The organism is Pseudomonas fluorescens (assembly GCF_019212185.1).
Lineage (GTDB): Bacteria > Pseudomonadota > Gammaproteobacteria > Pseudomonadales > Pseudomonadaceae > Aquipseudomonas.
On the sequence record NZ_CP078138.1, the window covers coordinates 1609390 to 2511202 of the forward strand.

The 901813-nt window shown below is 60.1% G+C and carries 865 protein-coding genes, 23 tRNA genes, 6 rRNA genes, 15 pseudogenes and 1 riboswitch (2 of these 910 running past the window's edge); of the genes and pseudogenes, 571 read left to right on the plus strand and 338 right to left on the minus strand.

The genetic code is table 11. The features are described 5' to 3' along the window. A protein-coding gene (locus tag KW062_RS07025; RefSeq protein WP_105755663.1) for a SecDF P1 head subdomain-containing protein crosses the window boundary here: on the plus strand, positions 1-158 show its 3' portion. The gene continues 190 nt to the left of window position 1, outside the view; only the last 158 of its 348 coding nucleotides appear in the window; its start codon lies off the left edge, out of view; it ends in the stop codon at positions 156-158. Between the two features lie 11 nt (positions 159-169). On the opposite strand, the gene KW062_RS07030 is transcribed toward KW062_RS07025, so the two are convergent. After that, positions 170-769: a short chain dehydrogenase gene (locus tag KW062_RS07030; protein ID WP_105755662.1), complete on the minus strand. Its 600-nt coding sequence runs from the start codon at positions 767-769 to the stop codon at positions 170-172. Positions 770-874: 105 nt separating this feature from the next. Between KW062_RS07030 and KW062_RS07035 the strand changes: the two genes are divergently transcribed. Next, positions 875-1783, plus strand: coding sequence for a LysR family transcriptional regulator (locus KW062_RS07035; protein ID WP_027621147.1), 909 nt, complete (start codon positions 875-877; stop codon positions 1781-1783). A 48-nt stretch (positions 1784-1831) separates the two neighbouring features. Here KW062_RS07035 and KW062_RS07040 read toward each other — a convergent pair whose 3' ends face one another. From KW062_RS07040 to KW062_RS07060, 5 genes are all read right to left on the minus strand, one after another. Beyond that, on the minus strand, positions 1832-2533 hold the full coding sequence (locus tag KW062_RS07040; protein ID WP_027621148.1) for an ABC transporter ATP-binding protein: 702 nt from the start codon (positions 2531-2533) through the stop codon (positions 1832-1834). Further along, positions 2534-3301, minus strand: a complete 768-nt coding sequence (gene livG / locus KW062_RS07045; protein WP_027621149.1) for a high-affinity branched-chain amino acid ABC transporter ATP-binding protein LivG — start codon at positions 3299-3301, stop codon at positions 2534-2536. Continuing rightward, positions 3298-4554, minus strand: coding sequence for a high-affinity branched-chain amino acid ABC transporter permease LivM (locus KW062_RS07050; protein WP_027621150.1), 1257 nt, complete (start codon positions 4552-4554; stop codon positions 3298-3300). The genes livG and KW062_RS07050 overlap by 4 nt, the downstream gene beginning before the upstream one ends. Further along, positions 4551-5474: a high-affinity branched-chain amino acid ABC transporter permease LivH gene (gene livH, locus KW062_RS07055; RefSeq protein ID WP_027621151.1), complete on the minus strand. Its 924-nt coding sequence runs from the start codon at positions 5472-5474 to the stop codon at positions 4551-4553. The genes KW062_RS07050 and livH overlap by 4 nt, the downstream gene beginning before the upstream one ends. Before the next feature lie 232 nt (positions 5475-5706). Further along, positions 5707-6834 carry a branched-chain amino acid ABC transporter substrate-binding protein gene (locus KW062_RS07060; RefSeq protein ID WP_027621152.1) on the minus strand — a complete coding sequence of 376 codons (1128 nt, stop codon included), beginning with the start codon at positions 6832-6834 and terminating at the stop codon, positions 5707-5709. Positions 6835-6967: 133 nt separating this feature from the next. On the opposite strand from KW062_RS07060, the gene KW062_RS07065 reads away from it, so the two are divergent. The 3 genes from KW062_RS07065 to KW062_RS07075 all read left to right on the plus strand — a co-directional run bounded on the left by KW062_RS07065 (position 6968) and on the right by KW062_RS07075 (position 8627). Next, positions 6968-7150, plus strand: a complete 183-nt coding sequence (locus KW062_RS07065) for a hypothetical protein (RefSeq protein WP_146118245.1) — start codon at positions 6968-6970, stop codon at positions 7148-7150. Between the two features lie 30 nt (positions 7151-7180). After that, complete coding sequence (locus tag KW062_RS07070; protein ID WP_027621153.1) at positions 7181-7486, plus strand: DUF2288 domain-containing protein; 306 nt, start codon at positions 7181-7183, stop codon at positions 7484-7486. A gap of 247 nt (positions 7487-7733) precedes the next feature. Further along, a complete protein-coding gene (locus KW062_RS07075) occupies positions 7734-8627 on the plus strand; it encodes an NAD(P)-dependent oxidoreductase (protein WP_027621154.1) in 894 nt (297 codons plus the stop codon). Here the strand turns inward: KW062_RS07075 and KW062_RS07080 are convergent. Then, positions 8587-10782 (minus strand): annotated as a pseudogene (locus KW062_RS07080) (putative bifunctional diguanylate cyclase/phosphodiesterase); the annotation flags it as partial. The gene KW062_RS07075 and the pseudogene KW062_RS07080 overlap by 41 nt on opposite strands. A 286-nt stretch (positions 10783-11068) precedes the next feature. Here KW062_RS07080 and KW062_RS07085 point away from each other — a divergent pair. Further along, the gene (locus tag KW062_RS07085; RefSeq protein WP_105755660.1) at positions 11069-12418 is read left to right on the plus strand and encodes a spinster family MFS transporter; all 1350 of its coding nucleotides are present in this window, start codon (positions 11069-11071) and stop codon (positions 12416-12418) included. A gap of 168 nt (positions 12419-12586) precedes the next feature. On the opposite strand, the gene rapA is transcribed toward KW062_RS07085, so the two are convergent. Beyond that, positions 12587-15433 carry an RNA polymerase-associated protein RapA gene (rapA, locus tag KW062_RS07090; RefSeq protein ID WP_105755659.1) on the minus strand — a complete coding sequence of 949 codons (2847 nt, stop codon included), beginning with the start codon at positions 15431-15433 and terminating at the stop codon, positions 12587-12589. 204 nt (positions 15434-15637) lie between these two features. Between rapA and KW062_RS07095 the strand changes: the two genes are divergently transcribed. The 3 genes from KW062_RS07095 to ccoM all read left to right on the plus strand — a co-directional run bounded on the left by KW062_RS07095 (position 15638) and on the right by ccoM (position 16543). Continuing rightward, positions 15638-15979, plus strand: coding sequence for a hypothetical protein (locus tag KW062_RS07095; protein WP_027621158.1), 342 nt, complete (start codon positions 15638-15640; stop codon positions 15977-15979). Positions 15980-16128: 149 nt separating this feature from the next. Then, positions 16129-16290: a hypothetical protein gene (locus KW062_RS07100; RefSeq protein WP_008074569.1), complete on the plus strand. Its 162-nt coding sequence runs from the start codon at positions 16129-16131 to the stop codon at positions 16288-16290. 142 nt (positions 16291-16432) lie between these two features. Continuing rightward, on the plus strand, positions 16433-16543 hold the full coding sequence (ccoM, locus tag KW062_RS29110; RefSeq protein ID WP_027621159.1) for a cytochrome c oxidase subunit CcoM: 111 nt from the start codon (positions 16433-16435) through the stop codon (positions 16541-16543). A 150-nt stretch (positions 16544-16693) separates the two neighbouring features. Here the strand turns inward: ccoM and KW062_RS07105 are convergent, their stop codons facing one another. Together KW062_RS07105 and KW062_RS07110 are read right to left on the minus strand one after the other, a co-directional pair. Further along, a complete protein-coding gene (locus KW062_RS07105) occupies positions 16694-18169 on the minus strand; it encodes an inorganic phosphate transporter (RefSeq protein ID WP_027621160.1) in 1476 nt (491 codons plus the stop codon). 362 nt (positions 18170-18531) lie between these two features. Further along, entirely contained in the window at positions 18532-18732 is a 201-nt protein-coding gene (locus KW062_RS07110) for a hypothetical protein (RefSeq protein WP_027621161.1), read from the minus strand. Positions 18733-19372: 640 nt separating this feature from the next. Here KW062_RS07110 and pcaR point away from each other — a divergent pair. The 9 genes from pcaR (at position 19373) to pcaC (ending at position 28974) form a co-directional block, all read left to right on the plus strand. Beyond that, positions 19373-20215: a pca regulon transcriptional regulator PcaR gene (gene pcaR / locus KW062_RS07115; RefSeq protein ID WP_027621162.1), complete on the plus strand. Its 843-nt coding sequence runs from the start codon at positions 19373-19375 to the stop codon at positions 20213-20215. A 275-nt stretch (positions 20216-20490) separates the two neighbouring features. Next, on the plus strand, positions 20491-21837 hold the full coding sequence (locus KW062_RS07120; RefSeq protein ID WP_027621163.1) for an MFS transporter: 1347 nt from the start codon (positions 20491-20493) through the stop codon (positions 21835-21837). A gap of 169 nt (positions 21838-22006) precedes the next feature. Then, positions 22007-22864 carry a CoA transferase subunit A gene (locus tag KW062_RS07125; protein WP_027621164.1) on the plus strand — a complete coding sequence of 286 codons (858 nt, stop codon included), beginning with the start codon at positions 22007-22009 and terminating at the stop codon, positions 22862-22864. Beyond that, positions 22861-23643, plus strand: coding sequence for a CoA-transferase subunit beta (locus KW062_RS07130; protein WP_177327298.1), 783 nt, complete (start codon positions 22861-22863; stop codon positions 23641-23643). The genes KW062_RS07125 and KW062_RS07130 overlap by 4 nt, the downstream gene beginning before the upstream one ends. Further along, the gene (pcaF, locus tag KW062_RS07135; RefSeq protein WP_177327297.1) at positions 23640-24845 is read left to right on the plus strand and encodes a 3-oxoadipyl-CoA thiolase; all 1206 of its coding nucleotides are present in this window, start codon (positions 23640-23642) and stop codon (positions 24843-24845) included. Before KW062_RS07130 ends, pcaF begins: the two co-directional genes overlap by 4 nt. A gap of 216 nt (positions 24846-25061) precedes the next feature. Further along, positions 25062-26357, plus strand: coding sequence for an MFS family transporter (locus tag KW062_RS07140; protein WP_027621167.1), 1296 nt, complete (start codon positions 25062-25064; stop codon positions 26355-26357). A gap of 48 nt (positions 26358-26405) precedes the next feature. Continuing rightward, the gene (locus KW062_RS07145; protein ID WP_105755658.1) at positions 26406-27767 is read left to right on the plus strand and encodes a 3-carboxy-cis,cis-muconate cycloisomerase; all 1362 of its coding nucleotides are present in this window, start codon (positions 26406-26408) and stop codon (positions 27765-27767) included. A 12-nt stretch (positions 27768-27779) separates the two neighbouring features. After that, complete coding sequence (pcaD, locus tag KW062_RS07150; RefSeq protein ID WP_105755657.1) at positions 27780-28571, plus strand: 3-oxoadipate enol-lactonase; 792 nt, start codon at positions 27780-27782, stop codon at positions 28569-28571. Between the two features lie 10 nt (positions 28572-28581). Next, complete coding sequence (pcaC, locus tag KW062_RS07155) at positions 28582-28974, plus strand: 4-carboxymuconolactone decarboxylase (RefSeq protein ID WP_027621170.1); 393 nt, start codon at positions 28582-28584, stop codon at positions 28972-28974. A gap of 3 nt (positions 28975-28977) precedes the next feature. Here pcaC and KW062_RS07160 read toward each other — a convergent pair whose 3' ends face one another. Further along, on the minus strand, positions 28978-29874 hold the full coding sequence (locus KW062_RS07160; RefSeq protein WP_027621171.1) for a polysaccharide deacetylase family protein: 897 nt from the start codon (positions 29872-29874) through the stop codon (positions 28978-28980). 148 nt (positions 29875-30022) lie between these two features. Next, entirely contained in the window at positions 30023-31282 is a 1260-nt protein-coding gene (locus KW062_RS07165; protein WP_027621172.1) for an OprD family porin, read from the minus strand. A 339-nt stretch (positions 31283-31621) separates the two neighbouring features. On the opposite strand from KW062_RS07165, the gene KW062_RS07170 reads away from it, so the two are divergent. After that, positions 31622-32998: a pyridoxal-phosphate dependent enzyme gene (locus tag KW062_RS07170; protein ID WP_027621173.1), complete on the plus strand. Its 1377-nt coding sequence runs from the start codon at positions 31622-31624 to the stop codon at positions 32996-32998. Beyond that, entirely contained in the window at positions 32995-34173 is a 1179-nt protein-coding gene (locus KW062_RS07175) for a trans-sulfuration enzyme family protein (protein WP_105755656.1), read from the plus strand. Before KW062_RS07170 ends, KW062_RS07175 begins: the two co-directional genes overlap by 4 nt. A 78-nt stretch (positions 34174-34251) precedes the next feature. On the opposite strand, the gene adeC is transcribed toward KW062_RS07175, so the two are convergent. The 3 genes from adeC to emhA are packed head-to-tail and all read right to left on the minus strand — an operon-like array spanning position 34252 to position 40034. Beyond that, positions 34252-35712, minus strand: coding sequence for an AdeC/AdeK/OprM family multidrug efflux complex outer membrane factor (gene adeC, locus KW062_RS07180; protein WP_027621175.1), 1461 nt, complete (start codon positions 35710-35712; stop codon positions 34252-34254). Continuing rightward, positions 35709-38873, minus strand: coding sequence for an efflux RND transporter permease subunit EmhB (gene emhB, locus KW062_RS07185; protein WP_105755655.1), 3165 nt, complete (start codon positions 38871-38873; stop codon positions 35709-35711). The genes adeC and emhB overlap by 4 nt, the downstream gene beginning before the upstream one ends. Positions 38874-38876: 3 nt before the next feature. Beyond that, on the minus strand, positions 38877-40034 hold the full coding sequence (gene emhA, locus KW062_RS07190; protein WP_027621177.1) for an efflux RND transporter periplasmic adaptor subunit EmhA: 1158 nt from the start codon (positions 40032-40034) through the stop codon (positions 38877-38879). Positions 40035-40300: 266 nt separating this feature from the next. Between emhA and emhR the strand changes: the two genes are divergently transcribed. Continuing rightward, positions 40301-40933, plus strand: a complete 633-nt coding sequence (gene emhR, locus KW062_RS07195; RefSeq protein WP_027621178.1) for an efflux system transcriptional repressor EmhR — start codon at positions 40301-40303, stop codon at positions 40931-40933. A 214-nt stretch (positions 40934-41147) separates the two neighbouring features. Here the strand turns inward: emhR and KW062_RS07200 are convergent, their stop codons facing one another. The 5 genes from KW062_RS07200 to KW062_RS07220 all read right to left on the minus strand — a co-directional run bounded on the left by KW062_RS07200 (position 41148) and on the right by KW062_RS07220 (position 44975). Continuing rightward, positions 41148-41585 (minus strand): hypothetical protein, encoded by a 438-nt coding sequence (locus KW062_RS07200; RefSeq protein ID WP_146118244.1) that lies wholly within the window; start codon positions 41583-41585, stop codon positions 41148-41150. A gap of 91 nt (positions 41586-41676) precedes the next feature. After that, entirely contained in the window at positions 41677-42198 is a 522-nt protein-coding gene (locus tag KW062_RS07205; RefSeq protein ID WP_105755653.1) for a hypothetical protein, read from the minus strand. A 211-nt stretch (positions 42199-42409) separates the two neighbouring features. Beyond that, complete coding sequence (locus KW062_RS07210; protein WP_105755652.1) at positions 42410-43459, minus strand: alkene reductase; 1050 nt, start codon at positions 43457-43459, stop codon at positions 42410-42412. Between the two features lie 21 nt (positions 43460-43480). Continuing rightward, positions 43481-44647, minus strand: a complete 1167-nt coding sequence (locus KW062_RS07215; RefSeq protein ID WP_105755651.1) for an MFS transporter — start codon at positions 44645-44647, stop codon at positions 43481-43483. A 22-nt stretch (positions 44648-44669) separates the two neighbouring features. Then, a complete protein-coding gene (locus KW062_RS07220) occupies positions 44670-44975 on the minus strand; it encodes an ArsR/SmtB family transcription factor (protein ID WP_105755650.1) in 306 nt (101 codons plus the stop codon). A gap of 154 nt (positions 44976-45129) precedes the next feature. Between KW062_RS07220 and KW062_RS07225 the strand changes: the two genes are divergently transcribed. Next, a complete protein-coding gene (locus KW062_RS07225; RefSeq protein ID WP_105755649.1) occupies positions 45130-45708 on the plus strand; it encodes an acyl carrier protein phosphodiesterase in 579 nt (192 codons plus the stop codon). On the opposite strand, the gene KW062_RS07230 is transcribed toward KW062_RS07225, so the two are convergent. Together KW062_RS07230 and olsB are read right to left on the minus strand one after the other, a co-directional pair. Continuing rightward, complete coding sequence (locus KW062_RS07230) at positions 45709-46503, minus strand: lysophospholipid acyltransferase family protein (protein ID WP_027621185.1); 795 nt, start codon at positions 46501-46503, stop codon at positions 45709-45711. It abuts the gene before it with no gap. Beyond that, complete coding sequence (gene olsB, locus KW062_RS07235; RefSeq protein ID WP_027621186.1) at positions 46503-47258, minus strand: L-ornithine N(alpha)-acyltransferase; 756 nt, start codon at positions 47256-47258, stop codon at positions 46503-46505. The genes KW062_RS07230 and olsB overlap by 1 nt, the downstream gene beginning before the upstream one ends. A gap of 140 nt (positions 47259-47398) precedes the next feature. Between olsB and KW062_RS07240 the strand changes: the two genes are divergently transcribed. The 5 genes from KW062_RS07240 (at position 47399) to KW062_RS07260 (ending at position 51570) form a co-directional block, all read left to right on the plus strand. Beyond that, the gene (locus KW062_RS07240) at positions 47399-48277 is read left to right on the plus strand and encodes an acyl-CoA dehydrogenase (protein ID WP_105755648.1); all 879 of its coding nucleotides are present in this window, start codon (positions 47399-47401) and stop codon (positions 48275-48277) included. Between the two features lie 54 nt (positions 48278-48331). Beyond that, positions 48332-49426, plus strand: a complete 1095-nt coding sequence (locus KW062_RS07245) for a serine hydrolase domain-containing protein (RefSeq protein ID WP_105755647.1) — start codon at positions 48332-48334, stop codon at positions 49424-49426. Then, positions 49423-49752 (plus strand): amidase, encoded by a 330-nt coding sequence (locus KW062_RS07250; protein WP_105755646.1) that lies wholly within the window; start codon positions 49423-49425, stop codon positions 49750-49752. The genes KW062_RS07245 and KW062_RS07250 overlap by 4 nt, the downstream gene beginning before the upstream one ends. 68 nt (positions 49753-49820) lie before the next feature. Beyond that, on the plus strand, positions 49821-50411 hold the full coding sequence (locus tag KW062_RS07255; protein ID WP_105755645.1) for a YceI family protein: 591 nt from the start codon (positions 49821-49823) through the stop codon (positions 50409-50411). A gap of 1 nt (position 50412) precedes the next feature. After that, positions 50413-51570: a phospholipase D-like domain-containing protein gene (locus KW062_RS07260; protein ID WP_027621191.1), complete on the plus strand. Its 1158-nt coding sequence runs from the start codon at positions 50413-50415 to the stop codon at positions 51568-51570. A gap of 90 nt (positions 51571-51660) precedes the next feature. Here KW062_RS07260 and bglX read toward each other — a convergent pair whose 3' ends face one another. Then, a complete protein-coding gene (gene bglX / locus KW062_RS07265) occupies positions 51661-53952 on the minus strand; it encodes a beta-glucosidase BglX (RefSeq protein WP_105755644.1) in 2292 nt (763 codons plus the stop codon). Positions 53953-54193: 241 nt separating this feature from the next. Between bglX and KW062_RS07270 the strand changes: the two genes are divergently transcribed. From KW062_RS07270 to KW062_RS07285, 4 genes are all read left to right on the plus strand, one after another. Then, entirely contained in the window at positions 54194-54802 is a 609-nt protein-coding gene (locus KW062_RS07270; RefSeq protein ID WP_105755643.1) for a LemA family protein, read from the plus strand. 62 nt (positions 54803-54864) lie between these two features. Next, the gene (locus KW062_RS29115) at positions 54865-55626 is read left to right on the plus strand and encodes a TPM domain-containing protein (protein ID WP_218424828.1); all 762 of its coding nucleotides are present in this window, start codon (positions 54865-54867) and stop codon (positions 55624-55626) included. A gap of 28 nt (positions 55627-55654) precedes the next feature. Then, positions 55655-56272: a TPM domain-containing protein gene (locus KW062_RS07280; RefSeq protein ID WP_027621195.1), complete on the plus strand. Its 618-nt coding sequence runs from the start codon at positions 55655-55657 to the stop codon at positions 56270-56272. A 123-nt stretch (positions 56273-56395) separates the two neighbouring features. Continuing rightward, entirely contained in the window at positions 56396-57613 is a 1218-nt protein-coding gene (locus tag KW062_RS07285; protein ID WP_105755776.1) for a class I SAM-dependent methyltransferase, read from the plus strand. Here KW062_RS07285 and KW062_RS07290 read toward each other — a convergent pair. Further along, positions 57610-58500, minus strand: coding sequence for a DMT family transporter (locus KW062_RS07290; RefSeq protein WP_027621197.1), 891 nt, complete (start codon positions 58498-58500; stop codon positions 57610-57612). The two genes, KW062_RS07285 and KW062_RS07290, sit on opposite strands and share 4 nt — an antisense overlap. Before the next feature lie 203 nt (positions 58501-58703). On the opposite strand from KW062_RS07290, the gene KW062_RS07295 reads away from it, so the two are divergent. The 3 genes from KW062_RS07295 (at position 58704) to KW062_RS07305 (ending at position 60160) form a co-directional block, all read left to right on the plus strand. Then, positions 58704-59285, plus strand: a complete 582-nt coding sequence (locus KW062_RS07295) for a DJ-1/PfpI family protein (RefSeq protein ID WP_027621198.1) — start codon at positions 58704-58706, stop codon at positions 59283-59285. 14 nt (positions 59286-59299) lie between these two features. After that, a complete protein-coding gene (locus KW062_RS07300; protein WP_027621199.1) occupies positions 59300-59605 on the plus strand; it encodes a ribbon-helix-helix domain-containing protein in 306 nt (101 codons plus the stop codon). A 210-nt stretch (positions 59606-59815) separates the two neighbouring features. Then, positions 59816-60160: a YegP family protein gene (locus tag KW062_RS07305; protein ID WP_027621200.1), complete on the plus strand. Its 345-nt coding sequence runs from the start codon at positions 59816-59818 to the stop codon at positions 60158-60160. A gap of 10 nt (positions 60161-60170) precedes the next feature. On the opposite strand, the gene KW062_RS07310 is transcribed toward KW062_RS07305, so the two are convergent. Both KW062_RS07310 and KW062_RS07315 read right to left on the minus strand, forming a co-directional pair. After that, entirely contained in the window at positions 60171-61058 is an 888-nt protein-coding gene (locus KW062_RS07310; protein ID WP_105755777.1) for a dihydrodipicolinate synthase family protein, read from the minus strand. 30 nt (positions 61059-61088) lie between these two features. Next, complete coding sequence (locus KW062_RS07315; RefSeq protein ID WP_105755778.1) at positions 61089-61871, minus strand: aldolase; 783 nt, start codon at positions 61869-61871, stop codon at positions 61089-61091. Positions 61872-62028: 157 nt separating this feature from the next. On the opposite strand from KW062_RS07315, the gene KW062_RS07320 reads away from it, so the two are divergent. After that, positions 62029-62571, plus strand: coding sequence for a helix-turn-helix domain-containing protein (locus tag KW062_RS07320; RefSeq protein WP_027621203.1), 543 nt, complete (start codon positions 62029-62031; stop codon positions 62569-62571). 9 nt (positions 62572-62580) lie between these two features. On the opposite strand, the gene KW062_RS07325 is transcribed toward KW062_RS07320, so the two are convergent. After that, on the minus strand, positions 62581-63600 hold the full coding sequence (locus tag KW062_RS07325) for a DUF4917 family protein (RefSeq protein ID WP_027621204.1): 1020 nt from the start codon (positions 63598-63600) through the stop codon (positions 62581-62583). A 148-nt stretch (positions 63601-63748) separates the two neighbouring features. Here KW062_RS07325 and yiaY point away from each other — a divergent pair, with 148 nt between their 5' ends. Then, positions 63749-64897 carry an L-threonine dehydrogenase gene (gene yiaY / locus KW062_RS07330; protein ID WP_105755779.1) on the plus strand — a complete coding sequence of 383 codons (1149 nt, stop codon included), beginning with the start codon at positions 63749-63751 and terminating at the stop codon, positions 64895-64897. A 9-nt stretch (positions 64898-64906) separates the two neighbouring features. Here yiaY and KW062_RS07335 read toward each other — a convergent pair whose 3' ends face one another. Then, complete coding sequence (locus KW062_RS07335; protein WP_027621206.1) at positions 64907-65395, minus strand: DMT family transporter; 489 nt, start codon at positions 65393-65395, stop codon at positions 64907-64909. A gap of 78 nt (positions 65396-65473) precedes the next feature. Here KW062_RS07335 and KW062_RS07340 point away from each other — a divergent pair, with 78 nt between their 5' ends. Together KW062_RS07340 and KW062_RS07345 are read left to right on the plus strand one after the other, a co-directional pair. Next, on the plus strand, positions 65474-66385 hold the full coding sequence (locus KW062_RS07340) for a LysR family transcriptional regulator (protein WP_256350897.1): 912 nt from the start codon (positions 65474-65476) through the stop codon (positions 66383-66385). 33 nt (positions 66386-66418) lie between these two features. After that, positions 66419-67159, plus strand: coding sequence for a hypothetical protein (locus tag KW062_RS07345; protein ID WP_027621208.1), 741 nt, complete (start codon positions 66419-66421; stop codon positions 67157-67159). A 2-nt stretch (positions 67160-67161) separates the two neighbouring features. Here KW062_RS07345 and KW062_RS28830 read toward each other — a convergent pair. After that, positions 67162-67396 (minus strand): annotated as a pseudogene (locus KW062_RS28830) (type II toxin-antitoxin system RelE/ParE family toxin). A gap of 88 nt (positions 67397-67484) precedes the next feature. Here KW062_RS28830 and KW062_RS07350 point away from each other — a divergent pair. From KW062_RS07350 to KW062_RS07360, 3 genes are all read left to right on the plus strand, one after another. Further along, on the plus strand, positions 67485-68123 hold the full coding sequence (locus KW062_RS07350; RefSeq protein ID WP_027621209.1) for a LysE family translocator: 639 nt from the start codon (positions 67485-67487) through the stop codon (positions 68121-68123). A 108-nt stretch (positions 68124-68231) separates the two neighbouring features. After that, entirely contained in the window at positions 68232-69575 is a 1344-nt protein-coding gene (locus KW062_RS07355; protein WP_105755781.1) for a sensor domain-containing protein, read from the plus strand. 116 nt (positions 69576-69691) lie between these two features. After that, complete coding sequence (locus KW062_RS07360) at positions 69692-70195, plus strand: DUF4142 domain-containing protein (protein WP_105755782.1); 504 nt, start codon at positions 69692-69694, stop codon at positions 70193-70195. 6 nt (positions 70196-70201) lie between these two features. Here the strand turns inward: KW062_RS07360 and KW062_RS07365 are convergent, their stop codons facing one another. Both KW062_RS07365 and KW062_RS07370 read right to left on the minus strand, forming a co-directional pair. Then, complete coding sequence (locus KW062_RS07365; RefSeq protein WP_027621212.1) at positions 70202-70609, minus strand: low affinity iron permease family protein; 408 nt, start codon at positions 70607-70609, stop codon at positions 70202-70204. A 192-nt stretch (positions 70610-70801) separates the two neighbouring features. After that, entirely contained in the window at positions 70802-71530 is a 729-nt protein-coding gene (locus KW062_RS07370; protein WP_105755783.1) for a class I SAM-dependent methyltransferase, read from the minus strand. A 156-nt stretch (positions 71531-71686) separates the two neighbouring features. Here KW062_RS07370 and tam point away from each other — a divergent pair, with 156 nt between their 5' ends. Beyond that, positions 71687-72457 carry a trans-aconitate 2-methyltransferase gene (gene tam / locus KW062_RS07375; protein ID WP_105755784.1) on the plus strand — a complete coding sequence of 257 codons (771 nt, stop codon included), beginning with the start codon at positions 71687-71689 and terminating at the stop codon, positions 72455-72457. A gap of 6 nt (positions 72458-72463) precedes the next feature. Here the strand turns inward: tam and KW062_RS07380 are convergent, their stop codons facing one another. The 7 genes from KW062_RS07380 to KW062_RS07410 all read right to left on the minus strand — a co-directional run bounded on the left by KW062_RS07380 (position 72464) and on the right by KW062_RS07410 (position 77210). Further along, positions 72464-72871: a type II toxin-antitoxin system HicB family antitoxin gene (locus KW062_RS07380; protein ID WP_027621215.1), complete on the minus strand. Its 408-nt coding sequence runs from the start codon at positions 72869-72871 to the stop codon at positions 72464-72466. Positions 72872-72903: 32 nt separating this feature from the next. Beyond that, a complete protein-coding gene (locus KW062_RS07385) occupies positions 72904-73086 on the minus strand; it encodes a type II toxin-antitoxin system HicA family toxin (RefSeq protein ID WP_105755785.1) in 183 nt (60 codons plus the stop codon). Positions 73087-73366: 280 nt separating this feature from the next. Beyond that, positions 73367-73440: transfer RNA gene (locus KW062_RS07390), tRNA-Gly, on the minus strand. Between the two features lie 150 nt (positions 73441-73590). Then, positions 73591-74475, minus strand: coding sequence for an alpha/beta fold hydrolase (locus tag KW062_RS07395; protein ID WP_027621216.1), 885 nt, complete (start codon positions 74473-74475; stop codon positions 73591-73593). A gap of 311 nt (positions 74476-74786) precedes the next feature. Further along, the gene (locus KW062_RS07400; RefSeq protein ID WP_027621217.1) at positions 74787-75479 is read right to left on the minus strand and encodes a pseudouridine synthase; all 693 of its coding nucleotides are present in this window, start codon (positions 75477-75479) and stop codon (positions 74787-74789) included. Positions 75480-75511: 32 nt separating this feature from the next. Beyond that, the gene (locus KW062_RS07405) at positions 75512-75730 is read right to left on the minus strand and encodes a cysteine-rich CWC family protein (protein WP_027621218.1); all 219 of its coding nucleotides are present in this window, start codon (positions 75728-75730) and stop codon (positions 75512-75514) included. Beyond that, positions 75723-77210 (minus strand): sensor domain-containing diguanylate cyclase, encoded by a 1488-nt coding sequence (locus tag KW062_RS07410; protein ID WP_105755786.1) that lies wholly within the window; start codon positions 77208-77210, stop codon positions 75723-75725. The genes KW062_RS07405 and KW062_RS07410 overlap by 8 nt, the downstream gene beginning before the upstream one ends. A gap of 246 nt (positions 77211-77456) precedes the next feature. On the opposite strand from KW062_RS07410, the gene KW062_RS07415 reads away from it, so the two are divergent. Next, on the plus strand, positions 77457-77894 hold the full coding sequence (locus tag KW062_RS07415) for a hypothetical protein (RefSeq protein ID WP_105755787.1): 438 nt from the start codon (positions 77457-77459) through the stop codon (positions 77892-77894). Positions 77895-77938: 44 nt separating this feature from the next. Here KW062_RS07415 and KW062_RS07420 read toward each other — a convergent pair whose 3' ends face one another. Next, positions 77939-79051, minus strand: coding sequence for an enoyl-CoA hydratase/isomerase family protein (locus KW062_RS07420; protein ID WP_027621221.1), 1113 nt, complete (start codon positions 79049-79051; stop codon positions 77939-77941). Between the two features lie 132 nt (positions 79052-79183). Here KW062_RS07420 and ung point away from each other — a divergent pair, with 132 nt between their 5' ends. Then, a complete protein-coding gene (gene ung / locus KW062_RS07425; RefSeq protein WP_027621222.1) occupies positions 79184-79879 on the plus strand; it encodes a uracil-DNA glycosylase in 696 nt (231 codons plus the stop codon). Between the two features lie 11 nt (positions 79880-79890). Here the strand turns inward: ung and KW062_RS07430 are convergent, their stop codons facing one another. From KW062_RS07430 to KW062_RS07450, 5 genes are read right to left on the minus strand one after another with little or no spacing between them, the layout of a single operon-like run. Continuing rightward, positions 79891-80928 (minus strand): AbrB family transcriptional regulator, encoded by a 1038-nt coding sequence (locus tag KW062_RS07430; RefSeq protein WP_027621223.1) that lies wholly within the window; start codon positions 80926-80928, stop codon positions 79891-79893. After that, positions 80921-82435: a tripartite tricarboxylate transporter permease gene (locus tag KW062_RS07435; RefSeq protein WP_027621224.1), complete on the minus strand. Its 1515-nt coding sequence runs from the start codon at positions 82433-82435 to the stop codon at positions 80921-80923. The genes KW062_RS07430 and KW062_RS07435 overlap by 8 nt, the downstream gene beginning before the upstream one ends. 1 nt (position 82436) lies before the next feature. After that, positions 82437-82895: a tripartite tricarboxylate transporter TctB family protein gene (locus KW062_RS07440; RefSeq protein ID WP_105755800.1), complete on the minus strand. Its 459-nt coding sequence runs from the start codon at positions 82893-82895 to the stop codon at positions 82437-82439. Between the two features lie 57 nt (positions 82896-82952). Then, positions 82953-83942, minus strand: coding sequence for a Bug family tripartite tricarboxylate transporter substrate binding protein (locus KW062_RS07445; RefSeq protein ID WP_027621226.1), 990 nt, complete (start codon positions 83940-83942; stop codon positions 82953-82955). 41 nt (positions 83943-83983) lie between these two features. Continuing rightward, positions 83984-85276, minus strand: a complete 1293-nt coding sequence (locus KW062_RS07450) for an OprD family porin (protein WP_105755788.1) — start codon at positions 85274-85276, stop codon at positions 83984-83986. A gap of 232 nt (positions 85277-85508) precedes the next feature. Between KW062_RS07450 and KW062_RS07455 the strand changes: the two genes are divergently transcribed. After that, positions 85509-86180 carry a response regulator gene (locus KW062_RS07455; RefSeq protein WP_105755789.1) on the plus strand — a complete coding sequence of 224 codons (672 nt, stop codon included), beginning with the start codon at positions 85509-85511 and terminating at the stop codon, positions 86178-86180. Continuing rightward, entirely contained in the window at positions 86173-87558 is a 1386-nt protein-coding gene (locus KW062_RS07460) for a sensor histidine kinase (protein ID WP_027621229.1), read from the plus strand. The genes KW062_RS07455 and KW062_RS07460 overlap by 8 nt, the downstream gene beginning before the upstream one ends. A 47-nt stretch (positions 87559-87605) precedes the next feature. Here KW062_RS07460 and KW062_RS07465 read toward each other — a convergent pair whose 3' ends face one another. Both KW062_RS07465 and KW062_RS07470 read right to left on the minus strand, forming a co-directional pair. Next, complete coding sequence (locus tag KW062_RS07465; protein WP_105755790.1) at positions 87606-87929, minus strand: hypothetical protein; 324 nt, start codon at positions 87927-87929, stop codon at positions 87606-87608. Between the two features lie 251 nt (positions 87930-88180). Beyond that, on the minus strand, positions 88181-88444 hold the full coding sequence (locus KW062_RS07470; RefSeq protein ID WP_027621231.1) for a DUF2790 domain-containing protein: 264 nt from the start codon (positions 88442-88444) through the stop codon (positions 88181-88183). A 372-nt stretch (positions 88445-88816) separates the two neighbouring features. Between KW062_RS07470 and acs the strand changes: the two genes are divergently transcribed. From acs to argR, 7 genes are all read left to right on the plus strand, one after another. Next, entirely contained in the window at positions 88817-90772 is a 1956-nt protein-coding gene (gene acs, locus KW062_RS07475; protein ID WP_027621232.1) for an acetate--CoA ligase, read from the plus strand. Between the two features lie 566 nt (positions 90773-91338). Further along, positions 91339-92112, plus strand: coding sequence for an ABC transporter substrate-binding protein (locus KW062_RS07480; protein ID WP_027621233.1), 774 nt, complete (start codon positions 91339-91341; stop codon positions 92110-92112). An 89-nt stretch (positions 92113-92201) separates the two neighbouring features. Then, the gene (locus tag KW062_RS07485) at positions 92202-92891 is read left to right on the plus strand and encodes an ABC transporter permease (RefSeq protein WP_027621234.1); all 690 of its coding nucleotides are present in this window, start codon (positions 92202-92204) and stop codon (positions 92889-92891) included. Further along, positions 92888-93586: an ABC transporter permease gene (locus tag KW062_RS07490; RefSeq protein ID WP_027621235.1), complete on the plus strand. Its 699-nt coding sequence runs from the start codon at positions 92888-92890 to the stop codon at positions 93584-93586. Before KW062_RS07485 ends, KW062_RS07490 begins: the two co-directional genes overlap by 4 nt. A gap of 1 nt (position 93587) precedes the next feature. Next, positions 93588-94700 (plus strand): M14 family metallopeptidase, encoded by a 1113-nt coding sequence (locus KW062_RS07495; RefSeq protein WP_105755791.1) that lies wholly within the window; start codon positions 93588-93590, stop codon positions 94698-94700. A 23-nt stretch (positions 94701-94723) separates the two neighbouring features. Next, positions 94724-95488 carry an ABC transporter ATP-binding protein gene (locus KW062_RS07500; RefSeq protein WP_027621237.1) on the plus strand — a complete coding sequence of 255 codons (765 nt, stop codon included), beginning with the start codon at positions 94724-94726 and terminating at the stop codon, positions 95486-95488. Positions 95489-95742: 254 nt separating this feature from the next. Beyond that, on the plus strand, positions 95743-96723 hold the full coding sequence (gene argR, locus KW062_RS07505; RefSeq protein WP_027621238.1) for a transcriptional regulator ArgR: 981 nt from the start codon (positions 95743-95745) through the stop codon (positions 96721-96723). 19 nt (positions 96724-96742) lie between these two features. Here argR and KW062_RS07510 read toward each other — a convergent pair whose 3' ends face one another. Beyond that, on the minus strand, positions 96743-97150 hold the full coding sequence (locus KW062_RS07510) for a hypothetical protein (RefSeq protein ID WP_105755792.1): 408 nt from the start codon (positions 97148-97150) through the stop codon (positions 96743-96745). A 242-nt stretch (positions 97151-97392) separates the two neighbouring features. Between KW062_RS07510 and KW062_RS07515 the strand changes: the two genes are divergently transcribed. From KW062_RS07515 to astE, 7 genes are all read left to right on the plus strand, one after another. Continuing rightward, entirely contained in the window at positions 97393-98613 is a 1221-nt protein-coding gene (locus KW062_RS07515) for an aspartate aminotransferase family protein (RefSeq protein WP_027621240.1), read from the plus strand. A 137-nt stretch (positions 98614-98750) separates the two neighbouring features. Then, positions 98751-99770 carry an arginine/ornithine succinyltransferase subunit alpha gene (aruF, locus tag KW062_RS07520; RefSeq protein WP_027621241.1) on the plus strand — a complete coding sequence of 340 codons (1020 nt, stop codon included), beginning with the start codon at positions 98751-98753 and terminating at the stop codon, positions 99768-99770. Positions 99771-99846: 76 nt separating this feature from the next. Further along, complete coding sequence (astA, locus tag KW062_RS07525; protein ID WP_105755793.1) at positions 99847-100872, plus strand: arginine N-succinyltransferase; 1026 nt, start codon at positions 99847-99849, stop codon at positions 100870-100872. Beyond that, positions 100869-102338 (plus strand): succinylglutamate-semialdehyde dehydrogenase, encoded by a 1470-nt coding sequence (astD, locus tag KW062_RS07530; protein ID WP_177433280.1) that lies wholly within the window; start codon positions 100869-100871, stop codon positions 102336-102338. Before astA (KW062_RS07525) ends, astD begins: the two co-directional genes overlap by 4 nt. A gap of 121 nt (positions 102339-102459) precedes the next feature. Next, positions 102460-103806: an N-succinylarginine dihydrolase gene (gene astB / locus KW062_RS07535; protein WP_027621244.1), complete on the plus strand. Its 1347-nt coding sequence runs from the start codon at positions 102460-102462 to the stop codon at positions 103804-103806. 62 nt (positions 103807-103868) lie between these two features. After that, positions 103869-104156 carry a topoisomerase II gene (locus KW062_RS07540; protein WP_105755795.1) on the plus strand — a complete coding sequence of 96 codons (288 nt, stop codon included), beginning with the start codon at positions 103869-103871 and terminating at the stop codon, positions 104154-104156. 12 nt (positions 104157-104168) lie between these two features. Then, positions 104169-105179 (plus strand): succinylglutamate desuccinylase, encoded by a 1011-nt coding sequence (gene astE, locus KW062_RS07545; RefSeq protein ID WP_027621246.1) that lies wholly within the window; start codon positions 104169-104171, stop codon positions 105177-105179. Between the two features lie 97 nt (positions 105180-105276). Here astE and KW062_RS07550 read toward each other — a convergent pair whose 3' ends face one another. Beyond that, on the minus strand, positions 105277-105786 hold the full coding sequence (locus KW062_RS07550; protein WP_027621247.1) for a 6,7-dimethyl-8-ribityllumazine synthase: 510 nt from the start codon (positions 105784-105786) through the stop codon (positions 105277-105279). Positions 105787-105903: 117 nt separating this feature from the next. Next, a riboswitch (FMN riboswitch) is annotated at positions 105904-106074 on the minus strand. Positions 106075-106250: 176 nt separating this feature from the next. Between KW062_RS07550 and ltaE the strand changes: the two genes are divergently transcribed. From ltaE to mgtE, 9 genes are all read left to right on the plus strand, one after another. Beyond that, positions 106251-107255, plus strand: coding sequence for a low-specificity L-threonine aldolase (gene ltaE / locus KW062_RS07555; protein WP_105755796.1), 1005 nt, complete (start codon positions 106251-106253; stop codon positions 107253-107255). A gap of 146 nt (positions 107256-107401) precedes the next feature. Further along, positions 107402-110020 carry an alanine--tRNA ligase gene (gene alaS / locus KW062_RS07560; protein WP_027621249.1) on the plus strand — a complete coding sequence of 873 codons (2619 nt, stop codon included), beginning with the start codon at positions 107402-107404 and terminating at the stop codon, positions 110018-110020. Positions 110021-110110: 90 nt separating this feature from the next. Continuing rightward, positions 110111-111352 (plus strand): aspartate kinase, encoded by a 1242-nt coding sequence (locus tag KW062_RS07565; protein ID WP_105755797.1) that lies wholly within the window; start codon positions 110111-110113, stop codon positions 111350-111352. Between the two features lie 183 nt (positions 111353-111535). Beyond that, positions 111536-111724: a carbon storage regulator CsrA gene (csrA, locus tag KW062_RS07570; RefSeq protein WP_002554426.1), complete on the plus strand. Its 189-nt coding sequence runs from the start codon at positions 111536-111538 to the stop codon at positions 111722-111724. A 62-nt stretch (positions 111725-111786) separates the two neighbouring features. After that, a tRNA-Ser gene (locus KW062_RS07575) sits at positions 111787-111877 on the plus strand. Positions 111878-111984: 107 nt separating this feature from the next. Then, a tRNA-Arg gene (locus tag KW062_RS07580) sits at positions 111985-112061 on the plus strand. 72 nt (positions 112062-112133) lie between these two features. Continuing rightward, a tRNA-Arg gene (locus KW062_RS07585) sits at positions 112134-112210 on the plus strand. A gap of 72 nt (positions 112211-112282) precedes the next feature. Beyond that, a tRNA-Arg gene (locus tag KW062_RS07590) sits at positions 112283-112359 on the plus strand. A 378-nt stretch (positions 112360-112737) separates the two neighbouring features. Beyond that, on the plus strand, positions 112738-114180 hold the full coding sequence (mgtE, locus tag KW062_RS07595; RefSeq protein ID WP_027621251.1) for a magnesium transporter: 1443 nt from the start codon (positions 112738-112740) through the stop codon (positions 114178-114180). 109 nt (positions 114181-114289) lie between these two features. Here mgtE and KW062_RS07600 read toward each other — a convergent pair whose 3' ends face one another. Next, entirely contained in the window at positions 114290-114616 is a 327-nt protein-coding gene (locus tag KW062_RS07600) for an Arc family DNA-binding protein (RefSeq protein ID WP_105755798.1), read from the minus strand. A gap of 329 nt (positions 114617-114945) precedes the next feature. Here KW062_RS07600 and phnN point away from each other — a divergent pair, with 329 nt between their 5' ends. The 10 genes and pseudogenes from phnN (at position 114946) to KW062_RS07645 (ending at position 127419) form a co-directional block, all read left to right on the plus strand. After that, a complete protein-coding gene (gene phnN / locus KW062_RS07605) occupies positions 114946-115536 on the plus strand; it encodes a phosphonate metabolism protein/1,5-bisphosphokinase (PRPP-forming) PhnN (RefSeq protein ID WP_105755799.1) in 591 nt (196 codons plus the stop codon). A 125-nt stretch (positions 115537-115661) separates the two neighbouring features. Then, positions 115662-115738 (plus strand) — tRNA-Arg (locus KW062_RS07610). Positions 115739-116038: 300 nt separating this feature from the next. Further along, positions 116039-116410, plus strand: a pseudogene (locus KW062_RS28835) (group II intron maturase-specific domain-containing protein); the annotation flags it as partial. A 604-nt stretch (positions 116411-117014) separates the two neighbouring features. Continuing rightward, positions 117015-118551, plus strand: a 16S ribosomal RNA gene (locus KW062_RS07615). 308 nt (positions 118552-118859) lie between these two features. Continuing rightward, a 23S ribosomal RNA gene (locus tag KW062_RS07620) occupies positions 118860-121752 on the plus strand. Positions 121753-121893: 141 nt separating this feature from the next. Next, positions 121894-122009: ribosomal RNA gene (gene rrf, locus KW062_RS07625) — 5S ribosomal RNA — on the plus strand. Together the 16S, 23S and 5S rRNA genes form the textbook arrangement of a ribosomal RNA operon. A 214-nt stretch (positions 122010-122223) precedes the next feature. Beyond that, entirely contained in the window at positions 122224-123828 is a 1605-nt protein-coding gene (locus tag KW062_RS07630) for a tetratricopeptide repeat-containing response regulator (protein WP_027619274.1), read from the plus strand. Continuing rightward, positions 123825-124517 (plus strand): sensor histidine kinase, encoded by a 693-nt coding sequence (locus tag KW062_RS07635; RefSeq protein WP_105755991.1) that lies wholly within the window; start codon positions 123825-123827, stop codon positions 124515-124517. The genes KW062_RS07630 and KW062_RS07635 overlap by 4 nt, the downstream gene beginning before the upstream one ends. Positions 124518-124714: 197 nt before the next feature. Beyond that, positions 124715-125956, plus strand: a complete 1242-nt coding sequence (locus KW062_RS07640; protein WP_177433290.1) for a glutamine synthetase family protein — start codon at positions 124715-124717, stop codon at positions 125954-125956. Between the two features lie 71 nt (positions 125957-126027). Beyond that, the gene (locus KW062_RS07645) at positions 126028-127419 is read left to right on the plus strand and encodes an MFS transporter (RefSeq protein WP_027619271.1); all 1392 of its coding nucleotides are present in this window, start codon (positions 126028-126030) and stop codon (positions 127417-127419) included. A gap of 61 nt (positions 127420-127480) precedes the next feature. On the opposite strand, the gene KW062_RS07650 is transcribed toward KW062_RS07645, so the two are convergent. The 4 genes from KW062_RS07650 to flgA form a co-directional block, all read right to left on the minus strand. Beyond that, positions 127481-128227 (minus strand): flagellar brake protein, encoded by a 747-nt coding sequence (locus tag KW062_RS07650; RefSeq protein ID WP_027619270.1) that lies wholly within the window; start codon positions 128225-128227, stop codon positions 127481-127483. A 95-nt stretch (positions 128228-128322) separates the two neighbouring features. After that, complete coding sequence (locus tag KW062_RS07655; RefSeq protein ID WP_027619269.1) at positions 128323-128787, minus strand: flagella synthesis protein FlgN; 465 nt, start codon at positions 128785-128787, stop codon at positions 128323-128325. 47 nt (positions 128788-128834) lie between these two features. Then, on the minus strand, positions 128835-129152 hold the full coding sequence (gene flgM, locus KW062_RS07660; RefSeq protein WP_027619268.1) for a flagellar biosynthesis anti-sigma factor FlgM: 318 nt from the start codon (positions 129150-129152) through the stop codon (positions 128835-128837). 147 nt (positions 129153-129299) lie between these two features. Then, positions 129300-130061, minus strand: a complete 762-nt coding sequence (gene flgA, locus KW062_RS07665; RefSeq protein WP_027619267.1) for a flagellar basal body P-ring formation chaperone FlgA — start codon at positions 130059-130061, stop codon at positions 129300-129302. An 81-nt stretch (positions 130062-130142) separates the two neighbouring features. Here flgA and KW062_RS07670 point away from each other — a divergent pair, with 81 nt between their 5' ends. The 6 genes from KW062_RS07670 (at position 130143) to flgE (ending at position 135142) form a co-directional block, all read left to right on the plus strand. Beyond that, a complete protein-coding gene (locus KW062_RS07670; protein WP_027619266.1) occupies positions 130143-131075 on the plus strand; it encodes a chemotaxis protein CheV in 933 nt (310 codons plus the stop codon). A gap of 46 nt (positions 131076-131121) precedes the next feature. Beyond that, positions 131122-131949 (plus strand): protein-glutamate O-methyltransferase CheR, encoded by an 828-nt coding sequence (gene cheR, locus KW062_RS07675; RefSeq protein WP_027619265.1) that lies wholly within the window; start codon positions 131122-131124, stop codon positions 131947-131949. 219 nt (positions 131950-132168) lie between these two features. Continuing rightward, positions 132169-132576 (plus strand): flagellar basal body rod protein FlgB, encoded by a 408-nt coding sequence (flgB, locus tag KW062_RS07680; protein ID WP_027619264.1) that lies wholly within the window; start codon positions 132169-132171, stop codon positions 132574-132576. Between the two features lie 3 nt (positions 132577-132579). Then, positions 132580-133023: a flagellar basal body rod protein FlgC gene (gene flgC, locus KW062_RS07685; RefSeq protein WP_027619263.1), complete on the plus strand. Its 444-nt coding sequence runs from the start codon at positions 132580-132582 to the stop codon at positions 133021-133023. Positions 133024-133038: 15 nt separating this feature from the next. Continuing rightward, complete coding sequence (gene flgD / locus KW062_RS07690; RefSeq protein WP_027619262.1) at positions 133039-133764, plus strand: flagellar hook assembly protein FlgD; 726 nt, start codon at positions 133039-133041, stop codon at positions 133762-133764. 31 nt (positions 133765-133795) lie between these two features. Then, positions 133796-135142 carry a flagellar hook protein FlgE gene (gene flgE / locus KW062_RS07695; protein WP_027619261.1) on the plus strand — a complete coding sequence of 449 codons (1347 nt, stop codon included), beginning with the start codon at positions 133796-133798 and terminating at the stop codon, positions 135140-135142. 132 nt (positions 135143-135274) lie between these two features. Here the strand turns inward: flgE and KW062_RS07700 are convergent, their stop codons facing one another. Then, complete coding sequence (locus KW062_RS07700; RefSeq protein WP_027619260.1) at positions 135275-136708, minus strand: M48 family metalloprotease; 1434 nt, start codon at positions 136706-136708, stop codon at positions 135275-135277. Between the two features lie 97 nt (positions 136709-136805). Between KW062_RS07700 and KW062_RS07705 the strand changes: the two genes are divergently transcribed. After that, complete coding sequence (locus KW062_RS07705) at positions 136806-137045, plus strand: sulfurtransferase TusA family protein (RefSeq protein WP_027619259.1); 240 nt, start codon at positions 136806-136808, stop codon at positions 137043-137045. A gap of 29 nt (positions 137046-137074) precedes the next feature. Further along, the gene (locus KW062_RS07710) at positions 137075-138145 is read left to right on the plus strand and encodes an AI-2E family transporter (protein WP_105755993.1); all 1071 of its coding nucleotides are present in this window, start codon (positions 137075-137077) and stop codon (positions 138143-138145) included. A 106-nt stretch (positions 138146-138251) separates the two neighbouring features. Here the strand turns inward: KW062_RS07710 and KW062_RS07715 are convergent, their stop codons facing one another. Together KW062_RS07715 and KW062_RS07720 are read right to left on the minus strand one after the other, a co-directional pair. Continuing rightward, positions 138252-138725, minus strand: coding sequence for a peroxiredoxin (locus KW062_RS07715; protein WP_105755994.1), 474 nt, complete (start codon positions 138723-138725; stop codon positions 138252-138254). 11 nt (positions 138726-138736) lie between these two features. After that, complete coding sequence (locus KW062_RS07720; protein WP_027619256.1) at positions 138737-139297, minus strand: glycine cleavage system protein R; 561 nt, start codon at positions 139295-139297, stop codon at positions 138737-138739. Between the two features lie 328 nt (positions 139298-139625). On the opposite strand from KW062_RS07720, the gene dapA reads away from it, so the two are divergent. The 5 genes from dapA (at position 139626) to KW062_RS07745 (ending at position 143315) form a co-directional block, all read left to right on the plus strand. Continuing rightward, a complete protein-coding gene (gene dapA / locus KW062_RS07725) occupies positions 139626-140504 on the plus strand; it encodes a 4-hydroxy-tetrahydrodipicolinate synthase (protein WP_105755995.1) in 879 nt (292 codons plus the stop codon). Between the two features lie 17 nt (positions 140505-140521). Continuing rightward, positions 140522-141637 (plus strand): outer membrane protein assembly factor BamC, encoded by a 1116-nt coding sequence (gene bamC / locus KW062_RS07730; RefSeq protein ID WP_027619254.1) that lies wholly within the window; start codon positions 140522-140524, stop codon positions 141635-141637. Positions 141638-141641: 4 nt separating this feature from the next. After that, positions 141642-142400 (plus strand): MBL fold metallo-hydrolase, encoded by a 759-nt coding sequence (locus tag KW062_RS07735; RefSeq protein WP_027619253.1) that lies wholly within the window; start codon positions 141642-141644, stop codon positions 142398-142400. A gap of 28 nt (positions 142401-142428) precedes the next feature. Further along, positions 142429-143142 carry a phosphoribosylaminoimidazolesuccinocarboxamide synthase gene (purC, locus tag KW062_RS07740; protein WP_095171833.1) on the plus strand — a complete coding sequence of 238 codons (714 nt, stop codon included), beginning with the start codon at positions 142429-142431 and terminating at the stop codon, positions 143140-143142. An 83-nt stretch (positions 143143-143225) separates the two neighbouring features. Beyond that, positions 143226-143315, plus strand: a tRNA-Ser gene (locus KW062_RS07745). Between the two features lie 219 nt (positions 143316-143534). On the opposite strand, the gene KW062_RS07750 is transcribed toward KW062_RS07745, so the two are convergent. Next, on the minus strand, positions 143535-144653 hold the full coding sequence (locus KW062_RS07750) for a succinylglutamate desuccinylase/aspartoacylase family protein (RefSeq protein ID WP_218424829.1): 1119 nt from the start codon (positions 144651-144653) through the stop codon (positions 143535-143537). A gap of 250 nt (positions 144654-144903) precedes the next feature. On the opposite strand from KW062_RS07750, the gene KW062_RS07755 reads away from it, so the two are divergent. From KW062_RS07755 to KW062_RS07785, 7 genes are read left to right on the plus strand one after another with little or no spacing between them, the layout of a single operon-like run. Then, on the plus strand, positions 144904-146505 hold the full coding sequence (locus tag KW062_RS07755) for a 5-guanidino-2-oxopentanoate decarboxylase (protein ID WP_027619250.1): 1602 nt from the start codon (positions 144904-144906) through the stop codon (positions 146503-146505). A gap of 33 nt (positions 146506-146538) precedes the next feature. After that, the gene (locus KW062_RS07760) at positions 146539-148122 is read left to right on the plus strand and encodes a peptidase M20 (protein ID WP_105754299.1); all 1584 of its coding nucleotides are present in this window, start codon (positions 146539-146541) and stop codon (positions 148120-148122) included. A 51-nt stretch (positions 148123-148173) separates the two neighbouring features. Continuing rightward, entirely contained in the window at positions 148174-148989 is an 816-nt protein-coding gene (locus KW062_RS07765; RefSeq protein WP_305729857.1) for an ABC transporter ATP-binding protein, read from the plus strand. Positions 148990-149042: 53 nt separating this feature from the next. Beyond that, positions 149043-149819: a transporter substrate-binding domain-containing protein gene (locus tag KW062_RS07770; RefSeq protein ID WP_027619247.1), complete on the plus strand. Its 777-nt coding sequence runs from the start codon at positions 149043-149045 to the stop codon at positions 149817-149819. A gap of 36 nt (positions 149820-149855) precedes the next feature. Then, complete coding sequence (locus KW062_RS07775; RefSeq protein WP_051550545.1) at positions 149856-150569, plus strand: ABC transporter permease; 714 nt, start codon at positions 149856-149858, stop codon at positions 150567-150569. A 12-nt stretch (positions 150570-150581) separates the two neighbouring features. Then, positions 150582-151271 (plus strand): ABC transporter permease, encoded by a 690-nt coding sequence (locus KW062_RS07780; protein WP_027619245.1) that lies wholly within the window; start codon positions 150582-150584, stop codon positions 151269-151271. 48 nt (positions 151272-151319) lie between these two features. Then, positions 151320-152501, plus strand: coding sequence for a pyridoxal phosphate-dependent aminotransferase (locus KW062_RS07785; protein WP_027619244.1), 1182 nt, complete (start codon positions 151320-151322; stop codon positions 152499-152501). A gap of 136 nt (positions 152502-152637) precedes the next feature. Here the strand turns inward: KW062_RS07785 and KW062_RS07790 are convergent, their stop codons facing one another. Further along, on the minus strand, positions 152638-152847 hold the full coding sequence (locus KW062_RS07790) for a hypothetical protein (RefSeq protein ID WP_105754300.1): 210 nt from the start codon (positions 152845-152847) through the stop codon (positions 152638-152640). Between the two features lie 234 nt (positions 152848-153081). Here KW062_RS07790 and KW062_RS07795 point away from each other — a divergent pair, with 234 nt between their 5' ends. After that, complete coding sequence (locus KW062_RS07795) at positions 153082-154002, plus strand: LysR substrate-binding domain-containing protein (RefSeq protein WP_027619242.1); 921 nt, start codon at positions 153082-153084, stop codon at positions 154000-154002. Between the two features lie 77 nt (positions 154003-154079). Beyond that, positions 154080-154445, plus strand: coding sequence for a 5-carboxymethyl-2-hydroxymuconate Delta-isomerase (locus KW062_RS07800; protein ID WP_027619241.1), 366 nt, complete (start codon positions 154080-154082; stop codon positions 154443-154445). A 7-nt stretch (positions 154446-154452) separates the two neighbouring features. On the opposite strand, the gene KW062_RS07805 is transcribed toward KW062_RS07800, so the two are convergent. Both KW062_RS07805 and KW062_RS07810 read right to left on the minus strand, forming a co-directional pair. After that, positions 154453-155388: a LysR family transcriptional regulator gene (locus KW062_RS07805; protein ID WP_105754301.1), complete on the minus strand. Its 936-nt coding sequence runs from the start codon at positions 155386-155388 to the stop codon at positions 154453-154455. Positions 155389-155480: 92 nt separating this feature from the next. Next, the gene (locus KW062_RS07810; protein WP_105754302.1) at positions 155481-156665 is read right to left on the minus strand and encodes a cyanate transporter; all 1185 of its coding nucleotides are present in this window, start codon (positions 156663-156665) and stop codon (positions 155481-155483) included. Between the two features lie 470 nt (positions 156666-157135). Between KW062_RS07810 and KW062_RS07815 the strand changes: the two genes are divergently transcribed. The 6 genes from KW062_RS07815 (at position 157136) to KW062_RS07840 (ending at position 163657) form a co-directional block, all read left to right on the plus strand. Continuing rightward, the gene (locus tag KW062_RS07815; protein ID WP_027619238.1) at positions 157136-158506 is read left to right on the plus strand and encodes a glutamine synthetase family protein; all 1371 of its coding nucleotides are present in this window, start codon (positions 157136-157138) and stop codon (positions 158504-158506) included. 147 nt (positions 158507-158653) lie between these two features. Next, complete coding sequence (locus tag KW062_RS07820) at positions 158654-160303, plus strand: phosphoethanolamine transferase (RefSeq protein ID WP_027619237.1); 1650 nt, start codon at positions 158654-158656, stop codon at positions 160301-160303. Between the two features lie 70 nt (positions 160304-160373). Further along, positions 160374-161057 carry a class I SAM-dependent methyltransferase gene (locus KW062_RS07825; RefSeq protein ID WP_105754303.1) on the plus strand — a complete coding sequence of 228 codons (684 nt, stop codon included), beginning with the start codon at positions 160374-160376 and terminating at the stop codon, positions 161055-161057. Between the two features lie 117 nt (positions 161058-161174). After that, a complete protein-coding gene (gene rnd, locus KW062_RS07830; protein WP_105754304.1) occupies positions 161175-162308 on the plus strand; it encodes a ribonuclease D in 1134 nt (377 codons plus the stop codon). After that, positions 162305-162598 (plus strand): YcgL domain-containing protein, encoded by a 294-nt coding sequence (locus KW062_RS07835; RefSeq protein ID WP_027619234.1) that lies wholly within the window; start codon positions 162305-162307, stop codon positions 162596-162598. The genes rnd and KW062_RS07835 overlap by 4 nt, the downstream gene beginning before the upstream one ends. 126 nt (positions 162599-162724) lie before the next feature. Then, on the plus strand, positions 162725-163657 hold the full coding sequence (locus KW062_RS07840) for a D-2-hydroxyacid dehydrogenase (RefSeq protein WP_027619233.1): 933 nt from the start codon (positions 162725-162727) through the stop codon (positions 163655-163657). Positions 163658-163695: 38 nt separating this feature from the next. Here KW062_RS07840 and KW062_RS07845 read toward each other — a convergent pair whose 3' ends face one another. Beyond that, entirely contained in the window at positions 163696-164289 is a 594-nt protein-coding gene (locus tag KW062_RS07845) for a nitroreductase family protein (RefSeq protein ID WP_027619232.1), read from the minus strand. A 278-nt stretch (positions 164290-164567) separates the two neighbouring features. Between KW062_RS07845 and KW062_RS07850 the strand changes: the two genes are divergently transcribed. Beyond that, complete coding sequence (locus tag KW062_RS07850; protein WP_027619231.1) at positions 164568-165017, plus strand: YcgN family cysteine cluster protein; 450 nt, start codon at positions 164568-164570, stop codon at positions 165015-165017. 39 nt (positions 165018-165056) lie between these two features. Beyond that, complete coding sequence (locus KW062_RS07855; protein WP_105754305.1) at positions 165057-166280, plus strand: hypothetical protein; 1224 nt, start codon at positions 165057-165059, stop codon at positions 166278-166280. Positions 166281-166314: 34 nt separating this feature from the next. Here KW062_RS07855 and KW062_RS07860 read toward each other — a convergent pair whose 3' ends face one another. Then, positions 166315-166692 (minus strand): YgaP family membrane protein, encoded by a 378-nt coding sequence (locus tag KW062_RS07860; protein WP_027619229.1) that lies wholly within the window; start codon positions 166690-166692, stop codon positions 166315-166317. A 78-nt stretch (positions 166693-166770) separates the two neighbouring features. Continuing rightward, the gene (locus tag KW062_RS07865) at positions 166771-167241 is read right to left on the minus strand and encodes an RNA methyltransferase (RefSeq protein WP_027619228.1); all 471 of its coding nucleotides are present in this window, start codon (positions 167239-167241) and stop codon (positions 166771-166773) included. Positions 167242-167551: 310 nt separating this feature from the next. Between KW062_RS07865 and KW062_RS07870 the strand changes: the two genes are divergently transcribed. Beyond that, positions 167552-168151, plus strand: coding sequence for a DUF4433 domain-containing protein (locus KW062_RS07870; protein WP_158261838.1), 600 nt, complete (start codon positions 167552-167554; stop codon positions 168149-168151). Between the two features lie 5 nt (positions 168152-168156). After that, positions 168157-169299 carry a type II toxin-antitoxin system antitoxin DNA ADP-ribosyl glycohydrolase DarG gene (gene darG / locus KW062_RS07875; protein ID WP_218277052.1) on the plus strand — a complete coding sequence of 381 codons (1143 nt, stop codon included), beginning with the start codon at positions 168157-168159 and terminating at the stop codon, positions 169297-169299. Between the two features lie 214 nt (positions 169300-169513). On the opposite strand, the gene KW062_RS07880 is transcribed toward darG, so the two are convergent. Next, positions 169514-169888 carry a YajD family HNH nuclease gene (locus tag KW062_RS07880; protein ID WP_027619223.1) on the minus strand — a complete coding sequence of 125 codons (375 nt, stop codon included), beginning with the start codon at positions 169886-169888 and terminating at the stop codon, positions 169514-169516. 51 nt (positions 169889-169939) lie between these two features. Beyond that, the gene (locus tag KW062_RS07885; RefSeq protein WP_027619222.1) at positions 169940-170626 is read right to left on the minus strand and encodes a hypothetical protein; all 687 of its coding nucleotides are present in this window, start codon (positions 170624-170626) and stop codon (positions 169940-169942) included. Between the two features lie 111 nt (positions 170627-170737). Between KW062_RS07885 and KW062_RS07890 the strand changes: the two genes are divergently transcribed. Beyond that, complete coding sequence (locus KW062_RS07890; protein WP_027619221.1) at positions 170738-171028, plus strand: hypothetical protein; 291 nt, start codon at positions 170738-170740, stop codon at positions 171026-171028. On the opposite strand, the gene KW062_RS07895 is transcribed toward KW062_RS07890, so the two are convergent. Together KW062_RS07895 and KW062_RS07900 are read right to left on the minus strand one after the other, a co-directional pair. Then, on the minus strand, positions 171025-171495 hold the full coding sequence (locus KW062_RS07895) for a cyclic nucleotide-binding domain-containing protein (RefSeq protein ID WP_105754307.1): 471 nt from the start codon (positions 171493-171495) through the stop codon (positions 171025-171027). The genes KW062_RS07890 and KW062_RS07895 overlap by 4 nt on opposite strands. A gap of 4 nt (positions 171496-171499) precedes the next feature. Next, positions 171500-173554 (minus strand): S9 family peptidase, encoded by a 2055-nt coding sequence (locus KW062_RS07900; protein ID WP_105754308.1) that lies wholly within the window; start codon positions 173552-173554, stop codon positions 171500-171502. Positions 173555-173654: 100 nt separating this feature from the next. Between KW062_RS07900 and KW062_RS07905 the strand changes: the two genes are divergently transcribed. The 3 genes from KW062_RS07905 to KW062_RS07915 are packed head-to-tail and all read left to right on the plus strand — an operon-like array spanning position 173655 to position 175512. Beyond that, positions 173655-174152: a hypothetical protein gene (locus tag KW062_RS07905; protein ID WP_027619218.1), complete on the plus strand. Its 498-nt coding sequence runs from the start codon at positions 173655-173657 to the stop codon at positions 174150-174152. A 29-nt stretch (positions 174153-174181) separates the two neighbouring features. Continuing rightward, positions 174182-174958 (plus strand): class II glutamine amidotransferase, encoded by a 777-nt coding sequence (locus tag KW062_RS07910; protein ID WP_027619217.1) that lies wholly within the window; start codon positions 174182-174184, stop codon positions 174956-174958. 11 nt (positions 174959-174969) lie between these two features. Continuing rightward, positions 174970-175512 carry a DUF2937 family protein gene (locus tag KW062_RS07915; protein WP_027619216.1) on the plus strand — a complete coding sequence of 181 codons (543 nt, stop codon included), beginning with the start codon at positions 174970-174972 and terminating at the stop codon, positions 175510-175512. A gap of 15 nt (positions 175513-175527) precedes the next feature. Here the strand turns inward: KW062_RS07915 and KW062_RS07920 are convergent, their stop codons facing one another. Continuing rightward, positions 175528-176445: a LysR family transcriptional regulator gene (locus KW062_RS07920; protein WP_027619215.1), complete on the minus strand. Its 918-nt coding sequence runs from the start codon at positions 176443-176445 to the stop codon at positions 175528-175530. 142 nt (positions 176446-176587) lie between these two features. Here KW062_RS07920 and KW062_RS07925 point away from each other — a divergent pair, with 142 nt between their 5' ends. The 4 genes from KW062_RS07925 to KW062_RS07940 are packed head-to-tail and all read left to right on the plus strand — an operon-like array spanning position 176588 to position 180310. After that, positions 176588-177880: an MFS transporter gene (locus tag KW062_RS07925; RefSeq protein WP_027619214.1), complete on the plus strand. Its 1293-nt coding sequence runs from the start codon at positions 176588-176590 to the stop codon at positions 177878-177880. Positions 177881-177936: 56 nt separating this feature from the next. Continuing rightward, positions 177937-178689, plus strand: coding sequence for a 5-oxoprolinase subunit PxpA (locus KW062_RS07930; RefSeq protein WP_105754309.1), 753 nt, complete (start codon positions 177937-177939; stop codon positions 178687-178689). Beyond that, positions 178686-179390 carry a 5-oxoprolinase subunit PxpB gene (gene pxpB, locus KW062_RS07935; protein WP_105754310.1) on the plus strand — a complete coding sequence of 235 codons (705 nt, stop codon included), beginning with the start codon at positions 178686-178688 and terminating at the stop codon, positions 179388-179390. The genes KW062_RS07930 and pxpB overlap by 4 nt, the downstream gene beginning before the upstream one ends. Next, positions 179387-180310, plus strand: coding sequence for a biotin-dependent carboxyltransferase family protein (locus tag KW062_RS07940; RefSeq protein ID WP_105754311.1), 924 nt, complete (start codon positions 179387-179389; stop codon positions 180308-180310). The genes pxpB and KW062_RS07940 overlap by 4 nt, the downstream gene beginning before the upstream one ends. Before the next feature lie 438 nt (positions 180311-180748). Here the strand turns inward: KW062_RS07940 and KW062_RS07945 are convergent, their stop codons facing one another. The 4 genes from KW062_RS07945 to KW062_RS07960 all read right to left on the minus strand — a co-directional run bounded on the left by KW062_RS07945 (position 180749) and on the right by KW062_RS07960 (position 184932). Continuing rightward, complete coding sequence (locus tag KW062_RS07945; protein WP_105754312.1) at positions 180749-181432, minus strand: peptidase E; 684 nt, start codon at positions 181430-181432, stop codon at positions 180749-180751. Positions 181433-181679: 247 nt separating this feature from the next. Next, positions 181680-182858, minus strand: a complete 1179-nt coding sequence (locus KW062_RS07950) for a vWA domain-containing protein (protein ID WP_027619210.1) — start codon at positions 182856-182858, stop codon at positions 181680-181682. A gap of 12 nt (positions 182859-182870) precedes the next feature. Beyond that, positions 182871-183716, minus strand: a complete 846-nt coding sequence (locus KW062_RS07955) for an AAA family ATPase (protein ID WP_027619209.1) — start codon at positions 183714-183716, stop codon at positions 182871-182873. A 142-nt stretch (positions 183717-183858) separates the two neighbouring features. Beyond that, positions 183859-184932: a DUF748 domain-containing protein gene (locus KW062_RS07960; protein ID WP_027619208.1), complete on the minus strand. Its 1074-nt coding sequence runs from the start codon at positions 184930-184932 to the stop codon at positions 183859-183861. 127 nt (positions 184933-185059) lie between these two features. On the opposite strand from KW062_RS07960, the gene cysK reads away from it, so the two are divergent. The 3 genes from cysK to KW062_RS07975 all read left to right on the plus strand — a co-directional run bounded on the left by cysK (position 185060) and on the right by KW062_RS07975 (position 188429). Further along, positions 185060-186034, plus strand: coding sequence for a cysteine synthase A (cysK, locus tag KW062_RS07965; protein ID WP_027619207.1), 975 nt, complete (start codon positions 185060-185062; stop codon positions 186032-186034). Positions 186035-186230: 196 nt separating this feature from the next. After that, complete coding sequence (locus KW062_RS07970; RefSeq protein ID WP_027619206.1) at positions 186231-187169, plus strand: aspartyl/asparaginyl beta-hydroxylase domain-containing protein; 939 nt, start codon at positions 186231-186233, stop codon at positions 187167-187169. A 396-nt stretch (positions 187170-187565) separates the two neighbouring features. Next, positions 187566-188429 carry a DMT family transporter gene (locus tag KW062_RS07975; protein WP_105754313.1) on the plus strand — a complete coding sequence of 288 codons (864 nt, stop codon included), beginning with the start codon at positions 187566-187568 and terminating at the stop codon, positions 188427-188429. Positions 188430-188447: 18 nt separating this feature from the next. Here KW062_RS07975 and KW062_RS07980 read toward each other — a convergent pair whose 3' ends face one another. The 4 genes from KW062_RS07980 to KW062_RS07995 all read right to left on the minus strand — a co-directional run bounded on the left by KW062_RS07980 (position 188448) and on the right by KW062_RS07995 (position 192598). Further along, positions 188448-189392 (minus strand): LysR family transcriptional regulator, encoded by a 945-nt coding sequence (locus tag KW062_RS07980; protein WP_027619204.1) that lies wholly within the window; start codon positions 189390-189392, stop codon positions 188448-188450. 69 nt (positions 189393-189461) lie between these two features. Further along, the gene (locus KW062_RS07985) at positions 189462-190994 is read right to left on the minus strand and encodes a tripartite tricarboxylate transporter permease (protein ID WP_027619203.1); all 1533 of its coding nucleotides are present in this window, start codon (positions 190992-190994) and stop codon (positions 189462-189464) included. Then, complete coding sequence (locus tag KW062_RS07990; RefSeq protein WP_027619202.1) at positions 190991-191524, minus strand: tripartite tricarboxylate transporter TctB family protein; 534 nt, start codon at positions 191522-191524, stop codon at positions 190991-190993. Before KW062_RS07990 ends, KW062_RS07985 begins: the two co-directional genes overlap by 4 nt. Before the next feature lie 60 nt (positions 191525-191584). After that, the gene (locus tag KW062_RS07995) at positions 191585-192598 is read right to left on the minus strand and encodes a Bug family tripartite tricarboxylate transporter substrate binding protein (RefSeq protein WP_027619201.1); all 1014 of its coding nucleotides are present in this window, start codon (positions 192596-192598) and stop codon (positions 191585-191587) included. A 381-nt stretch (positions 192599-192979) separates the two neighbouring features. Between KW062_RS07995 and KW062_RS08000 the strand changes: the two genes are divergently transcribed. From KW062_RS08000 to KW062_RS08030, 7 genes are all read left to right on the plus strand, one after another. Beyond that, positions 192980-194314 (plus strand): MFS transporter, encoded by a 1335-nt coding sequence (locus tag KW062_RS08000; RefSeq protein ID WP_105754314.1) that lies wholly within the window; start codon positions 192980-192982, stop codon positions 194312-194314. Next, positions 194307-195275, plus strand: coding sequence for an amidohydrolase family protein (locus KW062_RS08005; RefSeq protein ID WP_027619199.1), 969 nt, complete (start codon positions 194307-194309; stop codon positions 195273-195275). The genes KW062_RS08000 and KW062_RS08005 overlap by 8 nt, the downstream gene beginning before the upstream one ends. After that, on the plus strand, positions 195272-196276 hold the full coding sequence (locus KW062_RS08010; RefSeq protein WP_105754315.1) for a 4-hydroxythreonine-4-phosphate dehydrogenase PdxA: 1005 nt from the start codon (positions 195272-195274) through the stop codon (positions 196274-196276). Before KW062_RS08005 ends, KW062_RS08010 begins: the two co-directional genes overlap by 4 nt. A 352-nt stretch (positions 196277-196628) precedes the next feature. Further along, positions 196629-197954, plus strand: a complete 1326-nt coding sequence (locus KW062_RS08015; protein WP_027619197.1) for an MFS transporter — start codon at positions 196629-196631, stop codon at positions 197952-197954. A 33-nt stretch (positions 197955-197987) separates the two neighbouring features. After that, entirely contained in the window at positions 197988-199163 is a 1176-nt protein-coding gene (locus tag KW062_RS08020) for an L-rhamnonate dehydratase (protein WP_027619196.1), read from the plus strand. A 53-nt stretch (positions 199164-199216) separates the two neighbouring features. Then, complete coding sequence (gene araD1, locus KW062_RS08025) at positions 199217-200212, plus strand: AraD1 family protein (RefSeq protein ID WP_105754316.1); 996 nt, start codon at positions 199217-199219, stop codon at positions 200210-200212. 42 nt (positions 200213-200254) lie between these two features. Further along, positions 200255-201835: an aldehyde dehydrogenase (NADP(+)) gene (locus tag KW062_RS08030; RefSeq protein ID WP_027619194.1), complete on the plus strand. Its 1581-nt coding sequence runs from the start codon at positions 200255-200257 to the stop codon at positions 201833-201835. A 10-nt stretch (positions 201836-201845) separates the two neighbouring features. Here the strand turns inward: KW062_RS08030 and KW062_RS08035 are convergent, their stop codons facing one another. Then, entirely contained in the window at positions 201846-202742 is an 897-nt protein-coding gene (locus KW062_RS08035; protein ID WP_105754317.1) for a DMT family transporter, read from the minus strand. Positions 202743-202872: 130 nt separating this feature from the next. Here KW062_RS08035 and aceK point away from each other — a divergent pair, with 130 nt between their 5' ends. From aceK to KW062_RS08060, 5 genes are all read left to right on the plus strand, one after another. Next, a complete protein-coding gene (gene aceK / locus KW062_RS08040; RefSeq protein WP_027619192.1) occupies positions 202873-204591 on the plus strand; it encodes a bifunctional isocitrate dehydrogenase kinase/phosphatase in 1719 nt (572 codons plus the stop codon). A gap of 123 nt (positions 204592-204714) precedes the next feature. Continuing rightward, a complete protein-coding gene (hrpA, locus tag KW062_RS08045; protein ID WP_105754318.1) occupies positions 204715-208626 on the plus strand; it encodes an ATP-dependent RNA helicase HrpA in 3912 nt (1303 codons plus the stop codon). A gap of 341 nt (positions 208627-208967) precedes the next feature. Continuing rightward, positions 208968-210089: a beta-ketoacyl-ACP synthase III gene (locus KW062_RS08050; protein ID WP_105754319.1), complete on the plus strand. Its 1122-nt coding sequence runs from the start codon at positions 208968-208970 to the stop codon at positions 210087-210089. Between the two features lie 325 nt (positions 210090-210414). After that, the gene (locus KW062_RS08055; protein ID WP_027619189.1) at positions 210415-211758 is read left to right on the plus strand and encodes an OprO/OprP family phosphate-selective porin; all 1344 of its coding nucleotides are present in this window, start codon (positions 210415-210417) and stop codon (positions 211756-211758) included. A gap of 148 nt (positions 211759-211906) precedes the next feature. Then, on the plus strand, positions 211907-213031 hold the full coding sequence (locus KW062_RS08060) for a GNAT family N-acetyltransferase (RefSeq protein ID WP_105754320.1): 1125 nt from the start codon (positions 211907-211909) through the stop codon (positions 213029-213031). 15 nt (positions 213032-213046) lie between these two features. Here KW062_RS08060 and aqpZ read toward each other — a convergent pair whose 3' ends face one another. The 5 genes from aqpZ to KW062_RS08085 all read right to left on the minus strand — a co-directional run bounded on the left by aqpZ (position 213047) and on the right by KW062_RS08085 (position 218227). After that, a complete protein-coding gene (gene aqpZ, locus KW062_RS08065; RefSeq protein WP_027619187.1) occupies positions 213047-213745 on the minus strand; it encodes an aquaporin Z in 699 nt (232 codons plus the stop codon). A 251-nt stretch (positions 213746-213996) separates the two neighbouring features. Beyond that, positions 213997-215829: an ABC transporter ATP-binding protein gene (locus KW062_RS08070; protein WP_027619186.1), complete on the minus strand. Its 1833-nt coding sequence runs from the start codon at positions 215827-215829 to the stop codon at positions 213997-213999. An 89-nt stretch (positions 215830-215918) separates the two neighbouring features. After that, positions 215919-216482 (minus strand): peptidylprolyl isomerase, encoded by a 564-nt coding sequence (locus tag KW062_RS08075; RefSeq protein WP_027619185.1) that lies wholly within the window; start codon positions 216480-216482, stop codon positions 215919-215921. 3 nt (positions 216483-216485) lie between these two features. Then, the gene (locus KW062_RS08080; protein ID WP_105754321.1) at positions 216486-217289 is read right to left on the minus strand and encodes an alpha/beta fold hydrolase; all 804 of its coding nucleotides are present in this window, start codon (positions 217287-217289) and stop codon (positions 216486-216488) included. 14 nt (positions 217290-217303) lie between these two features. Continuing rightward, positions 217304-218227 carry a LysR family transcriptional regulator gene (locus KW062_RS08085; RefSeq protein WP_105754322.1) on the minus strand — a complete coding sequence of 308 codons (924 nt, stop codon included), beginning with the start codon at positions 218225-218227 and terminating at the stop codon, positions 217304-217306. Positions 218228-218276: 49 nt separating this feature from the next. Here KW062_RS08085 and KW062_RS08090 point away from each other — a divergent pair, with 49 nt between their 5' ends. From KW062_RS08090 to srmL, 4 genes are all read left to right on the plus strand, one after another. After that, positions 218277-218591 carry a hypothetical protein gene (locus tag KW062_RS08090; protein ID WP_027619182.1) on the plus strand — a complete coding sequence of 105 codons (315 nt, stop codon included), beginning with the start codon at positions 218277-218279 and terminating at the stop codon, positions 218589-218591. Positions 218592-218740: 149 nt separating this feature from the next. Then, positions 218741-219340, plus strand: a complete 600-nt coding sequence (locus KW062_RS08095; protein WP_027619181.1) for an FMN-dependent NADH-azoreductase — start codon at positions 218741-218743, stop codon at positions 219338-219340. Between the two features lie 479 nt (positions 219341-219819). Next, complete coding sequence (locus tag KW062_RS08100; protein ID WP_105754323.1) at positions 219820-220683, plus strand: carboxylate/amino acid/amine transporter; 864 nt, start codon at positions 219820-219822, stop codon at positions 220681-220683. 132 nt (positions 220684-220815) lie between these two features. After that, positions 220816-221964, plus strand: coding sequence for a PheS-related mystery ligase SrmL (gene srmL, locus KW062_RS08105; protein WP_105754324.1), 1149 nt, complete (start codon positions 220816-220818; stop codon positions 221962-221964). A 111-nt stretch (positions 221965-222075) separates the two neighbouring features. Here the strand turns inward: srmL and KW062_RS08110 are convergent, their stop codons facing one another. Beyond that, a complete protein-coding gene (locus KW062_RS08110) occupies positions 222076-223374 on the minus strand; it encodes a mechanosensitive ion channel family protein (RefSeq protein ID WP_105754325.1) in 1299 nt (432 codons plus the stop codon). Between the two features lie 194 nt (positions 223375-223568). Here KW062_RS08110 and KW062_RS08115 point away from each other — a divergent pair, with 194 nt between their 5' ends. Continuing rightward, positions 223569-224915, plus strand: a complete 1347-nt coding sequence (locus KW062_RS08115) for a DEAD/DEAH box helicase (protein WP_027619177.1) — start codon at positions 223569-223571, stop codon at positions 224913-224915. 54 nt (positions 224916-224969) lie between these two features. On the opposite strand, the gene KW062_RS08120 is transcribed toward KW062_RS08115, so the two are convergent. Further along, positions 224970-225245 (minus strand): hypothetical protein, encoded by a 276-nt coding sequence (locus KW062_RS08120; RefSeq protein ID WP_105754326.1) that lies wholly within the window; start codon positions 225243-225245, stop codon positions 224970-224972. A gap of 56 nt (positions 225246-225301) precedes the next feature. After that, positions 225302-226036, minus strand: coding sequence for a DUF899 domain-containing protein (locus tag KW062_RS08125; RefSeq protein ID WP_105754327.1), 735 nt, complete (start codon positions 226034-226036; stop codon positions 225302-225304). Positions 226037-226214: 178 nt separating this feature from the next. Here KW062_RS08125 and KW062_RS08130 point away from each other — a divergent pair, with 178 nt between their 5' ends. Further along, positions 226215-226610, plus strand: a complete 396-nt coding sequence (locus tag KW062_RS08130) for a transcriptional regulator (protein WP_105754328.1) — start codon at positions 226215-226217, stop codon at positions 226608-226610. A gap of 3 nt (positions 226611-226613) precedes the next feature. Here KW062_RS08130 and KW062_RS08135 read toward each other — a convergent pair whose 3' ends face one another. The 3 genes from KW062_RS08135 to KW062_RS08145 form a co-directional block, all read right to left on the minus strand. After that, positions 226614-227483, minus strand: coding sequence for a DUF6279 family lipoprotein (locus KW062_RS08135; RefSeq protein WP_105754329.1), 870 nt, complete (start codon positions 227481-227483; stop codon positions 226614-226616). A gap of 65 nt (positions 227484-227548) precedes the next feature. Next, complete coding sequence (locus KW062_RS08140) at positions 227549-228265, minus strand: TorF family putative porin (protein ID WP_027619172.1); 717 nt, start codon at positions 228263-228265, stop codon at positions 227549-227551. Between the two features lie 93 nt (positions 228266-228358). Then, positions 228359-228547, minus strand: a complete 189-nt coding sequence (locus tag KW062_RS08145; RefSeq protein WP_027619171.1) for a hypothetical protein — start codon at positions 228545-228547, stop codon at positions 228359-228361. A 338-nt stretch (positions 228548-228885) separates the two neighbouring features. On the opposite strand from KW062_RS08145, the gene KW062_RS08150 reads away from it, so the two are divergent. Continuing rightward, positions 228886-229722 (plus strand): CvfB family protein, encoded by an 837-nt coding sequence (locus KW062_RS08150; protein ID WP_027619170.1) that lies wholly within the window; start codon positions 228886-228888, stop codon positions 229720-229722. Positions 229723-229807: 85 nt separating this feature from the next. Beyond that, positions 229808-230740: a DMT family transporter gene (locus KW062_RS08155; RefSeq protein WP_027619169.1), complete on the plus strand. Its 933-nt coding sequence runs from the start codon at positions 229808-229810 to the stop codon at positions 230738-230740. On the opposite strand, the gene KW062_RS08160 is transcribed toward KW062_RS08155, so the two are convergent. Beyond that, entirely contained in the window at positions 230685-231866 is a 1182-nt protein-coding gene (locus tag KW062_RS08160) for an MFS transporter (protein ID WP_105754330.1), read from the minus strand. The genes KW062_RS08155 and KW062_RS08160 overlap by 56 nt on opposite strands. Before the next feature lie 103 nt (positions 231867-231969). Here KW062_RS08160 and ptrR point away from each other — a divergent pair, with 103 nt between their 5' ends. Further along, positions 231970-232905, plus strand: a complete 936-nt coding sequence (gene ptrR, locus KW062_RS08165) for a putrescine utilization regulator PtrR (RefSeq protein ID WP_256350900.1) — start codon at positions 231970-231972, stop codon at positions 232903-232905. Positions 232906-232980: 75 nt separating this feature from the next. Then, on the plus strand, positions 232981-233109 hold the full coding sequence (locus tag KW062_RS28840; protein WP_009042667.1) for a PA1414 family protein: 129 nt from the start codon (positions 232981-232983) through the stop codon (positions 233107-233109). An 84-nt stretch (positions 233110-233193) separates the two neighbouring features. Here the strand turns inward: KW062_RS28840 and KW062_RS08170 are convergent, their stop codons facing one another. The 4 genes from KW062_RS08170 to speB all read right to left on the minus strand — a co-directional run bounded on the left by KW062_RS08170 (position 233194) and on the right by speB (position 237654). Further along, positions 233194-234573: a sodium:solute symporter gene (locus KW062_RS08170; RefSeq protein WP_105754331.1), complete on the minus strand. Its 1380-nt coding sequence runs from the start codon at positions 234571-234573 to the stop codon at positions 233194-233196. Positions 234574-234730: 157 nt separating this feature from the next. After that, positions 234731-236230, minus strand: coding sequence for a purine-cytosine permease family protein (locus KW062_RS08175; protein WP_105754332.1), 1500 nt, complete (start codon positions 236228-236230; stop codon positions 234731-234733). A gap of 55 nt (positions 236231-236285) precedes the next feature. Further along, positions 236286-236693, minus strand: a complete 408-nt coding sequence (locus KW062_RS08180) for a YybH family protein (protein WP_027619165.1) — start codon at positions 236691-236693, stop codon at positions 236286-236288. A gap of 10 nt (positions 236694-236703) precedes the next feature. Continuing rightward, the gene (speB, locus tag KW062_RS08185; RefSeq protein WP_027619164.1) at positions 236704-237654 is read right to left on the minus strand and encodes an agmatinase; all 951 of its coding nucleotides are present in this window, start codon (positions 237652-237654) and stop codon (positions 236704-236706) included. Positions 237655-237910: 256 nt separating this feature from the next. Here speB and KW062_RS08190 point away from each other — a divergent pair, with 256 nt between their 5' ends. Together KW062_RS08190 and KW062_RS08195 are read left to right on the plus strand one after the other, a co-directional pair. Beyond that, positions 237911-238804 carry a LysR family transcriptional regulator gene (locus KW062_RS08190; RefSeq protein ID WP_027619163.1) on the plus strand — a complete coding sequence of 298 codons (894 nt, stop codon included), beginning with the start codon at positions 237911-237913 and terminating at the stop codon, positions 238802-238804. Positions 238805-238809: 5 nt separating this feature from the next. Next, positions 238810-239400 carry a tRNA-uridine aminocarboxypropyltransferase gene (locus KW062_RS08195; protein ID WP_105754333.1) on the plus strand — a complete coding sequence of 197 codons (591 nt, stop codon included), beginning with the start codon at positions 238810-238812 and terminating at the stop codon, positions 239398-239400. Positions 239401-239429: 29 nt separating this feature from the next. On the opposite strand, the gene KW062_RS08200 is transcribed toward KW062_RS08195, so the two are convergent. From KW062_RS08200 to KW062_RS08210, 3 genes are read right to left on the minus strand one after another with little or no spacing between them, the layout of a single operon-like run. Further along, positions 239430-240785 carry an HlyD family type I secretion periplasmic adaptor subunit gene (locus tag KW062_RS08200; protein ID WP_027619161.1) on the minus strand — a complete coding sequence of 452 codons (1356 nt, stop codon included), beginning with the start codon at positions 240783-240785 and terminating at the stop codon, positions 239430-239432. A gap of 9 nt (positions 240786-240794) precedes the next feature. Then, positions 240795-242954 carry a type I secretion system permease/ATPase gene (locus KW062_RS08205; protein ID WP_027619160.1) on the minus strand — a complete coding sequence of 720 codons (2160 nt, stop codon included), beginning with the start codon at positions 242952-242954 and terminating at the stop codon, positions 240795-240797. Positions 242955-242972: 18 nt separating this feature from the next. Continuing rightward, on the minus strand, positions 242973-244331 hold the full coding sequence (locus tag KW062_RS08210; protein WP_105754334.1) for a TolC family outer membrane protein: 1359 nt from the start codon (positions 244329-244331) through the stop codon (positions 242973-242975). A gap of 570 nt (positions 244332-244901) precedes the next feature. Between KW062_RS08210 and KW062_RS08215 the strand changes: the two genes are divergently transcribed. Further along, positions 244902-250568: a retention module-containing protein gene (locus KW062_RS08215; protein ID WP_105754335.1), complete on the plus strand. Its 5667-nt coding sequence runs from the start codon at positions 244902-244904 to the stop codon at positions 250566-250568. Positions 250569-250613: 45 nt separating this feature from the next. Here KW062_RS08215 and lapD read toward each other — a convergent pair whose 3' ends face one another. The 4 genes from lapD to KW062_RS08235 form a co-directional block, all read right to left on the minus strand. Beyond that, entirely contained in the window at positions 250614-252566 is a 1953-nt protein-coding gene (gene lapD, locus KW062_RS08220) for a cyclic di-GMP receptor LapD (protein ID WP_105754336.1), read from the minus strand. A gap of 24 nt (positions 252567-252590) precedes the next feature. Further along, a complete protein-coding gene (lapG, locus tag KW062_RS08225; RefSeq protein ID WP_105754337.1) occupies positions 252591-253298 on the minus strand; it encodes a cysteine protease LapG in 708 nt (235 codons plus the stop codon). Between the two features lie 78 nt (positions 253299-253376). After that, complete coding sequence (locus KW062_RS08230) at positions 253377-253742, minus strand: YbaN family protein (RefSeq protein ID WP_177327254.1); 366 nt, start codon at positions 253740-253742, stop codon at positions 253377-253379. A 40-nt stretch (positions 253743-253782) separates the two neighbouring features. Continuing rightward, positions 253783-254370, minus strand: a complete 588-nt coding sequence (locus tag KW062_RS08235) for a UPF0149 family protein (RefSeq protein ID WP_027619154.1) — start codon at positions 254368-254370, stop codon at positions 253783-253785. A 289-nt stretch (positions 254371-254659) separates the two neighbouring features. Here KW062_RS08235 and recQ point away from each other — a divergent pair, with 289 nt between their 5' ends. Together recQ and KW062_RS08245 are read left to right on the plus strand one after the other, a co-directional pair. Continuing rightward, positions 254660-256786, plus strand: a complete 2127-nt coding sequence (recQ, locus tag KW062_RS08240) for a DNA helicase RecQ (protein ID WP_027619153.1) — start codon at positions 254660-254662, stop codon at positions 256784-256786. A 120-nt stretch (positions 256787-256906) separates the two neighbouring features. Further along, positions 256907-257338: a MarR family transcriptional regulator gene (locus tag KW062_RS08245; RefSeq protein ID WP_105754338.1), complete on the plus strand. Its 432-nt coding sequence runs from the start codon at positions 256907-256909 to the stop codon at positions 257336-257338. A 34-nt stretch (positions 257339-257372) separates the two neighbouring features. Here the strand turns inward: KW062_RS08245 and KW062_RS08250 are convergent, their stop codons facing one another. Continuing rightward, positions 257373-259562 (minus strand): patatin-like phospholipase family protein, encoded by a 2190-nt coding sequence (locus tag KW062_RS08250; RefSeq protein ID WP_027619151.1) that lies wholly within the window; start codon positions 259560-259562, stop codon positions 257373-257375. Between the two features lie 69 nt (positions 259563-259631). Between KW062_RS08250 and KW062_RS08255 the strand changes: the two genes are divergently transcribed. Then, complete coding sequence (locus tag KW062_RS08255; protein WP_105754339.1) at positions 259632-259919, plus strand: SelT/SelW/SelH family protein; 288 nt, start codon at positions 259632-259634, stop codon at positions 259917-259919. Positions 259920-259933: 14 nt separating this feature from the next. Here the strand turns inward: KW062_RS08255 and KW062_RS08260 are convergent, their stop codons facing one another. Further along, positions 259934-260827, minus strand: a complete 894-nt coding sequence (locus KW062_RS08260) for a DMT family transporter (protein WP_027619149.1) — start codon at positions 260825-260827, stop codon at positions 259934-259936. Between the two features lie 93 nt (positions 260828-260920). Further along, positions 260921-261679: an AraC family transcriptional regulator gene (locus KW062_RS08265; RefSeq protein ID WP_027619148.1), complete on the minus strand. Its 759-nt coding sequence runs from the start codon at positions 261677-261679 to the stop codon at positions 260921-260923. A 134-nt stretch (positions 261680-261813) separates the two neighbouring features. Between KW062_RS08265 and KW062_RS08270 the strand changes: the two genes are divergently transcribed. Further along, on the plus strand, positions 261814-262620 hold the full coding sequence (locus KW062_RS08270; RefSeq protein ID WP_027619147.1) for a UDP-2,3-diacylglucosamine diphosphatase: 807 nt from the start codon (positions 261814-261816) through the stop codon (positions 262618-262620). Between the two features lie 98 nt (positions 262621-262718). Here the strand turns inward: KW062_RS08270 and KW062_RS08275 are convergent, their stop codons facing one another. Both KW062_RS08275 and KW062_RS08280 read right to left on the minus strand, forming a co-directional pair. Beyond that, positions 262719-263309, minus strand: a complete 591-nt coding sequence (locus KW062_RS08275; protein WP_027619146.1) for an HD domain-containing protein — start codon at positions 263307-263309, stop codon at positions 262719-262721. Between the two features lie 106 nt (positions 263310-263415). After that, positions 263416-263727, minus strand: a complete 312-nt coding sequence (locus tag KW062_RS08280; protein ID WP_027619145.1) for a DUF962 domain-containing protein — start codon at positions 263725-263727, stop codon at positions 263416-263418. Between the two features lie 161 nt (positions 263728-263888). Here KW062_RS08280 and KW062_RS08285 point away from each other — a divergent pair, with 161 nt between their 5' ends. Further along, positions 263889-264950 carry an AraC family transcriptional regulator gene (locus KW062_RS08285; protein ID WP_081786367.1) on the plus strand — a complete coding sequence of 354 codons (1062 nt, stop codon included), beginning with the start codon at positions 263889-263891 and terminating at the stop codon, positions 264948-264950. Here KW062_RS08285 and KW062_RS08290 read toward each other — a convergent pair. Beyond that, positions 264907-266361, minus strand: a complete 1455-nt coding sequence (locus KW062_RS08290; RefSeq protein WP_027619143.1) for a TrkH family potassium uptake protein — start codon at positions 266359-266361, stop codon at positions 264907-264909. The genes KW062_RS08285 and KW062_RS08290 overlap by 44 nt on opposite strands. Before the next feature lie 120 nt (positions 266362-266481). Between KW062_RS08290 and KW062_RS08295 the strand changes: the two genes are divergently transcribed. After that, the gene (locus tag KW062_RS08295) at positions 266482-267045 is read left to right on the plus strand and encodes an NAD(P)H nitroreductase (protein WP_027619142.1); all 564 of its coding nucleotides are present in this window, start codon (positions 266482-266484) and stop codon (positions 267043-267045) included. Positions 267046-267102: 57 nt separating this feature from the next. Here the strand turns inward: KW062_RS08295 and KW062_RS08300 are convergent, their stop codons facing one another. From KW062_RS08300 to KW062_RS08325, 6 genes are all read right to left on the minus strand, one after another. Next, a complete protein-coding gene (locus tag KW062_RS08300) occupies positions 267103-268440 on the minus strand; it encodes a sensor histidine kinase (protein ID WP_027620965.1) in 1338 nt (445 codons plus the stop codon). Positions 268441-268506: 66 nt separating this feature from the next. Next, positions 268507-268950 carry an LTXXQ domain protein gene (locus tag KW062_RS08305; protein WP_027620966.1) on the minus strand — a complete coding sequence of 148 codons (444 nt, stop codon included), beginning with the start codon at positions 268948-268950 and terminating at the stop codon, positions 268507-268509. A 121-nt stretch (positions 268951-269071) separates the two neighbouring features. Next, positions 269072-269749 (minus strand): response regulator transcription factor, encoded by a 678-nt coding sequence (locus tag KW062_RS08310; protein ID WP_027620967.1) that lies wholly within the window; start codon positions 269747-269749, stop codon positions 269072-269074. Between the two features lie 7 nt (positions 269750-269756). Next, entirely contained in the window at positions 269757-270143 is a 387-nt protein-coding gene (locus KW062_RS08315; protein ID WP_105754340.1) for a translation initiation factor 2, read from the minus strand. A 105-nt stretch (positions 270144-270248) separates the two neighbouring features. Then, a complete protein-coding gene (locus KW062_RS08320) occupies positions 270249-270548 on the minus strand; it encodes a YciI family protein (RefSeq protein WP_027620969.1) in 300 nt (99 codons plus the stop codon). A gap of 1 nt (position 270549) precedes the next feature. Further along, positions 270550-271146 (minus strand): septation protein A, encoded by a 597-nt coding sequence (locus tag KW062_RS08325; protein ID WP_105754341.1) that lies wholly within the window; start codon positions 271144-271146, stop codon positions 270550-270552. 86 nt (positions 271147-271232) lie between these two features. On the opposite strand from KW062_RS08325, the gene KW062_RS08330 reads away from it, so the two are divergent. From KW062_RS08330 to KW062_RS08355, 6 genes are all read left to right on the plus strand, one after another. After that, positions 271233-272096 (plus strand): PHP domain-containing protein, encoded by an 864-nt coding sequence (locus KW062_RS08330; RefSeq protein WP_027620971.1) that lies wholly within the window; start codon positions 271233-271235, stop codon positions 272094-272096. A gap of 13 nt (positions 272097-272109) precedes the next feature. Further along, positions 272110-272739, plus strand: coding sequence for an L-threonylcarbamoyladenylate synthase (locus KW062_RS08335; RefSeq protein ID WP_033866515.1), 630 nt, complete (start codon positions 272110-272112; stop codon positions 272737-272739). Positions 272740-272859: 120 nt separating this feature from the next. Next, on the plus strand, positions 272860-273558 hold the full coding sequence (locus KW062_RS08340) for a segregation and condensation protein A (protein ID WP_177433250.1): 699 nt from the start codon (positions 272860-272862) through the stop codon (positions 273556-273558). 12 nt (positions 273559-273570) lie between these two features. Continuing rightward, on the plus strand, positions 273571-274566 hold the full coding sequence (gene scpB / locus KW062_RS08345; protein ID WP_105754343.1) for an SMC-Scp complex subunit ScpB: 996 nt from the start codon (positions 273571-273573) through the stop codon (positions 274564-274566). Positions 274567-274737: 171 nt separating this feature from the next. Further along, a complete protein-coding gene (rluB, locus tag KW062_RS08350) occupies positions 274738-275970 on the plus strand; it encodes a 23S rRNA pseudouridine(2605) synthase RluB (protein ID WP_027620975.1) in 1233 nt (410 codons plus the stop codon). Between the two features lie 779 nt (positions 275971-276749). Further along, positions 276750-278168 (plus strand): amino acid permease, encoded by a 1419-nt coding sequence (locus KW062_RS08355; protein ID WP_105754344.1) that lies wholly within the window; start codon positions 276750-276752, stop codon positions 278166-278168. A gap of 49 nt (positions 278169-278217) precedes the next feature. On the opposite strand, the gene KW062_RS08360 is transcribed toward KW062_RS08355, so the two are convergent. Together KW062_RS08360 and KW062_RS08365 are read right to left on the minus strand one after the other, a co-directional pair. Further along, complete coding sequence (locus tag KW062_RS08360) at positions 278218-279093, minus strand: DUF2950 domain-containing protein (protein ID WP_027620977.1); 876 nt, start codon at positions 279091-279093, stop codon at positions 278218-278220. Positions 279094-279131: 38 nt separating this feature from the next. Further along, positions 279132-280679 carry a DUF3300 domain-containing protein gene (locus KW062_RS08365; RefSeq protein ID WP_105754345.1) on the minus strand — a complete coding sequence of 516 codons (1548 nt, stop codon included), beginning with the start codon at positions 280677-280679 and terminating at the stop codon, positions 279132-279134. 205 nt (positions 280680-280884) lie between these two features. Between KW062_RS08365 and arfB the strand changes: the two genes are divergently transcribed. Then, positions 280885-281298 carry an alternative ribosome rescue aminoacyl-tRNA hydrolase ArfB gene (arfB, locus tag KW062_RS08370; RefSeq protein ID WP_105754346.1) on the plus strand — a complete coding sequence of 138 codons (414 nt, stop codon included), beginning with the start codon at positions 280885-280887 and terminating at the stop codon, positions 281296-281298. Here the strand turns inward: arfB and KW062_RS08375 are convergent. The 6 genes from KW062_RS08375 to phhA form a co-directional block, all read right to left on the minus strand. Further along, positions 281295-282485 carry an MFS transporter gene (locus tag KW062_RS08375; protein ID WP_105754347.1) on the minus strand — a complete coding sequence of 397 codons (1191 nt, stop codon included), beginning with the start codon at positions 282483-282485 and terminating at the stop codon, positions 281295-281297. The two genes, arfB and KW062_RS08375, sit on opposite strands and share 4 nt — an antisense overlap. A gap of 98 nt (positions 282486-282583) precedes the next feature. Beyond that, positions 282584-282766 (minus strand): hypothetical protein, encoded by a 183-nt coding sequence (locus KW062_RS08380; RefSeq protein ID WP_027620981.1) that lies wholly within the window; start codon positions 282764-282766, stop codon positions 282584-282586. Positions 282767-282839: 73 nt separating this feature from the next. Beyond that, on the minus strand, positions 282840-282971 hold the full coding sequence (locus tag KW062_RS28845) for a hypothetical protein (protein WP_256350907.1): 132 nt from the start codon (positions 282969-282971) through the stop codon (positions 282840-282842). Positions 282972-283159: 188 nt separating this feature from the next. Further along, the gene (locus KW062_RS08385; RefSeq protein ID WP_027620982.1) at positions 283160-284353 is read right to left on the minus strand and encodes an amino acid aminotransferase; all 1194 of its coding nucleotides are present in this window, start codon (positions 284351-284353) and stop codon (positions 283160-283162) included. After that, positions 284353-284709 carry a 4a-hydroxytetrahydrobiopterin dehydratase gene (locus KW062_RS08390; protein WP_027620983.1) on the minus strand — a complete coding sequence of 119 codons (357 nt, stop codon included), beginning with the start codon at positions 284707-284709 and terminating at the stop codon, positions 284353-284355. Before KW062_RS08390 ends, KW062_RS08385 begins: the two co-directional genes overlap by 1 nt. A 70-nt stretch (positions 284710-284779) precedes the next feature. Next, positions 284780-285571: a phenylalanine 4-monooxygenase gene (gene phhA, locus KW062_RS08395; protein ID WP_027620984.1), complete on the minus strand. Its 792-nt coding sequence runs from the start codon at positions 285569-285571 to the stop codon at positions 284780-284782. Between the two features lie 279 nt (positions 285572-285850). On the opposite strand from phhA, the gene KW062_RS08400 reads away from it, so the two are divergent. The 55 genes from KW062_RS08400 (at position 285851) to KW062_RS08670 (ending at position 341210) form a co-directional block, all read left to right on the plus strand. Beyond that, on the plus strand, positions 285851-287410 hold the full coding sequence (locus tag KW062_RS08400; protein WP_027620985.1) for a sigma-54-dependent phenylalanine hydroxylase transcriptional regulator PhhR: 1560 nt from the start codon (positions 285851-285853) through the stop codon (positions 287408-287410). A gap of 135 nt (positions 287411-287545) precedes the next feature. Next, positions 287546-287713 (plus strand): periplasmic nitrate reductase, NapE protein, encoded by a 168-nt coding sequence (gene napE / locus KW062_RS08405; RefSeq protein WP_105754348.1) that lies wholly within the window; start codon positions 287546-287548, stop codon positions 287711-287713. A gap of 30 nt (positions 287714-287743) precedes the next feature. After that, a complete protein-coding gene (locus tag KW062_RS08410; protein ID WP_027620987.1) occupies positions 287744-288010 on the plus strand; it encodes a chaperone NapD in 267 nt (88 codons plus the stop codon). Then, complete coding sequence (gene napA, locus KW062_RS08415) at positions 288001-290505, plus strand: nitrate reductase catalytic subunit NapA (protein ID WP_027620988.1); 2505 nt, start codon at positions 288001-288003, stop codon at positions 290503-290505. Before KW062_RS08410 ends, napA begins: the two co-directional genes overlap by 10 nt. 23 nt (positions 290506-290528) lie before the next feature. Then, positions 290529-291008, plus strand: coding sequence for a nitrate reductase cytochrome c-type subunit (locus KW062_RS08420; RefSeq protein ID WP_371321446.1), 480 nt, complete (start codon positions 290529-290531; stop codon positions 291006-291008). Positions 291009-291017: 9 nt separating this feature from the next. Beyond that, positions 291018-291614, plus strand: a complete 597-nt coding sequence (locus KW062_RS08425; protein WP_027620990.1) for a cytochrome c3 family protein — start codon at positions 291018-291020, stop codon at positions 291612-291614. 203 nt (positions 291615-291817) lie between these two features. Then, entirely contained in the window at positions 291818-292558 is a 741-nt protein-coding gene (locus KW062_RS08430; RefSeq protein ID WP_027620991.1) for a flagellar basal body rod protein FlgF, read from the plus strand. A 45-nt stretch (positions 292559-292603) separates the two neighbouring features. Then, on the plus strand, positions 292604-293389 hold the full coding sequence (gene flgG / locus KW062_RS08435) for a flagellar basal-body rod protein FlgG (protein WP_027620992.1): 786 nt from the start codon (positions 292604-292606) through the stop codon (positions 293387-293389). 52 nt (positions 293390-293441) lie between these two features. Next, the gene (gene flgH, locus KW062_RS08440) at positions 293442-294137 is read left to right on the plus strand and encodes a flagellar basal body L-ring protein FlgH (protein ID WP_027620993.1); all 696 of its coding nucleotides are present in this window, start codon (positions 293442-293444) and stop codon (positions 294135-294137) included. A gap of 15 nt (positions 294138-294152) precedes the next feature. After that, positions 294153-295262, plus strand: coding sequence for a flagellar basal body P-ring protein FlgI (locus KW062_RS08445; protein WP_033866508.1), 1110 nt, complete (start codon positions 294153-294155; stop codon positions 295260-295262). A gap of 10 nt (positions 295263-295272) precedes the next feature. Further along, positions 295273-296559 (plus strand): flagellar assembly peptidoglycan hydrolase FlgJ, encoded by a 1287-nt coding sequence (gene flgJ / locus KW062_RS08450; RefSeq protein WP_105754349.1) that lies wholly within the window; start codon positions 295273-295275, stop codon positions 296557-296559. A 10-nt stretch (positions 296560-296569) separates the two neighbouring features. After that, positions 296570-298612 (plus strand): flagellar hook-associated protein FlgK, encoded by a 2043-nt coding sequence (flgK, locus tag KW062_RS08455; protein WP_105754350.1) that lies wholly within the window; start codon positions 296570-296572, stop codon positions 298610-298612. Positions 298613-298626: 14 nt separating this feature from the next. Then, complete coding sequence (locus KW062_RS08460; RefSeq protein ID WP_105754351.1) at positions 298627-300204, plus strand: flagellar hook-associated protein 3; 1578 nt, start codon at positions 298627-298629, stop codon at positions 300202-300204. A 366-nt stretch (positions 300205-300570) separates the two neighbouring features. Next, on the plus strand, positions 300571-301497 hold the full coding sequence (locus KW062_RS08465) for a ketoacyl-ACP synthase III (protein WP_105754352.1): 927 nt from the start codon (positions 300571-300573) through the stop codon (positions 301495-301497). Between the two features lie 252 nt (positions 301498-301749). Next, positions 301750-303459, plus strand: a complete 1710-nt coding sequence (locus KW062_RS08470) for a flagellin N-terminal helical domain-containing protein (protein WP_105754353.1) — start codon at positions 301750-301752, stop codon at positions 303457-303459. A gap of 70 nt (positions 303460-303529) precedes the next feature. Continuing rightward, a complete protein-coding gene (locus KW062_RS08475; protein ID WP_105754354.1) occupies positions 303530-303874 on the plus strand; it encodes a flagellar protein FlaG in 345 nt (114 codons plus the stop codon). 82 nt (positions 303875-303956) lie between these two features. Further along, positions 303957-305321: a flagellar filament capping protein FliD gene (gene fliD, locus KW062_RS08480; RefSeq protein ID WP_105754355.1), complete on the plus strand. Its 1365-nt coding sequence runs from the start codon at positions 303957-303959 to the stop codon at positions 305319-305321. 121 nt (positions 305322-305442) lie between these two features. After that, positions 305443-305844: a flagellar export chaperone FliS gene (fliS, locus tag KW062_RS08485; protein ID WP_105754356.1), complete on the plus strand. Its 402-nt coding sequence runs from the start codon at positions 305443-305445 to the stop codon at positions 305842-305844. Between the two features lie 24 nt (positions 305845-305868). Then, positions 305869-306165 (plus strand): flagellar protein FliT, encoded by a 297-nt coding sequence (locus tag KW062_RS08490; RefSeq protein WP_105754357.1) that lies wholly within the window; start codon positions 305869-305871, stop codon positions 306163-306165. 176 nt (positions 306166-306341) lie between these two features. After that, positions 306342-307817: a sigma-54 dependent transcriptional regulator gene (locus tag KW062_RS08495; protein WP_027621004.1), complete on the plus strand. Its 1476-nt coding sequence runs from the start codon at positions 306342-306344 to the stop codon at positions 307815-307817. 110 nt (positions 307818-307927) lie between these two features. Continuing rightward, a complete protein-coding gene (locus KW062_RS08500) occupies positions 307928-309127 on the plus strand; it encodes a sensor histidine kinase (protein ID WP_027621005.1) in 1200 nt (399 codons plus the stop codon). Positions 309128-309130: 3 nt separating this feature from the next. Beyond that, positions 309131-310516, plus strand: a complete 1386-nt coding sequence (locus KW062_RS08505) for a sigma-54-dependent transcriptional regulator (RefSeq protein ID WP_027621006.1) — start codon at positions 309131-309133, stop codon at positions 310514-310516. Between the two features lie 320 nt (positions 310517-310836). After that, the gene (fliE, locus tag KW062_RS08510) at positions 310837-311163 is read left to right on the plus strand and encodes a flagellar hook-basal body complex protein FliE (protein WP_027621007.1); all 327 of its coding nucleotides are present in this window, start codon (positions 310837-310839) and stop codon (positions 311161-311163) included. 15 nt (positions 311164-311178) lie between these two features. Continuing rightward, on the plus strand, positions 311179-312966 hold the full coding sequence (fliF, locus tag KW062_RS08515; RefSeq protein ID WP_105754358.1) for a flagellar basal-body MS-ring/collar protein FliF: 1788 nt from the start codon (positions 311179-311181) through the stop codon (positions 312964-312966). After that, positions 312959-313978, plus strand: a complete 1020-nt coding sequence (gene fliG / locus KW062_RS08520) for a flagellar motor switch protein FliG (RefSeq protein WP_027621009.1) — start codon at positions 312959-312961, stop codon at positions 313976-313978. The genes fliF and fliG overlap by 8 nt, the downstream gene beginning before the upstream one ends. Positions 313979-313982: 4 nt before the next feature. Continuing rightward, positions 313983-314759 carry a flagellar assembly protein FliH gene (fliH, locus tag KW062_RS08525; protein WP_105754359.1) on the plus strand — a complete coding sequence of 259 codons (777 nt, stop codon included), beginning with the start codon at positions 313983-313985 and terminating at the stop codon, positions 314757-314759. Continuing rightward, a complete protein-coding gene (gene fliI / locus KW062_RS08530) occupies positions 314749-316107 on the plus strand; it encodes a flagellar protein export ATPase FliI (RefSeq protein WP_027621011.1) in 1359 nt (452 codons plus the stop codon). The genes fliH and fliI overlap by 11 nt, the downstream gene beginning before the upstream one ends. Before the next feature lie 6 nt (positions 316108-316113). After that, positions 316114-316563, plus strand: coding sequence for a flagellar export protein FliJ (fliJ, locus tag KW062_RS08535; protein ID WP_027621012.1), 450 nt, complete (start codon positions 316114-316116; stop codon positions 316561-316563). 91 nt (positions 316564-316654) lie between these two features. After that, on the plus strand, positions 316655-316963 hold the full coding sequence (locus tag KW062_RS08540) for an STAS domain-containing protein (RefSeq protein WP_027621013.1): 309 nt from the start codon (positions 316655-316657) through the stop codon (positions 316961-316963). An 8-nt stretch (positions 316964-316971) separates the two neighbouring features. Beyond that, positions 316972-318675: an ATP-binding SpoIIE family protein phosphatase gene (locus KW062_RS08545; protein ID WP_105754360.1), complete on the plus strand. Its 1704-nt coding sequence runs from the start codon at positions 316972-316974 to the stop codon at positions 318673-318675. A gap of 34 nt (positions 318676-318709) precedes the next feature. Beyond that, the gene (locus KW062_RS08550) at positions 318710-319075 is read left to right on the plus strand and encodes an Hpt domain-containing protein (protein WP_371321432.1); all 366 of its coding nucleotides are present in this window, start codon (positions 318710-318712) and stop codon (positions 319073-319075) included. A gap of 81 nt (positions 319076-319156) precedes the next feature. Next, positions 319157-320428 (plus strand): flagellar hook-length control protein FliK, encoded by a 1272-nt coding sequence (locus tag KW062_RS08555; RefSeq protein WP_105754362.1) that lies wholly within the window; start codon positions 319157-319159, stop codon positions 320426-320428. Between the two features lie 264 nt (positions 320429-320692). Further along, positions 320693-321193: a flagellar basal body-associated protein FliL gene (gene fliL, locus KW062_RS08560; protein ID WP_027621017.1), complete on the plus strand. Its 501-nt coding sequence runs from the start codon at positions 320693-320695 to the stop codon at positions 321191-321193. 9 nt (positions 321194-321202) lie between these two features. Next, positions 321203-322171, plus strand: coding sequence for a flagellar motor switch protein FliM (gene fliM, locus KW062_RS08565; protein ID WP_027621018.1), 969 nt, complete (start codon positions 321203-321205; stop codon positions 322169-322171). A 55-nt stretch (positions 322172-322226) separates the two neighbouring features. After that, entirely contained in the window at positions 322227-322685 is a 459-nt protein-coding gene (fliN, locus tag KW062_RS08570) for a flagellar motor switch protein FliN (protein ID WP_027621019.1), read from the plus strand. Further along, the gene (gene fliO / locus KW062_RS08575; RefSeq protein WP_027621020.1) at positions 322686-323117 is read left to right on the plus strand and encodes a flagellar biosynthetic protein FliO; all 432 of its coding nucleotides are present in this window, start codon (positions 322686-322688) and stop codon (positions 323115-323117) included. Then, positions 323117-323866 (plus strand): flagellar type III secretion system pore protein FliP, encoded by a 750-nt coding sequence (fliP, locus tag KW062_RS08580; RefSeq protein ID WP_033866509.1) that lies wholly within the window; start codon positions 323117-323119, stop codon positions 323864-323866. The genes fliO and fliP overlap by 1 nt, the downstream gene beginning before the upstream one ends. A 15-nt stretch (positions 323867-323881) precedes the next feature. Next, the gene (gene fliQ / locus KW062_RS08585) at positions 323882-324151 is read left to right on the plus strand and encodes a flagellar biosynthesis protein FliQ (protein WP_027621022.1); all 270 of its coding nucleotides are present in this window, start codon (positions 323882-323884) and stop codon (positions 324149-324151) included. Between the two features lie 3 nt (positions 324152-324154). Continuing rightward, positions 324155-324937 (plus strand): flagellar biosynthetic protein FliR, encoded by a 783-nt coding sequence (gene fliR, locus KW062_RS08590; protein WP_027621023.1) that lies wholly within the window; start codon positions 324155-324157, stop codon positions 324935-324937. 3 nt (positions 324938-324940) lie between these two features. Beyond that, positions 324941-326080: a flagellar biosynthesis protein FlhB gene (gene flhB / locus KW062_RS08595; protein ID WP_027621024.1), complete on the plus strand. Its 1140-nt coding sequence runs from the start codon at positions 324941-324943 to the stop codon at positions 326078-326080. A 301-nt stretch (positions 326081-326381) separates the two neighbouring features. Further along, entirely contained in the window at positions 326382-328511 is a 2130-nt protein-coding gene (gene flhA / locus KW062_RS08600; RefSeq protein WP_027621025.1) for a flagellar biosynthesis protein FlhA, read from the plus strand. Between the two features lie 11 nt (positions 328512-328522). Beyond that, complete coding sequence (gene flhF / locus KW062_RS08605; RefSeq protein WP_105754363.1) at positions 328523-329848, plus strand: flagellar biosynthesis protein FlhF; 1326 nt, start codon at positions 328523-328525, stop codon at positions 329846-329848. A gap of 114 nt (positions 329849-329962) precedes the next feature. Beyond that, entirely contained in the window at positions 329963-330793 is an 831-nt protein-coding gene (fleN, locus tag KW062_RS08610; RefSeq protein WP_027621027.1) for a flagellar synthesis regulator FleN, read from the plus strand. Further along, positions 330790-331530, plus strand: a complete 741-nt coding sequence (fliA, locus tag KW062_RS08615) for an RNA polymerase sigma factor FliA (RefSeq protein WP_027621028.1) — start codon at positions 330790-330792, stop codon at positions 331528-331530. The genes fleN and fliA overlap by 4 nt, the downstream gene beginning before the upstream one ends. Before the next feature lie 166 nt (positions 331531-331696). After that, entirely contained in the window at positions 331697-332068 is a 372-nt protein-coding gene (locus KW062_RS08620; RefSeq protein WP_177327294.1) for a chemotaxis response regulator CheY, read from the plus strand. Between the two features lie 22 nt (positions 332069-332090). After that, a complete protein-coding gene (locus KW062_RS08625) occupies positions 332091-332879 on the plus strand; it encodes a protein phosphatase CheZ (protein ID WP_027621030.1) in 789 nt (262 codons plus the stop codon). A gap of 29 nt (positions 332880-332908) precedes the next feature. Beyond that, positions 332909-335131, plus strand: a complete 2223-nt coding sequence (locus KW062_RS08630; protein ID WP_105754364.1) for a chemotaxis protein CheA — start codon at positions 332909-332911, stop codon at positions 335129-335131. Positions 335132-335181: 50 nt separating this feature from the next. Then, the gene (locus KW062_RS08635; RefSeq protein ID WP_105754365.1) at positions 335182-336324 is read left to right on the plus strand and encodes a protein-glutamate methylesterase/protein-glutamine glutaminase; all 1143 of its coding nucleotides are present in this window, start codon (positions 335182-335184) and stop codon (positions 336322-336324) included. After that, a complete protein-coding gene (locus KW062_RS08640; RefSeq protein ID WP_027621033.1) occupies positions 336324-337064 on the plus strand; it encodes a flagellar motor protein in 741 nt (246 codons plus the stop codon). The genes KW062_RS08635 and KW062_RS08640 overlap by 1 nt, the downstream gene beginning before the upstream one ends. Positions 337065-337079: 15 nt before the next feature. After that, positions 337080-337973, plus strand: coding sequence for a flagellar motor protein MotD (gene motD, locus KW062_RS08645; protein ID WP_027621034.1), 894 nt, complete (start codon positions 337080-337082; stop codon positions 337971-337973). Between the two features lie 43 nt (positions 337974-338016). Further along, positions 338017-338805 carry a ParA family protein gene (locus KW062_RS08650; RefSeq protein WP_027621035.1) on the plus strand — a complete coding sequence of 263 codons (789 nt, stop codon included), beginning with the start codon at positions 338017-338019 and terminating at the stop codon, positions 338803-338805. A gap of 2 nt (positions 338806-338807) precedes the next feature. Then, on the plus strand, positions 338808-339626 hold the full coding sequence (locus KW062_RS08655; protein WP_105754366.1) for a CheW domain-containing protein: 819 nt from the start codon (positions 338808-338810) through the stop codon (positions 339624-339626). A 75-nt stretch (positions 339627-339701) separates the two neighbouring features. Further along, positions 339702-340187: a chemotaxis protein CheW gene (locus KW062_RS08660; RefSeq protein ID WP_027621037.1), complete on the plus strand. Its 486-nt coding sequence runs from the start codon at positions 339702-339704 to the stop codon at positions 340185-340187. Then, positions 340188-340580, plus strand: a complete 393-nt coding sequence (locus KW062_RS08665; RefSeq protein WP_027621038.1) for a DUF2802 domain-containing protein — start codon at positions 340188-340190, stop codon at positions 340578-340580. Positions 340581-340709: 129 nt separating this feature from the next. Beyond that, positions 340710-341210: a hypothetical protein gene (locus KW062_RS08670; protein WP_105754367.1), complete on the plus strand. Its 501-nt coding sequence runs from the start codon at positions 340710-340712 to the stop codon at positions 341208-341210. Here the strand turns inward: KW062_RS08670 and KW062_RS08675 are convergent. Both KW062_RS08675 and fliK read right to left on the minus strand, forming a co-directional pair. After that, entirely contained in the window at positions 341204-341533 is a 330-nt protein-coding gene (locus tag KW062_RS08675) for an EscU/YscU/HrcU family type III secretion system export apparatus switch protein (RefSeq protein ID WP_027621042.1), read from the minus strand. The two genes, KW062_RS08670 and KW062_RS08675, sit on opposite strands and share 7 nt — an antisense overlap. Beyond that, entirely contained in the window at positions 341530-343095 is a 1566-nt protein-coding gene (fliK, locus tag KW062_RS08680; RefSeq protein ID WP_027621043.1) for a flagellar hook-length control protein FliK, read from the minus strand. The genes KW062_RS08675 and fliK overlap by 4 nt, the downstream gene beginning before the upstream one ends. Before the next feature lie 261 nt (positions 343096-343356). On the opposite strand from fliK, the gene ccmA reads away from it, so the two are divergent. The 13 genes from ccmA to KW062_RS08745 all read left to right on the plus strand — a co-directional run bounded on the left by ccmA (position 343357) and on the right by KW062_RS08745 (position 353273). Continuing rightward, positions 343357-343938 (plus strand): cytochrome c biogenesis heme-transporting ATPase CcmA, encoded by a 582-nt coding sequence (gene ccmA, locus KW062_RS08685; protein ID WP_256350917.1) that lies wholly within the window; start codon positions 343357-343359, stop codon positions 343936-343938. After that, positions 343935-344603, plus strand: a complete 669-nt coding sequence (ccmB, locus tag KW062_RS08690) for a heme exporter protein CcmB (RefSeq protein ID WP_105754387.1) — start codon at positions 343935-343937, stop codon at positions 344601-344603. The genes ccmA and ccmB overlap by 4 nt, the downstream gene beginning before the upstream one ends. Positions 344604-344695: 92 nt before the next feature. Further along, entirely contained in the window at positions 344696-345451 is a 756-nt protein-coding gene (locus KW062_RS08695; RefSeq protein WP_027621046.1) for a heme ABC transporter permease, read from the plus strand. Further along, positions 345448-345624: a heme exporter protein CcmD gene (gene ccmD / locus KW062_RS08700; RefSeq protein ID WP_027621047.1), complete on the plus strand. Its 177-nt coding sequence runs from the start codon at positions 345448-345450 to the stop codon at positions 345622-345624. Before KW062_RS08695 ends, ccmD begins: the two co-directional genes overlap by 4 nt. Next, positions 345621-346076 (plus strand): cytochrome c maturation protein CcmE, encoded by a 456-nt coding sequence (gene ccmE, locus KW062_RS08705; RefSeq protein WP_027621048.1) that lies wholly within the window; start codon positions 345621-345623, stop codon positions 346074-346076. Before ccmD ends, ccmE begins: the two co-directional genes overlap by 4 nt. 3 nt (positions 346077-346079) lie before the next feature. Beyond that, positions 346080-348068, plus strand: coding sequence for a heme lyase CcmF/NrfE family subunit (locus KW062_RS08710; RefSeq protein WP_027621049.1), 1989 nt, complete (start codon positions 346080-346082; stop codon positions 348066-348068). Continuing rightward, complete coding sequence (locus KW062_RS08715; RefSeq protein WP_027621050.1) at positions 348065-348601, plus strand: DsbE family thiol:disulfide interchange protein; 537 nt, start codon at positions 348065-348067, stop codon at positions 348599-348601. The genes KW062_RS08710 and KW062_RS08715 overlap by 4 nt, the downstream gene beginning before the upstream one ends. Then, positions 348598-349068 carry a cytochrome c-type biogenesis protein gene (locus KW062_RS08720; RefSeq protein ID WP_105754369.1) on the plus strand — a complete coding sequence of 157 codons (471 nt, stop codon included), beginning with the start codon at positions 348598-348600 and terminating at the stop codon, positions 349066-349068. Before KW062_RS08715 ends, KW062_RS08720 begins: the two co-directional genes overlap by 4 nt. After that, the gene (gene ccmI / locus KW062_RS08725; protein ID WP_105754370.1) at positions 349065-350279 is read left to right on the plus strand and encodes a c-type cytochrome biogenesis protein CcmI; all 1215 of its coding nucleotides are present in this window, start codon (positions 349065-349067) and stop codon (positions 350277-350279) included. Before KW062_RS08720 ends, ccmI begins: the two co-directional genes overlap by 4 nt. Before the next feature lie 14 nt (positions 350280-350293). Then, positions 350294-350701: a hypothetical protein gene (locus KW062_RS08730; protein WP_027621053.1), complete on the plus strand. Its 408-nt coding sequence runs from the start codon at positions 350294-350296 to the stop codon at positions 350699-350701. A 79-nt stretch (positions 350702-350780) separates the two neighbouring features. Continuing rightward, on the plus strand, positions 350781-352163 hold the full coding sequence (locus KW062_RS08735; protein WP_256350919.1) for an AAA family ATPase: 1383 nt from the start codon (positions 350781-350783) through the stop codon (positions 352161-352163). Continuing rightward, the gene (locus KW062_RS08740) at positions 352160-352756 is read left to right on the plus strand and encodes a hypothetical protein (protein ID WP_027621055.1); all 597 of its coding nucleotides are present in this window, start codon (positions 352160-352162) and stop codon (positions 352754-352756) included. The genes KW062_RS08735 and KW062_RS08740 overlap by 4 nt, the downstream gene beginning before the upstream one ends. Positions 352757-352874: 118 nt before the next feature. Further along, entirely contained in the window at positions 352875-353273 is a 399-nt protein-coding gene (locus tag KW062_RS08745; protein ID WP_027621056.1) for a RidA family protein, read from the plus strand. 57 nt (positions 353274-353330) lie between these two features. On the opposite strand, the gene KW062_RS08750 is transcribed toward KW062_RS08745, so the two are convergent. The 8 genes from KW062_RS08750 to gcl form a co-directional block, all read right to left on the minus strand. Then, positions 353331-354329 carry a sulfate ABC transporter substrate-binding protein gene (locus KW062_RS08750; RefSeq protein WP_027621057.1) on the minus strand — a complete coding sequence of 333 codons (999 nt, stop codon included), beginning with the start codon at positions 354327-354329 and terminating at the stop codon, positions 353331-353333. 92 nt (positions 354330-354421) lie between these two features. Continuing rightward, a complete protein-coding gene (locus tag KW062_RS08755) occupies positions 354422-355246 on the minus strand; it encodes an ion transporter (protein WP_027621058.1) in 825 nt (274 codons plus the stop codon). Between the two features lie 21 nt (positions 355247-355267). After that, entirely contained in the window at positions 355268-356188 is a 921-nt protein-coding gene (locus KW062_RS08760) for an urea transporter (protein ID WP_105754371.1), read from the minus strand. 110 nt (positions 356189-356298) lie between these two features. Next, on the minus strand, positions 356299-357714 hold the full coding sequence (gene pyk / locus KW062_RS08765; RefSeq protein ID WP_027621060.1) for a pyruvate kinase: 1416 nt from the start codon (positions 357712-357714) through the stop codon (positions 356299-356301). Beyond that, on the minus strand, positions 357704-358984 hold the full coding sequence (locus KW062_RS08770) for a glycerate kinase type-2 family protein (RefSeq protein WP_027621061.1): 1281 nt from the start codon (positions 358982-358984) through the stop codon (positions 357704-357706). The genes pyk and KW062_RS08770 overlap by 11 nt, the downstream gene beginning before the upstream one ends. Before the next feature lie 220 nt (positions 358985-359204). Continuing rightward, positions 359205-360098 (minus strand): 2-hydroxy-3-oxopropionate reductase, encoded by an 894-nt coding sequence (locus KW062_RS08775; RefSeq protein WP_027621062.1) that lies wholly within the window; start codon positions 360096-360098, stop codon positions 359205-359207. 140 nt (positions 360099-360238) lie between these two features. After that, positions 360239-361018: a hydroxypyruvate isomerase gene (gene hyi / locus KW062_RS08780; protein ID WP_218424830.1), complete on the minus strand. Its 780-nt coding sequence runs from the start codon at positions 361016-361018 to the stop codon at positions 360239-360241. 143 nt (positions 361019-361161) lie between these two features. Beyond that, entirely contained in the window at positions 361162-362937 is a 1776-nt protein-coding gene (gcl, locus tag KW062_RS08785; RefSeq protein WP_027621064.1) for a glyoxylate carboligase, read from the minus strand. A gap of 269 nt (positions 362938-363206) precedes the next feature. On the opposite strand from gcl, the gene KW062_RS08790 reads away from it, so the two are divergent. After that, a complete protein-coding gene (locus KW062_RS08790; RefSeq protein WP_027621065.1) occupies positions 363207-363653 on the plus strand; it encodes a GlcG/HbpS family heme-binding protein in 447 nt (148 codons plus the stop codon). Positions 363654-363835: 182 nt separating this feature from the next. Beyond that, complete coding sequence (locus KW062_RS08795) at positions 363836-364294, plus strand: REP-associated tyrosine transposase (RefSeq protein WP_027621066.1); 459 nt, start codon at positions 363836-363838, stop codon at positions 364292-364294. Between the two features lie 82 nt (positions 364295-364376). Here KW062_RS08795 and KW062_RS08800 read toward each other — a convergent pair whose 3' ends face one another. Further along, positions 364377-364982: a TetR/AcrR family transcriptional regulator gene (locus KW062_RS08800; RefSeq protein WP_027621067.1), complete on the minus strand. Its 606-nt coding sequence runs from the start codon at positions 364980-364982 to the stop codon at positions 364377-364379. A 133-nt stretch (positions 364983-365115) separates the two neighbouring features. Between KW062_RS08800 and KW062_RS08805 the strand changes: the two genes are divergently transcribed. Continuing rightward, complete coding sequence (locus KW062_RS08805) at positions 365116-366030, plus strand: DUF808 domain-containing protein (protein ID WP_027621068.1); 915 nt, start codon at positions 365116-365118, stop codon at positions 366028-366030. Between the two features lie 64 nt (positions 366031-366094). On the opposite strand, the gene KW062_RS08810 is transcribed toward KW062_RS08805, so the two are convergent. Together KW062_RS08810 and KW062_RS08815 are read right to left on the minus strand one after the other, a co-directional pair. Beyond that, entirely contained in the window at positions 366095-366853 is a 759-nt protein-coding gene (locus KW062_RS08810; protein ID WP_306218778.1) for an MlaA family lipoprotein, read from the minus strand. A 22-nt stretch (positions 366854-366875) separates the two neighbouring features. Further along, a complete protein-coding gene (locus tag KW062_RS08815; protein WP_027621070.1) occupies positions 366876-368174 on the minus strand; it encodes a serine/threonine protein kinase in 1299 nt (432 codons plus the stop codon). Positions 368175-368397: 223 nt separating this feature from the next. Here KW062_RS08815 and KW062_RS08820 point away from each other — a divergent pair, with 223 nt between their 5' ends. Both KW062_RS08820 and KW062_RS08825 read left to right on the plus strand, forming a co-directional pair. Next, positions 368398-368769, plus strand: a complete 372-nt coding sequence (locus KW062_RS08820) for a hypothetical protein (RefSeq protein WP_027621071.1) — start codon at positions 368398-368400, stop codon at positions 368767-368769. A gap of 122 nt (positions 368770-368891) precedes the next feature. Further along, the gene (locus KW062_RS08825; RefSeq protein ID WP_033866511.1) at positions 368892-369371 is read left to right on the plus strand and encodes a hypothetical protein; all 480 of its coding nucleotides are present in this window, start codon (positions 368892-368894) and stop codon (positions 369369-369371) included. 44 nt (positions 369372-369415) lie between these two features. On the opposite strand, the gene KW062_RS08830 is transcribed toward KW062_RS08825, so the two are convergent. Further along, a complete protein-coding gene (locus KW062_RS08830; RefSeq protein ID WP_033866512.1) occupies positions 369416-371020 on the minus strand; it encodes a glycoside hydrolase family 17 protein in 1605 nt (534 codons plus the stop codon). 291 nt (positions 371021-371311) lie between these two features. Here KW062_RS08830 and KW062_RS08835 point away from each other — a divergent pair, with 291 nt between their 5' ends. From KW062_RS08835 to KW062_RS08845, 3 genes are all read left to right on the plus strand, one after another. Then, a complete protein-coding gene (locus KW062_RS08835) occupies positions 371312-372160 on the plus strand; it encodes a glycine betaine ABC transporter substrate-binding protein (RefSeq protein WP_027621074.1) in 849 nt (282 codons plus the stop codon). Positions 372161-372387: 227 nt separating this feature from the next. Next, on the plus strand, positions 372388-372699 hold the full coding sequence (locus tag KW062_RS08840; RefSeq protein ID WP_027621075.1) for a DUF485 domain-containing protein: 312 nt from the start codon (positions 372388-372390) through the stop codon (positions 372697-372699). Next, positions 372696-374354: a cation acetate symporter gene (locus KW062_RS08845; RefSeq protein ID WP_027621076.1), complete on the plus strand. Its 1659-nt coding sequence runs from the start codon at positions 372696-372698 to the stop codon at positions 374352-374354. Before KW062_RS08840 ends, KW062_RS08845 begins: the two co-directional genes overlap by 4 nt. 458 nt (positions 374355-374812) lie before the next feature. Here KW062_RS08845 and gltA read toward each other — a convergent pair whose 3' ends face one another. After that, on the minus strand, positions 374813-376102 hold the full coding sequence (gltA, locus tag KW062_RS08850) for a citrate synthase (RefSeq protein WP_027621077.1): 1290 nt from the start codon (positions 376100-376102) through the stop codon (positions 374813-374815). A 364-nt stretch (positions 376103-376466) separates the two neighbouring features. Between gltA and sdhC the strand changes: the two genes are divergently transcribed. The 12 genes from sdhC (at position 376467) to KW062_RS08910 (ending at position 390842) form a co-directional block, all read left to right on the plus strand. Then, positions 376467-376841: a succinate dehydrogenase, cytochrome b556 subunit gene (gene sdhC / locus KW062_RS08855; protein WP_027621078.1), complete on the plus strand. Its 375-nt coding sequence runs from the start codon at positions 376467-376469 to the stop codon at positions 376839-376841. Then, entirely contained in the window at positions 376835-377203 is a 369-nt protein-coding gene (gene sdhD, locus KW062_RS08860) for a succinate dehydrogenase, hydrophobic membrane anchor protein (RefSeq protein WP_027621079.1), read from the plus strand. The genes sdhC and sdhD overlap by 7 nt, the downstream gene beginning before the upstream one ends. Before the next feature lie 3 nt (positions 377204-377206). Next, positions 377207-378979 carry a succinate dehydrogenase flavoprotein subunit gene (gene sdhA, locus KW062_RS08865; RefSeq protein WP_027621080.1) on the plus strand — a complete coding sequence of 591 codons (1773 nt, stop codon included), beginning with the start codon at positions 377207-377209 and terminating at the stop codon, positions 378977-378979. A gap of 11 nt (positions 378980-378990) precedes the next feature. Then, complete coding sequence (locus tag KW062_RS08870) at positions 378991-379695, plus strand: succinate dehydrogenase iron-sulfur subunit (RefSeq protein ID WP_027621081.1); 705 nt, start codon at positions 378991-378993, stop codon at positions 379693-379695. Positions 379696-379957: 262 nt separating this feature from the next. Then, positions 379958-382789 carry a 2-oxoglutarate dehydrogenase E1 component gene (locus KW062_RS08875; RefSeq protein ID WP_027621082.1) on the plus strand — a complete coding sequence of 944 codons (2832 nt, stop codon included), beginning with the start codon at positions 379958-379960 and terminating at the stop codon, positions 382787-382789. Positions 382790-382831: 42 nt separating this feature from the next. Beyond that, the gene (gene odhB, locus KW062_RS08880; RefSeq protein WP_027621083.1) at positions 382832-384052 is read left to right on the plus strand and encodes a 2-oxoglutarate dehydrogenase complex dihydrolipoyllysine-residue succinyltransferase; all 1221 of its coding nucleotides are present in this window, start codon (positions 382832-382834) and stop codon (positions 384050-384052) included. 98 nt (positions 384053-384150) lie between these two features. Next, the gene (gene lpdA / locus KW062_RS08885) at positions 384151-385587 is read left to right on the plus strand and encodes a dihydrolipoyl dehydrogenase (RefSeq protein WP_027621084.1); all 1437 of its coding nucleotides are present in this window, start codon (positions 384151-384153) and stop codon (positions 385585-385587) included. A gap of 181 nt (positions 385588-385768) precedes the next feature. Next, complete coding sequence (gene sucC, locus KW062_RS08890) at positions 385769-386935, plus strand: ADP-forming succinate--CoA ligase subunit beta (protein WP_007919879.1); 1167 nt, start codon at positions 385769-385771, stop codon at positions 386933-386935. Next, on the plus strand, positions 386935-387816 hold the full coding sequence (gene sucD, locus KW062_RS08895) for a succinate--CoA ligase subunit alpha (RefSeq protein WP_003223019.1): 882 nt from the start codon (positions 386935-386937) through the stop codon (positions 387814-387816). The genes sucC and sucD overlap by 1 nt, the downstream gene beginning before the upstream one ends. Before the next feature lie 415 nt (positions 387817-388231). Next, on the plus strand, positions 388232-389545 hold the full coding sequence (brnQ, locus tag KW062_RS08900) for a branched-chain amino acid transport system II carrier protein (RefSeq protein WP_027621085.1): 1314 nt from the start codon (positions 388232-388234) through the stop codon (positions 389543-389545). Between the two features lie 158 nt (positions 389546-389703). Beyond that, entirely contained in the window at positions 389704-390441 is a 738-nt protein-coding gene (locus KW062_RS08905) for a DUF599 domain-containing protein (protein WP_027621086.1), read from the plus strand. After that, on the plus strand, positions 390441-390842 hold the full coding sequence (locus KW062_RS08910; RefSeq protein ID WP_105754374.1) for an MAPEG family protein: 402 nt from the start codon (positions 390441-390443) through the stop codon (positions 390840-390842). Before KW062_RS08905 ends, KW062_RS08910 begins: the two co-directional genes overlap by 1 nt. Positions 390843-390911: 69 nt before the next feature. On the opposite strand, the gene KW062_RS08915 is transcribed toward KW062_RS08910, so the two are convergent. Continuing rightward, entirely contained in the window at positions 390912-391151 is a 240-nt protein-coding gene (locus tag KW062_RS08915) for a hypothetical protein (RefSeq protein ID WP_027621088.1), read from the minus strand. 160 nt (positions 391152-391311) lie between these two features. Here KW062_RS08915 and KW062_RS08920 point away from each other — a divergent pair, with 160 nt between their 5' ends. The 4 genes from KW062_RS08920 (at position 391312) to KW062_RS08935 (ending at position 395024) form a co-directional block, all read left to right on the plus strand. Further along, positions 391312-391788, plus strand: a complete 477-nt coding sequence (locus KW062_RS08920; RefSeq protein WP_027621089.1) for a PaaI family thioesterase — start codon at positions 391312-391314, stop codon at positions 391786-391788. After that, positions 391785-392237 (plus strand): PaaI family thioesterase, encoded by a 453-nt coding sequence (locus KW062_RS08925; RefSeq protein WP_027621090.1) that lies wholly within the window; start codon positions 391785-391787, stop codon positions 392235-392237. Before KW062_RS08920 ends, KW062_RS08925 begins: the two co-directional genes overlap by 4 nt. Before the next feature lie 89 nt (positions 392238-392326). Then, on the plus strand, positions 392327-394231 hold the full coding sequence (gene htpG, locus KW062_RS08930) for a molecular chaperone HtpG (RefSeq protein ID WP_027621091.1): 1905 nt from the start codon (positions 392327-392329) through the stop codon (positions 394229-394231). A 67-nt stretch (positions 394232-394298) separates the two neighbouring features. Next, positions 394299-395024, plus strand: a complete 726-nt coding sequence (locus tag KW062_RS08935) for a dienelactone hydrolase family protein (RefSeq protein WP_027621092.1) — start codon at positions 394299-394301, stop codon at positions 395022-395024. On the opposite strand, the gene KW062_RS08940 is transcribed toward KW062_RS08935, so the two are convergent. Both KW062_RS08940 and KW062_RS08945 read right to left on the minus strand, forming a co-directional pair. Next, positions 395021-395887, minus strand: a complete 867-nt coding sequence (locus KW062_RS08940; RefSeq protein WP_105754375.1) for a pirin family protein — start codon at positions 395885-395887, stop codon at positions 395021-395023. The two genes, KW062_RS08935 and KW062_RS08940, sit on opposite strands and share 4 nt — an antisense overlap. A 62-nt stretch (positions 395888-395949) precedes the next feature. Then, positions 395950-396366, minus strand: coding sequence for an OsmC family protein (locus KW062_RS08945; protein WP_105754376.1), 417 nt, complete (start codon positions 396364-396366; stop codon positions 395950-395952). 145 nt (positions 396367-396511) lie between these two features. Between KW062_RS08945 and KW062_RS08950 the strand changes: the two genes are divergently transcribed. Then, complete coding sequence (locus KW062_RS08950; protein ID WP_105754377.1) at positions 396512-397510, plus strand: amidohydrolase family protein; 999 nt, start codon at positions 396512-396514, stop codon at positions 397508-397510. Between the two features lie 78 nt (positions 397511-397588). Beyond that, positions 397589-398053, plus strand: a complete 465-nt coding sequence (locus KW062_RS08955; protein ID WP_105754378.1) for a DUF3859 domain-containing protein — start codon at positions 397589-397591, stop codon at positions 398051-398053. Between the two features lie 81 nt (positions 398054-398134). Here KW062_RS08955 and fabB read toward each other — a convergent pair whose 3' ends face one another. The 5 genes and pseudogenes from fabB to KW062_RS08980 all read right to left on the minus strand — a co-directional run bounded on the left by fabB (position 398135) and on the right by KW062_RS08980 (position 405063). Then, positions 398135-399355, minus strand: coding sequence for a beta-ketoacyl-ACP synthase I (gene fabB, locus KW062_RS08960; protein ID WP_008016529.1), 1221 nt, complete (start codon positions 399353-399355; stop codon positions 398135-398137). 11 nt (positions 399356-399366) lie between these two features. Then, complete coding sequence (gene fabA, locus KW062_RS08965) at positions 399367-399882, minus strand: 3-hydroxyacyl-[acyl-carrier-protein] dehydratase FabA (RefSeq protein ID WP_027621097.1); 516 nt, start codon at positions 399880-399882, stop codon at positions 399367-399369. 248 nt (positions 399883-400130) lie between these two features. Continuing rightward, positions 400131-402012, minus strand: a pseudogene (locus tag KW062_RS08970) (ATP-binding protein). Further along, the gene (locus KW062_RS08975; protein ID WP_256350924.1) at positions 402009-402881 is read right to left on the minus strand and encodes an ABC transporter substrate-binding protein; all 873 of its coding nucleotides are present in this window, start codon (positions 402879-402881) and stop codon (positions 402009-402011) included. The pseudogene KW062_RS08970 and the gene KW062_RS08975 overlap by 4 nt, the downstream one beginning before the upstream one ends. 58 nt (positions 402882-402939) lie before the next feature. Continuing rightward, positions 402940-405063, minus strand: a complete 2124-nt coding sequence (locus KW062_RS08980; RefSeq protein WP_027621100.1) for a TonB-dependent receptor plug domain-containing protein — start codon at positions 405061-405063, stop codon at positions 402940-402942. Positions 405064-405259: 196 nt separating this feature from the next. On the opposite strand from KW062_RS08980, the gene KW062_RS08985 reads away from it, so the two are divergent. The 11 genes from KW062_RS08985 (at position 405260) to pyrF (ending at position 414654) form a co-directional block, all read left to right on the plus strand. Then, complete coding sequence (locus KW062_RS08985) at positions 405260-406285, plus strand: NAD(P)H-dependent glycerol-3-phosphate dehydrogenase (protein ID WP_027621101.1); 1026 nt, start codon at positions 405260-405262, stop codon at positions 406283-406285. 23 nt (positions 406286-406308) lie between these two features. Continuing rightward, complete coding sequence (locus KW062_RS08990; RefSeq protein WP_027621102.1) at positions 406309-406656, plus strand: DUF4389 domain-containing protein; 348 nt, start codon at positions 406309-406311, stop codon at positions 406654-406656. Next, the gene (gene sixA / locus KW062_RS08995; protein ID WP_105754379.1) at positions 406653-407111 is read left to right on the plus strand and encodes a phosphohistidine phosphatase SixA; all 459 of its coding nucleotides are present in this window, start codon (positions 406653-406655) and stop codon (positions 407109-407111) included. Before KW062_RS08990 ends, sixA begins: the two co-directional genes overlap by 4 nt. 142 nt (positions 407112-407253) lie before the next feature. Then, positions 407254-408921: an AMP-binding protein gene (locus KW062_RS09000; protein WP_105754380.1), complete on the plus strand. Its 1668-nt coding sequence runs from the start codon at positions 407254-407256 to the stop codon at positions 408919-408921. Between the two features lie 30 nt (positions 408922-408951). Then, a complete protein-coding gene (locus KW062_RS09005; RefSeq protein WP_027621105.1) occupies positions 408952-409395 on the plus strand; it encodes a hotdog fold thioesterase in 444 nt (147 codons plus the stop codon). A 133-nt stretch (positions 409396-409528) separates the two neighbouring features. Beyond that, entirely contained in the window at positions 409529-410335 is an 807-nt protein-coding gene (locus tag KW062_RS09010; protein WP_027621106.1) for an alpha/beta fold hydrolase, read from the plus strand. Beyond that, positions 410332-411183, plus strand: coding sequence for an alpha/beta fold hydrolase (locus tag KW062_RS09015; RefSeq protein WP_027621107.1), 852 nt, complete (start codon positions 410332-410334; stop codon positions 411181-411183). Before KW062_RS09010 ends, KW062_RS09015 begins: the two co-directional genes overlap by 4 nt. Positions 411184-411233: 50 nt before the next feature. Beyond that, on the plus strand, positions 411234-411893 hold the full coding sequence (locus KW062_RS09020) for a glutathione S-transferase family protein (protein ID WP_105754381.1): 660 nt from the start codon (positions 411234-411236) through the stop codon (positions 411891-411893). Between the two features lie 23 nt (positions 411894-411916). After that, a complete protein-coding gene (locus KW062_RS09025; RefSeq protein ID WP_177433248.1) occupies positions 411917-412723 on the plus strand; it encodes a DUF4892 domain-containing protein in 807 nt (268 codons plus the stop codon). A gap of 72 nt (positions 412724-412795) precedes the next feature. Beyond that, positions 412796-413848, plus strand: coding sequence for an AI-2E family transporter (locus KW062_RS09030; protein WP_105754383.1), 1053 nt, complete (start codon positions 412796-412798; stop codon positions 413846-413848). A 107-nt stretch (positions 413849-413955) separates the two neighbouring features. Further along, positions 413956-414654, plus strand: a complete 699-nt coding sequence (gene pyrF / locus KW062_RS09035) for an orotidine-5'-phosphate decarboxylase (protein WP_027621111.1) — start codon at positions 413956-413958, stop codon at positions 414652-414654. 42 nt (positions 414655-414696) lie between these two features. Here pyrF and KW062_RS09040 read toward each other — a convergent pair whose 3' ends face one another. After that, positions 414697-415701 carry an NADP-dependent oxidoreductase gene (locus tag KW062_RS09040; RefSeq protein ID WP_027621112.1) on the minus strand — a complete coding sequence of 335 codons (1005 nt, stop codon included), beginning with the start codon at positions 415699-415701 and terminating at the stop codon, positions 414697-414699. Between the two features lie 232 nt (positions 415702-415933). Here KW062_RS09040 and KW062_RS09045 point away from each other — a divergent pair, with 232 nt between their 5' ends. The 4 genes and pseudogenes from KW062_RS09045 to KW062_RS29235 all read left to right on the plus strand — a co-directional run bounded on the left by KW062_RS09045 (position 415934) and on the right by KW062_RS29235 (position 420358). After that, a complete protein-coding gene (locus KW062_RS09045) occupies positions 415934-416695 on the plus strand; it encodes an SDR family oxidoreductase (RefSeq protein ID WP_027621113.1) in 762 nt (253 codons plus the stop codon). Between the two features lie 209 nt (positions 416696-416904). Continuing rightward, complete coding sequence (locus KW062_RS09050) at positions 416905-418260, plus strand: aminotransferase-like domain-containing protein (RefSeq protein ID WP_105754384.1); 1356 nt, start codon at positions 416905-416907, stop codon at positions 418258-418260. A gap of 181 nt (positions 418261-418441) precedes the next feature. Beyond that, positions 418442-419497, plus strand: a pseudogene (locus KW062_RS29230) (HAMP domain-containing protein); the annotation flags it as partial. Beyond that, positions 419495-420358 carry a methyl-accepting chemotaxis protein gene (locus tag KW062_RS29235; RefSeq protein ID WP_371321447.1) on the plus strand — a complete coding sequence of 288 codons (864 nt, stop codon included), beginning with the start codon at positions 419495-419497 and terminating at the stop codon, positions 420356-420358. The pseudogene KW062_RS29230 and the gene KW062_RS29235, both read left to right, overlap by 3 nt. Before the next feature lie 65 nt (positions 420359-420423). On the opposite strand, the gene KW062_RS09060 is transcribed toward KW062_RS29235, so the two are convergent. Further along, positions 420424-421182 carry a hypothetical protein gene (locus KW062_RS09060; RefSeq protein ID WP_081786433.1) on the minus strand — a complete coding sequence of 253 codons (759 nt, stop codon included), beginning with the start codon at positions 421180-421182 and terminating at the stop codon, positions 420424-420426. A gap of 370 nt (positions 421183-421552) precedes the next feature. On the opposite strand from KW062_RS09060, the gene KW062_RS09065 reads away from it, so the two are divergent. The 10 genes from KW062_RS09065 (at position 421553) to KW062_RS09110 (ending at position 425758) form a co-directional block, all read left to right on the plus strand. Beyond that, positions 421553-421628 (plus strand) — tRNA-Glu (locus tag KW062_RS09065). A gap of 2 nt (positions 421629-421630) precedes the next feature. After that, a tRNA-Gly gene (locus KW062_RS09070) sits at positions 421631-421706 on the plus strand. A gap of 103 nt (positions 421707-421809) precedes the next feature. Continuing rightward, positions 421810-421885, plus strand: a tRNA-Glu gene (locus tag KW062_RS09075). Positions 421886-421888: 3 nt separating this feature from the next. Beyond that, positions 421889-421964, plus strand: a tRNA-Gly gene (locus KW062_RS09080). Between the two features lie 77 nt (positions 421965-422041). Further along, positions 422042-422117: transfer RNA gene (locus tag KW062_RS09085), tRNA-Glu, on the plus strand. 4 nt (positions 422118-422121) lie between these two features. After that, positions 422122-422197: transfer RNA gene (locus KW062_RS09090), tRNA-Gly, on the plus strand. A 418-nt stretch (positions 422198-422615) separates the two neighbouring features. Further along, a complete protein-coding gene (locus KW062_RS09095; protein ID WP_027621117.1) occupies positions 422616-423398 on the plus strand; it encodes a transporter substrate-binding domain-containing protein in 783 nt (260 codons plus the stop codon). Between the two features lie 57 nt (positions 423399-423455). Then, positions 423456-424184, plus strand: a complete 729-nt coding sequence (locus KW062_RS09100; protein WP_027621118.1) for an ABC transporter permease — start codon at positions 423456-423458, stop codon at positions 424182-424184. Beyond that, complete coding sequence (locus KW062_RS09105; protein ID WP_218424831.1) at positions 424181-424891, plus strand: ABC transporter permease; 711 nt, start codon at positions 424181-424183, stop codon at positions 424889-424891. Before KW062_RS09100 ends, KW062_RS09105 begins: the two co-directional genes overlap by 4 nt. 102 nt (positions 424892-424993) lie before the next feature. Next, positions 424994-425758 carry an ABC transporter ATP-binding protein gene (locus tag KW062_RS09110; protein WP_027618665.1) on the plus strand — a complete coding sequence of 255 codons (765 nt, stop codon included), beginning with the start codon at positions 424994-424996 and terminating at the stop codon, positions 425756-425758. 51 nt (positions 425759-425809) lie between these two features. On the opposite strand, the gene KW062_RS09115 is transcribed toward KW062_RS09110, so the two are convergent. After that, on the minus strand, positions 425810-426436 hold the full coding sequence (locus KW062_RS09115; RefSeq protein ID WP_105755873.1) for a hypothetical protein: 627 nt from the start codon (positions 426434-426436) through the stop codon (positions 425810-425812). 91 nt (positions 426437-426527) lie between these two features. Here KW062_RS09115 and KW062_RS09120 point away from each other — a divergent pair, with 91 nt between their 5' ends. Beyond that, a complete protein-coding gene (locus KW062_RS09120) occupies positions 426528-427526 on the plus strand; it encodes a LysR family transcriptional regulator (RefSeq protein WP_105755872.1) in 999 nt (332 codons plus the stop codon). Between the two features lie 71 nt (positions 427527-427597). Here KW062_RS09120 and KW062_RS09125 read toward each other — a convergent pair whose 3' ends face one another. Both KW062_RS09125 and KW062_RS09130 read right to left on the minus strand, forming a co-directional pair. Next, on the minus strand, positions 427598-427996 hold the full coding sequence (locus KW062_RS09125; protein ID WP_027618668.1) for a PA2817 family protein: 399 nt from the start codon (positions 427994-427996) through the stop codon (positions 427598-427600). Between the two features lie 94 nt (positions 427997-428090). Then, positions 428091-430538 (minus strand): acyl-CoA dehydrogenase, encoded by a 2448-nt coding sequence (locus tag KW062_RS09130; protein WP_105755871.1) that lies wholly within the window; start codon positions 430536-430538, stop codon positions 428091-428093. Between the two features lie 224 nt (positions 430539-430762). On the opposite strand from KW062_RS09130, the gene KW062_RS09135 reads away from it, so the two are divergent. The 4 genes from KW062_RS09135 to KW062_RS09150 all read left to right on the plus strand — a co-directional run bounded on the left by KW062_RS09135 (position 430763) and on the right by KW062_RS09150 (position 433935). Beyond that, positions 430763-431422, plus strand: coding sequence for a transglutaminase-like domain-containing protein (locus tag KW062_RS09135; RefSeq protein ID WP_027618670.1), 660 nt, complete (start codon positions 430763-430765; stop codon positions 431420-431422). 47 nt (positions 431423-431469) lie between these two features. Next, complete coding sequence (locus KW062_RS09140; RefSeq protein WP_027618671.1) at positions 431470-432093, plus strand: glutathione S-transferase family protein; 624 nt, start codon at positions 431470-431472, stop codon at positions 432091-432093. A gap of 133 nt (positions 432094-432226) precedes the next feature. Further along, the gene (locus tag KW062_RS09145) at positions 432227-433159 is read left to right on the plus strand and encodes an ABC transporter ATP-binding protein (protein ID WP_027618672.1); all 933 of its coding nucleotides are present in this window, start codon (positions 432227-432229) and stop codon (positions 433157-433159) included. After that, complete coding sequence (locus tag KW062_RS09150; RefSeq protein ID WP_027618673.1) at positions 433156-433935, plus strand: ABC transporter permease; 780 nt, start codon at positions 433156-433158, stop codon at positions 433933-433935. The genes KW062_RS09145 and KW062_RS09150 overlap by 4 nt, the downstream gene beginning before the upstream one ends. Positions 433936-433981: 46 nt before the next feature. Here KW062_RS09150 and KW062_RS09155 read toward each other — a convergent pair whose 3' ends face one another. Further along, entirely contained in the window at positions 433982-434497 is a 516-nt protein-coding gene (locus KW062_RS09155) for a DUF2062 domain-containing protein (protein WP_105755870.1), read from the minus strand. A gap of 135 nt (positions 434498-434632) precedes the next feature. Here KW062_RS09155 and KW062_RS09160 point away from each other — a divergent pair, with 135 nt between their 5' ends. The 11 genes from KW062_RS09160 to KW062_RS09210 all read left to right on the plus strand — a co-directional run bounded on the left by KW062_RS09160 (position 434633) and on the right by KW062_RS09210 (position 445124). Next, entirely contained in the window at positions 434633-436879 is a 2247-nt protein-coding gene (locus KW062_RS09160) for a DNA internalization-related competence protein ComEC/Rec2 (RefSeq protein ID WP_105755869.1), read from the plus strand. A 105-nt stretch (positions 436880-436984) separates the two neighbouring features. Continuing rightward, positions 436985-437620, plus strand: coding sequence for a MotA/TolQ/ExbB proton channel family protein (locus KW062_RS09165; RefSeq protein WP_027618676.1), 636 nt, complete (start codon positions 436985-436987; stop codon positions 437618-437620). After that, positions 437617-438045: an ExbD/TolR family protein gene (locus tag KW062_RS09170; protein WP_027618677.1), complete on the plus strand. Its 429-nt coding sequence runs from the start codon at positions 437617-437619 to the stop codon at positions 438043-438045. The genes KW062_RS09165 and KW062_RS09170 overlap by 4 nt, the downstream gene beginning before the upstream one ends. Beyond that, positions 438045-439055, plus strand: coding sequence for a tetraacyldisaccharide 4'-kinase (gene lpxK / locus KW062_RS09175; RefSeq protein ID WP_105755868.1), 1011 nt, complete (start codon positions 438045-438047; stop codon positions 439053-439055). The genes KW062_RS09170 and lpxK overlap by 1 nt, the downstream gene beginning before the upstream one ends. Positions 439056-439078: 23 nt before the next feature. After that, a complete protein-coding gene (locus tag KW062_RS09180) occupies positions 439079-439264 on the plus strand; it encodes a Trm112 family protein (RefSeq protein ID WP_027618679.1) in 186 nt (61 codons plus the stop codon). Next, positions 439261-440025, plus strand: a complete 765-nt coding sequence (gene kdsB / locus KW062_RS09185; RefSeq protein ID WP_105755867.1) for a 3-deoxy-manno-octulosonate cytidylyltransferase — start codon at positions 439261-439263, stop codon at positions 440023-440025. Before KW062_RS09180 ends, kdsB begins: the two co-directional genes overlap by 4 nt. Beyond that, entirely contained in the window at positions 440025-440489 is a 465-nt protein-coding gene (locus KW062_RS09190) for a low molecular weight protein-tyrosine-phosphatase (protein ID WP_027618681.1), read from the plus strand. The genes kdsB and KW062_RS09190 overlap by 1 nt, the downstream gene beginning before the upstream one ends. Beyond that, entirely contained in the window at positions 440486-441505 is a 1020-nt protein-coding gene (murB, locus tag KW062_RS09195; protein WP_105755866.1) for a UDP-N-acetylmuramate dehydrogenase, read from the plus strand. The genes KW062_RS09190 and murB overlap by 4 nt, the downstream gene beginning before the upstream one ends. Before the next feature lie 231 nt (positions 441506-441736). After that, complete coding sequence (locus KW062_RS09200) at positions 441737-442207, plus strand: (2Fe-2S)-binding protein (protein WP_027618683.1); 471 nt, start codon at positions 441737-441739, stop codon at positions 442205-442207. Beyond that, positions 442204-444519: a xanthine dehydrogenase family protein molybdopterin-binding subunit gene (locus tag KW062_RS09205; protein WP_105755865.1), complete on the plus strand. Its 2316-nt coding sequence runs from the start codon at positions 442204-442206 to the stop codon at positions 444517-444519. The genes KW062_RS09200 and KW062_RS09205 overlap by 4 nt, the downstream gene beginning before the upstream one ends. Beyond that, the gene (locus tag KW062_RS09210; RefSeq protein WP_105755864.1) at positions 444519-445124 is read left to right on the plus strand and encodes a nucleotidyltransferase family protein; all 606 of its coding nucleotides are present in this window, start codon (positions 444519-444521) and stop codon (positions 445122-445124) included. The genes KW062_RS09205 and KW062_RS09210 overlap by 1 nt, the downstream gene beginning before the upstream one ends. A 66-nt stretch (positions 445125-445190) precedes the next feature. On the opposite strand, the gene rne is transcribed toward KW062_RS09210, so the two are convergent. Further along, positions 445191-448394: a ribonuclease E gene (gene rne / locus KW062_RS09215; protein WP_105755863.1), complete on the minus strand. Its 3204-nt coding sequence runs from the start codon at positions 448392-448394 to the stop codon at positions 445191-445193. A gap of 741 nt (positions 448395-449135) precedes the next feature. Between rne and rluC the strand changes: the two genes are divergently transcribed. Genes rluC through sppA form a run of 3 tightly spaced genes read left to right on the plus strand, consistent with a single transcriptional unit; the run spans position 449136 to position 451755 of the window. Beyond that, positions 449136-450092 (plus strand): 23S rRNA pseudouridine(955/2504/2580) synthase RluC, encoded by a 957-nt coding sequence (rluC, locus tag KW062_RS09220; protein WP_105755862.1) that lies wholly within the window; start codon positions 449136-449138, stop codon positions 450090-450092. Then, positions 450082-450741 carry an HAD-IA family hydrolase gene (locus KW062_RS09225; RefSeq protein WP_105755861.1) on the plus strand — a complete coding sequence of 220 codons (660 nt, stop codon included), beginning with the start codon at positions 450082-450084 and terminating at the stop codon, positions 450739-450741. The genes rluC and KW062_RS09225 overlap by 11 nt, the downstream gene beginning before the upstream one ends. A gap of 24 nt (positions 450742-450765) precedes the next feature. Then, entirely contained in the window at positions 450766-451755 is a 990-nt protein-coding gene (sppA, locus tag KW062_RS09230; protein WP_027618691.1) for a signal peptide peptidase SppA, read from the plus strand. A gap of 150 nt (positions 451756-451905) precedes the next feature. On the opposite strand, the gene KW062_RS09235 is transcribed toward sppA, so the two are convergent. Further along, entirely contained in the window at positions 451906-452484 is a 579-nt protein-coding gene (locus KW062_RS09235) for a Maf family protein (RefSeq protein WP_105755860.1), read from the minus strand. Positions 452485-452589: 105 nt separating this feature from the next. On the opposite strand from KW062_RS09235, the gene KW062_RS09240 reads away from it, so the two are divergent. The 16 genes from KW062_RS09240 to KW062_RS09315 all read left to right on the plus strand — a co-directional run bounded on the left by KW062_RS09240 (position 452590) and on the right by KW062_RS09315 (position 465809). Next, entirely contained in the window at positions 452590-453117 is a 528-nt protein-coding gene (locus tag KW062_RS09240; protein ID WP_004371317.1) for a YceD family protein, read from the plus strand. Positions 453118-453130: 13 nt separating this feature from the next. Then, positions 453131-453313, plus strand: a complete 183-nt coding sequence (gene rpmF, locus KW062_RS09245; protein ID WP_003179396.1) for a 50S ribosomal protein L32 — start codon at positions 453131-453133, stop codon at positions 453311-453313. Positions 453314-453317: 4 nt separating this feature from the next. After that, positions 453318-454328 (plus strand): phosphate acyltransferase PlsX, encoded by a 1011-nt coding sequence (gene plsX / locus KW062_RS09250; RefSeq protein WP_081786356.1) that lies wholly within the window; start codon positions 453318-453320, stop codon positions 454326-454328. A gap of 126 nt (positions 454329-454454) precedes the next feature. Beyond that, positions 454455-455393, plus strand: coding sequence for an ACP S-malonyltransferase (gene fabD, locus KW062_RS09255; RefSeq protein WP_027618694.1), 939 nt, complete (start codon positions 454455-454457; stop codon positions 455391-455393). Between the two features lie 16 nt (positions 455394-455409). Further along, complete coding sequence (gene fabG, locus KW062_RS09260; protein ID WP_027618695.1) at positions 455410-456150, plus strand: 3-oxoacyl-ACP reductase FabG; 741 nt, start codon at positions 455410-455412, stop codon at positions 456148-456150. A 197-nt stretch (positions 456151-456347) separates the two neighbouring features. Further along, positions 456348-456584, plus strand: coding sequence for an acyl carrier protein (gene acpP, locus KW062_RS09265; RefSeq protein WP_003175607.1), 237 nt, complete (start codon positions 456348-456350; stop codon positions 456582-456584). A gap of 109 nt (positions 456585-456693) precedes the next feature. Beyond that, positions 456694-457938: a beta-ketoacyl-ACP synthase II gene (fabF, locus tag KW062_RS09270; protein WP_027618696.1), complete on the plus strand. Its 1245-nt coding sequence runs from the start codon at positions 456694-456696 to the stop codon at positions 457936-457938. Then, positions 457938-458753 carry an aminodeoxychorismate lyase gene (gene pabC, locus KW062_RS09275; RefSeq protein WP_027618697.1) on the plus strand — a complete coding sequence of 272 codons (816 nt, stop codon included), beginning with the start codon at positions 457938-457940 and terminating at the stop codon, positions 458751-458753. The genes fabF and pabC overlap by 1 nt, the downstream gene beginning before the upstream one ends. Before the next feature lie 3 nt (positions 458754-458756). Continuing rightward, complete coding sequence (gene mltG, locus KW062_RS09280; RefSeq protein ID WP_027618698.1) at positions 458757-459905, plus strand: endolytic transglycosylase MltG; 1149 nt, start codon at positions 458757-458759, stop codon at positions 459903-459905. 19 nt (positions 459906-459924) lie between these two features. Beyond that, a complete protein-coding gene (gene tmk, locus KW062_RS09285; RefSeq protein ID WP_105755859.1) occupies positions 459925-460557 on the plus strand; it encodes a dTMP kinase in 633 nt (210 codons plus the stop codon). Next, positions 460550-461536, plus strand: coding sequence for a DNA polymerase III subunit delta' (locus tag KW062_RS09290; protein WP_105755858.1), 987 nt, complete (start codon positions 460550-460552; stop codon positions 461534-461536). The genes tmk and KW062_RS09290 overlap by 8 nt, the downstream gene beginning before the upstream one ends. 60 nt (positions 461537-461596) lie before the next feature. Continuing rightward, positions 461597-462385: a TatD family hydrolase gene (locus KW062_RS09295; RefSeq protein ID WP_105755857.1), complete on the plus strand. Its 789-nt coding sequence runs from the start codon at positions 461597-461599 to the stop codon at positions 462383-462385. Between the two features lie 426 nt (positions 462386-462811). Then, positions 462812-463450, plus strand: coding sequence for a TetR/AcrR family transcriptional regulator (locus KW062_RS09300; protein WP_027618702.1), 639 nt, complete (start codon positions 462812-462814; stop codon positions 463448-463450). A 139-nt stretch (positions 463451-463589) separates the two neighbouring features. Further along, positions 463590-464558 (plus strand): GTP 3',8-cyclase MoaA, encoded by a 969-nt coding sequence (locus KW062_RS09305; protein WP_027618703.1) that lies wholly within the window; start codon positions 463590-463592, stop codon positions 464556-464558. 67 nt (positions 464559-464625) lie between these two features. Beyond that, a complete protein-coding gene (locus KW062_RS09310; protein ID WP_027618704.1) occupies positions 464626-465231 on the plus strand; it encodes a DUF4823 domain-containing protein in 606 nt (201 codons plus the stop codon). A gap of 17 nt (positions 465232-465248) precedes the next feature. Then, on the plus strand, positions 465249-465809 hold the full coding sequence (locus tag KW062_RS09315) for a DUF1285 domain-containing protein (RefSeq protein ID WP_027618705.1): 561 nt from the start codon (positions 465249-465251) through the stop codon (positions 465807-465809). Positions 465810-465812: 3 nt separating this feature from the next. Here KW062_RS09315 and KW062_RS09320 read toward each other — a convergent pair whose 3' ends face one another. Then, on the minus strand, positions 465813-467033 hold the full coding sequence (locus KW062_RS09320; RefSeq protein WP_105755856.1) for an MFS transporter: 1221 nt from the start codon (positions 467031-467033) through the stop codon (positions 465813-465815). A 197-nt stretch (positions 467034-467230) separates the two neighbouring features. Here KW062_RS09320 and KW062_RS09325 point away from each other — a divergent pair, with 197 nt between their 5' ends. Then, complete coding sequence (locus tag KW062_RS09325) at positions 467231-467713, plus strand: GNAT family N-acetyltransferase (protein WP_027618707.1); 483 nt, start codon at positions 467231-467233, stop codon at positions 467711-467713. An 8-nt stretch (positions 467714-467721) separates the two neighbouring features. Here the strand turns inward: KW062_RS09325 and KW062_RS09330 are convergent, their stop codons facing one another. Continuing rightward, positions 467722-468774, minus strand: a complete 1053-nt coding sequence (locus KW062_RS09330) for an NAD(P)-dependent alcohol dehydrogenase (RefSeq protein WP_105755855.1) — start codon at positions 468772-468774, stop codon at positions 467722-467724. A gap of 190 nt (positions 468775-468964) precedes the next feature. Between KW062_RS09330 and KW062_RS09335 the strand changes: the two genes are divergently transcribed. Beyond that, positions 468965-469855, plus strand: coding sequence for an AraC family transcriptional regulator (locus KW062_RS09335; RefSeq protein WP_105755874.1), 891 nt, complete (start codon positions 468965-468967; stop codon positions 469853-469855). Between the two features lie 57 nt (positions 469856-469912). Here KW062_RS09335 and KW062_RS09340 read toward each other — a convergent pair whose 3' ends face one another. Further along, positions 469913-471577, minus strand: coding sequence for an electron transfer flavoprotein-ubiquinone oxidoreductase (locus tag KW062_RS09340; RefSeq protein WP_027618710.1), 1665 nt, complete (start codon positions 471575-471577; stop codon positions 469913-469915). A gap of 543 nt (positions 471578-472120) precedes the next feature. Here KW062_RS09340 and KW062_RS09345 point away from each other — a divergent pair. The 14 genes from KW062_RS09345 (at position 472121) to KW062_RS09410 (ending at position 483605) form a co-directional block, all read left to right on the plus strand. Continuing rightward, complete coding sequence (locus KW062_RS09345) at positions 472121-472870, plus strand: electron transfer flavoprotein subunit beta/FixA family protein (protein WP_027618711.1); 750 nt, start codon at positions 472121-472123, stop codon at positions 472868-472870. A 2-nt stretch (positions 472871-472872) separates the two neighbouring features. Then, entirely contained in the window at positions 472873-473802 is a 930-nt protein-coding gene (locus KW062_RS09350; RefSeq protein ID WP_105755889.1) for an electron transfer flavoprotein subunit alpha/FixB family protein, read from the plus strand. Between the two features lie 81 nt (positions 473803-473883). After that, entirely contained in the window at positions 473884-474708 is an 825-nt protein-coding gene (locus tag KW062_RS09355; RefSeq protein WP_027618713.1) for a substrate-binding periplasmic protein, read from the plus strand. 9 nt (positions 474709-474717) lie between these two features. After that, on the plus strand, positions 474718-475074 hold the full coding sequence (locus KW062_RS09360; protein ID WP_027618714.1) for a DUF4398 domain-containing protein: 357 nt from the start codon (positions 474718-474720) through the stop codon (positions 475072-475074). Beyond that, complete coding sequence (locus KW062_RS09365; RefSeq protein WP_027618715.1) at positions 475071-475874, plus strand: OmpA family protein; 804 nt, start codon at positions 475071-475073, stop codon at positions 475872-475874. Before KW062_RS09360 ends, KW062_RS09365 begins: the two co-directional genes overlap by 4 nt. Positions 475875-476074: 200 nt before the next feature. Continuing rightward, positions 476075-477514, plus strand: a complete 1440-nt coding sequence (locus tag KW062_RS09370) for an aminotransferase-like domain-containing protein (RefSeq protein WP_027618716.1) — start codon at positions 476075-476077, stop codon at positions 477512-477514. A gap of 80 nt (positions 477515-477594) precedes the next feature. Next, positions 477595-478080, plus strand: a complete 486-nt coding sequence (locus KW062_RS09375) for a translation initiation factor 2 (protein WP_027618717.1) — start codon at positions 477595-477597, stop codon at positions 478078-478080. A 164-nt stretch (positions 478081-478244) separates the two neighbouring features. Beyond that, positions 478245-478499: a YkgJ family cysteine cluster protein gene (locus tag KW062_RS09380; RefSeq protein WP_027618718.1), complete on the plus strand. Its 255-nt coding sequence runs from the start codon at positions 478245-478247 to the stop codon at positions 478497-478499. 41 nt (positions 478500-478540) lie between these two features. After that, positions 478541-479146 (plus strand): START domain-containing protein, encoded by a 606-nt coding sequence (locus KW062_RS09385; protein WP_105755890.1) that lies wholly within the window; start codon positions 478541-478543, stop codon positions 479144-479146. A gap of 119 nt (positions 479147-479265) precedes the next feature. After that, complete coding sequence (locus KW062_RS09390; RefSeq protein ID WP_027618720.1) at positions 479266-479502, plus strand: hypothetical protein; 237 nt, start codon at positions 479266-479268, stop codon at positions 479500-479502. 194 nt (positions 479503-479696) lie between these two features. Continuing rightward, positions 479697-480038, plus strand: coding sequence for a ribonuclease E inhibitor RraB (locus KW062_RS09395; RefSeq protein ID WP_027618721.1), 342 nt, complete (start codon positions 479697-479699; stop codon positions 480036-480038). Between the two features lie 388 nt (positions 480039-480426). Beyond that, positions 480427-481836 (plus strand): circularly permuted type 2 ATP-grasp protein, encoded by a 1410-nt coding sequence (locus KW062_RS09400; protein WP_027618722.1) that lies wholly within the window; start codon positions 480427-480429, stop codon positions 481834-481836. Between the two features lie 12 nt (positions 481837-481848). Then, entirely contained in the window at positions 481849-482799 is a 951-nt protein-coding gene (locus KW062_RS09405) for an alpha-E domain-containing protein (RefSeq protein WP_027618723.1), read from the plus strand. Beyond that, positions 482796-483605, plus strand: coding sequence for a transglutaminase family protein (locus tag KW062_RS09410; RefSeq protein WP_027618724.1), 810 nt, complete (start codon positions 482796-482798; stop codon positions 483603-483605). The genes KW062_RS09405 and KW062_RS09410 overlap by 4 nt, the downstream gene beginning before the upstream one ends. A 7-nt stretch (positions 483606-483612) precedes the next feature. Here KW062_RS09410 and KW062_RS09415 read toward each other — a convergent pair whose 3' ends face one another. Then, the gene (locus tag KW062_RS09415) at positions 483613-484419 is read right to left on the minus strand and encodes a c-type cytochrome (protein ID WP_105755891.1); all 807 of its coding nucleotides are present in this window, start codon (positions 484417-484419) and stop codon (positions 483613-483615) included. A gap of 610 nt (positions 484420-485029) precedes the next feature. Between KW062_RS09415 and KW062_RS09420 the strand changes: the two genes are divergently transcribed. The 7 genes from KW062_RS09420 to KW062_RS09450 all read left to right on the plus strand — a co-directional run bounded on the left by KW062_RS09420 (position 485030) and on the right by KW062_RS09450 (position 495017). After that, the gene (locus KW062_RS09420) at positions 485030-486235 is read left to right on the plus strand and encodes an acetyl-CoA C-acetyltransferase (RefSeq protein WP_105755892.1); all 1206 of its coding nucleotides are present in this window, start codon (positions 485030-485032) and stop codon (positions 486233-486235) included. 26 nt (positions 486236-486261) lie between these two features. Then, on the plus strand, positions 486262-488406 hold the full coding sequence (locus KW062_RS09425; RefSeq protein WP_105755893.1) for a 3-hydroxyacyl-CoA dehydrogenase NAD-binding domain-containing protein: 2145 nt from the start codon (positions 486262-486264) through the stop codon (positions 488404-488406). 95 nt (positions 488407-488501) lie between these two features. Continuing rightward, positions 488502-489230, plus strand: coding sequence for an amidotransferase (locus KW062_RS09430; protein WP_027618728.1), 729 nt, complete (start codon positions 488502-488504; stop codon positions 489228-489230). Between the two features lie 395 nt (positions 489231-489625). Next, positions 489626-490342 (plus strand): MgtC/SapB family protein, encoded by a 717-nt coding sequence (locus KW062_RS09435; protein ID WP_027618729.1) that lies wholly within the window; start codon positions 489626-489628, stop codon positions 490340-490342. Between the two features lie 199 nt (positions 490343-490541). Continuing rightward, the gene (locus KW062_RS09440) at positions 490542-490976 is read left to right on the plus strand and encodes a hypothetical protein (protein WP_027618730.1); all 435 of its coding nucleotides are present in this window, start codon (positions 490542-490544) and stop codon (positions 490974-490976) included. 132 nt (positions 490977-491108) lie between these two features. Beyond that, a complete protein-coding gene (locus KW062_RS09445; protein WP_027618731.1) occupies positions 491109-491756 on the plus strand; it encodes a response regulator transcription factor in 648 nt (215 codons plus the stop codon). 12 nt (positions 491757-491768) lie between these two features. Further along, positions 491769-495017 (plus strand): transporter substrate-binding domain-containing protein, encoded by a 3249-nt coding sequence (locus KW062_RS09450; protein ID WP_105755895.1) that lies wholly within the window; start codon positions 491769-491771, stop codon positions 495015-495017. A 64-nt stretch (positions 495018-495081) separates the two neighbouring features. Here KW062_RS09450 and KW062_RS09455 read toward each other — a convergent pair whose 3' ends face one another. Then, positions 495082-495990 (minus strand): LysR substrate-binding domain-containing protein, encoded by a 909-nt coding sequence (locus tag KW062_RS09455; RefSeq protein WP_105755896.1) that lies wholly within the window; start codon positions 495988-495990, stop codon positions 495082-495084. Positions 495991-496098: 108 nt separating this feature from the next. Here KW062_RS09455 and KW062_RS09460 point away from each other — a divergent pair, with 108 nt between their 5' ends. The 4 genes from KW062_RS09460 to KW062_RS09475 all read left to right on the plus strand — a co-directional run bounded on the left by KW062_RS09460 (position 496099) and on the right by KW062_RS09475 (position 500019). Next, positions 496099-496965, plus strand: coding sequence for a pirin family protein (locus tag KW062_RS09460; RefSeq protein ID WP_027618734.1), 867 nt, complete (start codon positions 496099-496101; stop codon positions 496963-496965). A gap of 164 nt (positions 496966-497129) precedes the next feature. After that, on the plus strand, positions 497130-497756 hold the full coding sequence (gene ycaC, locus KW062_RS09465) for an isochorismate family cysteine hydrolase YcaC (protein WP_027618735.1): 627 nt from the start codon (positions 497130-497132) through the stop codon (positions 497754-497756). Positions 497757-497973: 217 nt separating this feature from the next. Next, positions 497974-499416 (plus strand): mechanosensitive ion channel domain-containing protein, encoded by a 1443-nt coding sequence (locus KW062_RS09470; RefSeq protein ID WP_027618736.1) that lies wholly within the window; start codon positions 497974-497976, stop codon positions 499414-499416. A 162-nt stretch (positions 499417-499578) separates the two neighbouring features. Beyond that, a complete protein-coding gene (locus KW062_RS09475; protein ID WP_027618737.1) occupies positions 499579-500019 on the plus strand; it encodes a carboxymuconolactone decarboxylase family protein in 441 nt (146 codons plus the stop codon). Here KW062_RS09475 and KW062_RS09480 read toward each other — a convergent pair whose 3' ends face one another. The 6 genes from KW062_RS09480 to KW062_RS09505 form a co-directional block, all read right to left on the minus strand. After that, entirely contained in the window at positions 500020-501564 is a 1545-nt protein-coding gene (locus KW062_RS09480; protein WP_371321448.1) for a DHA2 family efflux MFS transporter permease subunit, read from the minus strand. A gap of 44 nt (positions 501565-501608) precedes the next feature. After that, the gene (locus KW062_RS09485; protein ID WP_027618739.1) at positions 501609-502721 is read right to left on the minus strand and encodes an HlyD family secretion protein; all 1113 of its coding nucleotides are present in this window, start codon (positions 502719-502721) and stop codon (positions 501609-501611) included. 110 nt (positions 502722-502831) lie between these two features. Then, positions 502832-503221 (minus strand): VOC family protein, encoded by a 390-nt coding sequence (locus tag KW062_RS09490; protein ID WP_027618740.1) that lies wholly within the window; start codon positions 503219-503221, stop codon positions 502832-502834. 75 nt (positions 503222-503296) lie between these two features. Next, positions 503297-505735 carry a TonB-dependent siderophore receptor gene (locus KW062_RS09495; protein ID WP_177433285.1) on the minus strand — a complete coding sequence of 813 codons (2439 nt, stop codon included), beginning with the start codon at positions 505733-505735 and terminating at the stop codon, positions 503297-503299. An 80-nt stretch (positions 505736-505815) separates the two neighbouring features. Next, on the minus strand, positions 505816-506799 hold the full coding sequence (locus tag KW062_RS09500; protein ID WP_105755903.1) for a DUF4880 domain-containing protein: 984 nt from the start codon (positions 506797-506799) through the stop codon (positions 505816-505818). Beyond that, positions 506799-507314, minus strand: coding sequence for a sigma-70 family RNA polymerase sigma factor (locus KW062_RS09505; RefSeq protein WP_105755898.1), 516 nt, complete (start codon positions 507312-507314; stop codon positions 506799-506801). Before KW062_RS09505 ends, KW062_RS09500 begins: the two co-directional genes overlap by 1 nt. Before the next feature lie 127 nt (positions 507315-507441). Between KW062_RS09505 and KW062_RS09510 the strand changes: the two genes are divergently transcribed. From KW062_RS09510 to KW062_RS09525, 4 genes are all read left to right on the plus strand, one after another. Further along, the gene (locus KW062_RS09510) at positions 507442-507804 is read left to right on the plus strand and encodes a type 1 fimbrial protein (protein WP_105755899.1); all 363 of its coding nucleotides are present in this window, start codon (positions 507442-507444) and stop codon (positions 507802-507804) included. A 111-nt stretch (positions 507805-507915) separates the two neighbouring features. Continuing rightward, positions 507916-508416: a sigma-70 family RNA polymerase sigma factor gene (locus KW062_RS09515; protein WP_027618745.1), complete on the plus strand. Its 501-nt coding sequence runs from the start codon at positions 507916-507918 to the stop codon at positions 508414-508416. 40 nt (positions 508417-508456) lie between these two features. Beyond that, positions 508457-509440: a FecR family protein gene (locus tag KW062_RS09520; protein WP_105755900.1), complete on the plus strand. Its 984-nt coding sequence runs from the start codon at positions 508457-508459 to the stop codon at positions 509438-509440. Positions 509441-509537: 97 nt separating this feature from the next. Beyond that, the gene (locus KW062_RS09525) at positions 509538-511976 is read left to right on the plus strand and encodes a TonB-dependent siderophore receptor (RefSeq protein ID WP_105755901.1); all 2439 of its coding nucleotides are present in this window, start codon (positions 509538-509540) and stop codon (positions 511974-511976) included. A gap of 51 nt (positions 511977-512027) precedes the next feature. Here KW062_RS09525 and KW062_RS09530 read toward each other — a convergent pair whose 3' ends face one another. Beyond that, positions 512028-513179, minus strand: a complete 1152-nt coding sequence (locus tag KW062_RS09530; protein WP_027618748.1) for an MFS transporter — start codon at positions 513177-513179, stop codon at positions 512028-512030. A 149-nt stretch (positions 513180-513328) separates the two neighbouring features. Between KW062_RS09530 and KW062_RS09535 the strand changes: the two genes are divergently transcribed. Beyond that, positions 513329-514321, plus strand: a complete 993-nt coding sequence (locus KW062_RS09535) for a diaminopimelate epimerase (RefSeq protein WP_105755359.1) — start codon at positions 513329-513331, stop codon at positions 514319-514321. A 108-nt stretch (positions 514322-514429) separates the two neighbouring features. Here the strand turns inward: KW062_RS09535 and codA are convergent, their stop codons facing one another. From codA to KW062_RS09555, 4 genes are all read right to left on the minus strand, one after another. Further along, positions 514430-515674 (minus strand): cytosine deaminase, encoded by a 1245-nt coding sequence (gene codA / locus KW062_RS09540; RefSeq protein WP_027618750.1) that lies wholly within the window; start codon positions 515672-515674, stop codon positions 514430-514432. A 140-nt stretch (positions 515675-515814) separates the two neighbouring features. After that, positions 515815-516636 carry an alpha/beta fold hydrolase gene (locus KW062_RS09545; protein ID WP_105755358.1) on the minus strand — a complete coding sequence of 274 codons (822 nt, stop codon included), beginning with the start codon at positions 516634-516636 and terminating at the stop codon, positions 515815-515817. A gap of 86 nt (positions 516637-516722) precedes the next feature. Further along, positions 516723-517079, minus strand: a complete 357-nt coding sequence (queD, locus tag KW062_RS09550; RefSeq protein WP_007915588.1) for a 6-carboxytetrahydropterin synthase QueD — start codon at positions 517077-517079, stop codon at positions 516723-516725. 94 nt (positions 517080-517173) lie between these two features. After that, a complete protein-coding gene (locus tag KW062_RS09555; RefSeq protein WP_105755360.1) occupies positions 517174-518253 on the minus strand; it encodes a patatin-like phospholipase family protein in 1080 nt (359 codons plus the stop codon). A 101-nt stretch (positions 518254-518354) separates the two neighbouring features. Here KW062_RS09555 and KW062_RS09560 point away from each other — a divergent pair, with 101 nt between their 5' ends. From KW062_RS09560 to KW062_RS09575, 4 genes are read left to right on the plus strand one after another with little or no spacing between them, the layout of a single operon-like run. Continuing rightward, the gene (locus KW062_RS09560; RefSeq protein ID WP_027618753.1) at positions 518355-518663 is read left to right on the plus strand and encodes a PepSY domain-containing protein; all 309 of its coding nucleotides are present in this window, start codon (positions 518355-518357) and stop codon (positions 518661-518663) included. Continuing rightward, entirely contained in the window at positions 518663-518974 is a 312-nt protein-coding gene (locus KW062_RS09565) for a PepSY domain-containing protein (protein ID WP_027618754.1), read from the plus strand. The genes KW062_RS09560 and KW062_RS09565 overlap by 1 nt, the downstream gene beginning before the upstream one ends. A gap of 3 nt (positions 518975-518977) precedes the next feature. After that, positions 518978-519646, plus strand: coding sequence for a response regulator transcription factor (locus KW062_RS09570; RefSeq protein ID WP_027618755.1), 669 nt, complete (start codon positions 518978-518980; stop codon positions 519644-519646). Then, positions 519643-520956, plus strand: coding sequence for an ATP-binding protein (locus KW062_RS09575; RefSeq protein ID WP_105755357.1), 1314 nt, complete (start codon positions 519643-519645; stop codon positions 520954-520956). The genes KW062_RS09570 and KW062_RS09575 overlap by 4 nt, the downstream gene beginning before the upstream one ends. Before the next feature lie 35 nt (positions 520957-520991). Here the strand turns inward: KW062_RS09575 and KW062_RS29240 are convergent, their stop codons facing one another. Further along, positions 520992-521747, minus strand: a complete 756-nt coding sequence (locus KW062_RS29240) for a methyl-accepting chemotaxis protein (protein WP_371321449.1) — start codon at positions 521745-521747, stop codon at positions 520992-520994. Between the two features lie 102 nt (positions 521748-521849). After that, a pseudogene (locus KW062_RS29245) lies at positions 521850-523274 on the minus strand (HAMP domain-containing protein); the annotation flags it as partial. A 124-nt stretch (positions 523275-523398) separates the two neighbouring features. Between KW062_RS29245 and KW062_RS09585 the strand changes: the two are divergent. Next, positions 523399-524715 (plus strand): Na+/H+ antiporter family protein, encoded by a 1317-nt coding sequence (locus tag KW062_RS09585; RefSeq protein WP_177327249.1) that lies wholly within the window; start codon positions 523399-523401, stop codon positions 524713-524715. A 105-nt stretch (positions 524716-524820) separates the two neighbouring features. Here the strand turns inward: KW062_RS09585 and trhP are convergent, their stop codons facing one another. Beyond that, positions 524821-526146 (minus strand): prephenate-dependent tRNA uridine(34) hydroxylase TrhP, encoded by a 1326-nt coding sequence (gene trhP / locus KW062_RS09590; protein WP_027618759.1) that lies wholly within the window; start codon positions 526144-526146, stop codon positions 524821-524823. 158 nt (positions 526147-526304) lie between these two features. Here trhP and KW062_RS09595 point away from each other — a divergent pair, with 158 nt between their 5' ends. Then, positions 526305-527366, plus strand: a complete 1062-nt coding sequence (locus KW062_RS09595) for an AI-2E family transporter (RefSeq protein ID WP_027618760.1) — start codon at positions 526305-526307, stop codon at positions 527364-527366. Here the strand turns inward: KW062_RS09595 and KW062_RS09600 are convergent. From KW062_RS09600 to KW062_RS09610, 3 genes are all read right to left on the minus strand, one after another. Continuing rightward, positions 527363-527545: a hypothetical protein gene (locus tag KW062_RS09600; protein WP_027618761.1), complete on the minus strand. Its 183-nt coding sequence runs from the start codon at positions 527543-527545 to the stop codon at positions 527363-527365. The genes KW062_RS09595 and KW062_RS09600 overlap by 4 nt on opposite strands. A gap of 96 nt (positions 527546-527641) precedes the next feature. After that, a complete protein-coding gene (locus tag KW062_RS09605) occupies positions 527642-527836 on the minus strand; it encodes a hypothetical protein (RefSeq protein WP_027618762.1) in 195 nt (64 codons plus the stop codon). A 324-nt stretch (positions 527837-528160) separates the two neighbouring features. Further along, positions 528161-528514, minus strand: a complete 354-nt coding sequence (locus KW062_RS09610; protein WP_027618763.1) for a hypothetical protein — start codon at positions 528512-528514, stop codon at positions 528161-528163. 243 nt (positions 528515-528757) lie between these two features. On the opposite strand from KW062_RS09610, the gene KW062_RS09615 reads away from it, so the two are divergent. Further along, entirely contained in the window at positions 528758-529576 is an 819-nt protein-coding gene (locus KW062_RS09615; protein ID WP_105755355.1) for a shikimate 5-dehydrogenase, read from the plus strand. A gap of 15 nt (positions 529577-529591) precedes the next feature. Here the strand turns inward: KW062_RS09615 and KW062_RS09620 are convergent, their stop codons facing one another. Continuing rightward, complete coding sequence (locus tag KW062_RS09620) at positions 529592-530239, minus strand: YceH family protein (protein WP_027618765.1); 648 nt, start codon at positions 530237-530239, stop codon at positions 529592-529594. A 137-nt stretch (positions 530240-530376) separates the two neighbouring features. Here KW062_RS09620 and KW062_RS09625 point away from each other — a divergent pair, with 137 nt between their 5' ends. Beyond that, positions 530377-530886, plus strand: coding sequence for a DUF1993 domain-containing protein (locus tag KW062_RS09625; RefSeq protein WP_027618766.1), 510 nt, complete (start codon positions 530377-530379; stop codon positions 530884-530886). A 61-nt stretch (positions 530887-530947) separates the two neighbouring features. On the opposite strand, the gene sstT is transcribed toward KW062_RS09625, so the two are convergent. Beyond that, positions 530948-532180, minus strand: a complete 1233-nt coding sequence (gene sstT / locus KW062_RS09630) for a serine/threonine transporter SstT (protein WP_105755354.1) — start codon at positions 532178-532180, stop codon at positions 530948-530950. Positions 532181-532486: 306 nt separating this feature from the next. On the opposite strand from sstT, the gene KW062_RS09635 reads away from it, so the two are divergent. Then, positions 532487-533641 (plus strand): MFS transporter, encoded by a 1155-nt coding sequence (locus KW062_RS09635; RefSeq protein ID WP_105755353.1) that lies wholly within the window; start codon positions 532487-532489, stop codon positions 533639-533641. A gap of 4 nt (positions 533642-533645) precedes the next feature. Here the strand turns inward: KW062_RS09635 and nhaR are convergent, their stop codons facing one another. Next, positions 533646-534545, minus strand: coding sequence for a transcriptional activator NhaR (gene nhaR / locus KW062_RS09640; protein WP_027618769.1), 900 nt, complete (start codon positions 534543-534545; stop codon positions 533646-533648). Between the two features lie 231 nt (positions 534546-534776). Between nhaR and KW062_RS09645 the strand changes: the two genes are divergently transcribed. Both KW062_RS09645 and KW062_RS09650 read left to right on the plus strand, forming a co-directional pair. Then, positions 534777-535028 (plus strand): hypothetical protein, encoded by a 252-nt coding sequence (locus tag KW062_RS09645; protein ID WP_105755352.1) that lies wholly within the window; start codon positions 534777-534779, stop codon positions 535026-535028. A gap of 28 nt (positions 535029-535056) precedes the next feature. After that, a complete protein-coding gene (locus tag KW062_RS09650; protein WP_027618771.1) occupies positions 535057-535806 on the plus strand; it encodes a TerC family protein in 750 nt (249 codons plus the stop codon). 67 nt (positions 535807-535873) lie between these two features. On the opposite strand, the gene KW062_RS28850 is transcribed toward KW062_RS09650, so the two are convergent. Continuing rightward, on the minus strand, positions 535874-536077 hold the full coding sequence (locus KW062_RS28850) for a hypothetical protein (RefSeq protein ID WP_081786357.1): 204 nt from the start codon (positions 536075-536077) through the stop codon (positions 535874-535876). 177 nt (positions 536078-536254) lie between these two features. On the opposite strand from KW062_RS28850, the gene KW062_RS09655 reads away from it, so the two are divergent. Beyond that, positions 536255-536929, plus strand: a complete 675-nt coding sequence (locus KW062_RS09655) for a peptidase C39 family protein (RefSeq protein WP_027618772.1) — start codon at positions 536255-536257, stop codon at positions 536927-536929. A 39-nt stretch (positions 536930-536968) separates the two neighbouring features. On the opposite strand, the gene pbpG is transcribed toward KW062_RS09655, so the two are convergent. Both pbpG and folD read right to left on the minus strand, forming a co-directional pair. Beyond that, positions 536969-537907, minus strand: a complete 939-nt coding sequence (gene pbpG / locus KW062_RS09660; RefSeq protein WP_027618773.1) for a D-alanyl-D-alanine endopeptidase — start codon at positions 537905-537907, stop codon at positions 536969-536971. Between the two features lie 237 nt (positions 537908-538144). Continuing rightward, the gene (folD, locus tag KW062_RS09665) at positions 538145-538999 is read right to left on the minus strand and encodes a bifunctional methylenetetrahydrofolate dehydrogenase/methenyltetrahydrofolate cyclohydrolase FolD (RefSeq protein WP_027618774.1); all 855 of its coding nucleotides are present in this window, start codon (positions 538997-538999) and stop codon (positions 538145-538147) included. A gap of 276 nt (positions 539000-539275) precedes the next feature. Between folD and KW062_RS09670 the strand changes: the two genes are divergently transcribed. From KW062_RS09670 to KW062_RS09730, 13 genes are all read left to right on the plus strand, one after another. Next, a tRNA-Arg gene (locus KW062_RS09670) sits at positions 539276-539352 on the plus strand. Between the two features lie 32 nt (positions 539353-539384). Next, a tRNA-His gene (locus tag KW062_RS09675) sits at positions 539385-539460 on the plus strand. A gap of 58 nt (positions 539461-539518) precedes the next feature. After that, positions 539519-539603: transfer RNA gene (locus KW062_RS09680), tRNA-Leu, on the plus strand. A 78-nt stretch (positions 539604-539681) separates the two neighbouring features. Next, positions 539682-539757 (plus strand) — tRNA-His (locus tag KW062_RS09685). 402 nt (positions 539758-540159) lie between these two features. Further along, positions 540160-541470, plus strand: a complete 1311-nt coding sequence (gene tig, locus KW062_RS09690) for a trigger factor (protein ID WP_027618775.1) — start codon at positions 540160-540162, stop codon at positions 541468-541470. A gap of 92 nt (positions 541471-541562) precedes the next feature. Beyond that, the gene (gene clpP / locus KW062_RS09695) at positions 541563-542198 is read left to right on the plus strand and encodes an ATP-dependent Clp endopeptidase proteolytic subunit ClpP (protein WP_027618776.1); all 636 of its coding nucleotides are present in this window, start codon (positions 541563-541565) and stop codon (positions 542196-542198) included. A gap of 112 nt (positions 542199-542310) precedes the next feature. Then, on the plus strand, positions 542311-543594 hold the full coding sequence (gene clpX, locus KW062_RS09700; protein ID WP_027618777.1) for an ATP-dependent Clp protease ATP-binding subunit ClpX: 1284 nt from the start codon (positions 542311-542313) through the stop codon (positions 543592-543594). A gap of 198 nt (positions 543595-543792) precedes the next feature. Continuing rightward, a complete protein-coding gene (lon, locus tag KW062_RS09705; protein ID WP_027618778.1) occupies positions 543793-546189 on the plus strand; it encodes an endopeptidase La in 2397 nt (798 codons plus the stop codon). A gap of 147 nt (positions 546190-546336) precedes the next feature. Beyond that, a complete protein-coding gene (locus tag KW062_RS09710; protein ID WP_002552737.1) occupies positions 546337-546609 on the plus strand; it encodes an HU family DNA-binding protein in 273 nt (90 codons plus the stop codon). 53 nt (positions 546610-546662) lie between these two features. After that, positions 546663-546739 (plus strand) — tRNA-Asn (locus KW062_RS09715). A 102-nt stretch (positions 546740-546841) separates the two neighbouring features. Beyond that, positions 546842-548701 (plus strand): SurA N-terminal domain-containing protein, encoded by a 1860-nt coding sequence (locus KW062_RS09720; RefSeq protein WP_105755351.1) that lies wholly within the window; start codon positions 546842-546844, stop codon positions 548699-548701. A 191-nt stretch (positions 548702-548892) separates the two neighbouring features. After that, the gene (locus tag KW062_RS09725; RefSeq protein ID WP_105755350.1) at positions 548893-549744 is read left to right on the plus strand and encodes a DUF2242 domain-containing protein; all 852 of its coding nucleotides are present in this window, start codon (positions 548893-548895) and stop codon (positions 549742-549744) included. Between the two features lie 150 nt (positions 549745-549894). After that, positions 549895-550041, plus strand: coding sequence for a hypothetical protein (locus tag KW062_RS09730; RefSeq protein WP_177433270.1), 147 nt, complete (start codon positions 549895-549897; stop codon positions 550039-550041). A gap of 6 nt (positions 550042-550047) precedes the next feature. On the opposite strand, the gene KW062_RS09735 is transcribed toward KW062_RS09730, so the two are convergent. Then, a complete protein-coding gene (locus tag KW062_RS09735; protein WP_105755349.1) occupies positions 550048-551088 on the minus strand; it encodes an AraC family transcriptional regulator in 1041 nt (346 codons plus the stop codon). A gap of 3 nt (positions 551089-551091) precedes the next feature. Beyond that, complete coding sequence (locus KW062_RS09740) at positions 551092-552222, minus strand: nitrilase-related carbon-nitrogen hydrolase (RefSeq protein WP_027618782.1); 1131 nt, start codon at positions 552220-552222, stop codon at positions 551092-551094. 211 nt (positions 552223-552433) lie between these two features. On the opposite strand from KW062_RS09740, the gene KW062_RS09745 reads away from it, so the two are divergent. Together KW062_RS09745 and KW062_RS09750 are read left to right on the plus strand one after the other, a co-directional pair. Next, positions 552434-554473, plus strand: coding sequence for an NADPH-dependent 2,4-dienoyl-CoA reductase (locus KW062_RS09745; protein ID WP_105755348.1), 2040 nt, complete (start codon positions 552434-552436; stop codon positions 554471-554473). 73 nt (positions 554474-554546) lie between these two features. Then, positions 554547-555464 (plus strand): 1-aminocyclopropane-1-carboxylate deaminase/D-cysteine desulfhydrase, encoded by a 918-nt coding sequence (locus KW062_RS09750; protein WP_105755347.1) that lies wholly within the window; start codon positions 554547-554549, stop codon positions 555462-555464. On the opposite strand, the gene KW062_RS09755 is transcribed toward KW062_RS09750, so the two are convergent. The 3 genes from KW062_RS09755 to KW062_RS09765 form a co-directional block, all read right to left on the minus strand. Beyond that, on the minus strand, positions 555461-556009 hold the full coding sequence (locus KW062_RS09755; RefSeq protein ID WP_105755346.1) for a cytochrome b: 549 nt from the start codon (positions 556007-556009) through the stop codon (positions 555461-555463). The genes KW062_RS09750 and KW062_RS09755 overlap by 4 nt on opposite strands. A gap of 198 nt (positions 556010-556207) precedes the next feature. After that, the gene (gene phnX / locus KW062_RS09760; RefSeq protein WP_027618786.1) at positions 556208-557035 is read right to left on the minus strand and encodes a phosphonoacetaldehyde hydrolase; all 828 of its coding nucleotides are present in this window, start codon (positions 557033-557035) and stop codon (positions 556208-556210) included. Positions 557036-557087: 52 nt separating this feature from the next. Beyond that, positions 557088-558197 (minus strand): 2-aminoethylphosphonate--pyruvate transaminase, encoded by a 1110-nt coding sequence (locus KW062_RS09765; protein ID WP_027618787.1) that lies wholly within the window; start codon positions 558195-558197, stop codon positions 557088-557090. A gap of 109 nt (positions 558198-558306) precedes the next feature. On the opposite strand from KW062_RS09765, the gene KW062_RS09770 reads away from it, so the two are divergent. Then, positions 558307-559167: a LysR substrate-binding domain-containing protein gene (locus KW062_RS09770; RefSeq protein WP_027618788.1), complete on the plus strand. Its 861-nt coding sequence runs from the start codon at positions 558307-558309 to the stop codon at positions 559165-559167. Between the two features lie 12 nt (positions 559168-559179). Here the strand turns inward: KW062_RS09770 and KW062_RS09775 are convergent, their stop codons facing one another. Further along, positions 559180-560052: a LysR family transcriptional regulator gene (locus KW062_RS09775; RefSeq protein WP_027618789.1), complete on the minus strand. Its 873-nt coding sequence runs from the start codon at positions 560050-560052 to the stop codon at positions 559180-559182. Between the two features lie 289 nt (positions 560053-560341). Between KW062_RS09775 and KW062_RS09780 the strand changes: the two genes are divergently transcribed. Both KW062_RS09780 and KW062_RS09785 read left to right on the plus strand, forming a co-directional pair. Beyond that, positions 560342-561667 carry an MFS transporter gene (locus tag KW062_RS09780; RefSeq protein ID WP_027618790.1) on the plus strand — a complete coding sequence of 442 codons (1326 nt, stop codon included), beginning with the start codon at positions 560342-560344 and terminating at the stop codon, positions 561665-561667. A gap of 78 nt (positions 561668-561745) precedes the next feature. Beyond that, the gene (locus KW062_RS09785) at positions 561746-563137 is read left to right on the plus strand and encodes an FAD-dependent oxidoreductase (protein WP_027618791.1); all 1392 of its coding nucleotides are present in this window, start codon (positions 561746-561748) and stop codon (positions 563135-563137) included. A gap of 6 nt (positions 563138-563143) precedes the next feature. Here KW062_RS09785 and KW062_RS09790 read toward each other — a convergent pair whose 3' ends face one another. After that, on the minus strand, positions 563144-565009 hold the full coding sequence (locus tag KW062_RS09790; protein WP_105755345.1) for a type VI secretion system Vgr family protein: 1866 nt from the start codon (positions 565007-565009) through the stop codon (positions 563144-563146). A 218-nt stretch (positions 565010-565227) separates the two neighbouring features. On the opposite strand from KW062_RS09790, the gene KW062_RS09795 reads away from it, so the two are divergent. After that, a complete protein-coding gene (locus KW062_RS09795; protein WP_027618792.1) occupies positions 565228-565932 on the plus strand; it encodes a YebC/PmpR family DNA-binding transcriptional regulator in 705 nt (234 codons plus the stop codon). A gap of 51 nt (positions 565933-565983) precedes the next feature. Here KW062_RS09795 and KW062_RS09800 read toward each other — a convergent pair whose 3' ends face one another. Together KW062_RS09800 and zapE are read right to left on the minus strand one after the other, a co-directional pair. After that, positions 565984-567297, minus strand: a complete 1314-nt coding sequence (locus KW062_RS09800) for a leucine-rich repeat-containing protein kinase family protein (protein WP_105755344.1) — start codon at positions 567295-567297, stop codon at positions 565984-565986. Positions 567298-567368: 71 nt separating this feature from the next. Continuing rightward, positions 567369-568505 carry a cell division protein ZapE gene (gene zapE / locus KW062_RS09805; RefSeq protein ID WP_105755343.1) on the minus strand — a complete coding sequence of 379 codons (1137 nt, stop codon included), beginning with the start codon at positions 568503-568505 and terminating at the stop codon, positions 567369-567371. 323 nt (positions 568506-568828) lie between these two features. Between zapE and KW062_RS09810 the strand changes: the two are divergent. Then, positions 568829-569110 (plus strand): annotated as a pseudogene (locus tag KW062_RS09810) (spore coat protein U domain-containing protein); the annotation flags it as partial. Here the strand turns inward: KW062_RS09810 and KW062_RS09815 are convergent. Together KW062_RS09815 and KW062_RS09820 are read right to left on the minus strand one after the other, a co-directional pair. Then, complete coding sequence (locus KW062_RS09815) at positions 569107-569862, minus strand: anti-sigma factor family protein (protein WP_105755342.1); 756 nt, start codon at positions 569860-569862, stop codon at positions 569107-569109. The pseudogene KW062_RS09810 and the gene KW062_RS09815 overlap by 4 nt on opposite strands. Then, entirely contained in the window at positions 569859-570365 is a 507-nt protein-coding gene (locus KW062_RS09820) for an RNA polymerase sigma factor (RefSeq protein ID WP_027618803.1), read from the minus strand. The genes KW062_RS09815 and KW062_RS09820 overlap by 4 nt, the downstream gene beginning before the upstream one ends. A gap of 158 nt (positions 570366-570523) precedes the next feature. Between KW062_RS09820 and KW062_RS09825 the strand changes: the two genes are divergently transcribed. Further along, positions 570524-571609: a catalase family peroxidase gene (locus KW062_RS09825; RefSeq protein WP_027618804.1), complete on the plus strand. Its 1086-nt coding sequence runs from the start codon at positions 570524-570526 to the stop codon at positions 571607-571609. Continuing rightward, on the plus strand, positions 571606-572148 hold the full coding sequence (locus tag KW062_RS09830) for a cytochrome b (RefSeq protein WP_105755341.1): 543 nt from the start codon (positions 571606-571608) through the stop codon (positions 572146-572148). The genes KW062_RS09825 and KW062_RS09830 overlap by 4 nt, the downstream gene beginning before the upstream one ends. 126 nt (positions 572149-572274) lie before the next feature. Here the strand turns inward: KW062_RS09830 and KW062_RS09835 are convergent, their stop codons facing one another. Continuing rightward, positions 572275-573426: a M14 family metallopeptidase gene (locus KW062_RS09835; protein ID WP_105755340.1), complete on the minus strand. Its 1152-nt coding sequence runs from the start codon at positions 573424-573426 to the stop codon at positions 572275-572277. 510 nt (positions 573427-573936) lie between these two features. Beyond that, on the minus strand, positions 573937-574278 hold the full coding sequence (locus tag KW062_RS09840; protein WP_027618807.1) for a DUF6124 family protein: 342 nt from the start codon (positions 574276-574278) through the stop codon (positions 573937-573939). 130 nt (positions 574279-574408) lie between these two features. Here KW062_RS09840 and KW062_RS09845 point away from each other — a divergent pair, with 130 nt between their 5' ends. Continuing rightward, positions 574409-575074 (plus strand): LexA family protein, encoded by a 666-nt coding sequence (locus KW062_RS09845; protein ID WP_027618808.1) that lies wholly within the window; start codon positions 574409-574411, stop codon positions 575072-575074. 42 nt (positions 575075-575116) lie between these two features. On the opposite strand, the gene KW062_RS09850 is transcribed toward KW062_RS09845, so the two are convergent. The 4 genes from KW062_RS09850 to KW062_RS09865 are packed head-to-tail and all read right to left on the minus strand — an operon-like array spanning position 575117 to position 580671. Then, positions 575117-577060, minus strand: coding sequence for an acetyl/propionyl/methylcrotonyl-CoA carboxylase subunit alpha (locus KW062_RS09850; protein ID WP_105755339.1), 1944 nt, complete (start codon positions 577058-577060; stop codon positions 575117-575119). Beyond that, complete coding sequence (locus KW062_RS09855) at positions 577060-577875, minus strand: gamma-carboxygeranoyl-CoA hydratase (RefSeq protein WP_027618810.1); 816 nt, start codon at positions 577873-577875, stop codon at positions 577060-577062. The genes KW062_RS09850 and KW062_RS09855 overlap by 1 nt, the downstream gene beginning before the upstream one ends. Before the next feature lie 13 nt (positions 577876-577888). Next, positions 577889-579496 carry a carboxyl transferase domain-containing protein gene (locus KW062_RS09860; RefSeq protein ID WP_027618811.1) on the minus strand — a complete coding sequence of 536 codons (1608 nt, stop codon included), beginning with the start codon at positions 579494-579496 and terminating at the stop codon, positions 577889-577891. A gap of 11 nt (positions 579497-579507) precedes the next feature. Continuing rightward, positions 579508-580671: an isovaleryl-CoA dehydrogenase gene (locus tag KW062_RS09865; protein ID WP_027618812.1), complete on the minus strand. Its 1164-nt coding sequence runs from the start codon at positions 580669-580671 to the stop codon at positions 579508-579510. Between the two features lie 217 nt (positions 580672-580888). Here KW062_RS09865 and KW062_RS09870 point away from each other — a divergent pair, with 217 nt between their 5' ends. Then, positions 580889-582583 (plus strand): AMP-binding protein, encoded by a 1695-nt coding sequence (locus tag KW062_RS09870; protein ID WP_027618813.1) that lies wholly within the window; start codon positions 580889-580891, stop codon positions 582581-582583. 590 nt (positions 582584-583173) lie between these two features. Here KW062_RS09870 and KW062_RS09875 read toward each other — a convergent pair. From KW062_RS09875 to KW062_RS09885, 3 genes are all read right to left on the minus strand, one after another. Further along, positions 583174-584073 carry a hydroxymethylglutaryl-CoA lyase gene (locus KW062_RS09875; RefSeq protein WP_027618814.1) on the minus strand — a complete coding sequence of 300 codons (900 nt, stop codon included), beginning with the start codon at positions 584071-584073 and terminating at the stop codon, positions 583174-583176. A 17-nt stretch (positions 584074-584090) separates the two neighbouring features. After that, positions 584091-584501, minus strand: a complete 411-nt coding sequence (locus tag KW062_RS09880) for a MerR family transcriptional regulator (protein WP_027618815.1) — start codon at positions 584499-584501, stop codon at positions 584091-584093. Positions 584502-584619: 118 nt separating this feature from the next. Then, positions 584620-585549, minus strand: coding sequence for a LysR family transcriptional regulator (locus KW062_RS09885; RefSeq protein WP_027618816.1), 930 nt, complete (start codon positions 585547-585549; stop codon positions 584620-584622). Positions 585550-585725: 176 nt separating this feature from the next. Between KW062_RS09885 and KW062_RS09890 the strand changes: the two genes are divergently transcribed. Continuing rightward, positions 585726-586955, plus strand: coding sequence for an acyl-CoA dehydrogenase (locus KW062_RS09890; protein ID WP_105755338.1), 1230 nt, complete (start codon positions 585726-585728; stop codon positions 586953-586955). A gap of 57 nt (positions 586956-587012) precedes the next feature. Here the strand turns inward: KW062_RS09890 and ftrA are convergent, their stop codons facing one another. Continuing rightward, positions 587013-587984 carry a transcriptional regulator FtrA gene (ftrA, locus tag KW062_RS09895; RefSeq protein ID WP_105755337.1) on the minus strand — a complete coding sequence of 324 codons (972 nt, stop codon included), beginning with the start codon at positions 587982-587984 and terminating at the stop codon, positions 587013-587015. A 99-nt stretch (positions 587985-588083) separates the two neighbouring features. Between ftrA and KW062_RS09900 the strand changes: the two genes are divergently transcribed. After that, a complete protein-coding gene (locus KW062_RS09900; RefSeq protein WP_105755336.1) occupies positions 588084-588518 on the plus strand; it encodes a rhodanese-like domain-containing protein in 435 nt (144 codons plus the stop codon). Positions 588519-588525: 7 nt separating this feature from the next. Here KW062_RS09900 and KW062_RS09905 read toward each other — a convergent pair whose 3' ends face one another. Next, complete coding sequence (locus KW062_RS09905; protein ID WP_105755335.1) at positions 588526-589179, minus strand: type 1 glutamine amidotransferase; 654 nt, start codon at positions 589177-589179, stop codon at positions 588526-588528. A gap of 256 nt (positions 589180-589435) precedes the next feature. On the opposite strand from KW062_RS09905, the gene KW062_RS09910 reads away from it, so the two are divergent. The 3 genes from KW062_RS09910 (at position 589436) to KW062_RS09920 (ending at position 592169) form a co-directional block, all read left to right on the plus strand. Then, the gene (locus KW062_RS09910; RefSeq protein WP_027618821.1) at positions 589436-590215 is read left to right on the plus strand and encodes an ABC transporter substrate-binding protein; all 780 of its coding nucleotides are present in this window, start codon (positions 589436-589438) and stop codon (positions 590213-590215) included. A gap of 99 nt (positions 590216-590314) precedes the next feature. Beyond that, a complete protein-coding gene (locus tag KW062_RS09915) occupies positions 590315-591427 on the plus strand; it encodes a M14 family metallopeptidase (protein WP_027618822.1) in 1113 nt (370 codons plus the stop codon). Between the two features lie 25 nt (positions 591428-591452). Beyond that, positions 591453-592169 carry an alpha/beta hydrolase gene (locus KW062_RS09920; RefSeq protein WP_027618823.1) on the plus strand — a complete coding sequence of 239 codons (717 nt, stop codon included), beginning with the start codon at positions 591453-591455 and terminating at the stop codon, positions 592167-592169. A 9-nt stretch (positions 592170-592178) separates the two neighbouring features. Here the strand turns inward: KW062_RS09920 and KW062_RS09925 are convergent, their stop codons facing one another. Together KW062_RS09925 and KW062_RS09930 are read right to left on the minus strand one after the other, a co-directional pair. Further along, positions 592179-592775, minus strand: a complete 597-nt coding sequence (locus KW062_RS09925) for a hypothetical protein (protein ID WP_027618824.1) — start codon at positions 592773-592775, stop codon at positions 592179-592181. A gap of 95 nt (positions 592776-592870) precedes the next feature. Further along, positions 592871-593659: a hypothetical protein gene (locus KW062_RS09930; RefSeq protein ID WP_105755334.1), complete on the minus strand. Its 789-nt coding sequence runs from the start codon at positions 593657-593659 to the stop codon at positions 592871-592873. Between the two features lie 102 nt (positions 593660-593761). Here KW062_RS09930 and KW062_RS09935 point away from each other — a divergent pair, with 102 nt between their 5' ends. Then, the gene (locus KW062_RS09935) at positions 593762-595081 is read left to right on the plus strand and encodes an Nramp family divalent metal transporter (RefSeq protein WP_105755333.1); all 1320 of its coding nucleotides are present in this window, start codon (positions 593762-593764) and stop codon (positions 595079-595081) included. Positions 595082-595090: 9 nt separating this feature from the next. Here the strand turns inward: KW062_RS09935 and KW062_RS09940 are convergent, their stop codons facing one another. Continuing rightward, positions 595091-596026 carry a LysR family transcriptional regulator gene (locus tag KW062_RS09940; RefSeq protein ID WP_027618827.1) on the minus strand — a complete coding sequence of 312 codons (936 nt, stop codon included), beginning with the start codon at positions 596024-596026 and terminating at the stop codon, positions 595091-595093. 114 nt (positions 596027-596140) lie between these two features. Here KW062_RS09940 and KW062_RS09945 point away from each other — a divergent pair, with 114 nt between their 5' ends. The 3 genes from KW062_RS09945 (at position 596141) to KW062_RS09955 (ending at position 597373) form a co-directional block, all read left to right on the plus strand. Next, positions 596141-596638, plus strand: a complete 498-nt coding sequence (locus KW062_RS09945; protein WP_105755332.1) for a DMT family transporter — start codon at positions 596141-596143, stop codon at positions 596636-596638. A 2-nt stretch (positions 596639-596640) separates the two neighbouring features. Continuing rightward, positions 596641-597093 carry a DMT family transporter gene (locus tag KW062_RS09950; protein WP_027618829.1) on the plus strand — a complete coding sequence of 151 codons (453 nt, stop codon included), beginning with the start codon at positions 596641-596643 and terminating at the stop codon, positions 597091-597093. Positions 597094-597205: 112 nt separating this feature from the next. Next, positions 597206-597373: a metallothionein gene (locus KW062_RS09955; RefSeq protein WP_105755331.1), complete on the plus strand. Its 168-nt coding sequence runs from the start codon at positions 597206-597208 to the stop codon at positions 597371-597373. A gap of 60 nt (positions 597374-597433) precedes the next feature. Here KW062_RS09955 and KW062_RS09960 read toward each other — a convergent pair whose 3' ends face one another. Further along, positions 597434-597661, minus strand: a complete 228-nt coding sequence (locus KW062_RS09960) for a DUF6555 family protein (RefSeq protein WP_027618831.1) — start codon at positions 597659-597661, stop codon at positions 597434-597436. Positions 597662-597845: 184 nt separating this feature from the next. Next, on the minus strand, positions 597846-598520 hold the full coding sequence (locus KW062_RS09965) for a hypothetical protein (protein ID WP_027618832.1): 675 nt from the start codon (positions 598518-598520) through the stop codon (positions 597846-597848). A 332-nt stretch (positions 598521-598852) separates the two neighbouring features. On the opposite strand from KW062_RS09965, the gene KW062_RS09970 reads away from it, so the two are divergent. Both KW062_RS09970 and hemB read left to right on the plus strand, forming a co-directional pair. Beyond that, positions 598853-599554: a glutathione binding-like protein gene (locus KW062_RS09970; protein ID WP_105755330.1), complete on the plus strand. Its 702-nt coding sequence runs from the start codon at positions 598853-598855 to the stop codon at positions 599552-599554. Positions 599555-599724: 170 nt separating this feature from the next. Then, the gene (gene hemB, locus KW062_RS09975; protein WP_027618834.1) at positions 599725-600699 is read left to right on the plus strand and encodes a porphobilinogen synthase; all 975 of its coding nucleotides are present in this window, start codon (positions 599725-599727) and stop codon (positions 600697-600699) included. Positions 600700-600707: 8 nt separating this feature from the next. Here the strand turns inward: hemB and KW062_RS09980 are convergent, their stop codons facing one another. Further along, a complete protein-coding gene (locus KW062_RS09980) occupies positions 600708-602237 on the minus strand; it encodes an FAD-dependent oxidoreductase (protein ID WP_105755329.1) in 1530 nt (509 codons plus the stop codon). A 185-nt stretch (positions 602238-602422) separates the two neighbouring features. On the opposite strand from KW062_RS09980, the gene KW062_RS09985 reads away from it, so the two are divergent. Next, on the plus strand, positions 602423-603523 hold the full coding sequence (locus tag KW062_RS09985; protein ID WP_027618836.1) for a DUF1615 domain-containing protein: 1101 nt from the start codon (positions 602423-602425) through the stop codon (positions 603521-603523). A 66-nt stretch (positions 603524-603589) separates the two neighbouring features. On the opposite strand, the gene KW062_RS09990 is transcribed toward KW062_RS09985, so the two are convergent. Further along, entirely contained in the window at positions 603590-603922 is a 333-nt protein-coding gene (locus tag KW062_RS09990) for a hypothetical protein (RefSeq protein ID WP_105755328.1), read from the minus strand. Positions 603923-604629: 707 nt separating this feature from the next. Here KW062_RS09990 and KW062_RS09995 point away from each other — a divergent pair. From KW062_RS09995 to qhpG, 10 genes are all read left to right on the plus strand, one after another. After that, a 16S ribosomal RNA gene (locus tag KW062_RS09995) occupies positions 604630-606165 on the plus strand. Positions 606166-606248: 83 nt separating this feature from the next. Then, positions 606249-606325, plus strand: a tRNA-Ile gene (locus KW062_RS10000). Between the two features lie 29 nt (positions 606326-606354). Next, positions 606355-606430: transfer RNA gene (locus KW062_RS10005), tRNA-Ala, on the plus strand. Positions 606431-606667: 237 nt separating this feature from the next. Next, positions 606668-609564, plus strand: a 23S ribosomal RNA gene (locus KW062_RS10010). A 141-nt stretch (positions 609565-609705) separates the two neighbouring features. Further along, a 5S ribosomal RNA gene (rrf, locus tag KW062_RS10015) occupies positions 609706-609821 on the plus strand. Positions 609822-609997: 176 nt separating this feature from the next. After that, positions 609998-611890 (plus strand): penicillin-binding protein 2, encoded by a 1893-nt coding sequence (mrdA, locus tag KW062_RS10020; protein ID WP_027620718.1) that lies wholly within the window; start codon positions 609998-610000, stop codon positions 611888-611890. A 211-nt stretch (positions 611891-612101) separates the two neighbouring features. Next, on the plus strand, positions 612102-614006 hold the full coding sequence (locus KW062_RS10025) for a sigma-54-dependent Fis family transcriptional regulator (protein WP_105754762.1): 1905 nt from the start codon (positions 612102-612104) through the stop codon (positions 614004-614006). After that, positions 614006-615724, plus strand: a complete 1719-nt coding sequence (locus KW062_RS10030; RefSeq protein ID WP_105754761.1) for an ABC transporter ATP-binding protein — start codon at positions 614006-614008, stop codon at positions 615722-615724. Before KW062_RS10025 ends, KW062_RS10030 begins: the two co-directional genes overlap by 1 nt. Next, positions 615714-616391 carry a subtilisin-like serine protease QhpE gene (gene qhpE, locus KW062_RS10035; protein WP_105754760.1) on the plus strand — a complete coding sequence of 226 codons (678 nt, stop codon included), beginning with the start codon at positions 615714-615716 and terminating at the stop codon, positions 616389-616391. Before KW062_RS10030 ends, qhpE begins: the two co-directional genes overlap by 11 nt. Then, positions 616388-617683, plus strand: coding sequence for a flavin-dependent monooxygenase QhpG (qhpG, locus tag KW062_RS10040; protein WP_105754759.1), 1296 nt, complete (start codon positions 616388-616390; stop codon positions 617681-617683). Before qhpE ends, qhpG begins: the two co-directional genes overlap by 4 nt. A gap of 36 nt (positions 617684-617719) precedes the next feature. On the opposite strand, the gene KW062_RS10045 is transcribed toward qhpG, so the two are convergent. From KW062_RS10045 to KW062_RS10060, 4 genes are all read right to left on the minus strand, one after another. After that, complete coding sequence (locus KW062_RS10045) at positions 617720-619210, minus strand: aldehyde dehydrogenase family protein (protein WP_027620713.1); 1491 nt, start codon at positions 619208-619210, stop codon at positions 617720-617722. Between the two features lie 168 nt (positions 619211-619378). Then, positions 619379-621859: a TonB-dependent siderophore receptor gene (locus KW062_RS10050; RefSeq protein WP_027620712.1), complete on the minus strand. Its 2481-nt coding sequence runs from the start codon at positions 621857-621859 to the stop codon at positions 619379-619381. A 76-nt stretch (positions 621860-621935) separates the two neighbouring features. Next, positions 621936-622901 carry a FecR family protein gene (locus KW062_RS10055; protein WP_105754758.1) on the minus strand — a complete coding sequence of 322 codons (966 nt, stop codon included), beginning with the start codon at positions 622899-622901 and terminating at the stop codon, positions 621936-621938. Then, on the minus strand, positions 622898-623419 hold the full coding sequence (locus KW062_RS10060) for a sigma-70 family RNA polymerase sigma factor (protein ID WP_027620710.1): 522 nt from the start codon (positions 623417-623419) through the stop codon (positions 622898-622900). The genes KW062_RS10055 and KW062_RS10060 overlap by 4 nt, the downstream gene beginning before the upstream one ends. A gap of 120 nt (positions 623420-623539) precedes the next feature. On the opposite strand from KW062_RS10060, the gene KW062_RS10065 reads away from it, so the two are divergent. Next, entirely contained in the window at positions 623540-623740 is a 201-nt protein-coding gene (locus KW062_RS10065; protein WP_146118221.1) for a hypothetical protein, read from the plus strand. A gap of 14 nt (positions 623741-623754) precedes the next feature. On the opposite strand, the gene KW062_RS10070 is transcribed toward KW062_RS10065, so the two are convergent. Further along, positions 623755-624417 (minus strand): HAD family hydrolase, encoded by a 663-nt coding sequence (locus KW062_RS10070; protein ID WP_105754768.1) that lies wholly within the window; start codon positions 624415-624417, stop codon positions 623755-623757. A 313-nt stretch (positions 624418-624730) separates the two neighbouring features. On the opposite strand from KW062_RS10070, the gene peaA reads away from it, so the two are divergent. The 4 genes from peaA (at position 624731) to peaD (ending at position 629289) form a co-directional block, all read left to right on the plus strand. After that, positions 624731-626311, plus strand: a complete 1581-nt coding sequence (gene peaA / locus KW062_RS10075; protein ID WP_027620708.1) for a quinohemoprotein amine dehydrogenase subunit alpha — start codon at positions 624731-624733, stop codon at positions 626309-626311. Between the two features lie 79 nt (positions 626312-626390). Then, complete coding sequence (gene peaB / locus KW062_RS10080) at positions 626391-627821, plus strand: quinohemoprotein amine dehydrogenase maturation protein (RefSeq protein WP_105754757.1); 1431 nt, start codon at positions 626391-626393, stop codon at positions 627819-627821. A 1-nt stretch (position 627822) separates the two neighbouring features. Beyond that, positions 627823-628146, plus strand: a complete 324-nt coding sequence (gene qhpC, locus KW062_RS10085) for a quinohemoprotein amine dehydrogenase subunit gamma (RefSeq protein WP_008016081.1) — start codon at positions 627823-627825, stop codon at positions 628144-628146. Positions 628147-628170: 24 nt separating this feature from the next. After that, complete coding sequence (gene peaD, locus KW062_RS10090) at positions 628171-629289, plus strand: quinohemoprotein amine dehydrogenase subunit beta (protein ID WP_027620706.1); 1119 nt, start codon at positions 628171-628173, stop codon at positions 629287-629289. Positions 629290-629328: 39 nt separating this feature from the next. Here peaD and KW062_RS10095 read toward each other — a convergent pair whose 3' ends face one another. Together KW062_RS10095 and KW062_RS10100 are read right to left on the minus strand one after the other, a co-directional pair. Continuing rightward, positions 629329-629724 (minus strand): lysozyme inhibitor LprI family protein, encoded by a 396-nt coding sequence (locus KW062_RS10095; RefSeq protein WP_105754756.1) that lies wholly within the window; start codon positions 629722-629724, stop codon positions 629329-629331. A gap of 34 nt (positions 629725-629758) precedes the next feature. Next, positions 629759-630169, minus strand: a complete 411-nt coding sequence (locus tag KW062_RS10100) for a GFA family protein (protein WP_027620704.1) — start codon at positions 630167-630169, stop codon at positions 629759-629761. Positions 630170-630342: 173 nt separating this feature from the next. Here KW062_RS10100 and KW062_RS10105 point away from each other — a divergent pair, with 173 nt between their 5' ends. Together KW062_RS10105 and KW062_RS10110 are read left to right on the plus strand one after the other, a co-directional pair. Continuing rightward, positions 630343-630801, plus strand: coding sequence for an SRPBCC family protein (locus tag KW062_RS10105; protein WP_027620703.1), 459 nt, complete (start codon positions 630343-630345; stop codon positions 630799-630801). 21 nt (positions 630802-630822) lie between these two features. Then, positions 630823-631641, plus strand: coding sequence for an aminoglycoside phosphotransferase family protein (locus tag KW062_RS10110; RefSeq protein WP_105754755.1), 819 nt, complete (start codon positions 630823-630825; stop codon positions 631639-631641). A gap of 208 nt (positions 631642-631849) precedes the next feature. Here the strand turns inward: KW062_RS10110 and inhA are convergent, their stop codons facing one another. Further along, on the minus strand, positions 631850-632542 hold the full coding sequence (gene inhA, locus KW062_RS10115) for an isonitrile hydratase (RefSeq protein WP_027620701.1): 693 nt from the start codon (positions 632540-632542) through the stop codon (positions 631850-631852). Between the two features lie 109 nt (positions 632543-632651). Here inhA and KW062_RS10120 point away from each other — a divergent pair, with 109 nt between their 5' ends. After that, complete coding sequence (locus KW062_RS10120) at positions 632652-633626, plus strand: GlxA family transcriptional regulator (protein WP_027620700.1); 975 nt, start codon at positions 632652-632654, stop codon at positions 633624-633626. 534 nt (positions 633627-634160) lie between these two features. Then, entirely contained in the window at positions 634161-636725 is a 2565-nt protein-coding gene (locus KW062_RS10125; protein WP_105754754.1) for an EAL domain-containing protein, read from the plus strand. Between the two features lie 6 nt (positions 636726-636731). On the opposite strand, the gene KW062_RS10130 is transcribed toward KW062_RS10125, so the two are convergent. After that, positions 636732-637301 (minus strand): RrF2 family transcriptional regulator, encoded by a 570-nt coding sequence (locus KW062_RS10130; protein ID WP_027620699.1) that lies wholly within the window; start codon positions 637299-637301, stop codon positions 636732-636734. Positions 637302-637570: 269 nt separating this feature from the next. Between KW062_RS10130 and KW062_RS10135 the strand changes: the two genes are divergently transcribed. After that, the gene (locus tag KW062_RS10135; RefSeq protein ID WP_105754753.1) at positions 637571-638773 is read left to right on the plus strand and encodes an NAD(P)/FAD-dependent oxidoreductase; all 1203 of its coding nucleotides are present in this window, start codon (positions 637571-637573) and stop codon (positions 638771-638773) included. A gap of 26 nt (positions 638774-638799) precedes the next feature. Here the strand turns inward: KW062_RS10135 and KW062_RS10140 are convergent, their stop codons facing one another. Continuing rightward, positions 638800-639738, minus strand: coding sequence for a class I SAM-dependent methyltransferase (locus KW062_RS10140; protein ID WP_105754752.1), 939 nt, complete (start codon positions 639736-639738; stop codon positions 638800-638802). Positions 639739-639848: 110 nt separating this feature from the next. Here KW062_RS10140 and KW062_RS10145 point away from each other — a divergent pair, with 110 nt between their 5' ends. Beyond that, positions 639849-640418, plus strand: coding sequence for a YceI family protein (locus KW062_RS10145; RefSeq protein WP_105754751.1), 570 nt, complete (start codon positions 639849-639851; stop codon positions 640416-640418). Positions 640419-640465: 47 nt separating this feature from the next. Here KW062_RS10145 and ppnN read toward each other — a convergent pair whose 3' ends face one another. The 3 genes from ppnN to KW062_RS10160 all read right to left on the minus strand — a co-directional run bounded on the left by ppnN (position 640466) and on the right by KW062_RS10160 (position 643131). Further along, positions 640466-641839, minus strand: a complete 1374-nt coding sequence (gene ppnN / locus KW062_RS10150) for a nucleotide 5'-monophosphate nucleosidase PpnN (protein ID WP_105754750.1) — start codon at positions 641837-641839, stop codon at positions 640466-640468. Positions 641840-641962: 123 nt separating this feature from the next. Next, positions 641963-642364, minus strand: coding sequence for a hypothetical protein (locus KW062_RS10155; RefSeq protein WP_027620694.1), 402 nt, complete (start codon positions 642362-642364; stop codon positions 641963-641965). A 53-nt stretch (positions 642365-642417) separates the two neighbouring features. Further along, positions 642418-643131: a murein L,D-transpeptidase catalytic domain family protein gene (locus KW062_RS10160; protein WP_027620693.1), complete on the minus strand. Its 714-nt coding sequence runs from the start codon at positions 643129-643131 to the stop codon at positions 642418-642420. Positions 643132-643276: 145 nt separating this feature from the next. Here KW062_RS10160 and KW062_RS10165 point away from each other — a divergent pair, with 145 nt between their 5' ends. Beyond that, the gene (locus tag KW062_RS10165) at positions 643277-644848 is read left to right on the plus strand and encodes a L,D-transpeptidase family protein (protein WP_105754749.1); all 1572 of its coding nucleotides are present in this window, start codon (positions 643277-643279) and stop codon (positions 644846-644848) included. 6 nt (positions 644849-644854) lie between these two features. On the opposite strand, the gene pcsA is transcribed toward KW062_RS10165, so the two are convergent. Then, positions 644855-645574 (minus strand): phosphatidylcholine synthase, encoded by a 720-nt coding sequence (pcsA, locus tag KW062_RS10170; protein WP_027620691.1) that lies wholly within the window; start codon positions 645572-645574, stop codon positions 644855-644857. A 241-nt stretch (positions 645575-645815) separates the two neighbouring features. Between pcsA and KW062_RS10175 the strand changes: the two genes are divergently transcribed. The 4 genes from KW062_RS10175 to KW062_RS10190 all read left to right on the plus strand — a co-directional run bounded on the left by KW062_RS10175 (position 645816) and on the right by KW062_RS10190 (position 648510). Beyond that, entirely contained in the window at positions 645816-646514 is a 699-nt protein-coding gene (locus tag KW062_RS10175) for an AzlC family ABC transporter permease (RefSeq protein WP_027620690.1), read from the plus strand. Further along, positions 646514-646825 (plus strand): AzlD domain-containing protein, encoded by a 312-nt coding sequence (locus tag KW062_RS10180; RefSeq protein ID WP_177327289.1) that lies wholly within the window; start codon positions 646514-646516, stop codon positions 646823-646825. Before KW062_RS10175 ends, KW062_RS10180 begins: the two co-directional genes overlap by 1 nt. Positions 646826-646910: 85 nt before the next feature. After that, entirely contained in the window at positions 646911-647618 is a 708-nt protein-coding gene (locus tag KW062_RS10185; protein ID WP_105754748.1) for a tellurite resistance TerB family protein, read from the plus strand. Between the two features lie 106 nt (positions 647619-647724). After that, entirely contained in the window at positions 647725-648510 is a 786-nt protein-coding gene (locus KW062_RS10190; RefSeq protein WP_027620687.1) for a sulfite exporter TauE/SafE family protein, read from the plus strand. A 43-nt stretch (positions 648511-648553) separates the two neighbouring features. Here KW062_RS10190 and KW062_RS10195 read toward each other — a convergent pair whose 3' ends face one another. Further along, the gene (locus tag KW062_RS10195; RefSeq protein ID WP_105754747.1) at positions 648554-649600 is read right to left on the minus strand and encodes a methyltransferase domain-containing protein; all 1047 of its coding nucleotides are present in this window, start codon (positions 649598-649600) and stop codon (positions 648554-648556) included. A gap of 488 nt (positions 649601-650088) precedes the next feature. On the opposite strand from KW062_RS10195, the gene KW062_RS10200 reads away from it, so the two are divergent. Further along, positions 650089-650625 (plus strand): DUF4174 domain-containing protein, encoded by a 537-nt coding sequence (locus tag KW062_RS10200; RefSeq protein WP_105754767.1) that lies wholly within the window; start codon positions 650089-650091, stop codon positions 650623-650625. A gap of 198 nt (positions 650626-650823) precedes the next feature. Here the strand turns inward: KW062_RS10200 and KW062_RS10205 are convergent, their stop codons facing one another. Genes KW062_RS10205 through KW062_RS10215 form a run of 3 tightly spaced genes read right to left on the minus strand, consistent with a single transcriptional unit; the run spans position 650824 to position 653426 of the window. Continuing rightward, entirely contained in the window at positions 650824-652005 is a 1182-nt protein-coding gene (locus tag KW062_RS10205; protein WP_105754746.1) for an acetyl-CoA C-acetyltransferase, read from the minus strand. A gap of 26 nt (positions 652006-652031) precedes the next feature. After that, positions 652032-652691, minus strand: coding sequence for a CoA transferase subunit B (locus tag KW062_RS10210; protein WP_027620682.1), 660 nt, complete (start codon positions 652689-652691; stop codon positions 652032-652034). A 36-nt stretch (positions 652692-652727) separates the two neighbouring features. Next, on the minus strand, positions 652728-653426 hold the full coding sequence (locus tag KW062_RS10215) for a CoA transferase subunit A (RefSeq protein ID WP_027620681.1): 699 nt from the start codon (positions 653424-653426) through the stop codon (positions 652728-652730). A gap of 150 nt (positions 653427-653576) precedes the next feature. Here KW062_RS10215 and KW062_RS10220 point away from each other — a divergent pair, with 150 nt between their 5' ends. Then, positions 653577-654464 (plus strand): LysR family transcriptional regulator, encoded by an 888-nt coding sequence (locus KW062_RS10220; protein WP_027620680.1) that lies wholly within the window; start codon positions 653577-653579, stop codon positions 654462-654464. A 151-nt stretch (positions 654465-654615) separates the two neighbouring features. Here KW062_RS10220 and astA (KW062_RS10225) read toward each other — a convergent pair whose 3' ends face one another. Together astA (KW062_RS10225) and KW062_RS10230 are read right to left on the minus strand one after the other, a co-directional pair. Then, entirely contained in the window at positions 654616-655659 is a 1044-nt protein-coding gene (gene astA, locus KW062_RS10225) for an arginine N-succinyltransferase (RefSeq protein ID WP_051550596.1), read from the minus strand. Next, on the minus strand, positions 655656-656672 hold the full coding sequence (locus tag KW062_RS10230; RefSeq protein ID WP_105754745.1) for an arginine N-succinyltransferase: 1017 nt from the start codon (positions 656670-656672) through the stop codon (positions 655656-655658). Before KW062_RS10230 ends, astA (KW062_RS10225) begins: the two co-directional genes overlap by 4 nt. A 197-nt stretch (positions 656673-656869) precedes the next feature. On the opposite strand from KW062_RS10230, the gene KW062_RS10235 reads away from it, so the two are divergent. Further along, positions 656870-657451 (plus strand): histidine phosphatase family protein, encoded by a 582-nt coding sequence (locus KW062_RS10235; RefSeq protein WP_105754744.1) that lies wholly within the window; start codon positions 656870-656872, stop codon positions 657449-657451. 2 nt (positions 657452-657453) lie between these two features. Continuing rightward, the gene (cobF, locus tag KW062_RS10240; protein ID WP_027620677.1) at positions 657454-658221 is read left to right on the plus strand and encodes a precorrin-6A synthase (deacetylating); all 768 of its coding nucleotides are present in this window, start codon (positions 657454-657456) and stop codon (positions 658219-658221) included. A 12-nt stretch (positions 658222-658233) separates the two neighbouring features. Here cobF and KW062_RS10245 read toward each other — a convergent pair whose 3' ends face one another. Continuing rightward, on the minus strand, positions 658234-659571 hold the full coding sequence (locus KW062_RS10245; RefSeq protein WP_105754743.1) for a substrate-binding domain-containing protein: 1338 nt from the start codon (positions 659569-659571) through the stop codon (positions 658234-658236). A 94-nt stretch (positions 659572-659665) separates the two neighbouring features. After that, a complete protein-coding gene (gene xthA, locus KW062_RS10250; RefSeq protein ID WP_027620675.1) occupies positions 659666-660478 on the minus strand; it encodes an exodeoxyribonuclease III in 813 nt (270 codons plus the stop codon). A gap of 230 nt (positions 660479-660708) precedes the next feature. On the opposite strand from xthA, the gene KW062_RS10255 reads away from it, so the two are divergent. From KW062_RS10255 to KW062_RS10285, 7 genes are all read left to right on the plus strand, one after another. After that, complete coding sequence (locus tag KW062_RS10255) at positions 660709-661359, plus strand: GNAT family N-acetyltransferase (protein ID WP_027620673.1); 651 nt, start codon at positions 660709-660711, stop codon at positions 661357-661359. A 65-nt stretch (positions 661360-661424) separates the two neighbouring features. Further along, the gene (locus KW062_RS10260; RefSeq protein WP_027620672.1) at positions 661425-663152 is read left to right on the plus strand and encodes an autotransporter assembly complex protein TamA; all 1728 of its coding nucleotides are present in this window, start codon (positions 661425-661427) and stop codon (positions 663150-663152) included. Continuing rightward, positions 663149-666820, plus strand: coding sequence for a translocation/assembly module TamB domain-containing protein (locus KW062_RS10265; RefSeq protein WP_027620671.1), 3672 nt, complete (start codon positions 663149-663151; stop codon positions 666818-666820). Before KW062_RS10260 ends, KW062_RS10265 begins: the two co-directional genes overlap by 4 nt. Positions 666821-667068: 248 nt before the next feature. Beyond that, entirely contained in the window at positions 667069-667542 is a 474-nt protein-coding gene (locus KW062_RS10270; RefSeq protein ID WP_105754742.1) for a MarR family winged helix-turn-helix transcriptional regulator, read from the plus strand. Next, complete coding sequence (locus KW062_RS10275) at positions 667539-669008, plus strand: efflux transporter outer membrane subunit (protein WP_105754741.1); 1470 nt, start codon at positions 667539-667541, stop codon at positions 669006-669008. The genes KW062_RS10270 and KW062_RS10275 overlap by 4 nt, the downstream gene beginning before the upstream one ends. Before the next feature lie 10 nt (positions 669009-669018). Then, positions 669019-670221 carry an HlyD family efflux transporter periplasmic adaptor subunit gene (locus KW062_RS10280; RefSeq protein WP_027620668.1) on the plus strand — a complete coding sequence of 401 codons (1203 nt, stop codon included), beginning with the start codon at positions 669019-669021 and terminating at the stop codon, positions 670219-670221. Positions 670222-670287: 66 nt separating this feature from the next. Next, the gene (locus KW062_RS10285) at positions 670288-671817 is read left to right on the plus strand and encodes a DHA2 family efflux MFS transporter permease subunit (protein WP_027620667.1); all 1530 of its coding nucleotides are present in this window, start codon (positions 670288-670290) and stop codon (positions 671815-671817) included. A 3-nt stretch (positions 671818-671820) separates the two neighbouring features. Here the strand turns inward: KW062_RS10285 and KW062_RS10290 are convergent, their stop codons facing one another. Continuing rightward, positions 671821-672249 (minus strand): GNAT family N-acetyltransferase, encoded by a 429-nt coding sequence (locus tag KW062_RS10290; protein ID WP_027620666.1) that lies wholly within the window; start codon positions 672247-672249, stop codon positions 671821-671823. Between the two features lie 320 nt (positions 672250-672569). Between KW062_RS10290 and KW062_RS10295 the strand changes: the two genes are divergently transcribed. Continuing rightward, on the plus strand, positions 672570-672761 hold the full coding sequence (locus tag KW062_RS10295) for an SPOR domain-containing protein (protein ID WP_105754740.1): 192 nt from the start codon (positions 672570-672572) through the stop codon (positions 672759-672761). A gap of 36 nt (positions 672762-672797) precedes the next feature. Here KW062_RS10295 and KW062_RS10300 read toward each other — a convergent pair whose 3' ends face one another. Continuing rightward, positions 672798-672998 (minus strand): hypothetical protein, encoded by a 201-nt coding sequence (locus KW062_RS10300; protein ID WP_027620664.1) that lies wholly within the window; start codon positions 672996-672998, stop codon positions 672798-672800. A 94-nt stretch (positions 672999-673092) separates the two neighbouring features. Beyond that, entirely contained in the window at positions 673093-673806 is a 714-nt protein-coding gene (locus KW062_RS10305) for an SOS response-associated peptidase family protein (RefSeq protein ID WP_033866419.1), read from the minus strand. 145 nt (positions 673807-673951) lie between these two features. On the opposite strand from KW062_RS10305, the gene KW062_RS10310 reads away from it, so the two are divergent. Continuing rightward, on the plus strand, positions 673952-674401 hold the full coding sequence (locus KW062_RS10310; protein WP_027620663.1) for a GNAT family N-acetyltransferase: 450 nt from the start codon (positions 673952-673954) through the stop codon (positions 674399-674401). 26 nt (positions 674402-674427) lie between these two features. Here the strand turns inward: KW062_RS10310 and KW062_RS10315 are convergent, their stop codons facing one another. From KW062_RS10315 to KW062_RS10335, 5 genes are all read right to left on the minus strand, one after another. Next, positions 674428-674751 carry a hypothetical protein gene (locus KW062_RS10315; protein WP_105754739.1) on the minus strand — a complete coding sequence of 108 codons (324 nt, stop codon included), beginning with the start codon at positions 674749-674751 and terminating at the stop codon, positions 674428-674430. An 85-nt stretch (positions 674752-674836) separates the two neighbouring features. Then, entirely contained in the window at positions 674837-675202 is a 366-nt protein-coding gene (locus KW062_RS10320) for a hypothetical protein (RefSeq protein ID WP_027620661.1), read from the minus strand. After that, positions 675199-675561 (minus strand): P-II family nitrogen regulator, encoded by a 363-nt coding sequence (locus KW062_RS10325; protein ID WP_105754738.1) that lies wholly within the window; start codon positions 675559-675561, stop codon positions 675199-675201. Before KW062_RS10325 ends, KW062_RS10320 begins: the two co-directional genes overlap by 4 nt. After that, a complete protein-coding gene (locus tag KW062_RS10330) occupies positions 675558-677342 on the minus strand; it encodes a DUF1538 domain-containing protein (protein ID WP_105754737.1) in 1785 nt (594 codons plus the stop codon). Before KW062_RS10330 ends, KW062_RS10325 begins: the two co-directional genes overlap by 4 nt. Before the next feature lie 355 nt (positions 677343-677697). Continuing rightward, positions 677698-677785, minus strand: a tRNA-Ser gene (locus KW062_RS10335). Positions 677786-677909: 124 nt separating this feature from the next. Between KW062_RS10335 and KW062_RS10340 the strand changes: the two genes are divergently transcribed. Beyond that, a complete protein-coding gene (locus tag KW062_RS10340) occupies positions 677910-678581 on the plus strand; it encodes a Bax inhibitor-1/YccA family protein (RefSeq protein ID WP_027620659.1) in 672 nt (223 codons plus the stop codon). 59 nt (positions 678582-678640) lie between these two features. Here the strand turns inward: KW062_RS10340 and KW062_RS10345 are convergent, their stop codons facing one another. Then, the gene (locus KW062_RS10345) at positions 678641-679078 is read right to left on the minus strand and encodes an Lrp/AsnC family transcriptional regulator (RefSeq protein WP_027620658.1); all 438 of its coding nucleotides are present in this window, start codon (positions 679076-679078) and stop codon (positions 678641-678643) included. Between the two features lie 132 nt (positions 679079-679210). Between KW062_RS10345 and KW062_RS10350 the strand changes: the two genes are divergently transcribed. Then, the gene (locus tag KW062_RS10350) at positions 679211-680104 is read left to right on the plus strand and encodes a DMT family transporter (RefSeq protein WP_105754766.1); all 894 of its coding nucleotides are present in this window, start codon (positions 679211-679213) and stop codon (positions 680102-680104) included. Between the two features lie 7 nt (positions 680105-680111). Here KW062_RS10350 and KW062_RS10355 read toward each other — a convergent pair whose 3' ends face one another. Then, entirely contained in the window at positions 680112-681188 is a 1077-nt protein-coding gene (locus tag KW062_RS10355) for an FUSC family protein (RefSeq protein ID WP_177327285.1), read from the minus strand. A 30-nt stretch (positions 681189-681218) separates the two neighbouring features. Continuing rightward, positions 681219-682844: an NADP-dependent glyceraldehyde-3-phosphate dehydrogenase gene (locus KW062_RS10360; protein WP_027620655.1), complete on the minus strand. Its 1626-nt coding sequence runs from the start codon at positions 682842-682844 to the stop codon at positions 681219-681221. A gap of 333 nt (positions 682845-683177) precedes the next feature. Between KW062_RS10360 and KW062_RS10365 the strand changes: the two genes are divergently transcribed. From KW062_RS10365 to KW062_RS10375, 3 genes are all read left to right on the plus strand, one after another. Continuing rightward, positions 683178-683564, plus strand: coding sequence for a c-type cytochrome (locus KW062_RS10365; RefSeq protein ID WP_033866417.1), 387 nt, complete (start codon positions 683178-683180; stop codon positions 683562-683564). Positions 683565-683648: 84 nt separating this feature from the next. Next, positions 683649-684977, plus strand: coding sequence for a D-arabinono-1,4-lactone oxidase (locus tag KW062_RS10370; RefSeq protein ID WP_177433262.1), 1329 nt, complete (start codon positions 683649-683651; stop codon positions 684975-684977). Between the two features lie 74 nt (positions 684978-685051). Continuing rightward, a complete protein-coding gene (locus tag KW062_RS10375) occupies positions 685052-686260 on the plus strand; it encodes a DSD1 family PLP-dependent enzyme (RefSeq protein ID WP_177433261.1) in 1209 nt (402 codons plus the stop codon). A 39-nt stretch (positions 686261-686299) separates the two neighbouring features. On the opposite strand, the gene KW062_RS10380 is transcribed toward KW062_RS10375, so the two are convergent. Further along, on the minus strand, positions 686300-687583 hold the full coding sequence (locus tag KW062_RS10380; protein WP_105754734.1) for an NAD(P)/FAD-dependent oxidoreductase: 1284 nt from the start codon (positions 687581-687583) through the stop codon (positions 686300-686302). A 184-nt stretch (positions 687584-687767) separates the two neighbouring features. On the opposite strand from KW062_RS10380, the gene KW062_RS10385 reads away from it, so the two are divergent. Then, positions 687768-687844: transfer RNA gene (locus KW062_RS10385), tRNA-Val, on the plus strand. A gap of 198 nt (positions 687845-688042) precedes the next feature. On the opposite strand, the gene KW062_RS10390 is transcribed toward KW062_RS10385, so the two are convergent. Both KW062_RS10390 and KW062_RS10395 read right to left on the minus strand, forming a co-directional pair. Next, positions 688043-688255 (minus strand): hypothetical protein, encoded by a 213-nt coding sequence (locus KW062_RS10390; RefSeq protein ID WP_051550593.1) that lies wholly within the window; start codon positions 688253-688255, stop codon positions 688043-688045. A 43-nt stretch (positions 688256-688298) separates the two neighbouring features. Continuing rightward, positions 688299-689060 (minus strand): SDR family NAD(P)-dependent oxidoreductase, encoded by a 762-nt coding sequence (locus KW062_RS10395; protein WP_081786414.1) that lies wholly within the window; start codon positions 689058-689060, stop codon positions 688299-688301. Positions 689061-689385: 325 nt separating this feature from the next. Between KW062_RS10395 and KW062_RS10400 the strand changes: the two genes are divergently transcribed. Then, positions 689386-689637 carry a hypothetical protein gene (locus KW062_RS10400; protein ID WP_146118220.1) on the plus strand — a complete coding sequence of 84 codons (252 nt, stop codon included), beginning with the start codon at positions 689386-689388 and terminating at the stop codon, positions 689635-689637. A 33-nt stretch (positions 689638-689670) separates the two neighbouring features. Continuing rightward, positions 689671-690873 carry a GGDEF domain-containing protein gene (locus tag KW062_RS10405; protein ID WP_051550592.1) on the plus strand — a complete coding sequence of 401 codons (1203 nt, stop codon included), beginning with the start codon at positions 689671-689673 and terminating at the stop codon, positions 690871-690873. Here KW062_RS10405 and KW062_RS10410 read toward each other — a convergent pair. The 6 genes from KW062_RS10410 to KW062_RS10435 form a co-directional block, all read right to left on the minus strand. Then, positions 690867-691388 (minus strand): hypothetical protein, encoded by a 522-nt coding sequence (locus tag KW062_RS10410; RefSeq protein ID WP_027620622.1) that lies wholly within the window; start codon positions 691386-691388, stop codon positions 690867-690869. The genes KW062_RS10405 and KW062_RS10410 overlap by 7 nt on opposite strands. A gap of 89 nt (positions 691389-691477) precedes the next feature. Continuing rightward, positions 691478-691999 carry a methylamine dehydrogenase light chain gene (locus tag KW062_RS10415; RefSeq protein WP_027620621.1) on the minus strand — a complete coding sequence of 174 codons (522 nt, stop codon included), beginning with the start codon at positions 691997-691999 and terminating at the stop codon, positions 691478-691480. Between the two features lie 18 nt (positions 692000-692017). Beyond that, positions 692018-692638: a methylamine dehydrogenase accessory protein MauD gene (mauD, locus tag KW062_RS10420; protein ID WP_027620620.1), complete on the minus strand. Its 621-nt coding sequence runs from the start codon at positions 692636-692638 to the stop codon at positions 692018-692020. A gap of 5 nt (positions 692639-692643) precedes the next feature. Continuing rightward, a complete protein-coding gene (locus KW062_RS10425; RefSeq protein ID WP_027620619.1) occupies positions 692644-693183 on the minus strand; it encodes a MauE/DoxX family redox-associated membrane protein in 540 nt (179 codons plus the stop codon). An 11-nt stretch (positions 693184-693194) separates the two neighbouring features. After that, positions 693195-694343 carry an amine dehydrogenase large subunit gene (locus KW062_RS10430; RefSeq protein ID WP_027620618.1) on the minus strand — a complete coding sequence of 383 codons (1149 nt, stop codon included), beginning with the start codon at positions 694341-694343 and terminating at the stop codon, positions 693195-693197. Positions 694344-694510: 167 nt separating this feature from the next. Next, positions 694511-695992 (minus strand): sensor histidine kinase, encoded by a 1482-nt coding sequence (locus tag KW062_RS10435; RefSeq protein ID WP_027620617.1) that lies wholly within the window; start codon positions 695990-695992, stop codon positions 694511-694513. A gap of 364 nt (positions 695993-696356) precedes the next feature. Here KW062_RS10435 and KW062_RS10440 point away from each other — a divergent pair, with 364 nt between their 5' ends. From KW062_RS10440 to feaR, 9 genes are all read left to right on the plus strand, one after another. Further along, complete coding sequence (locus tag KW062_RS10440; protein ID WP_105754730.1) at positions 696357-697526, plus strand: acyl-CoA dehydrogenase family protein; 1170 nt, start codon at positions 696357-696359, stop codon at positions 697524-697526. Between the two features lie 29 nt (positions 697527-697555). Then, positions 697556-697927 (plus strand): hypothetical protein, encoded by a 372-nt coding sequence (locus KW062_RS10445; protein ID WP_027620615.1) that lies wholly within the window; start codon positions 697556-697558, stop codon positions 697925-697927. Positions 697928-697930: 3 nt separating this feature from the next. Further along, positions 697931-698401 (plus strand): nuclear transport factor 2 family protein, encoded by a 471-nt coding sequence (locus tag KW062_RS10450; RefSeq protein WP_105754729.1) that lies wholly within the window; start codon positions 697931-697933, stop codon positions 698399-698401. Then, positions 698398-699519: an amidase gene (locus KW062_RS10455; protein WP_105754728.1), complete on the plus strand. Its 1122-nt coding sequence runs from the start codon at positions 698398-698400 to the stop codon at positions 699517-699519. Before KW062_RS10450 ends, KW062_RS10455 begins: the two co-directional genes overlap by 4 nt. A 48-nt stretch (positions 699520-699567) precedes the next feature. After that, complete coding sequence (locus KW062_RS10460; protein ID WP_027620612.1) at positions 699568-700851, plus strand: aromatic ring-hydroxylating oxygenase subunit alpha; 1284 nt, start codon at positions 699568-699570, stop codon at positions 700849-700851. Then, positions 700848-701348, plus strand: a complete 501-nt coding sequence (locus tag KW062_RS10465) for an aromatic-ring-hydroxylating dioxygenase subunit beta (protein ID WP_105754727.1) — start codon at positions 700848-700850, stop codon at positions 701346-701348. The genes KW062_RS10460 and KW062_RS10465 overlap by 4 nt, the downstream gene beginning before the upstream one ends. A 10-nt stretch (positions 701349-701358) precedes the next feature. Beyond that, entirely contained in the window at positions 701359-702099 is a 741-nt protein-coding gene (locus KW062_RS10470; RefSeq protein ID WP_027620610.1) for an SDR family NAD(P)-dependent oxidoreductase, read from the plus strand. Between the two features lie 95 nt (positions 702100-702194). Continuing rightward, positions 702195-703145 (plus strand): PDR/VanB family oxidoreductase, encoded by a 951-nt coding sequence (locus tag KW062_RS10475; protein ID WP_027620609.1) that lies wholly within the window; start codon positions 702195-702197, stop codon positions 703143-703145. A 151-nt stretch (positions 703146-703296) separates the two neighbouring features. After that, entirely contained in the window at positions 703297-704217 is a 921-nt protein-coding gene (gene feaR / locus KW062_RS10480; RefSeq protein ID WP_027620608.1) for a transcriptional regulator FeaR, read from the plus strand. Positions 704218-704367: 150 nt separating this feature from the next. Here feaR and KW062_RS10485 read toward each other — a convergent pair whose 3' ends face one another. Next, complete coding sequence (locus KW062_RS10485) at positions 704368-704997, minus strand: response regulator transcription factor (RefSeq protein WP_027620607.1); 630 nt, start codon at positions 704995-704997, stop codon at positions 704368-704370. A 259-nt stretch (positions 704998-705256) separates the two neighbouring features. On the opposite strand from KW062_RS10485, the gene hpaC reads away from it, so the two are divergent. Then, positions 705257-705769, plus strand: coding sequence for a 4-hydroxyphenylacetate 3-monooxygenase, reductase component (gene hpaC, locus KW062_RS10490; RefSeq protein ID WP_027620606.1), 513 nt, complete (start codon positions 705257-705259; stop codon positions 705767-705769). Positions 705770-705962: 193 nt separating this feature from the next. Here the strand turns inward: hpaC and KW062_RS10495 are convergent, their stop codons facing one another. From KW062_RS10495 to KW062_RS10515, 6 genes and pseudogenes are all read right to left on the minus strand, one after another. Next, the gene (locus KW062_RS10495) at positions 705963-706979 is read right to left on the minus strand and encodes a phosphotransferase enzyme family protein (RefSeq protein ID WP_105754726.1); all 1017 of its coding nucleotides are present in this window, start codon (positions 706977-706979) and stop codon (positions 705963-705965) included. A gap of 9 nt (positions 706980-706988) precedes the next feature. Continuing rightward, positions 706989-708269: an aspartate aminotransferase family protein gene (locus KW062_RS10500; protein ID WP_027620604.1), complete on the minus strand. Its 1281-nt coding sequence runs from the start codon at positions 708267-708269 to the stop codon at positions 706989-706991. Beyond that, on the minus strand, positions 708262-709581 hold the full coding sequence (locus KW062_RS10505) for an amino acid permease (RefSeq protein WP_105754725.1): 1320 nt from the start codon (positions 709579-709581) through the stop codon (positions 708262-708264). The genes KW062_RS10500 and KW062_RS10505 overlap by 8 nt, the downstream gene beginning before the upstream one ends. A 227-nt stretch (positions 709582-709808) precedes the next feature. After that, positions 709809-710648, minus strand: coding sequence for a methyl-accepting chemotaxis protein (locus KW062_RS29250; protein ID WP_371321450.1), 840 nt, complete (start codon positions 710646-710648; stop codon positions 709809-709811). A gap of 15 nt (positions 710649-710663) precedes the next feature. Further along, a pseudogene (locus KW062_RS29255) lies at positions 710664-711935 on the minus strand (HAMP domain-containing protein); the annotation flags it as partial. A gap of 53 nt (positions 711936-711988) precedes the next feature. Beyond that, on the minus strand, positions 711989-713311 hold the full coding sequence (locus tag KW062_RS10515) for a hypothetical protein (RefSeq protein WP_027620601.1): 1323 nt from the start codon (positions 713309-713311) through the stop codon (positions 711989-711991). A 903-nt stretch (positions 713312-714214) separates the two neighbouring features. On the opposite strand from KW062_RS10515, the gene KW062_RS10520 reads away from it, so the two are divergent. The 7 genes from KW062_RS10520 (at position 714215) to KW062_RS10550 (ending at position 720685) form a co-directional block, all read left to right on the plus strand. Beyond that, positions 714215-715072, plus strand: coding sequence for an McbB family protein (locus KW062_RS10520; RefSeq protein WP_105754723.1), 858 nt, complete (start codon positions 714215-714217; stop codon positions 715070-715072). Next, positions 715069-715872, plus strand: a complete 804-nt coding sequence (locus KW062_RS10525) for a SagB/ThcOx family dehydrogenase (RefSeq protein WP_105754722.1) — start codon at positions 715069-715071, stop codon at positions 715870-715872. Before KW062_RS10520 ends, KW062_RS10525 begins: the two co-directional genes overlap by 4 nt. Then, a complete protein-coding gene (locus tag KW062_RS10530; RefSeq protein WP_105754721.1) occupies positions 715859-717058 on the plus strand; it encodes a YcaO-like family protein in 1200 nt (399 codons plus the stop codon). Before KW062_RS10525 ends, KW062_RS10530 begins: the two co-directional genes overlap by 14 nt. 44 nt (positions 717059-717102) lie before the next feature. Then, positions 717103-717813 (plus strand): ABC transporter permease, encoded by a 711-nt coding sequence (locus tag KW062_RS10535; RefSeq protein WP_256350967.1) that lies wholly within the window; start codon positions 717103-717105, stop codon positions 717811-717813. Beyond that, complete coding sequence (locus tag KW062_RS10540; protein WP_105754719.1) at positions 717813-718550, plus strand: AAA family ATPase; 738 nt, start codon at positions 717813-717815, stop codon at positions 718548-718550. The genes KW062_RS10535 and KW062_RS10540 overlap by 1 nt, the downstream gene beginning before the upstream one ends. Before the next feature lie 217 nt (positions 718551-718767). Further along, positions 718768-719157, plus strand: coding sequence for a c-type cytochrome (locus tag KW062_RS10545; RefSeq protein ID WP_105754718.1), 390 nt, complete (start codon positions 718768-718770; stop codon positions 719155-719157). A gap of 37 nt (positions 719158-719194) precedes the next feature. Further along, positions 719195-720685 carry an aldehyde dehydrogenase family protein gene (locus KW062_RS10550; protein ID WP_027620598.1) on the plus strand — a complete coding sequence of 497 codons (1491 nt, stop codon included), beginning with the start codon at positions 719195-719197 and terminating at the stop codon, positions 720683-720685. A gap of 21 nt (positions 720686-720706) precedes the next feature. Here KW062_RS10550 and KW062_RS10555 read toward each other — a convergent pair whose 3' ends face one another. Together KW062_RS10555 and KW062_RS10560 are read right to left on the minus strand one after the other, a co-directional pair. After that, a complete protein-coding gene (locus KW062_RS10555; RefSeq protein WP_105754717.1) occupies positions 720707-723082 on the minus strand; it encodes a DUF3772 domain-containing protein in 2376 nt (791 codons plus the stop codon). A 258-nt stretch (positions 723083-723340) separates the two neighbouring features. After that, entirely contained in the window at positions 723341-724393 is a 1053-nt protein-coding gene (locus KW062_RS10560; RefSeq protein WP_105754716.1) for a hypothetical protein, read from the minus strand. Between the two features lie 260 nt (positions 724394-724653). On the opposite strand from KW062_RS10560, the gene KW062_RS10565 reads away from it, so the two are divergent. Together KW062_RS10565 and KW062_RS10570 are read left to right on the plus strand one after the other, a co-directional pair. After that, a complete protein-coding gene (locus KW062_RS10565; RefSeq protein ID WP_105754715.1) occupies positions 724654-724944 on the plus strand; it encodes a hypothetical protein in 291 nt (96 codons plus the stop codon). Positions 724945-725110: 166 nt separating this feature from the next. Further along, positions 725111-725362: a Pathogenicity locus gene (locus KW062_RS10570; protein WP_105754714.1), complete on the plus strand. Its 252-nt coding sequence runs from the start codon at positions 725111-725113 to the stop codon at positions 725360-725362. Here the strand turns inward: KW062_RS10570 and gltS are convergent. After that, entirely contained in the window at positions 725357-726571 is a 1215-nt protein-coding gene (gene gltS, locus KW062_RS10575; protein WP_027620593.1) for a sodium/glutamate symporter, read from the minus strand. The genes KW062_RS10570 and gltS overlap by 6 nt on opposite strands. Positions 726572-726713: 142 nt before the next feature. After that, a complete protein-coding gene (locus KW062_RS10580) occupies positions 726714-727256 on the minus strand; it encodes a hypothetical protein (protein WP_105754713.1) in 543 nt (180 codons plus the stop codon). A 268-nt stretch (positions 727257-727524) separates the two neighbouring features. Here KW062_RS10580 and ppk2 (KW062_RS10585) point away from each other — a divergent pair, with 268 nt between their 5' ends. Then, positions 727525-728346 carry a polyphosphate kinase 2 gene (ppk2, locus tag KW062_RS10585; RefSeq protein WP_105754712.1) on the plus strand — a complete coding sequence of 274 codons (822 nt, stop codon included), beginning with the start codon at positions 727525-727527 and terminating at the stop codon, positions 728344-728346. A gap of 356 nt (positions 728347-728702) precedes the next feature. On the opposite strand, the gene KW062_RS10590 is transcribed toward ppk2 (KW062_RS10585), so the two are convergent. Beyond that, positions 728703-728942 carry a hypothetical protein gene (locus KW062_RS10590; protein ID WP_033866411.1) on the minus strand — a complete coding sequence of 80 codons (240 nt, stop codon included), beginning with the start codon at positions 728940-728942 and terminating at the stop codon, positions 728703-728705. A gap of 60 nt (positions 728943-729002) precedes the next feature. Then, positions 729003-729215, minus strand: a complete 213-nt coding sequence (locus tag KW062_RS10595) for a hypothetical protein (RefSeq protein ID WP_146118219.1) — start codon at positions 729213-729215, stop codon at positions 729003-729005. A 285-nt stretch (positions 729216-729500) separates the two neighbouring features. Between KW062_RS10595 and KW062_RS10600 the strand changes: the two genes are divergently transcribed. Continuing rightward, positions 729501-729956 carry a DUF2214 family protein gene (locus KW062_RS10600; protein WP_027620590.1) on the plus strand — a complete coding sequence of 152 codons (456 nt, stop codon included), beginning with the start codon at positions 729501-729503 and terminating at the stop codon, positions 729954-729956. A 194-nt stretch (positions 729957-730150) separates the two neighbouring features. Here the strand turns inward: KW062_RS10600 and csrA (KW062_RS10605) are convergent, their stop codons facing one another. Further along, entirely contained in the window at positions 730151-730342 is a 192-nt protein-coding gene (gene csrA, locus KW062_RS10605) for a carbon storage regulator CsrA (protein ID WP_008028241.1), read from the minus strand. Positions 730343-730588: 246 nt separating this feature from the next. Here csrA (KW062_RS10605) and KW062_RS10610 point away from each other — a divergent pair, with 246 nt between their 5' ends. After that, on the plus strand, positions 730589-730954 hold the full coding sequence (locus tag KW062_RS10610; RefSeq protein ID WP_105754711.1) for a penicillin-binding protein activator LpoB: 366 nt from the start codon (positions 730589-730591) through the stop codon (positions 730952-730954). Between the two features lie 95 nt (positions 730955-731049). Here the strand turns inward: KW062_RS10610 and KW062_RS10615 are convergent, their stop codons facing one another. From KW062_RS10615 to KW062_RS10625, 3 genes are all read right to left on the minus strand, one after another. Continuing rightward, a complete protein-coding gene (locus KW062_RS10615; protein WP_027620588.1) occupies positions 731050-731739 on the minus strand; it encodes an endonuclease in 690 nt (229 codons plus the stop codon). A 4-nt stretch (positions 731740-731743) separates the two neighbouring features. Continuing rightward, on the minus strand, positions 731744-732025 hold the full coding sequence (locus tag KW062_RS10620; protein WP_306218920.1) for a DUF1654 domain-containing protein: 282 nt from the start codon (positions 732023-732025) through the stop codon (positions 731744-731746). Positions 732026-732218: 193 nt separating this feature from the next. Then, on the minus strand, positions 732219-733307 hold the full coding sequence (locus tag KW062_RS10625; RefSeq protein WP_027620586.1) for an asparaginase: 1089 nt from the start codon (positions 733305-733307) through the stop codon (positions 732219-732221). Positions 733308-733654: 347 nt separating this feature from the next. On the opposite strand from KW062_RS10625, the gene KW062_RS10630 reads away from it, so the two are divergent. From KW062_RS10630 to KW062_RS10665, 8 genes are all read left to right on the plus strand, one after another. Continuing rightward, a complete protein-coding gene (locus KW062_RS10630; RefSeq protein WP_105754709.1) occupies positions 733655-734089 on the plus strand; it encodes a hypothetical protein in 435 nt (144 codons plus the stop codon). Between the two features lie 220 nt (positions 734090-734309). Then, positions 734310-735266: a sugar ABC transporter substrate-binding protein gene (locus tag KW062_RS10635; RefSeq protein WP_027620584.1), complete on the plus strand. Its 957-nt coding sequence runs from the start codon at positions 734310-734312 to the stop codon at positions 735264-735266. A gap of 57 nt (positions 735267-735323) precedes the next feature. Beyond that, complete coding sequence (locus KW062_RS10640) at positions 735324-736877, plus strand: sugar ABC transporter ATP-binding protein (protein ID WP_027620583.1); 1554 nt, start codon at positions 735324-735326, stop codon at positions 736875-736877. Then, a complete protein-coding gene (locus KW062_RS10645; protein ID WP_027620582.1) occupies positions 736874-737851 on the plus strand; it encodes an ABC transporter permease in 978 nt (325 codons plus the stop codon). Before KW062_RS10640 ends, KW062_RS10645 begins: the two co-directional genes overlap by 4 nt. A 3-nt stretch (positions 737852-737854) precedes the next feature. After that, the gene (locus KW062_RS10650) at positions 737855-738874 is read left to right on the plus strand and encodes a LacI family DNA-binding transcriptional regulator (protein WP_027620581.1); all 1020 of its coding nucleotides are present in this window, start codon (positions 737855-737857) and stop codon (positions 738872-738874) included. 23 nt (positions 738875-738897) lie between these two features. Next, on the plus strand, positions 738898-739815 hold the full coding sequence (rbsK, locus tag KW062_RS10655) for a ribokinase (protein ID WP_027620580.1): 918 nt from the start codon (positions 738898-738900) through the stop codon (positions 739813-739815). Continuing rightward, positions 739812-740216: a D-ribose pyranase gene (gene rbsD, locus KW062_RS10660; protein ID WP_027620579.1), complete on the plus strand. Its 405-nt coding sequence runs from the start codon at positions 739812-739814 to the stop codon at positions 740214-740216. The genes rbsK and rbsD overlap by 4 nt, the downstream gene beginning before the upstream one ends. Before the next feature lie 36 nt (positions 740217-740252). Beyond that, complete coding sequence (locus KW062_RS10665; RefSeq protein WP_105754708.1) at positions 740253-741281, plus strand: nucleoside hydrolase; 1029 nt, start codon at positions 740253-740255, stop codon at positions 741279-741281. An 8-nt stretch (positions 741282-741289) separates the two neighbouring features. On the opposite strand, the gene KW062_RS10670 is transcribed toward KW062_RS10665, so the two are convergent. Then, positions 741290-741502, minus strand: coding sequence for a hypothetical protein (locus KW062_RS10670; RefSeq protein WP_027620577.1), 213 nt, complete (start codon positions 741500-741502; stop codon positions 741290-741292). A gap of 132 nt (positions 741503-741634) precedes the next feature. Here KW062_RS10670 and KW062_RS10675 point away from each other — a divergent pair, with 132 nt between their 5' ends. Next, entirely contained in the window at positions 741635-741940 is a 306-nt protein-coding gene (locus KW062_RS10675; protein WP_027620576.1) for a hypothetical protein, read from the plus strand. A 170-nt stretch (positions 741941-742110) separates the two neighbouring features. Then, the gene (locus tag KW062_RS10680) at positions 742111-742425 is read left to right on the plus strand and encodes an I78 family peptidase inhibitor (RefSeq protein WP_027620575.1); all 315 of its coding nucleotides are present in this window, start codon (positions 742111-742113) and stop codon (positions 742423-742425) included. Positions 742426-742496: 71 nt separating this feature from the next. On the opposite strand, the gene KW062_RS10685 is transcribed toward KW062_RS10680, so the two are convergent. Together KW062_RS10685 and KW062_RS10690 are read right to left on the minus strand one after the other, a co-directional pair. Continuing rightward, entirely contained in the window at positions 742497-742709 is a 213-nt protein-coding gene (locus tag KW062_RS10685) for a cold-shock protein (protein ID WP_003179963.1), read from the minus strand. A 292-nt stretch (positions 742710-743001) separates the two neighbouring features. After that, positions 743002-743301 (minus strand): hypothetical protein, encoded by a 300-nt coding sequence (locus KW062_RS10690; protein ID WP_027620574.1) that lies wholly within the window; start codon positions 743299-743301, stop codon positions 743002-743004. A gap of 385 nt (positions 743302-743686) precedes the next feature. Between KW062_RS10690 and thrS the strand changes: the two genes are divergently transcribed. The 9 genes from thrS to KW062_RS10735 all read left to right on the plus strand — a co-directional run bounded on the left by thrS (position 743687) and on the right by KW062_RS10735 (position 751139). Next, on the plus strand, positions 743687-745609 hold the full coding sequence (gene thrS, locus KW062_RS10695; protein WP_027620573.1) for a threonine--tRNA ligase: 1923 nt from the start codon (positions 743687-743689) through the stop codon (positions 745607-745609). Next, positions 745609-746160, plus strand: coding sequence for a translation initiation factor IF-3 (infC, locus tag KW062_RS10700; RefSeq protein ID WP_170947229.1), 552 nt, complete (start codon positions 745609-745611; stop codon positions 746158-746160). The genes thrS and infC overlap by 1 nt, the downstream gene beginning before the upstream one ends. A gap of 60 nt (positions 746161-746220) precedes the next feature. Beyond that, positions 746221-746415 (plus strand): 50S ribosomal protein L35, encoded by a 195-nt coding sequence (gene rpmI / locus KW062_RS10705; protein WP_027620572.1) that lies wholly within the window; start codon positions 746221-746223, stop codon positions 746413-746415. A 28-nt stretch (positions 746416-746443) separates the two neighbouring features. After that, on the plus strand, positions 746444-746800 hold the full coding sequence (rplT, locus tag KW062_RS10710) for a 50S ribosomal protein L20 (protein WP_027620571.1): 357 nt from the start codon (positions 746444-746446) through the stop codon (positions 746798-746800). Between the two features lie 109 nt (positions 746801-746909). Further along, positions 746910-747926 (plus strand): phenylalanine--tRNA ligase subunit alpha, encoded by a 1017-nt coding sequence (gene pheS, locus KW062_RS10715; protein WP_027620570.1) that lies wholly within the window; start codon positions 746910-746912, stop codon positions 747924-747926. A gap of 26 nt (positions 747927-747952) precedes the next feature. Continuing rightward, positions 747953-750331 (plus strand): phenylalanine--tRNA ligase subunit beta, encoded by a 2379-nt coding sequence (gene pheT / locus KW062_RS10720; RefSeq protein WP_105754707.1) that lies wholly within the window; start codon positions 747953-747955, stop codon positions 750329-750331. Positions 750332-750334: 3 nt separating this feature from the next. Beyond that, entirely contained in the window at positions 750335-750637 is a 303-nt protein-coding gene (gene ihfA / locus KW062_RS10725) for an integration host factor subunit alpha (RefSeq protein ID WP_002553164.1), read from the plus strand. Beyond that, positions 750618-750974, plus strand: coding sequence for a MerR family transcriptional regulator (locus tag KW062_RS10730; protein WP_027620568.1), 357 nt, complete (start codon positions 750618-750620; stop codon positions 750972-750974). The genes ihfA and KW062_RS10730 overlap by 20 nt, the downstream gene beginning before the upstream one ends. An 88-nt stretch (positions 750975-751062) precedes the next feature. After that, positions 751063-751139 (plus strand) — tRNA-Pro (locus tag KW062_RS10735). Positions 751140-751218: 79 nt separating this feature from the next. Here KW062_RS10735 and KW062_RS10740 read toward each other — a convergent pair. From KW062_RS10740 to KW062_RS10760, 6 genes are read right to left on the minus strand one after another with little or no spacing between them, the layout of a single operon-like run. After that, complete coding sequence (locus tag KW062_RS10740; protein ID WP_256351115.1) at positions 751219-752382, minus strand: tyrosine-type recombinase/integrase; 1164 nt, start codon at positions 752380-752382, stop codon at positions 751219-751221. Beyond that, positions 752268-752672, minus strand: coding sequence for a hypothetical protein (locus KW062_RS28860; protein ID WP_256350970.1), 405 nt, complete (start codon positions 752670-752672; stop codon positions 752268-752270). The genes KW062_RS10740 and KW062_RS28860 overlap by 115 nt, the downstream gene beginning before the upstream one ends. Positions 752673-752711: 39 nt before the next feature. Further along, complete coding sequence (locus KW062_RS10745) at positions 752712-753206, minus strand: hypothetical protein (protein WP_105754705.1); 495 nt, start codon at positions 753204-753206, stop codon at positions 752712-752714. Between the two features lie 50 nt (positions 753207-753256). Continuing rightward, positions 753257-753568, minus strand: a complete 312-nt coding sequence (locus KW062_RS10750; protein WP_105754704.1) for a hypothetical protein — start codon at positions 753566-753568, stop codon at positions 753257-753259. Beyond that, positions 753565-753930 carry a hypothetical protein gene (locus KW062_RS10755; protein WP_105754703.1) on the minus strand — a complete coding sequence of 122 codons (366 nt, stop codon included), beginning with the start codon at positions 753928-753930 and terminating at the stop codon, positions 753565-753567. Before KW062_RS10755 ends, KW062_RS10750 begins: the two co-directional genes overlap by 4 nt. 49 nt (positions 753931-753979) lie before the next feature. Beyond that, a complete protein-coding gene (locus KW062_RS10760) occupies positions 753980-754405 on the minus strand; it encodes a hypothetical protein (protein ID WP_256350971.1) in 426 nt (141 codons plus the stop codon). Positions 754406-754521: 116 nt separating this feature from the next. On the opposite strand from KW062_RS10760, the gene KW062_RS10765 reads away from it, so the two are divergent. From KW062_RS10765 to KW062_RS10780, 4 genes are all read left to right on the plus strand, one after another. Beyond that, positions 754522-755820 carry an AAA family ATPase gene (locus KW062_RS10765; protein ID WP_105754702.1) on the plus strand — a complete coding sequence of 433 codons (1299 nt, stop codon included), beginning with the start codon at positions 754522-754524 and terminating at the stop codon, positions 755818-755820. Next, positions 755813-756325, plus strand: a complete 513-nt coding sequence (locus KW062_RS10770) for a hypothetical protein (RefSeq protein ID WP_146118218.1) — start codon at positions 755813-755815, stop codon at positions 756323-756325. The genes KW062_RS10765 and KW062_RS10770 overlap by 8 nt, the downstream gene beginning before the upstream one ends. Before the next feature lie 451 nt (positions 756326-756776). After that, positions 756777-756965: a hypothetical protein gene (locus tag KW062_RS10775; protein ID WP_105754701.1), complete on the plus strand. Its 189-nt coding sequence runs from the start codon at positions 756777-756779 to the stop codon at positions 756963-756965. A gap of 79 nt (positions 756966-757044) precedes the next feature. Further along, complete coding sequence (locus KW062_RS10780) at positions 757045-757275, plus strand: hypothetical protein (RefSeq protein ID WP_105754700.1); 231 nt, start codon at positions 757045-757047, stop codon at positions 757273-757275. 50 nt (positions 757276-757325) lie between these two features. Here the strand turns inward: KW062_RS10780 and KW062_RS10785 are convergent, their stop codons facing one another. Together KW062_RS10785 and KW062_RS10790 are read right to left on the minus strand one after the other, a co-directional pair. Beyond that, complete coding sequence (locus tag KW062_RS10785) at positions 757326-758141, minus strand: DUF2303 family protein (RefSeq protein WP_105754699.1); 816 nt, start codon at positions 758139-758141, stop codon at positions 757326-757328. A 26-nt stretch (positions 758142-758167) separates the two neighbouring features. Continuing rightward, entirely contained in the window at positions 758168-758515 is a 348-nt protein-coding gene (locus KW062_RS10790) for a hypothetical protein (RefSeq protein ID WP_105754698.1), read from the minus strand. A gap of 112 nt (positions 758516-758627) precedes the next feature. Between KW062_RS10790 and KW062_RS10795 the strand changes: the two genes are divergently transcribed. Then, positions 758628-758963, plus strand: a complete 336-nt coding sequence (locus KW062_RS10795; protein ID WP_105754697.1) for a hypothetical protein — start codon at positions 758628-758630, stop codon at positions 758961-758963. On the opposite strand, the gene KW062_RS10800 is transcribed toward KW062_RS10795, so the two are convergent. From KW062_RS10800 to KW062_RS10835, 8 genes are all read right to left on the minus strand, one after another. After that, complete coding sequence (locus KW062_RS10800) at positions 758960-759322, minus strand: hypothetical protein (RefSeq protein WP_105754696.1); 363 nt, start codon at positions 759320-759322, stop codon at positions 758960-758962. The two genes, KW062_RS10795 and KW062_RS10800, sit on opposite strands and share 4 nt — an antisense overlap. Before the next feature lie 69 nt (positions 759323-759391). Beyond that, positions 759392-760006 carry a hypothetical protein gene (locus tag KW062_RS10805; RefSeq protein WP_105754695.1) on the minus strand — a complete coding sequence of 205 codons (615 nt, stop codon included), beginning with the start codon at positions 760004-760006 and terminating at the stop codon, positions 759392-759394. Next, entirely contained in the window at positions 760003-760620 is a 618-nt protein-coding gene (locus KW062_RS10810; protein WP_105754694.1) for a lambda exonuclease family protein, read from the minus strand. The genes KW062_RS10805 and KW062_RS10810 overlap by 4 nt, the downstream gene beginning before the upstream one ends. After that, positions 760604-761380 carry an ERF family protein gene (locus KW062_RS10815; protein ID WP_105754693.1) on the minus strand — a complete coding sequence of 259 codons (777 nt, stop codon included), beginning with the start codon at positions 761378-761380 and terminating at the stop codon, positions 760604-760606. Before KW062_RS10815 ends, KW062_RS10810 begins: the two co-directional genes overlap by 17 nt. 10 nt (positions 761381-761390) lie before the next feature. Next, entirely contained in the window at positions 761391-762494 is a 1104-nt protein-coding gene (locus KW062_RS10820) for a hypothetical protein (protein WP_105754692.1), read from the minus strand. A gap of 303 nt (positions 762495-762797) precedes the next feature. Continuing rightward, positions 762798-763001, minus strand: coding sequence for a hypothetical protein (locus tag KW062_RS10825; RefSeq protein ID WP_105754691.1), 204 nt, complete (start codon positions 762999-763001; stop codon positions 762798-762800). Continuing rightward, positions 762998-763189 (minus strand): hypothetical protein, encoded by a 192-nt coding sequence (locus KW062_RS10830; protein WP_105754690.1) that lies wholly within the window; start codon positions 763187-763189, stop codon positions 762998-763000. The genes KW062_RS10825 and KW062_RS10830 overlap by 4 nt, the downstream gene beginning before the upstream one ends. Further along, a complete protein-coding gene (locus KW062_RS10835) occupies positions 763186-763623 on the minus strand; it encodes a hypothetical protein (RefSeq protein WP_105754689.1) in 438 nt (145 codons plus the stop codon). The genes KW062_RS10830 and KW062_RS10835 overlap by 4 nt, the downstream gene beginning before the upstream one ends. 146 nt (positions 763624-763769) lie before the next feature. Between KW062_RS10835 and KW062_RS10840 the strand changes: the two genes are divergently transcribed. Beyond that, positions 763770-764066: a cupin domain-containing protein gene (locus tag KW062_RS10840; protein WP_105754688.1), complete on the plus strand. Its 297-nt coding sequence runs from the start codon at positions 763770-763772 to the stop codon at positions 764064-764066. A 552-nt stretch (positions 764067-764618) separates the two neighbouring features. Here KW062_RS10840 and KW062_RS10845 read toward each other — a convergent pair. Next, positions 764619-764789: a hypothetical protein gene (locus KW062_RS10845; protein WP_177433260.1), complete on the minus strand. Its 171-nt coding sequence runs from the start codon at positions 764787-764789 to the stop codon at positions 764619-764621. Between the two features lie 216 nt (positions 764790-765005). Here KW062_RS10845 and KW062_RS10850 point away from each other — a divergent pair, with 216 nt between their 5' ends. Continuing rightward, a complete protein-coding gene (locus KW062_RS10850; RefSeq protein ID WP_105754687.1) occupies positions 765006-765296 on the plus strand; it encodes a DUF2622 domain-containing protein in 291 nt (96 codons plus the stop codon). On the opposite strand, the gene KW062_RS10855 is transcribed toward KW062_RS10850, so the two are convergent. Beyond that, a complete protein-coding gene (locus KW062_RS10855; RefSeq protein ID WP_158261844.1) occupies positions 765287-765457 on the minus strand; it encodes a hypothetical protein in 171 nt (56 codons plus the stop codon). The two genes, KW062_RS10850 and KW062_RS10855, sit on opposite strands and share 10 nt — an antisense overlap. 61 nt (positions 765458-765518) lie before the next feature. Further along, positions 765519-765956, minus strand: a complete 438-nt coding sequence (locus KW062_RS10860) for a hypothetical protein (protein WP_105754686.1) — start codon at positions 765954-765956, stop codon at positions 765519-765521. A gap of 499 nt (positions 765957-766455) precedes the next feature. Here KW062_RS10860 and KW062_RS10865 point away from each other — a divergent pair, with 499 nt between their 5' ends. Both KW062_RS10865 and KW062_RS10870 read left to right on the plus strand, forming a co-directional pair. Beyond that, the gene (locus KW062_RS10865; RefSeq protein ID WP_105754685.1) at positions 766456-766767 is read left to right on the plus strand and encodes a DUF1654 domain-containing protein; all 312 of its coding nucleotides are present in this window, start codon (positions 766456-766458) and stop codon (positions 766765-766767) included. A 118-nt stretch (positions 766768-766885) separates the two neighbouring features. Continuing rightward, positions 766886-767671, plus strand: a complete 786-nt coding sequence (locus tag KW062_RS10870) for a sce7726 family protein (protein ID WP_105754684.1) — start codon at positions 766886-766888, stop codon at positions 767669-767671. Here KW062_RS10870 and KW062_RS10875 read toward each other — a convergent pair. After that, positions 767668-768747, minus strand: coding sequence for a beta family protein (locus KW062_RS10875; RefSeq protein WP_105754683.1), 1080 nt, complete (start codon positions 768745-768747; stop codon positions 767668-767670). The two genes, KW062_RS10870 and KW062_RS10875, sit on opposite strands and share 4 nt — an antisense overlap. Before the next feature lie 491 nt (positions 768748-769238). After that, entirely contained in the window at positions 769239-770108 is an 870-nt protein-coding gene (locus KW062_RS10880) for a LexA family transcriptional regulator (RefSeq protein WP_105754682.1), read from the minus strand. A 104-nt stretch (positions 770109-770212) separates the two neighbouring features. Between KW062_RS10880 and KW062_RS10885 the strand changes: the two genes are divergently transcribed. Genes KW062_RS10885 through KW062_RS10895 form a run of 3 tightly spaced genes read left to right on the plus strand, consistent with a single transcriptional unit; the run spans position 770213 to position 770871 of the window. Beyond that, on the plus strand, positions 770213-770407 hold the full coding sequence (locus KW062_RS10885; protein ID WP_105754764.1) for a Cro/CI family transcriptional regulator: 195 nt from the start codon (positions 770213-770215) through the stop codon (positions 770405-770407). A gap of 31 nt (positions 770408-770438) precedes the next feature. Further along, complete coding sequence (locus tag KW062_RS10890) at positions 770439-770639, plus strand: hypothetical protein (RefSeq protein ID WP_095111155.1); 201 nt, start codon at positions 770439-770441, stop codon at positions 770637-770639. Positions 770640-770658: 19 nt separating this feature from the next. Further along, entirely contained in the window at positions 770659-770871 is a 213-nt protein-coding gene (locus KW062_RS10895; RefSeq protein ID WP_095111156.1) for a hypothetical protein, read from the plus strand. A gap of 226 nt (positions 770872-771097) precedes the next feature. Here the strand turns inward: KW062_RS10895 and KW062_RS10900 are convergent, their stop codons facing one another. Beyond that, positions 771098-771310, minus strand: coding sequence for a hypothetical protein (locus KW062_RS10900; protein WP_105754681.1), 213 nt, complete (start codon positions 771308-771310; stop codon positions 771098-771100). Positions 771311-771568: 258 nt separating this feature from the next. Here KW062_RS10900 and KW062_RS10905 point away from each other — a divergent pair, with 258 nt between their 5' ends. The 10 genes from KW062_RS10905 (at position 771569) to KW062_RS10950 (ending at position 776990) form a co-directional block, all read left to right on the plus strand. Then, complete coding sequence (locus KW062_RS10905) at positions 771569-772537, plus strand: phage replication protein (RefSeq protein WP_105754680.1); 969 nt, start codon at positions 771569-771571, stop codon at positions 772535-772537. Continuing rightward, on the plus strand, positions 772524-773324 hold the full coding sequence (locus KW062_RS10910) for a hypothetical protein (RefSeq protein WP_256350973.1): 801 nt from the start codon (positions 772524-772526) through the stop codon (positions 773322-773324). Before KW062_RS10905 ends, KW062_RS10910 begins: the two co-directional genes overlap by 14 nt. Beyond that, positions 773321-773785, plus strand: a complete 465-nt coding sequence (locus KW062_RS10915) for a hypothetical protein (protein ID WP_105754678.1) — start codon at positions 773321-773323, stop codon at positions 773783-773785. The genes KW062_RS10910 and KW062_RS10915 overlap by 4 nt, the downstream gene beginning before the upstream one ends. Next, positions 773782-774252: a hypothetical protein gene (locus tag KW062_RS10920; RefSeq protein ID WP_105754677.1), complete on the plus strand. Its 471-nt coding sequence runs from the start codon at positions 773782-773784 to the stop codon at positions 774250-774252. The genes KW062_RS10915 and KW062_RS10920 overlap by 4 nt, the downstream gene beginning before the upstream one ends. Continuing rightward, positions 774249-774845, plus strand: a complete 597-nt coding sequence (locus KW062_RS10925; RefSeq protein ID WP_105754676.1) for a recombination protein NinG — start codon at positions 774249-774251, stop codon at positions 774843-774845. The genes KW062_RS10920 and KW062_RS10925 overlap by 4 nt, the downstream gene beginning before the upstream one ends. After that, positions 774842-775387, plus strand: coding sequence for a hypothetical protein (locus KW062_RS10930; protein WP_105754675.1), 546 nt, complete (start codon positions 774842-774844; stop codon positions 775385-775387). Before KW062_RS10925 ends, KW062_RS10930 begins: the two co-directional genes overlap by 4 nt. 124 nt (positions 775388-775511) lie before the next feature. After that, positions 775512-775775: a hypothetical protein gene (locus KW062_RS10935; protein WP_256350974.1), complete on the plus strand. Its 264-nt coding sequence runs from the start codon at positions 775512-775514 to the stop codon at positions 775773-775775. A gap of 389 nt (positions 775776-776164) precedes the next feature. Further along, on the plus strand, positions 776165-776494 hold the full coding sequence (locus KW062_RS10940; protein WP_095169214.1) for a phage holin, lambda family: 330 nt from the start codon (positions 776165-776167) through the stop codon (positions 776492-776494). A gap of 3 nt (positions 776495-776497) precedes the next feature. Beyond that, a complete protein-coding gene (locus tag KW062_RS10945) occupies positions 776498-776692 on the plus strand; it encodes a DUF7940 domain-containing protein (RefSeq protein ID WP_105754674.1) in 195 nt (64 codons plus the stop codon). 49 nt (positions 776693-776741) lie between these two features. Continuing rightward, entirely contained in the window at positions 776742-776990 is a 249-nt protein-coding gene (locus KW062_RS10950) for a hypothetical protein (protein WP_105754673.1), read from the plus strand. Between the two features lie 58 nt (positions 776991-777048). Here the strand turns inward: KW062_RS10950 and KW062_RS10955 are convergent, their stop codons facing one another. Continuing rightward, a complete protein-coding gene (locus KW062_RS10955) occupies positions 777049-777537 on the minus strand; it encodes a DUF6530 family protein (RefSeq protein ID WP_105754672.1) in 489 nt (162 codons plus the stop codon). 117 nt (positions 777538-777654) lie between these two features. On the opposite strand from KW062_RS10955, the gene KW062_RS10960 reads away from it, so the two are divergent. From KW062_RS10960 to KW062_RS11075, 25 genes are all read left to right on the plus strand, one after another. Next, a complete protein-coding gene (locus tag KW062_RS10960; RefSeq protein WP_158261843.1) occupies positions 777655-777846 on the plus strand; it encodes a hypothetical protein in 192 nt (63 codons plus the stop codon). A 100-nt stretch (positions 777847-777946) separates the two neighbouring features. Continuing rightward, positions 777947-778555 carry a putative metallopeptidase gene (locus tag KW062_RS10965; protein ID WP_105754670.1) on the plus strand — a complete coding sequence of 203 codons (609 nt, stop codon included), beginning with the start codon at positions 777947-777949 and terminating at the stop codon, positions 778553-778555. Between the two features lie 31 nt (positions 778556-778586). Next, positions 778587-779048 (plus strand): DUF2280 domain-containing protein, encoded by a 462-nt coding sequence (locus KW062_RS10970; protein WP_105754669.1) that lies wholly within the window; start codon positions 778587-778589, stop codon positions 779046-779048. Then, a complete protein-coding gene (locus tag KW062_RS10975) occupies positions 779035-780336 on the plus strand; it encodes a terminase large subunit domain-containing protein (protein ID WP_105754668.1) in 1302 nt (433 codons plus the stop codon). The genes KW062_RS10970 and KW062_RS10975 overlap by 14 nt, the downstream gene beginning before the upstream one ends. 8 nt (positions 780337-780344) lie before the next feature. After that, positions 780345-781763: a DUF4055 domain-containing protein gene (locus KW062_RS10980; protein WP_105754667.1), complete on the plus strand. Its 1419-nt coding sequence runs from the start codon at positions 780345-780347 to the stop codon at positions 781761-781763. Then, positions 781753-782796 carry a phage head morphogenesis protein gene (locus tag KW062_RS10985; protein ID WP_105754666.1) on the plus strand — a complete coding sequence of 348 codons (1044 nt, stop codon included), beginning with the start codon at positions 781753-781755 and terminating at the stop codon, positions 782794-782796. The genes KW062_RS10980 and KW062_RS10985 overlap by 11 nt, the downstream gene beginning before the upstream one ends. Positions 782797-782884: 88 nt before the next feature. Beyond that, positions 782885-783595, plus strand: a complete 711-nt coding sequence (locus tag KW062_RS10990; protein ID WP_105754665.1) for a hypothetical protein — start codon at positions 782885-782887, stop codon at positions 783593-783595. Between the two features lie 11 nt (positions 783596-783606). Further along, on the plus strand, positions 783607-784575 hold the full coding sequence (locus KW062_RS10995) for a major capsid protein (protein WP_105754664.1): 969 nt from the start codon (positions 783607-783609) through the stop codon (positions 784573-784575). 49 nt (positions 784576-784624) lie between these two features. Beyond that, positions 784625-785200, plus strand: coding sequence for a hypothetical protein (locus KW062_RS11000; RefSeq protein WP_105754663.1), 576 nt, complete (start codon positions 784625-784627; stop codon positions 785198-785200). 40 nt (positions 785201-785240) lie between these two features. Beyond that, positions 785241-785630 (plus strand): protein singed, encoded by a 390-nt coding sequence (locus tag KW062_RS11005; RefSeq protein WP_105754662.1) that lies wholly within the window; start codon positions 785241-785243, stop codon positions 785628-785630. Positions 785631-785633: 3 nt separating this feature from the next. Then, a complete protein-coding gene (locus tag KW062_RS11010; RefSeq protein WP_105754661.1) occupies positions 785634-786014 on the plus strand; it encodes a glutamate 5-kinase in 381 nt (126 codons plus the stop codon). A 1-nt stretch (position 786015) separates the two neighbouring features. Beyond that, complete coding sequence (locus KW062_RS11015; protein WP_105754660.1) at positions 786016-786405, plus strand: hypothetical protein; 390 nt, start codon at positions 786016-786018, stop codon at positions 786403-786405. After that, on the plus strand, positions 786402-786806 hold the full coding sequence (locus tag KW062_RS11020; RefSeq protein ID WP_105754659.1) for a phage tail terminator-like protein: 405 nt from the start codon (positions 786402-786404) through the stop codon (positions 786804-786806). The genes KW062_RS11015 and KW062_RS11020 overlap by 4 nt, the downstream gene beginning before the upstream one ends. Before the next feature lie 61 nt (positions 786807-786867). Further along, positions 786868-788037: a phage tail tube protein gene (locus tag KW062_RS11025; RefSeq protein ID WP_105754658.1), complete on the plus strand. Its 1170-nt coding sequence runs from the start codon at positions 786868-786870 to the stop codon at positions 788035-788037. Between the two features lie 57 nt (positions 788038-788094). Then, positions 788095-788538 carry a hypothetical protein gene (locus KW062_RS11030; RefSeq protein ID WP_105754657.1) on the plus strand — a complete coding sequence of 148 codons (444 nt, stop codon included), beginning with the start codon at positions 788095-788097 and terminating at the stop codon, positions 788536-788538. A 376-nt stretch (positions 788539-788914) separates the two neighbouring features. After that, a complete protein-coding gene (locus KW062_RS11035; RefSeq protein ID WP_105754655.1) occupies positions 788915-791833 on the plus strand; it encodes a phage tail length tape measure family protein in 2919 nt (972 codons plus the stop codon). A gap of 12 nt (positions 791834-791845) precedes the next feature. After that, complete coding sequence (locus KW062_RS11040; RefSeq protein ID WP_105754654.1) at positions 791846-792316, plus strand: transposase; 471 nt, start codon at positions 791846-791848, stop codon at positions 792314-792316. Next, complete coding sequence (locus tag KW062_RS11045) at positions 792313-792792, plus strand: DUF1833 family protein (RefSeq protein ID WP_105754653.1); 480 nt, start codon at positions 792313-792315, stop codon at positions 792790-792792. The genes KW062_RS11040 and KW062_RS11045 overlap by 4 nt, the downstream gene beginning before the upstream one ends. A gap of 2 nt (positions 792793-792794) precedes the next feature. Next, a complete protein-coding gene (locus KW062_RS28865; RefSeq protein ID WP_105754652.1) occupies positions 792795-793190 on the plus strand; it encodes a C40 family peptidase in 396 nt (131 codons plus the stop codon). After that, complete coding sequence (locus KW062_RS11050; protein ID WP_105754651.1) at positions 793168-796221, plus strand: host specificity factor TipJ family phage tail protein; 3054 nt, start codon at positions 793168-793170, stop codon at positions 796219-796221. Before KW062_RS28865 ends, KW062_RS11050 begins: the two co-directional genes overlap by 23 nt. A gap of 40 nt (positions 796222-796261) precedes the next feature. Further along, positions 796262-798013, plus strand: a complete 1752-nt coding sequence (locus KW062_RS11055) for an SGNH/GDSL hydrolase family protein (RefSeq protein ID WP_105754650.1) — start codon at positions 796262-796264, stop codon at positions 798011-798013. Positions 798014-798022: 9 nt separating this feature from the next. After that, positions 798023-798781 (plus strand): hypothetical protein, encoded by a 759-nt coding sequence (locus KW062_RS11060; RefSeq protein ID WP_105754649.1) that lies wholly within the window; start codon positions 798023-798025, stop codon positions 798779-798781. Between the two features lie 119 nt (positions 798782-798900). Continuing rightward, the gene (locus KW062_RS11065) at positions 798901-800178 is read left to right on the plus strand and encodes an SGNH/GDSL hydrolase family protein (protein ID WP_105754648.1); all 1278 of its coding nucleotides are present in this window, start codon (positions 798901-798903) and stop codon (positions 800176-800178) included. A 93-nt stretch (positions 800179-800271) separates the two neighbouring features. Then, positions 800272-800781, plus strand: coding sequence for a glycoside hydrolase family 24 protein (locus tag KW062_RS11070; protein WP_105754647.1), 510 nt, complete (start codon positions 800272-800274; stop codon positions 800779-800781). A 214-nt stretch (positions 800782-800995) separates the two neighbouring features. Then, positions 800996-802648: a glycosyltransferase gene (locus KW062_RS11075; protein ID WP_158261842.1), complete on the plus strand. Its 1653-nt coding sequence runs from the start codon at positions 800996-800998 to the stop codon at positions 802646-802648. Positions 802649-802730: 82 nt separating this feature from the next. Here KW062_RS11075 and KW062_RS11080 read toward each other — a convergent pair whose 3' ends face one another. The 16 genes from KW062_RS11080 to KW062_RS11155 all read right to left on the minus strand — a co-directional run bounded on the left by KW062_RS11080 (position 802731) and on the right by KW062_RS11155 (position 816689). After that, a complete protein-coding gene (locus KW062_RS11080) occupies positions 802731-803099 on the minus strand; it encodes a hypothetical protein (RefSeq protein ID WP_256350976.1) in 369 nt (122 codons plus the stop codon). Between the two features lie 81 nt (positions 803100-803180). After that, complete coding sequence (locus KW062_RS11085) at positions 803181-803390, minus strand: hypothetical protein (RefSeq protein WP_105754644.1); 210 nt, start codon at positions 803388-803390, stop codon at positions 803181-803183. 415 nt (positions 803391-803805) lie between these two features. Continuing rightward, positions 803806-804720, minus strand: coding sequence for a transporter substrate-binding domain-containing protein (locus KW062_RS11090; RefSeq protein WP_003442195.1), 915 nt, complete (start codon positions 804718-804720; stop codon positions 803806-803808). A 95-nt stretch (positions 804721-804815) separates the two neighbouring features. Beyond that, on the minus strand, positions 804816-806207 hold the full coding sequence (locus KW062_RS11095) for an aldehyde dehydrogenase family protein (RefSeq protein WP_105756120.1): 1392 nt from the start codon (positions 806205-806207) through the stop codon (positions 804816-804818). A gap of 61 nt (positions 806208-806268) precedes the next feature. Beyond that, positions 806269-807084 (minus strand): HpcH/HpaI aldolase/citrate lyase family protein, encoded by an 816-nt coding sequence (locus KW062_RS11100; protein ID WP_105756121.1) that lies wholly within the window; start codon positions 807082-807084, stop codon positions 806269-806271. Further along, complete coding sequence (locus KW062_RS11105; RefSeq protein WP_105756122.1) at positions 807081-807926, minus strand: FAS1-like dehydratase domain-containing protein; 846 nt, start codon at positions 807924-807926, stop codon at positions 807081-807083. The genes KW062_RS11100 and KW062_RS11105 overlap by 4 nt, the downstream gene beginning before the upstream one ends. Before the next feature lie 25 nt (positions 807927-807951). Beyond that, complete coding sequence (locus tag KW062_RS11110; RefSeq protein WP_105756123.1) at positions 807952-808881, minus strand: electron transfer flavoprotein subunit alpha/FixB family protein; 930 nt, start codon at positions 808879-808881, stop codon at positions 807952-807954. Between the two features lie 16 nt (positions 808882-808897). Next, entirely contained in the window at positions 808898-809647 is a 750-nt protein-coding gene (locus KW062_RS11115; RefSeq protein ID WP_218424833.1) for an electron transfer flavoprotein subunit beta/FixA family protein, read from the minus strand. A 62-nt stretch (positions 809648-809709) separates the two neighbouring features. Continuing rightward, the gene (locus KW062_RS11120; protein WP_177433292.1) at positions 809710-810912 is read right to left on the minus strand and encodes a CaiB/BaiF CoA transferase family protein; all 1203 of its coding nucleotides are present in this window, start codon (positions 810910-810912) and stop codon (positions 809710-809712) included. Positions 810913-810985: 73 nt separating this feature from the next. Further along, on the minus strand, positions 810986-812149 hold the full coding sequence (locus tag KW062_RS11125; protein WP_105756053.1) for an acyl-CoA dehydrogenase family protein: 1164 nt from the start codon (positions 812147-812149) through the stop codon (positions 810986-810988). A 66-nt stretch (positions 812150-812215) separates the two neighbouring features. Further along, positions 812216-812812, minus strand: coding sequence for a thiamine pyrophosphate-dependent enzyme (locus KW062_RS11130; protein WP_105756054.1), 597 nt, complete (start codon positions 812810-812812; stop codon positions 812216-812218). Next, the gene (locus tag KW062_RS11135) at positions 812800-813339 is read right to left on the minus strand and encodes a thiamine pyrophosphate-binding protein (RefSeq protein ID WP_003442221.1); all 540 of its coding nucleotides are present in this window, start codon (positions 813337-813339) and stop codon (positions 812800-812802) included. Before KW062_RS11135 ends, KW062_RS11130 begins: the two co-directional genes overlap by 13 nt. 173 nt (positions 813340-813512) lie before the next feature. Continuing rightward, a complete protein-coding gene (locus KW062_RS11140) occupies positions 813513-814727 on the minus strand; it encodes a pyridoxal phosphate-dependent aminotransferase (protein ID WP_105756055.1) in 1215 nt (404 codons plus the stop codon). Further along, entirely contained in the window at positions 814724-815362 is a 639-nt protein-coding gene (locus KW062_RS11145; protein ID WP_105756056.1) for an RraA family protein, read from the minus strand. The genes KW062_RS11140 and KW062_RS11145 overlap by 4 nt, the downstream gene beginning before the upstream one ends. Next, positions 815362-816024: an RraA family protein gene (locus KW062_RS11150; protein ID WP_105756057.1), complete on the minus strand. Its 663-nt coding sequence runs from the start codon at positions 816022-816024 to the stop codon at positions 815362-815364. Before KW062_RS11150 ends, KW062_RS11145 begins: the two co-directional genes overlap by 1 nt. Next, positions 816024-816689, minus strand: a complete 666-nt coding sequence (locus KW062_RS11155; RefSeq protein WP_105756058.1) for an RraA family protein — start codon at positions 816687-816689, stop codon at positions 816024-816026. Before KW062_RS11155 ends, KW062_RS11150 begins: the two co-directional genes overlap by 1 nt. A 105-nt stretch (positions 816690-816794) precedes the next feature. Between KW062_RS11155 and KW062_RS11160 the strand changes: the two genes are divergently transcribed. The 3 genes from KW062_RS11160 (at position 816795) to KW062_RS11170 (ending at position 820287) form a co-directional block, all read left to right on the plus strand. Further along, on the plus strand, positions 816795-817688 hold the full coding sequence (locus KW062_RS11160; RefSeq protein WP_003442236.1) for a LysR family transcriptional regulator: 894 nt from the start codon (positions 816795-816797) through the stop codon (positions 817686-817688). 159 nt (positions 817689-817847) lie between these two features. Beyond that, positions 817848-818666 (plus strand): alpha/beta fold hydrolase, encoded by an 819-nt coding sequence (locus tag KW062_RS11165; RefSeq protein WP_037001505.1) that lies wholly within the window; start codon positions 817848-817850, stop codon positions 818664-818666. Between the two features lie 166 nt (positions 818667-818832). After that, on the plus strand, positions 818833-820287 hold the full coding sequence (locus KW062_RS11170; protein WP_003442242.1) for an alanine/glycine:cation symporter family protein: 1455 nt from the start codon (positions 818833-818835) through the stop codon (positions 820285-820287). A 62-nt stretch (positions 820288-820349) separates the two neighbouring features. Here KW062_RS11170 and KW062_RS11175 read toward each other — a convergent pair whose 3' ends face one another. Beyond that, entirely contained in the window at positions 820350-821726 is a 1377-nt protein-coding gene (locus KW062_RS11175) for an MFS family transporter (RefSeq protein WP_105756059.1), read from the minus strand. A gap of 505 nt (positions 821727-822231) precedes the next feature. Between KW062_RS11175 and KW062_RS11180 the strand changes: the two genes are divergently transcribed. Together KW062_RS11180 and KW062_RS11185 are read left to right on the plus strand one after the other, a co-directional pair. Next, positions 822232-823155 (plus strand): LysR family transcriptional regulator, encoded by a 924-nt coding sequence (locus KW062_RS11180; protein WP_105756060.1) that lies wholly within the window; start codon positions 822232-822234, stop codon positions 823153-823155. 145 nt (positions 823156-823300) lie between these two features. Further along, the gene (locus tag KW062_RS11185) at positions 823301-824410 is read left to right on the plus strand and encodes an MFS transporter (protein ID WP_105756061.1); all 1110 of its coding nucleotides are present in this window, start codon (positions 823301-823303) and stop codon (positions 824408-824410) included. A gap of 468 nt (positions 824411-824878) precedes the next feature. Here the strand turns inward: KW062_RS11185 and KW062_RS11190 are convergent. After that, positions 824879-825538: pseudogene (locus KW062_RS11190) on the minus strand (transporter substrate-binding domain-containing protein); the annotation flags it as partial. Between the two features lie 423 nt (positions 825539-825961). Here KW062_RS11190 and KW062_RS11195 point away from each other — a divergent pair. Next, positions 825962-826759, plus strand: a complete 798-nt coding sequence (locus KW062_RS11195) for a CPBP family intramembrane glutamic endopeptidase (protein ID WP_105756065.1) — start codon at positions 825962-825964, stop codon at positions 826757-826759. Between the two features lie 340 nt (positions 826760-827099). Here KW062_RS11195 and KW062_RS11200 read toward each other — a convergent pair. After that, a pseudogene (locus KW062_RS11200) lies at positions 827100-827381 on the minus strand (hypothetical protein); the annotation flags it as partial. A 407-nt stretch (positions 827382-827788) separates the two neighbouring features. On the opposite strand from KW062_RS11200, the gene purU reads away from it, so the two are divergent. Continuing rightward, on the plus strand, positions 827789-828598 hold the full coding sequence (gene purU, locus KW062_RS11205) for a formyltetrahydrofolate deformylase (protein ID WP_105756066.1): 810 nt from the start codon (positions 827789-827791) through the stop codon (positions 828596-828598). Positions 828599-828814: 216 nt separating this feature from the next. Next, positions 828815-829789 (plus strand): TerC family protein, encoded by a 975-nt coding sequence (locus KW062_RS11210; RefSeq protein ID WP_105756067.1) that lies wholly within the window; start codon positions 828815-828817, stop codon positions 829787-829789. A gap of 210 nt (positions 829790-829999) precedes the next feature. Here the strand turns inward: KW062_RS11210 and KW062_RS11215 are convergent. Further along, positions 830000-830785: pseudogene (locus KW062_RS11215) on the minus strand (TrkH family potassium uptake protein); the annotation flags it as partial. Between the two features lie 193 nt (positions 830786-830978). After that, positions 830979-831485 (minus strand): annotated as a pseudogene (locus KW062_RS11220) (IS5/IS1182 family transposase); the annotation flags it as partial. Between the two features lie 177 nt (positions 831486-831662). Between KW062_RS11220 and KW062_RS11225 the strand changes: the two are divergent. Both KW062_RS11225 and KW062_RS11230 read left to right on the plus strand, forming a co-directional pair. After that, the gene (locus tag KW062_RS11225; RefSeq protein ID WP_105756068.1) at positions 831663-832223 is read left to right on the plus strand and encodes a hypothetical protein; all 561 of its coding nucleotides are present in this window, start codon (positions 831663-831665) and stop codon (positions 832221-832223) included. A gap of 5 nt (positions 832224-832228) precedes the next feature. After that, positions 832229-832558, plus strand: a pseudogene (locus KW062_RS11230) (IS5/IS1182 family transposase); the annotation flags it as partial. Between the two features lie 218 nt (positions 832559-832776). Here KW062_RS11230 and KW062_RS11235 read toward each other — a convergent pair. The 4 genes from KW062_RS11235 to KW062_RS11250 all read right to left on the minus strand — a co-directional run bounded on the left by KW062_RS11235 (position 832777) and on the right by KW062_RS11250 (position 836804). Further along, a complete protein-coding gene (locus KW062_RS11235; RefSeq protein ID WP_105756069.1) occupies positions 832777-833793 on the minus strand; it encodes a transketolase family protein in 1017 nt (338 codons plus the stop codon). Continuing rightward, positions 833790-834638, minus strand: coding sequence for a transketolase (locus KW062_RS11240; protein WP_105756070.1), 849 nt, complete (start codon positions 834636-834638; stop codon positions 833790-833792). Before KW062_RS11240 ends, KW062_RS11235 begins: the two co-directional genes overlap by 4 nt. Before the next feature lie 17 nt (positions 834639-834655). Continuing rightward, a complete protein-coding gene (locus KW062_RS11245; RefSeq protein ID WP_033866393.1) occupies positions 834656-835954 on the minus strand; it encodes an MFS transporter in 1299 nt (432 codons plus the stop codon). A 100-nt stretch (positions 835955-836054) separates the two neighbouring features. After that, the gene (locus tag KW062_RS11250) at positions 836055-836804 is read right to left on the minus strand and encodes an SDR family NAD(P)-dependent oxidoreductase (protein WP_027620487.1); all 750 of its coding nucleotides are present in this window, start codon (positions 836802-836804) and stop codon (positions 836055-836057) included. Between the two features lie 207 nt (positions 836805-837011). On the opposite strand from KW062_RS11250, the gene KW062_RS11255 reads away from it, so the two are divergent. Beyond that, on the plus strand, positions 837012-837926 hold the full coding sequence (locus KW062_RS11255) for a LysR substrate-binding domain-containing protein (RefSeq protein WP_027620486.1): 915 nt from the start codon (positions 837012-837014) through the stop codon (positions 837924-837926). A 154-nt stretch (positions 837927-838080) separates the two neighbouring features. On the opposite strand, the gene KW062_RS11260 is transcribed toward KW062_RS11255, so the two are convergent. Next, on the minus strand, positions 838081-839097 hold the full coding sequence (locus tag KW062_RS11260) for an NADP-dependent oxidoreductase (protein WP_158261861.1): 1017 nt from the start codon (positions 839095-839097) through the stop codon (positions 838081-838083). Between the two features lie 808 nt (positions 839098-839905). Here KW062_RS11260 and KW062_RS11265 point away from each other — a divergent pair. Further along, the gene (locus tag KW062_RS11265; RefSeq protein WP_105756142.1) at positions 839906-841165 is read left to right on the plus strand and encodes an IS256 family transposase; all 1260 of its coding nucleotides are present in this window, start codon (positions 839906-839908) and stop codon (positions 841163-841165) included. A 139-nt stretch (positions 841166-841304) separates the two neighbouring features. On the opposite strand, the gene fdhA is transcribed toward KW062_RS11265, so the two are convergent. Then, positions 841305-842504, minus strand: a complete 1200-nt coding sequence (fdhA, locus tag KW062_RS11270; RefSeq protein WP_218424834.1) for a formaldehyde dehydrogenase, glutathione-independent — start codon at positions 842502-842504, stop codon at positions 841305-841307. 66 nt (positions 842505-842570) lie between these two features. Next, positions 842571-843638: an aromatic ring-hydroxylating dioxygenase subunit alpha gene (locus tag KW062_RS11275; protein WP_158261853.1), complete on the minus strand. Its 1068-nt coding sequence runs from the start codon at positions 843636-843638 to the stop codon at positions 842571-842573. Positions 843639-843752: 114 nt separating this feature from the next. Between KW062_RS11275 and KW062_RS11280 the strand changes: the two genes are divergently transcribed. After that, a complete protein-coding gene (locus tag KW062_RS11280; protein WP_105755718.1) occupies positions 843753-844700 on the plus strand; it encodes an AraC family transcriptional regulator in 948 nt (315 codons plus the stop codon). Positions 844701-844827: 127 nt separating this feature from the next. Here KW062_RS11280 and KW062_RS11285 read toward each other — a convergent pair whose 3' ends face one another. Continuing rightward, positions 844828-845649: an SDR family NAD(P)-dependent oxidoreductase gene (locus KW062_RS11285; protein WP_105755717.1), complete on the minus strand. Its 822-nt coding sequence runs from the start codon at positions 845647-845649 to the stop codon at positions 844828-844830. A gap of 451 nt (positions 845650-846100) precedes the next feature. Between KW062_RS11285 and KW062_RS11290 the strand changes: the two genes are divergently transcribed. From KW062_RS11290 to KW062_RS11305, 4 genes are all read left to right on the plus strand, one after another. Then, positions 846101-847714, plus strand: a complete 1614-nt coding sequence (locus KW062_RS11290) for a DUF1302 domain-containing protein (RefSeq protein WP_158261852.1) — start codon at positions 846101-846103, stop codon at positions 847712-847714. A gap of 20 nt (positions 847715-847734) precedes the next feature. Next, positions 847735-849084: a DUF1329 domain-containing protein gene (locus KW062_RS11295; protein ID WP_105755715.1), complete on the plus strand. Its 1350-nt coding sequence runs from the start codon at positions 847735-847737 to the stop codon at positions 849082-849084. A 71-nt stretch (positions 849085-849155) separates the two neighbouring features. Next, complete coding sequence (locus tag KW062_RS11300; RefSeq protein WP_105755714.1) at positions 849156-850226, plus strand: WD40/YVTN/BNR-like repeat-containing protein; 1071 nt, start codon at positions 849156-849158, stop codon at positions 850224-850226. 10 nt (positions 850227-850236) lie between these two features. Continuing rightward, complete coding sequence (locus tag KW062_RS11305; RefSeq protein WP_105755713.1) at positions 850237-852714, plus strand: efflux RND transporter permease subunit; 2478 nt, start codon at positions 850237-850239, stop codon at positions 852712-852714. 160 nt (positions 852715-852874) lie between these two features. Here the strand turns inward: KW062_RS11305 and KW062_RS11310 are convergent, their stop codons facing one another. Further along, positions 852875-853684 (minus strand): alpha/beta fold hydrolase, encoded by an 810-nt coding sequence (locus KW062_RS11310; protein ID WP_105755712.1) that lies wholly within the window; start codon positions 853682-853684, stop codon positions 852875-852877. An 813-nt stretch (positions 853685-854497) separates the two neighbouring features. On the opposite strand from KW062_RS11310, the pseudogene KW062_RS29380 reads away from it, so the two are divergent. After that, positions 854498-854725, plus strand: a pseudogene (locus KW062_RS29380) (HAMP domain-containing protein); the annotation flags it as partial. Positions 854726-854869: 144 nt separating this feature from the next. After that, complete coding sequence (locus tag KW062_RS11315; RefSeq protein ID WP_442757352.1) at positions 854870-855586, plus strand: methyl-accepting chemotaxis protein; 717 nt, start codon at positions 854870-854872, stop codon at positions 855584-855586. A 165-nt stretch (positions 855587-855751) separates the two neighbouring features. On the opposite strand, the gene KW062_RS11320 is transcribed toward KW062_RS11315, so the two are convergent. The 3 genes from KW062_RS11320 to KW062_RS11330 are packed head-to-tail and all read right to left on the minus strand — an operon-like array spanning position 855752 to position 858382. After that, positions 855752-856102: a c-type cytochrome gene (locus KW062_RS11320; protein WP_105755710.1), complete on the minus strand. Its 351-nt coding sequence runs from the start codon at positions 856100-856102 to the stop codon at positions 855752-855754. Next, entirely contained in the window at positions 856099-857757 is a 1659-nt protein-coding gene (locus KW062_RS11325) for an FAD-binding oxidoreductase (RefSeq protein WP_105755709.1), read from the minus strand. The genes KW062_RS11320 and KW062_RS11325 overlap by 4 nt, the downstream gene beginning before the upstream one ends. 31 nt (positions 857758-857788) lie before the next feature. After that, positions 857789-858382: a hypothetical protein gene (locus KW062_RS11330; RefSeq protein ID WP_105755708.1), complete on the minus strand. Its 594-nt coding sequence runs from the start codon at positions 858380-858382 to the stop codon at positions 857789-857791. Between the two features lie 418 nt (positions 858383-858800). Here KW062_RS11330 and KW062_RS11335 point away from each other — a divergent pair, with 418 nt between their 5' ends. Beyond that, positions 858801-860081, plus strand: coding sequence for an FAD-dependent oxidoreductase (locus KW062_RS11335; RefSeq protein ID WP_105755707.1), 1281 nt, complete (start codon positions 858801-858803; stop codon positions 860079-860081). 111 nt (positions 860082-860192) lie between these two features. Here KW062_RS11335 and KW062_RS11340 read toward each other — a convergent pair whose 3' ends face one another. The 7 genes from KW062_RS11340 to KW062_RS11370 all read right to left on the minus strand — a co-directional run bounded on the left by KW062_RS11340 (position 860193) and on the right by KW062_RS11370 (position 868271). Further along, a complete protein-coding gene (locus KW062_RS11340; protein ID WP_105755706.1) occupies positions 860193-862958 on the minus strand; it encodes a LuxR C-terminal-related transcriptional regulator in 2766 nt (921 codons plus the stop codon). A gap of 124 nt (positions 862959-863082) precedes the next feature. Next, positions 863083-863892: an N-acyl homoserine lactonase family protein gene (locus KW062_RS11345; RefSeq protein WP_105755705.1), complete on the minus strand. Its 810-nt coding sequence runs from the start codon at positions 863890-863892 to the stop codon at positions 863083-863085. 198 nt (positions 863893-864090) lie between these two features. After that, positions 864091-864477 carry a carboxymuconolactone decarboxylase family protein gene (locus KW062_RS11350; RefSeq protein ID WP_105755704.1) on the minus strand — a complete coding sequence of 129 codons (387 nt, stop codon included), beginning with the start codon at positions 864475-864477 and terminating at the stop codon, positions 864091-864093. A gap of 18 nt (positions 864478-864495) precedes the next feature. Then, positions 864496-865392, minus strand: a complete 897-nt coding sequence (locus tag KW062_RS11355; protein ID WP_105755703.1) for an NAD(P)-dependent oxidoreductase — start codon at positions 865390-865392, stop codon at positions 864496-864498. Positions 865393-865498: 106 nt separating this feature from the next. Continuing rightward, entirely contained in the window at positions 865499-866194 is a 696-nt protein-coding gene (locus tag KW062_RS11360; protein ID WP_105755702.1) for an alpha/beta hydrolase, read from the minus strand. Between the two features lie 14 nt (positions 866195-866208). Beyond that, positions 866209-867165, minus strand: a complete 957-nt coding sequence (locus KW062_RS11365) for a VOC family protein (protein WP_105755701.1) — start codon at positions 867163-867165, stop codon at positions 866209-866211. Positions 867166-867215: 50 nt separating this feature from the next. Beyond that, positions 867216-868271 carry a maleylacetate reductase gene (locus KW062_RS11370; RefSeq protein ID WP_105755700.1) on the minus strand — a complete coding sequence of 352 codons (1056 nt, stop codon included), beginning with the start codon at positions 868269-868271 and terminating at the stop codon, positions 867216-867218. A gap of 424 nt (positions 868272-868695) precedes the next feature. On the opposite strand from KW062_RS11370, the gene KW062_RS11375 reads away from it, so the two are divergent. From KW062_RS11375 to KW062_RS11405, 7 genes are all read left to right on the plus strand, one after another. Beyond that, positions 868696-869313, plus strand: coding sequence for a TetR/AcrR family transcriptional regulator (locus tag KW062_RS11375; RefSeq protein ID WP_146118247.1), 618 nt, complete (start codon positions 868696-868698; stop codon positions 869311-869313). A 157-nt stretch (positions 869314-869470) separates the two neighbouring features. Next, positions 869471-870499, plus strand: a complete 1029-nt coding sequence (locus KW062_RS11380) for an aromatic ring-hydroxylating oxygenase subunit alpha (protein ID WP_105755698.1) — start codon at positions 869471-869473, stop codon at positions 870497-870499. Positions 870500-870589: 90 nt separating this feature from the next. Next, positions 870590-871537, plus strand: a complete 948-nt coding sequence (locus KW062_RS11385) for a PDR/VanB family oxidoreductase (RefSeq protein ID WP_105755697.1) — start codon at positions 870590-870592, stop codon at positions 871535-871537. Positions 871538-871677: 140 nt separating this feature from the next. After that, the gene (locus KW062_RS11390) at positions 871678-872484 is read left to right on the plus strand and encodes an SDR family NAD(P)-dependent oxidoreductase (protein ID WP_105755696.1); all 807 of its coding nucleotides are present in this window, start codon (positions 871678-871680) and stop codon (positions 872482-872484) included. Positions 872485-872510: 26 nt separating this feature from the next. After that, complete coding sequence (locus KW062_RS11395; protein ID WP_105755695.1) at positions 872511-873677, plus strand: serine hydrolase domain-containing protein; 1167 nt, start codon at positions 872511-872513, stop codon at positions 873675-873677. A gap of 38 nt (positions 873678-873715) precedes the next feature. Then, positions 873716-874975, plus strand: coding sequence for a cytochrome P450 (locus KW062_RS11400; protein ID WP_105755694.1), 1260 nt, complete (start codon positions 873716-873718; stop codon positions 874973-874975). A 117-nt stretch (positions 874976-875092) separates the two neighbouring features. Continuing rightward, positions 875093-876052 carry a SphA family protein gene (locus KW062_RS11405; RefSeq protein WP_105755693.1) on the plus strand — a complete coding sequence of 320 codons (960 nt, stop codon included), beginning with the start codon at positions 875093-875095 and terminating at the stop codon, positions 876050-876052. A gap of 62 nt (positions 876053-876114) precedes the next feature. Here the strand turns inward: KW062_RS11405 and KW062_RS11410 are convergent, their stop codons facing one another. Further along, entirely contained in the window at positions 876115-877584 is a 1470-nt protein-coding gene (locus tag KW062_RS11410; protein ID WP_105755692.1) for an efflux transporter outer membrane subunit, read from the minus strand. A gap of 87 nt (positions 877585-877671) precedes the next feature. Here KW062_RS11410 and KW062_RS11415 point away from each other — a divergent pair, with 87 nt between their 5' ends. From KW062_RS11415 to KW062_RS29260, 4 genes are all read left to right on the plus strand, one after another. Beyond that, on the plus strand, positions 877672-878292 hold the full coding sequence (locus KW062_RS11415) for a TetR/AcrR family transcriptional regulator (RefSeq protein ID WP_105755691.1): 621 nt from the start codon (positions 877672-877674) through the stop codon (positions 878290-878292). 178 nt (positions 878293-878470) lie between these two features. Next, the gene (locus tag KW062_RS11420) at positions 878471-879592 is read left to right on the plus strand and encodes an efflux RND transporter periplasmic adaptor subunit (RefSeq protein WP_105755690.1); all 1122 of its coding nucleotides are present in this window, start codon (positions 878471-878473) and stop codon (positions 879590-879592) included. Beyond that, entirely contained in the window at positions 879589-882660 is a 3072-nt protein-coding gene (locus KW062_RS11425) for an efflux RND transporter permease subunit (RefSeq protein WP_105755689.1), read from the plus strand. Before KW062_RS11420 ends, KW062_RS11425 begins: the two co-directional genes overlap by 4 nt. Before the next feature lie 1679 nt (positions 882661-884339). Beyond that, on the plus strand, positions 884340-884993 hold the full coding sequence (locus KW062_RS29260) for a methyl-accepting chemotaxis protein (protein WP_371321452.1): 654 nt from the start codon (positions 884340-884342) through the stop codon (positions 884991-884993). Between the two features lie 120 nt (positions 884994-885113). Here the strand turns inward: KW062_RS29260 and mhpT are convergent, their stop codons facing one another. After that, positions 885114-886331, minus strand: a complete 1218-nt coding sequence (mhpT, locus tag KW062_RS11435) for a 3-(3-hydroxy-phenyl)propionate transporter MhpT (protein ID WP_027620480.1) — start codon at positions 886329-886331, stop codon at positions 885114-885116. Between the two features lie 333 nt (positions 886332-886664). On the opposite strand from mhpT, the gene KW062_RS11440 reads away from it, so the two are divergent. Beyond that, positions 886665-887987 (plus strand): OprD family porin, encoded by a 1323-nt coding sequence (locus KW062_RS11440; RefSeq protein WP_105755687.1) that lies wholly within the window; start codon positions 886665-886667, stop codon positions 887985-887987. Between the two features lie 185 nt (positions 887988-888172). On the opposite strand, the gene KW062_RS11445 is transcribed toward KW062_RS11440, so the two are convergent. Then, positions 888173-888661: a MarR family winged helix-turn-helix transcriptional regulator gene (locus tag KW062_RS11445; protein ID WP_027620478.1), complete on the minus strand. Its 489-nt coding sequence runs from the start codon at positions 888659-888661 to the stop codon at positions 888173-888175. Between the two features lie 213 nt (positions 888662-888874). Between KW062_RS11445 and KW062_RS11450 the strand changes: the two genes are divergently transcribed. The 6 genes and pseudogenes from KW062_RS11450 to KW062_RS29265 form a co-directional block, all read left to right on the plus strand. Beyond that, entirely contained in the window at positions 888875-889705 is an 831-nt protein-coding gene (locus KW062_RS11450) for a p-hydroxycinnamoyl CoA hydratase/lyase (RefSeq protein ID WP_027620477.1), read from the plus strand. A gap of 101 nt (positions 889706-889806) precedes the next feature. Beyond that, a complete protein-coding gene (locus KW062_RS11455) occupies positions 889807-891255 on the plus strand; it encodes an aldehyde dehydrogenase (RefSeq protein ID WP_027620476.1) in 1449 nt (482 codons plus the stop codon). A 156-nt stretch (positions 891256-891411) separates the two neighbouring features. Then, positions 891412-893295, plus strand: a complete 1884-nt coding sequence (locus tag KW062_RS11460; protein WP_256350979.1) for a feruloyl-CoA synthase — start codon at positions 891412-891414, stop codon at positions 893293-893295. Further along, positions 893292-894533 (plus strand): thiolase family protein, encoded by a 1242-nt coding sequence (locus KW062_RS11465; RefSeq protein WP_105755685.1) that lies wholly within the window; start codon positions 893292-893294, stop codon positions 894531-894533. Before KW062_RS11460 ends, KW062_RS11465 begins: the two co-directional genes overlap by 4 nt. Before the next feature lie 42 nt (positions 894534-894575). Then, entirely contained in the window at positions 894576-896324 is a 1749-nt protein-coding gene (locus KW062_RS11470) for an acyl-CoA dehydrogenase family protein (RefSeq protein ID WP_105755684.1), read from the plus strand. Positions 896325-896468: 144 nt separating this feature from the next. Then, positions 896469-896928, plus strand: a pseudogene (locus KW062_RS29265) (helix-turn-helix domain-containing protein); the annotation flags it as partial. A gap of 59 nt (positions 896929-896987) precedes the next feature. Here the strand turns inward: KW062_RS29265 and ppk2 (KW062_RS11480) are convergent. Further along, positions 896988-897905 carry a polyphosphate kinase 2 gene (gene ppk2 / locus KW062_RS11480; protein ID WP_105755683.1) on the minus strand — a complete coding sequence of 306 codons (918 nt, stop codon included), beginning with the start codon at positions 897903-897905 and terminating at the stop codon, positions 896988-896990. A gap of 177 nt (positions 897906-898082) precedes the next feature. Between ppk2 (KW062_RS11480) and KW062_RS11485 the strand changes: the two genes are divergently transcribed. Both KW062_RS11485 and KW062_RS11490 read left to right on the plus strand, forming a co-directional pair. After that, positions 898083-899018 carry a Ppx/GppA phosphatase family protein gene (locus KW062_RS11485; protein ID WP_105755682.1) on the plus strand — a complete coding sequence of 312 codons (936 nt, stop codon included), beginning with the start codon at positions 898083-898085 and terminating at the stop codon, positions 899016-899018. An 82-nt stretch (positions 899019-899100) separates the two neighbouring features. Continuing rightward, complete coding sequence (locus tag KW062_RS11490) at positions 899101-899514, plus strand: DoxX family protein (RefSeq protein ID WP_027620469.1); 414 nt, start codon at positions 899101-899103, stop codon at positions 899512-899514. Positions 899515-899591: 77 nt separating this feature from the next. Here the strand turns inward: KW062_RS11490 and KW062_RS11495 are convergent, their stop codons facing one another. After that, a complete protein-coding gene (locus KW062_RS11495) occupies positions 899592-899846 on the minus strand; it encodes a hypothetical protein (protein WP_105755681.1) in 255 nt (84 codons plus the stop codon). Between the two features lie 186 nt (positions 899847-900032). Between KW062_RS11495 and KW062_RS11500 the strand changes: the two genes are divergently transcribed. Both KW062_RS11500 and KW062_RS11505 read left to right on the plus strand, forming a co-directional pair. Then, a complete protein-coding gene (locus KW062_RS11500) occupies positions 900033-900476 on the plus strand; it encodes a CopD family copper resistance protein (protein ID WP_105755680.1) in 444 nt (147 codons plus the stop codon). 113 nt (positions 900477-900589) lie between these two features. Next, on the plus strand, positions 900590-901813 hold the 5' portion of the coding sequence (locus KW062_RS11505) for a coproporphyrinogen III oxidase (protein WP_105755679.1). Its footprint extends 117 nt past the window's final position; 1224 of the gene's 1341 nt are visible here — the first part of the coding sequence; the start codon lies at positions 900590-900592; the stop codon falls past the right edge of the window.

The window sequence follows — 901813 nt, forward strand, 5'->3', positions numbered from 1 at the left end:
GCAAGGTCAGTACGGAATCGATCGGAAAGCCGTTGACCCTGTTGATCAATGGCCAGCCGATCACCACGGCCACCGTACAGTCAGTACTGGGTGCGCAGTTCCGAGTCGCGATGTCGCGCGCCATTGCCCGGGAGTTGGTACCGAGCCTCCTGGACTGAACCGGTCGCGGTCAGCCGACGTGGAACGTCTGCCCGGTTTGCAAACCTTCCACACTCTTGGCGTAGGCCAGTCCGACATCGGCGCCGGAAACCGGTTTGTAGCCACGGAAGTAGGGGGCGTAGCTGCCCATCGCCTCCACCAGCACGGTGGGGCTGACGGAATTGACGCGCATGCCACGAGGCAGTTCGATGGCGGCGGCCCGCACGAAACTGTCCAGAGCACCGTTGACCAGCGCCGCCGATGCGCCGCTGCGGATCGGGTCGTGACTGAGGACACCGCTGGTGAAGGTGAACGAGGCGCCATCGTTGGCAAATTCACGGCCGATCAGCAGCAGATTGACCTGGCCCATCAGCTTGTCTTGCAGACCGAGGGTGAAGCTCTGTTCGGTCATTTCCGCCAAGGGAGCGAAGGTCACGCTGCCGGCGGCGCAGATCAGGGCATCGAACTTGCCGGTCTTTTCAAACAGCGCACGAATCGAGGCGCTGTCGCTGATGTCTACCTGGAAATCGCCGCTGGTGCGGCCGATGCGAATGATCTCGTGACGTTCGGACAACTCCTTGTCAATCGTCGAACCTACCGTGCCGCTGGCGCCAATCAAAAGAATTTTCATCGTGGGGATTCCTCGGGTGTTTGAACGAGGTTTCAGTCTAGTGTGGTTTTTTCTGGAGATAAGCGTGCTAATAGGCAACCTTTGGTTTTCAATTGGAAACAATCCATGAGCGAAATGGACGACCTGGCCGCCTTCGCGGTGCTGATCGAGGCGGGCAGCTTCACCCTGGCGGCGCAACAACTGGGCTGCAGCAAAGGTCAGTTGTCCAAGCGCATCAGCCTGCTGGAGGCGCGTTTCGATGTGCTGTTGTTGCAGCGCACGACACGCCGTTTGAGCCTGACGGCGGCGGGCGCGGCGTTGCTGCCGCAAGCTCAGGCCCTGCTGATTCAGGTCGAGCGCGCACGGCAAGCGCTGGCGCGGCTCAAGGACGACATGGCAGGCCCGGTACGGCTCACCGTGCCGGTTTCGCTAGGGGAGACGTTCTTCGATGGCTTGCTGCTGGAGTTTTCCCGGCAGTACCCGCAGGTCCTGATCGAGCTGGAGCTGAATAACAGTTACCGCGATTTGGCCCGCGACGGCTTTGACTTGGCGATCCGCTCCGAAGTGGCCAACGACCAGCGCCTGGTTGCCCGACCGCTGTTGGCCTGGCATGAAATGACCTGTGCCAGCCCCGAGTACCTGCGACAGTTTGGCGAGCCGACCACGCCGCAGCAGTTGACGGGCCATCGTTGCCTGCTCAACAGCCATTACAGCGGTCGTGAAGAATGGCTCTACCACCAGCAGCACGAATTATCGCGGGTGCGGGTGTCCGGGCCTTTTGCCAGCAATCACTACAACCTGCTGAAAAAAGCTGCGCTGGCTCATGCCGGGATTGCGCGACTGCCGTCTTACCTGCTTCAGGCCGAGCTGGCTGACGGGCGTTTGCGCTGGCTGCTGCGCGATTATCAGACCCGCAGCATGCCGATGTACCTGGTGCATCCGTATCAGGGCGGATTACCCAAGCGCACCCAAGTGCTGGCGGACTATCTGATCGACTGGTTCAAGCGCAGCGGCGAGGCGCTGGACCGATTGTGAGCGCGCACAAAAAACGGCCCGAAGGCCGTTTCATGTATCGCGTTTTGCTTAGCCGCCCAAGTACGCTTCGCGCACTTTGGGATCGGTCAGCAAGGCTTCACCGGTGCCTTGCATCACCACCCGGCCGTTCTCCAGAACGTAGGCACGGTCGGCGATTTTCAGCGCCTGGTTGGCGTTCTGTTCGACCAGGAACACCGTCACACCGTCCTTGCGCAGTTGTTCGATGATATCGAAGATCTGCTGGATGATGATCGGTGCCAGGCCCAGCGACGGCTCGTCTAGCAACAGCAGCTTGGGTTTGCTCATCAGCGCCCGGCCGATGGCGAGCATTTGCTGCTCACCGCCCGACATGGTGCCGCCGCGCTGTGCGAAGCGTTCCTTCAGTCGTGGGAAAAGCCCCAGGACCTTGTCCATCTGCTCCTGGTAATCGCCCTTGTCGGTGAAAAACCCGCCCATGGCCAGGTTTTCTTCCACGGTCAGGCGTGAGAACACCCGACGACCTTCTGGCACTACGGCAATGCTCTTGCGCATGATCTGCGCCGAGGTCTGGCCGACCAGTTCCTCACCCATGTAGCGAATGCTGCCGCTGTGTGCCTGCGGCGAACCGCAGAGGGTCATCAACAAGGTCGACTTGCCGGCGCCATTGGCGCCGATCAGGGTGACGATTTCGCCCTGGCGGATTTCCACGTTGACGCTGTGCAGGGCTTGGATCTTGCCATAGAAGGTGGAAACGTTTTCGAACTGCAGCATTTACGCTTCCCCCAGGTAGGCTTTGATCACTTCAGGATTGTCACGGATCTGTTCCGGCGTGCCATCGGCCAGCGGTGTGCCTTGGTTGATCACGACGATGTGGTCGGAAATGCTCATGACCAGTTTCATGTCGTGTTCGATCAGCAGCACGGTGACGTTGTGCTCTTCACGCAGGACGCTGATCAGCGCCTTGAGGTCTTCGGTTTCCTTGGGGTTGAGGCCGGCAGCCGGTTCGTCGAGCATGAGGATCCGCGGGCGGGTCATCATGCAGCGGGCGATTTCCAGGCGCCGTTGCTGACCATAGGCCAGGGTTCCGGCGGTACGGTTGGCGAACTCCTTGAGGTTGACTTTTTCCAGCCAGTACTCGGCAAACTCCATGGCCTCGCGTTCACTTTTGCGGAACGCCGGGGTCTTGAACAAGCCGGACAGGAAGTTGGTGTTCAGGTGACGGTGCTGGGCGATCAACAGGTTCTCGACCGCCGTCATGTCCTTGAACAGCCGCACGTTCTGGAAAGTACGTACCACGCCTTTAAGGGCGATCTTGTGGCCGGGCAGGCCTTGGATCGGCTCGCCGTCCAGCAGGATGCTACCGCCGCTCGGTTTGTAGAAACCGGTCAGGCAGTTGAACACGGTGGTCTTGCCCGCGCCGTTGGGGCCGATCAAGGCCACTACCTGTTTTTCCTTGACGGTCAGGGCAACGCCATTGACCGCCAGCAAGCCGCCGAAGCGCATGCTCAGATTTTCGACTTTCAGGATCTCACGGCTCATTTTCGCAGCTCCATGTGAGGACGTTGCATGGGCAGCAGGCCTTGAGGACGCCAGATCATCATCAGCACCATGAGGGCGCCGAACATCAACATGCGGTACTCACTGAACTCACGCATCATTTCTGGCAACAGGATCATCACCACTGCGGCGAGAATTACGCCCAGCTGCGAGCCCATGCCACCCAATACCACGATGGCGAGAATGATTGCCGACTCGATGAAGGTGAAGGACTCGGGTGTCACCAGGCCCTGACGGGCGGCGAAGAAGCTACCGGCAAAACCGGCGAAGCTGGCACCCAGGGTGAAGGCCGACAACTTGATCACGGTTGGGTTGAGACCCAGCGCACGGCAGGCGATTTCGTCTTCACGCAGCGCTTCCCAGGCACGGCCGATCGGCATGCGCAGCAGGCGGTTGATCACGAACAGCGCACCGAGGGCCAGCAACAGGGCAACCAGGTAGAGGAAGATCACCTTGTTGATCGAGTTGTACTGCAGGCCGAAATACTCATGGAAGGTCTGCATCCCTTCTGCGGCCTTGCGCTCGAAGGTCAGGCCGAAGAACGTCGGTTTCTCGATGTTGCTGATACCGTTTGGCCCACCGGTGAGGTCGGTCAGGTTACGCAGGAACAGACGGATGATTTCACCGAAGCCCAGGGTCACGATCGCCAGGTAGTCACCGCGTAGACGCAGCACCGGGAAGCCCAGCAGGAAGCCGAAAGTGGCCGCCATCAGGCCGGCGATCGGCAGGCAGATCCAGAAGCTCAGGCCGTAGTAATGCGAGAGCATCGCATAACTGTAGGCGCCGACGGCGTAGAAGCCGACGTAGCCCAGGTCGAGCAGACCAGCCAGGCCCACCACGATGTTCAGGCCGAGGCCGAGCATTACGTAGATCAGGATCAGGGTGGCGATATCCACCGCGCCGCGCGAGCCGAAGAACGGCCAGACCAGGGCGCCGACGATCAGCGCCAGGATGATCCAGCGTTGGGTGCCAGGCAGGGTCAGGAAGTTGCTGGCCTTGGCCGGGATCAATGGCATGCGTGGCGAGGATTTCCACGCGGCATCGATCTGGTGGCTGAACAGCACCCGCAGGAACATCAGGACCGAGCACAGGGCAATGGTCGCGAGGATGGCCGGGCTGGTGTTGTGGACTTCCAGGTTGATACCGACGATGGTCAGTTTCAGACCCAGCACCGGGTAGGCCACGGCCCACACCAGCAAGGCGCTGAACAGCGCCGATTTAAGATTCCTAGTCATACTTTCTCAACCTCCGGACGGCCCAGAATGCCGGTCGGACGGAACAACAGCACCAGAACCAACAAGCCGAATGCCACGACGTCCTTGTATTGGTCGCCAAAGATATCGGCACCGAATGCCTCAGCCACACCCAGCACCAGACCGCCCAGCATGGCGCCCGGAATACTGCCGATGCCGCCCAATACTGCGGCGGTGAAGGCTTTGAGCCCGACCAGGAAGCCGGCGTTCGGGTTGATCACGCCGTATTGCATGCTCAGCAGTACGGCCGCGATGGCCGCCAGCGCAGCACCGATGACGAAGGTCAGGGCGATGATGTTGTTGGTGTTGATACCCAGCAGGTTGGCCATCTTGATGTCTTCGGCGCAGGCGCGGCAGGCGCGGCCGAGGCGAGAACGGGAGATGAACATGGTCAGGCCGAACATGGCCACCAGAGTCACCACGAACACCACGATCTGCATGTAGGAAATCAGGACTTCCGATGCACCGCCTGGCCCGAAGGAGAAGTTGCCCGGGATCAGGTTGGGGATCGATTTATCCTTGGAGTCTTGTGACAGCAGAACGGTGTTCTGCAGGAAGATCGACATGCCGATAGCGGAAATCAGCGGAATCAGGCGGTTGCTGCCCCGTAGCGGGCGGTAGGCAATCCGTTCAATGCTGTATCCGTAGGCACTGGTAACGACGATGCTCGCGATGAAAGCTGCGGTCATCAACAGCGGGACACTGTCGAGTCCCATCATGGCCAGTCCGGCGATGGCGATGAACGCCACATAGGAACCGATCATGTAGACCTCGCCGTGGGCGAAGTTAATCATTCCAATGATGCCGTAAACCATCGTATAGCCGATGGCGATCAGGGCATACGTGCTGCCAACGGTCAGGCCGTTAACCAGCTGTTGGAAAAAGTGATAGATCTCAGGCATTACAGCGCTCCTAAAAACCTGATACGCATTTCACTGGTGGAGTCATTATCCCGCCCGAACCCCGTGGATCTGCATCCACCTCGAATTCGAACATTGCCAGCGAACCGCTGATGACGGTTTTGAGATTTTCAGGTGGGGAGGCTAGCGGATCACGCCAGCGCGGCCCAATACGTTCGTAAAATAAAGCCCACGGCACGCCGTGGGCTTTATTGGCAGTCAGTCAGGCAAGGCCTTACTGAGGCGAAGCTTCGGTTTTAGGTTTACCGAAGTGCCACTCGTAAACCACGAACTTGAAGTCTTTCAGGTCGCCCTTGGCATCGAAGCTGAGGTCGCCAGTCGGGGTTTTGAAAGTGCCGGCGTGGATGGCTTCAGCCACTTTGGCCGGGTCTTCGCTCTTGGCAGCAGTGATACCGCCGGCGATGACTTCAACGGCCGAGTAGGCCGGGAACACGAACGGACCGCTTGGGTCTTCTTTCTTGGCCTTGAACGCGTCCACCAGGGCAACGTTGGTCGGATCCTGGTCGAAGGATTTCGGCAGGGTTACCAGCAGGCCTTCGGAAGCGTCCTTGGCGATTTGCGAGATCGAGTCGTTACCCACGCCTTCCGGACCCATGAACTTGGCTTTCAGGCCTTTTTCCTGAGATTGACGCAGGATCAAGCCCAGTTCCGGGTGGTAGCCGCCGTAGTAAACGAAATCGACGTTGGCTTGCTTGAGCTTGGCGATCATCGAGGAGAAGTCTTTGTCGCCGGCGTTGATACCTTCGAACACGGCAACCTTGACGCCTTTGCCTTCCAGGGTTTTCTTCACCGCGGTAGCGATACCTTCACCGTATTGCTGCTTATCGTGCAGGACAGCAACGACTTTCGGCTTCACGTGATCGGCGATGTAGTTACCAGCGGCAGGGCCTTGGGCGCTGTCCAGACCGATGGTACGGAAGATCATTTTGTAACCACGGGCGGTGATGTCCGGGCTGGTGGCTGCCGGGGTGATCATGATCACGCCTTCGTCTTCGTAGATGTCCGAAGCCGGTTGGGTGGAGCTGGAGCACAGGTGGCCAACGACGAACTTCACGCCGTCGTTGACGACTTTGTTGGCAACAGCCACGGCTTGTTTAGGATCACAGGCGTCATCGTATTCAACGGCTTCAAGTTTCTTACCGTCGACGCCGCCTTTGGCGTTGATTTGTTCGATGGCCATTTTCGCGCCACTGAACTGCATGTCGCCGTACTGGGCTACAGGTCCGGTTTTAGGGCCGGCAATGCCGATCTTGATGGTGTCAGCTGCGAACGAATGGCTGGCAACCCCGGCCAGAACCATAGCGGCAAACAGTTTGGAAATCTGCTTAGTAGCCTTATTCATAGTGCTCCACTCTTACTGTTGTAATTTTTATAGTCCTGGCGGCCTGAGGCGCAGAACCGATCGATGACGTAAGTCTCTGACGGAAATGCCCCTGGCAACTGTACCGGTACAGTGTAGAGCGCCGGTTGTTCGCTTGAAAAGCTGGCTGCTGGGGACAAAACCTGATGGTGTCGCTTTATTGAAAGAAAAGTATAGAAACGCGGCATGGCTTTTGAGGGCTTATAGCTGGTTCAGCGGCTTTATGGGGCTTTCCCGCACTTTTCGTTCGATGACGCAATTACATCCGGGTTTTTCTGCTGGACCACCGACGTTATGATTGCGCCGATTTCTTTTCCGGACAGGACCCATGACTGAAGAACCTAGCACCCTCTATGCCAAGCTGCTTGGCGAAACCGCATCCATTACCTGGAAAGAACTCGAACCGTTCTTTGCCAAGGGTGCCCTATTGTGGGTCGATCCGGCTCTGGATTTGATTGCTGCCGCTGAGGCAGTTGCGCAGGACGAAGGCGAGAAAGTGGCTGCCTGGTTGGCTGCCGACAAACTCGCGAAGCTGTCTGAAACGCGGGCGTTGGATCTTTTCGAGCGCGATCCGCAGCTCTGGGCGGTGGTGGTTTCACCCTGGATTCTGATCCAGGAAAGGGCGCAGGCTTGATTGAATGCACCAAACTTGTGCGTCGCAGTCGCGCTGAAAAGTGTGTAGCCCCGTAGCGTGATGGCACGGTGCCGTAGAGAAAGGCCACAGCCAGGTCTGCTTGACGGTGACGTTCGCGTAATGGGAACAGTTGATGGAGCAGCCGAAGGGTTACTCGATTGTTTCCGATTGTAATTGGCTGACCTTTCCCAAGCCTCGGCAAATCGGCGACTATTTGTGCGATCCCGAATTTGACAGAGGCATTCATATGGCTGTGTTACCTGCACTTGCGTTCGCCGGCATCGGCCTGATGGGCTTGCCGATGTGCCGTCGCCTGTTGGCGGCGGGTTATTCATTGACGGTGTGGAATCGCAACCCGGAAAAATGTGCGCCCCTGGTCAAGGCCGGAGCTCGCCAGGTCGCGACACCGGCCGAGCTGTGTGACCACGCCGACCTGGTGCTGCTCTGCCTGGCCAACACCGAGGTCGTGCGCGAGGTGGTATTTGGTCCGGCCGGTGTGGCCAGTGGCGCAAGGAGCGGTCAGTTGCTGGTGGACTTCTCCAGCCTGGAACCAACGGCCACTCGCGAAATGGCCACGCAACTGGCCAGCCAATGCGCGATGGATTGGCTTGATGCACCGGTGTCCGGTGGCGTGGCCGGTGCTGAAGCGGGCAGCCTGGCGATCATGGTGGGCGGTCAGGCCGCCGATCTGCAGCGCGTGCGCCCGATCCTGCTGAACCTGGGTCAACGGGTCACGCATATGGGCGCGGTGGGGGCTGGGCAGGTGACCAAGGCCTGCAATCAAATGATTGTGGCGTGCAATGCCCTGGTTATCGCCGAGGTGGTAGCACTGGCAGAGCGCTCGGGTGTCGACGCCAGCTTGCTGGCAGAGGCCCTGAGCGGTGGTTTTGCTGATTCAAAACCCCTGCAGATTCTGGCGCCACAAATGGCCGAGAGTCGCTTCGAACCGGTGAAATGGCATGTGCGTACGCTGCTCAAGGACCTTGATGGCGCGGTGAAATTTTCCCGGGAGCAGGGGGCGGCGACGCCGCTCAGTGGGTTGGCTGCGCAACTGATGCGCTTGCACGGTGGTCAGGGCTTTCTGGAAAAGGATCCCGCTACATTGATTCAGCTGTACCGCGAACCAGACGCAAAGGGCTGATGCGTTGATTGACCTGATCGAGGATCGGCCGCAATTCCGCCAGGGGCACCGGGCAACTCAGTAAATAGCCCTGAATGTAGTCACAGCCCAGGCGTTCGAGGAAACGGTATTGTTCGAGCGTCTCGACGCCTTCGGTGACCACCTGTAGGTGCAGGGTGTGGGCCATGACGATGATCGCCTGCACGATCTCCATGTCCTGCGGTGAGTTGGGGATATCCTGGATAAACGACCGATCGATCTTCAGCGTATTCAACGGCAGTCGCTTGAGGTACGCGAGCGAGGAATAGCCGGTGCCGAAATCATCGATGGACAGCGATACCCCGAGCTCGCGGATCTGGTGCAATAACTCCAGCGTTTCGGCGATGTTGCCCATCAGCGCATTCTCGGTGACTTCCAGCTCCAGTCGCTGTGCGGCAACGCCAGCAGACTGCAGCGCGGCCTTGATTTGCCTGGCCAGCTCCGGTCGGCTGAGGTTGAGCGGCGAGCAGTTGACGGCGATCTTCAGCGAGTCACAGCCTGGCCCGGATAAGTGCTTGAGGTCCTCGCAGGCCTTGCGTAACACCCAGTGGTCGAGTTCGGCGATCAGGCCATTGGCTTCGGCGATAGCGAGGAAGCGTTCAGGCGTCAGTAGGCCGTGAGTCGGGTGCTGCCAGCGAATCAATGCTTCAAGCTTGGTGACCTGACCAGTCGCCAGGTCGTAAATGGGCTGGTAGTACAGCAGCAGACCCTGGTCCTGACGCAGGGCATTGCGCAGTTCCTCCTCTAACTGCAGGGCGGTCGTTGCCTTGGTCTTCAGGGCTTCATTGAAAAAGCAAAAATCGTTGCGGCCGTTGGCCTTGGCTTGATAGAGGGCCAGGTCGGCATCTTTCAGCAGTTCTTCGCACGTGAGGCCATCGTCCGGGTACAGGCTGATCCCGATGCTGGTGGTCATGACCATGCTGCGGCCGGCCAGTGCGACGGGCTCTTTCATTCTGGCCAGGATGCGCAGCGCCACATGTCGGGCTTCGTCCTGCTCCTGCAAGTTGAGCAGCACGCAGAATTCATCACCGCCAAACCGCGCGACCAGATCGGCATGACTGCGTATCGAGCTTTTGAGATGTCCGGCGAGGATCTTCAACAAGTCGTCGCCAGCATCGTGGCCGAGGCTGTCGTTGATCCGTTTGAAATGATCGATGTCCAGGAACATGATCGCCAGCTTGCCGCCGTGGGCGCTTCTTTCGACGATTTTCTCCGCGAACAACTGATTGAAACCGCGCCGGTTCAGCAGGTTGGTCAGGCTGTCGTAATGCGCGGCTTGTTGCAGTGACATCCGTGCCTGGTCGAGTTGGCCGAGCAGGGCCTGGACCCGTTGCAGGTCATGTTCCTTGAGCTGCAATTTCTTGTCGGCCAAGGCGGCGCTGATGGTGCTGCCGATCACCAGCAAGGCAATCACGGCAATGGTCATGCCCAATTGCAGTTGGTTGTCGTCCGAGGCCGGTTGGACGGGCATGCTCTCGGGTAATACCAGCGTCATTGCCCACATGCCCGTGAAGTGCATGCTGACAATGGCGGCGCCCAGTATCAGGCTGGTGAGGTATTTGAGCGTCTGATGGAAGACACCGCTGCCATCGCGCAGCAGGTGCCAGAGCAGCAAGGCGATGCCGCTGGCAACAATGGCGATCACAATCGACAGGGCTAACAGCCAAGGCTCGAAGTATTGGCTGGCGTCGGAATGCATGGCAGCCATGCCCACGTAATGCATGGTGGCGATGCCCAGGCCGACACCGATCGAGGCTAGCCCATAGCGCCATGGGCCGAGCCGTGCAGCACTCAGGGTATTCATGGCCAGAACGCCGGCAATCAGGGCGATCAGCAGCGAAAGCAGGGTGATGGGGAGGTCATAGTGGAGGTTGATCGGGGCGAGGAAGGCCAGCATGCCGATGAAGTGCATGGCCCAGATTCCACCGGCCAGGCACCCGGCCCCCGCCCAACGCCAGTGCCGCCTTGAGGCTGGATGTTCGGCGTGACTGACCCGCTCGGCCATGTCGAGCGTTGCGAAGCTGGCTGCGCAGGCAACCAGATAGGCCAGCAGTACCAGCGTTGTGCTGTAGCTGCAGTCGAGTACGACATAACCGCTGCTCTGCGGCAGCTCGCTGGTAAAGCGCAGCCAATCCATAGCATCCCTCGTCTTTACGCCGCCTGGGTGCCGGCCAATGGCTTGAGTATAGAGACCGTGCCCAGCCTGCACTGGATAGTGGCGCATTGCCTCTTAATATTTTTGAATTGATTTTATTGCGATTGGAAATAAGGCAGGCGACTTGCTCGAGGACTTGCCATAGGCCCCTATCACCCTGGCGAATAATGACAGACAGCCGTCTCGGGCCTGACTAGATTGCGGATTCCGGGCTCGGATGCGCGTGGTGGCGGAGCCCTCATAACAATAAATAGACGAGACGGACCCCATGCAGAACTCGACCCAAGCGGCGAATGCCTGGCGCATTCTGTTCCTGCTGTTCCTGGCCAATCTGTTCAACTTCTTCGATCGCACGATACCGGCCATCATTATTGAACCGATCCGTATGGAGTGGCACCTCAGCGACTTCCAGTTGGGGATCATTGGCACGGCGTTCACCCTGGTGTATGCGATCGCCGGCCTGCCGCTGGGGCGGATGGCCGACACGGGTTCGCGCAGCAAACTGATGGGCTGGGGGCTGGCGGTATGGAGTGGTCTGACGGCGGTTAACGGGCTGGTGGGCAGTTTCTGGAGTTTCCTGATCGTGCGCATGGGCGTGGGCATTGGTGAAGCGAGCTACGCACCGGCCGCCAACTCGCTGATTGGCGATCTATTTCCCGCCCATCGCCGGGCGCGGGCCATGGGCATCTTCATGCTTGGACTGCCCTTGGGGTTACTGCTCGCATTCTTCACCATTGGCGCGATGGTCAAGGCCTTTGACAGCTGGCGGGCACCGTTTTTCATTGCGGCGGTACCGGGGCTGATCCTTGCGGTGTTCATGTTTTTCATCAAGGAACCCAAGCGTGGCGCGGCGGAAACCGTAGCGGTCTCCCAAGAGCGTGTGGACCGGCCGATCCGGCGGGTACTGGCGATCCCGACTTTCCTGTGGCTGGTGATGGCGGGGCTGTGCTTCAACTTCGCCACTTATGCCTGCAACTCCTTCCTCGTGCCAATGTTGCAGCGCTATTTCGGCTTACCGCTGCAGGAGGCGGCGGTGGCCACTGGGGTCATCGTCGGGGTGACAGGCTTGTTCGGTCTGACGCTGGGCGGTTGGGTGGCCGACAAGATCCACCAACGAATTGCCAATGGCCGGCTGTTGTTTGCCGCCTTCAGTCTGATCGTTTCGACCCTGTGCACCGCTTGGGCGCTGCATGCCGGGCGGATCGAAATTGGAGTGTTCGTAGGGGTGTTCAGTCTGGGCTGGTTGTTTGCCTATAACTTCTACACCTGCGTCTACACCGCCATCCAGGATGTGGTTGAGCCGCGTTTGCGGGCCACGGCGATGGCGTTGTTCTTTGCCGGTCTGTATTTGTTGGGCGGGGGATTGGGGCCGGTGGTCGTGGGCGGGCTATCGGATCACTTTGCCAAGAGTGCAATGCTGGCGGCGGGGGCTGAGCAAATGACCGAGGCGTTCAAGGCGGTCGGCTTGCACGATGCGATGTACCTGATTCCGGTGGCGTTGCTGCTGACCACGGTGTTCCTGTTCCTGGCTGCGCGCTGTTTTGTGCGTGATGCCAAGCGGATGAAGGAGGGGTTGGTGCCGGTGGCGGAGCCAGGTGTAGCTGTGGCGACCGCATGAGCCCTGGCGGCCGGACGCTGCTGCGTGATGATGCTCATTTTTTTGGCTGGATCTTGTGGGGGCGGGCTTGCCCGCGATGAAAGCACTGCGTTATTTCAGGTAACGCGCGTTATCGTTCATCGCGGGCAAGCCCGCTCCCACAGACTGTTAGCCGACTCTCACAGACCGTTAGCCGGCGACCAGCACCCGAATCGCTTCCAGACGCAGTGCCGCTTTTTCGAGCATGGCGAGGCCTTGCTCGCGCTGGCGACGCAGGGCTACCAGTTCGCTGTCGCGTACGGTCGGGTTGACGGCCTGCAGGGCTGTCAGGCGCGCCAATTCTTCGTCAGTATCGGCGGCCAGGCGGCGTTGCGCCTCGGCGACACGTTCGGCGTGACGCGGGGTGATCTTCGCTTCGCCTGCGTTGATTCGCGGGGTCAGTTGATCGCGCTGGGCCTGGATGAACTTGTTGGCGCTGGCGCGTGGCACGCTTTCGAGTTGATCGTTCAGGGTCTCGAAGGAAACCCGGCCCGATAGGTCGTTACCGTTGGTGTCCAGCAGGCAGCGCAAGGCCGCCGGTGGGAGGTAGCGACCCAGTTGCAGCGAGCGCGGTGCAACCACTTCACTGACGTAGAGCAGCTCCAGCAATACGGTCCCAGGCTTGAGCGCCTTGTTCTTGATCAGCGCGACGGCGGTGTTGCCCATCGAGCCTGAAAGCACCAGGTCCATACCGCCCTGGACCATCGGATGCTCCCAGGTGATGAACTGCATGTCTTCGCGAGACAGTGCCTGGTTGCGGTCATAAGTGATGGTCACGCCTTCGTCATCGCCCAGGGGGAAGCTGGCGTCGAGCATTTTTTCACTCGGCTTGAGGATCAGGGCGTTTTCCGAGTGGTCTTCGCTGTCGATGCCAAAGGCGTCGAACAGGGTTTCCATGTAGATCGGCAGGGCGAATTGATCGTCCTGTTCGAGGATCGCTTCCACCAGCGCATCACCTTCGCCGGCACCGCCGGAGTTGAGCTCCAGCAGGCGATCGCGGCCGCTGTGCAGCTCGGCTTCCAGCGCTTCGCGGGTGCCACGGGCTTCGTCGATCAGCGCTTGCCACTCGCCGTCGTCGGCTTCTTCGAGCAGCGGCAGCAGGCGCGGGCCGAACTGGTGCTGCAGGGCGTTGCCGGTCGGGCAGGTGTTGAGGAAAGCATTCAGCGCTTCGTGGTACCACTGGAACAGACGCTCTTGCGGGCTGGTTTCCAGGTACGGCACGTGCAGCTCGATGGTGTGCTTCTGGCCGATCCGGTCGAGACGGCCGATTCGCTGTTCCAGCAGGTCCGGGTGCGACGGCAGGTCGAACAGCACCAGGTGATGAGCGAACTGGAAGTTGCGACCTTCACTGCCGATTTCCGAGCAGATCAGCACCTGGGCGCCGAATTCCTCGTCGGCAAAGTAGGCTGCCGCACGGTCACGCTCAAGGATGTTCATGCCTTCATGGAACACCGTGGCCGGGATCCCGGAACGTACGCGCAGGGCGTCTTCCAGGTCCATCGCAGTCTCGGCGTGGGCACAGATCACCAGGACCTTGGTGCGTTTGAGCATCTTCAGCTGATCGATCAGCCACTCGACGCGTGGGTCGAATTTCCACCAGCGTTCTTCTTCACTGGCGTCCGGCTGGGCCTGGAAGCTAACTTCCGGATACAGCTCGGCGTGTTCGCCCAGCGGCAGCTCGAGGTATTCGTCCGGGCACGGCAGCGGATACGGGTGCAGTTTGCGCTCCGGGAAACCCTGGACCGCGGCGCGGGTGTTACGGAACAGCACGCGACCGGTGCCGTGACGATCGAGCAGCTCGCGCACCAGACGGGCGCTGGCTTCGACGTCGCCATCGTTGACCGCAGCCAGCAAAGCTTCGCCTTCGTTGCCGAGGAAACCGTGGATGGTCTTGTGCGCCGCTGGCGACAGACGACCCTGGTCCATCAGCTCCTGGACGGCTTCGGCGACCGGGCGATAGTTTTCGCTTTCGGCACGGAAGGCCTGCAGGTCATGGAAGCGATTCGGGTCCAATAGGCGCAGACGCGCGAAGTGGCTGTCCTGGCCCAGTTGTTCCGGGGTGGCGGTCAGCAGCAGCACGCCGGGAATGGTCTCTGCCAGTTGCTCGACGAGCGAATATTCCGGGCTGACCTGGTCTTCGTGCCACACCAGGTGGTGCGCTTCGTCCACCACCATCAGGTCCCAGCCGGCTGCAAACAGCGCATCCTGGGCCTTCTCGTCGTCCACCAGCCACTCCAGCGCGACGAGGGCGAGCTGGGTGTCTTCAAACGGGTTGCTGGCATCGCTTTCGATGAAGCGTTCTTCGTCGAACAGCGCGACCTGCAGGTTGAAGCGCCGGCGCATCTCCACCAGCCACTGGTGCTGGAGGTTTTCCGGAACCAGGATCAGCACGCGGCTGGCGCGACCGGACAGCAATTGGCGATGGATCACCAGGCCGGCTTCGATGGTTTTACCCAGGCCCACTTCGTCCGCCAGCAGAACCCGCGGGGCGATTCGGTCAGCCACTTCACGGGCAATGTGCAACTGGTGGGCGATCGGTTGTGCACGGACGCCACCCAGACCCCACAGGGACGACTGCAACTGGCGGCTGGTATGTTCCAGGGTGTGGTAGCGCAGGGCGAACCAGGCCAGTGGGTCGATCTGGCCGGCGAACAGACGGTCGCTGGCCAAGCGGAACTGGATAAAGTTCGACAGCTGGGTTTCCGGCAGGGTGACAGGCTCGTTCTGGGCGTTAAGCCCGTGATAGACCAGCAGTCCGTCGACATCGTCGACTTCGCGCACGGTCATCTTCCAGCCTTCGAAGTGGGTGATGGTGTCACCCGGCGAGAACCGCACGCGGGTCAGGGGCGCACTTCGTAGCGCATACTGGCGGGTGTCGCCAGTGGCCGGGTAGAGCACGGTCAGCAAGCGACCGTCCTGTGCCAGAACGGTGCCTAAACCTAGCTCCGCTTCGCTGTCACTGATCCAGCGTTGCCCCGGTTGATACTGCTGCGCCATGCTGCCTGACTCCCGCCTTGAAAAAGCCGACTATCTTAACGGATCGCTGCCTTCAGAGCCAAAGGACTCTCATAAAAACTACTAGTCTTACGGTAGCGCATCACGTCGAATGGGGCGTTTGAGTGTCAACTCGGTCACAAGTTTGCGACCGATGGCTCAAGTCGCTGGTCGACCCGCCGACAGCTTGCCGACAGGAGACCCATTATGCTGCCACCGATGCTGCCCTTGAGTGCCGTGCCAATCACCTCCCAGCAGGATCCGGTTCGCCCGCGCCCGGACATGCCGCCGGTGGTGCCGGTGCAGCCGAGTTCCAGTGAAAGCACGATTGACCTGCAAAAGCGCGATCCTGAGGAAGCCGCCATGGCGTTGCGTGATGAGCAGCGTCGTCGACAGGAACAGGACAAGCGCCGGCGTGAAGCCGACGGCGACCCCGAAGCGTACCTGGCAATCCCGGGTGATGAACTGAATGCCGATCACACGGTGCCGGTGGCGCCGCTCATGGATGAGCAGCCTCGCCAGGGGTTGTGGGTGGATATAGAAGTCTGAGCCTTCCACAGGATTTGTCATGCTCACGGCTGCCTCGCAGGCTGGTTATTGCCAGCCGCAGACCGCATTATTGGCAAATCCCTGGCGGGCCGGGTGACAATAGTCGCTGTGCCGCGCCCGTATTGAATCTGGAAGAAGCCAACTGCGCCATGAGCCAAGACGACAAGCTGATCGACCTCAATGCCGAGCGCGCCAAGCGCGTGCATGACCTTAATGAAAAACGCCTGAACGAAGTGCGCCAGGCATTCGAGCAGGCCATGCCCTTGGGCAAGGCGAAGAAAAAGCCGAAAAATAAACCGAAGAAGCGTTGAACCCCCATATTTGTTGATATACGTCAGTTATTTCCCTTCCTTTACGCCCTGTCTTGGGCGCTATTGATCCCGGTCAATTTTCTCCTGCGTCCGATTGGTTAACTTAGGCCCATCGCAACGAAGCAAGCACAGGAGGCCAGTCATGTTTTTCGACAATGTGGTGATCGCCGGAGTGCTGACTGTCAGCCTCATGATTCTGTTTTTCGCTGGGTTTGGATTCTTTATCTGGAGAGACTCGCACAAGCGCAAGTAGTCGCAGGTCTTTCCGGAAACACGAGCACGCAAGGCATTTTGGGCAACTTCGGTTGCCCTTTTTTTGCCTGCGATTCGAGATTGGCAATAACCGAGCATAAAAAAAGGCGCGACCTGCGATGAGGGCGCGCCTTTTTTATTCGGCGGGGAATCAGCTGCCCAGTGCCTTCGACGCCAGCCAGAACAGGCCGGCCGACAAGGCCACGGTCGCTGGCAGGGTCAGGACCCAGGCCATCAGGATGGTTTTCACTGTGCCGCCTTGCAGGCCGCTCTTGTTGGCGACCATGGTCCCGGCAACACCCGAGGACAATACGTGAGTGGTCGATACCGGCAGGCTGAATACGTTGGCCAGGCCGATCATGCTCGCGGCGGTGATCTGTGCCGACATGCCCTGGGCGTAGGTCATGCCTTGTTTGCCGATCTTCTCGCCGATGGTCAGAACCACACGCTTCCAGCCCACCATGGTGCCCAGGCCAAGTGCCAGGGCAACCGCCAGGATTACCCAGAACGGTGCGTATTCGGTGGTGGCAGTCAGGTCTTTGCGCAGCTTGTCGAGGTCGGCCTTTTCACGGGCGTCCAGGCCAGGCAGCTTGCCGACTTTCTTCGCGGTGTCATCCAGGCAGAGCAGGTAGCGACGGACTTCGATGCGGCTTTCATGGGGCAGCGAATGGTAGTCGGCAACCCCTTTGAGGGTGCTCAGCAGCGCGGCGATGGTTGGTTCAGTCTGTTGCGGGTTGCAACGGAACTTCTCCGGCAGGTCGTCCTTCACGCCTTTACCCAGCGCCAGGAACTCACCCAAGGTGGCCTCGTTGCGCTGGTAGAACTGGTTCAAATGCAAGGTTGCATCACGAGTGCGTTCGATCTGGTAGGTGGTGCTGTTCAGGTCGAGTACGAACTGCGCCGGCACGATACCGATCAGCACCAGCATGATCAGGCCGATGCCCTTCTGGCCGTCGTTGGAACCGTGGACGAAGCTCACGGCCATTGCCGAGATCACCAGAACCAGGCGGTTCCAGAACGGTGGGTGCTTCTTGTCGTCGATCTTGCGGCGCTGGTCCGGGGTCTTGTGCATCTTGGACAGTGGGCGCCACCATTTCAGGCCAAGCAGCACCAGCGCGGCAACGGCGAAGCCGGCCATTGGCGAGACCACCAGCGAGGCGCCGATGTCCACCGCCTTCTGCCAGTTGACCCCGTCAACCAGTGGAATGTCGTTGATCAGGGCGTTCGCCAGGCCCACACCCAGGATCGAGCCGATCAGGGTATGGGAGCTGGAAGCCGGGATACCGAAGTACCAGGTCCCCAGGTTCCAGGTAATGGCCGCAGCCAGGAGCGAGAACACCATGGCCAGGCCGTGGCCGGTGTTTACGTTGATCAACAGTTCTACCGGCAGCAAGTGCACGATGGCATACGCCACGCCCACGCCGCCCAGCAACACGCCAAGGAAGTTGAATACACCGGAAAAGAACACCGCCAGGTGGGGCGGCATGGCTTTGGTGTAAATAACGGTGGCAACCGCGTTAGCGGTGTCATGAAAGCCGTTGATGAACTCGAAGGCGAGGACAAAGGCCAGGGCGAGCAAGAGGCTCACAAGCACCCAAGCATCCAGTCCGCTGAATAAATCGATCATGAAGGTTTTCTGACCCGGTCATAAGGGGGCGCGATTATGCCAGAAAAGATGGTTAATCGATGCACTCGGTTGTCGCCGATGTGGCGATTTGACCATTTAGTTTGTAACAAGACCCTAAGCCCGAGCGTTTGCGTAGGTGTTTCAACTGATTGATTTTACTGGTATTTATCTTGTGTCGAGGAAATGCAGCGGCCTCGCAGACCTGCGATCAAAGCTGTATGAAATTTCTGAAATGAGCGCTGGAAAAGCCCTATTAGCCCATTACCGTCAGCCACGGCAAAGCTCGCCCGCACCCCGGGTATTGGCATGAGGTCACGCGTTACATTGCGTGTTCCAGGCAGCAGCAAACCCAGGTCGCGACGCTAGGGGGCGTCGGCCTTGAGTTCTTTTTCCATCTTCTGCAGTTCCTGGCTGAACGCCTGATCCTGAACCGTGGCGCGTTTTCGCCATGGCTTGCGCTCAGGTTCCGGCTGTGCGGCATAAGTGGTGACTTCGCCGCCGTAGACTTCCTTGTAACGTTGTTCCTGGCGCTCAAGTTCGGCGCGCAGTTCGTCTTTCGTCACGGTATTACCTAATTGAAATTGAATTGAACTCTGGTGAAACGCATAACTCGGGCTCTGTCGTATGCATGCACGCTCATGGCTGTCTTCCGAAGAAGCCGTGGTTTCATGAGAACGTCAAGCTGACAGCATCCTGGTTACAGGCGGCCACAGCACCAGAGAAGAATCACCGATGTAGCATCAGTCTTCTTGTTTCCTGCAAGTGCTTGGGGCGGGCATTGGGGATGCGCGTCAAGCGCTTGCGGGTGAGTAACGGGTAGCGAAGTACCGCTTCACCGCAGAGTGATCACTTACCTGCAGTATAGGAAAGTGGAGGTATCACTGTAGGTATTATAGCGTCCAATCTGGTAATGACTATCACCCCCGCAAAGCAAAAATGTCCGAGGCTGTTAAAAATGGTGGTGCTTCGTAACGTTTCAAGTGCATGTACTTATCTGGCAGCAATAGAAGTTTGACGTCATTGTGCAGTCGCGTTTTTTGCACGGTTGTACTCGCTGGGGTTGGATTAAAAAACAAGTGAGATCTGACGGATTGCGATTATCGGTTAATCGTTCGATAATCGCCCAAAGTCACTGTCCACGACTTGTGCACAAGATCGCGGGCAGCTTGTAATAGCCGATGAACTTCGGGGGACCCACCTGTAATGAACGATCAAATGCGTAACTCCTTTACCTCGGCAGCCCCCCCAATCGTTGCTTCGCCGGCCAAGCGGATCCAGGCGCTGACCGGTGATCCTGACTTCATGACCTCTCTGGCCCGCGGCCTGGCAGTGGTGCAAGCGTTTCAGGAGCGTAAGCGTCACCTGACCATCGCCCAGATCAGCCATCGCACGGAGATTCCGCGCGCGGCAGTGCGCCGCTGCCTGCATACGCTGATCAAATTGGGCTATGCCACCACCGACGGGCGCACCTATTCGCTGCTGCCCAAAGTGCTGACCCTCGGTCACGCCTACTTGTCGTCCACGCCATTGGCGGTCTCGGCGCAGCCCTATCTGGATCGCATGAGCGAGCAACTGCACGAGGCCTGCAACATGGCCACCCTGGAAGGTAACGACATTCTGTACATCGCCCGGTCGGCGACTACCCAGCGCCTGATTTCGGTCGACCTTTCCGTAGGTGGACGCCTGCCGGCCTATTGCACGTCCATGGGCCGCATCCTCCTGGCGGCGCTGGACGATGCGTCGTTGCGCGAGTACCTCGACAGCGCCGATCTGCAGGCCAAGACCAGCCGCACCCTGCATACGCCAGAAGCCTTACTTGAATGCCTGCAGGAGGTTCGCCAGCAGGGCTGGTGCGTCGTTGATCAGGAGCTTGAGCAGGGCCTGCGCTCTATTGCCGTTCCGGTGTACGACGCGTCGGGCCAGGTGCTTGCTGCACTGAACATCAGCACCCACGCCGGGCGCGTCAGTCGCAATGAACTGGAGCAGCGGTTTCTGCCGGGGTTGCTGAGTGCCAGCCGTGAGCTCAGCGCCCAGTTGTTCGCTTAACGTGTTCGATAAACGCACAGACTCGCGTTTGCTCGATTGACGCTCTTTCCCTCGCCTTATTAATGTCGCGGCAGCGTTTTCCGGTGTGTACGGCCCTCGCGGCCAGCACCGGTGGAGCACCCGATAATAATGAAGAGGCATCCCATCATGCGCCCGTCCCTGGCCTGTCGTTGTATCGCGCCCCGGAGCGCCTGACTCCGCAAATACCCCTTTGTTGAATGGCCTGGCCTGTGCCGGCCGGCGTTCGCCTGCGTTTTCAGTGTGGAATAAAAATAATGAATCAGCCTCAATCCTCTGTGGGTAACTGCCTTGACGTGCAGTCCTTCATCAATGCTCAGCCGATCTCGCGCTACCAGTGGCGCGTGGTCATCCTGTGTTTTCTGATTGTCTTCCTCGATGGCCTGGACACGGCGGCGATGGGTTTTATTGCCCCCGCTCTGTCTCAGGATTGGGGGATCGACCGTGCCAGCCTGGGGCCGGTGATGAGCGCCGCACTGATTGGCATGGTCTTCGGCGCCCTGGGTTCCGGGCCGTTGGCTGACCGTTTCGGGCGCAAGGTGGTGTTGGTGGGGGCGGTCCTGTTGTTCGGCGCCTTCAGCCTGGCATCTGCCTATAGCACCAACGTCGAGCAACTGTTGGTGTTGCGCTTCCTCACCGGCCTTGGCCTGGGCGCCGGCATGCCCAACGCAACCACCTTGTTGTCGGAATACACCCCGGAGCGCAAGAAGTCGCTGCTGGTGACCAGCATGTTCTGTGGCTTCAACCTGGGCATGGCTGGCGGCGGATTTATCTCGGCCAAATTGATCCCGGCGTTCGGCTGGCACAGCCTGTTGCTGATCGGCGGCATCCTGCCGTTATTGCTGGTAGTGGTATTGGTGTTCTGGTTGCCGGAGTCGGCGCGTTACCTGGTGGTGCGCAATCGCGGCACCGACAGGGTGCGCAAGGCACTGACGCCGATTGACCCGGTGACCGTGAGCCAGGCGGCGAGCTTCAGTGTGCCCGAGCAAAAGAGCGTCAAGGCGCGCAACGTGTTCGCGGTGATTTTCTCCGGCACCTACAGCACCGGCACGCTGTTGCTGTGGCTGACGTACTTCATGGGGCTGGTGATTGTTTACCTGCTGACCAGTTGGCTGCCGACCCTGATGCGCGACAGTGGCGCGAGCATGGAGCAGGCGGCGTTCATTGGCGCGCTGTTTCAACTGGGCGGAGTGCTCAGCGCGGTCGCGGTGGGTTGGGCAATGGACCGGTACAACCCGCACAAGGTCATCGGCACCTTCTATCTATTGGCCGGGGTATTTGCCTACGCGGTAGGGCAGAGCCTGGGCAACATCACCTTGCTGGCGACCCTGGTGCTGGTCGCAGGGATGTGTGTGAACGGCGCGCAATCGGCCATGCCTTCGCTGGCGGCACGTTTTTACCCTACCCAGGGACGCGCAACGGGCGTTTCCTGGATGCTCGGAATCGGCCGCTTTGGCGCAATCCTCGGTGCCTGGATGGGGGCGACTCTGCTTGGCCTGGGCTGGAACTTCGAGCAGGTGCTGACGGCGCTGGTCATTCCTGCTGCGCTGGCCACCACGGCGGTGATTATCAAGGGGTTGGTCAGTCACGCAGACGCGACCTGAGTGCTTCGAACGGATCGTTAGGCTAACAACAATCTGTTCGATAAACGAACACTTAGTCGATTATCGGATTGTTTGACGATTTGGCGCGGCTTAATCTTCAGGCAATCCGGCGGCGCTGATCGCGCCATGTCCTCCACATCGGTTTACTAAGAATCGGGAGTCCAACCCCATGGCAGAAATCCTTTCGCTGCAAGCTGCAGTGAAGCAATTCGTGAATGACGGCGACACTATCGCCCTCGAAGGCTTCACTCATTTGATTCCGACCGCTGCGGGTCATGAAATCATCCGTCAGGGCAAAAAAGACCTGACTCTGGTGCGCATGACTCCCGACTTAGTCTACGACCAGTTGATCGGTGCCGGTTGCGCGCGCAAATTGATTTTCTCCTGGGGCGGCAACCCGGGCGTGGGCTCGCTGCATCGCCTGCGCGATGCGGTCGAGAAGCAGTGGCCGCATGCTTTGGAAATCGAAGAGCATAGCCACGCCGACCTGGCCAACGCCTACGTTGCCGGCGCCTCTGGCCTGCCGTTCGCGGTGCTGCGTGCCTACGCCGGTTCTGATCTGCCCAAGGTCAACCCGCTGATCAAGAGCGTGACCTGCCCGTTCACCGGTGAAGTGCTGGCGGCGGTGCCGTCGGTGCGTCCGGACGTGACCGTGATCCACGCGCAGAAGGCCGACCGCAAGGGCAACGTGCTGCTCTGGGGCATCCTTGGTGTGCAAAAGGAAGCGGCTTTGGCGGCCAAGCGTTGCATCGTCACGGTGGAAGAGATTGTCGACGACCTGAACGCACCGATGAACGCCTGCGTACTGCCAACCTGGGCCCTGACTGCGGTGTGCCATGTGCCTGGCGGCGCGCACCCGTCCTACGCCCACGGCTACACCGAGCGTGACAACCGTTTCTACCAGGCGTGGGACCCGATTGCCCGCGACCGTGAGACCTTCACCGCGTGGATCAACGAATACATCCACGGTACTGCCGATTTCAGTGAATTCCAGGCCAAGCTGGCTCGTGCTTCGGAGGCCAAATAATGACGTACTCCACCAATGAAATGATGACCGTTGCCGCCGCCCGCCGCCTGAAGAACGGTTCGGTGTGCTTTGTCGGCATCGGCTTGCCATCGAAAGCGGCCAACCTCGCGCGACTGACCTCTTCGCCAGACGTCGTACTGATTTACGAGTCGGGCCCGATCGGCGCCAAGCCAAGCGTCCTGCCGCTGTCCATCGGTGACGGCGAGTTGGCGGAAACCGCTGATACTGTGGTGCCGACTGGCGAGATCTTCCGCTATTGGCTGCAGGGCGGGCGCATCGACGTTGGTTTCCTCGGCGCCGCGCAGGTTGACCGTTTCGGCAACATCAACACCACAGTGGTCGGTGACTATCACCAGCCAAAAGTCCGTCTGCCAGGCGCGGGCGGGGCACCGGAGATCGCCGGTTCGGCGAAAAGCGTGCTGATCATTCTCAAGCAGTCGGCGCGCTCGTTTGTCGACAAGCTGGACTTCATTACCTCAGTCGGCCACGGCGAAGGCGGCGATTCGCGTAAACGCCTGGGGCTGCCAGGTGCCGGTCCGGTGGGGATCATCACCGACCTGTGCATCATGGAGCCGGAAGCCGGCACCCACGAGTTCGTGGTCACCGCACTGCACCCGGGCGTGACCCGCGAGCAAGTGGTTGCCGCTACGGGCTGGCCAGTGCGCTTCGCCGATCAGGTGGAGTTCACCGCCGAGCCGACCGAGGCAGAGCTGCTTGCCTTGCGCGATCTGGAAGCGCGCACCGCTGCCGCCCACGGCCAGGCACCGGGAGAAGCATGATGCGTGACGTTTATATCTGCGATGCAATTCGTACTCCGATCGGCCGCTTTGGCGGTGGCCTTTCGGCGGTGCGTGCCGACGACCTGGCGGCTGTGCCGATCAAGGCCCTGATCGAGCGCAACCCGGGCGTCGACTGGACTGCCGTGGACGAAGTGTTCCTCGGCTGCGCCAACCAGGCTGGCGAAGACAACCGTAACGTGGCACGCATGGCGCTGTTGTTGGCCGGTCTGCCGGAGAGCATTCCCGGGGTGACCCTCAACCGCCTGTGCGCTTCCGGCATGGATGCGATTGGCACGGCGTTCCGCGCCATTGCCAGCGGTGAAATGGAACTGGCGATTGCCGGCGGCGTCGAGTCGATGTCCCGTGCACCGTTCGTGATGGGTAAGGCCGACGCAGCGTTCTCGCGCAACATGAAGCTGGAAGACACCACCATTGGCTGGCGTTTCATCAACCCGTTGATGAAAGCCCAGTACGGGGTCGATGCGATGCCGCAGACCGCCGACAACGTCGCCGATGATTACGCGGTATCGCGCGCCGACCAGGACGCCTTTGCCCTGCGCAGCCAGCAACGTACTGCAGCGGCGCAAGCGGCTGGCTTCTTCGCCGAGGAAATTGTCCCGGTGCGCATCGCCCACAAAAAAGGCGAAAGCGTGGTGGAGCAGGACGAGCATCCGCGTGCCGACACCAGCCTGGAAACCCTGAGCAAACTCAAACCGGTCAACGGCCCGGACAAGACCGTCACCGCTGGCAACGCCTCGGGCGTTAACGACGGGGCTGCGGCATTGATCCTGGCCTCCGCCGAGGCGGTGAAGAAGCACGGTCTGACCGCTCGCGCGAAAGTGCTGGGCATGGCCAGCGCCGGCGTTGCTCCACGTGTCATGGGCATTGGCCCGGTGCCGGCAGTGCGCAAGCTGGTGGAACGCCTGGGTGTGTCGGTCAATGATTTCGACGTGATCGAACTCAACGAAGCCTTCGCCAGCCAGGGCCTCGCGGTGTTGCGCGAACTCGGCCTGGCGGACGACGCGCCACAGGTCAACCCGAACGGCGGCGCCATTGCCCTCGGGCACCCGCTGGGCATGAGTGGTGCACGTTTGGTGCTGACTGCCTTGCACCAACTGGAGAAAACCGGTGGCCGTAAGGGCCTGGCGACCATGTGTGTAGGTGTAGGCCAAGGCCTGGCACTGGCGATCGAAAGGGTTTAATCCACACCCTCCATCACCTGTAGGAGCGAGCTTGCTCGCGAAGAACGTCAACGATAACGCACGTTATCTGAGGCAACGCGGCGAATTCTTCGCGGGCAAGCCCGCTCCCACAGGGGGCCGCCTCCCACAGTGAGCAGCGTCGCCTACAGGTTTCTGCGGAACGGGACTGTTGCAAAGTGTGTCTAGACTCTCACTGTCCCCATCGAGTGAATAACCATGACATCAATCACCAGCCACTACACCGCTGAAGAGCGTGGCAAGAGGATCTTCGCAATTGTCGGGGCATCTTCCGGCAATCTCGTCGAATGGTTCGACTTCTATGTATACGCCTTCTGCGCGATCTACTTCGCCCCAGCCTTCTTTCCCTCCGACGATCCGACCGTGCAATTGGTCAACACCGCTGGTGTGTTTGCCGCCGGATTTTTGATGCGACCCATTGGTGGCTGGCTGTTCGGCCGGGTGGCCGACAAGCACGGGCGCAAGAATTCGATGATGATTTCGGTGCTGATGATGTGCGCCGGATCATTGCTGATTGCCTGCCTGCCGACCTACAAGGACATTGGCGTCTGGGCGCCGATCCTGCTGCTGGTGGCCCGTCTGTTCCAGGGCCTGTCGGTGGGTGGCGAGTACGGCACCACCGCGACCTACATGAGTGAGGTAGCACTCAAGGGCCAGCGCGGCTTCTTCGCCTCGTTCCAGTACGTGACGCTGATCGGCGGGCAACTGCTGGCAGTGTTGCTGGTGGTGATCCTGCAACAGTTCCTCTCCGAAGATGAACTGCGTGCCTGGGGTTGGAGGATTCCGTTTGTCGTCGGCGCGATAGCGGCGGTGATTTCGCTATTGCTGCGTCGTTCGTTGAAAGAAACCACCAGCAAGGAAATGCGTGAAGACAAAGACGCCGGCAGCATTCGTGCGCTGTTTCGTGATCACAAGGCGGCGTTCATTACCGTGCTGGGTTACACCGCCGGTGGCTCGTTGATTTTCTATACCTTCACTACTTACATGCAGAAGTACCTGGTGAACACCGCCGGGATGCACGCCAAGACGGCCAGTTACATCATGACCGGCGCGCTGTTTCTGTATATGTGCATGCAACCGTTCTTCGGCATGCTGGCCGACAAGATCGGGCGACGTAACTCGATGCTCTGGTTCGGTGCCCTCGGTACGCTGTGCACGGTGCCGATCCTGCTGAGCCTGAAATCGGTCACCAGTCCGTTCCTGGCCTTCGTGCTGATTACCCTGGCGCTGGCAATCGTGAGTTTTTACACCTCGATCAGCGGTCTGGTAAAAGCCGAGATGTTCCCGCCGCAGGTGCGCGCCCTGGGTGTCGGCCTGGCTTACGCGGTGGCCAACGCGGTATTCGGCGGTTCGGCGGAATATGTGGCGCTGAGCCTGAAATCGGTGGGGATGGAAAACTCCTTCTACTGGTACGTGACGGTGATGATGGCTGTCGCCTTCCTGTTCAGCTTGCGTTTGCCCAAGCAAGCGGCGTATCTGCATCACGACCTTTGACCCTTCGGCGCGCGCCTGCTTCGGGCGCGCGCCCTTCAAGGAAGCCTTATGCAACGTCCGAGCAACCAATTGTTCGATGCTTATTTCACCGCGCGGACCATGCGTGACGTATTCAGTGACCAGGGCCGAGTCCAGGCCATGCTCGACTTCGAGGCCGCTCTGGCGCGGGCCGAGGCGAGCATAGGGCTGGTCCCGACGACTGCGGTGGCGCCGATTGCCGCCGCCTGCCAGGCCGGACACTACGACTTTGCCGCCCTCGGCGAGGCGATTGCCACTGCCGGCAATTCCGCCATTCCGCTCGTCAAGGCGCTGGGCAAGCAGATTGCCCTGCAAGACCCGGAGGCCGAGCGCTATGTGCACCTGGGCGCTACCAGCCAGGATGCAATGGACAGTGGCCTGGTCCTGCAACTGCGCGATGCGCTCGAATTGATTGAAGCTGACCTGGCTCGCTTGGCCGACGCCTTGGCGCAGCAAGCGCAACGGCATATCGCCACACCACTGGCCGGACGCACCTGGCTGCAGCACGCGACACCGGTCACCCTGGGCATGAAAATCGCCGGCTGGCTGGGCGCGCTGACCCGCACCCGCCAGCGCTTGCAGGCACTCAAGCCGCGCTTGCTGGTCCTGCAGTTCGGCGGTGCCAGCGGCACCCTGGCGGCATTGGGCGAGCAGGCCATGCCGATCGCCGAAGCCTTGGCGCAGGAGTTGGATTTGGGGTTGCCGGATCAACCCTGGCACACCCAGCGTGATCGCCTGGTGGAGTTCGGCGCGGTGCTTGGCCTGCTGGCCGGCAGCCTGGGCAAACTGGGGCGTGATATCAGCCTGTTGATGCAGACCGAAGCGGGGGAGGTCTTCGAACCTTCTGCGCCGGGCAAGGGCGGCTCTTCGACCATGCCGCACAAGCGCAATCCGGTTGGCGCGGCAGTGCTGATCAGCGCTGCGACTCGAGTGCCAGGCCTGGTGTCGACGCTGTTCAGCGCCATGCCCCAGGAGCACGAACGCAGCCTCGGGCTGTGGCACGCCGAGTGGGAGACCCTGCCGGAAATCTGCTGCCTGGTGTCCGGTGCCTTGCAACAGGCGCTGGCGATTGCCCAAGGACTGGAAGTCGACGCCGAACGTATGGCACGCAATCTCGACCTGACCCAGGGCCTGGTGCTCGCCGAAGCCGTCAGCATCGTGCTGGCCCAGTGCATCGGTCGCGACCGCGCCCATCACCTGCTGGAAACCTGCTGCAAGCGCGCGGTGGCCGAACAGCGGCATCTGCGTGCAGTCCTCGGCGATGAGCCGCAGGTCACCGGCGAGTTGTCCGTGACTGAACTTGATCAACTGATGGACCCCGCGCACTACCTCGGCCAGGCCCAGACCTGGGTCGAACGCGCGCTGGCCGAACACCTGACCCTGACTGTCTGAAGGAGAATCTCTGTGGCATTCGTACAACTCGCCGACGGCGAACTGCACTACCAAATTGAGGGTCCGCAAGACGCTCCGGTGCTGGTGCTGTCCAACTCCCTGGGCACCGACCTGCACATGTGGGACGCCCAGATCCCGGCGTTCGCCGAGCATTTTCGGGTGCTGCGTTTCGATACCCGTGGCCACGGTCGCTCGCTGGTGACTCAGGGGCCCTACAGCATCGAGCAACTGGGCCGCGACGTGCTGGCCCTGCTGGATGCCCTGCACATCGAGCGCGCGCATTTTTGCGGGCTGTCCATGGGCGGCCTGATCGGCCAGTGGCTGGGCATCAATGCCGGTGAGCGCTTGCACTCGCTGGTGGTGTGCAACACCTCAGCGAAAATCGGCGAACCGGCCACCTGGGATCCACGCATCGAAATGGTCCTGCGTGATGGCGCGGCGGCCATGGTTGCCCTGCGCGACGCCTCGATTGCCCGCTGGTTCACGGCGGATTTTGCCGAGGCCCATCCGGCGACGGCGAAACAGATCACCGACATGCTTGCCGCTACCTCGCCACAGGGCTATGCCGCCAACTGCGCAGCGGTGCGCGATGCCGATTACCGTGAGCAGCTGGGTGCAATCAAGGTCCCGACCCTGGTCATCGCCGGCAGCGACGACGCCGTGACGCCACCTTCCGGCAGTCACTTCATCCAGGAGCGGGTCGCGGGCGCCGAGTATGCCGAGTTCTACGCCGCGCACTTGTCCAACGTGCAGGCCGGCGATGCTTTCAGCCAGCGTGTGCTGACCTTCCTGTTGGCCCACTGAGGAGCGACCCGTGGACGAGAAACAACGTTATGACGAAGGCATGCAGGTGCGTCGCGCGGTGCTCGGCGACGCTCATGTCGACCGCAGCCTGGACAGCCTGACCGAGTTCAACTCGGAGTTTCAGGAGATGATCACCCGTCACGCCTGGGGCGATATCTGGACCCGCCCTGGCTTGCCGCGGCATACCCGCAGCCTGATCACCATCGCCATGCTGATCGGCATGAACCGCAACGAAGAGTTGAAGCTGCACCTGCGGGCGGCGGCCAACAATGGCGTGACCCGGGCCGAGATCAAGGAAGTGCTGATGCAGAGCGCGATCTATTGCGGCATTCCGGCGGCCAATGCGACCTTCCACCTGGCCGCGTCGGTGTGGGATGAGTTAGGCGTCGAGTCCCGCGAGTAGGACCTAGTCTTTGTGGCCCCAGATCCAGTTCCACAGCCCCGGTAAACGCACCGGATCGCCAGCCTCATGCAGCGTGCGCGCCATGGCCGCACGCTGCAGCGCCGCCGAGTCCTGATAGAACGGCTGGGGTGCCAGCGGCACGTGGGTTTCGTGAGCGCTGTCGAGGAGGATCTGCAGGTATTCCTGCATATGCCGGGCGGTGTAGCGATTCAGATCGTGGAAGGTCACCACCACCGGAATCACCCCATCGACCGCGGGTAATTCGCCCTTGGCGATGCGCTCGCGGGTTTCCGATAACTGCCTGAGCAGATTGGCCCGCCGCCGCGGACTGGCGGTGATGCCCCAGACCTTGCCGTCATTGGCACTCAAATCCGTCAATAACACATGCAGGCCATGCCGTTGATAGGCGGCAAAGGTGCGCTTGTCGTAACTCCAGAATGGTGGTCGTACCAGGGTCGGTGCCGTGCCGGTGATCGCCTGGATATCGGCGGTGCCCCAGCTGAGGGACTGCTCCAGTTCCTGCGGGTCCAGCGAACGATGATTGGTGTGCCACGGGGTGGCGGTGTGGAACGCCAGGATATGCCCGGCCGCGTGCTCACGAACCATGGTCTTGCGCCCGCGCTCACTGCCGCCGGCCCTTGGGGCTCGGGTCTGGACAAAGAACACGGCTTTGATCCCGGGCTGGATCGGGTTGTTCGCCAGCGCCTCCATCACCGCACGACTCGGATTGGCCCAGCCGGAGGCGCTGGGGCCGTCGTCAAAAGTCAGCAGAAAACGAATCGGCGGCGAGGCTTGCAGGGCTTGTTCAGTCTGCGGGCTCAGGGCAATCGGTGGGCCGATGCAACCGCCCAGTCCGAGGGACAGGGCGAGCACAGCGATAACGGCAAGAATCGGCTTCATGGTAGTAGGGCGACCGGCGATCAATCAGCGGAAATGACACCTGTTGGCGTGCAGTGATGTTCCGCACGCCAAGGCCAGTGTTCCGGGGAGTGCCCATAGGAACGTCAAGCCGCTGAAGGGTTCAGCAGGTCACGGCGATTATATCGGCTCAGAGCAGGTTGAGCGGATAGCTGACGATCAAGCGGTTTTCGTCGAACTCGTTGCTGCTGTAGTCGCGGCGGATGCTCGAGTTGCGCCACTTCAGGTTGAGGTTTTTCAGGGCGCCGCTCTGCACGGTGTAGCCTAATTCGCTTTCGCGCCCCCATTCCTTACCATCGCTGACGGTGGCGGTGTGCACGTTGTCGCCGCTGATGTAGCGGTTCATCAGGGTCAGGCCGGGCACGCCGAGCGCGGCGAAATTGTAGTCATGGCGCAGTTGCCAGGATTTTTCCCGGGCGTTGTCATAGCTTGAGTTATAGCTGTCGTTGGCCAGGGTTCCGCCGCTGGTGCCGTTGACGCGCATCCAGGCGTTGTCGCCGGTGAGTTTCTGCAGGCCGACGTAGAAGGTGTTACCGCCGTATTTGGCCGAGAACAAGCCTGACCAGGTCTTGTTGTCCAGCTCGCCGGCCCGGGCGCTGCCGTCATCCTTGCCGTAGAAAAAGCCGAGGTTGGCGCCGAGGGTCCAGTCGCCCAGTGGCTGGCTGTGGGTCAGATTGACGAATTGCTGGCTGTAGATGTCCTTGAGCTCGGCATTCCACAGCGCAACCTGTGTGCGTTTGTCGTTGAAGCTGTACTCGGCGCCCTGAAAGTTGAAGCGGTCGGAGGTGACCGTCGCCCTGCCGGTCATCGACAGGTCGCTCATGCTGCTGTCGTCACGCGGGCTGTTGGCGCGCATTTGTCCGCCGTAGAGGGTCAGGCCACTGATTTCCCGAGAGGTGATCTGCCCGCCACGGAACGTCTGCGGCAGCGAGCGGCCGTCGTCCGAACGCAGGATCGGCAGCACCGGCATCCATTCGCCGACCTTCAACTCGGTCTGTGACAGACGAGCCTTGAACGCGACGTTAGTGCGCCCGAAGTTGTCCGCCGGACGACCGTCATGGTCCAGCGGCAACAGTTGGGTGCCGCCGGTGCCCTTGCCGCCGTCCAGCTTCACCGAGTACAACCCCAACACGTCCATGCCAAAGCCGACAGTGCCTTGGGTGAAGCCGGATTTGGCATCGAGAATGAAACTCTGCGTCCATTCCTCAGCCTTGCCCTGGGGTTTATCCGGGTTGGTGAAGTTGCGGTTGATGTAGAAGTTGCGCAGATTCAGGTTGGCGCTGGCGCCGTCGATAAACCCCGACTCCTCGGCGTAGGCGGGCAAGGCTGCGGCGAACAGGGCGGCGGCGATCAGGCTGGGGGCGAAGTACTGCGCAGTGAAAGGTGTCATGGGCTGGGGACTCTCTAATTCTTGGAGATGAAACGGGCCAACGCCGCGACGCAAAGGTTGCGGACAAAGGGTATTCAAGAGGGCAAAACGATCTGTATCAGCCGGACGGGGCAGGGCGCGGGGACATGGCTTGGAACCTGTTGTTATTGGTGTTGTTTGGCGAATGGTGGGGCGAATGTACTAAATGGTTCAATCTGCGAAAGCGGGTTTTGGGCGATGATCGAACGGTAATCCCGCTGCTACCGATGAGCCGGGCACGGTTGCAGGTCCCGCGTTCGCGGCCTATGGTCGATGCGAGGTTGCAGTCCTTCCTGTGCTGATCCCCCGTGAGGTACCGACATGCCGAACGACTCCCGTCCTGCCGTACTCGAACTAATCGGTAATACGCCACTGGTGCGTGTCAGCCGCTTCGATACCGGGCCCTGCACGCTGTTTCTCAAACTCGAATCGCAGAATCCCGGGGGCTCGATCAAGGACCGCATCGGCCTGGCCATGATCGACGCCGCCGAGCGCGACGGGCGCTTGCGCCCTGGGGGAACCATTATTGAAGCGACGGCCGGGAACACCGGCCTGGGCCTGGCGCTGGTCGGGCGGGCGAAAGGCTACCGGGTGGTGCTGGTGGTGCCGGACAAGATGTCCACCGAGAAAGTCCTGCACCTGAAGGCGATGGGCGCCGAAGTGCACATCACCCGCTCCGACGTCGGCAAGGGCCATCCCGAGTACTACCAGGATGTCGCCGCGCGCCTGGCGCAGGAGATTCCCCGGGCGTTCTTCGCCGATCAGTTCAACAACCCCGCCAACCCGCTGGCCCACGAATGCAGCACCGCGCCGGAGATCTGGGCGCAGACCCAGCATGATCTGGACGCTATTGTCGTTGGCGTCGGCTCGGCCGGCACCCTGACTGGGCTGACCCGATTCTTTCGTCGGGTGCAGCCTGACCTGGCGATGGTGCTGGCCGATCCGGTCGGCTCGGTGATGGCCGAGTACAGCCGCAGCGGCACCCTTGGCACCCCTGGGGCCTGGGCGGTGGAAGGCATAGGCGAGGACTTCATTCCCTCGATCGCCGACCTCTCCAGCGTGCGCCAGGCCTACTCGATCAGCGACGAAGAAAGTTTCGATCACGCCCGGCAGTTGCTGCGCGCCGAAGGCATTCTCGGCGGTTCATCGACGGGGACATTGCTGGCGGCGGCATTGCGCTACTGCCGCGAGCAAACCGAGCCGAAGCGGGTGGTCAGCTTCGTCTGTGATACCGGCACGCGCTATCTGTCCAAGGTCTACAACGACCAGTGGATGACCGATCAGGGCCTGCTGCAACGCAAGAGCTACGGAGACTTGAGGGATCTGATCGCTCGGCGTTTCGAGGATGGCCGGGTGATCAGCGTCGGGCCGGACGACACCTTGCTGACCGCCTTCCAGCGCATGCGTTTGGCCGATGTCTCGCAGTTGCCGGTGTTGGTGGATGGCCAGCGCCTGGTCGGGGTGATCGACGAGTCCGATATTTTGCTCGGCGTGCATCAGGACGCCGCGCACCTGCGCCTGACCGTCGCCTCGGCCATGACCGACCAACTGCATACCCTGCCGGCCAGCACCTCGTTGGCCGAATTGCAGGCAGAACTCGACCGTGGCCTGGTGGCGATCATCGCCGATGGCCCGGTGTTCCATGGCCTGATTACCCGCGTCGATCTGCTCAATCATCTACGGAGATCCCTGACATGAGTGACCACGAGAACCCCCCGGTGCCACAGGAGTTTGCCACCCGGGTGATCCACGCCGGGCAGGTTCCGGACCCGTCCACCGGAGCACTGATGCCGCCGATCTACGCCAACTCGACCTATCTGCAACAAAGCCCCGGGGTGCATCAAGGCCTGGATTACGGGCGCTCCCACAACCCGACGCGTTTTGCTCTGGAGCGTTGTGTGGCCGACCTTGAAGGCGGCACCCGGGCCTTTGCCTTTGCCTCTGGGCTGGCGACCATTTCCACCGTGCTCGAGCTGCTCGACAGCGGCGCGCACATTGTCTCCGGCAACGACCTCTACGGCGGGACCTTCCGCCTGTTCGACAAGGTCCGCCAGCGCAGCGCCGGGCATCGCTTCAGCTTCGTCGACCTGACTGACCTGTCGGCATTTGAAGCGGCATTGCAGGACGACACGCGGATGGTCATGGTGGAAACCCCAAGTAACCCGCTGTTGCGCCTGACTGACCTGAGCGCCATCGCCCGTATTTGCCGCCAGCGCGGCATCCTCTGTGTCGCCGACAACACCTTCGCCAGCCCCTGGGTGCAGCGGCCGCTGGAGCTGGGTTTTGACATCGTCCTGCATTCCACCACCAAGTACCTCAACGGCCACTCCGACGTGATTGGCGGGATCGCCGTGGTCGGACAAAACCCCGAGCTGGCGGAGCGCCTGGGGTTCCTGCAAAACGCCGTGGGCGCGATTGCCGGGCCGTTCGATGCGTTTCTGACCCTTCGCGGAGTCAAGACCCTGGCGCTACGCATGGAACGCCACTGCAGCAATGCGCTGGACCTGGCGCAGTGGCTGGAGCGTCAGCCGCAAGTGGCGCGAGTCTATTACCCAGGCTTGCCGTCCCATCCGCAGCATGCCTTGGCGCAACGGCAGATGCGCGGATTCGGCGGGATGATTTCCCTGGACCTGAACAGCGACCTGGCCGGTGCCCGGCGCTTCCTCGAAGCGGTGCAGATCTTTGCCCTGGCCGAGAGCCTGGGCGGGGTGGAAAGCCTGATCGAGCACCCGGCAATCATGACCCACGCCAGCATTCCGGTCGCCACCCGGGCGCAAATCGGCATTGGCGATGCACTGGTGCGCCTATCGGTGGGCGTGGAGGGTATCGAAGACCTGCGCGCCGATCTGGCCCAGGCGCTGGCGCAGATCTGACAGGCAGTTTCAGACCGGCATAAAAAAACCGGAATCCATGGCGGATTCCGGTTTTCATGAGGCTCAAGGGTCTGGCAATCAGAACATCTTGAGCTGCGGTGCGTCTTTGCTCACCGGCTCGTTCTGCGCGGTTTGCGCATTCCAGCCGCCACCCAGGGCCTTGTACAGGTTCACTTCGCTGACCAGTTGCGACAGGCGATCAGTGATCAGCGATTGTTGCGAGCTGAACAGCTGACGCTGGGCGTCGAGGAAGGTCAGGTTGCTGTCGACGCCAATGCGGTAGCGACGCTCGGCCAGACGGTAGTAGGTCTGGTTGGCGTCCACCAAGTCACGCTGGGCCTGCAACTGCTGGTTGAAGGTCTGGCGTGCCGCGAGGCCGTCGGAGACTTCCTGGAAGGCAGTCTGAATCGACTTCTCGTACTGCGCGACGGTGATGTCTTTCTGGATTTTCGAATAGTCCAGGCTGGCACTCAACGCACCGGCGTTGAAGATCGGCAGGTTGATCTGTGGCTGGAACAACCAGGTTCCGGAACCGCCCTTGAACAGGCCCGAAAGGTCCGGGCTCAAGGTGCCGGCATTGGCGGTCAGGCTGATGCTTGGGAAGAACGCAGCCCGGGCGGCGCCGATGTTGGCATTGGCGGCCTTGAGGTTATGTTCGGCGGCGAGGATGTCCGGGCGTCGTTGCAACAGGTCCGACGGCAGGCCGGCCGGCACTTCGCTGAGCAGGTCGTCGGCCAGCGGCCGGGCGGCGGTCAGATTGCTCGGCACACCGGTGCCGAGCAGCAGCGTCAGGCCGTTTTCGTCCTGGGCGACCTGGCGGGTGTACTTGGCCAGTTGCACCTTGGCGTTTTCCACCGAAGTGCGCGACTGACTCAGGTCCAGCGCCGAGGCCACGCCGACTTCGTTGCTACGCGCGGTGAGGCGGTAGCTTTCTTCGAAGGTGGCGAGGGTGTCCTGGGTCACCTTCAGCAGTTCCTTGTCGGCCTGCCACGTCAGGTAAGCATTGGCGACGTTGGCCACCAGGCTGATCTGCGTGCTGCGGCGGGCTTCTTCGGAGGCGAAGTAGGTCTGCAACGCCTGTTCGTTGAGGCTGCGAACGCGACCGAAGAGGTCGAGCTCGTAGGCGCTGACACCCAGGGTCGCCGAGTACGAGCTGCTGATGCTCGACTCGCCAGTCTGCGACGCGTCAGCCGGCAGGCGTTGGCGACTGCCGCTGCCGTTGGCTGACACTGCCGGGAACAGGTCGGCGCGGGAAATGCGGTATTGGGCCGCATAGGCGTCGATGTTCAGGGCGGCGACACGCAGGTCACGGTTATTTTCCAGTGCGACCTGGATCAGCTGTTGCAGCGCCGGATCATGGAAAAACTGCTTCCAGCCTTGTTCCGCCGCGGCCTGGCTGGCCGCTTCGGCCGGCGTATAGGCCGGACCTTGCGGGTACTGCCCGGCCACCGGGGTTTCGGGCTGCTGATACTCGGGGATCAGCGAGCAGCCACCGAGCACGAACGCGGCGATGGCTAGGGAGAGTAGTGACTTGCTCATTGGCCAGCCTCTTTAGGAGTTTCAGTTGCGCCATCCTGGTCAGCTTTTTTGCGCTGCCCCATAGACGACACGGTGACAAAGAACAGTGGGACCCAGAAGATCGCCAGTACGGTGGCGGTGATCATACCGCCGATCACCCCGGTACCGATGGCATGCTGGCTACCCGAACCTGCGCCGGTGGAAATGGCCAACGGAACCACACCCAGGACGAATGCCAACGAGGTCATGATGATCGGGCGCAAACGCATCCGGCAGGCTTCGATGGCCGCATCCGTGAGACTGCGTCCCTGTTCATGCAGCTCCTTGGCAAATTCGACAATCAGAATGGCGTTTTTCGCCGCCAACCCGATGGTTGTCAACAAACCTACCTGGAAGTACACGTCGTTGGACAAGCCGCGCAAGCTGGTCGCCAGCAGGGCACCGATGATCCCCAGCGGCACCACCAACATCACCGCGATCGGAATCGACCAGCTTTCGTACAGCGCCGCCAGACACAGGAACACCATCAGCAGCGACAAGGCGTACAGCGCTGGCGCCTGGGAACCGGACAGACGTTCCTCGTAGGACAAACCGGTCCAGGAGATACCGACACCGGCCGGCAGCTTCTTCGCCAGCGCCTCGACTTCGGCCATGGCTTCACCGGTGGAGTAGCCCGGGGCCGGGGCACCAAGGATTTCCATCGCTTCCACGCCGTTGTAGCGCGCCAGTTTCGGCGAGCCGTAGATCCAGGTGCCCTTGGCGAAGGCCGAGAACGGCACCATGGTTCCCTGGCTGTTGCGCACGTACCACTTCTTCAGGTCTTCCGGGGTCATCCGCGAGCCAGGCTGACCCTGGATGTAGACCTTTTTCACCCGACCACGGTCGATGAAGTCGTTGACGTAGCTACTGCCCAGGGCAATCGACAGGGTGTTGTTGATTTCGGTCAGCGTGACGCCCAGGGCGCTGGCTTTCTCGTCATCGATTTCCAGTTGGTATTGCGGTTCGTCGTTCAGGCCGTTCGGACGCACCTGCGACAGCACCTTGCTCTGCGCGGCCATGCCGAGGAACTGGTTGCGCGCTTCCATCAGCTTGTCGTGACCGATACCGGCGCGGTCCTGCAGAAACACGTCGAAACCGGTGGCGTTACCCAATTCCAGTACGGCCGGCGGGGCGAACGCAAACACCATCGCATCGCGGAAGGTGAAGAAGTGCTGTTGGGCACGGGCCGCGACCTTGAACACGCTGTTGTCGGCGTTACGCTCGTCCCATGGCTTGAGCATGATGAACGCCATACCCGAACTCTGGCCACGACCGGCAAAGTTGAAGCCGTTGACGGTAAACACCGAGGCCACCGCATCGCCTTCACCGCCATCCTTGTTCGGACGCAGCAGGAACTCGCGCATTTCGTCCACGACCACCTGGGTCCGTGCGGCGCTGGAACCGGCTGGCGTCTGCACCTGAGCGAACAGAACGCCCTGGTCTTCTTCCGGCAGGAACGCCGTTGGGATGCGGGTGAACAGCCAGATCATGCCGACCACGATGATCAGGTAGGCCAGCAGGTACGGCGCTTTATGCTTGAGGATGCTGCCGACGCCGCGCTCATAGCGGCGCACACCGTTGTCGAAGTTACGGTTGAACCAGCCGAAGAAGCCGCGCTTCGGTACGCCGTGCTCGCCATGGGGAATGGCCTTGAGCATGGTGGCGCAGAGCGCCGGGGTGAAGATCAGTGCGACCAATACCGACAGGGCCATGGCCGACACGATGGTGATCGAGAACTGCTTGTAGATCACACCGGTGGAGCCGCTGAAGAACGCCATCGGCAACAGAACGGCGGACAGCACCAGGGCAATACCGACCAACGCGCCCTGGATCTGGCCCATGGACTTCTTGGTCGCTTCCTTGGGTGACAGGCCTTCTTCGCTCATCACCCGTTCGACGTTTTCCACCACGACGATGGCGTCGTCCACCAGCAAGCCGATGGCCAGGACCATACCGAACATGGTCAGGGTGTTGATGCTGAAACCGAACGCGGCAAGGATACCGAAGGTCCCCAGCAGTACCACGGGCACGGTCATCGTGGTGATGACGGTGGCGCGGAAGTTCTGCAGGAACAGGAACATCACCAGGAACACCAGCACGATCGCTTCGACCAGGGTCTCAACCACACCCTTGATCGACTCGGTCACCACTGGGGTGGTGTCGTACGGGAACACCACTTCCATGCCTTCAGGGAAGAATGGCTTGAGGCTTTCGATGGTTGTGCGCAGGGCCTTGGCGGTGTCGAGGGCGTTGGCACCGGTGGCCAGTTTCACAGCCAGGCCGGACGCCGGCGCACCGTTGAACTGGGCGTTGATGCTGTAGTTCTCGCCACCGAGGGCAACGTCGGCGACGTCTTTCAGGCGAACCTGGGAACCGTCCTTGTTGACCTTGAGCAGGATTTCATTGAACTGCTCTGCGGTCTGCAGGCGGGTCTTGCCGATGATGGTGGCGTTGAGCTGAGTGCCAGGCAGCGCTGGCAAGCCGCCGAGCTGGCCGGACGAGACCTGGACGTTCTGCGCCGCCACGGCGGTTTTCACGTCGACCGGGGTCAGGTTGTAGTTGTTCAGCTTGGCCGGGTCGAGCCAGATACGCATGGCGTACTGCGCACCGAAGACCTGGAAGTCACCGACACCGGCGGTCCGCGAGATCGGGTCCTGCATGTTGGACACGATGTAGTTGGACAGGTCGTCCTTGGTCATGCTGCCGTCACGCGACACCACGCCGATCACCAGCAGGAAGTTCTTCACTGCCTTGGTCACGCGGATACCTTGTTGCTGCACTTCCTGCGGCAACAGCGGGGTGGCCAGGTTCAGCTTGTTCTGGACCTGGACCTGCGCGGTGTCGGAGTTAGTGCCTTGCTCGAAGGTGGCGGTGATGGTCATGGTGCCGTCGGAGTTACTTTCCGAAGACACATAACGCAGGTTGTCGATACCGTTGAGCTGCTGCTCGATCACTTGCACCACGGTGTCCTGCACGGTTTGTGCAGAGGCGCCTGGGTAGGTCACGGAGATGGCGATCGCCGGTGGGGCGATGCTCGGGTATTGGTTGATCGGCAACTTGAGGATCGATAGAGCCCCGACCAGCATGATCACCAGGGCAATTACCCAGGCGAAAATCGGACGGTCGATAAAGAATTTCGACATGGTTTACTCCCCTTTGCCGCCCGCAGCTTTGTCTGTTGCCTGTGCAGGGGCCGGGTTTTTCACGGATACGTTGGTCGCTTCGCTGACTTTCACTTCAACGCCGGGTTTAACGTACTGCAGGCCTTCGGTAATCAGGCGGTCGCCGGCCTTGAGGCCGTCTTCGATCAGCCATTGGCTGCCGACGGTGCGGCTGGCCTTGAGTTGGCGCAGTTCGACCTTATTGTCCGGGCCCACCACCAGAGCGGTCGGGCTGCCCTTGAGGTCACGGGTCACGCCTTGTTGTGGGGCGAGAATCGCGGCGCTGTTCACACCCGCTTGCAGTTGGGCGTGAACGAACATGCCCGGCAGCAGGGTGTGGTCAGGGTTGGGGAACACGGCGCGCAGGGTCACCGAGCCGGTGGTCTGGTCAACCGAGACTTCGGAGAACTCCAGCTTGCCCTGTTGCTTGTACTGGCTGCCGTCTTCGAGGGTCAGCTTGACCATCGCCGCGTTGTCGCCGGCTTTTTGCAGGCGACCGCTTTCCAGTTCGCGGCGCAGCTCAAGCAGCTCGACCGAGGACTGGGTCACGTCGACATAGATCGGGTCCAGTTGCTGGATCACTGCCATGGCTTCGGTCTGGCCATTGTTCACCAGTGCACCTTCGGTGACGGTGGAACGACCGATGCGCCCAGTCAGTGGAGCCAGGACCTTGGTGTAACGCAGGTTGATCTGTGCGGTTTGCAGGGACGCTTCGGACTGCAGGCGGTTAGCCATGGCCGTGTCGTATTCCTGACGGCTGACCGCCTGTTCGTCGACCAGTTGCTTGTAGCGATCGGAGATCGATTTGGTCGATTGCAGGTTGGCCTGGGCACTGTTCAGCGTGGCTTGGTACACCGATGGATCGATCTGGTAGAGCTGCTGGCCTTCCTTGACGTCGCCGCCTTCCTTGAACAGGCGCTTGAGAATGATGCCGTTGACCTGTGGACGAACTTCGGCGATGCGATAGGCCGTGGTGCGGCCTGGCAGTTCGGAAGTCAGGGTAAAGGCTTGTGGTTGGAGGGTAACGACGCCGACCTGAGGGGCTTGTGCGACGGGAGCCGCCTCTTCCTTTTTACATCCGCTGAGCAGCGATGCCAGGGCGACGGCAGTGACCAGAGCGGTAACAGCTGGCTTGAATTGCATGAAGATCCTCGGGTCAGGCGCGCTCGATGCGCACTAGAAAAGTGGAAAGGTAAAAAATCAGTGCTGAGTGGATAAGTAGCTTGCTAAGGAATATACTTACGTTCATGGTTGTTTGTAAATACCTTGAAGGCGGCTCAATCCTTTCAGCCGCAGTGTTTCAAGGTGTGAATTGTAGGCTGGGGAGCAGGCCCGAAAGAGGTCTCCCCACATTTGTTCAGATGCTGTTCAGGCATCGCCGAAGGATCCCTGATTGAGGTTTTACTGCCATGGTTCGTCGCACCAAAGAGGAAGCTCAAGAAACCCGTAGCCAGATTCTCGAAGCCGCAGAGCAAGCCTTTTACGAACGGGGCGTGGCGCGCACGACGCTGGCCGATATCGCGACCCTCGCCGGGGTGACGCGTGGCGCGATCTATTGGCATTTCAGCAACAAGGCCGATCTGGTCCAGGCCATGCTGGACAGCCTGCGTGAGCCACTGGATGAGATGGCGCGCGCCAGCGAGAGTGAAGAGGAAGAAGATCCCCTGGGCTGCATGCGCAAGCTGCTGATTCATTTGTTTCATCAAGTTGCCCTGGACCCGAAGACCCGTCGCATCAATGAAATTCTGTTTCACAAGTGCGAATTCACTGATGAAATGTGTGATCTGCGCGAGCAACGGCGCACGGTTAGCACGGACTGCAACCTGCGGATCGGGCTGGCGCTGCGTAATGCGGTCAATCGTGGACAACTGCCGGAAAACCTCGACACCGCCCGCGCTGCGATAACCATTCACGCATACATTGATGGCATCCTCTATCAATGGTTACTCGCTCCCGAGAGCTTTGCGCTGCATCAGGAGGCCGAGCGTTGGGTCGACAGCGGCCTGGACATGCTTCGCCTGAGTCCCAGCCTGCGTAATTGAGTCAGGTTGTGTCAATAACGAAAGGGGCTTCAGTCCCTGATCGAGGCACCTTTTCGCGATGGGGTGCTTTTATATACGGACACCCGTCGCCTTGATACATGGCGAACTACGTATTTTGTAGGGAATTTGTGTCGAGGATGTGAATGGGCGTGCCTGTACCAGAGGCACGCCGCGGCGATGGCTGTCTGCCCGGGTTGCCCCTGGCGACAGGTTGCTACTTGTTGATGCTCAGTTCAACGGCGTAGCTGAAAGGCGGTCTTGTCAGCTTTTTGGTCGTGACCCCCTGGCACCTGTATTTCCCGCTTCCTGACGATTCCACGGCGGTTTGCCAGACAGGTTTATAGTCAGGCGCCAGAACGCCGTAGCCTACCGGTGCCTCCATTCTGGTTTTCAATCGGCAACGCTGACCATGGGCTTCAAACTCCAGATCGAGGGTCACCGGTTCGACTTTGTTGCGGCGCGGTTGCCAATTCGGGGAGTCGAGCGTGAAAGGTCGGCTGTATGGAATATCGATGATTTCGTAGGTGCCAGGTCCGACATTGAACGTGATCAAGGGGCCATTGAGTGCAACTTCAAGTCCAGTGATGCTTTTCAATTTCATCGTGCCAAAAGTGTTGTTAACGACTTTAACGCTGATCACTGTGTTGCTCATGCTGTGCGCGTTGAATGAGCACAGTAATAACAGGGCGCACGTACTGATGCTGAGTGTCTTCATTTTTATTTTGCTCTCGGTGAGTTACCGCTCATTCGAAACTGAATTCGATGGCCATGCTGTAAGGGTATGACTGCTTCACTTGCAGGATTTCGGTAGAACAGTCAGCGGCCTCGCTGCCCGTTGATTTGCCATAGCCTGACCAATGGGGCACCCGCTCAATGTCACCCTCTTCGTCTTTCAGACTGACTTCGATCGTGGCGGTGAACTGGCATTGCTTGTTGCCTGAGACATAGGAGAACGTCTCGGTCAGTACCGTCGGTTTGGCGAGCCCGATAGAGCTGAAGTAGTTGGGGAAGTCTGCGGCAAACTCGGTCGTGCCTTTGACGGGCACATCGAAGTCAGTGAGCGGGTAGGGTGCATTGCTCATCTTTTTGGATGGCGTCGCAACACTCATTTTTTGTGGGGTAAGGTTTTTGATGTAGGAGTGGATCGTGGTGGTGTCCAGATCCTCTGACAATGAAATTGCCGGGTAACTGTCTGCAGCGCAATAACTGCTGATGGCCAGGCTGAGTGTCAATCCACTTGCGAATTGCTTGATAAAAGTTGGCATCGGCTTAAATCCATTTAAGTTGATGTTTGTTGGGCGGCAGATAATTCTTGATGGATCGGAAGGGTTAATCAACGCGTATGGGTAAAGGAGTTATTAGCTCCTGTTACGAGGGGGCGACGGGTTGTAAGCGGTTTGTTTATTTCTCCACGGTAAAAAGAAAAAAGGCCTCGACTCGGATGAGTGGAGGCCTTTTGTTTACGTGTTAAGTGATTTACAGGGTCGGATAGTCGATATAACCGACCGGGCCTTTGCCGTAGAACAGTTCCGGACGTGGTTCGTTAAGCGCCGCGTCGGCTTTCAAGCGTGCCGGCAGATCCGGGTTGGCGATGAAGGGCACGCCGAAGGCGACGGCGTCGGCCTTGCCGCTGGTCAGCCATGCGTTGGCGCTGTCCTTGGTGAAGCGCTCGTTGGCGATGTACGGGCCGCCAAAGGCTTCCTTGAGTTGCGGGCCCAGGCTGTCGGCGCCTTCTTTTTCGCGGGAGCAGATAAAGGCGATACCGCGTTTGCCCAGTTCACGAGCGACGTAGGTGAACGTCTCGGCGAGGTTGTCATCGCCCATGTCATGGGAGTCGGCGCGCGGTGCCAGGTGCACGCCAACGCGGCCAGCGCCCCAAACTTCGATGGCGGCATCGGTCACTTCCAGCAACAGGCGTGCACGGTTCTCCAGAGAGCCACCGTAGTTGTCGGTGCGCTGGTTGGTGCTGCTTTGCAGGAACTGGTCGAGCAGGTAACCGTTGGCGCCGTGGATTTCCACGCCGTCAAAGCCGGCCGCCTTGGCGTTTTCGGCGCCGGTGCGGTAGGCGTCGACGATGTCGGCGATTTCAGCGGTCTCCAGGGCACGTGGGGTCGGGTAGTCGGCCATTGGGCGAACCAGGCTGACATGACCTTTCGGCTGGATGGCGCTTGGCGCGACCGGGGCTTCACCGTTGAGGTACGAAGGGTGGGAGATCCGGCCTACGTGCCACAGTTGCAGAAAGATTTTGCCACCGGCGCCATGGATCGCCTTGGTGACGTTGGCCCAGCCACGTACCTGGTCGTTGGACCAGATGCCGGGGGTGTCCGGGTAGCCCACGCCCATTGGCGTCACCGAAGTCGCTTCGCTGAGGATCAGGCCGGCGGAGGCTCGCTGCACGTAGTACTCCGCCATCAACGCGTTGGGTACGCGGCCTTCGTCGGCGCGGCAGCGGGTCAGGGGAGCCATGATGATGCGGTTGGCCAACTCGACGTCGCCCAGTTTGATCGGATCGAAAATAGTCGTCATGAAATAGCGCTCGTAGTGGGATCAGTTAGTCGCAGGAGCCAGTTCGGGGTCACCGCTCTGGCGAAAGGTAATCAGGGTGACCAGCAAGGCCAGTACCGCCAGTGCCGCCGCCGCGAGGGGCACGCTGGTCAGGCCGAAGCCGTGGGCGATGACGCTGCCGCCAACCCAGGCGCCAAGGGCGTTTCCGACGTTGAAGGCGCCGATATTCAGGGTCGACACCAGGTTTGGTGCCGCCTTGCCATAGGTCACCACGTTGATTTGCAGCGCCGGTACGGCGGCGAACGATGCGGTGGCCCAGAGGAACAGGGTGATTTCGGTGGGAATCAGCGCAACGCTGGTCCAGGTCAGGACGGTGGAGACCACGGCCATGGAAATGAACACGCCGATCAAGGTCGCGCTCAGGCGTTTGTCCGCCAGCTTGCCGCCGATGATGTTGCCCAGGGTCAGACCCAGACCGATCAACAGCAGGGTCCAGGTCACGCCTTTGGGCGAGACGCCGGTGACGTCGCCAAGCAGCGGTGCGACGTAGGTAAAGAGGGTGAACATCGAGGCGGCGAACAGCGCGGTCATGCTCAGCGACAGCCAGATCCCGGCGCCCTTGAGTGCACGCAGTTCGGCGCGCATGTCGAGTTTTTCTTCGTCACGCTTGGCCGGCAGGAAGCGAATCAGGCCGATCAGCGCGATCACGCCAATTACCGTCACCGCCCAGAAGGTCGAGCGCCATCCGGCTTCCTGGCCGAGCGCGGTGCCCAGCGGAACCCCCAGTACGTTGGCCAGGGTCAGGCCGGTGAACATCAGGGCCACGGCCGAGGCACGCTTGTTGGCCGGTACCAGGCCCGCTGCCACCACTGAACCGATGCCGAAGAACGCACCGTGGCAGAGGGCGGTGACCACGCGGGCAAACATCAGCACGTTATAGTCGCTGGCCAGGGCACAGAGCAGGTTGCCGACGATGAAAATGCCCATCAACGCTACCAGTGCCGCCTTGCGTGGCAATTTGGCGGTAGCCAGTGCCATGAACGGCGCACCGATGGCCACGCCCAGGGCATAACCGGTGACCAGCCAGCCGGCGCCGGGGATCGACACGCCGAGGTCGGCCGCCACATCGGGCAGCAAGCCCATGATGACGAACTCAGTGGTGCCGATGGCGAAGGCGCTCAAGGCCAGGATGAGGAGCGAGAGGGGCATGCTGGAGGTCCTTTGTGAGCTCCTAGAGCTCTTTACCTAGGGTGTCGAGGAAGGCCTGGATGGTTTCCTCGTTACGTTTGTAGAAATGCCATTGGCCGACTTTCTGGCTGCGGATCAGGCCTGCGCGGTGCAGGGTTGCCAGGTGGGCGGAAACGGTTGACTGCGACAGGCCGCAGCGTTGGTCGATTTGCCCGCAGCACACACCGAAGTCGGTGCTGTGTTCCTGATCGGGAAACTCGGTGGCCGGGTCTTTCAACCAGTTGAGAATGTCTCGCCGTACTGGGTGTGCCAGGGCTTTTATTATTTCGTCGAGGTCGATGCTGGACATGGCGGTGCTCGGGTTGGGTAAAACGTTATATCGCGATGAAGCGAACTTTAAATCGGTATTTCGCGATATACCAATATGATTTTGATCTGATATCAGCATAAATCGGTATATCGAGTTATAACGATATGATGGGCGCGGTGCTAAGCTGTGCGCCATGAACTATCTCGCACATCTTCACCTCGGTGGCCAGCGTCCCGGTCAATTGCTCGGCAGTTTGTATGGCGACTTCGTCAAGGGGCGTCTGCAAGGGCAGTTCAGCGCCGAGATCGAAAACGCCATCGCCCTGCACCGACAAATCGATGTCTTCACCGACCGCCATGCCGTGGTCGATGTGGCGTTGTCCCGCTTCAGCCAGACTCGACGGCGCTACGCCGGTATCGTCCTCGACGTATTCTTCGACCATTGCCTGGCCCGGGATTGGGCGCAGTACGCCGACTCCTCATTGCCGCACTTCACCGCAGGCGTGTACCGGGTACTGGCCGCCGAACCGCAATTGCCGGGGCGGCTGGCGCAGATCGCGCCGTACATGGCGGCGGATGACTGGTTGGGTTCGTACCGCGAGTTTGCGGTGCTGGAGCAGGTGTTGCGGGGCATATCACGGCGGCTGTCTCAGCCACAGGAACTGGCCGCCGCGATGCTGGAGCTGGAGCGTTTGTATGAGCCTCTGAGCGAGGACTTCCGTCTGTTCTATCCGCAACTCCAGGCGTTTGCCGGACAGCGTTTAGACCCCTGATCAGGCCGCAATCAACTCCCCACCTCGACGTGGTTGCGCCGGTTGCGTGACGTCGCCAAACAACGCCTGGTGTATGGCCTGTTGCGCGGCAAAGGCCAGGGCGGCCCGTTCCTGGCCCTGACAGGCGATAGGTTTCAGCAGGTGGATGTGCACCTCACCCAGGTCGTTGGCGAACAGGCGCATCAGGTGCGACAGCAGATCGTCATCGCCAATGAACGGCGCCAGCGTATCGGGCTGACCGTTTCGCAGATAGCGAATGGCCACGGGTTGCAGGGCGACGTCCGCGTCAATCGCAGCCGACAGCAGGCGACCATGGAAGGTGCGCAGCGAACGGCCGTCGGTGGTGGTGCCCTCGGGGAACATCAACAGCGGGTGCTGTTGCTGCAAGTGCCGGCCCATCTGTTTGCGAATCAGTTGGCTGTCGCCTGCCCCCCGACGGATGAACAGGCTACCCGCCTTGGCCGCCAGCCAGCCGGCAACCGGCCAGGTACGCACTTCGGCCTTGGACAGGAACGACATGGGGGCCAACATGCCGAGCAGGGGAATGTCGGTCCAGGACACATGATTGCTGACCCACAGCATCGGCTGGCGCGGCAGTTCGCCTTGAACGGTCACGCGAAAGGGCAGGGCATTGCTCAAACGACCCATGAAAAACCGCGACCAGCGTTGCCGTCGGACCATCGAGTTGGCCAGGCCCAGGCGCTCGAACAGGCCGAACAGACAAGCCATACTCAAGCCCAGCGCCACCACCAGCAAGACCCGCGCAATCCGTCCGTACACCCGCAACCGGCTCATTACACGGCCGCCTTGAAGTGTTTGGCGTAACGCGGGCAGAGCTCATCGCGCTTCAGCAGGATGAATACGTCGGCCACCTGGAAATCTTCATCCCAGCATGGCTCGCCGCAAATCTTTGCGCCCAGGCGCATGTACGCCTTGAGCAGCGGCGGCATTTCGGCGATCACGTTGGACGGGATGTCGAGGCTGGGCAGCGGTTTTTTCGGTTCGGCCCGCAGGTGTTCGGTGCACAGGTAACGCTCGCGCAGGCGCTGCATGATGGCGTGGGCCTGGACTCCGCCGTCCTGCATCGGAATGCTCGCGCAGCCCATCAGGTAGCTGTAGCGGCCTTGATTGAGGACTTCCGCCAATTCGCCCCAGAGCACGGCGATGGTGCCACCGTTGCGATACGCCGGATCGACGCAGGTACGGCCCAGTTCAAGGATCGGGCCCTGCAAATGCTTGAGGCCGTGCAGGCTGAACTCCTCTTCACTGTAGAAACGCCCCAGGCTGCTGGCCGCGGTGTGGTCGAGCAGGCGAGTGGTGGCCACCAGGCGACCGGTGTTCAGGTCACGTACACCGATGTGGCTGCAATGAACATCGTAGTCATCCATGTCCAGACCCAGTTCTGCGCCTTTGAGCTTGGCATCGAACTCCGCGCTGAAGACGTTGAAGCGCAAAGCCTGGGCCTCTTGCAAGGCCTCGGCGCCGATCAGGCGTTCGGCTTGCAGACGGCGTTCAGTGCCGGTGTCACGGATGCGGGCGATCTGGGTCATGACGAATCTCCGTACGCGCTGCTCACCCCACGCGGGTTGCAGTCGATCGACTTTGTTGTGCAAAGTCAGGCTATGGAGCCCCGGTGTCATGACTATGACGTTTGGGTGATGCTTGTATGACAGCCATTGAGGACCCGTCTATGCCTTGGCAAGCCCTGTTGAACTGCAATACTCGATTGGCCGCGACCCCGGATCTGGCGGAGGGTTACGCGATTTTGCTGGAGCAATTGGGCGCCGTGACGCCTTTCGAATTGGCAGTGCGCGGCGGGCGCATGATGGCGACGCCGGGCTGGGCTTTCCTGGTGGGCTATCAGGCGGCATTGCGCATGTTATGGCCCAGCGCACCGCTCAGCCTGGGCGCGTTATGTGCGACCGAACAGCGCAGCCTGCGTCCGGCAGACCTGCAGACTCGCCTCAGCGATCTGCGCTTGAGTGGACGCAAGGATTTCGTCACCGCCGGCGATGCGGCGGATTGGCTGTTGATTGCCGCGCGTAGCGAGGAAGAAGGCGAGTCGCCGCGCCTGAGTCTGGCCGTGGTGTATCCCGGAGAACCTGGTGTGCGCCTGGAAAAGCTGGCGCCTCTACCGTTGATGCCGGACATCAGTCACGGGCGGGTGTTCCTCGAGGGCGCGCTGTGTGAGCTGCTCGCCGGCGACGGCTGGGATGCCTACGTCAAACCGTTCCGAACTCTGGAAGACATCTACGTACTCAGCGCCATGAGCGCCTGGCTGTATGGCGTTGGTCAGGACTATGGCTGGCCGCAAGCGTTGCAATTGCAGTTGCTGGCGCTGTTGGCCGGTTGCGCAGAAGTCAGTCGACAGCCGCCCAACAGCAGTGCCGGGCATGTGGTGCTGGCAGGCTTGTTTGCCCAGTTCGACAGCTTGAAAGTGGCGATCGATCAAGCCTTTGCCGCAGGCTCGCCGGAGTGGGCAGCGTTGTGGCAGCGCGACCAGGCGGTGTTGCAACTGGCGGCGGGCGCTCGGGCCAAGCGCCTGGCCAAGGCGTTGACGTCGCGCTAGAACTGTCATTGATATCGACTAGGCTCAGCAGGTTTATTTCCATGAGTTCGCGCCATGCTCAAAGGTTTGTCCCTGCTGGTCATGCTGCTGGTCAGCGTTACTGTTCGTGCTGAAAACTGGCCCGCCGAACACTGGGCGCAAGGGCCTGTCGTCAGCGGCCCGGCACTGCAGGCGCTGGAGGACTATGCCTTTGTCCCCCGTGACGAGGTAGGCCGCAGGGGTATCCGCACCGATGCCTTGCTGGTGATTCGCGATGGTCAGCTGATCTACGAGCGTTATGCCGGTGGCACCAGCGCCGACACCCCGCACCTGACCTGGTCGGTCAGCAAGAGTGTGATGGCAGCGGTATTGGGGGTGGCCTATGGCGAAGGCCGGTTCAGCCTGGAGGATCCGGCAGCGAAGTATTACCCAGCCCTGCAAAGCCATCCTGACATCCGCATCGCCGACCTGCTGCACTGGGCCTCGGGCCTGGATTGGCAGGAGGACTATGAATATGCGCCACTGAACTCTTCGGTGGTCGCCATGCTGTACACCCGCGGACATGCCGACATGGCGCAATTCACTGCCGAGCATCAGCGCCACGCCGATGCCGGCCAGCAGTTTCGCTACTCCAGCGGCGACAGCAACCTGCTGGCGGCCGCGCTGAAAACCCTGCTCGGGCCGCAGCAGTATGCGGATTATCCGTGGCGCGCCTTGTTCGACCCCCTGGGGATTCGCAGCGCCGTGTGGGAAACCGATGCCGCGGGCACCTTCGTCGCTTCCTCGTATGCCTACATGACGGCCCGCGACCTGGCGCGCATCGGCTTGTTGATGCAGCGCAACGGTCGCTGGCACCAGCGTCAGTTGTTGCCGGTCGATTGGGTCGCCTTCAATCTGCAGCCCTTCGAGCGTTACCAGGCCAATCAAGATGCGGCCGTGCCGGGCGGCCATTGGTGGCTCAATCGTCCGTTGGACGGTGCGCCGAGCCCCTGGTCGGACGCGCCGGCCGACACCTTTGCTGCCCTCGGCCATTGGGGGCAGGCGTTGTACGTGTTGCCCAGCGCGAACCTGGTGATCGTGCGTTATGGCGATGACCGTGACGGCAGTTACCGCCACAACGAATTGCTCAAGCGGGCGCTGGCGGCCTTCACTCCGCAGGTGCAGCCATGAAGTCGCGCAATTTTGTTCTGCGCCGGCCGTTGCTCACGCTGTTTTTAGTGTTGCTCGCGTTAGTGCTGGGTTGGGGCTGGCAGCAGCGCGTAGCCCTGGCGGCTTTTCCGGACATCCTCAGCGCCTACACGGCCAAGGAATATTGCTCGTGTCGCTACGTTGTCGGGCAGTCGCAGGCGTACTGCCAGGGTTACGTGAAGCAGTACCTGCCGCTCAGTGGATTAGTCGATGATGCCGAGCAAAAGCGTGTCACTGCCAGCGGTCTGGGGCGCAGTAATACCGCTGCCTGGATCGGTAGTCGCCAAGGTTGTCGCCTGCTTCCGTGATCTGACAGTTTGCAATCAGTACAGGGCCGGTTAAGGTTCGTTCAGGTTTATCGGCCCCATGAGTTTCCATGTTCAATCGCTCACTCTGCAAAACGCTCGCATTCCTGCTGCTGGCGGGCTCCTCCGCTTCGGCCAACGCCAACTGGTACCTCGACGGCGAGTCTTCTCGGCTGTCATTTATTTCCACAAAAAACGCCAATATCTCCGAAGTTCAGCGATTTTTGGTCCTGCACGGCAAGGTTGATCCGAAAGGCCTGGCGCAGGTCCAGGTCGAACTGGAGTCGGTCAACAGTGGCGTGCCGCTGCGGGATGAGCGCATGCGCAAGGAGCTTTTCGAGATTCAGACCTTCCCCGAAGCGCTGATCACGACGCAAATCGATCTGCGACCGATCAATGACCTCGCTCCGGGCGCGCAACTGGAACTGCGCCTGCCATTGACTGTTGACCTGCATGGCAAGCAGCACACGTACAACGCCGAGTTGCTGGCGACCCGGCTCGACGACCGACGTTTCCAGGTGGTGACCCTGGAGCCGCTGGTGATCAACGCCGAGGATTTCGACCTGGCGCCAGGCCTGGAGCGCCTGCGCAAACTCGCCGACTTGTCGGCGATCAGCCTGTCAGTGCCGGTGGGTGCGGTACTGATTTTCACGGCGCGCTGAGATGAAGGGCGCCGTGTTCCCATGGCGTGACGGCAATCACTTTGAGTTGCTGATCGACGGCCCGCAGTTTTTTCCACGAATGCTGGCGGCGATTGCCGACGCTCAAGAGCAGGTCGAACTGGAGCTGTATCTGGTGGAGGCGGGCGCCTGCGCCGAAGCCATGGTGCGCACGCTGGTGGAGGCCGCCGAGCGTGGCGTACGGGTGCGTTGCCTGTTCGATGACTATGGCAGCCTGGCGTTTACCCTGAGTTTGCGTCGCCGGTTGACCGAGGCCGGGGTCGAGTTGCGCTTCTACAATCGCCTGAGCTGGCGGCGCTGGGTGCGCAACTTTTACCGCGACCACCGCAAGCTGCTGTTGGTCGACCAGACGCTGGCGGTGGTGGGCGGCACCGGCGTCACCGATGAGTTCTGGACCCCGGGCCATGAGGTCAGCGAGTGGCATGAGGTGATGGTGCAAATCAGCGGCCCGTTGGTGCTCGACTGGCAATTGCTGTTCGATCGCCAATGGATTGCCAACCGCTATCGCCGCGCCTGGAAACCGGCTGCGCATTTTGGTTTGCCGCGTCTGCCGAGGGTTCCGCCAACGGGTGAGGGCATGGGCCGGGTGGCTTACGCCGATGCCGCGCAACACCGGGATATCCTGCAGTCGTTGTTTCGCGCCCTCAACAGTGGCCAACGGCGCATCTGGCTGGCCACGCCGTATTTTCTGCCGACCTGGAAAATCCGTCGTTCACTGCGTAAGGCCGCCGCACGGGGCATCGATGTCCGCCTGTTGTTGACCGGCCCGCGTACCGATCATCCTTCCGTGCGATATGCCGGGCATCGCTATTTCCCCAGGCTGCTCAAAGCCGGGGTGAAGATTTTCGAGTACCAGCCGTGTTTCCTGCACCTGAAAATGGTGCTGGTGGATGACTGGGTCAGCATCGGCTCGTGCAATTTCGATCACTGGAATCTGCGCTTCAACCTGGAAGCGAATCTGGAGGCCATCGACAGCGAATTGACCCACGCGGTGGCGAGCAGTTTCGAGCGCGATTTTGCCTTGAGCCAGCAGGTCAGCCTCGAAGCCTGGCGCCACCGGCCACTGTGGCGGCGGGTCCAGCAACGGGTGTGGGGATGGGTGGATCGGGTGGTGGTGAATCTGCTGGATCGGCGTGGTTAATCAGACCGCGTCGTCTGGTTTGCCGCTTTCGTCCCTGTAGGAGCTGGCAAGCCAGCTCCTACAGGTGATTGAGATGACGCGGTTCAGCCGTTAAAGCAACTCAAAGCTCTGCTGCGTCACGTCCTCTGAATCGAGGCCGATCTGCACGTTGAACTTGCCAGGTTCGGCAGCGTACTTGAGCTGGGCGTTGTAGAACTTCAGGTCGTCCTCGCTGATGCTGAAGTGAATGACCTTCTGTTCGCCGGCTTTGAGCGACACCTTCTGGAAGTTCTTCAGCTCCTTGATCGGGCGGATCATCGAGCCGGTTTCGTCCTGGATATACAGCTGAACCACGGTTTCGCCGTCACGCTTGCCGGTGTTCTTCAGGGTCACGCTGGCGTCGATCTTGCCGCTCTTGTTCAAGGTGGTCGACGACAGGGCCATGTCCGACAGGGCGAATTGGGTGTAGCTCAGGCCGTAGCCAAACGGATACAGAGGGCCGGTGGTGTCATCGAAGTACTGCGAGGTGTAGTTGCCTGGCTTGCCCGGGGTGAACGGACGGCCGATGGTCAGGTGGTTGTAGTAGGTCGGAATCTGTCCCACCGAACGCGGGAAGCTGATGGGCAGCTTGCCGGACGGGTTGTAGTCGCCGAACAGCACATCGGCGATAGCATTGCCGCCTTCGGTGCCGCTGAACCAGGTTTCAAGGATGGCGTCGGCCTGTTGGCTTTCTTCGAGGATCGTCAGCGGCCGGCCGTTCATCAGCACCAGCACCAGCGGCTTACCGGTGGCCTTGAGGGCCTTGATCAGCTCGCGCTGGTTGGCTGGCAGGTTCAGATCGGTGCGGCTCGACGATTCGTGGGACATGCCGCGCGACTCGCCAACCGCCGCCACGATCACGTCGGCCTGTTGTGCCGCTTTCACCGCTTCATCGATCAGAACCTGCGCCGGGCGTGGATCATCGACCACTTCCGGTGCATCGAAGTTGAGGAAGTTCAGGTAGTCGACGACTTTCTTGTCCGAGGTGATGTTGGCACCCCGGGCATAACTGAGCTTGGCTTGATCACCCAGGGCACGGGTCATGCCGTCGAACAGGGTGACCGATTGCGCGGGTTTGCCGGCGGCGGCCCAACTGCCCATCATGTCGATCGGCGCCTTGGCCAGCGGGCCGACCAGGACGATTTTGGCGGTTTTGCGCAGCGGCAGGGTGTCGTTGCTGTTTTTCAGCAGGACCTGGCTGCGTCGCGCCACGTCACGGGCTTCGTCACGATGCAGGCGGCTTTCGGCGTAGGTGTCGGCCGGATCGTCCTCGGCCTTGCCGATGCGCAGGTAAGGGTCCTTGAACAGGCCCATGTCGTACTTGGCCGCGAGTACTTCACGCACCGCTGCGTCGATGTCGCTCTGCTGGATTTCCCCGGACTTGAGCAAGCCTGGCAGTTCCTTGCCGTACAGGGTGTCGTTCATGCTCATGGCGATACCGGCCTTGATCGCCAGCTTCGCTGCTTCGCGTCCATCGCGGGCCACACCGTGCTTGATCAGTTCGAAGATCGCGCCGTGGTCGCTGACGGCCAGGCCCTTGAAGCCCCATTCGTCGCGCAGCAGGTCCTTCATCAGCCAGGTGTTGGCGGTCGCCGGGATGCCGTTGATCGAGTTCAGCGCCACCATGACCCCGCCAGCGCCGGCTTCGATCGCCGCGTGGTACGGCGGCAGGTAGTCCTGGTACATCTTGACCGGGCTCATGTCGACGACGTTGTAGTCGCGCCCACCCTCGACCGCACCGTAGAGGGCGAAGTGCTTGACGCTGGCCATGATGTTGTCGGCGCCGATCAGGCCCGAGCCCTGGTACGCCTTGACCATTACCCGGGCAATGCGCGACACCAGGTAGGTGTCCTCGCCGAAGCCTTCGGAGGTGCGGCCCCAGCGCGGATCGCGGGAGATGTCGACCATCGGTGCGAAAGTGATATCGAGGCTGTCGGCGGCGGCTTCTTTCGCGGCAGTGCGCCCGCTCAGGCCGATGGCGTCCATGTCCCAGCTGGATGCCAGGGCCAGGGGGATCGGGAAAATCGTGCGGTGGCCGTGGATCACGTCATAGGCGAAGAACATCGGGATCTTCAGCCGGCTGCGCATGGCCGCGTCCTGCATCGGCCGGTTTTCCGGGCGGGTGATCGAGTTGAAGGTGCCACCGATGTTGCCGGCGGCGATTTCCTTGCGGATCAGTTCCCGGGGCATTTCCGGGCCGATGCTGATCAGGCGCAGTTGGCCGATCTTTTCGTCCAGGGTCATCTGCTTCATCAGGTTGCCGATGAACGCATCCTTGTTCTCGAGGCCGGCAGGCGTGGTGCCAGCCCATACCGAGTGACTGGCCAGGCCGATGGCAAGGCCCAGCAAACACAACTTCTTCATGAATAGTTTTCTCAAAAGCCCACACAATGGTCATCGAGACGCATCGGCCAGCCAAAATTTAGGGAGCGACTATTGTTGTTCGGGTAAATGCAGCAAACTTTGCAACTCTTTATTCGCGCTGGGCATCTTTTAGCCGATTGGCTCGATGCAATCCAGTGGCGAGGGCAGATTAAGTCCCGGGTAGTCGATTGGGCGGGACACAGAGCCATTACCAAAGCACAGGGCAAGGGAGCACACGGACATGAATGTACAACAGCGCTATCGTTCGGCCTGGCAAATGACGGTTTTGCTGGTGCTGGGCTCGGTATTGGCCGGCTGCGGCATCAACACCATTCCGACCCTTGACGAGCAGGCCAAGGCGGCCTGGTCGCAGGTACAGAACCAGTATCAGCGGCGCGCCGACCTGATTCCCAATCTGGTGGAAACGGTCAAGGGCTATGCCCAGCACGAGCAGGACACCCTGACGGCGGTCATCGAGGCCCGAGCCAAGGCGACGTCGATCCAGGTTGACGCCAATACCCTCGACAACCCGGAAAAACTCAAGCAATTCCAGCAAGCCCAGGACCAGCTCAGCGGCGCACTCAGCCGTTTGATGGTGGTGTCCGAGCGTTACCCGGACCTCAAGGCCAACCAGAACTTCCTGGCCCTGCAATCGCAACTCGAAGGCACTGAAAATCGTATCGCCGTGGCGCGTCGTGATTTCATCCTCGCGGTACAGAAGTACAACACTGAAATTCGTACGTTCCCCGGCCGTCTGTGGCACACGGTGATGTACAGCAACTTGCCGTTGCGCGAAACCTTCGAGGCCACCAGCCCCGATGCCGACAAAGCGCCGCAAGTGAAGTTCTGAACCGGTCCGCGGCCCGGCAGTGACGCCGGGCTGCGCCTGGAGCGAATAGGGATGAGGTACTGATGCGCGTCTTTCGAATGAGCCTGGTGCTGGTGCTCTGGGTATTTGCCATCACCGCACAGGCCGAGCTGAAATTTCCGGCGCTGACCGGACGGGTGGTAGATAACGCCCAGATGATCGAGCCGGCGGTACGCGAGCAACTCGCTCAACAATTGCAGGCCCATGAGCAGACCACGGGCGAACAATTGGTGGTGGTCACCCTGGCCAACCTGCAAGGCACCAGCATTGAAGACTTCGGTTATCAATTGGGCCGCTATTGGGGGATCGGGCAGAAGGACAAGAACAACGGCGCGCTGTTGATCGTTGCGCGGGACGAGCGCAAGTTGCGGATCGAAGTCGGTTACGGCCTGGAAGACCGGCTGACCGATGCGCAAAGCTCGGTGATCATCAATCAGGTGATCACCCCGGCCTTCAAGGCCGGCAATTTCAGCAAGGGCATCAGCGACGGTGTGGCGGCGATGCTGGTGGTGCTGGGCGGTAATCCGCTGGATGAGCCGGCCACGGCTTATGGCGCCGGCGGCGACGATGCCAGCGATTTCGTCGGCCAGCATCCGGGGCTGTTCGTGTTTCTGGTGGTGCTGTTCATCCTGACGGTGTTTGTCTGCCAAATGCTCGGGATCTTGCCCAGTGGCGGTCGCGGAGGCGGCGGTGGCATGGGAGGGGGCGGTTTCGGCGGCGGAGGTTTTGGTGGCGGCTCTGGAGGTGGTGGATTCGGCGGAGGAGGGGGCAGTTTCGGGGGCGGCGGATCGTCGGGCGGCTGGTGAAGACAACAATGAGTGAGCAAGTACAACCATGGCATTACTGAGCGAATACGAACAGCGTCAGGTCGCCGAGGCGATCGCCCGGGTCGAGCGCGACACCGACGCTGAACTGGTCACCGTGCTGGCGGCACGGGCTGATGACTACACCTACATCCCCTTGCTCTGGGCCAGCCTGCTGGCGTTGATCGTGCCCGGCCTGGTGCACTACGTCTCGGGGTGGATGAACATGCACACGCTGCTGCTGGTGCAGTGGGTGAGTTTCATTGCCCTGTGCCTGATCTTCCGGATTCCGGCGCTTACCACGCGTCTGATCCCGCGGGCCGTGCGTCACTGGCGCGCCTCGAACCTGGCGCGTCGGCAGTTCCTCGAGCAAAACCTGCACCATACCGTTGGCAGTACCGGCCTGCTGATTTTCGTCTGCGAAGCCGAGCGCTACGTCGAGATTCTGGCGGACGAAGGCATTTCCCGGCATCTGGACAACCAACAATGGGAACCCATCGTCGCGGCCTTTACCCGGCAGGTGCGGCAGGGTCAAACGTTGCAGGGCTTCGTCAGTTGCATCGAGGCCTGTGGCGAGTTGCTCAAGGTGCATGTCCCCGTGACCCACGTGCGCAATGAGTTGCCCAATCGGCTGGTGGTGCTTGGCTGAGCAGAAAGGCCGATGGGCTGAAGGGGCAACGAGCCGGGATAAAAATAACTCCGTGCCCTCAAGCCCCATCCCCCCTAAAATAACGGCCATTCCCTGTTTTGCACCGCCCGAGGCGTTTTCTTCATGTCCGTTACCGCAACTCCCGCCAGCCTCACGCCCGATCACCACGGTCAATTCATCGAGCTCTTGAGCAGCAGCCTCGCGCAGCAGGCGTTCATCAAGCTGGTGCTGGCCAAGTACGTCGGCGACGAAGCGGACCTGCAACGCATCATCATCAAGCAACTGACGGTCAAGGAGCAGGCGTGCCTGTCTTTCGTCTATCGCTACAAGACTCGCGACATCACCAAGAACTTCCCGCTCGAAGAGGGCGTGGCGACGGTTGCCAGCTTGTTGCCGCAAGCGTTCAAGAACGCCCATCTGCTGTCGCTGACTGACGAGGCGCAGCTCGAGTACAGCAAGAAGGGCAAGAGCTCGCTGTTCAAGAGCAAGCCCCAGCAGCTGCGCGAAGTGCCCACTGGCGAACACAACCGTGAGAAAAACCGTTTCCTCGACCTGAACCGGCCGTTCCTCGTCGACTTGGGTGTGACCAATAAACAACACGAGCTGATTCCGGCGATGTCGCGCAAGTGGAAGCAGATCAACAAGTTCATCGAAGTCTTCAGCCATGCCTTGACCTCCTCGCCGCTGGCGCTGGACAAACCGGTGCAAGTGGCGGACTTCGGATCGGGCAAGGGCTATCTGACCTTTGCCATTCACGATTACCTGCGCAATACCTTGAAGGCCGAGGGCGTGGTGACGGGCGTCGAGCTGCGCGAGGACATGGTGACTTTGTGCAACGCCGCCGCCGGACGCCTCGAACATCCGGGCCTGGTATTCAAGTGCGGTGATGTACGCAGTGTGGCGCCCAGCGAGCTGGACGTGATGATTGCCCTGCATGCCTGTGACATCGCCACGGATTACGCGATCCACACTGGCATCCGTTCCGGGGCGTCGATCATCATGTGCTCGCCGTGCTGCCACAAACAGATTCGCCTGCAGATCCAGAGCCCGGCGTTGCTCAAGCCGATGCTGCAATACGGCCTGCACCTGGGGCAGCAGGCGGAGATGGTCACCGACAGCCTGCGCGCACTGTTCCTGGAAGCCTGTGGTTATGAGACCAAGGTGTTCGAGTTCATCTCCCTGGACCACACCAACAAGAACAAGATGATCCTGGCGGTCAAGCGCGCCGAGCCGGTGAATCCGGCCCAGCTGCTGGTTAAGATCGAAGAACTCAAGGCCTTCTATCAGATCAGTGAGCACTGCCTGGAAACCTTGCTGCGCGCCGACGGTCTGCTCGGCTAGGCCGTGGCGGGGCGCGCCGGCTGCACCGCCGTCTTGCGCCCCATGATCACCGTGACGATCACCCCGGCGGCAAACACCCAGGTGACCGGCTCGACGTGCTCACCGAAGAACAGGGCCGAAAACGCGATGGTGAAAAAAATCTGCAGCAATTGGATTTGACTGACCCGGGCGATGCCACCCATGGCCAGCCCGGCGTACCAGGCGAAGAAGCCGATGAACTGCGAGAACAGCGACACGTAACCGAAGGCCCACCAGGTTTTGCTCGAGATTGCGCCCTGATGCTGGGCGGCCAGGTACAGCACCGGGCCGATCAACAGCGGCGTCGACAGCACCAGCGCCCAGCAGATCACCTGCCAGCCGCCCATTTCTTTGGCCAGGCGTCCACCCTCGGCGTAGCCCAGGCCGCCGACGGCAATTGCTCCGAGCATCAGCAGATCGCCAGCCTGAATGCTGCCTGCACCACTGATCAGCGCATAACCCAGGACCAGCGCACTGCCCAGCGCGGCGCAGGCCCAGAAGGCTTTCGATGGCCGTTCATGGGACAGCCACGCCGCATAGAGCGCGACACACAGGGGTTGCAAGCCGTTGACCAGGGCGCCATGGGAGGCCGGCAAGGTTTGCATGGCCCAGGCCGACAGCACCGGAAACCCGAGAATCACGCCAGCAATTACCAGGCTCAGGCCCTTGATCTGTTGCCAGGTCGGCCATTTCTCCCGACGCCACAGCAGCAGTGCCGCCGCCGGAATGGCCGCGAACAAGGCGCGGCCCAGGCCGTTGAGCAAGGGATGGAGTTCCTGCACCACGATGCGGGTGAAGGGCAGGGTCAGGCTGAAAATGATGACGCCGAGCAGGCCCAGAGCCATGCCGGTGTTTTCGCGCGAGGACATATCGGTAACCCGAGTCGAATAGGGCGGTAAGTGTCGCCATCTAGCCACAAACCCAAGGTCAGACGCTGTTACAGCTAGGCACAGAGTTATCCGTACAGTTTGAGCGACGGGTCGGCGTAGTAGCGGGTTGTTACCCCGCCGCGTGGATTCGGACTACCTTGAATACTCTTCCTGCCCATGTATTACCCAGAGGAGTCCTGCCCATGGCTGCGAAAAAGATCTTGATGCTGGTTGGCGATTACGTCGAAGACTACGAAGTGATGGTGCCGTTCCAGGCTCTGCTGATGGTCGGTCACAGCGTGCACGCCGTGTGCCCGGATAAAACCGCCGGGCAGACCGTACGCACCGCGATCCACGACTTCGAGGGCGATCAGACCTACAGCGAAAAGCCCGGTCACCTGTTCGCCCTGAACTTCGACTTCGCCAAGGTCGATGCCGCCGATTACGACGCTTTGCTGGTGCCAGGCGGGCGTGCGCCGGAGTACCTGCGGCTGAATGAAAAAGTCCTGCAACTGGTGCAAGCCTTCGACAAGGCCGGCAAGCCGATTGCGGCGGTCTGTCACGGCGCGCAACTGCTGGCGGCGGCGGGTATTCTCGAGGGCCGTGAATGCAGCGCCTACCCGGCGTGTGCCCCGGAAGTACGCCTGGCGGGTGGCACCTTTATCGATATTCCCGTGACCGAGGGCCACGTCCAGGGCAATCTGGCCACCGCGCCGGCCTGGCCAGCGCACCCCAACTGGCTGGCCGGCTTCCTCGGCCTGCTGGGCACCAAAATCACTTTGTAAGCGGAGACCTGCGCATGTGCGAGCTGTATGTCAAAGCCGACCCGATCCTCTACGAGTCACGCTCGCGCTCGCTGCGTATCTGCGGGGTGGTGACCACGCTGCGCCTGGAGAACCAGTTCTGGGACATCCTCAGCGAAATCGCCGAGGTCGATGGCATGACCACCAACCAGCTGATTGCCAAGCTCTATGAAGAGGTCATGGATTATCGCGGCGAAGTGGTCAACTTCGCCTCGTTCCTGCGGGTCAGTTGCACCCGCTACCTGAGCCAGCGCAGGGCCGCGCCTGCCGAGTTGACGGTGGTGCATTCGGCGCGCAAATGAGTGTGAAGTGGCTAAATTGCTGGCGCGGGCTTTACTGAAGAGGCCGGGATTCCTAGAGCGCTGTCCCCTGTAGGAGCGAGCCTGCTCGCGAAAAACGTCAACGATAACGCGGACATCCTGAACGAATGCGGCGTGCTGAAGTTCTTCGCGAGCAGGCTCGCTCCTACAAGGGGGTGGCGTCGAATTCCTTTATCCATCAGGAGCAACCCCATGTCTGGATGGTATGAGTTGAGTAAAAGCAGCAACGGTCAATATCGCTTTGTACTGAAAGCCGCCAACGCCGAAACCATTCTCCACAGCGAGCTGTACACCACCCGGGCTGCGGCCGAGGGCGGTATTGCCTCGGTCCGCAGCAACAGTCCGTTGGAGGAGCGCTACGAGAGAAAGTCCACCAAAGACGGCCATCCGTACTTCAACCTCAAGGCCGCCAATCATCAAATCATCGGCAGCAGCGAGGCCTACTCTTCAGAGGCGGCCCTGGAAAAAGGTATCGCCAGCGTCAAGAGCAATGGCGCGACTTTGGTGGTCAAGGACAAGACACTGCCCGTCCTGTAACCAACCCGGATCAGCGCAAGCTGTCGAGCAAGCCCAGCAGTTGGCTGCATCCGGCTTCACCAAGGGGGAATACTGGCAGTCGCGGGTCACCGGCTTCCAGGCCGGTCATGCGCAAGCCGGCCTTGATGGTTGCCGGCAATCCACCCTTGAGAATGAAATCGAGCAACGGCAATTGGCGGTAGAACAGCGTCCGCGCCTTGTCCAGGTCATTGGCCAGCACGGCCTGGTACAGCTCGCCATTGAGCTGCGGGATCAGGTTCGGTGCCGCCGTGCACCAGCCCGCGGCACCGGCGGCGAAGGCTTCCAGCGCCAGCGGATTGCAGCCGTTGTAGAACGGCACCCGGCCTTCGCCGAGCACTTGCAGCTTGTGCATGCGCTGGATGTCACCGGTGCTCTCCTTGACCATGGTCACGTTGTCCACGGCATTGAAAATCCGCAAGATCAGCTCCACGGACATGTCGGTGCCGCTGGTGGCGGGATTGTTGTAGAGCATGATCGGCACGCCAATGCTGGCGCCGATGGTCTGGTAGTGGGCGAGGATTTCCGCTTCGCTGAGCTTCCAGTAGGACGTCGGCAACACCATCACCGAGTCGGCGCCATGGGCCTCGGCAAAGCGCGCGCGGCGCACGGCCTTGGCGGTGGTCAGGTCGGAGACGCTGACGATGGTCGGTACACGTTTGTCGACATGGCGGATGCTGAATTCGCTGACCAGATCCCATTCCGCGTCGCTCAGGTAGGCGCCTTCGCCGGTGCTGCCTAGCGGAGCGATAGCGTGGACGCCGCCGTCGATCAGGCGATCGATGGAGCGGCCAAGGGCGTCCAGGTCGATGCCTTCGCCGCTCGCAGTGAACGGGGTGATGGTGTAGCCGATGATGCCGTGGATGTTCGGGTTGGACATATTATTTCTCCAGAAAGCCAGTCAGTGGGTTCAGTTCAGGCAATCGGCGTGTCGACGCAGAATTTGCCGGGCGTAGTAGTTGAACGCAGCGCCGTGGCGCTTGGGTCTGGAGATCCAGTCATGGGCTTCGCGTCCCAGGGCCGGGAGGATCGGTTTGATGTTGCCGGCTGACATGGCCAGCAACTGCAGTTTGGCCGCGCGCTCGATCAGTTGCGCAATCACGCAAGCCTCCTCGATGGTGCGCCCGGTCGACAGCTGGCCGTGGTGGGACAGCAGAATCGCCCGCTTGTCGCCCAGCGCGGCCGCGATGATTTCACCTTCTTCATTACCCACCGGCACCCCAGGCCAGGCCTGGAGAAAACCGCAGTCCTCGTACAGCGGACAGAGGTCCATGTGGGAAATTTCCAGCGGCACTTCCAGCATTGATAAGGCGGTGACGTGGGTCGGGTGGGTGTGGATGATGCAGTTCACATCCGGGCGGGCGCGGTACACCCAAGAGTGAAAGCGGTTGGCCGGGTTGGGCATGCCGTGACCCTCCAGCACTTCCAGGTCTTCATTGACCAGTAGCAGGTTGTTCGCGGTGATTTCATCGAAACCCAGGCCCAATTGCTGGGTGTAGTAGGTACCGGGTTGCGGGCCACGGGCCGTGATCTGTCCGGCGAGGCCGGAGTCGTGACCGTTTTCGAAGAGGATGCGACAGGTCAGCGCCAGCTTTTGTCGATCGGTCCACGTATTATCCGCCAGGCTGCTTTGCATCTGCGTCAGCGCCTGCTTGATGAGTTGCTCTTTGGGTAGTGCTAATGTCTTGGCCATATCGGCTGTCCTATGCAGAAACCAGTGGACGTCGGATGTGGTTCTCCCGCTGCTCGCAAGGTCGTCGGGGTTGCACATGACACATAAGAGGCTATATGACACTTTGTGTCATTGGCAAGAGATAATCGTCGCCTCCTTGATGGATTAATCGCTGCGCATGTCTATCCGTTTGAAATTACTGCGAAAAAAATTGGGCGTGACCCTTGAGGCGCTGGCTGAAAAGTCCGGCATGACCAAGAGCTATTTGTCGAAAGTCGAGCGTGGTCTGAATACCCCGTCGATCGCTGCGGCGCTGAAGCTGGCCAAGGCGTTGAACGTTAAGGTTGAGGAGCTGTTTTCCGAGGACAACGTCCATCTGGACAGCTACAGCCTGGTCCGCGCCCATGAGCGCCAGTCGTTGGCCGCCAATGACCAGGCCCCCGGTTACGCGGTGCTGGCCCATCAGGTCAGCGAACGCAGCCTGTTGCCGTTCATCATTTATCCGCCCACCGAGTTCACCGACAAGAGCTTCAAGGAGCACGTCGGTGAGGAATTTCTATTCGTCCACGAAGGCCGGGTCGAAGTCGATTTCATGAGTGAACGGGTGATTCTCGAGCGCGGCGATGCGTTGCACTTCAACGCCCAGAAACCCCATCGCCTGCGCTCGGTCGGCGAGGTACAGGCGCAGCTGCTGGTGGTGGTCAACAGCCGGGAGGAGTGAGCAGGCGGCTCAGACCTCGACCGGAACCGACAGCTGTGGATGGCCCAGGGCATGGGTCTTGGAATCGAAGAAGCGCAGTTCGATGTCGCTCTCGGCAAACACCTTCCCATAGTGACGCTTCTGGCTCTGGATAAACGCCGCACTGCGCGGGTAGATCGAGATTGCCACGGTTTTCGGCCGGGCCTGGATCAGCGCCTGGACGATATGCGCGTCCTGCTTGCCGAGGCTGTGACCGAAGATGCACAGCGCGTCGTGCTGCTGCAGCAGTTGGTCGTAGCAGAACGATAGATAATCCGAACTGCGGATGGTCTTGAGCTTGTCTTCGCTGCTGCCTTCGTTGATGAACAGCGGCACGTCGTCCAGGGTCTTGATCGTATTGTTGATCGCAAAGTTGCCCAGCAGCGTGCCCTCGGTCGAGGTCAGCTTGCGCGCCGTGCCGTCCTGGTTGCGCACCAGGTGCAGGCCGCCGTGCAGGTACAACAGGCGAGTCTTGTTGGTGGCGGAGGCGCTCAGCTCGAAACGCGGCTCGCTGCCCTGGAACAGGTCGTCGATAGCCGCCGGGGCCTGCTGGATCGCCCAGTAGTTGAGGAGGTCGTAGTTGGTGGTGAACACGGTTGGGTAGCGGCTCAGTTCGGCGCTGATGGCCTGCAGACTCGAGGGCTGCACCAGACGCCACGGAATGTGTACCGCATGCACCGTATTGATCAGCGCTTCCTTGATCGCGTAGTAGCGATTGCGTGGCGCCGCAGAGCTGACGGCCAGGGCCTTGTTGACCCGGCTGGTGGTCTTCAGGGCGCTGAGCACCTGCTCGAAACTGCGGGTGCCGAGGGCGTCGAAAACGCTCAACTCGGATGGGCTCAAGGGCTTTTCTTCGACAGTGCGGGCGTTTTCGAACAAGGAGTCGTAGGCAAAGTCGTCCCAGACTGCGCGGCTGGCGCCGTTGCCCACCAGCAGGGCGCTGAAATCGGTGGTGGCGCGCAACGCGGTCCAGTCTTCAAGGTGGGTATCAACATCCTGGAAATCGCTCATTGCGTCACTCATCTCAAGCCGGTGGGAACTGGGCGCAGACTTTATCACGACCGGCCATTGAGCCAGATCAAGATGCACGCCTGGGGATGGGGCGAAGCTGGGGCTATTCGCTGACCCGCTGCGGTCGGCCCATCGCAGAGGAATTGCCATGACCAGCACATTTTTCATTCCCGCCGTGAACATCATGGGCAACGGGTGCCTCGATGAAGCCATGACCGCCATTCGCAACTACGGCTTTCGCAAAGCGCTGATCGTCACCGACGTCGGGCTGGTCAATGCCGGTATCCCGGCGCTGATCGCGGAAAAACTCGCGCAGCAGGACGTCGACTCGGTGATCTTTGACGGCGCCAAACCCAACCCGAGCATTGCCAACGTCGAAAGCGGCCTGGCCCTGCTGCAGCGCAGCGCCTGTGACTGTGTGATCTCCCTCGGCGGCGGTTCACCCCATGATTGCGCCAAGGGCATTGCCCTGTGCGCCACCAATGGCGGCACGATTGCCGACTACGAGGGCGTCGATCGCTCGCTCAAGCCGCAACTGCCGCTGATCGCCATCAACACCACCGCCGGCACTGCCAGCGAAATGACCCGTTTCTGCATCATCACCGACGAATCGCGCCACGTGAAAATGGCCATCGTTGACCGCAACGTCACGCCGTTGCTGTCGGTCAACGATCCGGCCCTGATGGTTGGCATGCCCAAGGGGCTGACCGCCGCCACCGGCATGGACGCCCTGACTCACGCGATCGAAGCCTATGTGTCGACTGCCGCGACGCCTATTACCGACACCTGTGCGCTCAAGGCCATCGAGTTGATCAGCCTCAATCTGCGCCAGGCCGTGCGTGATGGCAGTGATATGAACGCCAGGGAAAACATGGCCTACGCGCAGTTTCTCGCCGGCATGGCATTCAACAACGCATCGCTGGGATTCGTACATGCCATGGCGCACCAACTGGGTGGTTTCTACGATTTACCCCACGGCGTGTGCAACGCGGTGTTGCTGCCGCACGTACAAACCTTCAACGCGACGATCTGCGCCGAACGCCTGGCCGTGGTGGCGCAAGCGATGGGCAGCGATATCCAGGGCTTGAATGCGGAGCAGGGCGCCGAGGCGGCCATCGTGGCGATCCGGGCGCTGGCCAGGGATGTGCAGATCCCCGCCGGCTTGGGCGACCTTGGCGCCAAACTGGAAGACATTCCGATCCTCGCCGCCAACGCCCTGAAAGATGCCTGCGGCCTGACCAATCCGCGTGCCGCTGATCAACGCCAGATCGAAGCAATCTTCCGCAACGCGTTCTGAGCCCCTGCCTCAGCCGGGCGTCACCAGCGCCCGGCCCGGCGTGGCACTGAAATGAATCAGACCCACGCCGGCAATCAACAGCACGGCACCGAGCAACTTGCTCAGGTTCAGGGGCCGCTCTGCCAGGCCGAACCAGCCGAAATGGTCGAGCAGTAGCGAGGCCACCACTTGTCCGGTCAGCGCCAGGGCGATAAAACCCGAGGCGCCCAGTTTAGGCAGCAGCATCAGGGCCAGCGCGATAAAGCACACGCCGAACGCGCCACCGGCCCACATCCACAGCGGTGCCTTGCTGATAAAACCCAGGGACGGTAGCGGCAAGCGCAGGGCGATGATCACCGGCAGCAACACCAGGATGCTGACCATCAATGAAGCCAGGGTGGCCCATAACGGATGGCCAAGGCCGCGGCTGAGGTTGGCATTGATTGCGCTTTGGAAAGGCACTACGGCACCGGCAATCACCGCAAGTATTAGAAATCCAGCCCAGTGCAGGGTCGTCATGATTAATTCTCCATCAGGTTTTACTGGACCTTAAGCTATTCGTCGCGCAAATTTAAATTCTGATTTGCTATCCAGAACATGCATACGATGAATGATCTGCGCCGCATCGATTTGAACCTGCTGGTGATCCTCGACGCCCTGCTCAGTGAGCAGCACGTCACCCGCGCCGCCGAGCGCCTGCACCTGAGTCAGCCAGCGGTGAGCCATGCCCTGGCGCGCCTGCGCGATGTGCTCGGTGATCCACTGCTGATGCGTGCCGGTGGCGGATTGGTCGCCACACCGCGAGCGCTGGAGTTGGCGGCGCCGTTGGCCGAGGCGCTGGCACAGGTGCAAGCGCTCCTGGCGCCGAACACCTTTGATCCTGCATCGGCCAAACGCCGATTTCGCGTGGCGATGTCTGACTACGGTGCCGCCATTGTCCTGCCTGGCCTGATCCGTCGTCTGCGCCAGGACGCCCCGGGCATCGACCTGCAAATCAGTCATGCCAGCCGCGAAGGCATGCTCGATGCGGTGCTCAATGGTGATATCGACCTGGCCGCCGGCGTCTTTCCCGAACTGCCCCCGGCGTTGTGCAGCCAGCCGCTGTTCGAAGAACGCTTCGTTTGTCTGGTGGATCGCCAGGGCCTGCCGGTCAGTGCTGAACTCGACTTGCCCACCTACCTGACCCGGCCCCATGTGTTGCTGGAGATGCGCGGCAGCGGCACGCCGGAAATCGAGCGCGCGCTGACCTCCCTGAATTTGCGCCGCCATGTCGCCATCAGCCTGCCGCACTGGAGTGTCGCGCCGCAGTTGATCCGCGGCACCGATCTGATCCTCACCGTCGCTGCCCGTGGCCTGAACGGCATCGACGATCCGCAGTTGGTGATCCTGCCGCCGCCGTTTCATATCCCCTCGTTTACCTTCGTTCTGGTCTGGCATGAGCGCCGGGGCGGTGACCAGGCATTGAACTGGTTGAATCGGCAGATCGCACAGGCGATAGTGCACGGCTGACTTTCTGAATTCGATCGACACAAGGAACACGGAATGACCTTGAAATACCGCTGGCTGGGATGCGTGGCAATGAGTGGTGCTCTGGGGGCGACCCAGGCTTATGGCCGCTGCGAACAACCGTCATTGCCCGAGGGCGTACCGGGTTACTCGGTGTGCAAGGAGTGGCCGGCCTACGACGGCCAGACCATCACCGCACTGTCGCAGATAGAGCCTGATCCGACCCTGAGCGATGCCCCCGATGGCACCGGCATGTACGACCTGAAACTGGCGGTGGTCTCGAGCATCGACGGCAAGCCGCTGGCCCGCTACGCCCAGGCCTCGGTGTACAGCTCCGACGCCGTGCGCTTCGACGGCCTGAGCATCGACACTGCCCGCTACAAACTGACCTCCGACCTGCGGGCCTTTGGCGTGCGTGCCGGTTTCACCGGTTCGTCGCGGGCCAACCCGTTCGAACAGGCCGTGCTGTCGCTGTACGTGCGTGAAGGCAACGCCTTGCGTCCGGTCCTCGAACAATTGGTGATCGAGTCGAGCAATGGCGAGTGGGATACCAATTGCGCGGGTGAATTCAGTCGCACACAGCGTACCCTCGACCTGGCTAAAACCAGCAGCCACGGCTTTGCCGATCTGATCGTGCGCTCGGTGACCACGGGGACGCAGAACACGTTGGGCAAGACCGACTGCGAGTCCACCGACACCGTCGGTAAAACGGTGCTGACGACTTTGCGCTATGACGGTCGGCAGTATGTGGTGCCGAAGGATATGCGGGGAGTCTGACGTTACCAGGAGCCGGGCGGCAGGCGACGGGTGTGAAAGCCCCGTAGTACTTGCAATCGGCCTTGGCGAACTCGGTAAGGAATGAAGTAGGGGTGACCTGGGACCGTCCATTGCCGGGAAACGGGCCAAGAGTTCGACACTGGAGAAGATGCTCGCGACAAAGCCCGCTGCTGCCTGCGGATTTTCCAAGGCAATGTGCGCGGCTTCGTCATCGGTGTTTTTGAGCGCTGTTCTCAGCCACTCATCTTTATCCTGTCGGTGCTGCTCTGACCTATCTCGTGATACAACGCCTCTTCCCGCTCGACCAGACCTGGAGTTATCCCGCATGACCGCATCCCTGTTGTTGGCTGTACTCGCTTCGGGCTTTATCTACGGGATCACCCCAGGCCCCGGCGTGCTCGCGGTGTTCGGGATCGGTGCGGCTCGTGGTCGACGGGCTGGCGCGGGATTTCTTTGCGGGCATCTGTTGGGGGATGTGGTCTGGTGCAGCACCGCACTGGTTGCGATCGTCGGTGCGCGGGAGATCGGCAGCAGCGCTTTCGACGTGCTAGGGGTGCTCAGTGGCTTGTATCTGTTCTGGCTGGGCATGCGCGCCATTCGCGCGCGTCGCTCCACTGACGATGCGCCGCAAGGGGCGGCCCGGCAACCGTTCTGGCACGGCATCATGTTCGGCTTGACCAATCCCAAGGCCTACCCGGTGGCCGTGGCGACCTTTACCGCGTTGCTGTCCAGCCGTGCCGAATTGCTGCAGTGGTCGATGTTGCCCGCACTTATTTTTCTGAGTTTCCTTGGTGGCATTTTGGCATACGCTATTCTTATCGGAATTGTAGGCGCTCGTCGGGTGCGCACGCTGTATCAGCGTCATGAGCTGGCAATTACTCGGATTTGCGGGGTAATGTTCGTCGGTTTTGCCATCAACGCCTTGCTGCACGCGGTGCCGGGGTTGCTGGCCAACAAGAGTTGAGGTTGGGCGCAAGGCTGCGCCAGCTATGTACGACCACCGCCTGGGAGGGGAGTGGTCAGGTCCTGGAGAGATACTCACGGCTGCATTTTTGGACAGTATCCATCTTCGATGACCAGCAAAAACTCTGCACCATTGGCCAGCTATATCGACCTGCTGCTCGACGTCGTGTGTGCCGTCGACAGTCAGGGACGCTTTGTATTTGTCAGCGCTTCCTGCGAGCAGTTATTTGGCTACACGCCGGACGAACTGATCGGCCAGCCGATGATCGAGATGGTCCACCCGGCGGATCGCCAGCGCACCCTTGATGCCGCCCGGAAAATCATGAGCGGCCAACCCAATCCCAACTTTGAAAACCGCTACCTGCGCAAGGACGGCCAGGTGGTGCACATCCTCTGGTCGGCGCGTTGGTCGGAGGTCGATCAATTGCGTATCGCAGTCGCCCGTGACATCACCGAGCGCAAGCAAGCCGAGTCACGGCAGGCGGCGCTCTACGCAATCTCCGAGGCCGCCCATGCCGCCGAGGATCTGCTGGCGCTGTTCAAGCGCATTCATCAATTGATCGGCGAGTGGCTGCCGGCGCTGAATTTCTCGGTGGCGCTCTATGATGAGCACTGCGCGCAACTGGACTTTCCCTACCATGTCGATGAGCACGAGCGTGAACCCGAACTCAGCGTGACCGGACGGTTGTGTGCCGAAGTAATTCGCAGTGGACAGCCGGTACTGCTGACGCCCGATCAACCGTTTTCCCTGCCCGGATTTCCCGGTGCTATCAGTGATCAGGATTCGCCCTGCTGGTTGGGTGTGCCGCTGAACTCGCAAAAGGGCACCATCGGCGCGTTGATCGTCAAGAGCATGCCTGGCGGCGAACGCTATACCGAACGCGATAAGGAGCTGTTGCAGTACGTCTGTGCCCAGGTGGCGGCTGCCATCGAGCGCAAGCAACTGCATCATCGTTTGCAATTCATGGCCCAGCACGACTACCTGACTCGTCTGCCCAATCGCGAGCTGTTGCGTGAACGGCTGGCCAAGGCCCTGAGCAAGGCTCAGTTGGACAGTAGCCGTATGGCGCTGCTGTACGTCGATCTGGATCATTTCAAACAGGTCAACGACACGTACGGTCACGGCGTGGGCGACATGCTTTTGCAGGCCGTGGCGAACCGCTTGCAAGGTTGCGTGCGTGAGACGGACACCGTGGCGCGGATTGGCGGCGACGAATTCGTGGTGCTGCTTGACAGTATCCAGGCCGCCGAAGACGCCTCACGCGTGGCAAGCAAGATTCGCCAGGTGCTGGGCCAGCCGATGCGGCTCGACAGTCATAGCCTGAATATCCTGCCGAGCATAGGCATTGCCCTGTACCCCGAGCATGGCCGTGAGGAGCATCAGCTGTTCAAACATGCGGACGAAGCCATGTACGCCGCCAAGCGCCTGAGCGACCGGTTCGACCCGGCTTGAGGTTCCGCTCGTCGTGGGCTGGATGGCTTTTTTTAAACCTTTGCGCGGTTTTACCTTCCAAAGAGTGTCGGGGGCACCTCGACGTTTCTTTTTGTCTGTTCAAGGAGGGCGAAACCATGAAACCCATGGCCAGCCGATTATCGATCATTAGTGTTGCCGCTTTGCTGAGCCTGGGCGCCGGCAGCGCATGGGCCCAGTCACCGGCCGAATTCATCAACGAAGTATCAGCTCAGGGCATGGCCGACATCGAAGCCAGCCGCCTGGCGCATCAGAAATCCGAGTCCAAGGAGGTCAAGGACTTCACCATCGTGGTCATCAACGACCGCACCACGGCCAATCAGCACCTGGCGAAAATCGCCAAGAAACTCGACCTGCCCGTTGCCCCTCGCGAAGAGGTCATGGACAAGGCCAAAACCTTGATACCCGAGGTCAAGGAAGGCGAGTCATTCGATTCGGCCTACGCGGCCAGCCAGGTGCAAACCACCGAGCAGGCCATCGAGCAATTGCAGGAGGAGGCGAGGACCACCGACGTGCCGGAGCTCAAGGCGTTTGCCGAAGAAACCCTGCCCAAGCTCGAGCAACACTTGCAAATGGCCAAGACGTTACTGGCGAGTCGCTGAGTCATTTCAGCATTGGTTCAAATCCTGCTGCCCGTTGGCAGCAGGTGCTTCTTCCAGTGCAATCGACTGACCCTCACCGATTTTCCGGTAGCGTTTTCTCAGGGCCTCAAGCTCATTGAGGTCGAGGGCTTCGAGTCCGAGCATGGCGTTCTGCGCATCCTTGGTCACCCGCAGCAACTCATCGATCTTCAGGTGCAGAATGTCGGTGTCGCGGTTCTGCGTGTTCTGGATCAGGAACACCATCAGGAAGGTGATGATGGTGGTCGAGGTGTTCACGATCAATTGCCAGGTGTCGTTGTAATCAAACAGCGGCCCGGTCAGCGCCCAGCCGACGATCAGCACGATGGCCAGGAGGAACGTCCTCGGACTGCCCGCCCACAACGCCAGCTTCTGAGACACCTTTGCGAACTTCATTACCGTGCTCCTTATTGGGATATGCCTGGAATTCAGACCACGGCGGGGTGGGGGAATTTCCTTGAAATTATTCAGCAGGCAGACAGCCATTTGCTGCTAAAAAAGCCCCCACGCCAAGCAGGAGCGAAGCGGTATTCGGGGGCAAGTGAACGTTCATCGTGGGCGTGTGTTGCGCCCACGATGATTGCGCCGCTAACGCTCGACGGCCACCAATAACATCATCGGTCGCTCCCGTTCTTCGACCAGTGCCGGCAACTCGGCGACCTGCTGGGCAGTCGGCCCCCATTCGTTGACATGGACAATCCGCAAGCCGGCCGCGATCAGCAGATTCAACAATGTCCCGATTGTGCGGTGCTGTTTGATCACACCCTCCGCCAGCCAATTTGTGATCCGCTCCCCCTCCATCTGATAGCTGTCCACCGGCCATGAGCGTTGACCTTGTGCGTCGACAATCCAGCCCGGATTGCGTGGGGCCATGAAGATCGGGTGCTCGATGGAAAACACCAAGCGGGCTCCAGGCGCCAATGCGTCATGGATGCGGGTGAACAGGCCGGGTAGATCCTTTATGTAGTGCAGCGCCAGAGAGCTGTAGGCCAGGTCGAAACTTTGCGTGGGAAGGTCGAGGCACTCGAGATCAGCCTGGCGGTAGCTGATGTTGCCGGCCTGCGTCGTGGCCTCGGCTTTTTCGAGCATTTTCTGCGAGACATCAAGTCCGAGCACGCTTTGTGCACCTTGCTCGCTGGCCCAACGGCAAAACCAGCCATAGCCGCAGCCAAGGTCGACCACTCGGAGGTTCTGCAGTGTCGGCAACAGTGCACGCAGCGCTGGCCATTCCGGTGCTGATTCAAGGCCGCCAACGGATCGAGGCAACTGACTGTAGGCCCGGAAAAATCCGGGATCGTCGTAGATGTTCTGGGTCATGGGGGCGGTCTCTTTGAGTTCGAGATATGGGCGCGGATGTTACAACCTGTGACTGACGGTTGACGGCATTGGCCAGTGCGTCGCTTACTGGCGCCCCACCAGCGATATGCCGAGTCTGGCATGTCGCTGTTTCCTGATCCGTAACAGGAGTATGCGATGAGCTGGTCTGCAAAGCAGTATGTGGCCTTCGAGGACGAGCGTACGCGCCCGGCGCGGGATTTACTGGCGGCGATTCCCGCTGTCGACGCGCGCTCGGTGATCGATGTCGGATGTGGTCCGGGTAATTCGACACAGCTGCTGGTCGAGCGATTTCCCGGCGCGATGGTGCGGGGTCTGGACAGTTCTGGCGACATGATTGAGGCAGCGCGCAAACGCCTGCCGCAGGTGCGTTTCGATCAGGCCGATATCGCCAACTGGAACGAAGCCGGTCCCTTCGATGTGATCTTCGCCAACGCCGTGTTCCAGTGGCTGCCCGACCACGCCACGCTGCTGCCTGCACTGGTTGGCAAGCTGGCCCCGGGTGGAAGCCTGGCCATCCAGATGCCCGACAATTTGGAGCAACCGCCGCACCGCATGATGCGTGAAGTGGCCGCCCAGGGGCCGTGGGCCGACAAGCTGGCGCAAATTGCCGGGCAGCGCACCGCCCTCGACGACGCCACGAACTATTACCAGATACTCTGCGGCTGCAGCGCGCGTGTGGATGTGTGGCGTACTACCTACCACCACCCACTCAAGGGTGGGCCGGCGGCAGTGGTCGAATGGTTCAAGGGCAGTGGCCTGCGACCGTTTCTCGATCCTTTGAACGAAACAGAAAAAAACCAATACCTGGCGCAGTACCTGGAAGCCCTCAAGCCTTACTTTCCTGTGATGGCCGACGGCTCGGTGCTGTTGCCGTTCCCGAGGATGTTCATCGTCGCGACTCGCTGAAGATCATCAGCGCTGCTGTAACACCTTCAACGCCGCCGAGGCCAGAAAGCCGGAGCGGCTTTTTTCTTCCGGGTGATTCAGCACGTATTCGTCAATGCGCGTCAGCAAGTAACCGGGCAGGGTGATATTGAGCTTCTGCGCCTTGCCCAGGTAACGGGTGATATCGATGTCCACCAGCGCCCAGGTCACGTCGCTGTAGGCCGGATTGGCGGCGTGCACAGTGATTTTGTTGGCATGGGGAATGGCTGCGCCGTCATCGGCGAGTATCTCGAAATGCCCCTCGATGGCCTCGCGCGCCATGGCAATGGCATCGTCCAGGTCATCGCCTGCGGAGAAACAACCGGGAATGTCCGGTACTTCCACACCCCAGGCGTGCTCATCGTCGCCCTTGGAAATTGCAATCGGGTAAAGCATGTTCATCGTCCTCAAATAGCGGGTGTGTCGATTCAATTCAGCAAGGCTTGTTGCAGGATGCTCACGGCAGTCTTGGTCAACAGGTCTTTTTTCGGGTGGGGGACCGTCACCAATCCAGGCTTTGTTGGATGTTTGTAGTGGTGATGGCTGCCGCGAACCCGAACCAGATCCCAGCCGTCTGCGACAATCTGGCTAATCAAATATCGACTATTCACATCACGTCCCTGTGCTGTGTAGGTGGTTACTGTACCTACTATTTGTCTTTTATCAACACCATAACCACCATTTTGGCCCGGTAATTGATAAGTGGTAGGGAGCAGTGTAGGAAGCCTGCGCGATTGCTGAGTTCACGTGGCGTGCGGGTGTATTGCGGGGTGATACGCGAGACGCAACCAGGAAGGCGAAGGGAATCGCAGGCATAAAAAAACCGGTCGCTTGGACCGGTTTTTTGGCATCCCCTGTCAGACATTGCCTGGACAAGCGATTGAAATGATGTGGAGCGGGTGAAGGGAATCGAACCCTCGTTATCAGCTTGGGAAGCTGGAGTAATGCCATTATACGACACCCGCTCAGAGCGGCTGACTTTGTACCAGATGTAGCGAAGGATTTGAAGTTTTTCTTTGCGTGATCTGCGTTTACGCCGTTTTTGCCGGGCAGCCTCCTCGGCTTAAGGAACTGCTTTTCCCTAAGGCGAGGAGGCTGCTGGCAAAGACGATTTTTCAGATAGCCAGTGCATGGTGGTCCTGGGTGAAGTGGGAACGCGTTCGGCTTTCATACTGCGCCGGTTTCAGAAAACCCAGCAGTGCCTGGCGACTGTCCCGGCAGGCGGCTTTGTGCTCCATGTCGAGAAAGTGCCCGGTGGCCTCGATGGTGCTGAAGCTGCTGTATTGCACATGGTTGCCAAATATCCTGGCGTCGTCGGCACTGGTGTACTCGTCCCATTCGCCGTTGAGGAACAGCACCGGCACATCGATTTGCTTGGCCGCCTTGAGGTAGCACAGGCAGTCGCTGTTGAGTACCTGGTTGATGTGAAAGTGCATCTGCCCGTATTCGTGTTCGGCCAGGCTGCTGACGTGGCGGTGATTGAAGCGCTTGAACAACGACGGCAAATGTTTGCCGATGGTGTCGTTGACCAGATGACCGACACGGTCGCGGTCGAGGTTGCCGAGGTAGTCGACACCGCGCTCCAGATAATCGCGCATCGGTTCGTTGATCACCGGCGAGAACGAACTGATCACCGCTTTTTCGATCCGTCGCGGGCGGTGGGACAGGGCGATCAGGGTAGCGGCGCCGCCCCATGAGAACGACAGCACGTGCTCGGCGGCGAAGTGGTCGATCAGCTCAAGGAGGATCTGTCCTTCGACTTCCTTGGTGAGCATTTTCTGGTGTTGATTGTGGGCTTTTGACTTGCCCGCGTAGGGCTGATCGTAGAGCACCACATTGAACTGCGGGTGAAGGCTCTTCACCGTTTGGGCAAACGACGCAGTGGTGGCCATCGAGCCGTTGACCAGAATAATGGTCTTCTCTGCGGCACCTGCGCGATAGAACTCCGTGTAAACCCGATACTGACCTTGTATGTCCAGCACAGCGATTTCTGGCCTCATGTCGTAAGACTCCTGGCAAGCGTGTAGGCGCGCAACTGAGTGTGCACGGGCTTTATGACAGGTAGGCATACGCCTGGAAGGAAATGGCCCATGTCGATCCGCTGAGGTCTGGTCGACGGGTATTGTTATAGGCGGGCAGTCTGTCGGGGGAGTTGGAGCCTTGAGGCTCTCGACCGACAAAAAGTTGCTTGGATGTACGGTGTGACCTGTCGGTCACATTTCGGCCGACGGTTTGATTCAAGCAGGGCGACGTCTATCGCGCAAGTGCCGTTGGCGAATTGTTAGACAAAGTCTGCCGGGCGGTCATCCGTTCAGAACAGCGCGATCTCGGCGGCGCTGAGGGGGCGGTATTCACCTGGTTGCAGTGTGCTGTCCAGCAACAGCGGGCCCATCCGTTCGCGGTGCAGGCGCAGTACCTTGTTGTCGAAGTGGCCGAACATGCGCTTGACCTGGTGATAGCGGCCTTCGACGATGGCCAGCCGTGCACTGTGGGAGGTCAGCAGCGTCAACTCGGCTGGCTGGGTGGTGAGGTCCTCGAAGGCGAAGTACAGGCCTTGGGCAAAGGTGCGTATGTACTCGGCGGTAATCGGCTGCTCGGTTTCCACGTAATAGATCTTCGGCAGTTTGGTCTGCGGCTGGGTCAGCCGTCGTGACCAACTGCCATCGTTGGTGATCAGCATCAGCCCGGTGGTGTTGAAGTCCAGGCGGCCGGCGATGTGCAGGTCGTCCTTGTCAGGCTCATGGATCAGATCGAGCACGGTGGAGTGTTGCGGATCGCGTGTGGCGCTGACACAACCCATGGGTTTGTGCAGCATGAAAAAACGCGCCGGTTTGCCGACCTGCAACACCTGATCGTCGCATTCGACGCGACTGAATTCGCGGACCTCGAAATGCGGGTCGCTGACGATCTGCCCATCTACTCTGATCCGTCGCTCGACCAGCAGCAGGCGCACCTGTTTGCGGTTGAAGCAGGGCAGGTTGCTGAGGAAGCGGTCAACGCGCATGGGAGTCGGAAGGTGGCAAGTGGGCGCGCATCTTACTCGATGGGCGTACGACTTGCCTGAAGTTGCGATTCGACCCGGGCACAGGCGGGGCACAGGCACGCCTGGTTGCGCAGTTCAGCGGGCAGGGCGGCGAGTACTGCCGGATCAATGGTCACGGCGAAGCACCAGCAGGCGCGGTCGGCGGTTTGTGGATCGGCCAGGCTGCAATCGTTGCGGGCGCCGCAGGCAGGGCAGAGGTCGGGTTTAGGCATAGCTGGTGTGCGGCATCTCTGAGAAGGTGCGGTTACGGCCACTGAGCTTGGCCCGGTACATCGCCTGGTCGGCACGCGACAGCAGGTTATGCAGGGTGTCATCGGGCTGCAGGGTGGTCAGGCCGATGCTTACGGTAATCCGTAAGGCATTTCCTTGATAGCTGTAGCGCTGTTGTTCGATCAAATGACGAACTTTCTCGGCGATTTTCAGAGCAGCGTGGGCGTCGGTGTCCTTCAGCAGCACGATGAACTCTTCACCGCCCCAGCGGCAGACGATGTCGGACTGGCGCAGGCAGCTTTCCAGGTCGCGGGCGAACCCGGCCAGAACCAGGTCGCCAGCCAGATGGCCATGGGTGTCATTCAGGCGTTTGAAGTGATCGAGGTCGAGCAGCATGGCGGTCAGCGGTTTGGGGTCGCGCTGCGCTTCCTGCATCGCTTGCGCCGCGAGCAGATCGAAACCGCGACGGTTGGGCAGGCCGGTCAGACTATCGAGGGTGGCCTGGGCTTCTATGCGGTTCTGGAAGCGTGTGATCACGCGGATCACCAGCGCCAGGACAATCAGGGTGACGACCAGGCAGATCAACAGATTCAGGTACAGCGACTGGCGAACCTCATGCAAGGCACTGCCTTCGCGCTTGTCGACGAACAGGTACCAGTTCAGTTCCGGAATAAACCGAACATTGAGGAAGTGTCCCTGGCCCTGGGTCATGTATTCGAAGCTGCCGCTGTGGGGTTTGGGCAGCTTGGCCATCAGCTCTTTCATGCTATCGAGCTCGCTCAACGCCTGTCCCACCCGAGCGCCTTGCGGGCCGCCGTCGGCACCGGTCAACACAATGCGGCCTTCGGTATCGACGAAGTACACGCTGCGCTGATAACGCTGCTGATAGGTGTCGATCAACTTGATCACCGCATCGACGGTCAGGCCCACGCCCGCCGCGCCGATGAAATTGTTCTGGTAGTCGTAGACCTTGTAGTTGATGAAAAAGGTCAGGCTGTCCTGGTTGGCCATGTCGACATCGACATTGATTTCGTAGGGCGTGCCCATGTCACGGACGCGGAAGTACCAGATGTCGCGCGGCTCTGTGGTGCTGACTTTCTTCAATACGCCCTTGGCCTGGTAATAGGTCAGGCTGTTGTTGGAGACGAAGAACGCGGTGTAGGCGCCGTAGTGGGTCATGACCTCGTTGAGGTAACGAGTCATTTGCCCGGAGTCCTGTTCACCGGCCACCACCCAGTCACGCAGGAAAGTATCGCGCGACATCATTGAGGAAATCAGGATCGGGCGGACCAGGTCTTTCTGGATCTCCGAGTACACCGTATCGGAGGTCAGGGGCAATTCGGTGTTGACGATGCTGTCGCGGATCGAGGTGCGCGAGGCGTAGTAACTGAGCAGGGAGGTGGCAAGAAAACCGGCGCCCAGCAAGGCAATCAGGGTCAGGACCAACGAACGTTGCGAAAACAGCGCAGAGCGAAGCGGCATGACGAATCCGTTGGCGAAGGGGATGTGAGGCATTCTAGTGGCACCGCAAGAAAATAACGCGGGCATTTACGACCAAATCCACGTCGGACGGTGCTTGCTCAAGGCAAGCGACGGATGACATGTATCAAACTGTTAACGCTGCGCACCAGTTTCCGTTTTCGATGTCAGATGTTACGTCAGGCAGATGAATCGACTGACGCCCACCCGCGTCGCTGGTGTGGCTCTTTCGCGGTCCAGGAGGCCGCTATGTATCACCGACTAGTTTTGATCAGTTCGATGAGTTTGAGTCTTGCCGCCTGTGTTCCCTACTACGACGGAGGGGGTTCCAGCTATTACAGTTCAGAGGTCTATTCGTCGCCGGCACCGGCTTATTACTACGGCGGCAGTTCCTATTATTCCTATCCACGCAGCTACTATTCACAGCCGCCGCGTTACTACCCATCCCCCCGTTATTACCAATCGGGGCCGCGCTATTATCAACCGTCACCACGCTATTACCAGGCCCAACCCCATGCTTACCGTCCGGCGCCGGGCCGTGGCTGGGATGATCAGCGCAACCGGGGCTGGGGCAACAACTACGGACAGAGCAATCAGCGCTGGGAGAACCGCGGTGGGCACAACCGTGGCGACGGCCGGCATGGCGATCATGATGGTCATGGCGACCGAGGTGGGCGCAACCGTTAAGCCAGGCCAGAGCTCAAGCGGCGCATTACGCGCCGCTTTTCTTTTCAGTAGTCCGACAAATCCGCCAGCGGGTGGCGACCCTCCCAGGCCTTGTGAAAATGCGCCTCGACCACTGCCTGCGGAATCGTATTGATGTCCGGCCAGTGCCAGTGTGGCTGGTTATCCTTGTCAATTAAGCGCGCCCTGACGCCTTCGCTGAATTCGGGATGCCGGCAGCAGTTCAGGCTCAGGGTGTATTCCATCTGGAAGACTTCGGCCAGCGACAGGTGTCGGGCACGGCGGATCTGTTCCCACACCAGATGGGCCGTCAGTGGACAGCCATCGCCGAGGGTCTTGGCCGCGCGGGCGAGCAGCAGGTCGTGGTGGTCGCGCAACTGGCTGATGGCTTTCCAGGCGCAACGCACGTCGCTGACGTCCAGCAGCTCGTCAATCTGCTGGCGCCTTGGCAGCCATTGCGCCTCGGGCAGTTGGCCAACGGCCTCTTGTTGCAGGGCCTTGAGCAAGCTGTTGAGTTGCATCGCCGTCTGCTCCTGCCAATTGAGTTGCAGCAGGCCCTCGATCAAGGACTCCTGCTGCTCATCGAGGAGGAAGCGGTCCGCCAGGTCCAGGTCGATGGCATCATGCGCATTCATTTGTGCACCGCTCAGGCCGAGGAACAGCCCGAGCTTGCCCGGCAGGCGCGAAAGGAACCAGCTGGCGCCGACATCCGGGTACAGGCCGATGCTGATCTCCGGCATGGCCAGGCGGCTGCTGGGGGTGACGATACGGGTGCTCGCACCCTGCAGCAGCCCCATGCCGCCGCCCAGCACATAGCCATGCCCCCAGCAGATCAGCGGCTTGGGGTAGGTGTGCAGGTTGAAATCCAGGCGGTACTCAGCGGCAAAGAATTGCCCGGCCAGCGGCGGCACTTCGCCCGGATGAGCCCGACAGGCCTGGACCAGGCTGCGCACCTCACCGCCGGCGCAGAAGGCTTTGGCGCCGTTACCGCGCAGCAGCACGCAGACAATCTGCGGCTCTTTGGCCCAGGCGTCCAGTTGCTCGGCCAGGGCGCGGATCATTGGCAGCGACAGTGCGTTGAGGGTTTTCTCGGCATCCAGGCTGGCGATGCCCAAGCGCGCGCCGTCGGTGCCGGTGAGTTCTTCGAAGTGCAGATTCATCATGACCTCGATCGGTGAATTGAGCGTTCAGTATGATCGCTGTGCAGGAAAGTGCCGGATCGGCGTCAGGGCAATTGACAAGCGTAATGGGCTTTCCTAGGGTTCGCCCCATTGTTTTTGCCGGATGTAACCATGACTGCTGACGACCGTATCAAACTCGAACCGAGCTGGAAGGAGGCACTGCGTGCCGAATTCGACCAGCCGTACATGGCAGAGTTGCGCACATTCCTGCAACAGGAGCGCGCGGCGGGCAAGGAGATCTATCCACCGGGCCCGATGATTTTCAATGCGCTGAATTCGACCCCGCTGGACAAGGTCAAAGTGGTGATTCTGGGTCAGGACCCTTACCACGGTCCGGGCCAGGCCCACGGCTTGTGCTTCTCGGTGCAGCCTGGCGTGCCGGCGCCGCCGTCGCTGGTGAACATCTATAAAGAGCTCAAGCGAGACCTGAACATCGACATTCCCAGCCACGGCTACCTGCAGAGCTGGGCCGATCAGGGCGTGCTGATGCTCAACACCACCATGACCGTCGAGCGCGCCAACGCTAACGCCCATGCCGGCAAGGGCTGGCAGTTCTTCACTGACCGGATCATTTCGCTGGTCAGCGAGCACCAGCCGCACCTGGTGTTCCTGCTGTGGGGCGCACACGCCCAGAGCAAACAGAAGCTGATAGACGCCACCAAGCACCTGGTGCTGACCTCCGTGCATCCATCACCGCTGTCCGCCTATCGCGGCTTCCTCGGCTGTGGGCACTTCAGTCGCACCAACAAGTACCTCGAGCAAAATGGCGAGACGCCGATCGAGTGGCGCTTGCCCCCCGTCGTCTGACCGGCGTTATCTCAGAGGCTGTCCGGCTGCCGGTCCCAGTGTCGGAACAAGGGCTCGGCGAGGAACAGCACAAACAACAGGCGCATGACCTGCATTGCCGTCACCAGGGGTACCGAGAGTTGCAGGGTCTCGGCGGTCAGGCTCATTTCGGCAATGCCGCCGGGCATCATGCCCAACGTCAGCGAGCGCAGATCCAGGTGAGTAGCAGCGCTCAGGCCAAGGGCGGCGAGGCTGGCGATCAGCATGGTCAGTGCGGTGCCGACCAAGGTGCGGCCCATGAATGACGGGGCGCGGCGGAAAAACTCTCGATTGAAATGGCAACCCAGGCCGCTGCCAATCAACCACTGGCCGATCTGACTGCCGCCATCGGGCAAACCGATGTGCAGGTCCCAGCCAATGCTCACCGCAGCACTTACCAGCAACGGGCCGAACAGCCAGGGGTTGGGTTGGCGCAAGCGTTGCCACAGCCAGGCACACAAGGCGCCCGCCGGAAACAACAACGCCAGCCAGCGCCAGTCGACAGTCGCCGGATGCAGCAGCGGCACGCCTTCGCCCAACAGGTATTTGAAGGCGGCCGGTACGCACAGCACTACCACCAGCACCCGCAGGCTTTGCCCGGCCGCCACGCGACTGAGCACAGCGCCATTGCGCGCACCGAGGTTGACCATTTCGCCAGAGCCGCCGGGCATGCTGGAGAAAAACGCGGTGGCCCGATCCTCGCCGGTGCGCCGCATCAGCCAGACGCCGACGACTGCCGACACGCTGGTGACCAGCGCCCCGAAAAAGATCAGGCCAAAATGACTCATGACCTGCTCCATCACCACCGGGGTGAAGTGCAGGCCGATACCGATTCCGACGATCCACTGACCGCATTTACGCCCGCCGGGGATTTCCGCCAGTTGCCAGGGCGTCAGGCAGCGCACCAGGATGATCGCCAGCAACGAGCCAACCATCCACGGCAGCGGCCAGCCGATCTGGCTGGCGACATAGCCGCCCAGCAGACCGACCAGCGGTGTTCCCCACCAGGCTTTCAGACCGACTTCAGACATCGGCAATGGCGCGGCGCTGCAGGGAACGTTTGCGCCAGATGCGCAGCAGCGGGAACAGCAGCATCAGTGCGGTCAGCACCCAGACGCCGAAGGTGATCGGGCTCGACCACAAAATCTCCAGCGCGCCATTGGAAATCGACAGCGCCCGGCGCAGGTTCTGCTCCATCAGGCCGCCGAGGATGAAGCCCAGCAGGACCGGCGACAGCGGGAAGTCGAGCTTGCGCAGGATGTAGCCGAAGATGCCGATGCCGATCATCAGGAACAGATCGAAGGTGGTGGCGTGCACGGCGTAGACGCCAATCGCGGTGATGATTGCGATCACCGGCACCAGCGCCCAGTTCGGCACGGCGAGGATGCGGGTGAACAGGCGGATCATCGGAATGTTGAGGATCACCAGCATGATGTTGGCGATGAACAACGAGGCGATCAGGCCCCAGACGATGTCCGGCTGCTGTTGGAACAACAGCGGGCCCGGGGTGATGTTGTACAGCGACAGGGCGCCGATCATCACCGCCGTGGTGCCCGAACCTGGCACGCCGAGGGTCAGCATCGGCACCAGGGCGCCGCAGGCCGACGCGCCGATGGCGGTTTCCGGTGCAGCCAGGCCACGCATGTCGCCCTGGCCGAACTTGCCGCTGGCGCCGGCCATGCGTTTTTCCGTCATGTAGGCCACGGCCGAGGCCAGTGTCGCGCCGGCACCTGGCAGTACGCCCATGATGAAACCGAGCAGGCCGCAGCGAATATTCACTGCGAACACCGCACCGGCTTCCTTGATGTTGAACAGCATGCGCCCGGTGGCTTTCACCGCTTCCTGGCCACGGTGGGTTTTTTCCAGCAGCAATAGAATCTCGCTGATCGAGAACAAGCCCAGCACCAGCACTACAAATTGAATGCCGTCGGTGAGGTGGATGTTGTCGCCGGTGAAGCGGTAGACGCCGCTGTTGGCGTCGATGCCGACCGCCGACAGGAACAGCCCGATCAAGGCGGCGACAAAGGTTTTCAGTGGCTTGTCACCGGCCATGCCGCCGAGGCAGACGATGGCGAACACCATCAGCACGAAATATTCCGCCGGGCCGAAGGCAATCGCCCATTTCGCCAGCAACGGGGCGAACAGGACCATGCCGCAGGTGGCGATAAACGCACCGATGAACGAGCTCCAGGCCGACAACGACAGGGCTACGCCAGCCAGGCCTTTACGGGCCATCGGGTAACCGTCGAGGGTGGTCATTACGGTGGAAGCTTCACCCGGGATGTTGAGCAGGATCGAGCTGATGCGCCCGCCGTACTCGCAGCCCAGGTACACCGCGGCCAGCAAAATCAGGGCCGATTCCGGTGGCAAACCCAGGGCGAAGGCGATCGGGATCAGCAGCGCCACGCCATTGATCGGACCCAGGCCCGGGAGCAGGCCGACCACGGTGCCAATCAGGGTGCCGCACAGCGCGGTCACCAGGTTGTAAGGGCTCAGCGCGACGCCGAAGCCCTGGCCCAAATAGGCAAACGTTTCCATATCAGTTCTCCAGGACGTCGAGCAGACCGAGGGGCAGGGGAACGTCCATGGCCTTATCGAACAGCAGATACAGGCCGACGCTCATCAAGCTGACAATCACTGCCGAGGGCAGCCAGCGGCCGCCATACAGACGCGCCATCGGCACGCCGATCAGGATGCTGCTGAGGATGAAACCCAGGGGTTCAAAGGTGCCGGCGAAGACCAGCAGCAGCCCCACACAGATCGCAATCTTGACCAGGGTTTCGCGGTCCAGCGGTGGTTCTTCTTCGCTGTGTTTGGTCGGTTGCGGGCGCAGCAGCATGTAAACCAGCGCCAGGCTCATCAGCCCGAGCATCAGCAGCGGGTAGGCCCGAGGTCCGACCGGTTCGTAGGAAAATGACGCTTGATAGGGCCAGGCCATCAGCGCCAGGCCAGCGCAGGCCAGCAGCAGGACCGCGGCAAAAATACGTTGTAAGAGCATGACAAACTCCTGGGCCACGGCCTTGATGCGCAAGGGCGTGGCCACGCGACAGGGCGATTACTGGATCAGGCCGAACTCTTTGGCGAGGGTCTTGTAGTCCGCAACCTGCTTCTTCACGTAGGTGTCCAGCTCAGGCCCGGTCATGGCGAACGGGAACAGCTCACGCTGGTCGCGCAGCTTGGCGAAGTCTTCGGAAGCCAGAAGGGTGTCGAAGGCGTTTTTCCACCAGGCGTATTCCGCATCGCTGACTTTTGGCCCGAGGTAGAAACCGCGCACCACCGGCCAGACGATGTCGTAGCCTTGCTCTTTGGCAGTCGGAATGTCCTTCATTTCCGGCTCGTCCAGGCGCTCGTTGGCGAACACCGCCAGCAGGCGCATGTCACCGCTCTGGATGTGCGGCATGGAGTCGGAAATGTCGGTGCTGCCGACCTGAATGTGACCGCCGAGCAGGGCGGTGGCAATTTCACCGCCGCCTTCGAGGGCCACGTAGCGCAGGTCACGCGGGTTGATCCCGGCGGCTTTGGCAATCAGCGCGGTTTGCATCCAGTCCTGGCTACCCACGGTGCCACCGGAACCGATCACCACCTTGCTCGGATCTTTCTTCAGCGCCTGCACCAGATCGTCGAGGTTCTTGTAGGGCGAATCCTTCTTCACGGCGATGGCGCCGTAACTGGTGCCGACTGCCGCCAGCCAGCGCACTGCGTTCTCGTCGAAACGGCCGAACTTGCCCTGGGCCAGGTTCAGCAGCGAACCACTGGACCAGGCCACCAGCGTCCCGGCATCCGCGGGACGCTGGGCGACCACTGCGTTATAGGCAACGGCACCAACGCCGCCGGGCATGTAGGTCACGCGCATCGGTTTGGTCAGCAGTTTTTCGTTGACCAGCGCGCTTTGCACGAGCTTGCAGGTCAGGTCGAAACCACCGCCGGGCGAGGCCGGGGCAATGCATTCCGGGCGTTTCGGTTCTTCGTTTTCGGCGGCCAGCAGCGGCGCAGTGAACAGTAGGCAACTGGCGGCCAGTGCAACGTTACGCAGTGAAAGATTCATCGGTAGTCTCCACAGGAGTTGTTGTTATGGGGTGAATTCAATTACCAAAGGGCAACGCTGTAGCTCACCAGCACACGCACTTCATCGGCGTCGCGGGCGGAATAGTTGGAGCGGTAGGTGGCATTGCGCAGGCGCAGGGCAACGTCCTTGAGGGCGCCACTTTGCACGACGTACTTGATCTCGGTATTGCGTTCCCATTCTTTGCCGGTTTCACCGTTGTTGAGCTTGATGTTGTCGCCACTGATGTAGCGGCTCATGAAACTCAGGCCAGGCACGCCAAGCTTGGCGAAGTCGTAATCGTAACGGGCTTGCCAGGAGCGTTCTTCGGCGCCGGCGAAGTCGTTGATCTGTACGAAGTTGACCAGGTAAGGGTCGGAGCCGTCGACGTAGGGGAAGGCGCTGTCGCCGGACATGTGCTGGTAACCGGCGCTGAATTTGTGCCCGCTCAAGGCGTAGCTGAGCAGGCCATTGAGCGAGGTGTTGTCGATCTTGCCACCGCGTGCCTCACCGGAGTCATCGCTGACCGCCAGGCGCAGGTCGCTGGAAAAGGTGCCGGGACCCAGCGGTTGCGAGGCGAGCAAGCCGAGGAAGTGCTGGTTGTAAACCTCGCCGAGTTGCGCGAAGTGATAACTGGCAGTGATTTTGTCAGTGACTTTGTAGTCGACGCCGCCGAAGTCGAAATGACTGCCCGCTACAGTGCCGGCGAAGCGGCTGTTCTTGTTGTTCAGCGCGACGTCTTCGAAGTCGGTGCTGTCACGGTCCTTGGCTTTATCCAGGCGACCGCCGGTGAAGGTCAGGTTCTTGATCTCCTTGGAGGTGAGCAAGCCACCTTCAAAGGTCTGCGGCAGGATTCGCCCATCGTTGGCCTTGAGAATCGGCAGTTCGGGAATCAGGCTGCCGATCTTCAGTTCAGTGGCTGAGATCTTCACTTTGCCGGTCAGGCCCAGTTTGGAGTACTCGTCGGCCGCACGGCCATCGTCATGGGTCGGCAGCAAGCCGGTGCCGGTGCGGTCTGGGCTGGAATCGAGTTTGATACCGAGCATGCCCAGGGCGTCGACGCCAAATCCTACGGTGCCATCGGTATAACCCGACTCGACATTGAGCATGAAGCCTTGGGCCCACTCGTCACGTTTGGATTGCTGGGCGCTGGTGCCACTGCGAAAGTCACGATTGAAGTACATGTTGCGCGTTTCGACGGTGGCGCTGCTGTCTTCGAAGAAGGCGGCCTGGCTGACAGGTGCGAAGCCGGCAAGGGCGGCGGCACTGGCGAGGGCGGTGGTTGCAAGGCGGGGAAAACCGATAGGCGTGAAAGCCTGAGGCTGCATGGACAGCATCGTGAAGCACTCCGTTTATTGTTCTTATTGGTCGAAAACGCATCGGGGCGTTTTTCGTTCACTACTCTCAAAACACGGCAGTCGAGACTGTCCGTGGCGGGACTCTAACCAGCCAACCTTTCGCTAACCTTTCAGCAGACTTTCACGGTTTTCGGGCTTCACAGCGGCGAGTGCGGCTGTACACTCCGCGCCAAAGAAGGGCGTCGACCCTCCCAACATGAGGTAAAAATCCATGCGCGTTCTGCTCGTCGAAGACCATCTGCAGTTGGCCGAAAGTGTCGCCCAGGCGCTCAAGAGCACCGGTCTGACCGTGGATGTGCTGCACGATGGCGTGGCGGCCGACCTGGCCTTGGCCAGCGAAGACTATGCGGTGGCGATCCTCGATGTCGGCCTGCCGCGCATGGACGGTTTTGAAGTGCTGGCGCGCCTGCGCGGTCGTGGCAAGAACCTGCCGGTGTTGATGCTGACAGCCCGCAGCGACGTCAAGGATCGGGTACATGGGCTCAATCTCGGCGCCGATGATTACCTGGCCAAACCTTTCGAACTGAGCGAACTGGAAGCCCGGGTCAAGGCCCTGCTCCGGCGGAGCGTGCTGGGGGGCGAGCGTCAGCAGCGTTGCGGGGTGCTGGTGTATGACCTGGACACCCGGCGTTTCAGCCTCGCGGGCGAACTGCTCACCCTGACCTCCCGCGAGCAGGCGGTGCTGGAGGCGTTGATCGCCCGTCCCGGTCGGGTGATGAGCAAGGAGCAACTGGCCTCCCAGGTGTTCGGTCTGGATGAAGAGGCGAGTCCTGACGCCATCGAGATCTATGTGCATCGCCTGCGCAAGAAACTCGATGGCCATGCCGTGGCCATTGTCACCTTCAGAGGCCTGGGCTACTTGCTGGAAAGCCGCGATGCATAAGCCCAGAAGCTTGCGTTGGGGGCTGCTCGGCAACCTCGCGCTGCTGCTGGTGGTGTTGATGATCGCCAGCGGCCTGAGCGCTTATTGGAACGGTCGCGAAGCTGCCGACACCGCCTATGACCGGACCTTGTTGGCGTCGGCGCGGACCATTGCCGCCGGCCTGTCTCAGCGTGACGGCAGCCTCAGCGCAGATGTGCCTTACGTGGCGCTGGACACTTTCGCCTACGACAGCGCCGGGCGCATTTACTACCAGGTCAACGACATCCAGCAGAAGCTGATTTCCGGTTACGAGAACCTGCCCGGACCGCCGCCAGGCACGCCACGCACCGACGACTACCCGGCATTGGCGCGTTTCTACAACGCCACCTACCTGGGGCAGAACGTGCGAGTGGTCAGCCTGCTCAAGGCGGTCAGCGAGCCGAACATGAACGGCATGGCCGAGATACGTGTGGCCGAGACGGATGAAGCGCGGGTCAGCATGGCCCGCAGCTTGATGGCCGACACCCTGCTGCGTCTGGGCATGCTCGCTGGCGGCGCCTTGCTGCTGGTGTGGTTTGCCGTCAGCGCGGCGTTGCGTCCGCTGGAGCGCTTGCGCACGGCAGTGGAAGAGCGTCAGCCGGATGACCTGCGGCCGTTGCCACTGGTGGAGGTGCAGCGGGAATTGTGGCCACTGGTGCGCGCCCTCAACCATTTCACCGAGCGTTTGCGTGGACAGTTCGAGCGCCAGGCGCAATTTATCGCGGATGCTGCCCACGAGTTGCGCACCCCGCTGGCGGCACTCAAGGCCCGTCTTGAGCTGGGTCTGCGTGCTCAGGATCCAATCACTTGGCGCGAGACCCTGGAGAGCGCCGCGCAAGGCACCGATCGGCTGACCCATCTGGCCAACCAATTGCTCTCGCTGGCGCGGGTCGAGAACGGCGCGCGAGCGATTGCCGAGGGCGGTGCGCAATTGCTCGACCTGAGCCAGTTGGCCCGCGAACTGGGCATGGCCATGGCGCCTCTGGCCCATGCCCGTGGCGTCGCGTTGGCGCTGGAGGCTGACGAGCCGGTGTGGCTGCGTGGCGAACCTACATTGCTCAATGAGCTACTCAGCAATCTGGTGGACAACGCCCTGGCCCATACGCCGTCCGGCGGCAATGTGATCCTGCGGGTCAGTGCGCCGGCCGTACTTGAGGTCGAGGATGACGGGCCGGGGATTCCGGTGGCGGAGCGTGACCGAGTATTCGAGCGTTTCTATCGGCGCAACCAGCAGGTTGCGGGCTCCGGCCTGGGGTTGGCGATCGTCGGCGAAATCTGCCGCGCACACCTGGCCCAGATCACCTTGCACGATGGCGCGCAGGCGGGACTGAAGGTGCGGGTGAGTTTTATCGCCGGCTAAAAACAACTAAGCCCGGCCAAGGCCGGGCTGTGACGGAGCTTCAGCACTTAGCTGAGGTTGGCCGAACCCGTGCGGTCGAAGCCATCGGCGGCGAGGGTAGCCGAACCGGTGCGGTCGAAGCCATCGGCGGCGAGGGTAGCCGAACCCGTGCGGTCGAAGCCGTCGGCGGCGAGGGTAGCCGAACCGGTGCGGTCAAAGCCATCAGCGGCGAGGGTAGCCGAACCCGTGCGGTCGAAGCCATCAGCGGCGAGGGTAGCCGAACCAGTGCGGTCGAAACCGTCAGCCGCTACGGTGCGGTCATAACCATCGGCAGCGAAGGTGTTGGCGGCCAGTACGGAAAGGGTCAGGGCGAGGATCAGGTGGCGTTTCATGGTGGCGACTCCGGTATGAGTGATGTGCAGTGGTGTTGGAATAAATACTACTCGGATGAATTCGATTAAAAAGCGCAAATAAATGCTCAAAAAAATCGAATAATTCGATATGTATAAAAGTCCAAATTGCCGAATGGGGTAGAAAGTCTGGGGATGGGTCGCCGTCTCGTGGAGGGCGGTGGCGGGCTGTTCGCCGCAAGCGCGATTGCTTGCGGCCGATAGTCTAAACAGCCTTGAAGCGAGGTCAGGCGTTAGCCGTTAGAACAACCATTGCCCATAACGCTGTAACGCAGAATATGCCGTTGACCATTCGAGTCTTCATATTCCATGCGCGCTGGCACAACTTCGCAAACACTTGGGATTTCGCTCATGGATATAACTTTGGCGATATCCAGATGAGTCGAGTAAGTGTATTCCTCTACCGGTACCGTATTGCTGGCGACATCAGTCGGGACCTCGTTCGCCATGGCGGTCGCGCACAGACTGCTGAGGGCCAGAACCAATAAAGCTTTCATTCGAATTTACCTTCCTGAGGTCGAGTGGGGTCACGCAGCCTTTGTGGGGCTGCGTGTACAACTTGATGACAAAGTTGGGATTAACTGCCTTCGTGGGGGCTGCAACTGGGTTAATCACAATGCCTGGTTGGCGAGGCAGATTTTAAGTGGGGAAGAAAAATTCATATAGCCGCGCTTTTGATAAACACTGTTGACAGATCTTGTAACAATCATCGTTTTTCAGATTGCTTTGGAACGTTCGTACCAAGCCGTCAGGAGAAGTCAGGGCAATTTGTAGGGGCTTGTTACTACCATCGTCGAATGGTTCTATAGGTCCGCCTCGGGCTACAACGGGGTCATACAAAAACAACTATTTCACCGAGGTAAAGAAAGATGAGTGCGGCTTCTCTGTATCCCGTTCGTCCCGAGGTTGCGGCCAACACGCTGACTGACGAGGCGACCTACAAAGCCATGTACCAGCAGTCGGTCGTCAACCCTGACGGCTTCTGGCGCGAGCAAGCCAAGCGCCTCGACTGGATCAAGCCTTTCACCACGGTGAAACAGACCTCTTTCGACGATCACCATGTCGACATCAAGTGGTTTGCCGATGGCACCCTGAACGTGTCCTACAACTGCCTCGACCGTCATCTGGCCGAGCGTGGCGATCAGGTCGCAATCATCTGGGAGGGTGACGATCCTTCCGAAAGCCGCAACATCACCTACCGCGAACTGCACGAACAAGTCTGCAAGTTCGCCAACGCCCTGCGTGGGCAAGACGTGCACCGCGGTGACGTGGTGACCATCTATATGCCAATGATCCCCGAAGCCGTGGTCGCCATGCTGGCGTGCACTCGGATCGGCGCGATTCACTCGGTGGTGTTCGGCGGCTTCTCGCCGGAAGCCCTGGCGGGCCGGATCATCGACTGCAAATCGAAAGTGGTGATTACTGCGGACGAAGGCCTACGCGCCGGCAAGAAAATTCCGCTCAAGGCCAACGTCGACGACGCTCTGACCAACCCTGAAACCAGCAGCATTCAGAAAGTCATCGTGTGCAAGCGCACCGGTGGCGACATCAAGTGGAACCAGCATCGTGACATCTGGTTCGAGGATCTGATGAAAGTGGCGGGCACCGTCTGCGCACCGAAAGAAATGGGTGCTGAAGAAGCCCTGTTCATCCTCTATACCTCCGGCTCCACCGGCAAGCCCAAGGGCGTGCAGCACACCACCGGCGGCTACCTGCTTTATGCGTCGCTGACCCATGAGCGCGTGTTCGACTACCGTCCGGGCGAAATCTACTGGTGCACCGCCGACGTCGGCTGGGTCACCGGCCACACCTACATTGTCTACGGCCCTCTGGCTAATGGCGCGACCACTTTGCTGTTCGAAGGCGTGCCGAACTACCCTGATATCACTCGGGTGGCGAAGATCGTCGACAAGCACAAGGTCAATATCCTCTACACCGCACCGACCGCGATCCGCGCCATGATGGCGGCGGGCACCGCTGCCTGCGAGGGTGCCGACGGCAGCAGCCTGCGCCTGCTGGGCTCGGTGGGCGAGCCGATCAACCCGGAAGCCTGGGACTGGTACTACAAGAACGTCGGTCAATCCCGTTGCCCGATCGTCGACACCTGGTGGCAGACCGAAACCGGCGCCACCCTGATGAGCCCGCTGCCTGGGGCTCACGCCCTGAAGCCAGGCTCGGCGGCGCGACCGTTCTTCGGTGTGGTGCCGGCGCTGGTGGACAACCTGGGCAACATCATCGAGGGCGCTGCCGAAGGCAACCTGGTGATTCTCGACTCGTGGCCAGGCCAGGCGCGTACCCTGTACGGCGACCATGACCGCTTCGTCGACACCTACTTCAAGACCTTCCGCGGCATGTACTTCACGGGTGACGGCGCGCGTCGCGATGAAGACGGTTACTGGTGGATCACCGGGCGCGTGGACGACGTACTCAACGTTTCCGGGCACCGCATGGGCACCGCCGAGATCGAAAGCGCGATGGTCGCGCACCCGAAAGTGGCCGAGGCCGCGGTGGTCGGTGTGCCGCACGACATCAAGGGGCAGGGCATCTACGTCTACGTCACCCTCAACGGCGGCGAAGAGCCGAACGAAGCCTTGCGCCTGGAACTGAAAAACTGGGTGCGTAAGGAGATCGGCCCGATTGCTTCACCGGACGTCATCCAATGGGCGCCGGGGCTGCCGAAAACCCGCTCGGGGAAAATCATGCGCCGGATCCTGCGCAAGATTGCCACCGCCGAGTACGACGGACTGGGCGACATTTCCACCCTGGCCGACCCGGGCGTGGTGCAACACCTGATCGACACCCACAAGACCATGAACGTCGCGTAAACCACGTTCTTGAGCCTTCGAGCCCCGCCAGGTCTGGTACCTGGCGGGGCTTTTTTGTGGCCTTCGAAAAAGATGACACAGGCACTGTCGAGCGAATAAATATCGATGTGAGTGTAGGACGTTTCTCTGCGTTACCGTCGCGCCAAATTGTGTAACCGTGCGCGTCAATTCGGGGCAATGGGAAACGTAAGGCCCCATTTTAGAGCCTTGATTGGCCGTATGAAAAATATGACATTACGCTGCGCTTGCCGGATTAGAAGGGTTTGCCAATAATAGGCCCGCTATTTGCAGCATAGATCGGTTCTACGTCTTTTGCTCTTGCATGAATTTCAAGGGCTGTCAATGTGCTCTAACGGCTTTCTCGGCGCATCTGTAACTAGTTGTCGCATTGAAGAAATATCGGCTTGGGGCCTGTCGTTAGAATGCCGATCACTCGCTCGTCGTTGTCCGTGTTGAATTCAGCGCCGGGCAAGCAGGACGCAGCAACGCTATTTTCGTTTAACCCATTCGCATATTGGGCTGATGCTCACTCTGCCGTTTTCGCCCTTTACCGATGGAGTCCCAAGATGAAGAAACTCGTGCTGCTTGGCGCCCTGGCACTGTCCGTGCTGTCCATGCCAACTTTCGCCGATGAAAAGCCTCTGAAAATTGGTATCGAGGCGGCTTACCCTCCATTCGCATCCAAGGCGCCGGATGGCAGCATCGTTGGCTTCGACTACGACATCGGCAACGCCCTGTGCGAACAGATGAAGGTCAAGTGCGTGTGGGTGGAGCAGGAATTCGACGGTCTGATCCCTGCGCTCAAGGTGCGCAAGATCGACGCCATTCTGTCGTCCATGTCGATCACTGATGATCGCAAGAAGTCCGTGGACTTCACCAACAAGTACTACAACACCCCGGCTCGCCTGGTCATGAAAGCAGGCACCCAGGTCAGCGACGGCCTGGCCGAGCTCAAGGGCAAGAACATTGGCGTGCAACGTGGCTCGATCCACGAGCGTTTCGCCCGTGAAGTCCTGGCCCCGCTGGGCGCTGAAATCAAGCCGTACGGCTCGCAGAACGAAATCTACCTGGACGTGGCCGCCGGTCGCCTCGACGGCACCGTGGCAGACGCTACCCTGTTGAATGACGGCTTCCTGAAAACCGACGCCGGCAAGGGCTTCGCGTTTGTCGGTCCGGCGTTCACCGACGTCAAATACTTCGGTGACGGCGTGGGTATCGCAGTCCGCAAGGGTGACGCGCTGAAAGAGCAGATCAATACCGCGATCACGGCCATTCGCGAGAACGGCAAGTACAAGCAAATCCAGGACAAGTACTTCGACTTCGACATTTACGGCCAGTAAACGTCGCAGCGTAAGTCCGAAATGGCGCAAGCAACAGAATCTCTGCGGTTTGCGCCATTTTTTCATCCCAATTTTCGAGGACCTGAATCATGTTGAAAGGCTACGGGGCTGTCATCCTCGATGGCGCATGGCTGACGCTGCAACTCGCCTTGTCGTCCATGGCCTTGGCCATTGTTCTGGGTCTGATCGGGGTCGCGTTGCGCCTGTCGCCGATTCGCTGGCTGGCCTGGCTCGGCGACCTGTATTCCACGGTGATCCGCGGGATTCCCGATCTGGTACTGATCCTGCTGATTTTCTATGGCGGTCAGGACCTGCTCAACCGGGTGGCGCCTTTGCTCGGTTATGACGACTACATCGACCTGAATCCGCTGGCGGCCGGTATCGGCACCCTGGGCTTCATCTTCGGCGCCTACCTGTCGGAAACCTTCCGCGGGGCGTTCATGGCAATTCCCAAAGGCCAGGCGGAAGCCGGTATGGCGTACGGCATGAGCAGCTTCCAGGTGTTCTTCCGGGTCATGGTGCCGCAGATGATTCGCCTGGCGATTCCCGGCTTCACCAACAACTGGCTGGTGTTGACCAAGGCGACCGCACTGATTTCGGTGGTCGGCCTGCAAGACATGATGTTCAAGGCCAAGCAGGCGGCAGACGCCACTCGCGAGCCTTTCACCTTCTTCCTTGCAGTGGCGGCAATGTACCTGGTGATCACCAGTGTCTCCTTGCTGGCATTGCGTCACCTTGAGAAGCGCTACTCGGTAGGCGTAAGGGCGGCTGATCTATGATCTTCGACTACAACGTCATCTGGGAGGCACTGCCGTTGTACCTCGGCGGCCTGCTGACCACTCTGAAATTGCTCGCGTTGTCGCTGTTCTTCGGCCTGCTGTGTGCCTTGCCCCTGGGCTTGATGCGCGTATCGAAGAACTCGATCGTCAATGGGGCCGCCTGGCTCTACACCTACGTGATCCGTGGCACTCCGATGCTGGTGCAACTGTTCCTGATCTACTACGGTCTGGCCCAGTTCGAGGCGGTGCGCGAGAGCTTCCTCTGGCCATGGCTGTCCAGCGCAACCTTCTGTGCGTGCCTGGCCTTCGCCATCAACACCAGTGCCTACACCGCTGAAATCATCGCCGGCAGCCTGCGGGCCACGCCCAACGGTGAAATCGAAGCAGCCAAGGCGGTCGGCATGTCGCGCTTCAAGATGTACAAGCGCATCCTGCTGCCATCGGCCCTGCGCCGGGCCCTGCCGCAGTACAGCAACGAAGTGATCATGATGCTGCAGACCACCAGCCTGGCCTCCATCGTGACCCTGATCGATATCACCGGTGCCGCACGGACCGTGAATGCCCAGTACTACTTGCCGTTCGAGGCCTACATTACCGCTGGCGTGTTCTACCTGTGCTTGACCTTCATTCTCGTGCGCCTGTTCAAGATGGCCGAGCGCCGCTGGCTGGGTTACCTGGCCCCGCGGAAGCACTGATATGGAACGTATCGATCATCAGTTGCCGTGGAATCATCTGGGCAGCGAGCGGCAGATTTCGGTGTTCCGTTTCGGCAGTGGCGAGCGCAAGGCCTATATCCAGGCCAGCCTGCACGCCGACGAATTGCCGGGGATGCGCACCGCCTGGGAGTTGAAAAAACGTCTGGCCGAATTGGAAGCCCAGGGCGCCCTGAACGGTGTGATCGAACTGGTGCCGGTGGCCAATCCGCTGGGTCTGGGGCAGCTGCTGCAAGGCAGTCACCAGGGGCGTTTCGAGGCAGGCAGCGGGAAGAATTTCAACCGCGACTTCGTTGAATTGAGCGCGCCGGTGGCGGCGCAGTTGGAAGGGCGCCTGGGAGATGATCCTCACGCCAATATCCAGTTGATCCGCCAGGCCATGAGCGATGTGCTCGCCAATTTGCCACCGGCCCGCAGCCAGTTGCAGGGCATGCAGCGCATCCTCCTCAGCCACGCCTGCACCGCCGATGTGGTGCTGGACCTGCACTGCGACGCTGAAGCCGCGCTGCATATGTACGCCTTGCCGCAGCATTGGCCGCAGTGGCGTTCGCTGGCGGCGCACCTGGATGTGCGTGTCGGCTTGCTGGCCGAAGATTCCGGCGGCAGCTCCTTCGACGAGGCCTGCTCGCTGCCCTGGCTGCGCCTGTCGCGACAGTTTCCCGAGGCGCAGATCCCGCTGGCGTGCCTGGCGACCACCATTGAACTGGGTGGCCAGGCTGACACCGGTCGCCCGCAAGCCGAGGCGCATGCCGAGGGCATCCTGGCGTTCCTCGCTGAACAGGGATTGATCAGCGGTCAGTGGCCGGCGCCGGAGCGCGAGGCCTGCGAGGGCCTGCCATTCGAAGGCACCGAGTTGCTGTTTGCGCCCCATCCGGGGGTCGTCAGTTTCTTGCGTGAGCCTGGCGAGTGGGTGGAAGCCGGTGACGAGATTTTTGAAGTGATTGATCCATTGGCTGATCGGGTCAGCACCGTGTGTGCTGGTACGGCCGGCGTGCTGTTTGCCGTGGAACGGCTGCGGTATGCCCAACCCGGTTTCTGGCTGGCCAAGGTGGCGGGGCGCGAAGCGCTGCGTCACGGGCGCTTGCTCAACGACTGACTGTTTTTGTGAGAACCGACAGCATGTACAAACTTGAAGTCCAAGACCTGCATAAACGCTATGGCAGTCACGAAGTGCTCAAGGGTGTGTCCCTGAAGGCAGCGGCAGGCGATGTGATCAGCATCATCGGCTCCAGTGGCTCCGGCAAAAGTACTTTCCTGCGTTGCATCAACCTGCTGGAGCAGCCGCACGCCGGCAAGATCCTGCTCAACAACGAAGAGTTGAAGCTGGTGGCCAACAAGGACGGCGCGATGAAGGCCGCCGACCCGAAACAGCTGCAACGCATGCGTTCGCGCCTGTCGATGGTGTTCCAGCATTTCAATCTGTGGTCGCACATGACCGCCATGGAAAACATCATGGAAGCGCCGGTGCATGTGCTTGGCATGTCCAAGGCCGACGCCCGCGAGAAGGCCGAGATGTACCTGGCCAAGGTCGGCGTAGCCCATCGCAAGGACGCCTACCCGGGGCACATGTCCGGTGGCGAGCAACAGCGCGTGGCGATCGCCCGGGCGCTGGCGATGGAGCCTGAGGTCATGCTGTTTGACGAGCCGACTTCGGCACTCGATCCGGAGCTGGTAGGTGATGTGCTCAAGGTCATGCAGTCCCTTGCCCAGGAAGGCCGGACCATGGTTGTGGTGACCCACGAGATGGGCTTCGCCCGTGAAGTGTCGAACCAGTTGGTGTTTCTGCACAAAGGCCTGGTCGAAGAAAGCGGCAACCCGCGCGAAGTGCTGGTCAATCCGCAGTCCGAGCGCTTGCAGCAGTTCCTTTCGGGCAGCTTGAAGTAATCAGGACTGCCGTTGTGCACCGAGATAGTGCATGCTTCGCAACCTAAAGGTCGGCCCCGATTGACTGTGGGAGCTGGCCTGCCAGCGATAGCGGTGAACCAGTTTGCATCTCTGGTACAGATATACCGCCATCGCTGGCAGGCCAGCTCCCACATTGATCTCCGGGATCCGTGCCGGTTTCGGGAATTGCGTTCATTTACGGGCTAGCATTGGCCCATGCCTTCATCACCGTTCTTCGTTTCGGATTGCCCGCCATGACTGCCCATCGAATTGGTTTCCTGATTTGGCCCAGCACTAAAGCCTTGACGCTGGCGCTGGCCGAGGAGGCCTTGCGTGTTGCCCAGCGCGTGCATCCGGAAGTTGTCTACGAGCTGACATTTCTGCAGGCCGAGCCGCCGGCCGAGGGCGCCTGGCAATTGCCGGGCGAAGCCTGGAGCGGAAAACTGGAAAACTTCCAGAAGCTGTTCCTGCTGGCTGACGAGCCACCCGCCGCCATGGCGCCGCCCCTGAGCAGTGCGCTCAAGCAATTGGTGCGTGCCGGTTGTGTGATTGGCGGTCTGTCGGCCGGCGTCTATCCGCTGGCGCAACTGGGCTTGCTCGACGGTTACCGGGCTGCGGTGCATTGGCGCTGGCAGGATGACTTCGCCGAGCGCTTTCCCAAGGTCATCGCCACCAGTCACCTGTTCGATTGGGATCGCGATCGCCTGAGCGCCTGTGGCGGCATGTCCGTCCTGGATCTGCTGCTGGCGGTATTGGCCCGTGATCACGGTGCCGAGTTGGCGGGGGCGGTTTCCGAAGAATTGGTGGTGGAGCGCATCCGCGAGGGGGGCGAGCGTCAGCGCATTCCATTGCAGAACCGCCTGGGCTCGAGTCATCCCAAGCTGACTCAGGCAGTGCTGTTGATGGAAGCCAACATCGAAGAGCCGCTGACCACCGACGAAATCGCCCAGCATGTCTGCGTTTCGCGCCGACAGTTGGAGCGGATTTTCAAGCAGTACCTCAATCGCGTGCCGAGCCAGTATTACCTGGAACTGCGTTTGAACAAGGCGCGGCAGATGTTGATGCAAACCAGTAAGTCGATTATCCAGATCGGTTTGTCCTGCGGTTTCTCCTCCGGTCCGCACTTCTCCAGCGCTTATCGCAACTTCTTCGGCGCCACGCCACGGGAAGATCGCAATCAGCGGCGCAGCAGCAGCCCGTTCGAGCTGTCATCGGTGCCTTCGGAGCGCGGCTGACGCACTCCGAAAGACGGTATTACTCCTCGGTCTCCGAGTCTTCCGACGTTGATACCTCGATCTCGGTACGATTGATCACCGCATCGACGCCAAAATCTGTTCGGTTCGCGCCGAAGTAGGCGATCAGTCGTTGCACGCTGTCTTCGGACAGCGGATTGCCGCGCAGGTTGATCCTTCCCGCACACGCCATCGACAGTTCGAAAATATCGCTGGGGATATGGCTGATTGCGTTATCGCTGAGGTCGGCTAGGTCAAGGTTCTTCAGTTGCAGCAGGCCGGGCGGCAACTCAGTGATGCCGGTGCTGTCCAGCAGCACCGATAACTCGTTCATCTGGCTGATGTCGGGTGCGCGCCCCAAGGGGTTATCGCTCGAGTCCAGGGCATTGATGTGTTCAGGTTTTGCCCGGCCCCCCTCCTGACGTTGCATAATTACCGCCTCTGGCGAATCGCCATATATCAGATTCCTGCACGACTGCCGCAAAACCCCTGCAGGCAGTTTAAACTGCGCCTTTGCGACCCTATATGTCGCATTGCCGTAAACCCGGGAAAATCAGGGTTTTGCGCTATAAGAAGTTGTCGCTTGGCGACAAGGCCAAGCTCGAAACTGTCCTTACAATCCCCCCCATCGCTCGCCAGTTTCAGGCGGGTGTTCCTCATCAGGAGACTCCGATGTCCGTTGAGCACGCTGCGGTAGAACGCGCCGATTTTGACCAGGTAATGGTTCCCAACTATGCGCCTGCCGCTTTTATTCCGGTGCGTGGTGCCGGTTCCCGCGTTTGGGACCAGTCGGGTCGCGAGCTGATCGACTTCGCCGGCGGGATTGCCGTCAACGTACTGGGCCACGCCCATCCGGCGCTCGTCGGTGCCTTGACCGAGCAGGCGAGCAAACTGTGGCACGTATCCAACGTGTTCACCAATGAGCCGGCCCTGCGCCTGGCGCACAAGCTGATCGACGCGACCTTTGCCGACCGCGTGTTCTTCTGCAACTCCGGTGCCGAGGCCAACGAGGCCGCTTTCAAGCTGGCCCGTCGCGTCGCTCACGACCGTTTCGGCGCCGAGAAGTACGAAATCATCGCAGCCCTGAACAGCTTCCACGGTCGTACCCTGTTCACCGTCAACGTCGGTGGCCAGTCCAAGTACTCCGACGGTTTCGGTCCGAAAATCACCGGCATCACCCACGTTCCGTACAACGACCTGGCTGCGCTGAAAGCCGCCATTTCCGACAAGACCTGCGCCGTGGTGCTGGAACCGATCCAGGGCGAGGGCGGTGTGCTGCCGGCGGAGCTGGCGTACCTGCAAGGTGCCCGCGAGCTGTGCGATGCGCACAATGCGCTGCTGGTCTTCGACGAAGTGCAAACCGGCATGGGCCGCAGCGGTAAGCTGTTCGCCTATCAACATTACGGCGTGACGCCAGACATCCTGACCAGCGCCAAGAGCCTGGGCGGCGGATTCCCGATCGCGGCCATGCTGACCACCGAAGACCTGGCCAAACACCTGGTCGTCGGCACTCACGGCACCACCTACGGCGGCAACCCGTTGGCATGCGCAGTGGCTGAGGCGGTGATCGACGTGATCAACACCCCTGAGGTGCTGAACGGCGTCAACGCCAAGCACGACAAGTTCAAGGCGCGCCTGCAGCAGATCGGCGAACAGTACGGTGTGTTCACTCAGGTGCGTGGTCTTGGCCTGTTGTTGGGTTGTGTCCTGAGCGATGCCTGGAAAGGCAAGGCCAAGGACATCTTCAACGCCGCCGAGAAAGAAGGCCTGATGATTCTGCAAGCCGGCCCTGACGTGATTCGTTTCGCCCCGAGCCTGGTGGTGGAAGACGCCGATATCGAGGCCGGCCTGGACCGCTTCGAACGTGCCGTGGCCAAGTTGACGCAAGCCTGATAGACCTTTCGGCGCCCGAATGTCGGGCGCCGATGCAAATTTCCACGCCGGATGGCTTCTCTGTGCAGGCTCACCCCCGCACAGGCCAAAGCAGCCGGCGATTTTCCTCAAAGAGTTGATAAAAAAGGAGTGACACCATGCTGGTGATGCGCCCCGCGCAAATGGCTGATCTGGGCGAGGTACAACGCCTGGCTGCGGACAGCCCGATTGGTGTCACTTCCCTGCCGGATGACGTTGAGCGCCTGAGCGACAAGATTGCCGCGAGCGAAGCGTCCTTCGCCGCCGAAGTCAGTTTCAACGGCGAAGAGAGCTACTTCTTCGTCCTCGAAGACACTGCCACCGGCAAGCTGGTGGGCTGCTCGGCTATTGTCGCCTCGGCCGGTTACTCCGAGCCTTTCTACAGCTTTCGTAATGAAACCTTCGTGCACGCGTCCCGCGAGCTGAAGATTCATAACAAGATCCACGTACTCTCGCAGTGCCACGACCTGACGGGTAACAGTCTGCTGACCAGCTTCTACGTGCTGCCGGAACTGGTGGGCTCGGCCTGGTCGGAGCTCAACTCCCGTGGACGCCTGCTCTTCGTGGCCAGCCATCCGGAACGTTTCGCCGATTCGGTGGTGACCGAAATCGTCGGCTACAGCGATGAGCACGGCGACTCGCCATTCTGGGATGCCATTGGCCGCAACTTCTTCGACCTCAACTACGCCGAAGCCGAGCGTCTGTGCGGGCTCAAGAGCCGTACGTTCCTGGCCGAGCTGATGCCGCATTACCCGATCTACGTGCCACTGCTGCCGGACTCCGCGCAGGAGGCGATGGGTCAGGTGCACCCGCGTGCGCAGATCACCTTCGACATCCTGATGCGCGAAGGTTTCGAGACCGATCATTACATCGACATCTTCGACGGTGGCCCGACCCTGCATGCACGGGTCTCGGGCATCCGTTCGATTGCCCAGAGTCGCGTGGTGCCGGTGAAGATCGGTGAGCCGGTCAAAGGGGCGGGGCGTCAGTACCTGGTGGCCAATGCCCAGTTGCAGGATTACCGCGCCGTCATGCTTGAGCTGGACTACGCGCCAGGCAAGCCCGTCGTGCTGGATCTGGAAGCTGCCGAGGCCCTGGGTGTCGGCGAGGGTGCCAGCGTGCGCCTGGTAGCGGTTTAACGCTTGAACGCCGCAAGGCAATAGAGCAGCGAGTTTTACGGGAGGTCGTCAGCGACCGCCCGTTTGAGGAGATAGCATGATCGTTCGTCCCGTACGCAGCAGCGATTTACCCGCTCTGATCGACCTGGCCCGCAGCACCGGTACCGGCCTGACCACCTTGCCGGCCAATGAAGAACGCCTGGCGCACCGGGTAGGCTGGGCGGAAAAAACCTTCACTGGCGAGGCGGGGCGTGCCGACGCCGATTACCTGTTCGTGCTCGAAGACGACAGCGGCCGGGTGGTGGGTATCTCGGCGATTGCCGGTGCTGTTGGCCTGCGTGAGCCCTGGTACAACTTCCGGGTCGGCCTGACGGTCAGCGCTTCGCAAGAGTTGAACATCTACCGGGAAATCCCCACGCTGTTCCTGGCTAACGACCTGACTGGCAATTCCGAATTGTGCTCGCTGTTCCTGCACGCCGATTACCGCACCGGCCTCAATGGCCGCATGCTGGCCAAGGCGCGGATGCTGTTCATCGCCGAATTCCCGCAACTGTTTGGCAACAAGATCATTGCCGAGATGCGCGGTGTGTCCGACACCGCGGGCCGCTCGCCATTCTGGGAAAGCCTGGGCCGGCACTTCTTCAAAATGGAGTTCAGCCAGGCGGACTACCTGACAGGTGTAGGCAACAAGGCGTTCATTGCTGAGCTGATGCCAAAATTCCCGCTCTACACCTGCTTCCTGTCCGAAGGTGCACGTAGCGTCATCGGCCAGGTTCACCCGGACACCGAGCCGGCATTGGCCATGCTCAAGAGCGAGGGTTTCAGCTATCAGGGCTACGTCGATATTTTCGACGCCGGTCCAGCCGTGGAGTGCGAGACCGCGAAGATCCGTGCGGTCCGCGACAGCCAGGCGCTGGTGCTGGCCATTGGTACCCCGGGTGACGACGCGACACCGTTCCTGATTCACAACCGCAAGCGCGAAGACTGCCGCATCACTGCCGCGCCGGCGCGCTTTGCCGCCGGTACCCTGGTGGTCGATCCGCTGACCGCCAAGCGCCTTCAACTCAATGCCGGCGATCAGGTGCGCGCCGTTCCATTGTCTGCTGCCCGGGAGTCGAAATAATGAATTCGCTTTACATCGCAGGTGAGTGGCTGGCCGGTCAGGGCGAGGCCTTTGAATCGCTGAACCCGGTGACCCAGCAAGTGCTCTGGTCAGGTCAAGGTGCTACGGCAGCTCAGGTTGAAAGCGCCGTGCAAGCGGCCCGTCAGGCATTCCCGGCCTGGGCTCGTCGCACCCTGGAAGAGCGCATCAGCGTGCTCGAGGCGTTCGCCGCCAGCCTGAAACAGCATGCCGATGAATTGGCCCACTGCATTGGTGAGGAAACCGGCAAGCCTTTGTGGGAAGCCGCGACTGAAGTGACCAGCATGGTCAACAAGATTGCAATCTCGGTGCAAAGCTACCGTGAGCGCACCGGCGAGAAGAGCGGCCCACTGGGTGACGCGACCGCCGTGCTGCGGCACAAGCCTCACGGCGTGGTGGCGGTGTTCGGCCCCTACAACTTCCCGGGTCACCTGCCTAACGGACACATTGTTCCAGCCCTGTTGGCCGGTAACAGTGTGCTGTTCAAACCCAGCGAACTGACGCCGAAAGTCGCCGAGCTGACGGTCAAATGCTGGATCGAAGCTGGCTTGCCAGCGGGTGTGTTGAACCTGGTGCAAGGCGCGCGGGAAACCGGTATCGCCCTGGCGGCCAATCCGGGCATCGATGGCCTGTTCTTCACCGGCTCCAGCCGTACCGGCAACCATCTGCACGCGCAGTTCTCCGGTCGGCCGGACAAGATACTCGCCCTGGAAATGGGTGGTAACAACCCGCTGGTGGTTGATCAGGTCGCCGACCTCGACGCGGCGGTCTACACCATTATTCAGTCGGCGTTCATTTCCGCCGGTCAGCGCTGCACCTGCGCACGCCGTCTACTGGTGCCGCAAGGCGCTTGGGGCGATACCCTGCTGGCGCGCCTGGTAGCCGTCAGCGCAACCATCGAGGTCGGTGCATTCGACCAGCAACCGGCGCCGTTCATGGGCTCGGTAGTTTCCCTCGGTGCCGCCAAGGCGCTGATGGATGCCCAGGCGCAGCTGTTGGCCAATGGTGCGGTCAGCCTGCTGGATATGACTCAGCCACAGCCGGCGGCAGCCTTGCTGACCCCTGGCATTCTTGATGTCACGGCCGTGGCCGAGCGTCCTGACGAGGAACTGTTCGGGCCGTTGCTGCAGGTCATTCGCTACGCGGATTTCGAAGCGGCGATCGCCGAAGCCAACAACACCCAATACGGCCTGGCCGCCGGCTTGCTGTCGGACTCCGAAGCGCGCTACCAGCAGTTCTGGCTGGAAAGCCGCGCCGGTATCGTCAACTGGAACAAGCAACTGACCGGCGCCGCCAGCAGTGCACCGTTCGGTGGTGTCGGCGCCTCCGGTAACCACCGCGCCAGTGCTTACTACGCGGCGGACTATTGCGCCTACCCCGTGGCCTCGCTGGAAACACCGAGCCTGGTGATGCCGGCGGCCCTTACGCCTGGCGTGAAAATGGCTTGATGCCCATCGCCGGCAAGCTGACTCCTTGTGGGAGCTGGCTTGCAGGCGATCAGCCGCACCGCGGCCGCCAATGCCTTGTTATTGAAGCCTATAAAAACCAGATTCTCGTGGAGCCTCGCTAATGAAATCCTATGAAGTCAATTTTGACGGTCTAGTGGGGCCGACCCACAACTACGGCGGTCTGTCCTACGGCAACGTCGCATCCCAGAGCAACAGCCAGCAGGCTTCCAATCCCAAGGAAGCGGCGCTGCAGGGCCTGGCAAAAATGAAAGCGCTGATGGAAATGGGCTTCCAGCAAGGCGTGCTCGCGCCTCAGGAGCGTCCGGACGTGGGCGCCTTGCGCAGGCTCGGTTTCAGCGGCACTGATGCACAGGTCATCGAGCAGGCGGCCAAGCAAGCGATGCCGCTGCTGGTTGCCAGTTGCTCGGCGTCGAGCATGTGGGTGGCCAACGCCGCCACTGTCAGCCCGAGTGCCGACACCGCCGACGGTCGTGTGCATTTCACCGCGGCCAACCTCAACTGCAAATATCACCGCAGCATCGAGCACCCGACCACCAGTCGCGTGCTGGGGGCGATGTTCGCTGACCCAAAACACTTCGCCCACCACGCGGCGTTGCCGGCGGTAGCGCAGTTCGGTGACGAAGGCGCCGCCAACCACACCCGTTTCTGCCGTGAGTACGGTGAGGCCGGTGTCGAGTTTTTCGTGTTCGGTCGCAGCGCCTTCGATACCCGCTACCCGGCACCGCAAAAGTACCCGGCACGCCAGACCCTGGAAGCCTCCCAGGCGGTCGCACGCTTGCACGGCCTGAGTGATGACGGCGTGGTCTATGCTCAGCAGAATCCGTCGGTGATCGATCAGGGCGTGTTCCACAACGACGTGATCGCGGTCGGTAACGGTGAGGCGCTGTTCTATCACGAGGATGCGTTCCTCGACACCGAACAGATGCTCGCCGAGCTGTCGGGCAAGCTGGCCAAGCGGGGCGGTCAATTCAAGGCGATCTGCGTGCCGCGTTCGCAGGTTTCGGTGGAAGACGCCGTACGTTCCTACCTGTTCAACAGCCAACTGCTGTCGAAGGCCGACGGCTCGATGCTGCTGATCGTGCCGCAGGAGTGCCAGAACAACGAGCGTGTCTGGCAGTATCTGCAGACCCTGACCAGCTCCGGCGGGCTGATTCGCGAGGTGAAAGTCTTCGACCTCAAGCAGAGCATGCAGAACGGCGGAGGCCCGGCGTGCCTACGTTTGCGCGTGGCGTTGAATGAAACTGAGCTGGCGGCAGTCAACCCAGGGGTTATCATGACCGCGCCGTTGTATGGCACGCTGACCCAATGGGTCGAAAAGCACTACCGTGACCGTATGGCCGAAAGCGACCTGGCGGATCCGCAGTTGTTGCTTGAATGCCGGACGGCACTGGATGAACTGACGCAAATCCTTAAACTGGGCGCGGTTTATCCATTCCAGATCAATTGAAAGCCCACGTCCGCCTTTTGATGAGCGGACGTGCAGCTTTATTTCCAGATGAGAGCGAAAACATGAGCGATACCCTGCAGCTGATCCTTGAAGACACCGATGGCACTCAACTGGAAACCTCCTGCACCCGCGTTGCCGTAATCTGGCAGGGCAAAGAGTTGTGGATCCAGCACGACGGCCGTGGCCAGTTGCTGATCGGCGTGGACGTCGAAGAAGGCGATGCCGAATACGCCAACCTGCTGTTGCGCCCATTGGCGACTAATCTGGTAAGTCTGCAACTGGAGATGGAGCCGGCTGACCTCGGTGACGACGACCACGTGCATGGCCCGGACTGCAATCACGACCATTAAGGAAATCGCTCTATGCTCGCCCTCGGCAAACTGCTTGAACTGACCCTCGCCGGCCGCGAACCGGCGGAGAAGACTCAACTGACTGTCGAAGGCGTGCGGATGCGCTGGCTGAGTGAAGGTGCGCTGGAAGTTCGGCCACCGGAAGCCCGTGACAATGGCCTGGACCTGCTGCTGTCAGCCGGGATCCATGGCAACGAAACAGCGCCGATCGAACTCCTTGATCGATTGCTGCATGACATCGCCAGCGGCACCTTGAAGCCCTGTGCACGTATCCTGTTCCTGTTTGGCAACCCCGAGGCCATGCGTCGCGGCGAGCGTTTTGTCGAGCAGGACGTCAATCGGCTGTTCAACGGCCGTCATGAACTGAGCAGTGGTTCGGAAGCATTGCGCGCCTGTGAGCTGGAGCGCCTGGCTGCGAGCTTTTTCAGCCTGCCGGACCGCGCCCGCCTGCACTACGACCTGCATACCGCGATTCGCGGCTCGAAGATCGAGCAGTTCGCCCTGTATCCCTGGAAAGAAGGTCGCCTGCATTCCCGGCGCGAACTGGCGCGGCTGCGCGCGGCTGGCATGGAAGCGGTGCTGTTGCAGAACAAACCGTCGATAGTGTTCAGCTCGTACACCTACGACAAGCTGGGTGCAGAGGCCTTTACCCTGGAATTGGGCAAGGCCCGACCGTTCGGGCAAAACGAAGGCGTCAACGTGTCGCGCCTGGAAACCCGCCTGAAGCAGATTATCGAAGGGACTGAACCGCCGTTGGCGGATGAGGGCCTGGATGGCTTGCAACTGTTCAGCGTGGCGCGGGAAATCATCAAGCACAGCGACAGCTTCAAATTGAATCTGCCGGCCGATATCGAGAACTTCAGTGAGCTGGATATGGGCTATGTACTGGCTGAAGACATTGCTCAAACACGCTGGATCATCGAAGAGCAGGGCGCTCGCATTATCTTCCCCAACCCCAAGGTGAAGAATGGCCTGCGCGCCGGGATCCTGATCGTTCCCACTGGCGACCACAACCTCGCCTGACGCTATGTCGAACTGTAGGAGCGAGCCTGCTCGCGATAGCGGCTAAATGGTCGACGACAATCTCGACTTATTTAGCCACATCGCAAGCAACGATCTACTACACCGCCACCGCCCGCGGCTCACTACGATGCAACGCCCGCAGTTTATGCAGCGTGTCGGCACAGGTTTTCGCCGCTTCCTGCCCCTTGTGCACAAAATGCTCGAAGAAGAACTTCTGGTGCTCTTCGCCAGCGTGGAAGTGATGGGGGGTCAGCACGACCGAGAACACCGGTACTTCAGTCTCCAACTGCACCTGCATCAGGCCGCTGATTACCGATTGGGCAACGAACTCGTGACGGTAAATTCCGCCATCCACCACCAGGCCGGCGGCGACGATGCCAGCGTAGCGGCCCGTCTTGGCCAGCAGCTTGGCGTGCAGCGGAATTTCGAAGGCACCGCCGACTTCAAAAAAGTCGATGTCCGACGCCTGATAGCCCTGAGCGATCATCTCGCTGACAAAACCTTCACGGCTCTGATCAACGATTTCCTTGTGCCAGCACGCCTGGATAAACGCTACGCGCTCGCCTTGATGGTGTTTGCTTTTGCTATCGATTGCGGTGGGTTGCATCTGTTCTGACTCCTGTTTGTGTGAAAAACAGGGCGTTATGAATCGAAGGGGATTTAAGGGTACGTGGCGGACCCGAGCACACACTGCTCGTTGACCTGGACGGCCCTTTGGCGTTAATCCCGTTCTCTCTTCATCCGGACTATGACCGTCGGCCCCGGAATCACACCGGGTCTGCTGACCTTGTCATCACCACTGCCAAAGGCTGGCGGGATGCCAAGCGCTCGCGGGCTATGCGCATTGCGCGCAATTACCGCCGGTGGGGAGTTGCACCCCGCCCTGAGAACGTATTGCCGTCAGATTTTCTGGCGGCGCAGCGTTTTTAACACATATTTCTGACCTGCGCATCGCTGCTATCTGATGATTGTTATCGAAGTTTTCATTCGGTGAGGGTTGATAATTCCTCGGCATGACCGCAGTAATTCATTTCTGAAAGGGATTTTCCCCTGCTTACCGAGGCCAGCTTCATGACTGTTATCGATCTGCGCAGTGACACCGTTACCCAACCTACCGCAGGGATGCTCGATGTAATGACCGGGGCGGCCACTGGCGACGATGTGTACGGTGAGGATCCGACGGTCAACCGTCTGGAGGCCGAGTTGGCCAAGCGCCTGGGCTTTGCCGCGGCGCTGTTCGTGCCCACCGGCACCATGAGCAACCTGTTGGGGCTGATGGCACACTGCGAGCGCGGCGACGAATACATCGTTGGCCAGCAGGCGCATACCTATAAGTACGAAGGCGGCGGCGCTGCAGTACTCGGCTCGATCCAGCCGCAGCCGCTGGACGTCCAGGCCGATGGTTCGCTGGACCTGGACCAGGTGGCGGCGGCCATCAAGCCCGACGACTTCCACTTCGCCCGCACCCGCTTGCTGGCTCTGGAAAACACTATGCAAGGCAAGGTACTGCCACTGGAGTATCTGGGACGAGCACGCCGTTTTACGCGCGAACATGGTCTGCAACTGCACCTGGATGGCGCGCGCTTGTACAACGCCGCGGTCAAGCTGGGCGTGGATGCCCGGGAAATTACCCAGCACTTCGATTCGGTTTCGGTTTGCCTGTCCAAAGGCCTGGGTGCCCCGGTGGGCTCAGTGCTTTGCGGATCAGTGGCGTTGATCGCCAAGGCCCGGCGCCTGCGCAAGATGGTCGGCGGCGGCATGCGTCAGGCCGGGATTCTCGCGGCGGCAGGGCTGTATGCCCTGGACAACCATGTGCAACGCCTGGCTGACGACCACTCGAATGCGCAACGGCTGGCGGAAGGCCTGCGCGCGGCGGGTTTCGAGGTCGAGCCAGTGCAAACCAATATGGTTTACCTGAATATCGGCGACCAAGCCGACGCGATCAAGGCGTTTGCCGCCGAGCGCGGGATTCGTCTCAGTGCCTCATCCCGTCTGCGCATGGTCACGCACATGGATGTCAGCCAGGCGCAGATCGATCAGGTCATCGCGACATTCGTCGAGTTTTCCGGTAAATGACATTGCTGGCCGTCCAATTGGCTGTTTCTATCGTATAAACACGCTGTACCCCGCGCGCAGGGCCGATATAATGCGGCCCTTTGCCGTCGCTTCGTCTGTTGACTAAGTGCACAGGCCTTTGGCCGCAGCCTCCGTGGAAGAACCTAATGAAAAGCGCAGAAATCCGTGAAGCCTTCCTTCGCTTCTTCGAAGAGCAAGGCCACACCCGTGTAGCCTCCAGCTCTTTGATTCCGGGCAACGACCCGACCCTGCTGTTCACTAACGCGGGGATGAACCAGTTCAAGGATTGCTTCCTGGGCCAGGAAAAGCGCGCCTATACCCGCGCCACCAGCAGCCAGAAGTGCGTCCGCGCAGGTGGCAAGAACAGCGACCTGGAAAACGTCGGCTACACCGCCCGTCATCACACCTTCTTTGAAATGCTGGGTAACTTCAGCTTCGGCGATTACTTTAAGCATGACGCGATCACCTACGCCTGGACCTTCCTGACTGGCGTCTTGAAGCTGCCCAAGGACAAACTCTGGGTCACTGTCTATGCCTCGGACGACGAAGCCTACGACATCTGGACACAGCAGATCGGCGTGCCGGTCGAGCGCATGATCCGCATCGGCGACAACAAGGGTGCGCCTTACGCCTCCGACAACTTCTGGACCATGGGCGATACCGGTCCATGCGGCCCCTGCACCGAGATCTTCTACGATCACGGTGACCACATCTGGGGCGGTCCACCCGGCTCGCCGGAAGAAGATGGCGACCGTTACATCGAGATCTGGAACAACGTATTCATGCAGTTCAACCGCACCGCCGATGGCGTGTTGCATCCGCTGCCGGCGCCGTCGGTCGATACCGGCATGGGCCTGGAGCGGATCAGTGCGGTGATGCAGCACGTGAACTCGAACTACGAGATCGACCTGTTCAAGAACCTGTTGAGCGCTTCGGCAGCGGCTATCGGTTGCAGCAATGACGACCAGTCGTCGCTCAAAGTGGTGTCTGACCACATCCGTTCCTGCGGTTTCCTGATTGCTGATGGCGTACTGCCTTCCAACGAAGGTCGTGGCTACGTATTGCGCCGGATCATTCGCCGCGCTTGCCGTCACGGCAACAAGCTGGGCGCCACCGGCAGCTTCTTCTACAAGATCGTTGCCGCGTTGGTGGCCGAGATGGGCGAAGCCTTCCCGGAGCTCAAACAGCAGCAGGCGAACATCGAGCGCGTGCTCAAGGCCGAAGAGGAGCAGTTCTCCAAGACCCTGGAGCACGGCCTGAAAATCCTTGAGCAGGATCTGGCAGAACTCAAAGGCACCGTGGTGCCGGGTGATGTCGTGTTCAAGCTGTACGACACCTATGGCTTCCCGATGGATCTGACGGCCGACATCGCCCGTGAGCGTGAGCTGACCATCGACGAAGCAGGTTTCGAGCGCGAAATGGAAGCCCAGCGCGTGCGTGCCCGTTCGGCGAGCTCCTTTGGCCTGGACTACAACACCCTGGTCAAGGTCGACGTTGCCACCCAGTTCACCGGTTACACCGATACCAGCGGCTCGGCGAAGATCGTCGCTCTTTATAAAGACGGTCAATCGGTTGATGTCCTGAGCGAAGGCGACGAGGGTGTGATTGTCCTCGACAAGACGCCGTTCTACGCCGAATCCGGTGGTCAGGTCGGCGACTGCGGATACCTGCAGGCCGGCACTGCGCGTTTTGACGTGCGTGACACCACCAAGACCGGCGGTGCGTTCCTGCATCACGGCGTGCTGGCTTCCGGCAGCCTGATCGTCGGTGCGCCGGTGGAGACCCAGGTAGATGCTGACGTGCGTCATGCGACATCGCTGAACCACTCGGCGACCCATTTGCTGCACGCGGCCCTGCGCCAAGTGTTGGGCGAACACGTTCAGCAGAAAGGCTCGCTGGTTGACAGTCAGCGTCTGCGTTTTGACTTCAGCCACTTCGAAGCCATCAAGCCTGAGCAGATCAAGGCGCTGGAAGACATCGTCAACGCCGAGATTCGTAAGAACTCTGCAGTCGAGACCGAAGAAACCGACATCGAGACCGCCAAGCGCAAAGGCGCCATGGCACTGTTCGGCGAGAAGTACGGCGACGACGTGCGGGTGTTGAGCATGGGGGGCGACTTCTCCGTCGAGCTGTGTGGCGGCATCCACGCCAACCGTACCGGTGACATCGGCTTGCTGAAAATCATCAGCGAAGGCGGTGTGGCATCGGGCGTGCGTCGTATCGAAGCGTTGACCGGTGCCGCGGCACTGGCCTATCTCAATGGCGCCGAAGAGCAGCTCAAGGAAGCGGCCAACCTGGTCAAGGGCAGCCGCGACAACCTGATCGACAAGCTGTCGGCTGTGCTCGAGCGCAACCGTCTGCTGGAAAAGCAACTCGAGCAGTTGCAAGCCAAGGCCGCCAGTGCGGCGGGTGACGACCTGTCCTCTCAGGCTCAGGACGTCAAGGGCGTGAAAGTACTGGCCGTGCGTCTCGACGGTCAGGACGGCAAGGCGCTGCTGGCGCTGGTCGATCAGCTGAAAAACAAACTCGGCCGCGCAGTGATCCTGCTCGGCAGTGTCCATGAGGAAAAGGTCGTGCTGGTTGCAGGCGTGACCAAAGACCTGACTGGCCAACTCAAAGCCGGTGATTTGATGAAGCAAGCCGCTGCGGCAGTGGGCGGGAAGGGCGGTGGTCGTCCGGACATGGCGCAAGGCGGTGGTACTGACGCTGGCGCACTGGACGCGGCCCTGGCCCTGACCGTGCCGTTTGTCGAACAGGGTATTTAAGGCTGTGTGCCGGTCCCGTCGTCTAGTGTCGGGGTCGGCTGCTGTTTGAGTGACTAATGGGCGCCCTTCATGGGCAGAGGCGGCTTTGAAATGGCTTTGATCGTACAGAAATTTGGAGGCACCTCGGTCGGCACTGTCGAGAGAATCGAGCAGGTCGCCGACAAGGTTAAGAAATTCCGCGATGCCGGCGATGACCTGGTGGTTGTGCTGTCGGCAATGAGCGGTGAAACCAACCGTCTGATCGCTCTGGCCAAACAAATCAGTGGTGATGATCAACCAGTCCCGCGTGAACTGGATGTCATCGTCTCCACCGGCGAGCAGGTAACGATCGCGTTGCTGGCCATGGCGCTGATCAAGCGTGGCGTACCGGCGGTGTCGTACACCGGTAACCAGGTACGAATCCTGACGGACAGCGCGCACAATAAAGCGCGAATTCTGCAGATCGATGATCAGAAGATTCGCGGTGACCTGAAGGCTGGTCGCGTGGTCGTTGTGGCCGGTTTCCAGGGCGTGGACGAGCATGGCAGCATCACCACCCTTGGTCGTGGCGGCTCCGACACCACCGGTGTGGCGCTGGCAGCGGCCCTGAAGGCCGATGAGTGCCAGATCTACACCGATGTGGATGGTGTCTACACCACCGATCCGCGCGTGGTCTCCGTGGCTCAGCGTCTGGACAAGATCACCTTCGAAGAGATGCTGGAAATGGCCAGCCTCGGTTCCAAGGTATTGCAGATCCGCGCGGTCGAGTTCGCCGGCAAGTACAACGTCCCGCTGCGCGTACTGCACAGCTTCAAGGAGGGTCCAGGCACCCTCATTACTATTGATGAAGAGGAATCCATGGAACAGCCGATCATTTCCGGCATCGCTTTCAACCGCGATGAGGCCAAGCTGACCATCCGTGGCGTGCCAGACACCCCGGGCGTGGCGTTCAAGATTCTCGGCCCTATCAGTGCCGCGAACATCGAAGTCGACATGATCGTGCAGAACGTTTCGCACGATAACACCACCGACTTCACCTTCACCGTGCACCGCAATGACTACCAGGCGGCCCAGACCGTGCTGGAAAACACCGCACGCGAAATCGGTGCTCGTGAAGTCGTGGGTGACACCAAGATTGCCAAGGTTTCGATCGTCGGTGTTGGCATGCGCTCCCATGCCGGTGTTGCCAGTCGCATGTTCGAAGCCCTGGCCAAGGAAACCATCAACATCCAGATGATTTCGACCTCGGAGATCAAGGTTTCGGTGGTCATCGAGGAGAAGTACCTGGAACTGGCTGTGCGCGCGCTGCACACGGCGTTCGAGCTGGATGCTCCGGTTCGTCAGGGCGAGTGATGTAATGCACCTGGGGCGCGGTCTGACCGCGCCCTTTGTTTTTTTGAGTAGCGCACAAGGCTGTTCTTTTTCGTGCGCTGGTCAATACTCAGGCGTGTAGAGCGGTGATCGTCCTGGTCGCGGCTTGAGCGCTTTTTTTTTGCAGACTGTTGTCCCTGAACTGAAATGCGTGAGGAGAAAGGTATGCTGATTCTGACTCGTCGGTGTGCGGAAAGCCTGATTATCGGTGATGGCGAAATCACCGTGACCGTGCTCGGCGTCAAAGGAAATCAGGTGCGTATTGGCGTCAACGCACCCAAAGAGGTGGCTGTTCACCGTGAGGAAATCTACCTGCGTATAAAGAAAGAGAAGGACGAAGAACCAAGCCATTAATTTTTATCGCTTTTTATGTTTGCAAACGGGGAAAAGGTTGGTTAAGATACGCCCCGTGTTGCGGAGAGCTGGCCGAGTGGCCGAAGGCGCTCCCCTGCTAAGGGAGTACACCTCAAAAGGGTGTCGGGGGTTCGAATCCCCCGTTCTCCGCCATTATTTGTTTAGCACGTTGTAATCAGGCTTCTTCGGTAAGTTGTTGAAATTACTAGAAAAAGTGCTTGGAAAAAAGATTCGACGGACTATAATGCGCAGCACCAAATGCACTCGTAGCTCAGCTGGATAGAGTACTCGGCTACGAACCGAGCGGTCACAGGTTCGAATCCTGTCGAGTGCACCATTTAAAGGTTGTTTGCAGTTATGCGGTCAACCTTGTTTCAATCAGTCGTGATCTGATCAAAAAGCACACCCTGCACTCGTAGCTCAGCTGGATAGAGTACTCGGCTACGAACCGAGCGGTCACAGGTTCGAATCCTGTCGAGTGCACCATTTAAAGGTTGTTTGCAGTTATGCGGTCAACCTTGTTTCAATCAGTTGTGATCTGGTTTAAAAGCACAAACTGCACTCGTAGCTCAGCTGGATAGAGTACTCGGCTACGAACCGAGCGGTCACAGGTTCGAATCCTGTCGAGTGCACCAAACACCAAAAAGCCTGCGTTCATCGCGGGCTTTTTGCTGTCTGGGATTTGGCTTTTTCCTTTCCTCTCCTGCCGTGCTTCGTGCTCGGGCCAGGGTTCTCATTTTTGCCCCGCAGTGTGTTTTCTTTTCGCGATCAGTCGTCGCAGTTTCATAGATGTGAGCCATGCTTAGCTTTGTCTCGCAAGCGCTTGTTCTGGGCAGGATTTTTTAACGTTCAAAAGCCCCAAGCGGTGTATGATTGCGCCCGTCAGCCCCGCCGGGGCTTGTGGAATACCTCCATGGACTTACCCAGTAGTTACTCAGTAAACCGTTTCACCAATCATGAATTGACTGATTGATCCTTCCGGCGTGCCCCGCTGCTGGGAGTGGAGTTCGCCTATGACTGAAGTAGAAGTAAAGAAAACTCAAGAAAGCCTGCAGGATCGCCTTGCTCAAGTTGTCGAGCTGCTGCAGCGCCAGCGTGTGGTCGAAGACCTCACCCACCGCCAGGACGGTCCGCACCAGGATCGGGTCGAGAGCCTGGTCCACCGGCAGAACCTCGTCGAGTTGCAGCGCAAACTCGATGACCTGCACTCCGCCGACGTTGCCTACATCCTTGAAGCGCTGCCCCTCGACGATCGTCTGACGGTCTGGCAACTGGTCAAGGCCGAACGTGACGGCGATATCCTGCTGGAAGTGTCCGACTCGGTTCGAGAAACCCTGATCGCCGACATGGACGATCACGAGCTCCTGGCGGCCGCCAAGGAGATGGATGCCGACGAACTCGCTGACTTGGCCCCTGAGCTGCCGCGAGACGTCGTCCACGAACTGATGGAAACCCTCGACGGCCAGCAGCGTGAGCGCGTTCGCTCTGCGCTGTCCTATGACGAGGAGCAGGTCGGTGCGTTGATGGACTTCGAGATGGTGACGATCCGCGAGGATGTCAGTCTGGAAGTGGTGTTGCGTTACCTGCGTCGTCTCAAGGAGCTGCCGGGACACACCGACAAGTTGTTCGTGGTCGATTATGACGGCGTGCTCAAGGGCGTTTTGCCGATCAAGCGTTTGCTGGTCAACGACCCTGACAAGCAGGTGTCTGAGGTCATGGCCAGCGACCCGGTGAGTTTTCATCCGGATGAGGACGCCTACGATGCCGCGCAGGCGTTCGAGCGTTATGACTTGATCTCGGCCCCGGTGGTCGACAAGAACGACAAGCTGATTGGTCGTCTGACCATCGACGAAATGGTCGACCTGATTCGTGAGGAGAGCGAAAGCGAAGTTCTCAACATGGCGGGTCTGCGTGAAGAAGAAGACATTTTTGCTTCGGTCTGGAAATCGTTGCGCAACCGTTGGGCGTGGCTGGCGATCAACCTGATCACTGCCTTTGTTGCGTCGCGGGTGATCGGCTTGTTCGAGGGCTCCATCGAGAAGCTGGTGGCCCTGGCGGCCTTGATGCCGATTGTTGCCGGTATCGGCGGTAATTCGGGCAATCAGACGATCACCATGATCGTGCGCGCCATGGCGCTCGATCAGGTCAGCACCGGTAATACTTCGCGACTGATGCGCAAGGAGTTGGCGGTAGGCTTGATCAATGGCCTGGTCTGGGGTGGGGTGATTGGCGTCGTGGCTTATCTACTCTATGGCAGTTGGTCGCTGGGTGTGGTGATGACCGCCGCCATGACCCTTAACCTGCTGCTGGCTGCACTGATGGGCGTCCTGATCCCGATGACCCTGGCGCGCATCGGGCGCGACCCGGCGATGGGGGCGAGCGTGATGATCACGGCCATGACCGACAGTGGTGGCTTCTTTATCTTCCTGGGTCTCGCGACCATCTTCCTGCTCTGATTTCTGAGACTCGCCCTATAAGGGCGAGTCGTTTTTCTATCGGTGTCTTGCGGCAAATTCCAGGCAAAAAAAAGCCAGCGCTAGGCTGGCTTGAACTTTCGGGATGCAATCAGGTAGGGCTTGCTGCCATTTCTGCATCATGCGCGATCAGCGAGACCAAAGCATTCTGCTGACGATGAGAGAGTTGGCGGAAGCGTTGCAGCAATTCACGTTCGTGCAGCGACAGCTCAGGGCTGTCCAGGCGCATACTCAGCTCTTCGCCCAGTGCACCTTCTTGGATAAGGCTCTGCTCCAGTCGTGCAATGATCTCTGAGTTCATGCTGCGGTGATGGTTGCGTGCCACCTCGGCGATGCGTTCACGCATTCCGTCTGGCAGGCGTACGACAAACTTGTCAGCCGTACGGCTTGAATAAATTGCCTGTTTCAATGGGCGCATATAGTTAACCGGTTAGTTCAGGGGAGCGGTTCTCGGAATTGGCCGCAGGATGTGTGTTAGGACAAGGTCCGCGGCCAAATGTTCAACCTGAATTGATATGAGGCCCGCATCATGCCTCATAAATGCCGGATCCTTGGCGCCAATTCTGTGACAAATATTGATCCGGGCGCAGGCGTTTTGCCAGCACCAATTATCAGAAATGCGGACTGGTTTGAAAACCTGTCTCCGGTCCGACCGTCTGAAGTAACCGTGAAGCCTGGGTGAGGAGGTTGACCCTCGCCCTCTATAGAGTAGTGGCAAATGGCCGATTTACTAGGGGTGTATGCACCATGAGCGGAGGCGAGAAGCTTAAAGGCAGGCTTGTTTACTTGATGGGGCCATCGGGTTCGGGAAAGGACAGTTTGATCGATGCTGCTCGTGATGCTCTGGCGCAACTCAACTGTGTCGTCGCGCGACGAGTGATCACGCGTTCAGCGGAGTCAGCAGGTGAATCGGCCTTCGGGGTGTCTGTCGAGGCATTTGCTGATTTGGTGCGTGCGGGTGCTTTTGCAATGAGCTGGCGTGCCAACGGGCTTGGCTATGGCATTCCTGTAGAGATTGATCAGTGGCTGGCGGAGGGGCGGCATGTCCTGGTGAACGGATCCAGAGAGTACTTGCCGCAGGCACAGGAGCGGTATCCGACGTTGATTCCTGTCCTGCTCTCAGTCAGATCGGACGTCTTGCGCCAGCGACTCATGAGTCGAGGGCGTGAAGGTATCGAGGAAATAGAGGCGCGGTTGGCTCGCAACGCCCTGTTTGCCCCGAATGAGTCAGCGGGCGGGGCGGAGGCAGGGTTGCTTCTGGATAACTCTGATGGCCTATCGTTGACGGTGTCACACCTGATGGATCTGTTGAGGCGTGAGGGGGTGAGCATCCTGTAGTGTTCTGTATGAAGGGCTGGCGTTTGCCTACACTTAATTTACCCATCAGACGACATGACAAACACAGGCTCGACGTTTAACATGCTGGCCGTCCATCGCGCCGCGCAACATCATGGCCGATTAGTGTCTCAGTAGCTCAATTGGATAGAGCATCCCCCTCCTAAGGGGAAGGTTGCAGGTTCGAACCCCGCCTGGGACACCACTATTATTGACCGTCGTCAGTCGATAGTGCTGATGACAGATAAGCCCCGCCGAGGTTTTTCCTCGCGGGGCTTTTTGTTATGCGCCCAGCATGGGCGCAATCTTGTGGGTGAAAGTCCTGCCGTAAGCTGACCACAGCGAACGAAGTGAAGCGCAACTGCATGAGGGCGACCGAGTGTGGGGAGGAAGCGTGAATCGAAACCGCGAGCCGATGGACAAGAACCGGATATAAGGCGATGCCGATCAGGGCGAGCGGGCAACAAACCGCGAAGCTCTTGTGGTCAAAGGTCGGCAGCGCTAAGCCGACGATGCGAATTTATATGTTCGCAGCCGCAGGGCGGGGCAGCGGGTGATGGCTTTGCTGAAGCGACTGTATGAAAAGCTGCACTTGAGTGTCAATGAGAGCAAGAGTGCGGTGGCGAGTGCGTTCGGTCGCAAGTTTCTGGGATACGCTTTCTGGTCATCTCCACAAAGCGTGAAAAGAACAGTAGCGGTCAAGGCGCGCAAGCAGTTCAAGCAACGGGTGCGCGAACTCATCCGTCGCTCAGGCGGTCGCAGTCTGCGCCAGGTTGTCGAGAACCTACGCTCTTATCTTCTGGGTTGTCACAAGCGCCGAAATTCTGGCGAGGGGTGGACGAGTGGATGCCGACACCGATTGCAAGCGACCCAGCTCCTCTATGCCGATTATAGGGTGACGCCTTGATCCTGGGTTAGGAGGAAGGGTGGTCGAGTACTTATCTTATATAGGTGGGAAAAGTGGGCGTTTTGCAGTGTGCGGTACAAATGCCGAATTAAAGGTTGACGCGAGTTTTTATCTGTCTATAATTCGCCCCACTTCCGGCGTAGTCGAAACGGAAAACTCCTTGGTAAACAACGAGTTACGAAGTTTTCGGCAGTCAGTGTTTCAGGTCATCGAAGCGCGAAGGAAGTTGAAAAAGAGGTGTTGACAGCAGCGTGTAACGCTGTAGAATTCGCCTCCCGCTGACGAGAGATCGAAAGCGCAAGTGGTTGAAGTTGTTAAGGATTCCTTGAAAACTTCTGAAAATAATCACTTGACAGCAAATGAGGCTGCTGTAGAATGCGCGCCTCGGTTGAGACGAAAGATCTTAACCAACCGCTCTTTAACAACTGAATCAAGCAATTCGTGTGGGTGCTTGTGCAGTCAGACTGATAGTCAACAAGATTATCAGCATCACAAGTTACTCCGCGAGAAATCAAAGATGTAACCAACGATTGCTGAGCCAAGTTTAGGGTTTCTTAAAAACCCAAAGATGTTTGAACTGAAGAGTTTGATCATGGCTCAGATTGAACGCTGGCGGCAGGCCTAACACATGCAAGTCGAGCGGTAGAGAGAAGCTTGCTTCTCTTGAGAGCGGCGGACGGGTGAGTAATGCCTAGGAATCTGCCTGGTAGTGGGGGATAACGTTCGGAAACGGACGCTAATACCGCATACGTCCTACGGGAGAAAGCAGGGGACCTTCGGGCCTTGCGCTATCAGATGAGCCTAGGTCGGATTAGCTAGTTGGTGAGGTAATGGCTCACCAAGGCGACGATCCGTAACTGGTCTGAGAGGATGATCAGTCACACTGGAACTGAGACACGGTCCAGACTCCTACGGGAGGCAGCAGTGGGGAATATTGGACAATGGGCGAAAGCCTGATCCAGCCATGCCGCGTGTGTGAAGAAGGTCTTCGGATTGTAAAGCACTTTAAGTTGGGAGGAAGGGTTGTAGATTAATACTCTGCAATTTTGACGTTACCGACAGAATAAGCACCGGCTAACTCTGTGCCAGCAGCCGCGGTAATACAGAGGGTGCAAGCGTTAATCGGAATTACTGGGCGTAAAGCGCGCGTAGGTGGTTCGTTAAGTTGGATGTGAAAGCCCCGGGCTCAACCTGGGAACTGCATTCAAAACTGACGAGCTAGAGTATGGTAGAGGGTGGTGGAATTTCCTGTGTAGCGGTGAAATGCGTAGATATAGGAAGGAACACCAGTGGCGAAGGCGACCACCTGGACTGATACTGACACTGAGGTGCGAAAGCGTGGGGAGCAAACAGGATTAGATACCCTGGTAGTCCACGCCGTAAACGATGTCAACTAGCCGTTGGAATCCTTGAGATTTTAGTGGCGCAGCTAACGCATTAAGTTGACCGCCTGGGGAGTACGGCCGCAAGGTTAAAACTCAAATGAATTGACGGGGGCCCGCACAAGCGGTGGAGCATGTGGTTTAATTCGAAGCAACGCGAAGAACCTTACCAGGCCTTGACATCCAATGAACTTTCCAGAGATGGATTGGTGCCTTCGGGAACATTGAGACAGGTGCTGCATGGCTGTCGTCAGCTCGTGTCGTGAGATGTTGGGTTAAGTCCCGTAACGAGCGCAACCCTTGTCCTTAGTTACCAGCACGTTATGGTGGGCACTCTAAGGAGACTGCCGGTGACAAACCGGAGGAAGGTGGGGATGACGTCAAGTCATCATGGCCCTTACGGCCTGGGCTACACACGTGCTACAATGGTCGGTACAAAGGGTTGCCAAGCCGCGAGGTGGAGCTAATCCCATAAAACCGATCGTAGTCCGGATCGCAGTCTGCAACTCGACTGCGTGAAGTCGGAATCGCTAGTAATCGCGAATCAGAATGTCGCGGTGAATACGTTCCCGGGCCTTGTACACACCGCCCGTCACACCATGGGAGTGGGTTGCACCAGAAGTAGCTAGTCTAACCTTCGGGAGGACGGTTACCACGGTGTGATTCATGACTGGGGTGAAGTCGTAACAAGGTAGCCGTAGGGGAACCTGCGGCTGGATCACCTCCTTAATCGACGACATCAGCTGCTGCATAAGCTCCCACACGAATTGCTTGATTCCTTGTAGAAGACGAGAACAGCCCTGCGGTACGGGGGTTGTTGTGTGTCGTAAAGCTTAGAAATGAGCATTCCAGCGTGAATGTTGATTTCTGATCTTTAAGATTAGATCGTTCTTTAAAAATTTGGGTATGTGATAGAAAGATAGACTGAACGTTACTTTCACTGGTAACGGATCAGGCTAAGGTAAAATTTGTGTTCTAAATGCAAATTTTCGGCGAATGTCGTCTTCATAGTATAACCAGATTGCTTGGGGTTATATGGTCAAGTGAAGAAGCGCATACGGTGGATGCCTTGGCAGTCAGAGGCGATGAAAGACGTGGTAGCCTGCGAAAAGCTTCGGGGAGTCGGCAAACAGACTTTGATCCGGAGATGTCTGAATGGGGGAACCCAGCCATCATAAGATGGTTATCTTGTACTGAATACATAGGTGCAAGAGGCGAACCAGGGGAACTGAAACATCTAAGTACCCTGAGGAAAAGAAATCAACCGAGATTCCCTTAGTAGTGGCGAGCGAACGGGGACTAGCCCTTAAGTGGCTTTGAGATTAGCGGAACGCTCTGGAAAGTGCGGCCATAGTGGGTGATAGCCCTGTACGCGAAAATCTCTTAGTCATGAAATCGAGTAGGACGGAGCACGAGAAACTTTGTCTGAATATGGGGGGACCATCCTCCAAGGCTAAATACTACTGACTGACCGATAGTGAACTAGTACCGTGAGGGAAAGGCGAAAAGAACCCCGGAGAGGGGAGTGAAATAGATCCTGAAACCGTATGCGTACAAGCAGTGGGAGCCCACTTTGTTGGGTGACTGCGTACCTTTTGTATAATGGGTCAGCGACTTATTTTCAGTGGCGAGCTTAACCGAATAGGGGAGGCGTAGCGAAAGCGAGTCTTAATAGGGCGTCTAGTCGCTGGGAATAGACCCGAAACCGGGCGATCTATCCATGGGCAGGTTGAAGGTTGGGTAACACTAACTGGAGGACCGAACCGACTACCGTTGAAAAGTTAGCGGATGACCTGTGGATCGGAGTGAAAGGCTAATCAAGCTCGGAGATAGCTGGTTCTCCTCGAAAGCTATTTAGGTAGCGCCTCATGTATCACTGTAGGGGGTAGAGCACTGTTTCGGCTAGGGGGTCATCCCGACTTACCAAACCGATGCAAACTCCGAATACCTACAAGTGCCGAGCATGGGAGACACACGGCGGGTGCTAACGTCCGTCGTGAAAAGGGAAACAACCCAGACCGTCAGCTAAGGTCCCAAAGTTATGGTTAAGTGGGAAACGATGTGGGAAGGCTTAGACAGCTAGGAGGTTGGCTTAGAAGCAGCCACCCTTTAAAGAAAGCGTAATAGCTCACTAGTCGAGTCGGCCTGCGCGGAAGATGTAACGGGGCTCAAACCATACACCGAAGCTACGGGTATCATCTTAGGATGATGCGGTAGAGGAGCGTTCTGTAAGCCTGTGAAGGTGAGTTGAGAAGCTTGCTGGAGGTATCAGAAGTGCGAATGCTGACATGAGTAACGACAATGGGTGTGAAAAACACCCACGCCGAAAGACCAAGGTTTCCTGCGCAACGTTAATCGACGCAGGGTTAGTCGGTCCCTAAGGCGAGGCTGAAAAGCGTAGTCGATGGAAAACAGGTTAATATTCCTGTACTTCTGGTTATTGCGATGGAGGGACGGAGAAGGCTAGGCCAGCTTGGCGTTGGTTGTCCAAGTTTAAGGTGGTAGGCTGGAATCTTAGGTAAATCCGGGATTCTAAGGCCGAGAGCTGATGACGAGTTGTCTTTAGACGACGAAGTGGTTGATGCCATGCTTCCAAGAAAAGCTTCTAAGCTTCAGGTAACCAGGAACCGTACCCCAAACCGACACAGGTGGTTGGGTAGAGAATACCAAGGCGCTTGAGAGAACTCGGGTGAAGGAACTAGGCAAAATGGCACCGTAACTTCGGGAGAAGGTGCGCCGGTGAGGGTGAAGTACTTGCTACGTAAGCCCACGCCGGTCGAAGATACCAGGCCGCTGCGACTGTTTATTAAAAACACAGCACTCTGCAAACACGAAAGTGGACGTATAGGGTGTGACGCCTGCCCGGTGCCGGAAGGTTAATTGATGGGGTTAGCTAACGCGAAGCTCTTGATCGAAGCCCCGGTAAACGGCGGCCGTAACTATAACGGTCCTAAGGTAGCGAAATTCCTTGTCGGGTAAGTTCCGACCTGCACGAATGGCGTAACGATGGCGGCGCTGTCTCCACCCGAGACTCAGTGAAATTGAAATCGCTGTGAAGATGCAGTGTATCCGCGGCTAGACGGAAAGACCCCGTGAACCTTTACTATAGCTTTGCACTGGACTTTGAATTTGCTTGTGTAGGATAGGTGGGAGGCTTTGAAGCGTGGACGCCAGTCTGCGTGGAGCCATCCTTGAAATACCACCCTGGCAACTTTGAGGTTCTAACTCAGGTCCGTTATCCGGATCGAGGACAGTGTATGGTGGGTAGTTTGACTGGGGCGGTCTCCTCCTAAAGAGTAACGGAGGAGTACGAAGGTGCGCTCAGACCGGTCGGAAATCGGTCGTAGAGTATAAAGGCAAAAGCGCGCTTGACTGCGAGACAGACACGTCGAGCAGGTACGAAAGTAGGTCTTAGTGATCCGGTGGTTCTGTATGGAAGGGCCATCGCTCAACGGATAAAAGGTACTCCGGGGATAACAGGCTGATACCGCCCAAGAGTTCATATCGACGGCGGTGTTTGGCACCTCGATGTCGGCTCATCACATCCTGGGGCTGAAGCCGGTCCCAAGGGTATGGCTGTTCGCCATTTAAAGTGGTACGCGAGCTGGGTTTAGAACGTCGTGAGACAGTTCGGTCCCTATCTGCCGTGGACGTTTGAGATTTGAGAGGGGCTGCTCCTAGTACGAGAGGACCGGAGTGGACGAACCTCTGGTGTTCCGGTTGTCACGCCAGTGGCATTGCCGGGTAGCTATGTTCGGAATAGATAACCGCTGAAAGCATCTAAGCGGGAAACTAGCCTCAAGATGAGATCTCACTGGAACCTTGAGTTCCCTGAAGGGCCGTCGAAGACTACGACGTTGATAGGTTGGGTGTGTAAGCGCTGTGAGGCGTTGAGCTAACCAATACTAATTGCCCGTGAGGCTTGACCATATAACACCCAAGCAATTTGACTACTCGAAAGAGCATCAGATTGCGGTGTATGAAGACGAAGACACCGAAAGTTTGCAGTACACAAATTGATCACATACCCGATTTGCTGAAACGTCGAAAGACGGTTCGGTACCCGAATTTCTTGACGACCATAGAGCATTGGAACCACCTGATCCCATCCCGAACTCAGCAGTGAAACGATGCATCGCCGATGGTAGTGTGGGGTTTCCCCATGTGAGAGTAGGTCATCGTCAAGATTAAATTCCGAAACCCCTATCTGCGAATGCAGGTAGGGGTTTTGTTTTTGCGCGCGGGAATTACTCAAGCTATTTCCCAGGCCACCGCATGGAAATGTCAGCCAGATAAATCCACGAATATTCCTCCTGGCCTTCAAGAGAACGGCACCTGCGGCCGATAACCCGATAGACGGTTGTCTTTGGGTTCATCTTTCTAAATTGCCTGGAATCTTCGATGCTGGCGTACCACCAAAAAAGCTTTTTGATCGTCGATGATTTCTCGGATTTCCGCAGTTCAGTCCGTTCGATGTTGCGCGAGTTGGGGGTCAAGGACGTCGACACCGCAGACTCCGGCGAGGTCGCCTTGCGCATGTGCTCGCAGAAGCGCTACGACTTCATCCTGCAGGATTATCATCTGGGAGACGGCAAGAAGAATGGTCAGCAGGTACTCGAAGACCTGATGATCGAAAAGCTGATCAGCCATGAAAGTGTGTTTGTCATGGTGACCGCCGAAAGCAGCCAGGCGATGGTGCTCAGTGCGCTGGAACATGAGCCGGATGCCTACCTGACCAAGCCCTTCACCCGAGCTGGCCTGGCTCAACGCCTCGAACGCCTTGAGCAGCGCAAGACGCTGCTCAAGCCGATCATGCAGGCCCTGGATCGCGGCAAGCCGGTCGAGGTTTTGAACGCGTGCATTGCCTTGTGCAAGCAGGATCCACGTTATTCGCCGTTGTGCCTGCGCTATCGCGCTGATGCGCTGCGCGATATGAACCAGAACGAAGTCCTCGAACGCCTGTACAACAGTATTCTGGCGGATCGTCCATTGCCGTGGGCCTATGTCGGATTGGGACGATTGCTGTTCAAACGCGGTCAGGTCGGGCAGGCCAAGGCATTGTACGAAAAAGCCCTGAAAGTCTTCCCGATGATGCCAGGTCTGTATGACGGACTGGCCGATGTGCTGGTTTCCCAAGGTGAAACCAAATCTGCACAACGTGTGCTTGAGGAAGCAGTACGACTCTCGCCGCTGGCGGTACGTCGGCAGGCGCTGTTGGGCAAGCTGGCCATGACCAACGAGGACTTCGATGCTGCCGCCAGAGCCTATCGCCAGGCGGTCTCCCAAGGCGCGCAGTCACGCTTCAAGGACCCCGAGAGCAACCTTGGACTGGCCCACGCCCTGATCAGCAAGGGCAGCGATAGAGGATTGGATACTCGCGCCCGGTTGGAGATCAACCAGACCCTGAGTGCGGTCGCCAAAGACAACCCTGGCGATCCAGGCTTGCAGATTCGCGCGCGACTGATGAAGGCCACGAGCCTGTTGATCAATGACGCCGAGACGGCCGACAAGCTCACCGAGCAGGCACTGACGCGTCTCGATGGCATGGAAAAATTCATGAGTGCCGACGCCGCGTTGCTGGTGGCCAAACAACTGAAATTGCTCGGCCAGGCGCAGGCCAGTGATTCGATGCTGAAAAACTGTGCGGAAATCTACGGTGATGACCCAGCGGTGATGCGCGGCATCGCCAAGCAGACCGACGATCCGGCCATTCTCAATTCCGGCACAGCAGCGGCAGACCTCAATCGTCAAGGTGTCCGTAGCTACAAGGCCGGCGCCTTGACCGAAGCCCGCGAGCTGTTTCGTGGCGCTCTGTTGCTGCAACCGAAAAACATCAGCATCGCCCTCAACATGGCGCAATCGATCCTGCATGGCGCTACGGCCAACCTTGACCCGGGATTGCTTGATGAATGTCGGCGCTGCCTGAAGATGGTCGGCTTGATGCCCGAGAGTGACGCGCGTTATCCGCGATATCAGAAGTTGCAGAGCAAGGCGTTAGAACAATGAACGACGTAGATCAGGGGCTGGATTTTTCCACGGTGATCGCCTCCACCGTACACGACATGAAGAATTCCCTGACCGTACTCATGCAGGCTCACGGGCAGTGGCTCGCGCGGTTGCCGGATGCCCAGGCTCACACCGATGAGCAGGGGGTGATCGACTTCGAGTTCGCGCATCTGAACGGTATGTTGGTGCAGTTGCTGGGACTCTACAAACTGGGCGTCAACCAGTTGCCGGTGCGTCCGGATTACCATGAGCTGGATGACTTTATCGAAGCGCAATTGGCGGCCCACCAGGAAGTGTTCAAGAGTCGCGGCCTGCTGGTGACTTATGAAGTGGATCCGCTGAGTCCGCTGGGTTTTTTCGATCGCGAACTGATCGGCACGGTGTTGGCCAATGCGATCAACAATGCCATCCGTTATGCGCAGCAGTCGCTATTGATCTGCGTCGGAGAGGAGACCGGGCAACTGGTACTGACAATCAACGACGACGGCGAAGGTTACCCAGCTCAGATGATCGAGCGTCAGGCCGAGTACATACAGGGCATCAACCCGAGCAGTGGCAGCACTGGATTGGGCTTGTACTTCGCCGCCCGCATCGCTCAACTGCACCAGCGCAATGGCGTGCATGGGCGCACCGAGATCAGCAACGGTGGTCCGTTGGGTGGCGGATTGTTCAGTCTTTATCTGCCTTGATGGTTGCCGCAACGGTAGTGCTTGAAATTCCGAACGGCTGATGCCTATTTTGTACGGGACGCCGTTCGCGGCCCGCACATAACAAGGATAGAGTCATGAAGACCGACGGCCAGGGATCACTCGCGCAGCGATTGACCGGTATCAACGAGATTGAATGTGTCACCCCTGACCTCAACGGTGTACCCCGCGGCAAGGTGATGACCGCCGAGGGCTTCCTCGAAGGACGACGCCTGCAGATGGCCCGTGGTGTGTTGTTGCAATGCATCATGGGGGGGTATCCACCTGCGCGCTTCTATGGCAGTGACGATGGCGACCTGGCGTTGAATGCCGACCCGCAGCAGATCCATCGCCTGCCCTGGAGCAAGCAGCCGCGCGCACTGGCTATCTGTGATGCCGACGAGCTGACTGGTGGGAGTTCTCGGCTGTCCACTCGCGGTCAACTCAAGGCGGTGATCGCACGCTATGCGGCGCTCGACCTGGCGCCCGTGGTGGCGACTGAAATGGAGTTCTTCGTATTCGCCCCGAACACTGACCCGGCCCAGCCGTTCCAGCCCCCGCTTGGCCTGGATGGCCGACGCGAGGACGGTAGTTCGGCGTTCAGCGTCAGCTCCAACAACGGCCTACGTCCATTTTTCAATGAAGTCTATGAGTGCATGGCAGCCCTGGGACTGCCGCGCGATACCTTCATGCACGAAATGGGTGTCAGTCAGTTCGAGATCAACCTGCTGCACGGCGACCCCCTGTTGCTCGCCGACCAGACGTTCCTGTTCAAGCACCTGCTCAAAGAGGTCGCCCTCAAGCACGGAGTGACCGTGGTGTGCATGGCCAAGCCACTGGCGCACACGGCTGGCAGCTCGATGCACATTCACCAAAGCGTCGTCGAGATGGGCAGCGGCCGAAATGTGTTCAGTGACGAGGCAGGTGACCCGACCGAGACGTTTCGCCACTTCATTGGTGGCCAACAGGCGGCCATGGCGGAGTTCACCGCACTGTTCGCGCCGAACGTGAACTCCTATCAGCGCTTGTGCCATCCTTTCGCGTCACCCAATAACGCCTGCTGGTCCCATGACAACCGCGCCGCCGGGCTGCGTATTCCCGCCAGTTCGCCCGTCGCGCGACGGGTCGAGAATCGCTTGCCTGGGGCCGACGCCAATCCGTATCTGGCCATCGCTGCCAGCCTTGCTGCAGGGTTGCACGGCATTGAAAACCGGTTGGAGCCGTCAGCGCCGATCCAGGGTGAATTCAGCGTGCCGGAAAGTTTGTCGCTGCCCTGTACCTTGCATGCTGCGCTGGAGCGTCTGAAACGTAGCCAGTTGGCGAAGGAACTGTTTGGTGCTGAGTTCATCGAAGGCTACATCGCTTCGAAGACCCTGGAACTGACCAGCTTCCTTGATGAAATCACTCCTTGGGAGCGCCGAGTTTTAGCGGCCCAGGCTTAACCAAACCGTCGTCGTCGGGCTATCGTTGATGCTAGCCCGATACTCAATTCAAGGAGCCGCCCGGAACGCCGATGCGCCAGATCTGGAAGTCTTTTCGAGCGCTTTACTTCGCCTCACTGATGATGTTGATCGGCTCGGGCTTACTCAGCACCTACCTGGCGTTGCGCCTTGCCGCGGATCAGGTCGATGGCCTGTGGGTCGGTGCGTTGATGGCCGCCAACTATTTCGGCCTGGTCCTGGGCGGTAAAATCGGCCACCGGCTGATTGCCCGGGTAGGGCACATTCGTGCGTATTCGGCGTGTGCCGGCATCGTCGGGGCGGCGGTGCTGGGGCATGGATTGGTGGACTGGTTGCCGGCCTGGCTGATCCTGCGGATGGTGGTGGGCCTCGGCATGATGTGCCAGTACATGGTCATCGAGAGTTGGCTCAACGAGCAGGCCGATGCCAAGCAGCGCGGCATGGTATTCAGCGGCTATATGATCGCCTCTTACCTGGGGCTGGTCCTGGGCCAACTGATTCTGGTCATGCACCCTTCGTTGGGACTGGAGTTGCTGATGCTGGTAGCCCTGTGTTTCGCGCTGTGTCTGGTGCCCGTCACGCTGACCCGACGCATTCACCCGGCGCCCCTGCATCCGGCGCCGATGGAGCCGCGCTTTTTCATGAAGCGGGTGCCGCAGTCCCTCAGTACGGTGTTGGGCGCGGGGCTGATCGTCGGTTCGTTCTATGGTTTGGCTCCGCTGTATGCCTCGCAGCAGGGCTTGTCCACCGAGCAGGTCGGTCTGTTCATGGGTAGCTGCATTTTCGCCGGTCTGGTGGTGCAGTGGCCTTTGGGCTGGTTGTCGGATCGCTATGATCGAGCCGTGCTGATTCGCAGCTTTGCGATCTGCCTGGCGTTGGCGGCCCTGCCATTGGCGATTATGCCCAAGGTGCCGCTGGAGGTGCTGTTCGTTGCTGGCTTTGTCTGTTCCTTGGTGCAGTTCTGTCTGTATCCGCTGGCTGTAGCCTTTTCCAACGACCACGTCGAAAGCGACCGGCGGGTTTCACTGACTGCCATGCTGCTGGTGACCTACGGGGTCGGCGCAAGCATCGGGCCTTTGGTGGCGGGTGTGCTGATGAAGTTCTTCGGCAGCCAGATGCTCTATGCCTTCTTCAGTTTCTTTGCCCTCGTGCTGGTCTGGCGGATTCGACCCAAAGCCGTGACCAATCTGCATCAGGTCGACGACGCTCCTCTGCATCACGTGGCGATGCCGGACAGCATGTCCAGTTCGCCATTGGTGGCGGCGCTCGATCCGCGAGTCGACGAACAGGTGGTCCAGGATCAGATGCAAACCACTGCGAGCACCGAGCCGGAGCCGGTAGCTGAACCCGAAACGGCGAGCACAGCCGAAGCGCCTCGCGAGGACCAGCCGCCGGATGATCCGGACGCCGAACATCCCCATACCTTCACCGGGGCCAGGCCTTGAATTGAAGGCAAAAAAAACGGGCAGTGACCGCAAGGGACTGCCCGTTTTTCATGCTTGCCGATCAGAAGTCGTCTTTGTCGAAACGACGCGCCTCGCGCTGCAACTGGTAGACGAAGCGCTCGACCTGACGCTGCACCAGGCCGCTCATGTTATGAAAGCGCACACCGGCGAAGGTGGTGTCGATTTTTTCTTCGTGATGCAGGTAACGCAATTCGACCGGGGTGGTCATGCTGCCGAAGGGCAGGGCGGCAATGAAACGGTCGTACACCTGGCCCAACTGCAGGCCATTGGAAATGTCGCCATCAAAGCGCAGCTTGCAGCCGGTGGCCGAAATGTCCAACAACTTGCCGGCTAGCGGCACCTTGAGCTTTTCACCGCCCAGCTCGATGCTCACCAATTGCGCCAGTTTCAGGGCGGCACGAAAGGCGTTGCGGCGCTGGTGATAGACCACCTCGTCCGGCAACGTGCCACGATAGCAACGAGTGCCGTTGGATTCATCGATCGTCAGGGGGCCGTTGCTTTCCCAGGCAATACGCACGCCTTCGTGAAAACCTTCGATCCGGAAGGGTTCCCCCGCCAGCAGGAAGCGTTCGCCATCGCGCGGAATCATTTCATCGAGCGCGATCGAGTTGTTCTCGCGATCGACATCGACCACATAGCTTTGGAAGCGCTGGGTACGCTCGTGGAACGTGATGATCAGAGGATCATGGCTCTCTTGCAGCATTCGCAGGTTGCCGGCGATTTCCAAAGGCGTAGTGAGCACCTTCGGTGGCTGCGGAGCATCTTCCGCGTTTAAGGCATTGGACACGGTTTATCACTCTCCGGACAGAATACGGTCACACGCAGGAGCCAGCATTCTGCCAGCATGTTTCGCGCCTTGATAGAGCACGCTTGATGATGAAGTCAAACCTGGCTGAGCGAGCGCTTCACGAGCGTGGCGGTTGAGCCGCGAGCGTCGTACAGGGGCGGGGATTCGCCGCCATTGAGGATGCGCAGTTGGTTGGCGGTGCTCGCCTGTTGGACCTGGATCGAGCGGCCATTGCGCTCATTGGCGTCCCGGCAATCGCTGAGCAATTGATTGAGGACATCGCTTTGGGACAGCAGTTGCTCGCCTATGCTGGAGTGCGCGGCCAGCTGTTCCAGGCCACTGCGATCGGTCGGCAAGCCGAGGCTGGCGAGTATTTCGCTGCGTCGGCGGCCGTGTTGTTCCAGCAGAATGATCAAACCCTGCTTGCTCGCCAGGATGTGTTCGAGCAATTGCATGTCGCGACCGTGCAGTGCCAAAGACTCTTGCCCGAGTAAATCGAGCAACTGTTGAGCTGGCGCAACGTCGTCGGTGATCAGTTGCAGTAAATTGTTATCGTGCATGGCTGGCCTTGGTTTTTAAGCGTCCAAAAGCCTGCGCAGGCCGTTGGCTAGCGCTGGGCTTCGAAGTTGAGCAGTTTGCTGGCGACGCGGTTGCTGTCGACTTTATAGCTGCCATCGGCAATCGCGGCTTTCAACTCGGCCACGCGGGCCTTGTCGACAGCGGGCTGGTCGCGCAGCGTGTCGGAAATCTTCTGCAACTGCTGGGCCTCGTTGCTGAGGTGTACCGATTCCCCGCTTTGGCTGGCACTGGCCGCTTCGGCCTGGGTCGACAGCGGCGCGGTTTCAGCGGCTTCTTTCGTGGCGCTGGTACGCGTGTTGCCGGTGAGCGTGGGGGAACTGTTCAAACGGCTGAAATCGATGACCATGATGCTGAAAACCTCTGGGAATTTGGACGCTTGCCATGTTTTCGGCCCAATGCGAGAAAACTTTAGGGACATTTAAGGGGCGGCAGCGTCGCCTGTTGCCCTGCGTAAGGCTCAGTTTAGGGAATGGGTCGGTATCGCGCCAGCGATCTACATGGCAACTTCCACCTGGCCGGGAGCCGTGACCTGGGCCTTGATCACCCGTTGCGAATTCAGATTTTTCACTCGGATCTGTTCACTCATGCCGCCGTTAGCCAAGGCTTCGCCCGGCATCCGTACGCTGAGGGTGCCACTGCGGGCCGTAATCACTACCTGATCGCCCTTGCGCACCACTTCGGCCTGCTCCAGATGAACCAGAGTAATCACCTGATCGTTGACCATTGGTCGGACAAGTTTCTGCCCGATCGCCTGCTCCACGTCGGTCAGATAGCCCTGGTTGATCAGACTGATATCGCGCTCGCGCAGCATCACGTCTCCCGGCTCGATAATTCCGGCGCGCTTGAGCGGTCGAGTGCTGGTCACGACTTCGCGAAACAGCCGGACTTGAGCGGGCACGAACACTGTCCAGGGCGAGGCGCCGTCACAGCGAACCCTCACCGTGACACGCCCAATCGGCTTGGCCGGGCTTTCCAGTGTGGCTGTCAATTCCTTGTCGCACATGGGCAGGCGCAGGCGCGGGTCGAGTTGCTTGACCTCGATTTCGTAACGGCCCTGGGTTTGGCTGCTGGCCAAATAGTCTTCTACGGTGAATTCAAGAAAGCCCTGAGTGACGCCGATAAGGAGATCAGGCAAGGTAACCGGATCAGCAAAGGCAGGGCTGCCAGCAGTGAAAAAGCCGGCCATCGCCACCGCGCCGAGTAATCGGCGAGGAGCGCAGGCAAGGCGTCGAAAAAATGTCGTGTGCAGGTTCATAGCGGTTAAAAAGCAAGCGCCGTGCCGTTTAGTGATGAATGTGCGTCGCAACACACTTAGCGTTGGTGTAGGGGGCTGGGCATGGCTGGTGTAATGGATTCGGTAAACCAGCGCACGCAACTGGTAGGGCAGAATCGCCTGGAGCTGTTGTTGTTCCGTCTCGACGGTCAGCAGCTCTACGGCATCAATGTGTTTAAGGTTCGGGAAGTGCTGCAATGCCCGAAACTGACCTTGATGCCCAAATCCAATCCTGTCGTGTGCGGTGTGGCAAGTATTCGTGGGGCAACCATTCCGATTCTCGACCTGGCGATGGCCACGGGTTCGGGCGGATTGCAGGATCAAAGCAATCCCTTCGTGATCATCACGGAGTACAACACCAAGACCCAGGGTTTTCTGGTGCGCTCGGTGGAGCGGATCGTCAACATGAATTGGGAGGAGATCCATCCGCCGCCCAAGGGTACCGGGCGCGATCACTACCTGACGGCAGTGACGCGGGTCGACAATCAGTTGGTGGAAATCATCGACGTCGAGAAGGTTCTGGCGGAAGTCGCGCCAACGCCCGAGGCCATTTCGGTTGGCGTGGTCGATGTCGAGACCCAGCACAAGGCCTTGTCGCTGCGGGTATTGACGGTGGATGACTCGTCGGTGGCGCGCAAGCAGGTCTCGCGCTGTCTGCAGACGGTCGGGGTCGAGGTGGTGGCGCTGAACGACGGTCGGCAAGCACTGGACTACCTGCGCAAGCTGGTCGACGAAGGCAAGAAGCCGGAGGAAGAGTTCCTGATGATGATTTCCGACATCGAGATGCCGGAAATGGACGGCTACACCCTGACGGCGGAAATCCGCAACGACCCGCGCATGCAAAAGCTGCACATCATCCTGCATACTTCGCTGTCAGGCGTATTCAATCAGGCGATGGTCAAGAAAGTCGGTGCCGATGACTTTCTGGCCAAATTCCGCCCTGATGACCTGGCATCCCGGGTAGTCGACCGGATCAAAGCAGCAGATATCAGCTAGGTGGCTTTTGGCCCTGGCGATCAATACGATTTAAGAGGCGGTATCCTTGTCTACGGGTAATTTGGATTTTGAACAGTTCCGGGTTTTCCTGGAAAAAGCCTGTGGCATTTTGCTCGGTGAGAATAAACAGTATCTGGTCTCGAGCCGTCTCAACAAACTGATGGAACAGCAGGGCATCAAGTCGTTGGGCGAGTTGGTCCAGCGCATCCAGACCCAGCCACGCGGCGGTTTGCGTGAAATGGTGGTGGACGCGATGACGACCAACGAAACCCTCTGGTTTCGTGACACCTATCCGTTTGAAGTGCTGAAGAACAAAGTCTTGCCCGAGGCGATCAAGGCCAGTCCCGGGCAGCGTCTGCGCATCTGGTCGGCGGCCTGTTCGTCCGGGCAGGAGCCTTATTCGCTGTCGATGGCGATCGACGAATTCGAGCGAGTCAACATGGGCCAACTGCGCATGGGGGTGCAGATCGTTGCCACCGACCTGTCCGGGACGATGCTGACCAACTGCAAGTCCGGCGAATACGACAGCCTGGCGATCGGGCGCGGCCTGTCACCTGATCGCCTGCAACGCTACTTCGATCCGAAAGGGCCGGGGCGCTGGGCAGTGAAGGCGCCGATCAAGAGTCGGGTGGAGTTCCGCTCGTTCAACCTGCTGGACAGTTACGCCAGCCTCGGCAAGTTCGACATCGTGTTTTGCCGCAACGTGCTGATCTACTTCTCTGCGGAAGTGAAGAAGGACATCCTGCTGCGTATCCACAGCACGCTCAAGCCGGGCGGTTATCTGTTCCTTGGCGCTTCGGAAGCGCTGAACGGCCTGCCGGATCATTACCAGATGGTCCAGTGCAGCCCGGGGATCATCTACCAGGCGAAGTGAAAAGACGGGAGCCCTCAGCGGCTCCCTTTTTTCTGTCCGGTGATTCAGCCCTTCACAAGCGGCAGAAAAGCGGCGGGCGCCGGAAAGCGCTTGCCGCTTTTCTGGCATTGCCGCCTTGCCGCTACTTGCCGGGCCCCCTGTTTACGGGGGCTGGCGAGCTGGCACGGCGCTTGCTAAAGATCCAGATACGAAAAATCTGGTCACCTGAAGGTTTGCGCCATGAGCATCAGCTTCGACAAAGCGCTCGGTATCCACGAACAGGCCCTGAGCTTCCGCGCCCAGCGTGCCGAAGTCCTGGCCAACAACATTGCCAACGCCGACACCCCGAACTACAAGGCTCGGGACCTGGACTTTGCGTCCGTGCTGGCGGCACAGGCGGAAAAGACCAACAACGGCACCTTCGCCTTGAACATGACCAACAGCCGTCATATCGAAGCCCAGGGCATGAGCAGTGGCGACGAGTCGTTGCTGTATCGCACGCCGATGCAACCTTCGATCGACCAGAACACCGTCGACGCACAGTTGGAGCAATCCAGCTACGCGGAAAACTCGGTGAACTTCCAGGCCAGCTTCACGCTGCTCAACAGTAAATTCAAAGGGCTGATCTCGGCCCTGCGCGGAGAGTAATCCATGTCCCTGTCCAGCGTTTTCAACATTGCCGGCAGTGGCATGAGCGCGCAGACCACTCGCCTGAACACCGTGGCCAGTAACATCGCCAACGCCGAAACAGTGTCCTCGAGCATCGACCAGACCTACCGCGCGCGCCACCCGGTGTTCGCCACCATGTTCCAGGGCGGCCAGTCCGGTGGCGGCGATTCGCTGTTCCAGAATCAGGACGCGGCGGGTCAGGGCGTGCAGGTGCTCGGCGTGGTCGAGGACCAGAGCAACCTCGAAGCGCGCTACGAGCCGAACCATCCGGCTGCCGACGCCAAGGGTTATGTCTACTACCCGAACGTCAACGTGGTCGAGGAAATGGCCGACATGATTTCCGCCAGCCGTTCGTTCCAGACCAACGCGGAAATGATGAACACCGCCAAAACCATGATGCAGAAGGTCCTGACCCTCGGTCAGTGATAAGAGGCAGCTCAGATGAGTGTTACCGATACCACCAGTGGCCTGAGCCTCAAGGACATTCTTGCGAATTCCTCGAAGACGGTCACCAACACCAGCAGTGATGGCCTGGCGGCAGCGACTAAAAGCACGACCGGCAAGAACGAGCTGGGCAAGGACGCGTTCCTGCAATTGCTGGTGACCCAGCTGAAGAACCAGAACCCGCTCGATCCGCAGGACAACAGCGCGTTCGTCGCGCAGTTGGCGCAGTTCAGCAGTCTGGAGGGCATCACCACCTTGAACACCTCGGTGAATAACATCTCCGGTTCGTTCAAGTCCTCGCAAGCCTTGCAGGCCTCGTCGCTGGTCGGGCGCTCAGTGGTGGTGCAGACCGGTTCCGCCTATGTCGACACCACAAAGAGCATGACCGGTTCGGTGGTGGTCCCGACCTCCGTGGCCAGCTCCACCGTGACCGTCACTGACAAGGACGGCAAGACCGTGAAAACCATCGATCTGGGCAGCCAGGCGCAAGGCAACGCGAGCTTTGTTTGGGATGGCACCAATACTGCGGGCGAAAAAGTTGACCCGGGTACCTACACCTTCAAGGCCAGCGCGCCGATCGACGATAAGGCGACCGACCTGATCACCTACCTGCCGGCGACCGTCAACAGCGTGACCCTGAGCCAGACCGGCGGCGAGATGATGCTCAACCTCGCCAATATGGGTTCGATTGCCCTGTCCAAAGTACAAACCATTGGTCTATAGAGCCGGCTAGCGCGGCACAAAGGAGTGGAACATGTCTTTCAATATCGGCCTTAGCGGCCTCTATGCGGCCAACAAACAACTGGACGTTACTGGCAACAACATCGCCAACGTCGCCACCACTGGCTTCAAATCCTCCCGGGTGGAGTTCGAAGACGTGTACTCGGCGACCAAGCTGGGAACCGGCAACAAGACCATCGGCAGCGGCGTGAGCCTGGCCAACGTGTCCCAGCAGTTCCGCCAGGGCGACGTGACCAACACCGGCAACGTGCTGGACATGGCGATCCAGGGTTCGGGTTTCTTCGTGCTCAACGACAGCGGCTCGCTGACCTATACCCGTGCCGGTACCTTCAACGTCGACAAAGACGGTTTCATCACCAACAGCTCCGGTACTGCGCGCCTGCAAGGCTACGCGGTGGATGCCAATGGCAAGATCCTCAAGGATGTGATCGGCGACCTGAAAATCGACCAGTCGAACCTTGAGCCGAAAACCACTGGCAATATCTCTTCGAGCATCAACCTTAACTCCGGCAAGCCGAACATCGACCCGGCGGTGACCCCGTTCGACCCGAGCAAAATCGACACCTACACCGACATGTTTACCACGCCGGTCTACGACAGCCAGGGTAATCAGCACAACATGGACCAGTACGTGGTCAAGACCGGTGCCAACACCTGGCAAACCTACACCCTGGTGGATGGTCGCAACCCGGATGGCCAAGCCTTCGTACCGGCCGGCGTGAACCCGGTGACCGCGAGCAACCAGGCCGCCATGACCATGAACTTCGGTTCCGACGGCAAGCTGCTGAATATCACCGCGCCAGCCACTGGCACCCCGTACACCGTTAGCGGCAATTCGATTGTCATGGGCGCGGGCGTCTGGACTCCGGGCACGGTCAAGGATGGCGTGTGGACCGCCAACGGTGCGGTGGGCAACGCCACCGGCATCAGCAACAACCTGGCCAGCACCACCCAGTACAACTCGGCAACCATCCGCAACCTGCCGACCCAGGACGGCTACGCCACCGGCCAGATCACCAACCTGACCATCGACGGCACCGGCACCCTGTTCGCCAACTTCAGCAACAGCAAGTCCAAAGCGATCGGCCAAGTCACCCTGGCCAGCTTCAACAACGAGCAAGGCTTGCAGGCAGTGGGCGGTACCAGTTGGAAGGAGACCTACCTGTCCGGCTTCGCCGCCTACGACGCAGGCCAGACCGGCACCCTGGGGTCGGTGGTGTCGAACTCGCTGGAAGACTCCAACGTCAACCTGACCAGTGAGCTGGTGGACCTGATCAAGGGCCAGAGCAACTACCAGGCAAACGCCAAGACCATCTCGACGCAAAGCACCATCATGCAGACCATCATTCAGATGGCGTAATTGTGTGGTGCTGACGCGGTGGGGCCATCGGCAACACCGCGTCAATTTCATCGCTAGCAGGCTGGCTCCTACAGGATTGTGAATGACTCCGGACCTGTAGGCGCTGGCTTGCCAGCGATGAGACCCTCAGCCTCACCCCATCATGTCCTTGATCATCCGCTCTTGCTCCATCAGCTCGCGCTGGCGCGCATCAATCCGTGACGACAGCGGGAAGTTGCCGCTGGCGCGGCGTTTGGCGAAGTCCAGTTGCTGGATGGCCTGACGGTAGTCGCCCACTAGCGCGAAGTACTCGGCACGGGCCTGATGCAGGCCAATGATGTTGCCGGACTGGCCACGGGTCTCGGCGACCTGATACCAGACATCCGGATCGTCCGGACGGCTCTTGAGCAGGGCTTCCAGGGCTTTTTCCGCGTCGGCGGGGCGGTTCTGCTTGAGCATCAGATCGACGCGGGCCTGGTTCAGCGGGTAGTTGCCGGGGTACTGCGCAATCATCCGCTCGACCCGGCTCTGGGCATCGGCCAGGCGATTGCTGTCCATGTCCAACTCGATCTGTGCCAGGTTATAGATGACTTCATTGGGCGCCTTGGCCAACAGTGGCTTGAGCGTCTCGCGTGCATCATTGAACTGGCTGCCCTTGATCTGGGCGATCGCCAGGCCATAACGCGCTACGTCATTTTTCGGGTTGTCATCCAGCTGTGCACGAAAGCGCTTGGCCGCCAGCCCAGAGGTTTCTTCGTAGTACAACTGCACGCGCGCGCGAATCAGTTGATAAGTCTGAGTGTCTTCTTTGCCACCGGCGGGCGCCTGTTCGGCGCGGTTGCGGGTGTCGGCGATCCGCGATTCGGTGACCGGGTGAGTCAGGAGGAATTCCGGCGGCTTGGCGTCGAAGCGATACTGACGCGACAGGCGCTCGAACATGCTCGGCATCGAGCGCGGGTCGTAGCCGGCTTTCTGCAGGTTGAGGATGCCTATGCGGTCGGCCTCCTGCTCGTTCTGCCGGGAGAAGCGGCGCTGTTCCTGGATCGCCGCGGCCTGGGTGCCGGCAATCGCGGCGATACCGGCATCACCGCCACCGGCGGCGGCGACGATGATCCCGGCCAGCAGCGCGGCCATCATGGGCACCTGCATGCGTTGCTGGGCCTCCACGCCACGGGCGAAGTGGCGTTGCGACAAGTGAGCCAATTCGTGGGCCAGAACCGAGGCATATTCGCCTTCGGTCTGGGCGTTGAGAAACAGTCCGCCGTTGACCCCGACAATCCCGCCAGGCGCGGCGAAGGCGTTGAGTTGCGGGCTGTTGATCAGGATGAACTCAAGGCGTCGGTCGTTGAGCTGGCTGGTCTCCACCAGGCGATAGACACTGGTCTCGACGTAGTTTTTCAGCTGTGGGTCATTGAGTTGCGACACCTGGCTGCGCAGCATGGCCAGCCAGGCGCGGCCCAGGTCGTGCTCTTGCTGAGGGGAGACAATGGCAGAACTGGCGTCGCCGAGTGACGGCAGGTCGTCGGCGAAGCCCGGTGAGGCAAGCAGGCAAGCCAGCGTCAGCAGGGTAGGGCGCAGAAAAGTCATGCACGAAGCCTTAGTCGACAAAGAGCTTACTGTAGCCGGACACTTGGCTTGGGACCAGATATTCTAGGCGGCTCAATCACCTGACCGGAGTGACGCAATGACCGACGCTGTAGCCCATGATGCCGAGCTGGATGCCAGCGGGCTCAACTGTCCCTTGCCACTGCTCAAGGCCAAGATGGCGCTCAATGGCCTGGCCAGCGGCGCAGTGCTCAAGGTGATTGCCACCGATGCCGGCTCGCAGCGCGACTTTCGCACCTTTGCCCGTCTGGCCGGTCATACCCTGCTGCGCGAAGAAGATGATGCTGGCGTCTACCGCTACTGGCTGAAAAAAGCCTGACTGACGAACCCTCCGATTAAGGAAGATTGATGTTTAAAGTGCTACGCGACTGGATCCAGCGCTACTTCTCCGATGAAGAAGCGGTGGTGCTGGCCGTTCTGTTGGTTCTGGCGTTCACCGCCGTGCTCACCCTGGGCGGCATGCTCGCGCCGGTGTTGGCGGGGATGGTCCTGGCCTACCTGATGCAGGGTCTGGTGAGCACCCTGGAGCGCCTGCGACTGCCGGGCGCCGTGGCCGTCGGCCTGGTGTTCGCCTTGTTCATGGGCCTGTTGCTGCTGTTCATCGTGGTGGTGGTCCCGTTGCTTTGGCATCAGCTCATCGCCCTGTTCAACGAGTTGCCGGGGATGCTCGCCAAATGGCAATCGCTGCTGTTGCTGCTGCCCGAGCGCTATCCGCACCTGGTCTCGGATGAACAGGTGCTGCGGGCGATCGAAGTGGCGCGCGCGGAAATCGGCAAATTCGTGCAGTGGGCGCTGACGTTTTCGCTGTCCAGCCTGCCGCTGCTGGTCAACATCATGATCTACCTGGTGCTGGTACCGATCCTGGTGTTCTTCTTCCTCAAGGACCGGGCCATGATCGGCCAGTGGGTGCGCGGCTACCTGCCTCGCGAGCGCGCGCTGATCACCCGGGTCGGCCAGGAAATGAACCGGCAGATCGCCAATTACATTCGCGGCAAGGTCATGGAAATGGCGATTTGCGGCGGAGTGACCTACATCGGCTTCATCACCATGGGGCTCAACTACTCAGCGCTGCTGGCGTTGCTGGTGGGGGTGTCGGTGGTGGTGCCCTATGTCGGCGCGGTGGTGGTGACCGTGCCGGTGGCGCTGATAGCCCTGTTTCAGTGGGGTTGGAGCGATCAGTTCATCTACCTGATGGCGGTCTACGGGATCATCCAGACCCTGGATGGCAACGTGCTGGTGCCGTTGCTGTTCTCCGAGGCGGTGAACCTGCACCCGGTGGCAATCATCTGTGCGGTACTGCTGTTCGGCGGGTTGTGGGGGTTCTGGGGCGTGTTCTTTGCGATCCCGCTGGCGACCCTGTTCAAGGCCGTTCTGGATGCCTGGCCGCGTAAGGAGCCGGTGGTGGCGCCGTTGTTGTAGCGTTGGCCTTACCGGCCTCTTCGCGAGCAGGCTCGCTCCCACAGATACGCAATCCCCTGTGGGAGCGAGCCTGCTCGCGATGGCGTCATTCCAGACGCTACAAAGCTCAGCCCTGATTCAACGCCTGAGCCGCCGCCAACACAGCATCAACATGCCCCGGCACCTTAACCCCACGCCATTCCTGACGCAGCACACCGTCCTTGTCGATCAGGAAGGTGCTGCGATCAACGCCCATGTATTCCTTGCCATACAGTTTCTTCAGCTTGATCACATCGAACAGCTGGCAAAGGGCTTCGTCCTTGTCGCTGATCAGCTCGAAGGGGAATTCCTGCTTGCACTTGAAGTTCTCGTGGGACTTCAGGCTGTCACGCGAGACGCCGAACACTTCAGTGTTGGCAGTCGCGAACTGCGGGTACAGGTCGCGAAAACCCTGGCCCTCGGTGGTGCAGCCCGGCGTGCTGTCCTTGGGGTAGAAGTAGATGACTACCTGCTTGCCCTTGAGGGCGGCGAGGTTCACGGTCTGTCCGCTGGTGGCGGGTGCCGTGAAGTCGGCAACCGCCTGGTCGATGGCAACGGTCATGGCAAGCCTCCTTACATTGGGTTCTGTGGACGCCACGGTTCGATCAGGGCATCCAGGTTCAGCGCGTCGGCGAAATCGAGGAACTGGTCACGCAGCCAACTGATTTGCACGCCGGCCGGCAGGGTTACGGTAAACGTGGCGTTGAGCATGGTGCCGCCGGTCTGTGGCGCCTGGTAGGTGTCGCAGGTCAGGTTTTCCAACTCGACGTTGTGGTCAATGAAGAACTGGCACAGTTCATTGACGATGTCCGAGCGATAGGCGGCGCTGACGTACGCCACGTAAGGCAGGGCTTGCGGGCGGTTTTCCAGGGCCGCGCTGCGCACCACATTGACGGTGAACGCATGTTTCTTGGCCAGGCTCGGCAGGCTGGTCTCCAGGCGCGCCAAGGCGTCCCAGGAGCCGGAAATCTCGAGGACCAGTGCGCTGCACGCGCCATGGCGCGTCAGCCGGGAAGTGACCACGGCGCAGCGGTTTTCATGGCTGGCGCGGCACAGGACGTTAGTCAGCTCCATGGGGTTGGCGCCAAGGGCACTGATGACAAGGAATTGTTCGCGAACTGTGGGGGTGGACATGCAGCATTCCTAAAGCGATGAGCGGTCGGTACCTGGACAGGCTTGCACGTCGGTCAGGCGTCCGGATGCGAAATCTACAAGGTCCGGACCAAAGGGTTGCTTCGAGCTTGCGCAAGGCAGGTTCGGCGGCGTGGCAACGCAGGAACGGGGCTTGTGAGGCCGAAAATGGAGGCGTGAACCCGGCGCGCGAGGCGGTCGGTACGGATCAAAGTCTGAAGGGTAGCGAAAAGCGGCGCCAAGGGGAATGGCATGAGCGCAGTACTTCGCTTGTACAAGCATCTTGGCGCCAGTACCATTACCGCTCTCTTTTTCCGGCAGGAGCGTTTGCATGATTGCGGGCAGTATGGTGGCACTGGTCACTCCCATGGATGCACAAGGGCGTCTTGACTGGGACAGCCTCAGCAAACTCGTAGACTTCCACCTCAATAACGGCACCCACGCCATCGTCGCCGTCGGCACGACTGGCGAGTCGGCCACCCTTGACGTCGAAGAACATATTGCCGTCATCAAGGCCGTGGTCAAGCAGGTTGCCGGGCGCATCCCGGTGATCGCCGGCACCGGCGCCAACTCGACCCGCGAAGCCGTCGAATTGACCCGCAACGCCAAGGAAGCCGGCGCCGATGCCTGCCTGCTGGTAGTCCCGTACTACAACAAGCCGACCCAGGAAGGCCTGTACCAGCACTTCAAGCACATCGCCGAAGCCGTCGACATCCCGCAGATTCTCTACAACGTTCCCGGCCGCACCTCCTGCGACATGCAGGCCGAGACCGTGATCCGCCTGTCCAGCGTGCCGAACATCATCGGCATCAAGGAAGCCACTGGCGACCTGAAACGCGCCAAGGCCATCCTCGATGGCGTGAGCCCGGACTTCATCGTGCTGTCCGGCGATGATCCGACCGCTGTCGAGCTGATCCTGCTGGGCGGCAAGGGCAACATTTCCGTGACCGCCAACGTCGCACCGCGAGAAATGGCCGACCTTTGCGAAGCCGCACTCAAGGGCGACGCCGAGACCGCGCGTGCCATCAACGAAAAACTCATGCCGCTGCACAAGGACCTGTTCATCGAAGCCAACCCGATTCCGGTGAAGTGGGCTCTGGTCGAAATGGGCCTGATGCACGAAGGCATTCGCCTGCCTTTGACCTGGTTGAGCGCTCCTTGTCATGAAACGCTTCGCTCGGCCCTGCGCCAGTGCGAAGTATTGGTTTAATTGAGGAAGTAATACGCATGAAGCGACTGGCCGGACTTTCCGCACTTGCCTTGATTATCTCCAGCACCAGTGGCTGTGGATGGGTCTGGGGCCCGGAAGGTTATTTCCGTGACCGTGGTAGCGACTACCTCGAAGCGCAACAGACTGCACCGATGCAACTGCCGCCGGACATCCAGACCTCCAAACGTCTGGATCCACTGCTGCCGATCCCGCGCAACGTGGCCGACGACACCGCCAAGGGTGAGTACGTCGTGCCGCGTCCGCAACCCTTGTCCGCCGTTGCCGAAGCCAGTGACTACAGCCTGCAAAAAAGCGGCGACTCGCGCTGGCTGATGGCTCAACGTCCACCGGCTGAAGTCTGGCCGGTAGCCGTACAGTTCTTCCAGGACAACGGTTTCCGCCTGGATCAGCAGCGTCCGCAAACGGGCGAGTTCACCACCACCTGGCAGCGTTCCGACGAGCTGTCGGCGGCAATGGCCAAGCGCCTGGCCAGTGCTGGCGTCGCGGCTGATGCCGAGACCCGAGTACGGGTACGCGTCGAGCCTGGCGTGCAGCGCAACACCAGTGAAGTCTACGTCGTCAGCGCCGAGCGTCCTGCTGGCAGCACGGATGACGTCGCATTCACCAATCGCTCGGTCAATACCGGTCTCGATGCCGCGCTGGTCGACGACATGCTGGCCAGCATGAGCCGCATCTCCGAGAAGGGCGGGTCGGTCTCGATGCTCGCCTCGCGTGATTTCGACACTCCAAGCCGCGTCAGCCTGATCGAAGACGGCAGCGGCAACCCGGTGCTCAACGTCGGCAACGACCTCGACCGCGCCTGGTCGAGCGTTGGCCGTGCGCTGGAGCAGGGTGAGTGGCGCGTTGAAGACATCAACCGCAGCCTGGGCCTCTACTACATCAACCTGGCGGAAAAAGCCGAGAAGAAAAACGAGAAGCCTGGCTTCTTCGCGAGCCTGTTCGGCAGCTCTCCAGCCAAGGAAGAAGTCGAGGCGCGCGCCGAGCGTTATCAGGTACGCCTGAGCAAGGTCGGCGAGAACGTCCAGGTCACCGTGGAAAAAGACATCAACACCGTGGCGCCGGCTGAAGTGGCGCGCAAAGTGTTGGGCGTGATTCAGGACAACCTGGGCTGATCGAATGCGTTTTGCCGTTCTCGGCAGCGGTAGCCAAGGGAACGGCACGCTGATAGCCAGTGACGACACCTGTGTCCTGGTCGATTGTGGTTTCTCCCTGCGGGAAACCGAAAAACGCCTGCTGCGCCTGGGTGTATGCCCGACGCAGCTGAGCGCGATACTGGTAACCCACGAACATGCCGACCACGTGCATGGCGTGGGTTTGCTGTCTCGGCGCTACAATATTCCCGTTTACCTCAGCCGTGGCACCTTGCGCGGGATGCGCAAGCCGGTAGAACCGGCAGGGTTCGTGGCTGGAGGTGAACAGTTGCAGATCGGCGGGCTGAGCATCGGCGTGATCGCCGTGGCCCATGATGCACGGGAACCGACGCAATACGTCTTCAGTGACGGCACGCGGCGGTTTGGCCTGCTCACCGACCTGGGTTCGTATTGCGCGACCGTGCTGGACGGCTACAAGGACCTCGATGCGTTGATGATCGAGTCCAACCATTGCCGAGACCGCCTGGCGCGTGGTCACTACCCGACCTTTCTCAAGCAGCGGGTGGGTGGCGAACTGGGACATTTGAACAACCACCAGGCGGCATTCCTGGTGTCCGAGTTGGGCTGGAAAGACCTGCAACACCTGGTACTGGCCCATCTGAGCAGCAAGAACAACCTGCCGCAGCTGGCCCGGCAATGTTTTGTCGACACCCTCGGGTGCGACCCGGACTGGCTGCAACTGGCCGATCAAGATTCAGGGCTCGACTGGCGACACATCGCCTAGCCCATCTACTTAGCAAGCGGAGCCCATCATGGAAAAACGTGAAGAACTCTACCGCGGCAAAGCCAAGTCGGTTTACCAGACCGACGACGCCAACCGCTTGATCCTGCTGTTTCGCAACGACACTTCGGCGTTCGACGGCAAGCGCATCGAACAACTCGATCGCAAAGGCATGGTGAACAACAAGTTCAACGCCTTCATCATGCAGAAACTCGAAGCGGCCGGCGTACCGACCCAATTCGACAAACTGCTGGGCGACAACGAGTGCCTGGTCAAAAAGCTGGACATGATCCCGGTTGAATGCGTCGTGCGTAACTACGCCGCCGGCAGCCTGGTCAAGCGCCTGGGTGTGGAGGAGGGCATGAAGCTCAACCCTTACACCTTCGAACTGTTCCTCAAGGACGACGCCAAGGGCGACCCGTTCATCAACGAATCCCACGTTGTGGCGTTCGGTTGGGGCACTGCCGAGCAACTGGTGCGCATGAAAGAACTGTCGCTCAAGGTCAATGAAGTCCTGAGCAAACTGTTCGACGACGCCGGCCTGCTGCTGGTCGACTTCAAACTTGAATTCGGCGTATTCCACGACGGCTCCATCGTCCTCGGCGACGAATTCAGCCCGGACGGCTGCCGCCTGTGGGACAAGGCCACCGGCAAGAAGATGGACAAGGACCGCTTCCGTCAGGGCCTGGGTGACGTCATCGAAGCCTACGAAGAAGTCGCCAACCGCCTTGGCGTACCGCTGTAATCGACGCAAGCATCTGATAGCACGGAAAAAAATTCACCAGAGGGCTTGCTTTCGGTGACCGTGCTGTTATGATTCGCGCCGTTGGAGAGATGCCAGAGTGGCCGAATGGGACGGATTCGAAATCCGTTGTACCTTCACCGGTACCTAGGGTTCGAATCCCTATCTCTCCGCCATTACACAGAAAAAGCCCCCGTCGCTGAAAAGCGCGGGGGCTTTTTCGTTGTGCGCTTTTTAATCTTCGTGGCCTGCCAGCGTAGCTAAGGCCTACTCATCCTTGTAGAGCGAGCTTGCTCGCGAAGGTCTCAAACGCGCGACGTTTCTCCAGTGGGCATTCGGATCGCCGCCCGGCTCGTATCCACAGAAGACTCGTAGTGACTCAATATTTTTTGGCTTCACGCTGAAACCACCACCCCACCCGCCAACGGCACCGCCCCCGCCACCTTGCACAACTCCACTCCCGCTGCGGCAAAGCGGATGGCGCTGCGCATGTACATCACCCCACTCGTGGTGCTACACACCACCTGGGTCGTACCGCTGATGGGGTCAATGAGGTGGACCACCGGTTGATCGCGCTCGATCCAGGCGCCCGGGCTGTGCAGGAACACCACCAGCCCGGCGCACGGGGCGCGCAGGGTCAGGGAGCCGTCGAAGGGGGTGATGGGGTGGAGCAGGGCCGGTAGCGGCGGCGCAGTCCCGGCGAGGATTCCTCGGTGTTGCAGGAAGGCGTAGAGCGCGGCGGCGTCGTGGCGGGCCAGTGGATGCTCTACTTGCGCTTCGCCACGCAGTTCGACGGTGGCAGCCACGCAGCCGGACGGTATCGGGAAGCGGCCTTCAAAGTGTTGCGCCAATCGCCACCAGGGCTGGCCGCAGGCTTCGTCGAATGATCCGGCGCCGGTCCCGCTAGCCAGCAACGTGGCCTGGGCGCCGATGTAGCGGGCGAGGGGGGCGAGCTCGTCCCGGTAGGGCGTCTCGCCGTACAGATGGACTACTGCCTGGGCATCGCAATGCAGGTCGAGGACAAAATCGGCATCCACCGCCAGCAGTAGTTGTGCCTGGCGCAGGGAGTCGATTTCGCTGCCCGGCTGCAGGCATTGCAGGGCTTCGACCATCGCCTGGCGAATGATCCGGCGGTTCTCCAGCGCATCGCTGCCCAACTCGTCGTTGATGCTTTCGACGATCATCGAGGCCAGGTCCGGGTATCGCCGGTTGAAGTTCTCGCCACTGTTGAAATCGAAACGGCCCATGGCGTCGTGCATCAGGGTCTGTTCCAGGCCGATCGGATTGGCGATCGGCACCAGGACGATTTCGCCGAGGATCTCACCACGCGACTCGGCGGCGTCGAGCAGTTGCCGCAAGTGATGCAACGCCAGCATGCCTGGCAGTTCGTCGGCGTGCAGGCTGGCTTGCAGGTAGACCTTGCCGGCGCCACCGGCCTGACCGTAATGCAGGCTGATCAATTCACGCCGGGTGCAGGGCGTGCGGGTCAGCAAGGGGTGATGGTGCACGCGCATGGGGCGCTCCTTGTCAGGTCGAGCGTTGCATCTTTATGAAAGTTCACGCCCCCCACAATCGAATAATTTGCCCGTCACTGGTGAGCCAGATGATCCTTTCGCCCCTGCGTGAGGGGTAGCTTTTGTTCAATTAAATTGGACAAAGGCGCAAATTTATTTCGATTGATGTAATTGTTTTGTCACCAATACTAGAGCCCTCGAAACAGGCAGGGATACGCCTGCCTCATCATAAGAATAAAGAGGTGCTCGCATGACCAGCTGTGCCCAGGCGCTCGTCCAGTTACTCGAAGGCTACGGTGTGGAGTCGGTGTTCGGCATTCCCGGCGTGCACACCGTCGAACTGTATCGCGGACTGCACGGCAGTTCGCTGCGCCACATCAGCCCACGCCATGAGCAGGGCGCCGGTTTCATGGCCGACGGCTATGCCCGCGCCAGCGGCAAACCGGGGGTGTGCTTCATCATCACCGGCCCTGGCATGACCAACATTCTCACCGCCATGGGCCAGGCCTACGCCGACTCGATCCCGATGCTGGTGATCTCCACCACCAGCCGCCGCGAGCATCAGCGCCTGGGTCATGGCTACCTGCACGAAATGCCCGATCAACGTGCAGTAGTCGCCGGGGTCTGCGCCTTCAGCCATACCCTGCAGCGGCCGCAGGAGCTGCCGGAAGTGCTGGCCCGTGCCTTCGCGTTGTTCAACTGCGCGCGTCCACGTCCGGTGCACATCGAAATTCCTCTCGACGTACTCGAGATGCCGGCCGATGGTCTCGATTTGCGTCCACGCAACTTGCCGCAAGCCCCGGCGCCGGCCGCCGCGAACATCGACGCGGCGTTGCAATTGCTGGCAGCGGCACGCAAGCCGCTGATCCTCGCCGGTGGCGGTGCGCGGCGTGCGGGCCAGGCGTTGCAGGCACTGGCCGAGCGTCTGCAGGCCCCCGTCGCGCTGACCACCAATGCCCGTGGCTTGCTGGCGCCGGAACACCCTTTGTTGCTCGACGGTGTGCAATCGTCGGCACACGGCCGGGCACTGTTCGGCGAAGCCGATGTGGTCCTCGCGGTGGGCACCGAGCTGGGTGAAACCGACTACGACTTTTTCGGCCTCGGGCCATTGGCGTTGAACGCGCCGCTGATTCGCCTGGACATCGATCCGCTGCAAATCCTCGGCGCCACCCGTGCCGACGTTGGCCTGCTGGGCGATGCCGGACTGGGCTTGCAAGCGCTGTTGAATGGCCTGTCCGACACTCAGGTCAGCGACTGGCCGAGCCTCAGCGTAGCCCGCACCAATGCCGCCGAGCGCAGCAGTTGGAGCCACAAACAGAACGTCATGCAGCAGATGCTCGACACCCTGCGCGACAGCCTGCCGGCGCCGATTGTGGTCGGCGACTCGACGCAGCCGGTGTATCAGGGCGCACTCGGCTACCGGGCGCCGCAAGCCAATAGCTGGTTCAACGCCGGCACCGGTTTCGGCACCCTCGGCTACGGCTTGCCGGCGGCGATTGGCGCCAAATTGGCGATGCCGGAGCGTCCGGTGCTGGCGGTGGTTGGCGACGGTGGCGTGCAGTTCTCCAGTGCCGAACTGATCGCCGCCCGTGAAGCCCAGGCCGGGGTGATCGTGGTGCTGTGGAACAACCACTGCTACGCCGAGATTCGCGACTACATGACCGCGCGCGATATCCCGCCATTGGGCGTCGACATCCTGCCACCGGACTTCGCAGCGCTGGCCAAGTCCTGCCACGTGCAGCACCTGTCGATCAGCAGCCGCGAGCAGTTGCGTGAAGTGCTCGCGGGTCTCGTCGACACCCGTCAGCCGGTGCTGCTGGAACTCGACGCCGCCGCCTTCCTGTCTGCCTGAGCAGCCTCCGCCGAACCCTTGGGAAAAAGTCGCATGGAATTGCAGAAAAGATTTGCCCGCAAATGGATCGACCAGCACCGCCAGCAATTGTCCGACTGGCACCAGATTATCTGGCACTACGCGGAGCCGGCGTTTCGTGAATACAAATCCTGCGCCTGGTACGTCGAACGGCTGCGCAAGGAAGGTTTCACCGTTGAAGAAGGCAGCGGCGGCATGCCGACGGCCTTCTGCGCCACCTTCAGCAATGGCGACGGTCCGGTGCTGGCGACCTACGCCGAATACGACGCGGTGCCCGGCAACTGCCAGGCCGCGACCACCCGCAAAATGCCGCGCGATGGCCTGTCACGCTTCGCCCCGGGTCATACCGACCCGCATTCGGCGCTGGGCATCAGTGCCCTCGGCGGGGTGCTGGCGGCCAAGGCGGCGATGCTCGAATTCGGTATCCAGGGCACCATCCGCTTCTTCGGCGAGCCGGCGGAAAAACTTCGGGCGTCGAAGCCGGTCCACGCCGCCAAGGGTTACTACGACAACCTCGACGCGGCGATCAGCTTCCACCCGACCTACATGCTGCCGCTGAACAACACCACCACCTGGGACACCCATTGCGGGATCGCCTACGCCTACATCTATAGCTTCACCTGCGAAGACCCGGAGAACTGGATCGCCGCCGACCGCTACAGCCCGATCCCGCAGAATCACCTGGCCGCCCGCGCGCCGGGGGCCAACGATGCGCTGATGCACTTCTACAACCTCAACGAAAGCCTGCGCCGTTCGACCCTGCCGTTCACCGGGCTGTGGAGCTACAACGAAGCCATCCTCACCGCCGGCCAGGCCACGGCCGACAACCTGCCGCCACACTTGTCGCAGATCCAGTACCTGCTGCGCTGCGACTCGATCGAGCAGGCCGAGACCATTTCTTCGGTGATGGACAACAACGCCGCCGCTGCGGCGATGGCCACCGGTTGCCAGTGGAAAAAGACCTGGGTCTGCAAGTCCCGTGGCGGCCTGGCCAACCACGTCCTGGCCCAGTCCACCTACGACAATCTGGCCGCCATCGGCGCGCCGCAGTGGGGGCTGGAAGCCTGTGAAATCGCCCGGGAAATCCAGGTCAACCTGGGCCTGGAACCGATGGCCGAACCCTTTCTGCCAGCCATCGAACAACTGATCGATCCGCAGGAGTGCGAACGGCAGATGCGCCTGCAAATGCCGGCCTGGCAGAAATACCTGACCTCCGACGACTACCCGGAATACACCTGGCATTGCCCGACCGTGCGCTTGCTGGTGGCGCGGCCGATGCTTGCTGCGCCGGCCGGTCACGTCTACCCGGACTGGGTCTCGAATGCCCTCGGCGGCATTGCGCAGACCATCGACCCAATGATCGACGTCGCCTCGAAAACCATCGCCACCACGTTGCTCGATCTGTTCTGCAACGAGGATCTGCTGGCCGCCGCCAAGGCCGAATTCGACCAGCGCACCGGCGGTGGCATCGGCGGCGAACACTGGCAGGCACCGTTGCTGCCCAGCGACTTCCAGGCTCCGCACCGTTTCCGCTGGCCGGAGTACATCAGCACCGTGCGCGGTGAGGAATGGTGGATCCCGGCGCGCGAGGACGAGTGATCCCAGCGTCAGCCCTGCGTACCGAAACAACAAGAATTCGAGGAACCAGACGTGCAAGCACTGACCAACGTCAACATCCCGCAGCCCGAGGCGGACACCGCCGTCGTCGCCATCGACGACCTGCATAAAAGCTACGCCGATCACCACGTGCTCAAGGGCATTTCGATGCGCGCCAAAGAGGGCGAGGTGGTCTCGCTGATCGGCTCCAGCGGCTCGGGCAAAAGTACTTTGCTGCGTTGCATCAACCTGCTGGAAATCCCCTGCAGCGGCAGCCTGCGGATCAATGGTGAACAGGTAAAGCTGAAGACCGGGCGCCACGGCGAGGCGCAGGTCGCCGACCCGCGTCAGGTCGAGCGCCTGCGCACGCGGCTGAGCATGGTGTTCCAGAGTTTCAACCTGTGGCCCCATCGCACGGTGCTGGAGAACGTCATCGAAGCACCGGTGTATGTGCTCGGTGAGGACCGCAAAGAGGCCACCGCCCATGCCGAACACTTGCTGGAAAAAGTCGGCCTGATCGACAAGCGCAATGTCTATCCGGCGTTCCTTTCCGGCGGCCAGCAACAGCGCGTGGCGATTGCCCGCGCCCTGGCCATGCGTCCGCAAGTGATGCTGTTCGACGAGCCGACCTCGGCCCTCGATCCTGAGCTGGTGGGCGAAGTGTTGCGAGTGATCCAGGGCATCGCCGAAGAAGGCCGGACCATGATCCTGGTGACCCACGAAATGGCTTTCGCCCGTGACGTGTCGAGCAAGGTGATTTACCTGCACCAGGGACGGGTCGAGGAAGAGGGGACGCCGCAGCAGGTGTTGCTGGATCCGCGCAGCGAGCGCTGCCGGCAGTTTGTGATGGCCCAGGATAACCGCGGGTAATCGCGCCGGTTTTTTCAACCTCGATAACAACAACCTGAAAGAGGCACCCCTGCATGAAAAAAACTCTGTTGGTTACCCTGCAAGCCTGCGTCCTGGCCGCTATCGCGAGCAGCGCCGTGGCCGCTGACAAACTGGTGTTCGGCATCGCCCTGGAACCCTATCCGCCGTTCTCGTTCAAGAGCGGCAAGGGCGACTGGAGCGGTTTCGAGCCGGAGATGATCACCGCCGTCTGTGCACGTATGCAGGCCGATTGCACCCTCAATGAAATGTCCTGGGACGGTCTGATTCCAGCCCTTAAATCGCAGCAGGTGGACGTGGTCCTCAACTCGCTGTCGATCACCCCCGAGCGCCAGCAGGTGATCGATTTCACCCAGCCGTATTTCTTCACTCGCGCCCTGTGGATCGGCGAAAGCGCGCTGCCGCTGGAAGCCACCCCGGAAGGCCTGAAGGGCAAGATCATCGGCGTGCAGGGCTCGACCACTCACTCGGCGTTCGTCAAGAAGTACTACGGCGCGACCTCGACCATTCGTTACTACAACGATCAGGACGACATCCTCTCCGACCTGCGCAGCGGCCGTATCGACATCATGCTCGGCGACCAGTTGGTGGTCGAACCGCTGCTCGACCAGCCGGAAAACTCCATGCTCGCCAGCAAGGGTGTGGCGCCCCTCGATCCGTTGTTCGGTGAAGGCGTCGGCGCTGGCGTGCGCAAGGGCAACGACGCCCTGCGTGAGCGTTTGAACGTGGCGCTGCAAGCGCTGCGTGACGACGGCACCTACCAGAAGATTCAACAGCGCTACTTCAAGACCGATATCTCGGCCCTTGAGTGATCCGCTGTATCAAGCAAACCCAGCGAAGGTGTGCGCATGACTGTTACTGAAATTTCCCGGCTGTTTTTTGCTGACGGTTGGCTGCAGGCCCTGGCCGAGGGCATGGTGAAAACCCTGGGTATTTCCCTGGGCGCCTTCGTCCTGGGATTGTCGATCGGTTTGATCGTGGCCATGGTCAAGCTCAAGGGGCCGCGCTGGATGGTGGTCTGTGCCAATTGGTACACCACCCTGTACCGCGCGGTGCCGGAATTGCTGCTGATCCTGTTGCTGTATTACGCCGGCGCCGACCTGATCAACCTGACCATGGCCGCGCTCGGCCAACCGGCGGTCGAGATCAACGGTTTCATGGCGGCGGTGGTGGTGCTTGGCATCGTTCAGGGCGCCTATTCGGGTGAAATCATCCGTGGCGCCATCGAGTCGATTCCCCATGGCCAGATCGAGGCGGCACGCGCTTATGGCATCAACCGGTTGATGCTGGTGCGCCGGGTGATCCTGCCGAGCATGCTGCCGTTCGCTATCGCCGGGCTGTCCAACCTGTGGCTGGTGCTGGTCAAGGAAAGCGCGCTGATCAGCGTGGTCGGCTACAGCGAACTGCTGACCGCCGGCCGCCAGGCAGCGGCCTCGACCAAGCACTACTTGCTGTTTTACCTGGCGGTCGCGGCGTTCTATTACCTGATCACGCTGGTCTCCAGTTCGGTCTTCCGGCAGGTCGAAGTGCGCTTCGAACGCTGGATGCCACGGCACTCATAGGGAAGGGCGGTGATGGACTTTCAATGGATAAGCAGTTTTTACAATGAATTGGTCAGGGGCCTGGGGCTGACGCTCCAGTTGCTGTTGATCTCGGGGTTCTTCGGTTTCCTGATGGCGATTGGCGTGGCCCTGGGGCGTTTGTCGAAGAATCCGTTTCTGGCCAACGGCCTGCGGTTCTACACCAGTGTCCTGCGTGGCACGCCCTTGCTGGTGCAGATCTACGTGCTTTACTACGGCGTGGGCAGCCTGTTCGCCACCTTCCCGTTGATTCGCGGCAGTATGTTCTGGCCTTACTTGCGTGAAGGTTTCTGGTACGTTGCGTTTGCCCTGACCCTGAGTGTGTCGGCCTACGTCGGCGAAGTGCTGCGTGGCGGTTTGCGCGCGGTGCCGCGTGGCGAGCTGGAAGCGGGCCGGGCCTATGGCATGCGCCCGTGGCTGGTGCTGCGGCGGGTGTGGATGCCACGGGCGTTGCAGATGTTGCGGCCGACCCTCGCAGGCGAAAGCGTGATGTTGCTCAAGGCCACGGCGCTGGCCTCGACGGTCGCGGTGACCGACCTGCTCGGCGCGGCGAACCTGGTACGTGCGCAAACGTTGCGGGTCTATGAACCGCTGCTGGTGGTCGCGGTGATCTACATCATTCTGGCGATCGTGATCGAACAAGGCTTTGCCCGTATCGGCAAGACGCCCCAACGTCAGGCCTGACTTCAAGGTTATTGAAACCTCGGCCCGAGGGCTCACAAGGAGTTTCACATGAAATATTCGTCCATGGTCCAGCGCATCAGCGGTGAAACCGTCACCGCCTGGGACATTCACTACGCCGCCTGCGATGCGCAGGAGCGTGGTGAAGATGCGATCGTGCTGAGCATTGGCGATCCGGATTTCGCCACCGCCGACGAGATTTGCGCGGCGGCGGTGCAGGCCTTGAACGAGGGCGATACCCACTACTGCCACGTGATCGGCCGCCCGGCTCTGCGCGAGGCGATTGCCGCCAAGCAGAGCGTGTTACTCGAGCAGCCGGTGTCCGCCGAGAACGTGGCGTTGGTGGCGGGTGCGCAGAACGGCTTGTACTCGGTCGCCATGTGCCTGTTCGAGGCTGGCGATGAAGTGCTGGTGCCGGCGCCGATGTACCTGACGTACGAAGCGAGCATCCAGGCCAGCGGCGCACGTCTGGTGCCGATTGCCCAGCCGGCGGAAAACGATTTCCGCCTGACCCTGGCGGCGATCGAAGCGGTGATCACTGACAAGACCCGTGGCATCGCCCTGGCAACGCCGAACAACCCCACCGGCAACGTTTACACCCGCGAAGAGCTGGAAGCCGTGGCCTTGGTCGCCCAGCGCCATAACCTGTGGGTGATCAGTGACGAAGTCTACGGCCAGTTGACCTACGACCGTCCACACCAGAGCGTGGCGACCCTGGAAGGCATGACCGAACGCACGGTGGTGCTTAACAGCCTGTCGAAATCCCACGCCATGACCGGCTGGCGCGTGGGCTGGGTGGTCGGCCCGAAAGAGTTGATCGGCCATCTGGATAACCTGCTGCTGTGCATGCTCTACGGCTTGCCGGGGTTTATTCAGGCGGCGGCTTTGAAGGCGCTGGAACTGGACGAGCAGGTCGTGGGTCACGCCCGCGAGCTGTATCGCCGGCGTCGGGATCTGGTGGTCGAAGGTTTGCGCAACGTGCCGCTGCTCAAGTGCAAGGTGCCTGAGGCTGGCATGTTCATGCTGGTGGATGTGCGTGAGACCGGGCTGTCGAGTACTGATTTTGCCTGGCAGCTGTTCCGCGCCACCGGCGTCTCGGTGCTTGATGCCAGTGCCTTTGGCGCCAGTACCACGGGCTTTGTGCGGATCTCGTTCACCGTCTCCGATGCGGCGCTGAGTGATGCCTGTGGGCGGATTGCCGGGTTCATCGATGGGCTTAAAGCCCGCGTCTGAACCTCACACCTCCCCCCTGTAGGAGCGAGCCTGCTCGCGAAGAATTCAAGGACACCGCGGACATCCTGAATGTCCGCGTTATCGTTGACGTTCTTCGCGGGCAAGCGCGCTCCCACAATGGTGTGGCGTCGTTTTTTTAAGCCAGCTTATGCCCCAACTCCAGCTCAATCAGCGCATACACCTGTTTGTGGGTGGAGTTTTTCAGGGTGTTCTCCTTGCACGCCTTGCTCAGCAGGTCCTTGACATCCTGCTTGTGTTTTTCCGGGTACAGACCGGCCACATAGTCCGTCTCGTGCTTCTGGCTGCAGTTGAAATGCAGGTCATCTTTGGCTTTGTCTCTGGCCATGGTAGGGCTCCTTGAGTCGTGTTTGTTTCGGGCAAATGCGACGAAATCGGACTCAGGGTAACGACGATTTTTGCGCGCGCCAGACGCTGCGGAAAAAAAGGAAAAGCCTGTACGACGCGGCTGTCATCGAAGCGTTTTTTTAAACGCGCCGACCTGATCCAGCGCCATTGTCGATGGACGCCGCGCCTCGTGGCTCCCTAAACTGGCGCCAGTCATGGAGAGTGGGGGCGGTAGATGAATCGCAATGAACTGCGCAAGGCCGACATCAATCTAATGGTGGTGTTCGAAACGCTGATGCTCGAGCGCAACGTCACCCGAGCGGCGGAAAAACTCTTTCTCGGCCAGCCCACCATCAGCTCGGCGCTCAATCGCCTGCGGACCATGCTCAACGATCCGCTGTTCATTCGCGTCGGCCACCGCATGGAGCCGACGGCCCGCGCTGAAGAGTTGATCCAGCACCTGTCCCCGGCGCTCGACGCTCTGTCCTCGGCCCTGAGCCTGACTCGCGATTTCGATCCGTTGAGCAGCACCATGACCTTCCGCATCGGCCTGTCCGATGACGTTGAATTCGGTTTGCTGCCGCCGCTCCTGAGTGCCTTGCGCAAGGAGGCGCCGCAGGTGGTGTTCGTGGTCCAGCATGTCGACTATTGGCGCATCCCCGACCTGTTGGCGTCCGGCGATATTACCGTCGGCATCAGCCAGACTCGTGGCCTGCCGGCCAATGCCAAGCGCAAGTTGCTGCGGCATATCCAGCCGAGCATCCTACGCGCCGATGCTTCCGATACCCCGCTGACCCTCGATGAATATTGCGCCCGCCCGCACGTGCTGGTGTCGCACACGGCCAACGTCAGCGGCTTTGCTGATGAGTGGCTGGCGGAGATCGGCCGCACGCGCCAGGTAGTGCTCTCGGTGCCGCAATACAGCGCCTTGCCGGCCTTGCTCGCCGGCACTGACCTGATCGCCAGCCTGCCGGATTACACCGCGACTGCCATGGCCGCTTCTGGGCAACTGTTCAAGGAACCGTTCCCGTTCAAGACCCCGACCCTCGACCTGTCGATGGTCTGGCTCAGCCACGTCGACACCGACCCGGCCGAACGCTGGCTGCGCTCGCGTCTGGAAGCCTTCATGAGCGATCGCGACAAACCCGCAGCCTAAGGATTTCCCGCATGGAACGGGAGGTGGCAGCGTGGTATATCTAGCGCCCTTTGAGCGTCACCACAAGGAAGACTGCAATGCCCCACCTGCACATGGAATACACCGCCAACCTGCCAGAGCTCAACGTCGATGTAGCGTTGCTGCGTTTCAACCAGGCGCTAGTTGCCTCGGGGCATTTCGGCGATGAGTTCGACATCAAGAGCCGGGCAATCAAGCTGGATACTTACCGGGTCGGCACCGGTATCGGTGAGCGCGGATTTGTCGCGCTGTACCTGTCGATGCTCAGTGGTCGTTCGACGGAAGTCAAAAACCAGTTATCGCAAAGCCTGCTGGCGATTCTTCAGGACCTGGGCCCATGGCCGGCCGGGGTCGAGGTGCAGTTGTCCGTGGAAGTGCTCGACAACGATCGCGAGACTTACAACAAGGTCGCCATCGGCCGCTGATTTCTCCTCAGGCCTGCTCCTGCGCGGTGCAGGCCTTGATCACCTGTTCGCGTAACCAGCGGTTGGCGCTGTCCGACTCGCGGGTTGGGCTCCATAGCATGTCCAGGCTGAAACCCGGCAAACCCTGCGGCGCGGCGCAGTGGCCGAACATCGGTGCTGTGGCGATTGCTTGCTGGATGCGTCTCGGCATGGCGAGGATGTAGTCGGTGCCGGCGATCAGCTTCAACGCTGCGCCATAGCTATTGGCGCGGGCCACCACCTGACGCTTGTGGTCCCGCTGCGCGAGCCAGCCATCGACCATGTTGGTGCTGGAGGTCCAGGGCGTGGGGTACACGTGCCGGCGCTCGGCAAAGTCCTTCAGGCTCATGGGCGAAGTCGCGGGCAGGGTGCCTTTGTCGACCACACAGACCAGTTCGTCTTCGAGCAGTACCTGCGATCGGAACTCGCCATGGCTTGGGTGAAAGTTCGGGCCGAAGCCGATCACCAGGTCGATGCTGCCATCGCGCAATGCGTCGGCGGGGATGTCGGCTTCGAGCTTGTGCACATTAATGGTCACCGGCCAGTCGAGCGCGGCGAAGTACTGCAGCAGGCGCGGCAACAACAGGTGCTCGAAATACTCCGGTGCACACAGGTTGAAGGTCACCGCCTGGCGCGTCGGATCGAAGGCCTGGACCCCGGCATGGCAACGGTTGAGGCTTTCGATGATTTGCAGCACATGGGGGTACATGTCGGCGGCTCTGGGCGTCGCTTGCATGCCGGTGCGGGTGGTGATGAACAACTCGTCGGCGAAACTGTTGCGCAACTTCTTCAGGCAGTAACTCGCCGTCGACTGACTGACACTGAGTGCCTCGGCGACCTCGGTCAGGTTGCCTTGTCGGTACACCGCAACGAAGACCATCAGGTCTTGCATGTCGAGTTTGCGCAGCACGTTACTGTTGAGCATTCACACCGTCTCGTTCAGCGGTCTGCCCATGAACGGCGCAGACCTGAACCGGCGATGCTAACGCATGTGGTCAAGATTTTGGGTGGGGGCGCTCAGGTGATGTGCCGGGCGTAATACCGTGGATTGAGGCGCAAGGCCATCAGGATCATCACCAGCATCACCGCCGTCAGCGACCACCAGGCCCATTCGAAGCTGCCCGACAGGTCACGGATCATTCCGGCGAGCAGCGGCGAGATCCCGGCGATCAGGTAACCGATGCCTTGCACGAACGCGGTCAGGCCGCCGGCACGCTGCGGGTTGTCGAGGTGGTCGAGGCTGACGATCAGGCTCATTGGGAACAGACCGCCAATGCCCAGGCCCAACAGGCTTGTCCACAGCAGGCTGAGGGCGTGTGGGCTGAGTATCAGGCCAACGAAGCCGACGACGATCAGGCTCAGCAGAATCACCAGCACCAGGCGTTTGTCGCGGCTGCGGTTGGCCAGGGCCGGGGTTAGCAACCCGGAGACCACTTCCATGGCGGTGAGGAAACCCAGGAGCAGGCCGGCGTCCTGTTCGCTCCAGCCTTGCTCCGCGTAATAGGGCGCCAGCCAGGCCAGTACGCAGGTGTAGGACGCCGTGCCGAGGCCGAAGAAGATTGCCAGCAGCCAGGCGCGGGCATTGCCGGCGAAGGTGCTCTTGACCTGCGAGCTGGCTGCAGGCGTCGGCAGGGCTGAGCGCTGCGCGTACCAGAACAGCAACGCCGCCACCGCCAGCGCCGCCCAGATCGCCAGGCCAATGCGCCAGCTTCCAGTGCGCGCCATCACCAGCGGCGCAAACGAAGCGGCAATGGCCGCACCCCCCATGATCGAGGTGACGTACAGGCCCATGAACAGCGAGACGTTGTCGCGAAAGCGCGACTTGATCAGCGCCGGCATCAGCGCCTGAATCAACGCAATGCCGATGCCGGCCAGTACCGCGCTGAGAATCAGCTCCACGGCCGAATCGAGAAACAGCCTTGATGCAGTGGCCACAGCGATGATCAACAGCGACCAGACCACCGTGCGATGCTCACCCAGGCGCCGACTGACCGCCAGACCCAAAAACATCGCCAGCCCCATCGCCATCACCGGCAGCATGGTCAGCAGCGAAGCGAGGCTGAAACTCAGGGGAATGTCAGTGCGGATACCCGAGAGCAACGGACCGACGGCGGCCATCGACGGACGCAGGTTCAGCGCGACCAGAACCACGGCGAGCATGAGCCAGACGGCGGGGCGGGAGGTGGAGCGTACATTTTCCATAAACGGGCCTTGATCAACGAAGTCTGGATTAGGCCGTTTGGAGGAGGGGACAGCAAATCAGAAAGTCCGGGGCGGGATTTAGAAATTAAATCGGGGGAATCGTTAACTGGCTTGCTATGTCCGGGAGATCGCATCGCGGGCAGGCCCGCTCCCACAGGGGGATTTCAAGTCTGAGAAGAAGCGGCGCCGGGCAATGTTTAGTTCATCCACAACCAAACTCCTTCAAACCTGAATTTAACGACGCTTCCTCACATGTGACGCTGCTCAGCCTCTGTGTTCCGCGATTGAGCTTATGGACCTGTCAGCCCTGCCTTCGCAACTGGCCTTCTGGGCGCTGTGGCATTGTCGCCATGCGCGTCCACCGGATGTTCGTATTTCCCGTTGATTCACTTCAAGCGGTCCCGGTATTGCGCCGGGGCCTGACTGGCGGTGCCTGTGCGCCTGCCTGACCTGGAAATACGAGCGTTCCCATGAGTCCCTTTGCCTCCCTGCAAGAAGCCACTGATTTTCTGCAAGCCAACCCCGATATCGAGATGTTCGAGTTGTTCATCCTCGACAACAACGGCGTGCCCCGGGGCAAGTTGTTGCACCGCGATGAACTGCTGGCGGTCTATCAAAGCGGGCGGCCGTTGCCCAGCACCATTCTCGGCCTGACCATCAATGGCGACGACGTGGAAAACTCCGGGCTGGTCTGGGAGGTGGGTGACATCGATTGTCGCGCCTACCCCCTCAGCGGCAGCTTGCAGCGCATGCCGTGGCGGCAGATTCCGACGGCGGCGGTGCAGGTCAGCATGCACCCCGAAGAGGGTATGCCGGCGACCATCGCCGATCCCCGGCAGTTGCTGGTCAAGGTCATCGACGGGCTCAAGGCCGACGGCTATTACCCGGTGATGGCGGCCGAGCTGGAGTTCTACCTGCTCGATCAACAACGCGACAGCCACGGCCGACCCCAACCGGCGCGGGACGTCGACGGGGGTCGACCGCGCTCGACCCAGGTCTACGGCCTGCGTGAGCTGGAGCAGATCGAACCTTTCCTCGCCGACCTCTACAGCGCCTGCAAACTCCAGGGGATTCCAGCACGCACGGCGATTTCCGAGTACGCCCCGGGCCAGGTGGAAATCACCCTAGAGCACCGCAGCGATGCACTGCAGGCGATGGATGAGGCGGTGCGTTACAAGCGCCTGGTCAAGGGCGTGGCGCACAAGCACGGGATGAGCGCGTGCTTTATGGCCAAGCCATTTGACGACTTGGCCGGCACCGGCATGCACATGCACGTGAGCATTGCCGATGAGCACGGCAACAACCTGTTCGCCAGCGAAGCGGCGGATGGCACGCCGTTGCTGCGTCACGCGGTGGGCGGCATGCTCAGCACCTTGCTCGACTCGCTGCTGCTGTTCTGCCCCAACGCCAACTCCTATCGTCGCTTCCAGAGCAACAGCTACGCGCCGCTGGCAGCCACCTGGGGCGTCGACAACCGCACCGTGAGCCTGCGGGTGCCCGGTGGCCCGGCGTTTTCCCGGCACATCGAGCACCGCATTTGCGGCGCCGATGCCAACCCGTATCTAGCGGCAGCGGCGATTCTGGCCGGCATCCATCGCGGTATTCGCGAACAGCGCGACCCCGGCGCTCCGGTCGAAGGCAATGGCTACGCCCAGGCCAAGGAATTGCTGCCCACCGATTGGCTGACCACCCTGCGCGCGCTGGAAAACTCGTCCTGGGCGCGCGATGCCTTTGGCCCCGAATTCCTCGGCGTGTACCTGGCGGTCAAGCGTGCCGAGTACCGCCAGTTCATGGGCGAAGTTGGCGAGCAGGACTGGCGCTGGTACCTGCACCAGGCCTGAGCCACGGCAAGACCTTGAAGCCAACTATTTGTTGGCTTCTTTTTCACGAAAAATTGATACCGGTCTGCTTAAAGTTTGTGCTGTCGTCAGCAAAGAATAATTCGTTCCTGGCGGGCGTCACTTACTTCAGGAATCTGCAGACCTCTCATGTTTAAAATCAAAGCCGTGCGCCCGGAATGGGTGACGTTGATTGCCAGCGCGTTATTGTTGGCGGGATTCAATTCCGTGCTCTGGCAACACCTGTTCGAAATCACCAGCAGCGATGCCCAGGGCATTGGCATGCGGGTGGCGTTCGGCGTGATGATTCTCTGCGCATTCAACATCGTCCTGACCTTGCTGGCCGTGCGTCCGCTGTTCAAACCGCTGTTGACCCTGATGTTCCTGATCAGTGCCGGTGTGGCGTATTTCATGGGTCAGTATGGGGTCTTGATCGATGCCGGCATGTTTCGCAACTTTGCCGAAACCAATGCCACTGAAGTCCGGGACTTATTGTCGCTGAAGTTGCTGGCTTACATTTTATTCCTCGGCGTATTGCCCTCTTGGCTGTTGTGGAAAACCCCCATTATTTATCGTCGCTGGCACCGCGAGTTACTCAGTAAAGTGCTGGCCGGTGTGGCGTCCGCTGCGGTGATTGGCGCAGTCGCGTTGGTGAACTATCAAGGGCTGTCGTCATTGTTTCGCAATCACCACGAGTTGCGCTTAATGGTGGTGCCCAGTAACTACATCGGCGCGTCCGTCGGTTACCTGCGCGAACAGGTGAAGTCGGCCAGCCAACCCTTCGTCAAAGTCGGTGAAGATGCCCAGCGCAATCCCGTCTGGCAGACGCACGGACGCAAGTCCCTGACCGTGCTGGTGGTGGGCGAAAGTGCCCGCGCCGAGAACTTCGGTGTCCTCGGTTATGAGCGTGACACCACGCCGAAACTGAATAAGGAAGCCGGCCTGATCGCCTTCACCGATGTGCATTCCTGCGGTACTGAAACCGCAGTCTCGGTGCCCTGCATGTTCTCCAACATGGGGCGCAAGAACTACGACGCGAGCACCGCGAAGAATGAAGAAGGTCTGCTGGATGTGCTTAAACGCGCCGGGCTGGACGTCATCTGGCGGGATAATCAGTCCGGCTGCAAGGGCACCTGCGACCGCGTCACCGTGGAGAATGTCAGCAACCTCAAGGATCCGGCCCTGTGTGCCAACAGTGAATGCCGCGATGAAATCCTTCTGCAGGGCTTGCAGCAATTCATCGACAATCTCGACAAGGACACGGTGTTGGTCCTGCACCAGATGGGCAGCCACGGTCCTGAATACTTCAAGCGTTATCCGAAGGAGTACGAACGCTTCACGCCTGTGTGCGAAAGCAATGCACTGAACAATTGCAGCCGGGAAAGTATCGTGAACGGTTACGACAACACTCTGGTCTATACCGACCATGTGCTCTCAAGTCTGATAGACGTGCTGCGCAGCAATCAGGAGAAAGTCGACACCGCCATGCTCTATCTGTCCGATCACGGCGAGTCGCTGGGCGAGTACAACCTGTTCCTGCACGGCACGCCTTATATGTTGGCCCCCGAGCAGCAAAAGCATGTGGCGATGCTCGCCTGGTTTTCCGACAGCTACCAGAAGTCGTTCTCGGTCGACACCCATTGCCTGCAGCAGAGTCGGGAAAAACCTTTGAGCCAGGACAACCTGTTCCACTCGATGCTGGGACTGCTGGAAGTGAGCAGCAAGGTCTACAACCCTGATCTGGATATGTTTGCCCGATGCCGTGGCACGGTGGTCGATGGTGTCCTGGCCAAGGATTGAGTGCTACAGCGTTGCTCGCAGGCCAGCTACGGAGCTGGTTTTGGTAGATACCTTACAAGAGTCGCCCGTCATGTCCGCCCACCCCCCATCCTACATCGAGCGTGAATTCGCCGAGCGTCATGGCCAGCAGTACAGCTGTGCCTGCGTGGAGCCGCAGCCCCAGGGTTGGCGCCAGCGCCTGGCTCGCTGGCGCAGCGAGCAGTTGCTGCGCAATGCCCTGGATGAAGCGGGCGAGCCAGGGCTGGTGCTCGATGTCGCCTGTGGGGCGGGGCGTTTTTGGCCGGTGCTGGCGGAGCACGGTAATCGGGTGATCCTCGCCGCCGACCAATCGAACGAGCGCCTCAACCATGCCCGCACCCATCATTCAGCGAGCCTGCTGGCGCGCATCCGCACGTTCCAGAGTTCGGCGTTTGCCATTGGCCTGCCAGCCAATGCGGTGGACTGCATTGTCTGTTCGACGCTGCTGCAATACTTGCCTGGTGCCCAGCACCGGCTGGCCCTGCTTCAAGAGTTTTACCGGGTCAGTCGCGATACCCTGATTGTCAGTGTGCGCATCGAAGGACGCCTGCAATGGGTGGGCGATCAGTCGGCGGCGGCCGGGCTGACGGCGACTCAGCCGCGGGCCCGGGTGGATAAACACACCCTGGAGGCCGAGTTCAGGGCGGCAGGCTTCGAGATCCAGTCCCATCAGGACATGTTTCCAGGCATTGCCGCGCCACGGGTCTACGTCCTGCGCAAAGTCAGTCAGGACTGATGGGGCGAACTACGCTTACCCCTCAACCGTTGATTTCCTGCACGCTCGCGCTCAGTGGATGCGCGGAAATCGTCGGGGGCGATATATACTGCGCGCCATTCATCAAGGGAGAGCCGTGTGGCCATCGATATTCACTGGATTCGCGACAACGATAGCCTCGGTCAGTTTTGCGCCCAATGGCAGCAACTGCCGTTCGTCGCCCTCGATACAGAATTCATGCGGGTCGACACGTTCTACCCGATTGCAGGGCTGCTGCAGATCGGTGACGGCGTGCGCGCCTACCTGATCGACCCGTTGACCATCGACAACTGGCAGCCGCTGGCGGCCTTGCTGGAAAACCCGGCGGTGCTCAAGGTGCTGCATGCCTGCAGCGAGGACCTCGAAGTCCTGCTGCGCCTGACCGGCAGCCTGCCCGCGCCAATGTTCGACACGCAACTGGCGGCGGCTTACCTCAACCTCGGTTTTTCCATGGGCTATTCGCGCCTGGTCTCGGAAGTCCTGGGCATCGACCTGCCCAAGGGTGAGACCCGTTCCGACTGGCTGCAACGCCCGCTGTCCGAGACCCAGATCAGCTACGCCGCCGAAGATGCCCTGCACTTGGCGCAGGTGTTCGTGCAACTGCGGCCGAAACTCTCGGACGAAAAGTTCGCCTGGGTCCTGGAAGACGGCGCCGAGCTGGTGGCCAACCTGCGCCGGGAAACCGATCCCTACGAGGTCTACCGCGAGGCCAAGCTGGCCTGGAAACTGTCCCGTGCGCAACTTGCGGTGCTGCGTGAACTCTGCGCCTGGCGCGAGCGCGAGGCCCGTGCCCGCGACCTGCCGCGCAACCGCATCGTGCGTGAGAACGCCTTGTGGCCGCTGGCTCGCACCCAGCCGGACAATCTCTCGGCGCTGGGCAAAATCGAAGACATGCACCCGCGCACCGTGCGTCAGGACGGTGAGTTCCTGCTGGACTTGATCAAGCGGGCCGGCAGTGTTTCGCCCGATCAATGGCCGCCCGCGATCCCCGAGCCGCTGCCTATCGAGGCCACGGCCCTGATCAAGCGCCTGCGCGCCCTGGGTCAGGCCGAGGCGGAGCGCTTGAACGTCGCCCCGGAACTGATGCTGCGCAAGAAAACCCTCGAGGCCCTGCTCAAGAGCGGTTTCCCCGAGGGTCCTTACCAATTGCCCGAATCGCTGCGTGGCTGGCGCCGCGAATTGATGGGCCAGGCCCTGCTCGACAGCCTGGCCACTGCAGGAGAACAGCCTTGAAACGTATCTGCTCGATTTACCGCAGCCCGAAGAGAAACGAAATGTACCTTTATGTGCTCAAGAGCGATGCCCTTGAGCGCGTGCCGGAAACCCTGCTGTTAGCGTTCGGCAAACCGTCGCATGCTTTTGACCTGGTGCTGAGCCCCGAGCGCAAGCTCTCGCGTGAAGACATCGCGGTGGTCCTGGAAAACCTTGAAACCAAGGGCTACCACCTGCAAATGCCGCCCGCCGAAGACGAATACATCGAGCACCTGCCTGAAGAGTTGCTGCGACGTAACGATCCGGTTTGACGGGAACATGCACCGGCCCTGTCCAGGGCCGGATGCACCCATGGCACCGATTATCCTGGCAGAGGCCGCGAACCGGGGAGCACACTCCGGTGGCGGCCTTGTGTACTGTTTTTAAAGGTTTGAACCATGCGCGTTCTGATTGCCGAACACGACCATGCGGTCTACGCCCAACTGCTGAGCCAGCAGGCTCCCGAATTGCAGGTGCTGACCAGTGGCGACTCCGCAGAACTGGCCAACCTGGCCGCCGACTGCCCGGTGTGGCTGGGTCAGCCGGACTTGCTGGCGAACCTGCTGCGCCAGGGCCATGCCCCGCAGTGGATGCAGTCGACCTGGGCCGGCATTACGCCGCTGCTCGCCGAAGGCTTGCCACGCAACTACCGCCTGACTCGGGCGGTGGGGATTTTCGGCCAGGTCATGGCCGAATACGTGCTGACTTACATGCTGGGTCACGAGCGCGAAGTGCTGGCACGCCTGGTCAGCCAGGTCGAACGCAAATGGGACAACCGCCAGGGCGTGAGCCTGAGCGGACGCAAGGTGCTGATTGTCGGCACCGGCGATATCGGCCAGAGCGTCGCGCAATTCCTCCAGCCGTTCGGCGTCGAGTTGTACGGGGTCGCCAGCGCGCCGCGTGAGCAGGCACCGTTCATTGAAGTGGCAGGACTGGCAGACCTCGGTCGGCTGGTGGGCGAGGTCGATTACGTGGTCAACCTGCTGCCCAACACGCCGAGCACCCACGATCTGTACGACGCGGCGCTGTTCCAGCGATTCAAGCCCAGCGCCTTGTTCATCAATGCCGGACGCGGTGTCGCGGTGGTTGACGCAGATCTGGTGACAGCCTTGAAAGAGGGCCATCTGGCGGGCGCGGTCATCGACGTATGTCGTCAGGAACCTTTGCCGCAGCGTCATCCGTTCTGGACCGCCTGGGGCCTGTTGCTGACCGGCCACAGCTCGGCACCGACTTCACCGACGCTGATGGTCAAGCTGTTCCTGGAAAACCTGCGCGCCTACAAAGCGGGCGAGACGTTGCGCGGTGCCGTGGATTTCGATCGCGGCTACTAGTGTGACGGGCGCGCGAGCAGGCTCGCGCGCCTCATTCCTTACAGGCTGAAATCGCCTTCGGCGGCCAGCTCGCTCAGCGGTTTGCGCGGGCTTGGTACTTCACGGGCCTGCAGGTACTCGGCCAGCGACGCCTTGTCGCCCAGCTTGCCAATCGCCACCGCGGCGTGCAGCGCATAACCTTCTGGAATATTCAGCTCGCTGCGGGTCAGCTCCTGGTCGAAGCCGGCCATGCCGTGGGTGTGCCAGCCGCTGATGGACGCCTGCAGAGCAAGGTGGCCCCAGGCCGAACCGGTGTCGAAGGTGTGCCACAGGGCCGGGGTTTCAGCGTCGGCGCCCGGCGCGGTGAAGGTGGTCTTGGAAATCACAATCACCAGGGCCGAGGCGTGCTGGGCCCAGCTACGGTTGAATTCGTTGAGCAGACCCAGGTAGCGCTGCCAGTTTGGCGTGTCTCGACGCGCGTAGAGAAAGCGCCAGGGTTGCGAGTTGTAGGCCGATGGCGCCCAACGCGCGGCTTCGAAAAAGCTCAGCAGGGTTTCTTCGGGGATGCTTTCGCCGGTGAAGGCGCGTGGCGACCAGCGCTCGGTGAACTGCGGGTCAATGGCGTAATCGGCAACACGTGGGTTAGCGCTCATGGAGGAAATTCCTGAGGTGGATGAAGGGATAAACGAGCAAAAACCGCGGTGCACCAGTTGGCTGGGCAGTGGGGTTTGCCGACCCCTGAAACGTCACCGCAATGCGACGCCGTCGGGCGTTAATGGCAGAGGGGCATGGGGCGTGGTGACTGGCAAAGCTACTTGGCCCGATGGCAACTGACAAGTGCCGGCGTACCGGCAGTCGCCAGCGCTTGGCCCGAGCGGCCTTGGGCACTAGACTGGCGGCCTTTTCTCCACCTGATGCAGATGTTTGAACCATGGCCGCCAAAGTTGAACCCTTCTGGATACGCAAGACCCTCGAGCAACTCGACCCGCAGGAGTGGGAGTCGTTGTGCGACGGCTGTGGCCTGTGCTGCCTGCAAAAGCTCGAGGATGAAGAGGACAACAGCGTCTATTACACGCGCATCGCCTGCAAACTGCTGGATCTGAAGACCTGCCAGTGCAGCGACTATCCTAATCGTCGGGACTCGGTGCCGGACTGCATCCAACTGACGCCGGGCAAGGCCGATGAGTTCAAATGGTTGCCGCCGACCTGTGGCTACCGCCTGGTCAGTGAAGGCAAGGACTTGCCGCTCTGGCATCACCTGGTCTGCGGCGATCGCGATGCCGTGCACCACGAGCGTATCTCGCAGTCCGGGCGCATGCTCGCCGAGGGCAGCGTGCCTGAAGATGATTGGGAAGATCATCTGATTTTTCGCGCAGGCTAAGTCCCGCGCGTTGTACCAATGAGTCACGAAGGAGTGTGTATGGCTGTGCGCTTGCCGTTGGCGCTGTCGCTGCTGGTGCTGAGCCCTTGGGTGTGGGCGGCGAAGAAAGTCGATCTGGATTATCACGTGCGCCTGTTGCCGCAGAGTGATCAGGCCGAAGTGCGCCTGACCCTGGCCCAGGGTTCGGCGGTGCGCAGCCTGGATTTCGATCTGGCCGACGGCAGTCGCTACAGCGATTTCAAGGCCGATGGCCAATGGCAACTGACGCCGGGAAAGGTCACCCGTGGGCTGTGGCGCCCGGCGGCGGACAAGGCCAGCCTGACCTACAAGGTGCGCATCAGCCAGCCACGCAAGAACAACACCTTCGAAGCGCGCATGACCCCAAGCTGGGCCTTGCTGCGCGGTGACGATCTGGTGCCGGCGGCGCGCCTCGATCAGCAGGACGGCATCGAGTTGGTGTCGCGCCTGGCATTCGAGTTGCCCAGCGGCTGGAAAAGCGTCGAGACCGCCTGGCCGCGCATCGGCAAAAACCGCTTTCGCGTCGACAACGTTTCCCGCCTGTTCGACCGGCCCACCGGCTGGATGCTCGCTGGCAACCTCGGCACCCGTCGCACCCGCTTGGGCGAAACCGAAGTCACGGTCGCGTCGCCACGCGGGCAGGGCATGCGGCGCATGGACGTGCTGACCTTGCTGACCTTTGTCTGGCCGCAGGTACAGGCGGTGTATCCGCGCCATCCGGGCAAGGTGCTGATTGTCGGCGCTGGTGACCCGATGTGGCGCGGCAGCACGGCGGGTTATGAATCGATCTATCTGCACAGCCGCCTGCCGCTGGTCAGCGAAAGCGGCAGCAGTCCGCTGCTGCGCGAACTGGCGCAGATGTTCGGGCGGATCAGCGATGACGACCGCAGTGACTGGATCAGTGAAGGGTTTGCCGAGTTTTACGCGGTCGAGCTGCTGCGCCGTGCCGGTGGCATGAGCGATGAGCGGTATCAGGTGCTGCACGACAACCTGCTCAAGGTCGGTGGGAAAGTCAGCAGCCTGCGCGGCGAACAGGCCAGCGCCGCCCAGGTCGCTCGGGCGGTGGTGTTGTTGCAGGAACTGGATCGCGAGATTCGCCTGCAAACTCGCAACAAACGCTCACTGGACGACTTGCTGCACAGCGTCATGCGCCTGGACAAGGTCAGCACCAAGGAATTCGTGACGCTGGCTGAAAGCATCATCGGTGAGCCGTCGAAAGTGTTGCAGAGCGACCTGCTCAAGTGAGCCGGCCCCCTTGCCGCTGGCAAGGGGGCCGCGATCAGACGCCGGCCTTCGGCGATTTCAGGGAGTCATTGCCGGTGACGGTGGCCGTCTTGGTCGCCGCTTCGGCATTGGCCTTGAGGGCTGCCAGCTCTTCGCCTGCGCGCTCGATTTTCGCCCGCACGTTGTTCATGTCCTGACGGCTTTTCTCCAGGAAACTCTTCGCCGAGCTGTGACCGGTGATGCCCCGCGCCAGCGCGACGCCACCTAATGCCACCTGGATCAGGCCGAATACGCCACCCCGGCGCAGGCCCTTGCCGACCATCATCACGCCGCCGGCCAGCGAGCCGATGCGCTCCCAGCCGTGCACGTTCTGGCTCGGTTGGCTCTGGAATGGCGTGGAGTCGATTCGTTCTACGCGTTTGAGTTCGTGCATCATCTGTCTCCTCTAGGGGCAATGGATATAAGACTGACTGCGCGGCTGTTCGAGTCGTTCAATCGAGCGTGACGGGAATCAGCGAAATTTAGGCCCTGAGCGGGTATTCAGGCCCTTGGCCATGCGGTCGTAGAGCACCACGTTGACCGTGGCCGCGAGGTTCATGCAACCGGTGGTCGGGATGTAGACCACGTCTTCGCACCAGTCGCGGATCTCTTTGTCCAGCGAACCGTCTTCCGGGCCAAAGATATACAGCGCCCGGTCCGGATGGGTGTATTCCGGCAACGCGCGGGCGCCCTCGACCAGCTCGACCGCCACTGGCACGCAGCCCAGCGGCAGGATTTTCTTCAGGTCGTCGATGCCGATCAGCGGGATGTCGTAGTGCACGCGCTTGGTGTCGGTGACGAAATCGGCGGCGCGTTCATAACGCTTGCCGGTGTAGAACACCGACGCCACGCCGTAGCAGCCAGCGGCGCGCATCACCGAGCCGACGTTTTCCGGTGATTTGGGGTTATACAAACCAATGCAGCTGTACCGTTTATCTGCCACGAGCGGGGTGCCTTCGTGTAAAAGAGGGCGATTATACGGGGAATGGGTGGCGGGAGAGCAGATGATGGCGGCAAGCCTGCAACACAAAGTAATTTGGCGAGAATCCATTCAGAGTTGTAAGTCAAATGAGACATACAGATTGAGTGATAATTGTTACCTCAAGCACCTCCGTGGCAAGCTCCGCAGGGGATAACGCGGTTCAACAATCCCCAATCCGAGGTATGCTTGAAGCAGGGTTCTTCCCAGCGGTTAGAGGCGAAATGCCATAACTGAGGTATAGTGCACGGCTTGATATATGGAAGGGATGCCCATGAGCCATCGTGTAGTTGAGCTACATTGCATTATGCCGATCGAGAATCTTCCGTCTGTTTTTCAGCATGGAATTCTGTGTCATGACCGGGCAGAAAAATTTCCTCACAAATCGGTTGCCTTACAGGATATACAAGATCGTAGGGTCGGTAAAACTGTCCCAAACGGTCTGCGATTGCACCAATATGCCAACCTATATTTTTACGCGCGAAATCCGATGATGTACCGAAGGAAGGATGTTCGTCAGGATTTGTGTGTGATTCGTATAAGTCTGGATGTGCTGACGCGTCCGAACGCTGTCGTCAGTGATCAGAATGCGGCCTCCGACTGGGTACGCTTCCACTCATATCCAGACGGAATGGGCAAAATTAATTTCGATTTTATTTTTGCCGATTGGTGGGACGATGAGGACCAGGCTACCGGTTACCGAAAAAAAGCAGTCAAATGCGCCGAGGCCCTCATTCCTGATGCCGTGGCACCGAGTTACATAAACGGCTTTTATGCATGCGATAACGAAACGAAACGCAAGGTTGAGCGCGTATTAGCAGGATTAAACTGGCAGGTACCCGTGACGTCGAATCCTCATCTTTTCTTTAGGTGAATAGCGTGATCAAGGTTCTTATAGGTGACATGTTTCAAAGTGGCGCGCAAACGCTGGTGAATACTGTGAATTGTGTCGGCGTAATGGGTAAAGGTGTTGCGCTAGAGTTTAAAAAGCGCTGGCCTGGCCTCATGCTGGACTATGAGTCGAGATGCGCCAAGAAGCTAGTTGAGCCCGGTGTTCCGTATATGTATACCGATATTCTTGGAACATCTATTGTTAACTTTCCTACCAAGGGTCATTGGAGGTCGGCGTCAAGGTTGTCCGACATTGAGAAGGGGTTGGATATCTTTCTCGAACACTATAAAGCATGGAACATCACGTCAGTCGCATTTCCACCACTTGGCTGTGGAAATGGCGGACTTGAGTGGGGGCTAGTGGGGCCAATAATGTATAAATCGCTATCTAAAATAGACATACCGGTTGTAATTTTTGCTCCTTTCGGAACACCGATTAGTCAGCTCACTGCTGATTTTCTTAGCCCTCAACAGTCGCGACTCTTTCACGAAAGTGAACATAAAGGAACAAGGAATCAAAAACTTAATCCTAATTGGATTGTGCTTTTGGAGGTGCTTTATCAGCTTGAATCGCAACCTTATGCTGCCAAAGTCGGACGCACTATTTTTCAGAAGATATGCCATGCAGTAACAGCTCTGGGGGTTGATACTGAACTCGAATTCAAGAAAGCCAGCTATGGACCGTTTTCGGATCAGGTGCAAAGACTTCTTGGAACCTTGGCAAACGCGAACCTCATCATCGAGGCTCAGTTTGGTAGGATGAATACATTGAAAACGGGGCCTGAATACTTTAATGCGCGCGAAAAATTCAAAGAAGTCTTAGTCGCAAATGACAGTAAAATATCCAAGGCTGTAGACTTGTTTAGTCGAATCAAGAATACGGAGCAGGCCGAAGAAGTTGCGACGGTATTTTATGCTGTGAGTAAATTGAAAGAGGATCAAAATCTCACAACTGTTCCTGAGCGCGAAGTTTTTGATTTCGTACTCGCCTGGAAAAAAACTTGGGATAATGAAACAAAGCGTGAAGCGATTGCTTCCGCAATTCGCAACTTAGCCATTCTAGGCTGGATACGCGTCAGTGCGAGTGAGTGCCTGCCTTTGAGTAAAGAGTATGAAGCCACATCCTGCTAATTTGTAGTCTCGTAGGTATGAGGTCAGAGAAATCAGGATGACTGCTTAATCGCAGCATTTCACCTGCACGCCGTATGTAGTGGAGTTAGACGGGGCAGGTCCCCTCTTCCCGCCGAATGCGAAGCTAACAAAACCCGCCAACAGCGGGTTTTATAGCATCTGAACCATGCAAGGGGTTCTATAGCTTTGAGCTGGCGGGCCAGTTCCTATGCGCTTATTCGTCGTCTTTCTTCATCAATCCGGCCAGGGCGGCAAACGGGTTGTGGGTGGCCTTGGCGATTTTCGGGGTGCTCAGGGAGCCGTCGCCGAAGTACTGCTGGTCGGTGTAGCGCGAGTGTTCGTTGTCGTGGCAGTACAGGCACAGCAATTCCCAGTTCGAGCCGTCCTGGGGGTTGTTGTCGTGGTTGTGGTCACGGTGGTGCACGGTCAACTCGCTCAGGCGCTTGCCGGAGAACTCACGGGCGCAGCGGCCGCAGACGTGCGGGTACATCTTCAGGGCCTTGTCGCGGTAACCCATTTCCCGGTCGCGCTGGGCGTCGGCGAGGATGCGGTCGAGCTTGGCGGTGTTGGTGGGGGTGGACGAACTCATGGGTTCACCTTTGTAGAAAAAGACTAATGACGGTTATACAGGCAGTTTAGCTCAGCCCTTGAGCTTCTCGGCAATCCAGATGGTGTGGCGGGTGCCCCGGTTACCGTGGGCGAACACCTGCACCTCTTCGGCCTTGAAGCCGGCTTTTTTCAGTTTGTCGGAAAACTGCCTGTCGGCGCTGGCCGACCAGACAGCCAACACGCCTTTGGGGCGCAAGGCCTTGGCGCAGGCTGCCAGGCCCGCCGCCGAATACAGCCAACTGTTGGCTTTCTGGGTCAAGCCTTCGGGGCCATTGTCGACGTCGAGCATGATCGCATCGAACCCCTGGGGCTCGGCCTGCAGGACCTTGGCCACGTCTTCCTGGCGGATCACCGTGCGCGGGTCGAGCAGCGGCATGCCGGCTTTCTCCCCCAGCGGGCCACGGTTCCATTCAACGACGCCGGGCACCAGCTCGGCGACCACCACTTGCGCGCCCTTGCCCAAATGCTTGAGCGCCGAGGCGAGGGTGAAGCCCATGCCCAGGCCGCCGATCAATACCCGAGAGTCCGGGCGCCCGGCAACCTTGCGGCAGGGGATCTCGGCCAGGGCATCTTCGGAGCCATGCATGCGGGTATTCATCAGTTGCCCGCCGTCCCCGCCCTGGATCTTGATGACGAAATCCTCGCCATATTCGAACAGGCACAGGGCACCGCCGTTGTCAGGGATCGGGGTGGTGTCGAGCAGAACAAAACGTTTCATGTAACTCTCATCCGGAAAACTGCTTTTTAAACGCAAAAGCGCATTGAGAAGGGCATTCTTGCGCGGTTGGGAGTAGCCTTGAAGTATCCAGCAAGGGCAACGGAGCCATTGATGAAGCGCACCATTCTAACGGTCATTGTGTTGGCCGCGCTCTCGATAAGTGCGGCGCAGGCACAGGAGCTGCAAGCGATCCCGATCACGCCTTCGGCGGTTCCCGGTTCACCTGGCACCGCCACTCCCACGCCGTACCCGCAAATCACCCCCACCGCCGCGCCCAAGAGCGGCAGCGGTTCGGCGAGCAAGTTGCCGTTGCCGCCGATCATCAAGCCCAACCCGCCCAAGGACCAGACGTTGCCCGGCCTTGACCTGCCAGCGCCCAAGGCCAAGTCGCCGGGCGGTTAATCCTGCTGCGCGAGTAATTGCCCGTCGACCATTCGCAGACGCCGCGACAACGACACCGCCAGCGCGCGAATGATCTTCGCGGCAACCTTCGGCGCATCGTTGAGCATTTTCTCCAGCGAGTCCTTGCCCAGGTTGAGCAACTGGCAATGACTCGCCGCCACGCAACTGGCCGAACGCCGTTCGCCGTCGAGCACCGCCATTTCGCCGAACGCGCCTTTGCGCAGGGTGGCGACGGTCACGCGTTGGCCATCGCTGTTGGTTTTCTGCACCGAGACCTGACCGCTGTGGATGATGCACATGAAGCTGCCGGCATCGCCTTCCTGGAAGATTTCTTCGCCGGTGGCAATGCTGCTGATGCTGAAATAACCCGCAGCCGCAGTGAAGTCCGCCGCTTGCAGTTGCGGGAACAGGCCGCAATCCATCAGCCAGTCGCGGATTTCCCGGTTCAGTGAAGTCGGATCAGACATGGTTTCAGGCGATTCCCAGTTGCTTGAAGACAAAGGCGTATTCCAGGGCCACGTCACGCAAACCCTGATAGCGGCCACTCATGCCGCCATGACCGGCACCCAACTCGGTCTTGAGCAGCAGCAGGTGGTCGTCGGTTTTGGTCACCCGCAGCTTGGCCACCCACTTGGCGGCTTCCCAGTACTGCACGCGGCTGTCGTTATAGCCGGCGATCACCAGGGTCGCTGGATAGGCCTGAGGCGTGACGTTTTCGTAAGGCGCATAGGCCTTGATCCGCGCATAGACCTCGGGTTCCTGGGGGTTGCCCCACTCATCGTATTCGGTGACGGTCAGCGGCAGGTCCGGGTCGAGCATGGTGTTAAGCACGTCGACGAAGGGCACTTCGGCAATCGCCACGGCGAACAGCTCCGGGCGCTGATTGAGCACCGCACCGATCAGCAAACCGCCGGCGCTGCCACCGCTGATCGCCAGTTTCGACGATTCGGTGTAGCCCTCAGCGATCAAGTGTTCGGCGCAGGCAATGAAGTCGTTGAAGGTGTTCTGCTTGTGTTCCTGCTTGCCGGCGCGATACCAGGCCTCGCCCAGTTCGCCGCCGCCGCGCACGTGGGCGATGGCAAAGGCCACGCCGCGCTCGAGCAGGCTCAGGCGCGCGTGGGAGAACCACGGATCAAGGCTTTCGCCATAGGCTCCGTAGCCGTATAGATACAACGGTGTCGGCTGGCCGAGGTGTTCGCGCTTGACCACCAGGCTGATCGGCACCTGCGTGCCGTCCGGCGCGGTGGCCCACAGGCGCTGGCTGACGTAGGCATCGGCATCGAACGGGCCGAGCACCGGAGTTTCTTTCAGTACTTTCTGCTCGCCGCTGGCCAGTTCCAGCTGGCGCACTTGGGCCGGACGATTCAGCGCCTCGTAGCGCAGGCGGATCTTGTCGCTGACAAATTCCAGACTGTTTTGCACATACAGGCTGTAGGCCGCGTCCGGCAGTTGCACGCGATAGGCCGGCAAGCTCTGAGGATGCACTTCGATGATCGGCAAGCCGCCAATGCGCAGGCTCAAGGTCATGGCCGTGGCGTTCAGGGTGACGCCGTCGAGCATCACGCTGTCGCTGTGGGGAATCAGGTTCTGCCAGTCGCTTTCGGTAGGCACCACGCCGGTGTCGGCGGCCTGGTACAGGGCAAAGTTGATTCCGTCGCGGTTGCTGCGAATAAACCAGCGCCACTGGTCATCGAGCTTGCCGTGATCGACCTCGTACTCGTGGTCTTCGACCCGTGGCGCCAGGCAGGTGAAGGCCTGCTGTGGCTGTGATGCGTCGAGAGCCCAGACTTCGCTGGTGGTCTTGCTGCCAAGCGCCAGCAGCAACTGGCGCTCGGAGCTGGAACGATAGCAATGCAGGAAGAAACGTCCGTCCGGCTCATGGAACACCTCCTCGGCGGCGGTGCCGTCCAGGCGATAGCGATACAGCTTGTGCGGGCGATGGGTGTCGTCCAGTTCGGCGAAAAACAGCGTCAGGCTGTCGTTGGCCCAGGTCATGCTGCCGTCGCAGTCCTCGAAACTCAGTTCGCTGACCTTGCCGTTGGACAGTTCCTTGACGAACAGGGTGTAGATCTCATCGCCACTGGTGTCGAGGCTGTAGGCCAGGCGCTGGTGGTCGGGGCTGACGCTGAACGCGCCGAGGGAGAAAAATCCGCCGTTGGCCAGGGCGTTGGGGTCGAGCAACAGCTCTTCGGCACTTTCATCGACCTGCTGGCTGTCGTCGGCCGGGCGCGGGCAACGGTAGTGCCGGGCGTATTCGTCGCCGGCGGTGGTACGCGTGTAATACAGATACGGGCCCCAAGGGGAGGGCAGCGACAGGTCGGTCTCGAGGATCCGGCCCTTGATTTCGTTGAACAGGTTTTCCCGCAGCTCGGCCTGGTCGGCAAGCATGGCTTCCTGGTAGGCATTTTCTGCCTTGAGGTAATCGAGCACCGGCGCCGTGTCCCGTTCCTGCAGCCAGGCGTACGGGTCATCGCCGGCGGCCTGGCGGGCAATCGGGGCGCTGGGGACGTGGGCGGACTGGGGCATGGGCAGCTCTCGGCAAGGATGCAAAAAAGGCTTCACGGACGGCGGGGCAGCCTGATCGGTGAAAAGCCGTTATCATAAGCGCCTCTTTGCCTGCCATGCCATGGACACCATGACCGAGAACGACTATCTGATCGCCTGGGGCCTTTACGCCTTTGCCGCTTTGGGCTGCCTGCTGGTGTGGATGCGCATGACCCGCTGGATGTGGCGCTACCTGCGCGAGCCGCTGCGGGTGATCGTCGCCGTGCTGCTGTTCAGCCCGACCATCATCGACCCGGTGAAGGAAAAATTCGCCCCGGCCATCGCCATCACCGCCCTCGACCTGCTGTTCAAGGTCGGCAACAACGCCTGGCGGGCGATTTCCGACCTGTTCATGTACGGCATCATCGCCCTGGGCCTGTACCTGGTGTTCGTGGCGATCCGCCTGCCGATCGAGCGCGCCGCCAATGCCCGTCGACAACAGGCCGCCGCTGCCCAGGCCGCCGCCCGTGCCGCTGATATCGAGGATGACCAGCCCTTCGGTGGTGCCGGCGATGACCGTTACGGTCGTCCACCGGTGCCGAGCAACCCCCAGCGTTCGCGTGTCGAACCCCGTCTCTGACCGTCCTGCATTGATCCGAGAGTTCTGCCATGTGTGAGTTATTGGGCATGAGCGCCAATGTCCCGACCGATATCGTCTTCAGCTTCACCGGGCTGATGCAGCGTGGCGGGCGCACCGGTCCGCATCGCGATGGCTGGGGCATCGGCTTCTACGAGGGGCGCGGCTTGCGCCTGTTTCAGGACCCGGCGGCCAGCTGCGATTCGCAAGTCGCGCAACTGGTGCAACGGTATCCGATCAAAAGCGAAGTGGTGATCGGCCACATTCGCCAGGCCAACGTCGGCAAGGTCTGCCTGTCTAACACCCACCCGTTCGTCCGTGAACTTTGGGGTCGCAACTGGTGTTTCGCGCACAACGGCCAATTGGCGGATTTCCAGCCCACGGCCAGCTTCTACCGGCCGGTGGGCGACACCGACAGCGAAGCGGCGTTTTGCGATCTGCTGAACCGGGTCCGCGAGGCTTTCCCGGAGCCGGTGGAGATTGAGCAACTGTTGCCTATCCTGGTAGAGGCTTGCGCCGAATACCGCAGCAAAGGCGTGTTCAATTGCCTGTTGAGCGATGGCGACTGGCTGTTCTGCTATTGCTCGACCAAGCTGGCGCAGATCACCCGGCGCGCACCCTTCGGTCCGGCGCGCTTGAAGGATGTCGATGTGATCGTCGACTTCCAGGCCGAGACCACGCCCAACGACGTGGTGACGGTGATCGCCACCGAGCCGTTGACCGAAAACGAAACCTGGACGCGCTACGAGCCGGGCCAATGGAGCCTGTGGCGGCGCGGTGAATGCGTCAGCCACGGCCAGACCGAATAGGGAAACTCGCGATGCTGCTCAGTTATTTGCGTCTGGTGCTGTTTGCCGTCGGTCTGTTGGTGGGCGTTCAGGTGCCGGGGTTCATCAACGACTACACCAAGCGTGTCGAAGCCCATCTGATCGAGGCGCAGACCAGCCTGCGCGGCTTCCAGGGCACCGCCGAGCAATTCTTCAAGGGCGACCTGCAAGCGCTGGTGGCTCATTACCGCGCCAGCGAAGACCCGATATTTCGCAGCGATGCCGACAGCCTGAACACCCTGCTGGTGCGCCAGGTGGCCTTGGACAAACAGTTCCAGGCCATGCAGGGCCCGTGGTACATCCGCTTCCTGCAGGTGGTGCTGGCCGCCGATCCGGACATCCGCAAGGAAACCTGGAACGGCTACAGCTACCAGTTGCTGCTGACCCCCGAAGCCATGGGCTGGGGCCTGGGCGGAGCGATGTTGCTGTCGTTCGGCCTGGAGTGCCTGTTCCGCCTGATCGACTGGGTGGTGCTGGGCGGCAAGCGCCTGCGCCAGAGCCGGCCGATCGAAGAGCGCGACTTGCGCGGTCTGTAACCCGCGTCCAGCCGTTCAGGGTTTGGCGAGGACAATATAGTCTTCGCCGACCTTGCGTCCGTAGTCCTGCAGCACCTGTTGGCACAGCTCGACAATCTCCTCGACCCACTCCGCCCCCACCCGCCATGACACCACCACCTGCAGGTTGGGCGGACGCTGGGCGATGTCCAGCAGCACCAGTTCGCCCCGCGCCAGTTCCTCGCTGACCAGCGCCGGTGGCAGTGCGCCGATGCCGAAACCGTCACGCAGCAGGCGGGTGATCGCCGACACCGAGTTCACGCAGTTGAGTCGTGGCGTGAGCACGCCGTTGGCCTGCATCAGGCTGAGGACTTCCTGGTGCGGGTGGGAGTTTTTCGAGTAGGTGATGATCCGCTCCCGGGCCAGTTCGGCGAGGTCGGCGTAGTCGCGGTTGTAGATCGACTGGCTGGCGACGATCCAGCCGATCGGGTGACTGGCCAGTTCCAGGCTGCGGACGTTTTCCTGTCGCAGCAGGTCGGTCTGCAGGGCCAGGTCGAGAAACCCTTTTTGCAGCTGATCGCAGAGGTTGAGCGAGGTGTCCGCCACCAGCTCGATTTCCAGCAGCGGGTAGTGATCGGTGATCTGCGCCACCAACGGACTGAGCCAGGTGTGAATCACCGTGTCCATTACCCCGATGCGGATCCGACCGGCCTTGCTCGAACGGGTTTCCAGCGACTGCTTGAGCGCCTGCATGGTGTCGAGCATGCGCTCGGCATAGTCGAGCACCTTGAGCCCTTCGGGGGTCAGTTTCACGCCCCGCGAATCGCGCAAGAACAGCTTCACCCCGAGCTCGCCTTCGAGCACCGCGATGCGGCTGGAAATCGAAGCCTGGGTGGTGAAGAGCTTGTCGGCGGTCAGGCGGAAACTTTTCAACCGGGCGACCCAGACGAAGGTTTCGAGGAACTTGAGGTTCATGTGATCAACTTTTTCTTATGCCTTGGCGCGGGTTTTATTAGTTGGACGGGCAGGGCGGTGCCATCGAAAAATGTGCCAGGACCCACGATATGCGTCGTAGCGGTCCAGAACAATACCAATAAAAAATCTGCGGAGAATCGCCATGAGTGCGCCCGACACGACCGACGCCATCCAGCCCGCGGTTGGCAGCCGCCCCGGTCCCTTTGACTGGTATCGCAATATCAACCAGCAAGAGCGCCGGACCTTCTGGAGCTGCAAGATCGGCTACGGCCTGGATGGCATGGACACCCAGATGCTCAGCTTCGTGGTGCCAACCCTGATCGCCATGTGGGGCATCACCACCGGTGAAGCCGGCTTGATCCACACCAGCACCTTGATCGCCTCGGCCATCGGCGGCTGGGTCGCCGGCATTCTCTCGGACCGCATCGGCCGCGTGCGCACCCTGCAACTGACCGTGCTGTGGTTTGCCTTCTTCACCTTCCTCTGCGGCTTCGCCCAGAACTACGAACAACTGCTGATTGCGCGGACCCTGATGGGCTTCGGCTTCGGTGGCGAGTGGACCGCCGGCGCCGTGCTGATCGGCGAAGTGATCCGCGCCAAGGACCGTGGCAAGGCGGTGGGCATGGTGCAGTCGGGCTGGGCGCTGGGTTGGGGACTGACGGCGATTCTGTATGCCGTGCTGTTTTCCCTGCTGCCACCGGAGGACGCCTGGCGCGCGCTGTTCCTGTTGGGCATCGTGCCGGCGATTTTTGTGATCTTCGTCCGTCGCCTGGTCAAGGACCCGGAGATCTACCGCGAAGCCAAGGCCAAACAGGAACCGAGCAACCCATCGAAGTTCTACGAGATCTTCGCCCCCGGCATGCTCAGCACCACTATTCGCGCCTCGTTGCTGACCACCGGCGCCCTCGGCGGTTACTACGCGATCACCTCCTGGTTGCCGACCTTCCTGAAAAACGAACGCGGCTTGAGCGTGCTGGGCACGGGCGGCTACCTGGCGATGGTGATCGTCGGTTCTTATGTCGGCTACGTGATCAGCGCCTACTTGACCGACCTGCTGGGGCGCAAAAAGAACTTCATCTTGTTCGCGGTGGGCTCGTTCGCCATCGTCCTGCTCTACACCCAACTGCCGGTGAGCAATGGCGTGATGCTGTGGCTGGGCTTTCCTCTGGGGTTCTTTGCCTCGGGGATCTTCAGTGGCATGGGTGCGTTTCTGACCGAGCTGTTCCCGACGCGGATTCGCGGCTCGGGCCAAGGCTTCTGCTACAACGTCGGCCGGGCGTTGGCGGCACTGTTCCCGTTGCTGATCGGCCTGTTGAGCCAGAAGGTGCCATTGAGTGTAGGGATTGGCGCGTTTGCCGCGGTGTCCTACGGCGTGGTGATTCTCGCCGCCCTGAGCCTGCCGGAAACCCGTGGCAAGCAACTCGACGCGCAGTAGCTGTTAGTCTGCGAGATCTTCGGGCCACACAATAAAAATTCACAGGAGCACTCAACGTGAGCCGCCTGTTATTGAACTGCGACATTGGCGAGAGCTTTGGCAACTGGACCATGGGTCTGGATGCCGAGGTGATGCCGTTCATCGATTGCGCCAACATCGCCTGCGGGTTCCATGCCGGCGACCCGAGCACCATGCGCAAGACCGTTGCCCTGGCACTCAGCCACGGCGTGCAGATCGGCGCCCATCCGGCTTATCAGGATTTGCAGGGCTTCGGTCGGCGTTCGATGGCCTACAGCGCCGAGGAAATCCGCGACCTGCTGCATTATCAGATCGGCGCGCTGGATGGCATTTGCCGGGCGCAGGGCGCTCGGGTGAGCTACGTCAAACCCCACGGCGCGCTGTACAACGACATGATGGCCAACCCGGCGCAGCTGCGCGCAGTGATCCAGGCGGTGGCCGCCTATGACCCGCAACTGCCGCTGATGCTGATGGCCACCCGTGACAACAGCGCGGCCCAGGCACTGGGCGATGAGTACGGCGTGACGCTGTGGTTCGAAGCTTTCGCCGACCGTGCCTATGACGCCGCTGGCCGCCTGGTGTCGCGCAACCTGCCCGGCGCCGTGCATCACGACCCCGCCACTATCGTCGCCCAGGCCCTGACCATTGCTTGTGGCGGTGAGCTGGTCGCCAGCGATGGCAGCGCTTTGCAGTTGCACGCCAACACGCTTTGCGTACACGGCGATAACGCCAGTTCGGTGGCGGCCGTGCAGCGCATCCGCGAAGCCTTGAAGCAGCAGGATGCCTCATGAAGCCACGGATTGAAGTGGTGGCCCTCGATTGCCTGATGGTGCGTCTGTTCGATGAAATTGCTGAAAGCAACATGCCGTGGATGCTCGCGGCCGGCGCTCGACTGCGTGAATCATTTGCCGGGCACTTGATCGATCTGGTGCCGTCCTACACCACGTTGATGGTTCATTACGATCTGCTGGCGCTGAATCCGATGCAGGCGCGGGAGTTGATCGGCCAAGCGCTGGAAGGGCTGCACGCTGATGCCCAGGCCCGAGGGCGCCGGCATGTACTGCCGGTCTGGTATGACCCGAGTGTCGGGCCTGAACTTCACTTGCTGGCGCAACGCAGCGGCCTCAGTGTCGACGAAGTGATTGCCCGCCACAGCGGCCGCGAGTACCAGGTATTCGCCCTGGGTTTTGCGCCGGGTTTTGCCTTTATGGGGCTGGTGGAAGAAGCGCTGGCCGCGCCACGCCTTGATACTCCCCGCAAGCGCGTGGCGGCGGGCAGCGTGGGCATTGCCGAGCGGCAGACGGCGGCTTATCCGTTGGTCTCGCCCGGTGGCTGGAATCTTATAGGGCGTACCCCAGCGAAACTGTTCGACCGCACGCGGGACGGCTACAGCCTGCTGCAACCCGGCGACAGCGTGCGCTATGAGGCAGTCAGCCGCGCCGAGTTCATGCGCCTGGGCGGCGACGACACACCTTTGGAGGTATCGACATGAGCCGCTTAAGCGTTGAGGCCAGCACCGCGCTGTGCCTGTTGCAGGACGGCGGACGCTTTGGCGTGCGGCACCTGGGCGTGACCCAGGGCGGCGCGGCGGACTGGTTGTCGATGGCCTGGGCCAACAACCTGCTGGGCAATCCGTCGGGAGCGGCGGTGATTGAAGTGACCCTCGGCGGCCTGACCCTCGAAGCGCGTGACGATTGTTGCCTGGCCCTGACCGGTGCCGATCTTGGCGCGTTGCTTGACGGCCAGCCGTTGATGCCGTGGCGCAGCTTTATTGTGCGCAAGGGCCAACGCCTGCAGTTCAGCCAGCCACGCCTCGGTGTGCGCGCCTACTTGGCAGCGCCCGGCGGCTTCAATGCGCCAGCGGTGTTGGGCAGTTGCGCGACGGTGGTGCGCGAAGAACTGGGCGGCCTGGACGGCATGGGTCGACCCTTGGCCCGTGGTGCCGAGCTGAGTTATTCGGGGACTGCGCCGAGCCTGCGCGAAGTGCCAGAGGCGCTACGCCCGGACTTCAGCGACACGCAAGGGCTGGACCTGGTGTTGGGCGCGCAACATGGCGAATTCAGCGGGCAAAGCCTGTTCGACGCCTTCAACAGCACCTGGACCCTGGACAGCCGCGCCGACCGCATGGGCATCCGCCTGCTGGGTCCGGCCTTGCAGTACCAGGGCAAACCGATGATCTCCGAAGGCATCCCCTTAGGTGCCGTGCAAGTACCTCCGGACGGCCAGCCGATCGTACTGCTCAACGATCGCCAGACCATCGGCGGCTATCCGCGCTTGGGCGCGCTGACCCCACTGTCCCTGGCCCGCCTGGCGCAATGCCAATCGGGACAAAGGGTGCGTCTGGCGCCGGTGTTGCAGGATACGGCGCATCGGCAGCATGTGGAGTATTTGCAGCGGTTGGGCCGGCGCTAAAATCGCGGCGGTGCCACTGTTCCACAATGGGCCTGGGTGGATGCTGATCTTGTGGTCCACCAGAAACCCTGTAGGAGCCAGCCTGCTGGCGATGGCGGTGTATCAGTCGACATCGATGTTGACTGAACAACCCTCATCGCTGGCAGGCCAGCTCCCACAGTGGACTGAGCTCAACTGATCTTTTGGTCCACCAGAAAACCCTGTGGGAGCCAGCCTGCTGGCGATGGGGCCGGCACATTCAATCGCTGCAGCGCCTGACACTCCGCCATCACTAGTCCGCCAACGAGAGGCTGGCCCGCACCTTGGTGACCAGCTTTCTGACCTTCAGCCTTTGTATCGACCGGAGAAAGTCGTTGGCCGCGCCGAGCTGTCGATTGCTTGCTAGAGCTTGGCGTAATGACTGGGCAACTGCGGCGTACGATTACGGCAACGCTCCGATCACAACCGCGTTACGTGGGGCTGTTGCACGGTGATTGCGTAACCGCTGCAAGTGGCGTTATTGCGGAGGGTTTTGTGATAACTACCATTTTTGAAGTGCAACGCGATGCCGTCATCGACGGCGTAGGCAGGATTAATCTGATGGTTGCAGATTAGTTCGACAAAGGAAGTCTCTCGCCCCTCTTCTGAATTGAAATGCGGACACAGCGCGCCGCGGAGCAAGCCCAGTCCATGGACCAACGCGAACGCACCACCAGAATCCGAGTGGCCGAAATCGAACCAGCATATGGCGCCAGCGCTGACGCCACTTAGAATCTTGCCCTGGTCCCTGGCTTCTTTCAAAAGGGCGATAACACCGAACTCCCGCCACACCGCCAACATCGCGCGGGTATTACCACCGGCGACGTAAATGACGTCGGCCTTCTCGAACATCGAAGAAATTTTCTGCGCGTGGGGGAAGGGTGGGGTGAAGAGTGCAAGTGCAGTGACCTTACAGCCTGCCCCTGCATACTTGCTTTTGAAGTCTGAGATCTTCAGCGGGTCATCGCCGTTGGCAGTGGGGATGTAGAGGACTACGGGCGCCTTTTTTCCGGTTAACGAAATGATGTATTCATCAATCGGCGTCATGCACTTCACATCGTTATCGGACTCACCGCCTATAACAATGATATTCATATCCGGCATGCGCTCAACCCCGTTATTTTAAAGGCCAAGGCAATACTATTCGCCGATGTTGATGGTTTGTTAAGTCAGTGTGATCCCGTGTTTGAAGTAAATTTTCCAATTGTTCTGAGGGGGGATTCCTACAAGGTAGGCAAGGTTTATAAAAAGCATCGCTGGCAGGCTCCCACAAGGGATCTGCGGTGGATGCCGATCTTGTGGTCGACCAGAACCCCTGTAGGAGCCAGCCTGCTGGCGATGGCTGCGCCGCTTACTTGGACAAAAACCGCATCCCTTCCTCCAACCCGCGCAAGGTCAGGGGGAACATCTGGTCTTCGATCAGATCGCGGACGATGCCGGTCGAGGAGGTGTAGTTCCAGGTGTCTTTCGGGTAGGGGTTGATCCAGATGAGCTTCTTGTATTTCTCCATGAAGCGCTGCATCCAGACATAGCCGGGTTCTTCGTTCCAGTGCTCGACGCTGCCGCCGGCCTGGGTGATTTCGTAGGGGGCCATGGCGGCGTCGCCGACGAAGATCACTTTGTAGTCGGCGCCGTACTTGTGCAGCAGGTCCATGGTCGAGGTGCGCTCTGAGCCGCGACGCATATTGTTCTTCCACACCGATTCATAAATGAAGTTGTGGAAGTAGAAGTACTCCAGGTGCTTGAACTCGGTCTTGCAGGCCGAGAACAACTCCTCGCAGATCTTCACGTGGGCGTCCATCGAGCCGCCGATGTCGAACAGCAGCAGCAACTTGATGGTGTTGCGCCGCTCCGGGCGCATCTGGATGTTCAGCAGGCCGGCATCGCGGGCGGTGTGGTCGATGGTGCCGTCGATGTCCAGCTCTTCCGCCGCGCCCTGGCGAGCGAATTTGCGCAGGCGACGCAGGGCCACCTTGATGTTGCGCGTGCCCAGTTCGACCTGGTCATCGAGGTTCTTGTACTCGCGCTGATCCCAGACCTTGACCGCCTTGCCCTGGCGCTTGCCGGCATCGCCGACGCGAATGCCTTCCGGGTTGAAACCGCCGGAGCCGAACGGGCTGGTGCCGCCGGTGCCGATCCACTTGTTGCCGCCGGCGTGGCGTTCTTTCTGTTCTTCGAGACGCTTCTTGAACTCTTCGATCAGCTTGTCGAGGCCGCCGAGGGACTGGATCTGCGCCCGCTCTTCATCCGTCAGCGAGCGCTCGAATTCCTTGCGCAACCAGTCTTCGGGAATTAATGCCTGCAGGTGATCGTCGAGTTTTTCCAGGCCGTTGAAGTACGCGCCGAACGCCCGGTCGAACTTGTCGTAATGCCGCTCATCCTTGACCAGAATCGCCCGCGACAAGTAATAGAACTCGTCCATGTCGGCGAAGGTCACGCGCTGTTTCAACGCGTTGATCAGGTCCAGCAGCTCGCGCACCGAGACTGGCACCTTGGCGGCGCGCATTTCATTGAACAGGTTGAGCAACATGGCATCAGTCTCTTAACGGGTGCCGCGACGGCTCATGAACGCCAGGCGCTCGAGCAGTTGCACGTCCTGTTCGTTTTTCACCAGGGCACCGGCCAGCGGCGGAATGGCCTTGGTCGGGTCGCGCTCGCGCAGCACCGCTTCGCCGATGTTGTCGGCCATCAGCAGCTTCAGCCAGTCGACCAATTCCGAGGTCGAAGGTTTTTTCTTCAGGCCGGGCACCTTGCGCACGTCGAAGAACACATCCAGCGCTTCGCTGACCAGGTCTTTCTTGATGTCCGGGTAGTGCACGTCGACGATCTTTTGCAGGGTCGGGCGGTCCGGAAAGGCGATGTAGTGGAAGAAGCAGCGGCGCAGGAAGGCGTCCGGCAGCTCTTTCTCGTTGTTGGAAGTAATGATGATGATCGGGCGCTGCTTGGCCTTGATGGTCTCGTCGATTTCGTAGACGTAGAACTCCATTTTGTCGAGTTCTTGCAGCAGGTCGTTGGGGAACTCGATGTCGGCCTTGTCGATTTCGTCGATCAGCAGGATCACCCGCTCCTCGGACTCGAAGGCCTCCCACAGCTTGCCTTTTTTCAAGTAGTTGCGGATGTCATGCACCTTGTCCACGCCCAGTTGCGAGTCGCGCAGACGGCTCACCGCGTCATACTCGTACAAGCCCTGGTGGGCCTTGGTGGTGGACTTGATGTGCCAGGTGATCAGGCGGGCGCCAAAGGATTCGGCCAGTTGCTCGGCGAGCATGGTCTTGCCGGTGCCCGGCTCGCCCTTGACCAGCAACGGCCGCTCCAGGGTGATGGCGGCGTTGACAGCCAGCTTCAGGTCATCGGTGGCGACGTACGCGCGGGTGCCTTCGAACTTCATCGGTAATTCCTCGAACGGTAACGCCGACCTGCGCCGGGCAGGGCGGGACAAGTAAATGCAATAGCCGACTATAACGCGGCGCCTGGTCGAGTGGGAACGCAGACGGCTTATTCAGTCTCTGAATGGAGCGTCACATGATGACTCAGTCAGGCGTCGGCTTGGGCTGCTCGTAGCGGGCGTTAAAGGCCTGGATGAAACCGTTGCGCAGGATCTGCAGAAAAGCCTGAAAGGCGCTGACCTCCTGGTTGTGCACGCTGCCACTGAGTTCGACGCGGGTGGCAAACTGGTTTTTCGGCTGGTTCTTCAGCAGATTTTCGCTGGTGCCCACCAGCGCCTCCCAGACCGAGCGGAAGATGCTTTTCTTCTCGTTCTGCACGTCCTGTTGCCAGTTGAACACCTCGACATCGCGCAGCAATGGCTTGATGTAACCCTTGAGCTGGCCTTTGTTGGCCTGGGCCTCGATCACCACATCGCCGTGGCCGGCATTGAAGTCGAACTTGCCGTAGGCGGAGGCGAAGTCATTGAGGCGCTTGAGTTCGATGTCCTTGACCCGCAGGCGGAATTCGAACTCCTCGAAATTGCTCAGCGGGTCAAAGGTCGCGGTGCTTTCCAGCGGCGCATGCCCCAGCAGTTGCGCCTTGCCCTCGAAGCGCGCGTCGCGCCGGCCCTTGAGGTCGACCACGTTGGTCAGGTTATAGAGGCTGGCGTTGACCTGGGTGGCCTGCATATTCACCGGTGGCTTGGAGTTGAAGTTGTGGAAGCTGATTTTGCCGTCGTTGATACGCACTTCATCAAGGGTGATCGGCAGCAACTTGCTCAACTGCGCGCGCCAGTCGGTGCCCTGACCGGTCTGCGACGACGCTTTGTTACCGCCGTCGACGAAATTCAGCTCCGGGTTGACGAATTGTGCACGCGCCACCACGGCGTGGTCGTACCACAGCGAATGCCAACTGACGGCGAGCTCGATCAGCGGCGCCTTGAGGAACGGCACCGGTACTTTGCCCTGGACCTTGACGATCTGCAGCCCGTTGATCCGGTAGGCGCCACGCCACCACGCCAAGTCAACGTCGGTAATCTGGCCGCGATAGTCGCCCATGTCGGCGAGTTTGTCGTTCAGGTAGTCGCGCACCAGGTAGGGCAGGGCAATGTGCAGGGTCACCAGCAAGAGCACGATGGCAGCCAGCGTCCAGAGCGGCCAGCGGTATCGACGTTTCATGGCGTCTCCCTCGGGAATGTCTAAAACGGTGGACTACACGCCGGCGCAGACGTTCGTCCCGACTGGACGCACAGGAGTGCGAGGCATACCCTTGGACGCTTCTTCAACGCTGTACAAGGACCCAGCCATGAGCCGTATTTTTGCTGACAACGCCCACTCCATCGGCAATACGCCGCTGGTGCAGATCAACCGCATCGCGCCGCGTGGCGTGACCATCCTGGCCAAGACCGAGGGGCGCAACCCGGGTTACTCGGTGAAGTGCCGGATCGGCGCGAACATGATCTGGGACGCTGAAAGCAGCGGCAAACTCAAGCCGGGCATGACCATTGTCGAACCGACCTCGGGCAACACCGGTATCGGTCTGGCCTTCGTCGCGGCAGCGCGTGGCTACAAGCTGATGCTGACCATGCCGGCCTCGATGAGCATCGAACGGCGCAAGGTCCTCAAGGCGCTGGGCGCAGAACTGGTTCTGACTGAACCGGCCAAGGGCATGAAGGGCGCGATCGACAAGGCCGCGCAAATCCTCGCCAGCGATCCGTCGCGCTACTTTATGCCGCAACAGTTCGAGAACCCGGCCAACCCGGCCATTCACGAGAAAACCACCGGTCCGGAAATCTGGAACGATACCGACGGCGCGGTGGATGTACTGGTGGCCGGCGTGGGCACCGGCGGTACCATTTCCGGCGTCTCGCGTTATATCAAGTTGACCCAGGGCAAGCCGATTCTGTCGGTTGCAGTGGAACCTGTGGCTTCGCCAGTGATCAGTCAATTTATGGCCAATGAGGAAATCAAGCCGAGCCCGCACAAGATCCAAGGCATCGGTGCCGGGTTCGTGCCGAAGAACCTTGATGTGGCGATGGTCGATCGGGTGGAACTGGTCAGTGACGACGAATCCAAAGCCATGGCCCTGCGCCTGATGCAGGAAGAAGGCATTCTCTGCGGGATTTCTTCCGGCGCAGCGATGGCCGTGGCGGTACGTCTGGCCGAGACCCCGGAAATGCAGGGCAAGACCATTGTGGTGATCCTGCCGGACTCGGGTGAGCGCTACCTGTCGAGCATGTTGTTCAGTGACCTGTTCACCGAGCAGGAGAATCAGCAGTAATCCAAGGTTGATGGGTTTGGGGGTGGCGTCAGCAGGCGTTCAGCAGGCTTGTGTTAACAAGCTTTTTGTTGCGCAGCCCTCAATACTGAATGTACAGATGTGCGGTTTATCTTTCGGCTACTAATGTGGATTATGGCCGCCTGCCACGTCGGGTAAATGGCGATGCGCAGTGAAGTTTTTTCTCAAGGAGTGTTGCATGAGCTTTTCTTTTGCCGCCAAGGCCTCACTGTTGCTGCTGTTTATCGGCAGCACGCTTTATGTGCACTTGCGTGGCAAGGCGCGGTTGCCGGTGCTTCGGCAATTCGTCAACCACTCGGCGTTGTTCGCCCCCTATAACGCGCTGATGTACCTGTTTTCCGCAGTGCCGTCCAAGCCGTACCTGGACCGCAGCAAGTTTCCCGAACTGGACGTCCTCAAGGACAACTGGCAGGTCATTCGCGAAGAGGCCATGCACCTGTTCGACGAGGGCTATATTCGCGCCGCCGAAAAAAACAACGACGCCGGCTTCGGTTCGTTCTTCAAGAAGGGCTGGAAGCGTTTCTACCTGAAGTGGTACGACAAGGCCCTGCCATCGGCCGAGACCCTGTGCCCGCGCACGGTCGAACTGGTCAACAGCATTCCCAATGTCAAAGGCGCAATGTTCGCCCTATTGCCCGGCGGCAGCCACCTCAACCCGCACCGTGACCCCTTCGCGGGCTCCCTGCGTTATCACCTGGGATTGTCGACGCCGAACTCGGATGACTGCCGGATCTTTGTCGACGGTCAGGAATACGCCTGGCGCGATGGCGAAGACGTGATGTTCGACGAAACCTACGTGCACTGGGTCAAGAACGAAACCGAGCAGACCCGGGTGATCCTGTTCTGCGACATTGAGCGGCCCCTGAGCAATCGCCTGATGACTCGCCTCAATCGCTGGGTCAGCGGCCTGCTGGGACGCGCCACCGCGCCGCAGAACCTGGACGATGAGCGCGTCGGCGGAATCAACCGGGCCTATGCCTGGAGCAAGAACTCCAGCGACAAGTTCAGCGCCGCGTTCAAACAATGGAAACGCCGCAATCCCAAGCTCTACCGCGTCCTGCGCCCGGTGTTGGCGGTGGTGGTGTTGACGGTGTTGGGGTATTGGTTGTTTGGGTAAAAGCCCCAGCTCCTACAAGTAGGGTGGTGAGCACCAAGCCCATTTCAATAGCACCCATCGCAATCATTGCAAAACCTATCCAGCGCTGGTTATAGTCAGCGCTCTTGTATCCACCCTCATCAAAAGATCAGCCCATGCCAGCATCCCCTCTCAACGCGGTAGTCGATTCAGCGGTCAACGCTGGCGTCGTGCCGTGCGGGAATCAGCAGCCTGCGCAGATCAGTCACTACCCCCCTCCTGTCAGTCGCACTCCAGTGTGCGCGGTGGTGTCCCCACCGGGTGTTGGCGTCTCGGGCTGATCAGCGCTCCTTGCTGATTCCTGTGCCTGCCTGAACCAAAAAAACTGAATTTCAGCTACGGCTGAGTTGGCTTATTGCCTGATGACAGGTGGTTTTCATGTTGCACATTTCGAAAAAATCCGCGCTTGCGGCGGCCTCTACGAGCCTGTTCGTTTTGCTCTGGAGCAGTGGGGCGATCTTCTCCAAGTGGGGCCTGGCCCACGCTTCGCCCTTTGCCTTTCTGTTGATCCGCTTCGCCATCGCCCTGTGCGGCCTGGTGCTGTTGGTGCCGTTGCTCAAACTCAAGTTGCCTCGAGGACGCAAGCCGATGCTCTATGCGGCGGCGACCGGCCTGGTGCTGCTGGGCGCTTATCAGATCTTTTATCTGCTGGCGCTGGACCTCAAGGTCACCCCGGGGGTCATGGCGACGATCATGGGGGTCCAACCGATCCTCACCGTGGTGCTGATGGAGCGTCAGCGTTCCTGGAGTCGGATGTTCGGCCTGGCGCTGGGTCTGGCCGGGTTGATCATGGTGGTGTACCAGAGCATCGGCCTGGCCGGTATGTCCCTGGCCGGGATGTTGTTCGGGTTGCTGGCGCTGCTGAGCATGACCGCCGGTTCGATCATGCAGAAAAACATCACCCGCGATCCCCTTGGCACGCTGCCGGTGCAGTACCTGGCCGGGCTGTTGCTATGCGGGGTGTTCGTGCCGTTCCAGCCATTCCACTTCGAGCACAGCGCAGGGTTTTTCCTGCCGGTGTTGTGGATGGGCCTGGTGGTGTCGGTGGGGGCGACCCTGCTGTTGTACCGGCTGATCGCTCGCGGCAATCTGGTCAATGTCACCAGCCTGTTCTATCTGGTGCCGGCGGTGACGGCGGTGATGGACTACCTGATCTTCGGCAATCGCCTGGCGCTGTTGAGCCTGTTGGGCATGGCGCTGATTATCGTCGGTTTGGTGTTTGTGTTCCGTAGACCGAGCTGAGGCTGGCCGGGCCCGGTTTCAGGCCGGGCTCGTCCCATGCTCGGCGCGTACCGAATTCATGAAGGCCTGCATGGCCGAGGACTGGATGCGGTGGCGCCGGGTGATGAGGCCGAACGGTGGCAGGCGGGCTTCGAATTTGATGGGCAACACTGCCAGCAAATCGCGGCCGGCGTAGTCTTCGACCACCGACACCGGGGTGACGCCGAGCATGTCGGTCTGCTGGATCAGCGACAACAGGGTCATGATCGAGGTGGTTTCGACGATGCTGCTGGGGATGTCGACCCGGGCATTGTGGAATACCTGGTTGATGATCGAACGCATCGGGCTGGGTTGCTGTTGCAGGACCCAGGTCATGTTTTGCAGTTCGGCCCAACTCAGGTGCGTGGCTTGCGCCAGCGGATTCTGCGCACCGGCGATGACGCACAAGGCTTCCTCGCCGAGGCTGTCGAAGAGCAATTCTTCGGCCCGTGCCCCGGCGGGAATCCGACCCAGCACGATGTCCAGTTGGTCCTGCAGCAGGGCCTGCACCAGCACGTCGCTGGTGTCGACCTGGATGCTCATGGACAGCCGTGGATGGCTTTGCTTCAAAGTGGCGATGGTGCGGGTCAGCAGGCCCGAGGCCAGGGCCGGGATCGCCCCCACCGCGACTCGTCCGAGGTTGCCCGACTCCAGCGCCACCAATTCTTCTCGCATACCGCTGAGTTCGGCGAAGACCATGCGCGCGTAGTAGATCACCGTCTCGCCGAACGGCGTAGCACGCATGCCCCGCGGCAGGCGTTCGAACAGCTCGACGCCGAGCAGATCCTCGGCTTCGTGAAGCATCTTGGTGGCGGCCGGCTGGGTCATGCCGATATGGTCGGCAGCGCGGCGCAAAGAACCGAACTCCTGCAGGGCCAGCATCAGGCGCAGTTGACGCAGGCGCAGGCGACTGTGGATCACGTTGGCATCAGGAATTCGGGTCATGGGCCGTGCTCGCAGAAAAGACTGCGGCAAGCCTGACAACAAATGCCAGGCGTTGCCAGTCTTGCGGTGTCACAGCGCCGATTTAGTGCGCTTGGCCACGTGCGCTTTACGCAAGCCGAGGACGCTCTGCAGCGCTTTGGAAATCAGCGGCCAGAACAGCATCAGCAGGGCGGCGGTAGTCAGGCTGCCGACCAGCGGATTGGACCAGAAGATCCCCAGTTGCCCGTCGGAAAACAGCATCGACTGGCGGAACGCATCCTCGGCCTTGTCTCCCAGCACGGCGGCCAGCACCAGCGGGGCGATCGGGTAGCCAAGCTTCTTGAACAGGTAGCCGAGTGCGCCGAAGCCCAGCATCAACACCACGTCGAAGAACGAGTTGTGCACCGAGTAGGCGCCAATGGCGCAGACCATGATGATAATCGGCGCGATGATCGAGAATGGGATGCGCAGGATCGAGGCGAACAGCGGCACTGTGGCCAACACCACCAGCAGGCTGACCACGTTACCCAGGTACATGCTGGCAATCAGGCCCCAGACAAAATCGTGTTGCTCGACGAACAGCGTCGGCCCCGGGTGCAGGCCCCAGATCATCAGGCCACCGAGCATTACCGCGGCGGTCGCCGAACCGGGAATACCGAGGGTCAGCATCGGCAGCAGGGCGCTGGTCCCTGCGGCGTGGTCGGCGGTTTCCGGGGCAATCACGCCTTCGAGTTCGCCCTTGCCGAAGTTGTCGCGGTTCTTCGAGAAACGCCGCGCCAGGCTGTAACTCATGAACGAAGCGGCGGTGGGGCCACCCGGCGTAATGCCCATCCAGCAACCCACCAGGGTACTGCGCAGGATGGTCCACCAATAGCGCGGCAGGCGCGCCCAGGTGCGCAGGATTACCATCGGCGTGATGCGTGCATGTTCGCCACGGAACACCAGGCCTTCTTCCACGGTGCAGAGGATTTCGCCGATGCCGAACAGGCCGATCACCGCCACCTCGAAACTGATGCCGGTCATCAGCATTGGCTGGTCGAAGGTCAGGCGCAGGTTGCCGGAAACGGTGTCCATGCCGACGGCAGCCATGGCGAAGCCGATCATCATGGCCACCACGGTTTTCAGTGGCGGATTCTTGCTCATGCCAATAAAGGTGCAGAACGCCAAAAGGTACACCGCGAAGAACTCCGGAGAACTGAAGGACATGGCGAACTCGGCGATCCGGGTCGACAGGAAGGTCAGTAGCAACACCCCCGCCAGCGCACCGATCAACGCCGAACTGAAAGCGGCAGTGAGGGCTTCGGCGGCACGACCTTCGCGGGCCATCGGGTAGCCGTCGAAGGTGGTCGCCACCGATGAGGGCTCGCCGGGTATGTTGAACAGGATCGAGGTGATCGAACCGCCGAACAACGCCCCCCAGTACATGCACGACAACAGAATGATCGCCGACACCGGCGACATGGTGAAGGTCAGTGGCAGCAACAGTGCCACGCCATTGGGGGCGCCGAGACCGGGCAACACGCCGACCAGGATGCCCAGCAGCACGCCGACCACCATAAGGCCGATGTGGCCCGGGGTGAGGATCAGGTTCATGCCTTGCAGCAGGGAATCGAACTCGCTCATTTGAAATTTCTCCCGGCCAGGGCAATCCAGTCGCCCATGGGGCCGGCATCCAGCGGCACCTTGAACCACAATGCGAAAATCAGGTAGCTGGCCAGCACCGCGCCGAGCGACACGCTGCCAATCACCCATTTGCCGTAGGGTTTGACGCGAACCTTATCGCGCCACATGAACCAGGCGATGAAGCACGCCGAGGCCAGATAGATGCCGGTGAACGGCATGGCGAAGACAAACAGGGCAATAGGCACGAACACCGACAGCACTTGCTTGAACGCGCTGCGGCTGACGAATGCCACGCTTAGCGCCTGCCAGCGCACGCGGGTCAGTACCGCATTGGCGACGCTGGCGGCGGTCAGCAACAGGCCAATGTAGAACGGGAAGTAGCCGGGCTCAGGGCCGGCGTCGCCCCAGCCGATACCCTGTTCGACGCTGCCGAACATCACGACCACGCCAATCAGTGCGGTGAAAACGGCCAGGCCAAGCTCGACCCAGCGAGTGCCGACCAGCGACGATGAATCCGAAGAATGGGACATGCAAACACCTCCAACGGGTGACGGTCATGCGCTGCGCGGCAGGGCACGACCGTGGATCACTCAGTTACGCAGCCAGCCGGCCTCTTTGAACACCGGGGTGACGCGGGCGGTGTCTTTCTCGATATAGGCGGTCAATGGCTCACCTTCGAGGAAGGTCGGCACCAGTGCGTTTTGCGTGATGTAGGCCTTGAACTCGGGGGTTTGCGTAACTTTGCGCATCAGTTCGACATAAAACGCCTGCTGTTCGGCGGTGACTTCGCCGGGCATGAACACGGTGCGCGGGAAGCGATATTGATCGATGCCCAAGCCTTGCTCGTGGCATGTCGGGATGTCGGCCCAGGCTTTGCCACCGGCGACTTTCTCGGTGTAGCCCATGCGCTCCTTGCTGAACACACAGAGCGGTTCGACCTGGTCGCCGCGCCATTGGCTGATGCTTTCGGCGGGGTTGTTGACGTTCGCGGCGATGTGCTTGCCGGCCAGTTGAGTCGCGGCTTCGCTGCCGCTCTTGAACGGGATGTACACCAGTTTGCTGTTGTTGGTCTGGTTCAGCAGCAGGGTCAGGGTCTGGTCGACGTCCTTGGACTGGCTGCCACCCATGCGCAGTTTTGAAGGATCGCTTTTCACCGCTTCATAGAAGCCCTTGGCATCGCTCCATGGCGCGCCCTTGTAGCTCCAGAGAATGAAATCGTCCTCGGCGAGAGCGGCCACCGGGGTCAGTTCCTGCCATTGATAGCCGAGCTTGGAGACCAGCGGCAGCAAGTAGATGTTATTGGTGCCGATCACCAGTTTGTCGGGGTCGCCCTTGGCCATTTTCAGGTCGAGGAAGGCTTCGGCACCGTTGCCGCCGCCCTTGTTCAGGACAATGGTGTTGACGTCGAGGAACTTGTGGGTGGTGATGATCGACTGGATCAACCGCCCCAACTGGTCAGTGCCGCCACCGGGGCCGCCGGCGACGACGATTTCCACGTTTTTGTCCGGTTGCCAGGCGTGGGCGAGGGTGGGAAGAGCACCGGCGCACAGCAGGGTGCAACCGAGCAACAGGCGTGACGTGCGACGAACGAACGTTGTGCGCATGGAGAATGCCTCTTTCTTGTAGTTGTTATGAGTGGCTTGTCAGTGGCCAGGAGCCGCAAGCCTGGCCCGAGTGTGGGAACGAGCGCCGCCCACGTCTACTCAAAACAATACATACACCGATAGCCTGGAGTTATCGGTCGCCCGGAGGGGGAGCGCCGCAGAGCGCCAAGAGTGGTGGGGCAGACACATTTTGTTGGACAGTCGCAAGGTTCCCGGCGCGCTGAAAGGCTGACGAAAGTCCGGCATGCCATAACCTGAGGGTATCGCCGTATTTCAAGTTTTGATTAGACGGTTATCGGTAAGCCTTCGATAGTGCTCATCAGGCGTAACTGACAACGGTGGCGCCCAGCGCTCACAACAATAATAAAAGAGGTACGCACCATGGCTCGTCCCAGTGCATCCCTGCACCTGCCTGACGCAGATGCCGCAACCCCGTCAGCGTTTACGCCCAGCACGGCGCGCGCCAGCAGCGTGCGCTGGCGGATTTTCGCGATCATCTTTGCCCTGACCATGGTCAACCTGATCGACCGTGTGTCGCTGTCCATCGCCATGCCCACCATCGCCGAAGAATTCTCGCTGTCGCCGAGCATGCAGGGGCTGATCCTCAGCAGTTTCTTCTGGGCCTACGCGCTGTTGCAGATTCCCGGTGGCTGGTTGATCGACCGCTTCGGACCGCACAAGGTCATCAGTTGGTCGACCGGCTTGTGGGGCACCTTCCAGGTGTTGGCGGCCTTTGCCACCGGCGGGCTGTCATTGCTGTTCGCCCGGGTGGCCCTGGGCGCGGCCGAGGCGCCGTTGTTTCCCTCCGGCGGCAAACTGATTTCCCTGTGGCTGGCACCCAGCGAACGCAGCCGCGGCGCGGTACTGATGGACAGTGGCAGTCCATTGGGCGTGGCGCTGGGCGGGCTGATCATTGCCTACCTGATTGCTTCCCTGGATTCCTGGCGGCTGGCATTCGTGATTGCCGGGATTGCCACCCTGGTACTGGCCTGGCTGGCGCGTCGCTACCTGCGTGACGACCCGGCCAGCCACGCCCAGGTCAATGCCGCGGAGCTGGACAAGATCAATGCCGGGCGCGCTACACCGGCGGCAGAAGCAGCGCGGGCACCGGTCAAGGGCCTGGGGATTGCCGCCCGTTCCCTGAGTGGTCTGCTGATTGGCCGCGCCAGTTGGGCGATGGTCTACTTCGGCCTGCTGACCTGGGGCCCGAGTTACCTGGCACAGGCTCGCGGTTTCGATATCAAGGGCATTGGCGCGGCGACATTCGTGATTTTTGTCTGCGGCGCGCTGGGCTCGCTGACCGGTGGGTTTCTCTGCGATGGGCTGATCCGCAAGGGCGTTAGCCGCGGTGTGGCGGTCAAGAGCCTGCTGGCGTTTTCCGGGCTGGTGGCGCTGGGCGCGTTCCTTTTGCTGCCGACCCTGAGCAACCCGTTTGCCGCCGTCGCGTTACTGGCCATGACCGCGTTTTTCCTGATGTGGGGCAGCCTCTACTGGAGTTTCCCAGCGCTACTCGCGGCACCGGCGCGGGTCGGGCTGATTGGCGGGGTCATGAACATGGCCGGCAGCACCGGCGGTATCGCGGTGCCGATCCTGGTGGGGGTGATCCTGCAACTGTCCGGTGGTTTTGCGCCGGTACTGGGGTTCTTCGCGGCGTGCTCGGCGATCTTTGTCTTCGCCACTCTGTTCATCAGCCTTGACGAGGTGCGCCATGCCTGAGCAATCCACCAGCCTGTGGGACGGTCCGATCATTGACGCCCATCATCACTTCTGGGACCCCTCGATCAACCACCACCCGTGGCTCACGCCGCAGGCCAACATTGCCTTTCGCTACGGCGACTACAGCGCGATCAAGCGGCGCTATTTTCCCGAGGACTACTTCGCCGATGCAGCCCCGCACCGGGTGGTGCAGACCGTGTACGTCGAGACCGAATGGGATCCCACCGACCCGATTGGCGAGACCCGTTTCGTCGAGCAACTGGCCGCCCGCTACGGCGTGCCCAATGCCGTCGTCGCGCAAGCCTGGCTCGACCATCCAGACGCCATCGCTCTGCTCAGCGAACAGGCATCGTTCCCCTGCGTGCGCAGTGTCCGACACAAACCTGGCGGGCCGTCGACGCCGCAGCAGGTGGGCCAGTCGCGCAGCCTGATGAGTGATGAGCACTGGCGTCGCAGCTATGCCGCGCTCGAAGGGCTGGGCCTGCATTTCGACTTGCAGACACCCTGGTGGAACCTGCTGGAAGCCGAGCACCTGGCGCGGGATTTTCCCGCAACCACGCTGATCCTCAACCACGCCGGCCTGCCCAGCGATCGCAGCGAGCACGGCTTGCAGGCCTGGCACCGGGCAATGTCGAGCCTGGCGCAATGGCCGAACGTGCAGGTGAAGATTTCCGGCTTGGGGCAGGGCGGCAAACCCTGGCGCGTCGAGGACAACGCCTGGATCGTCAACGAGGTGATCGCCATGTTCGGCGCCGAACGTGCGATGTTTGCCAGCAACTTTCCGGTGGACAGCCTGTGCGGCTCATTCGACGGCATCTACAGCGGTTTCAAACACATCGTGCGTGATCGGTCAGCGAGCGATCAGCAGCACTTGTTCTACAGCAATGCGCAGCGTGTCTACCGCTGTGAATCCAACGCCATTGACCTGACACGGCCCGAACCACTGAGGAGTGAAGCATGAGTAAATCGACCATTGCCATGGTCCTGGGCGACCCCGCCGGGATCGGTCCGGAATTGATCGCCCGGCTGCTGGCCGACGCGCAAGTGCGCGGTCAGGCCAATGTGATCCTGATTGCCGACGAGGCCGAGATGCGCCGAGGTATGCGCATCGCCGGGGTCGAGTTTCCCTATCGGCGCATCGACGCGCTGGAGCAGATGTCGTTCACCGATGACACACCGCTGTTCTATGATTTTCGCGGTGCGGCGGTGGGCGAGTTTCCGCGCAGTGAGGCCAGTGTGATCGGCGGCCGCTACAGCCTCGATACCCTGGAAGTGGCGCTGCGCCTGACCCAGGCCGGGACCACCGATGCGGTGCTGTTCGGGCCGTTGAACAAGACGTCGCTGCACATGGCCGGCATGGCTCACAACGACGAGCTGCATTGGTTTGCCGAGCTGCTGGATTTCCATGGGCCGTTCTGCGAGTTCAATGTGCTGGACAATCTCTGGACCTCGCGCGTGACTTCCCACGTCGCCCTCTCCGAGGTGCCGGGCATGCTCAGTCAGGAGCGCGTGCTGGAAGCCATCCAACTGATCGACACCGCGCTCAAGCGCAACGGTCTGCAACGCCCGCGCATCGGCGTGTGCGGACTCAACCCGCACAATGGTGACAACGGCTCCTTCGGCCGTGAGGAACTGGACATCATCGGCCCGGCGGTGAAAACGGCACAGGCCCTGGGCATTGCCGCCGACGGTCCTTATCCCGGCGACACGATCTTTCTCAAGGTCCAGGGCGATGCCAGTGCCTTCGACGCGGTGGTGACCATGTACCACGATCAGGGCCAGATCGCGATCAAACTGATGGGCTTCTCCCGTGGAGTGACCGTGCAGGGCGGCTTGCCGATACCGATCACCACCCCGGCCCATGGCACCGCCTTCGACATCTCCGGCCAGGGCAAGGCCAACCCCGGTGCAATCCGCCAGGCCTTTGAAATCGCCTGTCGAATGGGTGCCCATCGGCACTGATCGCCGAACCTCGAAAAGCATAAACCCTGTGGGAGCGGGCTTGCCCGCGATTGCGCTCTGTCAGTCGATAGTGTTGTCGACTGACGCAGCCTGATCGCGGGCAAGCCTGCTCCCATTTTTTTCGCATCAAGTGATAACCCGATGTGAAAAGTAACCCCCTGTTCCTATCACTCCTGGTTATCGCCGGATACGCATAAGTGATTATTCGCTGTCGTCTGGTCTGGCTAAAGTCGCTGCATCGCCAGAGCCGGGATTGCCCTTACCACCCCCTCTCGACTCATGCGAAAAACAACGACAAAAAGCCCGCCTTGTTCTTCCGCAAGGCATATACCGGCAGTTAAGGAACACGCTTATGACCCGTCCAGATTCCGTCCAGGCACTCGCCAGCGCCATTTCCAAAAGTCGGCTGCGCTTGCTGCCCTTCCTGATCCTGATGTACATCCTGGCGTTCATCGACCGCTCCAACGTCGGCTTTGCCAAGGCTGCCTTGCAGGCCGATACCGGTCTGGGCGATGCGGCGTTTGCCTTCGGTGCGAGCATTTTCTTCATCGGCTATGCGTTCTTCGAAGTGCCGAGCAATTACATGCTGCACCGTCTCGGCGCCAAGGTCTGGCTGTGCCGCATCATGGTCACCTGGGGCCTGGTGTCGGCGGCCATGATGTTCGCCCACAACGCCGAAACCTTCTACGTCCTGCGCTTCTTGCTGGGCGTCGCGGAAGCTGGTTTCTTCCCGGGCATCATCCTTTACCTCACCTATTGGTTCCCGGCTCAGAGCCGTGGCCAGGCGCTCGGCCTGTTCTACTTCGGCCTGCCGCTGGCGCTGGTATTGGGCAGCCCGCTGTCTGGCTGGCTGCTGGAGTTCCACGGGGTGTTTGGCCTGACCAACTGGCAGTGGCTGTTCGTGGTCGAAGGCCTGATGGCTTCCGTAGTTGGCATCGCGGCCTACTTCTATCTGGTCAATCGTCCGGCGGAGGCGAGCTGGCTGAGCGCCGACGAGAAGCAGGCGTTGCAAACGGCGCTGGCCGATGAAGACGCGCAGAAAAAAGACAGCAGCCCTCATGGTTTCCTCAGTGCGCTGCGCAACCCTCGGGTGCTGCAGTTCTGTGTGGCCTACTTCACGATCCAGATGAGCGTGTACGGCGTGGTGTTCTACCTGCCGACCCGGATTGCCGGCCTGCTCGATGGTCACGTCGGTCTTAACGTTGGCCTGATCACTGCGATTCCGTGGATCTGCGCCCTGGTGGTCACCCGCATCGTCACCCGCTACGCCGATCGGAGTGGCCAGCACCGGCGCCTGGCGGTGTGCATGTTGACCATGGCGGCGTTGGGTATTGCCACTTCGGCACTGGGCAGCAGCATGGTCCCGGTCGTCCTCGCGTTCTGCTTCGCCGCCGCTGGATTCGTCGCCGTGCAACCACTGTTTTGGACCATTCCCACCAGCTACCTCAGTGGTGCTGCCGCGGCCGGCGGTATCGCCCTGATCAACTCGATTGGCAACCTCGGCGGCTTCGTCGCGCCGAACCTGAAAACCGTTATGGAAAACCAGTTCGCCGATCCGCGTGCCGGCATGTTCGCCCTGGCACTGGTAGGCATTCTCGGCGCCATCCTGCTGTCGCGTCTTCGCACCACTCATACACCCGCGTCCCCTTCGCAGCTCACACCGGCTCAGGTCGGCTGATCATTTATCCCGTATTGGCAAGGAACTGAATTCATGAAAATCAAAGCGATCCGTACCCGTGTCTTCGAATGGAAAGGCAAGGTCGTGCCACCGCAAGCGCATTTCTGCACCAACGCCAGCGACATCCTGTTCGAGCGTGGCGATGCCATGGGCTCCTTCCGTTTCCACGGCTGGCTGGTGGTGGAAGTCGAGACAGACAGCGGCATCGTTGGCATCGGTAACTGCGCCCTGGCGCCGCGTGTGGCCAAGGAAATCATCGACACCTACCTGGCCCCGATCGCCATCGGCGAAGACCCGTTCGACAACGAGTACATCTGGCAGAAGATGTACCGTCAAAGCCATGCCTGGGGTCGCAAGGGCATTGGCATGGCGGCGATCTCGGCGATCGATATCGCGATCTGGGACATCATGGGCAAGGCGGTGAATAAGCCGGTATTCAAGCTGCTCGGCGGACGCACCAAGGAAAAGATCTGGACCTACGCCTCCAAGCTCTACGCCAACGACAACCTCGACCTGTTCCTGGAAGAAGCCCAGGGCTATCTGAACCAGGGTTTCACGGCGCTGAAAATGCGCTTCGGCTACGGCCCGAAAGACGGCCCGGCAGGCATGCGCAAGAACATCGAACAGGTGCGCGCCCTGCGTAAGCTGGCCGGGCCGGACGTCGACATCATGCTCGAATGCTACATGGGCTGGACCCTGGAATACGCACGCCGGATGCTGCCGAAACTCGCCGAATTCGAACCGCGCTGGCTCGAAGAACCAGTGATCGCCGACGACATCGAGGGTTATATCGAGCTGAAGAAGATGGGCATCATGCCGATCTCCGGCGGCGAGCACGAATTCACCTCCTACGGCTTCAAGGACCTGCTGGAGCGTCGTGCTGTCGACGTGATTCAGTACGACACCAACCGGGTCGGCGGCATCACCGCGGCGCGCAAGATCAACGCCATGGCGGAAGCCTGGTCGGTGCCGGTGATCCCTCACGCCGGGCAGATGCACAACTATCACCTGACCATGTCCACCACCGCTTCGCCGATGGCCGAGTTCTTTCCGGTGTTCGACGTCGAGGTCGGCAACGAACTCTTCTATTACGTGTTCAAGGGCGAGCCGCAGCCGGTCAACGGTTACATCCAGCTCGACGACAACAAACCGGGCCTGGGCCTGGAAATCTCCGATGAATACCTGAGCGACTTCAACATCATCGAATGATCTTGCGGCGCCGCTTTCGGGCGGCGCTGACCACGACTTACTGGAGGGCCGACATGCGCCTGATTCAATTCGAAAATAGTGCCGGCGAACGCCAGGTCGGCCTCGTCGACGGCAACCGGGTTCAGGTACTCAACAACACCCGCAGCACCCGTGAACTGGCACTCGCGGCCATCCGCGCGCAACGCAGCCTGCAGGACGAGGTTGCGCGGCGGGGCACCGAGCCCGGGCCGGACTATGCGCAGTTGCTGCGTGACGGCCAGGTCTTGCCACCGCTCGACCATGAGGACCCGGCCCACTGCCTGATCAGCGGCACTGGCCTGACGCACCTGGGCAGCGCTTCGGCGCGAGACAAGATGCACCAGCAGGAAGGCGCGGTCGAAGCCGGCATGACTGACACCATGCGCATCTTCAAATGGGGCCTGGAAGGCGGTAAGCCGGCGGCCGGCCAAGTCGGTGCGCAACCGGAGTGGTTCTACAAGGGCGACGGCAGCATTGTCGTGCGTCCGGGGGCGGACTTCCCGGTGCCGCCGTTCGCCGAGGATGCCGGTGAAGAGCCGGAGCTGACCGGCCTGTACGTGATCGGCGACGACGGTCTGCCGTATCGCCTCGGCTATGCCCTGGGCAATGAGTTCTCCGATCACGTCATGGAACGCCGCAACTACCTGTATCTCGCCCATTCGAAACTGCGGTACTGCGCCTACGGTCCGGAACTGCGGGTCGGCGAGTTGCCTCGGCACCTGGCAGGCACCAGTCGCATTACCCGCAATGGCGAAGTGTTGTGGGAGAAAGAGTTTCTCAGTGGCGAGGACAACATGTGCCACAGCCTGGCCAACCTCGAATACCACCACTTCAAGTACGCGCAGTTCCTGCGGCCGGGGGATGTCCATGTGCATTACTTCGGCACCGCTACCCTGTCGTTCGCCGACGGGGTCAGAACCCAGCCCGGCGATCGCTTCCTGGTCAGCCTCGATGCCTTCGGCGCGCCGCTGGAAAACGGTATCGGTGAAAGCGCTCAGCCGCTGGCCATCGGTCAGGTGCGCGCACTCTGAGTCTTCAACTTCCGGCGCCTGGCGCCGGCCAAGGAATCTGTCATGACCTCGCAACTGGGACACAACTACATCGGCGGCCGACGCAGCGGCGAAGGCAACGTGCGCCTGCAAAGCCTCGACGCCAGCACCGGCGAGCCGTTACCGGGCGACTTCCACCAGGCCAGTGCCAATGAAGTGGATGCCGCGGCTCGGGCTGCGGCTGCCGCGTACCCGCTGTACCGCAACCTGAGCGCGGAGCGCCGCGCACAATTTCTCGATGCAATTGCCGATGAGATCGATGCCCTGGGCGATGAATTCGTTGCCACCGTGTGCCGCGAGACCGCCTTGCCGGCTGCACGCATCCAGGGGGAACGGGGCCGCACCAGTGGCCAGATGCGCCTGTTCGCCAAGGTCTTGCGCAGGGGCGACTTTTACGGCGCGCGCATCGATCGTGCGCTGCCGGAGCGTCAGCCGTTGCCGCGTCCGGACCTACGGCAGTACCGCATCGCGCTCGGCCCGGTGGCGGTGTTCGGCGCGAGTAACTTCCCGCTGGCGTTTTCGACCGCCGGCGGCGATACCGCCTCGGCCCTGGCGGCAGGTTGCCCGGTGGTGTTCAAGGCCCACAGCGGACACATGGCGACTGCCGAGTGGGTGGCAGATGCGATTATCCGCGCCGCTGAGCGCTGCGACATGCCGGCCGGCGTGTTCAATATGATCTACGGCGGGGGCGTCGGTGAGTGGCTGGTCAAGCATCCGGCGATTCAGGCCGTCGGTTTCACCGGATCGCTCAAGGGGGGCAATGCCCTGGGCCAGATGGCGGCGAGCCGGGCGCAACCGATCCCGGTGTTCGCTGAAATGTCGAGCATCAACCCGGTGTTCCTGTTGCCCGAGGCGCTCCAGGTGCGTGGCGAGCAGATTGCCGCGCAATTGGCCGGTTCAGTGACCCTGGGCTGCGGCCAGTTCTGTACCAATCCAGGGCTGATTATCGGCCTGCGTTCCCCACAGTTCAGCGCGTTCCTCCAACAGTTCAGCGCCAACATGCAGCAACAGCCGGCGCAGACCATGCTCAATGCCGGCGCACTGGACAGCTATCGCCATGGCCTTGGCGAGTTGCACGGCCATCCCGGCCTGACGCATCTGGCGGGCCAGCCGCAACAGGGCAGCCAGGCCCAGCCGCAACTGTTCAAGGCGGACGTGAGCCTGCTGCTCAATGGCGAAGCGCTGTTGCAGGAAGAGGTCTTTGGCCCTGCCACCATCGTCATCGAAGTTGAAGACGCAACGCAGTTGGCTGCTGCCTTGCAGGGTTTGCGCGGGCAATTGACCGCGACCTTGATTGGCGAAGCCGAAGAGTTGTTGGCGTACCGTTGGCTCGCTGAGTCGTTGCAGGAGAAGGTCGGCCGGATCCTGCTCAATGGCTACCCAACCGGCGTCGAAGTCTGCGAGGCGATGGTCCATGGTGGACCTTATCCGGCCACTTCGGATGCACGCGGGACATCGGTCGGGACCCTGGCCATCGAGCGCTTCCTGCGTCCGGTGTGTTTCCAGAACTACCCGGATGCCTTACTGCCTGAAGCCCTGCAAAACGCCAATCCGCTGGGGATTCGGCGCCTGGTGGATGGCGAGATGAGTGAGCAGGCCTGGTGAGCCCGGCGATTCAGGGACGAATCGCCCTCCGCGCCGGACGCAACACCAGCCACAACGCTGCGCCGATCAACACCCCGCCATACAGATGCGCCAGCGACAGTGGCTCGCCGAGAAACAGCGCGCCCCACAGCACGCCGAACGGCGGGATCATGAAGGTCACAGTCATCGATTTGACTGGGCCGATGGCGCTCAGCAGGCGGAAGTAAAGGATGTAGGCAAACGCCGTGCAGCCCAGGCCCAGTCCCAGCAACGACAGCCAGACCTGCCAGCCACCCCAGCTGGCGGGCGGCTGAATGATGGCGCTGTAGGTGAACAACGGCAGCAGCAACAAGGTGGCGCCGAGCATGCTGCCCAGGGCCGAGAGGCGGCTGTCGAGACCGCCTTGCTGGTCGAGCCAGCGCCGTGCGAGGAAGCCGGCAAAGCCATAGCAGGTGGTCGCCAGCAGGCAGGCGAGGGCACCCATCAACAGTTCTGCGTCGAAGGCCACCGTCCCGGCACGGGTGAGGATCGCCACGCCAAACAGGCCGAGAGCGAGCCCGGCGAGTTTCGACAGGCTCAGCCGCTCATGGAAAAACAGGCCACCGATCAGTACACCCATCAATGGGGTGGTCGCGTTGAAGATTGCCGAGTAACCGGCGGGCAGCACCTGGGCGGCCACTGAATACATGGTCGCGGGTATCCCCGAGTTGATCACCCCGAGCAACAGCACGGTTTTGAACTTGCCGCGAAAATCCCACGAGGTGCGCATCAGCACCAGGATCACCAGCAGGCCGCCGGCGGCAATCGACACCCGGAAGAACGCGGTGGGAATAGTGCCAATCTCCGGAGCGACGATGCGCATGAACAGAAAGCTCGCGCCCCAGATGGCGGCAAGCGACAACAAACGCAGAATATCGACGGGGTTCACAGCGCGTTCCTTCCTTAATCAGCGCGCCAGTGTCGCCGTCCGTCCCGGTCAAGGCAATGGTTGCGTTGCGTAACAATTGACCTCTAAGCTCAGCCTCCAACGACAAGAATCTTCCCGCAGAGGTCTTCCCATGCCGCAGCCCTGGCCCGCCGCCGACATCGCCCGTATGGTCCTCGACGGTTTCGACGACTACCGCGAGCATTTCCGCCAGATCACCGATGGCGCCCGCGCGCGCTTCGAACAGGCGCAGTGGCAGGAAACCCAGGTCGCCTCGGCGGCGAGGATCAACCTCTACGAAGAAAAAGTCAGTGAAACCGTGGGTCGGCTGCGCATCGCCTTCGACGAGCAGACCCTGGATGTCAGCTGCTGGCCGCTGGTCAAAAGCGCATACATCAGCCTGATCGACCTGCGCTTCGACGATGAGCTGTCCGAGACCTGGTACAACTCGATTTTCTGCGGCCTGTTCAGCCACGACCTGATCAGCGACGGCTGCATGTTCATCCACACCACCCGCCCGAGCCTGCGCCGGGCGCGGGCGGCGCAGACTCGCACCTACAAGCCGCAAGGCCAGTTGCCGGGGATGCTCGCGAGCATCTTTGCCGACTTCCGTTTCAGCGAAGACTACGCGGACCTGGCCGGTGACCTGCGCCGGCTCGAAGCGCAACTGCGCGAGAACCTGCCGGACTGGGTTTGCAAGGACCCGAACCTGGCGGTCGAACTGTTTTCCTCGGTGCTGTACCGCAACAAGGGCGCCTACCTGGTGGGGCGCATTTACACCGCCGACGAGCAATGGCCGCTGGTGATCCCGCTGCTGCACCGCGAGGGCCGGGGGATCCAGATCGATGCGTTGATCACCGACGAAGCCGAAGTGTCGATCATCTTCTCCTTCACCCGTTCGTATTTCATGGTGGATGTGCCGGTGCCCGCCGAGTTCATCGGTTTCCTGCGGCGGATCCTGCCGGGCAAGCACATCGCCGAGCTGTACACCTCGATCGGCTTTTACAAACACGGCAAGTCGGAGTTCTACCGCGCGCTGATCAACCACCTGGCCAACACCGACGACCCGTTCATCATGGCCCCCGGCGTGCGCGGCATGGTCATGAGCGTGTTTACCCTGCCGGGCTTCAATACCGTGTTCAAGATCATTAAGGACCGCTTCTCGCCGTCGAAAAACGTCGACCGCGCCACGGTGATCGAGAAGTACCGATTGGTGAAAAGCGTCGACCGGGTCGGGCGCATGGCCGATACCCAGGAATTCGCCGACTTCCGTTTTCCACTGAGCAAGTTCGACCCAGCCTGCCTTGCCGAACTGCTGGAAGTGGCGCCGTCGACCGTGGCCGTCGAAGGCGACACGGTGCTGATCCGCCACTGTTGGACCGAACGGCGGATGACGCCGCTGAACCTATACCTGGAAAACGCCAACGACGCCCAGGTGCATGAGGCGCTGGAAGACTACGGGCTGGCGATCAAGCAACTGGCAGCGGCGAACATTTTTCCCGGCGACATGCTGCTGAAAAACTTCGGCGTCACCCGCCATGGTCGTGTGGTGTTCTACGACTACGACGAGATCTGCTTCCTCACCGAAGCCAACTTCCGCCACATTCCTGAACCGCGTACCCCAGAGGACGAAATGGCCTCCGAGCCCTGGTATTCGATTGGCCCGCTGGATGTGTTTCCCGAGGAGTTCCCGCCGTTTCTGTTCGCCGATGCCGGGCAGCGCAAGTTGTTTGATCAACTGCATGGCGAGTTGTACAACGCCGATTACTGGAAGAGCCTGCAGGAGGCGATTCGGGCGGGGAAGGTGATTGATGTGTTTCCGTATCGGCGCAAGGGGCTGGACAACGAATAGTCGTCCATCCGACACGATCCCTTGTAGGAGCCGGCAAGCCGGCTCCTACAAGGGATCTCGTTCACCCTGTAAATCTGCGACAATCGCCGACCTGCGCCACTAGACGACTGAATTGCGTACCCGATGACCGACGAATCGCCCTCCATCGACAAACTGCTGAAAAACCTCGATCACGCCATGCTCGCCGACCGCCACCGGCTGCGGCGGCAGTTGCTTGAGCTGCGCAAGAAACCCGATGAGGCCAAGCTGGCCCAATGGGTGGCGCGGATGCAGGCGTCCTGTGATCAGGTGCTGGCGCGTAAAGCCAGCCTGCCGCTGATCCGTTACGACGACAGCCTGCCGATCGCGGCCAAGCGTGACGAGATCAAGAAGGCGCTGGAACAGCATCAGGTGCTGATCATCGCCGGCGAAACCGGTTCTGGTAAAACCACCCAGTTGCCGAAAATCTGCCTGGAAATCGGTCGCGGCCAACACGGCCTGATTGGCCACACCCAGCCACGCCGAATTGCCGCGCGCAGCGTTGCCAGCCGGGTTGCCGAAGAGTTGGCCACGCCGCTGGGGGCACTGGTCGGCTATCAGGTGCGGTTCGAGGACCAGAGCGACGCCAACACCCTGATCAAACTGATGACCGACGGCATCCTGCTGGCGGAAACCCAGAACGACCGCTACCTCGAGCGCTACGACACGATCATCGTCGACGAAGCCCACGAGCGCAGCCTCAACATCGACTTTCTGCTGGGCTACCTGAAAACCCTGCTGCCACGGCGTCCCGACCTGAAGGTGATCATCACCTCGGCGACCATCGACCTGGAGCGCTTCTCCAAGCACTTCGACGATGCGCCGATTGTCGAGGTCTCCGGCCGGACCTTCCCGGTGGACACCTGGTATCGCCCGCTGACCCTGGAGCAGGACGAGGAGGGCAACCGCGTCGAGGACGACTTGACGGTGGATCAGGCGATTCTCGCCGCCCTCGACGAAATCGCCGCCCATGAGCGCAGCGAGCGCCGCAGCCCCGGTGACGTGCTGGTGTTCCTGCCCGGCGAGCGCGAGATTCGCGACGCCGCCGACCTGTTGCGCAAGGCCCAGCTCAAGCACACTGAAATCCTGCCGTTGTACGCGCGCCTGTCACCGGCCGAACAGCAGCGGATTTTCCAGTCGCACCCTGGACGGCGCGTGGTGCTGGCAACCAACGTCGCGGAAACCTCGCTGACCGTGCCGGGCATTCGCTACGTGATCGACAGCGGCACCGCGCGCATCAGTCGCTACAGCTACCGGGCCAAGGTCCAGCGCTTGCCGATCGAAGCCATTTCCCAGGCCAGCGCCAACCAGCGCAAGGGCCGTTGCGGACGGGTCGAGCCGGGGATCTGCATTCGCTTGTACAGCGAAGAAGACTTTATTGGCCGCCCGGAATTTACCGATCCGGAAATCCTGCGTACCAACCTGGCGGCGGTGATCCTGCAGATGCTCCATCTGCGACTGGGTGAAATTACCGACTTCCCGTTTATCGAGCCGCCGGACGGCAAGGCCATCAGCGACGGCTTCAACCTGCTGCAAGAGCTGTCGGCGGTGGACCGCAACAGCCAGCTGACGCCGCTCGGTCGGCAGTTGGCGCGCTTGCCAGTCGACCCGCGCATGGGCCGCATGCTGCTCGAAGCGGCCAAGCTCGGCAGCCTCCAGGAAGTGCTGATCGTCGCCAGTGCGATGTCGATCCAGGACCCTCGGGAACGTCCACCGGAACGCCAGCAAGCCGCCGATCAGGCCCACGCGCAATGGAAAGACGTCGACTCTGATTTCGCCGCGCTGGTCAATCTGTGGCGGGGTTTCGAGGAGCAGCGCCAGGCGTTGACCGCCAGCCCGCTGCGCAACTGGTGCCGGAAACATTTCCTCAATTACCTGCGCCTGCGCGAGTGGCGTGACTCCCATCGCCAGTTGAGCCTGATCTGCCGCGACATGCAGCTGAGCCTGAATAAAGAGCCGGCGGATTACCCGAAACTGCACAAGGCGGTATTGGTGGGGCTGCTCAGCCAGATCGGGCAGAAGACCGAGGACGGCGACTACCTCGGTGCGCGTCAGCGACGCTTCTGGATTCACCCGTCATCGGGCCTGGGCAAGAAGCGCCCGCAGTGGCTGATGACCGCCGAACTGGTGGAAACCACCAAGCTCTACGCGCGCATGGTGGCGAAGATCGATGCCGACTGGATCGAGCCGCTGGCCGGGCACCTGATCAAGAAAAATCACTTCGAACCGCATTGGGAGAAGAAGCGCGGGCAGGTGGTGGCCTACGAGCAGATCACCTTGTTCGGGCTGATCGTGGTCGGGCGTCGGCCGGTGCATTACGGTCCGGTCGACCCGGTGGTGTCCCGTGAGCTATTTATCCGTGAAGCGCTGGTGCGCGGCGAAATCCAGTCCCGGGCCAAGTGCCTGACCGCCAATGCACAGTTGCTCGAGCAGCTCGATGAGCTGGAGGCCAAGGCCCGCCGTCGCGACATTCTTGCCGACGAAGAAACCCTGTTCGCCTTCTACGACGCGCGGCTGCCGGCGGAGATTCACCAGACCGCGACGTTCGACAGTTGGTACAAGGTCAACAGCCAGAAGAATCCGCAGTTGCTGATCATGCGCGAAGAGGATGTGCTGGCCCGTGAAGCCAGTGAAATCACTGCGCAGCATTACCCGGACACCTTGCACATCGGTGATCTGGAATTGGCCCTGAGTTACCACTTCGAACCCAATCATCCGCGGGACGGCGTAACGCTACGAGTGCCGGCGCCGTTGTTGCCGATGCTGCCACCGGAGCGCCTGGAATGGCTGGTGCCGGGAGTGATCGAGGCCAAGTGCATTGCCCTGGTGCGTAACCTGCCCAAGGCACTGCGCAAGAACTTCGTGCCGGTGCCGGACTTCGTCAAGGCCGCCCTGCAGCGCATGACCTTCGCCGAGGGCTCGCTGCCCCAGGCGCTGGGCCGTGAGTTGTTGCGCATGACCGGTGCTCGGGTCAGCGATGAAGCCTGGAGTGAGGCCGCGCAGCAGGTTGAAAACCACCTGCGGATGAACCTGGAAATCGTCGACGCTCAGGGCAAGTTCCTCGGTGAAGGCCGTGATCTGGCCGAGCTCACGGCGCGTTTTGCCGAAGCCAGCCAGGCTGCATTGGCGGTGCCGCAAACCGCGAAAAGCCAGGAGCCGGTGCAGCCGAAAGCCTTCGCCGCCGTCGCCGAGAAAACCCAACAGAAAATCGCCGGGCTGTCGATGACAGTGTATCCGGCACTGGTGGAAGAGGCGGGGACGGTCAAGGAGGGGCGCTTCTCAACGCCGGCCGAAGCCGAGTTTCAGCATCGTCGGGCCTTGCAGCGCTTGTTGCTGCAACAGCTGGCGGAGCCGGCGAAGTTTCTCCGGGGCAAGTTGCCGGGCCTGACCGAGCTGGGCTTGTTGTACCGCGATCTGGGCCGAGTCGATGCGTTGGTCGAAGACATCCTGCTGGCCAGCCTCGACAGCTGCATTCTCGACGGCGAAGACCCATTGCCCCGCGATGGTGCCGGGTTGGCTTCGCTGGCCGAGCGCAAGCGCGGTGCCTGGACCGAGCACGCCGAGCGGGTGGCGAAGCTGACCCTGGAAATCCTCAAGCTCTGGCACGGTCTGCAAAAACGCTTCAAGGGCAAGATCGATCTGGCGCAAGCCGTGGCCCTCAATGACATCAAGCAGCAACTCAGCCATCTGGTATACCCGGGCTTTGTCCGCGAGACGCCGATGCAATGGCTCAAGGAACTGCCACGGTATTTGAAGGCGGTCGAGCAACGTTTCGAGAAAATCGGTGCCCAGGTCCAGCGCGACCGGGTGTGGAGCGGCGAATTGTCTGGCCTGTGGACGCAATACCAGACCCGCGCCAACAAACATGCCCAAGAAGGCAAGCGCGATCCGCAGCTGGAGCTGTATCGCTGGTGGCTGGAGGAATACCGGGTGTCGCTGTTCGCCCAGCAGTTGGGGACCAAGGTGCCGATCTCGGACAAGCGTCTGAATAAGCAGTGGGCGCAGGTAGAGCCGTAAAGCCAAGGCTTGCGCAATACCTGTAGGAGCGAGCCTGCTCGCGATGGGGCCCTTTGATTCAGCATTAATGTTGATTGATAGATCGCCATCGCGAGCAGGCTCGCTCCTACAGGGGGCGTGGTGGCTTCCAGGCGGTGTTATCCAGCAAACCACGCCAACTCCCGCGCTTTATGGCAAACTTCGCCACCATAAATGCCGTTTTCGCGACCCAGAGCCTGCGCTCGGGTCGAAACGCGGAATAAAGCGACGCCCCGGTCTGCGTCCCTGGATGGGCTTGGACCCTTTACGTGTTGGTACGTCGGTGCCAATACTTTCTGCCTGAACAGATTAGAGAAGCGACCATGCATAACGTCGTCATCAGCGGCACCGGCCTGTACACCCCGGCCAACAGCATCTCCAACGAAGAGCTGGTGCAGTCTTTCAATACCTACGTCGCGCAGTTCAATGCCGACAACGCCGAGGCCATCGCCCGTGGTGAAGTCGAGGCGCTGACCGAATCCAGTGCGGCGTTCATCGAAAAAGCTTCCGGGATCAAGAGCCGCTTCGTCATGGACAAAGAAGGCATCCTCGACCCGACGCGCATGGCGCCGCGCCTGCCGGAGCGTTCCAACGACGAATGGTCTGTGCTCTGCCAGATGGCCGTCGGCGCTGCCGAACAGGCCCTGCAACGCGCCGGCAAGACGGCTGCGGACATCGACGGGGTGATCGTCGCCTGCTCCAACCTGCAACGCGCCTACCCGGCCATTGCCATCGAAGTCCAGGAGGCCATGGGCATCCAGGGTTTCGGTTTCGACATGAACGTCGCCTGTTCCTCGGCCACCTTCGGCATCCAGGCCGCCGCCAACAGCGTGCAACTGGGCCAGGCCCGGGCGATCCTGATGGTCAACCCGGAAGTCTGCACCGGCCACCTGAACTTTCGTGACCGTGACAGCCACTTCATCTTCGGCGACGCCGCCACGGCGGTCATCATCGAGCGCGCCGACCTGGCGACGTCCGCGTACCAGTTCGACGTGGTCAGCACCAAGCTGCTGACCAAGTTCTCCAACAACATCCGCAACAACTTCGGCTTCCTCAACCGTGCGGCGGAAGAGGGCATCGGTGCTCGCGACAAGTTGTTCGTGCAGGAAGGGCGCAAGGTGTTCCGTGACGTCTGCCCGATGGTTGCAGAACTGGTTGGCGCCCACCTGGAAGAAAACAGCCTGAATGTCAGCGACGTGAAACGCTTCTGGCTGCACCAGGCCAACCTGAGCATGAACCACCTGATCGTCAAGAAACTGCTGGGTCGCGAAGCCAGCGAAGAAGAAGCGCCGGTGATCCTCGACACCTACGCCAACACCAGCTCGGCCGGTTCGGTGATTGCCTTCCACAAATACCAGGACGACCTGCCGGCCGGTTCTCTGGCGGTGCTCAGCTCGTTTGGCGCTGGGTATTCGATTGGTAGTGTGATTTTGCGCAAGCGTTGATCGACTTGCCGGGGCTGTCTTCGCTTGCGACGTGCCAGCGAAGACAGCCTCCAATCATTTAGCGCCATTGCGGACGTCTTCGCTGGCAAACCAGCTCCTACGATTCCTCTGACACCCCGTAAAACCCCTCTATCTAGCCCCTCCCAGCCCATCCCCCGACGCGTAGCAGATTTATTTCGAATCGAAGTAAAAAAGTTCCGTTGTCATCAAATCTTTATCTAATGGCAACTTGCCTGCAATACCCCCTCGCCAAGATTCCCTCCCAACACAAGCGGGCCTGAACCGCGTGTTTCAGCTTAAGACCACCAATTAGGGGAACTCTTCGATGATCCGTAAGCACTTCGCCGGTTTTGCTGCCAGCGCACTGGCCATGGCAGTGACCGCCCAGGCTTTCGCAGGCACCGTCACATCCGATGGCGCCGATATCGTAGTCAAGACCAAGGGCGGCCTTGAGGTCGCAACCACCGATAAAGAATTCAGCTTCAAGCTCGGCGGTCGTCTGCAGGCTGACTACAGCCAGTTCGACGGCATCTACACCAAGAACGGGGACACGGCAGACGCAGCTTACTTCCGTCGTGCGTTCCTCGAGTTGTCCGGCGTGCTCTACACCGACTGGGCCTACACCATCAACTACGATTTCTCGCACAACACCGGCGACTCCGATAACGGCTACTTCGATGAAGCGTCGCTGGCCTACAACGGGTTCAAACCGGTATCGATCAAAGTCGGTCGTTTCGACCCGGATTTCGGCCTGGAAAAAGCCACCAGCTCCAAGTGGGTCACCGCGCCTGAGCGCAACATGGCCTACGACATGGTCGACTGGGCCAACGGCCACCAGAACGGCCTGGGCCTGCAAGCCTCGAGCACCTTCGCCGAGTCGTTCTACGCCTCCGCCGGCGTGTTCAGCAAGGACACCGACGACACCGACGGCAACAGCGTCAAGCAGGTCAACGGTCGCTTCGTCTTCGCCCCGATGCACGAAGCTGGCAACGTGCTGCACTTCGGTGTGAACGTCGCTTCCCGTGACGTTTCCGACACCACCTTCGACTCCCGCTACCGCACCCGTATGGGCATGCGCGGCGTGGAAACCCTGGGCGGCAACGATGCCGGCACCAACGGCAACCGTCCGGTACTGGGTGGCAACTCGGCATCGCCGGCCGGTTCCTATGACACCGACACCGCGTTCGGCCTGGAAGCCGCCTTCGCCATGGGCCCGGCGTCGATCCAGGGTGAATACATCACCCGCAAGACCAAGGCTGACGACAACGCGTTCGACGACATCAAGGGTCACGGCTTCTATGTCCAGGGCGCCTATACCCTGACCGGCGAATCCCGTGGCTACAAGGTCGGCAAATTTGACGCGATCAAGCCGCAGAACAAGTCGATCGGCGCGTGGGAAGTGTTCTATCGCTACGACAGCCTGACTGTCGAAGACGACAACATCACCGCTCCGACCCTGACCCGTGACGTCGGCGATGCCGAAGCCAAGGTGCACACCCTGGGCGTCAACTGGTACGCCAACGAAGCGGTGAAGATTTCCGCCGCCTACCTGAACGCCAAGACCGAAAAAGTCACCAACGCCACCGCAGCCAGTGGCGGCACCCCGGCCCAGCGTACCGGCGACGACAGCGGCGACGGTTTCGTGGTTCGCGCGCAATACGTGTTCTAAAACGCAGTAACCCGTTGCAAGAGCTCTTTCTTCATCCGTTAAAGCTCCTTTCGTTTCACCCCGCCTCGGCGGGGTTTTTTTTATTTCGGCAAGCGTCAGGGATGGGCGATACTCGGCGGGTCTTGAGGTTGCACCCGCGGGGAACAGCATGCCGTTACACGTTTTGGACAGTTTGTCCGCCATTGCCGCGCACGAGTGGGATGCCCTGGTGCCCGACTCGCAACCGTTCCTGCGCCATGCCTTCCTCAGCGCCCTGGAAGACAGTGGCAGCCTCGCTGCCCACAGCGGCTGGCAGCCGGAGCACCTGCTGCACATCGAAGACGGCCGCCTGTTGGCGGCATTGCCCAGCTACCGAAAATGGCATTCCTACGGCGAGTACGTGTTCGACCATGGCTGGGCTGACGCCTGCGAGCGGGCCGGCATTGTCTACTACCCAAAGTTGCTCAGCGCCGTGCCGTTCAGTCCGGTCAGTGGACCGCGTTTGCTGGCCGCAAGTATCGAGAACGGTTTTGAACTGCTCAATAGCCTGCCCGGATACCTGGAGATCGAAGAGCTTTCCAGTGCCCATATCAACTTCACCGACCCCTTCACCGATGCCGCGCTGGCTGGGCAAGCCGGTTGGCTGCAACGCATTGGCTGCCAATATCACTGGCAGAACCGTGGCTATCGGGACTTCCAGGACTTTCTCGACGCCCTCAGTTCGCGCAAGCGCAAACAGATGCGCAAGGAGCGCGAGCAGGTGGCGGGGCAGGGCATCGAGTTCGAGTGGCTGAGCGGTGAGCAACTGGATCAGGCGCAGTGGGATTTCGTCTATGCCTGCTACGCCAATACCTATGCGGTGCGTCGGCAGTCACCCTATCTGACGCGGGAGTTTTTCAGCCTGCTGGCCGAGCGCATGCCAGAGGCGATTCGTGTGGTGCTGGCTCGCCAGGGCACGCGGCCGGTGGCCATGGCGTTCAGCCTGGTGGGCGGTGACAGCTTCTATGGGCGTTATTGGGGTTGCCTGGCGGAGTTCGATCGGCTGCATTTCGAGACCTGTTTTTATCAGGGCATGGATTATGCGATCGCTCATGGTTTCCAACGCTTCGACGCTGGCGCCCAAGGCGAGCACAAACTGATTCGCGGTTTCGAACCGGTGATCACTCATTCTTGGCATTACCTGCGCCATCCCGGGCTGAAAGCGGCGGTCAGCGACTTTTTGCAGCGTGAGCGCGAGGGCGTGTTGGGTTATGCGCAGGAAGCGAGGAACGCCTTGCCTTATCGGCAAGGCTGATCCCCATACTGCAATTCAGTCGGACTCTTTGCCCAACCAGCGATACAGCACGCCACCGACCACTGCGCCGAGCAGGGGTGCGACCCAGAATAGCCACAACTGCTGGATCGCCCAGCCGCCGACAATCAGCGCCGGCCCGGTGCTGCGCGCCGGGTTGACCGAGGTGTTGGTGACGGGAATCGAGATCAGGTGAATCAGGGTCAGCGCCAGGCCAATGGCAATCGGTGCAAAGCCGGCCGGGGCGCGTTTGTCGGTGGCACCGAGGATGATCAGGATGAACATCGCGGTCATCACCAGTTCGGTGACAAAGCCCGAAGCCATCGAGTAACCGCCGGGGGAGTGATCGCCATAGCCGTTCGACGCCAGGCCGCTGGCCAATTCGAAACCGGGCTTGCCGCTGGCAATGAAGTACAGCAGGGCTGCGGCAATGACCCCGCCGAGCACCTGGGCAATGATGTAGGCCGGTAGCTCACTGGCCGGAAAGCGCCCCCCGACCACCAGTCCCAACGACACCGCCGGGTTCAGGTGACAGCCGGAAATATGGCCGATGGCAAAGGCCATGGTCAGCACCGTCAAGCCAAATGCCAGGGCGACCCCCAGTAGGCCGATTCCCACCTCCGGAAACGCGGCCGCCAGCACCGCGCTACCGCAACCACCCAACACCAGCCAGAACGTACCTACCAACTCTGTAGCCGAACGTTTTAACAGAGACATTTGAGAGTACCCTTTCGAGTTAACGCTGCCGTGTGCCTGCGTAGATGTACTACAGAACCATCTCCAGAACCTGTGCTGCTTTCAGCCAATACGATGATTGTGTAGGAGCGAGCAGGCTCGCTCCTACACAAGCCTCCACTGAAAACATTGTGCTGAGTACAGCAGGCTTTTTGCGAAATTCCACTCGCACAAAAAAACGCCAGAGCCCCTGTGTCCGGGCTCTGGCGCTTGATGGCGGGGCGCGTGCGGGGTCAGTCGATGCCGACGAACCCGCCTGTCTGATGCTGCCACAGTCGCGCATACAAGCCGCCGTGGGCCAGCAGTTCGGCATGGGTGCCGCTTTCGGCGATCCGTCCGTGCTCCAGCACCACCAGCCGGTCCATGCGCGCAATGGTCGACAGGCGGTGGGCGATGGCGATCACGGTCTTGCCTTGCATCAGGGTTTCCAGGCTTTCCTGGATCGCTGCTTCGACTTCCGAATCCAGCGCCGAGGTCGCTTCGTCCATGATCAGGATCGGCGCGTCCTTGAGCAGCACCCGGGCAATCGCGATGCGTTGCCGCTGGCCGCCGGAGAGTTTCACCCCGCGCTCACCGACATGGGCATCGAAACCGGTTCGGCCTTCGGCGTCCGACAGCTGCGGGATGAACTCATCGGCACGGGCTTTGTGTACCGCTTCCCAGAGTTCGGCGTCGCTGGCGTCGGGTTTGCCGTACAGCAGGTTGTCGCGGATCGAGCGGTGCAGCAGTGAAGTGTCCTGAGTGATCATGCCGATGCGTTCGCGCAGGCTTTCCTGGGCGACGTGGGCAATGTTCTGGCCGTCGATCAGAATCTGCCCTTCCTGCACGTCGTACAGGCGCAGTAGCAGATTCACCAGGGTCGATTTGCCGGCGCCGGACGGACCGATCAAGCCAATCTTTTCGCCGGGCTTGATGGTCAGGTTGAGGTCGCTGATGACCCCGCTGCGCTTGCCGTAATGGAAGGCCACGTGTTCGAAACGTACCTCGCCACGGCTGACTTCCAGACGCGGTGCCGCTTCGTGGTCGGTGACGCTGATGGGCTGGGCGATGGTCTGCAGGCCGTCCTGAACCATTCCGATATTTTCGAAGATGCCGTTGACCACCCACATGATCCAGCCCGACATGTTGACGATGCGGATCACCAGGCCGGTGGCCAGGGCAATCGCCCCCACCGAGATCAGCGACTGGGTCCACAGCCACAGCGCCAGGCCGGTGGTGCCGACGATCAGCAGGCCGTTCATGCTGGTGATGACCACGTCCATGCTGGTGACCACGCGCCCGGCCAGCTGGGATTTCTCGGTCTGCTCGGCAATCGCTTCGCGGGCGTACTGCTGCTCGAAGTTGGTATGGGCGAACAGCTTGAGGGTGGTGATGTTGGTGTAGCCGTCGACGATCCGCCCCATCAGTTTCGAGCGGGCATCGGAGGACACCACCGAGCGTTCCTTGACCCGGGGTACGAAGTAGCAGAGGGCGGCGATGTAGGCGGCGATCCAGCTCAGCAGCGGGATCATCAGGCGCCAGTCGGCCTCGGCGAACAGCACCAGCGAGCTGATCGCGTAGATCAGCACATGCCATAGCGCGTCCACCGCCTGCACGGCGGAGTCGCGCAGGGAGTTGCCGGTCTGCATGATGCGTTGGGCGATGCGTCCGGCGAAATCGTTCTGGAAGAAATTCAGGCTCTGCTTGAGCACGTAGCTGTGGTTCTGCCAGCGGATCAGGCTGGTCATGCCCGGGCTCAGGGTCTGGTGCACCAGCAGGTCATGCAGGCCGACGAACACCGGGCGCAAGATCAGCGCCACCACCGCCATCCACGCCAGCTCCCAGCCATGCTGCGCGAAAAAATCCGGATTGGGTGTGCCCTGGGCGAGGTCGATGATCCGGCTCAGGTAACTGAACAGCGCCACTTCGACCAGTGCGGCGAACAGGCCGACCACCAGCAACGCGACGAAACTCGGCCAGACCTGGCGCAGGTAGTAAATATAGAAAGGCAGGACCCGATTCGGCGGGGCCGCCGTCGGGGCTTCACGGAAAATATCGATGAGTCGTTCGAAGCGGCGATAAAGCATCAGTCTAACGCCCGCGTGCGGGCTCTCCTTGTCATTGATGCGAGCGGCGCGATCAACCCGTCGCTGCCGCTCAGGACGCCTGGTACAGCTTAGTTGATGCGCTTGGCGGACTTGATGATGACTGGGTCAACCGGCACGTTCTGCATGCCTTGTTTGGTGGTGGTTTGCGAGTTGACGATGACGTCGACCACGTCCATGCCCTTGACCACTTTGGCGAACACCGCATAACCGGCATCACGACCCGGGTTCAGGAAATCATTGTCGGCGACGTTGATGAAGAATTGGCTGGTGGCCGAGTTCGGATCGGAAGTACGGGCCATCGACAGCGTGCCACGGACGTTATGCAGGCCGTTGCTGGCTTCGTTCTTGATCGGGTCCCTGGTGTCTTTCTGCGACATCTGCTGGGTGAAGCCACCCCCCTGGACCATGAATCCCGGGATCACCCGGTGGAAAATGGTGTTGGTGTAGAAGCCGCTGTCGACGTACTCAAGGAAGTTCTTGGTACTGATCGGTGCCTTGACCGGATCCAGTTCGATTTCGATCTGGCCGTTGGTGGTGTCGATCAGTACGTGGGGTGCCTTGGCCGGTTCGGCGGCCATCAGGTTGGCGGCGAACAGCACGGAGCCGGCCACAAGGGCGATTTTTTTCAGCATGGGTCAGTGATCCTGGTTGGGTGTGTCAACGGTGGTTAAAAATTCGAGCAAGGTCTGGTTGAAGCGTTGCGGCTGGTCCAGTGGGGTGGCGTGACGGGAGTTCTCGATCACCACCAGCCGCGCATCGGGCAGCAGTTTGACATAGGCCTCTTTCAGCGCCACCGGCGTGTAGTCGCGGTCGGCGCTAATGATCAGGGTTGGACAGGTGACTTTCGCCAGTCGTTCCTGAACGCCCCAGCCAACAATGGCATTGAAGCTGGCGAGATAAGCACGTTTGTCGTTTTTTGCCCAGCGTTCGGCCATTTTCTGCCGCAGCTCGGCTTGATCCGGATGGGGGAACAGTTTGCCGCCGAGGGCCTTGCCGATAGCGCCGAGGCTGAGCACATGCATCAGGCTCCAGCGCTTGAACCACTGCCAATAGTCGTCAACCGTGCGCAGCTTGACCTGCGGCCCGCTGTTGACGATGGTCAGGCTCTTGAGCAGGGGCGGTTGATCCACCGCCAACTGGAAACCGATCATCCCGCCCATGGACAGCCCCACCAGATGGGCCGGACCGAGGTTCAGGTGTTCGATCAGGGCCACCAGGTCGGCGCTGAAACCGGCAATGCTGTAGCGCTCTCGGGGTTTGTCGGAGCGGCCGTGACCGCGCACGTCGGGAACGATCACACGGTAGTGCGCCGACAACTCGGCAATCTGTTTTTCCCAATCGAGGGTGCTTGACCCCAGGCCGTGGATCAGCAGCAGCGGGGTGCCGTGGCCGTATTCCTCGTAATGCAGGGTGCAACCTTCATGCTCGAAATAGGCCACGGTGCAATTCCTTGTCAGGCTTGTTCGGGGGCGGCGAACGGGGCGTCCAGCGGTGCGGTGTCGAAAGTGCGAAGCAGCTCGATGAGAATCTGCGTGGCCGGGCCCAGGGGTTTGTCCTTGTTCGAGTAAAGATAGAAGCTGGGATTGCGACTGCCACCCTGATCCAGTGGCAGCGGCTTGAGCACGCCTTCTTTCAATTCGCGCTCGATCATGTGCCGTGGCAGCCAGGCAAAGCCCAGGCCGCTGCCGACGAAGGTCGCGGCGGTGGCCAGGCTGCCGACGGTCCAGCGTTGCTCGGCGCCGAGCCAGCCGACGTCGCGTGGCTGCTGACGGCCGGAGTCGCGGATCACCACTTGCAACTGGCTTTCCAGGTCCTGGAAATTCAATTCGCGATTGAGCCGGTGCAACGCGTGTTCAGGATGGGCGACCGCGACGAACTCGACGTCGCTGAGTTCCGCGCCCAGGTAGCCGGGGATGCTGAAACTGCTGATGGCCAGGTCCGCCACCCCTTCGTGCAGTACCTCTTCGACCCCGGACAGCACTTCCTCGCGCAGGCGCACCCTGCAGCCACGGCTCTGCGGCATGAAGGCGGTGAGGGCGCGGACCAGGCGGGCGCTGGGGTAGGCGGCGTCGACCACCAGACGCACCTCAGCCTCCCAACCCTGTTCCATATGGTGCGCCAGATCTTCCAACTGGCTGGCTTGTTTGACCAGTTGACGCGAGCGCCGCAGTAGCACGCCACCGGCTTCGGTCAGCACCGCCTTGCGCCCGTCGATGCGCAACAGCGGCACGCCAAGTTGGTCCTGCATGCGCGCCACGGTGTAGCTCACCGACGATTGCGAGCGGTGCAGTGCCTCGGCGGCCTGAGCGAAACCGCCATGGTCGACCACGGCTTGCAGCGTGCGCCATTGATCAAGGGTCACGCGGGGCGCTTTCATGAGGGGCTCCTCTTGTCCTAAGCTGGCGCCTCCCATTGGAGGCTGCCGAATGAAAAAAATCTGTTGTCTGGTCCTGGCGATCTTGCCGTTGAGTGCGTTTGCCTATCCCATCGATGTCGAAAAGCAGCTTAACGGCCTGAAAATCGACTACACCACCTACGCCACCGACTACGACATGGGTTCGATCACCCTGAGCAACTATGGGGACAAGGCCGCCGACTGCAAGGTGGTCTTTCGCAACGGCCCGGAATCACCGCGCACCCGACGAGTCAGCCTGGAACCGGGGAAAAACGCCGAGCTGTCGGCCAAGTTCAGTCGCAAGATCATCAAGCTGTACCTGACGGTGAACTGCAGTCCGAAATGAGTTCAAGCGGAGCGCGTCGTTGAGCCTGCTTCGCTTATAAACGAATTTCTTGATGGGTTATAGCAGTTATTTGCGCTTTTTCATCGATATGACTCTGTTTAATCTTCACTCCATCGACTTACCGCATTCACCGATGGAGCTTACAAGCCATGTCCCGTGTTCTGATCATCGAAAGCAGCGCCCGCCAGCAAGACTCGGTCTCTCGTCAACTGACCCAGACCTTCATCGCCCAATGGCAAGCCGCGCACCCCGCCGACCAGATCACCGTGCGTGACTTGGCCACCCAGCCGGTGCCGCACCTCGATGCTAACCTGTTGGGCGGCTGGATGAAGCCTGCCGAGCAGCGCACCGAGATCGAACAGGCTTCGCTGGAACGTTCCAACCTGCTGACTGACGAACTGCTCGCCGCCGACGTGCTGGTGATGGCCGCGCCGATGTACAACTTCGCGATCCCCAGCACCCTTAAAGCCTGGCTCGACCACGTGCTGCGTGCCGGTGTGACCTTCAAGTACACCGCAACCGGCCCGCAAGGCCTGCTCAGCGGCAAGCGTGCCTACGTCCTGACCGCTCGAGGCGGCATCTACGCCGGCAGCAACAGCGACCACCAGGAACCGTACCTGCGTCAGGTCATGGGCTTCATCGGCATCCACGACGTGACCTTCATCCATGCCGAAGGCCTGAACCTGGGCGGCGACTTCCACGAAAAAGGCCTGAATCAGGCCAACGCCCAGCTGTCCCAGGTGGCTTGATATGTTAATCGCCAGATAATCCCTGGATGGTCTAGTGATCTGGCGCACCCCTTCAAGGTTCCACGCGCATCGAACCTCCCTTTGCACTTGTTGCTCCTGAGTGCTCTAGCCCGATTGCACGCTTTAGCGAGATCGGGCTTTTTTTTGCCTCGATTTTTGTCAGTGACCATGCCTCCTTTGTAGGAGCCAGCCTGCTGGCGATAGCGGTGGATCAGCCAGCAAATGTATCGACTGGGCTGGCCCCATCGCGAGCAGGCTCGCTCCCACATAGTTTTTGCGGTGCGCACAATTTCTCTGAGTGATCCGGATCCCCGTGGGAGCTAGCCCTGCTAGCGATGGTCGTCAACGATGACGTGGGCTGTCTGAATAGTCGCGGTGTCCTGGCGTTTTTCGCTGGCAAGCCAGCTCCTACAGAGGACGTGACCTCGCGATCAAGGGCAAAACCCGTTATCGTCGCCGCCATCGAAAATGAGGCGAATATGGGCTATCTACTTGTTGTCACGCTGATCCAGGCGTTTTCCTTCAGTTTGATCGGCGAATACCTTGCGGGTCATGTCGACAGTTACTTCGCGGTGCTGGTGCGGGTGCTGCTGGCCGGGTTGGTGTTCATCCCACTGACCCGCTGGCGCTCGGTGGAGCCTTCGTTCATGCGCGGCATGCTGGTGATCGGCGCCCTGCAGTTCGGCGTGACCTACGTCTGCCTGTACCTGAGCTTCCGCGTACTGACAGTGCCGGAAGTGCTGTTGTTCACCATCCTCACCCCGCTGCACGTGACCCTGATCGAAGACGCGCTGAACCGCCGCTTCAATCCCTGGGCCCTGGTCGCGGCTTTGGTAGCCGTGCTCGGCGCCGCGGTGATCCGCTACGACCGCATCAGCCCCGACTTCCTGATGGGCTTTTTGCTGCTGCAACTGGCCAACTTCACCTACGCCGCCGGGCAAGTCATGTACAAGCACCTGGTCGCCCGCCACCCCAGCGACCTGCCGCATTACCGACGCTTCGGCTACTTCTACCTCGGCGCCTTGCTGGTGGTGTTGCCGGCGTTCCTGCTGTTCGGCAAAAGCAACTTCCTCCCCGAAGCGCCGCTGCAATGGGCCGTGCTGCTGTTCCTCGGCCTGGTCTCGACGGCACTCGGCCTGTACTGGTGGAACAAAGGCGCCTGCCTGGTCAACGGCGGCACCCTGGCGGTGATGAACAACCTGCATGTGCCGGTGGGGCTGTTGTTGAACCTGCTGATCTGGAACGAGCATGAAGAGCTCGGGCGGTTATTGTTGGGAGGCTTGGTGATTATCGGTGCGGTGTGGATCAGTCGGTTGGGCGTGCGCCGAAAATCCCTGGCGTAAGAGGGCTCTGTAGTCCTGTTCTGAAAATTCAAACCGGCCGCTTTATCGGTTGTAGTGCCCAAAATGTATACGTAGGTTTGGCCTCATGAGGGTTGGCAATTTGTCAGGTCTGCACATGAGGAAAACCTACGAATGCATGCGTCGAAAACCTGCCTGGCAACTCCCGCCGTCCAACAGGCCCTATCGCAGATTGACCTGACCAAGCCTTCTTCCCCCGATCACGCCATTCGGCTGTTGCTCACGCAAATCCTCGACGGGCTCGCCAGCAAAGGCTGGCCGACTGCGCAAATCCAGACCGGCCCACGAATCGTCTCCGCCCAGGAGAACTATAGGCTACTGGGCTACGACCCGGCTGAAATCACCCTGGGCAGCGAACACACCCGTTGGGTCGATGAGTGTTCGTTGCTGCGCACCCAGACCACCAGTCAGATTCCGGCGGCACTGCAGCGGGCGGCCGAGCAGCGTCGAGCGGGTGAAACCGTTCTGCTGGCGGCGCCCGGGATTACGTTCCGGCGTGACAGTCGCGATCGGTGGCATTGCGCCGAACCCCATCAGATGGACATCTGGGTCCTGGGCGAGCCGGAACTGGCGACGCGTGAGCACTTGCTGCGGCTGGTCGGCGACATTCTCCAATTGGCGGTGCCTGACGCTGCCTGGGTCCATAGCGATAGCCCGCACCATTACACCGAGGGTGGAATCGAAATCAATGTGCTCAACGATGGGCAACCGGTGGAGGTGCTGGAGTGCGGCTGCATCGCGAAGTCGTTGTTGCAACGGTTGCAGATCGATCCCGCCCGCCATGGCGGACTGGCCCTGGGCATGGGGCTGGATCGCCTGACCATGTTACGCAAAGGCATCCCTGACATTCGTTTGCTGCGCGACACCAACGAGCGAGTGCAAGCACAGATGCATGACCTGCTGCCCTGGCGCGCGGTTTCACGGTTGCCGTCGATTACCCGGGACATATCCCTGGCGGTCACCCCGGGGCAAAGCGAGGAACTATTGACGGAAAAAATGCTACTGGCGGCTGGAGAGTGTTCAGGCTGGATCGAAGAGATGCAGATAATCGGGCGCTGGGGCGAAGCGCAACTTCCTGTGCAGGCCATCGAGCGATTGGGGTTGTTGCCGGGCCAGGAAAACCTCTTGCTGCGGGTGGTTCTGCGCGATTGTTCCCGCTCGATCACCGCCGCTGAGGCCAATGCGGTGTACCAGCGGATTCAAACCGCACTGCATGAGGGGGCGCCCGGGGCTGGCTACAAGATGGACCTTCATCAGGGTTAGCACCTTTGCGCAAAGGTGCCGGGGGAGGGAGGCGCGACGCTCGTCCTCAACCAAAGCGCCGCGTTTTTCCAAGGGGGCCATCTTGCATTGCTTCGCGGTGATGCAGCCTGATCAGCCCGTGTGCTTCTCCAACTGCGCTACAGAGCTGGCCCCCAGCACCGCCGGCAGAATCCCGGCGCGCAGATCATTACCGCTCGGCTGCTGATACAAGCTCAAGCCAAACTCCGGCAGCACCGCCAGCAGATAATCGAAAATATCGCCCTGAATACGTTCGTAATCGGCCCAGGCGGTGGTTCGGGTGAAGCAGTAGATTTCCAGCGGGATGCCCTGGGCGGTGGTCTGCATCTGGCGGACCATGCAGGTCATGTTCGGCTGGATTTCCGGGTGGCTCTTCAGGTAGGCCAGGGCATAGGCGCGGAAGGTGCCGATGTTGGTCATGCGCCGGCGGTTGGCGGACATTGCCGCGACATTGCCCTGGGCCTCGTTCCAGGCCTTGAGCTCGGCTTGTTTGCGGCCCATGTAGTCGGTGAGCAGGCGCACCTGGGTCAGGCGCTGCTCTTCGTCATCGGTGATGAAACGCACGCCGCTGGCATCGATAAACAGGCTGCGCTTGATCCGCCGACCACCGGAGGCCTGCATGCCGCGCCAGTTCTTGAAGGATTCGGACATCAGGCGCCAGGTGGGGATCGAGACGATGGTCTTGTCGAAATTCTGCACTTTGACCGTGTGCAGGGTGATGTCGACCACGTCGCCATCGGCACCGACTTGTGGCATTTCGATCCAGTCGCCGACCCGCAGCATGTCGTTGCTGGTCAGTTGTACGCTGGCGACGAAGGACAGCAGGGTGTCCTTGTAGACCAACAGAATCACCGCCGACATGGCGCCGAGACCGGACAGCAGTAATAGCGGCGAACGGTCGATCAGGGTGGCGACGATGATGATCGCGCCAAACACGAACAACACCATCTTCGCCAGCTGCACGTAGCCCTTGATCGAGCGGGTGCGCGCGTGTTCGGTGCGGGCATAGATGTCGAGCAGGGCGCTGAGCAGGGCGCTGATGGCCAGCGTCAGGAACAGGATGGTGAACGCCAGGGCGAGATTGTCGAGGAAGTTCAGGGTGATTTTGTTCAGTTCGGGAATCAGGTTCAGGCCGAACTGCACCACCAGCGATGGCGTCATCTGTGCCAGGCGATGGAAGACTTTGTTGTGCAACAGGTCATTGACCCAGTGCAGGGTCGGCTGCCGGCCAAGTAACTTGACGCCTTGCAGGATCAGGTAGCGCGCCACTCGTCCAACGATCAGTGCCACCGCCAGCAAGGCCAGCAGGGCCAGGGCGGAGTACAGACGCGGGTGCTGCTCCAGGGTTGTCCAGAGTTCCTGGGTGTTGAGCCAAAGCTGTTTGAGATCCATAAGCTAAAACGATTCTTCTATAGGGCAGGGCGGGCTCGATTAGAGCATTTACGGGCTGACAGGTCAGGTCCTGGGTCAAGTCTGCGAAGAAAATACCCAGTCTTTGTGTCCGTTTGCACAAAGAAACTCGGCCTGAGCGCTCGAAATTGTTACCCTATGCAGCTGATTTTTTGTATTTCCTCGAGGTAGCACCCGTGTTTTCCCAATTCGCCCTGCACGAACGCCTGCTCAAAGCCGTGGCCGAGCTTAAATTTGTCGAGCCAACGCCAGTGCAAGCAGCGGCTATCCCGCTGGCGCTGCAAGGGCGTGACCTGCGGGTGACGGCGCAAACCGGTAGCGGTAAGACCGCTGCATTCGTCCTGCCGATCCTCAATCGCCTGATCGGTCCGGCGAAGATCCGCGTCAGCATCAAGACCCTGATCCTGTTGCCGACCCGCGAGCTGGCCCAGCAGACTCTGAAGGAAGTCGAGCGCTTTTCGCAGTTCACTTTCATCAAGTCCGGCCTGATCACTGGCGGCGAAGACTTCAAGGTCCAGGCCGCGATGCTGCGCAAGGTGCCGGACATCCTGATCGGCACGCCGGGGCGGATGATCGAGCAACTGAACGCCGGTAATCTCGACCTGAAAGAAGTTGAAGTGCTGGTGCTGGACGAAGCCGACCGCATGCTCGACATGGGCTTTGCCGAAGACGTCCAGCGTCTGGTTGACGAATGCCCGAACCGTCAGCAAACCATGCTGTTCTCCGCCACCACCGGTGGTTCGGGCCTGCGCGAGATGATCGCCAAGGTGCTGAACAACCCCGAGCACCTGCAGCTCAACGCGGTCAGCCAACTGAACGACACTACGCGTCAGCAGATCATCACTGCCGACCATAACCAGCACAAAGAGCAGATCGTCAACTGGCTGCTGGCCAACGAGACCTACCAGAAGGCCATCGTCTTCACCAACACCCGAGCCATGGCTGACCGCATCTACGGTCGCCTGGTGGCGCAGGAATACAAGGCGTTCGTGCTGCATGGCGAGAAAGACCAGAAGGATCGCAAACTGGCGATCGATCGCCTGAAGCAGGGCGGGGTGAAAATCCTCGTTGCCACCGACGTTGCCGCCCGCGGCCTGGACGTCGACGGCCTGGACCTGGTGATCAACTTCGACATGCCACGCAGCGGCGACGAGTACGTACACCGTATCGGTCGTACCGGGCGTGCCGGCAACGATGGCCTGGCGATCTCGCTGATCTGCCACGGCGACTGGAACCTGATGTCGAGCATCGAGCGCTACCTCAAGCAGAGCTTCGAGCGCCGCACCATCAAGGAAGTCAAAGGCACCTATGGCGGACCGAAAAAGGTCAAGGCTTCGGGTAAAGCCGTTGGCGTGAAGAAGAAAAAGACCGACGCCAAGGGTGACAAGAAGAAGTCAGTGGCCAAGACCCCAACCAAGCGCAAGAGCGCCAACCGGCCGAAGGCCGAGGCTCCGTCGCTGGTCAGCAATGACGGCATGGCGCCGCTCAAGCGTCGTAAGCCGGAAGCGCCAGCGGCTGAGTAAACCTCTTCGCAATTTGTAGGAGCAGCCCGGCTGCTCCTACAATGATCTCGACGATCAACCCTCGGCCTTCTGCTCCGCCGCATCCAGCTCCTTGAGCCGCTGATCGATCAACTGGCACTTGTCCGGCAGATCTGCCGCCGCAGTACCCAGGTCCATCTTCTGCAATTCCTCATTCATTTCCTTGGCCTTCACCGGATTCTGTTCGGTGAGCTTGGCGACCCGTTGCGCCAGTTCTTCACGTTTGCCGGTGGCTTCCTCCGGCGTGCAAGCCCAGGCGGGCAGGGTGCTGCACAGGGTGGCGACGAGGGTCAGTTTCAATAGGCTGTTCATGGGCGTGGCCTCGGTTGGCGGAGTTAACCGGTTGAGGGCCACAGACGCACAATAGTTCAGCCGGAGTGACAGCAACTGCCAGCAGCCTTTTCCTCATAACGGTCGTGATGGCGCACCCATTCCATGATCTGGTCCTCGTTACGCCCCTTGGGCATCAGGTCGAGGTAGTTATAGGTGCCCACCAGCAAGTCCAGGCCACGGGCGTAAGTGGAGTAGGTGTGGAAAAACTCGCCGGCTTGATTGCGATAAAACACGCTGAGGCCGGGGAGTTCCTGCTCGGCGTCGTCGGTTTTTTCGTAGTTGTAGGTCGCGGTGCCAGCCGCAACGTCTTCGGCTCGGGCGGTGACGCCAAAGTCATAGTTGAAGTCGCAACCTTCTGACGATACCCATTCAAATTTCCAGCCCATGCGCCGCTTGAACGTCTGGAACTCGGCGAATGGCGCGTGGGAAACCGCCACCAGCGCCACGTCGTGATGGGCCAGGTGCTGGTTGGCGCCGTCGATGTGGTCCGACAGAAACGAGCAGCCTGGGCAGCCTTCGTCCCAGCCAACGGCGAACATGAAATGGTAAATGATCAGCTGGCTGCGTCCGCCGAACAGGTCGGCCAGCTTCAATTCGCCGTTGGCGCCCTGGAAATGGTAGTCCTTGTCGATTTTCACCCAGGGCAGGGCGCGGCGCTCGGCGCTGAGCTTGTCGCGCTCGCGGGTGAAGGCTTTTTCGTGGGCCAGGTGTCGGCGGCGGGCGACGAGCCATTCTTCGCGCGACACCACCGGATGATTGTCGATCTGCATGTGCTGTTCTCCTGCGTGCGTGGAGTGTGCTCTTACAGACACTAGTCGTGCGGCACGTCTGATCTTCGACATACCGCTGGTCAGTGCATGACCTCATCCCGGCTGAACGACAGCACGAAGCCAGGGGTCACACCTTGGGTAGACCCTCTCATTTGCAGGCTTTGGAGGTTGAATCAGGATGACTACTTATTACGACTGGGATTTGATCGAACGGCTGTTGCACGAAGTGCAGAACGGTGCCGGACACAGCTTTACTCCGCGTCCTTACGCCGAGCAACACGCGGCGGACAAGGCGGCGCAGGGTGAACCGACCGGCAATCTGGACGAGCTGAAAGTGACCGCTACGGAATACGAAAAACTGCTGCTGGATCGGGGCTATATCGAGTCGCGTCCGGAGGATCAGGGCGGTAACGGCGAGAACTTCATTCTGACGGCGCTCGGTTCGCGCCTGTTGTCGCTGATCGATAGCAGCATCCCGGGAAACGATCATCCGCGCCAGGTGCTGGATGAGCAGGCCGATGGGTTGGACCCGATAACCTTTGAAGAGGTCGCGGCCAAGGCGCAGATTGCCTGAGACTTACGACGCTCGGGCAGTTTTCAGGCACTTGAGACTTTCGAAGTTACTGCGCAGCTTGTCGATCTTCTGCAGTACGCGCTGGCGCTGGTCGGCGCTGCTGTCGGCCATCAGGTCGACGATCAGGTTGCGAGCCTGTGCCTCGGTGTCGCTGAACGCCTGACGGTAGGCTGGGGTCCACAGGCTTTCGCGGTCCACCAGCAGGGTTTCGATACGCTTGCCGAAGTCGGGCGCCTGGCGTTGGGCCATGGCGGCGCTGAATTGTGACTGCCAGTGCGCGCGGTTGGCGATCCACTGCTGGTTCTGCTCGCCGAGCGCCGTGGACCAGGCCGTCACTCGCTGTTCCTGCGTTTGATTCAGCGCCCCCAGCCAATCGCGCAGGCGCTTGTCCATGCGCTCGGCCCGTTGTTTGACCTGCTGCGCCAGCGGCGGTTTCAGGTATTTGTCCTGGCGTTCGCGCAAGTCCTTGGCGAAGGCCTGATTCATCTCGCTCACCTGTTGATCGCTCATGCCTTGCAGCAGCTGGACGGCGGATGGGGTGATTTGCCGCGCGCTGACGGCGATTGCCTGCCGCGCTTCAGCGGTCCGGGCTTGCAAGGCGGCATCGTCGACCTGATTGTTGGCGACCATCTGTTGCAGGCGGTCGAGCCAGTCGAGGTAGCCGGGCAACTGGGTGCTGCAATGCCAACTGAGGTGTTGCTGGAGGCGCTGGTCGAGCCAGTCCTTTTGCTCGCTGTTCATGTCCAGGTAGTCGTTGAGCGTCCACGGAATGATCACATCGAGGTTGCGATAGGCCAGGTCGACGCGGTTACAGGCCGTCAGCGCAAGGCTGAGGATCAGGGTCAGGCTCAGGTGATACAACCAGCGCGACATGGGCGAGTCCTTGCGTAGACGGTGTCTGCCATCTGAACGCGGAAACTGCCCGGCAGTTCAGCTTGTCAGTAGAACGAGCGCTCGGCGCGGAAGGTCAGCGAGCCATCACATTGGCTGTTATGCCCGGAATAGGCGCTGCACCCGTTGCCGCTGAGGTTGGAGTCACTGTAGATCAGGTTCAGGTCGATGCCCATCCACGGCCGCGAGACCTTGACCGACCAATCATTGAAACTGGACACATAGCCGCCGTCGGTGATTGCCGCCGGGGTGTTCAGGCGATAGGTGGTGTATTTGACGCTGAGGCCGACGCCGAACGGCTCGTTGCCGCTGAGATTGGCGAACAGGGTGCTGTTCTGACGGTCCGGATCGAGGCTGAAGGCGGCGCCGAAGCGACTGCCGAGCAAGGTCAGGCCGGCAAAGAACTCCTGGCTGTCGAGGGTCTCCAGCTGCGGGTAGCTGTAGTGGATCATGCCCACTTCGTAGCCGAGGGTCTGGTCGAAGGGGCGCTTGAAACCGAGGTAGGAATCGACTTCCAGATTGCTGTCAGGCGACAGGCCCATGCTCGGCGCCCACTGTCCGGCGTACCAACCGCTGTCGTGACTGAGGTCCAGGCCGCCATGGAAGGAGCCGCTGCTCGAAGGTTTGACCAGGCCCTGGGCCATGCTGCGACTGGGGCTGGTGCCCAGCTTGAGGTCGTAGTCGCCCAGTTCGCGCTGGAAGATTTGCCCTTGGGCGGCAGTGCAGGCTAGCAGGCTGATCAGCGCAATTGTCAGTTTGAGCATGCGGGGAAGTTCAGGCGCGGAGTTCGCGGGAGGTGTCCAGTCCTGGCGCTTTGATGCTCAAAGCGCTTGGGGACCAGGGTGTTGCGGGGGGTATTACTTTTTGCCCAGGGTAATCTGTTTGGACGGGGCGAACGTCTGGCCGCTGACGCCTTTGGCAATTTGCTGGATCTCGCCGCCGGACTTGAGGAACGCAGCAATCTGGTCGTTGATCGATTCGCTGGTTTCAACGGCTGGAGCTGGCTTTGCTTTGCTGGTGGATGCTTTTACGCGCATGGCGGCCATTAACCTGTAGAAAATTAATTTGGCCAGCTATCGTACATGAAATGCTTGACAATTGCTTGGTAAATATCTCTCTGTTTATCTTTAACCACGGCCTGGGTATTTTTTCCCATCTTTCGGAATTCGACCTAAGCTACTGTTTTAATTAAGAACCTCGGTATCGACCAAGGTGGTGACCGCCGTAGTGAGGGGGCCGCTGGTGCTGCAAACGGCCTGACGAGCGGGACGCCGGTCATGGTGAAACCCGCAAAATTCGCGCCTTGCAGCGGAAAATCCGCAGTCACCCAACGGCGGCAGCAAAAACGGGTAGAATGCCGCCCACGCAATGAGGGTATTTGGAAATGGCTTTAGTCGGGCGCTACAACAGTTTGCAAGTGGTTAAACACACTAACTTCGGTTTATATCTGGACGGTGGTGCGGATGGCGAAATTCTTTTGCCCAACCGCTATATCCCGAAAGATATTCCCAGTGAAGATGAAGATTGGCTGAACGTATTTGTTTATCTCGACAGCACTGACAAACTCATCGCAACTACTGAAAAACCGAAAGTTCAAGTCGGTGAATTTGCCAGTTTGAAAGTTGTTGAAGTCAACAGCATCGGTGTGTTCCTCGACTGGGGCCTGCCGAAGGACCTGCTGCTGCCGTTCTCCGAAGAAAAGCGCCAGATGGCCGCCGGTGAATACTGCGTGGTGCACGTCTACCTCGACAAGCACACCCGCCGTATCACCGCGACCACGCGCCTGGATCGCTACCTGGACAAAACCCCGCACAGCTACAAGCCAGGCCAGGAAGTCGACTTGCTGGTGGCCGAAGCGACCGACATGGGTTTCAAGGCGATCATCAACAACAAGCACTGGGGTTTGATTCACAAGAACGAAATCTTCAAGTTCATGCGCGCCGGCAAACAAGAGAAGGGCTTCATCAAGGAAGTGCGCGCCGACGGCAAGATCAGCCTGAGCCTGCAGCCGGTTGGCGAAGAAGCGGCCACCAGCCTGAACTCGAAGATTCTCGCCAAGTTGCGCGACAACAACGGCACCCTGGCGGTCAGCGACAAGAGCGATCCGGCGTTGATCAGCAGCCTGTTCGGCGTCAGCAAGGGCAACTTCAAGAAGGCCATCGGCGCGTTGTACAAGAACGGCCAGATTGTCATTCATGCCGATCGCATCGAACTGAGTTGATTGCTTTTCGCCCCGGCCGAGTGCCGGGACGTTGGTTTTTTTGCTGATTGAATGTCCTGTCGTTCTCTGTCCGCGAGGTTTCCTGATGATCGCCACTCGGCGCAGCGTCGATGGTTTTGCTTTGCAAATCATGGTGGGTCTGTGCCTGGTCTGGGGCATCCAGCAGGTGATGATCAAGTGGGCGGCGGCGGACATCGCTCCGGTGATGCAGGCCGCCGGACGCTCCGGCATCTCTGCGCTGCTGGTCGGGCTGTTGATCTGCTGGAAGGGTGGCTGGACCCAGGTTGGCACCACCTGGCGCGGCGGCTTGCTCGCGGGCGCGCTGTTCGGCCTGGAATTCCTGTTTATCTCCGAAGGCCTGCAACTGACCACCGCCGCGCACATGTCGGTGTTCCTCTATACCGCGCCGATTTTCACCGCGCTGGGGGTGCACTGGTTGCTGCCCAGCGAGCGACTGCGGGCGGTGCAATGGCTGGGCATCCTGCTGGCCTTCATCGGCATCGGCGTCGCATTTGCCGGCGGCGTGTCGTGGGACAACCTGGACCGGCGCATGCTGCTCGGCGATGCCCTCGGCGTACTGGCTGGCGCGGCATGGGGGGCTACCACGGTGGTGGTGCGTGCATCGCGGCTGTCGGAAGCGCCGGTGACCCTGACCTTGTTCTATCAGCTGATCGTCGGTTTTGTCGGCCTGCTGCTGATTGCGATCTTCAGTGGCCAGGTGTCCCATGTCAGCCTGACCCCGGTGGCAATCGGCAGCGTGCTGTTCCAGGGATTGGTGGTGTCCTTTATCAGCTATCTGGTGTGGTTCTGGTTACTGAGACGCTACCTTGCGGCGAACCTCGCGGTGTTCTCGTTCATGACGCCGCTGTTCGGCGTGACCTTCGGCGTGTTGCTGCTGGGCGAAGAACTGACCCTGAACTTCATCATCGGCGCCGTGCTGGTGTTGCTCGGCATCACCTTTGTCAGCGCTGAACAGTGGGTTCGCCGGCGTTTGCGCACACTGCTGGGGCAGCGCTGAACGGACCCAGCAATAACCCGCCGGCCAGTATCAGGCCGCTGCCCGCCACCAGCAGCGCCGGCTGCAAACCTCCACTGAAATGGCTGCTGACTGCCGCCAGCAATGGCCCGCTGAGCTGACCCAGGGCGAAGCAGGCGGTCAACAGGCCGGCGTTGCGTTGGGTCGCCGCGGGGGCCAACTCTCGCGAGCGCTGCATCACCAGTTGCATGCAGGCCAGAAACGGCGTGCCGCAGAGCAGCACACCCAGCGCCAGACCGAAACCGCTACCCAGCAGGCAGGCAAATACACCGGCGGCCTGCAACCACAAGGTGGCGATCAACCACCGGCGTGACGAGTCCGGCCCAGGCCGACGCAAGCTCACCAACACCACGCCAAGTGCTGCCGCCAGACCAAAGCACGGCCAGAACAGGTCGGCCTGCCACAGGCCATGAAACCGTGCGCTGGCCATCTGCGAGAGAAAAGTCGCCGGGATGATGTAGCCCAATCCGTACAACGCGTAGGTCCAGCCCAGGCGGGCGATGCCAGCGTTGCTTGACCCGTTCGCGGGTTGGGTGGCGCTTGCACTCGGTGAGGGTTGCGGCAGAAAAGGCAGGATCAGCATGAGCATCAACAGGCCGACCGCCGCGTAGATCAACCACAGGACAGCAGAACTCTGCTGCAGCAGGTTGGCGCCGAGTGCCAGCAGCCCGGTGAGAAAAATCCCCAGTCCGGGTCCGGCAAATACCAGCGCGCCCAAGCGTGGCCGATTAGCGGCCACGGCCAGTGGCTGACTCAGCGTGGTAATCATCACCAGCACCCAGGCACTGGCCACGCCAGTGCCAAAGCGCAGCAGCAGATGGGCCCAGAAACCGTTGGCGCAGAACGAAGCCAGGGTCAGCAACACGCACAGCCACAGCCCGCCGAGCAGGCGGCGCTTCACCTGGGCGGGACGACGGGCGAACATCGCGTCCAGGGCGCCGATGAAATACCCCAGGTAGTTGGCGGCGGCAATCAGGCCGGCGGCCGTCAGGTCGATCTGGCCTTCGCTGAGCAAATGCGGCAGTTGCGGGGTGAGGGCGAAGCGGCCAATGCCCATGGCCATCATCAAGGCGATAAAACAGGCGGACAAGCGAACGAAGGGCGTCATGGTCAGATTTCCTGCAAGGAGCAATGACCGTCAGGCTAGGACTGATTGACTTTCTTTAAAATTGAATAATAGTGAGTAACTTGTTCAGTTTTGGAGAATTGCTGTGGAGCTGAGTCAACTGCGGATTTTTCGTGCGGTCGCCGAAGAAGGTTCGATCACGCGCGCCGCCGAGCGTCTGCATCGGGTGCCTTCCAATTTGTCGACCCGGCTCAAGCAGTTGGAAGAGCAACTGGGCGTCGAGTTGTTCTTGCGCGAGCGACAACGCTTGCAGCTTTCTCCTGCCGGAAAAGTGCTGCTGGACTACAGCGCTAGGCTATTCGCCCTGCATGACGAGGCCGAGGCCGCGGTGCAGGGTGGTCAGCCGGCGGGCAATTTTGTCCTCGGCACCATGTACAGCACCGCCGCGATTCAATTGCCACCGTTGCTGGCGCGTTATCACCGCAGCTACCCGGCGGTGAACCTGCAGGTGCAGTCGGCGCCCAGTGGCGAGTTGCTTGAAGGCTTGCTCAGCGGGCGCCTCGACGCCGCACTGGTGGACGGTCCGTTGCAGTTGGCGGGGCTCGACGGTGTGCCGTTGTGCGACGAGAAACTGGTGCTGATCAGCGAGGCCGATCACCCACCGGTGCGCAGTGCGCTGGATGTGCAGGGGAGGGCGGTGTTTACGTTTCGCCAGGGCTGTTCCTATCGCATGCGCCTGGAGGCCTGGTTCGCGCATTCCCACGCGGCCATGGGCCGGGCGATGGAAATCGAGTCCTATCAGGGCATGCTGGCCTGTGTGATAGCCGGTTCCGGGGTGGCGCTGATGTCCGAGTCGATGCTGGCGAGCTTGCCGGGACGCGAGAGTGTGGCGGTCCATCCCCTGGCTGAACCGTTCGCCAGTACCGCCACCTGGCTGATGTGGCGCAAAGGCATGGTTGGCGCCAACCTGACGGCGTGGATTCAACTGCAGCGCGACGCCGACGTTACGGGCCGGACCGACGGCCTTGATTCAGATCAATCCGGTAACAGATCTTTGCGTACTGAGGCGAGCATTGCGTAGGAGATAGGACTACTATCTGTATGAAGCGTCTTCTTATGAGCCCGGTCGCTCGGCATTACCCTGAAGGGGGGCACCATGAAAGAGAAATTGCAAAACTGGCTCCATGACCTCGGTGTCGCGCTTGGTTTGATTGAACCGCCGCTGCAGCCGGTGCCGATTCGCACCGATGATGAGCAACGTCGACGCCAGCAGCGCCGCCGCTAAGCACTTTCCAGCAGGCGAAAAAAAACGGGTGCAGCAACCGACGCTGCACCCGCCGAAGAAAGTAAGACGGCGTCTGACTCTAAATCAGATCGCGCTGGCCGCAATGGCCGGGCGACGCGACGCCAGACTCACCACGACGAAGCTCACCAGGCCAACCGCCAGGCTGTAGTAGATCGGCGTATTCGCATCCAACCCATCCTTGAACATGAACACCAGCGCGGTGACAAAGCCCAGGCCCATGCTGGCGATGGCGCCGGCGGTGGTTGCGCGTTTCCAGAAGATTGCACCGATCAGCGGGATCAGCATGCCGCCCACCAACAGGTTGTAGGCCAGGGTCAGGGCGCTGATCACGTCGTTCACCACCAGGGCGATGCCCAGTACGGCGATGCCGGTCAGTGCGGTGAACAGGCGGTTGATTTTCAGGCTCGACGGTTTGCCGCCGCGCAGTTTCGGCAGCAGGTCTTCGGTCAGGGTGGTGGCAGCCGCCAACAGGCCGGCGCTGGCGGTGGACATCATGGCGGCCAGGGCTGCGGCGATCACCAGGCCACGAATACCGTCAGGCAGAGACAATTTGACGATGGCGGCGAAGGCGTTGTTGACGTTGTCCAGATCGGGAATCAGCACATGGGCGGCCATGCCGATCAGGGCGCAGGCCAGGCCGTAAAGGATGCAGTAGAAGCCAGCCAGGGTACCTGCGTACTGGGCGACCTTGGGTGTGCGCACGGTGAATACGCGCTGCCAGATGTCCTGGCCGATCAGGATGCCGAAGAAGTAGATCATGAAGTAGGTGATGATCGTGTCCCAGCCGATCGTGGTGAAGCTGAAGTTCGACGCCGGCAGTTTGCTCACCAGCTCATCCCAGCCTCCGACGCGGTACAGGCAGATTGGCAACAGGATAAACATCAGGCCAACGGTCTTGATCACGAACTGGACGATGTCGGTCAGGGTCAGTGACCACATGCCGCCAATGGCCGAATAGACCACCACCACGCCACCACCGAGCAATACCGAGATCCAGAACGGCAGGCCGAACAGCACTTGCAGCACGGTGCCGATTGCCAGGATCGAGGTCACGCCGATCATCAGCGCGTACGCCAGCATGATCACCGCGCTCGCCGAGCGGGCCATCGGGTTGTAGCGTTTTTCCAGGACCTGAGTAACGGTGTAGATCTTCAGCTTCAGCAGCGGCTTGGCGAGGAACAGGTTCAGCGCGACGATCCCGCAACCCAGCGCGGCGCACAGCCAGAAACCGGAGATGCCATGCACATAGCCCAGGCGTACGGTGCCGACGGTGGACGCGCCGCCGAGGACGGTGGCGGCCATGGTGCCCATGTACAGGCTTGGCCCGAGGTTGCGACCGGCCACCAGGAAGTCTTCGTTGGTCTTGGCTTTGCGCATGCCGTAGTAGCCGAGTAGCAGCATTGCGGCGGCGTAGATGAGTACGACGAATAAATCTAAAGCCATGATGGCGTGTCTCCGATTGTCTTTTTTATGGTGAAACCAAAGCGATTTTGTGGGTGCTGCTTTTTTGTAGGAGCGAGCCTGCTCGCGATTGCGATTGGCTTGTCACATCAAGGTTGAATGTGCCGCCGTCATCGCGAGCAGGCTCGCTCCTACAGGGTCATGCCATCTGGCGCATGACCGGTGTTGCCGTGCTCTTGCTGCGTGAATCCTTGGGCCCGTAGACACTGGCCGATTCCGGGAACAGGCTGAGCAACGCCAGGTACACCAGCGAGGCCAACCCCAGGGTCACTGGCAGGCTGATGTCGATGCCGCCCGCCAGCTCGCCGAGTACGCCGACGAATTGCCCCGGCAGGTTGACGAAACACAGGCCGACCAGTGCGCTGGGGATCCAGGCCCCGAGACCGCGCCAGTTCCAGCCGTGGCTGAACCAGTAGCGACCGCCTTGTTCGCCGCGGGTGAACACTTGCAGGTCATCCGGGCAGTAGAAGCCGCGGCGCTTGAGCAGGCCGATGATCATGATCACCATCCACGGGGTGGTGCAGGTGATGATCAGCACCGCGAAGGTCGACACGCTCTGCACCAGGTTCGCCGCAAAGCGCCCGATGAAGATGAAGGCGATCGACATCACGCCGATCAGCAGCGTTGCCTTAACCCGCGACAGCACCCGTGGGAACACGCTGGACATGTCCAATCCGGTGCCATACAGCGAGGTGGTTCCGGTGGACATGCCGCCGATCACCGCAATCAGGCACACCGGCACGAAGAACCAGCTCGGTGACACGGCCAGCAGGCCGCCGACGTAGTTGTTCGCCGCGATGTAGTCCGGCGCCTTGATCGCCACGATGGTGGCGGTGGCCAGGCCGAACAGGAACGGGATCAACGTCGCCATCTGCGCCAGGATTACCGCCAGCATGATCCGGCCCTTCGGCGTTTCACGCGGGATGTAACGCGACCAGTCGCCGAGGAACGCACCGAAGGAAATCGGGTTGCTCATGGCCACCAGTGCGGCACCGATAAAGGCTGCCCAGAACCCGGCCTGACCGAGGCCGACGCTGCCGGCGTACTGGCTGTCGAAGGCCGGGGCGAAGGCGAAGATCCCCAGCAGGAACAACAGGCTCGCGGCCCACACGGCAATGCGGTTGACCCACAGCATGAAGCGGAAGCCGTAGATGCACACGGTCAGCACCAGGATCGCGAACAGACCGTAGGCCAGGCCCAGGGTCAGGTCGGTTTCCGGCAGGTCGATCAGGCGTTTGGCGCCACCGATCAGCGCATCCCCGGAACTCCAGACCGACAGCGAGAAAAACGCGATGGCGGTCAGCAGCGACAGGAACGAACCGACGATTCGCCCGTGCACGCCGAAGTGTGCACCGGAAGACACAGCGTTGTTGGTGCCGTTGATCGGGCCGAAGAGGCCCATCGGCGCCAGAATCAGCGCACCCAGCAGCACGCCCAGGACAATCGCCCAGACGCCGGCCTGGAACGACAGACCGAACAGCACCGGGAAACTGCCGAGCACGGCGGTGGCAAAGGTGTTGGCGCCGCCGAAGATCAGGCGAAACAGGTCGCTGGGCCGGGCGGTGCGTTCGTGGTCGGGGATCTGTTCGACCCCGTTGGTTTCAATGCTAAGGCTGTGTTCTTTGTTGTTGTTATTCATGATCTGCTCCGATCATAAAGGCGCGCTCATCGTCCGTGAGCGTCACCTGTCTTGGCTAAGGGGAGGGCAGCCCTTCCGGCATCGCGGATAAATGTTCGTGGCAGGCCAGCCAGTGGCCTTCTTGTTGTTTGCGAAACACAATGGTTTCGCGTTCCTGGCTAAAGTGTTGCTCCCCTTGCATGCGCAGCCGTGTCGCCACGTCATGCACAAACACCGCGACGTCACCCTGCAGGCTGACGAACGCGTTGCTCGAGGCGCACGACAGCACCTCGAAGCCTTCTTCATTGCGCCAGTTGTCCCACAACACCTGGTAGGCGTCGCGGCTCAGCAAGGGCTTGTCGAGGGTGTAAAAGACAAAGCTGGCGTCGGCACTGAAGGCGCCGAAGTAGGCTTCGCGGTCGTTGCGGGCAAAGGCCGCCACCAAATCGGCGGCGGCTTGCAGGACCTGATCCTGTGGGTTCATGGTCCTGCCCTCAGCGGTGGGCCACGCCCGGCAGTACGCAGAGCATTTCGTACAGCAGGTTGGCGCCCAGCAGCGAGGTGTTGCCGGTGGTGTCGTACGGCGGCGAGACTTCCACCAGGTCGCAACCGACCAGATCGAGGCCCTGGCAGCCACGGACGATTTCAATCGCTTGAATGGTGGTCAGGCCGCCGATTTCCGGGGTGCCGGTACCAGGCGCCCAGGCCGGGTCGATGCCGTCGATGTCGAAGCTCAGGTACACCGGGCCGTTGCCGACTTTCTCGCGGACTTCGGCCATCAGCGGCGCCAGGGATTTATGCCAGCACTCCTCGGCCTGGACCACGCGGAAGCCCTGTTTGCGGCTCCAGTTGAAGTCTTCGGCGGTGTAGCCCTGGGCGCGCAGGCCGATTTGCACGACGCGGTCGCAATCCAGCAGGCCTTCTTCGACAGCGCGGCGGAAGGTGGTGCCGTGAGCGATTTTCTCGCCGAACATGTGGTCGTTGACATCGGCGTGGGCGTCGATGTGGACCAGGCCGACCTTGCCGTGCTTCTTATGAATGGCGCGCAGGATCGGCAGAGTGATGGTGTGGTCGCCGCCGAGGGTCAGCGGGATCACGTCGTGTTCGAGAATCTCGTCGTAGGACTCTTCGATGATGCGCACGGCGTCCAGCAGGTTGAAGGTGTTGATCGCCACGTCGCCGATGTCGGCAACCGACAGCGAGTCGAACGGAGCGGCGCCGGTGGCCATGTTGTAGGGGCGGATCATTACCGACTCGGCGCGGATTTCACGGGGCCCGAAACGGGTGCCGGCGCGCAGCGAGGTGCCAATGTCCAGCGGTACGCCGACGAAGGCAGCGTCGAGGCCGGCAGCGGTAGGCAGGTGAGGGAGTCGCATCATGGTGGCGATGCCGCCGAAGCGCGGCATTTCGTTGCCGCCCAGTGGTTGGTGAAGAATTTTGTCCACGGGTAGGGCCTCATCGTCTTTGTTTTATTTATGGGGTTGCGCAGCGCATCGGGAATGCACGGGCACCTGTTGGGCGGATTCTGCGAAATGTAGTGGCGGGGAAGAATCGCTACGGGCAAATACTTAGTTCAGAAATTTCTAAACTAATGGGGGGCGGGGGGATAGAATCTTCGCCTTTGTTGATGTGGTGTGTTGGCGGACGCTTTCGGCCCGCAATGCCTGCGAAGATTCATCTGGCACCAGCGAGTACACCCTCATGGCCAACCCGTTACCCGACCTGAAACTATTGCGCATCTTCGTCAGCGTGGTGCGCCATCAGGGGTTCGCCAATGCCCAGCACGAGCTCAACCTCTCCACCTCGGCCATCAGCACTTACATGAGCCAGCTGGAAACCGCCCTGGGCCTGGTGCTGTGCCATCGCGGGCGCGGTGGTTTCAGCCTGACCAGCAAGGGCGAGTTGTTCCATCAGGAGACTTTGCGCCTGCTCGGCGAGCTGGAAGGTTTCGAGCAATACGCCGCTGCGCTCAAGGGCGAGTTGCGCGGCACCCTCAACCTCGGGGTGATCGACTCCACGGTCAGCGACAAGGCCCTGCCGTTCGCCGAAGCCATCGGCGCCTACACCCTGGAGCACCCGGCGGTGCATTTGCATTTGTCGGTGATGAGCCCCTACGAGCTGCAACTCGGGGTACAGGACAACCGCCTGGACCTGGCCATCGGCGCCTTCTCCAACCGCATGAGCGGGCTGGTCTACATGCCGCTGTACCGTGAGCAGCACTGGCTGTATTGCAGTAACCGCCACCCGCTGTTCAGCGAACGGCGGATCCCCGAGCAATTGATCACCCAGCAGCGCATGGTCGGCCGTGGTTACTGGAGCCAGGCCGAACTGGCTCGCCACGGCTTCAAGCACAGCGCGGCGACCGTCGACAGTATGGAAGCGCAGCTGATCCTGGTGCTGTCAGGCGCCTACATCGGCTACCTGCCCGAGCACTACGCCCAGGCCTGGGCTGACAAGGGCGACTTGCGGGTATTGTTGCCCGCGACCTTCGGCTACCAGGCGCCGTTCTCGATGATCGTGCGCCGGGGACGCAGCCGCGAACCGCTGATCCAGACCTTCCGCGACTTGCTCAAAGCGCAACTCAACCAGGCTTGAAGACCATGTCGAGAATCCAATGCCCGCGCTGCCTGCGCCCACAAACCCACTGTTTGTGCCCGCTGATCCCCGATCTCGATAGCCGCACCCGAGTGCTGCTGTTGCAGCATCCCAGCGAGGTCAACCACGCGCTGAACACCGCGCGTCTGGCGGCATTGGGGCTGAGCAACAGCCAACTGGTGGTGGGGGAGGTGTTCGAGGATTTGTCCGAATTACTGAACCCGCCGGGCTATACCGCGCGCCTGCTGTTTCCGGCGGATGACGCCCAGCCGCTGCAAGCCTACTCACCCGGTGAGCAACCGATGTTGCTGGTGGTACCTGATGGCACCTGGCGCAAGGCGCGCAAACTGCTGCACCTCAACCCGCTGTTGGCGGCCTTGCCACGAGTGACCCTGGCCAATGGCGGGGTTTCACGCTATCGCCTGCGCAAGGCACCAGGGCCGGGGGCGTTGTCGACAGTGGAGGCGATTGCCCAAGCGCTGCAGGTGCTGGAAGCCCCGCAATCATTCGATGCCTTGCTGCAACCCTTCGAGGCGTTGATCGAGGGGCAGATTGCGGCGATGGGGCAGGAGACTTATCAGAGGAATCATTTGTAAATGACCACCCTCCTTCAGGGGGTATGCGATCAGCGCTCGCGCATCGCCTCGGTCCGTGCCTTGAGCACTGGCTTGAGCAAATAATCGAGCACACTTTTCTCGCCGGTGATGATGTCCACGGTGGCGACCATGCCGGGGATGATCAGCAGCGGTTTGATGTCGCCGCCCAGGTGGTTTTTGTCGGTACGGACCTGGATCAGGTAGAAGCTGTTGCCCTTGTCATCGGTGATGGTGTCGGCGCCGATCAGCTCCAGCTTGGCGCTGAGGCCGCCGTAGATGGTGTAGTCGTAGGCGCTGAATTTGACCATGGCTTTCTGCCCGGGATGCAGGAACGCCACGTCTTGCGGGCGGACCTTGGCTTCGATCAGCAGGTTGTCTTCCAGCGGCACGATCTCCAGCATATCGCTGCCGGGCTGGACCACGCCGCCGATGGTGTTGACCTTGAGCACCTTGATGATTCCGCGCACCGGCGAGACCACGGTGGTGCGGGTCACCCGGTCGTCGATGGCAATGCTGGTGGCGGTGATTTTCGACAGTTCGGTGCGCTTCTCGTTGAGCTCCTTGGCGGCGTCCGAGCGAAAGCTCTGCACCGATTCGTCGAGCTTGCTCTTGATCTCGTCGATCGCCGATTCAGCCCGTGGGATCGCCAATGTTGTCGCGTTCAACGAGCCGCGAACTTCCACGGCGCTGCGTTTCAACCGCAGGATTTCCACCGGTGACACCGCGCCGGTGCCCACCAATGGCGCCGACATGTTCATCTCCTGGTTGAGCAGCGCCAGGCTGGAACTGTATTGCCCCTGCTTGGAACGAAATTCCGCCAGTTCCTGGGTCTTTTGCCGAAGTTGTTCACTCAGCGTCCGTTGTTCGCTGGCCAATCGGCGCTGCCGTTGGTCAAACAGCGCGCGTTCGTCTTCGGCCACCTGCGGGGCCTTGGCGATGACTTCGTCGGAAAGCTTGAACGGCCGCCCCTCGGCCTCGGCGGACAGGCGCTCGACCTGCGCGGTCAGCGCGTAGCGATCAGCCTCGCTTTCGCCCTTGTTCGATAGAAAACGCGTGTCATCAAGGCGTAGCAGGGTGTCGCCCTTGTTCACCATCTGCCCTTCGCGGACGAAAATCTCGGTGACGATCCCGCCTTCAAGGTTCTGGATCACCTGAACCTTGCTCGACGGAATCGCCTTGCCTTCGCCCATGGTGACTTCCTGCAGCACCGCGAACTTGGCCCAGACCACCGCCGTGACAATCAGCGCGGCGGCCAGCCACACGGTGATCCGCGACCAGCGCGGCGAATCCTGCAGCGAAGCGCTGGCGGTTTCCGGCATGAACTCGCTTTCCGCGCTTTTGCCGAAGCTGCCAAAGTAGCCGCGCTCACCTGTTGGACCGGACATAAGCGACTCCTAATCGGCCGCAGAGCCGACCCGGCCCTTGCGCAATGCATCAATGACCGCTTCTTTCGGGCCGTCGGCGACGATTCGCCCGTTATCGAGCACCAGCAGCCGGTCAACCAGGCTGAGCATGGAGGTGCGGTGAGTGACCAGCAGCAGGGTCTTGCCCTGGACCCAGCCCTGCAGTTTCTGGCGCAGGACGTCTTCGCTGCTGTTGTCCATAGCGCTGGTGGGCTCGTCGAGCACCAGGATCGGCGGGTCGAGCAGCAAGGCTCGCGCCAGCAGCACCGCCTGGCGCTGACCGCCGGAGAGCAGTTGGCCGCGTTCACCCACCGGGCGGTCGAAGCCCTGGGGGTGCTGGCGCGCCAGTTCGGTGACGCCGGTCAGTTCGGCCACTTCGAGCATGCGTGCATCGCTGACGTAGCGCGCGCCGAGGGTCAGGTTGTCGCGCAGGCTACCGGCCAGCAGCGGCAGGTCATGGGCGACGTAGCCGATCTGCTGGCGCAGGTCGGCGACATCCAGTTGCCGCAGGTCGAGGCCGTCGAGCAGCAATTGGCCTTCGTCGGGCGCGTAGAAGCCCATCACCAATCGGGCCAGGGTGCTTTTGCCAGATCCGCTGCGACCGATGATGCCGATCCGCTCGCCGGCCTTGAGGCTGAAACTGACATTGGCCAGGGCCGGTGCGTTTTGTCCCTGGTAGTGGAAGGTCACCCCGCTGACATCCAGCGCGCCGTGTAACTGCGTGCGCTCCAGTGGCCGTTGCCCGGTTTCGCGCTCCTGGGGCAGGGACATCAGCGCGTCGGTGCTTTTCATCGTCAGTTGCGCTTGCTGGTAGCGGGTGATCAGTCCGGCGATCTGCCCCAATGGTGCGAGGACTCGGCTGCCGAGCATGTACGTCGCCACCAGCGCGCCGACGCTGAGGTTGCCGGCGATGATGCTGTAGACCCCGGCGACGATGGTCGCCATGCCGCTGAACTGCTGGATGAACAGGGTGCCGTTGCTGGCCAGCGCCGAGAGGTTGCGCGCATGGCTGTCGAGGCGGGTCAGGGCGCCGTGGGTGCTTTCCCAGCGATGCTGGCGTTCGCTTTCGGCGCTGCAGGCCTTGAGGGTTTCCAGGCCGCCGAGGGTTTCGATCAACAGCGCCTGGCGTTCGGCGCCGAGGGCCAGGCTCTTCTGCACGGTGTCGCGCAGGCGTGTCTGGATCAGCAACGCGAAGGCAATGGTGATCGGGAACGCCAGCAGCGGGATCACCACCAGCCAGCCGCCGAGCAGGCCGATCACCAGCAGCATCAGCGCGGCAAACGGCAGGTCGATCAGGCTGGTCAGGGTCACTGCGGTAAGGAATTCACGCAGGCCCTGGAAGTCATGGATGCTCTGGGCAAAGCCACCGACGGTCGCGGGCCGGGCCTTCATCGACATGCCGGTGATGCGTTCGAACAGGGTCGCGGAAAGGATCACGTCGGTTTTGCGCCCGGCGCTGTCCAGCAAGTGCGCGCGCACCAGCCGCAGCACCAGCTCGAAGGCGGTGCCGATCAACAGCCCGATAGCCAGCACCCACAGGGTCGAAGTGGCCTGGTTCGGCACCACCCGGTCGTAGGTCTGCATGACGAACAGCGGCACCATCAGGCCCAGCAGGTTGATCAGCAGACTGGCGAGGATCGCGTCGCTGTACAGCCAGCGCGACAGCTTGACGGTGTCGCGAAACCACGCCTTGACCCGAGGCACCAGCGGCGCGCGCAGTTCTTCGAGCTCGTGCCGGGGCCGGGCGAACAGCGCCTGGCCGCTGTACTCGGCGGCCAGTTCTTCGCGGCTGACCCATTGCTCGCCGCCCTCGGCTTCACTGGGCAGAATCAGTGCCTTGCCATCGTCGCCCCAGCGCCGCAATACCGCGCAGCGACCGTTGTGCAGCAGCAACAGCAGCGGCAGGTTGAGCGCCGAAATCGACTCCAGTTCGCGGCGCAGCACCCGCGCCTGCAGGTTGGCCCGGGCGGCGGCGCGTGGCAGCAGGTCGAGGCTCAGGCGTTGCTTGTCCAGCGGCAGACCGGCACTCAGGCTGGCCCGGCTGACGGCGCAGTCGTGCAGCTTGCACAGGATCAGCAGGCCATCGAGCAGCGGGTCGTCGAAGCTCAGGCGCGGATCGGCGCCAGTGTTGCCGGGTGCCATGCTGGTCAACTGCAGTTCCCTCGTGGGTTAGCGCATGTCGGGCAGGCGCGCCTGGCTTTTCACTTCGCTCTGGGCAATCGCTTCGGCCGGTACCACGACTTTCGATTTGTTGAGCAACTCGCCCATGTTCGCCAGGATCCGGTACATCGAGAATTCCTCGGTGTAGCGCACTTCGGTGTAGCGGCGATTGGCGTTGTACAGCTCGTTTTCACTGTCCAGCACGTCGAGCAGGGTGCGTTGGCCGAGGCCGAACTGATCCTGATAGGCGGCACGTACGCGCATGGTGGTGTCGGCGTATTCGCGGGCGGTTGGGGTTTGTTTCTTCGCGTTGACCATGGCGTTCCAAGCCAGGGTGATGTTCTCGTTGAGGGTGCGCAGGGCGTTGTTGCGGATGTCCATGGCCTGGTTGATCTTGTGCGCGTCGGACTGCAGGCGCGCCTTGTCGCTGCCGCCGCGGAACAGGTTGTAGTTCATCACGATGCCCACGCGCCATTGATTATCGTGGCCGATATCGCCCTGGATGTTGTCGTTGGCACCGACGGCGGCCTCGGCGTCGAAGCGCGGGTAGAACGGCGACTTGGCCACTTCGTACTGACTCTCGGCGGACATCACGTCGGCCTGGGCGGACTTCAGGTAGGGGTTGTTTTCCATCATCGACTGCCGGGCCTCGCCCAGGGTCTGCGGAACTTCCCCGCGAATCGACGGCAGGGTTTCCAGCTCATCGGGCATGCGCCCCACGGCACTGAAGAAATTCGCCTCGGCATCGGCGAGGTCGACCTGGGCGGTGTCCAGGTTGTTTTCCGCCAGGGCGCGGCGGGCCTTGGACTGGTCGAGGTCGGCATTGCTGCCAACGCCACGCTCGGTGCGCAGGCCGATCTGGTCGTTGACTCGTAAATGCGCTTGCAGGTTGTTGGTGGCCAGGGTCACCAGCTCGCGGCGCTTGAGCACTTCCAGGTACACCTCAATGGTGCGCAGGGCCAGGCTTTCGGCCGTGCCGCGGGTGAAGTACGCGCGCGAATTGACGATCCCCTGGGTGCGCCCGACCTCGTTGGCGGTGTTGAAGCCGTCGAAGAGCATCTGCCGCAAGCGCAGTTCCGACTGGGTGTACCACTGCGTCTGGGTGTTGTGGTTACCCAGGGCGCGGGTGCTGGAGTTATCGCTGTAGCCACGGCCATAGCCGCCGAACAAATCCACGGCGGGGTAGTAACCACCCTTGGCGACCTTCACGTCCTCATCCGCCGACAGACGGTTGTTCTCACTGGCCAGCAGCTCCGGGTGGTAGTCCAGCGTGCTCTGAATGGCCTCGGTCAGAGACATGGCCTGAGCCTGCTGGACACAGGCGATGGCCAGTAAAACCGCGCTGCAGAGGGGGGTAAGGACGCGCATGAAGGACATCTCCCTGTTCACCAATGGTGCCTGTCTGTCGCCAATAATTTGGCGTTATTTTTGGCTAAAACCGTTTCAGCCTTGTAACAACAGAGCTAAGAACATCTGAGGCAGAAGCTAAGAAGAATTTCTCATATGCGTTATGCCGAAAAAAACTTATGCGCTTCGCTCGATCCAGCACATTGTTCAGTGCACAAGCCTTGTATTCACGAGCTTTAGGGAGCTTTGCAAGGCCCGAACAAGTTCCAACACTTTTGCAACAGAGGGTGGAGAAACGTTGGAGGGGAAGGAGGCTGAGCGGTTTTTGGGCGACAAAATATTGTCACTCTCCGGCAGCCACCCTCGCAGGCAACCTGAACTGCGCTGAGTGAATGATTTCATTCAAGTTTGTCCCGCAATCAGGACCCCGTCTGCGTAGGGCACGCGCGACCAGATCGTCGTCAGGCAAGGGCTTGCACCTTGAAGCGCAAGTGCTGCCAGGCCGAAGGTCGGCGAGGCGACCCGGTAGTGCCCTGCCAGTTTCTGCGCGCAACCCAGGTGCCGATGGATGTCGGCGGCGGAGGACTTCACATGGCAAGGCTCATCGGAATCGTCAGCAAGGTCGTGGGTCAGGTGTTCGCGGAGGCGGGTAATGGCACCCGTCGCGTCCTGACCGAGGGGGACCGGTTGTACGCCGGTGAGCAACTGGTGACAGGCGCCGCCGGTGCCGTCGCCGTGCACCTGCAAAATGGCCAGGACCTGACGCTGGGGCGTGGCAGCAGCCTGCACATGAATGATTCATTGCTGGCCAGCCAGCCGGCCCATGTCGACAGCTCCGCAGACACGGCACCCAGCCAGGCGCAGTTGACCGATGTCGAGCAACTGCAAAAAGCCATCGCCGCCGGCGTCGATCCGACCCAGACCGCTGAAGCCACCGCGGCTGGCCCCAACGTTAGCGGCGCACCCGGCGACGCCGGTGGCGGTCATTCATTTGTGCTGCTGCAGGAGACGGCGGGGCGGGTGGATCCGGTGATCGGTTTCCCTACGGCCGGGTTTAATGGCATTCCCGAGTTCGTCTTCGGCTGGCGCGACGGCACGCCGGATAGCGATGGCGGTGACAACGCCGGTGCTCCCGGTACTCCAGGGACACCTTCGGTAAACCCGCTGTCTCCTGAAACGCCCAACCCTCCAGGCCCGCCATTCCCGCCGATCGTCCCGGAAAATCACCCGGTCACCCTGACCGGCCTGTCGGTGGCAGGTGGTGAGTTGACTCTCAACGAGGCCAACCTGGCCAACGGTTCGGCGAGCAATGCCGCTGCCCTGACCCAGAACGGCACCTTCAGGGTGTCGGCGCCGGACGGTCTGCTCAACTTGAGTATCGGCGGGATGAACATCGTCAGTGGCGGCACCGCTACCGGCTTGCCACAGTCGATCACCACCGGTCTGGGCAACACCTTGATCATCACCGGCTACGATCCGGCCACCGGCATCGTCAGCTACAGCTACACCCTGGTTGGCAATGAAAGCCATGCCGCCGGCGATGGCCTGAACAACCTGAGCGAACACTTCAGCGTGATCGCCAGTGATACCAATGGCGATTCGGCCAGCAATACCCTGGATATCAACATCACCGACGATGTGCCCCAGGCCTACGATGACAGCCATGGCGTCGCCTCGGAAACCCGCCTGACCCTGACCGGCAACGTGCTGGACAACGACACTCAAGGCGCCGACCGGGTGCCCAGCGGGCCGATCACCCCCGGTACCTTCACCGGCACCTACGGCACCCTGGTGCTGGCGGCCGACGGTTCCTACACCTACACCTTGCACAGTGGCGATCCGGCATTTCTCGGGCTCAAGGGCGGTGGCAATGGCAGCGAGACGTTTACCTACACCCTGACCGATGCCGACGGCGACAGCAGCAGCGCCAAGCTGGTGCTGAACATTCACAACAACGACGATCCGGTGAGCCTCAACGGCTTGGCAATCGAAGGCGGTGAACTGACCGTCTACGAAAAACACCTGGGCACCGGCAGCGATCCCACGTCAAGCGCACTGACGGTCAACGGTACGTTTACCGTCACCGCCCTCGACGGGTTGCACAGCCTGAGCGTTGGTACGCTCAACGTGATGACCGGCGGCATCACTGCCGGCTTCCCGCAAACCCTGCCCACCGCCTTGGGCAACACCCTGACCATCACCGGCTACGATTCTGCCAGTGGCGTGGTCAGCTACAGCTACACCCTCAACGGCAACGATGCCCACCCGAATGCCAACGGCGCCAACAGCCTGAGCGAGCATTTCACGGTGACCGCCACCGACGTCGATGGCAGCACCAACAGTGTCTCGCTGGACGTCAACGTGGTCGATGATCTGCCCAGCGCGGCCGACGACAGCAACCCAGGCGTGGCCTCGGAAAACCAACTGACCCTGGTCGGCAACGTGCTCGACAACGATCAATTGGGCGCCGACCGCGTGACCGACGGCCCAGTCACTCCGGGCACGTTGACGGGCACCTACGGTCATTTGGTGCTGGCGGCGGACGGTACTTACACCTACACGGTTGACACCAGCAATCCGGCGTTCCTTACACTGAAGGCCGATGCCCACGAAGTCTTCACCTACACCATCACCGACTCGGACGGCGACAGCAGCAGCGCCACCCTGACCCTGACGGTGCACAATAACGACGACCCGGTGCTGATTGATGGTCTGAACGTTTGTGGTGGCGAACTGACGGTCTACGAGCGCGCCTTGAGTGATGGCTCGACCCCGGGCACTCCGGCGTTGACCCAGAGCGGCACCTTCACCGTCACCGCACTCGACGGTGTGCAGAACCTGAGCGTCGGCGGGTTGAATGTGGTGACAGCCGGCGTGACTGCTGGCTTCCCGCAAACCCTGACCACCTTCCTCGGCAACACCCTGACCATCACCGGCTATGACTCGGCGACTGGCGTGGTCAGCTACAGCTACACCCTCAATGACAACGAAAATCATCCCACCGCCAACGGCGCCAACAGCCTCAGCGAACACTTCGCGGTCACGGTGACCGACAGCAACGGCAGCACCGCCAGCGACTCGCTGGACGTCAACATCATCGACGACCTGCCGACCGCTAACGCCGATTGCGCCACGGTATTCGAAGGCGCGACCGTAAACATCGCGGTGCTCGGCAATGACAGCAACGGCGCTGATGGTGCTGCCGAGGGCGGCGCGGTGGTCGGCGTGCGCGCCGGTGGTAACACCTCGACCTCGGTGATCGGCGGCCTCGGCGATCCGATCCAGGGCGCCTACGGCTACCTGACCCTGGATGCCGCCGGCAACGCGATCTATCACAGCACCGCCAACGGCGTTTGCCCGCCGGGGGCGACCGATATCTTCACCTACACCATCCGCGATGGCGACGGTGACGAGAGCACCACTACCATCACCATCAATGTCACCGACAGCGGCCTGCACGCCTGCGTCGACTCTTGTCTGACGGTGTTCGAGAAAGGCCTGGACCTCAGCAAGGACGGCCAGGATCTGGCCGCCGGCACGGTGATCGGCAGCGATCCAACCTCCACCAGCGAAACCGCCCACGGCAACCTGGCCGGTTCCGTCGGCGGCGGCAGTGGCCCGCTGACCTTTACCCTGCTCGGCAGCGCCACCGGCGCTTACGGGCAAATCCTGCTCAACCCGGACGGCACTTACACTTACACCCTGACCTCGGCGCCGAAAACTGCGCCCGGCGGCAATGACGGCGCCAACCTCATCACCGAGACCTTCAACTACAAGGTCACCGACGCCTTGGGCAACAGCACCACCAGCAGCATTGTGGTGAACATCGTCGACGACGTACCCCAAGCCCAGCACTCCGAACGCTTTGCCCCGGCGGGGGAAATTGATACCAACCTGCTGCTGGTGATCGATGTGTCCGGCAGCATGGCCGACTGCTCGGGTGTCGGCTCACTGTCGCGCCTTGAGTTGGCCCAGCAAGCGATCAGCGCCTTGCTCGACAAGTACGATGCACTGGGCGACGTCAAAGTGCAGTTGGTCACTTTCAACGGCGATGCCAGCGGGCAGAGCGCATTCTGGGTCGACGTGGCCACGGCCAAGGCGATCCTCGCCTCGCTGACCGCTGGTGGCGGCACCCACTACGACGACGCTTTGGCGGCGGCCAAGCTGGCCTTCGGTACCGAGGGCAAACTGGTCGGCGCGCAGAACGTCGGCTACTTCTTCTCCGACGGCAAGCCCAACGTGGGCGGGCAGATCGACCCGGCGGACGAGGCGGCGTGGAAAGCCTTCCTCGATGCCAACGGGATCAAGAACTACGCGATCGGCCTCGGCGGTGGCGTCGATGCCTCCCATCTCAATCCGCTGGCCTACGACGGCAGCAACCACGTCGACACCGATGCCCATCTGGTCACCGACCTCAACCAGCTCAATTCGGTGCTGACCGGTACCGTGGTCGGCGTGCCGATCACCGGCTTGCTGATGGGCGACGGCGGTGGTTTCGGCGCCGATGGCGGCTTTATCAAAACCGTCATCGTCGAAGGCACCACCTACAGCTTCGATCCCCATGGCGACAATAATCACGGCACGCTGTCGGTCATCGAGGGCTTCAATCGCGGGGTGTTCAACACCCTCGACAACAGCCTGACCATCAGCACCCTCAAGGGCGGCGTGCTGGTGATCAACCTCGACACCGGTGAGTTCACCTACACCTCGTTGAAAGCCACGGCGGTCGAACTGACCGAACAGATCGCTTTTACTGCCAGTGACTACGACGGTGACCTGGCCAGCCGCACCCTGAACATCAAGGTGGTGCCGAATACGGTGCCGCTGGCAGCGGATGACCATGTCATCACCAACATTCTCTCGAGCCATATCAGCGTGCCGGGTGCGGCGCTGCTGGCCAACGACAGCGATGCCAATGGCGATCCGTTGACAGCCACCCCGACTACCTTCAACACCGGCTGGATCGTTAAGGGCGCGGATTTCACCGGCAGCGGCGCGATTGATTTCAGTGCGCCTCAGAACATTTCCGCCAACCGCAATCTGGCGGACGTTCGTGGCGCCTTTGCCGCCGATGCGGCCGCCATGACTGCGCTGTTGGTGATCAGCGGATTCCTCGGCCAGGTCAGCCACAGCGGCGCCAACGACGAGGACATGATTACCGTCAACCTGAAAAAAGGCGAAACCCTCAACCTCGATCACAACCTGGCGGCCGGTCATATCGGCATGGAGTATTCGCTTAACGGTGGCGGCTTCCTCGACATCGGCAACGACAGCACCCTGACCGCCAACGAAGACGGCACTTACCGGATCCACATCAGCAACCTGCACAACCCCGACGGCAGCCAACCGAATGCCGCCGAGAGCTACCAGTTGAGCATGACCATCAACTACGCCGGCGCCCACGAGAGCTCGCCGGACTTTGTCGGCAGCTACAGTGCCAACGACAACCACGGCGGCAGCGACGCGGCAGCGGTGAGCATTAGCTACCAGCAAGGCCAGATCTTGACCGGCACCGCTGGTGACGACGTGCTGTTGGCCGGCAATGGTGACAACGTGCTTAACGGCGGTGACGGCAACGACGTGCTGACGGCGGGCAACGGTAACAACGAGCTGCATGGCGGCGCGGGCAACGACCTGTTGTTCAGTGGCCTGGGCAACGATCTGCTGGACGGCGGCGACGGCATTGACACCGCCAGCTATGCCCATGCGACTGCCGGCGTGACCGTTAACCTCGGCCTGCAAGGGGGGCAGAACACGGTGGGGGCGGGTGTCGATACCCTGGTCAGCATCGAGAACCTGACCGGCTCGAACTGGAACGACACGTTGATCGGCAATGACCAGGACAACCTGATCATCGGCGGCCTGGGCAACAACACCCTGACCGGCGGTGGTGGCTCCGACACCTTCAAGTGGCTGGCCGGCAACAGCGGGCATGATGTGGTCACCGACTTCACCCCCGGCACCGACAAACTCGACCTGTCGCAACTGCTGCAGGGCGAGCATGCCTCGTCAACCTCGCTGGACGACTACCTGCACTTCAGCGTCAGCGGCAGCGGCGCGTCGCTGGTCACCAGCATCGATATCAAGGCCACGGTCGGCGCGCCGTCGACCCAGACCATCGACCTGGCGGGGGTCAACCTGGCCGATCACTACGGCGTGACGCCGGGGGCGGGCGGGGTGATCGCCGGCGGTCACGACACCGCGACCATCATCAACGGCATGCTCAATGATCATTCGTTGAAGGTGGACACGGTCTGAGGATCAGTAGTCCCTGGCGCGGGAGACTTCTCCCGCGCCACACCTTCACTGCTCGCCAGGCACCGGCTGCGGCGCACCGATCAAGCGTCCCATTGCGCCAAAAATCCCCAACTCCCTGAGCGCCTCCAACTCGCCGGCGGTCTCGACCATTTCCGCAATCAGCGGCAGGTCGATGCTGTGGGTGGCGCGGTAGATCGCTTCGATAAACAGCCTCTTGTGGCTTTGCGTGTCGATGCCGCGAATGTAACTGCCGTCGATTTTCAGGTAGGCCAGGCCGAGCTGGGTAAAGTTGCCGATCTGGCTGAAGCTGCCGCCGAAGTGCTGCAGGCCGATGCGGTAACCGGTGTCGCGCAGGCTCAGGCTTAGCTGACGCAGATCCTCGGGGGGCGGTAATTGATGCTCATCGATTTCCAGGGTCAGTAGCGGTGCCAGTTCCGGCAGCGCGTTCAGCGTGTCGAGGATGATCCGCCGTTGCGTGGTGTCGCGCAGGGTGCTGCCGGACAGGCTCAGGGCCAGCGGCTGGCGATGCTCGGCGAGGTAGTCGAGGGTGTGCTCGAGCATCGCCAGGTCGAATCGCGCCGACCAGCCCAGGCGTTCGATCCAGGGCAGGAAATGCCCGGCGGCGATCGCCTCGCCCTGAGGGTCTAGCAGGCGCGCCAGGACCTTGTGGTGCAGCAGTCGCCCGGTGTCGGCGCATTGCACCACCGGTTGAAAATACAGCTGCAGCTTGCCGTGGGTCAGGGCATCGTCGATCCAGGCGCGCCAGTCGTGGGCGGTCTGCGTGGGGGCGGATCGTGACTGATCGAGGTAGACCCACGGTCGCTCCGGTTGCAGTTGCGCCTGGGCCAGGGCCTGGTCGAGGCGCATCAGTACCTGGTTTGGGGTTTCTCCGGGAACGTAGGGCACTATGCCCAGATGGGCGACCGGCATGCAGTCGCTGGCGCCGGTCAAGCGCAGGTTCTCCAGGGTGGCGCTGATCTCCGCGCCCAGACGGCTCGCTTCCTGGATATCGAGGCCCGGGGTCAGCAGGCTGAACTCGCCGCCACGGTTGCGTGCCGCCAGCCAGGCATGACGTTCGGGTAGCTGGGTCAGGCGCTTGAGCAACTGGCCGATCTGGCTGATCAGGGTGTCAGTGGCCTGTCCGCCGTGGCGCTGGTTGAGGCCGTTCAGGTCATTGATCCGGAACATCAGCAAATGCCCGGCGCTGTTCTGTTCGCCGGGTAACAGTTGGTCGGTCAATTGTTCGTCGAGCAGGCGTCGGTTGGCCAGCCCGGTCAGCTCATCCTGATAGGACGCCGCGCGCAATGTTTCGCTGCGCGCGGCCTCTTCGACGAATAATGCCTTGAGCTTTTCGACCATCTGGTTCATTGCCAGCACCACCCGTTTCAGCTCAGGCGTCCTCGGCAGTTTCTTCACGCTGCGAAATTCTCGTTGGCTGATGGCTTGGGCCTGCTTGACCAGACTGTCGAGGGGGCGCAATTGGCGACGCAGCAACCAGCCGCCGAACACCGCGCTGAGCAGACCGCAGAGCAGCAGCCAGAGCAGGCTGCCGACGCTGCTGTCCCAGAGTTTGGCGAGGGCGAATTGGGGATTGCTCTGCACCTCGACCCGGGCCGCCTGTTCCCAGCCGCGCATGATCAGCGCATCGCCACCTTGCGGGCGCAGATTCACCAGTCTGACGAACCAGGCGGGAATGCCCTCAGCGGTGGCCCGTGTGCTGCGTTCCACCAGCAGGCGCTCATCTTCGATAGCGATCACCCGGATGCTGGAGAAGTAGCCGCTGTCGAAAATCGAGCTGACCATTAACTCAACCATCGCCGGATCGTCCAGTTGCGTGGTCAATGACAAGCCCAAGGCCGTCGCAGCGTCCTGGGCATGGGAGCGCAACTGGCCGAGCATCTGTTCACGGGAGCTCTCCAGGCTGACAAAAAAACTGCCGCTGAACGCCACCAGGAGGAACAGGCAGATGGCCAGGAATAATTGTTTGAGTAGGGACATGTGACGCTCCTTTGCTCGTCAGTCTCAGCCATCGCCCACGGCAAAACCCTCTGCCTGCATCTTGCGCAGCAGGTCCTGCCAGCGTGACAGGCGCTTGGCGTCGCCCTTGCGCTGGCCGCCGTTGGCCCCCGGCGTGTACAGGCCTTCGGCATTGAAGGCGTATACCGGCAGCAGGTCCTTGCGTTGCGAGGCGGGGCGGATGTCGCTGATCAGGTTATCGAGGACCAGCGGGTCGGCTGTGGGGCTTGGGTAATACGTCAGGACCATGTGGGCCTGATTGCGGGTCAGCGCCTTGACGTAGGTGATGCGCAGTTTTTCGGCGGGCACGCCCAATTGGCGCAGGCTGAAGTATTTGCCCAGGGCGTAGTCTTCGCAGTCACCGGCGCCCTTGACCAGCGCTTCGACTGGCGTTGCCCAGTAATCGATTTGCTGCCAGACGCGGCTGTCGTCGCGAAAACTCAGTTGCTGGTTGAAGAAGCGATTGACCGCTGTCAGTTGGTCGCGCTCGGGCAGTCCGGCCTGGCTTTGCAGCATTTGGTTCCACGCCTCAATCCGTCCCTGCGCACTGCCCAATGGGCCATAGCGTTGTTCGGCAGTGGTCAGGATGTCAGCGAAATTCCAGTTCGCCCGAACAGCCTCCAACCCTGGCAGCAGGAAAAACCCGAGAAGCAGCCATCCGCCGAGCCGGCGTCGGGGCGTTGACCATCCTGGACTTCGCGGGCGACGAGGCATGCCGGGCGGCTCACATGCAGATCTGTGGAGTCTAGGCGTTGTTGGGCAAAAGGCCGGGCCAATTATCGAGTGGTCGGCTCAGGGCTTTTCGAGGGTCTTCTGGCGCAGGATGTAGACCGTCACCAGCACTGCGCTGGTCAACATGAAGCCACGAGCCCAGGGCAGGGGGACCAGGTAGCAGGAAAACAGGATGCTCGCCCACATCAGGCCAATGGCGTAGACCTTGCCCTTGAGCGGAATGCCGTTGCCGTCCAGGTAGTCGCGAATCCACGGGCCGAGGCGCGGATGCTCCACCAGCCATTGATAGAAGCGCGGCGAACTGCGGGCAAAACAGGCGGCGGCCAGCAGCAGGAAGGGGGTAGTAGGCAGGACGGGCAGGAAGATGCCGATCACTCCCAACGCTACGCTCAACCAGCCAATGGTCAGGAGTGCGTAGCGCAGCATCAGGGAGCGGTTGCCTATGGGATCAGCCACAGGCAGGAACTCAGTGGTGACGAGGCTTGAGAATCGCCGGTTTTTCGTCCGGTGCGTTGCACAGCAGGTACAGCGCAGTCAGGGCTTCCGGGATCTGTACGATCATGTCGTCCATCAGATTGGCGTCCGAGGCGATGTCGGAGAATTCCGGTTGCTCGTCGAACAGGCCGGAACCGACCATGATCGGCAGCAGCATTTCGCTGACTTCGTCTTCGGCGGTTTCGAACCAGGCTTCTTCACGCAGGAACACGCCCTCCATGAAGCCGATGCACCAGCCGCGCAGTTCGGAGTCGTCCGGGTCATCGCCGAGGTCGAGGTCGCATGGCAACTCGAATTCCTCATCGGAAGCCAGTTGGCGTGCGATGTGGGCCTTGAGGCCGATCAGCGTGGCTTCGATTTCCTCACGCTGGGCGTCGCTGGTGTAGTGCGGCTCTTCCGCGAACAGGGCGTCGATCCACTCGCGCTCCGGCACGGTTTCGGCACAGATCGACAGGGCGGTGAGGTAGCCATGGGCGGCCACGTAGTCCAGCGCCTCGTCATGCAGTTCATCGGCGTCGAGGAAGACTTGCAGGCGGGTTAATTGCTCAGCGAAGGACATTGGGAGGGCTACCTTGGGAATATACGATGAGCAAGTTTAGGCGTTCTTGAGCGCCCAGGCCAGCCGCGCAGCGGATTTGCCGGTAATTGCACAGGTTGTCCGGCAAGCAGGGACTATTCGTCAGTGAAGTCCATTGCCGGGCAGCGCTCGGGTATACTCGCGCGTTTTGTTATGCCCGGCAGGTTTGGCGCATGCCCCGGACAAATCCGCTAACGGATCTGGCCGTGAACATCGCGCGGTTTTGAGCCAGCCTGCACACCGGGATTTTCAGCACCATTGGGAGTTTTTCATGCTCGAACAGGCTCAACGCGTCCTCAAGGACATCTTCGGCTACGACAGTTTCCGTGGTCGCCAGGGTGCCATCATTGAGCGCGTGGCCAGCGGCGGCGACGCCTTGGTGTTGATGCCTACCGGCGGCGGCAAGTCCCTGTGCTTCCAGGTGCCGGCGCTGTTGCGCAACGGCCTGGCGGTGGTCGTTTCGCCGCTGATCGCGTTGATGGATGACCAGGTCGCGACTCTCGAGGAGCTGGGGGTCGCAGCCGCCTCGCTGAACTCGACCCTGAGCCCCGAGCAACAGCGCGACCTTGCCGCGCGCATCCGTCGTGGCGAAGTGAAAATGCTCTACCTGGCGCCGGAACGGCTGGTCCAGCCACGCATGCTGGCGTTCCTGCAGAGCCTGGAAATCGCCCTGTTCGCCATCGACGAAGCCCACTGTGTGTCGCAATGGGGCCATGATTTCCGCCGCGAATACCTGCAATTGGGCCAGTTGGCCGAGTTGTTCCCCAACGTCCCGCGCATCGCCCTGACCGCCACCGCCGACAAGCGCACCCGCGAAGAAATCGTCGAGCGCCTGCATTTGCAGAATGCCGAGCGTTTTCTGTCGAGCTTCGACCGGCCGAACATTTTCTACCGCATCGTGCCCAAGGAGCAGCCTCGCAAGCAATTGCTGGCGTTCCTCGCCGAGCGTCGCAGCGACGCCGGCATCGTCTATTGCCTGTCGCGCAAGAAGGTCGACGAGGTGGCGGTGTTCCTCAGCGAGCAGGGTTTTCCGGCGTTGCCGTACCACGCCGGGCTGGCCAACGAGGTGCGCGCCGAGAACCAGAAGCGCTTCCTCAACGAGGAGGGCCTGATCATGGTTGCCACCGTGGCGTTCGGCATGGGCATCGACAAGCCCAACGTGCGCTTTGTCGCGCACCTCGACCTGCCCAAGTCGCTCGAGGCGTATTACCAGGAAACCGGTCGTGGCGGGCGCGACGGCCTGCCGGCGGACGCCTGGATGGCCTACGGCCTGCAGGACGTGGTGATGCTCAAGCAAATGCTGCAGAACTCCGAAGGCGATGAACGCCACAAGCGCCTGGAGCAGCACAAGCTCGACGCCATGCTGTCGTTGTGCGAAGAAACCCGCTGCCGTCGTCAGACCTTGCTCGCCTATTTCGACGAAGACATGCCGCAACCCTGCGGGCATTGCGATAACTGCGTCGACGGCGTGCAAACCTGGGACGCCACCGAGCCGGCGCGCCAGGCCTTGTCGGCGATTTATCGCACCGGCCAGCGCTACGGCGTCGGGCATCTGGTAGAGGTGTTGCTGGGCAAGGACAACGAAAAGGTGCGGGGTGCCGGGCATCAACACCTGGCGGTGTTCGGCGTCGGCAAGGGCCGGGCCGAGGGCGAGTGGCGCTCATTGTTCCGCCAGTTGGTGGCCCGTGGCCTGGCCGATATCGACCTCGATGGCTACGGCGGTCTGCGCCTGAGCGACAGCTGCCGGCCGCTGCTCAAGGGCGAAGTGACCCTGGAATTGCGTCGCGACCTGAAACCGCAAACCACCGCCAAGACCGGCTCCAGCCAGGCCAGCCAATTGGTGCGTGGCGAAGAGCGGGAACAATGGGAAGCGTTGCGCGCCCTGCGCCGCAAGCTCGCCGAAGAACATGGCGTGCCGCCCTACGTTATCTTTCCCGACTCCACGTTGCTGGAAATGCTCCGCAGCCAGCCGGGCTCCCTGGCGGAGATGGCGCGGGTCAGCGGCGTCGGTGCGCGCAAGCTGGAGCGTTATGGCGATGCGTTCCTCGAGGTCCTTGGCGGCCGGGCCGAGGCGCCGAAAGTGGTGGCCGACCTGCGCCACGAGTTGATTACCCTGGCCCGCGCCGGCATGACCCCGCTGCAGATTGCCGGGCAGTTGCAATGCTCGGAGAAAAACGTCTACACGCTGTTGGCCGAAGCCATCGGCAAGCAACAATTGTCGCTGGAGCAGGCTCTGGATCTGCCGGAAGACCTGCTGGGCGAAGTGCAGGATGCGTTCCTCGACGGCGAGGGCGAATTGCCGGCCGTCGCCGAAATTGCCCCGCTGTTTGCCGGTCGGGTTCCGGAGGGCGTGTTGTACTGCGTGCGTGCGGCCTTGCAGTCAGAGTTCGAGATGTAACTTGACGCCTCTCAAGATGTAACGATTCAGTACAGTCTCGACCTTGCTTCGTACCGAGGGTCATGCTTAGCTGGCTAACAATTAGTATTACTTCGATATCAGTCTAAACATGAGTGTTTTATGCCGTTAACCGAACAACACCGCTTTGGCATGCAGTTGGCGCAAATGTCTCGCGGTTGGCGCGCCGAACTGGATCGCCGTCTTGCTGGCCTCGGCCTGTCTCAGGCCCGATGGCTGGTGCTGCTGCACCTGGCGCGTTTCAAGGACGCGCCTACCCAGCGCGAGCTGGCGCAAAGCGTCGGCGTTGAGGGGCCAACCCTGGCTCGCCTGCTCGACAGCCTGGAAACCCAGGGCCTGGTTCAGCGCCTGGCGGTGGCTGAAGACCGTCGGGCGAAGAAAATTCTTCTTTGCGATACGGCCCGTCCGCTGATCGAGCAAATCGAAACCATCGCCAACGCGCTGCGCCAGGAGTTGTTCGACGGCGTCGATGAGGAAGAGATCAAGCTGTGCATGCGCGTCCACAGCCGCATCCTCGCCAATCTGGAGAAGTGATTCATCCCCCCCCTCTGCGTGAAGTCGGCCAGCCTTAGAAGGTCTGGCCCAGGTTCATGTAAATCGCCTGCTGGTCATCGTCGTTGAAGCCGTAACTGAAGTTCAGTGGCCCGAGCGGCGTGTCAAATCCGAGGAACACGCTGGCGGCGTTGATGTAGCCGCTGTCGAACTCGTTGTCGTTGTTCCACGCCCGGCCGCGTTCCAGCGAGCCACCCACGTACAGCGGGAAGTCCAGCGGCAGGTAGGAGCGCGGGGTCAGGCGCCGGTAGTACACGGCGCGCAGAAGGCTGGCGTTCTGTCCGGATATCGCATCCTCGCGAAAGCCCGAGAGTTGCCGCGCGCCGCCGAGCAGGAAGCTCGACGTGACCACGTTGGCCTGGTCCAGTGTGCGTCCGTAACGCCCGCCAAGGACGTAAGTGTCGGGGCCGAAGCTCAGCGCCTTGTCCAGCTTGAACTCCCACTGTCGATAACGCTGGTCCGATCCCAGCTCCGGCTCGAATTGGCGAAATGCCAGGCCGATGTCCTCGCCGGCATGGGGAAAATAGACGTTGTCCAGTGAGTCGAACGAGTACTTGAGCTGGTAGAAGCCTTCGTTGAAGCTTTCGCTGGGCAGGCTCTGGTCGCCGATGCGCACATCAGCCTTGCCCCAGGCTTCGCCGACCCCGAGGCGGATTTCGCCGCTGTTGCCGATCTGTCGTCCGACGTTCAAACCAAAACCGTAGCGTTCCAGGCGGTACTCGGCCACGGGGTCGTTGTCGAGAATGGCCTCGACATTCTGCGACTCGATCGCCGCGTAGGGCGCGATGAAGTAGCGCGAACCGACGTCCAGCGGCTGGTAGAACTCGGTGTACAACTCCTGCTGATCGCCGATCTGCAAGCGGGTCAGCCATTCGGCGCCGAGGCGGTTGATGCCGTTCATGCGGTAACTGGCGCCAATGTTGAAGGCGCTGTCGCCTTCCATGTCATCCGAGAGGTTCAGGCCCAGGCGCAGGTAGTCGGTGCCGGTGCGCTTGCCGCGGGCGCGGATTACCAGGGTGTGCTCGTCGCCCTTGTGCACTACGCGGTACTGCACCTGCTCGAAGTAGTCCAGGCCATACAGGGTGCCCATGTCGGTCTGCAGGCGGCCCATGTCCAATGGTTCGCCGATGTTCTGCCGGATGTAGTAGCGGATCACGTCGTCACCGACCTTCGAGTCGTTTTCCACCTTGATCGCGGTGATGATCGGCGTGCGTTGCCCGGGCGCGCGGGCCGCGTTCAATTCGGCATCCACCGGTTCGGCGGGGCGCAGTCTGGCGAGGCGGGCATCGAGAATGCGCGTGGCGCGATAGCCGGCATCGATCATTTCCTCAGCCTTGCCAAAGTCGGTGACGCCAAAGCTGGCCAGCGGCGGCTCGATCAGCACATCGTTCGGGTGCAGGGCGGCCAGTTGTTCTTCGGAGTTGCGCCGGGTCATCAGGGTGATCGACTGGTTGAGCACGTCGACCACCGTTGCCAGCTGTTTGCGGCTACGTAGCGGGGTGCCGATGTCGACCACGATGGCGACGTCAACGCCCATTTCCCGTGCCACATCCAACGGAATGTTGTCGGTCATGCCGCCGTCCACCAGCAGTCGGCCGTCGAGCTCGACCGGGGCGAACACCGCCGGGATCGACATGCTGGCGCGGATCACCTGGGGCAAATGGCCTTTGCGAAATACCACTTTTTCGCCGCTGGCAATGTCGGTGGCCACGGCGCGGAAAGGGATCGGTAATTTGTCGAAATCCCGAGTATCGCTGGTATGGGCCAGCAGGCTTTCGAGCAGCAGCGACAGGTTCTGGCCCTGGATCACCCCAAGCGGCAGGCCGAGGCTGCCGTCGTCGCGAAAACTGAGCTTCTGCTTGACCAGGAAATCGCGGTCATCCTGTTTGCGCCGAAACGGTACATCGGCACGTGGCGGGGCATCCGACAGGGCCTGTTGCCAGTCGATCTTCAGGGCGAGTTTTTCCAGCTCGTCAATCTTGTATCCCGAGGCGTACAGCCCGCCGATCACTGCGCCCATGCTGGTGCCGGCGATCGCGTCGATCTTGATCCCCTGTTCCTCCAGTGCCTTGAGCACGCCAATGTGCGCCAGCCCGCGCGCGGCGCCACCGGACAGCACCAGGCCGACTTTCGGTCGCGGCGTTTCGGCGGCGAGCACACACAGGGGCAGCAAACACAGGAGCAGGCAGGACAGCAGGCGGCGCATCGGGTATCTCGGGTGATCGTTAAAGGCGGCTATTATAGCGACGCTATCGCCCTCAGGAGTTTCGCCCGCATGACCGCCAGCAAACCGGAAATTGTCATCACTTACTGCACCCAGTGCCAATGGCTGTTGCGTGCCGCCTGGCTGGCACAGGAACTGCTCAGCACCTTTGGCGACGACCTGGGAAAAGTGTCATTGGTGCCGGGCACCGGCGGCATCTTCCGGATTGATTGTGAGGGCGTGCAGATCTGGGAGCGCAAGGCCGACGGCGGTTTTCCGGAAGCCAAGGTGCTCAAGCAGCGGGTACGGGACCAGATCGATCCGCAGCGCGACCTGGGGCACAACGATCGCACCCGGTAACGCTCTGCGAACCCTCAGTGAGCGCTGGCCGCGACCGTTGGTTTGTTGCCGGGCGCGCGGTTGCCCAGGCTGCTGACGACCACAATCGCGACGATGATCAACGCGCCACCGAGCAGCATGCGCAGGGTCGGGGTTTCGCCAAACAGCAGCCAGGCCACCGTGATGCCGTAGACCGGTTCCAGGGCGAACACCACCGCCGCCGTGCGCGCCTTGATCACTGCCAGGCTGGCGACGAACAGGCTATGGGCCAGGCCGGTGCAGAAGATGCCGAGTAGGGCGATCCACAGCCAGTCCAGTGCACGCACTTCGCTCAGGCCAGGTGCCGCCACCGGCAACAGACACAAGGCAACCACCACGTTTTGGCACAGCGCCGCCTGCACTGCCGGAATTCGCCCCGAGCTGGCCCGGTTAGTCAGCGACAGCAGCGAGAACAGCAGGCCGGACCCCACCGCCCAGAACAGCCCGGTGGTGGCTTGGCTCGCGAGGTCGAAGGCCGGGGTCACCAACACCAGGCCGATGCTCACCAGCACCACCAGGAGGATTTCATTGGCGCGAATCCGCTCGCGGAAAATCAGGCCTTCGAGGATCACGGTGAACGCCGGGAAGCTGGCAAAGCCCAGGGTCGCAATGGCCACGCCGGCAACTTTCACGGCGATGAAAAAGCTCACCCAGTGCCCGGCCAGCAGCAGGCCGCCGAGCAGCAGGCGACGCAGGTCGCGGGCGTCCAGGCGTTGCCAGGTGCTGCTGCGGGAAAATCGCGCAAAGCAGGCCAGGGCCAATACGGCGAAGGCGGCGCGGCCGAAGACGATGATGGCGGGGGAGGCAGCGGCGAGCTTGCCGAACACACCAGTCAGGCCAAACATCAGTGCACCGATATGCAGGGCGCCTAGGGCGGAACGGGGAGTCATTGCAATCCTTGAGATGAAATTTCAGACACCCGCTCACTCTAAAGTGAGGGACGTTGAGTGTCTGTCGCCAGACTCGCGTCTTTTAGCGCTGGCCTATTGCACGCTCACCGCTCGGCGCAGGCTGCCGGGCGCGGCGCCGAACTCGCGCTGCACCGCGGCGCTGAATGCGCTTTGCGAGGTGTAGCCGACACGGCAGGCCACTTCGCCGATGGGCAGTGCGGTTTCGCGGAGCAATTTAACCGCGATATGCAGACGTCGGCTGCGAATGTAATCCATCGGCGTCTGCCCGCATTCGGCGACGAAGCGCGCATGCAGACGGGCTGTGGACAAACCGGCGACCTGCGCAAGGTCGGCGACTTGCAACGGGTAGGCGGCGTATTGATCAATGTGCGCATTCAGCGCAGCGAAGGGCAGGCGGCGCCCGCCAAGGTTCTGCGGTGCGACATTGTTGAGGCTGGCCAGCAACAGCACGGCGCCCTGCTGGGCAATCAGCGGATCCTGCACCGGGCTGCTGGCCAGCCAACTGACCAGCTGACTCTGCCCGGCATCCAGCGGCAGGCGACCGGGGGTATCGAGCAAGCGTCGACTGGCCTCGGCGTGCTCGCCCAACGACTGCCCCACCCACTGATCGCTCGGCACGTCGAGCACCAGGCAACGACTGCCATTGGGGCTGCCACAGGCGTGATGGGCGCCCGCCGGTACCACCACGAAACTCTGCTGCAGCACCTGGCTGCCATGCCCGTCGACCTCGAAGTCGAGCGCGCCCGACAGGCCGAACACTAACTGGGCGTGGTCATGGCTGTGGACGATCAAGTCGTGGCTGTATTGGCGCAGGGTGAGTATCGGACGCATCGGCTGTTCCTCGGCAGAACCACAGTCTACACCGCTTGCGGATGGGGCCGGGCTGTCATTGGACTGCCGCATTTATGTCATGGACTATTAATCGCCGCGGCGCAAGCTGGCGGAAAATCTGCCGGGGATTGCCCATGACCAGTGCTGAACTCGCCAAGCCCAGCCGCAAACAACGGGTGCGCACCTTGTGGATTTCCGACGTGCACCTGGGCACCCGGGATTGCCAGGCCGAGCATCTCTCGCAATTTCTCAAGGGTTATCAGGCCGACAAGGTTTACCTGGTGGGCGATATCATCGACGGCTGGAAATTGCGCAGCGGCATGTATTGGCCCCAGGCCCACACCAACGTGATCCGCCGGTTGCTGACCATGAGCAAGCGCGGTACCGAGGTGATCTACGTCACCGGCAACCATGACGAATTCCTGCGGCGCTATTCGAAGCTGATCCTCGGCAACATACAGCTGGTGGACGAGGCGGTGCACGTCACCGCCGATGGCCGGCATCTGCTGGTGATCCACGGTGACCAGTTCGACGTGATCACCCGTTACCACCGCTGGTTGGCCTTTCTCGGCGACTCGGCCTACGAATTCACCCTGACCCTCAACCGCTGGCTCAACCACTGGCGCGCCCGCTATGGCTACGGCTACTGGTCGCTGTCGGCCTACCTCAAGCACAAGGTCAAGACCGCGGTCAGTTTCATCAGTGACTTCGAAGAAGCCATCGCCCATGAGTGCGTCAAGCGCGAACTGCATGGGGTGGTCTGTGGGCACATCCACCACGCCGAAATCCGCAAGGTCGGCGGGGTGGACTACCTCAATTGCGGAGACTGGGTGGAATCCTGCACCGCGTTGATCGAGCATTGGGACGGCACGATCGAGTTGTATCGATTGGCGGATGCGCAGGCGTTGGCGGCGCAGCTGAAGGTGGCGGAGGCCGTTTGAATGTCTATTGAAGGAGCCGCCATGCCGGCGAAGGCGGTCTGCAGTTTTGCATTGACGGTACGGACGCGTTCGCTGGCAAGCCAGCGCCTACAGCGGCGTCAAACCGGTGCGTACTGCTCCATCGCCGCCGTATAAATCGAGTTCTTCGGCTGACTGAACAACCGCTCCATCATCGGCTCAAAAAAACTCAACGGCAGGGTGTCGTAGTCAGGATCGAATGCCGCAGCATCGTACCTGGCACAGAACTCAATGGTCAGGTGGTACTGCGGATGATCACTGAATTGCTCGCGCAAGTGCCGGTCCATACCCAGGTGGTGGAAAAAATAATAGCCCTGGAAGATCCCGTGCTTTTCCACCATCCACAGATTTTGTGCACTGACGAAGGGTTTGAGGATCGCGGCGGCGATGTCCGGGTGGTTATAGCTGCCGAGGGTGTCGCCGATGTCATGCAGCAGCGCGCAAACCACGTATTCCTCGTCGCGGCCATCACGCCAGGCACGGCTGGCGGTCTGCAGGGAGTGGGTCAGTCGATCCACCGGGAAGCCGCCGAAATCTCCTTCGAGCAACTTCAGGTGCGCGACGATGCGCGCTGGCAGTTGCTTGGCGTAGGCGCTGAAATCGGCAGCGATGATTTCCCAATCTTCTTGCGTGCCGTCTTTCATGTGGGTGAAACGGGCGTGCGCATTCATCGACTATCCTTTTATTGTTTTTCAGCAGGATGGGACTGAGTGTACGACCTCATCCCGCCAGCGCAGTGGCCTCGTGGGACGGCTTGATGGCCTGGCGGGCCGGGCGCTAGAACGGCACCTTGCCAAGAATCATGTCGCGGTACATGACGAAATCACCGAGTAGGCTGTAGAGCGGGTGCTGAAAGGTGGCCGGGCGGTTCCTTTCATAGAAAAAATGCCCGACCCAGGCAAAGCTGTAACCGGCGACAGGCAGGGCCAGCATCAGCAGCATGGAACCTTTGGCGATGGCCATGGCCAGGATGAAAATCACCAACGTCGTGCCGGTAAAGTGCAGGCGCCGACACGTACTGTTGCTGTGCTCGGCCAGATAGTACGGATAGAACTCGGCGAAACTGTTGAAACGTCTGACGTTTTCCACGACTGCAATCTCTGAGATTTATTGTTCTGCTGGTCGGATATTCTACGGGCAGCTTATTTGAGTCTAGAGTGATCATTGGCAACGGCCAGTGACAATAGGCGCCACTTTAGTATCCTTGGAAAATTGGCCGTCAATCGCGAGTCATCAACTAAGAAAACGCCATGAGCGAACGAACGACTTCAGCAACTTGGGCGATGGGGATTGTCAAGGCACTGGAAATGGACGGCCTGGATTGCCGGGCCCTGTTCAGCCAGTTGGGACTGGACTTTGAGGCGCTGGACGATCCGGATGCGCGCTTCCCGCAGGATTCCATGACCCGCCTGTGGCAATTGGCAGTGGAGCTTTCCGGAAATCCGGCGATTGGCTTGAACATGGGCAAGGTGGTGCGTCCCGCGTCCTTTCATGTCGCGGGTTACGCCTTGATGTCCAGTCAGACCCTGGCCGAAGGCTTCAAGCGTCTGGTGCGTTATCAGCGAATCATCGCCGAAAGCGCTGACTTGAGTTTCCGCCTGTTGCCGGAAGGTTATGCGCTGATCCTGACGGTTCACGGTGACCATCTGCCGCCGACCCGACAAAGTGCCGAAGCTTCACTGGCTTGTGCGCTGGGCCTGTGCGGCTGGCTGACCGGGCGCACCCTGCAGCCGCGCAAGGTGCTGATCCAGGGGGCACAGCCCATTGATCTGGAACCTTACAAACAAGCCTTTCACGCCCCGTTGGAGTTCAATGCGCCCTACGATGCGTTGATCTTCGAGCGGGCGGACATGGAGGCGCCGCTGCCGACAGCCAACGAGGCGATGGCGTTGCTGCATGATCGTTTTGCCGGGGAGTATCTGGCGCGTTTTTCCGAAAGTCGGGTAACCCACAAGGCTCGCCAGGTGCTGTGTCGCTTGTTGCCCCAGGGCGAGCCGAAGCGCGACACCGTGGCGCAAACCCTGCACCTGTCCCAGCGCACGCTGCAGCGCCGTCTGCAGGAAGAAGGCACGAGCTTTCAGGCCCTGCTGGACGACACCCGCCGCGAACTGGCCGAGCAGTACCTGGCCCAGCCCAGCATGACCTTGCTGGAAATTGCCTACCTGCTGGGCTTTGCCGATCCGAGTAACTTCTTCCGGGCATTTCGCCGATGGTTCGAGGTCACCCCCGGCGAATATCGCTTGCGCCTGCTGGAAACGCCGCAGGTTGTCAGTGACGCCAAAACGCCGGAATACACAGCACAAACACGGTGATGATCTCCAGTCGCCCGAGCAGCATGCCCACCGACAGAATCCATTTGGCCGCATCCGGCAGGCTGGCGAAGTTGCCGGCCGGGCCAATGGTCTCGCCCAGCCCCGGACCTACGCCGGATACCGTACTGGCGGCGCCCGTCAGCGCGGTCATCCAGTCGACGCCCAACAGCGACAGCAGCAGGGCGATTACGCAAATGGTGATGGCAAAGAAGAACGAAAAGGTCAGGATCGAACGCACGATTTCTTCGTCGAGGCGGTGACCGTTGTATTTTTGCTTGATCACCGCCCGTGGGTGAATCAGCTGGTTAAGGTTGGCCTTGAGCAGGATGTAGGCGACCTGGAAACGGAAGATCTTGATCCCGCCAGCAGTGGAGCCGGAGCAGCCGCCGACGAATCCCAGGTAGAAGAACAGCATTAGCGAGAAGTTGCCCCAAAGGCTGTAGTCCCCCAGCGCGAAGCCGGTCGTGGTGACCACCGAGGTCACGTTCAGCGCGACATGCCGCAGCGCATCCAGCCAGTGCAGGTTGGTGGTCCACCAATACCAGGTGCCGAGCACCAGCCAGGTGACCAGCAACATGCCGATCAAGCCCTGCACCTGCTGATCTTTGATCAAGGCCCGGCGATTGCCACGCAGGGTCGCCACGTACAAGGTGAAGGGCAGGCTGCCGAGTATCATCACCACCACCGCCACCCAATGCACGGCCGGCTGCGACCACTTGGCCAGGGACTGGTCGGAGGTGGAGAAACCGCCGGTGGAAATCGCCGACATGGCGTGGTTGATCGCATCGAAGGGGCTCATCCCGGCCCACCAGAACGCCAGGCTGCCAAGGATGGTGATGCCCACATAAGCGGCGACGATCAGCCGCGCCACCATGTGCGAGCGCGGCATGACCTTTTCCGAGCGGTCCGAAGACTCGGTCTGGAACAGGCGCATGCCACCGATACGCAGCAGCGGCAGGATCGCCACCGCCATGCCGATAAAGCCTATGCCGCCGAGCCAGTGCAGCAGCGAGCGCCACATCAGGATGCCCGGTGACATGTTATCCAGCCCGCTGAGTACGGTGGAACCGGTGGCGGTGATGCCGGACATGCTTTCGAAAAACGAGTCGGTGTAGCTGATGTGCTGGGTCAGCAGGAACGGCAGCGCGGCGAAAATGCACACCACTACCCAACTGGTCACGGTCAACAGATACATGTCCCGGGGGCGCAGGTGCACGTGTTCTGGGCGGCCGGGGATGACCAGCGCCAAGCCGGCGAGGAAGGTGATCATGCTCGACCAGAGGAAGGACGGCAGGTCGCTGGTGCGCTCGTAGATCACCAGCGTCGCCATCGGCACGACCATGCTGACGGACAGGGTGATCAGGAAGATGCCGATAATAAAACCAATGATCCGCAGGGTCGGCAACGCCATGAAGTCCGCTCGGGCTGATGTGAGAAGGGCGCCATTCTACCCGCGAGGCGGGCTATGTAAACCGGCATGCCGGTGGCAGTTACCGCTAGAATAGCCAAACAATTTTTCAGGAGGTGGCCGATGCAGGCTCTCGACGCTTTGCTCAACCGAGTTTCCGTTCCCCGTTTGCTTGACCCGGCACCGACCGCCGAACAGCGCGAGGTGTTGTTTGCCGCGGCCATGCGCGCGCCGGATCACGGCCATCTGCAGCCGTGGCGCTTCCTCACGGTGGAAGGGCAGGCGCGCGAGCAACTGGGAGAAATCCTCGCCCAGGCCGCATTGGCACAGGATGCCGAGGCACCGCAGGCGGTGGTCGACAAGGCGCGTAACGGGCCATTGCGCGCACCGCTGGTGGTGGTAGTGATCGCCAAGTTGCAGGAACACGTCAAGTATCCGAAATCGGAGCAACTGTTGGCAGCGGGCTGCGCTGCCCACGGTATTTTGCTGGCGGCCTATGCCCAGGGCATCGGCGCGGTGTGGCGTACCGGTGAGTTGGCGTATTCACCGCAAGTGGCTCAGGGGTTGGGCCTGGCGGAAGGGGAGGAGGTGATTGCGTTCCTGTATCTCGGCACTCCGCAGAAAGAACCGCGGGTGGCCGAGAAGGTGGATCTGGCGGAGTTTGTCAGCGCTTGGTCGGGTGAGTGATAAACCTGCAAGAGCGTGTGAACCGAGAAAGTCCCCTTCGGGCGAAGACTCCCTCGGCTACCCCACTACCCCCGGCGCCAACGGCAACTCCAGACTGGCGATAAACCCGCCCTCAGGATGATTGCCCAGCACCAGACTGCCGCCATGACGCTCCGCAGCACGCCGTGCGATGGCCAAACCCAGGCCATGCCCGGCGGCGCTCTGGCCGGGGGCGCGGAAGAACGGCTCGCCCAGTTGCGCCAGATGTTGCTCCTCAACCCCGGGACCGTGATCGCGCACGCTGATAACGATGCGTTCGCCCTGGCGCAAGGCCAGGACTTCGATAGCCTGGCCCGGCGGGTTGAAGCGCTGGGCGTTGCGCAGCAGGTTATCGAGGGCGCGCTCGAGCATGGTCGGCCAGCCTTTGAGGTGCAGTTGCTGTTCGGCCTGGAGCTCGATCTGTTGTTCCGGTGACGCCATGCCGGCATCTTTTTGCGCCGCGCTCAGCAGCGCATTCAAATCCACCTCTTCGGCACTGGCGTTATCGGCGTCGACCCGTGCCAACACCAGAATTTCACTGATCAGTGCTTCCAGGCGGTCGCACTCGCGGGTCAGGCGTGGCCAGAGTTTTTCTCGCTCTTCGGGGCCGGCGCGCTCGGCCAGGGCCAGGGCGATACGCAAGCGCGCCAGAGGTGAGCGCAGTTCATGGGAAACGTCGCGCAGCAGTTGTCGCTGGCTGCCGATCAGGCTCTGCAGGCGCGCGCCCATGCGGTTGAAGTCGTTGGCCAGCACGCCAAATTCGTCGCGGCGGTTGGCCAGGCGCGCCAGGCTGTTCTGTTGGTAGGTGGTTTGCCCAAGGTCGTGCACGGCACCGCGCAAACGGCTCAGCGGACGGGTGATGGACAGCGTCACCAGCAGGCTGAACAGGGTCAACACCACCAGCGCGATGCCCAGCGCACTCAAGGGCCAGAGCAGGCTTTCGCGGTGCCAGGCGTCAAGTTCCGGGTGCGGGATGCGGTAGATCAGCAGGTAGGTTTCGCCGGTTTTCGGGCTGGTGTACTCATCGGTCAGACGCCGCCACGGCAGGTGCCGGTCATTGCTGTCGTTCTGCCTGGCTTCAAAGGCTGCGGCACGCTTGGGGAAGGTGCCGCGCACCACCGGGTCGCCGCTTTCGTTAAGCACCTGGACGTCGATGTGATAACGCCGTTTGCGTTTTTCCAGCAACGCCTGCGCGGCGTCTTCGCCGTTTTCCTCGTAGCGCTCGGTCCATTGTTGCGCCAGGGTATTGAGGCCGGGATGGCGGCTGAGAATCCAGGCGTCCTGATTGAGCATGTGCCCCATCAGGATCGACAGCCCTGCAACCAGAGCGATGGCCAGCCAGAAACTGGCAAGGATGCGCCAGAACAATGAACGCACGGGAAGCCCTCAAACAAGGAAAGCCCAATGGCGTTGGCCATTGGGCTGGGGAGTAGCGCCTGGTGATTATTGCGCTTTTTGCGGTTGCTGGGCTTTCCAGGCCTGGAACTGCTGCCATTCGGCCTTGCGTTCGGCGCGTTGTTTCTGGATCTCGTCGAACTTCTTCTGCTGGTCAGGCTTGAGCTGGGCGCGGACGTCGGCCTCGGCTTTCTGCTTACTGGAAGCCATTTCGTCTTGCATGGCCTTCTGTTCGGCTGGCGGCAGTTTTTCCAGGTACTTGTCGACCAGTTGTTTACGGTCGTGCATCTGCTCGCCCATGATTTTGCGGATCTGCTCGCGCTGTTCGCGGCTCAGGTCGAGTTGGCTGTACGGGCCTTTACCGTGCTCGTGCATCTGACCGCCGTGACGCGGGCCGTCCATCGGACCCATCGGTCCCTGGCCTTCAGGCATGGCCATGGCGACGGTTGGCAGGGCTGCAGCGAACATCAGAGCGATAAGAGTCTTGCGCATGGTGTATCTCCTTGTCTCGTTCCCGGTGTGTTCCGGATGAGTTCAGATTACCGGGATCAAGGTCAGCCGCCGTCAGCGAAGCGTAAAGCTTGGGTAAAGACGTTCAGCATCGAAGCTGACATCAGAGGCTGTAATAATACCCACGGCTGCGCAAAGCAACGATCCGCGGACGCCCATCCGGATGCGGGCCGATCTTCTTGCGCAGGTTGCTGACGTGCATGTCGAGGCTGCGGTCGTACAGGGTCAGTTTGCGACCCAGGGCGATCTGCGCCAATTCCTGCTTATCCAGCGGTTCGCCCGGTTGCTTGAGCAAGGCCTCGAGCAGGCGGCTTTCGGAAACGGTCAGGGTGAATTCCTGCTCGTCGATGCTGACCACGCCGCGCACCGGGCTGAAACACAGGTCGCCCAGTTCCATCTGGCTCGGGGCAGCCGCCGGATGACTGCGGCGCAACACCGCTCGCAAGCGCGCGGTCAGTTCACGGGGATCGCAGGGTTTGGCCAGGTAATCGTCGGCACCCAGTTCCAGGCCGAGAATCCGGTCCAGCGGTTCGCCGCGGGCCGAGAGCATCAGCACCGGCAAGTCGGGATGGTCGTTGCGCAGCTGCTTGAGCAGTTCCAGGCCGCTGCCGTCGGGCAGCATCACGTCAAGCACCACGGCCGCCGGCGCCGAATCGGCCAGCGCACGCCGCGCGCTGTTGCCATCGTGGCAAGCCCGGACCACAAAGCCTTCCTGGCTCAACCAGCTCCCCAGCAGCTCACACAGCTCCTGGTCATCATCAATCAGTAACAGCTCGCTCATGACTCACTCAATTTAGCCATTGTCGACGTCGACGGTGTCCGCCACTGGCAAAGATACCGCAGAGCAGGGCCAATAGCGCGACTCCCGCACCGGCGACGAACCATTGTTGCTGCTCGGTCAGCCAGCGTGGCGAAGTACTGGCCTGGGCCTCGCGCAGTTGCAGCTTGAGACGCTGGTTTTCCTGGCGCAGACGGCTCAGCACGGCGCTCTCACGCGCGCTATCGGCAGTCTGCAGTTGTTGAAGCAGCGTTTCGCGTTGTTGCTCGCTGTCCTTCAAGCGCTGCTGCAATTCGGAAATCTGCCGTTCGGCGGCGGGATCAGGCACCTGATCAGCCTGGGCAAGGCTTCCCATCGATAACGTGAGCAACAGCAAGCACAGCTGACCTTGGCGCATCGCAACTCCTGATTCCAAACGAGTGTTGGGCAGGTTGTCGGCCGTTATACGAGAAGGATGAGCAATGGAGTGCGCGATGAACCGAAGGTTCACCGCGCAGGTCAATCAAGGCAGGACTTGCTTGAACGGCTTGACGATCACGTTGGCGTACACGCCGGCGGCGATGTAGGGGTCGGCATCGGCCCAGCTCTTGGCGGCTTCGAGGGAGGCGAATTCGGCGACGATCAGGCTGCCGGTGAAGCCAGCGGCGCCCGGGTCATTGCTGTCTACCGCCGGGTGTGGACCGGCCAGTACCACGCGGCCTTCGGCCTTGAGCTGTTGCAGGCGCTCGATGTGGGCAGGGCGTGCAGCCAGGCGGGCATCCAGGGAGTTGGCGACGTCTGTGGCAATGATTGCGTAAAGCATGTCAGTCCTCGGTTTTTGGCGTAGTGGTGTCGGCGTCGTGCAGGTGGCGCGACAGGTAGATGCCCTGGGCCACCAGGAACAGTACGGTCATGCCCAGGCTGCCGAAGACCTTGAAGTCGACCCAGATGCTCTGGAAGGTGAACGCGACGAACAGGTTAGCCGCGCCGCAGAACAGGAAGAAGCCGATCCAGGCGATGTTCAGGCGGGTCCAGACGGCCTCCGGCAGGGTCAGGGCATGGCCCATGATGCGCTTGATCAGCAGTTGCCCGCCGATGAAGTGGCTGCCGATGAAGGCCAGGGCGAACAGCCAGTTGACCACCGGGGCCTTCCATTTGAGGAAGGTTTCGCTGTGGAAAGCCAGGGTCAGGCTACCGAAGACCAGGCAGGCGATCAGCGTCAGCCATTGGCTTTTTTCCAGTTTTCGCTGGGAAATGAACAGGGTGCCGTAGACCACCAGCGAGCTGACGATCAGCATCGCAGTGGCGCTGTAAATACCGCCTACAGTCAATGGATAACCGGCAACGTCGATGACCCGGGGGTCGATTTTGAAAACAATGAAAAACAGCAGCAGCGGGATGAAGTCGATGAATTGTTTCACAGTGGCAGCCAGAAGCAGGATGTGGCGGCATAATACCAAACATATTGGGTCGCGATAGCGCCAGCTGATTTGAGGTTACACATCCTGTGAATGTTGATTTGCACTGCCATAGCACGGCCTCCGATGGCGCCCTGGCGCCCGCGGTACTGGTGGCGCGGGCGTTCGAGAACGGCGTGCGAGTCCTGGCCCTGACCGACCACGACACCGTTGAAGGCCTGGCCGAGGCGCGAACCGCCGCACAGGCCTTGGGCATGCAACTGATCAACGGCGTCGAATTGTCCTGCACCTGGGGCGGCGCGACTATCCACGTGCTGGGCTATGGCTTCGACGTCAACGCGCCGGCTCTGGTCGAGGCCATTGCCAAGCTGCACGAGGGCCGCTGGCTGCGCTCCGAGGAAATCAGCCGCAAGCTCGCGCTCAAAGGCATGCCCGGGGCGCTGGAAGGCGCGCGGGCGATCCAGCAGGAACTCGGCGACAGTGGCAACGCTCCGGCCCGACCGCATTTTGCCGACTACCTGGTGCGCGCCGGTTTCGTCAAGGATCGCGCTGAAGCTTTCCGCAAGTGGCTGGGCGCCGGCAAGCTGGGGGATGTCAAGCAACACTGGCCGACCCTCGAAGAAACCGTCGGCACCCTGCGTGACGCCGGTGCCTGGGTCAGTCTGGCGCACCCCTGGCATTACGATTTCACCCGCAGCAAGCGTCGAAAGCTGATTGCCGACTATATTCAAGCAGGGGGGCAGGCGCTGGAGGTGGTCAATGGCTATCAACCGGCCGAGCAGGTCGGCAGCCTGGCCATCCTGGCACGTGAGTTCGGTCTGCTGGCGAGTGCCGGCAGTGATTTCCATGGCCCGGGAGGCTGGTCCGAGATTGGCGAATATCGCCCGGTCCCGGAGGATCTGCCACCGCTTTGGTGTCGATTCAAACATGACCCAATTATTGCCGCCGTCTGAACAGGTAGAGAATGTGAGTCAATTTTTCCAGATTCATCCGGAAAACCCGCAAGCGCGCCTGATTAAACAGGCTGTTGAAATCATCCGTTCGGGCGGGGTGGTGATCTATCCCACGGACTCTTCTTACGCCATTGGCTGCCAGATCGGCGACAAGACTGCCGTCGAGCGGGTGCGACGCTTGCGTGGGCTGGATGAGAAACACAATTTTGCGCTGATCTGCAGCGATCTGTCGCAACTTGGGGTGTTTGCCAAGATCGATACCGGAACCTTCCGGATCCTCAAGGCGCACTTGCCGGGGCCCTACACCTTCATTCTTAACGCCACTCGCGAAGTCCCGCGCCTGTTGCTGCACCCGAAGAAACGCACCATCGGCCTGCGGGTGCCCAGCCATCCGATCGCCCTGGCGCTGCTCGCTCAATTGGGTGAGCCGCTGATGAGCGTGACCCTGATCATGCCCGGCGACACCGACCCGTTGAGCGATCCCTACGAAATGCGCCAATTGCTCGAGCACCAGGTCGACCTGATCATTGACGGCGGTTTCGGCGGCATCAAGGCCTCCACCGTGATCAATCTGGCGGACGGTGATCCAGAGGTGATTCGCGTCGGTTGCGGCGATCCGACTCCATTTATGGTCGAGGCCTGAGTGTCGGTGGTGGAGACCGTCGACAGCCAGGCGGGCGCACAGCAGGAACTGCCATTTGCCATGGTCTATGGCCAGGCCGTGCTGGAGATGCCGCAGGACCTCTACATCCCGCCGGATGCCCTGGAAGTCTTCCTTGAGGCCTTCGAGGGCCCGCTCGACTTGCTGCTGTATCTGATCCGCAAACAGAACATCAACATTCTCGACATCCCGGTGGCGGAAATTACCCGGCAGTACATGGGCTATGTCGAGCTGATGCAGTCGGTGCGCCTGGAACTGGCCGCCGAGTACCTGGTGATGGCGGCGATGCTGGCCGAAATCAAATCCCGCATGTTGCTTCCGCGTTCGGCGGAAATCGAAGCGGAAGAAGAGGACCCGCGCGCCGAACTGATTCGTCGCCTGCAGGAATATGAACGCTTCAAGGCCGCCGCCGAGGGCATTGATGGCCTGAGTCGGGTCGGTCGCGATGTGATTGTGCCCAAGCTCGATGCGCCCCAGGCGCAGGCGCGCAAGTTGCTGCCGGATGTGCGGCTGAGCGAATTGCTGCTGTCGATGGCTGAGGTGCTGCGCCGTGGCGACATGTTTGAAAGCCATCAGGTCAGCCGCGAAGCACTCTCGACCCGCGAGCGCATGAGCGATGTGCTGGAACGGCTCAAGGGCGGTGGTTTTGTGCCCTTTGTCGAGCTGTTCACCGCCGAGGAGGGCCGCCTCGGGGTGGTCGTGACCTTTATGGCGATCCTCGAACTGGTCAAGGAATCTCTGGTCGAGCTGGTGCAGAATGAGCCCTTTGCCGCCATCCACGTGCGGGCGCGAGCCGAATAACGAGCAAAATCCATGAATTTGAGTGAACCCCGCGAGCTGGCGCCCTTGCTTGAAGCCTTTCTGTTGGCCTCGGGAAAGCCGCAATCGATGGAACGTCTGTTCGAGCTGTTCGAGGAGGCTGAGCGCCCGGAACCGGCGGTGTTCAAGAAAGCACTGACGATCCTCGAAAAGTCCTGTGATGGCCGCGCCTTTGAACTCAAGGAGGTGGCGTCCGGCTACCGCTTGCAGATCCGCGAAAAGTTTGCACCCTGGGTCGGCCGTCTCTGGGAGGAGCGCCCGCAGCGTTACTCCCGGGCGATGCTGGAGACCATGGCGCTAATCGCCTATCGCCAACCGATCACCCGGGGCGAGATCGAGGACGTGCGCGGCGTGGCGGTCAACAGCAACATCGTCAAGACCTTGCTGGAGCGCGAGTGGATCCGGGTCGTCGGCTACCGTGAAGTGCCCGGCCGACCGGCGATGTTTGCCACCACCAAGGCGTTTCTTGACCACTTCAACCTGAAAAACCTCGACGACCTGCCATCGCTGGCTGAACTGCGTGAGCTGGAACCGGAACCGATGCTCGAGTTCGAAGATGCGCCGGTGCCACCTGGCCTGCAGGAACTGGCCGACGCCAGCGCCGAGCCGGAAGAGCCGAAGGACGAAACCAGCTTCCATAGCCTGTTGCTGGAACTGGACTCGATGGAGGAGGGGATCAAGACCGACTTCGACGACCTGTTGCGTGACGGCGAGCCTGGCGGGGTGCAGGAGGCCGGCAAGGTCACCGAGCCTGCTGAAGCTGAAGCCGAAGCCGAAGCCGAAGCCGAAGCTGAAGCCGAAGCCGAGCCGGTCGAGGTGCCGCCGCAAGAGGACACGCTCGGCGTTGCCGAGGCTCGCGAGAAACTCCTGGCGGCAGTGGCGGCTCTGGAGCCGCCCGCAGCGCAGCCGGAAATGAGCGACGAAGAGGCCGAGGCCCTGGCCCTGGCTGAAGCGATCGAGGCCGAACGCCGGCAATTCGAAGACGACTGATTCGCCACCGGTCGGCGGAAAAAGCGCTGGCCGACCGTTTATCCGCTAGTCTCTGATGCGCAAGTCGCGCCATGCGCGTATGATTCGCGACCCTTTGGCGTTCTCTTCGCCAGAGACCAGCTTTCAACTCTTCAGGCCAGGCCTGAACAGATCACACCGGGAGGTGCCCAGATGAGTATCAAAGATCAGCAAGACGACCAGGAAATCGGCCCAGCAGGCGAAAAACTGCAGAAAGTCCTCGCCCGTATCGGCGTTGGCTCGCGCCGTGACGTAGAGGCGTGGATCAGCCACGGCCGAATCAAGGTCAACGGCAAGGACGCGACCCTCGGTCTGCGTGTCGACATGCACGACGCCATCACCATCGACGGCAAGGTCATCAAGCGCGAAGAAGCGGCCGAATCGGTCCGCCGCGTGATCATGTACAACAAGCCCGACGGCGAAATCTGCACCCGTGACGACCCGGAAGGCCGTCCGACCGTGTTCGACAAGATGCCGCGCCCGAAAGAAGGCCGCTGGATCAACATCGGTCGCCTCGACATCAACACCACCGGCTTGCTGATGTTCACCACCGACGGTGAACTGGCCAACCGCTTGATGCACCCTTCCTACGAGATGGACCGTGAATACGCGGTGCGTGTGCGTGGCGAAGTCGACGACGAGATGATCGAGCGCCTGAAGGCGGGCGTTGTCCTCGAAGACGGCCCGGCCCGGTTCACCGACATCAAGCAGGCGCCGGGCGGCGAAGGTTTCAACCACTGGTACCACTGCGTGGTCATGGAAGGTCGTAACCGCGAAGTACGCCGTCTGTGGGAATCCCAGGGCCTGGTGGTCAGCCGCTTGAAGCGAGTGCGTTTCGGTCCGGTGTTCCTCAACTCCGACCTGCCAATGGGCCGCTGGCGCGAAATGAGCCAGTACGAAGTCGACGTACTGAGCGCCGAAGTCGGTCTGACGCCGGTTGCCATGCCGCAACTGAACGCCAAGAGCAAGGACAAGCTGGAGCGTATGCAGCGTAAATCCTCGCGTCCGGTGGGCAAGAGCGAGCGCGTGCGCACTTTGCGCCCGGCGACCGCCGCGCCAGCCACCGGTCCGCGTCCGGCCCGTGAACCGCAGATCGAAGGCGAGCGTCCAGCCCGCAAGCCGGCAGCCCGTCAAGATGGCGAGCGCGGCCCGCGTACGCCGCGTCCGGCCAACGGTCGCACCGAGCGTGGCGAAGGCCGTGGCGCTCCAGCCGGTCGTGGTACGCCGGTTGCTGATCGTCCAGCCGACACCAAGCGCCCGGCCAAGCCGGCGCCGAAGCGTCCTGGGATCAAGCTGGTAGAAGGCGACAAGCCTTCGGGCAAGCGCCGCGGCGCACCGGCCGGTTCCGGCCAGCGTCCGGGCTTTGGTCGTCGCAAGCCAGAGTAAGAGCCGGCTTGCCGGCGAAGCTCCTCAATGAAAACGCCAACCCTCAGGGTTGGCGTTTTTTTTGGCTTGGTTTTTTGCAGGTGTAGGTCTTGAGGCCGCTGCTCGCGATGGCGTCATCAGCCACACTGGAAACCCCACCTTACGCCCTGTAAAGAAATCCTGACAAAATCCACTGATTTATCCCCTGAATCGCCTTATCTCCAATGGCTGTAAGAAAATTCTTCCATCGTGCCACCCTCCACATCAGCCGCCACCCCTCTAGCCCGCTTGTTTCGCCCACCCAGACAAGGTCAGATGCGCCCCATGCCTGTCGTGCAGGTGGATAACAAGAAGGAGGCGCTATGTACGCCGTGAGTCATCTTCATCTCTCTTCGTGGGGCGATTTTTCCGTTTCCCCCGTCACTGACCAGCAAAGGTCTGACCTCATTTTTGCAGCCGTCCGAGTCAATCGGGACGGACACAGGCAATCCCGGCCCACGCCACGCTGATTCAGCGAGGTCTGGCGGCAGGGGGTTACAGGTGTACAATGCGCCGCGTTTTAACTGTGACCCCCCGCGTAATCGCGCAAACCTCAAGGCTACCCGCCTTGTTCACTCCGTCGCGTCACGAGCGTGTCGGGTTCGATTTCGTCACAGATAAAAACAAACAGGTGACGCATGACTGTTGTAAATACGCTGAACTCCTGGTGCCTGCGCTGGGGTTTGATCGGCGCTGCTGGAGCCTGATCCGGACAGCAACGTCGTAACGAACATCATCAAACCTTGCGTGAGACCGTTTTCATGAGTGGACAAAACTCGCATTCAGGCGAGCTGAAGCGCGGCCTGAAAAATCGTCATATTCAATTGATCGCCCTCGGTGGCGCGATCGGCACCGGCTTGTTCCTCGGCTCTGCCGGGGTCCTGAAGTCCGCCGGCCCGTCGATGATCCTCGGCTACGCCATCTGCGGCTTCATCGCCTTCATGATCATGCGCCAGTTGGGCGAAATGATCGTTGAAGAGCCAGTGGCCGGTTCGTTCAGCCACTTTGCCCACAAGTACTGGGGCGGATTTGCCGGCTTCCTGTCGGGCTGGAACTGCTGGATCCTGTACATCCTGGTGGGCATGTCGGAGCTGACGGCAGTCGGCAAGTACGTGCACTACTGGTGGCCGGAAATCCCGACCTGGGTCTCGGCAGCCGCCTTCTTCCTGCTGATCAACGCGATCAACCTGGCCAACGTCAAAGTCTTTGGCGAGGCTGAGTTCTGGTTCGCGATCATCAAGGTAGTGGCCATCGTCGGCATGATCGGCCTGGGCAGCTACCTGCTGGTCAGCGGTAACGGCGGCCCGCAAGCGGCGGTCAGCAACCTGTGGGAGCACGGTGGTTTCTTCCCGAATGGTGTCAGTGGTCTGGTAATGGCCATGGCGATCATCATGTTCTCCTTCGGCGGTCTGGAAATGCTTGGCTTCACCGCCGCAGAAGCTGATAAGCCGAAGACTGTGATCCCGAAAGCGATCAATCAGGTGATCTACCGGATCCTGATTTTCTACATCGGCGCCCTGGTGATCCTGCTGTCGCTGACCCCATGGGACAGCCTGCTGACCACCCTGAACGCCTCCGGCGATGCCTACAGCGGCAGCCCGTTCGTCCAGGTGTTCTCGATGCTGGGCAGCAACACCGCTGCGCATATCCTCAACTTCGTGGTCCTGACCGCAGCGTTGTCGGTGTACAACAGCGGCACCTACTGCAACAGCCGCATGCTGCTGGGCATGGCCGAGCAGGGCGATGCGCCTCGCAGCCTGGCGAAGATCGACAAGCGTGGCGTGCCGGTGCGTTCGATCCTGGCGTCAGCGGCCGTGACCCTGGTCGCGGTGCTGCTGAACTACCTGATCCCGCAGCACGCGCTGGAACTGCTGATGTCGCTGGTAGTGGCAACGCTGGTGATCAACTGGGCGATGATCAGCTTCTCGCACTTCAAGTTCCGCCAGCACATGAACCGCACCAAACAGACGCCGCTGTTCAAGGCACTGTGGTACCCGTACGGCAACTACGTCTGCCTGGCGTTCGTGGTGTTCATCCTCGGCATCATGCTGATGATCCCGGGGATCCAGATCTCGGTGTACGCGATTCCGGTGTGGATCCTGTTCATGTGGGTCTGCTACGGCATCAAGAACAAGCGCAGTGCACAGCAGGTACTCAACGCGGCGCCTGTCGCGGAGTAAGTTGCTGCTGTAAACATGACAAACCCGGCTAATGCCGGGTTTGTCGTTTCTATTGCTGATCCTCCGTCACCACCGTCCAACTGTCATCCGGATCGAAGCGCTTCATCGCCAGCGCCTGTTTCTCGCTGTCCGGTCCCAGGTCTTTCTCGAACACTTCACCCTCGTGGCTGATCATGAAACTCATGACGCCGGTGTCGTCGTATTTCAGCGGCCAGGCGATGAGGGCGAAGCCGCGGCTCATCTTGTCGCCGATCAGGTAGCTGTAGGCGCCGCCCGGTGCCGAGGGGCCCTGGGCGTCGAGGATGCGGAAGCGATAGCCGTGCCAGCCTTCGCCGGCGATGGTCTTGCCGAACTCGGGGCCGAGCGGGCTGATCTGGCCACTTTTGTCCTCGGCCCAATAGAGGCCGTCGTGGGTGCCAGGGGTGCTGTAGATGTTCTGCGCATATTCCAATGCGCCGTCTCCGTCGCGATCGGCTGACGCGTAGTCCATTTGGGCGTCGTGGTAGGCCAGCACTGATTGCACCGCGTCCAGTTCGTTGCGACCAATGCGCCGGGCGCGGACTTCGGCACCGCCGGCCTTGAGGTCGAAGCGCCAGCCGTTGGCGCCCTTGACCATGGGGATCGGCAGGGTCCAGTTGTTCGGGCCGACGGCCAGCACGGCCTTGTTGTCGCCGGATTTCTCGATGTGATGCTGCTCGCGATACTGCTGCAAGAACGCTTCCACGTCCTTGCGCTGGTTGCCGGCGCGGGGGATGTAGGTGCGCCAGTCTTCCCCCAGCAGTTCGATCAGGCGCTGCTGATCAGCCTGGTGGGTGCCCAGGGCATCGACGAACGCCTGGGCGGCTTTCTCGGGTGTGGGAAATGACTGCTGCGCCGCTGCCACGCACGACCAGGCCAGGCCTGCGGTGATGGTCAGGGCCTGCAGGAGCCGACTGATGGGCGCCTTGGTTCGAGGATGCTTGTTCAACGGCGGCCCCCTCCGGAACGTGATGGTGGCCGGGACGGCCGACTGACTTGATGGCCGGCCGAGCGCGCGGCAGTCGGGCGCTGGGCGGAGACCTGGCTGGCGCGACCGCGATTGGCTTGCAGGTTGGTCCGGGAAGGCGAGCGCGCGCCGGCGAACACGTTGTTGCTGGCGCTGCCTCGGCTGGCGGTTGGGCGCTGGCTGGTGGTCTGTCGGGCTTGCTCGCGCCGCTGACTGGCCTGGGCGGTCTGTTTGCGCGGTTGCTGGTTGGCGTGGGCAGCTTGATTGCGCGGTTGCGGGTTGTCCCGAGTGTTTCTCGCGGTGTTCTGGCTCCTGTCTGCCGCTCTCGGCCGTTCTGCACCCGGTTGCATGCGGTTGTTGACCGAGCCCGAGGAGCGGGCCTCGCGCATTTGTTCGCGAGCTTGCAGGTTACTGGTGGCCGGGCGTTCGATGCCGGCACGGTCCATGGAGGTGCGCGCCTTTTCGCGGGCCTGGGCGCGCTGGGCATTGTCACCGCGATAGGCGTCGCGTTGAGTGGCGCCGTTCAACTGCCGACCGTACTGCTCGCGGCTGCGGGTATCGCGATAGGGTACGCCGTTGCGGTGTACCGGGTTGTGCTGCCATTTCTGTGAATTGTTGTTGAACTGGTTGTTGCGATTGATCTGATTGTTGCGGTTGATGTTGTTGTAGCGATCGACATCGATGTCGACATCGTTATCGTCCCAGTCACACTCGCCCCACAAGGAACCGATGATCGCCACCCCGGTGCCGAACGCCAGCCCGGCCATCAGGGCCTGGCCAGGGTAGTACGCCGGGGGCGGTGGATAGTAGGCGGGCGGTGACGCGGGGTAGGCCCAGGTGCCGTAGGTGGTGGTCGGGTTGTAGGTGGGCACGTACACCACCTGCGGATCGGCGGGTTGGATGATTATGGTCGATGGGCTGGACGTCGCTGCCGGCGCTGGCGCTGAAGCCGCAGCTGGCGCAGCCGCCTTGGGCGCCGCGGCCGGTGCCGCGACGTTCTGGATGGTTACGTTCTGGTACTGGTTGCTTTGCAGATTGCCGGCAGCCTGGGCCTGATGGCGCAAGCGTTGCACGGCATTCATCACGTCATCCGGTTGGGCGAGGAAGGCATCACCCAGGCGTTGCACCCAGACCGGGTCCTGGCCCAGGGTGACCAGCACCTGGGGAAAGGCTACCAATGCCTGCACGCTCGGGTCCCAGGGCTGCTCCGCTACTTGCTTGACCGCGTCGTCGCCCTTGGCATCCGGGTGAGCCTTGGACCAGGTGACCGCCTCGGCCACTTCACCGGGGTAGGTCACCGCCATCAGCAATTGAGCCAGTAGCGGATCGGGATACAGCGCGATGGGCGCGATCATTTGATCCAGTTGTTCCTGATTGAACACCGGGTCCTTGGCGGGCGCCGTTGCAGGCGCTACAGCGACCGTACTGGCAGGCACAGCGGCTGGCGCATCTGCCGCCTGCGCTGCACCAAAGGAACCACCGAGAACAAGCACAGCCGACATCGCATAGATAAATGGAATGCGCATTGCAACTCCATGGGGTCAGTGGATCAGTGTCAGCGCAAACTGGCGTTGAACGGCGCATTTAGCCGCTGCAAAGACGTTGCCTAACTAGCGTAGCAAACATCCGGTTTTTGCCACGCGCTGCAGGATGAAACCCTGAGACAATAGTCAAACGCTTGAATCCCATTCCTGGAGGGCGAGCGCTTTTTGACATGACTGCGAGACTGCAATGCTGGTGATTTCCAACAACGTGCATCTGTCCGATGCCGAGATCGAGTTGACGGCCATTCGTGCGCAAGGTGCGGGCGGGCAGAACGTCAACAAGGTCTCCAGCGCCGTGCACCTGCGCTTCGACATTTCGGCCTCATCACTGCCCGAGTTCTACAAGGACCGCTTGCTGGCGCTGCGCGACAGTCGGATCACCAGCGATGGCGTGATCATTATCAAGGCCCAGCAATATCGCACCCAGGAGCAGAACCGCGCGGACGCCCTCGAGCGTTTGACCGAACTGATCCTCGCTGCCACTAAGGTGGAAAAGAAACGCCGCCCGACCAAGCCGACCCTCGGCTCGAAGAAGCGTCGGCTCGACACCAAGAGCAAGCGTGGAAGCATCAAGGCCGGGCGTGGCAAGGTGGACTTCTAGCGCGCCTGGCGCTGCCGTGGAGCCTGGCGGTATAGATAGATGCTCAGCGCCAGTCCGCCCAGTGCGGCCAGCGCGGCGAACAGGAAGATCGTGGCAAAGCCGAATCCGGCGGCGATCGCGCCGGCCAGCGGCCCGGTGATCCCCAGCGACAAGTCGATGAACAGCGAGTAAGCGCCCACCGCCGCCCCCCGGCTGGAGGCGGGCACCAGGTTGACCGCTTCCACCCCCAGCGCCGGGAACACCAGCGAGAAACCGAAGCCGCTCAGCGCCGCACCTGCCAGCGCCCAGTGGGCATCCGGTGCCAGCCACAACAGCAGCAACCCCAGGGTTTCCACCGACAGGCAGGCAATCGCCACGCGAAAACCGCCGAGGCGGTTGATCAGATTGCCAAACAGCAGGCGTGCGCCGATAAAGCTGACGCCGAACAGGCTAAGGCAGAGCACTGCGTTGTCCCATTGGCGGGTCGCGTAGTACAGGGTGATGAAGGTGGCAATCGTGCCAAAACCGATAGAGCCCAATGCCAGCCCGCAGCCGTGGGGCAGGACCCGTACGAGTACATGCATGAACGGCAAGCGTTCACCGGCGACAATCGGCGCCGCGGTTTTCGGCCAGGCCAGCGTCAGGCCGAGCAGCGCCAGCAGGACGATACTGACGCCCATGCTCCACAGGCCGAACTGATGCACCAGCAGCACGCCCAAGGGGGCGCCGACCGCCAGTGCGCCATAGCTGGCGATGCCGTTCCAGGAGATCACCTTGGCGGTGTTCGCTGCGCCAACCCGGCCGATGCCCCAGCCAATCGACCCCGAGCCCACCAGACTCTCGGCGCTGCCAAGCACCAGCCGGCCGATCAGCAGGCAGCTCAGACTGAGCATCGGCAGGTGTTGGCTCCAGGCCGAAAGCAGCATGAATACGCCGCTCAAACCGCAACCGGCAAGGCCATAGATCACCGCCAATTTGCTGCCCTTGTTGTCGATGATGCGTCCGGCATAGGGGCGGCTGAGCAGAGTGGCGAGGTATTGCACGCTGATCACCAGGCCGGCGATCACTGCGCCAAAGCCCAGGTCGCTGTGCACATAGCCGGGTAGAACGGCCAGCGGAATGCCGATATTCAGGTAGCCGATAAAGGTAAACAGGACGATGGAGACGACTTGCAGCGTGACCGTGATGGGGCGCTGGGAATCTGGCATGGGGAGGTCCACGGGACAGCAGGATAGATAGGCTGCTTATGATACCGATGGTTGGGGGTGATCGGCAGGAGAATTTCGAGCCATCGGGTCTGGATCGATCAGGCGGGCTTGTCTGTGACCAGTTGGGTTGCAACCAGCGCGGCCAGGGCGTTTTCCCGGGTGCCGAAGCGGGCCAGGAGCAGGGCTTGTTTTTCCGGGCTCAGGCGGCTCCAGACGTCGATCATTTGTTGCGCGGCGTCGATCAGTACGCTGGCCTGGTGTTCATCGAAAGTATCGGTCATGGCGGGAGACTCAGTTTCAGGCAGTGTGGAAAGCGCATGAAAGAGCGCTTTCCACACGGTCTGGGTAGTGCGCTTACTCTTCGCTGTCGGCCTTGCGGCTACCAGTGGCTTCTTTCGGCTCGGGCTGTTGGGCACCGGCTTGTTGCGGGGTTGTCTGCTCAGTTTCGTGCAGGCTTGGGAAGGGGAGATTCGGGATCTCGTGCATGGTGATTGCTCCTCGCAAAGTCTGTTTTTTAAATCGCTGTGTAGAACCGCGCTGCTTAAAAAGCCTGGGCAGGATACAGCAGGGGAGATGACAAACAGACTTTTATCTCAACTTTCTGCGACAGATGGCCGCAGCGGGAAGGCGGGGAGGGGGGCGCAGGCTCCCCGATCAGGGGGAGCCCGGCTTTGTTACTTGCAGACGTCGGCAATCGCCTCGGCCAGCAGATCGAGGCGCGTGGCGTCGATTCCGGCGACGTTGGCGCGACCGGAACTGACCATGTACACGCTGTGTTGCTCACGCAGCTTTTTCACCTGCTCCGGACTCAGGCCGGTGTAGGAGAACATCCCGCGTTGCACGCCGATGTGGGCAAAGCGTTCACGCAAGCCGTGGGGCTCCAGCGCTTCCACCAGACCGCTACGCAATTGCGCGATACGCTGGCGCATGGCTTCCACTTCGTCGGCCCATTGCTGCTTCAGCTCCGGGTCGCCGAGGATGGTCGCCACCACTGCCGCGCCGTGATCCGGTGGTGTCGACCACAGATTGCGGGCGATGTGCGCCAGTTGGCTGCGCACATCGGTGAGCTTCTCGGCGTCCTTGGCGCAGACAATTAGCGCCCCGGTACGGTCGCGGTACAGGCCGAAGTTCTTCGAGCAGGAACTGGTGATCAGCAGCTCCGGCAGTTCGGCGGCAAACAACCGCACTGCCCAGGCATCCTGCTCCAAGCCATCGCCAAAGCCCTGGTAGGCAAAGTCGATCAGCGGCAGCAGCTCGCGGCTGCGGACCACGTCCAGCACTCGGCGCCAGTCATCGTGGGACAGGTCGAAACCGGTCGGGTTATGGCAGCAGGCATGCAGCAGGACGACGTCACCCTTGGGAATCAGGTTCAGGGTCGCCAGCATGGCCTCGACGTCCAGACGGTTGTCACTGCCCACGTAGGGGTAGTGGCTGACCTTGAGGCCGGCGGTGGCGTAGATGGTTTCGTGGATCGGCCAGGTCGGGTTGCTCAACCAGATGCCACGGCCCGGCAGGCACTGGGCAATGAAGTCGGCACTCAGGCGCAGTGCACCCGTGCCACCCGGGGTCTGGGTGGCGCCCGCACGTTTGCCGGCGATCAGTGGCGAATCGACACCCAACACTAGCTCATTGATTACCTTGCCAAACGCCGCGTCGCCGTGACCACCGATGTAGGTCTTGGTGGTCTGGCGATCGACCAGGCGCAGTTCGGCCTGCTTCACCGATTGCGGGATTGGCGTCAGGCCCTGGGCATCTTTATAGACGCCCACGCCGAGGTCGAACTTGCGCGGGTTGCTGTCTTGCGCATAGGCCTCCATCAGGCCGAGGATCGGATCGCCGGGCACCCGGCCGATGGCGTCGAAATGCATTACTTGCGGCCCTCGGCGTCCTTGGCCACTTCGTCAGTGCGCGCAGCCATGATGAAATCGTTGCGGTGCAGGCCCTTGATCGAGTGGCTCCACCAGGTCACGGTGACTTTGCCCCACTCGGTGAGCAGGCCTGGGTGGTGACCTTCGGCCTCGGAGATCTCACCCATCGCATTGGTGAACGCCAGGGCGAACTTGAAGTTCTTGAACAGGAATACTTTTTCCAGCTGCATGACGCCGTCGCGAACTTCGATGTTCCAGTCAGGGATCTGCTTGATCAGTACCGGCAGTTCTTCGTCGCTGACTTGTGGGGCATCGGCACGGCAGGCTTCGCAATGGGCTTGGTTCAGAGCAGTCATAGTGGTTTCCTGAATTCGATTTCTTGTTAGACGTTACTATTTTTTGCCGGGCGCCGCGACTGCGGCGACCTTATGCCGCCTTGGGTTTTGGCGGGAATTTTGGCGCGTGCAAGCCCAGCTGCATGCCTTTGTGGACCATGCCCATGATGTCTTCGTGGGCCAGGTCGAACAGGCGCTTGAGGTCGGGCAGGACAAAGTACAGCGGTTGCAGGATGTCGATGCGATACGGCGTGCGCATGGCTTCCAGCGGATCGAAGGCCTGGTGTTCCGGCTCGGCGGACAGGCTGTACACGGTTTCCTTGGGCGAGGAGAGAATGCCGCCGCCGTAGATCCGTTGACCCTCTGGCGTCTCGACGAGGCCGAACTCGATGGTCATCCAGTACAGGCGCGCCAGGTACACGCGCTCTTCCTTGCTGGCCTTGAGGCCGAGCTTGCCGTAGGTGTGGGTGAATTCGGCGAACCAGGGGTTGGTCAGCAGTGGGCAGTGGCCGAAAATCTCGTGGAAAATGTCCGGCTCTTGCAGGTAATCCAGCTCTTCGCGGGTACGAATGAAGGTCGCGACGGGAAACTGCTTGTTGGCCAGCAATTCGAAGAAGGTCTGGAACGGAATCAGCGCCGGTACCCGGGCGACCTGCCAGCCGGTGGTTTCACCGAGGACCTTGTTGATTTCATCGAGCTGGGGAATGCGGTCATGGGGCAGGCCGAGTTTTTCGATGCCTTCCATGTATTCCGGGCACGCACGGCCCTCGAGCACTTTCAATTGGCGAGTGATCAGCGTGTTCCACACCGCGTGTTCTTCAGCGGTGTAGTGGATAAAACCTTGCGCATCGGGCTCGCGGGCCACGTATTGCGTCTGCTTCATGCTGCTCTCCTGCAAAGGGATACATTCTTGTTATGTCCTGCTATGGACCTAGAAATACCTCGAAGCGTGCGACCTTGCAGCAGGTCTCAGCAGCGCTGCGTAGGAAATGTCCGTGGTTTTCGTAAAGTTTTCGTTACGAATGGGCGGCTATGGCGCAGTTACTGAGATTTTCAGCTGTGAAAAGCCCTGGGGCTGTCACATAATCTTGACGACTAACTTGTCGCGGCAGCAGAAAAAAGCCGCTCGCGCGCCGCTTTCCACCTCAGTTCGGGCCTTTTCATGCGTATCAAAGTCCATTGCCAGAATCGCATCGGCATCCTGCGCGACATCCTCAACCTGCTGGTGGAGTACGGGATCAACGTGGCCCGGGGCGAAGTGGGTGGCGAACATGGCAATGCGATCTACCTGCATTGCCCGAACCTGATCAACCTGCAGTTCCAGGCATTGCGCCCCAAGTTCGAAGCAATTGCCGGGGTCTTCGGCGTCAAGCGTGTCGGCCTGATGCCCAGCGAGCGTCGACACATGGAGCTGAATGCCTTGCTCGGTGCGCTGGAGTTCCCGGTGTTGTCGATCGACATGGGCGGCTCCATCGTCGCCGCCAACCGCGCGGCCGCGCAGCTGCTCGGGGTGCGGGTCGACGAGGTGCCGGGGATTCCGCTGTCGCGCTACGCCGAGGACTTCGACCTGCCGGAACTGGTGCGGGCCAACAAGTCGCGGATCAACGGCCTGCGGGTCAAGGTCAAGGGCGACGTGTTCCTCGCCGATATCGCGCCGTTGCAGTCCGAGCATGATGACAGCGAGGCCATGGCCGGGGCGGTGCTGACCCTGCACCGCGCCGATCGGGTCGGCGAGCGTATCTATAACGTGCGTAAGCAGGAGCTTCGGGGCTTCGACAGTATCTTCCAAAGCTCGAAAGTCATGGCCGCCGTGGTCCGCGAAGCACGGCGCATGGCGCCACTGGATGCGCCATTGTTGATCGAAGGCGAGACCGGCACCGGCAAGGAGTTGCTTGCGCGCGCCTGTCACCTGGCCAGCCCGCGCGGTCAGTCGCCGTTGATGGCGCTGAACTGCGCTGGCCTGCCGGAATCAATGGCCGAGACCGAGCTGTTCGGCTATGGCCCCGGTGCCTTCGAAGGAGCGCGGGCCGAGGGCAAGCTCGGGCTGCTGGAGTTGACGGCGGGCGGTACGCTGTTTCTCGACGGCGTGGGGGAAATGAGCCCGCGCTTGCAGGTGAAATTGCTGCGGTTCCTGCAGGACGGTTGCTTCCGCCGGGTCGGCAGTGACGAAGAGGTCTATCTGGATGTACGGGTGATCTGCGCCACCCAGGTCGATCTGTCCGAGCTGTGTGCCAGCGGCGAGTTCCGCCAGGACCTGTACCACCGTCTGAACGTGTTGTCGCTGCACATTCCGCCGCTGCGTGAATGCCTGGATGGCCTGACGCCGCTGGTCGAGCACTTCCTCGACCAGGCCAGCCGGCAGATCGGCTGCCCGTTGCCGAAGCTGGCGCCGGCGGCCATGGAGCGGCTCAGCCACTACCACTGGCCGGGTAATGTGCGACAACTGGAAAACGTACTGTTCCAGGCGGTATCACTCTGTGAAGGCGGCACGGTCAAGGCCGAACATATCCGCCTGCCGGACTACGGGGTGCGTCAACCTCTAGGGGATTTTTCCCTCGACGGTGGTCTCGACGAGATTGTCGGACGTTTCGAGAAAGCGGTGCTGGAACGCCTGTATTCCGAACATTCCAGCAGCCGATCATTGGGCAAACGCCTGGGGGTTTCCCACACCACCATTGCCAACAAGTTGCGCGAATATGAAATCGGCAAACTTGAGCGTTAACGCTGTAACGCAACTTTGTTAATGATAATTGTTTGCGAAATTTGTATTTGCCGTTTGAACTTTTCCTGACCTGCGACATGGAAATTGTCATCAGCGCGATCTAGGCTCCTTTCACTCATTGGCAGGAGCCTGGCCATGTCTGGGGTCGACGACGGCGCGCAACGCTCGCGCAAAGAAACACGGTTGTTTCTATTCCTGGTGATCTTCCTGTTTCCGCTGTTATCGGTGGCGATAGTCGGCGGCTACGGCTTCTTTATCTGGTTCCTGCAAATGCTGTTCGGCCCTCCCGGGGCGCCTCACTGATTGCTTCTTAAACGGCAAGGAGCGTGAGTCATGGAACAGAACATTCATATCGCCAGTTTGATCGTGCTCGCCCGCCCCGAGTTGTTTGACGGGGTGAAAGCCAACCTGCGCTTGCTGCAGGGCGTCGAGCTGCATCAGGAAAGTCCCGAAGGCAAGTTGGTAGTGGTCCTGGAAATACCCGGTGAGTCGCACTTGCTGCAACGTATCGAGCAAATCAACCGCTTGCCCGGCGTGCTCAACGCCTCCCTCGTGTACCACGAAATTCTCGATGTCAGCGGAGAACACACATGCCCATGACCCGCCGTGAGTTCGTCAAGGCCCAGGCCGCCGGGATCGCTGCGGCTGCGGCCGGGCTGCCGGTGTTCACCTCGGCCAGCAACCTGATCACCGAACAGGACATGATCTCCCTGACCTGGAACAAGGCGCCGTGCCGGTTCTGCGGCACCGGTTGCAGCGTGATGGTCGCAACCAAGGACAACCGGGTGGTGGCGACCCACGGCGACGTCAAGGCCGAGGTCAATCGCGGGCTGAACTGCGTCAAGGGCTACTTCCTGTCGAAGATCATGTACGGCGTCGACCGCCTGACCCAGCCGCTGCTGCGCATGAGCAACGGTCAGTACGACAAGCAGGGCGAGTTCCAGCCGGTGTCCTGGACCCAGGCCTTCGACATCATGGAGTTGAAGTTCAAGGAGGCGCTGAAGAACAAGGGCGCGGATTCGATTGCGATGTTCGGCTCCGGACAGTGGACGGTGTGGGAGGGCTATGCCGCCAACAAGCTGATGAAGGCCGGCTTGCGCTGCAACAACATCGACCCGAATGCCCGGCATTGCATGGCCTCGGCGGTGATGGGCTTCATGCGCACTTTCGGCATCGACGAACCCATGGGGTGTTACGACGATATCGAAGCCACCGACACGTTCGTGTTGTGGGGCTCGAACATGGCGGAGATGCACCCGATCCTCTGGAGCCGGGTCACCGACCGCCGTTTGAGCCAGCCTGGGGTCAAGGTCGCGGTGCTGTCCACCTTCGAGCATCGCAGCTTTGATCTGGCCGATATTCCGATGGTGTTCAAGCCGCAGACCGACTTGCTGATCCTCAACTACATCGCCAACTACATCATTGAAAGCGGCTCGGTGAACCAGGAGTTCGTCAGCAAACACACCAAGTTCGCCAAAGGCGCCGACGACATCGGCTACGGCCTGCGCGGCGATAATCCGCTGGAGATCAAGGCGAAAAACGCAGCCAAGGCCAACACTTGGTCCGACATCGATTTCGAGCAATTCGCCGCGTTCGTCAAACCCTACACCCTGGAGCGCACCGCCAAGGAAACTGGAGTTCCGGCCGAACGCCTCAAGGCTCTGGCGCAGTTGTATGCGGACCCGAAACGCAAGGTGGTGTCGTTCTGGACCATGGGCTTCAACCAGCACACTCGCGGGGTCTGGGCCAACAACCTGATCTACAACATCCACCTGCTGACCGGCAAGATCAGCGAGCCTGGCAACAGTCCGTTCTCCCTGACCGGACAGCCATCGGCCTGTGGCACCGCGCGGGAAGTGGGGACCTTCTCCCATCGCCTGCCGGCAGACATGGTGGTGACCAATCCGAAGCACCGGGCCAAGGCCGAAGAGATCTGGAAGCTGCCCGCTGGCACCATCAATGAAAAGGTCGGTTTTCATGCGGTGCAGCAGAGCCGCATGCTCAAGGATGGCGTGCTCAACGTGTACTGGACCATGGCCAGCAACAACATGCAGGCCGGTCCGAACCTGATGCAGGAAACCTTGCCTGGCTGGCGGAATCCGCAAAACTTCGTGATTGTTTCCGACGTCTATCCGACGGTTTCCGCACAGGCCGCCGACCTGATTCTGCCGACGGCGATGTGGGTCGAGAAGGAGGGCGCCTACGGCAACGCCGAGCGCCGCACCCAGTTCTGGCACCAGTTGGTGACCGCGCCGGGGGATGCCAAATCCGATCTGTGGCAACTGGTGGAATTTTCCAAGCGCTTCACCACTGACGAAGTGTGGCCCGCCGAGCTGCTGGCCAGTGCCCCGCAATACAAGGGCAAGACCCTATTCGAGGTGCTGTTCAAGAATGGCAATGTCGACCAGTTCCCCAACGAGCAACTGAACGCCGACTTCCAGAACCACGAAGCCAAGGACTTCGGCTTCTACCTGCAAAAAGGCCTGTTCGAGGAATACGCGCAATTCGGTCGCGGTCACGGCCATGACCTCGCGCCCTTCGATCTGTACCACAGCGAACGCGGCCTGCGCTGGCCAGTGGTGGATGGCAAGGAAACCCGCTGGCGCTTTCGCGAGGGCTACGACCCTTACGTGGAGAAGGGCAGCGGTGTGCAGTTCTACGGCTACCCGGACAAGAAAGCGATCATCTTTGCCCTGCCGTACGAGCCGCCGGCCGAAGCGCCGGACAAGGACTTCCCGTTCTGGCTGAGCACCGGTCGGGTGCTCGAGCACTGGCACACCGGCAGCATGACCCAGCGCGTCGAAGAACTGTACAAGGCGGTGCCCGATGCCCTGGTCTACATGCACCCGGCTGATGCCAAGGCGCTGAATGCGCGGCGCGGCAGTGAGGTGAAGATCATCAGTCGGCGCGGTGAAATGCGTGCGAGGATCGAAACCCGTGGCCGCAACAAGCCGCCGGAAGGGCTGGTGTTCGTGCCGTTCTTCGATGCCAACAAGCTGATCAACAAAGTCACGCTGGATGCCACCGACCCGATCTCCAAGCAGACGGATTACAAGAAGTGCGCAGTGCGCATCGAACTGATCAAGACGGCCTGAGGAGCGCTTTGATGAACAATCCCATGCTGTCCTTGCTCGCCGCGTTGCTGATCTGGACGCCGCTGGCCTTTGCCGCAGAGCCGGGATATCCACTGGATGCGCCAGCTCCGGATGGGCGCCGCGCTGGTGGCACCCTGACTCAGGACATGCCCGCGCCACCGCTGGCCGAGGATGAGAACAAGGACCTCAAGCGCGAGCGTAATTATCCCGAGCAACCGCCGACCATTCCCCACAGCATTCGCGGTTATCACATCGATACCAACAGCAATAAGTGCCTGACCTGTCACAGCCGCGCCAACAGCGCACGGACCCAGGCGCCAATGATCAGCATCACCCACTACATGGATCGCGACGGTCAGCCGCTGGCGGCAGTATCACCGCGCCGTTACTTCTGCGTGCAGTGCCATGTACCGCAAAAAGACGTCAAGCCTCTGGTCGAAAGCAGCTTCAAGAACATCGACCAGGTGCTGCAGGACGAAATCACCGACAAGCAGAAGCCCTGAGGAGCGGACATGAAGTCATTGCTGGCGCTGCTCAAGGATTACTGGCAGGTCTTGCGTCGACCCAGTGTGCATTACAGCCTGGGCTTTCTGACCCTCGGCGGGTTTATTGCCGGGGTGATTTTCTGGGGCGGTTTCAACACCGCGCTGGAGGCGACCAACACCGAAAAGTTCTGCATTTCCTGTCACGAGATGCGCGACAACGTTTACGTCGAGTTGCAGGACACCATCCACTACACCAACCGCTCCGGTGTGCGCGCGACCTGCCCGGATTGTCATGTGCCGCACGAATGGACCCACAAGATCGCACGCAAGATGCAGGCGTCGAAGGAAGTCTGGGGCAAGATCTTCGGCACCATCAGCACCCGCGACAAGTTCCTCGGCATGCGCCGCGAACTGGCCGAGCACGAGTGGGCGCGGCTCAAGGCCAATGACTCGCGGGAGTGCCGCAACTGCCACAACTTCGAGTTCATGGATTTCACCCGCCAGAGCAAGCGTGCCTCGAGCATGCACTCCACCTCGCTGGCCAGCGGCGAGGCCACCTGTATCGATTGCCACAAGGGCATTGCCCACAAACTGCCGGACATGAGCGGGGTCAAGGGCTGGTAGTCACGCACTGCGCCGGTTTGCCGTAAAGCGGCAGCGGCGCGCCGGTTTTTCGTCTTCGTCACCGCGCCTGTTCTTCCCCTGAACGCCGCCAAGTCCTGTGTTTGCAGGACTTGGCGCGGCTGCGCGCAAGTTGGTCTGCAAATTGCTAAAGCCAGTGCAGTACAGCAGTGGGCGGCAATCGTCCGGCATGCAGAGGAGCGACTGTGGACAAGTACCTATATGTGGCCATGACCGGCGCCAGCCAGAACGCGGCGGCGCAAAAGGCCCATGCCAACAACCTGGCGAACATCTCCACCAATGGCTTCCAGAAAGACCTGGAGCAGGCGCGCTCGATGCCGGTGTTTGGCGACAGCTTTCCGGCGCGGGCCTTCGCGATGTCCGAGCGTCCCGGCACCGATTTCAGCCCTGGCTCGCTGGTGGAAACCGGGCGTGACCTCGACGTCGCGGTCAGCGGCAATGGCTGGATCGCCGTGCAAAGTCCCGACGGCAAGGAAAGCTATGTGCGCACCGGCAGCCTGAATGTCGACGCCCTTGGCGTTCTGCGCGCCGGCAACGGCATGCCGGTCATGGGCAATGGTGGGCCGATTGCCGTGCCGCCGGAGCAGAAAATCGAAGTCGGCCAGGACGGCACCATCAGCATCCGCGCCATGGGCGAAGGCCCGCGCGTGATGGCCGAAGTTGACCGCATCAAGCTGGTCAACCCGGACCTGAAGAATATGACCAAGGGCCTCGACGGTTCGATCCACACCAAGGACGGCCAGCCGGCACCGGCTGACGCCAACGTGCAACTGGTCTCCGGCTTCCTCGAGTCGAGCAACGTCAACGCGGTGGAAGAGATGACCTCGGTGCTGGCCCTGGCCAAGCAGTTCGAGCTGCACGTGAAGATGATGAACACCGCCAAAGAAGACGACCAGGCCATGGCTCGGGTCTTGCAGATCAGCTAATTATCAGAACGTCGCGCCGTAAAACAGGCGCACGAGGAGAATCGAATGCTTCCGGCTCTTTGGGTTGCCAAAACAGGTCTGTCCGCCCAGGACACCAACCTGACCACCATTTCCAACAACCTGGCTAACGTCTCGACCACGGGTTTCAAACGTGACCGTGCCGAGTTCCAGGACCTGCTGTACCAGATCAAGCGCCAGCCAGGTGCCCAGTCGACCCAGGACAGCGAGCTGCCGTCGGGCCTGCAACTGGGTACCGGTGTGCGCATCGTCGGCACCCAGAAGAACTTCACCGCCGGCAGCCTGCAGACCACTGAGCAGCCGCTGGACATGGCCATCGACGGCCGTGGTTTCTTCCAGGTGCTGCAGCCGGATGGCACCACTTCCTACACCCGTGACGGCACCTTTCACCTGGACTCCAATGGCCAGATCGTGACGGCCAGCGGCTATGCCCTGGAACCGGCGATTGTCATCCCTGCCGAAGCTCAGACCTTTACCGTAGGCCGTGACGGCACCGTGTCGATCACCATCGCCGGCAACCCGGCCGCCCAGGTGATCGGCAACCTGCAGACCGCCGACTTCATCAACCCGGCCGGCCTGCAAGCCACCGGCAACAACCTGTTCCTGGAAACCGCCGCCAGTGGCGCGCCGCAGATCGGCACCCCGGGCCTTAACGGTTTCGGCACCACCCTGCAGAGCACCCTGGAGACCTCCAACGTGAGCACGGTCGAGGAGATGGTCAACATGATCACTACCCAGCGCGCCTACGAAATGAACTCCAAGGTGATCTCCACCGCCGACCAGATGCTCTCGTTCGTCACGCAGAATCTGTAATCAAGTCTATGGGGCGACCTGAGGTCGCCTGCAATACCGTGAGGTTAGGGTCATGAATCGCTTTGTATCTGTTCTCGCATTGAGTGGGATCGCCGCGCTGGCGGGCTGCGTCGGGCCGACGCCGAAACCCAATGACCCTTACTATGCCCCAGTGTTGCCACGCACGCCGTTGCCGGCCGCCGCCAACAACGGTTCGATCTACCAGGCCGGTTTCGAGCAGAACCTGTACAGCGACCGCAAGGCGTTCCGGGTCGGTGACATCATCACCATCACCCTGAATGAAAAAACCCAGGCCAGCAAAAACGCCAACTCGCAGGTGGGCAAAACCAGCAAGGCCGACATCGGCCTGACCTCGCTGTTCGGCAGCGTACCCAACACCAACAACCCGTTCGGTAGCGGCGACCTGAGCCTGGAAGCCGGCTACAGCGGCGATCGTGCGACCAAGGGCGACGCCAAGGCCGGGCAGGGCAACAGCCTGACCGGTTCAATCACTGTGACCGTGGCCGACGTGTTGCCCAACGGCATCATTGCCGTGCGTGGCGAGAAGTGGATGACCCTCAACACCGGCGACGAACTGGTGCGGATTGCCGGACTGGTGCGCGCCGACGATATTTCCACCGACAACACCGTGTCCTCGACCCGGGTTGCCGATGCACGCATCACCTACTCGGGGACCGGCTCCTTTGCCGATGCCAGCCAGCCCGGCTGGTTCGACCGTTTCTTCCTCAGCCCGCTGTTCCCTTTCTAGGTGATGACTATCCCCATGCTGAATTTCAAGCACCTGATGGCGGCCGTGTTATTGCTGTCCACCTCCCTCGGCGCGCAGGCCGAGCGACTGAAGGACATCGCCAGTATTTCAGGCGTGCGTTCCAACCAATTGATCGGCTACGGCCTGGTGGTCGGCCTCAACGGCACGGGTGACCAGACTACCCAGACCCCGTTCACCCTGCAGACTTTCAACAACATGCTCTCGCAGTTCGGCATCAAGGTGCCGCCGGGTTCGGGCAACGTGCAGTTGAAGAACGTCGCCGCAGTCTCGATCAGTGCCGACCTGCCGGCGTTCGCCAAGCCGGGTCAGCAGGTCGACATCACCGTGTCCTCCATCGGTAACTCCAAGAGCCTGCGCGGCGGCACCCTGTTGCTGACCCCGCTCAAGGGTATCGACGGCAACGTCTACGCGGTCGCCCAGGGCAACCTGGTGGTGGGCGGTTTCGACGCCGAAGGTCGCGATGGCTCGAAGATCACCGTCAACGTGCCCTCGGCCGGACGTATCCCCGGCGGCGCTTCGGTGGAGCGTGCGGTGCCGAGCGGTTTCAACCAGGGCAACAGCCTGACCCTGAACCTCAATCGATCCGACTTCACCACCGCCAAGCGTATCGTCGACAAGATCAACAACATGCTCGGCCCCGGCGTGGCCCAGGCCATCGATGGCGGCTCGATCCGGGTCACTGCGCCGCTGGATCCGAGCCAGCGCGTCGACTACCTGTCGGTCCTGGAAAACCTCGAAATCGATCCGGGCCAGGCGGTGGCCAAGGTCATCATCAACTCGCGCACCGGCACCATCGTCATCGGCCAGAACGTCAAGGTCTCGCCGGCGGCAGTGACCCACGGCAGCCTGACCGTGACCATCACCGAAGACCCGATCGTCAGCCAGCCGGGGGCTTTCTCCAACGGCCAGACGGCGGTGGTCCCGCGCTCCAACGTCAACGCGCAGCAGGAAGCCAAGCCGATGTTCAAGTTCGGCCCGGGCACTACGCTGGACGAGATCGTGCGTGCGGTGAACCAGGTCGGCGCGGCACCGGGTGACCTGATGGCGATCCTCGAAGCCCTGAAACAGGCCGGCGCCCTGCAAGCCGACCTGATCGTGATTTGAGGTAGCGGCCATGGACATGCGCAAGAGCGGGCTGGTCAGCAGCAGCGATTCGGGATCCTACTCGGACCTCAATCGGCTTAACCAGCTCAAGGTCGGCGACAAGAACAGCGACGGCAACATGCGCAAGGTGGCGCAGGAATTCGAGTCGCTGTTCCTCAACGAGATGCTCAAGTCGATGCGCTCGGCCACCGAAGCCCTGGGCCAGGACAACCCGCTGAACACCGCGGCGGCCAAGCAGTACCAGGAAATGTACGACCAGCAACTGGCGGTCTCGATGTCCCGCGAGGGCGGCGGCATCGGTCTGGCCGATGTGCTGATGCGCCAGATGTCGAAGAACAAACCGCTGGCCCCGGGCGAGGCAGCCGAGTTGTCGGCGGCCAAGCAGGAAGCGGCCAAGGCCGCGGTGCAGACCCCGATTGCCGCCGGCACTACGGCTACCGATGGGCCGCTGTCGCGCCTCAACGGGCAGCGTCCATTGTGGGCTTCGCGTTCGATCCACGCGCCGCAAGGGGCAGGTGAGGGCGGCGGGCACAGCAACGACATGGCGCTGATCAACCAGCGCCGCCTGGCCTTGCCGCCGAAGCTGGCGGACCGTCTGCTGGCCGGGCTGGTGCCGTCGGCCTCTGGGGCTGCCGCAAGCAACGCCAACACCACGTTGCCGACCCGCGCCACCACCGAAGGCAACGCGCTGGTGAAAGGCGATTGGCTGCCGGCGCAAAGTTATTCCGCCGAACGCGGTCGCCTGCAGGTCTACGGTCGGGCCATTGCCCAGCCACCACTGGCGCCAGCGAAAAAATCCTTCAGCTCGCCGAGCGAATTCATCGACACCATGCTGCCGATGGCCAAGCAGGCTGCTGATCGCATCGGCGTCGATCCGCGTTATTTGGTGGCCCAGGCCGCGCTGGAAACCGGCTACGGCAAATCGGTCATGCGCCAGGCCGACGGCAACAGCAGCCACAACCTGTTCGGGATCAAGACCGGCAGCACCTGGAAGGGTGCCCAGGCGCGGGCGATCACCAGCGAATTCCGCAACGGCGCGATGGTCAAGGAGACGGCCGAGTTCCGTTCCTATGCCTCCTACCAGGACAGCTTCCACGACCTGGTGACCTTGTTGCAGAGCAACAATCGCTATCAAGAAGTGCTGAAGTCGGCCGATAACCCGGAACAGTTTGTACGCGAGTTGCAAAAGGCCGGGTACGCCACCGACCCGAACTACGCCAGCAAGATTTCGCAGATTGCCAAACAAATGAAGAGTTACGAGAACTACGCCGCGGCGAGTTCTCCCATGCATTTATAAGGTCTGAAACATGAGCTTGATCAATATCGGGATGTCGGGTCTGAATGCGAGTCAGGCTGCGTTGGCCACCGTCGGCAATAACATTGCCAACGCCAACGCCGCGGGTTACTCGCGTCAACAAATCGTCCAGGGTACTGCAGGCTCGCAGCAGGTCGGCGGCGTGTTCATCGGTAGCGGCACCACCCTGGCCGATGTGCGCCGGGTGTACAACGCCTACGTCGACGCGCAGTTGCAGACCACCACTTCGCTCAATGGCGATGCCCAGGCCTATCTCGATCAGGTCAGCTCGGTCGACAAGCTGCTCTCGGACAAAAACACCGGTGTCTCGGCCGCGCTCGGCAGCTTCTTCGCCTCGCTGCAAACCGCTGCCGGCAACCCGAGCGATACCTCGGCGCGGCAATTGCTGCTGACCAACGCACAGACCTTGAGCAACCGCTTCAACTCGATCTCCAGCCAGCTCACGCAGCAGAACGAAGGCATCAACAGTCAGTTGAGCACCTTGACCTCGATGGTCAATCAGCACACCGCGACCATTGCCTCGCTGAACCAGCAGATCACTCAGTACGGCAAGTCCGGCAGCACCCCGAACAACCTGCTGGACGCCCGTAACGAAGCGGTGCGTTCGCTGAATGAGCTGGTCGGGGTCAAGGTCCAGGAGCACGACGGGGTCTACGACATCAGCCTCGGTACCGGCCAGTCGCTGGTGCTGGGCAACACCGCCAGCACCCTCACGGCGGTGCCGGGCAAGACCGACAAGAGTCAGTTCAGCCTGCAGATCGATTACCCGCAGTCGAGCATCGAAGTGACCTCGGTGATCACCGGCGGCAAGATGGGTGGCCTGCTGCGTTATCGCGACGACGTGCTGGCGCCGGCCATCAACGACCTGGGACGCACCGCGCTGGTGGTCTCCGACGCGATCAACAAGCAGTTGGGGCAGGGCCTGGATGCCAGCGGCGAGTTTGGTTCGTCGCTGTTCAACAACATCAACAGCGCCCAGGCCATCAGCCAACGCAGCCTGGCCACTTCGGGCAACAGCGCCGGCTCCGGCAACCTTGATGTGACCATCGGCGACAGCAGCAAGCTGACCACCTACGACTACCAGGTGACGTTCAGCAGCGACAAGAGCTACACGGTCAAGCGCTCCGATGGCACCACCCTGGGCCCGTTCGATGTGACCAAGAATCCGCCGGACATGATCGACGGCTTCAGTCTCAAGCTCAACGGCGGTGGCCTGAGTGCCGGCGACAGCTTCAAGGTCAGCCCGACCCGCACCGGTGCCAGCGACATGGCGGTGCAGTTGAAAGACCCGAACAAGCTGGCGTTCGCCGCACCCTTGGTGGCGGACAAGGGCAGCTCCAACAGTGGTTCGGGCGTATTGAGCGCGCCGAACCTGTCGTCGATGCTGGACATTTATGGTGGTGCCGACCTGAGCCAGTTGCAGGGCCAGATTGAGGGCGCGATGCCGGTGCGCATCGCGTTTGACGCAGCCAAGGACGGTACCCAGACCTATCGGGTGCTGAACGAGGCGGGCGACGAAATCGGCACCGGCAGCATTGTTCCGGGTCAGTCCAACAAGGTCACGATCAACGTGCCGGTGCTGGATGCCGCCGGCAATCCGGTGAAGAACCCTGATGGCAGCAACAAGACCATCGGCTTCGACACCACCATCAGCGGCTCGCCGGGCAAGGGCGACAGTTTTGATATCAAGTTCAACAAGGACGGTAAGGCCGACAACCGCAACGCCAACGAACTGCTGGCCCTGCAAAACAAGGCCACCGTCGGCGTCAGCGGCGCCAGTGCCGGGATGAGCATGGGCGGCGCCTACAGCCACCTGGTGTCCACGGTCGGCGGCAAGGCCAGCCAGGCCAGCGTCGATGGCACCGCCAACAGCGCCGCGCTGGAGTATGCCAAATCCAGTCGCAGTTCGGTGTCCCAGGTCAACCTCGATGAAGAGGCCAGCGACCTGGTCAAGTTCCAGCAGTACTACACCGCGTCGTCGCAGATCATCAAGGTCGCGCAAGACACATTCACGACACTGATCAACAGTCTTTAAGGGAGTCATCGACGATGCGTATCTCCACGGCCCAGTTCTTTGAGACCAGTACTGCCAAGTACCAGAACAACTTCTCGTCGGTGGTCAAGACTCAGGATCAGATCGACTCAGGCGTACGTGTCCAGACGGCGGCGGATGATCCTGTCGGCGCGGCCCGCCTGCTGCAGCTGCAGCAGCAGAAAGACACCCTGCTGCAGTACGCGGGCAACATGAACAGCATCAAGTCGGCCCTGACCAATCAGGAAAGTGTGCTCGACAGCATCAACACCGCCTTGCAGAAGGTCAGTGAGTTGGCCATTCAGTCCGGTGGCGGAGTGATCAGCGACGCCGATCGCAAATCCATCGCCGACGAGCTGGGCAATATCGAGGAGCAGGTGTTCAGCCTGCTCAACAGCAAGGACGAGTCCGGCAATTACCTGTTTTCCGGCTCCAAGACCGACGTTGCGCCTTATGTGCGCAACAACGACGGCACCTACACCTACCAGGGCGATGACACGCAACTCAACCTGAAGATATCCGACACCCTGAGCATGGCCTCCAGTGACACCGCCAAGAGCATCATGGAAGGTGCGCTGAATACCGGGCGTACCCAGGCCACGCTGCAGCCGCCGTCGGTGAATGACGGCAAGGTCACGGTCTCGGACGGCCTGATCACCTCCAATCAGACTTACAACAAAAGCTTTGCCGACGGCCAACCGTACAGCCTGGAGTTCACCAGCAGCACTCAGTACATCCTCAAGGATGCCACCGGCAAGGACGTGACCTCGGAAGTGCCCGGCAATGGCACCTTTGACGCCAGCAAGGAGGGCGCCCACAGCGTCAGCCTGCGCGGGGTCAAGTTCGACATCAGCCTGAACCTCGATGATGTGGCTGCGGCGGACCGGGACGCTGCGGTGGCGGGCAAGGTCTTCACCCTCGAAGCCAAGCCCGACAGCTTCAACGCGTCGCGCACGCCGAGCAATCCTTCGACGGCGCAAATCACCGGCTCCAGCGTGGTCGATGCCAAGGCCTACGGCGATAGCTTCCCGAGCAACGGTGCGGTGATCAAATTCATCAGCGACACCGACTATGAAATCTACTCCCAGCCGTTGACCGGCAACAGCAAGGCGATCAGCAAGGGCAGCCTGAGTGCCGCTGGCGACTCGCTGACCGCTGCCGGGGTCAAGTTCGACTTCAATGGAGCGGTCAAGTCTGGTGATCAGTTTGTCATCGGCGCCAACAACCACCAGACCCAAAGCGCGCTGGATACCATTAGCCAGTTGCGCGAGGCCCTGGCCATGCCGAGCGATGGCGACCTGGTTGCCCAGCAGAAGCAGAAGAACGCGATCAACTCGGCCATTGGCAACCTGCAGAACGCCAGTGCCGGGATTGATAACGCACGGGGCTCGATCGGCGCCCGGCTGAAGACCATCGATATCCAGGCCAACGAAAACATCAGCCTGGGCCTGGCCAACGACTCGACTACTTCGGCCATTGGCAACACCGACATGGCCAGCGCCTCGATCCAGCTGGCGTTTCAGAAAGCTATGCTTGAAGCCTCGCAATTGGCATTTGTGAAGATTTCCCAGTTGACCCTGTTCAACAAGCTCTGATCCCGCCTCAATACCGGTCGGCACTGTGCGCAGTGACGGCCGGTCATCCTTGCCGCACTGTTCCTTTCCGGTCTTCAAGTCCCTCAGCCGACACAAGTTTTTCGGCGGCATTCGGCCGTCTGCAGCTTTCCCGTCCGGCAACTGTTTTGCCCATTGCCCACAAAATAGAGTGACCTATGAGTCATAAAGGGCATCTTCACTGTATCGTGTGAAACGAGTGGGACGGGTGCCCGGTAGTTGCTGGGTTGATTTTCATGGATTCGGCACCCGTGTCTGGCGTCTGTTTCGGCGTCGGACCCCTTTGTTATCAGTGCCTCTCGATCGTGCGAGCGGTGATCTCCAGTTATTCTGTTTTGGGAAGCCACAATGATTGGCATAAAAAGCATCGCCAGTTTCGTGCCAGTGAACGGGCTTGATAACTACGCGCAGGGCGCAAAATTCGCCAAGGATGAAGAATTCATTCTGGGCAAGATTGGCTCGGCGTTTCTGCCGCGCATGGATGCTGGCCAGGAAACTTCCGATCTGTGCGTCGAGGCGGCCAACGCCTTGTTCGCCAGCAACCCGCAACTCGACCGCCAGGCCATCGATGTACTGATCGTGGTCACGCAGAATGGCGACGAGGAGGGCTTGCCCCACACCTCCGCCATTGTTCAGGACAAGCTCGGCCTGTCGACTCGCGTCGCCGCGTTCGACGTCTCCCTGGGTTGCTCCGGTTACGTCTACGGCCTGTACGCGATCAAGGGCTTCATGGAAGCCGCAGGCTTGAAGAACGGCCTGCTGATCACCGCCGATCCGTACTCGAAGATCGTCGACCCGGAAGACCGCAACACCACCATGCTCTTCGGTGATGCGGCCACCGCCACCTGGATGGGCGAAGACGCTGCCTGGCAACTGGGCAAGGCCAAGTTCGGCACCGACGGTTCCGGCGCACCGCACCTGAAAGTCAGCGACGGCGTGTTCTTCATGAATGGTCGCCAGGTGTTCAACTTTGCCCTGCTCAAAGTGCCGGCGCATTTGCACGAACTGCTGAGCGACTCGGACCTCAAGTCCGAAGACATTGACGCCTTCTGCATTCACCAAGGCAGCGCGGCCATTGTCGACGCCGTGGCTCGGCGCTTCGAAGGCGAGCCGGAGAAGTTCATCAAGGACATGGTCGAGACCGGCAACACCGTGTCGTCGAGCATTCCGCTGCTGCTGGAAAAGCACATGTTCGCCTCCAGCTGGAGGCGGGTGGCGATCAGCGGGTTTGGTGTAGGCCTGTCCTGGGGTTCGGCGATTCTCCATCGTCCTTGATCCTCTACTGCACCGGCCTCAAGGCAAAGCGCCCGGGAGTGAAAACTCTCGGGCGCTTTGCATTTTATTGACGTCAGTTTTCTGCCTGTAAACCCTTGAAATCAAAGGGCTGGCACCCTGCCACCAAAAATTTGCAAAAAACCCCTCAAGCAAAGTGCTTTCACGACGATAACTATTACGAAGGTTCTCTAGGCCACACCCGGCGGTTGCCAGGGCCGGAAGCCGCAGCACCCAACCAACGAGGAATTCGTCATGGCTTTATCTGTAAACACCAACATCACCTCCCTGGGCGTTCAGAAAAACCTGAACAAGGCTTCCGACGCTTTGAGCAACTCGATGAACCGTCTGTCCTCGGGCCTGAAAATCAACAGCGCCAAGGACGACGCCGCTGGCATGCAGATCGCCAACCGTCTGGGCAACCAGGTTAAAGGTCTGAACGTTGCCATCGCCAACGCCAACAACGGCGTGTCGATCGCACAGACCGCTGAAGGCGCCATGCAAGAATCCACCAACACCCTGCAGCGTCTGCGTGAGCTGGCTTTGCAGTCTGCGAACGGTGATAAAAGCGACGCTGACCGTGTGTCCCTGCAGCAGGAATTCACCGCGAAAGTCGGCGAACTGACCCGTATCGCCAACACCACCACTTTCGGTGGTCGTAACCTGCTGGACGGTTCGTTCAGCAACATCGCCTTCCAGATCGGCGCCAACGCCAACGAAACCATCTCGTTCGGCATGACCGACATCAGCGCTACCGCTCTGAAAGGCGAGTACAGCGAAGCCACTGTAAACGGCAAGGCGATGGCTGGTCTGACTGCTACCGCTACTGGTTCGGTATTGGGTGGTTCGACCGGTACTGGTACAGCTGTAGCGGCCCTGAACGTTGCTGCTGCAGGTACTGGTTTGGCTGCAGCAGCTTCGATTACTGTTAACGGCACCAAGGTAGACTTCGCATCCGGCGACCTGGGTGATGATGTTGCTCAAAAGCTGAATGATGCGGGCATTTCTGGTGTGACTGCGTCCTGGGACGATGCCACCGACCAACTGACCATCAATTCGACTTCCACTCTGGAAGTTACCGGTGCAGCGGCTGACCTCACGGCTGTAGGTATGACCGCCATTGCTGCTGGTGGCAAAATTCCTTCCGCCGTCAGCGACGGCACCACCTTGCTGGGGCAAGGCGGCACCGTCAATGTCAACGGCAAAGACGTGACCTGGGCTGCTGGCGCGGACATTGATAGCGTTCTGGGCGACATCGACGCAATTACTGGTATCGGCAGCGCCACCATCGGCAAAGACGGTCGCATCCAGGTGACCTCGGAAGACGGCAACGACGTTGTCCTGAAAAACGTCAGCAGCGGCGCGCTGTCGACTCTGGGTCTGACCTCGGGTACTTCGCAAGCCAAGCTGGGTTCCGACACTTCGATCAGCTTGAACGGCGTTGAAGTCAAGTTCAAGAAAGGTGACACCACTGATGCGATCGTTTCCTCGATCAACAGTGCAAGCACCGGCGTAACTGCCAGCAAGAACTCGGACGGCACCCTGGGCCTGTTCTCCAAGAAAGACATCGTCATCGCCGACGGCAGCGCTGGCACCGGCCTGACCGCTCTGGGTCTGACTTCCGGTACTACTTCTTCCACCACCCTGGAAACCACCGTTTCCAACCTGAGCATCCTCAGTGCTGCCAGCTCGCAGCAAGCGATCCAGGCACTGGACGGCGCCATGCAGCAGATCGACAGCCAGCGTTCGCAGCTGGGTGCGGTGCAAAACCGTTTCGCCAGCACCGTGGCCAACCTGCAGAGCATTTCGCAGAACTCCACTGCCTCCAAAGGTCGTGTAGAAGACGCCGACTTCGCTTCCGAAGCCGCTGAACTGACCAAGCAACAAACCCTGCAACAGGCTTCCACTGCGATCCTGTCCCAGGCTAACCAACTGCCATCCGCTGTACTGAAGCTGCTTCAGTAACATCGGCCGCGGTTAACTAACGGAAGGGCGCGTACGTGCCCTTCCGTTTTTTCGGTTATGAGGTGATGACATGGACATGAGCATCAAGCTGAACCCGTCTTATCACGCTGGCACCCCACAGCCCGGCGCTGTCCAGGCGCAGCAGGCCAGGCCTGCGAAAGAAGCGGAGGGGCAGGTCAGCGAAGAGCCGCAACGCGTGGCGCTGGAAAAGGCGGTGACCGACATTCGCGAGTTTGTCCAGGCGAGTCAGCGCAACCTTGATTTTTCCATCGATGACACCACCGGCCAGGTCGTGGTCAAAGTGATCGCCACCGACAGCGGTGAAGTGATTCGACAGATTCCATCGGAGACCGCGCTGAAGCTGGCGCAGAATCTGAGCGATGCCAGCAGCCTGCTGTTCCAGAGCAAGGTGTGAGCTGGCACGAAATATGATTCTGACTGCCGCTAACGTGCGCACGCGCCAATAAAGCGGCAGCCACAGGACAAGGAGACTACTCATGGCGAGTTCAACGATTTCCGGCCCCGGTTCGGGCTACGACACCCAGGCCATCGTCAAGGCGTTGGTGGGGGCTGAAAAGGCGCCCAAGCAAACCCAGATCACCGATCAGCAGAAAGACACGACGATCAAGCTTTCGGCCGTCGGCACGGTGAAGAGTGCGCTGGAGACCTACCGGACGGCGATCGCCAAGTTGAACAACGTGTCCGCCTTCAACGGCCTCGCCGCGACCTCGTCCGAAGACAAGAACGTCAAGGTCACCCTTGGCGATGGCGCCTCCAGCGGCAAGTACGTGGTGGTGGTCAGCGAGCTGGCGACCGCCTCGAAAGTCACCAGCAAGGTATTTGCCGGCGGCGCAACAGGTTCGGCGAACTCCAGCGGTGCCGACCAGACCTTGACGATCAATCAGGGCGACAAAAGCTACGATGTGCTGGTGCCCGCTGGCGCGACCCTGAAAGAAGTTCGCGAGTCGATCAACACCCAGCTTTCGGCCCAGGGCATCAGCGCCAACGTCTTGACCGATGCCAATGGCGGGCGTCTGGTGATTGGCTCCAACACCACAGGTGTGGACACCGATATCACCCTCAGCGGTGATTCGGATCTGGTCCAGGGCTATGACAAGGGCGCTCCAGCGCAGAATGCCAAGTACACCATCGACGGTATCGCGATGGAGTCCACCAGCAACAAGGTGACGGCTGCTATCAGCGGCGTGACTCTGGACTTGGTCGCCAGCGACAAGGACAAGCCGATCACCATCAACGTGGCGAGTAACACCGACACGCTGAAGACTTCGGTCCAGTCTTTCGTCACTGCCTATAACGCTCTGATGACCAGTATCAACACCCAGACCAAGGTCACTGCTACCGGCGACTCTTCGACCACCACTGCGGGAGCGCTGACCGGCGACGCATCGATGCGCCAACTGGTCAACAGTCTGCGTAGCGAACTGGTCAACAGCACGGGGTCGGGTTCGGTGGGCAGCCTGGCGCAGATGGGCGTCACCACAGACTTGAAAACCGGCCTGCTGAGCCTGGATGACAAGACGTGGGACAAGGCCGTGGTCAAGGGCGCGACTGACATCGCCAAGATGTTTACTGGCGATACCGGTTTGGTGGCGCGCATGAACAAGGCGACCGAGTCCTATGTGGGGACTACCGGATCCCTGGCGACGCGGGTGACGGACCTCAACACCAAGTTGACCGACCTCACCACCCAGCAGGCTGAACTGGATCGGCGCATGGAGGCCCTGGAGAAAACGTTGAGCGCTAAATACACCGCGATGGACACCATGATCGCCCAACTCAACGCCAGCAGTTCCAGCATCATGACCACGCTCAACTCGCTGAACAATCCGAAGTCGGACTGATAAGTGCGGGGTGCTCAAACACTCCGTCAAGCCTGTGTCCGCATCTAAAGTTTTAGTAGCGACAGTCGAAAAACTGGTAAGCACCCAATCATTCGCCTGTGGCCTGTACCGAGGTAGCAACATGAACCCAATGAAAGCCCTTCGTGCGTACCAGAAGGTCAATTCCCACGCGCAGATCTCCGAGGCCACGCCGCATCGGCTGATCCAGATGCTGTACGAGGGTGGGCTTGATCGCCTGGCTCAGGCCAAAGGCGCGTTGGAGCGCGGGGATGTTGCGCACAAATGCCTGATGATCAGCAAGTCCATCGACATCATCACCGGCCTGCGCCAGGGCCTGGATGAAGAGAAGGCCGAGGATCCGGCGAGCATCCAGCAACTGGCCAGTCTCTATGACTACATGAGCGCCCAGCTGCTGAAGGCCAACATCAGCAATGACCCGGAAATCATCGACGAAGTTGCGCGCCTGCTGATCACCCTGAAAAGTGGTTGGGACGCGATCGCGACGCAAGAGGTCGCGCAATAGGCCCTGGGGCCTGAGGATGAAGGCATGAGCCAAGCCCTGCAACGCATTGAACAAACCCGTGAAGCCCTGGTCGATGCATTGGCCGAGCGCAACTGGACGGCGATTGGCGAATTGGACGTCGCCTGCCGCAGTTGTGTCGACGAAGTGCTCAGTGAGGCGCCGGTCGATGAGCAGGCGCTGCGGGAAAATCTCGAGAGCCTGCTGTTGGTCTACAAGCAGTTGCTCGAGGTGGCGAAGGATGAGCGTCAGGCAGTAGTCGACGAAATGGCGCAGATGAGACAAGCGAAGGGTGCCACAAAGGTTTACCATCTGTTCGGTTAACGCTTTGGTTAATCAGTTTGTCCGGGCACCTGCGCCATAAATTTGACTCTGCGCGGTTTTTTGACTTAACTAGTGGCTGTTTGCGGAATTCAGACGTCTATAAGGCTTACCGTGCCTGCAGGCGTCTAGCTTGCCTCTCATTTGGGCATTGAGTTGACTAGGGAAGTTGCTATTGCATGTGGCGTGAAACCAAAATTCTGCTGATTGATGACGATAGCGTGCGCCGCCGCGACCTGGCGGTGATCTTAAATTTTCTTGGGGAAGAAAATTTACCCTGCGGTAGCCATGACTGGCAGCAGGCTGTCGGCTCTTTGTCGTCTAGTCGTGAAGTCATCTGCGTCCTGATCGGGACGGTCAATGCACCTGGTTCGTTGTCGGCTCTGTTAAAGACACTGGCAAGCTGGGATGAGTTCCTTCCAATTTTGCTGATGGGCGATAATTCTTCCGTCGAGTTGCCGGACGACCAGCGTCGCCGGGTGCTGTCGACCCTGGAAATGCCGCCCAGCTACAGCAAGTTGCTCGATTCCCTGCACCGTGCCCAGGTCTATCGCGAGATGTACGACCAGGCCCGCGAGCGCGGTCGCCATCGCGAGCCCAACCTGTTCCGCAGCCTTGTCGGCACCAGCCGGGCGATCCAGCACGTGCGCCAGATGATGCAGCAAGTGGCCGATACCGATGCCAGCGTGCTGATTCTCGGTGAGTCGGGCACGGGCAAGGAAGTGGTCGCACGTAACCTGCACTATCACTCCAAGCGTCGCGACGCGCCGTTCGTGCCGGTCAACTGCGGCGCGATCCCGGCCGAGTTGCTCGAAAGCGAATTGTTCGGCCACGAGAAGGGCGCCTTTACCGGGGCGATCACCAGCCGTGCCGGGCGTTTCGAACTGGCCAACGGCGGCACCCTGTTCCTCGACGAAATCGGCGACATGCCGCTGCCGATGCAGGTCAAGCTGCTGCGCGTGTTGCAGGAGCGCACCTTCGAGCGCGTGGGCAGCAACAAGACCCAGAGCGTCGATGTGCGCATCATCGCCGCGACCCACAAGAACCTCGAGAGCATGATCGAGGTCGGCAGCTTCCGCGAAGACCTTTACTACCGCCTCAATGTGTTCCCGATTGAAATGGCGCCGCTGCGTGAACGCGTCGAAGACATCCCGTTGCTGATGAACGAGCTGATCTCGCGCATGGAGCACGAGAAGCGCGGTTCGATTCGCTTCAACTCGGCGGCGATCATGTCGCTGTGTCGTCACGGCTGGCCGGGCAACGTTCGCGAGCTGGCCAACCTGGTGGAGCGCATGGCGATCATGCATCCGTACGGGGTGATTGGCGTGGTCGAGCTGCCGAAGAAATTCCGCTACGTCGACGATGAAGACGAGCAGATGGTCGACAGCCTGCGCAGCGATCTCGAAGAGCGGGTGGCCATCAACGGCCATGCCCCGGACTTCACTGCCAACGCCTTGCTGCCACCCGAAGGCCTGGACCTCAAGGACTACCTCGGTGGCCTCGAGCAGGGTCTGATCCAGCAGGCGCTGGACGATGCCAATGGCATCGTGGCTCGCGCTGCCGAGCGCCTGCGTATCCGTCGCACCACCCTGGTGGAGAAGATGCGCAAGTACGGCATGAGCCGGCGCGAAGGAGACGAACAGGCGGACGATTGACGCCTGTTTTACAAACCGCTGATGAGTCAGCGGTTTTTTTTCGGCACGGGTATTGCTACAGCCCTCGCAACGGTCCGTTTCACTGACGGTCAGCCAAGCGAGAGAGCACGATGCCCCACGCCGCCCCCATCTCTTCAGCCCTCGATGCGTCCAGCCCGGAGCAGGCCAGCCGGCTGGGCCTAGAGCAAGCGTTCGCGCTGTTCAATCAGATGTCGAGCCAGCTCACCGATTCCTACAGCCTGCTGGAAGCCCGGGTGACCGAGCTCAAGGGCGAGTTGGCGGTGGTCAGCGCCCAGCGCATGCAAGAACTGGCGGAAAAAGAGCGCCTGGCCAATCGTCTGCAAAACCTTCTCGACCTGTTGCCTGGTGGCGTCATCGTCATCGACGGCCAGGGTATTGTCGGCGAGGCCAATCCGGCGGCGTGCGAACTGCTGGGGCTGCCGTTGCAGGGCGAGTTGTGGCGCCACGTCATCGCCCGCTGTTTTGCTCCTCGTGAAGACGACGGCCATGAAATTTCCCTGAAGGACGGGCGGCGCCTGTCGATTGCCACGCGCTCCCTGGATGCCGAGCCGGGGCAGTTGGTGCTGCTCAATGACCTGACTGAAACCCGTCACCTGCAGGATCAATTGGCGCGCCACGAGCGCTTGTCATCGCTGGGGAAAATGGTCGCCTCGCTGGCGCACCAGATCCGCACACCGCTGTCCGCCGCTCTGCTTTACGCCAGTCATCTGACTGAGCAGGCGCTGCCGCTGGCGACCCAGCAGCGTTTTGCTGGGCGCCTCAAGGAGCGTCTGCACGAGCTGGAACATCAGGTGCGCGACATGCTGGTGTTCGCCCGCGGCGAATTGCCGTTGACCGATCGCGTTACCCCGAAGGCGCTGATGCAGTCGCTGCAGGCGGCGGCACAAACCCATGTCCAGGACGTGCCGCTGCGCTGGCAGTGCGACGCCCATGTCGGCGAGCTGCTATGCAATCGCGACACCTTGGTGGGTGCGCTGCTTAATTTGTTGGAAAACGCCATCCAGGCCGGCGACGCATCGCTGCGCCTGAAGGTGCACCTGTATGCCCGGGGCAATAGCCTGCGCCTGTGTGTCAGTGACAATGGCGGCGGCATCGATGCGGCGGTGCTTGAGCGTCTGGGCGAACCCTTTTTCACCACCAAGACCAATGGCACCGGCCTTGGCCTGACCGTGGTCAAGGCTGTGGCGCGGGCGCACCAGGGACAATTGCAACTGCGCTCGCGGCCCGGTCGCGGCACCTGTGCGCTGTTGCTCCTGCCGTTGTTCAGCAATACGCAAGGCATGGAGTAAGGCATGGCAATCAAGGTTCTGTTGGTCGAAGACGACCGTGCGCTGCGTGAGGCATTGGCCGACACGCTGTTGTTGGGCGGTCATGACTACTGTGCGGTCGGTTCGGCTGAGGAAGCGCTGGAGCGGGCGGCACAAGAGCCGTTCAATCTGGTGGTCAGCGACGTCAACATGCCGGGCATGGATGGCCATCAATTGCTCAGTGCGCTGCGGGTCCGGCATCCACAGTTGCCGGTGTTGTTGATGACCGCCCACGGCGCGGTCGAGCGTGCAGTGGACGCGATGCGCCAGGGCGCGGCGGATTATCTGGTCAAGCCGTTTGAGCCCAGGGCGCTCCTTGATCTGGTGGAACGGCATGCCTTGGGTGGCCTGGACAGCTGCGAGGGCCCGGTGGCATTCGAGCCGGCCAGTGCGCAATTGCTCGAGTTAGCGGCGCGGGTTGCGCGCAGCGATTCGACGGTGCTGATTTCCGGCGAATCGGGCACCGGCAAAGAGGTGCTGGCTCGCTACATCCACCAACATTCGCGACGTGCCAGTCAGCCGTTCATTGCGATCAACTGCGCGGCGATTCCGGACAACATGCTCGAGGCGACGCTCTTCGGTCATGAAAAGGGCGCTTTCACCGGGGCCATCGCCGCCCAGGCCGGCAAATTCGAACAGGCCGATGGCGGCACCATCCTCCTCGACGAGATCTCGGAAATGCCCCTGGGCCTGCAGGCCAAGTTGCTGCGGGTGTTGCAGGAGCGTGAAGTCGAGCGGGTCGGGGCGCGCAAGCCGATCACTCTGGATATTCGTGTGGTCGCGACCACCAACCGTGACCTCGCTGGCGAAGTGGCGGCGGGACGCTTTCGCGAAGACCTCTACTATCGGCTCTCGGTGTTCCCACTGGCCTGGCGCCCGTTGCGCGAACGCACCGCCGATATTCTGCCGCTGGCCGAACGCCTGCTGGCCAAGCACGTCAATAAAATGCAGCACGCCCACGCCAGGCTCTCGAAACAGGCGCAGGCATGCCTGGTCGGCTATCCGTGGCCAGGTAACGTGCGTGAGCTGGACAACGCCATCCAGCGTGCGCTGATTCTGCAGCAGGGCGGAGTGATCGAGCCGCAGGACTTCTGCCTGTCCGGACCGGTGGCCTGTGCACCGTTGCCGGTGATTGCGCCGAGCACGATGGCGGCACGCCCGGCGGCGGTCGAGGCTGAGTCCGCCGGTGCGCTGGGCGACGACCTGCGCCGCCGGGAATTCCAGATGATTATCGACACCCTGCGCGCCGAACGCGGGCGGCGCAAGGAAGCTGCCGAACGGCTGGGCATCAGCCCGCGTACCTTGCGCTACAAGCTGGCGCAGATGCGCGATGCAGGGATGGATGTGGAGGGGTATTTGTTTGCGACGTGAGTGATGCCGCTTCTGCGATACACGCGGATTCTGTGGGTGGTGAGATCCCTGTAGGAGCGAGCCTGCTCGCGATGGTCGTCAACGATGACACGGGCATCCTGAATGTACGCGGCGCCCTCAGGCTCTTCGTCGGAACGCCGCCCGGAGCCGACTCGCTCCTACAGTAGATCGCCGTCCCCCGCGTGCAACTGGTCAGGTATTTGACGGCAATCCCAGCAGCGTTTTTCAAACCCCGTCATCGAGCTGGCACCCTTGTTGCTAACACCTCCCTACCCGCTGCGTGAGTGTCAAAAAATTGCGGGTCGTCAGAGAGAGCAGTCATGAGCCAAGGAATTGAATTTAATCGGTTGATGCTGGACATGCGCGCCATGCAAATGGACGCCATGGCCGCACCAAAAGCCGTTGCCGCGCCGCAAGAGGCGGGGAGCAGCTTTGCCGACATGCTGGGTCAGGCGGTGAACAAGGTCAACGCCACCCAACAGGCCTCGACCCAGTTGTCCACGGCGTTCGAGATCGGCAAGAGCGGTGTCGACCTGACGGACGTAATGATCGCCAAGGAAAAGGCCGGCGTGTCGTTCCAGGCGCTGACCCAGGTCCGCAACAAGTTGGTCCAGGCTTACCAAGACATCATGCAGATGCCGGTTTAAGGACGAGATTGACTCATGGCAGAAGCAGTCGCCGATAACGTTCCGGCCAAGGCCAATGCAGCGGACGGCAAGCCACCGCTGTTCGGCTTGTCCTTCCTGGAAAACCTTTCCGAGATGACCATGTTGCGTCAGGTCGGCCTGTTGGTCGGCCTGGCAGCCAGCGTGGCGATTGGTTTTGCCGTGGTGCTGTGGTCGCAACAGCCCGATTATCGGCCGCTGTACGGCAGTCTGGCGGGGATGGATGCCAAGCAGGTCATGGACACCCTGGCCACTGCCGACATTCCTTACACCGTCGAACCCAATTCCGGCGCCTTGCTGGTCAAGGCCGACGACCTGCCGCGTGCGCGTTTGAAACTGGCCGCGGCCGGTGTCACGCCCACCGACGGCAATATCGGTTTCGAGATTCTCGACAAGGACCAGGGCCTGGGCACCAGTCAGTTCATGGAGGCGACCCGTTACCGTCGCGGCCTCGAAGGCGAACTGGGGCGGACCATTTCCAGCCTGAACAACGTCAAGGCCGCCCGTGTGCACCTGGCAATTCCGAAAAGCTCGGTGTTCGTGCGTGACGAACGCAAGCCCAGCGCCTCGGTGCTGGTGGAGCTGTATTCCGGACGCTCGCTGGAGCCAAGCCAGGTAGTGGCCATCGTCAACCTGGTCGCCACCAGCGTTCCTGAGCTGAGCAAATCGCAAATCACCGTGGTCGACCAGAAGGGCACCTTGCTCTCCGACCAGGCGGAAACCTCCGCGCTGACCATGGCCGGCAAGCAGTTCGACTACAGCCGGCGCATGGAAGGCATGCTCACCCAGCGGGTGCACAACATCCTGCAACCGGTGCTGGGCAATGATCGCTATAAGGCGGAAGTCTCCGCCGATATCGATTTCAGCGCGGTCGAGTCGACCTCCGAGCAGTTCAACCCGGATCAGCCGGCGCTGCGCAGCGAGCAATCGACCAGCGAACAACGCACCGCCAGCAATGGCCCACAAGGTGTGCCCGGCGCCCTGAGCAATCAGCCACCGGCACCGGCCTCGGCACCGCAGACCACTGGTGGTGCCGCGGCAGCCGGCGGCATGGTGCAGCCCGGCCAGCCACTGCTCGACGCCAACGGCCAGCAGATCATGGACCCGGCCACCGGCCAGCCGATGCTCGCGCCTTATCCGGCGGACAAGCGCCAGCAGTCGACCAAGAACTTCGAACTCGACCGTTCCATCAGCCACACCAAGCAGCAGCAAGGCCGTCTCAATCGACTGTCGGTGGCGGTGGTGGTGGACGATCAGGTCAAGGTCAACGCGGCCAATGGCGAAACCAGCCGCGCGCCGTGGAGCGCCGATGAATTGGCGCGCTTCACCCGGCTGGTGCAGGACGCCGTCGGTTTCGACGCCAGCCGTGGCGACAGTGTCAGTGTGATCAACGTACCGTTCTCCGCCGAGCGCGGGGAAGTCATCGCCGAAATCCCGTTCTACTCCCAACCGTGGTTCTGGGACGTGGTGAAGCAGGTGGTCGGCGTGCTGTTTATCCTGGTGCTGGTGTTCGGCGTGCTGCGTCCGGTGCTGAACAACATCACCGGCGGCGGCAAGGGTCGCCAGTTGGCCGGCATCGGCAGCGACGCCGAACTGGGTGGCATGGGTGGCCTGGATGGCGAGTTGGGCAACGACCGGGTCAGCCTCGGCGGTCCGCAAAGCATCCTGCTGCCAAGCCCGAGCGAAGGCTATGACGCTCAGTTGAATGCAATCAAGAGCCTGGTGGCCGAAGACCCGGGTCGTGTGGCCCAGGTCGTGAAAGAGTGGATTAACGCAGATGAGTGATAACCGAGCCGCGATCGCCAAACTCAGCCGGGTCGACAAAGCCGCGATCCTGCTGCTGTCCCTGGGTGAAACCGATGCCGCCCAAGTGCTGCGGCACATGGGCCCGAAAGAGGTGCAGCGGGTCGGCGTGGCCATGGCGCAGATGGGCAATGTCCATCGCGAACAGGTCGAGCAGGTGATGAGCGAGTTCGTCGACATCGTCGGCGACCAGACCAGCCTCGGCGTTGGCTCCGACGGTTATATCCGCAAGATGCTGACCCAGGCCCTCGGCGAGGACAAGGCCAACGGCCTGATCGACCGGATCCTGCTGGGTGGCAACACCAGCGGCCTGGACAGCCTTAAGTGGATGGAGCCGCGCGCGGTGGCGGATGTGATCCGCTACGAGCACCCGCAGATCCAGGCCATCGTCGTCGCCTACCTCGACCCCGACCAGGCTGGCGAGGTGCTCGGCAACTTCGATCACAAGGTGCGCCTGGACATCATCCTGCGCGTGTCGTCGCTGAACACCGTGCAACCGGCGGCACTCAAGGAACTCAATCAGATTCTCGAGAAGCAGTTCTCCGGCAATTCCAACGCCTCGCGCACCACGCTGGGCGGGATCAAGCGCGCTGCCGACATCATGAACTTCCTCGACAGCTCGATCGAAGGCCAGTTGATGGACTCGATCCGCGAAGTCGACGAAGACCTGTCCGGTCAGATCGAAGACCTGATGTTCGTGTTCAACAACCTCGCCGACGTCGACGACCGTGGCATCCAGGCGCTGTTGCGCGAAGTCTCCTCCGACGTGCTGGTGCTGGCCCTCAAGGGCTCGGACGAAGGGGTCAAGGAGAAGATCTTCAAGAACATGTCCAAGCGGGCTTCCGAACTGCTGCGCGACGACCTCGAGGCCAAGGGCCCGGTGCGCGTCAGCGACGTCGAGACTGCACAGAAGGAAATTCTCACCATCGCCCGCCGTATGGCCGAAGCCGGAGAGATTGTGCTCGGCGGCAAGGGCGGCGAGGAAATGATCTGATCCTATGGTAGCCAAGAATGATGAGGCGCCCAGCGACCTGATTCGCGCGCGGGATGTCGAGGGCTTCGACCGCTGGTCTCTGCCCAGTTTCGACCCGTTTGTCCCTGAGCCCGAGCCGGAACCCGAGCCCGAGCCGCCGGAAGTCGAGGAAGTGCCGCTGGAAGAAGTCCAGCCACTGACCCTCGAAGAGCTCGAAAGTATTCGCCAGGAAGCCTGGAACGAAGGCTTTGCCACCGGGGAAAAAGAAGGTTTTCACAGCACCACGCTCAAGGTCCGTCAGGAGGCTGAAGTCGCGTTGAGCGCCAAACTGGCCAGCCTTGAGTCGCTGATGAAAAACCTCTTCGAGCCGATCGCCGAGCAGGACACGCAAATCGAAAAAGGCCTGGTGGTGCTGGTCCAGCACATCAGCCGGCAAGTGATCCAGCGTGAGTTGGCGATGGATTCGTCGCAGATCGAACATGTCATGCGCGAGGCCCTCAAGCTGCTGCCGCTGGGGGTGGATAACGTGCGCCTGTACGTTAATCCGCAGGACTTTGCCCAAGTCAAGGCGCTGCGTGAACGCCATGAAGAAACCTGGCGCATCGTCGAGGACGAGGCGCTGTTGCCCGGTGGTTGCCGGGTCGAAACCGAGCACAGCCGCATCGACGCCACGGTAGAGACGCGTATCACCCAAGCCACCGCGCAATTGCTCGATCAATTGCACGAGCAATCCCTGCACCCGGCGCCGGCGGACCTGCACCTGGATCTGACGAAAGCCCCGGACCCGTCCGATGCGCCTTGATCGCACCAGTTTCGCCAAGCGCCTGGGCAGCTATGCCGAGGCCATCGATCTGCCTGGCCAGCCGATCCTCGAAGGGCGCCTGCTGCGCATGGTCGGCCTGACCCTCGAAGCCGAAGGCTTGCGTGCCGCCATGGGCAGTCGTTGCCGGGTGATCAATGACGACAGCTATCACCCGGTCGAGGTCGAAGCCGAAGTCATGGGCTTCTCCGGCAATAAGATATTCCTGATGCCGGTGGGCAGTGTTGCTGGTATCGCCCCTGGTGCCCGCGTGGTGCCGCTGGCCGATAACGGTCGCCTGCCGATGGGTATGAGCATGCTCGGTCGGGTGCTCGATGGCGCCGGTCGTGCGCTGGATGGCAAGGGTGGGATGAAGGCCGAGGACTGGGTGCCGCTGGACGGTCCGACGATCAACCCGCTGAACCGCGACCCCATCAGCCAGCCGCTGGACGTCGGCATTCGCTCGATCAACGGATTATTGACGGTGGGTCGCGGCCAGCGCCTGGGCCTGTTCGCCGGTACCGGCGTGGGCAAGAGTGTGCTGCTGGGCATGATGACCCGCTTCACCGAGGCCGACATCATCGTGGTCGGGTTGATTGGTGAGCGGGGCCGAGAGGTCAAGGAATTCATCGAGCATATCCTTGGCGAAGAAGGCCTCAAGCGTTCGGTGGTAGTCGCCTCGCCAGCGGACGACGCGCCGCTGATGCGCATGCGCGCCGCCATGTACTGCACGCGCATCGCCGAATATTTTCGCGACAAGGGCAAGAACGTCCTGTTGCTGATGGACTCGCTGACCCGTTTCGCCCAGGCCCAGCGGGAAATCGCCCTGGCCATAGGCGAGCCGCCGGCAACCAAGGGTTATCCGCCCTCGGTGTTCGCCAAGCTGCCGAAACTGGTGGAGCGCGCCGGTAATGCCGAAGCCGGTGGCGGTTCGATTACTGCGTTCTACACCGTGCTTTCCGAAGGCGACGACCAGCAGGACCCGATTGCCGACTCGGCGCGGGGCGTGCTCGACGGGCATATCGTGTTGTCCCGCCGGCTGGCCGAAGAAGGGCACTATCCGGCGATCGACATCGAAGCCTCGATCAGCCGGGTCATGCCGTCGGTGGTGTCGCCCGAGCACATGCGTCGGGCGCAGTACTTCAAGCAGTTGTGGTCGCGCTTCCAGCAGAGCCGCGACCTGATCAGCGTCGGTGCCTATGTTCCTGGTGGCGATCGCGAGACCGACACCGCGATTGCCCTGCAGCCCGCCATGGTCAATTACTTGCGCCAGGGCCTGAACGACAACATCAGCATCGGTGAAAGCCATGGTCATCTGGAGACCATCTTCGCGCCAGCGCCCGGGGGGTAACCGACCATGGCCCAGAGTCGCGCCGCACGCCTGGCCCCGGTAGTCGACATGGCGGAAAAGGCCGAGAAAACCGCGGCCCAGCGCCTGGGCTATTTCCAGGGCCAGGTACGGCTGGCCGAAAGCAAGCTGGCCGACCTCGATGGCTTTCGCCTGGAGTACCTGGAGCGCTGGGTCGAACGCGGCAAGGAAGGGGTTTCCGGTCAGTGGTTGCTGGGCTACCAGGGCTTCCTCGGACAATTGGGCACCGCCATCGATCAGCAGCGGCAAAGTCTGGCCTGGCATCAGAACAATCTGGACAAGGCCCGCGACGGCTGGCAACAGGCCTACGCCCGGGTCGAGGGGTTGCGCAAACTGGTGCAACGCTACATCGACGAAGCCCGGCAACTGGAGGATAAGCGCGAGCAAAAGCTGCTCGACGAACTGTCACAGCGCCTGCCCCGGGAAAATCCCTACTGATCAGTGCCAGCGAGGCGATGGGCTGCCTTGCTGATGCCTTGTACAGGTGCTAAACCTTGTACACGATTGCCTAAGACAAGGAAGCTCTTGCATGTCAGTCATTACCGAAGTTTCACCGGACGGATTGAAGCTGACGATTGCTATCAAGGGGCGCTTCGACTTCGCCAAGCACCAGGAATTGCGTGCGTCCTACGAAACCATCGACCGTTGCCCTGGCAGCTCAGTGGTGGTCGATCTCAAAGATGTCACCTACCTCGACAGCTCGGCCCTGGGCATGCTCCTGTTGCTGCGTGATCATGCTGGCGGCGGCGAGTCGGACGTGTGCCTGATCAACAGCAGTTCGAATGTGCGAAAGATCCTCGCCATCTCCAATTTCGACAAACTGTTCGACATCAGTTGAGTCCGCAGATGCCGGCGCTTGAATCCCTGACGGTGCTGATCGCCGAAGACAGCGCGGCCGATCGCCTGCTGTTGGCGAGCATTGTCCGGCGCCTTGGGCATGCGGTGCTGGTGGCGGTCGATGGCGCCGAAGCAGTCGAGTTGTATCGGCAACTGCGCCCGCAGTTGGTGTTGATGGACGCGATGATGCCGGTCATGGACGGCTTCGACGCGGCGCGGCAGATCAAGCAATTGGCTGGCGAAACCCTGGTGCCGATCATCTTTCTCACCTCCCTGAGCCAGAGCCAGGGCCTTGCCCAATGCCTGGAGGCAGGCGGCGACGATTTTCTGGCAAAGCCCTATAAGCCAGTAATGCTGGCGGCCAAGATCAAGGCCATGGATCGATTGCGTCGGTTACAGGCCACTGTGCTTGAGCAACGTGACGAGATTGCCCGGCATCATCACCACTTGCTCAATGAGCAGCGGGTGGCCAAGGCGGTGTTCGACAAGATCGCCCACTCCGGTTGCCTGAGTTCGCCGAACATTCGCTATACCCAATCGCCCTATGCGCTGTTCAACGGTGATTTGCTGTTGGCCGCCCTGACCCCGGCGGGCGATATGCACCTGCTGCTCGGTGACTTCACCGGCCATGGCTTGCCGGCGGCGGTTGGCGCCATGCCCTTGGCCGAGGTGTTCTACGGCATGACGGCCAAGGGGTTCGTGCTGGCGGAAATCCTTCGCGAGATGAATGCCAAGCTCAAGCGCATCCTGCCGGTGGACATGTTTTGCTGCGCCACCCTGTTGTCCCTGAGTTTTCAACGGCGCTCGGTGGAGGTGTGGAATGGCGGCATGCCCGACGGTTATCTGCATGACGTGGCCAGCGGCGAGCGGCGGGCCCTGAAGTCGCGGCATTTGCCCCTGGGGGTGTTGAGCGCGCAGGCGTTTGACGACCGCACGGAAGTGTTCCCCATGGCGGTGGGAGATCGGGTGTTCCTGTTGTCCGACGGGGTCATCGATACCTGCGACAACGACGAGCAACTATTCGGGGTAGAGCGCTTGCAGCACGTGTTCGCCAATAACCGTGAGCCGGACCTTTTGTTCGAGGATATAGAGGCAGCGCTACGGGATTTTGGCGGCCAGGCGCGGGATGACGTGAGCATGGTCGAGGTCAGCCTGCTGGCGCCGGATAAACTGGCGCAGCCGGCGCCGGTGTATTCCGACAGTGGTCAATCGAGCCCGCTGGACTGGTCGGTGAGTTTCGAGTTTCGCGCCGCCACGCTCAAGCGCTTCAATCCGCTGCCTTATCTGCTGCAACTGCTGTTGGAAGTACATGGCCTGCGGGCGCAGAGCGGGGCGCTCTACAGCGTGCTCGCCGAGTTGTACTCCAATGCGCTGGAGCACGGGGTGCTGGGGCTGGATTCCAGCATCAAGCGCGACGCTTCGGGATTTGCCCGCTACTATCAGTTGCGCAACGCGCGTCTGGAGCAGTTGGAGGAAGGCTTTCTGCGCGTGCGTTTGCACGTTGTGCCGCAAGGCTCGGGCGGCTGCCTGGTGATTGAAGTGCAGGACAGTGGCAATGGTTTTGATGTGCGGCGTGTAATGGACAGACCGTTGGATGTTGGCCGTTTGTCGGGTCGTGGTGTCAGCCTGATCCGGCAATTGAGCCGTAATGCCAGTTGGTCCGACGACGGACGGCTGGCCCGCGTGGAGTTTTCCTGGGAGGCTCTGGCATAATTCCGCGGATTCTTGATCAAGGAGCGAACAAGTGATGGATAAACATCTGGACCAGGACGTGCTCAGCGCGTTGCAGGAAGTCATGGAGGAGCACTATTCGGAATTGCTCGAGACCTTTCTCAGTGACTCCGAAGAGCGCCTGCAAATGCTCCGCGAAGCGGACGATATTTCGCAACTCATCAGTGCGGCCCACAGTTTCAAGGGCAGCAGCAGCAATATGGGCGCGGTACGCCTGGCCAAGCTGTGCGGCAAGTTGGAGCAATTGGCCAAGGGGGACGCTCCCCAGGGATTGGCCAAGCTGGTCGGAGAAATCGACGGCGAGTTTGCCTTTGTTCGACCCCTCTACGAAGCCGAGCGTGAGCGCTCATTGATCACTCATTCTCCCAATCGCTGCTTTTAGTCGGCGCCCCCGCAATCTGGCTCGACTCTTGCTGTCTTCTCGCGCACCTGTACCCATTTATCCCGTGCAGCGGAGACCGCGATGCCCCTTTCCCCCAATCTACTGCTTCAGGCTGGCGCGCAGGCCAAGACGCCGTCCGGCCCTGCCAATATCTCGGCAACGCCCGCAGTACAGGGGGACAAGCCTGCCAGCTTTGCCCGGATGTTCGCCGATCAGAAGCCGGCCAAGGCTGCTCCTGGCGGTGACGCCGGGGTAAAACCGTTGCGGGACAAGGCAACGGATGCGCCCGGCAAACAGGATGTGGACAGCGACAAATCTGCCGCAGCCGCAACGACGCTTGCCGATAGCGGCAAAACCTTGCCCGATGAAACCCAGGCTGCCGACAGCGATACTCCGGTTGATGGCACGGCGCCTGCCGTTGCTCAGACACCTGCGCCCGTGGTGCCGGCAGAGCCTGTCGAGGCTGCGGTTGCGGCCGATCCGACGATCCAGGCCGCGCTGGCAGCGGCGACAGCCTCCGTCAGCGATCCGGCGTTCGACCCCGAGGCCGATCCGCTGGACGCACTTCCCGCCGTACGCCTGGCCATGGAGCAGAGCGGTCACCTGTCTGCCGCCAGTCAGGCGCAACCCAAGGCCGCACCGCCGGCTGCGGTGTCGGCCGAGGGGGAGCTGACTTCGATGCAGACCTTCGCCGCCGGCATGGCCAGCATGCTCGATGTGCAGGCTGAGCAGGACAGCACCGACAAGGGCGGTGACAAGGCCTTCAGTGGTTTGCTCGAAGACGGCCTCAAGGATCTGAAATCCGCCAGCAGCGACACCCGGGTCGACGATTTCGCCAACCGCCTGGCCGCACTGACCCAGGCCGCCACGCCGAAAACCGCCAACGCACTGCCGGTCAACCAGCCGCTGGCCATGCACCAGAGTGGCTGGAGCGAAGAGCTGGTGAATCGGGTCATGTACCTGTCCAGCGCCAACCTCAAGGCCGCCGATATCCAGCTGCAACCGGCCGAGTTGGGGCGGCTCGATATTCGCGTCAACATGATTCCCGACCAGCAGACCCAGGTCACCTTCATGAGCGCCCATGTCGGTGTTCGTGAAGCATTGGACGGACAGATGCATCGACTGCGCGAGATGTTCGTGCAGCAGGGCATGGGCCAGGTCGACGTCAACGTTTCCGACCAGTCCCGCGGTTCTCAGGAACAGGCCCAGCAAGGCCAGGGGCAGGGTACGCGGACCTCGGCCAACGGCTCCCGCCTGGAGCCGCTGAGCGATGAGTCGCCGGCGAGTCTCGCCGAAATCGCCGCCAGTACACCGCAGGTGATTGGCAGCAGCGCGGTCGATTACTACGCCTGATTCGCCAGCCGGGTTTTGAAAACGCCACAAGACTTGTGATCGACACAAAACCTGTAGGAGCTGGCTTGTCGGGGCGCCGCATCGCCGCGATGGGCGTCAACGATAACGCGCCCATGCTGTTTAAACCGGGCGCTCTCGGTTTTTTCGCGGGCAAGCCAGCTCCTGCACAGGTTACCCGCCGATTCCCATCGACACTTCTGGCATAACACTTGCTCTTGCCTTGCCGTGCGACTGTGAAAACCCGATTAGTGACGGATTATTGGCATGGCGAAGAGCGACGCAGCAGTAAAAGACCCCGCCGGGAAAGGCAAACTCAAGCTGATCCTGATGATCGTGGCGGGTGTGCTGTTGGCCATCGGCCTGTCCATCGGCGCGACCTGGTACTTCATGCACAGTGCCCAGAGCAAACCTGAGCCCGCCGCCGAGGCTGCCAGCAACGTCAAGCCAGCTGCCATCTACGAACCCATGACTCCGGCCTTCATCGCCAACTTCAACCAGAACGGCCGTCAGCGCTACATGCAGGTGAGTATTACCCTGCAGGCACGCAACCAGGCCGACCTCGACGCCTTGAAAGTGCATATGCCGGTGATCCGCAACAACCTGGTCATGCTGTTCTCCGGACAATCCTTCGACACCCTGGCGACCCCGGTCGGCCAGGAAATGCTGCGCCAGAAAGCCACTGCCAGCGTGCAGGAAGTGGCGCAGAAGGAAGTCGGCAAAGTAGTGGTCGAGCAGTTGCTCTTTACCAATTTCGTACTGCAGTAGGAACTCGACATGGCCGTGCAGGACCTGCTGTCCCAGGATGAGATCGATGCGCTGCTGCATGGCGTCGACGATGGTCTGGTGCAGACCGATACCGTTTCCGAACCCGGTAGCGTCAAAAGTTACGACCTGACCAGTCAGGACCGGATCGTCCGTGGGCGCATGCCGACCCTTGAGATGATCAACGAGCGGTTTGCCCGCTATACCCGTATCAGCATGTTCAACATGCTCCGGCGTTCGGCCGATGTCGCCGTCGGCGGGGTGCAGGTGATGAAATTCGGTGAGTACGTGCACTCGCTGTACGTGCCCACCAGCCTCAACCTGGTGAAGATCAAGCCGTTGCGCGGCACCGCGCTGTTCATCCTTGACGCCAAGCTGGTGTTTAAGCTGGTGGACAACTTCTTCGGTGGCGACGGCCGTCACGCCAAGATCGAAGGTCGCGAATTCACCCCCACCGAACTGCGGGTGGTGCGCATGGTGCTGGAGCAGGCGTTCACCGATTTGAAAGAAGCCTGGCAGGCGATCATGGAAGTTAATTTTGAGTACATCAACTCGGAAGTGAACCCGGCCATGGCCAATATCGTCGGCCCCAGCGAAGCAGTGGTGGTGTCTACCTTCCACATCGAACTCGATGGCGGTGGCGGCGACCTGCACGTGACCATGCCGTATTCGATGATCGAGCCGGTGCGCGAAATGCTCGATGCCGGTTTCCAGTCCGATCTGGACGACCAGGACGAACGCTGGGTCAACGCCCTGCGCCAGGACGTGATGGACGTCGATGTGCCGCTAAGCGCCACCGTCGCCCGTCGTCAATTGCGCCTGCGCGACATCCTGCACATGCAGCCGGGTGACGTGATCCCGGTTGACCTGCCGGAAGACATGATCATGCGCGCCAATGGCGTGCCGGCCTTCAAGGTCAAGATGGGTTCGCACAAGGGCAACCTCGCGTTGCAAGTGATCGAGCCGATCGAGCGCCGCTGAGCGGCGTTGTTGTGTATTCGCCTTTAAATGATGGTTGCCCCGCCGAGGACAAATGATGGTTAACGATATGAATTCCCAGGACGACCAGGCCCTGGCTGATGAGTGGGCTGCCGCGCTGGAAGAAGCCGGTGACGTTGGCCAGGATGATATCGACGCGCTGCTGGCCGCCGACGCTGCCGGCTCACCGTCCAATCGCCTGCCAATGGAAGAATTCGGCAGTGCGCCGAAGAACAACGGTCCGGTGACCCTCGACGGTCCCAACTTGGACGTGATCCTCGATATCCCGGTGTCGATCTCGATGGAAGTCGGCAGCACCGATATCAACATCCGCAACCTGCTGCAGCTCAACCAGGGCTCGGTGATCGAGCTCGATCGCCTGGCCGGCGAGCCGCTCGACGTGCTGGTCAACGGCACACTGATTGCCCACGGCGAAGTGGTGGTGGTCAACGAAAAGTTCGGCATCCGCCTGACTGACGTGATCAGCCCGAGCGAACGCATCAAGAAGCTGCGCTAAGTGAAAAAACTCCTCGGTGTAGTGCTGGCGCTGCCGTCCGCGGTGATGGCGGCCGAGCCTGTGGCAGCGGTCGCCGCACCTGCTGTCGGCAGCGGCGTGGCCGGTCAGTTGACCCAGTTGGTGTTGGGTTTGTTGCTGGTGCTGGGGCTGATCTTCCTGCTCGCCTGGCTACTGCGCCGAGTGCAGCAGGCTGGCCCGGCGGGCAAGGGGCAGGTGATTGAGCTGATCGGCTCGCGCGCGCTGGGTCCGCGTGATCGGCTGGTGCTGGTGCAGGTCGGCAACGAGCAGGTGCTGCTGGGGTTGACCCCGGGCACCATCACCGCGCTGCACGTGCTCAAGGAGCCGGTACAGGTGCCGAGCACCGAGCCGGCGACCCCGGAGTTTGCCCAGCGCCTGATGGAGTTGCTGGGTAAAGACAAGGATAAGAAGTAATGCCCGTGCGTTTTCTCCTGACGCTTTTGCTGATGCTGACCGCGCCCCTGGCGCTGGCGGCCGACCCGCTGTCAATCCCGGCCATTACCCTCGGCACCAATGCCGACGGCGCCCAGGAATACTCGGTCAGCCTGCAGATTCTGCTGATCATGACTGCGCTGAGCTTTATCCCGGCGTTCGTCATGCTGATGACCAGCTTTACCCGGATCATCATCGTCTTCTCGATCCTGCGCCAGGCCCTGGGCCTGCAGCAGACACCGTCGAACCAGATCCTCACCGGCATGGCGCTGTTCCTGACCCTGTTCATCATGGCGCCAGTGTTCGACCGGGTGAACCAGGACGCACTGCAACCCTACCTGGCAGAGAAATTGACCGCCCAGGACGCAGTGGCCAAGGCCCAGGTGCCGATCAAGGACTTCATGCTGGCGCAAACCCGCAGCAGCGATCTGGAGTTGTTCATGCGCCTGTCCAAGCGCACCGACATTGCCTCGCCAGATCAGGCGCCGCTGACTATCCTGGTGCCGGCGTTCGTCACTTCCGAGCTGAAAACCGCGTTCCAGATCGGTTTCATGATCTTCATCCCGTTCCTGATCATCGACCTTGTCGTCGCCAGTGTGCTGATGGCGATGGGCATGATGATGCTCTCGCCGCTGATCATTTCGCTGCCGTTCAAGATCATGCTTTTTGTGCTGGTGGACGGCTGGGCGCTGATCATCGGCACCCTGGCCGGCAGTTTCGGCGGTGTTTAGCGCGAGTGGCCCGATATGACGCCTGAAGTAGCAGTCGACCTGTTTCGTGAAGCGCTTTGGCTGACCACTGTCATGGTCGCTGTGCTGGTGGTGCCGAGCCTGTTGGTGGGGCTGTTGGTGGCAATGTTCCAGGCCGCCACCCAGATCAACGAACAAACCCTGAGTTTCCTGCCGCGCCTGCTGGTGATGCTGGTAACCCTGATCGTCGCCGGCCCGTGGCTGGTGCAAACCTTCATGGAATACATCCTGCGCCTGTACGGCAGTATTCCGCAGTTGATCGGCTGAGCCATGTCGCTGCTGGCGCTGACCGACGCGCAGATCAGTACCTGGGTCGCCAGCTTCATGCTGCCGCTGTTTCGGGTCGGCGCCGTGCTGATGACCATGCCGATCTTCGGTACCAGTCTGGTGCCCACGCGGATCCGCCTGTATTTCGCCTTGGCCATTACCGTAGTGATCACGCCCAATCTGCCGCCGATGCCCACGGTCAACGCACTGGACCTCAGTGGCCTGCTGTTGATCGCCGAGCAGGTGCTGATTGGCGGATTGCTGGGCTTCTCCCTGCAGCTGTTTTTCCAGGCGTTCGTGGTCGCCGGGCAGATTATTTCGATCCAGATGGGCATGGGTTTCGCCTCAATGGTCGACCCGACCAACGGTGTCTCGGCGGCGGTGATCGGGCAGTTCCTGACCATGCTGGTGACCTTGCTGTTTCTCGGCATGAACGGTCATCTGGTGGTGTTTGAGGTGCTGACCGAGAGTTTCACCACCTTGCCGGTGGGCAGCGCGATGCTGGTCAATCACTTCTGGGACGTGGCCAACAAACTTGGCTGGGTATTGGGCGCGGCGATGTTGCTGGTGCTGCCGGCGATCACCGCGCTGCTGGTGGTCAACATTGCCTTCGGCATCATGACCCGCGCGGCGCCGCAGCTGAACATCTTTTCCATCGGCTTCCCGCTGACCCTGGTGCTGGGCCTGGTGATTTTCTGGGTCAGTCTCGGCGATATTCTCAATCAGTATCAACCGCTGGCCACCGAGGCCTTGCAGTTGCTGCGTGATCTGGCACAGGCGCGCTGAGTCATGGCCGAGAGCGAGAGCGGTCAGGACAAGACCGAAGAACCCACCGAGAAAAAGAAAAAGGACGCCCGCGAGAAGGGTGAGATTGCCCGTTCCAAGGAGCTCAACACCTTGGCAGTGATGCTCGCCGGAGCAGGGGGCTTGCTGATCTATGGCGGTGGTCTGGCGCAGGATTTACTCGAAGTCATGCGCCTGAATTTCTCCCTGCCCCGCGAAGTGCTGCTCAGCCCCGGTGCCATGGGCCAGTACCTGCTGCACTCGGGCAAGATCGCGATCATCGCCGTGCAGCCGGTGCTCATCACCTTGCTCCTGGCCGCGTTGATCGGCCCGATTTCCCTGGGGGGCTGGTTGTTCGCCGGCAGCAGCCTGGCGCCCAAATTCAGCCGGATGAACCCGGCCAACGGCATCAAGCGCATGTTCTCCTCGACGGCGGTGATCGAGCTGCTCAAGGCGCTGGCCAAGTTTCTGTTGATTCTGTTTGTGGCGCTAACGGTGCTCAAGTCGGACATCGACGACCTGCTGCGCATCGCCCATGAACCACTGGAGCAGGCGATTATTCACAGCGTCCAGTTGGTGGGCTGGAGCACCCTGTGGATGGCCTGCGGGCTGATCCTGATCGCGGCGGTGGACGTGCCGGTGCAGCTGTACCAGAGCCACAAAAAGCTGATGATGACCAAGCAGGAAATTCGCGACGAGCACAAGGACCAGGAAGGTCGCCCCGAGGTCAAACAGCGCATCCGCCAGCTGCAGCGCGAGATGTCCCAGCGGCGGATGATGGCCGCCATCCCCGACGCCGACGTGGTCATCACCAACCCGACCCACTATGCAGTGGCGCTCAAATACGATCCGGACAAAGGCGGCGCGCCGATGCTGGTCGCCAAGGGCAGCGACTTCCTCGCCCTGAAAATCCGCGAAATCGCGGTCAGCAACAATGTGCTGCTGCTCGAATCACCGGCGCTGGCGCGGTCGATCTACTACTCCACTGAGTTGGATCAGGAGATTCCAGGTGGGTTGTATCTGGCGGTGGCCCAGGTGCTGGCGTATGTCTACCAGATCCGTCAGTTCCGGGCCGGCAAAGGCAAGCGGCCGGAGCCGTTCAAGGACGACGTGCCGATTCCGCCGGAGTTGCGGCGCGATTCTTGAGCTGAAGGTGGACTTTGTAGGCGCTGGCTTGCCAGCGAATGGAGCGACGCGGTCCATCAGATCTGTCGCCTTCACCGGCAAGTCGGCTCCCGCAGTGATCGGGGTTGACCGCGAAATCTGTGTTGGACCCAGAACCTGTGGGAGCGGGCTTGCCCGCGAAGAGGTCCGCCCAGGCAACACAAATCCTCCCGTGTAACCCCGTCTATTTCCATCCTCTGCAAAAGTTGGACAGCTTTTTGCAGTAGCCGCTCTGCGCCCGCTTCTGGCGTCAAAAGTTTGCTTCAAGGAACGGGGAATACCGGTGGATCGCTCTCAGCTCATCAACAGCGCGCGCAGTAACGTGGCGGACCTCAGCCGGGGCAATCTGGGCGTGCCGTTGTTGCTGTTGATCATGCTGGCAATGATGATGTTGCCGATCCCGCCGTTCCTGCTCGATGTGTTTTTCACCTTCAACATCGCCCTGTCGATCGTGGTCCTGCTGGTCTGCGTGTACGCCTTGCGGCCGTTGGATTTCGCGGTGTTCCCGACCATTCTGCTGGTGGCCACCTTGCTGCGCCTGGCGCTGAACGTCGCCTCGACCCGGGTGGTGATGCTCCACGGCCAGGATGGGCATGCCGCTGCGGGCAAGGTAATCCAGGCCTTTGGCGAGGTGGTGATCGGCGGTAACTACGTGGTGGGTATCGTGGTCTTCGCGATCCTGATGATCATCAACTTCGTGGTAGTGACCAAGGGCGCCGGGCGGATTTCCGAGGTCAGCGCGCGGTTTACCCTCGATGCCATGCCCGGCAAGCAAATGGCGATCGACGCCGACCTCAACGCCGGCCTGATCGACCAGAACCAGGCCAAGTCCCGTCGTTCGGAAGTCGCCCAGGAAGCCGAGTTCTACGGTTCGATGGACGGTGCCAGCAAATTCGTGCGCGGTGACGCCATCGCCGGCTTGCTGATCCTGTTTATCAACCTGATCGGCGGCATGGCGGTGGGTATTTTCCAGCACGGCATGACCTTCGGCGACGCCGGTAAGGTCTACGCGTTGCTGACCATCGGTGACGGTTTGGTGGCGCAATTGCCATCACTGCTGTTGTCCACTGCTGCCGCGATCATGGTGACCCGTGCTTCGGGCTCCGAAGACATGGGCAAGCAGATCAACCGGCAGATGTTTGCCTCGCCCAAGGCGCTGGCGGTGTCGGCGGCGTTGATGGCGATCATGGGTATTGTCCCGGGCATGCCGCACTTCGCATTCCTCAGCATGGCCGCCATCGCCGCCGGCGGTGCCTACCTGTTCTGGAAGAAACAGAACGGCGTCAAGGTCAAGGCGCTGGAAGATGCCAAACGCCAGCAGGAACTGCTGCCATCGCCAGCGCGGGCCATGGAAACCAAGGAGCTGGGTTGGGACGACGTCACGCCGATCGACATGATCGGCCTGGAAGTCGGTTACCGCCTGATCCCGCTGGTGGATCGCAACCAGGGTGGGCAATTGCTGGCGCGGATCAAGGGGGTGCGCAAAAAGCTCTCCCAGGACCTTGGCTTTCTGATGCCCACCGTGCATATCCGCGACAACCTCGACCTGGCGCCAAGTGCTTACCGCCTGACCCTGATGGGGGTGATCCTCGCCGAAGCCGAGATCTACCCGGACCGCGAACTGGCGATCAACCCGGGGCAGGTGTTCGGTACGCTCAACGGCATTACCGCCAAGGATCCGGCCTTTGGCCTGGAGGCGGTGTGGATTGAGATCAGCCAGCGCTCTCAGGCGCAATCGCTGGGCTATACCGTGGTCGATGCCAGTACGGTTGTGGCGACGCACTTGAACCAGATTCTGTACAAGCACTCCAGCGAATTGATCGGCCACGAAGAAGTCCAGCAACTCATGCAGTTGCTGGCGAAAAGCTCGCCGAAACTGGCGGAAGAGTTGGTGCCAGGGGTGCTGTCGCTGTCGCAACTGCTCAAGGTGTTGCAGGCGTTGCTGGCGGAGCAGGTGCCGGTGCGCGACATCCGCAGCATTGCCGAGGCCATCGCGAACAATGCTGCCAAGAGTCAAGATACCGCCGCTTTGGTCGCCGCTGTGCGCGTTGGCCTGTCTCGCGCTATCGTCCAAAGCATTGTAGGCACTGAGTCCGAGCTGCCTGTGATCACCTTGGAGCCAAGGTTGGAACAAATATTGCTCAATAGTATTCAGAAGGCAGGGCAGGGCGCTGATGAGAGCGTCTTGCTGGAGCCAAGCATGGCCGAGAAGCTGCAGCGTTCGTTGATCGACGCGGCCCAGCGTCAGGAAATGCAAGGTCACCCGGTGATTCTGTTGGTAGCCAGTCCCGTACGCGCGATGCTTTCGCGCTTCGGGCGTCTCGCGGTCCCGGGGTTGCACGTGTTGGCGTATCAAGAGATACCCGACAACAAGCAGGTGACCATCGTTGCGACAGTAGGGCCCAACGGCTGAGGTAGTGGTTTATGCAAGTTAAGCGTTTTTTCGCCGCCGATATGCGTCAGGCCATGAAGCTGGTTCGTGATGAGCTGGGCGCCGATGCCGCGATCATTGGCAACCGACGGATCGCCGGCGGTGTCGAGCTGATGGCTGCCCTCGATTACAAACTCTCGGCGCTGGCGCCACGGGTGCCGAACGTCGAGCTCGAAGACGAGCTGCGCAAGACCCAGTCGCGAATTGTCACCGCCCAGGCCGAACTGAGCCTGCGTGGCGAAGGCGAAGCGGGCGAGCACGCCAGTCGCCAGCTGTTCGCCGGCTTGCCGTTGACCGCTGCCGAGCCGCTGATCGAGCCAACGCTGTCCGAGCCGCCACGCCCCGCTCCGGCACCCGCCCCGACGGCGAGTATCGATCCGCGCGCCTACGACGCCATGCGCTCGGAGCTCAATGGCTTGCGCGAACTGCTGGAAGTGCAATTGGGGTCGCTGGCCTGGAATCAACTGCAAGGTCGTCATCCGCAGCAGGCCAACCTGTGGCGTCGCCTGCAGCGCATCGGCTTGTCCGGTCCGCTGTCCCGTGACCTGCTGGAATTGATCACCGAGATTGCAGACCCACGCCAGGCCTGGCGCATGCTACTGGCGCACCTGGCGCGGATGATCCAGACCCCTGAGGTCGAGCCGCTGGAAGAGGGTGGGGTGATTGCCATGGTCGGCCCGGCCGGTATGGGCAAGACCACCACGTTGGCCAAGCTGGCGGCGCGTTACGTGCTCAAGTACGGCTCGCAGAACATTGCCCTGGTGAGCATGGACAGCTACCGCATCGGCGCTCAGGAACAACTCAAGACCCTGGGGCGGATTCTCAACGTCTCGGTGACCCACCTGGATCCCGGCCAATCGCTGGCCCAGGCCCTTGAGCCGGTGCTGCGCAAACGCGTGGTGCTGATCGACACCGCCGGCCTGCAGGCCAGCGACCCGGCGTTGCGCATGCAACTGGAGAGCCTCGCCGGTCGTGGCATCAAATCGAAGAATTATCTGGTCCTGGCCACCACCAGCCAGAAGCAGGTGTTGACGGCCGCTTATCACAGTTACAAGCGATGCGGGCTGGCAGGCTGCATCCTGACTAAACTGGACGAGACGGCCAACCTGGGCGAAGTATTGAGTCTGGCAATCAGTCATGAGTTGCCGGTCGCCTATCTGACCGATGGACCGCGGATCCCGGACGATCTGCACTTGCCGCGCCGGCACCAACTGGTGAGCCGCGCGGTCAGTGTACAAATGCAGGAAGAACCCAGCGAAGAAGCCATGGCTGATATGTTCGCTGACCTCTACCACAGTCCGACCAAACGGGTTGGCTGAGGTATTAATGACTAGATTTGTATCTACATCGATGGCCTGCCATGCATTGTTCGTTCGCGAACGCGCAGCCAGTCATGTAGCCCGCGTCTAAGCAAGACAAGGTAAAGAAAGCACATGGGCAGCATGCATCCCGTACAGGTGATCGCGGTGACCGGCGGCAAGGGTGGCGTCGGTAAGACTAACGTTTCAGTGAACTTGTCCCTGGCTCTGGCAGAGCTCGGCCGGCGCGTCATGCTGCTGGACGCCGACCTGGGGCTGGCGAACGTCGACGTCCTCCTGGGACTGACGCCCAAGCGCACCCTGGCCGATGTGATCGAGGGCCGCTGCGAACTGCGCGATGTATTGCTGCAGGGGCCGGGCGGGATTCGCATCGTGCCGGCCGCTTCCGGCACCCAGAGCATGGTGCACCTGAGCCCGGCGCAGCACGCGGGCCTGATCCAGGCTTTCAGCGACATCGGCGATAACCTCGACGTGTTGGTGATCGACACCGCCGCCGGCATCGGCGAATCGGTGGTCAGCTTCGTGCGCGCGGCCCAGGAAGTGTTGCTGGTGGTCTGCGACGAACCGACCTCGATCACCGACGCCTACGCCCTGATCAAACTGCTCAACCGCGACTACGGGATGAATCGTTTCCGCGTGCTGGCCAACATGGCGCAGAGCCCGCAGGAGGGCCGCAACCTGTTCGCCAAGTTGACCAAGGTCACGGATCGCTTCCTCGATGTCGCCCTACAATACGTCGGTGCGGTGCCGTACGACGAAAGCGTGCGTAAGGCCGTACAGAAACAGCGCGCAGTGTACGAGGCGTTCCCGCGCTCCAAGTGCGCCTTGGCCTTCCGGGCCATCGCGCAGAAAGTCGACACTTGGCCACTGCCCGCCAATCCGCGTGGGCATCTGGAGTTTTTCGTGGAGCGCCTGGTGCAACAGACTGCGGGTCCGGTGCTATGACCGCGAGCGGTTACAACCTGTACAAGCAGTCGGCGCGTGACGCGCAGTACGAGCTGATCGAGCGTTACGCGCCACTGGTAAAACGTATTGCCTACCACCTTCTGGCGCGTTTGCCGGCCAGCGTTCAGGTCGAGGATCTGATTCAGGCGGGGATGATTGGCTTGCTGGAAGTGTCGACCAAATACGACGCCAGCAAGGGTGCAAGTTTCGAGACCTATGCCGGGATTCGTATTCGGGGCGCGATGCTCGACGAAGTCCGCAAAGGGGACTGGGCGCCACGCTCGGTCCACCGCAATACCCGTATGGTCAGTGATGCGATTCGCACAATTGAAGCTAAAACCGGACGTGACGCTAAAGATCACGAGGTTGCGGCCGAACTCCAATTGAGTCTCGATGATTACTACGGGATTTTGAATGACACCTTGGGCAGTCGCCTGTTCAGCTTCGACGACCTGTTGCAGGACGGCGAGCATGAAGGGCTGCATGAGGATGGCGCGAGTGCTCATCAAGAGCCGTCGCGCGACCTGGAAGACGAGCGCTTCCAGGCAGCGCTGGCGGACGCGATTGCCAATTTGCCGGAGCGTGAGCGACTGGTGTTGGCGCTGTACTACGACGAAGAGCTGAACCTCAAGGAAATCGGCGAGGTACTGGGGGTCAGTGAATCGCGGGTCAGCCAGTTACACAGCCAGTGCGCGGCCCGTTTGCGGGGGCGTTTGGGAGAGTGGCGAGCGCGCTGACAGCAGTGTGGGGACACTGCGTACGACAGCGGGGCGGCGAGAGGCCGGTCCGTTGCTCATCCGTTGTGCTCCATGACGAAGTCGAGTGCTCTGCCTGATTGATTGAATGGCGTGCCCAGGTGCTGGGCGCGTTTAAGACTGCTTGGAGGTCGAATTGGACAAGAACATGAAAATCCTCATCGTTGATGACTTCTCAACGATGCGGCGGATCATCAAGAACCTGTTGCGTGACCTCGGTTTCACCAACACGGTCGAGGCAGACGACGGTACTACCGCCATTCCTCTGCTCAACAGCGGCAGCATCGACTTTCTGGTAACGGACTGGAATATGCCCGGCATGACCGGCATCGACCTGCTGCGCCACGTGCGCGCCGACGAAAAACTCAAGCACTTGCCAGTGCTGATGGTCACCGCCGAAGCCAAGCGCGAGCAGATCATCGAAGCCGCCCAGGCCGGGGTAAACGGCTATGTGGTCAAGCCGTTCACGGCGCAGGCGTTGAAAGAGAAGATCGAGAAAATCTTCGAACGCATCGGTTGATGATTGGCGCCACGGGGGAGCTATGGAACAACGAGAAACATCACAGGGCGATTTCGAGTCGACCCTGAAAAAACACGCGGTCGAACTGGTCGAAAGCCTTGAAAAAGGCAAGTTCGGCGACGCGGTGCAACTGATCCATGAGCTCAATCAGACCCGTGACCGTGGCCTGTACCAGGAAGTCGGCAAGCTCACTCGCGAGCTGCACAGTGCGATCGTCAATTTCCAGATTGATCCGCACATGCCGCAGGCCGAGGAGGTCTCGCAGATCACCGACGCCACCGAGCGTCTGGGCTATGTGGTCAAGCTGACCGAAGCCGCGGCGAACCGCACCATGGATCTGGTGGAAAACGCCACGCCACTGGTCAACGGCTTGAACACTGATGCCCAGGCACTGAGCGCGGACTGGGGACGTTTCATGCGCCGGGAAATCGGCGCCGAAGAGTTCCGTGAGCTGGCCCGCCGTGTCGATGGCTTCCTGAGCCGCAGCGCGACCGAGACCCAGATGGTCTCGAGCAACCTCAATGACATTCTGCTGGCCCAGGATTACCAGGACCTGACCGGTCAGGTGATCAAGCGCGTGACCCAACTGGTCACCGAAGTGGAGAGCAATCTGCTCAAGCTGGTGCTGATGGCCAGCCAGGTCGACCGCTTTGCCGGCATCGAACATGACCGCGCAGCGATCCTTGCGGAAAAAAATCCGCAAAAATATACCGCGCAGGGTGAAGGTCCGCAGATTCATGCCGATAAACGTGAAGACGTGATGTCCGGCCAGGACGATGTCGACGATTTGCTTTCGAGCCTGGGTTTCTAGGTTCAGACCTTTTTTAGGAGCACCCATTCATGAGCTTCGGCGCCGATGAAGAAATCCTTCAGGATTTTCTGGTTGAGGCCGGCGAAATTCTCGAGCAACTGTCCGAGCAACTGGTCGAGCTGGAAAGCCGTCCGGATGATGCGGATTTGCTCAATGCCATTTTTCGCGGTTTTCACACTGTAAAAGGAGGCGCCGGCTTCCTGCAGCTCAACGAACTGGTGGAGTGCTGCCACATCGCCGAGAACGTGTTCGACATCCTGCGCAAGGGTGAGCGACGCGTCGACTCGGAGCTGATGGACGTGGTCCTGGAAGCGCTGGATGCGGTCAACGGCATGTTTGGCGAAGTGCGTGAACGCGCGCCGATTACTGCTGCCACTCCAGAACTGCTGGCCGCCCTGGCGCGCCTGGCAGAACCGCAGTCGGCGGATCAGGTGGCGCCGGTTGCAGCGGCGCCGGTCGTGGCTGAACCGCCGGTTGCCAATGACTCGGGCGACATCACCGACAATGAATTTGAACTGCTGCTCGACTCGCTGAACGCGGTCAAGGAACAGGCCGAAGCCGCCCCTGCACCGGCCGTGGAAGCGGTCAGTGGCAGCGAAGAAATCACTGACGCCGAGTTCGAGTCGCTGCTTGATCAGTTGCACGGCAAGGGCCAGTTTGCCGTGGATTCGCTGGTCACTGCAGCGCAACCTGCAGAGCCGGTGGCCGCGGCTGCCGCTGTTGAAAGCAATGAAATCACCGACGACGAATTCGAAGCCCTGCTCGATCAGTTGCACGGCAAGGGCCAGTTCGCCGTCGATGCGTTGGAGTCGGCGATTGCTTCGGTGGCGGTACCTGCGCCAGCGCAAGCGGCTGCGGTCGGCAGCGATCTGATTTCCGATCACGAATTCGAATCGCTGCTCGACGAGTTGCACGGCAAGGGTAAGTTCTCGCCCGAAGTTGGCAGTGCTGAATCCTCGGTGGCAGCGCCTGTGGCCAAGCCGGTCGCGGCTGTCAGCGAAGCTCGGGCGCCTGCGCCTGCGCCGAAGCCAGCACCTGCCCGGGCTGCGGCGCCAGCGCCAGCGGAAAAACCTGCGAGCGAAGCCGAGACCACCGTGCGGGTCGATACTGCGCGCCTCGACGAAATCATGAACATGGTCGGCGAGCTGGTGCTGGTGCGTAACCGCCTGGTGCGCCTGGGGCTCAACAGCGGCGACGAGGCCATGTCCAAGGCGGTGTCGAACCTCGATGTGGTCACTGCCGATCTGCAGACGGCGGTCATGAAGACCCGCATGCAGCCGATCAAGAAGGTCTTCGGACGCTTCCCGCGGCTGGTTCGCGACCTTGCGCGCCAGCTCAAGAAAGAGATCAACCTGGAACTGGTCGGCGAAGACACCGACCTCGACAAGAACCTGGTCGAAGCCCTGGCCGACCCGCTGGTGCACTTGGTGCGCAACGCGGTCGACCACGGCATCGAGTCGCCGGAAGAGCGTGAAGCCACGGGCAAGTCCCGGGGCGGCAAGGTAGTGCTGGCGGCCGAGCAGGAAGGCGACCATATCCTGCTGTCGATTTCCGATGACGGTAAAGGCATGGACCCTAACGTCCTGCGCGCCATCGCGGTGAAACGCGGGGTGATGGACAAGGACGCGGCCGAGCGCCTCAGCGACACCGAGTGCTACAACCTGATTTTCGCGCCGGGGTTCTCGACCAAGACCGAGATTTCCGACGTGTCCGGCCGTGGCGTGGGCATGGACGTGGTGAAAACCAAGATCTCCCAGCTCAACGGCTCGATCAACATCTACTCGGCCAAGGGCCAGGGTTCGAAGATCGTCATCAAGGTGCCGTTGACCCTGGCGATCATGCCGACCCTGATGGTGATGCTCGGCAATCAGGCCTTCGCTTTCCCGCTGGTCAACGTCAACGAGATCTTCCACCTCGACCTGTCGCGCACCAACGTGGTTGACGGCCAGGAAGTGGTGATTGTGCGCGACAAGGCGTTGCCGCTGTTTTACCTCAAGCGCTGGCTGGTCAGTTCTGCCGCTCATGAAGAGCAGCGTGAAGGCCATGTGGTGATCCTTTCGGTGGGCACGCAGCGGATCGGCTTTGTCGTCGATCAGTTGGTCGGCCAGGAAGAAGTGGTCATCAAGCCGTTGGGCAAAATGCTCCAGGGAACGCCAGGCATGTCGGGCGCCACCATTACCGGTGACGGTCGCATCGCGTTGATTCTCGATGTTCCGAGCATGCTCAAGCGTTACGCCGCACGGCGGATTTGATTCTGGCGTAGCGGGGCAGTCGATGCCCCGTGGCGTCTAATGGAGTGTTTATGGCAGTCAAAGTCCTGGTGGTGGATGATTCCGGTTTTTTCCGCCGCCGCGTCTCGGAAATCCTTTCGGCAGACCCGAATATCCAGGTGGTCGGTACCGCGACCAATGGTAAAGAGGCGATCGATCAGGCGCTGGCTCTCAAGCCCGACGTGATCACCATGGACTACGAGATGCCAATGATGGATGGCATCACCGCAGTGCGGCACATCATGCAGCGCTGCCCGACCCCGGTATTGATGTTTTCCTCGCTGACCCACGAAGGCGCGCGGGTGACCCTCGACGCGCTGGACGCGGGAGCGGTGGATTTCCTGCCGAAAAATTTCGAAGACATCTCGCGCAACCCGGAGAAGGTCAAGCAACTACTGTGCGAAAAGGTTCACAGCATCTCGCGCAGCAACCGTCGGATCAGTGCCTATCGGGCGTCGAGTGCGCCTGTTGCCGCGCCGGCTCCAGCTCCGACTCCCGCAAGCAGCTTTTCCCACAGCCCGGTTGCGCCACGTCCGACGCCGACGCCTGTTCCTACGCCTGTGCCAAGCCGTGCAGCCGCGCCGAGCCCAGCGTCGCCAGCTCCCAAGCGCAAGGCCTACAAACTGGTGGCCATCGGTACCTCCACCGGCGGCCCGGTGGCCCTGCAGCGGGTGCTGACCCAACTACCGGCCAACTTCCCGGCGCCGATCGTGCTGGTCCAGCACATGCCGGCGGCCTTTACCAAGGCGTTCGCCGAGCGCCTGGACAAGCTGTGCCGGATCAGCGTCAAGGAAGCCGAGGACGGCGATATCCTGCGTCCCGGTTTGGCGCTACTGGCTCCGGGCGGCAAGCAACTGATGATCGACGGCCGTGGCGCGGTGAAAATCCTCCCGGGTGACGAGCGTTTGAACTACAAGCCGTGTGTGGATATCACCTTCGGTTCGGCGGCCAAATCCTACGGCGACAAAGTTCTGGCGGTGGTCCTCACCGGCATGGGCGCCGACGGTCGTGAAGGCGCGCGCCTGCTCAAGCAGAGCGGCAGTGCAATTTGGGCCCAGGACGAAGCCAGTTGCGTGATCTATGGCATGCCGATGGCCATCGTCAAAGCCAACCTGGCGGACGCGGTGTATGACCTCGATGTGATCGGCAAGCACTTGGTCGAGGCTTGCCTCTGATGGACGTGCTCAGCCTGATCGGCATCATCATGGCGTTTGTCGCGATTATTGGCGGCAACTACCTCGAAGGCGGCCACCTCGGCGCCCTGGCCAACGGCCCAGCGGCCTTGATCGTGCTCGGCGGGACCATCGGCGCAGCGTTGCTGCAATCGCCGATGAGCGCCTTCAAACGAGCGATGCAGATTCTGGCGTGGATCCTGTTCCCGCCGCGGGTCGACCTGGCTGGCGGCATCGACCGGGTGGTCAGCTGGAGCCTCACGGCGCGCAAGGAAGGGTTGCTGGGGCTTGAAGGCGTGGCCGATGTCGAGCCCGACAGCTACTCGCGCAAGGGCTTGCAGTTGCTGGTCGACGGTGCCGAACCGGAAGCCATCCGCAGCATTCTTGAAGTGGATTTCTACACCCAGGAAAGCCGCGACATCGAGGCCGCCAAAGTCTTTGAAAGCATGGGCGGCTACGCGCCGACCATCGGCATCATCGGCGCCGTCATGGGCCTGATTCACGTGATGGGTAACCTGGCTGATCCGACGCAATTGGGTAGCGGCATTGCCGTGGCCTTCGTCGCGACGATCTACGGGGTGGCCAGCGCCAACCTGGTGCTGCTGCCGATTGCCAGCAAACTCAAGGCGATTGCCCTGCGCCAGTCGCGCTACCGCGAGATGCTGCTCGAGGGGATTCTGTCGATTGCCGAAGGGGAAAACCCACGGTCCATCGAATTGAAGCTCCAAGGCTTCATGGATTGATGGGGAGCATGGACCATGGCACGTCGTCGCCACGTTGAAGAACACGTCAATCATGAGCGCTGGCTGGTGTCCTACGCCGACTTCATCACCTTACTGTTTGCTTTTTTCGTGGTCATGTACTCCATTTCCTCGATCAACGAAGGTAAGTACAAGGTCATTTCCGAAGCGTTGATCGGGGTGTTCACCGACTCCGATCGCGCCCTCAAGCCGATCCCCATCGGCGACGAACGGCCGCAGACCGTGACCCCGGCCAAGCCGCTGGTCAAGGATGCCGAGCAGATCGACGCCGGCATCGCCCAGGCGGCCAATGATCCGCTCAAGAGCATCGCGGATGACATCAGCGCGGCCTTCGGCGACCTGATCAGTGCCAACCAGATGACCATTCGCGGCAACGAGTTGTGGGTCGAAATCGAGCTCAATTCCAGCCTGTTGTTCGGCAGCGGCGACGCCATGCCCAGCGATATCGCGTTCAACATCATCGACAAGGTCGGGGCGATTCTCAAACCCTTCGACAACCCGATCCACGTCGAAGGTTTCACCGACGACCAACCGATCCGCACCGCGCAATTCCCGACCAACTGGGAGTTGTCCTCGGCGCGTTCGGCAAGCATCGTGCGCATGCTCGCGATGCAGGGCGTCAACCCGCAGCGCCTGGCCTCGGTGGGCTATGGCGAATTCCAGCCGGTGGCCAATAACGCCACGGCCGAAGGGCGCGCGCGCAATCGGCGGGTGGTGCTGGTGGTCTCGCGCAATCTCGATGTGCGCCGCAGCCTGACCGGTACTGGCACGGCCAATGCGCAACCGGACGCGGCATTGAAGCGTGCTGGCACACAAACTGCACCAGCGCCTGTCAAATCGCCGGGAAGTGCGAGCGCCGTCAATTCCCCGTCACCCGGCTTATCACGATGAGCTATGTCTCGGTTGCCCCGTACGACCGGGAGGAACGATCTGCATGAGAGTCTGGGCTGTTGCCAATCAAAAGGGTGGTGTTGGTAAAACCACGTCCTCCATCGCTTTAGCCGGTTTGCTGGCCGAGGCGGGCAAGCGCGTGGTGGTGGTCGACCTCGACCCCCACGGCTCAATGACCAGCTACTTCGGTTACGACCCGGACAGCCTGGAACACAGTTGCTACGACCTGTTCCTGCATGGCGGCAGTGTGCCCCAAGGCCTGCCGGGGCAACTGTTGTTGTCCACCAGTGACGAACGTATTTCCCTGCTGCCGTCGAGCACCGCACTGGCCACACTTGAGCGTCAGTCGCCGGGCAAGAGCGGCCTGGGCCTGGTGATCGCTAAAAGCCTGGCCCAGTTGTGGCAGGATTTCGATTACGCGCTGATCGACAGCCCGCCGCTGCTCGGCGTGCTGATGGTCAATGCCTTGGCGGCCAGCCAGCAACTGGTGATCCCGGTGCAAACCGAGCACCTGGCGGTCAAAGGCCTTGAGCGTATGGTCAACACCCTGGCGATGATCAATCACTCACGCAAACAGCCACTGCCGTTCAGCATCGTGCCAACCCTGTTCGACCGCCGCACTCAGGCCTCGATCGGCACCTTGCGGGTGCTGCGCGACATGTACCCGGACGACATCTGGCAGGGTTTCATCCCGGTCGACACGCGTCTACGTGATGCCAGTCGGGCCGGTCTGACGCCTTCGCAGTTCGACGGCAAGAGTCGCGGAGTGCTGGCTTACCGTTCATTGCTCAAGCATTTGCTGGCCCAGCAACTTGCGCCGCAGGTGGCCTGAAGATGAATCGTCCGCTGAAAACCACTTCGCGCCCGCAACTGGCGCTGCAATCCTATCTGGATGCGCTGCTGCAGGACGCGACGGAAGAACCCTTGAGCGAGGTGGTCGAGGACCCTGAGGCACTGGATGAATTCCAGGCGGCGGTGCTCGAGGAGCAGGCGCGTGATGCGCAGGCCCCGGTTGAGGTGATTGCCGAGATCGAGTTCCCGGTGGAAGTGCCGCAAGAGCTGGTCACGCCGATTCCGACGGTCGCGCCGCAGGTGCTTGTCGAACCGATCGCCGACGTGCACCTGCCGCCGAGCAATACGCCACCGCCGGAAGACAGCGATGGCCGTCCGAGCTGGGCCGTCGAACCGTTTGAATGCCTGCTGTTCGACGTTGCCGGGCTGACCCTGGCGGTGCCGCTGGTGTGCCTGGGATCGATTTATCCACTGGCCGGGCACGACCTGACGCCGTTGTTCGGCCAGCCTGATTGGTTTCTCGGCATCCTGCCGAGCCAGGCCGGTAACCTCAAGGTGCTGGACACCGCGCGCTGGGTGATGCCCGATCGTTACCGCGACGACTTCCGCCAGGGCCTGCAGTACGTGATCTCGGTCCAGGGCTACGAGTGGGGGCTGGCGGTGCATCAGGTCAGCCGTTCGCTGCGCTTGAATCCCAACGAAATCAAATGGCGCAGTCATCGCGGGCAACGGCCGTGGCTGGCCGGCACGGTCATTGAACACATGTGCGCTTTGCTCGATGTCGCGCAACTGGCCGAGTTGATCGCCAGCGGCGGAGCCAAACACCTGGGTGCAGGTCAATCACTGCACTCGCTGCCATAACAAAGCACTGGTCGCACACGCGGCGGCCAGGCAGAACACACACCGCCAACGGCGGTTTTTTCGAGGGGTCAGGGTATGAATGATAAGGCGTCGTCTGCAAAGGGTTCCGAAGATCCGATCCTGCAATGGGTAACCTTCAAACTGGACAATGAGACTTACGGCATCAACGTGATGCGCGTCCAGGAAGTCCTGCGCTACACCGAGATCGCCCCGGTACCGGGTGCGCCAAGCTACGTGCTGGGCATCATCAACCTGCGCGGCAACGTGGTCACCGTGATCGACACCCGCCAGCGCTTCGGCCTGATGAACGCCGAGATCAGCGACAACACCCGGATCGTCATCATCGAGGCCGACAAGCAAGTGGTCGGGATCATGGTCGACAGCGTTGCCGAAGTGGTTTACCTGCGCCAGTCGGAAATCGAAACTGCACCGAACGTCGGTAACGACGAGTCGGCCAAGTTCATCCAGGGCGTGTGCAACAAGAACAACGAACTGCTGATCCTTGTCGAACTGGACAAGATGATGAGCGAAGAAGAATGGTCGGAACTGGAGAGTATCTGATTGATCCTCGAAGTCGCGGTGATTGTGCTGGCACTGCTCTGGATCAGCACCTTGGCGATGTTCCTGGCCTACACCCGCAAACAGCGCGAGCTGAGTGCGGCGCAGGCCCAGGGCGATGCCTTGCGTGATCAGCGGATCAAGGAACTGGCCCGCCGCGTCGACCACTACCAGGACGGCAGTGTGCGCATGGGCGAAGAACTGCTTGAGTTGCAGGCATTGGTCGAACCCTTGCCGGAAAAAATGAACCGCCTCGAACAACGCGACCCCACCAGCCTGTCCTTCGCCCAGGCCGCCCGCCTGGTAGGCATGGGCGCCAGCGTCGACGAACTGACCCACAGCTGCGGCCTGACCCAGGCTGAGGCGGAGTTGATGAGCAAGATGCATAAGGGCTGATCGGAGTCGTCAGGGCTGCGATGCGTCGTTGCGCCGGCGGGAGACAAACCTTGTAGGAGGCTTGTCGGGTCGCCGCATCGCAGCGAACCTGGCGCCTCGGTCCAGGCAGGCGCTACGTCAAGGAGACCTATGCTCGACATTCTCCAAGGCACACCATTGTGGGTGTATGGGGTTTTTCTTGTCCTGACGTATTACGGAGTGCGCGCCTGTTTCGAAAGTCATGTGTCGAAAAGGTCGTTACACGTCACGCCAATGATATTCGTGGCCCTGTCATTGGCTTCGCTGGAACTCTCTCGAGGTTTAGCCTTTCCGCTTTCAGCCTATGCGTTCGGACTATTGGCAGGCGGGTTACTGGGGCTGCGTTTTTACTCGTACACGAATGTGAAAGTCGTGGGGCAGAGTTTAGTCATGGGCGGCACAGTCCAGGTATTGATCGTCTATTGGTGCTTCTTTGCCTGGCGTTACTACTTGGGTTACCAGGCCGCCATCCATCCGGAACTGGCCAATGAGCTTGTGGCGGTAGTCCAGGCGTCGCTGGGGGCGGGCCTGATCAACGGCTTGATTGTCGGTCGCAGTCTCAAGCTTTTGCGCTTGTTCAAGGCTCAGGCTTTAGGCGCAGCAGCTCAATAATCCTCCCCACGCCCCGTCACATCCCGCTCCAGGATGTCGTCCCGCAATTCGTACCCCGCCGGAAACTTGCCCTTGAGTTTCCAGGCAAACGCAATGATCTCGGCAATCGTGCGGTACAACTCCTCGGGGATACTGTCGCCCAGTTCCATGCGCGCCAACAAACGTACAAGCTCGGCATTTTCGTAGATCGGCACCTCGTGCTCGCGGGCGAGTTTGAGGATGGCTTCGGCCAGTTCGGCGTCGCCTTTGCCGGTGAGGGTCGGGGCGTGTTGGCCGTCGTACTTGAGGGCGATGGCCTGGCGTGGGGTATTGGAATCGTTCATGCGGTGTCGTCGACCCAGCGTTGTTCGAGGCGGGTTTGCGGGCCTTGAGGTGGTTTGCCGAGGTGGCAATCCAGTCCGCTGACATTGAGCCCGCAGTCATGGAGTTGGGCGCGCAGGCTGTCGAGGTTGTTTTCAATCAGGCTCGCGGTGTAGGGGCGTTCGGCCCAGAGCTGGCCGGACAAGCTGCCGTGCAGCAGTTGCGCCTGCACTTGCAGCGGGCCCAGCGGCTCGAGGTCGAAGGCCAGGTCGAGGCGCCACAGCGGTTGCTTAACGGTTTGCTCGGCGGCTTTCTCCTGCTGCTCACGGGGCGGTGGATCTTCGCGTTGCAATTTGACCTGCAACGGCACGATGTCGTGGGCGTGGCGCATGGGGATTTCCAGCTGCCAGGTGGTTTGCAGCCGGCCGTCCTCGGTCATGCCGCTTTGTTCGAGACTTGCCAGTTGATGGCTTTGCAGGCGCGAGACCGCAGCGGCGGCAAGGCGCAGCAGGTGTTCGAGGTCGCCTTCCTGCTCCAGGCTCTGAAGCAGCCGCGAGGGTAGGGGGAAGCTGCCGGGCGCCGGCTTGGCGCTGACCTGGCCGAGCATGCCGAGGGCGTTGCGCACGAAGCTCGGCAGCGCCTGCGCCATGGTATTGGCGGCGATTGCGGCGTTGAAACTGGTGTTGGCCGGCAGGCCGGGGGCCAGTTGGGCGATCAGGCGCAGCAGGTTGCCTTTGGTGTCGTTTGCCGGTGCTTCGGTCAGCCCGGCCAGCAGTTTACTTTCGAGGAACACGCCGCTGTTGGCCAGGGCCTGGGCCAGGACCTTGGGGTTGCTCAGGTGACGCGCCTCGGGCAGGCCGGCGAGCAGGGTCTCGACAGCCGCCCGCACCGATGCCGTCTGACTGTGGGCGGGAAGGTTCTGCAGGGTCTTGAGCAGTCCTTCCAGCGAGCCCTGGCGGCTTTGCTGGGTCTGCAACTGCTGGGAAATCGCCAATTGCTCCGAACGGCTGCTCAGGGGCACGAAGTTGAGGGTGTCCGCGTCCTGAACCAGGGCGCTGAGCAGCGTACCGATGCGCAGCGGCTGGGCGCTGTCGAGGGTCAGGGTGCTGCCGCTGAGGGCGGTGTTGAGCAGGCTGACCATCGAGCGATACACCGGCGGTTGTCCGGGCGCCTGCGGCAGGGTCTGGTTGGTCAGCACCTTGCCCTGCAACAGCGTGCCGACCGGCAATTGCGCGGTGTCGAGGCGGGTGAGAGACGCAGTGTTGCTGGCCAGGGCTTGTTGCAGGGTTATTGCCAGGTTGCCGGCCGAGGGCTGGGTAATGGCCAGACTGGCCCCCAGCGCCAATGGCAGATTACTGGTGGCCGACACCGTTGTCTGGCGGCCTCCGGCCAGGGTGATCTTCAGCAGCAGCTGGAAAACCTGTTGCTCCTGGCGCAGTGATAGCACTTCGGCCTTGGCGCTTTGCCCCGGGGCAATCAGGCCATCGATCGGGGTCTGCAGCTTGAGCACTTCGCCACCGGCCTGCGGGCGCGGCGTAGCCGTTGCCGGAGCGGGCAGGGGAGGAAGGTTGATCTCACTGGTCATCAGGTCACACCCTGTCGAAATTGCCCTCTGGAGAGTAGGACATCGCATGTATAATGCCGCCCGTCTCCAGGACGCGTGGCGAAACTTCGCAACACAATCTGCTTGAAACTTGACCCAGCTCTCTGGAACAGGCCGTCAATGCCACTATGCTGCATCACTTTAACGGCCGATCCACTGCCGACTTGAACCGTAAAGGCCCACGATCTCTTGACCATCCCTCTATTAGAAGCCGTTGCGCTCGCCTGTGAGCGAGACTGGCGGATGCTCTTCGAAAACCTCGCCTTGCGCTTGGGCAGCGGTGACATGCTGCAGATCAGCGGGCCGAATGGCAGCGGCAAGACCAGTCTGTTGCGCCTGTTGGCCGGCCTGATGCAGCCCACCAGCGGTGAGGTGCTGCTCAATGGCCAGCCCCTCAATAGCCAACGCCCGGAACTGGCTCACAACCTGTTGTGGATTGGCCACGCTGCCGGGATCAAGGACCTGCTCACTCCGGAAGAAAACCTCAGCTGGCTGTGCGCCCTGCACCAGCCCGCCAGCCACGACGCTATCTGGGCGGCACTGGCGGCAGTCGGCCTGCGTGGCTTCGAGGATGTGCCCTGCCATACGCTTTCCGCCGGTCAGCAACGGCGTGTGGCGTTGGCCCGCTTGTACCTGGACAGCCCGGCGTTGTGGATTCTCGATGAGCCCTTCACCGCGCTGGACAAGCAAGGCGTCGCGCAGTTGGAAGAACACCTGGCCAACCACTGCGAGCAGGGTGGCATGGTGGTATTGACCACCCACCACAGCTTGACCCGGATGCCATCCGGGTACCGTGAACTGGATTTGGGACGGTGGGCCGCATGAGTGTGTTCGCGTTGTTGGTGGCCCGTGAAGCACGCTTGCTGTGTCGTCGACCGGCCGAATTGGCCAACCCCCTGGTATTTTTCGCAATTGTTGTCGCATTGTTTCCATTGGCCGTGGGACCTGAGACTCAATTGTTGCAAACCTTGTCTCCGGGCCTGGTCTGGGTAGCAGCCCTTTTATCGGTTTTGCTCTCGCTGGACGGGCTCTTTCGCAGTGATTTCGAGGACGGATCGCTGGAACAGTGGGTCCTTTCGTCGCACCCCCTGGCCCTTCTGGTTTTGGCCAAGGTGCTGGCACACTGGGCGTTTTCCGGCCTGGCATTGGTATTGCTTGCGCCCTTGCTGGCGTTGATGCTCGGTTTGTCCACCGCCTGTCTGCCGGTTTTGCTCTTGTCGCTGCTGCTAGGTACACCGGTACTGAGCTTGCTCGGTGCGGTGGGCGCGGCGCTGACGGTGGGTTTGAAGCGCGGTGGCTTGCTGCTGGCGCTGTTGATTCTGCCGCTGTATATCCCGGTGCTGATCCTCGGCAGTGGTGCCTTGCAGGCCGCCCTTCAGGGCATGCCGGCAACCGGGTATCTGTTGTGGTTGGGTAGCCTGACGGCGTTGGCCGTGACCCTGACACCCTTTGCAATAGCTGCTGGCCTGAAGATCAGCGTCGGCGAATAATAATGAGGTCTGGTCAAATTTTGACCACTTTTCCCAAGAAAGCAGACCCTGACTTTTCGTGACATCGAAAAGCAACCGTGATGGAAACAGCAATGAACTGGACCTGGTTTCACAAGCTCGGCTCACCCAAGTGGTTCTACGGCATCAGCGGCAAAATGCTGCCATGGCTGAGTGTCGCGGCACTGCTGCTGATCGGCATTGGAGTGGTCTGGGGCCTGGCGTTCGCGCCGCCGGATTACCAGCAGGGCAACAGCTTCCGGATTATCTACATCCACGTCCCCGCCGCGATGCTTGCGCAGTCGGTGTATGTGATGCTGGCGGTCTGCGGCATCGTTGGCCTGGTGTGGAAGATGAAGCTGGCCGACGTCGCCCTGCAGTGTGCTGCGCCGATCGGTGCCTGGATGACCGCCGTGGCCCTGGTCACCGGCGCCATCTGGGGCAAGCCGACCTGGGGTTCGTGGTGGGTCTGGGATGCGCGACTAACGTCGATGCTGATCCTGCTGTTCCTGTACTTCGGTCTCATTGCGCTGGGCAATGCCATCAGCAATCGTGACAGCGCGGCCAAGGCCTGCGCGGTGCTGGCGATTGTCGGGGTCATCAACATCCCGATCATTAAGTATTCGGTGGAGTGGTGGAACACCCTGCACCAGGGCGCCACCTTTACCCTCACCGAGAAGCCGGCGATGCCGGTCGAGATGTGGCTGCCGCTGCTGCTGACGGTGTTGGGTTTCTACTGTTTCTTTGGCGCGGTGCTGTTGCTGCGCATGCGCCTTGAAGTGCTCAAACGCGAGGCCCGGGCCAGTTGGGTCAAGGCCGAAGTGCAAGGCAGTCTGGAGGCCGTTCGATGAGTTTTGCTTCATTCGGCGACTTCCTCGCCATGGGCCATCACGGCCTCTATGTCTGGTCGGCCTATGGCATCTGCCTGGCGGTACTGGTTCTTAACGTCGCCATGCCGATCCTGGCCCGCAAGCGTTATCTGCAACAAGAGGCGCGCCGTCTGCGCCGGGAGAACAGCAAGTGAATCCGCTGCGTAAAAAACGACTGATTATCATCCTGGCCATTCTGGTGGGTGTCGGCGCTGCCGTTGGCCTGGCCTTGAGTGCCCTGCAGCAAAACATCAACCTGTTCTACACACCGACCCAGATTGCCAATGGCGAAGCGCCGCAAGACACGCGCATTCGTGCCGGCGGCATGGTCGAGGCCGGGTCGTTGCAACGTTCCTCCGACTCGCTGGACGTCAAATTCGTCGTCACCGATTTCAACAAGTCGGTGACCATCACCTATCGCGGCATCCTCCCGGACCTGTTTCGCGAAGGGCAGGGCATCGTTGCGCTGGGCAAGTTGAATGCCGATGGTGTGGTGGTGGCTGACGAAGTGCTGGCCAAGCACGACGAGAAGTACATGCCGCCGGAAGTGACCAAGGCCCTCAAGGACAGCGGTCAATCCGCCCCCACACCCGCGAAGGAGGGTTGATCGATGAATGCCGGTCTGTTTATTCCCGAGTTGGGTCATCTGGCGATGATCCTCGCGCTGTGCTTTGCCATCGTCCAGGCCATCGTGCCCCTGCTGGGCGCCTGGCGCGGTGACCGCCAGTGGATGAGCCTGGCCCAGCCGGCTGCCTGGGGGCAGTTCGCGTTCCTCGCGTTTGCCTTCGGCTGCCTGACCTATGCCTTCATGGTCGACGATTTCTCGGTCGCTTATGTCGCCAATAACTCCAACAGCGCCTTGCCCTGGTACTACAAGTTCAGCGCGGTGTGGGGCGCCCACGAGGGCTCGCTGCTGCTCTGGGCGTTCATTCTCGGTGGCTGGACCTTTGCCGTGTCGGTGTTCTCCCGGCAGTTGCCGCAGGTCATGCTGGCCCGCGTGCTGGCAGTGATGGGCATGATCAGCACCGGCTTCCTGCTGTTCCTGATCGTCACCTCGAACCCGTTCGCGCGGATCCTGCCGCAGATGCCGACCGATGGCGCCGACCTTAACCCGCTGCTGCAAGACATCGGCTTGATCGTTCACCCACCCATGCTCTACATGGGCTACGTCGGCTTCTCGGTGGCCTTCGCCTTCGCCATTGCCGCCTTGATGGGCGGTCGCCTGGATGCGGCCTGGGCGCGTTGGTCGCGGCCATGGACCATCGTCGCCTGGGCCTTCCTCGGCATCGGTATCACCCTCGGCTCCTGGTGGGCCTACTACGAACTCGGCTGGGGTGGCTGGTGGTTCTGGGACCCGGTGGAGAACGCCTCGTTCATGCCATGGCTGGTGGGCACTGCGCTGATCCACTCGCTGGCGGTGACGGAAAAACGCGGCGTGTTCAAAAGCTGGACCGTGCTGCTGGCGATCGCCGCCTTCTCGCTGAGCCTGCTGGGCACCTTCCTGGTTCGTTCCGGCGTGCTGACTTCGGTCCACGCCTTCGCCTCGGACCCCGAGCGGGGCGTGTTCATCCTGATCTTCCTGCTGTTCGTGGTCGGTGGTTCGCTGACCCTGTTCGCCCTGCGCGCCCCCGTGGTCAAGAGCCAGGTCGGGTTCAACCTGTGGTCGCGGGAAACCCTGTTGCTGGGTAATAACCTGGTGCTGGTGGTGGCGGCCTCGATGATCCTGCTCGGCACCCTGTACCCGCTGGTGCTCGATGCCTTGACCGGCGCCAAGCTGTCGGTTGGCCCGCCGTATTTCAACGCCTTGTTCATTCCGCTGATGGCCTTGCTGATGGTGGTGATGGCCGTGGGCGTTGTGGTGCGCTGGAAAGACACCCCGGTGAAATGGCTGGTGGGCATGCTGACTCCAGTATTGCTCGGCAGCGTGGCCCTGGCCGTGGTGGCCGGGATCGCTTATGGCGACTTCAACTGGGCGGTGCTGGCGACCTTCCTGCTCGCCGCCTGGGTGTTGCTGGCCGGGGTCCGCGACATCTTCGACAAGACCCGCCACAAGGGCCTGATCAAGGGCCTGCCATCGCTGACTCGCAGCTATTGGGGCATGCAGATCGCTCACCTGGGCATCGCCGTGTGCGCACTGGGTGTGGTGCTGTCGAGCCAGAACAGCGCCGAGCGTGACCTGCGCCTGGAGCCGGGCGAGTCGATGGAACTGGCCGGTTACCACTTCATTTTCGAAGGCGCCAAGCATTTCGAAGGGCCGAACTTCACCTCCGACAAGGGCACCGTCCGCGTGGTCCGCGACGGCAAGGAAGTTAGCGTGCTGCACCCGGAAAAACGCCTGTACACCGTGCAGAACTCGGTGATGACCGAAGCCGGGATCGACGCCGGGATCACCCGTGACATCTACGTGGCCCTCGGCGAACCGCTGGGCGAAGGTGCCTGGGCGGTGCGCGTGCACGTCAAGCCGTTCGTGCGCTGGATTTGGCTCGGCGGCCTGCTGACCGGTTTCGGTGGTTTGCTGGCGGCGCTGGATCGGCGTTATCGGGTCAAGGTGAAAAGCCGCGTGCGTGAGGCACTGGGTATGTCTGGAGCGACTGCATGAGACGTTGGTTAATGGTTCTGCCGCTGGCGCTGTTTCTGCTAGTGGCGGTGTTTCTGTACCGTGGGTTGTTCCTCAACCCGGCCGAATTGCCCTCGGCGATGATCGGCAAGCCGTTCCCCGAGTTCAGCCTGCCGAACGTGCAGGGCGACAAGACCCTGACCCGCGCCGATCTGCTGGGCAAGCCGGCGTTGGTCAACGTCTGGGGCACCTGGTGCATTTCCTGCCGGGTCGAACACCCGGTGCTGAACAAACTGGCCGAGCAGGGCGTGGTGATCTACGGCGTCAACTACAAGGACGTCAATGCCGACGCCTTGAAGTGGCTGGCCGAGTTCCACAATCCCTATCTGCTGGATATCCGCGATGACGAAGGCACCCTGGGCCTCAACCTCGGAGTCTACGGCGCACCGGAAACCTTCTTCATCGACGCCAAAGGCATCATCCGTGACAAGTACGTCGGCGTGATCGATCCGGTGGTCTGGCGTGAGCAACTGGCGTCCAAGTACCAGGCGCTGGTGGATGAGGCCAAGCCATGAAGCGCTGGATTGCTGCTGCCATCCTCGGCCTGAGCATCGCCAGCGTCGCCCACGCCGCCATCGACACCTACGAGTTCGCCAAAGAAGGCGATCGCGAGCGCTTTCGCGAGCTGACCAAAGAGCTGCGTTGCCCCAAGTGCCAGAATCAGGACATTGCCGATTCCAACGCACCGATTGCCGCTGACCTGCGCAAAGAGATCTTCCGCATGCTCGGCGAGGGCAAGGACAATCAGCAGATCATCGACTTCATGGTCGACCGCTACGGTGATTTCGTGCGCTACAAGCCGGCCCTGACCGGCAAGACCGCAGTGCTCTGGTTCGCCCCCGCCGGGCTGTTGCTCGGTGGCCTGGTGGTGATTGCCCTGATCGTCCGTCGTCGCCGCGCCGAGCGCGCCACCGGTGCGGACACGCTTTCTGCCGAGGAGCGTGAACGCCTCGACCAACTGTTGGATAAAAACCAAGAATGATTGATTTCTGGCTCGCTGCAGGTCTGCTTCTACTGGTTGCCCTGAGTTTTCTGTTGATCCCGGTGTTGCGCGGCCGTCGTGCCCAGCGTGAAGAGGATCGGACCGCGCTGAACGTGGCGCTTTACCAGGAGCGTGTCGCCGAGTTGCAGTCGCAACAGGCCGAAGGCGTGCTTGATGCCACGCAGATGGCTGCCGGCCGTGACGAGGCTGCGCGCGAGTTGCTGGCCGACACCGAAGGCGCCGACAACGTCCGGGTTTCGCGCCTGGGCAAGCCGCTGCCGTTGCTCGCCGCGCTGCTGGTGCCGGTGCTGGGCCTGGGCTTGTACATGCATTTCGGTGCCAGTGACAAGGTCGGGCTGACCCGTGAATTTGCCCAGGCTCCGCAGTCGATGGAAGAAATGACCCGGCGTCTGGAACGTGCCGTGGCGGCGCAACCGGATTCCGCCGAGGGCCTGTACTTCCTTGGCCGTACTTACATGGCCCAGGATCGTCCTGCGGACGCGGCGAAGCTGTTCGAGCGCACCGTGGCCGTCGCCGGTCGCGAGCCCGAACTGTTGGGGCAGTGGGCCCAGGCCCAGTACTTTGCTGACAATAAAAAATGGTCGGACAAGGTCCAGGCACTGACCGATGAAGCCCTCAAGGCTGACCCGAAAGAAGTCACCAGCCTCGGGCTGCTGGGTATCGCCGCCTTTGAAAGCGAGCGTTATCAGGACGCCATCGACTACTGGAATCGCCTGCTGGCGCAACTGCCGCCCGAAGACAATTCGCGCAGTGCCCTGGAAGGCGGAATCCAGCGCGCCACCGAGAAACTCCAGGCCAGCGGCGGCACCGTGGCCAAGGCACCGGCACCGGCAGCGGTGGCCAAGGCTGCGGCAATGCTTAAGGTCTCGGTGGACCTGTCGGACGAGGTCAAGGCGAAGGTCCAGCCTGGCGACAGCGTGTTCATTTTCGCCCGGGCGACCTCTGGCCCACCGGCACCGCTGGCGGCCAAGCGCCTGACGGTCGCCGACCTGCCGGTGACCGTCGAGCTGGGCGATGCGGATGCAATGATGCCGCAGTTGAAACTGTCGAACTTCCCTGAAGTCCAACTGGTTGCACGGGTATCCCGCGCTGGCCAACCGACTGCCGGCGAATGGGTCGGGCGCAGCCAGCCACTGGCGAGCAGCACCACCGCGCCGCAGCAATTGACCATCGACAGTCCGGATAAATAACCAGGAAAACCGCTATGACCGCCATCGCCCGTATCACCCTGCTCAGTCTGGTCCTGGGGTTAAGCGCATGTGCGGTCCAGCGTCCAAGCCCGGATACCGGGCCGGCGCCGCCCATCCCCGAACCGCGACCCACCATCAAGCCCGGCCCGTCCACCCCCCCAGGCAAGCCGGTGATCCCCAACGCCCCGGCCAAGCCGCAGCCACGCACTTCCGCCAGCTTTGCCCCGCCACCGGGCGGCAACAGCCATTGGGATGCGAAGCTTGGGGTCTACGTGCTCGACGACCAGAGCAACGTGTTCTATCGCCAGCGCACCTACTACCGCTGGAACAATGGCTGGAGCCGCAGCATCAGCCCCAAAGGCCCGTGGGAAGACACCGATATCCATGGCGTGCCTTCGGGGTTGGGCAGGCATTATCAGTAATTTTTAGTCTGCGCTATGTGTACTGAGGTTGCTCCAGCGTTGAGCGTAGAGGGGCAATGTTCGCCGCTTGACTTGAATAATGCAGAAAGCGCTGCAACGGAGGCGCGATCTACGTCTATTATCCTGTCCGGTAAATCCGCGGGACAAAAAGTGGGGTGGGATTGTGTTAAAAAGCTTGAAACTTAGCCATGTAGGGCCGCTTCCAGAAATGGAAGTGGAATTCTCCAGTCGGTTGAATTTGATCACTGGTGACAATGGTTTGGGTAAAAGCTTTTTGCTGGATATAGCGTGGTGGGCATTGACCCGGCGTTGGCCCAGCGATTTAAATCGGGCGTTGACGGGTGGCAATATGGTCCGTCCGAACGACTCAACAAAGGCAAGGATCGATTTTTCAGTATCCGCGAAAACCAAGGATGTTTCTTATTCGACGTCTTTTTCTTCGTTGGATCAAGCATGGACGGGTAAGGCGGGACGGCCTATCAACCCGGGCTTAGTACTCTACGCCATGGCGGATGGGAGTTTTGCTGCCTGGGACCCTGCCAGGAATTACTGGCTGAAGAAAGGCAATCTCGATGTCCAGGATAGAGTGCCAGGTTATGTATTCAGCTCACGTGAAATTTGGGATGGTCTCGTCGACGGTGAGCGAGGCCTCTTATGCAACGGGCTGATTTCGGACTGGGCAAGTTGGTACAAAGAAAAAGGTGAGTCATATGACCACTTGTGCGCAGCGCTAGCCAAGTTATCTCCTGAAGAGGGAGAAACACTCGTGATGGGGCCGCTGACCCGCATTGGCCTGGATGACCCTCGAGATATTCCCACTTTAAAGATGCCCTATGGGCAGAATGTACCGGTTGTTCATGCATCGTCTGGAATGAAACGCATACTTGCGATTGCGTATCTGCTGGTCTGGAGTTGGCAGGAACATGTCAAGGCGTCGGCTCTTTTGGGGCAGGAAACGACTCCGCGTCTGACCTTTTTGATCGACGAAGTGGAGTCTCACTTGCACCCCCGCTGGCAGCGCTCGGTGGTCGGCGCTTTACTTGATGTCGTGACGGCTCTTTCTCCAAGCGCCCAGGTACAAATTCTTCTGGTAACTCATTCACCTCTCGTCATGGCTTCAGTCGAACCTCGTTTCGACAGGTCACAAGACGCCTGGTTTGACCTGGATTTGTCAAAGAACAAAAAGAACGGCAAGACTGAAGTTCAGTTTAAACAACGTGAGTTTGTTCGTTTAGGAGAAGTTTCCCGGTGGTTGACAAGCGACGCATTCGATTTGGGAAGTGCTCGTTCCATCGAGTCTGAGAGGGTGTTGGAGGAGGCTTCCAAGGTCTTGTCTGAAGAAGTAATTGATGCGCAACTGGCGATTTCCCTGGATGGTAGATTGCGAGAGTTGTTGGGTGATACCGATCCGTTCTGGATTCGCTGGAGATACGTAGGTCTAAAACAGGGATGGCTCAAATGATTCCTGTACGAGGGCAACCGGAGCCTGCGTCGTTCAATGCTAAGGTTCGAGTCAAAGGTATTGCACATTTGAAGTCGAAGGGGCTGGCGCTGAACAAGCCACTTCCTTCTGGGACTGAGGTGAGCCCCTACTGGCGTGAGAGCCTTACAGACCTTCATGTCGCTTATGAGGGTATTTGTGCTTATCTAGGCATTTATTTCGAGCGAGTCGGCGGAGTGAGTGTCGATCATTTTGTCGCCAAGTCTGTAAGCGCTGCGGATATTTATGAGTGGGCTAATTATCGCCTCGCGTGCTCAACCATGAACAGTCGCAAGCGTGATTACAATACGGTGTTAGATCCATTCTACTTGGCAAAAGATCTTTTTCGTTTGCAGTTATCCACTGGGCATATTTATCCAAAGCCAGGCATTACTGCTCAGCCGACGAGGTTGATCGAGGAAACGATAGAAACCTTGGGGTTGGATGACGCAATATGCCGAGAGATCAGAGCCAGGCGGTATCAGGAGTACTTGCAGTATCAGCTGCCTGCTGACTACCTTAAATTGACATCCCCTTTTATTTGGTCGGAGGCTAATCGCCAGGGGCTTCTTTAGGCACTTGATTTTTGGCGCTGGCAATCACTACCCTTGAGTTTCCGGATGTTGCAGGCACTGGAACCCTGATACCGGTTGATTTAGATTTTCCGGTCATTCCAGGGAGTCAGGAGTCTTCATGCACAAGTCGGTGTTAAATCCCTCCAGTGTTTTCAACTCGCTGCAGTACGGGTTCAGCCAGGCGGTTGAGGTCAGTGGCGGGCGTCATTTGTTGTTGTCCGGTCAGGTCGGTGTCGATGCGCATGAGCGCACGGTGGCGCCTGGGTTGCGTGAGCAGACTGACAAGGCGTTCGACAATATCGAGACGATACTGCGCGAGGCGGGCGGGGATTTGTCCCATGTGGTGATGATGCGGATATACATCGTCGAGGCTGCACGGGATGAGCAAGAGCAGATCACCCAAGTATTGCTGGAGCGCTTCCCGGCTAACCCGCCGGCATCTTCATGGGTGATTGTCAGCGGGCTGTCCTTGCCGCAGTGGCTGATCGAAGTGGAAGTGGAAGCGATGTTGCCCTAGAACGGGCAGCGACAAATAAGGCGACCCGCGGGTCGCCTTTTTCACTTTCAGCGCAGCTTATTGGCCACTGTAGATCTGGTCGAAAACACCGCCATCGTTGAAGTGGGTTTTCTGCACGGTGCGCCAGTCACCGAAGGTTTTTTCCACCGACAGGAAGTCGACTTTCGGGAAGCGATCGGTGTACTTGGCCAGCACTTGCGGGTCACGTGGACGCAGGTAGTTGGCGGCAGCAATTTCCTGGCCTTCTGGCGACCACAGGTACTTCAGGTATTCCTCGGCGGCGGCGCGGGTGCCTTTCTTGTCGACGACTTTGTCGACCACGGTCACTGGCGGCTCGGCTTCGGCGGAGACGCTCGGGTAGATCACTTCAAACTGGTCGCGACCGAATTCGCGGGCGATCATTTCCGCCTCGTTCTCGAAGGTCACCAGCACGTCGCCGATCTGGTTGGTCATGAAGGTGGTGGTAGCGGCACGGCCACCGGTGTCGAGCACTGGTGCCTGCTTGAACAGCTTGCCGACGAAGTCCTTGGCTTTGTTCTCGTCGCCACCGTTTTTCAGCACGTAGCCCCAGGCCGACAGGTAGGTGTAGCGGCCGTTACCCGAGGTCTTGGGGTTGGGCACGATCACCTGTACGCCGTCCTTGAGCAGGTCCGGCCAGTCTTTCAGGGCTTTCGGGTTGCCTTTGCGGACGATGAACACGGTGGCCGAGGTGAACGGCGCGCTGTTGTTTGGCAGGCGGGTAACCCAGTTGTCCGGCACCAGCTTGCCGTTGTCGGCGAGGGCGTTGATGTCGGTGGCCATGTTCATGGTAATGACGTCAGCCGGCAGGCCGTCGATGACCGAACGCGCTTGCTTGCTGGAACCACCAAAGGACATCTGCAGGGTGATGTTTTCCTTGTGCTCGGCTTGCCAGTGTTTCTGGAAGGCCGCGTTGTAGTCCTTGTAGAAGTCGCGCATCACGTCGTAGGACACGTTCAGCAGGGTGGGTGCGGCTTGCGCCACGCTGGCGAGGGTCAGGCCAGCGGCCAGAAGTGAGGCGGCGAAGATTTTTTTCACTGCACATTCCTTTTGTTCGAGAGAGTGAAGGCAATTTGCCGTCGACTATAGCCGGGGCTGCATAGGTCTTTAAAGATTAAAAAGTGCTTTGCTTATTCGATTTTCTTGAATAACAGATTGCCGCAACGTGAGCAGTAGGCGGCGCCATGCTCGTGGTTATTTTTGCTGCACACCGGGCAGTCGTGCTGGAGTTTTTCGCCGCGCATGGCGTTGGCCAGTTCGGCGGTGAAAATCCCGGTGGGCACGGCGATGATCGAGTAACCGGTGATCATTACCATCGACGAAATGATCTGCCCGAGTACGGTCTTGGGCACGATGTCGCCATAGCCGACGGTGGTCAGGGTGACGATGGCCCAATAGATACCCTTGGGAATGCTGGTAAAGCCGTGCTCCGGCCCTTCAACCACATACATCAGGGTGCCGAACACCGTCACCAGGGTGCAGACGCTGAGCAGGAACACGAGGATTTTCTGTTTGCTGCCGCGCAGCGCGTCCAACAGATAGTGGGCCTGCTTGAGGTAGGGACCAAGCTTGAGCACGCGAAAAATCCGCAGCATGCGGATCACTCGGATGATCAGCAGATACTGGGCGTCGGCGTAATACAGGGCGAGGATCCCCGGGACGATCGCCAGCAGGTCCACCAGGCCATAGAAGCTGAAGGCGTAGCGCAACGGTTTGGGTGAGCAGTACAGACGCAGAATGTACTCGCCGAGGAAGATCACCGTGAAGCCCCACTCGATGTAGGCGAGCAGGCTGGCGTAGTTCTGATGCACCTCATCGATGCTGTCGAGAATCACCACCACCAGGCTGGCGAGGATAATCAACAGCAAGGTGCTGTCGAAGCGTCGACCCGCCACCGTGTCGGTCTGAAAAATCATCACGTAGAGGCGATTGCGCCACGTGTCCTTGCTGTCCATTTGCACGGCCTTGAACGTAAATCAGCGCAGCCTAGGGTGATTCTCCGGGGTTTGGCAAGGAGCACGCTCGTCGTGGGTGCGGCGTAGCGGGCGGATGCCGATGCGCAGTAGCCAGCAGGCGAGGATGAAGGGCGCGGTCAGAGGCGCCAGGCCCGCAGCGGCGAACAGCGGCGTGAGCAGGATCGCCAGGCCGATGCCCAGCAGCGGCAGCCAGGATTGTTGGCGTTGCTGACTGAGGGCCAGGGCTGCCAAAGCCGGGTTGTAGCCATGCTGGCCGAGCAGGGCGGCAGGGGCGTCGTGTAGCCAGAGCGCGCAAAGCAAGCCGACGGCAGACCCGAGCAGGGCCCAGCCGGCGGCACGCTGATCGGCCAGCAGCAGGCCGCTGGCGATCAGGATCCCGGCCAGCGGCGCGTCGAGGAATACCACCTGGCCCAGGCCTTTGAATACGCCGGCCACAAGGTTCAGGGTCGACAGTTCGAGTATTGGCGCAGGCGCGGCCTCACTTGGCGCGGCGAAGCTCAGGAGCAGCCAACCGAGCAGCACGAAGGGCGCCGTGTAGGCCGGCAGGAAACGCTGTTCGCGGGTGCGCTTGAGCCATTGCTCGGTGAGCATCGCACTGAGGCCGCCGCTGGCCAGGATCAGTGGTGCGAGCAGCGCCGACCAACTGAAATGCAGGCTCAGCAACAAGCCGATCAACACACCGTTATAGCTGTACAGCCCAGCCTGGCGATCGGCCTTGGCATAGCCGCGACGTTGCGCAGTCAGCAGGCCGGCCACGCCGCCCAGCAGCGCGCCACCGAGCAGGCTTGGGGCGGTGAACAGGATGGCCAGCAGGCACAACAGGCCGCACAAAGGGTTGCGTTGCAGGAATATCTGGCTGAAGCCGTTGAGCAGGGCTTCGGCCCAGTCGGGGCAGTGGGTATTGAAGTGATGGGCAGGCATGGCAGTTTTGCAAGTAGGGGGGGACCGAGGTGCCTGCATCGCGAGCAGGCTCGCTCCTACAGAAAACTGGTAGGAGCAAGGCTGCTCGCGATAAGGCCGGCAAATGCGTTCTAGATCAACGTCTCGATACGCAACGAGTTAGTCGAACCCGGCTGGCCAAAAGGCACGCCAGCGGTGATCAGCAGAGTGTCGCCGCGCTGCGCCATGCCTTGTGCCTGGGCAATTTCCAGGGCGGTGGAGCAGACTTCGTCGACCTGGCGCAGGCGATCGTTGACCACCGAGTGCACGCCCCAGGCCACGCTCAGGCGGCGGGCGGTGGTCAGGTTCGGGGTCAGGTTGAGGATCGGTACCGCCGGACGCTCCCGCGCTGCGCGCAAGCTCGAGGTGCCGGATTCGCTGTAGTTGACCAGCACCGCCACCGGCAGAATGTTGCTGATGCGGCGGATGGCGCAACTGATGGCGTCCGAGGTGGTGGCTTCGGCTTTCGGCCGGCTGACGTCCAGCTGTGCCTGGTAATCCGGGCCGCCTTCAACCTGACGGATGATCTTGCTCATCATCTGTACGGCTTCCAGCGGGTATTCCCCGGACGCGGTTTCCGCCGACAGCATCACCGCGTCCGTGCCTTCGGCGACTGCGGTGGCGACGTCGGTCACTTCGGCGCGGGTCGGCGCCGGCGAGAAGCGCATCGACTCGAGCATCTGCGTCGCGACCACCACCGGCTTACCGAGCTGGCGGCAGGTGCTGATGATGTCTTTCTGAATCTGCGGCACGCTTTCGGCTGGAACTTCTACGCCCAGGTCACCGCGGGCTACCATGATCGCGTCGCTCAGTTCGGCGATTTCCCGCAGTTTTTCCACCGCTGACGGCTTCTCGATCTTGGCCATCAGGAAAGCTCTGTCGCCGATCAGCGCACGGGCTTCGATGATGTCCTCCGGGCGCTGCACGAACGACAGAGCAACCCAGTCCACCCCCAGCTCCAGGCCGAAGCTCAGGTCGCGGCGATCCTTGGCGGTCAGTGGGCTGAGGTCGAGCACCGCTTGTGGGACGTTAACGCCTTTGCGGTCCGACAATTCGCCTCCATTGAGCACGGTGGTGTCGATGGCGTCGCTGTATTTGCTGACGACTCGCAGGCGCAGCTTGCCGTCATCGAGCAGCAGGTCCATGCCCGGTTCCAGCGCGGCGATGATTTCCGGGTGCGGCAGGTTGACCCGGCGTTCATCGCCCGGGGTGGTGTCGAGGTCCAGGCGCAGGGCCTGACCACGGACCAGTTGCACCTTGCCTTCGGCAAACTTGCCGACCCGCAGTTTCGGGCCTTGCAGGTCCATGAGGATCCCCAGCGGATAATTGAGCTGGCGCTCGACTTCGCGAATCCACTGGTAGCGCTGGGCGTGGTCGGCGTGATCGCCATGGCTGAAGTTCAGGCGAAAGATGTTGACCCCGGCCAGCACCAATTCACGAATGTCTTCGATGCCGTCGGTGGCAGGGCCGAGGGTGGCGAGGATTTTGACTTTTTTGTCAGGCGTCATGTTTAGGAGTCTCGAGGATCAGGATGGCGCGGAAGTCGTTGACGTTGGTGCGGGTTGGCTCGGTGACGATCAGCGCGTCGAGCGCCTCGAAGTAACCGTAGCCGTTGTTGTTATCCAGTTCGTCGCTGGCGCTCAGGCCCAGGGCGGCGGCGCGGGCGTAGCTATCCGGGGTCATGATGGCGCCGGCGTTGTCTTCGGAGCCGTCGATACCGTCGGTGTCACCGGCCAGGGCGTAGACACCCGGCAGGCCCTTGAGGCTGTCGGTCAGGCTCAGCAGGAACTCGGCATTGCGTCCGCCACGGCCATTGCCACGCACGGTCACGGTGGTTTCGCCACCGGAGAGGATCACGCAAGGTGCGGCCAGCGGCTGGCCGTGGAGAATCACCTGGCGGGCGATGCCGGCGTGGACTTTCGCCACTTCCCGGGATTCGCCTTCGAGGTCACCGAGGATCAACGGGCTGAAACCGGCCTGGCGGCATTTCACCGCTGCAGCTTCGAGGGATTGCTGCGGGCGGGCGATCAGCTGGAAATGGCTGCGGGCCAGAGCCAGGTCGCCGGGTTTGACGGTTTCCGATTCCGGGCTGTTCAGCCAGGTGCGTACCGAGGCCGGAATCTCGATGTTGTAGCGCTTGAGGATCGCCAGGGCTTCGGCGCTGGTGCTCGGATCGGCCACTGTCGGGCCAGAGGCGATGACCGTGGCGAGGTCGCCCGGTACATCGGAAATCGCGTAGGTATAAACAGTGGCAGGCCAGCAGGCCTTGCCCAGGCGTCCGCCCTTGATCGCCGAGAGGTGCTTGCGCACGCAGTTCATCTCGCCAATGCTGGCGCCGGACTTGAGCAGGGCTTTGTTGATCGACTGTTTGTCGGCCAGGGTGATGCCTTCGGCAGGCAGTGCCAGCAGGGCAGAGCCACCGCCGGAGAGCAGGAAAATCACCCGGTCGTCTACGCTGAGGTTGCTGACCAGTTCGAAGACGCGTTTGGCCACGGCCTGGCCGGCGGCATCCGGCACTGGGTGAGCGGCTTCGACCACTTCGATTTTTTCGCACGGCGCGCCGTGGCCGTAGCGGGTCACCACCAGGCCAGAGACGTCGCCCTGCCAGCAGCGCTCGACCACTTGGGCCATGGCGGCGGCGGCCTTGCCGGCGCCGATGACAATGACGCGGCCCGTGCGATCGGCGGGCAGATGGGCTTCGAGCACCTGTTGCGGATGGGCCGCGTCGATGGCGGTGGCGAACAGGTCGCGCAGAAATTGTTGCGGATCGACCGACATGGCGGGCTCCCGGGAATTCTTGTTATTGGGGTGAAGCGAAAGCAATGGAGTAACTCGGTCCCTCTGGGAGCTGGCATTCTGTGGGGGCCAGCCTGCTGGCGATTCAGGCGCTGAGGTCTATCAGACACACCGCGTTGACTGCATCGCTAGCAGCGGAGCGCCGCCCGGGCTGGCTCCCACAGGTCCGGCAGGAACTGGCTCCCACAGGTTTAGGCGGGCTTTATTGTTTATCGCGAATCGAGAAATTCGCCATGTGCTCCAGGCCTTTGATCAGCGCCGAGTGGTCCCAGTTGCTGCCACCGATCGCCGCGCAAGTGCTGAACACCTGCTGGGTGTTGGCGGTGTTTGGCAGGTTGATGTTCAGTTCCTTGGCGCCTTGCAGGGCAAGGTTCAGGTCTTTCTGGTGCAGGCTGATGCGGAAGCCTGGATCGAAGGTGCCTTTGATCATGCGGTCGCCGTGCACTTCGAGGATTTTCGAGGAAGCGAAACCGCCCATCAGCGCTTCACGCACCTTGGCTGGATCGGCACCGTTTTTCGAGGCGAACAGCAAGGCTTCGGCCACGGCCTGGATGTTCAGCGCCACGATGATCTGGTTCGCCACTTTCGCGGTCTGGCCGTCGCCATTGCCACCGACCAGGGTGATGTTCTTGCCCATGGCCTGGAACAACGGCAGGGCGCGTTCGAACGCGTCGGCGTCACCACCGACCATGATGCTCAGGGTCGCGGCCTTGGCACCGACTTCACCGCCGGACACTGGGGCGTCGAGGTACTGAGCGCCTTTTTCGGCGATTTTGGCGGCGAAAGCCTTGGTGGCAGTCGGCGAGATCGAGCTCATGTCGATCACGACTTTGCCTTTGCCAACGCCAGCGGCAACGCCATCGGCACGGAACAGCACGTCGTCAACCTGCGGGGTATCCGGGACCATGACGATGATGAATTCGGCTTCCTGGGCGACTTCTTTCGGGTTCGCCAGGGCGACGGCGCCAGCGGCAACCAGGTCGGCAGGGGCGGCGTCGTGGTGCGCCGACAGGAACAGGCTGTGACCGGCTTTCTGCAGGTTCGCCGCCATTGGGTGGCCCATGATGCCGGTGCCGATAAATCCGATTTTAGCCATGAGAAAATCCTCTTGTTTTTGTACTGCTCAAGCAAATTGGGGGTGGGAGCGAGCCTGCTCGCGAATGCGGTGGAACATTCAACATCCGTGTTGTCTGAATCACCGCATTCGCGAGCAGGCTCGCTCCTACAGGTAATGGGTCAGATGTTATGGGTTTTCAACCAGCCCAGGCCGGCTTCGGTGGTGGTCAGCGGCTTGTATTCGCAACCCACCCAGCCCTGGTAACCGATGCGGTCCAGGTGTTCGAACAGGAAGCGGTAGTTGATTTCACCGGTGCCTGGCTCGTTACGGCCCGGGTTGTCCGCCAGTTGAATGTGGTTGATCTCGCCCAGGTGCGACTGCATCGTGCGCGCCAGGTCACCTTCCATGATTTGCATGTGGTAGATGTCGTATTGCAGGAACAAGTTGGTGCTGCCGACTTGTTCGCGGATCGACAGGGCCTGGGCGGTGTTGTTCAGGTAGAAGCCCGGGATATCGCGGGTGTTGATCGCTTCCATCACCAGTTTCAGGCCCGCCGCCTGCAGCTTCTCGGCAGCAAACTTGAGGTTGGCGACGAAGGTTTTTTCCACCGTGGCATCGTCCACGCCTTGTGGGCGGATCCCGGCCAGGCAGTTAATTTGGGTATTGCCCAGCACTTGTGCGTAGGCGATAGCCAGGTCAACACCGGCGCGGAACTCTTCCACGCGATCCGGGTGGCAGGCGATCCCGCGTTCACCCTTGGCCCAGTCACCGGCCGGCAGGTTGAACAGCACCTGGGTCAGGCCGTGGGCATCGAGCTGGGCCTTGATTTCGGCGGAACTGAAGTCGTACGGGAACAGGTATTCGACACCGCTGAAGCCGGCTTTGGCGGCTGCTTCGAAGCGGGCGAGGAAATCCTGTTCGGTGAACAGCATGGACAGGTTGGCTGCGAAACGCGGCATGGTGGTCTCCCGTGAATCTTGTGAGGTCTCTCCCCTTGTAGGAGCGAGCCTGCTCGCGATGGCGTAGTGTCGGCCAACATTAATGTTGAATGTGCCGACGCTATCGCGAGCAGGCTCGCTCCTACAGGGAGAGCCGTTAGCTGTTAATCGAGCATCGAGATCGCAGTTGGTGCGTCGTTGCCGACCAGCGCCAAGTCTTCGAATTCGTTGACCGCGTTGATTTCGGTGCCCATGGAAATGTTGGTCACGCGCTCCAGGATAATCTCGACGATCACCGGAACCTTGAACTCCTCGATCAACTCCTGAGCCTTGCGCAGGGCAGGCTGGATTTCCGCCGGCTCGAACACGCGCAGAGCCTTGCAACCGAGGCCTTCTGCAACCGCGACGTGGTCAACCCCGTAGCCGTTGAGCTCCGGTGCGTTGAGGTTGTCGAAGGACAGCTGTACGCAGTAGTCCATGTCGAAACCGCGCTGCGCCTGACGAATCAGACCCAGGTACGAGTTGTTCACCACGACGTGGATGTACGGCAGTTTGAACTGCGCGCCCACCGCCAGCTCTTCGATCATGAACTGGAAGTCGTAGTCGCCGGAGAGTGCCACAACCTTGCGGTTCGGGTCAGCCTTGACCACGCCCAGGGCGGCCGGGATGGTCCAGCCCAATGGGCCGGCCTGACCGCAGTTGATCCAGTGACGAGGCTTGTAGACGTGCAGGAATTGTGCGCCGGCAATCTGCGACAGACCGATGGTGCTGACGTAGCAGGTGTCTTTGCCGAACACCTGGTTCATCTCTTCGTACACGCGCTGTGGCTTGACCGGCACGTTGTCGAAGTGAGTCTTGCGTTGCAGGCTGGCCTTGCGCTGCTGGCAGTCTTGCAGCCAGGCGCTGCGGTTCTTCAATTTACCGGCGGCTTGCCATTCGCGAGCGACTTCGATGAACACGGTCAGCGCGGCAGCGGCGTCGGACACGATGCCCAGGTCCGGGGTGAATACGCGGCCAATCTGCGTGCCTTCGATGTCGACGTGAATGAACTTGCGGCCTTCGGTATAGACGTCGACCGAACCGGTGTGGCGGTTGGCCCAACGGTTACCGATGCCCAATACCACGTCGGATTTCAGCATGGTCGCGTTGCCGTAGCGGTGCGATGTCTGCAGGCCAACCATGCCGACCATCAACGGGTGATCGTCAGGGATAGTGCCCCAACCCATCAGGGTCGGGACGACTGGAATACCGGTCAGCTCGGCGAATTCCACCAGCAGGTCGCTGGCGTCGGCATTGATGATGCCACCACCGGCTACCAACAATGGACGCTCGGCCTGGTCCAGCAGGGCCAAGGCTTTTTCCACTTGCACGCGGCTCGCGGTCGGCTTGGCCAGCGGCAGTGGCTGGTAGGCGTCGATGTCGAATTCGATTTCCGCCATCTGCACGTCGAACGGCAGGTCGATCAGCACCGGGCCGGGACGGCCGGAGCGCATTTCAAAGAAGGCTTTCTGGAACGCGTAAGGCACCTGGCCCGGTTCGAGAACGGTGGTCGCCCACTTGGTCACTGGCTTGACGATGCTGGTGATGTCGACAGCCTGGAAGTCTTCCTTGTGCATACGGGCGCGGGGTGCCTGGCCGGTGATGCAGAGGATAGGGATCGAGTCGGCCGAGGCGCTATAGAGGCCGGTGACCATGTCGGTGCCCGCTGGCCCGGAAGTACCGATGCACACGCCGATGTTGCCGGCCTTGGTGCGGGTGTAGCCCTCGGCCATGTGCGAGGCGCCTTCAACGTGGCGAGCGAGGACGTGATCGATGCCGCCGACCTTTTGCAAGGCGGAGTACAGCGGGTTGATGGCGGCACCGGGGATGCCAAAAGCGGTATCAACCCCTTCACGGCGCATCACCAGAACGGCGGCTTCGATTGCTCTCATTTTGCTCATGGTTTTGTGCCTCTTTACGTTTTGTAATTGTATACAAGTGGCTTTGCGCAGAGTGTATTCACGGCGGACGGCGCAGGTCAATCCATTTTCTCAAGCGCCCGTTTCATTCGGCGAAGGCCTATAAATACTGTGGCGTTTCGTCGCACAGGGCGCATTTCGAAAATTATTGTATACAAAAAAATAACTCATTGTGTTCTATTTGTTGCATCGGGCTGCGGCAAAAGGCAGCAGCCCCACGGCTTTCCGAAAAACAAAATGAGGACGGCACCATGAGCGCTTTAACCTTGAAAGTCGCAGTCAACCTGGCCAACGAGGCCATCACCGCAGGGCGTGCAATCGCTGCAGCACCTTTGACCATTGCCGTGCTTGACGCCGGCGGCCACCTGATCACTTTGCAACGCGAAGACGGCGCCAGCCTGCTGCGCCCGCAAATCGCTATCGGCAAGGCCTGGGGCGCCATCGCCCTGGGCAAGGGCTCACGCCTGCTGGCGCTGGACGCCCAACAACGCCCGGCCTTCATCGCCGCGCTCAACAGCCTGGGGCAGGGCAGCGTGGTGCCGGCACCGGGTGGTGTGTTGATTCGGGATCAGGCGGGTAACGTGCTGGGGGCGGTGGGCATCAGCGGCGATCTGTCGGATGTCGACGAGCAGTGTGCGATCACTGCGATCGAGGGATTGGGATTGGGGTTGCAGGCGGATGCGGGGGTGGCGGCTTGATTTGCGTCGCTTGATCTGACGCCATCGCGAGCAGGCTCGCTCCTACACTGGGAATGCATTTCCCTGTAGGAGCGAGCCTGCTCGCGATCGCCATTTACCAGACACATCCAGCCAACAGTTGGTATACCTTCACGAATTCACAGAGCTAGGCTTCTCATGACCTGAACATGGGAGGCTAAGGAATGCCTGATCTACCTGCCGCCAATCGCTTGCGGATCGGTCGCTATGCCGAAGCCGGCCGAATCTATCTGCTCACCACCACTACACATCACAGGGTCCCGGTATTCAGGGATTTCATCCTGGGTAGGATGGTGGTCAATCAATTTCGCTGCGCTCAGAACCTGGGTTATGCGAGCTCGCTGGCCTGGGTAGTCATGCCGGATCACTTTCATTGGTTGATCGAACTGCAGAAAGGATCTTTGAGTGAATTGATGCAGCGAACCAAGTCTTTGAGCGCCAAAGCTGTGAAGCAGGCTACTGGTCGAACTGCTGATCTCTGGCACAGAGGGTTCTATGATCGGGCGCTGCGGCGGGAGGAGGATTTGCTGAAGGTAGCCCGCTATGTTGTTGCCAATCCTTTGCGGGCGGGGTTGGTGGAAAAGCTTGGCGACTATCCGCTGTGGGATGCGGTATGGGTTTGAGTTGAGACCGAGTCGCCTGCATCGCGAGCGGCGGAACGCCGCCCGGGCTGCTCCTACAAGGGAGTGGATTCCTGCTTCGCCATCAATCCAACTCAATCCCCTTGAGCACCAACCGAATGATCGTCTGCGCCGCCGCTTCATAATCCTCTTCATCCAGCTTGGCCTTGCCGGTGATGGCGGAGATTTGCCAGTCGAAGTCGGCGTAGGTCTGGGTCGCGGCCCAAATGCTGAACATCAGGTGATTGGGGTCGATCGGGGCGATCTGGCCGCGGTCGATCCAGGTCTGGATGCAATCGATGTTGTGCTTGGCCTGGCCATTGAGCTGCTCCACCAGGTCGGTACTCAGGTGCGGTGCGCCGTGCATGATTTCGCTGGCAAATACCTTGGAGGCGAAGGGCAGGTCGCGGGAGATGCGGATCTTCGAACGGATGTAGCCGCTGAGCACTTCATGGGGGACGCCGTCGGCATTGAACGGCGTAGAAGCCTGCAGGATGGGCTCGATAATGCTCTCGAGGACCTCGCGGTAGAGGTTCTCCTTGGACTTGAAGTAGTAGTAGACGTTGGGCTTGGGCAAGCCCGCCTTGGCCGCGATGTCACTGGTTTTGGTCGCGGCGAAGCCCTTATCGGCAAATTCTTCGCTGGCGGCACGCAGGATCAGTTGTTTGTTGCGCTCGCGGATAGTGCTCATAAACCAAGGTGTTCCTTGCCGGTGCTGGCGGTTGGGCATGGTAGCACCGGGCTTGCGCGGCGCTCAAGAATGCCCATTGGCGCCGGGGCAGGCTATGCTGCGAAACATTCACTTACTCAGGAACATTCAAGCCATGGCAGGAAGCAGTTTGCTGGTGCTGATCGACGACATCGCGGCGGTGCTGGATGACGTCGCGCTGATGACTAAGATGGCGGCAAAAAAGACCGCCGGGGTGCTTGGCGACGATCTGGCACTCAATGCCCAGCAAGTCTCCGGGGTGCGTGCCGAGCGGGAAATTCCGGTGGTCTGGGCGGTGGCCAAGGGCTCGTTTCTGAACAAGCTGATCCTGGTTCCGTCTGCCTTGGCCATCAGTGCCTTCGTGCCCTGGCTGGTGACGCCGCTGCTGATGGTCGGCGGCGCCTACCTGTGTTTCGAAGGCTTCGAAAAGCTCGCGCACAAATTCCTCCACAGTCCCGCCGAGGATCAGGCCGTGCATGCCCAATTGGCCGAAGCAGTGGCCGATCCGGCAGTCGACTTGGTGGCTTTCGAAAAGGACAAGATCAAGGGCGCGGTGCGCACCGACTTCATTCTCTCGGCAGAAATCATCGCCATCACCCTCGGCACCGTGGCTGATGCACCGTTGACCCAGCAGGTGATCGTGCTGTCTGGGATTGCCATTGTCATGACCGTCGGCGTTTACGGCCTGGTGGCCGGCATCGTCAAGCTCGATGATCTCGGCTTATGGCTCACACAAAAAACCTCGGCACTCGCCAAAAGCATTGGCGGCGCGATCCTGCGGGCGGCGCCGTACATGATGAAAAGCCTGTCCGTGATTGGCACTGCGGCGATGTTTCTGGTGGGTGGCGGGATCCTCACCCATGGCGTGCCGGTGGTGCATCACTGGATTGAAGGTGTCGGCGCAGCGGCGGGCGGGGCAGGGTTTATCGTGCCGCTGTTGCTCAACGGTGTGGCGGGGATTGTGGCGGGGGCGGTAGTGCTGGGTGTGGTGATGGTCGTCGGCAAGATCTGGAAAGCGCTGAAGGGCTGATGGTTCTCCCATCTGTAGGAGCAGCCCGGGCGGCGGAGCGCCGCCCGGGCTGCTCCTACAGGGATTACTCGGCAATCTGCAACTTACGCGCCTCGGAATACACGTACCGAACCTTCTCGTACTCGAACGGCGAGTTCATCTGGCCGTAGCGGAAGTTGGTCTGATAACGCTTGTCGACGCCGCGCAGAATCCAGATCTCCGGGTGGTTCTTGCTGACTTCCGCCACGTTGAGGAAGTTGATCGCATTCTCCGCGGTGTAGTCCACCACCAGCCCCGAGGTGTCGCGCAGGTTCGATGGGCCGAGGATCGGCAGGACCAGGTAGGCGCCACCCGGGACGCCATAGAAGCCCAGGGTCTGACCAAAGTCTTCGCTCTGGCGCGGCAGACCCATGGCCGTCGCCGGATCCCACAGTCCGGCGATGCCGATGGTGGTGTTGAGTAGCAGGCGGCCGGTGGTTTCCAGCGAGCGCTGGCCCTTGAGCTGCAGCAGGCTGTTCACCAGGTTCGGCACATCACCGAGGTTGTTGAAAAAGTTGCTGACGCCGGTGCGCAGGAAGCTCGGGGTGACATAGCGGTAACCGTCGACCACCGGCAGGAACACCCACTGATCGAAGCGGTAGTTGAAGTGGTAGACCCGGCGGTTCCACGACTCCAGCGGGTCGTAGACATTCAGTGCGCTCAGGGTCGAACGCTCGAATTCGCGCTGATCCAGCCCCGGGTTGAATGTGAGTTGTTTCAGCGGCTCGGTAAAGCCGTCCGGATCGACCACGGGCGGGTTGTTGGCCTTACTGTTGTCGGCATTGGCAGCGCCTGCACAGAGCATCGCCGCGAGAATCAGTAGATGTTTAGCCACGGAAAAACTCCAGCATGGCGTCGGCGTTGACGCGGTAGTTGAGGTTGCCGCAATGGCCGCCGTGAGGGTAGACCGTCAGGCGGTCGCCAAAAGTCTTGCGCAGGAAACCGAGGTCGCCCGGGCCGAGAATCACATCGTCAGCGTTGTGCATGACGGCGATTTTCGAGCTGCCTTGCAGATAATCCTGCAGCGCGTACAGGCTGACCTGGTCGATCAGTTGCAGCAGGCTGCCGCCGTCGGTGCGTGCGCGCCACATCGGGATCACTTGCTCGGTCAGGTAGCAGTCGAAGTCGCATTGCAGCGCGCGCTTGAGGAAGGGCGTGAGGCTGGTGCCTTCGGTGATCGGGTATTTGGGCGGGGTGATCAGGCCGCGGCGATTGATCAGGTCCGAGGTGTAGGCGATATCGGCGGCGGAAAAGCGGAATGAGGTGCCGATCAGCATCGCCATCTGTTCATTGGTCAGGTGTTGCTTGGACTGCTGGAAGTCGTAGAGCAGGGCGTCGTTGAGGTCGATGTAGCCCTTTTGCTGGAAGTAACGGGTCAGCTTGTTCAGCACCAACTCGTAAAAGGTGGTGGTGTTGTTGATGCCCTTGACCTCGGTCTGCACCAGCTTGTCGAGGTTGGTCACCGAGGTGTACAGGTTGACCGGCGGATTCAGCAACAGGACTTTCTTGAAGTTGAAACTGCGCCGGGTTTCGTCCAGGTGGGCCACAAATGCCGCATCCAGGGCGCCCAGGCTGTAGCCGGTGAGGTAGAAATCGGTCACCGGCAGTTTCGGGTTCTGCGCGCGCACCGCTTGCATCACCCGATACATATCTTCGGCGTCTTCCTTGGATACACCGGGAGTGGCGAAGCGCGAGGCTGAACTGATGAAGTCGAAGCTGGTCGGCGATGACAGTTGGACTACGTGATAGCCGGCCTTGTAGTACAGGCGCTTGAGGTATTCGTTGAGGCTGCTGTCATAGCGCGCGCCGGTGCCGGCGATCAGGAAGATCAGCGGGGCTGCATGGTCCTGGGTGGCCATGCGGTAGGTCAGCTTCTTCACCGCCCAGAAATTGTCGGGCAGGTCGAACTGCCGTTCAGGGCGCAGGGTCAGGCTATGGTCGCTCTGGTTGATGTCGTCATCCGATGGGAGCTCGGGTCGCAGATCCGGAGGCGTCGTGGCGATGGTCGCTTCGAACGGGTTGGTCAGCGGATAGCCATAACTGGCGGCGTCGATATCCGCCGCCAGCGCGGACGCACTCAGGAGAAGGCCGCCGAAAATGGCAGCAAAGCGCAAGGAACGGAGCATGACTAAATCCCTTAGAGGAAGGTGCCGAATAAAGTTCGCAGGCTATGACCACAGGTATCGCGCCAAAGTGCCATGCATCGGCACCAAAGAGGCTGGGTTCGAGGTAATAGTAGCTGGACGATACACTTTGCCGCCATTTGATGAACAGATATCTGTTGATGTCGGTTGCGTCCGCCAGCCACGGGTTTAAGCTGGGCGCCGTTTTTGCCCTTTGGAGTGTTCCATGTCCCGCCGCTTGCCCTTGATTGCGCTGCTCATCGTCCTGCCTCTGTGGCTGGCCGCCAGTTATGGTGCGCGTTATGGCTTTATGGAGGATGCACAGTGGGTGGGCATTTGTGCGGAGGAGGCGAGCCGCTGGGAGTGTCAGTTGCGGGCGAACCTGGGGTGGCTGATCCACTTCCAGGTCATGGGCTGGGCGGCGCTGGCGGCAGCGGTGCTCGGCTTTCTGTTGCCGGGCCGCACTGGCTGGTGGCTGGCGGCGCTGGCGCTGGTGTGCGGTTTGCCGGCGCTGGCGTTATATAACGCCAGCCTCGCGGTGTTTGCGGTGGTGATTGCCGGGTTGCGGTTGGTTCGGGCTTCGCGAGGTGTCAGGTAGTCCGCCATCGCGGCCCAACCGCGCTCCCGCCTGGTTGTTCTAGTAGTTCTGATAGTAGACAGCCGCTTCGTTAGCTCCGAACCTAGGGCGACAGATTTTTTCCTGGGAAATGGAGCAACGCCATGACCGATCAGCAAGCAACGTTGTTGTGCGGCTACGGCTACGACCCCTTGGATCGGCTGGTGAGTTGCGCCCCCCCAGAATCATCAGACTATCCAGCGCTTTTATCGTGTGTCTGCATCGTTCCCTGCTTTTCGCCGAGTTGGCAAAGGGCTTGTTGCAATGAAGAAGAATGTGATGAGGTGAGGTTGCGACAAATTGGGGAGCAGTACACCGTGATAAAAAACGCCGATGCTCCCCCGCCCATTGCCAGATACGCACAATCACAGGGTTTTAGTGAGAGTCAGATGATGGCAGAAGAGGGGTATAAAAATTTCCCGGAGGTGCAGAGACAATACCTGCATTCGCAGCAACCAGAGGTCGCGGAGCGTCTTCGTCAGGCAGATGTAGACTTTTTGGTTGCGACGGGGGAACACGTCAAACGGTATCCTCACAACGAGCATCGGACGCGGCAGATCGTGAGTCTCATCCGCTCACAATAGAGCGAAGCCAGCCCGGTGTGGAATGATCTTGGGGTTGCTTCGTTCTATTGTGCTGACTTCGATTTAGCTCTCAAACTGCGCCACAACGCCGCCACCATCAACCCGCTCACCAGCGCCCAGCCCCAGGCCTGCTGGTTCAGCAGTCCTTCCTGATACAGCTGCGGCGCAATTCCCGCGCCGGTGATCAACGTCAACAGGGCGATTTCCCGTCGTGGTGCGCTCACCGGGCGCGCCAGGTAGACCAGCGCCGGCAGCAGCAGGGCGGCGCTGGGGAAGCTGCGGTAGCGCGGCTCGAACACCAGCCCGAGCATCATCACCGCAGCGGCAAAACCGGCCGCGCCCAGCAGCCAGCCGGCGCGCCGCTCAAGTACATTGAAGACGCGCTGGCGCCAGCCGCTGGCAGCGCTCAGGCTCAGCGCGGCGTGGGCGAGGATCGCCAGGTTGAGGGCGATCAGCAGGCCGGCCCATGTCCATTCCCAGGTAGAGCGGCTGGTGACCCGCGCCAGCTCGCCCCAGGTGCCAATGGCGCAGGCCGCTAAGGCACCGAGCAAGGGCAGGACCAGCGCCGCCCGGGTGCTGCGCACGCGACCGCCGAGCAGCAGGGTGCCGAGGAAAATCAAGCCACCGACTGCCAGCCATTGTGGCCAGTACGGCAGGTTGCTGACCGGTCCGGCGAGGATGCCCTTGTCCTGGCGGTCGGCATCGAACAGCCCCCAATATCCGCCGACCGCGCCTTCACTGCCGCGTTTCCAGGGTTGGTCGAAGGCTTCGATCAGGTTGTAGCGCCAGCCCTGTTGCTCGGCGAGGGTGACGAAGCCGCGAATAAAGCGGGCTTCGTTGACTCGGCTGGGCAACGCGGTTTCACGTTGGCGGCCTTCGCTAGGCCAGCCAGTTTCACCGATCATCACGTCCTTGGGGGCAAAGCGATTCCCGAACACCTGGCGCACTTCGGCGACGTGCTGCAGGGCCGCATCGATGTTGGACGGATCGTCTTCCCAGTACGGCAGCAGGTGAATGGTCAGGAAGTCCACGTTCGGGGCGATTTCCGGGTGTTTGAGCCAGAACTCCCAGACGTCGGCGTAGGTCACCGGTTGCTTGACGCTGCGTTTGACCTGCTTGATCAGGGCCGCCAGTTGCGGGCCGGTGACTTCTTTACGCAGCAGTGCTTCGTTGCCGACGATGACCGCCGAAACCACGTCCGGGTTGGCGTTGGCTTCGGCGATCAGCAGGTCGATCTCCTTGGCAGTGTCCACGGGATTGCTGTTGACCCAGGCGCCAATCATCAATTTCAGCCCATGCTTGCGCGCCAGTCCCGGCAGCGCTTCGAGGCCGGTCACCGAGTAGGTGCGGATGCACTCGAAGCGGGTGGCGAGCAGAGCCAGGTCGGCGTCCATGCGCTCGGGGCGCAGGTTGAACGGCTGGTCAAACGGCGATTGGTCCTTGTCGAAAGGGGTATAGGAGGCGCACTGCAGTTTGTGCGTCGGGGTCGCGGCGTCCGGCAGCAGAACCGGTTGACCGAGGCCATACCAGTAGCCGCCCAGGGCGAACAGGCCGAGCAGGCAGGCAAAGACATAGGCGGCGAAAGGGAAGCGCGATCTGGCGGGCATGGTCAGGCCATCGGGGAGCAAAGCCGCGCATCTTACCTGCATTTATCCACAGCTTGGTGGGTAGCAATGTTTTTACATGCAAAGACCGGGCGGAGCGGGTGGCGGCTTTTTGCCAAGTTGTCGTTAATGGCTTTCTGATGTCGTTTCTCGCTGCCTTGAGGTCGCTGACAGAGCAGGTCGTCGCGGGCGTGAGGTTGATGATCAATCCATCAGTACTCCGCTGATGTTCCAACGAGTTCGCGGTGAGGCGTGATGGGGGCGCGGTGCACCAAAACAATAGGTTGACGACGCTGCTCGGCACCCGTCGGGCGCAGCACTTTCGGGGAAGTAACGATGAAGATGCGACGACTCTTAGGCGCAAGTGCCGCTCTGGTACTTGCGATGGGCTCCACCTTGGCCAGCGCCGAAAACAAAACCCTGAGCATCGGCTACGTCGACGGTTGGTCCGACAGCGTGGCCACCACCCACGTGGCCGCCGAGGTGATCAAGCAGAAGCTTGGCTATGACGTGAAACTGCAGGCCGTGGCCACCGGTATCATGTGGCAGGGCGTTGCCACCGGAAAACTCGACGCCATGCTTTCGGCCTGGTTGCCGGTGACTCATGGTGAATACTGGGCGAAGAACAAGGACAAGGTGGTCGACTACGGTCCCAACTTCAAAGACGCCAAGATCGGCTTGATCGTGCCGGAGTATGTCAAGGCCGTGTCGATTGCCGATCTCAAGACTGACACGACCTTCAAGAACAAGATCGTCGGCATTGACGCCGGGTCAGGCGTGATGCTCAAGACCGACCAGGCGATCAAGGACTACGGCCTCGATTACAAACTTCAAGCCAGTTCCGGCGCTGCAATGATTGCCGAACTGACCCGCGCCGAAGACAAGAAGGAATCCATTGCCGTGACCGGTTGGGTGCCGCATTGGATGTTCGCCAAGTGGAAACTGCGTTTCCTGGAAGATCCAAAAGGCGTTTACGGTGCAGCAGAAACCGTTAACAGCATCGGCAGTAAAGAACTGGCGACAAAAGCGCCAGAAGTGGCGAAATTCCTGAAGAACTTCCAATGGGCTTCGAAAGACGAAATCGGCGAAGTGATGTTGGCGATTCAGGACGGCGCCAAGCCTGACGCTGCGGCCAAGGATTGGGTGGCCAAGCACCCGGAGCGTGTTGCCGAGTGGACCAAGTAAGTTGAGCTAAGCCTCTAGTCAGCACTTTCCAGGCCCCTTTGGCGCCCACGCCCAAGGGGCCTTGTTGTTTCTGGGTGATTATCGCTGAGTGGCGGCCTTTACATCAGTCGTTTATGAATTGGAGAAAACGACATGGCGTTCTAAGACTAAGGTCGTCTGGAACCTCTCCTCCAGCCGCATACAGTGGATATGTTCCAACTAAAATCTGTGCTGCGAGGATAAAAACAATGAACGACAGCATTTACCTCTCGATTCAGAACAGCCCGCGCTTCAAGGAGCTGGTTCGCAAAAGAGAAAAGTTCGCCTGGATTCTTTCGGCGATCATGCTTGGCTTGTACTCCGGTTTCATTCTTCTGATTGCATATGGACCGCAGGTATTGGGGGCGAAGATCAGCCCTGACTCCTCAATCACCTGGGGTATTCCGATTGGCGTGGGGCTGATTGTTTCGGCCTTCATCCTGACCGGTATCTATGTGCGTCGCGCCAATGGCGAGTTCGACGATCTGAACAATGCAATTCTCAAGGAGGCCAAGCAATGATCCCGCGTCTGATTGCAGCCCTGGGCATTGCCGCCTTCGCACCGGCCGTTTGGGCCGCGGATGCGCTGACCGGCGAAGTCCACAAACAACCGCTGAATATTGCAGCGATCCTGATGTTCGTGGCCTTTGTCGGCGCGACTTTGTGCATTACCTACTGGGCGTCCAAGCGTAATAACTCGGCCTCTGACTACTACGCGGCGGGTGGCAAGATCACCGGCTTCCAGAACGGCCTGGCGATTGCCGGCGACTACATGTCGGCCGCTTCTTTTCTGGGTATTTCCGCGCTGGTATTCACCTCCGGCTATGACGGCCTGATCTATTCGATCGGCTTCCTGGTGGGCTGGCCGATCATTCTGTTTCTGATCGCCGAGCGCCTGCGTAACCTGGGTAAATACACCTTTGCCGACGTGGCGTCCTACCGCCTTGGGCAAACCCAGATTCGCACCCTGTCTGCCTGCGGTTCGCTGGTGGTGGTAGCGTTCTACCTGATCGCGCAGATGGTGGGTGCCGGCAAGTTGATCCAGCTGCTGTTCGGCCTCGATTACCACGTTGCGGTGATCCTGGTGGGGATCCTGATGTGCATGTACGTGCTGTTCGGCGGCATGCTGGCGACCACCTGGGTGCAGATCATCAAGGCAGTATTGCTGCTGTCCGGTGCCTCGTTCATGGCGCTGATGGTGATGAAACACGTTAACTTCGATTTCAACATGCTGTTCTCCGAGGCGATCAAGGTTCACCCCAAAGGTGAAGCGATCATGAGCCCGGGCGGCCTGGTGAAGGATCCGATCTCCGCATTCTCCCTGGGTCTGGCGCTGATGTTCGGTACCGCTGGCCTGCCACACATCCTGATGCGCTTCTTCACCGTGAGTGACGCAAAAGAAGCACGCAAGAGCGTGCTGTACGCAACCGGCTTCATTGGCTACTTCTACATCCTGACCTTCATCATCGGCTTTGGCGCGATCCTGCTGGTGAGCACCAATCCGGCGTTCAAGGATGCGGCTGGCGCGCTGCTGGGTGGTAACAACATGGCGGCGGTGCACTTGGCCAACGCGGTGGGCGGCAGTATCTTCCTGGGCTTCATCTCGGCAGTGGCGTTCGCGACCATCCTGGCGGTGGTCGCCGGTCTGACCCTGGCCGGTGCCTCGGCGGTGTCCCATGACCTGTACGCCAGCGTGATCAAGAAAGGCAAGGCCAACGAGAAGGATGAGATTCGCGTCTCGAAAATCACCACCATCGCTCTGGCGGTGCTGGCAATCGGCCTTGGTATTCTGTTCGAAAGCCAGAACATTGCGTTCATGGTTGGCTTGGCGTTCTCCATTGCTGCCAGCTGTAACTTCCCGGTGCTGCTGCTTTCCATGTACTGGAAGAAGCTGACTACCCGTGGCGCGATGATTGGTGGCTGGCTGGGGCTGGTCAGCGCGGTGGGCTTGATGGTCCTGGGTCCGACCATCTGGGTGCAGATCCTTCATCATGAGAAGGCGATCTTCCCGTACGAGTACCCGGCGCTGTTCTCGATGATCATTGCGTTTATCGGGATCTGGTTCTTCTCGATCACTGACAAGTCGGCGGCTGCGGATAAAGAGCGGGAATTGTTTGCTCCGCAGTTCGTTCGTTCGCAGACCGGCTTGGGGGCGAGCGGGGCGGTTTCGCACTGATGCTTCTTATATAAGCTGAGCGGTTTGGAAATGCCCTGGTTGAGAGACTGGGGCATTTTTTTTGGTGGGGTGGCGTACCTCACTGTGGGAGCGAGCCTGCTCGCGAATAACCTGAGACCGCCGCCTACAGCCAGGACAGCTGCGTCATCGTTAACGACCGTCACGAGCAGGCTCGCTCCTGCGGTAGAGCTGCGCGCAACCTACTCAATCAGGCCGGCCGGTGGGCCGCTTCGGTTGCTTGGGGTTTTGATCCGCCGGCCCCGTTACAGGAGACTGAGTGGAGGTGTTCATCCGAGGGGGGGAGCCAGCTCCGACAGTTGAGAGAGCGTTACTGCAGGAATGGATGTGCGGGCTGACAAATAGCAGTAACTCGCAGCACAAACAAAAACGGCCTCCTGCTTTATATAAGAAGCAGAGGCCGTTTTCGCTGCAATCAAGACGCTATCGTGAGAGGGCGCTTATTTGCGGTCTTCCAGTTTGCTGATGTCGCGCGACTCGTAGCCGGTGTACAGCTGGCGTGGGCGGCCAATCTTGTAAGGGCTGGAGAGCATTTCTTTCCAGTGGGAGATCCAGCCGACGGTCCGCGCCAGGGCGAAGATCACGGTGAACATGCTGGTTGGAATGCCGATCGCCTTGAGGATGATCCCCGAGTAGAAGTCGACGTTCGGGTACAGCGAGCGCTCGATGAAGTAAGGGTCGGTCAGGGCGATCTCTTCCAGGCGCATGGCCAGTTCGAGTTGCGGATCGTTCTGGATACCCAGTTCCTTCAACACTTCGTCGCAGGTCTGCTTCATCACGGTGGCGCGCGGGTCGCGGTTTTTATACACGCGGTGACCGAAGCCCATCAGTTTGAACGGATCGTTCTTGTCCTTGGCCTTGGCGATGAACTTGTCGATGTTCGAGACATCGCCAATTTCGTCGAGCATGGTCAGTACCGCTTCGTTGGCGCCGCCGTGAGCCGGGCCCCAGAGTGCGGCGATACCGGCTGCGATACAGGCGAACGGGTTGGCACCCGAGGAGCCTGCCAGACGCACGGTGGAAGTCGATGCGTTCTGCTCGTGGTCGGCATGGAGGATGAAGATCCGGTCCATGGCCTTGGCGAGTACCGGGCTGATCGGTTTGATCTCGCACGGGGTGTTGAACATCATGTGCAGGAAGTTTTCCGCGTACGACAGGTCGTTGCGCGGGTACATCATGGGTTGGCCCATGGAGTACTTGTAAACCATCGCTGCCAGGGTCGGCATCTTGGCAACCAGGCGGATCGCGGAAATTTCGCGATGCTGCGGGTTATTGATGTCCAGGGAGTCGTGGTAGAAGGCCGAAAGCGCACCGACTACGCCGCACATGACGGCCATTGGGTGGGCGTCGCGACGGAAGCCGTTGAAGAAGGTCTTCAGTTGCTCGTGAACCATGGTGTGGTTCTTCACGGTGCCGACGAACTGGGCTTTCTGCTCGGCTGTCGGCAGTTCGCCGTTCAGCAACAGGTAGCAGGTTTCCAGATAGTCCGATTTCTCGGCCAGTTGTTCGATCGGGTAGCCGCGGTGCAGCAGGATGCCGTTGTCGCCATCAATATAGGTAATCTTCGACTCGCAGGAGGCGGTCGACATGAAACCCGGGTCGAAGGTGAAGCGGCCCGTGGCAGTCAGGCCTCGAACATCGATAACATCGGGACCAACGGTGCCGGTTAAAATGGGCAGCTCGACGGGGGCTGCGCCCTCGATGATCAACTGCGCTTTTTTGTCAGCCATGTGGCCTCCTATTTATGCTTGAAATCATCAGACAGACCCCCCACGCAGGGCCCGCACCACTATAGTGAGATAAATTCGAATGTCAATTTGCCTAAAGTCTTGCCCCAGAAGGCTTTAACCACACTTTTTCCTCGAAATTGCCTGCCATTTACGCCTTTTATCCCGCTTGTGCAATCAGCTATTTGGGGTAGGTGTTTGCGTTGTCATTAGTAACCTAACTGTCTATACTCGGCCTCCGACCGCCAGGGGCTTTTGGGCCTGTATTTGATGGGGGTCGCATCCCTGGGTGGTGGTTACCTGACCAGTGCACTCCCCAACAACTTTGCCCTGATTGTTAGGGGCTCTTCAGTGTGAAAAAAAAGCCGTGAAAAGCCAACGACCTGTAAACCTAGACCTAAGGACCATCAAACTCCCCATCACCGGCGTTACGTCGTTCCTTCACCGTGTATCCGGCATCATTCTCTTCCTGGGCCTCGGCTTCATGCTTTATGCATTGGGCAAATCCCTGGGTTCCGAGGAAGGCTACGCCGAAGTGAAGGCATGCTTGACCAGCCCGCTGGCCAAGTTCGTAGCATGGGGCCTCCTGTCCGCTCTGCTGTATCACCTGGTAGCCGGTGTGCGCCACTTGATCATGGATATGGGCATCGGTGAGACGCTGGAAGGCGGCCGCCTGGGCTCGAAAATCATCATCGCCATTTCCGTGGTGCTGATCGTTCTGGCAGGAGTTTGGATATGGTAACCAGCGTTACGAATCTTTCGCGTTCGGGCCTCTATGACTGGATGGCACAGCGCGTGTCTGCGGTCGTTCTCGCGGCTTATTTCATTTTCCTGATCGGATACCTCGCGGTGAATCCGGGTATCGGCTATGAGCAATGGCACGGCCTGTTCAGCCACAACGGAATGCGTATTTTCAGTCTGCTGGCACTGGTTGCCCTGGGCGCTCACGCCTGGGTCGGCATGTGGACCATCGCGACCGACTACCTGACGCCGATGGCGCTGGGCAAGTCCGCGACTGCGGTACGTTTCCTCTTCCAGGCAGTATGCGGCGTTGCGATGTTCGCTTACTTCGTCTGGGGTGTGCAGATTCTCTGGGGTATCTGATTCATGGCTAACATTCCAACGATTTCTTTCGACGCCATCATCATTGGCGGCGGCGGTGCTGGCATGCGCGCAGCGCTGCAACTGGCACAAGGTGGTCACAAGACCGCCGTGATCACCAAGGTTTTCCCGACTCGTTCGCACACTGTGTCGGCACAGGGCGGCATCACCTGCGCTATCGCTTCGGCAGATCCGAACGATGACTGGCGCTGGCACATGTACGATACCGTCAAGGGTTCCGACTACATCGGTGACCAGGACGCTATCGAATATATGTGTCAGGAAGGCCCGGCTGCGGTATTCGAGCTGGACCACATGGGTCTGCCGTTCTCCCGTACCGAGCAAGGCCGTATCTACCAGCGTCCATTCGGCGGCCAGTCGAAGGATTACGGTAAAGGCGGTCAGGCTGCACGTACGTGCGCCGCTTCCGACCGTACCGGTCACGCACTGCTGCACACCCTTTATCAGGGCAACCTGAAAGCGGGCACCACGTTCCTCAACGAATACTACGCTGTGGACTTGGTGAAGAACTCGCAGGGCGAGTTCGTCGGCGTTATCGCCATCTGCATCGAAACCGGCGAAACCACCTACATCCGCGCCAAGGCCACCGTATTGGCTACCGGCGGTGCAGGTCGTATCTATGCGTCCACCACCAATGCCCTGATCAACACCGGTGACGGCGTTGGCATGGCCCTGCGTGCTGGCGTACCGGTACAAGACATCGAAATGTGGCAGTTCCACCCGACCGGCATCGCCGGCGCCGGTGTACTGGTCACCGAAGGTTGCCGTGGTGAAGGCGGTTACCTGATCAACAAGCATGGCGAGCGTTTCATGGAGCGTTATGCTCCGAACGCCAAAGACCTTGCTGGTCGTGACGTTGTGGCCCGTTCCATGGTTAAAGAGATCATCGCCGGTAACGGCTGTGGCCCTAATGGCGACCACGTGATGCTCAAGCTGGATCACCTGGGTGAGGAAGTGCTGCACAGCCGTCTGCCAGGTATCTGCGAACTGTCGAAGACCTTCGCTCACGTTGACCCGGTAGTTGCTCCGGTTCCGGTTGTTCCGACTTGCCACTATATGATGGGCGGCGTTGCCACCAACATTCACGGCCAGGCGATCACCCAGGACGCCGACGGCGTAGACACCATCATCCCTGGTCTGTTCGCAGTGGGTGAAGTGGCTTGCGTATCGGTACACGGCGCCAACCGTCTGGGCGGCAACTCGTTGCTCGACCTGGTGGTATTCGGTCGTGCAGCGGGTCTGCACCTGGAAAAAGCCCTGACTGACGGCATCGAATACGACGACGCGACCGAAGCTGACATCGAAGCCGCTCTGGCTCGTCTGTCCGCGCTGAACGCACGTACCGATGGCGAAGACGTGGCTACCCTGCGTCGCGAGCTGCAAAGCTGCATGCAGAACTACTTCGGTGTATTCCGTACTGGCGAATACATGCAGAAGGGTATTGCCCAACTGGCCGAGCTGCGCAAGCGCATTGCCAACGTGAAGATCAACGATAAGTCGCAGGCGTTCAACACTGCACGTATCGAAGCGCTGGAACTGCAAAACCTGCTGGAAGTGGCCGAAGCTACCGCCATCGCAGCTGAAGTGCGTAAAGAGTCCCGCGGTGCTCACGCCCGTGAAGACTTCGAAGACCGTGACGACGAAAATTGGCTGTGCCACACCCTCTACTTCCCGGGTGACAAGCGCGTGAGCAAGCGTGCTGTGAACTTCTCGCCGAAGACTGTTCCGACTTTTGAACCCAAGATTCGGACTTATTAAGGGTGGCCGCCATGTTGAAAGTCAGCGTTTATCGTTACAACCCTGATCAGGACGCCGCGCCGTTCATGCAGGAATTCCAGGTTGATACCGGTGGTAAAGACCTGATGGTGCTGGACGTGCTGGCCCTGATCAAAGAGCAGGACGAGGGTTTTTCCTATCGTCGCTCTTGCCGTGAAGGTGTTTGCGGTTCCGACGGCATGAACATCAACGGCAAAAACGGCCTGGCGTGCGTCACGCCGCTGTCCGCTGTTGTAAAAGGTAACAAGTTGGTTGTTCGTCCGCTGCCAGGTTTGCCGGTAATCCGTGACCTGGTCGTCGATATGAGCATCTTCTACAAGCAATACGAGAAGGTGAAGCCATTCCTGCAGAACGACACGCCGGCTCCGGCCATCGAGCGTCTGCAGTCCCCTGAAGAGCGTGAAAAGCTTGACGGTCTGTACGAGTGCATCCTGTGCGCTTGCTGCTCGACCTCTTGCCCGTCCTTCTGGTGGAACCCGGACAAGTTCCTGGGTCCAGCTGCACTGCTGCAAGCGTACCGCTTCCTGGCAGACAGCCGCGACACCAAGACTACCGAGCGTCTGGCTTCGCTGGATGACCCGTTCAGCGTATTCCGCTGCCGCGGGATCATGAACTGCGTCAACGTTTGTCCGAAAGGCCTGAACCCGACTAAGGCCATCGGTCACATTCGTAACATGCTTCTGCAAAGCGGCGTGTGATTCAGCTGTAGTACCCGTAGCACCGTTGTAACCGAAGGAGCTAAGGCGCGGGCTTCAACCCGCGTCGTAGCTATAACCAGAGCAGCAGCTTACAAGGCTGCGGCTCTTATTTTGAAGAAATGAGACAAGCAGGGGCATCCGGGCTGGTACCCGGACTATCAGCGTGATCCTAAGTGGCTTGTTTTGGTCGCTGCACTCGGACTTCTGCAAGTTTGCTCGGTGTCTTCGCCGATGGTGTTCCCCTAACCGAGGGTGACCAAGCATGCAAGAAAGCGTGATGCAGCGCATGTGGAACAGCGCCTACCTGTCCGGTAGTAACGCTGCCTATGTGGAAGAGCTCTACGAGCTCTACCTGCACGACCCTAACGCTGTGCCAGAAGAGTGGCGCACCTACTTTCAGAAGTTGCCTACAGATGGCGACTCTGCCATCGATGTTTCGCACTCCACAATTCGCGATCATTTCGTGCTGCTGGCAAAGAACCAGCGCCGCGCCCAACCGGTTTCCGCCGGCAGCGTGAGCAGTGAGCACGAGAAGAAGCAAGTTGAAGTGCTGCGATTGATCCAGGCCTACCGTATGCGTGGCCACCAGGCAGCCCAGCTTGACCCGCTGGGACTGTGGCAGCGTCCTGCACCTGCAGACCTGTCGATCAATCATTACGGCTTGACCAATGCCGATCTTGATACGACCTTCCGTGCCGGCGACCTGTTCATCGGCAAAGAGGAAGCGAGCCTACGCGAAATTCACGAAGCGTTGCAGCAGACATATTGCCGCACCATCGGCGCTGAATTCACGCACATCACCGATTCCGAGCAGCGCCAGTGGTTCCAGCAGCGTCTGGAAAGCGTGCGCGGTCGTCCGACCTATTCCGCAGACATCAAGGGCCACCTGCTCGAGCGTGTGACTGCCGGTGAAGGTCTGGAAAAATACCTGGGTACCAAATACCCGGGCACCAAGCGTTTCGGTCTGGAAGGCGGCGAGAGCCTGATTCCGATGCTCGACGAGCTGATCCAGCGTTCCGGTTCCTACGGCACCAAGGAAATCGTCATCGGCATGGCCCACCGTGGCCGTCTGAACGTACTGGTCAACACCTTCGGCAAGAACCCGCGCGAGCTGTTCGACGAGTTCGAAGGCAAGAAGAAGGTCGAGCTGGGTTCCGGTGACGTTAAATACCACCAGGGCTTCTCGTCCAACGTAATGACCAGTGGTGGCGAAGTTCACTTGGCCATGGCGTTCAACCCGTCCCACCTGGAAATCGTTTCCCCGGTGGTCGAGGGTTCGGTTCGCGCCCGTCAGGATCGTCGCAACGACCCGACCGGTGAAAAGGTTCTGCCAATCTCCATCCACGGCGACGCAGCATTCGCCGGCCAGGGTGTGGTGATGGAAACCTTCCAGATGTCGCAGACCCGCGGTTTCAAAACCGGCGGTACTGTGCACATCGTGATCAACAACCAGGTTGGCTTCACCATCAGCAACCCGTTGGACTCGCGCTCCACCGAGTACGCCACCGACGTCGCGAAAATGATCCAGGCGCCGATCCTCCATGTGAATGGTGATGATCCGGAAGCCGTTTTGTTCGTGACCCAGTTGGCTATTGACTACCGCATGCAGTTCAAGCGTGACGTGGTGATCGACCTCGTCTGCTACCGTCGTCGCGGCCACAACGAGGCCGACGAGCCAAGCGGTACCCAGCCTCTGATGTATCAGCAGATCACCAAACAGCGCACTACCCGTGAGCTGTATGCCGATCGCCTGACCCAGAGCGGCGTGCTCGACGCAGAGCGTGTTCAGGCGAAAGTCGACGAATACCGCAATGCGCTGGACAACGGTCTGCATGTTGTAAAAAGCCTGGTCAAGGAACCGAACAAAGAGCTGTTCGTCGACTGGCGTCCGTACCTGGGTCACGCCTGGACTGCGCGTCACGACACTCGCTTTGATCTGAAAACCTTGCAGGAACTGTCGGCCAAACTGCTGGAAGTTCCGGAAGGTCTGGTTGTTCAGCGTCAAGTTGCCAAGATCTACGAAGACCGTCAGAAGATGCAAGCCGGTGGCCTGCCGATCAACTGGGGTTTCGCCGAGACCATGGCCTACGCGACGTTGCTGTTCGAAGGTCACCCGATCCGCATGACGGGTCAGGATATTGGCCGCGGTACGTTCTCGCACCGCCACGCTGTTCTGCACAACCAGAAAGACGCCGGCACCTACGTTCCGCTGAAGAACCTGTACGACGGTCAGCCGCGTTTCGAAATGTACGACTCGTACCTGTCGGAAGAAGCCGTACTGGCGTTCGAATACGGTTACTCGACCACCACGCCGAACGCGCTGGTGATCTGGGAAGCCCAGTTCGGCGACTTCGCCAACGGTGCCCAGGTAGTTATCGACCAGTTCATCACCAGTGGCGAGCACAAGTGGGGCCGTCTGTGCGGTCTGACCATGCTGCTGCCGCACGGTTATGAAGGCCAGGGTCCGGAGCACTCTTCCGCACGCCTGGAGCGTTACCTGCAGCTGTGCGCCGAGCACAACATCCAGGTAGCGGTGCCGACCACTCCGGCGCAGATCTACCACTTGCTGCGTCGTCAGGTGATTCGCCCGCTGCGCAAGCCATTGATCGTTCTGACTCCGAAGTCGCTGTTGCGTCACAAGTTGGCCATCTCGACCCTGGAAGATCTGGCCGAAGGTTCGTTCCAGACCGTTATCCCGGAAATCGACACCCTGGACCCGAAAAAGGTCGAGCGCGTCGTGCTGTGTAGCGGCAAGGTCTACTACGACCTGCTGGAAAAACGCCGTGCCGAAGGCCGTGACGATATTGCCATCGTGCGTATCGAGCAGCTGTACCCATTCCCTGAGGACGACTTGAAAGAAGTCCTGGCTCCTTACACCAACGTCAAGCATGCCGTGTGGTGTCAGGAAGAGCCGATGAACCAGGGTGCGTGGTACTGCAGCCAACACCACCTGCGTCGTAGCATCGCAAACCTCAACAAGTCTCTCGTACTCGAGTACGCGGGCCGTGAGGCTTCTGCTGCACCGGCATGTGGTTACGCATCGATGCACGCTGAGCAGCAGGAAAAACTGCTGCAAGACGCCTTTACTGTTTAACGCCTTCGCGCACCTGAAACCGAATTTAAGGAACCACAGACAATGGCTATCGAGATCAAAGCCCCCACTTTCCCGGAATCGGTTGCCGATGGCACCGTTGCCACCTGGCACAAACAACCGGGCGACGCGGTCAAGCGCGACGAACTGATCGTCGACATCGAAACCGACAAGGTCGTGCTGGAAGTGTTGGCTACTGCTGACGGCGTGCTGGGCGCTATCGTCAAGAACGAAGGCGAAACCGTTCTGTCCGACGAAGTCCTGGGCTCGATCGTTGAAGGCGGTGCTGCTGCCGCTCCAGCTGCTGCCGCTCCGGCTGCCGCTGCACAAGCTGCTGCTCCGGCCGCTGCTGGCGAAGACGATCCTGTTGCTGCCCCGGCTGCACGCAAGCTGGCTGAAGAGAGCGGTATCAACATCGCTTCCGTTGCCGGCACTGGCAAAGGCGGTCGTGTGACCAAGGAAGACGTAGTTGCTGCTGTTGCCGCCAAGGCTTCGGCTCCAGCTGCTGCTCCGGCCAAGGCTGCTGCACCTGCCGCTGCTGCTCCGGTATTCGCTGCTGGCGACCGCGTCGAGAAGCGCGTTCCGATGACCCGTGTTCGTGCAACCGTGGCCAAGCGCCTGGTAGAAGCACAATCGAACATGGCGATGCTGACCACTTTCAACGAAGTCGACATGACCGAAGTCATGGCCCTGCGTTCGAAGTACAAGGACCTGTTCGAGAAGTCCCACAATGGCGTGCGCCTGGGCTTCATGTCGTTCTTCGTCAAGGCCGCTACCGAAGCGCTGAAACGCTTCCCGGCAGTCAACGCGTCGATCGACGGCAACGACATCGTTTACCACGGTTATGCCGACGTTGGTGTGGCGGTTTCCAGCGACCGTGGCCTGGTGGTCCCGGTTCTGCGTAACGCCGAACACATGAGCCTGGCTGAAATCGAAGGCGGCATCGCCACCTTCGGCAAGAAAGCCCGCGACGGCAAACTGTCGATGGACGAAATGACCGGCGGTACTTTCACCATCACCAACGGTGGTACTTTCGGTTCGATGATGTCGACGCCGATCGTCAACCCGCCTCAGGCTGCAATTCTGGGCATGCACAACATCATCCAGCGTCCTATGGCCATCAACGGTCAGGTCGTGATCCGTCCGATGATGTACCTGGCGCTGTCCTACGATCACCGTCTGATCGATGGCAAAGAAGCTGTAACCTTCCTGGTGACCATCAAGAACCTGCTGGAAGATCCGGCTCGTCTGTTGCTGGATATCTGATTGAAGCAGCCGTGAGCTGCAAGTTTCGAGCTGCGAGTCAATGCAGCCCGGCTTGCAGCTTGCGGCTTGGAGCTTTTCGCTAAAGAGGATTCTTTTACATGTCACAGAAATTTGACGTAGTAGTGATCGGTGCTGGCCCTGGCGGCTACGTGGCTGCCATCAAGGCCGCCCAACTGGGTCTGTCGACCGCGTGCATCGAGAAGTACACCGACGCCGAAGGCAAGCAAGCCCTGGGCGGTACCTGCCTGAACGTTGGCTGCATTCCGTCCAAGGCGCTGCTGGACAGCTCCTGGAAGTACAAGGAAGCCAAAGAAAGCTTCAACGTTCACGGTATCTCCACCGGCGAAGTCAAAATGGACGTCGCTGCGATGGTTGGCCGCAAGGCTGGCATCGTCAAGAACCTGACCGGCGGCGTTGCGACCCTGTTCAAGGCCAACGGTGTTACTTCGATCCAGGGCCACGGCAAGCTGCTGGCTGGCAAGAAAGTCGAAGTCACCAAGCCAGACGGTTCGGTTGAAGTCATCGAAGCTGAAAACGTGATCCTGGCTCCAGGTTCGCGTCCTATCGACATTCCGCCTGCTCCGGTTGACCAGAATGTGATCGTCGATTCCACCGGCGCCCTGGAATTCCAAACCGTACCTAAACGTCTGGGCGTGATCGGCGCTGGCGTGATCGGTCTGGAGCTGGGTTCGGTATGGTCGCGTCTGGGTGCACAAGTGACTGTCCTGGAAGCCCTGGACACTTTCCTGATGGCAGCGGACACCGCTGTTTCCAAGGAAGCGCTGAAAACCCTGACCAAGCAGGGTCTGGACATCAAGCTGGGCGCTCGCGTGACCGGCTCCAAAGTCACTGGCGAAGAAGTTCTGGTGAACTACACCGACGCCAACGGCGAACAGACCATCACTTTCGACAAGCTGATCGTAGCCGTTGGTCGCCGTCCGGTGACCACTGATCTGCTGGCCGCCGACTGCGGCGTGACCCTGGACGAGCGCGGTTTCGTGCACGTTGACGATCACTGCGCCACCACCGTACCGGGCGTCTACGCCATCGGCGACGTGGTGCGCGGTATGATGCTGGCGCACAAGGCCTCGGAAGAGGGCATCATGGTTGTCGAGCGCATCAAGGGCCACAAGGCCCAGATGAACTATGACCTGATCCCTTCGGTTATTTATACTCACCCGGAAATTGCATGGGTCGGTAAAACCGAGCAGGCCTTGAAAGCTGAAGGCGTTGAAGTTAACGTCGGCACCTTCCCGTTCGCAGCCTCTGGCCGTGCCATGGCAGCCAACGACACCGGTGGTTTCGTCAAGGTCATCGCAGATGCCAAGACTGACCGCGTACTGGGCGTCCACGTGATTGGCCCAAGCGCTGCAGAACTGGTTCAGCAGGGCGCGATCGGTATGGAGTTCGGCACCAGCGCTGAAGACCTGGGCATGATGGTTTTCTCCCATCCGACCCTGTCTGAAGCCTTGCACGAAGCAGCTTTGGCAGTGAATGGCGGCGCCATCCACATCGCCAACCGCAAGAAGCGTTAAGACATAATAAGAAACCACGGCGGTTTGGCCCGTCGTGAGCCTTGCTTGCAAGACTCACCGCGGAATATCCGCTGGACGCAGTCTTGCATAGCTCCGCTATGCAAGCAGCAGTCACAGGTGGTGCGGCACTTTTACAAGTGCAGCACCGAATGCGCAGTACCTAACGAAGACGGTAATAAGCATGAATCTTCACGAGTATCAGGGTAAGCAGCTGTTCGCTGAGTACGGCCTGCCAGTATCCACCGGTTACGCGGTAGACACCCCGGAAGCAGCAGCAGAAGCTTGCGACAAAATCGGCGGCAGTGAGTGGGTTGTCAAAGCCCAGGTCCACGCCGGTGGTCGCGGTAAAGCGGGCGGCGTAAAGCTGGTTCGCAGCAAAGAAGACGCCAAAGCCTTCGCACAGCAGTGGCTGGGCAAGCGTCTGGTGACTTACCAGACTGACGCCAATGGTCAGCCAGTCACCAAGATCCTGGTTGAATCGTGCACTGATATCGCTAAAGAGCTGTACCTGGGCGCTGTCGTTGACCGTTCGAGCCGTCGTATCGTGTTCATGGCTTCCACCGAAGGTGGCGTGGACATCGAGAAAATCGCTCACGACACTCCAGAAAAAATTCTGAAAGCCACTATCGATCCACTGGTTGGCGCTCAGCCATTCCAGGGTCGCGAGCTGGCGTTCCAACTGGGTCTGGAAGGCAAGCAAGTTGCCCAGTTCGCCAAGATCTTCGTAGGTCTGGCCAAACTGTTCAAGGATCACGATCTGGCCCTGCTGGAAGTGAACCCGCTGGTGATCAAGGCTGACGGCGATCTGCACTGCCTGGACGCGAAGATCAACATCGACGCCAACGCCATGTACCGTCAGCCTAAGCTGAAGACTTTCCACGATCCGTCGCAGGACGATCCGCGCGAAGCGCACGCTGCCAAGTTCGAACTGAACTACGTAGCGCTGGAAGGCAACATCGGTTGCATGGTCAACGGTGCTGGCCTGGCCATGGGTACCATGGACATCGTCAACCTGCATGGCGGCAAGCCAGCCAACTTCCTCGACGTGGGCGGCGGTGCTACCAAAGAACGCGTTACCGAAGCGTTCAAGATCATCCTGTCCGACACTAACGTCGCTGCAGTACTGGTCAACATCTTCGGCGGCATCGTTCGTTGCGACATGATTGCCGAAGGCATCATCGGTGCAGTGAAAGAAGTCGGCGTGAAAATCCCGGTTGTTGTTCGCCTTGAAGGTAACAACGCTGAACTGGGCGCTAAAGTACTGGCAGAAAGCGGTTTGAACATCATCGCTGCAACCAGCCTGACCGACGCTGCTCAACAAGTTGTCAAAGCTGCGGAGGGCAAATAATGAGCGTCCTGATCAATAAAGACACCAAAGTTATCTGCCAGGGCATTACCGGTTCGCAAGGTAGTTTCCACACCCAGCAAGCCATTGAGTACGGCACCAAGATGGTGGGTGGTGTAACTCCGGGCAAAGGCGGCACCGAGCACCTGGGTCTGCCAGTGTTCAACACCGTTAAAGACGCAGTAGCGGCCACTGGCGCTACCGCCAGCGTGATCTACGTTCCGGCTCCTTTCTGCAAAGACTCGATCCTGGAAGCGGCTTTCGGCGGCATCAAGCTGATCGTCTGCATCACCGAAGGCATTCCTACTCTGGACATGCTGGACGCTAAAGTTAAGTGCGACGAACTGGGTGTTACCCTGATCGGCCCTAACTGCCCAGGCGTGATCACCCCAGGCGAATGCAAGATCGGCATCATGCCAGGTCACATTCACTTGCCAGGCAAGGTCGGTATCGTTTCCCGTTCCGGCACCCTGACCTACGAAGCTGTTAAGCAGACGACTGACGCCGGTTTCGGTCAGTCGACTTGCGTCGGCATCGGTGGTGACCCGATCCCGGGTTCGAACTTCATCGACATCCTGAAGCTGTTCCAGGAAGACCCGAAGACCGAAGCGATCGTAATGATCGGTGAGATCGGCGGTTCGGCTGAAGAAGAAGCGGCTGCCTACATCAAGGCACACGTGACCAAGCCAGTTGTTTCCTACATCGCTGGTGTGACTGCTCCTCCGGGCAAGCGCATGGGCCATGCTGGCGCAATCATCTCTGGCGGCAAAGGCACTGCAGACGAGAAATTCGCTGCGCTGCAAGACGCAGGCGTGAAAACCGTGCGTTCGCTGGCAGACATCGGCAAAGCCCTGGCTGAGCTGACCGGTTGGGCTGTCAAGTAAGCCTCGCGCTTAGCTTGCAGCTCTGCTGACAAAGGCCACCTTCGGGTGGCCTTTGTCGTTTCTGATAGTTGTATTGGCTGTGCTGGCCTCTTCGCGAGCAGGCTCGCTCCCACATGGAAACTCGGTCAACTGTGGTTCTAGCCCGGGCGACGTTTCGCTGCTCGCGATGACGGACATGTAGGCGAAAACCATTTACATGCATAAACGCGACACGGAAGTGTCGCGCATCGGATAGTCCGCCCTCAAACAGTGCGTTTGACCCACAAATTCGGTACCCTAGCCGCCATCTTGCGTTTGCGTCCCACAAGGTTGCTGCGCGCTAAACGGGTCAGTCCCATACGGACCGACAGCATTTCCCTCACCCATCAGGGAAATCCCTCTCTAAATTCCGATTCAGTAGTGTGGTATTTCCTTAATGAAAGTGTTGAAAGGCCAGGACATTCTGGCACTTGGTTTTATGACGTTTGCCCTGTTCGTCGGGGCTGGCAACATCATCTTCCCGCCTATCGTCGGTTTACAGTCCGGACCTCATGTCTGGATGGCTGCGCTGGGCTTTTTGATCACCGCGGTCGGTTTGCCGGTGATCACCGTTGTCGCATTGGCCAAGGTCGGCGGCGCCATGGACGCCCTGAGTAGCCCGATTGGCAAGATCGCTGGCGGCATTCTGGCGGCAGCCTGCTACCTAGCTGTGGGGCCGCTGTTCGCCACCCCGCGTACTGCCACCGTATCTTTCGAAGTGGGTCTGGCGCCGCTGACGGGTGAAAGCCCGCTGGCGCTGTTCCTCTACAGCTCCGTGTACTTCCTGCTGGTGTTCTTCATCTCACTGTACCCAGGCCGCTTGCTGGACACCGTAGGGCGTTTCCTTGCGCCGCTGAAGATTATCGCCCTGGCGGTACTCGGTATCGCTGCATTCGCGCTGCCGGCGGGCGACATTGGTGTTGCCACTGCGGAGTATGTTGCGGCGCCGTTCTCCCAGGGCTTCATCAATGGTTACCTGACCATGGATACCCTTGGCGCACTGGTGTTCGGCATCGTGATCGTCAATGCCATTCGTTCCCGTGGCGTTGAGTCACCGGCGCTGATTACCCGTTACGCCATCATTGCCGGGCTGATCGCCGGCGTTGGCCTGGCGCTGGTGTACGTCAGTCTGTTCCGACTGGGTTCGGGCAGCCATGAGGTGGCCATGGGCGCGACCAACGGCGCTGCGGTCCTGCATGCTTACGTGCAGCACACCTTCGGCTCCTTGGGCAGCGGTTTCCTCGCGGTACTGATTTCCCTGGCGTGCCTGGTAACTGCCGTCGGCCTGACCTGCGCCTGCGCCGAATACTTCAGCCGTGTGCTGCCTCTGTCCTACAAGACTCTGGTGGTCATCCTGGCGGCGTTCTCGCTGCTGGTGTCCAACCTCGGCCTGACCAACCTGATCGCGTTCTCGATCCCGGTGCTGACCGCTATCTACCCGCCGTGCATCGTTCTGGTAGCCCTGAGCTTCTGCAAGGACTTCTGGCTGGAGCAGGGCCGCATCGTTGGTCCGGTCATGCTGGTGTCGTTCCTGTTTGGCCTGATCGATGCGCTCAAGGGTGCTGGCCTGGCCGACTGGATGCCGACGCAACTGACGCACCTGCCGCTCGCCGAGCAAGGCTTGGCGTGGCTGGTGCCGTGCTTCTTCACCCTGGTGATTGCCGTAGCCTGCGATCGCCTGCTGGGCAAGCGCAGCGAAGCCTTGGCGTAAACCTCGACGTCTGCCACAAGCGGACGCTGATGTAACAGGAAATGCCCCGTATCAATCGATACGGGGCATTTTTTATGGGCCGCTGGTCGTGTCTTTTTTTGTCGGCTAACGTCGAAGCACTGTTTTCCATTTGAACCTCGCACCACACAAGGAACTGCATGTCGTTCGTCCACGCCAATCTGCTGCACATCATCGCCGCGCTCTGGTTTGTCACCTGCTGGGGCGGTTACACCCGCTACGCCACCTGGAAAGGCCGCGACACGGCCTGCCTGGCCAGTGTTCTGCACCTATACCGAGAAGACTGGATGCGCCGCATGCTGCTGCGTGATAACCGCATCGCCGATGCCAGCGTGATTGGCAATCTGGAGCGCAACGCGTCCTTCTTTGCGTCCAGCACCCTGATCATCCTCGCCGGCATCCTCACCGTGCTGGGTGCCTCCGAGCGCGCGGTGTCGCTGCTGGCGGACATTCCCATGGTGCAGCAAGCGTCCCAGGGTATGTCGGAGATAAAGCTGCTGTGCCTGGCGCTGGTGTTCGTCTACGCCTTCTTCACTTTCAGTTGGTGCATGCGCCAGTACAACTTCGCGGCGGTTCTGGTGGGCTCGGCGCCGATGGTAGGTGAGCGGCATGTTTCCGAGCAGGAGCGCAAGGCATTTGCCCAACGTGCTGCGCGGGTGATTTCAATGGCGGCCAACCAGTTCAACTTTGGCCTGCGTTCCTATTACTTCGGCATGACCATGCTGGCCTGGTTCGTTAGTCCCTGGTTGTTCATGTTGCTGAGTGCCGGCGTGGTGCTGGTGTTGTATCGCCGGGAGTTTCATTCCGACGTACTTGAAGTCATGGTCTATACCCCTACAGAGGCGCCATTGCCCGAAGCCAGTAAAGAGGTGAGTTGATGAGTATCCCGTTCTGGTGTGTGTTTATCAGTGCGTTGCTGATTTTTGTCGCGCGCATGCCGGTGGGCAAGGCGATGAAAGAGCAGGGGTGCTACAACAATCATCTGCCACGTCAGCAACAGGCACAACTTACCGGTTTTGGTGCACGCGCACTGGCGGCCCACCAGAACAGTTTCGAGGCGTTTATTGTGTTTGCAGTGGGCGTGTTAATGGCACACACCACGCAAACAGCGGGTTGGCTGATCGATGGGCTGGCCATTGTGTTTGTTGTTGCGCGGATTGTTTACTTGTTGTGTTACTGGGCTGATCTGGCCTGGCAGCGCAGTCTGGTGTGGGTGATCGGCCTGGTCTGTTCGCTGCTGTTAATGCTCAGTCCGACATTTCGGACCGTGTTGCTCTAACCGTCATTTTCCTGCAAACACAATAAAGCCCGCACTTGGCGGGCTTTATATTGAAGCGCTAAAACCGGATCAGTTGGTTTTAGGAGCGGCTTCTTCTGCGGCAGCTTTGTTCGATTCAGCCTGATCTTTGGCGGCTTCGGCGTTTTCTTTCGCTGCCTCGTTCACCTTATCCTGAGCTTCGTTCATCTTTTGCTGTGCTTGCTCAGCATGTTGGTTGGCATCTTGAGCTTTGTCCTCGGATTTTTTATCGCAGGCAGCGAGACCGAGGGAAGCGGTCAACATCAAGGCAATAGCTAAAGTCTTACGCATGGGGTGTTTCTCCTTATGGAAAATATCTACTTGTCCTTTCGAGCACGGCGCTCGTGGTTAAGTTCAATGAATCCCTCAGATATATAAGTTTCTTCTTACGGGAACTTTTTCTTAGTCCCATAACTGCTATGCATCATCCCTTGCCCAGAGCCTATAGCGCATGACGGATAACCCCATTTTTGAACGTGCGACGCGCTTTTTATCGGCGCTGCGCCATTGTCAGGTATTGGATCTGCGGGTCCATAGCGCCACTGAACAGGGCATCACCATTACCTTGCCCTACAGCGCGCACATCGTCGGTAACCCGCAAACCGGAGTTATCCATGGCGGCGCGATTACCACATTGATGGATTCCGCCTGTGGAATGGCCACGCTCTGTGTCCTGCCGCAGTTCGAGGTGTGTCCGACCCTCGACCTGCGGATCGACTACATGCATCCGGCCGAGCCGTACAAGGATGTCTACGGCTTCGCCCAGTGTTATCGGGTGACCACTGATGTGATCTTCATGCGTGGCTTTGCCTATCAGGACGATCCCGAGCAACCGATCGCCCATGTCGTCGGCACTTTCATGCGCATGGGCAAGGGTATCAGGGGCACCAAAGGCTTCGGTGGCGGGATCAGTGGTGAGGCGAGATGAACGATAACTTCAAGGAACAACTGCAACAGGCTCACGCGCAGGGCGACTATGCGTCGCTGCTGCATCTGATTCCCTACGCCAAGCTGATAGGTGTGGAGTGTTCGCGATTGGGCGACGAGTTGCTGTTCAAGCTGCCGGCCAGCAAGGACAACATTGGCAACCCGTTGCTGCCGGCGATTCATGGCGGGGTGATTGCCGGTTTCATGGAGCTGGCGGCGGCCCTGCACCTGTTGGTGTTCACCGGCTCGCCCGGGGTGCCGAAGATCATCGACTTCTCCCTCGATTACCTGCGCGCCGGACAGTTTCGCGATACTTACGCCAAATGCCAGGTTTGCCGCCAGGGCCGGCGGGTGGCCAACGTCGCGATAACCGCGTGGCAGAGCACTGAAGCCGAGGCGATTGCCACGGCGCGTGCACATTTCAAGATTGAGGAAGCAGTCGGCTCTTGAAATCCTCGACACAGCCCCCAACTTTGATGACATCCCGCCGCTGACCTTTCAGGACGCGGCCACTGCCATCCAATTGGAGTTTGATGACCATGAGCGTGGAAACTCAAAAGGAAACCCTGGGCTTCCAGACCGAGGTTAAGCAACTGCTGCACCTGATGATTCATTCGCTGTATTCCAACAAGGAAATCTTCCTTCGCGAACTGATCTCCAACGCATCTGACGCGGTCGACAAATTGCGTTTCGAAGCCCTGTCCAAGCCTGAGTTGCTGGAAGGTGGCGCGGAACTGAAAATTCGCGTGAGCTTCGACAAGGACGCCAAGACCGTCACTCTCGAAGACAACGGCATCGGCATGAGCCGCAGCGATGTGATTACCCACCTGGGGACCATCGCCAAATCCGGCACCGCGGATTTCATGAAAAACCTGTCGGGCGACCAGAAGAAGGATTCGCACCTGATCGGTCAGTTCGGCGTCGGTTTCTACTCGGCGTTCATCGTTGCTGACAAGGTTGAAGTGTTCAGCCGTCGTGCCGGCCTCGCCACTAGCGAAGGCGTGCACTGGTCGTCCAAGGGCGAAGGCGAGTTCGAAGTTGCCACTGTCGAAAAAGCCGATCGTGGTACCCGCATCGTCCTGCATCTGAAACCTACTGAAGACGAATTCGCCGATGGCTGGCGTCTGCGCAACATCATCAAGAAGTACTCCGATCACATCGCCCTGCCAATTGAATTGCCGAAGGAAGCGGCGGCTGCCGAAGGCGAAGAGGCCCCGGCCGTCGAGTGGGAAACCGTCAACCGCGCCAGCGCGCTGTGGACCCGTCCGCGTACCGAGGTCAAGGACGAGGAATACCAGGAGTTCTACAAGCACATCGCCCACGATTTCGAGAACCCGCTGAGCTGGAGCCACAACAAGGTCGAAGGCAAGCTGGAATACAGCTCGTTGCTCTACGTGCCGGCCCGTGCGCCATTCGACCTGTACCAGCGTGAAGCGCCAAAAGGCCTGAAGCTGTACGTGCAGCGCGTGTTCGTGATGGACCAGGCAGAGTCGTTCCTGCCGCTGTACCTGCGTTTCATCAAGGGCGTAGTCGACTCCAACGACCTGTCGCTGAACGTGTCGCGGGAAATCCTGCAGAAAGACCCGATCATCGATTCGATGAAGTCGGCGCTGACCAAGCGTGTCCTCGACATGCTGGAGAAATTGGCGAAGAACGAGCCTGAGCAATACAAGGGGTTCTGGAAAAACTTCGGTCAGGTCATGAAAGAAGGCCCGGCGGAAGACTTTGCCAACAAGGAAAAAATCGCCGGCCTGCTGCGCTTCGCTTCGACTCAGGGCGAAGAGGGTGAGCAAGTGGTGTCGCTGGCTGAGTACCTGGCGCGTGCCAAGGAAGGTCAGGACAAGATCTACTACCTGACCGGCGAAACCTACGCCCAGGTCAAGAACAGCCCGCACCTGGAAGTCTTCCGCAAGAAAGGCATTGAAGTGCTGCTGCTGACCGATCGTATCGACGAGTGGCTGATGAGCTACCTCAGCGATTTCGACGGCAAAAGCTTTGTCGACGTGGCGCGTGGTGACCTGGACCTGGGCAACCTGGACTCGGAAGAGGACAAGAAGGCCGCAGAAGAGGTCGCCAAGTCCAAAGAGGGTCTGGTCGAGCGTCTGAAAACCGCACTGGCCGACTCGGTTGCCGAAGTACGGGTTTCCCACCGTCTGACCGACTCGCCAGCGATTCTGGCAATCGGTGAGCAGGACTTGGGTCTGCAGATGCGTCAGATCCTTGAAGCGAGCGGGCAGAAGGTGCCGGACTCCAAGCCGATCTTCGAATTCAACCCGGCTCACCCGCTGATCGAGAAGCTCGACGCCGAGCAGAACGAAGAGCGTTTTGGCGACCTGTCGCACATCCTCTTCGATCAGGCAGCACTGGCAGCGGGCGATAGTCTGAAAGACCCGGCGGCCTATGTGCGCCGGCTGAACAAGCTGTTGGTTGAACTGTCGGTTTAACCGCGTAGGAAAAAACCCGCTTCGGCGGGTTTTTTTTCATTCTGGCGTTTCTTGACGGGAGTGAGTCATGAGTCAAATCACTGTGCGTTCAGTGGCTTATCAGATTGATGGCCAACCTTACGAAAGTCGCGTGGCGTTCGATGCCGGTCATACCGGTCCACGCCCGGGGCTATTGATGGCGCCGAACTGGATGGGCGTGAGTGCTGGCGCCGAGGAGATTGCCAAGTCGGTCGCTGCCAAGGGCTACGTGGTGTTGATTGCCGACCTCTATGGGCAATCGGTGCGGCCGAGTAACAATGATGAGGCAGGGGCGGCGATGATGCCGTTGAAGAATAACCGGCCGCTGTTGCGCAAGCGCATGCAGGCGGCATTCGAGCAGTTGCAGAGCCAGGGCGAAGCGCAGGTTGATACGTCGAGGCTGGCGACATTCGGTTTCTGCTTTGGCGGTTGCTGCGCCCTGGAATTCGCCCGCACCGGAGCGCCGGTGAAAGCGGCAGTGTCATTCCATGGCACCCTCGACACCCCGAATGCCAGCGACGCTAACAACATCAAGGGCTCGGTTCTGGTGCTGCACGGCGCCTCCGATCCATTGGTGCCCAAGGAGCAACTTCCGGCGTTCGAGGCCGAGATGAATGCGGCGGGCGTCGATTGGCAATTGCTCAGCTACGGCGGGGCGGTGCACTCCTTTACCGATCCCCATGCCAAGGTGCCCGGCATGATGATGTACGACGCCAAAACCGCCGGGCGGGCGTTCCTGGCGATGCACAATTTGCTGGATGAGGTGTTGGTCTAACGCTGCGGTAATTCGATTCGCTCGTTTTCCCCCGGCACCGTTGGCCAGTCGCCGCTCGCCCAGCGGCGGCGGGCCTCGTCGATGGCAGCCGGATCGCTGGCGACAAAGTTCCAGTTGATCCGCCGTGGTCCGTCGAGCGGGGCGCCACCGAACAGTACGGCGTGGCAGTCGCTGGCGGCGCTCAGGATCATTTCCGCGCCGGGCGGCAAGACCACCAGCGCATGAGGTTCCAGGGCGGTGTCGTCGAGTCGGGCGTCGCCGCTGAGGACGTAGATCGCCCGCTCCTGATGCTCGTTGGGAATCAGCAGGGTGGTCGCGGTTTGCAGTTGCAACTCGGCGTACAGGGTGGGGGAGAGCACCGGGACCGGCGATTCGAGGCAGAAGCCGCTACCGGCAATCATGCGGATCTTCACACCCAGGTTGTCGCTGACTGGCAAGCTGCTGGCTGGATGATAGCTGTAGTGTCCCGGGCCTCGCTCGTGCTCCTTGGGCGAGGCCAGCCAGATCTGCAGGCCATGCATCTTGAATTCGCTGTCCCACAGCGCCTGCGGAGTGCGCTCGACGTGGGCAATCGCGCTGCCGGCGGTCATCCAGCTGACGTCGCCGGCCTTGACGATCTGGTCGGAGCCGAGGCTGTCCTTGTGCTGCAGTTGACCTTCGAACAGGTAGGTCAGGGTCGACAGGCCGATGTGTGGGTGTTGGCGGATGTTCATGCCCTTGCCTGCCAGATAGGTGGTTTCGAGCATGTGATCAAAAAACACAAAGGGGCCGACGTTGCGGCATTTGGCCGACGGCAATGGACGCAGGATCGGCTGACCTTCGACATCTTCAGGGCGTGGGCGGATGACGAGCGGAGTGTTCATGAGGCCTTCCAGGCAATAGCGGTGATGCCGTCGAGCATAACCGCTAGCGCCTGCGAATGCTGTTACTGGCTGAGCGCGCCTTCGGACAGGTGGGTTTCGATGCTCACTTCACTGGTGGTCATCAGCTTGTGGATCGGGCAACGGTCGGCGACACGGTGCAGTTCGTCACGTTGAGCGTCGGTGAGGACGCCCTTGAGGGTCAACTTGACGTGCAAGGCGTATTTGCCTTTTTGCTCTTCACTGTTGTCATGCTTGACCTCGACCGTGACCCCGGTCAGCGGGATGCCTTTCTTCTTCGCATACAACTTGAGGGTCAAGGCCTTGCAGGCACCCAGTGCTGCGTCGAAATAGTCGTGCGGCTCGGGAGCAGAGGCTTCGCCGCCGGCGGCTACCGGGACATCGGCGAAGAGCTGATGGTCGTCGATCTGCACGCTGTGGCGAAACCCTTCGCTGGATTCGGTATTGATGGTGACAGTCATGGCATACCTCGTGGGCAGTGGATAGAACGGGCTGAGACCTTGCAGTTATAGAGCATCCGGTCGGCATGGCGTTCCACTTTCTTTACAGCTGAACCCTGGATGGACAGTCGCGGTCTACCTTGCTCTGGTCAGTGGGAGCGTGGGAATGCCTTGGAAAACCTGGAAGATTGCCGGGTGGTTGCTGTTAATGAGCGGTCTGGTCGAGGCCCGCGAATACACCTACAGCGATGCGCACCTGCACTACGTGGATTTTTTCCAGGAAACCGCAGGCATGCCGAAGCTTCTGGCGTCGATGCAGGAAAATCGTATCGAGCACGTGATGATTTCCGGTGTGCCAGTGGCAAAGAAATGGCATGAAGACGAGCCCAAGCGCCCGCGCTACTACGCCGGAGATGACGCCGATGCCTATTGGTACAGCGCCACTGACGTGATTGTTGCCGACGCCGTAAACAAGCTCACGCCCGAGCAGCGCAAACATTTCCATCCATTCCTTGCCGGCTTCAATCCCAATGACAAGAACTCCGCAGCCCATATCCAGCGCATGCTCGATCTCAATCTCGGGCTATGGCAGGGCATCGGTGAGGTGTTTACCCGTCACGACGATCTGACCGCCTTGACCGCGGGCGACACGCCGCGGGCGAACAATGAAGCCATGACGCGGATTTATCATTTGGCCGCCGAGAATGATCTGCCGGTGTTGCTGCATTCCAACATCACCTCCAAGCGTGAGAAGAATCCGCTCTACCTGGCGGAAATTGAAGAACCGCTGCGTAATCACCCCCATACGCGTTTTATCTGGGCGCACGCTGGCACCAGCCTGGAAATTCATCGGCATCAGACCCGGATGGATTTCCTGTTACCCACCTTGACCCGTCTGCTGGATACCTATCCGAACCTGTTCGTCGACCTGTCCTGGAGCGTGCTGAACCCTTATCTGCTGGATGAGGCGGGGCAGCCGCAACAAGAGTGGCTGGCGTTGGTGGAGCGCTTTCCCGAGCGTTTCATGCTGGGATCCGATGTGGTCGGGCGCTTTAACAAGCAGGGAGCGCAGATGCGCAGCTTCGAGCCGTTTCTCGATGCCTTGCCCGAGGACGTGGCGCGCAAGGTGGCGCGGGACAACTTTCTTGCGGTGTTGCCTCGCTGAACCTGCCGGAGCAGGACTGTCATCAGCCTGTCACGCCGGCGTCATACCCTCGCGCTCATCTCAATCAAGGAGCGTGATATGTCCCTCGTTCGTTTAAGCGTACTGGCCCCGCTGATGCTGGTCAGCGGCCTGTCCGGTGCCGACGTCAGTGTTCAAGGCCCGGTGGAGTTTGGTGTATTCGAAGGCACCAAGGCTGAGCTGCAATCGGGGGAGCGGGTGATACGCCGCAGCAACGAGTCGATCGAGCCAACACATACCGTGCCGGCCAAACTGGGCACCAAGTTCGGCATCCGTTACCAGTTGGCAGGCAAAACCGCCGAGGGCCAGCCGCTGACATTGCTGTATTTCACGCCGGGTATTCGTACCCCAGATGGCGTGCGCCACGATAAGCTGGAAGTCATGCAGAAGTTGCTGCCAGGTGCCCCCCAGGATGTGATGGCTTACGAGTTCACCGAGAGTCACGAGGTGGTGCCGGGGGAGTGGTGTTTCATGGTGTTCCAGGGCGATCGCTTGCTGACACAACAGAGTTTTACCGTTCAGTGATGCCAGGCGGCAAAAACGCCGACAATAAAAAACGCCCCGAACCAGTCGGGGCGTTTTCATGTGGGGTTCAGCAGTGACGAATCACTTGCCTTCCCAGCGCTTCAGCACGAGGGTGGCGTTGGTGCCACCGAAGCCGAAGCTGTTACTCATCACGGTGTTGATGGTGGCGTTCTCGCGGGTCTTGGTCAGCACCGGCAGATCGGCCACTTCAGGGTCCAGTTCGTCGATGTTGGCCGAACCGGCGATGAAGTTACCTTCCATCATCAGCATGCAGTAGATCGCTTCGTGAACGCCTGCGGCGCCCAGGGAGTGGCCTGACAGGCTCTTGGTGGAGCTGATGGCTGGAGCCTTGTCGCCGAAGACTTCGCGCACACCTTTCATTTCCGCGACGTCGCCGACCGGAGTCGAGGTGCCGTGGGTGTTCAGGTAGTCGATCGGAGTGTCGACGGTGGACAGCGCCTGCTGCATGCAGCGGATTGCGCCTTCGCCACTTGGGGCGACCATGTCGTAGCCATCGGAAGTCGCGCCGTAGCCAACGATTTCCGCGTAGATCTTCGCGCCACGGGCCAGAGCGTGCTCCAGCTCCTCGACCACGACCATGCCACCACCGCCGGCGATGACGAAGCCGTCACGGTCGGCATCGTAGGCACGGGAGGCTTTTTCCGGGGTGTCGTTACGCTTGCTGGACAGTGCACCCATGGCGTCGAACAGGAACGATTGGCTCCAATGCTCTTCTTCACCGCCGCCGGCGAACACGATGTCCTGTTTGCCCATCTGGATCTGTTCCATGGCGGTACCGATGCAGTGAGCACTGGTGGCGCAGGCAGAAGCGATGGAGTAGTTCAGGCCCTTGATCTTGAACGGGGTGGCCAGGCAAGCGGAAACGGTGCTGCTCATGGTCCGCGTCACGCGGTATGGGCCAACGCGCTTCACGCCTTTCTCGCGCAGGATGTCCAGCGCTTCCATCTGGTTCAGGGTCGATGCGCCACCGGAGCCGGCGATCAGGCCGGTACGCGGGTTGGAAACCTGCTCTTCGGTCAGGCCGGAGTCAGCGATAGCGTCTTTCATGGCCAGGTAGGCGTAAGCCGCCGCGTGGCCGACGAAGCGATAGATCTTGCGATCGATCAGTTCTTCAAGGTTGAGGTCAATGGAGCCGGAAACCTGGCTACGCAGACCCATTTCGGCATATTCCGGGTTGAACCGGATGCCCGGGCGGCTTGCACGCAGGTTAGCGGAGACGGTCTCTTTGTCATTGCCCAGGCACGAAACGATGCCCAGACCAGTGATAACGACGCGGCGCATGCGAATAACCCTTAGAAGTTGTCAGTGGAGGTGAATACGCCGACCCGTAGGCCTTCGGCGGTGTAGATCTCGCGGCCGTCAACGCTGACCGAACCATCGGCGATGGCCAGGTTCAGTTTGCCTTTGAGTACGCGCTTGATCTGGATGTTGTAGGTAACTTTGCTGGCGGTCGGCAGGACCTGACCAAAGAACTTCACTTCGCCCGAACCCAGGGCGCGACCGCGGCCTGGCAGGCCTTGCCAGCCGAGGAAGAAGCCAACCAGTTGCCACATGGCATCGAGGCCCAGGCAGCCTGGCATCACCGGGTCACCTTCAAAGTGGCAGGCAAAGAACCACAGGTCCGGGGTGATATCCAGCTCGGCGACCAATTCACCTTTGCCGTACTTGCCACCCTCTTCGCTGATGTGGGTGATGCGATCCACCATCAACATGTTCGGGGCGGGCAGTTGCGCGTTACCTGGGCCGAACAGCTCACCGCGACTGCAGCGCAGCAGATCTTCCCGGGTAAAGGCGTTTTGTTTGGTCATGCGAGCTCCTCAATAATCCCATGCGGCAGGTGGGGCGAATCTTCCCGGCCGCTACAAGGCATTCATGCCTGGTAACGGCAGCCTACTCATAGACTATTGCGTTGTAGTGAAAGTCACAGGACAAGGGACATGAATGTACACTTGTGCACTGAAATTATTATTCAAGCCCAAAAACGAGCCTGTCGAGGTGTCTAAGACTGCCGCACTTTCGCCTTTCACGCCAGTCACAGATGCTCGATAACCGCGTACTACTGCAGCCAACGCTGGAGAATTTGCTGCAGATCAGTGCGTTTGAAAGGCTTCGCCAGGTAATCGTTCATGCCCGCCGACAAACACGCTTCCCGGTCACCCTGCAGGGCGTTGGCAGTCAGGGCGATGATCGGCACGTCGGCGCAGCCGGGCAATTGGCGGATTTGCCGCGTCGCTTCGTAGCCGTCGATGATTGGCAGCCGGCAATCCATCAGAATCGCCTCGTACCGCAGGCCTTCGGCGCTCTGCACGGCCTGTGCACCGTCGTCGGCAAGGCTAACGGTAAAGCCCAGGCTGCGCAGCATTGCTTCAATCACGGTCTGGTTAACCGGGTTGTCCTCCACCAGCAGGACATGACGCCCGGCACCGTTGACGGTCGTGGCTCGCGGCGCCGGAGTGGGCGGTGGCAAGGCCTGGCGGGACAGGGCCAAGGGAATTTCGAGAGTAAAGACCGAGCCCCGGCCTTCTTCGCTTTGCGCGCGCAGCGTACCGCCCATGCGTTCGGCCAGGGCTCGGGCAATGGGCAGACCCAGGCCTGTGCCGCCGTAGCGGCGGGAGATTGAACTGTCGGCTTGCTGGAAGGCATTGAACATCGGTTCCAGGTTGTCGGCGGCGATGCCAATGCCGCTGTCGCGCACGGTGCAGGTAAACCAGAGCAATTCATGATCGAGGGATTGCCACTGCGGTTCGATGGTCACCTGGCCGCGTTCAGTAAACTTCAAGGCGTTGCCGATCAGGTTGACCAGAACCTGCCGGATCCGCGTAGGGTCGCCTTGGACTTGCAGTGCCTGCATACCTTCGGGTAGCTGCAGTTGCAGCTTCAGGCCGCGCTGCACGGCGCTGTGGGCGAAGGCCTGGGCGCAACTGCTGATCAAGTCGGCGAGATTGAATGCGATGTGCTCCAACTCGAAGGGCGCGCGTTCGATACGGGAGAAATCGAGAATATCGTTGATCACCTTGAGCAGGTGTTCGGTGGACTGGGAGGCCAGCGCCGCGTATTCCACCTGCTCATCGGTCATCTGCGTGGTTTCGAGCAGTTGCAGCATGCCCAGTACGCCATTCATGGCTCATCATTGCCAGGAAATCGGATTTTGCGCTGTTGGCCTTTTCTGCTTCCTCGCGGGTCTGGATCAACTGGGCCATGGCTTGCTGCTGGTCGTGGCTGGCGTGTTTCAGGCCGTCGGCGAGGTTGTTAATGTGCCGCGCCAGGCTGCCCAGTTCGGCATCATCGACAATCGGCAGCGGGGTACTGTAGTCGCCTTGCTGGATCGCTTTCACCGCATTGCCCATGGCGCTGATCGGCTCGGACAGGCTGGCGGCGAGGCGACGCGCCAGGACGAAAGTGAAGAGCAGGGCGAACAGCGCGAGAATCCCGGCCTTGAGCACGATTTCCTGTTGGCGCTGGTTGAAGGCGTCGTTGGACATGCCGACCACCACCCGTCCCAAATAATCCTCGGCGACTCCGCCATTCGGCGGCGCGCCCTGCAGAAAGTCATTGTTCAGCGAGATGCGCTGCAGGCGCACCGGGGCCTGGAACACTTCGACCAGTTGCGATGTTTCCCTGGAGAGCGACGGCTGCTCGACATGCACCAGGATGTTGTTGGCGCTGTCGCGGACCTGCAGGAAGCGCACATGGGGCGTGGCCAGGGTCGCCTTCATTAGGCTTTCGAGGACTTCCTTGTTGCCGGAAATCACCCCGTACTCGGTGGCGGGGGCCAGTTGGTTGGCGATCAATTGCCCGGTGTGGTTGAGCTCCTGGCGCAGATCCTGGATGCGCACGAAGGTAAAGAAGCTGATCAGCAGCAGGGTCAGCAGCAAGGCCGGACCGAGACTGATCACCTGGGTGCGGGTGCTGATACCCCAGTGGCGGCGCAAGGTCATGGAGTCGATTCTCCTTCGGCCAACTGAAGAGAGACCGTCGCCGGGTCAATTTGCTCGATTCCCAGCGATCGCGCCACTTGCGGGTTACTCGCCACCTTGAACCGCTTGGGATACAGGCTGCGAGGCCAGATGGAGGGCGGACGGTCGAGCAGGTCGTCAAGGATCGCCAGCCAGTCGTCCTGATCGCTGTAGCTACTGGCCAGGCTGCCGGCCTTGACGAAACCCGCATTGGGGCCGATCAGCGCTTGTTGCTGGCTGTAGCTGCTCAGTAGCAGGTTTTTCGCGGTGCTTGCATTAAACAACTCGGCGTCATCAAGCCCCAGTAGCACATCGCTGTTCTTCAGCAGCGCTTGCAGAGGCCGGCTGTCGCGGGTGTCGTCCCAACGTTCGGCGACGATTTCCAGGCCCATGTGCTGAGCGCTGCCATGCAGTTCCTTGAGCAGGAATTCGCTGTTTTTGCCGTACACCACGCCGACTCGCCTGGCTTGCGGCAGCAGGATCCGGGTCAGACGCAATTGACGGCTCAGGGGCGGATCGCTCCAGAGTAGGCACAGGTGCATGGGCCGGGTTTCGCCGACGCGCTGATTGGCTTGCACGCGGCTGACCCGCAGCACCAGGGTGGGCGGCCCCTGATTGTCCTGCAGGCGCCAGTCAAGGCTGGCCAGGTCCAGCAGAATCAGGCGGGTAGTGGTGGGGATCCGCGACGGTGCCGGCAACTGATCAAGGACGATAAAGCGCACAGTGTCTTTGGGTCGCCGTTCAGCGAGGGCCTGGGTGAACGCTTGCATGCCAGGGCTGTTCTCGGCACCGGTCAGCAGCACATCGGCTGCCCGCGCTGGCACTGCGCACAGGCTGGCGAGCAGCAGCATGCACGACCAACACCATAGTCTGCTCACTGCGCGAGTCACTCTGCGGGCCTGGTTCATATCAGAACGTCAACTCGGCGCTGAAATACACCACGTGACGCGAGTCGTAGTTATTGTCGGCGTAGGTGGTGGGTTGCGGATCGAGCCGCTGCTGCAGCATGCCGGCCAGCTCCAGGCTGGTCTTGCCCAGCAGCAGCCGTTTGGCGATGCGCGTATCGACACGTTCGAAGCGGTAACCATTGAGCGCATCAGCGCCATAGTAGAAGAGGGCGCTGCTCCAGCCTTGCCCCCAATCCCGCAGCCAGCCGGCGGAACCGCTGTGGCGCGCGGTCAATGGCTCATCCAGAGGGCTGCTGGCCTGCGCATCGACATAGGCGTAGGTCAGGCGCAGCCGATCGGCGGCGGTCACGCGCCAGTCGAGCTGGGCTTCGCCACCCTGGAAGCGCGCGGTGTTGGCGTTGCTGGCAATGTACTGATTGTTGCGCAGGGGCTCACTGATCATGCCGGTGATTTCGTCATGGAACAGTTTCGCGTCGAGGTTCAGCCCAAAGTCCGGGAAGAAACCGTTGTAGCCCACTTCACGCGAGCGCATGTGCTCTTGCTCCAGATCGCCCGGACCGCGGGTCCTGACGAAATAGCGGGCACTGCTCCGGCCGTAGGCGGCGGGCTGCAGTCCGTTGACCTGGTAACTCCAGTTGACGTTGTCCTCGAACATGTCCGGGGAGCGCACGGCTTCCGAATAGACCGCCCGCAGGCCGTGGCGCGGATTGATCAGGTAGTTGATCGCGAAGCGCGGTGTCAGCGAGTCGCCGATCAGGTAGTTGGTTTCGTACATGGCGCCGCCCTGCAGCAGCCAATGCTCAGTGGCACGCCACTCCAGTTGACCGAACAGACGCCAGGTCGTTTCAGCCAGGGTGCCATTGAAGTAGGTCTCGGAGTCGGCCCGGTCGTAACGGTAGTTCAGGCCGCTGACCAGTCGCAGGCTGTCGGAGAGGCCCAGGGTGTCCTGCACTTCCACTTCGTAGCGCGATTCGCGACTGCTTTGGTCGATGTCGCCGCACAGGGTTCGATTGGCGCCGCCTTTCCATTGCGCCAGCACCTGATTGGCCAGCGCTTGTTCCGCTGGTGCGGCGTAGGGTGCGCCGCTGCCGGTAAAGCTGTCCATGTGCCGCGCCAGTTGTTCGGCGTAGTTCGGGTTCAACTGCCAAAGCTCAGTCAACTGCGGGCTGAACGAGATCTCGGCATCGCAAGCGCGCCAGGTCTGTTGGCGATCCCAATGCTGGGCGGTGCCCTCGACATACAGGCTGTGATCAGGATCGAAGTCGAGATTCCAGCGCAGCGCGGTGGCATAGGTTTTGGCAATCACATCGGAACCGTTGCCTGAAGCGGTTATCCCGGAAAACACCGGACGATAGGTATAAGGCCGTTGGTTGCTGCCATCTTTGGCATTGAGTTGCCAATCGATGCTCTGCCGCTCATCGAGCGCCTGGCTGACAGCGAGGCTGAAGCGGTCCAGGCGCCGACTGTCGCGATAGTCCGTGCCCATTTGATGGGTGTCGAACCCATCGTCCTGCTGGCCGGACAGTGACAGGCGCATGTCGCCGGACGCCCAGCCGTTGCCGTGGCTGGCATACCAGTCGTTGATGCCGCGTTGACCGCGGGTAACCTTGACCCTCGAACCATGGCTGTGGGCGGGCGAGCGGGTAATGATATTGACCACCGCCATCAGGGCATTGGCGCCGTAGCTGACCGTATTGGGGCCACGAAAAACCTCGATCCGTTCGATGTCCTCCATCGCTACGGTGATGTCACTCCATTCCACGGTCGCCAGGCCGGCCCGGTAGAGTGAGCGGCCATCGAGCAGCACTTGCATGCGTCGCGCCTGGCTGGCGTTGGTGCCGTGATAATTGACGGTCGGCTGGTTGCCCGTGAGATTGCCGACCATCATCCCTGGCACCAGTCGCAGCACTTCGCTGATGTCCCGCGCGCCGCTGGCCTTGATCAGTTGGCTATCAATCACAGTCATGCTGCCCGGTACGGCGGCAGGCGATTGTTTGAGTCGGGTGGCCGTCAGCACTTGCGGCAACTGCGTGTTGTCGAGGAACAGGTCATCGGCCAGCAACGTGTCGCTGAAGATCAGCGCCAGGGCCAGCGACGAACGTAGAGGGCAGGGACCAGCAAACACGGAACAGCCTTGATACCGTTTGGAGGGGGCGCATGTTAACCGAGCCAGTTTATTTTTCCATTTACGTTATCAGCGTTTTCCTCGGATTTGTTGTCTAGCTTCCTACAAGTGTCGGTAATTTTCTCTGGGGCTGGCCGATGGTCGACCGCCCCGTATAATGCCGCCATCGCCACTGGTATGGATTAATGGATTGGATATGACAGAACAGCGCCCTATTGCGGTCCTGGGAGGCGGGAGTTTTGGTACCGCTGTGGCTAATTTGCTGGCGGAAAACGGTCATCCGGTTCGACAGTGGATGCGTGATCCCGATCAGGCCGAAGCCATTCGCGTCAATCGTGAGAATCCGCGCTACCTCAAAGGTATCAAAGTGCACTCGGCCGTGGAGCCGGTCACGGATTTACTGACGACCCTCAACGACTGCGACCTGTGTTTCGTTGCCTTGCCATCCAGCGCCCTGCGCTCGGTATTGGCCCCGCACGCTGAGCGTCTGAGCGGCAAGATGCTGGTTAGCCTGACCAAAGGCATTGAGGCGCAAACCTTCAAGTTGATGAGCGAAATTCTTCAAGAGATCGCACCGCAGGCGCGCATCGGCGTGCTGTCCGGGCCGAACCTCGCCCGTGAAGTGGCTGAGCACGCGCTGACGGCAACCGTGGTGGCCAGTGAGGACGAAGCGCTGTGCCAAGCGGTGCAGGCGGCATTGCATGGCCGGACGTTCCGCGTGTACGCCAGTGGCGACCGTTTTGGCGTTGAGTTGGGCGGTGCGCTGAAAAACGTCTACGCGATCATCGCCGGCATGGCGGTGGCGCTCGGAATGGGCGAGAACACCAAGAGCATGCTGATTACCCGGGCGCTGGCAGAAATGACCCGCTTTGCGGTGAATCAGGGCGCCAACCCGATGACGTTTCTCGGCCTGGCCGGCGTCGGCGACCTGATCGTCACCTGCTCCTCGCCCAAGAGCCGCAATTATCAAGTGGGCTTCGCCCTTGGCCAGGGCCTGAGCCTGGAAGAGGCCGTGACGCGCCTGGGCGAAGTGGCTGAAGGCGTTAACACTCTCAAAGTGCTCAAGGCCAAGGCTCAGGAAGTCGGGGTCTACATGCCACTGGTCGCCGGCCTGCACGCGATTCTGTTTGAAGGGCGCACGCTTGAACAGGTAATTGAACTGCTGATGCGCGGCGAACCGAAAACTGATGTCGATTTCATCTCTACCAGCGGTTTTAACTGAACACTCGAGCCAGGGAGCAACCCATGAACGAACCCAAAGTAGACGCCAAGTACGAATCCATTGCCCTGCGCGTGTTGTGGATGCTGGTGTTTGTGCTGGTCTGGCAGGTGGCGCAATTCCTGCTCGGCGCGCTGGTGGTGGTGCAGTTGATCTATCGACTGATTTACGGCGCCCCGAATGCCGGTCTGATGAACTTCGGCGATAGCCTGAGCCAGTTCCTTGCGCAGATCGGCCGTTTCGGCAGCTTTCACAGTGACCAGAAACCCTGGCCATTTGCCGACTGGCCAACCCCGCGCACCCCGGAAGGCGAGGCGCCCCATAGCGTCCCGCCAGCTCCGCACCCGGTTCGTGATGAGGAACCGAAGCTATGAAAATCTGGGTCCTGCGTCACGGCGAAGCTGAGCCGTACGGCTCGCGTCCTGATTCGGAACGAGCCCTGACCGAGCGGGGTCGCAAAGAGGTCCTGCGCAGTGCTGCGAAGTTGATGGGCAAACCCTTGACGGCGATTTACGCCAGCCCTTACCTGCGTGCGCAGCAGACGGCGCAGATCGTGCGTGAGGTTCTCGGTTTCACACCGGATCTGCGCACCGTTGAATGGTTGACGCCGGACAACCGTCCGCAAGCCGTGGCGGAGCAACTGGCCACCGCGGACAACGTGCTGCTGGTCAGTCACAACCCGCTGGTGAGCAACCTGCTGGGCTACCTGCAGCATGGTCATGTGCAGGCGCCGGAAACCGTCCACACCGCGACCCTGGCGGAGTTGGAGGGCGAGTGGCCAATGGCCGGGCTGATGAAGCTCAACAGCCTCAAGCACCCCAAGCACTGATCGGCGCGGCTCTTGGGCCGCTCAACGCAGCTGGCGACATGGGCTGGGGCCGCGTTGAATATCTTTGTTTACAATTGCCAACCAAGCAATCGCTTGGTTGGTCTACGCTTGCCGCCACATCGAACAAAAAGGAGCGCCCGCCATGTCCGCCGCTTTTCGTTTGCCGCTGCAAGTGTTCTACGAGCGAGAAGGTCGGCATCCCGCCCAGCGTTTTCTGGTGCAGCCGTCGGCCGGCGGCCAGGTGGAAACCCTGACCTGGGCCGACGTCGGTCATCAGGCCCGTTGTGCCGCACACTGGCTTCGGGCGCGCGAGTTGCCCCAGGGCAGCCACATTGCGCTGATCTCGAAAAACTGCGCGCACTGGATCATCGCCGACCTGGCGATCTGGATGGCCGGGCACGTTTCCGTTCCCCTTTACCCCAACCTGACGGCCGAATCAGTGGCCCAGGTGCTTGATCATTCCGAAGCGGCGCTTGCCTTCATTGGCAAGCTGGACGACTGGTCGGGCATGTCCCGAGGGGTCAGCGCCGACCTGCCAACTGTCAGCCTGCCGCTGTGTCCGGAAGGGATGTTCGACTTCAGTTGGGCCGACCTGCAGCGCTGCTCGCCAATCCAGGACAGCCCGACCCCGGCGGCCGACGCACTGGCGACCATCATCTATACCTCGGGGACCACGGGGTTGCCCAAGGGTGTGATGCACAACTTCGGCAACCTCGGATTTGCCGCGACCCGTGGCACTCAGCTGTTTAACCTCAACGAGTCGGATCGACTGCTGTCGTACCTGCCACTGTGTCATGTGGCCGAGCGCATGTTTGTCGAGTTGGCGTCGATCTACACGGGCCAGACGGTGTTCTTCGCCGAAAGTCTGGACACCTTCCTGGTGGATCTACGGCGTGCGCGCCCCACGGCGCTGTTCGGTGTTCCGCGTATCTGGACCAAATTTCAAATGGGCGTGTACAACAAGATCCCGGCCAAGCGCCTCGATCTGCTGTTGGGCTTGCCGATCATCGGCAAGCGCGTCGGGCACAAGGTGCTCGCCGGCCTGGGGCTGGATGCGCTGCGCGTTGCCCTGTCCGGTGCCGCCCCGGTGCCGCTGGCATTACTCAATTGGTACAAACGCCTCGGGCTGGATGTGCTTGAGGTCTACGGCATGACCGAAAGCTGCGGTTACTCGCATATTTCCCTGGCAGGACAGCAGCGGTCGGGCTGGATCGGCAAGCCGTGCCCGGAAGTAGAGGTTCGCATCGACGAGGCGGGCGAGGTCCAGGTGCGCAGCGGTGCGAACATGCAGGGTTACTTCAAAGAGCCGCGCAAGACCGCCGAAACCCTGACTGAGGACGGCTTTTTGCGCACGGGCGACAAGGGTGAGCAGGACGCCGAAGGCTATTTGCGCCTGACCGGGCGGCTCAAGGAAATCTTCAAGACCAGCAAAGGCAAGTACGTTGCGCCGGCGCCAATTGAAAATCGTCTGGCGGTGCATAACCGCATCGAACAGGTGTGCGTGGTGGGCGATGGGCTGAGCGCGCCGCTGGGGCTTTGCGTGTTGTCCGCCGTCGGCCTGCAGGACGCCACCAGTTCTGCGCGTAACGCCTTGCAGACGAGCCTGGAGCGCCTGCTCGAAGAGGTCAATGGGGCCCTCGACAAGCATGAGCGCTTGCGCCGTCTGGTGGTGGTCAAGGACAGTTGGGCGGTCGAGAACGGTTTCCTGACCCCGACGCTGAAGATCAAGCGCAATGTGATCGAGGCGACTTACGGAGCACGCTTCGAAGAATGGAGCGCCCGCAGCGAAGCCGTGCTATGGCAGGATTGACGTACAACAACACCAACAAGGGATGAAGTGATGAGTCTGTGGCGTACCACCCCGAACATTGAACAACTGAATGCGATTCAGAAAAACACCATCGGTGAAGTACTGGACATCCGTTTCGAGTCCTTCGACGAGCAGTCACTGACCGCGAGCATGGTCATCGACCATCGTACTCATCAGCCCTACGGCTTGTTGCATGGCGGCGCGTCGGTGGTGCTCGCCGAATCGGTTGGTTCGATGGCCAGCTACCTGTGCATCGATACCAGCAAGTTTTATTGCGTGGGCCTGGAAATCAATGCCAACCACCTGCGCGGCCTGCGCAGTGGACGCGTCACGGCGGTGGCCACACCGATTCACATCGGGCGCACCACCCATGTCTGGGACATTCGCCTGAGCAGCGATGAGGGCAAGGCCAGTTGCGTGTCGCGCCTGACCATGGCGGTGGTGCCGCTGGGTGAAAATCCGCCGGCACGCTGAGCTACCAAGGCCGGGCTGCAGGGAGCAATCGCGGCGATGGCCTGACTGTCATCATTCATGGCAGTTACGGTCATTGCTGTAGGGCGGCGTCTTACGGACAATCAAGGTTGATTTCGTTTATGGACGCGCCGTTATGCCGCAGCAGATTTTTTTCGCCCATGCCAATGGCTTTCCTTCAGGTACCTACGGCAAGTTGTTCGCCGCACTGGCGCCTGAATATCGGGTCGCGCATCTGCAGCAGCACGCCCATGACCCCAGGTTTCCGGCGGACGATAACTGGTACAACCTGGTGGATGAGCTGATCCACCACCTGGAACAGCAACCCGAGCCGGTATGGGGCGTCGGGCATTCCTTTGGCGGTGTCCTGCACCTGCACGCGGCCCTGCGTTGTCCACAGCTTTATCGCGGCGTGGTGATGCTTGATTCGCCGGTACTGACCCGTTCCGATCAATGGATCATCCGCGCCGCCAAGCGCTTCGGCTTTATCGATCGCCTGACCCCGGCAGGGCGTACGCTGGGGCGACGGGAAGAATTCGACGACCTGGAAGCGGCCCGTAGCTATTTCGCCGGCAAGAGCCTGTTTCGCGGTTTTGACCCCGAGTGTTTCGACGCCTACCTGCAGCACGGTCTGCATCAGGTGGGTGATCGCCTGCGCCTGCGTTTCGATCCGGCTACTGAAATCAATATCTACCGCGGTGTACCCCATACCAGCCCGGGGCGCACACGCCAGTTGCAAGTGCCTCTGGCCGTGGTGCGTGGTCGCCAGAGCCGGGTGGTGATGCGTCATCACGCCAACGCTGTCGATCGCATGCCACAGGGTGAGGCGCTGAGCGTGCCGGGAGGGCACATGTTTCCCCTTGAACAGCCACACAACACCGCTGCGCTGATCAAGGACCTGTTCCAGCGCTGGCAAGGTCGCTGCGACCGGAGTTGCGCATGAGCGGCGTCGAGGAAGTGCGCCTGAACCTGCCTCACATCGAGCTGGCCGCCCATCTGTTCGGGCCTGAAGATGGCCTGCCGGTGATCGCCTTGCACGGCTGGCTGGACAATGCCAACAGCTTTGCGCGTCTGGCGCCGAAACTTCAGGGGCTGCGCATCGTCGCCCTGGACATGGCCGGGCACGGTCATTCCGGGCATCGCCCCCCAGGTGCCGGATACGCGCTGTGGGACTACGCCTACGACGTGCTGCAAGTTGCCGAGCAGCTTGGCTGGGAGAGGTTTGCCCTGCTGGGGCACTCCCTGGGAGCAATTGTTGCGCTGGTGCTCGCCGGGGCCATGCCCGAGCGCGTTACTCACCTGGCGCTGATCGATGGGGTCATTCCACCGACCGCCGAGCACGACAACGCAGCTGAACGCATGGGCATGGCCTTGCAGGCCCAGCTCGATCTGCTGGGCAAAACCAAGCCGGTGTATCCGACCCTGGAACGCGCCGTGGAAGTGCGCATGAAGGGCTTGGTCGCGGTTAGTCGCGAGGCCGCCGAGTTGCTCGCCCAGCGCGGCCTGATGCCGGTTCCGGGTGGCTACACCTGGCGCACTGACAGCCGCCTGACACTGCCTTCAGCCTTGCGCCTGTCCAGCGAACAGGCGATGTCGTTCGCCCTGCGCCGAACCTGCCCGGCGCACCTGGTGGTCGCCGAGGACGGCATGCTCGGCAAACATCCCGAATTGCTGGAGCGTCTACCCTTCAGTCGCGAACAGCTGCCGGGCGGCCATCATCTGCACTTGAACGACGAGCACGGTGCAACCCTTGTTGCAGACTGTTTCAATCGGTTCTTCGCCATTCCTTGACTTGCCGCGGGCAACTGTCGAGGCTGGGCGGGTTGAAATGGGAGACAACCATGATAGATCTCTACACCGCTGCGACCCCGAATGGCTACAAGGTCTCTATCGTGCTCGAAGAGCTCGGCATGCCCTACACGGTGCATGCCCTGAGTTTCGACAAGAAGGAACAAAAGACCCCCGAGTTTCTCAAGATCAATCCCAATGGCCGGATCCCGGCGATTGTCGATCGTGCCAACGGCGATTTCGCCGTGTTCGAGTCCGGCGCGATTCTTCTGTACCTGGCAGAACTGAGCGGGCAACTGCTGCCCAAAGATCCCAAGGGACGTTCCCTGGTCATCCAGTGGTTGATGTTCCAGATGGGGGGAGTCGGGCCGATGCAGGGCCAGGCGAATGTGTTTTTCCGCTACTTCCCGGAAAAGCTCCAGGGCGCCATCGACCGCTACCAGCATGAAACCCGCCGTCTCTATGAAGTGCTCGACAGCCGCCTGCAAAGCGTCGAATTCCTCGCCGACACCTACAGCATTGCCGACATCGCCACCTACCCCTGGGTCCGTGGTCATGAGTGGTCCGGTATCTCGGTCGACGGCTTGCCGGCCCTGCAGCGCTGGATGGCAACCATGGCCGGGCGTGACGCGGTGCAGCGTGGTTTGCGGGTCCCGCAGCGGATCGACGATGCCAGTGTCATCAAGGGCGCCCAGTCCATGTTGATCCGATGAGAGTCTCTTCAAGGTTGAAGCCCATGCGTTTTATCAGTTTGCTGGTGGTTGGTTGTTTCAGTTCGCTGGCAGTGGCTGCCGATGTACCGGGCAGCCAGGATTTACCTTTGTTGCCCCGTCCGGACGACGCGCAAATCGTCGATTATCGTCAGGCCGCGCAACTGGAGCGGCTATACCCGATGGGTTCGATCCGCAAGATCAGTAACCGGATCCGCTCCGAGAGCCAGCTCAATCCCCGTGGGCAGTTGACCGCAGTGACCTATGAGTTGCCAGCGGAGCACACGGCCCAAGCGGCCTTCACCAACGCTCGGGAAACCTTGCAGAAGCAGGGCGCCGAACTGTTGTTCTGGTGTCAGGCGCGTGATTGCGGTGAAAACAGCCTGTGGGCCAATGAGGTCTTCGGCAACGCCAAGCTCTCCGGGGCCGATACCGAGCAGTCCTACCTGTTGCTGCGCCTGGCCGCACCACAGGACAACTCGCTGGTAGCGTTGTACAGCGTCACCCGAGGTAATCGCCGGGCCTACCTGCATGTCGAGCAGTTCGACGCCAGTGCGCCATTGGGCGAGGTGTTGCCCACTTCCGCGACCTTGCTGCGCCAGCTCAAGGACACCGGCAAGCTTGACCTGGCACGCCTGACCGGCGACCCGCAGGCGCTCTGGGTCACGCTGTTGTCCCGTGGACTGAACCTCGACACCACCTCTCGCGTCAGTATTTCCGGTACTCAGGCCGAGGCCTGGCGCCAGGCCCTGATCGCCGCAGGCGTGCGCAACGCTCGACTGGAACTGGGCGAGATGCAAGCGCCAGGCCTGCATTTCGAACTCTTGCGTTAAGCTCTGTGCAGGCGGACGCGCCATCGGCTGTCCGCCCGTGCACCTTTTGACTAACCCTGTTCGAGATTGTCCATGCTCAATAACGATCGCCTGTTGGTGCAAATCCTCCTTCTGGTGTTATTTGGTGCCAGCTTCTGGGTGATGGCGCCCTTCTGGTCGGCGCTGTTCTGGGGCGCGGTGCTGGCGTTTGCCAGTTGGCCGCTGATGCGTCTGTTGACCGGTTGGCTCAAGGGGCGCGAATCCCTGGCAGCGGCATTGCTGACCCTGTGCTGGATGCTGCTGGTGGCGGCGCCACTGGTTTGGCTGGGCTTGAATTTGGCGGATCACGTGCGCGATGCCACGGCCTTTATCAAGGACGTGCAGGTCGACGGCCTGCCCGAGGCACCACTGTGGTTGGCCGGCGTGCCGCTGGTGGGCGGGCGGTTGGTGGGTATCTGGAACAGCATCGACCAGCAAGGTGCCGCATTGATGGTGGCGATCAAGCCGCACCTCGGGCAGGTCGGTAACTGGTTGCTGGCGCGCAGTGCGCAGATCGGCGGCGGTATCCTTGAACTGACCCTGAGTATCGTTTTCGTGTTCTTCTTCTATCGGGATGGTCCACGCCTGGCGATGTTCGTTCATCGCCTGCTGGAGCGCCTGATTGGTGATCGTGCCGGTTATTACATCGAACTCGTAGCCGGGACGGTCCAGCGCGTGGTCAACGGGGTCATTGGTACGGCGGCGGCGCAGGCGCTGCTGGCGCTGATCGGCTTCCTGATCGCCGGTGTGCCGGGGGCGCTGGTGCTGGGCATCGTGACCTTCCTGCTCAGCCTGATTCCCATGGGCCCGCCGTTGGTATGGATTCCGGCCACTGCCTGGCTGGTGTGGAAGGGCGAGTATGGTTATGCGGTATTCCTGGGGATCTGGGGTACGTTCATCATCAGCGGTGTGGATAATGTCCTGAAACCTTACCTGATCAGCCGTGGTGGCAATCTGCCGCTGGTAATCGTGCTGCTCGGGGTGTTCGGCGGTTTGATCGCCTTTGGCTTCATTGGCCTGTTCATTGGTCCAACCCTGCTGGCGGTGGCGTATAGCCTCCTGACTGACTGGAGCAAGAGCCAGGCGCGGGTAGAAGAGAGGCGCTGAGCCTGGGGTTTTTAGGGGTAAAGGATGATTTACCGATCATCGGGTCCCGGACGGGCTCGTGTTCCGCTACAATGCGCGCCGATTTCGACTTGCCTGAGAGCCCACTCATGTCCGCCTGCCAGACTCCTATCATCGTCGCCCTGGATTTCCCTACCCGTGACGCCGCACTGAAACTGGCGGACCAGTTGGACCCGAAGCTGTGCCGCGTCAAGGTCGGTAAAGAGTTGTTCACCAGCTGCGCTTCGGAAATTGTCGGCACCCTGCGCGACAAGGGTTTTGAAGTGTTCCTCGACCTGAAATTCCACGACATCCCGAATACCACCGCCATGGCCGTCAAGGCCGCGGCCGAGATGGGCGTGTGGATGGTCAATGTGCATTGCTCCGGTGGCCTGCGCATGATGGCGGCCTGCCGCGAAGTGCTGGATCAGCGCAGCGGTCCGAAGCCGTTGCTGATCGGCGTGACCGTGCTGACCAGCATGGAGCGTGAGGATCTGGCCGGTATCGGCCTGGACATCGAACCACAGGAGCAAGTGCTGCGCCTGGCGGCCCTGGCGGAAAAAGCCGGGATGGATGGCCTGGTGTGCTCGGCGCTGGAAGCCCAAGCCCTGAAGGCGGCGCACCCGTCGCTGCAACTGGTGACCCCGGGAATCCGTCCGGCAGGCAGCGCCCAGGACGACCAGCGCCGGATCCTGACCCCGCGCCAGGCGCTGGACGCCGGCTCCGATTACCTGGTGATCGGTCGTCCGATCAGCCAGGCGGCCGATCCGGCCAAGGCATTGGCCGACGTCGTCGCCGAACTGGCCTGAGGTTTTGCGGGAGCCGCCTGGCGGCTCCCGCAATGCTTTGCGTCACACTTTCAGCACCAGCTTGCCGAAGTTCTCGCCGTTGAACAGCTTCATCAGGGTTTCGGGGAACGTCTCCAGCCCTTCGACGATATCCTCCTTGCTCTTGAGCTGCCCTTTGGCCATCCAACCGGCCATCTCCTGGGCGGCACTGGCGTATTGCGCCGCATAATCCATCACCACGAAGCCCTCCATGCGCGCGCGATTGACCAGTAGCGACAGGTAGTTGGCCGGGCCCTTGACCGCTTCCTTGTTGTTGTACTGACTGATGGCACCGCAGATCACTACCCGGGCCTTGAGGTTCAGGCGGCTGAGCACCGCATCGAGGATGTCACCGCCGACGTTGTCGAAGTACACGTCCACGCCTTTCGGACATTCGCGCTTGAGACCGGCCACCACGTCCTCGCTCTTGTAGTCGATGGCGCCGTCGAAACCCAGTTCATCGACCAGGAATTTGCACTTGTCGGCACCCCCGGCAATCCCCACCACTCGGCAGCCCTTGAGCTTGGCTATCTGCCCGGCAATGCTGCCTACGGCGCCGGCTGCACCGGACAGCACCACGGTATCACCGGCTTTCGGTGCGCCGACATCTAGCAGGGCGAAGTACGCGGTCATGCCGGTCATGCCCAAGGCTGACAAATAACGCGGCAGCGGCGCCAGTTTCGGATCGACTTTGTAGAAACCCCGCGGCTCGCCGAGGAAGTAATCCTGCACGCCCAGTGCACCATTGACGTAGTCGCCCACGGCAAAGCCCGGATTGTTCGAGGCAATGACTTGGCCTACACCCAGCGCGCGCATGACTTCACCAATGGCCACCGGCGGAATGTAGGACTTGCCTTCATTCATCCAGCCACGCATGGCAGGGTCCAGCGACAAGTACTGGTTCTTGACCAGGATCTGACCCGCCGCTGGCTCACCGACCGGGACTTGCTGGTAGGTGAACGTCTCACGGGTCGCAGCGCCTACCGGGCGTTTGGCGAGCAGGAATTGACGATTGGTCTGGGCAGTCATGGCGGTCACTCAAGGGTGAAGGAAGACTGATTGATAGACCCTCGAGGTCGATGTCGCAAGGTCTGCCGTGCCAGCGAATACAACCCGATCCAAAGCAGTGATAGTTGGCCCGAGCTACTTATCACTGGGACTCATGGCTGGCCAACCGGCCCTTCAATAGTGCTGCCGCGCGTGGTGGGCGGGTGGCTAGACTGCCTGCAGTCGATCACTCCCATCTTTCGAGGGCATAACAATGAGCATGACGTTTTCTGGTCGGGTAGCGTTGGTGACGGGTGGTGCAGCCGGGATTGGTCGCGCAACCGCACAGGCATTTGCCGCCGAAGGGTTACAAGTAGTGGTTTCGGATCTTGATGCAGCCGGTGGCGAAGGGACGGTCGAGTTGATCCGCGCAGCAGGCGGTGAAGCGCTGTTTGTGCGCTGTAACGTTACCGACGAAAACGATGTGCAAAATTTGCTGGCGCAGGCAGTGAGTGCCTATGGACGCGTTGATTACGCCTTCAACAATGCGGGCATCGAGATCGAGAAGGGCAAGTTGGCCGATGGTTCCATCGATGAATTTGACGCAATCATGGGGGTAAACGTCAAAGGCGTCTGGTTGTGCATGAAGTACCAATTGCCGTTGATGCTGGCCCAGGGCGGCGGAGCCATCGTCAACACCGCATCGGTAGCTGGCCTTGGCGCGGCGCCGAAGATGAGCATCTACGCAGCGTCCAAGCATGCCGTCATTGGCCTGACCAAATCAGCGGCGATTGAATATGCGAAGAAAAAGATCCGCGTGAACGCGGTGTGCCCGGCGGTGATCGATACCGATATGTTCCGCAGGGCTTATGAGGCCGATCCGAAGAAAGCCGATTTCGCTGCCGCCATGCACCCGGTGGGGCGGATTGGCAAGGTGGAGGAGATTGCCAGTGCGGTGCTGTATCTGTGCAGCGATGGCGCGGCATTTACTACCGGACATTCGCTGGCCGTTGATGGCGGTGTGACTGCGTTCTGATCACTGGCTAGGTGCGGTAGTTTGTCAGCACGACAGCTGTCATTTGCGTGAGACTCGGCCCACATTCATGTGGGCTTTTTTAACTTCGGTGGAATGTGTTTCAAAGGGTTAGAGGCGGCCGTTTTGGTGGTTTTGTCGTACATATGCGACAGGCACGCTGTGCTTAACTGATTGCGGAAACACCCTCAAACAGTTGGAGTTGGACTCTCATGGAATTGAGAATCGATCGTCAGGCCCTTGTCCCCGTCGTGCAGCAAATCGTCGATGCCTTGAGCGGCTGGATTCGCCTCAGCGGCATCGAGCCTGGAACCCGTCTACCCTCTATTCGTCAACTTGCCCGTGACAACCTGCTCAGCCAGTCCTGTGTGGTAGAGGCCTATGAGCGCATGGTGGCGCAAGGAGTACTCGTGTCACGTCACGGCACAAGTTTTTTCGTGGCGATGCCCTCAAGCGCTCCCGAATTTTCCGCCAGCCCACGGAACAGTTTGCCCTTGGGGCACGGAGGCATGCCGGAGCATTGGCGTGAAAGCGATGACTTGGGCTACGCCATCTGCCAGGTGTCCCGCACCGACATGCAGGGCTTGTTCAGTTATAGCTCCGACTATGGGTTACCCGCTCTGCGTCAGCAGATTCTCAGGCGTTTGCGCTCGTTCAATATTGCCGCCGATGAAACGCAAGTGATCTCCACTACAGGGGCCACCCATGGCCTCGACCTGATCATTCGGGCGCTGCTCAAGCCGGGTGATTGCGTGGTGGTCGAAAATCCTGGCTACCCGAATCTTTTCGAACAATTGCGCCTGCACGGTGTGCGACTGCTGGAGGTGCCGCGCACGCCGCGCGGCCCGGATATCGAAGCCCTGGAAGCGCTGATGCGGTGCCACTCGCCGCGGGCTCTGTTTATCAACAGTCTGTGTCACAACCCTACGGGCACCAGCCTGTCATTGGAGGTGGCGCAACAACTGCTGGCGCTGGCCGAGCAGTACGGGGCAATGATTGTCGAGGACGATGTGTATGCCGATTTTCAGGGACGTAGCGCGGTTCGGCTGGCAGCATTGGATCGCTCCGGCTGTGTGATCTACGTGGGCAGCTTTTCGAAGACCCTCAGCAGCTCATTGCGGGTTGGTTTCGTAATGGCCGGTGAAGAAATTGCCGCGCGCCTGGCAACTGTGAAACGTATTACCAGCCTGGGAACCTCGCAATTCTGCGAGTCGGTACTCGCACAACTGCTGGCCAATGGTGCCTACCGTAAATTGATCCAGCGACAGCGCCTGCGGTTGCGCCATGACATGCGCGCAACGTTGCAGGTGCTGGAAGACCGGGAGTGGGAGGTGTTCGGCCAACCTACTGCAGGTTTGTACATCTGGGCGCGTCCGAAAAACCGTGATCGCCAACAGATTTGTGCGAGCGCGTTACTTCACGGTGTTTCGCTATCGTGTAGCAGCACCTTCAATGCAACGGGCCAGACCAGCGATTGGCTGCGTATCAATGTGGCGTACGCGGATGATGCGCGAGCGCTTGCCTTTTTCCAGGACTGTTCATTGTCAGATCGACCTCAAGCATCCTGAAAGCGACGCTTGTGTAGCTTTTTGCCATTAACGCCGTGCCTGAGGCTTGTGCTCCGGGGTGGCCCGTTGCGAACCTGCAGCAATCAACAATCATCCTGTTCCGATGGACACTGATAGGAGAGGGCGAGTAATGATCTCAGGCGTGCAAGGGCCATTTGCCAACCTCGGCATGGCAAAGAAAATGGCACTTGGTTTTGTCCTGGTGTTGCTATTGACGGCCCTTGTGGCTGCCATCGGCATCTGGTCACTGCAAACCATCAGTCAGCGTTTCGACGGGCTCAAACAGATGTCATCGCTCAACAGTGGCTTGCTTAAAGTACGCCTGCTGGAGCAGGAGTTTGCGTTACGCGGCGATGGGAAGACCGCCGATGCCTTGCGCCTGGGCATCGATGAGATCAAGGGGTTGGCGACAAGTCTGAAGGCCGAGTCCCAAGCCAGTGCTTCGGTGATGTCCGAGGTCGACCAGTCGTTGGACGCCTATCGCAAGGCGTTCGATGAGTTTGTGGAATTGACCGCGGCCAAGGATCTGGCGCTGGAAATGGCCAGTTGGTCAGTGTCCAGTGTGGCCAATAATCTCGACGTCTTGCAGGCCGGGCTGGCGGATGATGGCACTTACACGCTCAAGGAGTCAGCGGGCAAGGAGGGTGCCGAGTTCATCGAGCAGGCCAACCTGGTCAGCCAGGTGTCGAAATTGATGCTGCAGGCAATGAACGAGGCACGGGTGCGTCTTGATCAAGGCCGCCAGGCCAATTCGGATGAGAGCAATGAGGGCAAGATCGAGCAGGCAGATCAGGCGCTGGCCCAGGCGCAGGCCTTGACCGGTATGCTCAAGGACGCGGGTTATCAAACGGTACTCAACGAGGTGACCGGGCACATCGCCGGGTTCAGTGAAAAACTGGCTGAATACACCGGGCTCCTGGCTCAGGAAAAGCAGGTCTATCAACGCTTGCATCAACGTGCCGGCGACGTGGTGCGTCAGGTCGATCAGGCCTACGCGGCACAGGATCAGGCCATGCAGGCGGAACTGCAGAAAAACTCGCTATTGATCATTGCGTCGTCGATTCTCGCCTTGTTGGTCGGCTTGGTCGCTGCCTGGGTCATTACCCGGTTGATTGTTGCGCCTTTACGCAGCGTGATCCGGCTTGCCGAGCAAATTGCTGCCGGTGACTTGAGTGCAACGGTGGAGGTGACCCGGCGCGATGAAATCGGCCAACTGATGCAGGCCATGCAGCAGATGGGTTCAGGTTTGAGCCGGATCGTCAGCGGGTTGCAGGCGGGAATCGAGCGGTTGGCCAGCTCCGCGCAGTCACTGTCGGCAGTGACTGAGCAGACCAATCTGGAAGTCAGTAGCCAGAAGGAGGAGACCGAACAGGTCGCCACTGCCATGAATCAGATGACAGCCACTGTGCACGACGTCGCCCGCAACGCCGAAGAGGCTGCGCAGGCGGCACAGACTGCCGACGATAAAGTCGAAAACGGTCAAGTGGTGGTGCGCCAGAGTATGCAGCGGATTGAACAATTGGCGGACTCGGCGACCTCGGCCAGCTCCAGCATTGATGGCCTGAGCGCGCAGATCCAGAATATCGGCAGCGTCCTCGACGTAATCAAGAGTGTGGCCGAACAGACCAATCTGCTTGCACTCAACGCTGCTATCGAAGCTGCGCGCGCGGGTGAGCAGGGCAGGGGATTCGCGGTGGTGGCCGATGAGGTTCGGGCCCTGGCCCGACGTACCCGGCAATCAACCGAGGAGATCGAAGGGTTGGTCAGCGCCCTGCGCGCGGCGGCCGAGGCTTCAGTGCAAACGATCCGCGGCAGCGGCGAACTGGTCAAGCTGGCGGTCAGCGATGCGCTGCAGACTGAAAGCGCGCTGGGCAGTATTGCTGCAGCGGTTTCGTTGATTCAGCAGATGAATCAGCAAATTGCGGCGGCAGCCGAGCAGCAGAGTTCGGTGGCTGAAGAAATCAATCGTAGCGTGACCAGCATTCGTGCCAGCGCCGATCAATCGTCACTGGCAATGCAAGGCAATGCTGCATCGAGCATTGAACTGGCGCAATTGGGGGGTGAGCTCAAGGGAATGGTGGGGCATTTCAGGCTGTAGTGCGGTTCCATCATGAGGAAAGATCGCGGGCCAGAGACGGCCGGCGATCTTTCAGGGTGTGGCTATCAGTCGTAGATTACTTTCTTTTTCCAGTCCGCTTCGGCCTCGACGTCCTTCAGGCCTTCGGTCAGCTCGTTGACATCACCTTCAACCGGCGCACTGTTGGTCAGCACCGTGGAGTTGGCGCGGGCAAGGAGCTTTTCAAGAAACTTCAACTGCTCGCTGTATACCTGCGGGTCCGTTTGTTTGCGCAGATACTGTACGCCACGCTCGAACGCCAGGCGGGCCTGCCCGGGTTGTTCCTGCTGCAAGGCGTGCTGGCCAAGATTGCTGAAGAACTCGATGTGCAGCAACACCAGGATATGGCGAATTTCGCGTATCCAGCTTTTGGCTTCGTTGGTCGGTAGAAAACCGTCGTGGGCCGCGCGCGTGACCTGACCATGCAAGGCTTCCAGCAAGAAACGCACGTCCTTGGCCTTGGCCTCGGTGAGAATCGGTGCCGGTGGATTGTTGACCGGAATCGACTCGCCCTGAGCGATCAGCGCCTTCAACTCCTCAATACGGCTTTTCAGCGCTGCATTGGACTTCTCAAGGTTGAGCATGCGCTGGCAGACATTCAGTTCAAGGCGCGCCAGCAGCAATTTGAGCGCCGGGGTCATCAGTTGTCCGGGAAAGGTTTCGGTGATTTCGCCACAGCGGCGCAGACGGTCATTCAGTTCGAGCTTGGTGCGGGCCTTTTGCAGCTTGTTGTTTTCCACCACATTGTTCATGTAGCCAATGGCGATCAGTAATGCGATCCCAACTATTACTAGCAGGGTGATCATGAGTGGCGTCACCTTGAAGACCTCTTTTAAGGGTTTGCGTGCGAGTTTAGTGGCTATGCCCAAGAGCGCATAGGCCGGCGCGACGATCAGAAACGGGTCAGTTTGCTTGCTGCAACGACGCTGCGCCCATGAATGCACATTGCCATTATCGGCGTGCAAGGGACTATAGCGCCTTGGCGAGTGCCAGAATATAGGCGTCAAACACCGGTCGGCCGAAAACCCTGATTCGTCCTTGAAAGGGCAGGGAAGTCATTGATTTAAATAAATTTATATCGGGGGGTTGACGACCCCTCAATCCATCCATAGAATGCGCGCCACTTACAGCGGAAAGCGAATAGCGAAACGCGGTGAGGAGTGAAGTTGTAGCTGTGTCCCCTTCGTCTAGTGGCCTAGGACACCGCCCTTTCACGGCGGTAACAGGGGTTCGAGTCCCCTAGGGGACGCCAATGCGGGAATAGCTCAGTTGGTAGAGCACGACCTTGCCAAGGTCGGGGTCGCGAGTTCGAGTCTCGTTTCCCGCTCCAATTTTAAACAGCAGTGCCTTCGGGCGGTGCTGAGTGAAACCAGAACCCAGTCTTCGGATTGGATCTGGACACCGAAACACACACCATGTGTTCCGGGTAGCGTGTCCCCTTCGTCTAGTGGCCTAGGACACCGCCCTTTCACGGCGGTAACAGGGGTTCGAGTCCCCTAGGGGACGCCATTTGCGGGAATAGCTCAGTTGGTAGAGCACGACCTTGCCAAGGTCGGGGTCGCGAGTTCGAGTCTCGTTTCCCGCTCCAAATTTAACGAGAGCGCCACTCATGGAGTGGCGTTTTTGTTCGGTACCAGACCACACGCTGTGTGGTCCGGGTAGTGTGTCCCCTTCGTCTAGTGGCCTAGGACACCGCCCTTTCACGGCGGTAACAGGGGTTCGAGTCCCCTAGGGGACGCCATTTTGCGGGAATAGCTCAGTTGGTAGAGCACGACCTTGCCAAGGTCGGGGTCGCGAGTTCGAGTCTCGTTTCCCGCTCCATATTCATCAAAAACGCCGCTCACTGAGCGGCGTTTTTGTTTGTGCGATTTTTATCCCCCAACCCGATTCGCCTCCCGGCCCGACCGAGCGGGCTTTGCCATTTCCCTGCGTCGATGACGTTGCGAGTTGTTACCGGACGCACCAATACGAGGCGAATTTCCCTCAAGGTAACAGCCGGTAACCTAAGTGCAGACGACGGCATGCGCTGCTCTTTCCTTTCTAAACCCCCGTAATTGCGGGCTTGTGCCTGATTCCTACAGGCGACAAACGCGAGTTGGCTGATGGATTGCATATGCTTGTACGTACAAGTAAATCTATGTGTGTAGGTGTTTCTACGCCGGATGACTTCGCAACAGCCTTGCACGCCACAGTACCCATGCGCCACAAGCGCCCGTAGCGGTTTTAGGAATTGATAATAATGAAAAGAACATTGCTGACCCTTTCTGCACTGACCCTGTGTATGGCCGCCGGTGCCGCTTTGGCCAAGGAGTACAAGGAGCTGCGTTTTGGCGTTGATCCGTCCTACGCGCCGTTCGAATCCAAAGCCGCGGACGGCAGCCTGGTGGGTTTCGACATCGATCTGGGTAATGCGATCTGCGCCGAGCTGAAGGTCAAGTGCAAGTGGGTCGAAAGCGATTTCGACGGGACCATTCCGGGTCTGAAGGCCAACAAGTTCGACGGTGTGATCTCATCGATGACCGTCACTGCGGCCCGGGAAAAAGTGATCGACTTCTCTACTGAGTTGTTCTCCGGGCCGACCGGTCTGGTCTACAGGAAAGGCGCCAACCTGGGGGTTGATCCGGCAGCGCTCAAGGGCAAGAAAGTTGGCTACGAGCAGGGCACTATTCAGGAGGCGTACGCCAAGCAGGTGCTGGATAAGGCGGGAGTAGAAACCCAGGCCTACGCCAATCAGGACCAGGTATATGCCGACTTGGTGTCCGGCCGTCTCGACGCGTCGATCCAGGACATGCTGCAAGCTGAACTGGGTTTCCTGAAATCGCCACAAGGGGGTGATTTCGAGGTCAGCAAACCAGTGGACAGCGAATTGCTGCCGGCGAAAACCGCAGTGGGCATCGCCAAGGGCAATGCCGAACTCAAGGCGCTGATCAACAAAGGCATCCAGGCGCTGCACGATGACGGCACTTACGCTTCGATCCAGAAGAAACACTTCGGCGACCTGAATCTCTACAGTGGCAAATAACGCTCCCGCGCCCTTCCTTGAGGAGGGCGCTTTTCATAGCTATGGGTCCTGTGAATTATGTTCGACACTCTCTTACAGACACTCGGGCTTTCCGCATTCAGCTTGAAGGGCTTCGGCCCTCTGTTGCTGGAAGGCACCTGGATGACCGTCAAGCTCTCAATCCTCTCACTGTTGCTGAGCGTGCTGCTCGGTCTGATCGGGGCCAGCGCCAAGCTGTCCAGTCTCAAGATTCTGCGCATTCCCGCCCAGCTCTACACTACGCTGATTCGCGGCGTTCCCGACCTGGTGCTGATGCTGCTGATTTTCTACAGTCTGCAAACCTGGCTGACCAGTTTCACCGTCGCCATGGACTGGGAATACATCGAAATCAATCCGTTCGGTGCAGGCATCATCACCTTGGGCTTTATTTACGGCGCTTATTTCACCGAAACCTTTCGCGGCGCGATCCTCGCCGTCCCGCGCGGGCAGATGGAAGCGGCCACGGCCTATGGTTTGAGCCGGGCCCAGCGTTTTCGTTTCGTGGTCTTCCCGCAGATGATGCGCTTTGCCCTGCCGGGTATTGGCAACAACTGGATGGTGATTCTCAAGGCTACCGCGCTGGTGTCGATCATTGGTCTTGCCGACTTGGTCAAGGCCGCCCAGGATGCCGGAAAGAGCACTTACCAACTGTTCTTTTTCCTGGTGCTGGCGGCGCTGATCTACCTGGTGATTACCAGTGCGTCCAACGTTGTACTGCGCTGGCTTGAACAACATTACGCGGCGGGTTCCCGGGAGGCGGTTCGATGATTGAGCTGATGCAGGAATACTGGAAACCGTTCTTCTACAGCGACGGCTACCACATTACCGGGCTGGCCATGACCCTGTGGCTGCTCAGTGCCTCGATCTTCATTGGCTTCCTGGTGTCGATTCCGCTGTCGATCGCCCGGGTCTCATCGAAGTTCTACGTGCGTCTGCCGGTGCAGTTCTACACCTACCTGTTCCGCGGCACGCCGCTGTATATCCAGCTGCTGATTTGCTACACCGGGATCTACAGCCTGGCCGCCATTCGCGCGCAGCCAGTGCTCGATGCGTTCTTCCGTGACGCCATGAACTGCACCATCCTCGCTTTTGCCCTGAACACCTGCGCCTACACCACGGAGATCTTTGCCGGGGCGATTCGCAGCATGAATCACGGCGAAGTCGAGGCGGCCAAGGCCTATGGTCTGACCGGCTGGAAGCTGTATGCCTACGTGATCATGCCTTCGGCCCTGCGCCGCTCGTTGCCGTACTACAGCAACGAAGTGATCCTGATGCTGCACTCGACCACCGTGGCGTTCACCGCGACCATCCCGGACATTCTCAAGGTGGCGCGTGATGCCAACTCGGCGACCTTCCTGACTTTCCAGTCGTTCGGAATCGCTGCGTTGATTTATCTGGTGGTCACCTTTGCCTTGGTTGGTCTGTTCCGGGTGGCCGAGCGCCGCTGGCTGGCGTTTCTCGGTCCGGCTCACTGATAGCGGGTCATCCCCACGGCCGTGCAGCGGCCAGTGGGCTATTTCGGCGCTGGCGCGATTCCCGCCGCGGCGATTCATTTCCCTGATTGGATGTTTGCGCACATGTACAAACTGACCATTGAAGACCTGCACAAGAGTTACGGTAGCCACGAAGTGCTCAAGGGTGTTTCCCTCAAGGCCAACACCGGTGATGTGATCAGCCTGATCGGCGCCAGCGGCTCGGGCAAGAGTACCTTTTTGCGTTGCATCAACTTTCTCGAAACGCCCAACGATGGCGCCATGAGCCTGGATGGCAAGCCGATTCGCATGGTCAAGAATCACCATGGCATGCAGGTCGCCGATGACGCCGAATTGCAGCGTCTGCGCACGCGCCTGGCCATGGTGTTTCAGCATTTCAATCTGTGGGGGCACATGACTGTGCTGGAGAACATCACCATGGCCCCGCGCCGGGTGCTGGGCGTCAGCAAGAAAGACGCCGAAGACCGTGCTCGCCGTTATCTGGAAAAGGTCGGCCTGCCGGCCCGCGTGGCCGAGCAGTACCCGGCCTTTCTATCCGGCGGTCAGCAGCAGCGCGTGGCCATTGCCCGAGCGTTAGCGATGGAGCCGGAGGTCATGCTGTTCGATGAGCCGACGTCGGCGCTGGATCCTGAATTGGTCGGTGAAGTGCTCAAGGTCATCCAGGGGTTGGCAGAAGAAGGCCGGACCATGATCATGGTGACCCACGAAATGAGCTTTGCCCGCAAGGTCTCCAACCAGGTGTTGTTCCTGCATCAGGGGCGGGTGGAGGAGCAGGGGGCGCCGGAAGAGGTGTTGGGTAATCCCAAAAGTGAGCGCCTGCAGCAGTTCCTCAGTGGCAATTTGAAGTAGTTGAGCGGCGAGGGTTTGAGCTTCGATGAAGGTTGCTCAAACCCGGCGGGCTCAGTTCACCGCGTAGCGAACCGAAAGTGTGCCTTTTTTCTGCGCGACCGACTCGATGACCACGTCACCCAGGTCCTGCAGGCGTCGCACATGGGTGCCGCCGCAACCGTAGGCGGGCAGTTCGCCGAAGCTGATTTCCCGCGCTCCTTCGCGCAGTGACGTCAGGCGCGGCAGGTCGGCGCTGGTCCAGCGATCAAGCGCGTTCTGGATGGTTGCACTGTCGAAATCAGTGGGTGCCTGGCCAGGCTTGAACGTGACCCGGCTTTCCCCTGGCCAGTGATGACCCTTGACTGGAACCCAGCCCAGGGTTTCGGCGAAGTGACCGATTAGATGCCCGGCACTGTGCAATCGGCTGTTGAGCTGACGGCGTGGCTCATCGATGTCGATACGGGTCATGCCGATGCTGACCGCTCGATCGACGAAGTGCACGATGCGCTCGGGCTCCTGAACCACCCGCAATACCTGGCTTTCGCCAATCCAGCCAGTATCACAAGGTTGACCGCCCCCTTGAGGATGGAACAGCGTGGCGCGCAACACGACCGCAAATTCACTCTCGCAGGGCGTGCATTCCATGACTTCCACGTTGGCTTGCAGCTCATCACTGTGGAAGAACAGGCGAAGCGTCATATTCCATACTCTGATTGAAATTTCGATTTTTAATTATATGGATGGCGCAAAAGCGTGATAATCCGTTCAAACATCAAAGGACTGTTGCGTCGTGAGCATAAATCTTCCCCTGCCGTTGCTGGGAGAAATGGCCATTTTTGTCAAAGTGGTGGAAACCGGCAGCTTTTCGGAAGCCGCACGCCAGCTCGGCGCTTCGCCTTCTTCGGTCAGCCGGAGCATTTCGCGCCTGGAAAAGGCCCTTGCTACGCGTTTGTTGCAGCGCACCACGCGTAAATTGCGCTTGAGCGAAGGTGGTGAAGAGGTATTCAAGCACTGCCAGGAGATGGTCAGCGCTGCGCGCTCGGTCATGGAGATCAGTGGCCAGTTCACCCAGGAGCCCGAAGGTCTGGTGCGCATCAGCGTGCCCAAGGCCGTCGGGCGATTTGTGATCCATCCGCACATGCCGGAATTTCTGCGGCGGTTTCCCAAGGTCGATGTCGAGCTGTTGCTGGAGGATCGTCAGGTCGACCTGATCGACGATCATGTTGATCTGGCGATTCGCATCACCGACCGGCCACCGCCGGGGCTGATCGGACGGCAACTGCTGAGCATCGACCACATACTCTGTGCGACCCCGCAGTACTTGGCCGAGCACGGCACGCCAACTCACCCCCATGACTTGCTCAATCACAGCTGCATCTATCTGGGTGAAACCCCCAGCGATGCCCGCTGGAAATTCAGGCAAGGGGCCCGAAGCGTGACCGTCGGTGTGCGTGGTCGCTATGCGGCCAATCACACCGGGGTACGGCTGGGGGCGGTATTGCAACACATCGGCATCGGCAGCTTGCCGTACTTTACCGCGCGCCATGCCCTGGAGCAGGGGTTGATGGTGCAGGTCCTGCCCGACTGGACGTTCCTTGCCTCTTATCACGGTGGCGCCTGGCTGCTGTACTCACCCACGCGCTACCTGCCAGCCAAGCTGCGGGTGCTGATCGATTATCTGGTGGAGTGCCTGGAGCAGGAGCCGACCCTGGGCAAGCCGGGCAGGGGCGCGGCTTCAGGCTCAAGCGTCGGCGAGTACGAATCACCCGAAAACGGCGCTCTGTTCTGAGTCCAGTCAGGCGCCAACAAAAAAGGCCCGTCTTTCTGGCAGGCGGGCCTTCTGTCGGGACTGATTGAGGATCAGTGCTTGCTGTCCTGGTTCGACAGGGTCATCAGCTGTTTTTCCTGGTTCCAATCGAACGGTTCGTCATTCTGTTCGGCTTCGAAGCGACGTTCTTCCAGCGTCTGATACATGTCTAGTTCGTCATCGGGCATGTAGTGCAGGCAGTCGCCACCAAAGAACCACAGCAGATCACGCGGCACCAGGTGGGCGATTTGCGGGTAACGCTGGATGACCTGGCACATCAGGTCCTGGCCCAGGTACTGGCTGTCGACCGGGTCGACTGGCAGCGCTTCACGCAGTTCATCGAAACGCTCCAGGAACAGCGCGTGACTTTCTTCCGGAACCTGCTCGGCTTCACCGACAGCGACCAGAATACTGCGCAGGAGGTCAAGCTGGACGAGGGTTTGATCGAGCATAAGGGCAGTCCTCTACAACAAAGCAAAACGGGCGCCGGAGTATATAGCCCCGACGCCCGTTTTTCATCACTGGACCGCTCAATGTGCCCTGACGCTAGCGGATCTTGCCTTCAGCCAACTCCAACTGTTGCTTGGAGAAGTCATCGACATCGATGACCTTGCGCCGCGCCGCTTCGGCTTCACGCAAGCGCTGTGCCTCACCCGCTTGCAGCACGCCGGCCTCCAGCGCGGCATCGATCAGGTGTTCGCCTGCAGCGGGTTTGAATTGACCACTCTTGAGCGCCACGTGGATTTTCTTCTGCAAGGGCTGCGCCTCATTCAGCAGGTTGCAGGCATGCTGCAGGGCGCCCACCGGGTCCTCGAGCGACTGCGGACGGTAGCAGCCCGCCAGCAGCTCTTCGAGCGCCGGATCGCCTTTGGCCCGGCCAATGACTGCCGCCACTTCTGCGCCGAGCTTGTCGCTGGGGCCCTTGTGCCGGCGTCCGAACGGAAACACGATGACCCGCAGCAGACAGCCCAGCACTTTGCTCGGGAAATTGCTGAGCAGTTCGTCCAGTGCGCGTTCGGCCTGGCCCAGGCTTTCTTCCATGGCCCAGGTAAACAGCGGCGTCAGGTATTGCGGTGAATCGAGATCGTGATAGCGCTTCAGTGCTGCCGAGGCCAGGTACATGTTGCTGAGTACATCGCCGAGGCGGGCGGAAAGGCGTTCACGGCGTTTCAGTTCGCCGCCCAGCAGCATCATGCTCAAGTCAGCGAGCAGGGCGAAGGCGGCCGCCTGCCGATTGAGGGCGCGGAAATAACCTTGGCTGAGCTTATCGCCGGGGCTTTGCTCGAGATGGCCGAAGCCCAGGTTGAGCACCAGGGTGCTGGCGGCGTTGCTGACGGCGAAGCCAATGTGTTTGAGCAGCAGCCCGTCGAACTCCTTGAGCGCCTGATCCTTGTCTTCGCGGCTGGCCAGGGCCATTTCCTTGAGGACAAAGGGATGGCAGCGGATGGCGCCCTGGCCGAAGATCATCAGGTTGCGCGATAGGATGTTGGCGCCTTCGACCGTGATGAAAATCGGCGCGCCTTGCCAACTGCGTCCCAGGTAGTTGTTCGGCCCCATGATGATGGCCTTGCCGCCATGCACGTCCATCGCGTGGCTGATGCATTCGCGACCGCGTTCGGTGAGGTGATATTTGAGCACCGCCGACAGCACCGAAGGTTTTTCCCCCAGGTCCAGGGCGCTGGCGGTGAGCATGCGTGCGGCATCCATCATCCAGGCGTTGCCGCCAATGCGTGCCATGGCTTCCTGGATACCTTCGAAGGCGGACAGCGGCACATTGAATTGCTCGCGCACCTGGGCGTATTGGCCAGTCACCAGGCTGGTGAACTTGGCAGCCCCGGTACCCACGGCAGGCAGCGAGATGGAGCGGCCTACCGACAGGCAGTTCATCAACATCATCCAGCCTTTGCCGAGCATCTCCTGGCCGCCGATCAGGCAGTCCAGCGGCACGAAAACGTCCTTGCCGGAGTTTGGCCCATTCATGAACGAGGCCCCGAGAGGCAGGTGGCGCCGGCCAATGTTCACCCCGGGGGTGTCAGTGGGGATCAGCGCCAGGCTGATGCCCAGGTCGACCTTGTCGCCTAGCAGGTGGTCCGGGTCGTAGGCCTTGAAGGCCAGGCCAAGCAGGGTCGCGACCGGGCCGAGGGTGATGTAGCGTTTTTCCCAGTTCAGGCGCAGGCCAAGGGTTTCCTTGCCCTCCCATTCGCCCTTGCAGATGATCCCGGTGTCCGGCATGGCGCCGGCGTCGGAACCGGCCAGCGGGCCGGTCAGTGCGAAGCACGGGATATCATCGCCGCGCGCCAGGCGTGGCAGGTAGTGGTCGCGCTGGGCGTCGGTGCCGTAGTGCAGCAAGAGTTCGGCAGGACCGAGTGAGTTGGGCACCATCACGGTGGAAGCCAGGTCGCCGCTGCGGGTCGCCAGCTTCATCGCCACTTGCGAGTTGGCGTAGGAAGAGAAGCCTTTGCCGCCGTACTCCTTGGGAATAATCAGGGCAAAAAAGCCATTGTCCTTGATGTGGCTCCAGGCTTCGGCCGGCAGGTCCATGGTCTGGCCGATATGCCAGTCACTGACCATGGCGCACAATTCTTCGGTCGGACCGTCGAGAAATGCCTGTTCTTCTTCGCTCAGTTGCGCCTTGGGATAGGCCAGGAGTTTGTTCCAGTCCGGGCGGCCGCTGAACAGTTCGCCATCCCACCAGACGGTGCCGGCATCGATGGCGTCGCGTTCGGTTTGCGACATCGGTGGCAGAGTTTTCTGGAACCAGCTGAACAGCGGGGCGGTGAAGAATTTGCGTCGCAGGTCCGGCAACAGCAGGGGCGCCGCGACGGCCGCCAGCAGGATCCAGGTGATTAGCAGCAACCAGCCTGGCGCGTGGCCCACGATGCCCATCGCCAGCAGGTAGATGGCGACTATACCCAGGGCGGGCAGGGGAGCAGTGCGGCGGTGTGCCAGGTAGGCGATGCCCACCACCAGAACCAGTATCCACAACAGCAGCATATTCAATCCTCCGTGAAACCAGGGGCAAAACAACCCCCAGAGCTTAGACGTCATCTGCAAAACGGGGTGTTCGCAACAGTGTGTTTGAATGTGTGGAAGCACAGCGTGAAGGTTGTTTCATGAGTTCCGGGCGAAGTCCGAACGCTCTCATGTTTGGCCGAAACGTCGTTATCTCTGTGCTGAAGGTCTCGCTAGACTCGGGGCTCAATCAGGAGATTGTTCTCATGCACGAGTATCTGAGTCCCGGCCGCTTCATCGATAGTGACCACCCAGCGGTGGTGGAGTTCGCCGAAAAACATCGGGGCGTCAGCCGTGACCCGGTCGAGCAGGCGGTCAGCCTCTATTACGCGGTCCGCGAGGCAGTGCGTTACAACCCCTATACCTTCAGTCGTGATCCCGAAACCTTGCGTGGCAGTTATGCCCTGGCGACCGGGGAGAGTTATTGCGTGCCCAAGGCGACGTTGCTGGCCGGTTGTGCCCGGCATTGCGGGATTGCTGCGCGGATCGGCCTGGCGGACGTGCGCAATCACCTGTCGACGCCGCGCCTGATCGAGTTGCTCAAGAGCGATGTGTTCGCCATGCACGGTTATACCGAGTTGTATCTGCAGGGCCGCTGGGTCAAGTCCACACCGGCTTTCAACGCTCGGCTGTGCGAATTATTCGATGTACCGCCGCTGGAGTTCGACGGGATCAACGACAGCGTGTTCCACGCCTATAACCGCAAAGGTCAGCAGTCCATGGAGTACATGGTCGACCATGGGCAGTTTGTCGATGTGCCTGAAGCGTTCTTTTTCCAGCACCTGCAGCAGTGCTACCCGCATTTGTTCAGCGAGCAGATGCCGGCGTTGCTGGGTGATATGCAGAGCGATTTGTCCCGCGCCTGATCCGGCGTAGACTGCCCCGGCATTCATTCATCCATTGAGGGAAGGTCATGCTGAAGATCTGGGGTCGGAAAAACTCGTCGAACGTCAGGAAAGCGTTGTGGGCCGCCGAAGAGCTTGGTCTGGCGTACGAGGCTATTGATGCCGGCGGTGCGTTTGGCGTGGTCGATACCCCGCAGTACCGTGCCATGAACCCCAACGGTCGAGTGCCGGTGATCGAAGATGACGGTTTCGTGCTGTGGGAGTCCAATGTCATCGTGCGCTATTTGTTGGCCCGTCACACGCCTGCGACCGCCTGGTATCCTGACGATGTTCAAGCCCGCGCCCGCGCCGAAAAATGGATGGACTGGACCACCTCCAGCTTCGCCGGGCCTTTTCGCACCGTGTTCTGGGGCGTGTTGCGCACACCCGAGGAGCAGCAGGACTGGCCGACCATCAAGGCCGCGATCAAGGAGTGCGAGGGGTTGCTGGCGATGGCTGATCAGGCGTTGGCCGTCACGCCTTATCTGTCGGGTGACGAGATCGGCATGGGCGACATTCCACTGGGCTGCTTTATCTACGGCTGGTTCGAAATGCCCATCGAACGTGCGCCACAACCACACCTGTACGCCTGGTATGAGCGTCTGAAACAGCGGCCGGCCTACCGCAAAGCCGTGATGAGCGCGTTGACTTAATATTCACTATCAACACTGATGACTGTACTTGTGCGGCGTCGGCAAGCACCATTGCGTCAATGTGCCGCGGTGGTCTAGCTCGCCGCCGGCCCTGACGAATTTCCAATTTCCCTTCTTGGTGCGTAAATCCGCTATGAGTTCTGCTCTGTCCATCCGGCAGCTAACCAAAACCTACGGCAACGGTTTCCAGGCCCTGAGTGGTATCGATCTGGATGTCGCCGAAGGTGACTTTTTCGCCTTGCTCGGCCCCAATGGCGCCGGCAAATCCACGACCATCGGCATTCTCTCGACCCTGGTGAACAAGACCAGTGGCACGGTGAATATCTTCGGCAATGATCTGGACCGTAACCCGGCCGCGCTCAAGCGCAGCATTGGCGTGGTGCCCCAGGAGTTCAACTTTAACCAGTTTGAAAAGACCTTCGACATCGTCGTGACCCAGGCCGGTTACTACGGCATCCCGTCGAAGGTGGCCAAGGAGCGCGCCGAGCAGTATTTGACCCAGCTCGGGCTGTGGGACAAGCGTGACGTGCCGTCCCGTTCACTGTCAGGTGGCATGAAACGCCGTCTGATGATTGCCCGGGCGCTGGTGCATGAGCCGCGCCTGCTGATCCTTGACGAACCAACCGCGGGTGTCGACATCGAACTGCGCCGTTCGATGTGGACCTTCCTCACCGAGCTTAACCAGAAAGGCATCACCATCATCCTCACCACCCATTACCTGGAGGAGGCTGAGCAGTTGTGCCGCAATATCGGCATCATCGACCACGGCACCATTGTCGAAAACACCAGCATGCGTAATCTGCTCAGCCAACTGCATGTCGAGACCTTCCTGCTGGATCTCAAGGGCGATTTGAGCGCCGCACCGCAATTGATAGGTTATCCGTGCCGGCTGCTCGACTCCCATACCCTGGAAGTCCAGGTGGAAAAGGAGATGGGAATCACTGCGTTGTTCAGTCAGTTGGCCATGCAGCAAATCGAAGTGCTGAGCCTGCGCAACAAAACCAATCGGCTTGAGGAGTTGTTCGTGTCCCTGGTGGAGAAAAACCTGGCAAAGGTGGCGGTATGAGTTCGGAACTGAAACCCAACCTGGTGGCCCTCAATACCATTGTTTACCGGGAAATTCGTCGATTCACCCGGATCTGGCCGCAAACCCTGCTGCCGCCTGCGATCACCATGGTCCTGTACTTCGTGATCTTCGGTAATCTGATTGGCCGGCAAATCGGTGATATGGGTGGCTTCACCTATATGGAATACATCGTGCCGGGTCTGATCATGATGTCGGTGATCACCAACTCCTACGGCAACGTGGTGTCGAGCTTCTTCGGCAGCAAATTCCAGCGCTCGATTGAAGAGTTGATGGTGTCGCCGGTATCGCCCCACACCATTCTGATCGGCTATACCCTGGGCGGCGTGCTGCGCGGTTTGATGGTGGGCATCATCGTGACCCTGCTGTCGTTATTTTTCACCCACTTGCAGGTCCATCACCTGGGTGTGACGGTTCTGGTGGTGGTGCTGACGGCCACTATCTTCTCGCTGCTGGGGTTCATCAACGCGGTCTTTGCCCGTAACTTCGACGATATTTCGATTATTCCGACTTTCGTTCTGACGCCTCTGACTTACCTCGGCGGGGTGTTCTACTCCATCAGCCTGCTGCCACCGTTCTGGCAAACCGTGTCGCTGGCCAACCCGGTACTGCACATGGTCAACGCTTTTCGCTATGGCATCCTGGGTGTATCGGACATCAAGATCAGCATCGCCATCACTTTCATGCTGGTGGCTACGGTTGTGCTGTACTTCGGTTGCGCCCGGCTGCTGGTCAGTGGGCGGGGAATGCGCACCTAAGCGCAAACATGCAAGGAAAACGGCACCCTGGGTGCCGTTTTTCGTTTTAGCGCCGGCTCTGTTTACGACGCCGCCACTGCCGGGCGACCCACCAACGCCAGTAGGTCATGGTCAAGCAATAGGCCAGGGCGCCCAGCACCAAACCCGCCACCACCGATCCCAGCAGGAACGGCTGCCAGAGGGTCGACAGTTCGCCACTGATCCATTCCCAGGTAAGTTCTTCCGGCAGGCTGCGTGCCGGGACACTCATCAGCCAGGCGCCGGTCTGATAGGTGCAGAAGAACACCACGGGCATGGTAATCGGATTGGTCAGCCAGACCAGGCTCACGGCAATCGGAATGTTGCCACGCACCCAGACGGCGAGCGCAGCGGCCACCAGCATCTGCATGGGGATCGGCAGGAAAGCGGCGAACAGGCCCATGGCCATGGCCCGCGCCACCGAGTGCCGGTTGAGATGCCAGAGGTTGGGGTCATGCAGCAGGTTGCCCAGAAAGCGTAAGGATTTGTGTTCCCTGATGCTGGTCGGATCTGGCATGTAGCGTTTGAATAAGCGCCGGGGCATAAGGCTTCTCGGTCAGTTCAGTGCGCAAGTATGCCCGTATTCCGAGGGCCGCCTATTCAGATTTTGTGACAATTATTAAACGCCAATACCGCACGCTGGGCTAAGCCAAGAGGGGGAACTCTCAAGGACGGGCTTATGCGCACAGGGATGTTGGCGCTGGCCGGGGGGCTGTTGACTCTGGTTTTTTTACCGGCATTGCCGCCGGTCGGGCTATTGCTGGCGTTGCCGGTCGTAGCGCTGATGTTGTTGCCGTTTCGTACTTATCCAGTGGCGTTTTTCCTGCTTGGCTTGAGTTGGGCCTGTGCCTGTGCCTGTGCGCACTGGGCGCTCAATGATCGCCTGGCGCCGGCGCTGGACGGTCAGACGCGCTGGATCGAAGGGCGGGTGGTCGGTTTGCCGCAGAGCGCGCAGGGCGTGGTGCGTTTTGAACTGGCGGATGCCGAGTCGCGGCGCGCGGCCCTGCCGAAGCGGATCAGGCTGGCCTGGTACGGTGGCCCGCCGGTCAACAGCGGTGAGCGTTGGCGTCTGGCGGTCAAACTGAAGCGCCCCAGCGGGCTGCTCAATCCCCATGCCTTCGACTACGAGGCCTGGTTGCTGGCGCAACGGATTGGCGCCACCGGCACGGTCAAGGATGGACAACGGCTCGAGCCAGCACGTGCGGCGTGGCGCGATGCGGTTCGCCAGCGTTTGATGGCGGTTGACGCTCAGGGCCGTGAAGGCGCACTGGCGGCCCTGGTGCTGGGCGACGGTTCCGGGCTGAGCCGCGAAGACTGGCGGGTGTTGCAGGACACTGGCACCGTGCACTTGTTGGTGATTTCCGGGCAGCATGTCGGGCTGCTGGCGGGCATGGTGTATATGCTGATTGCCGGACTGGCGCGTTACGGCCTGTGGCCGCATCGTCTTGCGTGGCTGCCCTGGGCTTGCGGCCTGGCCTTTGCGGCGGCACTCGGCTACGGCCTGATGGCGGGCTTCCAGGTGCCGGTGCGCAGGGCCTGCGTGATGATTGGCCTGGTGCTCCTGTGGCGCTTGCGCTTTCGCCATCTGGGTGCCTGGTGGCCCTGGTTGCTGGCCTTGAACGCTGTGCTGCTATTTGATCCGCTGGCGAGCTTGCGCCCTGGGTTGTGGTTGTCGTTCGCCGCAGTGGCAGTGCTGATTTTCACCTTTAGCGGCCGGCTGGGTGCCTGGCGCTGGTGGCAAACCTGGACGCGGGCGCAGTGGCTGATTGCGATCGGTTTGTGCCCGGTGCTGTTGATATTGAATTTGCCCATCAGCCTGACCGGTCCTTTGACCAATTTACTGGCGGTACCTTGGATCAGTCTGCTGGTCCTGCCCCCGGCCTTGCTCGGGACCCTGCTGATGCCGCTGCCTTATGTGGGCGAGAGCTTGTTATGGCTGGCCGGCGGGCTGCTGGACTTGCTGTTCAAGGGCCTGACTCTGATGGCCGGGGAGATGCCCGCATGGATTGCCCCGGCCGTCCCGCTGTGGGCCTGGGCTATTGCGGTGTCGGGAGCGATCCTGCTGTTGATGCCCAAAGGTGTGCCATTGCGCGTGCTGGGCTGGCCGATGCTGTTGCTGCTGGTGTTTGCACCATTGCCCAGGGTGCCGGAGGGTCGAGCAGAGGTCTGGCAACTGGATGTGGGGCACGGTCTGGGGATTGTGGTCCGCACCCGGCATCACACCCTGCTATACGACACCGGGCCGGGATTCAAGGACAGCGACATGGGAGCGCAGGTGGTGCTGCCGGTTTTGCGCAAGTTCGGTGTGCGCAAGGTGGACTTGATGTTGATCAGCCATGCCCATCTCGATCACTCGGGAGGGGCGCGATCAATTGCCAAGGGACTACCCGTGGCACAGGTCATCGGTGGCGAACCCTGGAAGGTCTCCGCGAGTCTGTCGACCCAACCCTGCGAAAGTGGTAAGCACTGGGAGTGGGACGGAGTGCGCTTTACGCTGTGGCATTGGGCCGACGGTCGCAACAGTAATCAGAACTCCTGTGTGTTGCAGATCGAGGCCAATGGCGAGCGCTTGTTGCTGACTGGTGATATCGATGCCCTCGCCGAACGGGTCCTGCTCAAGAGTCCGCTGGCGGTGCCCACCGACTGGCTGCAGGCGCCGCACCATGGCAGCCGCAGTTCTTCCTCCGAGGCTTTTGTGCGGGCGCTGGCACCCAAGGGTGTGCTGATTTCCCGCGGGCACGGCAATACCTTCGGCCACCCCCATCCGCACGTCGTTGCCCGTTACCAGCGCCATGGCGTAGAGATTCTGGACAGTGCCGAACAGGGGGCGGTACGCCTGCAGCTTGGCGATTTCCAGCCGGCGCAGGCAATGCGCGGTGCCACGCGATTCTGGCGCAGCACGCCATCCATCCGTCCTGCACCCTGAGAAGCAGGATGCTTTGCACCGCAGATGGCACGGTCGTCGGTGGGTCAGGCCTCTTGAGCGAGTCGGTATGTTAAAGTGGCGCACTTTTTCGAGGGGACTGTCACTGTGTGGGAATTGGTTAAATCCGGCGGCTGGATGATGCTGCCGATCATTCTGAGTTCCATCGCTGCACTGGGCATCGTCGCCGAGCGCTTGTGGACCTTGCGCGCCAGTCGTGTGACCCCGGAGCATCTGCTCGGGCAGGTCTGGGTCTGGATCAAGGACAAGCAGCTCAACAAGGAAAAACTCAAGGAACTGCGCGCCAATTCGCCATTGGGAGAAATCCTCGCTGCGGGCCTGGCCAACTCCAAGCATGGTCGCGAGATCATGAAGGAATGCATTGAAGAAGCAGCCGCCCGGGTCATCCATGAGCTGGAGCGATACATCAACGCGCTGGGCACCATTGCTGCCATGGCACCGTTGCTCGGATTGCTTGGTACGGTACTGGGCATGATCGATATTTTCAGCTCGTTCATGGGCTCGGGCATGACCACCAATGCTGCGGTCCTCGCCGGCGGTATTTCCAAGGCCCTGATCACTACGGCTGCGGGTTTGATGGTGGGTATCCCGTCGGTGTTCTTCCATCGGTTCCTGCAGCGCCGTATCGATGAATTGGTGGTGGGGATGGAGCAGGAAGCCATCAAGCTGGTTGAAGTGGTGCAGGGCGACCGCGATGTTGACCTCGCCGGGGGCAAAGCGTGAAATTTCGCCGCAAGCAACGGGAAAATGTGGACATCAACCTCGCGTCGCTGATCGACGTGGTATTTATCCTGCTGCTGTTTTTCGTCGTGACCACCACCTTCACCCGCGAAACCCAACTGCGCGTCGAGTTGCCGGAAGCGGTCAGCGGCTCACCCGCCGAAGACCAGCAGGTCAAGCAACTGGACATTGCCATCAGTGCTGACGGGGCGTTTTCGGTGAACAATCAGTTGTTGCCTAAAAATGACCTGGCCAGCGTGATTGAAGCCTTGCAGAAAGAGTCCAGCGGCGACACCAACCTGCCGCTGTCCATCAGCGCAGATGGCAAGACTCCCCACCAGGCGGTCATTACTGCCATGGATGCGGCTGGCAAACTGGGCTTTACCCATTTGCGCATGACCACCGTCGAGGCGGCTCCGGCACCCTGATGGCCATGTCCGATCGTTTACTCGCCGCGTGGTACGCCGGTCATCCGGCGCTGAAGCTGTTGCAACCGCTGGAATGGTTGTACCGGCGTGTGGTGACGGCCAAGCGCGCACGATTTCTCGCAGGCTCGGGTGATATCTATCAGCCCCCCGTGCCGTTGGTCGTGGTGGGCAACATCACGGTTGGCGGTACGGGCAAGACGCCGTTGATCCTGTGGATGATTGAGCACTGCCAGCGCGCCGGCCTGCGGGTCGGCGTGGTCAGTCGCGGTTACGGCGCCAAGCCCCCGCAGTTGCCCTGGCGCGTCGATGCCGCGCAGAGTGCGGTGGTGGCGGGGGATGAGCCGCTGTTGATCGTCCAGCGCAGCGGCGTACCCTTGATGATCGACCCGGACCGCAGTCGCGCGGTCAAGGCGTTACTGGCGGCGGAGCCGCTGGACCTGATCCTTTCGGATGACGGTATGCAGCATTACCGTCTGGCCCGTGACCTGGAACTGGTGCTGATCGACGCCGCGCGCGGTCTCGGGAACCGCCGCTGCCTCCCGGCTGGTCCCCTGCGCGAGCCGGTCGAACGCCTGCTCAGTGTCGATGCGGTGTTATATAACGGCGCCCAAGCCGATCGCGACGATGGCTTCGGATTTCGCCTGCAACCCACCGCCCTGGTCAACCTGCTGACCGGCGAGCGCCTGGCCCTCGGGCATTTTCCCGCCGGCCAGGCGCTGCATGCGGTGGCCGGGATCGGCAATCCGCAACGTTTCTTCAATACCCTCGAAACGCTACACTGGCAGCCCATTGCCCATGCATTTGCCGACCACGCCGAATACAGTGCGGCGGCCTTGAATTTTTCGCCGTTGCTGCCGTTGGTCATGACCGAAAAGGATGCGGTGAAATGCCGAGCCTTTGCGGCTCAGGACTGGTGGTATCTGGCGGTCGATGCCGTGCCGTCACCGGCTTTCGTGGCCTGGTTCGATACGCAGCTGATGCGGCTGCTGCCCGCACGTCTCTTGCCTTAATCGCTTTTATCCAGGGAGTTTTCATGGACACCAAATTGCTCGATATCCTCGCCTGCCCGATCTGCAAGGGCCCGCTCAAACTCAGCGCCGATAAAACCGAACTGATCAGCAAGGGCGCCGGCCTGGCATTTCCGATCCGTGATGGCATTCCGGTCATGCTGGAAACTGAAGCCCGTACCTTGACTGCCGAAGAGCGTCTGGATAAATGACTACGCCGTTCACCGTGGTCATTCCATCGCGCTTTGCCTCGACCCGCCTGCCAGGCAAGCCCTTGCAGATGATCGCGGGCAAGCCGATGGTCCAGCACGTCTGGGAACAGGCGCGCAAAAGCAGCGCCGAGCGCGTGGTGATCGCCACTGACGATGCACGCATTGTCGCTGCCTGCGAGGCGTTTGGCGCCGAGGTGGTGATGACCCGGGTCGAGCACAACTCCGGGACTGACCGCCTGGCCGAAGTCTCCACGCAACTGGGGCTGGCGCCGGACGCGATCGTGGTCAACGTGCAGGGCGACGAACCGTTGATCCCGCCGAGCGTGATCGACCAGGTGGCGGCCAATCTGGCGGCGCATGCCGAGGCGGGCATGGCTACCCTGGCTGAGCCGATCGAGGACCTGGAAACCCTGTTCAACCCTAACGTGGTCAAGGTCGTCAGCGACCTCAATGGCCTGGCGCTGACCTTCAGTCGCGCCACCCTGCCATGGGCGCGCGACCAGTTCGCGAAAAGCCGCGAGCAATTGCCCGAAGGCGTGCCATACCGTCGTCACATCGGTATCTACGCCTACCGCGCCGGCTTCCTGCACGACTTCGTCAGCTGGGGCCCGTGCTGGCTGGAAGACACTGAATGCCTGGAGCAACTGCGGGCGCTTTGGCATGGCGTGCGGATCCATGTCGCCGACGCGTTGATTGCGCCGCCGCCGGGTGTCGATACGCCGGAAGACCTCGAGCGCGTTCGCCGGCTACTGGAGGCCTGATGCGGGTTCTGTTTGTCTGCCTGGGCAACATCTGTCGCTCACCAACGGCCGAAGGCGTGCTGCGCCACAAGCTGCGCGCGGCCGGGCTGGCCGAGCGCATCGAGGTGGCATCCGCCGGGACCGGCGATTGGCATGTTGGCAATCCGCCGGACAAGCGCAGCCAGGCCGCTGCGTTGCGCCGCGGTTACGATCTGTCGGCGCAACGTGCTCAACAGGTGACGCGCGCCGACTTTTCCAGCAGTGACTTGATCCTGGCCATGGACCAGAGCAATTTGCGCAACCTCAAGGCCCTGCAACCGGCCCAGGGCAAGGCCGAACTGGACCTGTTCCTGCGCCGTTACGCCGCGAGCGTGGACGAAGTGCCGGATCCTTATTACGACGGCGAGCATGGTTTCGAACAGGTACTGGACCTGATCGAGCAAGCTTGCGACGCGCTGGTGATCGAATTGAAAGGACGTTTATGACATTGCTCGTGCAATCGCAGGTTTCGCTCAAGCCGTTCAACAGCTTTGGCGTGGACGTTCGCGCACAGCTGTTCGCCCAGGCCGAAAGCGATGCCGATGTGCGTGAGGCGCTGACCTATGCGCGCGAGCATGAGATGCCGTTGTTGGTGGTCGGCGGCGGCAGCAATTTGCTGCTGACCGCCGATATCGGGGCGCTGGTGCTGCGCATGGCGACCCGTGGTATCCGTCAATTGAGTGATGACGGCCAGCACGTGGTGATTGAAGCAGAAGCAGGGGAAACCTGGCATCCGTTTGTCCAATGGACGCTGGCTCAGGGTTTGTCGGGGCTGGAGAACCTCAGCTTGATCCCGGGCACGGTGGGAGCAGCGCCGATGCAGAACATCGGTGCCTATGGGGTCGAGATCAAGGACGTGTTCGCCGGCCTGACCGCTCTCGATCGCCAGACCGGCGAGCTGCGGGATTTCAGCCTGGAAGACTGCAACTTCGCCTATCGCGACAGCCTGTTCAAGCAGCAGGCCGGGCGCTGGGTGATCCTGCGGGTGCGCTTTGTCCTTGATCGCGTCGCCCGGCTGCACCTGGACTACGGTCCGGTGCGCCAGCGCCTGACTGAACAGGGTATCGACCAGCCCACGGCCAGCGATGTCAGCCAGGCGATTTGCAGTATCCGCAGCGAAAAACTCCCGGATCCAGCGGTACTGGGTAACGCCGGCAGTTTCTTCAAGAATCCGCTGGTGTCGGCAGCCTTGGCCGCGCAGATCCGTCTGGCCCATCCCGGCCTGATTGGTTATCCACAGGCGGACGGCCAGGTCAAACTGGCGGCCGGCTGGTTAATCGAGCAGGCGGGTTGGAAGGGCTTTCGTGAGGGCGACGCAGGTGTCCATCGCCTGCAATCGCTGGTGCTGGTCAATTATGGAAAGGCCAGCGGGCTTGAGCTGTTGAGCCTGGCACAGCGGATCCAGAAAGACATCGCCGAGCGCTTCAATGTCGAGCTGGAAATGGAACCCAACCGTTATTGAGCTACGCTTGAACGCTGGAGCCAGAGCCCTGCAGACCGAATACGGTGGCAGGGCTTTTTTGTTAATGTTCGGTTAACGTAGCCTCCTAACGATGTAGTCCCAACAAAGGCCCGGTGAGGATCATTCTTCACAAGAGAGCCCGATAGCCTGAGTCGATCTGCGTGTGCCGACCCTTGCCACATCCCGGCAGATTGCTCGACCCCATAACCCAATCACTATGCGGGCGTGCCCATGATTACCTTGAAACTCAATGGTCAGGACCATCCACTCGACGTCAGCGAGGACATGCCGCTGCTCTGGGCGATCCGCGACGTTGCCGGTTACAGCGGCACCAAATTCGGCTGTGGCATGGGTCTGTGCGGTGCCTGCACCATCCATATCGACGGTGCGCCAGCGCGCAGTTGCATCACGCCGGTGGGCGCGGTACGCGGGCAGAACGTCAACACCATCGATTATCTGCACAACGACCCGCTCGGACAGCGGGTGCAGCAAGCCTGGCTGGACACTGCGGTCGCGCAGTGCGGGTTCTGTCAGGGCGGGCAAATCATGTCGGCCACGGCGCTGCTCAAAAGCAATCCCAATCCCAGTGACGAGGAAATCGAAACGGCGATGGTCGGCAATATCTGTCGCTGCGGCACCTATAACCGCATCAAGACCGCGATCCGCCAGGTGGCAACTCATCTGCAGGAGGCCAAGGCATGAACCAGTTGCCTAGCGATTTCGCCCTGAGCAACCTCAGTCGACGGGGTTTCCTCAAAGGGCTGGGTGCTACCGGCGCGTTGGTGCTGGCGGCCAGTTGGGGCTGGCAGGATGCACTCGCCGAAGGCAAGCAGTTCGGTGCCGACGGCATGCCCAACGGCTGGGTCGATGATCCCAAGGTCTATGTGAGCATCGCCAGCGATGGCCGAGTGACCGTGGTGTGCAACCGTTCGGAAATGGGCCAGGGCGTGCGCACCAGTCTGAGCATGGTGGTGGCGGACGAGTTGGAGGCCGATTGGGCCCAGGTCAGTGTGCGTCAGGCGCCGGGTGATGAGGTGCGCTTCGGTAACCAGGACACCGACGGCTCACGCAGCATGCGTCATTGGTACGAGCCGATGCGGCGTTGCGGTGCCGCGGCGCGCAGCATGCTGGAGCAGGCGGCAGCCGATCAGTGGCAAGTGCCGGTCGGCGAGTGCCGCGCGCAATTGCACAAAGTGGTTCACCAACCTTCCGGGCGTGAGCTCGGCTATGGCGCGCTCGCCGAAGCGGCTGCGGCTTTGCCGGTTCCGGCGCGCGACAGCCTGCGACTCAAGCAACCCGGGGAGTTTCGCTACATCGGCAAGGAGTCGGTGCGGGCGATCGATGGCGAGGATATCGTCAACGGGCGCGCGGTCTACGGCGCGGACGTGCACTTTGAAGGCATGCTTTTTGCCACCGTGGCCCGCCCTGCGGTGTACGGCGGCACAGTGAAATCCTTCGATGCCAGCGCGGCGATAAAAGTCCCGGGGGTGATCAAGGTCATGCAGATCGAAAGCCGGCCCATTCCTTCCGAGTTCCAGCCACTGGGCGGGATTGCCGTAGTTGCCAGCAATACCTGGGCGGCAATCAAGGGCCGAGAGGCGCTGAAGATTGTCTGGAATGATGGCCCCAACGCTGGATACGATTCGATTGCCTACCGCAAGGAGCTGGAATCCGCCTCACTGAAGCCGGGCAAAGTGGTGCGCAGCACCGGCAATATCGATGAGGCGCTGAATGCGGCTGACAGCGTCCTGGAGGCGAGTTACTACCTGCCGCACCTGGCGCAGTCGCCCATGGAGCCGATGGTTGCGGTGGCCCGTTTCAAGGACGGTCATTGCGAAGCCTGGGCGCCGAGCCAGGCCCCTCAGGTCACCCGTGAGCGCATCGCTGAACGGCTGGGGATCGCCTTCGACAAGGTCACGGTCAATGTCACTCTGCTGGGCGGTGGTTTCGGCCGCAAGTCCAAGCCAGACTTCGTCCTTGAGGCGGCGATCCTGGCCAAGGCCTTTCCCGGCAAGGCGCTGCGGGTGCAATGGACCCGTGAAGACGACATTCATAACTCCTACTTTCATACGGTATCGGTCGAATACCTCAAGGCCAGCCTGAACAAGGACGGCATGCCCTCGGGCTGGTTGCACCGTACTGTAGCGCCGAGTATCACCGCGTTGTTTGCACCCGGGATGAATCATGAGGCAGCTTTCGAGCTGGGCATGGGTTTTACCAACATGGCCTACGCGATTCCCAACGTGCGCCTGGAGAATCCGGAAGCCGCAGCGCATACCCGGGTCGGCTGGTATCGCTCGGTGTCGAACATTCCCCATGGCTTCGCGATCCAGAGCTTTGTCGATGAGCTGGCGCACAAGGCCGGCCAGGACCCTTTGAAATATCAGATCAAGCTGTTGGGGCCTGATCGTCAGATCGATCCGCGCACGCTGAGCGAGGAGTGGAACTACGGCGAATCCCCCGAGCGTTACCCGATCGATACCGCGCGCCTGCGTGGCGTGCTGGAAACCGCTGCCAAGGCCGCGGGCTGGGGGCGTGATCTGCCCAAGGGGCGCGGGTTGGGATTGGCGGTACATTATAGCTTCGTGACCTATGTGGCGGTGGTCATCGAGGTCGAGGTCAAGGATGATGGCACCGTGCTCGTGCACAAGGCTGACATCGCCGTGGACTGCGGCCCGCAGATCAATCCCGAACGTATCCGTTCGCAGTTCGAAGGCGCCTGTGTGATGGGCCTGGGCAATGCGGTGCTGGGGGAAATCAGCTTCAAGGACGGCAAGGTCCAGCAGGACAACTTCCATATGTACGAAGTGGCGCGCATGTCGTTGGCGCCCAAGGAAGTGGCGGTGCACCTGGTGACGCCGCCAGGCACTGTGCCTTTGGGTGGCGTTGGCGAGCCGGGCGTACCGCCGATTGCCCCAGCGCTGTGCAATGCGATTTTTGCCGCGACCGGCAAGCGTATTCGCAGTTTGCCGGTGCGTTGGCAGTTGCAGGGCTGGCAGCAGGCCAAGGCGTGATGGGCGCCGTCAAGCCAGGGCTGGGCGCGATCATTCTTGCGGCGGGGCAGGGCAGTCGCTATCGGCAGGTGGCCGGAGCGGACCAGGACAAGCTGCTGGCCTTGTGCAAGGGGCGCGACGGGGTGGTGCGTCCGGTGATCGAACAAACCTTGCGCAACCTGCCGCCAAGTCTCGAGCGGCGTCTGCTGGTGACCACGGCAGACCGCCCTGAGGTGGCGCGGTTGGCGCGCGCTCATGGCTGTGAGGTGTGCGTGTTGGCATCGACCGGCATGGGCGACAGCATTGCGGCGGCGGTGGCGGCGTGCCCCGACCTCGATGGCTGGCTGGTGCTGCTGGGGGATATGCCGTTTGTCTTGCCAGAAAGCATCAGTCGCGTGGCAGCGCAGGTCATGGACGCTACCATCAGCGTGCCGGTGCGGGCCGGAGAATTGGGGCATCCGGTGGGGTTTGGCGCTTCGTTCGCCAAGGCCCTGATGGGGCTGTCGGGAGATCGCGGCGCCAAGGCGTTGTTTGCCACGGCCAGGGTGGTGCAGGTGCCGGTGGAGGATCCCGGGGTGCTGTGGGATGTGGATGTGCCGCAGGCGTTGGTTTTCCCTGGCGTGTAGCGGCATCGCGAGATAAAAAAAGCCCCGCCTGATTGCTCAGGCGGGGCTTTTTAGTGGCTGATGGAATCAGGCGAGCGGTTTAGGCTCGTGCTCTTTTTCCAGGGCCTCAGGGTGTTGCTCTACCACTTCTTCGACGGAGCGCAGGGTTTCGTCGATGGCTGGGGCGGGTGCAGCTTCAACGGCCTCGACAACGGCAGCCGGAGCGGCAGCGGCAGCCAGTTCGGCTTCCTTCTGCAGGCGTTCGGCTTCGCGCTTGCGGCGACGCACTTCACGTGGGTCGTTCGGGGCGCGGCCATTCTCGGTCAGGACGATGGCAGGTGCGACTTCGACAGCCGGGGCAGCCACTTCCTCAACGACAGGCGCTTGGACTGCAACAGGCTCAGGTTCGGCAGCAACCACTACCGGCTCGACGACCGCTTCAGCCACGGGTGCAGGCACCTCGGCAGCTACTGGCTCGACAGCAACAGGTTCAGTGACCGCTGGCTCGGCAACTACCGGCTCGGCAACCCAGTTGAACGCAGTTTGCTCTTCGCGAACTTCAGGCGCTTTTTCAAACGCTGGCGATTCAACAACTGGCGCTTCAACAGTAGGCTCTGCAGCGACAACCGGCGCTTCAGTCACGGCTGCGACTTGTGGTTGCGCTTCGACCACTGGAGCAACCTCGACCACCGGCGCTACAGGAGCTTCGACTGGCGTGGTGGCTTCAACGACAGGTGCTTCAACCTGAGCAGTTTCCTGCACAGCTTCTTCAGCAACGGTAGCGGTTGCGCGTTCAGCCTGCTGATGGGCCTCGGCTTCGGCTGGAGCGCTGATCACGCTGCTGGCCACGGCGGCAGTTACCGCAAGACCGGCAGCCAGTTCAGCGCCAGTCGGCTCTTCGTTACCCTCGGAGTCTTCCGAGCCTTCGATCACGTTACCGTTGGCATCGCGTTGACGCTCGCGACGGTTGCTGCGACGACGCTGGCCACGGGAGCGACGGCGTGGACGATCGCCTTCGGCGCCGTCTTGACCCTCTTCGGACAGCTGCTCTTCGTTGCCTGGCAATTCTTCTTCGGCAACAGCGGCAGCCGCCTGTTCAGTGCGTGGCTGACGCTCTTCACGCGGTGGGCGTGGCGCGCGCTCTTCACGCGGCTGGCGAGCTGGACGCTCTTCAGTAGCGGCGACAGCGCTGGTGGCAGCGGCAGCAGCAACGGCTGGCGCAGCGTCCAGCGGCTCACGCAGTTCACGTACCGGACGCTCTTCACGCTCGCCACGCGGCTTGCGATCCTCACGCGGTGGACGTGGCGCACGCTCTTCGCGCGGCGCACGCGGCGCGCGTTCTTCACGGGCTACGGCTGGAGTTTCTTCGCGCAGTTCGCGGGGTTGGCGCTCTTCGCGCGGCTCGCGTGGAGCCCGTTCTTCACGAGGAGCGCGCTCTTCACGTGGCTTGCGCTCTTCATCGCGACGACCGTTGCGGTTGCGGCTTTGCTGGCGACCGTTGCGGCGTTCTTCGTTGCGCGCCGGGCGCTCGACGACAGGCTTCTCGACCACAACCGGAGCCGCTGGCTCTTCCTTGGAGGCGAACAGGCTGACCAGCGACTTCACCAGGCCCTTGAACAGGCTTGGCTCCGGCGCGACGGCAGGGGCGGCAGCCGGTGCGGCAACCACTTCGCTCGGGACCGGAGCGTTGGCGCGGGCTGGAGCGGTCTTCACCGCGGCTTCCTGGCGAACCAGGGTGCGGGTGGCCGCAGCTGGCTGGACTTCTTCGACTTCGGCAGCGGCCGCAGCGATTTCGTAGCTGGACTGGTTGTTGGCCGCTTCCGGGCTGTCATCACGCAGGCGCTGAACTTCGAAATGCGGGGTTTCGAGGTGATCGTTCGGCAGAATGACGATGCGCGCACGGGTACGCAGTTCGATCTTGGTGATCGAGTTGCGTTTTTCGTTGAGCAGGAACGCGGCGACCGGGATTGGCACCTGGGCGCGTACTTCGGCAGTACGGTCTTTCAGGGCTTCTTCTTCGATCAGGCGCAGGATTGCCAGAGACAGCGATTCAACGTCACGGATGATGCCGGTGCCGTTGCAGCGCGGGCAGACAATGCCGCTGCTTTCGCCCAGGGATGGACGCAGGCGCTGACGGGACATTTCCAGTAGGCCGAAGCGCGAAATGCGACCCACTTGCACGCGGGCGCGGTCGGCTTCCAGGCATTCGCGGACTTTTTCTTCCACGGCGCGCTGGTTCTTGGCGGGGGTCATGTCGATGAAGTCGATGACGATCAGGCCGCCGATGTCGCGCAGGCGCAACTGACGGGCGATTTCTTCGGCGGCTTCAAGGTTGGTCTGCAGGGCGGTTTCTTCGATATCGCTGCCTTTGGTGGCGCGTGCCGAGTTGATGTCGATGGACACCAGGGCTTCGGTCGGGTCGATAACGATGGAGCCACCGGAAGGCAGTTCAACGACGCGCTGGAAGGCGGTTTCGATCTGGCTTTCGATCTGGAAGCGATTGAACAGCGGAACGCTGTCTTCGTACAGCTTGATCTTGCTGGCGTACTGCGGCATCACCTGGCGGATGAAGGTCAGGGCTTCGTCCTGGGCTTCAACGCTGTCGATCAGTACTTCGCCGATGTCCTGGCGCAGGTAGTCGCGGATTGCACGGATGATTACGTTGCTTTCCTGGTAGATCAGGAACGGCGCGGAACGATCCAGGGACGCTTCCTTGATGGCGGTCCACAGTTGCAGCAGGTAATCGAGGTCCCACTGCATTTCTTCGCTGCTGCGGCCAAGGCCGGCAGTGCGCACGATCAGACCCATGTCGGCCGGGGCAACCAGACCGTTCAGGGCTTCGCGCAGTTCGTTGCGCTCTTCACCTTCGATGCGACGGGAGATACCACCGGCACGCGGGTTGTTCGGCATCAGTACCAGATAGCGACCGGCCAGGCTGATGAAGGTGGTCAGGGCGGCGCCCTTGTTGCCACGTTCTTCTTTTTCGACCTGAACGATAACTTCCTGGCCTTCGCTCAGGACGTCCTTGATGTTGACGCGGCCTTCAGGGGCTTTCTTGAAGTATTCGCGGGAGATTTCTTTGAGTGGCAGGAAGCCGTGGCGCTCAGAGCCGAAATCGACAAAGGCAGCCTCAAGGCTTGGTTCGATACGAGTAATTCGGCCTTTATAAATGTTGGCCTTCTTCTGCTCGCGTGCACCGGATTCGATGTCCAGGTCGTAGAGGCGCTGGCCATCTACCAGTGCAACACGCAACTCTTCGGGTTGAGTTGCGTTAATCAGCATTCTTTTCATGTAGTACCGTCGGTTTCCGGGCTGCCGGAAACGGCGTTCGGCACACACGACTTCTCACGGTCGGTGTCAGGTGCGTCGGGAGTGGTTGGCCATTCCCGTGTCCAGCGATGTGCGGCCAATGTGGGCCGGCATCGCGACGTACGCGTCCTGCTTGCTGTGGCTACTTAAGCACTCAGTCAGGAGGAGGAATCAACCGGCGACTGTGGACGAGATGAAGCGTCTAAATATAAGCCTAGTGCTACACGGTCCGACGGTTGTGCATCTCCACCCTACACGTATCCCTGATAATTCGGGTGCTGCCGCGCGCTGAATCCGCAACGGGTTGGCATTTACCGTGTTCTCCAATGGGGAGTCCACGCTCATGGCTACACAAGACTGGGTGAAAGCTGTTTGGCTGGCTCCCAGCTTGTTTCAGGCGTTGTTTCCGAAACTCTTGCCCCAGGTCTGGAACAGGACTGACTGCACTTTGTGAACTGGCCGTAAATATCGGTGCAACAGACGAGTGGTACTCTGCTTGCTGCACTCGCTTCAGGCCTCATGTCACCTGCGCTTGTTACAATCCTGAACCTTCCAGTTGGTGCGAAAGCCCCGTAGGACGGCCTCGCGTCCTGATGAATTGCGTTGGTCAGGGCCGGCAACTTGCCGTTGGTCCTCTGTCCAGGCCGCTTTTGGCGGCGTTCGCGACTATAGCAGCAATGATTAAGTGCTTCAATTCCATAAAAAATTGTTATCATTCGCGGCATGACGACTACTGCCCCCCCGACCCCTGGCGTACAACTGCTCGAGGTCTCGCCGGAATATGCCGGCCAACGTATTGACAACTTCCTTCTCGCTCGGCTCAAAGGCGTGCCCAAGACCTTGATTTACCGCATTTTGCGTAAAGGCGAAGTGCGTGTGAACAAGGGGCGGATCAAGCCCGAGTACAAGCTGCAGGCGGGCGACATCGTGCGCGTGCCGCCGGTGCGTGTGCCCGAGCGTGACGAGCCGGTGCCTCTGGCCCAGGGTTTGTTGCAGCGCCTGGAAGCCTCGATTGTCTTCGAAGACAAGGCCCTGATCGTGATCAACAAGCCCGCCGGGATTGCTGTTCACGGTGGCAGTGGCTTGAATTTCGGGGTGATCGAAGCCTTCCGCCAGCTGCGCCCGGACACCAAGGAGTTGGAGTTGGTCCACCGCCTTGATCGGGATACCTCCGGTCTATTGATGATCGCCAAGAAGCGCAGCATGTTGCGCCATCTGCACACTGCCCTGCGCGGCGATGGCGTCGACAAGCGCTACATGGCATTGGTCCGTGGGCGCTGGGAGACCGCGGTCAAGCAGGTGCGTGCGCCGCTGCTCAAGAGCAATCTGCGTTCCGGCGAGCGCATGGTTGAAGTCAATGAAGAGGGCAAAGAGGCCCTCACGGTATTCAAGGTGCTGCGCCGTTTCGGCGATTTTGCCACCATGGTCGAAGCCAAGCCGGTGACCGGTCGCACCCACCAGATTCGCGTGCACACTCTGCATGCCGGCCATAGTATTGCCGGTGATACCAAGTACGGCGATGAAGATTTCAGCAAGGAAATTCGCGAGCTGGGCGGTAAGCGCCTGTTTCTGCACGCCTACATGCTGACGGTGCCGCTGCCCGACGGCGGTGAACTCAAGCTGCAGGCGCCAGTGGACGAAATGTGGGCCAAGACCGTGGAGCGCCTGAGTGCGGAATGACTACAAGCTGCTGATTTTCGACTGGGATGGCACCTTGGCCGATTCCATCGGGCGGATTGTCGAGGCGATGCATGTCGCCTCGCAGCGCTCGGGTTTCGACCTGTGCGAGGATCTGGCGGTGAAGGGCATCATCGGTCTGGGATTGCCGGAGGCGATTCGCACTTTGTATCCACAAATCAGCGATGCCGAGCTGGTGGCCTTCCGTCAGCACTACGCCGATCACTACATTGCCCTCGAGGCTGAGCCCTCGCCGCTGTTCGACGGCGTGGTCGAGTCGCTGGCAGCGTTCCGCGACCAGGGTTATCACCTGGCGGTCGCCACCGGCAAGGCCCGTCGTGGTCTGGATCGGGTGCTCAAATCCCATGGTTGGGAAGATTATTTCGATATCACCCGCGCTGCCGACGAAACGGCGAGCAAACCGCACCCCTTGATGCTGGAGCAGATTCTTGCCCATTGCGCGGTGCGCCCCGAGCAGGCGCTGATGGTCGGGGATTCCTCGTTCGACCTGCAGATGGCCCGCAACGCCGGGGTGCCGTCGGTGGCGGTCAGCTACGGTGCCCAGTCAATCGACGCCTTGCGCGCCTTCGAACCGCAACTGGCGATCGATCATTTTTCACAATTGCGTACCTGGCTGGGTCGGCAGGTCTAATGAATTCGGGTTGGAGTGCAAGCCATGGCTGACGAATGGAAAGCGCCTGTCAAAGCCAGTGCTGATGACGGCGAAGAAAAAAGCTGGAAGCTGCTCGAGAAGACGCTGCTTGCCGGTGTACAGGAACAGCGTCGAGCGCGGCGCTGGGGGATTTTCTTCAAGCTGTTGACCTTCACTTATCTGTTTATCGCGTTGATTCTGTTCACGCCGCTGATGGACATCGAAAAGAGCGCGACCCGAGGTCCGGGTTACACCGCGCTGATTGAAATTACTGGGGTGATCGCCGACAAGGAACCGGCCAGTGCCGACAACATCGTCGGCAGCCTGCGTGCGGCGTTCGAGGACACCAAGGTTAAGGGCATCGTATTGCGCATCAACAGCCCGGGCGGCAGTCCGGTGCAGTCGGGCTACGTCTACGACGAGATCCGTCGCCTGCGCGATCTGCATCCGGATACCAAGGTCTATGCGGTGATTTCCGATCTCGGTGCCTCAGGGGCCTATTACATCGCCAGTGCCGCTGACCAGATCTACGCAGACAAAGCCAGCCTGGTAGGCTCCATTGGCGTGACGGCGGCCGGCTACGGTTTCGTTGGCACCATGGAGAAGCTGGGGGTTGAGCGTCGTACCTACACCTCCGGTGAGCACAAGTCATTCCTTGATCCGTTCCAGCCGCAAAAGCCGGAAGAGACCGCGTTCTGGCAGGGTGTGCTGGATACCACCCATCAGCAGTTCATCGCCAGCGTGAAAAAGGGGCGTGGTGATCGCCTGAAGGACAAGGAGCATCCGGAGTTGTTTTCCGGGCTGGTCTGGTCGGGCGAGCAGGCGCTGCCGCTTGGCTTGATCGATGGCCTGGGCAGCGCCAGTTCGGTGGCGCGGGACGTGATTGGCGAGAAGGAGTTGGTCGACTTCACAATCCAGGAGTCGCCGTTCGATCGCTTCTCGAAAAAACTCGGCGCCAGTGTGGCCGAGCAGTTGGCTATGTGGATGGGCTTTCACGGCCCCGCCCTGCGCTGACTGTTGCGCGACATAAACAACCGGCCTGCGTGGCCGGTTTTTTATGGGTGTAGCAGCTGCCGGAGGCTGCGTTAGGTTGCGTAGCGACCCTCTGTCGGATCAGGCGGGCGACCTCCGGCTGCTGGCGCAGCCTCGCGTGCTCGGCTGCTGCTACGGGATCTGCACCCCTTCGGCCAGTAGCATGTCCACCAGGCGGATCAGTGGCAGGCCGACCAGGCTGGTGGCGTCCGGCCCTTCGGTGCTCTGGAACAGGCTCACGCCCAGGCCCTCGGCCTTGAAGCTGCCTGCGCAATCGTAGGGCTGTTCGGCATGCAGGTAGCGCTCGATGCGCGCCGGGTCGAGAGGGCGCATGTGCACGGTGAAGGGGACGTAGTCGATCTGGCAGGTGCCGGTGTGGCTGTTCAGTAGCGCCAGGCCGGTGAGGAAGGTCACGCGGCTGCCGCTGGCGGCCTGCAGTTGTTCGCGGGCCTTGTCGAAGGTGTGGGGTTTACCGATGATGCGTCCATCGAGGACGGCCACCTGGTCCGAGCCAATGATCAGGTGGGCGGGATGGCTGTCTGCCAGTGCCCGGGCCTTGGCCTCGGCCAGGCGTTTTACCAGCTCGATGGCGGACTCGCCCGACTGGTGGCTTTCATCGATATCCGGGGAGCTGCAGATGAAAGGTAGCTGCAGGCGAGCCAGTAGTTCTCGGCGATAAATCGAGCTGGAAGCGAGTAATAAAGGCAGCATGAGGCTCTCCAAAAGTCAGTGGCCGATTCTAGCGGGGCTTCCAAGTGACGGACAGGGCTGAATTTCCTTTGACATGGGCGGGGGCATCCCTATAATGCTGCGCCTATGTTGAATGACCCGATTCCACCTCACGTTGACCCGCGCAAATTGGCTGACCGTGGCACCACCCTTCAAGGTGAACTGCTGCTGGCCGATTTGGAGAGACTCTGCGACCCGCTTTCCGACACCGTCGGTACGGTGCAGGCTAAATTCGTTTTTGAACGAGATGAACGTAAATCTGTGGTAATCCACAGCTTTATCGACACCGAGGTCAAAATGGTTTGCCAGCGTTGTCTTGAGCTGGTCACCCTGCCGATTCACAGCGAATGCAGTTATGCTGTGGTAAAGGAGGGTGCGAATACCCAGTCGTTGCCGAAAGGTTATGACGTGCTGGAACTGGGCGAAGATCCTTTGGATCTGCAGTCACTGATCGAGGAGGAGCTTTTGCTCGCCTTGCCCATTGTGCCTGCTCATCATCCGGAAGAATGCCAGCAGCCGGCGGGTCTCGATGAGCCCGAACCGAGCGAGGACGAGGTAACGCGGTCCAACCCGTTCAGTGTATTGGCGCAGTTAAAGCGTGACCCAAACGTTTAGGAGTTAATCAATTATGGCTGTTCAGCAGAACAAAAAATCCCGCTCCGCCCGTGACATGCGTCGTTCGCACGATGCTCTCGAGGCAAGCACCCTGTCCGTAGAAAAGACCACTGGTGAAGTTCACCTGCGTCACCACGTATCGCCAGAAGGCGTGTACCGTGGCCGTAAAGTGATCGACAAGGGCGCTGACGAGTAATCACTTGTCCGCTCAAGTCATCGCGATTGACGCAATGGGCGGGGACTTCGGTCCCCGCAGCATTGTCCAGGCCAGTCTCGCTTGCCTGTCTGTTACGCCCTCGCTGCACCTGACCCTCGTCGGTCAACCCTCCATTCTAGAAGATTTGATTGCCAGCCAGTCGGCTGTGGATCGCGCGCGCCTGACGATTGCGCCTGCGCTCGACGTCATTGGCATGGACGAAAAACCTTCCCAGGCTCTGCGCGGCAAGCCCGACTCATCCATGCGCGTCGCGCTCGAGTTGCTGCGAGATGGCAAGGTTCAGGCCTGTGTCAGTGCCGGCAATACCGGGGCGCTGATGGCCTTGTCGCGTCATGTGCTCAAGACGCTGCCGGGAATCGACCGGCCCGCCATGGTTGCCGCTATCCCGACCCAGCGCGGCTATTGCCAGTTGTTGGATCTGGGAGCGAATGTCGATTGCAGTGCCGAGCACCTGCTCCAGTTCGCGGTCATGGGTTCGGTGGCGGCGCAGACGCTCGGGGTGGTGCGTCCCCGGGTGGCGTTGTTGAACATCGGTACCGAAGACATCAAGGGCAATCAGCAGGTCAAGCTTGCGGCGACCCTGCTGCAAAACGCCCGCGGGCTGAACTACATCGGTTTTGTCGAAGGGGACGGCCTGTACCGTGGTGAGGCGGATGTCGTGGTGTGTGACGGTTTTGTCGGCAACATCCTGCTCAAATCCAGCGAAGGCCTGGCAACCATGATCGCCGGGCGCGTCGAGGCGCTGTTCAGGAAAAATCTGGCGACAAAACTGGTCGGTGCCCTGGCCCTGCCGCTGATGAAGCGCCTGCAGGCCGACCTGGCGCCCGCCAGGCACAATGGCGCGAGCTTTCTCGGCTTGCAGGGGATTGTCGTGAAGAGTCATGGCTCGGCCGGTGTCCAGGGCTTTCAGAGTGCAATCCAGCGCGCCCTGATCGAGATTCAGGAGAACCTGCCGCAGCGCCTGCATGGTCGTCTGGAGGATTTGCTGCTTTAGGCATTTTCGTCGGACAATGCTTAAATGTGACCGCTCAGTTCAATTGGCCATCCAACTGTCAGTTTCTTGCGTCCCCCATGACGGGACGTCAATTCTCCGACGACAAGATCATTAGGGGCTTGTTACATGTCTGCTTCCCTCGCATTCGTCTTTCCAGGACAGGGTTCGCAGTCCCTCGGCATGCTGGCCGAGTTGGGCGCGCAACATCCAGTGGTCCTCGATACTTTCAAAGAAGCTTCCGATGCCCTGGGCTACGACCTGTGGGCGCTGACCCAGCAGGGGCCAGAAGAGCAACTCAATCAGACCGACAAGACCCAGCCGGCCATCCTCACGGCCTCGATCGCCTTGTGGCGCCTGTGGCTGGCTGAAGGCGGCGCGCGTCCGGCTTACGTCGCCGGTCACAGCCTGGGCGAGTACAGCGCGCTGGTCGCCGCTGGCAGCCTGAGCCTGGGCGACGCGGTAAAGCTGGTCGAAACACGCGGCAAGCTGATGCAGGAAGCCGTGCCCGCCGGGCAGGGCGGTATGGCGGCGATCCTCGGCCTGGACGATGCCGACGTCGTGGCAGCCTGTGCCGAAGCGGCGCAGGGTGAAGTGGTCAGTGCAGTCAATTACAACTCGCCGGGCCAGGTGGTGATCGCCGGTGCCAAGGCGGCAGTCGAGCGCGCCATCGAAGGTTGCAAGGCGCGTGGTGCCAAGCGCGCCATGCCGTTGCCGGTCAGCGTGCCGTCGCACTGCGAGCTGATGCGCCCGGCGGCCGAGCGCTTTGCCGAGTCGATCGCCGCGATCAACTGGCAAGCGCCGCAGATTCCGCTGGTGCAGAACGTCAGCGCGGCGGTGCCGGCTGATCTGGAAACCCTCAAGCGCGATCTGCTTGAGCAGCTCTACAAGCCAGTGCGCTGGGTCGAGTCGGTGCAGGCACTGGCGGCCAATGGCGCGACCCAACTGGTCGAGTGTGGCCCAGGCAAGGTCCTGGCTGGATTGAACAAACGCTGCGCCGAAGGCGTGTCGACCTCTAACCTCAATACCCCAGATGCCTTCGCTGCCGCTCGCGCAGCGCTGGCCTGAATTAGGAGAAGCTTGCATGAGTCTGCAAGGTAAAGTTGCACTGGTTACCGGTGCCAGCCGTGGTATTGGCCAGGCTATCGCCCTGGAATTGGGTCGTCAGGGCGCCATCGTTGTTGGCACTGCGACCTCCGCCAAAGGCGCCGAGGCGATTGCTGCCACGCTGAAAGAACACGGTATTCAAGGCGCGGGCCTGGAGCTGAACGTTACCAGCGACGAATCGGTCAGTGCGGTGCTGGCAAGCATTCAGGAGCAGTTCGGTGCGCCGGCGATTCTGGTGAATAACGCCGGTATTACCCGCGATAACCTGATGATGCGCATGAAAGACGACGAGTGGCATGACGTCATCGACACCAACCTGAACAGTCTGTATCGCCTGTCCAAGGGGGTTCTGCGTGGCATGACCAAGGCCCGTTGGGGACGAATTATCAGTATTGGCTCGGTTGTGGGTGCCATGGGCAACGCAGGCCAAGTAAACTATGCCGCCGCCAAGGCGGGTCTGGAAGGTTTCAGCCGCGCCCTGGCGCGTGAAGTTGGTTCGCGTTCGATTACGGTAAACTCGGTGACCCCTGGGTTCATTGATACCGATATGACCCGCGAGCTGCCCGAAGCGCAGCGTGAAGCCTTGCAGACGCAAATTCCGCTGGGCCGTTTGGGACAAGCTCAAGAGATCGCGTCTGTGGTCGCTTTTCTTGCATCCGACGGTGCGGCTTACGTGACTGGGGCTACAATCCCGGTGAACGGCGGGATGTACATGTAGGTTTAAATGTGACGGATTGCTTCAAAAAAATGTCATACGAGCTGTCTAAAATCCGTTATAAAGCTGCAATCTATTTATAGGCAGATGGCTGCAGGGTTCGAGGAGTGAAGCTTTCAGTTGAAAAGCTGAAAAGCCTTTCTATACACTTACCCACTGGCCAGCTGCCTGAATTTGTCCATTAGGAGTGAAAACAAGGTATGAGCACCATCGAAGAGCGCGTCAAGAAAATCGTTGCTGAGCAACTGGGCGTTAAAGAAGAAGAAGTGGTCAATACTGCTTCCTTCGTAGAAGACCTGGGTGCCGACTCCCTTGACACCGTTGAGCTGGTGATGGCTCTGGAAGAGGAATTCGAGACCGAAATCCCTGACGAAGAAGCTGAAAAGATCACTACTGTACAAGCTGCAATCGACTACGTTACTAGCCACCAGGCGTAATAGTTTGTAATCGTTGTCTGCTGTCATGGAAAAACCGCACTGCCATCATGGCGTGCGGTTTTTTCTTTAGGTCTGATGCAAAGTCGTCATTTAAAAAAAGGAGAGTGCTGTGTCGCGTAGACGCGTCGTAGTCACCGGTATGGGTATGTTGTCGCCACTGGGCACGGATGTGCCGAGCAGCTGGCAGGGCATTCTGGCTGGCCGCAGTGGCATTGGTCTGATCGAACACACCGACCTTTCTGCCTATTCCACTCGTTTTGGCGGCTCGGTAAAGGGCTTCAATGTCGAGGAGTACCTGTCGGTCAAGGAAGCTCGCAAACTCGACCTGTTCATTCAGTACGGTCTGGCGGCCGGGTTTCAGGCGGTGCGCAATGCCGGCCTGGAAGTCACCGATGCCAACCGTGAACGTATCGGCGTGGCCATGGGTTCGGGTATTGGCGGACTGACCAATATCGAAGAAACCAGCCGCACCCTGCATGACACCGGGCCACGACGGATCTCTCCGTTTTTCGTGCCAGGTTCGATCATCAATATGATTTCCGGATTCCTGTCCATCCACCTCGGTGTGCAGGGTCCCAACTACGCCATAGCCACGGCCTGTACCACTGGTACTCACTGTATTGGCATGGCGGCACGCAACATTGCCTACGGCGAAGCCGACGTGATGATTGCCGGCGGTGCCGAAATGGCCGCTTGCGGCCTGGGTATGGGCGGCTTTGGCGCTGCGCGTGCATTGTCGACCCGCAACGACGAGCCGACCCGCGCCAGTCGTCCGTGGGACAAAGGCCGTGATGGCTTCGTTCTCTCCGATGGCGCCGGTGCCTTGGTGCTCGAAGAGCTGGAGCACGCCAAGGCCCGCGGCGCGACTATTTACGCCGAACTGATCGGTTTTGGCACCAGTGGCGACGCCTATCACATGACCTCGCCACCGGCAGATGGTGCCGGCGCCGCGCGCTGCATCACCAATGCCCTGCGCGATGCGCGGATCAACGGCGACCAGGTGCAGTACATCAACGCCCATGGCACCTCGACCTCGGCCGGCGACCTCGCCGAAGCCCAGGCGATCAAGACCGTGTTCGGCGATCATGCCTACAAGCTGGCCGTCAGCTCGACCAAGTCCATGACCGGTCACCTGTTGGGTGCTGCGGGCGCTGTCGAAGCGATCTTCAGCGTGCTGGCGATCAATGGCCAGGTGGCGCCTCCGACCATCAACCTCGATGAGCCGGACGAAGGCTGCGATCTCGATTTCGTGCCGCACACTGCACGCAACATGGATATCGACGTGGTCCTGTCCAACTCCTTCGGGTTTGGCGGCACCAACGGCTCGCTGGTGTTCCGTCGGTTTGCCGACTGATGGACAGCTGGGTCGACGGTCAACCGGCTGACAGCCTGTCGCTCAAGGACCGCGGCCTGGCATACGGCGATGGCCTGTTCGAGACCATCGCCGTCAAGGCGGGCCAGCCGTTGCTGCTGGAGCGCCATCTGCAACGGCTGGCCGAAGGCTGCCAGCGCCTGGCGATTGCGGTGGATCACGACCTGGTTCGTCGCGAGCTGCTGGCCTATGCCGGTGCCCTCGGCGACGGCGTACTCAAGCTGATCCTCACACGTGGCGACAGCCAGCGCGGTTACGCCGTCGACCCCGCAGCTGCGCCTCGGCGCATCCTGCAAGGCAATCCTCCCGCCGCCTATCCGCCGGTCCATGCGGAGCAAGGTGTGCACCTGTTTCCCTGCACCACACGGCTTGCAACCCAGCCGCTGTTGGCAGGTCTCAAACACCTGAACCGTCTTGAACAAGTGCTTGCCCGTTCTGAATGGCAGGGCAGCGATTGTGCCGAAGGTTTGATGCTCGATCTGGATGGGCGAGTCATCGAAGGTGTTTTCAGTAATTTGTTCATGGTCTGTGGAGGCGTGTTGATCACCGCCGATTTGCGTCGCTGTGGCGTTGCTGGCGTGATGCGTGGCGAGTTGTTGTCCCGGGCCGGTGCTCTGGGTATCCCCACTGAAATCACCGATATCAGCCTGCAACAACTGCAGCAGGCCGATGAAGTATTCGTCTGCAACAGCGTGTACGGCATCTGGCCGGTATGCGCGTATGCTGCGCTGAGCTGGCCGGTTGGGCCGCTCACCCGTAAACTGCAAGGCATTGCCCGCGCACTACTGGATGCTTGATTCGTGAGACGTAAACTCTTGCTGCTGCTGGAAACCGGATTGGTTCTGGCGGGGCTGACGCTGGGCTTTTCCGCCTGGAAAATCGATTCGGCGCTGGAGCAGCCGCTCAATATTACTCAGGAAGAGTTACTGGATGTACCTACGGGCTCGACGCCGTCCGGGACCTTCAATCGCCTGGAAGCCGACGGCGTGCTTGAGGATGCTTTCTGGCTGCGCCTGTACTGGCGCTTCAACCTGGCAACCCAGCCTCTGCACAGTGGTGAATACCGGATGTTGCCAGGCATGACTGCGCAAGGTCTGATCGGTGTCTGGCAGCGTGGCGAAGTGGTCCAGTACAGCCTGACCCTGGTCGAAGGCTGGAACTTCCGCCAGGTTCGCGCGGCATTGGCGAAAAACGACAAACTCGAACAAACCCTGGTTGGCTTGAGCGACAGCGAGCTGATGGAGAAGCTTGGCCATCCGGGCGTATTCCCCGAGGGCCGGTTTTTTCCTGATACTTACCGCTTCGTGCGGGGCATGAGCGATGCCGATGTGCTGGAGAAAGCTTACGATCGGCTCGAGGACGTGCTGGCCAAGGAATGGGCCAAGCGTGCGCCGGACCTGCCTTACAACGACCCTTACAAGGCGTTGATCATGGCGTCCCTGGTGGAAAAGGAAACCGGCGTGCCGCAGGAGCGTGGGCAGATTGCCGGGGTGTTTGTGCGACGCCTGCAGATGGGCATGATGCTGCAGACCGATCCGACGGTGATCTATGGCATGGGTGAGCGCTACAACGGCAAGTTGACCCGGGCCTCGCTGAAAGAGCCTACGCCCTACAATACCTATGTGATTTTCGGCCTGCCGCCGACACCCATTGCCATGGTCGGTCGCGAAGCCATTCATGCAGCGCTGAATCCGGTATCCGGCAGCAGCCTGTATTTCGTCGCACGCGGTGATGGCAGTCATGTTTTCTCCGATGACCTGGATGCCCATAACAGCGCGGTGCGCGAGTATCAGCTCAAGCGTCGTGCGGACTACCGTTCGAGCCCGGCGCCGGTCAATGATGCCCCCGTGCCGGATGAGCAGGGGCCGAGCGAGGTGCCAGAAGAGCAGCCGCCGGCAGCCGTGCCTGAGCCTCAACCCGACACTGCATCCCCGCAAAGCCCGCAATGACTCTGACTAAGGACTGCCTGTGACTGGCTTGTTTATTACCCTGGAAGGGCCGGAAGGCGCCGGCAAGAGCACCAATCGCGAATACCTGGCCGAGCGCTTGCGCAACGCCGGGGTCGAGGTGCTGCTGACTCGCGAGCCGGGCGGTACCCCGCTGGCCGAGCGAATCCGCGAGGTGCTGCTGGCGCCGGTCGATGAAGTCATGAACCCGGATACTGAGCTGCTGCTGGTTTTTGCTGCCCGTGCCCAGCACCTGGCCGAGGTCATTCGTCCGGCCTTGGCGCGCGGTGCGGTGGTGCTCTGTGACCGGTTTACCGACTCGACCTACGCCTACCAGGGTGGTGGTCGTGGCTTGTCGCTGGAGCGTATTGCGGCGCTGGAAACCTTCGTCCAGGGCAATCTGCGCCCGGACCTGACCCTGATCTTCGATCTGCCGGTGGAAATCGGCATGGCCCGCGCCAGTGCCCGTGGCCGCCTGGATCGCTTTGAGCTGGAGGGCAGGGTGTTCTTCGACGCCGTGCGCAGTGCTTTCCTTGAGCGTGCCAAAGCTGATCCGGCGCGTTACCTGCTGGTCGATGCCGCGCAGCCGCTTGCCGATGTTCAGCGTTCGCTGGACAGGCTGATGCCTCAACTATTGGAGCGCCACCGTGGCTGAGGCCTATCCCTGGCAGGACGGCCTGTGGCAGCAGTTGGCCGGTCGCACACAGCACGCTCATGCCTATCTGCTCCATGGCCCGAAAGGTATAGGCAAGCGGGCGCTGGCCGAGCGTCTGATGGCGCGACTGCTGTGCCAGCAGCCGCAAGGGCTGGTGGCCTGCGGCCAGTGCAAATCGTGCCTGCTGCTCAAGGCTGGCAGCCACCCGGACAATTACATCCTCGAGCCGGAAGAGGCGGACAAGGCGATCAAGGTCGACCAGGTTCGTGAACTGGTCGGTTTCGTGGTGCAGACTGCGCAGTTGGGCGGACGCAAGGTGGTGTTGATCGAGCCGGTGGAGGCGATGAACATCAACGCCGCCAACGCCTTGCTCAAGAGTCTTGAAGAGCCTTCGGGCGATACCGTATTGCTGCTGGTCAGCCACCAGTCCAGTCGCCTGCTGCCAACGATCAAGAGCCGCTGTGTGCAGCAGGCCTGTCCGCTGCCCAGCGAGGCCGCGAGCCTGCAATGGCTGGCGACGGCCTTGCCGGAGTGCAGCGAGGAGGAGCGTGGCGAATTGCTGACCCTGGCTGCTGGTTCGCCGCTGGCGGCGGTCGCACTGCAGGCCCAGGGTGTACGTGAACAACGTGCCCAGGTGGTCGACGGGGTGAAGAAACTGCTCAAGCAGCAGCAATCGCCGACCCAGTTGGCGGAGGGTTGGAATGCGATACCGCTGCTGTTGCTGTTCGACTGGTTCTGCGATTGGTCGAGCCTGATCCTGCGCTATCACTTGACCGAAGACGAGGCGGGCCTGGGTCTGCCTGACATGCGTAAGGTGGTCCAGTACCTGGCGCAGAAGTCGGCCCAGGACAAGGTGTTGAACATCCAGGACTGGATCCTCGGCCAGCGCCAGAAAGTCCTGAGCAAGGCCAACCTCAATCGCGTGCTGTTGCTTGAAGCCTTGCTGGTGCAATGGGCTGGGTTGCCTGGCCAACGTTAAAATGCGGTATGCGGACAAGCTCCGACCGTCCCACTGATACGATTGAGTTGTAGCCTCACTATGCTTGTAGATTCCCATTGCCACCTCGACCGCCTCGACCTGGCCGTCCACGATGGCTCACTTGATGCAGCCCTTGAGGCGGCCCGCCAGCGCGGCGTCGGACACTTCCTGTGCATCGGCGTCAGCGTCGACAACGCGGCCGAGGTCAAAGCGCTGGCGGAACGCTATGCCGACGTCGACTGCTCCGTGGGCGTTCACCCTCTGGATGTGCAGCCGGGCGCTGCGCCGGCGCTGGACTGGCTGCTGCAGGAGTTGAATCATCCACGGGTGGTAGCTATCGGCGAAACCGGCCTGGATTACCATTACGAGCCGGAAGCGGCCGAGTTGCAGCAGGAATCCTTCCGTTTGCACCTGCAGGCCGCCCAGCAGACCGGAAAGCCGGTGATTGTGCATACCCGTGGCGCGCGCGCCGATACCCTAAGCCTGCTGCGCGAAGCCGCCTTGCCCCAGGCCGGGGTGCTGCACTGCTTCACCGAAGACTGGGAGATGGCCAAGGCCGCGCTGGATCTGGGCTTCTACATTTCGTTGTCGGGTATCGTCACCTTCCGCAACGCCGATGCCCTGCGTGACGTTGCCGGCAAGGTGCCGGCCGACCGACTGCTGGTCGAGACCGATTCACCATACCTGGCGCCGATCCCGTATCGGGGTAAGCCGAACTTGCCGCAATACGTGCGAGAAGTGGCAGAGTTCCTTGCGATGTTGCGCGGCGAATCCTACGAGCGCTTCGCCGAGCAGACCACCCAGAACTTCAAGCGATTGTTCCCGTTGGCGCACGTCAGGCCCGCCTGATCGCCTGCGAGGTCAAATCGCGGGCAAAAAAAACCCGGGTTCTGGGGGGTGAATCCGGGTTAAGACCATTAGGAGTGAAACAAAGGCACTCGGTCCGTTGGCGCCTATATCCACGCGTCACTTGGGGGAGATGACGCGCCGACATTTGAAGTATTGATCAGTATTGCGCGCAGTCCAGTTTGATCCCCCGGCTTTCTTAAACAAATTTGGAATACCGGCGCTTCGCTTGAGTTCTCATTGCTGGACGGAACCGCTGGGGAGGGGCTCTGATTGGCCGGTTTGGCGGTGCTCGCCGTCAGCACTGTCTGACGCAAGCTGACACAAATTCAACAAGAAACTGGGTCATGCTCGGATGATCCGTGCAATTTGGCGCAAGTTAGGCATAATACCCGGCTTCGAATTTTGACCCCTACAGACCTTTTTCTTATGCACAAAGAACCTCGTAAGGTCCGTGAGTTTCGTCGCCGCGAGCAAGAAATTCTCGACACCGCGCTCAAGCTGTTCCTCGAACAAGGTGAAGACAGTGTCACCGTCGAGATGATCGCTGATGCCGTGGGAATCGGCAAAGGCACCATCTACAAGCACTTCAAGTCCAAGGCGGAGATCTACCTGCGCCTGATGCTCGACTACGAGCGCGACCTGAACGAGCTGCTGCATTCGGCCGATGTCGACAAGGACAAGGAAGCCCTGTCCCGGGCTTACTTCGAATTCCGCATGCGTGATCCGCAGCGCTACCGCTTGTTCGATCGCCTGGAAGAAAAGGTGGTCAAGGGCAACCAGGTGCCGGAGATGGTCGAGGAGTTGCACAAGATCCGTGCCTCCAATTTCGAACGCCTGACCTTGCTGATCAAGGGCCGTATCAGCGAAGGCAAGCTCGAAGACGTGCCGCCGTATTTCCACTACTGCGCGACTTGGGCCCTGGTCCACGGCGCGGTGGCGCTGTATCACTCGCCGTTCTGGAGCAATGTGCTGGAAGATCAGGAAGGCTTCTTCCAGTTCCTGATGGACATCGGCGTGCGCATGGGTAACAAGCGCAAGCGCGATACCGACACCTCGAGCAGCTGATTCATTCAGCTGCTTTATTGCGCCATGTTTCCCTGTATGGCGCAGTGCCCCAGGAATATACTCAGGCTTAGGTATTGCTAAAACTTGATTTGTGAGTCAAGTTTTAGACTTTCCGAATCGACCTCCGCCGGAGTAATCCATGATCGTTGACCGACAAGGCAGACGTTTTCGCAATTTGCGCGTCAGCCTGACCTCCGCCTGCAACTATGCCTGCACCTATTGTGTGCCCAATGGCAAGCGCCTGGTGGCGGCGCAGGATGAGCTGTCGGCCGAAGCCATGGCGCGCGGAGTCGCCTATCTGATCGAAGCGGCGGGCATCGAACGCCTGCGCATCACCGGTGGCGAGCCGCTGGTCAGTCCCAAGCTCGAGACCTTCATGCGCGCGGTGGGGCAGATGGGCCTGGCGGATATCAGCCTGACCACCAATGGCCAATTGCTCGCCAAGAAACTGCCCCTGTTGGTGGACGCCGGCATTCGCCGCATCAACGTTTCCCTCGACACCCTGGACGCCGCGGCCTTTCGCAGTATCGCCCGGGGCGGCGACCTGCCAACGGTGCTCGATGGCATGCAGCAGGCCAGTGCCGCCGGGATCAGGATCAAGGTCAACATGGTGCCGCTGCGCGGGCAGAACCTCGATCAGGTCATGCCATTGCTCGATTACTGCCTGGAGCGCAATTACGAGCTGCGCTTCATCGAACTGATGCGCATGGGCCATCTGGCCAGCGACTCCAACGGCTTCCTGCAACAGTTCGTCAGCCTGCAGCAGTTGCTCGAGCTGATTGGCGAGCGCTATGAGTACCTGCAAGCCGATGCACCGCTGGATGCGACGGCGGTGCGTTATGCCATTCCCGGCCATGGCCATTTCGGCGTGATCGCCAACGAAAGTGTGCCGTTCTGCCGGACCTGCTCGCGGCTGCGTCTGTCCTCCACGGGCTGGCTGCACGGTTGCCTGTCGTCGAGCAATCGCCACTTTGTCGGCGATCTATTGGACAAACCGCGCCACCAAGCCTTGCCAGCCCTCCAGCGCTTGCTGGTCAAAGCCTTGGGCGACAAGCAGGACGTGGCGTTTTCCGGTGGCGCAACGGTGATGAAAATCATCGGCGGCTGAGCTGGCGCGGAAGCTGCATCCTGTCGACATTCGCCGGTTTTCCGTCACCGGCTTCTGGAGGGGAAGGATGCGTAGCCTGGTTTTGCTGCTCAGCGCGTTGGCGCTGGGTGGCTGCATGACTGTCAGTGACATGGGGGAAGGGGTTCGCTATCAGATGAGCGATGCCGGCTTTCTCGATCACAGCGACAGCCGTCGGGTGAACAACCTGCGTATTCAACCCGACTCCTTCATCTATATTGCCCAGGGCCCGTTCGCCCCGCCAGGTAGCGCCGATCCTCGGCAGAACGTGGTCGCCGAACAGGCCTTCAACGGCTTTATCGAATATTTCCCGATGGTCCGCCGCGCACGTGCTCCCGAAGGCCTGGACGCAGCCATGGGCGAGGCTCGGGCGGCCGGTGCGCACTATTTGCTGTACACCCGTTTCGCCAGCGCCGATGACCGCATCGGTAACTCGGATGAATGGCTGGACCAGGAAGCCGTGGACCGCCTCGGGATCGACAGTGGGGTGATTCAGCTGATGTTGATCGAGACCAGCACCCAGTATTTGATTGATACTGCACGGATCAAGAGTCGTGGCGGTTTACTGACGTTCCACGATAACAAGCCAGAAGATCTGATCGGGCCGCCGCTGGCGCAATATGCGCGCAGCCTGCTCGGCCTCGGCGATCAGTAGTTGATTGGGAGAGTGAGATGAGTGATCCGCACAAGGCCAACGATCTGTTGGGGCAAATTCCCAAGTCCAAAGGCTTGCCGCCGGTTCATTTGTGGAACCCCGACTTCTGCGGCGACATCGACATGCGCATCGCCCGCGACGGCACCTGGTATTACCTGGGCACGCCCATCGGACGCAAGCCGATGGTCAAGCTGTTCTCCACCATCATCCGCCGCGACGGTGATGATTATTTCCTGGTGACTCCGGTGGAGAAGGTCGGGATCAAGGTGGATGACGCGCCTTTTGTCGCGGTGACCCTGGAAGTGGAGGGAGAGGGTGAGGCCCAGGTGCTGCGCTTTACCACCAACGTCGAAGAGCTGACCGAGGCCGGTAAGGAGCATCCGTTGCGCGTGGTCATTGACCCGCGGACCCAGGAGCCAGCGCCCTATGTGCATGTGCGCTCCAACCTCGAAGCGCTGATTCATCGCAACGTGTTCTATCAACTGGTCGAGCTCGCCGTCAGCCGCGAACTCGACGGTCAGCGTTGGCTGGGTGTGTGGAGCGGCGGCGAGTTCTTCCGGATCGGTCTTGAGCCCTGATCCCTAGGCCGCTCGCAATGTCTTGCTGGTGACAAGCCGGCGCCAGAGCAGGCGGCCAACGGTGATCGACCAGTTCAACAACGCCACAGCCAGCACCACTTGCAGCATCGTCGACAGCCCTTGCTCGACGATGATCCTGCCCGCCAACCATGGAAAGCCGAAGACCCCGACAAAATACCCCAGGCTGAACAACAGCAGGGCTTGCGGGGTATGGCCGGGCGGTGCCTCGTTGGCGGCCAGGCCGTTGATCACCGAATAGGTGAGGCCATAGCCGACCCCCAGCGCAGCGGCTGCCATCAAATAGGTGAGGGCGTCGTCGACCCGATAGGCAAACATCAGGATAGACACCACCATCAGCCCCGACAGCAGGCATGAGGCCAGGTACGGATCGCGCTTGACCACCCAGCCGGCCAGCAGCAGGCGGCTGGTGATGGCGGCGCTCATGAAGCCGAGGAAGAACAGCGAGTAGTCCAGTGCGCGGGACGCTGCGTAGCTGGTCTGGAAACTCGACAAACCGCCGAATACGCAGCCGCCCAGGCCAACCATGAGAATGGCGAACAGCGCTTTGGAAGACATCACTCGCGATGCCGCGGCCCACGAGATGCGCGAGACGGCAGCGCTGCCCAATTGATTGGGGCGTTGCTTGAGGATCAGCCCCAGGCGCCAGAAGATCAGGCCGCCGAACAGGCTGGCCAGTGCCGCCAGGTAAAACGCGCTGATCAAGGGCAATCCCAGCGCACTGGCGGCGCGGCCGAGCAAAGGGCCGGAGCCGATCCCGGTCATCATGCTGCCCGACAGCAGGGCGAAGTATCGCGCCCGTTGTGCTGGCTCCACCAGCATCGCCACGATGATCGGTCCCAAGGTGTAGAACACGCCCCAGCCAAGGCCCAGGGTCAGGCCGAAAAACACCAGGGTATTGCCGAATCCGGGTGTCAGGGCAAAGCCCAGGCTGGCCAGCAACAGCAAACCGGCGAAGATCGCAACTGAGCGTGCGGCTCCCAGCGCGTCCGACAGGTGTCCTGACAGGATAACGGCGGCGAAGGTGCTGAGCATCGCCGCCGAAATCACGCTGCCGGCATCGTGTTCGTTGCCGCCACGTGAGCTGATCAGCAGCGACAATAGGAAGGTCGAGCCGTAGGACAGCGACAGCAGATAACTGGCCAGGCAAAACAGGCCAAACAGTCTGGTCGGCATGGCGCCGTCCGAGGTAGTGCGAGTGGACATGAATGGATCTCGTGGCCTGTTGTTGTTATCGAGCCCTTATCTACCATGGCCCGCGCAGGCATATGTTGTGTGGTTAGTGGTTTCAGGGTTAGTGGACGGTGGAGTAAGGCAGGGCTGACAAAGTTTTATCGCGGGGGTGTGACGAACGCCGATTGCCGACATAGTATGGCGTTTTCATTCGTTCTCAAGGGACGTCTATGTCGATCGAGATCCGCCCGGCTACGCCGAGCGATGCACCACAAATTCTTGCGTTCATCACCGAGCTTGCGGATTACGAGCGTGCTCGCCATGAAGTCATCGCCAGTGTCGCCGACATCGAGCGCAGTCTGTTCAGTGAAGGCGCGACGGCCCATGGCTTGATTTGCCTGCGCGACGGTCTGCCGATCGGTTTCGCGGTGTTTTTCTTCAGCTATTCGACGTGGCTGGGCAGCAACTGCCTGTACCTCGAGGACCTGTACATCACGCCGGAACAGCGTGGCGGCGGTGCCGGCAAACAACTGCTGCGCCATCTGGCAAAAATTGCCTGCGCCAATGATTGCGGGCGTTTCGAGTGGAGCGTGCTGGAGTGGAACACCCCGGCCATCGACTTCTACAAATCCCTCGGCGCCCAACCCCAGGAAGAGTGGGTGCGCTATCGCATGGATGGCAATGTCTTGCGCGATTTCGCCGAGGGTCGTTGAAGGAGCGGTCAGACTTTCAGGGTCGCCATGTCGATGACAAAGCGGTATTTCACGTCACCGGCGATCATGCGGGCGTAGGCCTCATTGATCTGACGGATATCGAGCATTTCGATGTCGCAGGTGATCCCGTGCTCGGCACAGAAATCCAGCACTTCCTGGGTTTCGGCGATGCCGCCAATCAGCGAACCGGCCAGCACCCGGCGGCTCATCACCAGTTTGCCGGCATGCATTGGCGGGTCCACCGGTTCGATCAGGCCAACGAGGATGTGCACGCCGTCAAACCGCAGGGTATCGAGGTAGGGGTTGAGGTCGTGCTGCACCGGAATGGTGTCGAGCAGGTAATCGAACTGGCCGGCGGCGGCTGTCATCTGGGCGGCATCGGTGGATACGATCACATGGTCCGCGCCCTGGCGTCGGCCTTCTTCAGCCTTGCTCGCAGAGCGAGTGAACACGGTCACTTCAGCGCCCATGGCCTTGGCGAACTTGATGCCCATATGGCCGAGACCACCCATGCCGAGAATCCCGACCTTGTCGCCGGCCTTGACGCCGTAGTGCTTGAGTGGCGAGTAGGTGGTGATGCCGGCGCAGAGAATCGGCGCGGCGCTGGCCGGGTCGAGGCGCTCGGGAATGCGCACGACGAAGTGCTCGCTGACCACGATGCTGTCGGAGTAGCCGCCCATGGTGTTGCTGCCGTCAACCCGGTCCGGGGTGGCGTAGGTCATGGTCGGGCCTTCGAGGCAGTATTGCTCGAGGTTCTGCTGGCAAGCGGCGCAGGTGCGGCAGGAGTCGACCATGCAACCAACGCCGACCAGATCGCCTACTTTATGTTGAGTGACGTTCGCGCCGATGGCGGTGACTTTTCCGACGATCTCGTGGCCGGGCATCAGCGGATAAACCGCGATGCCCCATTCGTTACGTGCCTGGTGGATGTCGGAGTGGCAGACGCCGCAGTACAGGATCTCGATCGCCACGTCGTCAGCGCGTGGGCTGCGGCGTTCGAATTTCATCGGGGCGAGGGGAGTGGTGGCCGATTGAGCGGCATATCCGATAGCGGTGTACATGAAGAACCTCGCAGAAGCAGTGACAGGTGAGGTGGCGCATTCTGGGCGCCGACTGCAGCTGCGGCCATGACGATTCCTCCGGGTCTCATGCCTAATCCTCCGGCATGCAAGTCTTGGCAATCGCATTGGCAAAAGGATCTGCGATGATGCTTGCATGCCTTTTTCCGTGACTTTTTTGAAGACCCATCCAATGCAGTTGACCCGCCACCTTGATGCCAATGCCACGCTGGTTTCGTTGATCGAGCCGCTGGCGCTCCGCGACGGTTACAGCCAGACCGGGTTGTCCGGCGTGCAAGTCTTGCGCGCCAGTTGCGACGTGGCGCGTGGCCCGCACATTTATGAGCCGAGCCTGATGATCATCGCCCAGGGCAGCAAACTGGCGTTCCTGGGCCCACGCACCATGGAGTATGGCGCCGGGCACTACCTGATTCAGGCGCTGCCGGTGCCGTTCGAGTGCGAAACCTTTGCCTTGCCGGATGCCCCGTTGCTGGGGGTGTCGGTGGCAATCGACCGCGTGCTGCTCGGTGAGCTGGTGCTGGCGATGGGGCTGGCCCCGGGGCGGCACATTCCAGCGCAAACGCCGGAGTCGATGACTTCGGTGGTGCTCGACGATGACATGCGCGGCTGCGTCGAACGCTTGCTGCGCAGTCTGCACGATCCGCTGGAAGGCCAGATTCTCGGACCAGCGCGCGTGCGCGAGTTGTTGTTCACCGCGTTGCGCGGACCGCAGGCCGATGTCTTGCGCGCACTGGTGGAGCAGCAGGGACAGTTCGCCCGGGTCGCGGCGTCGATCAGCCATCTGCATGCGCATTACACCGAGCCGCTGAATGTCGAAACCCTGGCCGGTTGCGCGAATATGAGTGTTTCGACCTTTCACGAGCACTTCAAGCGCAGCACCCTGTTGTCGCCGGTGCAATACTTGAAGCGCTTGCGCCTGCTCAAGGCGCAGACGTTGTTGGTGGCGGAAGGGCTGGGTGTGGCCCAGGTAGCGCATCGGGTCGGCTATCAAAGCACCTCGCAGTTCAGTCGCGAGTACAAGCGTTACTTTGAACGCAGCCCTGGGGAAGAGCGGGTGGCGTGAATCGCGGGCAACAAAAAGGCCCCCATTCGGGAGCCTCCTGTTGTACCGGTGGGTGACCTACATGTTCGGGTAGGTCGGGCCGCCAGCCCCTTCCGGGGTAACCCAGGTGATGTTCTGCGCCGGGTCCTTGATGTCGCAGGTCTTGCAGTGCACGCAGTTCTGCGAGTTGATCTGGAAGCGCTTCTCGCCGTCTTCCTGAGTCACCACTTCGTACACGCCAGCCGGGCAGTAACGCTGGGCGGGCTCATCGTACAGCGGCAGGTTCTTGCTGATCGGAATGCTCGCGTCGGCCAGCTTCAAGTGGCAAGGCTGCTCTTCTTCGTGGTTGGTACCGGAGATGAACACCGAGCTGAGCTTGTCGAAGCTGAGTTTGCCGTCCGGTTTCGGGTAGTCGATCTTCTTGCAGTCTGCCGCCAGCTTCAGGCATGCATAGTCCGGCTTGGTGTCATGCAGGGTGAACGGCAGTTTGCCGCCGAAGATGTTCTGGTCGAGCCAGTTGAAACCACCGCCAACAATCGCGCCGAACTTGTGGATCGCTGGGCCGAAGTTGCGGCTGGCGAACAGTTCTTCGTAGAGCCAGCTGGACTTGAACGAATCGACGTAGCTGGTCAGTTCGTCCGCGCCTTCGGAGCCGGCGAACAGCGCATCGGCCACAGAGTCGGCAGCGAGCATGCCGGACTTCATGGCGGTGTGGCTGCCCTTGATCTTGGCGAAGTTCAGGGTGCCGAGGTCGCAACCGATCAGCGCGCCGCCCTTGAACACCATCTTCGGCAGCGAGTTCAGGCCACCTTTGCAGATCGCCCGCGCGCCGTAGCTGATGCGCTTGCCGCCTTCGAGGTACTGCTTGAGGACCGGGTGATGTTTGAGGCGCTGAAACTCGTCGAACGGCGACAGGTAAGTGTTGCTGTAGGACAGGTCAACGATCAGGCCGACCACCACCTGGTTGTTTTCCAGGTGATAAAGGAACGAACCGCCAGTGTTTTCAGTGCCCATAATGTCCAGCGGCCAGCCGGCGGTGTGGACCACCAGGCCTGGCTGATGCTTGGCCGGGTCGATTTCCCAGATTTCCTTGAGGCCGATGCCGTAGTGCTGGGCGTCGGCGTCGCTGTCCAGGTTGTAGCGCTTGATCAGTTGCTTGCCGATATGGCCACGGCAGCCTTCGGCGAACAGGGTGTACTTGCCACGCAATTCCATGCCTGGGGTGTACAGGCCGTCTTTCGGATGGCCTTCGCGATCGACACCGAGGTCGCCGGTGATGATCCCGCGCACCACGCCATTTTCGTCAATCAGCGCTTCCTGGGCGGCGAAGCCTGGGTAGATTTCCACGCCAAGATTTTCGGCCTGCTGGGCCAGCCAGCGGCACAGGTTGCCCAGGGAAATGATGTAGTTGCCTTCGTTATGCATGGTCTTGGGCACAAAGAAGTCAGGGATTTTTTGCGCGCTTTCGGCATTTTTCAGCACGAAAATGTCGTCGCGGGTGACCGGCGTGTTCAGTGGGGCGCCGAGCTCTTTCCAGTCGGGGAACAATTCGTTCAGCGCCCGAGGTTCGAACACCGCACCGGACAGAATATGTGCGCCGACTTCGGAGCCTTTTTCGACCACGCAGACGCTAATTTCCTTACCGGCTTCGGTGGCCTTCTGCTTCAATCGGCAGGCGGCGGAAAGACCAGCGGGGCCGGCACCGACGATGACCACGTCGAATTCCATGTATTCGCGTTCCACAGGTTATCTCCTACTCAAGGCTCAACAGTTTTTTTTCTAATTGGAGGTTTGGTGTCGCATCAACGGATTGCTCCGTGACGCCGGCCAGTGGACAATCGATGGCTCACCCTTCTCTCTGGGTGGCGCATTATATCTACACCACTCTCAGCGTCCAATACAAACGTTTGTTTGAATTTGCTGGAAGCCTGATAAATCAAAGACGCGCGGCTGATAACTGACCGTTTTGCCGTATTGACCGGAATGGGTGTTCCGGTCAAGATACGGGCGGTTTTGCGCTCGCCGTAGGCTGGCTGTTGGTTTCAAGAGCACCTCTAAAGACAGGGCGAAGGCAATACAAGGTGACGTGCAGAAAGAGTTCGCTGCGCAGTTTACACGCCATGCAAGGCAATGACTCGTCAGTCACCCCTGACGAACGGTCATTGAGCCCGTGAGCGGAGTCACCCATTCACTGCCGGCGTTTTTAGAGGTGCCCTTGCGCCGTTGAGCTCAACCACCAGGTTCGCCTAGGCGACTTTCTTTTCACCGGAGAGTAACGAGGAATCCATGAAGGTTCTTGTAGCTGTCAAACGAGTGGTCGACTATAACGTCAAGGTTCGCGTCAAAGCGGACAACTCCGGCGTCGATCTCGCTAACGTCAAGATGTCGATGAACCCTTTCTGCGAAATCGCAGTGGAAGAAGCCGTACGCCTGAAAGAGAAGGGTGTTGCGACTGAAATCGTCGTCGTCTCCATCGGCCCGTCCACCGCTCAAGAGCAACTGCGTACCGCGCTGGCTCTGGGTGCCGACCGCGCCATCCTCGTCGAATCCGCCGAAGATCTGACTTCCCTGGCCGTTGCCAAGCTGTTGAAAGCTGTTGTCGACAAGGAACAGCCACAGCTGGTGATCCTGGGCAAGCAAGCCATCGACAGTGACAACAACCAGACTGGCCAGATGCTGGCTGCACTGAGCGGCTACGGTCAGGGCACTTTCGCTTCGAAAGTCGAAGTCAATGGCGACAGCGTTGCCGTGACTCGCGAAATCGACGGCGGCGCGCAGACGGTTTCCCTGAAACTGCCAGCGATCGTCACCACCGACCTGCGTTTGAACGAGCCGCGTTATGCGTCCCTGCCAAACATCATGAAAGCCAAGAAGAAGCCGCTTGAAACGCTGACTCCTGATGCTTTGGGCGTTTCCACCGCCTCCACCAACAAAACCCTGAAAGTCGAAGCGCCTGCTGCACGCAGCGCGGGTATCAAGGTCAAGTCGGTGGCTGAACTGGTCGAGAAACTGAAAAACGAAGCGAAGGTAATCTAATCATGACTATCTTGGTAATCGCTGAACACGACAACAAAGCAGTGGCCCCGGCTACGCTGAACACCGTGGCCGCTGCCGCCAAAATCGGTGGTGACGTGCATGTACTGGTTTCGGGTCAGGGCGTTGGTGCCGTGGCTGAGGCCGCTGCAAAAATCGCTGGCGTGAGCAAAGTACTGGTGGCCGACAACGCTGCCTACGCTCACCAACTGCCGGAAAACGTTGCGCCGCTGGTAGCCGAGCTGGGCAAGGGCTACAGCCACATCCTGGCTGCCGCTACTTCCAACGGCAAAAACATCCTGCCACGCGTTGCCGCGCAGCTGGACGTTGACCAGATCTCCGAGATCATCGCCGTGGTCAGCGCTGACACCTTCCAGCGTCCGATCTACGCCGGTAACGCCATCGCGACCGTACAGTCCAACGCTGCAGTGAAAGTGATCACCGTGCGTGCCACCGGTTTCGACCCGGTTGCCGCTGAAGGTGGTTCGGCTGCCGTTGAATCGGTGGCTGCTGCTCACGACGCCGGTACTTCCAGCTTCGTTGGTGAAGAACTGGCCAAGTCCGATCGTCCGGACCTGACCGCTGCCAAGATCGTCGTTTCCGGCGGCCGCGGCATGCAGAACGGCGATAACTTCAAACACCTGTACGCCCTGGCCGACAAGCTGGGCGCTGCTGTTGGCGCTTCCCGCGCGGCAGTGGACGCAGGCTTCGTACCCAACGACATGCAGGTCGGTCAGACCGGCAAGATCGTTGCTCCACAGCTGTACATCGCCGTCGGTATCTCCGGCGCGATCCAGCACTTGGCCGGCATGAAAGACTCCAAGGTGATCGTTGCGATCAACAAGGACGAAGAAGCGCCGATCTTCCAGGTGGCCGATTACGGCTTGGTGGCGGACCTGTTCGAAGCCATCCCTGAGCTGGAGAAGCTGGTCTAATCCAGCGGCTTCACTTATAAAGAGCCCGGCCATTTGGCCGGGTTTTTTTATTTCGACGATTTTACCGGGGAGAGATACGCCATGGATTTGCGTCGCTGGAGTGGCCGGTCGCTGTGCCTGGGCCTGGCACTGTTGCCGGTTGTGGCGAGCGCCGCCGGCAAGTGCGAGCGGCTGGTGGTCACCGGTAGCCCCGATGCGCCGCCGTACCTGTGGCAAGACCCGCAGGACCCGACGCACCTGATCGGTGCCAATGCCGATCTGCTGCAGCAAGTAGCCCAGGAGTTGGGGCTCAAGGTCGAATTGCGTTATGCCGGCAAGCGCTCCGAAGCGTTGGAGGAAGTGCGCAGCGGGCGCATGGACATGCTCGCTGACGCCTCGCTGACCACCCGCCAACTGGAGGCGTTGGACTACATTCACCCGGCGTTGACCAGCAACGACTATCTGGTCTGGACCCGCAATGGTTCGACCCTGGATTACGCGACGGCGCAGGACTTGATCGGGCATGTCGGTGCGCTGTCGCAGCAAGCGCGACTGACCCAGGATTTCGAGGCGTTCGCCCAGTCTCAACTGACCCTGGTGAGTACGCCAAACCTGACTCAGGCATTCCAGAAGCTGGTGCTGGGTGAGGTCGAGTTTGTCCTCGCCGGTCGTTACGCGGGCATGGCCATGACTCAGACCCTGGGCATTGCCAAGGACGTTGAAGCCTACTCGCCTGCAGTAGATAAACCTGGGCTGTACCTGGCCATTTCCCACAACTCGGCGTGCAACGATCCATGGTTGCGCGGACAGTTGGCCAAAAAGATGACAGAATTGCCCGCGTCCGGTCTGACGGAGGCCGTGCTGCAGCGCAATCTGGAGCGCTGGAAAGCACATTTGAAACAGCCCGTCAGCGCCTTAAAACAGTAGGGATTTTTAGTGACTATTCGACCTCTTTTCGCTGCCTTGGCCGTTGTGGCTCTGGCAGGTTGTGCCGCCGATCCGGCGCCGAATGAGCAAATGCGCCTGACCGCCCAGACCCTGGAGCAGGCCACCGCCGTGGGTGCCACGGCCGATGAAGTGCCCGAGCTGAAACTGGCCGAGGGCAAATACACCCAGGCCCAGGCCGACATGGCCGACCAATCGTTCAAGGATGCCCGCATGCAGGCCGAACAGGCCGAGCTGGATGCGCGGCTGGCCGAAGCCAAGGTTTTGACCCTCAAGAGCGAGGAACAGCTGAACGTGCTCAACACCCGTATTGCCCGCCTGCGCAAGCAACTGGGGGACGCTCAATGAATGCGAAAATGGGTGTGCTCGGCAGCCTGTTGCTGATCGGTCTTTACGGCTGCGCGGGGCAGCACAGCGATGCTTCCCTGCAACAGGCCAACGCTGACTTCCAGAAGGTCAAGGAGGATTCGAATGTCCTGCGCATTGCGCCCAAGGACGTGATCCGTGCCGGCGAATCGCTGGCCCGCGCCGATCGTCTATCGAGCTACTGGGGCAGCGGTGCGGACGTGCAGCACTATGCCTACCTCAGCCAGCGCTACAGCGAAATCGCCCGTCAGCACACCGAGAAAGCGCTCAACGAGGAACGTGCCGCCAAGCTCGAATTGGAGCGCCAGCGCCTGCAACTGGCGTTGCGCGAGGCCAAGCTGCTGAGCGTGCAACAGCAGGGTAAATGGCTCGAAGAGCAGATCATCAGCCTGGCCACGACCCAGACTGATCGCGGTCTGGTGATGACCCTCGGTGATGTGCTGTTCGACACCGGTGAGGCTGAACTGAAAAGCTCGGCCAATCGCACTGTGCTGAAGATCGTCCAGTTCCTCCAGCTCAATCCCAAGCGTGTGGTGCGCATCGAGGGCTACACGGACAGCACCGGTGGCAAGCAGGAAAACCGCAAACTGTCCCGGGATCGGGCCCAGGCGGTAGCGGACATGCTGATGGACCTGGGCATTGACGACAAACGCATTCAAGTCGAAGGCTATGGTGATGAATACCCGGTCGAAGCCAATGCTTCGGAGCGGGGGCGGGCGCAGAATCGTCGCGTCGAAATCGTTTTCTCCGACGAAAAAGGCCAGCTCGGCGCTGCCCGCTAAGGTCAGCGTTACTGGAAAATCCGGCTCTCCTTGAGACGCCGGGTTTTTTTTCGCCTGCCAATCGGTGCACAAAACCGTACAGTTTTTGCTGACACTGGGCGGTACGCTCGATTATTGTGGTAACTGTTCCCGTACACTTTGAAACTGTGCTGAAACTGTACCTACAAAAATAAAACGCCCGTGCAATCGAGTGCCGCGTCATGACCAATCTTCTGCTCTATCAACGTATCGCTCAGCAGCTCGCTGAGGATATCCGGCGCGGCGTCTATCAGCCCGGCGAACGTGTGCCTTCGGTGCGCAAAATGAGTTCGCAACTCAACGTCAGCCATGCCACGGTGCTCCAGGCTTATGCCAACCTGGAAGACCAGGGCTTGATTCGCGCGCGTCCGCAGTCGGGTTACTACGTGCACCAGACCCCCGCGCTCACCGCGCCGACGCCGGACATTGCCCGGGTCGAACGGCCGGGGCTGGTGACACGCAGCAGCATCATCCAGCAGGTGCTGGTGGAGTCCCGTCGTGAAGGGGTCTTTCCCCTGGGTGCTGCGGTGCCCAGTGTCGATTACCTGCCGGTGCGGGCATTGCACCAGCAGTTGGCCAAGGTCACGCGCTTTCACAGCCCGCGGGCGTTCAGCTACATGTTCAGCCCGGGTTTTGAGCCGCTGCGCCGTCAGGTAGCCATTCGCATGCGCGATGCAGGGGTGGTGGTCGATCCCTCTGAAGTGGTCATTACCCACGGCTGTGTCGACGCCCTGCAGATGTCCCTGCGAGTGCTGACTCGCCCGGGCGACCTTATCGCCGCTGAATCACCCACTTATTACGGCCTGCTGCAATTGGCCGATCTGCTGGGACTCAAGGTCATCGAGATTCCCAGCGACCCGTCCACGGGTATGAGTCTGGAGGCTCTGCAACTGGCGGCCAACCAGTGGTCGATCAAGGCGCTGGTGCTGACCACGCGCCTGAGCAATCCGCTGGGTGGAACCATGCCGGAAGAACGGCAGAAACAACTGCTGCGCCTGGCCTCGGATTTCGACATTCAGGTGGTCGAAGACGATATCTACGGCGAATTGATGTTCGAGCAGGGGCGCACCAAGTCCCTCAAGGCCTATGACCGGCTGGATCGGGTGATCTACTGCTCGAGCTTTTCCAAGACCTTGTCACCCGGTGTGCGCATCGGCTGGATGATCGCCGGCAAGTATCAGCAGGAAATTCAGCGTCTGCAGACCTTCAGCACCCATTCGGCATGTAGCGTCACGCAGATGGCGATCGCCGCTTACCTGGAGAATGGTGGTTACGACCGGCACTTGCGCTACATCCGTCAGGAGTACCGCAAGAACCTCAGTGCGTTCCAGTTGGCGGTGCAGCAGTACTTCCCGGAAGGCACGCAAATGACCCGACCCACGGGCGGCTTCATTCTCTGGGTCAGTTTGCCGGGGCGGGTCAATACTCAGGAACTGCACGTGCGTGCCCTGCAGCAGGGGATCAGCATCGCGCCGGGGCTGATTTTCAGTAACACCGAACAGTTCAACCACTGTATTCGGCTCAACTGCGGGATCCCGTGGAATCGGGAGGCCGAACGGACGTTGATGACCCTGGGGATGCTGGCCACACAGCTGTGCCAGGAAACAGCCAGTGGTTTTTGAGATTGACTGGCATTACCTGCTTGTCAGCGGTCCTCCAACAAGCGAGCATATGGCCCTCTGCCGTTAGTGCTGTAAGGCTCATGAAAGCGATTTTCCCCATTGGTATGGTGTTGGCCTGTCTGCTGAGTGTCTTCGATGGGGGCTTCATTTTGGCTGCCAACGCTGCAGACAAGCCGGTTGCCACGCCCCGGGAGCAGTCGGTAAAAAAAGCGGTACCAGTGAAAAAAAACGACGCCACGAAAAAAGCTGCCCCGCAGAAAAAGCGTCCACCCATTGCCTCGAAATCAAAATCGGCCAGCGAACTGGTGAGAACCACTGACTTGCCGTCCACCAAAGTCGATCTGAGCTTGCCGCCCGAGATGGTCAGGCAATTGCAGCCGCTGGGTTCGGTTCCACTCGTAAAACGCACGCCATTGTTGCCGCCCTTGTTTGGCGAGAAACCTAAGGAAGACGGTAAATTTCAGCTCAATGGCCGGTTGATTTCCAACGAATTGCAGTTGCAGATGCGCAACGAAGATCATCGGGAAATCGAGGGTGCAGCCCTGGAATTCCAGTTCAATCAGTAAAACCCGACGGCAGGTGTGACCTGCCGGCCAGAGACTTTGTCGCAAGACTGACCGGTCACGCACAAATGCGCGAAAAACCCTTGGACAGACAATTTCAAACGGCTGTTTAAGGGCGTACTCTTGTCCCCGTCATTCAACACATTACCCATCTTGAGGTTGTCGTCATGCAGTGCCGAGAAGGCTGCGGCGCTTGCTGCATAGCCCCTTCCATCAGTACCCCGATCCCGGGCATGCCCAATGGCAAGCCGGCGGGCGAACGTTGTGTGCAACTTTCTGTCGATAATCTGTGCAGGATTTTCGGTCAACCCGAGCGGCCGGCAGTCTGCGGTGCGTTTCAGGCGGATATCGAAGTCTGTGGCACCAGCCAGGAAGAGGCCATCACGCTGATCGGATGGTGGGAGCAGATGACCGCGGCGTAGTGTGTTCAACGAACGGAACTTCAACAATAAGGAACAAGACTATGGGTTCGCTGCATCGTATCGCTGTGTTGTGTGGTTTGACCGCCGTGCTGGCCTCGACCATGGCTCAGGCTGAAGACTGGAAAGTCGCCAAGAATGAAGACGGGATCAAGATTTCCCTGAGTGAAATCCCGGGCTCCGACTACAAGTCTTACCAGGGCGTGACCCTGATGAAGACCACGGTCGCCAAGCTGCGCGCGTTGCAGGAAGACGTGGCGGGTGCCTGCACCTGGATTCATGAGTGCAAAATGCAGAAGCTGCTCAAGCATGAAGGCGACCAGAGCTGGACCTACACCCAATTCAATACGCCGTGGCCTGTCACCCCGCGTGATTCGGTGCTGCACGTGACCACCGTCGAGAACGCCGATGGCAGCCTGACCCGCAACCTCGAAGGCGTGCCCAAGTACATTCCCGAAGAGAAAGGTTTCGTTCGTGTTACTCAGGTTAAAGGCTTCTGGAAGTTCGTGCCCAAGGGCGATCAGGTCGAAGTGACTTATCAAGTGCACACCGAGCCAGGTGGCAGCGTACCGGCAATGGTTGCCAACAAGTTCGTGGTCGATGCCCCGTTCGAAACCCTCAAGGCCTTGAAGGCGCGCGCCGAGAAATAAGCATCCTGTGCCGGAACGGGTTTTTCCGTTCCGGCGCTGCTGACGCCGGGAACGATTTCCGATCCTTCGCGGTCGAGATACAGGTAAGCCCATTGGCGGGCTTTGCCGAGGAGGCAGCGATGCAAAAGTGGCAAATCACCTTTGTTGATGATCACGGTGAGCAAAGCGTCGAGCAATTCGACTGCGAGCAAAAACCGGACATGGAAAAGGCGGCACAGTTGATTCGCGCCAAACTGCTCCCGGTTTCGGCCGAGCTGGATCTCAATGACCTGGAAGGTCGCACCGCCGAACCGACGGTCAAAAGCCTTAAAACCCAGAACAGCATTCAAATCCTCGCGATCACCCCGATTCCTTGACCCCTCCCGATTCAGGCCTTGGCAGCCGCTCTGACTTGGGGCTACTCTGCATTCGAGATCAGCGAATGGATCGCTAAGGTCTGGTCTTGTCAGCTACATGCTTGTTTCCCGGCGGCAACCGGGTTGCCGCAGCACTCGCCAGAAAGGTGCAGGGAGTACGGAAAGTCTATCCATCTGATTGCGGAGGACGTTTCATGAGCACAGCCTATCAAGAAGACATCAGCAGCAGCGTGCTGCGCCGCATGAAAGAAGGCGGTTTTGATTTTTCACGGTTCCATCCCATCGAGTTCTACGCCATTTTCCCCGACGAGGAGCGGGCACGCAGGGCGGCAGGGCAGTTTCGCGGTGAGTCCTTGAATGCACAGATCAGTGTGCGTGACGACGGCGCCTGGTATCTGGAACTGAGTAAGGTGATGTTCGCCACCTATGGCGGAATCGGCGATTTTGAACAGGACTTTGAAGCGGTGGTAGAGCCTTTGGGTGGGATTATCGAGGGCTGGGGTGTCAAGCACGAGGTACGAGGGCAACTCGCATAACATCATGAACAGCGACACTATGCAGCGACGGCTGACCCTTGGGTCAGCCGTTTTCGTATGGGCAGGAAAAAGCCGGATAAAAAAAAGCCACCTGAGCAGGTGGCCAAAAGGGAAGAGAGGTGGGCAGAACGCTGTCGGACAGCTGCGTTCTGCGAGGTAGGACAATTATCGGCAAGCGCCGGCGAGCAGTGAAATGAACTGTGGCTATGCTCCTAATAGCCATCCTCATTGCCATTCCGTGGAGCGTTGGCGTTCAGGTTGGAGCATCCACTGCACAGGAATGGTGCGGTGCTTGCGGCGTCATCAAGCAACCTATTGAAATTGAAGGGTTATTGCCGCTGGCACGGGCCTTGCGAAGGCAAAGTGTCCGAGTGACAAGGAGTACGGCATGATCCGCACCTATTTTGACGAGATGTACGACGCGGGTGGCCAGGTCCGTCCGCACTACCGGGAATTCGCCCGTTGGTTGGCCGAAACGCCTGACGAGCTGTTGGCACAACGCCGACGCGAGGCCGATCTGCTGTTTCATCGCGCCGGTATTACCTTCACCCTTTACGGCGACGAGCAGGGCACCGAGCGCCTGATTCCTTTCGATACCATCCCCCGCAGCATTCCCGCCAGCGAGTGGCGCATCGTCGAGCGTGGCTGCATACAAAGGGTCAAGGCCCTGAATATGTTCCTCGCCGACCTGTACCACGAGCAGCGGATCATCAAGGCCGGCATTATTGCCCCGGAACAGGTACTGGCCAACGAGCAATACCAGCTCGCCATGCAGGGTCTGGACCTGCATCGCGATATCTACTCGCATATCTCTGGCGTCGACCTGGTACGCGACGGCGATGGCACCTACTACGTGCTCGAGGACAACCTGCGCACCCCCAGCGGTGTCAGCTACATGCTCGAAGACCGCAAGATGATGATGCGCCTGTTCCCGGAGTTGTTCGCCGCGCAGCGTATTGCACCCATCGATCATTATCCCAATCTGTTGCTCGACACACTGAAAAGCTCCAGCCCCATCGATGACCCCAGTGTCGTGGTGCTGACCCCGGGGCGCTTCAACAGTGCCTTCTTCGAGCACGCCTTCCTTGCCCGGGAAATGGGCGTGGAACTGGTGGAGGGCGCGGATCTGTTCGTGCGTGATGACAAAGTCTTCATGCGCACCACGGATGGGCCGAAGGCCGTCGATGTGATCTACCGACGCCTCGACGATGCCTTCCTCGATCCATTGGCCTTCAATCCGGATTCAATGCTCGGGGTCCCGGGGCTGCTGTCGTCCTATCGCAGCGGTAACGTGGTGCTGGCCAATGCCATCGGCACCGGAGTGGCAGATGACAAGTCGGTGTATCCGTATGTCACCGAGATGATTCGTTTCTACCTCGACGAAGAGCCGATCCTGCAAAACGTGCCGACCTGGCAGTGTCGCAATCCATCGGAGCTGTCACACGTGCTGGCCCATCTGCCGGAGTTGGTGGTCAAGGAAACCCAGGGGTCCGGGGGCTACGGCATGCTGGTCGGCCCCGCTGCGACAGCCGCAGAGATCGAACTGTTTCGGGCACGGATCAAGGCCAAGCCGCACGCCTATATCGCCCAACCGACGTTATCGCTGTCGACCTGCCCGACCTTTGTCGAAAACGGTATCGCGCCGCGCCATATCGACCTGCGGCCGTTCGTCCTGTCCGGGCGTGAAACCCGCGTGGTGCCTGGCGGATTGACCCGAGTCGCGCTGCGTGAGGGCTCGTTGGTGGTCAACTCCTCACAGGGTGGTGGCACCAAGGACACCTGGGTCGTCGAGGATTGAAGGAAACTTGCCATGTTGAGTAGAACTGCTTCGGACCTGTATTGGATGTCGCGTTATCTGGAGCGGGCGGAAAACCTCGCACGGATGCTCGACATCAGCTATTCGCTGTCGCTGATGCCGCAGGACGGCCGCGGCGACGGCTTGCATGAACTGGCAATGCCCTTGCTGATCACCGGCACACTGGACGATTACCTGGAGCGCCACGGGGCGCTGCACGCCGAGCGCCTGCTGCACTTCTTCGCCCTCGATGCGGCCAATCCCGCCAGCATTTACAGCTGCCTGGGCGCGGCGCGGGCCAGTGCGCATGCAGTGCGTGGGCGAATTACCGCCGACATGTGGGAAAACATCAACGCGACCTGGCTGGAAATACGCGGCATTGCCGAGCAGGGCCTGGGTCGCTATGGCATGAGCCGCTTTTGCGAGTGGATCAAGGAGCGTTCGCACCTGTTTCGCGGTGCCTCCTACGGCACCATCATGCGCAACGATGCCTTCCGTTTCATTCGTCTGGGGACCTTCGTCGAGCGCGCCGACAACACCCTGAGACTGCTGGATGCGCGCTACGAAATGGCCGGCGACCAGGCGGAAGCCGTCAGTGATGGCACTGCTCACGCTTACTACCAGTGGAGCGCCTTGTTGCGGGCGTTGTCGTCATTCGAGGCTTACACCGAAATCTATCGCGATGCACCGGGCGCCCGTCAGGTCGCCGAGCTGTTGTTGCTGCGGGCCGACGTGCCGCGTTCGTTGCGCGCCTGCACCGAGGAGATCGATCAGATCCTCGCCCAGCTTCCCGGTATCAACGGTCGGCCGGCGCAACGCCTCGCGGCGGAAATGGACGCACGCCTGCGCTACACCGGAATCAACGAAATCCTCGACGAAGGGCTGCACGCCTGGCTGAACGAGTTCATCCCGCTGGTGCGCCAGTTGGGCAACGCCATACACAGTTCCTACCTGGAGGCGGCATGAGACTTTCCATTAGCCACGAAACCACCTACCACTACGATGATCAGGTGCGAGCGAGCATTCAGTATGTGCGCCTGACGCCCCACGACAGCGAGCGCCAGCACGTACTCAGTTGGCAGTTGGAGCTGCCGCGACCGGTGCGCGCCCAACTCGACCCCTTCGGCAATATCCTGCATGTGCTGACGCTGGACGAACCGCACGATGCGATCATCATTGGCGCGCGCGGGCTGGTCGAGATTGATGAGCAGCGCGAGGCTGAACACGAACAGCAATCGGCGTTGCCCTTTCTCCGGTTCACCCGCTTGACCGAGGCGGATGAGGCCTTGCGTGCATTCGCCGAACAGCAGTGTAAGCAACGGCGAGACCGCAGCGCGCTGATCGACCTGATGCACGGTCTGAACCGACACATGACCTACACACCTGGTTCTACCGCGGTGGAAACCCGCGCCGCGGACGCCTTCGCCGGACGCGCAGGTGTCTGTCAGGATCACGCCCACGCGTTTATCGCCTGCGCCCGCAGTCTCGGGGTTCCGGCGCGTTATGTGTCGGGGTACCTGTACAGTGAAAACAGCGAGCATCTGGCCAGCCATGCCTGGGCCGAAGCCTGGATCGACGATGCCTGGTACAGCTTCGACGTCACCAACCAACTGGCCCGGCCGGAGCGTCATTTGAAGCTGGCAGTCGGCCTCGATTACCTGGACGCCTGCCCGGTGCGCGGGATGCGTCGCGGCGGCGGCTACGAGCAGATGCACGCCAAGGTACTTGTCTCGCCCATGCCGCTGCCGGTGATCACCGTGCAGCAGCAATAGTCGACCATCAGGGATTGGTTTTGCGCCCGGCCATGTGCCGCAGATAGTCGACGAGCATCTGCAACTCGGCGTCTGGCAACACCGCGGTGGAGAAGCCCGGCATCTTCGCCTGCGGCCATTGGCGCAGGCTCTGCGGATCGCGAATGTAGCGGGTGAGGAATTCGGCGCCGAAATATTCAGTGGGGCTGTAGGGAATGTTCAGGTCCGGACCGAATTGCGCGTCCCCCGCGCCATTAAGGCGATGGCAGGCCAAGCAGTTCTTCTGGAATAGGGCGAAGCCTTGATTGATTGGGTCATTGGCGGCCAGGGCCGGGTCAGGCAGCAGGGCAGGGAAGCGTTCGGCAACGGCAGCCAGGCGCTTGATGCTGGCGACCTGGAAGGGCCACTGTTCAGGGCTGATATGCCCGATTTCCGGGTGGGTCCACACCAGATAGAACGGCCCTGCGCTGGGTTTGCCGCTCGCCAGGGGCGGCCAGGGTTGCGCCGGGTCCTCGATGGCCAGCCATGCCTTTGCGCCTTGGGTATTCATGAGCGGTGCGGCTGGCAGTTCGGCGGCAAAACCGTCCAGGGCCACGGCCTGCAAGTGGTCCGAATCCTTGATACCCGCCAGCAGGACCGCCAGCGGTACGGCGCGGTACTGCATGTCGCGTTTGTAGGAGACATCGTCAGTGACGGTGATGGTTCGCGCCTGCGGCAATTGCAGCAATTCCCGGGTCTGCCAAGTGCGGCTGCCGTTGCCCAGGTCCAGCACCAGTTGCGCGGCCTGTAAAGGCAGGCCAAGCAACAGGGCGGCAAGGAAGAGTAGGGTTTTCACGTGATCGCCATCCGGTCGTGGTTATGCCGTGAAGGTTGGCACAGGCACGATAGCTCGAACAGCGGACACAGCAGATATTGCGTAGGAGAGCATAAGTTGTGGGCGCTGGCTTATCCGATGACCTTCGTCAGGTTCGGCAAAATCAGCAGCAGGGTAGTGGCGAACAGAATGAGCCCGGCTTGACGCACTTTTGGTTGTTTGAACATGGCTGACCGCCTTTTTTGTTATTTCCTGAGCGTCGAATGCTTGCCTGCATTTCTCCATGACGGCAAAGCGCTTTTTCTTACTTCTCTGGGTACGGGGGCCTCGGCAAAACCCGACGACAACCTCGTACTCTTACCTTAGGGGCCGCACGGGCTGCGGTTTAGATCCATTTCATATCAGCTTGGTGCGGAAAGTTTCTAAAAGCGCATAAGGCCTATTGCCAGCTGCTGTGCCGCCCTTTTGCTAGACAGTCCGCCGTCCTGAAACGGTTAACCCGATAGCTGACTACCGTTCGTCTGAGCGTCGACGTCAAGGTTATTGAGCGCTTGAGTCATTGAATCCAACGTCGCACGGCATAAGGTGACGTTTCATTGACCTGCTGCCTGCCTGGCCCTACGAGGATGTCATGACCCAAGCCTTGATTTTCGATGCGATACGCACTCCCCGTGGCCGTGGCAAGGCCGACGGTGCGCTGTACAGCGTCAAACCGGTGAGTCTGCTGGCCGGTCTGTTGGCGGCGCTGCAACAGCGCACGCAACTGGATACCAGTCAGGTCGATGACATCGTCCTGGGGTGCGTCACCCCGGTGGGTGATCAGGGGGCTGACATCGCCAAGACCGCCGCGTTGGTGGCCGATTGGGATGTCAGCGTCGCCGGCGTGCAGATCAACCGGTTCTGTGCCTCGGGCCTTGAGGCGGTCAACCTTGGCGCGATGAAAGTGCGTTCCGGCTTCGAGGACCTGGTGGTGGTCGGTGGCGTCGAGTCAATGTCGCGGGTCCCCATGGGCAGCGACGGTGGGGCTTGGGCGATGGACCCACAGACTAACCTGCACACGCACTTCACTCCGCAGGGCGTCGGCGCTGATCTAATTGCCACGCTTGAAGGCTTCAGCCGCGAGGACGTCGACCGTTTCGCCCTGCAATCCCAACTCAAGGCGGCTCGCGCCCGGGCAGATGGCTCCTTCAGCAAATCCCTGGTGCCGGTGCAGGACCAGAACGGCATTGTGTTGCTTGATCATGACGAATTCATTCGCGCCGACTCGACGCTCGAAGGCCTGGGCAAGCTTAAGCCGAGTTTCGAAATGATCGGCCAGATGGGTTTCGACGCCACCGCGCTGCGGGTCTACAGCCATGTCGAACGGATTCACCACGTGCATACGCCGGGCAACAGTTCGGGGATCGTCGACGGCGCTGCGCTGATGCTGGTTGGCTCCGAAGCCAAGGGCAAAGCCCTGGGTTTGCAGGCGCGTGCGCGAATTGTCGCCACCGCCGTCACCAGCACCGACCCGACCATCATGCTCACCGGGCCCGCGCCAGCGACGCGCAAGGCCTTGGCCAAGGCCGGGTTGCGGGTTGAAGACATCGATCTGTTCGAGGTCAACGAAGCCTTCGCCTCGGTGGTGCTCAAGTTCATCAAGGACATGGCCGTCGACCCGGCCAAGGTCAACGTCAACGGAGGCTCGATTGCCCTGGGTCATCCGCTGGGTGCTACCGGCTGCGCGATTCTCGGCACCTTGCTTGATGAACTGGAGGTGCGCCAGCAACGCTATGGCCTGGCCACACTCTGTGTCGGCGGCGGCATGGGTATCGCCACCATCATCGAGCGCCTTTGAGCCCCCTGACTGCGAGGAACTGTTCCATGAATGAAGCCATTCGTTACGAAGCAGGCCAGGACCGCATCGTGGTGCTGACCATCGACATGCCCGGCCAGAGCGCCAACACCATGAACGCGGCGTACGGCGCAGCCATGGCCACGTGTGTGGCGCGTCTGTTGGCGGAAAAGGAATCGATCGCCGGGGTGATCATCACCTCGGCGAAAAAGACCTTTTTCGCCGGCGGCGACCTCAACGAGCTGATCAAGGTCGACAAGGCGCACGCCAAGGCCTTTTACGACCGGGTGCTGGAGCTCAAGCAACAATTGCGAACCCTGGAAACCCTCGGCAAGCCCGTCGTGGCGGCGATCAACGGTGCGGCATTGGGCGGTGGCTGGGAGATCTGCCTGGCGTGCCATCATCGGATTGCACTGGACCATCCCTCGTTGCAGATCGGCCTGCCGGAAGTGACCCTGGGCCTGTTGCCAGGCGGCGGTGGGGTAGTGCGCATGGTGCGCAAACTGGGACTGGAAAAAGCCCTGCCGTATTTGCTAGAAGGCAAGAAGGTGCGGGCGGCGCAAGCCCTGCAGGCTGGGCTGGTGGATCAGTTGGCGGTTGATCGTGACGAGCTGCTGGCCAAGGCCCGCGCCTGGATCCTGGCCAACCCCGCGCCGCAACAACCCTGGGATGTGAAGGGTTACCAGATTCCCGGCGGCACGCCCTCCCATCCCAAGGTCGCGCAAATGCTCGCCATCGCCCCGTCGATCCTGCGCAGCAAGACCCAGGGCTGCATGCCAGCCCCGGAAAAGATCCTTTGTGCGGCGGTCGAGGGCGCGCAGGTGGATTTCGACACCGCGCAGTTGATCGAGACCCGTTACTTCACAGAGCTGACCACCGGCCAGGTGGCGAAGAACATGATCGGGACCTTCTGGTTCCAACTCAACCAGATCAACGCCGGCGGTTCGCGGCCTCAGAGCTTTGCCCCCTATGTGACGCGCAAGGTCGGGGTGCTGGGCGCGGGCATGATGGGCGCCGGAATAGCCTATGTCAGCGCCGTCGCCGGGATCGAGGTGGTACTCAAGGACATCAATCTGGCGGCGGCCGAGAAGGGCAAGGCGCATTCGGCGGCATTACTCGACAAGAAGGTTGCCCGTGGCCAGCTCAGCATTGAGCAACGCGATATCACGCTGGCACGCATCCAGCCCACTGCCCAGGATGCCGATCTCGCGGGTTGCGACCTGATTATCGAAGCCGTCTTCGAAGACCGCGAACTCAAGGCCAGGGTTTCGGCGGCGGCGCAGCAGGTGGTCGGTGACCAGGCGCTGATCGCCTCCAACACCTCGACCTTGCCGATCACCGGCCTCGCCCGGGCAGTCCCGGATCCGAGCAAGTTCATTGGCCTGCATTTCTTCAGCCCGGTGGACAAGATGCCTTTGGTGGAAATCATCAAAGGTGCGCAAACCAGCGACGAGAGCCTGGCCCGAGGCTTCGATTTTGTCCTGCAAATCAAAAAGACTCCAATTGTGGTCAATGACAGTCGCGGCTTCTTCACCTCGCGAGTCTTTGGCACCTTCACCAACGAAGGGATTGCCATGCTTGGCGAGGGGGTTGCCGCGCCGTTGATCGAAACCGAGGCGCGCAAGGCCGGGATGCCCATCGGTCCGCTGGCGATTTCCGACGAAGTCTCGCTGAGCCTGATGAGTCATATCCGCCAGCAGACCGCCAAAGACCTGGAGGCCGAAGACCGGCCGCTGCCCAGTCATCCGGCGTTCGCCATGATCGACCTGATGCTCAACCAGTATCAGCGTGCAGGCAAGGTGGCCGGCGCGGGTTTCTATGACTATCCGCCAGGGGCGCAGAAGCACCTGTGGCCTGAGCTGAAAGCGCGTTTCGAGCGCGCCGACCGGCAAATCCCGGCCAAGGATGTGCGCGACCGCCTGTTGTTCGTACAAGCCCTGGAAACCGTGCGCTGTGTCGAGGAGGGCGTGCTGATGTCGACGGCGGACGCCAACATCGGCTCGATTTTCGGCATCGGCTTTGCGCCCTGGACGGGCGGGGCGCTGCAGTTCATCAACCAGTATGGGGTCAAGGATTTCGTCGCGCGCAGCCAGTATCTGACCGAGCAATATGGCGAACGCTTCACCCCGCCGGCGTTGCTGCTGGCGAAAGCGTCGCGGGGCGAGCTGTTTTAAGCGCATGATGGGGATTGGAGGGCTTGCCTTGTCACGGTGTTTCGAGGCAGGCTCTGGGGTGTTCATTATTCCCATCATCGTGTCAGGTATTTTTTATGTCGCTACGCATCTGCATTCTGGAAACCGACAACCTGCGTCCAGAACTGGTCGATCAATACCAGGGTTACGGGCAGATGTTCCAGCGTCTGTTTTCCCAACAGCCGATCGCTGCCGAGTTCACCGTCTATAACGTGGTGCAGGGCGAATACCCCAGCGACGACCTGAGCTTCGATGCCTACCTGGTTACCGGCAGCAAGGCCGATTCGTTCGGCACCGACCCTTGGATCGAAACCCTGCGCACCTACCTGTTGGCGCGTTACGAGCGTGGCGACAAGCTGCTGGGTGTGTGTTTCGGCCATCAATTGCTGGCCCTGCTGCTGGGTGGCAAGAGTGAACGCGCTACCCAGGGGTGGGGCGTCGGCACTCACAGCTATAAACTGGCGGCCAAAGCGCCGTGGATGAGTCCGGTGCGGGAAGAGTTGACGTTATTGATCAGCCATCAGGATCAGGTCACTCAGTTGCCGGAAAACGCCACGGTGATCGCCTCCAGCGATTTCTGCCCGTACGCCGCCTATCATATCAACGATCAGGTGCTGTGCTTCCAGGGCCACCCGGAATTCATTCACGACTATTCGCGGGCGTTGCTCGATATCCGCCAGGAATTTCTTGGCGAACAGATCTATCAGAAGGGCGTGGCCAGCCTGGCCCAGGACCATCATGGCACCACGGTTGCCGAGTGGATGATGCGTTTTGTTGCCCACAAGCCGCAAAACCAGGCGTCCTGATTCGCCGTCAGTGCAGCCGGCGGCTGAACCCTCGCTGAACGCTCCGGGGAATGGTCAAAGGCTGCCTGTTTCATAGGTTTACTCAAATAAACCGGAGGCGTAAGCTGCGCGCGTTTTCATTAATTGCGGAGACCCACAGTGGGTACTTGTTCGAGTGACAGTTGTCGACCGGTTTTGCTGACCGGCACCTTCTCGGCAAGATAACGCGCAATCCCTGTTGCCGTTGTCGCGCTGAAAAACAGCGAACAGCGGCATCCCGATCCCGGTCCCAGGCGGCCGATTCCCTTTGCCCCTTTCATCGACACTTGCCCTGGCCCATGGTGCCGGGACAGCGCTCGGCCGTATCTGGCTGTTGGTCTCCCCGTTGCCACCGTATCGAGGCAAGGAATAGCGCCATGCAAGCCATCAACAACATCAACCTCAATTCGCTGGTCGACACCCTGGTCAGCCTCAGCGCCGCGTTCATCCTCGGAGGCCTGATCGGCTTCGAGCGTCAGTACCGGCAACGCACGGCGGGCCTGCGCACCAATGTGCTGGTGGCGGTCGGTGCGGCAATTTTTGTCGACATGGCCAACCGCCTGGGCGGTGCCGAAGGCGCGGTGCGCGTGGTGGCCTACGTGGTCTCCGGGATCGGCTTTCTCGGCGCTGGGGTGATCATGCGTGAAGAGGGCAACGTACGCGGCCTGAATACTGCCGCCACGCTGTGGGCATCGGCGGCGGTGGGGGCGTGCGCCGGCGCCGACCTGGTCCTCGAAGCGCTGCTGGGCACGTTATTTGTGCTGGCGGCCAACACCTTGCTGCGACCTATCGTCAACAACATCAACCGCCAGCCGATGGATGTGGTGTCTGCCGAGGTCACGAATATCGTTTACGTCATCGCCCGACGCTCGACGCAGAAAGCGGTTTTTGCCTTGCTGGAAGCCGAACTTGAGCGCAGCAACTATCCGGCCAGCGATGTCGATGTGCATGCCTTTGGCAGTGACGAAGTGGAAATCGAGGCGACCTTGGCCACGACCTCTGTCGACGGCGACGAACTGGATGCGCTGGTGGCGCGGCTGAGCCTGTCGCCGTTGGTGCAGCAGGCGTTCTGGAGTCCGAGTACGACCGAGTAGTAGGCATCCTCCGGATGCGCCGCCCTGTGCTATGCGCTGGCTGCATGGGATGCGGATCGATTAAAAAACAGGGTGGTCAATGGAACTGTTTCTTTCGGAATAGTCCTACAGAAAGCCGTGGGCATTGTCCTTAGTCTTACAGGTTCTTGAAAGGGCAGGGTGTTAGCCAGCCCCATCGTCATTGCAGAGTCCGTCACCTATGCCGAATAAAGCCTTGCGTATCCTGATCGCCGATGAACAGCATTTTCATCGAATGAAAATCGAACGTGGCCTCAACCAGCTTGGTTACTACCGAATCGCCCCCGTGCACTCGCTTGCCGAGCTGCTCACTGTCGTCGAGTACGGCTGCGAAGCCTTCGACCTGGTGATCTTCAATGCCGGGCTGACCGTGGGCACTGGCCTGGATCCCCTGGCGTTCTGCCAGGATAACCTGCAGATCCGCCACGCCCTGATCTACGATGCCGGCCAGGCTGGATTGAACCCGGTGCCTGCGGCGCGGTGGCACAATGTCCAGATGACCCGGGCAGTGTTGCCGAATCAGGAAACCCTCGAAAGCCTGATGCTCAGGGTTGACGCACCCCTTCCTCTTTCCACATGTGCAAACGCCCGTCAACAAGAGGGCTTGCGCGCCTGAGTTTGCCCAGTTGCAGGCTGCCGCTCGTCGGAACTGTCAGATCTGACAGGTAGCCTGTACTCATTTGTCGTGCAATAGTCATTGCGCAGTCGCTGTGCCAGCCAAGGCACACGTACTACATCAGGAATAAACATGAGCTCACTGTTGATCGTCGATGATCATCCGGTAATTCGTGCCGCTCTGAAAATAGTTCTTGGGGCACTCAAGGACGCCAACCACCGCACGCTCTTCCACGACATCCGGGAGGCGTCCAACGCTGCCGATGCACAACTGTTGCTGCGCCAGCATTGTCCCACGCTGGTGGTGCTGGACCTGAACATGCCCGGGCTCAGCGGGCTCGACTTTCTCAGCCGATTGCAGCGTGACAAGGTCCAGACGCGGGTCGTGGTATTCACGGCCAATGAGCCGCGGTTTTATGCCGAGCGTTGCACCCGGGCCGGCGCTCTGGGGTTCGTTGAAAAAACCAATGACCTGCAGGAGCTGTGTAACGCCATCAAGGCGCTAATGAGTGGCTATACCTACTTCCCTCGACTGGATACCAGTTCGGTAAACCTGAGCAGCATGGAAGTCGACGAGAAAAAACTGATCGACTCGCTCTCGGACCGCGAGCTGACGATTTTTCAATCCCTTGCCCGAGGTGCCACCAATAAGGAAATTGCCGAGAACATGCACCTGAGCCACAAGACCGTCAGCACCTACCGTACCCGAATGATCATCAAACTTAACGTCAAGTCCCTGGTACACCTGAGGGATTTTGCCAAGCGCAACCATCTACTGTGAGGAAGCTTGTCGATGCGTGCCTGGTGGCGGGTTCCATTGCTGCTCAGCCTGGTGTGGTCCCATGCCGCTCCCGCCGCTGAACCAGAGCCTCTGCAACTGTTGGGGCGCTCAAGCGTCGAAGGCTATCGGGTTGAACTGAACCCGGCGGACTGGCGCTGGCTCAGGGACAAGGGGCACCTGCGACTGGGCACCTCGGCCCCGGATTACCCGCCCTTTGAAAACACCATCAACGAGCACAATTTCGAAGGCGTCACGGCGGACTTTGCGGCGCTGATTGCCCAGTTGCTGCGGACCCCGGTCGAGGTCAAGCGTTACCCGTCCCGTGAGGCTGCGATTGTCGCACTCAAACAGGGGGAGATAGATCTGCTGGGTTCCGCCAACGGTTTTGAAGCGGCAGATTCGGGGTTGACGATGTCCCGCCCTTACGCCGAGGACGCTCCGATACTGGTGAGTCGGGTGGGTGACAGTGCGCGATTGACTGCGGATCTTACCGATCTGCGGGTGGCGATGCTCGACCACTACTTGCGCCCCGAGACCATCAAGGCCGCTTATCCCAATGTTCGCCTGGAACTCTATCCCTCAACCTTGAGCGCCATGGGCGCCGTGGCATTTGGTGGCGCGGACGCCTACCTGGGTGACTCCATCAGCGCGAGTTACCTAATCAACAAAAACTACCTGAGCAACGTCGAACTGGCGCAATTCACGCGCATGGAAGTCAATGCATTCGGGTTTGCGCTGCAGCAGGACAACAGGCGACTGCGACGTATCATCGATGGCGCATTGGCGGCGATTCCGGACCAGGAGCGCACCACCATCCTGCGCCGCTGGAGCGCCGGCAGCCATTTCAGCAACGCCCAGCGCGTGCAATTGAGTGCCAGTGAACAGCGTTGGCTGGACCGACATCCCTCGGTCAAAGTGGGCTTCATGGGGAATTTCGCGCCCCTGGCCTTTACCGATGAAAATGCCCGGTTCAGCGGCCTCAGTGCCCAGGTACTGGACCGCATAAGCCTGCGCACCGGTCTGAAGTTCGAGGCATTGCGCGGTGACTCATTCAACGAGCAGATCGAGCGACTCAAGTCCGGACAACTGGACCTGATGGCGGTCATTACCCCCAGTATCGAGCGTCAAGAGACATTGCGCTTCACCCGGCCGTACCTGAGCAACCCCTACGTACTGGTCTGCACCCTGGGCAGCAAGGCGCCCATTACCTTGAATGATCTGGCGGGAAAACGCGTGGCGGTGGTCGGGCGCAACGCCCTGCGCGAGCTGATTCTGAGCCATGCGCCGGATGTGCGTTTCATCGAAGTAGACAGCCCCGCCCAGGCCATGGAGTTGGTTGCCAGTGGTGGTGCCGATGCGGCATTGAACTCATTGATCAGCGCTCGCTACATCATCGCCAGGCAATACCGCGGCAAGCTGCAAGTGGCAAGCACTGTGGGGGCCGAGCCGGTGCACATCAGTTTTGCCACCCAGCGCGGCGCGCTTGAACTGCACTCGATCCTCAACAAGGCCCTGCTCAGCATTGGGCCGGAAGAAATGGACGAGTTGGCCGGCCGCTGGCGCAGCGGGCTGCCGGTCGATGACAGCTATTGGTCGCGGCATCGCACCTCGATCATTCAGGGATTCGTTGCGGCCGGGTTGTTGTTGCTGCTGGCCGTGGGCTGGATCACCTACCAGCGCAGTTTGATTCGCAAGCGCCAGGTGCTACTGGACCAGGTGCAGCAAGCCAGGGTCGACGCCGACGATGCCAACCGCGCCAAGAGCACGTTCCTGGCGACCATGAGCCATGAAATTCGCACCCCGATGAACGCCCTGATCGGCATGCTCGAGTTGGCCACCAAGCGGGCGGAGCAGGGCGTGACCGATCGGATGGCCATTGAGGTGGCGAGCGAGGCTGCGCAGCATCTGCTGGAGTTGATCGGCGATATTCTCGATATCTCGCGGATCGAGTCCGGGCATTTGTCCCTGACCCCGGAACGGGCCAATCTGCGTGGGCTGGTCGAGTCGGTCAGCAAGGTATTCGAAGGACTGGCACGGCAAAAAAACCTGTCATGGCAAGTCGAATACGATGTACACAGCCCCCAGGACGCGCTGGTCGACCCGATGCGTTTCAAGCAGATTCTTTCCAACCTTCTGAACAATGCCATCAAGTTCACCCGCGAGGGCTACGTTCGCCTGGCGTTGCACGTCGAGCCGGGCACGCTTGCCGGCCAGTTGAATGTGCGTTTGCTGATCGAAGACAGCGGGGTCGGTATCAGCGACGTCGATCAGCAGCGGCTGTTCAACCCGTTTGTACAAGCTGCCGGAAATGGCCAGGACGCTCGGGGCGGCTCCGGCCTGGGCCTGGTGATCAGCCGTTCCCTGTGCGAAATGATGGGTGGAACTTTGCAGTTGAGCAGCGAGCCGGGCCTGGGCACGCGAATCGAAGTCAGCCTGCAACTGCCGGCCCTGGCGATGCTGGCGGACGCGCCCGGAACCGCCGACACGCCCGTCGAGTCCCCGCGCCCGCTGAATGTGCTGGTGGTGGACGATTACCCGGCCAATCGCCTGCTGCTGGCCGAGCAACTCGGCCATCTCGGGCATCGGGTGCGCGATGCCAACGACGGTGAACAAGGGCTGGCAAGCTGGCGTGACGAGGCGTTCGATGTGGTGATCACTGACTGCAACATGCCCAGGCTCAATGGTTATGCCCTGGCGCAGGCGATCCGCGAGGAGGAACTGCAGCGTGGCCGCAAGCGCTGCCTGATCCTCGGATTTACCGCAAATGCGCAGCCGGAAGAAAAGCTCCGCTGCCTGCAGGCGGGCATGGATAACTGCCTGTTCAAACCCATCGGCCTGCAAGTCCTGAGCGCCGCCTTGGCAGGTATCACGTCCCAGCCCACAGCCCCGACCTCGTTAGCCCCGGCAGCCAATGGCCCCGCGGAAATCGACCTCAGCAGTCTGGAGTCGCTCGCCGGAAACAATCGCGAGTTGCTGGACAATCTGCTGGCGGAAGTGGCCTCCAGTAATGCCCAGGACCACCAGCAATTGCAGGCTGCGCATGCCGAGGGTGACCCGCGTGCCTTGCTCGACCTCGCCCATCGGATCAAGGGCGGAGCCAGGATGGTCAATGCGCGGAACTTGATCATTGGCTGTGAGCAACTGGAGCAGGCCTGCAACGAGCCCGTTGACCGCGCCGTGCTGGATCAGGCCGTGCAAGACCTTCAGGACGCCATGCAGCGCCTCGATCGCTACCTCAACACCCGGCCCGTCAGTCCCTGAAAAGCCCTGCCATCCCGCACGCTCTGACTGAGCGCCTGTTACGAGTCCAGCCTGAACCGACCGCTCAGGCGATGTCGCTTTGACTGAATTCCTCACCCAAAAAGTCGATCAAGGTCCGCACCGACGGCAGCAGGCCGCGGCGCGAGGGGAAGATCGCATGGACAATCCCGCACTTGGGCGCCCAGCCCGGTACCAGTTCAATCAAGCGACCGGCCGTCAGGTCGTCGCGCACCACCACCGCCGGCAAGTGGGCGACGCCCAGGCCTTCCAGCACAGCGGTACGCAGGGCAATCAGGTCGTCGGTGACCAGCCGTGGATGATGGCGGATCAGCGCGCTGGCCTCCTGCGGACCGAACAGTTCCCACTGGTATTCCCGTTGTGCGGCACCCCAGTGCAGGCTCGGCAGGCCACTTAGATCGGCAGGCGAGGCGGGCTTTGACAGGCGCTCGGCAAACGCCGGATGCCCCACCAGGGTCTGGGTGCTGTTGCCCAGTACCTTCATCACCAGGTCAGTGTTTTCCAGCGGCGGAAAACGCACTCGCAGGGCAATGTCGAAACCCTCGTGGATCAGGTCGACGCGGCGGTTGGTGCTCTCGATGAACAACTCCACCAAAGGGTATTTGAGCATGTAGCGGGTCAGCATCGGCCCGACCCAGGAATTGAGCAGTGCAGTCGGGCAACTGATGCGCACCAGGCCCTGGGGTTCGGAGCGGTTGCGCTCAATCAGTTCGGCGGCGCTTTCCGCTTCCACGCGCATCGCCAGGCAGCGCTGGTAGTAGGCCTGGCCGATTTCGGTGAGCGAACAGTGGCGGCTGCTGCGATGGATCAGCCGCACGCCAAGGCGCTCTTCGAGCTGGGCGATACGCCGGCTGAGCTTCGATTTCGGCATGTCCAGGGCTCGCCCGGCGGCGGCAAAACCACCGTGTTCCACCACTTCGGTGAAGTAGTACAGGGTGTTGAGGTCTTCCACCATCGTTCTCCAAATAGAACGCTAAGGGCAATTTTTGCAGTCTATCGCAGCAAAGGGTGCGCAATTAAGCTTTGTCCATGTTCTGACTCACCCCCCCCCTTCGGAGGCACCATGAAAAACATCATCGGTATCTACACCAGCCCAAGAGCGCACTGGGTGGGCGACGGTTTCCCGGTTCGTACGCTGTTTTCCTACGACAGCCTGGGCAAACACATCAGCCCGTTCTTGCTGCTGGACCACGCCGCTGCAACTGAATTCACCCCAACCACCGAGCGTCGTGGCGTAGGCCAACACCCCCATCGCGGATTCGAAACCGTGACCATCGTCTACAAGGGCGAACTGGAACACCGCGACTCCACCGGCAGTGGCGGCAAGATCGGTCCCGGCGATGTGCAATGGATGACGGCGGCCAAGGGCATTCTTCACGAAGAGTTTCACTCTGCAGATTTCGCCAAAAGCGGCGGCACCCTGGAGATGGTCCAGCTGTGGGTCAACCTGCCGGCCAAGGACAAAATGGCCGACGCCGGTTATCAGACCCTGCTCGACGCAGATATCCCGACTATCGCCCTGAAGGACCAGGCCGGCAGCCTGCGCCTGATTGCCGGTGAATTTGCCGGACACCAAGGGCCGGCGAAGACCTTCACCCCAATCGATGTCTGGGACATCCGCCTGAATGCCGGCAAGTTGCTGACCCTCGACCTGCACGAAGGCCGCAACACCGCGCTGGTGGTGCTTCGCGGCACGCTGCAGGTCAATGGCCAGGAACTGGTGCGTGAAGGGCAGTTGGCGCTGTTCGAGCGCGACGGCGACCAACTCAGCCTCGAAGCCAACCAGGACGCGGTGGTGCTGGTGCTCAGTGGTGAACCGATCGACGAGCCGATCGTCGGCCACGGCCCGTTCGTGATGAACACCGAGCAAGAGATTCACCAGGCGTTTGCCGATTTCCAGTCCGGTCGTTTTGGCCGGATGCACGGCTGACGCCTGTTGGCGACGATTGGCACCTGCCTGGGTTTGCGGGTGGTGCCAATCCAGATGTTGGCTACGCTCTCTGAGCTGCAAGGCTTGTGCAACCGTAGCGACGTTAACCGAGTACCCCCACGCCGAAGCTGATTCGGCATCGATAACACGAGAGGACTACTGCAATGGCTACTGACTACAAGCGTCTGGACAAGGATAACGCCGCGGTATTGCTGGTCGATCATCAGGCGGGCCTGCTGTCGCTGGTTCGCGATATCGAGCCGGACCGCTTCAAGAACAACGTGCTGGCACTGGCCGACCTGGCCAAGTACTTCAAGCTGCCGACCATCCTCACCACCAGTTTCGAGACCGGTCCCAACGGCCCGCTGGTTCCCGAGCTGAAGGCGCTGTTTCCCGATGCGCCGTACATCGCTCGCCCGGGGCAGATCAATGCCTGGGACAACGAAGACTTCGTCAAGGCGATCAAGGCCACCGGCAAAAAGCAACTGATCATCGCCGGCGTGGTGACCGAAGTCTGCGTGGCCTTCCCGGCACTCTCGGCCCTGGCCGAAGGCTTCGAAGTGTTCGTCGTCACCGATGCCTCCGGGACCTTCAACGAACTGACCCGTCAATCGGCCTGGGATCGCATGTCCTCCTCCGGCGCGCAACTGATGACCTGGTTCGGCCTGGCCTGCGAGCTGCACCGCGACTGGCGCAATGACGTCGAAGGTCTGGGAACCCTGTTCTCCAACCACATTCCGGACTACCGTAACTTGATGACCAGCTACAACACCTTGACCAATAGCAAATAATCCTCGGCCGCTGGATTTTGTGAATCACAGAATCCAGATTTGCCTTGAACAAACACTGTGGGAGCGAGCCTGCTCGCGAAAGACGCTCAGACGACGCATTCATCCAGGCAAAACTCGTCATCGTTGACGATCTTCGCGAGCAGGCTCGCTCCCACAAGGAATGCGGTATTCCAAACACCTAATTTTTTCTGGCAAGCCGCAACAGGGATCCTTTCCAATGCTGCCACTGTTCACCGATCACCCACTGATCTGCGCCTTGGTCCTGATTCTGCTCGACCTGTTGTTGTGGCGTCTGATCAGTGCCAGTGGCAGCCACTGGAAACTGCTGGTGCGGGTACTGATTTTCTCGTTGTTCAGCGCGGTGCTGTTCAACGAAGGCTTGAACCCGATGCAAACCGCGCCCTGGCCGGACAACGTGGCGCTGCACCTGGCGGCCACCGGATTGCAGATCGGCTGGTGGCTGTTTGCGGCACGCACCCTGACGGTGCTAATCGGCGCGCTGATGATGCAGCGGGTCGGGCACACCGGACGGCTGCTTCAGGATTTGCTGGGGGCGGTGATTTTTCTGATTGCAGTGATTGCCGCACTGGCCTATGTCCTCGATCTGCCGGTCAAGGGTGTGCTGGCCACCTCCGGCGCCGTCGCGATCATCGTCGGCCTGGCCTTGCAAAGCACCTTGAGCGACGTGTTCTCCGGGATCGTCCTCAACACCACCAAGCCCTACCAACTCGATGACTGGATCTCCATCGACGGCACCGAAGGCCGGGTAATCGACATCGACTGGCGTGCTACGCGCCTGCAGACCGCCCAGGGCAGCATGGCGGTCATTCCTAACTCGCTGGCGGCCAAGGCCAAGATCATCAACTTCAGTCGTCCCAGCGATATGTTCGGCATTTCCGTAAGTCTGCAAGTCAGCCCCCATGCGCGACCGCTCACGGTAATCGAAGCACTGGAGCGGGCCATGCAAGGCTGTCGGCACTTGCTGGCGCAGCCCGCACCGAGCGTGGCCCTGAAAAGCGCCAGCAGCAGTGGGGTGGAGTACGAGATCAGCGGTTTCGTCAGCGCTATGGCGCACAAGCGTGAAGCCCGAAATGTGCTGTTCGACCTGGCCTTCCGGCACTTGCAGGCCAGCGGCGTCAGCCTGCTGTCCAGCGCCGAGGCCGAGACCCCGACGGGCCTGTCACGGCCACGGGCGCTGTTGGAAAGCTCGAGCATTTTCTCGACCCTGCGCCAGGACGAAAAAGACACCTTCAGCCAGCACATGCAGTTGGTGACTTTTCGCGCCGGCGAGTCGGTCCTGCCGGCGGGTGAGGTCAGCGACCACCTGTTCATCATCGAATCCGGTGTGGTCTCGGTGACCCTGGAACGCGATGGCCAGCCAATCGAGGCCGGACGCATGGGGCCGGGCGAAGTGATCGGCGAAGCCGGGATCCTCAGCGACAGCGCCTTGCCGGCGGACTTTTCCGCCAAGACCTTCTGCACCCTGTATCGCATCGACAAGGCCTACCTGAAACCCTGCCTCGATGCCCGCCACGACATCAGCGAGGCGATCAAATCCTTGCTCGATTACCGCCTGCACACGGCCCAGACCCTGACCCAGACGGTGCCCCAGGTGGTGGCGAAAAAGGGCTTCATGCAGTGGTTGCGCCACCGAGGATAAAGCGCCTCGAAAAAACCGGGTGGACCACATCCGGCAAGCACCGTTCGACGTCCTCTTCCCGCCAGGCAATTGGCATCCTCAACTTCGCCGGTATTGGTTATTTGTCCTGGCGGGTCGCGGGGCTAACGTATGCCCCATCCCCACCTGATCTGGAGCCATACCATGCAACCGCGTATCGATTTCTACACCGCGTCCCCTGAAGCCCTCAAAGCCATGCTCGCCCTGGAAACCGCGGTCTCCCGGCTGCCGCTGGAAAAGAGCCTGATCGAACTGGTCAAGCTGCGGGCCTCGCAAATCAACGGCTGTGCCTTTTGCGTCGACATGCACACCACCGATGCCCTCAAGGCCGGTGAAACCACCCGCCGGCTGTTCGGTGTCAGCGTCTGGCGCGAAACGCCATTTTTCACCTCCCGCGAACGGGCGGCCCTGGCCTGGACCGAATCCCTGACCCTGATCAGCCAGACCCACGCCCCGGACGAAGACTACGCGCTGGTCAGTGCCGAGTTCGACGCCAAGGAAATGGTCGACCTGACGGTGGCAATCACCACCATCAACGCCTGGAATCGCCTGGCAGTGGGCTTTCGCAAAATGCCCCAGGCTTGATCAATGGGCATCGGCTGACGGCGCGGCCGGTGGTTGCACCTTGCGCATCAAGGGCACCATCAGCGTCGCGACGATGAAGCAAACCATGATCATCAGAAACGCGTCGCCGTAGGTTTGCGTCTGCGCTTCACGGTAGGTCAGCAGCCACAATTGCTTAAGGCTGGCGCTGAGCTGGCTATCGACGCTCTGGCCGAGATCGGCGAAACGCCCGCCGACCTCGGTCAGCCATTGGTTCAGCGCTTCGTGGCTGCTGTTCAGGTGTTCGGCGAGGCGGGTGAAGTGCAGGTTGGTGCGGTCGTTGAGAATGGTCGCGCAAGCGGCAATGCCGATCGCGCCGCCGAGGTTGCGCATCAGGTTGAACAAGCCCGAGGCGTGCTTCAAGCGCGCCGGACTCAACCCCCCGAGAGTCAGGGTCACCGCCGGTGGCACCGCCAGTTGTTGGGCGATCCCGCGCAGCGCTTGAGGCAGCATCAATTCCCTGGCACCCCAGTCATGGGTGATCGGGCTGAAATCCCACATCGACAACGCGAACAGACCCAGGCCGGTCATCATCACCCAACGCAGGTCGACCCGATTGGCCAGGAAGGCGTACAGCGGAATCGCCAGAATCTGAAACACCCCGGTGGAAAACACCGCGAGGCCAATGTCCAGCGCGCCATAACCACGCACCCTGCCGAGAAACAGCGGGGTCAGGTAGATGGTGGCGAACAGGCCGATGCCGGTGACGAACGAGAAGAAACAACCGAGGGCGAAATTGCGGTCCTTCAAGGCGCGCAGGTCGACAATCGGATTGGCCACCTGCAAGGTGCGGCCGACAAAGGCCAGCCCGGCAAGGCCCGACAACCAGGCGGTGATGAGGATGGTCTGGTCGCTGAACCAGTTGTAACGCGGGCCTTCTTCCAGGGTGTATTCCAGGCAGCCGAGAAACACTGCCAGCAACAGCATGCTCAGGTAGTCCGCCCCCTTGAGCAGGGACAACTCCGGCTGATCGATCTTCACCAGCATCGGCACTGCAATGGCGACAAAGATCCCCGGCACCAGGTTGATGTAGAACAGCCAGTGCCAGGACGAGACGTCGGTGATAAAACCGCCCACCACCGGCCCGAGGGTCGGCGCCAGGGACGCCACGGCGCCGATGGTAGCGGCGGCGATTACCCGCTGCTTGCCGGTGAAGAAAAAGAACGCGGTGGTGAACACCAGCGGAATCATGGAGCCGCCGAGAAAGCCCTGCAGGGCACGGAAGGCAATCATGCTCTGGATATTCCACGCGGCGCCGCAGAGCAGACTGGCGATGGTGAAGCCGACCGCCGAGGCGCAGAACAGCCAGCGCGTGGAGAACACCCGCGACAGCCAGCCGGACAACGGGATGACGATGATTTCGGCGATCAGGTAGCTGGTCTGCACCCAGGCGGTCTCATCGGTGCCGGCCGACAGTCCGCCGCCGATATCGCGCAGGGAGGCGGAGACGATCTGGATGTCGAGCAGGGCGATGAACATGCCGATGCACATGGTCGCGAAGGCGAAGACTTTGGTCGCGGTGCGCATGCTCGCTGCATCGAACGCCGGGGCCGGAACGCTGAGGCTGCTGCTCACGGCGCGCTGGCCACGGCAGCAGTTTCAGGTTCGGCGCGGGTGTCGACGGCGGCGGTGACCGAGAGGCCGGGGCGCAGGTGACCGAGTACCGCGTCGGTCGGGTCCAGCAGAATGCGCACCGGCACCCGCTGAACAATCTTGGTGAAATTGCCGGTGGCGTTTTCCGCCGGCAGCACGCTGAACAGCGAACCGGTGGCGGGCGCCAGGCTGTCGAGGTGACCGTGGAAGGTCTGTCCCGACAGCACGTCGGCGCGGATGCTTACCCGTTGCCCGGGCTGCATGTGCGCCAGTTGATCCTCTTTGAAATTGGCGTCGACCCACAACCCACTGGCGGGCACCACCGAGAGCAGTTGCGCACCCACCTGGGCGTAGGCGCCGACCCGAGCCCGGCGATTGCCGATCACGCCATCGACGGGTGCGCGCAGCTCGGTGTAGTCGACATTCAGTTGCGCCAGGTCACGCTCGGCGCTGGCCTGCTGCAAGGCGGCGCGGGCTTGTTGCTTCTGAGTGGTGATCACATTCAGTTGGCGTTGCGCAGCCAGCAGTTCGGCCTGGGCGCGGGCGCTGAGGGCCTGGGCGGTCTTGAAAGTGGCGTCGGCCCGTTGCGCACTTTCCACCGAGACCGCATTGCTGCCCACCAGACGCTTGTAGCGCACGTTGTCATCGCGTGAACGGGAAGTTTCCGCGCCCGCCGCGTCAATCCCGGCCCGCGCCTGGCCGATCACCGCCTGTTGCAATTGTTCAGTGGCATCGAGATTGGCCAACAGCGCTTGTTGTGCAGCGACTGCGCCTTCGGCCTTGGCCAGGTGGGCGCGGTAGTCCCGCGCGTCGAGGCGAATCAAGACGTCGCCGGCCTTGACCTGCTGGTTGTCACTGACCAGCACCTGCTCGATATGCCCGGCGACTTTCGGTCCGATCACCGTGATATCGCCGCCGATGTAGGCATCGTCAGTAGTTTCGACAAAACGTGCACTGGTCCACCAGTGGGCGGTGTAGAGGCCGGCCGCAACCAGTGCAGCCAGGCCAGTGGCCGCCAACAGCAGGCGCTTGGTACGAGGAGGGGCCGTCGCAGTGGCGAGGGTCGGGTCTACGGCTGACAGACTGGTCATGGCGGAACCTGCGATCATGATGATTATTACGATCATAATATGACGCATGTAATATTTCGTAGCAAATGCTTTCGCTAACCAGTCGTCAGGTGTTTGGCCTCAGGTGTGGATCAGGCGATGGGCGAGCACAGTTCCACCAGCGTGCCGTCCGGGCAGCGCACATAGGACACGGTTTGGCCCCAGGGCTTTTCCTGCGGCGCAGCGATCTCGCTGGCGCCGGCCTTGAGTGCCTGGGCGTGGGCGGCGGGGACGTCCTCGGTGACCAGGGCGACTTCCATGCCCAACGGTTTCGCGCTGCTGTGGGCCGACACATGCCCGCCGTGGAAATTCATCGCCGCCAGTTCGTCGGCGGCAAAGGCCAGGGCGGTGGCACCGGTCTCCAGCTCGCCGTAGGTGCCGGACTCGTGGAGAAAGCGGGTGGGAAGGCCAAAGGCGGCAGAGAAAAATTCGAGGGAAGCGCTGACGTCGGGGACGTAGATGATCAGGTAGCCGAATTTCACGGTGAACACTCCTTGTTACGTGGGGGCGGACAATTTAGCACGCTGGCCCGCGACTGAGCGGGCCAGCGTCGCGGGTCAGAAGCTGTACTTGAAGCTGGTCATCAGGTTACGCGGCGCGCCGTAGTTACCGTAGTAACCGGCATAGCTGAAGTACTCGCGGTCGAACAGGTTGTTGAGGTTGACCGAGGCGCTGAGGTTTTTGCTGATGTCGTAGCGCGCCAGCAGGTTGGTGATGGCGTAGCTGCCTTGGGTGAAGGTGTGCAGGTCGCTGCCGACTTTGCTTTGCCAGTTCACCCCGCCGCCGACGGTCAGTTTGTCGAGCTCGCCGCCCAGGCGATAGGTGCTGAAGGTTTTCACGCTGTGGCGGGGCAGGGTGGTGTTGATGCGTTGATCGTCGGCATCGGTGGTGACGGTGTAGGCGTAGCCCGTGCCGACTTGCCAACCTTCGGCCAGTTGGCCGTCCAGTTGCATTTCCACGCCCTTGGAGGTCGTTCCCTGTTCGGCCTTGTAGACGTTGCTGCCTGGGTACTCGGCCTGCCACACGGCGAGGTTGTCCTGTTCCAGCTTGAACAGCGCAAGGCTGGAGTTCAACTGGCCGTCCAGATGACTGCCCTTGATCCCCAGTTCGTAGCCCTTGCCCTCCATCGGGTCCAGCGGTTTGTTGTTTTCGTCGCGCACCCAGGAAGCTTGCGGGTTGAAGATCTTGGTGTAGCTGGCGTACAGCGACCAGACGTCGGTCAGGTCGTAGACCACGCCGGTGTAGGGAATGAACACCCCGGTTTCCCGCGACTGGGTTTCGCTGGCATCGGCACCGTAAGGGCGGTCCTCGGTGTCGCGTTTCCAGTCCACCAGGCGGCTGCCGAGGATCAGGCTCAGGTCATCGCTGACGTGGAAACGCCCGGTGAGGTAGGCGGCATACTGGGTCTCGTCGATGGACGACTTGCCGGTGACCGGGAAGTCCGGCTTGGGGTTGTTGCCGTGGTAGTCGAACAGGTTGTCGATGGCGCCCGCCGGCGAGCCGGAGTAGTCATAGCGCCAGCCACCGTAGCTGGGGACGTTTTCGTTGTACTTGGACAGGGTCAGGCCACCGATGATTTCGTGTTCGCGGCCCAGCAGATTCAAGGGGCCGGTCAGGTACAGGTCGAGGTTGTCCTGGCGCGGCGTGCCGGCAAACTTGACCGGTAACAGGCTGGTGCCGCTGCCATCGGGCTGCAGGGTGCCATTGAGGTAGGTGAAGACCTCGTCGAATGTGTTCTCGGTGTGGGTGAACTCGACCTTGCCACTCCAGCCATTGCCCAGTTGCTGCTCGATGGAGGTGAAGTAGCTGGTTTGCTCATGGTCGTTGTAGGACCAGTCTGGCGAGGCGTTGGTCGAGCGACTGAGGTCGGTGCGCTGGCCATCGGGGAAACGTGTCGGCAGGCCGGAGCGCAGGGGCGAATCGACGTCGGTGCGCAGGTAGCTAAAGCCCAGGGTCAGCAAGGTCTCTTCAGTGAGGTCGAATTCGCTGATGCCGTACAGCAACTGCGAATCCTGCTTGAAGCGGTCGATCCAGGCGCCACCGGTCTTGTAGTCGGCCACCACGCGACCGCGCACGTTGCCGCTTTCGGTCAGCGGTCCGGAGACGTCGAAGCCGCTGCCGTAACGGTCCCAGGTGCCTGCTTCGCCGGTCACGCTGGCCTGGGCCTCGGCGGTTGGGCGCTTGCGGATCAGGTTGATGGTGGCCGAGGGGTTGCCCATGCCGCTGATCAGACCCGTGGCGCCCCGTACCACTTCTACACGGTCGTACTGGGCCATGCTCTGGGCGTAGTTGTCCATGCGTGTGACGGTGGGCACGCCGTCGATCTCGAAGTTCTGGATCTCGAAACCCCGGGACCAGAAACTGTCACTTTCCGCCCCCAGGCCGTCACGCAGGACAATGATCCCGGGCGTCGCGTCCATGGTGTCGCTGAGGGTGGTCAGGCGCTGGTCATCCAGGCGCTGGCGGGTCATCACCGTCAACGATTGCGGGGTTTCCTTTGGCGTCAGGTTCAGTCGTGTCGAACTGCTGGACGACAAGGTGGTGTAGGAGCCGGTGCCTTCAGTGGTCGAACCGGGCGCCTTGCCGGAAATGGTCAGGGCATCCAGTTGCAAGGTGTCGCTGTTTTGCCGACGGGCGATTTGATATCCGCCCTGGGTCGTGCGCAAGGCTTGCAGATCGGTGCCGGCCAGCAGCGTGTCGAGGCCGTTATCGATCTCGAAGCGGCCAGTCAGGCCTTGGGTCACGCGGCCTTCGGTGAGCTCGGCGGGGTAACTGATCAGCAGGTGGGCGGTCTCGCCGAACTGCGCCAAAGCAGCGCCGAGCGGACCTCCCGGAATGTTGAAATCCAGTTGCTGTTGCGCCGCCTGAACCTGCGCCGAGGCGAGTAGCAACGGAGCGGCGACGCCCATGCAGGCGATGCCCTGCAGCACGGCCGCAGCCAGCCGCTGCTTGATCAAGCGTTGACGGACCGGAGCTGATTGTTGCAAGTGCTGCATGTGTGTATCCCCAATGAATGTGATCGTTGGGGATACAAGTCTCGTGAAAAACGAAAACGGCTCACCCGCATTGGAAAAATTTAGCCGAGGCCGGGTTTGGCCTTTAACGTCACCCAGTAACGGGTCAGGTGGTGCACGTCGAGGTCGAAGGTTTCGCCGAGGGCGGCAATGACCTGATCGGTGTCATCCAGTGGAAAGGTGCCTGAGACTCGCAACTCGGCAAGACTAGGATCGCAACCCAAGTGACCACGGCGGTAGCGCGACAATTCATCGACGAAGTCGGCCAAGCGCTGGCCCTGCGCGACGATCATGCCACGGCTCCAGGCCAGTTCGCCGGGAGCGCGTGGCCGACGCGCGAGCAGGGCCAGGCGGTCGAAACTCACGACTTCCCCGGCTGCTGCGTCGATCGCGCTGTCAGTCCGATCCAGGGGGTGGAGGGTGATACCGCCATCCTCGCTGCTGGCTTGGGTGAAACCCTGGCGCTGACGCACCGCCAATTGTTGGCCAAGCATTCGCACCCGACCCTCCGCGCTATGCACCCACAAAGGAGCAGCCGCTGGCGCCTCCAGCAGAATCTCCCCGCGCAGCAACTGAATGTGGTGGATCTGGCTGTCGACCCGCACCTTGATCGCGGTATCGGTATTGAGTTGAACCCGCACCTGACCGGCCAGTTGCAGGGTGCGCCGCTCACCGATGGCACTGCTGAAATCGCTGCGCCAATCCTGCGCCAGGCTGCTGTCCCGGGCGCTCCAGGCCGTGCCGCCGGCGGCCAGAAACAGCGCCAGGTTTTTCAGGACGCTGCGCCGCGACAGGGTCGACGACAGCGCGGCGCTGGCGAGCGGACGCTGGCCGGGTGAGCGCAGGCTGCTCATACGCGAAGCAAAGCCCTGGGCCCGCTGCCATGCCAACTCATGCACGGCATCGGCCTGCCGCCACGCCAGCCAGTCGGCGCGGGTTTGTTCGCTGACCTGCGGCTCCTGCAACTCCAGCAGCCAATGCATGGCCCTCTCGGCGACGGCCATCGGAATCGTCGGCTGCGCGGTTGACGAGGATTGCGCTGACATCAGGCCCACCCGCCGTCGAGCATGATGCACTGGGCGCCGGCCTTGACGATGTAGCGTTTGACCGTGGCGATCGAAACCTTCAAGCGCCCGGCAATTTCGCCATGGCTCAAACCCTCCAGTTGAGACCAGAGGAATGCCTTTTGCACAGGCAGTTCCAGGCGTTCCAGAACGGCGTCCAGCTCCAGCAGGGTTTCGAGCATGATCGCCTGGCTCTCGAGGTCCGGCGCCAGTGCCTCGGGCAGGTTTGCCAGGGCCTGGAGATAGGCCTTTTCCAGTTTCTGCCGGCGATAGTGATTGGACAGCACGCTCTGTGCCACGGTGGCCAGAAAGCTACGCGGGGCCTGGACTTCGATCACCTCGGTCTTGGCCAGCAAGCGCACGAACACGTCCTGCGCCAGGTCCGCCGCGCTGTGGGAACAGCCGAGTCGGCAACGCAGCCAGCGCTGCAGCCAGGAATGCTGTTCGCGGTACAGGGTGGCGAGTCCGGGATGGCAGGCGGGAGGGGGCACGGGCATGGTTCGCAGATGAGGTACTAATGATAATGATTATCATATTTGTCGGGCGGGGTGACTGGCAAGTGCCATCACTCCTGAAAATCCCGGGCTTGCCGATGCAGTGGATATCCAACTGGGAGTGATAGTCATGCAAAGCAAAGTTCTGGCGATTGGTTTTGCTGTAGTCGCTGCGTTCAGTAGCGTCTGTCAGGCAGGCGTCATTCATTTTCACGGCGCGATTGTCGAGCCGGCTTGTAGCGTTCAGGCGAGCGTGGATGGAAGGGTTGATCTCACGGACTGCTCGCCCGCCAGTCGCGGCACCGCTATCGAGGTACAAGCGTTGGCGCCGACTGCCAGCGCCAAGGCACTCGGTGGGTCTGCGGTCAGGGTCAGGCTGATGGCCGACAACAGCCCGACCGAGCGCTATTTCGATCGACAGTACCAACTGCTGGATGAAGCGGGCCAGCCGCTGCGTTCGGGCGATTATGTGGTGACCTTAAGCATGCCTTGAGCGGTTGCGCGAGGGTGGACCGCTGGCGCAAGACCAGCGGTCAAGGGAATCAATTGCTCGCCTTAATAGGAAGCATTACTATTCACGCCCTCGCCACCCCGGCCCATCGCAATGACCGCCAAGCTGCCCCGCAGATCAGGATTTTTCGAGCACTACGAAGAGTTGGTCGGTACCTGGACGCGCCGGTTGCGCAACCGTGCGTTGGCCGAGGATCTGGCCCACGACACCTTCGTCCGGGTGCTGGAATCCGACGCCGCCGGGGTGCAGCAACCACGGGCCTATCTGCACCAGACCGCGCGCAACATTGCGGTGGACGGTTATCGGCGGGAGGAGCGGCGCGGCGCCATGGAGGTGGAGGCGATCGATCCTGGGCTGTCAGCGGCGGATGATCCGGAGCATTACATGCACGCGATCCAGTTGGCTGATTGCGTCGAGGAGGCGCTCGCCGAGTTGCCTGCCAACTGCCGCAAAGTGTTCATCTGGCAGAAGCTCGAAGGCCTGACCCAGGCAGAAATTGCCGAGCGCCTGGGACTGTCTAAAAACATGGTGGAAAAGTATATGATCCGCACCCTGCGGCATCTACGAGACCGCCTGGATGGAGCGGGCCAATGATCCGCGTGCATTTTCCAGCCACCGCCAAACAGGACATTCCATGATGGATACGGAGGATTGTGCCTGCGGCCGGAGCAGGGTTCGCGACGAGGCGGCGCTGTGGTTCGCGCGCCTGACCGACGCCACGCTGAGTGCCGAGGATCAGCAACGCCTGGATGCCTGGCTGGCCGAACACAGCCAGCACCGCGATGAGTTGCAGTTGCTGCAAGGCCTGTGGGGCGCTGCCGACCTGGTGCCGAAGGCGCGTCTGCAAGCACTCTGCGAAACCCCGCCGAGCCGGAGCAAGCGTCGCCCGCTGCTGCAATTCGCGGTGGCCGCCAGTGTGCTCGGCGTGGCGGTTGCTGTCGGTCTGTTCAGTGGCCTGCAACACCCGGCCGGCTACAGCGCCGAGTTTTCCACGGCCCTTGGCGAACGGCGCCAGGTGGCGTTGCCGGACGGTTCGCTGATCGACTTGAACAGCCGCAGTCAGGTCAAGGTGCACTTCGAGGAGGACCGTCGCGGTATCGAGTTGACCCAGGGTGAAGCCCTGTTCAGTGTCGAACACGACAGCAGCCGGCCGTTTGTGGTCGAGGCGGGCACGGGCAAGGTCACGGTGACCGGTACTCGCTTCGACGTGCGACGCGATCCCCATGAAACCCGGGTGGCGGTGGAGCAGGGCACGGTCAAGGTCCAGGGTCGGTCAGCCGCCGACAGCGACTTTGTCAGCCTGACGGCCGGGCTCGGCACGCGAGTCGACGCCAGTGGCCGGGTGGCCCAGGCCCATGCCGTAGACACCCAGGCCCTGACCGCCTGGCGCGGCGGCAAGCTGGTGTTCAACGACGCCAGCCTGGTCGAAGTGGCCGAGGAGGTCTCGCGCTACCGCGACAAACCGTTGAAGGTCGGCACGCCGGCGGTGGGGCAGTTGCGCCTGACCAGCGTGTTCAAGTCCGACAACATCGACGCCTTGCTCAAGGCCTTGCCGACCATCCTGCCGGTAGCGATTCGCACTCTGGACGACGGCAGTCAGGAAATAATTGCGCGATAGATTCAGGTTTTTTTCGAGTTGTTCGTCTTCCTGTCCAACTGCAACTGGTTTGCATTAACAGACGCACCACTTTGCGATCAACAGGACAAGGTTCGACGTGAAAACCCCTCGCGCTAAAAACAACAACCCCGCTTCACGTTCCGCTCGCTGGTTGCCACTGGCCCTGGCCCTTGCGGTCAACGTCGCACTGCCGCTGGCACAGGCCGAACAGGCTGCCGGCAACATCCACATTCAGGCTCAACCACTGGGCGAGGCCCTGACCCAACTGGGCCAGCAAACCTCCCTGCAGGTGTTTTTCGATCCGCAACTGGTGGCCGGCAAACAGGCGCCAGCGGTTGACGGTAACCTGTCGCCGGAGCAGGCCCTGCGTCAATTGCTGCAAGGCAGCGGCCTGGAGTATTCGATCGATGAGGGCTCGGTGACCCTAAGCCCGGCAGCGGCATCCGGTCCGCTGGAACTGGCGGTGACTGACATCACCGTGGTCGGCGACTGGCTCGGCGATGCCAATGAGGCGGTGGTGCAGAACCATCCCGGCGCGCGTACGGTGATCCGCCGCGAGGCCATGGTGGAGCAGGGCGCCATGACCGTCGGCGATGTGCTCAAGCGCGTTCCGGGGGTGCAGGTGCAGGACGCCAACGGCACTGGCGGCAGCGATATTTCGCTGAACGTCGGCGTGCGTGGCCTGACCTCGCGCCTGTCGCCGCGCTCCACCGTGTTGATCGATGGTGTACCCGCCGCGTTCGCCCCCTACGGCCAGCCGCAACTGTCAATGGCACCGATTTCCTCGGGCAACCTCGACAGCATCGACGTGGTACGCGGCGCCGGCTCGGTGCGCTACGGGCCACAGAACGTCGGCGGGGTGATCAACTTTGTCACCCGCGCGATACCGGAAAAAACCACCGGTGAAATCGGCAGCACCCTGGAGACCTCCCAGCGCGGCGGCTGGAAGCACATCGACACGGCGTTCCTCGGCGGCACCGCGGACAACGGCCTGGGCATGGCGTTGCTGTACTCCGGGGTCAATGGCAATGGCTACCGCGAGAGCAACAACGGCAACGACATCGACGACGTGATCCTCAAGACCCACTGGGCGCCCACCGACGTCGACGATTTCTCGCTGAATTTCCATTACTACGACGCCAAGGCCGACATGCCCGGCGGCCTGACCCAGCAGCAGTACGACGAAAACCCCTACCAGTCGGTGCGTGACTACGACAACTTCAGTGGCCGGCGCAAAGACGTATCCTTCAAGTGGGCGCGAGTGATCGACGACCGCACCCAGGCCGAAGTGCTGACCTATTATTCCGACAGCTTCCGTGGCAGCACCATCGCCGCCCGCGACCAGAAGACCCTGAGTTCCTACCCGCGCACTTACTACACCTTTGGCATCGAGCCACGGGTGTCCCATGTATTCGACGTCGGCCCGAGTTCCCAGGAAGTCAGCGTCGGTTATCGCTACCTCAAGGAAGGCATGCACGAGCAAGCCAGCCGTGTGGCGCTGGTGAACAACCAGCCAGTGCAGACCCCGACTTCTGACGGTCACGTCTACCAGGACCGCACCGGCGGCACCGAGGCCAATGCGTTCTACGTCGACAACAAAATCGACATCGGCAACTGGACCGTGACCCCGGGCATTCGCTTCGAAGATATCCGCACCGAATGGCATGACCGTCCGGTGCTCGACACCGCAGGCAAGCCAGTCCAGGAAAAACGCCGCAGCATCGACAGCCATGAACCGCTGCCGGCCTTGAGCGTGATGTATCACCTGACCGATGCCTGGAAACTGTTCGCCAACTACGAAACCTCGTTCGGTGCCCTGCAGTACTTCCAGCTGGGCCAAGGCGGTGCCGGCGACGAGACCGCCAGCGGGCTGAATCCGGAGAAGGCCAAGACCTACGAAATCGGCACCCGTTTCAACGATGACGCGTGGGGCGGTGAAGTGACGCTGTTCTACATCGACTTCGACGAAGAACTGCAATACATCAGCAACGATGTCGGCTGGACCAACCTCGGTGCGACCACTCACCAGGGTGTCGAAGCCTCGGTGCACTACGACATGGCCGCGCTTGACCCACGCCTCGACGGCCTGACCGCCAATGCCGGGCTGACCTACACCCGTGCGGTGTACGAGGGAGAAATCCCCGGCTTCAAGGGCCGCGACCTGCCGTTCTATTCGCGCCAGGTGGCGACCATGGGCCTGCGCTATGACGTCAACCGCTGGACCTACAACGTCGATGCTTTCGCCCAGTCCAAGCAGCGCTCGCCGGGGACCGGGGTGAATGCCGATGGCAGCTTCAACGGTGACTACATCACCGAGGGCACGGCCGATGGTCAGTACGGCGACATCCCAGGCTACGTGCTGTGGAATGTGCGCGCTGGGTATGACTTCGGCGCACAGCTGTCGAACCTCAAGCTCGGTGCCGGGGTGAAGAACGTCTTCGACAAGCAGTACTTCACCCGCTCCAGCGACAACAACTCGGGCATGTACGTCGGTGCGCCCCGCACCTTCTTCGTCCAGGCCAGCGTCGGCTTCTGACGGCAGCGCACCGCGAGCAGGACGACATTGCGTCGACTGCTCGCGATGGCTTCACACCCGCAATACTTTCCCGCCAATCGCCACTGCCACCAGCAGCATCGCCATCAAGCCAAAGGCAAAGCTCAGGCTGCTGGCGTGGGCGACGAAGCCGATCACCGCAGGACCGGCGAGAATTCCCGCGTAACCCAGGGTGGTGATGGCCGGCACGGCGATGCTTTCCGGCATCACAGTCTGCTTGCCGACAGCGGTGTACAGCACCGGCACGATGTTCGAGCAGCCAACGCCGAGCAGTGCATAGCCCACTAGCGCGAACTCCCAGTTGGGCGAGAAGGTCGCCAGAAACAGACCTGCTGCCGCCGTCAATCCACCGCCGACGATCACCCGCGTTGCGCCCAGGCGCCGGACGATCCGGTCGCCGGTGAGGCGGCCGACGGTCATGGTCAGGGCGAACGCGGCGTAGCCCAGTCCGGCGTATGCGGTGTCGATGCCGCGCTCCTGGGCGAGGAACACCGCACTCCAGTCCAGCGCCGCGCCTTCGGCAAGGAACACGATGAAGCACATGCCGCCGATGAACAGCACGATGCCGTGGGGCACGGCGAACGCCGGTCCCGACCTTTCGCCGGCGTAGGACAGCAGATGGGGCGCGGCCTTGAACAGCGCAGCGAGCAGCATCAGGATCACCACGCCCATTGCCGCCAGCGGTGTCAGTCCCAGACCGAGCAAGGCACTGACTCCCGCCGCGCCGACGATCCCGCCGAGGCTGAACATGCCGTGAAAACCCGACATCATGGTCTTGCCGCTGGCCCGCTCGACAATCACCGCCTGCAGGTTGGTAGTCGAATCCACCGTGCCCAGCCCGGCGCCAAACAGAAACAACGTGGCAATCAACAGCGCAATACTCGATACCGTCGCCAGCAGCGGCAGCGCCAGGCAGATCATCAGCGTGCCGGCAGTCAGCACTCGGCGGCAGCCATAGCGCGAAGCCAGTGCCCCGGCGATCGGCATCGCCAGGATCGAACCAACGCCCAGGCTCAGCAGCAACAGGCCGAGGGTACCTTCATCCAGCCCGGCCCGGGCCTTGGCATAGGGCACCAGCGGCGCCCAAGCGGCAATGCCGAAGCCGGCGATAAAGAACGCCAGGCGGGTCGACATTTGTTCGGGGCGTCCGGGGCGGACTGGGGGTGGGGAGAGGCTGGCAGTCATGAAAAATCCTTGTTCTTTCGGTGGAAGCGACAACAGGGACACATCCTTGCACATCAATGGCCGGCAGACGACCTTGGGTTTTGCCGAGACCGCTGGGCTGCGAAGCCTTAGAGTAGGGCATCGCTTGGTCCACCCATTCAGGATGCCCTATGACTGCTTTATATGATGCGCGCGGTAATCGTTACGTCGTTGTCAGTCCCGCCGAACTGCGCCAACGCGGTATCGCTCTGCCGGACGACGCACGCCAGGCTGCGCAAACCCTCGCTACCTGGAGCGCGCGGGCAGTCGAGTTCTGTTGCAGCTGGGCGCCAGGCACCCAGCCGACAGGGGCCAAGTCTCATCGCTCGGATGGGCTGCTGGTGGGACCCTTTCAGGACGCGTCGCCATTCGATCTGTTGATCGTCAATACCGACGCGACGCTCGCCGAGCGTAGTGGCAACGGGCTGACGATTTTTTCCCAGGCCTTGAGCGATCAAGGGCTGTTGTCCGACGGCGAGACCTTTGTGCTCAGGGTCCACCACGACAAATCCGACAGCCCTTCGCCGGGCCAGACGCTGGTGAAAGCCGCTGAGGTCGAGGACGTGAAAGGGTTCTGGCTCGACCTTGGCCAACCCGGTTTCGGGCCGGCGGCGGTCAGCGCCGTGGGCGTTGCAACGGTGCTGTTGAATGACCGTGAACTGAGCCAGGTTGAACCGCTGACGGCGCTCAACCCGGCGTGGTCGCGCAGTCAGTTTGTGCGGGTGGGTAATCCGCATTGTGTGACGCTGGTGGACGGTACCGATGATCTGCCTGGCAATCAGCAGATGGGCGAACCGGGCTTGGTCGAGGGGCTGACGCGCATCGCTTATTCGATGCCGGCCGGGGCGGGCAATCCTTGTGTGGCGGGGGTCAATCTGCAATGGGCGATGCGTTTGTCCGACGGGCATCTGGCCGCGCGGGTGTTTGAACGGGGCGAAGGGCCGACGGCGTCGTCCGGCACCAGCGCCAGTGCCGTGGCCAGCGCGGCGTGGCGGGTGGGTTGGGTCGGTGCCGGGAAGGTGAAAGTGACCATGCCCGGAGGCACGGCGCCGATTTTGTTGGAGGAAGAGTTGGGGCAATTGAGTCGGGTGAGTTTGTTTGGTACGGCTCAGCGGATTGATTGACTGTTACATCGCTTTCGCGAGCAGGCTCGCTCCCACAGGGGGAATTTGCCGTATACAAAACCACTGTGGGAGCGAGCCTGCTCGCGAAGACGCCAGTCCAGACACCACTTAACGCTGATCAGCCATCTCCACCACCGCCATCGTCCGCTTCATCAGCACCTTCCCGCCGCGAATCGAATACAGCGGCAAGCCCTGGCTGCGGATTACTTCGTAGTCGCTGTCGGCTGACAGGATCAGCAGGTTCGCCGGGCGTCCCGGCTCCAGTCCGTAGCGTTCACCGAGGGCCATGGCTTTGGCGCTGTTGTCGGTGATCAGGTCGAGGGCGCTTTGCAAGTTGCGGTAGCCGAGCATGTGGCAGATGTGCAGACCGGCTTCCAGCACCCGCAGGATGTTGCCGTTGCCCAGGGGGTACCAGGGGTCGACGATCGAATCCTGGCCAAAACACACGTTCATTCCGGCTTCGAGCAGCTCGTTGACCCGGGTCACGCCACGGCGTTTCGGGAAGTTATCGAAACGCCCCTGCAGGTGAATGCTCTCGGTGGGGCAGGAGACGAAGCTGATCCCCGAGTGGCCGAGCAAGCGGAACAGCTTGGCGCAGTAAGCGTTGTCGTAGGAGCCCATGGCCGTGGTGTGGCTGGCGGTTACCCGCGAGCCCATGCCCCGGCTGCGGGCTTCTTCGGCCAGCACTTCGAGGAATCGGGAGTGCGGGTCGTCGGTTTCGTCGCAATGCACGTCCACCAGGCAGCCCGTGCGTTCGGCCAGGTCCATGAGGAATTTCACCGAGCTGACACCCTGGTCGCGGGTGTACTCGAAATGCGGAATCCCGCCCACCACATCGGCGCCCAGGGCGATCGCCTCGGTCATCAATTCGCGCCCGTTGTGGTAGGACTCGATGCCTTCCTGGGGGAAGGCGACGATCTGCAGGTCGATCAGGTGCCGGCTTTCCTCGCGCACTTCGAGCATCGCCTTGAGCGCGGTGAGCTGCGGGTCAGTGACGTCGACGTGGGTGCGTACGTGCTGGATGCCATGGCGGGCGAGGGCGTCGATAGTCTTCTTGGCGCGTAGCTTGGTGTCTTCCGGGGTGATGGTGGCCTTGCGCTCGCCCCAGCACTCGATGCCCTCGAACAGCGTGCCGCTCATGTTCCAGCGCGGTTCGCCGGCGGTCAGGGTGGCATCCAGATGAATGTGCGGCTCGACGAAAGGCGGCACCACCAGGTTGCCGGCGGCGTCGAGGTCGTCCGGGCCCAGGGTCGGCGCTTCGGTCTGGCGGGCGATGCTGGAAATCAGGCCGTTTTCCAGGTGCAGTTCATGTAAACCTTCGCGGTTGCGCAGGCGGGCGTTGATGATGTGCATCAGGCGAATCCCTTTATAGATCTTCTAGTGCTGTGCTGGAGGAGCGGGTACCCAGGACGTAGGTCAATGGCATATACGTTAGCGCGCCAGCACCGATGTCGACCAGCGGCGCAATCCACGACAGCAAACGCTGTGCCGGTTCAATGGGGCGGGAGAAATCGCAGCAGCGCAGTGACTATGGCTTGCGGGGCGTCTTCCTGGACGAGATGTCCGGCATTCGCGATCGGATGAAATTGCGATCCGGGAATCATCGCGTGCAGCGCCCGGCCACGCTCGATGGGAATCCACTGATCCGCTTCGCCCCAGAGGATCTGCACCGGGCAGCGAATTTTCGGGTACAACGGTTGCGCTTCCAGGGTATAGCGCTCGTCCATTTGGGCGATCTGCCGATAGAACGCCGCTTGCCCGGGATTGCCCAGCCACGGTTGCACGTACGGCATCAGCTCTGCATCCGGAATGTCGCGCTGAATTGCCCCGCGAATATACGCCGGCACAATCGCACGTTGAATGTAATCGGGCAGCCCGCTGAACGCCGCTTCATGTTGGCGCACGTGCTGGACGAACGGCGAGCCCCAGGGCGTTAGTGCGACTGGATCGATCAGGGTCAGGCTGCGGTAATCCTTGCCATCGAGCAGGTGTGCGCGCAGCGAAGTGGCGCCACCGAAATCGTGGGCGACAACGTCGGGGTGATCCACTCCCCAGTGATCGAGCAATTGCGCCAACAGTTGATTTTGCACGCCAAGGGATACATCGGCGTCCGGCTGCGCGGATTGGCCGTAACCGAGCAAGTCGAAATAGTGCACCTGGTGCGTGGCAAAAAAGTGCGGCGCAATCCGATGCCACACGTAAGACGAAAACGGCGTGCCATGCACAAACACCAGCGGCGGGCCGTCGCCGTGTACCGCGTAACGGATCTGCTGTCCCTGGAAATCAAAGACCTGGTCCAGCAGCCAGTCCGTCATGGGCTTGTCCTCTTGGCAGGTTTTAACCAGCAAGCATAGGCATAAAAAAACCACCGGGCTCGGTGGTTTTTTCGCCAGCGCAGGATTTACTCACCGCGATAGATGCAACCGCTGGTGCATGTCTCATGAATCCGGATCGCACTCAGCTCCGGCAGCAGTGGCTTCATCTCGTTCCAGATGAACTTGGCCAGCACTTCACTGGTAGGGTTTTCCAGGCCGGGAATGTCATTCAGGTAGTTGTGGTCCAGGCGCTCGTACAGCGGCTTGAAGATCGCCTTGATTTCCGAGAAGTCACGGATCCAGCCGGTATGCGGGTCGAGGTCGCCACTGAGGTGCAGCGCCACCTTGAACGAGTGACCGTGCAGGCGCCCGCACTTGTGGCCGTCCGGGACGTGGGGCAGGCGGTGGGCGGACTCGAAGGTAAATTCTTTGAAGATTTCCACAGTGTCTTGAGCTCTATCAGTTGGCTATCGCCCGCGGCGATGGGGCAGGCGGCGAGTTTAACAGCTTGAAATACGGCGTGCGGGAAAACACTGACTAAAGGGTCAGCAAGTGCTCGCCGAGGCGACCGTTGGCCGTCAGCTCAAGGAATTCATCCCCCAGGCGCCGGCTTTCTTCCATGGTGGTTCGCCAGTACTTTTGCCGGCTCGCGGCGTCGCCCATGAAGCGTTTGAAGTCATTGCGGTCGGGCAACTTGCCGTAGGGCAAGCGGGCCAGGTACTCCTTCGACGGCGCCAGCAGCAAGACGTCCTGCAAGCGCGTCGTGCAGGCCCGGCGCCAGGGCAGGGTCTTGTCGAACCAGCCGGGAATCACCCGGTCGGTGAAGTGCGGGTAGAGCACGATGTCGTCGCCGCTGTAGGGCAGGTCGAGGTGATAGTCGAGCAGGCCACCATCGCGAAAGGTGCCTTCGCCAGCGCCCGGCAGATCGCGCACGCCTTGCATGACCATCGGGATCGAGCCCGAAGCCAGCAGGGCCTGGCGCAAGTTGCCGGCGTTCAGCGCGACAAAACGCGAAGGGAAATCCTCCAACGCATGCACGGGTGGGGCGCGGCGCGGGTCGTGGATGATCAGCCGCTCGAAATGCCGCGACAGCCGGGCGCGACCCCGCAGGTTGTCGGCGATCACCGAGGACAGCCCCAGCCCCAGCCGCCCGCGATGGTCGTCGGCGAGCAGGCCGTGGCTCTTCACCACCATGATGTTCAAGCGGTAGTCGGGGTTGTCGAGGATCCGCGCGTCCTGGCCATCGAGCAGGTCGTCGAGCATGCGCTGCGAGCTTTGGCTGATCTGCGCCATGCTCACGCCTTTGGCGAAGTCCTGTTCGGTATACAACTCACCGAGACGGCGGAGGCCTTGCGCGGCATCCGGTAGGCAGGCACTGGCGAAGCGCCAGGAGCCCACCGAGGCGCCGATCAGCGAACGTTCGCGTGGCGCGGCCGGCAGCCACTCACCGAACAGCGCCAGGTCCAGCCCCTGAATACCCAGGGCTTTCGGGCCGCCGGCCGCGCCGGGCAGGGTGCCGACCTGTTGCGCGCTCAAGCCGTCCCGGCGAATCCGCGCGAATGCCCGTGGGCCGGCCTTGAGGGTCAGGGCCGGGAATTTGATGTGGATTGCAGTCATTGCGCTCTCGCCGGTGATCCGTTGTGCATCGATAGTGGCCATTCAGTTTCAATTAAGTTCACGGCGGTAGTCTGGGGCCATACCGATTTTGGAGGCATACCATGAAAACCCTGACCACCCTGTTCACTGCCAGCCTTGTGGCCCTGACCGCCAGCCTGGCCCATGCCCGCGATCTGGGCCCTGACGAGGCCCTGAGATTGCGTGACGCTGGTACCATTATGTCTTTTGAAAAGCTCAACGCCATTGCACTGGCCAAGCACCCCGGCGCCGCCGTCACTGAAACCGAACTGGAGCAAGAGTACGGCAAGTACATCTACCAGATCGACTTGCGTGATCCCCAAGGCGTGGAGTGGGACCTGGAATTGGACGCGGTCAGTGGCCAGGTGCTCAAGGATCATCAGGATAGGTAATGAAGTTGAATCTGCGCGCTTATGGGCTGTCAGCCCTTGCGTTACTGGCGGTGTGTTCGGTGGGGCTGGCCCGTGACCTGGATCAGGACGAAGCCCTGCGCCTGCGCCAGCAAGGAGTGATCCTGCCGCTGGAGCAGTTGCTGCAGCAGGCGCTGGACCGCTATCCCGGCGCCAAATTGCTCGAGGCCGAGCTGGAAGAAAAGCATGACGTCTACATTTATGAGGTCGAGCTGCTGACCACCGAAGGGGTGGTGCGCGAGCTGGACCTGGATGCCAGGACCGGGCGTTTACTCAAAGACGAGGAAGATTGATCGATGCGTTTGCTTCTGGTGGAAGACCACGTGCCGCTGGCCGACGAGATACTGGCTGGCCTTACGCGCCAGGGTTACGCGGTGGATTGGCTGGCAGACGGCCGCGATGCGCTGTATCAGGGCCGCAGCGAGCCGTACGACCTGATCATCCTCGACCTCGGGCTGCCCGGCGTGCCGGGGCTCGAGGTACTGAGCCAATGGCGCGCAGCGGGGCTGGCGACCCCGGTGCTGGTGCTGACCGCGCGCGGCTCCTGGTCCGAGCGCATCGAAGGACTGAAGGCCGGCGCCGATGACTACCTGACCAAACCCTTTCACCCGGAGGAGTTGCACCTGCGCATCCAGGCGCTGCTGCGTCGCTCCCACGGCCAGGCCAACCAACCCACGCTGAAGGCCGCCGGCCTGCAACTGGACGAAGGCCGCCAGTGCGTGATCAGCGAAGGCGCCGAGGTCCAGCTGACCGCCGCCGAATTCCGCCTGCTGCGCTACTTCATGCTGCACCCGCAGCAGATCCTCTCGAAAAGTCATCTGGCCGAACACCTGTACGACGGCGAAACCGAGCGCGATTCCAACGTCCTTGAAGTGCACGTCAATCACCTGCGGCGCAAGCTGGGGCGCAGCGTGATCGAAACCCGTCGCGGCCAGGGCTACCTGTTCGGCGGGCAGGGCCAGTGAGGTCGATTCAGCGGCGCTTGAGCCTGGGCCTGGTCAGCGTGATGCTGATCGTCGGCCTGGTGCTGGCGCAAACCAGTTTGTGGCTATTCGAGCAGGGGTTGCAGCGCTACCTCGAAGCCGGCCTGCGCAATGCCAGTGAAAACCTGCTGCTGGCGCTGGTGCGTGGCCCGCAAGGGTTGCAACTGGATGAGCGACGACTGTCGCCGGCGTACCAGCGGCCGTTTTCCGGGCATTACTTCAGTATCGATTTTGCCGACACTCACTGGCGCTCGCGGTCGTTGTGGGACCAGGAATTGCCAGCGTTGGAACAGCCCGGCTTGCGCAGCAACCTGCAACTGGGCCCCGAAGGCCAGCAACTGCTGGTGTTGCGTTCGGACTACCGGCGTCAGGGCCAGGCAATCTCCATCAGCGTGGCGCAGGATTACACGCCGGTGCGCGAGAGTTTCCAGCGCATGCGCCAGATCGGTCTTGGCCTGGGGCTGGCCGGGCTGTTGCTGATCCTGCTGCTGCAACGGCTCACCGTGCGCCGCGCCTTGCGTCCTCTGGAAACCGCCCGTGAGCAGATCGCCCAACTGCAACAAGGGCAACGCTCGCAACTGGACACCGAAGTCCCGGCGGAACTGGAGCCATTAGTGGCGCAGATCAATCATCTGCTGGCGCACACCGAAGACAGCCTCAAGCGTTCGCGCAATGCCCTGGGTAATCTCGGTCACGCGCTGAAGACGCCACTGGCGGTGCTCTTGAGTCTGGCCGCCAGCGACAAGCTCGACGCCCATCCGCAGTTGCGCAAAGTCCTGCTGGAGCAACTGGAGCAGGTGCAACAGCGGCTCAATCGCGAACTCAACCGTGCACGCCTGGCCGGGGATGCATTGCCCGGCGCGCAATTCGACTGCGACGCTGAGCTACCGGGATTGCTGGCGACCCTGAACATGATCCACGGTGAGCATCTGCAACTCAGCTATGTCGCTGCGAGGGGATTGCAGCTGCCGTGGGATCGCGAGGACGTGCTGGAGCTACTGGGCAATCTGCTGGACAACGCCTGCAAATGGGCGGATGCCGAGGTGCGCCTGGGCGTCGAGGCAACGGCCGGCGGCTTCGTGCTGGCGGTAGAAGATGATGGTCCCGGCATCCCGCAAGAGCAGCGCGATCAGGTGATCAGCCGTGGCACTCGGCTAGACGAGCAGACCGATGGCCACGGTCTGGGCCTGGGCATCGTGCGTGACATCGTCGAAGCCTGGGGCGGCCAGTTGCACCTGGAAGAAAGCCAGTGGGGCGGGCTCAAGGTGCGCATCGAGCTGCCCGGTCACTGAGCGGCGGTGCGTCAAGCGCACCGCCACAGGCAGGGTCAAACGCGGAACTGATCCATCAGGCTCTGTTGCTGGTTGGCCAGGCTGTTGAGCGACTGGCTGACCCGCGCCGACTCGTTGGCTTGCTCCGATAACGACTCGGTGACGTCGCGGATGGTCGCCACGTTATTGTTGATCTCTTCGGCCACAGCGCTTTGCTCCTCGGCGGCACTGGCGATCTGCAGGTTCATGTCGGTAATCACCGTCACCGCATCGCCGATCTGGCGCAGGGCGGTCACCGCCTGGCTGACCTGCTCGACGCTGCCTTGGGCCTGGCGATGGCTGTTGCCCATGGCGCCCACCACATCCTGGGTACCGCTTTGCAACTGCTCAATGACCTGGCGGGTTTCCTCTACCGACTCCTGGGTACGGCGTGCCAGGTTGCGCACTTCGTCAGCGACCACGGCAAACCCGCGTCCGGCCTCTCCGGCACGGGCGGCTTCGATGGCGGCGTTGAGCGCCAGCAGGTTGGTCTGCTCGGCGATGGCGCGAATCACTTCCAGTACCGAGCCGATTTTCTCGCTGTTGGCGGCCAGGCCTTCGACCTGGGCCATGGCGGTGCTCATGTCGGCGGCCAGGCTGTCGATGCTGTGGGTGGTGCGGTCGATCACGGTCAGGCCCTGGCGCGTCGCCTGGTCGGCATCGCGCGCGGCTTGCGCGGCCTGGGCTGCGCTGCGGGCGACGTCCTGGGCGGTGGCACTCATTTCATGGGAAGCGGTGGCCACCTGGTCGACCTGGCGGTACTGCTGCTCCATGCCGGCGCTGGTCTGGGTGGCGATCGCCGAGGACTGGTCGGCGGTGCCCCGCGCGTCCTGCACCGAGCGTTTGACGTCGGCGATGATCGGTTGCAGTTTGTCGAGGAAGCGGTTGAACCAGCCGGCCAGTTGTCCCAGCTCGTCCTGCTTGTCGTAGGCCAGGCGCCGGGTCAGGTCGCCTTCGCCGCTGGCGATGTCCTGCAGCATGTCGGCGACGCCGAGAATCGGCCGGGTGACGCTGCGGGCCATCAGCCACACCAGTAACAGGCCGATGATGGCGGCGACCAGGCCGAGGCTCAGTTCGATCAGGGTGTCGCTGGTGTTGCTGGCATCGAGTTTCTGTTTGAGTGCTTCGGCCGGGCCGACCAGCACCTTCTCCGGCACATCAAGCAGTACGCCCCAGGGCTTGCCGCCGGGAATCGGCTCGAAGGGCGACAACACTTTCAGATGCTGATGGTTGCGCAGGCTCTGGGTCTGCAGGCTGCTGCCGAGCATGCGCAGCAATTCGGCGCCGCTGTCCTTGTCCACCGCAGTCAGGCGCTGGCTGAGTTTGCTGGCGTCAGGGCTGTAGCCGGCAAGCAGGCCCACGGGGCTCAAGATGCTGACGGCGGTCTGGCCATCGTAGAGTTTGCGGCTGGCCTGTTGACTGATCGCCTGCAGGCTGTTGAGGTTGATGTCCACCGACAGCGAAGCGATGACTTTGCCGTCGACTTGCAGCGGGAAGACGATGCTGGTCATCAGTACGTTCTGGCCGTCGATCACGTAGAAGTACGGTTCGATCACGCACGGCTTGAGGGTCGTACGCGGGCAGGTGAACCAGGCGTTAGCCGGCTCGCCACTGGGGCCGGTGCTGGTGTCGGCCATGTCGCTTTCCGGCAGCGCCATCGAATTCAGCTTGCCGGCCGTGGGTTGCGACCAGTACAGGGCGAAACGGCCCTTGTCGTTGCTGCCCAGCTCATGCTGGCCGGCGAAGAGTTCGTCCTTGCCATCCAGGGCATTGGCTTCGAACACCAACGATAGGCCGAGCAGTTGCGGGTTGCCCAGCAGTGCCGATTTGACCTGACGGGTCAGGTCTTCACGCAGGTCGTAAGCGTCGAGGAAGCGTTTTTGCGCCTGGTCGCGCAGGAACAACACCTGGCGCGAGAAGCCGTGGCCGTATTGATAGGCGTCCATGAACTGCTGACGAATACCCAGCGCCTGCACTTCACCCTGGGCTTCGATGCGCGCCTGCGCCGCTTCATTGAGCATGCTCATGCTCGAGGCCTTCACCAGCGCCGAACTGTGCTCCATGCGATACAGCGACAGACCCACCAGCAAGGTCACGATGGCGGCCAGGCAAAGGCCGGCCAGCAGGGTGATTTTCCATTGAATCGACAGCTGTCTGAGTGACATGGAGGCGCCCCTAAATCGATAAATATCCAAGACTTTGCCCTGTAACGGCACAGCCAGCGCTTTCTTGAGCGTGAGGGCCGGGGCCGGCCACGGAAAACAAAAGCCGACGCCTGCACTTGCAGCTTGGGGCGGCATGGGGCACAGTGCGCGCCCTCTAATAAAACCTCCATTTCATCCGGTGTCGGCGCGTGCAGCTGGCTGGCCGGTCTCTACCCGTTTGCGCCGGTTTTTATCGGCGATCTGCTTTGAGGTAACCATGATTAATGCTGTCATTGCCGCGGTCGGCATCATGCTGGTGCTCAGCCTGTCACGTGTGCATGTGGTCATCGCGCTGATCATCGGCGCGCTGGTCGGTGGCCTGACCGGTGGCCTGGGGATCGAGGCGACGCTCAAGGCGTTCAACAGTGGCCTGGGTGGCGGCGCGACCGTGGCCTTGTCCTACGCCTTGCTCGGCGCGTTCGCCGTGGCGATTGCCAAGTCGGGTCTGGCCCATGCCCTGGCGGACAAGGCCCTGGCGCTGGTTGATCGGCAGGACGCCAACGGCGGCGGCCAGGTCAAGTGGCTGCTGATCGGCCTGCTGTGGATCGTCGCGATCGCCTCGCAGAACATCCTGCCGATCCACATCGCCTTTATCCCGCTGCTGGTGCCGCCGTTGCTCTACGTGCTGACCAAGCTGCAACTGGATCGGCGGTTGATCGCCTGCGTCATGACCTTCGGCCTGATCACCCCCTACATGTTCCTGCCGGTGGGTTTTGGCAACATCTTCCTCAACGAGATTCTGCTGGCCAACGTGGCCAAGAGCGGGGTCGACATCAGCGGCATCAACGTCACCCACGCCATGGGCATCCCGGCGCTGGGCATGGTTTTCGGCCTGTTGCTGGCGTTTGTCAGCTATCGCAAGAAACGTGTGTACGACCTGGAAAAAATCGAGCGGGTCGAACAGGTCGCGGTGCAGTACAACCCGCTGACGCTGCTGGTGGCCGGCCTGGCGATTGCCGCGGCGTTCATTATTCAGTTGCTGCTGGATTCGATGATTATCGGCGCGCTGGCCGGGTTCCTGATCTTCTCGGTTTCCGGTGTCGTGCGCTGGCGCGAGACCGATGACTTGTTCACCGAAGGCATGAAGATGATGGCGATGATCGGCTTCATCATGATCGCCGCCTCGGGTTTTGCCGAAGTGATGAAGGCCACCGGCGAAGTGCAGACCCTGGTCGAAGCCTCAGCCTCGTGGATCGGCCACAGCAAGGGCATTGGCGCGCTGTTGATGTTGCTGGTGGGGCTGCTGGTGACCATGGGCATCGGCTCGTCGTTTTCCACGGTGCCGATCCTCGCCGCGATCTTCGTCCCGCTGTGCGTGCAACTGGGCTTCAGCCCGCTGGCCATCGTCTGCATCGTCGGCACCGCCGGCGCCTTGGGCGACGCCGGCTCACCGGCCTCGGACTCGACCCTCGGCCCGACCTCCGGCTTGAACATCGACGGCCAGCATCACCACATCTGGGACACCGTGGTGCCGACTTTTCTGCATTACAACTTGCCGTTGTTGGCGTTTGGTTGGGTGGCGGCGATGGTGCTTTGATTGGAGGGGGTGGGAGTTGGCGTCACTGCAGGAACGGATAAATACCCCGCGAAAATGCCAATCGCGGGCAAGCCCGCTCCCACAAAGTGATAACCGACGGCAAATTCAATCCCCCCGCACATCCCGCATCAACAACCCAAACCCCAGGTCCACCGCATCCGGGATCGGCAGGTAAACGGTGTGGCCATCACCCGGCGCCACCTGCAATGCCTCGCCCTGGGCGTTCTGCAACTCATGCAGGTCGAAATGAAAGTTGCCTTTGGGCGTCATCAGTTCCATGTGATCGCCCAGGGCAAAACGATTCTTCACCTTGACCTCGGCCAGGCGCTCGCGCCGCTCCCCCGTCAACTCGCCAACAAACTGCTGGCGGTCGCAGACTGAACTGCCGTTCTGATAGTTCTGGTATTCATCGTGCACATGGCGGCGCAGGAAGCCTTCGGTGTAGCCGCGCTGGGCGAGGGATTCGAGGTCGGTCATCAGGCTGCGGTCGAACGGCAGGCCGGCCGCCGCATCGTCGATGGCCCGGCGGTAGACCTGGGTGGTACGTGCGCAATAGAAGTGCGATTTGGTCCGGCCTTCGATCTTCAGCGAATGCACGCCCATTCGGGTCAGGCGCTCGACATGCTGCACCGCGCGCAGGTCCTTGGCGTTCATGATGTAGGTGCCGTGTTCATCCTCGAAAGCCGGCATCAGCTCGTCGGGGCGATTGGCCTCCTGCAGCAGGAACACCTGCTCGGTGGGTGTGCCGATGCCCAGGGTCGGTTCCGGGACATAGCTCTGGACGATATCCCCGGTGAGGTTTTCCTGGGCCGGTTGCGCCGAATACTTCCAGCGGCAGGCATTGGTGCAACTGCCCTGGTTGGCATCGCGCTTGTTCATGTAGCCCGACAACAGGCAGCGCCCGGAGTAGGCCATGCACAGCGCGCCATGCACGAACACTTCGAGCTCCATGGTCGGCACCTGCTGGCGGATTTCCTCGATCTCTTCCAGCGACAACTCCCGCGAGAGGATGACCCGGCTCACACCCTGTAACTGCCAGAACTCGACGCTGGCCCAGTTCACCGTGTTGGCCTGCACCGAGAGGTGGATCGGCATCTGCGGGAAGTGCCGGCGTACCAGCATGATCAGCCCCGGGTCGGACATGATCAGCGCGTCCGGGGCCATCTCGATGACTGGAGCCAGATCCTTGAGGAACGTCTTCAGCTTGGCGTTGTGCGGGGCGATGTTGACCACCACGTAGAAGCGCTTGCCCTGGGCCTGGGCTTCACGGATGCCGAGGGCCAGATTGGCGTGATCGAACTCGTTGTTACGCACCCGCAAGCTGTAGCGCGGCTGCCCGGCGTACACCGCATCGGCGCCATAGGCGAAGGCATAGCGCATGTTTTTCAGGGTTCCGGCGGGGGCGAGCAGTTCGGGTGGGGCGAGTGTCATGGCGAAGTCGACCGTAAAGCGCGCGAGGGTAAGACAAAGGCCGGGGACGATTATTGATCTGGATCTATTTTCAATGCACAAACCACGGCACTCGGGCGTTTCGCCGCGGACTAAGCCTTTAGATAGACGCAGTGGGCGTTTTGTTAAATGGACCGGCCATGAACCACACCTCAATACAAAACAAATCGCTGATGGTACTGCTCGTGCTGGTATCCATTGCTTTCATCTGGATTCTGCTGCCGTTCTACGGCGCGGTGTTCTGGGCAGTGATCCTCGGCATCGTGTTTGCACCCATGCAGCATCGCCTGCAATTGAAATTCGGCTGGCAACGCAACCTGACCTCGCTGTTCACGCTGGGCATTTGCCTGGTGATCGCGATCTTGCCGGTCATTGTCACCGGTGTGCTGTTGGTGCAGGAGGGGACGACGCTTTACAAGAACATCGAAAGCGGCCAACTGGATATCGCCAGCTACGTGGCGCAGTTCAAACACAGCCTGCCGCCTTATTTCCAGCACCTGCTGGACCGTTTCGGCATGGGTGAGTTGAACGGTCTGCGAGAGAAAATCGTCAAGAGCGCGATGCAGGGCAGTCAGTTCCTCGCCAGTCAGGCGTTCAGCTTCGGCCAGGGCACCTTCGAGTTCGTGGTGAGCTTTTTCATCATGCTGTACCTCCTGTTTTTCTTTCTGCGCGACGGTGCCGAACTGGCGCGCAAGATCCGTACAGCGGTACCGCTGGACGAAAATCAGAAACGCCGGCTGCAGCTCAAGTTCAACCGCGTGGTGCGCGCCACGGTCAAAGGCAACCTGTTGGTGGCGGTTACCCAGGGTGCCCTGGGCGGCTTGATTTTCTGGTTCCTCGACATTCCCAGCGCGTTGCTCTGGGCGGTGCTGATGGCGCTGCTGTCGCTATTGCCGGCGGTCGGGGCGGGGATCGTCTGGGTGCCGGTAGCGGTCTGGTTCCTGCTCAGTGGCGCAATTTGGCAGGGCGTCGTGCTGGCGTTATTCGGGGTATTCGTGATCGGCCTGGTGGACAACGTCCTGCGCCCGGTGTTGGTGGGCAAGGACACGAAGATGCCGGATTACCTGATCCTGATCTCTACCCTTGGCGGCCTTGGCATCTTTGGTCTCAATGGCTTCGTCATCGGGCCGCTGATCGCCGCATTGTTCATCGCCAGTTGGGGCTTATATGTCGAAACCAAACCCAAGGTGCAGTTGCCTTAGGCCTGCAAGGCGAAGCCGCTGAGGCGTTGCGACAATTCCTGGGCGGCGGGCAGCGAAGTCAGGGGACCACTGATGGCTTCGCCGTCCTGCACCAGGTACCAGCAGGCGAGCAATCCCAGCTCTCTGAGGGGCGCAGGAACGGCGCTACCAATTACGGACATGATCTGGACTTGGGACATAACTACCTCCATCAATCGATGGAGCTACCTTAACGGCGCGCGGGTCCCGGGAAAAATCACTGCGCTTGATAGTCGACATTGACGTCGTTGAGGTCGTCAGTCGACCACCTGGTCGAGCATGTTCATGACTTCGCGGTCATTGAGCAGGCCTTTGCGCACCAGGTTCTCTGCCAGCAACGAGAGCAACTTGGCGCTGCGATGGCCCTCGAGGTGCTTGAGTTCGGTCAGGGTGTTGTAGACCTTGCTGGCAGTACCGAGGCCAACGATGCGATGGGGGTTTTGCGTGGGCATAAGGGTCGTCCTTGTTTTTATTGAGCGTTGTGGCGGACAGGCCAGAGCTTGCTGGCCTGTCGTGACATAAATATGACAGAGGAGTGATAAGGCCGAGACATTCGTCCGATTAATCATGGCGCATCCGGGCGCAGTCGCTGTTCCAGCAGCGACCTTGGCAGGATTTATTCAGACATTTTCATGGCACTGCCGCTTTTATGTGGGAGCGAGCTTGCTCGCGAAGAACGTTAACGATTTCGCGGACATCCTGAATGTACGCGGCGGTCTCAAGTTCTTCGCGAGCAGGCTCGCTCCCACAAAGGCAGTACCTTTATAGACCATCATTTACCAACGCGGGCCGTAATACCCATGGGGCGGGCCGTAGTAGCCGCGCGGCGGGCCGTAGTACACCGGCGCCGGACGGTAGTAGATCGGTTGCTGCACATACACCGGTTGCGGTTGGTAGTAGACCGGTGGCGGTTGCTGGACGTACACCGGCTGCGGCTGCACATAGACCGGCTGCTGCACGTACACCGGGCGCTGCGAGTTAGCGATTACCGAACCCGCGACCACGGCACCCACTACCGCGCCGACCGCTGCCGGTGCACCCCAGCCGTAGCCACCGCCGTGGGCTTGCGCCTGGCCGGCAACAGCCAAGGCGCCGATCAACAAGGCAATTGCAGGAAGTTTAAGGCTCATGATGGTTCCTCACAGATCCTCCCCTGGCGCCCGGTCTGCAATAGACCGGGAATGGTCGCGGGGATAACTCTCAGACAGCGTTTTTCGGTGATTTGACAACGCGCGTGGGTAAATTTTGTGTAAGGTCTGAACCGCTGTTCAAGCCCGTCCGCTACACGCTGGCGGCGCTACAGCCATGATTGATCAAAGCCGATGGGCTGGCGATTGCCGTCCATCCGAACGTGCGCATCGAGGGAGTTCCACATGCAGATGAACCCGAACAAAGACACCCAGTTGTGCATGTCGCTATCCGGGCGTCCGGGGAATTTCGGCCTGCGCTTTCACAACCATTTGTATGAGCAATTGGGCCTGAACTTCTATTACAAGGCCTTCAGCAGCCAGGACTTGCCAGGCGCCGTGGCCGGAATACGCGCCCTGGGCATTCGCGGTTGTGGCGTGTCCATGCCGTTCAAGGAAGCCTGCATTGCCTTGGTCGACGAACTGGATGCCTCTGCGGCGGCGATTGCCTCGATCAACACCATCGTCAACACCGACGGCCATCTCAAGGCCTACAACACGGACTACATCGCCATTGAGCAACTGCTTAAAACCCACTGCGTGCCAAAGGACTCGACTTTCGCCCTGCGTGGCAGCGGTGGCATGGCCAAGGCCGTGGCCAGCGCTTTGCGCGACGGCGGCTACGCCAATGGGCTGATTATTGCGCGCAACGAAAGTGCCGGGCGCGCCCTGGCGGATGCCCTGGGTTATCGCTGGCAGGCAGCGTTGGGGGAGGCGCGTCCGCAGATGCTGATCAACGTCACGCCGATCGGCATGACCGGCGGCAGCGAGGCCGATCAACTGGCGTTTCCTGCCGAGGTGATTGATGCCGCACAGACCGTGTTCGATGTGGTGGCGATCCCCTCGGAAACCCCGTTGATCGTCCGGGGACGGGCGGCCGGCAAGCGGGTGATCACCGGTCTTGAAGTGATCGCCATCCAGGCGCTGGAGCAGTTCGTGCTCTACACCGGCGTGCGCCCCAGCGAGGCGCAGTTCCAGCAAGCGGTGGCCTTCGCCCGCAGTTGACCCGCAGCCAGTGGTTTATTCGAGCCGGGCCAGGCGCTCTTCGAGAGCAGCGATTCGCGCTTCCAGTTCTTCGATGCGCTCCAGCGACACACCACCGCTGCTGCGTTCAACCGGGTTCTGCCGGGCGGCGAGAATCGCTTCCATGTCCGCCGGGTCACCCAAGGTGTGCATGTAGCGGTCTTCGCGCTGGCCGGACTGGCGTGCAATCAGCATCGCCAGGCCACGGGCAATCAGGCGCTCCAGTTGGTGCACGACCTGCTCGGCGTCCTCGAAGTCATGCATGCGGCCGCTACGGGTCAACAGTTCGTTGACGGTCTGTGGGCCGCGCAGGAACAGCAGGCCGCTGAGGATGACCTGGGCCGGAACCAGTTCCAGCGCCTTGTCTAGGCGATGCTCCCAGCGGTCGGCGCGGCTGCCCATCACCAGTCGGGCAAAACCCCGGCCTTCGAGCGCTCGCAGGCTTTGCCCGACCTGGCCCTGGCTGAGGTTCATCACCGGTTCGCGGCTGGTTTTCTGGTTGCAGGCGATGACCACGGCATTCAGGGTCAGCGGATAGGTTTCCGGGCTGGTGGCTTGCTTCTCGATCAGCGAGCCGAGGATCCGCAGTTCCGTGCTGCTCAGGCGCAGTGCGTCGTCGGTGGAGGTGTCGTGTTCGGTGCTCATCGCGCTTTCCCTATCCAGTCGAAGCCGTCTAGCCTAATCCTTGCACGGTAAAAGACAAGCCGCACGCGGCCCTCGGCAGGGCTATAATCGCGCCACGCTGTAGACCGTTCTCCCCGCACCCTCCACAAGAGACTGCCATGACCATTTCCCTGTACGCCGCTTCCGTTCCCGTCTTCAAGCAAATGCTCAATGCCCTGAGCGATGTGCTGAACAAGGCCGAGGCCCACGCCACGGCAAAAAATATCGAGCCGAATGCCTTGCTGCAGGCACGCCTGTTCCCCGATATGTTCCCATTGGTCCGCCAGGTGCAGATCGCGGTGGATTTCGCCAAGGGCGTTTCGGCGCGCCTGGCTGAAGTCGAGCTGCCAAAATACGACGACAGCGAAGTGACCTTCGCCGATTTGCAGGCGCTGATTGCCAAGGTGTTGGCGTTCATCGACGGCATTCAGCCTGCGCAGATCGATGGCAAGGAAGGCATCGAGATCGTTACCCGTCCGGGCACGCCGAAAGAAAAACGCTTCAGTGGCCAGTCCTATCTGCTGACCTACGGCCTGCCGCAGTTCTTCTTCCACGTCACCACCACCTACGCGATCCTGCGCCACAACGGTGTGGAAGTTGGCAAACGCGATTACATGGGCGCGTTCTAAAGCTGCATAAAAAAGCCCGCCCTGGTCTGAGCCAGGGCGGGCTTTTTGTTGTCGGCGGTTTTTATGCCGCTTGCTTGTCGCGCTCTTCCTCGGCCAGGCAGGCCGCGGCGGTGAACAGCACGTCAGTGGAGGAGTTGAGGGCGGTTTCCGCCGAGTCCTGCAACACACCGATGATGAAACCGACGGCTACTACCTGCATGGCGATTTCGCTGGGAATGCCGAACAGGCTGCAGGCCAGCGGGATCAGCAGCAGCGAACCGCCGGCGACACCGGAGGCACCACACGCGCAAATCGCCGCGACCACGCTGAGCAGCACGGCGGTCGGCAGGTCCACGGCAATCCCCAGGGTGTGCACGGCGGCCAGGGTCAGCACGGTGATGGTGATCGCCGCGCCGGCCATGTTGATGGTCGCACCGAGCGGGATCGACACCGAATAGGTGTCTTCATGCAGGCCCAGGCGGCTGCTCAACTCCAGGTTGACCGGAATGTTTGCCGCCGAACTGCGGGTGAAGAACGCAGTGATCCCGCTTTCACGCAGGCAAGTCAGGACCAGCGGATACGGGTTGCGACGCAGCTTCCAGTAGACGATCGCCGGGTTCATCACCAGCGCGACGAACAGCATGCAACCCAGCAGCACGCCCAGCAGGTGCAGGTAGCCGAGCAGTGCGCCGAAGCCGGAAGTGGCGAGGGTCGAGGCCACCAGGCCGAAAATACCCAGCGGTGCGAAGCGAATCACCACGCGCACGATCAGGGTCACGCCATTGGACAGGTCATCGAGCACGGTGCGAGTGGTTTCGCCGGCGTGGCGAATAGCGACGCCCATGCCGATGGCCCAGGCCAGGATGCCGATGAAGTTGGCGTTTATCAGTGCGCTGACCGGGTTATCGACCACGCTCAGCAGCAGGCTCTGCAGCACTTCAGTGATGCCGCCCGGCGCGGAAACCGCGATGTCGTGCGTCGACAGCACCAGGCTCGACGGGAACAGAGTACTGGCGACGACCGCGACCACCGCCGCAGCAAAGGTGCCCAGCAGGTACAGGAACAGGATTGGGCGGATATGGGTTTCCTGGCCGTGCTTGTGGTTGGCGATCGAGGCCATGACCAATATGAACACAAGGATCGGCGCGACCGCTTTCAGGGCCGAGACAAAGACCTTTCCAATGAAGCTGGTGGACTTCGCCACTTCTGGCGCCAACAGGGCCAGGGCAATGCCGGCGATCAGGCCGATGACGATCTGGGTCACCAGGCTGGTGCGGGTGAATCGTTGCAAAAGAGTGGGCGGGGCAGCAGTCATAGCGGTATCTCTGTTTTTTTTAAGGTGTCGCGGTTCCCATGAGCCTGCCGGCAACAACGGGCAGGCTGGCAGGACAGGCGGGTAACGCGAAATCGGTCATGGCTGAACGATGTCAGCCTGGCGCGGGGGCGCGGACTTTAGCACAGCGTAGGCAATTTCCTTCAGGCCTGTGACGATTGGACGCCGGGCCAGTCGACCCGCGTTTCCCCGTGCGGGACCCATTCTGGTAAGCTGCGCCATCCTTTTTTATCTCTTCCAGTGAGCCTTCGGGCTGTCGCTGGCGTTGTCGTTTTCCCGGAGTTACCCATGCTGTTGCCCATCCTGCTGTTGTCTGCCGCCGGATTTACCGTGCTGACCACGGAATTCGTGATTGTCGGCCTGCTGCCGTCGATCGCCCGCGACCTCGACGTCAGCGTTTCCCAGGCCGGGCTGCTGGTGACCCTGTTCGCCTTCACGGTCGCCGCCTTCGGCCCGTTCCTGACCGCCTTTTTTGCCCGGTTCGAGCGCCGGCGCCTGTTTATCAGCGTGCTGGTCCTGTTTGGCCTGGCCAACACCCTGGCGGCCCTGGCGCCGAACATTTGGGTCATGGCGGTGGCGCGGCTGATCCCGGCGCTTGGCCTGCCGGTGTTCTGGGCGCTGGCCAGTGAAACGGCAGTGGACATCGTCGGGCCGGACTACGCCGGGCGGGCGATCGCCAAGATCGGTTTCGGGATCGTCTGCGCCACCGTGTTTGGCATCCCGGTGGGTACCCTGATCAGCGATGCATTCGGCTGGCGCAGCGCATTCGCTATCCTGGCGGTGATTGCCCTGGCCAAGGCCTTGCTACTGTTTATCTACCTGCCGAAAACCGACCTGCACCACCAGCAGGTGAGTTTGCGTTCACAGTTCAAGATCTTGCGCAGCCCGCTGATGCAGGGCCATGTGCTTCTATCGATCCTGGTCTTCAGCGGCATGTTCACCGCCTACACCTACCTGGCCGATATCCTTGAGCGTCTGGCCGGATTCGACGGAACGGTCGTCGGCTGGTGCCTGATGGGTTTCGGCGCGGTTGGGCTGATCGGCAACTCGCTGGGCGGGCGCATGGTTGATCGCCATCCGCTGATCGCGTCGATGGTGTTCTGTGTCTTCATGATCGGCGGCATGGTGGCGCTGGTGCCGAGCATTCACTCGACACTCGGGTTGGCGGCGGCCTTGGGTATCTGGGGCGTGACTCAGGCGGCGTTGTTCCTGGTCAGCCATGTGCGCTTGATGAAAGCGGCACCCCAGGCACCGGCCTTTGCCGCGTCGCTGAACATCGCCGGGGGCAACCTGGGCATTGGCCTGGGCGCGCTGGTGGGGGGGAGGGTGATCGACACTCTGGGCCTGGGCAGCCTTGGCTTCGCCGCGGCAGGTTTTATCCTGGTGTCCGTCCTGCTGGCGCTGCTGCTGATGAAAACCAAGGCGGCGCCGGTCTGCGCCTGATCTCTTAAATGTGGGTAAAGAGTTCGCGACGGGCGCCTTCGGTAATCGCCACGATGCCGGGGTGCTTGACCTTGCGTTCCACTGAAATCGCGTAGAACGACTCCATGACAGCGTCGGTCTGGCCGATCAATTCCACGCCGTACTGGCGCCGCACTTCATCGGCGATCACGCTGGGGCCGATGAAAATCCCGCTGCCGGATTGGCCGAAGGCCTGCATCAGGGCGCTGTCATCGAATTCGCCGACGATGCGCGGCTGGATTTTCTGCTCGGCGAACCAGCGTTGCAGGCGACTGCGGACCACGGTTTCCTGACCGGGAATCAACAGTGGGGCGCCATGCAGGCAATAGGGGAAATCGCTACCGTGGCGTCGCGCAAGCTCGGCGGTGGCAAAAAAACTGATCCCGCATTCGCCGAGTTTCTGGCTGTAGCCTTTGATGTCCAAGTGCGAAGGCATCGGGCTGTCGGAGATCACCAGGTCCAGGCGCTGGATCGCCAGGTCGGCCAGCAGCCGTTCGAGTTTGTCCTCACGACAGGTGATGCGCAGCGGTTCGCTCAAGTCCATGGTCGGCGCGATCAGCCGATAGACAATGGACTTGGGCACCACATCGGCGACTCCTACCCGAAAGACGATCTGTTGCTCATTGGGCTGGGCCCGCAGCAATGCCTCCAGTTCGCCACCCAACTGAAACATCTGCTCGGCGTAGGGCAGGGTCTGGCGGCCGGCCTCGGTGAGTTCCAGCTGCCGGCCGACGCGGCGAAATAACTCGATGCCGTAGGTTTGTTCGAGCAGGCTGATTTGGCCGCTGATGGTTTGCGGTGTCAGGTTCAGTTGCTCACAGGCGCGCACGATGCTGCCGGTCTTGGCCACAACCCAGAAATAGTGCAGTTGTCGATAGTTGAGCATGGCGTTCGTCTATTCGTAAAAACCGAAGTATAACCGCTGAAAATACGAATTTTCCTGAAGTGTTGGTCTGCTTAGAATGTTTCGCTATGTGTGACGGAGTAAACCTGTGGGAGCGGGCTTGCCCGGGATGAATGCGCTACAAATTTCAAGTAGTGCACGTCATCGTTCTTCGCGGGCAAGGCCGCTCCCATAAAGCCATCGCTAACTGATCTCCGATCTGACGAGGAAAGTATGAATTCATTTAAATCCCTGGCCGGCGCATCCTTGCTGGCTATCTCCGCTCTGTTGCTGACCGGCTGCGACCAGGCAGAAAAGAGCGCCCAGCAGTTAATGGGTAAAGCCGCCGAATCCGCCAAGCAGGCGATTGACGATACTCACAAAGCCGCGGAGCAGGCCTTGAGCGACGCCACCGGCAACATCATCGGCAAAAAAGAAAGCGACGCTGATGACGAGAAAGCAGACAGTTCTTCGCAAGAAATCTAATCGCCCAACACCGAGTCAGGACTGACCCATGGATTACCTGTTACAGCTTGCTGCAAGCCCCACCGCCTGGGTCGCCCTGGCGACCTTGATCGTCATGGAAATCGTGCTGGGTATCGATAACCTGATCTTTATTTCGATCCTCACCAACAAACTGCCTGAACAGCACCGTGCCAAAGCACGGCGGATCGGCATCAGCATGGCGCTAATATTGCGTTTGGGCCTGCTGAGCACCATCGCCTTTATCGTGCAACTGACGGCGCCGGTGTTTGAAGTGTTCGGTCACGCGTTCTCGTGGAAGGACATGATCCTGATCGCCGGTGGTCTGTTCCTGTTGTGGAAGGCCACGACCGAAATTCACCACAGCATGGACCCGTCGCCCGAGGATCCGACCTCGAAAACCTCGACCGTTACCCTGGGCTTTGCCGCCGCTATCGGGCAGATCCTGATGCTCGACCTGGTGTTCTCCATCGACAGCATCATTACAGCTGTGGGCATGACCGAGCACTTGCCGATCATGATCATCGCGGTGCTCGTGTCGGTGCTGGTGATGTTGTTGGCGGCTGAACCCTTGGCCAAGTTCATCAATGACAACCCGACCGTGGTGATGCTGGCCCTGGGCTTCCTGATCATGATCGGCATGACGTTGATTGCCGAAGGTTTCGGTGCTCACGTGCCTAAAGGCTACGTCTATGCGGCCATGGCCTTCTCGGCAGCGATCGAAGTGTTGAACATGCTGTCGCGTCGGGCCCGGCAGAAGCGGGCGCTTGAACAGGCCTAATCACTGAAGGGGGCAAACAGGACGGTCGTCTGCATCGAAAGGTGCAGGCGACCGTTTTGCGTTGGGGCTAATGAACCGAAGCGTGGGGTGGGGCAGGCTCTTCGCTGGCGGCCGGAGGCTCGGGCGTGCGGTACGCCGGATGGTGCCGCCGGGTGATACGCATCACTCCCCACAGCATCGCCGCGGCAACGGCTAGCCATCCCGCTATCAGCATCACGATAATCGTCGTCAGGCTCATTAATGCCTCCTCTTTGCCCTGTGTCGGGCACACACTTCTCGCAGGTCTCAGTCTAGCTGCTGGACGGTGACAGACTATTGACCAATAGTCGTGAGTCACCAATGAGTTTGCTCTATCAGCGTCAGACAACTGCCGTTTCAGGCTATAGCGCTGCTATCATCCTGCCCAAGCCGGGACGCTGAACGCCTGGAACCTGGACAAGTGAGTGATATGTTGCCGCTACTTCCTCGATTTCGCTTTGCCCTGCTGGCTGCGGCCTGCGCCCTGAGCCTGGCCGGCTGTGCCGGCAGCGTACAACCTGAAATCAAGCGCCTGCCCGAGCGTGTCGAGCTCAGCGGCAGGTTCTACCGTGGGGACGCCTATCAGGGTGGACCGCAAACCCTGGCCAGCGTTCTATCGCAACAGGGGGTGGTGATCACCCCGGGATTGCTGGAAAAGCCGTTGCACTTGCCGGGCGCCGAAGCGCAGTTGCAGCAGAACATGCAGCAACTGGCGCGCGAGTACGGGATGGTGGTCTATCCGCTGGACAGTACTCTGCCAGCATTGCTGACTCAGGTGGCGGCAGGCTATCCGGTGTGGCTGCGTTACAGCGACGGCTCGGCCTTTTGGAAGACGCCACGCTACGCGCTGTTGGCCGGTTACAATCGACAGAAGCAGACCGTGCTGCTGCGTTCGGGCCTGGAAAAACGCGTGCTGATGAACTTTAAATCGTTCGAGTCGGCCTTTCTCGACGCGGGAGGCTGGGCGGTGCTGGTGCAGGCGCCTGATCAGATACCGGCCAAGGTCGATCGTCAGCGCTGGTTGAATGCCGCCAGCGAACTCAACCGCGCTGGACAGGAGCGGGCGGCCAACCGGGCAGTTCAGGCATTGAATAGCCAGCCATGAAGAACGGCGCCCTCGGGCGCCGTTCTCGTTACTGCAGGATTATTCCGCGGTTTGCGCCACGCCGGTTTGCCGGGCCTTGAGGTTCTTGTCAGCCTTGTACTGTAAGGCCACCGCCGGCACCGTGCTGCTCTTTCCGGTTTCGACCCACTGACGGATCCGGCTGGCATCGGCAAAGTGCGTGTATTTGCCGAAGGCGTCGAGAATCACCAGCGACACCGGACGATCGGCCATGCGGGTGACCAGCACCAGGCAATGACCTGCCTGGTTGGTGAAGCCGGTCTTGGTCAGCTGGATATCCCAGTTGTCCTTGCGTACCAGGTGGTCGGTGTTGTGGAAACCCAGGGTGTAGTTGGGCTTGCGGAACGCCACGGTCTTTTCCTTGGTGGTGCTCAACTCGCTCAGCATCGGGTACTTGCGTGCCGCCTGCAGCAGCTTGCTGAGGTCGCGCGCGGTAGAGACGTTGCTGGTCGACAGACCGGTCGGCTCGACATAGTGGGTGCTGGTCATGCCCAACGCCTTGGCCTTGGCGTTCATCGCCGCAATAAAGGCCGCGTAGCCGCCCGGATAGTGATGGGCCAGGCTGGCAGCGGCGCGGTTTTCCGAGGACATCAGGGTGATCAGCAGCATTTCCTTGCGCGGCAGTTCACTGTTGAGCTTGACCCGAGAGAACACGCCCTTCATTTCCGGGGTGTCGCTGATCGACACGGAAATGTACTCATCCATGTTCTGTTTGGCCTCGAGCACCACCAGGCCGGTCATCAGCTTGGTGACCGAGGCGATCGGCACCACCACGTCAGGGTTGCTGGCATAGATGATCTTGTTGGTCTGCAGGTCGATCAACATGGCACTGCCGGAGGCAATGTGCAGGTTCGAGGTGTCGCGGGGTGCTTCGGTGGTTTCACGAGCGTCGACGCTCGGCGTGAGGAGGCTGCCTGAAAATGCAAAAAAGAGACTCAGGATAGAAAGACGGATTTTCACGCGAGTAGACTCGAAAGATGTGGGTATGCCGTTTTGCAACGGGCTTTTTCCGAAAAAGCGTTACATTTTATGAGCGTAGCTGAGGAACTGTCGAATGTTCTTCGGGGAGCGGGGCAAAGCCCTTGTTTTCGGGTAGAAAACAGCAATTTTCGACGACGAGCCGACAGTCGGCATTGAAACGCAAAACCCCGCCAGAGGGGCGGGGTTTCGGGAGCTGCCTTGGCTTAATCCTGAGGATTATCCGTGCAGGGTTTCTGCTGCGTACAGGGTGTTTTCCAGCAGGCAGGCGCGGGTCATGGGGCCGACACCACCCGGTACCGGAGTGATCCAGCCAGCACGGGGCAGGGCGGTTTCGTAGATCACGTCGCCAACCAGTTTGCCATCGTCCTGTCGGTTGATACCGACGTCGATGACAATTGCACCTTCCTTGATCCACTCACCCTTGACCAGGCCCGGCTTGCCGGCGGCCACCACCACCAGATCGGCGCGGCCAACGTGACCGGCCAGGTCCTTGGTGAAGCGGTGGGTGACGGTTACGGTGCAACCGGCCAGCAACAGTTCCATGGCCATCGGCCGACCGACGATGTTCGAGGCGCCTACGACCACGGCGTCCATTCCGTACAAATCGACGCCGGTGCTTTCCAGCAGGGTCATGATGCCCTTGGGTGTGCAGGGGCGCAGCAGCGGGATGCGCTGGGCCAGGCGGCCGACGTTATAAGGGTGGAAACCGTCGACGTCTTTATCCGGGCGGATGCGCTCCAGCAATTTGGAAGCGTCGAGGTGCTCGGGCAGTGGCAATTGCAGGAGCACGCCGTCGATGTTCGGGTCTTCGTTGAGACGATCGATCAGGTCGGTCAGGGCTTGCTGGCTGGTGTCAGCAGGCAGGTCATAGGCTTGGGAGAGGAAGCCGACCTCTTCACAGTCTTTACGCTTGTGCGAGACATAAACCTGAGAGGCGGGATCGCTGCCGACCAGGATCACCGCGAGGCCGGGAGTGCGCAGGCCTTGCTGGCGACGCTCGGCAACTCGTTTGGCGATCTGCTGGCGCAGGCTGGCGGCGATCGATTTGCCGTCGATTAGTTGTGCAGTCATTGCGCGTGATTAACCATCGAGAGGGGGAAGAAAAGAGTGCGTATTCTCGCATGCCGTGGCGTGAGGGCAAAGGCGCTTGGTCTGCAAATTCCCCTAAGCCCTTTAATTAAATGAATTTTTCTTAAAAAGCATTTGACGACCTGCGGAGCTCTCTATACTATTCGTCGCACTTGTCGGGCACAGCCTAGCACTGGTTAAGAAGGTTGAGCGGAATCACGGTTCTGCAAAGCTGGAAAGCATTTAGTTTGTAGTCCTCCAAGAGTACAGATTAATAAGGCGCCCGTAGCTCAGCTGGATAGAGCATCCGCCTTCTAAGCGGATGGTCGCAGGTTCGAGTCCTGCCGGGTGCGCCATTAGGCAGCTTTGGCACAAGTAACGCGATATGGTGGGCGTAGCTCAGTTGGTAGAGCACGGGATTGTGACTCCCGTTGTCGTGGGTTCGATCCCCATCGTCCACCCCATATTTCGAAAGGCGCCAGATGTAACAGTCTGGCGCCTTTGCTTTAAAGGCTTCAACTCGCGGATGTGGTGGAATTGGTAGACACACTGGATTTAGGTTCCAGCGCCGCGAGGCGTAAGAGTTCGAGTCTCTTCATCCGCACCAAATAAAGCTTTATACATGCCGGCAGGCGCGTTTGAAGCTCGACGAAGAAGTGATTTGGCTTCTTGGTCACGCAATATGGTGGGCGTAGCTCAGTTGGTAGAGCACGGGATTGTGACTCCCGTTGTCGTGGGTTCGATCCCCATCGTCCACCCCATATTTCGAAAGGCGCCAGATTTAACAGTCTGGCGCCTTTTTTGTTTTTCGCGGGTGCGAATTCCGCGGCCGCCGGTTTCGGGTCGCTGGGGCGGGGCGATTCGTCGTATTTATGTTACGCGATGATGCCGCGCCGCCCGCCGGTCTTGCTTGCGGGGTCGGCAGCCAGGGGGATGTGCGCAGCGCTCTTCTATATAAGGAAGGGTTGGTGCAGAGCCTTGGCGTGATTGCTTGTATTTGTCATTGGGGTGAGGTGTATCCGTGCATTCGCCCCTGTAAATTTCCTGCTGCTGTTTTACCCGTTTTCAGTAGGGTGACTTCTTGAGTTTGACCCACTAGAATGCATGCCCTTGATTCTGGGGTCGGAAACGGCCGGCTAACGTCTGTGCAACGAGGAATATCCATGCAAGTTTCTGTTGAAAATACTTCTGCTCTTGAGCGCCGCATGAGCATCACCGTGCCAGCTGAGCGCATTGAGACTCAAGTCAACAAGCGTCTGCAGCAGACTGCCCAAAAGGCCAAGATTGCAGGCTTCCGTCCTGGCAAAGTGCCAATGAGCGTGATCCGTCAGCGTTACGAAGCTGATGCGCGCCAGGAAGCAGTAGGCGACGTCATCCAGGCTTCTTTCTACGAAGCCGTTGTCGAGCAAAAGCTGAACCCGGCTGGTTCGCCTTCGATCGAGCCAAAATCCCTGGAAGCAGGCAAGGACCTGGAATACGTAGCCGTATTCGAAGTGTTCCCTGAGTTCACCGTTGCCGGTTTTGAAGGCATCAACGTTGAGCGCCTGAGCGCTGACGTATCGGACGCCGATCTGGACAAGATGCTGGACATCCTGCGCAAGCAGAACGTTCGTTACGAAGCAGTTGATCGTGCTGCCCAGGACGAAGACCAACTGAACATCGACTTCGTTGGCAAGGTTGACGGCGAAGTATTCGCTGGCGGTTCCGCCAAGGGCACCCAGCTGGTTCTGGGTTCCGGCCGCATGATCCCTGGTTTCGAAGAAGGCCTGGTTGGCGCCAAGGCTGGCGAAGAGCGTGTTCTGAACCTGACCTTCCCGGAAAACTACCAGAACCTGGACCTGGCTAACAAAGCAGCCGAGTTCACCGTGACCGTCAACTCGGTTTCCGAGCCTAAGCTGCCAGAGCTGACCGAAGAGTTCTTCGCCCAGTTCGGCATCAAGGAGTCGGGCATTGACGGTTTCCGCGCCGAAGTTCGCAAGAACATGGAGCGTGAGCTGCGTCAGGCGATCAAATCCAAGGTCAAGAATCAGGTAATGGACGGCCTGCTGGCTGCCAACCCGATCGAAGTGCCAAAGGCTCTGCTGGACAACGAAGTGAACCGTCTGCGCGTGCAGGCTGTTCAACAGTTCGGTGGCAACATCAAGCCTGACCAACTGCCGGCCGAGCTGTTCGAAGAACAAGCCAAACGTCGCGTAGTGCTGGGCCTGGTCGTGGCTGAAGTGGTCAAGCAGTTCGACCTCAAGCCTGACGAAACCCGCGTTCGCGAGCTGATCCAGGAAATGGCTTCGGCCTACCAGGAGCCAGAGCAAGTTGTGTCCTGGTACTACAAAAACGAGCAGCAGCTGAACGAAGTCCGTTCGGTTGTGCTGGAAGAGCAAGTTGTGGATACTGTTCTGCAGAAAGCTAGCGTGACCGACAAATCGGTCTCTTACGAAGAAGCGGTCAAGCCGGTAGAAGCTCCACAAGCCGACTGATTGTTTTTGCGTTAGAAGCACACACCATAAGCCAGCTTTCGAGCTGGCTTATGCGTATTCAAGACATAACTATTTGGGAGTGACTGCAGAGCATGTTCCGTAATTCGTATATTCAGCAGAACTCTGATATCCAGGCCGCTGGCGGCCTGGTCCCGATGGTTGTCGAGCAGTCTGCTCGTGGCGAACGCGCCTATGACATCTATTCGCGCCTGCTCAAGGAGCGAGTGATCTTTCTGGTTGGCCCGGTAGAGGACTACATGGCCAACCTGATCTGTGCGCAACTGCTGTTCCTTGAAGCGGAAAACCCGGACAAGGACATCCATCTCTATATCAACTCCCCGGGCGGTTCGGTGACGGCGGGCATGTCGATCTACGACACCATGCAGTTCATCAAGCCAAATGTGTCGACCACCTGTATCGGTCAGGCGTGCAGCATGGGCGCATTCCTGCTGACAGCCGGTGCCGAGGGCAAGCGTTTCTGTCTGCCAAACTCGCGCGTGATGATTCACCAGCCGCTGGGCGGTTTCCAGGGTCAGGCCTCGGATATCGAAATCCATGCCAAGGAAATCCTCTTCATCCGCGAGCGTCTCAACACGCTGATGGCCAAGCACAGCGGCCGCACTCTGGAAGAAATCGAGCGCGATACCAACCGCGACAACTTCATGAGTGCAGAAGCCGCGCGTGACTACGGCCTGATCGACGAAGTGATCACCCAGCGCCCCGCGTAATTCAAGCAGCGCAAAACAGGCATGATCGGCGAGTCCGATCACCGGCGGGCTTGAAAAAGCCCGCAATAGCCTTCATCTTGTGTTGCAAGCCTATCGGATTTGGATCGAACGAATGACTGACACCCGCAACGGCGAGGACAACGGCAAGCTGCTCTATTGCTCCTTCTGTGGCAAAAGCCAGCATGAAGTGCGCAAATTGATTGCCGGCCCCTCGGTCTTTATCTGCGACGAGTGCGTCGACCTGTGCAATGACATCATCCGCGAGGAGGTGCAGGAAGCACAGGCAGAGAGCAGCGCGCATAAATTGCCTTCGCCTAAAGAAATCAGCGGCATCCTTGACCAGTATGTAATTGGTCAGGAACGTGCCAAAAAGATTCTGGCCGTAGCGGTGTACAACCACTACAAGCGCTTGAACCAGCGTGACAAAAAGAACGACGACGTCGAACTCGGCAAGAGCAACATCCTGCTGATCGGCCCGACAGGCTCGGGTAAGACTCTGCTTGCCGAAACCCTGGCCCGCTTGCTGAACGTTCCGTTCACCATCGCCGACGCAACCACCCTCACCGAGGCTGGCTACGTGGGTGAGGACGTCGAGAACATCATTCAGAAGCTGCTGCAGAAATGCGATTACGACGTGGAAAAAGCCCAGATGGGCATTGTCTACATCGATGAAATCGACAAGATTTCGCGCAAGTCCGACAACCCGTCGATCACCCGTGACGTTTCCGGTGAAGGCGTGCAGCAGGCCCTGCTCAAGTTGATCGAAGGCACGGTCGCTTCCGTTCCGCCTCAAGGTGGTCGCAAGCATCCGCAGCAGGAGTTCCTGCAGGTCGACACCCGTAACATCCTGTTCATCTGCGGCGGTGCGTTCTCCGGCTTGGAAAAGGTTATCCAAAACCGTTCCACCAAAGGCGGCATCGGCTTCAACGCAGAAGTTCGCAGCAAGGAAGAAGGCAAGAAAGTCGGTGAATCCCTGCGTGAAGTCGAGCCTGACGATCTGGTCAAGTTCGGTCTGATCCCGGAATTCGTCGGTCGTCTGCCGGTGCTGGCGACGCTGGACGAGCTCGACGAGGCTGCGCTGATGCAGATCCTCACCGAGCCGAAAAATGCTCTGACCAAACAGTATGCCAAGCTGTTCGAGATGGAAGGCGTAGACCTGGAATTCCGCGCCGATGCGCTGAAATCGGTCGCCAAGCGTGCCCTGGAACGCAAAACCGGTGCTCGCGGATTGCGCTCGATCCTCGAAGGCGTTCTGCTCGACACAATGTACGAAATCCCCTCGCAGTCCGAGGTGAGTAAAGTTGTGATCGACGAAAGCGTTATAGAAGGCAAGTCCAAGCCACTGTATATCTATGAAAACAGTGAGCCGACTGCCAAGGCAGCGCCAGACGCGTAAGCGTCGCACTGGCGGTTTAAAGAAGGGGCCTTCGGGCCCCTTTGCTTTTATGGGGAATCGGCAAGGTTTCAGTGCGCTTTCACACGATCTTTGCCGTGCTTACGTTATCCGCTTGTTTTTTTCGAAAGCAGCCCCCATCTTGGCTTCAAGCTTAATTCCATCTGTTTCCGGCCGTACGGCCGCCGTAGAGGCGAAATCATGAAGACAACCATCGAATTGCCTCTCCTGCCATTGCGTGATGTCGTGGTGTATCCGCACATGGTTATCCCGCTGTTCGTGGGGCGCGAGAAGTCTATCGAAGCCCTCGAGGCCGCGATGACGGGCGACAAGCAGATCCTCCTGCTGGCCCAGAGAAACCCTGCTGACGACGATCCCGGCGAAGACGCACTCTACCGGGTCGGCACGATTGCCACTGTGCTGCAACTGCTGAAGCTGCCTGATGGCACCGTCAAGGTGCTGGTCGAGGGCGAGCAGCGTGGTGCTGTCGAACGTTTCATGGAAGTGGACGGCCATTGCCGTGCCGAAGTTTCGCTGATCGACGAAGTCGACGCGCCTGAGCGCGAGTCGGAAGTGTTCGTCCGCACATTGCTGTCGCAGTTCGAACAATACGTTCAACTGGGCAAGAAAGTCCCCGCCGAAGTCCTGTCGTCGCTCAACAGCATCGATGAGCCGAGCCGCCTGGTCGACACCATGGCTGCGCACATGGCGCTGAAGATCGAACAGAAGCAGGAAATCCTCGAGATCCTCGATCTGTCGGCCCGTGTCGAGCACGTGTTGGCCCTGCTGGATGCCGAAATCGACCTGCTGCAGGTTGAAAAGCGCATTCGCGGTCGGGTTAAGAAACAAATGGAGCGCAGTCAGCGCGAGTACTACCTGAATGAGCAGATGAAGGCCATTCAGAAAGAGCTGGGCGACAGCGAAGAAGGCCACAACGAAGTCGAAGAGCTGAAAAAGCGCATCGATGCTGCGGGCCTGCCCAAGGATGCTCTGGCTAAGGCTACGGCTGAGCTGAACAAGCTCAAGCAGATGTCGCCGATGTCTGCCGAAGCCACGGTGGTGCGCTCCTACCTGGACTGGCTGGTACAGGTGCCGTGGAAAGCCCAGAGCAAGGTACGTCTGGACCTGGCCCGTGCCGAAGACATTCTCGACGCCGACCACTATGGTCTGGAAGAAGTCAAAGAGCGGATCCTCGAATACCTCGCCGTGCAAAAGCGCGTGAAGAAGATTCGCGGCCCTGTGCTGTGCCTGGTCGGTCCTCCTGGCGTGGGTAAAACCTCCCTGGCGGAGTCGATTGCCAATGCCACCAACCGCAAATTCGTACGTATGGCCCTGGGCGGCGTGCGTGACGAGGCGGAAATCCGTGGCCATCGGCGTACTTACATCGGTTCGATGCCAGGAAGATTGATTCAAAAGATGACGAAAGTGGGCGTGCGCAACCCGCTGTTCCTGCTCGATGAAATCGACAAGATGGGCAGCGACATGCGTGGTGACCCGGCGTCGGCATTGCTGGAAGTGCTCGACCCCGAGCAGAACCACAATTTCAACGATCACTACCTGGAAGTCGACTACGACCTGTCCGACGTGATGTTCCTCTGCACCTCGAACTCGATGAACATTCCGCCAGCGTTGCTGGACCGGATGGAAGTGATTCGCCTGCCGGGTTACACCGAAGACGAAAAGATCAACATCGCCGTCAAATACCTTTCGCCGAAGCAGATTCAAGCCAACGGCCTGAAAAAAGGCGAGCTGGAGTTTGAAGTCGAGGCGATCCGCGACATCATTCGCTACTACACTCGCGAGGCCGGTGTGCGTGGGCTGGAGCGCCAGATTGCCAAGGTTTGCCGCAAGACGGTCAAGGAACATGCACTGGAAAAACGCTTCGCGGTGAAGGTGTCGGCGGACATGCTCGAGCACTTCCTCGGCGTGCGCAAATTCCGTTATGGTCTGGCCGAGCAACAGGATCAGGTGGGTCAAGTGACTGGTCTGGCCTGGACACAGGTCGGCGGCGAGTTGCTGACGATTGAAGCCGCCGTGGTACCGGGCAAGGGTCAACTGATCAAGACCGGCTCGCTGGGCGATGTGATGGTCGAGTCGATCACTGCCGCGCAAACCGTCGTGCGTAGCCGGGCGAAGAGCCTGGGGATCCCTCTGGACTTCCACGAGAAGCGCGACACCCACATCCACATGCCGGAAGGGGCGACTCCCAAAGATGGCCCTAGTGCCGGTATAGGCATGTGCACGGCCCTGGTTTCGGCCCTGACCGGCATTCCGGTACGTGCCGACGTGGCCATGACCGGTGAGATCACCTTGCGTGGCCAGGTGCTGGCCATTGGTGGTCTCAAGGAAAAACTGCTGGCGGCTCATCGCGGCGGGATCAAGACAGTGATCATTCCCGAAGAGAACGTGCGAGATTTGAAGGAGATTCCCGACAATATCAAGCGGGATCTGCAGATTAAACCGGTTAAATGGATTGACGAGGTCCTGCAAATTGCGCTGCAATACGCGCCGGAGCCCTTGCCCGATGTGGCTCCGGAGATAGTTGCGAAGGATGAAAAGCGAGAGTCTGACTCTAAGGAAAGAATTAGCACGCATTAATACGTATTAGCCTGGGGGGCTTCCTTGACAGCTTTTTAGAGCCCTTGTTATAAAGCGGCTCTTTAGTGCCTGTAGGCCATTCAGCACTGGTTTTTGCTTTTACCAAAAAACTTAGAATCATCTCATATAGATATAAGGGGACTTAGAGTGAACAAGTCGGAACTGATTGATGCTATCGCTGCATCCGCTGATATCCCGAAAGCTGCTGCTGGCCGTGCGCTGGACGCAGTAATCGAATCCGTCACTGGCGCTCTCAAGGCCGGCGACTCTGTAGTTCTGGTAGGTTTCGGTACTTTCTCCGTGACCGATCGTCCAGCTCGCATCGGTCGTAACCCACAGACCGGCAAGACTCTGGAAATCGCAGCTGCCAAAAAGCCAGGTTTCAAAGCCGGTAAAGCACTGAAAGAAGCGGTTAACTAAGCTTCAGTCGGTTTTTTGCCTATCCGGGTCGGGGTCATTCCTGACTTGGCAGCGGAGCGGTAGTTCGGTTGGTCAGAATACCCACCGATTACGCGGGGGTCGCGGGTTCGAGCCCTCGTCCGCTCCGCCAGTTACGAGAAGGCGCATCCTCGGATGCGCCTTTCTTCTATCCGGATTCTACCCACGCTCCACGGTTGCCTAATTTTGAAGTTCAACCGTTTCTGGGGGACGCATGCTGCAGAATATCAGGGACAATTCACAAGGCTGGATTGCCAAGACTATTATTGGGGTCATCGTTGCACTGATGGCCCTGACCGGTTTCGACGCCATTTTCCAGGCCACCACGCATAAAAACGACGTGGCCAAGGTCAATGGTGAAGAAATCAGCCAGAACGAGCTGAGCCAGGCGGTCGACATGCAACGTCGCCAGCTCATGCAACAGTTGGGCAAGGACTTCGATGCTTCCTTGCTCGACGAAAAAATGCTGCGTGATTCAGCGCTCAAGGGCCTGATCGATCGCAAACTGCTGCTGCAGGGCGCCCACGACTCCAAGTTCGCTTTCTCCGAAGCTGCGTTGGACCAAGTGATCCTGATGACCCCTGAGTTCCAGGTTGATGGCAAGTTCAGCCCTGAGCGTTTCGACCAGGTGATTCGTCAGTTGGGCTATAGCCGCATGCAATTCCGCCAGATGCTGGCTCAGGAAATGCTGATCGGCCAACTGCGTGCTGGCCTGGCAGGCAGTGGCTTTGTAACCGATGCCCAGGTGCTGGCATTTGCCCGTCTGGAAAAACAGACCCGCGATTTCGCTACCCTGAACGTCAAGGCCGACCCGGCCGCGGTGAAACTCACCGACGAAGAGGTCAAGGCTTACTACGACGAACACGCCAAGGAATTCATGACCCCGGATCAGGTGGTCATTGATTACCTCGAGCTGAAAAAGTCGTCGTTCTTTGATCAGGTTGCAGTGAAAGACGAAGAGTTGCAGGACGCCTATCAGAAAGAAATCGCCAACCTGGCCGAACAACGCCGGGCTGCGCACATTCTGATTGAAGTCAACGACAAGGTCAGCGAGGCGCAAGCCAAGGCCAAGATCGAAGACGTGCAGGCGCGCCTGGCTAAAGGCGAAAGCTTCGAGGCCCTGGCCAAGGAGTTCTCCCAGGATCCGGGTTCGGCTGCCAATGGCGGTGACCTCGGTTATGCAGGTCCAGGCGTCTACGATCCGGCCTTTGAAACCGCGCTGTACGCGCTGAACAAAGACCAGGTCTCGGCACCGGTTCGCTCCAGTTTCGGTTATCACCTGATCAAGCTGTTGGGTGTGGAAGCGCCAGAAGTGCCGAGTTTTGCCAGCCTGAAAGACAAGCTGACTCGTGAAGCGAAAACCCAACAGGTCGAGCAGCGTTTTGTCGAAGCGACCAAGCAACTGGAAGACTCGTCGTTCGAAGCCTCCGACCTGGCCCAGCCGGCTGCCGATCTGAAGCTGACCGTCCACACCAGCGCGCCATTTGGCCGCGAAGGTGGTGAAGGTGTTGCCGCCAACCGTGCAGTGATCACGGCGGCGTTCAGCCCGGAAGTGCTGGATGAAGGCGCTAACAGTGGGGCGATCGAGCTGGATCCGGAAACCGTGATCGTGCTGCGTGCCAAGGAGCACCGCAAGCCAGAGCAACTGCCGCTGGCCAGCGTTGATACCGCTATCCGCGCGCAACTGATCAAGGAGCACGCCAGTGCCGCGGCCAAGGCCAAGGCGGATGAGCTGGTTGCCAGCCTGCGCGACGGCAAGACCGCCCCGGGCAGCCTGAGCTGGAAAGTCACCGAAGCGGCCACCCGTGGCCAGGAAGGCGTCGATCCGACCGTGCTGCAGGCCTTGTTCCGCATGCCCAAGCCTGCTGCCAAGGACAAACCGACCTTCAGCAGCGTGACCCTGCCGGACGGCAGCCTGGTGATCGTGCGCCTCAACGGTGTCAACGAAGCCGCGGCGCCAACCGATGCAGAGAAAGCCGAGTACCGTCGCTACCTCGCCTCGCGCGTCGGTCAGCAGGACTTTGCGGCATACCGCAAGCAGTTGGAAAGCCAGGCAGACGTCAAGCATTACTGATGCCTGACTGACGCGCTGTGTTGTCAACGAAAACCCCGGCCATCTCGTCGGGGTTTTTGTTTTATTGCCCATACAGGCGACTTTTTTCAGCAATTGATGGTCAGTAGACTGTCGCCCGTGCAAGACACGCGCCCCGTCAGCCGGCGATCTGTTGCACAATACGCCCCGGATCGTTTTCATCAGGATGTTCAATGTTCACATCATTTCCTCTGCGTGCCGCCGGACTGGCGCTGATGCTGGCAGCCATGGCCGGTTGCTCCAAGGACCAGGCCATCTATGAGCATGAGAACTTCGATGATTCCGGGACGTTTTCGCGCAAATACCCGGTGACCGACACGGCATCCTGCGAGGCGGCACGCCGTGCATTGCTGAGCCAGGGCTACATCATCACCAGCTCCGATCCGAAATTGATCAGCGGGCACAAGAGCTTCCAGCAGACCGGCGACACGCACATGGAGATCAGCTTCAGCGTGGTCTGCGCCGAAGACAGCAGCCATCATGCGACGATGTTTGCCAATGCCCTGCAGGATCGCTACGCGCTGAAGAAGACCAACAACTCGGCCAGCCTGGGGGTTGGCGTTTTGGGGTCGGTGTCGATGCCGATCGGTTCGTCCGATGATTCGATGGTCAAGGTTGCCAGTGAAACCGTAACCGCGGCCAAGTTCTACGAGCGCTTCTTTGCCCTGGTCGAAGTCTTTCTGCCGCCTGAAGTGAAGAAAGCTGCGCACATCAGCGAAAAACCCCAGACCGACCTCGGCGTGCCGGAGCCCAAGGCGGCGCCTGTGGTGCCGGCATCGACGCCGCCAGCCGCTGAGCCCGCCCCGATCGAAGCGGCTCCAGTGATCCCGGCAGCCGCAGAGCCGGTCGCACCTACGGTGTCCGAACCGGTTGCGCCACCGCCCGAGGCGGCGCCGATCACTCCCGACAGCAAAGTTGAAACCACGCCAGAAGCGGCTCCCGAAGTGATCACCGCGCCGAGCAACCCGGAGTCCTTGCCGCCGCCCTCCGAGCCGATTCCGGCCTTGCCGGCCTCGGGCCTGTAACCGGCGGTTCGCGACCTGCCTCGGCAACCTTGACGGCGGTCAAAATCTGCCGAGTCAACCCCGTGATAAATTCCCCAGTGCCTGCTACGTTTTTATAAGTAGCAGGCGCCACTGCGTACTGACGTCATTTTTCTTTCACGCTGGCACTTTATGCTGCCGATGCAGGTCAGTATTTTAACGCGTATCAACGGGATTCAGGAGAAGGGTGCTATGGACGATTATCAGGAAGAGCTGCTCGAATATCAGGCTTTCGAACTCGACCCGCTGGAGCCAGCGGACGACGCCACCGAGTTGTAACCGCGGTTATGCCGATTGCCGGTGACTGCGGCGAAACTCACCCGGCGTCTGGCTGTTCCAGCGTTTGAAGGCGCGCTGAAAAGCTTCAGCCGAGGCAAACCCCAGCAGGTAGGCGATTTCGCCGAACGCCAGTTCCGTGTCGCGGATATAGGTCATTGCCAGGTCGCGGCGAGTGTCGTTGAGAATCGCGCGAAATTGCGTACCTTCTTCGGCGAGCTTGCGGCGCAAGGTCCAGGTGGGCAGCTTCAGGCGTGCCGCCACTTCTTCCAGGTCGGGTTCCCGACCGCCATTGAGCAATGGCCCCAGTAACGAAGTAATGCGCTCGCGCAGGGTGCGAGTACGGGTCATCTGCTCCAGTTCTCGCTCGCACAAGTTCAGCAACAGGCGCCAGGTGCTCGGGCAATGGGCAGGATTGCGCTGGGCCAGGCTGTCCTGGCTGAGGCGCAATTGGTTATGTTCAGCGCCGAACTGCAAGGCGCAATCACCGAGCAGGGCGTAATCCCCATGGTAATCAGGCTGTGGAAACTCGATCTCAACGCGCTCGGCGCGCAAGGGCGCGTCGCTGATGCTGGACAGCTGATGCAGCCAACTGGCAATGACCGAGTCCACTACAAAGCGGTTGTAGGTGTTGTAGGGACTGATCGAATAGAACCGCAGCCAGGCGCCACAGGTGTCTTCGTGGAAGCTCGATTGGCCCCGATAGTTGGAACCGTACAGGGCTTCGAAGCGACTGATGCAGCGGGCTGCTTCACGCACCGTGGGGGCCTGGGCGGCGGTGACGCCGGCCAGGCCGAGTTGATTCAGACGGCTGAGCTGGCCCATGCGCAGGCCCAGTGCCGGATTACCGGTCAACTGGATCGCGGCATGGCCCAGGCGCATATAGCGCGGTATCGATAACCGAGCCCCCGGTTCTGCCAGGCGGGCGGCATCCAGGCCGTACTGTTCGAGCAGGGGTTGTGGGTCGAGGCCATGGCTGCGTACCGCATCTGCCAGGCTGTGGATGAAGCCCACGGACAGGTCGCCAAGGCGCATGGGCAATGGCTTCATGGCTTACAACCAGAGGTTCAGCAGGCGCGCTCCACGCGCCTCGCCGTCGGCGAAATGCTGGCCATTGCTGCTGAGGAAACTCTGGCCGGCATTGCCCCGATCCCAGAACTGCCCGCGCAGGAACACGCTGATCCCGGCGCGGGCCTGGCTGATGGGTTGCTGACTGGTGAGCGTCAGGCGATGCCAGGCCTGGCCCTCGCTGAGTTCGCCGGGTTTGAGACTGATTTCACTCGGCGTCGATGGCCCCTGATAGCCACGCCAGGGTTTGTCCCAGGTGCCGCGACCGCTGACAAACGCCGGCACGGCGATCAGCGTGGCGCCTTGTTCGTTGAGCATGCGGTAATTGCCGGGGTACCAACTGTCATTGCCGATCAATATGCCCAGGCGTCCGGCAGGGGTGTCGACGACCGTCAGTGTCTGCTCGGCGTCGGCCTGGATAAATGTTCGCTCTTCGACACTCGGGCTTATCTGGCGCTGCGGCTGGCCCAGTGGCAAACCATCGCGACCAAACACCAGGCTGGCGTTGTACAACGGCCCGCGGCCGATCTTCAGGCTACCGTCTTCGACCCTTGGCTCAGGCAGAACAATACTGCCCGCCACCAGCGTCACCTGGAACTCCCGGGCCAGGCCGCCGAACAGGGCCTGATACTGCCGGGCCATGTTCTTTGCCTTCATCCGCAGGTGAGCGTCAGCCACACGACTGTCGCCCTTGGCCGTCACCCAGGCGCGCAGGAATGGCAGCGGATTGCTCGCTGCCAACCAATTCATGGCTTCGTCAAAGGTGGCGGCCTGATACAACTCATCCTTTTCGCCGCTGACCATCAACCAGGTGCCGACATGCTCCGGCAGTACCACCACGGTCTTCGCATTGAGCAGGCCGAGATCACGAGCTTGTTGCAGATAGGCAGCGAGCTTGCGGTGCAGGCGCTCGGGGCTTTGATAGTCAGTGGGGAACAGTTGGGGCTGGATGCCCAAGAGATTGCCACGGTCACCCGGCACCCCCTGGTCGACCGCAAGCTGGATGCGCAGGTCAGACAGATAGTGACCCGCCGGGCGTTCGGTGGTCCACATGGCATAGCTGGTGATAACGGCGACCAGGGCCATGGACAGGGTCAGGTACAAAAGTTTGCGCATGGGAAAACGTCGGATCAACCGTGTGCAGGATTCGCTGACTAGGGTAGGCCTGTGGCAGATGAATGCCAAGGGCTGCTGCGCATTTGGATCAATAACTTGTCAGTTTCGGTCATTGAGCGTCGCCATGCCTGATCTTAGTCTGTGCCACATAACTGATGGACGCCCATGAGCGCCCGCACTTTTTCCGTGATTGCTCGTTGTGGAGTTTCCAATGACCGCCGCTCAATACCCGCACCTTCTGGCCCCGCTGGACCTGGGTTTTACCACGCTGCGCAACCGTACCCTGATGGGTTCGATGCACACCGGCCTTGAGGAAAAACCCGGCGGCTTCGAGCGCATGGCGGCCTATTTTGCCGAGCGCGCCCGTGGCGGCGTGGGGCTGATGATCACGGGCGGCATTGGCCCGAACGATGAGGGCGGGGTGTATTCGGGCGCGGCCAAGCTGACCACCCACGAAGAAGCGCTCAAGCATCAGATCGTCACCCGTGCCGTGCACGAGGCGGGGGGCAAGATCTGCATGCAGATCCTCCACGCCGGGCGTTATGCCTACAGCCCGAAACAGGTCGCGCCGAGCGCCATTCAGGCACCGATCAACCCGTTCAAGCCCAAGGAGCTGGACGAGGAGGGAATCGAGAAACAGATCAGCGATTTCGTCACCTGCTCGACACTGGCGCAAATAGCCGAGTATGACGGCGTCGAGATCATGGGCTCGGAAGGTTATTTCATTAACCAGTTCCTCGCCGCCCACACCAACCACCGCACTGATCGCTGGGGCGGCAGCTACGAAAACCGCATGCGCCTGCCGGTGGAAATCGTTCGTCGGGTGCGTGAAGCCACGGGTCCGAACTTCATCATCATTTTCCGCCTGTCGATGCTCGACTTGGTGGAAGGCGGCAGCACCTGGGAAGAAATCGTCCAGTTGGCCAAGGCTATCGAGCAGGCCGGGGCGACCATTATCAACACCGGCATCGGCTGGCACGAAGCGCGAATCCCGACCATCGCCACCAAGGTCCCACGCGCCGCCTTCAGCAAGGTCACGGCCAAGCTGCGCGGTTCGGTGAGCATTCCGCTGATCACCACCAACCGCATCAACACCCCGGAGGTCGCCGAGCAGATTCTCGCTGAGGGCGACGCTGACATGGTCTCCATGGCCCGGCCATTCCTCGCCGACCCCGACTTCGTCAACAAGGCTGCTGCTGGTCGCGCCGACGAAATCAACACCTGCATCGGTTGCAACCAGGCCTGCCTGGACCACACCTTCGGCGGCAAGCTGACCTCGTGCCTGGTCAACCCGCGTGCCTGTCACGAGACCGAACTCAACTACCTGGCCGTGCAGCAGATCAAGAAAATTGCCGTGGTGGGTGCCGGGCCTGCCGGTCTGGCGGCGGCAACTGTGGCGGCCGAGCGTGGGCATCAGGTGACGCTGTTCGATTCGGCCAGTGAAATCGGTGGCCAGTTCAACGTCGCCAAGCGTGTGCCGGGCAAGGAAGAGTTCTTCGAAACCCTGCGCTATTTCAACCGCAAGCTGCAGACCACCCACGTCGAGGTGTGCCTGAACACCCGGGTCGATGTGGCCCAGCTCGTGGCCGGTGGCTTTGATGAAGTGATCCTTGCCACCGGTATCGCACCGCGCACGCCAGCCATTCCTGGGGTTGAGCATGCCAAGGTGCTGAGCTACCTGGATGTGATCCTGCAGCGCAAACCGGTCGGTCAGACCGTCGCGGTGATCGGTGCTGGCGGTATCGGTTTCGACGTCAGCGAGTTCCTCGTGCACCAGGGGGTCGCCACCAGTCAGGACCGTGAGGCGTTCTGGAAGGAGTGGGGCATCGACACCCACCTTGAAGCACGCGGCGGTGTCGCCGGAATCCAGGCCCAACCCCATGCTCCGGCGCGCCAGGTGTTCCTGTTGCAGCGCAAGAAATCCAAGGTGGGTGATGGCCTGGGCAAGACCACCGGCTGGATTCACCGCACCGGGTTGAAGAACAAACAGGTGCAGATGCTCAACAGTGTCGAGTACCTGAAGATCGACGATCAGGGCCTGCACATTCGCATTGGCGAAACCGGCGAGCCGCAGGTGCTGGCGGTGGACAACATCGTGATCTGCGCCGGTCAGGACCCTTTGCGTGAGCTGCATGATGGCCTGGTGGCTGCCGGGCAGAACGTGCACTTGATCGGCGGCGCCGATGTGGCCGCAGAGCTCGATGCCAAGCGCGCCATCAACCAGGGTTCGCGCCTGGCGGCCGAGCTGTAATTCGCCGGCGGGTCGGCGAGGGGGAGAGGGAAGCTGCTAACATCCGGGCTATTTCTCCCCGAGCCGGCCACCGATGTTTCTCCCTTCTGACTGGCGACCTCACGCCCCGCTCGAACCCCTGCACCTGGATTGGCTGCGTCGTGCCGGAGTCGAGGTGGCAGTGTTGCGCCTGGACCTTATGGATCCGCTGATCAACGGCAACAAGTGGTTCAAGCTGGTCGAGCACCTCAAACTCGCCAGCGAGTCCCACGCTCAGGGCATCATCAGCCTGGGCGGCCCCTGGTCCAATCACCTGCATGCCCTGGCGGCGGCGGGTAAACGCTTTGGTTTCGCCACCGTCGGCCTGCTGCGCGGGCATCCTCAGGAAACGGCCACCGTGGCCGATTTGCAGGCCTTGGGCATGCAGCTGCATTGGTTGGGCTACGGCGGCTATCGCGCGCGGCATGCGGCGGATTTCTGGATTCCGTGGCTGACGCAGTACCCGGGTTTCCGGGCGGTGCCGGAAGGCGGTGGGGGAATCCTTGGGGCGCGGGGCTGTGGGCAGTTATTGACGCTGGTCGAGCAGCAACTGCACAGCCTGGGCTGGCATGACCACGATGGCTGGTGGCTGGCCTGTGGCACCGGCACCACGGCGGCAGGGCTGATATTGGCTGAAGGCGGGCGACGTCCGCTGTACGGGGTGCTGGCCGTGCCGGCGGATCATGGCGTGGCGCAGCAGATTACAGCGATCCTCCATGAAGGCGCGTTACCCGATAGCGGTTATGAGCTGCTTGATGGCAGTCGTGGCGGTTTTGCCAAAGTCGATCCGCAGCTTCTGGCGTTCATTGCCGAGACCGAGCTTGCCAGTGGTGTGGCGCTGGAGCCGTTGTACACCGGCAAGGCGCTGCTGGCGCTCAAACAACAGGTCGAAGGCGGGCGATTCGCCGCAGGAACGCGGCTGATTTTCGTGCACACCGGCGGCTTGCAAGGCCGCCGGGGCTTCGTGGGCTAGTTGCGCTTGGGCATCATGCGCAGCAGGGTGTTGTCGCGGTAATAGTAGTGATGGGCAATACCGGCCAAGGCGTGCAGGCCGATCAGCCAATAACCGATGGTCCCGCCCAGCACGTGCCAACCCTGCAGTTGCTTGGCCAGATCCTTGTTCTCGGACATCAGCAACGGCAAGTCGATACCGTAGAACATCACCTGATTGCCAGCGGCGCTGGTGGTCATCCAACCGAGAATCGGCATGCCGATCATGAAAACATACAGGGCGATGTGCATCAGTGTGGCCATCAGGCTTTGCCACTGCGGCGGTGCCGGGATGATTTTCGGAGCGACGCCCAGACTGCGGGCGAACAGGCGCAGCCAGACCAGCACGAATACGGTTAGACCGAGCATGAAGTGAGCTTCCTTGATCAGGGTCCGGCCACCACTGCCCTTGGGAAAGATCCCGCGCAGTTCGATGGTGGCATACACCACGACCAGCAGCACCAGCATCAACCAGTGCAGCGCGATCGAGACGGTGCTGTAGCGTGAGTCGGAGTTCTTCCAGGGCATACGGTGGTTCCTCGCTAGTCAGGTCTGAAGCGTTCCGTTCTTCTGTGACGGAGTGCTTTAACTGTAATCCTGTTTGCGCGGATGTGTTGGGATCAGATCAAGCTTTTGTCAGCCTCCGAGGGCTCTGATACGGGGATTGGGCGTAAATGAAAACGCCAGCCGTTATCAATGGCTGGCGTGATTGACAAGTGCTCGCATTCAGCTGCTTTGCGGCATCTCGCCCCGGGCCAGGCGCTGGTTGATATCAGCGATGACCTGCGGCAGATCGGTGATGGTGTCGATCATGTAGTGCGGGCGCGAACCTTCGAACAGACCGTGAATACGCGTGCGCTCGCTGGCCAGGGTGTCGCTGGCCAGGGCGCGGTAACCCTCATACGTCAGGCCCAGGGCATTGCCCGAGCAGATCAGCGCCACGGTCCACATGCCGGCGCGACGGCCTTCGAGAATGCCCGGCACGGTGTCGTCGATCTTCACGCAGGCGGCGACGTCGTCGATGCCCAGGGCGATGACGTTGGCCAGGGCCTGGGCTGGCCATGGGCGACCGTTGGGCACTTCGTCGGTGGCGACCACATGATCGGCAATGTAGCCATTGGTCGCGGCCAGTTCGACGACCTTGTCCATGACCTGCTTCGGATAACCGGAGCATGAACCGATCTTGATCCCCTGCTGACGCAACTGGGCGATGGTCTCCAGGGCGCCGGGAATCAGCGCCGAGTGTTCGGCGATTTTTTCGATCTGCAGGGGCATGAAGCGCTGGTAGATGGCGGTCACGTCATCGTCGGTCGGGGTGCGGCCGAAGACCTTGCGATAACGTTCTGCCACTTCCGGCTGATCGCACAGGGTGCGAATGTGGTCCCACTTGCCCATGCCCATTGGCCCGCGGGCCTCTTCGATGGAGACCTGGACGTCAAACTCGGCGAACGCTTCGACAAAAATCTGGGTTGGGGCGAAAGAGCCGAAATCGACCACGGTGCCGGCCCAGTCGAGGATGGCGGCTTGCAGTTGGGTTGGGTTGGTGTAGTTCATGGTGAGTAAGTTCCTGAGCGAGATGGCGGTTTTATGCAGGATTGGGTGTGAATCAGATATCCAGGACTTCCATTTCCCGCAGCACGTCGGCCACCGCGGCGACGGCAGCTCGCATCTCGGCGCCGTTGACGTGGCCAATGCAGCCCACGCGGAAGGTTTCCACCTGGGTCAATTTGCCCGGATAAAGGATGAATCCCTTGGCCTTGACCCGTTCGTAGAACTCCTTGAACTGATAGCGCGGGTCCTTCGGCGCATGGAAGGTGACAATGATCGGTGCCTGGATCGCCGCTGGCAGGAAGCTGCGCAGGCCGAGTCGGGCCATTTCTTCCAACAGCACCTGGCAATTGGCGGCGTAGCGCTGATGGCGCACGGCCAGGCCGCCTTCTTCGTTGTATTGCAGCAGGGCTTCGTGCAGCGCCGCGACCACGTGGGTAGGCGGGGTGAAGCGCCATTGCCCGGTCTTGGCCATATAGCTGTGCTGGTCGAACAGGTCCATGGCCAGCGAATGAGAGTTGCCGGCGGCGCTGGCCAGCGCGGCCTTGTTAGCGAAGACGAAACCCATGCCGGGCACGCCTTCCAGGCATTTGCCGCTGGCGGCGATCAAGGCGTCGAACGGCACCTGCTGCGCGTCGATCGGCAGCGCGCCGAAAGAGCTCATGGCGTCGATGATCAGGCGTTTACCGTGGCGAGCGATGACCTCGGCGATTTCCGGCAGGGGATTGAGGATCCCGGTGCTGGTTTCGCAGTGGATCAACGCCACGTGAGTGATGCTGTTATCGGCCTGCAGCAGGCGGTCGACGTCGGCGGCAGTGGTGGGTTCGTCTTCGGCGGTTTCAAAGGTACTGAACGAGCGACCCAGCACTTCGCAGATCTTCGCCAGGCGCTTGCCGTAGGCCCCATTGATCAACACCAGCACCTTGCCATCACGTGGCACCAGGGTGCCGATTGCCGCTTCGACCGCGAAGGTGCCGCTGCCTTGCAGGGGCACGCAGTGGTGGCTGTCGGCGCCGTTGACGATGGCCAGCAGTTGTTCGCACAGGCTGGCGGTCAATTGATTGAAGCGGTCATCCCATGAACCCCAATCAACCATCATCGCCTGACGGGTGCGGGCCGATGTGGTCAGTGGGCCGGGGGTGAGCAGGATCGGTTCGGCAGTACTCATTCTCGTGTCCTCGCGTTCGATGGGATGAAGCTACGGGAGATAAATTGCAATTTGCGCTGCCATCAATCAAATTGTTTGTTGTTATGCCAGCCATCAGTGAGGCTTATTCATGAACCTGTTCCAGTTGCGTGCTTTTGATGCGGTCGCCCGTGAAGGCAGCTTCACCCGGGCCGCGAGCCGCCTGTTCATCAGCCAGCCGGCGGTGACGGGCCACATCAAGGCGCTGGAAGAGCACTACCAGATCACCTTGTTGCGGCGCACTGCGCGACGGGTCGAATTGACCGAGGAGGGGATCAAGCTGGCGGCGATCACCCGGGCCATGTTCGGCCTGGCCGATGAGGCCCAGGTGCTGCTGGAAGCCAATCGCCAGTTACTGACCGGGCGCCTGGAGGTCGCCGCCGATGGTCCGCACATGGTCATGCCGATGCTTGCCAGCCTGCGTGCCCGTTATCCGGGCATTACCGTCAACCTGCGGCTGGGCAATGCCCAGGAAACCCTGGCAGCGCTGCTGTCGGAACACGCCGACGTCGCCGTGCTGACCGAAGTCGATCCGCGCAAGGGCCTGCATTTGCAGGCGCTCACCGAATCAAGGATGTGCGCGTTGGTGCCGCAGGGACATCCCTGGGCGCAAGCCGAGGGGGTGGCACTCAAGCAACTGGATCAGGTGATCATGGTCTTGCGCGAACCGAGTTCGATCACCCGTCGCACATTCGACGAGGCCTGTGCCCAGGCACGCATCAGCCCACGGGTGCTGCTGGAACTGGACAGCCGCGAGGCGGTGACCGAAGCGGTGGCGGCGCAGTTGGGGGTCGGGGTGGTGGCATCGGTGGAGGTCAGTCCCGACCCGCGGGTGTGCGCTGTGCCGATTGTTGGCGAAGGGCTGCTCAATCGCCACTTACTGGGGTGCCTGGAGCGCCGTCGGGACTTGCGTCTGATTCAGGCGTTTTTTGCCTTGGCACCTGCAACTTAGGGGCTGACTCTGTTACTCCAGGCTTTCGCGGACCATTTGCAGGAACGTCGCCACCACCCGTCGTGAGCTCTGTTCGCGCAGGCAGACCAGGGTCTCGGTCAGGCGCCGGGTGCAGTCGATGATCGGCAGCGCGCAGACCCGCGCGTCGGCGCCAAACTCGGCGGCCGACACCACCCCCACGCCAATCCCCACCACCACCGCCTCGCGGGCGGCTTCGCGGCCTTCCACCGAGATCGCCGGGCGGATGCGAAAGCCGGCTCGAGCCATTTCTTCTTCCAGGGTCTGGCGGGTCACCGAGCCGACTTCGCGCAAAACCAGTGGTGTGTCATCCAGGTCCGCCAGGCAGATGGACTCGCGATCTGCCCATGGGTGATTACGCGAGACGAAGGCAACCATCGGATCGTCGCGCAGAGGTAACGACAGCAGGCGTTCGTCGCTGACATCGCGGCCGAGCAACGCCAGGTCAGCCTGATAGTTGAACAGCCGAAACAACGATTCGTCGGTGTTGCCGGTTTCAATCTTCACGCTGATGCCGGGGTAGCGCTCGCAGAAGCGGGCGATCTGCGGCAGCACGTGCACCGGCGCATCCACCGCGAGGATCAGGCTGCCGGTTTGCAGAGCCTGGGAGTCTTGCAGCAGTTCGTGGGCTTGCGCTTCGATGACGAACAGGCGCTGGGTGATATTCAGCAGGCGTTCGCCCAGGTCGGTGAGGCGTACCGAGCGTTTGTTGCGATGAAACAGCAAAACGCCGAAGCGTTCTTCGAGTTTGCGCACTTGATCGGAAATCGCCGGTTGGGTCAGGAACAGGCGTTCGGCAGCCTTGGTGAAGCTGCCATGCTGAGCGACCGCATGAAAAGCCTTGAGCTGGGTGTGGGATACCGACATCGGAAGGCCTCTTACAAGCTGTGCTTATATTTGAAATACGATAAATCGATTTCACTTATTAATCAGTAATTGTTTTTATCGCTGTAACTGTCGCCGACGGGTCGTTCGACTTGCGGTGATGGCCATGATCCTGGCGCGCATGGAAATCTCGAGACAGGGATGGAACAGGACTCATCTGACCGGTAAGGCTTCAATGAAAGAGGTCTTGCCGCAGTGCTTAACAATAAAAACACAGGCGTTTTGCTTTCTGAATCTGCCGGCACACTCACACCCTGAGGTCAGATCCACAATGAATAAGCACATCGGCTCCATCAAGCGTTGGCGCGTGCAAATCTTCGCCATCACCTGGCTCGCATACGCAGCCTTTTACTTCACTCGAAAAGCCTTCTCGGTGGCCAAGCTGGGTATCGGCGAGGACCCTACCTTCCACCTCGACAAAATGGCCATGGCCAACCTTGATGCGATCTACCTCGCGGCCTATGCCGTCGGGCAATTCGCCTGGGGCATGCTCGCTGACCGCTTTGGGCCACGGGTGGTGGTGCTCGGCGGGTTGTTGATTTCCGCTGCGGCGGCAGTGGTGATGGGCAGCTTCGCCACCTTGCCGATCTTTGCCACCTGCATGCTGATTCAGGGCCTGGCGCAGTCCACCGGCTGGTCGGGGCTGTGCAAGAACATCGGCAGTTTTTACCCCGCTCAACAGCGAGGACGGGTACTGGGGCTCTGGAGTTCGTGCTACGCCTTCGGCGGGCTGGTGGCATCGCCCTTTGCCGGATGGTGGGCCTATACCTACATCGGCAGCTGGCACGCGGCGTTTATCTCCAGCGCGGTGGTGGTGGCGTTCGTCGCGCTGCTGTTCTTTATCTTTCAGCGCAACAAGCCCGAAGACGTCGGCTTGCCCGCCGTTGAGCCGGAACCGCAGCTCAGTGCCGAGGAAGTCCAGGCGCAAGGCAAGGTCAGTGTATTGGCGCCGCTGCGAGACATTTTGCGCAATCGCACGGTACTGACCCTGGGCCTGGCGTACTTCATGCTCAAGCCGGCGCGTTACGCGATCCTGTTATGGGGACCGGTGATTGTCTTCGAGCAAATGCCCTCGGTGGGCAAAGTCGGCGCTGCGATCATTCCCACCGCGTTCGAACTCGCCGGCTTGCTCGGGCCGATCCTGCTGGGCCTGGCCTCGGACAAATTGTTCGGTGCGCGGCGCATGCCGGCCTGTGTCCTCAGTCTGTTGGCCCTGACGGTTACCCTGGCGCTGTTCATGGGCGCCCTGCATACCGGCAGCGTACTGTTGGTGGTGGCGCTGTTGTTTGTCATGGGCCTGACCCTGTATGGACCGGACTCGATGATCAGCGGCGCGGCGGCGATTGATTTCGGCACCGCCAGGGCTGGCGCCACGGCCGCAGGTTTCGTCAATGGCTGCGGCTCGGTGGGCGCGATTCTGGGCGGTCTGCTGCCAGGTTATTTCGACACCGTCACGGTGTTCATCGTGTTCGCCGGTTGCGCCATGTTCTCCGCGCTGGTGCTGATTCCACACTGGAACAGTCGGCCGGCCGCGCTCAGGACCGATAACGCCTACGTCCCCAACACGCCAATGGCGATCAAGCCACTGCGCACCTGATCCCGCTGTCTACAGATCCTGTTGACGGCCATGATCTGGTCGTCGGCGGGGCTGTGCCCACGAAACAGGAGATAGACCATGAGACCCTTTTGGCTTGCCCAGGCACTGGACGCCGAAACATCGGCAGCCAGCTCACCCCTGGCCGGTGATACCCACGCCGAGGTGTGCATTGTCGGTGGCGGTTACACTGGCTTGTGGACGGCGATCATGCTCAAGCAGCAGCAACCCGACCTCGATGTCCTGTTGATCGAGGCCGATATTTGCGGAGCCGGCGCCAGTGGTCGCAACGGTGGTTGCGCGCTGTCCTGGTCGGCCAAGTACTTCACCCTGGAGCGCCTGTTCGGCGTCGAGGAGGCAGTGCGACTGGTCAAGGCGTCGGAGCAGAGCATCCATGCCATCGGGGCTTTTTGCGAACAGTACGCGGTGGACGCCGACTTTCGCCTCGACGGTACGCTCTACACCGCGACCAATCGCGCCCAATGCGGGGCGACCGACAGCGTCATCAGTGCGCTGGAGCGACAGGGCATCAATTCGTTCAGCAAGCGTCCGCTGGCCGACGTACAGCGCATGGCCGGTTCGAGTCAGCACCTGGAAGGTTGGTTTTCCCCGGCAGCCGCCAGTGTGCAGCCGGGCAAACTGGTGCGTGGTCTGCGGCGGGTGGCGTTGCAACTGGGTGTGCGGATTCATGAAAACACCGCCATGATCGGCCTTGAAGAAGGCCGCCCGGCAGTGATCAAGACACTGCTCGGGCGGATTCGCGCGGGGCGCGTGGTGCTGGCGATGAACGCCTGGATGGCCCGCGCCTTTCCGCGTTTCGAGCGCAGCGTGGCGATTGTTTCCAGCGACATGCTGATCACCGAACCGCGTCCGGATTTGCTCAAGTCGATTGGCCTGACTAGCGGCGTGACGGTCCTCGACTCGCGGATTTTCGTGCACTACTACCACAACACCCCGGATGGCCGGATCATGCTCGGCAAGGGCGGTAATACCTTTGCCTACGGCGGCAAAATGCTGCCGGTGTTCGATCAGCCGTCTCCCTACGCCGGATTGTTGCGCACCAGCCTGGCGCAGTTCTTCCCGGCATTCGCCGAGGTGCCGGTGGCGGCCACCTGGAACGGACCTTCGGATCGCTCAGTGACCGGCCTGCCGTTTTTCGGGCAAATGAGTGCCAGCGGCAATGTGTTTTATGGCTTTGGCTACTCCGGGAGCGGTGTCGGACCCTGCCACATGGGCGGGCAGATCCTTTCGTCAATGGTGTTGGGCCTGGACAACCCCTGGACTCGATCGCCGCTGGTCAACGGGCCACTGGGCTACTTTCCGCCGGAACCGATTCGCTACCTGGGTTCGCTGATTGTGCGCAATGCGATCCGCCGCAAGGAGCGGGCGGAGGATCACGGCCGGCGACCTCGGCGGCTGGACCAGCACCTGGCGAAGTTTGCCGCCGCTGCTGGCAAGGCCGACAAGGGCTGATGAGCTTCACGTTGCCTTGCCGGACGGCGGCAACAGCCATTCGAACAGCAGATGATTTTCCGCGCAGCGCTGATGCCGCTCGGCCGACCTGGCGCATTCGATAAGTGCCAGGCGTTGCCGACTGTCCCAGTGTTGCCGGACATATTCTGCCAACAGCACGCAGTGTCCCGAATACATGAGGCAAAGTTGCTCGGGAGTGCGCGCGAACTCGGACGCCAGGCGGGTCTTCTGTTGGACGCTCAGCGCGAGTTCGCCATGCTCCGAACTGGTGCCGTGGATCAAAACGTCCTTTTGCTCGAGACTTCCCGCACGGGTGATACCTGAGTCGGGCATGCGCACGATGTACCAGGGCGTATCAGCCAGGCGGTCGCTGGTCGCCGGCGGTCGTTCAAACAGATAAATCTCACTGCGCCATGGTTGCTCCGGTGCCGGGTTGGCTTCATCGGTGACGGCTGGCTCCGAGGCGCCGGCCGAAAGGCCATCGAGCATCGGGCCGGACAAGGTGATGCTGTTCGGATTGATGTGCAGCACATTGCCATTGGCGGCAAGACTGATGGACTGCGGCTCCTCTCCGGCGCAGGCGTAGGTGTCTGTCGCACACAGCACCGGTCGATCGGGATCTCCCTCAAGGAAACTGACGTGAACGTCGCTCCCGGCCTTCGGCAAATTCGCCTGTCCGCTGCCGCTGTGGATGACTGGTAGCCATACGCCCTGGCCAGCGTGCCCATCAGGATGCGTTGGCCACAGCTGGACCTGCAGGCGATTGTTGTCGTCGAGGCGCGCCGGTTCGATGACGCGGCCAATCTGCAAGCCGTTGATGCAGGGTTTTGCAGCCTTGAAGGGTGGGCGGAACTCGGTCGACCAGGGAATGGCCTTGAAGCGATTGTGGTACGCAGCGGTGTGGCCGTCCTCCGGCATCTGGAAATGGTGCTGCAGCTCGTACAGCAGCCATTGGTCATTGAGCGATGCCCGTGGATGTCCGCTGACTTGCAGGATGCGTCCGGTACTCATGGCTGCGTCGGTGCTGCGTCCGTCGATGTGTTGGTCAAGGCAGCGCAGGCGCTCCAATTCGCGTCGTCCCAATTGGTTCTGGTGGGCTTGCGCGGGGCTGAGGCGCGCACCGGACGGGGGCGCGGCGCAGTGAGACTGATTGGCCGCTTCGTCAAGCGTGAAGGGTGCGCCGTGGAAATCAGTTCGGCGCAAAGTGGGGTGTAGTACATCGTGGGGGCGGCCAAGGGATTGGGTCAGTTGCTGGATTACCGGCGGATGACCATGGACCGCGCCAGGATCAAAGCGCGTCTCGAGGGGCTGCCGAATGAAGCTGCCACTGTCCTCGGCAAACACCAGCACATGCTGCTTCGGGTGGTGTTCAAAGTGAAAATGAATGCCTTCTTCTTCGCACAACCTGTGCAGCAGTTGCAGGTCGCTTTCAGCGTACTGAATGCACAGTTCACGAGGTGGGTAGACGCCGTGAGGCAGATCGAAACGGTAGCTGTCCTCTGGTAGCTGGTGCTCTTGCAGCAAGCATCGCAGGATCTGCGGGACACTCGATTGCTGCCATATTCGACGCCGCCGGGGCTGGTCCAGGACCCGCAGATGAGGGCCAAGCATCAGGCGATAGCCGACGTGCTGCGGACCCTCGTAATACCGGCTCGCACTGTGAATGGTGCCGTGAATCATTGCCTGCGCAGTCAGCGCGAGAAGAGCAGGTTGATGCAGTGATTGCTGCAGTTCCAGTGCCGGGCCCGCCACATCGATCTCAAACTGGTAGAGCTGGTTGAGGGCTTCGCGACCGCTGAAACGGCGCACCATAAAGCGCTGGGCGGTGGTGGTGAAGGTCAGGGTAGGGCGGCTTTCCATGTCGTTGAGCATCAAACTCTCTTCTGCCGTGAAGTTCGGGCATAGAGGTTACGAAACAACAATCACCAATAGTCAGTCCGGGACCACATTTCAGAAAAGCCCTACAACTGCGTGTGAATATGTCGATCACAGGATTAACTTTTTGGTCGATTGCCAACTTCTTGCCGTATAAACTGGCGCAAAGCGTCGGCCAATAGATGTCTCGGCGCCACTGATCAAGAGAGTGAGTAATGGGCGCACAGTGGAAGGTTAAACACAAAGAAGCGGCAGCCAACGCCAAGGGGAAAATCTTCGGCAAACTGGTGAAGGAAATCACCATTGCTGCGCGTAACGGTGCCGATATCTCGACCAACGCGCATTTGCGCCTGGTAGTTGAACAGGCCAAGAAAGCCTCGATGCCCCGTGAAACCCTGGAACGTGCGATCAAGAAGGGTTCGGGTCAGTTGGGCGAGACGGTCCAATACCACCGTGTGACCTACGAAGGTTTCGCGCCGCATCAGGTTCCGCTGATCGTCGAGTGCGTGACCGACAACATCAACCGCACCGTCGCTGAAATCCGTGTGGCCTTCCGTAAGGGCCAGCTGGGCGCATCCGGCTCCGTGGCCTGGGATTTCGACCACGTCGGCATGATCGAAGCCGAGCCGGCAAACCCGGACGCCGATCCGGAAATGGCCGCCATCGAAGCGGGTGCCCAGGATTTCGAACCGGGCGAAGGCAACGCCACCCTGTTCATCACCGAAGCCACTGATCTGGACGCGGTGCAGAAAGCCCTGCCGGACCAGGGTTTCACCGTATTGTCGGCCAAACTGGGCTACAAGCCGAAGAACCCGGTCAGCGGCCTGACCGATGCGCAGATGGAAGAAGTCGAAGCCTTCCTCGAAGGGCTGGACAACCACGACGACGTGCAGGACATGTTCGTCGGTTTGGCGGGTTAATTCCCTCCGACAGGCTGGAGCGGGTGATCCCCGCTCCACGTTTGCCACCGTTCAGGCTGAGCGTAATACCGCCTGGATGTCCTTGAAGCAAGGTCGTGCCAGTACCTCTGGCTGACAGCAATCTTCCTGCAATGCCCACAACGCCTGACGTCGCTCGTTGCTCAAGCCCGAGTCGATACGTTCCAGCAATTCCCCCAGCAAAATCCCGAAGGCGCGCACTTCGATGCGTTGCAGCGCGCGGGTTTCCAGGGTGTCGGCGGTGGCATGGAACGAGGCCGCGCCGAAGTCGCCCAACAGGCAGTCACCGTGCTCGTTATACAAGGTGTTGTGGCCGTACAGGTCGCCATGGGTAATGCCTTGCTCATGCAAGTGTCCGGCCGCCGAGGCGATGCCGCAGGCGATATTCAAGGCTACGGATGGGGCGAATCGAGTGCCAGGGGCATACAGGTCGCGGCTGCAGGAGTCCAGGCTGGGCAACGCTGCCAGATTGCGATAGTTCGGTGCGATCAACTGCATCACCAGTCCCGCTTGCTGCCGGGGATGGTCGACCACCCGCCCGAGTATGCGAATCAGGTTTGGGTGCAGGCCTGCGGTGACGCAGGCCTGCATTTCATGCAAGGGCGAACCGTCACTGGTCATCTGCCCTTTGTAGAGCTTGACCGCAACCTGTTGCGCCGCTGCCTCGGGCGGTTGCCAGGCTGCCTGGTGAATCACCCCCGAGGCCCCTTCGCCCAGGCATTGGCCGAGGGTCAATTCGCGCCAGGGAATGGGCGCGGTATTGGCCAGCGCGTCTGTGTTGCCCTGCGATTCCAGCGGATTGCCGGCGTACGCCAGCCAAGCCAGCGCCGGCAGGGTCAGTAACCACTGTGGCAGTTCGCTCAGGCGGTTGGCGGCAATGCGCAACAGCTCCAGCTTGTGGCACTGACTCAGGCTCGACGGCAGTCTCTGCAGACGATTGCCGGCGAGCATCAGCTTTTGCAACTGCGGTCTGGCGCCCAGCTCGTCCGGTAACTCGCTGATGCAGTTGTCGGTGAGGATCAGCCAGCGCAACTGCGGCGGCAGTGCGGCGGCGGGCACCCGTTCAAGGCGATTGGCCTTGAAGCCGATCATGCTCAATTGCGCACATTGGCCCAGGCAGGCGGGCAGCTCACGGAACTGGTTGTCCGAGCAGAACAGCACGCGCAAGTGAGTCAGCCGATACAGGTCGTCGGGCAGCCGGCTCAGGGCGTTGCCGCTGAGGTTGAGCACTTCGAGCGAGTCTGCCAGGTTGAAGATGTCCTCGGGAAACTCGGTCAGGCCGCACGCCAGGTCCAGTCGTTTGATGCCTGCCAATTCGCCGGCGCGCAGTTGTGCAAGGGTATGCATGGACAGATCCAGCCAGTGAGAGCCTAAAAAAGTGCCGGCATGATACCCCCCGGCACCGGGGGCAGGGTGGCTTATTGTCCGGCGGTGATTTCCACCAACTGGCCGAGACGGCTACGGGTGCGCGCGAGATCGATGGCGTCACCGCCCAGGTGTTCACGCAGTGCGCGCTGACCCAGCAGGACCAGGCGTTTGTCCTGGTCGTAAAGGACGTCGATGAGATTGATGAAGCGTTGCTGGATGGCGATCGGGCAGTCAGCCAGATCCGGCAGTCCGTCGACGATCCAGGTATCGAAACGTCGGCACAGCTCCAGGTAGTCCATGACGGCCGTGGGTTGTTCGCACAAGTCGTTGAAGGTGAAGGCGACGGTACGTTGGGCACAGTAACGAGCCTGCAACTGGCGGGTGCCGACTTGCAATGTGATGCTCGTCGCCTCGGCGGGGGGCAACAGCAGGACCTGGCGCTGGTTCGCAGTGCCGGGCCAGACGTACTGGCCCTGGGTAAACACCTGCTGGGAATGGTTGCGTACCTGGCTGCGATAGTCGTGGGGGCCGCCGACTTCCATGACCTGCATGCGCGCATTGATCAGGTCGATCACCGGCTTGAACCGCGCATGGTAAAGCGGGTTGGGCAGCAAGCCCTGGGGCGGGTAGTTGGACGTGACCAGCAGCAGGATGCCGCGCTGGAACAACGCCTTGAACAACCGCGTGATGAGCATGGCATCGCCAATGTCGTGGACGTGGAATTCGTCGAAACACAGCACCCGGCATTGTTTGAGCAAATCATCCAGGGTATCGGCCAAGGCATCCGGCGAGCCCTGGTGGTTGAACATGCCCTGGTGCAGTTGGGCGAAAAAATCATGGAAGTGCAGGCGCTGTTTTTCCTCGACCGGCAGTGCCTTGAAGAATCCGTCAAGCAACCAGCTCTTGCCCCGGCCCACTGCGCCATACAGGTACAGGCTGCGGGGCACCTGGCCCGGTGCAGCCGTGGCGGGCAGGGCGCTGGCCAATTGCGCCATGCATTCGATCACCCGTTGCTGGCTGTGGCTGAGGGTATAGCCCTGGGACTGCGCCTTGTGTCGGAAATAGTCGTGAATCAATCGGCCATTGGCGCCGTTGTGGGGGGCGCGTCTGAAGGCGTTGCGCAACAGTCCGCGCAACGCCGGCCAGCGTGCGGTGAATCGTGAGCGATCAGGCGGGCGAACGGTCAAGGGTAAGTTTCCCTACGGGTTTTGCGGGCAATGGTAACCGCAGGCATAAATGAGCGGCCAGTGGCAGGACGCGGGCCTGCCAAGAAGTTGAACAAAAAACAGCTGTTGGTACAGGGTTAGCGCATGGATAACCCTGGATTTTACGCGGGACTGGGTACGAAATCACAACGCAGCTCTGTCGGAATTGGTGGCGCGGACTGGCGGAATAAATCTGGATTGCTAACCTGCAACGTGTTCCCCCTCAAAAGGATTGAGGCCGTGAAAGGATCAATGGTCTTGGCTGTCGCCAGCGTGACGCTCGGCGCAAGCGCGATGGCCTGACCGACAGCCTGATCACCGCGCCAAATATTGCCTTCGGCAGCGCGCCGGTGGTCAGCGCCTTCGTTCCCGTCACCAGCCAGACCATCCACCTCGCCTGCACCAAGGGCAGCGCCTACACCGTCGGCCTCGACGACGGCGAACATCCGGTCAGTGCAGGCGGGCGGCGGCAGATGAGTGCGGGCGAACAATTTCTCGCTTACGACATCTTCAAGAGCGCCGGCACCACCCGTTGGGGTAAGGTCGGCAATTACCTGGACAACGTAGTGCTGGATGTCGGTTTTTAAAAATTCAGCGTTTGCTCGATGATCCGCGTCGCCGGGTCCCGCGCTTCACTGACCATCGCGTAGTTGTAACCCGCCCCGGACCAGTACTGCGCCTGCAATTCACCGTCACTGCGACTGCCCTTGGGCAGCAGGTTGTTGCGCGGGCCGGGCGGACGAATATAGAAGCTGATCTTGCGCCCGCCCTGGTCTTGGTACATGACCATGGCCGCCGGGCCCTGGTCGGTGCTGAGCAGGCGTCCGCTGACCGGTCGAAAGCCGGAACTGGCAAGGTCCGGCAAGCGATTGGCCTGGGCGAAGTAGTGATCCAGCCAGCCTTGAATATTGCCTTCGTCGCTGACCTTGTAGTCGGCGGGCAGGATGCCCAGTTGGGCGAACAGTCGGTAGGCCTGCAGGGCATCGGTCATCGGCAGGGTCGAGGCAAGGGGCAGGCTCATCTGCCGCGCTTGCCAGCCACTTAAGCCACCCACACCCAGCGCCAGCAACAGCATGGCGGCGCTCGCCAGGTGGCGCCGCGACTGACGCTGGCGGCGCTGGCGAATCAGCGTCGGGTCGAGTGCCGGGTTGTCAGGTTGTTGCAGCGCTCCACCGAGGGCTGCCCGCAGCTGCTGCGCGTCCTGTTGCCAGGCGCGAACTTGTCCGGCCATCTGCGGATTGGCCACCAGGTAGGTTTCCACCAGGCGCCGGTCGGCATCGTTCAACTGATGGTCAACGTAGGCGTGCAGGTCGTTGATGCTGGGGGGCATGCTGATCATTTGAGTATCCGCAGGGAAGGGCTGCTGATTTCACCGTCGCTGAGCTGGCGCAAGGCCTGGCGGGCACGGGACAGACGCGACATCACGGTACCGGTGGGCACCTGGAGAATCTCGGCCACTTCTTTATAACTCAAGCCCTCCACCGAAACCCAGAGCAACAGTGCACGTTGCTCGGTGGGCAGGCGGTCGAAGGCTTCCAGGGTGCTTTGCGCGATCACGGTGCGCTCCAGCGACGGCTGTGGCTCGTCGCGGCCGGTGAAGAATTCGAGCATGCGCGCATAGCGCCGCGAACGGCGATGGGCATCGAGAAACTGCCGGTACAGAATCGCAAACAGCCAGGCCCGCAGATCACCTTCCGGGTGTTTGCCACCCCAACTCGACAAGGCGCGCTCCAGGCAGGACTGCACGAGGTCGTCGGCGCTGCTCGGATTACGCGTCAGTGACACGGCAAAACGCCGCAGCCTGGGGATGAGTTCACGTAACTGTTCGTCGAAAGGATTCATGGTGGTCGGGCCAGACACTACGCTTGGGACGAGAGAGACGCTTGGCCATGAAGATTATTCCCGCGTCGAAAAAATAAACAGCGGGCCAGGGAATAAACCTGCGCGGCCTGCGTCTGCCTTGTCCTTGCCACAAGCCATTCTCGGCCCCGGAGTGTTCCATGGTAGATCCTGCACCGCCGCGCGACAGACAACCCTTGAGCTTCATGAGCCTGGCCCTGCGCCTCGCCGGAATCGGCGTGGTGGTTGGCGGCCTCGCGGCGGCTTTCGCCTACGTTAATGGCTCGCTTGACCCACAGCGCCTGACGCCCGATGCGTTGGTCAATGTCCTTGAGAAGAACGGCGGCGTTCATCAGGGCTTTCGCCGTAACCACGCCAAAGGCGTGTGCGTGACCGGTTACTTCGAGAGCAGTGAAGAAGCACGGGCGTACTCCACTGCCCAGGTCTTCAATGCGCCGCGCACCCCGGTGGTCGGGCGCTTTGCCTTGCCGGGCGGCAATCCCTACGCACCCGACAACAGTGTACCGATCCGCAGCCTGGCGCTGCGCTTCAATCAGGCGGACGGCCAGCAATGGCGCACTGGCATGAACAGCATGCCGGTGTTCCCGGTGGGCACGCCTGAGGCGTTCTATCAATTGCAGCAGGCACAGTCACCGATGCCCGCCACCGGCAAGCCCGATCCCGCCGCCGCACCGGCTTTTTTTGCCGCGCACCCGGAAACCGGCCCCTTCCTGCAATGGGTCAAGACGGCCAAGCCGTCGGCCAGCTACGCCACCGAGACCTACAACGGGATCAATGCGTTTTATCTGGTCAATGCGGCCGGCCAGCGTCAGGCCGTTCGCTGGGGCGTGGTGCCGATCGCCCGGGACGGCGCTGTGAGCGGCCCGCCCCAGGGCGCCGACTTCCTCGAAAAGGACTTGCTCGAGCGGCTGCGGGCCGGCCCTTTGCGCTGGCAGTTGCAGATCACCTTGGCCGATCCGGGCGACCCCACCGACGACGCCAGTAAAGCCTGGCCGGCCACGCGCAAAGTCTTGAACGCCGGGACTCTGGTGCTGCAAGGCAGCCAGGCGCAGAGCAGTGGCGAGTGCCGGGACATCAACTACGACCCGTTGATTCTGCCCAGTGGCATCGAAGCCTCGAAAGACCCTTTGCTCGCGGCGCGTTCGGCGGCTTACGCCCGTTCGTACCTGCGACGCACCAGTGAAGTCAGCCAGTTGCCTGGCGTTAACCAGGAGGCGGCACAATGAGTGCGCAACCGAAGCATTTCGCCGCAGTCGCAAGGCTGCTGCACTGGCTGATGGCCGTGATGATCATCGCCATGTTGTTTATCGGTGCTGGCATGGTGGCCTCGGTGTCCGAGCGCCATGAGTGGCTGATCCACCTGCACAAGCCGCTGGGCGTGGCGATCCTGCTGCTGGTGATCGTGCGAATCTTCGTGCGCTTTGCCACCCGCCAACCGCCATTGCCGGCCGACTTGCCGGGCTGGCAAGTATTGGCCGCCAAGGCCTCCCATCTGCTCCTGTATGGGCTGATGGTGGTGCTGCCCTTGCTGGGCTGGGCGATGATCTCGGCGGCGGGCGACCCGGTGACCTTGGGGGGCGCCGTGCAGCTTCCGGCAATCGTGCCGGCCAATGCTTCGCTGTTCGCCTTTTTGCGCAAGGCCCATGGCTATCTGGCGTATCTGTTGTTCCTCACGGTGTTGTTGCACCTGGCCGCAGCGCTCTTTCACGGTTGGGTACGGCGTGACGGGGTGTTGCAGAGCATGTTATCGGGCAAGGATCACTGATCGGGCAGGGCGCTGCGTTCGGAGGATGGGCGGTTGCTGGAGCCGGAGGATTGTCGGCGGATTGCGGCGCAGTGAAATGCGCCTGGACGTGATCCTTGCCCAGGATCACGTCCGCAGGCGGTTTTCTTAGCGCAGGGTACCGACCATGTCCGCCACTGTGGTCAGCACATCCTTACCCAACTGCATCGAGCGCTTGCCCGACCAGCCGGTATGGGGATTCGGATGATCGTCGTGGTCCTTGAACGGCATTTCCAGGGTCAGTGACAGGCAGTCGAACTTCTGACCGACGCTGTTGCAGGCCAGGGTCATGTTGGCTTTTCCCGGCTCGTCGCGCGTGTAGCCGTACTTGGTCTGGAAGTCCTTGGTGGTGTGTTTCAGGTGGCTGCGGAAATGCTCTTCGAGCTTCTCGATGCGCGGCGTGTAGCCTGGGTTGCCTTCGCAACCGGCGGTGAACACGTGGGGGATTTCCTCGTCACCGTGGATATCGAGGAACAGGTCGACGCCGTATTTCTCCATTTGCTGCTGGACGAAAAACACTTCCGGGCTGAGTTCCGGGCTGGCGCTCTGCCAGGCGCGGTTGAGGTCCTGGCCCATGGCGTTGGTGCGCAGGTGGCCATGGAAGGCGCCGTCCGGATTCATGTTCGGCACCAGGTACAAATCGGCGCTGGCCAGAAGTTTGTTCAGAGTCGGATCGTCGTGTTTTTCCAGGCGCTCAATGACCCCTTCCATGAACCACTCGGCCATGTGCTCGCCGGGGTGCTGCTGGGCGATGATCCACACCTTGCGCTGACCCTCTGCGCCGTTGCCTTTGCGCAACAATTGAATGTCGCGACCCTCGACGCTCTTGCCGGTGGCCAGCAATTCGGTGCCGGCTTTGGTCAGCGCCTGGTCGATCAACCAATCGTGGCGCCCACGGCTGTAGGGTTCGAAATAGGCAAACCAGGCGTGGGTGGCGGTGGCTTCGAGGCTGAAGCGCAGGCAGTCGCCCTCGAAGATGGTTGGTACACGGAACCAGTTGACGTGATCGTAGGAGGCCACCGCCTGATAACCGTCCCAGGCCTTGTTGTAGGAGGACTTGCTGGCATTGCTCAGGCGAAACCAGTGATCCTGGCCCACGTGCAGGCCGCTGGCCTTGAAATGGAACCATTGAAAGTGCGGGCTACGGGTGTCGGGCTTGATGGCGAGCAGGGGTTGCAGGGGATTGCTGAGGTCCAGCACTTCGATGTTACCGCTGTCGAAGTTGGCGGTGATTTCAAGGGGACGCTGAGCCACGGTCATAATCTCATCCTGAATATGATTGTTATGGCGCTACTTTACACGGGCGGGGGGGAAAACCGAGGGCATTTACGGGAATAAAAGGGGGGGGCGTCGTCCTTGACGCCGCCGCAGCTTAGTGTTTATGCGATTGATTCTCAAGTGCTATTTTCGATGGGTTTTGGGCGGCTTGTTGCAAAAAGGTGCTCTTTTGATATCATTCGCGCCATCGAATTTAGCAACACCAGTCTTCATTAGCCTGAAGCCAAAGCCAGAATAACTGGCAAAAAAAAGACCCGGCAAAAAGCCGGGTCAAAAACCGTGATTAGCCTGATGAGGAGATATTCCAAGAGTCCGACCTAAGGTCCCTTGGTCTATCCAACTGATCTCGCGACCAGTTGCTTGCAATAATAATCATTATCATTTGCAAGTCAAACCTTTTTACCCGTCTCCCGGGAAATAATTTTTCCTGTCGTTGAACCCTGAGCCCAGGATCGACCCTGATCCGGCCATTCTCGCTTTCATTTCATCTCGTTACTTGTGGCTGTCGGCTTCAAGGGACCTGTCCACCATGGCTTTCGCCATATCGACCATATGCCCGATCGACAACGCCAGGTCGCGACCCGCACCGTGTCGGCTATCTGCTGTTTCATGGGCAATGGCGGCCGCACAACGCAGCAAGTCGGAGGCGTGGATCAGGGCTTCCTCGCGGCCGACATGCCGGCTCACTGCGAAAAAGCGTTCGCCGCTGGGCGTCTCTGAAACAATGGGTTTCAAGTAATAGTCGAGCGCCCGCTGGGTGGCTGCGCAATCCTTGAGAGCGGTGTAATCGATCGCGACGTCGGGATCGGCCGGCTCGTTACTGGGGTTATCCATGATGGGGTAGTACTCCGTGGGTGGGGCGAATGAGTGGGAAAGATAGTAGTACTATTCGTATTCATGACCACAAATTAAATACTACAATATGTGTGTTGAGGGTCAGGTTGCGCGAAGTATTGTTCCGCCCATGGATAAATGGATAGAGCTGGTCAAGGCCAGGATGAGTGAGCTCAAAATCACTCAGGAAAAACTCGCGGAGCGTCTCGCTATGTCACAGGGTGGCGTCGGGCATTGGCTCAATAAAAGGCGCACCCCCAGTCTTGAAGACATGAACCGTGTGCTGCAGGAGCTGGGCCTCGGCTCGCTCGAGGTCGCCATGGTGATTCGCGAGCGTGCAGAGGCGCTGGACGACGCCCTGGAAAATGAGTCCGCAGTCGCCCTCGCGCAACGTTTCAACCCGTATTTTCGCTACCCGGTCAGCGACTGGCGGACGTTATCGGAGGTACGCGAAACGCCACCGTCCGGTATCAGCAAGCAGCGTACCGAACTGTCGGATTACCACGCCGTGGGGGCGGCATTCTGGCTAGTGGTCGTGGGGGATGCGATGACGGCGCCCAGTGGCACCAGCATTGCTAACGACATGCTGGTCCTGGTCGATCCCGCCGTGCCGGCGGAGCCAGGTAAACTGGTGATTGCGCAATGGGCCCATAGCGCCGAGGCGACGTTCCGCAAGCTGAGTGAAGAGGGCGGTGAGCGCTATCTCGTACCCTTGAATCCGACGTATCCCAAAGTCCTGTTCACTGAAGACTGTCAGATCATTGGTGTAGTGGTGCAGGCCACTGCCAGGTTCTAACCAGACAGGTCCCTCGTCACGGGACCTGCCATTCACACTCCGTTATTCCAGCTCGACCAACGCACTGCCTTCGTTGACCATCTCGCCTTCCTGGCAATACAGCGCCTTGATCACCCCATCCTGGGGCGCACGAATGCTGTGCTCCATTTTCATCGCTTCAAGCACCACCAGTTGCGCCCCGGCCTCGACCTTTTGCCCAGGCTCTACCAGAACCCGGACGATGCTGCCGTTCATCGGTGCGGTCAGGCCGCCCTGATGGCCGTGGCTGGCTTCCACGGCGGCAATCGGGTCGTACGCCGTGATGCAGCGCAATTCACCCTGCCATTGCAGGTACAGGCGGTTTGCCTGACGAATGGCTTGCACCTGATGCCGCACCCCTTCGACCTCGAGTTGCAGGTGCTCACCCTTGAGCTGTGCGGTGCCGGCGACAACCAAAGTGAGGGCGCGGTCTTCGCTTTCGCAGCTCAGGTGCAGGGTCGTTTCAGCAGGCAATCCCAGGCGTAAGCCAGTGCCGCTGGCCCAGGGCGAGCTCGGATCGTCGTGGCGCACGCTCGGCGCCTGGCTTTGGGCGAAAGCCTGGGCGGCAGCCTGCCAGAATTCATCACTGAGCGCTGTAGGCGCTGGCAGTAATTGTTCCTGATAGCGTGGGATAAATCCGGTATCTAGTTCAGCTGCAGCGAAAGCCGGGTGAGCGACGATTCTGCGCAGGAAAGCGATGTTGGTCTTCAAACCGCCAATGGCGAACTCATCGAGCATGCTGAGCAAGCGCAGGCGTGCCTGTTCGCGGTCTTCACCCCAGGCAATCAACTTGCCCAGCATCGGGTCATAGAACGGCGAAATCACATCGCCTTCCTCGACCCCGCTGTCGACGCGGCGCCCCGGGCCTGCGGCGGATTCCCGGTACAGCGCCAATTGCCCGGTAGCCGGCAGGAAGTCGTTGCCAGGGTCTTCGGCGTACAACCGCACTTCAATCGCATGCCCGATCAGCGGCACCTGGGCCTGGGTGATGGGCAGCGCTTCACCCTGGGCGACGCGAATCTGCCAGGCCACCAGATCCAGGCCCGTGATGGCCTCGGTGACCGGGTGCTCGACCTGCAGGCGGGTGTTCATCTCCATGAAGAAGAACTCGCCACGCGAATCCAGCAGGAACTCCACCGTGCCGGCACCGACATAACCGATGGCCTGGGCGGCACGCACCGCCGCTTCGCCCATTGCCTGGCGCAACTCGCGGCTGAGGCCCGGGGCCGGCGCTTCCTCGACGACTTTCTGGTGCCGACGCTGAATCGAGCAATCCCGCTCGTTGAGGTACAGGCAGTTGCCGTGTTGATCGGCAAATACCTGGATTTCCACGTGACGCGGCTTGAGCAGGTATTTCTCCACCAGCATCCGCGAGTCGCCAAACGATGACAGCGCTTCACGCTGGGCCGAGGCCAGGGCTTCGGCCAGTTGGCTGACGTCCTCGACCACTTTCATGCCTTTGCCGCCGCCGCCCGCCGTGGCCTTGAGCAACACCGGGTAGCCGATACGCTCGGCAGCGGCGCGGAAGGTTTCCAGGTCCTGGGCTTCGCCGTGGTAACCCGGCACCAACGGTACGCCAGCCGTTTCCATCAGGGCCTTGGCCGCGGATTTGCTGCCCATGGCATCGATGGCTGACGCCGGGGGGCCGAGGAAAATCAGCCCGGCGTTTTCGATGGCGAGGGCGAAGCCGGCATTTTCCGAGAGGAAGCCGTAGCCGGGGTGAATGGCCTGGGCGCCGCTGGCCTTGGCCGCAGCGAGCAGTTTGTCGATTTGCAGGTAGCTGTCAGCGGCCTTGCTGCCGCCCAAGTCGACCCGGATATCGGCCTCGCGGCTGTGCCGGGCGTCACGGTCGGTGGCGCTGTGGACGGCGACCGTAGTCAAGCCCAGGGCCTTGGCCGTGCGCATGACCCGGCAAGCGATTTCGCCACGGTTGGCCACCAACAGGGTGGTGAGGACAGGTGCGCTCATCAACGCGACTCCTTGGTGGTGGTTTCAGGCTGCCAGCTCGGCGGACGTTTCTGCAGAAAGGCGCGCAAGCCTTCCTGGCCTTCGGGGCTGACACGAATCCGCGCAATGGCGTTTTCGCAATAGCGACGCAGCGCCGGGTTGAGTGCACCGCTGCCGACTTCACGCAGCAACTCTTTGCTGGAACGCATGGCTTGTGGGCTGTTGAGCAACAGATTGCTGATCCAGGCCGCGACCTGGGCTTCTAATTGCTCCGACGGATAGCTCTCGCTGAGCAGGCCGATTTCCTGGGCCCGTACGCCGCTGAATCGCTCGGCGGTCAGGGCATAACGACGCGCTGCACGCTCGCCAATGGCCTGTACGACAAACGGGCTGATCACCGCAGGAGCCAGGCCAATACGCACTTCCGAGAGACAGAATTGCGCGTCATCGGCGCCAATCGCCATGTCGCAGCAACTGATCAAGCCCAGCGCTCCGCCGAAGGCCGCACCCTGGACTACCGCCAGGGTCGGGATCTTCAGCTTGGCCAGGTTGTACATCAACTCGGCGAGCTCGCGGGCATCGTCGAGGTTGGTCTGATAATCAAGCTCTGCCGATTGCTGCATCCAGGCCAGGTCTGCGCCGGCACTGAAATGCTTGCCGCGACCGCGCACCAGCAGGAAACGCAGGCTCGGATCGGCCTGGACTTGGTCGAGGGCGAGAATCAGCTCGCGGATCATCTGGGCGTTGAATGCGTTGTTCTTGCTTTCGCGACTGAGCCAGAGCGTGGCAAAGCCACGGGCGTCGGTCAGCAGTTCGAGGGTATTGAAGTCGCTCATGGTTTTCTCCAGATCACATCCGGAACACGCCGAAGCGGCTCTGTTCGACAGGGGCATTCAGCGACGCCGACAAGGCCAGTGCCAGCACGTCACGGGTTTGTGCCGGATCAATCACACCGTCGTCCCACAGGCGCGCGCTGGAATAGTAGGGGTGACCTTGTTCTTCGTACTGATCGAGGATCGGTTGCTTGATCTCGGCTTCCTGCTCGGCGTTGAAACCCTGGCCACTGCGTTCGGCCTGTTCGCGCTTGACCTGCACCAGCACGCCGGCGGCCTGTTCGGCGCCCATCACGCCAATTCGCGCGTTGGGCCACATCCACAGAAAGCGTGGGTCGTAGGCCCGGCCGCACATGCCGTAATTGCCGGCGCCGAAACTGCCACCGATGATCACGGTGAACTTCGGTACCTTGGCACAGGCCACGGCGGTCACCAGTTTCGCGCCGTGCTTGGCGATGCCGCCGGCCTCGTATTTCTGCCCGACCATGAAACCGGTGATGTTTTGCAGGAACAGCAGCGCAATACCGCGCTGGCAGGCCAGTTCAATGAAGTGCGCGCCTTTTTGCGCGGCTTCGGCGAAGAGGATGCCGTTGTTCGCCAGGATCGCGATCGGGTAGCCGTGCAGGTGGGCAAATCCGCACACCAAGGTGGTGCCGAACAGCGCCTTGAACTCATCGAACACCGAGCCGTCGACCAGACGTGCAATCACTTCGCGTACGTCGAACGGTTGCTTGGCATCGGCCGGGACCACGCCATACAGCTCTTCGCTGGGGAACAGCGGGGCAATTGGCGTGCGTTGCTGCACGTCGCCGAGCTTGCGCCAATTGAGGTTGGCCACGCTACGGCGGGCCAGGGCCAGGGCGTGTTCGTCGCTGTCGGCGTAGTGGTCGGCGACCCCGGAAATCTTGCAGTGCACATCGGCACCGCCGAGGTCTTCGGCGCTGACCACTTCCCCCGTCGCGGCTTTGACCAGCGGCGGGCCGGCAAGGAAGATCGTTGCCTGCTGACGGACCATGATGGCTTCGTCGGCCATCGCCGGTACGTAGGCTCCACCCGCGGTGCAGGAGCCCATCACTACGGCGATCTGCGGGATGCCCATGGCACTCATGTTGGCCTGGTTGAAAAAGATCCGCCCGAAGTGCTCACGGTCCGGGAACACCTCATCCTGGCGCGGAAGGTTAGCGCCGCCGGAGTCCACCAGATAGATGCACGGCAGACGATTCTGCTGGGCAATGGTCTGCGCGCGCAGATGTTTTTTCACTGTCAGCGGGTAGTAGGAACCGCCTTTGACCGTGGCATCGTTGGCGACAATCATGCATTCCACGCCTTCGACCCGGCCGATGCCGGCGATCACGCCGGCTGCCGGTACGTCTTCGCCGTAGACTTCATAGGCTGCCAACTGGCTGATTTCGAGAAACGGTGAACCCGGGTCGAGCAAGCGGTTGATCCGCTCGCGAGGCAGCAGTTTGCCGCGCGAGGTGTGCCGCTCCTGAGCCTTGGCGCCACCGCCTTGCTGGACCTGGGCGAGCAGGGTGTGCAACGCCTCGACCTGGGCCAGCATCGCGGCGCTGTTGCTGGCGAATTCCGCCGAGCGGGGGTTGAGCTGGGTATGCAGGATAGCCATGGACAGCTCCGTTAGCGGGTTTCGTTAAACAGTTCGCGGCCGATGAGCATGCGACGGATCTCGCTGGTGCCGGCGCCGATTTCGTACAGCTTGGCGTCACGCAGCAGACGACCTGCCGGGAATTCGTTGATGTAGCCGTTACCACCGAGAATCTGGATCGCGTCCAGTGCCATTTGCGTCGCGCGTTCGGCGCTGTAGAGGATCACCCCGGCGGCGTCCTTGCGCGTGGTTTCGCCACGTTCGCAAGCCTGGGCCACGGCGTACAGGTAGGCGCGGCTGGCATTGAGTTGGGTGTACATGTCGGCGACCTTGCCCTGGATCAGCTGGAATTCGCCGATGCTCTGGCCAAACTGCTTGCGGTCGTGGATGTACGGCACGATCAGGTCCATGCAGGCCTGCATGATCCCGGTCGGACCGCCGGAGAGCACCACGCGCTCGTAGTCGAGACCGCTCATCAGCACCTTCACGCCACCGTTGAGCACGCCGAGGATGTTTTCCTCCGGTACTTCAACGTCGTCGAAGAACAGCTCGCAGGTGTTGGAACCGCGCATGCCCAGCTTGTCGAATTTGTTACTGCGGCTGAAGCCTTTCCAGTCGCGCTCGACGATGAAGGCGGTGATGCCGTGCGGACCTTTTTCCAGGTCGGTCTTGGCGTAGATCACGTAGGTGTTGGCGTCTGGGCCGTTGGTGATCCAGGTCTTGCTGCCGTTGAGCACGTACTTGTCGCCGCGCTTGTCGGCGCGCAGTTTCATTGACACCACGTCGGAGCCGGCATTCGGTTCGCTCATGGCGAGGGCGCCGATGTGTTCGCCGCTGATCAGCTTGGGCAGGTACTTGGCTTTCTGTTCATGGTTGCCGTTGCGGTTGATCTGGTTGACGCAAAGGTTGGAGTGCGCGCCGTAGGAAAGGGCAACCGACGCCGAGCCGCGGCTGATTTCTTCCATGGCCACCACGTGGGCCAGATAGCCCAGGCCGGCGCCGCCGTACTCTTCTGGAACAGTGATGCCGAGCAGGCCCATGTCACCGAACTTGCGCCACAGATCCGCCGGGAACAGGTTGTCGCTGTCGATCTGTGCCGCGCGAGGCGCGATCTCTTTGCTGACGAATGCGCGGACCTGGTCGCGCAGCATGTCGATGGTTTCGCCGAGGGCAAAGTTCAGAGTCGGATAGCTCATGGGGCACCTTCAAACTGTTTTTATTAATGGGGAATCGGCCTGTAAAGCGCGCCGAATCGGCTGTCACCTTTACGTTAACGTAAACCTGAGACGAAAGGCTGTCAATCGCCCTTTACGTTAACGTCAACTTGAGCGAGAGTAGAGGCAGTTCAGGTCGGGTCCGGCGGCAGGCTGCCGGGCTTCCACACACCCGCTAATAAAGACAATAGGGGTCGTCATGGATCAACACAGTGCTCACCCACAGCACAGCTATACCCGTGGCTCACAGGACAAAGCCTTGCTGGCGATGACCATCGGCCAGGCCTTCGATAACACGGTAGCCCAGTATCCGCAGGGCGAGGCGCTGGTGGTTCGCCATCAGCAGTTGCGCTACACCTGGGCTCAACTGGCCGAGGCGGTCGAGCTCAATGCCAAGGCCTTGCTGGCGCTCGGTCTGCAGGCGGGTGACCGCCTGGGCATCTGGGCGCCGAATTGCGCCCAGTGGTGCATCAGCCAGTTCGCCAGCGCGAAGATCGGGGTGATTCTGGTCAACATCAATCCGGCCTACCGCAGTTCCGAGCTGGAGTACGTGCTCAAGCAGTCCGGTTGCCAGTGGCTGGTGTGTGCCGGTTCGTTCAAGACTTCCGATTATCACGCGATGATCCAGGGCCTGGTGCCGGAGTTGGCGCAGCAGGGCAGTGGGCAGTTGCGGTGCGAGCGGCTGCCGGACCTGCGCGGCGTCATCAGCCTCGACCCGACGCCGCCGGCCGGTTTCCTGGCATGGGCGCACCTGCCGCAGTTGGCGGCCGATGTTGCGCCCGAGCAACTCAAGGCGCGCCAGGCCAGCCTGCATTTCGATCAGGCGGTGAACATTCAATACACCTCGGGCACCACCGGCTTTCCCAAGGGCGCGACCCTTAGTCATTACAACATCCTGAATAACGGTTACATGGTTGGCGAAAGCCTGGGCCTGACCGCCAACGACCGTCTGGTGATCCCGGTGCCGCTGTACCACTGCTTCGGCATGGTCATGGGCAATCTGGGCTGCATCACCCACGGCACCACCATGATCTATCCCAACGATGCCTTCGACCCATTGCTGACCCTGGAAACCGTTGCCCAGGAAAAGGCCACCGGCCTGTACGGCGTGCCGACCATGTTCATCGCGATGCTCGATCAACCGCGTCGGGCCGAGTTCGATCTGTCGACCTTGCGCACCGGGATCATGGCCGGAGCGACCTGTCCGATCGAAGTCATGCGGCGGGTCATCAGCGAAATGCACATGAGTGAGGTGCAGATTGCCTACGGCATGACGGAAACCAGTCCGGTGTCATTGCAGACGGGGCCTTCAGACGATCTCGAACTGCGCGTGACCACGGTCGGCCGGACCCAGCCGCAACTGGAAAGCAAGATCATCGATGACGCCGGTAATCTGGTGCCCCGTGGCACCATCGGCGAGCTCTGCACTCGTGGTTACAGTGTGATGCTTGGTTACTGGAACAATCTCCAGGGCACAGCGGAAGCCATCGACCAGGCCGGCTGGATGCACACCGGTGATCTGGCGACCATGAACGAAGAAGGCTACGTGTGCATTGCTGGGCGCAACAAGGACATGATCATTCGCGGCGGTGAGAATATTTACCCTCGCGAGTTGGAGGAGTTCTTCTTCACTCATCCGGCGGTGGCGGATGTGCAGGTCATCGGCATTCCGTGCGAGAAGTACGGTGAGGAAATCGTCGCCTGGATCAAGTTCCACCCCGGTCATTCCGCCAACGAGCTGGAGCTGCAGACCTGGTGCAAGGAGCGCATCGCCCACTTCAAGACGCCGCGTTACTTCAAGTTCGTCGAGGAGTTCCCGATGACCGTGACCGGCAAGATCCAGAAGTTCAAGATGCGTGAGATCAGCGTCGAGGAGTTGAAGCTGAAGGTGTAGCCGGCATTGCGGGAGGGGCGAGCAATCGTCCCTGTCTCGAGGCAAAAGCCAAACGCCAGACAGCACAAAGGGGAGCCGAGGCTCCCCTTTAATTTGTCGTTGCGTGCTCTTTTTTTATTATTAAGGGGCGGTCTGTTGTTGTTTTTGTCAACCGTGGCCCTTTACCGCTGTTTTTGGCGACCCCATCCGGGGTCAAGAGCAAACGTATTTTTTTGAGCGCTGATCTGCTTTTCGTCTAGCGATCCAACCAGTTCGGGAGCTACCTGAAGGTAGTTTTATTGTTCTCTGCCCGGTTGCGGGTTACTGCCAGCAGCACCCTGAAAGCACACCTTCTCCAAAAAAATCTGTTAGCTGCGTCTCTGCCGTGTTGTTTTTGTTATGTCAGAGTCGTTACGTCTTGTTTTTATTAGGGTTACCGCAATTTTTTTATTCTTGTTGTGCGATAGATAAAGCAGATGCCGTGCCAACTTTTTAAAAGCCTTTAAAATCAATGGTTTAACATTTTTAAGAAAAAAATCACGGAGAGATTTGGCGCAGTTTGTTTCCGTGTTACTCGTTTGTGCGGGGGTGAGGTAACACCCCCGACACATTCAGTGTGCGCTGCGGGCCTTGGCCACGCGCGAACCGGTCGCGCGCCCCAGGACGTTGGAAATCTGCTGGCCGGCCAGCAGCAGACGGTCCATGTCGACCCCGGTTTCGATGCCCAGGCCATTGAGCAGGTACAACACGTCTTCGGTGGCCACGTTACCGCTGGCGCCCTTGGCGTAAGGGCAGCCGCCGAGTCCGGCAATCGAGCTGTCAAACACCGCGATGCCTTCCAGCAGACTGGCGTAGATATTGGCCATGGCCTGGCCGTAGGTGTCGTGGAAGTGCCCGGCAAGCTTGTCCCGTGGCACATCCTTGCTCACTACATCGAACATTTTACGGGTAGCGCCAGCGGTGCCGGTGCCGATGGTGTCCCCCAGCGATACTTCGTAGCAGCCCATCGCAAACAATTCGCGAGCGACCATGGCCACTTGCTCCGGTGTCACATCGCCCTCGTATGGGCAGCCCAGCACGCAGGACACATAACCGCGCACCGTAACACCCTGTTCCCGGGCGGCCTGCATGATCGGCTCGAAGCGCTGCAGGCTTTCACTGATCGAGCAGTTGATGTTGCGTTGGGAGAACGCTTCGGAGGCGGCGGCGAACACCGCGACTTCCTTGACTCCGGCCGCGATCGCGTCTTCGAAGCCACGCAGATTGGGCGCCAACGCGCCATAGGTAACGCCGGCCTTGCGCTGGATTTGCGCGAAGACCTCGGCGGAACCGGCCATCTGCGGCACCCATTTCGGCGAAACGAAGCTGCCGACTTCGATGTAGCCCAGGCCGGCGGCGCTCAGGGCATCGACCAGTTGCACTTTGTCGGCGACGCTGATGGGCTGGGCTTCGTTCTGCAGGCCGTCGCGCGGGCCGACTTCAATCAGGCGTACATGGGAGGGGAGGGACATATCAGGTTCACCTGCGGTTAGGAGTGTGACTGTGCGGCCTGTTGGCTCTTGAGGGTCTGTTCCAGCGCCTGGACACAGCGCTCTTCGGCAGTGTCGAGTTCCAGCTTCATCTGCTCGATGTCCAGCAACTGTTGTTCAAGCTGCTCGCGACGCTCGGTGATTTTGGCCAGCATGCTGTGCAATTGCTTGGTATTACCGCTGGAAGGGTCGTAGAGTTCGATCAGTTCGCGGCATTCGGCCAGGGAGAAGCCGATACGCTTGCCACGCAGAATCAGTTTCAGGCTGACTTTGTCCCGTGGCGAATAGATCCGCTCCTGCCCGCGACGCTCGGGACTGAGCAGGCCTTGCTCTTCATAGAAGCGAATGGCACGGGTGGTGATGTCGAGCTCGCGGGCGAGGTCGGAAATGCTGTAGGTCTGGCTGCTCATGGGCGCGCTCGAGAGTGGGGTCATGGCGCTAAGCTAATGTCAGGTTGACGTAAACGTCAAGCAGCGTTGCGGTTGATCGCTCAAGCGCAGCGCTGCTACAGGATTCACTGCACCGTTCCTACACCTTATCCAGCTGTTTCTCATGGGCGGTGACTTGCTGGCACAGTTCGATCATCTGCTCGCGCATCCAGCGGTTGGCCGGGTCCTGGTCGGTGCTTTCGTGCCAATACAGGTGGGTCGCCACCGGCGGTACGTCCTTCACTGGCAGCGGGAACGAATGCAGTTCGTGGCGGCGGGCGAAGCGGGCCGGCACGGTCATGACCATATCGGTTTGCTGCAGCACCTGGGAGGCCATCAGGTAATGCTGGGAGCGCAGGGCGATCTTGCGCTGGATGCCCATTTTGCCCAACGCCAGGTCGACATGACCCAGCCCGCTGCGGCGGCTGGAAATATGGATATGGGTCAATCCCAGGTAATCATCGAGGCTGAACTTTTCCTTGCCCGCCATTGGATGGCCCTTGCGCATGGCGCACACGTAATGGTCTTCCATCAACTTGACGTGACGCACTTGCGGGTCGGTATTGAGCGGCGCATCGACGGCGAAGTCGAGGCGTCCGGCAGCCAGTTCCTTGGTGGTTTCGCGGCGCTTGGACAGGAAACTCTCGATGATCACCGTCGGGGCGAGGCGACGCAGGCGCTGGAACAGCGGTGGCAGGATCACTGCCTCGGTGAGGTCGGTCATGCTGATGCGGTAGGTCTTGACCGCCTGTTGCGGGTTGAAGATGCGACTTTCCTGCACCGACACCCGCAGCAGCGACAAGGCGTTGCGCACCGGGCCGATGATGTTTTGCGCCATCGGCGTCGGCACCATGCCCTGGGCGGTGCGCACGAACAGCGGGTCGTTGAAAGTCTCGCGCAGGCGGGCCAGAGCGTTGGATACCGCCGGCTGGGTAATGCCGACAATCTGCCCGGCGCGGGTCAGGTTGGCTTCGGTATAGATGGCGTCGAAAACGATGAACAGGTTGAGGTCGACCTTGCTTAGATTCATGGCATTTCGCTCTTGGCTTTTGTTATGGGAGCAGGTGGCTCGATAAGTCGATCATATATCGGTGATGAATGTTAATACACGCCGAGAATAGGCTAGGTAAATTTTCGTAGCTGATCTAGCATCGATTCATGCCCTCCATAACGACTTCACCACCTGGTCAAAAAAGGTAACTGCCCATGGATTTCGCTTATTCGCCCAAGGTTCAGGAACTGCGTGAACGCGTCACCGCGTTCATGGATGCGTACGTTTATCCAGCCGAAGCGGTGTTTGAACGCCAGGTCGCCGAAGGCGATCGCTGGCAGCCCACTGCGATCATGGAAGAGCTCAAGCGCAAGGCCAAGGCGGAAGGCTTGTGGAACCTGTTCCTGCCAGAGTCGGAACTGGGGGCGGGCCTGACCAACCTGGAATACGCACCGCTGGCGGAAATCATGGGCCGCTCCCTGCTCGGCCCCGAGCCATTCAACTGTTCGGCGCCGGACACCGGCAACATGGAAGTGCTGGTGCGTTACGCCAATGAAGAGCAGAAACAGCGCTGGCTCGAACCCCTGCTGCGCGGCGAGATCCGTTCGGCGTTTGCCATGACCGAACCGGACGTAGCCTCGTCGGACGCCACCAACATGGCGGCCCGTGCCGTGCGCGATGGCGATGAGTGGGTGATCAACGGCAAAAAATGGTGGACCTCCGGTGCCTGCGACCCGCGTTGCAAGATCCTGATCTTCATGGGCCTGAGTAACCCGGATGCGCCACGGCATGCCCAGCACTCGATGATCCTGGTGCCAGTGGACACCCCTGGGGTAAAAATTCTGCGTCCATTGCCGGTGTTCGGCTACGACGATGCGCCCCATGGTCATGCCGAAGTCTTGTTCGATAACGTCCGCGTGCCCTATGAAAACGTTCTATTGGGCGAAGGCCGGGGCTTTGAAATTGCTCAGGGTCGCCTCGGCCCGGGCCGCATTCACCACTGCATGCGTTCGATTGGCATGGCCGAACGTGCCCTGGAGTTGATGTGCAAGCGTGCGGTCAATCGCACCGCGTTCGGCAAGCCGCTGGCCCGCCTGGGTGGGAACGTCGACAAGATTGCCGACTCGCGGATGGAAATCGACATGGCGCGCCTGCTGACTCTCAAGGCCGCTTATATGATGGACACCGTGGGTAACAAGGTGGCGAAAAGCGAGATTGCGCAGATCAAGGTGGTCGCCCCGAATGTGGCATTGCGGGTGATCGACCGGGCGATTCAGATCCACGGTGGCGCCGGGGTGTCCAACGATTTCCCGCTGGCCTACATGTACGCCATGCAGCGTACCTTGCGTTTGGCCGATGGTCCGGACGAGGTGCACCGCGCGGCGATCGGCAAGTTTGAGATCGGCAAGTACGTGCCCAAGGAAATGCTGCGTAGCGACCGCTAACCTGCACCCTCTGCCAACACCCGCCCGCGTTCGTAGCGCTGGCGGGTGTTGGCGTTTTCAGTCCGCGCAAAGCTCGCGGCCGAAGCGCTCGCGATACACCGACGGCGGCAAGCCGACCACGGTGCGAAACGCCACCCGAAAACTCTCCACGGATCGATAACCGCATTGTTCGGCGATGCTTTCGCTGCTGTGGCGGCTGCTCTCCAGCAGTTCCCGGGCGCGGGCCAGGCGTTGTTGCTGCAACCAGGATTTCGGTGAAGCACCGGTGGCTTCGCTGAACCGGCGCAGGAAGGTGCGCTCGCTCATCGCCGCCTGGCTCGCCAGGTCACGCACTTGCAGTGGTTCGTGCAGACGTTCTCGAGCCCATTGCATGACCCGCGACAGATCGCTGCGCGGGGTGCGGCTGACCGGGGCCGGGATAAATTGCGCCTGGCCGCCGCTGCGTTGCGGCGACATCACCAGGCGCCGTGCCACCGAATTGGCCACCTGGGTGCCAAAGTCCCGCGCCACCAGGTGCAGGCAGGCATCGATGCCGGCGGCGCTGCCGGCCGAGGTGATCAACTGGCCGGCATCGACATACAGCACCTCGGGATCCACCAGGATATTCGGGAAGCGTTCGGCCAATTCATCGGTGTAGCGCCAGTGGGTGGTCGCCCGCAAACCGTCGAGCAAGCCGGTGGCGGCCAGAACGAAGACCCCGGAGCAGATCGACAGCAAGCGTGCCCCACGCGCATGGGCCTGGCGAAGAGCCAGAAGCAAGGCTGGCGGCACCGGCTCGTGACGACTGCGCCAGCCGGGAATGATGATGGTGCGAGCGTTTTCCAGCAGTTCCATGCCGCCGTCGGCCAGCACCTGAATGCCCCCGGTCGCGCGCATCGGGCCAGGGTCGATGGCGGCAATGCAGTGCTGATACCAGGGAAAATCGAACTCCGGCCGCGCCAGGCCGAAGATTTCCACGGCGATCCCGAATTCAAAGGTGCAGAGGCCATCGTACGCCAGGATGGCAACGGTGCCGGGCAGGTTGTGCATTTGGCGGAAAGTTCCCGGTGAGTGTCTGGTACGCCACTGTAGCGCTTTGCGGCCCTTCGATACAGTGGCCTCACACCCACATTGATCTGGAGAATCGCCATGCCCAGCCTGGTTCGCTCGACACCTGCTGCATCGTCCGCTGTTGCCTTGATGCATTTCAGCAGTCGCCTCAGCTTTGAAACCGACTGTTCCGACGTCTTCAGTAGTCAGGAGGCGGGGGAGGTGGATTTTGTCCTGGTGGATGTGCGCGGGCCGCTGGCTTACGAGCGCGGCCACCTGCCCGGTGCAATCAATATTCCAGGGCGCCTGATCACGGCGACAGCGCTGGCGGCGTACCCGAAGCACACCCTGTTCGTGGTGTATTGCGCGGGACCGCACTGCAATGGCGCGAACAAGGCCGCGGTCAAGCTGGCGGCACTGGAGTATCCGGTCAAGGAAATGATCGGCGGTGTCACCGGCTGGCTGGATGAGGGGTTCACGTTGAGTCAGGGCGTGATGCCAACGGCCACGGCGGCAATGGCGTGCGAATGCTGAGGACCCTTCAGGTGCTGGTGTAGGACCGGCGCCACTTATCCAGTGTCTTCTGCAGCCAGTCGTACACCAGGCGGTGGGCGGCGCTGTCGTCCTGATCGCGGGGCAGCGGCGATTCGTCACCAAAGTGCGCGTTGAGCAGCGCCACCGACGCTGCATTCCATTCCGGATGGAACTGCACGCCGACGCGAGTCGGGCCGACGTCATACATTTGCTGCAGGCAGTGCGCACTGCTGGCCTGCAACAATGCATCCGGCGGCAGGTTGATAGCATCTTCGTGCCATTCCAGTACCTGCAAGCTGCGGCCATCGGCGAAGGTCACGGTGGTCCAGCCGGTTTCGCTTTCGTGCATGCGCTGCACGCTGCCGCCCAGGCTCAGGGCCAGCAATTGCGCACCCAGGCAGATGGCAAACACCGGTGCACCGAGGTCCACGCTGGCCGCCAGCCACTTGCGCTCCTGCGCCAGCCACTGCGGCCCGGCATTCGATTCATAAGGGCCACCGAGGATAATCACCGGTGCGGCACTGACCTCGGGCAATTGGCCCAGGTCGGCGCGAAATATCCTCAGGGTCAGGCCGCGGGACTCGGCCCAGTCGTCGATAGTCCCCGGCCCTTCGGCGGGATGATGCTGGATCAGGTTCAACCAGGTCGACGATTCAGGCATGGCGGCTCTCCAGGCAATTTCAGTTCGCAAAGGTGGCAATCAGTAGCAACGGGCGCTGATTCTGCAGGGCTTTGCACCGTCCTGGCGCGTGGGCTCATGTGCAGTAATAGCTTAGTGACTTTTCTATAAGTAATTGTCGCGTAGACATAATTCGCTGGCGCGGTGCGGCTCTAGACTGCCGGCCACTTCGATAAATACTAGCCACAAGCTACCGTCGAATGTTGCCAACAAGAGTCTCCGCACACAGGAGTTATAGATGAAGAAGCTAGCGATGTTCGGCGCCCTCGCGCTGTCCGTATTGTCTTTCTCGGCCGTGGCCGATGATGCCAAGCCGATCCGTATCGGTATCGAAGCGGGTTACCCACCGTTCTCGATGAAAACCCCTGACGGCAAGCTGACCGGTTTCGACGTGGACATCGGCGACGCGCTGTGTGAACAGATGAAGGTCAAATGTACCTGGGTCGAACAAGAATTCGACGGTCTGATTCCAGCCCTGAAGGTCAAGAAAATCGACGCGATTCTGTCGTCCATGACCATCACCGACGATCGCAAGAAAAACGTCGATTTCACCATCAAGTACTACCACACCCCGGCGCGCTTCGTGATGAAGGCAGGCAGCGGTGTCAAAGACCCGTTGACCGAGCTCAAGGGCAAGAAAGTCGGGGTCCTGCGCGCCAGTACCCATGACCGCTACGCTACTGAAGTGCTGGCACCGGCCGGTATTAACCTTGTACGTTACGGCTCGCAGCAGGAAGCCAACCTGGACATGGTCGCCGGTCGCATCGACGCGACACTGGCCGACGCGGTCAACCTGAGCGACGGCTTCCTGAAAACCGACGCCGGCAAGGGCTTCGAATTCGTCGGCCCGACTTACGAAGACGCCAAGTACTTCGGCGGCGGTGCCGGCATCGCGGTGCGTAAAGGCGATAAGGAACTGGCAGACAAGTTCAATACGGCAATTACCGAAATCCGCGCCAACGGTAAGTACAAGCAAGTGCAGGACAAGTACTTCGACTTCGACGTTTACGGTCAGTAAGTTCGCGGTTGAAAAAGTGGCGTCCGTTGACTCGGGCGCCACTTTTTTTATGGCTGGATGATCGAGTCCGGCGGTCCAATTTTTTCGCAGGAGAGCAGCATGCAACGTATCGACCATCGATTGCCCTGGAGTCACCTGGGCAGCGAACGCAGCCTCAGCGTATTCCGCTTTGGCAGCGGCCCGCGCAAGGTCTATATCCAGGCCAGCCTGCACGCCGATGAATTGCCCGGCATGCGCACCGCCTGGGAACTGAAAAAGCGCCTTGCCGACCTCGAAGCCCAAGGCCAGCTCAAGGGCGTGATTGAACTGGTGCCGGTGGCCAACCCGATCGGCCTCGACCAGCACCTGCAAAGTGCGCACATGGGGCGTTTCGAACTGGGCAGCGGCAAGAACTTCAACCGCGCGTTCCATGAGCTCAGCGCACCGGTCGCCGAATTGATCGGTGCGCAGTTGGGCGCCGATGCCGAGGCCAACGTCGCCTTGATTCGCCAGGCCATGGGCCAGGTACTCGATCAACTTCCCGCGCCGACTTCGCAACTTGAGGCACTGCACCGCTTGCTGCTGCGCCATGCCTGCGACGCCGAGATCACCCTCGACCTGCATTGCGATTTCGAGGCGGCCATCCACTTGTATGCGCTGCCCCAGCACTGGCCGCAGTGGCAGTCGCTGGCGGCGCGCTTGAAAGCCGGCGTGGCGTTGCTTTGCGAGGACTCGGGCGGCAGCTCGTTCGACGAGTCCTGCTCGTCGCCTTGGTTGCGCTTGGCCAAGGTTTTCCCCGAAGCGGCAATTCCGCCGGCCAACCTGGCAACCACCCTGGAGCTGGGGAGCATGGGTGATACCCGGATCGAACAGGCCCAGGCGAACTGCGAAGCAATCCTGGGCTTTCTCGCCGAGCAGGGCCTGATCGACGGCCAGTGGCCAGAAGCGCCGACTGAATGCTGTGAAGGCCTGCCGTTTGCCGGCACCGAATACCTGTTCGCCCCGCACCATGGCGTGGTGAGTTTCCTGCGCGAAGCCGGTGAATGGGTTGAGCAGGGCGATCCCTTGTTCGAAGTGGTCGACCCCTTGAGCGACCGCGTCACCGTGGTCCGCGCCGGCACCAGCGGCGTGCTCTTCGCACTGGACCGCTCGCGCTATACCGAACCCGGGATCTGGCAGGCCAAGGTAGCAGGGCGCGAGGTGATTCGGGTGGGGAAATTGACCAACGATTAATCAATCTCAACGTGAAGGTATCGCTATGCTCAAGACATTAGCTGCCGTACTGATGCTGGGATCGTCCATCGTCCAGGCCGAGCCATTGCTACACACCGATCTGCCGTTGAACTACCTGGAGCAGTCCCAACCTGATTCGCGTAATCAGCCGCTGGTGATTTTCCTTCATGGTTACGGCAGTAACGAAGCCGATCTGTTTGGTATCAAGGATGGCTTGCCCGCGTCCTACACCTATTTATCGGTGCGTGCGCCGCAAACCTTGGAGGAGGGGAGTTATCAGTGGTTTCACCGCAAGGGCCAGGGGGCTTATGACGGTGACAGCGATGACTTGAGGAGCAGCGCTGCGTTGATTGGCGACTTTGTTGCCAAGGCGGCGGATAAGTATCACACCACGGCTGACAAGGTGTTCCTGGTGGGTTTCAGTCAGGGGGCAATCATGTCCTACGAGGTGGCTTTACGCCAACCTTCGGCCGTGGGAGGCATTGCCGCATTGAGTGGCAAGTTGCTCCCAGTGTTGCGTACGCAGCTCAAGGCGGACAAGGCGCTGGGTGCGCTGGCCATTTTCATCGGTCACGGCACGGACGACCAGCGCCTGCCTTTCGCCGATGGGAGCGACGCGGACAGCCTGTTGCGCAAACTGGGATTGGCGCCGCAGTTTCATGCCTATCCGGGACTCGGTCACAGCATCAGCGAAGGGGAGATCAGCGACTTGAACGCCTGGTTACTGCGGATCAATCGCTGAGCCGAGGGCTTACTTCCCGCTGAGAATCGCGTTGACCAGTGCGGCATGGCCGGCTTTGTCATCAACTCGGGAAATCACCTGGATCAGCATCATCCGGGTGCCGGAGCCGGCCAGCAGGCTGGTGTTGAGGGTCGGGCCGCCGCCCTGGGTGGCGGTGAAGTCGACCTGACGCAGGCCCAGGCCCTTGACGGTCAGGCTTTTCTCGCTCTGCTTGTTGAAATTGGCCAAGGCTTCGCGTTGCTGGGCTGTGAAGCCGGTGATCGATTCGTCGAGGAACACCGTGTCGTTGTCCTTGACGTTGAGGCCTTCGGGCAAGGTGTTCTCGGCGATGATCAGCACGGTTTTAGTTTGCTGATTGGTGTACATGGTGCCCTTGGCGCCGGAAGTGCCGTTACTGGCGTTGCCGCCGGGCAGTGGGTTGGCAATGAAGCCGGCAGGCAGGGTGAAGGCGAATTTGTTGCTCAGTGCCGAGACTTTCTGCGCGGGTGCGGTCTTGCTCGTCGTCTTGTCGGCGGCCTGGACGCTGGCGCTGCCGAGGACGGTGAGGGCCGAGAGGAACAAGGCGGTGGCGGTGTGGCGGACGGTGAGCTTTTTCAGCAGTGACATGACTATCTCCGGGGTATGCGCGCGGTGCCGGCGATCATCCCACGAGGCTGTGCGATGACTCCAGCGCGAACGTGGGAAATAACGACGCAAGGTCGCTAGCGCTGGGCTTTCTGACAGGGATCGGCGACGGAACGCTTGGGCGCCGCCATGCGCTTGGTCACCAGCAGCATCAACAGCGATACCGCCACCCCCATGACGAACGCCCAGCCTCCCCAGCGCGGCAGGGTCAGGGCGAGGGTCAGGCAAAAAGCGGCGAACGAGTACATGCCGGTGGCCGTGGCCCGCAGCAAGGCGGCGGTGAAGGCCGGGCCTCGAGTTTGCTGGGAGAACACCGCCATGACACTGCCAAGCACCGGGAACACTGCCAGCAATCCACTCCAGCGCTCGCCCACGGTACTGGCCAGCAAGGTGACCGCCAGGGTCAGCAAGGCCCCGGCGAGCATGCGCAGCAATAGCTTGTCGGACTTCGGCGCAGGGCCTGAAGCCAGGGGCTGAACGGCTGGAAACAGATAGGGCGCGGCCAGCAGTGCGGTGGCGGCGGCGATGCAGGAAAACACCAGCGATGCCGGTAGCAGCGACAGCACGACCGCGACCAGGCTCCAGCCGGACAAGGCGATCAGCAGCGCCGCTGGCCAGTTGTAACGCTGGGCCGCCTGGGCATAGACCACGCAGAATGTGATCATCGCGAACATCGCCGAGAGCGCGGCAACCGCCGATTGGGCGGCGAATGCCGGGCCTTGTTCGAGGGCGAGGAACAACAAGATCGGTCCGACCACCACCGGCAGTCCCGACAGCCAGCCGGCGACGCTCGGGCCCCAGCGCTTGCCGGCCAGGGAAATCAACAGCAGGAAAGCGGGGATCACCAGCAGTTTTAACAGCAGCACGGAGCGTTCCTTGTTCGATGGCAGTCACCCAGCATACAAGGCTTCGCCCCAGGCCTTGAAACTACTAAGCTTCGATATCGCCTGCCATTGTCGGAATACCCTGTGAGATTCAGCCCGCCCAAGACTGCGACAGCTCCGTTTTGCCCGCCAGAAGTGGCCGGCAGTGTCCCGGTCAACGCCGACGCACCGTTCTGGAAACGGGCGGCAACCTTTGCCGGCCCCGGCTTGCTGGTGTCCATCGGCTACATGGACCCGGGCAATTGGGCGACGGCGATCGAGGCTGGCTCGCGCTTTGGCTACAGCCTGTTGTTTGTGGTGTTGCTGGCGAGCCTGGCGGGGATGGCGGTGCAGTGCCTGTGTTCGCGGCTGGGTATCGCCACTGGCCGTGACCTCGCGCAGTTGTCCCGCGAGCGCTACAGCCCGCGTACGGCAAAGGTGCAATGGCTGCTGGCGGAGGTGTCGATCATTGCCACGGACCTTGCCGAAGTGCTTGGCTGTGCCCTGGCCTTTCACCTGTTACTGGGGTGCTCGATGACAGTCGGCATCGCCCTGACAGCCTTCGATACCCTGCTGGTACTGGCCTTGCAGAACCGCGGCTTTCGCCGTTTGGAGGCGATCATGCTGGTGCTGGTCGGCACCATCGGCGCCTGTTTTTTTGTCGAGCTGTTACTGATCAAGCCTTACTGGCCGGAGGTGGCCCGGGGCTTTACGCCGTCGTTGTCGGCGATCAGCGAGGCTGCGCCGCTGTACCTGGCGATTGGGATTCTCGGCGCCACCGTGATGCCCCATAACCTGTACTTGCACACCTCTATCGTGCAGACCCGGTTGTTCGCCAAGGATTTGGCCAGCAAGCAAGATGCTATCAACTTGGCGCGCATCGATACCATCGGCTCGCTGGCCCTGGCGCTGCTGGTCAACTCGGCAATCCTGATTCTCGCCGCGGCAGCGTTCCATCAAAGCGGCCATAGCGACGTGGTGGAAATCCAGGACGCCTATCGCATGCTCGATCCGCTGGTGGGCGGGGCCTTTGCCAGCGTGCTGTTCGGCATCGCCCTGTTGGCGTCCGGGCAGAGTTCGACCTTTACCGGCACTATCGCCGGCCAGGTGATTATGGAGGGTTACCTGAACCTGCGGATTCCCTGCTGGCAACGGCGCCTGTTGACCCGTGGGCTGGCGCTGATCCCGGCGTTCATCGGCGTGTGGCTGATGGGTGATGGCGCTGTCGGCAAATTGTTGGTGATGAGTCAGGTGGTGCTCAGCCTGCAACTGCCGTTCGCCCTGTACCCGTTGATCCGCATGACCAGCGACAAGCAACTGATGGGACCGTTCGTCAATCGCTTGCCGACCCGGGTGCTGGTGTGGGGACTGTTTGTGGTGATCAGCGCGGCCAACAGTTGGTTGATCCTGCAGTTGCTGGCGTGAAGGCGTGCGTCAGGATCGGTCCCAATAAGGCACCGCGCCAAACTGTTCGAGAAAGAAGTCGATCACTGCGCGAACCTTCACCGACAGGCGCCGGCTGCCTGGCCAGAGAATGGCAATCTGTTGCGGTTCCAGGCTGTTGGACACCTGGAAGTCACTGAGCACTTGTACCAGCGTGCCCCGGCGTAACGCCTCGCCAATCAACCACGAAGGAAACATCACCAGGCCCATGCCCTGTTCGGCGGCCTGGGTCAGGGTGTCGGCATGGTTGCCGGTGAGCGGGCCCCGGACCGAGTAGGGGGCCCAATCATCCTGGCCTTGACGGAAGAACCAGCGCTGCACGCCGGCATCGCCCTTGTAGGCCAGGCACTGATGTTGGAGCAACTCGTGGGGTTGGGCAGGCGTGCCATGGCGGGCGAGGTAGGCCGGGCTTGCCGCAACATGAAATCGCTGTGGCGCCACCACGCGGCCCTGCATGCTCGAATCGTGCAGGGCGCCAATCCGAAACAGCAGGTCGGCGCCTGCCATGAGCGGGTCGACATAACTGTCGGTTTGCTGGATATCCAGTTGCAGCTTGGGATGGCGTCGATGCAGTTCGGCGATCCACGGCGACAGGTGCAGGTGACCGAATACCACCGGTGCGTTGATGCGAACCAGGCCGCTGGGTTCGCTTTGCTGTTCTTGCAAGGCCTGTTCTGCTTCCTCTGCCTGCACCAGCATCAATCGCGCATGATGGGCCAACAGGCGTCCTGCTTCAGTCGGGGTGACAGCCCGGGTGTGGCGATAGATCAATTGCTGGCTGAGCGCCTGTTCCATCAGTTGGATTTGTCGCGAGATCGACGAAGGCGCGAGCCCTTCGCGACGGGCTACCTCGGAAAAACTGCCGTGATCCAGCACTGCGATGAACAGGCGGAGTGCCTTGAAGCTCAGTTGATCGAGACCCTGCATGGACAATCCTATTGTGCGATTTACGCAAAAGAGTTGTCAGTAGAATCCCATTTTTCGCAAAGCTGCACTAGCCGATACTTGCCGTCATTCTTTTGATTGCTGTGCAGGTACTCCATGTCATCGACTGTTTCCCCAGAGGCGACCTCGCTCGCCGTCACGCCCGTCTCGCGCCCGATCTCTCGGTTGTTACTGTTGCCGCTGGTGATCCTCGCGGGTATGGGGCTGTCCGTTGAAGCAGGGCTGCTCGGCCCCTTGGGGGCACAAGTCGGGCATTTGTGGGCGACCCTGAGTATTTTCGGGGTCGGCTCGGCCCTTCTGTTTTTGCTGTTGCTGTTCAGCGGGCCGCAACCTGGGCCGGCCCTCAACACCTTGCCGCGCTGGCAATTGATCGGCGGCCTTCTTGGACCGGTGTATGTGGTGGTGCTGACCCTGGCCACGCCAATGATCGGGATAGCCATGACCATGATCGCGATCCTCGCCGGGCAAGTGTGCAAAAGTGTCCTGATAGATCACTTCGGCTGGTTCGGTACGGCACGCAAGACGGTCAATCACGAACGCTGGCTCGCGTTGCTGTTGATTGTCGTAGCGCTTGTTCTGATTGCGTGGGGTTAAGGATGAATTTGCTGCTTTTGTTGTTAGTGGTAGGCGCCGGTGCAGTACTCAGTGTGCAGGCGGCAATCAATGGTCGTCTGGGCCAGGCGGTGGGGGTCTTGCGCAGCAGTCTGCTGACTTTTGTGGTGGGTGCGATTGTTACGGCCCTGTTGATCTTGTTCTTTGAACCGGCGCATGCCGTGAGTCTGCTCGAGGTGCCCAAGTGGCAGTTGAGCGGCGCCTTGTTCGGCGTGGTCTACATGCTGGTGATGGTCGGCGCGGTGCCCCGGGTCGGAACGGCCGTGGCGACGGTTGCGGTGATATTGGGCCAACTGGGCATGGGCATGCTAATCGACAATTTCGGCTGGTTGGGTAATCCACCCATCGAGCTGTCCACCCGTCGAATGCTGGCCATGGTGTGCCTGGCGTTGGCCCTGGTCTTCATGTACCGCAGCAGCGTGCGCCAGGCTGACTGACTGTCAGGACCGCCAGTCACGTCATTGCAACCGACCTCCGTTGACTGTGGTCTGTGTATCAGAGGCGTCACTCTCGCCGTTTCCGGACGACCACATCAATGGAGTCATACCGATGAAAACGGACACCTGCGATTGCCGCGATTGCAACTGCAAACTGGGTGAACACCCGGTAGTGCGACATGGCAAACATTACTGCTGTGAAGGCTGCGCCAAACATCATGAGCACGGCGAAGCCTGCACCACAGCGGGCTGCAAATGTGCCAAGGGCGCTCACGCTTGAGGACACTGCCAATGCGCGTGGAGCCAATCCGGCTCCACGTGTTTCAGTCGACGGCATGACTCATTGAGCGGGTCGCCAGGTGACGTTTTCGATCCCGAACTTTTCCGCCATCGGCTTGCTGGTCTTCTTCACTTTTTCCCGGCCGAAGCGGCCAATTCTCCCCACCCCGGCGTCACAACTGGCCCAGTGCCAGGCCTCAGCGTTGTCCATCTTTTCCTGGCGGATAATGAAAGACTTGGGCACACCGTGAAGGGTGTATTCAATGACGAATAATTTTGCGTTGATCATGTGCCGCTATTCCTCCCTGTCGTACTAGAGTGATTCCCCCTCGCGGGAAAAATTCATTCCAATTGCCGATCGGGCAAATTCGATGCGGGCGCAGGGACTTGCTCAGGTGCCGGTACAGGGCAGCCGCGACAGATTGCGGATACTAGCCTGTTGCCCGCAGACGCTGACGCCTGGTCACAGGCGATCAGGTCGGACAGGTCTGTTCGCCGTTGTCCAGGCCCTGGCGGTAGTGCTGGCTCTGCAAGGTGGCCTTGCCGTTGTGCCAGGTCAGGGTGAGGACGTACAGCGAGTCGAAGTCGCCGGATTCCCAATCGTCAGTGATCGACTGTTTGCCGCCGACCGCCTCGCGCGCCACCTTGTTGATCAACTCCGGCAGGTAGCCGTGGGACCAGGCGGTATAGATGGTCGAGTTGTGATACTTGTCGTGGAGCAGTTCGTCGGCCAGTTCACTGGTGTCGTTGGCCGAGAATTCGATGTTCACCGGCAATCCCAGTTTGATAGCGCTGGGGCTGATGGTCATCAGTGGGCGGATGTAGCTGTAGGAGTTATCGAATTCGCCTTCCTCGACGTTGCGGGTCGGGTTGGCGGCGAACACGAAATCAGCCTTGCCGAACTTTTCCGGTAGCAGTTGCGCCAGGTCGATGGCGCGGTTCAGACCCTGGCAATTGAGTTGACCCAGGCCGCCCGCGGGCTTTTCCGCATGTCGCAGAAACACCAGGGTCTGGGTGCCGTCGGCTGGTTGCGCACGGCTTTCGCTGGACTCCAGGGAGAGGAGCAGGGCACAGGTTGTCAACAAGGCGGGGAAGAACACGAAAGCGCGTTGCTTCAGGCGTTGGCTCAACTTTTGTGTGTTTCTCATCGGGTAATCGTTCTTCAGCACATTCAGGTTAAGGCTGACAAACCTTTCCACCGCAAGCTCCCGGCTTCGGATGGTTTTCCATGTCGTTGGGCGATTAGTCTTACAAACTCGCAGGCTTCAGAGTCCATTGACGGCCATTGGTTCGATAGGCGTCTGCGGGCGCGCACTTTATCCGGGGTGGCGTGCGTGCGTGGTGAAGGTTAGCGACAGAATGTTTCTGATTTAAGATGCCGGCCTCGGCGCACAGGCGATAAGCTAGCGGCGCTATAGGTCGGCCCTGTGCCCCGGGCAAGGCCAAACGTCAGCCGTTAAACTGTCACTGGATGTGAATCATGACCGATTTGTCAGCTTTTCCGATTACTGAAAAATGGCCAGCGCAGTTTCCTGACTGGATTCAACTGTATTCCCTGCCGACACCCAACGGCGTGAAAGTCTCGATCATGCTCGAGGAAATCGGCTTGCCGTATGAGCCGCATCGGGTGAGTTTTGAAACCAATGACCAGATGTCACCGGCATTCCTTTCGCTGAATCCGAACAACAAGATTCCGGCCATCCTCGACCCCCATGGCCCTGACGACAAGCCGCTGGCGCTGTTCGAGTCCGGCGCCATCCTGATTTATCTGGCGGACAAGAGCGGGCAACTGCTGGCGCAGGAGTCTGCGGCGCGTTACGAGACGCTGCAGTGGCTGATGTTTCAGATGGGGGGTATTGGCCCGATGTTCGGGCAATTGGGTTTCTTCAATAAGTTCGCCGGCAAGGACTACGAGGACAAGCGTCCCCGTGACCGTTACGTTGCCGAGAGTGCGCGACTGTTGAAGGTCCTCGATGAACGCCTGCAGGGCCGCGATTGGATTATGGGCGAGCGCTATACCATTGCCGACATCGCGATCTTCCCGTGGGTGCGCAACCTCATCGGCTTCTACGAGGCCGGCGACCTGGTGGGGATCAATAACTTCCCGAACGTGACCCGCGTGTTGGAGCGTTTCCTTGCCCGTCCGGCGGTAATTCGCGGCTTGGAAATCCCCAAGCCCTGATCGCGCACCTTGCCACCCTGCGGTGGCAAGGTTCTTCGCAGCCCTTAACAACAACGACAGACTGTTACCGAATTCGCAATAAACTGTTGCCGGATCTGCATTTGAATCCTCAGCATTGGCGGGCATAAGCTCGCTGCCTTGTGTCGCTCATTTGTGTCAGGAAACCTCCCATGTCCAGTCAGTTCCCCGAAGCCCGTCCTCGTCGCCTGCGGCGCACCCCGCAACTGCGCAGCCTGTTCCAGGAAAGCGAGTTCAGCCTCAATGATCTGGTGCTGCCGATCTTTGTCGAGGAAGAAATCGACGACTTCGTGCCCATTACCAGCATGCCGGGCGTGCGGCGGATCCCGGAGTCGAAACTGGCGGGGGAAATCGAGCGTTACGCGCGGGCGGGGATCAAGTCGGTAATGACTTTCGGCGTGTCCCATCATCTGGATGGCCATGGCAGCGACACCTGGCAGGAGAACGGCCTGGTGTCGCGCATGGCGCGGATCTGCAAGGACGCGGTGCCGGAAATGATCGTCATGTCCGATACCTGTTTTTGTGAATACACCGACCATGGTCATTGCGGAACGCTGCACGGTGGCGAAGTCGACAACGATGCGACCCTGATCAATCTGGGCAAGCAGGCGGTGGCCGCCGCGCGCGCCGGCGCCGATGTGATTGCGCCTTCTGCGGCCATGGATGGCCAGGTCCAGGCGATTCGCCGGGCGCTGGATCAGGCCGGCTTCAGCCAGACCTCGATCATGGCCTATTCGACCAAGTTCGCTTCGGCGCTCTATGGTCCGTTCCGGGAAGCGGGCGGCAGTGCGCTCAAGGGCGACCGCAAAAGTTACCAGATGAACCCGATGAATCGCCGCGAAGCCGTGCGTGAGTCGTTGCTCGACGAGCAGGAGGGGGCCGACGCGCTGATGGTCAAGCCCGCCGGTGCTTACCTGGACATCATCCGCGATATCCGCGAAGCCTCGCGCCTGCCGCTGGCGGCTTATCAGGTCAGTGGCGAGTACGCGATGATCAAGTTCGCCGCGGCGGCAGGGGCCATTGATGAGGAGCGGGTGGTGCGCGAAAGCCTGGGCGCAATCAAGCGCGCCGGTGCGGACCTGATCTTCACCTATTTCGCGATGGACCTGGCCCTGAGCGGTATCTGATCCGACGCTCAGCCGAGGTAAGGCCTGATCCCGTGATCGCGAAAGTAGCGCTCGATGACTTTCGGATCGCTGGACAGGTCGGCGATGGCCACGTAGGTGTCCGGTCGCAACAGATAAAAGCCGTTGCGCGCCAGGCCCGCTTGCTCGTGCACCGGCAACCAGGCGAAGACCTGCAGCGCCAGGTGATGCTCGGCGCACCAGGCGCGCATTTCATCGCTGGTGTCGCCGTACACATGCACCTGCCAGTTCAGGCTGTCGAGGCTGGCAAAATTGTCGTGTTCGGTGTCCTGCGCCCAGGGCAGGCGGTCGCCACCGAAAACGGCGCCAGCATGGCCGACACTTAGCGCCATACCCCGATAGTTCAGGGTGATCTGCGAGACCGTGCGAAACAGAAATTCCCGCGCCCGCTCCAGGCCGACCATTTTCGGTAACAGATAAGGTGCCACGCGCGTGCGCATCACATCTGCAAGCGGTCCGTCAGCGGTGACAAAACTGAACACCCGGTCGGTGGTGGCCACCAGTTTGCGGGCGAAGGCGATGCGTTCGCCTTCATAACTGTCGAGCAAGCTACTTCCGGCGCCGCCATTGAGCACCGCCGCGAGCTTCCAGGCCAGATTGATCGCATCGCCAATCCCGGTGTTCATGCCCTGACCACCGACCGGGCTGTGCACATGGGCGGCGTCGCCGAGCAAGAAAGACCGGCCGAGCCGAAATGTTTCGGCGACCCGGTGATGCACTCGGTAGGTGGAGAACCAATTGAGGCGCGTGACCTCGACCTGCATGTGCTCGATGGCACGTTGGCTGACGTCTTCAAAACGCAGTGCCTCGGCCTGTTCGGCGCGCTCATCGCGCACCGAGCCGATCAAGCGTGCGTGGCCCTCGCCAGCCATGGGGAAGACTGCGAGGAAATCCGCTTCATCGAGGTCCACATGCAGTTCCCCGTTGAAGGCCGGGCCGGTTCCGTCGACATCGGCCACGTAGAACACCTGCTGATAGGTGCCTCCCTGAAAATCGATGTCGAGGGTCTTGCGCACGATGGAGCGGGCACCGTCACAACCGGCCAGGTAGCAGGCCTGGCAGGTTTGTGCCTGACCGTCGGGCAGGCGCAGTTGTGCGCTGATGCCATCGTCGCCCTCGGAGAAACCGATCAGTTCGGTGTTGCGCTCTACTTCGACACCGAACTGGCTCAGGCGCTCGATCAGCAGTTGTTCGTGTTGGTCCTGTGGGAATATTTCCAGGAAGGAGTAAGGCGTCAGGTCTTGGCCGATGGTCGCGAATGGCAGGTGGGCGACTGGCCTGCCCTTGACCCACAGGTTCGCTGCCGGAACTTTATGGCCGTTGTCGATCACACTCTGGCTGAGGTCGAGTTGCCTGTACAGTTCAAGGGTGCGGGCCTGTACCGCCAGGGCGCGGGAAGTGGTGCCCGGTGCGCTGGTTTTGTCGAGGATGCGCACGCGGATCCCCAGTTTGCTCAGCCATAGCGCCAGTACCAGCCCAGTTGGGCCCGCACCGATAATCAGGACATCGCTGCGGTTCATCGTGGCGCCCTCTTATTAACGTAATGGGGCATGCAGGCGTGGCGAACTCGGCAGAAGGTCGAATGTCAGAAAGCCGCAGACCATTGTTCATTGAAGAGCACGCTCGCTTGCTTTTCCACTGGCAGAACGCCGAGGCTAAGGTTCACGCTTCGCCAGGCCCGTCAAAAGGACACTTGAGCCACGCCATGCCATTCAATCCATTGATCATCAGTCTGTTGCTGCTGTCGCTGTTGGCCGGTTGTGCCAGCCAGGGCACACGTCAGGCAACGCCGAAACCGGCGCAAGTCAAGGCGCAAATCGAAGCCCTGTTGCCGGCCAAAACCCAGGACCGCGAAGGGTGGGCCACTGACATCTATACCGCTTTTGATAAGCAATCGATTCCGGTCACGACGCAGAACCTGTGTTCGGTGCTGGCGGTGACCGAGCAGGAGTCGACTTTTCAAGCCGATCCGAAGGTGCCGGGGCTGGGCAAAATTGCCAGGGATGAAATTGATCGACGGGCTGCCAAGGTGCACATCCCCGGCTTTCTGGTGCGCGCGGCCCTTGAGGTGAGCTCGACCAATGGCAAAAGCTACAGTAACCGGTTGAACGCTGCGCGCAGTGAAAAGGAGCTCAGCGCCATCTTTGATGACTTCATTGGCCGGGTGCCCATGGGCAAGACCCTGTTCGGCGGTTTCAATCCGGTGCATACCGGCGGCCCAATGCAAGTCAGCATCGCTTTTGCCGAACAGCATGCACGTGACTATCCGTATCCGGTGGATGGCTCTATTCGCCGGGAAGTGTTTACCCGGCGTGGAGGTATGTACTTTGGCATCGCTCATCTGCTCGGCTACCCCGTGAGCTATCGGGTGCCGCTGTACCGCTTTGCCGACTTTAATGCCGGCTGGTACGCCAGTCGAAATGCAGCGTTTCAGGCGGCACTTAATCGTGTAACCGGTGGATCGCTGGCGCTAGATGGCGACTTGATTCGTTATGGCTCGCTTCTGCCCGGTTCGACTGAGCTGGCGGCGCGTGGATTGGGCAAGCGCCTGGGGATGCGCAATAGCACTATTCGCGAGCAGTTGGAGTTGGGTGACAGTCTGGCATTTGAGGACAGCAAACTTTACAGGAAGGTATTCGAGTTGGCTGACAAAGCTCAGGGATCATCGCTGCCCAGGGCTGTACTGCCGGGTATTGAACTGCACAGTCCCAAAATCACCCGCAAACTCACCACAGCCTGGTTTGCCAAGCGGGTTGATGAGCGCTATCAGCGCTGCATGGCGCGAGCGGGGAGCGGCGAGGGGTAACGCAAGGCGAAAAAAAGCCCGGCTTGATCAGCCGGGCTTTTTCGTTGAGTACTTCGGTCCAGCGATTCATGCATGGTTCTGGGTCAGGCGATCGGATCCACCTTCGGCGACGCGGTTCTGTTGCAGGCGATCGGATCCACCTTCGGCGACACGGTTCTGTTGCAGGCGGTCGGAGCCACCTTCGGCGACACGGTTCTGTTGCAGGCGGTCGGAGCCACCTTCGGCGACGCGGTTCTGTTGCAGGCGATCGGATCCACCTTCAGCGACGCGGTGTTGTTGCAGACGGTCAGAGCCACCTTCGGCGACGCGGTTCTGTTGCAGACGGTCGGAACCACCTTCGGCAAACACGTTAGCGGCGAGTACTGAGAAGGCGAGGCCGAGAATGATTTGGCGTTTCATAAGTGTGTGCTCCGGGGTGTTGTGGGTTGGTATGGAGCAGATGTTACGCGTCACGAATTTTAAGAGAACTTCATTGGGTCGATGGTGAACATCGACGGCAATGATGGTGTGAATGGGTTGCAGCTTTCGTCGGTGATGGCAGAGGGGGAGGGGCGTGTTCTTCTATATAGGTAGCATTGCTCCCGGCCGCCGGTTTTCAGCGTTCTGATAGAAAAAGCAAATTAGCAGTTGACGGCAGATTTCATGTGTCTATAATTCGCCCCACTTCCGGCGCAGTCGAAACGGAAAACTCCTTGGTAAACAACGAGTTACGAAGTTTTCGGCGGTCAGTGTTTCAGGTCATCGAAGCGCGAAGGAAGTTGAAAAAGAGGTGTTGACAGCAGCGTGTAACGCTGTAGAATTCGCCTCCCGCTGACGAGAGATCGAAAGCGCAAGTGGTTGAAGTTGTTAAGGATTCCTTGAAAACTTCTGAAAATAATCACTTGACAGCAAATGAGGCTGCTGTAGAATGCGCGCCTCGGTTGAGACGAAAGATCTTAACCAACCGCTCTTTAACAATTGAATCAAGCAATTCGTGTGGGTGCTTGTGCAGTCAGACTGATAGTCAACAAGATTATCAGCATCACAAGTTACTCCGCGAGAAATCAAAGATGTAACCAACGATTGCTGAGCCAAGTTTAGGGTTTCTTAAAAACCCAAAGATGTTTGAACTGAAGAGTTTGATCATGGCTCAGATTGAACGCTGGCGGCAGGCCTAACACATGCAAGTCGAGCGGTAGAGAGAAGCTTGCTTCTCTTGAGAGCGGCGGACGGGTGAGTAATGCCTAGGAATCTGCCTGGTAGTGGGGGATAACGTTCGGAAACGGACGCTAATACCGCATACGTCCTACGGGAGAAAGCAGGGGACCTTCGGGCCTTGCGCTATCAGATGAGCCTAGGTCGGATTAGCTAGTTGGTGAGGTAATGGCTCACCAAGGCGACGATCCGTAACTGGTCTGAGAGGATGATCAGTCACACTGGAACTGAGACACGGTCCAGACTCCTACGGGAGGCAGCAGTGGGGAATATTGGACAATGGGCGAAAGCCTGATCCAGCCATGCCGCGTGTGTGAAGAAGGTCTTCGGATTGTAAAGCACTTTAAGTTGGGAGGAAGGGTTGTAGATTAATACTCTGCAATTTTGACGTTACCGACAGAATAAGCACCGGCTAACTCTGTGCCAGCAGCCGCGGTAATACAGAGGGTGCAAGCGTTAATCGGAATTACTGGGCGTAAAGCGCGCGTAGGTGGTTCGTTAAGTTGGATGTGAAAGCCCCGGGCTCAACCTGGGAACTGCATTCAAAACTGACGAGCTAGAGTATGGTAGAGGGTGGTGGAATTTCCTGTGTAGCGGTGAAATGCGTAGATATAGGAAGGAACACCAGTGGCGAAGGCGACCACCTGGACTGATACTGACACTGAGGTGCGAAAGCGTGGGGAGCAAACAGGATTAGATACCCTGGTAGTCCACGCCGTAAACGATGTCAACTAGCCGTTGGAATCCTTGAGATTTTAGTGGCGCAGCTAACGCATTAAGTTGACCGCCTGGGGAGTACGGCCGCAAGGTTAAAACTCAAATGAATTGACGGGGGCCCGCACAAGCGGTGGAGCATGTGGTTTAATTCGAAGCAACGCGAAGAACCTTACCAGGCCTTGACATCCAATGAACTTTCTAGAGATAGATTGGTGCCTTCGGGAACATTGAGACAGGTGCTGCATGGCTGTCGTCAGCTCGTGTCGTGAGATGTTGGGTTAAGTCCCGTAACGAGCGCAACCCTTGTCCTTAGTTACCAGCACGTAATGGTGGGCACTCTAAGGAGACTGCCGGTGACAAACCGGAGGAAGGTGGGGATGACGTCAAGTCATCATGGCCCTTACGGCCTGGGCTACACACGTGCTACAATGGTCGGTACAAAGGGTTGCCAAGCCGCGAGGTGGAGCTAATCCCATAAAACCGATCGTAGTCCGGATCGCAGTCTGCAACTCGACTGCGTGAAGTCGGAATCGCTAGTAATCGCGAATCAGAATGTCGCGGTGAATACGTTCCCGGGCCTTGTACACACCGCCCGTCACACCATGGGAGTGGGTTGCACCAGAAGTAGCTAGTCTAACCTTCGGGAGGACGGTTACCACGGTGTGATTCATGACTGGGGTGAAGTCGTAACAAGGTAGCCGTAGGGGAACCTGCGGCTGATCACCTCCTTAATCGACGACATCAGCTGCTGCATAAGCTCCCACACGAATTGCTTGATTCATTGAAGAAGAGACGATAGAAACAGTCCGAAATTGGGTCTGTAGCTCAGTTGGTTAGAGCGCACCCCTGATAAGGGTGAGGTCGGCAGTTCGAATCTGCCCAGACCCACCAATTTTGTGTGGAAAGACCTGTAGCGATACGGGGCCATAGCTCAGCTGGGAGAGCGCCTGCCTTGCACGCAGGAGGTCAGCGGTTCGATCCCGCTTGGCTCCACCATACTGCTTCTACTGTTTAAAGCTTAGAAATGAGCATTCCATCGAGGTGATGATGTGTGAATGTTGATTTCTAGTCTTTGATTAGATCGTTCTTTAAAAATTTGGGTATGTGATAGAAAGATAGACTGAACGTTACTTTCACTGGTAACGGATCAGGCTAAGGTAAAATTTGTGTTCTAAATGCAAATTTTCGGCGAATGTCGTCTTCATAGTATAACCAGATTGCTTGGGGTTATATGGTCAAGTGAAGAAGCGCATACGGTGGATGCCTTGGCAGTCAGAGGCGATGAAAGACGTGGTAGCCTGCGAAAAGCTTCGGGGAGTCGGCAAACAGACTTTGATCCGGAGATGTCTGAATGGGGGAACCCAGCCATCATAAGATGGTTATCTTGTACTGAATACATAGGTGCAAGAGGCGAACCAGGGGAACTGAAACATCTAAGTACCCTGAGGAAAAGAAATCAACCGAGATTCCCTTAGTAGTGGCGAGCGAACGGGGACTAGCCCTTAAGTGGCTTTGAGATTAGCGGAACGCTCTGGAAAGTGCGGCCATAGTGGGTGATAGCCCTGTACGCGAAAATCTCTTAGTCATGAAATCGAGTAGGACGGAGCACGCACGAGAAACTTTGTCTGAATATGGGGGGACCATCCTCCAAGGCTAAATACTACTGACTGCCGATAGTGAACTAGTACCGTGAGGGAAAGGCGAAAAGAACCCCGGAGAGGGGAGTGAAATAGATCCTGAAACCGTATGCGTACAAGCAGTGGGAGCCCACTTTGTTGGGTGACTGCGTACCTTTTGTATAATGGGTCAGCGACTTATTTTCAGTGGCGAGCTTAACCGAATAGGGGAGGCGTAGCGAAAGCGAGTCTTAATAGGGCGTCTAGTCGCTGGGAATAGACCCGAAACCGGGCGATCTATCCATGGGCAGGTTGAAGGTTGGGTAACACTAACTGGAGGACCGAACCGACTACCGTTGAAAAGTTAGCGGATGACCTGTGGATCGGAGTGAAAGGCTAATCAAGCTCGGAGATAGCTGGTTTCCTCGAAAGCTATTTAGGTAGCGCCTCATGTATCACTGTAGGGGGTAGAGCACTGTTTCGGCTAGGGGGTCATCCCGACTTACCAAACCGATGCAAACTCCGAATACCTACAAGTGCCGAGCATGGGAGACACACGGCGGGTGCTAACGTCCGTCGTGAAAAGGGAAACAACCCAGACCGTCAGCTAAGGTCCCAAAGTTATGGTTAAGTGGGAAACGATGTGGGAAGGCTTAGACAGCTAGGAGGTTGGCTTAGAAGCAGCCACCCTTTAAAGAAAGCGTAATAGCTCACTAGTCGAGTCGGCCTGCGCGGAAGATGTAACGGGGCTCAAACCATACACCGAAGCTACGGGTATCACTTAGGTGATGCGGTAGAGGAGCGTTCTGTAAGCCTGTGAAGGTGAGTTGAGAAGCTTGCTGGAGGTATCAGAAGTGCGAATGCTGACATGAGTAACGACAATGGGTGTGAAAAACACCCACGCCGAAAGACCAAGGTTTCCTGCGCAACGTTAATCGACGCAGGGTTAGTCGGTCCCTAAGGCGAGGCTGAAAAGCGTAGTCGATGGAAAACAGGTTAATATTCCTGTACTTCTGGTTATTGCGATGGAGGGACGGAGAAGGCTAGGCCAGCTTGGCGTTGGTTGTCCAAGTTTAAGGTGGTAGGCTGGAATCTTAGGTAAATCCGGGATTCTAAGGCCGAGAGCTGATGACGAGTTGTCTTTAGACGACGAAGTGGTTGATGCCATGCTTCCAAGAAAAGCTTCTAAGCTTCAGGTAACCAGGAACCGTACCCCAAACCGACACAGGTGGTTGGGTAGAGAATACCAAGGCGCTTGAGAGAACTCGGGTGAAGGAACTAGGCAAAATGGCACCGTAACTTCGGGAGAAGGTGCGCCGGTGAGGGTGAAGCACTTGCTGCGTAAGCCCACGCCGGTCGAAGATACCAGGCCGCTGCGACTGTTTATTAAAAACACAGCACTCTGCAAACACGAAAGTGGACGTATAGGGTGTGACGCCTGCCCGGTGCCGGAAGGTTAATTGATGGGGTTAGCTAACGCGAAGCTCTTGATCGAAGCCCCGGTAAACGGCGGCCGTAACTATAACGGTCCTAAGGTAGCGAAATTCCTTGTCGGGTAAGTTCCGACCTGCACGAATGGCGTAACGATGGCGGCGCTGTCTCCACCCGAGACTCAGTGAAATTGAAATCGCTGTGAAGATGCAGTGTATCCGCGGCTAGACGGAAAGACCCCGTGAACCTTTACTATAGCTTTGCACTGGACTTTGAATTTGCTTGTGTAGGATAGGTGGGAGGCTTTGAAGCGTGGACGCCAGTCTGCGTGGAGCCATCCTTGAAATACCACCCTGGCAACTTTGAGGTTCTAACTCAGGTCCGTTATCCGGATCGAGGACAGTGTATGGTGGGTAGTTTGACTGGGGCGGTCTCCTCCTAAAGAGTAACGGAGGAGTACGAAGGTGCGCTCAGACCGGTCGGAAATCGGTCGTAGAGTATAAAGGCAAAAGCGCGCTTGACTGCGAGACAGACACGTCGAGCAGGTACGAAAGTAGGTCTTAGTGATCCGGTGGTTCTGTATATGGAAGGGCCATCGCTCAACGGATAAAAGGTACTCCGGGGATAACAGGCTGATACCGCCCAAGAGTTCATATCGACGGCGGTGTTTGGCACCTCGATGTCGGCTCATCACATCCTGGGGCTGAAGCCGGTCCCAAGGGTATGGCTGTTCGCCATTTAAAGTGGTACGCGAGCTGGGTTTAGAACGTCGTGAGACAGTTCGGTCCCTATCTGCCGTGGACGTTTGAGATTTGAGAGGGGCTGCTCCTAGTACGAGAGGACCGGAGTGGACGAACCTCTGGTGTTCCGGTTGTCACGCCAGTGGCATTGCCGGGTAGCTATGTTCGGAATAGATAACCGCTGAAAGCATCTAAGCGGGAAACTAGCCTCAAGATGAGATCTCACTGGAACCTTGAGTTCCCTGAAGGGCCGTCGAAGACTACGACGTTGATAGGTTGGGTGTGTAAGCGCTGTGTGAGGCGTTGAGCTAACCAATACTAATTGCCCGTGAGGCTTGACCATATAACACCCAAGCAATTTGACTACTCGAAAGAGCATCAGATTGCGGTGTATGAAGACGAAGACACCGAAAGTTTGCAGCACACAAGTTGATCACATACCCGATTTGCTGAAGCGTCGAAAGACGGTTCGGTACCCGAATTTCTTGACGACCATAGAGCATTGGAACCACCTGATCCCATCCCGAACTCAGCAGTGAAACGATGCATCGCCGATGGTAGTGTGGGGTTTCCCCATGTGAGAGTAGGTCATCGTCAAGATTAAATTCCAAAACCCCTATCTGCGAACGCAGGTAGGGGTTTTGTTTTTGCGTCCGAAAAATCCTGCTGCATAACCTGACTTAATCTTCATGTTGAACGGGCACCATTCGGGGGATTTGGCCTGATGTGAGCGCAGTGTTTTGCTATGGTGCAGCTCTTTTTTCAAGGCTGTAGACATGCCGGAACCGATTCACATCAAGGATCACGAGAACGAAACTCGCATGGTCAATAAGCGGTTATTGGCCTGCGCATTACTCGTGGCGGCCATTTCCTGTGCGCTGGTCGTGCGCCTTTACATCCTGCAAGTCGTCGAGTTTGACTATCACTCCACTATTTCTGAAAACAATCGGGTGCACGTGCTGCCGATCACCCCGACCCGTGGCCTGATTTATGACCGCAACGGCGTGTTGTTGGCCGACAACCGGCCCAGCTATAACTTGACCATCACCCGCGAACGCGCGACTGACATTAAAGGCGAACTGGATTCGATCATCAGCCTGTTGCATCTGCCTGCCGAAGATCGCGCGGTGTTCGACAAGGCGATGAAGCAGGCGCGTCATCCCTTCGTACCGGTCACGCTGTTTTACGAACTCACCGAAGAACAGATCGCCATTCTCGCCGTCAACGAATTTCGCCTGCCGGGAATCGACGTCGAACCGCAGTTCGTCCGCAACTATCCTTTGGGTGCGCACTTTGCCCACTCGATTGGCTACGTCGGACGGATCAACGAAAAAGAATCGAAGGTCCTCGACTCAGTGGAGTACCGAGGCACTCAGTCCATTGGCAAAACTGGCGTCGAAAAATTCTACGAAGCCGAACTGCATGGGCACGTGGGTTATGAAGAGGTTGAGACCAACGCCCAGGGCCGCGTGTTGCGCGTGCTCAAGCACACCGACCCAATTCCCGGGAAGAACATTGTCCTCAGCCTCGATGTAAAGCTTCAGGAAGCAGCCGAAGCCGCCCTGGGTGATCGCCGTGGTTCGGTGGTCGCCCTCGATCCGGCAACCGGCGAAGTGTTGGCGATGGTCAGCAAACCCAGCTTCGACCCCAATCTGTTTGTCACCGGCATCAGCTTCAAGGAGTATGCCGCGCTGCATGACTCCATTGACCGCCCCTTGTTCAACCGTGTCCTGCGCGGCCTCTATGCGCCAGGCTCAACGATCAAGCCCGAGGTAGCCATCGCCGGCCTCGACACCGGTGTTGTCACCGCGCAAACCCGGGTGTTCGACCCGGGCTATTACCAATTGCCGGATTTCGACCACAAGTACCGGAACTGGAATCACAGCGGCGACGGTTGGGTCGACATGGACGCGGCGATCATGCGCTCCAACGACACCTACTTCTATGACCTGGCCCACAAGCTGGGGATCGATCGCTTGCACGACTACATGGCGAAGTTCGGCCTTGGCGAGAAAGTCTCGATGGACATGTTCGAGGAGTCTTCCGGGCTGATGCCATCCCAGGCCTGGAAGCGTGCGACCCGTCGCCAACCCTGGTTCCCCGGCGAAACGGTCATTCTTGGCATAGGCCAGGGCTACATGCAGGTCACGCCGCTGCAACTGGCCCAGGCCACTGCGCTGATCGCCAACAAGGGCGTGTGGAACCGTCCGCACCTGGCAAAAACGGTGGACGGTGTCGCACCGGTGGACGACCACCCGATGCCCAACATCCTGCTGAAAAATCCCCGGGATTGGGAGCAGGTCAATCACGGCATGCAGATGGTCATGCACGATCCGCGCGGCATTGCCCGTGCGGCGGCGGCGGGTGCGCAATACCGGATTGCCGGCAAGAGTGGTACCGCGCAGGTGGTGGCGATCAAGCAAGGCGAGCGCTACGACCGCCTGAAAACCCGCGAGCGCAATCGCGATAACGCCTTGTTTGTTGGCTTCGCCCCGGCGGAGCATCCGCAGATTGTCATCTCGGTGATGATCGAGAATGGCGAGGCGGGCGGTCGTGTCGCGGGGCCTGTGGTGCGGCAGATCATGGACGCCTGGCTGCTGGATGACCAAGGGCACTTGAAGCCGCAATACGCCAGTCCGAGCAAAACACCGGGTGACCCCCACGTCTGAAGCCTAACAGCCACTTGCCAGTTGCTTTACGTTAACGTAAACATAGGCACAGGCGCCGCAGATCAATGGCGCAGCTTTTGCTTGAGGGAAGCACAAACTTCCCTTTACTGCCCTGTGTACCGGGTGTAGACATTTGCCATGACGTGCGTGCTGCGTCGCAGGCATGGACACGACCCCGCAAGGTGCTGGACGGACCGATCCGGAGCGCTTGATGAGCCCTATAAAAACAACAATTGCACAGTTGCCCCACGAAGCCCGGCTAGCCCGGGAGAAACTCCACCTGGAGGGCGAAGTCCCCGATGGTGTATTGCGCGCCGAAATCGATGCTTCATGGCGGCGCAGCCTCAGCCACGGTGTGCACTTCAACGGCAAACATGAACTGGCGCTGGAATCGAGTGCCAGCCTTGAGGTGCTGCTGGCCAGCAACCGCCTGCTGATCGACGCAGCACTACCGGCCATCGATTACCTGGCGGCCCGCCAGGGCAAGGAAGGCCTGATCATTCTGGCCAACGCCGACGCCACCATTCTCGCCGTTGAAGGCCGCGCCGACCGACTCAAGGGCAGCGGCCTGCAGGACATTACGCTCGGTGCCTGCTGGAGTGAAGCGGTACGCGGCACCAATGCGCTGGGCACGGCATTGGTCGAGGCGCGGCCGACCCTGATCGACTGCGGCGAACACTATCTGGATCGCCTCAGCGAATTTTCCTGCACCTCAGTTCCCATTCATTGCCCTCAGGGCGACATCCTCGGGGTGCTCGATCTGACGCGCGAAGGCCCGTTGGGACGCGTCCACGACAGCACCGCGTTGCTGGCCATGGCGGTCAGCCAGATCGAGAGCCGGGTGTTCAACGCCAGCTTCGCCGATCAGATCGTGCTCGCCTTCCACAGTCGTCGCCAATACCTGGAATCGCCTTGGCAGGGCCTATTGGCGGTGAGCCTGGGCGGGCAGATCCTCGCGGTCAGCGCCCAGGCCTGCCAGTTGCTCAACGCCGAACGGTCAGCGCTGGTAGGACAGCGCTGCGAAGCGTTTCTTGGGGTCGATGGCGTGCAACTGCTCGCGCGCTTGCAGCAAGGTGCGATTGGCAGCCTGCAAACGGCCAAGGGCGAATTTTTCTACAAAGCCCTGCGTGCGCCGCACCGTTCACTGAATGTCGGCATAACGCCACGTCCGGCAGCAAAAACCAGCAAGATGCCGCCCGATCTCGATGCCCTGGCTGGCAGTAACAGCCGCTACGCGCGGGCGTTGCGCATGGCCCGGCAAGGCCTGGCCAATGAGCTGCCAGTGTTGCTGCTGGGCGAGACCGGGACCGGCAAGGAGGTGGTGGCACGTGCGCTGCACCTGGCCGGCAGTCGCTGCGACAAACCCTTTATTGCGGTCAACTGCGCGGCGATTCCCGAAGGGCTGATCGAGTCCGAGCTGTTCGGCTACCGCGAAGGTGCATTCACCGGCTCGCGGCGCGGCGGGATGATTGGTCGCCTGCAGCAAGCCCATGGCGGCACGCTGTTTCTCGATGAAATCGGCGACATGCCGCTGGCCCTGCAGGCCCGCCTGTTGCGTGTGCTGCAAGACCGCAAAGTCGCGCCACTGGGGGCTGGCGAAGAACAGGACATCGACGTCGCGCTGATCTGCGCCACGCACCGTGATCTTAAGCGCCTGGTCGAGGACAAGCATTTTCGTGAGGACCTGTTCTACCGAGTCAACGGTATCAGCGTGATGCTCCCGGCGCTGCGCGAGCGGGAGGATTTCGGCGAGTTGCTTAAGCGCCTGCTGGTCAAGCTCGACGCTCCGAGCGTGACGCTCAAGGCCGACCTCAGCCAACTGCTTGCCGCTTACCATTGGCCGGGCAACATCCGTCAACTTGAAATGGTCCTGCGTACCGCCTTGGCGATGCGTGAGCCGGGTGAAACGGTGCTCGGTCTCGACCACCTGCCGGACAGCATGATCGATGAACTCAATGCCGGCGAACGCGCGTCCACTGGCAGCATCCGTCAAAACGAACTGGAGCTGATCCGCCAGTCCCTCGACAACCATCAGGGCAATGTCTCGGCGGCAGCCGATGCGCTGGGGATCAGCCGCGCGACCTTGTACCGCAAGCTCAAACAGTTGCGCAGTTGATGCGGCGCTTGATTGTCAGGCTGGTCGACAGCCCCGACCCGCAAGCGCTGGATGCCGCGCTGGCCTGGCTGTATGGCTTCGTGCGTCCGCACCGCCTGGCGATTGCCGGCCTGCTCGGGTTGTCGGTCTGCGCGTCGCTGCTGGTGCTGGTCCAACCGTGGTTGACCAAGCTGCTGATCGACGACGGTTTGCTGGCGAAAAATTTCTCAATGTTGGTCCTGATCGCTGGGTTGATGATTGTCGCCGGCCTGCTCGGCACCGGCTTGTCGGGCATCAACCGCTACCTGCACACGCGGCTTTCCGGACGCATTCTGTTCGCGCTGCGTGACGATCTATACCAGCACCTGCAAACCCTGTCGCCGGGGTTTTACGGGCAGCGGCGGATCGGCGACCTGATGTCGCGCCTGGACGGTGACGTCGCCGAGATCCAGCGCTTTGCCGTGGATTCGCTGTTCTCTGCGGTGTCGAGCATCATCGGCCTGGTGTGTGCTGTGGCGATGCTGCTGACCCTGTCGTGGAAGCTGTCATTGCTGGCCCTGGTGCTGATTCCGCTGGATGTGCTGTGGCTGCGCTGGATGCGGCGCAAGGTCGAGCGCGATGTGCGGCAATTGCGCGAGCGTTCGGCGGACATGTCCTCGTTCATGGTCGAGACCCTGCCGGTGATGAAGTTCATCCAGTCGGCCGGTCAGCAGCAGCGCGAAGCACGGCGCCTGGATAGCCTCGGGCAGGGCTATATGAGCCAGCTGCTGCGCCTGCAAGTCACTGAGTTCTTCACCCAGGCGGTACCCGGCACCCTGACCTCGCTATCCCGCGCCTGCGCGTTCCTGATCGGCGGCTATTGGGTGGTGCAGGGCACCTGGCAATTGGGGGCACTGATCGCATTTTCCACTTACCTGGGTATGGCGGTCGGGCCGGTGCAGAGCCTGCTCGGTTTGTACGTGGCGATCCAGCGCATGACCGTCAGCCTGGGCCGGGTTATGGAGCTGCGCGGCGAACCGGCGACGGTGACCACGCCAGTCGCGGCACAGCCGATGCCTGCCAGCGGCGAACTGCGTTTCGACAACGTGCACTTCAGCCATCCCGGGCGGGCGAGTACCTTGCGAGGCATTGAAGCGAGCATTCCCCACGGCCTGAAAGTCGCCCTCAGCGGCGGCTCGGGTGTCGGCAAGTCGACCCTGATCGACCTGCTGCAACGCCACCACGATCCGCAGTCCGGACGTATCCTGCTCGGTGGTGTCGACCTGCGTGAGTTGGACCTGTACCAACTGCGCCAGCGCATCGCCGTGGTCAGCCAGGACATCGTGCTGTTTCGCGGCAGCCTGGCAGACAACCTGGCCTACGCCGTGCCCGATGCCAGCCGCGAAGCGGTGACGCAGGTTGCACGCCTGGCGCAGCTCGACAGCCTGATCGAGTCCTTGCCCGAGGGCCTCGACAGTCCGCTGGGCGAACGCGGCCAGCAATTGTCCGGCGGCCAGAAACAGCGGATCGCCATCGCCCGGGCCTTGTTGCAGGATCCGATGATTCTGGTGCTCGACGAAGCCACCTCGGCGGTCGACGAAGCCACCGAGCGCGAAGTCATCGAAGCCATCGACCGCTTGTTTGCCACGCGCACACGGATCCTCATCAGTCATCGGCCGTCGACCCTGGCCGATGCCGACCTGCGCTTTGAGCTATTGGATGGCGTGCTGACGCCGGTGCGGGTGCTGCATGACGCCTGAGCTGCGCATTGGCCTGGTGGACAGCGGTCACGCGCCGGCGCAAGGCGCGCTGGTCGATGCGGGCAGACGGTTTTACCTGTTGGAGCAGGGGGCCGCCGAGGATGTGTTGATCGATGACCCGCTGGGCCATGGCACGGCGGTGCTTGAGGCGATCCAGCATCGTGCTCCCGCAGCACGCTTCTACGTCGCCCAGGTGTTTGACCGTCGCGGCATCACCAGTGCCCTGCAGATTGCCGCCGCGATTGACTGGCTGGTGGCGCAGCAGGTGCGAGTGATCAACCTCAGCCTTGGCTTGCGCCAGGACCGCAGCCTACTGCGTGAAGCCTGTGCCGCAGCGACGGCGCGTGGTGTGCTGTTATGTGCGTCCAGCCCGGCTCAGGGCGAGGGCGTCTATCCGGCGAATTATCCCGAAGTCGTGCGGGTGACCGGAGACGCTCGCTGCGATGCGCAGCAATGGACCTGGCTCGATAGCCCGCAAGCGGATTTCGCCGCGTGCGTGCGTGGTGCCTATGCCGGGCAGTCGGGCGCCAGTCTCGGTTGTGCGACATTAACCGGGCACATCGCCCGTTTTCTCGGTACAAGGCGGGATGCAAGCAACGGCGAAATCATCCAGTGGCTACAGGACAACGCGCACTATCGCGGTCGCGAGCGGCGGACCCAGGCATGACTGAAATCCTTATCCTCGGTGCCGGACCGGCAGGGGCGGCGGCCGCGTTGGGGCTGCGGCGCATGGGCTATGAGGTGACGATGGTCAGCGACTGGCGCCGCTTCTCTGCCCTTGAAGGCGTTTCACAACGGGTACTGGAGGCGCTGCGCGGCGCCGGTCTGCATCAGGCACTGGCAAACGCGACGTTGCCGTCCCAGCGCCAGGTGTCGTGGAACGGCCAGCAACATGCGCAGAACATCGAATTTCTCCTCGATCGCCCGAGCTTTGATCGAGGCCTGCGCGAGGATTTACGCCAGGCCGGGGTCGAGCTGATCGAGGGCCGGGTACTGGCGGTGCATTCGGATGTCGGTGGGCATCGGGTCGAGGTTGAAGGCCATGGCGTGTTGGCCGCAGACTTTCTGGTGGAGGCCCGTGGGCGTCAGGCGCCGGCCATGGGCAAGGGCCGACGCGGGCCTGAGACGGTCAGCCTGCTTAATCGCTGGCAAGGTGCACCTGCAAATACCGCCAGTGCGGTGCAAAGCCTGGAGGACGGCTGGGCGTGGATGGCCCGGCGCGCCGATGGCCAGTGTTACTGGCAACTGACCGTCGACGTGGCCAGCGCCGAGCTGCCCGGCAAGGCGCACCTGCTCGACTACTGCCGAGCACGACGACGCACCTCTGAATTGGCCGCCGAACTGTTTGGTACGGGCGAGGAAGTCGATCTGCAACTGCACGCGCGCAGCAGCACGGCGATCCTCAGTTCACAGCTGTGTGGCAGCAACTGGATTCGCGTCGGCGATGCGGCAATGGCTGTTGATCCGCTGTCGGGCAACGGGATTTTCCAGTCGTTGTCGTCGGCGTTGCAGGCGCCGGTGGTGATCAACACTCTGCTGCGCAAACCCGAGCGTGCGGCCTTGGCGCGGCGTTTTCATGAGCAGCGGGTGGAGCAGTTGTTCCTGAGGTTTGCGCGAATCGGGCGGGACTTTTATGCCGATGAACTACGCTGGTTGCATCAGCCGTTCTGGCAGGCTCGGCGCCATTGGCCAGACGCCGAGATGGCTCATGCGCAGGCGGATTTCAATGCGTTGCGGATTGAATCGGCGCCGGTGCTCAGGGACGGTTTTGTCGACGAGGCCGAGGTGGTGATCACAGCCGATCAGCCGTTGGGCATCTGGCATGTGCAGGGCATCGAACTGGCGCCTTTGCTGCGCCGTTTACGCAGCGAACCGGGCCGGCAAGCGCTGGCCGGCTTGGATGCGGAGCAGGGGCGGATGGTCAGGAGTTGGTTGTTGGCCCAGGGTTATAAGCCCTGAAGCGGCAGGCGCCGTTCGACGCCTGCCGCGTGAGGATCACAGCTTGATCAGCACCGATTTCAGCTCGGTGTAATGCTCGATGGCCGCGTAGCCCATCTCCCGTCCAACCCCGGACATTTTGTAGCCGCCAAAGGGCAGTGCCGGATCCAGCGCACTGTGGCAATTGACCCAGACTGAACCGGACTTGATTCGCGGAATCATCCGATGCACGGCTGCCAGGTCGTTGGACCAGATACTCGCACCGAGTCCATAGGGACTGTCATTGGCCATGCGCAGGGCATCAGCTTCGTCGTCGAACGGAATGGCCACCAGCACCGGGCCGAAAATTTCTTCCTGGACCAGCGAGTGCTTCTGATCGACGTCGACTATCACCGTTGGCTTGACGAAGAACCCCGGGCCGAACTGCTCACCGCCGCAAGCAATGGTAGCGCCGCTTTGCCGGCCTTGTTCGATGTAGCCGTAGACGCGCTCCTGCTGCCGCGCCGAGATTAGCGGCCCCATTTCGACACTGGGGTCGAGGCCGTTACCAAGCTTCATGGCGTTGGCAATATCAGCGATGTCGGCGACTACGTTGTCGAAGTGCTTGCGTTGCACATAGAGCCGCGAACCGGCGCAGCAGACCTGGCCCTGGTTGAAGAAAATCGCGCTGGCGGCACCGGCTGCGGCGCTGTTGAGATCGGCATCGGCCATGACGATGGTCGGTGATTTGCCGCCCAGTTCCAGGGTGACCCGGGTCATCGAGTCCATGGCGATCTTGCCGATCTGCTTGCCCACGGCGGTTGAGCCGGTGAAGGTCAACTTGTCCACCAACGGGTTGTGGGTCAGGGCCGAGCCGGCGGTGATGCCGGTGCCGGTGACCACGTTGAGCACGCCCTCGGGGTAGCCGGCCTCGAGCACCAGTTCGGCCAGCTTGAGGGCGCTCAGTGGCGTCTCATCTGCTGGCTTGAGCACCACGGTGCAGCCGGTGGCCAGGGCCGGGCCGAGCTTCCAGCAGGCCAGCAGCAACGGGAAGTTCCAGGCGACGATGGCGCCCACCACGCCCACCGCTTCACGGCGGATAAAACTGTGGAACTGGTCGTTGGGCATCAAGGGCAGCGAGACTTCGACGCTGGAGCCTTCGATCTTGGTGGCCCAGCCGGCCATGTAGCGCAGGAAGTCGATCGACAGTTGCACGTCCATTACTTGCGCAACGGCGGCGCTCTTGCCGTTATTCAGGCATTCCAGTTGCGCGAGGATTTCCGCGTCGCGCTGCATCAGGTCGGCGAGTTTCCACAGCAGGTTCTGTCGTTCACGCGGGCGGGTGCGGGTCCATGCCGAGTCATCGAAGGCCTGGCGAGCGGCGAGTACGGCGCGGTCGACATCCTCAGGCGTGGCCTTGGGCACCACACACAGCACCTCGCCGGTGGCAGGGTTGTGCAGGGGCATGGTCTGGCCGTCGGCGGCCTCGACCCACGCGGCGCCGACCAGCATGCGCGGGGCGCGTTGAATGAAGGCCGAAACGGCGGGAAGCAGAGTGGGAAGCGACATGTTGGAACCTCGTCTTGTTCGTGTGGCGAGGTTGTTCGCAACGCGTGTGCCAGTTTCGCCGAGACCCGGGTTTACCGGGCTCCCGGGGCAAAAACGAGGGTGTCGAAAGCGCCGCGCTGTCGCACATTGCGACAGCGCTTGAGACGCGCCAATCACTGGCGCAACGGATCAGAAGCTGTATTTGACGTTGAACATCAGGTTGCGTGGTGCCCCCCAGAACACCGTGCCGTAGTTGCCCATACCGCTGTAGTAATGCTTGTCGAACAGGTTGTTGACGTTGACCGTCGCCTTGAGGTTTTCGGCGAAGTCGTAGCCACCCACCAGCCCCACCAGTGCGTAGGATTTCTGTTCGAACTTGGCGCTCGGATCATCGATCGAGTACCAGTCTTCATCGCTCGGTTTGAAGAAGCTCGAACTCTGCCAGTAGAGGTTGCCGCCCACCGTGACCTTGCGCCATTCCTCCGGCAGACGGTAATTGGTCGCCAGCTTGAAGAGGTGTTGCGGTTGGTTGGTCGCGACACGCTGGTCGTCAGCGTCGTGGGACTCGGCGAAGGTGTAGCCGGCCATCAGTTGCAGATCCTTCATCACCTCGCCCGACATTTCCATCTCGACGCCACGGGTGGTGACCCCTTGCGCGGTGCGGTAGGCATCGGCGCCCGAGGGAGTGGTGCCGCCGGTGAGAATGGCGAAGTTGTCCTGCTGCAATTCGAACAGGGCCAGGCTGGCGTTCAGGCGCTCTTCGAAGTAGGCGCCCTTGATCCCTATCTCATAACTTTGCCCGGTCAGTGGATCGATCGGCTTGCCATCGGTGCCGAGGCTGTAGGCCTGGGGTTTGAAGATGTCGGTGTAGCTGGCGTAGACCGTGTGGTGCTGGTCCAGATCGTAAGTGATGCCGGTGTACGGCACGATTTCGCTGGAGTTGGTTGCGCTGGCCGGGAAGCGTCGGCCCCTGCCGTTGATGGTGTCGATGTCCCATTTGTAATCGACGATTCGCGCGCCGAAAATCAGCGCCATGGCATCGGTCGGTTTGAAGAGGGTGGCGGCGAAGCCGACCTTCTGCCGGGCCTCGATATCGAAGGTCGACCACCATTCGAAGTTGCGCGGTCTGTCGCCATAACCGTCCCACTGGAAGACATCGTCGATCACCCCGTTGGTCACGCCGTCGTAGCGTTTGGAGGTGGCTTCGGTGTGGGCCATGCTGTAGCCGAACACCGCTTCATGCACCCGTCCGCCGAGGGTGAATGGCCCGCGAGCGTAGAGGTCGAAGTCCTGCTCCTGGCTGGTGGTGTTGAATTTGGTCGCGGTGCCCTCGTTGTTCACTTCGCCGGTGACCGGGTCGATGTTGCCGCCGATAAAGCCATGGGAAATGCTGCCATTGGCTTGCACCGGCTCGCTGCTGATTCCCGAGATCAGCTCGCGGGTGCGATAGTCACGGTTGCTCAGCACACCCTTGATCACCCACTCGTTGTCGAAGGTATGGGCCAGTTCGACAAATGCGCGCTGGGTTTCCTGGTTGCGCCAGGTCCAGCGGTCGGCGGCGTTGGTGTCGCGGTCGAACTTGACGGTGCGTCCGTCCTGATAAAACGCGGGCAGGGCGCCGGTGGTGCTGCCGTTGTCGTAGTTCTTCTGCACGTCATAGCCGACAGTGAGCACGGTGCTGTCGGTCAGGTCCGCTTCGAGCACACCGTAGAAAGTGTTCTGCTCGCCGGTCAGGTAATCGACGTAGCTGTGTTGGGACTGGGTGCCCGCGACCATGCGCCCACGGATATTGCCGCTGTCGGTCAGCGGGCCGGACAGGTCGACGTCGACGCTGTACTTGTCCCAGGAGCCGGCTCCGGCGCTGACACTGCCCTGGAATTTGTCGGTCGGCCGCTTGCGCACCAGGTTGATCACCCCGGACGGATAACCGGAACCGTTGACCAGCCCGGTCGCGCCCTTGAGCACTTCGACGCGGTCGTAAATCAGGCTGTTGCCGATGCTGTAGTTGTCACGCAGCGAGCCGCCGTCCGACGACAGGCTCGGCACACCGTCGAACTGGAAATTTTCCAGTTTGAAGCCACGGGCGTAGAAGGTGTAGGCCTCGGAGCTTTCCTGGTTGACGATGATGCCCGGCGTTTGCTGCAGCACTTGTGAAATGCTTTGCAGATTCTGGTCGTCCATTTGCTGGCGGGTAACCACGCTCACTGACTGCGGGGTGCGGCGCAGGCTCAGGTTCATGCGGGTGGCCGCAGCGGTCTCGCCGGTGGTGTACGAGCCAGTGCCCTCGGTGGTGCTCCCCAGCACTGCCGCAGAAATATTGGTCGCATCCAGTTCCAGCGCGCCGGCACTGGCGGGCACTTTTTGCAGCAGGTAGCCGTCGTCACTGTTGTAAACGGTCAGGCCAGTGCCGCGCAGGACCTGAGCGAAACCCTCCAATACGGTGTAGGTGCCGTCGACCCCCGGGCTGGTCAAACCGCTCAACTGCTGGCTTTGCAGGGAAATCGGCGCCCCTGCGGCTTGGGCATAGCGTCCCAGTACCTGCTCCAGTGGCCCGGCCGGAATGTGGTAGGCCTGCACCGGTTTTTCGGCATAGGCCAGGGTCGGCAACACCAGCGGCAAGGCGCACAGGCTCAGGCGGCTCGCCAGCAGCAGGCGGTAAGGGGAAGTCATGTTTGCGAATCTCCGTTCATTTTGTTGGCATTGGGGAGGACGGATGATTTTCGAAAACACGCAATGAGAATGAAAATTAGTTGTTTTTCTGCTTGGTGACCAGCGTCACCCGGGTCAGCCAGGGCGTGTAGTGGCTGATTTCGATCGGTAACGTCCGGGCCAGCAGGCGCAAGGCTCGATCACTGTCATCGGTGGGCAGCATCACGGTGACCCGCAGCGCCGACAGCGCCTGCTTGTCGAACAGCACCAGGCCCTTGCGGTGCCTCGCCAGCCGCTCGAGAACGTCGGTCAGCGGTTGGTTGTAGGCCAACAGCTGCCGGTCATCCCAGGCATTTTGCAGGGCCTGGCTGTCGACCTGTTCCACCGCGCCAGGCCCGTTTGCATCGAAGCGCAGGCGCTGGCCGGCGTTGAGGGTCTGGCTGCGTCCGCCGGCGTCGATGCGGGTGGCGGACTCGAGCATGGTCACCTGGGTGGCGTCGTCCAGTTGCTCGACCAGAAAACGCGTACCCAGCGCACGAATGCTGCCTTGCGCCGTCACCACGGAGAACGGGCGCGCCGGATCCTTGGCCACCTCCACCAGAATTTCGCCGCGCAGCAGCTTGACCCGCCGTTGTTGCGGGTCGAAGTCGAGGTCGACGGCGGAGTCGCTGTCCAGGTCGATCTGGCTGCCATCGGCCAGCCGTTGGTGCTGGCGTTCGCCGCTGGCGGTGTGCAGATCGGCGAACATCAGCCCCTGTTGCATCGAATAGCTACCCAGCAGGGTCGATGCGCCGACCATTGCCAGCAGGGCCAGCGAGGCAATGCTGCGACCATGGCGCCGGCTGCTCGCAGCACGGCGCAAGGTCGCCGTGGCGGGTTGGGCGGGGAGTGTTTGCAGCGGTGCGAGATGCCCTTGCAGGCGGGCGATGGCGCTGGCGTGTTGCGGGTCGAGCGCCAGCCATTCAGTGAAGGCCTGGCGGGTTTCGGCGTCCGTTTGATGATCGAGGCGTACCAGCCATTCGGCGGCCTGGCGGCGGATCGAATGGGGCAGTGAACTGTTCATGACCCCGTCCCGGCAGCGTCATCGCAGGCTTCCAGGGCCAGCACCAGGTCCATTTGCACGGTTCGCAGGGAGACGCCGAGGCGCGTGGCAATCTGGGTCTGGTTCAAGCCTTCCATGTGCCGCAGGATGAACGCTTCGCGAACTCGCGTGGGCATGCGCGACAGCGCCCGGTCGATGCCTTCGAGCACCCGCACGGCTTCGAAGATCTGCTCGGGGGAGGGCGCTTGGTCGAGGTGCGCAGCCCACAGTTCCAGTTCGTCGAGGTAGGCTTTTTCCAGGCGCTTGCGCCGGCTGTTGTCGATGATCAACCGCCGCGCCACCGTCGCCAGGAACGCCCGCGGTTCACGGGGCACGACGTAAGGGCCGGTGCAGAGGACGCGCACGAAGGTATCTTGAGCCAGGTCGGCGGCGTTGTGCGGGCAGTGCAGGCGGCGCCGCAACCAGTTCAACAGCCACCCATGATGGCCTTGGTACAGAGCGTCCAACGTGTCGGCCGATGCGGGTGTTCTAGGCTTCATGGGTGTTTTTTGTTAATGAGAATTATTACATGCTACGCTAAGTATTTGTTCTCCCGCAACGGTGAGCCGCGGAGTTGAAAGACCCTGGGTTTGCGCGTTCTCAAGGAATAAGGATCAACCATGGATTGGCGTGCAAGGATTAAAGGTTGGCACATGATGACGGTTGGCGGCGCGCTGTATGGCGTGTGGCTGGTCATGGTGCTGACTGGCGCCGAGCATGCTGGCGTCGCCAGCAGCAGCGCATTTGTCTGGCTGTTTTTTGGTTATCTCAGGCGCGGCGATGAAAAGAAGCGCGCGGCGCGTGGGGACAAGCGGTCCTGATCCATTTGCCTCGATCAGCGGCCGAGCATGCGATCGATCACCGCCCATAGCTGCGGGTCGTTGAAGTCTTCAATCGCCAGGTGTGCGCCCGCCGCCAGCAGCGTTTCACGGCGCTGGCTGGTGACCAGGCCGACGGTGAAAATTCCGGCGTTGACCGCGGCGGTCAGGCCCGGGATCGAATCTTCAAAGGCCAGGCTGACTTCGGCAGCGGCATTCAAGCGCGCCAGGCCGGTCAGGTAAGGCAGAGGATCGGGCTTGGCGCGTGACAGTTCCTCGGCCACCACCATCTGCTCGAAGCGCGCTTGCAGGCCGAGGGCGTCAAGCATGTGCTCGGCATTGGCTCGGGGCGCATTGGTCACCACCGCTACGCCAATCGCCTGCGCTTCGGCGAAATCCAGCAGACGTTCCAGTCCGGCAATTGGCTTCAAGTGTGTCGACAACTGGCGAAACCGCGCTTCCTTGCGCTCGGCAAAGGCTTCGTGTTCGGCCACCGGGCGTTCGGGGAACAGGTAGCGGCACATGTTGACGTTGGCCTGGCCGCTGACATGGGCTTCGAACTCGGCTTTGCTGAATGCACGCCCGTCTTCCTCCAGCAAGAGCTCCTGAACGGCCTGCAAGTGCAGGGCATCGGTGTCGGTGAGGGTGCCATCGAGGTCGAAGAGCAAGGCAGTGAGCATGGTGCGATTCCCTTGGCTGAAGCGGTTAAGCGGGTGGGCAATCATCCTATACGAGGTCGGCTCATCTATGCTCGTCTCAGAGTGCAACAGCTGTCGCGAAATTAAACGCCGTCTCTGGTCAGTAATCCCCTCAAAATCCTCAGGCTTCCCCACAAAACGTTGATTTATCGAGGTATTCACAAGCTGGCACGCTCTGTGTATTGCTCGTTGCAGACGTTTCTCTTGCCTTCGCCGGCGATTCGCTCGCTGGCGGTAGAAACCATAAAAACGACCATTCCAACAATAAGAAAGCACCGTGCGAGGTTCGACGTTGATGAAGAGAAAACTCCGATCAGGCATGAGCGCCAGTCTCCTGGCGCTTGCCGCGTGTGCCGCTCTGCATGCGCCGCAAAGCATGGCCGCGCGTGATGCCCAGAGCATCCTCAAGGAAACCTGCCAGGGCTGTCATACCCCGGAAGCGGACAACGCCCTGAGCCGCATCAGCCACCAGCGCAAGACCCCCGAGGGCTGGCTGATGAGCATTGCGCGGATGCAGACCATGCATGGTTTGCAGATCAGCGATGACGACCGCCGCACCCTGGTCAAATACCTGGCCGATACCCAGGGCCTGGCGCCGAGCGAAACGGATGGCGTGCGTTACGCCCTCGAGCGCCGACTGAACACGGTCGAGCAGTTCGACGAGCAGACCAGTCAGATGTGCGGTCGCTGCCACTCCGGTGCGCGGGTGGCCTTGCAACGCCGTCCGGCCCAGGAATGGGAGCGCTTGGTGAACTTCCACCTCGGCCAATGGCCGTCCCTGGAATACCAGGCGCTGTCGCGGGATCGCGACTGGTTCGACCTGGCGCGCAAAGAGATGGTGCCGTTGTTGGCCAAGCGTTATCCACTGGACAACCCGGCCTGGAAAACCTGGCAGAAAACCGCGCCCAAGGCCGAGACCCTGGCGGGCGACTGGAGCTTCAGCGGCCATTTGCCGGGTAAGGGCGAGCTGGCGGGTGTGATGAGCGTCAGCAGCGAGGGCAACGATCAGTTCAAGGTCACGGTCAAGGGCCAGTACGCCGACGGCAGTCCGTTCAATGGCGACGGCAGTGCGATCCTTTACAGCGGCTACGAGTGGCGCGGCAACGTGACGGTCGATGGCGTGGTCATGCGTCAGGTGCTAGCGGCCAAGGGCACGCAACTGCAAGGCCGGATGTTCGAGGCCGAGCACGATGAGCGCGGGCTCGACTTCACGGCCGCCAAACACGGCTCCAGCCAGTTGCTGGCGGTGCAGCCGGGTTATCTGAAGGCTGGCACCGAGACTGAAGTGACCCTGATCGGCGCGGGTCTGCAAGGCAAGCCGGACTTTGGCAAAGGCGTCGAAGTACTGGAAGTCATTGCGCAGAGTCCTGAGCAGATCAAAGTCAAACTCAAGGCCGCCAGCGATGCCAAGCCGGGCCTGCGGACCGTCAGCGTCGGCGCGCTGAAAGGACCGAGCCTGTCGGTTTACAGCAACATCGCCGAGATCAAGGTAGTGCCCGCGTTCTCCGTGGCGCGGATCGGCGATGGCGGTGGTTCGACGCCGAAAGTCCAGGGCCGTTTCGATGCCGAAGCCTGGGGCAAGGGTGCCGATGGCAAGCCGTATCGTATCGGGGTGTTCCCGGCGCAGTGGAAGGTCGAGGCCTTCGACGAGCGTGCCAAAGAAGACGAAGACGTCAAGTTTGCCGGCACCATGCAGGCCGACAGCGGCGTGTTCACACCGGGCGATGCCGGGCCGAATCCAGCGCGCAAAATGTCCACCAACAATGCCGGCAACCTCAAGGTGATCGCCGCCGTCGACGATGGGGGCAAGTCCCTGACCGGCGAAGGTCAGATGATCGTCACCGTGCAACGCTGGAACAATCCACCCATTCCATGAGGCTGGCCCGACACGGTTTCAGACACTTTTCGGAATGACCGCAAGCCCCGCGTAAAGGGGCTTGCACAGGAGGTTTGCGATGGGCGCTATCTTGAATCTGGTCGAACGTAATCTGCACGAAGTGCAGGTCGATGCCGACCGCATGCTGTTTCACATCCCCAGCAGTTCGCTGTTCGCCAGCGATGAACTGACGGGCACCATCATCGATACGTTACGCGGCCCGGGCTGCTCGTCGGACGAACTGATCCGGCGCCTCGGCGCACGCTTCAACGGCGAGGAAATCAGCGAAACCCTGCGCGAGCTGATGGCCCTGGAACTGGTCAGCGACGGCTCGCCGCTGACCCCGGACATTGCCACCAAACGGGTCGAGCGCACGGCAATCAACACCGTGGTGCTCAACGTCAACACCGGCTGCAACCTGAGCTGCACCTACTGCTACAAGGAAGACCTCGACAAACCCTCGGCCGGCAAGAAGATGGACGTCGAAACCGCCATCGCCTCGGTGGAAATGCTCCTGCGCGAGTCACCGGACGAAGAGCGGTTTACGGTTGTGTTTTTTGGTGGGGAGCCGCTGAGCAATCGCAAGCTGATCGAGTACATGGTCGACTATTGTGAAAAGCGGTTTGCCGAGGCGGGCAAGTTCGTCGAATTCGTCATGACCACCAACGCCACGCTGCTCACCGAAGACACCGTGGACTACCTGAATGCCCACCGTTTCGGTTTGTCGGTGAGCATCGACGGGCCAAAAACCGTGCACGACCGCAACCGCATCACCGTGGGCGGGCAGGGTACCTATGATGTGGTGCGGCGCAAGGCCGAGATGCTCCTGTCGCGCTACAACAGTCGACCGGTGGGCGCTCGCGTGACCCTGACCACCGGGGTCACCGACGTCGAGACCATCTGGGATCACCTGTTCAACGAACTGGGTTTTGCCGAAGTCGGCTTCGCCCCGGTGACCTCTGGCGACATCAGTAGCTTCAACCTCAGCAGCGAAGAACTGGTGCAGGTGTTCGCCAACATGAAGGCCCTCGGTCGACGTTACCTGGAAGCAGCACTGGAGCATCGCAACATCGGTTTCTCCAACCTGCATCAGCTGATTACCGACATCCACGAGGGCCACAAGAAAGCCCTGCCGTGCGGTGCCGGGCTGAAGATGCTGGCGGTGGATCACAAGGGCGAACTCAACCTTTGCCACCGTTTCACCGGCTCGACGTTGCCGACCTTCGGCAACGTCCACAGCGGTGTGAAACAGATGGAGTTGAACGACTTCCTGTCCGAGCGCCTCGACCGCACCAACACCGGTTGCAACGACTGCAACATCCGCAACCTGTGTTCCGGTGGCTGCTATCACGAGAGCTATGCACGCTACGGCGATCCGACGCACCCGACTTACCACTACTGCGAACTGATGCGTGACTGGGTCGACTTCGGCATCGAGGTCTACACCCGGATCATGGCCAATAACCCTGCGTTCATCAGCAGTTACATCACTCCGCGCAAGGCTCACTGATATGAAACATCTCAAGGCAATCAATAACAAAGCGTTGAAGCTGGATCAGGCCGCGGACGAGAACCGCATCGAAGAAGTGGTGGCCATGAGCTCCGTGGCGGGGTGCGCATCGACCACCGACCCGGGTTGGGAGATCGATGCGTTCGGTGGCGTGTCGTCGCTGTGCCAGCCGATGGAGGCCGATCTCTACGGCTGCTCCGACCCTTGCTGGTGGCCAGCTCAGGTGCCGGACATGATGAGCACCTACCCGGACTGGAACAAGGATGCCCAGGCGTCCAACGACAACTGGCGCAACCTCGGCACTGTCTTCCCGAAAGACAAGTGATCAGATAACAAGAAGGATTCCAGCATGCACAGCATCAAAGCCTGCGGCCTGGCCGCGTTTGCCCTCTTGAGCAGCTGTTCGCTCAGTGTTTTGGCCGATGAAAACCTCGCGCTCAACGCTGGTCACGAATACATGGTGACCACCAATTACCCGAACAACCTGCACGTCATCGACCTGCAGACCGATACCCTGTACAAGACCTGCAAGCTGGCAGATGCGTTCGGCCCGGGGACCATCCAACTGTCGCCGGACCGCAAGACCGCCTACGTGCTGAACAACCACTACGCCGATGTCTACGGCGTCGAGCTGGACAGCTGCAAGCAGGTATTCCATGCGAGCATTACCCAGCAGCCGGGGGAAAAGGCGCGGTCGATGTTTGCCTTCACCGTCAGTCACGACGGCAAGGAGCTGTACACCATCGCCAACCCGACCCGCATGCTCAACGACCGCTACGAAGTCCAGGCGCCACGGCTTGATGTCTACGCCACCGACGCCGGTCAGGACGCCAAGCCGGTGCGCAGTTTCCCGGCGCCACGTCAGTTGACCATCATGCAGAGCGGCGATGACGGCACCTTGTACGTGGCCGGTGCGGATGTCTACAAGGTCGATGTGAAGACTGGCAAGTTTGACGTGCTGATCCCCAGCCGTCACTGGAAGCGCCCGAATTACAGTGCGCCGGACGTGCTCTACGTGTGGAACCAGCAGACTTACCGCCATGACTTCTCGCTGCTCTACACTGCGGCGAAATTCAAGGACAAGAAGCAGGACCCGGCCACCGCCGAATACCTCTACGGGCTATTCAGCGTCGATCTGAAAACCGGCAAGACCGAGACCACCGACTTCGGCCCGCTGACCGAAATCTACTTCAGCGGCATGCGCTCGCCGAAGGATCCGAACCTGATGTTCGGGGTGCTCAACCGCCTGGCCAAGTACGACATCAAGGAGAAAAAGATGCTCGGGGCGGCGACCCTCGACCACTCCTACTACTGCATTTCCTTCAACAAGGACGGCAGCAAGATCTACCTGGCCGGGACGTTCAACGACGTGGCGATCTTCGATCCCGAGACCATGAAGCAGATCGGCAGCATCAAGCTGCCGGGCGGCGACATGGCGATCACCACGGCGCAGATCTTTACCCGCTGATTGCTGCGCAGCGACCCCTGGGCTGCCCCGGCCTGTGACTCAGCGCACCGGGCAGCTCAGGTCACCTTCCTGGCAATCGAGATAGTTCTTGAATGCCGCCACGCGCTTTTCCGTGAGCTCGGCCAGGCAGCCGCTGTAGATCATCGGATAAACGCTGCCGCCCTCGACTCCGGAGGCCGCGAAGCTGCACTCGGCATCGCGGAACGCCACCCAGGCACGCTGGGCGCTGACCAGGCGTTTCTTGCTGTCAGGGTTGTCCTGCAAGCGGCTGTTGATTTGCTTGTACAGGGCGTTGAGCTGGCTGTCGGCCTGCTTGTACTGCTTTGCAGCGCATTCATTCATCGCACCTTGGGTGCTGGCGTTGGCGCAGTCATCAGCCTGGACAGCAGCACTGAGCAGCAACGGTGTCAGGGCCAGGAAATAAGCTAATCGCATAAAAAACACTCGCTTGAGAGTTGAGGATCAGGTTTCAGCTACCGGGCTTCGGTTGCCATTGCGCGCATTCGAGTAGATCCCGGTCGGCCAGCCACGGCACGGCATGGGAGATCCAAATGTGGGCCTCGGGCGTAGCGCCAGGGTCGTCATCCAGGGTCGCCACGCGGACAATCACATGGGGCTGGGCCGGGCGTTCGGCGATCAAGTGGCTGCCACAGCGTGGGCAGAAATGTCGCAGCTTGCCGGGCGAGGATTCAAAGCAAGCCAGCAGGTTCTCACCCCGGGTCCAGCGAAAGTGTTCACGCATTACTCCGGCGGTCGAGGCAAACGCCGCGGCGTGGGCCTTGCGACAGGTGTGGCAATGACAATGGCTGATGGGCATGTCGAGCTGATCGACTTCGTAGGCAATGGCCTGGCACAGGCAACTGCCGCGCAGTGGGCTCATGGTGTATTCCTTCACAGGGCTGATAAGCGGTCAAAAGTGGACGTTAACACTGTTGGCGGGGCGTCGCGCAGATCGGAACAAACCGCGCCAGATTCAGTCACATGGGGTGGATGCAGCAACAGGATTGCCGGTTCCGTTGTCCGCGCCTAGTGTTCACCACAGGAGGTGCCCCCATGCACAGTTCAGATCGTATCGAAAGAAAGATCCTGCTCAAGGTACCGCGTTCGACCGTGTGGCGGGTGGTGGCCAACGCTGAAGCCTTCGGTCAGTGGTTTGGCGTGGCGTTGGAGGGCCAGCGTTTTGTCGCTGGCGAGCGCACTCAGGGGCAGATTACCTTTAAGGGTTACGAACATCTGTTGTGGGATGTCCAGGTCATGCGGGTCGAGCCGGAGCGGGTATTTGCCTTTCGCTGGCACCCTTATGCGGTGGACCCGAACATCGACTACTCCAACGAGCCCACCACCCTGGTGCTGTTCGAGTTGGAGGACAGGGAGGGCGGCACTTTGCTGAAAGTCGTGGAGTCCGGCTTTGATAACATTCCCGAAAGCCGTCGCCTCAAGGCGTTTCGCATGAACAGTCGCGGCTGGGATGAGCAAATGAGCAACATCGAGAAGTACCTTGACCAATTCTGACCCCACCGTTTCGAGCACTGAATGTTTGAGCCGTATCTGAGTCAATGGCAACTGCAGGCCGATGGCGCGCCGATCATCACCCTGGGCAGCCGCCTGTTACCGGTGCGCTACCAGGGCAAGCCGGCAATGCTGAAGATCGCCTTGAATGATGAAGAAAAGTTCGGCAACCGGTTGATGGTCTGGTGGCGTGGCGACGGCGCGGCGCGGGTGTATGCCCATGACGGCGACGGATTGCTGATGGAGCGCGCCGAGGGTCAGCGGTCGTTGCTGCACATGGCCCAGCACGGCGAGGACGACGAGGCCAGCCGAATCATCTGTACCGCCGTGGCACGCCTGCACCTTCCGCGCTCGTCGCCCTTGCCGCCGCTGGCAAGCATGAAGCACTGGTTTCGCTCACTGCCACCGGCCGCTGCCAGCCATGGCGGGCTGCTGCGCCAGAGCCTGGCCAGCGCCGACTATCTGCTCGCCACGCCGCAGGATATCGTCGTATTGCATGGCGATGTGCACCACAACAACATCCTCGATTTCGCCGAACGCGGCTGGCTGGCCATCGATCCTAAACAGGTCACCGGCGAGCGCACCTTCGACTACGCCAACCTGATCTGCAACCCTGACTTGCCCAGCGCCAGGGACCCACTGCGGTTTACCCGGCAAGTAGCGCTGGTGTCGGAGGTTGCAGGGTTGCAACCTCGGCGCCTGTTGCAATGGGTGTTGGCGTTTGCCGGATTGTCCGCCGCGTGGTTTCTTGAAGATGACGATCGGCAGGCGGCGGACGCTCAGCTGGAGGTCGCCGGACTCGCTGCGCGGGCATTGGACGCCGGATCAGCCACCGGCAACTGACGCAGCCAGCTATGGCGAATGTCTTACACGCGCTGGTAGCAATGTCTTCTATTGCAGATTGGATCCGATGCGTAATCTACACCCATCAACTGAGCACAGGATGTACTCAGGATCATGGATGATCGGCCATTTGCAGGGAGTGCAGCGACAGGATGTCGTCATGGTCTTGAAAAACCCGCTTCGGCGGGTTTTTTTATGGCCGCGATAATCAGCTGCGGACGCTGGCAAGTCGCGCCGCCGCCCGTTCGGTAACCAGCGTGCGTTGCTTGAGCGAGTCGGCAGCCTTTAGCTTTGCCTGCTGCAGGACAGAAGCAGGGGCCGTGCGCGGATCGCCCGAGGCAAACGGCGGTGCCGGCGCGTACTCGAGTTGCAACTGCACCAACTGCGCGACGTCATCGCCATACAACTCGGCCGCCAGGTTCAAGGCGAAGTCGATACCGGCGGTGATCCCGCCGCCGGTCAGCAGGTTGCCGTCGCGCACCACACGCTCCTGCACCGGGATCGCCCCTTGCAGGCTCAACAATTCGTGGTACGCCCAGTGGGTGGTCGCCCGTTTGCCCTGGAGCAGGCCGGCGGCGCCGAGTACCAGGGCGCCGGTGCAGACTGAGGTGACGTAGCGCGCCTTGGCGGCCTTGGCCTGGAGGAAGGCCAGGGTCTGTGGATCCTCCATCAAGGGCCCGACGCCGCTGCCACCGGGTACGCACAGCACGTCGAGGTCCGGGCAGTCGGCAAAGGTCGTGGTCGGCTGGAGGATCAGGCCGGTGCTGGCGGTGACCGGGGCCAACTCCTTCCAGACCAGATGCACCTTCACCTCCGGCAGCGACGCCAGCACGTCATAAGGGCCCGTCAGGTCCAACTGCTGCACCTGGGGGAATACCAGAAAACCAATCTGCAAGGTCATGACATGCGCTCCTGCGTTCGCCTGTAAGCACCCGAAGTGGGTGGACGACTTGACTGTATGCCTCTAGGATTTGGCGTACACGCCAATCAGCCCTCGAATCCCGCCAATCATGTCGACGACCGCGAAAACCATTCACGTCCTGGCCTTTGCCAATACGCAATTGCTGGATGTCACCGGGCCGTTGCAAGTCTTTGCTTCGGCCAACGACATTGCCGCCCAACGCGGGCTGCCGGCACCTTACCAGCCGCGGGTGATCGCCGAGAACGGGGGCGCGGTGCTGTCTTCGGCCGGGTTGGCGATGCTCGCCGATCCGCTGCCGGACACGCCGTCCGATACGCTGATCATCTCCGGTGGCTGGGGTGTCTACGCTGCCGCGCAAAACCCGCAGTTGGTCGACTGGGTGCGCCAGCAGGCCATGCGTTCGCGGCGAGTGGCCTCGGTGTGCACCGGGGCGTTCCTGCTGGCAGCCAGTGGTTGGCTCGACGGGCGGCGGGTGGTCACCCACTGGAGCCGCTGCGAGCAGTTGGCGCAGCAACACCCGCAACTGCGCGTGGAGCCGAATCCGATCTTTATCAACGATGGCCCGGTCTGGACTTCGGCCGGGGTCACCGCAGGCATCGACCTGTCGCTGGCGCTGGTGGAGGCCGACCTGGGCCGTGCCATGGCGCTGGAGGTGGCGCGCCAGTTGGTGGTGTTCCTCAAGCGGCCGGGCGGTCAGTCGCAGTTCAGCGTGACCCTCGACCTGCAACATCAGGGCAAGCGCTTTGACGACCTGCACGCCTGGATCGCGGAAAACCTGCACCTGGATCTGGGGATCGCGGCGCTGGCGCTGCAGGCCGGCATGAGCGAGCGCAGTTTCATCCGCCACTACCGCGCCGACACCGGCCAGACCCCGGCTCGCGCCATCGAGCGAATCCGCGTCGAAACCGCGCGTCGTTTACTCAGCGACACCGGCGTGCCGATCAAGCGCATCGCCGTGCAGTGTGGTTTCGGCAGCGAAGAAACCCTGCGTCGCAGTTTCCTGCGGGCCATGGGCGTGGTCCCGCAGGTCTACCGCGAACGGTTTTCCCGTGAGGCTGTGTAGGGCGAACAGGAGCACAATGCCCTTTGCCAAGGGCAAACGGCATTGTGGTCGAAGGTCGGACTTGAACGTGCGTGGCGGGTTCGCCGGTTTAAAAAAGAGCCTCAAAGCCCTTTGATGGGGAGAAAGTAGAGCCGTTGAGGCTCAAGGTGCACGTAGAGCCAGCGGCGAGCTTGATTGGGGTTCAGAACACCCGCCGCTCACGCAACTGCTGGAGCAAACAGTCAGTTGCGTGGATTCATCGTAGGAAGGTGGCCGACCACACTCAAGTACCGCTAGTCGTGTGACAATAGCGCCCGGGCCCGGGCGTTGAGCCTGTTCACGCAAATGTTCATGACGCCGGTACTTCGCGTCTATTCTCAGGTTTCAGGCAGTGAACAACGCACCGGTCAAAGTGAATAACAGTCGCTCTTCGCTATTCTTCTGCAGTCTATAGCGGGACTTCTGAAGTGGGTCCTTCCGGTTTTGAGGGGACTTTTGGCGCCCCACGTACGGCCAGGGAGGCTGGGCGATGGCGGCAGTGGACAAGTGACAGCAATGGACACCAGAGCCGGACAAGCAGGGCGCAGTGCTGCGCAGGATTTTTTCGTGCAGACCCTGGAGCAGTGGGGCGATGCCGTAGTGGTGGTCGACGATCAGAGCCTTGTCAGGTTTTTCAACTCCGCCGCCGAACAGTTCTGGGGTCGCCCCCGGCTGGAGGTATTGGGCACTCACGTCGATACGCTGATACCCCTGGCTCTGAACGGCGATGCCGACAGCGCCCGTTCACGGGAGTTGGCGATTGTGCACCGGGACGGCGAAGAGCGCTGGGCCGCGATGTCGCTCTCGACCATCAGGTTGCAGGGACGCGAACTCGGCGCTTTCTTTCTCAAGGACATTACCGGCACTCGCCCGCAGGACAGTGAACAGCGGCTGCTGTCGATGTCGATCAATGCCAGCCGTTCTGCCACTTGCATCGTCGACGCGCATGCGCGCCTGGTCTACGTCAATGACGGGTTGCTGCAAATGCTCGGTTACGACGGTGCCGCGCTATTGGGGCAATCGCCGCTGATTTTCTTTGTCGGTGACAGCCACGCCGGAGCGGCGGAGCTGCCCGAACTGGCCCAGTTGTTCGGTGCCAATCCCCATGAAATCAGCGCGCTGGTCAGCAAGCGCAACGGCCAGCGGCTGTGGGTGCATGTGTCCTCGAGCCCGGTGTTCGATGCCGGTGGCGAGGTCGAACACAGCATCATGGTGCTGACCGATATCACCCGCTTGAAACTGCACGAAGTGCTGCAGGACAAGGTGGTCGGCGCGCTGTTGAACGAGCAGTCCCTGGAAAGTGTGCTGAGTCTGATGTGCCGGGAAATCGAGCGCATTGCGCCGGAAGTCATTGTGTCGATCCTCAGCGTCGACGCCGGTGGGATCCTGCACCCGCTGGCCGGTCCCGGCTTGCCTGCGGCTTATTCGCAGGCCATCGAGGGCCTGGCGATCGGGCCGTTCACCGGCTCCTGCGGCACCGCAGCGTTTCGTGGCGAACCGGTGCTGGTCACCGACATCGCCACTGATCTGCTGTGGGCAGATTACCGGGACTTGGCCGAGCAGTCCGGCTTGCGGGCTTGCTGGTCGATCCCCGTACGCAACAGCACCGGCCAGGTGGCAGCGACCTTTGCCCTGTACTTTCGCGAATGCCGTGGCCCCGATCCCTTGCATGCGCACCTGGTCACGGCAGGTACGCACCTGTGCATGCTGGCGCTGGAGCGGGAGCAGGCGCGCCAGGCGATTCGCAAGATGGCTTTCTATGACAGCCTGACCGGCTTGCCCAACCGCAGTTTCCTGCTCGGCAAGGCGCAACGCCTGCTGTTCGATGTGGCGCAGGAGCAGGGTGAACTGGCGGTGTTGTTTATCGACCTGGACCGTTTCAAGCAGGTCAACGACGCCCTTGGCCATGGGGCCGGAGACGAGTTGTTGCAGGCCATGGCGCAGCGTCTGCGCAGCGTGATGCGCGAGGGCGATATTGCCGGGCGCCTGTCCGGTGACGAGTTCGTACTGGTATTGCCCAGGCGCAATGCCACCGAGGTCACCCGCGAGCTTGAGCGCTTGCAACGGGTCTTGAGTTTTCCGGTCAGTGTTGCCGGCACCTCTGTGGTGTTGTCGGCGAGCATCGGCATCAGCCTGTATCCCGCTGATGGCCAGGACATGGAAAGCCTGCTGCAGTGCGCTGATATTGCGATGTACCAGGCCAAGCGGGTCGAGCGTGGCAGTTGCCGTTTTTACCTGGAGCAGATGAACCAGATCGCCCAGGAACGCTTGATCCTGGAAACCGCGCTGCGCATGGCGCTGGCCGGAGATGACCTGGAGCTGGCGTATCAGCCACAGATCAACCTGCACACCGGCGCCCTGGTAGGGGTCGAAGCGCTGGCGCGCTGGGAGCATCCGAGCCTGGGTGTGATTTCACCGGAGCGCTTCATTCCGCTGGCCGAAGAGTGCGGGCTGATCAATGAGCTGAGCCAGTGGGTGCTGCAAACCGCCTGCGGGCAACTGGCCGAGTGGCGACTGCAGGGCCTGGTTGTGCCGTCGTTGTCGATCAATCTGTCGCCGATCAATTTTCATGGCGTGAACCTGCCAACGCAGATTGCCCAGCAGTTGCAGCTTCACGAGTTGCAGGCATCGGATCTGTGCATCGAGCTTACCGAAGGGGTGTTGCTGTCCAACAGCGTGGGCACCGAGCACACCCTTGCACAACTGCATGCCCTGGGCGTTCGCCTGGCCATCGATGACTTTGGCACCGGCTATTCCAGCCTTGGCTACTTGCGCCATCTGCCCATCAGTGAACTGAAGCTGGACAAGAGTTTTGTCGATGACCTGGAGCGCGATGCCTCCTGTCGGGCCCTCAGTGAGTCGGTGATCGGAATCGGCAAAGGCCTGTCGTTGCTGGTGGTGGCCGAGGGCATCGAACACGCGGCCCAGTACGAGATTCTCAAGGAGCAGGGCTACGAGGTGGGGCAGGGTTTTTTCTTTTCGCTGCCGCTGCCATCCGCGGCGTTCATGCAGTGGTTGCGGGCGAGCCAGGGGCAGCCTCATGCCGTCAATACCGCGTCGGCTCAAGCTACGCTGGACTAGCCTCTATCAGTCACTGATATCGGTCAGCGTGATGTGCTGTCCGTCGCCGGCCTGAGGACTGGCGACGCCTTTCTTCTCCCGGCGCTCGTTCATCCAGTCATTGACTTGCGCACCGAACTCGGCAGGCGCTTTGCGCCCGAAGCGCCGGGCCAGGTCGAGAATAGTCTGCTGGGCGAGGGCTTCCTCCATGCGCTTCTGCGCAGTCAGCATGACTCCGTGTACCGCACAGGTGCCTTCCAGCGCCCAGGCCGGTGGCGCTTCTTCGAACAGCGCGCAGCGTCCACGGATTTCTCGGCAATCGAAGATCAGTTTTTTACCGTCGATGGCATTGACGATATCGAGGATGGTGATTTCGTCGGCTGGACGCGCCAGCTTGAAACCGCCGCGCACACCCTCGGTCGCCATCACCAGTTTCGCCTTGGCCAGCTTGGTGAAGATTTTCGCCAGATAGTCCTGGGGCACGCCCTGCAACTCGGCGAGATCGCGCACGCTGGCCTCGCGACTATCACCACCATCGCCCACCAGGAACAACAGGCAATGAATGCCATATTCCACGCCCGCACTGTAAAGGGACATCACCATCTCCGACTGAATGAGTCGTAAATTTTAGCGGGCGAGGGTGGGCTTATGCAATCAAGCAGATTGACTTAAAAGTCAGACGGAAATCGCTGATCCTCCGTGAACCTCTGTCGTTCAAGGGTTAGAGCCGCTGCGGTGGATTGATCAAGGTTTTCGATGGAAATCATCGAGAAAGGTGACTATTCAAGATTAACTACGACCAATAGAGTCGTAGTTATCGAGGCGGCTCGAACCCTTAATCCCTTGATTCACACCTGGAGCTCATAATGAAACAACACATCCTGGTTATCGGCGCTGGTTTTGGTGGGCTGTGGACGGCGCTCAGCGCTACCCGCCTGTTCGATCTGCACGGTCAGCGTGAGATCGCCGTCACCGTGCTGGCGCCCCAGGCCGAGTTGCGGGTTCGTCCGCGCTTCTACGAGCCCAACGCCCACCAACTGGCCGCGCCTCTGGGTGAGCTGTTCGACGCAGTGGGGGTGGACTTCATCAAGGGCGCCGCGCAGACCATCGACGTGCCGCAAAAACAGGTCGGCTACCGCGATGCCAATGGTGCGCTCCAAACCTGTAACTACGACAAACTGGTGTTGGCTACGGGCAGTGGCCTGGCACTGCCGAACACGCCAGGCGTCGCTGAGCACGCCTTCAATGTCGACCAGATCGAGCAGGCGGTGCGCCTGGAGAATCACCTGAAATCCCTGGCTGAGCGTCCCTATAGCAAGGCACGCAACACGGTGGTGGTGGCTGGTGGCGGTTTCACCGGAATCGAGACCGCCACGGAGATGCCGGCGCGGCTGCGGGCGATTTTCGGCGAGCAGGCCGATATCGAAGTGATCATCGTTGATCGCGGCGATAAGGTCGGTGGCTCCATGGGTGCGCAAATCGCCCGCTCTATCGCCGAGGCCAGCGAAGAGCAGGGTGTGCGCTGGCAGTTGAATTCGTCGGTGGTGGCCGTCGATGAGCAGGGCGTGGCCCTGGCCGATGGTCAGCGTATCGAAGCCAGCACCGTGGTCTGGACCACCGGGGTGCGCGCCAGTTCGTTGACCGAGCAGATTCCCGCTGAGCGCGATCATCTGGGCCGCCTGCACGTTGACGCTCACCTGCAAGTGCTTGGCCAACCCGACATTTTCGCCACCGGCGACGTGGCCTATGCCGCCAGCGATGACATCGGTAATCACGCGCTGATGACCTGCCAGCACGCCATCTCCCTCGGTCGCCACGCCGGCAACAACGTCGCGGCGCAAATTCTCGGTGTCGAGCCGATGCCCTACAGCCAGCCCAAATACGTCACCTGCCTGGACCTCGGTGCCTGGGGCGCGGTGTACACCGAAGGCTGGGATCGCCAGGTCAAGCTGGTGCGTGAGGAAGGTAAGGCGCTAAAGACCCAGATCAACACCCAGTGGATCTACCCGCCGGCGGCCAACCGTGAAGCGGCCTGGGCGGCAGCGGATCCGCTGATTCCGGTTGCGTGAGGCTGATCGCCAGCGAGTAGGCGTGCTTACTCGCTGGCGAACACCAGGGCCTTGAGCCCGCTTTGCGCGTCGATGTCGGGAAATTCCGGTGGATTTTCCAGGCGCTCGACAAAACGCAGGCTTGGGGCTTCGCGGGTGACACCGTCGATCAGGAAGTCCGGGCCGAACGCCGGGTCGTTCATGCACGCCAATACCGTGCCTTGGGGCGTGAGCAACTCGGGCAGGCGGCGCAGCACGCGCTGATAGTCCTTGGTCAGCAGGAAGCTGCCTTTCTGGAACGACGGCGGATCGATGATCACCAGGTCGTAGGGTCCGCTGTTGATCACCTTGCCCCACGACTTGAACAAATCATGGCCAAGGAAGCTGACTTTGCTCAGGTCGTGGCCATTGAGGCGATGGTTGTCGCGTCCACGACTCAAGGCAGCACGGGACATGTCGAGATTGACCACCTTTTCGGCGCCACCTTCGATGGCGGCCACCGAGAACCCGCAGGTGTAGGCAAACAGGTTCAGTACCCGTTTGCCCCGGGCATTGTCGCGTACCCAGTTGCGCCCATAGCGCATGTCGAGAAACAACCCGGCATTCTGTTTCTTGCCCAGATCGATGAGGTAGCGCAAGCCGCCTTCGGTCAGCGTCCAGTCCTCGACTTCCTCTCCCGACAGCCATTCGGTGGTGCTTTGTGGCAGGTAACGGTGTTGCAGCAACAGGCTGTGGGCGCCGCTGGCCTGCCATTCGGCCAATTGGCTGAGCTGGCGGAGAAGTTGCTGCAAGGCCAGCAGTTGTTCGGGCTCCGGCTCCTTGAACACCGCGACCAGCACAATGCCTTGCAACCAGTCGACGGTCAGTTGTTCCAGCCCCGGCCAGCAGCGGCCGCGCCCGTGGAACAGGCGGCGGGTTTCAGCGGGGGGCGTTGCCAGCGCGGTCAGCAGGTGAGCGTGCAGGGTGGCGAGGGCATCTGGGGTCATCGAGCGGGGCCGGTCATTCAAGGGGGCGGGAGTTTATCATTTGCGCAACGGCCGGTGCCGAACAACACTCAAGCTTCATCCCCGTCATCGGTCGCCGGCCGGAGCCTGTCATGAATGCTCGTTACCCCGTAATTTCGTTACTGGTTGCCTTGTTGGCCCTTGGCAGCTTGGGCGATGCTCATGGGGCCCAATACAAGTCGGTCAATCCGAAAGCAAGCAAGATCGATTTCAACTTCAAACAGACAGGATCGAGGGTGTACGGGACTTTCGGCGAGTTCAAGGCGAGGCTGGATTTCGACACGGCCAACATCGCGGCGGCCCACACTGAAATCACCATCAAGCTGGACAGCGTCGACGCCGGCAGCCAGGACGCCACCGATGAGCTGAAAACCCCGGACTGGTTCAACACCGAGATGTTTCCCATGGCGCGTTTCGAGTCGAGCAAGATCACCGCGCTGGGCGATGAGCGTTATCGCGTGGAGGGTCACTTGACGTTGAAAGGCGTGACGCGCGACATCGAAGCCGAGATGAGCCTGAAGGCCGAGAGCGGCATTGGCGTATTTAATGGCCAATTCGTGCTCAAGCGCGACGACTTCAAGATTGGCACAGGCTCGTGGGCCAATAGCATGGTGTCGAACGAGATCAACATTCACTTTCGGGTGGTCGCGCCCGAGCAGTGATGGAGGCTCGGGTCCGGGTGGACCCGAGCTGTTTCAGCCTTACGCGCTTAGCTGATGACGCGGTAGCACGGCACGTAGGCCGCGCCGCCTGGCAGCTTCATGCGGTGCTGGGCGACAAACGCCTGCAGCAGTTTGTCCAGCGGTTGCAGGATTTCCGCATCGCCGTGAATCTCGTACGGACCGTGTTCCTCGATCAGGCGAATGCCCTTGTCCTTGACGTTGCCGGCAACGATCCCGGAAAACGCCCGACGCAGGTTCGACGCCAGTTCATGGGCCGGCATGTCGCGGCGCAGTTGCAGGCTTGCCATGTTTTCGTGGGTCGGATCGAATGGACGCTGGAAGCCCTCATCGATCTTCAGCAGCCAGTTGAAGTGGAATGCGTCGTTGCGCTCGCGGCGGAACTGCTTGACCGCCTTGAGCCCGGCGACCATCTGCCGGGCCACTTGGGCCGGGTCGTCGATGATGATCTCGTAGTGTTTTTGCGCTTCCTCGCCCAATGTCGCGCCGATGAACGTGTGCAATTGCTGCAGGTAGGGCTCGGCACTGCGCGGACCGGTCAACACCACCGGGAACGGCAGGTCACGGTTGTCCGGGTGCATGAGGATCCCCAGCAGGTAGAGGAACTCTTCGGCAGTACCGGCGCCGCCCGGGAAGATGATGATGCCGTGGCCGACACGGACGAAGGCTTCCAGGCGCTTCTCGATGTCCGGCAGGATCACCAGCTCGTTGACGATCGGGTTGGGTGCCTCGGCGGCAATGATTCCCGGTTCCGTCAGGCCCAGGTAGCGGCCGTTGGTGATGCGCTGCTTGGCGTGGGAGATGGTCGCGCCCTTCATCGGGCCTTTCATCACGCCAGGGCCGCAACCGGTGCAGACGTCGAGACTGCGCAGTCCCAGTTCGTGGCCGACTTTCTTGGTGTATTGGTACTCCTCGGAGCTGATCGAGTGACCGCCCCAACACACCACGATCTTCGGTTCGACGCCCGGGCGCAAGGTGCGTGCGTTGCGCAGCAGGTGGAACACGTAGTCGCTGATACCCTGGGAGTTGCTCAGGTCGATGCGCTGGCTGTCCAGCTCGTTCTCGGTGTAGACGATGTCGCGCAGGGCGCTGAACAGCATCTCGCGGGTGCTGGCGATCATTTCACCGTCGACGAAGGCGTCGGCCGGTGCGTTCAGCAGTTCCAGGCGTACGCCGCGGTCCTGCTGGTGAATGCGGATTTCGAAGTCGCGGTAGGCTTCGAGGATGGTTTTGGCGTTGTCGACGTGGGCGCCGGTATTGAGGATGGCCAGGGCGCACTGGCGAAAAAGAGAGTAGATGCTGCCTGTACCCGCGGCGCTCAGCTGTTGGACTTCGCGTTGGGACAGTGTTTCCAGGCTGCCTTTCGGGCTCACCGATGCATTGATTACTTGTCTTGCTGTCATTCTAAATTCCCTGAGAACGATGATCGCGAGCCTGCTGGGCTCAATAACATCAGGATAGTCAGCGCCGAAGCGATCGTGCTGCGCCATCTTCCAGACGCACGCGCATGAATGCAAATCTGCGCGTCATGCGTCGCGCAGCAAGTCGTGGGCATTGAGCAGCTCGTAGGCGATTTGCGGGTGGTTTTCCAGGCCTCGGCGAATCGCTGCGGGAATCGCCTGGCGGGTTTTGCGGCACAGTCCCGGCTGGTCCAGCAAGCGGATGCCGATGCCGCGCATGCTCTTCACTTCGTGGAAACTGGGGGTGATTTCCACGCCTATGCCCAATTGCTCGCGCATGCGTTGTTGCAGGTGCTCGAGGTCGCTCAGACTCTTGAGATTTTCCAGGCGTTCGAGCAGGCGCTTTTCCTCCTGGCGGGTCAGGTAGAGGATGCGCGGGTCGGCGCCGGGCAGTTCGAGTAACGACTCGCGTCCGCAATCACAGGCGCCGGGGGGGCAGGGTTGGCGTATCGGCAAGGAAGCAGTCATGCCCTTGAGCATAGCCAGCGCGGGGCGCTTTTGCTTGCCTTGCCGGGTGAATCCTAGCCTTTGTTGGCGCTGAGGATGCTGGCCACCTGGCGCGGCTGGCAGTTGAGATAAGGCGAGGATTTCAGCCAGCGCTGGTCCGGATACCAGGAAAACATGAACTGACCGTCCTTGAGCTTGTCGATTACCTGGCGCGCCACCTGTGGACGTACTGCCGGGCAACCCTGGCTGCGGCCAATTCGGCCCTGGCGTTCGCTCCACAACGGATTCACATAGTCGGCGGCATGGATCACGATCGCCCGGTCACGCGCCAGATCGTTGAAGCCGGGTTCCAGGCCATCCATGCGTAACGAATAGCCGTGGGCGCCCTGATAGCTTTCCTGGGTGCGGAACAGGCCCAGGCTGGACTGGTAGCTGCCCACGCGGTTGGAGAATTGGGTGGCAAAGTTTTCCCCGGACATTTGCCCGTGGGCCACCAGGTCGCGCAGCACCAGGGATTTTTTACGCAGGTCGAAGATCCACAAGCGGCGTGCGGTAGAAGGTTGCGAGTAATCGATGACGGCCAGGTGCTCGGCGCGTTGGGCACCGCCGTTGACGGCACATTGCATGGCGCTCAGGGCGCTTTTTAACGCTTGGGGATTGAGTTCCGGGGCTGCGTGGGCGAGGCTGTTGTACAACGCCTGATTGCTGGTGCTGGCGGCGAATGCTGGAGCGCTGATGGCGCCCAGAGTGGTCAGGGCCAGGCAAAGCCGGCGCAAAAGGGTAAGCATGCGTAGAGAGTCCTCAATACTATCGTTGGCTCCCGACTTCCTGTCGCCCCCCGGCCACCCCGATATGGGCTAGCCTGAAGGCTTGCCGCAGCGGGTGCAGAGGTCGACCGTCAAATCGTGACGGCCATGGATTGGAGTAAAGCAGTTGTTCAAAAAGCACGCATATTACTTGAGCCTTTACCTGCTCGCAGTGCCATTGGTCGCGACTGCCCAGAATGAGCTGGCGGATCATGCCGGCCCTTTGCCATTGGCGGCCAGCCAGGTACAGGTCGATTGCCCCGGCCTCAAGCTGCGCCCGGATGCCTCGGCGCAGGCCTTGCTGCAAGCGTTTTACCAGCAGCAGGACAATCTTCCGGTGTGGACCGACGAGGCGCGTGTCAAGGCATTGCTCGGGCAATTCCAGTTGCTGGTCGATGACGGCCTCGATCCCGAACGCTACCGCTTGCCGCCAGCCGATCCGGTGGGCGGGCCGCTGTGCAGCGACATCGGCATCAGCCTGCGTTACCTGCAAGCGCTGCGTGAACTGCGCTATGGCCGCCTGCAGCAAAGCCGCTTCGAGCCGCTTTGGCACGCACAGCCACCGGCGCTGGATCGCAATGCCGAGCTACTGGCGATTGCCAGCCCTGGCCTGCATGACCTGGCAGCCGCCTTCGACGCCGCGCGCCCGCACCTGGAGCAATACCGCAGCCTGCGCCAGGTATACGCCGGGCAACGCCAGCAACAGCTGCCTCACTGGCCGTTGCTGCCGGACGGCCCGCTGTTGCGCCCAGGCATGCAGGACGCGAGGGTTCCCGTCCTGGCCCAGCGCCTGCTCAATGAAGGCTACCTGACAAATCTGCCAGCCAAGGTCGGCACCGAGTACAACGCGCAACTGACCAGCGCGGTGAAAAGCTTCCAGCTTGACCATTCGCTGCAAGCCGATGGGGTGATTGGCGCCGGCACCCTGGCCGAGCTGAACATCAGTCCAACAATGCGTCGCGAGCAACTGCGGATCAACCTCGAACGCTTCCGCTGGATGGCCCCGGACATGGAACCCGATGGCCTGCTGGTAAATATCGCCGCCGCGCAACTGACGGTGCTGCAGGGCGGCGTACCGGTGTGGCAAACGCGTACCCAGGTCGGGCGCGCCGAGCGGCAAACCCCGCTGCTCAAGTCCCACGTCACGCGTCTGACCCTGAACCCGACCTGGACCATACCGCCGACCATCATGCGCGAAGACAAGCTGCCGCAGATTCGCCGAGACCAGTCCTACCTCAGTCGAGGCGACCTGCAGGTGCTGGACCGCAACGGCAACCCGCTGTCGGCCGACGAGGTCGATTGGGACAATCCCGGCAACATCCTCCTGCGCCAGAGCGCCGGGCCGCGCAATCCGCTGGGGCAGATGGCGGTGCGGTTTCCCAACCCATTCTCGGTGTACCTGCACGATACGCCCAGCCAGGCGCTGTTCCAGAAAGGTCCACGGGCGTTCAGTTCAGGTTGCGTGCGGGTCGAACACGCCTTGCAGCTGCGCGACATGCTGGTGAGTCCGGCGGAACGGGTGCGCACCGACGAGCTGTTGGCCACCGGTCGCACCCATGAATTTCGCTTGTCGGCGCCGGTGCCGATCCTGCTCGGTTACTGGACGGTGCAGGCCGACAGCCATGGGCGCTTGCTGTATGCCCCGGACATCTACAGTCGCGACCCGGTGCTGCTCAATGCACTGGGCATCACCTTGTAGGCGCAATCAACGGCGGTGCTGGTCGAAAGCTTCGGCGAGGGTGCGCCAGATGCAGATCCCGAGGAAGTAGGCCGACATCGCCAGCCACAATCCCATCACCCAGGGATTCAGGCCCGGATGGCCGAGCACCAGTGACAGGCTGCAGAGCAGCCAGATGGCGGTGACGGCGATATTGATCGGCATGAAGCGGCGCACGCGAAACGGGTGGAGGAATTTCATCCGGGTCACTGTGAGCAACGCCAAGGCAATGATACTCAACAGGGTGACCCAGGCAGACGGGGCAATGATGTACAGGCTCAGGGCGACCACGTTCCAGGCAGCGGGGAAACCGACGAAGTAGTTGTCCTTGCTCTTCATGTTGACGTTGCAGAAGCAATACAGCGATGACACCAGGATCACCGAAGTCATCAGCAGCGGGGTGTAGGCGGGCAGGTCGATATAGCGGTAGATGAACAGCGCCGGGATGAACACGTAGGTCAGGTAGTCGATTACCAGGTCCAGCACCGAGCCATCGAACTGCGGCAGCACCGTCGACACATTGACCTTGCGCGCCAGCGAGCCATCCACGCCGTCGACGATTAGCGCCACGCCGAGCCACAGCAGGCAAGCCTTGGGCTGGTTGTCGAACAATGCCAGGGTGGCGAGGAACGCGGTGACCACGCCGGTCGCGGTGAAACCATGGGCACCCCAGGCTTTGAGCGTGGCCATGTGTCGAGTCGAGATCAAGGGCGTTCTCCAGCAAATGAAACGGACCAGCAACGAGCGCTAACCCGAGGTGGGTTGAACGTATCGACCGGAAGCTGCACGAGAAGGTTCACCGGGCGAGGTCTGCGGCGACCTCGCTGTTCCAGTAAAAATAGTTCATCTGCCGAGGGGCCGCCTTGCTGTGCAAGTGCGCAAGATCGTACAAGACAGCCGACAAGCGGGCTGGCACATTCAGTTCCCCTTTTTCCTGTTGTAGAACCCTATGTCCGAGACTCTTTTGCCGCGCAGTGCGTTCCTGCGCGGTGCCGCGGCGGTGATGCCGCTGTCCCTGGCGACGGCACCCTGGGGCCTGCTCGCCGGTTCCATGGCTATCGAAGCCAACCTGACCCCCCTGCAGGGCCAGGGCCTGTCGAGTATCGTCTTCGCCGGCGCGGCGCAATTGGTGGCAATCGGCATGCTCAAGGGCGGGGCGGGGATTTTTTCGATCCTGCTGACCACCTTGCTCCTGACTTCCCAGCATTTGCTGTACGGCATGAGCATGCGCCCGGTGGTGGCGCCGTTGCCGGGGCGCTGGCGGGTCGGCCTGGGCTTTTTGCTCACCGATGAGCTGTTTGCCCTGACCAGTCAGTTCGACCGTCAGCAGTTCAATCGCTGGTATGCCTTGGGCGTCGGGCTGACGTTCTACGTGGCGTGGAACCTGTTCACCCTCGCGGGCATCGTCCTCGGCAGCAGCATTCCCGGGCTGGAGCACCTGGGGCTGGACTTCTCGATTGCCGCGACCTTTATCGCCTTGATCACCCCGGTGGTGCGCAACATCCCGACGGTGGTCTGTGTCGCGGTGTCGCTGTTTTTCTCGGTGCTGTTCCACTACTGGCAGCTCGGCTCGGGACTGGTCCTGGCCGGGTTGCTGGGCATGAGCGCCGGGTTTATCTGCAACAAGTTTTCCGGAGAGCGCACATGATGGTCTGGGCAGTCATTGTCGGCATGGGTTTGCTGGTGTTCCTCAACCGCTACGTGTTTCTCGAACCGCGCCTGCCGGTACGCCTGAGCAGTAACGCGCGGCAGTTTCTCGGCTTCGCCGTACCGGGCATGCTGACGGCGATTTGTGGGCCGATCGTGTTCATGCCCGACCAGCAGTTGAACCTGCAGTGGGATAACCCCTACCTGCTCAGCTCGCTGGTCGCCATCGGCCTGGTGCTTTACACCCGCAGCACCCTGATCAGCATGCTGCTGAGCATGGCGTTCTTTTTTCTCCTGCGCTGGTGGTGGTAGGACGTCAGCCCGACGGTCATGGCGTAATTACCCGGCGGGTCTATCGTTGCCTGACTGAACAACGGCTATCGAGGAGGATTCCGTCATGAATACCAGTGATCTGCTGGAACAATTGCTTCGGGCTGGCCAAGGCTCGCCAACGCGACAAGGCGCTGGGCAGGGCGGCCTCGGCGACTTGGGCGGTCTGCTCGGTGGCCTGCTGGGCGGTGGCGCGGGCGGAGCCGGTGCGGGTGCGGGTGGTCTCGGAGGTTTGCTCGGTGGGCTGTTAGGCGGGTCTGGTGGCGGTATGCCGCAGCAGGGGCGCTCCAGCGGTACCAATTATGCCGCGCTCGCCTCCCTGGGAATGATGGCGTTCCAAGCGTACCAGGCCTGGCAGCGCAATCAGGCCTCGGCCCCGCAACAGGCGCCGCAGACGGTCGACCAGTTGCTTGCCGGCCCCGAAATCGAAGCCCATAGCCACGCAGTGTTGCGCGCGCTGATCGCCGCCGCCAAGGCCGATGGGCGTATCGATGAGCAGGAAAGGCAGATGATCCGTGCCGAGATCGGCCGTCATACCGATGATCCCGATCTGCAGCAATGGCTCGACGATGAAGTCGCCAAACCGCTGGATGCGAACGAAGTGGCCCAGTCCGCCACCGATCCGGCAATTGCTGCTGAAATGTACCTGGCCAGCGTGATGCTGGTGGATGATCAACAGGACGCTGAGCGCGCGTATCTCGATGAACTAGCCGCCGCGCTGAAAATCGATGGGCAGTTGCAGCTGCATTTGGAGGAACAGGCTAGGGGCGGCTGAATGATCAGTTATAAAGTCAGATCACATTGGTATAAGTGGTTATAAGAAATATCGCTATCCTGCCTGCCAGTTTTTGCTCGTTACGCTGGCTCTGTAAGGTATGGCAATGGAATTCGGTAATTTGGGTTTTGTGGTTGCAGGCTTGGTTGTCGGATTCATTGTTGGCATGACCGGGATTGGCGGCGGTTCGTTAATGACGCCGATCCTGCTGTGGTTCGGTATCAACCCGGCGACGGCGGTCGGTACTGATTTGCTGTACGCGGCGATCACTAAATCCGGTGGGGTGCTGGTTCATCAGAAGAACCGCAACATCGACTGGAAGATCACCGGCTGGCTGACGGCCGGTAGCGTGCCGGCGGTGGCCGTGACGTTGCTGTTCCTCAAGTACATCGATAACGATGCCCAGGCCACCAACGCGATCATCAAGCAGGCCTTGGGTTTCGTCTTGCTGCTCACCGCGCTGGCGATTCTATTCAAGAAGCAACTGCTGGCCTTTGCCAGCAAACATGCTGGTGATCATTACCACCTGAGCGATCGCAAACTCAATTCGCTGACCGTGGCCACCGGCGCCGTGCTCGGCGTGATGGTGGCGCTGACTTCGATTGGCGCTGGCGCCCTGGGCACCGTGGCGCTGTTTCTGCTCTATCCGTTCCTGGTCACCAAGCGTCTTGTAGGCACCGAAATTGCCCACGCCGTTCCACTGACACTGGTGGCCGGCCTGGGCCATGCCAGCATGGGCAACATGGACTGGCATCTGCTGGGCTTCCTGCTGATGGGCTCATTGCCCGGCATCTACATCGGCAGCCACCTGACCGGTAAAGTCTCCGACGGCGTGCTGCGTCCTTGCCTAGCGGCGATGCTGTTGTTCATTGGTTACAAGTTGGCGTTCTGATTTGCCCACAGGGCCGGACAGTGTCCGGCCCATTCCTTGGCGCCTACTTGCGCGCCTCCAGAATCAAGTTGAAAGGTGTCTCGGCAGCACGCCGAAAATGCCCGAAGCCGGCCTCGCTGAACACCTCACGCAAACGCGCTTCTCCCGCCTGTGCACCGAGTCCCAGACCCACCTCCTGTGACAGCGAATTGGGTGTGCAGATGAAGGTCGAGGCGGCGTAGAACAGGCGCCCGACCGGGGTGCTGTTGTGCTCCAGTTGGTCGTTGGCATAAGGCTCGACCAACAGCACCGTGCCGTCCGGCTTGAGGGATTGATAGGCGTGTCTGGCGGCGCCTACCGGGTCGCCCATGTCGTGCAGGCAGTCGAAATAACACACCAGATCGTAGTCATTGCCCGGGTAGTTTTTCGCGCTGCCCTCGAAGAATTTCACGCGCTCGGCCACGCCACCTTCTGCGGCGCGTTGGTTGGCAGTGCTAATGGAGGGGGCGTGGTAGTCGAAGCCGACGAAGGTGGAGGCGGGGAAGGCCTTGGCCATGACCACGGTCGACGCGCCGTGGCCGCAGCCGATATCCGCTACCTTGGCGCCGGCCTGCAGTTTTTCGACCACGCCGTCCAGTGCCGGCAGCCACTCGGCCACCAGGTGCGCCCGGTAGCCGGGCCGGAAGAAGCGTTCGGTGCCGCTGAACATGCAGTGATGATGATCGCCCCAGGCCAGCGCGCCATTGCCGCGCATCGCCGCTACCAGTTTGTCCTTGTCGTGGTACAGCGCGGCGATCACTCCAGCACCGCCGGCGACGTACACGGGTGAGTCTTCGAGTGCCAGCGCCATAGCTTGCTCCTCGGGCAAACGGAACAGCCCGTCGCTGTGCTCCATGTAGCCCGAGGCGGCATGGGCGCTGAGCCATTCGCGCAGCAGTCGGGCATTGCAGCCGGTCTTGGCGGCCAGCGCCTCGGGGGTGATCGGCTGGCTGTCGGCCATGGCTCGGTACAGGCCCAGTTCTTCACCGAGGATCACGTTGGCGAGCATCGCTGCGCCGCCCATGTCGGTCACCAGCTTGCCCATAAAATCATGCAGTTTGCCTTCGTCCATAACCGCGCCTCCTGAAAGGGCCAGCGCAGGGCGGTACGGTCGCTCGGGCGGTGGTCGGATAGATGATCGGAACGCTCGGACAGGAACGCGCCGCACGCGAATGCCCGGGCATAAACCATGTCCGGGCGGTTTGGACGCGAAGTCGTCGTCCTGCAGGTATGTCACTGTGGGGCAGGGCCCCACAGGACGCTTACGAAGTGGCCATTGGTTCCAGCGTCGTGAACGTGGTAATGGGCAGGCACGCTACTGACGGACGCGGATTTGGCTACGTCCCCCTACTGGGAACTCTGTGAGTGTAGTTGTCATTTCGCGCGCGTGTATGGCCGTTTGTCTTGCCCGGCACGAGGCTCAATGCACGACGCGAGCAGGTGGCGAATCAGGCCCGCTGACCTAAGCTTGGCAACATGGTGATTGAAATTTCCGACAACAAAACTGGATCTTTCGCCTTGATGCGCAATCATAAGCGTCGATATCACAAGGAGATGCGCATGCTCATTCGGTCACTGACCCTCGCTACTCTGCTCGCTGTCGTCGGCCCCGTACTGGCTGCAGACAGCGACTCGCCACTGGCCCAGGAACGCGGCAAGACCCGCCCACTTATTGTCATCGCGCCGAGCAGCGCCGACCCGACGCTGGTCAGCCTGAAAAAGTCCCTGGATGAGCCGGACAACAAAAAAGCCGTTCAGGAACGCAGCATAGTGTTGTTCACCGTGGTCGGGTTGACGGGCCAGCGGGACGGCAAGGACATGGGCACGCAAGACACCATGGCGTTGATTCGTCAGCTGAAGCTTGGGGCCAGCAAGGACACTAACGTGGTGCTGGTCGGCAAGGATGGCGAGAAAAAACCCTTGCTTGAAGGTCCAATCGTAGCGAAGACGATATTCGACACCATCGACCAGTTGCCGGCCGCTGAAAAAGAAGTCGCGCCTCCTGCACCGCCTGTAGCCGAAACACCGCCGGCCAAAGGCGCCAAGGCCTCTAAACCGGTCAAACCGGCGAAGCCACCACAGCCGCTGGATGATTGATTGGCCTTCGCAACGACACAAAACCTGTGGGAGCCAGCCTGCTGGCGATGGGGTCATCAGCAGCACAGCATCAACTTCATCGCACGACCCATCAACAGACAAAAAAACACCCGACGCAACCAAAGTCGCGCCGGGTGGGGTGTCAGTCAGCGCGCGGATATCGTGGGTCCGTTCGCTGACCTTGATGCTCAGGTGTAATCAGGTTCTTTCAATGGCCAGTGCCACGCCCTGACCGCCACCAATACACAGGGTGGCCAGGCCTTTCTTGGCGTCACGCTTGATCATTTCGTGCAGCAACGATACCAGCACTCGGCAGCCCGAGGCGCCGATGGGGTGGCCGAGGGCGATGGCGCCGCCGTTGACGTTGACCTTGCTCGCGTCCCATTTCAGCTCTTTACCCACCGCCAGTGACTGCGCGGCGAAGGCCTCGTTGGCTTCGATCAGGTCCAGTTGCTCCAGGCTCCAGCCGGCCTTGTCGAGGCAGCGGCGGGTTGCCGATACCGGGCCGATGCCCATGATCGCCGGGTCGACGCCGGCGTTGGCGTAGGCGGCGATTTTCGCCAGCACCGGCAGGCCGAGTTGTTTGGCTTTTTCGGCACTCATCAGCAGCACGGCCGCTGCTCCGTCGTTGAGTGAAGAAGCGTTGCCAGCGGTGACGCTGCCGTCCTTCTTGAATGCCGGCTTGAGCTTGGCCAGGGACGCTGCCGTGGTTTCTGCGCGAGGCTGTTCGTCGACGGCGAAGGTCAGTGGATCGCCCTTGCGCTGAGGAATCAGAATCGGCGTGATTTCAGCGGCGAAGCGCCCGGCTTCGATGGCGGCCGTGGCTTTTTGCTGAGAGGCGGCGGCGAAGGCATCCTGGTCCTCACGGCTCAGGTTGTACTTGTCCACCAGGTTCTCGGCGGTGATGCCCATGTGGTAGTCGTTGAACGCGTCCCACAGGCCATCGGTGATCATGCTGTCGATCATCTTCGCATGGCCCATGCGCAGGCCGGTGCGGGCGGCCGGCAACACGTAAGGGGCCAGGCTCATGTTCTCCATGCCGCCGGCGATGATCACCTCGGCATCGCCGCAGCGAATCGCCTGGGCGCCCAGGTGCAGGGCCTTGAGGCCCGAGCCGCAGACCTTGTTCAGGGTCATGGCCGGTACGGCATGGGGCAGGCCGGCGAGAATCGCCGCCTGGCGCGCCGGGTTCTGCCCCGAGCCTGCAGTCAGCACCTGGCCGAGCAGCACCTCATCCACCTGCGCCGGATCCAGACCGGTCTGGGCCAGTAGTTGGCGAATAACCGCAGCACCGAGTTCCGGCGCCGGGATGTTCGCCAGCGAACCCTGGAAGCTGCCAATGGCGGTACGGGTAGCGGCGACAATCACGACTTCTTGCATCGAATTTCTCCTCAGCGGCAGGCAGTTCAGGCGAACTGCATTTCCGGCACGTGTTCGGGAACGATCAGTTTACCGGCGGTCTTGCTGACAATCTCCTCGACGCTGACGCCTGGCGCGCGTTCCTTGAGGATGAAGGCGCCGTTTTCGATTTCCAGGTAAGCGAGGTCGGTCAGCACACGCTTGATGCAGTTGGCGCCGGTCAGCGGCAGGCTGCACTGGTCCAGCAGCTTGGACTCGCCGTCCTTGGAGGCGTGGGTCATGATCACGATAATGTTTTCGGCACCGGCCACCAGGTCCATGGCACCGCCCATGCCCTTGACCAGTTTGCCGGGGATCATCCACGAAGCGATGTTGCCTTGCACATCCACTTCGAAGGCGCCCAGCACGGTCAGATCGACGTGCCCGCCGCGAATCATCGCGAAGGATTCGGCCGAGGAGAAGATCGACGCGCCGGTGCGCGCGGTCACGGTTTGTTTGCCGGCGTTGATCATGTCGGCATCAATGGTTTCTTCGGTAGGAAACGGTCCCATGCCCAGCAGGCCGTTTTCCGATTGCAGCATGACTTCCATGCCTTCGGGAATGTAGTTGGCAACCAGGGTCGGAATGCCGATACCCAGGTTCACGTAGAAGCCGTCCTGCATTTCACGGGCGACGCGTTGAGCCATTTGTTCGCGGGAAAGTGCCATTGTTGTTATTCCTTCATTCGGTCCGGGGGCAGGGGATCACTTGCGTACGGTGCGTTGTTCGATGCGTTTTTCGAACGTGCCGCAGATGATCCGGTCGACGTAGATGCCAGGGGTGTGGATCTGCGTTGGGTCCAGCTCGCCGGGTTCGACGATTTCTTCGACTTCGACCACGGTGATCTTGCCGGCGGTGGCGGCCAGCGGGTTGAAGTTCTGCGCGGTGTGGCGATAGATCACGTTACCGAAGTGGTCGGCTTTCCAGCCTTTGACGATGGCGAAGTCGCCGGTGATGGACTCTTCCATCAGGTATTTGCGGCCGTTGAATTCACGCACTTCCTTGCCTTCGGCAACCGGGGTGCCGACGCCGGTGGCGGTGAAGAACGCCGGGATGCCGGCGCCGCCCGCGCGCATTTTTTCGGCGAGGGTGCCTTGCGGGGTCAGGATGACTTCGATTTCGCCCTTGAGCAGTTGCTCTTCGAACAGCTTGTTCTCGCCGACGTAAGAGGCCACCACTTTGCTGATCTGCCGATCGGTCAGCAGCACGCCGAGACCGAAGCCGTCGACGCCGCAGTTGTTGGAAACCACGGTCAGGTCACGGGTGCCCTTGCGCTTGATCTCGGCGATCAGGTTTTCCGGAATGCCGCACAGGCCGAAGCCACCGGCGATCACGGTCATGCCGTCTTCAAGCCCGGCCAGGGCCTCTTCATAGGAACTCACGCGCTTGTCGAAACCTGCCATATGCACCTCTTTTATTCTTTGTGGGCGGCTGGCTAGCCGAATGGGGAGCAGTGTTGCGCTGTTGGATATATTTGTTAAATTGATTTTTAGATTTTATTAATTTGAAAATCTCATTAATTGTCCGGGACCCCGAACTGGAGCCTAGCCCGTATGACCGTCAAGCAGATCCGTGCGTTTCTCGCCGTGGCGCAAAGCCTCAGCTTTGCCGTGGCTTGTGAGCGCCTGCACCTGTCGCAATCGGCCCTGAGCCTGACGATCAAGGCCCTTGAAGAGAGCCTCGGTGGCCGCCTGTTCAGCCGCACCACCCGCAACGTCGCCCTGACCGCGGAAGGTGAGTCGCTGCTGCCGCTGGCCCGCCGGCTGATCGCCGATTGGGACAACGCCGAGGACGAAATGCGCCAGCGTTTCACCTTGCAACGCGGCCGCGTGACGCTGGCGGCGATGCCCTCGTTCGCCGGCAACCTGCTGCCGCCGATCCTCAAGACCTTCCGCGCGCGGTACCCGAAAGTCAACGTCACGGTTCACGACGTGATCAATGAACAGGTGCTGGAAATGGTCCGCGACAGTCAGGTCGAACTGGGGGTGGCGTTCGAGCCCATGCAGAGTTCGTCACTGCAATTCACCGCGCTCTACCTCGATCGCTTCGTCGCCGTCGTGCCCAGCGATTCAGCGCTGGCGGGGTTGGCCGAAATCGACTGGCAGACCTTGTTGGAGCAGCCCTTTATCACCTTGCAGCGGCCGTCCACGGTGCGGGTGATGCTGGAGGATCACTTGCAGCTGCGCCAGACCCGATTACCGGTGGCCTTCGAGAGCCATCAACTGGCGACAGTCGGGCGTATGGTCGCCAGCGGCCTCGGTGTCAGCGCCGTGCCTGCACTGTGCGCCGGGCAAATGCGCGAACTGGGGGCGCACTGCATTCCTCTCAGTGAATCGGTGGAGCGCGCCATTGGTGTGCTGACCAAGCCGGGTCACGAGTTGTCGGCGGCGGCGCAGGCCTTGTTCGAAATTCTCAGGGATGGGGTGCGGCAGCCGGCGTAATTGGCCGACGTTCAGGATTGGAAATAAAAACCACAGTCCGTTTGACCGCCCGTCTTTTTCCCGGATGACCTGCGCTTTTTCACAAAATTCTCACAATTGGAGGCGCACATTGAACACACAAAAGGATTTGACCCCATAGACATCAAGCCCGTCAGACGCGGGCTTTTTGTTGTCTGTCAGAAACCTCTGGCGTCTGCACGCAAACCTCGCGCTGTTCAAAAAGCGGCACTGCACGCACCTGGCTGCCCGGTTGTAATTGCAGGCGCTTGGCCGTCAGGCGGTCGACCTCAAGGCTCTGGCCATTGCGCCGGGCGTGGGCGACGGTGACTCGACAACTCTCCAGGCGCCGGTTGTAAATTAACCAGGGCAATCTCGCCATCCCATCTCGCAGGCCGATCTCCATGCTCAGCGTCAGGCTGTCGCGCACCGCACGAATCTGTGGGATGGCGGCTTCAATCACCGGCCCCGCATCGAAAATATCCACGTAACCCTGATGGCTGAAGCCCTCGGCGCAGAGGATCCGGCGGGCCGGCTCAGCCTGTTCGTGGGCGGTGCCCATCACTGCCCGCGCCTGTTCGGTGAGCAGACAGGTGTACAGCGGCTGGCGCGGCAGCAATTCGGCAATCAGGGCTTTGCTGCCCAGGCCGGAGAGGTGATCGGCATGGCTGAAGTCACGCTTGAAAAAGTGTCGACCCAAGCTGTCCCAAAACGGTGAACAACCGTATTCATCGGCGCTGCCACGCAACTCGGCAATCAGCTTTTCGCCGAACAGTTGCGGGTATTCGGCGACGAACAGCAAGCGCGCTACCGACAGCAGCCGCCCGTTATGGCCCTGGCGTTGGTCGGGACGCAGAAACAACGAGCAGACTTCCGATTGCCCGGTCATTTCGTTGCTCAGGAACAGCGTCTGAATGTGCCGTTCCATTCCTACCCGATAGTTGTACCAGGGCTCGCGTAGCCCTACGGCACCGCCGAGGGCGCTGACGCCGATCACTTGCTGGTCGTCATCTTCAAGTACAAACAGGTAGTCGGCATCCGCCCGCTCCACCTGACCGGCGAAGGTGCGTTGCGCCCAACGGATGCGGTGGGCCAGTCGCGCGTCATTGGCCGGCAGGCTGGTGAAACCGGGGCCGGCGCGTCGGGCCAGGGTCATCAGCGCTGGCAGATCGCTGCCTTGCACCGGGCGAACGATCACAGGGCTATCAGCCGCAGCGGGCTGCCGTCTTTCAGTTGCAGCGCGTTCAGGGTGGCTGCGTCGAGGACGATGGGCTGGCCGGCGCTGCAGTCCAGTTCAACGAGCATGGCGCGGTAATCAGCCAGCCGGTCATTACTGACCAGATAAGGCGTCTGGCCACGCTGCGGGCTGCCCAGTTGGGCGCTGACGACGCGGCTTCGGGCAATCGAGCGGATGTTCGGTGTGCGCGCAATCAGGGTCGGCCCTGCGTCGAACAGGTCGACGTAGCTGTGGATTTCAAAGCCTTCGCCTTCAAGGATGGCGCAGGCCGCCTGGTCATTAGGATGGACTCGGCCGATACAGGCTTGGGCCTGCGGAGGCAGCATTGGTACGTAGATCGGGTAGTGCGGCATCATTTCCGCCAGCAAGGTGCGGTCCTGGGTACCGCGCAGATGTTCGGCCTCGGCGTAGGTCAGGTTGAAAAAATGGCTGCCGAGCGCATCCCAGAACGGCGACTGGCCCTGCGCGTCGCTGTAGCCGACGATTTCGCTGAGTACCGCGTCGGAAAAGCGCTGCGGGTGGGCGGCGATAAACAGCAGGCGCGCCCGGGACAGCAATTGGGCGAAGGCACTGCGCGCCAGTTCGTGGTCGATGTGGAAACCGCGCAGAAGCGTGTGCGGACTCAAGTCCTGACACAGTGACAGCGCTGGCACCCCATTGTGAATGTTGAGTTCCCGCGAGGCACTGACGAAAGGGCGATTGCGCAAGCTGTAAAAGGGTTGCGTATGGCCGGCAGTGGCGACGATTTCCGCACAGCCGAGCAGGCGCTGGTGTTGCGGGTCTTCGAGCACGAAACAGTAAATTTCCCCGCCATTTTCCTGCACGTCATTGCTGAAGGACGCAACCGAATCAAGAATTTTCTGGTGCAGGCAATCACTGTCGTCGGGCAGGGACGAGACCCCGACCAGGCTGTCGCGCGCCAGTTGCTGCAGTTGGGGCAAGTCGGCCAGCGCGACCGGGCGTAGGACCAGCATGGAGATACTCCTGTATCGAAACAAATACCTGGTAGAGGGCACCAGGGACGACTATCACTGTCGATTTCCACGCGTTGCAGTTGTAGCGACCAAACTCCGTTGGCCGTGCGCCATAGTAGTTGAACAACACCTGACGGCGCAGCACTATGCTAGCCGTTCGGCGAGTTTTTCCTGTCCCTGCCCAAGAGTAATTCCGCGTGCTGGTAACCCGATTGACCCTGATTTGTCACGCCCGCACCGTCGCGCAGAAACTGGCGCGGTTTCCCCTCGACGAGCCTCTGGAAATCGATTGGCAGGCCGCAAGGGGCAGTCGTGCAAAGGCCTTCAAGCGGGCCCCGCAGTTGCTCGGTGGCGGTGAAACACGAATCCGCCAAACCGGCGAATTGTTCGGCGGCGAGCTGCTTCATGTACCGGCCCTGGATGAATACGATTACGGACGCTGGCACGGCAAGCGTATCGATGACTTGCAGCGGGATGAACCCGAAGCGTTGCACGCCTGGTTCAGCGATCCCGACGCCACACCCCACGACGGTGAATCGCTGGGCCAGTTGCGCCAGCGGGTCGGACACTGGCTCGACAGCTTCGGCGGCAGCCCCGGCCATTTTCTGGCGATCACCCATCCGCTGGTGATTCGCGCGGCGCTGATGCACGTCTTGCAGTGTCCACCTTCGGCATTTCAAATGATCGATATCGAGCCGCTGTCCGCCACCGAACTGCGCCACAACGGTCGCTGGCGCTTACGCCTGATGGACAGCGGCGAGCCCGCCGAGGAGTTATAGGCATGAAGCGACTGTTGGTGATCGGCATCGGCGCCGGAGACCCTGACTACCTGACGATGCAGGCGATCAAGGCGCTGAACCGGGTCGATGTGTTCTTCCTGATGGACAAGGGACCGAGCAAGGACAGCCTGATCGACCTGCGCCGGGAGATCTGCCAGCGCTACATCACTGAGCCCGGCTATCGTTTTGTCGAAGCGCAAAGCCCGGAGCGGGTTCGCGGTGATGTCGACTATCAAACCAGCGTTTCGGCACTCAACCGCGACAAGCAGCAGACCTTCGAGCGGCTGATCAACGAAGAAATGGCCGACAACGAATGCGCGGCTTTTCTGGTCTGGGGTGATCCTGGGCTGTACGACAGCACCTTACGCATTCTCCAGGCGATTCTTGACGGTGGTCGCTGCACCTTCGAAATCGAGGTGATTCCCGGCATCAGCAGCATCCAGGCGTTGGCGGCGCAGCACCAGGTGGCCTTGAATCGCATTGGTCGATCCGTCGAAATCACCACCGGGCGCCGGCTGGCGGCGGGGCAGGCGAGTGATGCCGACAGCCTGGTGGTGATGCTTGATGCCGAGGACGCTTACCATCAGTTTGCCGATCAGGAGCAGTACATTTATTGGGGGGCTTACCTGGGTACCCCGGATGAAATCCTCATCGCCGGCAAGCTCAAGGACGTGGCCGATGAAATCGAACGGGTGAGGAAAGCTGCGCGGCAGGAACATGGCTGGATCATGGACATTTACCTGATCCGCAAGCCAGACTCGACGCCGTGACCGGTCAGCCTCTCAGTAAACCCAGACCTCGACCCGGCGGTTTTTGATCCGGCCTTCATCGTCACTGTTGGCGGCCACCGGCATCTCGGCGCCGAAGCCACGGATCTCGCGAAACACCACGCCACCTTTCACCAGCTCGCGCCGCACAGCCATGGCCCGCAGCTTCGACAGCAAGGCCGCGCGTTGAGGATCGGCCTTGGCATCGCCAAAGCCCACCAACGTTACCTGGCGGTCGAGCTTGCGGTGTTGCTGCAAGTAGTCGAGGACTCGTGACAGATCCTCGCGGGCCTTGTTGTCGAGGCTGGCGCTGCCTTCCTCGAAACGAAAATTAACCGTCAGCCGCTGCGCTTGGGCACTGAGCGCCTGATAGCCCTCTGGCATCTGCTGGCTCGGCGTAACGCTCATGGCCTGTACGGTCTGTGCAACAAATCCATTGGCTGCGACTGTCGCCTGGCCTTGCGGGCTTTGCGCAAATTGCACCAGGGCTTGCGCCCAGGGATTGTCGTTGCCGGGCGGCAGGTACAGGTAGAGGCGCCGTGATAGCGGATAGTCTTCGGTGGCAATCAGGCGGGTTAGCGGCAGCATCGGTTGCGCGGCGCCGTCGGCAATCGCCACGGCTTTGGCCTGGCGCACGTAGGGCAGGCCGATGAAGCCGATACCCTGGCGGTCCTGGCTGACGGCGTCAGACAGTTGCTCGCTGGACTCGAAGCGCCGGGCGCTGCTGGCCAGGGTTTTGCCACGGGTTTTCAGCACCAGTTCCCTGAAGGTGTCGAAGGTGCCGGATTGGTCATCCCGCGCATACAGGTGGATCGCGCCGCCGATCCCGCCGAGTTGTTCCCAGGTGCTGATGTCGCCACTGAAAATTCGCGCCAGTTGCTCGGTGTTGAGTTGGTTCAGGGGATTTTGCGGGTGCAGGATGATCGCCAGGCCGTCGATGGCGATCACTTGTTCGGCGCCCGCGCTGTTCAGGTCGCCGAGGGTGTCGAGGTCCACCAGTTCACTGTCCTTGATCGGTCGCGACGAGGCGGCGAGGTCGGCTTTGGCGTTTTTCAGGGCGGTGAAGCCTGTGCTTGAGCCATGGGCGGCAATTTCGATGACCACCGGCTGACCTTCGGCGGTCTGGCCGATGACCTGCTGCTCGTTGGCATTGCCCCCGGGTACGCTGTGCACCTTGAGCAAACCTTGCTCAAGCATCAGGCCCTTGGCCAGCGCCGGCCCCAGCGCCGCGCCTATGGTGTTGGAGCCCTGGATGCGCAGTACGGTGCCGTCGACGGGAATGGGCAATGGCGTGGCCAGGGCGGGCACGGCCAATGAGCTGCATAGCAGCAGTGAGCAAATGAAGCGCAACATGGGCCGGCACCTTGGCGGGCAATGAAGGTGCCGGGACCATAAGACATTCAGGTTACTGAAATATGACGGTTTACCCGTGACTCGCCGCGTCGGATCAGCTCAGTTCCAGCCAGATCGGTGCGTGATCCGAGGGTTTTTCCAGGCCACGCAGCTCATAGTCGACGCCGGCATCCTTGATTCGCGGCAGCAACGCCTTGGACGTGAGGATCAGGTCGATGCGCAGGCCGCGCTTGGGCTCGTCCTCGAAGCCTCGGCTGCGGTAGTCGAACCAGCTGAAGCGATCGGCGACGTCCGGGTTGAGATGGCGGAAGCTGTCTACCAGGCCCCAGTTCTTCAAGCGTTCCATCCACTCGCGTTCTTCCGGCAAGAAGCTGCACTTGCCGGTTTTCAGCCAGCGTTTCATGTTGTCGGGGCCGATGCCGATGTCGCAATCCTGGGGGGAAATGTTGACGTCGCCCATCACCACCAGTGGTTGGTCGTTGCTGAACTGGCTTTCCAGGAGGTTCTGCAAATCGCTGTAGAAGCGCGCTTTGGCCGGGAACTTGGTCGGGTGGTCGCGGCTTTCGCCCTGTGGGAAATAGCCGTTCATGATAGTGATCGGGGTGCCGTCGGCATCGGCAAACGTGCCCCAGATGAAACGTCGCTGGGCGTCTTCTTCATCGCTGGCGAAACCTTTATGGATCGCCAGCGGCTCCTGGCGAGACAGCATGGCCACACCGTAATGGCCTTTCTGCCCGTGGTAGTACACGTGATAGCCCAGCGCCTGGACTTCGGCCAACGGGAACTGGTCGTCATGGACTTTGGTTTCCTGCAGGCCGATGACATCCGGTTGATGCTTCTCGATCAGTGCCGCCAGTTGATGAGGGCGGGCGCGCAGGCCATTGATGTTGAACGAGACGATCTTCATGGTCGGCAGTCCTGGCAAAACTGCGATGCTAGCCGACATGGGGGGCGGGGGCCAGTGGTGGGTGCTTACCGGCAGAGGCTACAGGTTCTCTACCCGGCCTCAAGGTGCCCCACATGGCAGCCCCCCCAATGCCCTGCTAATGTTTCCGGGCATGGGAACGATTACTGCATTGCCGGGTTCGTACCAACAAGAGCGGGCCCTTTGAGCCGCGCCAGGGGAGATCAACCGTCATGCCCGAAACCTCGACTGCCACCGCCGACATCCATCGGCTCGACAGCGGCTACTCGCGCGAAGCGCGGTCCTTGCTCTACCAGGCCTACCGCCACGAGCCGACGTTCAAGTTCCTGTTCGAAGCCGAGCGTCCCGGCTATGAACAGCGCGTACGGGCCACGGTGCGCGAGCTGGTCAAGCAACACTTCCTGCAGGATCTGCCGGCCATCGGCCTGCTGGTTAACGACCGACTGATCGGCATCGCCCTGATTGCGCCACCGCAGCGCCGCCTGGGGATTACCGAAAGCTGGGCCTGGCGCCTGCGCATGGTGCTCAGTACCGGTTTGCGCTGCACCCGGCGCTACCTCGAGTACCACGCCGCCGTTGCTGCCTGCGTGCCCTCGGACTCAGTGCATGTCCTGCCATTGTTGGGTATTCACCCGCAATTCCAGGGTCAGCATTACGGCGAGCAGTTGCTGCAAGCGGTACACAACTGGTGCGCTGTGGACGAGCATTCCCAGGGGGTGGTGCTCGACACCGGCAACCCGCGTTACCTGGCGTTCTACCAGCGTCAGGGCTACGAGGAGATCGGTGAGGTGGCGGTTGGGCCGGTGCGTGAGCACGTTTTTTTTCACGCCAATCCGCAGGTGTTACATAGCGCAACGGGATAACGCCGAACTTTTCTTCGGATTGTTCGCTCTATCACGCTCCTACGCTCGTGATAGCATCCGCGACTATGAAGTTTCCAGGAAGATTTACCAGTGGCGTGCTCGTGCTCATCAGCAGCGCAGCCGCTCTGGCTCAAAGTGAATTGGACGTCAGGATCAAACCGTCCAACGACGAGCTAAAGGCCAATATCGAGGGCTATATCGGCGACCTCGGAGACCGCGATGAAGAAGCGCTGTTGCGTTTCAGTCGCGGTGCCGAGGAGCAGGCGCGCAAGGCTGCCCAAGCCCTGGGTTATTACCAGCCGCAAATAGAAAGTACGGTCAAGGACGGCAAGTCGCCGCGCCTGGTGCTGAACATCGACCCCGGCGAACCGGTGCGCCTGCGCAACGTCAATATTCGTGTCACAGGGCCGGCGGCCTCCCTCAAATCCTTTCGCATTCCCCAGAGCAGCGTGCTCATGCCCGGCGCTGTCCTCAACCACGGTCATTACGACGATGCCAAGCGGCTGATCCAGAATCAGGCTTCGCGCTTTGGCTTCTTCAGCGGCCGGTTTACCAGCCAGAAACTCTCGGTCGACCCGCGCGCCGGTGTCGCCGACATCGACCTGGTGTACGACAGCGGTCCGCGCTATGCGCTGGGCAAGGTCAGTTTTACCGGCGATACGCCGTTTGACGACGATCTTCTGCAGCGCATGGTGCCGTTCAAGAGCGGCGCACCCTACGATTCCGAGTTGATCGCCGAACTCAACCAGGCGCTGCAATCGAGCGGCTATTTCGAGTCGGTGCGGGTCGATGCAGTGCCCACCAGTGCTGCCAACGACGTGATCCCGGTCGCGGTCACCCTGGATACCCGCAAGCCGCGGACCATGGGCCTGGGCCTCGGCTACTCCACCGACGTCGGGCCGCGGGTCAAGGCCAACTGGACGCGCCACTGGGTCAATCCCGAAGGCCACAGTTATGGCTGGGAGGCGGAACTGTCGGCGCCACGGCAGAACGTCGGCCTGTGGTACGACGTACCGCTGGATCCACCGCTCACTGACAAGCTGCGCTTCGCCGGCGGCTATCAATATGAAGAACTGGCCAACACCGACAGCCTGAGCAAGCTGCTGACCCTCGGTCCGGAATGGCACAGCAAGCTGCCCAGCGGCTGGCAGCGAGTGATCTCGCTCAAGTGGCAGCACGAGGAATATCGCCTGGGCGACGATTCGGGGATCAGTAACCTGCTGATGCCGGGCGTCAGCTACGCCTACCTGCGCAGCGATAATCGCATCGACCCGCACAACGGCTATCGCCTGCAATTCGACACCAAGGTGGCCAAGGAAGGGCTGGGTTCGGACAACAACCTGTTGTACGGCACGGCGCTGGTCAAGGGGCTGACCACAGTGCTGGATAACCATCGGTTCCTGGCGCGGGCGCAGATCGGCGGCTCGGCCACCAATGGCTATAAATCGATTCCGCCGTCGTTGCGCTTCTTTGCCGGTGGCGACCAGAGCGTGCGTGGCTACGACTACCAGAGCCTGTCCCCGGAAAACTCCGAGGGCGATCGTATCGGTGGTCGCTACATGGTCTCCGGCAGCGTTGAGTACCAGTACTCGGTGGCCGAAAAATGGCGCGTGGCGACCTTTGTCGATCAGGGCAACTCGTTCAACGATTTCGAACTGCCGAACCTCAAGACCGGGGTTGGTGTGGGAGTGCGCTGGGTGTCCCCGGTCGGCCCGATCCGTCTTGACCTGGCTCATGCGCTGGATGATCCCGGCGGAATTCGTCTGCACTTTTCCATGGGGCCTGAGCTGTGACGCGTGCTGTGAAAATAACCCTGCTGGCGCTGGTTGCGCTGGTAGCCGTGGTGGTGTTGAGCGTTGGCGCCTTGTTGGGGACCGAGGCTGGTAGCCGCTGGGCGCTGAACCAGGTGCCGGGCCTCAGCGTAGAGAATTTCCAGGGCCGCCTGGCCGGCCAATGGAGCGCCGATCATCTGCTGTGGCAGCAGGGCGGCGACCGGGTCGAGCTGGTCAAGCCGTTGCTGGCCTGGTCACCTTTGTGCCTGACGCGCATGACTCTGTGCATCGAACAACTGAAAGCCGAGCAGGTGATCCTGCAGTTCGCTCCGAGCGAGACGCCAAGCAGCGGCCCGATCAGCCTGCCTGAACTGAAGTTGCCACTGGCCATCGAGCTGGGTGAAGTGCAAATCGGCAGCCTGCGCCTGGATGGCAGCGAGCAACTCAAGGACTTGCAACTGGCCGCGCACTGGACCGCACAGGGCTTGCAGATCGAATCCCTGCACCTGCAACGGGATGACCTCAAGCTGGAGTTGTCCGGGCTGCTGCAACCCACCGGCAACTGGCCCCTCAGCGCCAACGGACTGCTGACGTTGCCAGCACCGGGTGAACAGCCGTGGGCGCTGGCATTGAAGGTCGACGGCGACCTGCTGAAAACCCTCAACCTGACGGCCGACAGCAGCGGTTACCTGCAAGGGCGCCTCACTGGCGAACTGCAACCACTGGTAGACAATCTGCCGGCCACAGTGCGCATCACCGCCGATGGCTTCAAGGCCAGCGCCGACCTGCCGGACACTCTGCAACTCAATCAGCTCGAACTCACCGGCAATGGCGACCTGAAAAACGGCTATCAACTGCTCGGCAAGGCCAGCTTGCCGGCCGAAGACGGGCCGGTCGCCTTATCGCTGCAAGGCAAGGTCGACGCCAAAGGCGCGCAGATCGCTGCTTTCGACCTGACGGCCAATGACAAACAGAACCTCAAACTCAGCGGCCAGCTCGACTGGTCCGAGGGCCTGAGTGCCGATGCGAAGATCGACTGGCTGGACTTCCCCTGGCATCGCCTGTACCCGCTGATCGATGAGCCCGAAGTGGCGCTGCGCAGTTTCAATGGCGAAGTGTCATACCGCGACGGCAATTACCTGGGCAACTTCAAAGCCGCGCTGGACGGTCCCGCCGGTGCGTTCAGCCTGAGCAGCCCATTCAGTGGCGACCTCGGTCAGATCTTCCTCCCGCAGTTCAAGCTGGAAGCCGGGCAGGGCAAGGCCGAAGGTCATGTGAAGGTGCAATTTGCCGACGGCATTGCCTGGGACACCGCCCTCGACCTGTCGGCGATCAATCCGGCGTACTGGCTGGCGGAACTACCGGGGGCTCTCGCTGGCCCGCTGCGCAGCAAGGGTGAGATGAAAAACGAGCGCCTGAGCCTCAACGCCGACCTCGATCTCAAGGGCAAGCTGCGTGGTCAGCCGGCGGTGTTGCAAGCCAAGGCCGACGGAGCCGGCGAGCGCTGGAACCTCAACGCCCTGCAAATCCGCCTCGGTGACAACCGCATCGATGGCAGCGGCAGCCTGCAGGACAAACTCAGCGGCCAGATCGACATCAAGGCCCCGCGTCTCGGCCAGCTGTGGCCGCAACTGCGCGGGCAACTCAATGGTCGGGTCGATGTTGCCGGCACGCTGCATGCGCCTCAGGGCAAGGTCAATTTGCAGGGTGTGCAATTGGCGTTCGACGACAATCGCCTGAAAAGCCTCAATCTCGATGCCACTCTCGACAGTGCGCAGCGGGCGAAGATCGAGCTCAAGGGCAGTGGTATCGAAGTCGGCGACAACGCTCTGGGCACCTTGACCGCCAGCGGTGAGGGCACGCTGAAGAACCAGAAGCTGCAACTGGACCTGCAAGGCCCATTGCTGCAACTGGCCTTGGGCCTGGATGGCGGCCTCGACCAGGGCAACTGGCGCGGGCGCCTGGCCAGTGGTGACATCAAGGCCGGTGGCCAGGATTGGCAACTGCAAGGTCCGGCAAAAATTGAGCGGTTGGCCGACGGCAAGCTGACCTTCGGCGCTCACTGCTGGATGTCCGGTGCGGCCAGTTTGTGTGGCGAGGATCAGCGCCTGATGCCCGAGCCGAAACTGCGTTACCACCTCAAGCAATTCCCCATCGACAGCCTGGCGCAATGGCTGCCCAAGGATTTCGCCTGGCAGGGCAAGCTCAACGCCGATGTGCAACTGGACTTGCCGGCCAGCGGCCCGAAAGGCCAGGTGCTGGTGGATGCCAGCGGCGGCACCCTGCGTATCAAGGAGAAAGACCAGTGGCTGGACTTCCCGTATCAGACCCTGAAACTCAGCAGTACCCTCAACCCCAAGCGCATCGACAGCCAGCTGGAATTTGTCGGCGGCAAGCTCGGCGAACTGATGGTCCAGGCGCAGATCAACCCGCTGCCGAAAAACAAACCCCTGAGCGGCTCGTTCCGCCTCAGTGGCTTGGACCTGTCGGTGGCGCGGCCATTTGTACCGATGGTGGAGAAACTCTCCGGCCACTTGAACGGCAGCGGCACCTTGTCCGGTGGACTGTTGGCACCGCAGGTCAACGGCAACTTGAACCTGGTCGACGGTGAAGTTTCCGGGCCGCAACTGCCGACACGTGTCGAAGCCTTGCAATTGCAGGCACAGATTGCGGGTGAGAGCGTGCAGCTCAACGGCGGCTGGAAAAGCGGCAAGACCGGGCAGGGCCGCCTGGACGGTCACGTCGCCTGGGGCCAGGCGCTGGTGGTGGACCTGAATCTCAAGGGCGCGCAGTTGCCGGTCAGCGTTGAACCTTACGCGGCTCTGGAAGTAGCACCGGACCTGAAGATTTCGATCAAGGAAGACAAGTTGGCGATCACCGGCAAGGTGCTGGTGCCCAAGGGCGAGATCACCGTGCGCGAACTGCCGCCGTCGACGGTCAAAGTCTCCGATGACACGGTGATCGTCGGTCACCAGACCGAGGAGGGTAAGCCACCGATGGCGATGGCCATGGACATCGAAGTGATCGTAGGCGAAGACAAACTGAGCTTTGCCGGATTTGGTCTCACGGCCAATCTGCAGGGCCATGTGCACATCGGCGACAACATGGACACCCGTGGCGAGCTGTGGCTCAACGACGGTCGCTACCGTGCCTACGGCCAGCGCCTGACGGTACGCCGTGCACGTCTTCTGTTCGCCGGGCCGATCGACCAGCCGTACCTCGACATCGAGGCCGTGCGCCAGACCGACGATGTGATTGCCGGGATCCGCCTGAGCGGCAGCGCCGAGCAGCCGACGACGCAGATCTTCTCCGAGCCGGCGATGAGCCAGGAGCAGGCGTTGTCCTACCTGGTGCTTGGGCGTCCGCTCAGTACCAACGGTGAAGACAACAACATGCTGGCGCAGGCCGCCCTGGGCCTGGGCCTGATGGGCAGTTCCGACCTGACCGGCAGCCTGGCGAAAAACCTCGGGATCCAGGACTTCCAACTCGACACCGAAGGCAGCGGCACCACCACCAGCGTGGTCGCCAGCGGCGATATCACCGAGAAGCTCAGCTTGCGTTATGGGGTCGGGGTCTTCGAGCCGGCCAACACCATTGCCTTGCGCTACAAACTGAGCAAGAAGGTCTACCTGGAGGCTGCCAGCGGCATCGCCAGTTCCCTGGATATCTTCTACAAGCGCGACTTCTAACGGCTTTTGTAGGAGCGAGCCTGCTCGCGAAAAACCTCAACGATAACGTGCGTGTGTTGAGTGCGCGCAACCCCAACGGGCCCGGGTTCAACGGAACTTCCTTCCATTGAACCTGGGCCCGTTGTCGTTTTGCCGTGGGCGATTTCCAGTTAATTACAAAGCCTGCTAACTAATTCATTTGACATTCACTGCCTAGGCAGTAACATCTGGACATATATTCACTGCCTAGGCAGCTATCGAGTCGCCAGATGAAACATTTCTCGCCGGACAACTTTCAAAATTGCCACCTCGGCCTGCTGCTCGGGCGCGCGGCCCTGCTCAAGGACCGGATCATCGACACCCACATGGAACCCCACGGCATCACCGCCGCGCAGTTCAAGGTGATGATCATCATTGCCCAGTTTGGCGTCGACACCCCGGCCGAGCTGTGCCGCCACCTGTCCCTGGACAGCGGCTCGATGACCCGCATGCTCGACCGCCTGGAGCAGAAGGACCTGTTGCTGCGCAAGCGCTGCGCGGATGACCGCCGCCTGGTGCGTCTGGCCTTGACCGAAGAAGGCCAGGCGCTGGCCGACAAGTTGCCGGAGATCGGCGTCAACGCCATGAACCAGTTGGCCGGCGCCCTCGACAGCGAGGAGTTGCAGACCCTGGAAGCGATCCTGAAGAAAATTCTCTTGGCCGCCGGCGATCCCATCACCGTGCTGCGGGTAGGTGATCAATGAGCATGACGACGCGGCTTGGTCTGGTGCTGATGGCCATGAGCCTGGCCGGCTGCGCCAACTACAGCGGCTTGAACACCGAAGGTGTGAGCCTGCAGGCGCAATCGCTGCAGGCCGGGCACTCCCTGAATGGCGTGGCCCTGTCACCGGCGGCCTGGCCGAAAAGCGACTGGTGGACCAGCCTTGGCGATCCGCAGCTCGACGGTCTGATTCGTGAAGCCCTGCGCGACAGCCCGGACATGCAGATCGCCAGCGCCCGTGCCCATCAGGCCAGCGCTGCCGCCGGTGCCGCGGATGCCGCGCGGATGCCGACCCTGGATGCCAGCGCCGGAATTCGCCGTGAGCGACTGGCGCAGTACCAGGATCCGACTCTGCAAGGTGATCGATACGACACCATGCGCAGCCTCGGCGCCACGTTCAATTACACCTTCGATTTGTGGGGCGGCCAGCGCGACGCCTGGGAAGCTGCATTGGGCCAGGCCCGCGCGGCGCAGATTGACCAGCAGGCCGCGCAGTTGACCCTGGCCGCCGATGTCGCCCGCGCCTACAGCAATTTGGGCCAGGCCTATATCGTTCATGACCTGGCCAGCGAAGACCTCAAGCGCACTCAGCAGTTACTCAGCCTGAGCCAGCGCCGGCTGAGTTCGGGTATCGACAGCCTCTACCAGTACCAGCAAAACCAGAGCCTCGAAGCCAGCTCCCAGGCGTCTTTGATCGATGCCGAGAAAAACCTGCAGAGCGCAAAAATTGCCCTCGCGGTGTTGCTGGGCAAAGGCCCGGATCGCGGCAACGAAATTGCCCGGCCGAACATCCTGCAAGCCAGTGCCGTGGCCCTGCCGTCGGTGCTGCCCGCCGAGTTGCTCGGCCGTCGCCCGGACCTGGTGGCGGCGCGCTGGCGGGTCGAGGCAGCGAGCAAAAGTATCGATGCCGGCAAGACCACCTTTTATCCCAACCTCAACCTCAGCGCGGCAGCCGGTTTCGAGTCGCTGATGGGCAACGCGGTGTTTGGCTCGACCTCGCGCTTCCTTAATGTCGCGCCGACCATTTCCCTGCCGATCTTCGACGGCGGCCGCCTGCGCGCCGACCTCGACGCCAAGGACGCCGATTACGACCTGGCGGTGGCGCAATACAACAAGAGCCTGGTCAAGGCCCTCGGTGATGTCAGCGACAGCATTTCCCAACTGCGTGATGTCGGTCGGCAGATCGTCGCGCAGCAGCACGCCACGGACATTGCCCAGGCGTCCTACAACACCGTGCTCGAGCGCTACGGCTCAGGGGTCGGCAACTACCTGGACGTGCTGAGCATCGAGCAGCAGTTGCTCGGCGCGCAACGTCAGTTGGCCAATCTGAACGCCGAGCAGATCGATCTGTCGATTCAATTGATGCAGGCCCTGGGTGGCGGATTCCAGAGCGACAACCTGGCCGTGGCCAGCCCATCTCCGGCGCCCGCCACGCGCACCCATCATTAAGGTATTGGTCATGGCCAACGTGCAGAACACCCCAATAACAGAAAATACCCCCGACACGGGCAATCCCGGCAAACGCAAGTTGATGCTGACCCTGCTGGCGATCCTGGTGATCGTCGCGAGCCTCGGCGTCTGGGGCTGGCATCACTTCTACGGCCGTTGGAACGAGAGCACCGACGACGCCTACGTCAACGGCAACGTGGTGGAAATCACCCCGCTGGTGACTGGCACGGTGGTGAGCATTGGCGCCGACGATGGCGACCTGGTGCAGGAAGGCCAGGTGCTGGTCAACTTCGACCCCAATGACGCCGAGGTCGGGTTGCAGAGTGCCCAGGCCAACCTCGCGCGTACAGTGCGCCAGGTGCGTGGCCTGTACAGCAACGTTGATGGCATGAAAGCTCAGGTCAACGCGCAGAAAGCCGAAGTGCAGAAAGCTCAGGAAAACTTCAATCGTCGGAAAAATCTCGCCGCCGGTGGGGCAATTTCCCAGGAAGAACTGTCCCATGCCCGCGATGACCTGACCTCGGCGCAAAACGCCCTGGCCAACGCACAGCAACAGTTCAAGACCAGCAGTGCGCTGGTCGACGACACTGAAGTCTCGTCGCACCCGGACGTCCAGGCCGCCGCTGCGCAGTTGCGCCAGGCTTACCTGAACAATGCCCGCAGCACCTTGATCGCACCGGTCACTGGTTATGTCGCCAAGCGCACCGTGCAACTGGGCCAGCGCGTCCAGCCAGGCACCGCGTTGATGGCGGTGATTCCGCTGGATCAGTTGTGGATCGACGCCAACTTCAAGGAAACCCAACTGCGTGACATGCGCATCGGCCAGCCGGTGGACATCGAGGCCGACCTGTATGGCAGCTCCGTGAAGTACAGCGGCACCATCGACAGCCTCGGCGCCGGTACCGGCAGCGCCTTCGCCCTGTTGCCGGCGCAAAACGCCACCGGCAACTGGATCAAGATCGTTCAGCGGGTGCCGGTGCGCATCCACATCAACGCCGAGCAACTGGCCAAGCATCCATTGCGGGTCGGCCTGTCGACCCTGGTCAATGTCGACCTGCGCGACCAGAGTGGCCCGGTACTGGCCCAGCAGCCACCGCAAAAGGCCAGCTTCAGCACCACCATCTATGACCGCCAGTTGGCGGATGCCGACGCAATGATCGCCCGGCTGATCCATGACAACAGTTCAGCCCTGAGCAAAACCGCCCAGCGTTGAGTTCGCCAATCCGCTCGTTGCGCCGTGCAAGCGGCGCAACGCTCGCCTCGTTCCCAAGGATTTGCGATGAGTAACAACGCCTCATTCACGCCACCCAGCCTGGTGCTCAGCACCATCGGCCTGTCGCTGGCGACCTTCATGCAAGTGCTCGACACCACCATCGCCAACGTCGCCCTGCCGACCATCTCCGGCAACCTGGGAGTGAGTTCGGAGCAGGGCACCTGGGTGATCACTTCATTTGCCGTGAGCAACGCGATTGCCTTGCCGCTCACCGGCTGGCTGAGCCGGCGCTTCGGCGAGGTGAAACTGTTCCTTTGGGCGACCATGCTCTTTGTGCTGGCCTCGTTCCTCTGTGGGATTTCCACCTCGATGCCGGAGCTGATCGGTTTCCGGGTGCTCCAGGGCCTGGTGGCCGGGCCGCTGTATCCGATGACCCAGACCCTGCTGATTGCCGTCTATCCACCGGCCAGGCGCGGAATGGCCCTGGCGTTGCTGGCGATGGTCACGGTGGTGGCGCCGATTGCCGGGCCGATTCTCGGCGGCTGGATCACCGACAGCTACAGTTGGCCGTGGATCTTCTTTATTAACGTACCCATCGGCATCTTCGCGGTGATGGTGGTCAAGCAACAGCTCAAGGCGCGTCCGGTTGAGACCAGTCGCCAGCCGATGGACTATGTAGGACTGATCAGCTTGATCGTCGGCGTCGGCGCGCTGCAAATCATCCTAGACAAAGGCAACGACCTGGACTGGTTCGAGTCGAACTTCATCCTGATCGGCGCGGCGATTTCGGTGATTGCCCTGGCGGTGTTTGTGATCTGGGAAATGACCGACCGCCATCCGGTGGTCAATCTGCGGCTGTTTGCTTACCGTAACTTCCGCATCGGCACCATTGTGCTGGTGTTGGGATACGCGGGGTTCTTCGGCATCAACCTGATCCTGCCGCAATGGCTGCAGACCCAGATGGGCTATACCGCGACCTGGGCCGGGCTGGCGGTGGCGCCGATTGGGATTCTGCCGGTGTTGATGTCGCCTTTTGTCGGCAAGTACGCGCACAAGATCGACCTGCGCCTGCTCGCCGGCCTGGCGTTCCTGGCGATTGGCTTGAGTTGCTTTATGCGCGCCGGATTCACCAACGAGGTCGACTTCCAGCACGTGGCGTTGGTGCAGCTGTTCATGGGCATTGGCGTAGCGCTGTTCTTCATGCCGACCTTGAGCATCCTGATGTCCGACCTGCCGCCCCATCAGATTGCCGATGGCGCCGGCCTGGCGACGTTCCTGCGGACCCTGGGCGGCAGCTTCGCGGCGTCGCTGACCACCTGGATCTGGATCCGCCGGGCCGACCAGCATCACGCTTACCTGAGCGAAAGCATCAGCACCTACGAGCCGGCCACCCGCGACGCCCTCAACAGCCTGGGCGGCGCCGGCACCCCGGCCTATGCCCAGCTCGATCACGTGCTGACCAGCCAGGCCTACATGCTGTCCACCGTGGATTACTTCACGCTATTGGGCTGGGGCTTTGTTGGCCTGATCCTGCTGGTATGGCTGGCCAAGCCACCGTTTGCGGCGAAGGCTGGGCCAGAGGCGAGCGGTCATTAACGATCAATCAGTCAGGCGCTTCTGCATGAAGAAGCGCCTGCTGCCGCGCGGATAGTCGGCAATCTGCCCAACCTCGACAAACCCCAGCTTGCTGTAGAACGCTGGTGCCTGGAACTCGAAGGTGTCGAGGTACATGCCGATGCAGCCCTTTTCCCGCGCCAGCTCTTCGGCCATGTGCATCAGGCGCGCGCCAATGCCCTGGCCGCGCAATTGTGGCTGCACCGATAGCAGGTCAATGAACAGCCATTCATAGAACAGCTTGCCATACAGCCCGCCGAGCACTTCGTCGCTGTCTTCGCCACGCACCAGCAGGGCGATTTCCTGATAGTGGCCATCACCGGCATTGGCGATGTTGTGGGCGCGCAGGGGAGCGAGGACGGCCTGGTATTCCTCGGGTTGCGGGTCCTCGGTGAAATCGATGCGCAGCGGCATGGGCGACGTCCTTGTGTCGACTGAGGGGATTCGCCAGATTAACCCATGGGTCGGGGTTTCGCAGAAACGCGGGCAAAAAAAAAGCCCGCGCGGGGAGTGCGGGCTAAATGTTCCTTGAATGAGCGGTGTGACTATAAAGGTCCTGTCGCAGCGGCACAGTGAAGGATTTGTCATGTGCCGTTCGTCCATCTGTGCGCACTTTGGCCCGGCCATTGGATCAAAACGACGAGTCCCAGCAGACCGTTCAACCCTCGGAGAATCGTTCGGTGTTTGACGGGTGTAAGTTGAGTCTGGGCTTAACGTCTTCGACGGAGGTGGCTATGAGTATTGCGATGTTGAGCAAAATGCATATGAACGGCTATGACGTAGTGAGCGTGAACAGCGGCCCGTGGCGGGTCTGCACCCCGCATGACCGCTACGGCACCTTTGCTACCCGGGAAGAGGCGCTGGCGTTTGCCGCCTCCCTGCCAGGCTACAAGGCCAGGCGCCTGGGGGCCGTTAACAAGCAGTAGCGCAGAGGCTGAAGGCGAGGGCGCGAGGCGCTCTCGCTACAGCCGGTCTTGACCGCCGGGTACGCGTCGGTCGGCGCCCGCCGGGTTGCCGCTGTCGAACAGTCGGCGTTCCGTCAGCACATTGTCCAGTGCCTGGCGATCGCTGGGGACCAGTTGGTGACGTCGCTCCTTGAGTTCCAGCAAGATTGAATTGGACCAGTGACGATAGGTCTGTTCAGCCAGTTGAATCGGATTCATCTTCGTCTCCCAGACCGGATGTTTCAGCACGGGGCGGGGTGCGTCGCCGCGCTCAGGCTAGTCGAGAAAACCTCCGCTTGCCAGGTACAGGCGCTCAGCCGTGGGGCCTTTCGTCGCCGCGCAGAATTTTACCGATCGGCACAATCAGTTCCGGCTCCTGATGGCGTACGTTGCCGACGGCGCTGTCGACCTTGAACCATTCGAAGGTGTCGGACGGCTCCCCCTCATGCAACACCATTTGCTCGGCACGCTCCTTGGGCATGCTGAGGTTCAGCCATTCGCGCGCCAGCTCCGGCGACAGCACCACGGGGCGGCGATCATGCACATCCAGTAGGCCGCCCTCACTGTCGGCGGTGATGATCACGAAACCGTCATCGGCTCGCGGATCGCGCCCCCCCGCCGGATATTGACCAATGGCCGCACAGAGGGCAGGCGCGCGATTGCGGCGGCGGATCAGGTAGGGCTGTTTGTTCGGGCCACCTTCGTAGACCCACTCGAACCAGTTGTCGACGGCGACGATGGCGCGGTGCGGCCAAACGGCGCGGAAGAATGGACCGTGGGCGACTTTTTCCACTCGGGCGTTGATCGGCAGCGAGCGGTCGGTGGACCAGTGCGGGCGCCAGCCCCAGCGCACCCGATCGGCATGCAGGGTCTCGCCTTCGAGGTGGATCAGGGCGACCGCAGTGGTCGGCGCGACGTTGTAATACCCCAGCGGTTCATCACCCACGCTGTTGGCCAGGGCATTGGGCATGCCCAGGGCCGCGACAAAATCGTGAATGCCTCGATACTGTGAAAGTCTCCCGCACATCGGAAAGCCCTCCGCTGGAGCCCTCAGCTTAGTTCACGGACACCCGCACATTTTCGTATCCGCTTACAGATCACTAACAATCGGGGTATTTATTCGCTCGCCCGTGGCTTTCTACAATGCCCGTTGATCTTCGGGAGCTGGAATGATGAGTGTGTCGCTGCGTATGGCTACAGTCGATGATATCGAGAGTCTGTTCGAGATACGCACTTCAGTGGCGCAGAACCACCTGAGCCGCAAGCAGATGGATGAGTTGGGCATCACCCCGCAGGTCCTGCGCTCGGCAATCAACGAAGGGCCGTGCATCTGGCTCGCCGAAGTCGATCGGCAACCGGTGGCCTTTTCGATGATCGATCGCGCCGAAGGCGAGGTATTTGCCATGTTCGTGCGTCCTGAGCATGAGAAATGCGGGCTTGGCCGCTTACTGATGGACGCCGCCGAAGCCGAGCTGTTCAAGACCCATGAACGGATTGTCCTGGTCACTGACGGCCGCCCGGAGATCAGGGCCAATGGCTTTTATCAGCGTCTGGGCTGGACGGTGGTCGAGCGAATCGATGCCCGGGATGTGCGGTATGAGAAGCGCAGGCCATTGTTGTAACGCGTCTTGAGCCCTGCCCATTTCTATCAGGGGGCATCACCTGGATGTTGGCGCATCTGCTCCTCCACCTGACGACAGGCTTTGGCAATGATGCTGCGCGCCATTGGCGAGGCAACGGCGGACGCCTGGTCCTGGCAAATGGCAATATCGGCCATGACATCGGTCTCGGCCTTATCCTCGGAATCGCTGAAAACCAGGTAGGCCGCCAGCGCAACAGCGGCGGCTACGGCGAGCCTGATCAGCCAGCGTTTTCCCTTTGGTCGCAGATCGGCGTGGCAGTGCTTGCAGCGAATCGCGGCGGCCTTGATGCTCTCCGCGCAAAACGGGCAGAGCGTGTCTGATGTTTGCAACGTGATGATTTCCTTATCAAAAAATACAACATGAGCGCTAGCGCAACATGATGGCAGAAATCATCGCTCTTGCGGAAGTCGACGCTTAATCCTGTTCCAGTGCCACTCCCGTCGGCATCGATAACGGTGTCGCGAAATTCAACGCAACCATGTACACGGACCCACCGCCTGGTCCGCTCAGCCCGGCGTGTTCACAGATGAACTCGAAGACTGCTTCGGACTGGGCTGCGTCCACTACCACATTGACCACTCGGGAAAGCACGGCTTCCGGTACCTGGTTGCGCGCTGCCTTGGCGGCCTGTAGCACGCCCACGCCACGGCAACTCACGCTGTCTGCACGGGTGATGCCATGGACTTCGCGTAACAGACGCAACAACCTGCGCTCGCTGCCATCGTCGGGCAGCACGCAGGTGATCAGTTTGGCCGCGCCGCCCGGTATGCCGGCGGTCACGAGGTTTTACCTTGTACGAGCAGTTCACGGGGAATGTAGGTGGCGACTTTTTCCACCGGCGTGGCGTAGATCATGCCTGCCCCGGGGACATGCAATTTGGCGGCGTGATAGATGGCCTCGAGTACCGCGTCCTGGTAGTCGGCGGCGACCAGCAGGCTGACCACTTCCTTTTCCGCATCAATGGCGATACTGAGCAGGCCGAGTCGCTCGCGGGGGCCCAGACCGTGAGCGTGGTAGACAATGGCGCCCGGTGCGCCCATGCCCTGGGCGGCGCTAATCACCAGGTCCGCGCGGCCGACCGCGACGATGCAGGTGATCAGGGCAACGTCGGTCAAATAGGTAATGCCTTCGGTGCTCATTGTGCTTCTCCCGTGCCCATTAATTGATTCGCTGGCTGCCCGATGGCGGCCTTTTCCTGTTTCCACACGCGAAAACGTGCCCACTGCCCGAGCAGCATGACGGTGATCACCGGACCAACCGAGGCCATGCACAGAATGCCGAAACCCTCCACCGCGTTGGTCGCGTTGCCCAGCCCCAGGCCCATGGCCAGGACGAGCGGCACGGTGATCGGTCCCGTCGTAACCCCCGCGCTGTCCCAGGCCACGTTGACGAATTCTTCGCTGGAGAAAACCGTCAGCAGCACCGCGAGCAGATAGGGCGGTATCACCAGCCACACCAGCGGCAGGTCGAACACCAGCTTGGCCACACCCACGGCGATACCACTGGCCACGCCTATGGAGACGGCACGGATCAGGCTGCGCTTGCGGATAAAGCCGTTGGTCAGGGTTTCAGCGGTGACGCCCAGTGCATTCAGCGCAGGCTCGGCGACCGTCGCGCCGTAGCCAAGCACCCAGGCAAAGCCCAGGGCCAGGACCAGACCCACCTGATACAGATAAAGCGGCGACTCATCGACCCCCGGCGTCTGCATGAACGCCGCCGGAATCAGTGACCCGGCACTCCCGCCCAGTTTCGACAGGCCGTAGGTCAACCCGAGGTTGAACACGCACATGCCCGCCACGGCCAGGGCGATCCCGAGGAAAATCTCACGGCGTCGCGGCAGGCTTTGGCGCAGCAGCAGCTTCAGCACGATGAGCAAAAAGATCACCAGGGGCACGATGGCGCGTATGCCGGAGATAATTTCCAGACCGGGGCTGACTTCGTGCCATTGCGCAACCGTCTGGGTGGCGCCGCTGGCAGCTTGCGCGGCGGCGATGATCTCGGCAGGTGAGGAAACGGACGCTACATACAAGCCCAGTAGCATCACCCCGATCACCGGAAACAACGAGGCCAGGGTCACGATGCCGAATCCGGACAACCCGGAGCCGCCCTTGCCGGCGGCCGCCGCAATGCCAATGCCCAGTGCCAGCACCAGTGGCACGGTGACCGGCCCGGTGGTGACCGCCCCCGCGTCCCAGGCCAGACCAATCACCTTGGCCAGCTCAGGGTCGCTGTGCATGTACACCGTTAGCAGCAACACCGGCGCCAGGGAAAAATAGATCAACGGCTTCAGGCTCCAGCCGTAGAGGAATCGCAGCGTGCCGATCACCGCGGCGAGGCCGACGCAGACGCCGACCACCAGGATCAGTTCGCTGGTCCACTGGTTGAGCAGCGCCCACAGGTAGGGCGCGCGCTCGGCAGAAACGTTCTGTCCGGCGGCACGCAGCGCACCGATCGCGGGTTCGGCGAAGGTCACGCCGATGCCCAACAGCAGGGTCACCAGCAGTACTACCGGCAGTGATAATCGGCGTGGAAGGTTGTTGCCTATGACTTCGCCGAAGGGCATCAGGCCGAGTTTCAAGCCCTCCATAAACAGCATCAGCCCGACAATCACCGCGAACAATCCACCCGTTACCAGCCAGGCGTCCTCGACCAATTGGCGCAGGATGATGACCTGGAACAATGCCAGGTACAGGGCCAGGGGCACCACGGCGCGAAATTGCTCCATGAAGCGGGAATTGAGATAGGGCTTGAGAATCGCGACGACCTCACCGGCGTGCAGCTTTACCGCTTTATGCGGCGGGGCCTGCCAGCGGCCATCGGCACCGCGAACCGGTGCCGAAACCAGATCGCGCATGGGAATCTCGCGGCGACCGGAGCCAATCTTGTGCAGGTAATCGGCGTAGCGAATGGGTTCTTTCATGGGGGCGGGTGCTCAGGTGGATCTACCGATGGACGACCTGAAGGCGGTCTCTCACTGTCGCGGCGTTAGCTGGAAACTCAAGTCGCAGCCAGCCGGGGGCAGTGTAGTTGGCACTTGGCGGGTCGGATGCTGAGTTTTGTCAGTGGATTGGTAGACGTGTGGCGGGGCGGGGGCCAGGGACCGGCTATGGGCTTACGGCGCTGGGTAAGGAGCTCTCGGAGTCGTTTCTGCCTTTGTACCGGCTTCGCCAATAAGAGGTCTGAATCATTGAGCCATGGATGAGGTCTGATGACCGTTCTGGCCAAACCCCAGAAACGACAAAGCCCTGAATAATCAGGGCTTTGTCGTAAGAATGTGGCGGAAGCGTAGAGATTCGAACTCTAGGATAGTTGCCCATCGACGGTTTTCAAGACCGTTGCCTTAAACCACTCGGCCACGCTTCCAAACTGCTTTGCGGGCGCCATAATACCCGAATGAAACACACTGTCAAACTCTCTGCATAGCTTGTTACAGAGCGTCTGTTATGATCTTTGCGTCTGAACGTTTCAAAACTACAGGAGTGTCGCCATGCGCGAACAGGATTACGCAGTTAACAACAGCGTGCAGGTCGAGCAGCTAGAGGTTAGCCGCGTCCTGCGCAACACTTATGGCTTGCTGGCCCTTACCCTGGCTTTCAGTGGTGTGATGGCCTTTGTCGCTCAACAGATGCGCGTTGGGTACCCGAATATCTTCGTGGTGCTGATCGGCTTCTACGGGCTGTTCTTCCTTACCAACAAACTCCGTGATTCGGCCTGGGGCTTGGTATCTGCTTTTGCCCTGACCGGTTTCATGGGTTTCCTGCTGGGCCCGATCCTCAACCGTTACCTGGGCATGCAGGGCGGCGCTGAAGTGGTCAGCTCGGCCTTTGCGATGACCGCCCTGGTGTTCGGCGGCCTGTCGGCCTATGTACTGATCACTCGCAAGGACATGAGCTTCCTCGGTGGTTTCATTACCGCCGGTTTCTTCGTCCTGCTGGGCGCGGTGCTGGCGAGCATGTTCTTCCAGATCAGCGGTCTGCAACTGGCGATCAGCGCGGGCTTCGTGCTGTTTTCCTCGGTCTGCATCCTGTTCCAGACCAGCGCCATTATCCATGGCGGCGAGCGCAACTACATCATGGCGACCATCAGCCTGTATGTATCGATCTACAACCTGTTCATCAGCTTGTTGCAGCTGTTCGGCATCATGGGTCGCGACGACTGATCGGATCGCCCTGAAATGAAAAAACCCGCCTCGCAGCGGGTTTTTTTGTGGCCGGCTGCTCAGGCCATCGGCGGCAGGCGGCGTTTGACCGGCGTCTTCTTGACGATGGCGGTGTTGGTCTCGGCGTAGCTGTTGAGGCGGTCGAGCAGGGTGTCGAGCTGCTCCATCGAGCGCACGTGGAGCCGCGCGATGAAGCAGTCATCGCCGGTGACCTTGTCGCACTCGGTGAACTCGGGGATGGCCTGGATCTGCCGTTCGACGTTCTGTAACTGCCCGGGCAGCGGGCGGATGCGCACGATGGCCTGCAGTTGATAACCGAAGCACTTGGGGTCGATCTCTACCGTATAGCCCTTGAGCACACCGCGCTCTTCCAGGCGACGCAGGCGCTCGGCGACGCTGGGAGAAGACAGGCCGCTGATCTGCGCCAGGGCCTTGAGCGAGCGCCGCGAGTCTTCCATGAGTGCGGCAATCAGCATTTGATCGATATCGTCAGTCATCTGAACCTCGGTAAGGCAAAAAAGCTGATATGCCTTTATAAAAAAGGTGAACCAGCAGTTTAGCCTGCATTTAGCCATGGAGCAGCCGGTGCCTGGATGAGCATACTGTGGGCTCACTTCGAGGATTCGATCATGGACAACACCTTACGTCGCGGCTCGCTGGAAATGACTGCCGCCATGCTGATTTCCGGGACCATTGGCTGGTTCGTGCTGGTCTCGGGCCAGCCGGTGCTGGACGTGGTGTTCTGGCGCTGCGTGTTCGGTGCCGCGACCTTGCTGCTGATCTGCGCGGTGTTCGGCTTCCTGCGTCCGGGGATCCTGAGTCGCACCACCTTTTTGCTCGCCGTACTCAGTGGCGTGGCCATTGTCGGCAACTGGGTGCTGCTGTTTGCCTCCTATTCCCGGGCCTCGATTGCCATCGGCACGGCGGTGTACAACGTTCAGCCGTTTATGCTGGTCGGGCTGGCGGCGATCTTTCTCGGCGAGAAAATTACCGCGCAGAAGCTGTTCTGGCTTGGGGTTTCGTTTCTCGGCATGCTGGCGATCGTCAGCGCCCATGGCCAGCAGGGCGAGGGTGGCGGCCAGTACCTGCTGGGGATTGCCCTGGCTCTTGGCGCAGCCTTGTTGTATGCCTTTGCCGCGTTGATCATCAAGCGCCTGACCGGCACGCCACCGCATTTGATTGCGCTGATTCAGGTGTGCACCGGGGTGCTGTTGCTGGCGCCCTGGGCCAACTGGTCGCCCTTGTCGCAACAATCGGGCGCATGGGCCAGCCTGCTGACCCTGGGGATCGTCCACACCGGTGTGATGTATGTCCTGCTTTACGGGGCGATCCAGAAACTGCCGACGGCCCTGACCGGCGCCCTGTCATTTATCTACCCGATTGCAGCCATTTTCGTTGACTGGTTCGCCTTTGGTCATCGCCTGGAGTTGCTGCAGTGGGTCGGCGTGGTCGCCATTCTGCTGGCTGCGGCGGGGATGCAGCAAGGCTGGGGCAGCGGAGCACGCAAGGCGGTCACGCAATGACCGGCATTCAGATCTTCCAGTCCGGCGCCGACTTCACCAGGCGTCCAGCCATGTCGTTGAGGTTGTTGGCCAACTGCCGGGTCAGCAGTCGATAGCCGTCGAGGGCGCTGTACACCGGTGTATCCATCGCGCTCGCCAAGGGCGGTTGCTCGACGCTGCGCTGTAGACGCTCGGTCGAGCCCGACTGCAGGGCGCGGGCCATGCCGATCAACAAGCGGCGAATCTCCCGGTGTTCGGCTTTCAATGCCAGTTGCATCTGCGCCAGCGCCTGTTCATCACGGGGATCGGGGCGAGTGTTGGCGAGGATCTCCAGGGTGCTGACGCTCAGGCGCAAGTTGCGTTGCAGGGCGTCGAGCTGGGTCATGGAGATGCGCACCTCCTTGGACACCGATGGCATCAGCGAGCGCAGTTGCACCATCGCCCCATTGAGGCCGCCGAGCAGCTTGAGGTAGTGATCGTCGGTCACCGATTGGCCGCTGATGATGCGGCTGTAGAGGCTCGCGCAGTCACGCAAGGCGCCGGCCAGTTTGTAGCGCCAGGAGTACACCGCGTACAGCGGCAGGGCGAAAGAGAACGCCAGGGCCAGGACGATGCCGATCAGGATGTCGACCGTGCGCCACAGGCCGTCGGTGACCACGTTGTCACCATGGCCGGCGACGATAAATACGGTAATCGCCGAGAGCAACGCGGTGTATCCGCCTTTGCCAATGGCGTGGTAAGAGAAAAACCCGCACACCACCGACATGCAAAAGTAGGTCAGCCACGGCAGTCCGAGCCAGGCCTGCTGCAGCACCAGTAGCAGGCCCACACCGGCACCGATCAGGGTGCCAAGGGCACGCTCCGCGGCCTTTTTGCCGATGTTGCCGTGATGCTGCAGGCCGCCGATGACCACCAGCATGGTCACCGAGGCCCATTCACCATGAGGCAGGTTGATCCCGGTGGTCAGCAGGATAGTTGCCAGCAATCCCAGCGAGACCCTTACCGCGTGGATCACCCGGGCGTTGCGATAACGCCGGTAAGGGTCGAGCACGGGCCGCAACAAGCGCCGCAGCAAGGGTGGCAAGCGGGACGATAGGGCAGTCATCGGCTGGGCATTGGGTCCTTTGGGGCTGATTTAGAAAATGTAGTCGGTTGTCAGGAAGCTCGACTCCCGGCCGCGGATGATGTCGCTGATCAAATCCTTGTTGCGCTCCTGGAACTTGGTCGCCACCAGCGTGCGAATCGAGAAAGTACGCAAGGCATCATGCACCGACAAAGTACCTTCGGCCGAATTTTTCCGTCCATTGAACGGGAAGGTGTCCGGACCGCGCTGGCACTGGGCATTGATGTTGATGCGCCCGACCTGGTTGGCAAAGGTGTCGACCAGTTTTCCCACTTCGGCAGGGTTGGTGCCGAACAGGCTTAACTGCTGTCCGAAGTCTGACTCAAGTACGTAGTCAATCACCGTATCCAGATCACGATAAGGCACGATTGGCACCACCGGGCCAAATTGTTCTTCCTGATAGACACGCATCTCGGTCGTTACCGGGTACAGCACGGCCGGATAAAAGAACGAGCCGCGGGCCTGGCCGCCGTTGGCATTGATCACCTTGGCGCCTTTACGCACGGCGTCGTCTACCAGTGCATGCAGGTAATCGACCTTGCCTGACTCCGGGAGCGGGGTCAGTGCCACGCCGTTTTCCCACGGCATGCCGGGCTTGAGGGTGGCGAGCTTGTGGTTGAATTTGTCGATGAACGCGTCGACCACATCCTCATGCACGAAGAGGATTTTCAATGCTGTGCAGCGCTGGCCGTTGAACGACAGCGAGCCGGTCACAGCTTCGTTGACCGCGTTGTCGAGATCGACCTCAGGCAGGACGATGCCGGGGTTCTTCGCATCCAGGCCCAGGGCGGCGCGCAGGCGATGGGGCTTGGGGTGGAGTTTTTTCAGGTCGCTGGCGGCCTTGTTGGTGCCGATAAAAGCAAAGATGTCGATCTTGCCACTGGCCATCAGTGCGCTGACGGTTTCGCGGCCGCTGCCGTAGATGACGTTGATTACCCCGGCCGGGAAGCTGTCGCGGAACGCCTCCAGCAGCGGCCGGATCAACAGCACGCCGAGCTTGGCCGGCTTGAACACTACGGTGTTGCCCATGATCAGCGCCGGAATCAGGGTGGTGAAGGTCTCATTCAACGGATAGTTGTAAGGTCCCATGCACAGCGCGACACCCAGCGGTACGCGGCGGATCTGGCCGAGGGTGTCCTGCTCCAGTTCAAAACGGCTGGAACGACGGTCGAGTTCTTTGAGGGCGTTGATGGTGTCGACGATGTAATCGCAGGTGCGATCGAACTCTTTCTCGGAATCCTTGAGGTTCTTGCCGATTTCCCACATCAGCAGTTTGACCACCGCCTCGCGCTGTTCGCGCATGCGCGCCAGGAACGTTTCGACGTGCTGGATTCGCTCCGCCACGCGCATGGTCGGCCAACTGCCCTGGCCGCGATCGTAGGCGCGTACGGCGGCGTCGAGGGCGGTCAGCGCCGTCTCCGCATCCAACAGTGGCGTGCTGCCCAGGATCACTTGCTCATCGACGCCGTCGACGTCCAGGTACACCGGGCTGCGTACGGTGGCCAGCGGGCCGTTCCAGGTACGCAGGGTGCCGTCGACCAAATAGTCGCGTTGCTCAAAGGGTTTGCCCGGACGGTACTGTTCAGGAATATCGCTGAGGGCCGGAAACAGTGTGCTGAGGATACTTTCGGTGCTCATGGGCTACCCCGTACTGAAGATGGGTGACGCAAAGTCGTTGGGCTATTGTGCAGGCGAACAATCGCTGTATCGGTTATACGCCTTGAACCCGGTTTTTTACCAGAATGACCCGCTGAAGCGCAGGCTAGAGGGGTTTTGCTGAAAGTGTGTCGAGCTAGCGTAGTCCAAATCCCGGGCTGGCGATGTAACAAACAGTCACATCCAAGCCAGCATGACTGGCCTTCAAAGCCCCCCTTGATGACCCACAATGACCTCAGCCGGCGGCGGTGACTGGCTTAGTGTTGAGCTTCAGCCGTCATCACCGCCTAGGCGTCGAAACCAGTGGGGAACATCATGGGCAGAGCGTTTCGAGCAGCACCGCAGCGATCATCCGCCAAGTGGCTGTTGCTGCTCCTGGTCGCCGTGCTGGGCGCCTGTGGCGAGGAGCCGAAAAGTACCGACACGCGTGCGCAGGCTGCCAGTGCCGTGCCCGCCGACACTGCACTGGCACGCACCTACGACAGCAGCTGCAAGCTGTGCCACGCCAACCCGGCCTCGGGGGCGCCGATGACCGGCGACCTGGCCGCGTGGAAACCGCGTATTGAGCAGGGCGCCGACACCCTGCTGGACCACACGATCAATGGCCACAACGGCATGCCGCCGATGGGCATGTGCATGCAGTGTTCCGAGGAGGATTTCCTCGCGTTGATCAGCTTCATGTCCGGCCAACAATTCCAATAAGTCTCACAGCCAGGATGGATGACGATGGACCTCACGCGACGTCAGCTTTTACAGCGTGCCAGTATCGTCGGGGCGCTCACGGCCTTGAGCAGCAACCCGGTGCTGGCCCAACTGGTGCGTGCGCCCCGATTGATTCCCTGGCGCAACTGGTCGGGCGCCCAGAGCTGCCTGCCCGAGGCGCGACTGGCGCCCAAGGATCTGGATGAACTGGTGCAGGTTATTGGCAGCGCACCGGGCAAGATTCGCCCGGTAGGATCGGCGCATTCCTTCAGCGCCTTGGTGCCCACCGATGGCACGCTGTTGTCGCTGAGCAATTTCAGTGGCCTGCTCAGTCACGATGCCGCCACTCTGCAGGCCGAGTTTGGCGCTGGCACACCGATGTCGCGCATGGGACAAGCGTTGAAAGAAGTCGGCCAGGGTCTGAGCAATATGGCCGACATCGATTACCAGACCCTGGCGGGTGCTATCTCCACCTCGACCCACGGCACCGGCAAGAATTTCCAGTCCTATTCCGCTTATGTGGCGGGCCTGCAATTGGTCACGGCCAGCGGCCAGGTGCTCGATTGCGACAGCCAGCATCATCCCGAGGTGTTCAACGCCGCTCGGGTGTCATTGGGCGCCCTGGGCATTGTCACCAGGGTGCGCATGCAAAATCGCCCGGCGTACCGCTTGCGCGAGCACCAATGGATCGCCAAGACCGAGGAACTGCTGGAAGACGTGGAGAAGAACACCCGCGAAAACCAGCACTGGGAAATGCTGGTGGTGACCCATTCCGACTACGCCCTGTCAATGGCCCTCAACGAAACCACCGACCCGGCCACGCCGCCGGTCAGTCCTGACGAGGAGGGCGGCAACGAGTTCGTCAATCTGATCGAGAAGTTCGACAAGTACGTCAGTGATTTCCCTGACACCCGTCGCACTTTGCTCAACAGCCTGCGACATATCGCTGACTTCGAGGATCGAGTAGGGGATTCCTACGATATCTACGCCAACGTGCGAACGGTGCGATTCAACGAAATGGAATATTCCGTGCCTGCTGAACATGGCCCCGCGTGCCTGCGCGAGATCATCAAGCTGATCACCGACAAGGACCTGCGCACCTGGTTTCCGATCGAGTACCGCTACGTCAAAGCCGACGACATTGCCTTGAGCATGTTCGAGGGCCGCGACAGCTGTTCAATCTCGGTGCACCAGCACTACCAGATGGACCATCACAATTTCTTTGCCGCCATCGAGCCGATCTTCTGGAAGTACGCCGGTCGCCCGCACTGGGGCAAATTGCATAGCCTGAATGCGCGCAACCTGCAGGCGTTGTACCCGCGCTGGCAGGAATTCCGTGAGGTCCGCCAGGCGCTGGACCCCGAGGGCAAGCTTCTCAACGCCCATCTGTCATCGATCCTGGGAGTGAGCTGATGGCCCTTAATCGCAGGCATTTCATCGGCGGCGTCGTGGGCGTTGGTGCATTGCTGGTTGGCGTCGGTGCGCTGTTGCGTCCAGGGAATCGGGGCGCCGCCTATACCGATTACTTCCGCACCTTGAATCAAGAACTGAAATACCACGGACCGATGCGTCCGGTGCTGCTGATCGACCTCGATCGGCTCGATCACAACATCGATGTGGTCATGCAATCGGTGCAGCGTGGCGGCAAACACCTGCGGCTGGTGGAGAAATCCCTGCCAGCACCGGGACTGTTGGCCTACATCTGTAAGCGTGCCGGCACACAGCGTTTGATGTCGTTTCATCAGCCGTTTCTAAACCACGATGCGCTGACGTTCCCACAGTCCGACATCCTGCTGGGCAAGCCCCTACCGGTGCGTTCCGCCGAGTTGTTCTATAAGACCCACAAAGGGCCGTTCGATCCCGCGCGACAGTTGCAGTGGCTGCTCGATACGCCGGCACATCTGCAGCAATACCTGGCGCTGGCTCAAGGCCTGAGCACGCGGTTGCGGATCAATATTGAACTGGATGTTGGTCTGCACCGTGGAGGCGTGGCCGACAACGCAACCCTGGGCCAGATGCTTGGTTTGATCCGCGCCAACCCGCAGCACCTGGAGTTTGCCGGTTTCATGGGTTACGACCCCTTTGTCGGCATGGGCGTGCCGGGCATCCTCGGCAGCGCCGACGAGTTGTTTGCCAAGGTCATGCAGCAGTACAACAACGCCGTGGACTTCACCCGGCAGCAGTTCGCCGATCTTTGGCGCGCCGACCTCACGCTCAACACTGCCGGCAGCCCGAGCTATCGCATACATGAAAAGGAATCGCTGAGCAGCGAGGTGTCGGTGGGGACGGCCATGCTCAAGCCGACTCATTACGATTTGCCATCGCTGACCGAGCATGTGCCGGCCAGTTGGATTGCCACGCCGGTGTTGAAGCGTACCGGCGCGGTGCGAATTCCGGCACTGGACGGTAAGTCGAAGCTGTTTTCCTGGTGGGACGCCAACCAGCGCGAGACCTACTTCATCTATGGCGGTAACTGGATGGCCGAATACGAATCGCCAGCCGGCTTGCAGAGCAACGGCCTGTACGGACGCAGTTCCAATCAGGAAATGGTCAATGGTTCGACCGCGGTCGGCCTGGAAGTGGACGACCAGGTGTTCCTGCGACCGATGCAGACTGAGTCGGTGTTGCTGCAGTTCGGTGATTTACTGGGCGTGCGCGGCGGCAAGATCGTCGAGAGTTGGCCGGTTTATAGCTGATGCGCCAGGCAGCCTTTACAGGCTGCCTGCTCCACCCAATCAAAAACCAAACTTGTCCCGCAACCCGTAATACCAAGCCCCCAACGCCGCAAACGGCGTCCGCAGCAGTTGCCCGCCAGGGAAGGGGTAGTGCGGCAGATCGGCAAAGGCATCAAAGCGTTCGGCCTGACCACGCAAGGCTTCGGCCAGCACCTTGCCCGCCAGGTGGGTGTAAGTCACGCCATGGCCGCTGCAACCCTGGGAATAGTAGATGTTGTCACCCAGGCGCCCGACTTGCGGCAAGCGCGACAAGGTCAGCAGGAAATTGCCAGTCCAGGCGTAGTCGATCTTCACGTCCTTGAGTTGCGGGAAGGCCTTGAGCATTTTCGGCCGAATGATCGCTTCGATGTTCGCTGGATCCCGCGCGCCGTACACCACGCCGCCACCGAAAACCAGGCGTTTGTCGGCGGTGAGGCGGTAGTAGTCGAGCAAGTAGTTGCAGTCCTCGACGCAGTAATCCTGTGGTAACAGACTGTTGGCCAGGGCATCGCCCAGAGGCTCGGTGGTAATCACCTGGGTCCCACATGGCATGGACTTGGCCGCCAGCTCGGGGACCAGATTACCCAGGTAGGCGTTGCCGGCGACTATGACGAATTTGGCCCGCACCTTGCCGCCCGGAGTATGCACCACCGGATTGGCGCCGCGCTCGATGCGCACCGCCGGCGACTGTTCATAAATAGTGCCGCCCAGTGATTCGACGGCCGCCGCTTCACCCAAGGCCAGATTGAGCGGATGGATATGCCCGCCACTCATGTCCAGCATGCCGCCGACGTACTGCTCGCAGGCGACCACATCACGGATGCGCTGTTGGTCCAGAAGCTCAAGCTGAGTATGACCAAAACGCTCCCAAAGACGCTTCTGCGCTTCCAGATGCGCCATCTGCTTGCTGGTGATCGCGGCGAACACACCGCCATCCTTCAAATCGCACTGAATCTGATAACGCGCCACCCGTTCGCGAATGATCCGCCCACCCTCAAACGCCATCTGCCCGAGCAACTGCGCCTGCTTGGGCCCGACAGTGCGCTCGATAACATCAATGTCACGGCTGTAGCTATTAACGATCTGCCCGCCATTACGCCCCGAAGCGCCGAACCCCACCCTGGCCGCCTCCAGCACTGTCACTCGAAAACCGTTCTCCAGCAGAAACAGGGCACTGGACAACCCGGTATAACCGGCGCCAATCACACAGACGTCGGTTTCCACATCGTCCTGCAGGGAAGGGCGCGACGGGGCAGGGTTGGCCGACGCGGCATAATAGGATTGCGGATAAGGAGTGTTCGCCATTCCTGCAGCCTCTGTTGAATATATTTTACGAGTGCACTGATCCTACCCGAGTTAAAAACCCACGACCAGTCAGCGGAATTCCAGGTTTGTCGGGCCGAAATTAAATATTTTGCATATTCATAGGGTTAGCTGAAAAAAAGGTGTTGACACCCCTCCGGAATTCCGTAGAATGCCGCCTCACAGCAGGCACGTAGCTCAGTTGGTTAGAGCACCACCTTGACATGGTGGGGGTCGTTGGTTCGAGTCCAATCGCGCCTACCAAACAAAATCCGCTCTGCTGGGCGGTCTAGAAGGGCTCACCGAAAGGTGGGCCCTTTTTTGTTGTCTTGGATTCCTACAGAACGTTCACAAAATATCGGGTTCGTTCACACTGGGTAATGTGAACGCCGATATCAGTTCATTTTCGGATCGGATTTTGCTTTGGGTTGGCTGTGGTGGGGCGGGTGTTGAAGGTTGTGATCAGCCTTGCGATTGCTTGACCGCAATGTCTCGGATGGTTTGGATATTCTGATGAATTGCCGAGAGTACAAACCACACTCCAGAGCCTAGGCAGCCAACGGCGAAGCCAATCAGGGCACCGATGTACTCGTAGTTGCCCTTCATTGCGAAATACCCCACAACCGTTGCAACGATGATTCCTGCCCAGGCGAAGAAATTCACTACGGTAATCACAATGTCTTTCGTTGTCTTTGCTTCCTGCGTGGTTAGAGTCGGTCTACGTCAAATTCAATCCGCCGTCAGACAGGAGTATCTCGCCAGTTAAGTAGTCAGAGTCAACCAACATTGCGACCGCTTTCGCGATGTCGTCTGGGCTAGCGGCCTTTCGCATAGGTGCGCGAACTCGCCATAACTCCTGCGCCTCTGTCCACTCTGCGGTCAGAGGCGTGTCGACCAAGCCAGGCGCCACAGCGTTTACGCGAATGTCCGGCCCGAGCGACACCGCAAGCAAGCGGGTCATGTGATTGAGAGCAGCTTTGCTCACCGCGTAGGGAATGGATGCGCCCTTGGGGCGGACACCGGCATGTGAACTGATGTTTACGACGCAACCTGCTCGGCGGTAACGGGCGGCATCGCGCAATGCCGACTCGGCCAATGCGACTAGATGGAACGGCGCCACGACATTAATCTCGTTAAGCTCGTGCCACACATCCGAAGTGGCAGAGGCAAGGTCGCTGTGCGGAATAACTCTGCTGATGCCGGCGTTATTGACCAATACATCGAGCTGCCCCCACGCGGCGATCGCCTCTTTTATGAGCCTGACTCTGTCGGCTTCGATAGCAAGATCAGCTTGAACGTAAATAGCTCGCTTCATTTCGGCAGCCATAGCGCGTCCCGTATCAGCAGAACTTCGCGAATGCAGGATCACCGCATAGCCTGCCTGGCTTAATACACGAGCGATGGCTGCGCCGATACCGGAAGTGGATCCTGTAATCAGCGCAACACGTAGTGCGTTATCTGTTGTCGGATGGGGACTCATGCTGAACTCGAGTTAGTTGCTAAAGAGCCACTACCGTACCACCAAGCGGGCAAAGTCGGCGTCTGGCCATCTTGATGACCGGGCGATGGGATAGTGTTTCGTCATCGTCTCGTCCGCATGCCCCATCAGCGCTTGGATGTATTTACGTTCAATCCGCCGCACCGCCTGCCTTTTCTGGCGTCAAAAAATACGCCCCCGCATCCACTACGAAGTACTGTCTGCACTAATGGCATTCTGATATTTTAACATCGCCAACCTCAGGTACAGCCCCCGTAAAGCTGGCCAGAAAAGACTCATGCCCCACACTACGATCAGGGACGTTGCGATGAATGATGGTCAGAAGATCCTGCTGGAAAGGACGCTGTTTGTGTTGGGGGCCATGGGCGTGGGGATGTTCTGCCTGATCATGGGCAACGCGCTATTTCAGGTAGCGATCAGCGCGGACATCGATCTGTCGCGGGTCATTTACGAAATGTTCGACTACCGCGAGGCCGCGTTCCTCGTCTGGCCGCCGCTGACGGCCGGTTTGTTCTGCCTGTGGCTGAGATCTTTCAGTCAGGCGAGCCGAATGGCCTAACCTGAGGTGAATGCCAGCGCCCGGTGAAGTCCGATGATTGCCCATACCCCCACGCTGTTTGCCTGCGTCGCGTTAGTGGCGACGATCATGGCGTTCTGTCTGATTCTGGTGGGTCAGTTCAACCGGGGTGACGGTTTGCTGACCATCGGTTTCGGTTTGCTCGCCCATGCCCTGGCCTACGTCGGCTACACCTTCTACGGACATGCACCGCTGTGGTTTACCTACGGCCTGGCCAACAGTCTGCTGGCCCTCGCGCTGGCCTGTTATGGCGCCAGTGTGTTCCGCATTGTCGAGCTGCCGGTGCCCTGGTGGCGGGTGTTCGCGCCGCCCGCGGTGATGTTGCTTGCAATGATCAGCCTGATCGATACCCTTGAGCCGCGCATGCTCGCCGCCACATTGGTGTTGATGCTGCAGTGCAGCCTGATCATCCATTGGACACTGCGCTACGTGCCGGCCCAGGGTCGGGCGCGCATGCTGTTGATCATCGGTTCGAGCATCAGCCTGATTGGTCTGGGCATGCGCGTTGTCGCGGTGCTCGGCGGTGGCGCTGCCGAGATGCGCTATGACGTGAGCAACCTCAAGCAGACCCTCTCGGTCAGTATCGGCACCTTCACCGCGATGATGATTTCCCTCGGCTTGGTGCTGATGGCCAAAGAGCGCAGCGAATCGTTGTTGCAGCACCTGGCCCTGCGCGATGTGTTGACCGGCATTCTTAACCGCCGAGCGATCATTGAGCAATTCGCCAAGGAAGTGGAGCGTTCGCGTCGCGAAGAATCGTGCCTGGCGGTGGCGATGATCGACATCGACCACTTCAAGCAAATCAACGATGAGTACGGTCACCTGGCGGGCGATGAGGTGATTTGCCACTGCGTCAATCATCTGACCCGACGCCTGCGCAAGTCCGACAGCATTGGTCGCTATGGCGGCGAGGAGTTTTTGCTGTTGTTGCCCTGCGCCAATGCCGAAGGCGCCATGAGCGTCCTTGACGACCTGCGTGCCTCATTGGCCGAGCACCCGGCGCAGTATGATCAGGCAAGCATCCCGGTGCGCATCAGTATCGGTGTGTGCTGCGGCATACCGGCTGCTGGCGACAGCCCGGCGAGCTTGTTGGCCAGGGCCGACGCGGCGCTGTACGAGGCCAAGGAGCTGGGGCGTAATTCGGTGCGGCTGGCGTCGGCAACCGGCGCCGCGAGTGAAGCCCCGGTTGCCGTCGCGCCGGTACACCAGCCTCAGTAATTCATCCCGTCATCAATCGCGATGCCTTGCGCGCGCATGGCCTTGATCAACTCGCTGCGGGTGCCCGGCAGGTTGAGCATGGTCTGGGCACGCAGCTGGGTGACTTCTTCAGCCGTGTACGGCTGGTAATTCGCCGGGCGACTGCTGCCGGCCATGCCGTCTTCACGCATCAGCCAGTTGAGCAGGTCGGCCAGTTGCGCGTTGTCCAGTGCCGATTGCGACATGCCCGGCACACGCACGAGAAACTCGCGCCCACCCGGTACTTTCAGGAAGTTGCCGACAAAACCTTTCATCCGCGGCGTGTCGTTGGCGGCTGAACCGCTGCCGTCGCCCAGATGGCAACCGGCGCATTGCAACTGGTAGTTCACGCCGACGCTGTAGCCCGCTTGGGCGATCGGGGTTTGCGGCGCTTCGTTGCCCGGTGCATGGCGCTGGCCCGGGACGGGGATGGCGCGGGCGAAGGCGGTTGGGGCGCTCAGGGAGCAGATCAGCGCGATGAGGAGCAATTTACTCATGACAAACCCCAGGTCTGTGTAGCCAATAAAAAACAATGCAGGACTGAAAAAAAAGCCGGGAGCAGGCGCTCCCGGCGAAACGAGCAGGTTTAAACGGCGACGCCGCGGATGATCGAGACGGTGCAGTGGTAGATGTGGGATTTGGCGGCCAGGCACCAGTTCACATCGTTGTTGTTGAACGGGCGGTAGGCCGGTTCTTCACTGTCGTTGCGGGTGCAGGCGCACTGGGCGCAGCTTTGCTTACCACAGCAGTCGTTGTAGGAAATGATGTAGTCCTTGCCGTCGGCCGGGTTGCGGCAGGTGCCGATCCAGGTCACTTGCGAGGCTTCGGTGCCAGGTGGGCAGGACGTCACCGAACCGCCGCAGCAGCTGCACAGGAAACCGTCGATGGAGCAGTAGCGCCAGTAGTCGCAGCTGTTCGGATCGCCCGGGTCACCGGCTTTCGGGTCGGTGGCGGCCAGCGCCTTGCTGGTGCGATCCAGTGGCAGCAGCAGGGGCAGGGCGGCACCGGCGACCATCAGCGAGCCCATGCGCGACAGCAATTTGCGCCGCGAGGTGGTGTCGGCGACACGGCGGGTGGAGCGCTCAAACAACAGATCCAGCAGTTTCATAAAGGTCTCCCTGCCTTATCAGTGGCTATGGCCGTGGCCGTGGTCATGGTCGTGGGGCTGCGCGTTGAGGTACTGCTGCAGGGTGGCGTGTTTCAGGTGCTCGACCTCGAACAGGCTGTCCAGGTGCTCGCGGGAGTTGACCAGGCCTTTGGCGCGCAGGGTGCCGGCCTTGTCGATCAGCGCGGCGTACGGCAGTTTGCCGATCTGATACGTCATGCCGACTTCCGGGCCGACCACGTAGGTGGCGTCTTCGAGTTTGTGCTCGCGGATCAGCGCTTGCTGGGCGTCCATGTCGCCATCGCTGACGAACACCACGTCGAGGGTGCCAGCCTGTTCCTTGGCGATAGACTTGATCGCCGGCAGCAGCGACTTGCAGATCGGGCAGGTCGGCGAGAGGAAGAACAACAGTTGCGATTTCTCGCCGGCATAACCGAAGTTCACCGGGCGGCCCTTGCGGTCGCTGGCAGTGATTTGCGGTGCCTGTTCATTGACCGCCACGCCTTTGTCGACCATCAGCGCGCCGGCTGGCGCCAGGCGTCCATGGAGGACACCGATCTGACGAACCAGGCCCATGACGACGAACGCCACGGCCACCAATAAAACCCAGAGCAGAATGTTGGAAACGATCAAGCCTTCCATTTTGATTACCTACCAATCAATTTGAGCAGAAGAGGGGAGTTCGCCAGCAAGCCATCGGCGGCGGCGTAGATCAGCAGCGCGACAGCGGCAGCGGCGAGGGTCACGAAACCGTCGAACAGGGTCAGGTCGCGGGCCACCGGTGCCACGCTGGCCAGCAACGCCAGGGCCACCAGCGCGCTGTTGCGCGCCAGCAACACCGGACGCAATGGCTGGGCCTGGTCAGGCCCGGCGCAACCGCAGTCGATGTCGGCACGACCGCGCCACAGGTTGATACCGATGGCGGCGGCGTACAGCGCCAGCAAGCCAGCCGCCGCGAGTGCGGCCCAGCTACGGCTGACCGGCACCAGCAGGGCGAAGGCAATGCCCAGCTCCACTACCGGAACCAGGCGTGCACTTGGACGCACCAGCGCCTGGGGCAGCAGTTGGTAATCCGCCAGTTGCCGGGCGAAGCGTGCCGGTGCACGGACCTTGTGGGTCGCGGCACTGGCCAGCAACACCGCGATGGCGATGGCGCTGGCAATGATGAAGATCGGATCGATGTGCATGGCCGAACCTCTTAGTAACTCATGACCTGAGTCGCGGTTTTTGCGACCTTGGCCATGCTGCCAGTGTGTGTGTTGGTCTTCAGGTCAAAGATCTGCAGACCGCCTTCCACGTCGGCGCCGAGCAGCAGCGGTTTGTCGTCGCCAGTGGCTTGCATGCTCCATACCGGAACCGGCGCTTCCAGGGTGCCGACCTTTTTGTGGGTCTTGAGATCGAACGCCCAGATCAGCGTGCTCGGGTCTTCCCATTTCATTGGTTCGTGGGCGTCGTGCATCAGCACGTACAGACGATCCAGCTTAGGCGCCACGGCCATCAGCTGCCAGCCGCCCGGGGCCCAGCCGGCCTTCTTCTCTTCCTCGGACACCAGCGACCAGGACGGCAGAATCTTCGGTGCATCACCGGCGAAATCCACCGGGCGCACAGTGCCGGTCGTGGTGGTGAAGTAGTAGGTGTCGCCGACGTTGACCGCGCGCTCCACCAGTCTTTCTGCGTTCGGGTCGAAGAACGGCGTGCGGCTGCGGGCGGTTTCCTGGCCCTGGTCGTTGAGGGTCACCACCTGCAGGCTGCCGTCGCCGCACAGCGAGGCGAAGCGGCGGTTGCCCACCGGGTAGTTGAGCACGCAGCCGGGGATCGCGATTTCCGTCGCCACTGCCTTGGCCTGGGTATCGACCACAGTCACCGAGGTCGACGGGGTGAAGTTGTAGACGTAGACGAACTTGTCGTCGCCGCTGGTCTTCAGCCCGTAGCGCTGGGTCAGCGACTCGGCGCGCTTGTTCGGGATCAGTACTTCCCAGGCTGGCGACAGGGTCGAGCTGTCCCAGGCGGTCAGCACGTCGGTGCGCACGCCACGGGTGCCACGGGAATACCAGATGTCGGCGCTGTAGAGGGTCTTCTTGTCATGGCTCAAGGTCGACGGCGCGGCGAAACCGGTCGGCACCATGCCCAGCACGCGTTTCTGGTCCGGGTCGACCACGGTCACGCGGCCCGCGACGAAGCTTTCGAACTCGACATCGACTACGAACGCGCGGTGCGCTTCCGGGGGGAATGCCAGCACAGTCTGGCCAATGGTGTCCGGCGGCAGATCAGCGCGGGCACTGTTCAAACCGAGTACAAGCAGGCTCAGGCCTAGCGCTGACTGTACGGAGATCCTGTTTGTTCGCATAAGGGGAACTTCCTGAATTGTTGGTAACGCGGATCGCGGGTGCTTTGGCAGATTTTCACGGTTTGATTCTAGTCCGCGCCGCCGGCGGGAGAATTGCCCTGCCTGCCAAGTGTTTGTGTGTCTGTGCCAGTGTCATCAAACCGGCATAAGCGCCTGACAGGACGGGCTCAGCGCGGGGCTGAAAGCGGCAGGGAGAAGCTGAACACCGCGCCGCACGGCTCGAGGTTTTGCGCCCAGATATCGCCCCGATGACGGCCGATGATGTTCTTGCACAGCGCCAGGCCGATGCCGTTGCCGCTGACCTTGGACGAGAAAAAGCCGTCGAACAGCTTCTCCTGCGCCTGGGCCTGGATGCCTCGGCCACTGTCTTCGATTCGCACCAATGCCACGCCCTGGTCCTGGCTGGCATGGATACGCAACAGCCGCCGTTCGATTGGCAGGTCGGCCATTTCTTCGATGGCGTTGAAGGCCAGGTTGAGGATGACCTGGCCGATCAGCACTTTTTCGCAACTGACCCGCAGCGGCGTGGGCGAGGGGACGATTTCCACGCGGACCCGGCTCGGGTCGGCACGCAGGCTGATGAAGTACTGGGTTTCGCCCAGCAGCTCATTGAGGTCGACCTGCTCCTCGCTCTGCTCCAGCTTGACCACGTAGTCGCGCACGCTCTTGATGATCACCGAGGCATGCTCGATTTGCCGTACGGCGCTCTGTAAACCCCAGGTGACGCCCTGGTCGGTGGCGGCGCTGGCGCCCAGGCGAATCACCGCACCTTCGATAAAGTTGCGGGTCGCGGCCAGTGGCTGACTGAGTTCGTGGGCAATCGCCACCGCCATTTCGCCCATGGCGTTGTAGCGTGCCAGGTATTCGAGTTTTTGTTCACTGAGGCGCCGTGCTTCTTCGGCCTGCACCTGCTCGGTGACGTCGCGGAACAGCAGCAGGTGGCCGGCCAGGTCGTCCTCGATTTCGATATAGCGGCAGGTCGCGTCATGCCAGCGCCATTCACCGTCGCGCCGTTGCACCCGATAGTGCACGGCGAAGGGGGCGTGTTCCGGCGACACATTGCTCAGTTGCTGCAGCAGGCGTTGGCGCGAAGTCTCGTCGCACCAGGCGAGGAAGTTTTCGCCCAATAGATGCTGTTCTTCGCCGTGGAGCAAGTGGGCGCCGGAGTCGCTGATAAAACGGATATCACCCTGCGGCCCGAGCACCGCCACGCCCTCGGCCAGATCCTGCATAAAAGCCTTGAGCCGGCTTTCGAAGCGCTTGAGGTCGCGCTTGACCTTGTCTTCTTTGGAGATGTCGCGGAATTGCACCATCAGCACATCGCGGCCGTCCAGGTGGACCAGGGTCGCCACCGCCTCGGACAGAATCTCCACGCCCTGCTTGGAGCGATAGCACCACTCGATGGCACGTTGCCCGGTGCGTGCGGCGCCTTCCAGCCAGCGCAGGCCAACGGAGCGCCGGTACTTCGGCGCGTCGCGGGTCATGTCCGGGGCTTTCAGCGGGGTCAGTTCTTCCAGAGTAAAGCCCAGCGCCGCCAGGGCCGCAGCGTTGGCCCAGAGGATCTCCTTGGTGTGCGCGTCATGAAGAATGATGCACAGCGGCATGGCTTCGATCAGCGCATAAAAGTCGTTCGGTTTTGGCAAATACATCGCGCAGCCCTTCGCAGCAGCGGGTTCCGGCCGAGTGTGGCCCAAGTATGGCGTTTTATACCCGCTCGCGCATGGGGATGCGCTCAGAGGTAACCGCTGTCGCACTAGGGGTTTTCTTTAGGTGGGGGGCTGCACGCACCAATAGTTGGGCGTGGGCGGGGTTTTTACACTGGACCGCAATGCAAGGGTATCCGCACCTGCCGTGACTTTTGACCTGTAGGAACGAGCCTGCTCGCGATGATCGTCAACGATAACGCGTCCTGTCTGATTGGACGCGCCGTCTGGAGGTTTTTCGCGAGCAGGCTCGCTCCTACAGGGAACGGCGCAGAGCCCTCTAACAATAAGCACAACGGAGAATTCGCCCATGCTGCGCTCAGCTGTCGTCCTACAAGATCCGGTTTCCGATCCGGTCGAGCCGATGCTCGACAGTCAGTTGTTTCAGCAGGTGCTGGCCGAGGTGCGTGAGCGTCGTGAAGAGTTCGACGCCCTGTCCCACGTGCCTCGGGACATGATCGAGCGCTTCAAGCAGGTCGGCATCTACCGTGCTGCCACGCCGAAATGCTTCGGCGGCGACGCCCTGGCGCCGGGCCTGTTCCTGCAGATGATCGAACGCATCTCCGAAGCCGACGGCTCGGCCGGTTGGGTCGCCAGCTTCGGCAGCGCCGGTGTCTACCTGGCTGCATTGCCCCCGGAAACCCTCGCCGAACTCTACGCCGACAGCCCGGACCTGGTATTCGCCGGCGGCCTGTTCCCGCTGCAGCCGGCGCAGGTGGTCGAAGGCGGCTGGCAGGTCAACGGCACCTGGAAATTCGCCAGCGGCTGCAAGGGCGCGGACTTGCTCGGTGTCGGCATTGGCGCCAGCGCCGCCGGTGGCAAGCCTCGCACCGCAGTGTTCCCGGCCAGCCAGGTCGAGATCATCGAAAACTGGGACGTGGTCGGCCTCAAAGGCACCGGCAGCCATGACCTGCGCGTCAGCGAACAATTCGTCGAAGACCGCTGGACCTTCATTCGTGGCGGCGCTGCGACCATCGACGAGCCGCTGTTCCGCTACCCCTCGATTGCCTACGCCGCGCAAGTACTGGCCGTGGTCAACCTCGGCCTGGCCCGCGCCGCCCTCGACGAAATCAGCCGCATGGCCAACGGCGGCGGCATCACCGGCGCGCCGAAACTGGCTGACCGTGCCTACGTGCGCATCGAAGTCGCCAAGGCCGAAGCCACCCTCAGCGCCGCACGCTCGTTCTTCTACGGTGCGACCGAACAGGTGTGGAACTCGATTTTGGCCGGCAATCCGGTCACCGCAGAGCAGACCAGCCTGCTGCGTCTGTCAGCGATTCACGTGTCCCAGGCCGGCGCTGCCGTGGTGCAGAGCGCCTACAGCTTGGCCGGGACCACCGCGATTTACCTGCGCCATCCGCTGCAACGCTACCTGCGCGATTCGATGGTGGTGACCCAGCACGCCTTCCTCAGTGAAGGCCTTTACGACGGCGCCGGCTCGGTGTTCCTCGGCGTCCAGCCGTTCCCGGGCTACATCTGATTTTTCTCACTCATTCAAGGATCACTGTCATGTCCCAAGCTACCCAGGAACCGTTGCGCGTCGTCTTCTGCATCGGCATCACCCAGAACTTTTTCGACCTGCCCACCGGCGAAGGCCTGAGCGTCTGGAAAGGCTTCAGCAAAATGATGGGCGACCTCGGCGCGATGCCTGGCATCACCGTGCTCGGCGCCATGGATGACGACCGCCTGATGGTCGGCCCGTCCACCACCTCGCCCTGGACCGTGTACATCATGGCCGACGTCGACTGCCACCAGACGGTGATCGACGCCTGCAACCTGTTCCGCACCACGCCGGTCAACGAATACAGCCTGTGGCGCTACGCCAAGGTCGAAGCGCGCATCGGCCGTCCGCTGACCATCCCTGACGCGGCCAAGGTGTAAGCCATGAACGAGGCCTTGCTGCAGCGTCTGGCGACGCTCGAAGGGGAAAGTGCAGTGCGCCGCCTGATGGCGCGCTACATGGACCTGTGCGATGTGCCGCGGGCGCCGGTCGAGGCCCGCGACCTGGCACAACTGTTCACCGAGGACGCGATCTGGGAAGGCCTCGGCACCCAGACCGCGCAGACCTTCGGCCAGCACCGAGGACGCGAGGCGATCGCGGCGTTTGTTGCGGGTTACCTGCCGCCGTCCGATCACTTCCAGCTGAACCTGCATTACCTCACCAGCGAGTCGATTGTGGTCGACGGCGAAGGCGCGCAGGGGCAGTGGATCATGCAGCAGATTTCCACCTACGCCGATGGCCGCAACGAGCTGTTCGGCACCCGGTTGAACATTGATTTTCGCTGCGTCAACGGTGCTTGGCTGATCGCCCATTTCCGCACCCAGCGCCTGTTGAACCTGGAGCTGCGACCATGAGTACCTTCATCAGCGAATTCCTCCTCGGTGGCAACGGCAAGCGCGTGGCGATAAAGGACTCGATCGACATTGCCGGACACCCGACCCGTTCCGGTAGCCGCGCGTTTGCCGAGGCTGCCCCGGCGACCAAGAACGCCGAAGTCGTCGACGCGATCCTCGACGCTGGCTGGCAGATTGTCGGCAAGACCAACCTGCACGAACTGGCGTTCGGCGTCACCGGGATCAACGACTGGACCGGCACCCCGATCAACCCACAAGCCCCTGACCGGGTGCCGGGCGGTTCTTCCAGCGGTTCGGCCGCAGCGGTTGCCGCAGGCCTGGCGGACATCGCCATTGGCACCGACACCGGTGGTTCGGTGCGCGTGCCGGCGGCGTGCTGCGGGGTTGCCGGTTTGAAGCCGACTTATGGGCGGGTCAGCCGGGTCGGTGCTCACCCATTGGAATCGAGCCTCGATTGCGTCGGGCCGTTCGCCAGATCCATGGACGATCTGATCGCCGCGATGCAGGTGATCTGCCCGGGCTTCAACGTGCAAGGCCTGCCCGGCGATGGCGCCAAAGTCGGTTTTCTCGACGTTGCTTGCGACGCCCATTTGCAAGCCAGCCTCGGCGCCGCTGCGGACCGTGCCGGATGGCGGCGCAGCCACCTGCAGTTGAGCGAATTCGAAGCGGCATTCGTCGCCGGGCTGACGGTGATCAATTTTGAAAACTGGGCCGCGTTCGGTCACCTGACCGGCAAAGGCCTGATCGGTGCCGACGTCGAAACCCGTTTGCTGGCGGCCAGCCGTACCTCGCGTCAGGACCTGGCCGAAGCCGAAGCCGTACGTGCGCGCTTCACCCGGCAAGTGGATGAGGCGCTTGAAGATTTTGCCGTATTGCTCTTGCCAACACTGCCCAGCCTGCCGCCGACCGTCAGCGACGCCCGCGCCGGCAGCAAGGCTGTAGCCGGCATGACGCCGCTGGTGCGGCCGTTCAATTTGAGCGGTCACCCGGCACTGACGGTGCCGGTGGAACTGGACTGCGGCGGGCTGAAAGTCGGCCTGCAGATCGTCGGGCGCAAGGGGCAGGACGAACAGGTCTGCGCCTTCGGTGCGCAACTGCAACAGAGCATGCTCGGTTAGCCCCCGGGATCAACACTCATCATAAAAACAAGCCATGAGGAGAACCGCATGAGCATTCATGAATACCCGCTGATCGCGACGTCGAGAAGCCCCGAACAGCTGGTCCAGCACGACCGCGTCGACGTTTCGCTGTACAACGATCCGGCGCTCTTTGAAGCCGAGCTGGAAAAGATTTTCTACCGCACCTGGGTGTGGGTTGCCCACGAAAGCGAAGTGCGTAACAGCGGCGACTTCAAGACCGCGACCATCGGCCGTCGTCCGGTGATCGTGGTGCGCGATAAAAAGAACAACATTAATGTTCTGGAAAACCGCTGCCGTCACCGTGGCGCCACCGTGTGCGAGAAGCACAAGGGCAATGCCACCGGTTTCACCTGCCCGTACCACAGTTGGTCCTATGGCCTGGACGGCAAGCTGCGCGCGCTGCCGTATCCGGACGGCTATGAAGGCATCCTCGAAAAGTCCGAACTGCCGCTGACCAGCCTGCGCGTCGAAAGCTACGCCGGCATGATCTTCGCCAGCTACAACGACGAGATCGAGCCGCTGGAAGATTTCCTCGGTGGTGCCAGGCACTGGATGGACCTGTTCATGAAGCAGGGCGCCGGCTACCCGATCAAGACCCAGGGCGAACACAAGTTCAGCTTCAAGGGCAACTGGAAGATCCAGCTGGAAAACACCACCGACGGTTATCACTTCCCGATCGTGCACAAGTCGTTCATGTCGTCGGTGGATGAAGAGACCTCGGAAATGCTCTCGTTCATGACCGACGAACAAGCCGTGACCCACTCCCTGGGCAACGGCCATAGCGTCATGGTGATGGTCCCGGAGCACGTCGACCTCGATCACGACGACGGCACCGAGCAGTTGCAGGAGCGCTTTGCCCACGTCACTGAAGAGCTGTCGAAAAGCATGCCGGCCGATCAGGTCCGGCGCATCGTGCGCTCCCTGCACGGCGCCGGGTTCAACTTGAACCTGTTCCCCAACGTGGCCATGTCGATGTCGTTCTTCCGTGTGCTGCGCCCGGTGTCGGTCACCGAAACCGAGATCCGTCACGTTGCCCTGGGCATGGACGGCGGCCCGGAAATCGCCAACCGCGAACGCATGCGCATCCACGAACACTTCCAGGGCCCGTTCGGTTTCGGCAGCCCTGACGACGCCGAAGCCTGGGACCGCGTGCAGCGCGGCTCGTATGCCGGCGTCGACGCGCCGATCCTGGTCAACCGTGGCCTGAATCGGGAAATCACCGCTGAGAACGGCGACAAAGTCAGCCACGCCACCGACGAAGGCGGCATGCGCGGTGCCTACGACATGTGGAAAAGGATGATGAGCCAATGAGCAATCACGACACCTTGAACGGTTTCACCGGCCCGCTGGCCCAGGCCATCGAATTCATCTGGCGCGAAGCCGAGCTGCTCGATCACAAGCACTACGCCGAGTGGGCGACCCTGTGGAGCGACAGCGGTAAATACATCATTCCGATCGACCCCGACACCGAAGATTTCGAGGCGACCCTCAACTACGCCTACGACGATGCGCGCATGCGTGACTTGCGCATCGAACGCCTGACCGCCGGTTACTCGCCGTCGGCGGTGGACGCGGCGAAAACCATCCGCACAGTCTCGCGTTTCCGCCTGGTGGAAGCCGCTGGCGATATCGTCGAAGTCAACTCGGCGCAGGTGCTGTACGCCTACAAACGTGGGGTGCACACGCCGTTCGTGGCCGACCTCAACCACCGCATCCGCTTCACCGATGGCGTGCCGTCGCTGGAGCGCAAAGTGGTACGGCTGATCAACTCCACCGACAGCCTGAGCGCGCTCGGCTTCCTGCTGTGAGGACTGCATCATGAGTCGAGTCGCATTGATCACCGGCGCCTCCCGCGGATTGGGTGAGTGCATCGCCCGCCGCTTGCACGCAGCGGGTTATCGCGTCGGCCTGGCCGATGTGCGCGTCGATGGCGTGCAGCAACTGGCTGCCGAGCTGGACAGCAGCGGCGCCACGGCTGTCGCTATCGAGCTGGATGTGCGCAACAAGGCGGACTTTCAACGTGCCCGCGACCTGCTCAGCGAACGCTGGGGCGGCACCGACATTCTGGTGAACAACGCCGGCGTGTCGAAGGTGGCAGCGCTGATGGAGATCACTCCGGAAGAGTTCGACGAGTCGATGGCGATCAACCTGCGCGGCACGTTTGTCGCCTGCCAGGTGTTTGGCGCGCATTTCGCCGAGCGTGGCTTCGGGCGCATCGTCAACATCGCCTCCCTGGCCGGGCAGAACGGCGGCACCGCCACCGGCGCACATTACGCGGCGGCCAAGGGCGGCGTGGCGACCCTGACCAAAGTCTTCGCCCGCGAACTGGCGCCGCAAGGCGTGACCGTCAACAGCATCTCGCCCGGTCCGCAAGACTTGCCGGTGGTTCGTGAATCGGTAGCGCCGGAGCGCCTGGAACAGATCTTGAAAATGATCCCGACCGGCTCCCTCGGTAATCCCGAGTTCATCGCCGACAGCGTGCTGCTGCTGATCGCCGATAACGCGACCTCGGTGACGGGCGCGTGCCTGGACGTCAACGGCGGCTTGTTCATGCGCTGATCCCCGTTAACTCAGGAACACGGCCCTTGTGGGAGCGAGCAGGCTCGCTCCCACAGAGGGTCACAGACAAAAAACAAAACGATTCAGGTGACGCAATGATGAAGGTGAAGATCGAAAGGATCGTCGACGAAGCGCTGGATATCCGTTCCTTTCGCCTCGTGCGCAGTGACGGCCAGCCGCTCGACACCTATGAGCCGGGTGCCCACGTCGACCTGACCGGTCCGACCGGGGTGACCCGCCAGTATTCGCTGTGCAGTCCGCCGCAGGACCGCCGCGCCTACCTGGTAGCGGTGAAAAAAGAAGCGCAATCGCGTGGCGGTTCCCTGGCCTTGCACGAGCAGGTGCAGGAAGGCATGGAGCTGGAGATGGGCGCGCCACGCAACCTGTTCCGCCTTGATGAAAGCGCTCTCGAGCATGTGCTGTTCGCGGCCGGAATCGGCGTCACGCCGCTGCTGAGCATGGCCTATCGACTGGCGCAAAGCGGTCAGTCCTATCGCCTGCATTACTTCGCCCGCTCGGCGCAGTACGCAGCCTTTGCCGAACTGTTGGCCAGCGAGTTTGCCAACCACGTCGAGTTCCACTACGGCATCGAGCCGGCCGACCTGGATGGCGCCCTGAGCGCCTGCCTGGACCGCGCCAGTCTCGCCGCCCACGTTTACACCTGTGGCCCGGCGCCGTTCATGAACAAAGTGGTGGAAGTGGCCGCGCGCACACGTAGCGACGACGCGATTCACCTCGAACACTTCGCCGCCGACCCGGCCGCCAACAGTGCGCCAGCCGGGACTTTCGAGGTGGAGCTGGCCAGTTCCGGGGTGGTCCTGCAAGTGCCAGCCAACAGCAGTCTGGTCGATGTGCTGCAAGCCCACGGCTGCGACATCGACACCGAGTGCCGCGAAGGCATCTGCGGCACTTGCATCGTCGACGTGCTCGACGGCGTGCCGGAGCATCGCGACAACTGCCTGTCGAACAAGGAGAAGGCCTCCAACAAGCAGATCTGCGCCTGTGTTTCCCGGGCACTTTCCGCTCGTCTGGTATTGGATATCTAATTCAGGGAAGGCTGGAAAGCCAACGCCGGAGCCTGTTGAATAGGCGCCCGGCGGCCATCGAGGGAGGCGATGGCCAGAGCAATAACCGTGTGACCGAACCGCTCGCTGAAGCGGTCGACAATAACAACAAAAGACCTGAGGCCTTGCGATCATGATTACAGCATCGACGGTGCGCAATGAGGCGTTCGAAAGTTGGTTGAGCCAGGTGAACCAGGCCTGTGGGCGTTTCGATGCCCGGGCGCTGGACAGTGACTTCTACGGCGAACTGACGGAATTTCACAGCGGTGCGATCAACCTCAGCGTGGTCGACATGGCCCACGTGCACCTGTACCGCACCAGCAAGGACGTCAGCACCAGCAGCGACGGCCACTACTATGCGGTGTTCCAGATGCGCGGCAGTTCGCAGTTGGAGCAGGGCGACAACCGCGCCTTGCTCGGCTGTGGCGACATCGCCCTGATTGACGCCAGCCGGCCCAGCGACATGATCTATCACGAGGATTCGCGCCAGCTATCGCTGATCCTGCCGCGCCAGGTGCTCGAACGTGGCTCCCACTTGAACAGCGTCAACTGCGCCACGCGCCTGTCGGCCAGCACCCCGCTGGCAGCCCTGGCCAACAAGCTGGTGCTCGATACCTGCCAACAGGAAGGCCTGGAAATGCAGGAAAGCGAGGCGGTGCTGGATGCCCTTGCCAGCCTGTTGTTACCGGGCATCAGCGCCCGCGACAGCGCTGCCGACCCGCACGAACGGCAGTTCCGCAAGATCATCGCGTTCATTGATGCCCATCTAGGTGACGAGGAGTTGTGCCCGGAACTGATTGCCCGTGAAGTGGGGGTGTCTGTGCGCGGTCTGTACCGGATGTTCTCCAAGCGCGGCCTGGTGGTGGCGCAGTACATCAAGCATCGGCGCCTGGATTTCTGCGCGGAAAACCTGCGCAGTGCCGACGGCGAGCAGAAACTCTCGGCGCTGTGTTATGCCTGGGGGTTCTCGGATTCCAGCTATTTCTCGTCGGCGTTCAAATCGCGCTTCGGCGTGTCGCCGGGGGCTTATCGCAAGCGCTATAGCCAGGGTTGAAGGTGAGGCTACTGGCCCCTTCGCGAGCAGGCTCGCTCCCACACTGGATCTCCTGAGAACACAAATCCTGTGTGCAACGAGAATCCCTGTGGGAGCAGCCCGGGCGGCGCTCCGCTGCTCGCGTAGGGGACCTTAAGGCCCCCAAAAAACTCAATGCCTCCCCGGCTCCTCAACCGGCAAATGCAGCACCTCGCGCACCAGCATGGCGATGCTGCTCACGCCCATCTTTTCCTTGATCTTGGTCCGGTGCACATCAACTGTCTTGACGCTGATGTCCAGCTCGCGGGCGATGACTTTGCTGGCCTTGCCATCGATCACCAGCATCAATACCTCACGCTCACGGGCGGTCAGCAGTGCCAGCTTGCCTTGCATGTGCTGACGCTGCGCCTGATCGGCCTGGGCGTGCACGGCGGTCTTCAGCGCGGTCTGGATGCGGTCGATCATCTGCTGCGGGTTGTAGGGCTTCTCGACGAAATCCAGCGCGCCGTTTTTCATCGCTGCCACCGACATCGGAATGTCGCCATGGGCCGAGACGAAGATGGTCGGCAGGCTGCTGCCACGCTGGTTGAGGATTTCCTGCAGCTGGAAGCCGCTGGTTTCCGGCATGCGCACGTCGAGCACCAGGCAGGCGGGCTGCTTGGGGTCGTATTGGTTGAGGAACTCTTCGGCGCCGGCAAAGCACTGCGCCTGGACACTGACGGACTCGAGCAACCAGGCCAGCGAAGTGCGCAGGTCTTTGTCGTCATCAACGATATAAACAATCGGTTTGCGGGTTTCCATCGGGACGGCCACGGTATTTTCTATTTATTGTTGTCGTCTGCGGGCACGCGCAGCGAGCGTTGGCTGATCGAGTGCAGCCAGTCAGCAGAATAACCGCTGTCAGCGGCCCATGCGATAAAGAAACCACCTAGTCGACTAGCGGAAAGCCAACCCTGGCATGGGATTCGTCAGAATGGTCGCGCCGTGGCCATCGCCGTAGTCTTGTTCCATCACCTACGGGCCGCAAGACAGCGGCTCTCCTGAGAGGAGGGGCATCGACATGGCCAACTTGAGCCAGCAGCAAATCGACTTCCGCAACGCCATGGCGCAACTGCCCGCGGCGGTGAACATCATCACCACCAATGGCCCTGGCGGACGCTGCGGCATTACTGCCAGCGCGGTGTGTTCGGTCACCGACTCGCCGCCCACGGTGTTGGTCTGCGTCAACCGCAACAGCGCCACCCACGACGTGTTCCGCACCAACGGCCATCTGTGCGTCAACGTGCTGTGCGGCGAACAGGAAGAGCTGGCTCGGCACTTTGCCGGGATGACTCAGGTGCCAATGGCCGAGCGCTTTGCCTGGGACCTGTGGGACGACGGCGCCAGCGACGTGCCGGTGCTGCGTGACGCGCTGGTGCAGCTCGAAGGGCGGATCAGCGAGTGCAAGGAAGTTGGTTCGCACTCGGTGATGTTCGTCGAACTGACCAAAGTCGGCGTGCGCGAACCGCGCGACAGCCTGGTGTACTTCAACCGCCTGTTCCACCGCTTGGAGCATGCCGGGGCGCATTGCTGAGAGCGTCAAGCCCGCTCCCACAGGGAATTCTGTGCGGCACAGATCCATTGTGGGAGCGAGCCTGCTCGCGATGAGGCCGTTACATTCAATATCGCTGTCGCCTGACACTCCGCCATCGCGAGCAGGCTCGCTCCTACAGTTGAATGCCTGTGTGGCCGACATTGTGGGAGCGAGATTGCCCGATATCGATGGATCAAACCCGCAAATATTCCCGCGCCAACCGGCACGCCCGGTCAATCAGCATCGGTGCCATTTCAATCGCCGTCGGCGTGCCCTGGCGGGTGTGAATCCAGCCCAGGTAGGTGGTGCCGCGCAGCATCAGGAACAGCGCCAGGGTCTGGCGGTCGGCCGCGGTCAGTGGCTTGACCGCATGGTAGCCGTCGAGGAGCGCCGCCTTGATCTGCTCATAACGCGGATCGTCGAGGCAGAAGTACAGTGCGGTTGCCAGCTCGAACATGTGCCAGCCAAAGCCGGCATCGTCGAAGTCGATCAGGCGCAGGCGCGGGCCTTCGATCAGCAGGTTTTCCGGGACCAGGTCGGCGTGGATCATGCCGAAATTGCCCAGGTGCCGACCGTACTGGCGCAAGTCCCGACGCGCCGCGCGCCGAGCCTCTTGCAGTAAATCGCGTTGCTCGGCGCTGAGTTGCCCCAGCTCCCAGAAACGCCCCCAGAACGGGTTGGCGCCGATCAAGCCTTCTTCGTCCCAGGCATGCCGAACAAACTCGTCCGGCTGCTGCCATTGCGCCGAGTGCAGGTGAATACGCGCCGCCAGTGCCCCGGCTTCGTTGAACAGGAAATTGATTTCGGTCTCGGCCTGCACGCCGTTTTCCGAGGTACCGGCGGTGGCGCCCGGTAGCCACGCGAGCATGTCGATGTGGCGTGATTCGCCAATGGCCTGGTGGGTGACTTCGATCAAATGGCTCTGGTTCTGGGCGCGAATGATCTGCGGCACGGTGATGCCGGCGCCCGCCAACGCGTCCATCCACAGCAACTCGGAGCGCAACGCCGCGGCGCAGTGATAACCGTTGCGATGAATGCGCAGGGCGACGCGCTGACCGTCGTCGCGGCGCGCCGAGAACACCGCGTTCTCGCGGAACTTCACCAGCTCGATCTCGGCGAATTCGCCGTCCCAGTGTTGCAGGGCGTGGCGGGCCAGATCGTGCAGATGGGCGACTTGCTGGTCATGGGGCAGGGTGTGGAATGCAGTCATGGGCGGGCCTCAAATCGCGCTGAGCGCGTTATCCAGGGTGCTGACGAACAGGTCGGCGTGCTCGCGGCCGAACACCAGCGGCGGACGCAGTTTGAGAATGTTGTCGCCGGCGCCGATCTTGCTGATTAGCACGCCGTTGTCGCGCATGTCGTTGACCACCTTGCGTGCCTCCAGCCCGGCCGGTTCCTTGCTGTGGTGATCGCGCACCAACTCCATGGCAAAGAACAGCCCCTTGCCACGCACGTCGCCGATGATCGAGTGCTTCTGCGCCATGGACTGCAGGCGTTGCTGCACATAGCCGCCGACACTCTGGGCGTTGTGCAGCAGTTGTTGCTGTTCGATCACATCCAGAACCGCCATGCCGACCGCAGCCGCCACCGGTGAGCCGCCGAAGGTGTTGAAGTACATGGCGTGACGGCCAAACGACTCGACCAGCGCCTTGTGGGTGATCAGGCCGGCCAGTGGGTAACCGTTACCCATGGGTTTGCCCAGGGTGACGATGTCCGGCACCACGCCATGGGCCTGATGCCCCCACAGGTGATCGCCGGTGCGGCCGAAACCGGATTGCACTTCATCGGCGATAAACAGCCCGCCGGCTGCGCGGATCAGCGCTGCGGCCTTGTTGACGAAGCTGGCCGGGACCCTCGGCAAGCCTTCGTTGGCGAACAGAGTGTCGATCAGCAGCGCGGCGGGGCGGATGCCTTGGGCCTGCAGCGAAGCAATGGCGGCGGCGATGTTCGCGGCGTACTGCTCGGCCAGTTGTTCCTCAGTGGTGCCGGCCGGCGCCCGGTACAGGCACGGGATCGGCACGGCGCGGGCGTGGGCGGCGAAGGGTTCCGGCGAGGGCAGGGCGGTAGTGACTTCGGCCAGCGAGGCCGAGTTGCCGTGGTAGTTGTAGTCGCTGACGATAATCCCCGTGCCGCCGCTGGCAAAGCGTGCCAGGCGCAGGGCCAGTTCGTTGGCTTCGCTGCCGGTGCAGGTGAACATCGCAGTGTCCAGCGGCTCGTCGAATGTGGCGGTCAGGCGCTCGGCGTAACGCACCACTTGCTCGTCGAGGTAGCGGGTGTGGATGTTCAGGGTCGTCGCCTGGCGATGCATGGCCTCGACCACGTGGGGGTTGCAGTGACCCACGCAGGGCACGTTGTTGTAGACGTCGAGGTAGCGTCGGCCGTCGACGTCGAATAGCCACACGCCCTCACCGCGCACCAGGTGCAGGGGCTTGTCGTAGAACAGCGGCGAGGCGCTGCCCAGCACGCGATGGCGGCGTTGCAGCAAAGTCGGTTCAGGCAGCATGGTCGGGGGTCTCCAGGGCAGCGGTTGGCGCACGGTTGCGCAACAGGAAATTGAGGATGCACAGGCTGAACATCGCGGCGAGGGCGATCAGCATTTTGAAATCGAGTTGGAAGCAGGCGGCGATCACCACCAGGGTCAGGGCCAGGCCGAACCACGCAACCAGCTTGCCGCCGGGCAAGATGAAGGGCCGTTCAAGCTCGGGTTGATTGCGCTTGATGTGCAGGTAGGCGGCGAAAATCAGCAGGTAGCAGACGTTGAGCAGCAGCACCACGGCGAGCATCACGGTGGCCGGGTCGACCGCCGACAGCGGCAGGCCGATGGTGCCGATCAGCAACAGCGCCGGGTACGGCGTGCCGCGTTGGCCGGTCTTGCCCAGCCACTGCGGGAACAGACCGTCGCGGGCCATGGCGAACACTTGCCGGGAGGCGGCGTAGACCAGTGAAAAGAATGTGGCGATCAAACCGAACACTGCGCCGCAGCCAATCACTTTGGCCAGCCACGAGTCATCGCCGAACGCGCTGTTGCCGGACATCGCGGCGTACAGCGGATCGCCCGCCGAACCCACCAGCTCGACACCGCCGGCACCCGGGGCGCAAACCAACACCACCAGCGCAGTCACCAGCAAGGTGCCGATCGCCGCGAGAATGCCTCGTGGCATGCTGCGCCCAGGGTTGTGCGCCTCTTCGGCGGCGGAACCGGTTTGCTCGACGGTGATGAACAGCCAGATCGCAAACGGCACGCAGGCGAAGATGCCGCCGAGGCTGACCGGGGTGGCGACGTTGGCCGGCAAGCTCAGCAAGTTGCGCAGTTCGACATGGGGCGCCATGGCCACGCCGAAGGTCAGCAGGGCGACGACCGCGATCACCCCGGCAATGAAGGTCAGGCCCATGGCCTCGCCGACGCCACGCATGTGAATACCGAGGATCACCGCAAACAGGGCGATTTTCACCGGCCAGCCGCCGAGGCCGAAGATCGATTCGGTGTAGGCGCAGATGAAGGTTGCCGCAGCGCCGGTGCCGATGGTCAGCGCCAATGCGCAGGCGACGCCCACCAGGTAACCCACGAACGGTCCGAACGCACTCTGCGCATAGACGAATACCCCGCCGGCACTGGGCAAGGCCGTGGAAAGTTCGGCCACGCACAACGCCAGTCCGCCGCAGAGCAAGGCCATCAATAAGGTGGCGATCAGCATGTTCATCCAGCCGCCGGCCATCAGGCCAAAGTTCCAGCCGGAAAACTGCCCAGCCACCACCAACGCAATGCCGAGGCCGGCAATCTTTGGCCAGCCCAACGCACTTTTCTTGAGCACAAGCGTCTCCCGCAACCCGAAGGTCGATTTGTTGTTTTTTAATGGGGAAAGAAGGGTTCAGCGCCCTCGGGTGGAGGGCTGACTGGATACTACGTCGGGGCTGTGGTGCGGGTTATTAGCGTGCGTGCCAGGTGGTTGGTTGTGGGTGCCAGGATTGGAAGGCTTATCGGCACGGTGCACCGCGGCGGTGGCTGTGAGCCTGACACACCGCCACCGCCGGTCATGCTTCAGATCCGAAAATTCCCCACCAACTGATTCAACCGCCCGGCCTGTTGTTCCAGCTCGCTACAGGCGCGCAACGTCGCTTGCAGGTTCTCCACCCCCTGCTGGTTGAGGGTGTTGATCTGGATGATGTCAACATTCAGCGCCTCGACCACCGCCGTCTGCTCCTCGGTCGCAGCAGCCACCGACTGATTGACGTTGTCGATCTCGCCGATGCGCTGGGTGACGCTGCCCAGGCGCGTGCCCGCGAGGTTGGCGATGCTCACGCTTTCTTCGCTGTGCTGCTGGCTCTCGGTCATGGTCGCGACCGATTGCTGTGCGCCGATCTGCAAGGCCTCGATCATCTGCTGAATCTCCAGCGCCGAGGTTTGGGTGCGTCCGGCCAGGCTGCGTACTTCGTCGGCGACCACCGCAAAGCCACGGCCGGCTTCCCCGGCCCGCGCGGCCTCGATCGCGGCGTTGAGCGCCAGCAGATTGGTCTGCTGGGAGATGCCCTTGATCACTTCGAGGATCTGCCCGATGTCCACGGTCTTGTCATTGAGTACCTCGATGTTGGCGCACGAAGCGCTGATCTTGCCCGATAACTCGTGCATCACCTCGATGGTGCGCTGCACCACCTGGCGCCCGTCCTCGGCTTGTTGGCGCGCGTTGGATGCCTGATGGGAGGCGTCGCAGGCATTGCGCGCAATCTCCTGGGCCGCGGCGCCCAACTGATTGATCGCGGCGGCGACGCTGCTGGTGCGGCTGGACTGATCATCGAAATTCTCCAGCGACGAGTTCGACGCTTGCAGCACCCGCTGCGCTCCGGCTTTAACGCCCTGGGCCGCCGATGACACTTCGCGCATCGACTGATGAATACGTTCGACAAAACGATTGAAGGCCGTCGCCAACTGACCAATTTCATCCCGCGATTGCACGTGCAGACGGCGGGTCAGGTCGCCTTCGCCGAGAGAAATGTCCTCCATCACCCGCGTCAGCTCTTGCAGGGGGCGAGTGATGCGCTGCGCGGTGTAGCCGATCAACAAGAGGCCGAGCAACGCCGAACCGCCGCCCAACAGCAACTCGAGTCCGGTGCTTTTCACCGCTTGATCGTCGAGGGCGGTGCGCAAGCTGATGACCGGCGCCAGCAAGACGCTCTGCGGCACACCCACCAGCACACCCCATGGCGCAGCCCCTGGAATCGGCGCCAAAGGTTCCAGCACCTTGATCTGTTGGGCATCGACCAGCACGGTCGCTTGACCCTGACGCAGGCTTTCCTGCAGTTCGCGATTGTCCATCGTCTGACCAAGACGGCTGGCGTCCTGGCTGTTGGCGGAAATCACCCCGCGTGGGCTGATGATGCTGATTTGGCCGTTGCCGTCGAACAACTGCCGGGCGCTGGCCTCGGTGTTCTGTTGCAGCGCGGCGAGGTTGATGTCGAGGCCGACCACGGCGATCACCTTGCCGTTTTCCAGCAGAGGGAAGGCAATGCTGGTCACCAGCTTGCGAGTGCCCGAGGCTTCGTCAAAATACGGCTCCAGCACACAGGCCTGACGGCTGTCGCGAGCGCAGGTGTAGAACGCGTTGTAAGGGGCGCCGCTGGGACCGGGCGCGGTGTTGGCGAGCAGGCCTTCGTCGCCGATCACCGCTTGCAGTTCCCCGGGTTTGCCTTGTACCCAGTACAGGGCAAAGCGTCCGGTTTCGTTGCTGCCCAGTTCGGCCTGACCAGCAAAGCCAGCATCGCCGCCATCGAGGGCGTCGGCCTCGAAAATGACATAAAGCCCGAGCAGGTCGGGCTTGTCGATCAAGGCTTGGTGCAACTGGCTACTCAGCTCCTGGCGCAGTTGCGCGCGGTCCAGGCGGCCCTGCTGTTGCAGTTGTCGCAGGTACAGCAGATAGCGGGACAGGCCCTGGCCGTATTCGTGGGTCTGCATGAAGGTGCGTTGCACGTGCATGGCTTGCACGTTGCCCAGCGCCTGCATGTGCTCCCGGGCGGCCTTGGCCAGCATCTCGCCGCTGGCCGTGGCCACCTGCTGGCTGCTCTGGTGAGTCTGGTACAGCGACAAGCCCATCAGCAATGCCACCACCAGCATCAGGCAGAGCCCGGCGAGGAGGGTGATCTTGCGACGGATCGTCAGAAGGTTGAGGCGCATGGCAAATCCCTTTTTGCACGGGGGCAACGGCCGCGCCGCCGCCCCGGCGGCCGTTAGAAACCAGTGACGAACAGCAGTTGGCCGTAGACGTTCTGGTTGTTGTTACCCAGTTGCGTGCCGCCGTTGTCGAAGCTCTTGTCCGGCTGGTAGAAGCCCACCAGCGGCATCACAGTCAAGTGGTCGTTGACGTGCCATTCGGCATACAGGTCGACTTCGTGGCCGTCGGTGTTGCCCAGGTTGCGGTCGATAGTGTCGTAGTTGAAGTACAGCGCACCGAGGTTGAGATTCTCCAGCGGCGAGACTTTCAGGCCAACGTTCTGGATCCGCGAATTGTTGTTGAATGGCCCGGCGTAGTTGCCTGCCACTTCGCCCTGGAACCAGGTGCCGTAGCCACGGCTCATGCCGTAGAACAGGGTGTCGTAGTTTTCCGAGAAGCGGCTGTAGCGGTAGCTGACATACGGCGTCCAGGGCGCGGCGGAGAAGGTCCAGCCGGCTTCCAGGTACCAGGCGTCTTCGTTGCTGGCGTGGGGCTTGTCCTGCTCGGCATATTCGCCGGAGAGGAACAGGTCCTTGACCCCGGCATTGCCGGTGGCGCGCAGGCTGTAGGTCTGCATGCCGTCGCGTTCCAGTTGCAGCGGCGAGGCGTACTGTTCGTCGATGTCGGTGGTCTTGATGTAGGTCAGGCCCACGGTGCCGGCTTCGGCCACGTGCTCCAGGGTGCCGGCGTACATTTCTGTCATGGCCTGGGCGCGGTTGTTGGATTTGAGCCACATCAGGTCGCTGCGCCAGCCTTCCTTGCCACCGAGGCGCAACACGGCGGTTTCGTCGAACGCCTTGCGTGCCGCCAGGTAGTACGAACCGCCACGGTTGAACTCTCCATCGGCCAAGCCCTTGCCGATGTTCAGGGCGTCGCCATTGATCAGGAAGCCGTCACCGATCGCGATGTTCTGGCGACCGAAGGACAGGTCGACACCGTCCTTGCCCAATGGCGCGAACAGCTCGTCCGAGCGCCAGCCGAGGTAAGCGTCTTCAAACTTGGTGGTACGCTCCGAGCCATCGCTGAAGCCAGCCGCATCGCCGTCACCCCAGGTGCCGGAACTCAGCAGGTTGGCGGCGCCGTAACCGGTGCCCGCACCCGCCAGGCCCTTGTCGAAACTCAAACCGTACTTGATGTAGCCCTCGCGCCACGACGAGGAACCTTCGCTGAGGCGGCCGGATGGGGCGTAGTTTTCCTGGCTGTGGAAGATCCCGAACGCTGCTTCGAGGGTGGCGTTCAAATGACCGTCGTCGTTGCCGTACAGCTCATAGGCATTGGCCTGGCCGGCACCGATCAACAGCGCGAGGGTCGAGAGACGAAACAGGGGAGACTTGAGCATGGTGAGGCATCCGTTCTTATTCTTGAGCGTGGGTTTGCGGTCTTTTTAGATACTAAGGCGCGACTTTTCCCTGCCCTTGTCCCTGTTTGCCAATTAGTTGGTTGTGCATGCCAGATTTCGATCCGCGCCTGCTTCGTGTCCCTTATGACGCCTTCGTTGTCCGGCGAGAAGCTCGAGTAGAGGAGATCTTTTTCAATATTTCAGCTGCCACCTTAGTGAATTTTCAAAGGTGAGAGGCTCGTCTGCGGGGCGGAACGTGGGGCGAGTTCCAACGTACCGTTCGTCGCAAAACTAAATATCTATAAGGTTTAGTTGAGAGCTCAGTGAGCAATCATGGAAGAAGCTTCCTACAAATTCCTACATTTGAGTGGCATAAAAAACATCGTTTTGTTTAGTTCTACTGCTGATTTTATTTTTTATTTCAAGCGTTTCGAAATAACTTATGAAATGCGTAAATTTTCGATACGGACAAGGCCCAAAGTACTTCCGTAATTGTTGTAGGGGTTGGCCTTTTGAGGTGGAAGACGTTTCCTACAGTTTGAAAATTAAAAATTGCAGGCAGCTTAAAGTTTCACTAAAAAAGAAAGTGTCACTTATTTCGAGTGGCTATTTCTCTAAACAGAAGGTGATTTCTAATGAATAGCGAATGTCTTGGAGAGGTTCTTTATCTGGGTGATGAGTTTGATTTTGGTTCAGGTACTCACGTCGCCGGCGGCTCCGGAAGTCAAGGTGGATGCGGTGGTAGCGGTGGGTGCGGAGGTGGAGGGGGTTGTAAGGGCGGTAGTGGGGGCAGCGGCGGTAGTGGAGGTAACTCAATAGATAATCAAGCCTCTGATAATCGTTAATATTTACTGCGTATGGCTTCTCTGGTGTCGACCAGAGAAGCTGCGCAAAGGGGTACATATGCTGACTTTGCCGAGTTATGAAATACTTAATTTTAACGCGGATAGCTTGGTGGTATCCAAGTGTGGCGTGTCTAGAGTCTCTTCGCCACCTTTACTGGCGGTACTTGCCAAGTTGAAGAGCTATAAGGTGATTTCAAAAGTTGAGCTCGAAGAAATTCTCTCGGAATATGGACTGAATCCGATCGTTGCGTTCGATTTTTTGGAAAAGGTCATTCCCATAAAAGAAAGTTACGATCGGTTGTACTTTGAGGGAAGTGTAATCGCCCATGATTGGGGCGATTGCGGAGATCTGGAAAAGTTACTGAGAAGTGAAGTGCATGAAAGTTTGGATGTGTGCACTATAAATGGTTTGTCTCGGGGGGAGCTTGCAGGTAAAAGAAATTACATAGTTATTATGTGCATGAATTATAATTATGAGTGTATTAAAGATGTTTATTTTGATTTGGCAAGGATTGCGCCTGAAAGCGCGATCAGTGTTTGTTATCGTGCGGGAAATGCATATTGCATAAGTCAGCCTTATATGCCTGTGGTTGGTAATCCATGTCATTTTTGTAGTGTGGATAGAGTATTGAACTACGAGGCTTACCATCGGAGTGAAAACTCTTGGTCGAAGCTTTTAAAATTTTGCATGGACAAGCACATTGCTGTTCCGAGTGAGTCGCTTAGTGCGTTGCAGCGAGCAATGATTATCGGTGCGGTTGTCAAGAAGGTAAGGTGGGTGGCCGGCAACGCCGAGGGGTGGCGGTATCAAGATAATTTACTGCAAGATACTTATATCGATTTGAATGGGGACTTCGTCAAGGAGGTGACGACGTCTCACTGGTATATGTGTGATTGCTTGAGGGGGCAGAAATGAAGCATATACCCCATGACTATTATTTAAAGTTCATGAGCTCGATGGTGCATGAGGAGGTTCTTGATTTTCATTCGAAAGGCAATTACACCATACATGACGCATTCAAGCATGTCAGTCGATTGCATAATATAGACGACAAATCACTTTCGATACTAACCGGGAATGAGCTGAGGCTTTATCCAGATCTTGATTTGACGTTTCCCATTCGGTCTACCTTTGACTCCAATTCAGACATTGCCAGGAGCGAGTCGTGCGATACGTTTTCCAGTCGCAGTTTGAGTTTTTCTTTGCTGGAGAGTTTGGTTGCTCCGGTATTGACTAACAGAGTGGATAGTTTTAAGCGGGGATATCCAAGCGGTGGGGCGCTATATCCCGTAGAAGTATTCATTTGTTCCCTGGTTGACAACGAGGAAAGCTGGCCGTGTCCTGAAAAGGTTTTGCATTTGCTGCCAAATTCTCGTGCGTTTGAGGTCATGCAGGGGACGGAGAATGTGCAGTATATAAAAGAGGCGATCTTGTCATTTTCTGGTCAGGTCGGGCAGCCTCCTGTCGCTATCATCTATGCCGTTTACATACCTAAAACATTATTTAAATACAAGTATCGAGGTTACAGGCTGGCGTTGATGGAGGTTGGGTCTATTTACATGTTGATAGAGCTTCAGGCAAAGAAACTCGGTTTGGGTTGTAGGCTTTGGTCGGCATATACCGACACTATGTTGTGTAAAGCTATAGGTCTTAATCCAGCGCTGTTCTTCCCAGTGTGCGTACACTTTATTGGTGAGTGCCATGATTCTCTATAATTCTAGCCGTTTTTCCACGTTACCCGGCGCAATGGTTTTCCAGCCATCCTGTTTGTTGTCTTTCCCATCTTCTGTTGAGGTCGGGGACCTTTGGTTGAATGGTGGATGCGGAATAGGAAATGGGTCTTCATCCATAAAGGCTGGACTGGGGGAGTACTTTGAACGGCGTCATTTTTACATGGAGGTTAATGCTGATGTGCGGGGAACTCTAAGTTACTCACTTACAAGTGAGGAGGTTGAGGGGTTCGTAGGTGCATTCTCTCAAACGAATGAGTCAGGGCTGAAAAAGAGCGAGATTTTTGGTCATGTTTTTAATTTAACAAGGGCCTATCGGGCTTCAAACTTCACTGAGTGCCATATTCCAACTGCTTGTGTTTCTCTGAACTACAACAATATCGAAAGCGAAAATTTTATTTATCCACTTAGAGACACGTGTGGTTGCAGTTTTCATTGGCGTTTTAGTGATGCCATTTTTGGCGCGTTGAAGGAATGTCTGGAAAGGCAGTTTTTGGCTAAGTTTTGGCTAACGAAAGATTGCGTGCGAATTGTTCCGATTCCTGAGGCCAAAGCGAGTCTGAAAGAAAGTGGCTCTTCCGCGCTACTTGAGGCGCTTGATAAGTCAGGTGAGGTCACGATCATCGACATTTCAGATTATGGTTTCCCAGGTGTGTGCTTGTTGACCGTGTATGGCCAAAAAAACATCGGGCGTCATGTCCAGTATTGTGCGGGGATGTCGTATGCAAAGAATCAGCTAGAAGCTATGGAAAAATCACTCTATGAATTGTGGCAAACTTACAGATTTGTTGATTTATTCCATGCTACAAAAGGGCGCATGGAGGATATAGAAGATTCGTATCTGAGGTATTTTTTGAGTTGTAATAGTTATTCGGTTTACGAGGAGATCATTGATGTTAAGAAAAAAAGCGAGTGTTCGTCTGTCTCTTCAGATGGTTTTGATTGGTGCGGTCTTTTAGGGGTGTTGAAGGCGAGGAATATTGATGGTTTTTTTTACGTCAACTCAACAGATATAAGTGGTGAGCTATATTTTTTCTGCAAGTTTGTTTCTCCTGATATGTTTTTGCATATGAATAATTCGGAGGGCATAAACCTGGTTAATAAATACTCGAGAAGTTTTACAGGTGAAATAATTGATTTGCGAAGAAGAGTTATGGTGCCATTTCCATGAAGAGGTGAAATGTTATGAGGTGTAAGATAATAAGGTATTTGACGTTGGCTGCATTGTTTGTTAAGGAGCAGTTGAAAGAGCCCGTTGCCATCTTTTGGATGATAATTTCTCCTGCTGCAATTTTTTACTTGCTTTCTTATTCTGGGGGAGGTTTGGTTAGCTCTGAAGGAAGCTATCTGAAAAGTACCGCTTGGTTTTATGCGCATATTTCTTCGAATGTTGCGTTTTTTGGATTTGCTTTTTACATCATAGGTAGAAGGGAGAGCGGCTTTATAAGGTCGTTTGTTTACGCGTCAGGCGCTAAGTTTGCGTTCATGCTGGCGCAGTTTTTCGCCTGCTCTTTAATATCCCTGATATATTGTACGGTTTTTTATGCGCTAACATGCTTTCAATTTGGCGGCTTCAAGTTATTTGAATTGTTGATGGTTTTGCCGAGGTTTTACACGTCTTACATTTTTTTCTGTGTGCCGGGAATTTTGTTGAGTTTGATGCCTATGAGCTTTCAGAACTCTAGCACGCTTTTCTCGATGATCTCATTCGCGATGCTTGTGTTTAGTGTCCTTGGTATGCGTAATGCTGGTCATGATTTAGGGATGATGGATTTTCTGAATCCATTATACTTTGCAAGTGGACTTATGGAGTCGGGTTTTCATTATAATTATGGGTTTGCCTTATTGGCTTTGTTATTGTTTGTCGCTGTGTTTTTGCTTGCGCTAAGGTTTTTAAGAGTGAATCCAGTGTGGAGTCGGTACTGATGAATATTTTGTGTGCGCGATCACTTTGTTTCAAGTACGAAGATAAAATGATATTTGACGACGCGGGGATTGACGTCGACGCAGGGATGATTACTGGGCTTTTAGGGCCGAATGGATCTGGAAAAACTACTTTTTTTGATATCGTTTGCGGACTGAATAAGGTCGGGGTAGATCAATTATCCAATAAGGCATCAAAGCAGGTTTATTTGTCGCAGATGCTCACCGTGCCACCGGTGTTCAGGATGTTTGATGTTTTTAGAATGATATCACTGCTTAGTTCGTCGGTTCCCATCTCGCAGACGCAGGCATTGACAAAGCTGGCTGCATGGAGTCCTGAAATCGTTGATCGCTACAAGGAGATTTGGTTAAAAAAATCTTCTATCTGTAGCTATGGAGAGAAACGGTGGTTTTTTACTTTGTCATTGTTATCAGTGGGGGCGGATTTGATAATACTGGATGAGCCAACCGCCGGAGTTGATCCGGAATTCAGATACTACATTTGGAAGTGTCTGCGTGGAGCTGCCAAGGAGGGAGCCGCAATTTTGATTTCATCTCATAATATCGATGAGGTTGCAATCAATTGTGACCGATTTTACATGATCAGTAGACGCAAGTTTTTCTCGTTTAGTTCGGGTAAAGAATTCATCAATTTCTACGATTCAACCTCGCTCGACGAAGCTTTCATTCGTGCGGCTGCCGCTACCCCTCTTGTGGATGAACCTATTCAGCAAAGGTGAAAAGGGGGGCGTGAGGAAAGGTGGGTGTTTCGATGCTGTGAAACTGATGAAGTCCGTTTTTGGCACAAGCACCAACATAACTGGCACGCAGGGCAAAACCTGTGCGCTGCCGAGCGCCGACAATCGGTCTCAACCTGCCGAAGCGCCATGGCCTCGGCAATTTTTGTGTTGGTGTTCGTCAGTCGACGAACGCGCGGATTTTCAAGGTTGTTTTCCTATGTTCACCCCACTGCGTTTGTCCCTGATCGGTTTGCTCTCTTTCACCCTGGCCCAGGCCGTATCCGCGTCTGAGTGCGCCACCGACACCAGCCACGGTGCGCAGGTTTTTGCCGCCGAGTGCGGGGTCTGCCACGCGGTGAGCAAAGGCACCACGGGAATGATGGGGCCGAACCTGGCGGGAGTGTACGGGCGCAAGTCCGGCTCGCTGGCCGGCTTCAGTTATTCCCAGGCCATGCGCGACAAAGACGTGACCTGGCAAGCCGAGACCATCACCCAACTGATTACCCAGCCCCAGGCCTTCGTGCCGGGCACCTACATGCCCTACATGGGCCTGGCTTCGGCCGATGATCGTCAGGCGGTGGCGTGCTTCCTCAAGGAACAGCACTAAACAGCCGGATTTCCCCCCTTCGAAATACAGGTGATTTATGAGCAACGTTGAAATCCTGCCCCAGGTAGCTGCCTTCCTCGCCCGCCAGCATGGCTGCTTCATCGATGGCCAATGGGTGTTGGCCGAGGGCGAACGCATTGCCGTGGTCAACCCGGCGACCGGTCAAACCCTGTGCGAAACCCTCGACGCGCCGCTGGAACTGGTGGAGCGTGCGGTGCAGTCTTCGCACAAGGCTTTCAAGTCAGCGGTGTGGTCGGGCCTGCGTCCGGCGGACCGTGAACGCATCCTGCTGAACTTCACTCGCCTGGTCGAAGCACACGCCGAGGAACTGGCGCAGCTGGAAACCCTGAGCCAGGGCAAGTCGATCAACATGGCCCGGGCGCTGGACCTCAACGCCACCGTGGAATTCATGCGCTACATGTCCGGCTGGGCGACCAAGATCGAGGGGCAGACCTTCGATGTGTCGATCCCGCTGCCGCCTGGCGCCAAATTCACTGCGTTCACCAAGCGTGAGCCGGTGGGTGTGGTGGTCGGTATCGTGCCGTGGAACTTCCCGCTGCTGATCGCCGCCTGGAAACTGATGCCGGCGCTGGCCACCGGTTGCACAGTGATCATCAAGCCGGCGATGGAAACCCCGCTGACCGCCATGCGTCTGGCCGAGCTGGCGCTGGAAGCGGGTATTCCGGCCGGCGTGTTCAACGTGGTCACCGGTGGCGGCGCCTCAGTCGGTGGCGTGCTGACCGCACACCCATTGGTCAGCAAGGTATCGTTCACCGGCTCGACGGCCGTGGGCAAAAGCGTCGGTGTCGCCTGCATGGCCAACATGACGCGCTTCTCCCTGGAGCTGGGCGGCAAGAACCCAATGATCGTGCTGGCCGACGCCAATATCGAAAAGGCCGTGCAGGGCGCGATCCTCGGCGGCCTGCTCAACAACGGTCAGGTCTGTGCAGCGGCCTCGCGCTTCTACGTGCACCGCTCGATTCACGATCAGTTCGTCGACGCCCTGGCGGCGGCGGTTGCAGCCATGCCGATTGGCGCCGGGATGAATGGCGACGCGGCGATCAACCCGCTGGTGTCGCGCAAGCAGCAGCAAAGCGTACTCAAGCACATCGAACTGGCACGCAGCGAAGGTGCGCGGGTGGTGACTGGTGGTGAGTTGCTTGAAGGGGATGGCTTCTTCGTGCAGCCGACCATCCTCGCCGACATCGACCACAGCATGGCCGTGGCCCGAGAAGAAGTGTTCGGCCCGGTGCTCGGTGTGATGCCGTTCGACGACGAAGACGCGGTGATCGCGCTGGCCAACGACAATCGTTACGGCCTGGCCGCCAGCCTGTGGACCAACGACCTGGGCAAGGCGATGAACCTGGTGCCGCGTATCGAGGCCGGCACCGTGTGGGTCAATGCCCATGTGCTGCTCGACCCGGCCATGCCGTTCGGTGGCGTCAAGCAATCGGGCATGGGTCGCGAGTTCGGCCGTGCAGTGATCGAGGCCTACACCGAGCTCAAGTCGGTGTGCATCGCCCATTAATGATGGCGCCTGCCGGGTAGATTACCCGGCAGGTTTCGCCAGTTGAATCCCCGCCGCCCCCAGGCGCTTGAGAATTTCAAACAGCAACTGGCTCTTGATCGAGCCCACCGTGCGCGGGCTGGCGACATAGCCGGTGACGGTCAGGGTGATGCCTTCCGGCTTGAGCTGGCTGAAACGCACGTAGGGCGCCGGTTTCTCCAGAATGCTTTCGTGCTCGGTGTAGGCGTCATACAGCAGGTTTTGCACTTGCTCCGGGTCGATGTCCAACGGCAACAACAGTTCCAGACTGACCACCCCCTGGGCACTGCCGCCCAGGGTGACGTTGCGCAGGTTCTGCGAGATCAGCTGTGAATTGGGCACGATGACGATGGAGCGATCGGAGAGCTGGATTTCCGTAGCTCGGACGTTGATCCGACGGATGTCGCCCTCGACCCCGCTGATGCTGATCAAATCTCCCACCTTCACCGGGCGCTCGGTCAACAGGATCAGGCCGGAGATGAAGTTCTTGACGATCTCCTGCAGGCCGAAGCCGATACCTACCGACAGGGCGCTGACGATCCACGCCAGATTGGTCCACTGAATGCCCAGCGACGACAGCGTCAGCAGCACCACCAGGGCATAGCCGAGGTTGGCGAACAGAGTACTGAGGGAGGCGCACATGCCGGGGTCCATCTCGGTTTTTGGAAGGAACTCGTTGTCCAGCCAGCGGCGTAAGGTGCGGATCAGGTAAATGCCGATCACCAGGGTGAGGAACGCTCGCAGCAAGCTGTCCGGGACAATGTTCAGCTTGCGCAAACCCTCGCCACCGAGGATCGACAGGGTGTTGCTCACCAGTTGCCCGAGGGTGGTACCGACGCCACCGACGAACAGTGCTATCACCGCAATCAGCAGCAGGACTGCACGACCGCCGCCGGACAACACCGTGCAGATTTGCTCCAGGCGCGGATTGCCGATGCCGAGTACTTGCTTGAGGGTCTTTCCCGCCGAGTTTTTCGGGGAGAACACATATTCGCAAGTGTCGACGTGCAGTTGCGTCAGCAGATAAAAACCGGCGGAGATGATGAACACCCAGACCAGCTCGTAAGTGATAAACCGGGCCATCGTCACGTAGCCGATCAACAAGGCCAGCAGTGACACGACCACGGCGATGCCGGTGAAGGTGTAGATCAGTCCGGCGAAGGTGGTCACGCTCTCTGCCGCCACCCCAGCCAGCGCCTGCGCCCGGCGTACTTTGCTGACCTTCAGCAGCAGTGAGCCGATCACCAGCGCCACCACCAGAGAAACGATGCCTCGACCGAACGTCACCACGTCGCCACTCATGCCGGTCACATTGCTCATTTGCACCAGAGTGACCAGCACCAACAGCACGCCGGCAAGCACTCGGGCGTAGGGGGCCATGGCCAGTGCGACTTCATCGGAGATGTCGGGCAAGCGCCATGACGGGTGTTTGATTGACAGCAGTGCCCGGCTCAATCCGGTGATCAGCACACAGGTGTAGGCGAGTTTTTCCAGGTACTGAGTCAGCTCCGCTATTTGCGGCGGGTAGGGCACCTGGCGCGTGGCGGCGTAGTGCAACAGTTGCAGGGCGGCACTGGCGGTGAGGAGAGTCGCCAGTACCGAGGCCAGGGCCAGGGAGCTACGGCGCAAGCGGCCTTCGGGCATCCGGTAAATGCACAGCCATGCCAATCCGCGCCCGGCCAGTCTGCGCCCCAGGGTCCAGACGGCCAGTGCCAGCGCCAGTAAAGTCAGGGTCAGCAGGCGCTGGCCGGGTTGCCAGACGGCCGCGTGAGTGATTCCAAGTTGCTGCATGAGGGTGACGAAGCGTTCGTAGTCACTGGCTGGAAAGTCGAATAACGGCGCCCAGAACCCCGGATTGAGAATGCTGCTGGTCTGCTGCGTGACCTCGACTTCCAGCAGGCTGCGGCGGATGCCGGCGATTTGCGGAATCAACTCGGCGGCACTTTTTCTCAGCACGTCGAGGGTTTTCAGGTTGTTGTCGATCTTGTCCTTCTGCTCGCCCAGGGAATCACGTTGTGTGCTGATGGCGGAGGTCAGGGTCGGGTTTTCGTCCAGGGGCACCGGTCCCAGCACGTTGAGTTGAGCTTGCAATTGGGCCTGCGCCGGCAGCAGCGTAGTGGTCAGGCGGTCGATGTCCTGGATCAGGGTTTGAGCCTGGTCTTGCGCGCTTTCCAGCTGGGTGTAGTTGTTGGCCTGGGACACCTGCTGCTTGAGGCTGTTGAGCTGGCTCTGCAGGGTTTGCAGGTCGGCCTCGGGCAGGCTGGCGGTGGAAATGACCGAGGTCAGGGTATCGGACATCGGCGCCGCCGACAGCCCGGTGACATTCCCCGCCATGAGCGTGAAGGTGATGTAAATCAGCAACTTCATGGCATTGCGCATGGGCGTGCTCGACTGATTGTGGCGGCATCTGGCTAATCAGGTTAGGCCATGGCGCACGTCATCGAGGGATTTTTGCCGGGTAGAGCTGGTCTGAAGTTCACAAGGCCGATTTGCGGTGTGAGCTAGCAGTAGATTCACCGCATCGCCGCGATGGGGGCCGCCCGCAACACTGCATCAACTTCTATCGCGGGCAAGCCCGCTCCCACAGAGGCAGAACCCGCGATGTACGCGCAAACTGTGGGGGCGGGCTCCTGCAATTCAGATACCTGCCGGTACTGCTTGAGGGGCGACGGCCGGCTGCGCAACCGCTGCCGCTGTGGCCCGCGCGCTGTGCTTGCGCTCTGCTTCCTGGTAAAGACGGTTGAGTTCATCCCGGCCCTTGTTGATCAGCGCCCGGTGCAACGGCTCTACGCTGCGGACCACATACTGGTGCATGACAACCAGACTGAGGAACAACACGATGATCGCAGTCAGGTAAGCGCTGCCTTGGGCGCCGCTCTGCCAGAACTGTGAGAACGCGTAAATGGTCAGGAGGTAGGCGATGCAACCACCGTAAGTGAACACCGCTTCAATCCTGTTGCTGCCCGGGACGATCGCTTTGACATACAGGCCTTCACCACCTTTCATGCGAAATTTCCCCCACCAGGACAGCGGGGACACCAGTGCGAACAGGGGAAAACATACCCAGCCCAACAACACCATGGCGGTGGCCATGACGATCGAAACCAGGATGTTGGTGTTCGCTGGTGGAACCGAGAAAACCTGGTTGGTCGAGAAGTTGATGTCGAGCAGACTGCGGCCCTTGTAGCTCATCGTCCCGAGGATGTGACCGGGGCGCGCTTGCAGGCTGCCGCTGCCGGAGTAATTGACGTCGACCTCATTGTTCAAGTCATGCAGCCAGGTGTTGTGAGTGACTACCAGTTCGTGTGAGGTCTGGGTATCCAGATGGCCGAACGCATTTTGCGTCACGCGGGTGTCGGAGAACACGGTGCTGGATGTTCGTGTGTCCAGAACACGACCCACCAGCAGATACATATCGGACGGGTCGTCGCGACCGAACAGTTCGGTCTTGAGGCTGCCGTTACGCTTGAAGATTGCGTAGGAAACACCACCGGCAATCGCTGCGACGATGACGATCTGAAAGAAAGAAGGAAGGATGAAGTAGGAAATGGAATCCAGCAGGCCGAAGTCCGATTGGTACTTGATGCCAATCATCAGCAACGCAGCAACACCGGCGAATCCGAGTGGGGAACGGCGCTTGTAGGCCTGGAAGGCCCCTGCGGCGCACAGCAGAAATATCAGAAAACTCACTTGTCAGCCTCGCAATCATGGGAAATTACAACAAGGTCAGCCTTGACCTCGCGCATAAGATAACCATCCATTGCACATCCGGCTATATCAAAGTGCCACTATTCAAAATCTATTTAAATCAAAGACTAACGAATACGAAGGATTATTTTCCTGGCGCGCGGTGCGGCAACGCACGATCCACTTGAACCTTCCGCTGCCGCTGCCGCTGCCGCTGCCGCTGCCGCTGCACCTCTACCGGGATATACCTATCGGAGAGCGTCATGAGCAGTGCAGAAAGAGAAAGCGCGCTGGAGGCCTGTCGTCAGTTGTTTGTGTCACCACAGGTACAGTTCGATGCCGCAGCGCAAAACGAGGAATTACTGCGCATGGCAGACAAATGCCAGCGCAGCGGGTTGATCAGCGTGGGCGAAAGGAACGAGCTGATTGTCGAAGCAACCCGGCATTACGCGAACGCGGTGGAAGCCATGGCCATGGATGGTGAGTCGTATGCGGATTCGGCGCGCTACGTCGTGTCGGCGCGAGTGCTTGAGAGCGGGCTGTTCTGCAGGTAGCAGTTCACGGGTTTTGCTCCCGATTCCCGAGGCTGATCTGTCTGGGTGTCATGGCGTGGCTTGAGCCGGTATTTCGCGTGCCATTACCATGATTGCGGCGTAACCAGTATGGACGATAGGATCCGCACCGACGAAACCGTCATTTTCCAGGGAAGAAGGAGTATTCATGGGCTTTTCAACGGAAGAAAAACAGCAGTTGTTGAGCGTCAAGGGCGTTGGCCCGACTGTGGTCAGCAGACTGGAACAGATGGGCTTCGCCACCCTCGCGCAACTCGCCGAGGCCAACGCGCTGGACATCGTGACCCAGGCCTCGGCGATCGTCGGCTCGACCTGCTGGAAGAACAGCCCCCAGGCCAGGGCCGCAATTCAGGCAGCGATTGCCAAGGCCCGTGAAGTCGTGAGCAACCCGGCTCTATAGCCCGCTGAACATGCCGATGATCACGGCATTCACCAGGTCAATGAAGAAACCGCACACCAGCGGCACGATCAGGAAGGCCTGGTGTGCCGCGCCGTACTTCTGCGTGACGGTGGTCATGTTGACGATGGCTGTGGCGGTAGAGCCCAGGGTAATCCCGCCAAAGCCTGAGGCGATCACGCTGGCTTCATAATCTCGGCCCATGCAGCGGAACACTACGAAGTAGGTGTAGAGCACCGTCAGCAACACTTGCAGGGTCAGGGTGCTGAGGATGAACAGCAGTGCGCCGCTGAGTTGCCACAGTTGCAGCCCCATCAGCGCCATGGTCAGGAACATCCCCAGGCAGATATCGGAGATCAGCGCCAGGCCGAGGCTGGCGCCGCTCCAGGTTTTCAGGCGCTGCTCACCGACCACGGCAAGCACGATGTGGTGAATGACAATGCCGGCGAACAGGCAACTGACGAACTTCGGCAGGGTGATCCCGGCATCCACCAGCAGCAGGTTGAGCCCGTAACCGAGCATCAGTGTCAGGTTGAGCCACATCCACGCCCAGAGCACGTCGTAATAGTCCAGCGCCTTGCCCGGTTGCTGTTCCATCTTGCCGACTTCCAGCGCCGTATCCATGGACCCCGTCAGTTGATGACGGCGGATCAGTTGGTTGGCGATCGGGCCGCCGATCACGCACGCGGCAATCAGGCCGACTGTATTACTGGCAATCCCCAATTCATGGGCATTGCTGATCCCAAGTTTTTCCACGAACAGCGGTGCCCAGGCCAGCGCCGTCCCGACCCCACCGGTCAGGGAGATCGAGCCGACCATCAGGCCAGCCTTCGGGTCCAGTCCGAATGCCTCGGCCATGCCCATGCCCAGGGAGTTTTGCAGGACGATGAAGACGCTGGCGAGCAATAGCAGGATCAGCAGCGGACGACCGCCCTTGATCAGTTGGCGTACATCCGATTTCAGGCCGATACCGGCAAAGAAGTACAGCAACAGGATGTCGCGAACCTGCAGGTCGAACTCGACCTGGATATTCAGCCCGAAATACAGGATGGACGTCACCGCGGCACAGACAAAACCACCGACTACCGATTCGGGAATGCAGTACTGGCGTAGAACGGTGATGCGCTGGACCAGGGTCTTGCCGAGGAACAGCAGGAGAATGGCGAGGGTAAAGCTGACGAGACCGTGAACCTGGAAAAGCTGGGAGGTCATCAGGGCCTTCCTTGAATATCAAACAGGCATTATCAGGATTGGGCCATCCAGAGTTCAGACATAAGTCAATGAATGGTGAGTCGAGCATAGCAGCCGGATCGACGGGCTCCAGCTGCCGGCACTCGCTGACGAGCCCTTGTGCTCAGTCCCGGCAACGTTGCGCGATAGTGCGCAGCATGCGCCGGCGAATCATCCCGCTGACAGGGCGGATCAGGTACCAGTAAGGCCTGAAGCTGCGCAGCGCAGTGGCGTCGAGACAGTTTACGCGGGTCTGCGTGGTGACTCGGGTCAGGCCTGAATCCAGCGGCTCGCAGGCAAAACCTACCACCAGCTTGACACTGCCAGGCTCCGCAAAGGCGGCGAACGCCCGAGCGTCGGCGATCACCGATTGGCCAAAATCAGCCTGCCACAGCTTGCCTGCCAAACCGTATGCCACGCCCCGGTCAGCGACCTGTTCGAGCAGGGTGAAGTTGTCCATGCCAAATGCCGCAGCGGGCGGTCTATCGGCCTTGCCCATCAAGCGCATGGGCAATTCGCGCAGCGTGATTGCGGCCCTGAAAAATCGCTCGTCTTCGGGGCGGTAAGCCAGTACCTGGGCCATCACCCTGGCCGGTTCGGCTTTTATATCCAGTGAATGGGTTTCACTGAACTGGTAGTCCGGCAGGTGAATATCGTTGAGTCGGATCCTTGCTGTTCCTCATGGCTGAGGGGGCAACCATACACCAGGCGGGGGAGATCCTCACAGACGGACCTTGCGGCTCATGATTCGCTGATCTACATCACCCGTGAGCGTCCGCTGGTCTTCTACACTCTTTCCCGGGAAGTGACCTGTGCGCCAGAGCCGGCGCGGTCCGGGCGCTCGCACGATCGCACAACGAAATGTGTTTTTGACACTAGACTCAGATGACATTTTTCCGCCCTGGAAATGACTCTTTAATGGTGAGGCCCTGGATATGGCAAAAGACAGTAAAAAAGCTTCAAAAGCGAAATCTGTTGAACCCGAGAAGCTGAAGAACAAGCAGTACCTCGAAGAGCTGCACCACCTGCATGTCGAACTGGTGAAGTTGCAGGAATGGGTCAAAGCCAAGGGCGTCAAAGTCTGTGTGGTCTTCGAGGGGCGCGATGGCGCCGGCAAAGGCGGAACCATCAAGGCGCTGACCGAACGAGTCAGCCCGCGAGTGTTTCGCGTGGTCGCCCTGCCAGCCCCGACCGAGCGCGAAAAGAGTCAGATGTACATGCAACGTTACCTGGCGCACATGCCGGCGTCGGGCGAGGTGGTGATCTTCGATCGCAGTTGGTACAACCGGGCGGGCGTCGAGCGGGTGATGGGCTTCTGCAAGAAAGAGCAGGTGGAACGTTTTCTCGAACTGGCACCGATGTTTGAGCGCACCATCGTCGAATCAGGGGTGATCCTGCTCAAGTACTGGCTGGAAGTTAGCGAAGAGGAACAGACCCGACGCCTCGCTTCGCGTATTACTGACGGTCGCAAGATCTGGAAGCTCACCGACATGGACCTCAAGTCCTACAGCCGTTGGTATGACTACTCGCGCGCCCGTGACGATATGTTTATGGCGACCGACACCGAGCATGCCCCGTGGCGGGTAGCCGACTCCAACGACAAGCGCAGGGCGCGCCTGAACATCATCACCGACCTGCTCAGTCGCATCCCGTATAAGGAAGTGCCGCGTGAGAAGGTGGCCTTGCCAAAGCGGCAGAAGCCCGCGGGCTATCGCCAGCCGGATTATCCGATCAATCGCGTTGCCGAGAAGTTCTGAGGCTCGGGCGCCACACATTGAGGCCGGATGACGGTTATCGTCATCCGGCCTTTTGCATTTGGCAGGCTCACCCCACCTGTAAATCGCGAGTGCCGCGATAAACCGCTCCATGCATCTGGCATCAACCTTGCTCCATCCCTGTAGCGACTCATGTTGACCCTGCAACTGAAGGGCAGACGGCTGATCCAGGAGGTGTTAAATGATGCAGTGGAGCACCCGCAGATTCTTGGCGACCTTTGTTATTACGTGCCTTCTGGTCAACTGGATGATTGTTGAGGTGGCCCCTTGGCTGGTCAGATTTCTCGACTTGCCGCTGTGCCTTTAATGGGGGGATTCCCCAAAGGTGGTGCCGTTCGCTAGGCCTTGTTCAGATGCAGATGGGTGTCGAGGATACTCTGCAGCCGTTCGGTGTTGAGCCTCTGGCACTCGTCCTCGGCGTCCTGGCGGCTCGGGTAGGTGGGCGCCAGGCGTTGCTTGTCCTGATTGTCGTAAAGATTGAATTGGATCGGCGCGGTTTTGCAGTAGAAGCGACCGCCTTCACGCACCGTCTCTGTCTCGACTGGAATTGCCGGAACCACAACAAAACGTGGATTCATGTTCGCCCCCGGTGACATTAAGACAGTAAGCCTAAGGAATAGTGGCTACTTGCCTTCAGATCAAGGGCTGCGCATGGAAATCCGATGAGGTGTCGTTTTATCAACCGTGCCCCCCAGGTCTTTTTTTTCTGGCGGCGTGGTGGTCTCGGGGGAGGAAAGTGGGGGCGCAGGCACGTCTTCATCGTTACGCAAATGGCGATGCCAGCCATACAAGGCCATGCCCAGCGTAACAATGACAATGACTGCAAAAGCGATAGCAGCGTAGGTAATCACGTGTGTTGCGAATCCTTGCAGAGCGATTGTTACAGCTTAGATTCGATACGCGTAGAGGTATGTAGGATCAGTCTGCAATTGCACCGCTCTGATAAGCGGTTATGCCGGTAATCCTGTCGAGCGATGGGTCTGGGGAAGAAGGAGCCAAATCCCTTTGGCCTGCTGGATTTTGTACGAATGCTATGACGAATCTGTGACAGGTCTGTACTGCGGCGGGCGAACCGCCGGGATATGGACTACACCTTTCTGGACCTCGGCGACGGGTTTCAAATAGGGAGTTATCCAATGCTTGCCCACTGGTTTCTCGCGGCAATACACCTGCTGGCCTATGGATTGGCGTTATGGGCGGTGTTGTCCCGCGCTACGGCCCTGCGCCAGGTCACCGCGAATGGCGAGGGTGCCAGGCGTGTATTGCTGGCGGACAACCTTTGGGGGATATCAGCGATTATTCTGCTGGTGAGCGGTGGCTTCAGGGCGTTTGGCGGGTACGAGAAGGGCACGGACTATTACCTGCATCAGCCACTTTTCCACCTGAAAATGACCTTGTTCGTGGTCATCCTGGTACTGGAGATCGCGCCAATGGTCACGCTGGTCAAATGGCGGATTGCCTTGGCGCGCAAGACTGCACTGAATGTCAGGCGCACGGGTTTATACGCGCGTGTCTGTCATATTGAAGCGCTGTTTTTGGTCTTGATGGTCGTGGCCGCATCCGGCATGGCGCGTGGCGTGACATTCGGTTGAAGGGCAGTAGGAGCAGCCGATTTCGACCCTGAAAATGAGAATCGCCTGACATCGTCGAGCGGGACATTCCGTTAGTATCGACATCTTGTTGCGGCGGCCCGCTGGGGACTCAAGAGCGCGGGGCAAGACTTCCAGAATCTTTAGCCAGCCTTGGCCATGCAGCAGCAGGCTGGCTACTGATCACTGTTCGAGGCTCAGCTTTGCGGCTTGTCCGGGGCAGTCAAGCCTGCCTGGATGCGCTGGTAGATTTCTTCTCGATGCACCGCAACGTCTTTCGGGGCATTGATGCCAATTCTGACCTGCTGGCCGCTAACGCCCAGTATGGTGATCGTAATGTCGTCACCGATGTTTATGCTTTCACCGACTTTGCGGGTGAGTATCAGCATGATCTTCTCCTTGATAGCTTTGTAAGGCACCTGACTCGTGTGCAGATGTCGGTCATACGTATAGATTAGTGCGAAGTGTCACGGTTTGGGTGCATCTTTGTGACGCGCAGACGCCGCATTAATTCCCGGGGTGCGACTATACAGAGGCTTCAAGCATCATTCTCGCTGTTTTATGCCCTGTTTGCCTGGGTTGAGAATCATTTTTGAGTGATAAGATCTCTTCCTTTGGTATTGCGAGGAAAAACTGTGCGCAGAATGATGTGGGTGATCGCGGTATTGGTCCTGGCCGGCTGCGGTGAGCGAGACCAGCAAGCGTCGAAAAAGCCTCAGGCTCCGGTGGTTTCTACTCAGAATGAAGCTGCTGCACCGCAATGGGATGTGTTGGTACAAGGTTCGACTCCGCAAGCTGTCAGCGATCTCGCCGGGTGGTTGATCGAGCATAGCTTTGTTTCGTACGTAGTCACGCGCGAGGGCAAACAACAGGTTCTGGTCGGCCCGTTCAACTCCCGGGCCGAGGCCGAGGCCAAACAGGCAGCTGTGTCCGCTGCGCTGGTCAAGGCGAAGAAACAGAACATCGAAACCCTGGTTATCGAGCACAGCAACGCAGAGTAATTTTTCGTGAGCGTTGCGGCGGCCTGGCATGGGTAGAGAGGGTGGACTGCAAACGTAAAAGGCCCGGTGCCATGCACCGGGCCTTTTTTCATCACTTAGCCGCACATCTTCATGTCGACGGGTCCGACAAACTCATTGGCGCGTCCCATGACGCACGCGACCTTCTGGTTGCGTTGCTGCTCCCAGGCTTGTACCGGGTAGGTTTTGTTCCAGGCTTCGTACAGTTGCCGGTCCTGCTTCGAAAGGCGCAAGCCGTATTGCTTGCTCATATAGAAGTATGTGCGGGCGATCATCCCCCGAATGGAGGGGCGGGGCATGACCTTCTTGGCCTTGAAATCTACCTGGGTCAGGCATGAACCATACTGGCCGCTTTGCTCTGGCAGCCAGCCAAAGCTGAAGTTGCTGCGATCTCCGTTGACCTCGCCAATACTCGGCACCAGGTTGTGCAGGTCCGCTTCCGCACGCTGGTAGGTAGGGTCGTTGCGGGTGCAGTTTTTTCGACCACCGTCCTGCCAGCATTGACGCTGGTGCCCGATTTGCCAGGCCGGAACGATGTGCTCCCACTCGATCCGTGCCGCCCGGTTGGCGTTTTTGCGCGGCACGTAGCCACACGCCTTGAGGTCAACCCGATTTCCGGTGTACTTGCAGCCGCAATAAAACTCGGTGGACTGCGGTGCGTAGAGTTTCCAGGCAACTTTCTTGGCTTCGGTAAAGGTGCGGGGGGCCTGCGCATTGGCGCTGACCGCCACCAGGAGCATCAGCAAAGCAAAAAAACGAACAATCATTGACTCAGTCTTCCTTCGGCACGACCCAGAAAATCTGTACGCCACCGTCGTCGCGGTAGGCGAGGGTAACGTTGTCGTTTTCAGCTATTTCTTCCAGCAGGCGTTCCCAATCCTCCACGGGTTCGTCCGGGAGTCGGAAGATCAAGGCCGCCTTGGCTTTTTGCGCGTTCGGCGAATTGATGATTTTCTGAACGCGTAAGCCGAGCCTTTCATAGGCGCCTGGAGGGGTGCTGTTTGCTGCAGAAGTCGTGGCCACGGAGGAGTCCTTATTAAGCTGTACGTGCATACAGTATTTAACTGTAAGCATTTTCGCAACTGCTTAAAATTCAAGAGAATCCTGTGACCTTGATTTTTGGCTTTTAGTGCATGGGGGAGGAAGTTTTTTTGCGGGGCAGGAGGTTTGCTGCGATGGCACCAGCCGCCGGAAACGGCGGATGGTACGGGTAAGCGTCCGACCCGGGCGGGTCGGACGGCATCCATCAGTATTCCCAGAACATCCGCTGCAGTTCCTTGCTATCCGAGGTCTTGGTCAGGGCGACCATGGCCAGGATGCGAGCTTTTTGCGGGTTCAAGTCGTGGGCAACCACCCAGTCGTATTTGTCGTCAGGCTGTTCTGCGTTGCGCAGTACGAAACCACCGGCGTTGACGTGGGAAGAACGAATGATCTGCACGCCGTCTTTACGCAGGGCTTGCAAGGCAGGCACGACGCGCGAAGACACCGAACCATTGCCGGTGCCGGCGTGGATGATCGCTTTGGCGCCGGATTGTGCCAGGGCCTTGTAGGCGGTATCGCTGACGTTACCGTAGGAGTAGGCGATTTCGACGTCTGGCAGGCTCTTGATGGTCTTGATGTCGAACTCGGAATCCATGGTGTGACGCTTGGCAGGCAAGCGGAACCAGTAGGATTTGCCTTCAACGACCATGCCCATCGGGCCCCATGGGCTCTTGAATGCTTCGGTCTTGATGTTGACCATCTTGCTGACATCGCGACCCGACTGGATCTCGTCGTTCATGGTCACCAGTACGCCTTTGCCGCGTGCGTCCTTGCTGCCGGCTACCGCCACGGCGTTGTACAGGTTGAGCATGCCGTCAGCCGACATGGCAGTGCCCGGACGCATCGAGCCGACGACCACGATTGGCTTGTCGGTCTTTTCCACCAGATTGAGGAAGTAAGCGGTTTCTTCCAGGGTATCGGTACCGTGGGTGATGACGATGCCATCGACATCCTTGCTGTCGGCTAGCTCGGCCACGCGGCGGCCCAGTTGCAGCAGGTTTTCGTTGGTGATGCTCTCTGAGGCGATTTGCATGACCTGCTCGCCGCGGACGTTGGCCACCTGGCTCAACTCCGGTACGCCGGCGATCAGTTGTTCGATACCGACCTTAGCGGCTTGATAGGTTGCGCTGTTGGCGGCGCTGGCGCCCGCGCCAGCAATGGTGCCGCCGGTGGCCAGGATGACCACATTCGCCAGCTTTTGCTCGGCGGCGACTTCTTTTGCCTGCAGTGCAGTCGGGAGCAACAGCAGAAGGGCCAAGGCGCCCGGAACAAGGGTATTGAACGCAGATTTCATTATTTTCTCTCTAGTGGTGATGACGGTGCTGATGCAGGTTCATCTAGATCCCCCTGGCGATCTGAATGCCGGGGGTAGCGGGTTAGAGCAGGATCTGTACCAGAGGTAACTAAATATTTTTGTTATTATAAGTTATTGAAAAATAACAATAAAAATTATGATGGTGACGTCGCTGTAACCAAGTGCGTCCGGAAATCCGATCATCTCGCCTGAATACGTTCGGTTGTCCGAAATTTCCTACATTGATTTGAGGTTCTTCCTACGCGACGGCTGGGTTCTCTTTCGCTCAAGAAGCGCTCCCCGCAGCCGATATTTTTTCAAGGATCATATTTTCAAGGACTTCACAGATGAGTTTGACGGTTGGCTTCAACTCCGGCGGAGCGATCAGTTTTAACGATAGACATTTGTCCGTTGCGCAGGCGTCAGGAACTGCGGCGGACGCGGTTTCGGCGGATGATGAAGAGGGCGCTGGCACAACCGTTTCCGGCGCTCAACTGCAGCCCAAGGCAAGTGCATCCAGCGAATCGTCCAGCGGTGACATCACCGTCGAGACCCTGGTCAAGCGCATGAAAGAGTTGCAGAAGTTGCTGGAAAAACAACAGCAGCAACTGGCTGCTGCTCAGGCTGCTACCTATCCGAACCCTGAAACCAAAGCCAGTGTGGTAGCGGGTCTCCAGGCGCAAATTGCCACCACCAACTCGGCACTACTGCAAGTGGCGGCGGCGTTGATGAAAGCCGTGGGCAATGCTTCGTCGGGTGCAGTGGTCAACACCACGGCTTGATTGGTAGAGGACCGAGCGCCGATCGGCCAGGAATGCGAAACGGGACACATACCAGGCGTTGACAAATCGGCGGGCAGTTTCCATAGTTCGGGTTACGCAAACGTTTGCGCGCTCATTCTGATGACTTGATTTCGACGGTGAGGCACCTTCGGTTACGTCTGTCATTGTTCAAGCCTGCGCCAGGCGTTGCTCACAATAATCATAAGAACGGAGTGAACCCATGAAGCTGCCATTTGCTGGACGTCTTCTTGCTGTCGCCATCCTGGCTGCCGCCGCAACCTCCTTGCCCCTCTCTTCGGCATTCGCCGACACCCCGGAAAAACCCAAGGTCGCCCTGGTCATGAAATCCCTGGCCAACGAGTTCTTCCTGACCATGGAAGATGGTGCCAAGGCTTACCAAAAAGAACATCCGGCTGACTTCGAGCTGATATCCAACGGCATCAAGGACGAAACCGATACCGCCAACCAAATTCGCATCGTCGAGCAGATGATTGTCTCCAAGGTCAACGCGCTGGTGATTGCCCCCGCCGACTCGAAAGCCATGGTGCCGGTGATCAAGAAGGCCGTTGATGCCGGCATCACCGTGATCAACATCGATAACCAACTCGACCCGGATGTGCTCAAGAGCAAGAACATCAGCGTGCCATTTGTCGGGCCTGACAACCGCAAGGGCGCGCGCCTGGTCGGCGAATACCTGGCCAAGCAACTCAAGGCCGGCGACGAAGTGGGCATCATTGAAGGGGTTTCCACCACCACCAATGCCCAGGCCCGTACCGCAGGCTTCAAGGATGCAATGGAGGCTGCGCAGATCAAGGTGGTGTCCTTGCAATCCGGCGACTGGGAAATCAACAAGGGCAACCAGGTAGCCGCCTCGATGCTCAGCGAATACCCGAACATCAAGGCCCTGCTGGCAGGTAACGACAGCATGGCCGTCGGCGCCGTTTCGGCGGTGCGTGCAGCGGGCAAGGCTGGCAAGGTCCAGGTGGTGGGCTACGACAATATCAATGCCATCAAGCCAATGCTCAAGGACGGTCGTGTCCTGGCCACCGCCGACCAGTTCGCCGCGAAGCAGGCCGTGTTCGGCATCGAGACCGCGCTGAAAATGCTCAAGGGCGAAAAGGTCGACAGCGGCGTCAATGGTGTAATCGAAACACCGGTCGAGCTGGTCACCCAGTAACCCTGTCGGCGACGCAATGGCGCTCGTCCGTACGGGCGAGCGCACGGAGATTCTCTTATGTCAGAGCCTGCCTCGAACCCGGTGCTTTCGGTCAGCGGTGTCGGCAAAACCTATGCGCAACCGGTATTGACCGGCATTGACCTGACGCTGATGCGCGGTGAAGTGCTGGCGTTGACCGGTGAAAACGGCGCGGGCAAAAGTACCCTGTCGAAGATCATCGGCGGCTTGGTCACGCCCACCACCGGCCATATGCAATTTCAGGGGCAGGCTTACTGCCCCGGCAGTCGAACCCAGGCTGAAGCGCTGGGGATTCGCATGGTTATGCAGGAACTCAATTTGCTGCCGACCCTGTCAGTCGCGGAGAACCTGTTCCTCGATAACCTGCCGAGCAAGGGTGGCTGGATCAGCCGCAAGCAGCTGCGCAAGGCGGCAATCGAAGCCATGGCGCAAGTCGGCCTCGATGCCATCGATCCGGACACGCTGGTAAGCGAGCTGGGGATCGGCCATCAGCAAATGGTGGAAATCGCCCGCAACCTGATCGGCGATTGCCATGTGCTGATTCTCGATGAGCCCACGGCAATGCTGACGGCGCGTGAAGTGGAGATGCTGTTTGACCAGATCACCCGCCTGCAGGCCCGCGGGGTATCGATTGTTTACATCTCCCATCGTCTCGAAGAACTGGCGCGAGTGGCCCAGCGCATTGCGGTACTGCGCGACGGTCATCTGGTCTGCGTCGAACCCATGGCCAACTACAACAGTGAACAATTGGTCAACCTGATGGTGGGCCGCGAGCTGGGCGAACACATCGACCTGGGGCCTCGGCAGATCGGTGCGACGGCATTGACAGTGAGCGGGCTGACGCGCTCGGACAAGGTCTGCGACGTTTCCTTTGCCGTGCGCAGTGGTGAGATTTTCGGTATTTCCGGCTTGATCGGCGCAGGACGCACGGAACTGCTGCGTCTGATTTTCGGCGCCGACGCCGCCGACTCCGGCACGGTTGCCCTGGGTTCGCCGGCCCGGGTGGTGAGTATCCGTTCGCCGGCCGATGCCGTGGGGCAGGGCATTGCGTTGATTACCGAAGACCGCAAAGGCGAAGGCCTGCTGCTAACCCAGTCGATCAGTACCAACATCGCCCTGGGCAACATGGCGGAGATTTCCAGTGCCGGCATCGTCAACTCGGGTGACGAGATCGCGCTGGCACAACGGCAAATTGATGCCATGCGTATTCGCAGCTCCAGTCCGACCCAGCTGGTGTCCGAGCTGTCGGGTGGCAACCAGCAGAAAGTGGTGATCGGCCGCTGGCTGGAGCGCGACTGTTCGGTGCTGATGTTCGATGAACCGACCCGAGGAATCGACGTCGGCGCCAAGTTCGATATTTACGCCTTGCTCGGCGAATTGACTCGGCAAGGCAAGGCGCTGGTGGTGGTGTCCAGTGATCTGCGGGAACTGATGTTGATCTGTGACCGGATCGGCGTGTTATCGGCCGGGCGCCTGGTCGAGACGTTCGAGCGTGACAACTGGAGCCAGGATGAATTGCTTGCCGCCGCTTTTGCCGGCTACCAAAAACGTGATGCGTTGCTCGATGCAGCAGCGCCTGGGGAGCTTCGATGAAAACTGCTGTGTCTGCTGGCAAACGTAGTGGCAACTTTTATGGCCTGGGCAGTTACCTGGGCCTGGCGGGGGCCTTGCTGGCAATGATTGCGCTGTTCTCGGTACTGAGCAGCCATTTTCTTTCCTACGAGACGTTCAGCACGCTGGCCAACCAGATCCCCGACTTGATGGTGTTGGCGGTGGGCATGACCTTTGTGTTGATTATCGGCGGCATCGATCTGTCGGTCGGCTCGGTGCTCGCGCTCGCGGCGTCGACGGTCAGCGTGGCGATCCTGGGGTGGGGCTGGAGCGTGCTGCCGGCCGCATTGCTGGGTATGGCGGCCGCGGCGTTGGCCGGGACCATTACCGGCTCGATCACGGTGGCCTGGCGCATTCCGTCATTCATCGTGTCGCTGGGGGTGCTGGAAATGGCCCGAGGCGTGGCGTACCAGATGACCGGCTCGCGTACGGCCTACATCGGCGATGCCTTCGCCTGGTTGTCCAACCCGATTGCCTTTGGCATTTCGCCGTCGTTCATCATTGCGCTGCTGATCATTTTTATCGCTCAGGCGGTGCTGACTCGTACTGTGTTCGGTCGCTACCTGATCGGCATTGGTACCAACGAAGAGGCGGTACGTCTGGCAGGTATCAATCCAAAACCCTACAAGGTCCTGGTGTTCAGTCTGATGGGGCTGCTGGCCGGCGTTGCCGCGCTGTTCCAGATCTCGCGCCTGGAGGCGGCCGACCCCAACGCGGGTTCCGGCCTGGAGCTGCAAGTGATCGCGGCGGTGGTCATCGGCGGAACCAGCCTGATGGGAGGGCGTGGCTCGGTGATCAGTACCTTCTTCGGCGTGCTGATCATTTCCGTGCTGGCGGCCGGGTTGGCGCAAATCGGCGCCACCGAGCCGACCAAGCGCATCATCACCGGCGCGGTGATCGTGATCGCTGTGGTCCTCGATACCTATCGCAGTCAACGCGCGCGTCGTCGGAGCTGAATCATGGCGACGATCAAGGATGTGGCGGCACTCGCGGGTATTTCCTACACCACGGTGTCGCATGTACTGAACAAAACTCGACCGGTAAGTGACGAGGTGCGGATCAAAGTCGAGGCGGCGATTCAGCGCCTGGACTACGTGCCCAGTGCGGTGGCGCGTTCACTGAAAGCCAAGACCACCGCGACCATCGGCCTGCTGGTGCCCAACAGTCTCAACCCGTACTTTGCCGAACTGGCGCGCGGTATCGAGGATTACTGCGAGCGGAACGGCTATTGCGTGATCCTCTGCAACTCCGACGATAACCCGGACAAGCAACGCAGTTACCTGCGGGTTCTCCTAGAGAAACGCATCGACGGCCTGATCGTCGCCTCGGCAGGTGGCGACAGCGGTCTGGCCCAGGGCTTGGCCGGTGTGCGCACGCCCATGGTCATCGTCGACCGTGGCCTGGAAGGGCTGGATGCCGACCTGGTACGGATCGACCACGAGTATGGCGCTTACCTGGCCACCCGGCACCTGCTGGAACTCGGCCATCGGGATATCGCCTGTATCGGCGGACCGGCGCACACCAGCGTGGCGCAGATGCGCCTGGCCGGTTTCTGCCGGGCGTTGAAGGAGGCTGCGGTCAAAGTGCCGAGCGCCCGCATGCTCGAAAGCGACTTTACCAGTCCCGGTGGTTACCAGGCGGCTGCCACTTTGCTCGAGAAGAATCCGCCGAGCGCGATCTTCGCCGGCAACGACATGATGGGCATCGGCGTGTTGCGGGCGGCTGCCGAGCGCAATATCCGAGTGCCGAGCGAGCTGTCGGTGATCGGCTTCGACGATATTCAGATGAGCCGCTATGTCTACCCGGCACTGACTACCGTCGGCCAGTCGATCCTGCAACTGGGGGAAATGGCCGCGCAAGCGTTGTTGCGCCGCATCGCCAGCCCGCAATTGGCGACCGGGCAACGGATCGTCACGCCCGACATTGTGTTGCGTGAGTCGACCGCGCCGTTGTCCGGCGTCTTCGATCAGTACCGCTGAAACGACTTGATGAGTAACGATGTATGTCAGCAAAAGTAGCAGTAGTAGGCAGTTTGAATATGGATCTGGTGACCCGGGCGCCGCGTCTGCCGGTGGGCGGGGAAACCCTGATTGGCCATTCCTTTGCCACGGTCTCTGGCGGCAAGGGTGCCAACCAGGCAGTTGCCGCGGCCCGTCTCGGGGCGCAGGTATCGATGCTCGGCTGTGTCGGCAGCGACGCCTATGGCGCCGAGTTGCGTGACGCGCTGCTGGTCGAGGGCATTGATTGCCAGGCGGTCAGCCGTGTCGAGGGTGCGAGTGGTGTGGCGTTGATTGTGGTCGATGACCAAAGCCAGAACGCAATCGTGATTGTTGCCGGTGCCAACGGTGCGCTGACACCGACCCTGATCGATCAGTTCGATCCGGTGCTGCAGGCGGCACAGGTGGTCATCTGTCAGTTGGAAGTGCCTGACGCCACGGTGGGACATGTCCTGCAGCGCGCGCGGGAGTTGGGCAAGACCGTCATACTCAATCCGGCCCCGGCCAGTCGACCGCTGCCAGCCCACTGGTACGCTTGCATCGATTACCTGATCCCCAATGAAAGCGAAGCCTCGGCGTTGAGCGGTTTACCCGTGGACTCCCGGGAGACTGCCGAAACGGCCGCGAGCCGCTTGATTGCAATGGGCACGGGCAAGGTGATCATCACCCTTGGTGCTCAGGGGGCACTGTTTGCCGATGGCCACGGCTTCACACATTTCCCGGCGCCCAAGGTCAAGGCGGTCGACACCACGGCGGCTGGCGACACCTTTGTCGGTGGCTTCGCTGCGGCGCTGGCGGCGGGCAAAAGCGAGGCTGAGGCGATTGGTTTCGGCCAGATCGCGGCGGCGTTGTCGGTGACCCGTGCCGGCGCCCAACCTTCGATTCCGACGCTGTCCGACGTCCAGGCCTTCAAACCCTCATGAAAAAGACTCCACTGCTTAACATTGCCTTGTCGCGTCTAATCGCCTCGCTCGGTCATGGCGATGTGCTGGTAATCGGTGACGCCGGTTTACCCGTGCCGCCTGGCGTCGAGTTGATCGACCTGGCCCTGACTCAGGGCATTCCCGACTTCATCAGCACCCTGAACGTGGTGCTCAGCGAGATGCAGGTGGAAAGCCATGTGCTCGCCGACGAAATCCTGCAAGCCCGTCCCGCACCGTTACAGGCGCTCGAACAGCTGTCAGTCCAGGGGGCGATCGGCCAGCGGCGTTTACTCAGCCATGAGGCATTCAAGCAACTCAGCCGGCAGGCACGAGCGATTGTTCGTACGGGCGAGTGTCAGCCGTACTGCAACATCGCCCTGATCGCCGGAGTGACCTTCTAACTCGGATTCGCTTCACTCATGCACAAGGAACGCGCCATGCAACGCTATGCTCAACGACTGTGCCTTTCACTCCGGAGCCTGCTGCTTTTGACTCTGCTAACCGCTACCGGCGCCCACGCGGCGCAAAAAATCGAACTGATCATCGACACGGACCCGGGGGCGGACGACGTCGTGGCGTTGCTGTTCGCCCTGGCATCGCCAGAGGAGTTGAACATTCGCGCCCTGACCGCGGTGGCGGGCAATGTGCGCCTGGACAAGACGTCGCGAAATGCGCGTCTGGCCCAGGAGTGGGCAGGGCGCGAGGAGGTGCCGGTCTATGCTGGCGCGCCTAAACCGCTCATGCGCACGCCCATCTATGCCGAGGATATCCATGGCATGGAAGGTCTGTCCGGCGTGTCGGTGCATGAGCCCAAGGCCGGGCTGGCAGCGGGCAACGCCGTCAACTACCTGATCGACACCTTGCGTGCCGCCGAGCCCCACAGCATCACCATTGCCATGCTCGGACCGCAGACCAACCTGGCGCTGGCGTTGATCCAGGCGCCGGACATCACCCAGGGCATCAAGGAAGTGGTGATCATGGGCGGGGCGCACTTCAATGGCGGCAACATCACCCCGGTCGCCGAGTTCAACCTGTTCGCCGACCCGCAGGCCGCCGAAGTGGTGCTCAAGAGCGGGGTCAAGCTCACCTACCTGCCGCTGGACGTGACCCACAAGATCCTCACCAGCGAGGCGCGCCTCAAGCAGATCGCGGCCTTGAACAACCGCGCCAGCAAACTGGTGGGGGGCATTCTTAACGAGTACGTCAAAGGCGACATGGAGCACTACGGCTTGCCTGGTGGACCGGTGCATGACGCCACGGTCATCGCCTATCTGCTCAAGCCTGAGCTGTTCAGTGGTCGTGAGGTCAATGTGGTGATCGACAGTCGTGAAGGGCCAACCTTCGGCCAGACCATCGTCGATTGGTACGATGGCCTCAAGGCGCCGAAAAATGCGTTCTGGGTCGAGAGTGGCGATGCGCAGGGCTTTTTCGATCTGCTGACCGAGCGCCTCGCCCGCCTGAAGTAAGTTGCACCTCAGGCCTGTTCGGACGCTGGGGCCAGCTTCTGCCCTAGTGGGTATTTTTCGAGAATTTGCGCAATAAAGGTATGGGCTGCTTCGGCGCCAAGGGCCTTGACGAGCAGGTCGATGCTGAGGAGCGCAAGTTCTTCCGGGCTGCCAGGGCTGTAGGAACTATGGCCCTGTGGCCAATTAACTTTGATGGCGGCTTCGATGCTTACGCTGTTCATGGTGATGCTCGTGAAGTAGGAAAGGTCTGAGTGTCGAGTTAACCATTTTGTGCCGCGTTTGGCACTCCGACTTAGGCAGCAACGCAGGGCTATGCGACACTTGGTCTTTGATCAACGTTCAGGAACCTGGTTGTGCAGATCGATTTGAACACGCCTGACGGCCTGACTCTCGAGGCCGTTCGCCAATTGCTGGCTTCTGCCAGCGATGATGAACACACCCAGCTGCGGGTGACCAAGGGCGGTATTGCCTACATTTCGTCAGGGGTGGTGGGCGGTACCGACATTGACCACCTACTATTTCGCCTGGAAACCTGGGCAAAAGGATCCGGCTATGTCGGACGAGTCGCTGCCAGTGATGAAGTCTGGGTCATGCAGATCTTCAACGCGCTAAAAGAAAACTGGCCCAATCCTCCCTACGATTACATTGATGTTTACTGAGTGCTGTTCATATTCAGTCACGATTGTGCGCTGAACAGGGCCGGGAGGCTCAGGCAAACTTGCGCGTTCGACGTCCGGGAGGGCAAGGTGATGGCCGCTACCCTGAACCAAACGTCTCGACGATGGTCGGTTGTTGCACGAATTCAGCTTAATTATTGAAAGGAGGCGTCATGCCTTGGAAGCTCGCGTCATTGGGTACTGTGCTGGCGGTTGCCATGTTGGCCGGTTGCACCGCCACGTCTGAATCGGCCAAGGGCCCTGTCGCAGCCGAGGCTGGCAGCGGTCGCTGTGACGCAACGGCGGCCGAGTTCACCCTGGGCAAGAAGGCTTCGCCGCAATTGCTCGAAGAGGCCCGCACCCGCTCCGGCTCGCAAAGCGCAAGGATCCTGCGGCCGAACGACATGATCACCCTGGAATACCGCTCCGATCGCCTGAACCTGAATACCGACGCCAACCTGGTGATCAACCGGGTCAACTGCGGCTGATCGCAGCAGGTTTTGTATCGCCCATAAAAAACCCCGTCACTTGGACGGGGTTTTTTTAGTGCGCCGAGAAATTACTCTGGGCGAACCTGTGCAGCTTGCATACCCTTTTGGCCTTTCTCAGCCACGAAGGAAACGGTTTGGCCTTCTTTCAGGCTTTTGAAACCGTCGCTTTCGATAGCTTTGAAGTGTACGAACAGGTCGTCACCGCCACCTTGAGGAGTGATGAAGCCGAAGCCTTTTTCATCGTTGAACCATTTAACGGTGCCGGTTTGGCGATTAGACATGGTGTATCTCCAAGAAACATATATTTTCAGTAGTACTGTGCTGCTCAGGCCAACTGGGCACACCCGGGTATCATAGTCGAAATGTTCGACTTGGCACCCCCCCGACAGCACTGTTTGCCAGACAGTTGCGCATTCTTTCCGCTTTGAAACGGCTGGAGGCCCCGGTTTACAAGGGTTTCAGTCGAAAACAAAAGCCATAAAAAAAGCTGAAAAAGCTGTCTGAAATGTAGTTTTTGGCAGTTTTTTCGCCGGTTTCGGTAGGTTGGGGCGGAAAAACTGCCTGGAAAAATCGTTATCGCTGGGCCTTGCAGGAGGCAATCGCCGCTTGGGCTTTCTGAACCAGTTCAGGCGACGGAGCTTGCTCTTTGCTCATGAGTTGCTTGATTTCGTCGGTGGAAAACTTTTTATCCAGTTCGTTTGCGCCGCACGCGCAATGCTTGTCGGCATTAGCTTTGCCAATGGTTTTTTCGGCGGCGCCGCTGCAATCCTTCATGAAGTCAGCGCGCATCCCGGCAGGCCATGCCGCATGAGCACTCAACGGCAACAACATGGCCAATGGCGCGGCCAAGGCGAAAAGTCTCGTAAGACGCATGAGAAAAACTCCTGAGGGTCAGTTAAGTGTCGCGATTCTCAGGGCATTTGAGGCGCTTCGTACACCTCAAGTTCAGTTTTGCCCGGTATTTGCCCTGAATTCCCTTACCGCGCAACGTGTGCGCAGCGGTGACCGTTCATCTGTGCTAGGATTCCCCGCTTGGATATTTTCAGGCCCTGGATGATCTGTTCTCCGGCGCGGTCAATGTCCGAATAACCCTGATTTGATCTCCAGTCACTCTGGTTCGGTTCCCGGTTGGCCGCAAGGCTCCTGCCGCTGTAAGGCAGGCGTTCATCATTGAATGGCCTGGACTGAGTCGCGTACTGGCTGCTCATCCCAACCCACGTGACCTTTGGTAGGGGTCACCACTAGGAGAGGAGGCGCCATGCCCACTATTACTCTTCCCGACGGCAGTCAACGTTCGTTCGATCATCCGGTATCCGTAGCCGAAGTCGCCGCCTCCATTGGCGCCGGCCTGGCCAAGGCCACCGTGGCCGGCAAGGTCAACGGCAAGCTGGTCGATGCCTGCGATGTCATCGATAGCGACGCTACGCTGCAAATCATTACGCCCAAAGACGAAGAGGGGCTGGAAATCATTCGCCACTCTTGCGCGCACCTGATTGGCCACGCGGTCAAACAGCTGTACCCAACGGCGAAAATGGTGATCGGTCCGGTCATTGAAGAAGGCTTCTATTACGACATCGCCTACGAGCGTCCTTTCACTCCGGACGACCTGGCCGCCATCGAACAGCGCATGCACCTGCTGATCGAAAAAGATTACGACGTCATCAAGAAAGTCACTCCGCGTGCTGAAGTGATCGATGTGTTCTCCCAGCGCGGCGAAGATTACAAGCTGCGCCTGGTCGAGGACATGCCGAGCGAACAGGCCATGGGCCTGTATTACCACGAAGAATATGTCGACATGTGCCGCGGTCCGCACGTGCCGAATACCCGTTTCCTGAAGTCCTTCAAGCTGACCAAGCTCTCCGGCGCCTACTGGCGCGGTGATGCCAAGAATGAGCAGCTGCAGCGCGTCTACGGCACCGCCTGGGCCGACAAGAAGCAACTGGCGGCTTACATCCAGCGTATCGAAGAAGCTGAAAAGCGCGACCATCGCAAGATCGGCAAGCGTCTTGGCCTGTTCCATACCCAGGAAGAAGCCCCGGGCATGGTGTTCTGGCACCCGAACGGCTGGACCCTGTACCAGGTACTCGAGCAGTACATGCGCAAGGTACAGCGTGAAAACGGCTACCTGGAGATCAAGACGCCGCAAGTGGTTGACCGTAGCCTGTGGGAGAAATCCGGGCACTGGGCCAACTACGCCGACAACATGTTCACCACTGAGTCGGAAAGCCGCGACTACGCCATCAAGCCGATGAACTGCCCGTGCCACGTGCAGGTGTTCAACCAGGGCTTGAAGAGCTACCGCGAACTGCCGATGCGTCTGGCCGAGTTTGGTGCCTGCCACCGTAACGAGCCGTCGGGTGCCCTGCACGGCATTATGCGCGTCCGTGCCTTTACCCAGGACGATGCCCACATCTTCTGCACCGAAGAGCAGATGCAGGCCGAATCCGCTGCGTTTATCAAGCTGACCATGGATGTCTACGCCGACTTTGGCTTTAAAGACATCGAGATGAAGCTGTCCACTCGTCCGGAAAAACGCGTTGGTTCCGACGAATTGTGGGATCGCGCCGAATCGGCACTGGCCGCAGCGCTAGACAGTGCGGGCCTTGCGTACGATCTGCAGCCGGGCGAGGGTGCTTTCTACGGTCCGAAGATCGAGTTCTCGCTAAAAGATTGCCTTGGTCGTGTCTGGCAATGTGGTACCTTGCAGCTCGATTTTAACCTGCCAATCCGTCTGGGAGCCGAATACGTCTCCGAAGACAACAGTCGCAAGCACCCGGTCATGCTGCACCGGGCGATCCTCGGATCCTTCGAGCGTTTCGTCGGCATCCTGATCGAGCACTACGAGGGCGCGTTCCCCGCATGGCTGGCTCCGACCCAGGCAGTGATCATGAATATCACTGATAAACAGGCAGATTTTGCGGCTGAGGTTGAAAAAACTCTCAACCAAAGCGGTTTTCGTGCCAAGTCTGACTTGAGAAATGAAAAGATCGGCTTTAAAATCCGCGAGCATACTTTGCTCAAGGTTCCTTATCTCTTGGTTATCGGAGATCGGGAAGTCGAGATGCAGACTGTCGCTGTGCGTACTCGTGAAGGTGCTGACCTGGGCTCGATGCCCGTCGCCCAGTTCGCTGAGTTTCTCGCGCAAGCGGTTTCCCGGCGTGGTCGCCCAGATTCGGAGTAATTATTATTAAGCGTGAAATGAGACAAGATAAACGAGCTGCACCGAAAGCCCCGATCAACGAGAATATCTCGGCACGCGAGGTTCGGTTAATTGGGGCTGAAGGCGAGCAGCTTGGGATTGTGTCAATTGAAGACGCGCTTCTTAAGGCTGAAGAAGCCAAGCTCGATTTGGTGGAAATTTCCGCCGATGCAGTACCTCCTGTTTGCAAGCTGATGGACTACGGCAAATCGATCTTCGAAAAGAAGAAGCAGGTTGCCGCGGCCAAGAAAAATCAGAAGCAGATCCAGGTTAAAGAAATCAAGTTTCGTCCAGGGACGGAGGAAGGGGATTACCAGGTAAAACTGCGCAACCTGGTACGTTTCCTGAGTGACGGGGACAGGGCCAAGGTATCCTTGCGATTCCGCGGCCGTGAGATGGCCCACCAGGAGCTGGGGATGGAACTCCTCAAGCGGGTTGAAGCTGACCTGCTCGAGTACGGTTCGGTCGAACAGCATCCTAAGATGGAAGGACGCCAGCTGATCATGGTCATCGCCCCGAAAAAGAAGAAGTAATCAACAGGGCACGGCAGGCCTTCTGATTATGTTTATCAACTGAATGCGGAGTATCCGAACATGCCAAAAATGAAGACCAAAAGTGGTGCTGCTAAGCGGTTTCTGAAAACTGCTAACGGTATCAAGCACAAGCACGCTTTCAAGAGCCACATCCTGACCAAAATGTCGACCAAGCGTAAGCGTCAACTGCGCGGTAGCAGCTTGCTGCACGCGTCTGACGTGGCAAAAGTCGAGCGCATGCTGCGCCTTCGTTAATTTTAGTCAAGAATAGAGGAAGTAACTCATGGCTCGTGTAAAGCGTGGCGTCATTGCCCGTAAGCGTCACAAAAAAATTCTGAAACTTGCTAAAGGCTACTACGGCGCTCGCTCGCGCGTATTCCGTGTTGCCAAGCAAGCGGTAATCAAGGCAGGCCAATACGCCTACCGTGACCGTCGTCAGAAAAAACGTCAGTTCCGCGCTCTGTGGATCGCTCGTATCAACGCTGGTGCTCGTATCAACGGTCTGTCCTACAGCCGTTTCATCGCCGGCCTGAAAAAAGCGTCCATCGAGATCGACCGTAAGGTTCTGGCTGATCTGGCAGTGAACGAAAAAGCGGCGTTTGCTGCGATTGTCGAGAAAGCTAAAGCCATCCTGGCTTAAGTACCCCCGACAGTCACCAGGCCTCACCTCTGTGGGGTCCGGTGTTAAACGTCATAAATAGGGGAAGAGCCTTCAAGCTCTTCCCCTATTTTGTATCTGGAGTCTGTACATGGAAAACCTGGATGCGCTGGTCTCTCAAGCACTAGAGGCTGTGCAAAGCGCTGAAGATATCAATGCCCTGGAGCAAATCCGGGTTCACTACCTTGGTAAAAAAGGTGAATTGACTCAGGTGATGAAGACCCTGGGGAATTTGCCGGCAGAGGAGCGTCCGCAGGTCGGCGCCCTGATCAACGTTGCCAAGGAGCGTGTCACAGAGGTTCTCAATGCGCGCAAGGCGCTGTTTGAAGCGGCCGACCTGGCAGCCAAACTGTCCGCCGAGTCCATTGACGTGACCCTGCCTGGCCGTGGCCAGACCTCCGGTGGTCTGCATCCGGTTACCCGGACTCTGGAACGTATCGAACAATTCTTCACCCATATCGGCTACGGCATCGCCGAAGGCCCTGAGGTCGAAGACGATTACCACAACTTCGAGGCGCTCAACATCCCAGGCCATCACCCGGCCCGGTCGATGCACGACACCTTCTATTTCAATGCGAACATGCTGTTGCGCACCCATACCTCACCGGTACAGGTCCGCACCATGGAATCGCAGCAGCCGCCGATCCGCATCGTCTGCCCAGGCCGTGTGTACCGTAGCGACTCCGATATCACTCACTCCCCGATGTTCCACCAGGTCGAAGGCCTGCTGGTCGACCGCGATATCAATTTCGCCGACCTGAAGGGCACCATCGAGGAGTTCCTGCGGGTGTTCTTTGAAAAAGAACTGGCCGTACGCTTCCGTCCTTCTTATTTCCCGTTCACCGAGCCATCCGCTGAAGTCGATATGGAATGCGTGATGTGCAGCGGTAAAGGCTGCCGTGTCTGCAAGCAGACCGGTTGGCTGGAAGTCATGGGCTGCGGCATGGTTCACCCGAACGTGCTGCGCATGTCCGGCATCGACCCGGAAGAGTTTTCCGGCTTTGCCTTCGGCATGGGCGTTGAGCGTCTGGCCATGCTGCGTTACGGCGTGAACGACTTGCGTCTGTTCTTCGACAACGACTTGCGGTTCCTCGCGCAATTTCGCTAGTCGTAACGAATTCTTAGGAGAGCAGGATGAAATTCAGTGAACAATGGCTGCGTGGCTGGGTAAGCCCGCAGGTTAGTCGCGATGAGCTGGTTGCTCGTCTGTCGATGGCCGGTCTTGAGGTCGATAGCGTTACCCCGGCCGCCGGTGTTTTCAAGGGCGTGGTAGTGGGCGAGGTGCTGAGCACCGAGCAGCACCCGGACGCTGACAAGTTGCGTGTTTGCCAGGTCAGCAATGGCGCGGAAACGTTCCAGGTGGTCTGCGGCGCGCCGAACGTACGCCCGGGCCTGAAAATCCCGTTCGCCATGATCGGTGCCGAACTGCCTGGCGACTTCAAGATCAAGAAGGCCAAGCTGCGTGGCGTCGAGTCCAACGGCATGCTGTGCTCGCAATCCGAGCTGCAGGTGGGTGAGGGCAATGACGGTCTGATGGAGCTGCCGGCCGATGCGCCGGTGGGTGAAGATTTCCGCGTTTACCTGGACCTGGAAGATGCCAGCATCGAGGTTGATCTGACCCCGAACCGTGGCGACTGCCTGTCCCTGGCCGGCCTGGCACGTGAAGTTGGCGCGCTGTATGCCGCGCCTGTCAGCCGTCCGTTGGTAGCTAGCGTGCCGGCCGTCCACGACGAAGTGCGTCCGGTCGAAGTGCTGGCGCCGGCTGCGTGCCCGCGTTACCTGGGCCGGGTGGTTCGCAACGTCGACCTGTCCCGTCCTACGCCGCTGTGGATGGTCGAGCGCTTGCGTCGAGCCGACGTGCGCAGCATCGATGCTGCCGTCGACATCACCAACTACGTGATGTTGGAGCTGGGGCAGCCGCTGCACGCCTTCGATCTTGCCGAAATCAACGGTGGGATTCGCGTGCGCATGGCCGAAGAAGGCGAGAAGCTGGTACTGCTCGATGGTCAGGAGGTCAGCCTGCGTGCCGATACCCTGGTCATCGCCGACCACACCCGTGCCCTGGCAATCGCCGGCATCATGGGCGGCGAGCACAGCGGCGTCAGCGCAACTACGCGCGACGTGTTCCTCGAAAGCGCATTTTTCGACCAGATCGCAGTCGCCGGCAAAGCCCGTTCCTATGGCCTGCATACCGACGCTTCGCACCGCTACGAGCGTGGCGTGGACTGGCAACTGGCCCGTGAAGCCATGGAGCGTGCCACTGGCCTGCTGCTGGAGATCACCGGTGGCGACGCTGGCCCGATCATCGAGACCGTCAGCGAGCAGCACCTGCCATCGATCGCCCCGATCACCCTGCGCGCCCAACGCATCACCCAGATGCTGGGCATGGAAATGGACCCGGCCGAAGTCGAGCGTCTGCTCAGTGCTCTGGGCCTGACCATCTCTGCCGATGGAGAAGGGCAGTGGCGCGTAGAAGTGCCAAGCCATCGCTTCGATATCAGCCTGGAAGTCGATCTGATCGAAGAACTGGCGCGCCTGTATGGCTACAACCGCCTGCCGGTTCGCTACCCGCAAGCTCGCCTGGCACCACAGGCCAAGGCTGAAGCTCGTAGCGAATTGCCTGAATTGCGTCGCCTGCTGGTAGCGCGTGGTTACCAGGAAGCGATCACCTACAGCTTCATCGATCCAAAACAGTCCGAACTGTTCAATCCGGGCGTCGAACCGCTGTTGCTGGCCAATCCAATCTCCAACGACATGGCGGCCATGCGTTCGTCCCTGTGGCCGGGCCTGGTCAAGTCGTTGCAGCACAACTTGAACCGTCAGCAGGATCGCGTCCGTCTGTTCGAGAGCGGCTTGCGTTTTGTCGGTCAACTGGACGGCCTTAAGCAAGAGCCAATGCTGGCTGGCGTGGTGTGCGGCAGCCGTCTGCCGGAAGGTTGGGCGCAGGGTCGTGATGTGGTCGATTTCTTCGACATCAAGGCTGATGTGGAGGCGGTGCTGGGCTTTGCCGGTGCACTGGATTCGTTCACGTTCGTGCCAGGCAAACACCCGGCGCTGCACCCGGGGCAAACTGCGCGCATCGAGCGTGAAGGTCGCGAAGTCGGTTACGTCGGCGCGATTCACCCTGAGCTGTCGAAAACTCTCGGTCTCGACCGTCCGGTGTTCGTCTTCGAGCTGGTATTGAGCGAAGTGGCCTTGGGCAAAATGCCGAAATTCCACGAGTTATCGCGCTTTCCTGAAGTTCGTCGTGACCTCGCACTGCTGGCCGATGCCGGCGTTGCCGCCAGTGCCGTCATGGAAGTAATCCGTGAAAATGCAGGCGAATGGCTGACAGAGCTCAGGCTCTTTGACGTTTATCAGGGTAAAGGCATTGATCCTCATAGAAAAAGCCTTGCCGTTGGCTTGACCTGGCAGCATCCATCGCGCACTCTTAATGACGATGAGGTGAATACCACGACGCAAAACATCCTCACCTCGCTCGAACAAAGGTTGAACGCCACGTTAAGGAAGTGACGTATGGGGGCTCTGACGAAAGCTGAGATGGCGGAACGTCTGTATGAAGAGCTGGGCCTGAACAAACGGGAGGCCAAGGAATTGGTCGAACTGTTTTTTGAAGAAATCAGGCACGCGCTCGAAGACAACGAACAAGTCAAATTGTCCGGTTTCGGCAATTTCGACCTTCGGGACAAACGCCAGCGGCCTGGCCGCAATCCGAAAACGGGGGAAGAAATCCCGATCACGGCTCGCCGTGTGGTCACCTTTCGTCCAGGGCAGAAGTTGAAGGCCCGAGTTGAGGCTTATGCTGGAACCAAGTCATAACGACGAGCTTCCCGTCATCCCAGGCAAACGCTACTTCACCATTGGTGAAGTCAGCGAGCTGTGTGCGGTAAAGCCGCACGTACTGCGCTATTGGGAGCAGGAGTTTCCTCAACTCAACCCCGTCAAACGCCGCGGAAACCGCCGGTATTATCAGCGACAAGACGTGCTGATGATCCGGCAGATCCGCGCGTTGCTTTATGATCAGGGGTTCACCATAGGCGGCGCACGCTTGCGATTGTCCGGTGACGAGGCCAAAGACGACACCACCCAGTACAAGCAAATGATCCGCCAGATGATCTCCGAGCTCGAAGATGTACTGGTGGTCCTCAAGAAATAAAAACTTGCTTTAAATACTTCCAGTTTTCAAAAGCTTGCGATATATTCTTGAGCGTTCTTCGAGAACAGCAACAGGTAACACGCCTAGTCGGGGCGTAGCGCAGTCCGGTAGCGCACTAGCATGGGGTGCTAGGGGTCGAGTGTTCGAATCACTCCGTCCCGACCATATAATTCAATGACTTAGCCCAATGTTCACAGCATTGGGCTTTTTCATGTGCGTGACTTTTGCGTGACTTCTCTATTTTTCACGCCTGCTTCCTCTTCAAGATTGTCAGGACCGGTCCACGCGAATCGGTTGCTGATACCATGTTTGCAGCTTCAATCAGATGCCCGAGCTCCGCGCCCGAGTAGTGACTGGTGATGCTGCCGTTCTTGTGGCCCAGAAGTGCCTTTCGATCTTCCTCGGTGACGCCTGCTGCGCGTAGCCGACGGCCAAATGTGTGTTTGAGGTCGTGGATCCTTATGGATGCATAACCTGGATGAGCGGGGCGAAGGTTTTCCTCCTGCCAGAGTTTTGCCGCTCTCACCCGCGCCTTCTTCCAAGCCGAGTCGTTCATGCGATGCATTGCGTTGCCGTTGTAGGGGAATACCCATTCCTTGCTCAGGCCTCGCTGTTGCTCGATGATCGACTTGGCCACGCTATTCAGCACGACGAGTCGCTCATCACCGTTTTTCACACCGGACCGTTCGTGCCTCCCGCCAAAATCAGCCGGTATCAGAAAAACGCTGCTCCCGAGCTCCGGTACCGCAATCTCCCAATCCCATCTCAGCTTGCAGACCTCCTGCTCCCGGGTGCCGGTGTTCACTTTGAACAGGGCCATCGTTTGCAGGTGGGCCGGCAATTCTGCAAACAGAATCGACTGCTCCTGCCATGACATCGGGTAAGGCTTGCGGCTCGACTTCTTCTCTTCCAGTTTCGTGAGCATCGGCACACTATCCAGCCACGGCCTTCGCTCATCATCTCGCCACTTCCTGGCACACAACGATAAAACCCGAACCACACGCTCGATCGAGATATTCACCGTCCTGTTGCTCACACCTTTTTTCACCTTGCCATCTGGCAGCGTCTTGGTCGCCAACCTGTCCTTAATGAAAGGCCCGAGGGCTTGGTCATCAATATGGGTTAGCGGCATGTCGCCGATGAATTCGTCCAGCTGTGAAAGATGGTGAGCCGAAAGCTTGATCGAAGGCTGATCCTTAAATTCGACCAAGAAGCGCATCGCCGCATCCCGCCACGTTCTGACCTGCCGAACGCCGTAGACCTTCTCCTGCCGGATCTGCTCCAGTCGGTGTATCAGGTAGCGTTCTGCTTCTTGCCGGTCACTTGTTCCAGTAGATTCGTAAAGTCTTTCGCCGTTGATTTTCTTGTCGATATGCCAGAGACCTTTCCTTTGGGAGAGGCCTGTGATCGTTTTTCGCGCCATTGTGTTTCTCCTTTCTGGCGCTCGCTGCGGGGCAATTGTTGCTCCGGGGCGCGTTTTTTATCAATTGCTTTGGCCGCAACGTAGGAGGACGCCCACTCGTCCAACTCCTGTCGGTCGAAACCAACACCTCGCTCGCCGATCGGAAACTCGCTCACGTAGGGGCGGACGATCTCGTTGAATAGGGGGAGTGACATACTCAGGTATGTAGGCGCCTCGCCAGCCCGAATGAACCTTGGGGCAAGTGGCATGCTTCTGGATGATGCTTTACTGCCCATGTATTGCTCCATGCTGCGCGTGGCGGCAGAAGGTGGTGGTTACTGGGAGAACTTGGCGAGCGCTTCGTCTGCAATCTTCATCGCAGCTTGGGCTTCGTTGACGTAGGCTGGGTCGAACCCACCGCACAGGTGGATGGTTGCCTGGCATGCGCGCAGGTTCTCTCGATTGAGCTTCAGCGCCGAGATCAGCTCTTTGCGTGCCTCGGCCTCACCACGGCCGATATCCCAGAATCGCTGGCCCCAATGCCCGGCAGGTGGCGGGTTGTTGTTCTGAGAGCCGAAGGCCATTGCCCCGACGATTGAGTCGAGCAGGTCGCGCTTGTAGGCGTTATCGCCGTCGATGCTCAGGCCCGCCCGGCGCAGGGTGCTCAATACCTCGTCGAGGTCGATCCCTTGATCCTTGAGCACGATGTCGAGTTTTGGTTTTCCTGGCTCGTAGATCACCAGTGCCAGCTTGGCGCCGGGCCACAGGTGTTCACTGATGCTGACAAGTGCATCGTTAGCGACTTCGTGAAATCGTTCTGTTGCGGACATAGGAATTCCTCGCCCGCCGTACACCGGCAGGCTCTTGTGTGGGGTAGGGGTTAAATGAGTTCGGCGGGGACTTTGACGTTTGGCCCGTGCTTGGCCCAGACCACTGCGCGGAACACGGCGATGGTTCGGGTTTCGCCGTCCATGCGGTGCCAGGGCTCTCGGTCTGTAGCAGCGAGCCATGGATAGTGGTAACCGCGCTCGACCCAGACGCCGTACTTCTCGATCAGTTGCTCGGCGTTTACCTGGGCGAAGAGCTGTAACTGTCCGGCGTCCGGCTGCGGACTGCCCTCGATGGTGTCGATTGCCCACTGCAGTGCCGGGCCGGCCAGTTCCTCGGTGCTGACGCTGACCCTGCGGCTCATCGCCGACCGCCCGCGGCGACAGCAGCCAGCTCGCACTCGGCGGCTAGCTTCAACAGGTTGCGAGTCGTCGGCGTGAAGCCTTCCGTGTTTGGGTAGTGCGCAAGGTTATGCTCGTGCGGGTATTCCTCGAACGGCCCATGCCAGCACCAATTCATCTTCCAGTCCGCCCATACGGTGTATGCATCCTGACCTTCGCCCCAATAGTCGGTACCGCCGCCAACGCTCCGTACATGGCTCACGCGGGTGCGTTGCTCATACGCAAGCTCGCTTGGTTCGTCCTTGTCGATCCAAGCCCGCCGATAGAGCGTTGGGTTCAATTGGACCAGCCTGTTGCTGAGTTTCTTCTCGATGCGTGCCTTCATCACCGCGGCCCCTTGTAGCGGTAAGCGTAGGCGAACCAGGCGAGGGCGATCATGGCGTCACATCCCGGCGCGCCCACTGCACATACGGGCCGTCCTCTGTATCAAAGATCCCCATCAGGAACCACTCAGGTCCTGGTGACTCGGGATTCCAGGCGGTGCACGCTGCATCCTCTTCAGGAAGGTCGTAGGTCTCGTCTCCCGAATGCCAGCCTTTCACCTCTAACCCTTGTTCTGCTACCCAGGCCCTGTACGGCGCCGGATCTTCGCCTCCATCGAATTCAGGTATGCCCGGGTGCCCCCACCAGCCGTCCTTGTCGCGCTTCACTTCGACGGGGCCAAAGGACTTCGGCCTGTGATTCGGGCAAGGCATCACGTAAAGCACGTCGGAGTACTCACCACCGCCGGAGCTGAACTCCATCTGGCAGCCGCACTTCGCCGGCTCGCCATTTACGAACGTTATCTTTTCTTCAGGCATGACTTCGTCCTTGCCGCTAGTGAGGGGTGATTGCGATTTGAGGGTCAATTGACCATGCATTTCTGAGAAAACTAGGCCAGAATACGTTAGCGGTTTAAAGTTTGGTGGGAGGCTGAATGCATTACTTTAGAAATTTTAAAAATTACTCGACGGCAGAGATTAATTTATTCTCTAACTTTACGTTACTTATTGGTAAGAACGGAAGTGGTAAGTCAAATCTGATTGAAGGGGTTGAATTGTTAGCTGCCTTGGCTGAAGGACGGCCTCTTCATGAGATGGTGGAGGGTAGAGGATATTTACCAAATATGTACTCCATTAGAGGTGGGATACATAGTTGTGTTAAATTTGGTGAAACTAGTTTTTCTCTTGGTTTCTCTGGATTTTATAAATTTTTAAATAAAAATGAGCCTTTTGATTATTGTATTACGGTATCCGTTGATCCGTTTCCGTGCGTGATTGCAGAGCATTTACTTGTGGCAGGTCGAAAAATATTTCTTGCTGAAAGTGAGTCCTCAACTCGAGATGGGCTGCTAAACGTCCAGTTTGATAATTTTGCAAGAGGTGGTACCAAGCCGCATAAGAAGTTTTTCGGTGATAGGTCTATTATTTCCCGGTATGAAGAGCTTACCGAAAGTAATGAGGCAGGAGATAAGAATAAAAAATTAAAGGCTGTGCAGATGGTGGCGTCGATCAAACGCTATCTTCAGTCTTCATTTGTTTTCGATCCCAGCCCAAAGTTAATGCGCGATTATGTTAGGCAGGGGCAGAATGTTCTGTTGAAAGATGGTTCGAACATCTCTGCTGTTCTTCACTCTATGAGTCTGTCTAAAGCTGATCCATCGCCATTGGCAAATGTTCTTTCCGTGATACGTCAAATTCCGGAGGAGCCTTTTTTAAATTTTGGCTTTGTCATTACAACTCAGCATGATGTTTTGCTTACTTTACAGTCTGGCAAGTATCCAGTTGATGCTCGACTTGTTTCAGACGGTACTTTAAGGGCGATGGCCGTGGTCACGGCTCTCGAGTCTATAAATGACGGTTCGCGCGTTGTTATTGAGGAGTTCGATAATGGACTGCATCCAAGTAGGGCGGAGGTTTTACTAGAAGCTATCAGGGAAATAGTTGCAAGAAAAAAACTAAATATACTACTTTCAACACACAACCCGGCAAGCCTGAATTCGCTAGATGCGGATTGGTTGAAAAATGTGCATGTTTGTTATTGGGACGCCTTGGAAGATACTTCGAAGTTAACAGGGTTGTTAGATATTCCAGATGTTGATGCGCTGCTGGAGTCCAATGGTGGGTTAGGGGATCTTGTAACTAAGTCTGTCTTTGAAAAGCATTTGGCTCCTCGATTTGAAGAAAGTAAGAAACAAGTGGCTAAAGACTGGTTGAGGCGCTTGGTTAATGAGTAAAATAGTACTTTTGGATACTAGTTATTTTCTTGAGCTTTTTCTTGTTCCTATGGATTCGGTGCAGGCGAAGCACGAAGAGGCAGTTGCTCTATTTGATCAGGCTATTGATGGCTCGTATCATCTTTACTGTACTCTAGGAGTTTTATATGAGGTGGCTAATCATATTGTTGATATTAAGAATGCAGAGACTCAAAACCGAATAGCAATGGCGTATAAAGAAATGGTTGTTCTTTCCTGGAATACTAATTCTCCATTTACGATTGTTCCTAGCTCAAACTCGAGTGAGGTCTTAGCTCAGTTTTCATCGCTTCCTGAGCTTTGCCAGAAATACTCCGAATCACTACGGCAACGACTTAGTCTTGTGGATTGTACTATTGCTGAAGTTGCGGAGAAAATTCAAGCTAATTATTTGAGTAGGAGTAGGCGCTGGCCGGCTCATATTTGGACTACACATGGCGAGTTGAAGGCGTTAGAGCCAGATAGATTTGAAAATCCTTACTTTTAAATCCCTAACCGCTACTTTGCATTCGAGGGATTAAGTCTTGCTTTTTGAGAAGAGAGGATTATCAAGACGTTGAAAAAGTGGTGGCCCGCTCTGTTTTATTTTGTGTATCTACTGGTGCCTTCAAGGCATCCGTCGGAGCTCGGCGTACTGTGGTGTATCGAACATGGGCGATTGCTGGCGAACTGTACCCCTATGATCTTCTGGGCTCTCTTCTCGACCAGGGTCAGCCACTCAGCTTCCGGGATAGGCTCGACGCAGCCTGGAGCCTTGAGGTTTTTTGCGGGTGCCGCTGGTCTTCTAGCGCGCCTCGGCGGTGGCGACGTCAATGGTCATGCCAAGCACTGCAAATGTGCTCATAGCTTATCTCCGGGCAGCCGCCGGCTTGGCCAGGCTGGCGTGATTCGTTGAAGTGGGGTATGAATCTCTGATCTCACACTGGCAGGAGGCCGACATGAGGTTACAAAGCGATGTAGACGCCTTGGCGGCGATTGAAGAGGACGCGAAAGCAATGCTGAAACGGATAGGGCTGCCCAACAGCGAGCAAATGCTTGAGGTGGTCGTCTTCCTTCGCCAGATCATTGATCTCGCCACCTATACGGAGTCACTTGGCCAATTCATTGAATCGCCGAACTTCGTCTAAGCCTGAGGCGATGGTGGCAAATTGGTGGAGCTTGGGGTATTTGTGTTCGGCCCGGCATGGGGCCGGTGAGGAGATAAAAATGGATGAGCACTTCAAGAAAATACCCATTCCGGAGGGTCACACGCTTGTGGCGGCAGGACTCGAATGGAAAGGCGCTCGGAAAGGGCGTGATACGGACATCTATTTTTATAATGAGTTGAATGCAGCTGGAGAAGTTGTTGCTTCGTACGAAGTGACCGACAGCATGTCTACCTATCCACCTTTCAGCAGCAGCATTAGCGTTTCCAAGGTCAAAGGTTCGGGCGAATAACCTCGTCCCCCGGATCCTGCTGAATCATCAGCAGGATCACTTTGGCAGGCTTACTTGGGATCAAATGATCCGAGGGAGAGATAGGCATTGGTGCCGATTTTTTCCTGAAGCACCGTCTTGAATTCCTGGGCGATGTCTTCACGCTGCACCTCTTCACCAACCCAGCGCAACTTCAGCGCCGGCACCGTGCCGCTGGTGATCACCGAAATTCGCAGGTTGATCTGCTGCTCGGTCAGGCCTTCGAACGGGATGGTGCTGAACAGCAGGGCTGCCGGCAGTGTTTCTTTGCTACGGGCCTCAATCTGATCCATGGCGCTACGGCTGGCGCTGGTGTCGCCAACGGTGGTTTCGGATTCGCTGGTGGCTTTGACCGTGATGGTCCGAACGGCAGCGATGGCCCGGGCAACAGGAATCGCTTTGCCTTCGTCATCCACCGGCGTCAGGTACTGGTGCCAATCCTCGATCCAGTCGCTCAGATCCTTCTGCGTCATAGTCCGACCGCCGATGCTTTGAGCGGCCTTGTAGCCGGCCGACGCCTTGAGCTTCAGCACTGCGCGGTCATCCGCGTGGCCAGGGGTTACATCAGTGCCCAGGTTGAACAGCAGCGTGCAGGTCATCTCGTCCTGGTCGATGAAGCCTTTGGCAGTTGAGATGGCACGGCCAGCGACATACGCGCTGAAGTCGGCCAGCGAGTGGGTGGAGTAGATGCCGCGGAAACGGCTACGGCCGGCCTGCCATTTCTCCAGGGTGACGACTTGGCAGCCTTCCGGCAGAACAACGGTCGGCGTCTGGGTTGCCAGGTGCTTACCTGTCGCTTCGAGCGCGGTGTCGGTGATGAGCTGGATCGCTTCTTTGGTCAGAGACATTGTTCAGTTCCTTGGTAGTCGAGCGGTTAGGTGCGTGGGGTGATGGGGGCTTGTTCGCGGCTGAAGAGTTGGTCGTGCTTTTCCGCGAAGAGGGTGATCTTGCCGCCGGAGCCGACGTGCATCGGCGTGTCCAGGCTGGTGTTCTCGCTGCGGGTACCGCGCTTGGTCGGCACCTTGTAGTCGAGCTTGTGCTTGATCTTCACCTGGCTGGACTCGCCGATCTGGCTGAAGTCCAGGGTGATGACCAGCTTGCCGGCCTTTCCGTGGTCGACTACACCGGAGGCCACTTCAGACAGGGCGTAACCGATCTGGCTGGCGAAGGCACCGCCGTTCAGCTCTTCGAGAAATTCGGCGGTATCTGTTGCAGTTGGCATTGCGATTACCTCGGGTAGGCGCCGCCCTCCGTGACCGGATGCGGCAGTGGGGTGGTGGAAGTTTGTGAGTAGGTGCGTATGATTTGGTGTTTCGAACTAGCCAGGAGGCTTTATGTCGTTTTTTCGAGCTGCACAATGTTTCGCAGCAGCCCAAGATGCACTCACACCACCGCTCCCTTACAGCAATGCGGAAGCTGTTAAGCACGCATTTAGCGAATGCTCCGAAGGCTTGTCCGGCGTGCCGCGCTCGGAGCTTGATCAGCAAGCTCTGGAGTGGGTCTCTCAGCTAGATTTGCTGATGGATTATTCAGAGATTGCTGTGCCTCAAGGTAAGGGCGGTCTTCCTGCAAAGGCAGAACTGATTGGCGAGGCGGATCAGAAACTGCTGCTGCAGTTGGTGGGTGATTTGCAGGCTTGGTTCAGTGCCGCGAACAAGAAGCCTATCTAAGAAGGGACTCCGATTTCGTCTTCCGGCTCGCTTGGGCCGTCGTGGAGTTTGCGAAGGCTCTGTTTATGGAATTCACGCGACACCTCTTCGGTAATAGCGAAAGGTGTCGTGACACAGCGAAGCATAGCGGCAGCAGTCTCGAAGTCCGCAGCAATCACGTTGCGCTGCAGGTTCTGATACACCTCTTGCTGGTTGTTGAATCCGTGCTCTTTCATCAAGCGCTTGAGGTCAGGCATGAACACGCCGGCGACTTCAACTGTGAACCGGCCGATGCCTTTCTTGGCATTGTCGGCGGCTTTCTTCTCGCGCTTCTTGCGGTGCTTGATGGCTTCCGCCGTCGCCTGCTGTACCGCGGCCATGGCCTACCTCTTCAATTCCGCAGGCTGGTATCTCCAGCCATGTTTGTCGTTTGCGCTGCTGGATACGAGCTAAGCGACGCATGAGGTACAGCCCTGGCGTGCTTTCGGGTAGTCGATGCCATGGGCAGCGATGATCCGCTCGAAGGCTTTGTTGCCGATGGCCAGCCTGCCGCAGCACTGGCGCCGGGTGATGCCCAGCTCCAGATACGCTCTGATCCGTTCTGCAAGCCTCGCATCCCGGGCCGCCATCTGCTCCAGTCGAGCGGAGTCATAGGCGCCGCTGCGCTCAGGCTTTTGATAGGAAAAGTCGTAGTCATTGGACAGAGTGAGCAGCTTGCGCCGGTTGATGCCGGTCAGTTGGTGCACCTCCGTCTGGGTCATCGTCTCTGCCAAACCCTTGATCCGCTCGACCAGAGCTGCCTTTACCCTGGCACGCTCTTCGCGCTCGATATCGCGCTGCGTGATCCGTTCGACTTTGATCGGCGCCGCGGCGCGCCGCCTCGGTGCTGATCGCTTGATTGGTTCCGGGTCATGCCGGATTGGAGGAGGGGAGTACGTGAAAGGAGCCAACTCCTGAATAGTCCCTCCTGCTTTCAAGAACGCCTCGACATTGCTGTTCAGCTCCGCACTACGCGAGGCGTTCATTTGGATCATGCTGAGTTCGTGGCTGATATGGATATTCATGCGGCGATCCCCAAAACCCTGTTCATCCGCTCGTCCAGGATTTCGTAGAAGGTTTTCACCCGTTCGGCGAGCTTGCGGATCATCGCTTCGTCGCGGTACACGCGCTTTACGAAGAGGGGCATGCCAGGCCAGTAACTGATGAAGTCCAGCCATTCACGCTCGGATACCCACAGACCGCCTTGGCACTGGGCGACGTGCTCCTTTGGCACTTCGCCATTCAAAATCACGCCGACCTGAAACTTGGGCAGTTTGGTCTTGATTTCGGTGAGGCCCTTGTCGCCAACCAGTGCGTCAGGGGAGTACCCGATTCCATGGTTCAAGATGATCCCTACTGACCTGGTCTTGAGGCTTTCTCGGTCCTCATACAGCCCGCGCGCGACTCCCTCCAGCTCATGTCCCCGGATAGTGGCCTTGGTCTGGAAAGGAATCTCGGCAGCCTCTTCGGTGATGCGTTCGCCGATTAGCTGATCCATGTAGGTGAATGCGGCCACGCCGAAACCCGCCTCGCCTTTGCCAGCGACCAGCAGGCAATCCAGCTCGGAGCAGGTGATGATGCCCAGGCGAAGAGCAAGCCACTCAGGTGTGCCCTGATCGATATCAGTGATAATCTGCATTTTGTGTCTCCAGGAGCGCTGATTCGTGCTGCTTGACTGACTTGCTGAGCATCCCCAGCACCTGGTCGAACGCGGCCTTTTCCACCGCAGACGGCGTGCCGTGAATACTGGCGAATGCAGCCTTGGCTTTGTCGCTGCAGCGCTCTAGCAGCATGGCCAGTTGAGTTGCCTGAACCGAGGTAACGCGCGGCGTCACAACGGCGCCGTTACCGTCATCGTCCTCGCCGGTGGTGGTGAAGTTGAGAAGGGCGCCGGCTGTGTAGCGCTTGCCGTAGCTCACGCTGGAGGCCACGGCCTGGACGCCGTTCTTGCTGCCGCTGGTGTCTGCCGGAAGCACGAGCGAGGTTGTTTCGCGATGGCCGGCTCTATGGCTCAGAACGCCCTCGACCTCAATGCCCCGGTCGTTGCGTGGAGTGCGGAAGGTGATCGCGAACCCATGGCGGGCGAGCACCGGCTTGATCACCTCATTGATGTCTTCCCAGAGGGCGTAGGTGCTCTGGATACGGCCGTTTTTGTCCTTGATACCACCGCGCTCTCCAATGACTGGCAGCTCTTCCTGCATGGCTGACAGCGCTTCGTCGTATTGCTGCTTGGCCTGCAGCGCATGAATGTTTTGGTGCATGACCATCAACCGCTCCATCTTGTCGATGTCTGCGGTTGGGGACATGGCTACCTGCTGGATGATCTGCAGGATGGTGACCGACTCGGCGGCTACCGCCGGCGGCTGGGAATGAGTTTCGACCCTGGCTACATGGCTCATGGCGGTTACCTCAGAAGTTGATGGTGATATGGGGGATTTCGCGGCGCGCGATCTTCAGAACAATGGTTTTGGCCAGATCTTCAGTGATGTTCAAGGACATCAGCGCCTCTTTGGCAGCGCCCATGACCTTCACCTTGTGCGCCTGGTCGGCTTCGCGCAGCTTCTCCTGCCGCAGTATTTCGTCGGCCGCCGCCTGCTGTCGGGCGACTTCATCTTGGCGGGCGCGCTCCACGGCCTCAGCCTGGCGGCGTTCGGCATCAATGCGTTGTTGCTCGGCGCGCTGCTCCGCCTCGATCCGCTGACGTTCTGCCTGTTCAGCCTGAAGCTGCAATTGCAGGCGCTGGTTCTCGGCATCCTGTCTCTCCCGCTCGGCGGCATCGATCAGGGCCTGCTCGCGCTGAGCCGCTGCTTCACGATCGGCCTGTGCCCGCTGTTCGGCCTCAACGCGGGTGCGCTCGACGGCCTCACGGGCAATCGCTGCCTCACGGTCTGCCTTGGCGCGGGCTTCGGCCTCTTCGCGGAGGCGGGCCAGTTCGGCTTGCTCAGCTTCGTACCTGGTGCGCTCGGCGTGTACGGCGCGAAGCTTTGCCAGCGTCTGGTCCTTCACTTGGGCAGCTTCGGCTAAGAACTCTTCCCAGCTTTCGTCGATTGCGACCAGCTCCAGGTCGGCAATAATCTGGGCGACCTGCTCGGCGCGCGGTGCTCCCTCGAAAACAGCCAGATCCTTGATCCGTTGAATTCCGTCGACGTGCGCGTCGGTCCGGGCCAGCTCTTTTTGCTCCCAATCCGTCAGTGGCTGGCGGGTGGCGTCTCGCAGGGTATCCATCTTGGTGACGAACTCCCGCAGCTCAGCCTCGACCACCTTCGGCATTTCCTTCAGGCGCTTCAGGTAATCGCGGCCAGGCTTTTCCACAGCCGTTTTCGATTTGCTGACCTTGGCGGCGAGAGAGGCGATACGGTCGCGACCCTTGCGAGTGGTCAGGTCCGGGACCTCGGCGGAGACTTCCGCCTGTACCGCGTCGAAGAACCGGCCAAGGCCACCGGTGACGTATATGACCGGAGCGTTGTCGGCGTTGATGTCGTCGATGGTGATGACTTGCTGTTTTGCGGACACGAGCGAATCCTTGCCGCGATGCACGCAGCGTTTGAAGGTGTTGGTTATTGGGTGAGCTGGCCGGAGTAGGCGCTTGCCAGCATCCAGGCAATGAAGAGGAGAAGGGTGATGGCTGAGCCGCGCCAGAAGCAGTAGCGCTTGGCGCGCTGGTAGGAGGTCATTTTGTAGCCTCCTTTTCCTGCTTAGCCTTGATGGCGCAGTCGGCATGCTGCACTCGCCAACTGCCAAGATGACGCTCGAAATGGCCGGCGCCCGCTGCAACACTGCCGTGGCAGCGATAGCAGATGCCTGGGTGCTTGTTTCTCATGTCCGCACCTCATAAGCGACAGTCCACTCACCGCACAGGCAGGCCCGGCAGCTCCAGGCATGCACATTCGGGATGCCCGCATCGTGAGCCAGCGAAAGGGCGCCCAGCCACTTGGTGTGGGTGAAGGCCAGGATCATGCGGTCGGCGGGCAGCTCTTCGAGCTGTTCGTCGATCAGCGTTTTAACCGGTGGCGTACTCATGCGAACTCCTTTCGCTGCCTGCAATGCTTCAGCAGACGCTGGCAGTAGTGGCTGAACTCTTCGAGGGTGATCAACTGGTCGGTCATTAGGTTGGTGATGATCTGCTGGACCAGAACGCTGTTGTCGGGCGGGCAGTCGGGATACTCAAGACCCGCCAGGGCCTCGTCGATCAAAATGTAAGGGCTCATAGGTCACCGTCCACATCGTCTTCTGCCTCTTCACGCTGGGCGGTTGCCGCATCGGCGGCGTGCGGCCGGAGCAGGTCGGCTGCGATTTCCTCGAGCCGCTCGATCAACCGCTCGCTGCCCAGCAGGTATTTGGCATGGGTGCGGCAATCGCTGCTACTTCCAACTACCGAGCTCAGAACCAACTTGGCGAACGAGTCGCGATCATCCAAGCCGTCAATTTGGCGCTGAGTCAGGTGCAGTTGCAGGTGAGTGGCGTATTCCGCCGCGGTCACCCTCTGCACCGGACCAAGCCGGCGCTTCCACGTCACATCCGACCCGCACACCAGCTGTTCAGCGGCGCTCTCAAGCCATTCGCGCTGGTAATCCTGCTCGCTCACCGCCGAAGGCAACTGCGCGTCGTAGTTGAACTGACAAATCTTCAGTGCTGCATTCATGGTCGCCTCCAGGGTGGCGGGTATTGATCCAACAAAACTCGGCTGCACTCATCCATTCCGCTGGTTGCCGATGGGCGCGGAGGGGAGTGCATGCGGGTGGTGTCGGAGGGTATAAGTGGGAATACGATTTCAATAAGGATGTTTCTATGTCGTTGCTGGATCTTGATTCGATCTCGAGGGCTTTGCCTCACCCCTGGAAGTCCGCTGTGATCGGGCGGGTAGGGGATTCCAACATCAAAGTTCTTCGTATGGATGAAATGCCCTCTGTCGCCGAGGTTCATGACTACACCGAAGGCTTGTTAGTCATCTCTGGGCAACTGTTGCTAGGCGTTCAAGGTGACGTGATCACCGTAGGGGCAGGGCAGATGTACCTGGCAGAAGCCGGTGTCCCTCACGAAGTGTTGCCTGGAAGCCACGGGACCTTAGTCATAGTGGATGTTTGATAGGTAGCAGGCGCCCGGCACTGCCCGGGATGTGTCGAGTCTGGCCAGCTATGCCCTCGGACTCGCCTGCGGTGTTCGTCTTCGCTTTGGTTGGGCCTACCTTTCGGCTGATGCGCGGTCACATCGTCGGCCCTACTGTCCGCTGCCTGTCATGGTATTGGGCGCAGCCTTCAGGCTTGCTGCGCCGAGCAGGTGAATCGATTACTGGTACATGGCTGCGAATCCTCCGTGCGGTGTGGTTGTGGGAGTACGGGGGGCTGCGTTGCGCGGTGCAGAATCGTCCGCATCGGGGTGTGATCTGGCAGGTGCCAATCTCTGCATCAGCCCTGTTCATTGCTCGGACTTCGCTGCGTGGAAGCTCGCTGCTTGGCGGCAGGATTCAGATCACACTCCGATGCGGCCTGGTGCTGGGGAGTACCAGGGCATCGGGAAGGTCTCCAACCTTCTGACGGGGTCTCTGATTATTTAGATTGCCGTAGGCCCGTGAAGCGGCAATTTCGTTGAGGCTTTCGCCATCCCGCTGCCCACTCAGTGAATGGGCAGAAGTGATGCCTACGGTTTGTCTTTCGGTTTGCCGAGCATAAGCGCCAACAAGAGCAGCGCGACCAGTGCCAGGTCACCAGCCATTGAAAGGATGCCACTAGCCGATTCGACGAATACGACCCCGCCGGCGAGCCCGTAGGCAGCCAGCGCGCACATTTTGTTGCTGAGCCTGCCGAACATGGTGAATCCTCTGGGTTGGGTTGCATCCCGCTGCACCCTGTCGCCAAGGTGCAGAAGTGATGCTGTCCACCGTGGCCCGCTGCTGGCGGCAGTCACCGGCTTGAATCAAATGTGGTTGCCTGTTTTTACAGGGCCAGGCTCCCTGTTTCCTCGCTTTCCACAGTCGAGTGAAAGCCATATGCTCCGACCTCCACTGTCGAAACAAGGAACGTAGTGATGGCGCAATATCTAGTGCGGGTTGAGCTTTTCGGAGCGAATGGTGAAGGCTACGAAGACCTTCACGAAAAGATGGAGGCGCTGGGATTGAAAAGATCAGTTGTCTTCGATGATGGGAAGACGTATGCGATGCCTATAGGCACGTATTTTGGTAGCAGCAGTCTTGATTCGGGATCATTGAGGGACAAAGTTAGGATCGTTTCAAAACCTCTTTCACCAACCAAGGAAGCAGCTATTTTTGCGTGCCAGGTTCAAGATCAGCATTGGTCTGCTTTTTTGTATCAGGCTTGAAGCGGACCGCCAGCTTTGCCTTCTCCTTTCGGGACGCTTTCAACGGCGTGAAGCCTTAGTACGCCCATAGCAATTTTGAAGGCAGCATCGAAGCTGATGCTGTCGTCATCCGCAATCCTCTGAACGATTTCATCAATCTGTTTCTCTTGGGCCTCATTCATCGTCTTGCTCCGGTTGTTTTCCCAATGCACCCGTCACCAGGTGCATCAGTGAAAAGGCCAGTTACTTGTGCGCCTCTGGGTCTTTCAGGTGCTTGTCGAATAGCTTCTTGTGTCGTCTAGCGAAGCGGGCAAGTCGCGCTATCAGGAACAGCGTTATCGCTGCGATTACGAGCGGATAAAGCCGAAAGCCGACCACGATTGCGAGAGGACAAACAAGCAGAAGAAAGAGGGGTAGGACGACAGCCAAAGAGCCGTCAGATATCTTTTCCCCATCACCTTTCTGGTATGGATAAGAGGTCGAATCCCGGTCCCTCGTATACCCAAGCCGCCTCATTACTGCGAAAACAAGCGGGTTGCATTCGACCCGACTCTCATCATCGTCAATCCAGTTCCAGGTCAACTGCCAGACCTTGGATCCGACGATCAAGGCGATCCAGGCAATAGCCAGAAGAGCCCCAATCACCAGTGCCACCCCTTCGGGCTTTAAGTTCAGTTCCATTTGTTGACTCCCGTGTAATTTCCCTGATGCCCCTCGTGAGAAGGGCATCGAGGAAATCTGTGTTGCCGTCTCGCTACGCTTATCCGGGTCATTCTCCAGTTCGGTAGTCCTCGTCCGCCGCAGGTTCTCCCTGCGTTTCCCTCCAGCGCCAAAGTCACTCCCGTGGCGGTAGGTCAGATCAGATCGCCGGTCTCCAGTAGAGGCGTAGCGGCCAATCGTTAGTTTTTGACAGAGCCTTTGCATCGGCCCTCCCTGTCCTTGCCGGACAGGCGGCCCCGCTGTTATTTCCGCAGCGGGATCGTGTTCTGAATTTTTAAAGAGCGACTCCGAATCGGAGCGGACCCTTTGGAGGCCCTTCGCAGTCCCTGTAGCGCTGCGATGGATGTAGTTAACCATCGGTATATTTTAACGTCAATACCGATGGTTAATTTATTTTTTGATTGGCGTGCGTTATTCTTTTGGCGTTGCTGGATGGATATACAGTGTCTGGGGAAAGGATATGAGCAGGGCGCAGAAGGCTAAACCAGCAGTACGAGCTGAAATGTCCGGAGTGGAGCGTTTGGGGCTACGCATTTCGTCAATGATCAACTCGCCGCGCGCCCAAGAGAGGTGCTCGGTGCTAATTCATCGCATGGATACGGATCAAGATGCCGAGTGGGACGAAGTCCTGGGGCAGATAGCGGAGACGGACGGGGTGTCTATGGTTTTTCAGGATGATGGCGGGGTTCTACTGGAATGGGAGGCACCAAACGAAGAAGATCGGGTGCTTGAGATGGGCGAGGTCGAAGCCGTAGAGGAGGCGCCGTTCTAGTCGGTCGATAAGTAGGCTACTCTCAGCCAAATTTAAATGTGATAATAGCCTTGAGAATTGATGGCTGCATGCCATCATTATATGCTGCAACTGTAATCAATCCAGGAGTCTCTCCTCAGTGTTTTCCGAGAAAGAGATAAAGGCGCTACTCATTGACTGGCTTTTTGATAAAGGCATGGTCAATGACGCGGTTATCATTAATGAAATGGTTGTCGCCAACTGGTCTCGTCGAGCAGATATAGCAGTTGCCAATGGTCGGCTTTATGGCTTTGAAATAAAAAGTCACTTTGATACGCTTAAGAGGCTGCCTGGACAAGTTGAGTCTTTTCAAGCTCATTTTGATAAAGTAGTAGTAGTTGCCGCGTCTAAGTTTATTGGCTCGATAGAGCGCGATTATCCTGCTGAAATAGGAATACTTGAAGTTTATGAGGTCTCCGGACGTGCAAGGATTCGGCAAGTCCGTGCTGGGCGCATTTGTGAAGTTAAGGATGTGCTCAAGCTGACAAGCCTTATAACTAAGTCTGAGCTTGAAAAATATCTCAGGAAAGTTGGGGTGTCAGTACTGCCTGGAATGCTTAGGTCGGAACTTGTTAGGGCGTGCGGCACGAAGGCCAGTAAGAAGTTACGGGCGTATGTTTTGGCATGCATTAAGGGCAGATATAATGAATCCTTTACCAATTTTCTAAATGGGCGGCAGTCCAGCACAACTGAAATGTGCTTAGATCTCCTCAGTAAAAGTGCAACAATCAGGGTGGGCATTGAGCGTCAATCGGCTTTGTATAGTGCCGATTACAAAAAGTCTCCTCGAGTAGAAAAGAAAATTGATTTTTCGATGTTGGGCGAAGGGACTGAGGCGCTTGGATTTGAAATGCCCCAGTCGGTATTAATTCGTCGGCGGAGTTAAAAATCAAAGTCGTCAAAATCTTCTTCGTCTGTCTGACTTTCACTGTTTAACTCAATCTGCCTGCTAATATGCATGTTGACTCGCGCAGCGATCCATGATGCCGGAGTTTTCATTTTGTCGATTTCGCCTCTCGAGGCTTGCACTATTTTTTTAGCTCCCCATGTATCATCATCTAATATTTCGGGGAATGCCTCAATAAGATCTTCGGCTGCTGAGATATAGCCCTGTGAATTAGTTTCTGAGCGTCGTTCAAAAACCCAAGCGTCATTGAGTGCATAGTCGATTCTAGCGACAAATCTTCCGCCTGCAGAAGTTGGATACACTCTTGAATGGATTGAGCCGTGGTCGCCATAGATAACAGCCTCTCTACCTATCGCTGCGTGAAGCTTAGTTTCCATAATGTCGATTACGCCGCTTCTGCCTTTGCTATTTGCGTCAATAAACGGCATTACCGATGATGGGAAGCTAGTTGATGCGACGCTTATAATTGCACTGTCTACTTCGTCTCTGATGGAGTTGATCAATGTTACTGTCCCGGCTAACGAGGCGTGGAGCGTATCTCTGATGTAGCCTGCATCGATTATTATTAATGCATTGTCAGAAGAGTCTAGTGCTGATAATGCTGAAATAATATTGTTGATTTGATCGCTAAAGCTGTTGATCTTAAAAATAACTTTTCCAAGGCCTTCATTTTCGAATGCGCGAGCTTGTCGAATTACTTGAGATATTTTTGATTCTTCTGTTATTTGAATTACAGGTATAATTGGATGGTTGATTTCTTTTATGAAATCTCTCCATTTTTTGAAGTTTGAATCAGGGTCTCTTAGTTCAAATACATCTTTGGTTAGATGGTTTGGGTCCGATGTAAGGTCTAGCGCGAAGGGTCGTCCGCCAGATGCTGCTATAACCTCTCTTAGGGATGTTTTGGTGTCTGTTTGTCGCGGCCAAATACCGAGAGTGAACAGTGGGATGATTGCATCCTTGCACGTATCGGAAAGCTCGCCGAACCCTTTTACTTCTGCGGGCCTAGTTCTCAGGTTGGGATAATAGCTGTAATCATTAAAATTAATTGTCATCTAGCATATCCTCAGAATCTATCTTGGGCACTTCGGCAGGGGGCTCTGAAGAGCTTTTATTGGTCGATGGCGTGCGTCGTCGGGGCTTTGCTGCGACTTTCGTGGTAGTAGCTATCACGTACGAGCCGATTTCAGTGAGTCTGTCGTTGGCGTACTCAAGTTCGCCAACCCTTGCGGTCAGCTCTATCGATTTTTGCGCGTGCTCAACTACTTCGTGGCTTAGTTGGCCGTTTATATGCATTAACTTCAAGCAAAGTCGAGTCAAAAATATGCCAATCAATATCGCTGATATCCATCCCGATAGACTAAGCCATAAAGATCTATCTCCGGAACTCGAGTAATAGACAGACAAAGCAATACCTGCTGCCCCCAGGAAGACACCGATAACCCCGTAATAGAATCCTGCAAGCGATACGCTGTCAGAATGTGATTTGTTTCCATCAGACAATTTGACTCACCATGTCCTGAAACTCAAAAATTATTCCAGCTCATTAGGCCTTCCGTGCATTCCAGATCATCAACACCTTGGCGTGGATCGTAACGTCCTCAATCCTGGCTACTTGGTCCTTGTGTTTTGCGTTGTCCGAAATCAGCCAAAAGCGCTCCGAATCCATAACCTGCACTCGTTTTATGTACAGGTGATCAAGCCAAGTCAGCACGTAAATACCGTCGCCCGCGAACTCGTTAACCCCTTTGTCTACGATCAGCGGGTCTTTGTCGTTGATGGTGCCTTCCATGCTCTGGCCCCAGCCGGTAATCATGGCGAGTGAGTGAGGGGAGGTGTAAGAGATGTTTTTCTCGCGCAGCACGTCTTCGTGAATGATGAGGTTGCGAACGACCTCGTTGTAGTCGCCCGGGACTTGACCGTGACCCATCGAAGCTCGGACATCGTATTGGCGAATCACGATCTCTCCCGCACGCGCCTTTAGTCCTGAAAAATCCGCCTGAATTACCTTGCCCTGGGCCTCGCTGGCCGCCGTGAGCGCTGCCGCCGCGATCTTCTCTTGCGCATCGGCGTCGAGATTCTTGCCCGCATGCTTGCGGATCATCTCCATCACCTTCTCGGCTGCGCTAGCCCCGCCCTTAACTGGGGCGCTAGTCAGTGATGCGATCTCATCAGCTAGGCGCGGGCTGAACGCCGAAACAGGCTCATCAAGCATGCGTGCAAGTACTGCGGCGAACTTCGTATTCAGGGGGTTGATGCCCTTGAAGTAGAGGTTCACGGCAGCAGGCGTCATTCCCGCCTCATCGGCAATTTTCTTTTGGCTGAGCTTCAGCTCGTTCTTCTTCGAGAGGAACAGGTCGTGCGCGGCCGCGCATTCGGCGATCAGCTCTGGCGGGAGAATTCGTTTCTTAGTCATCGCGCGAATTTATACCAATGGTTAAAAATAAGAAGAAACCATCGGTATTGATTAAAAATTAACAGATGGTTAATATTGGCCTCATCTACAACCGAGGCACGACCATGAATGAGACTCCCCTCGACAAGTTCGTGGCTGACAAAGGGCAGTCCGAAGCCGCAAGACTTCTTCGGGTAACTGCCCCAGCCATTCACAAAGCCCTTTCTGCGAAACGAGATATCCGCGTGCTTGAGCTTCCTGATGGGAGTTTTGAGGCGAAGGAACAGCGTCCGTTTCCCTCCCAAAAATCTGCCGCTTAAACCAACTTCAATAGCCAGGAGCACGACCCGTATGTACATGGACCCCAATCAAAAGCGCGCCATTCCGGTGAAGGTTCGTTTCGAACCTGTGCTGGATCGGATCCTGCGCAAGGCCGCCACAAAAACTCGCATGCAGCACGCGACCTACCTCTACGAAATCATCGAGTGGGCTGTTGCCAACGGTGTGATCGACGAACTCATGCAGGACAAACAAGAAGATATCGCGGGGTGAAGCCCCTTTGGAGGGCCGAATGACCGTAATTCTTGAAAAGCTGCCGCCGGCTCACAGGCAAGAAATCCAGCGATTGATGAACAACAACGGCTGGAGCCTTGAGCGGGCATTGAACGAAATGGTGGAAGCGTCCATTGCAGCAGGGGCGCTTTCGGTCGTTGGGCGGAGGAAAGCCAAGGTGCTTCAGTTGGTGACCCCAATAAGGGCCTCTTGCAGGGACTCTTCCGGGTAGCCGAGAGGGCCTCTACCAAATTCGAGACAAAGAGTCAGAGAGGAAAATGGGATGACAAGTGAAGAGGTACAGAACGAAATCAAGCTGATCTTTGCGCGGGCTTGTGCGGAGTCGCTGAAAGAAACGGCCGGCTCAATCCTAGCCATGGGGGATGGTGAACGAGAGGAAGCAGCAAAGGCTCATGGGGCAGCCTTTGCTTCTGCGTTTGTATTTGTTTCGGCCCGCTTCAGAAGCGGATGTTCAGCGACGCAGGCGGAACGGGAGCATACGGGCCAGTCGAGTAGTACTCCCGAAGCTGAGCCTCAATAGCCCTCAGCGCTTCCTGGTCAACCTTAATGCCTTCACTTGTAAGCGTGATCAGCGCTGACGGGAACTGCCCGCCAGCTATCAAGGCATTGAGCGTATCGCTTGCAAGCTGCTTAGAAGATTTTTCAGTCATGTCCGGCCTCCTAGGCCTTTTCGAGTGGAATCAAAAAGCTACCACAGATGCGCCGGACACCTATAACGCCTGAACTGCAGGCACAAAAAAGCCGACGGTCGAGGTCGGCTCTTTCAACAGCTGTAAAACTTGTGGAGCAAATCATGCACCATCAAACCGAATCGATCAATACCCCTGCCAATGTCGCGACACGTTTTGTGAAGTTTGAAAACGTGTCGCTTACCTACGCGCGTTCCCTGCTGGTCCGGAATTCCTGACATGCAATTCACCGTGACGATCAACCAGGCGAAAGCACTCGAGTGGGGATTGAATTCCCAGCAGGCGCTGCTGTTCGCGTTCGTCTACGGCTGCCCAAGTTGGGCGAAAGCGATGAAGACTGATGACGGTATTTTCTTTGCATTGAGCAAGGCCAAGATCGTCGAGGAGTTGCCTCTGCTGACCGACAAGCCAGACACGGCCTATCGCATGCTGAAGGCTTTGGAAGAGGCCGGTCTGATCGAGCTTTCCAGCACTTCAAACATCACTCTTTTCCGTCTGACCAGCAAGGCTGCCGAGTGGAACAAGAAACAGGATGGGTCGGAAAAATATCCGACCCCACCAGAGAACAAGGGTCGGAAAAAAATCCGATCTACCTCGGAAAAATCTCCGAGCAAGGTCGGAAAAAAATCCGAGCGAGGGTCGGAAAAATATCCGACAAATCAGGATACCAATAATCAGGATACCAATCAGGGTACAGGTCAGGACTTGCAGACAGCCCCGGCTGTGCCGTCGCAACCCGCCGCACTGGTCCTGATTTCGAGTGATACACCGCGGTGTGAAATCCCGATGGACATGCCAGGTCCGAAAGACCAGACCTGCAAAACGTTCAAGGCCTGGGCCAACTACGCGATGGCCTATCGGAAACGTTACGACGCATGGCCGGTGTGGAACGCGAAAGTCGCGGGGCAGGTAGGTCAGTTGGTTGACCGCCTTGGTGCCGGCGTTGCCCACCACGTCGCTGCGTACTTCCTGACAATCGACGACTCACGACTCATCAACGGCTGCCACGGCATCGGCGACTTGCTCGTCAAGGCTGAGGCCTACCACACCCAGTGGGCTACCAATCGCCGCATGAACTCGACCACTGCCCAGCAGATCGAGCGCAAGCAAGCGAACCTCACCGCTGGCATGGACGCTGCGCAGCGGATCATGCAGCGCGCGGGAGGGCAGCCCAATGAATTCCTTTGAGCGCATGGCGCCTGACCAAATTGCGCGCCTGACCTTGGCGATCACGGCGACGGCGGAAGTACTGGGGCAGACCATTACCTCCGAAGCCGCCGAAATGATGGCTGATGACTTAGCTGACTATCCGGCCGAAGCGGTCGCTGGCGCGCTCAAGGCCTGCCGCCGGGAGCTGACCGGCAAGCTGACATTGGCCGCCATTCTTCAGCGCGTTCAGGCTGCAGACGGCCGCCCAGGCAAGGACGAGGCATGGGCCATTGCCATGACCACCAATGATGAATTCGAAACCGTGGTGCTGACTGATGAGATCCAGCTGGCTCTGGCCGCGGCGAAGCCTGTCCTCGATGCCGGCGACAAGATCGGCGCACGCATGGCCTTCATCAGCGCTTACGAGCGATTCGTGGGCCAGGCCCGGGAAGACGCGAAGCCGGTCAACTGGCACGTCTCCGTGGGCTTCGACGCCAACCGTCGAATTCAGGCCGTTACCAAGGCGATGGAGTTGAAGCGCATTCCGCGTGAGCACGGCCAGAAGTATTTGGCAGACCTGAGCATTGGGCCCGTCACCGATGACGGTCGCGCAATTGCCGGCCTGCTGACAGGAACAGTCACCCAGCCAGCACCGGCCCTTCGCAAAAAACTCGAGCTGGTGAAGAACTCGATGCTGGAAATGCGGAAGGCCAGCGCTGAAAGGAAGACCGAAATGCGGATTGAAGCGGCCAACGAGCTGGCGGATCGCCGGGCACTGCTGATCAAGCAGGCCCAGGAATTGGAAGCGAAGAGGGCGGCGCAATGACCGACTACACCGAACTGAAGCGTGCAGCTGAGCGAATAGTTGAAGTCCAGACATCGCAGGACGTACCCATCGGCATCCTGTTTGATGAGTTTGAAGCATTGGCAAGCCCTGAGGCAGTCCTGGCCCTGATCGCAGAGAGCGAGCGACTGAACGCAGAAAACAAGCAGTTGATCCTACTGGAGTGCTACGGAGGCACGGCCCAAGCAGCGATAAATCTTCTCGCCGAGCGCGACCAGCTCAAGGCTGAACTGGAAAAGGCTGAGCTGATTGGCCGGATCGCATGCAACTTCGACGGCTACAAGGCGGTGCTGGATGAGCGCGATCAGCTCAAGGCCGAGAACGAGGAACTGGCAACCGCAATGAGTGAGATCCTGCGCGTAACCCCGATGGGTCTTGAAGCCTTCGGCATTGCAGCGCTGGCACTGGGTGAGCTGGGCGTGAACAAAGAGGTGCAGTCATGACCGACAAGATCAGCGTCAACTGCCAGGCCAAGCTCTCCGAAGCCATCACCTGCCTGACCTCCATGTTCCGCGACAAGAAGTTCGTCGTGGTTTCCCTGCGACCAGGCAAGGACCGCACGCTCGACCAGAACGCTCTGTGGTTTGCGATGTACGACCGTATCGCCAAGTCCACCGAGATGGGCGACGTGGAAGACGTGCGCCGGTACTGCAAGCTCCACATCGGCGTGCCGCTCATGCGCGGCGAAGATCCTGAGTTCCGTCAGGGCTGGGCGGAGTCATTCGTGCACCTGGACTACGAGGTAAAGCTGCGCCTGATGGGGCCGTGCGCGATGTTCGGACCGGACGGCTTCCCCGTGACCCGCTTGTTCAATCGCGCCCAGGGCGGCATGTACACCGACCGGATCGTCGACGAGTTCGGGCCGAAGGGCGTGCACTTTGCCGATCTGCTGAGCGAGGTGGCGGCATGATCCCCAAGCAACCACGTTCGAAGACATGCAAGAACCCAGCGTGCAGGGCCTCATTCGTCCCGCAGCGCCTCGGCCAGGCAGTGTGCAGCTACACCTGCGGCCTGGCCATCAAGGACGTGAACCAGGAGAGGGCGCGCAAGTCGCTGGCCCAAGTTGAGCGCCGGGAGATCAAGGTCCGCAAGGAGAAGCTGAAGAGCAGGGCGGATCACATGCGTGAGACGCAGGTGGTGTTCAACGAATTCATTCGCCTGCGGGACGCCGCTCACCCGTGCATCAGCTGTGACTCGGTTTCCACCGATGATGGCTTGATCACCGGCAGCCGCTGGGACGCCGGACACTATCGTTCCGTTGGTTCGTGCCCAGAGCTGCGCTTCGAGCCGCTCAATGTGCACCGCCAGTGTGTTCGCTGTAACCGCAATCTGTCCGGTAACGCCGTGGAGTACCGCATCCGCCTGGTGCAGCGCATCGGCGCCGAAGAGCTGGATTGGTTGGAAGGCCCTCATGAGGCCCAGCGCTACACCGTCGAAGAGTTGAAGGCCATCAAGGCCAAGTACCGAGCAATGACCAGAGAACTGAAGAGGGCTGCAGCATGATCTACCGTAACGTGATTTCCGCAGTAGTCCGGGCCTTGGCCTCTGAAACCATCAACTCCGCCGGCGGCTGCGACTTTGAGCCGAAGGTGCAGTGTGCCAAGCAGAAGGGGGAGATCGTCGGCAAGGAGGTGGCCTTCCTGACTGACTGCTGGGTGTTCGGGCGGCTGCACAAGTCGCTGTCGCCGGCGCACTGGCGGGCACTGGTCGCGAAGTACTCCACGCACGAAGAGCGCAAGCACGGCGCTATTCTTGAGCTGCTGAATTCGGTGAAGACGCCGGCGCCGAAACGATTCCGGGAGTGCGCCGTGCTGACCTGGGCTATTCCGCAAGTGGCGGGGACCGAGGGTAAGCGTTCTGCCGCGGTCCTGCCAGCAGCCTGGTACGACATCACGAACTGGGACAATGACGGCAAACCGGAATCGACCCGGTACCGGTGGCGGTCGTCTATCCGAAAGGCGCTCGATGACCAGGTGAACGAGGCGCTGACTGCGGCACAAGAACTGCTCGATGCTGAAGGCCTTATCGAAAGTTGCGCGGCGTAGCAAAAAGCCATTGCTATGAGTGAGAAAGTGAGAGAGTATTTACCCATCCTGTCGATCTTGCGCGTTGAGGTTGCACAGTAAAGCGCGGCAAGATGTCGGGCTTTTTTATGTGAGGCAAAGGAAAATGCGGACTCTCTTAATTCTAGGAATGTTGCTCTCGCCTTTGGCGCTTGCCGACATGATCGAGCCCTCACATGACTGTAATCAACCAGACGTTCCGTTTGAGTTTCAAGATCAGTATGAGCGTGAACAGTTCCAGGCTGATGTGGACGAGTACAAATCCTGCATAGCTGAATTCGTAGAAGAGCAGCAAGACGCCATTCGAAAGCACAACTCTGCAGCAGATGATGCTATTGAAGAATGGAACTCGTTTGCCCGATCGACATAATCGTTGCACCAGTTTCATAGCCTCGCCAATGTGCGGGGCTTTTTTATGCCTCAAATTCAACTGTTGCCAGGGCAGCCTTCGGGGTACCTGGACGTCGATAGCCGGATAGTGCGACGTACGGAAACAACACCGGCAGCCCGCGCACCCTTACCTCACCATGCTGTCAGGGTGGCGCGAGACTGGATCAGCGAGACCGATGCAATAGGGCGTCGGCGCTGTGAATGTCTTTGGCTGGCAGCGTGGGAAGACACGCGCACCTATTCAGGGCCTCTGCATACGCAGGGGCTTTTTCGTATCTGGCACCCACGCCATTGTCTTTGCTCCGAGCGGATGAGAGAGGCGGGGAGTGCTGGACCTATTCTCGCTCTCCCCGAAAGGGAGGAATCCGGATGCCGCCAATGCCTGAAAAACCAGACACCTGGCTCATCGCCATGGCCTGGCTTAGCCAGCATGCCCCGATGTTCTATGCGGCGGCGCTGTCTTGCTGGATCGCCTTCCTGCGCGTCATCTACGGCGGCGGTGGAAGGCGGCAAGCCCTGCTTGAGTCCTGCCTGTGCGGTGCGATCACAGCCGGGGCGTTCCCGCTGCTTGAGTATTTCAACCTCCCATCGAGCCTTGCAGCCGCCGTCGGCGCTGTCATTGGCACCCTCGGCGTGAAGAAGGTTGCCGCCCTGGCTGACCGATTCACCGATTTCAAGTTGCCCAAGCGGCAGGAGTGACCCATGCAACTGATCGACAACTGGAAACAAGCGCTGAGCATGACCAGCGTTCAGGCGGGTGGTGCGATTGCTGCCCTGGGTATCGCCGAGCAGCTGATGCCATCGCTTCAGGCCGTGCTGCCTCCGATGGCTTACGGCGTGCTGGGCCTGCTGGTGATGATTGCTCGGGTGATCCTGCAGCCGAAGCTGACCAAGTAGTCCATCGCCGAATTTCCCCAAATCAGCCTGTGCGCAGGCCGGAGGCTCTATGAGTACTGAATACCAAGTTCGCCCTGTAACCCGATATGTAGTGACCCGCTACGAAGCCACGTCGAGCCGTCACGGATCGCTGACTGGCGCTTCGTCCAGTGTTATCGGTGAATTCGTCAACGGGCACATTGCAGATGATGTGGCTGACGGGATGGTCGCCAAGGACATTGCTGCTGGAATCGAATCGAGCCGGTCGCGACATGGTCTGTCGCTCGGCGAGGTTCTATCCGGCAGCCGGGTCGAGTAACCAAATCCGCGACACGTTTCGCGAATCAGCAAACTGTGTCGCGATTCCTGGTCCAGAGTCAGAGCTTTCCCTGCGTTTTTAGATTGGAAAGCAGTTGATAGAGCTTGTTGAACCGACCTTTGAGCTCCTCACCGTGGGTATTCAGGAAAGCATCGAATTTTTCCTTGTCTTCGTGGGCAATAGCCTCTTCTCGAATTCGGAAACCTTCTGGTTGGGCGGTAAAAAGGTCGCGTTCAATCTCAATGGCTTGCTTGTCACGAGCAAGCAGCGTTTTAGCCAAAAAAATGGATGAGTCTATAACCCGATGGAGGGGAAGCTCCTCCGACTGACGGGACCACTGCTCCTTATAACGCATGATCTTTAGCGAAACCTCATTGGCGCTCCACTGTGAAATCCCTATCGAGAGATATCTGGCGTCGGTTTTGTCTCTACGCCAACCATCAAACTGCTTGTATGGCATGGCATAGACGGGCTGGTGATCGAGATGCTTAGGTAGCGGTGGTGAAACGGCGTAATTGTCCTTCGATGCAAACTCTTCAATGGGCATGGATACGAGCCTATGGAAAGGGGGCGGTGTGCCGCAGGTGAGTGCGGCACGGGTTGATCAAGCAGGTCGATTGATCATGTCGATAACGGCGACGATATCGAAGGCAGTGCGGCTTTCATGGCTATTGCCCTGGAAGTTCACAGAGCCAGTGTTGAAGAGGTTCATGATCAGGCCGCAGCTGAACGTGAACTGGTGCTGGGTCGCAGTCGGGTGCCTTTCTACAACGTCAGGGTGCTTCTGCCTGATTATGTTGATGAGAAAATCCGGGTTATTGCATTTTATAGGCATGTTGCTTACTCGTTTGGCTGAAAGAAATGCGCGAGCCAAAGAGCGCGACAATTGGAGAGCCCTCCTTGGCCAGTCACTGCTAAATAGTGGCACTTGGACATAATTTCAAGGGTTGTAGCATATGAGCAGACCAATGCCGCCGGCTGACTTGCTCCAATCGCCTTGGATGACCCTTCGCTCTGCACCTGAAGTATGGGAATGGCTCCAAGCCGAGATCCTTGCCGACACCGGCAGCATCCACAACGAAGACCATGCCCACCTACTGGATGCAGACATCCAGATCATGTGGGCATCGTCCAGTTTCGAGAAGCAGGGTCGCACAGTGCTGGGCCAGGCTGAACAGGTAGCGTTCCGTGCTGGTGGCTGGCAGAAAGCCCGGATGGAGCAGCAGATGATGGATTGGTTCGGCGATGTGCCGACCTACATCATCACCTTGGCTGCAGATTACTGCGCCCATTGCTCCGACGCTGATTTCTGCGCCCTGGTCGAGCATGAGCTGTACCACATCGCCCAGGCGAAGGATCAGTACGGCGCCCCCAAGTTCACGCAGGAAGGATTGCCCAAGCTGGAGATGCGCGGCCACGACGTCGAAGAGTTCGTCGGTGTGGTTCGCCGCTACGGTGCGAGCCCTGAAGTGCAGGAGTTGGTAGACGCTGCGAACAAGCCTGCTGAAGTGGGGAAATTGAACATATCGAGGGCCTGCGGAACCTGTCTGCTCAAGTCGGCCTGAATATTGACAGGCATTAGACGGATGAGAATTTATGGCAGTCCTGAAAAGTGAGGTGAAGAGCTTCATAGTTCAGGCCCTGGCGTGCTTCGACACACCGTCCCAGGTCGTGGAGTCCGTCAAGACTGAATATGGGCTGGTTGTGAGCCGCCAGCAGGTGGAGACGCACGATCCAACCAAGGCAGCCGGGAAGGGGCTTGCCGCGAAGTGGGCGACCCTGTTCCACGACACACGCAAGCGATTCCGTGAAGAAACCGCCGAGATCCCGATCGCCAACCGAGCGTATCGACTTCGGGCGCTTGGCCGCATGGCTGAGAAAGCCGAGAGCATGAAGAACATGGCGCTGACTGCCCAGTTACTTGAGCAGGCAGCCAAAGAGGTCGGCGATGTCTACGTGAATCGCCAGACCAAGAGCGAAAACCCACATGACAATCTGGCGCCTACTCGGGTGCAGGTCGACGTAGTGGACGCGAGGAAGCCTGATGCCGAGCCTTAACGTTCCGCAATCACAGTTCCTCTTGTTGCCTCACAAGTTTCGCGCTTTTGTTGCTGGGTTTGGCTCTGGCAAGACCTGGGTTGGATGTTCGGCACTGAGCAAGCACTTCATGGAGTGGCCCGGGGTCAACGCTGGCTACTTCGCACCGACTTACCCGCAGATCCGGGACATCTTCTATCCGACCATGGATGAGGTGGCCTACGACTGGGGGCTCAAAACCAAGATCAACCAGGCGAACCATGAGGTTCACATCTACAGCGGCCGGCAGTACCGCGGGACTGTGATCTGCCGGTCGATGGAGAAGCCGCAGACCATCGTCGGCTTCAAGATCGGTCACGCCCTGGTAGATGAGTTGGACGTGCTGACCGCTATCAAGGCGCAGCAGGCCTGGCGGAAGATCATCGCCCGGATGCGTTACAACCTGCCGGGGCTGAAGAACGGTGTCGACGTCACCACCACACCGGAAGGCTTCAAGTTCGTCTTCCAGCAGTTCGTGAAACAGCTTCGCGATAAGCCAAAGCTGAACGAGATGTACGGCCTGGTGCAGGCCAGCACGTTCGACAACGAGCTCAACCTGCCGGACGACTACATCGAATCGTTGATGGAGTCGTATCCGCCGCAGTTGATCCTGGCATACCTCAAGGGGCAGTTCGTCAACCTGACGTCCGGCACCATCTACACGGCCTACGACCGCAAGCTAAACCAGTGCTTCGACACGGTGCAGCCAGGCGAGCCCCTATTCATCGGGATGGACTTCAACGTCGGCAAGATGGCCGCCATCACCCACGTCAAGCGCGACCAGGGGCTGCCCCGGGCGGTTGATGAGCTGGTCGATGGCTACGACACGCCGGACATGATTCGCCGCATCAAGGAGCGCTACTGGCGCCACAACGGCAACAGTTTCGAGAAGACCTGCGAGATCCGAATTTACCCGGATGCTTCGGGCGGTTCGCGGAAGTCGGTAAACGCTAGTGAAACCGACATCGCAATCCTCAGGCAGGCGGGCTTTTCGGTGATCGCGCCCGATGCCAACCCGCCAGTGAAGGATCGGATCAACGCCATGAACGCCATGTTCTGCAATGCACAGGGTGAGCGGCGCTACCAGGTGAACCCGTTCACCTGCCCAACCTATGCCGACGGCCTGGAACAGCAGGTGTGGTCAGCCAATGGGGAGCCGGACAAGAAGTCAGGCAACGACCATGCGAACGATGCCGGCGGCTACTTCATCCATCACGACTACCCAATCGTTAAACCGGTTACCCATCTTCCAGTCACATTCAGCTTCTGAGGCCTTCCATGGCGAATTACAGCGACATCCGGGCAGAGTACGCAGAAGCCCTGCCTGGCTGGCAGCTGGTGAAACGTTGCGTGGCTGGTGCCCGAGAGGTCCGCAAGCACGATATCTACCTACCGCAGCCAGACCCCGAGAACAAATCGCCGGAGAACCAGGCGCGGTACAAGCAGTACAAGAAGCGGGCGATGTTCCTCAACGTCACCGGGCGAACTCGCACCGGTTTGATGGGCGCTGTGTTCCGCAAGACTGCTGAGCTGACCCTGCCGACCGGTGTCGACTACCTCAAGGAGAACGCCAGCGGCGACGGCACCAGTCTTGAGCAACTGTCGAAAGAGGCGGTGGGTGAGTGCCTGGACACTGGGCGCGGCGGGTTCCTCGTGGACTTTCCGACGGCCAAAACCGAAAGCGGTGTGTCCTCGATGGCTGATCTGGCCACCAAGCGCGCATTGATTCACTTCTACGACGCCCTCGCGATCATCGATTGGGATGAGCAGGTGATCGATGGCGTGAAGAAGCTCGTCTACGTGAACCTGCAGGAGAACGTTACCGAGTTCAACCCGGCCGAACTGTCGCGCGAGACCTACAAACAGAATCGGGTGCTGCTGCTGATTGATGGGAAGTATGTGCAGCGGGTGTACAAGGAGGGTGATGCCGCCCATACCGAAACTGAGCCAACCGACAAGGATGGCCAGCCATTCGACCACATCCCGTTCAGCTTCTTCGGTGCCCAGAACAACGACGCCAGCGTGGACAAGTCGCCCCTTGAAGACCTGGCCGACGTCAACATCCTGCACTACGGCAACAGCGCCACGGTGGAGGAGAGCGGCTTCATCAGCAGCCAGCCGACGCTTTTCATCACCACTGACATTGATCCGGACAGCTTCATCAAGCTGAACCCGAACGGCATGCACATCGGTTCTACCCGTGGCTACAACCTGGGCAAGTCCGGTACCGCAACTCTGGTCCAGGCCCAAGAGACCCAGCTCTCCCGCGCTCTGATGAAGGACAAGGAAGAGCAGATGCTGATGATCGGCGCTCGCATCGTCCAGCAGGGAGGCGGTGCCGAGACAGCTGAAGCAGTGCGCATCCGGTACAGCTCCGACAACAGTGTTCTGAGCACCATCGCCGGCAATGTCTCCGAGGCAATCAGGCGGGCCATCCTGGACGCTGAGCGCTTCATGATTGGCGAGCCGGACGAGAACAGCACCGTGTTCTGGCTCAACCAAGCGTTCTTCGACGAGACCATGACCGCGCAGGACATCATGGCCCAGGTGCAGCTCTGGCAGCAGGGCTTCATTGCGAAGTCCGATGTGCGGACCAACCTGCGCCAAGGTGGTGTGCTTGAGGCTGACCGGACTGACGACAAGATCGACGAGGAGCTGGCGAGCCAGCCCCCAGTAGGCGGAAGCGATGAGCAATGAGGGCTTCCTCGAAGACGCGGCTACCCGGCACCAGATTTACGTCCAGCGGTACGCGGGCGGAAACCTCAAGCGTGTAGCTGTGTTCCTCAGCAAGGCGATCAGGACAGCCAAGGAACGCGTATCCGCAGGACTGAGCGCCTACGGCACGCGTCGGTACACCTCGCAGATAGAAACGCTTCAGGGCGATTTGCGCGGCATCTACGACGACCTCAAGGGGCGCGCTCAGCTTGATCTGGGCGAATTCGCGGCCTACGAGGCTGAATTCAACGCCACCATGTTGGGCAAGGTCGTCCGGGCCGTGGTGCAGCTCAGTGTTCCGTCGGCTGAGATGGTTTCGGCTGCCGCCCTGATCGATCCGCTGCAGTTGGAGGCGCGCAAGGGAATACAGCGCATCAGCATCAGTGGTGCGTTGGACCAGTTCGGGACCAAGAAAGCAGCCGAGATCATCGGTGAGATCCAGATTGGTTCAAGCTTGGGCGAAACCAGCCAGCAGATCAGAAGGCGCCTGACAGGCATTCACCAGTTGCAGCAGGACCAGGCCGCCTCGCTGGTCCGCACCATGACCAACCACATCGCCAGCACGGCCAGGGCCGAGGTGCTCAAGGCAAACGACGACATTCTCAAAGGGATGCGCCGGATTGCCACGCTCGACTCCAAGACCACGCTGTTCTGCATGAGCATCGACCAGACGATTATCCCGCTGGATGGGCCGCGACCGCCGTATCACTGGGGGTGCCGCACGACAATCGTACCTGTGCTGAAGGACGAGTTTGCGCGGGAGATTCCAGGCTCTACCAGGCCCTCAATCGGTCCTGATGGGGTGGCGCTGGTATCGAGCAAGACGAGCTATCAGGAATGGCTGGCACGTCAGCCGGCGGCCTTCCAGCGTGACATCCTCGGCCCGAACCGGTACGCGCTGTTCAGCAAGGGAGAACTGACTCTGGACAAGTTCATCGATGACAACGGCAAGACGCTGACCCTTCAGCAACTGAAAGACCTTGAGCCCCTGGCTTTCGAGCGTGCGGGTCTTTAGCGAGTAACCAGATTGAACAGCCCTGCCAGCCGGCGGGGCTTTTTTATACCCGCAGGCAGGGCCTGCACCAAGTCTCTGGGAGACAGCAATGACCTTGAAATTCCAACTGGACAGCCTCGATGGCGTCGACGAATCCATTCAGGCCCTGTACGTCGAGAAGGACGGAAAATTCGTTCTCGGCATCGAAGGTCTGCCACAACCTGAAGATGTCTCCGGCCTCAAGTCGAAGGTTCAGGAACTGCTGGACGAGAAGAAAGCGGCTGACAAAGCCCGCAAGGAGGCCGAAGACGCGGCCCGCCTGGAGCGTGAAGAATCCGCCCGCAAGTCTGGCAACGTCGAAGAGCTCGAAAAGTCCTGGTCGGAGAAGTACAACCGCCGCGAGGCTGAGCTGAACGGCTTGCTGGAGCAGGAGCGTGGCAGCTTGGGCGGGCAGATCCGGGATCTGACCGTCGGCCGTACCGCCACTGACATCGCGACCACGCTGGCCATCCCCGGCAGCGCCAAGGCATTGCTTCCCCACATCGAACGCCGCCTGAGCGTTGAGCAGCGCGACGGTAAACCCACCGTTGTGGTGCTGGATCAGGCCGGCAAGCTCTCCGCGACCACGCTGGACGAGTTGAAAGCTGAATTCATGAACGACCCTGCGTTCGGTCCACTGATCGCAGGCAGCAAGGCATCTGGCGGCGGGGCCGGCGGTGCTGGGAAGGGCGGCGGGGCCGCGAAAGGAAACATTGGCGGCACCAAGACGGAACGCACGGCGGCAATTGCCAGCCGGTTCCCAGATCTCCCTCAATCGTAAGGAAATAACTCATGTCCCTGTCGCAAATGCAGGTTTTCAACGAATACATCATGCCGGCGACTCTTGAGACGCTGGATCAGTATCTGGCCGCTTTCAACGCTGCCAGCCGCGGCGCAATTGTGCTGTCTCCGGACGGCTTCACCGGCGACTTCCTTCAGGAGTCGTTCTTCCAGACCTTGGCGGCTGCCCAGCGCCGTGTGGACCGCTACAGCGCAAACGCTGCTGTGGCCGCCACCGATCTGACCGAACTGAAAAACACCTCGGTGAAAGTCGCCGGCGGTTTCGGTCCGATCCGCTACGAGCCGTCGCAGATGACCTGGCTGGAGCGCCCAACCGCGCAAGGCATCGAGGTGGCGAGCCGTGCGTTCGCCGAGATCCTGCTGAAGGACCAACTGAACACCGCGATTGCAGCTCTGGTAGCGGCCATCACCGCTCAGGCCGCCGCCGTGAATGATGTGTCGGCTACCGCAGGCATCACCTACGCCGGTCTGAACAACGCCCATGCGAAGTTCGGCGATGCAAGCCAGAACCTGGTCACCCAGGTGATGCAGGGCACCAGCTACCACAAGTTGGTCGGCCAGAATCTGGCGAACCAGCAGCAGCTGTTCCAGGCTGGCAACGTCCGCGTGGTGGACATCCTCGGCAAGATCTCCGTTGTGACGGATGCCCCTGCGCTGATGCAGGCCGGCACCCCGAACAAGGAAATCATCCTGTCCTTGGTGCAAGGCGCCGCGCTGGTCCACGATGGCCGCGACATCATCAGTAACGTCCAGACCACCAACGGTAAGGAGCGTATCGAAACCACGCTCCAGACCGACTACACCTTCGGCCTGGGCCTGAAGGGCTACACATGGGACACCACCGCCGGCGGCAAGTCGCCAACCGACGCCGAGCTGGCGACCGGGACCAACTGGGACAAGACCGCCACCAGCATCAAGCACACCGCCGGTGTTGCTCTGATCGGTGATGCCTCCAAGTAACCCTGACAGCCGAGCCGGGCCCAGTGCCCGGTTTGGCGAGGACATGATCATGAGCAACAAGAACATCTGGTATCTGCCCGGCCCGTTCCACCAGTACCAGGAAGACGTGAAGGCGCTGGCCAAAGACGCCGGCCTGCGCATCATCGACGCCAACGCGACGGAAGGCCGTGAAGACGCCGCCTCCGAGGTGCCTGAAGTCACGCTGCGTGAAACTCCCCACCAGGTGGTGATTGTCGGCGCCGGAGATTCCGAGCAACTGAAAGACCTGATCTTACGACTGAACATCGAGCGTGATCTGATCGTTACGTTGGTCGAGTCGGCCGAGGGTCTGGCTCCTCTGACGCACCCAGAAGCCGGCGAGCTGCCGATCCGCCTATTCGATGCGTTGAGCGGTATTCACCAAGGCATCACCAAGCTGAAGTCCGAGCGTGACGGTCTTGCTACTGAAAACGAAGCCCTGCGTGGCGAAGTGGCCAGCCTCAAGGCCTTGGCGAACAAGACCGCCGATGACAGCGCCGAGATCGAAGCCCTCAAGGCCGCACTCGATGCCGCCAATGTCACCTATCGCGCCAACGCCTCGAAAGAAGCGCTGCAGAAGCAGGTAGCTGAACTGACCAAGGCGTAACACCCGGGGCTTCGGCCCCGCTCATTCAAGCGGAGGCCTGATGGCTACCTACATCACCGTGGCGGACGTAGACGCCATCCTCGGCTCCGACTGGACCACCGAGGACAAGAAGGCGCGCTCGGTCATGCAGGCCAACGCCTATCTGACCTCGCTGAACCTGGTCGGCGTCGACATGGATTCCATCCCGGTAGAGGTGAAGCAGGCCGGCGCTGAGCTGGCCAAGGTCGCCTCCGAGGGCAAGCTGTACCAGCAGAAGACGGAAGGCTCGCTCGAAGCCAAGACGGTAAAAGCCGGCTCGGTCACCACCAGCAAGACGTTCGCCTCGATCGACACCAGCAAGCTCATCGCGCAACCGGGTGATGTCCAGTTCGCACTGGCACTCCTCAACCCATGGATGCGAAGCGCATACAGCTTCGACGTGTACAGGTGACCCATGGGATTACGCGATGAGATCCAGGCTGATCTGGCCGAGGCCTTCGACACTGACCTGGCCGATGCGGTGCAGGCGTTCACTGGTGAATACCTGGGCCCCGGCGTTTACGACCCGGTGACCGAAGAGACAACCGCCCTGCCTGTGGCCTATACCGGGCGCGGCGTGCTGGATAACTACGACAGCCGCCGCATCGACAACGTGAACATCAAGGTCGGCGACGTGCTGCTGATCTGCCTCGCGAACGAAACCACGGACAAGCCTGCCGTTGGCCATAAGGTCACCACCACCGACCTGCTTACGGGTGAGCCTGCGGTTTACACCATCGTCAACCCGGGCGTTGATCCGGCGGTTGCTCATTACGAGATCCAGATGAGGAAGTGACATGGCCAAGAGCAGAGGGTGGACCACTCCACCGAGCTTGTTCGCTGACGTGGTCGAGGAAGACTTGGTGAAACGCGTTCGCGTGATTGCCATGGCCATGCTGAACGAGATCGTCTTGCGGTCGCCTGTTGATACTGGGCGCTTCCGGGGAAACAACATCGTCAGCGTCGGTGCGCCGGTCTATACCACCACGGCAAACATTGACCCGAGCGGCGCGGACACCATCAGCCGCGGGCTTTCTGCAATGACCGGCCTGGAGCCGTTCACCCAAGTGTTCGTCCAGAACAACCTGATTTACAGCGTGCCGCTCGAAAACGGCCACTCAGCCCAGGCGCCGGCGGGCATCTACGGTGTCGCCTTCGCCGGCGTCTCACAGGCCTATAGCTCATGACCTTTGAACAGATCCGCAGCATCGTCATCACCCGCATGACGCAGTGGGCCGGTATCCCGGCTACCAGTGTGGATTACCCGAACAGTCCCCAGCCGTTCGACCCGGCCGGTAACCCCATCTGGGCCAGGCTGGCTGACGTGCCGGGATTGGCCAGCGCCCCAGAGGTGGGAGTCGGCGCATGCGTTCGTCGCACCGGGCTGATCATCATTCAGCTGTTCGTCCCTACCTACAAAGGCACGCTGGTCATCACCAAGGCCGCTGACACCCTCGTCGAGCACTTCCAGTTCTACAGCGACCCGACCGGGCCATTCGACTGCTTCGCCGTCTCGGCCAACGTGGTGGGTGATGACGGGCGCGGGTGGTACCAGGTCAACGTGTCGATCCCATACCGGGCCTACTGAGCCCTCAACATCCACCGCCACATGGCGGTTTTTTTACGCCTATCGATAGGAGAAACACCCCATGTCCAGTGGTGCCAAGGTCCAGCTTGCCTGGATCAAAGAGGTGACCCCAGGTGTTACGCCGGTCGGTGATTGGAACGTGCTGACGCGAATCAGTAACGGCCTGATGCCGACCTTCAACTCGGAAGAGAACAACGAAATCGGCTTCACCCGCATGTCGCAGGGTACCGCCCAGACCACTGTGGACGTTGGTGGCGACATCGAAACCAAGTGGCGCTATGGCGCGCTGGACGAGTTCCTGGCCTCGTGCTTCGGCAAGGCCTGGGCGGCGAACGTCCTCACCATGGGTGACGACCGTATCACCTTCTCGATCGCCTCCTACGCGACCGACATCGGCGTGTCGGCAATCGCCCGCGGCGTGCAAGTCGCGACCATGAACTTCGACTTCCCAGGCGACAACGAGGTCACGGTCACCACGACCATGGCCGCGCGCGCCTGGGATGACAAGGGCGACAACACATCGTTCATCGTCAACGCCCAGCCCGAAACCAGCCAGCGCCGCTTCAGCTTCAAGGACATCAGCGGACTGAAGATCAATGGCGTTCAGGTGGGCGAAGACAACGCCTGCGTCGACAGCTTCAACCTGCAGTTCGACAACGCCGTGCAGACCCAGCGCTGCATTGGCAACGGCAATCCGTACCCAGGCAACATCATTGCCACCACGTTCACCCCGTCGGGTGCGATCACCATCAGCTGGTCGAAGATGGCATACGAGCTTTGGAAGCGGCAGAAGTCCAGCGACGCGATCAGCCTGGAGTTCACCGTGGGCAACGCCGATGGCGGTTACAACATCCTGATCCCCGAGATGGAAGTGACCGCTGACTGGCCGGATGGCGGCTCCACCGACATCATCCAGGTGGAACTGAACTACACCGCCCGCCGCGTGGCCCCGACTATCACCCGCCTGCCTGCGCCAGTGGTTATTGCTGCCGTGGCCGTCACGCCAGACACCCTGGCGCTGGATGTTGGCGACACCGCCGACCTCGAGGCGCTGGTCACCCCGGCCGGAGCAAGCCAGAGCGTCATATGGACCAGCTCGTCCCCGGCCATTGCCAGTGTCAGCGAAACCGGCATGGTCACCGGCCTAGCCGCCGGCAGCGCGACTATCACGGCCGCCAGCGTCGCAGACGGCACCAAGACCGACACCTGCGCTGTCACCGTCACCGTTTAACCCTTTGCCTGGCGCGCCCTGCGGTGCGCGTCGGGCCTTTTACCGCAGAGGAATACCATGGGCATCACCATTGCAAAGAAGCCTGAGCTGGATATCAACGGTCAGCGCTGGGTTGAATTCGCCCCGGGCGCCGAGATCCTGGTGGGCTCGATCGCCAACCCGATTTACAAGTCTCACCAGGCGCTGATCAACCGCCACCTGGCCCTGATCAATCAACAGGCCGGCATCGGCACCGCAGAGTTCAGCCTGAGCACCATCCCTGATGTCGAGCTGGAGACCGACGACGACCTCTTCATCGAGCTCGCCGCCAAGCACCTGATCAAGGACTGGAAAGGCGTGGATATCGAGGAGCGGCCTGGAGAGCCTGCCCCGTACAGCCCTGAGTTGTGCGCACAGCTGATCAAGCAGATGAGCAGCGTCTATTTCCTGGCTCTGCGCACCGGCACCGACATTGCTCGACGAGTCGAGGAGCAGGCCGCGGCCACTGCGGAAAAGCAGTAGCGGCATATCTCTGGGGTAGGGAGTGGGCCGGGCCGCAGAACGAGAAAAAGCGCTGGAAACATGAGCGCCTCGGGCTGAAGGCTCAGGAGCCACCAGAGATCGATGGTGTCGTCGCTGAGATCCTTGAGGCTTATGCCCACATCAGCCGATCGCGGCAGTACGTCGGCATGGTCGGCGCTCCGGCGCCAATCGCGCCATCGGCCATCACCGAATACCTCGACCGCTACCCCTCTGCGATATGCCGCGAAGAGTTCGACGCAGCCGTCTCTGCCCTCGATGACAAATTCCGCCAGAACTGGGACGAACAGCACGAGAAAGCCCAGGGGGAAGCTGAATCCAAATCCAATCCGAATAGGCGTTGACGCAGGAGAACGACATGGCGCAGGAATCCCGCCTTGCGGTGACAATTGACTCGCGCGGGGCCAAGCGCAGTGCCGACGATCTGACTGGCTCTCTTGAGCGCATGGAGCGGGCGGGGGATGCGGCCGCAGCTTCGGCGGACGGCGTGTCATCCAGTCTCGATGATCAGCGAAAGGAACTAACCCAGCTCCTCGGGCAGATCAATCCCACGGTTGCCGCCCTTGGTCGCCTGGACGATATGCAGGAGAAACTGGCCAAGCTGAAAAAGGCCGGAATCGTCGAAAGCGACACATTTGTCGAGTACACCCAGCGCATCAACACCATGCGCGATGCTTTGGGCGAGACCACTGTCGGCATGAACAAGGCCGGCATGTCGGCCAAGGCCTACCAAGCAGCTCTGCGCGGAGTTCCGGCTCAGTTTACTGACATTGCCGTAAGCCTACAGGGTGGCCAGGCTCCTTTGCAGGTACTGCTGCAGCAGGGCGGCCAACTGAAGGATATGTTCGGCGGAATTGTTCCGGCAACGAAGGCGTTGGGCGGATATATCCTCGGCCTGGTCAACCCGTTCACCGTGGCTGCTGCGGCGGCAGGCACCCTGGCACTCGCCTATTACCAGGGTTCTGAAGAGTCTGAGCGGCTGACCGCGTCGATCATCAAGAACGGAAACGCGGCCGGCACCAGCTACAGCGAACTTGCCAGCCTTGCTCAGCAGGTTGCAAACACCGGAACTACCGTAGGCGCAGCAGCTGATGTGATTGGCCAGCTGTCGGCAGCAGGCAACCGCCTGACCCCTATGTATGCCCAGATCGCGCAGGCTTCACTTGCCTGGGCGAAACAGACAGGCACCGATGTAACGAAGGTCGTCGAGACATTCAACGATATCGCCAAGAGCCCGGTGGAGGCAGTTAAGAAACTCGACGCCGAGCTGAATTTTCTGACCACTAGCCAGTACGCGAACATCACATCCTTGCAGGAGCAAGGGAGAACGCTGGAAGCGGCCAGGGTGGCGACCGATCTCTACGCCAGTACGCTTAGCAGTCGCTCCGGAGAGATGCAGGCAAACCTAGGGTCGCTAGAAAGCGCTTGGCAGTCGCTTGCCGGATTCGCTAAGCAGGCGTGGGATGCAATGCTCGATGTGGGGCGCAAGAAGACGCCAGAGCAAGAATTGAGTGAAGTCTACAATCAGATCGCTGATGCGCAGAAAGGCATAAAACGTGGAGGGCGTGCGGCGTTTCAGTTGGGTGTCAACCAGCAAAGCCTGGACCAGCTGGAGAAGCGAGCCACTGAGCTTCAGGGGCAGATCGCCCAGGCCGGCGTAGATGCGTGGCAGGCCGGCACTACCAAGATTGTTCAGGATGCCGGCAAGAAGGGCATCGACCTCATTAACTCGACGTTCCAAGGCGCCCAGACACAGACCGCGAAGCTGCAAAAGCAATTGGTCGACCTCGATAAAGCCCGCGCTGACGCCTTGAAGTCCGGAGGACTCGGTGCCGCTGAAGAGACGAAATACGCGGCGGCCCGCAAGAACATCGAGAAAGAAATCGCCGACATCAAGGAGCGTGAGGCGAAGAAGAACAAGCCGAAGGCTGTAACCGGCCTGAATCGAGGTGTGGCTGAGGCCGAAAACACATTCTCCCGGCTTTACGGGCAGTACGACCCAGCTGCTCAGGCCGCCCGGGCGCTGACCAAGGAGCAAACCCAGCTCGACCTGGCATTGAGCACGGGAAAAATCAGCCAGGAGGAATACGGAAAGGCGCTGGCCCAGGCCTCGAACAACTATGCCTCTGCACTCAAAGGCGCCCAAGGCCTCACCGTTGTCGAGCAGTACCGGGCTCAGCTTCAGAAGCAGCTGGCTAATGAGCAAGCTCAGTACAACTTGGACGCCGCAAGTGTCGGAATGGGTGACCTGCAAACATCGCGCATGCAGCAACGCCTAAACTTGGAGATGCAGACCAATGATCGGCTGCTCCAGCTTCAGACTGAGCTGGCTAACGCAACGGACGAAAAGCAGCGCCAGGCTTTGCAGGGGCAGATCAATGCCGTCAACGAGTTCCTGCCTCAGCAGATCGCTGCGATGCAGGCCGGCTGGGCGCAGATGGATCAAGCCATGCTCAACCCTATCAACGGGTGGACAGCGGCAGTCCAAAACTTCGGTAACGAAGCGCGGGATATCGCCGGACAGACGCAGTCGATCTTCTCCAGTTCGTTCAACACCATAGCGAATGACATCACCAGCGCGATCAAGAGTGGCAGCTTGTCGTTCAAGACGCTTGGGGATATCGGCGCTGACGTGCTCGACCAGGTGATCACCGGATTTATACGGATGGGCGTGCAGATGGCGATGAACGCCGCGCTGAACGCGACACTCGGAGCTTCGGCAGCAGCGACCAACATTGCCCTGGCTGGGACAACCGCTTCCGCCTGGGCGCCTGCGGCCGCGATGGCTTCTCTTGCCACTCTCGGCACCAACGCAGTGCCGGCTGCTACTGCTTTGACTTCCACCACAGCGCTGGCTGCCGGTCTCGCAGTTGTCCCTGGTTTCGCCACTGGGGGTTACGTGTCCGGGGCTGGTACCGGCACCTCTGACAGCATCATGGCTCGACTGAGCGACGGTGAGTTCGTGGTTAATGCCCAGGCCACCAAGCGCAACCGTTCGCTGCTAGAGGCTATCAATTCGAACGAGCGGGTATCGGTGGCAGGTCGTGGCGGATCGGTCGCGGCTACGCAGCCAAGCAACAGCCCTGCTCCGGTCGCGGCTCAGCCGAATGTGACGGTGAACCTGATCGAAGACCGGTCCCGCGCCGGAACGGTTGACCAGCGCACAGGCGACAACGGCCAGCTTGAAATCGACGCGTTCGTCGCTGACATCTGGGGCGGTGGCGAGCGGGCGCAAGCGCTTGAAAGTGCCTACGGGCTCACCAGGCAGGGCACCTAACGAGGAAAGGCAATGATTCAGTACCCGGCAGAATTGCCACTTCCTCTGCAGGAGGGATACGGCCTGAATACGGCCGATCCGATGCGGGCTACCCCGATGGTTACGGGGCGGACGCGCTATCGCATCAGGCACAGGCGCACGCCGACCTCGGCGTCGTTCAGTTTTAACTTCGACGAAGAAGAAGCGGCTCTTTTCGAGGGCTGGTACGAGTGGTCGATAAATCTCGGCCTGGAGTGGTTCGAGATGCCGCTTCAGACGCCGCTTGGACTTCAGGTTCATCTTGTGCACTTCAAGCGGATGTACGGCGGCGGCGAACTGGCTCAGATAAAGCGGTGGAGGTTCACTGCTGAACTTGAGTTCAAAAAGCGCCCGGTCTACACCGAGGATCAGTACCTCGGGGCAGCGCTGGGCATGCCGCTTGGCCAGTTCAATGACGGCCTTCAGGGATCGCTGGAGAAGTGGTACACGAGGTACTTCGGATGAACCTAATTGAACAGTGCTACGCATCGGGCCTTGGGGAGTTGGTCGACACCATCGAAGGGCGGGAGGAGGGAGGCTCCGTCTCCCATCTCTACTGCTCCGGCTTTGAAGACAGGGTGTGCACCACCGAGGACGGCCGAACCCTGACCTTCATTGCGATGGCCATGGACCTGGCGCTACCCAAGAACGACAACAGCGGCTTCCAGAGCCTGGTTCTCGGCATGGACAACGTGACGGGAGAGGTCCAGGAGGTGGTGGAGGCAGCGAAGGCTGCCGGGCGGCGCTTCATCATCACCTTCCGCCGGTACTTGGCGGAAGACCTGTCGTTCCCGAGTGAGCGCTACCGAATGACGCTGCTCAGCCGCGATTATGAGGACGACATCGCCAAGCTCACCGCCGGCTTCTACGACCTGCTCAATACAAACGGTCTTCGCACCATCCTGACCACAACCTTGGCCCCTGGCCTGAAGTACACCTAACCATGATCGAGAAATTCATGCGCGCCCCGTATCGCGAGGGTGCAAGGGGCCCTATTGCCTTCGATTGCTGGGGGCTTTGCCGAGTCATTCGGCATGACCTGTTTGGGCTGCCCTGGCTGCCAAGTCTTGGCTCGGTGGGCAAGGACAAGATCCGCGAGAACACCAAGGCATATCGCTCGCTTCGAGTCTCGATGGAGGAGTGCCCGCCTGAGCCTGGAGCAATAGCTGCAGTCTTGCGCGGCGAGGCCCTGCTTCACGTTGGGACCGTCCTCCATATCGAGGGACGCCTCAAGGTCATCGACACAAACCCCGGCGGCGCCTGCCTCCGGACTACCGGCGAATTCGAAGCCTCTTACCCAAGGGTGGTGTACTACCGTGATCGAGTTCTATCCCAATAAGTTGTCTGAAACTGCGCCTTTGGGCACCTGGAAGACCGATCGCCGGATGACCATCGAGCAGTGGCTGAAGGAACAGTCGTCGTCTTATGAGCGCCGGGAAAGCCCGCCAATCAGCATTGTGCTCAACGACGAAGTGATCGAGCAGCGGCTATGGCACAAGGTCCCATTCAAGCCATCAGACCTGCTGCAGATCTACCGTGAACCCAAGGGCACCGACCCGTTTTCCATCACCTTCGCGCTATTTAAGGGCGCCAAGGCGGCGCTGAAGTCATTGATGCCGAAGATGCCGGGCATGCCGTCCAACGCCGGCACCCAGCAGGGCGACCCGATCGCCGAGGCCAGTGCCAAGGGCAACAAGGTCAAGCTGGGCGAGCCGGTTCGGCAGATCGCGGGCCGCCAGCGCATCTACGGCTCGTACCTCGCCCAGCCCCGTCGAGCGTATGTCGCGCCCCGGGATCAGCGCGTGGAAATGCTGGTCTACATCTGCGAAGGCGAGTGCGACATCCCGCTTTCGAAGGTAAAGGTTGGTGAGACGCCGCTGATTTCATTGGGGTCGGACGCGGTCTTCACCATCTACCCACCAGGTGCCGACCTGTCAGCAGACCCGGCGCACATCAACTGGTTTAATGCGCCGGAAGTTGGAGCAAGTTCCAGCGGGTCGGCCGGCCTGGAGTTGACCATGGCCACCGATTTGGCCAGGTCGGCGACTGCGTCAGCGTACCAGTTCATAAACGATACGATCAGCGTGCCGGCCGGCTCCGGCCAGTTCCCAGCGGACTGGTCGAACGGCATCATCATCCGTGTGCTTGCCCCGTACACCTACACGGTTATCGACGGCGGCGCCGGGCGCGACATAATCCGCGGCCCGCTGGAAATGTTAAATCCGGCGGTGGGTATGCTGATCGAGGTTGCTGGATCTAACGCCGGCCTGTACGTCGTCCACAGCTACGCGCCATACAGTCCGGCCGTACCTGCTGACCCAGGCACGGCGTCGACCCTCACCGGCTCAGCGGCGCCAAGCCGTTACGATTTCAACGTCACCCCGCTCAGCTTCAGTCTGGGGCGCGCCGGCTCGACCTATCCGGTAACGCTGAACGCGGCGACCACCGACCTGGCCGGCCTGGTCACTGCGCTGAATGCCCAGCTCAGCGGTTCGCCCATCCAGGCGCAGCAGAGCAGCGGGCGAGTTCACTTCGTCGAGCTGACCCCGTTTGCTGGGCAGACCATCACGGTCACGGGAGCTTCCACGATTCTTGGGGCTTCCCCGGCGGGCGTGACCGGTACCGCAACAACCAGCGGCACGCCAGAGCAGCCGGCCGAGATGACCCTGAACTACGACGGCGGCTCGCCTGTCGTTGGCCTGGCGCTAGGGCAGGGCTTGGCTACCATCGGCCCGCGAGGTCTGCGCTACAGGATCACCGCCTATAGCGCGAATCTGCTGGAGGTCGAGCGCCTGACGTCGTCCGGTGCAACCGACTCAGGCTGGCCTGGCTTCAACACCATGCAGACCGTTAACGGCCTGATCACGCTGGATGCCTCGAACCTGCAGGGCGGCTACCGCGGGCCAGTAGCGTGCTGCCCAGAAAACGAGAAGGTCATCGAGTTGGAGTGGTCTGTTACATACGCCAACGGTCTATGCGGCATTGGCCGGGAAGGGCAGATTTATGAGATCCCGACCTACTACGCCTTCGAGTACCGCGATATGGACGTGGCCGGGGCATGGACCGTGCTCGAGCAAATGAACTGGGGTGGATCCCTTGACGCACAAGGTTTCACCACTCGGGTGTGGCTTCCTTACCCTATGCGAGCCGAGGCAAGGGTTCGCAAGCTATACAAGGATCGCGCAGGCCGGATTAACGACGAGGCACGCGATGACGCCACCTGGACCGACCTGCGTGGCCGCATGCAGAACTCGCCCACAAGCTACCCAGGCCTTACGGTGATGACCTGCAGTATCCGTGGTGGAGATCGGCTTTCCGCACAATCGGAAAGCCAGGTTAGCGTGGAGGCCACACGAATTCTCCCTCTCATGGAGGGCGGTACCGGGCCAACCCGCGACATCGTGCCCTGGTGCATCTACCAGTTGAAGGCGCGCGGATACACGGATGACGATCTGGATCTGCCTGAGTGGTGTGCGTTCCACAACACCTGCGTTGCCCGTGGCGACACCTACGACGATACGCTCGACGCGAGCATTACCGTCAGGGATATGGTCAACAACGCCCTGGCCTGCGGATTCGGCGAGCTGGTGACGTTTCGCGGGCTGCTCCGGCCGGTGCGTGACTCTGCGCGCGCGGCCTTCGACGTGAGTTACGGGCCGAAGACGCAGACCTACTCGCCGCAGAACATGACCAAGATGCTCAAGATCAGCGGCGCCATGCCGTCGATCAACGACTTCGATGGTGTCGACGTTGAGTACTTCTCGACCAAGACATGGGCATGGGAAACGGTTCAGTGCCGGTGGCCAGGGGATCTAGGCACCAAGGTCGAGAAACTCAAGCTGCCAGGTGTGAGCGAAGAGTTCAGGGCTTGGCGCCTGGGTATGCGCCGGCGTGGGCACCAGAAGTTTCGCACTGACGTGTACAGCTGGGAAACCGAGATGGACGGCAGTAACAGCGGCTATCTCAGCTTTGCGGCAGTGGCCGATGACGCGCCGAAGCGATGCCAGAGCGCCATTCTGTTGGACATCACCGTTACCGGAACAGGAACGCTTCTTAGCTCATCCGAGCCGCTCGACTGGAGCGCGGGGGGAGAGCACCGAATTGGCGTTCGACGCCTCGACGGTACGTTGTCAGGGCCATGGGTAGCCACGCAGGTTGACCCCTACACAGCCAGAGTTGACGCGCTGGACTTCACGCCAGTGGTCGATGGGCCGCTAGAGCCGCCGCACATCCTGTTCGGGCCTGCCGCGCGATGGGCCTACCCAGTCTTGGTTACCAGTTCTGACCCCGCCAACGGCAACGTATCCATGCGGGGCATGCCCTATGACGCCCGCGTTTACACCTACGACGACCAATTCCCGCCGGCCTGACGGCCAACAAGTCCTGATCAAGGGAACATGAGGAAAAAATATGACTGGCGCAGAGTCTCTGCAGCTTTTTCAGGAGCTTGTTGCCAGCGGCAATGAGCTTTTCCTGTCCGATGAAGACTTCGTCGTCATCAATGGGGTAACTAAGCCAACCCTCAAGAAGATCTATGCCGACTTCTTGGCGAGCATGAACACCTACCCGAGCGTTGCTGAAGGCCTGACCGAGACCAATGGCACAGGCACACAGAATCGCTTCTTCACTGTGCCAGGTACTGGTGGGACGTTTGAAACGAGGTATCGAAACGACGCTGGCGTAGCGGTTCAAGTCGGCAGGGCGTCAAGCGCTGATGCTATCGAAAACGTGTTGAGCTTGGTAAGCGCGGTAGACGGGTCGCTTCTCTACTACCTATTGGATGATCTTGGGTTTGCATGGGGCAGCATCAGCTCCACCGGCTTCGATTTGCCAGGGATGGCAGCAAAACAGAAAGAGCAAGAAGGGACTTCAATGTTAGACCCAAGTGATTTCCTGATTTTTGATGACGGCCCGGATGGGTCGACCTTTGGCGCAGTCAGTTCGCGGAGGACGCCCGGTGACGAGATGATGGTCACCGACCCGCTTGGGTTTGTGTGGTGTGACCTAAAAAAGCCCGGCGGAACAGAAACAAAGACACCACCTTCAACCATTCCCCTGATTTCAGGCCCGATTTGTGGGGTTCAGGGCGAATACACATCGATTTACGTCCGGAACATTCTCCCTGTTCGTTCAGACACAAACCTGGTTCGCGGGACTATCGCCTCTCGGTCTCTGCCGGAAATCATCACAAGCACTGATGAGATCAAGTTCAGGACGCAGGACTTGGGATCGCAAGCCTATCTCTACCTTCGATCCGAACTGACCTCGGCAAGTCGAACCAGGCTGACCCTGAACTGCGTTTCAGCCCCAAACCCAGGTACTGGCGCTGGGGCGATTCTGACCCTTGGCGACTCCATCCAAAACCGGCAGGGCGGAACTCAGCAGAAACAGTTCCTTGAGTCCTGGGGATACACACCGAGCTTTGTAGGAACCATCAATGGCTCGTCTGCGGTGGATGATCCAGACAACGCATCGGGCGAACTTGGGGAGGCTCGCGAGGGATGGGAGACAGGTGACTTCACCTATTCGGTTACTGATCGGGTAAGCATTGTTGAGCCTGGCGCGGAGGCTGCCTACCTCGCTTCCAACAAGGCGACCAAGTGGCCAATAAATCCGTTTTTGCGAGCTGCCACGGGGTCGGATGATTCCAGCATCGTCCGGAACGGAAGGGTCTTCGATCCAGCCTTCTACCAATCTCGTTTTGGTATCGCGACGCCGAAGATCGTCAATATTGCCTTGGGGACAAATAACGTTCGAGATCGGAGCGTTGCCGAGATCTACAGCAACGCCTATTCAGATTTGTTGCTGATGGTGAACCAGATCCGTGCAGCGTGGCCGTCAGCAAAGATTGTGATGTCTTGCCCAAGCACGCCTCGCGACAACATTCGCGACCCGCTTTGGGAAACCAAGTACGTCCCGCTGCTGCGCGCCATGCTCCAGGTACGCAACGATGTGTCCAACGCCAATGTGATGGTCTTCCCGGTCTGGGCTCACGTAACCCAGGAGGCCGGATACACCATCACGTCGCCGGTAACTGACCCGCTGACCGGCGCCGTAACGGGCGCCCTTGGCGACGCTATCCATCCTCGCGAATCCACTCGCCAACAGATGCAGAAGGCATACGCCAAGTTCTTCGCCTGCGTCCTCGCAAACCTCATTTAAGGAAATACCATGGGTACCGCACTGATCGCCAAAAACAGCAACGCCGAGAACGCAGGAATTCGCAAATTTATCCCGCCAGTCACTCGAAATCTTGAGGCATGGCACTTTCTCAACACCAGCGTGATGAAAGCCGCAATCAACTATGCAATCGACAAGCCTGACGCTCAGGTCATCGGCGCGCCTGCAGAGTTCGCCAGCTATATCCAGTTCAAGGGTCAGGCCAATTACCTGCAAACGCAGGTTGCTGATGCTCCCACTCAGACCATCTTCAGCGTGGTTCGGTCCAAGGACACGCTGGTGGATGTTGCTCACTCTCCGGCGTTCTATGGGACATATTCGACCGCAGCGGCAGGAGCGGCGCTTTACTGGGATTCTGGCAACGCTGCTCTCGTAAAAACTGCTGCTCGCTACTCGGACGCTGGGCAGACAACCCAGACATCGGCCCCTATCTCTCAGTCCCAGGCAGCCGGCCAGATTGTCATTGGTGAGTGGTCACTGATCGTTGACGTGACGAAGGCGGATTTCAACCGAAGCATCAACGCCACCAAGAATTCGACCCGGACCAGCGCATCGGTTACCTACGGGCGAGCACCGGCCTCCATTCCTTTCAGGGTCGGCTCTGCGTACGCTGGGAGCCAGAGCTGGGCCGGCAGCGCGGATATGGCACTCTGGGCGCATTATTCGACCGAGCTTACTGATTCGGAGATCGCAGCTGTCATTGCGCGGATTCGAGCGTACATGTCCCAGCGCCATGGGATCGTCGTTTAATTCCCACGGTTTCTACAAATTGATACCATGAAGTTCTATCAGACTCGAACGTCGAAGCCACTTCAGTGTTTTGTGCTCATCTGGTCTGCAATACCGCTAGATAAGGACAAGTCGGGTAAATGAAGGATCTGTTTTCGCTCAATGAGCTCGTGATTGTTTTTTCAGCAACGTTGGTCGTTGCGTCTTGCGTTTCAGCAGTTGTCGCTACATTTTTAACTCGCAAGGTTCGTGCCCCAAGCGTGCCAGAAGACTTAGAAAAGCCGCAGGCTTCCAGTCATCATCCATTCCGTGGTGGGCTTTTGTTTGAGCCCACAATTGCCATAGCCGAGTCTGATCGATCAGCAATTTACCCCGCTGGTATCTTGACGCGCAGAGAGCTGGCGACAGACGTCATATTCACGATCGCAGGGTCTGAGACAGCTTACTCCTACACTGGAGGTATTCTTCCAGTCGGTAGGGAGCTCGGGCGCAGCGCTGTTCTAAATCTGCGAACCGCTGATTCAGCGGATGACCGCCGGTTTATGGTTTTGAATATCGTCTGCGTTCCTCAGCAGTCTGGAACTCCCATCAAGGTATTGATGATCGGAGACAGCATCGTTAATCGCGACGGTGCGAGGTTGTTGCATAAGCACCTGCAAGATCTCGGATTTACTCCGCGAATGTTGGGTCTGCTGAAAGGGATGAATGCGGAAGGCAGTTCAGACGGACTTCTAAGCGAGGGCCGCTCTGGCTGGGAAAGTGGTGACTACACTTTCGCCATTAACGATAGGGCGCTGCCGATTGCAGATGGTGAGGAGCAGGCCTTTCTCGAGCTAGGCAAAGGGGGTAGGGTGACCTACAACCCATTCATCCGCGCGGCAAATGCTGATGATGCACCTGAGATTGTCCGCAATGGGTATGTTTTCGATTGTGCGTACTATCAGGCGAGATTCAACTTTGAAACCCCGGATGTGGTTATCAATGCTCTGGGCACGAATGACGCAAGAGATCGGGCGACGTCAAAGGTCTACGATTGCGTGTACGACAACGACAGGATCATTCACTCCCAGATTCGATCTGCCTGGCCGAATGCGCGAATCATCAGAACTCTTCCCTCCACCGCCGTTTCGAGTTCCCGAAACAAACTGTGGACGTATAGCTATGCAAAAATTATTAGGGCGATACGCGCATCAGCGAAGGACCTCGCTGATCCGCTCCTGACCGTCGCGCCTCTGTGGGCAATGACTAATCCGGAGGGGGGTTACGACATGCCTTCTTTAGAACCAGGAGCCGATGGCTTCGTCACCGGAAATTGGGGTGACCCTATTCATCCGTCTGGCGCTTCACAGCATGGGTATTACAAAGCCATGGCGCCATTTGTTGGAGCCGCCGCTCTGGGGATGCTCGATAGTAAATGATCGGGAAAATCACCAGGCATAAGCATCCTGGACCATAGGAACATTTGTTTATCGCCCGCCGTTGAGCGGGCTTTTTTTCGCCTGGAGAAAGCAATGGCAAGACTTTCAGAGAACAGGGCGGGTAGCCGCAATGCGCTCGCCTTCCTTGATATGCTGGCTTGGGCAGAGGGCACCGGCACTTCCCCGGCCACGGCCATGGATGGCTATGACGTGATCGTCACTGGCATCGACAGAAAGCCCGAGGTGTTCAAGGACTTCAGCGATCATCCCTTTGCCCGGGGTCGCAAGTCCAAGGTCATCAATAGCAAGGGGCTGACCTCGAACGCCTCCGGCCGTTATCAGCAAATGCTCAAGGACTGGCCGCATTACCGGGCGCTGCTCAAGCTCCCGGACTTCAGCCCGATCAGTCAGGACCTGCTGGCGCTGCAACACATCCGCGAGTGCCGTGCGTTGCCCGACGTCCATGCGGGCCGAATCGAAACGGCTATCAAGAAGTGCCGGGGCATATGGGCGAGTTTGCCGGATGCCGGCTATGGACAGCGCGAGCACAAGTTGGAAAACCTTGTTGCGCGCTATATCGCCGCGGGTGGAAGCCTGACATGAGAACGATGGAAAACTCTGAGCAGGGTCGATTGATGCGTGGGTGTTGACTGTTTTGCTGGGCTGCCACGGCATAAATTGGCTCACATCGTCTGGAAAGCTGCGCCAGTAGAGGGAGCAATGGCATAATGGGCGATTACCTATGGACTAAGGGTGTGGGCGGATGTTCGGTGTTTTTCGGGGAAGGAAGGGGTCAGATCTAGCTGGGACTCAGGTAGTGTCGGTCCTCAACAGATTGTCTGCCACCGCGGGCGGCGTTACGCGCGCAGCTCTCAACAGAGCAGGTGTGCTGGGTAAAAATGGATTTATGTCTTGCATCGTTTCAATCGACTACGATGCGGGCCTGGCAAATTCAATCGAAGTTCTCAGAAGGGATGGAAGGCTAGATCCAGAAGTATTGGCGCTCAACTTCTTTTTCTACTACGGAGCTTTGTCCGAAGCACTCGCAAAGTCCAAGAACAAGCCGCACATCAGCAAGTTGGCGGTGACTTCACTTCTCGCCGTTCCGAAGCGCAGATCGCGGTACGTTGGTGCTACTGAGCTACAATCGGCAGAGTTCTTTAATGGCGCAGGCGTCGTGTTCGCTCGTGAGCTGCTCGATGACTCTGGCAACTCTATTTCGTTTCAGTTAAATATTTCGCCAACTGAAAATCATACGTTCAAGACTAGAGCGGATGCTTGTACGTTCTGGCTCGAGGAGCTTGCTAAGAGCGGTGCTCACACCGTTGTAATCTCAGATGCGTCATCCACGAGTGACGTTGTCGCGAACGTTTCCTCTGCAAGCGCCTCTAAGGTTCTGACTCTCCATGGAAACCATTTCGTCGCGCCATATGAGTATGGAAGCGCTATCAAACCTCGCAGTCAGTTGATTATTGACAACGCAAAGGTTTGTGATTCGATGGTTCTCCTCACCGAAAATCAACGAAAAGATATCGAGCGACAGTTTGGCTGCAACCAGAAGATTTCAGTAATACCCAACTCTAAAACAGCATTTAAAAACGATATTGTCGTTAAAAGAAAGCCAAACCTTTTTGTGGTCGTGTCTCGGCTCGACGCAGTGAAAAATATTGATCGCACGATCCGAGCGTTCAAATTGGCGGTTGAACAAAACCCAGAGCTTATCCTAGAAATCTGGGGGCGCGGTACGCTGGAGTCAGACTTGACAGATCTGATCGACGAGCTCGAGCTTTCGGATAACGTTTTCATGAAGGGGTATACGCGGAACCCGGATACAATATTCAGAAGAGCCCAGGCATCGATTTCCAGCTCCCTTTCGGAAGGGTTCGGCCTGAGTTTGCTTGAGTCGATGTCTGTTGGAACCCCTGTCATTTCCTTTGATTCGAATTATGGTCCGAAGGAAATCATCAAAGATGGTGAAAATGGTTTCTTGGTGAATAGCGAAGAGGAGTGTGCCGCGCAGATCTTACGGTTGGCGCGAGATAATGCTCTTTTTGAGGAGCTGTCGAAAGGTGGCGTTGAAAGCTCCGATCGTTATTCAGAAGAGTCTGTAGGCGAGAAATGGGTTGCGCTGGTAAATAGCTTAGTTGAAAGCGAAAAGTATGAGAGCCCGTTCGGTGAACGATCCATATTTGAGAACACCAACTCAAGCAGTTCCGGTAGTATTTTTATTTCTGACAAAGAAATCGCCGGGCGGCCGCTTGATGGAGTTCGGCGAGTCGAAATCATCCGGATAGACCGGACGAAGTTGTTCAACGACGCGTACTCTAAGCTTGAGCCTGGAGTTTATCGAATTCACAATATAAGCCATGATCCTGCATCTTTCAGATACGCAATCAAGATCTCTCAAGACGGAAATGTTCACAAGGGCACCATTCCTTTGAAGGCGCTGACGTTCAAGCTTTTGAGCTAAGCCTCATCGTGTGCCTGGATCTCTGCCGAAAGAGCTCCAGGCAATGCTTACCCTCGCAAACGACCTTGTCTTCACCTCAGGCTTAAGTGCCGGGCAGCCTGGTGTAAGGCTCCACGCCCGTTAGCTCCACTACCGTGGCGTACAGCTCGCTGATGATCCGATCCTTCGCGGTCAGCTTGGTGTTGCTTGAAGATTCGATATTGCTTGCCTCGCGTCGGGCGTCGATAAGATCGCTCTCGAGGAGTCGGACCTTCGTCCGTAGCTGGTCGCGCTCGTCAGCTGCGGCCGAGTGCATCTGCACCAGGCCGAAGATGTCCTCCCTGGCTTTGCGAAGTTGAAGTGTCAGCTCCTGGACTTCGTTCTCCAGCATGCGGAGGTAGTGCTGGCAGGTCTCAAGCTCGGTGGGCGAGCCAAGCCAGTCGGAGGTGTCTTCAATTTCATCGGGGGTCACGGTCGCGCCTTGCTTGTACTGTTTGGATATACAGTAATCGAGAGGGCGACATTGGGCGAGCGTGTGGCGACGAACAGCAGGTCAGTCCGGGCTCAAGAGCACGGCGAGCGTCAGCCTGATGAAATCCTCGTTACGGTCGATCGTGTCCAGGGCGCCGCGGACGTTTTCGGCGACATCCGCTGAGCCGCGAGCCTCCACCCAGTTTGATAGCTCCATGATGGCGGCCTCAAGGGCGAGTTGGTTTTCGTTGAGCTTGTATAGCAGGGAAGGGAGCAGGTCAGAATTTGGCATCGCGAATCCTCCGTGGAGTTTTCAGCGTAGCAGGGGGATTGGATATGTGGTGTTCGTTCGGCAGGACGCCGGGGGAGGGAAATGGCTTGCGTGACTTTTGCGTGACTTGTCGTGACTCTATGTTGATCTATAGCTATTCGATTGCAGCGAGCGCCATAGAAATCAACCATGTACCAAGGGTTTGCTAGAGTTCTGCGTGCATGGGGTGCTAGGGGTCGAGTGTTCGAATCACTCCGTCCCGACCATATAATTCAAGGGGTTGCGAGATTCTATCTCGCGACCCCTTTTTATTTTTAGGTGTTTTTACCCCTACAAAAGCTCTGGCTCTTGGTGGAATCTTCAGCTGATACAAAGGTCATGGCGCGAGGAGAGTGCCTCGCTGTGTCCTGGTCGCTCGAGCAGAAGGGGACGACCGTTAAAGAGCCTTTTCCGGCGCCGGTTGGTCGTTGGGTTGGGCGATGATTGTTTTGAGTTCTGCGCTCATGGGGAATTTGAGATTCAAGCCTTTGGGAGGGATGGGCTGAGTAAACCATTTATCGTAGATGGCGTTGATTTCGCCCGAGACGAAAAGTGACTTGATCGAGTCATCCACGACTTTTTTGAGATCCGGATCACCCCGACGCATGGTGCAACCATAAATTTCGTTGGATTGCGGGGTGCCGGTCACCACCCAATCTTCCGGTTTCTTTGCCTTGGCCATCTCGCCCGCCAGCAATGCATCGTCCTGCATAAACGCAATGGCGCGGCCGGACTCGAGCATTTGGTAAGACTCACCAATGTCTTTGGCAGAGATGACGTTCATGTTCATCTTTTTCTCGGCATTCATGACCTTGAGCATCCGCTCGGCAGTGCTGCCAGCAGTGGTCACTACGTTCTTGCCATTGAGATGGTCAAAGTCTTTGTAGGTCGAATCCTTTCGGACCAACAGTCGGGTGCTGGCTTCGAAGATGCCGACTGAAAATTCGACTTGCTGCGCCCTCTCTGCGGTATTGGTTGTAGAACCGCACTCCAGATCGACAGTACCGTTTTGCACAAGCGGGATGCGCGTTTGTGACGTCACCAGGTTGTACCGTACGTTCAGCTCGGGCATCTCAAGTTCCTGCTTGATAGCGTCGACAATTTTCAATTGGATATCATGGGAGTAGCCAACTGGTTTGCCGGAAGCATCGGCGATGTAGGAGAACGGAATTGAAGAGTCTCGGTGCCCCAGGGTTATGGTCCCCGAGTTCTTGATTTTTTTAAGTGTACCGGTAAGTTCGGCAGCCATCGCTGGCGTGAAGGTTAACGCCGCAGTCAGAGTAGCGCCCAGCATTGCAGGGAAGACTCGCATCAAAAGCTCCTCATAAGGGTGGGGCGAGTCTTTTTCTGACTCGCCCATCTTTGGCTCAGCGGACGTTTTCGCTGGGCTTGGCGACTTGCTTGATGTTAGTGACGGTCCAGCCAGACGGTCTGTGCATTACAGAACTCGCGCACACCGAAATGCGACAGTTCACGGCCAAAACCGCTTTTCTTTACGCCGCCGAAAGTGACGCGTGGGTCGGTTGCGCAATAGCCATTGATGAATACGCCTCCGGTTTCCAGTTCGCCCGCCAGCTTCTGGGCCAGTTCGACATTGCGTGTGTAGATGGTCGAGGCAAGCCCGAACTCACTGTCGTTGGCCAGTTCCAGTGCGTGTGCTGCGTCCCGCGCGGTGATGATCGATGCCACGGGCCCAAACAATTCCTGTTTGAATGAGGTCATCTGGTCGGTGACATCACCAAATACCGTAGGCTCGTAGTAGTTGCCAGGGCCTTCGGCTTTTCTGCCTCCCAACAACAAGGTCGCACCTTCTTCCAGGGTATCCCGGACCTGACGATCCAGTTCATCGCGCAGATCAAAACGGGCCATGGGTCCGATGTAAGTGTCTGTGGCCAGTGGATCGCCAATGACCAACTTGCAGGTGGACTCGACAAACTTGCGGGTAAACTCCTCGACAACGCCTTGCTCGACAATCAGGCGTTTGGCAGCCGCGCAGACTTGTCCGGTGTTTTGATAGCGGCCAATCACAGCGGCTTTGACGGCTTCGTCTAGGTCGGCGTCGTTGAGCACAATGAATGGATCTGAGCCACCCAGTTCCAACACGCACTTCTTCAAGGCTGCACCCGCCTGCGCGCCAATAGCCATGCCAACTCGAACACTGCCTGTGAGCGTCACTGCTGCGATGCGAGGATCTGCTATCGCAGTTGAGACACCGTCGGGCGTGACATTGATGACTTCGAACACACCATCAGCAAAGCCGGCGCGCTTGAACGCGTCTTGCAGCAGATAGGCGCATCCCATCACGTTCGGCGCATGTTTGAGGACGTAGGTATTGCCGGCAATCAACGCCGGGACGGCGCCGCGCAGCACCTGCCAGACGGGAAAGTTCCACGGCATCACGGCGAGAATCGGGCCCAGTGGGCGATATTCAATTCGTGCCTTTCCGCCCTCAACCTGTGTGGGTTCGGCAGTCAGCATGGCGGGGCCGTGTTTGGCGTACCACTCACAGAGCTGCGCACACTTTTCAATCTCACCGCGCGCCTGAGTGTTGGGTTTGCCCATCTCTTGAGTGATCATCTTCGCCATCGTTTCTGCGCTGTCGCGCAATGCCCTTGCCAAAGCGATGAGTGCTTGCGAACGCATTTCGACGGGTTGGCTACGCCAGGTGTAAAACCCTGTAATCGCACGTGACAGTGACGCCTCCAGTTCCGCTGCGGATTCGAAGGGGTAGTGGCCGATCTGCTCACCATTGGTGGGGTTGATTGAAATGGCATGGGTAAGGCTGGAAACGTTAGTCATGACACCGTCCTGTAGGATGGGAATGGATGCATAGCTTCTAAGCAACAGCGCCGGTGTTGAATCAGATCGCGCGAGCCAAAATGGATTGGGCGCGACCAATGACCGGGGCATCGACCATTTGCCCATCCAGCACGAAAACGCCTTCACCTGAACGAGCGGCTTCGATAATGCGTTGCGCCCAGTGCAATTCTTCCTGGCTTGGTTTTAGCGCCTGATGAATGATCGCGACTTGGGTTGGATGGATACACAGCGCGCCACCAAAGCCCATGTCGCGTGCAAAATGAACCGCGCGTAGCAGCCCTGCGGTGTCCTGGATCGACGGAAATACCCCATCCAACGCTGGAGCGAGCGCTGCAACTCGGGTGGCGAGCAAAACGGCGTAGCGCGCATGGCTAAGGATTTCTTCAGCGGCAGGGCTGCCAGTAGTCAGGTTCAGGTCCAGACCCAGATCCAGACTACCGAACGACAAGCGCTCAACACTTTGAGTGCCGGCAATCTCGTTTAATGCTGACAAGCCCTTGGCGCTTTCGATGATTGGCCAAATCGGTTTTTCGGTACCCGCAGCAGTGGTGACATGTTTCGCGCTTTCTGCTTTGGGCAGCAGAATTCCGATCACGCCGGCGTGGCGTCGGCAAAGATCCAGATCTGCAACATGCGCCCAGTGATCCGGGGCATTCACTCGGACCAGAATCCGTGCATCCGAGGCTTCGGTCAGGAACGCGTCGAGATTATCCCTGGCCTGCTCCTTGAGGTTTTCTTGCACGGCATCTTCCAAGTCAACGATGACCCGATCCGCCCCGGTGGCAATAGCTTTTGAGATGCGCTCTGGTCGAGTGGCCGGCACAAACAGGGCGGAGCGAACAATTGATTTGCTCATGGCGTTGCTCCATTGCTGAACTCGATCTCTCCGATCTGTGCTGTGCCGTCCTGATTGCCAGCCCAGACCTGTGCCTTGCCGTTTTCGATTAGACGTCCGCCCACCTCGAAAGGCTGAGGCGAAATCAGAGGTCGTACTCCGCGGAATGCGAAACGCTCCAGGCGCGCAGTTGGATGCGCTTTGGTAAAGGCACGTAAATTCAACGTGGCGATCAATGGACCATGTACCACCAGCCCCGGATAACCTTCGGTCTCTGTCACATACGGCCAGTCATAGTGAATACGATGACCATTGAAGGTCACTGCGGAATAGCGAAACAGCAGGGTTGGAGTGGGCTCTATCCGTTCCTGCCATTGGCCTTCAGGTAGCTTTTCGGTACCGTTCAGTTTGGGCGGGGAAGGTTCACGGTAAACAATGTCCTGATCGTCTTGTAGGGCGCGTTTGCCGTCCTGGAAAAACTCATGGCGTACTGTGACGAACAATAAGGAACCCGTGCGACCGTGCTTCTCCTCGACGTTGAGGATGGTCGATACACAGCTCACTTCAGCATCCACTTTTAATGGCTGGAAAAACTCAATTCGGCTTCCCGCCCACATGCGATTGCGGTTATGGGCCGGCGGCAAAAATCCCCCAAGCGCTGGATGGCCGTCCGGCCCCAGTTCGCTGGCACCCACCGGCTCCTGAAAAAATGCCCAGTGCCACAGGGGCGGCAGCGGCTCACCGGGTTGTGGTGCCGACTCGCCCAATGTCGCGGCAATGCGTCTGACCAGAGTGAAACTGATCCGGTCCTGGCTTTCCTGACGTCGTCCAATCCAGGCGGAAAAATCGGAACTGCTGCTCATATTCTTTGCTCCAATCGGTCAGTGATCAAGCCAGGGTGGCCATTTCTGGAATCGCTTCAAAAAGATCCGCCACCAGGCCGTAATCGGCCACCTGGAAGATCGGCGCTTCTTCGTCCTTGTTGATCGCAACGATCACTTTGGAGTCTTTCATGCCGGCCAGGTGCTGGATCGCGCCGGAGATACCGACCGCGATGTACAGCTGTGGAGCAACGATCTTGCCGGTCTGACCGACCTGCATGTCGTTGGGTACAAAACCTGCGTCGACCGCGGCGCGCGAAGCACCGACGGCAGCGCCCAGCTTGTCGGCCAGGGCGTACAGGTGTTTGAAGTTGTCGCCGTTCTGCATGCCGCGGCCGCCGGAAACGACGATCTTGGCAGCGGTCAGTTCCGGACGATCGGACTTGGCCAGTTCTTCGCCGACGAAGCTGGAGATGCCAGCGTCGTGAGCAGCAGCAACCGCTTCAACAGCAGCCGAACCACCTTCAGCGGCAACCGGGTCGAAACCGGTGGCACGCACGGTGATCACTTTCACTGCAGCGCTCGATTGAACGGTAGCGATGGCGTTACCCGCGTAGATCGGACGCTTGAAAGTGTCGGCGCTTTCTACCGAGATGATCTCGGAGATCTGGTCAACGTCCAGTGCAGCGGCAACGCGCGGCAGGATGTTTTTGCCGTTGGAAGTGGCGGCAGCCAGGATGTGGCTGTAGCCATTGCCCAACTCTGCGACCAGAGGAGCGACGTTTTCCGGCAGTTGGTGAGCGTAGGCAGCGTTATCAGCGACCAATACTTTGCTCACGCCAGCCACTTGCGCAGCGGCTTCAGCCACGGCACCAACGCCCTGACCCGAAACCAGTACATGCACGTCACCACCGATTTTGGCGGCAGCGGTTACGGTGTTCAGCGTGGCCGGGGCCACTGCTTTGTTGTCGTGTTCAGCGATTACCAAGATAGTCATGATTAGGCTCCTAAGCTCAAAGCACCTTCGCTTCGTTTTTCAGTTTCTCGACCAACTCAGCAACAGACTTGACCTTGATACCCGCGCTGCGTGCAGCAGGCGCTTCGACTTTCAGGGTTTTGTTGGTGGAGGCGGTGGAAACGCCCAAAGCATCAGGAGTCAGCGTTTCAAGCGGCTTCTTCTTGGCTTTCATGATGTTTGGCAGGGACGCATAACGCGGCTCGTTCAAACGCAGGTCGGTGGTGACGATCGCTGGCAGTTTCAGGGAAACCGTCTGCGCGCCGCCGTCGATTTCGCGAGTCACGGCAACGCTGTCGCCATTGACTTCGACTTTCGAAGCGAAAGTGCCCTGACCGTAGCCGCTCAGTGCAGCCAGCATCTGGCCAGTCTGGTTGTTGTCACTGTCGATGGCTTGCTTGCCCAGGATCACCAGCTGTGGCTGTTCCTTGTCGACAACAGCTTTCAACAGCTTGGCAACGGCCAGGGAAGTCAGATCTTCGGCGGATTCGACGAGGATGGCGCGGTCGGCACCCAGAGCCAGCGCGGTGCGCAGTTGCTCTTGAGCGGTGGACGGGCCGATGGAGACGACGACGATTTCAGTCGCAACACCCTTCTCTTTCAGGCGTACGGCTTCTTCCACTGCGATTTCGCAGAACGGGTTCATCGACATCTTGACGTTGGTAAGATCGACGCCGGAATTGTCCGCTTTGACGCGAACTTTCACGTTGTAGTCGACCACTCGTTTCACAGCTACCAGGATCTTCATTGGGCAGTGTTCTCTCAAAAACTTTGATCGTTTCAGGCAGGCTTTTTGTTTTCAGCTCAAGGCTAAATCGCCCCGGCTGCGCGCATTTGTTCAATACGATCCTTATCCAGCCCCAATTCCCTGAGCACCTGTTCGGTGTGCTGGCCGAGGCCTGGTACTGCATCCATACGTGGCTCGAATGCGCTGTTGCTGCCTGGAGGTATCAAGCTAGGAACCGTGCCAGCAGAGGTTTCGACTTCCCGCCAGCGATCACGCGCCTGAAGTTGCGGATGGTCCCAAACACCTTGCATGTCATTGACCCGAGCATTAGCAATTTGCGCATGCTCCAACCGATCAAACACGGCATCGAAATTGAGTGTGGAGAACGATTCAACGATGAGTGCCCGCAGCGCCTGGCGGTTTTCGACGCGCTTGAAGTTGGCAGAGAAGCGTTCGTCTTTCGCTAGTTCAGGAGTAAGCAGTACCTTGTCGCAAAACAGCTGCCACTCTCGCTCGTTCTGCAAACCCAGCATTACTGTGGTGCCGTCACCGATGGGGAAGGGACCATAGGGGTAAATCGTGGCGTGGGCGGCGCCGGCGCGAGGGGGAGGTGTAGCGCCATCGTAGGCGTAGTACATCGGGTAGTTCATCCACTCGACCAGGCTTTCCAGCATCGACACATCGAGGTGGCTACCTTCGCCAGTGCGTCCACGCAACAGCAAGGCAGACAGAATTCCGGTGTAGGCGTACATGCCGGCCGCGATGTCAGCAATCGAGCAACCGGCCTTGGCCATTTCTTCTTCACCCGGTCCGCCGGTGACCGACAGGAATCCGCCTTCGCTCTGTATCAACAGGTCATAGGCTTTTTTCTTTTCATAGGGGCCGCCTGCACCGTAGCCTGAAATGTCACAGACAATCAGGCGTGGAAATCGCTGATGCAAAGCCTCAAATGAAAGTCCCATTCTTGCTGCCGCACCCGGCGCCAGGTTCTGCACCAGGACATCGGCAGTGGCCAACAAACTGTCTAGCACCTCGGTGGCCGAATCTTGTTTCAGATCGAGGGTCAGGCTTTCTTTCGAGCGATTGGTCCAGACAAAGTGCGAGGCGAGGCCGTTGACGCGTTGGTCGTAACCTCTGGCGAAGTCACCCGTACCTGGGCGTTCGACCTTGATTACACGTGCGCCGAGATCGGCCAGTTGTCGGGTACAGAAGGGCGCTGCTATGGCATGTTCAAGGCTGACGACGGTAATGCCGTCGAGCGGACGGATGGCCTTGGATTGGCTCATGATTATTATCTCTCTTGTCATGGCTCCCCAGTAGCGCCTGCTTGAGCCGACGCGCTGGGTTTACGCTGATCCTTTAAAAGGAGCGCGGCAGTTCGAGCAGGTGTTCAGCAACGTACGACAGGATCAGGTTGGTAGAGATGGGCGCCACCTGATACAGACGGGTTTCTCGGAATTTGCGCTCGACGTCGTACTCGCAGGCAAAACCAAAACCGCCGTGGGTCTGCAAGCAAGCATTCGCGGCTTCCCAAGAGGCTTTCGCCGCCAGGTACTTGGCCATGTTGGCGCTGGCCCCGGCGTTGATGCCGCTGTCGTATTCCTCGCAAGCACGCCAGCGCATCAGGTCAGCCGCTTCGATTTCAATGTGTGCTTCAGCGATGGGGAACTGCACGCCTTGGTTCTGCCCGATAGGGCGACCGAACACGACGCGATCACGCGCATAGGCGCTGGTTTTTTCGATAAACCAGCGACCGTCGCCAATGCATTCGGCGGCGATCAGTGTGCGCTCGGCGTTCAGGCCATCCAGGATGTAGCGGAAACCTTTGCCTTCCTCGCCGATGAGGCTATCGGCAGGAATTTCGAGGTTGTCGAAGAACAGTTCGTTGGTTTCGTGATTGACCATGTTGGCGATCGGCTGCACGGTCATGCCGTTGCCGATGGCCTCGCGTAGATCGACGAGGAAGATCGACATGCCTTCGGATTTTTTCTTCACGTCGGTCAACGGCGTGGTACGCGCCAGCAAGATCATCAGATCGGAGTGCTGGACGCGCGAGATCCAAACCTTCTGCCCGTTGATCACATACTTGTCACCTTTGCGCACGGCGGTGGTCTTTATCTTTGTAGTGTCGGTACCGGTAGTGGGTTCGGTGACGCCCATCGATTGCAGGCGCAATTCGCCGCTGGCCAGTTTCGGCAGGTAGTAGCTTTTCTGCGCCTCGCTGCCGTGTCGTAGCAGGGTGAACATGTTGTACATCTGGCCGTGCACGGTGCCGGAATTACCGCCGCAGCGGTTCACTTCTTCCAGGATTACCGAGGCCTCAGCCAGCCCGAGGCCGGAGCCACCATATTCGACAGGGATCATCGCTGCCAGCCAACCTGCGTCGGTCAGTGCCTTGACGAAGGTTTCCGGAAAGCCTTTTTCTTCGTCGACTTTGCGCCAGTAAGCCGCATCGAATTCAGCGCACAGAGCGCGTACGCCCTCGCGGATGGCATTGAGTTCTTCAGAGTTACGGTCAGTCATTTTTATTCTCCTCAACGCGTCACGCACGGCATCTGCCCTGCGTGACCGGGGCCGGGCAAATAGCAATCAGATCGGGTTGAAACCCAAGGCGGCACGAAAGCGATTCTTGACGTAATGACCATCGCGCGGCGGCAGCACCCGAGGCGGGTTCTCCGCTTTGATCTTTATCGTCGCGAGCTTGACGCCGTCGCGGCTCGCAAAGCGCTCGCGCAGGTCATGTACGCCTTCCATGTCGCGGATTTCATCGGTCCAGCTGAAGCCGCAAGTCTTCGCCACCTGGTCCAGAGAAATACCAAAACCGGCGTGGCTGACTTGCATGCCGGTTTCACCAAAGTGACCGTTATCCAGCACTGCAATGGTCAGGTTGGCGGGCTTTTGCAGTGCCACTGTGGCCAGTGCGCCGAAGCCCATGAGCAACTCGCCGTCACCGGTGACCACCACCACCGACTTGTCTGGCTGCGCATTGGCCAGGCCCAGACCCACAGTGATCGCGCTGCCCATGGCAGCCCACAGGTAGTAATTCAGATCGTTGTCGCCGGCGGCCATAACGTCATAGGACGCTGAACCCAGGCCGGTCACGACCAGAACGTCTTTGCGGTCGGCCAGCAAGGCCTTGACCACTTCGCGGCGGCAAAGGGTGTGGTTTTCGCTTACTTGACCCATTTCTTTTCTCCAATCAGGCGCTGACCGAGCAGCAGGGCAGTGGACGAATCACCGTTGAAGGCCATGGTCGCGGCACCGTGCAGCAGCGGGGCAACGTCTTCCGGGACGTCCGCGCGCCAGGTCATTACTTTCATCAGATTCAGGGAGGCTTCTGTGGCCTGGCCCATCGGGTTCTGCCACGCGTTGAATTCGGCCCAGTCGCCGCGCATGGTGACCACCATCAACAGCGGAAAGCCGGCACAGACTTGAAGTGCCAGGGTATTGATGCAGTTACCGACGCCGCTGGACTGCATCAAGAGAGCGCCGCGCTCGCCGCCAAGCCATGCGCCGGCGAGATAGCCGATGCCTTCTTCTTCGGTGGTGAGGACAACGGCCTTGATGTCCGGGTCTGCATACGACATACGGATCGCCGCCGAGTGGCCTGCATCCGGTACGAAGACCACGTGTTTGACGTCGTGGGCCTTGAGCACGCGAAACACGTCCTCCTGCCAATCCTGTCCCACGGTGTGTTCAGCTTCTGTTGACATGCCAATCTCCCAAGCAGTGCTGCTTTTGTGTTTTTACACATTCTGGGAGTGCTGGGAGCGGACTACGACTACCGTTTTTGTCTTTGAGATATGCCCATTTTGTATAGCAGGTGGGGTGAATGCGTGGCCTGCCAGGCAACGGCGATAGCCACGCATTATGGGAAGGGAAATTATTAACGCAGAGAAGTACAGAATGTACGGATCGCCTCGCAGGCCCGGCGCAATGAAGCGTCATCCAGGGCGTAGGCAATGCGAATGTAAGGGCCAAGTCCAAAAGCGCTGCCATGCACTACGGCGACATCCGCTTCGTCGAGCAGCGCATGCGCGACATCTTCGTCGGTGTGCAGTACCCGGCCACCCGCTGAGGTACGCCCGATCAATCCGGCACAGGACGCGAACGCGTAGAACGCCCCGGCTGGACTGACGCATTCAAGGCCTGGGGTGTCGTTCAGCAGCGCCACCATCAAATCGCGACGACTCTGGAATGCCACCCGGCTTTCACGGATGAAATCCTTGGGACCTTCCAGTGCCGCGAGCGCAGCCTGTTGCGACACAGAGCTGGCGCCAGAGGTTTGCTGACCTTGCAGTTTTTCCATGGCTTCCAGCAACCAGCGCGGCCCTGTGGCGAAACCGATTCGCCAGCCGGTCATGGCATAGGCCTTGGACACACCGTTCATGGTCAGGGTGCGAGGTGCCAGTCGTGGTTCAACCTGGGCCAGGGTGTAGAACGCTTGATCATCAAAAATCAGATGCTCGTAGATGTCATCGGCCAGAATCAGCACGTGAGGGTGAGCCAACAACACCTCAGCCAAGGCGTGCAGTTCTTCCCGGCTATACACCGCGCCGGTCGGGTTGGACGGCGAATTGAGGATCAACCAGCGGGTCTGCGGTGTGATCGCGGCGGCCAGCGCCGAGGGCGTCAGCTTGAAGCCAGTGTCGGCGTCGCAAGTAACGATTTGGGCTTCACCGCCACACAATTGAACCATCTCCGGGTAACTGACCCAGTACGGCGCCGGCACGATAACTTCGTCACCCTCATTGAGGGTCGCGGCCAAGGCGTTGTAGATCACCTGTTTGCCACCGTTGCAGACAAGGGTCTCTTGCCAGGCAACGTCCAGACCGTTCTCACGACGGAACTTGGCGGCCACTGCTTCTCGCAGTGAACGTACACCGGCGACCTGGGTGTAGCGGGTGTGGCCGTGTTCAATGGCATGAATGGCCGCTTCACGCACATGCTTTGGCGTATCGAAATCCGGCTCGCCGGCACACAGCGAAATAATTTTCGCGCCTTGCCCCCGGCGTTCTGCCACCCGATCCATGATTCGGTAAGTCGCGGACGGCTGCGCATTGGCTAAACGCTGATTTAGACGCTGGATATCGGCGCTCATGCGCGAGTTCTCCACTCAGTCAGGTTCATCAGTTCCAGGGTCGAACGGCCCTCGGTCAACGCCTGCATCATCTGCGCTTCCTTGTCCGCCCGCGCTTCACCTTCTGCCAGGGTGCGTGCGGCATCCGCTTTGGGAATGATGATCACACCATCATCGTCGGCCACCACCCAGTCGCCCTGTGTCACGAAGGCACCATTGAAATTGAACGGCTGCCCCACCGAAGGCGCACTAGCCTTGACTGTGCCTTTCAGCGAGATGCCGCGGGCGAACACCGGGAACTGGCGTTTCTTTAGGGCCGCAATATCGCGTACGCCACCATCGATCACCAGCCCGACCACGCCAGCCGCTTCGGCCGCCACGGTGAGCACTTCGCCCCAATAACCGGCGATGAAACCACCCGTACCGACGACCAGCACGCTGCCACGGGGCACACGTTCCATCGCAAGGTGCAGGGCGAGGTTGTCGCCGGGTGAGCATTCCAGAGGGTAAGCGGGGGCGGAGATAAAGGCACCGTCCCAGATCGCGCGGATCGCGCTGTCGACCGCGCAAGACAGATGAGATGCTTCATACAGCGTCGAACTGCCAAGCACTTTTGCCCGTGCGTAAGAATCCAGGGGGAGGGGGAGCATAGTCATCAGACTTTCCTCTGCAGGTTGTGGTAACCCAGTGCGGCCCGGGCTTCTTTAAGGGTTTTGCCTTGGCTGATCAGGGCGCGAATCTCGGCTTCGACCGATTCGATCTGGCGGGCACATGTCGCCACTTCAGCCGCATGGGCGCGGGGGACGATCACCACGCCGTTGGCGTCAGCGACCACGATGTCGCGGGCACAGACCCGGACGGTGCCGATGGACACCGGCTGGTTGACCGACTGAACCTGTACGCGGTCTTTGCCGGTGCGCATGAAGCGGCCCTTGCTGAAGATCGGGTAGCCATCGCCCAGTGCTTTGTTCACGTCACGGCAAACACCGTCGATGACCGTGGCAGCGATCTGCCGAGTACCGGCGTACTGGGTCATGATGTCACCCCAGACGGTGCAGTCGGTGCGGCCGCCGTTGTCGATGACCACCACGTCGCCCGGTGCCACGTCTTCGATGAAATCGCCCACGGTGCCCGGAGGTACGCTGGCCGTGACGTACTGCACGGTGAACGCGGGACCGACGATGACCTTGCTGTAGTTGTCCAGTGGCGCCACTCCGAGGCATTGGCCGGGTAGGCCGAGTTTGTCCAGCGCATCGGAGACGCCCGGGGTGTCCAGGCCTTCAAACAAGGCGACCAGTTCTTTGTCTTCGATATTCATCAGGCGTGCTCCGTGTGGATCGCTTCGAATTGGGTGTCATGCATCACTTCGGCGACCGAGCGACCGCTGCGGACAGCCTCGACCATGCCGTCCTGGCGGCGGGCAATACGCTCGCCAAGGTCGAGCACTTTCTCGATATAGGCTGAGGGCACGAACACGGTGCCGCAGGTATCGGCGATGACATAGTCGTTCTCGCTGACCTCGACGCCGGCCACGTTGATGGATACGGCGGCATCGATCTGCACCACCCGATTGCGGGCACTGATCATGGTCACCCCGCGGCCATAAACCGGGTAGCCAATCGACTCGCTGCCGTCGATGTCGCGGCTGAAACCGTCGATTACCGTGCCGCGCACTTTCTTGCTGGCCGCTGCATTGGCGAGGATATCGCCCCAGCAGGAGATACCTTCGATGCCACCTGCGATCACCAGCACACGATCATCGCTGTCGATCTGTTCCACCACGGGGGTAATCAGGTGCACAGTGGGGGCGTTGTCGGATTTAGGAGCCAGCAGTACGGTGCTGGCGCGGCCGACAATCTTTGGGCAGTTCCACAGTGGGCGCAGCCCAACAGTGGCACCCGGCAGGCCGAGGAAGTCGAGCGCATCGGAGACCGTGTTGGTATCCAGCGCCGCCAAGCGATCCAGCAAACTCTTATTGATCATGGGAAAGCCCCAGTGGTGACGGAGGCGCCCAGTGTCAGTGAGACAATTTGATAGGTATATTACTAATCACAGATGCGTTAGATACGTTAAACCTATGGATTAATCATGATCAATTTTCGACTGATTCGTCATCTCTGGTTGTTCCTGGCGGTGGCCGAAGAACAGAACTTCGGCCGTGCGGCCAAGCGTTTGGGCATGTCCCAGCCACCGCTGAGCGAGCAGATCCAAGTGTTGGAGCAGGCGCTCAAGGTCAAGCTGTTTGATCGCTCGCGACGCGGTGCGAAGCTGACCCCGGTGGGAGCGGCGATTCTGCCAGCCGTGCGCAAGTTCGCCGACCAATTGGAGCGGTTGGAACTCGCCGTGGAGGAGGCGGTGGCGGGGCAGTCGGGGATGTTGACCATCGGCGCGATTTCTACGGCCATGTTTGATGTCTTGCCGGGTTTGATCGAGCAACTGAAGAGCGATTACCCGCACCTCACCGTGTCTGTACGGGAGATCGACAGCGTCGAAGCGGTCCCGGCGCTGGAAGCCGGGGATATCGACCTGGCTTTCGCCCGGCTGGACGGTGATCTGGGGGCCTCGATCAAATCACTGCCGCTGACTCAGGACCGCCTGGTTGTGGCCCTGCCCAGCGATCACCCCTTGGCTGCGCGCACGCGAATCAGCCTGTCCAGCCTGGCCACTGAACCCTTGGTGATGTTTTCCCGAAAGGTTAGTCCGGTCTACTTCGACAATCTGATCGCGACTTGCCGCGCCAGCGGTTTTTCCCCGCGCGTGCTGCATGAAGTGCGCTCGGTCGCCTCGCAAATTGCCTTTGTCAGCTGCGGCCAGGGTATCGCACTGGTACCAGCGTCGCTGAAAAAACTGGCACCGGACAATGTGGTATTCCGAGCACTGATCCAGAAGCTCAATGTCGTGACCACTGCGGTGGCCTGGAATGCAGATCGGCCCAATCCGCTGGTGCAGGAGCTGGTCACCCGTCTCCAGTCCCGTGTGTGAGTCGACCAAGGCCCTATGCGTGAACAAGAATGATAGGTTTGGCGTATGAAAGCCTTCCCGTATTAGGAATTTACAGAAGGCTCGATTCCCTTGAAATTGCGAGCCTGGCTGCCGGCAACCCAGGTTCGGCGGTACCTTTTCGTTCAAGGAGTCAACAACGTGTCTTCTCCAGAAACGTTCACTCATGTGCAACTCCCTCTGACGGTGGAGGGTGTCCAACTGAACGTGGCCGCCATCCATCGCGACGGCGTCCTTGCGCCGATCGTGTTCCTGCATGGTTTTGGTTCGACCAAGGAGGACTATGCCGACATCGTGCAGCAGCCCGCGTTCGCCGGTCACCCTTTCGTGGCTTACGACGCACCGGGTTGCGGCGAAAGCCAGTGCAGTGATCTTTCCAGAATCTCCATTCCCTTTCTGCTGCAGACTGCGTTGCAGGTGCTGGCGCATTTTGGCATCGGACGCTTCCATTTGGTCGGCCACTCCATGGGTGGGCTGACCGCGCTGATGCTGGCCCACCAGTTCCCGGACCGGGTGCTTAGTTTCGTCGATATCGAGGGCAATATCGCCCCGGAAGACTGCTTCCTCAGCCGGCAGATCATCGACTATCCGAGCAACGATCCCGAGGTGTTTTTCGCCGCCTTCATCGAACGTGCCCGACACGCCCCTGCCTATGCCAGTGCACTCTATTCCGCGAGCTTGCGGCACAAGGTGCGTGCCGGTGCGGTGCGGGGGATATTCCAGTCGATGGTAGATCTTTCAGATAATGCCGATCTGATGAGCAAATTCCTCGGCTTGAAATGTCCACGAATGTTCATGTACGGCGAGCAGAACGCGTCACTGTCCTATCTGCCGCATATCCAGGCCGAAGGTGTCCGGCTGGCCCCCATTCCTGATTGCGGGCATTTCCCGATGTATTCCAACCCCATCGCGATGTGGCAACAGATCGCCGATTTCCAGGTGAGCAGCCTTACCGGGTAAGCCCGGTCGTCCTGAGGGCTTCCTGATCATTCGCGGGAGCCTGGCCAGGCCACGAAGTTGAAATTCAAAAGCTGATTCAGTCACTTCTCCTGCCTTTGGGCGGCGACGTGTGCAGGCGCGTGCGTGCCTGAAATCCGTGTACCTATAACAACAAGAGGTTCGACCCATGCTTGATGTCATTAATGATTTTCTCTCCGGCAAGCTTCTGATCGTGCTCATCGTAGGCCTGGGCGGCTACTTCACGGTGCGTTCACGCTTTGTCCAGTTCCGCCATTTTCTGCATATGTTCGGCGCCTTCCGCGATAGCGTGCAAAAGAGTGCCGGGCAGATCAGCTCCTTCCAGGCCTTGATGCTTAGCCTGGCGGGGCGCGTAGGTGCGGGCAATATCGCCGGTGTCGGGTTGGCGGTAACGCTGGGCGGGCCGGGCGCGGTGTTCTGGATGTGGGTGACGGCGCTGGTGGGTATGTCCACCAGCTTCTTTGAATGCAGCCTGGGGCAATTGTACAAACGGTGTGATGCGAACGGACAGTTCCGCGGCGGGCCGTCGTACTACATCCAGTACGGACTGAAACAACCCTGGCTGGGCAAGGTCATGGCGTTACTGCTATTGGTGACCTTTGGTTTCGCCTTCAACGGACTGCAATCCCATGCCGTGACTCACTCGCTGAATAATGCGTTCGGTTTCTCTACGACCTACTCCGGCATTACGATTGCCATATTGCTTGGCCTGGTGTTCATGGGTGGCATCAAGCGCATCGCCGCGGTCTCGGACCTGCTGGTGCCGGTCAAAACGCTGGCTTACATTGGCGTGACCGTTTATGTGATCGTGCTCCAGTTTGATCATGTTCCCGGAATGCTGATGACCATCTTCAAAAGTGCTTTCGGCCTGGATCAGGCGTTTGCCGGCCTGGTCGGCAGTGCCATTGTCATGGGCGTCAAACGTGGGGTGTTTGCCAACGAGGCGGGACTGGGGAGTGCTCCCAACGTAGCTGCGGTGGCGAAAGTGGATCACCCGGCGGCTCAAGGGGTGGTTCAGGCCTTCAGCGTTTTTCTCGATACCTTTGTGATCTGTACCTGTACGGCGCTGCTGATTCTGCTGTCAGGCTTTTACACGGCTGGTTTTGAAGGCGATGGCCTGGTGCTGACTCAGAACGCGTTGGCGGCAGTGGTCGGAGACTGGGGACGCACCTTCATCAGCGTGGCGTTGGCTCTGTTTGTCTTCACGTCGATTCTCTACAACTACTACCTGGGCGAGAATAACCTGCGCTTTCTGCTGGGCGACAAGCGCGCTGCAGTCATTGTCTATCGTGGTTTGGTGCTGCTGCTGATCCTTTGGGGGGCCGTACAAAATCTGGGCACTGTGTTCGCTTTTGCCGATATCACCATGACGCTGCTGGCCTTCGTGAATCTGATCGCCCTGGCGCTGTTGTTCAATGTCGGCATGCGCTTGCTGCGCGACTATGACCAGCAACGCAAAGCCGGTATCAAGACGCCTGTCTTCGATTCAAGTCAGTTCAAGGATCTTGATCTTGATTTGCAGGCATGGCCGAACCGGGAACACGCGGCCAACGTCCCCGCCGAAACTATCACTCAAGTTGCACCTGCATCCGCTACCCAGTGATGCAAAAAGGGCCCATGGATCTCATGGGCCCTTTTCAAATACCTGCTGTAATCGTCAGTGCTTCAAACGCTCGCAGCGTGTGACTTTGCGCAACCCTTCAAACCGGTGCGCTCTTCGATCTCACCGGAACCGCTGATGTACCCATAGCGCGAAAGATTCGGCATCAGCATCGCGGCGATGAAAGTGATGGTCACGACGGCCGCGACATAGAAGAAGAAATATTCCTCAATGCCTTGGGACCGGAGCGACAAGGCGACGTATTCGGCGGTGCCGCCGAATGCCGCATTGCCGATGGCATACGGAAAGCCTACGCCCAATGCGCGTACCGCAGGTGGGAACAGTTCAGCTTTGACGATCCCGGCAATCGGGGTGTAGAGCGACGCAATGGCCAGGCCACCAAACACCAGCAGGAACGCCGTAAACGGGCTGCTGACCGATTGCAGTGAATAGAGCAGGGGAATCACCAACAGCATCGCCAACCCGGAAAACATCAGCATGTGCGCCTTGATCCCGATACGGTCCGCCAGCAAGCCGAACAGTGGCTGGCAGAACATGAAACCGACCAGGGCCGCGGTCATGATGAAACTAACCGTTTCCGGGCTGAAACCGGCTGAGATCACCAGGAACTTCTGCATATAGGTGGTGAAGGTGTAGAAGTACAAAGAACCACCGATGGTAAACGCTACCACCAACGCGACCGCCCGTTTGTGCTTGAACATGCCGCGTAGCGAGCCGGCGTCTTTGCGGCTCATGTCTTTCTTGGTGGCGGTTTCATGCATGGCGCGGCGCAGATACACCACCACGATTGAGCTCAGGGCACCGATGAAGAACGGAATCCTCCAGCCCCATTCGCGCAATTCTTCGCCGGTGAGGGTTTGCTGGAGAATGACCACGGTCATCAATGCCAAGAGCTGACCGGCAATGATGGTGAAGTACTGAAAGGAGCCATAAAAACAGCGACGCCCAGGTGTCGCGATTTCACTTATGTAGGTGGCGCCGGTGCCGTACTCCGCGCCGACTGACAGCCCCTGAATCAGCCTGGCGACGACAAGCAAAACTGGCGCCGCCACACCGATGGTTTCATAGGTCGGCATGACGGCAATCAACAAGGAACCGGCGCACATCATGAACACCGAGATAATCATCGATACCTTGCGGCCGCGGGTATCAGCAATCCAGCCAAAAATCCAACCGCCGAGCGGCCGCATGAAAAAGCCGACGGCGAAGACGCCGGCGGTTGCGAGCAACTGACTGGTGGTGTCGCCTTTGGGGAAAAACGAGCTTGCAAAATAGATGGCGGTATAGGCGTAAATGAAAAAGTCGTACCACTCCACCAGATTGCCCGAGCAGGCACCCATGATGGCTCTGACGCGATTCGGACTTTTTATCTGATCGGACTTTTCAGTGTGGAGTGTTGAGTCGCTGGTTGATGCAGACATTCTGTTCACCCTTTTTTCAAGGCGAGACGATACGAGGCGCACGCTGATGCGTGTCCGACGTTGCTAGCTCGATGGGTTGATGTGCTTAACGCAGTTGCTGTGACCCTTTGACGACCAAGGCACATGAAGAGGGGGGATGTATATGAGAGGTCAGCTGTTCACTGACTGTGTAAGGCGGGTCGGTCAGGTAACGAGAAAGGTAGTAAATCATGGCGCAAGCCCTCGAATCTTATTCTTGTATTCAGTCGATCGCTCTTGGCGTCGACGTTGATTGCACGCTACCGCAGAGTGACGAGGGTAATAAGCCGTCAGCCAGGCCTAACTGATATACCGAAATTTTATAGCTTGCCTTGCAACCCGTGCGGGCTGGGGGATACAGCTGGCTCGAAAGCCGCGAGGCCCCATGCGGCGCGGGTCCTGTGGCATTCCAAGGAACGCTAATGCGTTTACACTCATACTACTTTCGACGCATTTCGCGCCGAGCCCGACTTTGACTGGCCTGGTAATGGATGTCGTTCAACTCAAGACCCTAATTCATGTGGCCGAGCTTGGCAGTCTCAGCAAGGCCTCCGACCGGCTTCACATCGCACAACCGGCGCTGAGTAGGCAAATTCGTCTGTTGGAAAAGGAACTCGGGGCCTACCTTTTTGATCGGCATGGACGAGGCATGGAAATTACCGATGCCGGCCGTGAAGTCTTGGCGCATGCCACCCGGATCATGGAAGAGATGGAGTCCATTCGAAGTTCGGTCGTGGGCGGGAAGTCTTCTTTTCGGGGCACGGTGATGATCGGTACAACACCGACGGTAGCGGAAATTGTCACCGTTCCGCTGGTGCGGAAAATCAAAGAAGAGCATCCGAATCTTGCCATCAGGTTCTCCTCCGCCTTTAGCGGCTACCTGCTGGATTGGGTTCAGCGTGGCGAATTGGAACTCGCGATTTCTTACGATCCCCAACCCTTGCATACGCTGCGTATCGTGCCGGTGATGATGGAAAACTTGCTGCTGGTCGGACCTGCCAGTGCCAATCTGCGCCTGGATGCGCCGGTGTCATTCGAGTCTTTGGCCGAGCAGCAATTGGTGTTGCCAAGCGCCCGCCACAGTCTTCGCGTGATTCTGGATAATTGTGCGCGAGAAGTCGGCATCAAGCTCAAAACCAGCGTTGAAGCTGACTCCTTCGGCGCGATGATTGACCTGGTTCGCAATGGCTTCGGTTTGACAGCTTTGCCACTGGCATCGATTTACGCCCAAATCGAAGCTGGCGTGCTCAGTGCCGCCCCCTTGGTTGACCCCATTCCCATGCGCAAACTTGTTCAGGTTTTTCCTGCCGACAGGCGTGTCAGTCCGGCTGCCAAATTCGTCGGGGATGCCTTCATCGAAATTGCTGCCGACCTGGTCAATCGTAAGATTTGGGCTGGGCACATGCTTTGAGCCAACGGATTCGTTGGCTAGGTGAATCGTTCGTTTAAACGTAATTGCTCAGCTACTCACGCTATCCGCCTTTCTCACCACTGATGACATTGTCTTGAATCAACAAACACGACTGCCTGGCGTATTCGGCATTTTTATTTTGGGGATGCTGCAGGTTCTGGTCTGGGGAGGCTCGTTCTTCCTGATGGCCGTCATGGCCGATCCGATTATGAAAGAAACCGGCTGGGCCAGCCAATGGGTGTATGGCGCACTGTCTCTGAGCATTCTGTTTTCCGCGATGCTGGCGCCGTTGACCAGCCGGCTTATTGTCCAGTACGGCGGCCGCCCTATTCTGGCCAGTAGCGGTCTGGGCGTCGCCATTGGGTTGTTTCTGATGGCCAGTTCGACCTCGTTGCCGATGTTTTTTTTGTCTTGGGCTGTAATAGGTGTCGGTATGGCGCTGGGGTTGTATGAAGCGCTATTCGCCGCTTTAGGTTCTCTCTATGGGGAGCGAGCGGGTAGTGCGATTACGGGTATCACGCTTGTGTCCGGGTTTGCTACAACACTGTCATGGCCCGCGGTTGCGCTGGTCATCGAACACGTTGGTTGGCGCACGACGTGCGTGGCTTATGGAGTGTTATTGGTCATTGTCGTGGCGCCGCTTTATCTCTGGGTGCTGGCGCGGGGCACGGGACCACTCATAAAAAGTCAGGCAGTGGGTGGCGAAAGTTTCTCAATCGACCGGCGGATCTACTTGTTGCTTACGCTGATTTTTGCTTTGGGTGCAGTGATCATGACGGCGATGTCGGTCCAGCTGATTTCATTGTTGCAGGGGCAGGGTTACTCGCTTGCAGCCGCCGTCGGACTGAGCGCATTGCTGGGGCCGAGCCAGGTAGGATCACGTGTTTTACAGGTGTTTTCGCGTAAGCGACACCCGATCTGGACGACGTTGATCTCCGTGATATTCGTGGCAATTGGTCTGCTGTTTGTGACCATCGCGCCGGCAATGACTGCCCTGGGGCTGGTGATCTATGGCGCGGGTAATGGTTTGCGGGCGATCGTTCGAGGACTGCTGCCATTGGCCCTCATGTCGCCCACCCATTATGTTTTGCTGATGGGGCGCATGGCTCGGCCTTCGCTCATAGGACAAGCCTTGACCCCCCTTGCAGGCGGTTACCTGTTGCAGACCTGGGGCGCTGGCGGTGTGCTTGCGGGACTGAGTGTGCTGGCCGTATTGAACGTGCTCTTGGTCTTGCTGCTCATTCGACTGGTATGAAAAGAACAGCGCTGATTGTCATCTTCCCTAAGGATTCGGCTGGCATCTTCAGAGGTCAGCGACTCAAGTTCTTTGATGGTGATTTTGGCCATAAAATGAGTTACCCCTACTTTTCCCCCCACAAAAACGGCGGCTCTTGATGGACGTTCCTGGACTCTCGTAGAGCAGAACACCTCTGGAACTCAAGTAAACACTAGCTTGGAGAAATCCAGAGTAAAATTTTGGAGTCTTTCAAGAAGTATGAAAAAGGAGATGGGGTGCTAGGGGTCGAGTGTTCGAATCACTCCGTCCCGACCATATAATTCAACGGGTTGCGAGATTTTATCTCGCGACCCCTTTTTTATTTTTAAGTGTTTTTACCCCTACAAAAGCTCTGGCTCTTGGTGGAATCTTCAGTTGATACAAAGGTCATGGCGCGAGGAGAGTGCCTCGCTGTGTCCTGGTCGCTCGAGCAGAAGGGGGCGACCGTTAAAGAGCCTTTTCCGGCGCCGGTTGGTCGTTGGGTTGGGCGATGATTGTTTTGAGTTCTGCGCTCATGGGGAATTTGAGATTCAAGCCTTTGGGAGGGATGGGCTGAGTAAACCATTTATCGTAGATGGCGTTGATTTCGCCCGAGACGAAAAGTGACTTGATCGAGTCATCCACGACTTTTTTGAGATCCGGATCACCCCGACGCATGGTGCAACCATAAATTTCGTTGGATTGCGGGGTGCCGGTCACCACCCAATCTTCCGGTTTCTTTGCCTTGGCCATCTCGCCCGCCAGCAATGCGTCGTCCTGCATAAACGCAATGGCGCGGCCGGACTCGAGCATTTGGTAAGACTCGCCAATGTCTTTGGCAGAGATGACGTTCATGCTCATCTTTTTCTCGGCGTTCATGACCTTGAGCATCCGTTCGGCAGTGCTGCCAGCAGTCGTCACGACGTTCTTGCCATTGAGATGGTCAAAGTCTTTGTAGGTCGAATCCTTTCGGACCAACAGTCGAGTGCTGGCTTTGAAGGTGCCGACTGAAAACTCGACTTGCTGCGCCCTCTCTGCGGTATTGGTTGTAGAACTGCACTCCAGATCGACAGTACCGTTTTGCACAAGCGGGATGCGCGTTTGTGACGTCACCAGGTTGTACCGTACGTTCGGCAGCCATCGCTGGCGTGAAGGTTAACGCAGCAGTCACTACATCGAATTTCGCGAGGGCAAGCCGATCGGTACCACCCCGAGCCATTCGCACGGTGACTCACTACAGCAGCGAAGCCAATGGACAAACTCAGGATCCATCGTCTGCCGAGCGACGCAACTATGAAGCTCTGCCTTTCTGGCGAATTCCCAGCCAGCACCGGTGCCCCCATGCTGGTGCGATAGCCGACGATTTCACCGGATGGGAGCCAGGTCGCCTTCGCCTATGACGATCTGGCGGACTCTCTCCATTGGCGCCGAAGCGGTGTCGTTGCTCACCGCCCGAAAATGCCTTGCGACTCGGCCCAGCACTGCTACGGTGAACTGCGGCGTGGAATAGTTCCCATGCCTTTGGTACTTCACGTCGGAGGGAGGCCACCTATGGATAACTGCAAGCAGCCAACAGACCATGACGAATCCGGGGCGGATGAGCGCTTCCACTGCCTGGAGTACCTAGACGACGACTTCCCCTACTACAACGGCAAGCCCGTGGGCCTTTCAGGCAAACAATGGCTGCTGCTGATGTTTGGGGTGCTGGCCGGGTTCCTGGTGTTGATAGCGCCGTTGCCATTGTTTGCGGGAAACATTGGGCAGTTCATTCCCGCAACCCTGTTCTTCGCCATTCCGCTGGCGACGCTGGCATGTATCACTCCGCAACATTGGATGGCACTGTTCCACAGGGTCACGGGCCGCGACATCAAATGGATGATACTGTTCGCGCTGCTCAATATCGTGGTCACCATGGTCATAGGCCTGGTGGTCATGAAGACCCTGGGTACGCACTCAAACCCGGTTTTCGCAGGGATGGCGACGCAAACACCCGTCGAGCACCTACTGTTCTTTCTCAAGACGCTGCCGCAGTTATTGGGCGAGGAGGTGCTGACGATCTTGCCATTCCTTGCACTGATGACGTTCCTGAACACGCGATTGCACTGGTCACGCAAGGGAACGATCGTCGGTGCCTGGCTATTGTCGGCCCTGCTCTTCGGCGCGGCGCACCTGCCGACCTATGATTGGAACATGGTGCAGGCGTTCGTCGTTATCGGCAGCGCTCGGCTGGTCCTGCTGCTGCCCTATATCATGACGAAGAACATCTGGGTCTCCACGGGTGCTCATATACTCAACGACTGGACGCTCTTCATCATCGCCCTGTTGGGCGCCATCCCCCCTGGGCACTAAGGCCAAGCCGAGTTGCGCGATCGGCCGGGCCAAGCCCTGTGGGTCTGCCGGCCGCGCGCGAAAGAGGCGCTTGGATGCATCAGAGGTTGCCTTCAGACCCGGTGTAACTTGCGCCCTGGACTTTGCCACTGGCACTGGACAGGCACGACCAAGGCGCGTCCGCCTCAGGTACGCTGATCGTCACGCCAATTCCTGCTTCGGCGGTCATGACGTCGGTCACCGAAAGTTTGCTGACGGCCACACCGGTTTTCTTCGCCACCTCGGCCAGGCAGGCCTTCTCCGCCTTGCTGGTGGCAGATGTGCCACTGTTGCTATTGGCACTCACAGCGCCCGATGTCGCTAGCTGGCAAACCCCGTTAGCCCCGCCTTTACCGGTATAGGATACGTCCCATGATTCATCTGGATTGCGCGTGAGGGAAATCGCCACGCCAGAGCCCCTGGCTTCATAGGCGTTGTCGTTGAACTTCTTCAGTTTGGCCTCTTTGCCATTGATGAACACTGGCCCGCCCTTATCCGCGTGCACGGCGATATTGGTCGGGCACTCGTAGTTGAGCTGCGGAATATCAGCACTGGCCGCGGTGGCAAACAGTAAAGTGGTGGCTCCCAACAAAAACCTGTTCATGTTCATGCGACGTTCTCTTTCCGTTTGAGAGTGGTTGGGTTTACTGCACAAGCATCATTGTCATGCGACAGCGCACGCAAGGCCGAAGTTAGCTGAAACGACTTGTCTCCACCTCGACGACACGGCTTCGGCAGTATAGGTGGTAGTGGGCAGTTTGAACGGCCACACGCTCACGGCCGGATCTAATTGTCGGGTAGTCAGACGCGGTTGCCCGCATCCCCCGGACATGCGAGTTTCCCAGCACACGGCTCAAGCCTCTGCTAAGGCGCTATTGGGCACCCGGTTGTACATCGTCGACGTTGGCAAATTGCACATCCCTTGGGCACCGCAGGTGGTAGATCTCAAGATTGGCGGCTGCATCCGTCCCTCCGTGACTCAGCTTCACAACATGGCGGCTATGCCTCGGTGTGTCTTTGGTGACCGGCTCAAGGCATGCGCAGCTTATGAGTCAGGGCACACGCCTTGAGGAAGCCTCGCAGTTCTCTGACGAAGAGAGCAATCGTTTCTTCAGTCGCATGGTTGTTCGCGCGGAGACCCTGCCGTTTGACATCGAAGTGTTGAAACGCAAAGTCGAACCGCTCGCACAAGAGATGTCGATGAACTGGCGTCTGGTCGACAGCGACCAGCGCAAGCGTGTGGTGCTGATGTGCAGCAAAGGCTCGCACTGCATGACCGATCTGCTCGATCGCTGGAAGACCGGTGATCTAGTCTGTGACATCGCCTGTGTGATCTCCAACCATGAGGATTTGCGCAGTCTGGTTGAGTGGTACGGCATTCCATTCGAATACGTACCGGTCGACAAAGACAACAAGGCCGCAGGGTTTGCCAAAACCGAACAACTGATCGATGAGTACCGCGCGGACTGCATCGTTCTTGCTCGTTACATGCAGATCCTGCCGCAGAACCTGTGTGAAAAATACCGCCATAAAGTGATCAACATTCATCACAGCTTCCTGCCCTCGTTCATCGGCGCAAAGCCGTATCACCAGGCATCCCGTCGTGGAGTAAAGCTGATCGGCGCGACCTGTCACTACGTGACCGAAGACCTCGACGAGGGGCCGATCATTGAGCAGGACGTCGTGCGCGTCAGCCACGAACAGTCTGTTGATGATCTTGTGCGGTTAGGCAAAGACGTCGAAAAAACCGTATTGGCCCGTGGGCTTCGAAACCATCTCGAAGATCGTGTGCTCGTGTATACGCCAGCATTACCGGCTTAACAGTTTCCAGATTTTTCGAAGGGTGTAGCAGTTCGTTTATCGAGATCGAGTGAGGCGGGATTGTTGGCGGGCCATGCTCCTCGCCTGGGCCTCGTGCCCTGAACCAATACTTCGTAAAAAACGAACTGTTCGCAACGAATAAACGATTTTTGTTGATGTAGAAGGCTCGTTAACATGACTCCTCCAGTCTATTTCTGTTTCATGCGGAGACAGTCAATGACCTCCATCAGCGTCGGCCAACCCTGGATGTGGGCCGCCTTCGTCGTGTTCGTCCTTGCCATGCTGGCGCTCGATCTGTTCGTCTTCGGCGGACGTAAGGCGCATCGTGTTTCGGTCCGCGAAGCGCTGGCCTGGGTCATCGCCTGGATCAGTTTGGCGCTGGTCTTCGCCGTCCTGCTCTGGTGGTATCTGCGCAGCATGTTCGGCGTCGAAGTGGCCCAGCGTACAACGCTCGAATTTCTGACGGGTTACTTGATCGAACAGTCGCTGTCGATCGACAACATGTTCGTTTTCGTGATGATCTTCGGCTACTTCGCCGTGCCGCCAGAGTTGCAGCGCCGTGTCCTGCTCTATGGCGTGCTCGGCGCCATCGTCATGCGTGCCGGTATGATTTTCGCCGGTGTCTGGCTGGTGCGGGAGTTTGCCTGGCTGCTCTATGTCTTTGGTGCTTTCCTCGTCATCACCGGCATCAAGATGCTGATCTTCGCCAACCAGCAGCCAGACCTCGAAAAGAACCCTTTGCTACGCTGGCTGCGTAGCCATATTCGCATCACCGACGGCTTTCACGGCGAGCGCTTCTTCGTGCGCCAGAACGGCCTGCGCTGGGCGACGCCGATGTTCCTCGTGCTGGTGCTGATCGAGGCCAGTGACCTGGTGTTCGCGGTGGATAGTATCCCGGCTATCTTCGCCGTCACCACCGACCCCTTCATCGTGTTCACCTCCAACATCTTCGCCATCATGGGCCTGCGCGCACTGTATTTTCTGCTTGCCGACATGGCCGACCGCTTTCACTTGCTCAAATATGGCCTGGCCATCGTACTGGTGTTCATCGGCGGCAAGATGCTGCTCGCGCCGTGGTGGCACGTGCCGATCCAATGGTCGCTGACCACAGTCGGCGGCATCATATTGATTTCGGTCCTGTTGAGTCTGGCTTTAACGAAGAGCAAAGCACGGCTTATGGAAGAGCAATGATGAATCAGAGATGTTGGCGCTGATGCGGTTTTGACCCAGGCTACCGGAAATCAATGACCTCCCCGATTACTTTGTAATCGATGGTCTTATGCGTGTCTTCACACACCTCCTTGTCACGGATCTTGTGAATGACCGTTTTAGCGATTTCATCCTGTCGCAACCGGCTGAAACGGCCAGAAGCCGCCTCTCGACAAATACAACCATCGATCATCAATATCTCCAGAAAACGGGAGTTACCAGTACCAGCACAGTCAGGATTTCCAGCCTTCCTAGAAGCATTCCAACGGTCAGTAGCCATTTGGCGGCATTCGGTAATGTTGAGAAATTACCTGCCGGCCCAATGATCGTGCCGAGCCCTGGCCCGACGTTACACACCGCAGTAGCGGCGCCGCTCAATGCTGTTGTCCAATCAAGTCCAATGAGAGCCAGGCCCAAGGCGATGACAGCAATGGTGATGGTGAAGAAAAACGAGAAGGTCAGCAGCGAGCGCACGATCTCCTCGTCGATGGGATGGCCGTTGTATTTCTTCTGAATCACGGCTCGAGGATGGATCAACTGCTTCAAGCTGCTGACCAATAGAGCGGCAGCCACCTGAAAACGGAAGATTTTAAGACCGCCTGCCGTTGAGCCGGAGCAGCCACCAACAAAGGTCAAATAGAAAAACAGCAAGACAGCGAAGCTGCCCCACAAGGTGTAGTCGCCAACCGCAATTCCGGTGGTCGTGACAACCGATGTCACATTAACTGCCACGATACGAAACGCATCCCACCATCCGTAATCGCTGTGGAGATACAGCCAGGTGCCTACAGCCAGTGATGTGACGAGCAAGAACCCAATGAATCCGCGGACTTGGTGATCCTTGATCAGCGCACGTCGATTACCCCGCAATGACGCGACATACAAGGTGAATGGCAGACTGCCCAGAATCATGATGGCTACCGCCACCCAGTGAATCGATGGTTGCGTCCAATGCCCAAGAGAGGCATCAGAAGTTGAGAGGAAGACATCAAGGTTGGCCGTCACTTCAGAACCTGTTCACCACGCTGGGTGATTTTTGGGTTCTGCGTTGATCTTTGCAGCTTGGGCAGTGGGTTAATTTGAGGGTTTTTGCTGATTCCGGGTGTACCTATCCCGTGGCCGGCGGCCCTTGTGAGGTGAGCGAACAACGCTGGTTCCTGAAGGCCCGCTACTCGCTACGCAGGGCGTGCCCCGTGGGGCAACGATATTCCTGCGCTTCTTCATTCCATTGAAAATCACTGATCGAGAGGCTCCCGACCTCGGCGGTTCGATGAGCTGGCGTCGGTTCCACATCCATGATCACGCCATGCTCGACATCAATCAGGTAGTTCGTCGAGTACGCGAAGAACCCCGGACCTCCTGGCACTGCGGTCCAACGAGAAAGCGGATCAGTCAGCGACAGGCGCTTGGGCAGTGCTTCGGCCAAAGCTTCTTCATCCAGCGCTTCAAGGTATTCACGGACGGCGCGAGTACTAAGCGACGGATCGCTCCAGTTGATCTATTCATTTCCGGGTACGCCACGTCGCCGACTGGCGTGCGCCTTGATGACGCTCGCGCCCACAGCAAAACCTTCGCCCTTGACCAGACCGGCGTCCATGCAGCGACGCAGCACTTCGTTGAACAGCCAGCGAAACAACGAGCTGTCGCGAAAACGAAAAGAGCGGCCATTGGTGAAAGACAGAATCCGTCTGGATTTACGTTGCGTGATTCGGCGAGTAAGAGCCTGAGCGCCTCAGACCTTGCTCTTTAACAGCAGCATCCAGTGGATGTGATTGCCTGCGCAATTGCGGTTTAAAATTTCTATTTGACTACTTCGGGGCTACGCTAGCCTGATCGTTACCTGACAGGAGGCTTCATGAGCAACTTTCCTATCGTTGCCACGGTTCTTTCGATGTTGTTGGGACTGTCTGTCACCCGTCTACTTCTTGGTGTGTTGACCGTTTTCCGAATCCGCCGTTCCGCGGCGCCCGATTGGGTTGCACTTGTCTGGGCAATCATGCTTTTCACGATACAACTGGATTTCTGGTGGGCTGTCAATGCACTGCCTGAGGTAAAGGAGTCATACTCATTTTCAGAGTTTTTATTGCTCGTTCTATTGGCGCTTTCACTGTTTGTTTCTGCCGCCCTATTGCTGCCAAGCCGAAGTGAGGACGAGCAAGATGGCCTTCGTGTTTACTTCGAACAGGATGGCCGTTATGCACTGTTATCGCTGTCGACTTATCTTTTTCTCGGATTTGTCGTAAACATCCTTTTATTTAAATCCTCTCCGATAGCGCTGTGGGGTGCCTTTGACGTTATTATGATTATTCTTCCTGTCTGTGCATTTTCTGCCAAATCACGAAAGTTATATTCTTTTATAACTCTGATTTATGTGCCGCTTAGTGCGATTGACTTAACCATTTCACTCACAAACTAAGCAAGTTGTGTGATCATTCGGAAGATTACGTAGCCGAAGAAAATCCAGTGCGTGTGGTCGATGTTTTCGTCGGTGAGCTCGACCTGGGCGCACTGGGTTTTGAGGGCGTCGATCCTGCCGCAACGGGTCGTCCGACCTACCACCCAGCGGTGTTGCTGAAGATCTATATCTACGGCAAAGCCATTCGCAGCGTATGCCGCCAGTTCGTAGTTCGTTGTCGCAACCTCAATTTCTTCTCCCAATCGATCATCGCCATCGATGGCAGCAAGTTCAAAACCGTCAACAACCGTGAGCGCAATTTCACCCAGGGAATAGTGAAGGCACGCATGTCTCGACCTTCACTTGTTGGACAGGCACTCACAGGAGTGCGCCTAAACACACCAAAGCTATCCACAATTAGCGTGGGTAGATCTGTGGATAATTGCCCAGAGGCCACGGATTACGGGGGCTGCAATGTTTTGTTCATAAATTGATCAGGCTGTCGCGCTGGCACTCGACGGCCGCACCAGTGTCACGGCTTCGGCACCCGTTTCCAGGTGCCGGACCCGCCCAGCTACAACCAGGCTTTGATCTGCGCGCACACCGCCTGAGTCGAAATCCCGTAACGATCATGCAAGGTCGGCAGGGCGCCGGCGTCGAGGAACGCGTCGGGCAATGCAATCTGCCTGAACGTCGGCGTCACGCCGTTACGCAGCAGCACACCTGCAACGGCCTCGCCCAAGCCGCCAATGATCGAGCTGTTTTCTGCAGTGACTACCAGGCGCCCGGACTTGCGAGCCTCCGCCAGAATGGTCTGTTCATCCAGCGGCTTGATGGTCGGTACGTGCAGCACCGCGACATCCACGCCGTCAGCTTTCAGGGCCTTGGCCGCTTCCAGCGAGCGCATGGTCATCAGGCCGGTGGAGATGATCAGCACATCGTTGCCGGTGCGCAGGGTCTTGGCCTTGCCGATTTCGAACTGGTAGCCGTATTCGTCCAGCACCAGCGGCACGTTGCCGCGCAGCAGGCGCATGTAGACCGGCCCCTGGTGGGCGGCGATGGCGGGTACGGCCTGCTCGATTTCCAGGGCATCGCACGGATCGACGATCATCAGGTTGGGCATGGCGCGGAAGATCGCCAGGTCGTCCGTGGCCTGGTGGCTGGGGCCGTACCCGGTGGTGAGGCCGGGCAGGCCGCAGACGATTTTGACGTTGAGGTTTTCCTCGGCAATCGCCATGCAGATGAAGTCATAGGCGCGGCGCGAAGCGAACACGGCGTAGGTGGTGGCGAAGGGCACGAAGCCTTCACGGGCCATGCCGGCGGCGGCACTCATCAGCAACTGTTCGGCCATGCCCATTTGATAGAACCGGTCCGGATGGGCCTTGGCGAAGATGTGCAGGTCGGTGTACTTGGACAGGTCGGCGGACAGCCCGACAATGTCGGCGCGTTGTTCGGCCAGCGCCGCCAGGGCGTGGCCGAAAGGTGCGGATCGGGTGGCCTGGCCTTCGCAGGCAATGGACGCAATCATCGCCGAGGTGGTCAGGCGCTTCTTGCCCGGTTCGCTAGTCGAAGTGTTGGCGGCGTTGCTCATTGGTTTTTTCCTTGTTCAAGGTTGTTCAGTGCCAGGTCCCACTCATGTTCTTCCACGCGGATGAAGTGGTTTTTCTCGCGGTTCTCCAGGAAGGGCACACCTTTACCCATTTTCGTGTCGCAGATGATCACCCGTGGCTGGGCGTCGGGATGGTGGCGGGCGGCATCGAATGCCGTGACCAGTGCATCGATGTCGTTGCCATCCACGCGCTGGGTGAACCAGCCAAAGGCTTGCCAGCGATCGACAATCGGCTCGAACGAGAGGATTTCACTGGAGTAGCCATCGGCTTGCTGATTGTTGACGTCGACGATGGCGATCAGGTTGTCGAGCTTCCAGTGGGACGCCGACATCACCGCTTCCCAGGTCGAGCCTTCATTCAGTTCGCCGTCCGACAGTAGGTTGTAGACGAAGGAGGCCGAGCCTTTGCGCTTGAGCCCCAGGCAGGCACCGACCGCAATGCCCAGGCCCTGGCCTAGCGAACCCCCGGTTATTTCCATGCCCGGGGTGTAGGCGGCCATGCCCGACATCGGCAGGCGGCTGTCGTCCGAACCGTAGGTTTCCAGCTCATCGAGCGGGATGATCTCTGCTTCGATCAGGGCCGCGTACAGCGCAATCGCGTAGTGCCCGATGGAGAGGTAGAAGCGGTCGCGCGCCTCCCATTCCGGGGCCTGCGGCTGATGATTCAGCGCATGGAAGTAGGAGACTGCCAACAGGTCGGCCGCACCGAGGGCCTGGCCGACATAGCCCTGGCCCTGGACCTGGCCCATGCGCAGCGCGTGGCGACGAATGTTGTGTGCGCGTTCAACCAGCGTCGTGGTTGAAGCAGTTGAAGGATTAATTGTCATGATGAAACTCCGTTAACTCAACGATTGACCAGGGCGGCGGGGATGCGCAGCACCAGCAGGGCGCCGGCCACCAGCACGCCGGTGATCAGGTACATGCCGATGGCGCTGGAGCCGGTCAGTGTGGTGATCCAGCCAATCAGGTAGGGCGAGCAGAAGCCGGCCAGGTTGGCGAAGCTGTTGACGGCCGCGATTCCGGCGGCGGCGGAAACGCCACCCAGCAGCGTGGTGGGCAGCATCCAGAACAGTGAGGTCGCGGACAGGATGCCGGAGGCCGCCAGGCACAGACTGAGGATCGACAGGGTCACATTGCCCCCCATCAACGCCGCCAGACTCAGGCCGACAGCGCCGGCGATCATCGGCACGATCAGATGCCAGCGCCGTTCACGATGTTTATCGCCACTGCGGCCGACCAGCAGCATCGCCACGATCGCGCAGAGGTAAGGCAGGCTGGTGAGGAAGCCGATGTGCAGTGGGTCGGCAACCCCGGCGTTGCGCACCAGTGTCGGCAGCCAGAAGGTGATTGCGTACTGACCCATCACCACGCAGAAGTAGATGGCGGCCAGCAACCACAGACGGCGATCACGGATGAACTCGCCGACGGAGGCATGGGTGACTTTCTGCTGATTGTCCTCGGCCAGTTCCCGAGTGATCAGTTGCTTTTCTTCGTCGTTGAGCCAGTTGGCCTGATGCACGCCGTCCTTGAGATAGCTCAGCACCAGCAGGCCGACCAGCACCGTCGGCACGGCCTCGAGGACGAACATCCACTGCCAGCCGGCCCAGCCATGCATGCCGGCGAAGTGGTTCATGATCCAGCCGGAGAGCGGGCCACCGACCATGCCCGACAGCGGAATGGCGATGAACCACAACACGGTCATGCGGGCACGGCGATAGGACGGGAACCAATAGGTCAGGTACAGCAACAGGCCCGGCGCCAGGCCGGCTTCGGCGATGCCCAGCAGAAAGCGCAGGGCATAGAACTGCCAGGCGGTTTCGACGAAGGCGAACAGGGCGGAGACGATGCCCCAGGTGATCATGATGCGGGCGATCCAGACCCGTGCGCCGACCTTGTGCAGGATGATGTTGCTCGGCACTTCGCAGAGGAAGTAACCGATGAAGAACATGCCAGCGCCCAGGCCGTAGACCGTCTCGCTGAGGGCCAGGTCGTTCATCATTTGCAGCTTGGCGAAGCCGACGTTGACCCGGTCCAGATAGGCGCACAGATAGCACAGCATCAGGAACGGCATCAGGCGCCAGGCCGTTTTACGGTAGGCGGAGGAGCGCACGGTCGAAACCGCTTCGAGCGACAGGGTTGTCATGATGGTTCGATCTCTTGTTTTTATTGACCGCCAGGCCCCGAGGCCCGGCTGCATCATCGATCCAGAACCGCACGGGCCAGGCAGGCCCGCCCAGGTGTAGTCAGTGAATCAGCATGCCGCCGTTCACATCCAGGGTGATGCCGGTCAGGTAGGAGGATAGGTCGCTGGCCAGGAACAGCGCGGCGTTGGCGACGTCCTGCGCGGCACCGAGGCGGCCCAGGGGGATGCCGTCGATGATCGCGTGACGGCGATCGTCCTGCATCAGGCCGCCGGTAATGTCGGTATGAATCAAGCCTGGGGCGATGGAGTTGACGCGAATGTTGTCGGGTCCCAGCTCCCGCGCCATGGCTTTGCCCAAGCCCAGCACACCGGCCTTGGCCGCACTGTAATGGGGGCCGCCAAAGATGCCGCCGCCTCGTTGCGCGGACACCGAGGACATGCAGACGATGCTGCCGCAAGCCTGTTGGCGCATGAATGGAATCACCGCCTGGGACATCAGCAGGGTGCCGCGCAGGCTGACGTCCAGCACCTTGTCGTAGTCCGAAGGGCGAATATCCAGGGTTTTCAGCGGCTGGGTGATGCCGGCGTTATTGATCAGAATGTCGATGCGGCCGAAATGCTCGATGATTTTCGCCACGGCCTGCTGGACCTGCGATTCATCAGCGACGTTGGCCGCCAGACCCAGATGACCTTCGCCCAGGCAGGCGGCGGCATCGCGGGCAGCGGATTGATCCAGATCGAGGATCACCACATGGGCGCCCTGTTGCGCGAAGGTGGTCGCTGTCGCACGGCCAATGCCACGTGCGGAGGCCGCACCGGTGATGATCGCGACTTTGCCTTGGAGAAGCATGGGAGTACCTCATTGTTCTTATTGGAGAGTGTTGTTGGGTCGATCCGCAGCGAACCGATGACCCAGCTTGTGCTCCACCCCGTCCCTGAGCAATAACGCAAACCTCACTGGGTGCTGAAAAAAATTCAGCACTCGTCATTTGTGCCGTTGGCTGGTTGAATGGCACGACGCCCAGCCCACGCCACTTGCAGCGGAATAATCCTCATCATGCGCTCAGACGACGATGCTCCCGCCACACTGCCACCCCTGAAAGCCATTCAGGCCTTTGAGCAAACAGCGCGCTTCGGCAACGTCGCCCGTGCCGCTGAACTGCTCGACCTGACACCCTCGGCCGTCAGTCACCAATTGGCCAAGCTCGAGGCATTAATCGGGCGACAGCTGTTTTTCAGAACGGCCCGAGGCGTGACCCTGACGCCCGTGGGGGAGCAGTACCTGACCGAGATTTCCGGCATTCTGCACAGCCTCGCCGTGGCCACCGAGCGCGCCACCAGTGACGTCAGCCTCGATTGCCTGCGCCTGCACTCATCCCCCAGTTTCGGCTTGCTATGGCTGATGCCACGCCTGGAACAATTTCGCCAGAGTCATCCGGACATCCAGCTCAACCTGTCCTGTTCCTATGAGTCGTTGCACTTCAGTCGCGATAAGATCGATGTCGACATCCGCCACGGCATGCCCAACTGGCCCAGCTACGAAGTGCGCACCATCCGCAACGAAAGGATCGCGGTCATGGCCTCGCCCAGGCTCCTGGAAAAGCGCCCGATCCGCACCGCAGCGGATTTGCTCGACAGCCAATTGATCCTGTCGGAAGCGACCCTGATCAAGTGGCCGCAGCTGTTTGCCCAACACGGTGTGTCGCGCCCGGAAAAGCCCTATACCCTGAGCTTCGACCGTTCCTACATGACGCTGGAAGCAGCCCATCACGGCCTGGGTTTCGCCCTGGAAAGCACCTTGCTGGCCCAGGATTACCTCGAGCGCGGTGCCTTGGTCGAGGTCGCACCGGCATTGAGCTCACCGATCACCGCCCACCACCTGGTGTTTCCCCGCGCCCATTCGAACTTTCCCCGAGTGCGGCGCTTTCTGGAGTGGATGCAGAAGGAGTTGGGGCATGATTTCAGTTATTGATGTTCCCTCAGTCGGCCCGATGGTGTCGCCCCATGTTGAAATGTACAAAAGGGGGCTGGAGCCGGGAGAGCAGATTTACTATCGATCGCCGACGTCAGTTCCATGGGAACTGACGTATCCAGCTAAAGCCCAATCGCGGCGCAAAGGCACGTGTCTAGATACAAGCAACCCTAACCATGAGTTTGCCATTGTTGCTACCTTTGAAAACATGTTTCAAAGCTTCTGGAGCCAACTCCAGTCCTTCCACAATATGGGCGCGATGCTGAATTTTTCCGCGCTCGTAAAAATGTTTGAGGATCGCGTCGAATTCACCCATTCGAGATGAAAAGTCTGGCACGACGAAACCTTGAATATGGGCTCTCCTGAACAATATCTGTGGCAGATTTTCACATCCATAGGCGTGTATCGGGTCAGCTAAGTCGTACTGCGACATAGCCCCACACACTGCAATTCGGCAACCAACTGCCATATTGGAAAGTACGGCGTCAAGAATCGGGCCACCGACATTATCGAAGTAGACGTCGATGCCCTCGGGGCAAAGCTGAGACAAAGCAACTGCCACGTCTTCGTGCTTGTAATCGATTGCGCCGTCCAGGCCAAACTCGCTGATCAATAGCCTGCATTTCTCTGGGCCGCCGGCGATGCCAATGACTCGGTTGCCCTGTGCTTTTGCCATTTGTGCGGCAATGGATCCAGTTGCACCCGCCGCTCCTGATACAACCACCACATCATTTGGACTTGCTTGCCCAATCTCAAAAAGTCCAATGGCTGCAGCGCGACCCACATGCGAAAAAATCGAAAGGTGCGCCTCCAGGGGTATATGGGACCCACTGGTAAAACGCTCGATAAGCATCGGTTGTGCAATGGAGTATCGCTCCCAACCCCACATGCCTTTGACCAGATCGCCGGGGGCGAAATCCGTTGAGCGAGACGCCTCAACTACTCCTATAGCCTGGCCAATCATTACACTGCCTATCGCGAGAGGCAGATAACTGGAGCTGGGTTCAAGCTTCAACCAGTTACGGCTGGTGGGATCCAGGGAGATCAGTAGGGTCTTTACCAAGACTTCACCATCGCCAGGCTGCGCAATGGGTCTTCTTTCCCAGCGCAGACACTCAGGGTTGTATTCACCCCTTGAGGGTTCAGCGATTACCCAGGCTTCGTTTTGCATATGGCTTCCATCTCGTTGTTTTCGATTGTCGCGACAAAGCATCAAAGCAAGGTGGCTCGGAAATGGAGAACCCTTTAAAAAAACCAGGTCCGTCCCCTGACATTTACTTGATAAGTGGCGTTCGCGATGGGTGAACTCATTCCGACTCAAACGCCAAGATGGCCTTGATCAACTGACGTGCAGCATCACTAGCAAATCGGATTTGAAGTGTCCGTCGCTGGTTACCCGGGTGTGAGGGAGCGAACTCCACGAGCAATTCTCGATCTGCGGCTTCAAATCGCACCGCGGAAAGCGCCTGTATATGAGCGATAGTGAAAATCATCGATTAGTCTGATGCCAGAAGCGCAGTAGTGCCATTCGCCTGTGGCATCCCTCCCAGAGAAACAGTTAGTTTGAGTAATACGTCAATCGCAAGCTCAGGAATTCAGGGCCATCCTCGAAACCCTTGCGGCAGATTGCACGGTGCATTGGCTATCTGACAGGCGCTAGGCACCTGGGGGGTATAAGAGCGGGGAGCAGGTGAGATTAGTAAAATGGCCATTGCTGCGAAAAGGCAGGCCAGCAGTGCGATCGATTTTATTTTTGTTTTCATTTCTTCGTCTCTTGAGGGCACAAATTAGCCTCAGCTTGCGTTGCCTGAAGGCGAATGGGTCCTATCTTTCGGTAGTGCGCAGATGTCTTCGACGAGTGGGATTTGCGGGTCTGAGGTATAGATTCAGAGCCAGCGAATAGCTGACACGGATGGCATAACTCAGGGGGGGTGTCAGAAATTTTGTGTTCGGGCATAACATGAGTAAGAGGTGCATGTATGCCAACCAAAAAGAAATCTGAGCGCCAACCGGTGCGGGAGCTGCCGAAGCTTCCAAAGGAACTGCTGGATCAACTCCCTCAAACACTGATGACCGCTGAGGCGATCGAAGAGGCTTCTGCGGCCTTCAAGAAAGCGCTGATTGAACGCGCCCTAAATGCCGAGCTTGGCCACCATTTGGGTTATCCATCGGGCGCGCAGCGCCCGGAGGACGAAACCAACCAGCGCAACGGCAAGAGCGGCAAGACGGTGCTCACCGGCGATGGCCCGATACGCCTGGATATTCCGCGCGACCGCAACGGCAGTTTCTCGCCGATTCTGATCCCCAAGCATGAGCGCCGTTATACCGGTTTCGATGACAAGATCATCGCCATGTACGCCCGTGGAATGACGGTCAGAGAGATTCGTGCGTTTCTTTCTGAGCAGTACAGCACGGACGTCTCGCCCGATTTCATCAGCTCTGTGACCGACGAGGTCATGGAAGAGATTGGCGCGTGGCAACAGCGCCCGCTGGAGCCGATGTACCCGGTCATTTTCTTTGATGCGCTACGGGTGAAGATCCGCGAAGAAGGCTTGGTACGCAACAAGGCCATTTACCTGGCGTTGGGTGTTTTACCCGACGGGACGCGCGATATCCTGGGCATCTGGATCGAGAACACCGAGGGTGCGAAGTTCTGGATGAAGGTGTTCAACGACCTCAAAACGCGAGGCGTCGAGGACGTGCTGATTGCCGTGACCGATGGCCTCAAGGGCATGCCAGAGGCCCTCAGCGCAGTGTTTCCAGAAACAACACTGCAGACATGCATTGTGCATCTGATTCGCAACAGCCTGGACTACGCGGCTTGGGACAAGCGTCGAGCACTGGCCAAGGCGCTGAAGCCGATTTATCAGGCCATCAACGCAGAAGCGGCTGAGCAGGCCTTGGATGAGTTTGAAAACGGGCCTTGGGGCAAACAGTATCCAACGGTCGTGGCCGCCTGGAGACGCGCTTGGGATCGAGTGATTCCATTCTTTGTTTTCCCGCCCGCCATCCGGAAGGTGATCTATACCACCAACGCGATTGAGAGCATCAATGCTCAGCTACGTAAGATCATAAAGACCCGTGGCCACTTCCCGAACGACGATGCAGCGACCAAACTGATCTGGTTGGGGCTACGAAACATCACGGCAAACTGGGGTTCAGCGGCCCATGACTGGAAAAGTGCGATGAATCAATTTGCGATTCTGTACGGAGATCGGTTCATCAGGCCGACCTGGTGAAAATCAGGGCCTGCCTGACGGCAGGCCATTACCGGCCCGCACACAAAAAAACTGACAGTCCCAACTCAGGGGGGGTGATAGGCCACTATGAGCACGACGCAGCGGCATTTCGCCGCCACGCCCGGGAGCCAGTTAAAAATCAGGCTGCACTAAAGGTTTTATGCGGATCTATGACGAATTTCTTCGGCACTCCCGCGTCAAACTCGCCATACCCCTCAGGCGCCTGATCCAGGCTGATCACCTGCACACCCACCACTTCAGCGATGTTGATGCGGTCCCACATGATCGCCTGCATCAGTGCGCGGTTGTACTTCATCACCGGGGTCTGGCCGGTGTGGAAGCTGTGGGATTTGGCCCAGCCCAGGCCAAAGCGGATGCTCAGGCTGCCCATTTTTGCCGCAGCGTCGACTGCGCCCGGGTCTTCGGTAACGTACAGGCCGGGGATGCCGATCTTGCCCGCTACACGGACGACGCCCATCAGGGAGTTGAGTACGGTGGCAGGGGCTTCGTGTTTGACGCCGTCGTGACCGTGGCCACGGGCTTCGAAGCCCACGCAGTCAACGGCGCAATCGACTTCCGGTTCGCCCAGCAGTGCGGCGATCTGTTCGTGCAGCGGTGCGTCTTTGGACAGGTCGACGATTTCAAAACCCTGGGCCTTGGCGTGGGCCAGGCGGATGGTGTTGACGTCGCCGATGATCACCACCGCAGCGCCCAGCAGGCGTGCCGAAGCGGCAGCGGCCAGGCCGACTGGGCCGGCGCCAGCGATGTATACGGTGCTGCCCGGGCCGACACCGGCGGTGACGGCACCGTGGTAACCGGTAGGGAGGATGTCGGACAGGCAGGTCAGGTCGCGGATTTTCTCCATGGCCTTGTCGCGATCCGGCAGTTTCAGCAGGTTGAAGTCGGCGTACGGCACCAGCACGTATTCAGCTTGGCCGCCAGTCCAGTCGCCCATGTCGACGTAGCCGTAAGCACCACCAGCACGCGCCGGGTTGACGGTCAGGCAGACGCCGGTGTGTTGCTCTTTGCAGGAACGGCAGCGCCCACATGCAACGTTAAAGGGTACCGAGACCAGGTCGCCGATTTTCAGGTTTTCGACGTCGCTGCCCTTCTCGATCACCTCACCGGTGATCTCGTGACCCAGCACCAGGCCGGTCTGGGCGGTGGTACGGCCGCGCACCATGTGCTGGTCTGAGCCGCAGATGTTGGTGGATATGACCTTGAGAATGACACCGTGTTCGATCTTCCGACCCCGAGGATCCTGCATCTTCGGATAATCGATATTTTGTACTTGAACGTTGCCCGCCCCCAGATAAACCACACCGCGATTACCAGACATAGAGTGTTCTCCTGTGTTGTGAGGTCGCCGACCTTTGATGCTGCAATTACTGATGTTGTGTGAGAATTACTGAGAGGTTGCGACCTGTTGCGCCCGTGCTCTCTCTTCTTTCTTCAATTTATCCAGAACCCAGCGCATCTGAGACAGGGCATTGTCGAAAGCAATCGGTACCTGCTTTGGATTTGGCGTGTGTTGAAGGACGCGGGCTTGTGCTTCAATCATGACCCGATCTTCCTCGAAGGCCATACGTGCGATGGCGATCATGTCATCGGCAAGTTTCTCGCTGCATCCGGCAAGAGCGTGGCGATTAGGCGCCCATGAGAAGAAGTACCGAGAGGTATCGTCATTGGTTGGCGTGATGGCCTGGCATGTCACGTCGTGAGTGATCGGGGCCACACCTTGCGGTTTTTCACCGTTGAATTGCTCCAGGGTGCCGCGTGGAAAACTGTACGAGTTCATCACCATCACGCCTGGTGCCAGATAATCGTAAGCCGTGAAAATATCCACGGTGTCGGAATCAACGACCCCTTTAATGTGATTCGGTGTGGGTTGTGCAGGTAACCAACGTTCGACACGTACTCCGCGATCGAGCCGGCTAACCTTCGGTCGAACGTGTGCCCAATCTATGCCCATGCCGAAGCTTTCTGGATGGAGGAAATAGAGGTGTGAAAAGTCCAGCAGGTTGTCGTTAACCAACTGATAGTTGGCTTGATATTCGATGCTGCCTGATCTGAAAATCCAATCTGGATGATCATGACCTACAGCTGGAGGAATAAGCGCGGGATCTGCCTGCTGTGGGTCGCCGAGCCAGACCCATACCCAACTGTGTTGCTCAATGACAGGGAAGCTACGGACGCATGTTTGCGCAGGAACGGTGTCTTGACCAGGTATCTCGGTGCATTTGCCTGAACTGTCAAACTTCAGACCGTGGTACATGCAGCGAACGGAGTCGCCTTCTTTTCTCCCTATGGATAACGGCGCCGAGCGATGGCAGCAGCGGTCCTGGAGGGCGGCGATGGCGCCGTTTTCCATGCGATAGAGCACGATTGGCTCATTGATAATGGTTCGAGCAACCAGCCCGTCAGTCACCTCATAGTTCCACGCTGCCACATACCAGCAGTTGTGCAAATACATAAATCCTCCGGTGGCTTGTTGTTGTATTTGTATCGTCAGCTTATGGATGAGAGGATTAGTCTTCCATGCCGTATAGCATCGTTTTTCGGCTGAATTCATCACATTGGGGGGCGTGTGGATCTTCTAGGCGAAGTACTTTTATCTCTTAAGGTAGAGGTGAACTCGGGCGGCATCTATGCGCTGGGGGATCCGTGGGGGCTAAGGGTCCCCTGCTTTTCTGCCGCCAGCGCCTTCACGTTGTGTTGCCTGGATGCCCCGCTGTGGTTGATGGTTGCCGGACAAGCCCCGGTTCGGCTCGAACCGGGCGACTCGGTACTGATATTGCACGGCGCTGCGTATAGGGTGGCCTCGAGCCCTGACGCGGAATGCATCGATTTGATGGATTACTGGCACGCGAGAGGATTACCGTTGCTGGTCGCCGGAGAACGGCAGGCGGCTCCTATTTCCGGACTGGAGTTGGGGCAGGGCGAAAAGGTGGGGCGGATGATGATTCTCGCCTTTTTACTTCAGGCCGCGGACAGCAATCCGTTGTTACGGTCATTGCCCCAGATGATTCACCTGCACGGGAGTGCCAGCGGCATGTTCCCCTGGATGAATTCAATGCTGGAGTTTCTCGTCAGCGAAGATACGGCCAACCGCGCCGGTTACGTGGCGACTGCTGCACATCTTTCAAACTTGATTTTTACAAGTTTTATCCGAGCGCATGCGCTGTCAGTTCCAAGGGAGAGTAGCGGCTGGCTGCAGGGGCTGGCGGATCGACGCATTCGCCAGGCTCTGGTTTCCATGCATGCGCGCCCCGGTGAGCACTGGACCACCGAGTCACTGGCGGAAGAGGCGGGAATGTCTCGTCATACCTTTGGTCGCCGCTTCACTCGACTGGTGGGTCAGTCGCCCATCGATTATTTGATAGATCTTCGGATGCAGGTGGCGGCGGAGCATCTGCGCGCCGGCAATCCGGTTGCTCGAGTGGCTGAAGCCGTGGGGTATCAATCGGAGCGTGCCTTTCGCGAGGTTTTTCGCAGGCGATTTGGAGTACCTCCGTTGCGCTATAGCAAAGCATAGCCATCGGTGTTGAGCAGAGGGCCAACCCTTACGCAACGGTTTGATCGAATGTGTAACATCGGCCTGAATCAGCAGCGCCAACATCAGGCTAGCGCTGCGGATAAGGGCGTTTGCTCTGCGGCTCCGGTTAGTCTGCCTGGCCTAACAGGCCGCCACCGTCGATAACGATTTCGGTACCGGTGATGTAGGAAGACGCTGCAGAGGCGAGGAGGAGGGCAACCCCCTTGATTTCTGCGGGCTCCGCAACGCGATGCTGCGGGTTTCCCGCCTCCAGCAACCGCCGCATTTCGGGATCGTTGACATGGCCATCTGCGATATTGGTAGCGAATGCACCCGGGGCAATGGCATTCACCTGAATGTTATACCTGGCCAGCTCCAAAGCGGCTTGACGCATCAAATGGGAGGCGCCGGCCTTTGCCGGGAAGTAAGACGTGCCTACCCAGGCGGCATTGAGACAGCTTGCAATCGATGTGGTCACCACGATCTTGCCGGAACCCTGGGGTTTCATATGTCTGGCTGATTCCTGCAGACAGTACAGCACGCCATTCAGATTGATCGCCATGACTCGCTCCCAATTGCTGAGGTCAAGGTTTTCCAGGCTACCGTCCAAAAGTCGCTGCCCCTCGCGCCCAAGAAAACCAGGACCCGAATCGATCCCTGCATTCGCGAATACCACGTCCAGCCTGCCGTAATGATTGACTGTGTTTTGAAATACTTTGGCGACGGACGCCCGGTCGCTGACGTCTACGAGTTCACCACGTACATCAAAGCCGCGGCGAGTGAGCGAAGAGACTGCGTCATCGAGGGAATGGGCGCTGATGTCCATCAGGGTGACTTGTGCACCATTTTCTGCAAGCGCTTCTGCGCAGGCCAATCCGATACCGCTAGCTCCACCAGTGACTACACAAGCTCGACCGGATACGTCGAACAAACGTGAGGCTGTACTCATCTCAAATCTCGCTGTTTTTGTATTGGATGGATAGTTGTTATTACCGAGAGGCGGGTCATGCAGCACCTATCGGATGGCGGTTGGATCGACACGCAAGCCGTTTTGCCTTGGGCCACGTGAACTTGGCCGTCTGCTTGCACCGACATGACAACCTGCCTTACTGCGGCGCTGGAAGGCCAAACAGGAGAGCGCAAGAGCTCTAGCCTGCGATGTTGGACAAGTAAGAAAAGGTGGCGGGCGTGAACAGATGTTCGCGGGTTAGCCGCACGCCTTGGCAAGAAGGGGGATATTCAAGCAAAGGAGAGTCTATCTTTGGATAGGTGTTCCCGGTTGTGCCAACTCCGTACGTTCGGCTCACAGCGGCTAACTGGCCGCTGAATAGGACTCAAAAGTCGGGCTTCACCTGCCTGGTCAAAATATGAGCCTTACCGATAATCGGAGAACAATAATAATGGCGATTAATAAAGACCGTATGTGTTTCAACGCTGGAAAAAAGGGAGAATTTACATCGACGTCGTTGCCCACCGCTGCGCTTCTGGGCATTGCGTTAGCAACGTTCAGTACCAGTTCAGCTGTTCGCGCAGCACAGTTCGAAGTGGGTGAGGTCGACGTTAACTGGACCAATACCCTCAAGTATTCCCTGGGTTCCCGCCTCGGTGAACCCAATGATAAAAACCTGGCCAACCCGAACGTAGATGATCCTGATCGAAATTTCGATAAAGGATCATTGATGATGAATCGGTTTGACTGGTTGAGCGAATTCAATGCGCGTTGGAAAAACTTTGGACTGAGTCTGAGTGGCGCGGCCTGGTATGACAACGTCTACAACCGCAGCAACGATAACAACTCGCCAGCGACATTTAACCCGTACTCAGTCAGCAACGATCATTTTGCCGACCAGACAGAAAAGTGGGCGGGTAAGAAAATCGAGCTCATGAACGCCTTTATATCCGGTCAGTTTACGCCGATGGATGTACCGGTCAGCATGCGTTTAGGCCAACACACGCTGATTTGGGGCGAAAGTCTGTTTTTTACTGATAACGGCATCGCTGCCGGTATGGCACCCGTGGATGCTTACAAAGCGTTAAGCGTTCCTAATATTAAAGCGCAGGAAGTGTTCCTGCCGACCAACCAGCTTTCGATGAGTGTGCTGTTATCCGATAGTTGGGTAGTCGAAGGCTACTACCAGTTTGAATGGGAAAAAACCCGTATCCCTCCGGCGGGCAGTTATTTGTCGTCAGTTGACCTTTTGGACGAAGGCGGTGAACGAATCATAGCGGGCCCTGGTGCCTATTTTTATCGTGCTTCTGATAAAGAACCGGACGCTGCGCAATATGGGGTGTCGGTGCGCTGGCGACCAGTCGACTTGAATCTCGATATTGGCGCTTATGCACTTCGCTATAATGACAAAACTCCCCGTGTCAATACCGTCCCTTCCGGCGGCTTTGATCCGGCAACGGGTTCGATTGGACAGTACTTTCTCGATTATAAGGAGAAGATTGAACTGTATGGTTTAAGCGCCAACATGTCGTACGGCTCGCTGAACCTTGGAGGGGAGATATCTTACCGCGATGGTGTACCGCTTCGGGCAAACGGCAATGTACTTGTCCCGGATGTCCTGGGCAACACACTGCACGCCCAGGTATCGGCAATCTGGGTCGGAAACGCCGGGCCCGCGTGGGATGGTGTCAGTATCGCCGCAGAGTTGGCAGGACATAAACTGCTTGAGGTCACCAAAAACAAGGAGCAACGTGATACCAGTTTAGATGATTCGGTTTACGGTATTCGCGGCGTTACCACATTTCAATACTTCCAGGTGATGCCAAGTCTGGATATCGAACTTCCAATTGGTCTTGGCTACAACTTTAAAGGTAAGTCTCCGATTTCCGCGGCGTTTAATAATTATGGTAGTAACGAAGGGGGCGATCTCACTGTCGGCGTGGTCGGTACTTACCAGCAGGACTGGAAGTTGGGGCTTAATGCGACCCACTTCTTTGGTAGTGAGTCGGGTAATTACTACTCGGGGCGTGATTTCCTGATGGCGTCTGTCAGTCGATCCTTCTAAATGCAATCAGGTATTTTTTCATGAATAATCACAGTGTGAAATTTCTGCTATCGGCTGCGTTTTTCGTAGCGCTTATCAATACTCCTGTTCGAGCCGCTGTTACCCCTGCGGAGGCGGCGAAATTGAATAGCGAGCTTACGCCGCTTGGTGCCGAGCGATCGGGCAACGCATCAGGTAGTATTCCTGCGTGGTCGGGTGGTTATAAAGGCATGCCTGCTGGCCACAAGCCGGGCAGTATGAACAGTGATCCTTTTCCAGACGAAAAACCAGTTTTGGTTATTAACAGCAAGAACGCCGCAGCCTACAAGGATCAACTATCTCAAACGGTGCAGTTGCTGTTACAGCAAAATCCCGAGTGGCGCCTTGATGTATACCCAACGCATCGCACCGCGTCGGCTCCCGAGGCTTTTTATAACTACACGAAAACCAATGCTGCTACGGCGCAGCTCAGTGGCGATGGTGTGGGTGTCACCCATGCCTACGGTGGTATCCCGTTCCCATTACCGAAGAATGGTTCAGAAGTTCTTTGGAACCACTTCCTGTCCTGGAAAGGAGTCGGAGTGGAAATGGAGGGTGGAATGTATATGGTCGATAGCAAGGGGCGTTCTTCGTTGACGGCTGCGTTAAAAATGGACGGCTTCTATCGATATGCGTTACCTGGTGGCGAAAAGGATTTTGATGGGTTCTTTCAATGGCATCGATCGTTAACCACCGCTCCGGGTCGCAGTGCAGGTGAGGCATTGATTGGCATTTGGCCGCAAGACTTCACCAGCCAGCAGCCAGGCTCATGGCAATATATGCCGGGTCAGCGCCGGGTTAGAAAGCTACCTAATGTGCAGTTTGATACGCCAAATTTCCTGATGTCCGGCTTGACTCAGTTCGATGAGGCCTATGGGTTCTTCGGTTCCCCGGAGCAATACGATTGGAAGTTGGTCGGAAAGAAGGAGATGTATATTCCTTATAATACCAACAAGCTTTTTTCCGTTACTCCGGAGGAGTTGTTGACTCCAAAAGTGCTTAATCCGAATGTCATTCGTTGGGAGCTGCATCGGGTTTGGGAGGTTGAGGCGACGCTTAAGCCTGGCGTTCGAAACGTTGTGCCCAAGCGCCGTGTCTATATGGACGAGGATACATGGGCCATCGTTATGGCGGACCTTTGGGACTCTCAAAACAAGCTCTATCGCGGTGCGATCAACTACCCGGTTGTTAACTATGATCTGCCCGGTGTGGTGATGCGACCTTTTATGTCAATAGACTTTCAACAACAGGCTTATACCTTGGGCGAGTTGGACACCAAGTACCTTCCGGTCACCCCGAAGCCTCGTTCCTTTTATTCCGCTGAAGCATTGGTACAAGACGCCCTGCGTTAAAACCATGGTCCGGGCGACCCACGGTCGCTCGGACATTACTGAGCGGAGCTATTGCTCAAGGGGGTCATAAGATGGTTTATACGATCGCGCGCGCAGCTCATTGGTTGAGCGCACTGTATCTGGTTGTCGCTGCATATGGCGCAAGTGCCGAGCAAAGCCGACCCGCTGTGTTGGACCGTCCTGCCCGTGAAGTACTCCAGCCAGCTTCAACGTTTCTTCTGGGCGTGACCAAAGCAGGCGAGCGCCTGGTAGCTGTCGGCGAGTCGGGCCGTATCGTCCTCTCAGATGACCAAGGTCAGAGTTGGCGCCAAGCCAAGGTGCCCACCAGTGTACTGCTTACGGCTGTCGAGTTCGCGGATGCAAACGTTGGCTGGGCAATCGGTCATTCAGGTGTGGTACTTCGCACTGAGGACGCTGGCGAAACCTGGAGTCGCCAACTGGATGGTGTTCAAGTCGCTCAACTTATCCATGACGCCGCCTCCCGATCAGCGACGGGTGCCCCAGGGATCGCCAAGGGTATTAGCGTCGATCAAGCTGAGCGGTTGATTAACGATGGCCCGGACAAACCTTTTCTCGCCCTCCATGTTGAGGACAGGCAAAAAGTCACCATCGTAGGGGCCTTCGGCTATGCGCTGAGCACCCTGGATGGTGGTAAACACTGGGTCTCTCTGGACAGACAACTCGATAACCCGATGGGCCTGCATTACTACGGTATAGCTAAGACGGACCAGGGCCTGTTGCTGGTGGGTGAACAAGGCATTGTTCAGCGTCAGATCACGGCCGAAGAGTTTCACCGTGAGACCCCTTCCGAAGGAACACTGTTTGGCGTTCTATCTCCTGACAATCACGTCTTTGTGGCTTATGGATTGCGCGGGAAAGTGTTACGCAGCCTGGACGACGGAAAGACTTGGAATAGAGTCAGCACTGGTATTGAGGCTTCCATTCAAGCGGGGGCGGTACTTCAAGATGGCTCCATTCTGTTAGTGGCGGAAAATGGTCAAATGATCTCCAGCCAGGACCGAGGAAGCACTTTCAATTTGCTGCCGGTTCGGGGCTTGCCCACTGCTTACGTTCTTCCTGTTTCCGCCAAAAGTTTGATTGCGGTGGGGCCTCTTGGGCCACAAACCGTCCCTGCGCCGTGAGATTCCAACCATGAAAATTGAGACAACCTCGGCGACAAAGGTCGAAGATTTTGATCCTGCTGCCGGTACGCTTCTTGAGCGGGTTTTATTTAACAATCGCCTGTTTGTCGTGATGTTCTGCGCGCTAGTAACGGTTTGCCTGGGGTGGAGTGCTCGTCATATTGACCTGAATGCAAGCTTCAAGGCAGTGATTCCTAATGATCACCCATATATTCAAAACTATTTCGCTAATGAGGCCGATCTGCAAGGCCTGGGAAATACCCTCAGAGTGGTGGTTGCTACCCAGGGCGATAGCATTCTGAACGCCGACTATTTAGAGACCTTGCGAAAAATAAACGATGAAATCGTCACCATTCCCGGCGTAGAGCGACCCTTTTTGCAGTCCTTGTGGACTCGCAGCACCCGTTGGTTGATGGTGACCGAAGTGGGGATCGATGGCGGCCCGGTCATGCCGGATACGTTCGATGGCAGTCCTTCCAGCCTGGAACAGTTGAGGCTTAACATTCTTCGTTCGGGAGAAGTCGGAAAATTGGTGGCTGCCGACTTTCGGTCGAGCGCTATCGTTGTTCCCTTGTTGGATTATGACGCTCAAGCGCAGAAGGCGCTTCACTACGGTGAGCTATCCAAGCAGCTGGAAAACATCAGGAGGAAGTACGAAGGTCAGGGTGTCAGTATTCATATCGTCGGCTTTGCAAAAGTCGTCGGCGATCTGATTGATGGCTTGAGCCAGATATTAATATTCTTTGCAATTGCCGTCGCCATTGCGGCTGCGATGGTTTTTTGGTTCACCCATTGCGTGCGAAGTACTTTGTTGGTTGTGACCTGTTCCCTTATCGCTGTGGTTTGGCAGTTGGGGATCTTACCGTTGATTGGCTTTCGCCTGGACCCCTATTCGATTCTGGTTCCGTTCCTCATCTTTGCCATTGGCATGAGTCACGGCGCGCAAAAAATGAATGGTGTGATGCAGGATATCGGCCGCGGCATGCATCGTCTTCATGCGGCACGCAATACCTTCCGGCGTTTGTTCATGGCCGGCTTCACAGCGTTGGTTTGTGATGCGGTCGGCTTTGCAGTGCTGTTCATGGTCAATATTCAGGCGATTCGCGAGTTAGCCATCGCTGCGAGTATCGGCGTGGCCATTCTGATCTTCACCAATCTAATCCTGCTGCCCGTCCTGTTAACCTATACAGGGGTCAACGACCGGGCGGCCAAACGGGCTCTTGTCCAAGAGCAAAATTCCCTGGACGCGGCTCATGGAAGGCTTTCCCTGTGGCGAGTGCTGACACTTTTCACCCAGCGGCGCTGGGCTATTGGCGCGATTGCCTGCGCAGTGATATTGGCGGTAGCCGGTTTAGTGGTTGCGTCGCGGTTGCAGGTGGGTGATCTGGATGCCGGGGCACCGGAATTACGTGCCGATTCTCGATACAATCTGGATAACGCCTATTTGACCAGCCATTACGCGACCAGCAGTGATGTCATGGCAATTATGGTCAAGACCCCTCCTGATCAATGTGTTAACTACGAAACGCTGGTGAAGGTCCGCGATCTGCAAATCCTCCTGGGGCAATTACCCGGCGTCGAGGCCACCAACTCATTCGCAAACTTGGCCAGGCAAATGACTTCTGCTTACAGCGAAGGCAGTTTCAAGTGGGCAGAAATTCTGCCCAATCAAGCGGCCTTGAACTCGCTGATCGGTCAAACGCCTCGGGGGCTGCTTAACACTAATTGTGATCTGCTCACCGTGTATGCCTACCTGAAAGACCACAAGGCGCAGACACTCCAGCAAACGGTGGAAGTTGTTGAGGCTTTTGCCAAGGAGAACGACACCGCAAACGTGAAGTTCTTGCTCGCTGCGGGGAACGCAGGCATTGAGGCGGCGACCAATCAAGTGGTCAAGCACCACAACTACTTGATGCTGGTCGGGGTCTATCTCGTCGTCATTGTGCTTGCACTGGTTGCATTTCGCTCCTGGCAAGCGGTGGTGGTCGCAGTGGTACCGCTCGTATTGACAAGTATTCTTGCCGAAGCGCTGATGGTTTGGGTGGGCGTTGGGCTGAAGGTCGCTACGCTACCCGTAACGGCTTTGGGAGTAGGAATCGGGATCGACTATGCGCTGTATATCTTAAGTGTGACGTTAGCCTGGATGCGTATGGGGGCATCACTCGGTGAAGCGTACTACCGTTCACTGCTGTTCGTGGGGCGAGTGGTGATGCTCACTGGCGCGACATTGGCGGCGGGCGTTGCGACTTGGGTGTTCTCACCCATCAAGTTTCAAGCCGATATGGGTATGCTGTTGGCCTTCATGTTCCTTGTAAACATGTTCGGTGCGCTGATCTTGCTGCCCGCGTTGGCCAGTTTCCTGCTGAAACCACAGCTTCAGGCTCGCGAGAGTCAACATGCCGCCGTTGAGTCTTGCGAGTTCGACGAGCTACAAGAGCCTCAGAGTCGGAAATGTAGTCGTGCGTCGCTGGAAGTGAGAGGCGTCTAAGCAAGCATCGTTCAATCAACGCCGCACTGAGTGCGGCGTTCTTTTTGAATACTGCGGGTGGATGATGCCGCACTTGTTTACGGCTCTCGGCGGTGGATGGCCCGAGGTTTTGTCGAAACGCTGGAAGCCGGACATTGCGATGGTGTTGCGCGCTTATTGATTAATCGCGCAGCAGGAATTCACGAACGGCATGGCGAGCGGTTTCGGATTCGTCCAGTACCAGGTGCCCTGCATTTCCCACTATGTTCACTTCGCAGTGGGGAAGGGCTTGTTGCCAGTGTCCGGCTTGGCCGACCGGAAGAATTCTGTCTTCTTTACCCCAGACAACCAGGGTAGGCGTTTGAATTTTCTGCAGGGTCGAAGGCATCGCGGTATTTATCATTTTCCCGTTGAGTAATAACCGGCAGGCTGAATCTCCTTCCTTCTTGCGCATGGCATTGAATTCTTCATCTGGCCCTTCAGGGAGGTAGGGCGCCAGGCTGCTGACATTGTGTACCAGGTAGTTGGGGATCTGCTCTGGCGGAACTTTACTCAGGTCAGTGGGCGGATGCTCTTTCACATCAAGGCCGGCGGGACACGCGAGCACTAAACGATTTACGCGCGAGCCATGCTGCGCCGCAAACTCGGCAGCGAGGTATCCCCCAAGCGAGGTTCCGACCAGGTGAACGCGATCCAGGTCCAACACGTCAAATAGCTTGGCGTAGTGATCGACATAACCTTGAATTGAATCAATTCGAGGGTTGATTGCCGACGCGCCGAAACCCGGATGGTAGGGCAGATACGTCGTAAAGTACTTGTCCCACTGATCGGAAAACCCTATTCCATGCCAGGTTCCGGCTCCATGGAAATACACCAACGACTCACCCGTTCCGTTTTGATATACGACAGTTCCAGTGTTATCAATGTTGAATTCTTTTCGGATGTAAGTGCGGTGATCAACCCTGCGGTCGCCGAATGGAAAGCTGCTCATAAAATGCACTCCTGATGATAGGTCCGCTGTATAAGTACGAAGTATGGAGGCGTAGCGTTATGGAAAAACGCACCTTCGCTTCATATTTCGTCCACGCCGAGTCGACGCCATAGGCATCCAGTTCAGTATCGAGATCAGACTTTCTTCACCTCACCTATCTTCCGGCAGGCGTTGTCGAAAAATGCTTGATGGGATTCTAGGAATGAGCAATGACAATGGGCTCATTCACCTAAACAAACGGATCAGCCTGGATCTGCAGCAGATAACCATTCGTGCTGCACAGGACCTCCGCAGTATTCCACTACCGAGAAAATAACAATGCGAAACTTGGTCGATCTGTCAATTGGAAGGAAGTTGTTACTCGCTTTTGGTTTTCTGCTGATCATCGCCTTAGGTGTTGCCGGGTTAGGGTTTTACAGCATGTCTGCGATATTCCAGCAGGGAACCTTCATCACCCTCATTTCTGATATCAATGCCCGGCAATTAGAAGTACAGATCGCTCAAAGGGACTTTGCCCTCACTCGCTCAGCAGAGGCTGCAAGGCAAGCGCAAAAGTTGATCGGTGAACTCAAGCAAGAACTTGATCGCCTGCGGGTCAGTCAACCGGGACATTCCTCTGCGAATGTTCTGGGTGAAATGGCGTCGGCAGCGGGACACTATGCTCAAAACCTGGATGATTTGGTCCGCCTGACCGATTCCGTCGGCTTATTTACTGGGCGTCAGGAAATCGAGGCGCTTAACACCGGCTTGGACAAAGATGCTCGGCGGCTTCTCGAGTTAGGAAAAGAGGTCTACTCCGCACAAAGCCATGAAATGCTTGCGTTGAAAACACGCATATTCCAGTCGCTCGGCGCCAGCGTGCTTCTGCTCCTTTTCGTCGCGGCAGGCTCTACCTTCGTGCTTCAGGCCCAAATAGTGGGTCCTTTACGAAAGGCGGTAGGGGTACTGCAAGACGTTGCAAAAGGAAATCTGGCGGTTCGGATGGACAGTCATCGGCGTGACGAAATAGGTCAGTTGTATGCTTCCATGCAGCGAATGTGTGACGGATTGCGGGGGTTGGTGACTGGAATCGGCGATGGCATCCATCAACTTGGGCAGGTTGCGCAGGCGTTTTCTGAATATGGCATTGCCAGTCAAAATACTGCCCAGGTTCAGGTGCAAGAGTCTGAGCAGGCTGCGTCGGCGATGACGCAGATGGTCGCGAGCGTTCAGGAAGTGGCTGATAATACGCAGCAGGCCCGAGGGGCCGCAGAGTTGGCGGAACGTCAGGCAACAGCCGGAGTGGACGTTGTCGGTGAGACGGTACGGCAGATTGATCGACTGGTGCTCGGCGTTGAGCGCTCTACCGAGTCGGTGGTTCGCCTGGAGACGGAAAGCAATCGAATCAGTGGCGTGCTTGACGTCATTCGATCAGTGGCAGAACAGACCAACCTGCTTGCCCTCAATGCGGCAATCGAAGCTGCGCGAGCCGGTGATCAGGGACGCGGCTTTGCCGTCGTGGCGACGGAAGTGCGAGCCTTGGCCAGGCGGACTCAGGAGTCCACTGCAGAAATCGACCTGCTTACACATAGCTTGCAGAGCATTGCTGGCGAAGCCGTTGCGCAAAGTCGAGAAAGCCTCACGCTCACCCGCCAAACCGTAGAACTCGCAGGCAAGGCACGCATGGCGCTTGGAGAAATCAGTATCGCCGTCTCGCTGATTGAGCAGATGAATCAGCAAATCGCTGCTGCTGCCGTACAACAGCACGCAGTGGCAGAAGATGTCGGGCGCAGTGTGACACGGGTACGGGATTTGGCGGACAGCACCGCATCGAATGTGAAAGGCAGCGCCCAATGCAGTGTCACCCTCACGCAACTGAGTGGCGAACTACAACAATGGGTTGGCAGCTTTCGTGTGAATTGAAAGCTGGCGTTGGCCCAGGCGCGTAATGCCAGTGCGCAAAGGATGATTGGTGGCGCAACAAAAAGAGGAGCTTGGTAGCTGGTCAGCCATGGATCTGCTGACGCTACCGCGCTCCTAAAGTCCTGAAGTGGAAGATTTGTCGAACGGCTATGGGCTCAATTACCGTTAATTGCCAGTCTGCTTTTTGTTTGCAGGCTCGGCGAGGTAGCGCGCCAGGGAGTCCAACTCAATATCGTTGATTTCTGTTTTGCGGAAAAATGGCATCACCGAAATGCCATTGCGAACGAAGTACTTGACCAGTTCTGGCGAAAGGTCCGAGCGGTCCTCGAGGCTTGCTGGAACGGCTCCTTTATATCGCGCATCCAAGGCCGTAGTGCCGGGATAGACCTCCCCTCGAGAGTGGCAAGGAGCACACCACTTCTCATACACCAACTTGCCTTGGTTTTCTGCGGCGTCTGCGGTTATGGCCCAGCTTAGGGGCGCACTTGCGAGGAGGGCCAGGAGTGACGGCTTCATGGTTTTTTCTCCTGCCGTAGATTCTTCGGCCAAATTCCATAGCGCCCCGGAGAGATGATGCCATTAGGGTCAACGGCATCCTTCAGCGTTTCATGGAAGCGCAATAGAATATTGTTGTTGAAGGAGTAGGTATCCATGACATCGCCCTGGAAGGCGGTGGCGGTTCGGTATTCACCCCAGCCATTTTCCGCGGCAATTTTGATCAATGCGCGAAACGCTGCCCGCGTCTGTTTGTTCTTTGCAGGATCTTTTGAGATCCAGAACGGGATGATGAAAACAAAGCACCGTTCCCAGCAGGGGACGGGGACGTTGAGGGCGAAAGCAAATGGCACGCCGAGTTTCCGAGCGGCTGTTCCGAGCACTTCATTGATTTTAAGAATGGCTTCACCGTCTCGGGGAATTATCGGAGAAAACCACGCATGACCGTCGGAAGGTGGCGCGGGATTCCAGTGAGAGCGTGCACCGATCGAAAAGGCGCGCATGTTGGGAATGCCAAACTGAGCGGGATACTGCACCTGCTTTTGCTGCTCTGGCGACAGGGGCAGATCGTAATACTCACTTTCCTCAAATTTGGCGTCAGGAATTGCTTTGCGAAAGCGTTCCTGGACATATTCCCATTGAGCGCGAATGATTTTTTCGGGACCGTAGAAAGTGAAGGCGCCATTCCAAAAAGGGATGCCATGTTGCTTGCCGTAGCCTTCATACTCTTGCGGTTTCGCGCCGCGGTCCGCCAGTGCTTTGTACTCGGCATCTCGTGCCACCGGCCCGTGGAGCAGGAAGTCGTGCAGGCCGGCCAAACTCGGCGATCCCAGCAGAGGGCTGTTGATGTCCGGAAAGCCGGTAAAGATCTTTTGATTCTCCATCTCGGTCATGATGTCCACCAACGGTATGAGGTCCCGATAGCTGGACAGGTGCACTGTGCCTTTTAGAAATGCCTCTGGTTCAGGCATCAACCAAAATCCCATCTTGGTCACAATGCCAAAGTTTGACTGGCTGAAAATACCGTCAACCCAAGGACCAAAGCCAGTCTTGTAGAGCTGCCAGGTCTCTGCGCCTGGCATCGCTCCCATACCAGTTCTCATTACCTCACCATTGGCCAGCACCACTTCCATTCCACAATGAGCATCGAAATGGTTGCGAAACTGTGCAGCCGTATAACCTGCTCCGCGATCTACAGCGTTCCCCAACATGCTCCCCCAGCCTGGGTCAGGAACATCCATCCACAACTTGATGTTTTTTTCCTGCAGATAACGGTAAAGGTCGAAGTAGCTGACCCCTGGCTCTACGACGCAGTAGGCCTGCTTCTCGTTAACCTCCAGGATGCGGTTCATTCGCTTCAGATCCAGTACCACCGAACCTGAGCAGGTGGGTGCTGACCCTCCATAGCCCAGGTTTTTCCCTGTGGAGATCGGATACATCGGGATCTTGAACTGGTTGGCGATGCGCATCAGTTGCTGAACTTCTTCAGTACTTGATGGAGCCACTGCCGCCGATGCGAGAATTTCTTCGGGCTCTCCCCAGTATGGCGAGTAAGAGTCGCGATACAGATGTAAGTCTTCCTGGCTGGTAAAGACCCATTCGTCTCCTACCACTTGGCTGAATTTACCGAGTGCCTGGGCGAAGTCTTCGGCGCTGACGCCGGGCGGGGTTTGCATATCTATACCTCGTAAATCGAACTGTGATGTGTCAGCTGATCAGCGGAGCGATAACCCAGCTGACGAGTGGACTGACAAGCAGGCTGGCGTCAGCAGTCCCTGAAATGATGCGATGCGAGCTGCACGAACCCGGAGTACCACGCCACGAGCAGACACCGGCCAGCCTGGCCATGCGCTCGCTCCAATCCGGGCCCTCCAGAAGCTGGCTCAATGGCTGAAGCAAATGCTCTGTCGTTTCAATCTGATGGCTTAGCTGATTGTTCGGCAAAGCTTCATGAGTGATGCGCAGGACAACTCTCATGCCGCGGTCCTGAGCAAGGCGCTCAAGGCAAAAGAGCGGTTGCGGGGCTGTCATGCCTGCAATGATTGTCGGATGCCGGCGCCACTGTGGGTCCAGTGTTTCAAACCACAGGTCGGTGATATCTCCGTCGATCATGTGGTGGGGCAGACCATTGCGTGCTGCCTCACTACCAAAGCGTTGGCTCGCCTCGAACCGGTTATCAGCGATGACTAAGTCGGGTTGGCGCAGCGCAGCAGCGTCGAGGCTTTCGGCAATCACGTTGGAGTTGAAACCGGCAACCACACCGCAGGTGAGCCCAACTTTCAAAAAGTCACGGCGGTTCATTCGGATTGCCATTTAGCGATGATTACAGCGCGGATTCGCTCAGGCAGAAGTACCTGAGGTCCGTCGCCGCCATTTGAATTGAGTCGGCAACAAAAAAAATCGGAATGGGTCATGAGGTCCTGCGCTTCTGATTGTTGTTATCGCCCGCTGCATTGCTGCAACTGGGCAGATCCATGCAGTAGTCCGCAAGCACTGATTTTGATGAAGACCGCGTGAGCTGCACCTATCGAAGGATAGCGACGTGCACCTGTCGCGAATCTCGCAAGGTCCTGGTGAGCCAACGCTATCTTTGGGTAGGTCATCCCCTAAGCCGTTCGGGAGTAAATGCAGACTGCGTCGCGCGAACAGTCTCGGATTTGCGGTCTTGCTCGCAGACTGCTCTGCGCTGTCCACAAGGAACAACGAACCGGAGTTTTAGATGGCCACAGATAAACGAGTCATTATCGTCGGCGCAGGACCGACAGGTTTAATCACGGCGCTGGGGCTGGCCCGTCAGGGCGCGCAAGTCACAGTTATCGACCGAGAGCGAGATATCCTGCGTTGGCCCCGGGCGATGGTGTATCTGTCATCTACGTTGAAGGTGCTGGATGAGCTTGGTTTGCTTGAATCCGCCCAGAAAGTCGCGGCGTGGGGTTATGAATACAACCTGCGTTTTATGATGTCGGGCACTGTTGGTCGCCTCAATTTTCGCGATGTTGAAGACCTCACTCCTTATGCCTATAACCTGCATTTTGGGCAGGATCTGCTGGCCGAGATTGTGTTGGAAGCATTCCTGAAACTGCCTGGCACTGCGCTTCTATGGGATACCGTTTTCGATACTGTGCTGGAAAGTGACGAGCAGGTTATGGTTTCCGTGCTGACTGCCGAAGGGCCGCGCACGCTTGAAGCAGACTGGTTAATTGGCGCCGATGGTGCCCGCTCGAGTGTCCGGAAAGAATTGGATATCGCATTTGAGGGGTTCACCTGGGACGAAGTCTTCATGGCAACCAATGTCATCTATGACTTTGACAAGCACGGCTACGCACCCTCCACAATGCTTGCGAACGGTGATAACTGGGCGGTGATTGCCAAGATCGACAATAACCATCAATGGCGAATTGCATATGGCGAAGCTGGCGAATTGTCCGAGGAGGAACGTCTTGCTCGAATCCCCGAGCGTATCCAACACTTTTTCCCGGACCCGGAGCAACCGTACGAACTACTCATGGCTAATTCGTACCGAGTCCACCAGCGCTCCGCCAGTACCTATCGCCAAGGTCGTGTGTTGCTTGCAGGTGATGCTGCCCATGCGACTAACCCTATAGGTGGCCTGGGGTTCACCAGTGGCATTCAAGACGCCGACATGTTGAGCAAGTGCCTGGGTGGGGTCATCAATGAAAAGTATGCCGATGACGCGCTGGATTGGTACGCCTATGAGCGTCGCCGCTGTTTCCTCGAGATCGCCAACCCTACAGCGATTGAGATGAAACGCCGCACGCAGGAAAAGAATCCAGTCAAACGTCAGGAGGATGAGGACAACTTTTTCACGCTGGTGAACGATCGCGACCTGCGACGCCAAGCGTTGACCTCGGTCTTCAACCTTGCTGGTCGTGATTATCGCGCCGATTGGAACGAGGTCTATCTGAAAGCCGATGAAGCCGGGACTACCCCAAAGCTCGGCGCTCATGGTGGGATTGTCTTCTCGCAAGAGACACACTGACGTCGCCAGGCCTATCTGGGTTGTCCCCTGCGCAGCAGGTGGAGGGGACAGCTCAATATCCGTCCAGGGTGGGCAGGATGCTTGATTACCGATCGTTACTCTTCACCGTTATCAGCGCAATATGCCGAGTTGGCGCGCCCGATCAGCGGCCTGCGTGCGACGACGGACGCCGATCTTGTCGTATATCTGTTGGAGGTACCATTTCACCGAGCCTTCGGTCATCCCTAATTTGCCGCCGATCTCCCGATTGAGCAGGCCCATGGCGACCATTTCCAGAATATCGATCTCGCGGCTATTCAGCGCCCCAAGGATGGGCGAGGGTTCACTTGTGTCGAGGCTTGGCTTGATGGTTACGCCATCGGATCCTTGCATGCGACTCAGCAAGTCGGTCGCAAAGGCATCGGCAGGCTCCTTACTCAGGACTGCATTTTTCAGTTGTTCTCGAAGCAGGCTTTCCAGCCACGGTCCTTCATCAAGGAATACGCGGATGAAACCGCAAGGGGCCGCTTGCAATATCGTTCTGCGTAACATGCGCTGAGCTGCCCGATGGTCTCCGGACAGCACCGAAAGGTGCGTGATCAGCAAACCCCAGCGAATCATATTTCGTATCGCGTCGACGTTTTCAAGATACCGGTGCCAAAGCTTTGCCAGGTTCAATGCCTCTGGTAAGCGATCTTCGGCCTGCGCAATTCTGATCCACGCTATTGCGCGTGCCTCATCACGAGTATTTGCTCGTGTACTGGGCGAGACTTCATTGATTGGGCATCGTAGTCCATTGCGCCGGCCAAGGCGGATGACTTCGTCGGTATCGCCCCTGCGCAGTAACCACTTGAGGCGCTCGGCCAAGGTGAACAATCGCAGGCGTTCGAAGTTATGCTCAGTCGCAAACACATCCGCCTCATCCAGCGTGGAGAATGCAGCGGCTTGATTGCCTTCAATCATTGAAAGACGAGCGCGGGTCAACCAACCGGCAATTGCTTGATCGACGAAGCCGATAAATGTTGCTTGAGGAAGGTAGTGGTCCAGCAAACTTGCCGACTGTTCCAATTCATCGCGCTCGTAGTGAACTTTGGCCAGCAGTACAGCGACCATCGCCGCCAGGGGTGAGCTCTTGCCGGCAAGGTGTTCTGCGGTTTTGAGAGCGTTGTTGAGCGCCTGGATCGCTGCGTGTGTTCGGCCAACCATCAGTCGTGAGGGGCCGACAACCGCGTTGTGAAATACTTGGCCCAGGTCGTTGGGCAAGCGCTTCAGATGCTCTGTAGCCAAAGCATTTAAACGCTCCACATCGCCAAGTTTGTAATGTTCGCGCTGAGCACTGATCAGCGCCGTGTAAAGGCTGGCCCGTACTACGGGATGGGCGTCATCGTAAGACTCAAGCAGGGCCTGGGCACGCACTTGCACAGTGGACAGGTCGTCACTCATCAGTGCCCGCATCAACTCACGGTGTTGAAGTAAGTAATTGAGCGAACGCAGCCTCTCTTCCGGTAGCAGTTTATCGCGTTCTAACTGATGGATGCGCTGACGAGCCTTCTCCATCAGTTCTGCGCAGGTCTCAAATTGCCAGAGCATTTCAAGCTGCCAAACCTGCGCGAGAAGGATGTAGGGGAAGCGCCCGATGATCTCTCTTGGCAGTTTATCCACCATTTGCCAGGCATACTCCTGGGTCGCAAAAATGTCCTGACAATGGGTGTCCATGATTTCTGCTGCGCGGTGCATTTCTGTCGCGGCGAAGGCTTGATTGAATGCCTCCAGATGATCGCCTTGCTCGGAAAACCAATCACTGGCGCGAGCGTGCAGGGACAGGAGCAGTTCGCCGTCCTGTTCGCGCAATTCCCTCCTCAGGAACTCAGCGAACAGTGGGTGATAGCGATACCAGGATTGCTGGTCGTCTATGGGGGTCAGAAACAAGCCAAGACCTTCGCATTCGCGCAGCAATTCTTGACTGTGCTCAATTCCTGTCAGTAGATGGCATAGCGGGGCGCACAATCGCTCCACCACAGAGGTGCGCAAGAGAAACGTTCGAATGACTGCAGACTGTCGATTGAATACGTCCTGAAGAAAAAACTCGGCGAACTGTCGTCTGTCGCCGGAGAAGTGGGTGAGGTTGTGGATCAACTCCGGATCGCGACGGAGTTGGATGGCGCTCAAAACCAGGCCGCCGGTCCAACCTTCGAGGCGCCTGCCCAGCGTATGAAGCTGGCGTTGATCGATTCCTTGAACGCCATGCAATTCCAGTAGTGCGCTGGTTTCCATGTCTGTCAGATAGAGATCGCGTACGCCGAGGTCGAATACCTTGCCGTGCATTCGAAGTCGCGCTACCGACAGGCAGGGTTCACCGCGGAAACTGAGAGCAAAATGGAGGTTGGCGGGCGCTCGCTCAATTAGCATGGAAAGGACCCGGACGGAGTCGCTGCCCGCGAGTTGATGAACGTCATCAAAAATCAGATAGAGAGGCGTCGCCAGGTGTTCATCCAGTAAGGCGAGCAGAGCATTGAGAGCATCCATCAACCCCGTGTCGCCAACTCGGGTCAACTGCCCTGATCGTGCTCGGGGTTGGCCTGCCAGCTCAATCATCGCCTTGAGATACGCGGTGAAAACCGAGAGTTCGCGCTCGGAGCTGTCGATGGCTAACCAGGCAACGCGTTTACCCTGCGTGCGTAAACTCTCGCAGTACTGCGCAAGTACGCAAGTCTTGCCATAACCTGGTGGGGATTGCAGCAGGATAAGCGGGGTGTCGATCGCCTCCATCAGGCGGTTCTGGAGGCGTGGCCGCGGGATGAGCTGAGCGAAGCTGGGAGGATGCAACTTCGAACTGAGCAGAGCGATGTTTAAAAAATCCTGGGGTTCCCGAAAGAACTTATGGTTATCACTGCGCATACGCAACGAGCCTCCAAAAAGTACGGGTCGATGTGTTCGACCTCTTGTAGAAATGGTTTGTATACGGAGGCCATGGGGCAGGGCAGCGCCTCGATACTAACACGCAGATGTTGTCCTGCGACCTTCAGCGGCGCTCGATTTGGGGGGCTTTGTGTAAAGCAACAATGTCGTTGATCGGGTCGCCCTCAAAGGGGAAGTACCTGCGCACCATTGGGTCGTGCCCTGGGATCACGTGATCCGGCGAGTCTGCCAGGGAGAGTATTTTTTGATATCCATCGAGCATGTCGCCTACGTGGAAGACCACAGGGAATGGCGATTCTTCGATCATATTGTCGTAGTAGTGACTCGCGTCCGAGGCCAGGACCACCCAGCCGCGCGACGTATGGACCCGCACGGCCTGCAGTCCCTGGGTATGGCCGCCAATGTGGATCAGCTCAACGCCCGGAGTCAGTATTGTGCTGCCCTGATGAAAGACGACACGTTGCTGGTAGACGCCCCGTACGATATCGATCACATCATTCACATTGAAAGGGTGACGTAGGGGGGAGTAGCGCATGTAACGGCCTGTCGCGTAGTGCAGCTCCGATTCCTGGAGATGGAACCGGGCGTTCGGTAGCAAATCCACGTTGCCGGCATGATCGTAATGCATGTGGGTAAGGATGACTTCGCGTATGTCTTCGGGAGTTAAACCCAGTAGCTGTAATGCCTGAATTGGGCAGCGCAGCAGCGTTCGCCCGCGAGCATCAGCCGCAGCCTGATTAAAGCCGGTGTCCACCAGGTAGTGATTGGACGAGCCGCGAATTACCCAGACGAAATAGTCCATGGGCATCGGACCATCGTGTGGATCTGGAGCTATAAAGTTGTCGCGGCGCGAGCGCTCGAGATGTGCATAGCGCACGGCAAATATTTCGTACTCAGGCAGTGGGCGCATCATGTTGACCTCGGCTGCAGAGCAGATGGTTTGCTCCGCGTTTTGGCGATAGTGTTCTGCGTTTCGCGGACGCCTGCTTCAGCCGGATAATGGTTATGGTTATAGTCGCGAGCACGCAGTGGAAGTGCTCGCTGAGTGCTGCAATGTTGAGGAGTAGAAGTCCCGCCAGGCAACGCATGGCTGCGACGGGAGTATCAGCTGTCAGGAGTTTTGTGCTTCCCACGCGGCGATCGCTTCGCTGGCTACACGAAAGGCGGCCAAAGCCAGTGGCACGCCACAATAGATGGCAGCCTGCATCAGCACTGCACGAATTTCTTCTTTGGTCACGCCATTGGTCAAAGCACCTTTGACGTGTACGGACAGCTCGTGGTGTTGGCTCATCGCAGTCAACGCTGCAAGGTTTACGATGCTTCGAGTCTTGAACGACAGCGTGTCGTCGCCCCATACTTCGCCCCAGCAATACCTGGTCACCAGTTCCTGCATCGGCTTGTTGAATTCGTCGGCGCTGGCCCACGATTTTTCAACGTGTGCTGCACCCAGTACCGCTTTGCGATTGGCGAAGCCTTTCTCGAACGTTTCGTTACTCATCGTCATCTCTCCGTATAGTCAGACTGCAGGAACCACAGGTACTTCGATCCCGGCCCATTGCTCGAGCACGCAGACCATTCGGGTAAAGTCGGAACTGTCACCGTAGGCAGCACGAGTCATATTGAGCATTTGGCGAACGGCACTGCCGACCGGCATTGGAATACCCATCGCCTCAGCTTCATCCAGGCACAAACGTGTGTCTTTCAAAGACAGAGCAGTCGTGAAACCGAAGTCGAAGGTGCGCGGCAGCACCGCTCGAGGAAGCTTGTCGACAGTGGCGCTATTACGACCACTGCCAGCATTGAAGACATCCAGCATTACTTGAGGGGCTAACCCGGCTTTGACGCCCATCACCAGTGCTTCGGAAGAAACCGCCAGCGCAGTGACCGAAACCAGGTTGTTGACGAGTTTCATCGTCTGCCCCAAACCTGCACCTTCTCCGCAGTAAATCGCTTTACCGAGCAGATGGAGCGTCTGGGCGATTTCATCAAATGCCGCGCCGGGGCCGGAGACCATTAGAGCCAGCGTGCCCTTTGCCGCACCCGCAGCACCGCCACTGACAGGGCAATCAAGGGCGATGATTTTGTGCGCTGCAAGTTGATTGGCTACCACCTTGGCGACCCGTGGGCCAGTGGTCGACAAGTCGATATAGACACGTACTTTTTTGCCTTCGACTACGCCATTTTCACCCAATGCGACTTTCTCGACGATTTCGGGGGTGGGCAGGCTTACAAATACGATTTCGGCCTTACTCGCCACATCCGCCGCTGACTCGGCACGCTGCGCTCCGAGTGTGGTCAGGCGATTTACCGCGTCGTTGTTCAGGTCAAACACCGTCAAGGCTAATCCGGCTTGGACAAGGCGCGTGGCCATGGGCTCACCCATGGTGCCGAGTCCGATAAAACCTATGTTCATAGTTGATGCTCTCTTTACCAGTGGTGAAGCAACTATTCAGGGGATGAGTCGCCTGTGTGCTCCTGTTCCGGTTTGCCACACGGCAACGGACACGGAGTAAGCGAGGTCATGGCCAGGGCATGTGATCTGGCGATTGGGCTGATTCGGGTTGTTTCGTTGCAAGTCGCATCGCACTTCTCAGCAATGTCATGCTGATCATGATTTCGTCGTCGCAGACTTCATGACTTCGCCCGGGGTAAACCTTCAGTTCGGCGTTGGCGCCCATGGCATTGAAGACTGCCAACGTTTGCCTGGTGCGGTCTAAAGGGACCCAGGGATCTTGATCTCCATTGCTGAGCAATACAGGCATTCCTTCAAGGCGACCGGTTGTATCCCAGCGGGTTTCCTCCGGTCCGATCAGTCCGCCGGTGTACGCCACCAATGCGGCGAAGCGTTGCTGTTTCCTGAAGACGTACTCGCACGCGAGACAGGCGCCTTGCGAGAAGCCCACGATCGCGATGTGTTCGTTTGCAATCCCGCGTTCATTGAGCTCGCTCAGCAACTGATCGAGTCGGTCCAGAGCGAAGTCCAGACGTGGTTGGTTATTCGCCAGCGGCTCCATGAACTGGTTGGGGTACCAGGAATTATCCGCGGCATCCAGCGCGATACATGGCATTTCCGAAAGGTTCAGTCGACTGGCGATAGTCAGCATGTCGCTGGATGACTGCGTTCTGCCGTGGATAAATATCGCCACCCAGCCGACGCTCTCAGGCGCTGGACCTGAGCAATGGACGGGTAATGCCAAGTGTGGGTTTGCGCTCATATCTCCCACCTCTATCAATACTTCAGTGGTTCGAGGTAGGCGATGATCTCTTGTGCCCTGGCCCCTAATTGGGGAGGGATCTGGATGGATTTACCGAGCGACTCGAAGGGCTCGTCAACGGTGAATCCGGCAGGCTTGGAAACAGTCGCTTCGAACAATGCTCCGCTGGGTGTGCGTACATAGACGGAGTCAAAGTATCCACGGTCTTTGCGGTCAGAGACATCGGTGTAGCCGAGGCCTTCCAGATGCAGCTTGACGTTACGTTGCACATCCAGGTCCGCCACCTCGAACGCGCAGTGGTGAACAGTACCTTCTCCGTATGCCCATGAACCTTGAGGCAGGTTCGGTTCAAGTTGGTAATCGATGACCGCACCGCTCCCACCGTTACCTACTTCAAAGCGTGTGAACTGTCCGTCCGTATTGGTCTTGGTGCCATTCCACCCGTAGTGCATGAATTCCGAAGAGTTCTCCAGGTCTCGCACAGACACCGTGATGCCGTGAGTTCCTCGGATGCCGAACCCGGAAGGCACAACACCATTTGAATAGGGCTTGCGATCATCATCTGCAATACCTACCAGCTCGTAACAAATTCCACAGGGGTGGGCGAAATGAAGAAGTTTCTCGCCGAAACGCTCCTGATACTCAGGTTTGAAACCGTGGCTTTCCAGATGCTTTGCCCAAAACACGAGTGATGACACCGGAACAGAAAGCGCTAGGGTCTTGATTTGTCCACTTCCCGGGCGTCCCTTTCGACCGGATTGGCGCATCGGAAAGCACGTCACCAACGTACTCTCTTCGCCGATATCGTTTCCGTAGTAGAAGTGGTAGATCGGATCATTACCGTCGTAGAGGCCGGTTTTCTTGACGCTCTTCAAACCCAACACTTTTGTATGAAAGTCGTAGTCATCCTGAGCACTACCCACGTTAAGGGTGATGTGGTGATGGCGCAAAATATGGGGATTGAGTTCCATGTCGTCTCCTTTCTCGTTCTTCACGAGCGAGTTAATTATTGAGTTACCGATTACGGCCGAGTACCTGCCCAGGCGTTGGCCAGCAATTCGCCAATTGCTTTCGGCTCAATTGCACGTGGATTCCAATAGGGCGACGCGCAGGCAATATCGGTCGCTTTTGCAAGGTCGGATTGCTTCAATCCCAGCTCGGCAAGGCTGGTGGGAACTCCAAGACTTTTGGCTAAATCGAACAATCCGCGAGGTGCGTTATCGACACCCAGTGCTGCTGCAATTCGAGCCATGGCCGCAGGCGCGGCGTCGAAGTTGTAGGCGGTTGCATGGGGCAGCACTGCCGTGTGAGTTTGGGCATGCGGAAGGTTGAAGGTGCCGCCCAGCGTATGGCACAACTTGTGGTGAATGGACATGCCCACCGCACCAAGACATACGCCGCATGCCCACGCGCCGTACAGAGCATCCGAGCGCGCCTCTCGATCTTGCGGATTCTTGATGATGCGCGGCAGAGCCCGGGCAATCGCTGCAATGCCCTGTTCTGCAAGCATTGAGATCAGCGGATTGGCGTCTTTCGCGTACAGCGCTTCCACAGCATGGGCGATTGCGTTGAGCCCACTGGTGACGGTCATCTCAGCCGGTAGTCCTAGGGTTAGATCGACGTCATACACGATGACTTCAGGCAGGACTTTCAGGGTCTTCTGAGTGGTTTTAATACCGTTTTCAGTTTGACCAATAATAGGCGTGGCTTCTGATCCGGCGTAGGTCGTCGGAATTACGATTTGCGGTACATCAGTGTGCAGCGCAATGGCTTTTGCAAGTCCGATTGTGGAGCCGCCACCCAGCGCTACGACGCAATCCGCCTCGGCCTCTCGAAAAATTTGCAGGGCATGGAGTGTGACATCAGTAGGCGTGTGCATCGTCGCATTCGCATAGACACCAACAGCCAGATCACCCAACTGCGCGGCCAAGTGTTCGGCTTGCGTCTGTTGCTCAGGCGTACTGAGCAACAGCGCGCGAGCACATCCCAGGCCCCGGATCTCGTCCCCAACCTGGCTCAAAGTGCCTGATCCAAAAATCACTCGCCCGGGCAGGGCATTGAAAACAAATGGTTGCATCCATCTCTCCGCAAAAAAGGTATTCACCTCGGATTTTGAGGTGTTACGCGTCGATGCTGGGTGGACCGGAGCATGGAGATGGCGGGGCGACCTCCAGCCAAACTGGGGTCAGCTGAGGACATCGCCTGACTGTTGTAAAGTCTGCACTCCGGTCCGTGTCCAGTGTTTCTCTTATCCAGACTGGAGATTCATGCAGCAGGGCCAGGCAATCACCTATCAAAAGATAGTGTGGCGAATCATGAGTTGGCGCAGGGTTGTATAGGATGCCATCAGGCAGTTATACGGATTGCAGATGGCTTGGAGCAGGGCATCGGGTTGGCAAGTTTTCCGGGCTGTGACGCCAGGTGATACGCTGGCAGCAATATCAATTGTTAGAGCAGACGATAGATGAGGTCTGCATGTGCTACGACCTGAGGAGGCCGAGTTGAAAGATCGTAAAGATGCCACGGTGGTTTCGCCCATTCGAGAAGCGCAGGCGAGAATGACCAGGGATCGAATTGTAGAAGCGGCCTTTCAGGCATTCTCGGTCAAAGGGTATCAGGCGACATCCGCTACAGAGATCGCTTCTGCCGCAGGAGCCAGCAGAGCGACCTTCTATCTGCATTTTGCTACGAAGGCGGAAATCATCGTTGATGTGATCGAGCGAAACCAGACTGAGCTGTTCCAGCGCTATACGCTTTTTGCCAGAGAGTGCTGCGGCACGGAGAGAGATATCTGCGTTTGGCTGATGGGCAACATCGAGAGATGGAAGGGCGAGAGCCTTCACTACCAGGCCATGGAGCAGGCTGTTGCCACTGAGCCCAAGGTCGCGCAGCGATGGATCGATAGCATCAGTGAAGCCGCTACTCGATTCACACGCGAGCTTGATCCAGCATCCAGCGCGGACCATTTCAACGACAATCATCGCGCAGTATTGGCGTTGATGATTCAGTTCGAGAGGGTGATGTTTTTTTCGGTTGTCGGCAATCTGCTCGACGTAGAGCCCTTCTGTCGCGTCCTGGCCGCCCAGTGGTGGGCCGTCCTTTCCCGCATCCGCGGATAATTTTCTATCGCATCCTTGGCTCGGAGACACCGTTTGTCACCGGGGAGAAAATTTCGCCTAAAATAGACATCTGTCTACTCAGTTGTCTATTGACAAGTGGAGTTGCCTGAAACAACATGAATTCAATCCCAAAACAACTCCAATCAGAGGATTAATCATGTTTCAACTGAACGCGTGGTACGTCGCCTGTACCCCTGATGAGTTGGTCGAGAAACCCCTTGGCAGGCAAATCTGCGGCAAGAAGATGGTGTTCTTCCGTAGCGCTGATGACCTTGTATGCGCCTTGGAAGATTTTTGCCCGCATCGCGGGGCTCCACTCTCTCTGGGGTATGTCGAAAACGGTAATCTGGTTTGCGGCTATCACGGTCTCGCTATGGGCTGCGATGGACATACCGCTTCCATGCCCGGGCAGCGGGTCGGTGGTTTCCCCTGCATTCAAAAGTTCGCTGCGGTTGAGCGCTACGGTTTCATCTGGGTATGGCCAGGTGATCAATCATTGGCCAACGCCGACGAAATTCATCATCTTGAATGGGCGCAAAATCCAGAGTGGGCTTACGGCGGCGGTCTGTATCACATCGCCTGTGATTATAAACTCATGATTGATAACCTCATGGATTTGACCCATGAGACTTATGTTCACGCCTCCAGCATCGGACAGAAAGAGATTGATGAGGTCCCTTGCAGTACGTCCGTCAATGGCAATGAAGTTGTGACGGAGCGGCACATGCACGGCATTATCGCGCCGCCATTCTGGAAGATGGCGCTTCGGGGTAATGATCTGGATGAAAACGCCCTGGTCGATCGTTGGCAGATCTGCCGATTTACCCCTCCGAGTCACGTGCTCATCGAAGTGGGTGTTGCCCTTGAAGGAAAGGGGGGAGTTCATGCGTTACCTGAACACAAAGCCTCTTCCATTGTGGTGGACTTTATCACTCCGGAAACCGAGACCTCTATTTGGTACTTCTGGGGCATGGCTCGCAATTTCAAACCAGGCGATCATGAGCTGACGGATACCATCCGTGAAGGTCAGGGGAAAATTTTCTCCGAAGATCTGGATATGCTCGAACAACAGCAGAAGAATCTGTTGCTGTATCCGCAGCGCGCACTGCTTAAACTTAATATTGACTCGGGCGGTGTTCAATCGCGGCGAGTGATAGATCGCCTTGTTTCCGCAGAACTCAGTTAATTAAGTAAAACACTTCCGTGACATGATTTGCGTCGTTGCCTACTGTCTGTGGGTGGGTGTCACCTTTTTGAAATTGCAGGAGATCTGGCCGTGATAAGTGTCAGGATTGCCGACCGTAAGTGCGAAGCCCATAATATTTTCAGTTTTGAACTGGTGTCTGCCAGTGGAGAGGCGTTGCCACCTTTTAGCGCAGGCTCTCATATCGACGTCCATCTTCCCAATGGATTGATTCGGCAGTACTCATTGTTCAATAGTTCGCAAGCTGATCACAGCTATAAAATTGCCGTCTTGCTGGCCCCCGAAGGTCGCGGTGGCTCTAGCGCAATGCATCAGTTACAAATTGGCCAGGAACTAAAGATCAGCCAACCCCGAAACCTGTTTCCTTTAAGCCATGAGGCGAGGAGGACACTGTTGTTCGCTGGAGGCATCGGTATCACGCCGATACTTAGCATGGCTGAGAGACTGTCTCAGATAGGTACCGAATTCGAACTACACTATTACAGTCGATCCTCGGAACATGCTGCATTTGCAGAGCAGCTAAAAAATTGCAGTTTCTCTGATCGGGTCAACCTGTATTTTGACTCAGAGCCGGATACTAAACCTGACCTGGCCTCGATGCTGGCAAACCGAGCCCTCGATGAACATCTCTTCGTCTGCGGACCCACCGGTTTCATGGACTTCGTCCTGGATACTGCCCGTACTGCAGGCTGGGGAGAGGCCCGACTGCATAGAGAATATTTTGCCAACGAGGCCGCTGATACTGATTCAAATCAAGCTTTTGAAATCACCATTGCCAGTACCCAACAGGTATTGAATGTACCTGCAGAGCGCAGCATCCTGCAGGTGCTGATGGAGAACGACATTGAAATCCCTTACTCCTGTGAGCAGGGTGTATGTGGAACCTGTCTTGTGCGGGTGCTGGAAGGCACGCCGGATCATCGTGACCTTTATCTTTCGGCTAGCGAGAGAAGTGCGAATGATCAGATTCTGACATGTTGTTCCCGAGCGCATGGGAAAAAGCTCGTGCTGGATATTTGATCGTCCCCCTTATCTATTGTTGGCTGTCGCCGGAAACGCAAGATTGTTGAAAGTTAAATAAAGTTACGCTCGATCGTGATCGGAATGCGTAACTCAGGCCTGTGCGCACCTGCGCGAATAAAATAACTATAGAGGTTTCCATGAAACTTGAAGGGAAAGTCGCTTTTGTTACCGGTGCCGCATCGGGTATTGGTGCCGCAACGGTTGAGCTTTTTGTATCAGAGGGTGCTACTGTCATTGCCGCAGATCTGTCCCTGGCAAAGTTGACCGACAGGTTTCAAGATCCACGGATTGAGTGCGTGGAGTTGGACGTGAGTAATAGTCAGCTCGTCAACACGGTGTTTTCCAGCGTCAATAAAAAGTACGGCAAGCTCGATATTCTGATTAACGCTGCCGGCATCAATGCGCCGACCAAGGAAGCGAACGATAAGTTGGTGAAAGCCAATATCAGCGCTTTTGACGCCGCTGCTCGAGGTGAGCGATTTCTCCCTGCGTTTCTCGAAGATACGACAGATGAAGAGTTCGCTAAAGTCCTGGCTGTCAACCTGGCCGGTACTTTTTATTGCCTGAGAGCAGCCGCGCCCCTCCTGAAAAAAGCCGGCGGCGGGTCGGTAGTCAATATCTCGAGCGTGGCCGCTCTGGTCGGCGTGCCCATGCCTCTTTATTACCCAGCTTCAAAGGCCGCTGTCCTTGGCATGACCCGTTCAGCTGCCGGCGAGTTGGCACCTCACAACATTCGTGTCAATGCGGTAGCCCCTGGGGCCGTCGATACCCCGCTGCTGAGTTCACAGCCTCCGGAAATCATGGAGAAAATCATCGCAATGCAACCTATCCCAAGAGCCGCACAGCCATCCGAAATCGCCCAAACGTTGCTGTTTCTCGCCAGTGACGATGGCGCGTATTACACGGGGCAAACGCTCTGCCCATCCGGCGGCATTTACATGTAATCAAACTCTTGGGTAGGAATAGTCACATGCCAAACAACAATAAATGTTTTGACCCTGCTGCTTTGCAACGCCTGGACGATGCCATCAAGAATGATATCGAGGCGGGGTTGTACGACGGCGCCAATATAATCCTGGCACGCCATGGTCAGATTGGCTATGAAGCCTCCATTGGCTGGGCCGATAAAGAGAACGGTCGACATGCCACGCCGGATGATATTTATCGGGTGTTTTCCCTCACCAAGGCGTTTACCAATGTCATGGTGCTTCAGGCCATCGACCGGGGCATCTTGTCACTGACCACCAAGGTCGTCGACTTGATTCCCGAGTTCTATGGCCGGGATCGATTCCGCAGTGGGCGCAAAGACAGAATCAACCTGGCGCATCTGCTCACTCATCGTGCTGGCCTGGTTCCGACGCCTTGCCCGCTTCCCTACGACCAACTGGGCGATATGAATGCCGTGGTTGATGCAATCTGTCAGCTGGATGTGACAGGTGAACCCGGGGTAACGCTCAATTATTCCCCGACGCTGAACCACGTACTGATGGCTGAAATGGTTCGGCGCGCCAGTGGCGCAAATCGGTTCAAAGATCTACTGCAGAACAATCTCTTCGATTCCCTGGGAATGTCCAGTACCGCTCTGGGGGCTCCTGATGCGTGGAGCGATCGGTATGTCCCGATCAGAGCCAGGTTTCCCGATGGTGGTTGGCTCTCGGTGGCAGATATCGAGGTGATGAACGACATTATCAACAGTGAGGCTGAGATGCCTTGGGTTGGAGCGGTATCAACCGCCAGAGATGTATTCAAGTTTGCCGAAATGCTGCGCTCCGCCGTCAAAGGCGCTGAGGGCACGATCATAAGCTCGGCGATGATGGACGTCGCAACGACCAATCAGACGGGTGACCAGCCAAGCGACCTCTATAAAGCGCTGGCGGAAGCACGGGGTTGGGAAGTACCTCCTGCCAACTTCGGCTTGGGGTTTGCACTTTCAGGATCCGGTCTCTATCCGTCCTATTTTGGACCCACTACCAGCCCCCGGACATTCGGAAACTACGGTGCTGGCTCCACGCTTTTCTGGGTTGATCCGGCACGGGAAGTCACCTTCGTATGCCTGACCGCCGGGATCATGGAGGAAAGCGGAAATCTTCTGAGATTTCAGCGCCTTTCAACCTTGGCTATCGCTGCAGCCATCTAATACCTCTCTCCAGTTTTCCTCAAGGCAGGAGCCCCACCATGAGTCGTTGCCCTTTTAATCACTCCGCCCCGGCAGAGTTCGACCTCTTCAGCAATTTCTATTTGAATGATCCTGCAGCTGTGTTCCCGGGCGCCAGGGAAAATACCCCGGTGTTTTGGTATGAGCCCATAGGCGCTTGGATCATTACCCGTCGTGCCGACGTTGACGCAGCTCTGATGGATTGGGAACTGTGGTCATGCAAGTCCAACGGCGCGTTCATTGAGATCCCGGCTGAGTACTCTTCTATCGTGAGTTCCGAGCTTATGAGCGAGATCATGATCAGCATGGACCCGCCCAAGCATACGGCCGCTCGCAAAGTAGCTCAGAAGGGTTTTCTCAAGCCCAATATCGCCAAACTCGCACCGGAAATTGAGGTTCGTGCCAACAAAATTCTCGACAAGCTGGCGCCGGCTGGCGCTGCAGAGTTCATGGAGAGCTATTGTCTTGAATTGACCACTCAAACCTTGATGGCGCTCTTGGCGCTCCCTCCAGAAGATGAAGGTTTCATCCGCCAACTGCGAGACGATCATTTCCGGGTTCTCGCCAGTGGTCGCGAACCGATACCTGAACCGGAGCGTTCAACCGTCTGGCAGCGCTACGCAGCAGCACAACTTCATCTGCGCAAACTCGTCGACGAGCGACGGGAAAGTAAAGAGAGCGACATCATTTCCATTATGGCGAGCGCGCGCGAGTCTGATGGGTCGTATGCGCTTTCCAAAGAGCGCATCGCAATGCACCTGACGGAATTTGCTGCGGCGGGAACAGATACCACTGCTCAGGCGATGGCAAACGGGATCACGTTTTTATCTCAGCACCCGGATCAGCTGGCCGATGCACTTGCTGATGCCTCCCTGTGGCCGAAGGTCTTCGAAGAAACGGTTCGACGCAGGCCATCCGCTCCGTTCTCTTCGCGTGTTGCGACTAGGGACACCGAAGTGGCTGGGGTGAAAATCAAACAAGGAGATTTCGTGTGGCTTGCGTTGGTGAGCGCAAACACCGATCCGGCCGGCGTAGTCGACCCGATGGCTTTCAATATCCATCGCGAAGTGTTAGATGAGCAGAGCCACTACGCCTTCACCAAAGGACGCCACACATGCCTGGGTGCACCTCTTGGGCGCCTCCAGGGAACGATAGGCTTGCGCGTTGCCTATGAACGTCTGAAGTCGCTCAGGACCAAGCCTGATCAGGCACTGGACTTTCTGCCGCTGGCACTGCTGCCGATTCGTCGTTCCCTCCAAGTCCAATGGGATGCCGCATAAGGGACCTATCGGTAAAGAATGCTCTCGCAGGCCCGAATACCAAGATAACCGTGGGGTTCGGTGACCTGCGCAATCAAGAGTACGTGTACCTCTAATAATAATAGTCCGGAGTCACTTATGTACTGCGTCGTGCGAATTTCAAAAATTTCATCCGTTGCTGCAATATTGATTATTTCATTAAATGTGAAGGCCGCAGAATCCATCTCCCCCGCAGGGCCTATCGGAGGAACCGATATACGATCGGCATTACTTCCTCCGCCGGGCAACTACGGTGCTGCTGTCGCCGGGGGTATGAATATTGATAAGTGGTACTCGTCCGACGGCGAGTCAATGGATGCGGATGGGCATGTTTACTTTGCGGGTACAGGTTTGCTGCACGTCTATGAGCAGACCTTGCTGTCTGGGACTATCGCTTCCAGTCTCTACCTGGGTGCGCTGGAAACGTGCTTCGGTATTTCCAAAGTGTCCTGTGACTCAGGTATTCAAGACATCTACTCTGATGTATTCGCCTGGAGTCTGTTCAACCCGGCGAAAAATTTTTCACCGGATAGCCCCATACCCTATGGCACAGCGTATTGGGTCGGACTGGGCTTGAATATTCCAACCGGAGATTTCAAGAAGGACCGAGTGCCCAACGTAGGTTCCAATTTTTACACGATCTCGCCAAACGTAGGCATCACACATACCATGCCCAGCATTTTGCCCAAAGGGGCAGGGGACGCTACAGAGCTAAGTGCGAGGCTCTTCTTCAATTACTATACGGAGAATCCTGATACTGATTACCAGTCGGGCTATGTCGTAAGCCTGGATTTTGCGGGCACTCAACGTAGTGGGCCATGGCAATACGGTATTACGGGGACCGCCTATAAGCAGCTCAATGATGACACGCTGAATGGCGAGAATTTGGGCAATGGCGGCAATCGTGCTGCGTTACTCAGTGTGGGTCCCTTGCTTGCCTATGATTTCAACATTGATGGTAAACCATACAATTTGATGGCCAAGTTCCTCACCTCGGCGTGGGGAGAAAATACCACCGGGGTAAGTGGTCTAACACTTCGTTTGGCAACCGAACTTTAAAAGATTATCCGGTCGGTAGGGATATGGGGCTCAGGCAGCTATCCCATCGTCCGACGGCGATATCATTCTTGCAGAGTCCTTGATCCGACACGCCCACCTGATGCTTCCCGCTGCCAGCCACCCCCCAATGCCTTGAACGTGGCCACTGCCGCACGAGCTGACGCGGTTTGTGCCTGGGCCTTGGCATCGGAAGCCGCGAGAAGATGTTCGTCCGCATCCAGCACTTCGATCAGGCTGACCACGCCTTTTTCATAGGCGATAAACGAGGTCGCTCGGGCTTTGCCATACGCCGACTCACCCAGGGCGAGTTGGGCTGATTGTTGCTCGCTGTGGATCAGCGCGGAAAAAGCGCTTTCAACCTCTTCGCAGGCCCGCAGGACGGATTGCCGGTAAGCGGCCAGGGCCTCGGCTTCCTGACCTTTTGCCAAATCAATCTGCGCATTGATGCGGCCAAAATCGAACAGCCTCCAACGCAACCCAAGGACCGCCGAAGCCTGGCTGGCGCCGTTGCTGAACAGGTTCGCGGTGGATACCGAGGTGGCACTGCCGAGCAGCGCGCCCACCGACAGCTTGGGGTAGTACTCGGACATGGCTTCGCCGATGCGTGCGTTGGAGGCCGCCAGGCGCCGCTCGGCGACGATCAGGTCCGGGCGCCGGCGCAGCAGGTCTTGCGGAGCACCCATGTCCGAGAGGCCGGGCACATTGGGGATCGGTGCGGGTTGGGTCAGTTGCGCGCGGTAAGTTCCCGGGGCCTTGCCCAGCATCACGTCCAGCGCATTCAAGGCTGCGTCGAGGCCTGTTTGCAGGACCGGAATCGTCGCCTGCGCCTGATTCAGCGCGCCCTGGGTCTGGTTCAATTGCAGTTCGGCTGCCAGGCCTTTTGCGTAGAGGTGTTCGATGGTGGTGAGCAGTTGTTGTCGTGTGTCGACTTGATGCCGGGCTATTTCCAGGCGTGCCTGAAGGCCACGGATACTGAGGTAGAGATCGGCTGTCTGGGCCACCACGGCCAGGCGTGTCGCAACCGCTCCGGCTTGCGAGGCCTGGTAATCGGCGAAGGCGGCTTCCTGGCCTCGGCGCAATCCGCCAAATACATCCAGCTCCCAGCTGGCATTCAGATTCGCCTCATACGCACTGCCGTAGCGATTGTAAGAAGGATCGGAATTCAGCACCTGACCCAACGGCGTTTCCAGCGACTGGCGGGCCCGGGCCGCTTGCCCGTTGACGCTGGCCGACGGCAGCAGGGCCGCGTCAGCGGCGCCCAGACCGGCGCGAGCCTGCTCAATCCTGGCGCTCGCCTGGGCCAGATCGAGGTTCTGTTGCAGTGCCAGATTGACCAGCTGACTGAGCATCGGGTCATTGAATGCACTCCACCAGGCCGCGAGATCTGCCTCTGCGGCGCCCACCTGGCGTACCGTTTGTGCTGAGAAATGCTCAGGCAATGCCACACTGGGTGCCGAGTAGTCGGGGCCAACCGTGCAGCCGGCAACCATGCCCAGACACAGCAGGATGGCAAAACGAGGAGGAGGGTGCATGGGATACCTGCGAGACGGTTGGTTTGTGACGATATTACGAATTGGTCACAAGTTGTCAACCTCCTTTGGGATGAGTAAGCTGCTCCCATGAATCAGCCATCAGTTCCTTCGCCCAGCACCCGTGGCCCAGCCGATCACGACATTCGAGACCAGATTGTCGCGGCGGCCAACGAGCATTTCAGTCAGTACGGTTATGGCAAAACCACGGTTTCCGACCTGGCCAAAGCCATCGGTTTCTCCAAGGCGTACATTTACAAGTTCTTTGAATCCAAGCAGGCGATTGGTGAAGCCATCTGCAGCAACTGCCTGAGTCAAATTGTGGCGGCCGTTGAGCAGGCGATCAGTGTGGAGGGTATTTCGGCCACTGAACGCTTTCGGCGCCTGGTCAAAACCGTGATCGCAACCGGTGTGAGCCTGTTCTTCAACGACCGCAAACTCTATGACATCGCGGCGTTTTCAGCGTCGGAGAGCTGGCCCAGCTCGCAAGTCTATGACGCCCGGATCAAACGCTTCATTCTGCAAATCGTGCGTGAGGGGCGAGAGCTCGGCGAGTTTGAACGCAAGACGCCGCTGGACGAAACGGTCGAGGCCATTCATCTCGCGCTGCGACCCTTCGTCAATCCTCTGCTGTTGCAGCACAACCTCGATTTTGTTGAAGAAGCCCCGTCTCTCATCTCCAATCTTGTACTGCGCAGCCTGATGCCTTGAACCTCTGCTGACGGATGCGCTGCGCATCCGTATCAGTCTGTGCGCTTGTAATAAATCCCGTAGCGAGCTCCTTTGCCTGGCTTTGATCAAGCAGGCGGTCGTGATTTGCCTTGATGGTGACTATTGACTTAATTGGTCACTTGAATAAGCATGATGCATCCGCTACCGAGAGGTCGTCATGATTCAGCGCCACCGCATGTCACTCATTTTCATTGTCTTGTTGCCGTTTGCCCTGACGGCGTGCAACCAGGCCACGCCTGCCGATCCCCGCCTTCAAGTGCCCTTGGTGCGCATCGACGTGGTCCAGCCTTCTGCGCCCGCGACCCGGCAATTCACCGGTATCGTCGCGGCGCGCGTGCAGAGTGATCTGGGGTTTCGGGTGCCAGGCAAAGTCCTGGAACGCTTGGTGGACGCCGGTCAGAGTGTCAAGCGCGGGCAGCCGCTCATGCGCATCGATGCCAACGACCTGAAATTAACCGCCAGGGCGCAGCAGGAGTCGGTACTGGCCGCGATGGCCCGGGCCCGCCAGGCCTCCGATGACGAGCTGCGCTACCGTGACCTGGTCTCCGTCGGCGCGGTCTCCGCCTCGGCTTACGCAGGGATCAAAGCGGCGGCCGACTCGGCCAACGCTCAGCTCAACGCGGCCCAGGCCCAGGCTGACGTGGCAAAAAACGCGACCGGCTATTCAACGCTGCTGGCCGATGCTGACGGAGTGGTCGTGGATACCCTTGCGGAACCGGGGCAGGTGGTTGGTGCAGGGCAGGTGGTGGTGCGCGTTGCCCATTCCGGGCAGCGCGAGGCGGTGATTCAGTTACCCGAGACACTGCGTCCTGCGCTGGGCTCGGTGGCGACGGTTGCACTCTACGGGCAGAACCAGCGTGCAGGCAGCGCCCGACTCCGGCAGTTGGCCGACTCCGCGGACCGCCAGACCCGAACCTTTGAAGCCCGTTATGTGCTGGAAGGTGCGTTCTCCAGTGCCACCCTGGGTTCAACGATCTCTGTGGCGATCGCCGACACCGATGGGGTTGATGCCAGGGAGCTGCAGGTGCCAATGGGCGCCCTTTACGATGCGGGTAAAGGCCCAGGTGTCTGGGTGGTTGGAGGAGAGCCACAGCAGGTGGCCTGGCGCCCGATCCAGGTGCGCAGCCTGAATAACGAGGGCAGTGTGCGGGTGACGGGTGATCTGCGGGTGGGGGATCGTGTCGTCGCTTTGGGCGCGCACCTTTTGAGCGAGGGCGACGAGGTCAGGACTGAGCCTGCCGGCGCCACGCAAAAAGCCGTGGTTGAGGTGAGTCGATGAGCGGCTTCAATCTCTCGGCACTGGCCGTACGCGAACGTTCAATCACCTTGTTCTTGATCCTGCTGATTTCCGTCGGTGGCTTGTTTGCCTTCTTCAAACTGGGGCGTGCGGAAGACCCTGCATTCACCATTAAACAATTGACGTTGGTCACCGCCTGGCCCGGGGCGACAGCCCAGGAGATGCAGGACCAGGTGGTGGAAAAGCTGGAAAAACGCATGCAGGAACTGCGTTGGTACGACCGGACCGAGACCTTCACCCGCCCCGGCCTGGCCTTCACCACGGTTTATCTGCTCGACAGCACGCCGCCTTCAGCCGTCCAGGAGGAGTTTTACCAGGCGCGCAAGAAAATCCTCGATGAGCAGAGGGGGTTGCCGGCCGGGGTGATCGGCCCGATGGTCAATGATGAATACTCCGACGTCACTTTCGCGCTCTACGCGCTCAAGGCCAAGGGCGAGCCGCAACGTCTGCTGGTGCGTGAAGCCGAGAGCTTGCGCCAGCGCCTGCTGCATGTGGCGGGGGTGAAGAAGGTCAACATCATCGGTGAACAGGCTGAGCGGATTTTTCTCGAGCTGTCCTATGAGCGCCTGGCAACGCTAGGCATTTCCGCTCGAGACATTTTCAGTGCGTTGAACACGCAGAACATGATCACCCCGGCGGGCTCGGTTGAAGCAAAGGGGCCGCAGGTTTTCATTCGCCTGGATGGCGCGTTCGATGATTTGCAGAAAATTCGTAATACCCCGCTGACGGTGCAGGGCAGAACCCTCAAGTTGTCCGATGTGGCTGAGGTCAAGCGCGGTTATGAAGACCCGGCGACGTTCCTGGTGCGCAACAATGGCGAGCCGGCATTGTTGCTCGGCGTGGTCATGCGCGATGGCTGGAACGGTCTCGATCTGGGCAAATCGCTGGAGGCCGAGGCGACCGCGATCAACCAGCAGATGCCGTTGGGCATGAGCCTGACCAAGGTCACGGATCAGGCGGTGAATATCGACGCATCCGTCAACGAGTTCATGGTGAAGTTCTTTGCTGCCCTGGGCGTGGTGCTGCTGGTGTGCTTTCTCAGCATGGGCTGGCGGGTCGGGGTGGTGGTGGCTGCTGCGGTCCCGCTGACCCTGGCCGCGGTGTTCATTGTCATGGCGGCCACGGGCAAGGACTTCGACCGGATTACCCTGGGCTCGCTGATACTGGCACTGGGGCTGTTGGTGGACGATGCAATCATTGCCATCGAGATGATGGTGGTGAAGATGGAGGAGGGCTATGACCGCATCAAGGCCTCCGCGTATGCCTGGAGCCATACGGCCGCGCCGATGTTGTCGGGGACGCTGGTCACGGCCATCGGCTTCATGCCCAACGGTTTCGCCAAGTCGACTGCCGGTGAGTACACCGCGAACATGTTCTGGATCGTCGGCATTGCCCTGATCACTTCCTGGGTGGTGGCCGTGGTGTTTACCCCGTACCTGGGAGTCAAGCTGCTGCCGCAGGTCAAGGTGCCTGAAGGCGGGCACGCGGCCATTTACGGGACACTCAACTACCAGCGTTTCCGACGCCTGCTGGGCGCTGTGATCCGCCGCAAAGGCTTGGTCGCGACCTCCGTGGTCGGCCTGTTTATCGTGGCAGTCCTGGGCATGGGCGTGGTCAACAAGCAGTTCTTCCCGACGTCCGACCGACCCGAGGTGCTGGTTGAAGTGCAGATGCCCTACGGCACCTCTATCGAGCAGACTGACGGAGCGGCGGCCAAGGTCGAGGCATGGTTGGCCCGGCAGCCGGAGGCCAGGATCGTCACCGCTTATATTGGCCAGGGCGCGCCGCGCTTCTACCTGGCGATGGCCCCTGAACTGCCCGATCCGTCCTTCGCAAAAATCGTCATCCTGACCGCCAATGAGCAGGAGCGTGAGGCGCTCAAGCTGCGCCTCAGACAAGCCGTGGCCGATGGTCTGGCACCTGAAGCGCGAGTGCGAGTCACGCAGTTGGTATTTGGTCCTTATTCACCCTATCCGGTGGCCTTTCGCGTGATGGGCGCCGACCCTGCGGTGTTGCGCGATATCGCCGGGCAGGTGCGTGAAGTCATGACCGCCAGTCCGCTGACGAGGACCGTCAACACCGACCTGGGTGAGCGGACACCGGCACTGCATCTCAGCCTGGATCAGGATCGCCTGCAAGCGTTCGGCCTGACCTCGAACGATGTCGCGCAACAGTTGCAGTTCCTGCTGACCGGAGTGCCTGTCACCGAAGTCCGTGAGGACATTCGTGGGGTTCAGGTGGTGGCCCGCTCCGCTGGCGAGACCCGTCTGGATCCCTCGAAAATTGCCGCCTTCACCCTGACCGGTGCCCAAGGCCAGCGTGTGTCGCTGTCCCAGGTCGGGACGGTGGATGTGCGCATGGAGGAGCCCATCCTGCGCCGTCGTGACCGGACACCGACCATCACCGTGCGCGCTGACGTGGCTGAAGGTCTGCAGCCCCCCGATGTCTCCAACGCCTTGATCACCCAGTTGCAGCCGACCATCGAAAGGCTACCGGCGGGCTACCGCATTGAAGTGGCCGGCGCGATCGAGGAGTCGGGCAAAGCGAACAAAGCTTTGCTGCCATTGTTCCCGATCATGATCGCGCTGATGTTACTGACCATCGTCCTTCAGGTGCGCTCGATGTCGGCCATGATGATGGTGTTCGCCACTGCGCCGTTGGGCCTGATTGGCGTGGTACCCATTCTGCTGCTGTTCCAGCAGCCGTTCGGGATAAACGCCCTGGTGGGACTGATTGCCCTGTCGGGGATTCTGATGCGCAACACGCTGATCCTCATCGGCCAGATTCACTCCAACGAGCAAGCCGGCCTGTCGCCCTACAACGCTGTGGTCGAAGCCACCGTGCAGCGCGCGCGACCGGTGATTCTCACCGCGTTGGCAGCGATGCTGGCATTCATTCCGCTGACCCACTCGGTGTTCTGGGGGACGCTGGCCTACACCCTGATTGGCGGTACGTTCGCCGGCACTGTGCTGACCCTGGTGTTTCTGCCAGCGATGTACGCCCTTTGGTACAGGATCAAGCCTGAACCAGCGCCATTGCAGGGCACCTGACGCTTTTCGCCTCACGTTGAAGCAGGCGTTCTGACTGACCAAGGCCGACAGAACGCCTTCAACCCAAGCATTTCCTGCGATCCATGAAAATGCTTAGGATGCTTACGACTTGGCTTGATAGTTGCTGTCAATTTGCCATTCCCCTGTCGCGGTTGGAGAGGTAGATGTCGCTTTCAAGTCAGGCCATGCAGTTATCTTCCAGCGAAAAGCACTGGTTACCCTGGTTCGGCAAAACCGGAAAGATCGCCCTGGGTTGGTCATGCCGACTCAATCGGTCGGCTTACCCGGTGATCGAACAAACCTTTGAAGCCATTGCCCACACCCGCGTGCAGTTGCTGCACAACTGGACGCGCGAGCATTGGGAGCACCTGGCGGAGCTGGCGGAACATCTGGCTCGGGATTTTGCCCATATCGACAGTGCGTCGCTGCTGGACAAGCTCGCTCAGGCCGAAGACTTTTCCGAGCTGTTTGTCGTGGCTGCCGACGGCGCCGTCATTGCTTCAACCTGGGGCGGACGCGTCAATCATCCGCTCGGCAAAACCCGCACCCTGGCCGAAGGGTTGAAGGCGCCGTTTCTGCACGGTCCTTACAGCGATCCATTGACCTTGCAAATCGGTCCCTCGACTTCACGTTTTCACGATGAAGTCACCCTTATGTTTTATCAGCCGCTGAAGGTTGATGGAAAAGTCCTGGGCTGCCTCTGCGGGCGCGTGCCGAACGATGTGTTGGGTGATCTGATCCAGCGCGAGGCCGGGCACATCTATGCCGAGTCCGGCGACAATTACTTGTTCATGGCGCAATCACGCTTTGATCCGGCGATCGCCCCAGGCACCGCGTTGTCGCGTTCGCGTTTCGAGGACGGCACCTTCACCCACGGCGAAAACCTGAAAAGTGGCGTGCACACGCCTTACAAGACCGTGCAGATCCAGCGGCACACTGAACTGGAACTGCGCTTTACCGACCCGGCGACTCAGGAGTTGCACCCGGGAGTGCGCGAAACCATTCGCAAGGGTTCCAATCTGTTCGTCACCTATCCCGGTTACTCGGACTACCGGCACATCCCGGTGGTGGGCAAGGGCGTCACGTTCCAGTTGCCAGGCTCACCGGATCGCTGGGGCATGATGTGCGAGGCCGACCTGGAGGAAGTTTACCGCCGACGCTCACTCAGCTACGGCTTGATGAAACCCTATCTGGCGACCATGACCGGGCTCTTCGCTTGCAACTTCGCGGTCCAGCATTACAGCGGCCTGGCACAGGGAGTGATCGATACGCTCGAGGTGTTGAGCATGGTCGGCGCCGCGCTGCTGTTCAGCCTGTGGGGGCCTAAACGGCTTGCACAGCGATTGAGCGAGATGACTGGGGTGATCAGGACCATCGCCGAGGGCGAGGGCAACCTGCGTCAGCGCCTCGACACCACGCGGATGGCCAACGACGAGACCGGTGACATGGGGCGCTGGATCAACAGCTTCATCGACAATCTGGACTCGGTGGTCGGGCAAGTGGTGAAGGCCAGCAGCAACGTCGGCAGCACTAATCAGATGATGTTGGGCCGCAGTCAGGAAGCGGGTTTCACTTGCGCCGAGGTGGCCGAAGCGGTGCACCACATGATGATCATCGTCGAGGATCAATTGGGCGAGATCCAGCAAGCCTCCGCCAGCGCCGAGCAAATGAAGCAGGCCATGGACGAAGTTGTCAGCCGTGCCCGCGAGCAGTTTCTTGCCGTGCAGGCGGGCACCCAGTCGATTCGCGATGTGGTCGAGCGCTCATCTTCAAGCGTGCAGTTGCTCGACAGCCGCATGGCGCAAATCGGCAACATCACCGGGCTGATCAGCGACATTACCAACCAGACCAACCTGCTGGCACTCAATGCCGCCATCGAGGCCGCGCGCGCCGGCGAACATGGACGAGGCTTTGCCGTGGTCGCCGATGAGGTGCGCAGTCTCGCCGCACGCACCTCCCGGGCCGCCGACGATATTCGGCAGATGGTCGAAGGCTTGCAGAACGAAACGCAGAATGCCGTGAGTTTCATGAAGGAGGGCGTCACCGACGTCGATAACAGCCTGCGCCTGGCTGAAGATGCCTCCTCGGAAAATGTGCAGTTGCACCAGGCGGTGGAAAGCATGTTTGCGATCATTCAACAGCTCAACAATCGCAGCCTCGATTACGGCAAGACCATCAAACAGGTCGACCAGTCCTCCGCGCAAATGCGCCAGACGGTGGTGGTGTTGCAAGGCAGTGCCGAGACCGTGAGGCTCAATGCCAACAAACTGCAGAAGCTGGTGGGGCAGTTTGAGGTGAGTAGCAGCGGTAATGGGCGGGGGGTGGCGGCTTGAGGGAGGGATGACTTGGTCGTCGTGGTCAGTTCATGCGAAGAAGTTGCGCAGGACTCGCGACGGTCCGATGGCGACCGTCGCGAGTCCTGCGAGTGCTAATCTCTGCCTGTGTCAGGCGGTTTAATTAGCGGTTTTCAGTTGCCCCTCTTCAGTTGCCCCCGTCCGCCCAATCACCGTCAAAATCGCCAGCGCCGCAATCACCAATCCAGGCGAAGTCGCCAACAACACCCCGGTAGTCCCCGCACCGGCGGCCAGAATCTGCCCCGCAGCCAATGGACCGGCCACCGAACCCAGACGACCGATGGCTACCGCGGCGCCGACGCCGGTGGCGCGTACTGCAGTCGGGTAGGACGGCGGCGCCAGTGCATAGAGCACCAGCTGCGCGGCCATGACGAACAAGCCTGCGGCAAAGCCGGCGATGGCCATCGGCACGATGCCCACGGCCAGGCCGACGCCTGCGAGCGCTGCCAGCAACCCGGCATACACGCCCAGTACCACTTTGGTGCCATTGCAACGGTCCAGGAGCAGGCCACCGAGCAGTGAGCCCAGTGCGCCGCCGATGTTGAACAGCATCTGCACCATGCCCGCCTGGGGTTTGCTGAAGCCCTGGGCGATGAGCAGTGACGGCAGCCAGTTGAGCAGCATGTACATCACGGTCAGGGTGAAGAAGTAGCTCAGCCACAAGGCCAGGGTGTTGCGGGTACGGCCTTCGCCGAACAGCGCCTGGACGCTGGAGGGGCGCGAGGTGTCGGTGGTCGAGTGTTGCTGGCGGAAGGCAGTGGACTCCGGCAGCAGCAGGGCCATCAAGGGCACGATCAGCAAGGGCGCCAGGCCGCCGATGATGAAGGTGGTTTGCCAGTGTTCGCTGGAAAACATCGCCACCACCGCCGCCAGCGCACCCCCCAAAGGCACACCGCAATACATGACGCTGATGGCGGTGCCACGGTTGCGCTCACTGACGGCTTCGGCGCACAGGGCGATCAGGTTAGGCAGGGCAGCGCCCAGGCCCAGACCGGTCAGGAAGCGCACCAGCAGCAGGCTGGTGTAGCTCTCGACATAGGCGGTGCACAGGGAAAACACACCAAACAGCAGCACGGCACTGACGAGGATTTTCTTGCGACCGATGCGATCGGCGATCCAGCCGCCAAAGAATGCACCCGGCAGCAGGCCGATGATCCCGACGCTGAACACCCAGCCCATCATCTTCGGATCCAGGGCAAAGCTCTGGCGCAGCCCGGCGGCAGCTGTGCCGGCGGCTTGCAGGTCGAAACCTTCGATCAGCGCAACGATAAAGCACAAAGCGATTGTCAGCGTCGAACGACGCGATGGGCTGTCCATGGATGGAACCTCATTGTTGTTTTTGTTGTGGAGTCGAGCCGTCCCGGCGCATGGCGCACGCTGGGGCTGGCTGCTGGTGAATAAGATAACAAAGATAACTAAAAAATGAAGCGGCAGAGAAAAATCCATTGGCTCGTTAAATTGCCCTTTTAAATCAATGGTTAAGCGCATCAATCAGCTTAGGTATGTGAAATAGATAATAATATTAATGTTCGATTATCGGTCATTCGCCATTGACAGGGCTTGTCGGCTGTTTCCATTCTCTGTCCGCGAAGCCGGCTGCACTGAGCTTCTCCGGCAGCCCCAACAACAATAAAAAATGGAAATCGAAACATGCCAAATCTCCGCACGCACGACATTGTGACGGCGCCAGCCCCTTGTGTTCCCGGCATCAGTCGCGGGCTGGTCCTGACCCTTCTCGGCTTGAGCGTACTGCCCACCCAGCTTCGCGCCGCGGGCTTTATCGACGACAGCCATGGCACCCTGACCCTGCGCAATTACTACATGGACCGCCAATACAAGGACGATGGGGCCAAGTCCGCCGCGAAGGAGTGGGCCCAGGGTTTCATCATGAACATGGAGTCGGGTTTTACCGAAGGGCCGGTGGGGTTTGGCCTGGACGTGCGCGGGCTGATGGGGGTCAAGCTCGACTCCTCGCCGGATCGCAGCGGCACCGAGTTGCTGCCGGTGTCGGCCAGTGACAACCGTGCAGCAGACGAATACTCACGTCTGGCGCCGACCGGCAAGCTGCGGTTTGCCCAGACCACGGTGAAGAGCGGGGATGTGTCGATCTTCCTGCCGTTTGCCTTTGCCAGTCCCTCGCGCTTGCTGCCACAAACCTTTCGCGGCACCATCCTGAGTTCGAAAGACATCGACGGCCTGACGTTCAACACTGGCTACATCGATCGGATCAACAAGCGCAACTCCACCAACTACGAGTCGATGACGGTCGCCTCGCCCAACCGGCGCTTCAACGCCACGGCCACGACCTCGCACATGGCCTATGTGGGCGGTGATTATCAGGTCAACAAGGAACTGAGCCTGCGGGTCTATCACGCCGAGGCGACGGACCTGTACCAGCAGGACACCTTTGCCTTGCTGCATGACCTGCCCCTGGGTGGCGGCACCCTGACCAGCGACCTGCGCAGTTTTTTCAGTCGCGAGGATGGCAGCGCCAAGGCCGGTGACGTCGATAACCGCAACCTTTCGGCGCTGTTCAGCTACCGCTATGGCGGCCACCGCCTGGGCGTCGGCTACATGCATTCCAGCGGTGACACGGCGACGCCCTACATCTCCGGGACCGAGCTGATGGGCATGAGTGAGCTGACCATGGCGTCGGACTTTCTCAATGCCAAGGAGCGCACCTGGCAGGCGATCTATGACTACGACTTCGCCGCCTCCGGCGTGCCCGGGCTGCGGGGCCGGTTGCGCTACCTGCGCGGCGACAACATCGAGTTGAAAGCCTTCAACGCCGAAGACCGCAAGGAGCGCGAGTTCCAGATGGAGCTGGGCTACGTGGTGCAAAGCGGTCCGCTGAAAAACGTCGGCCTGGTGGCGCGCAAGGCAATCTACCGCAATGACTTCCCCACTGGCGCCGCCTTCCGCGATGAAAACCAGACGCGGTTTCTGGTGACCTATACCTTGCCGATCTGGTGAGTGCGCGTGTTGCGGTGGGGCTGATGGCCCCATCGCGAGCGGGCTCGCTCCTACAGTGGGTTTGGTGTTAATCACAGAGGCTGTGGAGCTTGCAGCCCCTGTAGGCGCTGGCTTGCCAGCGAGGCGTAGGCACTGCTGGCGCAAGGCTCAAGGCCCCACAGGCCCGCTCCCACCCTTCAGATTTTCTATTCCTGATAAATCTTCTTCAGCAGCCGCAGCAGCTCGTCGCGTTCCTGGTCGTCCAGTGCCGAGGTGGCGTCGAGGTCGCTTTGGGCGGCGATCTGGTTCAGTTCCTTGAGCAGGGTCTCGCCGGTCTTGCTGAGGAATATCCCGTACGAGCGCTTGTCCGGCTTGCAGCGTACGCGCACTGCCAGCGCCCGGCTCTCCAGCTTATTCAGCAGCGGTACCACCTGGGGCGGCTCGATGCTCAGGGCCCGGGCCAGGTCGGCCTGCATCAGGCCGGGGTTTTGATTGATGATCGCCAGCGCCGAGAATTGCGCGGGGCGCAGATCGTGGGCCGAGAGACGGCTGATCAGGTTCTGGAACAGTTTCAGTTGCGCACGGCGCATGGCGTAGCCGATCAGATCATTCAGCGCCGAATCCATGGGCGCCTGGGTCTCGGCGGGAGTCGACGCAGCCTCGACCGACTCGGCGAGGGGGGAGGGCTTGGCCATTGCGGGGAAGTCCTGAAGAGTGGAGGTTAACAAGACTATCTAGTTTGCCGACCTTGGCCGGTGATTGCTACGGCCAATATCGCTCGGCGCCAAGACCGACCAGTCCATCACCTGCGAGAAAATTGGTTAAATCAATTAATAGTTAATTGACATAACTAATTCGCTGCTTTAATTTCGAGTCATCTTCAAAACCCAGAACAAGAGAGCATCGCCATGAGCACATACGAAGGTCGCTGGAAAACGGTCAAGGTCGAAATCGAAGACGGCATCGCGTTTGTCATCCTCAATCGCCCGGAAAAACGCAACGCGATGAGCCCGACCCTGAACCGCGAGATGATCGATGTTCTGGAAACCCTCGAGCAGGACCCTGCCGCCGGTGTGCTGGTGCTGACCGGTGCGGGCGAAGCCTGGACCGCAGGCATGGACCTCAAGGAATACTTCCGCGAAGTGGACGCCGGCCCGGAAATCCTCCAGGAAAAAATCCGCCGCGAAGCCTCGCAATGGCAATGGAAACTGCTGCGCATGTACGCCAAGCCGACCATCGCCATGGTCAATGGCTGGTGCTTCGGCGGCGGTTTCAGCCCGCTGGTGGCCTGCGACCTGGCGATCTGCGCCGACGAAGCAACCTTCGGTCTCTCGGAAATCAACTGGGGTATCCCGCCGGGCAACCTGGTGAGCAAGGCCATGGCCGACACCGTGGGCCACCGCCAGTCGCTCTACTACATCATGACCGGCAAGACCTTCGGTGGGCAGAAAGCCGCCGAGATGGGCCTGGTCAACGAAAGCGTGCCCCTGGCGCAACTGCGCGAAGTCACCATCGAGCTGGCGCGTAACCTGCTCGAAAAAAACCCGGTGGTGCTGCGTGCCGCCAAACACGGTTTCAAACGCTGCCGCGAACTGACCTGGGAGCAGAACGAGGATTACCTGTACGCCAAGCTCGATCAGTCGCGTTTGCTGGACACCGAAGGCGGTCGCGAGCAGGGCATGAAGCAATTCCTCGACGACAAGAGCATCAAGCCTGGCCTGCAAGCGTATAAACGCTGAAGGACGACGCTGCGGGCGCATTGCGCGAAGGCGAGTGCGCCCTGAAGCTGCGTTTACATCACTGCTAAGCATTCCGATAAAGACGATAAAGAGGAATCACCATGCTGGACGTGCCCCTGCTGATTGGCGGCCAGTCGTGCCCCGCGCGCGACGGTCGAACCTTCGAGCGCCGCAACCCGGTGACTGGCGAGTTGGTGTCGCGGGTTGCCGCCGCCACCCTGGAAGATGCCGACGCCGCCGTGGCCGCTGCCCAGCAAGCGTTTCCCGCGTGGGCCGCGCTGGCGCCCAATGAACGGCGCAGCCGTTTGCTCAAGGCCGCCGAACAATTGCAGGCGCGCAGCGGCGAGTTCATCGAGGCGGCGGGCGAGACCGGCGCCATGGCCAACTGGTACGGGTTCAACGTACGGCTGGCGGCCAACATGCTGCGTGAAGCGGCATCGATGACCACCCAGGTCAATGGTGAAGTGATTCCCTCGGACGTTCCCGGCAGTTTCGCCATGGCCCTGCGCCAACCCTGTGGCGTGGTGCTGGGCATCGCCCCCTGGAACGCCCCGGTGATTCTCGCCACCCGGGCGATTGCCATGCCGCTGGCCTGTGGCAACACCGTGGTGCTGAAGGCTTCCGAGCTGAGTCCGGCGGTGCATCGCTTGATCGGCCAGGTGCTGCAGGACGCCGGCCTGGGCGATGGTGTGGTCAACGTCATCAGTAATGCGCCGGCGGATGCGGCACAGATTGTCGAGCGCCTGATTGCCAACCCGGCCGTACGCCGGGTCAATTTCACCGGTTCGACCCACGTCGGGCGCATTGTCGGCGAGCTCTCGGCACGCCACCTCAAACCGGCGTTGCTCGAGTTGGGCGGCAAGGCACCGTTGCTGGTGCTCGACGATGCCGACCTGGAGGCTGCCGTGCAGGCGGCGGCGTTTGGCGCCTACTTCAACCAGGGACAGATCTGTATGTCCACCGAGCGCCTGATTGTCGATGCCAAGGTGGCCGACGCCTTTGTCGCCCAGTTGGCGGCCAAGGTCGAGACCCTGCGCGCCGGTGATCCTGCCGACCCGGAGTCGGTGCTCGGTTCGCTGGTGGACGCCAGCGCTGGCACGCGGATCAAAGCGTTGATCGATGATGCCGTGGCCAAGGGCGCGCGCCTGGTGATCGGCGGGCAACTGGAGGGCAGCATCTTGCAGCCGACCCTGCTCGACGGCGTCGACGCGAGCATGCGTTTGTACCGCGAAGAGTCCTTCGGCCCGGTGGCGGTGGTGCTGCGCGGCGAGGGTGATGAAGCGCTGTTGCAACTGGCCAACGACTCCGAGTTCGGTTTGTCGGCGGCGATTTTCAGTCGTGACACCGGCCGTGCCCTGGCCCTGGCCCAGCGGGTCGAATCGGGCATCTGCCACATCAACGGCCCGACCGTGCACGACGAAGCGCAAATGCCTTTTGGCGGGGTCAAGTCCAGCGGCTACGGCAGTTTTGGCGGCAAGGCATCGATTGAGCATTTCACTCAGTTGCGCTGGGTCACCCTCCAGAATGGTCCACGGCACTATCCGATCTGAACCGGCAACACGGTGGGCGGCGTCTTCCACGCAAAGCCGTCGCCCGCCAGCATCACCGAAATAACAATAACAAGGCTGCAGCCAACGGCTGCCATGCCAGCGATGAGTCACCCGAGTGTGGCTCGGTCCTGGTGTGCCTCGACGGAGAACAGGCACTTGAGTTCCGAATCCAGTTTGCAATCCCACGCCCCAGCCAGCGCTCCGCGCTATCGCCACGTGTCCATCGGTGGCGCAGCGGTCGAGGTCACGCAGCGCCACGGCGAACTGCACATGCGCTCCCTCGAACCCCTGGCCGAGATGCCCCCGCGCTTGCTCGACCGTTTGCTGCATTGGGCCCGAGTGCGTCCCGATCAGACCTTTATTGCCGCCCGCCAGGATGGCGGTGACTGGCGGCGGGTGAGTTACGCGCAGATGCTCGACAGCGTGCGGGCCATCGCCCAATCCCTGCTCGGCTACGGACTGTCGGCCGAGAGGCCGCTGGTGCTGCTGTCGGGCAATGACATCGAACATTTGCAAGTGGCCCTGGGCGCCATGTACGCCGGCATTCCCTACTGCCCGGTGTCGCCGGCTTACTCGCTGCTGTCCCAGGATTACTCCAAGCTGCGCCACGTCTGCGAACTGCTGCAACCGGGCCTGGTGTTTGTCAGTGACGCGGCCGCCTATGGCCGCGCCATCGACGCCGTGCTGCCCCAGGATACGCCGCTGATCAGCGTGCGCGGCGAGGTGGCCGGGCGTCCTCAGGTGAGTTTCGCCAGCCTGCTGGAGCAACCGGGTGGCGCCGAGGCTGAAGCCGCGTTTGCCGCCACTGGGCCAGACACCATTGCCAAGTTTCTCTTCACCTCCGGCTCGACCCGCCTGCCCAAGGCGGTGATCACCACCCAGCGCATGCTCTGCGCCAACCAGCAGATGCTGTTGCAGACCTTTCCGGTGTTCGGCGAAGAACCGCCGGTGCTGGTGGATTGGTTGCCGTGGAACCACACCTTCGGCGGCAGCCACAACCTCGGCATCGTCCTGTACAACGGCGGCAGTTTCTATCTGGATGACGGCAAGCCGACCGCCCAGGGTTTTGCCCAGACCCTGCGCAATCTCAAGGAAATCTCGCCCACCGCTTACCTGACGGTGCCCAAGGGCTGGGAAGAATTGGTCTCGGCGCTGGAGCAGGACGCTGAACTGCGCGCCAGTTTTTTCAAGCGCGTCAGCCTGTTTTTCTTCGCCGCCGCCGGGCTGTCGCAAAGCATCTGGGATCGCCTCGACCGGGTCGCCGAACAGCACTGTGGCGAGCGCATCCGAATGATGGCCGGACTCGGCATGACCGAGGCCTCGCCGTCCTGCACCTTCACCACCGGGCCTTTGTCGATGGCCGGCTACATCGGCTTGCCGGCGCCGGGCTGCGAGGTACGCCTGGTACCCAAGGAAGGCAAGCTCGAAGGGCGCTTCCGTGGGCCGCACATCATGCCCGGCTACTGGCGCTCGCCGCAGCAGACCGCCGAAGTGTTCGACGAGCAGGGCTATTACTGTTCCGGTGACGCACTCAAGCTGGCCAACCCCCATGCGCCGCAACAAGGCTTGATGTTCGACGGGCGCATTGCCGAAGACTTCAAGTTGTCGTCCGGAGTTTTCGTCAGCGTTGGCCCGCTGCGCAATCGCGCGGTGCTGGAGGGCTCGCCCTATGTCCAGGACCTGGTGGTGACCGCGCCGGACCGCGAATGCCTGGGCGCCCTGGTGTTCCCGCGCCTGTACGAATGCCGCCGCCTGGCGGGGCTCGCGGCTGATGCCAGTGACGCCCAGGTACTGGCCAGCGCGCCCGTGCGCCAGTGGTTCGGTGACTGGCTGCAGCGGCTCAATCGTGACGCCAGCGGCAATGCCAGCCGCCTGGAGTGGATCGCGTTGCTCGACGAGCCGGCGTCGATTGATCGCGGAGAAATCACCGACAAAGGCTCAATCAACCAGCGAGCGGTGTTGCAGTGGCGTGCGGAGCAGGTCGAGGCGCTGTATCGCGGTGAAGAGCCCTCGATCCTGCGTGCCGGGCCACGTCCATGAGTAGCGCTGGGCAGTTTTGCGCATTCAACGATGTAGCGATTCTCGACGCGGTGCGCACGCCCTGGGTCGATGTCGGCGGGGCGCTGGCCCAGGTCTCGCCGATCGATCTGGGGATCAAGGTCGGTCGTGAGGTGCTGGCCCGTAGCGGGCTGGCGCCAGAGGCGGTCGACTCGGTGTTGGCCGGCTCCATGGCTCAGGCCAGCTTCGACGCCTACATGCTGCCACGCCATATCGGGCTCTACAGCGGCGTGCCGCAACAAGTGCCGGCACTGGCGGTGCAGCGCATCTGTGCCACCGGTTTCGAACTGCTGCGCCAGGCGGGCGAGCAGATTGGCGCGGGCGCGCAACTGGCGCTGTGCGTAGGCAGCGAATCGATGTCGCGCAACCCGATTGCCGCCTACAGCCATCGCGGCGGATTTCGTCTCGGGGCGCCGGTGGAGTTCAAGGATTTCCTCTGGGAAGCGCTCTACGACCCGGCCCCGGGACTGGACATGATCGCCACCGCAGAAAACCTCGCCCGGCGTCACGGCCTGAGCCGCGAGGCGGTGGACCGCTTCGCCCTCGACAGTCACCAGTTGGCTTTGCAGGCGCAAGGCAGCGGCTGGTTCGACGCGGAAATAGTCGCAGTGTGCAATGAAGTGTTTGAGTTGCAGGGCTATCAGCCGCGAGGCATTGCCCTGCCGCGACGCTGCGAGGCGGTCACTGCGGACAGTCACCCGCGTCCCACCGATCTGCCGGCGCTGGCCCGGCTAACGGCGATTCACCCCGAGGGCTTGCAGACCGCCGGCAACAGCTGTGCGGTGGTCGACGGCGCAGCGGCGGCGCTGGTCGGTCGCACTTGCCTGAGCGACCGTCCGCCGCTGGCGAATTTGTTGGCGACGGCGGTGGTCGGGGTAGCGCCGGAGTTCATGGGCATCGGCCCGGTTCCGGCGATCCAGTTGCTGCTGCAGCTTACCGGGCTGAGCCTGGACGCCATCGGCCTGTTCGAAATCAACGAGGCGCAGGGCGCCCAAGTGCTGGCGGTGGCTCAATCGCTGGAGCTGGAGGGCGAGCGGCTCAACCGTCGTGGTGGTTCGATTGCCCTTGGGCATCCCTTGGCCGCCACCGGCTTGCGCCTGGTGTTGACCCTGGCCCGGCAACTGCGCGAGCGAAATCTGCGTTACGGCATTGCTGCTGCCTGTGTCGGCGGCGGGCAGGGCATGGCCGTGCTGATCGAAAACCCGGATTTTCGCGGCTGAAGCATCGCGCGGTTCCTCCTATTTGATGACTCGAGGTGTGCCATGTGGCAGTACCAGGCGCCGTTGCGCGACATGCAATTTGTCTTTGAACAGTGGCTGCAAGCCCCAGAGGCCTGGCAGCAGATGCCGGCCTTCGAGGCTCTCGACTTGCCACTGGCCTGCCAGGTGCTGGAAGAGGCCGGACGCTTCAGTGCGCAGGTACTGGCGCCGCTCAACAGCAGTGGTGACCGCCAGGGGTGCCGTTTCGAGAGTGGCCAGGTGACCACGCCGGACGGTTTTGCCCAGGCCTACCAAGCCTATGTCGACGGTGGCTGGCCGGCCCTGGCCTGTGCTGAAACCTTCGGTGGCCAGGGCCTGCCGCAACTGCTCGATGCCGCCTTGCAGGAAATGCTCTACGCCAGCAACCACGCCTGGGCGATGTACACCGGAATCGCCCATGGCGCCTACCTGTGCCTCAAGACCCACGCGCCAGAGTGGATTCAGCAACGCTACCTGCCGTCGATTGTCAGCGGCGAAACGCTGCCGACCATGTGCCTGACCGAACCTCAGGCCGGCAGTGATGTCGGCCTGCTGCGTTGTCGCGCCGAACCCCAGGACGACGGCAGTTATCGATTGAGCGGCAGCAAGCTGTTCATCTCCGGCGGCGAACATGACCTGACCGAGAACATCCTGCACCTGGTGCTGGCCCGCTTGCCCGGAGCACCCTCCGGGAGCCGGGGCGTGTCGCTGTTCCTGGTGCCCAAGCGTCTGGATGGCGGATTGAGCAATGCCGTGCGCTGCGATGGCATCGAACACAAGATGGGCATCAAGGGCAGTGCCACCTGTTCGCTGGTGTTCGACGGTGCTCAAGGCTGGCTGATCGGCGAGGCCAATCGCGGTTTGGCGGCGATGTTCGTGATGATGAACTCGGCGCGCTTGCATGTCGGCCTGCAGGGCCTGGGGCATGCCGAGTCGGCGTCGCAGAACGCCTCTGCCTATGCGCTGGAACGCAAGCAAATGCGTGCGCCCGCTCGCCCGGTCGAAGTCGAAGCCGAAGTGGCCGACCCCATTCATTTTCATCCGGCCATGCGCCGGGTGTTGCTGGAACTGAGGGCCTATGCCGAGGGCATGCGTGCGGTCGGTTACTGGGCGGCGCATTTGTTGGATCAGTCCGAGCAGGCCGAGGATCTGCCCACTCGTCAGCGCGCCTTGCAACTGGCGGAGCTGCTGACGCCGGTGATCAAGGCGTTCTTCACCGAGCAGGGTTTTCGCCTGGCCAGCAACGCCTTGCAGGTGTTCGGTGGCTACGGCTACGTCAGCGAGTTCGCCATCGAACAGACCCTGCGCGACAGCCGGATCGCGATGATTTACGAGGGCAGCAACGAAATCCAGGCCAATGACCTGCTGCTGCGCAAAGTGCTGGGGGATGAAGGTCGCGCCTTTGGCCAACTGTTGGCGGTCATGCGCGAAGAGGCCGAACTGGCCTGTAACGACACCCGCTTTGGCGCTGAGCTGGTGCAGCTGTGCGACAAACTCGAGACAGTGCAACTTGAGATAGGGGACCTCGCCGTCACGGAGCGCGAATACCCGTATCGAGCCGCTGGCGATTTCCTGCGCCTGTGTGGCGTGGCGCTGTTGGGGTTTTCCTGGGCGAGAGCGGCACGGGTGTCTCGCCTGTTACCTGACAGCGATCCACTGCGTGCCAACAAACTGGAAACCGCGCGTTTCTTCTTTGCCTACCTGCTGCCAGAAGCCGATCAACGCCTCGCAGCCATTCGGGCGGCGAGAGCGCCGTTGCCGTTTTTGATCTGAAAAAACGCCCGCCAGGCCCAATGTGGCTCGCTCCCACAAACAGCGCGAACCACATCGAGCCACCGCCGCCACGCCAGTTGTACAGGCCGAATTCCTGTCCAGGGTTGGCCCATAACCCCATTTGAACACCTGCCAGGCGTTGTCTACCGCCTGAACGTGTTCCCGATCAGCCTGCCGCCGTTGCGTGAGCGGCGCGAAGATATTCCGTTGCTGATGAGCTACTTTCTGCGTCACTTCAGTCAGCGCCATGGGCGGCGTTTGGCGGGGTTCAGCACAAGGTTGGTGAATGCGCTGCTGACCTATCGGTTTCCCGGCAACATTCGCGAGTTGCAGAACCTGATCGAGCGCGGAGTGATCTGCGCTGGCGACGGGGAGGTCACCGACTCCAGCGCCCGTCGCCGACCGGGTATCGGGCGATCCGCTGTTGGAGGGGTTGCAGGCTTTCGTCTCCGGACGCCAGCGGACCCTCAACCAGCCCCTGGCAGAAATCGAACTGCACCTGGTGCGCCTGGCAATGGAGCGCACCGGCGGCAATATCACCGCCGCCGCGCAAATGCTCGGCATGAGCCGCGCCCAGGTCAGTTATCGGCTCAAGGGCAACTGACACCGGGCGCTCCGCTGCTGGCGATGAAGTCGATGCGGTTTGTCCTGGAACGAAGTGCCTCAATAAACCTGCGGCACGATGATGTCCGGTGGGGTGGGGCTGCGGGAATAGTCTTCCTGGCGCAGACGCTGCGGCAGCTCGATGCGGGCCTGTTCGACTTCTTCATAAGGCATCTGCGCGAGCAGGTGGCTGATGCAGTTGAGCCGGGCCTTTTTCTTGTCGTCGGCCTGCACCACCCACCAGGGCGCTTCGCTGATGTGGGTGCGCTCGAGCATGATTTCCTTGGCCTTGGTATAGGCCTCCCAGCGGCGCCGTGACTCCAGGTCCATCGGGCTGAGCTTCCATTGCTTGAGCGGGTCGTGAATGCGGCTGAGAAAACGCAGGTGCTGTTCCTGGTCGGAAATCGAGAACCAGTACTTGATCAACTGAATGCCGGAGCGCGCCAGCATCCGCTCGAATTCCGGCACGCTGCGGAAAAATTCTTCGTACTGTTCCTCGTTGCAAAAGCCCATCACCTGCTCGACACCGGCGCGGTTGTACCAGCTGCGGTCGAACAGGACGATCTCGCCGGCGGCGGGCAGGTGCGAGACATAGCGCTGGAAATACCACTGGGTGCGCTCGCGGTCACTCGGCGCGGGAAGCGCCGCGACCCGGCAGACCCGTGGATTAAGACGCTGGGTGATGCGCTTGATCACGCCCCCTTTGCCAGCGGCATCGCGGCCTTCGAACAGAATCACCACCTTGTGCCCGGTCTTCACCACCCAGCTTTGCAACTTGACCAACTCGCCCTGCAAACGGAACAACTCGCTGAAGTAACGACGGCGCTCGGCCTTGGCCGGGGTATCGCCCGGTTGATCCGCGAACAGCGAAGCCAGGTCGTGATCGTCTTCCAGCAACTCCAGTTCCAGCTCTTCGTCACTGTGGTCGAGCAACTCGCGGTGGATGCGATGCATCAGGGTGTCGTTGGTTAACAGCATGTTCAAGGCTCCCGACCCGTTTGGAAGCCCCGATGCTAGCCCCGCGACTGTGACGTTCTGGTGACGAAACGTCTGTCAGAAAAATTTCCAATGTCATCCTGATGTCATCTACCCCGTGCAGGATCGCCAAAACCGGTTTTTTGCCCTCGGCGGACGAAGTTGCCAGGAGTTCCTCACGTGAAAGAAGACGCATCGCTATTCGCCGCTATCGACCTGGGCTCCAATGCGTTTCGCCTGATGATTGGCCAGTCGGTCAAACGCAACCAGCGCCTGATGATCCAGGAAGTCAAAACCCTGCGTGAGCCGGTGCGACTGGCAGAAGGTCTGCAGGCCGGTGCCCTGGACGAAATGGCCCTGGACCGCGGTTGGCAGGCGCTCGCCCGGTTCGGCAAGAAGCTGCGCGGATTCGAGGCCGGGCGAGTGCGCGCGGTGGCCACCAGCGCCGTGCGCGAAGCCAGCAACGCACGGCTGTTTCTCGCCCACGCCGAGCGCCACCTGGGCTTTGCGATCGACGTCATTTCCGGTCAGGAGGAGGCGCACCTGGTGTATGCCGGGGTGGCGCACCGCACGCCGGGCACCGAGTGCCGGCGGTTGGTGGTGGACATTGGCGGCGGCTCCACCGAATTGATCCTCGGCCGCGGCGATCAGCCCCTGGTCACCGAAAGCATCGCCATTGGCAGCGGCACCTTCGGCGCACGGTATTTCCAGGGCGGCGCTATCAGCGCTGAAGCCTTGATCGAAGCCGAGCGTGTCGCCACCCTGCAGTTCGAGCGGATTGCCGGTCGCTATCGAAAACTGGGCTGGAACCAGGCGATAGGCTCCTCGGGCACCGCGCGGATGCTGGCCAAGGTCCTCAAGGCCAACGGCCTGAACGACGACGGCAAAGGCGGCATTACCTATGTCGGCCTGCTGCGCCTGTTGTTGCGCCTGCTGGAGGCGGGCCATGTCAGTCAGCTCAGGCTCGCCGGCCTACCCAGCCATCGCCTGAGCATCCTGCCCGGCGGACTGACCCTGATGCTGGCCGCGTTCAAGGTGTTCGGGGTTTCCCACATGACCGCCTCCGAGCCGGGTCTGCGCTTTGGCGTGTTGCATGGGCTGATGAGCAGTCGCTGATCAGCGCCCGCAATCACCGGCCCATGAGCAACCCGGAAAAACTGCTAACGTAAAGTGACCAAACATCAAAAGGATGGCCGCCATGCGTTACACCCTGTTCGACAATCAGAGAGACGTCATCATCCTGCTTGCGCGCATTTTGTTGATGATCCTGTTCATCATGTCCGGCTGGAGCAAGATGACCGGCTTCGAAGGCACGGTGGGCTACATGGCCTCACTCGGCGCGCCGATGCCACCGGTGGCGGCAGCGATTGCGGTGATCATGGAGTTTTTCGTGGCGATCCTGCTGGTGCTGGGCTTCTACACCCGACCACTGGCGTTCCTCATGGCCTTGTTCGTCCTCGGCACCGCGCTGATCGGGCATAGCTTCTGGACCATGGAAGATGCCCAGCGCGCCGCCAACACCACGCAATTTTTCAAGAACCTGAGCATTGTCGGCGGCATGCTGCTGTTGAGTGTCACCGGTGCCGGGCGCTTCTCGGTGGATGGTCGCTGAGCAGGGCCGCGTTCCCTTGACTCGGCAGGGGCATGGCCGCATCGCCGGCCTGTCCCTGCTGCCCCCCACGCATCGACTCAGCGCACCAGGCTCAACGGCGTACGCGGGGTGCTGACTTCCTCTTCATGGCACGTTCGATCGGGATTGTGGCTGTACGGCCAGGCGAACGGCGCGTCGTCGGCGTTTGCGCTTGGCGCCGGGGCGGCGAGTTCTTCCAGGTGGGCAATGATGGTCCTGTGGATACTGCCCTGCCAGGCCTGTTGGGCACTCCCTGTTGGCTGGCCCTGAGCGTTGAACACGTTGGTATCGACCATCTTGAATCTGGCTTGCATGGGGCCGCTCCAGTCGTTCGGTAAAGCGTCACCAATAAAGGCATATTGCCACTCTTTCAAGTGGCTCTCGGCAGCTGTGCGAGTTTTTCGATAACTTGACCGAAATCAACCGGATAAGTTGATCGGGCGGGTACGCTGCAAGGGCCGTTGGCGAACCCTTTGCGCCGAAACCAGGGCGAGAATCCCATGCTCTATCCACTGTTGTTGACCCTGCACCTGTTCGCCGCGCTGGTGTTCATCGGCACGGTGTTCTTCGAGGTGCTGTTCCTCGAATCCATCCGCAAGCAGTTGCCGGCCAAGGTCATGTTGCTGGTCGAACAGGGTATCGGCCGTCGTGCCCGGACCTTGATGCCTTGGGTGTTGCTGGTGCTGTTCGGGGCCGGGCTGGGGATGGTCTGGCTGCGTTACCTGCCAATCCTCAGCGCGCCACTGGCGAGCTCGTTCGGCACCTTGCTGCTGCTCAAGATCGTCCTCGCCGGCAGCGTGCTCCTGCACTTTCTCGGCGCCATGCTGTTGTTCAGGACCGAGCGCATGACCGCCCGCTACTCGCATTTCATCCATACCAGCCTGTTCTGCCACATGGTCGCGATCGTCCTGTTGGCCAAGGGCATGTTCTACCTGAGCTGGTGAGCGCCGGTGGTCGCTCCGGCCAGCAGCACTTGCACCGTGCTTGATGCAAATCAAGGAGCGATCTGCGTCGGGCCGCGACACTGTTGACCTGCAGCCAGTCGTGGAGACCCGTCATGCGCACCCTTTTTCATCTCCCTGATCAACCGAGCAGCCGTTGCGATCACGGCGTGCTCGACCTCGGCGGCCATGTCGACACGGCCCGGTTTCACGCGGGCATTGGCTCGCTGGATCTGTTGCGGGCGCTGCGGGTGAGCCGGCACAAATGCCGTCCGTTGGCGTTGAACGTGCAACTGCCGGCGCAATGGACGGGCGACCCGTACCTGCCGCGCCTGCTGCACGAGATCGACCTGGTGGCCTGTCACCTTGGGGCAGGGCGCCGGGTCGAGCAGTTTCAGCTGAGTGGCGGTACCCCGGCGCTGGCCGATCTGCGCCGGCTGATGAACCGCCTGCATCAGCGCTTCAATTTCCTCGAACACGATTGTGGTGACTACAGCATCGAGGTCGACCTGCGCCACACCAACTGGTCGACCATGGGCGCCCTGCGTGACCTCGGCTTCAACCATGTCAGTATCGGCGTACCCGACCTCGGTGCAGAGACCGCGCCGAAGTTGGCCAACCACCAGAATCCGGCGCCGATCCATTCGCTGATCGATGCCGCGCGCACCTTCGGTTTTCGCTCGGTCAACGTCGACCTGGGGTACGGTCACGCCTGGCAGACCACCGAGAGTTTTGCGCAGAAACTGGCGAGCCTGCTCGAACTGGAGCCGGACCGCCTGCTGGTGTTCGATTATGCCCGGCCACCGCAGCGCTACCGGTCCGGTGCAGCGGATCCGCAACGGGCGTTCTGCAACGAACAGGACAAGGCCGCGATGCGGCGCCTCTGTTTCGAGCAATTGGCCGATGCCGGCTATCACTACCTGGGACTCGGGCAGTTCGTGCGCCCCGACGACGATCTGGCGATCGCCCAGGAACGCGGGCGGCTGCGACGCCATTGCGAGGGGTTCACCCGCCACGGTTATTGCGACAACATCGGCCTGGGCCTCGGCGCGATCAGTCAGATCGAAGACCTGTATGCGCAAAATATCGATCAACCGAAGCGCTACCAACAGCTGCTGGACATGGACCAGTTGCCCACCTGTCGCGGCTGGCGCTGCGAGGCCGGCAGCCAGATCAGCCACATGGTCGTGGAGCGCCTGGCCTGTGACCTGGAACTGGATATCGCGGCACTCGAGGCGCGTTACGGTCTGGTGTTCCGCCAATACTTCTGCGATGCCTGGCCTATGCTGGAGCAATTGCAGCGCAACGGCCTGATCGAATTGTCCGAGCGCTTCATCAGC

What these genes read in the sequence shown, in the direction of transcription:
- KW062_RS10640 (WP_027620583.1), top strand. Translation starts at nt 735,324, where the DNA reads ATGTCAGAGCCTGCCTCGAACCCGGTGCTTTCGGTCAGCGGTGTCGGC.
- KW062_RS08180 (WP_027619165.1), bottom strand. Translation starts at nt 236,693, where the DNA reads ATGAACCCACAGGATCAGGTCCTGCAAGCCGCCGCCGATTTGGTGGCG.
- KW062_RS11370 (WP_105755700.1), bottom strand. Translation starts at nt 868,271, where the DNA reads ATGCAACCATTTGTTTTCAATGCCCTGCCCGGGCGAGTGATTTTTGGA.
- KW062_RS07440 (WP_105755800.1), bottom strand. Translation starts at nt 82,895, where the DNA reads ATGCTCTTACAACGTATTTTTGCCGCGGTCCTGCTGCTGGCCTGCGCT.
- KW062_RS11115 (WP_218424833.1), bottom strand. Translation starts at nt 809,647, where the DNA reads ATGAAGATCCTGGTAGCTGTGAAACGAGTGGTCGACTACAACGTGAAA.
- KW062_RS11025 (WP_105754658.1), top strand. Translation starts at nt 786,868, where the DNA reads ATGTCCAGTGGTGCCAAGGTCCAGCTTGCCTGGATCAAAGAGGTGACC.
- KW062_RS08100 (WP_105754323.1), top strand. Translation starts at nt 219,820, where the DNA reads ATGGGCTATCTACTTGTTGTCACGCTGATCCAGGCGTTTTCCTTCAGT.
- KW062_RS09140 (WP_027618671.1), top strand. Translation starts at nt 431,470, where the DNA reads ATGCTGAAGATCTGGGGTCGGAAAAACTCGTCGAACGTCAGGAAAGCG.
- KW062_RS08845 (WP_027621076.1), top strand. Translation starts at nt 372,696, where the DNA reads ATGATCCCGCGTCTGATTGCAGCCCTGGGCATTGCCGCCTTCGCACCG.
- KW062_RS08015 (WP_027619197.1), top strand. Translation starts at nt 196,629, where the DNA reads ATGACCCGTCCAGATTCCGTCCAGGCACTCGCCAGCGCCATTTCCAAA.
- fliL (WP_027621017.1), top strand. Translation starts at nt 320,693, where the DNA reads ATGGCGAAGAGCGACGCAGCAGTAAAAGACCCCGCCGGGAAAGGCAAA.
- KW062_RS09015 (WP_027621107.1), top strand. Translation starts at nt 410,332, where the DNA reads ATGAGCGGCGTCGAGGAAGTGCGCCTGAACCTGCCTCACATCGAGCTG.
- KW062_RS08660 (WP_027621037.1), top strand. Translation starts at nt 339,702, where the DNA reads ATGAATGATAAGGCGTCGTCTGCAAAGGGTTCCGAAGATCCGATCCTG.
- KW062_RS07670 (WP_027619266.1), top strand. Translation starts at nt 130,143, where the DNA reads ATGGCTGGTGTAATGGATTCGGTAAACCAGCGCACGCAACTGGTAGGG.
- KW062_RS10455 (WP_105754728.1), top strand. Translation starts at nt 698,398, where the DNA reads ATGAGTACCTTCATCAGCGAATTCCTCCTCGGTGGCAACGGCAAGCGC.
- KW062_RS09960 (WP_027618831.1), bottom strand. Translation starts at nt 597,661, where the DNA reads ATGATCAACGCAAAATTATTCGTCATTGAATACACCCTTCACGGTGTG.
- KW062_RS11345 (WP_105755705.1), bottom strand. Translation starts at nt 863,892, where the DNA reads ATGATGCGCCCACTGCCTGAGTACGAAATATTTGCCGTGCGCTATGCA.
- KW062_RS07770 (WP_027619247.1), top strand. Translation starts at nt 149,043, where the DNA reads ATGAAAAAAACTCTGTTGGTTACCCTGCAAGCCTGCGTCCTGGCCGCT.
- KW062_RS11425 (WP_105755689.1), top strand. Translation starts at nt 879,589, where the DNA reads ATGAGCGGCTTCAATCTCTCGGCACTGGCCGTACGCGAACGTTCAATC.
- rbsD (WP_027620579.1), top strand. Translation starts at nt 739,812, where the DNA reads ATGAAAAAGACTCCACTGCTTAACATTGCCTTGTCGCGTCTAATCGCC.
- KW062_RS10990 (WP_105754665.1), top strand. Translation starts at nt 782,885, where the DNA reads ATGACCTTGAAATTCCAACTGGACAGCCTCGATGGCGTCGACGAATCC.
- flgK (WP_105754350.1), top strand. Translation starts at nt 296,570, where the DNA reads ATGAGCTTGATCAATATCGGGATGTCGGGTCTGAATGCGAGTCAGGCT.
- KW062_RS07810 (WP_105754302.1), bottom strand. Translation starts at nt 156,665, where the DNA reads ATGGAAAATGTACGCTCCACCTCCCGCCCCGCCGTCTGGCTCATGCTC.
- KW062_RS09740 (WP_027618782.1), bottom strand. Translation starts at nt 552,222, where the DNA reads ATGCGCAAACTTTTGTACCTGACCCTGTCCATGGCCCTGGTCGCCGTT.
- KW062_RS07940 (WP_105754311.1), top strand. Translation starts at nt 179,387, where the DNA reads ATGAGCCGCTTAAGCGTTGAGGCCAGCACCGCGCTGTGCCTGTTGCAG.
- KW062_RS08270 (WP_027619147.1), top strand. Translation starts at nt 261,814, where the DNA reads ATGACCAGTGCTGAACTCGCCAAGCCCAGCCGCAAACAACGGGTGCGC.
- KW062_RS07845 (WP_027619232.1), bottom strand. Translation starts at nt 164,289, where the DNA reads ATGAGCGCTAACCCACGTGTTGCCGATTACGCCATTGACCCGCAGTTC.
- KW062_RS11295 (WP_105755715.1), top strand. Translation starts at nt 847,735, where the DNA reads ATGAATAATCACAGTGTGAAATTTCTGCTATCGGCTGCGTTTTTCGTA.
- KW062_RS10520 (WP_105754723.1), top strand. Translation starts at nt 714,215, where the DNA reads ATGCTGACTTTGCCGAGTTATGAAATACTTAATTTTAACGCGGATAGC.
- KW062_RS07205 (WP_105755653.1), bottom strand. Translation starts at nt 42,198, where the DNA reads ATGCCAACTTTTATCAAGCAATTCGCAAGTGGATTGACACTCAGCCTG.
- KW062_RS08795 (WP_027621066.1), top strand. Translation starts at nt 363,836, where the DNA reads ATGCCTGATCTACCTGCCGCCAATCGCTTGCGGATCGGTCGCTATGCC.
- KW062_RS08945 (WP_105754376.1), bottom strand. Translation starts at nt 396,366, where the DNA reads ATGACTGTCACCATCAATACCGAATCCAGCGAAGGGTTTCGCCACAGC.
- KW062_RS09545 (WP_105755358.1), bottom strand. Translation starts at nt 516,636, where the DNA reads ATGACGGACTGGCTGCTGGACCAGGTCTTTGATTTCCAGGGACAGCAG.
- KW062_RS10625 (WP_027620586.1), bottom strand. Translation starts at nt 733,307, where the DNA reads ATGAAATCTGCGTTCAATACCCTTGTTCCGGGCGCCTTGGCCCTTCTG.
- KW062_RS10995 (WP_105754664.1), top strand. Translation starts at nt 783,607, where the DNA reads ATGTCCCTGTCGCAAATGCAGGTTTTCAACGAATACATCATGCCGGCG.
- KW062_RS09730 (WP_177433270.1), top strand. Translation starts at nt 549,895, where the DNA reads ATGCTGCCGATGCAGGTCAGTATTTTAACGCGTATCAACGGGATTCAG.
- KW062_RS10095 (WP_105754756.1), bottom strand. Translation starts at nt 629,724, where the DNA reads ATGCGATTAGCTTATTTCCTGGCCCTGACACCGTTGCTGCTCAGTGCT.
- fliG (WP_027621009.1), top strand. Translation starts at nt 312,959, where the DNA reads ATGAGTGATAACCGAGCCGCGATCGCCAAACTCAGCCGGGTCGACAAA.
- KW062_RS08075 (WP_027619185.1), bottom strand. Translation starts at nt 216,482, where the DNA reads ATGCTGAAAAAAATCGCCCTTGTGGCCGGCTCCGTGCTGTTCGCCGCC.
- KW062_RS11005 (WP_105754662.1), top strand. Translation starts at nt 785,241, where the DNA reads ATGGCTACCTACATCACCGTGGCGGACGTAGACGCCATCCTCGGCTCC.
- KW062_RS08095 (WP_027619181.1), top strand. Translation starts at nt 218,741, where the DNA reads ATGTCCCGTGTTCTGATCATCGAAAGCAGCGCCCGCCAGCAAGACTCG.
- feaR (WP_027620608.1), top strand. Translation starts at nt 703,297, where the DNA reads ATGATTACAGCATCGACGGTGCGCAATGAGGCGTTCGAAAGTTGGTTG.
- KW062_RS08800 (WP_027621067.1), bottom strand. Translation starts at nt 364,982, where the DNA reads ATGAGCACTATCCGCGAGCGCAACAAACAACTGATCCTGCGTGCCGCC.
- tig (WP_027618775.1), top strand. Translation starts at nt 540,160, where the DNA reads ATGCAAGTTTCTGTTGAAAATACTTCTGCTCTTGAGCGCCGCATGAGC.
- KW062_RS10685 (WP_003179963.1), bottom strand. Translation starts at nt 742,709, where the DNA reads ATGTCTAATCGCCAAACCGGCACCGTTAAATGGTTCAACGATGAAAAA.
- fliA (WP_027621028.1), top strand. Translation starts at nt 330,790, where the DNA reads ATGACCGCGAGCGGTTACAACCTGTACAAGCAGTCGGCGCGTGACGCG.
- KW062_RS07495 (WP_105755791.1), top strand. Translation starts at nt 93,588, where the DNA reads ATGGAACGTATCGATCATCAGTTGCCGTGGAATCATCTGGGCAGCGAG.
- KW062_RS09135 (WP_027618670.1), top strand. Translation starts at nt 430,763, where the DNA reads ATGCACGAGTATCTGAGTCCCGGCCGCTTCATCGATAGTGACCACCCA.
- KW062_RS09385 (WP_105755890.1), top strand. Translation starts at nt 478,541, where the DNA reads ATGGGTTCGCTGCATCGTATCGCTGTGTTGTGTGGTTTGACCGCCGTG.
- KW062_RS11415 (WP_105755691.1), top strand. Translation starts at nt 877,672, where the DNA reads ATGAATCAGCCATCAGTTCCTTCGCCCAGCACCCGTGGCCCAGCCGAT.
- KW062_RS10135 (WP_105754753.1), top strand. Translation starts at nt 637,571, where the DNA reads ATGAAACAACACATCCTGGTTATCGGCGCTGGTTTTGGTGGGCTGTGG.
- KW062_RS09885 (WP_027618816.1), bottom strand. Translation starts at nt 585,549, where the DNA reads ATGAATCTAAGCAAGGTCGACCTCAACCTGTTCATCGTTTTCGACGCC.
- KW062_RS10290 (WP_027620666.1), bottom strand. Translation starts at nt 672,249, where the DNA reads ATGCCGCTGCGCATCGATTTCACCGAGGACCCGCAACCCGAGGAATAC.
- KW062_RS09510 (WP_105755899.1), top strand. Translation starts at nt 507,442, where the DNA reads ATGCAAAGCAAAGTTCTGGCGATTGGTTTTGCTGTAGTCGCTGCGTTC.
- fliE (WP_027621007.1), top strand. Translation starts at nt 310,837, where the DNA reads ATGAGCCAAGGAATTGAATTTAATCGGTTGATGCTGGACATGCGCGCC.
- KW062_RS08985 (WP_027621101.1), top strand. Translation starts at nt 405,260, where the DNA reads ATGACAGAACAGCGCCCTATTGCGGTCCTGGGAGGCGGGAGTTTTGGT.
- KW062_RS08005 (WP_027619199.1), top strand. Translation starts at nt 194,307, where the DNA reads ATGCCTGAGCAATCCACCAGCCTGTGGGACGGTCCGATCATTGACGCC.
- KW062_RS10665 (WP_105754708.1), top strand. Translation starts at nt 740,253, where the DNA reads ATGCAACGCTATGCTCAACGACTGTGCCTTTCACTCCGGAGCCTGCTG.
- KW062_RS07850 (WP_027619231.1), top strand. Translation starts at nt 164,568, where the DNA reads ATGGCCGCCAAAGTTGAACCCTTCTGGATACGCAAGACCCTCGAGCAA.
- alaS (WP_027621249.1), top strand. Translation starts at nt 107,402, where the DNA reads ATGAAAAGCGCAGAAATCCGTGAAGCCTTCCTTCGCTTCTTCGAAGAG.
- napA (WP_027620988.1), top strand. Translation starts at nt 288,001, where the DNA reads ATGCCCATGACCCGCCGTGAGTTCGTCAAGGCCCAGGCCGCCGGGATC.
- KW062_RS09435 (WP_027618729.1), top strand. Translation starts at nt 489,626, where the DNA reads ATGCAAGCCATCAACAACATCAACCTCAATTCGCTGGTCGACACCCTG.
- KW062_RS11060 (WP_105754649.1), top strand. Translation starts at nt 798,023, where the DNA reads ATGGGTACCGCACTGATCGCCAAAAACAGCAACGCCGAGAACGCAGGA.
- KW062_RS08840 (WP_027621075.1), top strand. Translation starts at nt 372,388, where the DNA reads ATGAACGACAGCATTTACCTCTCGATTCAGAACAGCCCGCGCTTCAAG.
- KW062_RS07785 (WP_027619244.1), top strand. Translation starts at nt 151,320, where the DNA reads ATGAAATATTCGTCCATGGTCCAGCGCATCAGCGGTGAAACCGTCACC.
- KW062_RS10195 (WP_105754747.1), bottom strand. Translation starts at nt 649,600, where the DNA reads ATGGACGAAGGCAAACTGCATGATTTTATGGGCAAGCTGGTGACCGAC.
- KW062_RS08925 (WP_027621090.1), top strand. Translation starts at nt 391,785, where the DNA reads ATGAACGATAACTTCAAGGAACAACTGCAACAGGCTCACGCGCAGGGC.
- KW062_RS07405 (WP_027621218.1), bottom strand. Translation starts at nt 75,730, where the DNA reads ATGCCTAAACCCGACCTCTGCCCTGCCTGCGGCGCCCGCAACGATTGC.
- flgC (WP_027619263.1), top strand. Translation starts at nt 132,580, where the DNA reads ATGTCCCTGTCCAGCGTTTTCAACATTGCCGGCAGTGGCATGAGCGCG.
- KW062_RS07980 (WP_027619204.1), bottom strand. Translation starts at nt 189,392, where the DNA reads ATGACCCGAATTCCTGATGCCAACGTGATCCACAGTCGCCTGCGCCTG.
- KW062_RS08755 (WP_027621058.1), bottom strand. Translation starts at nt 355,246, where the DNA reads ATGGACAGCAAGGACACGTGGCGCAATCGCCTCTACGTGATGATTTTT.
- KW062_RS08910 (WP_105754374.1), top strand. Translation starts at nt 390,441, where the DNA reads ATGAGTATCCCGTTCTGGTGTGTGTTTATCAGTGCGTTGCTGATTTTT.
- KW062_RS07915 (WP_027619216.1), top strand. Translation starts at nt 174,970, where the DNA reads ATGCTGCTCAGTTATTTGCGTCTGGTGCTGTTTGCCGTCGGTCTGTTG.
- KW062_RS08295 (WP_027619142.1), top strand. Translation starts at nt 266,482, where the DNA reads ATGCAGGCTCTCGACGCTTTGCTCAACCGAGTTTCCGTTCCCCGTTTG.
- csrA (WP_002554426.1), top strand. Translation starts at nt 111,536, where the DNA reads ATGCTGATTCTGACTCGTCGGTGTGCGGAAAGCCTGATTATCGGTGAT.
- KW062_RS11350 (WP_105755704.1), bottom strand. Translation starts at nt 864,477, where the DNA reads ATGAGTAACGAAACGTTCGAGAAAGGCTTCGCCAATCGCAAAGCGGTA.
- KW062_RS07035 (WP_027621147.1), top strand. Translation starts at nt 875, where the DNA reads ATGAGCGAAATGGACGACCTGGCCGCCTTCGCGGTGCTGATCGAGGCG.
- gltS (WP_027620593.1), bottom strand. Translation starts at nt 726,571, where the DNA reads ATGACCTCCCAGCTTTTCCAGGTTCACGGTCTCGTCAGCTTTACCCTC.
- hemB (WP_027618834.1), top strand. Translation starts at nt 599,725, where the DNA reads ATGTCCAGTCAGTTCCCCGAAGCCCGTCCTCGTCGCCTGCGGCGCACC.
- KW062_RS11395 (WP_105755695.1), top strand. Translation starts at nt 872,511, where the DNA reads ATGCCAAACAACAATAAATGTTTTGACCCTGCTGCTTTGCAACGCCTG.
- KW062_RS10295 (WP_105754740.1), top strand. Translation starts at nt 672,570, where the DNA reads ATGAGTATTGCGATGTTGAGCAAAATGCATATGAACGGCTATGACGTA.
- KW062_RS10215 (WP_027620681.1), bottom strand. Translation starts at nt 653,426, where the DNA reads ATGGCAGGTTTCGACAAGCGCGTGAGTTCCTATGAAGAGGCCCTGGCC.
- KW062_RS07085 (WP_105755660.1), top strand. Translation starts at nt 11,069, where the DNA reads ATGCAGAACTCGACCCAAGCGGCGAATGCCTGGCGCATTCTGTTCCTG.
- KW062_RS08920 (WP_027621089.1), top strand. Translation starts at nt 391,312, where the DNA reads ATGACGGATAACCCCATTTTTGAACGTGCGACGCGCTTTTTATCGGCG.
- KW062_RS07720 (WP_027619256.1), bottom strand. Translation starts at nt 139,297, where the DNA reads ATGTCCACCCCCACAGTTCGCGAACAATTCCTTGTCATCAGTGCCCTT.
- KW062_RS07985 (WP_027619203.1), bottom strand. Translation starts at nt 190,994, where the DNA reads ATGAGCGAGTTCGATTCCCTGCTGCAAGGCATGAACCTGATCCTCACC.
- KW062_RS09920 (WP_027618823.1), top strand. Translation starts at nt 591,453, where the DNA reads ATGCTCAAGACATTAGCTGCCGTACTGATGCTGGGATCGTCCATCGTC.
- KW062_RS11195 (WP_105756065.1), top strand. Translation starts at nt 825,962, where the DNA reads ATGGATAACTGCAAGCAGCCAACAGACCATGACGAATCCGGGGCGGAT.
- KW062_RS09200 (WP_027618683.1), top strand. Translation starts at nt 441,737, where the DNA reads ATGATTACCTTGAAACTCAATGGTCAGGACCATCCACTCGACGTCAGC.
- KW062_RS07160 (WP_027621171.1), bottom strand. Translation starts at nt 29,874, where the DNA reads ATGAAGCCGATTCTTGCCGTTATCGCTGTGCTCGCCCTGTCCCTCGGA.
- KW062_RS10430 (WP_027620618.1), bottom strand. Translation starts at nt 694,343, where the DNA reads ATGCGAACAAACAGGATCTCCGTACAGTCAGCGCTAGGCCTGAGCCTG.
- KW062_RS10285 (WP_027620667.1), top strand. Translation starts at nt 670,288, where the DNA reads ATGAGTAACAACGCCTCATTCACGCCACCCAGCCTGGTGCTCAGCACC.
- KW062_RS09555 (WP_105755360.1), bottom strand. Translation starts at nt 518,253, where the DNA reads ATGACTGCAATCCACATCAAATTCCCGGCCCTGACCCTCAAGGCCGGC.
- KW062_RS07380 (WP_027621215.1), bottom strand. Translation starts at nt 72,871, where the DNA reads ATGCTTTACCCGATTGCAATTTCCAAGGGCGACGATGAGCACGCCTGG.
- KW062_RS07955 (WP_027619209.1), bottom strand. Translation starts at nt 183,716, where the DNA reads ATGAAGTTCGAAGGCACCCGCGCGTACGTCGCCACCGATGACCTGAAG.
- KW062_RS10355 (WP_177327285.1), bottom strand. Translation starts at nt 681,188, where the DNA reads ATGACTGCCCTATCGTCCCGCTTGCCACCCTTGCTGCGGCGCTTGTTG.
- KW062_RS09460 (WP_027618734.1), top strand. Translation starts at nt 496,099, where the DNA reads ATGAAAAACATCATCGGTATCTACACCAGCCCAAGAGCGCACTGGGTG.
- KW062_RS08825 (WP_033866511.1), top strand. Translation starts at nt 368,892, where the DNA reads ATGACCGATCAGCAAGCAACGTTGTTGTGCGGCTACGGCTACGACCCC.
- KW062_RS07790 (WP_105754300.1), bottom strand. Translation starts at nt 152,847, where the DNA reads ATGGCCAGAGACAAAGCCAAAGATGACCTGCATTTCAACTGCAGCCAG.
- rbsK (WP_027620580.1), top strand. Translation starts at nt 738,898, where the DNA reads ATGTCAGCAAAAGTAGCAGTAGTAGGCAGTTTGAATATGGATCTGGTG.
- KW062_RS07500 (WP_027621237.1), top strand. Translation starts at nt 94,724, where the DNA reads ATGTACAAACTTGAAGTCCAAGACCTGCATAAACGCTATGGCAGTCAC.
- KW062_RS09775 (WP_027618789.1), bottom strand. Translation starts at nt 560,052, where the DNA reads ATGTCGGTATCCCACACCCAGCTCAAGGCTTTTCATGCGGTCGCTCAG.
- KW062_RS09910 (WP_027618821.1), top strand. Translation starts at nt 589,436, where the DNA reads ATGAAGAAGCTAGCGATGTTCGGCGCCCTCGCGCTGTCCGTATTGTCT.
- fliR (WP_027621023.1), top strand. Translation starts at nt 324,155, where the DNA reads ATGTCGCTGCTGGCGCTGACCGACGCGCAGATCAGTACCTGGGTCGCC.
- KW062_RS11240 (WP_105756070.1), bottom strand. Translation starts at nt 834,638, where the DNA reads ATGACAATTAATCCTTCAACTGCTTCAACCACGACGCTGGTTGAACGC.
- KW062_RS07645 (WP_027619271.1), top strand. Translation starts at nt 126,028, where the DNA reads ATGCGCCAGATCTGGAAGTCTTTTCGAGCGCTTTACTTCGCCTCACTG.
- KW062_RS09445 (WP_027618731.1), top strand. Translation starts at nt 491,109, where the DNA reads ATGAGCTCACTGTTGATCGTCGATGATCATCCGGTAATTCGTGCCGCT.
- KW062_RS11135 (WP_003442221.1), bottom strand. Translation starts at nt 813,339, where the DNA reads ATGTCAACAGAAGCTGAACACACCGTGGGACAGGATTGGCAGGAGGAC.
- purC (WP_095171833.1), top strand. Translation starts at nt 142,429, where the DNA reads ATGGAAAAACGTGAAGAACTCTACCGCGGCAAAGCCAAGTCGGTTTAC.
- KW062_RS10180 (WP_177327289.1), top strand. Translation starts at nt 646,514, where the DNA reads ATGGTCTGGGCAGTCATTGTCGGCATGGGTTTGCTGGTGTTCCTCAAC.
- KW062_RS07640 (WP_177433290.1), top strand. Translation starts at nt 124,715, where the DNA reads ATGACCGCCGAGGGCTTCCTCGAAGGACGACGCCTGCAGATGGCCCGT.
- KW062_RS07240 (WP_105755648.1), top strand. Translation starts at nt 47,399, where the DNA reads ATGCCTTGGCAAGCCCTGTTGAACTGCAATACTCGATTGGCCGCGACC.
- fliQ (WP_027621022.1), top strand. Translation starts at nt 323,882, where the DNA reads ATGACGCCTGAAGTAGCAGTCGACCTGTTTCGTGAAGCGCTTTGGCTG.
- KW062_RS08975 (WP_256350924.1), bottom strand. Translation starts at nt 402,881, where the DNA reads ATGCTGCTGCTCGCCAGCCTGTGCGCAGTGCCAGCGCGGGCAGCCGAT.
- KW062_RS07305 (WP_027621200.1), top strand. Translation starts at nt 59,816, where the DNA reads ATGTCTGGATGGTATGAGTTGAGTAAAAGCAGCAACGGTCAATATCGC.
- KW062_RS28860 (WP_256350970.1), bottom strand. Translation starts at nt 752,672, where the DNA reads ATGGGCAGTAAAGCATCATCCAGAAGCATGCCACTTGCCCCAAGGTTC.
- KW062_RS11160 (WP_003442236.1), top strand. Translation starts at nt 816,795, where the DNA reads ATGATCAATTTTCGACTGATTCGTCATCTCTGGTTGTTCCTGGCGGTG.
- KW062_RS11100 (WP_105756121.1), bottom strand. Translation starts at nt 807,084, where the DNA reads ATGAGCAAATCAATTGTTCGCTCCGCCCTGTTTGTGCCGGCCACTCGA.
- sppA (WP_027618691.1), top strand. Translation starts at nt 450,766, where the DNA reads ATGGCTGACGAATGGAAAGCGCCTGTCAAAGCCAGTGCTGATGACGGC.
- KW062_RS08505 (WP_027621006.1), top strand. Translation starts at nt 309,131, where the DNA reads ATGGCAATCAAGGTTCTGTTGGTCGAAGACGACCGTGCGCTGCGTGAG.
- KW062_RS07750 (WP_218424829.1), bottom strand. Translation starts at nt 144,653, where the DNA reads ATGCGCGTGCACCATCACCCCTTGCTGACCCGCACGCCCTGCACCCGG.
- KW062_RS07995 (WP_027619201.1), bottom strand. Translation starts at nt 192,598, where the DNA reads ATGCGCACAACGTTCGTTCGTCGCACGTCACGCCTGTTGCTCGGTTGC.
- KW062_RS08835 (WP_027621074.1), top strand. Translation starts at nt 371,312, where the DNA reads ATGAAGATGCGACGACTCTTAGGCGCAAGTGCCGCTCTGGTACTTGCG.
- KW062_RS08140 (WP_027619172.1), bottom strand. Translation starts at nt 228,265, where the DNA reads ATGCTCAAACTGACAATTGCGCTGATCAGCCTGCTAGCCTGCACTGCC.
- KW062_RS29235 (WP_371321447.1), top strand. Translation starts at nt 419,495, where the DNA reads ATGGGTTCAGGTTTGAGCCGGATCGTCAGCGGGTTGCAGGCGGGAATC.
- yiaY (WP_105755779.1), top strand. Translation starts at nt 63,749, where the DNA reads ATGACCAGCACATTTTTCATTCCCGCCGTGAACATCATGGGCAACGGG.
- KW062_RS09785 (WP_027618791.1), top strand. Translation starts at nt 561,746, where the DNA reads ATGAGACCCTTTTGGCTTGCCCAGGCACTGGACGCCGAAACATCGGCA.
- KW062_RS09645 (WP_105755352.1), top strand. Translation starts at nt 534,777, where the DNA reads ATGAATTCATTTAAATCCCTGGCCGGCGCATCCTTGCTGGCTATCTCC.
- KW062_RS10935 (WP_256350974.1), top strand. Translation starts at nt 775,512, where the DNA reads ATGCGGACTCTCTTAATTCTAGGAATGTTGCTCTCGCCTTTGGCGCTT.
- KW062_RS10485 (WP_027620607.1), bottom strand. Translation starts at nt 704,997, where the DNA reads ATGGAAACCCGCAAACCGATTGTTTATATCGTTGATGACGACAAAGAC.
- KW062_RS09520 (WP_105755900.1), top strand. Translation starts at nt 508,457, where the DNA reads ATGATGGATACGGAGGATTGTGCCTGCGGCCGGAGCAGGGTTCGCGAC.
- ycaC (WP_027618735.1), top strand. Translation starts at nt 497,130, where the DNA reads ATGGCTACTGACTACAAGCGTCTGGACAAGGATAACGCCGCGGTATTG.
- KW062_RS07945 (WP_105754312.1), bottom strand. Translation starts at nt 181,432, where the DNA reads ATGCCGGATATGAATATCATTGTTATAGGCGGTGAGTCCGATAACGAT.
- KW062_RS11250 (WP_027620487.1), bottom strand. Translation starts at nt 836,804, where the DNA reads ATGCTTCTCCAAGGCAAAGTCGCGATCATCACCGGTGCGGCCTCCGCA.
- aqpZ (WP_027619187.1), bottom strand. Translation starts at nt 213,745, where the DNA reads ATGTCTCTGTTAAAACGTTCGGCTACAGAGTTGGTAGGTACGTTCTGG.
- KW062_RS08630 (WP_105754364.1), top strand. Translation starts at nt 332,909, where the DNA reads ATGAGCTTCGGCGCCGATGAAGAAATCCTTCAGGATTTTCTGGTTGAG.
- motD (WP_027621034.1), top strand. Translation starts at nt 337,080, where the DNA reads ATGGCACGTCGTCGCCACGTTGAAGAACACGTCAATCATGAGCGCTGG.
- KW062_RS07800 (WP_027619241.1), top strand. Translation starts at nt 154,080, where the DNA reads ATGCCCCACCTGCACATGGAATACACCGCCAACCTGCCAGAGCTCAAC.
- KW062_RS08250 (WP_027619151.1), bottom strand. Translation starts at nt 259,562, where the DNA reads ATGCGCCGCCTGCTGTCCTGCCTGCTCCTGTGTTTGCTGCCCCTGTGT.
- KW062_RS09840 (WP_027618807.1), bottom strand. Translation starts at nt 574,278, where the DNA reads ATGGATAACCCCAGTAACGAGCCGGCCGATCCCGACGTCGCGATCGAT.
- fdhA (WP_218424834.1), bottom strand. Translation starts at nt 842,504, where the DNA reads ATGTCTGGTAATCGCGGTGTGGTTTATCTGGGGGCGGGCAACGTTCAA.
- gcl (WP_027621064.1), bottom strand. Translation starts at nt 362,937, where the DNA reads ATGAGCAAAATGAGAGCAATCGAAGCCGCCGTTCTGGTGATGCGCCGT.
- KW062_RS11180 (WP_105756060.1), top strand. Translation starts at nt 822,232, where the DNA reads ATGGATGTCGTTCAACTCAAGACCCTAATTCATGTGGCCGAGCTTGGC.
- tam (WP_105755784.1), top strand. Translation starts at nt 71,687, where the DNA reads ATGAGCTGGTCTGCAAAGCAGTATGTGGCCTTCGAGGACGAGCGTACG.
- KW062_RS10900 (WP_105754681.1), bottom strand. Translation starts at nt 771,310, where the DNA reads ATGACTGAAAAATCTTCTAAGCAGCTTGCAAGCGATACGCTCAATGCC.
- KW062_RS10930 (WP_105754675.1), top strand. Translation starts at nt 774,842, where the DNA reads ATGATCTACCGTAACGTGATTTCCGCAGTAGTCCGGGCCTTGGCCTCT.
- pheT (WP_105754707.1), top strand. Translation starts at nt 747,953, where the DNA reads ATGAAATTCAGTGAACAATGGCTGCGTGGCTGGGTAAGCCCGCAGGTT.
- ccoM (WP_027621159.1), top strand. Translation starts at nt 16,433, where the DNA reads ATGTTTTTCGACAATGTGGTGATCGCCGGAGTGCTGACTGTCAGCCTC.
- qhpE (WP_105754760.1), top strand. Translation starts at nt 615,714, where the DNA reads ATGACGCCTGAGCTGCGCATTGGCCTGGTGGACAGCGGTCACGCGCCG.
- fliD (WP_105754355.1), top strand. Translation starts at nt 303,957, where the DNA reads ATGGCGAGTTCAACGATTTCCGGCCCCGGTTCGGGCTACGACACCCAG.
- KW062_RS07515 (WP_027621240.1), top strand. Translation starts at nt 97,393, where the DNA reads ATGTCCGTTGAGCACGCTGCGGTAGAACGCGCCGATTTTGACCAGGTA.
- KW062_RS10835 (WP_105754689.1), bottom strand. Translation starts at nt 763,623, where the DNA reads ATGAATGCAGCACTGAAGATTTGTCAGTTCAACTACGACGCGCAGTTG.
- KW062_RS07975 (WP_105754313.1), top strand. Translation starts at nt 187,566, where the DNA reads ATGTTGCACATTTCGAAAAAATCCGCGCTTGCGGCGGCCTCTACGAGC.
- KW062_RS08275 (WP_027619146.1), bottom strand. Translation starts at nt 263,309, where the DNA reads ATGAATGCGCACGCCCGTTTCACCCACATGAAAGACGGCACGCAAGAA.
- KW062_RS09395 (WP_027618721.1), top strand. Translation starts at nt 479,697, where the DNA reads ATGAGCACAGCCTATCAAGAAGACATCAGCAGCAGCGTGCTGCGCCGC.
- KW062_RS09615 (WP_105755355.1), top strand. Translation starts at nt 528,758, where the DNA reads ATGCAGATGAACCCGAACAAAGACACCCAGTTGTGCATGTCGCTATCC.
- napE (WP_105754348.1), top strand. Translation starts at nt 287,546, where the DNA reads ATGTCTGGGGTCGACGACGGCGCGCAACGCTCGCGCAAAGAAACACGG.
- KW062_RS11020 (WP_105754659.1), top strand. Translation starts at nt 786,402, where the DNA reads ATGACCTTTGAACAGATCCGCAGCATCGTCATCACCCGCATGACGCAG.
- KW062_RS09655 (WP_027618772.1), top strand. Translation starts at nt 536,255, where the DNA reads ATGTTGCCGCTACTTCCTCGATTTCGCTTTGCCCTGCTGGCTGCGGCC.
- rne (WP_105755863.1), bottom strand. Translation starts at nt 448,394, where the DNA reads ATGAAAAGAATGCTGATTAACGCAACTCAACCCGAAGAGTTGCGTGTT.
- pyk (WP_027621060.1), bottom strand. Translation starts at nt 357,714, where the DNA reads ATGACGCCTGACAAAAAAGTCAAAATCCTCGCCACCCTCGGCCCTGCC.
- KW062_RS09530 (WP_027618748.1), bottom strand. Translation starts at nt 513,179, where the DNA reads ATGACTGCCAGCCTCTCCCCACCCCCAGTCCGCCCCGGACGCCCCGAA.
- KW062_RS11235 (WP_105756069.1), bottom strand. Translation starts at nt 833,793, where the DNA reads ATGAGCAACGCCGCCAACACTTCGACTAGCGAACCGGGCAAGAAGCGC.
- KW062_RS07095 (WP_027621158.1), top strand. Translation starts at nt 15,638, where the DNA reads ATGCTGCCACCGATGCTGCCCTTGAGTGCCGTGCCAATCACCTCCCAG.
- ccmA (WP_256350917.1), top strand. Translation starts at nt 343,357, where the DNA reads ATGCTCTTCGAAAACCTCGCCTTGCGCTTGGGCAGCGGTGACATGCTG.
- KW062_RS09335 (WP_105755874.1), top strand. Translation starts at nt 468,965, where the DNA reads ATGCAGTTGACCCGCCACCTTGATGCCAATGCCACGCTGGTTTCGTTG.
- KW062_RS07470 (WP_027621231.1), bottom strand. Translation starts at nt 88,444, where the DNA reads ATGAAAGCTTTATTGGTTCTGGCCCTCAGCAGTCTGTGCGCGACCGCC.
- KW062_RS10350 (WP_105754766.1), top strand. Translation starts at nt 679,211, where the DNA reads ATGGACAACACCTTACGTCGCGGCTCGCTGGAAATGACTGCCGCCATG.
- KW062_RS08000 (WP_105754314.1), top strand. Translation starts at nt 192,980, where the DNA reads ATGGCTCGTCCCAGTGCATCCCTGCACCTGCCTGACGCAGATGCCGCA.
- KW062_RS07215 (WP_105755651.1), bottom strand. Translation starts at nt 44,647, where the DNA reads ATGCCCCTCTCGCTCCTCATCCTGGCCTTGAGCGCCTTCGCCATCGGC.
- flgB (WP_027619264.1), top strand. Translation starts at nt 132,169, where the DNA reads ATGAGCATCAGCTTCGACAAAGCGCTCGGTATCCACGAACAGGCCCTG.
- KW062_RS11440 (WP_105755687.1), top strand. Translation starts at nt 886,665, where the DNA reads ATGCCAAATCTCCGCACGCACGACATTGTGACGGCGCCAGCCCCTTGT.
- KW062_RS09815 (WP_105755342.1), bottom strand. Translation starts at nt 569,862, where the DNA reads ATGATCAGCATGCCCCCCAGCATCAACGACCTGCACGCCTACGTTGAC.
- KW062_RS10545 (WP_105754718.1), top strand. Translation starts at nt 718,768, where the DNA reads ATGTTCACCCCACTGCGTTTGTCCCTGATCGGTTTGCTCTCTTTCACC.
- KW062_RS09770 (WP_027618788.1), top strand. Translation starts at nt 558,307, where the DNA reads ATGAACCTGTTCCAGTTGCGTGCTTTTGATGCGGTCGCCCGTGAAGGC.
- KW062_RS08465 (WP_105754352.1), top strand. Translation starts at nt 300,571, where the DNA reads ATGATTGGCATAAAAAGCATCGCCAGTTTCGTGCCAGTGAACGGGCTT.
- KW062_RS07250 (WP_105755646.1), top strand. Translation starts at nt 49,423, where the DNA reads ATGAAGTCGCGCAATTTTGTTCTGCGCCGGCCGTTGCTCACGCTGTTT.
- astE (WP_027621246.1), top strand. Translation starts at nt 104,169, where the DNA reads ATGCTCGCCCTCGGCAAACTGCTTGAACTGACCCTCGCCGGCCGCGAA.
- KW062_RS08815 (WP_027621070.1), bottom strand. Translation starts at nt 368,174, where the DNA reads ATGCTCCGTTCCTTGCGCTTTGCTGCCATTTTCGGCGGCCTTCTCCTG.
- phnX (WP_027618786.1), bottom strand. Translation starts at nt 557,035, where the DNA reads ATGAACTACACCAACCCAACCCAACTGCAAGCCGCCATCCTCGACTGG.
- KW062_RS09900 (WP_105755336.1), top strand. Translation starts at nt 588,084, where the DNA reads ATGCCCAGCCTGGTTCGCTCGACACCTGCTGCATCGTCCGCTGTTGCC.
- KW062_RS09320 (WP_105755856.1), bottom strand. Translation starts at nt 467,033, where the DNA reads ATGTCCACTCGCACTACCTCGGACGGCGCCATGCCGACCAGACTGTTT.
- KW062_RS11055 (WP_105754650.1), top strand. Translation starts at nt 796,262, where the DNA reads ATGACTGGCGCAGAGTCTCTGCAGCTTTTTCAGGAGCTTGTTGCCAGC.
- recQ (WP_027619153.1), top strand. Translation starts at nt 254,660, where the DNA reads ATGCTCGAACAGGCTCAACGCGTCCTCAAGGACATCTTCGGCTACGAC.
- KW062_RS07490 (WP_027621235.1), top strand. Translation starts at nt 92,888, where the DNA reads ATGATCTTCGACTACAACGTCATCTGGGAGGCACTGCCGTTGTACCTC.
- rpmI (WP_027620572.1), top strand. Translation starts at nt 746,221, where the DNA reads ATGCCAAAAATGAAGACCAAAAGTGGTGCTGCTAAGCGGTTTCTGAAA.
- KW062_RS08620 (WP_177327294.1), top strand. Translation starts at nt 331,697, where the DNA reads ATGAAAATCCTCATCGTTGATGACTTCTCAACGATGCGGCGGATCATC.
- kdsB (WP_105755867.1), top strand. Translation starts at nt 439,261, where the DNA reads ATGACTACGCCGTTCACCGTGGTCATTCCATCGCGCTTTGCCTCGACC.
- KW062_RS10620 (WP_306218920.1), bottom strand. Translation starts at nt 732,025, where the DNA reads ATGCACGTACAGCTTAATAAGGACTCCTCCGTGGCCACGACTTCTGCA.
- KW062_RS10270 (WP_105754742.1), top strand. Translation starts at nt 667,069, where the DNA reads ATGAAACATTTCTCGCCGGACAACTTTCAAAATTGCCACCTCGGCCTG.
- KW062_RS09515 (WP_027618745.1), top strand. Translation starts at nt 507,916, where the DNA reads ATGACCGCCAAGCTGCCCCGCAGATCAGGATTTTTCGAGCACTACGAA.
- murB (WP_105755866.1), top strand. Translation starts at nt 440,486, where the DNA reads ATGACATTGCTCGTGCAATCGCAGGTTTCGCTCAAGCCGTTCAACAGC.
- KW062_RS07125 (WP_027621164.1), top strand. Translation starts at nt 22,007, where the DNA reads ATGGCAGAAATCCTTTCGCTGCAAGCTGCAGTGAAGCAATTCGTGAAT.
- KW062_RS08550 (WP_371321432.1), top strand. Translation starts at nt 318,710, where the DNA reads ATGGATAAACATCTGGACCAGGACGTGCTCAGCGCGTTGCAGGAAGTC.
- KW062_RS08625 (WP_027621030.1), top strand. Translation starts at nt 332,091, where the DNA reads ATGGAACAACGAGAAACATCACAGGGCGATTTCGAGTCGACCCTGAAA.
- KW062_RS08070 (WP_027619186.1), bottom strand. Translation starts at nt 215,829, where the DNA reads ATGCTTTATCGCCGCTTCGAACGACTCATCGATATTTTCCGTGAAGCC.
- KW062_RS28865 (WP_105754652.1), top strand. Translation starts at nt 792,795, where the DNA reads ATGATCGAGAAATTCATGCGCGCCCCGTATCGCGAGGGTGCAAGGGGC.
- KW062_RS10220 (WP_027620680.1), top strand. Translation starts at nt 653,577, where the DNA reads ATGACCGTCAAGCAGATCCGTGCGTTTCTCGCCGTGGCGCAAAGCCTC.
- KW062_RS07100 (WP_008074569.1), top strand. Translation starts at nt 16,129, where the DNA reads ATGAGCCAAGACGACAAGCTGATCGACCTCAATGCCGAGCGCGCCAAG.
- peaD (WP_027620706.1), top strand. Translation starts at nt 628,171, where the DNA reads ATGCACAGCATCAAAGCCTGCGGCCTGGCCGCGTTTGCCCTCTTGAGC.
- phhA (WP_027620984.1), bottom strand. Translation starts at nt 285,571, where the DNA reads ATGAAGCAGACGCAATACGTGGCCCGCGAGCCCGATGCGCAAGGTTTT.
- KW062_RS10730 (WP_027620568.1), top strand. Translation starts at nt 750,618, where the DNA reads ATGCTGGAACCAAGTCATAACGACGAGCTTCCCGTCATCCCAGGCAAA.
- KW062_RS10630 (WP_105754709.1), top strand. Translation starts at nt 733,655, where the DNA reads ATGAGTTTGACGGTTGGCTTCAACTCCGGCGGAGCGATCAGTTTTAAC.
- KW062_RS08090 (WP_027619182.1), top strand. Translation starts at nt 218,277, where the DNA reads ATGAAAAAAATCTGTTGTCTGGTCCTGGCGATCTTGCCGTTGAGTGCG.
- KW062_RS09795 (WP_027618792.1), top strand. Translation starts at nt 565,228, where the DNA reads ATGGGCGCACAGTGGAAGGTTAAACACAAAGAAGCGGCAGCCAACGCC.
- KW062_RS10650 (WP_027620581.1), top strand. Translation starts at nt 737,855, where the DNA reads ATGGCGACGATCAAGGATGTGGCGGCACTCGCGGGTATTTCCTACACC.
- flgE (WP_027619261.1), top strand. Translation starts at nt 133,796, where the DNA reads ATGTCTTTCAATATCGGCCTTAGCGGCCTCTATGCGGCCAACAAACAA.
- qhpC (WP_008016081.1), top strand. Translation starts at nt 627,823, where the DNA reads ATGAAACATCTCAAGGCAATCAATAACAAAGCGTTGAAGCTGGATCAG.
- KW062_RS09870 (WP_027618813.1), top strand. Translation starts at nt 580,889, where the DNA reads ATGGATCAACACAGTGCTCACCCACAGCACAGCTATACCCGTGGCTCA.
- KW062_RS09620 (WP_027618765.1), bottom strand. Translation starts at nt 530,239, where the DNA reads ATGAGCACCGAACACGACACCTCCACCGACGACGCACTGCGCCTGAGC.
- KW062_RS09610 (WP_027618763.1), bottom strand. Translation starts at nt 528,514, where the DNA reads ATGAGCCTTAAACTTCCTGCAATTGCCTTGTTGATCGGCGCCTTGGCT.
- fabA (WP_027621097.1), bottom strand. Translation starts at nt 399,882, where the DNA reads ATGACCAAACAAAACGCCTTTACCCGGGAAGATCTGCTGCGCTGCAGT.
- KW062_RS07450 (WP_105755788.1), bottom strand. Translation starts at nt 85,276, where the DNA reads ATGCTGTCCATGCAGCCTCAGGCTTTCACGCCTATCGGTTTTCCCCGC.
- KW062_RS10860 (WP_105754686.1), bottom strand. Translation starts at nt 765,956, where the DNA reads ATGGAACTGAACTTAAAGCCCGAAGGGGTGGCACTGGTGATTGGGGCT.
- KW062_RS07210 (WP_105755652.1), bottom strand. Translation starts at nt 43,459, where the DNA reads ATGACGACTATTTTCGATCCGATCAAACTGGGCGACGTCGAGTTGGCC.
- KW062_RS10525 (WP_105754722.1), top strand. Translation starts at nt 715,069, where the DNA reads ATGAAGCATATACCCCATGACTATTATTTAAAGTTCATGAGCTCGATG.
- KW062_RS08120 (WP_105754326.1), bottom strand. Translation starts at nt 225,245, where the DNA reads ATGAACAGCCTATTGAAACTGACCCTCGTCGCCACCCTGTGCAGCACC.
- KW062_RS08500 (WP_027621005.1), top strand. Translation starts at nt 307,928, where the DNA reads ATGCCCCACGCCGCCCCCATCTCTTCAGCCCTCGATGCGTCCAGCCCG.
- KW062_RS09380 (WP_027618718.1), top strand. Translation starts at nt 478,245, where the DNA reads ATGCAGTGCCGAGAAGGCTGCGGCGCTTGCTGCATAGCCCCTTCCATC.
- KW062_RS09355 (WP_027618713.1), top strand. Translation starts at nt 473,884, where the DNA reads ATGGATTTGCGTCGCTGGAGTGGCCGGTCGCTGTGCCTGGGCCTGGCA.
- flgJ (WP_105754349.1), top strand. Translation starts at nt 295,273, where the DNA reads ATGGACATGCGCAAGAGCGGGCTGGTCAGCAGCAGCGATTCGGGATCC.
- emhB (WP_105755655.1), bottom strand. Translation starts at nt 38,873, where the DNA reads ATGTCGAAATTCTTTATCGACCGTCCGATTTTCGCCTGGGTAATTGCC.
- KW062_RS08310 (WP_027620967.1), bottom strand. Translation starts at nt 269,749, where the DNA reads ATGAGCGAGCTGTTACTGATTGATGATGACCAGGAGCTGTGTGAGCTG.
- KW062_RS08315 (WP_105754340.1), bottom strand. Translation starts at nt 270,143, where the DNA reads ATGCGCCAAGGTCAGCTGTGCTTGCTGTTGCTCACGTTATCGATGGGA.
- KW062_RS07270 (WP_105755643.1), top strand. Translation starts at nt 54,194, where the DNA reads ATGAATGTACAACAGCGCTATCGTTCGGCCTGGCAAATGACGGTTTTG.
- KW062_RS08055 (WP_027619189.1), top strand. Translation starts at nt 210,415, where the DNA reads ATGATCCGTAAGCACTTCGCCGGTTTTGCTGCCAGCGCACTGGCCATG.
- odhB (WP_027621083.1), top strand. Translation starts at nt 382,832, where the DNA reads ATGGCTATCGAGATCAAAGCCCCCACTTTCCCGGAATCGGTTGCCGAT.
- KW062_RS11085 (WP_105754644.1), bottom strand. Translation starts at nt 803,390, where the DNA reads ATGCCAAATTCTGACCTGCTCCCTTCCCTGCTATACAAGCTCAACGAA.
- KW062_RS11000 (WP_105754663.1), top strand. Translation starts at nt 784,625, where the DNA reads ATGAGCAACAAGAACATCTGGTATCTGCCCGGCCCGTTCCACCAGTAC.
- KW062_RS07460 (WP_027621229.1), top strand. Translation starts at nt 86,173, where the DNA reads ATGCATAAGCCCAGAAGCTTGCGTTGGGGGCTGCTCGGCAACCTCGCG.
- KW062_RS08130 (WP_105754328.1), top strand. Translation starts at nt 226,215, where the DNA reads ATGACTACTTATTACGACTGGGATTTGATCGAACGGCTGTTGCACGAA.
- ppnN (WP_105754750.1), bottom strand. Translation starts at nt 641,839, where the DNA reads ATGACAGCAAGACAAGTAATCAATGCATCGGTGAGCCCGAAAGGCAGC.
- KW062_RS09945 (WP_105755332.1), top strand. Translation starts at nt 596,141, where the DNA reads ATGTCATCGACTGTTTCCCCAGAGGCGACCTCGCTCGCCGTCACGCCC.
- KW062_RS10590 (WP_033866411.1), bottom strand. Translation starts at nt 728,942, where the DNA reads ATGAATCCACGTTTTGTTGTGGTTCCGGCAATTCCAGTCGAGACAGAG.
- KW062_RS10435 (WP_027620617.1), bottom strand. Translation starts at nt 695,992, where the DNA reads ATGTATTTGCCAAAACCGAACGACTTTTATGCGCTGATCGAAGCCATG.
- arfB (WP_105754346.1), top strand. Translation starts at nt 280,885, where the DNA reads ATGCTGGTGATTTCCAACAACGTGCATCTGTCCGATGCCGAGATCGAG.
- fliH (WP_105754359.1), top strand. Translation starts at nt 313,983, where the DNA reads ATGGTAGCCAAGAATGATGAGGCGCCCAGCGACCTGATTCGCGCGCGG.
- KW062_RS09190 (WP_027618681.1), top strand. Translation starts at nt 440,025, where the DNA reads ATGCGGGTTCTGTTTGTCTGCCTGGGCAACATCTGTCGCTCACCAACG.
- KW062_RS09110 (WP_027618665.1), top strand. Translation starts at nt 424,994, where the DNA reads ATGTACAAACTGACCATTGAAGACCTGCACAAGAGTTACGGTAGCCAC.
- KW062_RS11015 (WP_105754660.1), top strand. Translation starts at nt 786,016, where the DNA reads ATGGCCAAGAGCAGAGGGTGGACCACTCCACCGAGCTTGTTCGCTGAC.
- adeC (WP_027621175.1), bottom strand. Translation starts at nt 35,712, where the DNA reads ATGAGCAAGTCACTACTCTCCCTAGCCATCGCCGCGTTCGTGCTCGGT.
- KW062_RS08150 (WP_027619170.1), top strand. Translation starts at nt 228,886, where the DNA reads ATGGCTTTAGTCGGGCGCTACAACAGTTTGCAAGTGGTTAAACACACT.
- KW062_RS10045 (WP_027620713.1), bottom strand. Translation starts at nt 619,210, where the DNA reads ATGTCGCTTCCCACTCTGCTTCCCGCCGTTTCGGCCTTCATTCAACGC.
- KW062_RS10600 (WP_027620590.1), top strand. Translation starts at nt 729,501, where the DNA reads ATGCTTGCCCACTGGTTTCTCGCGGCAATACACCTGCTGGCCTATGGA.
- KW062_RS10810 (WP_105754694.1), bottom strand. Translation starts at nt 760,620, where the DNA reads ATGCAGATTATCACTGATATCGATCAGGGCACACCTGAGTGGCTTGCT.
- KW062_RS11495 (WP_105755681.1), bottom strand. Translation starts at nt 899,846, where the DNA reads ATGCAAGCCAGATTCAAGATGGTCGATACCAACGTGTTCAACGCTCAG.
- KW062_RS11065 (WP_105754648.1), top strand. Translation starts at nt 798,901, where the DNA reads ATGAAGGATCTGTTTTCGCTCAATGAGCTCGTGATTGTTTTTTCAGCA.
- KW062_RS10865 (WP_105754685.1), top strand. Translation starts at nt 766,456, where the DNA reads ATGAGCAGGGCGCAGAAGGCTAAACCAGCAGTACGAGCTGAAATGTCC.
- KW062_RS07280 (WP_027621195.1), top strand. Translation starts at nt 55,655, where the DNA reads ATGGCATTACTGAGCGAATACGAACAGCGTCAGGTCGCCGAGGCGATC.
- KW062_RS10495 (WP_105754726.1), bottom strand. Translation starts at nt 706,979, where the DNA reads ATGACTGCATTCCACACCCTGCCCCATGACCAGCAAGTCGCCCATCTG.
- cobF (WP_027620677.1), top strand. Translation starts at nt 657,454, where the DNA reads ATGAAGCGACTGTTGGTGATCGGCATCGGCGCCGGAGACCCTGACTAC.
- KW062_RS11285 (WP_105755717.1), bottom strand. Translation starts at nt 845,649, where the DNA reads ATGAGTACAGCCTCACGTTTGTTCGACGTATCCGGTCGAGCTTGTGTA.
- KW062_RS10405 (WP_051550592.1), top strand. Translation starts at nt 689,671, where the DNA reads ATGATTGCCCATACCCCCACGCTGTTTGCCTGCGTCGCGTTAGTGGCG.
- KW062_RS07855 (WP_105754305.1), top strand. Translation starts at nt 165,057, where the DNA reads ATGGCTGTGCGCTTGCCGTTGGCGCTGTCGCTGCTGGTGCTGAGCCCT.
- xthA (WP_027620675.1), bottom strand. Translation starts at nt 660,478, where the DNA reads ATGAAGATCGTCTCGTTCAACATCAATGGCCTGCGCGCCCGCCCTCAT.
- KW062_RS07990 (WP_027619202.1), bottom strand. Translation starts at nt 191,524, where the DNA reads ATGTCCCATTCTTCGGATTCATCGTCGCTGGTCGGCACTCGCTGGGTC.
- KW062_RS11290 (WP_158261852.1), top strand. Translation starts at nt 846,101, where the DNA reads ATGGCGATTAATAAAGACCGTATGTGTTTCAACGCTGGAAAAAAGGGA.
- KW062_RS07245 (WP_105755647.1), top strand. Translation starts at nt 48,332, where the DNA reads ATGCTCAAAGGTTTGTCCCTGCTGGTCATGCTGCTGGTCAGCGTTACT.
- mhpT (WP_027620480.1), bottom strand. Translation starts at nt 886,331, where the DNA reads ATGGACAGCCCATCGCGTCGTTCGACGCTGACAATCGCTTTGTGCTTT.
- KW062_RS09440 (WP_027618730.1), top strand. Translation starts at nt 490,542, where the DNA reads ATGCCGAATAAAGCCTTGCGTATCCTGATCGCCGATGAACAGCATTTT.
- rapA (WP_105755659.1), bottom strand. Translation starts at nt 15,433, where the DNA reads ATGGCGCAGCAGTATCAACCGGGGCAACGCTGGATCAGTGACAGCGAA.
- KW062_RS10410 (WP_027620622.1), bottom strand. Translation starts at nt 691,388, where the DNA reads ATGAGTAAATTGCTCCTCATCGCGCTGATCTGCTCCCTGAGCGCCCCA.
- flgD (WP_027619262.1), top strand. Translation starts at nt 133,039, where the DNA reads ATGAGTGTTACCGATACCACCAGTGGCCTGAGCCTCAAGGACATTCTT.
- KW062_RS10515 (WP_027620601.1), bottom strand. Translation starts at nt 713,311, where the DNA reads ATGCTCAAGTCTCCCCTGTTTCGTCTCTCGACCCTCGCGCTGTTGATC.
- KW062_RS10340 (WP_027620659.1), top strand. Translation starts at nt 677,910, where the DNA reads ATGCGCGAACAGGATTACGCAGTTAACAACAGCGTGCAGGTCGAGCAG.
- KW062_RS08425 (WP_027620990.1), top strand. Translation starts at nt 291,018, where the DNA reads ATGAAGTCATTGCTGGCGCTGCTCAAGGATTACTGGCAGGTCTTGCGT.
- KW062_RS10845 (WP_177433260.1), bottom strand. Translation starts at nt 764,789, where the DNA reads ATGTTCGGCAGGCTCAGCAACAAAATGTGCGCGCTGGCTGCCTACGGG.
- KW062_RS07600 (WP_105755798.1), bottom strand. Translation starts at nt 114,616, where the DNA reads ATGCGCCCATTGAAACAGGCAATTTATTCAAGCCGTACGGCTGACAAG.
- KW062_RS10275 (WP_105754741.1), top strand. Translation starts at nt 667,539, where the DNA reads ATGAGCATGACGACGCGGCTTGGTCTGGTGCTGATGGCCATGAGCCTG.
- KW062_RS11320 (WP_105755710.1), bottom strand. Translation starts at nt 856,102, where the DNA reads ATGAAGCCGTCACTCCTGGCCCTCCTCGCAAGTGCGCCCCTAAGCTGG.
- KW062_RS10890 (WP_095111155.1), top strand. Translation starts at nt 770,439, where the DNA reads ATGTACATGGACCCCAATCAAAAGCGCGCCATTCCGGTGAAGGTTCGT.
- KW062_RS11335 (WP_105755707.1), top strand. Translation starts at nt 858,801, where the DNA reads ATGGCCACAGATAAACGAGTCATTATCGTCGGCGCAGGACCGACAGGT.
- astA (WP_105755793.1), top strand. Translation starts at nt 99,847, where the DNA reads ATGATCGTTCGTCCCGTACGCAGCAGCGATTTACCCGCTCTGATCGAC.
- KW062_RS08030 (WP_027619194.1), top strand. Translation starts at nt 200,255, where the DNA reads ATGACCTCGCAACTGGGACACAACTACATCGGCGGCCGACGCAGCGGC.
- KW062_RS09505 (WP_105755898.1), bottom strand. Translation starts at nt 507,314, where the DNA reads ATGCCCGTGCCCCCTCCCGCCTGCCATCCCGGACTCGCCACCCTGTAC.
- KW062_RS10465 (WP_105754727.1), top strand. Translation starts at nt 700,848, where the DNA reads ATGAGCAATCACGACACCTTGAACGGTTTCACCGGCCCGCTGGCCCAG.
- codA (WP_027618750.1), bottom strand. Translation starts at nt 515,674, where the DNA reads ATGCACATCATCAACGCCCGCCTGCGCAACCGCGAAGGTTTACATGAA.
- KW062_RS07735 (WP_027619253.1), top strand. Translation starts at nt 141,642, where the DNA reads ATGCGTTTTGCCGTTCTCGGCAGCGGTAGCCAAGGGAACGGCACGCTG.
- livG (WP_027621149.1), bottom strand. Translation starts at nt 3,301, where the DNA reads ATGAGCCGTGAGATCCTGAAAGTCGAAAATCTGAGCATGCGCTTCGGC.
- KW062_RS11500 (WP_105755680.1), top strand. Translation starts at nt 900,033, where the DNA reads ATGCTCTATCCACTGTTGTTGACCCTGCACCTGTTCGCCGCGCTGGTG.
- astB (WP_027621244.1), top strand. Translation starts at nt 102,460, where the DNA reads ATGAAATCCTATGAAGTCAATTTTGACGGTCTAGTGGGGCCGACCCAC.
- fliP (WP_033866509.1), top strand. Translation starts at nt 323,117, where the DNA reads ATGCCCGTGCGTTTTCTCCTGACGCTTTTGCTGATGCTGACCGCGCCC.
- KW062_RS10475 (WP_027620609.1), top strand. Translation starts at nt 702,195, where the DNA reads ATGATGAAGGTGAAGATCGAAAGGATCGTCGACGAAGCGCTGGATATC.
- KW062_RS07780 (WP_027619245.1), top strand. Translation starts at nt 150,582, where the DNA reads ATGGACTTTCAATGGATAAGCAGTTTTTACAATGAATTGGTCAGGGGC.
- KW062_RS08215 (WP_105754335.1), top strand. Translation starts at nt 244,902, where the DNA reads ATGGCAAGGCTCATCGGAATCGTCAGCAAGGTCGTGGGTCAGGTGTTC.
- KW062_RS07260 (WP_027621191.1), top strand. Translation starts at nt 50,413, where the DNA reads ATGAAGGGCGCCGTGTTCCCATGGCGTGACGGCAATCACTTTGAGTTG.
- bglX (WP_105755644.1), bottom strand. Translation starts at nt 53,952, where the DNA reads ATGAAGAAGTTGTGTTTGCTGGGCCTTGCCATCGGCCTGGCCAGTCAC.
- KW062_RS10770 (WP_146118218.1), top strand. Translation starts at nt 755,813, where the DNA reads ATGAGTAAAATAGTACTTTTGGATACTAGTTATTTTCTTGAGCTTTTT.
- KW062_RS10125 (WP_105754754.1), top strand. Translation starts at nt 634,161, where the DNA reads ATGGACACCAGAGCCGGACAAGCAGGGCGCAGTGCTGCGCAGGATTTT.
- clpX (WP_027618777.1), top strand. Translation starts at nt 542,311, where the DNA reads ATGACTGACACCCGCAACGGCGAGGACAACGGCAAGCTGCTCTATTGC.
- KW062_RS09010 (WP_027621106.1), top strand. Translation starts at nt 409,529, where the DNA reads ATGCCGCAGCAGATTTTTTTCGCCCATGCCAATGGCTTTCCTTCAGGT.
- KW062_RS11090 (WP_003442195.1), bottom strand. Translation starts at nt 804,720, where the DNA reads ATGCGAGTCTTCCCTGCAATGCTGGGCGCTACTCTGACTGCGGCGTTA.
- KW062_RS08050 (WP_105754319.1), top strand. Translation starts at nt 208,968, where the DNA reads ATGCATAACGTCGTCATCAGCGGCACCGGCCTGTACACCCCGGCCAAC.
- KW062_RS08635 (WP_105754365.1), top strand. Translation starts at nt 335,182, where the DNA reads ATGGCAGTCAAAGTCCTGGTGGTGGATGATTCCGGTTTTTTCCGCCGC.
- KW062_RS07970 (WP_027619206.1), top strand. Translation starts at nt 186,231, where the DNA reads ATGAGCTTTTCTTTTGCCGCCAAGGCCTCACTGTTGCTGCTGTTTATC.
- fleN (WP_027621027.1), top strand. Translation starts at nt 329,963, where the DNA reads ATGGGCAGCATGCATCCCGTACAGGTGATCGCGGTGACCGGCGGCAAG.
- KW062_RS08390 (WP_027620983.1), bottom strand. Translation starts at nt 284,709, where the DNA reads ATGACTGCTCTGAACCAAGCCCATTGCGAAGCCTGCCGTGCCGATGCC.
- KW062_RS07905 (WP_027619218.1), top strand. Translation starts at nt 173,655, where the DNA reads ATGGACACCATGACCGAGAACGACTATCTGATCGCCTGGGGCCTTTAC.
- KW062_RS10050 (WP_027620712.1), bottom strand. Translation starts at nt 621,859, where the DNA reads ATGACTTCCCCTTACCGCCTGCTGCTGGCGAGCCGCCTGAGCCTGTGC.
- KW062_RS10130 (WP_027620699.1), bottom strand. Translation starts at nt 637,301, where the DNA reads ATGTCCCTTTACAGTGCGGGCGTGGAATATGGCATTCATTGCCTGTTG.
- KW062_RS09400 (WP_027618722.1), top strand. Translation starts at nt 480,427, where the DNA reads ATGATCCGCACCTATTTTGACGAGATGTACGACGCGGGTGGCCAGGTC.
- sstT (WP_105755354.1), bottom strand. Translation starts at nt 532,180, where the DNA reads ATGACTGCTGCCCCGCCCACTCTTTTGCAACGATTCACCCGCACCAGC.
- KW062_RS09765 (WP_027618787.1), bottom strand. Translation starts at nt 558,197, where the DNA reads ATGAGTACTGCCGAACCGATCCTGCTCACCCCCGGCCCACTGACCACA.
- KW062_RS07960 (WP_027619208.1), bottom strand. Translation starts at nt 184,932, where the DNA reads ATGAAACGTCGATACCGCTGGCCGCTCTGGACGCTGGCTGCCATCGTG.
- KW062_RS09750 (WP_105755347.1), top strand. Translation starts at nt 554,547, where the DNA reads ATGTTTCTCCCTTCTGACTGGCGACCTCACGCCCCGCTCGAACCCCTG.
- KW062_RS11260 (WP_158261861.1), bottom strand. Translation starts at nt 839,097, where the DNA reads ATGCAAAACGAAGCCTGGGTAATCGCTGAACCCTCAAGGGGTGAATAC.
- KW062_RS10070 (WP_105754768.1), bottom strand. Translation starts at nt 624,417, where the DNA reads ATGCTCACTGCCTTGCTCTTCGACCTCGATGGCACCCTCACCGACACC.
- KW062_RS07435 (WP_027621224.1), bottom strand. Translation starts at nt 82,435, where the DNA reads ATGGAAACGTTTGCCTATTTGGGCCAGGGCTTCGGCGTCGCGCTGAGC.
- KW062_RS10765 (WP_105754702.1), top strand. Translation starts at nt 754,522, where the DNA reads ATGCATTACTTTAGAAATTTTAAAAATTACTCGACGGCAGAGATTAAT.
- KW062_RS08715 (WP_027621050.1), top strand. Translation starts at nt 348,065, where the DNA reads ATGAGACGTTGGTTAATGGTTCTGCCGCTGGCGCTGTTTCTGCTAGTG.
- flgG (WP_027620992.1), top strand. Translation starts at nt 292,604, where the DNA reads ATGCTTCCGGCTCTTTGGGTTGCCAAAACAGGTCTGTCCGCCCAGGAC.
- KW062_RS07220 (WP_105755650.1), bottom strand. Translation starts at nt 44,975, where the DNA reads ATGTCCAGCATCGACCTCGACGAAATAATAAAAGCCCTGGCACACCCA.
- KW062_RS09820 (WP_027618803.1), bottom strand. Translation starts at nt 570,365, where the DNA reads ATGAATCCTTTCGACGAACAGTTACGTGAACTCATCCCCAGGCTGCGG.
- araD1 (WP_105754316.1), top strand. Translation starts at nt 199,217, where the DNA reads ATGCGCCTGATTCAATTCGAAAATAGTGCCGGCGAACGCCAGGTCGGC.
- KW062_RS10065 (WP_146118221.1), top strand. Translation starts at nt 623,540, where the DNA reads ATGGATTGGCGTGCAAGGATTAAAGGTTGGCACATGATGACGGTTGGC.
- KW062_RS10380 (WP_105754734.1), bottom strand. Translation starts at nt 687,583, where the DNA reads ATGGCGAACACTCCTTATCCGCAATCCTATTATGCCGCGTCGGCCAAC.
- KW062_RS07635 (WP_105755991.1), top strand. Translation starts at nt 123,825, where the DNA reads ATGAACGACGTAGATCAGGGGCTGGATTTTTCCACGGTGATCGCCTCC.
- KW062_RS08775 (WP_027621062.1), bottom strand. Translation starts at nt 360,098, where the DNA reads ATGGCTAAAATCGGATTTATCGGCACCGGCATCATGGGCCACCCAATG.
- KW062_RS29115 (WP_218424828.1), top strand. Translation starts at nt 54,865, where the DNA reads ATGCGCGTCTTTCGAATGAGCCTGGTGCTGGTGCTCTGGGTATTTGCC.
- KW062_RS10200 (WP_105754767.1), top strand. Translation starts at nt 650,089, where the DNA reads ATGCTCATTCGGTCACTGACCCTCGCTACTCTGCTCGCTGTCGTCGGC.
- KW062_RS29260 (WP_371321452.1), top strand. Translation starts at nt 884,340, where the DNA reads ATGGACGAAGTTGTCAGCCGTGCCCGCGAGCAGTTTCTTGCCGTGCAG.
- KW062_RS07285 (WP_105755776.1), top strand. Translation starts at nt 56,396, where the DNA reads ATGTCCGTTACCGCAACTCCCGCCAGCCTCACGCCCGATCACCACGGT.
- bamC (WP_027619254.1), top strand. Translation starts at nt 140,522, where the DNA reads ATGAAGCGACTGGCCGGACTTTCCGCACTTGCCTTGATTATCTCCAGC.
- KW062_RS07430 (WP_027621223.1), bottom strand. Translation starts at nt 80,928, where the DNA reads ATGTCTGAAGTCGGTCTGAAAGCCTGGTGGGGAACACCGCTGGTCGGT.
- KW062_RS07070 (WP_027621153.1), top strand. Translation starts at nt 7,181, where the DNA reads ATGACTGAAGAACCTAGCACCCTCTATGCCAAGCTGCTTGGCGAAACC.
- KW062_RS11255 (WP_027620486.1), top strand. Translation starts at nt 837,012, where the DNA reads ATGCGCTCAGACGACGATGCTCCCGCCACACTGCCACCCCTGAAAGCC.
- KW062_RS09595 (WP_027618760.1), top strand. Translation starts at nt 526,305, where the DNA reads ATGAACCACACCTCAATACAAAACAAATCGCTGATGGTACTGCTCGTG.
- KW062_RS08445 (WP_033866508.1), top strand. Translation starts at nt 294,153, where the DNA reads ATGCTGAATTTCAAGCACCTGATGGCGGCCGTGTTATTGCTGTCCACC.
- KW062_RS07910 (WP_027619217.1), top strand. Translation starts at nt 174,182, where the DNA reads ATGTGTGAGTTATTGGGCATGAGCGCCAATGTCCCGACCGATATCGTC.
- KW062_RS10110 (WP_105754755.1), top strand. Translation starts at nt 630,823, where the DNA reads ATGTTTGAGCCGTATCTGAGTCAATGGCAACTGCAGGCCGATGGCGCG.
- peaA (WP_027620708.1), top strand. Translation starts at nt 624,731, where the DNA reads ATGAAGAGAAAACTCCGATCAGGCATGAGCGCCAGTCTCCTGGCGCTT.
- KW062_RS08745 (WP_027621056.1), top strand. Translation starts at nt 352,875, where the DNA reads ATGCACAAGTCGGTGTTAAATCCCTCCAGTGTTTTCAACTCGCTGCAG.
- fliN (WP_027621019.1), top strand. Translation starts at nt 322,227, where the DNA reads ATGGTTAACGATATGAATTCCCAGGACGACCAGGCCCTGGCTGATGAG.
- KW062_RS09040 (WP_027621112.1), bottom strand. Translation starts at nt 415,701, where the DNA reads ATGACTGCCCAGACCAATCGTCAATTCCTGCTCGCCAAACGCCCGGTA.
- KW062_RS08870 (WP_027621081.1), top strand. Translation starts at nt 378,991, where the DNA reads ATGTTGAAAGTCAGCGTTTATCGTTACAACCCTGATCAGGACGCCGCG.
- argR (WP_027621238.1), top strand. Translation starts at nt 95,743, where the DNA reads ATGACTGCCCATCGAATTGGTTTCCTGATTTGGCCCAGCACTAAAGCC.
- KW062_RS07485 (WP_027621234.1), top strand. Translation starts at nt 92,202, where the DNA reads ATGTTGAAAGGCTACGGGGCTGTCATCCTCGATGGCGCATGGCTGACG.
- KW062_RS11400 (WP_105755694.1), top strand. Translation starts at nt 873,716, where the DNA reads ATGAGTCGTTGCCCTTTTAATCACTCCGCCCCGGCAGAGTTCGACCTC.
- KW062_RS09105 (WP_218424831.1), top strand. Translation starts at nt 424,181, where the DNA reads ATGATTGAGCTGATGCAGGAATACTGGAAACCGTTCTTCTACAGCGAC.
- KW062_RS08675 (WP_027621042.1), bottom strand. Translation starts at nt 341,533, where the DNA reads ATGAACGATTCCAATACCCCACGCCAGGCCATCGCCCTCAAGTACGAC.
- KW062_RS11330 (WP_105755708.1), bottom strand. Translation starts at nt 858,382, where the DNA reads ATGAACCGCCGTGACTTTTTGAAAGTTGGGCTCACCTGCGGTGTGGTT.
- KW062_RS10915 (WP_105754678.1), top strand. Translation starts at nt 773,321, where the DNA reads ATGACCGACTACACCGAACTGAAGCGTGCAGCTGAGCGAATAGTTGAA.
- KW062_RS08875 (WP_027621082.1), top strand. Translation starts at nt 379,958, where the DNA reads ATGCAAGAAAGCGTGATGCAGCGCATGTGGAACAGCGCCTACCTGTCC.
- KW062_RS10425 (WP_027620619.1), bottom strand. Translation starts at nt 693,183, where the DNA reads ATGCACATCGATCCGATCTTCATCATTGCCAGCGCCATCGCCATCGCG.
- KW062_RS08020 (WP_027619196.1), top strand. Translation starts at nt 197,988, where the DNA reads ATGAAAATCAAAGCGATCCGTACCCGTGTCTTCGAATGGAAAGGCAAG.
- KW062_RS10840 (WP_105754688.1), top strand. Translation starts at nt 763,770, where the DNA reads ATGTCGTTGCTGGATCTTGATTCGATCTCGAGGGCTTTGCCTCACCCC.
- KW062_RS08060 (WP_105754320.1), top strand. Translation starts at nt 211,907, where the DNA reads ATGCCGTTACACGTTTTGGACAGTTTGTCCGCCATTGCCGCGCACGAG.
- KW062_RS10145 (WP_105754751.1), top strand. Translation starts at nt 639,849, where the DNA reads ATGAATGCTCGTTACCCCGTAATTTCGTTACTGGTTGCCTTGTTGGCC.
- KW062_RS08650 (WP_027621035.1), top strand. Translation starts at nt 338,017, where the DNA reads ATGAGAGTCTGGGCTGTTGCCAATCAAAAGGGTGGTGTTGGTAAAACC.
- KW062_RS09915 (WP_027618822.1), top strand. Translation starts at nt 590,315, where the DNA reads ATGCAACGTATCGACCATCGATTGCCCTGGAGTCACCTGGGCAGCGAA.
- KW062_RS08170 (WP_105754331.1), bottom strand. Translation starts at nt 234,573, where the DNA reads ATGGCTTTAGATTTATTCGTCGTACTCATCTACGCCGCCGCAATGCTG.
- KW062_RS11145 (WP_105756056.1), bottom strand. Translation starts at nt 815,362, where the DNA reads ATGACTATGCTCCCCCTCCCCCTGGATTCTTACGCACGGGCAAAAGTG.
- KW062_RS10120 (WP_027620700.1), top strand. Translation starts at nt 632,652, where the DNA reads ATGTCGACGACCGCGAAAACCATTCACGTCCTGGCCTTTGCCAATACG.
- ihfA (WP_002553164.1), top strand. Translation starts at nt 750,335, where the DNA reads ATGGGGGCTCTGACGAAAGCTGAGATGGCGGAACGTCTGTATGAAGAG.
- KW062_RS08265 (WP_027619148.1), bottom strand. Translation starts at nt 261,679, where the DNA reads ATGCGTCCGATACTCACCCTGCGCCAATACAGCCACGACTTGATCGTC.
- KW062_RS10565 (WP_105754715.1), top strand. Translation starts at nt 724,654, where the DNA reads ATGAGCAGTGCAGAAAGAGAAAGCGCGCTGGAGGCCTGTCGTCAGTTG.
- KW062_RS11040 (WP_105754654.1), top strand. Translation starts at nt 791,846, where the DNA reads ATGATTCAGTACCCGGCAGAATTGCCACTTCCTCTGCAGGAGGGATAC.
- KW062_RS08260 (WP_027619149.1), bottom strand. Translation starts at nt 260,827, where the DNA reads ATGACTCCCCGTTCCGCCCTAGGCGCCCTGCATATCGGTGCACTGATG.
- KW062_RS07355 (WP_105755781.1), top strand. Translation starts at nt 68,232, where the DNA reads ATGACCAGCAAAAACTCTGCACCATTGGCCAGCTATATCGACCTGCTG.
- KW062_RS07340 (WP_256350897.1), top strand. Translation starts at nt 65,474, where the DNA reads ATGCATACGATGAATGATCTGCGCCGCATCGATTTGAACCTGCTGGTG.
- KW062_RS07885 (WP_027619222.1), bottom strand. Translation starts at nt 170,626, where the DNA reads ATGAAACGTTTTGTTCTGCTCGACACCACCCCGATCCCTGACAACGGC.
- KW062_RS09410 (WP_027618724.1), top strand. Translation starts at nt 482,796, where the DNA reads ATGAGACTTTCCATTAGCCACGAAACCACCTACCACTACGATGATCAG.
- KW062_RS10325 (WP_105754738.1), bottom strand. Translation starts at nt 675,561, where the DNA reads ATGAGCACCGAAGGCATTACCTATTTGACCGACGTTGCCCTGATCACC.
- KW062_RS07325 (WP_027621204.1), bottom strand. Translation starts at nt 63,600, where the DNA reads ATGAGCGATTTCCAGGATGTTGATACCCACCTTGAAGACTGGACCGCG.
- KW062_RS08375 (WP_105754347.1), bottom strand. Translation starts at nt 282,485, where the DNA reads ATGCCAGATTCCCAGCGCCCCATCACGGTCACGCTGCAAGTCGTCTCC.
- fliS (WP_105754356.1), top strand. Translation starts at nt 305,443, where the DNA reads ATGAACCCAATGAAAGCCCTTCGTGCGTACCAGAAGGTCAATTCCCAC.
- KW062_RS10925 (WP_105754676.1), top strand. Translation starts at nt 774,249, where the DNA reads ATGATCCCCAAGCAACCACGTTCGAAGACATGCAAGAACCCAGCGTGC.
- KW062_RS11465 (WP_105755685.1), top strand. Translation starts at nt 893,292, where the DNA reads ATGAGTAGCGCTGGGCAGTTTTGCGCATTCAACGATGTAGCGATTCTC.
- KW062_RS09635 (WP_105755353.1), top strand. Translation starts at nt 532,487, where the DNA reads ATGCTGTTGCCCATCCTGCTGTTGTCTGCCGCCGGATTTACCGTGCTG.
- KW062_RS09325 (WP_027618707.1), top strand. Translation starts at nt 467,231, where the DNA reads ATGTCGATCGAGATCCGCCCGGCTACGCCGAGCGATGCACCACAAATT.
- KW062_RS09125 (WP_027618668.1), bottom strand. Translation starts at nt 427,996, where the DNA reads ATGCTCGATCAAACCCTCGTCCAGCTTGACCTCCTGCGCAGTATTCTG.
- KW062_RS08540 (WP_027621013.1), top strand. Translation starts at nt 316,655, where the DNA reads ATGTCAGTCATTACCGAAGTTTCACCGGACGGATTGAAGCTGACGATT.
- clpP (WP_027618776.1), top strand. Translation starts at nt 541,563, where the DNA reads ATGTTCCGTAATTCGTATATTCAGCAGAACTCTGATATCCAGGCCGCT.
- KW062_RS09305 (WP_027618703.1), top strand. Translation starts at nt 463,590, where the DNA reads ATGATCGTTGACCGACAAGGCAGACGTTTTCGCAATTTGCGCGTCAGC.
- livH (WP_027621151.1), bottom strand. Translation starts at nt 5,474, where the DNA reads ATGCCTGAGATCTATCACTTTTTCCAACAGCTGGTTAACGGCCTGACC.
- KW062_RS09650 (WP_027618771.1), top strand. Translation starts at nt 535,057, where the DNA reads ATGGATTACCTGTTACAGCTTGCTGCAAGCCCCACCGCCTGGGTCGCC.
- flhB (WP_027621024.1), top strand. Translation starts at nt 324,941, where the DNA reads ATGGCCGAGAGCGAGAGCGGTCAGGACAAGACCGAAGAACCCACCGAG.
- KW062_RS08195 (WP_105754333.1), top strand. Translation starts at nt 238,810, where the DNA reads ATGTCGAGAATCCAATGCCCGCGCTGCCTGCGCCCACAAACCCACTGT.
- KW062_RS09330 (WP_105755855.1), bottom strand. Translation starts at nt 468,774, where the DNA reads ATGTACACCGCTATCGGATATGCCGCTCAATCGGCCACCACTCCCCTC.
- KW062_RS11490 (WP_027620469.1), top strand. Translation starts at nt 899,101, where the DNA reads ATGCGTTACACCCTGTTCGACAATCAGAGAGACGTCATCATCCTGCTT.
- KW062_RS10025 (WP_105754762.1), top strand. Translation starts at nt 612,102, where the DNA reads ATGAGCCCTATAAAAACAACAATTGCACAGTTGCCCCACGAAGCCCGG.
- KW062_RS10445 (WP_027620615.1), top strand. Translation starts at nt 697,556, where the DNA reads ATGTCCCAAGCTACCCAGGAACCGTTGCGCGTCGTCTTCTGCATCGGC.
- KW062_RS07870 (WP_158261838.1), top strand. Translation starts at nt 167,552, where the DNA reads ATGAGCCATCGTGTAGTTGAGCTACATTGCATTATGCCGATCGAGAAT.
- KW062_RS10185 (WP_105754748.1), top strand. Translation starts at nt 646,911, where the DNA reads ATGAATACCAGTGATCTGCTGGAACAATTGCTTCGGGCTGGCCAAGGC.
- KW062_RS10970 (WP_105754669.1), top strand. Translation starts at nt 778,587, where the DNA reads ATGGCAGTCCTGAAAAGTGAGGTGAAGAGCTTCATAGTTCAGGCCCTG.
- KW062_RS08400 (WP_027620985.1), top strand. Translation starts at nt 285,851, where the DNA reads ATGCGTATCAAAGTCCATTGCCAGAATCGCATCGGCATCCTGCGCGAC.
- KW062_RS09905 (WP_105755335.1), bottom strand. Translation starts at nt 589,179, where the DNA reads ATGCCTGAATCGTCGACCTGGTTGAACCTGATCCAGCATCATCCCGCC.
- KW062_RS10570 (WP_105754714.1), top strand. Translation starts at nt 725,111, where the DNA reads ATGGGCTTTTCAACGGAAGAAAAACAGCAGTTGTTGAGCGTCAAGGGC.
- KW062_RS09845 (WP_027618808.1), top strand. Translation starts at nt 574,409, where the DNA reads ATGGATAAATGGATAGAGCTGGTCAAGGCCAGGATGAGTGAGCTCAAA.
- KW062_RS08175 (WP_105754332.1), bottom strand. Translation starts at nt 236,230, where the DNA reads ATGAATAACAACAACAAAGAACACAGCCTTAGCATTGAAACCAACGGG.
- KW062_RS10540 (WP_105754719.1), top strand. Translation starts at nt 717,813, where the DNA reads ATGAATATTTTGTGTGCGCGATCACTTTGTTTCAAGTACGAAGATAAA.
- KW062_RS08320 (WP_027620969.1), bottom strand. Translation starts at nt 270,548, where the DNA reads ATGCTTTACGCAATCATTGCCACAGACGTCGCCAACTCCCTGGATGCC.
- KW062_RS28845 (WP_256350907.1), bottom strand. Translation starts at nt 282,971, where the DNA reads ATGCACGAGATCCCGAATCTCCCCTTCCCAAGCCTGCACGAAACTGAG.
- lpdA (WP_027621084.1), top strand. Translation starts at nt 384,151, where the DNA reads ATGTCACAGAAATTTGACGTAGTAGTGATCGGTGCTGGCCCTGGCGGC.
- KW062_RS09500 (WP_105755903.1), bottom strand. Translation starts at nt 506,799, where the DNA reads ATGTCAGCGCAATCCTCGTCAACCGCGCAGCCGACGATTCCGATGGCC.
- KW062_RS09300 (WP_027618702.1), top strand. Translation starts at nt 462,812, where the DNA reads ATGCACAAAGAACCTCGTAAGGTCCGTGAGTTTCGTCGCCGCGAGCAA.
- KW062_RS10950 (WP_105754673.1), top strand. Translation starts at nt 776,742, where the DNA reads ATGAGTACTGAATACCAAGTTCGCCCTGTAACCCGATATGTAGTGACC.
- KW062_RS10060 (WP_027620710.1), bottom strand. Translation starts at nt 623,419, where the DNA reads ATGAAGCCTAGAACACCCGCATCGGCCGACACGTTGGACGCTCTGTAC.
- KW062_RS08210 (WP_105754334.1), bottom strand. Translation starts at nt 244,331, where the DNA reads ATGCGCGTCCTTACCCCCCTCTGCAGCGCGGTTTTACTGGCCATCGCC.
- KW062_RS08355 (WP_105754344.1), top strand. Translation starts at nt 276,750, where the DNA reads ATGAGTGGACAAAACTCGCATTCAGGCGAGCTGAAGCGCGGCCTGAAA.
- KW062_RS10345 (WP_027620658.1), bottom strand. Translation starts at nt 679,078, where the DNA reads ATGACTGACGATATCGATCAAATGCTGATTGCCGCACTCATGGAAGAC.
- gltA (WP_027621077.1), bottom strand. Translation starts at nt 376,102, where the DNA reads ATGGCTGACAAAAAAGCGCAGTTGATCATCGAGGGCGCAGCCCCCGTC.
- acpP (WP_003175607.1), top strand. Translation starts at nt 456,348, where the DNA reads ATGAGCACCATCGAAGAGCGCGTCAAGAAAATCGTTGCTGAGCAACTG.
- KW062_RS08010 (WP_105754315.1), top strand. Translation starts at nt 195,272, where the DNA reads ATGAGTAAATCGACCATTGCCATGGTCCTGGGCGACCCCGCCGGGATC.
- KW062_RS10470 (WP_027620610.1), top strand. Translation starts at nt 701,359, where the DNA reads ATGAGTCGAGTCGCATTGATCACCGGCGCCTCCCGCGGATTGGGTGAG.
- KW062_RS09000 (WP_105754380.1), top strand. Translation starts at nt 407,254, where the DNA reads ATGTCCGCCGCTTTTCGTTTGCCGCTGCAAGTGTTCTACGAGCGAGAA.
- KW062_RS08770 (WP_027621061.1), bottom strand. Translation starts at nt 358,984, where the DNA reads ATGTCGGTCGATCCGCAACAATTTCTGCGCGACCTGTTCGCCACCGCC.
- KW062_RS10745 (WP_105754705.1), bottom strand. Translation starts at nt 753,206, where the DNA reads ATGTCCGCAACAGAACGATTTCACGAAGTCGCTAACGATGCACTTGTC.
- KW062_RS10615 (WP_027620588.1), bottom strand. Translation starts at nt 731,739, where the DNA reads ATGATTGTTCGTTTTTTTGCTTTGCTGATGCTCCTGGTGGCGGTCAGC.
- KW062_RS09565 (WP_027618754.1), top strand. Translation starts at nt 518,663, where the DNA reads ATGAAGTTGAATCTGCGCGCTTATGGGCTGTCAGCCCTTGCGTTACTG.
- ccmB (WP_105754387.1), top strand. Translation starts at nt 343,935, where the DNA reads ATGAGTGTGTTCGCGTTGTTGGTGGCCCGTGAAGCACGCTTGCTGTGT.
- KW062_RS08155 (WP_027619169.1), top strand. Translation starts at nt 229,808, where the DNA reads ATGATCGCCACTCGGCGCAGCGTCGATGGTTTTGCTTTGCAAATCATG.
- KW062_RS07950 (WP_027619210.1), bottom strand. Translation starts at nt 182,858, where the DNA reads ATGTTGCTCAACCTGTTCAATGAAATGCGCGCCGCCAAGGTGCCAGTC.
- sucC (WP_007919879.1), top strand. Translation starts at nt 385,769, where the DNA reads ATGAATCTTCACGAGTATCAGGGTAAGCAGCTGTTCGCTGAGTACGGC.
- KW062_RS09495 (WP_177433285.1), bottom strand. Translation starts at nt 505,735, where the DNA reads ATGCAGCACTTGCAACAATCAGCTCCGGTCCGTCAACGCTTGATCAAG.
- KW062_RS08790 (WP_027621065.1), top strand. Translation starts at nt 363,207, where the DNA reads ATGAGCGCTTTAACCTTGAAAGTCGCAGTCAACCTGGCCAACGAGGCC.
- KW062_RS07415 (WP_105755787.1), top strand. Translation starts at nt 77,457, where the DNA reads ATGTATCACCGACTAGTTTTGATCAGTTCGATGAGTTTGAGTCTTGCC.
- fabD (WP_027618694.1), top strand. Translation starts at nt 454,455, where the DNA reads ATGTCTGCTTCCCTCGCATTCGTCTTTCCAGGACAGGGTTCGCAGTCC.
- KW062_RS10850 (WP_105754687.1), top strand. Translation starts at nt 765,006, where the DNA reads ATGGCGCAATATCTAGTGCGGGTTGAGCTTTTCGGAGCGAATGGTGAA.
- KW062_RS10460 (WP_027620612.1), top strand. Translation starts at nt 699,568, where the DNA reads ATGAGCATTCATGAATACCCGCTGATCGCGACGTCGAGAAGCCCCGAA.
- KW062_RS09235 (WP_105755860.1), bottom strand. Translation starts at nt 452,484, where the DNA reads ATGCTGCCTTTATTACTCGCTTCCAGCTCGATTTATCGCCGAGAACTA.
- KW062_RS07775 (WP_051550545.1), top strand. Translation starts at nt 149,856, where the DNA reads ATGACTGTTACTGAAATTTCCCGGCTGTTTTTTGCTGACGGTTGGCTG.
- KW062_RS07795 (WP_027619242.1), top strand. Translation starts at nt 153,082, where the DNA reads ATGAATCGCAATGAACTGCGCAAGGCCGACATCAATCTAATGGTGGTG.
- KW062_RS11355 (WP_105755703.1), bottom strand. Translation starts at nt 865,392, where the DNA reads ATGAACATAGGTTTTATCGGACTCGGCACCATGGGTGAGCCCATGGCC.
- KW062_RS10785 (WP_105754699.1), bottom strand. Translation starts at nt 758,141, where the DNA reads ATGTCTCTGACCAAAGAAGCGATCCAGCTCATCACCGACACCGCGCTC.
- hrpA (WP_105754318.1), top strand. Translation starts at nt 204,715, where the DNA reads ATGACCGACGAATCGCCCTCCATCGACAAACTGCTGAAAAACCTCGAT.
- fabG (WP_027618695.1), top strand. Translation starts at nt 455,410, where the DNA reads ATGAGTCTGCAAGGTAAAGTTGCACTGGTTACCGGTGCCAGCCGTGGT.
- KW062_RS10210 (WP_027620682.1), bottom strand. Translation starts at nt 652,691, where the DNA reads ATGGCACTTTCCCGCGAACAAATGGCTCAACGCGTCGCCCGTGAAATG.
- lpxK (WP_105755868.1), top strand. Translation starts at nt 438,045, where the DNA reads ATGGCCATGTCCGATCGTTTACTCGCCGCGTGGTACGCCGGTCATCCG.
- pheS (WP_027620570.1), top strand. Translation starts at nt 746,910, where the DNA reads ATGGAAAACCTGGATGCGCTGGTCTCTCAAGCACTAGAGGCTGTGCAA.
- KW062_RS07370 (WP_105755783.1), bottom strand. Translation starts at nt 71,530, where the DNA reads ATGACCCAGAACATCTACGACGATCCCGGATTTTTCCGGGCCTACAGT.
- phnN (WP_105755799.1), top strand. Translation starts at nt 114,946, where the DNA reads ATGAGCGGAGGCGAGAAGCTTAAAGGCAGGCTTGTTTACTTGATGGGG.
- KW062_RS07840 (WP_027619233.1), top strand. Translation starts at nt 162,725, where the DNA reads ATGCGCGTTCTGATTGCCGAACACGACCATGCGGTCTACGCCCAACTG.
- KW062_RS07290 (WP_027621197.1), bottom strand. Translation starts at nt 58,500, where the DNA reads ATGTCCTCGCGCGAAAACACCGGCATGGCTCTGGGCCTGCTCGGCGTC.
- KW062_RS09605 (WP_027618762.1), bottom strand. Translation starts at nt 527,836, where the DNA reads ATGCCCACGCAAAACCCCCATCGCATCGTTGGCCTCGGTACTGCCAGC.
- KW062_RS08655 (WP_105754366.1), top strand. Translation starts at nt 338,808, where the DNA reads ATGAATCGTCCGCTGAAAACCACTTCGCGCCCGCAACTGGCGCTGCAA.
- KW062_RS08385 (WP_027620982.1), bottom strand. Translation starts at nt 284,353, where the DNA reads ATGCATTTCGACGCCATCGGCCGGGTGCCCGGCGATCCGATCCTCGGC.
- KW062_RS11445 (WP_027620478.1), bottom strand. Translation starts at nt 888,661, where the DNA reads ATGGCCAAGCCCTCCCCCCTCGCCGAGTCGGTCGAGGCTGCGTCGACT.
- KW062_RS10805 (WP_105754695.1), bottom strand. Translation starts at nt 760,006, where the DNA reads ATGAATATCCATATCAGCCACGAACTCAGCATGATCCAAATGAACGCC.
- KW062_RS09875 (WP_027618814.1), bottom strand. Translation starts at nt 584,073, where the DNA reads ATGTCCCTCCCCTCCCATGTACGCCTGATTGAAGTCGGCCCGCGCGAC.
- KW062_RS09295 (WP_105755857.1), top strand. Translation starts at nt 461,597, where the DNA reads ATGCTTGTAGATTCCCATTGCCACCTCGACCGCCTCGACCTGGCCGTC.
- fabB (WP_008016529.1), bottom strand. Translation starts at nt 399,355, where the DNA reads ATGCGCCGCGTCGTTATCACTGGTCTGGGCATCGTTTCGTGCCTGGGC.
- KW062_RS07710 (WP_105755993.1), top strand. Translation starts at nt 137,075, where the DNA reads ATGTTTAAAGTGCTACGCGACTGGATCCAGCGCTACTTCTCCGATGAA.
- KW062_RS07030 (WP_105755662.1), bottom strand. Translation starts at nt 769, where the DNA reads ATGAAAATTCTTTTGATTGGCGCCAGCGGCACGGTAGGTTCGACGATT.
- KW062_RS09005 (WP_027621105.1), top strand. Translation starts at nt 408,952, where the DNA reads ATGAGTCTGTGGCGTACCACCCCGAACATTGAACAACTGAATGCGATT.
- KW062_RS08085 (WP_105754322.1), bottom strand. Translation starts at nt 218,227, where the DNA reads ATGAAAGCGCCCCGCGTGACCCTTGATCAATGGCGCACGCTGCAAGCC.
- sucD (WP_003223019.1), top strand. Translation starts at nt 386,935, where the DNA reads ATGAGCGTCCTGATCAATAAAGACACCAAAGTTATCTGCCAGGGCATT.
- KW062_RS10400 (WP_146118220.1), top strand. Translation starts at nt 689,386, where the DNA reads ATGAATGATGGTCAGAAGATCCTGCTGGAAAGGACGCTGTTTGTGTTG.
- KW062_RS08735 (WP_256350919.1), top strand. Translation starts at nt 350,781, where the DNA reads ATGCAGAAAGCGCTGCAACGGAGGCGCGATCTACGTCTATTATCCTGT.
- KW062_RS09950 (WP_027618829.1), top strand. Translation starts at nt 596,641, where the DNA reads ATGAATTTGCTGCTTTTGTTGTTAGTGGTAGGCGCCGGTGCAGTACTC.
- KW062_RS08495 (WP_027621004.1), top strand. Translation starts at nt 306,342, where the DNA reads ATGTGGCGTGAAACCAAAATTCTGCTGATTGATGACGATAGCGTGCGC.
- KW062_RS10690 (WP_027620574.1), bottom strand. Translation starts at nt 743,301, where the DNA reads ATGCGTCTTACGAGACTTTTCGCCTTGGCCGCGCCATTGGCCATGTTG.
- KW062_RS11110 (WP_105756123.1), bottom strand. Translation starts at nt 808,881, where the DNA reads ATGACTATCTTGGTAATCGCTGAACACGACAACAAAGCAGTGGCCCCG.
- KW062_RS10875 (WP_105754683.1), bottom strand. Translation starts at nt 768,747, where the DNA reads ATGACAATTAATTTTAATGATTACAGCTATTATCCCAACCTGAGAACT.
- scpB (WP_105754343.1), top strand. Translation starts at nt 273,571, where the DNA reads ATGAATTTGAGTGAACCCCGCGAGCTGGCGCCCTTGCTTGAAGCCTTT.
- KW062_RS10255 (WP_027620673.1), top strand. Translation starts at nt 660,709, where the DNA reads ATGCCCGAAACCTCGACTGCCACCGCCGACATCCATCGGCTCGACAGC.
- KW062_RS11325 (WP_105755709.1), bottom strand. Translation starts at nt 857,757, where the DNA reads ATGCAAACCCCGCCCGGCGTCAGCGCCGAAGACTTCGCCCAGGCACTC.
- KW062_RS07825 (WP_105754303.1), top strand. Translation starts at nt 160,374, where the DNA reads ATGTCCGCCCACCCCCCATCCTACATCGAGCGTGAATTCGCCGAGCGT.
- KW062_RS07310 (WP_105755777.1), bottom strand. Translation starts at nt 61,058, where the DNA reads ATGTCCAACCCGAACATCCACGGCATCATCGGCTACACCATCACCCCG.
- KW062_RS11420 (WP_105755690.1), top strand. Translation starts at nt 878,471, where the DNA reads ATGATTCAGCGCCACCGCATGTCACTCATTTTCATTGTCTTGTTGCCG.
- KW062_RS07365 (WP_027621212.1), bottom strand. Translation starts at nt 70,609, where the DNA reads ATGAAGTTCGCAAAGGTGTCTCAGAAGCTGGCGTTGTGGGCGGGCAGT.
- KW062_RS07465 (WP_105755790.1), bottom strand. Translation starts at nt 87,929, where the DNA reads ATGAAACGCCACCTGATCCTCGCCCTGACCCTTTCCGTACTGGCCGCC.
- KW062_RS11300 (WP_105755714.1), top strand. Translation starts at nt 849,156, where the DNA reads ATGGTTTATACGATCGCGCGCGCAGCTCATTGGTTGAGCGCACTGTAT.
- KW062_RS08255 (WP_105754339.1), top strand. Translation starts at nt 259,632, where the DNA reads ATGACCGCCAGCAAACCGGAAATTGTCATCACTTACTGCACCCAGTGC.
- KW062_RS10895 (WP_095111156.1), top strand. Translation starts at nt 770,659, where the DNA reads ATGACCGTAATTCTTGAAAAGCTGCCGCCGGCTCACAGGCAAGAAATC.
- KW062_RS08490 (WP_105754357.1), top strand. Translation starts at nt 305,869, where the DNA reads ATGAGCCAAGCCCTGCAACGCATTGAACAAACCCGTGAAGCCCTGGTC.
- KW062_RS10680 (WP_027620575.1), top strand. Translation starts at nt 742,111, where the DNA reads ATGCCTTGGAAGCTCGCGTCATTGGGTACTGTGCTGGCGGTTGCCATG.
- KW062_RS07420 (WP_027621221.1), bottom strand. Translation starts at nt 79,051, where the DNA reads ATGAATCTGCACTTCGAAGAACTCACCGGCACCGACGGCGCGCGCTTG.
- KW062_RS08950 (WP_105754377.1), top strand. Translation starts at nt 396,512, where the DNA reads ATGCCTTGGAAAACCTGGAAGATTGCCGGGTGGTTGCTGTTAATGAGC.
- flgH (WP_027620993.1), top strand. Translation starts at nt 293,442, where the DNA reads ATGAATCGCTTTGTATCTGTTCTCGCATTGAGTGGGATCGCCGCGCTG.
- KW062_RS07295 (WP_027621198.1), top strand. Translation starts at nt 58,704, where the DNA reads ATGGCTGCGAAAAAGATCTTGATGCTGGTTGGCGATTACGTCGAAGAC.
- KW062_RS08285 (WP_081786367.1), top strand. Translation starts at nt 263,889, where the DNA reads ATGAGCGAACGAACGACTTCAGCAACTTGGGCGATGGGGATTGTCAAG.
- KW062_RS11310 (WP_105755712.1), bottom strand. Translation starts at nt 853,684, where the DNA reads ATGAGCAGCTTTCCATTCGGCGACCGCAGGGTTGATCACCGCACTTAC.
- KW062_RS10365 (WP_033866417.1), top strand. Translation starts at nt 683,178, where the DNA reads ATGGGCAGAGCGTTTCGAGCAGCACCGCAGCGATCATCCGCCAAGTGG.
- KW062_RS10530 (WP_105754721.1), top strand. Translation starts at nt 715,859, where the DNA reads ATGATTCTCTATAATTCTAGCCGTTTTTCCACGTTACCCGGCGCAATG.
- KW062_RS07655 (WP_027619269.1), bottom strand. Translation starts at nt 128,787, where the DNA reads ATGCACGATAACAATTTACTGCAACTGATCACCGACGACGTTGCGCCA.
- htpG (WP_027621091.1), top strand. Translation starts at nt 392,327, where the DNA reads ATGAGCGTGGAAACTCAAAAGGAAACCCTGGGCTTCCAGACCGAGGTT.
- flgM (WP_027619268.1), bottom strand. Translation starts at nt 129,152, where the DNA reads ATGGTCATCGATTTCAGCCGTTTGAACAGTTCCCCCACGCTCACCGGC.
- KW062_RS09315 (WP_027618705.1), top strand. Translation starts at nt 465,249, where the DNA reads ATGAGTGATCCGCACAAGGCCAACGATCTGTTGGGGCAAATTCCCAAG.
- KW062_RS10905 (WP_105754680.1), top strand. Translation starts at nt 771,569, where the DNA reads ATGCAATTCACCGTGACGATCAACCAGGCGAAAGCACTCGAGTGGGGA.
- KW062_RS09485 (WP_027618739.1), bottom strand. Translation starts at nt 502,721, where the DNA reads ATGACCAGTCTGTCAGCCGTAGACCCGACCCTCGCCACTGCGACGGCC.
- KW062_RS07715 (WP_105755994.1), bottom strand. Translation starts at nt 138,725, where the DNA reads ATGACCGTTGCCATCGACCAGGCGGTTGCCGACTTCACGGCACCCGCC.
- KW062_RS10910 (WP_256350973.1), top strand. Translation starts at nt 772,524, where the DNA reads ATGAATTCCTTTGAGCGCATGGCGCCTGACCAAATTGCGCGCCTGACC.
- KW062_RS08710 (WP_027621049.1), top strand. Translation starts at nt 346,080, where the DNA reads ATGAATGCCGGTCTGTTTATTCCCGAGTTGGGTCATCTGGCGATGATC.
- KW062_RS09865 (WP_027618812.1), bottom strand. Translation starts at nt 580,671, where the DNA reads ATGAGCTATCCGACTCTGAACTTTGCCCTCGGCGAAACCATCGACATG.
- KW062_RS10750 (WP_105754704.1), bottom strand. Translation starts at nt 753,568, where the DNA reads ATGAGCCGCAGGGTCAGCGTCAGCACCGAGGAACTGGCCGGCCCGGCA.
- KW062_RS07315 (WP_105755778.1), bottom strand. Translation starts at nt 61,871, where the DNA reads ATGGCCAAGACATTAGCACTACCCAAAGAGCAACTCATCAAGCAGGCG.
- KW062_RS07255 (WP_105755645.1), top strand. Translation starts at nt 49,821, where the DNA reads ATGTTCAATCGCTCACTCTGCAAAACGCTCGCATTCCTGCTGCTGGCG.
- KW062_RS09155 (WP_105755870.1), bottom strand. Translation starts at nt 434,497, where the DNA reads ATGCCCCGGCGCTTATTCAAACGCTACATGCCAGATCCGACCAGCATC.
- lon (WP_027618778.1), top strand. Translation starts at nt 543,793, where the DNA reads ATGAAGACAACCATCGAATTGCCTCTCCTGCCATTGCGTGATGTCGTG.
- KW062_RS09050 (WP_105754384.1), top strand. Translation starts at nt 416,905, where the DNA reads ATGGAATTGAGAATCGATCGTCAGGCCCTTGTCCCCGTCGTGCAGCAA.
- KW062_RS11380 (WP_105755698.1), top strand. Translation starts at nt 869,471, where the DNA reads ATGTTTCAACTGAACGCGTGGTACGTCGCCTGTACCCCTGATGAGTTG.
- KW062_RS10920 (WP_105754677.1), top strand. Translation starts at nt 773,782, where the DNA reads ATGACCGACAAGATCAGCGTCAACTGCCAGGCCAAGCTCTCCGAAGCC.
- KW062_RS10305 (WP_033866419.1), bottom strand. Translation starts at nt 673,806, where the DNA reads ATGTGCGGGAGACTTTCACAGTATCGAGGCATTCACGATTTTGTCGCG.
- KW062_RS09145 (WP_027618672.1), top strand. Translation starts at nt 432,227, where the DNA reads ATGAGTTCTGCTCTGTCCATCCGGCAGCTAACCAAAACCTACGGCAAC.
- KW062_RS09150 (WP_027618673.1), top strand. Translation starts at nt 433,156, where the DNA reads ATGAGTTCGGAACTGAAACCCAACCTGGTGGCCCTCAATACCATTGTT.
- KW062_RS08305 (WP_027620966.1), bottom strand. Translation starts at nt 268,950, where the DNA reads ATGCGCAAGACTCTTATCGCTCTGATGTTCGCTGCAGCCCTGCCAACC.
- KW062_RS09855 (WP_027618810.1), bottom strand. Translation starts at nt 577,875, where the DNA reads ATGAGCGACTTCAATACCCTCGAACTGCTGACCGACGCCCGTGGCTTT.
- KW062_RS08230 (WP_177327254.1), bottom strand. Translation starts at nt 253,742, where the DNA reads ATGCTGCGCTACGCACTCCTGACCATTGGCTGGTTGAGCGTAGCGTTG.
- KW062_RS11010 (WP_105754661.1), top strand. Translation starts at nt 785,634, where the DNA reads ATGGGATTACGCGATGAGATCCAGGCTGATCTGGCCGAGGCCTTCGAC.
- KW062_RS11210 (WP_105756067.1), top strand. Translation starts at nt 828,815, where the DNA reads ATGACCTCCATCAGCGTCGGCCAACCCTGGATGTGGGCCGCCTTCGTC.
- KW062_RS08640 (WP_027621033.1), top strand. Translation starts at nt 336,324, where the DNA reads ATGGACGTGCTCAGCCTGATCGGCATCATCATGGCGTTTGTCGCGATT.
- KW062_RS10280 (WP_027620668.1), top strand. Translation starts at nt 669,019, where the DNA reads ATGGCCAACGTGCAGAACACCCCAATAACAGAAAATACCCCCGACACG.
- KW062_RS09755 (WP_105755346.1), bottom strand. Translation starts at nt 556,009, where the DNA reads ATGCCCTGGAAGAACTCCGACTCACGCTACAGCACCGTCTCGATCGCG.
- olsB (WP_027621186.1), bottom strand. Translation starts at nt 47,258, where the DNA reads ATGACCCAGATCGCCCGCATCCGTGACACCGGCACTGAACGCCGTCTG.
- KW062_RS09405 (WP_027618723.1), top strand. Translation starts at nt 481,849, where the DNA reads ATGTTGAGTAGAACTGCTTCGGACCTGTATTGGATGTCGCGTTATCTG.
- KW062_RS08125 (WP_105754327.1), bottom strand. Translation starts at nt 226,036, where the DNA reads ATGCAGATCGACAATCATCCGGTGGTGTCGCGCGAAGAATGGCTCGTC.
- KW062_RS07050 (WP_027621150.1), bottom strand. Translation starts at nt 4,554, where the DNA reads ATGACTAGGAATCTTAAATCGGCGCTGTTCAGCGCCTTGCTGGTGTGG.
- KW062_RS09115 (WP_105755873.1), bottom strand. Translation starts at nt 426,436, where the DNA reads ATGACGCTTCGCCTGTTCTTCCACAGTGATGAGCTGCAAGCCAACGTG.
- qhpG (WP_105754759.1), top strand. Translation starts at nt 616,388, where the DNA reads ATGACTGAAATCCTTATCCTCGGTGCCGGACCGGCAGGGGCGGCGGCC.
- KW062_RS10155 (WP_027620694.1), bottom strand. Translation starts at nt 642,364, where the DNA reads ATGACTGCTTCCTTGCCGATACGCCAACCCTGCCCCCCCGGCGCCTGT.
- fliF (WP_105754358.1), top strand. Translation starts at nt 311,179, where the DNA reads ATGGCAGAAGCAGTCGCCGATAACGTTCCGGCCAAGGCCAATGCAGCG.
- KW062_RS09095 (WP_027621117.1), top strand. Translation starts at nt 422,616, where the DNA reads ATGAAAAGAACATTGCTGACCCTTTCTGCACTGACCCTGTGTATGGCC.
- KW062_RS09180 (WP_027618679.1), top strand. Translation starts at nt 439,079, where the DNA reads ATGGACACCAAATTGCTCGATATCCTCGCCTGCCCGATCTGCAAGGGC.
- KW062_RS09060 (WP_081786433.1), bottom strand. Translation starts at nt 421,182, where the DNA reads ATGATCACCCTGCTAGTAATAGTTGGGATCGCATTACTGATCGCCATT.
- KW062_RS09965 (WP_027618832.1), bottom strand. Translation starts at nt 598,520, where the DNA reads ATGAGAAACACACAAAAGTTGAGCCAACGCCTGAAGCAACGCGCTTTC.
- pcaF (WP_177327297.1), top strand. Translation starts at nt 23,640, where the DNA reads ATGATGCGTGACGTTTATATCTGCGATGCAATTCGTACTCCGATCGGC.
- KW062_RS07920 (WP_027619215.1), bottom strand. Translation starts at nt 176,445, where the DNA reads ATGAACCTCAAGTTCCTCGAAACCTTCGTCTGGGTCGCCCGGTTGAAA.
- KW062_RS07895 (WP_105754307.1), bottom strand. Translation starts at nt 171,495, where the DNA reads ATGTCTGATCCGACTTCACTGAACCGGGAAATCCGCGACTGGCTGATG.
- KW062_RS10230 (WP_105754745.1), bottom strand. Translation starts at nt 656,672, where the DNA reads ATGCTGGTCCTACGCCCGGTCGCGCTGGCCGACTTGCCCCAACTGCAG.
- KW062_RS09470 (WP_027618736.1), top strand. Translation starts at nt 497,974, where the DNA reads ATGCTGCCACTGTTCACCGATCACCCACTGATCTGCGCCTTGGTCCTG.
- sdhA (WP_027621080.1), top strand. Translation starts at nt 377,207, where the DNA reads ATGGCTAACATTCCAACGATTTCTTTCGACGCCATCATCATTGGCGGC.
- KW062_RS08365 (WP_105754345.1), bottom strand. Translation starts at nt 280,679, where the DNA reads ATGCGCATTCCATTTATCTATGCGATGTCGGCTGTGCTTGTTCTCGGT.
- fliI (WP_027621011.1), top strand. Translation starts at nt 314,749, where the DNA reads ATGCGCCTTGATCGCACCAGTTTCGCCAAGCGCCTGGGCAGCTATGCC.
- KW062_RS10105 (WP_027620703.1), top strand. Translation starts at nt 630,343, where the DNA reads ATGCACAGTTCAGATCGTATCGAAAGAAAGATCCTGCTCAAGGTACCG.
- KW062_RS08235 (WP_027619154.1), bottom strand. Translation starts at nt 254,370, where the DNA reads ATGTCCTTCGCTGAGCAATTAACCCGCCTGCAAGTCTTCCTCGACGCC.
- KW062_RS11170 (WP_003442242.1), top strand. Translation starts at nt 818,833, where the DNA reads ATGCTTGATGTCATTAATGATTTTCTCTCCGGCAAGCTTCTGATCGTG.
- KW062_RS11095 (WP_105756120.1), bottom strand. Translation starts at nt 806,207, where the DNA reads ATGACTAACGTTTCCAGCCTTACCCATGCCATTTCAATCAACCCCACC.
- KW062_RS07360 (WP_105755782.1), top strand. Translation starts at nt 69,692, where the DNA reads ATGAAACCCATGGCCAGCCGATTATCGATCATTAGTGTTGCCGCTTTG.
- KW062_RS10755 (WP_105754703.1), bottom strand. Translation starts at nt 753,930, where the DNA reads ATGAAGGCACGCATCGAGAAGAAACTCAGCAACAGGCTGGTCCAATTG.
- KW062_RS09880 (WP_027618815.1), bottom strand. Translation starts at nt 584,501, where the DNA reads ATGAGCAGCCAGACCTACAGCATTTCCGACCTCGCCCGCGAGCTCGAC.
- KW062_RS07230 (WP_027621185.1), bottom strand. Translation starts at nt 46,503, where the DNA reads ATGAGCCGGTTGCGGGTGTACGGACGGATTGCGCGGGTCTTGCTGGTG.
- KW062_RS11125 (WP_105756053.1), bottom strand. Translation starts at nt 812,149, where the DNA reads ATGACTGACCGTAACTCTGAAGAACTCAATGCCATCCGCGAGGGCGTA.
- KW062_RS08190 (WP_027619163.1), top strand. Translation starts at nt 237,911, where the DNA reads ATGGCCAACCCGTTACCCGACCTGAAACTATTGCGCATCTTCGTCAGC.
- KW062_RS10880 (WP_105754682.1), bottom strand. Translation starts at nt 770,108, where the DNA reads ATGACTAAGAAACGAATTCTCCCGCCAGAGCTGATCGCCGAATGCGCG.
- KW062_RS09955 (WP_105755331.1), top strand. Translation starts at nt 597,206, where the DNA reads ATGAAAACGGACACCTGCGATTGCCGCGATTGCAACTGCAAACTGGGT.
- fliK (WP_027621043.1), bottom strand. Translation starts at nt 343,095, where the DNA reads ATGACCAGTGAGATCAACCTTCCTCCCCTGCCCGCTCCGGCAACGGCT.
- KW062_RS07335 (WP_027621206.1), bottom strand. Translation starts at nt 65,395, where the DNA reads ATGACGACCCTGCACTGGGCTGGATTTCTAATACTTGCGGTGATTGCC.
- KW062_RS10440 (WP_105754730.1), top strand. Translation starts at nt 696,357, where the DNA reads ATGCTGCGCTCAGCTGTCGTCCTACAAGATCCGGTTTCCGATCCGGTC.
- KW062_RS11450 (WP_027620477.1), top strand. Translation starts at nt 888,875, where the DNA reads ATGAGCACATACGAAGGTCGCTGGAAAACGGTCAAGGTCGAAATCGAA.
- KW062_RS09430 (WP_027618728.1), top strand. Translation starts at nt 488,502, where the DNA reads ATGTCGCTACGCATCTGCATTCTGGAAACCGACAACCTGCGTCCAGAA.
- KW062_RS07860 (WP_027619229.1), bottom strand. Translation starts at nt 166,692, where the DNA reads ATGCACGAACTCAAACGCGTAGAACGAATCGACTCCACGCCATTCCAG.
- KW062_RS07755 (WP_027619250.1), top strand. Translation starts at nt 144,904, where the DNA reads ATGACCAGCTGTGCCCAGGCGCTCGTCCAGTTACTCGAAGGCTACGGT.
- KW062_RS11360 (WP_105755702.1), bottom strand. Translation starts at nt 866,194, where the DNA reads ATGAGCGCAAACCCACACTTGGCATTACCCGTCCATTGCTCAGGTCCA.
- KW062_RS09925 (WP_027618824.1), bottom strand. Translation starts at nt 592,775, where the DNA reads ATGTCACTGCTGAAAAAGCTCACCGTCCGCCACACCGCCACCGCCTTG.
- ltaE (WP_105755796.1), top strand. Translation starts at nt 106,251, where the DNA reads ATGACTGTTATCGATCTGCGCAGTGACACCGTTACCCAACCTACCGCA.
- KW062_RS07410 (WP_105755786.1), bottom strand. Translation starts at nt 77,210, where the DNA reads ATGCCGCTTCGCTCTGCGCTGTTTTCGCAACGTTCGTTGGTCCTGACC.
- KW062_RS07550 (WP_027621247.1), bottom strand. Translation starts at nt 105,786, where the DNA reads ATGCAACCCACCGCAATCGATAGCAAAAGCAAACACCATCAAGGCGAG.
- KW062_RS09375 (WP_027618717.1), top strand. Translation starts at nt 477,595, where the DNA reads ATGAAAGCGATTTTCCCCATTGGTATGGTGTTGGCCTGTCTGCTGAGT.
- sdhD (WP_027621079.1), top strand. Translation starts at nt 376,835, where the DNA reads ATGGTAACCAGCGTTACGAATCTTTCGCGTTCGGGCCTCTATGACTGG.
- acs (WP_027621232.1), top strand. Translation starts at nt 88,817, where the DNA reads ATGAGTGCGGCTTCTCTGTATCCCGTTCGTCCCGAGGTTGCGGCCAAC.
- KW062_RS09625 (WP_027618766.1), top strand. Translation starts at nt 530,377, where the DNA reads ATGACCATTTCCCTGTACGCCGCTTCCGTTCCCGTCTTCAAGCAAATG.
- KW062_RS10795 (WP_105754697.1), top strand. Translation starts at nt 758,628, where the DNA reads ATGTCGTTTTTTCGAGCTGCACAATGTTTCGCAGCAGCCCAAGATGCA.
- KW062_RS08380 (WP_027620981.1), bottom strand. Translation starts at nt 282,766, where the DNA reads ATGACCGATACTTTCGATGAACACCAGGCCAGCGTACTGATCGACGCC.
- KW062_RS09735 (WP_105755349.1), bottom strand. Translation starts at nt 551,088, where the DNA reads ATGAAGCCATTGCCCATGCGCCTTGGCGACCTGTCCGTGGGCTTCATC.
- KW062_RS08200 (WP_027619161.1), bottom strand. Translation starts at nt 240,785, where the DNA reads ATGTCCGGTCCAACAGGTGAGCGCGGCTACTTTGGCAGCTTCGGCAAA.
- KW062_RS07820 (WP_027619237.1), top strand. Translation starts at nt 158,654, where the DNA reads ATGTTTAAAATCAAAGCCGTGCGCCCGGAATGGGTGACGTTGATTGCC.
- KW062_RS09780 (WP_027618790.1), top strand. Translation starts at nt 560,342, where the DNA reads ATGAATAAGCACATCGGCTCCATCAAGCGTTGGCGCGTGCAAATCTTC.
- KW062_RS10395 (WP_081786414.1), bottom strand. Translation starts at nt 689,060, where the DNA reads ATGAGTCCCCATCCGACAACAGATAACGCACTACGTGTTGCGCTGATT.
- KW062_RS08420 (WP_371321446.1), top strand. Translation starts at nt 290,529, where the DNA reads ATGCTGTCCTTGCTCGCCGCGTTGCTGATCTGGACGCCGCTGGCCTTT.
- KW062_RS11130 (WP_105756054.1), bottom strand. Translation starts at nt 812,812, where the DNA reads ATGGGTCAAGTAAGCGAAAACCACACCCTTTGCCGCCGCGAAGTGGTC.
- KW062_RS08830 (WP_033866512.1), bottom strand. Translation starts at nt 371,020, where the DNA reads ATGCAGGTAAGATGCGCGGCTTTGCTCCCCGATGGCCTGACCATGCCC.
- dapA (WP_105755995.1), top strand. Translation starts at nt 139,626, where the DNA reads ATGATTGCGGGCAGTATGGTGGCACTGGTCACTCCCATGGATGCACAA.
- KW062_RS09370 (WP_027618716.1), top strand. Translation starts at nt 476,075, where the DNA reads ATGACCAATCTTCTGCTCTATCAACGTATCGCTCAGCAGCTCGCTGAG.
- KW062_RS10030 (WP_105754761.1), top strand. Translation starts at nt 614,006, where the DNA reads ATGCGGCGCTTGATTGTCAGGCTGGTCGACAGCCCCGACCCGCAAGCG.
- KW062_RS09970 (WP_105755330.1), top strand. Translation starts at nt 598,853, where the DNA reads ATGACCGATTTGTCAGCTTTTCCGATTACTGAAAAATGGCCAGCGCAG.
- KW062_RS10450 (WP_105754729.1), top strand. Translation starts at nt 697,931, where the DNA reads ATGAACGAGGCCTTGCTGCAGCGTCTGGCGACGCTCGAAGGGGAAAGT.
- KW062_RS10555 (WP_105754717.1), bottom strand. Translation starts at nt 723,082, where the DNA reads ATGCGCAATGCCATGAAGTTGCTGATTTACATCACCTTCACGCTCATG.
- KW062_RS07760 (WP_105754299.1), top strand. Translation starts at nt 146,539, where the DNA reads ATGGAATTGCAGAAAAGATTTGCCCGCAAATGGATCGACCAGCACCGC.
- KW062_RS09210 (WP_105755864.1), top strand. Translation starts at nt 444,519, where the DNA reads ATGGGCGCCGTCAAGCCAGGGCTGGGCGCGATCATTCTTGCGGCGGGG.
- KW062_RS09600 (WP_027618761.1), bottom strand. Translation starts at nt 527,545, where the DNA reads ATGTCCCAAGTCCAGATCATGTCCGTAATTGGTAGCGCCGTTCCTGCG.
- KW062_RS07145 (WP_105755658.1), top strand. Translation starts at nt 26,406, where the DNA reads ATGCAACGTCCGAGCAACCAATTGTTCGATGCTTATTTCACCGCGCGG.
- KW062_RS08905 (WP_027621086.1), top strand. Translation starts at nt 389,704, where the DNA reads ATGTCGTTCGTCCACGCCAATCTGCTGCACATCATCGCCGCGCTCTGG.
- KW062_RS10635 (WP_027620584.1), top strand. Translation starts at nt 734,310, where the DNA reads ATGAAGCTGCCATTTGCTGGACGTCTTCTTGCTGTCGCCATCCTGGCT.
- KW062_RS08110 (WP_105754325.1), bottom strand. Translation starts at nt 223,374, where the DNA reads ATGGATCTCAAACAGCTTTGGCTCAACACCCAGGAACTCTGGACAACC.
- KW062_RS09455 (WP_105755896.1), bottom strand. Translation starts at nt 495,990, where the DNA reads ATGGTGGAAGACCTCAACACCCTGTACTACTTCACCGAAGTGGTGGAA.
- pyrF (WP_027621111.1), top strand. Translation starts at nt 413,956, where the DNA reads ATGTCCGCCTGCCAGACTCCTATCATCGTCGCCCTGGATTTCCCTACC.
- KW062_RS09365 (WP_027618715.1), top strand. Translation starts at nt 475,071, where the DNA reads ATGAATGCGAAAATGGGTGTGCTCGGCAGCCTGTTGCTGATCGGTCTT.
- KW062_RS09045 (WP_027621113.1), top strand. Translation starts at nt 415,934, where the DNA reads ATGAGCATGACGTTTTCTGGTCGGGTAGCGTTGGTGACGGGTGGTGCA.
- KW062_RS07060 (WP_027621152.1), bottom strand. Translation starts at nt 6,834, where the DNA reads ATGAATAAGGCTACTAAGCAGATTTCCAAACTGTTTGCCGCTATGGTT.
- KW062_RS09310 (WP_027618704.1), top strand. Translation starts at nt 464,626, where the DNA reads ATGCGTAGCCTGGTTTTGCTGCTCAGCGCGTTGGCGCTGGGTGGCTGC.
- KW062_RS08720 (WP_105754369.1), top strand. Translation starts at nt 348,598, where the DNA reads ATGAAGCGCTGGATTGCTGCTGCCATCCTCGGCCTGAGCATCGCCAGC.
- KW062_RS10955 (WP_105754672.1), bottom strand. Translation starts at nt 777,537, where the DNA reads ATGCCCATTGAAGAGTTTGCATCGAAGGACAATTACGCCGTTTCACCA.
- KW062_RS10055 (WP_105754758.1), bottom strand. Translation starts at nt 622,901, where the DNA reads ATGAACAGTTCACTGCCCCATTCGATCCGCCGCCAGGCCGCCGAATGG.
- KW062_RS10310 (WP_027620663.1), top strand. Translation starts at nt 673,952, where the DNA reads ATGAGTGTGTCGCTGCGTATGGCTACAGTCGATGATATCGAGAGTCTG.
- KW062_RS10855 (WP_158261844.1), bottom strand. Translation starts at nt 765,457, where the DNA reads ATGAATGAGGCCCAAGAGAAACAGATTGATGAAATCGTTCAGAGGATT.
- KW062_RS09835 (WP_105755340.1), bottom strand. Translation starts at nt 573,426, where the DNA reads ATGACCGTGGCTCAGCGTCCCCTTGAAATCACCGCCAACTTCGACAGC.
- flhF (WP_105754363.1), top strand. Translation starts at nt 328,523, where the DNA reads ATGCAAGTTAAGCGTTTTTTCGCCGCCGATATGCGTCAGGCCATGAAG.
- KW062_RS09535 (WP_105755359.1), top strand. Translation starts at nt 513,329, where the DNA reads ATGACTGCTTTATATGATGCGCGCGGTAATCGTTACGTCGTTGTCAGT.
- ung (WP_027621222.1), top strand. Translation starts at nt 79,184, where the DNA reads ATGACTGCTGACGACCGTATCAAACTCGAACCGAGCTGGAAGGAGGCA.
- KW062_RS08545 (WP_105754360.1), top strand. Translation starts at nt 316,972, where the DNA reads ATGCCGGCGCTTGAATCCCTGACGGTGCTGATCGCCGAAGACAGCGCG.
- KW062_RS10965 (WP_105754670.1), top strand. Translation starts at nt 777,947, where the DNA reads ATGAGCAGACCAATGCCGCCGGCTGACTTGCTCCAATCGCCTTGGATG.
- KW062_RS09420 (WP_105755892.1), top strand. Translation starts at nt 485,030, where the DNA reads ATGACCCAAGCCTTGATTTTCGATGCGATACGCACTCCCCGTGGCCGT.
- KW062_RS09980 (WP_105755329.1), bottom strand. Translation starts at nt 602,237, where the DNA reads ATGAACCGCAGCGATGTCCTGATTATCGGTGCGGGCCCAACTGGGCTG.
- KW062_RS10160 (WP_027620693.1), bottom strand. Translation starts at nt 643,131, where the DNA reads ATGCTTACCCTTTTGCGCCGGCTTTGCCTGGCCCTGACCACTCTGGGC.
- KW062_RS08810 (WP_306218778.1), bottom strand. Translation starts at nt 366,853, where the DNA reads ATGCTCTGTGCAGGCGCTGCCAATGCCGACAACAGTAAGGCCAACAAC.
- KW062_RS10190 (WP_027620687.1), top strand. Translation starts at nt 647,725, where the DNA reads ATGGAATTCGGTAATTTGGGTTTTGTGGTTGCAGGCTTGGTTGTCGGA.
- KW062_RS09990 (WP_105755328.1), bottom strand. Translation starts at nt 603,922, where the DNA reads ATGAAACGCCAAATCATTCTCGGCCTCGCCTTCTCAGTACTCGCCGCT.
- KW062_RS07805 (WP_105754301.1), bottom strand. Translation starts at nt 155,388, where the DNA reads ATGCTCAACAGTAACGTGCTGCGCAAACTCGACATGCAAGACCTGATG.
- KW062_RS10985 (WP_105754666.1), top strand. Translation starts at nt 781,753, where the DNA reads ATGAGCAATGAGGGCTTCCTCGAAGACGCGGCTACCCGGCACCAGATT.
- KW062_RS11275 (WP_158261853.1), bottom strand. Translation starts at nt 843,638, where the DNA reads ATGTATTTGCACAACTGCTGGTATGTGGCAGCGTGGAACTATGAGGTG.
- KW062_RS10980 (WP_105754667.1), top strand. Translation starts at nt 780,345, where the DNA reads ATGGCGAATTACAGCGACATCCGGGCAGAGTACGCAGAAGCCCTGCCT.
- emhA (WP_027621177.1), bottom strand. Translation starts at nt 40,034, where the DNA reads ATGCAATTCAAGCCAGCTGTTACCGCTCTGGTCACTGCCGTCGCCCTG.
- KW062_RS07350 (WP_027621209.1), top strand. Translation starts at nt 67,485, where the DNA reads ATGACCGCATCCCTGTTGTTGGCTGTACTCGCTTCGGGCTTTATCTAC.
- KW062_RS09345 (WP_027618711.1), top strand. Translation starts at nt 472,121, where the DNA reads ATGAAGGTTCTTGTAGCTGTCAAACGAGTGGTCGACTATAACGTCAAG.
- csrA (WP_008028241.1), bottom strand. Translation starts at nt 730,342, where the DNA reads ATGCTGATACTCACCCGCAAAGTCGGTGAAAGCATAAACATCGGTGAC.
- KW062_RS07170 (WP_027621173.1), top strand. Translation starts at nt 31,622, where the DNA reads ATGCCGAACGACTCCCGTCCTGCCGTACTCGAACTAATCGGTAATACG.
- KW062_RS10140 (WP_105754752.1), bottom strand. Translation starts at nt 639,738, where the DNA reads ATGACCCCAGATGCCCTCGCCACCCTGCACGCTCACCTGCTGACCGCG.
- KW062_RS08460 (WP_105754351.1), top strand. Translation starts at nt 298,627, where the DNA reads ATGCGTATCTCCACGGCCCAGTTCTTTGAGACCAGTACTGCCAAGTAC.
- KW062_RS29240 (WP_371321449.1), bottom strand. Translation starts at nt 521,747, where the DNA reads ATGGAGCAGCAGTACCGCCAGGTCGACCAGGTGGCCACCGCTTCCCAT.
- KW062_RS07480 (WP_027621233.1), top strand. Translation starts at nt 91,339, where the DNA reads ATGAAGAAACTCGTGCTGCTTGGCGCCCTGGCACTGTCCGTGCTGTCC.
- KW062_RS09825 (WP_027618804.1), top strand. Translation starts at nt 570,524, where the DNA reads ATGGTAGATCCTGCACCGCCGCGCGACAGACAACCCTTGAGCTTCATG.
- KW062_RS07900 (WP_105754308.1), bottom strand. Translation starts at nt 173,554, where the DNA reads ATGCCCCAGTCCGCCCACGTCCCCAGCGCCCCGATTGCCCGCCAGGCC.
- KW062_RS07040 (WP_027621148.1), bottom strand. Translation starts at nt 2,533, where the DNA reads ATGCTGCAGTTCGAAAACGTTTCCACCTTCTATGGCAAGATCCAAGCC.
- KW062_RS07540 (WP_105755795.1), top strand. Translation starts at nt 103,869, where the DNA reads ATGAGCGATACCCTGCAGCTGATCCTTGAAGACACCGATGGCACTCAA.
- KW062_RS09025 (WP_177433248.1), top strand. Translation starts at nt 411,917, where the DNA reads ATGCGTTTTATCAGTTTGCTGGTGGTTGGTTGTTTCAGTTCGCTGGCA.
- hyi (WP_218424830.1), bottom strand. Translation starts at nt 361,018, where the DNA reads ATGCCGCGTTTCGCAGCCAACCTGTCCATGCTGTTCACCGAACAGGAT.
- KW062_RS09985 (WP_027618836.1), top strand. Translation starts at nt 602,423, where the DNA reads ATGCCATTCAATCCATTGATCATCAGTCTGTTGCTGCTGTCGCTGTTG.
- KW062_RS10830 (WP_105754690.1), bottom strand. Translation starts at nt 763,189, where the DNA reads ATGAGCCCTTACATTTTGATCGACGAGGCCCTGGCGGGTCTTGAGTAT.
- KW062_RS09130 (WP_105755871.1), bottom strand. Translation starts at nt 430,538, where the DNA reads ATGCTGCTGTTGTGGATACTGGTTCTGGTGGTGGGCATCGCCTACCTG.
- rpmF (WP_003179396.1), top strand. Translation starts at nt 453,131, where the DNA reads ATGGCTGTTCAGCAGAACAAAAAATCCCGCTCCGCCCGTGACATGCGT.
- KW062_RS07700 (WP_027619260.1), bottom strand. Translation starts at nt 136,708, where the DNA reads ATGACTTTTCTGCGCCCTACCCTGCTGACGCTGGCTTGCCTGCTTGCC.
- KW062_RS11470 (WP_105755684.1), top strand. Translation starts at nt 894,576, where the DNA reads ATGTGGCAGTACCAGGCGCCGTTGCGCGACATGCAATTTGTCTTTGAA.
- KW062_RS07075 (WP_027621154.1), top strand. Translation starts at nt 7,734, where the DNA reads ATGGCTGTGTTACCTGCACTTGCGTTCGCCGGCATCGGCCTGATGGGC.
- KW062_RS11410 (WP_105755692.1), bottom strand. Translation starts at nt 877,584, where the DNA reads ATGCACCCTCCTCCTCGTTTTGCCATCCTGCTGTGTCTGGGCATGGTT.
- KW062_RS08730 (WP_027621053.1), top strand. Translation starts at nt 350,294, where the DNA reads ATGACCGCCATCGCCCGTATCACCCTGCTCAGTCTGGTCCTGGGGTTA.
- emhR (WP_027621178.1), top strand. Translation starts at nt 40,301, where the DNA reads ATGGTTCGTCGCACCAAAGAGGAAGCTCAAGAAACCCGTAGCCAGATT.
- KW062_RS08555 (WP_105754362.1), top strand. Translation starts at nt 319,157, where the DNA reads ATGCCCCTTTCCCCCAATCTACTGCTTCAGGCTGGCGCGCAGGCCAAG.
- KW062_RS10775 (WP_105754701.1), top strand. Translation starts at nt 756,777, where the DNA reads ATGAGGTTACAAAGCGATGTAGACGCCTTGGCGGCGATTGAAGAGGAC.
- KW062_RS07510 (WP_105755792.1), bottom strand. Translation starts at nt 97,150, where the DNA reads ATGCAACGTCAGGAGGGGGGCCGGGCAAAACCTGAACACATCAATGCC.
- mgtE (WP_027621251.1), top strand. Translation starts at nt 112,738, where the DNA reads ATGACTGAAGTAGAAGTAAAGAAAACTCAAGAAAGCCTGCAGGATCGC.
- KW062_RS10780 (WP_105754700.1), top strand. Translation starts at nt 757,045, where the DNA reads ATGGATGAGCACTTCAAGAAAATACCCATTCCGGAGGGTCACACGCTT.
- KW062_RS10245 (WP_105754743.1), bottom strand. Translation starts at nt 659,571, where the DNA reads ATGTTGCGCTTCATTTGCTCACTGCTGCTATGCAGCTCATTGGCCGTG.
- KW062_RS08695 (WP_027621046.1), top strand. Translation starts at nt 344,696, where the DNA reads ATGAACTGGACCTGGTTTCACAAGCTCGGCTCACCCAAGTGGTTCTAC.
- KW062_RS07320 (WP_027621203.1), top strand. Translation starts at nt 62,029, where the DNA reads ATGTCTATCCGTTTGAAATTACTGCGAAAAAAATTGGGCGTGACCCTT.
- nhaR (WP_027618769.1), bottom strand. Translation starts at nt 534,545, where the DNA reads ATGCTCAACTATCGACAACTGCACTATTTCTGGGTTGTGGCCAAGACC.
- KW062_RS11315 (WP_442757352.1), top strand. Translation starts at nt 854,870, where the DNA reads ATGACGCAGATGGTCGCGAGCGTTCAGGAAGTGGCTGATAATACGCAG.
- trhP (WP_027618759.1), bottom strand. Translation starts at nt 526,146, where the DNA reads ATGACACTCGCCCCACCCGAACTGCTCGCCCCCGCCGGAACCCTGAAA.
- KW062_RS07630 (WP_027619274.1), top strand. Translation starts at nt 122,224, where the DNA reads ATGCTGGCGTACCACCAAAAAAGCTTTTTGATCGTCGATGATTTCTCG.
- KW062_RS09205 (WP_105755865.1), top strand. Translation starts at nt 442,204, where the DNA reads ATGAACCAGTTGCCTAGCGATTTCGCCCTGAGCAACCTCAGTCGACGG.
- KW062_RS10960 (WP_158261843.1), top strand. Translation starts at nt 777,655, where the DNA reads ATGGCTATTGCCCTGGAAGTTCACAGAGCCAGTGTTGAAGAGGTTCAT.
- KW062_RS10100 (WP_027620704.1), bottom strand. Translation starts at nt 630,169, where the DNA reads ATGAGCCCACTGCGCGGCAGTTGCCTGTGCCAGGCCATTGCCTACGAA.
- KW062_RS09160 (WP_105755869.1), top strand. Translation starts at nt 434,633, where the DNA reads ATGCGCACAGGGATGTTGGCGCTGGCCGGGGGGCTGTTGACTCTGGTT.
- sixA (WP_105754379.1), top strand. Translation starts at nt 406,653, where the DNA reads ATGAAAATCTGGGTCCTGCGTCACGGCGAAGCTGAGCCGTACGGCTCG.
- KW062_RS08805 (WP_027621068.1), top strand. Translation starts at nt 365,116, where the DNA reads ATGGCAGGAAGCAGTTTGCTGGTGCTGATCGACGACATCGCGGCGGTG.
- KW062_RS11140 (WP_105756055.1), bottom strand. Translation starts at nt 814,727, where the DNA reads ATGAGCGCCGATATCCAGCGTCTAAATCAGCGTTTAGCCAATGCGCAG.
- mauD (WP_027620620.1), bottom strand. Translation starts at nt 692,638, where the DNA reads ATGGAAGGCTTGATCGTTTCCAACATTCTGCTCTGGGTTTTATTGGTG.
- KW062_RS08245 (WP_105754338.1), top strand. Translation starts at nt 256,907, where the DNA reads ATGCCGTTAACCGAACAACACCGCTTTGGCATGCAGTTGGCGCAAATG.
- KW062_RS11365 (WP_105755701.1), bottom strand. Translation starts at nt 867,165, where the DNA reads ATGGAACTCAATCCCCATATTTTGCGCCATCACCACATCACCCTTAAC.
- KW062_RS09240 (WP_004371317.1), top strand. Translation starts at nt 452,590, where the DNA reads ATGTTGAATGACCCGATTCCACCTCACGTTGACCCGCGCAAATTGGCT.
- KW062_RS07105 (WP_027621160.1), bottom strand. Translation starts at nt 18,169, where the DNA reads ATGATCGATTTATTCAGCGGACTGGATGCTTGGGTGCTTGTGAGCCTC.
- KW062_RS09790 (WP_105755345.1), bottom strand. Translation starts at nt 565,009, where the DNA reads ATGCTCAACGACATGGAAAGCCGCCCTACCCTGACCTTCACCACCACC.
- ftrA (WP_105755337.1), bottom strand. Translation starts at nt 587,984, where the DNA reads ATGCACAACCTGCCCGGCACCGTTGCCATCCTGGCGTACGATGGCCTC.
- KW062_RS09480 (WP_371321448.1), bottom strand. Translation starts at nt 501,564, where the DNA reads ATGCGCACCGCGACCAAAGTCTTCGCCTTCGCGACCATGTGCATCGGC.
- KW062_RS11340 (WP_105755706.1), bottom strand. Translation starts at nt 862,958, where the DNA reads ATGCGCAGTGATAACCATAAGTTCTTTCGGGAACCCCAGGATTTTTTA.
- KW062_RS11245 (WP_033866393.1), bottom strand. Translation starts at nt 835,954, where the DNA reads ATGACAACCCTGTCGCTCGAAGCGGTTTCGACCGTGCGCTCCTCCGCC.
- KW062_RS11225 (WP_105756068.1), top strand. Translation starts at nt 831,663, where the DNA reads ATGAGCAACTTTCCTATCGTTGCCACGGTTCTTTCGATGTTGTTGGGA.
- KW062_RS07705 (WP_027619259.1), top strand. Translation starts at nt 136,806, where the DNA reads ATGACCGACGCTGTAGCCCATGATGCCGAGCTGGATGCCAGCGGGCTC.
- KW062_RS07395 (WP_027621216.1), bottom strand. Translation starts at nt 74,475, where the DNA reads ATGAGGCCAGAAATCGCTGTGCTGGACATACAAGGTCAGTATCGGGTT.
- KW062_RS09725 (WP_105755350.1), top strand. Translation starts at nt 548,893, where the DNA reads ATGTTCACATCATTTCCTCTGCGTGCCGCCGGACTGGCGCTGATGCTG.
- pcaR (WP_027621162.1), top strand. Translation starts at nt 19,373, where the DNA reads ATGAACGATCAAATGCGTAACTCCTTTACCTCGGCAGCCCCCCCAATC.
- inhA (WP_027620701.1), bottom strand. Translation starts at nt 632,542, where the DNA reads ATGACCTTGCAGATTGGTTTTCTGGTATTCCCCCAGGTGCAGCAGTTG.
- lapG (WP_105754337.1), bottom strand. Translation starts at nt 253,298, where the DNA reads ATGCCTCGTCGCCCGCGAAGTCCAGGATGGTCAACGCCCCGACGCCGG.
- mrdA (WP_027620718.1), top strand. Translation starts at nt 609,998, where the DNA reads ATGCCGGAACCGATTCACATCAAGGATCACGAGAACGAAACTCGCATG.
- thrS (WP_027620573.1), top strand. Translation starts at nt 743,687, where the DNA reads ATGCCCACTATTACTCTTCCCGACGGCAGTCAACGTTCGTTCGATCAT.
- KW062_RS09475 (WP_027618737.1), top strand. Translation starts at nt 499,579, where the DNA reads ATGCAACCGCGTATCGATTTCTACACCGCGTCCCCTGAAGCCCTCAAA.
- KW062_RS09100 (WP_027621118.1), top strand. Translation starts at nt 423,456, where the DNA reads ATGTTCGACACTCTCTTACAGACACTCGGGCTTTCCGCATTCAGCTTG.
- KW062_RS08915 (WP_027621088.1), bottom strand. Translation starts at nt 391,151, where the DNA reads ATGCGTAAGACTTTAGCTATTGCCTTGATGTTGACCGCTTCCCTCGGT.
- KW062_RS08145 (WP_027619171.1), bottom strand. Translation starts at nt 228,547, where the DNA reads ATGGCCGCCATGCGCGTAAAAGCATCCACCAGCAAAGCAAAGCCAGCT.
- KW062_RS08160 (WP_105754330.1), bottom strand. Translation starts at nt 231,866, where the DNA reads ATGACGCCCTTCGTTCGCTTGTCCGCCTGTTTTATCGCCTTGATGATG.
- KW062_RS07455 (WP_105755789.1), top strand. Translation starts at nt 85,509, where the DNA reads ATGCGCGTTCTGCTCGTCGAAGACCATCTGCAGTTGGCCGAAAGTGTC.
- KW062_RS08410 (WP_027620987.1), top strand. Translation starts at nt 287,744, where the DNA reads ATGGAACAGAACATTCATATCGCCAGTTTGATCGTGCTCGCCCGCCCC.
- KW062_RS09800 (WP_105755344.1), bottom strand. Translation starts at nt 567,297, where the DNA reads ATGCATACCCTTGCACAACTGCGCGCCGGCGAATTGGCAGGCATCAAA.
- KW062_RS07815 (WP_027619238.1), top strand. Translation starts at nt 157,136, where the DNA reads ATGAGTCCCTTTGCCTCCCTGCAAGAAGCCACTGATTTTCTGCAAGCC.
- KW062_RS09425 (WP_105755893.1), top strand. Translation starts at nt 486,262, where the DNA reads ATGAATGAAGCCATTCGTTACGAAGCAGGCCAGGACCGCATCGTGGTG.
- KW062_RS07925 (WP_027619214.1), top strand. Translation starts at nt 176,588, where the DNA reads ATGAGTGCGCCCGACACGACCGACGCCATCCAGCCCGCGGTTGGCAGC.
- KW062_RS09390 (WP_027618720.1), top strand. Translation starts at nt 479,266, where the DNA reads ATGCAAAAGTGGCAAATCACCTTTGTTGATGATCACGGTGAGCAAAGC.
- KW062_RS09890 (WP_105755338.1), top strand. Translation starts at nt 585,726, where the DNA reads ATGGATTTCGCTTATTCGCCCAAGGTTCAGGAACTGCGTGAACGCGTC.
- KW062_RS07225 (WP_105755649.1), top strand. Translation starts at nt 45,130, where the DNA reads ATGAACTATCTCGCACATCTTCACCTCGGTGGCCAGCGTCCCGGTCAA.
- KW062_RS08940 (WP_105754375.1), bottom strand. Translation starts at nt 395,887, where the DNA reads ATGAACACTCCGCTCGTCATCCGCCCACGCCCTGAAGATGTCGAAGGT.
- KW062_RS11265 (WP_105756142.1), top strand. Translation starts at nt 839,906, where the DNA reads ATGCCAACCAAAAAGAAATCTGAGCGCCAACCGGTGCGGGAGCTGCCG.
- KW062_RS11030 (WP_105754657.1), top strand. Translation starts at nt 788,095, where the DNA reads ATGGGCATCACCATTGCAAAGAAGCCTGAGCTGGATATCAACGGTCAG.
- srmL (WP_105754324.1), top strand. Translation starts at nt 220,816, where the DNA reads ATGCATGCGTCGAAAACCTGCCTGGCAACTCCCGCCGTCCAACAGGCC.
- KW062_RS07345 (WP_027621208.1), top strand. Translation starts at nt 66,419, where the DNA reads ATGACCTTGAAATACCGCTGGCTGGGATGCGTGGCAATGAGTGGTGCT.
- KW062_RS10825 (WP_105754691.1), bottom strand. Translation starts at nt 763,001, where the DNA reads ATGAGTACGCCACCGGTTAAAACGCTGATCGACGAACAGCTCGAAGAG.
- KW062_RS08935 (WP_027621092.1), top strand. Translation starts at nt 394,299, where the DNA reads ATGAGTCAAATCACTGTGCGTTCAGTGGCTTATCAGATTGATGGCCAA.
- rplT (WP_027620571.1), top strand. Translation starts at nt 746,444, where the DNA reads ATGGCTCGTGTAAAGCGTGGCGTCATTGCCCGTAAGCGTCACAAAAAA.
- KW062_RS09830 (WP_105755341.1), top strand. Translation starts at nt 571,606, where the DNA reads ATGAGTGCGCAACCGAAGCATTTCGCCGCAGTCGCAAGGCTGCTGCAC.
- KW062_RS10670 (WP_027620577.1), bottom strand. Translation starts at nt 741,502, where the DNA reads ATGAACAGCGTAAGCATCGAAGCCGCCATCAAAGTTAATTGGCCACAG.
- KW062_RS08760 (WP_105754371.1), bottom strand. Translation starts at nt 356,188, where the DNA reads ATGCCTGCCCATCACTTCAATACCCACTGCCCCGACTGGGCCGAAGCC.
- KW062_RS10945 (WP_105754674.1), top strand. Translation starts at nt 776,498, where the DNA reads ATGCAACTGATCGACAACTGGAAACAAGCGCTGAGCATGACCAGCGTT.
- folD (WP_027618774.1), bottom strand. Translation starts at nt 538,999, where the DNA reads ATGACTGCACAACTAATCGACGGCAAATCGATCGCCGCCAGCCTGCGC.
- KW062_RS07200 (WP_146118244.1), bottom strand. Translation starts at nt 41,585, where the DNA reads ATGAGCAACACAGTGATCAGCGTTAAAGTCGTTAACAACACTTTTGGC.
- KW062_RS10300 (WP_027620664.1), bottom strand. Translation starts at nt 672,998, where the DNA reads ATGAATCCGATTCAACTGGCTGAACAGACCTATCGTCACTGGTCCAAT.
- KW062_RS07165 (WP_027621172.1), bottom strand. Translation starts at nt 31,282, where the DNA reads ATGACACCTTTCACTGCGCAGTACTTCGCCCCCAGCCTGATCGCCGCC.
- KW062_RS08740 (WP_027621055.1), top strand. Translation starts at nt 352,160, where the DNA reads ATGATTCCTGTACGAGGGCAACCGGAGCCTGCGTCGTTCAATGCTAAG.
- KW062_RS09030 (WP_105754383.1), top strand. Translation starts at nt 412,796, where the DNA reads ATGCTCAATAACGATCGCCTGTTGGTGCAAATCCTCCTTCTGGTGTTA.
- KW062_RS10415 (WP_027620621.1), bottom strand. Translation starts at nt 691,999, where the DNA reads ATGAAACTGCTGGATCTGTTGTTTGAGCGCTCCACCCGCCGTGTCGCC.
- KW062_RS08955 (WP_105754378.1), top strand. Translation starts at nt 397,589, where the DNA reads ATGTCCCTCGTTCGTTTAAGCGTACTGGCCCCGCTGATGCTGGTCAGC.
- KW062_RS09570 (WP_027618755.1), top strand. Translation starts at nt 518,978, where the DNA reads ATGCGTTTGCTTCTGGTGGAAGACCACGTGCCGCTGGCCGACGAGATA.
- KW062_RS10800 (WP_105754696.1), bottom strand. Translation starts at nt 759,322, where the DNA reads ATGGCCGCGGTACAGCAGGCGACGGCGGAAGCCATCAAGCACCGCAAG.
- pabC (WP_027618697.1), top strand. Translation starts at nt 457,938, where the DNA reads ATGGACAGCTGGGTCGACGGTCAACCGGCTGACAGCCTGTCGCTCAAG.
- fliJ (WP_027621012.1), top strand. Translation starts at nt 316,114, where the DNA reads ATGGCCCAGAGTCGCGCCGCACGCCTGGCCCCGGTAGTCGACATGGCG.
- KW062_RS10205 (WP_105754746.1), bottom strand. Translation starts at nt 652,005, where the DNA reads ATGCAAGAAGTCGTGATTGTCGCCGCTACCCGTACCGCCATTGGCAGC.
- KW062_RS07565 (WP_105755797.1), top strand. Translation starts at nt 110,111, where the DNA reads ATGGCTTTGATCGTACAGAAATTTGGAGGCACCTCGGTCGGCACTGTC.
- KW062_RS11120 (WP_177433292.1), bottom strand. Translation starts at nt 810,912, where the DNA reads ATGAGCCAATCCAAGGCCATCCGTCCGCTCGACGGCATTACCGTCGTC.
- cysK (WP_027619207.1), top strand. Translation starts at nt 185,060, where the DNA reads ATGAGCCGTATTTTTGCTGACAACGCCCACTCCATCGGCAATACGCCG.
- KW062_RS10885 (WP_105754764.1), top strand. Translation starts at nt 770,213, where the DNA reads ATGAATGAGACTCCCCTCGACAAGTTCGTGGCTGACAAAGGGCAGTCC.
- KW062_RS11045 (WP_105754653.1), top strand. Translation starts at nt 792,313, where the DNA reads ATGAACCTAATTGAACAGTGCTACGCATCGGGCCTTGGGGAGTTGGTC.
- KW062_RS09940 (WP_027618827.1), bottom strand. Translation starts at nt 596,026, where the DNA reads ATGCAGGGTCTCGATCAACTGAGCTTCAAGGCACTCCGCCTGTTCATC.
- KW062_RS11155 (WP_105756058.1), bottom strand. Translation starts at nt 816,689, where the DNA reads ATGATCAATAAGAGTTTGCTGGATCGCTTGGCGGCGCTGGATACCAAC.
- KW062_RS10360 (WP_027620655.1), bottom strand. Translation starts at nt 682,844, where the DNA reads ATGAGCACCGAAAGTATCCTCAGCACACTGTTTCCGGCCCTCAGCGAT.
- ppk2 (WP_105754712.1), top strand. Translation starts at nt 727,525, where the DNA reads ATGGCAAAAGACAGTAAAAAAGCTTCAAAAGCGAAATCTGTTGAACCC.
- KW062_RS10550 (WP_027620598.1), top strand. Translation starts at nt 719,195, where the DNA reads ATGAGCAACGTTGAAATCCTGCCCCAGGTAGCTGCCTTCCTCGCCCGC.
- aceK (WP_027619192.1), top strand. Translation starts at nt 202,873, where the DNA reads ATGCCGCAGCCCTGGCCCGCCGCCGACATCGCCCGTATGGTCCTCGAC.
- KW062_RS11455 (WP_027620476.1), top strand. Translation starts at nt 889,807, where the DNA reads ATGCTGGACGTGCCCCTGCTGATTGGCGGCCAGTCGTGCCCCGCGCGC.
- KW062_RS09020 (WP_105754381.1), top strand. Translation starts at nt 411,234, where the DNA reads ATGATAGATCTCTACACCGCTGCGACCCCGAATGGCTACAAGGTCTCT.
- KW062_RS10790 (WP_105754698.1), bottom strand. Translation starts at nt 758,515, where the DNA reads ATGCCAACTGCAACAGATACCGCCGAATTTCTCGAAGAGCTGAACGGC.
- KW062_RS08820 (WP_027621071.1), top strand. Translation starts at nt 368,398, where the DNA reads ATGTCCCGCCGCTTGCCCTTGATTGCGCTGCTCATCGTCCTGCCTCTG.
- KW062_RS10260 (WP_027620672.1), top strand. Translation starts at nt 661,425, where the DNA reads ATGAAGTTTCCAGGAAGATTTACCAGTGGCGTGCTCGTGCTCATCAGC.
- KW062_RS10815 (WP_105754693.1), bottom strand. Translation starts at nt 761,380, where the DNA reads ATGAGCCATGTAGCCAGGGTCGAAACTCATTCCCAGCCGCCGGCGGTA.
- ppk2 (WP_105755683.1), bottom strand. Translation starts at nt 897,905, where the DNA reads ATGCTGTTAACCAACGACACCCTGATGCATCGCATCCACCGCGAGTTG.
- KW062_RS08475 (WP_105754354.1), top strand. Translation starts at nt 303,530, where the DNA reads ATGGACATGAGCATCAAGCTGAACCCGTCTTATCACGCTGGCACCCCA.
- KW062_RS11105 (WP_105756122.1), bottom strand. Translation starts at nt 807,926, where the DNA reads ATGAGCAGCAGTTCCGATTTTTCCGCCTGGATTGGACGACGTCAGGAA.
- ccmD (WP_027621047.1), top strand. Translation starts at nt 345,448, where the DNA reads ATGAGTTTTGCTTCATTCGGCGACTTCCTCGCCATGGGCCATCACGGC.
- brnQ (WP_027621085.1), top strand. Translation starts at nt 388,232, where the DNA reads ATGAAAGTGTTGAAAGGCCAGGACATTCTGGCACTTGGTTTTATGACG.
- KW062_RS08470 (WP_105754353.1), top strand. Translation starts at nt 301,750, where the DNA reads ATGGCTTTATCTGTAAACACCAACATCACCTCCCTGGGCGTTCAGAAA.
- KW062_RS29250 (WP_371321450.1), bottom strand. Translation starts at nt 710,648, where the DNA reads ATGCGCGAAGTGTCATCGGCGGCCCAGGGCGTTAAAGCCGGAGCGCAG.
- KW062_RS09450 (WP_105755895.1), top strand. Translation starts at nt 491,769, where the DNA reads ATGCGTGCCTGGTGGCGGGTTCCATTGCTGCTCAGCCTGGTGTGGTCC.
- KW062_RS09745 (WP_105755348.1), top strand. Translation starts at nt 552,434, where the DNA reads ATGACCGCCGCTCAATACCCGCACCTTCTGGCCCCGCTGGACCTGGGT.
- KW062_RS08990 (WP_027621102.1), top strand. Translation starts at nt 406,309, where the DNA reads ATGAACGAACCCAAAGTAGACGCCAAGTACGAATCCATTGCCCTGCGC.
- KW062_RS07175 (WP_105755656.1), top strand. Translation starts at nt 32,995, where the DNA reads ATGAGTGACCACGAGAACCCCCCGGTGCCACAGGAGTTTGCCACCCGG.
- KW062_RS07400 (WP_027621217.1), bottom strand. Translation starts at nt 75,479, where the DNA reads ATGCGCGTTGACCGCTTCCTCAGCAACCTGCCCTGCTTCAACCGCAAA.
- rluB (WP_027620975.1), top strand. Translation starts at nt 274,738, where the DNA reads ATGAGTATCAAAGATCAGCAAGACGACCAGGAAATCGGCCCAGCAGGC.
- rluC (WP_105755862.1), top strand. Translation starts at nt 449,136, where the DNA reads ATGACGACTACTGCCCCCCCGACCCCTGGCGTACAACTGCTCGAGGTC.
- KW062_RS11185 (WP_105756061.1), top strand. Translation starts at nt 823,301, where the DNA reads ATGCTGCAGGTTCTGGTCTGGGGAGGCTCGTTCTTCCTGATGGCCGTC.
- pxpB (WP_105754310.1), top strand. Translation starts at nt 178,686, where the DNA reads ATGAAGCCACGGATTGAAGTGGTGGCCCTCGATTGCCTGATGGTGCGT.
- KW062_RS07880 (WP_027619223.1), bottom strand. Translation starts at nt 169,888, where the DNA reads ATGAGTTCGTCCACCCCCACCAACACCGCCAAGCTCGACCGCATCCTC.
- KW062_RS08670 (WP_105754367.1), top strand. Translation starts at nt 340,710, where the DNA reads ATGCTCGACATTCTCCAAGGCACACCATTGTGGGTGTATGGGGTTTTT.
- KW062_RS09850 (WP_105755339.1), bottom strand. Translation starts at nt 577,060, where the DNA reads ATGAGCGCACCTGTCCTCACCACCCTGTTGGTGGCCAACCGTGGCGAA.
- fliM (WP_027621018.1), top strand. Translation starts at nt 321,203, where the DNA reads ATGGCCGTGCAGGACCTGCTGTCCCAGGATGAGATCGATGCGCTGCTG.
- KW062_RS10175 (WP_027620690.1), top strand. Translation starts at nt 645,816, where the DNA reads ATGTCCGAGACTCTTTTGCCGCGCAGTGCGTTCCTGCGCGGTGCCGCG.
- KW062_RS10940 (WP_095169214.1), top strand. Translation starts at nt 776,165, where the DNA reads ATGCCGCCAATGCCTGAAAAACCAGACACCTGGCTCATCGCCATGGCC.
- KW062_RS11390 (WP_105755696.1), top strand. Translation starts at nt 871,678, where the DNA reads ATGAAACTTGAAGGGAAAGTCGCTTTTGTTACCGGTGCCGCATCGGGT.
- KW062_RS07300 (WP_027621199.1), top strand. Translation starts at nt 59,300, where the DNA reads ATGTGCGAGCTGTATGTCAAAGCCGACCCGATCCTCTACGAGTCACGC.
- flgA (WP_027619267.1), bottom strand. Translation starts at nt 130,061, where the DNA reads ATGAACCTGCACACGACATTTTTTCGACGCCTTGCCTGCGCTCCTCGC.
- KW062_RS09350 (WP_105755889.1), top strand. Translation starts at nt 472,873, where the DNA reads ATGACTATCTTGGTAATCGCTGAACACGACAACAAAGCAGTGGCCCCG.
- KW062_RS28840 (WP_009042667.1), top strand. Translation starts at nt 232,981, where the DNA reads ATGAAAGAGAAATTGCAAAACTGGCTCCATGACCTCGGTGTCGCGCTT.
- KW062_RS10975 (WP_105754668.1), top strand. Translation starts at nt 779,035, where the DNA reads ATGCCGAGCCTTAACGTTCCGCAATCACAGTTCCTCTTGTTGCCTCAC.
- KW062_RS10645 (WP_027620582.1), top strand. Translation starts at nt 736,874, where the DNA reads ATGAAAACTGCTGTGTCTGCTGGCAAACGTAGTGGCAACTTTTATGGC.
- KW062_RS09560 (WP_027618753.1), top strand. Translation starts at nt 518,355, where the DNA reads ATGAAAACCCTGACCACCCTGTTCACTGCCAGCCTTGTGGCCCTGACC.
- KW062_RS11035 (WP_105754655.1), top strand. Translation starts at nt 788,915, where the DNA reads ATGGCGCAGGAATCCCGCCTTGCGGTGACAATTGACTCGCGCGGGGCC.
- KW062_RS11305 (WP_105755713.1), top strand. Translation starts at nt 850,237, where the DNA reads ATGAAAATTGAGACAACCTCGGCGACAAAGGTCGAAGATTTTGATCCT.
- KW062_RS11175 (WP_105756059.1), bottom strand. Translation starts at nt 821,726, where the DNA reads ATGTCTGCATCAACCAGCGACTCAACACTCCACACTGAAAAGTCCGAT.
- KW062_RS10330 (WP_105754737.1), bottom strand. Translation starts at nt 677,342, where the DNA reads ATGAAAGAACCCATTCGCTACGCCGATTACCTGCACAAGATTGGCTCC.
- KW062_RS11070 (WP_105754647.1), top strand. Translation starts at nt 800,272, where the DNA reads ATGGCAAGACTTTCAGAGAACAGGGCGGGTAGCCGCAATGCGCTCGCC.
- hpaC (WP_027620606.1), top strand. Translation starts at nt 705,257, where the DNA reads ATGGCCAACTTGAGCCAGCAGCAAATCGACTTCCGCAACGCCATGGCG.
- KW062_RS08290 (WP_027619143.1), bottom strand. Translation starts at nt 266,361, where the DNA reads ATGGCGTTGCCGACCCTGCGGATCATTGGTTTTATTATCGGCATCTTC.
- KW062_RS07120 (WP_027621163.1), top strand. Translation starts at nt 20,491, where the DNA reads ATGAATCAGCCTCAATCCTCTGTGGGTAACTGCCTTGACGTGCAGTCC.
- KW062_RS09860 (WP_027618811.1), bottom strand. Translation starts at nt 579,496, where the DNA reads ATGGCTATCCTGCATACCCAGCTCAACCCCCGCTCGGCGGAATTCGCC.
- KW062_RS11150 (WP_105756057.1), bottom strand. Translation starts at nt 816,024, where the DNA reads ATGAATATCGAAGACAAAGAACTGGTCGCCTTGTTTGAAGGCCTGGAC.
- KW062_RS07890 (WP_027619221.1), top strand. Translation starts at nt 170,738, where the DNA reads ATGAAGCGCACCATTCTAACGGTCATTGTGTTGGCCGCGCTCTCGATA.
- KW062_RS09720 (WP_105755351.1), top strand. Translation starts at nt 546,842, where the DNA reads ATGCTGCAGAATATCAGGGACAATTCACAAGGCTGGATTGCCAAGACT.
- lapD (WP_105754336.1), bottom strand. Translation starts at nt 252,566, where the DNA reads ATGTCCCTACTCAAACAATTATTCCTGGCCATCTGCCTGTTCCTCCTG.
- peaB (WP_105754757.1), top strand. Translation starts at nt 626,391, where the DNA reads ATGGGCGCTATCTTGAATCTGGTCGAACGTAATCTGCACGAAGTGCAG.
- ccmI (WP_105754370.1), top strand. Translation starts at nt 349,065, where the DNA reads ATGATTGATTTCTGGCTCGCTGCAGGTCTGCTTCTACTGGTTGCCCTG.
- KW062_RS07140 (WP_027621167.1), top strand. Translation starts at nt 25,062, where the DNA reads ATGACATCAATCACCAGCCACTACACCGCTGAAGAGCGTGGCAAGAGG.
- aruF (WP_027621241.1), top strand. Translation starts at nt 98,751, where the DNA reads ATGCTGGTGATGCGCCCCGCGCAAATGGCTGATCTGGGCGAGGTACAA.
- KW062_RS11405 (WP_105755693.1), top strand. Translation starts at nt 875,093, where the DNA reads ATGTACTGCGTCGTGCGAATTTCAAAAATTTCATCCGTTGCTGCAATA.
- KW062_RS10760 (WP_256350971.1), bottom strand. Translation starts at nt 754,405, where the DNA reads ATGCCTGAAGAAAAGATAACGTTCGTAAATGGCGAGCCGGCGAAGTGC.
- KW062_RS08135 (WP_105754329.1), bottom strand. Translation starts at nt 227,483, where the DNA reads ATGTCGCGCTGGTTGTATCACCTGAGCCTGACCCTGATCCTCAGCCTT.
- KW062_RS07445 (WP_027621226.1), bottom strand. Translation starts at nt 83,942, where the DNA reads ATGAATCTTTCACTGCGTAACGTTGCACTGGCCGCCAGTTGCCTACTG.